This window comes from Sorangiineae bacterium MSr12523, from assembly GCA_037157775.1.
Classification (GTDB): domain Bacteria; phylum Myxococcota_A; class Polyangia; order Polyangiales; family Polyangiaceae; genus Pendulispora; species Pendulispora brunnea.
Genome location: CP089982.1, coordinates 2,132,452 through 3,055,197 on the forward strand (window position 1 = coordinate 2,132,452; position 922,746 = coordinate 3,055,197).

Consider the following 922,746-nt stretch of genomic DNA (forward strand, 5'->3'; position numbering starts at 1 on the left):
GTCGGCACGCAGCGCATGGTAGACGGCAACGCTTCCCGTCTTGGTGCGCGCGGCGCGTGCTGCAGCTCGAAGAAAGGCTCCAGAGAGGCGCGGGGCAGGGGGAAGTCGTCGGGGCATAACCCCACGACTTTAGCTCAGCCGACTCCCAAATTTGGAAGAATGGGAATTTGAACAGGGAGATCGGGAGGTAGGGAGGTTTTGGATTGGGTCGCAACAGGACTCATTGCGATGCTTTGAACCCCAAAAACTCCCCGTCTCCCCGCCTCCCTGTGAATTCTTCTGATTCTTAGAGCGCGAGCACGCCCGTTCGAATCAAGTACGCGAAGCGCTTTCGCTGTTCGTCATCGAGCAGGGCGTGGATGCGGCCGAGGGCCTTGGTGACCGCTTCGCGCAGCTTTTCTGCGCTGTTCGTGCGCAGATCGGCGCCTTCTTTCGCGCGCGCTTCGTCGAAGGAATTGCCGGCCACGGCATCGGCAAATGCGGCCATGGTGCGGCGATCGTCGACTTCGGCTTGGGCCCGCTCCGTTTTCAGATCGTTCAAGATGTTCGCCAGCTCGGTGACTTGGGGCTCGCTCAAATCGAGCTTGTGCGCAAGAAACCGCAACGGTCTTCGCACGCCGAAACCGCCGCCATCTTCGTGATGATGGCCCCACGGCCCGTGCCACCCACCTGCGTGCCAGCCGCCCCATGCCGGGGGGCCCGGGGGGCCGTCTTCGCGATCACGTCCGCGCCCGCGCCGTCCGTGCCAGCCAGCGTACTCGTGCACGGAGCCTTCGTCGCCGCATCGTTCACGACGACGCGCGTTTGCCCACCAATAAAACAAGCCCGGAGGCATTCCAGAATGCATTTTTCTCTTCTCCAACTCGCCGAGGCTGTCTCGCTCCCGGCGGGGTTACACGCGTGGGCGACATGCCTCACGCACTGGGAGATGTTGGTCTCGATCGCCGGCCTGTCAACGGGGTTCGTGCGGCATTGCGCACCGCGTCGGCGGATGCTTAGCTGGAGAAACCCGCATGAAAGCCCTCCGTTTCAAGCATCCGTGGATCGTCCAGGAGAGCATTCTGCGCGCGCTGGCCGTCGACACGGCGGCCCATGCGCTCGCGTACCTGCGCTTCTCCATGCCGGACGCATCGCCGGAGCGCTTCGGCGTCCGCGTGCTGCGCGACATCGTCTACGGTCCCACGCGAAGGCGCGAACACCGGCTCGACGTCTACGTGCCCACGCGGGCCATGAAGCCGCTGCCCGTCATCCTTTACGTGCACGGCGGCGGCTTCGCGACCTTGTCCAAAGAGACCCATTACGTGATGGCCATGGCCTTCGCGCGCCGGGGCTATCTGGTCTTCAATGTCAATTATCGATTGGGGCACAAGCATCCGTACCCCGAGCCGCTCGAAGATGTTTCCGAAGCGTTGCTCTGGGTTCATCGTTACGCCGCCGAATACGGGGGCGATCCCGATCGCATCGCGCTGGCCGGTGAGTCGGCAGGTGGCAATTTGGTGACCGCCCTGGGCATCGCCTCCGCAGCGCGCCTGCCCGAGACGTTCGCGCGCCGTATCTTCGATGCGAACATCCCGCTGCGGGCCGTGGTGGCGACTTACCCCATCCTCGACTTGACCGAGATCGAGGCCATGATGGCCCGTGAGCGCTTACCTCTTTACATCCAGCGCCTGCTGTTCGATGTCGGTGCTGCCTACCTCGGCCCAGGGGCCTTCGATGGCTCTTGCGAAGCGGTACCGCTCGCAAGCCCGCTCCTGCTGCTCGAACGGGGCTTGGTGACCCTGAGGCGAGAGCTGGCGCCATTTTTCCTCTCGGTGGGCACTCGCGACATTCTTCTATCCCACTCCAAGCGCATGAAGGCCGTGCTGGACCGGCTCGGTGTGAAAAATGAGCTCTTCATCGCGCCGGGCGAGGTCCACGGCTTCGATGCCATGGTGTGGCGCCCTGCAGCACGGCAGAAGTGGGCCAGCCTGCACAGTTTTCTCGCACCGCACATGGCGGCCTAGTAAAACAGAGGAATCGTGTCCACCGCCGTCACACAAGGGATTCGGGTCTCGGTCGAGTCCGTGTACGTTCCCGAGCAATCGTCCCCCCGCGCGCAGCGTTACGTCTTCGCGTACACCGTGAAGATTCACAACGAGGGCACGGAGGGGGCGCAGCTTCGCACGCGCCATTGGGTCATCACCGATGGCAACGGTCGCATCGAAGAGGTGCGTGGTCCGGGCGTCGTCGGCCAGCAGCCTTTTCTGCGGCCCGGCGATCACTTCGAGTACACGAGCGGCTGTGTTCTGACCACTCCGCGCGGGGAGATGCATGGCACGTATCAAATGCATCGCTCCGACGGCCGGGCCTTCGATGCGACCATCGCACCGTTTACGTTGGCCCTCCCATACTCGCTGAACTAGTCAGGACGCGGAAAGGTCCTTTGCCATCATGTCCCTGCTCGAAGAGCCGCATTACCAACAGCTGGCCGATTCCGCTTTCCGCCGCATCGAAGATGCTTTCCAAGACGTCGATCCGGAAGAAGCCGATTGCGAGCGCGCGGGCGACGTCGTCACCATCTTGTTCCGCAACGGCACGCGCTGCATCGTCAACACGCAACGCCCCACCCGCCAAATCTGGCTCGCCGCCAACGCACGCGCCTGGCACTTCTCGTATGAAGAAGCCACCTCCCGCTGGCTCGACGACAAGGGAACGGGCGCCGAACTGTTTGCGACGCTCGGGCACATCGTGAAAGAGACAGCGGGCGTCGATGTGACGTTCTGAGGCGGTCTAAAAGACGAGCGCGATCACGAATACGATCACGTGGTCGTGATCGTGATCGTGATCGCGCTCGCGCTCGATCTTCTAGTCGTTCGGAAGTCCCCGATCGCCGCCCTCGCTCGAAAAGACGAAACCTCCTCCCTCCCTCGGACGATCTCCATCGGGAGGCCTCGATGAATCGTTCGCTCCTTTTTCGCTTGTTGGTGACGATCGGGCTTCCCTTGCTCGTCATCCTCGCGGGCGAACGGATCCTGCTTCCCGAGATCCCCGAGGACATCGTCGAGCGCATCCCGGGTTCTCGCGCGGATTTCGGTATCTTTGCGCTGGGCATCGAGCCCATCATCGCGGCGTACATTCTGGTCGAGGTGGTGGCCTTTCTCGTGCCGCGCTGGCGGCATCTGAGGCATGGAAATCCTGCAGGTCGCACCAAATTGGAGACCGCAGCGCGGGTCCTGGCGCTCGTCATCGCGGTCGTACAGAGCTACCGCCTCGCCGCGATCCTTGGGGGTGGTCGGGCGCCCAGCGGCTCATTGGTGGCACTCCTCATGATGACGCTCGTCGGTGGCGTCTGCATTCAATTCGTCGTTGCCGGCATCATCACGCGTTGGGGATGCCTGAATGGCATCGTCGCCCTCATGTGTGTGGGCGCGCTGGACGCCCTCCTTGCAGCCATCGCGGACGCTAGCTCCCCGGCCTACGAGCCTCGCGCACTTGCGCTCGACGCGGCGGCTTTGGTCGTTGCGCTCGTGGCCACGTGGGTCATGTTGCGTGGAGCCGGTCAGGCAGCCGAGCCAAACGGTGCATCCCGAGCGGGTCCGGGTACGCCGTACCGGGATCGTGACGCGCAGCAACTCGTGGTGCATCCGTACATTCCGCTCCCTTCGAGCTCGTACCTGGCCCATACCTGGACCATCTCGCTGTTGATGCTGCCGGCGACATTGGCGAGTTTGGGCCTCCCAACGGAGCGCATCACCTCCGCCTTGCAGCGAGGGACCTTCGTCCACGCACTGGCCACGTTGTCCCTGAATGCCGTCCTCGGGGTGGCACTTTCCTGGATCCTGCACCGCCCATCGGAGATGAGCGATCTGGCTGCGCGCCTTGGCTCCGAGCGCCCTCAGGAGCTTCGTCGCGAGGCGCGGGTGGCGTGGCGTCGTGCACTTGCGCCTTCACTTCTCTACTTCGTCGTCGTCGTCTTCGCGGAGAACTCACGGCCCGCCGCCCTGGTTTCCCCCGGCATCCTCGTGCTGCCCGTGCTCCTGGACTTTGTCCATGCCGTGCGAAGCCACGGCCTAGGCCTCGTGCCCGTGTGGGAAGAGCGGCGCGCATCCGCCGTGCCCGTGATCCGCGCGGCATTGGGCGCGCACGGCATTGCCGTGGAGACTGCGGGCATGCATGTTCTCGCGTTCTGGCAAGCGTTCGTGCCGTACGCGCCGGCGCGGCTCCTCGTACGTCCAAACGATGCCGATCGTGCGCGGGCCATCCTCGGGCACCTGTTTTTGGGCGCCGAGCCTCCGAGCCGCCATCCGGACGCGGAGCAGGCCGCGTCACTGCATCCTTTCGAGGTGCCTTGCTCGAACGCCCGTCGCATGGCGATCCTCGCCGCGTGCGCGATTGTGGCCGGAGTCGTATTCGCGTGGGCGGGGCGTCCCAGCGCGCGCCCCGAGACCGAACCTCGTGCACGATTGGAGGTAATCCCCGTCGACGATGCGATCGACCCCCTCGGGAACGTCAACGACGAAGAGCATGGGCAAATCTCCATCTTCACGGAGAACGTGGGAGACGATCGCGTGCACTTTGCACGTGCTCCCGTGCACGAAAGTGAGGGCGTGGCGGCATCGGAAGAACGCCTCCATCAGTGGCTTGCCACCGTTTCCCTACCCCAAGGAGCTCACTGGGGCGTTTTCACCATCACGGAATCCGATCGCGATACCGGCCAGGAGACCATTGTCGGGATTCGCTCGTACATCTTGGTCGGCGAGCCCATTTTAACCGAGGACGACATCGTCGGCGCGGAGGCGGTCGCAGAGCGAAACGGTGGGTCCTACGTGAGCATGACCCTCTCCGACGATGCGGCTCGCCGCTTCGAGGACGCTACGGAAAAATGGCAGGGCCGTCGCTTGGCCATTCTGCTCGACGGCACCATCCACTCCGCGCCCGTCGTGTACGGCGCCATCCGGGGAGGCCACGTCCCCGTCACGATGGGCGCGGGCGAGGCCCCGAAGGTGGCCTTCGCCAAGGCCAAGGCCCTCGCCCGCCGCCTGCAGCCGCGTTAGCCGTTCGGCACGTTCACGCCGATCGCTGCCCTCAACTCGGCGTACGTGTCACTCAACGCGAACGAGATCAGATCCGACAACCACTCGCCCGAGGTGGGCTCGCCCAGGTAATGCGGCTCGTACACGTTCGCGCGGCGGGCGACGTCGACGGAGCCCGCGAGCAGCAGGCCTGCGCGCGCCGCGGACATCTCGGCGAGCTTCGACCAGCGGCCCACGTCGAGCAGCGAGCCCATGGCCAAAGCAGCCTTCACGATCTGCCGCAGCGCCTCGAATTCGTCGGGCAAGATCGCCTGGCGGAGGCAGATATCCAGATCGTCGCCCGTGTTCCAAATCCCGCTGTGCGACGTAGCGATGCGCACCGCCGACGAGATGAGCGACTTGAGCGCGGGCACCGTGGGAAACAGAGCGCGGCCGAGCAGCTCGGGCTGCAAGAGCGCGATGTACTTGCCGGCGAAGTAGGCGCGGCTTCCCGACGACAGCTCGCGCACGTGCTCGATCGACACGTGAACCGTGGGGTTCTCCGCGATGGCCACCGAGAAGGGACTCGACATCCCGTGGTTCACGCGCAGATCCGGCGGCGACAGCCCCAGGATCTCCGACGCGTCGAGGAAGGTGCGCAGAATCGGATACGTGGTGTCCGTCTGCTCCTCGGCGAGCCGCCCGCCCAAATCATCGTCACGCTCGCGGCGGCCTCGAGACCCCATCTTTGCGCGCACCACCACCGGCACCACGATGCGCAGAATCGACGTGATCGTCGGATCCAGATCCGGATGCAGAATGTGGCTATCCCACGCCTCCGGCAGCAGCCGCCCCGGCACGGCCTCGAGCGCCATCGGCGAGTAGCCCACGAGAAACCGCTCTTGCTCGTGCGTGAGCTTCACCGCCAGCGTGTCGCCCAGCACGTCGATGGCGCACCATGCGCTGTCGAAGTGCCGCTTGCGCAGAAAGAGCGTGTAGAGCTCCTTCATCGGCTCCACGGCCAGCGGATTGCGCTCCATCACGTTGCGCGTGAAGTCCACGGCTTCGTCGAGCTCCCCGACGATGACCAGCAGCTCGCACATCAGCTTGCGGTCCTCGTCGCTGTCGGGCTTCAGCGCCAGTGCGGCCTTGAAGCACTCCAGTGCGCGCGGCGCATCGCCGAGCTTCTCCCGGTAGACGACGCCCAATTGATGAATGAGCGCATACCGTACTTCGATATCGTCCACCGACGTGCGATCGAGCCGCTCGCGGTAACAATGCGTGAGCGCATCCCAATCTTGCAGCTCCGTGTACAGCGCAAAGAGCCGCTCGAACGCATCCAGCCGCGAAGGATCGAGGGCGAGCGATTCGCCCAGGAGGTCCGCTGCCCAACGCGCATCCCCAACCTTGTCGTGCACCACCTCGGACAACGAGAAGAGCTTTTGCGCCTTGCGCTTCGGGTCGTTGTCGTGACTGAGAGCGTGAAAGGTGTGATCGTGTACGTGAATATGCTGCGGATCTAGGGCTAGCACTGCAGTCCCCCCCTTTTCGAGCCGTCGAAAGAAGCCGTGTCCCGTGTGTGTGGAGAGCACGCGTTCGCGCGGGCTACGGAATCGGCTTACCGACTTCGACTAGCGAAGGTCGTGCCGATTCTTTCCACGATTTGCGGGAAATCAGCGCGTTTGTAGGTGGAAGCAAGCTCTCGAGCGCCGAATGTCCTACGTTGGACTACGACTCTCTACTGCAGCGAATATGTGGTGTTTCGCTTCTCACCGAGCTTTCGAATCTTGCCCTGGTCGCGAAGTTCCCGCAGCGGCAACGCCAACAGATCCGGAGAGATGGAGAGCTCGCCTGCAAGCGCCCGCACCCCTAGAGGCGACCCTGCGGTCGCGAGCACACGGATGATGCGCTCGGCAAGCTCACCCCTCTTCTCCTGAGTCTGGCGTGGCCGGCGACCGCGGCGACCTTGCGCAGTGTCGAGCAGACCTGTCCCAGTTCCGCTTTCCTTGAACATGGCGCCGGCCTTCTGAGCTTTGTCCGATCCGGCTCGCTCGGTCAGCAGCAGCTGAGCCGCCGGGGCACGCGGAGCCCGCTTCGGCTTGCCCGATGCGGCCGCGTGGCTTGCCAGCGACGCGGTATCGAGCCCGGCCACCTCCGCAAACGTCGCATTGCGGATGGTCGTCACGATGCGCGCAACGAATTCCATCGTAATTTCAGTAAGTTGCACCTCGAGCGAGGAGCCCCCCTCCGGGCGCGGCATTCGACGTGGGTCGAGACCTGGCTGCTTCGGCATGGCGGGCATCGTTTGTATCTCCGGCGCCCCTCGGGCACGCAAGCCGTTTCCATAGGGCTTCAAGCTGGTCTGAAAAGATCCCGCACCCTAACGTAAGGGTGTTGTCAAACCCTCACGTATGGGTAAGAGTGCCTGTGGAGCTATGAGCAACAACGTGCGCCTTCCTATGCTGCATCCGCCGCCCGATCCGCCCGATCGCGACGGCGAGGGTGCGTCGGACGGTGAGCTCAAGCAAGTAGGCGATCTCGCCCGCGAGGCCGGCAAGACGGTCCGCGCCATTCACCTCTATGAGGAGCTAGGTCTCCTCACCCCGGTGGCCCGCTCGAAGGGCCGCTACCGCCTCTATGGAGCCGACGCGCTCGTGCGCATTCGCTGGATCGGCCGGCTTCAGGAAATGGGATTTAGCCTTACCGACATTCAAACCATCGTGCGCGAGTGGGAAGAGCTGCATTCCGCCCCGCGGGCGATGATTCGGATGAAGGAAACCTACAAGCGCAAGCTGGCCGAAACGCGCGAGCACATTCATCGGCTCCGGGCCCTCGAGCACGAGCTCGAGGCGAGCCTCGTTTACCTCGACACGTGCGAGGTCTGCGATCCCGACCGCATGCTCTCCGCCTGTAAGGCCTGTGATCTTCATACCTGCGGCGAGCACGTTCCCGAGCTCATTGCAGGGTTCCGAGCAAGCTGAACCCCCCTCCCGACAAGGGGCTCCAGACAAGGAAAGAACAATGTCCGTCAACCTCCCGATCTTCATGGATTACCACTCGACGACCCCGGTCGACCCGCGCGTCATCGAGGAGATGATTCCGTACTTCACGCAGAAGTTCGGAAACGCCGCCAGCCGCAGCCACAAATTCGGTTGGGAGGCCGAAGAAGCTGTCGACTATGCCCGCGAGCGCATTGCCTCGCTCATCAACGCGCAGAGCTCGAAGGAAATCGTCTTCACCTCCGGCGCGACCGAGTCGGACAATCTGGCCATCAAGGGCGTTGCCGAGTTCTACAAGGACAAAGGCAATCACATCATCACGTCCGTCATCGAGCACAAGGCGATTCTGGACACGTGCAAGCGCCTCGAAAAAGAGGGCTACACGGTCACGTACCTGGGCGTTGGCAAAGACGGGCGGGTGGATCCGAACGAGGTGGCCAACGCCATCACGGAAAAGACGATCCTCGTGACCATCATGGCCGCCAACAACGAGATTGGCACCATCCAGCCGCTCGAGGAGATTGGCAAAATCACGCGCGCCCGCGGCGTGCTGCTGCATAGCGATGCCGTGCAGATCATCGGCAAGGCGGAGTTCGACGTGCAGAAGTTCAACGTCGACCTGGCCTCCATCACCGCGCACAAGTTCTACGGTCCGAAGGGCGTCGGCGCCCTCTACGTGCGCCGCTCCAAGCCGCGCGTGCGCTTGGTGGCCCAGATGGACGGCGGCGGCCATGAGCGCGGAAACCGCTCGGGTACCTTGAACGTTCCCTCCATCGTCGGCTTCGGCAAAGCGGCGGAAATCGCCAAAAACGAGTGGCGCGAGGAGGCCGCCCGGCTCTCGCGTCTGCGCGAGCGTCTGCGTGCCCGCATCATGGAGAACCTCGAGGAGGTCTACGTGAACGGCTCGCTCGAGCACCGCCTGCCCGGCAATTTGAACCTGTCCTTCAACTTCGTGGAGGGCGAGGGTTTGATGATGTCCATCAAGGACGTCGCGGTCAGCTCTGGCTCCGCATGCACGTCGGCGAGCCTCGAACCGAGCTACGTCCTGCGGGCTCTCGGTGTCGGCGACGAGTTGGCGCACTCGAGCATTCGATTCGGCATGGGACGCTTTACGACCGAGGAAGAAGTCGACTACGTAGCGGACCTTGTCGTCGACAAGGTCAACAAGCTTCGCGACCTATCCCCGCTCTACGAGATGCACAAAGAGGGCATCGACCTAAAATCGGTCAGCTGGGTAGCTCACTAGTCTGGTCTCGAGGGGCCCCCCCCTCGAGCTCGTTTGTGTGGTTTCGAGGAGGGCTTCAGCCCCCTCGAGCTCCCCGAGAGAGAAAAAAGAATTTTTGGGCCTGAGCCCGACGGAACAACCGGAGATCGAGACATGGCGTACAGTGAAAAAGTGGTCGAACACGCGGAAAACCCCCGCAATGTCGGCACCCTGGACAAGAGCGATCCGAACGTTGGAACGGGTCTCGTTGGCGCCCCTGCCTGCGGCGACGTGATGCGTCTGCAGATCAAGGTGAACGACGACGGCGTCATCGAAGACGCCAAGTTCAAGACGTTCGGCTGCGGCTCGGCCATCGCGTCGTCCTCCCTCGCCACCGAGTGGCTCAAGGGCAAGACGGTCGAGCAGGCCGAGGCCATCAAGAACTCGGACATCGTCAACGAGCTGAATCTTCCGCCGGTGAAGATTCACTGCTCGGTGCTCGCGGAAGACGCGATCAAGAGCGCCATCGAGGACTACCGGCAGAAGCAGGAAGCCCGTCGTGCAGCACGTTGAATCGGCTGCACCCGCTGCGCCTGTTCCGGCCACGGAGCAGAAGAAAGAGCCCTCCATCACGGTGAGCCCTGCCGCGGTGGAGGCCATTCGCGCGCAGATTCAAAAGCGCGGCGTGCCCAACACCTCCCTGCGCGTGGGCATCCGCGGCGGGGGGTGTTCCGGATTCAGCTACGTCATCGAGTTTCACGATGGCCCCCCCCGCGCGCGCGACCGCGTGTTCGACTACGGCGACGTCCGCGTCGTGGTCGATCCGAAGAGCCTGATTTACCTGAATGGCTCGGTCCTCGATTGGGAAAAGACGCTGATGAAGCAGGGCTTCAAATTCGTGAATCCGAACGAGAAAACCTCGTGCGGATGCGGACATAGCTTCACGGTTTAATTTCCCCAAAGCCCGGTTTCGATCATGGACCCGTTTGCCACCCTCGGCGTCGAGCGCCGCTACGACGTCGATCTACGCGCGCTCGAGAAGACGCATCGCGAGCTGTCGCGCGCCCTCCACCCCGACAAGCACGTCGGCGCCGCCGCCGGAAAGCGCGAGGCTTTGTCCCGCGCCGTGGAGGTCAACGCCGCTTGGCGCATCCTCCGCGATCCGGTGAAACGGGCCGAGGCGCTCTTTTCGATTCATGGCGTGCCCGTTGGCGAGACCAACGAACCGAAATCGAGCCCGGCCTTCCTCATAGAAGTGCTGGAGCAGCGCGAAGCGCTGGACGAGGCGAAGCAGGCGCGCGACCTCGCGCGGGTCCACGAGCTCGCCGAATCGATCGAGGCGCGCGCACAAGCCGTGCAAGACGCACTGGCCGAAGCCTTTTCGAGCGCCGGCGCAGACCGCGAGAAGCTCGGCCCGCACGTGGGCAAGTTGGGGGAGCTGCGCTACTTCCGGCGATTTCTCGAGGAAGTCAGCGCCATCGAAGATGATTTAACGACGGAGGAGACCTGACACATGCCGAGCGCACTCCTCGATATTTTCGACCCCAAGGCTGCCCCGCGTCCCATTGGAATCGATCTGGGCACCACGCATTCGCTGGTGGCGTCCGTGCGCGATGGGCACCCCGAGACGATTGCCGACTGCGATCAAGAGGTGCTCCTGCCCAGCGTGGTTTCCTATACGGACCACGGCGTCATCGTCGGGCGGGCCGCGCAGTCGCGCGCGGTGGACAACCCGCGCGACACGATCGTCAGCGTGAAGCGCTTCATGGGACGCGGTGCCGACGACCCGGAGACGCGCCGGATGGGGCCTTATCAATTCGGGGCCTCCCAGGGTAATGGCCAGCCCAACGTGGTTCGCTTTCTCGTGCGCGGCGGGCGTGAGGTCACGCCCGTCGAGGTGAGCGCCGAGATCTTGCGCACGTTGAAGCGCAACGCGGAGGACGAGCTTCGCACCGTGGGCGGAGCCGTCATCACGGTGCCTGCGTACTTCGACGATGCCCAGCGACAGGCCACGAAAGATGCGGGCCGTCTCGCCGGCCTCGAGGTGCTGCGCCTTCTGAACGAGCCCACCGCGGCCGCTTTGGCCTATGGACTCGACAAAAAGCAGAATGGCCATTTCGCCGTTTACGATTTGGGCGGTGGCACGTTCGACATTACGATTTTGCTGTTGGACGACGGCGTCTTCCAGGTCAAAGCCACGGGCGGCGATAGCGCGTTGGGCGGCGACGACATGGACCGGGCCATCGCCGAAATCGTACTTCGCGATCTCGGTTACGAGACGGGCCCGGCACACGCACCGACGGATCCGTCGTTTTTGCGCCTGCTGCTCGATACGTCGCGCGAGATCAAACACGCATTGACCACGGCCCTGGAGGCCGAGGTCAGATTGCCGAATGCGCAAGGCCACGAGCAGTCGGTGGTGGTGACGCGCAGCCGTTTCGAAGGCGCGATCAAGCTTCTGCTCGACCGAACCGGCGTGGCCTGTCGCCGCGCGCTCAAGGACGCGGGGCTCAAGCCCGAGGATCTCGACGGCGTCATCTTGGTGGGCGGCTCCACGCGCGTTCCGTACGTGCACACCTACGTGAAGAGCCTTTTCAAGCGCGAGCCCTTGGCGGACATCGATCCGGATCAAGTGGTGGCGCTGGGCGCAGCGGTGCAGGCCGATTTGCTGGCCGGCGAAGGTCCGCGCGACGAAGTGCTTTTGCTCGACGTGCTCCCGCTCTCGCTGGGCATCGAGGTGGGCGGCGGCGTGGTGGACAAGATTCTGCCGCGCAACATCACCATTCCCACGGGCGCGCGTGCGACGTACACCACGCAAGAGGACAATCAAACCGGCTTCGTGATTCACGTCGTGCAAGGAGAGCGCGAGCTCGCCGGGGATTGCCGCAGCTTGGCGCATTTCACGCTAAAAGGAATTCCGCCGATGCCGGCGGGCATGGCCAAACTGGAAGTGAACTTCCAGGTCGACGCCGACGGCCTGCTCGGCGTGCACGCGAAAGAGCTGGTCACCGGCATCGAGCAAAAGGTGGCGGTGAAGCCTTCGTACGGCCTCGACGACGAGACTGTCGAAAAGATGCTGCTCGATGCGCTCGACCACGGCGAGCAAGATTTGCTCACGCGCCGCATCGCCGAAAATCGGTTGGAGGCGCATCGCATCGTGAGCGCCACGGAAAAAGCGGTGACGAGCGATGCCGAGTTGCTCGAGCCGGGCGAGCGCGAAGCCATCGAGCTGGCCATGGCGGCCCTGGCCGAGGCGGCGCGCGGGAGCGATCCCGGCAAGATGCACCATTTGATCGAAGAGCTCGACCGCGTGAGCAAGCCCTTTGCGACGCGCCGAATGAACCGCGCGATTGCACGCGCCATCGAAGGGCGCAACGTCGACGACGTGGAAAAGCGCGTTTAGCGTCCACGCTTGGAAGACCAAGGTTAGAAGATCATGGCCATCGTCCGATTCAAAGGTTACGGCGAAATCGAAGTCCCCGTGGGTACGAGCATCCTCGAGGCCGCCCAAGAGCTGCACGCGCCGGAAGGCTATGCGTGCGGCGGCGTGTGTGCCTGCTCGACGTGCCACATCTACGTGACCAAGGGCAGCAATCTTCTATCCGATCAGGAAGAGGAAGAAGAGGACATGCTCGACAAGGCGTTCGACGTGCGTTCGAATTCGCGCCTTGGTTGCCAATCGAAAATCGAGCGCGACGGTGAAATCGAAGTCGAAATCACGCGCGAAAGCCTCGAAGCCTACGAGAACGAGCACCCGCAAGAGCGCGGCAAATACGTTACCTGGCGCTGAATTTTCAGCGTGACCACAACGTGTTGTCGCCGTCGCCCACGGCCGATCGGGCGACTTCCGCGTTGCCGAATTCCGTTTGCTTGGCCTGCGCCTCGGAGCCAAGCTCCGCCCGAATTTCGAGACAATTTTTCACTCGTGTGACGCCCGGAACGGCCGCCACGGTGCGTTCGATCGCCGAGGCCATCCAGATATCGTCCACCGATCCGAGTAGGGTGACGGCATCGCCATCGACCTCGAAGCGAATTTCGCTCGAGCGAAGCTCCGGCTGCCGCTGCAGAGCCTCGTTGATTTGTCTCAGGGTAGCCTCTTGCTGTTCATTGGCGAGCTCGCGCATGACGAGCCAATGCCAGCAAGTACCGCGCCCGCTGCCGCTACTTCGTTCGCGGTAGAACGATTTTCGGCTTCTTGGGGTGCCGCCGGTACAAAAGGATGGTGCGGCCGAGCACCTGCACCATCGTGGACTTCGTGCGCGCGGCGAGCTCCGTGGCCGTCTCATGGCGATCCACGGGCGCCTCGGAAAGGATCTTCACCTTGATGAGCTCGTGCGTGAGCAAGGCGGCGCCGGCGGCCTGGACGAGGGCATCGGTCAATCCTTCTTTCCCGAGCATCACCGTCGGCTTCAAATCGTGACCGAGGGCGCGCAAGTGCCGGAGGGAGGCGCCGTTCAAGGTCGTAGGGCCGAGGCTGGATTTGGCTGCGGGAGGCGAAGACGACATGATGGGCGTCTTCATACTCGACTTTCGTCGTTTGGGGAGAAAGTCTCTCCGGCATGCATCCCGAGACGCCGAAGCTCGAAGATTTCCCTTTCCGGACCGCCGATACCATTCGCTACGGCGATACGGATCGCCAGGGACACGTCAACAATGCCGCCTTTGCGACGTTTTGCGAAACCGGGCGCGTGTCGTTTCTCTATCCGGAGAACGCGCCGATCGCACCCGCCGGCACCTCCTTCGTCATCGCCCGGCTGACACTCGACTTCCGCGCGGAGATCACCTGGCCCGGGACCGTCGACATCGGCACGCGCGTGCTCAAGGTCGGTCGAAGCTCGCTCACGATGGCTCAAGGGCTCTTCCAGCGCGGCCGCTGCGTGGCCACGGCGGAATCGGTCATCGTCTTCGTCGATGACGCGACACGCAAATCCACGCCGCTCACACCAGCGATCCTCGCGCACGTGGACAAAGCTAGGATGCCCGAATGAAAACGCGCGCTGCCGTCGCCTACGAAGCAGGCAAACCTCTGGTCATCGAAGACGTCGAGTTGGATGGGCCCAAGGCCGGTGAAGTCTTGGTGGAGATGAAAGCCACCGGCGTCTGTCACACCGACGAGTTCACGCGCTCGGGCGCCGATCCCGAGGGCCTCTTTCCCGTCATCTTCGGCCACGAAGGCGCCGGCGTCGTCGTCGACGTGGGCCCCGGCGTCACGTCGGTCGCCAAAGGCGATCACGTTATTTTGCTGTACACACCGGAGTGCCGCGCCTGCAAATCGTGTTTGAGCCGTAAAACGAATTTGTGTACGGCCATCCGCACTACGCAGGGCAAGGGCGTCATGCCCGATGGCACGAGTCGCTTTTCCATCGGCAAGACCAAGATTCATCATTACATGGGCTGTTCGACATTCGCGCAGCACACCGTGCTACCGGAGATTGCCGTCGCCAAGGTGCGCTCCGACGCGCCATTCGACAAGATTTGCTACATCGGTTGCGGCGTCACCACGGGCATCGGCGCCGTGATTTACACCGCCAAGGTCGAACCCGGTGCCAACGTCGTCGTGTTCGGGCTCGGTGGCATTGGATTGAATGTGGTGCAGGGTGCACGCCTTGCGGGGGCGGACAAAATCATTGGTGTGGATTTGAATCCCGCCCGTGAATCGCTTGCACGCAAACTGGGGCTTACGCACTTCGTGAATCCAAAGAACGTGCAGGGCGATTTGGTCGCCCATCTCGTGGAGCTCACCGGCGGTGGTGCCGACTACAGCTTCGAATGCGTGGGCAATGTCACCCTGATGCGGCAAGCTCTGGAGTGCTGCCATCGCGGGTGGGGTGTGAGTGTCATCATCGGTGTTGCGGGCGCGGGCCAAGAAATTTCCACGCGACCGTTTCAACTGGTTACCGGTCGGGTGTGGAAGGGAACGGCCTTCGGAGGAGCGAGAGGTCGAACCGACGTTCCGAAATTGGTTGATTGGTATATGGACGGAAAAATCGACATTGATAGCTTGATTACGCACAAACTGCCCCTTGCTCGCATCAACGAGAGTTTCGATTTGATGCACGAAGGAAAGTCGATTCGTACCGTCGTCGAATTTGGGTGAGTGGCCCCCAATTCGTGGGGCACGAGCCCCTTCATGCCCGATCCCGATCCCGCTCCCCCTCCCGAGATTTCCCACTGCGTTTACGACAGAAGATCGGGAGCGGGATCGGGATCGGGAGGGGGGAGCGATTGCGGTCTATCTCTTGCGATACGGCGTTGCATGAAAGCGACGCTCCGTATCCTTTGTGTACTGATGTGCCCTGTGTTTTACGCCGCGTGTAGCAGCAGCGACGACTCGAATGATGCGAAGCAAGAAAATGCTCCCACGAACGGAGACGATCAAGACGTGGGAGGCGGCGGCGGTGGTGGTGGTGGCGGCGGTGGCGGGGGCGGCAGCAAGGACGCGGGTGGGGGAGGTAGCAAAGACGCCGGTGGCGGTGGTGGCACCAAAGACGCGGGCGGTGGCACCAAGGACGCAGGTGGCGGTGGCTCGAAAGATCTCGAGCAGATCTGTGTCGACAAGATCAACGAGTACCGTGCCACCAAGGGACTCGCACCGTATGCGCGATGGAGCGCGGGCGAGACGTGCGCCGCCGGCCAAGCGAAGAGCGATAGCGAAACCGGCACGGCGCACGGAGCCTTCGGCAAATGCCAAGAGATGGCCCAGGACGAGTGCCCCGGTTGGTCGGGCCCGCCCGAGGCCATGATTGGCAAATGCCTCAAAATGATGTGGGACGAGGGACCCGGCGGCGGCCACTACGAGAACATGGCCAGCACGAGGTACTCGAAGGCGGCCTGCGGCTTCTACACGATGACCAACGGCGACGTGTGGGCGGTGCAGAACTTCCGGTAAGTCACTTCGTGGCCACGGCTTCCTTCAGCTGCGCGAGGAGCTGCTCCGCGCGCGTGCCATCCTGCACCACCTCGTAGATATCGCGATTCGGATACGGCTCCGCCCGTCGTGTGAGGCTCTCTAGCACACGATAGGTGGAGTCGTTCTTTACGCGCGGGCTGTGGTACGCGCTCCTCGTCGCCGGTAGCAGGTAACGCGGCACACCGGAATCGAGATCGTCGCCCATCATCACGAGCTCCATCGTGGCCGGCGACGTCAGAAAATCCGCGAAGGCTTGCGCGTCCCGAGCGCAGGCGCCCTTGCACTTTTTGCCGCGCACCAGCGCGTCGGTGAACAAGAGCGGATACGAGCCTTCGCCCAGCGGGGCCGACGTCACGAAGATGGGCGCCGTGTCTTTGCGCTGCACCAATATGCGATGCAGCGATTCGGAGAAACCGATGTACGCGCCGGTTTTCTTCGCAGCGAAATCGTCCATGGCGACATTGGGATTGTCATACGTCGCGTCCAAACAGGGATTCGTATCGCCCACCGCGCACGTGCGCACCAATGACGCGAGGCCCTCGACGAGGCGCGCATTGGGAAATCCCGGCCGCGAGATGACGCCCGCGAGCGACGCGCCCGGGTGGCGGTCCTCGTAGGCATCCAGGAAGAGCGACGGCAGGGTCCACGTTCCGCGAATCGGCGCGCCCAACGCAGGCGCGGGCAGTGCCTCGAGACGCTGCGCGAGCTCCGTCACGGTTTTCGCCGTCACCACGGCGGCGTCGCGCGTGTAGACGAAGTGGCTGCACTGCAGGTGCGGAACCCCGTACGACCGCCCGCGGTACGTCACCGCCTCGCGGGCCGCCGGGTGCCAATCGCCGCGGTTCGGATCGTTCCACTCGGCGAGCTCACCCGCGATGTCGCCCATCAGCGCCGTATCGATTTCGACCACATCCTGAACATCACGCAGCCACGCCGCCAACTTGGCGCGGTCGTAGAACTCCGCCGCATTGGGATCCATCTCGGCGAGCACGAGGTCGACGTCCGGGTTCTGCTCCTCGAACCGCGCCTCGAGCATTGCGCGAAGCTTCGTGAAGCCTTCTTTGCCATCGATGTCGGCCGGGATGAACGGATAAAGCGCCACGCGAAGTGTGCGCTTGCCGGTCAGCGCCTGGTCCGTGCTTCCCGATGTCTGGGGAGCACCACCGCAGGCAACTGCAAGGAGCATCGTCGCGAAAAGTCCGATTCGTGCGCGCATCATGGCTCGCAGACATAGCTCCAATTCGTACGACGCTGGGAACTTTCGCGGCCGGCCGAAGTCTCACGGGGTACGACTGCATGGGCTTACTTGAAACTTATGCGGGCGCACTTCGCGAAGAGCCGAAGATGCGCTTCTACGCACTGTCGCGCGCTGCCAGCGATATTGGAGTCGTGGCTTTTGGCTGGGCGGAGGCGCTGGTCACGACCAACCTCTCCGTCACGCAGGCCGCCCGGGCCAGCTTCATGGTGCCCACGCTGCTGTTCCACCTGCTGGGGAGCATCCTTTCTGGACCGCTGGCCGATTGGGCCGAGAGATTTTCATTCGAACGGCTGGCACGTTGGCGATGGCGCATCGTTCTCGCACGGTGCGCGGGCAATATGGCATTGGCCCTGTACCTCGCCGTGGCCCTGGGACACGGCGAACCGAGCATCCCCATGTTCTTACCGTTCTTGCTCGGAGGGGCGATTCTAAAAGCCGGGTTGCGCGCGACCGAGAACGCCTTCTACGTCGACCTCCTCCGTCGCGAGTCGGTGCAGGTCGATCCAGACGGCCGGCCATTGCACGATGAGCGAGGCCGGCCGCTTCTCTACAAGACACACTTGCTGTCGTTGTCGTCGCTGGTGCTGTCCATCACGGAGCTGGGCGCCTTCGCCGCGCTCCTGGTGGGCGGTCTCGTCATGAAGGTCACTTCGGGGCGTCTCGCCCCGCTCGTGGCGTTCGACGTTGCGGCCCACGTGATTTGTTTCGTCGTACTCTTCTACTTTTGCCATCCGCAAAAGCGTGCACGAGACATTCGGCTCGCCGATCTCGTGCGAGAGGAACGCGTCGCCTCGACGGCGGAGGTCAACCCCGTGGCGCTTGCCGTGGTCCTCTTCCTGCGCTCGATCGCGGAGGGACTTCGATTCCTCGCGGCACCCCAGCGCCACGTATTGCGTTTGCTCTTGATGGGCTGTTTCATCGTGGAGATCGTCAGCGAAGCGTACGACGGCCCGATGATCGTCAAACACGTGATGGGCGGCTCTGACGATGCCGTTCGCTATGCGATGGTCGCGTGGAAATTCGGCTCGCTCGCCATGATGTTTCTCGTTCCGCTTTTTGCGCGATGGGTTGGCGGAATTGGACGACTCTTCGTGATCACGATGCTCCTCGACGGTCTCGTCATCGCGTTGGCGGGCAAGATCGCCGGGGCACACTTGGTGCTGGCTGTCGCACCGTTCGTCGTGGTGTGCTTCCTCGACCACGCCCTTACGGGGATAGCCACCAATATGGCGGGCCTGGCAACCAACAGCGCATCCAGCGCGGCCATGCGCGGCCGCATCATGGGGACCTTGACCTTTTTCGTCATCGTCGGCGACATCGGAGCGGAGATGCTCTCTGCCGTCGTGTCGGAGCGCATCGGCATTCCCAAGATGCTCGAGCGTATTGGGCTCCTCCAGGTCGCCGTGGTGCTGGTGATTCTCCTCATTGGAGGCAAACGCCTCTGGTCGTTCGGACTTCACCTCAATCACGAAAAAGCAAATACGTAATCTCCCTCGGACACGCCCGAGGCTTACACACGTTCTCTTTGGATAGGACCGCATGGGACTACTAAAAACTTACGCGGGCGCTCTTCGCGACGAACCGAAGATGCGCTTTTATGCACTGTCGCGCATTGCGAGCGATATTGGAATGTTGGCCTTTGGCTGGGCAGGCCACTTGGTGATGACCAACCTCGCCATCACGCAGCGTGCACGGGCCAGTTTCATGGTGCCCACGCTGTTATCCCTTTTGCTGGGCAGCATCGTCTCCGGTCCATTGGCCGATTGGGCGGAGAGGTTCTCGCTCGGGCGGCTCGCGCGTTGGCGGTGGCGCGTCGTTCTCGCCCAGCGTGTGGCCAGTCTCGCCCTTGCCGTCTACCTCGTGGCGGCGTTGGGGCACGGCGAACCTACGATTCCGATGCTCCTGCCCTTCATGCTCGGGTCGGCGTTCCTCAAAACGGCCTTTGGGGCGACCGAAAATGCTTTCCAAGTCGATCTGCTCCGCCACGAATCGACGCAGCTCGGCGACGATGGCCTGCCCTTGTCCGACGAGCGCGGCGAGCCGCTCCGGTACAAGACGCATTTGCTGTCGTTGTCGTCTCTGGTGGAGTCGATCACGCTTGCGGGGACCTTCGTGGCGCTGCTCGTCGGCGGTATCGTCATGAAGGCCGCTTCCGGACGACTCGTCACCCTGGTGGCTTTCGACGTCGTGGCCAACGTCATTTGCCTCCTCGCCCTGTTCTTCCTCTGCCATCCGCAGAAACGCGCCCGAAACGTCCGCCTTGCGGATCTCGTGTACGAGGAGCGCACGCCAGCCGTGGGGCGCGTCAACCCCATCGCGCTCGCCATCGTCCGATTCGTGCGCTCGATCGCCGAAGGACTCCGTTTTCTCGCAGCCCGCGAGCGCCGCACGCTGCTGATTCTCCTGACGGGCACGTTTCTCGTGGAGGTCGTGAACGAGGCCTACAACGGCCAGATGATCGTCAAACACCTGCTCCACGGCTCGGACGATGCGGTTCGTTATTCGATGATCGCGTGGAGCTTCGGGCGATTCGGCCTGATGTTCATCGTGCCCCTCTTTGCACGGTGGATCGGTGGAATTGGTCGCATTTTCGTGATCACCATGCTCCTCGATGGCGTCGTCATCGCGCTGGCCGGACGCCTGGCCGGCTGGCAGTCGGATGCGGCCATCGTTCCGTTCGTCGTGGCAAGCTTCGTCGACCACGCGCTCACGGGCGTGTGCGCCAACATGGCCGGCCTTGCCACCAACAGCGCGTCCAGCACTGCGATGCGAGGTCGCATCATGGGCACCATGTTCTTCGTTCACATCCTCGGGGACGTGGGCTCCGAAATGCTCGCCACCGTCGTCTCGGAGCGCATCGGCATTCCCACGATGGTCGAGCGCATCGGCCTTCTGCAGGTCATCGTGGTCCTCGTCCTCGTTGCCATCGGAGGCAAGCGCCTCTGGTCCTTCGGCCTCCATCCCGACCATGAAAAAGCGCACGCTTGACCAGGCGCGGGAGCTCGCCACGCGCGATGCATTCCTCCGCGAATTGACCCGCAAGCTCACGCTCTGGATCGGTGATGCCGAGCGCTGCGCGCGCCGCCGCAAGGCCCACCCCGAGGTGCGCCGCGCCATGGCCGGACTTCTCGGAACGATGCGCGAGTTGCACGTCATCGCCAACCCGAAGGCCCCGATCACTTTGCGCCGGCGGCGCCTCGACTTGGTGAGCTTCCTCCCTCGCTACCTCGCCGAATGGGATAGGCTGGACGTGCACGTCCAAGGCCGCGCTTCTTTGATTGGCCATTGGGACCGTGGCCATTTGGGGACGCTTCTCATGGAGCTGCTCAGCAATGCCTTCAAGTACGGCCGCGGGAAGGAAGTCACCATCACGATGGGCGCGCGCGGCAAGATGGCCATCCTCCTCGTGCGCAGCCACGGAACCCTGGCCCGCGATCTTCGAGGCCACTTCGCGCGCTTCCGCCGCGGTCGCGGCCTTCGCGCTCCGGGCTTCGGCATCGGTGTGTGGCTCGCCCGCAAGATCGCCAAGGCCCACGGCGGCGCCTTTCGCCTTCGCAGCGACGGATCGCACACGGTCGCGCGCGTGGCCCTTCCGCTGACCCACGCGACCGGCGACGTCGCGAGCGTTCGCTTTTCCTTGGTCACTCGCCCGTGAGCTTTTTGGCAGCGAGCCATCCGAGCACGCCCGCGCGTCCAACGCCAGCGCCTCTGGTCCTTCGGGCTGCACCCGGACCAATGAGTTCGCCAAGTCCATGCGCCGCGAACCGTCCTGGCGGCTTGCCTTCATCGGGCCGCTACGATTGTCCTATCGTGCGTAAGGGGCGCGCATCGAAATCTCCATTACACCTGATCCTGACCATCATCGAATCAGCGTTGCGCGCCCGGATAGCAAAATAGACTCGGATGCTACGGTCCCGTTAATCGCTTAGGAAAAGTCCGAAATGACGAAATGGCTTTTCATTTGGAGTGGGACTTCCCCGGCGCGGGGGAGCAGGTTACCGAAGATGTGGTAGTCTGCAATGTGATGGCGGGGGGCTACGGTGGTTGGGTGGCGGAGGAGTCTGGCCGCGTACTCGGGCGCTATACGTTGCATGGGACGATTGCCGTGGGCGGGATGGCGACGGTCCATTTTGGGCGGCTGCACGGGCCCATTGGTTTTTCGCGCACGGTTGCGATCAAGCGGCTGCATCCGCACTATGCGCGCGATCCCGAGTTCGTCGCGATGTTTCTCGACGAAGCGCGGTTGACCGCCCGCATTTGGCATCCCAACGTCGTGCCCACGCTCGACGTGGTCTCGACGGAGGGCGAACTCTTCGTCGTCATGGAGTTCGTCCACGGGGAATCCCTCTCGCGGCTGATCAAAGCGGAGGGCTCGAAGGCCCGCCGCATTCCACCGTCCGTCGTGGCGGCCATCTTGTCGGGAACGCTGCAAGGACTTCATGCGGCGCACGAAGCATGCGATGAGCAGGGGCAGCCGCTTTCGTTGGTCCATCGTGACGTCTCGCCACAGAACGTGCTCGTGGGCGTCGATGGCGTGGCGCGCGTTCTCGACTTCGGCATCGCCAAGGCGACAGGAAGGCTGCGCACCACCCAGCATGGGGAACTCAAGGGAAAGCTTGCGTACATGGCGCCCGAACAGCTCCTGGGCGAGGAGACCACGCGGCAGGTGGACATCTATGCCGCATCCGTCTGCTTGTGGGAAGCCCTCACGGGGCGCCGTCTCTTCTCGGGCAACAACGAGGGGGACGTGCTGAATCAAGTACTCCTCGGTGACATTCCGCCGCCGGGCGAGTACGTGCCAGGTCTCGGTAGGACGGTGGATGACGTCGTGTTGCGCGGCCTTTCGCGCGACCCATGCAATCGCTTTCGAACGGCCCTCGAAATGGCCATCGCACTCGACGAAGCGATGGACCGCGTGGCGAGTCCGCCGCAGGTGAGCGCATGGCTACGGGGCGTGGTGGGCGCGGAGATGGACGAGCGACGCCGAACCGTGGTGGAAATCGAGCGGCAGACCAGCCAACCCAGCACGGCAGAAGCGCTGCGCGAGATACTGCCGCCGCCCGAGTCCATGCCGCCCGAGGAGCCGATTCCTTCGTCGACGGGCGGGTCGGTGGCGAGCATGAGGCCGGCCGAGGTGAAAACCTTCGATGCAGCGTCCTGGTTGCGCACAGCCCTCTCGATGTCGCAAAAGAACCTCAAGACGAGGAAGGCGTTTTTGGCGCTGGCTGCATGGCTCGTCTTCGTCGTCACGCTGCTCGTCCTCGTGGTGACCACTTGGCAAAGGCCATCGGCGCGGGCAGCGACGTCGAAAGGAGAGCCATCCCAACCAATGTTCAACGACCAGCGCGAGGCAACGGTGTTCGCATCGGCGCCCGCGGAGTCGGTGCAGGCTCCAGCACCCCCCACCATTGCGAGTGCGCCCGCGCCCCAACTCGTCGTCGACGAAGTCGTCGCCGCGATACCAGGACCAAGCGAAATCCCGAAGGCATCCCCGGTCGTTCCGGCGGCCAAGAAGAGCTGCGAGCCGCCGTACTACATCGACAAGGCCGGAATAAAGCGATTCCGGCGCGAGTGCTTCTGAACGTTTTACATTGGTCACTCGCCAACGAGCTTTTGCGCCGCGAGCAACCCAAGCACGCCCGCGAGAAAGCACCCCACCAACGTCACGAGCAAATTCAGCGCGCCCGTGCCCCACGAGCGCTCTCGGAATAGATTCATCGTTTCCAAATTGAAACTCGAATACGTGGTAAGCCCGCCCATGAACCCCGTCGTCAGCGTCAGGCGCAACGTCGGCGAGATGAGCGTCGTCGTGAGCGCGAGCTGTGCCACCAGCGCAATCAGAAAGCAGCCTGCGGTATTCACGATGAGCGTGCCATATGGAAACGACGTGCCCAGTGCACGGCCTGCCCAAAGGCCGACGAAGTAACGCAGCAAGGTCCCGAGCGCGCCCGCCAGGGCGATGAGAAGAATGCGGATCACGATGCGGCACTGTATCAGTACGCGGCGCGCTTCGCCTTGTCGTCGCGCCGCCAGAGCGGGGCAGGCTTGGGGGCGACGGTGCGCCGGTCCAATCGCAGCCACCGCGGAACCACCACCTCGCGCAACACCTCACCGACCAAGTGAAGCTGCGCGATGTGCGCGTCCTTCGTGGTTCCCGCGAAGCCGCGAATGTGGAAGCCTTTGACGTCGGCCCGGTAGATGCGTTGAAAGTTGCGCGGCCCGGGGGTCCGCAGCCAGAACTTCTTCGCGCCGACCACATCGGTCAGCACCGCCGCGGTTTCCGTCGTGCTGGCATACCCCGGCGGCACGATGGACGAATGCGTGAACACGAAGGCCTTGTTGCCGGCCGCTGCATCCTGCGCAAACCGCATGAACGCGTCCAGGCTCCGCCCATCCACCCGGCGCCCGTTCGGGGCTGCGGGCAATGCCAAATAGTTCGCGTGCAGGCCATCGAGCAGCACGATGGTGTCGATGCGGTCGTAATATCCTTGGGTCAAAATGTTCCGAATGGCCCCGTATCCCGCGCTCCACGCGAAAAGGGATATCCGCCGCACATGCAATCGTGGATTGTTCGTGCTCTTGCGCAGTCGCATTTCGATGTCGCCGAGCATCGCTTGGAATCGATTCGGATCCGTAAATGCGTCGGAATACGCTTTCGATCCCACCCCGTAGGTGAGCGCCACGATCACCGCACCGCCCGCTTGCTCTCGGTATTCCTTGGCGGCGGCCCGACCCGCGTGAAAATGGAATATGACGTCGAAGACGTCGGAGCGGAACTTCTTCGGTGCCAGATACCATGCACCGAACTCCGCCGGTTCCCAAGCCGGCTCGTAAGGCCCTGCCGCGGGCATTTCGCCCCGCTCCTCGATGACGCTGTTACGGAGCGCGCTCACGCTGGCGCGGGTGTGGCCGCCACCAAGGCCCATGGCGAGCAGCTCGGCCGCGGAAATCATGTCCGGCGGGCCCTCCCCCGTGGAGGAAGCTGCTGCCGTTTCTTGCCCTGCCGCGAAGGAATCCGCCGAACTCGAGCAGTCGAACAGCAGCAGCGCAGACGTCGCGACCGCGAAGATCGCGTGGAGCGCGAAGCCAAGTGGGCGTCGCGCTCGGCGCATGCATTACACTCGCAATCCGGGCGCCGGGTACTTGGCGCACACAGCGCGCACCTCGGCAGCAACTTTGGAGATCACGGACTCGTCCTCCGGTGCGCTCACCACGCGATCGATCCACTCTGCGAGCTGCACCATGACGTCTTTACCCATCTTGCGCGACGTGACAGACGGCGTGCCAATTCGAATTCCCGAGGGGTCGAACGGCTTGCGCGGATCGAACGGAACCGAGTTGTAATTCAAAACGATGTTCGCACGATCCAATGCTTTGGATGCGACCTTGCCGGGAATCGTTTTGTTGGTGAGATCGACCAGCAAAAGATGATTGTCGGTTCCGCCGGTCACCAACGAGAATCCGCGTGCGGTCATCGCCTCGGCCAGTGCCTTCGCGTTGTCGACGATGGCGCGGGCGTATTCCTTGAACGAAGGCTGGAGCGCCTCTTGCGCTGCCACGGCGATCGCGGCCGTCGTATGGTTGTGCGGTCCGCCCTGCAATCCCGGAAACACCGCGCGGTCGATCTTGGAGGCGTGCTCCTTCTTGCAGAAGATCATCGCCCCGCGCGGACCGCGGAAGCTCTTGTGCGACGTGGACGTCACCACGTCTGCAATGCCGATCGGGGAGGGGTGCACGCCCGCGGCCACGAGCCCTGCGATGTGCGCGATGTCCGCGGCGAAGATGGCGCCCACTTCGTCCGCAATCTCACGGAAGGCCTTGAAGTCGAGGATGCGCGGGTAGGCCGTGGTGCCGGCCCAGAGCAGCTTCGGACGGTGCTCCTTGGCGAGCTTGCGCACCTCGTCCATGTCGATGAGGTGGTTGTCCTGGCGCACGCCGTAGGGCACGCTCTTGAAGTATTTGCCGGTGATGGAAACGTTGTGGCCGTGCGTGAGGTGGCCGCCGGCGGGCAAACCGAGCCCCATGATGGTGTCGCCCGCGTTGCAAAAAGCGAGGTACACGGCGAGGTTCGCCGGGCTTCCCGAATAGGGCTGCACGTTGACGTGGATGTCGTCGACGGAGCCAGCCGCCGTCTGGCCGAAGAGCTGCTTCAAGCGCGAGATGGCCAGTTCTTCGACTTCGTCGATGACTTGCTGGCCTTCGTAGTAACGCTTTTTGGCGTATCCCTCGGAGTACTTGTTCGTGAGACACGAGCCCGTCGCCTCCTGCACGGCACGCGACGCGTAATTCTCGCTCGCGATGAGGCGTAACGACTCGTCTTCGCGGCGATTCTCCGCTTCGATGAGACGAAAGATCTCGGGATCGACCTGGGCCAAGGCTTCGTCTTTGTGCTCTCGGTTCATGCGCTTCTTGTCGCATGTCTATGGTATGCGTGGAAGAGCCGTGGCTCTTACGATCCGCCCTCGCATCGTCCTACCTTTCGTCGCTTCGCTTCTCGTCGGCTTCGCCATCTCGGAAACGGCTTCTGCCCAAGACCGCGGTGCCTTTCCGCTCGACAAGCCGGCGTCGCGTCGAAGCGGCCTGGTCGTCGGTCTTTCGCTCGGCACATCCGTGACGGCCGGCAGCGGTTACCCCAACTCGGCGACCCGCATGCAAGACCCTCGTTACTACGCGGCGAGCGGCGTGGTCGTTGGAACGAGCTCGACGTTGATGATCATGGGGGCGCTCACCGACTACCTCAACTTCGGCTTCTGGGGCGGAGGCGGCGGAGGCGAGAACGACGACTGGAAGCTCACCAGCGCCGGTGGCGGCGTCCGGGTGGAAGGCTTTCCGCTCTTCTACCTCGTGCCCAAATTGCGCGATCTTGGCTTCTCGGGCCAATTCGGCGTGGGCTCGGCCAAGATGGAGGCCAAGCACGGCGCCTCCGAGGGCGGGGAGGGCGTGCAATCCTTCGTGGGCGGCGGCGTGTTCTACGAGTTCCGCCTGTTCAATCCCTTCGGCACGCACTTCACGTTGGCGCCCTCGGTCGAGTACCAGGCCGTCTTTTCGGATCCCTTCGAGAGCCACGGCGTCGTCGCCGGCGTCCGTCTCGCGCTCTATGGCGGTCCATGAACGCGGGCGGGAGTGATCCGTTCGGGCTCTTGGGCCAGGTGCTCGACGGGCAATTTCGGATCGACGACGTTGCGGGCGAGGGGGGCTCGAGCATCGTCTACCGCGGGGAGCACGTCGGCTTCGATTCCAAGGTGGCCATCAAGTGCTTGAAGCTGCAAGCGCAGCTCGAGTCCTCGCGGGTCGAGGCGTTCATGCGCCGCTTCCGCGACGAAGGCCGCGCGGCGTACAAGCTCGCGCAAGGGCACTTCCACATCGCGCGCTGCATCGCCATCGGCACGACGTTGGCGCCCAAAACGGGCTCGCTCGTGCCGTACACCGTGCTCGAGTGGCTCGAAGGAAAAACGCTGGCGCGGCAGTTCGAGGAGCGCCGCCTGGCGGGCGGGCAGGGCCGTCCGTTGGTCGATCTGATGCCCCTGCTCGATACCGCGGTGGATGCCGTTGCCTACGCGCACACGCAGGGCGTGGTGCATCGCGATCTGCACCCGGGCAGCATCTTTTTGGCCGAGACCCTGGAAGGGGTGAGGGCCAAGGTGCTCGACTTCGGCTTGGCCAAGGTGGCGAGTGAGCAGGCCCTGGGGTTTACCGAAGGAACTCCGACGAACGGCGCATCGTTCCGCGTCTTCTCGCCGGCCTACGCCACGCCCGAGCAGCTCGATGCGTCGATCGGGGCCGTGGGCCCTGCGACCGACGTGTACGCGCTCGCGATGGTGCTGCTCGAGGCGATGCGCGATCAGCCGCCGTTCCTCGGGTTGTCGCTGGCCCAGTTGCGCGACCGCATTTTGGATCCGCGCACGCGACCCACGCCGAGGAACTTTGGCGTCATGGTTTCGGACGACGTGCAGGACGTGTTCGCTCGGGCGCTGGCACGCGAGCCGGGCGAACGCTTTCTCGATGCGGCCGATTTCTGGTCGGCGCTCAAGTCCGCCGTTCATGCCGCTCACGCGGGCGGGTCGGATGCGGCCATGGCCGATGCCACGCAGCGGATGGACGCGCTGCCGGACAGCGATTCGTTGCTCTCGCTCGTGGGCTACCACGATGGGCCCACCTTGAACGATCTGCCTGCGGCGCCGAGGGCCGCGGGGGCTCCCCCGGTGATCGACGAGGAGACGACCATCGACGATGGGCTTCCCGTCGTGCTTCCGCTTCCCACGCTTGCCAGCTCCGCGCAGCCGCCCGCACCGGAGATCAGCGGCGTGCAGTCGTCTTCCCGTGCGGAGTCCGCGACGGCCGACGTCACGGGCCCGCGAGCCAAGACGCCGTCGGCGGATTTCACGGGGCCTCATCGCGCGATGTCGGCAGACGCCACGGCACCGCGAAAGGCTTTGCCAGCCCAGAACAGGACGGGCGCCGACGAGCCGACGCGAGGCCCGGTCGTGCTCGGGGTGCTGCTCGGCGGTGGCGCGGCACTGGTTGCACTGGCCGTGCTGGCCTCGGTCTACCTACAGCGGATCCAGCGCGCCGATGATGTTGCCATAGCAGCGAACCCGAGCCCTCCCAGCTCGGCGCCAACGGTGGCCGCCGCACCCGCAACGACCGGCGTCGCCCCGGTGAGTGAATCGGGTGGAGCGCCGGCGTCGCCCAACGCGAGTGCCAGCGCGCGCCCGAAAGGGCGCACACCTGCTCCCAAAGGTGCTGCGGGACCGACCCCAAAGCCCACTGCCGAAGAGCCCACGGAAATCCCGCCGCCCGCCGATCCCACCGCCTTCAACCGCACCGCAGCCGAGGCAGCGCTTCGCGTGCTCGATGGCATCCTCGCGAGCTGCAGGCGTCCCGATGGCAAGGGCGGAGAGGGCAGTGCGCGGGTGACCTTCGCGAACGATGGGACGGTTTCGGCCGTCAAGATCACCGGCCCCTTGGCGGATGGGCCCGAGGGCGAATGTGTCGCGCTGCGCTATCGCAACGCAAAGATTCCGGCCTTCGAAGGGCCGCCCTCCTTCGTGGAGCATGCCTTTCGACTGCCGAAATGAGGCCACCACCACCCTTCGGCAGATGAGGCCGCGGTAAAACATACCCGCGAAGACTTCGTGGTATGGTTCACCCTGCGATGCAAAGAGATCCGTTTCGCTTCAACGGCACTGTGATCGACGGCCAGTTTCGTATCGATCAGTGGATTGGCGAAGGTGGTTTCAGCAACGTCTACAAGGGTTTCCATCTCGGCCTCAACGAGCCCATCGCCGTCAAATGCCTGAAGCCGATCGCGGACTCGCCCGAGGTCGTTCAGGATTTCGTCAATCGTTTCCGTGACGAAAGCCGCATCGCGTACCGACTCTCCCAGGGAAACCTCGACATCGTGCGTTGCATCGCCAGCGGCACCACGCTCGCGCCCGTTGGGGTGCGCGTGCCGTACATGGTCCTCGAATGGCTCGAGGGCGAGTCACTCGCCATCCACTTCCGCGGCCGACGCGATGCGAAGATGAAGGGCCGCTCCTTGAAGGAGACGTTCGACCTGTTCACGCCGGCGGGGGAAGCGCTCGTCTTTGCGCACTCGCACGGCATCGTGCACCGCGACATCAAACCGGGAAATCTGTTCCTGACGAAGTCGCGCCAGGGCGGTGTCCGTCTCAAGGTGCTCGATTTCGGCATGGCCAAGGTGATGAGCGATGGCTCGTCGGAGTCGACCGGCTTTTCGCGCCTCGCCATGAGCATGCAGAACATTGCGATCTTCTCGCCGCCCTACGCCGCGCCGGAGCAGTTCGATCCGACGATGGGGCCCATCAGCGCCAAGGTCGACGTGTACTCGTTCGCGTTGGTCTTTCTCGAGGCGATGCTCGATCGACGTGTGCGCACCGGTGAGACGGATGCGGAATGCTTGATCCAAGCGTGCAAGCCGGCGCAGCCCATCACGCCACGCGGATTGGGGCTTACAGTGCCCGACGCCATCGAGCGCCTATTCACCCAAGCGTGTGCGACAAATCCGCGTGAACGACCTCAGAGTATGGAAGAATTCTGGGGCAAGTTGAGAAATGCAATGCAGGCTGACTCGAAAAAACAAAACGAAGCCAACGACGACCCGCAGGATTGGGGTGACGTCGCCGATAGCATTCCTCCCGACGCCGACGGTCCGGCGACCATCGTGGCGGATTCCGAAGGGTTGTTCGAGTACGAGCCGCCCTCGGCGCCTCCGCTGCCGCCCATTCCTGGGCCCGCGCCGCTTCCGCACCCGTCCCATCATGCGCATCCGCAGCCACACCATGCGCATGCCTCGCCGCATGCGCCGCCGCACATTGGTGACGACGAGTCGACGCGCACCATCGACGTGAACCAGCTTCCGTCGCCGCCCGGCCAGCCTCCGCAGCAGCCCATTCCGCCGGAGGTGAAGGACTTTCTCCAGCGCACGGGCCTCGCCGCGAGCGCGCGCATGCCCTCGCCCAGCGCTCCATCGCCGCAGGCCGCCGCGGCTTCGGGTCCCGCGCATCCGTCCAAGCCGTTCGCGCGGCCGTCCCAACCCGGGGCGCGTCCGTCGCAACCCGGCGGATTCCATCTTCCGCGGCCGTCCATTCCGCGGCCGGAAGGGTCGGCGGGGCGTCTGCCCGCGCCGCTGCCCGCCGCAGGGACGCCGGCGGAGGGCGTGGCTGCACGCAACGACAGCGCCAACGGGCGCGCGGGTGCGCCGCGGCCGCCCACGGGCACGACCGCCATGCCGATTCAGGCTCCGCGTCTGCCGTCGCTGTCGGGCGGCGATGAGACGGGGCCGTCCTCGAGCGACATGCCCACGACCGTGGGGCAGTTGAACGACATGCCGATTCAAGGCCCGCCGCCCGGCGGCGCGCGCTTCGATCTGGCGAGCGCCGAGACGCAATTCGCGCCCGATGCTCCGTCGCCGTTCGGTGCACCGCCGCAGCAGCCGCCGTTCTTCGCGTCGCAGCCGCAGCAGCCTCCCCCCGGTGGGCCCAAGGGAAAGACGCTTGCACTTTCGGCGACGCCGTTTGCGCAGCAGTTCTCCAACACGCCGCCGGTGGATCCCGACGCCGAAGCGCCCACGCAGGCGCAGTACGCACCGCAGCTGCAAGATGCGATGACGTACCAACCGCCGCCGCCGTTCGCGCAGCCGCAGCAGCCTGCCTATGCGCCGCCCGGTGGTGCCGCCCCCTCGCCGTTCGGTGCGAGCGGGGGCACATCGGCCATGCCGCAATTCAGCCCGCCGGATGCGGCACCGTCGCCCTTTGGCAATTATGGATCGCCGGCAGGGCAGGCCCCATTCGGTGCGCCCGGTGGGGGCGGTCAATACGGTCCGCCGCCAGGTGCGCATCCTGGCGGTCATGCGGGTACTCAGGCCATCCCGCAACAGGGCATGATGCAGCAGCCCGGGATGGCGGGAGCGCCCCCGTGGCAACCGCAGCAGGGGGCACCGCAAGGTTATGCCGCGCAGCAAGGCTTTGCGCCGCCGGCGCCCGTTCCCGGTGCGGCGCCGTATGCGGCGCAGCCCCAAAAGCCGAAGTTGATCCTCATCGGCTTGATCGCCGCCCTCGCGGTCATTCTGTTGATCGGCGCAGGGTATGCGGCCTACTCGCTTTTGAGCGGGTCCTCGTCCGCCGAGTCCAGCGCGGCGCCATCTGCAAGCGCGGCCCCGCAAGCGCCCGCGCCATCTGCGCCGGCGCCCGAGGTCGCGCAGCAGCCAACGCCGACGGGCGCCGCGGTCGCACCGCAGCCTCCGCCCGAGCAGCCCGCACCGCCGCCGCAGCAGCCCGTGGCCGCGGCGCAACCGGCGCAGCCATCACAGCCAGCGCAGCAGCCCGCCGCCGAGGCTCCGCATCGCAGCAGCGGTTCCAGCGAGCGCGGTTCGTCGTCCTCCTCGGGAAGTTCGGGAAGCAGCTCGGGCTCGACGTCGTCGGGCAAGTCGACGGGCTCCAGCTCGGGCAGCGGCCCGACGCCCATCGCCCGTCCCGGTTCTCCGAGCGCTGCGCCGTCCGAGCCGGGCAAGTTCAGCCCCGAGGCGGCGCGCGCCTCGCTCAAGACGATGGAAGGCGTGCTCGCCAGCTGCAAGAAACCCGACGGCCCCACCGGCCCGGGCCGCGCACGCGTCACGTTCATCGGCGATGGCTCGGTCATGAGCTCCGTCATCGTCGGGCCTCCGTACGAAGGCACGCCCGTGGGCGACTGCGTGGCAACACGCTTCAAATTCGCCAAGGTGCCCAAGTTCGAGGGCAACCCCGGCGTCGTCGACTACAACTTCACCATCAATAAATAGGCACTTCGTGACCGACCCCATCTCGCGCAAGTTGTTTCAACGGGCCCAGGAACTCATCCCCGGTGGCGTCAACAGCCCCGTTCGCGCCTTTCGCTCCGTCGGGGGCGAACCCGTGTTCATCTCGCGCGCGGAGGGCGCGTACCTGTTTGGCGCCGATGGGGCGAAGTACACGGACTACGTCGGCTCATGGGGGCCGATGATCCTGGGCCACGCGCACCCCGACGTCATCAAGGCGGTGACGTCGGCCGCCGCCAACGGCACGAGCTACGGAGCCCCGACGGAGCTCGAGGTGCGCTTCGCCGAAAAGGTCGTCGAGCTTTATCCGTCGATCGAGATGATGCGCGCGGTGTCGAGCGGCACCGAGGCCACCATGGCGGCCATCCGCGCGGCCCGCGGTGCCACGGGGCGCGACGTCGTCGTGAAGTTCGAAGGCTGTTACCACGGCCATGCGGACTTTCTCCTCGTCAAAGCCGGCTCCGGCGCGGCCACCTTGGGCGTCCCCGATTCCGCGGGCGTTCCGGCGTCTGCCGCCGGCAACACGACGACCATCGCGTACAACGACATTCCGGCGTTGCGCGAGCTCTTCTCGGCGCGCGGGCATCGCATCGCCGCGGTCATCGTGGAGCCCGTGGTGGGAAACATGGGCTGTGTGCCGCCGGTGCCCGGTTTCTTGGAGGAGATCATCTCGCTTTGCCAGAAACACGGCGCCATCTCGATTTTCGACGAGGTGATGACCGGTTGCCGCGTCGCACGCGGCGGCATGCAAGAGCGCTCGGGCCTCAAGCCGGACATGACGTGCCTCGGCAAAATCATCGGCGGCGGCATGCCGCTCGCGGCCTACGGTGGCAAGCGCGCCATCATGCAGAACGTGGCACCGCTCGGACCCGTTTACCAAGCGGGTACGTTGAGCGGCAATCCCGTGGCGGTCAGCGCGGGCCTGGCCACGTTGGAGCGCCTCGATGCAGCGCTCTATGAAAAGCTGGAGCGGCTTTCCGCGCGTCTCGAGCAGGGACTGCGCACGGCCCTCGAGCGCACCAAGACGCCGGGCTGCGTCCAACGCGTAGGCGCCATGCTCACGATGTTCTTCAACGAAGGACCCGTGCGCTCGTGGAGCGATGCCCAGAAGAGCGACACGGCGCGGTTCGGTCGCTGGCACCGCGGCATGATCGCGCGGGGTCAGTACTTCCCGCCGTCGCAGTACGAGGCTGCCTTCATGAGCGCCGCGCACACCGAGGCGGACATCGACACGACGGTAAGCGCGGCCGAGGAGGCACTGCGGGAGGCGAGTGCCTGAACTCCCCGACGTCACGTTGTACGTCGAGGCGATCGCGGCCCGTGTCGTAGGGCAGCCGCTTCAAAAGATCCGTCTGGCCAGCCCCTTCGTTCTGCGCACCGTCGCCCCGCCGCCGGCGCGCTTCGAGGGGCATCCCGTCGCCGACGTCCGCCGCGTGGGAAAGCGCATCGTGCTCGGCCTGCGCGACGGCGCCACGCGGCTCTTCGTCGTCATTCACTTGATGATCGCGGGCCGGTTTCGCTTCTTGCCACCTGGAGGCAAGATCCCCGGCAAGGTCGGGCTCGCGGCCTTCGATTTTCCGAGCGGCACCTTGGTGCTCACCGAGGTCTCCAAGAAGAAGCGTGCGTCCATTCACCTCGTCGAGGGCGAGGCCGCCCTGCGCGCGCTCGATCCGGGCGGTCTCGAGGTGCTCACCGCCGATCTCGCGGCCTTCCGCCAGGCCCTCACCCGCGAGAATCATACGCTCAAGCGCTCGCTGACCGATCCGCATCTGTTCAGCGGCATCGGCAACGCGTACTCCGACGAGATCCTTCACCGCGCAGGGATGTCGCCGGTGCGACTCACCTCGCACCTCACCGACGAGGAAATCGCGCGCCTGTTCGAGGCGACGACGGCGACGCTGATCGATTGGACGAACCGGCTGCGCGACGAGGCCGCGGGCAACTTCCCCGAAAAGGTCACCGCCTTTCGCCCCGAGATGGCCGTGCACGGTCGCTATGGCCAGCCGTGCCCCGTTTGCGGCGGCCGGGTGCAGCGCATCGTCTACGCGGAGAACGAGACCAACTACTGCCCGCGTTGCCAAACCGGGGGCAAGATGCTCATGGACCGCTCCCTGTCGCGCCTCCTCAAGGACGACTGGCCGAAGACCATCGACGAACTCGAGCAACGCCGCGCCGAGGTGGCGACGTCCGCTCCTACCGCCGCCGAGACGACCGGCGGCGGGCCCGATGCCAAACCGAAGCGGCGAGCGTCATCGCGACGGCGATGATGCCGCCGTAAGATAGCCCGCTGGAGAGCGGCGATGCCGCGCACCCGCGCCCCGCCGTGGGATCGAGCACCTCGTCCTCGCCCGCGCCGTTCTCGTCGGGGTTGCCGGGATTGCCCGCGTCTTGGTTTCCACCGTTCGGCGAGCCTGCATCGGGCACACCTGGGCCTGGGGTGCCGCCTCCAGAAACCGACGCATCCGTGCCAATGATGATGTCCGCGCACGAATAATACGTGCTCGCATCCGTATCGGCGCCGCAGCCCGCAGATACGCCCGCGGCGATTTGCCGTACGCGCAGCACGCAATGCTCGCATTCGACGGGACCGCCGTCGACCTTGGGCAAGTCCGTTATCGGGATAGTGGCCGAACGCGACTCCGGGACCGAGTTGGTGTCGTCCGCCAATGTTTTCAATACTTGGAAATTCTGATCATCGCCCGTCGTGGACAACTCGACGATGTAACATCCAATTTGGTCCGTCGTTTCATTCCATGTGACGGTCAAATCGGAGCCTTTCTCGAATTTGTATTTCGGCGATGCGGGATTCTGTCCTCCGCAGGGCCCTACTTTGCAATTCGTCTCATCGCACGCGGGCGTGCGCGGCACTGGCGCTGTTATCACGGCAGCTCCCCACGCACTCGCACTGCAGAACAGTGCACCTGCGGAGAATGCGCCCGATATCGAAATCCATTTGCGCATGCGCAGACTGGAGCATCACGTATGCCATGCAGGCGCAATGTCGTTGTTAGCGTGTGATGACTCACTTCTCACAACCACAGGACCGATGCAGGACCGATTGCATCTCCGCCTGGATCCTCATCGACCGGGGCAAAGGGTCCAATCGATGGCATGTACACGCAACTCGCGCGACGCGCCCACCCGAAGCGTGCGCGCGAAAGCTATTGGGCTTTGCGCGGCAGGATGCGCGAAACCTCGATGGCCAGATCCGAAAAGGCGAGGGGAGCGATGGTGTCACCTTCGCGGTAACGTGCGATCGTCTGGTAGACGCCCGCCGCGGGCTCGCGGTGCACTTCGATGATGCGATCCAGGAGGTTCACGACCCAATAATCGGGAACGTCGGCCTGCGCGTAGATGCCCGGCTTGAGCTCGCGGTCCTTTTTCAGACTGGAGTCGGCCACCTCGATGACCCAGAGCGCCGTTTGCGGGTGCTCGTTGTCGTAGTCCCCCAGCGGAACGACCGCCACATCCGGTTCAGGTTCCGAGTCATCGCTCAGCGACAGCGGCAACTGAATTCTTACCTCGGCTCGGCCCTCGAGCGGAGCCAACAGGCAATGGTTCAGACGCGAGACCGTCGACGCGTGCGGCCCATGCTGCGGACTCATGAGCACGAGCCTACCACGCAGCAATTCGAGGCGTTCTCCTTCGAACGCCCCGGCTGCTACCAGCCGATCGTACTCGACCCGAAGCAGGGGACGAATCTGGTCCGGCGCGACATCTTCGACGGAAACAGAGTTCATCCCCCAACTATACCCTAGGCCGGCTGCGTGCGCAGGCGCAGGGCCGCCTGCGAGACCGCGAGGCGCGCAATGGGCACGCGGAATGGCGAGCAGCTCACGTAATCGAGGCCCACGGTTTGGAAGAAATGGCACGACGCGGGATCGCCGCCGTGCTCACCGCAAATGCCCAATTTGATGTTCGGGCGCGTCTTGCGTCCGCGCTCGACCGCGAGCTTTACCAGCGCGCCGACGCCCTCGGTGTCGATCGACACGAAGGGATCCTTCGGCAGAAGGCCCGTCTCCACGTACGCGGGCAGGAACTTCCCTGCATCGTCACGCGAAAGGCCCATGGCCGATTGGGTCAAATCGTTCGTGCCGAAGGAGAAGAACTCCGCCACCTTCGCCAATTCGTCGGCCACGATGGCCGCGCGCGGAAGCTCCACCATCGTCCCGAAGGAGAACGGTACCGCCTTCTTCCCGGCGAACACCTCGGCCGCCACCTTGTCCACGATGACCCGCATCCGATCCAATTCCCCCGCCGTAATGGCCAGGGGAATCATGATCTCCGGGTACACCTCGGTCCCGTCGGCCGCGACCTGCGCCGCCGCCTCCAGGATCGCGCGCACCTGCATCGCGTAAATCTCGGGGTACGTGATGGCGAGACGGCAGCCGCGGTGCCCGAGCATCGGGTTGAACTCGTGCAGCTCCTTCGTGCGATCCTGCAGCCGCTCCACCGACACGCCCATGGTGCGCGACAGCTGCTGCAGCTGCTTCGGATCGTGCGGCAAGAACTCGTGCAGCGGCGGGTCGAGCAGGCGGATCGTCACCTTGAGCCCGCGCATCTCCTGGAAGATGCCCACGAAGTCCGCCCGCTGGAACGGAATCAGCTTCGCCAGTGCGCGTTCGCGCGATTGCACGTCGTCGGCAAGGATCATCTCACGCATGGCGCTGATGCGTTCCTCGTCGAAGAACATGTGCTCGGTGCGGCAAAGGCCGATGCCCTCGGCGCCGAACGAACGCGCCGTGCGGGCATCGAGCGGCGTGTCGGCATTGGCTCGCACCTTCATCGTGCGAACCTTGTCCGCCCAGGCCATGAGCTCCCCGAATTCGCCCGCGAGCGCGGCCGGAATCGTGGGCACCTCGCCCGCGTAAATCGTGCCCGTCGAGCCATCGATGGTCACGACGTCGCCCTTCTTCAAGGTCACCACCTCGGCCTGGCGGCCCGCGTCGTCGTAGACGCTGATGGTGAGCTTCTCTTCCGCGTAATTGATGCTCGCGGCCGAACACCCCGCGATGCACGCCTTGCCCATGCCGCGCGCGATGACCGCCGCGTGGCTCGTCATGCCGCCGCGCGACGTGATGATACCGCGCGCCGCCTTCATGCCGTGGATGTCCTCCGGCGACGTCTCGATGCGCACCAGAATGACCGGCTTGCCCTGGCTCGCGCGCTTCTCCGCCTCGTCGGCGCTGAAGACGATGTGGCCCACGGCCGCCCCGGGGCTCGCCGCGAGGCCGCGCGCGAGGAACTTCTTCGGCGCCTTGGGATCCAAGGTCGGGTGCAGCAGCTGATCGAGCGAGCTCGCATCCACGCGAAGGATCGCTTCCTCTTCCGTGATGAGCTTTTCCTTGCACTGCTCCACGGCAATGCGCACGGCCGCGCGGCTCGTGCGCTTTCCCGAGCGGCACTGCAGCATGTACAGCTTGCCCGATTGGATGGTGAACTCGAGGTCCTGCATGTCGCGGAAGTGCGCCTCGAGGGTGTCGCAAATCTTGGTCAGGGCGCGGTACGCATCGGGCATCTTCAGCTCGAGCGAATCCGGCGAGCCATCGATGGGGAACGGCGTGCGGATGCCCGCGACGACGTCCTCGCCCTGGGCCTTGGGCAGCCACTCTCCGAACAGCTTCTTCTCGCCGGTCGACGGGTTGCGCGTGAAGGCCACGCCGGTGGCGCTGGTGTCGCCCAAGTTGCCGAACACCATTGCTTGCACATTGCATGCAGTTCCCCAGCTATCGGGAATGTCGTGCATGCGGCGGTAGACGATCGCGCGGTGCGTGTTCCACGACTTGAACACCGCGCGGATGGCCCCGCGCAGCTGCTCCAGCGGATCGCTGGGGAAGTCGTTGCCCGAGGCCTTCTTCACCAGCGCCTTGAACTCGACGACGAGCGCCTTCAAATCCTCGGCGGACAGCTCCGAGTCGGGCACCTTCTTCTTGAGTTCTTCCGCGTTGATGCGCGTGACGTCGTGACCCTTGGCCTGCGCCGTTTTGATGCGCAGCTTGTCGAGCGCATGGTTGAACGGCTCACGGTCGATCTCCAGCGCGACGTCCGAATACATTGCGATGAAGCGGCGGTAGGCGTCGTACGCGAAGCGCGCATCGCCCGTCTTCTTTGCCAGGCCCTCGGCACACGCGTCGTTCAGACCGAGATTCAAAATCGTGTCCATCATGCCCGGCATCGACGCGCGGGCGCCCGAGCGCACGCTGACCAGGAGCGGATTCTCCGGATCGCCGAACTTCATCCCGGTGGAGGCTTCCACCTTCTTCAGCGCTTCGGCGATCTCGGCATCGACGCCCTCGGGCAATCCAGGCTGCCCCGGATTCGCGAAGTAGGCCGTGCACACCTCCGTCGAGATGGTGAGACCGGGCGGGACAGGAAGCCCCAAGCCCGTCATTTCAGCCAGGCCGGCACCTTTGCCGCCCAGAAGATCGCGCCGTTTGCTGTCTCCTTCGGCCTTCCCCTCCCCAAAGAAGAAAACCCTTTTGGTCATGATGCTCTCCTAGGCAAACCTATCGTTTGAACTGTAACGCAACGCATCCAATACCCCATCACCCTAGTTTCGAGAAGTCACCGATGCGCAGCATGCTCTTGGCCCCATACGAGAGAAGCTCGAGACGCTTGGGCGTGTTCGCGTCGTTGGGATCATTCACGAGCGTCGAGACGAAGATCTCGTCGATGCGTTTCGCGAGTTCCTCGGCTTGGTGCAGGGCCTTCGAAACGGATCCCTCGCTGTCCAAGCTCGCGGTGACCGATTCGATGGCGCGCACCACGTCGTGGATGGTCGCGTCCTTGTCCGACGAGAGGAAGACGTCCTTCGGATGCAGGACGGGCTTCGCGTCTTTGCTGATGCCATTGAGGCGTTTCGCCACGGTGCGTGCTTTCTCGAGCCATGGTGCTCCCGAGCTCACCACCGCTTGCAGCGCGCGTGCCTTCGCCATCGCGAAGAACGGGTAGCTCTCGATGGGCGCCTCGGTGCCCGACGTAAAGGCGTATCCCGCGAGCACGGCATCGGCCACCTGCGTGCTGGTGCGCGTGGCCATCAAGTTGCGCAGGCGCTCGCGCGCGAACTCGCTGACCTTCGTCACCGTTTCCTCGCGCCCTAGGTCCAGCTTTTTATCGGCGAACAATTCGTACGCGAGCCCTACGAGCTCGCCCACGTGCAGCCTGCCGTAGGCGGGGTTTTCCTCCGCGGACTCGATGAGGATGCGCAGCAGCGCGATCGTCGCCCGACGCAGGGCATACGGGTCGGCGGTGCCCGTGGGCGAGAGGCCGATGGCAAAACATCCGACCAATGTGTCCAGGCGATCCGCCAAGGCGACGGCGCGGGCCACGTCGCCGGGGGGAATGCCATCGTCGGCGCCGACGGGGCGATAATGATCGCGGATCGCATCCGCCACGGCGCCGTCTTCACCGGCGTTCTGGGCGTAGGCGCGACCCATGTGGCCTTGGAGCTCGGGGAACTCGCCGACCATCAGCGAGACGAGATCGTTCTTCGCGAGATGCGCCGCGCGCTGGATCTTCGCCACGTCCGACAATCCGAGCCGCTCGGCGATGCGCGTGGCGAGCTTCTCGATGCGGGCCACCTTGTCGCGCACCGTGCCCAGCTTGTTGACGAACACGATGCCCGCGAGCTTCTCCACGCGGGTCTCGACGTTGACCTTCTTGTCCTCCTCGAAGAAGAACCGCGCGTCCGACAACCGCGCGCGCATGACCGAGTCATTGCCCCGCGCGATCTTGTCCGGCCGATTCGCCGTGTTCACCACGGTGAGGTAATGCGGCAAAAGCTCGTCCGGACCTTTTTCCACGCAGAAGTACTTCTGATGCCCGCGCGCCGCCGCCCGAATGACCGAGGCCGGAAGCGAGAGAAACGCCGGCGCGAAGCTTCCCACCACCGTGTGGGGCTCCTCGACCAGCGATGCATTCTCTGCGACCAGCGACGGATCCGGATCGTAGGAGCCACCCAGCTCCTTCGCCGCGCGCGCCACGCCCTCCATCATGGTGCGCGCCCGCTCGTCGCGATCGACCAGCACGTGCGCGCCGCGCAAGGTCTCGACGTAGCTGTCGGCATTGGCGATGCTCAGCGTCCCCGGCGCCAAAAAGCGATGGCCGTAGGTCTTTCGGTCGCTCTTCACGCCCGCGAAGGTCGCATCGATGATCTTGTCGCCCAGCAGCAGCACCAGCCATTGCACCGGCCGCCCGAAGGTCGCATCGCCCGAGCCCCACCGCATCGATTTGCGGAACGGAATGGCCGCGCAAATCTCGGCAAACGCATCCCCCAAAAGAGCGGTGGCCTCGCGCCCTTGCTCTTTGCGCCGCGCCACCACGTAGCGTCCCGGCTTTTGCTTCGGGCCCGCGGCTTTCTCCACCACCGTGAGCTCGGAGGCGGGCACGCCCACCTTGGCGGCAAAGGCCTCGGCCGCGCGCGTGGGCTTTCCATCCTTGAACGCGGCGGTTTCCGGCGGGCCGATGACCTCTTCGTCGAGGCTCGTTTGCGCGGTCGCAAGCTCGTGCACCAACACCGCGAGCCGGCGCGGGGTACCCAGCGCATAGACATTGCCATGCGAAAGGCGAAGGCTCAGAAGCTTGTCCTTCACCAGGTTGGGAAGCGCGGCGAGCGCAGCATCGACGAAGGACGAGGGAAGTTCCTCGACGCCAATCTCCAGAAGCAGCGTAGGTCGTGTCATCGCAGGATGGGCAAGATATGCTATGGCCCCCACCATGGCGAGCACCAAGTCCCGGTCGAAAACGCCGCCCGAAGCCCCGGTTGATCGAGCTCTCGACGGCGCCGCCCAAGGGGACGACGTTCGGTTCGACCGCACCTTGCGACCGCAGCGGTTCGACGATTACGTCGGGCAGAGCAAGCACAAGGAGAACCTCCGCATCTTCGTCGAGGCGGCGCGCCAGCGCGGCGAACCGCTCGATCATCTCTTGCTTTGCGGCCCGCCCGGCTTGGGCAAGACCACCCTGGCGCAGATCCTTGCGCACGAAATGGGGGTCGAGCTCCACATGACCAACGGCCCGGTGGTGGAGCACAAGGGATCGCTCGCCGGGTTGCTCACCAAGCTGCAGCCGCGCGACATCTTGTTCATCGACGAGATCCACCGGCTCAATCCCGTCGTCGAAGAAAGCCTCTACCCGGCCATGGAGGACTTTCGCATCGATGTCATGACGGGGGAGGGGGCCTTCTCCTCCTCACTGCAGATCCCCGTCAGCCCCTTTACCTTGGTCGGCGCCACCACGCGCACCGGCCTATTGACCGCGCCGCTCTTTTCGCGATTCGGTCACGTGCTGCGCCTCGATTTCTACCCGCCCGAGGATCTGGCCCGCATCGTCATGCGCAGCGCCGGCCTGCTCGAGGTGAGCATCGACCCCCGCGCCGCCGACGAGATTGCACTGCGCTCGCGCGGCACGCCCCGCATTGCCAATCGCCTTTTGCGCCGGGTGCGCGACTTTGCGCAAGTCCTCGGCACCGGAAAAATCGACATTCCCATCGTCCGCGATGCGTGCTCCCGGCTGGAGGTCGACAGCGCCGGCTTCGACGAAATGGATCGCCGTTTGCTGCGGGTCATCATCGAAGACTACGAAGGCGGCCCCGTGGGGGTGGAGACATTGGCCGCCGCATTGGGCGAGCCCCGGGACACCATCGAGGACGTGTACGAGCCTTATTTGCTGCAGCAAGGATATTTGGGCAGGACGCCCCGAGGCCGTGTGGCCACGAAAAAGGCCTTCGCACACCTGGGGATAGCGCTCACTGGCGAGCCCGAGTCATTAAGTACCCAGAAAAAGCTGTTCTAATAACTGGCGGTCCCGAGCGAACCTGCGTAAAATCCATGGGACGGTGAGCAGTCGGCCGGTCCTCGTCGTTGATGACGATACAGTGAGTCGACACGTTCTGTGTCAAGCCCTCACGCAGGCCGAGCTGCGCCATGTGGCCGTGGGCTCTGGCACCGAAGCGCTGCAGAAGATCCGCGAGGTCGACCCGTGCATCGTGGTGCTCGACTTGGTCATGCCTCCGCCCGATGGCTATGAAATCCTTGGTCATTTGCGGGCACAGCCCGAAACACGCGACCTGCCGGTCGTCGTTCTGACGGCACTCGATGCCGACAATGAGATCGCCCGCGCCTTCGAGGCCGGTGCCGATGACTTCGTGCGCAAGCCCTTCAAGCCGGTCGAGCTCGTTGCCCGCATCCGCGGCCAGCTCCGCCTGCGCGCCGTCATGGAGGAGCTGGCTCGCAAGGAAAAAGACGCCCAGGTCGTTCTCGAGCTGACCCAGGCCCTCGCCTCCAACCTGGATTTTCGCGGCATCCTCTTCACCGTCGTCCAGCGCATCGCGGAAGTCGCGAAGGTCGACCGCGTTTCCATCGTCCTCGTGAGCGAGCAGGCGGATCTCGGTTATGTCGTCGCCGCCTCGGACAATGCCGAGCTGCGCGATCTGCCCATTGATCTCTCCAAGTACCCGGAGATTCGCCAGGTCCTCGACAATGGCGAGCCCCTCGTCATCACCGACGCCGAGACGCACCCGCTGCTCGAAATCGTGCGCCACGGTGCGCGGGCCCACGCCGGGGCGCGCGCATTCGCGTCCATTGCCATTCTGCCCATTCTTTACGAAGGCCGCCCCATGGGCGTGCTCTTCGTGCGCTCCAAGAGCACCTTCGCCTTCGGCGAGCACGAGCTGGCGCTCTGCAAAACCGTGTCGAACGCCATGGCCATCGCCCTGCGCAACGCGCGCGTGCTCCAGTCGCTGCGCGATCAGACGCAAAAGGTGAACGTGGCGCGCTTCGAGGCCGAGCGTCGTTTGCGTTCGCTGCAGCGCTACGCGGACTTCTTCGAAAGCTCTGCCGACGGCATCGTGGTCATCGACAGCGAAGGGCGCCTTCTCTTTTCCAATCCGAAGGCGCGCGAAATCACGGGCTACTCCGAGACGGATTTTCGCGGGCGTCGTCTTGGGGACATGTTCGACGAAACGGACATCGCCAAGGCGCGCGAGCTTCGCGACGGTTTTGCCCAGGGGCATTTCCCTCGCGGCGTCGACGTGCGCATCCGCAACAAGGAAGGCCAGCAGGCCACCTTGAGCATCAACTTCAACTCGGTGCTTCGCGAAGAGGGCGTGGTGCTCTGCAGTTTCCGCGACGTGACGCACGAGCGCACCGTCGAAGCCGACTTGGTGAAGACGCGCGACTTCCTCCGCCGCATCATCGACACCTCGGGCGATGCCATCATCAGCGCGGACATGCAAGGCCGCGTCCTCGTCTTCAACAACGCCGCCGAGCGCATATACGGGCGCCCCACGCGCGAAGTCATCGGCTCCGACGTGCGCGAGCTCTACCCGCCGGGTGTCGCGCGCAACATCATGCGAATGATCCGTGAGGGCGGCGGCCGCATCGAGGGGGTTCGCACCGAAGTGCTCGACCGCGAAAAGAATCGGGTCCCCGTGGCGCTATCTGCCGCGTTTCTCTACGAACAGGAGACGCTGGTCGGTTCGGTGGGTATCTTCACGGACTTGCGTGAGAAAGTTCGCATGGAGCAACGTCTCGCCCAGGCGCAAGAACAGTTGCTGGCGCAGGAGCGGCAGGCCATCGTGGCCGAGCTTGCCGGTGCCGCCGCGCACGAATTGAATCAGCCGCTCACCAGTGTGATGGCGTACGCAGAACTGATTAAACGTCGTCTCGATGCGGAGTCGCCCGTGTTTGCCGCGGTCGATGTCATTTTCAACGAGGCCGAGCGGATGGCCGAAATCGTCCGGAAAATCGGGAAGATCACCCGATACGAAACGAAGGCGTACGTTGGCCAAGCCAAGATTTTGGATCTGGACAAGGCGAGCGACGAGGGGGAAGACAACAACGTAGCCGCGGCACTCGGGAAGGCGGGCGATTGATGGCGCAGAAAAAACCGGGCGATCCCGTTTCGGCGCCGCCGCTTTCGGACGTACAGCAGCGCACGAGTGACGTGGTCTTCACGGATCGTGAGGAGGTTTCGACATCGAGCCGGATGCGCGGGGCAGGCCCAGCATCGGGTCTCAAGCGGCAGCTGGATGTCGATTTGGAAGATTCGCACGTGGCCGGTTTCATCGATCGTGAGGCGGCGTTCGACCTGCTGATTCAGCTTGCCTGCGATCTTCCCGTGGCCGATGGCGACGAGGCGGTGGTGCGGGCCATGGTGAACGGCCTGGCCGAGATCCTGCCGATGTGTGGCGTGGGGGTGTGCTTCGTCGAGAACCCCGTCATGGTGAAGGTGCTTGGCGCACCGATGGCCGCGCGCGACATGCGCCAGCGGGTCATTTTGCATCACGGGCCGGGCGAGCACGCGCACGATCGGGTCGACCCGACGCGGTTGTTCCCCGACTACCCGAGTGAGGTCATCGTCGAGGTTCCCGGCGACAGCGGCGGGGCCACATTGCATGCAGCGTTTCAAGAGGACAACGTCGCGGGCAAGGACGCATTGGTCTCGAGCATTCTTCGCCGCGCGGTGATGGTGCTCAAGCGGGGGCGCCAGCACGCGGAGGCCCACGCCATTGCCCACGCCGCGCGCCATTCCGTGATGACCTTGAATGCGCAAATGGTGCAGGCGGAGAAGCTTGCCTCACTCGGGCAGATTGCCGCGGGCATGGTGCACGAGCTCAATAATCCGCTGACATCGATTGTCGCGTATACCGATTATCTGACGAAGCGTTGGATGGCCAAACGCGATCACGCAGACCCGGATGAACTGGAGCGACTGCGGCGCATCGGCGAATCGGCGCACCGGCTTTTGCGTTTCACGCGCGATTTGGTGACGTATGCGCGCCCCGCCGGGGAAATCCCGATTCCCGTGGTTTTGCATGGCGTGATTGACCAAGCATTGGTCTTTTGCGAGCACCTTTTGGGCGAGACGAGCACGCGTGTGGAACGCCGTTTTGGCGATGGCGTGTTACCGGTGCGCGGATTGCCGGAGCAGCTCACCCAGGTTTTCGTCAATCTGATTACCAATGCATGCCATGCCATGCCGCGCGGCGGAATCCTCACCATCACCACCGAGCTGGTCGACGGCGATCGCTCCGTGCGCGTGGTGGTGACCGACACGGGCTGCGGCATTTTGCCGGAAGACCAAGCGCGCATCTTCACCCCATTCTTCACGACGAAAAAAGACGGCAAGGGAACGGGCCTGGGCCTGGCCATCGTGAAGAGCATCGTCGAGACCCACAACGGCAACATCGCCGTCGAAAGCGAACCCGATCGCGGCGCCACCTTCGCCCTCGTGTTGCCCGTAGCTACGCGCTGAGCGCAGTTTCCCCCGAGAAGATTGAACAGGGAGGGGGGGAGGCGGGGAGGTTAACGACGCGAATCCCACCGCGCACCGTGGCTTTTTTGTGGTTTTCAATGGGCCTACTGAGCCACTGAAAAGCAAAAGAAGCTTCGGTGCGCGGTGGGATTTGTGCCGTATCCCTCCCCGCCTCCCCCCCTCCCTGTGAATTCTCTCCTTCGCCGAGCGGGTTAGCGGTATCATTCCGCGCGTGAGCATTGCTGCGGGGACGGTCGTCGCGGGGAAATACCGCGTGGATCGTGTCATCGGGACGGGGGGGATGGGGTTCGTCGTCGCCGCGACCCACCTCCAGCTCGAGCAGAAGGTTGCGCTCAAGTTTTTGCGCAATGAGTCGATGGATAACCCCGAGGTGGTGGAGCGCTTCCTTCGCGAGGCGCGCGCCAGCGTGAGGCTTCGCGGCGAGCACGTCGCGCGTGTGCACGACGTGGGCGTTCATGACGACGGCCGCCCGTTCATGGTCATGGAATACCTCGAGGGCGACGATCTATCGCGCACCCTCAAGGTGCGCGGACCGCTGTCGGTCGAGGAAACCGTCGATTACATGCTGCAGGTGTGCGAGGCGCTGGCCGAGGCGCATGCGCTGGGCATCGTTCATCGCGATCTCAAACCGGCGAATCTTTTCCTGACGCGAACGCCGGCCGGCCTGCCCTTGATCAAAGTGCTCGACTTCGGCATTTCCAAGGCGAATCCGCTGGGCGATGCCGGGACGTCGGCGCCATCGATCACGTCCAGTGCATCGATGCTCGGGTCGCCGGGTTACATGGCGCCGGAGCAAATGCGCTCCTCGCGCGACGTGGATGCGCGCAGCGACATTTGGTCGATTGGGATCATTCTATTCCGTCTGGTGTCGGGGCATGTGCCCTTTCACGGCGATACCTTGGGCGATTTGCTGCACAAGGTGATGAGCGAGCCGACGCCGTCGCTGCGCACGCACTGCCCGAATCTGCCGCCGGGTTTCGAGCAGGTCGTCGAAAAGTGCCTCATGAAGCAGCGCATCGACCGATATGCGAACCTGGCGGAGTTGGCGACGGCGCTGGCACCGTTCGCGGGGGTCGATTCGGCGCGGCTTTCCGCGCATCGCGTGGCGATGGTGCTGAGTGGGGCGGGCGTGTCGCGTCCGTCGTTGCCCTCGGCAGGTACGCCGGCCGCGCCTGCGGTGTCGGCGAATCAGGCGACCACGAATGGCACGGGCACCACGCGCGCAGCGTGGACGGGCACCGGCTCGGACAAACGGCGGCTGACGAAATTGTCGGCGGGTATCGCGGTCACGGCGATGGTGGCGACATTGGCCGCCGTCGGTGCGGTGATTGGGGCTTTCGTGGTGCGAGGGCGGGGCATGTCCCCGGCAGCTGCGGCAGCCGATGTCAGTTCGACAATGGTGTCGGCGTCGGCGGCAAGCGCGTCGGCGCCTTCCATTGCACCTCTGCCCACCCCGGCCGAGCTCAAAGAAATCCCTGCCATCGTCCAATCCGCGCCTTCGGCGACTGTCCACCGCCCCGCGGGCCGTCCGACGAACCCCGCGGCCACAGTAAAAGCGAAGCCGAAAGCAAAGGCTTCGGCGTCGGCGATGGAGTCGGTGGTTGCGCCGGACATTCCTTCGACGCGAGAGTAGCGTTCGTGACACGGTCGTCGCTTCTTTTGCTCCTTGCCGCGGTGGGCGGCGCGATTGCTTGCAACGCGATTCTCGGCATCGAAGACGTACACCTCGATGATAGTACCGACTCGTCGGTGGATTCCGGCGTCGACGCGGCCATCGATCCGAAGTGCGAACCTTCTCCGCGCGACGATGCCTCCGTTTTGCGCGATGGGTGCGGCGTTTTCGCGGCGCCCTCGGGCAGCAACGACGCCGCCGGCACACGGGACGCCCCGGTGAAAAGCGTCGCCCGGGCCATCGAGCTCGCCCTCGCGAAACGCGTGCCGCACGTGTACCTCTGCGCCGCGCCCTACGGCGAGTCGTTGCACATCGATGGCGCCCAAGCGCACTTCAATATGGGCGTCTACGGTGGCCTCGCCTGCCCGGGCGCCGTCAACGCGTGGAGCCTCACCGACGCACGCGCCCGCGTGAGCCCTGCAACCGGAATGGCCCTTCGCATCGAAAATGCGCGCGCGAACGTGACCATCGAGGACATCGACTTCTCCGTGGGCGACGCCGTCGCGCCGGGAGAGTCCAGCGTCGCCGGCTACGTGAGCGACGCAGGCTCGGTCATCTTGCGCCGCGCATCCTTCACGGCGGGCAAGGGCATGACGGGAGCGGACGCCCTCCCGCCACAAAAGCCCATGCAGGGCGACGTCAATGGAATCTCTGGCGACAACGGGGGCGGCTCGAAGCTGTGCGAATGCTTGCCCTCGAGCCTGACCAGCCGCGGCGGCGCTGCCGGGAGCAACGAGCGCTCGGGCGGCGAAAATGGCTCGCCGGGCGGTGCGCTCGGTGGTCTTCCCGTCATCGACGATGCGGGACGCAACCGCTCGCCGTGCGGCGAGGACGGCGGCTTGGATGGCGCCCACGATGGAGGCTCCGGTACGTCCGGCAAAAACGGCGCTCCAGGAAAACACGGCACGGACGCAGGACTGGGCACCATCGGCGCCGATGGATGGCAACCCATGGCCGGCATCGACGGCACCGATGGCGAGATGGGCCAAGGTGGCGGCGGCGGGCGCGGTGGAAATTGCTCCACGCCCCAAGGTGGTGGCGGTGGTTGCGGAGGCTGCGGAGGGACCGGCGCCCAAGGAGGGAAGGGCGGTGGGGCGAGCATCGCACTCCTCGTGAAGTCCTCGGGCGTGCGGCTCGCGGATGTCGCCCTCACTGCGAACGACGCAGGCAACGGCGGCAAGAGCTACAAAGGCACCGAAGCCCTTCCCGGCGGCAGGCGCGGTGATCCGGCCGGTGATCAGCCCTGCGCATGCTGGGGAGGAAACGGCGGCAACGGCGGTGCAGGTGGCAGCGGCGGCGGCGGCGCGGGGGGCCTCTCGGTGGGCCTTCTCTACAGCGGCGACCCACCGCAGTACGAGCCGGGCACCCTGAAGGTGAGCATCGGCAAGCCCGGATCCGGAGGCCGCCCAGGCGACGGCGCCGCACCAGGGCGCAACGGGTTGGCCGAAAATATCCTCGACACGAAGGGCTTCTGACCATGCGAAGCGTCGTTCCCGCGGTCCTCGTCCTCGCCTTGGCGGCCGGCCCGGCCTACGCCGCCGATCCTCCCGCCTCGTCCTCGTCCGAGAACGCCGCCGCTGCGGAATCCCTCTTTCAGGATGCCCGCAAGCTCATCGCCGAAAAGCGCTACGCCGAAGCGTGCCCCAAGTTTGCCGCGAGCCAGCGGCTCTCTCCGGCCGTGGGCACCTTGCTCAACCTTGGCGATTGCTACGAGAAGCTCGGCAAAACCGCGAGTGCTTGGGCTACTTACGTGGACGCAGCCTCCGCCGCCCAGCGCCTCAACCGCGCCGACCGCGAACGAACCGCGCGTACCCTCGCGGCCGCGGTGGAGGCAAAGCTCTCGCGGATGACCCTCCGGGTCGACAAGGCCGTGCCGGGCCTTCTCATCAAACGCGACGGGGTGGCCGTGGACGATGCCGCCTTGGGCGTGGCTGTGCCGCTCGATCCGGGCAAGCACCAGCTCGAGGCGACCGCCCCGGGCAAGAAGCCGTGGACCTCGACCGTCGACGTTGCGGAAAAGGATCGCCTCGACATCCGCATACCGGCCTTGGAGGACGAGCGCGAACACCTTCCCAGCGCGCTCTTGGACGACTCCGCGCTCGAGAAGCCCGAGGAGCCCGCATCCTCGGACCCCGGCAAAACGCGGCGGATCATTGGCATCGGCCTCGTTGGGCTCGGTGTCGTCGGGGTGGGCGCCGGCACCTTCTTCGGATTGAAGGCCAACTCCTCATGGTCCGATTCGCAGGGCTACTGCACGGGCAATCTATGCAACGATGAGCGAGGCGTTTCTCTTGCCTCCGACGCCAAGACCGCCGGTAATATTTCGACCGTGGCGTTCATCACCGGAGCGGTCGCGCTGGCGGCGGGGGCGGTCCTCATTTTGACCGCGCCATCGAAACGAGCATCGCCTTCGTCATCATCCCAAGCGGCTCCACGCAGAAGCTTCTGATGCCTTTCAAACCATGTTTACATGGCTACGCGGCGTCTGTACCGTCTCGGGCACGGGCGTTTCGCGGTGGCTCTCGATTGTCTCGGGCTCGTACGCCCTGGAGGTCCATGTCCCGAAAGGGTTCGTTTTCGCTCCTCGTTGCGGCCGTCGTCTCGGCCATGTCCGGCATGGCACTCGCGAGCTCCGTGCGCGGAAAAATCAGTGGCCAGGAAAAACTCCTGCCCGACGTCTACGCCGAGGCGAGCAAGCCTGATTCGCACCGGTTCACATGGCGCGAGCCTTCGCCGGTCGTGCGCGCGGAGTTTCGCAGCCTCACGGCAAATCCCTCGCGCGACGTGTGCATCGCAGCCTTTGCCTCGGGCAACCAGCCGCCTCACCCGCCCATTCTCGTGAAGGTCACGGGTGGGCACACCAACCCCACCACGTTGGTCGTCGCACCCGGTACGCGCATCTCCTTCGAGAACCTCGATCCATTTCCACATCGCCTGTTCGTCGTTGGAAATGAAGCGTGGAAGGCCGAGGACATGGCCGCCGGCGGCCGGCGTGAGTGGACGGCTGCCCAGGCGGGGCGCGTCGAGTTTCGGGATCAACTCTTTCCCAGCGTCCGCATGTACATCGTGGTCGACCCGCAGGTCGTCGACGTGGCCTTCCCCGCGCGAGACGGCTCGTACGCGTTGAACCTTCCGGCCGGCGACTTCGTGCTGAAGGCCTTCTTCAACGGCCGGCAAGTCGGACGCGCGCTCAGCGTCTCGAGCAAGGAAAAGGGCAACCTCGATCTGAAAGAGCCTCTGAACGTGGGCGAGGGGGGTGGCTGACCATGATGCTCCTTTCGCGTTTTTGGTACGTCTTCCTCAGCCTCCTCATTGCCATTTCGCTGTACGTCTCGTACGTCGCCGTCGGTCAGTACAACCGCCGCAATCAAGTGGCGATGACCGAGGGGCTGGCCTCCGACAGCCAAGTGGTCCGTTGGGCCCTGCAAATCGATGCGCGGCGCCGGCTCGATGCGCTGCTTCCCGCGGCCGTCGACAAGGAAGTGCAAGAGGGGCTCGTGGCCGCGGCCACCAAAGATCCCAAGGATCGCGCCATCCCCAAGGCACGCGAGGACGCGCGCAAGGCGCTCGATACGTTCAATCAGAAGCTCCCGCCGGATTTGAAGTACGACGCGCTCTTCGCGGTGGATCGCGATGGGCGCGTGCTCGCGCACGTGGGCTTCGAGCAGGCCAATGCCTCACCGGACTTCGAGCTGGGTGGTTACCCCGCCGTTTACGACGCGCTGCATGGGTACCTTCGCGACGACACGTGGGTGCTCGGCGGCCGTCTCTATCGCGTTTCCGCGCGCTCGGTCGAATACGACGTGACGCAGCCGCCCGCCGGTGCGGTGGTCGCGCTCCGGTTGATCGATACGCGTTTCGCGCAAGACATTGCCACCCTCACGCGCGCCAACATTGCCTTCTACGCCGCGGGTGTTCGCGTGGCCTCCGCCGTCCCCGCCGGCGCGGAAAGCTTCGACGCGAAGCTTCTCGATCAGCTCACGGGTGAATTGACCCAGGTCGAGGCCGACAAGAATTACCGCGAGTCGGGTCGCACGAACATCCGCACGCTCGATCACGACGATCTCGGTGCCATCTTCGCGCGGTTCGAGGGTGACGCCTGGGAGCAGCGCGCGGGCTTCGTCGTCGCACGGACGCGCGTGTCCATCGGCGGCCCCACCGGCTTCCTCAGCGGCGCCGACGACAAAGACCGCGCGAGCGCGCCGCGGTTCGTGCTGTTTCTCGTGGCGGTCGTCTTCAGCCTCATTGGCGTCGGCTTCTCCTTCCTCGAGCACACGTTGCCGCTCAATGAGATGAAGCGTCAGGCCGAGCGCTTTCGAAAAGGCGAGATCGACCTGTTGCAGCTTTCGCGTTTCCGCGGTCTGTACCGACCGATTGCGACCGACTTGAACGCCGGCGTGGAGCGAATCGCCGAAAAGGGTGGCGCGCCCCGCAAGCTAGCCGACGTGGAAAAGATCCTCGGCCCGGTGCCCGCGCAGCCGGCCATGAGCGCCTTCGCATTTCCTGGGCCCGACGGAAACCAGATGCCGCCGTCGCAGTCCGGATCGGCCCCGCATCCGATCCCGCAAGGCCCTGGAGGCTTCGTTCCGCCGCCATCCGGTGGCCCCGGGCCTGCCCATCGCAATGCGGGGCCGTCGTCGCGGCCTGTGCTTTCCGCGAATTCCACAGGGGGATTTGCGCCCGTGGAACCGCCGTCGCGTCCTGCTTTTGCGGGGCGTCCCCCGCCGCCGCCGTCCGCAGGGATCCCGCCCGGGCCCGGTGCGTACGCGGCTTCGGCCCGCGCCATTCCGCAGTCGTCCCCGCAGCCGCAGCCCCAGTCGGGCAAAATCTCCGCGGCGCAATCGGGGCCTCACGTCGTCCCGTCATCGCGTCCGCCGCTTCCTTCGGGGCATCGTCCTCCGCCTCCTCCCCCGGCGCGGACGTCGCGACCCAATCTCGCGGTGCCGCCCGCGCCAGGTACCCCGCCGCCGCCCGTTCCCGCGCGACCGGTGGGGGTCCCGAGTTCGCACGACTCGGGCGCCGGCCGTCTACCGCCCCCGCCGCCCGGTCAGCGCCCCCCGCCTCCTTTGCAGCGTCCCCAGACCGGCCCCACCTCGGTGGCGCCCCTTTCGCCCGAGACCCGCGCCCTTCTTCAAGAGGCCAAAGAGGACGGCCGCGATCCGGACCGCGTTCTCGACGACGAGCCGGCGACGGTGGTGGGAAGCGCCCCGCGCGAGGTTCTCGCCAAGGCCGCGGGCGAAGAAGCCGAGTGGCGCATCGTTTACGAGGACTTCATTCGCACCAAGAAGCAGTGCGGCGAGCCCACAGAGGGGCTCACTTTTGCCAAGTTCCAACATACATTGAAGAAAAACCGCGACGCCCTCATTGCGCGCCACGGTTGCAAACGCGTGCGATTCTCGGTTTACGTGAAAGAAGGGCGCGCCTCCCTGAAGGCGACACCCGTGAAGGATTGACACTTAGCCATGAAAAAAAAGCTTTCCCTCGGTCTCGCGACCGCGTTGGCCTTCATGGGCCCGAGCATTGCACGCGCCTCCAATGTGCTCGAGTTTCCAGACAATGGATCGGAGCAAATGGCGCGTGGTGGTGCATGGGCTGCCCGGGCAAGTGATCCACTTGCCACGTATTTTAACCCAGCAGGCCTCGCCGGGCAGCGCACCGCCCTGACGTTGCAGGCCAATGTTTCTTTTCAGCACACCTGTTTCTCGCGGATTAAGGCCGCGAACGACAAGACGAACGATTATGTCGCGCCGGGCGGCAGCTACCCGCGCGTGTGCAATGACATTGGGGCGTCCCCCAATCCGCAGCTCGCGGGCGTGTATCGCATCAACGATCGCGTTGGCGTCGGGCTCGCGATTTTGGCGCCCAGCGCCGTGGGCGATGGCAAATGGCCGACCTGGGTCGGCACGCCCGACGAGGCGAAGAACGCCCAAGCCGCGCCGCAGCGCTATTTGCTCATCGAGGGCCACGCCTTCCAACTCAATCCGACGATCGGCGTGGGCGCGGAGATCATGGACAACTTGCGGCTCGGGGTGGCCTTCTCGTGGGGCATCTTCAAGGCCAAGTTGAACAATGCCGCTGTCGTCAACAACATCGACGGCGGTCGGCCGCGCGACAACGATCTGTCAGCGACGGCCATTGCGAGCGACTACTTCGTTCCCAGCGTGACGTTCGGCGGCATCTACACCGTCAGCGATCAGTTCGACATTGCCGGCACCTTCAAGTGGACCGACTCCATCAAGGCGAGCGGCAACCTGTACACGCAGGCGAACTACTTCACGCAGAAGGTCCACGACGGCGACAAGAGCGGCATCAAGGACACGGACACGTCGTACTCCGATTGCAACCAGGGCCCGGCCGTTGCAGGGAAATGCGAGGAGGGACAAGCGAAGATCAAGCTGTCCCAGCCGATGGAGGCCAAGCTCGCCTTCCGCTACCACATGCCGAGGGCCTCCGCGTTGCAGGCGCACCTGCGCGACCCTATCCACACCGACGTGTTCGACGCCGAAGTCGATTTTACCTGGGCCAACAATAGCGCCATCGATGCTCTCCAGATCCGCTTCCCCGGCGATGCCGCCGGCAATGGCATCATCCCGGTGAATGGTACGCCGGGCACTCTCCCGCCGGTTGCCGACGTCCCGCGCGACTACAAGGACGTGTTCGGTGTTCGCGCCGGTGGCGACTTCAACGTCGTTCCTGGTCGGTTCGCTTTGCGCGGTGGCATGTTTTTCGAAAGCAACGGACAGAACGTCAAGTATCAGAACATCGACTTCGTCGGCAGTGCACGCTTCGGCCTATCCACAGGCGCCACCCTGCGCCTTGACGTAGGGCGCGGCGAGAAGAAGGACTCCCTGGAATTCATGCTCGGCTTCATGCATGTGTTCTATCAGAAGCAGCAGAACGACGACCCCAACGGGGAAGGGATCCATGCGCCTGCGGGCACGCCCTGCAATCCGACGGAAAACCCCATACCCCCGGGGGGTATGTGCGGCAGCGGGAAGCAAAAGTATCAAACGAATTGGCCTATCAACCTGGGTTCCATCACGAGCGCACTCAACGTCATAAACGTGGGTGCCACATACAGATTTTAGAGGTCTCATGAGCGAGAGCAATCCCGGAGAGCGCGCGCGCAACGTCATCATCATCGGGTCGGGTCCGGCAGGTCACACGGCCGGCATCTATGCCGCGCGCGCGAATCTGCGCCCGCTGCTGTTCGAAGGGGTGGTGAAGGGCGGCATCCCGGGCGGCCAGCTCATGATCACGAACGACGTGGAGAACTACCCCGGCTTCCCTGCGAAGGTCACGGGGCCGGATCTCATGACCGCCTTCCGTGCGCAATCCGAGCACCAGGGGGTGGAAATTCTTTCGGAGGACGTGAACAAGGTCGACTTCTCCCAGCGCCCCTTCCGCGTCTGGGCCGGCGACGACGACACGCTGTACACCGCACAAACGGTGATCATCGCCACGGGCGCGCAAGCCAAGTGGCTCAATCTACCGACGGAAGACGCACTGAAGGGCAAGGGCGTCTCCGCATGCGCCGTGTGTGACGGCGCATTCTTCCGCAACCAGGACGTGATGGTCGTGGGCGGCGGCGACACCGCCATGGAAGAATCGATGTACCTGTCGGGTATCTGCAAGAGCGTAACCCTCGTGCACCGCCGCCGCGACTTCCGCGCGAGCAAGACCATGCAGGACCGCGTGCTGAAGAATCCGAAGATCCACGTGATCTACGATTCAGCGGTCGACGAGATTCTCGACGTGTCGAAGGGCGAAGTCACCGGCGCCCGCGTACGCAACCTGCGCACGAACGAAGTGACCGACGTCGCGATCACCGGTTTCTTCGTAGCCATCGGCCACACCCCGAACACGGAGCTCTTCAAGGGCCAGTTGGAACTGCACGACAACGGCTACATCAAGACGAAGCCGGGCACGACCCAGACAAACGTCCCGGGCGTGTTTGCCAGCGGTGACGTGCAAGACTTCGTGTATCGGCAAGCCGTTACCGCCGCGGGCACGGGATGCATGGCGGCGCTCGAGGCGGAGCGCTGGCTCGCCCAGAACGGGGCCCACTAGGGTTTAGGGGCTAGGGCGAGAAGGGGGCGCGCCGTGCGTGCCTCGCGCTGAATCTCGCCCTACGCCTATGCGTGGCCCTACGCCTACGCCTACGCGTGGCCCTGACCCTCGCCCTACGCCTAGCCCTGACCCTCGCCCTACGCGTAGCCCTGCACGTGAGCCTGAGCCTGAGCCTAGCCTGAACGCGAAATGCTGCGCCCGCGCGGACTCGTGTTTTGGTCGGTCATGCTTTGCGCGCACGCCCCGCGCCAGCTCCGTCGCTCGGCAACGCGTAGCCCGTGTCGCTGTCACGGGGCCTGCGCGTGGGGGGGGCATGACCGACCAAAACACGAATCCGCGCTCTGTACTTTCGCATCATTCGCTCGTGGCCTATCAGGTGGCTGTCGAGTTCCTGGTCGCAGTTAAGGCGGCCAACATTCGCGATGCCAAGCTTCGCGATGAGGCTATGCGCTCTGCCAAGAGTGTGTGTCTCAACACGGCGGAGGGGGCCGGCCGCGTTACGCGGGCGGACAAGGCACGGGCCTTTGCCATCGCGCGTGGTGAGGCCATCGAGGCTGTCGCCGCGGTCGAAATTGCCGGCGTCGTCGGGGACGTCGACGAGGAGGCCGTGCGGCGCTGCGTGGGGCTTGCGCAGCGGGTCGTGGGCTTGCTCACGCGGCTGGTTCGCTAGCTCGGCGAGGGCTCGCGCGGGTCGCTCCCGCGCGAGCTCTTTCGCTCGTTCGCAATTGGTCAGGCTCAGGCTCAGGCTCACGCTCAGGGCTACGGGCAGGGCTAGGGCTAGGGTCAGGGTCAGGGCTAGGGTCAGGGCTAGGTCAGGGCTAGGGTCAGGGGCTAGACGGAGGGCCTGACCCTCGCCCTAGCCCATTTACGGCGTGCACGCTGAATCGTCTGTGAGCTCTTCGGCGCCAACTGAGAACGGTACGCTGCGGGTGCTTCCGAAGGCGTCGGTCGACAGGGTGGCGCTCAGGTCGTCGCCGCCGCGTGCGATAGCACACGGTGTGCTCGTGGCGAGTTTCCAGCCGGGGGTCATCAACTCGGGGTAGCCGCTTTGCGGGTCGGTCCACGAGGCGAAGATGGCGCGCGGGGTGGCGGTGACCAATGCGTCGCCGCCGATGCGGGTGCTCGAGTTGCCCGCGGTGGTCGTGACGAATTGCTCCAAGGCCGAGATGCCCGAGAAGGTGGTGCGCGTGTCGCATGCGACATTGGTCGTCGTGACGCCGTAGGCGAGATTGTCGCCAAAGTTGGCAAACACGTTGTGCCGAAAGCTTGCGACCGAGCTGCCCGCGGGGCAGGCGAACAACAGTAGTCCTATGCCCTGGGCGGAGCGTGACCCAAGGAGAAGGTTGTTCTCGATGCTCACGTTGCTCGATTGCCGCGTGACGGCGAGGGCCTGACTCTGCCCCGCCGCCGGCACGGGCGAGCCAAACAAAGTGTTCCCGCGAATGGCCACGCCGGATGACTGGGACACTTCCACGCCGTAGACCGTGTTCGTCGTGCCCGCGCGGCCCCCGGCGTGGACCATGTTGTTCTCGATCACGGCGTCGCCCGAATCGGCGAGGAGCACGCCCCATGTCGTCGCGCTTGTCGGTGTTGCGTCGCCGCCGTAAATGCGGTTGCCGGCGAGGCGCACGCCGCGCGTCCCGCTCACCGATACACCGCGCACGGGGCACGCGCCCGTGCACGTCGACGTGCCCCCGTCGATCACATTGTCCGTGAGCTCGATGGCGGCGGCGTCGTTGACCAGCACACCGATGCTTCCCGTTCCCGAGGCGCCCAGCACGCGACCGGTGCCCGCGCGAATCGTATTGTCTTTCACGGCGATGGCGGTCTTCCCCGAGAAGAGCAGCCCCGTTGCGGCGATGCCCAACGTCGTCGTCCCCGTTCCGCCGTCGATGCGGTTGCCATGGATGCGCGCCTGCCCCGCGTCGCTCGCCACGGCGATGCCCACGCTGCCGAAGCTTCCTTGCGCCGTGCCCGAGCCGCCGCCGATGGTGCTGTCCGCAATTTCCGGGGCGGCGCCCGCTTGCACATAAATGCCGTAGCTGGCCATCAAATCGCCCGCCGCGACCGCACTGCCCCCGGTGATCTCGTTGCGCACGAGCACCGGTGCGGCGCCGGTCGAGACGAGCAGTGCGCCGCCGCCTTGCGCGCCGCCTCCGCCGCGGATGGTCAACCCTTCGACGGTGATCGAAGGCCCCACGGAGGTGCCACGGATGCTCAAGGTCGCGCCGGAGCCGCCGTCGTGCTCGAGAACCGTCGCTTGGCCCTCGGCCCTTGCCCAGGTTGCGCAGTCGTAGCCTCCTCGCAGCGACACCGGATGATCGAGCGACAACCCGCCCTCCACGTACGTCCCGGCGCACACGCGAATCTCGTGCGTCGTCACCCCCAGGCTGCGCGCCAGCTCGATGGTCTTCGCGATGCTCTGGCGGGGCGCTGCCTGCGAGCAACCGTAGTTCAAATCATTGCCTGCGTTGGAAACGTAAAAGATCCGTTCCGGGCACCCTGCCTCGCACTTGCTGGCCTTGCAGTAATGGTTGGCCCCGCATGCGTGCCCGCATTCGCCGCAGTTGCGCACGTCGCTCGTGAGGTCCGCCCCGCACGTGTTCGGCCGATCATCGGGTCCCTGTTGTCCAGGTGAGGAATTATCGCTCTGGCATCCGCTGGCCCACACGAGCGTGGCCATGCCAGCCATACCAAGAAGCGCGGCAAGGGCGGGGAGGCGCATCCGCATCGTTCCGATCTCCGATGACTCCGATGCGCCGATGGCCGAACGCGGGCCGTTTGTCGCACAAAGATGGACCCGCTTCGCCTGGGGCGATACCCTCGCTTCGCATCCGCATGAGTGGACCGAGTTCAGCGGAATCGGGAAATGAAGAATTGGCCGGCGCCGCCGTGGGGCCTACCTCCGAGCGCGAGGATCAGCTCGCGCGCGTGTCGTTTTTCGACGGCCTGACGCGGCATGCCCTCTCGCTCATCGCGCAGGTGACCGCGGAAGAGATCCATGCCCTCGGTACTCGAATTTTTCAGTACGGGGACCCTGGCGACAAGCTTTTCATCATCCTCGAGGGCAAGGTGCGCATCTCGCGCGAAGTTTCCGGCATGGGCGAGGAGGCCCTGGCGGTGCTCGGCCCCGGGGAAGTCTTTGGCGAAATGGCCCTTCTCGACGAGTCGCCCCGCTCGGCCGACGCCCGCGCGCACGAGCGATGCCGCCTGCTGGTCATCACCAAAGACGCCTTCGACGATCTGCTTTTCTTACACAAGGACCTCGCCTACGAAGTGCTCTGGAGCTGCGTGCGCATGCTCTCGGGCCGTCTTCGCGAGACGAACGAAAAGTTGACCTTCCTCTCCACGAGCGGAAGGTTCTAGAAGCAACCGTCTTATGAGGAGCATGAACAAGGCGACTTTTTTCCTGACCGCGTGCATTGCCGCGGGTTCTTTCGCTGCGGCCTGCGGCGCGCCGCCCTCCCCGCAGTCCCCCGATCAACAACAGCAGCAAGCCGGCGAAGCGCCCCCCGGTGCACCCTCGTCGAGCGCAGCGCCTGGATCCACCGTGGCCCCTCCGGGATCGGCGGTGCCGGGCGGCCCGGCCACCGTGCCCGCCGCGCCGATGAAGCCCATGGCGGCCAGCGCGATGGCGACCGATCTGCAGAACCTCGGCCTGGACTTGAAGAATCTGCCGGCCCTCGAAAAAATGGAGCCGAACAAGCTCCGCAAAGTGATGCGCACCTTCACCAAGGCGCTCGGGGCCAAATGTTCGGACTGCCACAACGAGTCCGACTACGCGGCCATGACGCCGATGAAGAAGATCACGCTGCACATGTGGAACGACTACGTGCGCGGCCTGTCGCTCGACAGCGGGGAGGCCCTTTATTGCGACTCCTGCCATCAGGGGCGCATGAAATTCCTCGATCGGCACGATAAAAAGGCCCTCGGCGCCTGGATGGACGAGAATTTCGTCGACAAAATGAAGCGCCGCGACGGCAAGGAGCACAAGTGCGCCACCTGCCACGGAGAGCCCTTCAACGAGGACATTCTGGCGCGCTGGACCAAATAGCAGCGCAATTCTTGACGGCGTGACGGGCGTTCAGTACCTTACGATCCCAAATGCAAGGTCTGACCCAGCGGCAGCAGATGGTCCTTGACTTCATCCGCCAGTCGATAGCCGACCGAGGCTATCCGCCAACGTTGCGCGAGATCGGTGCACGCATGGGCATCCGCTCGACGAACGGCGTGAACGATCACCTGCGCGCGCTCGAACGCAAGGGGTACCTTACCCGCGAAGACATGAAGTCGCGGGCCCTGCGTCCCACCCCTGCAGGCCCGGCCGGCTTCGAATCCCGCACCGACGTGGCCGGGGCGGGCAGCGGCGCCTTCCGCTTCGACACCGCGGCCTCCGAGCTGGATTTGCAGACCGAGCTTCCGGGCATCGGTGACTCGGCGGGGCTCGCAGGTCCGCAGCTCGCGGGCGCCATCGCGGGTAGTATCGCGGACGCGGCCCTCGCCAAGGCCAGCCCCGCCAACGACGACGATTTGGTCGAGGTGCAGGTGCTCGGTCGGGTGGCTGCGGGCCTGCCCATCTTCGCCGAAGAGCACGTGATCGATACGGTGCGCATCGACCGCGGCCTCTTGCGTGGCGGGCGCGAAGTCTTCGGTCTCCGCGTCCAGGGCGACTCGATGATCGAGGCGGGTATCCTCAGCGGCGACTACATCTTCGTGCGCAAGCAGCTCACGGCGAGTCGGGGCGACATCGTGGTCGCGCTCATCGGGGACGAAGCCACGGTGAAGTACTACTTTCCGGAAAAGGACTACGTCCGCTTTCAGCCGGCCAACAAGGAGATGGCCCCCATCCTCGTGCGTGCGGTCGACTTCCGCCCCACCATGCTCCTCGGTGTCGTCGTCGGCGTGTACCGTCGGTTGTAATCTCTAGGCCTAGGCCACGTCTCGTTGTATGCCCAAGACGTGCGGGTAAGAGTGGGAGGTCTGGCAGCGATCGCGCTCTTTTGGGCCGTCCTGGTCTTTTCTCTGCCCGTCACAGCGCAGGTACGCGGCGCCGCGCCGTCCTCGGGTAGTGCGCACTCCGCGGGCAAGGTCGAGCAGCAAGCGCGCTCCCTTCAGAAGAAGGCCATCGAGGACGACTACCTCTCGACCGAATTTGCCAAGGCCGAAGAGCGCCTCAACAAAGCGGTCACCCTGTGCGGGAGCGACAAGTGCTCCGCCCAGCTGCGCGCGCAGCTCCGTCGCGATCTCGGCGTCGTGGAAATTGGCGGCCAGATCGATCGCGAAAAAGGCATTTCCAACTTCGTCGAGGCGCTGCGCATCGACCCCAACGTCGTGCTCGATCCCGATCTGCGAACGAAGGAGCTGGATCAAGCGTTCGACGTGGCGCGGCGCAGGGCAGGGCTCGCGGGTGCGGGCGGTGGTGCGACGGCCACGCAAACGAGCCCCTCGAATGATTTTTCGCACACGCCGGTGGCAGAGCAGGCCGTGCTCACGCCCGTGCCCATCTATGTAGAATACACGGGAACCGAACCGCTGGCGCGGGTCATCGTCCGCTACAAGAGCGCGACCTCGAGCGAGTGGAAGGCGCTCGATTTGAAGCGTGCGGGTCGCTCGTGGAAAGGCCTCGTGTCGTGCGGCGACGTCGCGCAGGGAAGCTTTCAGTATTACCTGCAGGGATTCAATCCGCAGAACGAGGCCGTGGCGACGGGCGGCGATCGCACGACGCCGTACACGGTGCCGATCAAGCCTTCGCTCGAAGGGGCCGCACCGCATCTGCCCGGCGAAGCGCCGCCCGAAGCGTGCACGGATGCCGCGGATTGCTCGCCCGGTTTTCCTTGTGAGAAGAAGCCCGAGCCGCCGCCGCCCGCACCCGATGCGTCGCACAAGTACCCGCGCTTCTGGGTGGGGGCGGGGCTAGGGTTCGACTTTCTCGTGCTCCCTGCGGGGGACGACGTCTGCAAGTTGAACGGCGAGCCGCAGAGTGGCGAGCAGCCCACCGGAAACAAGTTCGAGCCCAAGAACGACGCGGGCTATTACTGCACGACGCCGGACGGAACGGATTACCCATCGCGCACGGACAAATTCGTGCAGAACCTGGCCTTGCAGGATGGAAAGGCCGGCAAAGTCGAAAGCGGCCTTGCCCCTTCGAACTTCCGCGTATGGCTCTCGTTCGATTACGCGCTCAGTGCGAACTTCCTCGTGGGCGCGCGCATCGGCCTGGTGTTTCGCACGTTTCCGGGGAATGAACCGAAGCAGGACGGCCACGTCCTTCTCGCCCCGTTTCACGGCGAAGCGCGGCTGACGTACCTGGTTGGCAAGGACGCCATCCTGCAGCCCGTCGCACCGTACGCCTTCCTCGCGACGGGCGTGTCGCAGTACGACGCCAAGGTCGAGGTGCCCGTGGTGGAGCGGGACATTCCGGGCACGCGCACCATCCACGCTTGGGAAATCGGCGGCCCATGGTTCGCATCGCTGGGCGCGGGCATCCGCGTCGCATTCGGCGACCGAAAGAACATCGCGCTCCTTCTCGGCGGCCGCGGCAATCTCACGTTACCAGTGGCCAAAAGCCCAGCAGTCCCGTCGTTCGGCCCGGAAGCGAATTTTCAAATAGGGTTTTAGCCCCGCTTGCCATTACGCGGTGCGGCGCCTAAACGAACTTGTGTCCCTACCTCACGTAATCATCGTTGGTGGCGGGTTCGGCGGTCTTACCGCGGCGCAGTCGTTCAAGCGATCCCCGGTTCGGGTGACGTTGATAGACCGGCGGAACCATTATCTTTTTCAGCCGTTGCTCTACCAGGTGGCGATGGCAGGGCTCTCGCCGGCGGATATCGCTTCGCCGATACGCTCCGTGCTGGCCAAGCAGAAGAACGTCACGGTGCTGCTCGATCAGGTGGCCGATGTCGACCTCGGGCGAAAAGCCATCACGACCGAAACTGGTGCACGGCTCGATTACGACTTTTTGATTCTCGCGGCCGGTGCCAAATCGGATTACTTCGGCCACGCCGAATGGGAGCAGTTTGCTCCTGGGCTGAAGACGCTCACCGACGCCACCGAAATCCGGCGCCGCGTCTTGCTTGCGTTCGAGCTCGCCGAGCGCGAGGCCGATGAGGCACGCCGTCGGTGGCTGCTGACCTTCGTCGTCATCGGTGGAGGCCCCACCGGGGTCGAGCTCGCGGGCGCGCTGCGCGAGCTTTCGCAATACGTGCTCGCACGCGATTTTCGGCGCATCGATCCGACGGAGGCGCGTGTGATCCTCATGGAAGGCGGCCCCCGCGTGCTCGCCTCGTTCCCCGAGGACCTCTCGCAGGCGGCCGTGCGCCAGCTCGGGGAGCTCGGCGTGGAAATCCGTACTGGAACGCGGGTCACGGACATCGATGCCCATGGCGTCGCCTTTCAGGCGAGCCAGGATAGCCCTGCAGAGCGCCTCGAAGCCGCCAACGTCGTCTGGGCGGCGGGCGTGCGCGCCACGCGGCTCACGGGCAAGCTCGGGCTGCCCATCGACCGCGCGGGAAGGGTCTCCGTGCGCGAGGACTGCAGCCTCCCCGGGCACCCGGAGGCGTTCGCCATCGGCGACATGGCCGCGTTCACCGGAGAAGACGGCAAGCTGCTCCCGGGCGTGAGCCCCGTGGCCATGCAGCAGGCGCGCTACACGGCGAAGCTCGTCACGCGCGCCGTGCGCGAGGGGAAGCCGCTCGCGGAGCTTTCTCACGAGAAATTCCGCTACTTCGACAAGGGCACCATGGCCACCATCGGGCGTTCGCGCGCGGTGGCGGAGTCGGGCCGCCTGAGGCTCTCCGGCTTCATCGCCTGGCTCGCGTGGCTCTTCGTGCACGTGTGGTACCTCATCGGACACCGCAATCGCGTGGCCGTTCTGCTCACCTGGGCGTGGTCGTACGTCACCTACGAGCGCGGGGCCCGACTCATCACCGGAAGGGTCGACGCCATTCATCCCGACACCGAGCAGCCGGCGCCCGCTCTACCTGCTCCGACACCGTCGAGGGCGCTGCCCACCGATGGAGCTCGCCAGGAAGAGCGCACCTCCGAGCCTTTGCGGAGTCCGCAGCCCTCCCATTAGGGCTATCTTCGCGGCCCGTGAAAACCGCCCTCGCGTCCGCGCTACTTCTCGCCCTCGTTGCGTGTACTCCCGCCCAAACGCCGCCGCCGGCGGTGGCTTCTGCCTCGCCACCGAAGGAGACGACCACCGCCGCCCCGGCAAAGGAGACGGCGGCTGCATCCGAGCCCAAAGATGCGCTCGCCGCGCTCAACGCCGAAGCCCGCGCTTCGTACCGTGCGGAAAAGGAACACATTTTGGCGCACCTCGGGCCGACCATCCTCTCCGAAGGCGGAAAGCTCGTCTACCTTCATGACGGCCGCCGCGAGGAAGCGGAGATCAACCCGCGCGGCTACCACGAATTGAAGACACTGGACCATATCCCATTGGCGCTCGAGGCGCTGGTCGGCGAAGTGGATGGCTCGCTCGACGAAGCACGCCTGCAAGGATTGAAGCGGCTGCGTACGTGCATCGAGCCGGCCGTTCGCGAATTCGAATCCCACGGCTACGCAGCCACCACGATCGAGCGCCAGCGCCGCATCGTCTCCGCGTCGACGGCTTTGATCGACGGTGCCATCGAGCGCCGCTCCGTGAGCCATGCTGCGTACGCGCAGTACGCCAAGGCGATGGGACCCCTTCTCCTGGCCAGCGTCGACGAAGCCGCGCGCTTGGAGCTCGACGCGATCCATCGCGCCGTCACCGGCTGGAAAAAGGCGACGTCCCCGGCCGAATGGAGTCGCCTGCGCGTCGTCGTCATCAGCGTGCACATGGCGCGCGACCGATTGATGGAGATGCAGTACTTCCAGCGCCTGTTGGGCGAGTCCTTCGAGGGCGGCCGCATCGTCTTTGCCGAGGGCCTCTGGGAAGAGCCCAAAGCGCTCGATCTCAATGCAATCCATGTTCTCGATGCCCGCGTGGGCGCGTCGTTTTTCGGCGATCCGATGCGAATGCACCGCGATCTCCTGAGTGACGCGGCTGCCGCGTACCTACCGACGCTTCTTCCTGCCGCTGGGGCGCGATGAGTATATATTGCGCGCGGCCATGACTTCGCTTTCGCCGCGCGCAGCCGCTGGCGCCAGTATATTACTTATCGTCGCTTATGCGATGGCGCTCGCCGTCTTCAAATGGGTGCCCCGGTACGATTGCATCACATTGACGGTGGTGCTGGTGCTGGTCTTTCGTTGGCTGGATCGGAGCCCCGCGCGCACGTGGTTGATGCATGCCATCACGCAGGTGCTCGTCGCGGCGTTCGTCGTGCACCTCTGGACCTTGGGCTACGAGGGTCGCAACGCTGTTTTCGGCGGAATCCTACCCTGGAGCGACTCGCACGATTTTTACGACGACGCCATTCGGCTCATTTACGGCGGACGGTTCGAGGTCTCGTCGAAGCGGCCCCTGTTCACCACGATTTTCTCCGGCCTTCTCAAGCTGTCCGGGAACGACCTGCGCTTCGCATTGTTCGTGTGCGCCGCCGTGGGCGCGTGGGCCATTGCGCTGGCCGCGCTCGAAGTGTGGAAAACGCACGGGCCCAAAGCCGCCTTCGTCGTCTACGTGATCCTTCTCTTTTTCGAGCGGCGCTGGGCGGGCTTCGTCCAGACCGAGCATTTCGGACTGCCCCTCGGCATCGTTGGCTTCGTTCTCTGCTGGCGCGCCAACGAAGCACGCGAACGCGATCCGGATCGCGCGGGCTGGCTGGTCCTTGCAGGCATCTTTTCCATTGCGCTCGGCCTCATGGCCCGCGCGGGCGCCTTCTTCGTGCTGCCCGCCATCGCGATTTGGGCCGCGCGAACCATCGTGCCCTCGCGCGGGAGAATTCGCTTTTTGGCTTTCGCCGCCGGCGCCATGTTCGCGGCCCTGGTCGTCCATAGCGTGGTTTTGCGCTTCGTCGGCAACGGCGCGACGTTTTCGGATTATCCCGCGATTGCCTACGGGCTCATTCACGGCGAGGACTACACGTTCCTCGTACAGCAGCACCCCGAGCTCGTCCAAATGACGCCGCCCGACCGCGTCTCGGCTTCGTGGAACATCTTGTTCGCCGAGGCGAGTTCGCACGTGGGGCTGGTGATTCTCGGCTTCTTGAAGTCCGGACTCGGTCTCTTTGCATCGCCCTTTGGGATGTTCAGCTACGTGTGGACCAATCCGGACGATGCTGCGCTGGAGGACGGAGCCGCGGTGCGTGCGGCCACGGCGCAGGATGGGCTTTTTGGGCCGCTTTTGCTTTGGCAGCGCACCTTCGGGACGTACAGCCTGTTCAACGCCGCCGCGATGGGCCTCATCGGCGGCGCCTTCGTGCTCACGTTCATCTGGGGTCTGTACGTCGTCTTCGTCAAAGAGCGCGCGAATTCGCGTCTATCGCTTTTGCGGCATGCCATCGCGGGGATCATTCTTTCGGCGCCATTCACGCCGCCGTGGATCACGTCGGGCCAGCAGGTGGCGACGTGCACGCTGTCGTTCATGGGCGCCTTGCCCGCGCTCGCACTTTTCGGCCGCGGCGCGCCAAAGTCCGCGGAAACCGCGCAAGGGGAGGAAGGGCAGGGGAGTCGCCGCATCGATCCGCTGGCCTTCGTCCCCGCCGGCGTGGTCTTGGCGCTGGCGCTCGTCGTCGGGTGGATACGCCTCGCGATCCCTTACAAGCCGGTGTGCACGAACCCCGAGGAGCACGTGCTTTTGCCGCTTTCCGCCGCGTCGGTGGAGGTGACCCATGCGCGCGACATGGTCTTTCGCGACAAAGCCATCGACGACCTTCGCTTCTCGATTCGGTACCTCGCCAAGCACAACGCCGAACTCACCGACTCCGTCGTTCCATTCCTGCACCCGGGCACCTCGTACGTGTCGGCATTCGATGCCTGCGACAGCCGCGTGAAAATTTTAATCGACGATGCACACCGCCTCGATGCCGCGTCGTCCTGGGCAAGTTTCGAGGTGACGCCTTTGGCGAGCCCCAACGTTCTTCATCTCACCGCCGCTCGGTACTAAGCTACCGCGGGGTTGGGAGATGAACGATGTTCGAGCATGCAGAGTCATTTCAAGGTGGTGAGACCTCGGGCAACCTTCGGCTGGGAAAGCTGGAGGTGCTCTACCAGGAGCTCTTCAAGCAGGTCATTGCCGATGGCCTCATCACCACCGACGAACGCGCCCAGCTCGACAAGATGGCCACGTCGTTCGGGCTGGATCGCGAGCGCCTGCAGCATCTCGAGAATACGCTGCAGGCCGCGTACGACGCCGAGCACCGCGGCAGCGCGCAGGTCGCCGTCGACATCGATCTCTCGGAGCTGACCGCGCCCGAGCCCCCCGCGTCGGGGTCGCACGACGTGCCCACGTTGCATGAGCGCTTTCGTGCGCACACGGCGGAAGGGGACACGGATCGAGCGTGGTGCGTGGCGCAGGCCCTCGCGTTCAGCGATGCCGCCACCCCCGAGGAGCGCGCCCTTTTCGATGCACACAACCATGCCACCCTGATTCGGCCGCAGCGGCCGCTCGATCGCGCGGCGTGGCACGAGCTGCTCTTTCATCCCGAGGAGGACGCCGCCATCGGTGACATCTTCGGGGTGGTCGCCCCCGCGGTGCTCATCGGCCGGCTCGCCGCACTTCGGCGCGATGGGCAGCTGCCCGCGTTGAATCCCGCGCAGAAGCACGAGCCCGCGCAGTCCACCGTGCAAGCGGTGCGCTGCTTCGCGTGGGCCGCTGCCATCTTTGGCATGGCCTCGCCCGAGCTTCACGTCGATCCGGACCATGCGAGCACCGGAGAGCTCGTTCCCGCGCTTCCACCGGTGGTGCGGCTCGGTGCCGCCGCGCTCTCGGGACGCAGCAGCGAAGAACTGGCCTTTCTCGCCGGGGCACACCTCGCGTACTTCCGCGAGGAGCATATCGTCTCGCTGCTGGTCCCCTCGATCGCGCACCTGGAAGAGATCTTCCTCGCTGCCCTGCGCATCGGAAAACCGGATCTCGCGATACCGGACCACGTCGTCCCCATCGCAGGAGCCATCGAGCCGCTGCTCGAACCCGCCGCGCTCGAGCAGCTCCGCGCGAGGGTCCGCCACTTCATCGAGCAGGGTGGCCGTGCCGATCTACGCCGCTGGGTCGCCGCCGTGCACAAGACCTCCGCCCGCGCCGGCCTTCTCCTGGCCACCGATCTCGAGGCCGCTCGCAACGTCCTGATCCTGGAAGCGCATCGCGATATCGACAAAACGACACGCGAGCTGATCGAGTTCACGACCAGCTCGCGCTATGCGACGTTACGTCGCCATCTCGGGATTACGCTCTAAACTAAGCGTTTACTGATGCTCGCCCTCGGGAAGGGGCCCGCCGACTTGCGGCGCGTGCTCCGATTCGTGCTTCGGCGCCGCGGGAGCCTCGGGCATGCCGCCGGGGGCTTGCTTTCCGTCGGAGGGCAACGTCTCCGTACCCTGCTCCAGGTCGACCTGGCCGCGGTGACCCGTATCGTTGATCGTGTACGCGAAGAACACGCCGATGAAGGCGAGCGAGCACACGAAGATGAGCCCGTTGAAGCGGTTGTCGTACTTCAAGTGCATGAAGAACAGCACCACCAGTGACGCCTTGATCGACGCAATGATGATGGCCACCGCAAGGTTCGCCGGTCCCAGGTGGACGTAGGAGACCGCCACCGTCAGCACCGTCATGGCGACCAGCGCCATGAAGATGCCAACATAGAACTGCGTGCTCGCGATGTGCGTGTGCACTGCTCCGTCGTCGTGATGACCGTGACCGTGGTCTGCGCTGTGAGAATCGCTCATGGCCCGTATGCCTTTTCAGTCAATCAGATAGAGGAGCGGGAACAGGTAAATCCAGATCAAGTCGACCAAGTGCCAGTAGAGAGCGACCAGATCGACGGGGGTGAAGAACTCCTTGGAGAACTCGCCCGCCGCGTTCCGCTTCACGATCCAGAACAGCACGCCGATGCCCACGATGACGTGGAGGGCGTGGATGCCGGTCATCACGAAGTAGAGCGAGAAGAAGATGTGCGCTTTGGGCGCCAGGTGCGGCGTGTGGCCGTGGCCCGCCGGGATCGCGCCGAATAGTCCGCCGTCCACCGGATGGCCGAAGTACTTGCCCGGCAGCAAGCCCGCGTGGAACTTGTGCTGGTACTCGAAGTACTTGACGATGAGGAAGATGAAGGCACACGCGATGGTGATGAGCAGCAGCGTCGTCGTCTGCTGCTTCTTGCCCAACTGAGACGAGCGCACCGCCATGGCGGCCGTCCAGCTGGAGAAGAGGAGCACGATCGTGTTCGCCGCACCCATCACCCGGTCGAGCTGGTGCGAGGCGCTGCTGAACGCCTCCGGGTACCAGCTGCGGAAGATGCCGTAGGCAACGAAAACGCCGCTGAAAAAGAGGAGCTCCTGCGCGAGGAACGCCCACATTCCGAGCTTCGCCGCATCGAACTGCTGCGCGGGCGTGTCGAAGTGGTGCGCGAGCCAGGCAGGTCCGTGATGCTCGTCGTGTCCGGCCTCGTGCGACTCGTCGTGAGACGCCGGCGCCGACTCGGCGTGGCTTGCAGCTTGGCTCATTGCTCGGACAGCTCCTCTTCGGTGGCCAGATGGTAGTCGTACGGGCCGCGCGTAATCGTCGGCACCTTGATGAAGTTCGCGAGGGGAGGCGGCGTGGGCGTCTGCCACTCGAGGGCGGCCGAGCCCCACGGGTTACGCGTGGACTTCGCACCGCTCTTCAGCGAGATGATGAACATCGCCAGCATGGTGAGGAAGCCGGCGCCCAGGATCCACGAACCGATGGTCGAGGTCTTGTGGAAGATCTCGAACTCGGGGAGGTAGTCGTAGTAGCGACGCGGCATCCCGCGCGAGCCCATGATGAACTGCGCGATGAAGGTGACGTTGAAGCCGATGAACACGAGGAACCAGGCCACCTTGGCCATGCCCTCGTTGTAGAGCTTGCCCGTCATCTTGGGCCACCAGTAGTGCAGGCCGCCGACGAAGCCCATCACCGTGCCGCCCACCATGACGTAGTGGAAGTGCGCGACGACGAAGTACGTGTCGTGGAGGTGCACGTCGATGGCGAGCATGCCGAGGAAGAGCCCGGTCAGACCACCGATGGTGAAGAGGAAGATGAACGACAGGGCGTACAGCATCGGCGACTCGAGCCGAATGGAGCCCTTGTAGAGCGTCGCCACCCAGTTGAAGACCTTCACGCCGGACGGGATGGCCACGAGGAAGGTGAGGCCCGAGAACACCATGGTGGCGTACTCGCTCATGCCGCTGACGAAGAGGTGGTGGCCCCACACGAGGAAGCCGAGGAGCGCGAGCGCCAGCGAGCTCATGGCGACGAACATGTAACCGACGATCGCGCGGCGGGTGAACGTCGCGATGATCTCGTTCACCACCGCCATGCCCGGCACGATCATGATGTAGACCGCGGGGTGCGAGTAGAACCAGAAGAAGTGCTGGAACAGAACTGGGTCGCCGCCGAGCTTCGGATCGAAGATGCCGAGGCCGAGGAAGCGCTCGAGGCAGAGGAGCAGCAGCGTGATCGCGAGAACCGGCGTCGCGAGAACCTGGATGATGCTCGTCGAGTAGAGGCCCCAGATGAACAGCGGCAGCTTCGTCCACGTCTGCCCGGGCGCGCGCAGCTTGTGCACCGTCACCAGGAAGTTCACGCCGGTGAGGATCGACGAGAAGCCCATGATGAAGGCGCCGAGCACCATCGGGATGACCGATGACGTCGTCCGCATGCTGTACGGCGTGTAGAACGTCCAGCCGGTGTCGACGGCGCCGGTCACCATGCTGTAGAGCGCGAAGCAGGCGCCGAAGACGTAGATGTAATACGACATCAGATTCAGGCGCGGGAACGCGACGTCCTTGGCCCCGAGCTGTATCGGGAGGACGAAGTTACCCAGTGCTGCCGGAATCGACGGGATGATGAAGAGGAACACCATCACCACGCCGTGTAACGTGAAGGCGCGGTTGTATTGGTCCGCGTCCATGATGGTGTGGCCGCGCGAGAACAGCTCGAAGCGCACGGCGAGGGCGAAGAACCCTCCGACCGCGAAGGCCAAGATGACCGAGATCAAGTACATGATCCCGATGCGCTTGTGATCGAGCGTCACGAGCCAGGACATGATGCCCCGCTCCGCCTTGAGATAATTCTCGTTCGGATCGGGGTGGTGCGGTTGGGCTCTAGGGACGGTGGTTGTAGCGGCTCCCATGACTGTCTGTCCTCGTAACGCTACTTCAGCGTCTTCATGTAGGCGATGATGGCATCAATCTGTGGATCCTTCAGCGTGAAGGGCGGCATCTGGGTGGTGGTGAACCCGGCCGTAATCTTCGCCTGCGGCTTCAGGATGGACTCTTTGATGTAATTTTCGTCGACGGTGACGGTCGACCCGTCGGCCATCTGCTCTTGCTTGCCCCAGAGACCCTTCCAGGTCGGACCGGGCATCTTCGCGCCGTCGACGGAGTGGCAGGTGTTGCACGCGTTCTTCTTGTAGAGCGTCGCGCCGTACTCTTCCGGCGAGGTGCCAGCCGGCGGCTTGTCACCCTCGTCGAGGAACTTCTGGAACGCCTCGGGGGTCATGACCTCGATCATCGAGAGCATGCCCGAGTGGCTCGTGCCGCAGTACTCCGCACAGAAGACCTGCATCGGTCCGAGCTTGTTCGGCGTAAAGGTGATGTTCGTGTACATGCCTGGCACGGCGTCGCGCTTCAAACGGGCGCCCGGCACGTAGAAGCTGTGGAGCACGTCGTCCGACGAGATGATGAACTTCACCGGCTTGCCCACGGGCAGCTTCAGTTCGTTCGTCGCCGTCGAGCCGTTCGGGTACTGGAACTCCCAGAGCCACTGCCGTCCGCGCACGCGAATCTCCATCGCGCCTTCCTGCGCGACCGCGTTGTGCACGTACACCTTGAAGCCAAGGTGGAAGAGGATGGCAATGAAGACGACCGGCGCGAAGGTCCAAACCAGCTCGAGGACCAAGTTGTGTCCGACGGGTTCCGCCTTCACCCCCGGACGACGGCGGAACTTCACGATGCAGTAAATCATCACCGCCACGATGATCGCGGTGAAGATCAGACTGAACCAGTAGACGAACATGTAGAGGTCATCGACCTCGGCGGCGCCGGTCGAGAGCTGCTCGGGTAGTTGGAAATTGTCGGGACTTACCACGCTTAGTTCTCCGTGACCGGTGTGCGGTGATGCAATGAATCCGCTTTTCGAGCATCGACCTCGGCCCTCTTGCGACGGCGTTCACGCGTCCACATGATGCCGAGGAAGGAGCCGAGGGCGAGCACCGTGGCAAAACCCGAGAGTTGCATCACGCGGGTCGCCATGAGGGTGTATTTCCCGTCCTGCGGGTCATAGTGATAGCAGTAGAGGATGACCTGCTCGATCGTGCTGATGGAGTGGCCATTGGCTGCCTCGAGGAGGCCAATGCGCAGGTCCCTCGGATCGTATTCGAGGCCGTAAAGGTAACGGGCCATCTGCCCATTGGGCTTCACGAGCATGACCACCGCGGGGTGCCCGTACTGGCCTTGCCGCTCGTCGTACTCGTATTGGAAACCGATGGCGCTGGCGACGCGATCGATCTGCGTCTTGTCGCCGACCAGGTAGTGCGCCCCGCTCTCCGCGCCCGGGCGCCCATACGCCGCCAGGATCGACGCCTTCTTCTGCGACGCCGTTTCCGGCGTATCGCGCGGGTCGATGCTGATGACCACGAGGTCGTACTCTTTGCCGACGGTCCAGGGAATTTCCTTCATCGCCGTCGCCGCCGCGTTCTGCACCATGCCGCAAAGCACGGGGCAGGAGTGGTAGGCGAGGATGAACAGCGCCGGCCGCTCTCCTTTGAAGTACTTGTTCAACTGCACCATCGACCCCGTCTCGTCGCGGAAGGTCGCGTCGAGGGGGATCTGTCCGTCGAGGTGCTCGTCGACGCCCACGTGCTTGAGCTCCTTCGGCGTGTTGTCACGCTCGGCGTGCGCGACGCCACCCACCGGCCCGAGAAGGGCCGAAAAGGCGAGCGAGGCAGCAAGGAGGAGGGGTCGTAGCTTCATGGGTACTTCGTAGGAGCCAAACTAGATTCGTGGTGTCTTCTTCGTAGCGGTTTTCTGTCGCAGGTCAGTGGCCGGCGTCGTGCGCCTCGGCCGTCTTCTGGGGGGCCGCGCCCGCGCCGGCGTCGCCCACCGTGGCGGCCGTGGTGGAGGGAGGCGTCGCCGCATCGCCCTTGGGGGCTTCTTTGGCCGCGCCTTCGCCGCCCTTGGCCGCTTCCTTCGCCTTCAGGCCTTGCGACCAGCCGGTGAGGGGCCCGTCGTCCTGCGACGGTTGCGGGGCGATGAGCGCCGAGGACTCGCGTCCCTTCGATGCGAGCTCGCCCATCGCCTTGTCGATCGGAATGGGGCTTCCCGTCAGCTTCTTGGTCTCTTCCTCGTGCAGCTTCGCGAGCTCGGCGGGGGCCGCAATCTTCGCCTTGGCCTCACCCTCGAACATGAAGGTGAAGTACGAGTCGAAGACGAACTTCAAGACAAAGAGCGTCCCCACAGTGCCCAGGGCCATGACCAGAATGAGTCGATTTCGCGGGGGGCTGTTGTCCGTAGCCATGAGAAAACCTCTGCGTAGAAAGTCTTATGCGTTCTCGAAGTGGATGGCGCGAGGCAGACGGGGATCTCCAACCGGAATCAGCCGATGCTGGCGCATGACGTAGAAGACCACGGCGAGGTAGATGCCGCCGATGCCGACGAGGCACGTCACGTCGAGCCAGTGGAAGGCGAAGTCATCTTGTCCGAAGTTCGGCATCACGAGCCAGTAGATGTCCACCACGTGCATCAAGAGGATCCAGGCCGCACCGAACGTGAGCACTTCCAGCTTTCGCTTGGTGTTGCGCGAGATCAGGAGGAAGAACGGGAAGACGAAGTGCGAGAACACGAGCAGGAGGCTCACCGCCGACCACGGACCGTGGTCCCAACGGTGGTGGAAGAAGGTCACCTCTTCCGGCAGTGCGGCATACCAAATCAGCATGAACTGTGAGAAGCCGATGTACGCCCAAAACACCAGAAAGCCAAAGGTGAGCTTGCCCAGGTCGTGGTAGTGCTCGGTATTGACTTCCTTGCGAAGCAAGCCCGAGCGGCGCAGGGCCATCGTGGCCAGCGTCACGGTCGTGAGACCGGCGAGGACGCAGCCCGCGAAGCAGTAGACGCCGAAGATCGTCGAGAACCACGAGGGCTCGAGCGACATGATCCAGTCGAAGCCCGCGAAGGTCAGCGTCAGTCCGAACACGACGGTCGCCACCGGGGCGAAACGCTGCGCGGCGACGGTGAGTTTCGGGTCCTTGGAGGTGTCCTGGTCGACGGAGTAGCGGAAAAGCTTCCAGCCCAAGAAGGCCCACACGAGGAGGTAAATCACCGCGCGAAGCGAGAAGAACCCCGTGTTGAGGTACGGCTTCTTCTTCGCGAGGACTTCTTCCTCGGCCAACTCGTGCGGGTCACCTTTGGTGAAGGTCGCGCCGCCGTGGGCCGCCGCCATCGCACCGTGACCGTGACCGCCCGCTGCGTGGGCCGGGCCACCGTGACCGCCATGGGCATTCGGCTCCGCCGCGTGCTCCGGCTGCGCCGCTTGCTCCTCGAGGGCCGCGCCGGTCGTGTGCGTCGTGGAAACTTCTGCCGCGTGCTCGCCGCCGTGGTGGTCCGAGAGCCACGGGAAGATCTGCTCCTTGAGGAGCCAGATCGGCGCGAACAGCACGATGAGAGAGACGATGCCCACACCGAAGAACTCCGCGGTGCGGCGCACCGTGACGCTCCAGCCCGCGCTCGTCAGGTGCTGCATGAGCACGAAGAAGATCGCGCCCAGGGCCACCGAGAGGATCACCTCGAAGCCGAAGAGATACGAAAACGCGAAGCGCTTGGCGTTGCCAGCGTAGCCCGCCGCCGAAGCGATGAGGCCGAGCGCGCCGACGGCCGCCGCGATCTTCCACGCGCCATCCCACGGCGAGCCCGCGGGAATGCGAATGTGGTCGTCCGCGTCGGGGCCCTTCTTCTTCGCGAGCGACGGACGGGTCGGTCGCTGCTGTTCTTCACCAGAACTCTTTTTCTTCTCGTCTTGGCTCACGGCTTCGTCTCCGAGGCGATGGGTGCCTGGCTAAGCTGGAGTGCGCGCACGTACGAGACGATGGCCCAGCGATCGTCGACGGGGATCTGCGGAGCGTACGCCGGCATGTTGCGCACGCCGTTGGAGATGGTGGCGAAAATCTGGCCGTCCGGCGCGTGGCGGAGGCGATCTTGGTGGAAGCTCGGCGGCTTGAGCATGCCGTGCTTGATGATCATGCCGTCGCCCGCGCCGGTCTTGTCGTGGCAGGGCGTGCAGTAGATGTTGAAGCGGTCCTGGCCGCGCTTCACCAGGCCCTCCATGCCGCCGTGGCGCGCAATCATCTCGTTCGGGATGACCGCGACGTACGAGGAGTCATCTTCCGTGCGGCCTTTGGCCACGCGGGAATCGACTTCCTCTTCCTTGGCGACGGTGCCTTCGATGGGCGCGCGCATCGTGCGCTTGTCCTCGAAGAACTCGCTCTCGTTCTGCATGTTGTAACGAGGCTGGAAGTACATGTTCCGGATGGGGACGATCGGCGTCTCGCGCGACGTCTCGCCACGGCATCCCGTCAGACCTGCCAGCGCGGTGAGGCACGTCACCGCTGCCAACGTCATTGAACCCAGCCCGCGCATCAAACTTCCTCCTCGACGAGCTCGACGTGCGACGGATGCGTCTTGTCCAGCAACTCGCGCGTCCGATCGAGCTTGAACTTGGGATCTTCCACTTCCACCGACAGGAAGAACTTGTCGTTCGAGAACGCCCGGAAGCGGTCCGACTCGAACACCGGGTGGTGGTGGCGCGGAAGGCGATTCAGGTGAAACATGCCGAACACCGCGCCGAAGGCCGACAGCAGGATGGTCAGCTCGAACATGATCGGAATCATCGACGGGACGCTCGCGATGGTCGGCGGCTTTCCGCCGATGACGATCGGGTAGTCCACGTTGTTCATCCAGTACATCATGGTGAACGCGAGGGTCGTTCCGGTGAGACCCATGGCGATGACGATCCAGCCGAGCTTCGAGTCCGGCAGGCCCATCGCCCGATCCATCCCGTGAACGGGGAACGGCGTGTGCGCGTCGAACTTCGTGTAGCCGGCGTCGCGAAGCTTCTCCGCGGCGTGCATGCACTCGCCCGGGGTGCGGTACTCGGCGAGGAGCAGGGCAGGGCGCATCTTCGGCTTGAGAGCCTTCGTCTTCGGATCGTCGTGCTTGCGCGCGGGGCCGCGGTGGGCGCCCGACTCGCGGTCCTGCGGGTCGATCTTCTTGTACGTGCCGAGCGGCTCTTCGTCGTCGGAGTCGGCGCGGGGAACGGGCTTCGCGCCTTCGGCGATGTCTTCCTTGCCGTGGGGCGTGTGGGCCATCGGCTTGGCGCCCGCGTGGTCCTGGGCCTTGTCGGCGAGGATCGCGGCGTCGCGCTCGGAGAACGGAGCCTCGGGGACGTTGCCGTTGCTCCCACCTTCCGCGCGCTCGTCGCGCGGGAGGCCTTCCTTCAGCGTCTTCTTGTTGCGGGTATCGTCGTCACTCATGACTCGTATGCCTCACTCCGCCGGCGCCAAGGCAGCATCGGCCGCCGAATCGTGTGCCCCTTCGTGCCCGTGGTCATCGCCCCCCTCACCTGCGTGGTGGGGATCGGCCTCGGGGAGAACGCCCTTGACCTCGGCGATGGCAATCATCGGAACCCAGCGGATGAACAGAAGGAACAGCGTCATGAACAGGCCGAGCGTTCCGCCGTAGGTGCAGATGTCGATGATCGTCGGCCGGAAGTAACCCCACGAACCGGGGATGAAGTCACGGTTCAGCGAGGTCGCGATGATGACGAAGCGCTCGAACCACATACCGATGTTGATGACGATCGAGATGACGAACATCAGCGGGATGTTGGTGCGGAGCTTCTTCGACCAGAACAGCTGCGGCGAGACGACGTTGCAGGTGATCATCGTCCAGTACGCCCAGGCGTACGGACCCGTCGTGCGGTTGATGAAGGTCCCGAGCTCGTACTGGTTGCCGCTGTACCAGGCGATGAAGAGCTCCATCGCGTACGCGTAGCCAACGAGGCTGCCCGTCACGAGCATGATCTTGTTCATCAGCTCGAGGTGCTGCATCGTCACGATGCTCCGCACGCCGTAGACGACGCGGCAGACGAGCATCAGCGTCATGACCATGGCGAATCCGCTGAAGACGGCGCCGGCGACGAAGTACGGCGGGAAGATCGTCGTGTGCCAGCCGGGGATGAGCGACGTCGCGAAGTCGAACGAAACGACGCTGTGCACCGAGAGAACCAGCGGGGTCGAGATGGCCGCGAGAATCAGGTACGCGCGCTCGTAGTTCTGCCAGTGGCGGTTCGAACCGCGCCAACCGAGGGACAGCGCACCGTAAATCGTGCGGCGAAGGTTCGTCGTCGCGCGGTCACGCAGGGTGGCCAGGTCGGGGATGAGGCCGACGTACCAGAAGAGCAGCGACACCGTGAAGTAGGTGCTGACCGCGAACACGTCCCAGATGAGCGGGCTCTTGAAGTTCGGCCAGATGCTCATCTGGTTCGGGATCGGGAACATGTAGTAGGCGACCCACGCGCGCCCGACGTGGATGCCGGGATACAGCAAGGCGCAGATGACCGCGAAGATCGTCATCGCTTCGGCGAAGCGGTTGATCGACGTGCGCCACTTCTGCCGGAAGAGGAAGAGGACGGCGCTGATCAGCGTGCCGGCGTGACCGATACCGATCCACCAGACGAAGTTCGTGATGTCCCAGCCCCAGTAGACCGGCGAGTTGTTACCCCACACGCCGACGCCCTGCCAGAACAGGAAGCCGACGGCGGAGAACAGGACGACCGTTGCCGTCAGCGCGATGCCGAAGGCTGCCCACCATGCTTTGGGCGCCTTGGTCTCGGTCACGCGGGCGACGCGCTCGGTGATGGAGGCGAACGTTTCGCCCTCTTTCACCAGCGGGATTTCGCCGATTTCCTTGATGGGGAGCTTGTACGAAGCCATATGCAGGTTCCGGTGAGTCGGGGTGTTCCGGTTGAAGCGAATGAGTCGATGAGACCAGTTCGAACCAGAGACGGCCTGGCTAGGCCATTTCTTTGTTCGGGTTGCGGATCTTGCCGAGGTAGGTGGTGCGCGGATGCGTACCGAGGTCGGCGAGGAGCGCGTAGCTGCGGTCACGCTTGCGGAGCTCGGCAACGCGCGACTTGGGATCGTTCAGGTCGCCGAAGACGATGCCGCCCGCCGGGCACGCTTGCGCGCACGCGGTGGTGAAGCTCTGGTCGCGCAGCGGCTTGCCCGTGCGCTTCTCGTTGATCTTGGCTTCCTGGATGCGCTGCACGCAGTACGTGCACTTCTCCATGACGCCGCGCATGCGAACGGTGACGTTCGGGTTGAACTGCATCTTCACCGTCTCCGGCATGTCGCCGTAGAGCGGGTCGCCCTGGAACTCCAGGTAGTTGAAGCGGCGCACCTTGTACGGGCAGTTGTTCGCGCAGTAGCGCGTGCCGATGCAGCGGTTGTACGCCATGTCGTTCAAGCCTTCGGGGCTGTGCTCCGTGGCGTTGACCGGGCAGACGTTCTCGCAGGGCGCTTCCTCGCACTGGACGCAGGCGAGCGGCTGCAGGGCGACCTGCGGATCCGCAACGTCGTTGCCGACGAAGTAGCGGTCGATGCGCAGCCAGTGCATCTCACGGCCGCGGCCGACCTGGGTCTTGCCGACGGTCGGAATGTTGTTCTCCGCCTGGCAAGCGATGATGCACGCGTTGCAGCCCGTGCACTGGTTCAAGTCGATCGACATGCCCCACTGGTGACCCTTCGAGTAGTCCTGGCGATTCCAGAGCGGGAGGGTCTTGGGGTTCGCGCTGCGGTACTGCGTGAACGACGGGTTCGCGCGGTACTCTTCGAGGGTCGCGTCGATGGCGACCGGGCGGCCTTCCATCGAGTCGTGATCCTGCGTCTGCGTGAGGTCGTACGTCGTGCCGGTCTTCTCGATGTTGACGCCGGAGACGAATCCGGGCGCCTCGGACGAGCGGAGCGGGTTGACGTCGAAGCCGTGGCCCTTGCCGTAGCGGCCGGGCTTGGCGCGACCCCAGCCGAGGCGGAGGCCAATCGAGTTGTCGGCCTGGCCGGGGAGGATCCACGCGGCAATCGTGATGGAGGCATCGCCGCGCGAGACCTTGATGAGGTCGCCGTTCTTGATGCCCTTCTCGTCGGCCGTCTTCTTGGAGAGCAGCGCCGCGTTGTCCCAGACGATCTTCGTCATGGTGTCGGGCAGCTCGAGCAACCACGGGTTGTTCGCGTGCTCGCCGGCGTGCAGCTTCGGGTCGGGGAGGAACACGGCCTCGAGGCCGCCGCCTGCCTTCTTTGCCGCCTTGGAGAGCTCCGCGACGATGTCGTCCGCGCGCACGTCCGAGGGGGTGAACGCGGTGGGGGCGCTTCCGCCGATGATGCCCTTCTGCAGCGCCGTCTTCCACTGACGCTCGAAGTCGAATGCCGCGAGGCTCGGGACTGCGGGGGGCGCTGCGGGAGGTGCAGCCGGGGGAGGGGGCGCAGCCTTCGCGCCGGCCGCTGCCACGCCCGCGACGGCGAGCGCCTTGGGATCGGGCTTGCCGGGCGCCGGCGCATTCGGGTGAATGAGCCCTGCAGCGGGAGCCTTCGCACCTGCCGCACCTGCAGCCGGAGCCGCGGGGGCAGCCGGCGTTGCGGGCACGGCCGGATCGGTTGCCGCGGGCGTCGATACCGCCAGCCCACTGGCCGGCGTCGGCGAGGCCGCGCGCATCGTGTCGCGCACCAGGTCGTAGCTCTTCTTGTTCGCGAGCTCCGGCACCATGAGCGCGAGGACTTCGATCTCGCTCTTGCCGCCGTGCAGCGGCAGAATCAGCGGCTGCTGAACGCTCCACGTGCCGTCGAGCGAGCGCTGATCGCCCCACGTCTCCAGCTCGTGCGTGCGCGGCAGGTGCCACGTGCACTTCTCGCTGGTCTCGTTGACGTGCGACGACAGGTGAACCGTGTTCTTCGCTTTTCCGAGCTTGTCGGCGAACTTCAAATCGCCAGGCGCGTCGTACACCGGGTTGCCGCCGATGAGGAGCAACGTGTCGACCTTGCCCGAATCGAGGTCACGCGCGAGCGTGCGCAGATCCGCCGATGCATCCTCGTGCGGATCGGCCACCGGCGCGTAGTGCACCGTCTGACCCACCGACCCGAGCGCGCGATTCAACGCGTGCGCGAGGGCGTGAACGGCGGCCGGCTGCCGCGAGCCGACGACCACGATCGCGCGACCGCGGTTTGCCGAAAGCTCTTTGGCAACGACCTTGAGCCACTTCTCCGGGATGCCCGAAGCATCGACATTGCCAAGCGCGCCGCCGACCTTGCCCAGGTCCACGCCGAGCGCCGCGACTTCTTTCGCGAGCAGGCGTGCGTAACGCTCGATGTCGCCCGAAGAGAGGCGCAGGCGATGATCCGAATTGGCGCCGGTGAGGCTGTGCGTCGACTCGACGACGTACAGACGGCTCATCGTGTCGCCCGGCGAACGAACGCGGCGACCTTCACCGAACAGACGCGTCGCGCGAACGCTGCCCGCCTCGGTCTCGAGGAAGTCGGACTCGAGCGAAACGATCACCTTGGCGCGCGCGTAGTCGTACAGCGTATTGAGCGGCTGGCCGAACGCGATGCGTGCACCTTCGCGCGCATTGCCATCGTCCACCGGCGAATACGTGTGGAACTTCGCCTGCGGGAAGCGCGCCTTGACGGCATCGCGCAGCCGAATGAACGTGGGCGAGTTCGAGGGCTCCGCCAGCACGCGCAGACGCGCACCCTGGTCACCCTCGTGCGCCTTCAGCGTGGACGCGAAGTACGCCTGGAACTGATCCCACTTGGCGGCGGCGTTCGCGTTGAGCGGCGTCGTCGAACGATCGGGATCGTACAGATCCCAGATCATGGCCTGCGCAATCGTATCGGTGCCGCCGCGGCTCGCGGGGTGGTCCGGATTGCCCTCGATCTTCGTGGGACGGCCCTCGTGGCTCTCCACGAGAACTCCGAGCGCCTCTCCGCGTCGGTTGAGGACCGAGGCGTAGTGATTCGGAATGCCCGGAATGACCTGCTCGGGCGCGCGCGTGTACGGAACGAGCTTCTCGACGGGGCGGCGAACGCAGCCCTCGAGGCCGAACAGCGCGGTGACGGCAGAGCCGAACTTGAGGAAGTTACGACGATCGACGGAAAAGACCGGGGCTTCGCTGCCCTCTTCCTTGGCCTTCTCCACCTGCTTGGCCAAGCCAAACGGGAACTCCGCTTCCTTCATCGTCTGAAGGTGATCGGCGGACTCTTTTTCTTCGATGCTCTTCCAGAAAACTTTGGCGCCAGAAGACGAGGAGGCGACGTCTTGGAAGTCGTACGGCTTGCGTTTCATCGGTGGCACCCTGAGCAGTGCTTGGGAGGATTCACGCTGGGCGGTTGCCAGCCAGCGGGGGCCATTTCGGGCCGCCAATCCATGTTGGTGATTTGATCTTTGGGCCGGAGATTCGGCGTGGGATCGCGGTGACACTCGAGGCACCAACCCATGCTGATCGGCTTGTCGAGACGGACGATTTCCATCTCGTCGATGCGACCGTGGCAGGTCGCGCATCCGACGCCAGCAGCAAGGTGTGCGCTGTGATCGAAGAACGTGTGCTCGGGGAGCTTGTGGACTTTCACCCACTCGATCGCCTTGCCGGTGTCCCAACTCGAACGCACGTTCGCGAGACGTGCGCTCTCGGTCTTCACGACCGAGTGGCATCCCATGCAGGTTTGCGTGGCTGGAATCATCGCGTGGGCCGCGCGTTCGATGTTCGCGTGGCAATAGCGACAATCCATGCCGAGTTGGCCGACGTGCAGCTTGTGGCTGTACGGAACCGGCTGGATCGGCGCGTAGCCGACCTGCAGATTCTTCGGCGAGAAGTAGTACCAGAAGACAAACACCACGCTGCCCAAGAGTCCGACCGTTGCGACGGCGGCGATCAGGGGGAGCTTGTTGAGCGACCGGGGGAAGATTTGCATTCGGGTGGCCTAGAAGCGGGCGAAGTCGGGCCGGGAAACCTCCGCCTCGAACCAGTGAGAGGAGGCCTGCCCGCTGCGGGCAAGTTGCGGCGTCCTTATAGGAGACGGACCCCTCGCCGCACAAGGCCAGACCGCATGGGGTGGGGAATATTCGACAGAGAAAGCGTGGGGAGCGGGAGAACGGCGAGAGGATCGTGCACGTGCGTGTGCACGAAGACGAGCACGAGCACGCACACGGGTACGAACACGTGCACGCGAAGGGGAACGAAGACTCGGAATTGGGGGCTCTAGACCCGAGCGTCGGCGGCGAGAGCGATGAAGAGCAGGACCAAGTACGCGATGCTGTAGAAGAACAGCGAACGTGCCCACTTGTTGCCGGAGGTCTCTCGCAGACCGTACGACGCCCAGCCCAAAAAGACGCAGCCAAGCACGAACGCGGTCACGAGGTATCCACGCCCCGCAATCCCGAGTGGGAAGATGAGTAGCGTGGATGCAACCAAAGCGCCGGTATGGGTGATGATGCTCTGCTTCGTGGCAGAAATGCCCAATACGTTGGGCATCACTTGAAGTCCGGCACGCGCATAATCCTCTTTCCGGAACAGCGCGATGGCGAGAAAGTGGGGAATCTGCCAGAAGAAAAGAATGGCAAACAGCGCGAGGCCGCCGGCATCGCAATGGGCCGTCGAGGCGGTCCACCCCATGAGTGGCGGAATGGCACCCGGCACGGCGCCGACGAAAAGCGCCACGTGGGATCGCTGTTTGAGTGGCGTGTACCCGAGCACGTAGCTGACGTTGGCCAGCACGCCCAAAAGCGCGGTCGTGGCGTTTACGCCAATCGCCAGAATGGGCACCGAAATGATGGAAATCGCCACGCCAAACCACAGTGCGGTCCTGGGTGACATGCGCCCGGCGGGCAGGGGGCGTTTGCGCGTGCGAACCATGTGCACGTCGACATCGCGCTCCAAATACATGTTGAGCGCGTTGGCGCCCGACACGATGAGCCCCATCCCAATGAGGAGCATCACCATCGTTACCGCCGAAACTTCGGGCGGCGCGAGGCACATCCCTCCAGCGGCCGTGATGATCACCATCGCGGTGATTCGCGGTTTCGTGAGCGCCACGAAGTCGGCAAAGCGAGGGGACGCGGCTTCGAGGGGCTTCGTCTCGGGGAGGGAAAACGAGGTGCTCATCGTGGGTACACCCAGCCCTCTCCCCTCGGCGGGAAGGGGGAACTCGGGACCCGCCGTATAAGAAAGTCGGATCTCGACGTCAAGCAATCCCGCCCGGCCTCGCCTCTTCCTTGTATGACGCAGTGCGTGATGATCCAGCGGTGGAATCTATTTTCCGGTCGGCTGGAACCTTGCGGGTCATCTTAACGCCGTGTTACGGGTTTTCGCGCAACTTTCCGGAATATTGCCCATGAGTGCGCAATCGCGCAAAACGCGCGCGGCCGTTTTCGCGACCAGCCCGAGCGGGCGCGCGAAGCTGACGCAATAGGCTGTTTGACGCGCCATCCTGCCCCTCGTGCACGGTATCGCGTGGCACGCACAATCTGCAGTCCGCTTCGCGAGCTCCCACGAATTGCCGTGGATCGGCCATGATCCAAGAGACCGCAAGTATGCGAACCGGCGCAGATTCTGCGGGGGATGAGCGCGCCACATTTTCGCGAGGCTTCTCGCGATCGCTACAAGGGTCGTGAAATGCCACAAGCATTCGGATTGTTGGGTACGGAGAAAGGCGACCTCGCCGCCGGCACGCACTCTGCACTAGCGTCGGGGTGGACCCTACCAGCAGTCAGATTCAGATGGAGTGAAGTCATGCCTAGTAACGAGACGAACCCTGCAACGAAGAAGCGCGGCTTTGGAAGCATGGATCCGGAGCGTCAGCGTCAGATCGCGCGACAGGGCGGTAAAGCTGCGCACGAACGTGGGAGCGCCCACGAGTTTACAAGTGATGAAGCTCGCGCAGCGGGTCGCAAGGGGGGGGTCGCGGTGAGTCAGAACCGCGCCCACATGGCCGAAATTGGCCGTCGTGGGGGCGAGGCACGCGGCGCCGGTCACCGTCGTCGTATGGAAGAAGCCCGCCGTGCCGCCACAGCCGAGAAGAAGGAAGGCGAGACTGTCGCCGCTCAGGCGACGGAAGAGTCGCCGCAGGCCGAGCCGGAGAGCACCGTAGAAGGCTCTCAAGACGACGCTCAGCGTCGCGCCTCCTAGTAGGCAGGCACGGTCGTGCCACGATCACCGAATCGCGGCGCGCGTCTGGCGCGTCCAGGCGTCGCGTCGCGAGCTTTTGTCGACTATAGACGGTGGTCATGGCGGAAGTTTTCGTAGTCGATGCTGTTCGTACCCCTTTGGGTCGCCTCGGCGGCGGGCTTGCGAAGGTTCGTCCGGATGATCTGCTAGCCGCCGTGTTCCGCTCCCTGGCGGAACGCCATCCCCGCGTGGGTGAACGCCTTGATGAGGTGTACGCGGGCAATGCAAACGGGGCCGGCGAAGACAACCGCAACGTGGCCAGGATGGCCGTGCTGCTTTCTGGTCTTCCCGTGTCCGTCCCTGCTGCAACTGTGAATCGGTTGTGCGGCTCCGGAATGGAGGCGGTGATTTCCGCGTACCGTGCCATCGCGCTCGGTGAGGCGGATGTGTGCATCGCCGGTGGCGTCGAGTCGATGACCCGGGCGCCGTTCGTCATTCCCGCGCCAGAAGACGCGTATCCACGCGAGCTGCCCACGTTCAGCACACGCCTCGGGTGGCGGATGACCAATCCCGCCATGCCGTCCGAATGGACCGTCGCCTTGGGCGAGGGGGCCGAGATCCTCGCGGACAAGTACAGCATCGCGCGAGCGGCGCAGGACGAGTTTGCGGTCGAGAGCCACCGACGTGCGCACGCCGCATGGGAGAGTGGCCGCTACGATGCGGAGGTGATCCGCGGTTCGTGGGAGCTCGTTCGCGACGAGTGCATCCGCGCGGACACGAGCTTCGAGAAGCTCGCCAAGCTGCGCCCTGTATTCCGCACATCGAAAGGAACCGTCACGGCGGGCAATGCATCGCCGATGAACGACGGCGCCGCGGCCCTCCTTTTAACATCGGCCCGTGCGGCGCGTGAGCTCGACCTGACCCCGCTGGCCCGCATTCGGTCCGTTGCGGTCAGCGCCATCGAGCCGCACCTCTTTGGACTCGGCCCGGTGGAAGCTTCGCAACGCGCACTCAAGCGAGGCGATTTGGCTGTGTCCGACTTGGACGTTGTCGAATTGAACGAGGCCTTCGCCGCCCAAGTCCTCGCATGCTTCGCCGCCTGGCCGGAACTGGATCGGAGCAAGGTGAATCCCAACGGGGGTGCCATTGCACTAGGACATCCATTGGGTTGCTCCGGTGCAAGGTTGGTCGGAACCCTTGCCCACGAGCTGCGATTGCGCGGAAAGAAGCACGGACTTGCCACGGCTTGCATCGGAGTCGGTCAGGGCATCGCGGTGACGTTGTCGAACGGATAACGTTACATTTGTCGCTCGGATAAAGGACTTGCCGCGGCACGGACGGGACCGTATTCCGTCTGGACCCCATGGCTGAGTCCAGCGAACGCGCGGTCGATTCTCTGAACGAAACGTCGTTGTCGCGAGGAGGGCTCGGCGCCGCTTGGGCGCTCGTGCGCGATGCCATTCGCGGCGCGCCCATCGATCATACGACGGCACCCATCGCCCGATCCGTCGTCATGCTCGCGATCCCCATGGTTCTCGAGATGATGATGGGCTCCGTCTTCGCGGTGGCCGACGTCTTCTGGGTCTCGCAGCTCGGTGCGAATGCGACGGCGATCGTCGGCCTCACCGAATCGATCATGATGATCATGCAGTCGGTGGTGATGGCCGTCGCCATTGGAGCGATGGCCCTCGTCGCACGGCGCATCGGCGAGAAGAAGCACGTCGAAGCTGCGCGCGCTGCGGTGCAGGCCATCTTGCTCGGCGCGGGCATCTCCGCGTGCGTCGCCGTCGCCGGCATCACCAATGCGCCCTCGCTGCTGCGCATGATGGGCGCGACGCCCGACGTCATCGCCAGCGGCTCACGATTCACGCAAGTGACGATGGGCGGCAACGTGACCGTCTTCCTCTTGTACGTCATCAACGCGATCTTCCGCGGCGCCGGCGACGCGGCGTTTTCGATGCGCTCTCTCTGGTTGGGCAACTTCCTCAACATCGTTCTCGGGCCGTGCTTCATCTACGGCGTTGGTCCGTTCCCCGCGTTGGGCGTCACCGGCGCAGCCGTCGCGACCACGATTGGGCGCGGCACGGCGGTGCTGTTCCAGCTCTACTTGCTCACCAGCGGTCGCAGCAAAATCAAGCTCACGCGCGAGACGCTGGGCCTCGACTTCGGCCTGATGGCCAGCGTGTTGCGCCTGTCCGGTTCGGGCACGATTCAGATCCTCATCTCGACCACGAGCTACGTGGGGCTGGTGCGCATCATCTCGGACTTTGGCAGCGCGCCGCTCGCCGGTTACACGATTGGATTGCGCATCATCATGTTCGCGCTGCTGCCGTCGATCGGTGTCAGCAATGCGGCGGCCACCTTGGTGGGGCAGAACCTCGGGGCCGGAAAGCCCGATCGCGCCGAGCAATCCGTGTGGCGTGCCGGCTTTTACAACGCGATGATCCTCACCGCGGTGGGCCTGCTCTTCGTCGTGTTCGCGCCTTGGCTCGTCGCCTTGTTCACGCCGGACGATGTCGTTCGCTCGTACGGTGTCTCATGCCTTCGCTCGGTGAGCGCAGGGTTCCTATTTTATGGATATGGAATGGTGCTCTCCCAATCCTTCAACGGTGCGGGCGACACCTGGACGCCCACCATCCTCAACTTCGTCTCGTTTTGGGTGCTCCAATTGCCCGTCGCGTGGTTGCTCTCGCAGCACACCTCACTCGGTGCACGCGGCGTGTTCGCCGCCCTCGCCATCTCTTATTCGACGCTCGCTGTCCTATCCGCCGCGGTCTTTCGACGCGGTCGGTGGAAGATGAAGAAGGTTTAGAGGCGTTCCGAATGGGCGGTTTTGGATGGGCGCCGGTGAAAATTTCGGCCGAAACCGGGCGTTCTATAAGCTCGAGCTGAGCTTTTGACCCGGTGCGACGCAAAATGCGTTTGGAACGCATCGTGATATTGTTTCGTTTCGCGGAGACTGTTAGGGTCCCCCGCATGCGAGCCAGCACTCTCAAGGTTATCGCCGCCATTGCGGCACTTACGATGGGGATCTCGGCCTGCGGCGGAGACGAAGCTCCCCCGCCCAAGACCCAAGAGGAGGCTGTGCCCGCAGCACCGCCGCCTCCGCCCCCCGCACCGGAACCCGTTGCGACCACCCCGCCGCCCGCGCCGGAACCCCCGCCGCCGCCGCCGCCGCCCCCGGCTATCAACGTCGTTGCGTTGAAGATCACGCCGAAGGCCGGCAAGGTTAAGGCGATCGAGGTCGCGAGCGACGGATCCATCACCGCCGACGGCAAGCCGGTTGGCAAGGTCTCGGCCGACAGCGTCTCCGACGCGTCGGGCACGACCCTCTTCTCCGTCACCTCGGACGGCGCCGTTTCTGGCGGCTCCGCCTCGGGTCTGAAGTTCGGCGCCGGCGACGAGCTCGCGGGCGACGACGGCAGCAAGGTCACCGTCAACGACGACGGCACCATCACCCATCAGAAGCCGAAGGCCAAGAAGGCCGACACGGTGGCGAAGGTCGATGGCGCGAGCGCGTCGGGCAAGCGCGAAGCCGCTCTTGTCACGTTGGCTTGGGTTCTCGGCAAGGCGCCGGCTGCCAAGGCCGCCCCCGCCGCCAAGAGCGCGACCGAGAAGCCGAAGAAGTAATTCTTCGTTCGTCAAGAACCGGCCCTCGAAGCCGGTTCTTTGGCAATAACGTAGTTCAAAGTGGGGCAACGACAGCGTCGTTGCCCCACGTTTCGTTTGTGTTGAGCACTCCGCCAAGTCGCGACAATCTTTCCGCCCATGAAGAGTGGTGCGGATTTCGAAGGTCGACGGATGGCACTCGGTTCGGGGATCACCCTCTCCGTCACGTCGAAAGGGGAGGGGCCGCCCGTCGTTTTGCTCCACGGCTTTCCGCAGAATTCGTACACGTGGCGCAAGCACTTGCCCAGCTTGGCCGATGCGGGCTTCCGCGCGATTGCTCCGGACATGCGCGGTTATGGGCTATCGGACAAGCCGAAGGCGGTGGCCGACTACAAGACGGAGCGCCTCGTTGCCGATGTGCGCGAGTTGGTGCACTCCCTCGGTTACGAGAAGGTCCACCTCGTTGGGCACGATTGGGGCGGGGTCGTCGCCTTTCACGTGGCCGCGGCGCATCCCGAGATGATTGACCGCTTGGTGATCTTGAACGGGCCGCATCCCGACGTGTTCATGAAGTCGCTCTTTCGGAGCCAGAAGCAGCGCACGCGCTCTTGGTACGTGTTCCTCTTTCAGCTGCCGTTCTTGCCCGAGCGCATGCTCGCGCGCAAAGGCATCCTCGAGCGCATGCTCCGTTTCTACGGACCCGGCGTCTTCTCGAAAGAGGACCTCGCCACGTACACGTCCGCCGTCCGCAAACCCGGCGCCGCCCGCAGCATGGTGAACTACTACCGCGCCGCCGCGCGGGGCTATCGAGAAATCCCGGTGATTACGCGCCCGACGTTGGTGCTCTGGGGCGAGAAGGATCGCGCGCTTCACCCTTGTCTCCTCGACGGGCTCGAGAAGCACGTGACGAACCTGACGATAAAGCGCTTTCCGGATGCGACCCATTGGTTGAATGAAGAAAAACCGGGGGAGGTGAACGGCGAGATGGTGCGGTTTCTGAGGGCGGTGGGGGGGGACGGCTAGAGGATCGAGCACGAGCGCGAGCGCGTGCACGTGCACGGGTCACGATCACGATCACGGGGCACGATCACGGATCGTGATCGTGATCGTCTCTCGTGATCGTGATCGTCTCTCGTGGTCGTGGTCGTGCACGTGCACGCGCACGCGCTCGTGCACGAAGCCGCCGCGGCGACCCCTGCCGTCAAAAATCCCCTGAAAGTCCACCAGGAAACCTCTCCGAAACAGGCGCGCCTTTACATCCAATGACAATATGACGGCGGATGCGATGAGTGCGGGCGACACGGCGTGGCTGCTTGTGAGCTCGGCGCTGGTTCTGCTGATGATCCCTGCGCTTGCGCTCTTTTATGGCGGGATGGTGAGGCGCAAGAATGTGCTCTCGACCCTCATGCACTCGCTTGCGGCGTTGCCGGTGCTCAGTGTGACGTGGGTGCTCTTTGGGTACTCGCTGGCGTTTGGGCCGACCCATGGAGGCCTCATTGGAGGGCTCGATTACATCGGGCTTCGCGCCACCGTCGGGACCTTGCACGACACCGTTCCGAACTACGCCTTCATCGCGTTTCAAATGATGTTCGCCGCGATCACGCCCGCTCTCATCTCCGGTGCCGTCGCGGAGCGCATGAAATTCTCCGCGTACATGGTCTTCATCGTCCTCTGGTCCGCCCTCGTTTACGTGCCCGTTGCCCATTGGGTGTGGGCGACGGGAGGGTGGCTCTTCGAGCTGCACGCGCTCGACTTTGCGGGCGGCACCGTCGTGCACCTCACTGCGGGAGCCTCGGCGCTGGTCTGCGCCCTCGTGCTCGGGCCGCGCTTGAAATATCCGCAGGAGCGCCCTCTCCCGCACAACCTCACCATGACCCTCACCGGGGCTGGCCTCCTTTGGTTCGGTTGGTTCGGATTCAACGCAGGGAGCGCCCTCAAGTCGACGCCTCTCGCCGCCCTGGCCTTCATCGTCACCCACCTCGGCGCGGCCGGTGGTGCCCTGGGCTGGCTCTTCATCGAGTGGTGGCACCGCGGAAAGCCGACTGCACTCGGCGTCGCCTCCGGTCTCGTGGCGGGGCTGGTGGCCATCACACCCGCGGCCGGCTTCGTGGCGCCATGGGCCGCCATCGTCATTGGCGTCCTCGCCGGCTTCGCGTGCTATGCCGGTGTGCTTGCAAAATACAAGTACGGCTACGACGACTCACTCGACGCGTTCGGAGTCCATGGAGTCGGTGGCTTCACCGGCGCCGTCCTCACCGGAGTCTTCGCCCAGACCGCCTACAACGCCGACGGAGCCGATGGCCTCCTTTTCGGCGGCGCCCGCACGTTCCTCATCCAGATCGTGGCCTGTGCCGCCTCCGGGCTCTACGCTGCGGCCGTCACCTGGGTGTTGCTCAAGCTGATAGACCGGGCCATGGGCATCCGTGCGTCGGCTGCCGATGAGCGAGAGGGACTTGACTCCACGCAACACGGTGAGGACGCTTACGCGGGGTGAGGCACCGCCGTGCGATTCATCGTTTCCCGTGAAAGCCCGCATAAATGCCTCGCTCTACCGTGAGGGAGATTGCGGCTGACACACTCTAAGTTTGCGATACATTTCGGGAATGGCAAACTGTGCGGAGGCAATCCTCCCTAATACAGAAACGCAACAGCGTGCCCAGCATCGAACGGGTAAGCCATGACACAAATCATCCCGAACGGAACGCCTACGTCTCTTCCGGTCCGGAGCGATCCGGTGCAGGGGCGTATTCTCATCATCGACGACGATCGCAGCATGTGCGAGATCCTCGATAGCGCGCTCAGACGGCGAGACTTCGAGGTCGCATGGCGCACGTCCCCGGACGAGGGGCTGCGTGCGCTGGCCGATCAGGACTTCGACGTCGTCGTGACCGATCTGAACATGCAAGGCATGAGCGGCGTCGACTTGTGCCGCCAGATTGCCGAAAACCGCGAAGATATCCCGGTCGTGGTCATGACCGCCTTCGGCAGCATGGAGACGGCCGTCGCGGCCATCCGAGCCGGCGCGTACGACTTCGTCACGAAGCCCTTCGAGATGGATGACATCGCGCTCACCTTGGAGCGCGCCCTTCGTCATCGCGCTCTTCGTGAAGAGGTCAAACGTCTCAAGCGCGCCGTCGACGACTCGAGCAAGTTCGACGACATCATCGGCCAGAGCTCGGCGATGGAGAAGGCTTACGACCTTCTCGATCGCGTCGCCGACAGCGACACCACCGTGCTCATCACCGGCGAAAGCGGTACCGGCAAGGAGCTCGTCGCGCGTGCCCTCCACAAGCGCAGCCCCCGCAATCGAGGTCCCTTCGTGGCCATCAACTGCGCGGCCATGCCCGAAACCCTGCTCGAAAGCGAGCTATTTGGCCACACGCGTGGCGCGTTCACGGACGCGCGTCAGGCGCGCCCGGGTCTTTTCGTCAAAGCCCAAGGTGGCACCTTGTTCCTCGACGAGATCGGCGAGATGCCGATGGGCATGCAGGCCAAGCTGCTCCGTGCGTTGCAAGAGCGCACGGTGAGGCCCGTTGGCGGCGACGTCGAGGTCCCGTTCGATGCCCGCATCGTCGCGGCGACCAACCGCGATCTCGAAACCGAGGTCGAGGAAAAGCGGTTCCGCGAGGACCTCTTCTACCGCATCAACGTCGTGCGCATCAACGTGCCGCCGCTGCGCTCGCGCGGGAGCGACGTGCTCTTGCTCGCGCAGCACTTCATCGAGCGGTACTCGGCACAGGGCCGCTCGAAGGTGAAGGGCATGTCCAGCGGCGCAGCGGACAAGCTTCTGAGCTATCCGTGGCCCGGCAACGTGCGCGAGCTGCAAAACTGCGTCGAGCGTGCGGTGGCCCTCGCCCGCTACGATCAGATCGGCGTGGATGATCTGCCGGAGAAGATTCGCGACTTCAAATCGTCGCGGGTCATCGTCGAGACTGAGGATCCATCGGAGCTTCTGCCGATGGACGAGGTCGAGCGGCGCTACATCCTGCGCGTGCTCGAGGCCGTGGGCGGCAACAAGACGATGGCCGCTCAGGTCCTGGGCTTCGATCGCCGAACGCTCTACCGCAAGCTCGAACGTTGTGGCGTGGCCGAGAACAAGAAGGAAGCTCGGGAGTAACGCGCGCTCGTCTCCCGCAGGGGCTTTGAAGCCCCTCGAGAGACGTTTTGGAACGGATGGGGCGAATCGCCACGCCAAGTTCGCTTAGGCGAATTGATTTGCCCCCTATTTTATCGGCATAAGGGCTGCAATGGCCGAGCGCCATGGTCGCTCCAGCAGCAAGGATCGCAGCGCGGCGTCGACAGGTCGCGAACAACGAGGGGGGCGACAAACGGATTGGTCCGCCAAAGCGCGCGATCATCGCCGATGACGATGCCGACCACCGTCGGCTGCTCGCCAGCGTGATCCGACGTGCTGGCTTCGAGGTGCTCGAAGCTCAAAACGGCGAAGAACTGCTCGATATGTACGATGGGCAGCATCCACCCGATGTCATCGTGACCGATCTCATGATGCCTCGGGTGTCGGGATTCGGTGTCATCGAAAAGCTGCGCGATCTCGAATCGAGCGTGCCCATCGTTCTCGTCAGCGCCGTTGGCGACGACAACATGGACATCCTCGCACGCGACCTGGGCGCGGCGGCGATGGTGCACAAGCCGTTCGACTTTGCCGTGCTTCGCGACCTCGTCGTTCGCATCGCGCACGGAGCGGGTGGCACATCCGCTGCAACCAATACGACTACCAGATGAAGCATCACGGATTGCGTACCGGTTGAAACGTTCGGGGGGATTCGCGTTGGGGGTTTGGTCAGGGCCGTTTTGGAAGTGGGGTCCCGTCATGAATCCAAGTGTCAGCAGCGATCAAACGAAGAAGAACGACGTCGCCACGGCAGCCGCACCCGCACCTGCGGTGCCGCGCCCTTCGGCACCGGAGGTCGAGGAGCGCACCGACGTGGTCGACACGCCGACGCTCGTCTTGGTTCTGAACGGCCTCGTCGAAGTCGCATTGGATGGTGGGCGCATGTTCTCGCTCGCCGCCGGCGATGCGCTCGATCCAGACTACAAAGCTTTGTTTGCGCAGCACGCGCAGGAGCGAACGCAGTTCGCACGCGAACTGCAAGCAACCGTCTTACGCTTGGGGGGGAATCCACAGAACCACGGCACGCTGGAAGGCGCATTGCTTCAAGCGTGGATGGACGTGAAGTCCGCCGTGGCCGTTCGAGAAGACTACGCGGTTCTTCGCGAAGTCGAACGCGCCGAGCAGAACGCGCGAAAGCGTTATGCCCGGGCACTCACCCTCGATCTCGGTGGTGATGTGAAAGCGCTCGTCGAACGGCAGTACTCGGCCGTCAGCCGATCGCACGATCGTGTGCGTGCGCTTCGTCAGAAGCACGCACTCCGATCCTGAAAAAAGAAAGGAGCCCACCTCATGAAGTATGCCAAATTGATGAAGGCCATGCCGTCCTTGCCGCGTGTGGATGCGGACTCGCTATTGGAGCGACTTGGACTCGAGCGACGCAGGAGCACGTTCGAGCGCGTCGCCACCATCGTCGGCATCTTCGGGGCGGGCATCCTGGTCGGCGCAGGCGCAGGGTTGCTCGCGAGCCCGGTGCCGCCTGCCGACGTGCGCAAAAAGCTCGGTGAGGGCATGCGCAGCGTGAAGAACGAGATCAACCAGGGCGTTCGTCACGCGAAGCAGGAGATCGTCGAAGGCGCCCGCCATGCGAAGCACCAAGTCGACGATTTCGTCTCCCGCGAGGTGAAGCACAATTCACCGAGGGTCGGCGAAAACGACGGCCGCAACGGCGCAATCAAAGCGACCTAGATGAACCCGCTCCCGCTCCCCCTCCCGCTCCCGATCTCATTGGAGAAGATCGGGATCGGGAGCGGGAGCGGGATGGGAAGAAACCTCACGCGTTCAGTGCGCGGGGGATGCGGACGGTAAAACGCGCGCCGCGTGTGGCGTTGGCGTCTTGCAGGTTCTCGGCGTGAACGGAGCCCCCATGGGCATCGATGACGCCGCGAACGATGGCGAGACCTAGGCCCGTGCCGCTCTTGGGCGCGTCCAGGCGAGAGAAGCGCTCGAAGATGTTGGCCAGCTGCCCATCCGGGATGCCGGGGCCGTCGTCTTCGACGCAAAGCTCGACGTCCGCGTCCACCTGCTGCAATCGAACGCGAATGACCTTTTTGGCGAAGCGAACGGCGTTGGAGAGCAGGTTCGTCACGACCTGCGTGAATCGGTCGGCGTCCACCACGGCCTCCGCCGGTTGCTCGGGCAGGTCGACCGCGATCTCGATGTTCGTGCCGGCGTCGATGCGGCGGATGTCGTCCGCCACGTTGCGCACGAGGGTGCGAACGTCGGTGAGCCGCTTTTTGAGCTCCACCCGCCCGGATTCCATGCGCCCCAAGAACACGAGGTTGGACGCGAGACGTGTGAGCCGCTCCACGCTGCGGCGGACGAGGCCGAGCAAGAACTTCTGCTCGTCGTTCAACTCGCCCACGTCTTGATGCGAAAGCTCGTTGATGGCGCCCACGATGACGCCGAGCGGTGCCCGAATGTCGTGAGCCACCATGGAGAGCAGATTCGTCTGCGCGCGTTGCAGCAGCGAAAGCTCCTGCAACTTGGTCGCGACCTCGCTCTCGAGGATGACGCTCGCATGGGCGTCCAGTGCCCGGATGCGCTCCGCGAGCTGAGCCGGTTGTTCGGTGCCTGTGCCTAGAAGAACGGTCGAACCTTGATTGGATTTGACTTGAGCCAGAAGCTCATCCACGGTTTCAGGTTCGACGATGTCCTCTCTACCTACTTGCCCGGCCGAAAGTCGATAACAGAGAACTGCCACCCAAATGGCTCATAACACGTAGCTGGTGGAAATGGCGAATCCTCTGGTGGCATTGGCGCCGCGCCGTCGCCTGCTCGCGCTCGTTGGCGTTCTCGTCATCGGCATTCTCCTGGTGCGTCCGGTGGGGGCTCATCTTCGTGCCACGGGGCTTCTTCTGCGGTTTGCCGCTGCAGATCCCGCGACGGCGCCATGGCTCGCGCGTGCCTCTGCCCATGCTGTCGACGAGGAGAGCTCCACGCTCGAGACGGCGACGGGGCCCACGCGTGCGCGATTGTACGTGCCGCACGGGGTGGGGGATCCTCCGGCGGTGGTCATCGTGCCTGGGGTGCATCGCCTCGGGGTCGACGAGCCGCGGCTTCAGCGCTTCGCGCGATCCATCGCATCGTCGGGCGTCGCCGTCTACACGCCCGAGGTCAAGGCGCTCACAGAGTACCGCATCGAGCCCGCGAGCATTGGCACCATCGGCGAGGCCGCGAAGGCCCTCGCCCAGCGCCGGCACAAAGCGAAGGTCGGCATCATGGGGATGAGCTTTGCCGGCGGGCTCGCGTTGCTCGCGGCGGCGGATCCACGCTACGCGCCGTCCATCGCCTTCGTGGTGGCCGTGGGCGCGCACGACGATCTATCGCGCGTGGCGCGCTTCTTTGCGACGAACGAGATCCCCGCGCCCGACGGGCACCCCGTGCACATGAAGGCGCACGACTACGGCACCGCGGTGCTGCTCTGCGATCACGCCGAGGAGTTCTTCTCCGCAGAGGACGCGCCGGGTGCCCGCAATGCGCTCCGGCATTGGCTCTGGGGCGAGGAGGGCGAGGCCCGCGCGCTCGCCGCGAAGCTCGACGAGGCGTCGCGGAAAAAATTGGAGCTGCTGTTCGAGCGAAAAGGCTCGGAGCTCGCGCCCGACATCTTGCGCGTCGTCGATGGGCAGCAAGCCGCGATGCGCGACGTCTCACCGCGCGGGCATCTCGCGGGTCTGCGTGTCCCGATTTTTCTCCTTCATGGGGCCGGTGATTCGGTCATTCCGCCGAGTGAGACGTCGTGGCTCGCGACCGAGGTCCCATCGGGCTACTTGAAGAACACCTTGATCAGCCCGGCGGTGCAGCACGTCGAGCTGCAGGGCGAACCAAGTGTGTCCGACCGGTGGGCTCTGGTGCACTTCATGGCGCAAATCCTGGAAGAAGCCGAGGACGAGCGGACTTCGTTCTGAGGTACGCTCGGTCCATGTTTCCCGTCCCCGCTGAATTGCAGTCGCATCTCGAAGCGATGCGCTCCATCGTCGATACGGAGTTGATCCCGTTGGAGCAGCGGCTCGCGAACGAGAAGCGATTTGCCGCCATCGAGCCCGCGCTGGCGAAGGTTCGTCAGAAGGTGAAAGAAAAGGGTCTCTGGGGTCCGCAGATCCCCAAGACGCTGGGAGGAATGGGCCTCGGACTGACGGAGCACGCGCGCGTGAGTGAAGAGCTCGGGCGCTCACCGCTCGGGCACTACGTCTTCAATTGCCAGCCACCCGACGCGGGCAACATCGAAATTCTCCACGCCTTCGGCACGGACGAGCAGAAAAAGACGTACCTCGAGCCGCTCGCGCGCGGTGACATTCGCAGCTGTTTCGCCATGACGGAGCCCGAGCACGCGGGCTCGAACCCCACGTGGCTCTCCACGACGGCGAGGAAGGACGGCAACGACTACGTCATCCACGGACACAAGCGGTTCACTTCGTCGGCGGACGGTGCGGCCTTCGCGATCGTCATGGCCGTGACCAATCCGGAGGCCGCGCCGCATGCCCGTGCGAGCCAGATCATCGTGCCCACGAGCACGCCGGGGTTTCGCTTGGTGCGCAACATCTCGGTGATGGGGGAGTCGGGCGATGGCTACATGAGCCACGGCGAAGTCGTCTTCGAAGGTTGCCGCGTGCCGCAGACGAACTTGCTCGGTCTCGAGGGCGCGGGCTTCGGCATCGCGCAGGAGCGGCTCGGCCCCGGACGCATCCACCACTGTATGCGCTGGATCGGCATCTGCGAGCGCTCGTTCGAGTTGATGTGCCAGCGTGCGGCCTCGCGCAACGTGGCGCCGGGCAAGCCGCTGGGAACGAAGCAGATCGTCCAGGCGTGGATCGCGGAGAGCCGCGCGGAGATCCAAGCGGCACGGCTCATGGTGCTTCATGCCGCATGGAAGATGGAACGCGAGGGCGCCTACGCCGCGCGCGAGGACGTCTCGCTGATCAAGTTCTTCGTCGCGGGCGTGCTCGAGCGGGTCATCGATCGGGCGATTCAAGTGCACGGTGCTCTCGGCATGACCGACGACACGGTGCTGGCATTCTTCTATCGGCACGAGCGGGCGGCGCGCATTTACGACGGGGCGGACGAAGTGCACAAGGTGGTCGTCGCCAAACGGATCCTCAAGGGCTACGGGTTGGAGGTGTCGTCATGAGCGCGGTTAAAGTCGATGGTGCAAAGCCGGTTCGTGCGGGCGAAGAGCTCGATGCGGTGAAGCTCGCGAGCTTTCTCGAGCGCGAGGCGAACATCGGAGGGCCCATCGAGATTCTGCAGTTCCCCGGCGGACACTCGAACCTCACGTACCTCGTGCGCACACCCGAGCGCGAGCTGGTGCTGCGGCGACCTCCGTTCGGCAACCGCGTGAAGAGCGCGCACGACATGGGCCGCGAGTTTCGCATTTTGTCGAAGCTGTCCGGCGTGTACGCGCCGGCGCCGCGACCGGTGGCTTACACGGAGGATCCCGAGGTGCTGGGCGCGCCCTTCTACGTGATGGAGCGCGTGAACGGGGTCATCTTGCGCCGTACCATGCCGAGCGAGCTCGGTGTCGATGCGCCGTTGATGCGAAGGCTGTGTGAATCGCTGGTGGATGCGCAGGTGGCGCTGCACGCCGTGGACTACGAGGCGGCGGGGCTCGGCGACTTGGGAAAGCCTGCAAAATACATCGAACGCCAGGTGACCGGCTGGACCAAGCGATACCGCGACGCGCAGACCGACGAGGTCCCCGAGATGGACCGCGTGGCCGATTGGCTTGCGGCGCGCACCGACGAGGCCGAGGCCGACGACTCGGGCAGCGTTCGCGCAGCGGTGATTCACAACGACTACAAGTTCGACAACGTGGTGCTCGACCCCGACGACATCGTCCGCGTGCGCGGTGTGCTCGACTGGGAGATGTCCACCTTGGGCGATCCCCTCATGGATCTCGGCACGACGCTCAGCTACTGGGTCGAGGCGGGCGATCCCGACGAGTTGAAGTTCCTCGCGTTCGGTCCGACCACGCTTCCCGGCGCGCTCACGCGGCGTGAGGTCGCCGAGCGCTACTTCGAAAAGAGCGGACGCAAATCGCGCGATCTGCGCTTCTTCCTCGTGTTCGCCTTGTTCAAGAACACGGGGGTGCTCCAGCAGATCTACTGGAGGTACAAGCAGGGTCTCACCAAGGACGAGCGTTTCGCGTCGTTCAACATGGCCGTGCGCATCCTCGCGCAGCGCGCGGAGCACACGATTCATCAAGGACTCTAAGAGAAGAGGATTGAACAGGGAGACGGGGAGGCGGGGAGTTTTTGTGGGTTTCGATGGCTCGCAATGGGCGATTGGAAACCAAAAAAACTCCCCGTCTCCCCGCCTCCCTGTGAATTCTTTTTTTTGCCGACTGCGATGCGCAGGATGGTCAGCGCATTCCAAGGCGCTTCAAGCGGCGGAACAGGTTGCCCCGGTCCAGATGAAGCATGCGCGCTGCAGCGGCAACGTTGCCTTGGCAGAGATCGAGCGTCGAGCGAAGCACGTGGCGTTCCGAGTCGTCGATGAGCGACTGGTAGGAGCCTTTGCGCAAACGCGCGCCACTCGGCGCGGGGAGGGCGGGAGCCACGGCGCTGGTGACCGTTTCCTGCCAGGAACGCTCCTTTTGAGAGCGACGAAGGGCGACCGCTCGTTCGACGGCCGGGCGAAGCTCGTCGATGCCGACGGGCTTCTCGAGGAAGTCACTCGCACCGAGACGGAGCGCTTCGACGGCGTGCGGAATCCTTCCTTGGCCGGAAACGAGAATCACGGCGAGCGGCAACGGTTGCGGAAGACGGGCGAGGAATTGAAGGCCCGTTTCATTCGGTAGAATGAGGTCGAGGACCATGACGTCCGGCAAGAGCCGACCGTTGGTCAGGATGTCCCATGCTTCATCGCCACTGCGCGCTTCGGTGACGACATACCCATCGAGCCGCAGCGCGCGGCAGATGCCACGGCGCACCGCAGGTTCGTCGTCGACCACCAGCACGCGTCCACGAATAGCGTCTTCGGCGAGAGGCGGAGGTTGTTCGGAGGCGGGTTCGTTGCAATCGGGCGAAACAATGTTTTCCATCTTGGCGATACTGGACACCTTAGCGAAGGAGTTGCGTGCGCGGTACTCAACTCGCCACTTTAGGCGAACGATTTGGAGCCTACTGCCCTACCAATTTGAAACGAACCCCAACGCGCGCGCCGCCTTGGGCGCGATTCTCTGCGAAGGCCCGACCGCCGTGTGCCTCCGCGATGCGCTTCACGAGCGCGAGGCCGAGGCCGGAAGATCGCGCGCTCGCAGCCTGATTTCTCGGGTTTTTGTAAAAGGGTTCGAACGCTTGCGATGCCTCCCCTGGTGCGAAACCAGGTCCATCGTCTTCGACATCGAAGGCGACGAAGTTTCCGTCTCGATGTACGTGAAACATCGCGACACCTCCGGCGTGACGCTCTGCATTCTCGAGCAGATTGTGGACCGCTCGCGCCACCAAAGTTGGGTCGCCCCGGAATTCGAGGTGCGGCACATCGACGACGAGCTTCTCGGGCGCGACGCTCGCGCGTTCGATGGCTTCTTTTGCCACTTCGGTGGCGTCCATCGTCACGGGTTTCGTCGCCGCGAAGTCAATGCGTGAGGCCGCAAGGAGATCGCTCACCAAGGCATCGATGGCCACGACCTCGCGATCGAGCTCGTCGAGCGCCGGGCATCCCTGCCCATCCGTCTCGGTGGATTGCTCGGCAGCGCTGCGACCCAGCTCGATGAGCAGGCGCATGCGTGCAAGCGGTGTACGGATTTCGTGCGATACGGTGGCGAGCAAGGCGCGCTGATCGGCGAGTTGCTTCTCGATGCGCACCGTCATGTCGTTGAGCACCTCGGCCAGCAGGCCCATCTCGCCGCGATCGTGCAGCGGCAGACGCGTGCGGCTCGAGAAGTGTCCTCGGCCGATGTCGTCGGCCACGAGCGCGACTTGGTAGATCGGCCGCGCCACGCGGCGGGCGATGAGACCGGATGCGGCCCACACCACGAGAAGCCCGACGCACAACGGAATGAGGACCGATTTGCCGAAGGCGTGGTGCTCCACGCAAAGGGTGACCTTGCCCAGCGCTTCCCCGTCGTCGCTGACGATGGGGACGTCGAAGGCCTTCTTGCACTGCGCGCCGATGGACTGCAGCACGTGGCCCGAAGAGTCGCGCACCACCAGGTTCATGTTCAGATCGTGCGCGGTGGCGCGCGCCAGGCGCGAGCGCTGGTCGGCATCGTTCCACACCTCGGCGTAGCGGCGCGCGAGGAAGGTGCGCGCGTGATCCACGTCGGCGGACCAACCCTGGCCGCTGGTGAAGAAGCGCGTGGAAACGCCGACGAACAGGCCGCTGGCCAGGATGGTGAGCCCGAACCAGAGAAAGATGCGCCGCTGAAGTAAGAACTGGAACTTGACGCGATGAAAGGGATGCCGCAGGCCGAAGTAGCGCGGATCGAACTTGTGCCAGTGCCGGTGCCAGCGCTGGATGGCCTCGCGGCTCGGCGGGCGCCTTCGCCGTCTCACACGAGATCCTTCGCGAGAACGTAACCGACGCCGCGCACCGTTTTGATGAGGCGCGGCGATTTGGGATCGTCCCCGAGTTTCTGCCGAAGATGCGAGATGTGCACGTCGACGGTGCGGTCGCCCACGGTGACGTCGCCGCGGCCCGCCTCGGCGAGCAAGGCTTCGCGGGCGACGACGCGTCCGGGCCTGCGCGCGAGGGCGAGCAAAATGTCGAACTCGACGCCGGTGAGGTCGACGGGTTTGCCGCCGAAGGAAACCTGCCGGCAGCCGACCTCGATGGCGATGTCGCCGACGCGGATGCGCTGGTCGATGGCATCCGGTGCGGCGCGCCGCAGGACGGCGCGCAGGCGGGCGAGGAGCTCTCGAGGGCTGAACGGCTTGGGGACGTAGTCGTCGGCGCCGATTTCGAGCCCCACGACGCGGTCGGTCTCGTCGCCCTTGGCGGTGAGCATGAGCACCGGGATGCGATTCTTTTCGCGGATGCGGCGCAGCACCTCGAGGCCGTCCATGCCCGGCATCATCACGTCCAACAAGACCGCGTCGAAGGTGCCGTTGCCGAGCGCCGCGAGCCCTTGGGGACCGTCCGAAACGGCGGTCACCGTGAAGCCGTTTTGCTCCAGGTAGCTCGCGAGCAGCTCGTACAGGCGGACGTCGTCATCGATGAGTAGGACGCGGGTCGGCATTGGCAGGTTCGTACAAGATTACGACAGAAGCGGCATCAATTCGCCTGCCGAGCGGCGTCGACGCAGACTTGGGCAATGTGCTGCTCGAAGGCAGCCCGGCGGGCGTGGTTGTGGCAGCGAAGGCTTGCGAAGCCGAGGCTGTATCCGCCGACGGTGCCCAGGGCGAGGACGGCAATGAGGATTCTTCGATTGACGGGGTGCATGAAGTGCATGGGGAGCGAGTCCTTTCCTGCTCAAAAGGGGCTTGGTCAGAAGGGGCCAAAGCCGGGGCCGCGTTCGAGCCAGTCGGCCAATTGGGCGCGCTGACGCTCGTCGAGTGCGCCGTGGATCTTGGCAAACGCGTCGATGCCGGCTTTGCGCATGGTGTCGATGCCGTGTTCGACCCGCGCCGTGGCGCCGCCGAGCGCGACCTCGTCGAAGCTTTCACCGCGCATGGCGGTGGCCACTTCGGAGCGGGCGCCGCGCATCTCCTCGCGGATGCCCCGGCCGGCCGCGCGCAGGTCGTCGAGGGCCTGCATGATGGCTTTTTCCTGCCCCGGCGTCGTTTGCAGGCGTTCGAAAAGGCCGCGCAAGACGAAGCGCGGGCCGAAACCGCCGCGGCGTTGCCAGCGGGGCTCGTCGTCGAACTGCCAGGAATCACGGCGCCACGGGTCGCGGTAGCCGCCGCCGCCCCCGCCGTAGCCGCCGCTGTAATCGTGATGCCCTCCGCAACCGCCGCCGAAGGCGTAATACGGGCCGGCGTAATAGCGCCCTCGACGGAGGACCTTTACGAGCCCAACGAGGCATAGTGTGCCAATGACGAAACCAATCATCGCGATCTCCCTTCTTTGCGCGCTTCATCTGCGCGTCGCTTCGCGTGAGGGAGATGGTCGGGTCGGTTCGTTAACGGGATCCGCGCGCCTCGGTTAAGAAGTGTGAACCCTTGAACCCCGGTCAGGACTCGGGGGGCGGGAAGGTGCTGCGGCGCGGCGCCCGTTGCTGCGTCTCGCGCGTCATTTCCAGCATGGTCGTGCGGAAGCCGAAGGACGTGAACAGCTCTTGGGCCTCGCCGTTGTACATGGCGGTGTGCAGCACGATGCGGGGGGCGCCCAGCTCCTCGAGGTGGCGGATCGTCTCCGCCAGGAGCTTGCGCGCGATGCCTTGCCGCCGCTCGTCCTCGGCCACGAACACGTCATGGATCCGGCCACAGCGATCGAGCAGGTCGTTCCAATTGCGCGGCTCGACGCGGGCATACGTGTAGCCGACGACGCTCATCCCCGCTTCGGTCTCCCGCAGCGCGCCGAGGATGACCGTGTCACCCGAGCGCATCTCCCCACGTAGAAAGTGCCGGTAGCCATCGGCGGCGTCCGGCACATTCATGAAACGCAAAGGGTCGAGGTCGTGGTGATACCGAACGAGCCTCGCGGCGAGTGCGGCTATGCCCGCAAGGTCTTCTTCGAGCGCCCGACGGATGATGACCATCGGGGGAAATGTAGCATGGGAGAAGGGTGTAGGGTTTAGGGGTTAGGGTTTAGGGGGGAGAGGAACGAGGCCTCTTCCTAAACCCTCAACCCTCAACCCTGGCCGCCCGCGACGCGATCGGCGCGCGGTCGCGGATTTTGGCGGGCGGGGTGTGCAGATCCCAGACGATGCCGAACACGGAGAGCACGCGCAGCACGTAGTACGTGACGTCGATCTCCCACCAGAAGAAGCCCTGGTTCACGGCCTTCGGGTAGTAGTGATGATTGTTGTGCCAGCCTTCGCCCAAGGTGATGAGCGCGAGGAGCAGGCTGTTGCGGCTGTCGTCCGTCGTGGTGTAGCGGCGGCGGCCGATCCAATGCGCCAGCGAATTGATCGTGAAGGTGCCGTGCCAGAGCAAGCTCGTGGAGACGAAGAAGCCCCAGACGAGGCCCCACCAACCCAAGGTGAGGTACAGGGTGACGGCGAACGCGGTGATGGGCACGAGGTGCCAGCGATTCAGCCAGACCAGCTCGGGGTAGGCTCGGAAATCGCGGATTTGGTCCCACTCCGTCTCGTCGTACTTGCGGGCGAGGATCCAGCCCACGTGCGACCAGAGAAAGCCATTGAGCTTGCGCGAGTGGATGTCGCCCGGCTTGTCCGAAAATTTGTGATGCAGCCGGTGGTGCGCCGCCCACCAGAGCACGCCCTTCTGCACGCTCAAGGTGCCGATGAAGGCCAGCACGAACTGGAACACACGGCTCGTCTTGTACGTGCGGTGCGCGAAGTAGCGATGGTTGCCGGCGGTGATGCCGAACATGCGCAGGTAGTAAAAGCCGACGGCGAGCAAGAACCCTTTCCAGGACCATCCGAGCGCCCACACGCCCGCGACGGCGGCCACGTGAACGGCGAAGAACGGAATGCTGGTGATCCAGGCAATGCGGCTAAGCGAAGGATCTTCGGCAGCTTCGGTGACAGGAGCCGGACTCTCGATGCCGGCAGCTTGTAACGTCATGCCGGCACCATACGTGCGGCTCTGTCACGAATCGGTCATCTGCTCATCATTCTTCGACGACGGAGCCGCTCGCCACCCGCCAGACAGGGGTGGCCGTCACGCGGAACGCAGAAGCTGTACGCTGAAAAGGCTCTTTTCGTCGGTCCAGACGCGATCGACCCGGAAACCGCCGCGCGTGGCGATGTGCGTCATATCGTCGGCACTGAATTTGTACGAGTGCTCGGTGAGGATGGATTCTCCCTCGGTGAACGGAATCGTCACGTCGCCGACGCGCACGATTTGAGAGCAGGTGCTCACCAGGTGCATTTCGATGCGGCCGTCGCGCTCGTTGTAAAAGGAGCGATGGCGGAATCGGTCCAGGTTGAAATCGGCCCCGAGCTCGCGGTTGATGTGCGTGAGCACGTTGAGGTTGAACGCGGCCGTGACGCCGGCGCGGTCGTTGTACGCGAGCTCCAAAACGGTGCGGTCCTTTTTGAGATCCGCGCCGAGGAGCAAGGCGCACGGGCCGCGCGCGAGCGACCGAAGGTGCGCGAGAAAGCGAATGGCCTCCTCCGGCGAGAGATTCCCGATGGTGGAGCCGGGGAAGTAGAACACCAGGTTTTGCGTCGGGCGCCGGGCGCGCGGGATGTCGAAGTCCTGCGTGTAGTCTGCACATACGGGTAGAACTTCGAGCCCGCGATCGGCGTAGGCGTCGAGCAGGAGCGCCGCGGACGAGATGAGATGCTCGCGCGCGATGTCGATGGGCACGTACGCCGCGGGGTCGTCGAGGTAATCGAGCACCAGGCGCGTCTTGTTGCCGCTTCCGCTCCCGAGTTCGATGAGCAGGGGACGCGCGCCGAGTTCACGCGCAATCTCACGATTGTACGTGCGCAGGATCGCGAGCTCGGTGCGGGTGGGGTAGTACTCGTCGAGCTCGCAGATCTCGTCGAAGAGGCGTGAGCCGCGTTCGTCGTAGAAGAACTTGCACGGAATGGCCTTTTTCTTCTGCGAAAGGCCGTGCAGAACCTCGGTACGGAACGAGCTTTCGCGGGTCGGAGCGTAGTCGTAGAGCGTGAACGGGCCGATGCTCGTCGTCTTCATGCGCAGTCCTCTCGTCAGGCTTGTTCAGGTCAGGTCTGCAGGTCTTTGGCAAGACGGATGCCCGTCATTTGCCAGCGTGCGCCGGGCGGAAAGAAATTGCGGTACGTGCGCCGCAAGTGGCTCGCCGGCGAGAAGCATGAGCCTCCGCGCAAGACCATTTGGTTGCACATGAACTTGCCGTTGTACTCCCCGAGCGCTCCAGCAAGCGGCCGAAAGCCTGGATAGGGTGCGTAGGCGCTGCCGGTCCACTCCCAGACGTCGCCGAACATCTGATGCGGACCTTTTTCACTCGATGCTCGATGGGCGAGGGGGCGCGGAACGAGAAGGCCGGACCCGACGAAGTGGCCCGACGCGATGGTACAGCGCTCGGAGGTGATCTCCCATTCGGCCTCCGTGGGCAGACGCGCGCCGGCCCACGCGGCGTACGCGTACGCCTCGTACATGCTGACGTGGGCCACGGGCGCGCCGCGATCGATGGCGAGCGTGCCGTGGAGCGAGAACGTGAGGTGCGTGCCGTCTTCTTGCTTCTCCCAGTACAGCGGCCCTTCCCAGCCTTCCTTCGTTCGCACAGCCCAGCCGTCGGAGAGCCAGAACTCCGGCCGCGAGTAGCCGCCGTCCTCGATGAAGTCGAGGTACTCGCCGCACGTGACCAGACGCGAGGCGATGGAGAATGCGGGAACGAAAAGACGATGCCGTGGCGTTTCGTTGTCGAAGGCGAAAAGATCGTTGCCGGTCCCAGGTCCCGTTCCTGCTTCATGCCCGATCGAGCGCAGGCCTTCGGGTTCGTCATGCCACGTGAGCGGCGGGCGATCGCGACGCGCGGTATCACGCGTGCTCGCCGGCGGCGGCGGCGTGTAACGCGGACGAAGCGGGTTCTGCGCGAGCACGTGCTGGATGTCCGTGAGAATGAGCTCTTGGTGCTGCTGCTCGTGATTCAGTCCCAGCTCGAGCACCGCGGCCACGTCGGCGTCGACACCGCGCGCGAGCATCGCGTCCATCTCTTCGTCGATGGCCTCGCGGTAGGCAACGATCTCTTGCAGCGTGGGCCGGCTGAGAAGCCCGCGCTGACCGCGTGGTGTCCGCTCGCCCAGCGCCTCGTAGTACGAATTGAAGAGCAGCCCGTAGCGCGCATCGTAGGTCGCGCGAGCAGGCTTCGCACGGCCGAGGACGAACGTCTCGAAGAACCACGTGGTGTGCGCGAGGTGCCACTTCGTCGGGCTCACGTCGGGCATCGATTGCACTGTGCAATCTTCCGGTCCAAGTGGGGCGGCGAGCGCGGACGTCGCCTGCCGCACGTCACGGTAACGTGATGCGAGGGACGACGAGGTGGACACTGCGTCGTGAAACCGCATTCGGCAGGCGTAGGGAAATATTTGTTCTTCGGCTAGGGTAATCCGCGCAGAGCTTCACGATCGTCGTCCGTCGAGGGAGCGGAAGCGATGCTTGCTTCGACCTCGCCTTCGAGCGATGCATCGTCTGCGGGAGGGCTGACCGTACCGTCGGTTACGTCCGTTTTCGAAGGCGCGGTGGCGGCGGACAGCGGGCCCAATCCCGGTGTGGTGTGCCGCTCGAGCGAGTCTTCTTCGCCGCGATCGGCTGGTGTCGATGGCCCTGGCGGATCGATCGACGTCACCGGATCCGGCGACGAGTCAGAAGCCTTCGCGTTTCTTTTCCCCGTTGGACTCATGATTCACCTCGTCCACCAGATCGTCGATCAGCCGCTTGATGCGACCTCGCGCCATTTCACTGGCAAGGATACCTCCCGTGGCGAGGAGCATCGTGCGAAGTAGCTTCGAGCCCACGATGGCCCCGACACCAAACCCGACGCCAGCGGCGATGCCGAGCGTGCGGTAGGGATTTTCCTTCACCTCGCGTTCGACGATCTCGGGAAGGTCTCGCGCAAACTCCGCGATTTTGTCCGGCGTGAGCTTGCTCGCGAACTTGAGCAGACTGCTTTCCTCCTCATCGGACTCGGTCTCAGCCTTGCCGTTGGCGTACGCGCTCTCTTGCAGGTCCATGCGCGTTCATGATGCGAGGATCGAGCCCAGAGAGATTCACATGAAGGCGGGAAGGCGGGAAGGTTTTAGGAATTTCGTTTCGCGCGATGCGCGGCAATTCTCAAACCCTTCCCGCCTTCCCGCCTTCATGTGAATTCTCTTATTGAGGCAAAGTGCCATGGTTGTGGCACTAGCGCTCGCTGCCGTTGCGTGGCGACTATGTCCACTCGGTGGATTGGACCACGGGGAGTTGCAGGGCGCGTTCGCGCTCGAGGTCGAGGTTGCCCACGTGGAGGCTCAGCGGGGTCTGCACCCACTTGTAGATCGACTGCGTGAACAAGCGGCCGAACTTGGTGGCCCAGGTCTCCAGCTGCGTGGGGTTCTCGTCGGGGAAGATGGATCGCAGGGCGATGACGACCTCGGGGATGCTCATCTTCTCGCCGGCGTAGAGCGCGAAGCAGGCATCGAGCACGGGGAAGGGCATGAGATCGCGCTCGTCCTCCATGTCGTCCGCGAGCTCGGCGCTGGCCGGCTTCATCAAGGTGAGGCGGATGGCCTCCGACTTCGTCGTCTCGAACAGGTAGTCGAGAAGGTAATTCACCACCGTCTTCGGCACGTTCGCGATGACCGAGAGGGCACCCTCCATGTCGCCGCCGATGGTGGTGTACCCCACGGCCTTCTCGCTCATGTTGCTCGTCTGCAGGAAGAGCCCCGCGGCGCTGTTCGACCAGCTCCACATGCGCTCGGCGCGAAGGCGCGCCTGGATGTTCTGCTTCGTGAGCTGCGTGACCGATTCACCCGGTTGCAGCATGCCCTTCGCGGCCGCGAGCTCGTGTTCGAACGCGTCGTCGATGTTGCTGATGACCAGCGGCACACCGAGCTCCTTCGCCGCGGCCTCCGCGGCGGCGCGCGTCTCGGCCGACGAGTAGCGCGTGGGCATGAAGAAGGCGCGCAAGATCTCGGCGATGCGCTTCTCCGCTTGCGGATCGTCCCGGAAGCGGCGCGCGAGGTAGCGGTGCGCGAGCATCAAGCAGAGCAAGCTATCGCGCCCGCCGGAGAGGGCCACGCCGATGGTCTTGAACGCGCGCGTCTTCTCGAAGTAATCGCCGATGCCCAGCGCCAGGGCGTCCAGCAGGTCCTCGCAGAAGTCCGTACGCGCGGAACGCGGCTCGGAGGGCTCGGGCAAGAAGAAGCTCTTGTGCGGCGGGCCGGGATAACGAAGCGCCTCGCGCCCGCGGGTGGGCACGTCCACCTTCACGTGGTGCACGTGACGTACGCGTGCGGCGTTCGCCTCCTCGAAGGTCTCCTGGTCCATGCGCCACGTGGTGTTCTCGGCGCGCAGACGTCGCGTTCGATTCAAATCGACGGTGACGCAGGTGAAGCCTTCGCGGTAGCGCGGCGCCACGTGCAGCATGCGTCCGTTCTGCGCGACGTAACCGCCGCCGTCGTAGATCAAGCCATCGTTGGCCCCGACCAGCGCGGCATAGACCACGGTGCATTGATTGTCCGACGAGCGCGTGCTGATGATCTCGCGGCGCGTGGCCTCGACGCCCAAACGGAAGGGCGACGCCGACACGTTCACCATGATCTCCGCGCCGGCGTAACAGCGGCGGCGCATGGGCCCGTCCGGGGACCAAATGTCCTCGCACACCTCGATGCCGACGGTGCCGAAGTCCATGTCGAAGACGAGGTCTCCGAAGGGCACACCGTTCAAGTCGTCACAAAGGCCTGGGGCGCCGCGTGCCAGGGTGCGGTTTTCGTAGAAAACCCCGTACGTTGGCAGCTTTTCCTTGGGCACGAGGCCGTGCACTTTTCCGCCGTGCACGAGGGCCGCCACGCTGTAAAGGTGGCTGCCGCGCGCGACGGTGAGGCCGAGCACGGATGTCGCGCCAAGGCTGCGCGTCTCGTAAGCAAAGCGATCCAGCTCGCGCCGCTGCGCATCCACGAATGCGCGCCATTGCACGAGATCTTCCTGCATGTAGCCGCCGATCAGTTGCTCCGGCAGCGCAATCAAGGTGGCGCCTTCGTCGGCGGCCGAGTGGGTGAACTCCAATGCGCGGTCGACGTTGCTCCTCACGGCACCGACCGTCGTGTTGACGTTCACGATAGCGATACGGACAAGTCTCATGAAAGATGCGCCCTTACCTTACCAGTTGCGTTACAAAACCGACCATCGTACCGCATTTATAGGGCCTTTGTCGCTGTCAAGACAGATTACAAACCGGGGCCCCGGTAACATCCATCAGGTGTCGGGGAGCGTCGGGACACGGAACGTCGGGTGTTTCAGGCCCTCTCGTTCTGATCTGGCTCGACTTTCGGACCCAGGAATCTTATCTATCGGCTCGATTTCGTTGGGCACGTTGGGTTCGATGGTCGAAGTTCAAGCCCGGGCGAAGTTGGAACAGAGAGACAGCAGATGGCAACTGGAACTGTGAAGTGGTTCAACGAGGCGAAGGGTTTCGGATTCATCAAGCAGGACAACGGCGGCGACGACGTTTTCTGCCACTACAGCGCCATCCAGGCATCCGGCTTCCGCACTCTGGCCGAGGGCCAGCCGGTGGAGTTCGAAGTGAAGCAGGGACCCAAGGGTCTCCTCGCCGAGAACGTCCGCGTTTTGGGAGCTTGATTCTCGTTCATCGATAACCCGCGAAAATAAGTGAAAGCGGAGCGCGCCGTTCATCGAGCGTGCCCCGCTTTCGCGTTTTGTGCGTCTGTACTGCGCAAAGCAAACCCGCTCCCGATCCCCCTCCCGCTCCCGATGTTCATTTCGGGAGCGGGAGCGGGATCGGGAGGGGGAAAGATCCGTCAGCGTGCTGTCAGGCGATTCCCAGCAGTTCGACCTCGAAGACGAGCGTCGAGTTGGGCGGAATCACCGGCGGAAAGCCGCGCGCGCCGTATGCGAGATCCGGTGGGATCGTCAGCTTGCGAACGCCGCCGACCTTCATGCCGGCGACACCGAGATCCCATCCTTTGATCACGTTGCCGCCGCCCAAATTGAACGAAAATCCGCGGCCGCGGTCGCGCGAGCTGTCGAACTTTTTCCCATCGGTGAGCGTGCCGACGTAGTGAACGGTGACGTTCTGTCCTTCCTTCGCCTCTGCACCTTCGCCGACTTTCAGATCTTCTACTTTCAGGTCTTCTTGGGCCATCGCGGGCTCTCCTTTCGTTCGTCGGCATGGGAGCCTCCGTTCACCGCCAACGTCAAGATGTGAAACGCGGTTCGGCTCGGTCTCGAGTAGCCCAGTTGCGTTCAGGGCGGCTCTGCCCATAATGCGTAGCTCTCAATGTCCGCTCCCACAGCCGCGGCCCCTTCCAATCCCAGTGCGCAGCGGCCGCCCAGCAGTCATCGTCCTCCATCGCGGAGCATCCACTCGTTGGCAGACTTGGGGTTGCTCGATAAAGAGCACCCCGAGCGTGGCGCATCGGTTCGCGCGCTCACGTTGGCTGCGCTCGGTGTCGTCTTCGGCGACATCGGCACGAGCCCGCTCTACACATTGCGCGAGTGCGTGCACACGGCCGAGCATGGCGGTCCGGCGACGCAAGCGGGGATCCTCGGGCTCCTCTCGTTGATGTTCTGGTCCCTCACGATGGTGGTGACGGTGAAGTACCTCACCTTCATCATGCGGGCGAACAACCATGGCGAGGGCGGCATCCTCGCGCTGCTTGCACTGGTGCCGGAAAAGTTGCGCGCCCCGCAGGGACAGAAGGTCGGCTGGGTGGCGGTGCTCGTCCTCATTGGCGCCGCGCTCCTCTATGGCGACGGCATCATCACGCCATCGATCAGCGTGCTCAGCGCCGTCGAAGGTCTGGAGACGGCTGCACCTGGGCTCAAGCGCGCCGTCGTGCCGATCACGTGCGCCATCCTGATCGGGCTCTTCTACATCCAGCGTCGCGGTACCGCGGACGTGGGGCGCTTCTTCGGGCCCATCATGGTGGTGTGGTTCGCCACGCTGTTTGGCCTCGGCGCGTACCACATCGTGGAGTACCCGGCGGTGCTGCAGGCGCTATCTCCGCATTACGCGGTGAGCTTCTTCCTGCACCACGGCTGGCACGGCTTCGTGACGTTGGGCGCCGTCGTGCTCTGCGTGACCGGTGGTGAAGCGCTCTATGCGGACATGGGGCACTTCGGAACCCGGCCCATTCGCCTGGCGTGGTGGCTCTTCGCCATGCCTGCCCTGGTGGTGAACTACTTCGGTCAGGGTGCACTCGTGCTCTCGCACCCCGAGGCGCTCGAGAATCCGTTCTTCTCCCAGCTGCCCACCGGCCCGCTCACGTACGCCCTCGTTGCGCTCTCCACCATGGCGTCGATCATCGCGTCGCAGGCGCTCATCTCGGGAGCCTACTCGCTCACGCACCAGGCCGTGCAGCTCGGCTACTTTCCGCGCGTGACGGTAAAGCACACGTCGCACGAGACGGAAGGGCAGATTTACATCCCCCAGATCAACTGGGGCCTCATGGTGGCGTGCCTCATCGTGGTGCTGCAGTTCCAGAAGTCGTCCGCGCTGGCGGCGGCCTACGGCATCGCGGTGACCGGCACGATGGGCATCACCTCCATCGTTTACTACGTGGTGGTTCGCCGCAATTGGGGTTGGTCGCGCTGGAAGGCGTTGCCGCTGGTGGTGCTCTTCCTCTGCTTCGACATTCCGTTCTTCGCCGCCAACCTGTTGAAGCTCTTCGAGGGTGGCTACGTGCCCATCATCTTCGGCGCGGCCGTCTTCTCGGTCATGCTCACCTGGAAGATTGGACGGAGCTTGCTCGCCGAGTACATCGTGAAGCGCTCGCCGCCGATGGACGAGTTCCTGGCCGGCTTGCACAATCGGCTGGTGGCGCGGATTCCGGGCACGGCGATCTTCATGGCCTCCAACTCGGGTCGCGTTCCGCCGATTCTCTTTCACCATGCGCAACGCATCCGCGTCTTGCACGACACCGTGATTCTCCTCACGGTGGTGACGGAGCACGTGCCCGTGTCCGACGAGGATCGGCGCCTCGAGGTGCAGGATCTCGGCGAGGGCTTCTACCGCGTCGTCGCGCGTTGCGGTTTCATGGAAGCGCCCAACGTGCCCGAGATTTTGCACGAGGCTGCGGCGCAATGCGGGGTCCCCGTCGACTTCAGTCACATGACGTATTACGTCGGCCGCGAGACCTTCCTGGCCAGCGGCAGCGGCAAGATGGGGCGCTGGCAAGAGATGCTCTTTGCGTTTCTCTCCCGCAACGCGCAGCCGGCAACGCGCTACTTCGGCATCCCGCACGACCACGTCGTGGAGCTGGGAACGCAGATCGATTTGTAATCGCGCTGCTCTCGAACCTCTCGAACCTTCAGCGCTCGGAAGAGGAGCGTGACTTGGAGCGCTTCTTCGGGGAGGGCGCCTTCGTCGCCGTCGCAGAGGGCGGGCCCTCCGCTGCGTGAGGCGCGGCGGCGGCGTTGAGGTTCGAGGCCGCTGCCGTGGAGCCGGTCACTCCCCAGGGAGAGACGACGGCACCATCGGCCAAGGGCGCAGCAGGTCCGGCAGACACGGCAGACACGGCCGTCGTGGGTGGCGTCGGTGTCGCTTCGACCGGCTTCTCTCTGGCAACCCCCGTGTCCGTCTGTGGCGCCGTGTTCGTCCGGTAATGCGCGATACCATAGAGGCCCGCCAAAGCGACCAGGGCCAGTGCGACCGCGCTTGCGATGGCCGTGCGCGGACCGATGGGGATCTCGCTGCGATCGTCCGTCGTCCCTGAGCGGGACGAGGCTTTCATCGCGTCGGTGGCCGTCATGACCGGCCCCACCCCAGCCATGGGCAAAAAGCCAACGGCCGCGCCATCGACGGCGGGCCGCTGCTGCGAATCCGTGACCGCCATGCGGTTTTTCGCCGTCGCGGCGACGCCCTTCACGCGCTCCACCATCAGACGCGCCGACTCGCTCGAGCCGAAGGGCCCCAGCGCTTCCGCCAACGCCGAGATGCTATCGAAGCGCTTCTTCGCGTCCTTCTCCAGACAGCGCAGAATGACCTGCTCGAGTGCGTGCGGCGCCGAGGGCACTTCCTCGGTGAGCTTGTGCGGCGTGCCCTGTTTGATGAGTTGCTGCAGCTCCACCAAGTCTTCCGAGTCGAACGGCGGCTTGCCGGCGATGAGCTCGTGCAAGATCGCGCCGAGCGACCAGATGTCGCAGCGATAGTCGACCTCGCCCGAGGCCATGAGCTGCTCGGGCGACATGTAATGCGGCGTTCCGAACGACGAGCGCCTTCGCGTGAGCTCGACGCCGCCCACCTTGGAGATCCCGAAATCGAGCAGCTTGATGATGGGCTTTCCGTCGGAGCGCTGCGCGAGGAAAAGGTTCGCCGGTTTGAGATCGCGATGCACCACGCCGAGGCCGTGCGCTTCGGCGAGTGCTTCACACGCCTGCAGCAGGTAATCGACGGCCGTCTCCTGAGGGAGCGGCCCTTGGTCCGCAAGAAGCGTCTCCAAGTCTTGCCCCTCGAGGAACTCCATGACGAGGCACGGAGCGCCATCGTCGAGTGCACCAACGTCGTGCACGCGTGCAACGTGCTCGCTCTTGATCTTCACCGCTGCACGCGCCTCGCGGCGAAAGCGTGCGACCACCTCTTCGTTCGAACGATACCTGGGCAGAAGGATCTTCAGAGCAACGCGATGGTCGAGTTCGATGTGGCGTGCGGCAACCACGACAGCCATGCCCCCTACGCCAAGGACCGCTTCGACGACGTACTTCCCCGCCAGAATCTCGCCCGGGTGTGGAAGCCCGAGCGCCCTTCCGGAGGGCGTTTGTTCGGCCATGGTCATTCAGTTTCGTCCTCGAGCCGCACCCTCATCCAAGAGATGATCGCCGCAGTTTACGCATTTTAAAGAGGTACATGCACACTAGGTCAACGCAAGGCGGGCCGTGCGGTGTTCCCGGCCGCGGTATGAAATGGCCGTCCCAGCAGCATCATCGCGCCGCGGGGACGACGCAGGTCGGGGGCCGGTCGGCGACGTTGCGGCCTGCTGTCTCCCATGTGCGGCCAATCGTCCGCCGTCCCTGTAGCAAATCACACCGGCTCCCTGCTTTTTCGCCGCACATTTTGCGGGTTCCGTTCAGCGCCGCACATCGCACGACAGTCCTGACCGCGGAGTCCATTGGATGCGCTCGACCATGACGGTTGCCGGCGTGTGACGCCGCCACGGCTGGTGGACCGTGGGCACGACCGTTGCTGAGTAAGGGGCGTGGGGGAGCCATGACACTGAACGAAATCCATCGAAGTTCGGTCGTGGAACTCGTCCCGGGGACGATGATCACGCCCAACGTGCGGCTCGTGCGCCAAATCGGCGAAGGTGGAATGGCGAGCGTGTGGCTTGCGCACCACGTGGGGCTCGACACGCAGGTTGCTGTAAAATTGATGTCCCCCGCGCTGGCGTGCCACCAGGCCGCAGTGGAGCGCTTCACGCGCGAGGCTCGATCGGCAGCGCGCATTCATCATCCGAACGTAGTGCAGATACTCGATTATGGCGTCCCTGCGGAGCCAAATGGGCTGCCGTACATCGTGATGGAGTACCTCGAGGGCACGGACCTCGAAACGCGCATTCATCTTCGCGGGCGACTGAGCCTCGAGGAGACCGCAAGCATCGTCGTCCAAGTGACGCGCGCACTCGACAAGGCGCACGAGCTTCGGATCGTGCACCGAGATATCAAGCCCGAGAATATTTTCCTCACGAGCGACGGCGAAGAGGTCTTCGTCAAGGTGCTCGACTTCGGTATCGCGAAGCTGCTCGGCCGCGGGGACGTGAGTGTGACGAACACCGGCGCGACGCTCGGGACGCCGACGTACATGAGCCCGGAGCAGATGCTCAGCGCGAAGAACGTCGATTACCGATGCGACCTATGGGCGCTCGCGGTGGTGACGTACGAGATGCTCACGGGCCGCAAGCCCTTCGCGGGCGAGACGTACGGCGCGGTCTGCCTCGCGGTGAACCGCGGGAAGTTCCGTTCGCCGAGCCGCTACCGGAAGGATATCCCGGGGGCGTTGGACGAGTGGTTCCAGCGGGCGCTCGCACGCGATCCGAAGAAGCGTTACCGCTCGGCGCGTGAGATGGGCGAGGCGTTTCTGACGGCCATCGGGGTGCAGGCCCGGGTGTCGCGCTTCGGGATGAACTCGTCATGGCGCGGGTCGTTGATGGCCTCCTATGTCACGCGCAACACCGGCGAGAGGAGCACCATGAAGCGCCCCTCGCGCGTCGTGCCGATGGTGGCGGCGATGGCGCTGTTCGCGGGCGCGCTGCTCGCGGTGACGTTTGCGCGGCCATGGTGGAAGGCCTCGCTGCAGACCGCGGCGGCGGCACCGGTGACGGCGACGATCAACGGGGCGTTGCGCGCCCACGGGTCATCCGCCGTGCGCGACGAGAAGAGCACCCCGACGACGACGGCGCCGCAAACGCCGACGAAGGAGGTGGCGAAGGACATCCCGCCGCCGCCGCCGCCGGCCCCGGTGAAGGAGACCACCCCGCCGCCGGCGGTGGCCAAGGAGACTCCGGCCGCACCGGCGAAGGTGGCGAGCCACGCGAAGGAGAACGTGATCGAGCTCGGGTCGGGTTCGTCGGCCGAAACCGCGAAGTCCGAGCCGCCGAAGCCGCGTCTTCCCAAGCCGAAGAAGCCCAAGACCGAAGGCGAAGGCGGCACCGACACCGCCGTCGAGCAATCCACCGACGTGACGCCGGACACCTCGTCGTCGCCGCCGCCCGCGATTCAGGTCGACAGCACCCTCGGAACGGGGTCGGGGGCGTAGCGGGCACGGGCACGGGCACGGGCACGGGCACGGGGGAATTAGACGGGGAGATCGAGCTTTCGCTGGCCGTCTTTTTGGGGCGGGGGCTCTTCGTCTTGGACGAGGCGGATGTCGGTTCTCGGGTTGCCGATGTAGCGGCCGCCGTCGAGGGTCTGCATGAAGGCGATGAGGCTCTCGCGGATTTCGCAGCGTAGATCGAAGGCGCGGCTGGCGTTGGCGGCGGAGACGAGGCAGCGAAGGATCATGCGGCGCTCGGTGGAGTCGGTGACCTGCATGACGCACAGGCGTTGGTCCCAGTTGGTGCTGGCCTCGCAGATGCGGCGCAGCTCCACACGGAGCTTGTCCACGGGGGTGGCGAAGTCGACGTGGAGAAAGACCGTGCCGAGGATCTCGGTCGTGTTGCGCGTCCAGTTTTCGAACGGCTGCTCCAAGAAGCGGGTCATGGGGATGACCAAACGGCGCTCGTCCCAGAGGCGCGCCACGACGTAGGTCAGGTTGATCTCCTCGATGAAGCCGGTCTCCTTCTCGACGACGACTTGGTCGCCGATGCGGATCGGCTGCGACAGCGAAAGCTGGATGCCCGCGATGATGCCCGAGAGCGACTTCTGTGCGGCCAAACCGAGCGCGATGCCGGCGACCCCTGCCGATGCCAGCAGCGACACGCCCACGTTGCGCACGAATTCGAACTGCATGAGCCCGACGGCAATCGCCACGATGACGATGACGACGGAGGCCACGCGGCGGAGCAGCTCGAGCTGCGTCTGCACCGCGCGATGCTTCATCTCGAGCTGCGAGCCGCTGGGCAGCCGCTCCTCAGCCCATTCCGCGCCGATGGAGATCGCACGGATGACGAACCACGCGACCGAGATGACCAGCCACGTGTACGCGATGTGGTGGATCGCCTCTTCCACCGATGCGGTGAGGTGCAGCTCGCTCAAGAGCTGCTTGACGATGACCACGAAGAGCACGCCACGAAGCGGGCGCCGCGCGGTCTCGACCAGCGCATTGTCCGCAGTCGTCTTCGTGCGGAGCGCAAAACGTTGCGCCAGCCAGATGAACAAGGCGCCGATACCGCGCGCGGCGACGTAGCCGAGGATACCGAGGAGCACCAGTCCGAGCCACTGCCAGAGGGCATTGCCCAGAAAGGTCGTGCGCGTCAGCCAAGGCGGGAAGCGGTCAGCCCACTCCGACGGGCCGTACGCCGCGTACAGCGACGGGATCATCGCGACGGTGCCGCGCGAGATCAGCCAGCGCCAGACGCCGTCGTTGAAACGGGCGCGCGCCAACGTGATGGGGACCGTCTCGTCGTCTGCAATGATGTTGCCTGCCGTCGCGTCCTTGGCCTCCGCTTCGTCGGGCAGCTTGTCGGGGTCGACGGCGAGCTTGCGGTCGAGCACGTACGCGAGCTTGCGCGCGAGCTCGGGGCCATCCGTCGATTGCTTGATGCGCGGAATCGCATGCAAATCGAGGTAGTTCGCCGCGAGATCGTAATCGCCGTGGTGGGCTGCATCGAGGAAGCCCTGCATGGTGCGTCGCGGCGTCGCACGGTCGAGCGCCGCGTTGGTCTTGGGCAATCCGTCGTTGGGTCCGGCGTAGGCCGCACGCGGGATCGCGCTGAAGGAAAGCAGAGAAAGGAGAAAGAGCGATACGAATGAAATGAGACGTAGCGCGGGCATCACCGGGCCCAATTAGCCCGCATTTGTGCCTCGTGCCACAGGGTTTAGGGTGGAGGGTGAAGGGTTTAGGGTCAGAGAGAAACCCAAGCTTCGGCTTTCCGGTGCTCTTCCTCCCTAAACCCTAAACCCTATCCCCTAAACCCTGCCCGACGGCACGAGCGTTGCTCTTGATCCGGTGAACATCTCGTTACGGGGGGCTCACATGATTTCGATGCGAGCGCGCCGGTGGCTGGCCATCGGCGTATTGGGATTGGCCGGTTCGGTGGGGGCATTCAGCGTGGGAGCCGGTGTGGCCGCGCGACTCGAGCGGCATATGTCCTCGGTGTCCATTGCCAAGATCCGGGTGCATGATCTCGCTCAGGCCGCGCGCACCAAAAAGTAGCGTCCGCTCTCCCTAACCCCTCAGCTGCAGCTTTCCGCACAGCTCGTAGATATCGCTCGGTCCGTGTGAGGCGCTACACTGTCCGTGAGGCCATGAACGCCAGGACGGACCCGAAGACCCGCGAAGCACGCGCATCGTCGGTGGACGTCCATGCGCTCCTACGCGAAATCCTCCTGGACAAGAAGGCGTCCATCATCGCGGCCGGTCAGCAGGTGTCGTTGGAGCTCAATGCGCGGCGCCCCCATGTTAAAGGGGAGAGGGATACCCTGCGCGAGTTCCTCGACCACGGCCTCGACACCCTGCTCACGGGCGCCGCACAAGGTACGCGCCTCGTTGTCGGCACGGTGACGATCGATCATCGCGTCAAGCTGCGCATGGTCTGCGGCGAGCGTTCGTTCGAAACGGAACTTTCGACCTTCATCAACACCGATCCTCCGGCGCCATCGCCGTTGGTGGTCGCGCCCAGCGCGCCGGTACTTGCAGGTACACGCACCGTGTTGGTGGTCGATGACGATATCGATACCGTCGCTCTCTTGCGGCGGGTGCTGGAACGTCGAGGTTACGAGGTCTTGGGGGCGACCAGTTTGGCCGAAGCGTTGATGGTAGCCGGCACACAATCGTTCGACGTCTTGATCAGCGACGTCGGACTGCCCGATGGCAGCGGTGTCGAGTTGATGGATCGTCTGGGTAGGCCTCATCACGCCATCGCCCTGACGGGCGTGAGCTCGGAGGAGGACATCGCTCGGATCCGTGCAGCCGGTTTTCGTCAGCACCTCACCAAACCCGTGAGTCTCACCACCCTTGAATCCGCCATCTCCGAGCTTCTGAAATCGGCGTAACCTGCCCGATGCTCGGAGGTTGGCGGTGTACCCGTTCAGCCCGTGCCCATGCCGAAGCGCCCCGCCGAAGCCCCACTTGAGGAGCCAACCGTGCCCACGAAGAACAACGGCCAAGCCGACCTTACTTTAGCTACGCGAAATGGCCGCAAGCGCACGAGCGCACCGCCCACGTCGACCGCTCCACGCAAGCGGACCAGCGCATCGAACGCGAAGGACCACGACGACCGCCCCACGCGAAAAGAGTGTGAGGCGCTCCTCGCGGCACTGCGTGCTCTGCGGGATGGCGACTTTTCGGTCCGCCTTCCCACACGCGAGCCCGGAATGATGAATGAGCTCGCGACGGCCTTCAACGAGCTCGCACACCGAAACGACTCCATGGCCCGCGAGGTGGCCCGTGTCGGCCGCGTGGTCGGGCGCGAGGGCCGCATGAACGAGCGCGCCTCCCTCCGCGGGGCCAAGGGCGCCTGGGCGATCAAGCTGGAGTCGATCAACTCGCTCATCTTGGACCTCGTGCGTCCCTCGACGGAGGTCGCGCGCGTCATCACCGCGGTGGCCGGGGGCGACCTGTCGCAGAAGATGGCCCTGGAGATCGACGGCAAGCCGGTTCGCGGTGAGTTTCTCCGCATCGGCGAGACGGTCAACACCATGGTCGACCAGCTCCGCTCCTTCGCCGCCGAGGTTACCCGCGTGGCCAAGGAGGTCGGCACCGAGGGAAAGCTCGGCGGGCAGGCGCACGTGCCGGGCGTGGGCGGCACGTGGAAGGACCTGACCGACAGCGTCAACTCGATGGCATCGAACCTGACGACGCAGGTGCGCGGCATCGCGGCCGTCGTCACCGCGGTCGCCGACGGCGACCTGACGAAGAAGTTCGTCGTCGAGGCGAAGGGCGAGGTCGCGGAGCTGGCCGACACCATCAACAACATGAGGGACACGTTGCGGCTCTTCGCCGACCAGGTCACCACCGTCGCGCGCGAAGTCGGCTCGGAAGGGAAACTGGGCGGGCAGGCGCGCGTGCCCGGCGTGGCCGGCACGTGGAAGGACCTCACCGACAACGTCAACTCGATGGCCTCCAACTTGACCGACCAGGTGCGCAACATCGCCTTGGTGACGACGGCGGTCGCGAATGGCGACCTGTCGCAAAAGATGAGCGTGGAGGTCGAGGGCGAGGTCCTCGAGCTGAAGAACACGTTCAACAGGATGGTCGATCAGCTTCGCGCCTTCGCCAGCGAGGTCACGCGCGTGGCGCGCGAGGTCGGTACCGATGGAAAGCTGGGCGGGCAGGCGCAGGTGCCCGGCGTCACGGGCGCATGGAAAGACCTCACCGAGAGCGTCAATTACATGGCCAACAACCTGACCGACCAGGTGCGTAACATCAAATACGTCACAACGGCGGTCGCCAATGGCGACTTGTCGCAGAAGATCTCCGTCGACGTCAAAGGTGAGATGCTCGAGCTGAAGAACACCATGAACACCATGGTGGACCAGCTCAATTCGTTCGCCGCCGAGGTTACCCGCGTGGCGCGCGAGGTCGGTACCGAGGGGCGATTGGGCGGGCAAGCGCACGTACCGGGAGTCGCCGGCACGTGGAAGGATTTGACCGACAACGTCAATTACATGGCCTCGAACTTGACGGGGCAGGTGCGAAGCATCGCCTTGGTGACCACGGCGGTCGCCAATGGCGACTTGTCCAAGAAGATCATCGTCGATGCGCGGGGAGAGTTCCTCGAATTGAAGAGCACGATCAATACGATGGTCGATCAGCTCAATTCGTTCGCGGGCGAGGTTACCCGCGTGGCGCGCGAAGTCGGCACCGAAGGAAAACTGGGCGGCCAGGCCAACGTGCCCGGCGTGGCCGGTACCTGGAAGGATTTGACCGACAACGTCAATTACATGGCCTCCAACGTCACCGGCCAAGTGCGAAATATCGCATTGGTTACTACGGCCGTCGCCAATGGCGATTTGTCGCAGAAGATAACCGTCGACGTCAAAGGCGAAATGCTCGAGATGAAGAACACCCTCAATACGATGGTGGACCAACTTCGAGCCTTCGCCGCCGAGGTTACCCGCGTGACGCGCGAGGTCGGTACCGAAGGGCGATTGGGCGGGCAGGCGCACGTGCCCGAGGTCGCCGGTACGTGGAAAGACCTTACCGATAGCGTCAATTACATGGCCAACAACCTGACCGAGCAGGTGCGAAATATCAAATTCGTCACCACCGCAGTGGCCAATGGCGATTTGTCGCAAAAGATCACCGTCGACGTCAAAAACGAATTGCTCGAGTTGAAAAACACGATCAACACGATGGTGGATCAACTTCGAGCCTTCGCCGCCGAGGTTACCCGCGTGGCGCGCGAAGTCGGTACCGATGGAAAGCTGGGCGGGCAGGCCTTCGTGCCGGGCGTGGCCGGTGTGTGGAAAGATTTGACGGAAAACGTCAATATGATGGCCGCCAATCTGACCACGCAGGTGCGCGGCATCGCGAAGGTCGTGACGGCGGTTGCGAATGGCGACTTGACGAAGAAGTTCGTCGTCGAAGCCAAAGGCGAAATTGCCGAATTGGCGGACACGATCAACAACATGACCGAGACGCTCGGGGTCTTCGCGGAGCAGGTCACCACGGTGGCGCGCGAAGTCGGTACCGAAGGAAAACTGGGCGGCCAGGCGCGTGCTCCCGGTGTGGCCGGCACGTGGAAGGACCTGACCGACAGCGTGAATATGATGGCCTCGAACCTGACCACGCAGGTGCGCGGCATCGTCAAGGTCGTGACCGCGGTCGCCAACGGAGACCTGTCGCAGAAGCTGCTCCTGGAGGCGCAGGGCGAGATTGCCGCCTTGGCCGTGACGATCAACAGCATGACCGACACGCTCCGCGTGTTCGCCGATCAGGTCACCACGGTGGCGCGCGAAGTCGGTACCGAAGGAAAGCTGGGCGGCCAGGCCAAGGTGCCCGGCGCCGCCGGCACGTGGCGAGACTTGACCGACAACGTGAACCAACTCGCCGGCAAGTTGACCGCGCAGGTGCGCGCCATCGCCGACGTCGCCGTGGCCGTGACCAACGGTGACCTCACGCGAAGCATCGCCGTGGAAGCGCAGGGCGAGCTGCTCTTGCTCAAAGACACGGTCAACCAGATGATCGGCAACCTGCGTGAAACCACGCAGAAGAACCAGGAGCAGGACTGGCTCAAGACGAACCTGGCGAAGTTCGGCGGCATGATGCAGGGGCAGAAGAACCTCGAGGCGGTGAGCCGGCTCATCATGAGCGAGCTCACGCCGCTGGTCTCCGCGCACCACGGTGCCTTCTTCATTGCGCAGCAGGAAGAGGGCGAGTCGGTGCTCAAGCTGATCGCGAGCTACGCGTACAAACAGCGCAAGAGCGTCTCGAACCGCTTTTCGCTGGGCGAAGGGCTCGTGGGGCAGGCCGCGCTGGAGAAGAAGAGCCTTCTGCTCACCAACGTGCCGCACGATTACATCGTCATATCGTCGGGGCTGGGCGAGGCCTCGCCGCTGAACATCATCGTGCTGCCCGTGCTCTTCGAGGGCGAGGTGCGCGCGGTGCTGGAGCTGGCGAGCTTCCGCGCCTTCAGCCAGATTCACCAGATCTTCCTCGACCAGCTCTCCGAGAGCATCGGCGTCGTGCTCAACATGATCGTGGCCAACATGCGCACGGAGGAGTTGCTCCTGCAGTCGCAAGGCTTGACGCAGGAGCTGCAGTCGCAGTCGAACGAGCTCCAGAGCCAGCAGGAGGAGCTGAAGAAGACCAACACCGAGCTCGAGGCGCAGGCCGCCAGTTTGAAGGCCAGCGAGGAGCTGCTCAAGGCGCAGCAAGAGGAGCTGCAGCAGATCAACGAAGAGCTCGAGGAGAAGGCGACGTTGCTCGCGGAGCAAAACAAGAAGGTCGAGCAGAAGAACCGCGAGGTGGAGACCGCGCGGCGCGCGCTGGAGGACAAGGCCGCGCAGCTCTCGCTGTCGTCGCGCTACAAGAGCGAGTTCCTCGCCAACATGAGCCACGAGCTGCGTACGCCGCTCAACAGCTTGCTCATTTTGGCCAAGATGCTCTCGGACAACAAGGATCGCAATCTCTCGGACAAGCAAGTCGAGTACGCGCGGACCATCCACGCCTCGGGCACCGACTTGCTGAATCTCATCAACGAGGTGCTCGACCTGTCCAAGGTGGAGGCCGGCAAGATCGAGATTTACTCCGCCGAGGTGCGGCTCGCGGCCATCGAGGATTACATCGAGCGGAGCTTCCGCCCGCTGGCGCAGCAAAAGGGGCTCGAGTTCACCGTGGTGGAGGAGCCGGAAATCCCCGAGTCGCTCAACACCGATGGGCAGCGCTTGCAGCAGATCCTGCGCAACCTGCTGGCCAATGCCTTCAAATTCACCGACCGCGGCGGCGTGACGGTGCGCATCGGCAGCGTGCAGAATCAGCAGCAGTTCACCAACCCGGTGCTGCTCGAAACGCCGCGCGTCCTGGCGCTGAGCGTGCAGGATACAGGTATCGGCATTCCGCGCGACAAGCACCAGCTCATCTTCGAAGCGTTCCAGCAGGCCGATGGCACCACCAGCCGCAAGTACGGAGGCACGGGCCTGGGGCTTTCGATCAGCCGTGAGCTGGCGCGCCTGCTCGGAGGCGAGATTCACGTCGACAGCGCCATCGGCGAGGGGAGCACGTTCACGCTGTTTTTGCCGCCGAGTTACCGCGAGCAGCCGCGTCTGACCAGCGGCGATTCACGGCGCGACGTGCGGCGGACGGACACCGGCGAGCCGCCCTCGCGCGTGCACGCGGTCGTGGGCACGCACACCAATGGAACCAACGGAGCGATCACCGACGATCTGGACCAGGACGATGACGGACGCGTCTTCGCGCGCGAGGGCTTCGACGCCGCGACCTTCGAGGACGAGGGCATCGAGAACGAGAACGAGCTCAATGACGACCGCGATGCCGTCCAGCCCGGCGACCGCGTGCTCCTCATCATCGAGGACGACGTCACCTTTGCCACGCTGCTCCTCGAGATGGCCCGCGAGCGCGGCTTCAAGTGCATCGCGACCTTGCGCGGCGACATCGGTTTGGCGCTGGTGCACCGGTTCAAGCCGGATGCCATCCTGCTCGATCTGGCGTTGCCCGTGGTCGATGGGCTCACCGTGCTGGATCGGTTGAAGCACAATCGGGAGACGCGGCACATCCCGGTGCACATCCTGTCGGGCACCGGAAAGCGACAGCGAGGCATGCGCCTGGGCGCTTTTGCGTATTTGGAAAAGCCGGTTACCAAGGAAGCCCTGGATCAGGCATTCGATTCGATTTCGCAATTCCTCGACAACGAAGTGCGGAATCTTCTCATCGTGGACAACGACGAGGCACTCCGCCACAGCATGGAGGAGCTCATCGGCCAGGGCGACGTCTCGACGGTGTCCGTTGGGACCGCCGAGCAGGCCCTCGAGTTGCTCCGCGGCCGTCACTTCGATTGCATGGTGCTCGGTTTGGGGTTGCCCGACATGTCGAGCTTCGACCTGCTCGAAAAGATCAAGAGCGACGACGACCTGCGGGAGCTGCGGGATCTGCCCATCATCATTTACACGGACAAAGAGCTGACGCCCGAGGAGGACACGCGGCTCAAGAAGTACGCGGAGACCATCATCCTCAAGGACGTGAAGTCGCCCGAGCGCCTGCTCGACGAGACGGCGCTGTTCCTCCACCGCGTCGAGGCAAATCTCCCCGAGGAGAAGCGCCGCGTGCTCGAGGAGCTGCACAGCTCCGACGCCGTGTTCGTCGGTAAGAAGGTGATGGTCGTCGACGACGACGTACGCAACATTTTTGCCATCACCAGCGTGCTCGAGGCGAATGGTATGAATGTGGTATTCGCCGAAAATGGCAAAGACGGAATCGTCTTGCTCGATCAGAATCAAGACGTCAGTCTGATTCTGATGGATGTCATGATGCCGGAAATGGACGGCTATGAGACCATGCGACAAATTCGCAAGAATGCGTCGTATCGCACATTGCCCATCATTGCCCTCACCGCCAAAGCGATGAAGGGCGACCGCGAGAAGTGCATCGCGGCGGGTGCTTCGGACTACATCACGAAGCCCGTCGATCCGGACCAGCTCATCTCACTGATGCGGGTGTGGATGTATCGATGAGCCGAGCAGCACCCGCCTCGTCGTCCGGCACGTACCGAGCCCTCAAGGAGAAAGACACCGAGGTCGAACGCGTCGAGGTCGAGCTGTTGCTCGAGGCGATCTTCCGCGTCTACGGCTTCGACTTCCGCTCGTATGCGTACGCGTCCATCAAGCGACGTTTGTGGCGGCGGGCTCAGGCCGAGGGGGTGGCGTCGTTCAGCGCGCTACAAGAGAGGGTGCTGCACGACCCCACGTGCATGGACCGGTTGATGCTCGACTTGAGCATCCAGGTCACGTCCATGTTTCGTGATCCGAGCTTCTTCCTGGCCCTGCGGCGCAAGGTGGTCCCGAGTTTGCGGACCTATCCGTTCATCCGCGTGTGGCACGCCGGTTGTTCCTCCGGCGAAGAGGTCTTCTCCCTGGCGATGCTGCTCAAGGAAGAAGGCCTGTACGCGCGCACACGCATCTATGCGACGGACCTCAACGAGACGGTCATCAAAGTCGCCAAGAACGGAATTTTTCCTCTGTCGAAGATGCAGGAGTACACGATCAACTACCAGCGGGCGGGTGGGCTGCGCTCGTTCTCCGAGTACTACACGGCCCGCTACGACGGCGCGCGTTTCGATCCGTCGCTCATGGAGAACGTGCTCTTCTCACAGCACAACCTCGTGACCGACGGCAGCTTCAGCGAGTTTCATCTCATCTTGTGCCGCAACGTCATGATCTACTTCGACCGAAATTTGCAGAACCGCGTGCTCGATCTCTTTCATTCGAGCCTGGCCAATTTCGGCTTCCTTGCGCTGGGGCGAAAGGAAAACCTGCGCCAGACGGAAAGCGAGCCGAAGTTCATACCCTTCGTGGCGGAGGAGAAAATCTTTCGGAGGGCGGACAAGAAGTAAAACGGCGGACGCAAAGGGCTGGCATTTGGGCTTTCAGCACGAACTCATCGTGGTGGGGACGTCGTGGGGCGGTTTGCGGGCCCTGGAAGTGCTTTTGTCGACCTTGCCTGCCGACTTCGACCGGCCCATCGCCGTCGTGCAGCACCGCCGGCCCGATTCCGATGACACACTGGCGCGTGTGCTCCAGCGCCACACCAAGATGCGGGTGCGCGAGGCCGAGGACAAAGAGCCGATCGTTCCTGGACGCGTGTACATTGCACCCGCCGACTACCACTTGCTCGTCGACGATCAGTCGGTGGCCCTGTCGACGGACCCGCCGGTGCGTTTCAGCCGGCCCTCCATCGACGTGCTCTTCGAGTCGGCCGCCGATGCATTTCGACATCGTCTGATCGGAATCGTGCTCACCGGACGAAACCATGACGGTGCCATCGGTCTCTCGCGCATCAAACAGCGTGGTGGCCTCACGATTGTCCAGGACCCCGCCTCAGCCGAAAGCCCCGAGATGCCCGCGGGAGCCATCGAGCGAGCCTGCGTCGATCGAGTCCTCGCCCTCGACCGCATCGGGCCCTTCTTGGGTCAGCTCAGGCAGAGATGAGCGTCCTCCGACATTGAATGCATGGATTGACGGTGATAAATCGAAACAGGTGTCCGGTGTAGGGACTCGATCGGGGGAATTTCAGCTAGCGCTGGCCGCGATCAAGCCCGCGGTCCTGCTTGTCGACGACCAGCCGAAGAACCTGCTTGCGCTCGAGGCCATTTTGGAACCGCTCGGTACCGAATTGGTCATGGCGCACTCGGGGCAGGAGGCGTTGAAGCATCTGCTCACGCGCGAGTTCGCCGTGATCTTGCTCGACGTGCAGATGCCCACGATGGACGGCTTCGAGACGGCGACGCTCATCAAGGAGCGCGAGAGGTCGCGGCATATCCCGATTATCTTTTTGACGGCGATAAGCAAAGACGAAGCCTTCGTCTTCAAGGGCTACACGGTCGGCGCCGTCGACTACATGTTCAAGCCCTTCGATCCGGACATTTTGCGATCGAAGGTGCAGGTCTTCCTCGATATTTACCGGAAGACCGAGCAGCTCAAACTGCAGGACAAGGTGCTGCGCGAGCGCGAGCTCGCCGAGCTTCGCCGCTCGAGCGAACGGCGCTACCGCGAGCTGGCCGAATCGATGCCGCAGATCGTGTGGACGGCCACGCCCGAGGGCGAGCTCGCCTATGGCAATCGCCGCTGGTTCGATTGCGCGCGCACGTCGCTGACCGATCCTCAGGGGCTGCGCTGGGAAGCGATATTGCACCCCGACGACGTCGAGGCGTTCTCGCGGGGCTGGCGCCTAGCGCTGGAGCAGGGCGAGGCGTGGGGCGGGGAATTCCGTCTCGGATCGTGGGTGGAGTCGGACTACCGCTGGCACTTGGTGCGGGCGGTGCCGTTGCGAAGCGATCGCGGGCCGCTCACGTCGTGGGTGGGCACATGCACCGACATCGACGATCGCAAGCGCGCGGAAGATTCGCTGCGTTTCCTCGCCGAGGCGAGCAAGGTGCTGGGTGCCACCATCGAGTGCCGCGAATCGTTCGAGCAGGTGGCGCAGTTGATCGTGAAGACGCAGGCCGATGCGTGCATCGTCGACTGCGTGGCGGCGGATGGCACCTTCACCCATCGCATCGTGGCGGCGGCGCCGCACGAATCGGCGGTGACCGTACGCGCCATGTCGGAGCGCTTTCCGCCGGAGCAGGATGCGCCGTACGGGCCCGGCAAGGTGGTGCGCACGCGCGAGCCCGAGCTTTTGCCCGAGGTGACCGACGCCATCAAGGTCATCATTTCGCAAGATGCGGTGCACCTGGCCGAGTTGCGATCGATTCCGGCGCTGTCGTGGATGTGTGTGCCGCTGGTGTCGCAAGGGCGCGCGTTCGGTGCGGTGACGTTGGTGGCGAGCCAGTCGCGCCGTCGCTTCGACGAGGCGGACTTGGTCACGGCAGAGGACCTGGCGCGGAGGATGGCGTCGGCCGCGCACGTGGCGGACCTCTACGACATTGCGCAGGCCGAGCGAAAGAAGCTCGAAGAAGCGCACAAAGCGAAGGACGAATTTTTGGCGACCTTGTCGCACGAATTGCGAACGCCGCTCAACGCGATGCTGGGCTGGACGCAGCTTCTTCGCGGCGGCGATCTCGAAGAGAACGAGTTCGACCGGGCCCTGGAGACCATCGAGCGAAACGCCAAGGCGCAGGCCCAGCTCATTGCCGACTTGCTGGACGTCTCGCGCATCGTGACGGGCAAGCTCCACTTGAACATGGGTCGCGTGCAGCTTCCCGCGCTCATCGAGGGCGCGCTCGATGCCGTGCGCATCCAGGCCGACGACAAGGGCATCGCGCTGGAGTCGAGCATCGATCCGTTCGTGCCGGAGATCCGGGGCGATCCGAATCGGCTGACGCAGGTGCTGTCGAACCTTCTGTCCAACGCGCTGAAGTTCACCGGGTCGTCGGGGAAGATCGAGGTGCGTCTCGAGTCGGACGGATCGACCGCGCGCATCGTGGTGAGCGACACCGGGCAGGGGATTGCGCCGGAGTTCATGCCCCACGTGTTCGAGCGCTTTCGGCAAGCGGATAGCACGAGCACGCGCTCGCAAGGCGGGTTGGGGCTGGGGCTGGCCATCGTGCGGCACATCGTGCAGCTTCACGGTGGCGTGGTGAAGGTGACCAGCGACGGGAAGGACCGCGGCTCGACGTTCGCGGTGGAGCTTCCGATTCTGCCGTTCGTGTCGGAGGCGCCGGAGCCCGAATCGGATACGCGGCCCGCGGGGTCGAATCCGCCGTCGCGCGATCTCGACGAGCTTCACGTGCTCTTGGTGGAGGACGAGCCCGACGGGCGCGGGATGGCGCGGCGGGTGCTCGAGGGCGCAGGTGCGCGTGTGACGGCGGTGCCCACGGCATCGGCGGCGTTGAGCGCGCTCGAGGAGTCGAAGCCCGACGTTCTCGTTTCGGACATCGGTTTGCCGGAAGAAGATGGGTACACCTTGATCAGCAAGGTGCGCGCCCTTCCCGTCGAACAGGGCGGAAGCATCGTGGCAGTGGCCTTGACGGCGTATGCGTCGGAAGAAGACCGCCGCCATGCGCTGGAGGTGGGCTTCGACGCGCACCTCACCAAACCGGTAGAACCCGCCCAACTGCGCTCCATCGTCCTAGGCCTCGTCCGCAGCCCACGCCGCTCCCGCGACTCGTACTCGCGGGTGTAACGGCTAGAAGAATTTGAACAGGGAGAGGGGGAGGCGGGGAGGGAAACAACGCGAATCCCACCGCGTGCCAAGGCTTTTTTAGGTTTTCAGTTGGCTTCGTGAGCCAACTGAAAACCCAAACCAGCCTCGGTGCGTGGTGGGATTTGTGCCGTATCCCTCCCCGCCTCCCCCCCTCCCTGTTCAATTTTCTTCTAGAGTATCCGCGTGAAATCGCCGCATCGGGTTCCGACGGAGCAGGCTTCGCTGGCGCTGTTTGGGTTTGCGCTGGTGGTGCTCGTGTCGCCGTTGCGGTACGTGTGGCTGCGGGTGGATGCGCCGTGGTGGACGGCGTTCGTCGTGGGGTTCGGGCTCGTGGGGCTCTATGGGGTGCTCGTGTGGCGCGGGGAGCGGTAGCGCGTGCACCTGTCGTTCGCGTTGGTGTGTGCGGCGTCGGCGGTGTACCTGGTGGTGCTGCTGGCGCTCGTCATCGCGGCGCGGCGGGTGGCGTCATTGCGGCGGCTGGCGAACTCGCCCTACTCGTATGCGATTTCGCTCGGCGTGTACGCCTCGACGTGGACGTACTACGGGAGCGTCGGGTTTTCCGCCGAGCGCGGCCTGGTCTTTCTCGCGGTCTACCTCGGACCGGTCGTCGCATGCCTCTTGGTCCCGTTGCTCTGGGAACCGGTGCGAAGGATTCAAACGGCGTATCAGCTTGGATCGCTGGCCGACTTCTTCGCATTTCGTTTTCGCAGCCAGAGCGTCGGGGTGGTGGCGACCTTGGTGCTCGTCGTGGCCAGCGTGCCCTACCTCGGGCAGCAGGTGCTCGCGGTCACCGACTCGCTGGCCGTCGCGACGGGCCGCGACCCATCGCGCTCGTATGCGCTCGCCTTCTGCGCCGCGATGACCCTGTTCACGGCGCTGTTCGGCGCGCACCAGGGACCCAAGGAGGAACGGCAGGAAGGCCTCATTCTGGCCATCGGCATCGAGTCGATGGTCAAACTGGTGTGCCTCCTCGTGGTCGGCGCCTTTGCCGTGTACCACGCGTTCGGCGATATGGCGGGCCTCGGCGCATACTTGAGGGAAAATCCGCACCTCGAGGAAGCGCTACGCGAGCCATTGCGCAGCGGCGGAAGCTTCACCACGCTGTTGCTCGCATCGACGGCGGCCGCTTTTTTGATGCCTAGGCAATATGAAATTGCGTTCGGGCGTGGCACCACGGCGCGGGATCTGCGCGTGGCCGGCTTCGTCTTTCCGCTGTTTCTCCTGGTGTTGACCCTTCCGACGGTGCCCATTCTGTTCGCAGGGCGCGTGCTCGATGTGGGGACGGACCCGGATTACTATGCGCTGGGTATTCCTCTTTCGCGCGGCGCGCCCTTCGTGTCGCTGCTGACGTTTCTCGGCGGCGTCTCGGCGGCCAGCGCGATGATCATGGTCACCGTGCTGGCGCTCTCGCGCATGGTCGTCACGCACCTGGTGCTTCCCCTGAAGCTGGGCATCCTTGGCGAGAATGCCTACGACCGCGTGCGCTGGCTCCAGCGCACCGTGATGGCGTTGCTCATCTTCTCGGGGTACCTCTTTTTTACCGCGCGCGGCCGCGATGGCTTGCTCGTGCTCGCGGGCATCTCGTCCTTCGTGGCGATGGCGCAGTTCGTTCCGGGGCTGCTCGGCGCGCTGTTCTGGCCCCGCGCCAACGGGCGCGCATTCTTGGTGGGCCTCGCACTCGGTTTTCTCATGTGGCTCGTCACGTCGGTGGGGCCGCTGCTTTTGCCGCTGGATCTTCGCGGGTCGTGGCCATCCCTGGGCGTGCTCTTCGGCGTGCTGGAGCATGACACGTGGTCGCTGCCGCTCTTTGCCGCAACGTTGGTCAACACGGGCGCGTTCGTGATGGGCTCTTTGCTCTACGGCCCGCGCCCGCGCGAGCTCGAAGGCGCCGCGCAGTGTGCCATGGACCCCGATGCGCCTCGTGCGGAGCGCGTGGTGGTGACCTCGGTGCATGCCTTCAGCGAGCGGCTCGCACCGGTGCTCGGTGAAAAGGTGGCGGAGCTCGAGGTGCGGCGCGCGCTGTCCGAGGTGGGCGCGGTCGATGCGACGCGGGTGCGCGGTCGGGTGGAGCGCAATTTGTCGAGCCTCGTGGGCCCGGTGCTGGCGCGCATGATCGTGAATACCCATTTGCGCACGGAGCCGCTTTTGGACGCCACGCTCGCGGGGGCGCTCAAAGCCGCGAAAAACGAGGCCGATCGGGTGCGGTTCTATTTGATGTCCGTGCTCGAGGAGCTCCCGCTCGGCGTGTGCGCGCTGGGGCCCGAGGGCGGCATCATTCTTTGGAACCGTGCGCTCGAGCAAATCGTGGGCACGCCGGCGATGTCGGTCATCGGCTCGCCGGTGGAGGTGCTCGATCCCGCATGGGCGGCGGTGTTCACCATTCCGCCGGAGGCGCTGAGCGCCGCGAGTCGAGAGCATCGCATCCACGCCGGCTCGCGCGTTCACGTGGTGCGCGTGCACCGTACGCCGCTGCCCAGTGCCGTCTTCCATGGCGACAGGAAGGAGGGCGACGGTGAAGGGGGCGGCGGCGCCGTGTTTCTCGTGGAGGACTACACCGAGCAAGTGGTGCTCACCGCGCAAGTGGCCCATCAGGATCGCCTCGCATCGATCGGGCGGCTCGCGGCGGGGGTGGCCCACGAGATTGGCAATCCCACGACGGCCATCGCGTGCCTTGCCGAGAACATCGCGCAGCTTCCGGCCGATCGACCCGACGAGCGCGCGGCCGCCATCCTCGAGCAAACGCGGCGCATCGACGCCATCGTGCGAAACTTGCTCGGCTTCACGCGCACGGGTGCGGGCGCCGATGGTGTGCCTTCGGCGGCGCCAAGGGTGGCCGTGGGCCTTCTGCCCGTGGCGCCGCTGGTGGACGAGGCCATCACCCTGACGCGCATGGGGCGTGGCCGGAGTGGATTGCGCTTCGAGAATTTGTGCGACGTCAGCCTGGAGGTCCTCGCGGATCGGCAGCAGCTCGTGCAGGTCATGGTCAACCTGCTCACCAACGCGAGCGACGCCTCGCCCGAGGGTGGCCTGGTGGTGGTCGATGCGCAGCCGCAGGGTGAAAGCGTCGTTCTCTGCGTCGCCGATACGGGCACGGGCATCCACCCTGACATCGTCGACCGCATCGCGGAGCCGTTTTTCACGACGAAGGATGGCGCAGCGGGTGCCGGGCTCGGGCTTTCCGTGGTGTTTGCCATCGTGCGCGAGCACGGGGGCGACGTAACCTTGGAAACCGAATACGGTGTAGGAACGCGCGTGCTGGTTCGCTGGCCCAGCGCGCACACCCGTGGGAGCGCGACGAGATAAGGTGAACGTGTGACGCGATTGCTCCTGGTCGAAGACGAAGTGGTCATTCGTTCCGAGTTGTGCCGGTTTCTGTCTCGGCACGGCTACGAGGTGGCCGAGGCGGGATCGGCCGAGGAGGCCCTGGAGCGCGCAGATCTGGCCGGGGTGCAGTTGATCGTTGCGGACATGCGCCTGCCGGGCGCACCGGGCACGTGCCTCATCGAACGCGCCGGCGGGGTGCCGGTCCTCATCATGACCAGCTACGCGACCGTGCGCGGCGCCGTCGACGCGATGAAGCGTGGCGCCGTGGACTACATTTCGAAGCCGTTCGAGTTCGACGAGTTGCTTGCGACCATCGAGCGACTGATCGCGGGCGCGCAGCCACCGGCGCCGGGAAAATCGCGCCCGCCGCGGGAAGACCCCTTCGGATTGATCGGCGATTCGTCGGCGATGGAGGCCGTGCGTCAGCGCATTCGCCGCATCGCATCGAGCGACGCGACGGTGCTCGTGCTCGGTGCCTCCGGGACCGGTAAAGAGCTGGTGGCGCGCGCGCTCCACGAGCACGGGCATCGCGCGGCGCGTCCGATGGTGACGTTGAACTGCGCGGCGATCCCGGAGTCGCTCATCGAGTCGGAGCTCTTCGGGCACGAGCGCGGCGCCTTCACCGGCGCGACCTCGGCGTACGCAGGCCTTTTCAAGGCCGCGGACGGGGGCACCCTTTTCCTGGACGAGATTGGCGAACTTCCGCTCAATGCGCAGGCGCGCCTGCTTCGCGTGCTGCAGACCGGGGACGTGCGCCCCGTGGGCTCGTCGCGCACGCAGCACGTCGACGTGCGCCTCGTGGCCGCCACCCACCGCGATTTGGCGGCGGAGGTGAAAGAGGGAAAGTTCCGCGGTGATTTGTATTTTCGATTGCGGGTCCTGGAGGTGCGCCTTCCGAGCTTGCGCGAGCGGGAGGACGACGTGCTCGCCCTGGCGCACGCCTTCATCGAGCGGGCCTGTACCAAGGCGGGGCGCCCGCCGCTGGATTTGTCGGAGGAGGCCATCTCGGTGCTGCGTTCGCACGCGTTCCCGGGAAACGTGCGTGAGCTGGAGAATGCCGTCGAACGTGCCGTGGTCCTCTCGGATGGCGGCGACATCGGCCCCGAGCACCTCGGCCTCGACACCGCAGAAGACGGAGGCGAGCGAGCCTCGGCCGCGCCGTCCGCGGAGGCGTCCTTGTCGCTGAATGACTACTTTCGCAAATTCGTATTGGAGAATCAGGACAAGCTGACCGAGGCCGAGTTGGCGCGCCGTCTTGGAATGAGCCGCAAAGCGCTCTGGGAGCGCCGCCAGCGCATGAATCTCCCGCGCAAAAAGTAGCGTGCTGTCACGAGCCGACGAACCAATCGGGCGTTTCCTTTGGTAACGCCCGATTGCTACGCACCGCTACATGACGCGGATATTGGCATATCGCGTCAACTCTAGAAATAAAGCTGTTTTCAATCGAATACGGAACAGGCACGGCCGTTGCGCTTCGGCCGCGCCATGCTCCAGCACGAAACGGTTCCCGTTGTTCAGCCCGAACCCGTTGCGCGACCGGTCGATGATGTGAAGGTGGACCTACGCCAAGTCATTGGCGCTTCGTCCCTCGGTACGTTGTTCGAGTGGTACGACTTCTACCTTTACGGCAGCCTCGCAGCCTTCTTCAGCGGGCTCTTTTTCCCAACCGGGAACCCCACGGCGGCCCTTCTGGCCAGCCTGGCGACGTTCGGTGCCGGCTTCGCCGTGCGCCCTTTCGGAGCCATCGTCTTCGGGCGGCTCGGCGACTTGGTCGGGCGAAAGTACACCTTTTTGGTGACCATCCTCATCATGGGCCTTTCGACGGCCCTGATTGGCTTCTTGCCGACGTACCAGAGCGTCGGGCTCCTTTCGCCGATTCTGCTGGTGTCCCTGCGGCTCGCGCAAGGCTTGGCCTTGGGCGGTGAATACGGTGGCGCGGCGACGTACGTCGCAGAGCATGCGCCCGAGGGACGCCGCGGTTATTACACGAGCTTCATTCAGACCACGGCGACCGTGGGCTTCTTCGTGTCGCTGGCGGTCATCCTCGCCACGCGCCTTTTGCTGGGCGATGCCACCTTCAAGTCGTGGGGCTGGCGCGTTCCGTTTTTGCTCTCCTTCGTGCTGCTGGGCATCTCCGTGTACATCCGGCTGCGCTTGCACGAGTCTCCGCTCTTTCTGAAGTTGAAGTCGAGCGGCAAGGTTTCCAAGAATCCGCTGAAGGAGAGCTTCGCCAACAAAGAGAATCTGCGGTACGTGCTCATCGCCCTCTTCGGGGCCACCGCGGGCCAGGGCGTCGTTTGGTACACCGGGCAGTTCTATGCGCTGTTCTTTTTGCAGAATACGCTGAAGATTCACTTTACGACGTCGTACATCCTCGTGGCCATCTCGCTGGTCGTCGGGACGCCGTTGTTCGTCGTGTTCGGCCGCCTCTCCGACAAGATCGGGCGCAAGCCGATCATGCTTGCCGGCTGCTTGTTGGGCGCGATTACGTACGTGCCCATCTACATGGGCATGAAGTACTTCGCCACCGATCCGGCGAATCCCAATTACGTTGGGTTGGCCATTCTGCTCATCATCCAAGTCGTTTACGTGACGATGGTCTACGGTCCCATCGCCGCGTTCTTGGTGGAGCTCTTTCCCACGCGCATTCGGTATACGTCGATGTCGCTTCCGTACCACGTGGGCAATGGTATTTTCGGCGGATTCGTGCCGCTGATTGCCACCTGGCTCACGACCGCCACGGGGAACATTTACGCGGGGCTCGCCTATCCGTGCGGTATTGCGCTGCTCACGGCCATCGTGGGCGGTATTTACATCAACAAGTCGGGCCGACTCGAGGGGGCTGTCGATGCATGAGCGCGCCATCCTGGTTTCCGTTGCTGCCCTGCTGACCCTTTCGGCGCCTGCCTTCGCGCAAGCGCCGGCACCGCCGTCGCCTCCTCCCGCGGAGCCCGCGCCGACACCCGCACCCGTACCGGGTGAGGCGTATCCGCCTCCGCCGGCGGTGGTCCCGCCGGCCGCTCCAAAGGAGGAGCCCCCGAAAGAGGAAAAGCAGCTCCTGCGCTTCTACGCGTGGATCAAGCCCACCATCGGTGTGGCCTCGGCGGCGGTCGAGTCGTTTTCGCAACCCAATGCGTCGGCGATCAGTGCGGCGGGGAACCCGGCGCTGGCATCGGTGCCCGACGATGCGCGGGCCACCTTTCAAGTGGCGCAATCCCGCTTTGGCGTCTGGATCAATGAAAAAGAGCCCGTACGCGGGCAGCTCGAATTCGACTTGGTCGATTTCACCAAGGCCTCGCCCACGGTGGCATCGGTTCCGCGCATTCGCATTGCAAAAGGCGAGTGGGCGCCGTCGAAGGAGGTGCTCCTGATTGCCGGTCAGGATTGGGACCTTCACGCGCCCATGGCGCCGCACGGCTACAACTTGGTGGGCGCCGCATACCTCGCCGGCAACACGGGGTTCATGCGCCAACAGGTGAAGCTTCTATACACGTTGCCCAACCTGGAGCTCGGCGCGGCCGTCGGCCTGCAGGGAAACAACAATACGAACCGCGACGCGGGCATCGAGCTTTCACGCATGCCCACCTTTGCGGTGCGCGCCGCGTACCTGGCCGGCGACGTGGGGCGCGTCGGTGTGAGCGGTATCGTCAGCCAATTTCGATTTGGCCCGGGCACGGACAATGACCATTACGTCACCGCGGGTGGCGGCGCACTCTATTTCGATTTGACGCCGGTCAAAGCTTTGAACGTGCGCGCGGAAGGTTACGTCGGTCGCAATTTGGCCAACCTCAGTCTCCTGGCGCTCGGCCAACGCGTCGGGGAGGACGACATCGACGAAATCGGCGGCTTCCTCTCGGCCAAGTTCAAAATCACCGACAGCCACGCCATCTACGCGCACGGCGGCACGGCGCAGACGTTGAAGCCCTCGAAGGTGTCTCCGTCGTACGCCTATCCCGCCGCAGGCGGGGCCGCCGCGTTGAGCGGCACCGGGCCGGGGCTCAAGTACAACATCACCACGCGGGTGGGCTACGAGATCCGGATATCCAAGTTCGCGGCGTTCTTCCTCGAGGGCTCGTACTACCGGTCCAAGTTTGCATTGGTTGCGGCCGATGACGGAAAGTTCGACTCTCTGCGGCAGGCGTTCGTGGGCGAGCTGGGAATGATGTTTACGTTGTAAACCGTGGAGTGGGGTGCGATCGCGCGGATCGCACCTGGCGGTACACTGCCGGTTGGTTCGTGGTGAAAGGCCTCCTACGTTTCGAATTGCGCGCGCACGCGCTGCATTCGCCCGGCACGGAGACCTTTCTCGCGGTATATGGCCTTGGTGAATCGGAGCCCGAAAGCCTGAATGGCAATCGGCCGGAATCGTTCACGAAGGCAGGTTTCACACTCGTGCAAGAATTACGACGATTGCTCACGGAACGGCACCTCGTTCGCGCCGGCAGCTCGCGCACGACGATCGTGCGTTGTACGCCCCACGACAGGTTTTTGCGGCGGCTCGCCGTTCCCGTCGCATTCTTCTATTCCAAGCCGCTCGATGCCCCGGCCCTGATCGAGGGGCTTGCGCGCGCGCTCGGGCAAGTGCCCATCTTCGCGGGCCGTCTTCGCACGACGGCCGGCGGTCTCGCCATCGTATGCGACGATGCGGGAGTGGCCTTTTCCACGGCCGACGTCAATCTCACATGTTCCGGCGCCATGGCGGCAGCGATGCAAACGGACGCGCCCTGGTTGTTCGAGCCGCTCGATGCCGAGGAAGCTTGCGCCGGGCGTCAACCGCTTTTGACCATTCGACTCTGTCGCTTCACCGATGGTGGGGCGGCGCTCGGCTGTTCATGGCATCACGCGGTTGGCGACATGCACACGTTCATGATCCTCATGCGCGCGTGGTCGGCCGCGGTGGCCGGTATGCCCATGCCCGAACCGCTCATCGTGGAAAATCGCACTTCGTACCTCCTCGAGCATCTTCCCGAGGAGGGCGCCGTTCGCCTTGCGTTTCGCATGTTGGAGGCACACGAGCTTTCGGCCCTCGAGCGTCGAGCCGCGGAGCCGGAAGGCGACGCGATGGTGCATATTCACTTTTCCAATACGGAGATTCAGCGCATGCGCGAGGCGTTCGGCGCGGCCACGGGGGAGCGGATCTCGGCCAATGACGCGATATGCGCACATCTGACGAGCGTGCTTCGTCATTGGGACGAGGAGCCATGCGAGCGGCGCGTGTCCATCACCGTCAACTTGCGTTCGCGGTTTGGGCTCGATCCAGCGCTCCTCGGAAATGTGCTCACCTGGATGCACCTGGCCTCGCCGGCCGGGGAGGAGCCGCCGCAATTGGCCGGGCGGATTCGGAATGCGCTCGCGCGCTTCGCAGAACGGCACATGGATTATCGAACTTCGTCACGCTTCCTCGGGGACCTTTCGGACGCTCGCCTCGCGCAATGCACGTTCCGGGCGCCCGGACATTTCGAGAGCACACTCCTCATCACCAACTGGAGCCACTTCGGTATGTACGATGTGGCGTTCGGCGAGCAGAAACCGGTTTTCTTCGCGGCCGCGGCAACTGGAAAGCCCCGGCCTTGGAATGTCGTTTTGGTGGAAGGTTTCGGCAATACCGGATTGCTCTGCGGCGGGAGCTTTCCTGCGGCGTGGGCTCGTCGTCTGACGTCGCGTCAAGGGCAAGCCCTGTTGCATGCCTTTCGCGATCCGCGGGAGCCGTCGACCGCGTGACGCTCAGCGCGTATCCCAGGATGCGAGGCCCAATGCGACGACGTCACAACATGCGCCAATGAGCCCCACGGCCTCCACCCGCTCACGCGCGACGGCGAAGGAACCGAACACCGCGCCCAGGGAGATGCCGACGTACATGGCCGACGAGTTCAGGGACAACACCACCGGAACGGCGTGCGGTACCCGCTGAATCAAGCGCACTTGTTGCGCCGGGGGGAAGGACCAGCTCACGATGCCCCACGCACCCACGAGGACCATCAGAAGTGCGGTCGACGCCGGAGCCGGAACCCACGCCGCCACCGCCGATATGGCGGTGAGCAGCACCACCAGTGCGCCCAAGAGCGATCGAACGACATGGCGCGGAGCGAAGCGATCGGCGGCGTAACCACCGAGCAGGTTTCCCGCCGCGCCGCCGGCGCCGAACAGCATCAGCACGCACGCGATCTGGTTATTGCTCAGTCCACTCACCCGTTGGAGTAGCGGCGAGAGATAGGTGTAAATACTGAATTGGCCCGCCAAGAATGCCATGGTGGTCATCAGGGCCATCACCACGTCCGGCCGCCGTGCCACGGCCACGCGCTCGGACAGGCTCGCCGTGGGCTGCGCGGGATGCGGCGTGCGCGGGATGCACAGGCCCGCACATGCGAGGGCGGCCAATATGGCCACCCCGACGAAGGTGGCGCGCCAGCCGAATCGGTCACCCAGCACCGTTCCGAGCGGCACGCCCACCACGGTGGCCACGGTCACACCCATGTACACGAGCGCGATCGCGCGGCCGCGTTTTGCCGGCGGGGCGGACGATGCCGCGTAGGCACCGGCGGTGGCCATGAAGAGACCTGCTCCCATGGCGAGGAGCACGCGCGCGGCCATCAACCAGGCGAACGTCGGCGCCGCGGCTGCGACCACGTTGGCGGCAGCAAAGGCGCCCATCGCGATGCGCAATACCACCTCGCGGCGGCGTGCAGCCGTGATCACGGCAAGCACGGGCGTGGTGACGGCGTACGCCAAGGAAAAGGCGGTCACGAGCTGGCCGGCGCGCGCCACCGAAACGCGCAAATCGGCGCCGACCACCGGAAGAATGCCGGCGATGACCAAGCCTTCGCTCCCAATCGCAAATGCGCCGAAGGTAAGCCAAAAGATCGAACGAAAGATGCCTGTTTCGGCCATGGCGGCGGTCAGACCGCCCACCGCGGTCGCTCGACGATTTCGAGCACCGCACAGGTCAGCGAGGAGCCAATTCCATTGGACATCATGAGCACGTGGTCCCCTGGTCCGAGCTGCCCGCTCGTCACGAGGTATTCCAGCGCCGTGAGCTGGTCGTTCACCCCCAGATGACCGAGGCTGCGTCCGAAGTCCACCACACCGCGCGCGGGGTCGATGCCAAGTGGACCGAGAAGTTGCTCGGCGTAGCGCTCGGTGGCCGCGAAGACGTGCGCGACACGCGTCACTTGGTCCGGGCGCACGTTGGCCTCCGCGAGCACGTGGTGCGCCAGTTCCGTGCGTGCCCGTTTGAGGCACGCCAGGGCCGCCGACACGCGACCCGGATGGCGACGTTCGTGCTCATTGAAGCGCGCGCCCAAACGAGTGGGCCGCTCGCGGCTGTAGCTGGGCGGAAAGAGCGGTTCATCGCTGCGAAAGAGCTCCTCCATCTCGGTGACCGAGCGGGAGGAAATACTGAGTACGCGCGCAAAGCCGCCTTGGTTGGACAGTACCGCCGCGCCCCCTGAATCGCCGAGGATGGAGCCGGCTTTCTTCCCGTGAATGTTTTCCGCATAGCGCCAGCGAAACTCCGGATCATGGCCAAACGCCGGATCGCAGCCGAAGTTGTCCGCCCCCGTGACGAGCGCCGCGCGGCGGCCGGGCGCCGAGAGATAGGCCGACGCCAAGTCGAACGCGTTGAGCAGCCCGTTGCATCCTTGGCGCAGTTCGATGGCGGGGATATCGCGCCCTACGACACGCCGCTCGACGTAATGTTGTGGACACCACATGTGGGGCCCCTGCGGAAGCACGCTCGCGTAAAACAGAATATCGATATCCGCCGCGGAGCAGCCGGAGCGTTGCATGGCGGATTGCGATGCGTGCAGCGCCATTTCGACCGGCGGCATATCGCCCGCTACGGCGGCGCTCGACCATCCATCGTGGGTTACCGCGTCGGCATCGCACCAGCCGCGTTCGGCCGCCTCCGACGTCGCCACCCGCGGCGGAATGTACGAGGCCAGCCCTGCGAGGAAGAGCGATATCGGTGTCATGTTCGGGCCTGGAACGAGTGATACGGAACGACGGGAATCACGGTGCCGCCTTTGACTTGATTGATGAGCGGGCCGTTGCTCGCGCAGACGAAACTGCCCGCGTAGCGCCCGCCGAATACGAAGGGATTCCAATTGAAGAACCATCGCTCGAGCGCGGCCGGTCGTTCCGGGGCCGTGCCTTCATCGCACGATGGGATTTCCAAGTAGGGAATGGGGCAGATTTTCTGGGCCACCCATACTTCATTTTTGGCCCGGGCGAGCGCCTGACTCCATTGCTCGTCGCTCGTCACCTTGGGTAAGAGCACGTGCTCGGCCGCGGCGCTTTCGGCCCGTTTCAGCACCCAGGACCCGCGCTGCCGCCACTCGCCGTTCTGCTCCGGATCGACGAATGTCGTCCTCGGCAGCAGGCCCGCGTTCGGTGACTCTTCGCAAAGGATCGCCAAAGCGGCTTTCGAGCTCGCGATGTACGAGCAAAGGGGATTGACCACGCAAACGATCCCGTCGCGATATGCCCGGAGAAAGGGCTCGATGTCCGCGCGTCGCGCGAAGAGCTCGCGGAAGGGGGCGCGCCGATACACGAGCTGGATGGGCAGGCCGTCCACTTCGAGGTGCGAACCGGAGCGACGCATCCGGCGCAAGTCGCACACCACCGTGGGGTAGCCGGCTGCACGAAAGCGGCACGCGATCGCCTGATTCTCGGCGTGGGCCACGCACTCGTCCCATCCTGCGATGGCAATGGTGGGAGGGTTCGCGGTGCCGCCGAATTGCCGGTAGCAATCGAGCAATGTCGCCAGAAGGCGCTCCGTGCGGTTCTCGGGAATCGCCCGATCACGAAACGCAGCGAGCTCCGGGGCGTCGAGCATGCACTCGGTGAGCATATCCGAGTACGTCACGAGCCCAGGGCAGTCGCAATTGAGCTCGATGAACACCGGATCCCCCGCACCGGTCAGAGCATCGGGGCGGGCCACCGGCACGATGCGGTCGTAACCATGCGGCGTTCGCACCAGCTCCTCGGCCAAAGGATCGAGCTTCAATCGCGCGTAGAGATCGCGGTCCGCCAACGCCGCGCGCGCCAGCCGCTCCACCGCGGCGACCACGGCTTCCGCACGCCCCGCCCAGTCTTTCAAGGTGTGAGCGGGCATGAAATACGGCAAAACGAAGGTGGGAAGGAGCTTATGACCCCAGAGGACACCGCGCTCCTGCAAAGTCTCCGTGAGCCGAGCCTGCATTCGGCGGACCTGACCTGCAGTGGGTTGCAGTCCACACGCCAGCGGTCCTTGGGCGGACGACGGGCCCACGTCCATGCGTTGCAGGTGAAAGAGGATACCCTCCAAGATGCTCGGACTCGGGCGATCGACGAGACGATACAAATAATCGTCCCAACGTGCGCCGTGACGGCCCTCGAAATGGCCCTTCAGGGCATCGCGCAGCCCGCAAAGCGTGGGATCGTCTCCCGCGAGAATGGCGCGCTCTGCCTCTTTCAACATGGTTTCGTCGTTGTAATTGTCGCCGGCCACGATTAGCCGATCACCCTGCACGCCGAGCTCGCGCAGAAGAACGGCGAGCGCGCCTTCCTTCGTCGCCATCGGAGGCTTGATTCGGAATATGAGCCGGGTGCGCGACTCGTCCACGCTGAAAAGAACGGTGTCCGCGCTTCCGCGTTCCCTCAAGCCCCCGAGCAGGGCCTCGCGGATCCGGTCCCTGGCGTCTTCGACGGTAACACCGGCCTCGAGTCGCGCAACAGGGACGTAGCGGCTGATCTGCCCTTCGGCGGGGCGCAGGCTCGGATCCCCGACTCGTTCCGGAAATGCCTGTGCGTAGTCGAGAAAGGGGATCCCGAGTTCCTCGCCCACCGACGCAAACACGTCGCGGGCTGCGACGGCGTCGAAGCCACGGTGGAGAGCTTCCCACGACGCCATCGGCTTGCCGGCATCGGGTCCCTTTCCGGCGCACACGTATCGGCCATCGCCGGTAACGAACAGATCCGCCGGGGCGATGCGGTCACGGATCCGTTCGACCATCGCGTAGGCACGCCCGGTGGTGACGATGATGCCCAGGATGCCCTGCTCGTTGAGCCGGCGCACGACCTCGTTCAGTCGAGTCTGCGCGGCGATGGCCACATCGTCGCCGGCGCGGTGGGCGGGATGGTCCGAGTGGACCAAATAGGTACCATCGAGATCGGTGGCCAGCCAAACCGGGTAACGCGGAATGTCCCGTAGCTCGGGGAACCCTTCGGGGATCGCAGGCGCGGGCGACATCATCGATTGACCTCCATCGAGCGAGGCGCGGGGATCTTCAGTGGCTCGTAGATCTCCGCAATTTTTCGCGATAAGGGCCAATCGCGGGTGATGGCCTGGGGCGGCACCTCCCGCAACGCATTCACGTAAAACCTCGCAATGTGGTCCTCGTTGAAGGCCGGATACATGTAGCCCACCGGACGCCGCGATACCGGATCGACGATTTCACGGCATTGGTGTTCCTCGGCCACGCGTCGCTGAATCACGCGGATGCTGGTGCCCTGCGCGCTCTCGTCGCGACCCATGGGAATGGTGACTACGGCGCCGTGCCAAGGGGTGTGGCGATTGCTTCCCGGCATCATGGCGATGCTGAACTTCTTACTCCCGCAATGCTTGCGATTGCTCGAGAGTCGTAAGGCTTCACCGTCGACATCCTGGAGAAACGCGTCCCACGCCATGGCGAGCTGCATGCCACGCTTGGCCATGTCTCCGACCACACGCTTTTTGGCGTTGCTTCCCAACGAGCTGTACGGAACAGGCCGCTTGCTGGGATCGTTGGGGTCGACCACCACGGTGCGAGGACGCCCCTCCATGTCTTCGAAGCGAAATCGCTTCATGCTCGTATAGCGATACTCCAAGTCCGGATCCGATTTGATGGCTCCGTCGATTCGATCCATCGCCACCCCGTAGGTGTCCATCAGCCAGCGGCGCATGGCGTCGAAGTCTTCGCCAAACTCGTCCTTCTTCAGATCTTCCAGGGTGACGACCTCGATGCGTTTCTCGGCGCGGATGTTCCGGATGATGCGCCGGACCCCCGCCACGTAGCGAGTGACGTTTTCGTCGGGCACACCGACGATGGCCGAATAAGGACGCCCATCGCTGAAGATGATCAGCTTTGCGCCGGGGCCATGAATGGCACCGATCTCTTTCAAAATGCTATCGAGATAAAGAAGGGAATACACTTCTGCGTCGTCCGGCTCGACCCCCGTGCACTTCCTTTCCGACAAGGACTTGTACGGGTATCCGGGGAGCACCATCCGGACCGCTTCGCCTCGCGCGACGAATTTCTCGATGATCTCGGTGAGATCCCGCATGCACACGCCGCATGGGTCTTCAGAGCACATGGCTCGGAATTTGTTGCGATGAGCGTGCACGATGGCCGCGATTTCGCTCGCAATGGAGAGCGACGGGACCGCGCGTGTGTTTGATTGTGGGCCGATGTCCAACGAACTTGAATGAGATTTCGGAGCAGTCATACGCAATGAATTGACGGGCCCAAAACGAGGACCGCTTTTGGACGCGCATACATAGTAGAAAACGAAGCAGAGGAAAGTGCTCGACAATATTTTGGCGCGCACAACTGGGAAATGTTCGATCGCGCGATCCATGTCCTCCCATGCGTGATGTTCTTCGCGAAAGTCCCCAGGGGAGTTCAACTCGGTAGTCATCTCCTGGGGCCGCTAAGTCCGGTCGCGTGGGACGGGGGCCCGACGCTCTTACGGGCCACGGACCAGCTGCTTTTCGCAGGGACCGAGGGTCCTGCGCGGACGGGTGTACGGAGTTCTGCAATAGGGTTTACTCTTCCATGACGTGACCACCACCCTCGACTTCTGGTTCGACTACTCCTGTCCCTACGCGTACCTCGGCTCGACCCAGGTCGAGGCGCTCGCGCAGCGGATGGGCGCGCGGCTCACCTTGCAGCCGATGCTTCTCGGCGGGGTTTTCAAGGCGAATGGCACTCCGCAGAACATGATGAATCAGCTTTCGCCGGCCAAGGCGCGGCACAACGCGTTCGACATGCAGCGGTGGGCGGCTCGCTTTTCCGTGCCGCTGCACATGCCGCCGGGCCATCCGATGCGCACGGTGGAGGCGCTGCGCGCGACCTTGGCCACGGGCGTGGATCCCGCGGTGATGCACGGCTTCTTCCGCGCCTATTGGATTCAAGGTTGGCCGATATCGCATCCGGATACGTTGCAGCACGTACTCACGGCGGCCGGGCACGATGCGGCTGCGGTGCTCGCGCGCATCCAGGAGCAGGACATCAAGGACGACCTTCGCGCCCGCACGGACCGCGCGATTGCGCTCGGCATATTCGGGGCGCCTTCGTACGTGGTCGACGGTGAGCGCATGTACTGGGGACAGGACCGCATGCACTTCGTCGAAGGGGCGAAGTGGATGCCCGGCGTAGGAACGGCCTCGCAATCTCGGTCTGGGGCCGCCGATGAAAGGACGAAAACGATGGCTCATACGCTCGATCTGTATTGGGATTTCTCATCGCCGTTCGCATACCTGGGTTCGACGCAAGCCGAGGCGCTCGCGGAGCGCACGGGGGCGGCTTTGCGATGGCAGCCCATGCTCCTCGGGGGATTGTTCCGATCGATTGGGCAGGCCGATGCGCCCCTCAGCACCTGGGGTGAGGCCAAACAGCGATATACATTCGCCGATATGTCGCGTTGGGCCGAATACTGGGGTGTACCATTCAAGTTTCCCACGCGCTTTCCCATGTCCACCGTGAAAGCGATGCGCGTCTATTTGGCATTGCCCGAGGAGCGCCGCCGCGCGTACCGCGAAAAGACGTTTCGCGCGTATTGGGCCGAGGACCGTGATATCGCGAGCGATGACGTTCTTCGCGAGCTCATTGGCGAGGGTGCGGACGACGTGCTCGCGCGGACGCAGGCGCCGGAGATCAAACAGGAGCTCATTGCCGCTACCCAACGAGCGGTCGATGCGGGCGTCTTCGGCGCGCCGACATGGGTCGTCGACGGGAAGGAGCTCTATTGGGGGCAGGACCGCATTGCGTTGGTCGAGCATGCTCTGCGGCGCTGACTGTGGCGACGTCGCGGCGGCCTCTGCCTCGTAACGTGTTTTCACGTTTGTAAAGCGCGACGACCGAAACGAGATGGCCCGTGGCGCGTAGTGGCGGCATGGACAACGTCTCGTCGTCGCGTCGCGGGTTCATTGGGGCAAGTTTGGGGTTCGGGCTCGCAGCAACGATGACCACGGCGTCATTCGTTGCCGCGGCATCGAACCCGTCGCCGCGCACCTACGTGCTGGCGCATGGCTCTTTTTTGGGCGGCTGGGTGTGGACGCATGTGACCGAGCGTTTGCGAAAGCAAGGCCACCGGGTTTTTACGCCCAGCTTCACCGGGATGGGCGACCGCGTTCATTTGCTGCAAGCGAACATCACAATCGAGACGTTCGTACAGGATCTCATTCAGACGATTGCGTCGGAGGAATTGACGCAGGTGGTGTTGGTCGGCCATAGCTTCGCCGGCGTTCCAGTTTCGATCGTCGCCGATCGGATCCCGGAGCGGATCGGGCACGTGGTCATGCTGGATTCGGTGGTGGTGGAGTCCGGGAAAACGGGATTCTCCGCGTATCCGCCCGATGCGGTGGCAAGTCGGATGGCGGCGGCGCAAAAGGAAACCCATGGACTGGCGGTTCCCGCACCTTCGAACTTGGCGCCCGGTGTGTGGGGGCTCAGCGAGGGTACGCACGATTATGAGTGGGTCAAGCGGCGGCTGACCGCGCATCCGTTGGGCAGCTACACCACGCCAGTGAATCTGCGCAATCCATTGGGCAATGGCCTGCCGCGCACATACATCCGTTGCACCAGTCCGACCAATCCGGTGATCGATCGCTCCGCGGCCCTGGTCAAATCGATGTCCGGGTGGAAGTGGGCGGAGATCGCCAGTGCCCACCACCCGATGCTCACGCATCCGGACCAGTTGACGACGCTTTTGACCGCGGTGTGATGTCCATCGGCCTGACGCTGGAAAATGTTGCGCGCGATCGCGGCGGATGTCGAGAATACTCCCTAAGGTAGAATTCGCGAATGGCCTCTTGCTCAATAGGCTGATTTCGCTAGAACGGCAACGACGGAGTCAATCTTGATTACGATGGGCATTCTTGGAGGCATGGGACCAAGTTCGACGGCCCCTTTTCTGGATATGGTTTATGCCGAGTGCCGGTCGCAATATGGCGCCAAACGTGACGCGGATTATCCGCATATCCTGTTGTATTCACTGCCCACGCCTTACGCCGACGATGTCGATCCCGGTGCGATGCGCGCCGCCATCGCAGGCGGCATCCGTCGCCTCGCGCTGGCGTGCGTGGACTTCGTGACCGTTCCCTGCAGCACGGCGCATCGTTATCTGGAGGAGATTCGCCCGCAGGTCGGCGTTCCCGTGATGGACATGGTGACGGCCACCGTCGTGAAGGCTTGCGAAGGTGCTACACGCGTCGGGGTGATGGCGACGTCCGAGACACTCGCGTGGGGTGGCTATCGTTCGGCGCTGCTGAAGAATGGTGTCGAGCCGGTGGTGCTCGACGTGGTCCAGCCCCTGGTGGAACATATGCTCGCGCGTCTGACGGAGGGAGCCCGCCCGGTGGACCTGGCAGATACCTGGAAAACCGTCGTCCGGCTCTATCGGGAGCGCGGCATCGACCGAATCATCGTGGGATGCACGGATCTCAGCGCGATGATCGGCCTCGGCGCCGAGGCAGAGTTCGTGGACGCCGCCGCCATTTTGGCGCGCCTATCCGTGGCGGAATACGTACGACGAAGGGAAATCACGCGCGCCTGACACGCGCGGGGTGCCATACTCGCGGGCATGTCCGAATCGAACGCCGCCCCCGGTCTTCGCCTCGCGCGCCCCGACGATGAGCCGTTTCTCTTGACGATGCTCTTCTACGCAGCCCACGCCGACACCGAGCCCGGCGCACACCCCGAGCACCTTTTGACGCAGCCTGCATTGAGCCGCTACGTGGTCGGCTTCGGCCGGCCAGGGGACCTCGGCGTGGTTGCCGAAGGAACAAATGGCCCAACGGGCGCAGCCTGGCTTCGCTTGCTCACGGGCGAGGAACGCGGCTACGGCTGGATCGACGATGCCATCCCCGAGCTGGCCATCGCCACGGCCCCAGCCCTCATCGGCCGCGGCCTCGGCACGCGCATGCTGCGTGAGCTCATCGAACACGCACGCGGGCATTACCCCGCAATGTCCCTCAGCGTGCGCCAGGACAACCCCGCCCGGCGATTGTACTTGCGACTAGGTTTTTCCCCCGTCAAAGAGGTAACGAATCGCGTGGGCGGCATTTCCGATACGATGATTCTGCGGTTCGATGGGAGGGGCACGGCTGCTGGCTGAGGGCGGTGAGCGGGGGGACGAGGAGCGTTGCGTCGTATTTCGCGCTTGTCGTGGGGATCGGGGCGTCCGTTTGGAGAGAAGAATTGGAATTGCGTGTGATCGAGCGACGCCGAGGAATCGAGTTGCGATGGGTGGCTTTTCCAGGAGGGTACTCCGGGGCGTCGAACACGAGCGGAATGCCATTGTCGACGCGGATGGCTTCGGGCAGCGCGAAATTATCAAAAAGCTGTTGCTGGAAAAGGGAGCGGGTAGACTCCAGGTGCCCGCGGGTAGTGCGACGGAAATGAGTAAATAGCGGATGTAGGCATCGGTGAGGGTCACCGGGAGCCGTGTTTCTGAAAATCGCCGTTGAAAGGTACTCCAGACTTTGTTGGGCGCGGTTGGGTGAGCCAGTGGGAGCGGAGCTCTCGTGGCACCCGGCTTTCCCGCTCGTACGATTCATCTTTCCATTGCGCTACGGCACGAGGGTTCAAGCTCGCAATGGCCCAGTAACCGGTTGATCCACATGTACCCTGTCTTCCGGCTTATCGAGTACCTGCGACAGAGATCCATGTGGCCATATACGAGACGATGATTTGCCTACTCTGCTTCACGGAAGACGTCTCCTCCCGGGCAAGGCTATACGCCCTCGCCCGAGCTTGGGGGGCACCACCGTTATCGGAACAAGTTTGCAAATGCGCTACCGCTCACGCGGACGGAACCGCTAATCCATCTCTAGTATGGCCCTCAGGAGTCAGAAATAGCTTGATTTGCACAGTATAGAGTATAGCCTTATTCAAGATGAGGGGCGCAATGAAGCAACTGCAACTCGAGTTGCCGCCCATCCGCTCGTGGGGTGGACGGCGACAAGGAGCGGGTAGGAAGCGCAATCCGAGGTCGGGTGTGCCGCATCGCGCGCGTCCGGTTCACAAGGCAAGGCACCCTGTTCACGCAACATTGCGCGCGAGAAACGATGTTTGCGGCCTGCGTACGCCCCACGTCTTCGCTTTGCTAATGCGAAGTATAAAAAGTGCATCCCACACGGGATTTCGGGTCGTGCAATTTTCGGTTCAGCACGATCATATCCATCTCATCATCGAGGCCCATGACAAGGGGAGCCTGTCTCGCGGTATGCGTGGACTCGCGATTCGTCTGGCGCGCGCCATCAATCGTGGTCTCGTGCGTCGTGGCCCCGTGTGGAAAGAGCGATATCAAGCTCACGCACTGATGTGGCCGCGAGAAGTTCGCAACGCACTTCTCTATGTCCTGATGAATCACAGAAAGCACCGAGCATCGGCAGCTTGGCTCGACCCGCGGTCATCCGCCGCATGGTTCGACGGATGGCGCAGGGACCTCCTTTTCGAGCACGCGCTGCCTGATCTCGCCGAACTTGCCGGACTCTCACCACCGGTCCAACCTCCGCAAACGTGGCTCGCTCGAGAAGGTTGGCGTCGCCATCGTTTACTGGGCGTCGACGAAGCCCCCGCCACCGCACGATAAGAGCCGCGAACGAGCACCCTTGGTCTGGCGTCAGACCGATCTTGTCGAGTTGCCTACTGAGACACGCATGCCGTCTCGCCCATCGGTGCCCGCGACGATGGGGACCTTCGCGTCATAGAGCGCTTTCACCATCTGAAGCAGCTTGCCGTATGCCTATTTGTAGAGTGCATCCTGTTCCTTGGTCACGGCGAGGCCGCCAGTGAGGAACTCGCGCCGGACCTGCACCGGCAAGCACGCCATCATGTGCTCGGGCCTCTCGGCCACACGTCTGGTTGACGGGCTTCGATGAAGGCGAGCCCCGGTGCCTTCTCCGCGACCAAGATGAAACGGAGCGGGGTACGCGTGTCGGTATCCTGTCGACGAAGAAGTTGAGAAACATCAGAGCGATTCGGTGTGGGCGAGCGTCTCGAGCTCACTACGGCTCGAGAGCCAGTCGGCCGTCGTATCCATCTTGTTTCGTGAAGCCACTGGTGGCCGTGCCCCCACCGATACCTATTGATTGAATCGAGTGGGGAAGGCGAAGCGAAACCGGGGCGTGTGCGCGTTCCCCTCCGCGTGAGCGGCCGTTGACTGCGCTCGACCGAGCTCGCAATAAGGAATTGAATCGCTGAAGTCGCGCCCGAAGGAGATCTCTCATGGATCCAGATGAAAATCATGGATCAAGTGGACAACTGGACCGATGAACCAGAAGGTGGAGATGAAGGTGACCTTCCCGTTTCTGGATCGTCGGTCGCTCATCTAAAAAAGAAGTGATCGCAGCCTCTCTGAGTTTCACCGATGGTACCGTGACAGTCGGCTTCGAATCGACCCAGAGTGGCAGCGACAATATGTGTGGGGCGTCTCAACTTATCGAATCACTTCTCGCCGACATCCCCGTGCCGGTCGTTTCTCTGGCGAAGACCGAGGACGCAACGTAAGTCGTCATCGAAGGCGCACAACAGTTATCCGCGGTTTTCCATTTTGTCGTAGATGAATTTGCATTCGAGGAACTCGAAATTCTTAAGGGTCACAACAAGATGCGATATGCCGAATTCCCGGCGGAGTTGTGCTTGATGATATGGAGACCAGGAAATGTTTATTTCACGGCGCACTTCACGATTTGGTCAAGCGTCTTGGTCCAAAAAATTATATCCTCATGAGCCTTTTACCATAGAGCCACCTCCAAAGCTAGAACGCATCCGGCAACCTGTTGAATGGGAAACTGTCACCGAGGCGTGGCTTGCCGCGGAATGTAGGTTGCCGGAGTAAAATCGCCATGCAGGCGAGCTTTCCGAAAGCGAAGAAATTACCCGCCTTTCGCTCGTAGCGAGTAACGTTGCGACGGAAGCGCATCATCCAGGTAAAGAGGCGCTCAACGTGCCACCGGCGGCGGTATCGACGCAGCGGGCGAAGGTCTTGTGTCTTCGTTTTCCTTCTCGAGTTGTGAGGCGCGATCATTTCAACGCCGCGTTCAGCCATCTGTGCGTCGAGCCCGTCGCTATCGTATGCGCGATCGCCGATCAGTTTCTTCGGTAGTGGCTTTACGAACCGGGCGTTGAGCGTTCTTCGACAAGTTTCGTTTCATGCCGCTGAGCACTCGCCGTCCAGACGGCGATAGGAAGACCATGGCGGTCTGCCACTGCCATGATCTTGGTCGCTTTGCCGCGTCGAGTGATCCCAGCGTCAGGGCCCCCCTTTTTGCGCCGGCATGGCTACCGTCGATGAAGGCCTCGCTCGAATCCGCCTTGCCTCGACTGCGCAGGTCCTCGGCTAGACAGTGAGTATCGCGTCGAAGACGCCCTCACGCTCCCATTTCTGAAAGCGGTCGTGACACGTCTGATACGGTGGGTAGCGACGCGGCAGGTCGGCCCATGGTGCACCCGTTCGCAAGATCCAAAGGATCTCATTTAATACGGTCCCTAGGATCTCTCCACGGCCGTCCGCCTCGTTCCGTCGTCCCCTGCCGCTCCGGCTCGGGAATGCTACTTCGCACGGCCTCCCACTGCTCGTCCGTCAGGTCCATCGACGAAGGTACAAACACGTTCTTCGCCGATGGAAAGACTGTTCAATAATATGGAGCGATATCGATCACTTGACCCCTCCCGAGGTTGCCGGATGCGTTCTAAACCTAACCCAAGGAAGTTCCTCGATACGTACCGGATGCCTAACGACAATAGTCTTTAGAAGTGCGAGGGTCAATTCGGAAAGGTCGTAAGATGTTCGTGGTTATATTTGGCGTAAATGGTTTTCGATTGAGAAAGTCGATAGCCCTGGGCAACGATGAATGGACGCCTCGGACCAACGCGGCAGCGTTTTCGGCAATTGTCGTTCTTTTCGCTCAGTAAACATCTGCAGAGCTCACGCGAGCTGCGGGCCGTATCCTCGAAGAATATCTCGATCTCATCGGGACGGATTCGTCGACAGGTGATCCGGCCCGGATCGATGATTTCTGCAAATCGTGGGATGCCCGAGTGGCGGAGAGGTCAAGCATCCTTAACGACGCTGCTCTGGATCATGAGAAGCACGACCGGCGCGGAGGCGGGACCATACCATCCAACGCACGTCTCACGCACCGCATGTGCAATGTACAGCGCGATGGCAACCGACCAGCGTGACTCACCGTCGTGGCCGATCACCGGCCTCTCTCTCAACAGCGACCCCTCTGCCCCTGGACTCTCCAAAAGCTTCGCGCTCGATTGGCGCTCGCCCCTAGTACCCCCGCGCGGTTTTGCACGAATCCCCCGGACACTACGGAACGACGCTCATGAGGCGTCGGGGAGGCCCGAGTCGGCCAGTTGCGTCGCGGCTTTGGGCGCGATGGGGGCGGTGGTCGAGCGGAAGGCGTACAGCAGGACCAGCATGGCCAGAAAAACCAGTGTCACGGGGACGGCGATGATGACGGCGAGGCGCTCGTAGAATGGCTTTTGCGCGGCACGGGGAACCTGGGAGGGCGGTACCACCGTGAAGGGGGTCGTGCTGCGCGGTGGCGGTGTCCAGACGCGGGTCTCGATTTCCATCGAGGCGCGGTCGTGCTCGAGGAGAGCCTCGGAGGCGCGAGGCACCGGTGTGACCTCCAAGGTGTCGTCCAACTCCAGGGCGAATGGTGCGAGCAATTGCAAAAGCTCGGAGGCGCTGCCGAGGCGCTTCGAGAGATCTCGCTCGAGACAGCGGGATACGATGGCTTGCAGCGCTTCGGGCACCTCCGGGCGGATTGTCCCGAGGGGCGGAATTTCGCGGTGCATGATTGCGTGCACCACCCCCGCGAGCGATTTGCAATCGAAGGGATGCGCGCCGCCCAGCATCTCGTGAAAGATGATCCCGAGGGACCAGATGTCTGCGCGGCCGTCGACCTTCCGGGAGTCGGCCAATTGCTCTGGCGACATATACGAAGGAGACCCGAGCATCGTTCGCGTCATCGTCAGCTCGCCCGCTGCACCGTCTCCCGTCTTGGTCTCCCAGCCACCCGCCTTCGAAATACCGAAGTCGAGCACCTTCACCACCCGTTTGCCATTGCTTCGGCGATGCAAATACAGATTGGCGGGCTTCAAATCGCGATGGACGATGCCGTGCCGGTGCGCCTCGGCCACGCCCTCCAGCGCCTGGCGCAAAATGTCGACTGCCTCGGCAATTCCGAGTTGCCCACGATATGCGAGCTCTTCGCGCAAATCGCGCCCCTCGAGCAACTCGAGAATCATGTACGGCACGCCCTCCGGCGTCCGCCCTGCGGCGAACACGCGGGCAACGTGCTCGCCCTCCACGCGCGCCGCCGCGCGTCCTTCGCGGATGAAGCGCGCCGCGGCCGATTGCGAGCGTGCAATCTCCGGCAGGAGCACCTTGATGGCCACACCTCGGTCCAGATCGATATCGACGGCGGCGTAGACCGCGCCCATACCGCCCATGCCCACGAGCCGCTCGATTCGATATTTCCCGAGGAAGAGGTCCCCTATCGTCAGAATGCCATCCACGTTCACCTTGTCCGTACGTACCCAAGACGCTTTCCAGTGACCCAAGTTGCGGAGGCGCCCGATTTTTCCTTTTACCGGGCGGAAAAAAACGTCACCGCTGTGACGCCCCCGGCCCGTCGATTGTCCCTCCGGGACAAACAATCTGGCTGTCGCGCGACTCACGATCGCGACGGCGCCCGCTCATAGTCGGAGCGCACCGCGAGATGCACGTGCGACGTGCGCGCGGAAGGAGACGCAATGGCCGATGCATACACGGGCTCGAAACGGAGTCTGGCGGCAACCCTGACGCTCAGCGGTCTCGTCATTCTCGTGCCGGCATGCGCATCGAGCCTCGACACCACGCGCGTCCACGGGCCGAGGGCGAGCGTTGGCGAGGAGATGTATGGCGTGATTTGCGACCGATTTGGCGCGCAAGCCTTACGCGAGGACCTTTCCGGTGGCTCGTTTCGAGCGCTCTGCCATCGACCCGCGGGCGGCCAGTTCGACGATAAAGTCGACGTCACGAAGCTCCCCGCCATGGCATCGGCGGTCAATGCGCGTGGAGAACCGGTGAGCCTGGACGAACAACGCCGTCATCGCGACAAGATGGTCGGCCGCGTCGAAGCGCTCGCCCGCCGTCGTGCTGAAGTAATTCGCGCCTTCGACGCCATCTTTCCCGAAACGCCGCTCCCGACGAAGGACATTGGCAATCGCGATCCCACGAAGTCGTGCAATCCACCGGAGAAAGCTGCGCAGGAGTCCTTTGCCGCGCAAGTCGGCGACATGCTCGGTCGCATTGGTGCGCTCTACAACGATGGCACCATTCCCCAATCCACCGGGTCGTTGGCCACGGTCATCGACAGCTTTCGCCAATCCGAGGAAGCGCAGGCCTCGTGGTCGCACATTTCCTCGCGTCTCGGATATCGTCCCATCGAAACCGGCCTTGGCGCCGTACGTCCGATTCTCGCGTATCCGGAGCTGCGCAATCTTTCCAATGCCACGCTTCGACTTCTGTCTGCCGATTCGAATCCATATCAGCTGGATCCCCAGCGTGACGACGAAGGCCGGCGGATTCCCGTTCCCGGCCCGGCGAATGCCTCGTTCGACAAATTGCTCGAGGCGGCGCACGCGGAGCTTCTTGCCACCAAGGCCGATCCTCGGGCGCCGGTCCTCACCTCGACACGAGACCCGCTGACGGGGCGCATCGTTCTCTCCCGCCCGCGTGACAACCTCGAAGTCCTGCAGGAGGCGTTGTTCGGAACCGATCCGGCCATTGCCGCGTCGACACCGAAATACATCGTGCGTCGCAATGGTCGTGGCTATGCATCGATTTCGCCTGCGGCGATGGACGGATTCGTCGACGCCGATCGCGATGGGATCCCGGATGTCGACGAGCGCGGCCGCTTCGTGACCGCCGATGGGAAATCGCCGCCCGCGCCCTTTGCGACGTACACGGGCGGTAGCAAGGATTCGGCCGCGCGCGATGCGGCGGGTCGTGCACTCATTGGCCATGAGCCGTTTTACGATTACTTGGATACGAATAGTACCTTCGCCGCCCGCCTGATGCAGGATCTGAAGCCGCTGGTGAATCCCGACGCGGCCGCGAACCACGAAACGCTGATGGATCTTCTCGGTGGCCTTCACGTCACCGTCGGTCCGCGCGAAGCAAAGAGCAAAAACTACCCCACCGGCCCCGTTCAATACGAAGGAATCGGTCGGGAATCCCCCATCTTGGACCTCGTATACGCGTTGGGGACCATCCTCGGGGATCGCCACACCGACACCACGCTTGGCTTGGCAAAAGAGCTGTTTACGACCAAGCAACCCGATATCGCGCGCGCGGTCGGCGAATTGCTTCGTGTGCTGGATACCGCGAAGAAGCACGACGAAGCGAAAATTCCGCGCGAGACCACCTTTTGGGACGACATTCTCGAGCTACTGGCCCAGGTTGCCCAAGAGCCGGGGTTTCTAGAGGATCTTCTTTACGCATTCGGAGATGATGCGGTCGCGTCGAACCTCGGTGCAATGTACTCCAAATTTGGAACCTTTCGCGACGAGCTCTCGTACGATAAACGCGATATCAACGGCACGACCTGGAACCTGACCACGAACAGCAAGGACGTTCCGCGATCCCCCGTCGATCGCAGCCAACCCGAAACCGGCAAGAACCGAAGCGATTTGATGCGCTTTCTGCGGATCATGAGCGACACGTCGGGCGTTACCGTGTGCAACAAGGAGGGCGCGCGGCTTTATGCCAAGGTGCGCATTGCTGGACAGGAAATCGATGTCACCCTGCCGCTCTCGGTGCCGCCGGGAAGTGCGTCGTACCGAGAGTGTGAGCTCATCAAGGTCGACAACCTTGGCGTCTTTTATCTCCAATCCGTGGTGAACGGGCAGGCCGTCGCGGATCGTCTTCCCGATCCGACGACGGGGCGCCCCGATGCGGTCAAGCCTGGTGTTCTTTACGTCCGCGACCGCATGCTGCGGGAAGGGCTGATTCAAATCCCCATTTACGGTCCTCTCGGTGCTGCGCGCGTGGATATGTTCGAGCTCTCCACGGGCATCAAAGGCTTCTGGACCGAACCGGAATCGAGGGTGCTTGCGCCGAAACCGAAATTCCTGAATCGTTTGGCGTTCTTCGATTTCGAAGGCGACGATGTGAATGCGCAAACGCGCAAACACATCGACGGCCTGATCGGGCCCGTCACCGGCACGAAGGCGTGCCAGGAGCGGGTCATCGACGATCCCTTGCCGAACGAGATTGACGCATCACCGGACAAGAAGATCCGTGGCCTGCGCACGTGCTCCGAAGGTCAATGGTTGCAGCAACGCGATGCCAATACGATTTTCCTATGGGAGCACTTTGGCCTCTACGACACGATGAGCGTGATCCTGAGGCCTTTCGTAAAGCATCGGAAGGAGCAGCTGTTCCTCGACCTCGCGAGCAAGATTTACAAATACTACCCCGACGCATCGGCCACGGCGGAGGAATGCCTCATGGCGGTCGGGCAGAATTGCACCCGGCAAGGCCTCAATTCGTACGAGGCATTGGTCGTCGAGATTCTTGCGACGGATCTCGTGCCGGCGCTCTCACGGCTGGCCAAGGGCGTGCGCTCGGTGAAGATCCAGCATTGCGAAGCTTACGACGCGAAGGGCGTTTGCACGAGCTCGCGGGAGGTCTCCGGCATCGACGCCGCGGCCGAGACGATTCGCGCGATGCTCGATCCCGAGTATGCCAAGAAGGTATTGCAACTCGAGGACCGACACGGCAATCCGGGCACCAAGAAGAACGACGGCTCACCGGTCGCGCAGGTGACGCCGGCGTATCTATTGACCAATGCCATGGACGCGTTCGATCGCGCCTACGATGCGCACGAGAAAGCGCATCCCGAGGATGCCGCGCGCCGTACGAACTTCCGCCGCGCGCGCTCGCAGCTCGCCGACCAATTCTTGTCCGTCAAAGATGGCGCTTTCGAGAATCCCATCCTCGCCAAGTTGACGCCCAAGCTCATCGACGTCCTTCGCTCGCAACTCGGCGCTCGGTGCCCCAAGTCCTTTGCACCGCCATTCGAGAAATGCGCCTGGGCACGAGAGGATCTGGCCAAGAAGGTCGAGGAAACCTTGGGCGGGCCGCTCTTTTCCGCCGGCCTGGAGATCATGGATGTCATTCGCAAAGATCCCGACGCGCGGAAGCAGATCGAGCTTTTGCTGCAGTATCTCCTCGATGGGCAGTCGGACAACGATGCATTTGCCAGCACACTCGCATCCGCGGCCGATCTCCTGCAGCTCCTCGGCGACGAGGAGCACCTCGTGCCGCTGTACCACGTGCTGGCGTCCGCCGTGGAAAAGTCGGCCAAGGATGCGCGGGGACGCATCGTTCAAAAGAGCTTTCTCGATGCGCAGACGGCGCTTCTCTCCCGCGTGAGTGGCAAGTACGTCGACCGCGAGGGGCGGGAGATCTGCAGCAAAGAGATGGACCCGAACCAGGTCGTCTCCGGCGCATTGCGAAATGCGGTAACGCCGATTCGGGATGCGAACTTCGAAGGACAATCCCCCATCGAGGTGCTCATCGACGTCGTGGCCGACGTAAACCGCGTCGACCCCACGCAGCCTTACGAGGGGCTTCTCCAGAAAACGGACTACACGAACGTCAGCGCGGAGGTCGTCGACTTCCTCGTCAACAAGGAGAGGGGACTCGAGCAGTTTTACGAAGCGGTTCGTCGCGGAACGTCCAAGGACTGATTCGGGCGCCGAGAGCGATGGACCCAGTTCCCACCGTGGACACGCGCGAAATTCTCTCCCTGATACGGATCATGGCGCCACGCGTCACGAGAACTCATTTGGGCATAGGGCACTGCCGGCCGGATGGTCACAGCGCTGGATGCATGACGTCCACACACGAAGAACACGGCACTGCGCGCCAGTCTGGCGTGCCCCGTTATGCGGTTATCTCGCGGTTTCGGCCAGTGAGGTGACGACTCGTTGCTGGCGAACGGCCGTTAATCGCATCTCGAAGTTGCCATCACCTGTTGCTTCGGTGAGAGCCGTATTCCCACGTACTGAATCGTTTTACGAGCTATGGCATGCACTCCATCGGGCACGGATATGCGCAGCGATCGCAGCGAGTTTTCGTGCACCAAGACGTGCGACTCCGCGTCTATTTCTTGAAACGGAGATTCCATGGCGAACGCGACCAGACCCTGCTTGGATAAACCGGGAACATGGTGCGGAAACGGAATACGCGAATCAGCCTGTTCGGTTGGCAAGGGCACGATCATGGGCGGTATTCGGAGCTTCCAACTCATTGTCGAGTCGCCGATGGTCGCACATGGGGGAGGCACTCGCTCTGTTCATGGAACGACGCTTTATCATCGGATGTCATGTGCGCGATGCGCTACGTCAAATTGACCGTGTAGCCGGTCGGAAGTTCGAGTCGATACTTCACAAAATCGCAATTTAGTTCTTTGACACCGGTTACCCTTCCTTCATGCTTCTATCATGCGGCGGCTGAGGTGCTTGACGGTGTCGAACGATACATGGGATGAATCGCAAGCGTTCAGGATGATCGCTCCGGCGCTCACGCGATGCATGGGCGAATGTTGGGATAGGTCGCCGGCAATTCGCACGGCGCAACGTTCATCCGCAAACCGCCGATATGAGTCATTGCCCGAGTGGGTGCGAAACGCCAGCAGGATTCTTCGATTCAACGCTCAATGGTCGAATCAATGAGGGAGAGAGGTGCGCGGTGAGCGAGCACACGAAAGACGTCAGTGTCACTGGCATCACGCTCACCCTCGTCGCATCGGGCGATGTTTCCTGTCCGGTGAGTCCGAAGAAGCCGCGCCCGCCGGGCCGAAGGCTCGGAGTCGTTCAGCGGGAGCGAGAACGTCCCACGTCCAGTTGCCCCACATCGCTCTCGCGAAGGCACGGAAAGCTGGCCCGGCCTATCATCGCCGACGCTCTCGAACGTGCAGTGAAGCGTCCTTTCGTGAAACGCGTGCCGGGGACACAGCGCCCCATTTCGCAATACATTCAGAGCCCCGTCATCGCGATGACTCTGCTCCGCTCTCGCGGGCGAGTCAGAAACAAGTCGGCCGCGACGGGAAGGAGAGCAGCAGCAGGACGGGCCCGAACGAGGTCGTCTCGCGAGCAGTTCGAATTGCCGCGGCGCCGATTCGTGTGCTGCGAGCTTCGAAGGCAATCGCCCACCGGAGCACGTCGGTGGCCCAGTTCGTGCTCGACGAGGATAGGGGACTGGAGCCGTTTCGCGACGTGATTCGCTGAGGGACGTCCAATGCGTCCACGCGTGCTCCGGAGCGACGCGGTATGGGAAAGGCGCGCACGCGCGTCGTCCTGCTCTGGGGCGACTCGGGCCTGGCGCCTGGCTCTGAGTTCGATGGATCGAATTGGTGATGAGGACGTACGCGAAGTCTTGCGCAGTTGCGGGGACGGGCAGCACCTCGATGTGAGACGCAGCGAACACCGTTGCCTCGATCGATTCTCCGCTAGCCGTGCACCGGCGAGCCAACGATCCGGGTGAACACGCCGAGGGCCATGTCGAAGTGACACTTGGCAACACTAGTTGCAATTGCGTCCGTATTTCACTGTCCACCGGATGGTCGGAGCGGTGGATGCGTGATCATCATTATGCTCGGATGCATTCAACACCGGTTCGCGCGTTGCCCGCGAAACCGTGACGCTTGCGCAATGGACCGCGCAGCCGCCTCTCTGCGCGGGCGCTTGGCCGTTCGTTAGCCCCTTCTCGTCCATAGCGCGTTTCCTCGAGGGCAATGAGCGCCAGTTTGGCGGTCCTGGTACATTCGAGGGTCTCCGACCGTCAACTCCGAGCGCCCCGCCAAGTGTGCGAGGGCTCGATGTGCTGATCTCCCGCGCCGCCTTGCGGATTTCCGAACAATCGCAATACGACTATCTGGTCGCCACGGACATCGATACACGCGCAGGGCATTCGCGAGGAGTGATCAATTGCATCCATGCGTTGCCACGCCTGTTGCCGTTCGAGCGAGACACCGCATCTCTTTAGGAGATGCTTTCGCCGGCTTCGAGGGCAGAGCGCGTGACGTGCACTCGCCGTCGTAACTATCGCACTTGCGCGACCCCGACGTGCTTCGCGGCGCCTTGAGAAGCGAGAAGCGTCGGCGACTCCAATTTTGCGATATCGAGCCCACGACATACGGCAGAGCGTGCATCCGCCATCGCGGATTTGCGTTCACTAAAGAAGATAGATTAAAATAGTTCTAGTCATTCAAGCGAAATGAAATTACACTGGTTGCTTTCCGCTGCTCTCGTTAACGAGGCGCGCCGGTGAGTCAGGGTCGTTCGTGGATATGAACGGCCAGTCCGCGGCAACTTGTAAGTCCGAACGGTTGGCCATGAATGAGAGAATTTGTAGGGTATGACACCGGTGTCAACAGCCATAGTCAACCTTCAGGACTGGCTGCGCGAAATCACTATTGAGACCAGCGTTCGCCGTCCAGCTCGAGTCGTGAGATGTAAAACGTTTTAAACGACAAGGTTGGAGTGGATGTCGCAATTTATAAAGATGTTTACCGTCATTATTGATTTGGCTGACGTTCTTGGGAGGCTTCCTCGCTCGATGAGAGCTGTGGGGCCGGCCAAGCGTGTAGGTGAATATTGCAATGCAGGGGCGGTCGGCAACGCTGCGGTTCGCGTTGCTGGTCACGAGCTATCCGACAGGAGGCAACCGAGAAGGAAGAGGAAGTTACATGATGGAACGGAGCGAGGTCATCAACCTAGCAGGGCAGGCGCTTACCCCTGCTATACCAAGTTGGACTCAGCGCTGCGTGCAGCGAACGAACGAAACTCTCGTACGGACGACCGAGCGCTGCTCCCGACACGATACGCTCATGGGGACGGCGCTTCCGGGCACCTCGATGCAACTGCTTGGCAGTTCGGCAGCCCCTGCGCGTCCGCGAGTAGCCAACTGCCGAACACGTACCAAGTTCCTGCGACCCGGTCGCGAGTCGACCATTCTTTACGCGAGTGGGTACAAGCTAGTGAAATACGCTTATCTGGTCGTCTCGGCCGAGAGACACGTTGTAGCGAGGTGGCAAATAGTGACCGATCGCATCTGGTAGTTGCCATAGGCTACTGTCGCTCGGGGGGGGGCGCCTTTTCATATCGAATCATTTGCAGTGTAACGGGCCGAGCCGCTTCGACGCGGATGTGTGTAACGAGCACCCAACGCTGTATTGATGAATTGAGTAAAATACGCCTGGCGCTCGAACCAAATGTGTTTATACTATTATTCAATGAACGGCAACGGAAGATCGTAACGGTCTGCCGCAATGAGACGCCAAGGCATCGATCGTACACGTGTCCGATCGATCGGGAAGAATAGGCGAATGACACCGGTGTCATTCGCGGTCGGCGATTTTGCCGCGTGTTCGTTGGCGCATCGAGAATCGGTATGCCTAGCAATGATGTTCGTGTGACTGAAATGAAGTGCTGGAATCAACGAATGTTCGTGAGTGTCGAGAATTACGGTCGGTGGCATCGTTCTTGATGAGGCTACGGCATGCAGTAGCCATGAGGAAGCCGGCACCGCCCGGTGTCGCGAGAAGGATATGCCGACGAGAGTCGAGCATGGCCTGACGCCGAACGCTTGAAAAGACTGCAGTCGAGGCTCGCCTGCTATCCTGGCGATGGTTGTACATCGTGAAGGAAATTCGTGATTGGTGCAACGCGCCACTGGTGCGTCGCTCGGGAGCCAGTGGAGCCCGTGCGTGGACGGGGGGCAGGTGACGGGGGGCAGTGCGAAATGCAAGTCGTGCGTTTCCTAAGTTAGATAAGATGTTTGGTGAGATTCGGTTTTTTTTCTCGTGGGCGGCGCCGACCTATTCATGGTCGGACGGTGCCCGATGGGACATGTGCGACAACTGAATGAATGGAGAAATAATGTACTTTCGGAACCGTAATTTGCGAAATGTCATCACCTGCTCATATGCATTGCCCATTGTCGTGGCGTTGAGCGTCTCAGCGTGTGCGGGGGCTTCGAGCGACACCGGATCGGAACCCGACGGGGAGCGCGTGCCTGGCGAGGGGCCGGCGGGTACGTCCCTCTTGTCGCAGGAGGGCCGCGGTGAGGATGCCTCCGGCGAGACGCCGTTTACCATCGTCGAAGGGCCCGCGCTCATGTCCGCCTCCTCGGGGAACGATGGCGAGGCGCACGCCAGCGGAGAGGTCCATGCGATGGGCAAGCCGATGCCGAACGTTATCCCTTGGAAGAACGGTTCGAAGGGCTGGGTAACGTCCGGGATGATCGGCAAGTGCTTGGATATCAATGGTCAGAACACCGCAAACGGTACCAAGGTGCAGATCTGGGAGTGCAATGGCACCATAGCGCAGCGAGTTACGTTGGGAAGCGACAAGACTCTGCGCGTGCTGGGCAAGTGCGTGGACGTGCCGGAGTCGAGGAAGGTCAGAGGTACCTTGTTGCACCTTTGGGATTGCAATGGCTCGCCGGGACAAAAGTGGGAGGTGCGGGGTGTCACCCTCGTCAATCCAAACTCGGGCCTCTGCATGGACGTCCCGAATGTGAGCTCACAAAACGGCACGCAGCTCGAAATCTGGGATTGCGCGCCCGGCGCGCGCAATCAAGTCTGGACGGTCCCCATCGGTGACGAGCCTGGCACCGACATTCGACTGGACACGAGCAATGCCTCGGACTTGGGATGGTTTGGTGCGATGAGCAAGAATATCGCGCTCGCTTGGTATGGCAAGTTCTCGTGGTACCTATCGAGTTCGGGGTATAAGGCGCCATCGAAGTGGGATATGATTTTCAAGGAATGTGATGGGGTAGCGTACGTTTCCGGGACCACCGCAACGGGCTGCGCCAAGTTTTTCCGCGAGCACGGCGACGACTTCGGTGCGATGGTGCACGAGTCGGTCCATATCATCCAGCAGTACAGGGGAAACACTCCGGGGTGGGTGACGGAAGGTATCGCAGACTTCATGCGATATTACATCTACCAGCCGTACTCCGTTGGCCGGCCTGCGAGAGACGCCCACTACACGCAGGGCTATGGGGAGGCCGCGTGGTTGTTCAACTACATCGTTCGGTCGTACGACAGCAGCTTCGTGCGAAGGCTCAACGAGGCGGCCCGCAATGGAACATACAGCGATGATATCTTCAAGACGGTGACGCCGCAGCGAGATAAGACGCTCGATGGGCTCTGGGCCGAGGCGCAGGCGCAGCCCTGAAGGCGGAGAAGGAACCCCCGCCGGGGGAGCCCATCGATGGCGCTCTCCTGCGCGGGGCGTTCTGCACGTCGACCGAGGAGATCCGACTGTAGCGCGGATCAGACCAACGCCAGCAATCGGGTTCGTACTCGCTAGCCATGAGCAATTGGGCGATTCGTACCCAGTTAGCCAATTGTCGAAGTTGATAAATAAGAAAGAGGCATGCCATGAGCGAGTATACGAAAGTCATGAATATGGCCGATCTCGGCCTCATCCCCGTCGCATCAGACGATGATCGCGCCGATGAGTTCGAAAAAGCTCCCGATACCGAGCGGTGTGGGCGGTCAGGCAGGGTATCGACGCACGTCAGAACGAATGCGAATGCGGAAGAAGCCGAGCCCCACCCAACGCTTCTCGAGACTTAACATACGCTAAGCCATGTCGTTCAGCGGGAGCGGCAAATATTCGCTCTCGCTGTGCGCTGCTGTCGGTGTCTCAACTCGGGGTCCGAGGTCGAGAATCGACCTTTCCCACGAAATGCCGCGGAGACTTCGCTCCGCGAAAGAATGACGCGTTGGATATCACCGATCCACATGACGCTGAGGACGAATGCATTGCCTCGGCATCGGACTGGACGCAACGTTGGGGGGTTACGAGATTGCACAGTTCGAATGGCAACGCCGACATGAAGGAGAACGGCATTCTCTGAGTTCCGAGCGTCGACTGTACGTAGGTGAGTCCCTGGTTCGGAAGAATCCACGTAGAGCGTAGAATCTGCGTTTGCGGCGTCTTGCAGGCTCCGTGGATTCACCCAATGACGTGAGGTTGTGCGACTACATGCTTCGAATGCCCGCGTTCGATCTTTCATCGCGGGTCGGAGGCGCGTGCGCGTACCTGCAGTGAGTATGGCGTGTGTAGGGCGCCTTTTTTGCGATCGCATGATTGCTTGATCGGATGCGAAGTCACCCGAACCCCCGGCCGGCATCGGCTGCGGACGTTCGATATTGTACTCATACTGGATGATGGGAGGTTTCCATGGTTCGTCAACGGATGGTGTCGTTGTCTGCGTGTTTCGTTCTTTCTGCGCTGGGAGTAGGTTGCGTAGCAACGGACTCCACAGACGAGACCGAAGCACCGGAACATATGGGCGTAAGCAACGATGGCATCGTAGGCGGCGCCGCTTATGACGGGGATCCGGCGGTGGTTGAAGTGTGGATGACCGGCAAGGATAAGAGAACCGGCCAGGACCTCGTGTATATCTGCACGGGCACGATCGTGAAAGTGAATAAGATTCTCACAGCGGCACATTGTGTAAATAGGATGTACTTGGACTGGGAAAACCCCTGGATCTCCATTCGGACGGGGCAGAACCCGACATCCGACGATCCACGCTTCACGATCAGTACCGTGTCGTGGGATGCGGAGTTCACGGGGGACTGGCCCAAAGGGCACGACTTCGCGGTCATCACGCTGAGCTCCAACACGAGCGGCGTGACCCCCATTCCCGTGAGCAGGCACCGTCTCGAGATTAAGCATCTTGGCTCGTATCTCCGCATCACGGGTTATGGGAGGACGTCGCCTGGAGATGTGGCCTCAGGGGGAACGAAGCGTTACGCCGACGTCGGGCTCGGAGGGCTCAGCGAGAAGACTTTTACGGCCGGCACCAACATGCCCTCGACGGACCCGCGGGCGCAGACCATTTGCTACGGTGACTCTGGAGGTCCCGCGCTCGCCGATTTGGGCAGCGGCACCGAGGTCATCGGCGTGACTTCGTATACGGTAAACAATTGCCAAGAGGGCTGGCACGTACGCACGGACACCGCGGACGCCACGTCGTTCTTGAAGTCAGCGGGCGTTCTCTGAGCCCGACTCCGGAGGTCCTGCACTCGCCGATTTCGGCAGCGGAACGGAGGTCATGGGCGTGTTCTCGTACGTGCGTTGGTACACCGACGCCCAACAGGGCTGGCACCAACGCCTGGACATTTCGCAAAGCACGTCGTTCTGAAGGCGCAGGGCGTTCTCCGAGTCGTTTGCACGGCGCGATGCAGAATTATTGAGCCTTCTTTTCGCGCGAAGTCAGGCGTCGCGACGGCCAAAGGAGAAATGCGTATAGGTCGCGGCGTGGTCTTGTCCGTGGCCGTGTGTGTCGATGCTCGTGACTTCGAAACGCTAATGAGATGATGGGCTTGCTGGTAAGTCCATATGGCAGTCATGTGATTGGTATTCGTTTTGTATCGGAGGTATTTCAAATGTCTAGTCGGCGATTGACGTCAGCGCTGTTCCTTGCGGTCCTTTTCACCAGCCCGGCATGGGCCGCCACGGACGTTCCGATTGGTGAGGAGCACACGGGGAAGATCACCTGGTACACTGATAAAGGCTACGGCGCATGCGGCACGAAGATCGACGCATCCTCGCAGAATTTGGCGGCGGTCTCCTCGAAGTGGTTCTCGAGCTCCAACCGAAACAACGATCCTGTTTGCAAAGGCGTATCGGTTCGGGTCTCGTACAACGGAAAATCCATCACCGTGCCCGTGGTAGACGAGTGCCCCTCTTGCGATCGCGAGCACGTCGATCTGAGCCTGCCGGCCTTTTCGGCGTTGGCCGATCCCGACGACGGAGTCGTGCAGGGCGTCACTTGGTCATTCGTGCGCTGAGCGCCATCGTCCCGGACGCCCATTTGGACGTTCCAAATGGGCGCCCGAATCGAGCGCGCGATTTCGATATGAGCAAGTCAAAGGAAAGGAAAAAACCGTGAGTAATAGTATGCAGATCGGCGCACCCAAAGAAGCTGCTGGTAAATTAGGTAAAGTCGACCCGAAGGAAGACACTCGGACGTGCACGACACCTGAAGCACATAGGAATAGACTCGTGTTCCTTCATGGCAGCTGGACGACGGTCCCGCGGAATTGTCGAAGTGTTTTTCCGGTGAGATGTCAGGCGTCTTGCCCGTTGATTCGCCGCTGCAAAGGGACATGCGTCAATACGGGCGGATTTTGCGTGTAACGCCTTTCTGTGATGGGGTGCCGTATAGGGATCAGGAAGTGCGAAATGAAGTTTTGTCCCGTGAAATGATAGTCGTGGGGGCAGCCCCCATTTCGTAGACTTGTAAAGGAGCCGTCATGCCGACTCCGTTTTCTCAATCCCTGCGTTCCCTCGACATTGACGCGGCCCACCGCTCCGCATTTGCCTTTGGTGGCACGGCCGTTCTTCTCGGAGCGTGGCTTTTTTGGTTCATGCACGTCAGAATCACACTTCACCAAACGAGCGATTCGGGCCGAATCGAGGTGGCAGAAGCTGCAAAGCCGTTGAATGCGGCCATCAACGGACGGATTTCGGCGACGAGGCTCGTTCTGGGAAAGAACGTCAACCAGGGTGACGTACTCGTGGAACTCGATTCGGAGACCGAACAACGCCAATTGGCAGAGGAGCTCACGCGCGTGGCGATCGTGGAGCCTCAGCTCGAAGCGCTTCGCGAACAGGTAAGCGCAGAACAGGACGCGCTATCGAGCCAGCGGCTGGCCATGCGCGCTGGAATCGACGAGAGGCGCGCGAAGCAGGAGGAGGCGGCCATCGATTCGCGGCTGGCGAGCGAAGAAGATCGTCGTGCCCAACGGCTTCAGGGCAACGGCTTGATCTCCACACGAGACCTTTTGCGCGCGCAATCCGAAGCGCAACGCAAGCTCGCGGCCATCGACGCCATCGGCCATGATGTGCAACGCCTGTGGGGCGAGGGGCAAAGTCGTGCGAATGAAGGGCTGGCTCACATAGCCCAACTCCGCCTTCACGTGGCCGAGCTCGAGGGAAAGCGAAGGACGTCGCTCGCAACCATCGACGTCTTGAGGACGGAGATCGCCAAGCGGCAGCTTCGCGCACCCGCGGACGGAACCATTGGCGAGGTCGCGCCCGAGCACCAGATCGGCTCGTTCGTGGCGGCGGGCGACCGACTCGGGAGCCTCATTCCGAAAGGTCACCTCATCGCAGTTGCCGATTTCGTTCCGGAGAATGCTCTCGGACGGATCCGACGCGGCCAGGAAGGCCGAATGCGCCTCGAGGGTTTCCCGTGGACGCAATTCGGAACGGTGCCGGTCACCGTGCGAAACGTGGCGAGTGTCGCCCATAACGGGCGTATTCGCGTCGAGCTCGATCTCGTGCCGAATGGGAACCCGCGCATTCCCCTCGAGCACGGGCTGCCGGGTGCCGTCGAAATCGATGTCGAGACCTCGACACCCGCGCGGATTGCACTGCGCTTTGCCGGCACTAGGCTCGGGGCGTCCGTGCAGAAGGGCGATGGACCATGAGCTCCTCGCGAAGCACCCGCCGGTGTTTCCTCGTGCCCGAGGTGGTCCAGACCTCCGCGATGGACTGCGGGCCGGCGGCGCTCACATCCCTCCTGGAAGGCTTCGGGATCTCTGCGAGTTATGGCCGCCTCCGCGAGGCGTGCCAGACCGACGTCGACGGCACGTCCATCGACACGTTGGAGGAGCTTGCAGGGAAGCTCGGACTGATCGCCACACAAACGATGGTGCCCCCGGAGCATCTCTTCCTGCACGAAGCACGGGTGTTGCCGGCGATTGTCGTCGTGAAGCAGCCCGACGGCACACCTCATTTCATCATCGTATGGCGACGCGTCGGCCCGCTGATGCAGGTCATGGATCCCAGTGTAGGTAGACGGTGGATGACGGAGTCTTCGCTCCGCGATCAGCTCTTCATGCATAGAATGCCGGTGTCGCCGGAGCAATTTCGTGCGCTCGCCACGTCCGACACGTTCGTGGAAGTCCTCGGCCGGCGCCTTGTCGATCTCGGGTGCGTAAGCGAGAGCGATGCGGTGCTCACGCGCGCGGCGGCAAGTGACGACTGGAGGCCGATCGCGCTCCTCGACGCCGCAACGCGGATGGTGGCCGACATCGTACACTCCGGCGGCGTGCGCAAGGGCCGCGAGGCGGGCAGTCTTCTGCGCTCGATTCTGGAAAGGTGCAAAGGGGAGCACCCCGGTGAGGGCTCGATCCCGCCCGCTTACTGGACGGGGCTCCCGGGCGGTATGTCGCGCGACGAGGAGGAGGGCGTTTGGCTGCACGGGGTGGTCGTGGTGGCGGTACGCGCCGGCGCTCACGACGGCCACGTGGCCGACGCCTCGCTTGCATCCGCCGAATTGGCGGCGGTGCTGAAGGAGCCTCCCGCGCGACCGATCCGGGAGCTCCTACGGATGCTTCGTGCCGACGGGGCCCTCGGGCCTGCGGCGTTGCTCGTGGCGCTCACGTTCGCGGCAGGGGTCGGGCTCGTCGAAACGATCCTCATGCGCGGCCTCGTCGAGGTGGCGGGCGATCTGGGAGTGCTCAAAGAGCGGATGGCAGGCATGGGCGCACTCGTCGCCTTCTTGCTCGCGTTGTTGCTGCTCGAACTTCCGATCGCGCAGTCCATTCGGCGCATCGGCCGGCACCTCGAGGTGCGGTTGCGCGTGGCTTTTTTGACGAAGCTCCCGCGCCTCGCGGACCGCTATCTGAGCAGCCGCCCGACGTCCGACATGGCCAATCGAAGCCACGCGCTCTCGGCGATCCGCTCCTTTCCCGATCTTGGTGCCCAGCTGGTTCGAAGCGCGCTGAGTCTGCTCGTCACCGTTGGTGCGATCGCGTGGCTTCATCCACCGAGCGCTCCACTTGCCATCCTCGCAGGTGTGGTCGCCCTGGCGGTGCCCCTGGCCTCGGAGCGCGTCTTGAGCGAGCGCGATTTGCGCGTGCGGGCGCACGTGGGAGGCCTCAGTCGATTTTATCTCGATGGGCTGATCGGGCTCGTCCCCGTTCGAACGCACGGCGCCGAGCGTGCGGTGAGGCGGGAGCACGAGAGTCTGCTGGTCCATTGGGCACGCGCAGCACGCAGCTTGGTCCGGGCGGCGATCGTGACCGACACGCTTGGTTCGTGTCTCGGCTTCGGGCTCGCGGCGCTCCTTCTGTTCCGCTACGTCCGCGGCGGTGGGCCGCTCTCCGAGATTCTCTTGTTCTCGTACTGGGTGCTCAATTTGCCGGTCTTGGGGCAGAGTCTCGCGGGGGCGGTGCGTGCCTATCCTGGCGTTCGGAATACCGCGCTCCGGCTCCTCGAACCTCTCGGCGCGATCGAAGAGGTCCGGGCAGAAGGCATGACGGAAGCGGCAGCACCTTCGACGCGAGGGGTCGCTCTGGAGTTCGAAGGCGTGAGCGTCGTGGCGGGCGGACATGCGATCCTCGAGGAGGTCGATCTTCGAATCGCTCCGGGAAGCGAAGTCGCGATCGTTGGCCCCTCGGGTGCCGGGAAGTCGACGTTCGTCGGGATTCTACTGGGGTGGCATCGGCCCGTGGCAGGGCGTGTGCTCGTCGATGGGTATCCGCTCGACGCTGCCCGCGAGGACGTGCTTCGCCGAGAATGCGCGTGGGTCGACCCGGCCGTGCAGCTCTGGAACCGATCGTTGGCTGACAACATGCTGTACGGCATGCCGGCAGGAGCCATGGGAGCACTGCCGGGGGCGCTCGACGCCGCGGACCTTCAACAGCTCCTCGAACGGATGCCCGATGGGATGCAGACCGTGCTTGGCGAAGGTGGTGCACTCGTATCGGGCGGCGAAGGCCAACGCGTGCGCCTCGGGCGAGCGCTCCTGAGACGCGACGCGCGCCTCGTCATCCTGGACGAACCGTTCCGCGGTCTCGACCGCAGGAAGCGGCGGGCGCTGCTCTCGCGTGCGCGCGCATGGTGGCGCGGCGCAACCATCCTCTGTGTGACGCACGACATGAGCGAAACGTTGGACTTTGGCCGAGTCCTCGTCGTGGAGGACGGGCGGATCGTCGAGGACGGTGTGCCTGCGGCGCTGGTCGAGGCGCCGAGCTCACGCTACCGCGCGATGCTCGATGCGGAGAAGGTGGTCCAGCGCGGCTTCTGGTCGGGCGGCAACTGGCGCAAGATGACCCTTCGAGCAGGAAAGCTGGCCGAGTACGGAGAGGATGCGCCGCGCCTGCTCCCGCAGGTGAAAGGAAAACGGGGGCGGCTCCGGGCGGTGACCGCGAGCGATCTGCCCCAGACGGCACTGCGGGCGGGCTCCCTGGTGTCTCCGACGACCCCGGTGAAGCCCGGAGGGCCGAAGACATGATCCCCCAGGGCCATTCTTCGGATCTCGAGCGCTCGACGTGGTCGCTCGAGCAGGCGGGGGAAGCGATGCTCGCGCTCGCAAAGCGAGCCGGATTTGCCACGCGTGCCGCCGCGATTCCTCCCTTGCCCGAAGCTGTACGCGTCGAACAGGAGACGCGAATCGGCCTTTGGATCGAATCCCTCGCGAACTGGTTCGGCCTCGAGTCCGAGTGGATCGACAGTGGGTATGCGAGCGTCGACGATCTCATTCGCGGGCTCGCTCCGGCGCTCGTCCGGATCACGCAAGGCGAGCGAACGTCATTCCTCGCACTCGCAGCCTATCGCTCGGGGCGCGTTTTCTTGTTGGGCCCCGATCTCGAAGTTCGTGCCGTGCCCGCGCGAGAGCTCCGTGCGGTGCTCTGCGCCGAGCGCGAGGCCCCGCACGCCGCCAACATCGAAGCCATGTTGGACTTGGCCGGACTCCCGAGCCGAAGGCGAGGGCGCGCACGCCACGCCATTTTTGGGCGGTTGCTCAGCCGAGTGAAGGTGGGCGATGGCTGGCTCCTACGCCTGCCACCTGGTGCGCCGTTCTTGGCGCAGTTGCGGGCGGCGGGGCTCGGCCGCAAGGCCGCCACACTCGCGTTGGCGCACACCGCGCAATACGTGCTCAACATCGCGTCGTGGGCCATGCTGGGACGAGGCGCTCTGCAAGGGCGCATCGACGCGGGGCTCCTCATCGCGTGGGCGCTCCTTTTCGTCACGCAGATCCCATTTCGAATCCTCGAGAGCCGGATGCAGGCCCTCTTCGCCATCGACGCCGGCGGGCTCCTCAAACGGAGACTTCTGCATGGCGCGCTGCGACTCGCGCCCGACGAGATCCGCGCGGAAGGAGCGGGTGGCCTTTTGGGCCGCGTGATCGAGTCGGAGGCCGTTGAATCGCTCGCACTCGGAACCGGAATCGGGGGCTTGGTCGCCATCATCGAGCTCGCGGTTTGTGCCTTCGTGCTGTCGAAGGGGGCAGCGGCTGCGACGGAGCTCGTGCTTCTGGCCTTATGGTCGATCGTCAGCGTCTTTACGGTGCGAACGTACCTCAAGAGAACGGATGCCTGGACGGTGACGCGTCTTGCGATGACCAACGATCTCGTCGAGCGGATCGTCGGACACCGCACGCGCCTGGCGCAGCTGGCGCCCGAAAAGTGGCATCAAGGCGAGAGCGAGGCCGTGGCCGAGTACATCGCGCGCTCGGAGCGAATGGACGCGTCGGCCGCGCGCATTGCTGCGCTGCTCCCACGGGGGTGGCTGGTGGTGGCCATGATGGGCCTCCTGCCGACGCTTCTTTTCGGGTCGGCGTCTTCATCGCTCTCTGCGGGATCCATGGCAATCACACTTGGCGGAATCCTTCTCGCCTCGGGCGCGCTTGGGCACTTGGCGGGGGGCCTCACGAGTTTGGGCGGTGCGCTCCTCGCCTGGAAGCAAGTCAAACCTCTCTTCCACGCCGCCGGCCGCACGGAGCCTAGCGCACCGCCCGATCTCGCGTTCTTCGCTTCCAGCGAGATGCCGGGAAGCGCTCTGCTCGAGGCACGTGACGTGACGTTTCGTTACCGGGATCGTGGAGAGCCCGTTCTGCGCGGGTGCACGCTTCGGATTGACGCGCGAGACCGGATCCTTCTCGAAGGGGGATCCGGCGGCGGGAAGTCCACGTTCGGCGCCGTGCTCGCAGGGCTCCGCTCCCCTGAGACAGGGCTTTTGCTTCTCAATGGACTCGATCGCAGCACGCTTGGTGCAGAGGCGTGGCGAAAGCGCGTCGTGGCCGCGCCGCAGTTTCACGAGAACCACGTGCTCTCGGGGATGCTTGCCTTCAACTTGCTCATGGGACGCGCGTGGCCTCCGAGCCAGGCGGATCTCGACGAGGCCGAAGCGGTTTGCCGAGAGCTCGACCTCGGTGGGTTGCTCGATCGGATGCCCGGTGGATTGATGCAGATGGTCGGGGAAACCGGCTGGCAGCTATCGCACGGCGAAAAAAGCCGCGTGTACATCGCACGGGCCCTCCTCCAAAACGCCGATCTCATCGTCCTCGATGAGAGCTTCGGGGCGCTCGATCCCGAAACGATGCGCAAAGCCATGCAATGTGTCGACCGGAGAGCGCGTGCGTTTCTGGTGATCGCGCACCCCTGAATACGAAGCACAGATATCGAACTTGGACGTATCCATCACGGGGTTTCACTCGACAAGCATCGCGACATCGAGTGCGTAAGGCAAAGGTACGATAGAACATGGAACGCTTGGCTGAACTTCAACATCAAGGTGCCTGCGTACTGCGCACTCCGCTCCTATCGTTCGATGTTCTACGGAACGGAATCACCCGGGAGACGATTCGACGCTATCTCGAAGAGCCCATCGTTCGGGAGGCGCTTTACGTGGCATCACCGACGCTCGATACGGCCATCGACGCTTGGCTCGCGAATCCCGACGATCCACGGGCCCGTGATGTCGAGCTCATCGTGGTTCGCTATTTGTCGCGGATGGCGGCTCGACCTACGCCGTTCGGGCTCTTTTCGGGATGTGGACTTGCGACCATTTCGGACCGTACTTCGCTTTCCGTTTGCCGAGCGGCCGAGTGTAGGCGGAGTTCACGGCTCGATATGCAATACCTGTCGCTGCTCTCGGATGCACTGGCGAGTGCGCCGCGGACGCGGGGAGCACTCCGCTTTCGGCTCAATTCGTCGATGGTGGTGAACGAGGAGGAAATTTGTTACGTCGAAACGAAGGTCGATCCGAAGACGCGGGCGCGGACGCATCAACTCGTGGCGGCGGAGCCTTCGGAAGCGGTGGGGGTCGCCATTCGAGCGGCGAAGAAAGGGGCGGTGTCGCGACAAGCTATTTGCGATGCGATATTGAATCTCTATGCGAGTGTGACGACGGACGATGCAGTCGCCTTCATCGATAAACTCGTGGATGCGCAGTTTTTGGTATCGAATGTTCAGCCTTCCGTCACGTGTGAGGATCCCATCGCGGCCTTTGCCGAGTCGCTAGGGCGCTCGGGGCCCGCAGACGTCGGCGCGGCGCACGAAGAGACGCGCAGGGTCGTCGAGGGCCTCTCGAAAGCGCGCGACGGGCTGCGGGCGATCGATGCGGACGGGATGGGCCTTTCGCGCGAGCGATATCGCGAGATCATGGCCATGCTGGAAGCTTTGCCCGTGCCGCCCGATCCGGCGCGGCTCTTTCAGGTCGATTTGTTCAAGCCGGGGAATGGGGTGCACATTGGAGAACGCGTGGTGCGTGAAGTGCGGCGGGCCATCACGTTGATTCATCGAATCACGCCTCGGCAGCGCTCGGGGGCGATGCATCGGTTTCGGCAGCAGTTCATGGATCGGTATGGCGAGCGCGAGGTGCCGCTTGCGGAGGTACTCGACGAGGAGAGAGGCGTGGGGTTTGGTACGCCCCATAGGAGGATGGCGCCTCCCTCGCCGCTATTGGCAAATATCGTGTTTTCCGAGACGCCAGACGCCGGGGAACAGGGGGCGGTGCCGCTCGAAGGAATCAGCGCGCACGACGAGTACAAACTGGCGCGGCTCCTCGCATTGCGGGAGGATGGGCTGCGCGAATGGAAGCTCGACGCGCAGGATCTCGAAAAGCTGACCGAGGAGGAGCCCGAGCCGCTGCCCGACGCGCTCGCAGCGATGGTAAGCATCGCGGCGACATCGAGTGAAGCCATCGACAAAGGGGATTTCGACCTGCATCTCCACTACGTCCATGGGCCCTCGGGCGCATCGTTGCTCGGGCGGTTTTGCCACGGGAATGAGGGAGTGCGAGCGCTCGTGGAGCGACACGTGCAGGCCGAAGAGCGGTTGCGGCCCGATGCAGTGTTCGCCGAAGTCGTCCATTTGCCGGAAGGACGAACGGGAAATGTGCTTTGTCGGCCGGTGTTGCGCGAGCACGAGATTCCCTATTTGGGCCATTCGGGGGTGGCCGAGGAGCGTCAGATACCCATCGACGATCTTCGGGTGAGCGTGCGCGGCGGACGGGTGCGGCTGCGATCCGTGAAGCTCGGGCGGGAAGTGCTGCCGCGGCTCACGAGCATGCAGAACCATGGGGCGGGATCGCTCGCGATCTATCGGTTTCTCGGGGCACTTCAATGCGAAGGTCTCGCAACTGGATTGCAGTGGTCGTGGGGACCGCTCGAGGATGCTGCGTTTTTGCCACGCGTGTCGTACGGGCGATTCGTGCTCTCGCTCGCGCGATGGACGTTGTATGCGCGTGAGGTCGAGCAGCTCGCAAACGATGCCGGGTTTCGGCAGAGACGTGGCCTGCCTCGCTGGGTATCCGTGATGGAAGGCGATCACCTGCTGCCGCTCGATCTCGCGAGCGAGAAGGCGGGGGCGCAGCTCGTCGCGCTCGCACGTGGCCGCAAGAAGCTTCGGCTGCAGGAGCTTTTTCCGGAGCCGGAACGCATGTGCGCGGCAGGGGTCGAGGGGCGATATACGCACGAGCTGGTGATCCCATTCGTGAGAGCGGACCGGTCCGAAGAACCAGCGAAGCGGGGTAGGGCGCTCGCTTCACCGTCGGCCGGCACGCCCGAGGCGCGGATCTTCCTGCCGGGGTCGCGGTGGTTGTACGCGAAGATCTATACGGGGCCCGCTACCGGGGACCGGCTGCTTCGCGCCGTGGTCGCGCCGCTCGTTCGCGAGCTACGCCATCTCGGGATCATCGAGCGATGGTTCTTCATTCGATATGCCGATCCAGATTTCCATTTGCGACTACGCTTCGAGGGAGATCCCGCACAGTTGATGGTCGAAGTGTTGCCTCGCCTGCAGAAGGCGCTCGCGTCGCGGCTGGCCTCGGGGGACGTGGTGAAGCTGGTGCTCGATACGTACGATCGCGAGGTCGAGCGGTACGGAGGGCCGCTGGCGATGCCGCTCGCGGAGCGGATTTTCGAGGCCGACAGCGATGCGGCGCTGGAGATCGTGGAGCGGACGGCAGGCGATGCGGGAGCCGATGCGCGCTGGCGTGCGGTGCTCCGCGGAATGCACGCGCTTCTCGGGGACGCCGGTATCGAGGGTGACGCACGGCGGGCATTGCTCGTGGGCGCTCGGGATGCTTTTGCCAAGGAGCATCGTGCCGATGCTGCGTTTCGTAAGGGGCTTGGCACTCAGTATCGGGCAGAGCGGGCCGCGATCGAGCGGATTGCGAGCAGTGGACCGGTGGTGGGCGAGAGCCCTGGCGTCCAAGGAAACGATGACGCGATGATGAGCGAGCTACTCGGGCTCGTCGAGGCTCGTTCGGCCGCGGTGGCGCCTGCGTTCGAGCAGCTGCGCGCGCTGCGGGACAGTGGGCGGCTCGAGACGTCCTGGGAGGGGTTGGTGGCGAGCTTGATCCACATGCACGTCAATCGGGTGATTCGGGCGGATGCGCGGCGGCACGAGTTCGTCCTGTACGAATACTTGCTTCGGGCGTTCGATTCGGGGGCGGCCAGGACGGCAGGCCGGAGGGAGCCATGATGGCCCCCATCGACGCAACGACCGCGCGCACCGCCCAAGAGTTCGTGAACCTCTTGGCCGAGCGCTTGTCCGATCCTGCATCGGTCGCCGAAGCGATAAGAGCGAAGCCGCGCGAAGGCGCCGGTCGGGCCGTTGTCCATTGGGATCCGCGTGCGCTCGCCGATGGCTGTCCCGGCATGGCGTTGTTCTTCGGCGCACTGCAGGGGTATCGCCCTGACGCACCGAACGTGGCACACGCCTATCTCGCCGCTGCCATATCGTCGGAGTGCCCATCCCCGACCGACAGCCTTTTCTACGGGGTGCCTTCAGTAGCATTCGCGGCACGGGCCGTTGAGCGTCGTCCGGGCGACTATGCGGAGCTCCTATCCGTGGCCGACGAACAGGTCGCCGCGTGCGCCGAGTCGCTCCTGTCGCTCGACGAACCACGCGTTCGCTCTGGCATCGCGGGCGTTCCTATGCCGATTTATGACGTGGTGAGCGGATTGTCCGGCCTCGGGCGCTATCTGCTCGCGTGCGGCGAAGGGCAGAGGAGCCTCACGGAGCGCATCATGCGGCATTTGGTCGCGCTCACGCGTCCCGTTGTTCTTCGAGGGCATTCCGTGCCGGGTTGGTGGACTCCGGATTCGCACCCCGAAGGGCTCTTCGACGTGGGACTCGCGCATGGAATTTCAGGCCCTCTCGCGCTGCTGTCCATTGCCTACGAAAAGGGTATTCGTGTGCAGGGGCATGAGCGAGCCATCCGCACCATCGTGGAATGGCTGCTCGCGCGCCGGGGGCACGACGAGCATGGCCCCTATTGGCCCGCGACCATCTCGACGGAGCATGAGATCTCGCCTTCAGCGGCGGGGCCGCCCGCGCGCGCAGGGTGGTGTTACGGCGCTCCGGGCGTGTCCCGAGCATTGTTTCTGGCATCGCGCGCTCTGAAGGAGCCGCAATGGTGCGACGCTGCGCTCGATACGCTCTGCTCCGTGCTTCGCCGGCCTCCAGCGCAGCAGTATATTCACGATGCAACCATGTGCCATGGTGCGGCCGGATTGACTCGCATCGTTCACCTCATGGCGCGCGATGCCGTGGGTCACGCGGGCAGTGACGAATTGGCCGCAGCGCTTCCTGGTTGCATCGCCAATATCGTTGCACGCGCGGCTCCGGAGCATCCTTTCGTATGGGATTCTCAAGGCGCGTGGGGCGAAGACGGCTCATACCGGTCCGATGAGCGCGCGCACCGCCCCGGATATCTCGACGGCGCTGCTGGGGTCGCGCTCACGTTGCACGCGTGCCTCGAGCCGGACGAGGACGAAGCACACGGGTCACTCCCGTGGGACGCCGCATTGCTGCTTCGATGATCCCCATGCTCCGCACGGGCGGACGGTACTCCGGATTGGGTGTCCCCAACATTAAATATCGAATTCTCGAAAATAGACCTGGCCATCAATGATGAATAATATACATTCTCATCATCGCTTTCATGGTTGGTCGATGTTGCGACACAGTCGCTGCGGCCATGACCAGTTGCGCGTTACGAGCACGTGTGTTGGGACACCGATCGTATCGAATCATGTGGCTATTGAAAATTCACATCGGCAAACGGGCGATTCGCGCTCGGTTGCCACCTTCAACAAATAGACATGAGTAAAATAAGGAGTATTGCCATGAGTGATCGCACGAACAACATCCAATCCGCCGCGGTTGTCTCCAATGCAGCGCGTCCGGAGGGGACCCCGAGCCTGCTGCAGTTCAAGACGAACGTGAAGGCCGGCGCCACCTCGCCCGGAAACGCTCAGCCCCTGAGCTCCACGATTTGGTACTGCCATAAGCCCACTGGGTGATCTGGTGTATACCGAATAGTGCACGCAGGTAACATCCAGCGGGAGTGGCTGGGGCCACTTCCGCTGGACGTTTTTGTAGCTTTGCGCGACCGCGTCGCGAACGTGAATTGACGTTTTACTGGGGGTCATGTTTCGCACGAGCCATACGGCCTGCGAACTTGGAAGGACCCCGAAATGCCCATGGTAAAGTGGATGGGGCGGCCGGATTGGTTCGCATCGTGCACCTCACGGCGCACGATGCCGCGGGCCACCCGGGCAGTGGCGAATTGGCCGCAGCGCTTCCAGGTTGCATCGCTGCATTGCTGCTTCGATGAGCCGGCGCGCCGCACGGATTCACCATTCTACCAATCCACGATTCCGCTCCAACGCGACTGGATGTGTGGGTTGAATATCGATTGTTTGGGAGGGGGTTTTGGTTGTTTGTCATCAGGTTTTTTTTTTTTGGTTCAAATCGAGGAAGTAAGGAGAAAGTATCGTGAATAAAATTGTCAACGCAGCCGACGAGACGCTTTCCACTGAGACCGCGGGCGAAATTGTCGCCGACAGCTCGAGCGGCGCGCGAGTGAACGGTGAGACAGGGCACGTCGAACGCCGTCCCTTGCCCCTTCAATTCAAAACGAAGGTAAGAGCCGGCGGCTTCGGAACCGGAGGATGCGCGGGCCGTATCGGCCCGGCGCCGAGGGCGTAGCTCGCTACCCATTTACTGCCCAGCGGGAGCGACAAGGGGTCGCTTCCGCTGGGCTTTTTTGCATGGGCTTCCGCTCCTTCATCCGAAGCGAAATGGACGAAACGTAAATGAGTGTCGAAAAGCGCGCAAAGTTCAATGATTGCGGTTTTTGGAAAATGGATTCTACCGCGAACGTCAGCTTCGAGGAGCTGCTCGCGCCCGTGGAGCTCTCGACATTCCTATCGCATCACTGGCTTCGCAGGCCTCTTCACGTGCCCGGATCCCTCGGGAAACTCGAACGACTCTTCGGTGGCATTCCCCATCTTGCGCAGCTCGTGGACATCGTCAGCGAGAGCACGGGAGGCGGCAGTATCAATCTCGCAGCGTTCTTCCAGAGCCGCGGGCAAGTGGCCCAGCGAGACGCGGCCGAGGACCTTCCACGGATGAATGCCCAGCCCCAGCAGGTGCGTGCGCTTCTCGCCGCAGGCGCCACGGTCGCAGCATACGGGATCGACTCCGTCATACCCGATCTTGCCCGCTGGGTGGCGCAATTGAGAACCCGACTTGGACATGCAGGCCGCACGTCGTGCTCTCTGTGGATGTCCTCTCCGAGTCGCGGGCTCTCCACGCACTTCGACATGTTCTCCTCCATCCATGTGCAGCTCGTAGGCACCAAATCCTGGCACGTGGGACAGGAGGCCCACGTCGTGGCACCTTCCACGGCGAGCGTTGTCTGCGCCAACGGAATGGCCGATGTGGACATGTCGGGGTACTCGCCGCGCTACGAGCACGTCGAGCGCGCGTCGTTTCGTCGAATCACGTTGCGTCCCGGGGACGTCCTCTTCGTTCCGAGCGGCACGTGGCACGCTACGGAGTGCGATACCAACGAGGTGTCCGTATCCTGCTCGTTCGAGTTCGTGCATGCCACGTTCCGCGATGTGATGGAGGTGTACCTGCGGGACCGTTTCAACGCCGAAGATCTCTGGCGTTACGTTCCCTTGTCACCCCCCGCAGACCCTTCTGCGGAAGCAGAGCTCACCGACTTCTTCGCGGCCCGTCTCGATGAGACGATCGCCTCTCTTTCGAAACTCCGTCAGGACAGCACGGAGTTGAAACAGGCTTGGAAACAGCTTATCGCCAACAATGGCTCCGTCCATTCTCGTGCGTCCGCCGAGGCACCCGGTCCGGCAAAGACCGTTCATCCAAGCGACATTCTTGCCGCTCCACCTGGCAAGCCCATCACATGCGCTTTTGGAAAGAGCGAAGATGGATCGCCCATCCTCTTCCTTTATCAGGACGGACACGTCGTCCGCGTGCGCGATGGAGCGTTCTTCGAATTTTGCACGAAGCTCGTGTCCGTGCAGTTGTTCCGCGCTTGCGAAGGTTGCTCTTGGAAGACGGGAAGTCCCTACGACTGGGACGAGGTACAGCCTTTGCTCGAAGCTTTCGTCGAGAGGGGAATGCTCCGCATCACGCGCACGTGCCAAAGATCGCCGAGAAGGACAGGGCTCGTGCGGAGGATATCAAGGTGGATGCCACCGAATAGGAGCTAGATAATGTCTAATGCGCCTGTTCTTTGGTGCGCGAATGCCGCACCCCGCTCGGCGTGCAGCCCGTCCAGCGCTTGAAGGCGCGGGTGAAGTTCGCAGGATTGTCGAAGCCCACGCGCGCCGAGATGGTCTGCACGTCGAGATCGGAGGCTTCGAGCAAATGGCGCGCGTCGCGTTGGCGGGCTTCGTCGAGGAGCGTCTGGTAGCTCGTTCGTTGTGCCCCGAGCTTGCGCCGGAGGGTGCGCGGCGACATGCCCAGCCTCGCGCAGAGCGTGCGCACGTCTTGGTAGCCACCGAGCGACAAATGCAATTCGGCTCGCACGCGCGCTACCAGATCGCCGTCCTCCTCTTCGCGGACGCTGGCGTATTCACGCTCGACCTGCGTGAGGGCCTGCCGGTGCGCGGCCTCGTCGGCCAGGAGCGGGCGGCGGTCCAAATACGTCTTGGGAAAGCGCACCAAGTTGGCCGGCTGCGAAAAGCGCACGGGCGGAAGCCTGTCGCGGTAGCGCGCGTAATACACGGGCTCGGGCCAATCGAACCAGAGCTCGCCCTCGGCGCGCGCCTCGCCGATGAGTGTACTGTGCAAGTGTGAAAGGCCGATGACGACGCACTCGATGAAGAAGCTGCGAAGCACCGGGAGCCGTTCGCGCTCGCGCAGCTCCACGGCGGCCCATTCGTCGTCTTGCAAAAAGTGAAGATGGAACTGCCGTAGGCGCGCGCGGAAGTATTTCACGCCGAGGTCCACCGCCTCGCGCATGTTGGCGCCGGTCATCGCCGCGTAGCCGAGAAATCCGTGCGCCGAGGGGCGCAGACGCAATCCGTATTCGTAGCCGAGGCCTTCGTCTCCGCTGAGTTGCAGGGCGTTCGTGGCCAGGCGCACCCATTCCAGGGTGGTCAGCCGAGCCTCGGCTTGGCTCAAGAGGGCGGGCTGAATTCCGGTATCGCGCAATGCGGCGTCCCGGGAGATGCCCCGTTCCTCGAGAATTTCGAGGAGGAGGAGCGGGTACGACACGGGGATGGTGGGGAGGTGCAAATCTTTAGGGCTGCTTGCTTGCATCTTAGACTTGGTATACACGATGTATACGAAAGGTGGTCGTCCAAAGATGAGCAAAATCGATCGAAATCTTTCCGGTAGGCGCGTGCTCATCACTGGCGCCGCACGCGGGATTGGCGCGGCGTTGGCAAAGAGACTGCATGCTCGCGGTGCGCGCGTGTCGCTCATCGGCCTGGAGCCCGAACGGCTTGCGGCGGTGGCGGAACAATGTGGCGGCGCGCCAAATCGCTACTGCAATGTGACCGATTCACGGCAGGTGGAGGAGGTGATCGAGGCCGCGGCACGCGAGCTTGGCGGACTCGACGTGGTCGTGGCCAACGCCGGCGTCGCCGCGCAGATGGCCATGCTCGGTGGCGACGTGGAAGTGATGCGCCGGACCATCGACGTCAACGTGATGGGCGCGTTCTACACGTTGCGCGCGGCGGGGCCGCACATTGCACACGCGAACGGTTACGCGCTTGCGGTGGCCTCGGCGGCGGCGGCGATTCATCTGCCGTTGATGGGCGCGTACTCGGCGTCGAAGGTCGCCGTGGAGGCATTGGCCAATACCTTGCGCATCGAGATGAAGCACACGGGCGCGAAGGTGGGGGTGGCCTACCTGTCCGAAATCGATACGGAGATGACGTCCATCGGTTTTGGCACGCAGGCGGCCAAGTGTTTGACGCACGAGGCGGGCCTGGGCGCGCTCTTTTCGGTCGCTCCGCTGGAGACGGCCATTACCGCGTTCGAGCGCGGAATTGCAGAGCGCCAGCGGCACATCTATGCACCGAGGCGGGTGGGGTTCATCGTGCAGTTTCGCATGCTGGCGCAGGCCTTCGTCGATCGATGGCCGCTCCCCAGGCTGGCCTATGCGCTCGACATTGCACGCGCGGAGAATGCGCGTTTGACGACGCCGCAACCCGGCGCAGGTTCCGCCGAATGAACCAGGAGATGCGCCACGACATGCGCGAGGACGTGCGCATCGCTCCGGGAGGTTTGCGCGAACTCGGATTGGTCAATTGGGCTCTCTGCCGCGCCATCGCCCGCGCGAGCGGCGTGCGCGAGGCGCGGCTCTTCACGACGCTCGGCCGCCATGGGCGGCTCTTTCGCGCGTGGCTCCTGTTCGCCTCGTTCCTCATGCCCAACGGCGCACTCCCCGCCGCCGAAACGGAGCTGGCCATTTTGCGCGTCGCGTTTTTGCGCGGCTGCCGCTACGAGATGGATCATCATGTTCGACTGGGGCGCCGCCGCGGCCTCTCCGCCGGCGACATCGATGCCGTGCTTCAGGACGGCGCCGCGGACTTCTTCGCAGGACGGCGCGGTGCCTTGATCCGCGCCGTCGATGGTCTCGTGGAAACGCGCCGCATCGAGCCGGCAATCTGGTCGGAGCTGCGCACCCACTACGACGAGCGGCAGCTCATCGAACTATGCCTCTTGGTGGGCCACTACGAGATGCTCGCCACCGCCATTGCGGCCCTGGGCATCGAGCGCGACTTTGGGGGCTAGCAAAAGGAAGATGACCGGCACCAAAAAGAGCGACAGCAGCGTGGACGATGTGAGCCCGCCGACGACGGCCAACGCGAGAGGCTGATTGGCCTCGGTGCCTTTTTCGAGGGCGAAGGCGGTGGGCAAAAGGCCAATGACCGTGGCGAGGCTGGTCATGGCAATGGGCACGAAACGCGAGCGTGCGGCGGCGATGATCGCTTCCAGCCTTTCCGTACCTTCGTGCATGCGGCGGTTGGCGTCGTCGACGAGGAGGATCCCATTGGAGACGGCAATGCCGACGACCATGAGAATGCCCATCAGCGCCGTGATGGAGAATCCTTGGCCCGCGCCCATGAGGGCCATGACGATGCCGAATAGCGATACGGGAATCGTAAACAACATGACGAAGGGCAGCCGCACCGACTTGAATTGCGAGGCCATCAGCATGAAGACCACCATGACCGCGAGGCCGATGGCCAGGCCGAGGCCCGAGAACGTGGTGCGCATCAATTGAACCTGGCCCACGAAGTCGAAGTGGATATTCCGGGTGCGCGGATCGCTGGCCAAACGCTTTTCCAGCTCCAATGTGGCGCTGCCGATGTCGCGCCCCTCCGTTTGCGCGAGCACGTGGGCGGCGCGCTGCAGTTGATTGCGCTCGACGGCAATGGGGCCCACGGAGCGGCGCACATGCCCATAGGCGCCGAGCGAAATGGCTTTTCCGTCGTCGGTGGCGCGGACGGGGATCTGCGCGAGTGCGCTGGGATCGCCGACGCGGTGCCCGTCGTAATAGGTGACGACGTAATAGGATTGACCATTGTTCGGATCGATCCACACGCTGGGGCTATTGATATTGCCCAAGGTGGCCTCCAGCGTGGTCTGCGCGGCATTGCGGGCGGTGACGCCCACGAGGCCCGCCTCTTCGCGCTCGGTCTCGACGCGCACCTCGGGGTAGTCGCTTTGAAGCGACACGCGCACGTCGCGCAGTCCGGGCACGGTGCGCGCCACCTCGGCGATGGCCTTGGCTTGCGCATCGAGCTCGGCGAGGTTGTCCCCGCGCACCTCGAGCACCAGCGGCGCGATGTAGCCATTGGCGAAAACGCTGGCCACGAGGCCGCCGGGCCATTGCAAGAATTCCACGCCGGGGAACTTGCGCACGAGGATTTCGCGCGCTCGGTCGGCGAGCTCGCGCTGCGAGAGCGTGCGCTTGTCGGCATCGACCAGGGATAATCGAATGAAGCCCATATTGGGGCCGCTGTTGGGGCTCGTCATGGCGCTGCGCGCATTGTTGGGCGAGCCCACGTTGGTGAGCACCAGGTCGACGTTGCCCTTGGGCAGCTCGTCGGCGAGGGCTTTGCCCATGGCCTGAACCTTCTCGGTGGCCTCGGCGAGGGAGACGCCGGGCGCGAGGCGCACGTAGACGCGCTCCATGGATTCGTCGATTTCGGGAAAGAAGGTGCTCGGCAATCGAGCGGAGACCCACACGGCCCAGACGGTGAGCACCGCGCACGCGGCCACGACGAACCAGCGAAACGGCAACACCGCGCGAAGCACGCGCGCGTAGCCCTCGGCCAGTGCGTCGATGGAGGCTTGCACGCGCCGTGCGAATTTCCCCGGCTCGGCATGCCCGAGCAGAAAGCGGCACGCCACGGGGGTGACGCACACGCTGACGAAGTACGACGCGCTCATGGCCACGGCCACCGTGAGCGCGAGCGGCGCGAAGAGCTTTTTCGCGAGGCCCGCGAGCAAGAGCACCGGCAGCAGCACCGCCATCGTCGTGAGGGTGGACGCGAGCACCGGCATCACGACGGCGCGCGTTCCCTCGAGGGCCGCCTCCGCAGTGGACATTCCGAGTCGTTGGTGCCGGTGAATGGACTCGAGCACCACGACGGCGTCGTCGACGAGCCGCCCCATGGCCAGGGTAAGCCCGCCCAAGGTGAATGCGTTCAGCGTTTGCCCCGTGGCATACAGGACGATGAGTGTGATTGCGAAGGAAAGGGGAATGGCCACCGAGACGATGAGCGTTCCGCGCACGCTTTGAAGAAAGAGCAGGATCACGAGTGCGATGAGCACCAGGGCCTGCACGATCTCCTGTTTGAGGCCATGGTACGTGGTGCGCACGAAGGTCGACTGATCGAAAATCGGTTTGACCTGCACGCCGGGCGGCAGGTTTTTCAAATGCTCGGTGGCGTTCTTCACCGCATCGACGATGTCGAGCGTGTTGCCCCCCGGAACGCGCAGCACATTGAGGTACACGGCGTTTTCGCCGTTCACGCTCACCGATTGCGTCTCCGGACTTCCGCCGTCCTCCACGCGCGCCACGTCGCGAATGAGCACCGGTTTGCCATCGCGGACTTTGACGATGGCATCGCCGATGGTCTTGATGCGCTCGGGAACGGCATTGGTGTACACGTTGGAGTCGAACGAGGGCGAGATGAAAACGCCCGATGGCAAGAGCGCATTCGACTGCGCGACGGCCGCACCGACGTCGCTCGAGGTGATGCCACGCGCCTGCGCGGCCACGGGGTCGACGACGACATTGATCTGCCGCTGCCGCCCGCCATTGAGCGCGGCGCTTGCGACGCCGGGGATCCCTTCGAGCACGGGCTCGATGTTGTTCAGCGCATAGTCGTAAAGCTGCGGGCCGGAAAGGCCGCCACCCCATACCGCGACCTGCACCACCGGCGCATTCGACGGATCGTACTGCAGCACGAAGGGCGGCAGCACCCCGAGCGACTTGGGCACGGCACTCATGGCAAATGCGGTTTGCTGCTGGACCAACGTTTGCGCGGCATTGAGGTCCGTTCCCCATTTGAGCCACACGAAGACGATGGACAAATTGTTCCGCGAGACGCTTTCGACGTGGTCCACTCCCGGCGTGGCGCTCACGTATTTTTCGATGCGCCATGTCAGCGTCTTCTCCACGTCCTTGGGGCCAAGGCCTGGGGCCAAGGTGCCGACGACCAACACGGGCGGCGTGAGCTCGGGAAAGGTGTCGACGGCCATGCGGGGCGTGACCACCGCGCTGAAGACGAGCAGCGCGACGGCGATCATCACGATGGCAATGGGATTGCGCAGGGAGAGCTTCGTCATTGGGCCACCCGGTCGCCGTCGTTGAGGAGGGCCCGGCCCTCGAGGATCACGTGTGCGCCCGGCGCGAGCTGCGGATCGAGAAACAGGGTGCCGGCGAGCTCGCCCAAAACGGGAACGCTGCGCGCGTGTGCGATGCCGTTTTCCTCGACGAAGATGCTCGCCTTCGTGCCGCGCACCGTGGCCGCGGAAAGCGGGATGGACGTGGCGGGCGAGGGGGCGCCGACCTCGATGCGGATTTCGCCGGTGGTGCCCACGGGGATGACGCTCTCGGGATCGGGCACGTCCAGCTCGAAGTGCACCGTGCGCGTTGCGGGATCGGCAGCGGGGGCGCGTCGTGCGATGGTGGCCTCGATGTCGCGGTTCGTGGCGATGACGTGGATGACGACTTTGGTGCCCGGTGCGACGACGCCGAAGTCGACCTCGGGGGCATTCGCGGTGACGCGCACGGTGCTTCGGTCGACGAGGGAGACGATGGCGCTGCCGGGCCGCACGAACCCGCCGGGATCCATCGTACGGGTCGCGACCTCGCCGTGGAACGGTGCGCGCAGCACGCAGTCGTTGACCTCGAGCGAAGTGCCCAGCACCTTGGCTTGCTGCGCGAGGAGTTGCGCTTGCTCGCTCGAGCTCTGTGCCTCTTTTTGTTCCGCCTCGTTGGGCGAGACGAAGCCGCCATCGAGCAGGCCGTGCACGCGCGAGGCCTCGTTGGCCAGGGCCTTCTGCCGCGCCTCGAGCGCACGCGCTTGCATGGTGACGGCCTGGCTCATCGCGCTCGCGTTGCGGCAGTCGAGCGTGGCCAACACGTCGCCGCGCTTCACGATGGCGCCCGGCCGCACGAGCACCGTGTCCACGTAGGCACTGACCAGCTGCGGTCCGATGTTCGCGGAGACCCACGGCTCCAGGGTCCCCACGTAGGTGCGCGACGGGCGGTACGTCGTGCCTTGCGCGTCGACCACGGTGACGGGCTTCGGCGCATCGGCCAAGGCGACGTGGTTCGTGCGCGATTCGGCGCGGTGCACCATCGCGGTTCCCAGGGTAAGCAGCGCGGCCACCGACGCGCCGATGAGCACCGGCACGCGCCGGCCTGCGAGATGGAAGATCATGAGTCCTCGGCAATGGCGCGGCCCAAAACGGCGCGGGCGCGCGCAAGTTCAAACTGCCCCAGCGCAAGTTGAATCTCGGCATCCGTGCGCAGCGCCTCCGCATCGGCGAGCTCCACGCTCGTGCCCAGTCCCGAGCGAAAACGCGCCTCGGCCTGCGCATAGTTCGCGTGCGACGCCTCGAGGGCGCGCTGCAGTCCGGGCAGCGCATCGCGTGCAATCTGCACGGAACCATAGGCCGTGCGAATGGCCGCGGCCTCGTCGTGCTGCGCACCCGCGAGCTCTTCGCGCCGCACCTGCTCGCGTGCGCGCGAGGCGCGTTCGCGTGCGTGGACGGTGCCATCGAACAGCGGCCAGCGCAGCACGATGCCCGCGTCCCAGTTGGGCACGTTGGGGAGCCATCCATCGTGCTCCGCCGCCTCGCCATTGCCCGAGGGCGCGGCTCCTCCCGCGCGCCCCGAGATGGTGCCCGTGAGGAAAAGCTCGGGGCGCAACTCGGCCCCGATCGCGCGGGTGTGCTCCTCTTCCGCGTGAATCTCCGCCCGCATCGCGAGCAGCCGCGGATCGCGCTCGGCCGCACGGCGGAGCGCTCCGTCGAGCAGCGGCAAGTCCGGCGGCGTGGCTGGTGCGGGGCCCGCATCCAGGGAGGCGTCGTCGGAGCCCACGGCGGCGGCGAACGTCGTTTGCGCGACCGCGAGACCTCCGCGCGCGCGCACGCGCCCGATGTCGAAGCGCGTGAGATCCGCCTCGGCGCGCGTGAGCTCGATGGGCGAACGCAGGCCTGCATCGACGCCCGCCTTCGCGAGATCGCGGTGCGCCCGCGCGCGGTCGTACGCGTCCTCGGAGGCTTTCACCACCGCCTTGCTCGCAAGCACCGCGAAGTACGCTTCCTCGACGTCGAACGTGACGTCGAGCTCCGAGGATCGCGCGCGCTGCCGTTCCACATCGATGCGCGCATCGGCGGCGGCCGATTGTGCGGCAATGCGCCCGAAGTCGAAGAGCTCTTGGTTCCCGCTCGCGCCAATGAACGAATTGGCGTACGGCTGCCATGTGCCCGACGATACGGCGCGCGTTCCACCGATGCGCGGAATGTCGATGCCTCCGGGTGACACGTACCCGCCCGTCGTATTGTTCGCCGTCGCGGCAAAGAGCTGCGCGGTCACGCCCAGGGTGGGAAGCCACTGCGAACGCGGAACCTCCGCCTCTTCTTTTTGCGCCGCCACCCGCGCCAGCGCCGCACGGATGCGAGGCTGGTGCGTGCGAGCAAAGGCAAGGGCCTCGGGAAGGCTCATGGTGCGCACTTCGGCGTGGGCCGAGCCCGCCGCGAAGAACCAAGTGGCCGAGGTGGCGAGCGCGAGGCTCAACGCGAAGGGAAAACGAAGTCGAAGAAGCATCGAATCGCCCCGGTCAGAGCAGGACGTGGGCCAGCCGGGATTTTCCGGCTAAACATCGTTCCGTGGCCTTTCCTCGACTGGAATTCCTCCGAGCCAGATTGGAAATTTTCCAACTCGTCGCGTCGATGATCGCGGCCATTTCGCTGGTCACGGCGCTTGCATATTGGGACGAACGGAAAGAGTCCGCGGCGATGTTGACCGACTTTGCTCAGGAACCGTTGGCGCTGGCCGATGCGCTTTCGGCGTCCCCCGACAACTTGACGGGGGCCATCCACGCGGTGGAGCGTCCGCACGCGGTGCGCGTGTTCATCGCGAAGCCCGGCATCGAGGGACTCGTCGCGAGCGATGGATCCGTGGTGCGCTCGAAGGCCCTCGAGGGCGCGCATGGTGCCGTCCGACTCACGCGCCCCGAGGCGGCGGATCTCGGGCTGCCCGCCCGCACGGCCCTCGCAGGCGTGCGCACCTTCGAGACGGCCGGACAGCGTTGGACCGTGGCCGTCGTCGCCACGGCGCGTGCCTTTCGCGATCGCGAAGTGCGCGGGCAGTGGCGGCTGGTGCTCGGCGTGCTCGTGGCGTCGGGGCTCGTGCTCGCCTTCGGCGGGCTGGCCATGCGCACGCAGCGCAAGGAACTCGAGCTGTCGCACCAGCTCGCCGTCACCACCTTGCGAAACGAACGCGACGAGCGCCTCGTGCGCGCCGACAAGCTGGCCACGATGGGTGCGCTGGCCACGGGCATTGCGCACGAAGTCTCCACGCCGCTCGGTGTCATCGTCGGACGCGCCGAGCAGCTTCTCCCGAAGCAGAGCGACGACCGCGCACGCCGCGCCGTGGAGAGCATTCTGCAGCAGACCGAGCGCATCGACGCGGTGATACGCGGTTTCCTTTCGCTCGCGCGCGGCGCCGAGCCCTCGCTCGCGCACCGCGAGGCGGCTGCGGTGGCACGGACGGCGGTGGAGCTGGTGGAGCATCGCTTCGAGAAAGCGGAGGTTCGCCTCACGATAGATATCCCGCCCGATCTGCCGAAGATCGCGTGCGACGCGCGGCTGTTCGAGCAGGTGCTGGTCAACCTGCTGCTCAATGCTTGCGACGCCTGCGAGCGCGATGGCACGGTGCATCTCGCGGTTCGACGCCGCGAGCATGACGTCGACTTCACCGTGACCGACGACGGTGTGGGCATTCCCGCCGACGCGGCCGAGCGCGCTACGGAGCCATTTTTCACGACCAAACCGGAGGGCAAGGGGACCGGACTAGGGCTCGCCATCGCCAACGAAATCGTGAAACATCATCGAGGCTCCCTCACTCTCCGCCCGCGCGCGGATGGCCGAGGAACCCAAGCATCCGTGTCCCTTCCCATCGCCGGTGACGACCATGCCTGAGCCGCCCTCCTCTCGAAAACCTGCGCGCATCCTGGTCGTCGACGATCAAATGTCGATGGCCGAAATGATCGCCGACGGCTTGGCCGATCGCGGCTATGACGCGACGCCCATGGCCTCGAGCCGTGATGCGGCCGCGCTTCTCGAGCGTGAGCCCCTCGATTTGTTGGTGACGGATTTGCGCATGCCGCGCATCGATGGGTTGGGGCTTCTGGCGGTCTCGCGCAAGGCGGATCCATCGCGCCCGGTCATCGTCATGACGGCGTACAGCGCGGTGGATACGGCCATCGAGTCGATTCGGCAGGGCGCGTACCACTACATGACGAAGCCCTTCAAGGTGGAGGAGCTCGTGCTCTTCGTGGAAAGGGCACTGGGCGAGTCGAAACTGCGGCGCGAGGCCGTGGCGTTGCGCCGTGCGCTTCGCTCTCGGTTCGGGCTGGAGAATCTCGTCGGTGAGAGCGCGGCGATGCGTGAGGTGGGCGATCTCGTCGAGCGCGTTGCCGATGCCTCGGTGCCGGTGTTGATCACCGGCGAGACCGGCACGGGTAAGGGCCTCGTCGCCCGCGCGATTCACGCGCAAGGCGCGCGGGCGGAGGCGCCGTTCGTGTCGGTGAATTGCGCATCGCTGCCGGAGAATCTGCTGGAGAGCGAACTCTTTGGCCACGTCAAAGGCGCTTTTACGGGCGCCACCGCGAACCGTGTGGGGCTGCTCGAGGAAGCCGATGGCGGAACGCTCTTCCTCGACGAGATTGGCGAAATGGCGCCGGCCCTCCAGGCCAAGCTTCTTCACGTGCTCGAAAGCGGCACGGTTCGCGCCGTCGGTTCGAACAAGGAGCGCGCGGTGGATGCGCGCATCCTCGCCGCCACGCACCGCGACCTTCGCGAGCGCGTGACCAAGGGCGAATTCCGCGAGGACCTTTTGTACCGCCTCGACGTGGTCTCGATCGCGCTGCCGCCCCTGCGCCACCGGCGTGACGACTTGCCGGCGCTCATCGAGCATTTTCTCGCATCGGCCAAGGCGAAGCATCCGCGCTCGCCCGTGGAATCGATTGCGCCCGAGGCACTGGAGCGCATGCTCGACCACCGCTGGCCCGGCAATGTGCGCGAGCTCGAGCACGTGATGGAGCGCGCAGTGCTGCTCGGGCGCAGCCGCGAAATCGGCGTGGCCGATCTGCCCGCCACCGTGGTCGAGGGCAGTGCGGCGCCGAACGGCACGGCTTTTTCGGGGGACGTGGTTCCCTTGCGCGAGGTGCAACGCCGCTACGTGGCCTGGGCCTTCGAGCGATTCGGCGGACGAAAAGTGCTGACGGCGGAGAAGTTGGGCATCGACTTCAAAACACTGAGCCGTTGGCTCGACAGCGGAGGCGAGTCCAACGAAGGACGATAAGGACACGCGCGAGCGAAGTCGTTTCGGGCTGGCCATTCTGCTGGTGGCGCTGTTCGCGGGCGGCTTTGCGATTGCCTTTCGTGCGGCGCTGACGTTCTTTCTGCATCACGCGGCGGGCGAGGGAAATATCGTGGCGGCGCTCGCGCGTGCGCCGATATGGCTGCGGGTGCTTTCCCCCGCATTGGGCGGCTTGCTGGCCGGCGTGGTGGGATTATGGGTCGCGCGCAAGCCTGCCGGCCATGGCGTGGACGACGTCATGGAGGCGGTGGTGCTGGGGCGCGTGCACCTTTCGATGCGTGTGACCCTGATGAAGTCGCTGGCCTCGTGGCTGGCCATTGCATCGGGCGGTTCGATTGGACGGGAAGGGCCGCTGATTCAATTTGGCGGTGCCGCGGGCAAGGTGGTGAGCGATCGCCTGGGTTTATCCAGGGAGCGCGCGCGCATTCTGATTGCCGCTGGAACCGCCGCGGGGTTTGCAGCCGCGTACAATACGCCATTTGCGGCGGTGCTCTTCGTATTGGAGGTCGTGGCCGGCGTGGTGGTGCTCGACACGATGGTTCCCACATTGGTGGCGACCGCCGTGGCCACGGCGCTGACGCGTGCCGTGGTGGGGGCCGGGCCCATCTACGGGCAGCGCGCTTTCGAGCTTCGTGCCGATACGGAGTTTCTGGCCTTCGCCGGGCTCGCGATTCTTGCGACATTGGTGGCGCAGGGGTTCATGCGATTGTTGTCGATTGGCAAAAAGGCATTTCATCGCGCCGCACTTCCGCTGCCGTGGCGCCCCGCTGCGGGCGGACTGCTCGCGGGCGCCATCGTCGCGCTCCTGCCCGAGGTGGCCGGCAATGGCTACGAGCCGCTCGATGCGCTCTTGAGTGCGCGTTTCACCGCGGGGTTCGTCGTCGTGCTCTTGCTGGGCAAGGCGCTGGCCACGACGGCGTCCGTTTCCTCGGGCAGTCCCGGCGGCGTGTTCACACCGGTGCTCCTTTTGGGCGGGGGTACGGGCTATTTGTATGCCGTGGCGCTGCACCATGCCGGGATTGGTGTCGGCCCCGCAGGCGGATATGCGCTGGTGGGAATGGCCGCCGCCGTGGCCGCGACGACGCATGCTCCGCTCATGGCCGCCGTGATGGCCTTCGAGCTCTCGGGCGATTACGCCGTCGTTCTCCCATTGATTCTCGTAACGGCCTTATCCACGGGTATGTCGCGCAAATTGCGAAAGGACTCGATCTACACGGCCGAATTGCGCGACCGCGGCATTTCATGGGAGCTCACCATGGAGGGGCGGAAGATTGACCATTAGTTCAATGACGACGGTCATCGTTGTTATGCTAATGCATTTCGTATGAGATTCCTCTCGTTCTGTCTGGCATTCGCGTTATCCCTCGCGACCGGTTGCAGCGGTGGAAATTCGAAGCCGCCGGCCACGGTCCTTTCGCAGACGGGTCGACAATCCGTGCTCATCGAGGGCGTTTCAATCGTCTATCACGTGCACGGGAGCGGCCCCGTCGTATTCGCGCACCCCGGCGGCCCGGGTGCCGAGTGGTCATATCTACGCATGCCCGAGGTCGAGAAGGTGGCGACCGTCGTGTACATCGAGCCCATGGGATCGGGTGCCTCGGGGAATCTTCCCGATCCGAATGGCTACACGTTCGCGCGCTACGCGGCCTTCGTCGATGGGGTGCGCGCGCATCTGGGGGTGGACCGCTTCGTCCTGCTGGGGCATTCGCACGGCGGATTCGTGGCGCAGACGTATGCGCTCGCGTACCCCGAGCACCTGCGCGGGCTGATTCTTTACGACACATCGCCAACGACGGGCGCCGAGTGGCAAAAAGACGTCGAATCGAACTTGAAATGGTTCGAGCACGAGCCCTGGTTCGCCGAGGCCAAAGCCGGATTGGCCCAAGAGACGAGCGTCAAGACGGACGACGAGATGACGGCCGTCTTTCGTCGGGAGATGCCTTTGTACTTCGCCGACTGGACCGGGCGACAAAAGGAGTACGAGCCACTGCGTGCGCAAGTGCGTTTTGCCGTCGCACCGACCAAAAGCGGTGTGGATCCCTCGGCCCCGGCCGATGTGGGCGTGACGAACCTGTTCGATGTGCGCCCGCGCCTCGGTGAAATCAAGGCCCCCACCTTGGTTATCGTGGGCACCAAGGATTTCATCTGCTCGCGGCGATGGGCCAATGCTCTTCACGAGGGCATTCACGGCTCGAATCTCGTCGTTCTGGAGAAGAGCGGCCATATGGGTCACATCGAAGAGCCCCGCGCGCACGCCCGCGCCATCGCCGAATTCCTTGCGTCCCTGCCACCGTAGCCGCCTAGACTTCGCCTATGAGCACCTTGCGCATGCCCATCCTCGAGACCGAGCGTCTCATGATTCGTCCTTTCGTCGAGGCCGATCTCGAGGCCTGCCACGAGCTGCTCGATCGCGAGGGCGGAGAGGGTCGCTCTCTGGATGCGCGCAAGCGGTGGCTCGAGTGGACGATGGCGAGCTACGAGGAGCTCGATGCGTTGCACCAGCCGCCCTATGGCGATCGCGCCATCGTGCGAAAAGGCGAACATCGTCCCATCGGGGCATGCGGCCTCGCCCCGTGCATCCTGCCGCTGGCCAGGCTCCTCGACCCGACGGCGTCCCCATCGGACGAGGGCTACACACCCGAGGTGGGGCTCTATTATGCGTTATTCTCGCGCCAACGTGGGCAAGGCTACGCCACGGAGGTCGCGCGGACACTTGCCGACTGGGCACTGCGCAACCTGCATCTCGCGCGCATCATTGCCACGACGACCCATGACAATGCACCGTCGAAACGCGTGATGGAGCGAATCGGTATGCGCATCACACGAAACCCTCGCCCCGAGCCACCCTGGCTGCAGGTCGTCGGTATCTTGCCCAACAGGTAAAAGCACGCATGCTTTTCCTGCTCATCGTGGGGTGCGGCGCGAGCTCATTGTGGATCGTCGGTGCATGCATTTCATGTCGCGCAAATACGTTTTGCGCGTGATTCAACGTTTTCGCGGCGCGGAATGTTTCCAATTCGTGCGGCACGTCCGCTGCAAAGCTCCTTGAGTATCTCTCTAGATGCGGCATGGCCGCGAGGAGCTTTGTTTTGAACCCCAATACGACGATTTTTGCTTTAGCGTCTTTGGCTACGATGGCATTTCTCTCGGGATGCGTTGCGGCCGACGGTGATACCCAAATGAACGAGAATCCCGCCGCGGATTCCTCGGAACTTGGCGCCAACGATGGCGACGCGCAAAGCGCGGAAGCTGCACAGGCTGCGCCCAGGAATGTTCGCTCGGTGCAGAAGAACGCCGACGGCTCGATCACCGAGTCCATTTACACCCCCGCCGAGGGCATCACGCCCGAAGAACTGGCGAAGAGGCTCACCGCCGAGGGCGTGCCCGACGTGACGCTCGACGAGCGCACCCCTCCGCCCGGGGTGGCGCCGTGCAGCTACGGAACCGCGCGAACCTGGGCGACCGACACCACCTGCTTCGCGCGCTGGTCGACCCGCGGACAACCGAGGCCGCAAGTCTTCTTCCGCGATCGGTCCACCGCGGCATGGCCGGTGGGGCGTGCGGTCGCGAAGTGGAACGAGGCATCGGGAATCAATTCGCGCTACTTCGCTTTTTCCCAAGGATGTCCCGCCGGCGGCCACTGCGTCATCATCTACAACGCCGCTTATGGTGCAACGGGATGGACGGGCATGACGACGCGAACCCTGAATGCCGCGCAGACCTATATCGCGGGTGCGTACATCCAGTTGAACGAGAGCTACGCCGGCACGACGGCCCAGCGATGGAACACGGCCTGCCACGAAATCGGGCACGTGCTCGGTCTCGACCACAATACATCGACGAACAGTTGCCTGTACGGGAGCCGCACGTCGGTCACCGCACCGAGTAGCCAGGACTTCACATTGCTGGAGCGATATTACTGACATCGACGAGGGCGGCGTCGCCTCGCCTCGCCGCCCCTTTACACGAACCACCACGCCCAGGCGATGAACAACAATTGAAAAGGAAGGCGCTGCCACAAGAGATACGTCGGTATCGGGCGCTTCGGATCCAACGAAATGCGGTTGACCGCCATGTTGACGTTGGCCGGAAACACGGCCACATAAAGCGCAATGAGTCCCCAGGCGGCCAGCCGTTGCGTGACGGGAAGCAGCAACCCGACGCCGCCGGCAATCTCGAAAAAGCCGGATCCATACACTGTATCTTACCATGTTCTCCTGGCTCGGAAACGACTCCGTTCTCGTTTCGTATCGCGCTGTGAAACGTTTCCTCATTCTCATGATGCTGCTCTCGTGCAATTCGATGGCAAGCTTCCATCGAACGAGGAGGAGGCGCGTGCATTCGCCAATGCGCGGTGTGGCTGGCAAATGTCGGTTTGGCGCTGACGAGCAGCGCCCTTGCCAGCCGGCTCGGGCGCCTGTACCCCTGCCACGAGACGCAGGCCCTCAGTGCGCCATGGCGGGACCGTGACCGGGCGGGTTCGCTTTGAGTAACAAGGTGAGCGGCACAATGCACGCGGCTGCAAAGGCCAGTATCAGAATGACATCGACGTAGGACAGCACCGTCGCATGGCGGATTAGCTCCGAGTAGATCTGCCCCTGAGCGCCCAGCGTCGCATCGGGAAGCGAAGCGCCTTCCGCCATCTTGTTTCGAACCAGGGAGTCCATCAACGCACGATATGGCTCGTCGAACGGCGTAGCGTGCCCTACCAGGTAGGTCTGATGGACTTGCGACTGCCGCGCAATGTACGTCGTGATGAACGATATGCCCACGCTGCCACCCACGTTGCGTGAGAGGTTCAGCATGCCGCTCACGTCGTTGTTCTTTTCCTTCGGCACGCCGACGTACGCGGCGGTGTTGATGGGAATGAAGAGGAAGGCCATTCCCGCCGATTGGTAAATACGCCACACCGTGGCAGTGCGGAAGTCGAGATCCAGGTTGATCTGGCTCATGCGCTCGAGCGCAAGCCACGTCACCACGAATCCGAACGCGACCAGCCAGCGGGCCGGCACGTGGGACACGAGAAAGCCAATCAACGGCATGAACAAGATGATGCTCATCGCCCCCGGCGAGAGCGTCATGCCCGCCTTCTGGGCCGAATAGCCCATCAACGTCTGCAAGAACTGTGGAAGCAAAACCGTAGTCCCGAAGAGAATGACGCCGAGAAAGAAAATCAGCAGATTCGATATGGCGAAGTTGCGATTCTTGAACAGGCGCAAGTCCACCACCGGGTGTTTTTGAACGAGCTCCCACACCACGAACGCCACGAGCGACACCGCGGATGCCATCGCGAAGAAGGTAATGAACGACGAGGAAAACCAGTCTTCCTGCTGGCCCTTGTCCAAGACGACCTCGAGCGAGCCAAGGCCGATCGCGACCAGGCCCAGACCCACGAAGTCGATGGGCCTTCTTCGCGAGCGTTCTTCGGCGAGCCACGGCGGATCGCGCACCACGCGATGGGTGAGCACGAGCGACAGAATTCCAACCGGCACATTGATGAAGAAGATCCAGCGCCAACCAATGTTGTCGGTGATGTAGCCGCCGAGCGTCGGGCCCACGGCGGGCGCGAGAACGACGGCCATGCCGTAGACGGCGAAGGCCATTCCGCGCCGCTTCGGTTCGAAGGTATCGGCGAGGATCGACTGCTCGCTGGGCGCAAGGCCACCGCCACCCAATCCTTGCAGGACGCGAAAAAAGATGAGCATGCCCAGGCTCGGTGCCATGCCGCATAGGAAGGAGCTCACGGTGAAGAGGGTCACGCAAATCATGTAAAAGCGCTTCCGTCCAATGCGTGAGGCCAGCCAGCCGCTGATGGGTAATACGATGGCGTTGGAGACCAAGTACGACGTGAGCACCCAAGTGCTCTCTTCGTTCGTCGCGGAGAGCCCGCCGGCAACGTGAGGCAGTGCCACATTTGCGATGCTCGTGTCGAGCACCTCCATGAATGTCGCGAGCGTTACGGTCAGCGCGATGCCCCACGGGTTGTGTCCGGGATGAAATCCGCCCGCCTCCTCCGGAGTCGCGCTCATTGCAGGTACACCTTGGGCACGACGCTCATCCCCGGACGGAGGCGCTCCAGTCCCGGTTGTCCCGGCACGAAGCGAAGCCGCACTGGCAGGCGCTGCACCACTTTCACGTAATTGCCTGTCGCATTTTCAGGCGGGAAAAGACTGAAGCGCGGGCCGCTGGCGCCCGGCATGCTGTCCACCACGGCATCGTAGGACACCCCAAAGGCATCCACCGACACCCGAGCGCGTTGACCGGGTTGCATGCGAGCGAGCTGGGTTTCTTTGAAGTTCGCCGTGACCCAAAGGTCATTGGAATGGACAATGGCCAATAGCCGCTGACCCGGCTGCACATGGTCGCCGACATTGACGGATTTCTTCCCCACGATGCCACTTACCGCCGCAAACACCCGCGTATAGCCGAGGTCGAGACGTGCTTGCTCCAACGCGGCCTCGGCCGCTTTGAGCTCGGCCGCCGCCACCTGGGCCGACGCGGTCCGTTGGTCGAGATCCTCCGCCGCAAGGCTCCCCGAGCCGACGAGCGTCTTCGATCGGCCGCGATCGACCTGCGCGATCCGATTCTGCGCACGCGCTCTGACCACGCGGGCCTCGGCTTCTTGCAAGGCGACCTTGGCATCGGCCGCGTCCAGCTCGACGAGCAGGTCGCCCTGATTCACGTGCTGGTTGTCCGTGGTGTGGACGGCCGTTACGACGCCAGTGACCCGCGCGGAGAGCGCAGTGATATCGCCATCGATTTGCGCATCGTCGGTGCTCTCGAACGTCCGAAGGTATCGCCAGAGCAGCACGCCACCCGCCACGAGTGTCGCGATGACGACGAGAATGACCGCCGTCGCACCCTTGTGCGTGGCCACCCACGCGCGAATGCGCGCCGGGAGCGGCCGCTTGTCCACCTCGCCATCGCGCGCGTCTTCATCCTCGCGATCGTCGTGCTCGTGCAACCTCGGTCTGGTTCGATCGATCTCGCTAGCGTCCAGATTCGCCATGGCGCTCTCGCGCAATGCACCGGCCATGCCCATCGAAAGAGCCCCGCGCTGTCAACGCAGCATGAGGCCCCGACGGCGTACTAGGCGACCTACTCGGTACTCAATCCAATCTAAATCGGTCAGCAACGACGAGGCTCAAAAGGATCACGACTGCGCTCCACAGGAATGCACCTCGCAGGTGGCCGCTTGCACGTTCGAATGCGAGTCGCGCGAGGTATCCCGCGGTACCGGGCACGATGGATGCGGCACCCGTTGATGGGGCCGTGCGGTAGTCGCCGCGACCTTCGCCGGTTAGCTGCACCAGCACGACTTCGTCGCGGCCCGATTCCGAAGGGGCGACATGGATCGGGGCCGAGCCGTCGGCAAAGCGGATGACGCCCGAGGGATCGAGCGTTCCCTGTTTGAACCGGTTTGCATCATGGTAGCGACAGCCTCGGATGAACTTGTGGCGTGCCAAGAGAGCCGAGGCCAGAATGCCGACAAGAGCAATTCCGATTCCAATCACGACAACCAAGCTCGCCGTAGATGTCCACGCGAAGCGCGAGTCTGCACGGCGACGGAATGCAGCGAGAAAATTCTCCATTGGAGGCGGCGCCGCTTTGGCATCGGCATTCTTGCGCGGTTCTACGAGGGCGTGCCCATCGCCCGAGACCACGAATACTCCGTTCTTCTCACGAATCTGGATTTCCTCGCGATGACGCTCGTACTGCGTGAGGAAGTCAAGGGATGTATCGTCGAGGACGATCCCTGCGCGCGGGCACACCTCGTCGTCGTCCAGACGGGTTGTCTCCCTGATGGGCTTGGAATTCCACGTCCGCACAGCGACTGAAATGCCGTAGCCACCGTCCTGGGGCGCGACGGGCCATGTCCGCCACCCGTCGGGCTCCGGAAGCGGCTCGAGCGTGGCGTGACATCGCACGACGGATCGAGAAGCCATGATGACAATGACGCCGATGAGCAGCATTGCCAATACGCATGTGCTCATGGCCCAGCGGCGAAGCTCGGTTTCTGCGTCGGTTCGTGGTTCCATCATCGCTCAAGAGGCTTCGGCCAGAGTCGCCCGAAGTTGCGTCCATTTGCGGTAGCCATCGGAGATTCGGACACTTCAAAATCGAGCGCCCCAACGACCTACCATTCGTGCCATCATCCCAACGGCACCTGGGAACCCTAACGTTCGAGCGCTTCTCTCTCTCGCAAAGACGCGGACCTTCGACTGGGATACGCTGCGAAGGAATGCGGTAGCAGCATTTCAAGCTCCCGCCTCTGCTCTGGGGTCAATAACGCCATGGTTAAACGATTTGTCGCGTCGAGGACGAAATTTCCAAAACGGCGCAGTGACGGCTCGTTTATCGTGCATGCGCGCTTTGCTTGTTCGGATGCGGATGTTCTTCCCTTGGTGTGCGATTTTGTGGCTGCTTGGATGAGGGCAAATCGTGTTTGGGTTCGTATTTGGCGTTCTCGAACTATAACGGAATAGCGATTGGAGTTCGAACGCGATTTTTCGGTCCACCCGCGTATTGAGATTGAGGATCAAGGACGCTTTGCGATCGTTTTTGAGGGAAAGGCCGACGCGAAGAATTGGAAGGATTGGGCGGTCTATATGATCAATGACGTGTTGAAGGTCTTTTCGGAGGTTAAATTTGAGCGCTTCGAGCAGCCCGATGACTTGAGCCGACCGAGCCGGCGCTCTTGAGGATCGACACGAGGTATTGCAACGTAGTACAGCGTTAACAACTTCGAGGATTTGAGTGATGGGACACCATGTGGTTTCACGTTCCATGACATGCCCGCAATGCGGTGCGCTCGGGCGCCGGAGCTATGTAGCTGTTTCGGGAAAGAGTCTCAGGACGAGTCGCTCGTTTCGATGTGAATCGTGTGGCTATGGCGAGGAGGTTGATGGTGGGATGCCCGCGAGCGCTCGGGCTGCTTTCTATGAAGCCGAAGGTGAGTGGGAGCTCTCCATAGACGAGCCGGGGCCAAATAGGATGGCTGTGTTAGGGACGATTCGTGCGATTGAAGGTGTTTCGCTCAAAGAGTTGCCGAAGCTTCTTCGAGGAGAGCGTATCCTGGTCCGAGGAATTCTAGCGGAGGTTGAACAAATAGCAGACCAACTGAGAATGGTTGGCGCCAGCGTTGCGGCGAGGCGCGTCGGCTGACTGAACAATGAGTTGAGCCCATGTTTCCTTCGTCATCAGTGGCAAGTCCCATATTTGCGGCGATCTGGTCGTTGGTCTATTTAGGCGCAATGCGGACTTACCAAGATTGCCTATTGCCTTTTGGTCCTGTATGGGGTCGACACGCCCAGGATTCGCTTCCTGCGATCAATCGGGTTCGCGATCTGCTTCATGAAAAATGCGGGTTTTCACCTGATATCGCCGAAATGCTTCTCGACGATTGGAAGCTTCGCGACAGGCGTATAGAGCCGAGACATCGGGGAGATCTGGATGTGCTTGTCGAATCTGCGCTAGGTAGGCTGGGAACTCCTTTGCCGACGACTGAGCAAGCGAGAGAGCAACGCGTTAATATCGCGGCGCACCGGCAGTTCGCGCTGCTCTTGGACGCTATGTTCGCTGCGGAGCGCGCAGCTGAGATGGAGGGCGTGAAACTTGATGGCGCTGTTGTGAGGGAAGTACTGTGGACGGTGCGCGGACTCGCCGGCACACCACCCCTCTATGAAGTCGAGAGCAAGGAAGCGCTTCTCAAAACGGTGATTTCTGAGTGGCGCGCGATCAGCGACTGGCGAACGAGTCGTCCTCCAGAGCTCGACGAATGGATTGCGAAGCGCATGAACCAAAGCTCCATGTGATTTGAAAACGAGTTGCAAGGTTTGCGCGTTCTGTTTTATGCGAATGGATTCGTCGGATAGGTTTTCGCGGCCGACAGAGGGGCGGCTCGCGAAAGCTGGATTCCCGAAGCTCAGTCCCTTTCAAAGGACTTCAGTTACCTCGCGGGCCAAGTCCCTCGAAATTGAGTTGCGAGCAGGCAAGACACGCACGGCGCCTTGCCGGCAACCAGGTACAACACCTCGGACTCCTGCCTGTTCGAGAGGAGCTTAGAGCCCTTGCTGGCCGGCCCATGAACTTCATGATTTATCGCGATGCATCAGCGGTGGCCGCCCGCGGCCCGAGCATACCTGTTAAATAGGAGGGAATATGACGACTTATGATGTGTACGGAGTTAAATTGTCAACGCTCGAAGCTGCACGGGAGGCCATTGAGTTGGCGCTTGGGATCAAGTTTGTGGCTCACGAGAGTATGTTTCTCGGGGGTGACTATTACCGCCTCGGAGACGTTGGGGAAGAATGTTTTATTCTTCAGCAAAACTATAATGAATTTGAAGGAGAATGGACGGACTCTGCATACAAGGAGTATGCATATCTCCTCTATGTAAATGAGACCGAGCGTGCTCACGAACTCGAGAAGCTCCTTATGAGCGTAGCTTGTCTCTTGCGCAGGGCGTGAACTCTGGTTAGAACGTTTCTTTCGAAAGCTGTATAGCGGCCTCGATGCGGTGCATGCAAGGCGGGTGTTCCGGATTGGGGAGCAACCGCGGTGTGGTCCTTACAGATTCTAGGATTTGCAATGAAGATGCCCGATAAGACGAGAGTCGATGAAAAATGGGAATCGCTGGTTATGGATGATAATGGACATGTCCGTAAAATTGTGCGGGTGGCGTCTCGGCATCATGTTCTTCGTCAGCTCTTTCCTTTTGCCGGTCACAATGACTTGAGATTCAGTGTCAAGGATGAATATCCATATGATTGGGATCTGCCCTACGTGCGGACTACTCCCTACGGGGGATATGAAGCTCGCGTATGCGATGGTATTCCGATCATTGCCGGCAACTTGGATGAGGTGGTCATGATGGTTGCGGATGCAATGGTCGTCGCTCTTGCCGGTGAGTCGAACGAAAGCTAAGTGGATATTGAAAGAATTCTGGTCGGCCCCCATGGCGAGCCGACGCCGCGCTTTCATCTCAGCGGGCTGGGGCGTGATTGCTAATTCGACAGTTAGTGGCAGATTTGGGGTGAAGGGTGGCACGCGCTTGAACAAGTCGAGCACATCGAGCGCACCTGGCAGGCCACTAGATTGAAATAAGCAACGTGGCCTCCGGGGTAGCGCGACGCGCACGCACAATCGCTGACGCGAAGGAGGCTGGGCAACGCGCCAGAGTGCACCCGGGCAGGGGAGGTGGAAGGGGCGCACCCCGCGCAATCCGGCGGCGCTGGGAATGCGAGCGGGGATCCGGCCTCACTCAGGCTAGTTGTCGGAGCGAGTCCTACCAATAGAATGCCGGGCATGGCGCGTCCGGGAGATGTTGCTTTGGACTTGAATCCGGCCATAAATCCGACATCCTAGCCAATCTCATGAAGCCTGGTTTAAACATCCCAGGCACTCCGTACTCCAATATCTTCTTCGAACGCGTTCCGACCTTTGGCCTTACTGCGTCCGGCGCCGAGAACGCATACTCTGCACTCGGGAAGGGTGGGACACTCGAGATCTTGACCGGGCCCGGATTGCCGGCGTCGACGACATCTGCTCACCTGAAGACACTATTTGAAGGTGCAGGTTTCTCGAACGTCAACGTCCCCGTAGTTACCATTAACGGCGTTCAACTAGTTCATCTTACGGGTAACAAATGAAGCGACTTTTCTTTCGGTGTAACGGCGGGCATTACTTTCAAGGTGTGGGCTGCCCCTTTGATGGATGGTCAACGGACGAGGTGGCGAAGGCGGTTAAGCACTTTCACGAGCTTGAGCGCGAAGGGAAGGAGATTGGGCTCGAATCGATGTAGTTGCTGAAATTGAGCGATGAGCTGTATCGGCACATGCTCATTATTGAATTTGGTGACGATGCAGCTGAATTTGAGGTTTTGGTGCCAGAACGGTACATCTATCAAGGTAAAGAGTTGCTCGGTAGCGAGGTAGGGACCTCTCTCTATTGATGCGGCATCGGTACCGCACAAGGGAACGCTATCAATCGAGGGGCCGCAGGTTCTGGTGCTTACATTACCACTCAAGAGCATACGGCCGCGTATTATGGCGGGCTTGCAGGGCACAAAGGACGTGGACTCGGGTCAGCCGTAGTCCGTATCGAAGTACCACTCGCACAGTTCCGCGAATTTGCAGCGCGGTGGGGACAAGCATAGAGACCCCGGTCCCGCGTGGCCCTAGCGCGCGGGCGCAACCGAGACTCTTATTCCATTGCAGCATATCGATGAGTTTAATGGAATGAGTGCATTTCTTATGCATCAATAAGAGGTCGAGAATGCCAATTTTGCTTGTTGAGCTCCCAGTAGACGTACCGGTTTTGGACGAGCCGAAATGTCCGGATCCAGATGATAAGTTTATTTTTGACCATCTCGTGCGTTATTGCGCAACGTTCGATCCACTTCCTGCGATTACCGTTCGTGTAGATGGTGATGTTGCGATAGTCTCACGCGGACACAAGTATCTGCGGGCGGCGCGTGCTCTTGGCCGATCTACCGTTCGCGCGGTCATCGCATCGGCGCCGACGAACTCCAACGTTCGAGCGTTTCTGGTTCGGGAAGACGTGCGGACTCTCGACTGGGATACACTGCGACGAAAAGAAGAAGAGGAAGCGAATCCCAAAGGGTGGCATGTATTGTTTTTTGAACGTCCACTGTCCGATCTGGAAAGGGAGGACCTTGAGGAACGAGTTGGGGCGCTATTTGGGGTCGGCGAAGTTCAAATTTTGTACGATGATGCTGGGCCGTGTGCAGAGTTTGAAGCTATAACGCCCATTTTGGATCCTGAGTGGGCTGCTAAATATTTGGCGGCATTGCTGTCGTTTAGTCGTGATCGGGTTCGGATTCTTTCGTACCAAGGGCAGCGCCTTCTTCCGGACTAAGACATCTCGGTTGATAGGGCGGGAGACTCGTGCAGTGAGCGCGTGACAATCCACTCGTCAAGTTCTTGAGGACGACTTGTTTCGAGCGCCACGCGCCGTCTCTGGAGCCAAAACTGCACCGCCTCGGCGCCACGCTGCCGTCCGTTGATGGACCCATCTCGCGAATGTGCGCTCGCCATGCGCGTGATCCTGTACCTTGGTTCTTGGCCGATCCAAAAGCCATCTTCCATCGTCATCCATGGCACGGTGTCGCGGGAACGATTGGCGCAAGAAGGATCGCTACTACGAATTAGGGTCGAACCGGCCTCATCGTGTCGCATCGTGGCTTGGCGGTGTCGCGCCCGGGGCTGTGGCCGCGTGAGCCGGAACGCAACGGACCATTTGCTGGCCACTCGTTTACCTTTGCGAACGATACCGTGTCTAAAAGTTCGAAAGGCGCGATCGGCACCGACATGGCGCGCGAAAACCCCGTGGTCGATCGAGCGTTGCATCCGTGCGAAACAGGATGGACCATGATCGCATGACCCTTGCGGAGGCCATCGTGCAACTCGTTCTCATTCTCTTCCCGATTCCAATTCTCGTGTGGCTCAACGAGAGGCACGATGAGGAGCAGGGCTGATGCACGCTGCACATTTGGCGGCGGGTCTGGTCATCAAAAGCCGGGTTCCGGAAGCGCCGACCGCCGCGCTGCTCATCGGGGTTTTCGTTCCCGATTTCGTGTGGACCGTCCTGGCACTGGCAGGGGTCGAGCCGACGAAGCCGGGGGTATTCTTCGATGATTGGTCTCATTCGCTCGCGATGTGCATGCTGTGGGCGAGCCTCTTTTCGCTGTGGTATCGGGCCCGGGGTCGACGTGTGGCGATGGCGCTCTGGATCGCGGTGATGTCGCACTTCGTATTGGATATGCCGTTTCATCCGAAAGACTTGGCACTGTACCCCCATTCATCCTTGCACCTGGGATGGGGCCTGTCGGGCGTCGGACCCCTGAAGTCTTGGTGGATTCAACTCGCTGTTGTCGTCGCGCTCTCGTTCGTTTACATTTGGGGCGCGCTCAAGACCGGAATGGCCTGGCGCAAGGTTGCTTGGAGCGCCGGCTACGTCTCGGCGTTTCACATTCTCATGATGCCCCTTTGAGCCGTGCGCTCAATATCCCAACAAGAAGCGACCGTTCAACGCAACTACGATCGCGCACGTGGCCGTCCTTCGCCACGGTGAGATGGCGAGCCGACGTGCGTCGCGCGCGTAAATCACAAGGAGGATTGTGCAGAGCGCCAATTGGACCCAGCGGTACCCCGAGGTGACGAAGGGCGGGGTTTTCAAGTTCACGGGGGCATGCGGATAAAGCCCTGCGCCTTGAACCAGGGTGTCGAGCACGAAATGCGAAAAGATCGCCAGCCACGCGGCACCCATGGCCGCGCGACCATGGCGTCGGAACGCCGAGGCAAACACGCTCGACCAGAGCACGGCCATGACCAACGAATGGGACCATTCGTCGCCACCCGTGGTATCGAGCCCGAGCACGCTGAAAAGGATCCAGAGGAAATCGAGAAGAAATGCCCCGACCAAAAGGCTCCAGAGAGGAGCGCGCGGCGCTCGTCCCTCGAGCGCGAGGCCCGCGGCAAAGTGCGCCGCGAACATCAGCGCGGCTCCGAACGCCGATTCAGCGCGTGCATGACCACGATGGGTATCGCGATGTAGAGTAATTCAATGAGCGCTCGTTCGAAGGTCATGGCCCGTAGCCTAAACGACGCCAGCTCGCGATGAGGGGTATTCTGTGTGGCGTCGACGATGGGTACCGCCGTGATGGGACAGAGCAAACGACTCTGATGAAGAATGGCGGGTTTGGTGCGTACATGGGCGCAATAGCCTATCCCAAGGGCGAGAAGGAGCGTCCTGCTGAGTTTTCGGGTACGGTGAGTTCCGCCTCGAGATGCCACGTCCGGCGTACCATCAAGAATGAAATTCAATGCCGTTCGAGTTCTTGAGGACGACTCGGTCGCCAGTTGCTGATTTCGCGCCGCTCAGAAATGGCGTTTTGAGAAAACAGTGAAAGCCCGGCGGCCGAACAGCCCCTCGTAGCGGCGTCTGGCCATGGCCGCCAATGTTGGGATCTAGAATGAGCTGAGCGTCGAGCTGGCTATTCGGTGAGCCCATACTTGAAAGGCAATCGCCTCGTGTACGTGGCCTCTGCGATTCACGGTAGTTCCTGAACCCATGAGACTGATGATCTCGCCGCCCATGGCGCATGCTCGCGGACGTACGAGCTCGCGTATTTCTTCTGACATCGGGTCGGTCCCTTCGTCTGCACCGAGTCGGACGACTCCGCTCATTTCATATTCGCCTGTCGGTGCAAATCGTCCACCGTCTTGCATGTCGGTCGGCGATATAGAGGCAAATTGTAATGCACAGTTCGCAGCCTTCGGAGGGCGGGGCGCCCCAACACGCATTTCTCCTACCGCTGCGCCACAACCCAAATTTGATGAAAAATTTAGAAGCATGAGCATGGCGATGATCGGGTGCCTCGTAAGTGTCATTGGGATGCCTCCGTATCGATGTGTGTCTGAGATGACTTGGTTTGACGCTATGTCATCACGATCGTTGAATGAAGGTCTCGTCGTAATCAAAATGGTGGCGTTGGATTGTCGCGACGTCGCGAATGAGGACTTGGCGAAAGCATGCAGGTGTCGGTCCTCGATCCATCGCTTCAGGTTGACGAGTTTTCTGGCGACTATCGGGAGTAGGGGCCCGTCGCCGAGGATATTTTTGGTCCGCACTGTACCGAAATGCCTGCTTTCTCGGCAGGAGATGAAGCCTTTGCGCGCTCTATTCTGCGTGAGTGGAATCGTCGGATGCTCGCGCTTGCCGGCCGAAGTCAACGTCATGACGACCGAGCCCATTTTAAATGCGGGGAAGGTAAAAATAGCGTGAACCGCCATCGCAACGAAGAGAGGCGACGTGGGTCAAAGCGAAGTTCCCGGGACGGGGGTCGCGCCACGTTCGGATTCGGTGCTTTGGAGATTGACGAGCACCGCTTCGATGGCTTGCGCGCGGTCCTGATGCTCATTTGGCACGAGGCGAAAGAGGATGATCGCGGCATTTGCGCCGGTTGTTACACACATCCTTTTAACCTGTGTGATGAGAATGTCTTTTGAGACCTCTTCGCCTGTCGAAAAGGCGAATTTGCCTAGCAACTGATGCTTGTAGCCTGGCTCTACTTCGAGCGTGGACTGCGAGATGCGGATGCCCGGTGGCAACGACTCCTGAAATAGTCGGATCGGTGCCGCGTCTGGATTCGCCGTGGCGGCCCTTCTTACGACCTCTTCGTCCACGGCTACCGGATGATACTCTCCGTAAGCGCGATATGAATTGATGGGGTCTATGTGCATGAAAGGGCGGCCGCACCCAAAGGCCAAGCTCAGGGCGGCGACCAGGCACACGACAAAGGTCCGGCGCCCAGATGCCGCGCGGACGAATCCAAACGAATCGATGCTTGCTGATGAGGACGGACGGCTCATGCCTCGACCATCGGCCGGGTCCGCACGTTCGTTGCCTGCCGTCGATCGTATATCGCTTCTTTGCGTATCGCTTCAGCCATGAAGAATCTGCTCGAGGTGAAGCTATTCGTCCCGATCCTCAGCGCGAGCAACGGTACCTGTGCCGTCGATTACCAACAGATGCGGCAGCGTAGGCGCGAACCGCTGCTAACCCTGCATCAACACCGATAAGAACCCCTCGCCATAATCGGCAATGCGCGAGGGCCCGAATCCGTGGATGCCCGATAGCTCGCCCAGTGTTCTAGGCTTGATGTACGCCAATTCAACCAGGCTGCGGTTCGGTGCCACCACATAGGCCGGCACTCCGCGCTCTTTGGCAATCTCGCTGCGATGTGCGCGCAGTCGCTCGAAAAGGGGGCGCGCGGCGTCGTCCACTTCCGCCACATCCGCCGCGGCCGCAACTCCGCGTGACGGCTCCTTCGCCTTCCGCGCTTTGCGACCCACCGGTGCCGTCTCCGGTGGAAGCGCGATCCTCGCCGGCAATCGCGCGTGCATCACATCGCGGCCCGTGCCTGTTAGAAACGGCACCGGGTGCTCCGTGGGCGTCAAGTCAATCCACCCGGCGGCGAGCATCGCTCGCAAGAGGGACACGATGAACTCGGGCTGGCGCTCCGCCAGGAGCCCGAAGGTCGAGAGCTCGGTGAACCCGAATCGCTCGGAGCGCGTTGTTCGGTCTCCGTGCAGCATCTCCGCAATCGCGACCAGCCCCGCGCGCCGCCCGGCCCGTGCCACCCCGGAGAGCGCCTTGCGCACGATGAGCGCCGTTTCCTCGTCCGCCGCGGCATCCGACACCGCGCCCCGCGCGTCAATCGTCGCGCACACATCGCAGTGGCCGCAGCCACCGAGGACCTCTTGCTCGTCGCCGAAATACCGCAGCACGAAGTCGTGACGGCAGGTGCGCGCGTCCAAGTACTGCAAGAGCTCGCGGAACAAGGCCCACGCGCGCGCGGCTTGCTCGGTCGACGCGTTCATCCCGTCGCGGTCCGTCTCGACCAGCCTGCGCCGCAGCGCAATGTCGGCACCGCTGCACAGGAGCAACCCATGTGCGGTGGCCTCGTCACGCCCCGCGCGGCCCACTTCCTGGTAGTACGCCTCGATCGACGACGGTGGTTGCACATGCACCACGAGGCGGATGTCGGGCCGGTCGATGCCCATGCCGAACGCATTGGTCGCCACCACCACGTCCAGGCTGCGCTCCGAAAACGCGGTGGACACGTTCGTGCGCGAGCCCGCGTCCAGTCCCGCGTGGTACGCGCCCACGCGGTACTTTTTCTCGCGCAGCGCTTCGGCGAATTGCTCCGTTGTCTTCCGCGTGGCCGCGTAGACGATGGCTCCTCCGCGCGGGGCCTTGGGTGACCCGAGCGCCTCGTCCAGCGCCGTGAACATCGCGGCCCGCGCCTCTTTCGGCCCATCGATGTAGCGCGCGGCCAGGTGCAAATTCGGCCGTGCGAAGCCGCGCAGCACTTCCACGCTCTCGCCGTCGCGAAAGCCCAGCGCGGCCCGAATCTCCTTCCGCACCTCGGGCGTGGCCGTCGCGGTGCACGCAAGGACCCGCGGCGGCGCGAGCCGCTCCAATACGCTGCCGATGCGCAGATAGTCCGGCCGAAAATCGTGCCCCCACTGCGCGATGCAGTGCGCCTCGTCCACCGCCACCAGCGAAATCTTGCTGCGCGCCAACAGCGACACGAATGCATCCGACGCCAGCCGCTCCGGTGCCGCGTACACCAGCTTGAACGCACCGCGCGCGAGCATCGTCTCCCGGTGCCGCCGCACCTCGAGCGGCAAAGTCGACGCCAGGTACGTTGCCTCGATGCCGCGGGCGGCCAGGGAACGAACCTGGTCCTCCATCAGCGCCACCAGGGGCGAGACCACGAGCGTCGTCCCCGGCAAAAGCGCGGCAGGCAGTTGATACGTCAGCGATTTTCCACCGCCCGTCGGCGCGATGACCAGCACCCGCCCCGGCCCACTCAGCAGTGCATCGATCGCGTCTTTCTGCCAAGGACGGAAGCTCTGCAGGCCAAATTGCTCGTTTAGCGTGCGGTCGATGTCCAAGGAAGAAGACTGCATGAGCGACAACCTTGCTCTTAGTCGTCCTCATCGGCGGCGCCAATGCGCACGTTGCTCAAAATCGTTCTTTCGCGTCCTCGCATGCGATCACGAGCCTCGTGGCGCCCGCCACACCGACCGGCAGCATCAAGAGCCCGATGAACGGAATCAGTGCGATCAGCGCGACGGGCACGCCAAACCCGAAGCATGCGCCCAGGTGTTCTCGATAGAACGCAAACCGTTGCCGAAATCCCATGCGCCGCAGCCCGAACGGATAATCCAGGAGATTCCACGACGCGAGCAGCGCCGAGGCCACGAGCTTCAGCGGCCACGTCACCACGACGGCCGGTGGAAAGAGCAGCTCCACCAGCGACAGCGTGACGAAGACCGGCACGCCGATCGCCAACGTGACCAGCGTGATCTTCAGCGACCGCCGCACGGATTCGAAAAACGGCGCATCGGCCAACGGCGCACGCCCCGAGGCTGCCTCTTGCGCCCGCACGATTCGATCCAATGCAGGCCCCGAAAGCGGCTGCGCGAGGCTGCTCGACAACAGCATCGCTGCGCCCACCACGAGCACGTACACGATGATCCGCGTCGCAACGTAACCGCCGCCCTCGTGCGCGCTGCCGAAGGCGTCGAAGATCGCATCCACGAGGTCCCCTGCTGCCCAAATTCCGAGCACGGCGAGCACCACGGTCAGTGCGCACGCGGCCAGCATGGGCACGGCGGCGTACGGCCACACCGAGGGCCGCGTGACGATGAACCCGAACCCCTGAAAAAAGGTTCGAAACCCATCGGCCCATCCCAATCGCTCCACGCGCTCCACGGTGCCCAACGTAGCCACCTTCACCGCGAAGGTAAGGTCGCCCGCAGCTTCCCCTTCTCGAAGACCCACATTTCGCCGGAATTTCCCTGCACCCAGACTTCATCCCGGGTCAGCGGCTGCGTCGCGATCACGGCGACGCGATCGCTCGGCGTCGTCACCTGCGAGAAGTCCACGCACAGGTCGTCGTCGGCCAAGGTGGCCTGCCGAAACGGTGCCTTGCGGATGATGTAACTCAGCTTGGTCGCGCAGCGCGCGTACAGATGGCGGCCGTCGCCGAGCAAAAAGTTGAACGTGCCCTCGCGACCAATGCGTCCGCCGAGCTCCGCCACCTTTTCCCAGAGCGCGTGCTGCGAGCGCGGATACCCCTCCGGAAAGGCCCGATCGAGCAAATGCAGCAGCGCGCAGAACGCGTACTCGCTGTCCGTGTCGCCGATGGGCCGGAATCGCCCGATGGGGTGCTTGCGCACGCCGCGCACAGTTCCATTGTGCGCGAACACCATGTGGCGGCCCCAGAGCTCGCGCACGAACGGGTGCGTGTTCTCGAGCGAGACCCGCCCGCGCGTCTTCTTGCGCACGTGGGCGATGGCCAGGAGCGTCTTGATTGGATTTTTGCGCACGAAGGTGGCCAGCGGCGAGTTGGCCGCGGCGGTGGGCTCCAAAAAGCTGCGCACCGCCTTGCCCTCGTAGAGCACCAGCCCCCACCCGTCGGCGTGGGGCCCTTTCAAACCGCCACGAAGCGCAAGACCCGAGAACGAAAAAACGATGTCGGTGGGGACGTTGCACTCCATCCCGAGAAGTTCGCACATACCGGACGAGGAGGACTTTACCGCAATCATCGTGCTAAATGCGCACCGTGGTCGCATCCCGGCAGAAAGACGCGGAGGTCGCTCGTTCGGCGCCGCCGTCGAGCCCCGCGGGGGCCGTTTCGCCGCGGGATCGGCGGGCCGTGGTTCCGCTGTCGGATGTCGAGCTGCCCCGGCTGTCCATGGCCCCGGTGGCGCCCGAAACGGCACGGGGAAGGCGCATTGCCCTCACCGTCGTGGTGGTGCTCACCTTCCTCACGGTCGCCTGGATCGCCTCGCCCCTCTGGGTCGGCATCGCCCTGGGCACGGTGATGGCCTTTACCGCCCAACCCGCTTACCGCCGCCTGGCCGTCGCCATCGGCGATCGCCGCGCCATCGCCGCCGCCCTCACCACGGTCATCACGGGCATCGTCAGCGCCATCGCGCTCAGCGCGGTCGTGTACATCCTCGTGCGGGAGCTCTTTTTCCTCGTCTCCATCTTCCAGCACAAACTGGGCAGCGACTCCTTGACGGAGCTGATCGGCGAACGCGCGACCCGGCTGTTCGACCGCCTCGGCATCGACCGCGGCGTCGCCATCACGCGCCTCCGGCACGAGCTCACCGCCGCCAGCGAATACGCCGCGCGCGCGGCCGGCACCCTGGTCCAGGCCACCACCAGCGCCATGCTCGGCTTGGTCGTGGCGGTGATGACCATGTATTACGTGCTCCTCGAGTGGCCCAACATCGCCATCCGCCTCGAGCGCGTGCTCCCGCTCGATCCGCGGCACACGCGGGCCTTGGTGCTCGAATTTCGCGACGTCGGGCGCAGCTCCTTCGTCGGCACCATCGCCACGGCGGCCGTGCAAGGGCTGCTCGGCGGCATCGGGTACGCGTGGGCGGGGCTCTCCAGCGCCGTCACCTTGGGCTTGCTCACGTCCATCGCGTCGTTCGTGCCGCTGGTGGGTACCTCGCTCGTGTGGATCGGCGTCGCGGTTTACCTTCTGGTCAACGGCAAGCTCCTGGGCGCCTTCCTGGTCTGCGGCTGGGGCTTTTTCGTCGTGATGGGCCTGTCGGACTACTTCATCCGCCCGCGCTTGGTCGGCGGGGCCGGTCACGGCCATCCCTTGCTCATGCTGGTGGCCCTTCTCGGCGGGATCGAAGTCTTTGGCCTTGCGGGGCTCATCGTCGGACCCATCTTGATGTCGCTCTTCCTTGCCGCCCTCCGCATTTACGAGCGCGAGGTCGACACGGAAGACCTTCCCGATCGCCGCGTCTCCACCAGCCAGCTCGAAGAACCATCGCCAACCCGACCAAGAAAGACGCTCCACGAGCACGAGGAATAACGAAGCATGTGCCCGCACTGCCGCCAGAACGCCCCCATCGTCTACCGAGGCGCCTTGGCGTATTGCACCGCATGCGGCAAGCCTCGCGTTCCGCTCACCGGCGAGGGGCTCAACCTCGCCGGGCAGCCCGCCAAAGTGGGCGGCTCCGTGGCCCGCGTCCTCGGTTGGATCGTGCTCGCCGTGGGGCTCATCACGGCGTTGCTCACCGGCGCGCTCTTTCAAGCGATCTTCCCGGCGGGTGTCTTCGGTTACATCCTCGGCATTCTCATCGCGGGCATATCGGTCGCGTTCGGGTGGCTGCTCCTCTCGGGCGGCAAAAGCCTCCACAAGAGCGGCACGGAAAAAGAGCGCTTCACGCGCGAGCAAGCCATCTTCGCCCTCGCGCGCAACCGCGGCGGCATGCTCTCCACGATGGACGTCTCCCAGGCGCTGAACCTGCCGCTGCCTGCGGCCGACACCCTCATGACGACCTTCGCCAAGGAAGATCCCGATCGGGTCCGCCTCGAGGTCGACGACGCCGGCAGCATCTACTACGTCTTCCCACAGATCGCGCTCCCCCCTCCCGCGGGCTCCGTCCGCGTCGAGGCGGGCGGTGTTCGCGTCGCCGAACCCCCCGCCGCCGTCCCAACCGAGGAACCGATCGAAATCGAAGAGCAAATGCGCGCGAAGCGCTGATTCAGCGGAGCGTTCACAGGAAGGAATGAAGACGACGGAGGAGATCGCGCAACTGGCGCGCTCGGTGCTTCGAGCTGCGTCTCGCACTGGATTGCGTGATCCGGCCTCATCATCGCATGATGCGGAAGGACCAACGGGCACGCGGCCTATTGCGCGAATTTGGAGCCCAGGGCGGTGGGGAGTGGGGAAAGCGATTGCCGTTGGAGCGCCCACGACGTAGCGTTCGACTGGAGCAAAATGTCTATGCCGCGATTGCGCCATGATCGAGTTCTCCTGGCACGTTGGATCTCCTGGCCCGCACGTTTGGCCGTGTGACCACCACGTCTGGTGCAGCAATGACTACCTCGGTATGGGGCAGAACCCGCGCGTCATCGAGGCGATGAAACGAGCCATCGACCAATTCGGTGCGGGCTCGGGCGGTTCGCGCAATGTATCCCTTTCATCTCGGCCGCGTCCCATATCGTCTCCGTCTTCGTCGGGAACGATAGTCTGGCCAAGCAGGCTTCGGCGCTCCTTCTCCAGCGCTATGGCATCTACGTTCAAGCCATCGACGCGCCGAGCGTACGCCCCGGCGGGGAGATCCTCCGCGTCGCGCCGTCGGCGGTGCACACCACGGCGGAAGTCCAGAACTTCGCCGAAGCGCTCGATGCGGTCTGGACGGAGCTCCGCATCCATCGCGTTCACGCTTCGCCCGAAGCGTCGAACGGCAGCAATCGTACCCAATCGGAAGCGCAAGCGTCCAACCCCGGCTGAGAGGCATCGATCATGTACATCTCGCTAGCGGCCGTGCTCGCCGAATCCGCCGCCCGACGACCGGACCACGTCGCGATCGTCCACGGCACTCAGAAGGTCACGTACGACGAGCTGTGGATTCGGGCACGGCAGTGTGCCGCGGCGTTGCGCGACCGCGGCATTGGCCCCGGTGACAAGGTCGCACTGCTGCTACCGAACACGCCGGAGTTCCCGATGGTCTACTTCGGTGTGCTCGCGCTCGGCGCGGTCGCCGTGCCCGTGCATTGGTTGCTCAAAGCCGACGAAGTGGAGCACGTGCTGCGGGATTCCGGGGCCAAAGCGCTGGTATGTGGGGCGTCTTTTTTGAAGGAGGGACTGAAAGCCGCCGCGGCGGCGCACCTTCCCGTCTTCACGATGATGGCCGACGATGACGCGGCTGGGCCCCGCCTCGACGTGCTCGCCGAACGAGCCACACCCATCGAACGATGCGTGCTGCGCCAGCCGAGCGATGTTGCCGTGATCCTCTACACGTCCGGCACCACGGGTCGCCCCAAAGGGGCGATGCTCACGCATTCCAATCTCACGATGAACGTCAACACCACCATGCTCGCTCCGTTCGAGTTTCGGCAGGATGACGTTCTTTTCGGCTGCTTGCCGCTGTCGCACACGTTCGGTCAAATCTGCGGGATGTGCACGTCGTTTCGGGCCGGCGCGACGATGGTGTTGATGCAAAGGTTCGACGCCGCCGAAGCGCTCGATCTCATGGTCGCCGAGCGGTGCACGGTGTTCATGGGTGTCCCTTCCATGTACATCGCACTTCTCGATGTGGCGTCGAAGGACGCGAGGCGGCCACCGCTCGATCGCGCGTTTTCGGGCGGCGCGTCACTCCCGGTGAAAGTGCTTCGCCAATTCGAAGAAACGTTCGGCTGCCCAATCTACGAAGGGTACGGCCTGACCGAAACGTCTCCTGTGGTCGCGTACAACCAGAAGCCCTGGCCCGTCAAGCCGGGCACGGTAGGACGGCCCATCTGGGGGGTGGAGGTGGAGATCGCGAAAGCGGATGTCGAAGACCGGATCGAATTCGTCCCCACCGGGGTCGCGGGCGAGATTGTCATTCGAGGTCACAACGTCATGGCCGGATATCTCAATCGGCCGGACGCAACTGCGGAAACCATCGTAGACGGTTGGTTTCGCTCCGGGGACATCGGTACGAAAGACAGCGACGGCTATCTTGCCATCGTCGACCGGAAGAAGGACATGGTCCTGCGGGGCGGGTACAACGTCTACCCTCGCGAGATCGAGGAGGTATTGATCCGTCACCCTGCGATCGCGCAGGTCGCGGTGATCGGCCTTCCGCACGACGTCAACGGCGAGGAGGTCTGCGCCGTGGTCATCCCATCGTCGGGAGCCGCTCCCGGAGCAGAGCTATCCGAGGAGATCATTCTCTGGAGCAAAGAGCGTTTGGCCGCGTACAAATATCCGCGAATCGTAAAATTCGTGGACGGTTTCCCGCTCGGCACCAGCGGCAAGGTCCTCAAGCGCGAATTGGTGGCGCGGTTCAGTCGCTGAAACGGGGTGCGCTCGTCACCCAAGCCACACTTGCCTTCATCGGGTCCTCCTCCTCGCAAGATCTCCAGCTTCGCAACCGGTTATCTGCCCGAAGAGGACCCGCGGCACGCAAGCTCGACACGATCGAGGCTCGTCACGAGCGCTCGTTTCTTGTCGGCGCGGCGATTCGCCTGACCGCAAACGCGAGACGCAGGCGCGCGCGTCGCGACCTCTCGCTGGAGGACGACGAAGGGCCCGAGCCCTCCTGCAGCGCACCGCTGCCGACGAGCCGTTCGATGCGGGGCGTGCGACGAAAGGCAACCGATGCCTAACATACAAGACTGGGCCGATATCGGACGGAAGGGTGTTGTGCACGTCCCGTCATTTTTGGATAGCGGAAGTAGGTATTTGGCAAATACGTTTGCTTTGACGATGAGGCTGGCGGCATGGAAATGCTGCCATTCGATTTCGATATAGATAGGGGCACATACACGCCTCATTTGCGCGCAGGGGATCTCCTAGTCGGCTGACTCGTGGTTCCTTGGTAGTTCGCTGTGATGAGCCGAAACCCCACGCCATACACCAAAATACTCGACGAATTCGAATCCGCTAAGAGCGGGACGCTTTGTGCCGGCGAGCTCTATCAGTCGGTGGGGTGAGCAACCGAGGAGGCCTGGCGATGCCAGCTGGGGCTGTCGCTCGGCCTTTCTCTGGAAGCCTTCCCGTGAAATCCCTCTCGGCCTCTTCTACTTGAACACGAGCTTCATGCGCTCGCGCACGAGGCCGAGCGTCTCGCCCGCCACCGCGTTCGCGCGCTTCGAGTGCTCGGCGAGGATCTCGCGCACGCGGGCATCCCCCGTGGCGCCTTCGAGCTGCGCCCGGCGCTCGCGAATCGGGGCGAGAAGTGCGTCGATTGCGGGCACCAGCTCGGCCTTGATGTGCCCGTCGCCGATGTTGTCGCCCCGCCGGTAGCGATCCTCGAGCTCCGCCACGCGCCCCGCATCGGGGATGAAGGCGCGCACGTACTGAAAGAGCGCATTGTTCGTGTCGCCCGGCGCATTCATGTCGGTGCGCCCCGTGAAAATCTGCGCCACCTTCTTTTTGATCTGCGCCGCCGTGTCGTGGAGAAAAATCGCGTTGTTCAGGCTCTTGGACATCTTGGCCGCGCCATCGACGCCCACCAAGCGGCCCACCCGGCCCACCTTGCCCTCGGGGATCGGCAGAAGGCCGCCGGCCTTCACGTGATCCTCATCCGCCGTCGTCGGGTCCACGCCGCAGTAGGTGTGATTGAACCGACGCGCCACCTCGCGGCACATCTCGATGTGCGCGAGCTGGTCTTCCCCGACGGGCACCAACGCCGGCCGGAACACGAGGATGTCGGCGCACTGCCCGACGGCATAGAGCGGGAACCCGAAGCTGTACTTGTCCCCGAGCGACTTGAGCTCGAGCTCGTCCTTCAAGGTCGGATTGCGCATCACGCGGTTGAACGGCAGCAGCATGGACAGATGCCACGTCAGCTCCGTAATCGCGGGCACCTCGCTCTGCAGCACGATGGTGGACCGTTCCGGATCGATGCCTGCCGCCAACCAGTCCTTCAGGATCTCGTACGTGTCGCGCTCGATTTCCTCCGGCTTGTCCGCCCGCGTGGTGAAGGCGTGGAGGTTCGCAATGAGAAAATAGCACTCGTACTCGTCCTGAAGGCGCACCCGGTTCTCGATGGATCCCACCCAGTGGCCGATGTGGAGTCTGCCCGTGGGGGTATCGCCGGTGAGAATGCGAGGACGCGTCGTGCTGGTGGGGGAAGGCGCTTGGGTCATTGGAGTCCCGTGCAGCCTATCGCGACTGGCCGCATTCGGCGACTACCGGATGACCTACGGCACCGGCCGTCCCGGCGCCGGCCCGCCGCCCCCCGCGCCATCGGACTCAGCGGAAATTGTAAATGATGGCCACCGACGTGATCGCGTCCGTGTCCTTGACGTTCGGCAGCGGATCGTGGTCGTAGCGCAACGTGAAGGTCGTCGCCGCGGAGAACTTGTCGGTGATGGTCGACTTCAACGCGTTGTTCCAGGTGATACGCCAGGCCTTGGTGGGATCGAACGGCTGCAGGTACTCGAGGCCGGTGGTGAAGTTGATGTACGCATTCAATTGATTGTCATAACCAAAGAAGAGACGTGAACTGTGACGGTCTGCCGTCTTGTGGGTCGCCGCTTCCATCGTTTCCGTACGATCCGCCGGCGGCGTCGTGTCGTACGTTCTCCTGGCCTGCTCTACATTGAAATCACGTCGAATATCGTGTTGGAAGTCGTAACCAAGCTCGAACCAGAGTCGGTGTTTCTTGTCGTCGAGGACGTAATACGCAACACCTGGATCGATATTGGCTCGCAGGTCGAGGCCTTGAAACTTGTCGCGCCTTCCGGCCGCCTGGACGAATAGGGCCCACTTGTCCGCGAAGAAGTAGTCGTAGCGAATGAGCCCTTGCAGGTTGGAAACGGTCGTCTCGATGGGCGCGTCTTTGTTCGCCGCCGCGCGACCGTAGTTGATGGCGGCCGCGGACGAAAATTGATGATTGTCCTGCCGGTAGCGGTACGTGCCCGACGCCGTCACGGCCAACGAACGCGCATTTCCGGTGCTGAAAAGGCCGCCCGCCTGCACGGTCGCGGCCGTGCCGTCCTTGGTATCGCGCGTCGGTCCGCTGGCGAAGGAGTCCTTCACGAGCGTCGTCGACCCCGTGGATGCCGACGCCTGCGTGGCCGTGCCCCCCGCGGTCCTGGGTGGAGGCGTCGTGGTTTGAGCCTGAGCCGCGGCCGCGGAAAGGAACAGAACTGCAGCGATGGATCCTCGGAATAGGGTCGTTGCGCTCATGGCGAGCGACCATACCCGAATTATCCAAAATGACGCAGCGAACTGCGTACTTCACACCCAGCCAAGTAACTTATATACGGCTACAGATGAGATATCAGGATTGTGGGGCGGCGGAGCCCCCCACGACCTGAATGCGGATCAGATATCGATCTTCTTCAACTTCATCTGCACGTCGCTCGACCAGTGATTGGCAAACGCGCGCACACACGTCGAAAGGTATCGATCGTAGTCATCGAAAACCTTGTCGCCCCAGCGCTCGCGAATCTCTTTTTCGTGCAGGCGCATGCGGCGCAGCCACTCGCCGGTGGTCTTGCCGTAGTCGACGCGGCGGGTCTTCAGCTCGAGGATTTCCCACGAGGGATTCACGGCCATGACCAGCTCTTCGAGCCGCGGGTTCAACCCGCCGGGGAAGATCACGTCGGCCGTGAACTTGAGATCCGAAATGTCCTGGCGCGTGCGCGGAACGCGGTTTCGCAAAATGGCCTGGAAGCCAAAGCACGCACCCGGCTTCACCCACTCGGCCACTTTGTTGAAGTACTTGCGATACAGCTCCACGGCGAGCCCCTTGTTCGCCTGCGCGGGCGAGCAAAGATGGTCGATCATCTCGATGGAGACGAGCGCGTCGTAAAGGTACGGCGGCACGAAATCTTTGTAGTCGGCGCACCAGGCCTTCACGCCCGGGATCTTCCGCGCGTTGATCTCGTCGTGCTGCGCCGTCGAAAGGGTGATGCCGTGGGCCTCTTTGGCGCCGCGCTTGGCGATGTATTCGAGGTTCGCTCCCCAGCCACACCCGATGTCGAGCACCGTCTTCTCGGGCGTCACCTCGGCGAACTCGTAGAGAATGCGCGACTTGTTCTGTTGCGCCTGCTCCAGCGTGTCCGTCTCCTTCTCGAAGACGGCGCTCGTGTAGTGCATGCGCTCGTCCAGCCAGAGGCGGAAAAACTCGTTCGAAATATCGTACCCGATCTCGATTTCTTCTTTGGTGCTCGTCACAGCACCGCGTCTTAGCATAAATCTCGGCCTGCGCTCCGCGTACGCGCTTTCGCACCCCTCAAAAGCGGCGGCATGCGATATGGTCCCGCGACATGGATGCCAGTGCGAACCATGCCACCCGCAGGACGTTCTACCCCGAGATCGAGCCGTACCAAAGCGGGCGGCTCAAAGTGTCGGACACCCACGAGATCTACTGGGAGGTCTCGGGCAATCCCCAGGGCAAACCCGCGGTGTTCGTGCACGGCGGGCCCGGCGGTGGCACCGAGCCAAAACAGCGCCGCTTCTTCGACCCCAAGAAGTACCGCATCGTCCTGTTCGACCAGCGCGGCTGCGGAAAGAGCACCCCGCACGCCTCCCTCGAGGACAACACCACGTGGCATCTCGTCGCGGACATGGAGGCGCTCCGCACGCACCTGGGCATCGACAAGTGGCAGGTGTTCGGCGGCTCCTGGGGCAGCACCCTCGCGCTCGCCTATGCCCAGACGCACCCCGAGCGGGTGACGGAGCTCGTCCTCCGCGGCATCTTCCTGCTCCGCAAGTGGGAGATCGATTGGTTCTACCAACACGGGACCAGCGCCATTTACCCGGATGCGTGGGAAGACTACCTGGCGCCGATTCCCGAGAACGAGCGCCACGACATGGTGCATGCGTATTACAAGCGTCTCACCAGCCCCGATCCGAAGGTGCAGGCGGAGGCCGCCAAGGCTTGGAGCGTTTGGGAAGGCCGCACCAGCTGCTTGATCCCGAACCAAGAGCTCATTGCCAAGTCGGCGGGTGACAAATTCGCCATCGCCTTCGCGCGCATCGAGTGCCACTACTTCGTGAACAACGGCTTCTTCGAACCGGGCAAGGGCCTGCTCGACGGCGTCGATCGCATTCGCAAAATCCCCGGCACCATCGTGCAGGGCCGTTACGACGTCGTGTGCCCCATGGAGAGCGCATGGGCGCTGCACCGCGCATGGCCCGAGGCGGAGCTCAAGATCGCCCAGGATGCGGGGCACTCCGCGTTCGAGCCGGGCATCCTGCACGAGCTCATCGAAGCGACGGATCGCTACGCCAAGTGAGAACCCTCTATCCCGAGATCGCGAACCCGAATCGCTCGGGGATGCTGCGCGTCTCCGACGTTCACGAGATCTACTGGGAGGAGTCCGGCAACCCCGAGGGCAAGCCGGTGATTTTCGTTCACGGCGGCCCCGGTGCGGGAACCAACCCGCGCCAGCGCCGCCTCTTCGACCCGACGAAGTACCGCATCGTCCTGTTCGATCAGCGCGGCTGCGGCCAGAGCACGCCGAACGGCTCGCTCGTGGACAACACGACGTGGCACCTCGTGGCGGACATGGAGGCGCTGCGCACGTACCTGGGCATTGAAAAATGGCAGGTCTTCGGTGGCTCGTGGGGCAGCACGCTCTCGCTGGCCTATGCGCAGACGCACCCCGAGCGGGTGACCGAGCTGGTGCTCCGCGGCATCTTTTTGGGACGCAAGGCGGAATGCAACTGGCTCAATCAGGGCCCGGGCACCAACGCCTTTTACCCCGATGCGTGGGAAGGCTATGCGGGCCACATCCCGGAAAACGAGCGGCATGATCTGGCGCGTGCCTACTACCGCCGATTGACCAGCGACGATCCGCGGGTTCAGGCGGATGCCGCACGCGCCTGGGCTCTGTGGGGGGCCCACGTGTGGACGCTTTTGCGGGACGAGGGCGCGATCGCGAAAGCCCACGACGATCCCACGGCACTGGCCACCGCCCGCATCGATTGCCACTACGTGGTGAACGGCTGCTTCCTCGAATCGGACGGCGCTCTGCTCGAAAATGTGAAACGCATTCGTCACATTCCGGCAACGATCGTCCAGGGACGCTACGACGTTGGCTGCCCCATGGAAAATGCATGGGCTTTGCATCGTGCATGGCCCGAGGCAGAGCTCAAAATCGTACCCGATGCGGGACACAGCGCGTTCGAGCCCGGCACCGCCCACGAGCTCGTCGAGGCGACGGATCGCTACGCAAAGTGATATTGTGTAACACCCCACGTGGAACCGGATAAGCCGAGCGAGCACGTTCTCCAAGACGGCACGAAGGTCACCGTGCGCGCGATTCGCGCTTCCGACGCCGACATGTTGCGCGCCGGGTTCGACCGCCTTTCGCCGGAGTCGCGCTACCGCCGCTTCTTCTCCAGCGTCAACGTGCTCACGGACGAAGCCGTTCGCTATTTGACCGACGTGGACGGATACAACCACGTGGCCATCGTCGCGGTGGTGGACTCGCTCGATTTGAAGGTGGAGGACGGCCTCGGCGTCGCGCGCTTCATCCGGCTCGAGGAAGATCCGGAAATCGCCGAAGCCGCCGTCACCGTCATGGACAATGCGCAACGCAAGGGACTCGGCCGCATCTTGCTCTCGGTGCTCGTCGAGAAAGCGCGCACGATCGGCGTGAAGCGATTTCGCGCCGAGGTGCTGCGTGAGAACGAGCCCATGATGAAGCTTCTCCTCGGCGCCGGGGCCACCATGCACCGCACCAGCGGACCGACCGTGATCTTCGACGTGCCCATCGAGGGCGCTACGCAGGACAGCGCCGAGGAAGCGAGCCTGGTCGAACGCGTCCTTCGCGCCGCCGCTTCCTCGCTCACCGTGTTCCTGCGCACCTTGCGCCCGCCCCACAGCGAGGCCGAGCTCGCCGAGGCTCCGCGAAGCGTTGACTCGGAGTCAATACCGGAGGAGGCTAAGGAGCAGAGGAGCGACGCCAAGAGCCAATGACCGACTTCGACTACGACTACGCGATCATCGGCTCGGGCTTCGGTGGCAGCGTCTCGGCGCTGCGCCTGTCGGAAAAAGGCTATCGCGTTGCCGTCATCGAAATGGGCAAGCGCTGGCGCCCGCAGGACTTTGCCAAGACCACCTGGGATCTGCGCCGCTATTTCTGGAAACCCTCGTGGGGCCTTCACGGCATCTTCCAGATGACCCTTCTGCGCGACGTCTTCTTCCTGCATGGGGCGGGCGTGGGCGGTGGCAGCCTGGTGTACGCGAACACGTTGATCCATCCGCCGGCGGCGGCCTTTCAGGATCCGCGTTGGGTCGGCATGGACTGGCAGAAGACGCTGCAGCCGTTCTACGCGCTCGCCAAGCGGATGCTCGGAGCCGTCGAGAGCCCGTTCATCGTGGAGACGGACCAAATCCTCAAAGACGTGGCCGACGAATTGGGACGCGGCCACACCTTTCATCGCCACACCGTCGGCGTCTATTTCGGGGAGGCCGGTGTGAAGGCGCCCGACCCATTCTTCGGCGGCGAAGGCCCCGAGCGCACCGGCTGCGTGCGCTGCGGCGGCTGCATGGTGGGCTGCCGGTACGAGGCGAAGAACACGCTGGACAAGAATTACTTGTACCTTGCAGAGAAACGGGGCACCGAGGTCATCCCCGAGACGAAGGTCAGCGACATCCGTCCGCTGGAGGGCGGTGGCTACGAGCTCACCATGGAGCGCTCGATCGGCGCACGCCGGCGCCGCACGATGCGCGTCAAAGGCGTGGTCGTCTCCGCGGGATCGTTCGGCACCGTGGAGCTGCTCATGCGCTGCAAGGAAAACGGCTCCTTGCCGAAGATCTCCGAGCAGCTCGGGAACTTCGTGCGCACGAACAGCGAGGCCCTGTTGGCGGTGCGTTCGCGCCGCAACGATGTCGACTATTCGCGCGGCATCGCCATCACGAGCGGCGCGTACGTCGACGACAACACGCACATCGAGATCGTGCGCTACCCCGCGGGTTCGGATTCGATGACCTTGCTCGCCACGATCCTCACGGGCGGCGAGGGGAGCATCCCGCGTTGGCTGCGCTGGATCGGCAACATCGTGCGGCATCCGATCAAGTTCGTGCAGGTGCACATTCCCTTCGGCTGGGCCAAGCGCACCGCAATTTTGCTGGTGATGCAGCCGGTGGACAATTACCTGCGCTACTCGATGCGGCGGCGCTGGTACTGGCCCTTCTCGCGCAAGCTGGACACCTCGCTCGTGGGCGACCGCCCCGTGCCCGTGTACATTCCCATCGCGAACCGCATCGCGCAGCTCATGGCCAAAAAGATGAACGGCATCGCCCAGAGCGGGCTGCTCGAGGTTCTCTTCAACAAGGCTTCGACGGCGCACATTTTAGGGGGATGCCCCATCGGCCTGACGCCGGACGACGGCGCCGTGGATCCCAAGAGCCACCTCTTTGGCTACGACGACTTCTACGTCGTCGACGGCTCCATCGTTCCGGCGAACCTCGGCGTGAACCCAAGCCTGACCATCACCGCCATGGCCGAACACGCGATGTCGCACATTCCGCCGAAGCCGGGTGCTGCGCAAAAGCCGGTGCAGCTCCCCGAGCTGCCCTAACGCGCTATAGTCAGTGCGTGCCAGGGCAGGGGGCTCAATTCAAGGATGTGCGGCCCATCGTCCTTTCGACGGCCGACAAGGCGCATCCATGGGCCGTGGCCGCATTCAACGCGAGTGCGCAACCGGTCCAGCTGACGCTTTCGACCGCGGGGCAACCCTCGGTCGTAGAGATCGTGGAACCGGCCACGGTCACGGTGCCTGCGGCGTCCGAGACGGTGTTCGTCATCTCGGTCTCCAACACGGCGACGGTGTCGAGCGATCAACTGGTGCTCTCCTCCAGCGATGGGTCGTTCGTGCGGAGGGATGTCTCCGTGGTATCGGAGAGCCCGACGCCGATGGCGGAGCAGTTGCACTTCGTCGGCTGGCACCTCATTCCTTTCACCTCGATGGTCCGCATCGAGCCGCTCAACGTGGGCACCGGCGATCCTGGCGGAGGGATCGTGGGCTTCGTGGGTTCACCGCAAGGCGGCATCGGCACGGTAGTTCGAAGCGGCGATGACTACAGCGTTCGCGGCATCACCGGCGCGGGTACGTACGAGGGGAGCATTCATGCGCGCCCCGACGTGGCGACCAAGGTGGAGGTCCACGTGCGCGATGCACCGGCGTGGCCTCTCATCGTGTTGGTGTGCGGGCTTCTCTTGGTCGGCAGCCTGGACCGCTTCAACAAGAGGGATCGGCCGCGGCAGCAGTTGCGCGTGCGATTGGCGGCGATTCTCGAACGCGGGCGACAGGAGCAGGCGGCGGCCCTGGAAGATCTGCGCCGCATTCCGGGGGAGATGCGCCCTGGGGGCATCACGCGCATGTGCGATGCGACAGGGGGAGCGGCCCGGCCGCTGCTGCTCGATCGCGAGGTAACGGCGGCGCTCAAGGCCTACGACGACGCACTCGATGACACGGAACGCGCGCGATGGCAGCCGGGCGGAAAGGGCCTCGAGGCCTTGGACGAGTTGGTGCGGAGCGTTACCTCGCTTCATCGTCAAGCGAGGCGCCTCGCGGAGGACCGCGTCGAGCTGCTCACCAAGGCGACTGGCGACGTGCGCCGCGCGCTGGAGAATTCCCCGACGCTCGCGCGTGTTGCCGCTGCCCTCGCGCCCGCCGACCTGCTCACCGAGGCCGAGCTGGTAAGTCTCTCGAGTACCCTCATCGACGCGGCCGATCGCCTCGCCCGCATGAAGCAGATCTACGATCAACTGCAGTGGATCGGCACGCACACTGGCGAGGGGGAGATCCGCGACAGCGCCGATCGCATTCTGCAGCAATTGACGGAAGATGCGGGCGATCTGGAGAGCCTCCTCGAAGATGCCGAGGCGTTGCGACGGCGCAGCGATGCCGACCCGCGCCGCGCGCCGGTCCTTCACGTGGTCCCCTCGATGCCCGTGAGCGCCTCACGCGCGAGCGAGGAGCCGGAGATCTCGCGCGCCGGCATGTCGACGCCTGCCGTGTCGCGTTCGTCCCCGGGGTCGTTGGCGCCGCCCGAAGCGCGACGCGGTGCGAACCTGGTCGTCCTTGCTGGATTGGGACTGGCCGTCGGCGCCGCCATCGCGGTTGCCGGCGTCCAATTCTCGAGCCTCGACGTCAAAGAAGCCGGCTCCGGCCGTCCGCCGTCGATTTCGACGTCCGCTCCCCCGGATCTTTCCTCGCCGCCAGCGCCGACGGCGAGCCCGCAACCGACGGCCACCCCGCGTCCGCGTCTGCCCGATGCCCCCGTGACCGCGAAGCCTTCGCCCGCACCGCGGGCCGCTGTCGCGGGGCCGTCATCGTTCGACGTCATGTTTCTCGGCGGGCTGGCTCCTGTCGCCGTTCTATCCCTGTTCCTCTACGTCGGATTCATCGCATGGCGAAATTGGCGTCGCACACGTGACAGCGATCCCGCGCTGCCGGGCCATGCATCGTTGACCCTGGAGCTCCTGCGCGATCAGCGCATGTTCGATCGCCTCAGCGCACTGCTCGTCGTTCTCGCCGGTATGTCCGTGCTCTACTTCCCCAATCCGAGCTTCGGCTCTCTTGGCGATTACGCCACCATGCTTCTCTGGGGCACCGGCGTCGGCGAAGCCGTCCAACTGGCGCGCCGCCTCGTCCCTTCACTGCCTTCCTAGCCGCACCCTTGCCAGCCATGCGCAGAGCGCGTGGTGGGGTCGGCCGTGGGTGTCCCGGACAGGTGGAAATCTGTCCGGGACAGGTCGGCGCCGCGCGGTTGGGCGCATTTTCCCGTGGATGCGAATTGGCACCGCATTGGCAATGCATCGGGGCAGGCCTTGCCTGCGCGGTGCTCCGGACCCCGCGCCCGCAAGGTCGCAGATCAAGATGATGGGTTGCGACAGGTACGAGTGGGACGCAACAGCCCTCCACGTGCCCGTTGATAGCGAGGAACCACTCCTACGGGAGCCTCGCCAGCGGGAACAACATGCGGAGCGGTGACGGGAGGCGCTGCGGGCGCGGACCGGTAGCCGAAGACCTCGTTGGGGAAGCAGCGCAAAAACTGCTCGCATCTACCGGAACTTTTCCTACCCTCATTTTTATCTGGCAGAGAGAAGGCCAGAAGAAGAACGTCTGAGATTGCGCGGATGCGCAATCGCGCACTCGTTTGTCCTCCGTCCCGTCCCGTCCCGTCCCGTCCCGTCCCGGCCGCGCCAGCGCGTCCCCCATTGGTCGCGTCTCGCTTCAACGAGAAACCCGGTACCCCCTAATCCGCGACGGCTTCGTTGCGGCGGTCGAACACGATGTCCTCGGCCGAGCGCAGCCCGATGGAAATGGCGCCCGTGAGGACCGCGTCTTCTCCAAGCTCGCTCGCGACGATGCGGGGTACCAGCGGCGTGAGCCCGCGCAGCGCCTTGTCCATCGGACCGGCGAGAAGATCGGCGCTCTTGCCGATGCCGCCGCTCAGCACCACCAGCTCCGGATCGAGCACGGCCGACACCGAGGCCACCAAGTAAGCCAATCGCGCGGCCTCCTCGGTGACGATGCGCCGTGCGCGCTCATTGCCGTTGCGCGCCATCACGAACACGTCGAGCGCCGACTGCGCGTCGCGCAGGTTCTCGCTCTTCGCCAACTTGAGCACGGAATCCCCCGCCGCGGCGGCCTCCATGAGCCCCCGTGCGGACGGCGTCTTCTTCGTGCCGCTGCCATTCTCGTCGCTGCTCCAGCCGAAGGGCAGGTACCCCACCTCGCCCGCGGCGCCGTGCGCGCCTCGGTACAAGCGCCCATCGAGCACGATGCCCATACCGATACCGGTTCCGATCACCACGCAGACGAACGAGCTTGCACCCTTCGCAGCACCACGCGCGTGCTCGCCCACCGCCGCGAGGTTCGCATCGTTTTCCACCACGAGCCCCACCCCCAACGCGGCCTCCAATTCATCGAGCAGCCCTTTCCGCCCCCAGTCGGGCAAATTCGGTGCGTAGTGCAGAATGCGTCCGCGCGGATCGGGCACGCCTGGGCTGCCCACGACCTTCGCCACCATGTCTTCGAGGTCGAGCCCCGCTTCGCGCACCGTCTTGTTCGCGAGCTGGTTCACCGTCTTCACCAGCGCGCGCGCCGTCGCGCAGCGATTTGGCTCGTCGATCCGAGCCACCACCGTGCCCGCGAGATCGGCCACCGCCACACGGATGCGCGCGCGCCCGATGTCGATGCCCATCACGTGCCCGGCGGAGGGGTTCGATTCGTACAAAATGGCCGATCGGCCCAAACCGGCCGACGTCCGCCCAATCGTGCGGACCAATCGACTCTGCTCGAGCTCGAGCAACGCCTGACCCACGGTAGGCTTGGAAAGCCCCGTGTCTTTGGCCAGTTGCGGCCTCGTTGCCGCACCACCCGATCGCAAACGCGTCAGAACGATGCGCTGATTTAGCTCGCGCATGCTCGCGGGGGTGCCAACCTGAGGGACTCGGACGTCGGTGACTTTGGTGATGCTGGCTACTTTGCTCACGGGACGAGGCGAGTGTACGACCTTCATGGTTCCCCTGACCAGTTGGATATGTTAAGAAAGTTTCTTAACTAATCGTCCTCACCAGCATTGGAGGTGGATCGTGATGAGCGAAACGCACTTGGAGGCCTCGCGTGACGCCTCCAGATCGAGCGCAGACGTCGGAGCTCCTCAGGGATTGGAACGGCGCATCGGGACGCTCGGGGCGACGGCGATGAATATGACACAGATGTGCGGGATCGGCCCGTTCATCACCATTCCCACCATGGTGGCCACCCTTGGGGGGCCCCAGGCCATTTTCGGATGGATCGTCGGAGCTTTGATCGTTCTCGCGGACGGTCTGGTCTGGGCGGAGCTTGGCGCGGCGATGCCAAGTGCGGGCGGCACCTACGTGTACCTGCGCGAAGCTTTTCAGTACCGAACCGGGCGCCTGATGCCGTTTCTCTTCGTTTGGACGGCGATCCTCTTCATCCCGCTCCTCATGAGCACCGGCGTCATTGGCTTGGTGCAGTACCTCGGCTACCTGGTCCCCGCGGTCGTTGACGCGGAAGGTCACGCCAACATGACGGGCCACATCGTGGGCATTGGCGTCGTGGGGGTCGTGATCGCCGCGCTGTACCGGAACATCGGCGAGGTGAACAAGCTAAACAACGCGTTCTTCTACGTGATGCTCATCTCCGTTTTCGGGGTGATCATTGCATCGTACTCGCACTTCCACTCCGAGTACGCGTTCGCCTATCCCGAGGGCGCCTTCAAAATGGGCGGTTCCTTCTTCACCGGCCTTGGCGCGGCGCTCATCATCGCCGTCTACGACTACCTCGGGTACAACAACTCCTGTTATCTCGCCGCCGAGGTGAAGAACCCCGGGCGGGCGCTGCCTCGGTCCATCGTGTACTCGATCCTGGGCATCATGGGCCTTTACCTCTTTCTGCAGGTCGGCGTGCTCGGTGTCCTCCCCTGGCAAGAGGTGGCGAAGTCCTCGTCCATCGCCTCGCTGGTCGTCGAGACCGCGTGGGGCAAGACGGCGGCCAACATTCTGACGGGCCTCATCATCATCACCGCGTTTGCCTCCGTGTTCGCGGGTCTGCTCGGTGGCTCCCGCGTTCCCTACGAGGCCGCGCGCGATCGCGTCTTCCTCCCGCTCTTCGGAAAGCTTCACCCGAAGTCGCACTTCCCGCACATCTCGCTGCTCATTCTCGGCGTCATCACTGCCATCGGGTCGCTTTTCGATCTCACGCAGGTCATCGCCGTTCTCACGGCGGTCTTCGTTCTGGTGCAATCCGTCGCGCAGATCGTCGCCCTGATCGTGCTCCGCAAGCGCCAGCCGAATCTCCACCGGCCCTACCGCCAATGGTTGTACCCGCTCCCGTGCATCATCGCGCTCGCCGGTTGGATCTACCTCTACGCCAGCGCAGGTACGCAGCCGATCATCTTTAGCCTGGTGTGGCTCGCCCTGGGCATCGGCGCCTTCATGATCTGGGCAAAGCTCGAGAAAATCTGGCCCTATGGCTCCAAGGAAATTCGCGAAGAATTCGTCGGAAAGCCTGCGCTAGACTGACAGGGTGGCGCTGAAGGACCGCGCACCGTACGCCGTCGTCGAAGATCGGGTAGGCCCCGCGGAGGTGATGTTTCACCGCGGGGCCTTGCGCGTTGGGCAATTTCGTTGCTCGCGTCGCAATCCGTGGTTCACCGATAGCGGGCCCACGAGCGGGTGGCTCATCACGTTTCCGCGGCTTCCCGTGCTCGTGGCCCATGCGGGGGAGGGGAGCATCGTGGCCGACCCCTCCATCGTGAAGTTCTTCAACCGCGGGCAAGAGTTTCGCCGCGAGGCGCTCTGCGACGCCGGCGATCGCTGCGAGTGGTTCTCGTTCGATGTGGCCACCGTCGCCGCGGCGGTGCGTCCGTACGATCCTGCCGCGGCCGATCGCCCCGGCCGTCCTTTCGCGCTGACGCACGCGCCCGTCGATAGCGCGTCATTCCTGCTCCAGCGCCGCATTTCCGAGCGGGTCATGCGCGGGGACAGGCCCGATATATTGGATATCGAGGAGGCGCTCTACACCCTGCTCGCCCAAACCGTGGCGCACGCGTATGCGAACCGCGGGCTCGGACGCGCCGCGCGAAGGGAGGCCCCCGCGCCATGGCGTCTGCAGAAGGCCGTCGTCGATCACATCGAGCGCACCTTGGCCACGCGTTACCGCGAGCCCCTCTCGCTGGACGACTTGGCCAAGTCCGTGGGCTACAGCCCGTTCCACCTGGCCCACGTCTTTCGTGCCCACACCGGCACGACCATCCACGCGAAGCGCATGAAGCTGCGCATGCACGTCGCCTTGGAGGAAGTGCGCGATCCGCAGCGCGATCTCACGGACATCGCACTGGACCTGGGCTTCTCGAGCCATAGCCACTTCACGGAGTCCTTCCGCCGCACGTTCGGCCAGGCTCCCCGAGCATTCCGCAGCGCGTAAGGTCGCGTCGGCCCCATCCTAGGAGAGCGCAAGATTTCGAAAGCGCCGTCGCCGCACCCCGTTGCACGTTGTTTCCATGCGTTTTTCCTTCGTGTTCCTCCTCCTCGCCGGATGCTCGGCGACGACCGCACTCCCCACGTCCACGGAAGTCAGCACCCCCACGGCCGCGTGCTCCACACCGGAGCGCCGCCAATTCGACTTCTGGCTCGGCGACTGGGACGTGCTCATGCGCAGCCACCCGGGTGACGACCTGTCCAAACCCTGGGTCACCTCCCACGGAACGAATCGCATTCGGAAGAAGTTCGACGGCTGCGTCATCGAGGAAACCTTCACCTCGCTCGATGGCCCCGATGGCCCTTGGTCCGGCACCAGCGTGTCGCAATGGATCCCGTCCGAGAGCCAATGGAAACAAACTTGGGTCGACAACCAGGGTGGCTACCTCCTGCACTACGGAGGCATCGAGAACGGCCAGATGATCCTCTACAGCCCCCCGCGAACCAAAGACGGTGTGACCACCCAAAAGCGCATGGTCTTCTTCGACATCGAGAAAGATGCCATGAACTGGCGCTGGGAAGGCACCCGCGATGGGGGCAAAACCTGGACGCCCGAGATCACGCTGCGCTACACGCGCCGCCGCGCGGGTTAGTCGCAGTGATTCGACGCCACCGCGGTCACGCGTGTCTGCGCGAGATCGCGCGTGTCGAAGACGAAGACACCACCCATCGCAGTTTGATGTGGCAGCGTCGGCGCGGCGACGGCGCGCTGCAGGCCCCGCACATCGGCGGCCAGCTCGGGCACCGTGATCTCCGGCTCGGGATCGTGGGCGCCGATGCATGGCCGCGGGGCGCTCTTCCACGCTCCCTCGATGCGGAAGCCATCGTGCACGAAGGTGGCGCCTCCCCATAGGCGCCCGCGAAAAGCGCCGTAGGTCAGCACGCCGCCGTCGATCTCGAGGGCGCCGTGGGGGTTGCCCAGCACGCGCCCCTGAAAGCGCACGTTGGTGGAGCCGTGAAGCGCGAACGCACTCTGCACCTCGAACTTCGCGTGCTCGCGCACACCGCGCACGGTGCCTTCGATCTGCAACGCATCCTTCGGTGCCGCGCCCAAGAGCGACTTGGGGATCCCCAGGCGGTCCACCGCCGAACGCGGTATTTTGGCTTCGAACGTCGTCATGCTCCCGGGCCCATCCACGCCCTGCTCCATGTACGTCGCCGTCGATGGCTCGCCCGCATCCGTTCCCAACGTCACGTTGGCCACGAGCGAGGCCGCCGTGTGCGTCAGCGCTCCCCGCCAGGGACCGAACGAACCGACCGGCGTCTGCACCCCGATCCGCTCGGCCTCGAAGGTGTAGTCCTGCCCCAAATGGCGCTCGTTCGCGCGCATCATTTCGCCGCGGATCCCTTCGAGCTCCAGCCGGGTGTTTTCTCCGAAGGCCTTCGTCCAGGCAAGCTGGCCACCTTGGACGGTCATGCGATCGAGCCCGCTGTCGCCCTCCGGCAAGGGATGCTTCTCGAGATAGAGCTCCAGTGCATCGAGCGTGGGCACGTAGGCTCCGTCGAGCGCGATCTCCGGCTGCTCCACGGTCAGCGCGTGGGTCCCGCCCTCCGCCGCGGCGAAGTCGAGCGCCTTGGCGCGAACCTCCAGGCCCGGCATACCCGGAAATGTGGCCGCACACCCGAGCAGCCGAACACCCTGGAACGACAGGTCCACGCTGTCCACGTGCAACGCGATCCCGCGCTGGGCCGCGGCACGCACGTACGAGCGCTTCACGAACACGGGAAGCAACAGCGTGAGCAGCCCCAATGTGAGCAGCGCGAAGACGGCCGCGATGACGAATTGCCTTCGCGTGTTCGGCACCCTCGCATCGAACTGCGGCTCGGTATCCGCGTACAGCGCAGGCATCACCTCCGGTATCGCGGGCGCGGTCTCTGGAGCGCTGGGGATGTCCTCGAGCGGCAATGGACTGAGAGGTTCCACCAGGATGGCCGAGTCCTCGAAGAGCATCGGGCTCGAGTCGTCCAGCCCCATCGCGGACGAGCGCGGCGCCGGCACGATGGATCTCCGCTCGCGCGTGCGCGTGATCTGAAGCTCTTGCAAGAGCGCGTGTGCCTGCTCGCGCACGCTCTCCGGCGCGCGTGCGCCTTGCTCGATCTCCGCGATGCGTGCGGCGCGTCGCAAGAGCGACTCGTGCGCGATCTCCTCGACCCACTCGCCCACCGTCGATGGCGTGGCGAGCGGCATCACCCTTTCCAGCGCAATGGCCATCTCGCGCGCACTCGCGAAGCGATCTTCTCGCGCGCGGGAGAGGCCCTTTCGCACCACCTCGTCCACCGCACTGGGCACCTCGGGCGAGAACCGGCTCGGTGGCTGAATGATGTCCGAGCGCGAGCGCGTCAGCAACGTCGGCTGCGACTCCGATTCGTAGAGGCGCCGCCCGGTGAGCAGCTCCCACAGAACGACGGACGCCGCGAAGATATCCGTGCGCCGGTCAAGCTCCGTCTCCCCCGCGAGCTGCTCGGGCGCCATGTACGCGATCTTGCCTTTGAGGTCGCCCTCGCGCGTGTGGGCCGCGCGATCGCTCGCCTTGGCAATGCCGAAATCGAGCACGCGCGCGGTGCCGTCCGTTCCGACGAGCACGTTCTGCGGCGACACGTCCCGGTGCACGATGCCCAGCGGCTCCCCGAGCTCGCTCCTCGCTTCATGGGCGGCGTGCAGGCCATGAAGCACGCCGACCACGATGGCGCCTGCGACCGGCAGCGGCACCTTTTCCCCCATCGGCCGCAGAATGCGCTGCAACTTGGCCAGCGTCTCCCCGCGCACGTACTCCATGACGAGGAAGACCTCACCGCCCTCCGCGAGCACGTCGAGCGGTTGCACCACGTTGGGATGGTGCACGCGCGCGGCCAGCCGCGCTTCGTCGAGGAACATGGTGACGAAGTCCGGATCGCCGGCGAACTCCTCGTGCAGTCGCTTGATCGCAACGACCTTGCTAAACCCCGCCGAGGCCACCATGCGGCCGATGTGGACTGACGCCATGCCGCCCGACGCAATCTCGCCGTGCAGCGTGTATCTCCCTAGATTCCACCCGAGCGCGTCGTCCTCGAGCACCACTGGTATGTACCACGGATGTGTCCGAAACTACTGCCGCGCACGCCAATAGCTATAATAAAATTATGCCAGGGGACGATATTTTCCTACGTCATCAACTCTCGAATCGGTTCGCCTTCGTCGGTCACACCGATGGGCCGACCGATCGGCGACGTCACCATCTTGTGCGGATCAATCCCGAGTTGCGTCGTTAGCGTGGCGAACAGGTTGGGCACCGTCACGGGGCGCTCCACCACCTTTGCACCTTCGTTGTCGGTCTTACCGTAAACCTGCCCGCCGCGGATGCCGCCTCCCGCAAGCACAGCGCTCCAAGCGGCCGGATGATGATCGCGGCCCTCTTTCGCATTGATGTGCGGCGTGCGCCCGAACTCACCCATGCACACGACCAAGGTCGAGTCGAGCAGCTTGCGCGCATGCAGCTCCGCGAGCAGCGAGGACAAGGCCGGATCGAGGGTGCCCATCAGCTTTCTCGTGCGCTCGAAGTTGTCCTGGTGCGTATCCCAGCCATCGAGCACCACCTCCACCAACTTGACGCCTGACTCGACCAGGCGGCGCGCCAAGAGGCACCCGCGCCCGAACTTGGTGTCGCCGTACGCCTTGCGAACGGCCTCCGGCTCCTGCTCGATGTCGAAGACCGCGAGCTTCGGCGAGTGCATCAAGCGCGTCGCCTGCTCGTAGACCGCTTGGCGCCCGCTGATCTGCGGATCGTCCAAATCGAAGCGCGCCTCCATGGCCCGAAGCGCGCCCTCGCGCCGTTGAAATCGCGCTTCGTCGACCGCCGCGGGAAGCTCCACGTTGGCCGGCTTTTTCGCCGGATCGTCGACGATGAATGGCCCATGCTGAAGCCCGAGAAAGCCCGGCCCCATGCTGGGCCCCGCGATGCTCACGAAATTCGGCAGCTCGGGCGAGGTCGCGCCGATCTCGCGGCTCACCCACGCACCAAAGGAAGGATGGCGCACCGTCGGATTGGGGATATACCCGGTGTGCATCAAATAGCGTGCACGATCGTGGTTTCCTTCCTTGCTGGTCATGCTGCGGATCACCGCGAGCTTGTCGCCATGGTCGGCCAAGCGGGGTAGGTGCTCCGCGAGCCAGAGGTCCCGGGCCCGGGTTTTGATCGCTTTGAAGCGCCCGCCCGGCTTCGGATCGAAGGTATCGACGTGACTCGGGCCGCCATTGAGCCACAGCACGATGCAGGCTTTGGCCTTTGCGCCGGCCTTCGGCTCCGCCCCTGCCTCGGCTCGAAGCGCCATGGTCATGAGCGCGGCCAACCCGCCCACCAATCCTTGCCGCCGTGAAAAGTGCATCGCGCTCATCCCGGTCCCATCTCGTCAGTGGTTGAAAAGAAATTCACTCGAGTTCAAAAGCACCCAGAGCAGATCCTCGTAGCCTTGGCGCACGGGTTGGCCCTTGAGGAACGTCACCCAGTGGGTGGTCTCCTCGTCCGTGGGTGGCCGCGAAACCGTGCGCATGTACAGTGCACGTATCTTTCCCTCGTCGCCACCCGGCTTGGACAGCACCTGGGCCAGCGCACTGCCGGGCGCGATCTGGATGCTTCGCTGCATCACCTTCCCATTCATCAACCAGAGGGCCTGCGTGATCGTCCCATCGAACTCGTCGTCGTGATCATCCTCCTCGTCGACGTCGAAGAGAAAACTGAATTGCCTTTCCGCCTTTTCGCGGGGAAGCCCTGTCGCGCGAATCAGCGAATCGAGCAACTCGTCCGGCCCGAGTTGCTCCATGTGGTAATAAGACCAAGCCGCGCCATCTCCGCGCTGCCCTCTCGGACGCGCGGTGAGTTGATAGGCTTCGGTATTGGCCATGAGCCGCAATAGATGTTTCAAATCATAACCACTGGCTACGAAGTCGCTTGCAAGCGTATCGAGCAAATCTTTCATCGCTGGTGGGTTCGACTCCCGAAGATCGTCCACCGGCTCGGAGAATCCGCGTCCGAGCATCACGCCCCACATCCGATTGACGATGGCCCGCGCGAACCAAGGATTGTCCTTGCGGGTGATCCACTCGGCCAGCGCCGTACGTGGCTTCGAGCCGCCGCTCAGAAGATCCGTTCCATCGAGCGCGCGCGGCGCGGCCGATTTGTATTCCGCAATATCCATACGTTTCGCCGCGCGGCGCGGCCGGTCCAGATCCTCGACGTCGTACGCGCGTAGGCCTTTCTTGTCTTTGTCGTCGGCGTAGAAGAGCCGCGCGCGGGTTGACAGGAACGACGCAGTGAAGCCCTGGAAGTCGGACATCGTCCACTTTTCCGTTTTGTGATCATGGCATTGTGCACACTGGATCCGAACCCCGAGAAACAGGCGTGACGTCGTCCCCGCCAGGTCCGGCGGGTTATCCATGTAACGCAAATACCAATTGGCCGCGCCGTTCACCGGCTGCTCGGCCATGCGCGGCGCGGAGGTGAGCCCGGTGGCCGACACGAGCTCGCGCACCCATACGTCGTAGCCGACGTTCTTCTCGAGCTGCTCGTGCAACCAGCGCCGAAACTCGGCATGGTCCACGTTCTTGCGCACGTTGCGGCCCATGAGAACGCGGTCCCAATAGTTGGTGAAATGCTCGGCATAGTCCGGGCTTGCAAGCAGCGCGTCGATGGCCTTCTGCCTCTTGTCCGCGCTCTTGTCCGCGAGAAACGCCTCCACGGCCTCCGCCGCAGGCACGCGTCCGGTCAGATCGAGGTTCACCCTGCGGAAGAACCCCGCATCGTCCACGCGCTCCGCCGGCTCGATGCCCTTCTCCTTCCACGCGGCCCGCATCCGCGCATCGATCTCCGCCGGCCGCATCAACACCGGCCGCGCCGCTTCGACGGGTTTGCTCGCCGCCACGGGCCCCCGTGGCACGGGCCCGCTTGCCGCACACCCTGCCGCCACCACCACGCCCGCTACGAGCCACCCTGTCCGCTTCATCACCGCTTCCTTGGACGCAGCACACCCCGCATCTCTTTCACCATTGCGTGTAAAGTTATCTTTCCCACACCTCGACCATGGAACGGTGCGTCGAAGTTGCATCGGCCGAGGCGTGCTAGGCTGACGCGGACACGAGCTCGATGGACGCACGGACCCACCGAATCTTTGCGACGTTCGTCAATCGCGCGCTCGAGAAGCAGTTTCGCGCGGATTATTTCGAGCGCGGGATCAAAGGTTTCACGCGGTTCAGCATGACCTTGAGTGCGGCGGCGTTCCTGGCGTACGGGCTGCATGATGCGCTGGTGATCCCGACCATGCGCAACTTCGCATGGACCTTGCGGTACGGCGTGTTCGGGCCGGTGGCGGCGCTCGCGGTGGCGCTGATGTACTCGAAATACTACGAGCAGTGGCACCAGCCGGCGATGCTCGTCTTTGGCATGGCGTGCAACGTCGTGGTCATCGCCATTGCGGCGGTGGCGCCCACGCACGGGTACTTCATCTACTGCTCCTTCGCGATTCTCTTCGTCACACTCGGGCCCCTGGTGGCGAAGATGAACGTCTTCACGCAGGCGCTCTACACGCTGCTCACGCTCTTCGTGTACGTGCTCTTCGATCTGGTGCTCGTGCATGCACCTGCCATGGTGCGCATCTCGATGGTGCTCACCATCGTGGTGCTGGGCGGCATCGGCACCTTGGTGGCACACCAGCTCGAGCTCCAAGCGCGCGAGGCCTTTCTGCAGCGCCGCACCATCTACGAGCAGATGGACCAACTGGATTTCGAAAAGGAGCGAAGCGACGCCCTCTTGCTCAACATTTTACCGGCGAAGATTGCCGAGCGACTCAAACGCGAACAGGGTCGCACCATCGCCGACGGCTTCCCCCAGGTGACCGTTCTCTTTTCGGACATCGTTGGCTTCACCAAAATGTCCGAGCGCCTCTCCCCCGCGGAGGTGGTGCGGCGCCTCAACGCGATCTTCAGCACCTTCGATGACTTGGCCGATCGCCTCGGCCTCGAGAAAATCAAGACCATCGGCGATGCGTACATGGTGGCCGGAGGCCTGCCCACTTCGAAGGACGACCACGCCCACGCCGCCTCCGAAATGGCCCTCGAGATGTGCCGCTACATGGAGGAATTCAGCCGCGAACTCGGCGAGCCGATCCAAGTCCGCATCGGCATGCACACCGGCCCCGTCGTGGCCGGCGTCATCGGCAAGAAAAAGTTCATTTACGACGTGTGGGGCGACACCGTCAACACGGCCAGCCGCATGGAATCCCACGGCGTCGAAGGCGCCATCCAAGTCACCGAGGCCACCTACGAGCGCATCAAAGACCACTACGAGCTCGAAGAACGCGGCCAAATCGACGTCAAGGGCAAAGGCCCCATGCGCACCTACTGGCTCCGCGGCCGCCGCGCCCCCATGACCACCCCCTGGCTCCGCTCCTCGCGCGGAAAACCCAATTAGGGGCGCTGACTCAGGAGAATTTGAACATGAAGGCGGGAAGGCGGGAAGGTTTTGTTGTTTTGGCAATAGTTATCCAAATCGGAAGAGCGTGATCCAAACAAAAAAACCTTCCCGCCTTCCCGCCTTCATGTGAATTCTCTCTAGCCGTGGACTGGGCTAGAAGTCGTACTTGTCGATGTTCTCTTTGGTGAACACGATGGGCGGGCCGAGGACGACTTCGCTGTTGGGTCCAATCGTGTATTCGCCGAGATCGCCCGCTTTGAATTTCTCGCCGGGCTTGCCCGTGATCTGGCCCGACGCAAGGGCCACGGCGGCGTACGTTGCGAGGTAGCCGAGGTTCGCGGGATCCCAGAGGGCGAACGAGGTCATGGTGCCGTTCTTGATGAACTTGCGCAGCTGGTTCGGCGTACCGACGCCCGTGACGGCGACCTTGCCCTTGTACTCGGAGGAGTCGAGGTAGCGCGCGGCTGCGGCCACGCCGATGGTCGTCGGCGAAATGATGCCCTTCAACTTGGGGTGCGCTTGCAGAAGGCCCTGCGTCTTCGTGAAGGAGATCTGGTCGTCGTCGTCGCCGTAGGCGATGTCCACGAGTTTGACGTTCGCGTATTCCGGCTTGGCGAGCTCCTTCTTCATCACGGCGATCCACGCGTTTTGGTTCGTCGCGTTGGCGGTGGCCGAAAGAATCGCAATCTCGCCGGAGCCCTTGATGGCCTCCGAGATGAGCTTCACCTGGCCCACGCCGATGTCCTCGGTGGCCGCTTGGTTGATGAACACGTCGCGCGCATCGGCGGCCGCGTCGGAGTCGAATGCGACCACCTTCATGCCGCGTGCGCGTGCAGCCTTCAGCGCTGGAGCGACGGCATTCGAGTCGTTGGCGGCGATGAGCAGCGCGTTCTGTCCCTGCTGCGCGGCCGTGTTGATGTACGTCACCTGCGACGACGCGCTAGCATCCGACGGCCCCGTCGCCTTGAGCTGCTCGCCGAGCGATCCTGCAGCCTTCTGCGCGCCCGTCTCGCACACCGAGAAGTACGGAATGTTCACCTTCTTCGGGAGGAACGTGATCTTCAGATCCTTCGCCAACGGCGCGCTCGGATTTGCCACCGCGGTACTTGCAGACGGTGCGGCGCTGTTGGTCGCGGCGCTGGCCGAAGCCGAGGGGGCGCCCCCTGAGTCGGATTTCGTCGTCTTGCCACAGCCCGTGAGCAGCGCGGCCGTGCAGGAAAGCGTGACGAAGGTACTGATGAAAGTCTTGCTCGTGTTCACGACGGCGCTCCTTCGATGGGACGTTTGAAACGATTCAATATGCCTTGGATGATAGCTGGCGCCAGAACGCTGGCCAGCAAAAGCAGGCCGGTTACGACGGTAAGCACCTCCGTCGAGGTGTCGGCAAGGATCAAAACATTACGCAGCGCGCCAAGGACCAACACGGCCAGGATGACCCCGCCGATGGTTCCGCGCCCGCCAAAAATGGAGACCCCGCCAAGCAGCACCGCGGCCACCACAGCCAATTCGAGCCCGGTACCGTTGTCGGCGCGCGCGCTCGAGAAACGGAACGTGTACACGATGCCGGCGAGGGCCGAGAGCACGCCGCTCAGGATGAAGAGCAGCTCCTTGTTGCGTTTGACACGGATGCCCGAAAACCGCGCCGCCTCCTCGTTGGCCCCCAGCGCAAACACCGCGCGCCCGAACGCCGTCGCGTGCAGCAAGAGGCCGAAGACGACCGCGAGCATCGCGAACAATGCGATGGGGTAGGGGATGGGCGTGCCCGGCAGCGGCGTCGTTCCGAATCGCGTGTAGGTTGCAGGGAAATCGGCCACGGCATGATCGCCCAGCACGATGAGGGCGAGCCCGCGGTAAAGGGCCAAGGTCCCGATGGTGACGGCCAGCGATGGCAGACCCATGCGGGTCACCAGCACGCCATTGAAGGCACCGCACACCGCACCGACGAGGAGCACCAGGGGCAGAATCGTCTCCAGCGCCCAGCCCGCGTTCCACAGCGCCCCGATCAGCGCGCTCGAGAGCCCGAGCACCGACGCCACCGAGAGATCGATTTCGGCCGCGACGATCACCAAGGTGAGCGGAAGCGCCATGATGGCGATCTCGCCGATGTCCAAGCCGAGGTAGAACAGGTTCTGGCCCGCGAGGAACCCGCCATCGGTGCGTGCCGCGCCCACGATGGCGATGAGCAGCAAGAGCACGAACAGCGCGGTCTCCCATCGGAGAAAGGCGCGGGCCTTCATGCCGACACCCCGCGCGAACGGCGCCGCAACGTCGCCGCCAAACGAAGCGCCACGATGCGATCGAGCGCAATCGCCGCCAAGAGCAGCGCGCCCGTGATGGCCTGCTGCCAGAAGGCGGGAATGCGCAGCACGATGAGCGCGCTGCTGATCGTCGTCAGGAGCAACGCTCCGAGGGCCGCACCGGTGACGGTGCCGCTGCCGCCGAAGATGGCCACGCCGCCAACGACGACGGCCGAGACCACCTGGAGCTCGAGCCCCGTTCCCGCCGTGGCGTCCACCGTTCCATAGCGAGCCGCCCAGAGTGTGCCTGCGAGGCCCGCCACTGCGCCCGATACGAGGAATGCGACGAGCACGCGACGGCGGACGGCGATGCCTGCGAGCACGGCTGCCTCGGGGTTCGAGCCGATGGCGTAAAGCTCTCGCCCCGAGCGGTACCCGTGCAGATGCACCGCTGCGATGGCGATGACCACGAGCGTGATGAGCACGAGATACGGCACCTCGAGCCAGCGCCCTCCGCCCATGGCCAGCAGCGCATCGGGCAGATCGCCCGCGTTGATCTGTTTGCCCTGCGCCCACGCGTAGTCCAAGCCGCGGAACACGTAGAGCGTCCCCAAGGTGACCACCAGGCTCGGAACCCGGCCCACCGCGACCAAGGCGCCGTTGAGCGCCCCGCATGCGGCGCCGATGATCACGCCGAACGCGAGCCCCACCGGAATGGGAAGCTCCGGATGCCGCACGAAGGCACCGGCCGTGAGAAAGGCGGAGAGCCCCAGCACGGAGCCCACCGAGAGATCCACGTTGCGCGTGAGCACGACCATCGTCTGCCCGACGGTGAGCAACGCCACCAGCGACGTGTTGAGCAGAAGATCGCGCACGCTCTGGCCGCTCACGAACAACGGATTGTTCAGCGCCGTCACCAGCACCACCAGGCCCAGTGCCAGCAGAATGCCCAGTTCGCGGATCCGCCGCGCCCACTCGAGAAGGCCTGTCACGCCGTTCCTCCCTCGGCTCGAACGCCCGTGGCCGCGATGGCAATGCGCTCCTCGGTGGCCTCGGCGCGCGAAAATTCCGCGGTGAGGCGGCCTTCGCGCATGACCAGCACGCGATCGGCCATGCCGAGCACCTCGGGAAGCTCGGACGAGATCATCAGGATGGCCACGCCCTCGGCGGCCAAGGATGACAGCAGCCGGTGCACCTCCGCTTTGGTTCCCACGTCGATGCCGCGCGTGGGTTCGTCCACCATGATGACGCGCGGCCTACGCGATAGCCACTTCGCCAGCACCACCTTCTGCTGGTTGCCGCCCGAGAGCACGCCCACCGGATCGGTGAGCTTGGCGAACTTCAGTTGCAGCTTGAGCGCCCAGTCCCGCGCCAGCGCACGCTCGTCCTTGGCTCGCAAAAAGCCCATGCGCGAGAGGCGCCCGAGCGACGCCAGTGCGGCGTTTCGTTCGATGGAGGCATCCATCACCAGCCCTTGTTGGCGCCGATCCTCGGGGACGAAGCCGATGCCCGCGTCCATTGCCGCGGTGGGTGAGCCTCGCTTCACCAATTGGCCGCGCACCCGCACCTCGCCGGCGTCCGCGCGGTCCACGCCGAAGATGGCGCGCGCCACCTCGCTGCGTCCCGCGCCAACGAGGCCCGCGAGCCCCACGATCTCACCGGCGCGCACCTCGAAGGAGACGTCCGTGAAGACACCCTCGCGCGTGAGCCGCCGCACCGAGAGCACGACCTCGCCCGCGTCCACCTGTTGCTTCGGAAACAATGCGCCCAGCTCGCGGCCGACCATGAGCCGGACGACGCCGTCGGGCGTCTGCTCCGACAAGGGGCCCGACCAAACGAAGCCACCGTCGCGCAGTACGGTTGCGCGCTGGCAAAGGGCGAACACTTCGTCGATGCGGTGCGAGACGAAGAGCACCGCTGCACCGTGCTCGCGCAGCGCGCCCACCACGCCGAAGAGCCGCTCCACCTCCGGCCCGGAGAGTGCCGCGGTGGGCTCGTCCATGACGATCACCCGCGCATCGGAGCACAGCGCCTTCGCGATCTCCACCAGCTGCTGATCGGCAATGGAGAGCCCGCGCGCGGGGCGCGTGGGATCCAGATCGACACCGAGTCGCGCAAAAAGCGCCGCGCTGGCGGCGCGCATGGCCTTCGTGTCGATGAGGCGCGCGCGCTTGAGCGGCTGCCGCCCCATGAAGACGTTCTCGGCGACGGAGAGATCCCCGAACAGGGTTGGCTCTTGGTAGATGACCGCGATGCCGGCCGCCTTCGCCTCGGCCGGTCCGGAGAATTTTCGCGGCGCACCGTCCACGAGCACGGTTCCCGTGTCGGGTCGATGCGCGCCGGCGAGCACCTTGATCAAGGTGGACTTCCCCGCGCCATTTTCGCCGAGCAGCGCGTGCGCCTCGCCGCCCATCAGTCGAAGGGATACCCCGCGCAATGCACGCACGGCCCCGAAAGACTTGGTCACCCCATCAAGGGCAACAATCGGGATCGCGTCGTGTGATTCCCCCGGCAGGTCGAGATTTTCCAATGCCCGGCGAGGGTAATCCAACACGCCGGGCTGCGTGCATGTCAAGTTCCGTCGCGTTTACCCCGTTGTTCGCAATCCGCTCGCCACCGCGTTGAGGGAGAGCAGCACACTGGGCAATATGGCGTTCTCGCCAGCCACGTCCCCCTCGCCCTTGCACATGCGCCACTCGCGCAACACGTTGATTTGAAACGCGTGCACCGCGCGCAATCCCTCGTCGCGCAGGCGCAACGTTCTCCACATCCGCGGCCGCCGCTCCGACAGGGGCTCACCGAAGATCTGCTCGATCATCGCCAGGGTGCGCCGATGCTCGGCGGCGACCAGCCCGAAAATTTTCTCCCTTACCGCGGCGTCGCCCACCAAATTGGCATACTGGGCCACGATATCGAGCGCCGTCGATGCGACCGCGCTTTCCACGTTCTTCATCACGTAGCGCAGGAACGGATCCCGCTGCGCCTCCTCCTTCACGTGCTGGAAGGCCTGCTCATCGCTCTGCGACAATGCTTCCAACGCCGTGCCCAGTCCGTACCAACCGGGCAGATAATGACGCGATTGATTCCAACTGAAGACCCACGGAATCGCACGCAAATCCTCCAGCGATCGCCGCCCCGTGCGGCGCGCAGGGCGCGAGCCGATGTGGGCGACCTCGAGGGCGTCGATGGGCGTTGCCTCCGCGAAATAGTCGATGAAGCCGTCTTCCGCGAGCAGCTTGCGGTACGCATCGCGGCTCGAGGCGGCGAGTCGGTCGATGATCACGCCGAGCTCTTCGTCGCGCGGCGGTGGGGCGAAGCGATGACGCATCGTGGTGGCCGCAACGCCGGCCAACATGAGTTCCAAGTTGTACGTGGCCGTGATGCGGTTCGCGAACTTCTGCGTGATGGTCTCGCCCTGCTCCGTCACACGCACGTGCCCCGAGAGCGATCCGTGTGGAAGCGCCTCGAGGAACCGGTGCATCGGTCCCGCGCCGCGGCTCACCGTCCCACCGCGTCCGTGGAAGAACCGAATCGATTGCCCGTGCGACTTGAGCGCCCCGGTGATCTTCTCCTGCGCGCGGCGCACCGCCCACTGGCTGGCGAGAATGCCTCCGTCCTTGCAGCTGTCGCTGTAGCCGAGCATCACCTCGACCTGGCCATCGCCCCGCGCGCGCATGGCCGCGAGGCTCGCCTTGGTCACCGGATGATCGATGAAGCCTTCGAGGATGCGCGGCGCCGCCTCCAAGTCTTCGAGCGTTTCGAATAGAGGCACCACCGGCATGTCGCACACGAGTCCCTGCGGCGTCATGCGCGCGAGCCCCACCTCGCGCGCGAGCAGGTACACCACGAGCAAGTCCGACACGTTGCGCGTCATGCTCACGATGAGCGAGCCCAGTCCATCGAGGCCGTGCGCATCGCGGTACTGCGCCAGCGCGCGCAATGCCGCCAGCGTCTTGTCGGCTTGTTCCCCGACCGAAGCGCCCACCGGTGCAAGCGGCCGCGCGCTGCGCAATTCTGCATCGAGCAACGCCCGCCGCCGAGCCTCGTCCCAATCGGGAAAGCCCGCGCCGTCGATGCCCGCGGCCGACAGAAGCTGCGCGAGGGCATGATCGTGGAACTTGCTATTTTGCCGCACGTCGAGCGCCGCCAGGTGGAAACCGAACGTCTTCACCGCCCGCACCACCGGCAACACCGAGGTCCGCGCCAGCCGCCCCGCGCCGATCTCCTCGAGCGACTGCGTCAGCACCCCCAGATCGGCAATGAGCTCGCGCGGGCTCGCGTAGTGCTCGAGCCATGCGATCATCTCGTGTACGAACTGCCGCCACGGCTCACCGGGGAATCTCGCGGCGACGCGACCTGCATCCTCACCGAGCCGCTCGCGCATCTTGCCCAACGCCTCACGCAGCGACTCCGGTGCCGGCTGAATGAGATCGCTCAGCGGAAGCTGCTTCGCGAGCCGCGTCAGCTTCTCGCGGTGCACGTCCAGCGCCGCCTTGCGAAATTCCGTCAGCGTCTCGCGCGTCACCTCGCCCGTAACGAGCGGGTGACCGTCGCGGTCGCCGCCGATCCAATTGCCGAAGCGAAGCTCGGGCATTCGCTCACCGAGCAGCTGCGGATCGAGTCCCGCTTCGACCCACGCGTGGCGCAGGCGCGCATCGAGCCACGGCAGCACCTCGGGGAACACATTGCGCAGGTAGTGCAGCGCATTCTGCCGTTCGTCGGCGATGCCCGGCTTCTTCTGGAGAAACTTCGACGTGCGCCAGATGCGTTCGAGCGTCGCCTTGATCTCGTCGCCGATGTCCTCCTGCTCGCTCGGCGTCCACATTTGGTTCTCGCGTCGCACCAGGAGCAAGTAGAGCTGCCGCTGCTGACCGAGCACGTCCGCGGGCTTCGCCTCCGTCGGGTGCGCGGTGAGCACCGGCTCGACGCGCACCTCTGCCAGGCCATCCGCAATGGCTTGCGGCGAGAGCCCCAGCTCTACCAGCTGCCGCAAATTCTGCCCCCAGAGGCCCGGCTCACGCAGAAGGCCCTGACCTTCTTCGCGTTGCCGGCGCGCTTGAGCTGATGCGTTTTCCTCGATCAAATTCAGCAGCTGAAACGCGAGCGTCAGTGCGGCTACATCACCCGCATCTCTCACACTCACCGGCTCGTCCCCCACGAAGGGCAGCCGCCGTGCCCGCTCTTTTTCGCCAGTTTCCTCGAGCATTTCGCGCAGACGCGCCATCAGAAAGTGGAGGTCTGCATCGATCTTATCGAGCGCGAACTCTAGAATGTTGGTCACCGTGGCCTCGTTGCGTAGGGGGATCCCGGCTAAGACGGGACGCACTGCGTTGCGCATGCTACTTCTTTCGAATCGGAGCAGTAGATCAAGTGCGACAAGTCGAAGACGTTCTGAATTTCCTCAGCGACATGGATTCAAACTGGTGGCCATTCCTGTTCTTGCGCCCTGAGCCGTACGAGCGCATGACCTCGAAGAGGGTCGCCCTCCTCGCCACGCTCTACGGCGTCTTCACCGGAGCCTTCATGAACGCGATGCTCGCGCTCTCGGGCCACGGCGAAGGCGTGAGCCTCTGGACCTTCCCGGTCTGGACCACGGTAGGCTTCTTCGTCATCTATCGCCTGACGTTTGCCTACGCATGGAACTGCCGCGCCGAACGGTTCGTTCCCATCCGCAGCACGCGTTACTAACCCGCATGACCGAGACGGTGGTCGGCGTCGGCATGTTCGCCGGCCTCCTCTTCGCCACGATCTCGGCCTTCTTCGGCTTCGCCTTCACCTGCGTGGGCGTGGTGATGCTCCTCCGCGCCCACCCCAGTCGAAAGAAATTGGGCGCCTACGCCCTCCTCGGCGGCCTCGCATCCCTCCTCGCCGGCCTCTCGGTCTGGGCCACATTCCTGCGCGGGCCGTAGAAGAGAGAGAATTTACATGAAGGCGGGAAGGACGTACGGCACGGACCGTGCGGCGCGCTTTTTTGGGTTTCCACTTCGCCCAATGGGCCGAGTGGAAAACAAAACCTTCCCGCCTTCCCGCCTTCATGTGAACTCTCTCCGGGAGCAGCGGCTAGAACGTTGTCCCGAAGATCGGCAATACCGTTGCTCTTGGGATGCCGGTCGGGGGGTCTTCCCGGAAGGTCGGAAGGCGCGGTTCGGGCTTCTTCGGGTCGAGGCCCGTGAGCCACGACACTTTGCGGGGCTCCAGGGATTGCGTCACCTTGGTGCTCGAGTTGCCGGTGATGAGCAGGATGCCGACGAGAACTCCCGCGGCGCCGCCGCCGAACATCGTCCAGCCGATCGGCTCTGCGTTGCCCGTGTCGGTGTGCGCGCCGTTGGCGGCGGCCACGACCAACAAAGTGAGCCCGCCGACGAGGAAGAAAAGTGAACCGATGCTCACCAAAACGATGCCGCCCGCGAAGCCACCCTTCGACCCCGTGTCCACGTCGAGGACCACGCGATCGCCGTTTTGGCCGCCCAGCATGAATGCGCGCGATGCGCGCACGCCGTCACCGACGATGCGGTAGCTCGGCCCGATGGGCAGCGCCCGATCGCAGGGCGACGAGCACACGGCAGCCCACGAGCCGCGCATCTGCTCGATGGTCACGTCACCGCCCTCGATGTGCACCATCACACTGCCCGACGGCTCCGCGGTCACCGACGGCGCGGTGGGCGAGGGGATGGGCCCCTGCGGAGCGCGCGAAAGATCTACCGGTTGCCCGTTGTGATCGACGCGTGCCACGAAAGACCAAAGAATGCGCGCCGTTTGCCCCGTCGAGAGCATCATGGTCACGTGGTCGCCCGCGACGATCTCGCTCAAGGTTCCCCGAATGACGTTTCCGTCTTTCAGATGAACGGCGTCAGGCCCCGGCTGAACGGACGGCGGGGTGGATTGTGCCAGTTGTGCGAACGCCGAGGACGGGGCGAAGGTCGCTAAGTAAGAAGAGAGAACGAACCCGGAAACGATCTTCCGTCGAAAGCTAGTTGGCATTCGCGCATCATCGGCCTTCCCAGGGGCTTAAGTCCACCAACAGCCGCGTCCGCCCCACCAAGATTTCATCCCCGTCGAGCAATTCGCCCTCGCCCTGGAGTCGCACGAAAACCCCCGTGCGCGAATCGAGATCCGTCAAAACGACGACCTCCGCCTGCTCCTCCAGAACACAATGCTGCTCGCTCAAGAGCGGATCGTTCGGGCAGACGATATCGCCAATGGCCGATCCAATCTGCACCATCCCGCCGCGCGCCACCGCGCAGGCGCCCACCGCGCCACCTTCGAAAACCTGCACCACCCGAAATGCCGACGGCCACTTGGGTGAGGAATAGAAATACGTCGGGTCGGGATCCGGCTCGTCGTCGGCGACGGGATTCTTTTCGACGCGGAACAGTTCGTCGCCCACGATGAACTCGTCCCCCGCGGTCAACTCCACCCGGGAGCGAATCCTCAAGAAGGCGCCGTTGCCGCCGTCGAAATCCTCCAGCCAGAGGCGCCCGTCCTGGAAGCGGAACACCGCCTCTTTCGGATGGCAAAACGCGTCCGAGATTTGAATCGCGCCGTCGCGGCCGATGATCGCTTCCTTCTCGCGGATGCTGTACTTGTCCGGCCCGCCGACCAAGCTGCGTTGGACGATGAGGTGGAACAGAGCCTCTTGGCTCTTGTTCGCTGCGATCGCCGCCAACGCTGCGGATGGATCCACCACCGTCGCCGGCGCCACCTCGCTGTCCGGCGGCGTGATCACCGGCTCCGATCCCGGTGCCTCCACGATCGCGGGCTGAGACGCCTGCGACGGCTCGGGCGCTGCTTCCGGTGCCGCCGCTCCCGCCGCCGCCGGCAGCGAGGGGCTGCTCGGTACGGGCTCGGCCTTGAGCATGGCGGAGCTGGACGTGGAGGCCATTTCGCCCGGCGCGCTGTCCTTGGTCTTGCGCTTGGTGAGGCGCTTGACGTCGACGTTCGGCGCCTCGGTGAGCACATCGATGCCGCCCATGGCCCGGCCTTCGATGACCTCGTCGAAGCGGCCTTCCCGCAGCATGAGCAGCATCTCCATGTGCTGCCCCTTCATGAGCGTGCGGACGAACAGCGCGATGTTGTCCTCGCGGCCCACGTGCTCGCCGTAGTTGCGCTTGTGCGTCTTGATGATGCGTCCGCCGTCGGCGAACAGATGCGTGATGATGTGCGGCCTGTCGAGCCCCGAGTCCTCCGTCTGCACGTGGAAGACGCGGCCCTTGTACTTCACGTTGTTGTTGAAGCCGACTTGCGCGCGCGCAAACGTCGCCGGCTGCATCTGCCGCTCGAACTGCGAGAGAGCATTGCCGTCGAAGCGCACGATGGCCTGCTCGAGCAGGCTGTGGTTGCCGACGATGCCCTCCATGCGTTCGAAGGCCTGCCGTGCCACGGGCGACGCCGGATCGAGCCGCAGTGCTTCCGCGAGCAGCTGCTGACCTTCGGCATCGTTCGGGCCCGTGGACGCATACGCGCAGAGAACCATGATCGCGTCATCGACGCGTGCGCGGTCGACGAGCCACTTGGCTACTTTCGATGCGCTTGTACGCCCGCTCACGACTGCGGTCATCTCACACAGAGTTTATAGCAAGCAATGCGTACTTTTACGATTCATTCGGGCTGGAACGCCTCATGGGCCATCTGCCTCAGTCTGCGACCGGGCCTGCGGCGCTCCTAGGCTTCACGAGGGATTTTTGACGATCTCGTCGATTTCGACCACTTCGAAGGCCGATCCGGGGATCGTTTTGAGCTGACCCAGATCGTCATCGTTCCACTTGGAGTTGGCCTCCCCCGAGAGGTACCAACTCGAGCCGTTGTCCGCGAGAAACATCCCGTACCGCTTCAACGCCGTCAGCACGGACTTCGCCGAACCCCGGAATTTCGAGGTGTCGAAGCTCGCTTTGAGCCGGAACCGTGCCCCCATGGGCGGGACGCTGGGATCCGAAGTACTCCCCGACGCATGGGTCGCCGGCCGGACGAACGCGTTCTGGGTGCGGTTGGCCGTAAAGCGCAGCGCATGCCGAATTTCCCCGCCGCCCCCGGCCTCCTCGTAGCGCACGAGCCCCGCAAGGATGGGCAACCCGGCGGCGTCGGCCGATGTCCACCCGGCTGGGCGCAGCTTGTTGGACCGCAGGTCGAAGACCGCCCCGGAATATGCGTGCCACATGTCCGATTGGGCTTGGGCCGCGTACAGCTCGTAGAGGACGCAGCGTTCGCGGTCGATGGCCAGCACGTGCCGATCGCCGGAGGCCGACTCTCCGCCCTCGACCGGCGCATTCAGAGGAATGGGGTAGGGGCCGGGATCGCTCTCGCGGGGTTCTTCGAACCTGACGGGAAGTTTAGGCTGCGTACCTGGCACGACGATGTACGGAATGCCGTAGCTCGGGTTGGAGCCGAAGTCGGGATGCAACTTCTTGTCGCGTCCCAGCGACGCGACGTAGCGGTCCGAGTTGGGATCGACCGCCGCGTTGGAGATGTCCTGGTTCCAAGGATTGTCCGTTGGAAAAACGGTGCAATGCGACCCGATGGCGCCACCGCCTCCTGCGCCGTTGCTGCCGCCTGCGCCGCCGCCGCCCCCTCCTGCTGGATCTTCGTTGCTCGGCGTGGAAGGAGTTGCACCGCCACCGCCGCATCCGATCACGACGGTTCCGACGAGCGCGGCGAGCAGCATCGCCGCCTCATGAAGCAGCCTTCCCCTCATGTTTCACAGAATAGTTGTCTATGATGGAGGGCGCCATGTTGACGTTTAGCCCAGATCCCGACAAGGCCGAGCAGGAGATGCACGCCATCATCTTTTACCTGACGACATTCGGGTACATCGATGGCGACTTCGATGCGAGCGAGAAGTCCTTCGTCAGGGCGTACATCCGCAAGCTGGTCGAGCATCGCGCCGACACAGCCATGGCCGACGCCGATCCAGCGTTTCGAGCCGAAATCGTCGATAAATTTACTGCGCATTTTCATGAGGTGTTCGAAGGGATCGATCTTCGTATTCAGGAACTTTTCGCCGAGCCGGTACAGAAGGATGAAGACCCCTCGGCGTTCGTCCACACGAAGCTCAAAGTTCGATGCTTCGAGATCTTCCAAAGCTTCGATCGCGCGGGCCAAGAACAGCTCATGGCGACGATCGACGAGCTTCTGCTGGCCGATGGGCACGCGCACCCTGCAGAGCTGAAGTTTCGCGGTGAGCTTGCCGCGCTTTTGTCGACCGAGGTGGAGTTGGAGCTGGTCGACGACGACGATGCGGTCGCGCACGTGCGCGTGGAGCCACCGCGCAAGCCGCCTGCGACGGGAGAGAATCACCCGTTCTTCGTGCCTGCGGAGTTTCACTACTCGGCGGACCGCAAGAAGATCCTCGAGCAGGCGTCGCGCGATCGCGTGCTCCTCGATCGGGTGCTGGCCATTTTGGACAAGCAGCGCGAAGACGGAAAAGGAAAGCTTACCGGCAAGAGCAACGTGTCCGATATCGCCGCGGGCGAGTCGTTCCTCGATGGGTACACGTACGTGGTGCGCCCCGTGCCGAAGCGCGGCTACGAGCTCACCGTGCTGGGCGATCTGCATGGCTGTTACAGCGTGCTCAAGGCCACGTTGATCCAGTCGCGGTTCTTCGAGAAGGTGACGGCGTTTCGGCAGAATCCGAACGCGGTGCCCGAGCCCAAGTTGGTATTCCTTGGCGACTACATCGATCGGGGGCTCTTTAGCCTGAACGGCGTTCTACGCACGGTGTTGCAGCTGTTTGCCACGGCACCGGAGCACGTCGTCGTGCTGCGCGGGAATCACGAATACTACGTGGAGTACAACGGCAACGTGTACGGCGGGGTGAAGCCGGCGGAGTCGATCAACACGCTCAAACCGCACCTGCCGCTCGACGTGTTTCGCCATTACGCGCGGCTGTTCGAGCAGCTTCCCAACACGTTGCTCTTCGACCGGTTCTTCTTCGTGCACGGCGGCATTCCGCGCGATCGCCTCATCAAAGAGCGATGGAAGGATCTCTCGACGCTCAACGATCCCGATCTGCGCTTCCAAATGATGTGGAGCGATCCGAGTCGGGTGGACGTGGTTCCGGCGGATCTGCAGGAGAAGTCAGCGCGCTTTCCGTTTGGAAAGCTGCAACTGCGCGCGTTCTTGCAGCGCATGGGATGCCACACGTTGGTGCGCGGCCACGAGAAGGTCAATAGTGGCTTCGAGCGCACGTACGACGACGAGCACGCGCAGCTCTTCACGCTCTTCTCCGCGGGAGGCCGCGACAACAACGACCTCCCCGTGGACAGCAGCTACCGCACCGTGACGCCGATGGCCCTCACGCTGCAGTTGCATCCCGACGGCACGAGCACCATCACCCCCTGGGCCCCCGACTACCGCGCCTACAACGATCCGCAGCGTAACGCCTTCTTCCAAGCCCCCCCCGAAATCGCCCACCGCCGCGACTAAGAGAAGATTGAACAGGGAGGGGGGGAGGCGGGGAGGTTTACGGCACAAATCCCACCGCGCACCGAGGCTTTTTTTGTTTTTCCATGGGCCTACTGAGCCCACTGAAAAATAAAGAAGCTTCGGTGCGCGGTGGGATTCGCGTCGTTGAACTCCCCGCCTCCCCCCCTCCCTGTGAATCTTCTTCGAGCGTAAAACGCGTTAAGTGCCGTCGCGCAACGGGCGGCCTTGGGAGTCGGTGACTTTGCCGGTGAGCATCATGATGCCGTCGACGATCGGCCAGATCACTCCGACGCCGCACGTGAGCCACGTGGCCACGATTTGCAGGATCGCGATCGTCGTGTGGCCCGTGTAGAAGCGACCCACGCCGAAGGCGCCGACGAGCAGCTGCAAAATGCCCGCGATGATCTTGCTCTTGTCCGAGAAGGGGAGTCCCGTGACCGGATCCACGCCGTAGGGTGCGCCCGGGCCTGCACCAGGAACGCCGCCCGGACCACCGGGATAAGGCGCCATGGGCCCGCCGGGAGGGGGAGGCCCGTAGCCGCCGCCGTACGGATTCTGTCCGGCACCACCAGAAGGCGCCTGGCCATAGCCACCGGGCTGGTTCGGGCCCTGTCCAGGGGGAGGAGGATATCCACCTTGCATCGTTCGAGTTCTCCAACTTCCGACCGCGAGCGGTCTTTGCGATGAATGTCCCCCTCCGGAGGAGCCGGGGTATGGGAGACAATCACTGAGTAAGAACGCTTGCCTACCTAAGCAAGCTTTTCCACTCGTTCATCGTACTCGGCCTGGGAGATCCGCTGGGCTTGCAGGTCGGCGTTCAGCGCTTCCAGCGCAAGCTTGGTGCGAATCGCCTTGGCCTCGACGCTCTCCTTGTTCTTGTCGTAGGCCTCTTTTCCATCCTTCTTCGCATCTTTGAATTCCTTGCGAAGTTGGGCGACGGGCACGGTTCCGCCGCTCGCAAAGTAGCGCTCGGCCACTTTGCCGATGGCCCACGTGGTCGCGAACGATGTCGTGGCGCCCACGACGCTTCCCCATCCGGGCACGAGCTTCGCGAGGTTGTTCACCGCGATGCGCATGCCCGTGCCGCCGACGACGCCACCGAGGAGCGAGCTCACGGCCTTCTTGTCCATCGTGTTGCCGAAGTACTGACCGATGTCGCGTACGAGCTTCGCCTGCAAGGCGACCACCGCGACGTCCGTCGCGATGGCCACACCCGGAACGGGGAACGCTCCGAGCACCGCGCTCATGATCGAGTACTTCAAAACGTCTTCCTCGATTTCGGCGCCGCGGCGTTTCGGATCGTCCACCTTCTTGATGTTGCTCGGAAGGATGGTGTCCTTCGTTTCGCTCACCAAGTCGGCGAGAAAGCCTCCTCGTTCCTGCGGCGGCGGCACGGCCGCCACCACCGCGTTGGGTGCCGGCGGCACGATGGACGCCGCGTAGCCGAAGGCCGCCTTCATGCGATCGAGGATCGCGTTCTCTTGCGACACGCGCTCGCCGTCGACGAGCGCGATGGCCACCGCAGCGTCGTACGTCTGGCGGCGCGCCTCGGGCGAGACGATGCGCTGGATCTGCGCTTCGACGTCGGTTTCTTCTTCGAGCAGCGTTTCCAACGTCACGCCGTCGGGAAGGGAGACGCCCTCCAACGCCTCCTCGAGCGCCGTGCGCTCTTCTGCGAGCAGTCTGCCGTCCGCTTTGGCCACCGCCACGAGAATGCGCAGCCCGGCGAGCCCTTCGGTAACGCTGATCATGGTGCTCTTAGGAGAACGGCGAAGTCAGCCGCCGTCAAGTGCGGCTGCCTGAGGTAACGAGTCATTGGACGTGCCAAGTTCGAAACTCCCTCGTGCAGGAACCGCGGCAGCGAGAACGAAACCGGCGGGACCGGCGGATGTGTGGTCCAGACAATTTGGAATCGCCTTAACCGTCCGGAGATTGCTGCTGCAGGGGGACGGGCCAAGGTGCCGACCTCGCTGGGCTTGTCCCGGAGGTTGGCGAGTCTGCCTCGGACACTCGACTTTTGCGCTACGTGTCATCCCCCTCGATGATTCGTCGCGAGCGTGGCACGTCGCCGGCACCGAGATCGCCACCGATGATGCCAATTTCCTCGTCGAGCCGGTCCTGTTCCGCATCCGCGATGGCGGTCCGCACCTCGATCGCGCGTCCTGCTGCGACCCCGACCGCGCCCCCGAGGACCGCGCCAATCATCGCACCCGATGGCCCTGCAAATGCGCCCACACTGATACCGGCAGCCGCGCCCGAAATGGCGCCTGCAGCGAGGGAAGCGTCGGACCGGAGAGGAATACCGGCCTCGCGTAGCTCTCGTTCTCTTTGTGTCCAGGCCATTGTGCACCGTGCTGGTCGGCACCCGTCGAAACACGCCAGGAGGGGCGGAGGGAGGGGCTACCAGCACGCGCACTGAGAGCAATGCGCGTGCCTCGGACTACATTGGATGAACGATGTCGCTACTTGCGCTCGGGCGGCGAGACGATGATCTCGACGCGCCGGTTGTTGGCACGCCCTTCGGCGGTGGAGTTGCTAGCGACGGGCCGATCGGGACCGACGCCCACCGCGCGGACAATCTCCGGGGGAAGACCGTGCGAGATGATGTACTGCCGCACGGAGTCCGCCCGCTTCTGCGAGAGGTCCATGTTGAAGCCGCGCTGGCCCTGCGAGTCGGTGTGGCCTTCGACGGTGATGCTGCGATCCGGGTTGGCCTTCAGCGCGGTGACGACATTGTCGAGTGCGCTCATGGCGGCGGGCAGCAAAGCCGACGCGCCCGAGGCAAAGAGAACCTGACCCGACAGCGTGATGACCATGCCGCGGTTGTCGTTCTTGACCTCGGCCATCTTGGCGAGGTTGTCGAGCGCTTCCTTGGTGCGGCGACGCTCGTCTTCGAGCTGCTGCTGCGAGCGCTCGAGCTGCTTGCGCGCGCTCTCGAGCTCGCGCTCGGTCTTGCGGCCCATCGCCACCTGCGTGGCCTGCAGTTCCTTCTGCGCCTGCTCGCGTTGGCGCTCGGCGACCATCATGCCGGCTTGCGCATCGGCGAGTTGCGCTTTGCGAAGTGCGATGTACGCGCGGTCTTTCGTCTCGGGGGAGCCCGGCTCGTCGTCGTAGGACTTCTCGGCCTGATCGAGCGAACCCTTGGCCACGTGCACCTGCGCCGGGTTGACCTGGTTGGCCTGCCCCGTCTGCGCCTTTTGATAGGCCGTGCGCGCCTCCAAGAGCTCCTTCGGCGGCGGGGTGGAGCCACACCCGACGAGGAGACTCAAGGCCAGAAATGCCAGCGTCTTCGGATACGCGCGAATCATCGTTTGTCTCCTGACTTGAGGGCCTTGAGCTCGTCCAAGGCTTGCTGAGCCTCTGCGCGGGCCGTTGCCTCGCGGGCCAGGGCGACGGCGAGCTCGGCATCGGACTCGGCGCGAAGGAGCACGAATTCGGCGCGTTTGTTGTCGCCGTCGTTGATGAGTGCCTTCGCTTGGTCGATCTGCTCTTGGGCCAACTTTAAGTGAAGCGCGGCTTGCGGGTTGTTCTGGGCGCCCACTTCTTGGGCCGCGCGCACGGACGCTTGGGAATCCGCAAGGCGTCCATTGGGCGCAGGGTACGAGCCGCATCCAGCCATGAGCCAGGCTGTGATGGTTGCCGCCGCCGTCAACGCGATCTGTTTCATCCGACTCCTCGATATAGAGACGTGTCTATTTTGGACTTTTTGCCGAGGCGCGGTCGACCATACCATGATCGCCGATGAATCCGTATGAGGAGCTTGCAACCCTACTTCGCCCTGCCGGTGGTGGTCTTTTCCTGGTTTCGACCGGGCGCGCCGAGCAAATCGAGCTGCAAAAAACCATTTACGGTGCAGCGAGTGAGGAGGAGGTAGGACAAAAATGGCGTGCCGCGCTTGCTGAAATCGCGGCGGCAAAGGTGGTCATTCTCGGTGCTCCCTCCGACGTTGGAGCCGGTTTTTTGCGGGGGGCCAACATGGGTCCCCAAGCGATTCGGCAAGAGCTTCTGAAGGCGGGCGGGCTGCCTGCTGGGGTGGTGGACGCAGGCGACGTCTTCGTGGTGCCGCAGCTACTCCACGACGACATGCTCGCGCCCGCGCAGCGGGAAGCCTCGGCGCGCGCGCTTTATCCGCAGATCGCGCCCGAAATTCGGGCGTCGTTGCCCGTATCGCCGCTCTCCATTTTGGAGCGCGCCGTCGACTTGCTGTTCGCCATCAATCCGAAGGTCGTTCCCATCGTATTGGGCGGCGATCATTCCTGTGCATGGCCCGTGTCGTCGGCACTGGCACGCGCCCGCGGCGCTGCGGCCAATCCAGCCTGGGGCATCGTCCAGATGGACGCGCACACGGATTTGCTCGAGGAAAGACTCGGTATTCGTTACTGTTTTGCAACGTGGAGCTACCACGCGAGCCGCCTGCTCACGCGCCCCGACCATATGGTGCAAGTCGGTATTCGCGCCACGCGCCACCCGCGCGCTCATTGGGAAAAGGACGTGGGCGTGCGGCAATTTTGGGCCGACGAATGCAATCGCGATCCCGCCGCCGCGGTCGATGCGATCGTGGAACACCTTTTGGCGCGCGGCATCCAGTCGATTTACTTCTCCAATGACATCGACGGCACCGACGAACAGTTCGCCGATGCAACCGGCACACCCGAGCCCCAAGGCCTGCACCCCGACTTCGTCCTGGCCCTCATCCGCCGCCTAGGCCAAGAGTTCCACCTTTGTGCGGGCGACATCATGGAAGTCGCCCCGCCCATCCCCCGCCACCCCGGCGGAACCGCCCGCACCGTCACCCTCGCCGCCCAATACATCACCGCCACCATCGCCGCAGCGCTAAAACCCTAGAGAAATTCACAGGGAGGCGGGGAGGCGGGGAGTTTTTTGGGTGTTCAATTAGCCCCTTGGGCCAACTGGAAACCCCAAAAAAGCCCTCTGCGCTGCTGCGCGCCGAAACCCCTCCCCGCCTCCCCGCCTCCCTGTAAAATCTTCTTAGCCGTTGCCTTGGGGCACTTGGTCGATGCGGTCGACGTTGCGGAGGGCGGGGAAGAGTTTCATGCAGGTCAGCACGACGGCGCAGGTGGCGACGCCGCCGAGGACGGCCGCGCGTACCGTACCGAACAACGCCGCGGTGAGACCTGATTCGAATTCACCGAGCTCGTTGGAGGCGCCGACGAAGACCTGGTTGACCGCGCTCACCCGTCCGCGCATCGCGGGTGGTGTGGCGATTTGCACCAAGGTACCGCGCACCACCACGCTCACCATGTCCGAGGCGCCGGCCACCACGAGCGCGGCGAGCGACAGCAGGTACGTCTGCGAAAGCGCGAAGACGATGGTGGCCACGCCGTAGAGCCCGACGCACGCGAACATGAGAAGGCCCACCTTCTGCCGCAGCGGGTGGAACGCGAGCCAGATGGCCATCATCGACGCGCCCAGCGCCGGGGCGCTGCGCAACAAACCGAGGCCCCACGGGCCAGTATGCAATATATCGCGCGCAAAGATCGGCAGGAGCGCGACGGCGCCGCCCAACAGAACGGCGAACAAATCGAGCGTGATCGACCCGAGAAGGAGCTTCTGCGAAAAGACGTAGCGCACGCCCGCCGAAAGCGTGGCGAGCGACGTGGCCCGCCCTTCCATGCGCCCCGTGCGAACCTTGAGCGCGAACACGCCCGCGAATGCCGCGGTGGCGAGAAGCGCGCTGATGGCGTAGACACCCGCCGGGCCGCCGAACAGACCATAGACGACGCCGCCCAACGCGGGACCGAGCACCGTTGCGATCTGCCACACCGTGGAGCTCCATGCGACGGAACGCGGGAACTCCTCCATGGGCACGAGGTGCGTGACGAGCGCGGAGGCCGCCGGCCCGGAGAAGGCGCGCACCGTACCGAAAAACGCGAGGATCGCGTAGATGAAGTACGCGTGTTCGACGTGCATCAGCGCCGACGTGAGGAGCAGCACCGCCGAGGTGGCGATGCCGAGGTTGGTGACCATCACGACGCGGCGTCGATCGAAGCGATCCGCCGCGGCACCGGTGAGGGGCGAGAGGCACACCATCGGCAGAAACTGTGCGAGCCCGACATAGCCGAGAGCCAGCGGGCGCCGCGTGAGGTCGTAGACCTGCCACGCGACGGCCACGCTCTGCATTTGAATGGCGATGGTCAGTAAGAATCGCGCACACTGGTAGAGACGAAAATCTCGATACCGGAAAAGATTAGGCGCCATGTTTCGCACGGGCGCCTGCGCAGCGCAGACATTCTGGGGGAACCATTTTTACTGGCGTCCATAGGGACGGCACCCCCCTGCGTCGAGGGGTCTATTTCGCCAGGTACGCTGCGAAGGGCCCGTAGTCACTGTCCTCGAGCGCCCCTTCGATCACGCAACGCACTTTTCCCGTCGGATCGATGAGCGCATGTTCGGGTAACTCGGGCGGATTCTTCATCTTCATCGCGCCGAGCCAGCCATCGCGCACGGTCTCCTTGATCCATAGCGCCGCGCGCACGCCATCTTGAGGCTGCGCCTCGAGGAACTTCGCGAGCTGCCGCTCGTCGTCGTCCACCGAGAGGAACACCAGGTCCACCTTGGTGCCGGCTTGCGCGAGCTTCTTCTCCCAGGCACGCAAGCGCGGGATCTCCTCTTTGCACGGCCCACACCACGCGGCGAAGAAGTTCAACCACGTCCAGCGCCCATTGCCCGTGGAAATCTCGGACGCGAGCGGCGTCGCACCCGGCGCCTGCGCGCGTGCGAGTGCCATCTTGGGCAGGGTGCGCGACACCGTTTCCGCTTCGCAGATCTTGCGCGGTGCCGCCGGTGCCGTGTGCGCCGGCTGCGGCGAAGGGGCAGGGGCCGCGGTGGGCATGCTGCCCGTCGCCACCACGACCTCACTCCTTCCGGACGTCCGCGAGCCCGATGCATCCGACTTGTCGCAGCCGGCCAACGCGACCGAGGCGGCCAACGCGAACGACACGAAGCCTAAAGACGACAATCGACCCATGATACGAAGGCACTCCGATTGAGGGCGTCGGCATTGCACTTCGCCGACGAACGTGACGCGGGCCAGTCGCAGTACTCTTTGGTGAGCTGCGCGAATTCGTTGCCGAGCCAGAGCATCCCGACCTGCTTCTCCAGGTCCGGATCCTTGAATTGCTCCTGCAGGAAGAAGTGCACGCTGTTCGCGCGCTTGTGCGACAAGGTCCGATTGAAGTCGGCCGAGCCCGTGCGCGATGCGCGCGCCACGATGAAGAAGTAGCGCGCGCCCTTGCGATCCATCCAGCGCTCCTCGAGGAGCTTCTTGGCGCCCGGATCGAGCGCGTCGGAGCCGTCGTCGAACATGATGACCGCGCCGCGATCTTTCAGCGGCGTGAAGAGCGCGTTGAAGTCTTCGTCGTTGATCGACGCGAACGTCTTCACGTCGGCTGGCTGGCATCCGCGCCGCGATTCTCCGCCCACGAGCCCGCAGGCGTTGAGCACGCGCTGGAGCACCGTCTTGAACCCCGGCGTGCAGTACTTTTCCTCGCTCTGATCGGCCACGGCGACTTTGCTCTCCGCGGCGGCAGCCGTCGCCTGCGGGTGCTTGAGCCGATCGGCCGCGCCACTCACCGTCGCACGCACGGTGAGCGTGGTGGCGAGCAGCACGATCACCCCGGCCACGCCGCCGACCAACGCCGGCAAAAACGGAGGCGATCCTCCGGCGGACGGTGCATCGACCGCGTCGATGGCCCTTCGGTTCGGATTTCCAGGCGATCCGGGTGGCTGGTGCGGATGGTAAGCGCTCATCGCAAGACCTCGGGTGAAAGCTGGGACAGCGTATACTTTAGCCCCAGGTCGGTGTCTTCGTCGCAGATGCGCTTGTCCCCCAGAAACATCTGGGGCGTCGACACCGGGATGTGGTTGTTCGATGCATAGTGCAAGTGCTGATTGAGCCGCGTGGCCGTCTTCTTGTCCTGCGCGCACTGCATCACGTCACTGCCGAAGCGCTCGCGGATCATCTTCTCGATGGCCGCGGGGTTGCCCTTGCCCAGCTCACGCAAGCTGTCCTGCTCGGAGTACGACCACTCGAGGATGGCGCGCGCCTGGTTGCCGCCGCAGAGGACGGCCTTGGAGAGGATGCACGCGCCCGGGTGCAGCGACCGATCGAGCATCCAGTTGCACTCGCTGTCGAGCGGGAACATCACCAACGTGACGTCCAGGTTCTCGAGCACGCCCTCGTCGATGAGCCGCTCGTGGAAGGCGCGGCACGTCGGGCACAAAGGATCCTCGAAGAAGGTCACGGCCTTCACCGGATGCGCGGTCGGCAGCTTGAGCAGCGCATTGTGTTGCTCCTGCGGCACCTCGAGCTTTCCGCAGCTCGAGAGGTAGGGGCGGTAATCCGGAAGCGCGGCCACGTAGACCAACGACGGAAGGATGGCTGCAAGTCCCAGCGCCGCGAGCCACCCGACCAGCAAGAGCGGATTGCCCGCCGCCGAATCGACCTGCGTCGGCCCATGCGGATCGGGCGGCAGGTGCACGTGCGCGATGCGCCGGTAGTGCACGAGGGCCATCACCGCCGCGGTGGCCAGCAAGGCCGAGGAGAAGTAGATGCCGACGCAAACCTTGCAGAATGCATGCAATCGGGTCAGCGAGATGAAGAACATGATCAGCGACGCCATGAGCGGCGTCACCCCCGTGATGCCGAAGAATAGATAGGCTCGCTTCGGCGCCCGCAGGCCCGACATCAGCAGGTAGACCGAGAACCCGAGGAAAAAGCTGAAGGCCCCGACCGCGAACAGCGAGATGGGCACCCCGCCCCAGTACGACGCGCGAAAGATCGCCGAGTAGGAGCTGAAGAGCGCGACTTTGCAGGGATTTTCGGCGGTGGTGTCGCCGGACGCGCCCGGGATGAAGCTGCAGTGGATCGTATGGATCTGCCGGTCGAGGTGTTGCGCATAGTCGTACGTGGAGTACGAGGCGAACAGCAGCCCCAAGAGGGATGCAGCCAGCGCCAGCCCAGCCAAAAATCGAGCGTTTCGCATTGCGATGGGCCCCACGTTGCACCGCCGCGGCCTCCATCGTCAATTCTTTGCCCGCTCCCGCTCCCGCTCCCCTCCCGAGCTTTTCGGGAGCGGGATCGCGAGCGGGAGGGGGGAGACGCCGGCACATTCCATTGAAAGGTGCCTCGAGCCGTGCCAAATGGGCGCCCATGAAGATCGCGATCGCGGGGGATCACGCAGGATTCGAGCTCAAGGAAGCGCTGGCCAAAGTCCTCACGGATGCCGGCCACGAGGTGAAAAACCTTGGAACGAACGACGGTTCCAAGCCGTCCGACTACCCGGATTTCGCGGTGGCCATGGGCGAAGCCCTGTCTCGCGGCGACGTGGAACGCGGCGTGCTGGTGTGCGGCAGCGGCGTCGGCATTTCCGTTGCCGTCAACAAATTTCCAGGAGTGCGTGCCGGGCTCTGTCACGACACGTACTCGGCGCACCAAGGCGTGGAGCACGACGACATGAACGTGCTGTGCATCGGCGCGCGCATCATCGGCACCGCGCTGGCGACCGAGCTCGTTCTCGCCTTCGTGGCGGCGAAGTACACGAACGAGGAGCGCCACGTGCGCCGCCTCGCAAAAGTGAAGGCCATCGAAGAGCGCTTCCTGCGTCGATGACGCATACTTGGCGTCGTGAGTGCCAACGCTGACGACGTCATTCCCTCATCGCCGTCTTCGCGCCGCGCGATGCCGCTTTGGCCGATGCTGCTCGTCGGCCTCGTGTGCCTGATCGGCACGGCCGCCTATTTCGCGTCGAACTACCTGTTCCACGCGACGACCAGTACGAGCTCGGTGGTTTCCGTGCGCCCATCGGCCACGCTCCTCGTGGCCGTGCGCGATCTCGCGCGTCTCGAGACCACCGAGCTTCACATGGAGAAGGTCATCGATCTGACCGACACCCAGAGCCGCTTCTTCGGTCTGGTGCAGGGCACGGACGCCATCCTCCTCGTCGCCTCGGGCAACGTCTCCATCGGCGTGGACCTATCGAAGCTGCGCGAAGACGACGTGAGCATGGACGCGAAGACCAAGGTCGCAACCCTCCGTCTGCCCGAGCCCGAAATCTTCTCCGTGCACCTCGACGAGAAGAAGACCTACGTCTACCGCCGCACCACGAGCCTCATCGCCGAGCCCAACCCGCAACTCGAAACACAGGCCCGCCAGCAAGCCATCGCATCGATCGAAAAAGCCGCCCGCGAAACCGACATCACCGACCGCGCCAAACGCCAAGCCGAACGCCAACTCCGCACCCTCGCCACGGGCCTCGGCGCTTCGTCGGTCAACGTCACGTGGCGCTAAGAGAAGATTCACGGGGAGGCGGGGAGGTTTTTGGGGTTTCCACGCACCCCAGTGAGTCAACTGGAAACCCCAAAAAGAGCGTTCCGCGCTGTCCGTGCCGTAAGTCCTCCCCGCCTCCCCGCCTCCCTGTTCAATCTTCAGGTAGGGCTCACCAGCCGCACTTCATGCCCTTGGTTTGCTCGCCCAGGTACTCCTTCAATGGAGCGAAGTATTCGAGCATCGCCGAGGCGTCGGCCTTCGTCTCGCCGCTCATGGCAGCTAGCGCCTCGGGCCAAGGTTTGCTCGAGCCCATCGAGAGCATGGCCGCGAGCTTCTTGCCGGCTTCCTTGTTCCCGTAGATCGAGCACGTGTCGAGGCGGCCCGTGTGGCCGGCGGCCTTGCACAAGGCCCGGTGGAATTGGAATTGGTAAATCCGCGCGAGGAAGTAACGGATGTACGGCGTGCTCGCGGGCACGTGGTACTTCGCGCCGGGGTCGAAGTCGGCCTCCGAGCGCGAGACCGGCGGCGCGATGCCCTGGTACTTCGTGCGGAGCGCCCACCAGGACTCGTTGTATTTGTCCTTCGGCGTCTTGCCGGCGAACACGTCCCAGCGCCACTTGTCGATGACCAGACCGAAGGGCAAGAACGCGATCTTCTCCAGCGCGTTCTTCATTTGCTGGTTCACCGTGGCCTTCGGATTGTCCGGCGCCGCGTTGAGGAGCCCCAGCCCTTTCAGGTACTGCGGCGTCACGCTGAGCGCGAGCGTATCGCCAATGCCCTCGTGGAATCCGTCGTTGGCGCCGCTCTGGAAGAGAACCGGTAATTTGTAATATTGGTGAAAGTAGTAATCGTGCCCGAGCTCGTGGTGAATCGTAATTAGGTCGTTCTCCGTCGGCTCGATGCACATCTTGATGCGCAGATCGTTGTTCCAGGTCACGTCCCACGCGCTCGCGTGGCAAACGACTTCGCGCCCCTCGGGCTTGGTGAACAGCGAGCGCTCCCAGAACGACTTGGGCAACGGATCGAGCCCGAGCGACGTGAAGAACGACTCGCCCAGCTTCACCATCTTCACCGCATCGTACTTCTTGTCGCGCAGGCTCTTGCTCACGTCGAGCGAGGCCTCACCCTTGTAGGGTTCCACCAAATCGTAAATATCGTTCCACTCCTGCGACCACATGTTTCCCAAAAGCTGCGCAGGAATCGGCCCCTGCTCGGGGACTTTGTCCTTGCCGTACTTCTCGCGCAGGCGCGAACGCACGAAACAGTGAAGCTGGTCGTACAGCGGCTTGACCTGCTGCCAGAGGCGCTCGAGATCGGCCTCGAAGGCGTCGGGCGGCATGTCGTAACCCGAGCGCCAGAGCGCACCCATGTCGGCGAATCCGATTTCGCGCGCACCCTTGTTTCCCAATTCGGTGTAGCGCGCGAACTTGTCCTTCATCACCGCCGAAATGGCGTGCCACCCGGCCCATGCTTCGGTGAGCTCGTCGAAGTTGCGGCTCTTGGACAGCACGCGCGACAGATCGCCGAGCGTGTACTCGACGTTTTTCGCATCTTTGCCTTTGGGGGCCTTCAGGTATTTCGCACCGGCTTTTGCCAATGCGCCGTTCGGCTGCGGCTTGTATTTTCCTTTGCCGTAGGTGCCGGTCATCCACGACTCGATTTCCGCGAGCTCGTCGCGCTCCTTCGCGTCGCTCGGTGCGGGCACCACTTGTGCGAGCTTGAGCAACCAAAGCTGCCGCGCGACCTCCGGGCTCAACCCGGGCACCTTGTCGAAGCGCGTCGCGGCCTTGATGGCCTTCGTCACGTACTCCGCCGTCTCGGCCTCGCGCGATGCCGCGACGGCCTCGGTGTCATCGGTGATGAAATTTTGATTCACCCAGCTGGCTTGATCGCGTGCGACCCAGCGCTTGCGCAGATCTTGATCCACCTGTGCGATGAAGCGCTGCGCCTCCTCCGGTGTGGCACTCGATGATGCAGTGGGCACTGGTGTCGAGGATGGAGCGACATCTTTCGTTGCAGCAGAAGAGGTGGGCTGTTGCGGTTCTGCGCTCGGACTTCCACCGCATGCGAGCGGAAGAATAGAAAGCGCTGTGATCGCGGTGAGGCGGCGGACGTTGACCTTACGGGGGTGGCTCACGATTGGCTCCGAGTGATAGAAAGGGGTCACTCGAGTTTCGCTTTTACCAACGAAAAACCTGCGATCCTAGGAAATCCATGGTCAGCTACGACGACGTCCTCACGTTTTGGTTCGGTTCGAACGACCTGACGAAGCAGCTCTCTCCGAGGCGCGCTTGGTTCGCCAAGGATGCGGAGTTCGACCGAACCATCGCGGAGCGCTTCGGCACGTTGCTCGAGGAAGCGGGGAGGGGAGAGCACGACGCATGGCGCAAGAGCCCCGCGAGCTGCCTGGCGCTCTTGCTGCTGCTCGATCAGTTCTCACGCAATGTTTACCGCGGCACCGCGCGCGCGTTCGCCAACGACCCCGCCGCGCTGCAGCACTGCCTGTACGCGCTCGATCACGGACACGATCGCCAAGTCGCACCCGTCGCGCGTTGGTTCTTCTACATGCCGCTCGAGCACTGTGAGTCCATCGAACGCCAACGCGACGCCGTGGCGCGCTTCAAGGCGCTCGAGGGCTCGCCCAGTGCCTCCGTGGTCATTGGCTTCGCGGAAAAGCACATGCACATCGTCGAGCGCTTCGGCCGCTTCCCGCACCGCAATGCCACCCTCGGGCGTGAAAGCACGCCCGAGGAGCTCGAGTTCCTGAAGCAGGACGGCGCGTCGTTCTAAGGCGTCGTCACTTTCCCAGCGTAAGCCGGAAGAACATGTTCGCGGCCTTGCCGTACGGCGGCAAAAGCAGCGAGCGCGCGTTCAGCCGGCTCTGATAGAAGACGGGCTTCTTCTTCGAGAAGGAGACGAAGCCCTCGTGCGCGTGGTAGTGCCCCATGCCGCTCGGCCCGACGCCGCCGAAGGGCAAATCGTCCTGCGCGACGTGCAGCATCGTCTCGTTGATGGAGACGCCACCCGAGGTGGTGCGCTCCAGCACGCGGTCGATCTGCGACTGGTCGTAGCCGAAGTAATAGAGGGCGAGGGGGCGCGGGTGCTCGTTGACGTACTCGATCGTCTCGTCGAGGTCCTCGTACGCCAAGATGGGGAGGATCGGTCCGAAGATCTCCTCCTGCATCACGACGGTGTCCTCGCCAGGCTGCACGACCAAGATGGGACCCATCTTGCGCGTCGCGCGATCGGACTCGGCGTCCGCGAGCTCGATGATGCGCGCGCCCTTCTCGCGTGCGTCGTCGAGGTAGCCGCGCAGCCGATCGAAGTGCCGCTCGTTGACGATGGTGGTGTAGTCCTCGTTGCGGCGAATGTCCGGGTAAAGCTTGGCCACGGCCTTCTTGCACCCGGCGATGAACGCCTCCACCTTCTTGGCGGGGACGAACACGTAGTCCGGTGCAATGCACGTCTGCCCGGCGTTGAAGGCCTTGCCGGCGATGATGCGGAGTGCTGCCTCCTCGATGGCGAAGTCGTCACCGATGATGGTCGGCGACTTGCCGCCGAGCTCCAGGGTCACCGGCGTCAGGTGCTCGGACGCATTGCGCATCACGATTTTGCCAACGCGTGTCGAACCGGTGAACACCAGGTGATCGAATGGCAGCTTGGAGAACTCCTCGCCCACCTCCGGCCCTCCGGTGATGACCGCGACCTGGTCCGGCTTGAACACCTCGCGCACGATTTGGTCGAGCACCTCGGACGAGTTGGGCGTGAGCTCGGACGGCTTGATCATCACGCGGTTGCCCGCAGCGAGTGCGCCGACCAGCGGCGAGATTCCGAGCTGAATCGGGTAATTCCACGGCGAGATGATCCCCACCACGCCGAGCGGCTGCATCTGGACTTCGGCGCTCGCGGGTAGAAAGGCCCAGGCGACCTCCCGCCCCTCGGGCTCCATCCAGTCGCGCAAGTGGTCGCGTGCATGCTTGATGGCGCCCACCACCACGAACACCTCGGAAACGAGCGACTCGTGGCGCGAGCGGTTTCCGAAGTCGGTGGAAATGGCGCGGACGATGTCTTCCTTGTGCGCGAGAAGCGCGGCCTCCAGCTTGTCGAGCGAGGCGATGCGCTCTTCGTACGTCGGTGCCGGCGATGCCTTGTGGGCTGCCCGCATCGTCTTGAGGATCGCGTGCATGTCGGGACGGTCGGCCGTCTTCGATTCCTGCGGAGTGGCGCCCGACGATGTAGCGGTGGCCGTCACGCCGCCGTTCGTTTTTGGTTCGGTCGTGCGATGGGTCTCGGCGGAAGTCGTCATGGTTCCCCGACGATACCTTAGGCTTTCGGCGACTGACACCTGAGGCGAGCCTCATTTCTGGGGTCATTACGGATGAGGTCGGCCGTCCGGGAGAATCCGTCATGATTCGGCCATCCATGGGCCTTCGAGCCCTCGTCTGGTTGCCCGGCTTCGCGGCGGGCCCCAGATTGAAAGAGACTCCCGTGTCGACTGCAACCCCACTTTCTTCTCGAGGAAGCAACGAGAGCCTCTTGGTCCTCTCGGACGTGCACTTGGGGAGCGACTTGCATGATCAAGCGCAGACCACCGGCTTCGGGCGCCGATCGAAGCAGGTCGATGACGATCTGGTCCGCCTTCTCGAGCACTACCGCCGCACGCCTCCGTTGGGCGAGCGCTGGCGTTTGGTCATCGCGGGCGACTTCATCGACTTCATCGGCATGTCGCTGCCACCGCCGGTGGACGAACTGACGACCGAGCCCAGCGAAGAAGAGCTGGCCCATGGCCTCGGCAATGCCGAGGATCACGCGCGCATCAAGATGCGGCGGGTAGGGGAGCGGCACGTCGAAGTCTTCACCGCGCTCGCGGCGTTCGTGGCCGATGGCCACAAGCTGACCATCGTGCACGGCAACCACGACGTCGAGTTTCACTGGGACGCCGTCAAAGAAGAGTTCAAAAAGATCCTCGCGGCATCGGCCCCGCCGGGCACGCACGAGACGACGTTCCTCGCGCGGGTCGAGTTCAACCCGTGGTTCTTCTACGTGCCGGACCTCGCGTACATCGAGCACGGGCACATGTACGATCCGTTCTGTGCCACGTCGCACGTCATGGCGCCGCTCTCGCCGCTCGATCCGCGGCGCATCGCCCGCGGCTTCTGCGACGTGCTGCTTCGCTTCGTGGTTCGCCCCACCAAGGGCCTTCCCGAGTACGGGCACGAGAACCTCGGCATCGTCGACTACGTGAAGTTCGGCGTGGGCCTCGGCCTCGGCGGCATGGTCAAGCTCGGGTTGCGCTTCTTCCGCGCCGTGTGCGAGCTCTTTCGTCTGCGGCGTGGCTACTTCACCGAGGCGGCGGAAACGCTGCGCAAAGAGCACGAGCGCCGCGTCGCGCTGTTCGGCGAAAAGATGCGCATCGGCACCGACCGGCTCCGCGCCTTGGCGGCGTTGCAGGTGAAGCCGGTCACTTCATCCATCCGCGGGATCATGGCCAGCGTGCTGCTCGATCGCATCGCGCTCGCCATGGCCGGCACGGTGGCGCTGCTCGGCGTGGGGTACTTCCTCGGCGTCAAGAGCGGCCACGCCGCGTACGGTGCCGGTTTGGTCCTGGGCACCTGGGTGTGCACGCACTTGTACCTCTCACGGCAGCGCAAGGTCGATCCCGCGGAGGAGCTGGTCGATCGCGCAGCCAAGCTCGCGCGCCTCTTTCCCGCGGCCTTCGTCGTGATGGGGCACACGCACATCCCCACGGAGGTGCCGGTGCAAGATGGCGTGACGTACATCAACCTGGGCTCGTGGGCCGAGGACGAAGAGGTGGCTGCCTCCGAGAAGCACGCGGCCTATCAAGCCGCGCGCACGCACCTCGTCATCCACCCGCGCGAATCGGGCACCGAGGCACAGTTTCTAGCGTGGGACTCCACCACCGCCGGCCCCCGTCGCTTCATGGGGCCGAAAACGAGCGCTTAGTCCGGGGCTTCTAACCCTGGATCGCGACGCGCTCTTGGACCCAGTCGTCGGGCGACTTGCCGCGGCTGATGGAGACGATTTGTCCGCCGCGCAGGAACACTTCATCCGGCAAAGCGCGCCCGTTGTACTGATTGGACATCACATAGCCGTAGGCGCCCGCGTCGAGCAGGGCCACGTGCTCCGGTGGGGCATCCGGCAGGGCGTGCACGCCGAAGTCGTCCGAGCTCTCGCACACGGGCCCGACCACGCGCCAAAGCGTCGCCGTGAAGTCCGCCGAGGCGCCGTTGGTATCCAACGGAACCACGCGGTGGCGAGCCTGGTAGAGGGCGGGGCGGATCAAGTCGTTCATGCCCGCGTCGATCATCAGCCAGCGGCGCGCGGTGCCACGCACCGTGCTCACCTTGGTCTGCACCACGCGTGAAATGAGCACGCCGTGCGCGGCCACCATCGAGCGACCCGGCTCCACCATGAGCATCAGGTCGTCGACCTCGGCGGCTTTGCGCTCCTCGAGCGCGGCCCGCACGTAGTCTCCCGGCTTCGGAACGGCGCCCGCACCGTAGTCGATGCCGAAGCCACCGCCCGTGTCGAGGAAACGCAAGGTGCGGATCCCGCCCGCGCGAACGGCGACACCCAATGAAAAGAGCGTGCGTGCGGCCGTGCGGTACGCGGGCACCGACGGAATTTGCGACCCGATGTGATGGCCCAGCCCGACGAGCTCGACCTCCGGCGACGCCTTGATGATGTCGATCGCGCGCGGAAGATCGTCCTGCGCGATGCCAAATTTGGCCGCGTCGTGCCCGGTCGCGATGTTCGCGTGCGTCTCGAGCGCCTCGAAATCGAGCGCCGGATTGATGCGCAGCGAAATGCGCGCGCGCTCTTTCCGTCCGAGCGCCCGAGCGCGCGCGGCGACGCGCACGATCTCCTCCACGCTCTCGATCTGGATGGACAAGATGCCGGCGCCGAGCGCCTTGTCGATCTCGTCGTCCCGCTTGGCCACGCCATTGTAGACGATGGACTGCGCAGGGACGCCGCAGGCGAGCGCCACGGACAACTCGGCGCCGCTGACGACGTCGGCGCCGCAACCCTGCGCCGCGAGCGTGCGCACGATGGGGCCTGCGGTGTTCGCCTTGACGGCGTAGGCGACGAGATGCGGTTCGTTTCCGAATGCCTCACGAAGCTCGCGCGCGCCGGCGGCGACCGCGTCGAGATCGTAGACGTAGCTCGGCGTGCGGATGCTGCCCGAACGCACGAGTTCCGAGAGCGCTAGGCCCCCCAGTAGAGCCCGGCCGTTTGGGTCACGGCGCGGAGAATTGCCAGATGCCTCTGCCACGAAGAGGGCTACATCGATATCACATTCACGCGCACCCTGGGCGTGTTCCTAGGACTCATCTGCACTCGACCTATCAGTCCGCGCGCAGTCATTTGGACCTCGCGGGTGCGCACGGCTTCACGCATCTACGTGCGTCGTGCAGGTCCCGTCAGGTTTTGCCTCATGTTTGCACGTTTGTGCATTTGTTTTGTGGCATGCTCACAAACACGATGACCATGCGTCGCGCGAAGCTCGTCTGCACACTTGGACCCGCTTGCGATTCTTTGGAAGGTCTCGGCGATTTGATTGACGCCGGGATGGATGTCGCTCGCTTCAACTTCTCCCACGGTTCGCACGAGGAGCACGGGGCGCGCATCGCCCGCCTCCGCGAGGTGAGCCAACAAAAGAAGAAGAGCGTTGCCATCCTGCAGGATCTCTGCGGCCCCAAAGTTCGAACCGGGAAGTTCCCCGCACCCTACGACCTACCCACCGGCTCGGAGGTCGTCCTCTATGAAGGGGATGAGTCCCAGAACGGAATGTTCATTCCGATTCAATACGAGGGGCTCGCCGGCGACGTCCGCCAGGACGATCGCATTCTCTTCGACGACGGCCGCCTCGGCCTCACGGTTCTGCGCATCGAGGGCGACAAGGTTCACGCCCGCGTCGACCAGGGCGGTGGCATGCGAAACCACGTCGGGGTGCACTTGCCCAGCCGCACCATGCGGGTGAGCCCGCTGACGGAAAAGGACAAGGAAGATCTCGCCTTCGGCCTCACCCAAGGTATCGACTACATCGCCCTGTCGTTCGTCCGCCGCGCGGAAGATCTGCGCCTCGTGCGCGACATCGCCACGGCGTGGGGGCAGCCCACGCCCATCATCGCGAAGATCGAGACGCCCGACGCGGTCGACAACTTGGAGAGCGTGGTCGCGGCCTCGGACGGCGTGATGGTGGCCCGTGGCGATCTCGGCGTCGAGTTCCCGCCGGAGCGCGTGCCGGTCATCCAGCGTCAGATCCTCAGCGTGGCCCGGCGCGTTCGCCGGCCCGTGATCGTGGCGACCGAGATGCTCCAATCGATGACCAAGTCGCCGCGCCCCACGCGCGCCGAGGCAAGCGACGTCGCGAACGCCGTCTACTCGGGCACGGACGCGGTCATGCTCTCGGGCGAAACCGCGAACGGGCAGTTCCCGACTTTGTCCGCATCGATGATGAGCCGCATCGCGCTCGAGGCGGAAAAGAGCCCCTTCTTCGACACGGGCGCCCCGACATTCGCATCGCGGGCAACCAGCGTGGCCGAGGCCATCGCACGCGGCGCATGCAACACCGCACGCGAAATCGGCGCCAAGTACCTGGTCGCCTTCACCGAGAGCGGCCTGAGCGCGATGAACGTAAGCCTCGCGCGCCCGCACGTGCCGATCATCGCCTTCTCGACGAACGCGCGCACCCGCCGCCGCATGGCCCTCTACTGGGGCGTCATCCCGCGCGAAATGCCCGCGATGCACGACATGGATCAACTCGTCGACTGGTGTACCGGCGACCTGATGGCCGGCGGCCTCGCCTCCCCAGGCGAACGCGTCGTCATCGTCTTCGGCGCCCCCATCGGCGTCAGCGGCAGCACCAACACGATCCGCGTCCATGTGATCGGCTAGAAGAAAGAAAACCGCCAGGGCCGCCAAAAAAGATCCGCCAGGATCGCCAGATGAACCATCAATCACCCTAAGATTGAGGGATTGAATCAAAACCCAAAATTAGGGTGTATTGACCCTTCCGCTGGCGATCCTGGCGGATCTTTTTTGGCGATCCTGGCGGTTAGAAAACCGTTTCACTGCAGGCACGTGGCGATCACGCTGCGAATTTGGCGAGCGCCGCGGAGCGAAAAGGCGTCGCTGCCGTCTAGCGTCCGCAGGATCGTCCAGACGTCGCTCATGGGGAGCGCGCAGATCGAGTGATCGGTTTGCGTGTAGCACACGGGGTGGGAGGCGAAGGCGGCGTCGGTCAATGCCGTGCAGCTCGTGGTCGTGCGGCTTGCCTCGAGGAACTCGCCTTGTAGACATCGCATCGTCGAATCGCGCCAGGCGATGCCTCGCTCCGAGAGAGCGCTTTGGTTCATGAAGCGGTGGCAGTACTTCTCGCCGTAGCCCAACGCGTAGCCATCCACCCCGCAGGGATGCTCGGCCTCCACCGACGTCGCGTAGAAGTCGCACGCGCTCGCTGCACTCGCTCCACTCGACAGAGCACTCTCGCGGGACGCGTCGTCCTGCGGGTGCGCACCGCACGCGATCAACAGCAGCCCGTAGAGCCCCCATCCCCAGCGCACGGCAGCATGGACTCTACTTCCGTTGGAAGCCGATGGCGCTGCTGATCGCCATCGCAAGCGAGCAATTGTTCACTTGCCGCTTCACCGCGTTTGCGATGTCCGGATCGCTGATCGGCTTTTCGCCCGCAGAGACCGCGGTTCCGCTGGCGCGGCGGCGGAAGCGTGCAATCGCGTTGCCGCTTCGCAGATTCAGAATCGACACCCGCGCGTCATGCGGCACCATCTGAAGCACGTCCGACGTGACCGTCCCGCCGTCGGCGAACGACGCCGCCTCCGCAGCATCTTCGTCGAGCACCAGCAGGAAGAACTGCGCGCGCTTGATGATCTCCACGGCCTGCGGAATCTCGTGCTCGATGCCCTGTTTGAACTGCTGCTCGAACACCCGCAGCCGCAGATCGTCGCCCGAGTCTTTCACCTCGCGGACCCAGTCGTCCGTCAGGATGCGCGTCGACGCGTACGCCTGCCGCAAGTTCCACGGCTGGTCGGGAAAGAGCCCGCCATCGAGCTCGCCGCGCGCGCCCGCGGCGTTCGGCTCGCGCAGAAAGCACGCGACGAACCCATCGCGCAGCGAATCCTGCGCCGCCTTGCGCAGCCGAGTCACATCGCTCGCCTCGGCGACCCGCAGCCGCAGGTACACGCCCGGCGTCGAGCGAAAGTCCCAATCGCCCGCGTTCGAGTCCTTCCAGTCACCCGCCCACGCCGTCGCGTTCTCGACGGTGAACTTCTCGATTTGGTCGCGAACCTTCTCCCACTCCACGCCGACGGTGACTTGCACCGCGCGCTGTTTGGAAAGGAGCACGTCCTTCGCGCTGTCGAGTTTGCGCATCGCAAAGAAGCGGTACCCGAGCAAAATCACGAGCACGCCCACCAACGCGAAGAGCCAAAAATTGGGTGAAGCCCGGCTGAATCGTCCACGCAAGCGCTGCTCGCGCATGTCGTGGACGGCCTTCAGGCCGGGCTTCTTCGGTTCAGGAGGGGGAGCAGGCACTCAGACGCAGCGGACGAAACGCCCTCTCAGTGATCCGTCTTCGGAATCATGTTCACCATGAAGCTCACGTTCGGATAGCCCGCGAACGCGGCCGTCTGGAACACGCTCTTCACGACCACCGCCGGCACTTCTTGGTCGATCTGAAGTACCACCACGCCCGGGAACTCCTTGCCGGGACGCGCTTGCTTCCACGTCTCGCGCTTGCCCTTGAGCATGTTGTAAAGCTCGTCGATGCGCTGCATGCGCGGCGGCGGACCCGACTCTTCGATCGCGCGCGTGTTGCCCGCCGGGGCGCCGTCCACGAGCACTTGGCTGCCCGCCACGGCCACCAGCGGCGCGTCGATCATGTCGAGCGTATTTTCCGCCTTCGGCAGGTTCACGCCCTTTTGAACCGGTGTCTCGCCCGACGCGCTGAACGTCATGAGCAAGAAGACGACGGTCACGACGAGGAAGTCGATCATACTCGTCAGCGAGAGGTTCGCGTTGATGCTGCGATGACCGAACCCCTGCACCTTCTTCTGAACGAAACGCAACGGCACCGCATGCATCAAGCGCCGGCCAGGATTATGAACGGGCATGTCGTTTCCTCAGTTAACGCTGAAGGTGACGTTGAAAGCTGAAACCGGCTCGGTCTTGCTGCCGAGGCTCATCGGGCGATGCGTCTGATAGACGGCATCGATCACGCCGATGATCTGCGAATACGGAATGTTGTTGTCGGTATGCAAGACCGCTTGGTCGAGCTTCCGATCCGTGGCATCACGATGCGATCCGACGTTCTTCCACTCGTCGGTGATCTTCGCGGCAAGCTCGGGGTAGCGGACCACTTTGGTCGTCCCGTCCTGCGTCACTTGGTCTTTGCGGGGCACTTCGATCGTGTTCACCACGGTCGCGCCCTGCTTCCAAATGAGCGTGAACTTCGACTTGTCTTGATCGCGCATCTCGATGTGGAGCTGCTTTTCAGGCTCCACTTTGGTGATTTCCTCGTCCGGCCTCGGCGGGCCCGGCACCTGGGCATCCGCATTCAAGCGGGCCATGTGCGACCACACTGCCGTGATGAGCAAGAACGAGATGGTCACCATGAGAAGGTCGATCATCGGGATCATGTTGATCTCGGAGTCGAGCGCTCTCCTACCACCGCCTCCGCCTTCGACGCTTACACCTGCCATCGTCCTGGCTCCGTCGCAATTACGGCTTACGGGACCCGCTGCCCGGGCCCCGTACCCGTTCGAGGTTGGCTGATCTCTATTGGAAGCTAATTCGGTACTTCATTAAGGATGAGACGCGTTGCCGATCCGCGACGGATCAGGCTGCGTGGGCGACGCCGCCGAGGTTCACCTTCTGGCGGTTGTTCACCACGAGGTTGAGCACCTGAACGCTCGCCTCGTTGATGTCGTCTTCCAGCGTCTGCGTCTTGCCGTTCAGCACGGCGTAACCGATCAGACCGATGATGGCGATGATGAGACCGAAGGCGGTGCAGTTCATCGCTTCCGAAATACCTTCGGCGAGAATGCGGGCCTTCTGGCTCGGGTCGACGCTCTCACCGGAGACCGCGCCGAAGCTCGTGATCAGACCCGACACGGTGCCGAGCAGACCCGAGAGCATCGCGAGGTTGGCGAGAAGGGCGAGGAAGCCCGTGCGCTTGGCGATCTTCGGAATCTCGCGGAGCGCCGCTTCATCCATCGCCGCCTGCACTTCTTCGTCCGAGCGATTCACTTTGACGAGGCCGGCCTGCACGATGCGGGCGAGCGGAGCATTCGCCGCCGAACACATCTTCACCGCTTTGGCGACGTCTCCAGCGAGAATGCACTTCTGCATCGTCGCCAGGAACACATCCTTGTTGATGGACGAGCCGTAGAGGTAGAGAGCGCGCTCGATGATGATCCCGATGGTGATGATCGACCAGAAGAGGATCAGGTACATGCCCCAACCCCCCTGCTTGAAGTGCGTCCAAAGAGCAGCCATTTGTGTTGTCCTCCTCGAAATGCTGGCCTCTCCAGCCGATGGGCCGAGGGCCTAAAACGTCACGTCATTCGTCGCGTTGGTTCGCCCGTTACATAAGCGCTGTCGAAGGCTTTCCATTTTCATCGACCCGCCGACAGACAGGATAAGTGGATGCTGTAAAGGCCAGCACCGCAGCGTATCGCTCGCAGAAATCACATTCCTGACTGGCGCCGAGAAAAAACGTTATCTGAACGCAACCGGAAGAAGCAAGCGTTCGGCATTGGTTTTTCCCGGCTCACATCCCCTCGTTTCGACTCACCGATGCCTTTCGGGCGGCGGCTTCATGAAGTGGGTAGAGAGACTACTCCCACTTTCTTTTTTACAGGATGCCGGTTTGGACTTCGTCCCGTCAACCGACTTTGGCCAGAAATGCACGAGCGACTTCAGATTGTCGCCCAGACAAAAGTTTCCAGCAAAAAACCTGGCAAAATGACTGTCCGCCTATTCTCTTCCGTCGTCGCCAAAGGCGGCGCTCTCGTGTTCTCTCGCTCCCTCTCGCGCCCTCTCCCGTTATCTCGCGAAAGGTACGGTGCCGACGTCCATGCGTTCGAACATCGTGATTCCAAATCTGACTCATCCCGTAAACGCGACCCGTGCGACCCGTGCGACCGGTGCATGGGCACGTGGCGATCGGGAGACGAGCAGGGCATGGAGCACGTTCGCGGGTGAGCGATCGCATCGACGGGCATGGTGGTGGCGTGAAAAGAAAGAGCTCGAGCGCAGAGACTCATGAACGCCAGCGGGCCTTGCTGCACCGTGCAAGTTCCCGCTTCGCCCTCTTTGCGAAGAGGTTGTGGCGGGAACCATCGGGAACTCGTGGGTGGGAGCGGCGTTGACTTCGCCGATCCCGAGGCGGTATCGTCCTCGCCCGACGTGGTCTTACTGAAGCGGTCACCTATTCGCATACGAGGTCGAAAGGAGCGTCGAGGATGTTTGTTGCCCTTCTAGAGGGAGGTCAGGCAGCGGCGACGGCCAGCAGCACCGGCGGCAATAGCCTGATGGAGGCATTCCGAGAGAGTCCCCTCTTCCTTTCGATCAATCTTGTGGTCAGCGCGGTCGTCATTGCGATGATCGTCGAGCGCGTGGCCTTCCAGTTCACCAAGTACCGGGTGAACTCGAAGGAATTCTTCGCGCAGATCAAAAAGCTGGTCACGGCAGGCAACATCGACCGAGCCATCAAGTTGTGTGATGCGGGCGACTACCCGACCTTACAGCTTGTTAAGGCTGGTCTCACCCACGCCAACAAGGGCCCGGATGAGATCGATGCGGCGATGAGCGAGAAGATTGGCGAGCTCAAGCCCGCGGTCGAAAAGAGGATTGGGTCGCTCTGGTCGCTCGCGAACATCGCGACGCTGATCGGACTTCTCGGAACGGTTTACGGTCTGATTCACACCTTCGGCGCCGTCTCGCGCGAGGGCATTTCCGCCGCCGATCGCCAGCGCATCTTGGCGAACGGTATCGCGGAAGCCATGTACAACACGGCGTTCGGTCTGGGCATCGCCGTCATGTGCATGATTGCCCACCTGATCTTGCACCAGCGCTCGAAGAACATTCAGCACGACTTGGACGCGACGCAGGAGCGCGTGTTCAACCTGCTGACCATTCAGACCCGGCCTGGCGGCTACTAAGGCGCCTCGCGCGCGGAGCCGCCCATGGAGAGACTGAGCGCCTATCAACGCAGCAAAATTCGGCGGTTGTCGCAGCCGAAGGAGCTCGCGCCCGATGAAGAGGGCGGAGAGCTCAACATCGTGCCGTTCTTGGACATCATCACGAACGTCATGATGTTCGTGCTCGCGACCATCACGGTCACGTTCACTGCGACGATCGATTCGTTCCCGCCGCGTGCGGGCGGCTCCTCGGCGCGCCCGCCGACGACGCCCACGTTGGGACTCACCATTTTGGTCGTTCCCGAGGGCTTCAGCGTCAAGGCACGCGGCGGCAACGTCGCGCCGGGTTGTGACGACGTCGCGCCCGGCCTGGCGGTGGGCAAGACGGGCAACGAGTACGATTTCGCGAAGCTGACGGCGTGCGTGCAGAAGCTGAAAGCGTCGTCTCCGGACTTCAAGGACGAGACGTCGGTGACCATCAGCGGGAATCCGAATATCCCTTATCAAACGATCATCAGCACCATCGATGCGGTGCGCAGCGTGCCCGATCCTTCGGGCAAAGACGTCGAACTGTTCCCCGACGTAAGCTTCGGGGTGGCAAGGTGAGGGCATCGTGAACCAGCCGCCGTATGCCGGATCTCCTGGTGGATTGGGACCCACGTCGCCCGGTGGCGGTGGGACGCCGCCGCCGCGTCAGCCCGCGGCTTCGATGGCCGTGTACAAGCGCGAACTTCGTCGCGAGATCCGTCGCCGCGCGCTCGAGCCCGAGATCAACTTTCTGAACATCACCGCCATGCTCGACATGATGACCATCATTTTGGTCTTCTTGCTCAAGAGCATGAGCGCGCAGACGGCCTCGATTCCGCAGTCGTCGGACCTCACGATCCCGAAGAGCATTTTGACCACCGAGGCGTCGCAGCAAGGCGTGGCGGTGCTCGTGTCGAAGTCGTGGATCGTGGTGGACGACAACCAGGTGGTGCCGGTCCCGGGCGATCCGACCCACGGCGTCGAGGGCCGCTACAAGCGCGGCGGGCCGAACGATCTGTACATCACCGAGCTGGCGAGCCGTCTTCAGAACTGGCGCGACCGCGACAAGCAGGTCCGCGCGAGCACCGGCAAGGATCCGAGCGGCAGCGAAGCGATCATCATCGCCGACAAGGACACGCCGTACCGGCTCTTGGTCGAGGTGCTCTTCACCCTCGGCCAGACCGAGTTCAACAAGTTCCACCTGATGGTTCTTCAGGGCTCGAAGAAGTAGACGAACCGCCAAGACGCCAAGGACGCCAAGCGAGAGGGGTTGGTTTGGAACCAACCCCCAAATCTTGGCGCTCTTGGCGTCTTGGCGGTTTAAATCCTGCTTCTACCCGATCACGCAGGCGCCGTCGTCGAGGACCACCGTGTGTTCGAGGCGGCCCAGGCCGTCGATTTCCAAGGCGATGCGATCGCCGGGGCGCAGCCACTGGTCCTTCGTGATCTTCGAGCCGTTCAGCTCGAGGAAACACCCCGTGCCGCAGGTGCCGGAGCCGATGACATCGCCCGGGAACAGCGTCACGCCGTAGCTGGCTCGTTCGAGGATTTGCGCGAAGGTCCAGTTCATGTCCTTCACGTTGCCCAGCGACACCTGCACGTCGTTCACGAAGGCGCGCATCCCCAGGTCGAACACGTTGCCCTTGTCCGTGCGCGTGGTCTGCGCCGTCAGCTCGTCCAAGGTGCAGAGGTACGGCCCGAGCGCCGTGGCAAAGTCTTTCCCCTTGGCCGGGCCGAGCGACAGCTTCATCTCCTCCATCTGCAGAACGCGGGCGGAGAAGTCGTTCATGATGGTGAGCCCGAAGATCAACTCGTCGGCGCGTGCGGCGGGCACGTTGCGTCCGCGCTTGCCGATGACGATGGCCGCCTCCAACTCGAAGTCGAGCCGCTCGAGGTGCTTCGGCAACACGCGAAGCTCGCCCGGGCCGATCACCGCCTGGTGGTTCGTGAAGTAGAACACCGGGAACAGATCGAACTCGGGAATCATCTCCACGCCGCGGTTACGGCGCGCCGTCTCCACGTGCTGGCGGAACGCGTACCCATCGCGCATCGACGGGGGCCTGGGCAGCGGCGAGAGCAGCGTGGCCTCCGACGCGCGTACCCGCAGCGGCGATCCCTCGTGCGCCTCGGGGAGCTTGCCCTCGCCTGCGCGCCGCTGAAGCTCGTCCGCCGCGGGCCGCGCCTGTTCGGCGTGCTCGATGAAGCCGAGCAACCCTTGCCCGTAGCGCTCGACCACGGCGGCGCGATCGGCCGCCCGTCCCTGGTCCTTTTCGAGCCAGCGAAAGCCGGTCTCCAAATCGATGATGCGATCGCCCTCGAGGATGCCGTGGCGCTCGGAGGGAGATGCCTGCGTGCGGAAGGTGACGAGTTTCATGAAAGATCCTCTATCAGGAGATCACGCCACTCCGGAGAGCCGCGCTTTGATCAGTCGATGGACATCGTCCTCCGCCTCGCGGATGTAGAAGTGCCCACCGGGAAACACGGTCGAGTTGAAGGCGCCCGTCGTCCGAGCGGCCCATTTGGGCAGGTCTTCCGTCGGTACGTGCGGGTCGTGGGTGCCGCCCATGGCCTCGATGGGGATGGGCAGCGGCCCCTCGGTCGCGATGCCCTTCGACGCGAGCGCGATGGCGAAATCCGCACGGAGCGTGGGCAGAAACAGCTCCATCAGCTCCGGGTTGGCGAGGACCTCCTCCGGCGTGCCGCTGTAGCCACGCAGCTTCGCGATGAAGGCCGGCTCGCTCAAGTGATGAATCGGATTGTCGCGCTCGCCGGTCCCGCGCGCCGAAAGGAAGAGGACGCTCGGCAGCCGCGCGCCCATGCGGTGCAGGTGGTGCGCGACCTCGAAGGCGATGACCCCACCCATGCTGTGCCCGAAAAACGAGAACGGCCGCCCGTCGAGCACCTTCATCATGGAATCCACCAACACCGGAACCAGCGCGTCCAGCCGCTGGTACGGCGGCTCGCGAAAGCGGCGCCCGCGCCCGGGTAGCTCCGCGGCGAGCACCTCGATGCTCGGGGCGAGCTTGGTTTCCCATGTGCGGTACGCAAGGGAGGCTCCGCCAGCGTAGGGAAAGCAGACCAATTGATGGCCTGCACCGGCAATTTTCTTGTGGGTCGGAAAGAACGGGTTCTGGATCGCGGGCGTCATCGTGGATCGATAACGGCTCTAGCACGACTCCCGAGACTTTGCGGTTGCTCAGTACTGGAAGCTCTTCAAGTTGGCGCCGGCTGGCGCGGATTTTCGGATTCGTTCCAGGATCTTCGGGAAATAGAGCTGCGGATAGCGTAGGCGCGAATAGGCATTGGGGCGCGTATGGTCGCCGTTCCAGCAGTGCTCCGCGCGATCGCCATAGTCGACCTCGCCCTCGTACGGCGGGTTCGTCGTTCCCTTGAGGAACTGTTCGATGCGATACACGGCATTGTTGAGATAGTAATTATCCATATCTCCAACGTAGATATGAATCTTGCCGCGAAGCTTCGGCCCCAAGGTCGCCCAATCGCGCGCGAGAATGTGATTCAAGTCGTAATGGTCACGCCAATACGCTGCCACTTTGTGATCGATCACGCCGGTGAGCTTGTCCCAGATGGGCTGCGGGTATCCATCCGCGCCCGCCGGTGAATAGACGGCCTGCCAGATATCCAGCTGATCCCCCGAGCGACCGTGCGTGCCCAACGTTAGCTCGTAACGGCTCACGTCGGCCTGGGTCGCCGAGAGGTGGCCGAGGTAATTGGTAAAAGCTCCACGCGGAACCTTCTTCCAGAATTGGTCGGTCACGAATGCATTCTGATCGTCGTACAGATTCACGGTCATGTAATCGTGAAAGTCGACGGGGTCGGGGCAAGCCGCCCAGATGCCATTGAACTTATCGGGATAAAACGTCTGCACCGCCAGCGATTCCCATCCACCGGTGGAACCGCCATAGGCAAACCGCGCCCAACCCTCGCCGATTGCGCGGTATTTCTTCTCCAGGTACGGGATCAACTCGTTCATGATCGCGTCGCCGTACGGTCCCAGGTTCTCCGAATTGACCGCGTACGAGTCGTCGTAATATGGATTCGCGTGCTGAATCTCCACCAGGATCATGCGTGGGAATTTCGGACCCGTCCAATCGCGATAGAGCTGGTGCGCGGACTCTTGCTCGATGCGGTTGTAGCCCGGCAGGTGAAAGCGCTCGCTGTAATCCGGTTTCAAATTGGGATCGGGCGGCGCCTCGCGGAAGTATCCGATGTCGCGCATGAAGTGCCCATGCGAAATCACCAGCGGATAGCGAGCATTGGGGTGCGACTCGAAGCCTTCGGGCAGGATGACGTGGGCGCCGAGATGCATGGGGCGGCCCCAGAACTTGGTCAAAAGCTCGCTCTGAATGCGCTCGTGTTTGACGTACTTGGTGTCCGCCGGCGCCTCGATGGGCGGGATGATCTTGTCGAGCGAGATGCGAAAGGTTTCCGGCTTCGACGGATCGACGGTGATCTTCTGCGGCGTGCTGTAAAGGTTCCCCGGCGCGTGCTCCCAATGCTGCCCTTCGCCCCGGTCCATGGGCAACTTGACGGTGTGCCCATCGCTGCGGTGAAAGGTCTCGTAGCGGTGCAGCACCGCCTGCACGGTGTACGTGCCCGGTGGCACATCCGCCAAGGTGGCCCGCGGATAGCCCACGGCCGTGCCGTCGACGATGGCGTCTTTGTCCGCCGCGAGCCCCTCCACGTCCACGCCGAAAATCTGCTGCGTCTTCAGACCGATGCTGATTTGAAATCGCGGCTCGTTCGATTCATCGTTGGACAGAATGACGAAGACGCGCCCGTCGATGGTGCCCGAGCCGGCGTCGCCCTTCGACGGAAAGCTCACCGCGAAGCGCAACGCCGCGCCCTGCGCCGCCGCCGGTGCCGCAGGCATGGGTTCGGACGCGGGCGGCGGCGTTTTCGTCGAACAGCCGAACACCAGCGAGCCACAAAGAACCACGGCCAACGCACCGCGCGACGAGGGGACGATTCCATTCATGGTATAGCCGGCACATGTAGTACCCCGGCTTAGCTTCGACCAGGGCCGATCAATTGAGATCGCAAGTGCCTTGGTTCCGGCCCGTCGCCTTGCACGAATGGGAAGCGTCTTCGGAGCAGACGCTGAACGGACAAATGTGCGCGCACTGCGGCGATTCCTTGAATTCGCGTACGGCGGCCACGAATTTTTTTACCTCGTCGCGTTCGGGGTCGGTCACCGAGATCGCGCAGCATTCGTCGGCGACGCGCACCCCGCATTCGTCGCGCCCATTGGGATCGCAGGCCCGCGCGAGCTCCCGCCATCGCTCGATCTCCTGGCGAAGCTGCGGGCACGTTTTGCCGGAGCCCGCGTCGGCCGCATCCGAGGAGCCGCCGTCACCGGTGGCGCCATCTTGCGCGGCATCCGCCGAGCCGTCTGGAAACAGTGGTCCCGAGGGATCGTCTCCACCGCACCCGTTCATCCACGCCACCCCGACGAGCCCCACGAGCCAGAGTGTTGCGGTTGCGGCGAATAGAGGGATTGTAACGTATCGTCGATGGTTCATGGCTTTGCCTCTTATAGCTCAGCCAGGATGCACATAGTGTGCTGCGCGTGCATTCGTCATCACGCGGCGCACGTGTCGTAGAAATGACGTCGTAGTGCGCGACCGTTGGTTCGAGTTCCAGCAAATAGCGTTCGTCTTCGGGATAATAGACCGCCTTTTCGGGATTGGGCCCTGCGAAGGCGCAGATCGCATCCATCGATGGCGCGAACGAGAGTGAGTGATACGAAAATGAATTCCGCTTTCCCATCGACGATTCGCCGAAAGATCCGAACACCTTGATTGCCTGGCGTCTCGAGGCAATGTGCGGTGCCTGTACGTTGGATATAATCCAGATATACATCGGCGTCTTCCGGTCGGGTGGTTCCTCGCCATACACGTGCGATCATGGCCTTACCTCCGTGAAAGCTGACGTTGCAGGACTTGTTATAACCTGTCTTCGCGCGTTTGACAGTTATTCAAAAGTGCTTGTGCTCTGACAACAATGTCAGGGTGCACGAGTGTCCACCATCCTCATCCGTCAATAATACGTAGACGTGCGGTCCCTTGGCGGCTATGTCATGGGTCCGGACGGCGCGCCGATGCTCGGTCGTCGCCCGTTGTTGAAGGTTAAGCAGATCGAATTTTTAGGAAGCAATTTGCCACTCATGTAGTTGAGAGCTCCGTGATTCGCTTCGCTTCCCCAATGATTCGGTCTTTTGCCAGAACAGGTTCATCGATGACTTCCCATCGCATCCTGCCGCAAATCGTTGCGGCGTCGCTCTTGTTGGGTGTGGCTGCTTGCGGCGGCTCCACGCAATTCCAGTCGGCCCAAGCGGTCGCGATCAATGGGACGCCCCCGCCGCCTCCTCCCGCGCCGCCGCCGCCGCCGGAAGCCCCCAAGCCGCCCCCGCGCGTCGAACTGCGCGACAACAAGATCGACTTCAAAGAGAAGATCCAGTTCCAAGTGAACAAGGCGATCATCAAGGAGGAGAGCTTCTCCCTCCTGCATGACATTGCCGAGGTCATCAAGCAGAACCCGCAGGTCAAGAAGATCTCGATCGAGGGTCACGCCAGCGCCGAAGGCAACCCCGCAGCGAACAAGAAGCTGTCGGATGCCCGCGCGAAGGCCGTCGCCGAGTTCCTGGTCAAGAAGGAAGGCGTCGATGCCGCCCGTCTCGGGTCGAAGGGCTGGGGCTCCGAGAAGCCCATCGCCAGCAACGACAACGAGGAAGGGCGTGAGAAGAACCGCCGCGTCGAGTTCCTCGTCACCGAGCAGGAAGTGACCGCGAAGAAGGTCGAGATCGATCCCGCCACCGGCAAGGAGCGGGTCATCGACGAGAAGAAGAGCTTGGTCGAGGCGCCCAACGCGGCCCCCGCACCGGCTGCAGACGCGGCGGCCGACAGCAAGAAGCTGAATGCCGGCGACGCCAAGAAGAAGCCGGGTGCCGAGGGCGCGGCGAAGAAGCCCGACGAGCACCACAAGAAGGGCGATGCCAAGAAGCCGGAGGAGAAGAAGTGATGAAATCGTTGCTAGTGATTCCCGCCGCCCTGGCCTTCGTCGTTGGTTGCTCCGGCGCCGTCCGCAGCCCCGACGTGTACCGTGACGACACCCGCGCTGCCCTCTCGGCGAAGGATCCCGACATCCGCGCCTGCTACGACGACGTCCTCAAGTCGAACCCCACGGCGGCCGGCAAGGTCACCGTGAAGTTCGAGGTCGAGACGGAAGGTGGCAAGATCCAGAACGCCGCGATCGACAAGGCCAACACCACGGCGCCCGATCCGGTCTCGGACTGCGTGACGAAGAACATCAACGGCGTCGCCATCACCCCGCCGGATGCGCGCAAGGGCGAGGGCACCTGGGTTTACGAGTTCGCCCCGCCGGCAGGTCCCGCCAAGGGCTGATCGCCTTTTCCGTATTTCCGTAGGCCAGCAAAAACGGCTCGAATGCTTCGGTGTTCGAGCCGTTTTGCCGTTTGTAGGTGGAGCGGCGAAGAACGCTCTCGCTCACCAACCTAAAGACCTTGGCGTCTTGGCGGTTCGAAATACCCCGCGAAGAAGCTACATGCGCTCGAGGATCCACACGGCCGAATCGGTGCTCGCGTGGATGTCGACGCGCGGCCAGACTTTGCGATTGTACTCGGCGACATGCACGACGCGGTAGCCGCGGCGTCCTTCCAGCAGCTCGTGGAAGAAGCTGACCACGACGTGGTCGCCCCGGGTCAGGACCTGCGTGGTCGGCGTCATTTTGCCGGGGTCCTGCGTGTCGGGAATGGGAATGAGGTACCGCCACGCCCACCCGTATGGCAGCACGATCCAGCGGGGTTTTCGCGCTTCGAGGTTCTCGAAGCGATCTTGGATCTCTTCGAAGCCGGGCATGGGGTTTCGCTTCTGCGGAGCATCGAGCCCGACGCGTGCAACATGCACATTCTCGGGGAAGCGTGTAAGATACACATTGAGCCCGTAGGTCTCGACGCGATCGCCGGGGGCGAAGTGCTCGCGCATGAACTGTTCGGCGTCGTAGCGCGGGTCGAAGAGGAGGCTCACGTCGACGGCCATGGCGCGGAAGATGGCGCTGGCAAAGGCGACGGACAGCGCTGCCTGGGCAACGACCCGCGCGAATCGGCCGCGCAGCTCGAAGAGGAAGGCGTGGACCGCCAGGCCCGCGTAGAGCGAGAAAATCAGCGAGTGCGGCAGGATGAACCGGTGCTCGACGCGCAGCGCGACGCAGTTGAACGCGGCGGTGAAGGAAAGGGCCGACAAGAACGGGAGCAGACCCGCCAGCCATTTCGCGCGGTCTTCGCCCGGCCGCCGTCGGAGCTGGAGCAGAAGGCCTCCCGTCGCAAGGACGAGAAAGGTGGTAGGCCATAGCCTCGAGTACATCTCGATGATGTCATGCAGGACGCGGGACCAACCCGTGACATCGTTGGCGTAATTCGCGAAGTCTTTGCTCGCGGGGCCGACGAGGAAGCCGAGACGGGCGCGAAATCCCGTCGGGTTCCAGATGATGCCGTCGACGAAGAGAAAGAGCACCGCGCCGATGCCCACGGCCGTCAGCAGCTCGCGCACGATGGTGCGCGCATCGCCGCGCGCAACCGGATCGATGGCCAACCATGCCACCATGGCGATGGGCGCGGCGACGAGGAACAGCGCGTAGGCCTGGTCTTTCGTGGCCACACCGAGCAAGGCCAGAATGACGAAGTGCCGCAGCCGCCGCGGCTCGTTCCACGCGATGGCACGCGTGAGGGCCAGCAGCGCGAACATGCCCCAAAAGAGGTAGGGCACGTCCAGGTTCGTCGTATGGCTGTAGTACGTGAAGATGGGATCGACCGCGCACACTGCAGCGGCGCACCAGCCCGCGCGCGGCCCGCGCACGGTCTCCGCGATTTTCGCGACCGCGTACGTCACACCGAGCGACATGACCAACGTCGTCGCCCGCGCGATGTACGCGATGCTGGTCATGTATGGGACTTTGAGGATCTCGCCGATGACATCATGCGGGGCGAGTGACGGCGCATGGATCAGCGCAATGGCGGTGACGGGGCACGTCAGCACGCCGAGCAAAAGCAGGTGCAGCGGCGGATACGTGAAATAGTGACCGGGCGTGAATGTTTCGACGAGCCCGGCAAGGAAATCGCGCGGGGCAATCCCGTCATTGTCCCAACCGTCCGACGCCGGCAGACCCCACCCGATCCCGACGACGCGGAGGATGGCCGAGATCACGAGGATCCAGGCGAGGGGCGAGCGAACCGAGGCGCGTAGGCGCGCGCGCAGCAGCGTCGCCAGGCCTGGGAGTCGGTCCCGTCGGAGAAAATTCACGCCCCTCCACTACCATGCCGTAGGTCGTTGGATGGTAGACTTCCGGCCCGCGTCAATCGAATGAGCGAAGCCACGTCCCAGGAAGCAGGAAACGGCGAGGAGGGCGCGAAAAAGGGCGAAAAACCCGCTATTTTGGCGGTAGCCTTCGATCGCACCGTAGGCCCCGTGTTGGATCTGCTCGACGAGCTGGGCGCGACGGCATTGCTCGCGAGCCGGACGTTTGCCTGGATGGTCCGCCCGCCGTACCGATGGGCGCAGCTTATGGGGTCGCTCGAATTCATCGGCGCGGGCTCGACGTTCATCGTGGGCTTGGTCGGCGTCTTCACGGGCATGGCCTTTACGCTTTCGAGCATCGTAGGCTTCCGGCAATTTTCCGCGGAAGGCATGGTGGGCGGGGTCGTTGCCCTGGCGCTCGCCCGCGAGCTCGCCCCCGTCCTCGCGGCCGTCGTGGTTACCGCGCGCGCGGGCAGCACCATGGCGAGTGAGCTCGGGAACATGCGCGTCACCGAGCAGATCGACGCCATCACGACCATGGGCGTGAGCCCCGTGCAGTTTCTCGTGGTGCCCCGCGTGGTGGCCACCACCTTGATGCTTCCGCTCTTGGCCATGTGCTTCGGCCTCGCGGGCATGCTCGGCGCCTACGTGGTGGCTGTACTCTGGCAGGGCATCGATCCGGGCATCTTCTTCGACCGGGTCGAGCAATTCGTGCAACCGAGCGACCTGCGGATGCTCGGCACCAAGAGCTGCCTTTTCGGCCTCATCGTGAGCATCATCTGCTGCAAAAAAGGCTTCTTCGCCTCGGGCGGCGCCCGCGGCGTCGGAGAAGCCACTGCGAAGGCCGTCGTCGCGAGCATCGTCGCCATCTTCGCCGCCGACTACGTGCTGACGTCCATCATGACGGAGCTGTGAGTTTTTAACCGCCAGGACGCCAGGGTCGCCAGGGATCAAACCAAAATACCCAAAACGCCCTAATTTTGTTTATTGCCGAAAACCCCTGGCGACCCCGGCGTCCTGGCGGTTCCTTCTTCCGCGGGTTCAACTCAGAGCGAGCATGCGATCGATCGGCGTGCGTGCGGCCGTCAGCAAATGCGCCGGTAGTTCCAGCCGCGGTTGGAGGTCGCGCAGGGCCAAGTAGACTTTTTCCAACGTGTTGCGCTTCATGAAGGGGCACTCGTTGCAGGCGCAATTGGCTACGGGGGGTGCGGGGATGAAGGACTTCTCGGGCGCGGCCTTTTGCATTTGATGCAGGATGCCCGCTTCGGTGGCGACGATGAATTCCTTTTGCGGGGCGGCGATGGCGTGCTTCAGGATGCCGGTGGTCGAGCCGATGTAGTCGGCCATCTTGAGAATCGTGGGCTCGCACTCGGGGTGGGCGAGCACGCGGGCCTCCGGGTGGCGCGTCTTCAGCGCGATGAGCTTTCGCTCGCTGAACGTCTCGTGGACGATGCAGCTGCCCTGCCAAAGAACCATGTTGCGCCCGAGCTTCTTCTCCAGGTACGCACCGAGGTTGCGATCCGGGGCGAAGAGGATCGTCTTGTCCGCGGGGATGTGGTCGACGATCTTCTCGGCGTTGGACGACGTGACGATGTAATCGGAGAGGGCTTTCACCTCGGCCGAGCAATTGATGTAGCTTACAACCACCGAGTCCGGGTACTGCGCCTTCCACGCGGCGAACTTGTCGGGCGGGCAGCCATCGGCCAGCGAACAACCGGCGTCGAGATCCGGCAATACGACAATCTTGTCCGGGTTCAGGATCTTCGCGGTCTCGGCCATGAAGTGCACGCCGGCAAAGCAGATGACATCGGCGTCGGTCTTGGCGGCGGCCTGGGAAAGCTGGAGCGAATCGCCGATGACGTCGGCGACGTCTTGAATATCGGAGTCCTGGTAATAGTGCGCGAGAAGGATGGCGTTGCGCTCCTTCTTCAGACGCGCAACTTCCTCTTCCAAATCGAGGGAAGGATCGATGGGCGCGGGGGACGTCATGCCGGGAATCTAGGCCCGCCCGCGGGCTCAGTAAAGGCGTGGCCTACTGAGCCCGCTCCGCAGCGCTGCTTCCGTGCTCTCAATCCAGGGGCGCGTGCCGGCGCCCCTCTTCCTCGTCGACCCGCGGGGTTTCGCGGCGCACGACCCAGAGGAGCATCGCGGGCAGCGCCGGCAGCGATAGAATCGCGGCGGCGATCAGACCGCCGATGACCACCGTGGCCAGGGGGCGCTGCACCTCGGCGCCGGGACCGGTTGCGATCGCCATGGGCACGAAGCCGATGGCGGCCACCAGTGCCGTGCTGGCGATGGGGCGCAGGGACATCATGGCCGCGTTTTTGACGCGTTCCTCGGGCGGTAGCTCGTTCGATTGCGCGAGCAAGTTGGTGGTCATGACCACGCCCGTCATGACGGACACACCCGAGAGTGCGATGAAGCCGACGCCCGCAGGAATGCTGAACGGAAGCCCTCGCCCCACCAGCGAAATCGCACCGCCCGCGATGGCGAACGGCAGATTGAGCACGGTGACGAGCATGTACTTCACCGACTTGAAGGCCATCACCAGCATCAAGGCAATGACGCCGAGTGCCACCGGGACCAGAAGCGACAGCCGCGTCTTGGCGCGGTTGAAGTTCTGGAACTGGCCGCCCCAGGTCAGCTCGATGCCCTGCGGGATCTTCAGCTGGTCCACCTTGGCCTGCGCCTCGTTCACGAACCCGACGAGGTCGCGCCCGCGGATGTTGGCCTCCACGACCAGACGGCGCTTCATCTGCTCGCGGCTGATCTGCACGACCGTCGATTCTTGCTCGATGTCCGCCACCAGCGACATCGGAACCAGCGAACCGCGCTCGGTGTAAACCGGAAGGCGCGCCAGATCGTACTCGTTTTGAATGTTGTTGCCGCCGATGCGCAGGTTCAAATCGAACACGCGCTCACCCTCGCGCACCTCCGCGATGTTCTCGCCGGCGCGGGTCATGGTCACCGCATCGAGCACCGAGCGCGGTGGCACACCGAGGCGTGCCGCGCGATCGCGCGCGAGCTTGACCTTGATCGACGGCAGACCCGTGGGGATCTCCATCTTCACGTCGGCCGCGCCCGGGACCTGCGAAATGGTGCGGCGAACTTGGTCCGCCGTCTTGCGCATTTCCTCCAGATCGTAGCCGAAGATCTTGATGGCCAAGTCGCTCTTCACGCCGGCGATCAAATCGTTGACGCGCATGTCGATGGGCATGCTGAACGCGTGGATCGTGGCGGGGACGTGTGCGTTCAGCCGCTTGGACATCTCTTCGACGAGGTCCTCGGGCTTCACGCCATGGCGCCATTCCTTCTGCGGCTTGAGAATGACGAAGAGGTCACTCGACTCGGGGCCGGCCGGATCGACGGCTCCCTCGGGACGCCCGATGCGGTTGACGATGGTCTTCACCTCGGGAATGTCCTTCAGACTGCGCTCGGTTTCCGCGCCCAAGTCGATCGCCTGCGTGAGCGAAACGCTGGGTGGCCGGCGTGCGTCGATGGCGAACGAGCCCTCGAAGATCTTCGGCAAGAACTCCGCGCCCAAGGTGCTGCCGAAGCCCAGCATGACGATGCCCACCGCGAAGGCGGCACCGGTGGTGATGAGCGGCCGATGCACCGCGAATTCCACCGCGGGTGCGTAGACCTTGGACAGCTTGCGCGCGAGCCACGGCTCCGAGGGCTCCGGTACGCTGCGGAACAGCGCCGGGGCGATGGCCGGGACGATGACCAACGCGTAGAAGAGCGCGCCCAAGAGCATGAACACCAGCGAGTAAACGACGGGGCGGAACATCTTGCCCTCGACGTCCTCCAAGGTGACCAGCGGGAGGAACACCAAGGTCACGATGATGACGCTGAAGATCACGGGCCGCGCGACCTCCTGCATCGAGTGGATCATCGCGTGCCGCCGTCGCAATCGGTCCTCGGGCGAGCCGAGGTGGGTCATCACGTGCTCGACCACGACGACGGCGCCTTCGACGACGATGCCGAAGTCGACCGCGCCGAGCGACATGACGTTGCCGCCCAGCCCCATCGCCGTGAGGCCGATGAAGGCCATCAGCATGGCGAAGGGAATGGCGCCGGCCACGAGCAAGCCCGCGCGGATGCTGCCCAGGGTGAGCAGCAAGCAGACCACGACGAGCGTGGCGCCCTCCGCGAGGTTCGACATGACCGTCTTGAGCACGCGGTCGATGAACTCCGCGCGATCGTAGTACGGGTCGATGTAGACGCCCTTGGGCAACCGCGGTTTGATCTCCTCCAGCGCTTCTTTCACGCGCTGAACGACCTCGCGGCTGTTTTCGCCTTTGAGCATCCACACGCTGGCGCCGACCACCTCGCCGCGACCGTCGCGGGTCATCGCGCCCTGCCGCAGGGCCGGGCCCGTGTCGACGTTGCCGACCATGCCCACGCGGATGGGCACGTTGTGCTCGTCGGAGCGGATGACGCTGCTCGCGATGTCCTCGAGGCCGCGGAAGCGTGCATCACCGCGCAAAACGATCTGCTCGCCCGCGTGCTCGATGTAACCGCCGCCCGCGAGGGCGTTGTCGCGTTCGAGCGCGCGGCGCACGTCCTCGATGGAGACGTTCTGCGCGGCCAAGCGCGCGGGATCGAGGGTGACCTGGTACTGCTTCACCGAGCCGCCGAAGCCGACCACGTCGATGACGCCGCGAACCTGGCGCAGCCGCGGAGCGATCTGCCACTCCACGATGGTGCGCAGCTCCTCTTCGGCGCGCGCGTCTTCGTGCTCCGTGCGGAGCTCGAACATGTAGATTTCACCGAGACCGGTGGCAATCGGCCCCAGTTCGGGGCGGCCTATGTCCTCTGGGATGACCGCTCGGATCGAACTGAGTCGCTCGTTGACCAAGGCGCGCGCGAAATACACGTCCACATCGTCGCGAAAGACCAAGGTCAGAATGCTGATGCCGAGCTTCGTGATGCTGCGCATCTCCTTGAGGCCCGGCACACCCGCCATGGTGCGCTCGAGGGGCTGCGTGATCTGGAGCTCCACCTCGGTGGCCGACAGCGCGGGGACGCGCGTCACGACCTGCACCTGGATGTTCGTCACATCGGGGACGGCGTCGATCGGCATATGTGTGAAGGCGACACCGCCCGACACGATTCCGATCACGGTGATGAGGCCGACGACCAAAGGATTGGCCGCCGCCCAAGCGATGAGGGCTTTCATTGCTTCGATGCCTCGCCGCGGAGCAGAAACGCCCCATCGACGGCGACGCGCTCTCCCGAATTGACCCCCTCGAGGATTTCCACCAAATCGACCGTGCGCCGGCCGACCTTGACGGGGCGAATCTCGAACGTGCCCGGCTCGCGCTCGACGAAGACGACGTCCTCTTCACCGAGCGGCTGCACCGCGCCGCCTGCGATCATCATATGCCCCGCCGCGTCGGCGGGGATCTGAATCTGCGCGCGCAAAAAGAGTCCCGGCTTGAGTTGCCCATCGGGATTGGGCACCGAAACGCGCGCGCGCACGGAGCGGGTTGCACCGCCGACCTGCGGATCGAGCAGGGTGATCTTGCCTTTGAAGACCTGTCCCGGGTGCGCGTCGATGGACAGCTCGACCTCGGCGCCGATCTTCAGATACGACACGTCGGATTCGTGCACGTCGAGCGTCGCCCAAAGCTCGCGCAGATCGGCCACGACGAAGGCCTTGTCGGCAGGCTGGATGAACGCGCCGAGGTTGACCTTTCGGGCCACCACCACGCCATCGATGGGTGAGGTCAAGGACAGCGTTCCTGCGCCGGCCACCACGTTCTCGTTCTGCGGCACGCCGACGCGAAGGGCGCGCAGTCGCGCCTCCGCCGCGGCCAGGTTGGCCTGCGCTTGATCGGCCTCGCTGCGCGCAACCTCCGCCTCGCGGGCGGTGGTCAATTGCCGCTGCAGAAGCTCGGCCTCGCGTTGCCGGTTCTTCGCCGCCGCCGTGGCGTTGGCTTGCGCCGAGAGAAACTCGGCCTGGGCCGATGCGATGGAGGGAATCACCACCGTGCCGAGCACTTTGCCCTTCTTCACGGCGTCGCCCGCGCGCACGTTGACCGTGGCGACGCGGCCTTCGAGCGGCACGCCGATTTCGGCGTAGTGATCGAAGTTGTAGTCCAGCGTACCGGGCACACGCAGCGTGCGGCTCGGTGCATTCGCGCCGAGCGCCTCCACGCGCACGCCGAGCCGCTTGAGCGACTCGATCTCCAACTTTACCGTGCGCGGTCCCTGGGGGGTGGTCGCGGCGGTGGTTTGCGTCTTCTCACTGGCCGCGGATTTGCCGCAGCCCGCAGCGCCGACGACCAAGCCAGCCGCGCAGGTCACGCTCGCAAAAAGTACGGTCCATTTGTTTCTGGATCTCATGGCAAATCCCCCATGAGCGCGACCATGTCGCCGTACGTGTGCCAAGCGGTGGAGAGAAAATCAAGCCGGCGCCCTTGGGCGGCGGCAAGGTCACGACGGGCAATGAAGGTACGCACGAGCTCGACCTTTCCAGCTAAAAATGCCGCCTGCGTGGCGTCCACGACGCGCTGCGCAGCGGGAATACCAACTTTATCGAGCGCTTCGATTCCGGAGCGCACTTTGGTGTAGGCCTCGAAAGCGTGGTCCGCCTCGATGCCGAGGGCTCGTTGCGTCGCCTCACGAACGCCTTCCGTTCGTCCCTGCTCCGCATAAGCCCGAGCGATTTCGCCTTGATTGCGCCGCGTGATGGGGAAGGTCCACCCGAGACCTCCTCCGTAGCGCACCTCACCGGTGTCGCCCCGGCCGCCTGAAAGAATGACGGAGATGGGCGGGTTTTTCTCGGCCTCCGCGCGTTCGCGTTGCGCCTGCCAGTATTGCGACTCCTTGCTCAAGCTGCGCAGGAGCGGCGATACGTTGAGGACGCGTCCGACGAACACGTCGGCCGTGTTCACGTGCAGCTCGGGCACCTCGGGGGCCGCCGTGGCCGGCGGATCGTCGAGGTGACCCATGCCCATCAGCAGCTCGAGCTCCTGACGCGCGCGCAGGAGCAAGATGCTCGCTTCCGCGCTCAGTTGCGTCCATCGAGCAAGCTCGGCATCGGCCAGGCTGCGATCGACCAGATTGACGTCGCCCGCGGCGAGCCGCGCAGCAAAGTATTGCGCTTCGGCCTGCGCCTCGCGCTCACCGCGTTCGGCGAGCACTTGGCGTGCGCGGGCCACCAGCGCATCGCCATACGCCGCGATGGCCGCACCCGCGACCCGAGCGCGAACCTCCTCGCGGTTCATCGAGCGCCAATCGACGAAGGTCTCCGCCTCGCGGATTCGCTTGCCGCGTTGACCGGCGACCTCGATGGGAAGCTGCAGCTGCCCGAGCACCTGCGCGTCGCGGGTCACGTCTCGTCCATGATCGAGAATGACTTGAAGCGACGGGTTGCCGAGCGACGACACGCGCGCACCGGTGATGCTCGACCTGGCTACGCCTACGTTTCCTTGTGCTTCCGTGACGGCGAGCGCGCGTTCGCGGGCGCGCCGATACACTTCGGCAAGGGGAGGCCAGGCGGCACTGGCTTTCTTTTCCATCAACGCGACGAGCGCAATGGACACCGCAGGTACGAGCAACATCGCGGCGACAGCGCGAATGAAGGCACACGAAGAACGAGACACCACGAACCTCCAGCACGGGGGGTTGAGTTCCAAAGCTCCGGGATTGAGACACGCGGTAGCGGGCGCTTTTTGCGCACGCTACCCGCTCATCGCGGAACTTTGTCGTGCAACCCGATGAAGGGCTGGGAAATTCGGACCAGAGGTTCGAGCGGCCTCAGGTGCCCCGTGTTCGACGGATCCAGCACGACGGTCGGATGGGGCGCGAGTCCGAGACCCGCATGAAACACGTCCGGCCCATCGCTTTCCATGCCACCGGCCACGTCGAGCAGCGCGGAATCCGAGAGCTCTTCATCCTCGGCCGGTGGCTGCGTCACCGACACGGCGGTTCCTTGAACCGTCGGCACGAACAGCACGCCCTTCGCCACGGCCGCACGCGGAAATACGACCCACACCATCGAGATGAGGGTGAAAACCAGCATGGCAAACCACAGCGCAGACTGCTTCATTATCCTTACAGGCCCGTAACCTTTGCGGTCCGGTGCCGCTTCTGTCAAGCACGCTCGGAGATCCCGCGCTCGCGCGGGGCGACTTTTCCACGAGTTGCCAGCGCGGCCGTTTACTTATCCTCGGGTTAGCGCGCCGGCACGGGCCGCTTGAGCAAACGCGACGAAATGTGCTCGCCCAAGGCCTCGGCCATGAGCTTCTCCACGAAGAGGGCAACCTTTTCGCGTTCGGCGTCCTCGCTGAAGAGGAAGCGGATGCCCATGCCGGACGGTTGCTCGTCCGTTGCACGGTCGTCACTCACCGTCCACATGACCTCTCCCTTCAGGCGGAGTTGCCCTTCGCGGGAGGGGAACGAAAGGACGAAAACGAACTTCGTCCCCACGTCGAGCGGCTTGGTCGTGCGGATGAACGTGCCGCCTTTGGAAATGTTCTTGGTGTAGTCGGCAAAGAAGGTATTGAGCCGCTTGTAGTCTACACGCAACGTGATCGTGGAGCGCTCCGCGGCACGCTTCTCCAGGGAGAAGGCCAACTCGGTGGAAAGGTCATCCACGCCATCTTCGCCTGCGGAGGCCGATCGCCCGTTAAGGACTGGCCCCGGCGGATTGCTTTCCATGCGAAGGTAAAGATATCACAATAAATCGATGCTTCGTCTTCCTAGTGCAGCCAAGTTGACGGACTTGAAGGAACGCCTGGTCGACGTCCCCGGGCGCGTGCGGGTCATGGCCAAAGTGGCCAATCAGACGGGCCTGATGTGGCAATTTCACGTGCCAGGCGCGCGTGCACTCATGGAAGTGCTCACGCGAAGGTCGCAAAATCCGTCGCAGATGTACCAAGTCCACGCCGCCAATACGCCGAACAAGGTGGCCTTGCGCTGGCGCGACGAGGCCCTGACGTTTGCGGAGCTGGAAGATCGCATCGCGCGGGTGGCGGCGGGATTTTCGTCCCGCGGGCTTTCGAGGGGATCCAGTCTCATCGTCATGATGAAGAACCGGCCGGAGTTCGTGGTGACGCAGAACGCGGCCACCCGGGTCGGTGCGGCCGCCGTGAGCGTATCCTGGCGCTCCACGGCCGCGGAGCTGGCCTATTTGGCCATGCATTCCGGCGCCAAATTCATCGTTTTCAATCCCGAGCTCTGGCCGGTGGTGGAGGAGGCGAGCCGCTCTCTTCCCCATTTGAAACGGTCTCAATTCGTGGTCGTCGGCGCCGGCCCCGGCGAGGTGCCCAAGGGCGTCACCTCGTACGAAGATCTATTCGATGAAACGCCGTTGGAAAATTATGCTCCGGCCAATGGTGCGGCGGATGATGCCGAGGCCGCGGTGGTCATCTACACGTCGGGAACGACGGGCAAACCCAAAGGGGCGGTGCGCAAGTTCCCGAAGGACGCCTTTCCGGCCGCCCTTCGCTTCATCGCGCAGACGCCCATGCGGGCCGACGACGTGCACCTCGTGGCGTGTCCGCTCTACCACTCGACGGCGCTTGCGTTCCTCCTTCTGAGCCAGATCCTCGGGGCCACCGCGGTGCTCATGGACGAGTTCAAGCCCGAGTTTTTCCTGAGGGATGTGGAGCGCTGGGGCGTGACCACCACCGCGGTGGTGCCGACGATGCTGCACCGCGTCCTCTCCCTGGAGCCCGAGCTGCTCGCGCGTTACCGCACGCGCTCGCTGCGCGCCATCATCTGCGGCGGCGCGCCGCTTCCGGGCCCGCTCGGTCTTCGCGTGATGGATCATTTCGGTGACATTCTCTTCAACTTTTACGGGGCCACCGAAACCGGCCTGGTGACCTTGGCGAATCCGCAGGATCTGCGGGCTGCGCCCGGCACCATCGGACAGCCCATCCCCGGCAACGACATTCGGCTGCTCGACGACGCCGGGGTCGAGGTTGCACGTGGGGAAGTGGGGGAGCTTTACGTCAAGAACAAGCTGCTCGTGGCCGGCTACCACAAAGACGACGACGCCACGGCCGCGAGCTTGCGCGACGGCTTCTTCAGCGTGGGCGATCTTGCGCGAAAAGACCGCGACGGCCGCTATTTCATCGAAGGGCGCAAGCGCGACATGATCATTTCCGGCGGCGTGAACATTTACCCGGCCGAGGTGGAATCCGCGCTGGAGGCACACCCCGATGTCGCCGAGGTGGCGGTCGTCGGGGTCGAAGATGCCGAGTGGGGCGAGAGGGTGCGTGCATTCGTCGTGGCCAGGCCCGGCAGCCAGCTCGATGACGCGTACTTGAAAACGTGGACGCGCGAGCGCCTCGCAGGGCCCAAAGTTCCGCGCGATTTCGTGTTTCTCGACGCGCTTCCGCGCAACGCCACCGGCAAGGTGATGAAGCGCGACCTCCGCGTTTGGCGCGCGTAACGTCAAAACAGGGTAAGCTCGTACCTGCCGTATGCAGGTGGGCGCCGTTCTAGGTGACAAGTACCAACTCCTGGCCACCATCGGCCGAGGAGGGATGGGCGAGGTGTTCCACGCGCTGCACATTGCCTCGGGCACGAACGTCGCCATCAAGGTGGTGAGCCGCGCCATGATCGGCGATTTGCTCATGGCCCGCCTGGAGCGCGAGGCGGCGGCGGTTGCACGGATCCGCAGCGACTACATCCCGCAGCTGCTCGACGTGGACGGCACCGAAGAGGGCGAGCTTTTCCTGGTGATGGAGCTGCTTCACGGCGAATCGCTGTCGGAGCGCATGAAGCGCGCGGGCGGGCCGCTCCCCTGGGACGAAGTGCACGCGATGGGCGACAACGTGCTGCGCGCGCTCATCGACGCGCACGCGGCGGGGGTCGTGCATCGCGATTTGAAGCCGGGAAATATTTTCATCGAGTATGCAAACGACGGTACCCAGCATGCCAAGGTGCTCGACTTCGGCGTCTGCAAGCTGGATCTCCAGGACGCGGAAAAGCTGACGGTAACCGGCGAGTCCGTGGGGACCATCGCGTACATGGCCCCGGAGCAGATTCGCGGCGCCTCCCGCGTCGACGAGCGCGCCGATCTGTATTCCTTTGGCATGGTCATTTTCGAGGCGCTCTCGGGCCGCATCGCCTACGACGCCGCGGGTCAAATGGCCATTTTGGCGAGCAAGCTGGAACGCCCCGCGCGCAGCCTGAAAACGGTGACGCAGGTGGCCATTCCGTTGGAGCTCGATGCGCTCATCGCGCGGTGCCTCGCGCGCAAGCCCGCGGATCGCTTCGGCAATGCCGTGGAGCTTTTGCATGCGTGGCATGCCATGGGCCCTCCATTGCAGCCGCCGGCGTCGTTGCCTTCGGTGTCCGTAGGCTCCACGGGCTCGCTGGCCTTGCCCACGGCGAGCAGCATCGAGCCGCATGCCGTGCCGCCCAAGGGCTCACGTTCGGCGTTGGTCATCGCGATTGGCACGGTGCTTTTGGGCACGGCGGCCGTGGCTGCGGTGGTGACCCGGCACGCGCGCGCCAATGCGGCGGCCGAGGGCCTCGCGGTGCCGTCGGCGGCGGTGGTGGAGGCCCCGGTGGAAGAAGCCGTGGATGCGGCGGCGGTCGTCGAGCCTTCGGCGCCGCAGGAGAAGGCCGAGGAGGCGGAGACCGCGCCCGCGGGCGAGCCTGCGAAGGCACGCTGGAAAGCTCCGGTGGGGACGAAACGAAAAGCGGCGCCTGCGGGCTCTTCCCCTAGCTGGATCGAAAGGCCCAAATACTGACCCCGTGATGCGAGTCCTTTGGCCGCTCGTTCTGATTCTCGCGAACCTGTTCGTCGCCGGCGCGGCCCCCGCAGCACCGCGCGCGCCACAGGCTCGGGAGGACCAGGCGGCGCGGGAGCGCTCGCGGGCGGCGTTTCGTCGCGGCGTGGCTGCGGCCAAAGCGGGAAACTACGCCGCGGCGCGCGATGCTTTCGAGGAGGCCTACCGGCTCTTTTCGCACCCGAGCATCCTGCTCAATTTGGGATTGGCGCGGGCCAAGACGGGCGAGTACGTCGAGGCGGAGCAGAATCTCTTGTCGTTTCTCGTCGACGACGGCGGTGCGGCGCCGGAGGAACAGAAGAGCGCGCGCGCAGCGCTCTCGGAGGTGCGGTTGCACCTGGGGACGTTGCGCATCCAGGTGGCACCGGATGGTGCGCGGGCGACGCTCGATAAAAAGCCGCTGCCCCTCGTCCCGGGCGGCGTCTCCGAGGTGCGGGTCGTCGCGGGTGAGCACGCACTGCATGCGGAGGCCGATGGCTACGAGCCATTCGACGAGACGATTCGCGTGTCGCCAGGGAAGAACACGCCGAAAAGCGTGACCCTCGACGCGCGCGTCACGGACGACGGGGGCGCGAAGCCCGAGGTTGCAAAAGCCGAGCGCTCCAACATGAAGAGCACGGAGACGCCCGCGTTGGCGCCGGCGCCGGCCGACTCGGGATCGTCCAACGTGCGCGCGATGGGGTGGGGTCTCGTGGCCGGGGGCGTGGCCGTTGCCGGCTTCGGGACCTACGCTGGCCTGCGTGCCCTGTCGCTGGCGAACGAATACGAGCGCACGGGGGCGAGCGACACCAAATCGACCGGCGTCACGTTTCGCACCCTGGCGGATGTATCCTTTCTGGTGGGTTTTGCGACCGCAGGCATCGGCGTTTACTTGCTTCTCAGCGCTCCTGCGTCCAAAGGAGAAGGTGGCGCGGTGAAGAGCGCGCACTTGGCCGTCTCGCCGGGCCATGCGGCCATCGTTGGATCCTTTTAGAATGACGGAACCTGCTCGCACCACAGTGGCGCCTTCAGGACCGACCCCGGACCGTACGGGGCCGGCGCCCAGGGCGAGCCTTTCCCTGCAGCCACCGAGCGCGCTGCGCAAGCGCGCCGACCATGTCAACGAGAAGTCCGGCCGCACCGGCCGCTCGCGGCGTCGCTATTTCGCCGAGCAGCGCCTGAAACTCGCCGGGCGCTTGCTCCCAACCGCCGCGGCCATCGGCGCGCTGACCGGCATCCTCACGGTGCTCGATCTGTACTTGGGCGATCCACCGGCCATGGCCACCATCGCCGGCGCCGCGGTGGCCATCTTCGTGGGCCTCTGCACCTTGGTGGTGCCGCGCATGGTCCATCGCAGGGTGGAAGCACTGTTGGGGGTCGCCATCGCCGTTTCCTGCGTGACCATGCTCGGCTGGGGCCTCATCGCCCGCGCCACCGGCGGCCCGGAGAGCCACTACGTCATGATCATCGCGCTGGCCGGCTTTGCCATGGCGGCCACCGTGCCGCTGCCGCCGGGCATCGCCCTGATCAATGCGTGCGCGTCGTACGCGGGCCTTTGGGTCGCCGGGGAGCCGCCGCTCTATGCGCACGTCACGCTCTTCATGAGCGGCGTCGCCGGCGTCGTGTTGGCGCAGTCGCGCCATCGCGTCAGCATTGCGACCTTTCGCCGCATCGAGCGCCTCAGCGCGGCGGTCTCGCGCATGCGGCGCGTGCAAGAGCAGCTCGTGGTCGTCGAGAAGCTGGAAGCCCTTCGCGTGCTCGTCGGCGGCATGGCGCACGAATTGAACAATGCGCTGGCCGTCAGCGTGGCCTCGAACCAGCAAGCCGCCAAAATGCTTTCCGCGCCGGTCGAGCCTTCGTTGTCGGCCATTCAAAAAAGCGACGGAGGGCTCAAACGCATTCGCCGCACCGTCGATCGCCTGCGCCGTTTTGCCATGGCCGCCGAGGGCATCCTCGAGCCGGCCGACGTCGGCGCCATGCTCGACTTCGCGCTGGAAAGCGCCATCGGGCGCGCCCGCTCGGGCGTCATCGTGATGCGCAACTACGATCCGACGGTGGGCGCCATCGAGTGCCACGTCGCGGCCTTGGCCGAGGCCCTCTTCCAGATCGCACGCAACGCCGTGGAGGCCATGCCGGGCGGCGGAACCATCCACGCCAGCGTGCGCAACGAAGGCGATCGCGTGGTGCTCTCGGTGAGCGACGAAGGGCACGGCATCCCCGAGGGCGAGCTCGCGCGCGTCTTCGATCCGTTCTACTCCCGCGGCCCGCGGCAAACGTCGAAGAGCGGCTTGGGGCTGAGCGCGGTCTATGGCCTGGTGAGCGCCTTGGGCGGCAAGGTGGAAATCCGGAGCGAGGTTGGCAAGGGCACCGAAGTGGCCCTCGTCATGCCGCGCCGGAAGAAGTCGTAGCGCGCACCAATAGGTGTAGATCGCATAGATTCACGCCGGAGGGGCCGGTGAGGATGGCGCTGCCCGTGCCTGCGTGAAGAGCGGCCGTGTCGAAGCGGGCGATGTGGTCGGCGTGCCGCGAAGTGCCCACGGCGGCGGCCCACGCCGCGTCCACCACCGCGCCGGCCGCGCTGCTCGTGCCGTCGGCGCCGTCGGAAGCGCCCGCGAGAAAGGCCACATCGCGCGGAAGGCGAGGGGCGACGACGGCGGCAAGGTGGCCCGAGCGCCCGCCGCGACCCGACGAGGCAGGATCGACTTCGAGCGATGGCTCCGCCACGCGCACCACGGCCTGCCCCGGCGCAAGCGACCGCGCGAGCCGCGCATATTCGTCCGCGAGCACCGAGACCGAGGCCATCGACGGCGGGAGCACCCTGGCCGACCATCCCGCGCGCTCGAGGGCACGGGCTCCGCGCTCCGCCAGCAGCTCCGGCTCGAGGACGATGAAGTGCCGCTCGCGCGCGGCCGCTTCGTCCGATGGTGCGAGTGAGGCAACCAGCTCCAACGATGCGAACTGCGGCGCGTACCGTTGCAGCACGGCGCGCGCATCGTCGACGCTGGTGGGATCCGGCGCAGTCGGGCCGGAGCCGATGTCGTGCGCCTTTCCCCCGATGACATCGCTCGCGAGCAGCGCGACGACGGGACCGCGGGCTGCGCGCGTCAGGCCCCCGCCCTTCAAGCGCGAAAGATGCCTCCGCACCGTATTGAACTCGACGATGGAGGCCCCCGCACGAAGCAGCGCGTGCGTGACCTCGAGCTTCGTCGCGAAGCCGATGCCCGGCGGCGGCGCGCAGGCCAGGGCCGACGCTCCGCCGGAGATCAGCACGAGCAGCAGGTCCTCCGGCGTCGTGCTCTCGGCCAAACGCAGAACGCGTGCTCCGGCCTCCACGCTGCGCGCATCGGGAAGCGGGTGCGAGGCGCGAAGGAGCTCCAGCTGTGGACCTTCGGGCAAGGACGACGGGGTCCCCTCCGGGCAAACGACGATGGCGCGTTCGATGTTCCACGGCGAGGCGAGGGCGCCCGCCATCATCGCGGGCGCCGCCTTCCCGATGGCCACGGCGAACACGCGTTTCGGCGGCGGATCGGGCAGCCGGGCGATGCCCTCGCGCACCGCGGCCTCGAAATCGAGTGAGCGCAGTACCTCGCGAAATGCCTGGACGAGCAGCTCCTTCATCGCTCGGGCCTCCGATCCTGCATGTCCACGACGTGGGCACCGAAGATGGCGTGCCACGCCAAGGTGACCGTGAAATACGCGGCGCGATCGGAGGGCCCGCGCAGTGGCGCACCCCCGAGCGCGTCATCGCTCCAGCGTACACCGCCATGGAGACCGATCCATGGCCCGTTCGCCTGCGCCAAAATCGGAAGCTCGAGCCCCAGCCCCGCTTGAAGCCCGCGCCGCGAGCCGAACGTGTCCCCCACCGGGTGCGCAAAGAACGCGCCCAGCTCGAGGCCGAACGAGTCGATTGCCAGATCCAGCCGCGGTGAATCGAGCTCGCGTCCTTGCAGCCATCGCGCAATGAACAGGGGCCGCAGTTCCACGCCGGTGGCCAGCACCCGCCGCGGCTCTGCGGCGCCGCCGAAGCCCTCCTCGTAGGTCGCGAACATCCCGATCGTGTCCAAGTAGCGGAGCCGGACATCCACCGCTCCACGCGGCGCGCGCGGACCGAAGGTGGCGCCAAGCCCGAACACGAAGGACAGATCCCCCTCGATGCGACCGTACGACGTATCCTCCCCGCGAAAGCCCGCTCGCTCCGCGCGCGCAGGTGTCGCGAGACAGAGAAAGGCCAGCACGCTGGCCGAGGCAAATGTCGATTTCATCCTGCAATTGCGCGCGTGATGTCCTCACGCAGCTCCGGGGCGAAGATGAGACGCACGCGCGAAAGCACCTGGCCCGCCAGTCGCGCCAGCAAGAAGGACACGTCGCTGAGATGCCGCGGCGGACCTTTGGCGAACACCACCAAGAGCGGATCGGGCTCGCCCCCGAACGGCGTATTCGTCGCCACGTCGAGCCCCACGTAACCATCGGGATCCAGCCCGCGTGCCTCGGCAATGGCCCGCGCTTCCGCGTAGGCTTGCTCACGCCCCGAGAGGCTCGCCTGCTCGCCGAACAATTCCAATGTCTTGAACAGCTGCCGGCTGCGAACGCGCCGCGACAGATCGGCCAGCACCGGATCCTTGGCGCCCTCCCACGCGTGCATCGCCACCGTGAGCACCGCATCGTCGAGCTCCAGGTAGTCGCCCAGCGCGATGTTCTCGCCATGCGCCGCGTGCTCGATCGCGCGCGGCGTGAGCGGCAGGCGATCGCCATCCATGATGCGCGACGAGGCGCGCGCCAGCACCGCGCGGATCATCCACTCCGCCGAGCGCGTCGCCTTGTGCAGGTAGACCTGTTGGAACATGAAGAGGCGCGCCAGCAAAAACGCCTCGATGGCCGGCAGCCCTTTCGCGCCGTCGATGGCCAGCGCCGGCGCCGTGTTTTCCTTCGCGGGCGCAAACCGCAAGCTGCGAAGAAGCCAGTCGAGATCGTAGACGCCGTAACGCACGCCCGTCGCATGCGCATCGCGAAGCAGGTAATCGCATCGATCGACGTCGAACGTACCGCTCACCGCCTTGGCCAGATAGGGCAGGGGATGCTCGCCGCGCACGAGTGCGGCCACCCGCTCGGGCATCGCCGGGTCGAGAGAGGCGAGGCACTGGTGCACGCCCGTTCCCGGATCGAGCACCACGCGCTCCGTCCACACCTCGTGGTGCGGCGTGCCCGGCACCGCGTCCTCGAACAGATGCGACAGCGGCCCGTGCCCCACGTCATGAAGAAACGCGGCGGCCAGCGCATCGCGCGCGCGGTCCGTCGTCACCTGCTGCCAAAACGGTATCTCTTCCTGGATGGCCCGCAGGCGCGCCAAGAGGAGCTTCATCACGTGCGCCGCGCCCACGGCGTGTGCAAAACGCGTGTGCTCCGCACCGGGGAAAGCCAAGGACGTCACCCCGAGTTGACGCACTCGCCGCAGCCGCTGAACCTCGGGCGTGTCCATCAAAAGCTCGACGACGCGCTCCTCGTCGGTTTCGAACGACACCAGACCGTGAACCGGATCGCGCAAGATCATGGAGTTTTATGGGTGGTTGAATGTAATCCGAGTAATGAAGTGTGGCCCTGTGTGCCAATTCTCCAGCTCATGCTAGTCTTTCGAATTCACTTTCGGGTTACCATCTGGTTTTAGCTGTATACCCGCGCAAATTGCGCGAGCTCCCTCCGATATCCTAGCCCCGCCGTTTTCGTTTGACGCCCTCTCCGAACCAATCCCCCCCGCCTGTTTCACCCAAGCCGACGCATCGGCTCGTGGAGATCCTACGCGCTTTTCCCGCGGCGGAGCTCGAGTCGCTGATTGCGAGGCTCAACATTCGCATCGATCCGGCCAAACGGCTCGATGTTCCTTCGCAGGTCGCGCGCGCGCTCGTTTCGCAGCCCGATCTCCGCGATCCAAGCCGACTGCCCAATGCGTGCGTCGAGCTTCTGCATCGCGTGGCGGAGGCACGAGGATCGCTCGTGGTGCCGACGGTGCCGCCGGCGCTCGAACCTCTCAGCGCCCGTGGGCTGATGTTCGCGCGCGCCGCGCTCGGGCATGCGTTGTCGTCGGAGAAGCGACCCGCCGTGGAGCTCATCTTGCCTCCTGCGTACCTCGTGCAATTGCGCACGTGGGAGGGGGAAGATCCGCACGGTCTGCGCGCGCTGCTCGCACAAGCCTCGCCCGAGACCGCGAGCGCCGTCGCAAGCCACTACCTCGGGCGCCCCGCCACACAGCCGTTCGCGCTTTCGCTCGAGCAGGCGTGGGAAGCGCTGACGGATCAGAACCGGCTCGAGCACGAGATCGAGCGGCTCGCCCCCACCGAGCGGCGTTTGCTCGACGGCGTCGATCGCGAGGGCGGTGAAGTCTCCACCGAGGAGCTGCTCGAGCTCGAGCGCGAGCCCCTTCGTCTGCGCAGCGCATCGGGCCCCACGCCCTCGCGTCGCGGCGTCGGTGTGTCGCTCGAACGTCGCGGCTTCCTCATCCCGGTTTATCCGAACCGCCACATCATCCCCACCGAGGTGGCCGCCATCGTCGGTGCGACCCGCCTCGCCGAGCGCGCGCAGCGCCGCGAGCAGGTGAAGTCGTTCGTCGTCTCGGGCGATCACGCTCCTCGGCGCGCGCGCTTTGCGGCCGATCCGTCGGTGCTGGCCATTGCGCTCGCCATCGTCGCCCGCGAGGGCGGGAACGAAGTGCGCGCGGGCATCGGCACGCCCAAGTCGCTCGTGCAGAGGCTGGCCACGCGCTTCGGGCGTGACCTCACGCAGGTGGGCCTGCTCGTCACGCTCTCGCGCGCCGCGGGCCTTTGGGACAACTCCGCGATGAGCGCGTCGGCCCCTCCCGGCTCGTTCACCTTGGGTGAGCTCACGCCCGCGCTCTTCCGCACCTGGCGGCGCGGCGGTGCGTGGGACGAAGCACGGCCCGAGCCGGAGCTCTTTCGCATCTCCACCGAGTCGCGCGACCCGAGCCCTGTCGGCGTCTTGCGCGAGATGGTGCTCGACGCGGTGGCCGAGCTGGCCGAGGGCGGCTGGGTGCCGTGGTCCTCGCTCGCGGGCTACCTCAAGAGCGACGACCGCATCCCGGGCATCACGCGCCTCTTGCGCCGTTGGGCCGAGCGCGTCGGCGTCGAGGCCGTCGATCCGATGGACGTCGCCGCGCGCATCGTGCACGAGAGCCTTCCGGCGCTGGGTGTGCTCGACCTGGGCGAGGAAGACTCCTACAGCGAGGGCGCGTCCGCGGATGATCGCTACGCGTCGGTCACGTTGCGGCTCACGCCGCGCGGTCGTTCGCTGCTTTTCGAGCGGCCGATGTCCACGGAGATCACGCCCTCGCAGTTCCAAGAGGGCAACGTGCTGCGCGTCGGCGTGCACGCCCGCATCTGCAACATCATGCAGATTGCACCCTTCGTCGAGGTGGGCCGCGCCACCGAGACCATCGATCTCATCGTCGCGCCGCAGACGCTGTCACGGGCCCTCTCGGCCGGCTTCGACCCCGAGTCGCTCCGCCAGCGTCTCGAAGCGCTCGCTCCCCTGCCGGACACGCTCTCGCGCACGCTGGCGCAGGCCAGCGTGGTCGTGGGACGGGGCAGCTTCGTCGCCGCCGGAGGCTTCCTCTGGGTCGACGATGCCAACGTGCGGGAGATGCTCCGAACCCGCCGCGCGACGACCGAGCTGTTCGTCGACCCGTCGCCGCCCGGCGGGCTCATCGTGCAGCCTGGTGTGGATCCCGAACGGCTCTCACGCCGCGCCCGCACCATTGGCGTGGAAATCATCTCCGAGGGCCAAGTCGTCCGCGCCCGCGCCGTTGCATCGAGCCGCCCGCTTTCCTCGCGCGGCTCGCCATCGACGCGATAATTCGGTCTCATTTGCGGTTGGCTTGCATGGGAGTGGACGTCGTGACGTCCAATCTGGGGACAACACACTTTGTGGGCGTTGGGGAGACCTCGTGCTAATGCAGGGGCGCCCAAGTTGCCTTAAAGATCCCGTGCTTCCATGCAGCGACTATCCCGATTCATTTCCACGTGGCGTCTTTCCGCATTGGCTGCCTCGGCAGCGATTTTCCTCGCCACGGGGTTGATGGTTGCGGCATCCAACGCCGCCGCCGAGCCGAGCGCAGCGCCCGCCGCCCCGGCGAAATCCGACGCGTCCGCTCCACGCCGCGTTTACTGGCAGGAGCAATTCTCCAAACGGCCGCTCGCGTGGCTCGATCCCTTCGATCACGACCGCGATACGCTGGCCCGCGTCTATTCGCTCCGCACGGAAGGTGATTTCAATTTCCTGCACGCCCGCTACGACGGCACCACGAAGGATCGACCGCCGGCGATGCACTATGGGCAACCGTTCCAACAGAATCCAGCGCCACTCGACAAGGTCGCGAGCCTCGAGTGGAAGTGGCGGGTGACCCGGCATCCCCAGGTAAAAGACGATGCCTGGGAGGACTGCGCGGCGGGTATCTACGTCATCATCAAGCAGCCCTCGATGATCGTGGGCGGTCGCGGATTCAAGTTCGGTTGGCTGGCCAAACCCGGCGCGACGGGCACGCACCAGCACGGGCTCCTGCAGGTGCCCTTGCGGAACGATCCCGCGGGCCCCGAATGGCGGCAGGAAAGCGTCGACCTTTGCGCCCTCTACCGCAAGGAATACGGCGCATGCGAAGGCCAAAAGGTCCTTTACGTTGGCGTGGTAACCGACGGTGACGGTACCAAAACGCTCGCCGAAGCCGACTATGCGAACTTCACGTTGGTTGCGAGATGAAGCGTCGCGAGATGAAGCGTCGCGAAATGAGTCGCCCGGTCGAGCTCGGACCGAACGCTAAGTAACCAGTTGGGGAACTTTGTCGAGCGGTACCTGTCGATTCCGTGGAACCACCGGCAGGCAGCGCGCGTAAGTAACCATACGGCGACTTCTGCCGTCGGTTAAGAACGGTTAAGGAGCGCTGAAAAGCGCGAAAAACCGGGAATTATCGCTTGACGGTGGGCCTCGGCAGCCCCAAATCTTCGGGCCTTCAAGTCGTGAATCCGCGTTCATCAAATGCCATGCGCACTTCAAGGCTGCGTAGTCGCCTACGCGAGGCAACGGCCATGGCGATACTGGACGCTACCGAAGAGGTGATGTCCGAGGCGGGGGTCGAGTCCTTCAGCCTGAACGCGGTTGCAGCACGCGCAGGAATTGCAGTCGGCACGATTTACAATCATTTCCGCGATCGCGACGAGCTCATTCGTCAATTGTTCACCACGCGTCGCGCGCAAATGTTTGCGGAGGTCGATTCCGTCCTCAAAGAAGCGCAAAAATTGCCGTTTCGGGAGAAGCTGACGGCGTTCGTTCAAGCCGTACTGCAGCACTTCGAAAACCGGCACGATTTTCTGTCAATCGTGCTTCAGACGGAACATTTGCGCTTGCAATGCCTCGATCGGATCGACCCGGCCGAGCGCTCTGCCCTGCTGAAAATCGAGCAACAGGCGGCCGACATCGTCAAGTTGGGGCTGAAAGAAAAGGCCCTTCGGCCGGAAGCGGCGGACCTGTATCCGGCGCTCCTCATGGGTGTGGTGCGGGCAATCCTCCTCGATCGGCTCGAGTTGCCGGCGGCACGTCCGGTTTCCGAGGAGGCAGAGCGCGTGGTCGACCTCTTCTTGCGCGGCGCCGGTGCGGTCCCGCGAGCGAGGAGCCGCACGTGATTCTTGCACCCGGCCCGCTTCTCTGGTTGAACGCGCAAGTTTTTGAAGGCTCGACTGAACACCGGCCTCGCACGCGGGCACTGCTTTCGCAATACGGCAGCGGTCACCCGCGTAGGCGAGGTAAGAACGCGATGAATTTGGCGATGAACCCAAGTAGATATCCCAGCGTTTTGGGCTTGGAACTTACAGAAATTGGTTCTTTTTCAAGGAAGGGCGGAAGCTCGGTAGCGCAGTTGCCGTTACGTGCCGTTTACAGTCACTGCGTCAACGCGTCGTCAGGGCGTGGCGCATTTAGTGCGTTGGTCGATTCCAGTTTTGCGGTTAGTGGCGCCCGCGCAGTGTGCGCAGTCCGTCCAGGTTTGGGCGCGCCGGTGGAAAGGGGATGGTAACCATGAGCGATCGTCGGCCGTCACTTCGCGGGGCGATCATTGGGTATGGCTTCATTTCGGAACGCGGACATGCTCCGGCCTACAAGGCGCTTGCTAGCAAAGGCGCCCCGCTGGAAATCGTGGCCGTGGTGGATACCTGCGCGGCACGCCGCGAAAGGGCGCGCGCCGAGATGCCGGGTGTTCGCATTTACGAAAGCGCGGACGCTCTCTTTGCCACCGAGGATGCAAAGCTCGATTTCGTGGACATCTCGGCCCCTCCGTCCGAGCACGCGCCCCTGGCGTTGAAGGCGCTCGACCGCGGGTTGCATGTCCTTTGCGAGAAGCCACTCGCCACCACGACGGATGCCGCACGCGCGATGTTGGCGCGGGCCCGCCGCGTGGGACGCGTTCTCTACCCCTGTCACAACTACCGCCACGCCCCGGTGATCAAGGCCGTGCGGCGCGCACTCGACGCCGACCGAATCGGCCGTGTGTCGATGGTTACGTTGCAGACCTTCCGCAGCACGCACGCGCGCGGTGTTCCGGAATTCCGTCCGGACTGGCGACGTGAGAAGCGCTGGTCGGGCGGTGGCATCGCCATGGATCACGGCAGCCACACGTTCTACCTCGCGTTCGATTGGTTGGGGGCATACCCCACCGCCATCACCGCGAAGATGTCTACGCTGGGACCCTACGATACCGAGGACAACCTCAGCTGCGCGATCAGCTTCCCGGGCGCGACCGCGAGCGCACATCTTTCGTGGACCGCAGGCGTACGCAAGGTCATCTACACCTTGCACGGCGAGCGCGGCGCGATTCGCGTCGAGGACGACGACGTGGAGGTGAACGTTCTCACCTCGCGCGAGGGTGAGCCGCACAAGTGGCAAACTTTGCGCGACAGCGTTCCGTCGAACTGGATGGATGCAAGCCACGTCATTTGGTTCGAGTCGCTCTTGGAGGACTTCGCGCACGCCATCGAGATTGGCGAGCACGTTGGCAAGTCGGCGGAGGACAGCCTTCGCTGCGTCGAGCTCATCACGCGCGCCTACCAGTCCGCCATGGAGGGGTCGCGCGAGCTTCCGCTCGGCGAGGCAGCCCGACTCAGCCGCACGCGCCGTCCGGCCGTGTCGGTGGCAAGGTGATCGCAAGGTAGAGACGTTGTTGGAAGAAGGTACGAACCGGTGATCGACGTAATCTGCTCGCTCGCACTCCTCTCTCTGCTCGTGGCGGTCGTCGTCGCGTACGGGGTGCGGCTCGTCCTGCGGGGAGAAGCGCACTTCGCGCGCGTCGATGCGGCGGGCTCGTCGCCGCTGTTGGGCCGCCGGCTCATGGAGATGGCCTATTGGTCTCTCCAGCCGGTGGCCCGCCTCTGCATCCGGCTCGGAATTGGCCCGAACACCATCACGCTGGCCTCGATGGGGCTTGCGCTGATTGCGGCGGGCGCGCTCGCGTTCGGTCACTTTGGCGTGGCCGCGGTCATCACGGCGGTCGCGGCCCTGGGCGACGCGCTCGATGGCCTGGTTGCGCGCAGCACCGGCGTCGCGTCGGACGCGGGCGAGGTGCTCGATGCCGCGGTGGATCGCTACTTCGAGGGCACCTTTCTCTCGGGCTTGGCGATCTATTACCGCGATGACGTGCCCACGTTGGTCATTGCGCTCGCCGCGCTTCTCGGTTCCTTCATGGTGAGCTACGCCACCGCGAAGGCGGAGGCCTGCCACGCGGAGGTTCCGCGCGGGTGGATGCGGCGCTCGGAGCGGGCGGTTTATCTCAACGTGGGCATCACGTTGGTTCCCCTCATGGGCAAGGTGCCGATGATTGCGGCCCTCGCGGTGGTGGCGCTCTTCTCGAACGTGAGCGCGATCCGCCGGCTCGCCGCGCTGGCCGCTACCTTGCGCGCACGCGACGCGGCATCGCCGCTTCCGCAGGAGCCCGTTCTCGAAGAAGAAGAATCCGTAGAGGCTGCGCCGCCTGCCTCGTCGGCAATCCGGTCCGAAGTGACGTCGGCGGCATCATGAATCGAATAACCATGACAACAGAATCCCGCGTTCGCCTGGGACCAAGTACGCTGCATCTCTTAGGGCGACACCAAATGGCCTCGGTCGTGGCAACGGCGCTCGACTTTGGGACCATGACCGTGCTCGTCGAGCTCGGCGTCCTTTCCCCGGCCATCGCGACACTCGTCGGCGCCCTGTTCGGCGCCATCGTGAACTTCCTCCTCGGACGTCGCATCTTCCGAGCCACCTCCCGCTCGGCGGCGCCGCAGGCCGCCCGCTATGCCGTCGTCTCGGCGGCGAGCGCGGCGTTCAACTCGTTGGGCGTTTACGTCCTTCATCACGCCCTCGGAGTGCAATACCTGCTCGCGCGGGTGTGCGTATCCATCGTTGTAAGCATTCTCTGGAATTTCCCCCTGCAACGTCACTTCGTGTTCGGGGCACCCAAAACATGAGCAGCACGCCGAAGAAGCAAAGAGTCCATCTGAAGACCATCGTGCCGGGTCCGCGCAGCACGGCGTTGCGCCAGCGCGAAGATGCGCACGTGGCCCCTGGCCTGCAGGGCTATGCCGTGATGGCGGGCATCGCGGTCGAGAGCGCCGAAGGCAGCGCGGTGACCGACGTCGACGGCAACACGTTCCTGGACTTCATTGGCGGCATCGGTGTCGGCGCCCTCGGCCACAGCCACCCTGGGGTGGTGAAGGCGATTCAGGACCAAGTGGCGCGCGCATCGGTGGGCTCCTTCACCTCCGAAGCCCGCGTGGAGCTCCTCGAGCGCGTGGCGAAGCACCCGCCGACCGAGGGCGTGCATCGTCTGCAACTGTATTCGAGCGGCGCAGAGGCCGTGGAAAGCGCGCTCCGCCTGGCCAAGAGCCACACCAAGAAAACCGAGTTCGTCTCCTTCTGGGGCGGATTTCACGGCAAGACCATGGGCGCTCTTTCGCTCATGGGGTCCAACTTCAAAGAAGGACTCGGCCCCATGGTGCCGGGTTCGCACATCCTGCCGTACGCCGATTGTTACCGCTGCCCGATCGGGTCGACGTACCCCACGTGCGGCCTCGGGTGCATCGATCAGGGGCGCAAGCAGCTGAAATACGCGTCCACGAACTCCATTGCGGCGTTCATCGTGGAGCCGATGCAGGGCACCGCCGGCAACGTCGTGCCCCCGGACGACTTCATCCCCGCGGTGCGTGAGCTCGCGCACGAGTTCGGCGCGCTCTTCATCGCCGACGAGATGATCACCGGCTTCGGGCGCACCGGCCGCTATTGGGGCGTCGAGCACTCGGGGGCCAAGCCCGACATCGTCACCCTCGGCAAAGCCTTCGGCGGCGGCTTCCCGCTCAGCGGCGTGCTCACCACGGATGCCATCGCGCAGGCGAAGCCGTGGTCCAATCCGTCGGGCTCGTCGTCGAGCTACGGCGGCAACCCCTTGGCGGCAGCGGCGGGTGTCGCGGCCCTCAAGGCCATCGAAGAAGACGGCCTGGTCGACAATGCGCGCGAGGTCGGCGCCGCGATGCTCGAAGAGCTTGCCGCCTTCGTCGAGGCGTACCCCTTCGTCGGCCACGTGCGCGGACGCGGCCTCTTCATGGGCATCGAGCTCGTCGCCGACAAGAAGACCAAGGAGCCGCTTTCGCGCGCCGTTACCCGTCGCATCTTCGACGAGTGCGTTCGCCGTGGGTTGCTCACCATGTCGTACGCACCGAGCTTCCGCATTCAACCCGCGCTCACCATCGACCACGAGACTGCGAAGAACGGCATCGCTGTTTTGCGTGAAGTGTTCGACGAGGCGAAGCGCACGAACCTCTGGGGTCTGACGTGACGGAGCTCGCCACCACCAGCTTCACGGGAAGGGCGCTCGCGCACGTGCGCACGCTCTGGCCGCGCTGGGCGTGGCTCCCGCCGATTCCATTCGTCCTCAACCTCGCCATGAACGTCTACCGCGGTGAGGCGCGGTGGGACCACGTTCTCATCACGGTGGTCGTCATTGGGCTCGCCTACGGCACGGCGTTCACCAAGAAGCTGTGCGTAGGCCTCTACCCAATGGGACTCGTCGCCCTACTTTTCGATTCCATGCGGCTCTTTCAGCACGCAGGGTTCGATGCGGCCGGCGTGCACCTGTGCGATTTGCGCGCGGTTGAGTTGCGTTGGTTCGGCCTCGATTCGGGCGGCACGCGCATCACGCTCCACGATTGGTTTCAGGTGCATGCAACCACGTGGCTCGACCTTTTGTGCTCCGTTCCTTACGGCACGTTCCTCTTCTATTGCATCCTGTTTGCCGCGTTCCTCTTCAAGCGCGACTTCGTGGCCATGCAGCGTTTCACCTGGGGCTGGTTGGCGCTGAACGTCATCGGTTTCACGACGTACCACATCTATCCAGCGGCCCCGCCCTGGTACTTCCACTCGCACGGCTGCGCGGTCGACCTCTTCGCCAAGGCGAGCGAAGGACCGAACCTTGCGCGCGTCGATGCGCTGTTGGGCATCACGTACTTCCACGGCATGTACGGTCGCGCGAGCGACGTGTTCGGTGCCGTGCCCTCGTTGCACTGCGCCTATCCGCTCTTGGTGGTGCTCGAGGGTTGGTCTCAGTTCCGCTGGCGCGGACGGGCCTTCACCGTCGCGTTCTTCCTGCTCATGTGCTTTTCGGCGATCTACCTCGATCACCATTGGGTGGTCGACGCCGTCGTCGGCATTACCTACGCCATTCTCACCTTCGTCGCGTTGCGCATGATCGGCAACGCGCTGCGGCGCCGTGCCTCCAGTAACGCCTCCGATATCGGAAGCCCGGCCCAAGACATTCTTCTGCCAAGCACCACGGCGGGAGAGGTACAGGAGATTCAGTCATGAGCCACGGATTGGGAAATCCGGCGCCTCCGTGGGCCCGTGCCGCAGTAGCTTGGACGGTCCGTCATGGCCGCATGCTCTGGGTGATCGCGCTCCTCCTCGCGGTTCCAGCCGTCTGGCGCACCGCCAACATGTACATGCACCTGCGCAGCGAGCTCGAAGAGCTCCTCCCGCGCAATGCCCAGAGCGTGGTGGCCATCGACGAGCTGCGCAAGCGCATGCCCGGTCTGCAGTACCTCGGCGTCATCGTGGACTCGGGATCGCCCGAGAATCTCCCCGCGGGGGAGAAGCTGCTCGACGATCTGGCCGCGCGCGTGCGGGCGTACCCGCCGGAGCTCGTGCGTGAGGTTCGCCTGGGGCAGGCCGAGGAGAAAGCCTTCCTCGAGAAGAATGCTGCACTCTACACGGACCTCGAGGACCTGAAGACCATTCGCGCGCGCATCGAGGCGCGGCGCGATTACGAAGTAAACAAGCAGACGGGCGCGTCGCTCGATGACGACGAGGCGCCGCCGCCGCTGGACTTCACCGATCTGGAGGCGAAGTACAAGGAGCGTCTCGGCGGCAGCAGCGACGCAAAGGACCGCTTCCCCAACGGGCGATGGTCCAATGCGCAGCAGCACGTTTCGCTGATGCTCATCGAGGTCGCGGAGTTCTCCTCGGGCCGAGGCCGCGGCACGGAGCTCCTCGATCGCGTGAAGGCGGATATCGTGTCGATGGGCGGCACGGATCACTACGCGCCGAACATGAAGGTCGGATACACGGGCGACGTGGCGATCTCCGTCGAGGAGACGTCGGCGCTGCTGACCGATCTGTCGTTCTCGTCGATCATCGTGCTGGTGCTCGTGGTGGCCGTGCTGGTGGTGTACTACCGTTGGTCGCGCAGCGTGCTCGTGCTCCTTCCGCCGCTGCTGCTTGCCACGGTGTATTCGTTCGCGATTGCCTCGTTCCCGCCGTTCAACGTGCGAGAGCTCAATTCGAATACGGCCTTCCTCGGCTCGATCATCGTCGGCAACGGGATCAACTTCGCGATCATCCTGCTCGCGCGCTACATCGAAGAGCGGCGGGCGGGGGTCAACGTGGACGAGGCGCTGGTCGTCGGCGTGTGGGGCTCGCGCGTCGGTACGCTGTCGGCGGCACTGGCCGCGGGTGTCTCCTATGCGTCGCTCGCGCTCACGGATTTCCGTGGTTTCGCGCAGTTCGGGTACATCGGCGGCATCGGCATGGTGATGTCGTGGCTCACGGCGTACCTGCTCATGCCGTCGCTGACCAAGGCGCTCGACAAGGATCCGAAGGCGCATCGTCGTGTGACGCACGGCGGCTTCATGGCGCCTTTCGCCAAGCTGGTGACGCGCCACTCGGGCATCGTGATTGCCGCGACCGCGGTGCTGTTGGTGCTCTCCGTGCATCAACTCAGCCGCTTCGGTGCGAATGAGCTGGAGTACGACTTCTCCAAGCTTCGCCGCGCGGACACGTGGGTCAGCGGCGAGGGTTACTGGGGGCGCAAGATGGACGCGCTTCTCGGCACGTACCTCACGCCCACGGTGATCCTGACGGACAGCCCGGAACAAGCGCATGCGGTGGAGGAGGCGGTGCGTCGAGCGTGGATGGCGAAGGACAGCCCGCTCCACGACATGATTTCGAACATCCGCACCATCGACGACGTGCTGCCGAAGGATCAAGCGGCGAAGTTCGTGGAGGCCGACGCCATCCGCGAGGATATGACGCCGAAGATGCGCTCCCTCGTACCCGAGGACAAGAAGGAGCAGATCGATCGGCTGCTGGCCAACGAAGAGAACAAGCCGATCACGTTCGCGGATCTGCCGCACACGTTCACCACGGGCCTTCGCGAGCGCGATGGGTCGTACGGTCGCGCGGTGCTGGTGTTCCCGCGTCCTTCGCGCGCGCTCTGGGAAGGCCCGCCGCTTGCCCAATTCGTGGAGTCGCTGCGGACGATTGCGCGTGACGCGGTGGGTCCAGAGGCCAAGCCCGCGCGGGTGGCGGGATCGCTTCCGCTGTCGGCCGACATCCTCGAGTCGATCCGTCGAGACGGTATCAAGGCCAGTGCGGCGGCCCTCGCGGGCGTCATTCTCGTGGTGCTGCTGCTTTTCCGAACGAACTTGATTTCGGTGTACATCATCGGCGGGTTGCTGCTCGGCGTCGTGTGGCTCGCCGGCGGGATGATGGCGTTCGGCGTGCGTATCAACTTCGCGAACTTCATCGCGTTTCCCATCACGTTCGGCATCGGTGTCGACTACGCGGTGAACGTGATGGCCCGCTACGCGCAGGATGGGCGTAGGGACGTCGGGCTTGCTGTGCGTGCGACCGGTGGTGCGGTCGCGCTATGCTCGCTCACGACGACCATCGGCTATTCGTCGCTGCTGATGGCCCAAAATCGCGCCTTGTTCTTGTTCGGGTTGGTCGCAGTGCTGGGCGAACTCGCGTGCGTGTCCGCGGCGATTCTGGCGCTCCCCGCGCTGGTCTCGTGGCTGGACAAGCGGCGGGGTGGCCGCCGTTCGACGGCCCCCGAATCGTCTCCCGGTTCCGAGCACGGGCGTCCCGCGACACACTGAACGCCGACTTCGGTTTGGCCGCTCCGGTTAAGGGTCGAGCGTGCAATGTACGATTGCGCGCATCGACCCTTGACGACGAAGTCGAGCGGGGTCAGAGAAGTCGTCGGATAGGGAGCCCACGCGTGCCTGCAAGGTGTATCGCGGCACGCGCATTGCTGAGTTGCGGTTGATAGGTCATTGCCCCAAGTCTTATTGGCGGAGGGGAGGACTCGACACCCGCAACGAGGAACGACGAGAAGGAGAGATCCTATGAAGCATTCGGACGGCGCAACCCGCCGCAATGTTGGCTCACATCACATGCGAGGCCGTACGGACGACGCAGATGCGTTCATTCCTGACCCTTATGGTCGGGGACAGAGCGGTCATACGCGCGCGGCTGAGCCCATTGCCGAATCGCTCGCAGAAGATTTTCTCGCGTCGGCCACCTCGGGTGAAGAAGTGACTCAAGAGCTTCGGGATGCTCTGAACGCGGATGAAGTCGGCGGCCCTTTCGTCGAGACGCAGGCCCAAGAAGAATTCGCGGTCACCGTCGACGAGATGAACCCGGTCGACGCCATTCCGGAGCCGTTTCCCACGGCCAACGGCCACGCCTAGCGCGTCGTCCCACCGGGATACAAAAGAGCCCCAAATGGGGCATATACGCCGATGAGCTTTGGCTCTATGCAACGGCGACGCGATGAAGATTCTCAATGATGTGTTGAATGTCCGGACGGATGGACGGGGATTTTACGATGTGACGCGCGAGGTCGCGCGCATCGTGGCGGGCGCGCAGGTCACCAACGGGCTTTGCACCGTGTTCGTGCAGCATACGAGCGCGTCGTTGGTGATTCAGGAAAATGCCGACCCCGCCGTGCTTCGTGACTTGGAAAAGTGGATGTCGCGGCTCGCCCCCGAGTCCGCCCACTACGAGCACGACGACGAGGGCCCCGACGACATGCCCGCCCACCTCCGCGGCGCCATCACGAAGACGAGCGAATCGATTCCCATCGCCCAGGGGAAGTTGGTCCTGGGGACATGGCAAGCGATTTACCTGTGGGAGCACAGGGCGAGGGCGCATGCGAGGAGGATCGTGGTGAATGTCGTGGGGGAGTAGCTGGCGCGACGGTTGAGGCTAGAAGACGTGCACGAGCGCGTGCGCGTGCACGTGCACGTAGACGAGCACGACCACGATCACGAGCACGACCACGTAGACGAACACGACCTCGTGCTCGTGTTCGTGACGCGTGGTCGTGCTCGTGCACGCGCACGCGCTCGTGCACGTCTTTTGGCGTCACCGAGCAGCGCACAAAAAAAAACGGCCTCCAACGCGCGGGGAGGGGAGGGCGCGCGAAGGAGGCCAGTTAGGACCCCGCGTAAGCCCCGTTTGGTGGGGCCGCAGCGTCCTGGAGCATCGGTTTTCAGGGGAAGGATTGAATTCCGAAGATCCAGGTGTCGCCGAAGCGACGTGCAACGGGGATAAAGCTCTTGGGGGACGTTTTTCTCAAGGTTGCGTCACCCTCTAAGCTTGAAGATAAGCCACAGACTCCAGCTGGCAAGTGGCGCTGGCGCTGTAAGAAACGAAATGCAGGAATCCCGCGATTTCGACGGGAAATACGAGAGCGCGGACGCCGCCGAGCTCTCCGTAACCACCGCCTAGACGAGGCCTGCGGCCGCTCGATCGAGGAATTCGTCGACCGCGCGAAACAGTTCACGATTGGCGTCTTGCGTATAGCTCGCAAGCTTTTCTTCGCATCGAGGCACGATATCGAGAAACGCCTTTACGGCTTCGGCATCGATCTGCGAAGCCTCGCGTCCGTAGCCGAGTCTCTCGAGGTAGCGCGCGTTGAGAATCTGCTCGAATTGCCGGCGTACGGGCACCGAGAGCATCGGCTTCTGCAGATAGACCGCCTCCCCCATGAGGGTGAAACCACCGCCCGCAATCACCGCGCGTGCAGTGGCGAGGTCTTCGATGAAACGCGTTTCGCTGAATGGCATATAGCGAAGATTGCCTTCGACTTGTTCCTCTTGAATCTGTCGCCGCATGCCATAGATACGGCACTCCACGTTGGCGCTCGCGAGGGCGCGTGCGAGCCCTTCGTTGCCTTCCGCGGTCTGGTAGACGAGCAGGTGCTCGCCCCGCCGCGCGATGACCTTCGCTTGCTCGATCTCGGGCCGCAGAATCGGAGGAAAAAGACGCGTTCTTTCCTTGCGAACGGGAGGATGGAAGAACGTCGTGATGAAGTACTCGCTGGAGAAGGGCAACTTGCCCTTCACGAACGCACGCGCGAGTTGAAAATCCGTTTCGTAGCCGCGGACGATTTCGTCGTCGTGCGTGCATCGACTGATGATTTGCATGTTGTCGATGCTCAGAACGGGAAGATTGTGTGTCTTGCCGTAAAGGTATGTCCACGATTCGAAATCGCTAATGACGACTTCGGGACGAAAGCTCGTCAATAGCTCGAAATAAGCTGCAATGTTCTCGGGAACGCCGCCGGTGCCCGCCAAGACGTTGGACCAGACCGTCTTGCCAAGACGAACCCGGTTCTCCTCGTAAATGAGGTGATAGCCATGGATTTTCCGCACCTCGTCAAAGCGTTTCGACAAAAAGTCGACCGCGCGTCCCGAGGCCATGATCTCGACCTCGTGGTTCTCCCGCACGAGATGCTCCAAGACGACACGCGACCGCATCGCGTGCCCCATGCCCTCGCCGACGACCCCGTAGAGAATTCGCATGGGCAAAGGCTACACCCTTTGTTGCCCCTGCCCATGCGCCAAGCCACCTGCCAGACCGTACGCGTTCGCTACGCGGTGGCGCGTGCCTTCGCGCGCTCGAGCCGCGCAAGGTACGTCTGCCGAACGAGGCGGACGTCGTCCAGGAAGGCCGGCAGCTCCTCCAGGGTAAGCGCTTGCGGCCCGTCGCAGAGGGCATGGGCCGGGTCGGGGTGGAAGTCCACCAGGACCATGTTGGCGCCGATGATGACGCCTTCCGCGGTGGCGTGGTGGATCTCGGTCATGCCGTCGGGCGTGATGGTGCGGCGCCCGGCCGAGTGCGACGGATCGACACAGACCGGCATCCGCGTGAGCCGCTTGATGACCGGCACGTGCGCGAAATCGATCATGTTGCGGTGGGGCGCACCCAGGTGCGATTTGACCCCGCGCAGACAGAACACGATGCTCGAGTTTCCTTCGCTCGCGACGTACTCGCAGGCGTTGAGCGCCTCTTCCAACGTGATGCCCATGCCGCGCTTGAACAGCACCGGGAACTCTTTTTGCTGGCCGACGACCTTCAGCAATTCGAAGTTCTGCGCATTGCGCGTGCCAATTTGAAGCATGACGCCGGTCGGATGGCCCACCTGGCGCAACGCTTCGCGGATTTCATCCAAATGTTGCTCGCGCGTGATTTCCATCGCAACGACTTCGATTCCGTATTTGCCGGCAAGTTCGAAGACGTAAGGCAGGCAGTCTTTGCCATGCCCCTGGAAATCGTACGGGCTCGTGCGCGGTTTGTACGCGCCCATGCGTGCGGTTTTCACACCGGCGGCGCCAATGGCTTTGAAGGTGGCCTCGACGTTTTCGCGATTGTCCACCGCGCAGAGACCCGGAAAGACATTCAGTGTGTCCTGACCGAAACGAATGCCGCGGTATTCGAACCCGACCGCATCCACCTGGCCATTGTGCCGGCCCAGAACGCGATACTTCTCCGAAACGCGCACCACGCGCACGACGAAGGGCTGCTCGGCAAAAGGTTCCGCCGGAACGACTTTGGTTTCACCAATCAGGTGCACCTCGGTCAATAAGTGGTTTTCGCCCCGGTAGGAATGAACCTTGGTGGCGATATTGGGATACCGGGATGCTTGGGTGACGAGGGCTTGGACTTCCGGTCCGTCGGGGGCGACGTCGGGCTTGAGAATGATGATCACGGCGATAGAGTTCCTGGGGCTGATGTTCCTGGGGCTGGGGCTGAACTAGCGGGGCTAAGCTGCTGAAGCGATTCGGATCGATAGCGGGCGGCCACCCGCGCGAGATAGGCGAGCGCCACCGTCGCCAACCCCGCATCGTCCAGCCAACCCAGGATGGGGGCCACGTCCGGCACGAAGTCGAGCGGCCACACGATGTAGGCCAGCGTCAGAACGACGAACAGCTTGCCGATCTTGGACGCGTTCGGGTCGCGGAAAAACCGATAGAGGGCCGCGAAGTATCCGATGGGGACGGTTCCCCTGCGAACTGGACTGGCCATTGTGCGGAACATAAACGCAACGCGGCACGCGCGCCACATGCCACACATCGAATCCATGGGTGCCCAAGGCGCCGTCTATGGGAGCCTTCCGTTTCCGCGCGGCGTGAATTCGGGTAGCTCGAGCGGATTGGCGCGCGCAATGCACTGCTGCGTCGGCAGGAGGCCCCTCCCATGGCAACCTCGAACGTCGTTCGCATTGCAAGCGTGACCGCCCTGGCCACCGCCGCGTTAACCGTCGCGTGCGCGTCGTCTTCGCCGCCACCGCAGACGGCCCAAACGCAGCTCACATCGGCCGAAGTCACCAATGTGCAATTCAAGCTACCGGCCGGTTATGGCGACCGGAACCCGCCCCCAGGCGTCGCCACGCCGTTGCAAAAGCAAATGGAGGAAGATCAGAAGTACCCCATGCCGCTGACGGAGACCGCATCCGAATGGCGTGAGCGGTATCCCTTCCCGGCGAAAATGCTCCGCGATTGGAAAAGCGATCACCCCGACAGCGCGGCGCGCCTGATTCGCTGGGAGGACGAGCAGCCCGATCATGTGCGCATGTTGGTTCGTTGGGCCATCGCGAATCCGTACGAGCCCATTGGCGGCTTCATGCTGAATCGCAGTGGGTGGGAAGACTTCCGCGCGATGCGCGATGCCGACCCCGCCGCCGTCGATGCGTTCCTCGCTTGGTGCCGGGCGGCGCCCAGGGCCGCCGAGGAGCTGATTGGGCACTCCGAGGGCATCGGTGCGGTGATTGCTCTAAAGCCGCTCCATCGATAGCGTACCGCGCATGCACGTGCGCGACGTCGTAGCCGTTCTCGAAGGGATCGCCCCGACTCGGTTTGCCGAGCCCTGGGACAACGTGGGACTTCTCCTCGGCGATCCCAGCGCCTCGGTGTCGCGCGTGCTTCTTGCCATCGATTGCACGGAAGCGGTCGCCGACGAAGCGCGTGCCCGCGGTGCAGAGCTGATCGTGGCGTACCACCCGCCGATTTTTCAGCCGCTCAAGCGCGTGACGGCGCCGGGGCTCGTGTTCTCGGCCATCCGCGATGGTCTCGCGATCTTCAGTCCGCATACGGCGCTGGACGTTGCACCGGGCGGAACGAACGACGTGCTCGGCGATGTGGTGGGCCTCGTGACGCGTGCTCCTTTGCGCACGCAGCCGCCGAAGGGTGGCGAACCGTTGCCGCCGGGATTCGGGATGGGCCGCATCGGCGACGTGGAGCCCACCACGCGCGCCGCGCTGATCGAGCGCATCAAATCGGGGCTCGGCGTCTCGCACGCGCTCGTCGCGGGCCCGACGGCAGGCGACGTGCGGCGCGTGGCCGTGTGCGCGGGCTCGTGCGGCGACTTGTACCGCGATGCCTTGGCCGCCGGTGCGGATGTCTTCCTCACCGGCGAGCTTCGGCACCACGATGCCCTCGCCGCGGCGGCGGCCGGGATGACCGTGGTGTGCGCGCTCCACTCGAACAGCGAGCGTGTCGCGCTCGAGGCACTGGCCCAACGACTCCGAGGTTCGGCAATCATCGTGGACCGGAGCGAACGCGATCGCGACCCCTTCGCGATTTTGTGAGGTCAGAGCAGACCAGGGCAGATGAGTTAGGCCTGTGATACGCGCGCAATGATGTGCGCGATGCCCTCGGCGAAGACCGGCTCCGGCGTGAGAAGGCTCAGCACGATGAAGGCTTCACCCGGGAACTCGAAGAACGCGCCGGGGTGCACGTAGACGTTCTCGTGCTCGAGGAGCTCGAGCACCCACGTTTCCTCGCTGCGGGTGCGCGGCAACCTCAAGGTCGCGTACCAACCGCCCTCGGCACGCAGCAACGTCGCCGGCGATGCCGCGCCCGCGAGCGAAGCTTTCAGCGCCGCCAAATTGCGACGTGTGCGATGCAAAATCGCATCGTGGGCGAGGGCGCGTGTGGCGAGGAGCGCCGGCAGCGCATGTTGCACCGGTGTTCCTACCGAGAGAAACGTATCGGCGATGAGCTCGAGGCGGGTGAGCGCCTCCTGGTGCAATGGGCCCGACACGACGGTCCAGGCGGCCTTCATCTGCGGCAGCGCGGCCAGCTTGGAGAGGCCACCCAGGGAAAAGACCAGCGCGTCCTTGTTCTCGAGCACCGAGCGCGCGCGCGTCGCATCGTCGTCGAGAACGTACGTGGCGAACACTTCGTCCGAGACGATGGGCAGGCCCAGTGCGGCCAGATCGGTCAATTCTTGCCGCTTCAAGAACGAGCCCGTGGGGTTGTTCGGGCTGACCACCAGCACGGCGCGCGTGCGCGGACCGATGGCGCGGCGCAATCCGTCGAAATCGATGTGCCACGCCCCATCGTAGGCCAACGGGTAGGGCGTGAGCTTCACCGATTCGAACGCGCCCAGGTGCTCGAACAGCGGGTAGCTCGGCTGCGGAACGAGCACGTCGTCGCCCGGATCGCAGAGCACCTTGAGAAGAAAGGCGTACGCCTCGCTCGTGCTGGCGGTCAGCACGACCTGGGCCGGGTCCACGTCCACCCCGGCCAAGGCCGCAACATCCCGCGCGACCACCTCCCGTGCGCGCGGCAGGCCAAAAGCGTGAGGCTCGTAGAGCATGGCGCGCGGATCGGAAAATGCGGCGAGGATGGCCGCGTCGTCGTAGGGGATCCCCGCGCTCGTGGGATTGGAAACCGTGAGGTCGAGAATGGTTCGCCCCTCCGCGCGGACCCGCTCGAGCGCGAGCGTAAGGGCATTGGGGCGCGGATCGAAGTCGCTGCGGTGGGAGAAGGTCAAAGCGCAGCGGTCATAGCAGAGGTTGGACACGGCGGCCGCTTGCTTGCATTCTTACGGGCACCATGCGCTGGGACGAAGATCACGAGAGTCGGGACGTCATCGATCGGCGCGGCGAGGACGACGGGGGAGGAGGAGGACGCGGTCCCGGCTTGCTCGGGTTGCTGCCGCTTCTCGGTCCGCTTCTACGCAGTCCCATCGGCTGGCTCATCTTGCTCGGCATCGGCGGCTACTACGTCGTGACGCAGCTCGGGCTTCTGGGCGGTGGCGGCAGCCGCGCCGTGCATAGCGATCGCGCGCCCGCGGCGGCGCAGGGCGATCCGCAGAAGGAGCTGGTGTCCTTCGTGTCGTTCGTTCTCGACGATGCGCAGGATACGTGGACGAAGGAGTTCGCGGAGCGCAAGGAGCGCTACCAACGCGCGAAGTTGGTGCTCTTCACCAATCGAACCGCGACGGGATGCGGCTACGGCGAGTCGGCCACGGGCCCGTTCTATTGCCCCGCCGATCAACGCGTGTACATCGACTTGGGCTTCTACAACGAGCTATCCGGCCGCCTCGGCGCACGCGGGCAGTTCGCACAGGCGTACGTGATTGCGCACGAGATCGGCCACCACGTGCAAAACCTGCTGGGCACGGAAGAGCGCATGGGCCGCGGCGCCTCGAAGACGGGCCCCACGAGCGCCTCGGTGCGCCTCGAGCTGCAAGCCGACTGCTACGCCGGCATGTGGGCCCACTCCACCGCGCAGCGAAAATTGCTCGAGGACGGCGACATCGAATCCGCCATCGGCGCCGCCACCGCCATCGGCGACGACCGCCTCCAAAAAATGTCCGGCGGCACCGTGAGCCCCGAGCGCTGGACCCACGGCTCCTCCCAACAACGCGTCCGCTGGTTCCGCAAAGGCTACGACACGGGCAAACTCGAATCCTGCGACACCTTCTCGGCCCGGGAACTCTAGGAAGAGGAACCGCCAGGGGCGCCAGAACAGAATCGCCAGGATCGCCAGATGAACCAACAATAAACTCTTCTTTTTGGGTTTATTGCTGTTCCCGCTGGCGATCCTGGCGACTCTTTTTTGGCGTCCCTGGCGATTTCCTTCTTCATCTTCTCAGCGCAGCACCCGCCGCGCCTGCTCCAGATCCAGCGCGTTTTCCCACCGCGCAACCACGAAGGTGGCCACGCAGTTTCCGAGGAGGTTCGTGACGACGCGCATGGTGTCCATGATGCGGTCGGCGCCGAGCATCAAGGCGACGGCGCCCACGGGGATGACGCCCACGGCAGAGGCGGTGGCGGACAACGCCAGGAACGCGGAGCCGGGGATGCCGGCCATGCCCTTGGACGTGAGCATCAATACGAAGAGCACCGTGAGCTGCTGGCCAAGGCTGAGCTGGACCCCCACCGCTTGGGCCATGAAGAGCGTGGCCAGTGACAGGTAGATCGAGGCGCCGTCCAGATTGAACGAATACCCCGTGGGCAGCACCAGTCCGACGGCCGCCGGGTGACAGCCGCACGCGCGCAGTTTGTCCATCATGCGCGGCATCACCGATTCGCTCGAAGCGGTACCGATGGCCAGCATGAACTCCGCGCGCGTGTACTTCAGGAAGCGCCATAGGCTCACGCCCGCGAAGGTTCGCAAAATGAGCGCGAGCACCCCGCAGAAGAGCGCCGCGGCCGCGTAACACGCCGCGATCAGCTTGGCGTACGTGGCCAGTGACGACAGTCCATACTGGCCAATCAGGTAGGCCATCGAGCCGAAGACCGCGATGGGCGCGAGGCGCATCACGTAGCCCACCACGCGAAAGATCACCTCGCCGGCTTGCTCCACGAATGCCAGCACCAGCGGAGCCTTGTCTTGCCCCACGTGCACCAACGCACATCCGAAGACCACCGCGAAGAGCAGCACCTGCAGCAGCTGGTTCTCGGCGAAGGCACCGACGGCGCTCTCGGGAATCACGTGCAGCAAGAAGCCGCCCATCCCCGGCAATGCGGCCCCGCCCGTCTTTTTTGCGACCGCAGCGGAATCGAGCGTCGCCGGGTCGATGTGCAAACCCGAACCAGGACGCGCGATGTTGGCCATCAGCAGCCCGAGAAGCAGCGCCGCCGACGTCACCACCTCGAAGTAGACGAGCGCCTTCAGCCCGATGCGTCCCACCGACTTGAGATCGCCCGCCTTGGCAATGCCGGTGACCACGACGCAGAAGACCAGCGGCGAGATGACCATCTTGATCGCGCGGATGAAGGCATCGCCGAGCGGCTTCAGGGCTGCGCCGAAATTTGGCCAAATAGCCCCAAAAAGAATCCCGAGCAGTGCAAGAGCGACGACCTGCGCAAATGGCGAGAAGAGCAACGATCTGTGATAGGGTCCGGTCTGTTGCACGTCGGCAGCGGCAAGCCGACCCTCGGTAGCGCGGGATACCGTCACGCTCCCCCCCGGGGGAGTTTCAGGGAGAGGGGAAGAGAGGTTGTCCATGGCGAACAAGGCCGTGCATTTGCCGGTGCTCAATCTCGGGGCGACGTTGCGGAAGGATAAATGGTGGGTCGGGCCGGCAACGACCTTCGTCATCCTTACGGGCTTCATTGTTTACGCCACGTTTCGCGCCTTCGAAAACGACTACTACCAAGTCGGCCCCTACCTCTCGCCGTTCTACTCGCCGCTCATTCCCACATCGGGCTGGGGAATACCGCTTTTGTCGCCGGCCATGCTCATTCTGCCGGGCCCCGCAGGCTTTCGACTCACCTGCTACTACTACCGCAAGGCCTACTACCGAGCCTTCGCCATGGACCCGCCCGCATGCGCGGTCGGCGAGCGCAATCGCCATCGGTACAACGGCGAAACGAAGCTCTTCATCTTTCAGAACCTTCACCGCTTTGCGCTCTACGTCGCGCTCTTGTTCCTCGTCATCCTTTGGCACGATGTTTACAAGGCCCTCTGGTTCCGCGTTCCCGGCAGCGACGAGACCACGTTTGGCATTGGCGTCGGGACCTTGGTGCTCGCGCTGAACACTACGCTTCTGTCGGGCTACACCTTCTCCTGTCACTCACTGCGTCATCTCGTGGGGGGCAGCGTCGATAGCTATTCCACTGCGGCGTTCGGCCAACTCCGTCACACGCTTTGGCGCGGTGTGTCGCGCCTCAACCAAAACCATATGCTCTTTGCCTGGACCAGCCTCTTTGCGGTGGCCGGCGCCGACGTGTACGTGCGCCTGGTGGCGATGGGCGTCATCCAGGACGTGAGGATCCTCTGATGGCAGGGAATTACGAGACGCACGAACACGATGTCATCATCATTGGCGCAGGGGGAGCGGGTCTGCGCGCGGCCATCGAAGCTTCGTCGATGGGTCTCAACGTCGGCCTGGTATGCAAGTCGCTGCTCGGCAAAGCGCACACCGTGATGGCCGAGGGCGGCGTCGCCGCGGCACTGGGCAACGTCGAGCCGAAGGACAACTGGAAGGTCCACTTCCGCGACACGATGAAGGGCGGGCGCTACCTCAATCAATGGAGGATGGCGCAGCTCCACGCCATGGAGGCGCCCGACCGCGTGAACGAGCTGGAAGAGTGGGGGGCGCTGTTCGATCGAACGGCGGACGGGCGCATCCTTCAGCGCAACTTCGGCGGCCACAAGTACCCGCGCCTCGCCCACGTGGGCGATCGCACCGGGCTCGAGATGATCCGCACCCTGCAGCAGCACGGCATCCACACGGGCATGAAGGTGTACATGGAGTGCACCGTCACGCGTCTCTTGAAGGCGGGCGACGCCGTTTCGGGTGCCTTCGGCTACTGGCGCGAGAGCGGCCGCTTCGTGGTCTTTCGCGCCAAGGCCATCGTGCTCGCCACCGGCGGCATCGGGCGCGCGTTCAAGATCAACTCCAATTCGTGGGAGTGCACCGGCGACGGGCAGGCGCTCGCGTACTTGGCCGGCGCCGAGCTCATGGACATGGAGTTCATGCAGTTTCATCCCACCGGCATGGTGTGGCCGCCGTCGGTGCGCGGCACCTTGATCACCGAGGGCGTGCGCGGCGAGGGCGGGACGCTGCGCAACAAAGACCAGAAGCGCATCATGTTCGACTACATCCATCCGCTGTACGCCAACGAAACGGCGCCGACGGAGGAGGAGGCCGATCGCTGGCTGGCGCTGAGCACCTCGGGGCAGATGGACAAGAACGTGCGCCGCACGCCCGACCTGCTTCCGCGCGACATCGTGGCCCGCGCCATCCACGCCGAGGTAAAGGCGGGCAGGGGAAGCCCCCATGGCGGTGTCTTTTTGGACATTGCCACGCGCCGCACGCCGGCGGACATCAAGCGAAAGCTCCCGGCGATGTACCACCAGTTCAAAGAACTGGGCGACGTGGACATCACCAAGGAGCCCATGGAGGTGGGGCCCACGGCGCACTACACCATGGGTGGCATCCGCGTCGATTCGGAGACGCAGCAGTCGCGCGTGAAGGGACTTTTCGCCGCTGGCGAGTGCGCGGCGGGCATGCATGGGGCGAATCGGCTCGGCGGCAATTCGCTGTCCGACCTTCTCGTCTTCGGGCGCATCGCCGGCCTGCACGCGGGGCGTTATGCCAAGGAGCACGCGAACCTTCCGTCACTCGACGCGGGCGAAATTCAAGATGCCGCGCAGGAGGCGCTCGCCCCGTTCAATCGGCACGAGGGGCCGAATCCGTTCCAGCTCCACGAAGAGCTGAAGGAGACGATGCAGACCTACGTCGGCATCATTCGCACGGAGGAGGACTTGAGCGAGGGGTTGCGTCAGCTGGAGAGCCTCAAAGAGCGCTCGCGCACCATCCGCATCGATGGCAACCGGCACTACAACTCGGGCTGGCACGAGACCATCGACATGCGCAACCTGCTCATCGTCTCCGAGGCAATGGCCCGCGCCGCACTGCTTCGCAAAGAGAGCCGCGGAGCCCACGCCCGCGACGACTTTCCCGAAACCGACAAGGAGCACTTCGCCAAGGTGAACATCGTGTCGCGCCTTCACGGAAGCACGATGGAGGTCGCAGAAATCGATCTTCCGCCCGTTCCCGCCGAGATCAAGAAAGTCCTCGAGGAAGAATAATGGCCGAGCCCAAAGCACGACTGCGCGTCTTTCGTGGCACCGAAGAAGCCGGAGACTTCCAGACCTACGACGTCGAGACCTACCCGGGCATGGTGGTGCTCGATGCCATCCACGACATCCAGGCGAAGCAGTCGCCCGATCTGGCCGTGCGCTGGAACTGCAAGGCTGGGCGATGCGGCTCGTGCAGCGCCGAGATCAACGGCAAGCCGCGACTTTTGTGCATGACGCGCATGAGCGCATTTCCCGAGGGCGAGCCCATCACGGTGACGCCGATGCGGGCTTTCCCCATCATCAAGGACTTGGTCACCGACGTCTCGTGGAACTTCGAGATGGCCAAGAAGATACCGCCCTTCAAGCCTCGCCCGCGTGATGCCGACGGCCACTGGCGCATGCAGCAGATGGACATCGATCGCATTCAAGAATTCCGCAAATGCATCGAGTGTTTCCTCTGCCAGGACGTGTGCCACGTGGTGCGCGACCACCAGAAGAAGGAAGTCTTCTCCGGCCCGCGCTTTCTCATTCATCTGGCGACGCTCGATATGCATCCGCTCGACACGCTCGATCGACGCGACATGATCAAGAAGGACTTTGGCGTCGGTTATTGCAACATCACGAAATGTTGCACCGAGGTTTGTCCCGAGCACATCACCATCACGGACAACGGCATCATTCCGCTGAAAGAGCGCGTGGCCGACGACCACTACGATCCCGTCCGTTGGCTGCTGCGCAAGTTCACGGGCAATCCTCGCCCCAACAAAGTTCCAGCGCAGCCAACGGAAGCGGGCAAAACCGCGGACGTATCTGGAACGCACCGCGTCGATGGCGGCCATGGAAATAAGGGCAAAGCGTAACGGAACGGGCCGCGAATTCGATTTACAATGAGCGCATGTACGAGCTCAAACGGCTACCGACGAACAGCATCGAGCAAGCTCTCTCCAAGGCCGATCACTACCGCGAGCTCAATCAGCCCGAGGAGGCGGAGAGCATCTGTCGCGATATCCTTGCCGTGCGCCCGGATCATGACGATGCCTTGAAGTTGCTCGGCCTGTCGTTGACGGACCAGTTTCACAGGACGTGGACGCACGCGTTCGACGAGACGCTGAACATTTTCGAGCGGCTCGCCACCGAATACGAGCGCGTGTACTATGCAGGCATCGCCTACGAGCGCTGCGCCAAGGCCCAACTGGAACACGGGCAAGCGCACAATGCGTTCATCTCCTTCGAGACCGCTTTGGAGCACTTTGGCCGCGCCGCCCAAATCGCACCGCCCGAGAGCAACGCCGACCCCATCCTCCGCTGGAACCGCTGCGTACGCATGCTGAACGACCACCCCGAACTACGCGACGCGTCAGGCCCCGCCCGCGGCGCCATGCACTCCGTCCTCGGGGATTAGCCGGTATCCCCTCTGTACTTAGGAGAAATTCACATGAAGGCGGGAAGGCGGGAAGGTTTTTAGGATTTCCGCTGGGCCTACTGGACCCTCTGAAACAACCAAAGAAGGGTTCCGCGACGGTTCGCGCCGTAAGTCCTTCCCGCCTTCCCGCCTTCATGTGAATTCTCTTCTTTCGTAATCGCGGTATCGTGCGGCGCATGATCCGTCGATCCGCTCTTGTCATGCTTCCGTGCTTCGTTGCTGCGTGTGCGGGAGATCCTCCGCCGCAGGCCGTGGCGCCTACTTCAACGTCGGCCAAGGCGCCGGTGGCGCAGCCTGCGCCGGTGCCTGTGGTCGAGCGGGCGCCCATTTCAACGGACTTTCCGCTTCAATATGCGAAGACGCAGCGCTTTTCGCTCGGGGAACCGAAGCGCATGACGCCGACGGAGGATGGCAAGCGCGTTCTCTTCTTGCGTGCGACCCCGCAGGATGCGCGCAATGCGCTGTGGGAGGTCGACGTTGCGACGGGGCAGACGCGCGAGTTGCTGCGTCCGGACACGTTGGTGGCGGGGCCCGAAGTTCTCTCGGCCGAGGAAAAGGCGCGGCGTGAGCGGCAACGCATTCGCGGAGGAGGGTTCACCTTTTTCGAGGCCAATGGCGATGCCTCGGTCATCGTCGTGTCGCTTTCGGGAAAGCTTTACGTCTGGAAGCGCGCCACCGGCAAAGCACGCGAACTCGCCACCGGGCCGGGGGTCATCGATCCGCACCTCTCGCCCGACGCGAAGAAGCTCGCCTACGTGCGCAACAACGACGTGTACGTCATCTCCGTCGAAGGCGACGCGGCGGCGAAGCCCGTGGCCATCACGCGCGGCGGAACGGAGACGAATCCGCACGGTGTGGCCGATTTCATGGCGCAGGAAGAATTTTCGCGACAGCGCGGTTTTTGGTGGTCCCCCGACGGCAACGAAATCGTCTACGAGGACGCCGATCTCTCCAAGGTCGAGAAATGGACGCTCGCGGATCCGGGCAAGCCCGAGCAGCCCCCGCAGATCGTCGCCTACCCGAAGACGGGAAAGGCGCACGCCATCGTTCACCTGGCCGTGGCGCAGGTGAAGGCGCCGCAGCAGCCTGCGCGCAAGATCAAATGGGATGCGGAGCGCTACCCGTACCTCGTCTCGGTGGTCTGGTCGAAGAACGCGCCGCTCACGCTGTACGTGGTCGACCGCGAGTACCGGCATGGGTCCGTCGTGGCCGTCGATGGAAAGAGCGGCAACGCCAAGGAGCTGCTCACCGAAGAAGACAAATGGTGGCTCGGCGAGGAGCCTTCCGTCCCGCGCTGGCTTCCCGATGGCAGCGGCTTTCTCTGGTCCAGCGAGCGCAGTGGCAGCTGGGAGCTCGAGCTGCGCGGACGCGACGGCGCGAAGGTCGTCACCGTTGCGCCGAAGTCCTTGGGGTACCGCAGCCTGGTCGGCATCGACGCGGCGAAGAAGGTCGCGTACGTGCGGGCCTCCTCCGAGCCCATTCGCGACGAGATTTGGGCCGCACCCTGGGGTGGAGGCTCGCCGCAGTCCGTTTCGAAGAATACCGACAGCCTCGTCTACGCGAACTTCGGCGAGAGCTCGCGCGTGTACGCCCAATACGAGGGGACGCAAAAGGGCGAGCACCACTTCTCGGTTCGCAGCGTGGATGGGGCGGTGAACATCCCCGTTCCGTCGGTGGCCGAGGAGCCTCCGTTCAAGACGAACATCGAGTACACGAAGATCGGCAAGGACGACTACCGCGTTGCGATTCTCCGGCCGCAAAAGTTCGACAAGGCTCGGCGCTACCCGATCATCGACTACATCTACGCGGGACCTGGCTCGTACCAGGTGCACTCCGATGCGCGTCGCTACATCGAACAGCAATGGCTTGCCGACGTCACCGACGCCATCGTGGTGGCCATCGACGTGCGCGGCACCGCACGCCGCGGCCATGACTGGGAGCGCACGCCGCACAATTACGGCGAGTTGGCGGTCGACGGCCACGCCGAGGCCATCCTCGAGCTCGCGAAGAAGTACCCGGAGATGGACGGAACGCGCGCGGGCCTGTACGGCTGGTCCGGCGGCGGATATGCGACCGCGTTTGCCGTGCTTCGCCGTCCCGATGTCTTCAAGGCCGGTGTCGCCGGCGCCCCCGTGGCCGATCTGCGCGACTACGACGCGCTGATGGAGCGCTTCATCGGGCTCGAGCCCAACAACGACGCGTACGACAAGCAGTCCCTGCTCACGTGGGCCGCGCGCCCGCCGAGTGCGGCGGCGCCGGCGCGACCCCTCTTGCTCATCCACGGTACGGCCGACGACAACGTCTACCTCGTGCACTCGCTCCGATTCGCCGAAGCGATGGCCCGCGCAGGCCGCCCCATGGAGTTCATGCCGCTCATCGGCCAGACCCACATGGTCTCGGATCCCGAAGCCGCAGCCGCCGTCGCCAAACGCACCGCGGAATTCTTCCGCGAGCACCTCTAGCCATCATCTAGCCATCAGCCCAGCGCAACGAGCGTTTCGCGGGCCGTGAGCGCGGACGACTGTGGATTCTGCCCCGTGACCAGCTTTCCATCGCGGACGGCAAACGAGGACCACATCGCTCCGCGCTCGTAGCGGCCTCCGAGCTCGCGCAGCCGCGTCTCGAGCATGAAGGGCACCACCGTCTCGAGCTTCACGGCCTTCTCCTCTTCGTCGGAGAAGCCGGTCACGCGGCGGCCTTGCACGAGGGGCTTGCCATCGGCCGTGCGCACGTTCGCCAAGCCACCCGGCCCATGGCATACGGCCGCGACGACCTTGCCCTGATCGAAGGCGCTCCCCAGCAGCTTCGCGCTCTGCTCGTCCACGGCGAGATCCCACATCACACCGTGCCCGCCCACCAGGAAGTACGCATCGTAGTTCGACGGCGCGTCCGCCAGGCGCAACGTCGACTCGAGCTTCTTCGCCGACTCCGCGTTCCCGAGGAACCAGCGCACGTCGTCCGATGCCTCCGCGGCGCTGCCCGGATCGGCGGGAGCCTTTCCGCCCTTGGGGGACGCGATATCGACTTGGGCGCCGGCCTCCGTGAAAATGCGGTAGGGCGCGGCCAGCTCTTCGAGCCAGAAACCGGTCTTCTTGTCGGTGTTCCCGAGGCGGTCGTGGCTCGTGACGATCATGAGAATTCGCTTGGACATGGGGGCCTCTCCTAGGTGTGTCCATATCTAAGCCTTTCGGATCCTTTAGTCTGCGGAAACGAATTCACGTTATCGTTGAGCTGTGGTCATCAATTACGAACTCTTGCGGACCCTCTACGAAGTCGGCCAGGCGCGCACCTTCGCCGAGGCCGCGCGCCGTCTTCGCGTCACGCCCTCGGCGGTCAGCCATCAGCTGCGCACCTTGCAGGCCCAGCTCGAGGTCACGCTCTTCGAGCGCGTCGGGCGTCGCGCGAAGCTCACACCGGCGGGCGAGACGCTCGTGCACGAGCTTCGCGCCTCGTTCGCGCGCATCGACGATGCATTGGAAGCGGCCACCTCGGACGGGCGAACCGTTCGCGGTCGCGTGCGCCTCGGCGGGCCTGGGCCGTTCTCGCGCATGTGGTTGCGCCCGCGGCTCGTGGGCCTGTTGCGCACCTACCCCGAGCTGGTCATCGACGTGTGCTTCAACGTCCCCTCCGTGCTCACGCGTGAGCTCATCGAAGGTGAGCTGGATCTCGCCCTGGTCGTGCGCTCCGAGGACACGTCCAGCTTGGAGATGCACCCCGTCTACGTCGAGGAGTTCATGGCCGTCGCCTCACCCAAGCGATGGCAGCATGGCTCGAAGAAAAAGCCGGAGACCGCGCGCGAGCTCAGCGAGCATCCTTTCGTCGTCTTCGACGACGATCTGGCGATGCATGCCGCGTATTGGGTCGCTGCATTTGGGCGTCGCGAACCCTTGCCGCCGAAGATCATTTGCCGCATCACCAGCCTGGACGAAATGCTCGCGCTCGTTGTCGAAGGGCTCGCTATTGCGGTGCTGCCGAACTATTTCGTTGCAGACGCATTGAAAGCGAAAACGGTCGTGCCCGTCGGACCGCCTCGGTTTTCGCGGGTGGCACGGCAAACTACCGCGAAAAACGCCATTTACCTGGCCTGGCGCAAAGGGGTGGTCGAAACGGCGCGACTTCGTGCCGTTCGGGATGCTCTCCTTTCTGGGGCGCGTTCGGCGTAAAATTGCCGGCCAATCTCATGCAAGCATTCCCCAAGTTTCTTCAGGCGCCCCGCTTCTTGGCCCTCGTCTCGTTGGCTTCGTTGGCTTTTGCCACTGGATGCGGAGGGGGTCTCCAGCTCACGCCCGTGAAGTCGACGCAGAACCGACCGAGCAACGTGGCCGTGTACTTCAAAGTGCAAGCGGGCGGAGAGCCCGTGGGCGGCCTCACCGCCGATCAGTTCCGCATCTACGAGGACGGCTCGCTCGTTTCCGAGGGCGAGAGCAAGCAGACCATCTTGAACCCCGAGGTTGCGGCGTCGCACTACACCTTGCTGCTCATGGATATGAGCGGCAGCGTCACCAGCGATCCCGAGGCAGTGAAGACGTTGGTCGACGCCGCCACGGCCTTCACGGATCGCGTCGAGAAGTCGCACAAGGTTGCGGTCTACACGTTCGATGGCAGCCCGGAAATCCATGCGGTGGCGCCGTTCGGGAGCCCCGGCGGAGCCAAGGGCGCCATTCGCGGCTTGCTCTCGTACAAGCCGCAGGACCCGAGCACCAACTTGAACGGAGCCGTCGTGAAGGGTCTCACCGAGCTCGATCGTGCCCTCGCCCACGCCGAGCACCCGATGAAGTTCGGCACCTTGGTGGTCTTCAGCGACGGTACGGATCGAGCCGGACGCGTCACCAAGGACGACATGCGAAAAGCGATCAAAGATCGCAAATACGAAGTGTTTGCCATCGGCCTGGGCAAGGAAATGCAGGAGTCCGAGCTGAAGGACATCGGTCGCAGCGGCACCTCGCGCACGGACAACAAACAAGAGGTCGTCAAATCGTTCGACGATATCGCCCAGCGCATCGAAGCTTCGACCAAATCGTATTACCTTTTGAGCTATTGCTCGCCTTCACGTGCGGGAAAGCACGAAGTGAAGATTCACGTGCAGGCAAAAAATGAAAAGGGAGAGCGTTCGGGATCGCTCGTAAGTGAATTCGACGCCTCTGGATTCACCCACGGATGCGATCCCAATACGCCCCCTTCTTTCGATGTGTCGAAGGGGGATGCCCTCGCGCCGAAAAAGGAAGATGCGGAGAAGTCGTCGTCGGCCGGCGGCGAAAAGGGTGAGGTAAAGGCGGGCGCTCGCGCCACGGTCAAACCGTCGCAGGGCGGTTCGGTGCGATTGCCACCTCCGCCAAGCTCGTCGACAACTTCTTCACAGTCAGGTTCGCAGTCAGGTTCACAGCCGGCGAAGCAACCCCAGGACTTCAATCCGTAGTACGTAATGACGGCGCACGAGGTTCAACGAGGATGACCACCGACGCGCCGGCCCCGGCGAAAGCCGTCCCCCGCATGGTGGGGCGCTACCACCTGCTCGAGGAGGTGGGGAAGGGCACCTTCGGGCCGCTGCACCTTGCGCGGTTCGAAGGGCCCAACGGCTTTCAGCGGTGGACGTCGGTGCTGGAGGTCGAGGCGCGGTTTTCGCGCGATCCCGAGTTCAAGGATGCCTTCTTCCAGTCGGCGCGCACGTCCGCGCGGATCCAGCACGCCAATGTGGTGGCCACGCTCGACGTGGGCGACACCGAGGGCATGCTCTGGCTGGCCTCGGAGTATCTGCTCGGCGAGACGGCGAAGGATCTCTTGATGGCCGCGCAGCAGGCGAAAATGCCCATTCCCTGGGACATCGCCTGCCGCATCATGGCCGATGCCGCGCTCGGTGTGGATGCGATCCACGAGCTCGCGCATGCGACGAACGGCACCCCGATGCGCCTGGTGCATGCGCGCCTTGCGCCTCATCGGTTGGTCGTGACGTACGACGGTGTGACGAAGGTCCTCGAGCCCTCGGCGCCGATGGTGACGCTTTCCGCGGGCGAGCCAGGGCAGGCGAAGACGATGGTCGGCCGCGCGGTTGCGTACACGGCGCCCGAGTTGCTGCGCGGCGAGGCCTTCGATCGCCGCGCCGATGTTTTCTCGTTGGGAGCCATCCTCTGGGAGCTCTGCGCGGGCCGTCGCCTCTTCGGCGGGCGCGATGAAAGCGAGACGCGTGCGAAGATCCTCGGCAACGTCATTCCAGCGCTTTCCGAATCGGTGCGCGGCTTTCCGGCCGACGTGGAGTCGCTCATCCGGCAAGCGCTTGCCCCCGATCCGGCGGCGCGTTTCGTCACGGCGAAGGCGCTTGCGCGCGCGCTGCATCAGGTGCTCGTGCGCGATGCGCTGGTGGTGACCGACGACGAGGTGGCGCGGTACCTGTCGCAGCTGTTTCCGGATCGGCTCGCGCGCAAGAAAGAGCGCCTCCTCACCGCCGCGGACGTGACGCATGTCTTTCACCGCGGCATGCTGCCGGTCTCGCCCGACGCGAGCAACGCGCATGCGGCGCTGACATCGGCGCGCCGGTTGCCGCCGCGTGCCCTGGCCCCGGTTCCCGCGCCGATGCCGGCGCCTGTTCTAGCCAGCGCGGCGCCGGTGCCCCCTACGGATCTCGCGTCGACGACGATGCGCGTGCGACGGATCGATCCGATGGGGCCCACGGTGCTCTTCGTGGTGCTCGGCATCGCGTTGGCCGTCGTGGCGGTGCTGATCATCGTCGCGGTGCGTCGTCCCTCGACCGCGGGGCCGGTGGCGGCGACCACGCCGCCCGCGTCCGCATCGGCCGCTCCGGCGCCAACACCCGCGCCCAGTTCGACGAGTGCGGCCGTCGCGACGGGCGCGAGCGCCACCGCAACGGGATCGGGTGGCGCGATACCGATTTTGTCGCCCGCCTCCGTGCAACAGGCGGCTTCGGCCGCGCGCACGGCGCCCCGTCCTGCGGCACCGCCCGCTGCACCGCCGGCCCCGAAAGGGCGCCTCACGGTCATCTGCGATCCTGCGTGCGACGACGTTCTCGATGGGCGCGTTTCGCTGGGACCGTCGCCCATTTACAAGCGATCCACCTCACAGGGGACGCACCACATCACGTTGCGCGTATCCGACCCGGCCGTGGAAAAAGTCGTCGACGTCGTGGTCAATGAAAACGACGTCACGGTTTTGAAGCAATCGATGTCTCCCTGACGCGTGACGCTCAGTTAGCCGTCCGCGGCGATCTCTTCCGCCAGCTTTTGCGTATCGGGCGACCAGAGCGGGATGATTTCCTGCTCGCGCTCGCAGAAGTACTCGACGAACCACGCGTCCTTTTGAGCCAAGTAGTAAAGCTTGCCGGTGCCGCGCATGGTTTGCCCGCACTCGGGGCATCGGTGTCGCAACGTCTTGGCGCGCGGGCTCGATGCGTGTCGATCGAAGCCGTCCAACGTCTTGCCCATGATGCAGGATGGAACAAACTACGTGTGAAAGCCATGCCCCGCCGCGTGAAGCGGCCTCTTGATGGCCTTCGTTTTGACTAATGCCTTTCCAGAATAATGGAGGCGTGGGGCGATAGGATGCGCGTTTGCCTGTGACACCCCCCCACGATCCACCGCGTGACTTGCCTGATTCGCCTGCCGAGCCGCGCGACAGCGAAGTTGCTCATCCCGATGCGTCGGCCGATCTGACGCCCATCGTGGGGGCGAATTTGCGGCGCCTTCGCGTCAAGCGCGGCCTTTCGTTGGAGCGGCTCGCGAAGCAGTCCGGTGTGAGCCGGGCGATGCTCGGGCAGATCGAGCTGGGTCAGAGCACGCCCACGATCAACGTCCTCTGGAAGATCTCCCTCGCGCTCGACGTGCCCTTTTCGTCCTTGCTCGGCGGCGCGGGTGTGACGCCTACGGTGTCGCTCTTGCCGCAAGCGCGCGCGCGCATGCTCATGTCGCGCGATGGCACCTTCAAGTCACGGGCGCTGTTTCCCTTCGATACGCGGCGCGCCGTCGAGTTCTACGAGCTTCGTCTCTCCGCGCACGGCATCGAGGATGCCAATCCGCATCCGCCTGGCACGACGGAAAACTTGGTGGTGCAAGCGGGCGTTCTTCGCCTGACCGTGGATCGCGAGAGCTACACCTTGAACACGGGCGATGCCGTCTACTTCGAAGCCGATCGGCCGCACATCTACGAGAATCCGGGTGACGTCGAGACGGTGATGTACCTGGTGATGACCTACGCGCGCGACGATCGCTAGCGTTAGAAACGCACGCCGGCGCGAGCGCGTGCCGTGGCGACTTGGCCCTCATCGAAGCCGAATCCAAACGGTTCGTCGAGGGCGACGAGCAAGCCCAGTCGGGCGAAGAGTTTCCCATCGTCGTAGGAGCCGAAGCCCTCGGCGGCGCTCTGTGCGTTGTCGCCGTCGGCGGATGGGTTGTGCATGACGTGCAGCGCCACGCCCCCGCCGAAGCCGCCGCCGGCGCGCCCCTCGGCCTCGAACCGCGCGGTGTAGATGAAGCGCGCCTTGTTTTCGGTGCCGCGGGAGATGGCATCCTCGATGGGGATGAAAAGCTGCGGAGCCACCTCGCCGCGCAGGATGAATGCGCGGGATGCCAAGTACTCCACGCCGCCGTACGCACCGATGGGCAGGTACTGCGGCAGCCAATAGTGCACGTCGAGGCCCGCGGTGGAGGAGTTGCCAAGGATCATGGCCGTGCGCCAACCGCTGTCGTGCACGCTGGCTAGCGGAATGGCCGCGCGCCCGCCGATGTACCAGGTGAGGGCGTGCGCCGTGGACGCGTAGTGCAGACCGACCGTCGGATTGCCGATGCCCGCGTAGCCCTTGCCGCCGGGGCCGTTGATGTTCACCGCCACGGGCGCATGGACCGTGAGGTAGATGCGCTCCGCGAATCCATATTGAAGAAAAGGGATGAGCCCGAAGGTCGACCCCGCGCCCTTGGCGCTCCACCAATTGAGATCGCCACCCGCCTTGGTGGACTGCGACTCCGGCGAAAGTGTGGGCGCTGCTTCGGCCCGCCCCGCGCCCAGCGCGAGCGATCCGACGAGTGCCATCGCGGCCAGGCGGAGTGCGTGCTCTCTTCGCATGGAATCGGTCCTTTTACCATGGAATCGGCGGATTCTGACGTAGATTGGTCGGCGTCAACCATGCCCCAATTTCCGAAGAGCCCTTTCCTCGTTCCGTTCGACGGCTCCTTCCGCGTGAAAAAAGCGCACAACGCCCCGCCGAAGGGCGCGCCGGACAAGCCGGACGCGGAGCTGCGCCTTGCCCAGTGTGTGGACGAAATCGCGCACCTGCAGAAGAAGCTCTACGCGGACAATCGCCACTCGGTGCTCTTGGTCTTTCAGGCGATCGACGCCGCCGGAAAGGACGGAACCATCCGCGCCGTGCTCACGGGCACCAACCCGGCGGCGTGCCAGGTGCAGTCCTTCAAGTCACCGTCGGAGGAGGAGCTCGATCACGACTTCTTGTGGCGCATCGCCCGCGCGCTCCCCGAGCGCGGCATGATTGGCGTGTTCAATCGGAGCCACTACGAGGAAGTGCTCACCGTGCGCGTGCACCCGGAGTTCCTCGAGCGCCAGCGCCTCCCGTCGATGCCGCCCCTGCCCAAATTGTGGAAAGAGCGCTACGAGTCGATTCGCGACTTCGAAAAGCATCTTGCGCGCAATGGCACGGTGATTCTCAAGTTTTGGCTCAACGTATCCAGGAAAGAACAAAAAAAGCGATTGCTCGCGCGCATCGACGATGCTTCCGCCAATTGGAAGTTCCAACCGTCGGACATCGATGAGCGCGAGCAATGGACGAAATACATGTCCGGCTACGAGGACATCCTCAACGAGACATCCCGCCCCTGGGCCCCATGGTACGCCATCCCGGCCGACGACAAACCCTTCATGCGATGGGCCGTCGCCGACATCGTCGCGCGCACCATGAAAAACATGGATATCGACTATCCCAAGCTAAGTACGGGCGAAGTGAAAAAGCTAAAACTCATGCGCTCCCGCCTCGAGAAATCCTGAGAAGAATTACAGGGAGACGGGGAGGCGGGGAGGGAATCAACACGGTGCAGCGCGGAACGCTTTTTTGGGGTTCTCCAGTTGGCCGAATTGGCCGAATGGAAACCAAAAAAACTCCCCGCCTCCCCGCCTCCCTGTTCAATCCTCTCCGAGCGCACCGCAGGCGCCGGGGGTCAGGCTTTGCTGGCGAGTTGTTTTTTGAGGCCGTCGATCGACTGGGCGAGCTTCTCGAGGGTTTTGGCGCTTTGCTCGAGGGCGGACTTGGCGAGGCCCAAGCCGTAGGTTGCCCACTCGGTGCCCAGATCGAAAATGATGTCGACGAGGGTGTTCGGCGACTTCTTCTCGGCGCCGGCGTTTTCGGTGGCGGGCGTCTCGGTGGCAACGGTGCTGGTTTCGTTCGTGCTCATGGCGTACCTCTCCTGTGTAAAGCCGGTTGAACGTCGGCCATTTGGAAATTCGAACTTCGTTTTTCGGTTCAGCGAGCGCCGGGAAGGCACTCGTCACAGACGAAGATGCGCGGCTTCTTCTTGCCGTTGGTCGGCTCGTCGGTGAGCCCCAAGTTCGCCCGCGACCCCGCCGCCAGATCCCGTTCGCACTTTGCGCACGTGGCATCTTGCGCGAGGGTGACGCTTTGAAATGCGAATACGTCCTTCAACGGATCGAATTTGACGCGCGCCTTGAGCCGCTCGCGCTCGTGCTCGAGTTGCTTGGCCGCGTTGCGCAGACGTGACTCCACATTTTCCGTCGCGGCGTCGGCGACGTTGAGCGCATCTTCCAAGATGGTGCGCACCAAGTTCGAAACGGGAACGCGAAGATTGTCCGCGAACCGTTTCAACTCCCGCTCGAGCACGGCTGGAACGCGCGTGTGCAGCACCCGCTCTTTTTTGGGCTCTGCATCGTCGCTGTCCTCGACCGCGCGTGAACCATCCACGCCGTCGACCTTGTCTCGCTGCGGGTCTCTCTGTGTCACGCCGTGATACATAACGCGGTGTGTATCACGCGTCAAGTCACGGGTGCTGATTCTGTAAAATAGGGCTTGCGAAACCCAAACACAGCCGCAACGCGCTCCCAAAGCCGCGCGAAGAACGGCGATCCCGAGGTGTGAGCACGGCCATGCGAGCCGGCGCGAGCTCGCCGCGTTCGCTCGGCGCGCGGTGGCAAGAGGCCGGGACCGCGAAGGCGCGGTCGTCGTTGATGATCGGCCTGGAGAAAGGCTTCGAGCGAGCCGGCGAACACGTCCGGGCATTCACGATGCGGAAAGTGGCCGCACCCGGCGAGCTGCACGACGTAAAGGCCCTCGAGGTAGTCGGTGACGCTCGTTGCGTGGCGCGCAGGAATGATGGGATCGCGATCGCCCCAGTAGACGATCATCGGCGGGAGATGCTCGATCTCGTGCGCGCGGTCGAGAAAATGCTTCGTCTGGCCGCGCCAATCGATGACGTCGCGCGTGGTGCGCGAGAGGACGCGTGCGGAGCCGGGCTGCGAGTTCAACCACGAAAGGCCGTCGATCTCCTCCCGATCGAAAACGGCCGCGTGGTGCAAAAAGATGCGGGTGCCGAGGCCCATGAAGGGCTGGCCGAAATGCTCGACCACGCCGCTCGAGGCGCAAAGGCGAAGCGGCAGACCCACGCCGGTGCCGAGCCCGCCGCTGGCGACCAAGGCCAGCCGGCCCACGCGCGCGCCGGCCTGCTCGAGGAGCAGCCGCTGCGCGACGCCGCCGCCGAAGGAGTGGCCGACGAGATCGAAGTCGTCGAGGCCGAGCGCATCGAGCCATTTTCCAATGGATTCGGCGTACCAATCCAGGCCGTAGCTAGCGTGCGGGCGGCCGGAAAATCCGTGTCCGGGCAGGTCCGGCATGATGACCCGGCGATGTCGTGCCAGGCGCGGCGCAACGCGCGACCAGGTGCCGTGCGAGTCGGAGATGCCGTGCAGCAGCACCAGCGGCCGCCCGCGCCCCATTTCTGCCCAATGGAGATCGAGTCCCCCCAGCTGCGTGAACGCGCGCCGGGGCCCTGCGAGACCGAGCATGATGGGCCGCAGCGTGATACAACGTGATACGTATGTCAAGTTGTATCACGTCGTATCACGCGGCCCAAATCACGCGACAGACGCTCAGAGCGCCTTGACCAAGGGCACGTCGTGGCCCTTGGGGCACTTCACCTTCATCCCCGCCTCGGCCTCGCTCACGGTGATTTTCACCGTCGCCTTGCACTTCGGGCAGCGGATCTCCATCACCGGATCGTCCTCGGGGGGTTTGCCTTCGATCATTTCGCCTTGGAGTATACCTGCACGGCGACCGGGCCGGAGCCCTTGTTGGCGCGGATGTCGAGCTTGTACGCCACCGGAACCGGAAGCATGGGGCACGTCGGGTTGGGCGAGGCGCCGATGACGGCTTCGTTGCTCGTCGTCTTATCCTGGCCGGCCGACACCGTGTAGAACGGCGGCGTGAGGAGGTTCAGGTTGAGATCCTTCACGCCCACGCCAATCGGCGACGCGCCGATGATCGTGTAGCACTTGCCCGCCTGCATCGAGACCGTCATCGACGTGCTTTGCCCTTCGGAGAGCTGCGCGGTGATGGGCGCCCCCTCCGGCTGCATGCCCGGGGCATAGCGTGCGGCGAGCGGCGTCATGAGCATGTTCACGAGCGCGGGATCCACGTTGCCTGGCGCCGGCATGCCGCTCGGTGCGGGGGCAGGCTGCTGCGCGCCCGGCTGTTGCTGCGGGTACTGGCCGGGCTGCTGCTGCGGGTATTGGCCCGGCTGCTGCTGCGGATACTGCTGCTGCGGGTATTGGCCGGGCTGCTGCTGCGGGTACTGACCGGGCTGTTGCTGCGGATACTGCCCCTGCTGGGGGTACTGGCCGGGCTGCTGCTGCGGGTACTGTCCCTGTTGCGGGTACGCACCGTAGGTCCCTTGCGGGGGGGGCTGCTCCGCCTCCTTGTTGCTGCTTCCGCAGCCGGCCAAGGGGACGATGCTCCCCGCGAGAACGACAGCACAGAGAACCGAACGGCGCGAGGAACGAGAGAAAGGCTTCGTCATGGTTGTCTCCGGACAGGTTGTGTCCTTTCATAGGCCCAAACCAACGATGAGTGAAATGACATCGTACGACGTGGTCATCGCAGGGGGCGGAATTGCAGGGGCATTTCTAGCGCGTCAGCTGAAGCTCGAGCGCCCTTCTTTGTCGATCCTGGTGCTCGAACAGGCGAAAGAGATCGACAACCTCAAGGTCGGTGAATCGACCGTGGAGGTGGCTGCTCATTACATGATCACCCGTTTGAATCTGGGTACGTACCTCTATCAGCATCAGCTCCCGAAAAATGGTCTCCGTTTCTTTTTCGACAACGCGGACAAGTCGCTCCCACTTACACGGATGAGCGAGATCGGTTCGGATCATATGCCGTACTGTCCGAGTTTTCAGCTCGAACGCGCCGCTTTGGAGCGCGATTTGGTCGATTTGAATCGCGCGATCGGGATTGACGTCCAACTCGGAGCCAAGGTGGTCGAGGTCGCGGTGGGCTCCCCTCATCGCGTGGTGTACCAAGACGGCGAGCAGGAGGGCCAACGTCACGAAGTACGTGCCCGCTGGCTTTGCGATGCGACCGGTCGAAGGCAGCTTCTCACGCGCGCACGCGGCCACAAGGTTCACAAAGAGGAGCGTCTTCCCACGGCGGCCGCGTGGGGACGTTACCGAAATGTTGCCGGGCTCGATGCGCCGAGCGATCCCGAGTGGCGCCAGCGCGTGCGATGGACGTCGCGCCATCTATCGACGAACCATTTGATGTACGACGGCTACTGGATCTGGTTCATCCCGCTCGCGGGAGATCTCATGAGCGTCGGCGTCGTTTACGACAAGAGCCGCATCGGCGATAGCGTGCGCACCCGGCCGGCCTTCGAGGCCTTCCTGCGCGAGCATCGCGCCGTTCGCGATCTGATGGAGGGCGCCGTCTTCGAGGATTTCCAGGCCTACGCCCACCTGCCGTACCGCTCCGACGTGTACTTCTCCGAGGACCGCTGGGCGCTCACCGGTGAGGCGGGCGCATTCACCGACCCCTTCTACAGCCCGGGCTCCGACTTCATCGCCACCGCGAACGAGTTCATTGCCTCGATGATCGCGTCGGATCTCGACGGGGATGCGGAGGCGTTTCGCACGAAGGTGGGAACGTACAACGACTATTATCGATTCAAATACGAATCGACGATACGACTGTACATCGATTTGTATCCCATCTTCGGGAGCTACGACGTATTTCGGCTCAAGTTTTGGCTCGACTTCAACAATTACTACAATCTCGTGCTCTGGCCCTTCATGGCCGGCAAGCTGCGAGACATCGCGTTTCTGCGCGACGAGCTTCGCTTTGCCGATCGCATTTTGATGGCCCAGAGCACCATGGCGCGGCAGTTCGTGGCCTTGGCCGATAAGCTGCGCGACTCGGGGGAATACTTTGCGCGCAACGAGGGGCTCTTCGCCAATGGGCTCGATGGTGTGCGCTCGCTCGAGAAACGCGTGGGGCCCAGCCTCGACGAGCTGTTTCGTCGTGACCAGGTGCAAAAGAACTACGGCAGCGTGTTCGCACGCGTCCTGGAGCGCTTCACCGGCAAAACGGATCTCGCCGCGCGCGAGGTGGTGCTCAAAGAGCTGCCCTTTCCCGCGGTGGTTCTCTGGAAGGACATCGACGAAAAGAGCGTGGCGGGGCTCTTCGACCGGCTCGGCCTTCGTTTGAAGAAGGAGCTCGCGCGCGAGTTCCCCCACGCGCCCATCGAACGGGTTCGCGTTCGCGACGACCTATCCCTCGAAATCACCGGCGACCTCGACGCCGAGGTTCGCAGCGCCGTCGAAGCACGGGCGTTCGTCTTGTGGCAAACGACCGTGCTCGTAGATTAGGGAATTTGTTTTTTACAATTCTCTCGTTTGACTAAAACGACGCGTCGATGCGCTGGATGTCGTCGGGGGTGAGGCGCATGCTGTCGGCGGCCACGAGGTCGAGGATGGCTTCGCGGCGGGTGCTGCCAGGGATGGGGAAGAGGCCCGGGTACTTGGCGAGGATCCACGCGATCACGAGGCGGTGCGGCGAGACGCCGTAGGAGGCGGCGGTTTTGCCCAAGGTTCCCAGCTCGGCGAGCGCTTTGGCCTTTCGCGAACCGCCGAAGGGACCGAATGGCAGAAACGCGATGTTCTGCTTCGCGCAGTGGGCGATGACGCCGTTTCGCTCCGAGTCGCGCGACATGGGGCCGAATCGGTTTTGCACGCTCACGATGGGCACGATGGCGCGCGCTTGTTCGATCTCCGCGACGTTCACGTTGGAGAGCCCCACGTGACGGATTTTTCCTTCCTCGCGAAGCCGAGCGAGGGCGCCGACGCTGTCGGTGAAGGGCACCTTCGAATCCGGTGCGTGGAGCTGGTACACGTCGATGACCTGGCGACCGAGCGCGCGCAGGCTCGCCTCGCACGCCTCGCGCAAGGCCGACGGTCGCCCATCGGTGGGCCACTCGCCGCGCGGGCGACGCAGGCCGCCCTTGGTGGCGACCAAAATGCGTTCGCGGTCGCCGCGCCAGCTCGCGAGCGCACGCGCGATGAGTCGTTCGTTGTGACCGATGTCCGAGTCGTCGATGCAGTAGGCGTTCGCGGTATCGATCAAGGTCACGCCGGCGTCGAACACCGCGTGAAGGGTGCGTTCTCCATCGGCCTCGCTCGGGCGGCCGGCGAGCGACAAGTGCATCGCGCCGAAACCGAGCCGCGTGACGACGGGGCCGTTCGATCCAAGTTGAGCTGTTTGCATGTCAGGCCCGATCAAGTGGGGGTAGACGTAGGAGCATTCACGGGCGGGGTCAGCACCTCCCTGGCCCGTGGCACATCTTTTTGCTGCACTTGCAGGGTAATACCGCCGAGGTCGGGTGTGAGGAACGGCATGAGACCTGCTGCCATCTCGTTTCCGAGGAAAGCAGAAATGCCTTCGTTCTCGAGCAATTCCTTCGCAAGCTCCGCCTCGGGGGCCGTTCGAAATGATGCTACGACGACCAGATCTTCGGCATCCATGGTCCGCTCCTTTCGTTCGGTCGAAACCGATGCGGTATGTAGACCAACCTGGGAGATGATGATGCCGTCGCGAATGAATCGCCATCGCCTTGCGTCCAACGGTGAGACGCGTCTGCTACGATGATCGCCTTGCAGCGCGGTTTTGCTTGAATTCGGAGGGTTTTCTCATGGGTGACAATCACCGGGTTTCGGGTCTCCTTCGCGCCGTGTCGATGACCTTGGCTGCAGTGGGCACTTACTTTGCCCTGCCAGCGGCTGCGCAAGCCGCCGATCTCTCGGCCTGCGGCAACATCGACGTGAGCGCCAACGCCAACTGTGTGGTGGAGGTCCAGGGCGGATGCGTCGCCCATTGCGAACCGGTTCGGTTCGAGGCTGCGTGCGCAGCCAAGCTGGATGTGAGCTGCCGAGGAGGATGCACCGGCTCGGCGACGGTGAGCTGCACCGGACAGTGCGAGGCCGACTGCAACGCGCAGTGTGATCCGGGGACCTTCGATTGCTCCGCGAACTGCCAAGGCACGTGCGACGCGAAGTGCGATGGTTATTGCTCGAGCAACGATTCGAAGTGCAAGGCGTCCTGCAAGGCCAGCTGCAAGGGCTCCTGTGATGCGAAATGCAGCGGAACGCCCCCGTCCTGTCAGGGCAAGTGCCAGGCAAGCTGCCAAGGAAGCTGCACGGCGCAGTCGAACTTCAAGTGCAACGTCGACTGCCAGGCCAGAGGCTATGCGTCGTGCCAGGCCAACCTGAGTGGCGGGTGCAAAGCGCAATGCCAGAAGCCCGAGGGAGCGCTGTACTGCGACGGTCAGTACGTCGACGTCGGGAACAACCTCGAGAACTGCGTCAACGCCCTCGAGGACGCGCTCCACATCAAGGTCAATGCGAGCGCGAGCGGACGCTGCTACGGCAATACCTGCGAGGGTGAGGCCAGCGCGAGCGCCTCCTGCGCGGCAGCACCGGGCGCGACGGCCCCGGGTGGTGCGCCGGTTTCGGGCTCCTTGTTCGCCATGGGCTTGGGCGCCGTGGCGATTGGCATCGTGCGTCGCCGTCAGCTTCGCAAATAGTTGCAGGCGCAGGGAGGCACCGTCGCGTGAGGTGGCGGTGCCCATGTGTCTCACCGGCAATCGCCGTTACCACCCCAGGCGTCGCATTCACCCGACGATTCGTCGCGCTCCACCGCGATTGTCGAGAATGCGTTCGAAGCTTGGCGAGATGGAACGAGTTCCGGTCATAATGAGAATGTGAGGGACTTCGTCTTGGCGGGCCTGGTGGCCTGCGCAGGCCTAGCCGTGTGCGGTGGTGAACGTGCGGGAAGTCCACCACCCTCGGCCCCCCTCGTCTTGCGAGAGAAGGAACCGAAACCGGCGCCCGCCCCCGCCGAAGCGGCGATTGCTCCCATTGCGGATGCGCGGCTCGGTGCCATCGATCACGCGGTCGATCTTGCGCTCATGGAGGGACGATTCCCCGGGTGCGTGGTCGTCGTGGGGCGCCGGGACAAAGTGCTCTTTCGCCACGCGTATGGCTTTCGTGCGTATGCGCCCGAGCCGGAGGAGATGACCCTCGATACGGTGTTCGACCTGGCGTCGCTCACCAAGCCGATGGCGACCGCGTCGAGCATCATGGTCCTCGTCGACCGGGGCCTCGTCGCCTTGGACGAACCCGCCGCGCGCTACGTGCCCGAGTTCGGGCGCGCGGGCAAAGGTGCCATCACGGTGCGGCAGCTACTGACGCATGTCTCGGGGTTGCCTGTCGAGACCCCGCTGCGCGACTTCGAACTGGGTCGCGCCGTCGCCATGGAGCGCATCTACGATTTGGTTCCGCGCGTGCCTCCGGGGCAGGCGTTCGTCTATTCCGATGTGGGCTTCCTCGTCCTCGAGGAAATCGTCAAGCGCGTGAGTGGCCAGGAGCTTTCCACGTTCGCGGCGAGCAACGTGTTCCGCCCGCTGGGCATGACGCAAACCGATTTTCAGCCCGCGCCCGCCCTTCGCCCGCGTGCCGTCGTTACCGAGCAGCGCAACGGCGAGTGGATGCGCGGCGAGGTGCACGATCCGCGCGCCTATCTCCTTGGCGGGGTGGCCGGACACGCGGGGCTCTTCTCGACCGCCGAAGACCTCACGCGTTACGCCCAGGCGATGCTCGGGGAAGGGGAGCTCGATGGGCGGCGCATCTGGTCGCCGCGCACCGCGCAGCAGTTCATGGCCCCGCACGACGTGCCCGGTGGCATTCGCGCCCTTGGGTGGGATGTCAAAAGCTCCTATTCGGGCAGCCGCGGCGAGGGCTGGTCGCCGCGATCCATCGGGCACGGTGGGTACACGGGCACCGTGCTCTGGATCGATCCGGAGCAAGACCTCTTCGTCATCGTCTTGTCGAATCGCGTTCATCCGGAGGGAAAGGGCAATATCAACTTGCTCGCCGGGCGAATCGGCACCCTCGCCGCCCGGGCCCTTTCCCCCGGAGAGGGGGAACCCGTGCCGAACGCGAGGGGAATCGTCTCGACGGGCATCGACGTTCTGCGCGCCGAGCAGTTCCGCCGCCTGCGCGGGGCGAAAATCGGACTCGTGACCAACGCCGCGGGCAAGGCACGCGATGGCCGCTCCACCGTGGAGGTCCTCGCCGCCGCGCCCGACGTGAAGCTCGTGGCACTGTTTACACCGGAGCACGGGCTGGGCAGCGATCGCGAAGGGAAAATCGGCGATGGGCGCGACCCGAAAAGCGGCCTGCCCGTCTACAGCTTGTACGGGCGTGGCGAGAACGGATTCGAGCCTTCAGCGGAGAGCCTGGCGACCATCGACACCTTCGTCGTCGACCTGCAGGACGCGGGCGTGCGCTTTTACACCTACGCATCGACGCTCCGGCACCTGATGCAGGCTGCCGCAAAGCACCATGTGCGCGTCGTCGTGCTCGACCGGCCCAACCCGATCGACGGCGTCGACGTTGCCGGCCCCGTGCTCGTGCCCGTGGCGAAAAGCTTCGTCAACGAGAGCGCGCTGCCCGTGCGCCACGGCATGACCATGGGAGAGCTCGCGCTGCTCTTCAACGCCGAGGACCACGCGGGTACGCCGCTCGAAGTCGTCCCCATGCGCGGTTGGCGCCGAGGTGACTACTTCGACAAAACGGGGCTCGCGTGGACACCGCCCTCGCCGAACCTGCGCAGCGTCACCGAAACGGTGCTCTACCCCGCCGTGGGCCTGCTCGAGGGAACGAACCTCTCCGTCGGCCGCGGCACCGAGATGCCGTTCGAGGTGATCGGCGCCCCCTGGATCGACGGCAACGCGCTCGCGAATGCCTTGCGCGCGGCCAACGTGCCTGGCGTGACCTTCGCGCCCGTGAGCTTCACGCCCCGCCAAGCCGTTTACACGGGACAGCGATGCGGCGGCGTGCGGCTCACCGTCCGGCAGCGCGCGTCGTTCGAGCCCGTGCATGCGGGGCTCGCCATCGCGGCGGCATTGCGTGCGCTGTATCCAAAAGAGTGGCACTTCGGCGACTTGGACAAGCTCGTGGCCGACCGAAGGGTGCTCGAGGCACTGGATGCGCGCCGACCGCTTGGCGAGGTGGAGGCCATCTGGGCTGGCGAGCTCGAGGCCTTCAAGGCCAAGCGTGCCAAGTACCTCCTCTACTGAGCTCCTGCCTGGTGAGAAACGGGTTTTCGCGGCGAAAATCTTGGCGCCGCCGGCCCGTTGACATCTGAAACCGCGAAGATTACAGATTGTCGCCAGAGGTCCCTGTCGTGTCGTCGGGAAGGTTCGCCATCGCCACCCATGCTCTTGCGATGCTGTCTCAACTGGAGGACGGTTACCCCAGCGAACATGTTGCGCAAAGCATCAACACGCACCCGGTATTCCTTCGCCGGGTGATGAAGAGCCTTTGCACGGCCGGCCTCGTCGAAGCACGCGAAGGCTTTGGCGGCGGCTACCGGCTCGCGCGCCCCGCCCGCGAAATCGCATTGAGCGACGTGTACCTCGCCACCGAGCCGTCCGGGCCCATTCCGCCGAGTCCGAGCGAACCGAATGACGCATGCCGCATTGGCGGCGGCATGCGCGTCGCGTTCGCCGAGGCGGCACGCGCCGCGAACGAAGCGCTCCTTGAAGGTCTCGCCAAGCAAACCATCGCCGACATCGCCGCACGCGCGAAATTGGAAGTAGAGAAGCAGGAAAAGCGGCGTCCAACTCAATCCAAAAAATCAGTCCAATCGAGGAGATACATCATGGCATCCAGCAAGAACGTTCTCGAAGTAGGGGACGCGGACTTCGACAAGGAAGTCCTCAAGGCAGATCTTCCGGTCCTCGTCGACTTCGGCGCCACGTGGTGCGGGCCCTGCAAAGCCATCGCCCCCATCGTCGACAAAATCGCCGACGAGAACGTTGGGAAGTACAAGGTCGTCAAGGTCGACATCGACGACGCACCGTCCGTTGCGCAGCGCTTCGGCATCCGCGGCGTTCCCACCCTCATCGTCTTCAAGGGTGGTGAGAAGAAGAACCAGCACGTGGGTCTCACGAACAAGGACGCGCTGCTCAAGCTTCTCGACGTCTGAGCTCGGCACGAAAGCCACGCGTGTGGCGGAATGGTAGGGTTTGGGGTTTAGGGTTTAGGGTTTAGGGTTTCGGAAGGACGGCGCCCTGATCCGTAACCGCTAACCCCTAAACTCGAAACGGCAGGGTTTAGGGTTTCGGAAGGACGGCCCCCTGATCCGTAGTCGCCTACACCCTAAACCCTAAACCCTAAACCCTAACCCTGGCATATGTGATGCGAGCCCGCCGCGTCATGAGAATGGCCAAACTCTTTCTCCTGGGGATGGGCGTTGGGTCCGGCGTGACCTATTTCTTCGATCCCCGGCAAGGTGCGCGTCGCCGTGCGATGGCGCGCGACAAAGCCGTTCATTTCGCCGGCGTCGTAAGAGCCCAGGTCGACGCGGGCGCACGCGATCTCTCGCATCGCATGCACGGCTTGGTGAGCGCGGTTTACGGTGCGGTTCACACCTTTGCTGCGCGCGAGACCGTTTCGGACGACGTACTGCAGGCGCGCGTGCGCTCGGCGCTCGGGCGCGTGTGCAGCCATCCGCACGCCATCCACGTGACCGTGGACCGCGGGGTCGTCGAATTGACGGGGCTGGTGCTCAGCGAGGAGCGCGCTTCGGTGATTCGCCACGTGGCGCGGGTACCGGGCGTGGGCATCGTCAAAGATCTGCTCGACGCGCACACGCGCGCGGAGGGCATCCCGGCGCTTCAAGGTGCGCCGCGGCCGACGAAGCCTGCGGTCATCCGACGGCTCTCGTCGCCGGCGGGCCGGCTGGTGCTGAGCTCCGCGGGAATTCTCGCGCTGGGGGCGGTGGCTCCGTCGCTGCTCTTGCCGATTGGCACCATCCTCGGGATCGGTGTGGCCGCGCACAAGGAAGAGCAAACCCGAGCGCGCCGCGCACGCACCCTCGAGCGCCGCGGCTCACGGCGGGCGCGAGGCCCGGGTTCGCCGCTGCGCGAGGAGATGCCGCCCATGGACGCGCGCGAGCGCTCGACCAACGGGCACGTCAGGCCGTCGTAACGCCCACGGGGCACGTCACGCCCGTGCCCCCCAGGCCGCAATAGCCGCCCGGGTTCTTCGCGAGGTACTGCTGGTGGTACTCCTCGGCGTAGTAGAACTCGGGCGCGGGGCCGATTTCCGTGGTGATGGCGCCGTAATGCACCCGCGTGAGGACCTTCTGGTACGCGTCGCGCGTGGCGATGGCGGCCGCTTTCTGCGCGTCATCGAAGGTGTAAATGGCGGAGCGGTACTGCGTGCCGATATCCCCGCCCTGGCGCATGCCCTGCGTGGGATCGTGGTTCTCCCAGAACACCTTGAGCAGCGACTCGTACGAGACGACCTTGGGATCGTAGACGACGAGGACGACCTCGGTGTGCCCCGTCAGGCCCGAGCAAACCTCTTTGTAGGTCGGGTTCGGCGTGATGCCGCCGGCGTAGCCCACCGCGGTGGTGAAGACGCCGCCCTCCGGTCCAATCTGCCAGAATTTCCGCTCGGCGCCCCAGAAGCAGCCGAGACCGAAAATCGCTAGCTTGGTGCCCTCCGGAAAAGGCGGGACGATGGTGTGGCCGTTGACGTAATGGCTCTTGGGCACCGGCATGCGTTCGGTGCGGCCGGGAAGGGCCTGGGCGGGGGTCGGCAATGAAAGTACATGGGCCATGGGACACGTTCCTCTCAGCTTTTCATCGGTCAGCTTTTGAGCTGGGCATGGGCAAGCTCGCCCAACGTAGCGATGGCTTCCTCGACGCGCACGGACCAAGGGATGCCGCAGCTGATACGAATACAATTCGTGTAACGCTGCCGGGCGGAAAAGATAGGGCCAGGGGCGATGGCCACGCCACGGCGAAGTCCCTCGGACTGCATGGCGAGCGCATCCACCTCCCGCGGCATTTCCACCCAAAGGACGAAGCCGCCGCCCGGATCGGAGACGCACGTGCCGCGCGGGAAGGCGAGCGCGATGGCTTCGCGAAAGCGTTGGACCTGCAGGCGCAGTTTGTTGCGTACCGCCCGCAGATGTCGATCGTACCCGCCGCCGGCGAGGTATTCGGCCACGGCGAGTTGGGGCAGGGTGGGGGTGGCCACGGTTTGGGAGAACTTCATGCGCTCGATGAGTGCGCGGTAACGACCTGGGACCACCCAACCAACGCGGTAGCCGGCGGCGAGCGTCTTCGACACGGAGCCGCAGAGCAAGACGCGCCCATCGCGGTCGAACGCCTTTGCGGGACGCGGGCGCGAGCCGTCGAAGGCCATGTCGCCGTACACGTCGTCTTCGATGAGCGGCACGTCGTGCCGGGCGAGCAGGCGCACCAGGCGCTCTTTGGCTTCGTCCGACATGCACGTGCCCAGCGGATTGTCGAAATTGGGAATGGCCAAACAGGCCCGCACGGGCGTCTTTTTCAATGCGTCGCGAAGCGCATCGAGATCCATTCCGCGGCCGGGCAAGGTGGGGATCTCGATGACGCGGAGTCCAAGCTCCTCGAGGAGCTGCAGCCCGCCGAAGTACATGGGCGAGTGCACCACCACGGTGTCACCCGGCTTGGTGAGGGCGCGGAAACAGAGGTGCATGGCCTCCGTAGCGCCCACGGTGGTGATGAAGGCATCCTCCTCCAGCGCGAGGCCCCAGGTGAGCGAGCGTCGCGCGAGCTGGTGGAGCAAGCTCGGAGGCCCCGGCGGCGGCTCGTAGCCGCCCCCGCGCACGGGCATCTCCCGCGCAATGGTGGCGAGGGTGCGGTTCAGCGCGCGAATGGGCAGAAGCTCCGGCGCCAGCACCGCCGAACCCAAAGGCAGCACGCTTTTCTCGCGCAGCGAATACATGAGCGCTGCGACGCCCGTGGAGACCGAAATGCGCGCCGGCGCAACTTTGATGCGTTTGCGGCGCAATGGCGCGGGAGTCTCGTGGCGGCGGCGCACGAAATGGCCCGATTTGGGCCGCGCCTCGACGAAGCCGTCCTTCTCCAGCGAGAGATAGGCGGCGAGCACGGTTCCAACGCTCACGCGCCGATCGCGGCTCGTGCGGCGAACGGAGGGAAGCCGGTCGCCGGGACGAAGCGCGCCCTCTTCGATCAAGGACGAAATGTCGGCGGCGATGCGGCGATAGAGAAGCTCGCTACCCTGGTCATCCACGGCTGGCCACCATAGCGCAGCGACGACACGACGCCAGCTTAACACCGGCACAGATCGTAGCGAAGTCCTGCAGAACAGATGGCATCTGTACTGGTCGAAAGAACGGGCATCTGTATCTGTGCAGAGCCCGTATGCGACCCCACAATGGCCGACCATGGCGACGACGAAGACGGAACTAGCGGAGGTTTTGCCACCTACATCGACCGCGTGGCGCGGAATTACGGCGCCGGTCGCGGTCTGTCTCGGTCTTCTTTATTTCATTTGGGGCTCGACGTACCTGGCGATTCGATACGTCGTGGAGGTACTTCCCGCGATGACCGCGAGCGGCGGGCGCTTTCTCGCGGCCGGCACGCTGTTGCTTTTGCTCTTGGTCATCGGCGGACGCAACGCGCTCCCCACGCGCCGTCATTGGCTCGCGTCCATTCCGGGCGGATTGCTTTTGTTCATGATGGGCAATGGCCTGGTAGCCCTGGCGGAAAAGCACGTCTCCTCGAGCGCCACGGTCGTCATCATCGCCACCATGCCGCTTTTCGCGGCCCTCATCGCGGCAGCCATGGGCGAGCGCACCTCGCGCCGTCAATGGATCGGATTGGGATTCGGCTTTTTGGGTATCCTGGTGATGGGGATCGGCGACATGGGCGGCTCGCCGGAGTGGCTCCTGTTGTTGCTCTTGGCCGCGGGCTGTTGGGCATTGGGCACGAACCTCACGCGCAAGTTGCCATTGGCCCCGGGCATGATGGCGGCGGCCACACAGATGATCGTGGGCGGTGTGGCGCAGCTCGCCGCAGGTTTTGCGCTGGGCGAGCGCTTGCCCGAGGCACCGCTTTCCGAGTTGCCGCACCATGCGGTGCTCGCGCTCGTGTACCTGGTGATCTTCGGATCGCTGGTCGCGTTCTCCGCGTATACGTATTTGATTCGTCACGCGCCAGCGTCGGTGGCCACGAGCTACGCCTATGTGAATCCGCTCGTGGGCGTGGCCTTCGGCATCGTCATTGGCCACGAGCGCGTGGGCGTCTCCACGCCCGTCGCCGCGCTGCTCGTCGTCTTGGGCGTGGTGTTCATCATGACCGGCAAAAAGGCGAGCGTTACATAAGCGTTACACGAGGTGTAACAACGGGTCCGCGTTGCATGTGCAAAAGTCGGTGCATGAAACGCGGTACCGCGCTGCTGGCAGGGGTGCTCGGGATGTGGGCTCGAACGGCGGCGGCGGCCGATCCGCCGCTGTGCACGACGCTCTCGAATCCCCTGGTGATCTTTTCGGGCGACACACAGGAGCCGCTTTTGAAAGCGATGGGGCGCAAGCTCCGCGACTCGGCGACGTCGCCCATGACCGTCATCTACCAGACCGGCGGCACGTGCACCGTCCAAGAGTACATGTACGGGCACAAGAACATCCCGCAGAAGACGGTGCTCTCGTACATGCCTTCGACGGCGGAGAACAAAGACTGGAAAACCAGCGATCCGCCGCTTCAGTGTACCGTGCCCGATGGCATTGGACTGCCCATCGATCTCGGCATCGGTGCGACGTATTTGTCGAGTTGCGATACGAGTCCGCCGCCGTCGGACATGCGGCTCGTCGAGGGGCCCATTCAGGGCTACGGCTTCGCGGTGCCCAAGGCGAGTTCGCAGCGCGCAATCACCGCCGAAGAAGGGTATTTCGCCTTTGGTGGCTTCGGTCCCCAGGGCCATGCGCTTCCATGGGTTGACGACCAATTCTTTTACATTCGCAAAACGACGAAAAGCACGTTACTCACCCTGGCAGCAGCATTGGGCATTCCCGCGCCGCGCATGAAGGGGACGCAATTCGAAAAATCGTCCGAAGTGCTCGCGGCCCTTACCGGGTCTGCGGCGGCGGCGAATCCGGACAAGGCCATCGGGCTCTTGGGGACCGAGATTTACGATGCAAACCGCGACAAGGTGACCTTGCTCGCGTTCCAGGCGGCCAAACAGCATTATGCGTATTATCCGGATTCGACGGCGACGAGCTTCGACAAGCGCAATCTGCGCGATGGTCATTATTTCCCATGGGCGCCGACGATTTACATCGAGCCGATTGGCGCGACGGGCGGGCCGCTTTTGCCCCGGGCCCGGTTGTTCCTCGATCTGGTGATGGGCCGGGCGACGTTGCCCGATGTCGACGGTCTGGCGGTGGTCATCGACAAGGGCCTCGTGCCCGAGTGCGCGATGAAGGTCATGCGCTCCAGCGACGGCGGCGACCTTTCGCTCTACGACGATCCCGAGCCATGCGGCTGTTACTACGAGAGCAAGGTGCCCAACGGTTCGACGAGCTGCACGGCGTGCACCGATACTTGTGCAAGCGGCACGTGCCGCCACGGCTACTGCGAGGCGAGGTAAGCCATGCGACGTATCATGTTTGCAATTGGTATCACGTTGTTCATGCAATCGGGATTGGGTTGCTCGAGCAACGACTCCCCTGCGAGTCCGCAGCGTGACGCGGGGCCAAACATTCCGCCGTGCGTGCAGAATCCGAAGACGCACGAGGAGATCCTCAACGCGTGCACCGCCGACGGCGTGGAAAAGATCGAGAAGAAGCCCGCGCTGCCGCTTTTGGGCCCGAACGGCGAACGCCCCGCGCTGCCTTGAGCGGGCGGTTTGCACTTTTGGTCGGGGTGGCGCTGGCGATGCCGTCGCTGGCGCAGGCCCAATCCATCCCGCAAATCGATTGGAGCGCGGTGCGCGTATCGGGATATGCGCAGGCCGATTGGGTGGTATTTCGCCAATCGTCCCAAGACGAAGTGAATCCATCGACGCGCGAGCCGCTCAACGAGGACCGATTCGTCATTCCCTCGGCGCGCATACGGGCCAATGTCGACCACGGGCTGGTGACCGGCATGGTCGAGATCGACGCCAACACGCTGCGCGGGGGCCAGGTTCGGCCCATCGATGCGGAGGTCTCGTTGCGCTGGCCGGCGCGGGCGCCGGTGGCAGGGGAAGCGTATTTCCAGGCAACCTTGGGGCTTTTTCGGACGCCGTTCGGCTTCGACACGCAGGAGGTCGCGCAGCGGCGCCCTTTCTTGGGTCGTAGCCTCTTCAGCGACGCGCTGTTCCCCGGTGCGTACGATTTGGGCCTGGCACTGCGCGGTGGGTATCGATTTTTCAATTACTCATTGGGCATCCTGAATGGAGATCCCATTGGTGAACGCGCATTTCCTGGGCGCGATCCCAATCAGAGCAAAGATTTGGTCTTTCGCATCGGCGTGGAATCGAACCGCGCATCGCCCTTTCGGGTCGAGGCGGGGTTTTCCGGCCTGACGGGGGCGGGCCTTCACGTCGGGACGCCGCCCACGAAGGACGTGTTCGTGTGGCGTGACGTCAATGAAGATGGCACGTGGATCCGACGGAGATTCAGGTCATCGGGGGCACGGCGGCCACGCCGTCGGAGCGCTTTTCGCGGTTCGCGCTGGGCGCGGATCTGCGTGTGAGTGCGGATGTTCCCTGGCTGGGGGAGCTTTCCGTGCGGGGCGAGATCGTGCGCGCGAAAAACTTGGACCGCGGACTTTGGGCGGCCGATCCCGTGGCGGCGGGGCGCGATCTTCGCGAGGTTGGCTATTACGTGGACCTGTTGCAAGAGGTGACGCCCTACGGAATCGTGGGGGTGCGCTATGACCGCTACGATCCGGATGCGGATGCCAGCGAGCAATCGGGCGTGCGCCTCGTGGCGCGCGATATCTCGGCGTCGACTTGGTCGGTGATGGCGGCGGTGCGCTACAAGCCCGTCGCCCTTGGCCGGAGCAAGGGCGGGGAGCTCCTGGCGGCGACGGACATCGGGCTGCCGCGTATGTTCTACGCGGCGCGGTGCATCGTGCAGTACGACCATCGAACCAATGCGCTTGGGCGCGACGCGTCCGGTGCGCCGGCGACCTTGGCCGACGACTCGTTGACCTTGCGCGGGGAGGTGTCGTTTTGAAGGTACGTGCACTCGCGTGGTTACTCGTCGTCATCGGCGGCGGCTGCGATGCGACGGAGGCGGACGCGGGGCTCGATGCCAAGCTTCGTATCGAGAATGCCCAATTTTTCCGCGGTCCGATGCCTGCTGGGGAGGAGAGCGGGCCCGCCGTGGTGGCGGTGGCGCTGCGCACGAACGAGATTCGTGCGGGCTCGCGGGACAAGTCGTGCGGCGGTGCACTCGCGCGGGAGGCGACGGCGGCGGCCATCGCGCTTTCGGGCGATGTCGGCTACTGGGTGGTTCGCGCGGGAACGCCCGCGGTGGAGACGCCGGGGCTTCCGTCGTTCGAAGCGACCTTGGCCTTCGCGCCGACGCTCGCCCGCGGTGCGTACCAGCTCGTGGTGCGTGCCGTCGATGGGGCAGGGCGGTTCGGTCTTCCGGTGGAGCGATCGCTGTCCACCGCCGTGGAGGCGGCGGACCAGGCGGAGCTTGCGGTATCGCTTCGATGGGACACCGAGGCCGATCTCGATTTGCACGTGGTGGATGCACGCGGCACGGAAATCTGGAAGCGGAACATCAACTCGGGCGATGGGGCGATTCTCGATTTCGACTCCAACGCCGCGTGCCTGATCGACGGCCGCCGGCGTGAGAACGTCGTCTGGACGGCGGCGCCGCCCGCGGGGCATTACATGGTGCGCGTCGATACATTTTCCCTTTGCCAGGCGAACACGGCCCGCTTTCGCGTGGACGTGACGCGTCGGGGCCTCTCGCTCGGCGCGGCGGAGGGCATGAGCACCGAGGCCGATACGCGCTTCCCCCACGATCGCGGTGCGGGGGTGCTCGCGTTGGAGTTCGACGTTCCTTGAAGGCCGTGCCATGTCGCATCGATGGCGCGCGCTACTCGTTCTGATCGCCCTCACGTGGACGAGGCCCGTCCGCGCGCAGGAGGCAAGCGAGGTGCGCGTGCGCGCGGCACCGCGTCCGCCGCGCGAGCCGGTTTCCACCTCGGTGAGCGCGGAACAGGCGCGGCATCTCGCGGGCACCCAAGGTGATGTCGGCAAGGTCGTCGACAGCTTGCCCGGTGTCGCGCGGCCGCCGCTCGGATCGGGGCAGCTCGTCGTATGGGGCTCCGCACCCGCGGACACGCGCGTCTATGTCGACGGCGTGGAGATCCCCGCGCTCTACCATGGGAGCGGGCTGCGCTCGGTCCTCAACTCGGACCTGGTCTCCCAGGTTACGCTGCTGCCCGGAGCCTTCGGCGCCGATTTCGGGCGCACCTTGGGGGGCACCGTTCGCGTAGAAACGCGCCCGCTTCGCGACGAGGGGGTGCACGGCTATGCGGGGGCGGACACCTTCGATGCGTCGGGACTCGTGTCGGCGGCCCTCGGGCCTCGTGCGCGCGCAGCGGTAACTGCACGATACAGCTATTTGGACGCGCTGCTCGCGGCCACGTCGGCGCGCGACATTGGCGACTATTTCCCGATTCCGCGCTACCGCGATTACCAGGCGCGTGCGGCGTTCGACCTCGGGGAAAAGGAGTCGCTCGATGTCACCTTGCTCGGGGCCCATGATGCGCTCGACCGCACCGTCGCATCCGCCGATCCAGCAAAGACGCGCACCGAGAGCACGGAGAGCGGCTTTCATCGCCTTTACGCGCGCTACAAGCGAACCACGGGCGAGGCCGAGGGCATCGAGGTGACGCCTTTCGCCGGCTACGACCAGAGCACCCTTTCCACGTCGTTCGGCGCGCAGCCGACCCGGCTCGACGTGGGCTCGTACCGCTATGGCCTGCGCGCATCCTATCGTGCGCGGCTCGGCCGGCGCCTCGTGGTTTCCGCGGGCTTCGACGCCTCGGGGACGGCCTCGCGGATCACGCGCCGTGGTTCACTCACCCTTCCACCGCGCGAGGGCGACGTGGCCGTCTTTGGTGCGCCGCCCAGCGACGACGTCACAGCGGACGAGTTCACTGCGCATGTCCTCGATGCGGCGCCGCACCTGTCGCTCGACGTGCGCCTCGGCGACGTGACCGTCACGCCCGGGGTGCGGCTGGAGACCTTTCTCCTCGAGGGAAGCCGGCTCACGCCGAACGTCACGGGTCAAGCGCCGGCCGTTGGCTTCTCGCGCCTCGAACCGTCGATCGATCCGCGGCTCTCGGTGCGCTACCAAATGACCCCGCGCGTGGCCTTTTTGGCGGCGGGTGGCGTGTACCATCAGGCGCCGGAGCCGGTGGACCTCGGCGCGGTGTTTGGTACGCCGACCCTCGGCCTCTCCCGCGCGCTCCACGCGAGCCTGGGCGAGCGCATCACCTTGGGCTCGGGTCTTTCTGCGGAGGTGACCGGCTTCTACAAATCGATGCACGATCTGGTGGTGCGCAGCCGGGAGGTGAACCCGAGGATCGCGCACGCGCTGGTGCAGGACGGCGAGGGGAGGAGCTACGGCCTGCAATTCCTCGTGCGCCGCGAGCTCGGGCACGGGCTTTCCGGGTGGCTCTCGTACACCGTGAGCCGCAGCGAGCGGCGGTATCCGGAGCAAGTGCGCTACCGGCTGTTCGATTTCGATCAGCCACACGTGCTGGTGCTGGCCCTGAGCCAGGAGCTCGGTCGCTGGGTGTTCGGCGCGCGATTTCGCTATGCGTCGGGTATGCCGCGCACGCCCGTCGTGGGAAGCTACTACGACGTGGTGAACGATCGCTCCGAGCCGATTTTCGGCGCCCAGAACTCCGTGCGCCTGCCGGCGTTCTACCAGCTCGATGCGCGGGTGGAGCGCATGTTTCCCTTGGGCCGCGGTGTGACGCTGGCGCTCTCGCTCGACGTGCAAAACGTCACCTACCACGAGAACGCCGAAGAGCTGGTGTACACGCCGGATTTTCGCACGCGGGGCACCCTTCGCGGGCTCCCGACGTTGGCCGTGGTCGGTGCCAGGGTGGAGTTTTGACCATGCGCGCCGCACCCCTGCTTCTCGTGCTCGTCGTGTTGGTCACTGCTTGCAAGCCCGATCTCGACGAGCGGGAGTCGAGCATCGAGTCGCCGCGCATCCTGGCCATCGTGTCCGAGCCACCCGAGGCAAGGCCGGGCGAGGCCGTGCAGTACACCGCCGTCGTGGCCACCCGCGAGGGGCCGGAGCTCGGCGCACCCATTCAGTGGGCGTATTGCGCGACACCCAAGTTGCTCACCGAGAATGGCTCGGTGAGCCCCGAATGCACCCGCGAGGGTGTGCGGCCGCTCGCGGCCTCGGGCCCGCGCATCACCGCGCCGACCTTGCCCGATGCGTGCGCGCTCTTCGGGCCAGATGTGCCGCCCGGTGGCTTTCGCCCGCGCGATGCCGACGGTACCGGTGGCTATTACCAGCCGCTGCGAGCCTCGTGGGCAGGCCTCACCGCCTTTGCGCGCCAGCGCGTCACCTGCAATCTGGCGAACGCTCCCGCCGACGTCACTCTAGAATTTCGGCGCCGTTACATGGTGAACAAGAACCCCAGGCTGGGAGAACTATCCGCACGCGTGGGCGGCGAGCCCCGCGCGCTCGACCACCTGCCCCTGGGGCGCGACGTCGAGTTCACCGTGGCCTGGCCGCCCGAGGACGCCGAGAGCTACGTGTCCGTGGATCCGGCCACCCAGTCGATCGTGCCACGCCGCGAGGCGATGCGTGTTTCCTGGTACGCGACGGCGGGAACCTTCGCGACGGATCGCACCGGGCGCACCGAGGCCGAACTTGATACGTTTACCAACAATGTTTGGTCGATCGAAACGGCAGCTCCACGCATTCACCTCTGGGTCGTTCTGCGAGATAGCCGTGGTGGATCGGCCTATGCTGTCACCACGCTTTCGGTGAACCCATGACGCATCAGGAGCCCAGCCCCGATACCGGCGAACGCATCCTTCTCGTGGACGACGAAGTCGATCTGCAGAAGCTCTTTCTCTTCAACTTCCGCGAGGCCGGCTTCGCCCCAGAAGCGGTGGGCACGGCCCGAGAAGCCTTCGAGGCGGCCGCGCGGCAGCGACCCGTGGTGGTGGTTCTCGATTTGATGCTGCCCGATATCTCGGGGACGGAGGTCTGCCGCCGCATGCGGGCCGATCCTGCGCTTTCCGACGTGGGCATCTTGATGCTCACCGCGCGCGGTGACGAGTACGATCGCATCCTCGGCTTCGAGGTTGGCGCCGACGATTACGTGGTCAAGCCCTTCAGCGTGCGCGAGCTGGTGCTGCGCGTGCGCGCCCTGGTGCGCCGCGTGAGCGAGCGCACGATGGCCCGGCGCGCACCGGACACGGGGGTGCGCCTTCGCTGGCGAGGACTCGAGGTCGACACGGTTCGCCAGCGCGTCTACATCGATGGGGCCGAGCTTTCGCTGCGCCCGCTCGAATACAAATTGATCGCGATTTTCCTGGAGAACGCGCAACGCACCTTCACCCGGCGCGATCTCCTCGAAGAGGTGTGGGGCATGAGCGGCAGCACGCCCTCACGCACCGTCGACACGCACGTGCGCCGCTTGCGCGAGCGCCTGGGCGCCTACGGCGACGCCGTGGAGACGGTGCACAGCGTCGGTTACCGTTTGCGGACTCCTTAGAAGAGGCCACCATGTCCATCAGCTTTCGTACGAAGCTGCTCGCGAGCCACGTGGGGCTCGTGGTGGCGATTGTCACTTTGCTGGTGCTCCTGTTGGATCGCTCCATCGGGGCCGATCTGGAGCGCCGCCTCGATCAGCGGCTCGAGCAGCAGGCCAGCGGCGCGGCGCAGTGGGGCGTGGGCGAACGCCGGCATCCGGGAAAGATTGCGGCGCGCCTGGCGGCGGTGGTGGGCGCCGAGGTGACGCTCTTCGATCGCGACGGCAAGGTGCTCGGCGATTCGCGGGGGGCGCAAAAGAGCGAGTCCGAGGTGGCGCCCGAGGTGCGGGCCGCGCTCGAGGGAAACATCGGGCACGCGACCCGCACGGCGGGCGACTCCATGCAGGAGATGCACTACGTCGCGGTGGGCGCGCCCGATGGCTGGGTGGTGCGGTTGGCCGCGCCGCTGTCGGACATCAACGAGACGCTCGCGACCACGCGGCATCAATTGCTGGTGGCGGCCATCGTGGCGGCCGTGGTGGCCTTGGGCCTGGGGATTCTCGCATCGCGGCTCGCCGCCGGGCCCCTTCGCGCGATGACCGCGGCGGCGCAGCGCATTGCCGGCGGCGACTTCGACGTGGAGGTGAAGTCCAGCGCCCCCGACGAATTCGGCGTTCTCGCCCGCTCGCTGTCGTCGCTCGCTGCGCAGCTCGAAGCGCGCATCGGCGAGCTCACCGCCGAGCGCACCCAGGTGGCGCAGCTGCTGACCGTGGGCCGCGAGTTCATGGCCGACGCGTCGCACGAACTGCGCACGCCGGTGATGACCATTCAGGGTTACTCGGAGACCCTCCTCGAGGGCGGCGCCGATAGCGCGACGGCGCGGCAATTTTTGGAGACGATCCACCGGCACGCCTGCCGTCTCGGCCGCCTCGTGGAGGACATGCTGCGCCTGTCGGCGCTGGAGGTGCGCCCTTCCGCGGACGCGATCATCGAGCACGTCGATGTCGGGGGCGTGGCCTCCGCGGTGGTGGACACGTTGCAAGCGCGCGCCGAGGCCCAACGCGTCACGCTCCGCGTGGAGGTGGACGCGGGCGTCGAGATCAGCGGCGATCCTTTGGCGCTCGAGCAGGTCCTGGAGAACCTCGTCGACAACGCCATCAAATACGGCCGCACAGGCGGAACGGTGACGATTCGCGCGAATCAAGAGAACGAGGACACCGTCGTCCACGTCGAAGACGATGGTCCCGGCATCGACGCGCACCACCTGCCGCGCCTTTTCGACCGCTTTTACCGCGTGGATCCCGAGCGCTCGCGCGAGAAGGGCGGCGCAGGGCTGGGCCTCGCCATCGCGAAGCAATTCGTCGAATCGATGCGCGGACGCATCCACATCGAAAGCGAGCTCGGAAAAGGGGCCCGGTTCGTCATGAGGTTTCCGCGCGTGCGCTGAGACTCGGAAGGGGGGGCTTGCCTTTGTCTTACCAAATGGTAAGCACGTCTCAATCGGATGGTAAGCCGGGTCGACGCCGAGGACGACGTGCGCTCGCGGGTGCTGGCAGCCGCCACACGGCTGTTTGCCAATCGCGGGTTCGATGGCACATCGGTGCAGCTCATCGCGGACGAGGTGGGTGTCACCAAGCCGGCTGTGCTCCATCATTTCTCCTCGAAGGAGGAGCTGCGGCGCGCCGTGGTTGGCAACATGCTCGACCATTGGCAGAAAACCCTGCCGAACCTTCTTCTCGCGGCCACCGCAGGTGACGATCGCTTCGAGCGCGTGATCGGTGAGCTGCTCCGCTTCTTCACGGCCGATCCGGATCGCGCACGCCTGGTGGCGCGGGAGATGCTCGATAGGCCAGCGGAGATCCGCACCTTGCTCAAGAGTGCGGTTCGCCCGTGGCTGGCCGCCGTGTCGGGCTACATCGAGCGCGGGAAAAATAGCGGCGAGACATCGACGTCGGTGGATGCCGAGGCGTACGTGATCCACATCCTTTTGCTGGTCATCGGTGCCAGCGCCTCGCAGGCGGTGGCGCTGGCCGCACTGGACGGGAAAGACGCGAAGCTGCGCTACGAGCGCGAACTCCTCCGCATCGCGCGAAGCAGTTTGGGGATCCAGAAGGGGCGTCGAGGTTAACGAGAATGAGTAATTTCTTCAAAGACAACGACGACCTCGCGTTCTACTTCGAAAAGGGCATCGATTGGGAGCCGCTCGTCGAGGTCTCCGAGTACGGCTACCGCACGAAGGACGGCTTCAAAAGCGCACGCGAGGCCGTGGCCTTCTACGGCGAGGTCGCGGAAATGGTGGGCGAGCTCGCCGCGGACGACATCGCGCCCCGGGCGGCGGCCATCGATCGCGAAGAGGTGCGTTTGCAGGATGGCGAGGCCGTCGCCGGTCCAGCGATGACCGCCATTTTCGAGCGGATCCGCGATTTGGATCTCCACCGATTGTGCCTTCCGCGCGAGCTCGGGGGCCTCAATGTGCCGGTGCTTTCGTACTTCATCAACATCGAGCTCATCGCACGTGCGGACGCTTCGGCGGTGGCGCACCACTCGTTCCACGGCGGCATGGCCATGGCCATGCTCGCGTACTCGCTGCACGAGGGGACGACCACGTTCGACGTCGAGAACGCGCGCATCCTGCAGACGCGCTTTGGCGCGGCCATCGACGAGATCGCGCGGGGCGATGCGTGGGGCTGCATGGACATCACCGAGCCCAACGCGGGCAGCGACATGGCCGCGTTGCGCGCGTTCGCCGAACAAGACGCCGAAGGCCGCTGGTTTCTCAGCGGGCAGAAGATCTTCATCACCTCCGGCCACGGCAAGTACCACTTCGTCATCGCGCGCACGGAACGCACCGAAAACAGCGACGATCCCATGGCGGGCCTGCGAGGGCTTTCGATGTTCCTGGTCAAGGCGTATGACGATTTGCCGGATGGCACGCGCCGGCGTTACGTCACCATCGATCGCATCGAGGAAAAGCTCGGGCAACACGGCTCGGTGACGGCATCGCTCCTCTTCGACCGCGCACCCGCAGAGCTTCTCGGGGCGCGCGGCGAAGGCTTCAAGTGCATGCTGCTGCTCATGAACAACGCCCGCTTGGGCGTCGGCTTCGAGAGCATCGGCTTGTGCGAGGCCGCCTACCGCCTCGCCAAAGCGTACGCCGAGGAGCGCCGCTCGATGGGCAAAGCCGTCGCCCAGCACGAGATGATCGCCGACTACCTCGACGAGATGCGCACGGACCTGCAAGGCTTGCGCGCGCTGGCGATGTACGGCGCCTTCCACGAGGAGATGGCGCAGAAGCTCATCTTCCTCGAGAAGATCGGCCGCGGCATCGCGTCGGACGAAGAGGTCGAGCGCATCGGGCGCACGCTTCCCGAGCACATCGCCAAGTCGCGCCGGGTGACGCCGCTCTTGAAGTACCTCGCCGCCGAGAAGGCCGTGGAGATGTCCCGCCGCGCGGTGCAGATCCACGGCGGGGCAGGGTACACGCGCGACTACGGCGCCGAAAAGCTGCTGCGCGACGCCATGGTCATGCCGATTTACGAGGGCACGAGCCAGATCCAGGCGCTCATGGCGATGAAGGACCAGCTCGTGGCCCTGGTGAAGAAGCCGCACGCGTTCGTGCGACGAAGGGCGCAGGCAACGTGGCGGCACGCCACCTCGCGCGATCCGCTGGAGCGGCGTGTGGCGGGCATCACCTTGCTCGCGCTGTCGGGGCTGCAGCATCTGGCCACGCGCACCGCGGTGGACAAGCTTCGCTCGCTCTCGGGCGTGCCGGTGGGCGGCTGGCGCCGTGCTCTTCAGGTGCTAGCTGGCTGGAACCCCAAGCGCGACTTCGCCCTGGCCATGCTGCACGCCGAGCGCATCACGCGCATTCTGACCGACGAAGCCATCTGCGACGTTCTGCTGGAGCAGGCGCAGAAGTTCCCCGAGCGCCGCGACGTTCTCGAGCGCTACCTGGAGCGCGCCGAGCTTCGCTGTCACGCGCTTCACCGCGAGATCACCACCACGGGCGAGCGCATTCTGGCCCTCACGAACCCAGCGCGCGAACCAACGCCGCTAGCTGCGGAGTAAATGCCATGTCGATCTCCAGCAAATACCTCCTCTCGCAGAGCTCCGCGCTGCGCGCCGTTGGGCGTGCGGCCGTGGGCTCGCTCGTGCGCACGGCGCAGCGTCCTCAGTCGCTTCCCGGGCCTTGGCTGGAGCAGGAGCTCCCGCCACGCAACGACGAGTTGGTGCGCGCGTACGTGCGCCACGTCGGGGGCGATCCCGCGCTCTATCGAGGCAGGCTCCCGCCGCATTTCGTTCCGCAGTGGGGCTTCGACCTGGTGGGCCAGGTGCTCGCGCAGGCGGGGTATCCGCTCACGCGTGTCATCAACGCGGGATTTCGCCTGGAGAGCTACGAACCGCTGGTCTCGGGGGAAACCCTGTTCGTGCGGGCGCGGCTCGAATCCGTCGAGGTCGATGAGCGGCGCGCCAAGCTCGCGGCACGCTTGGTCACCGGCACGCGTCATACGTCGGAGGCGCTGGTGGCGGAGTGGCGCACCTACGTGCCCTTGGCGTCCGCCGGGAAGAACGGGAAGGCCGAGAAGCCGAAGAACGGCCGGCTTGCCGCCGCTGTGCCGGTTTCCGCACGCGAGATTGCGTACTTCCGCCTGAAAAAGGACGCGGGGCTCGATTTTGCGAAGCTCACCGGCGACATCAACCCCATTCACTGGGTCCCCGCACTTGCACGCGCCGCCGGCTTCCGTTCATGCATTTTGCACGGATTTTCCACGTTCGCGCGCGCCTACGAGGCCGTCACGCGCAACGTCTTTTCCGGTGACGTGAACGCGATTCGCACCATGGAAGCGCGCTTCACGCGGCCGTTGGTGTTGCCGGCGGCGGTTGGGGTCTATGCCGTTCTCGGTGAAGGGGTCGGTCGCGTCTACGTGGGCGATGCTCCCGGGGCCGGAGCGTACCTCGAAGGGGAGTTCGAGCGGAGGAATGACCATGAATGATTGGCTCGTCGAAATCGGACAGAACAAGCAAGCGCGCACCATGATTCGGTCGCTCGGGCTGCCGGTGCCCGTGCCCGAGAAGCTCGTGCGCGACAAAGGTCCTTGGAGCGCGGCTCCACTGCGCGATCAAGCGGTCCTTGCCGGCGCCAGCGATGGGGCGGCCCTCGTCTCCGAAATCGCCGCCTCCCTGGCATCGGCCGGCGCCGATCCCTACGCCGCCGTGAGCGATGCGCAAAAGGCGGCGTTCCGTGCGGCGGGTGAAGCTTACGGGCGGCCGCCCCGCCATGCCACGGAGCTCGGCGAAGGAAAGCGCGTGCACGCGCTGGTCTTCGACGCCTCGGGCATCGATGGCGCCGGAGGCTTGAAAGCTCTGTACGACTTTTTCCACGCGCACATCGATCGCGTGGCACGGTGCGGGCGGCTCGTCGTCGTCGGCCGCGTGGATCCGCGCGCGGAGCCCGAGCTTGCGCTGGTGGCGACGGCCCTCGAAGGCTTCGTGCGCAGCGCCGCCAAAGAGCTGGGTCGCAAAGGCGCTACCGCAAACCTGATCCTCGTCGAACCCGACGCGGCCGCGCACCTCGAGCCCGTGCTTCGTTTCGTCCTCTCGGCCCGCTCCGCGTTCATCTCGGGGCAGCCCTTCGTCGTGCGCGCGCGCGCCGCGCATCGGCCCAACGGCAAGCCGCCGTTCGTGCGCCCGCTCGATGGCAAGGTGGTGCTCGTGACCGGTGCTGCGCGCGGCATTGGCGAGGCCACGGCGCGCGCGCTGGGGCAGGAGGGCGCGCACGTCGTCTGCCTGGATCGCCCCGCCGACGATGCAGCCACGAGCAAGCTCGCCCGCGACGTGGGGGGCACGCCGCTGCTCCTCGACGTGACGGATCCCGAGGCCCCCCGCCGCATCGCGGAGGCGTTGAAAGGGCTCGGCGGCGTGCATGCCGTGATCCACAACGCGGGCATCACCCGGGACAAAACCTTGCTGCGCATGAAAGCGGAGCTCTGGGACCAAGTCATCGACGTCAACCTGGCGTCGGTGGTGGCCATCACCCAAGCCATCGAGCCGCAGTTGAAGGCCGGTGGCCGCATCATCTGCCTCTCGTCGATCGCCGGCATCGCGGGCAACGTCGGGCAGACGAACTACGCGGCCTCCAAGGCCGGCATCATCGGCTACGTGCGCGCCCTCGCGGAGAAATACGCGGATCGCGGCATCACGGTGAACGCCGTAGCGCCCGGATTCATCGAGACGCGGCTCACCGCAGCGATCCCCTTCGTGGTGCGCGAGGGCGGCCGCCGCATGAGCGCGCTCGGCCAAGGCGGGCTTCCCATCGACGTGGCGCAAGCCTTGGTCTTTCTCGCCAGCCCGGGGGCTCAAGGCATGACGGGCCAGATCCTTCGCGTCTGCGGTGGCGGGTTGATTGGGGCCTGAGAAGCAAAGACAAGAAAGAGGAAATCATGGGCAACGTCAAAAACGGGCGCAGGGCGGTGGTCGTCGCGGGCGCGCGAACACCCTTCGTGAAGGCTTTCTCCGAGTACATCGAGCTCGATGCGATTGCCCTCGGGGTGCTCGCCACGCGGGCCTTGCTCAAGAAGGTCGATCTGCCGTACCGCGAGGTGGAAGGCATCGTCTGGGGCGGCGTAATCCTTCCCAGTGGCGCACCCAACGTGGGCCGCGAGATTGCCCTCGACCTGCGCCTCGACCCGGGCTGCGAGGCGTACACGGTCACGCGCGCGTGCGCGTCGGGGCTGCAGGCGGTGACTTCGGGGGCCGCGGCCATCGAGCGCGGTGAGGCGGATATCCTCATCTGTGGCGGCGCAGACTCCACGAGCAACGCCGAGGTGAAGCTTCCGCAAAAGCTCGTGCACGCCTTCGCGCCCCTCGCACTGGGCAAGCCGACCCCGGCCGATTACCTTTCCGCCGCGCCCAAGCTTCTCCCCCTGACGGAATTGATCCCGCGGCAGCCGAAGGTCGCGGAGCGCTCCACCGGCGAGGTGATGGGCGAATCCGCCGAGCGCATGGCCCGCCGCAACGAGATCTCGCGCGAGGCGCAGGACGCGTTCGCGCTGCGGTCGCATCAGCGGGCGGCGGCGGCCATTGCCTCGGGGCGCTTCGAGGACGAGGTGTTTCCCGTGCAGGGCGCCGGCGGAAAATGGGTCCACACGGACACGTTGGTGCGCGCCGATTCGACGATGGAGAAGCTCGCCAAGCTGCGCCCCGCGTTCGCGCGCGAGGGAACGCTCACCGCGGGCAACTCCAGCGCGCTCACCGATGGCGGGGCCGCCGTGCTGCTCATGAGCGAGGAGAAGGCGCGTGCACTCGGCTACAAGCCGCTCGCGGCGTTTGCCTCGTGGGCGTACACGGGGGTCGATCCCTCCGACCAGCTTCTCATGGGCCCTGCGCTGGCGATGCCGAAGGCGCTGGCGCGCGCTGGTCTTCGCCTCGCGGACATCGACCTGGTCGATATGCACGAGGCGTTTGCCGCCCAGGTTCTCAGCGTCCTCAAGATGCTCGCGAGCCCGGCGTTTGCGCGGTCGCGGCTCGGCCTGGACGAGGCCGTGGGCGAAGTCGATCCCGAGCGCCTCAACGTGCACGGTGGTTCCATTGCGCTGGGGCACCCCTTCGGTGCCACGGGCGCACGCATGGTCACCACCATGGCGAACGAACTGGCGCGGACCCAGAAGAAGACGGCGCTCCTGGGCATTTGCGCAGCCGGTGGACTCGGGGCTGCCGCCGTTCTCGAGCGCGTCGACTAGACGGCCCTAGTCCAGCCGGCTGACAGGCGTCACCACGACGGAGGTCGCAGAGCGGTTCGTCTTGCCGTGATAAACGGCCTCGATGTTGTTGCCGTCGGGATCGAGCACGAACGCCGCGTAGTAGCCCGGGTGGTAATCTCGCTCGCCCGGCGGGCCGTTGTCGCGTCCGCCGGCGGCGAGCGCAGCTTCATAAAAGCGGTTCACCGTTTCGCGATCCTGCGCCTGCAGTGCGAGGTGCACCCGGCCCGTCGGCTCGCCGTCGTCGTCGACGAACAACTCGTCGGCGAAGAATCCGTGCTCGCTCTGCCCGGACAGCTCGCGCCCCAGCGAACGAAGGACAGCGTCATAGAATCGACGGCTTTTTTCGAGGTTGCGGACGCGCAGGTGAACGTGATCGAGCAGCCTGCCTAGGTGATATTGCATGATGAGCTCCTACTCGCTACAGGGGTGGCGGAAGCCACCGCGTTGTTTTGGGTTGGGGCGCCGTGACAAGGGCAGGGCTACGCTCCTATCGTAGGCAAATTCGGTTCTACCCCAATTCTAGAGCGAGCGGCCGCATCCGGACAAAAAGACAAGGATGCGTCGTCACTCGGCATGCGCTTCGCTAACGGAACGGGATCCCCCGCTGCCAGGACTCCGCCTGACGGCGACAGGCTCAACCGAGGTTCATCTCCCGAAACTTGGTGGTGAAGGCCACCGGAGGAGGAGACCATGAAGTGCTCCGAGCTCATGACAAAGGACGTCGAATGCTGCGCTGCGAGCAGCTTGGTCGAAGCGGTGGCCGAGCAGATGCGCGCGAAAAACATCGGCTTCGTGCCGGTGTGCGACGAGAAGGGTGCCGTCATCGGAACCTTGACCGATCGCGATCTGACCATCCGCGTGCTGGCCGAACATCGCTCGCCCAGCGCCACGCGGGCGAAAGATGTGATGACGGCGGACGCGGTGGTGTGCAAAGCCGACGACGATCTCTCCGTCGTCGAGCAACTGATGAGCAAGCACAAAAAGTCCCGCATCATCTGTGTTGATGATTCGTCCCGCCCGATCGGGGTCATCAGTCTCGCGGATGTGGCCCAACGGGAAACTGCGGGGAAAGCCGCCGCCATTTTGAGGTCGGTGTCGCAGCGCGAAGCTCGAGCGTGAACGGCTAGAAGATCGAGCACGAGCGCGTGCGCGTGCACGATCACGAGTACGAACACGATCACGAGTACGAACACGGACACCAGGGCGTGTTCGTGCACGTGATCGTGCTCGTTGACGTGTTCGTGCACGTGCACGCGCACGCGCTCGTGCTCGAAGCGAACCTTGGAGGCGCCTCGAAGTCCCCTCTTGAAAAACGACCGTTCGTGCTTATTCTCTTGGTATCGTGAGCAAGGGCGAAGACACGCGCAGAGAAATCATCGGCCGCGCCTTCTCCATCGCCAGCGAGCTCGGTCTGGAGGGCCTCACCCTCGGTGTCCTCGCCGAGCGGGCGAAGCTCTCCAAGAGCGGACTCTTTGCCCACTTCAAGTCCAAAGAAGCGTTGCAGCTCGAAGTCCTCGAGCGCGCCATCGAGCTTTTCGTCGAAAACGTCGTCGTCCCCGCCCTGGCCAAACCCCGGGGCGAACCGCGGGTGAAGGCGATTTTCGAGCGCTACCTCGCGTGGATCCGAGGCTCCGAGGTGCGCGACAAACTGGGTGGCTGCTTCTTCATGTCGCTCGCCCACGAATACGACGACCGCCCGGGCCCCCTGCGCGATCGCCTCGTGCAGTCCCAGATCGAATGGCACGAGACCCTCGCCAAGGCCGCGCGCCTCGCCGTCAAGGAAGGTCACTTTCGGGCCGACTTCGACGAGGCGCAATTCACCTTCGAGGTGATCGGCATCAGCATGGCCTACGAGCAGAGTTTCAAATTGTTTGCCGATCCTTCGGCCGAAAAGAAAGCCCGCGCGGCCTTCGAGGCGCTTCTCGCGCGCTCTCGACGCAGTCGCAAATGAACCACGGATGCATTTGAATCCCAGTTAGGAGAACCCTCATGGCCGACGCCATCCTTGATAATAGCACGAACGGTCGTATTAATAGCACGAACGGTCGTGCCCAAAAACGCCACGTCCCGCCTTGGTTCCGCAGCGGCTTTCGCGTGATGGGCGCCATGGCGCCCGCGGCCGCCGCCAACTTCGGGCATCGCCTTCTCTTTACCCCCCGCCGCCTCCATCCTCGTGACGAAGAGCGCACCGTGCTCGCGAAGGGGCAGCGCTTTTCCTTCGAGGTCGAGCGCGAAAACATCGTCGCCCGCGTCTGGGGCGAAGGGCCCACCGTGCTCTTGGCCCATGGATGGGGAGGTCACTCCGGCCAGATGTCCTCGCTCGCGAACGCACTCGTCGCCGAGGGCTTTCGCGCCGTGGCCATCGACTTCCCGGGCCACGGCGAATCCGAGGGTCGCCTGTCCTCGCTGGTCCATTTCGCGCGCACCATGGAGCGCGCATCCGCGATCTTCAAACCATTCCACGGCATCATCGCCCACTCCCTCGGCGCGGGCGCCGTGACCTACGCCTTCGCGCGCGGCCTGCAGGCCTCCCGTGCCGTCTTCTTCGCACCGCCCTCGGATTATCACGCGTGGTGGGGCCTGTTCCGCAGGCAGGTCGGGGTCTCCGACGCCATCTGGAGCAAGATTCAACGCAAGGCCGAAGGCTGGCTCGACGTCCCCTTCGACGCCATCCAGCCCGCGCAACTTGCACCGCGCATGACCACCCCGCTCCTCATCCTGCACGACGTGCACGATCGCGAGGTGCCCTTCGAGCAAGGCGAAGATCTCGCCCGCCTCTGGCCCGGCGCCCGACTTCAGAGCGCCGAGCGGCTAGGTCACGTCCGCATCCTGCACGACCCGCGCGCGGTGGCTTCGGCCGTGGCCTTCCTCGGTCAGCCTGCGTTGGGGCACGGCACCGATGCGGCGGCGCGGCCGGTGACGGCGACGTAGACGCGCACGTAATTGCCGTGGGCGTAGGCGCCGGTGACCTCGATGCGGTCCACATCGCCCTTGAAGCACGCCCGCGGCCCGCCGAAGGTCAGATCCGACGACAACTTGGTCCGCACCGTGCGAAGCCGATCGCCGATGTCGAGGCGCAACGCCGCGCGAGCCTGGTCGCGGATCTTCGGGCCGTCGGCCATCGCTTTGATCGACAGAAGGAAATTCGACGTCTCGATGGTCGGCTCCAGATCGGGAATCTTCAGCTCGTTGTCCACGACGGACAGGTGCCCGGAGAGAAAGATGTCGCCGTTGATGTCCGTGTCGATGCCCGCCGCATGAACCGGCCCGGCGATGTGCATCTTCAGCACGAGCAGCCCCTGCGACTCGTAAATCTCGGGCTTCTCCAGATAAAGCTTCGGGTAATCCTCGGAGAAGAAGTACTTCCCGTCGGTGAAGGTCACCGACATGGCGCGCGTCAGCTCATCGTACCGCGCCGCGATGGGCACGGTCACGGTGAACGGACCCGGTTGAATCGTCGCGACGTTGGCGAGCGGCGGAAGACTCGCCGCAGGAGCGTCGGCCGCCTCGGCACACGGAAGCGTCACCGATGGCGCGACCACCAGCGCCAAATCCTTCTCCAGGCCATCCGCAATCACCGTGGGCCCGGCCTCGACGCCGAGCACCTTGAGCATGGCGCAGCCTTTGGCGTCGCCGATGGGGATCTCCAACGGCTTCGCCACGCGCGCGTACGCTTCGGCGAGCGTCGGTCGCAGATCGTATTCGAACTCGGTGAGCTTCTGGTGCACTTGGGCGCGAATGGCCTCGAACACACCGCCCACGGAATCCGCCACCCGAAGGCGCCGGTCCGTCGAGGTGACCTTCACGTCGATGGACTGAAGCTTCACCTTGTAGTCCGTATTGACCACCGGCTCCGCCGCCACCTTCAGATCGATGGGAAAATCCAGCGAGCCTACGCGCACATCGACCTTGGCATCGACGCGCGTGTCGAGCACCAGGCGGCCTTGCGAAAAGCTCACCGCCAGCGGATTGCGTGTCCACGAATAGCGGCGCGTGGTGCCGGCCAGCGGGAAGTCGCCATCGCCCTTTCCGGGCACCGTTTCATCGAGCGACGACTTGAGCGCGCCCGAGGTGACCGACACATGGGTCACGATGCGTGCCGGTGCGGGATCGGCGACCGGTGCCGCCGGGCTCTCCGGTGGCCGCGGCGGGTACACCGCCCCGAAGCGCGAACACGCGGCGAGCGCGACCGTCGTGAAGAGACCAAACCGTGAAAGCCGAGAAGCGAGGGAGCGGTGCTTTGCCATGACTCAAGCGGAATGTATACGCGGTCCCGTTCGTCGTGGAAACGGGTGGAAGGCGGCGTGGTTGGCGTAAAGTACGAGCATCGAGCCGCACCTAAACGCACCGGAGGTCCAACATGATCGGAGTCGGGCAACGTTTTCCGGATTTTCGTCTCGAGAACCAGGACAAAAAGGAGGTAGGCCTCGGCGACTACCAGGGAAAATGGCTTGTTTTGTACGTGTATCCCAAGGATGACACCCCCGGGTGCACCGTCCAGGGCAAGTCGTTCACCGCCACCAAAAGCGAGTTCGAAAAGAATGGCATTACCGTCGTCGGCGTGAGTGCGGACGATGCGGACTCGCACAAGAGCTTCTGCTCGAAGTACTCCTTCACCATCGATCTCTTGGCCGATCCCGAGGCCAAGCTGCTCACCGCCGCCGGCGTGGGGCAAAGCGATTACAAAGGGACGCTGTACTGGGACCGCACGACCTTCGTGATCGATCCCGCGGGCATCGTGCGCAAGGTCTACACCAAAGTGAACCCGCAGGGGCACGAGCGGGTGCTGCTCGACGACATCGTCAAACTGAAGACCACCTCAAATTGATGCAAGCTGCACGCGATCTCGAAGGCCGCACCTTTCTGGTGACCGGAGCCAGCGCCGGTATCGGGCGCGCCACGGTGTGTGCGCTCGCAGCGCGAGGTGGCAGCGTGGTGCTGGCTTGCCGTTCGGAAGAGAAGACACAGCCCGTTTTGGAAGAGATTCGGCGTCTGCACCAGGCATCGTCTGCGCGTGCGGACGTCGAGTTTCTCCCCATCGACCTGGGCGATCTCGCTTCCGTGAAGCGCGCGGCGGACACGTTTCTCGCGTCGTCGCGACCGCTCGACGTGCTCATCAACAATGCCGGTATCGCCGGGGCCACCGGGCTCTCGAAGGATGGCTACGAGATCGTCTTCGCCACGAACCACCTAGGCCCATTCCTCCTCACGAAGCTGCTCCTGCCGAAGCTTTTGGAGGCTCCGCAGGGCCGCGTGGTGAACGTGGCCAGCCGCGCGCACTTTCGCGCGAGGACCATCGATTGGGGGCAGATGTCGCAGCCCGTGAAGAAGATTCACGGCTATCCGCATTACGGCGCCACCAAGTTGATGAACATTCTTCACGCGAAGGAACTGGCCAATCGCCTGGCCGGTACGCGCGTGACGACGTATTCGCTTCACCCCGGTGTGGTGGCGTCCGAATTGTGGCGCGAGATCCCGTGGCCCGTCGCCAATGTGATGAAACTCTTCTTCACCTCGAACGAGGAAGGCGCGAAAACGACGCTCTATTGCGCGACCGCGCCGGAGCTTTCGAGTAGCTCGGGACTCTATTACGACGGTTGCAAAGAGGCGCGCGTCAGCCGTCTGGCCCGCGACGAGTGCCTCGCGCGGGAGGTCTTCGAGCGAAGCGAAGACGCCATCCGCACGCTACTACCTGCGGCGTCCGCGGCCTAGGCCGCCGTGGCAGCGCCGCGGGCGACTTCCGCGAGCAAGGCGCGGGCGACGGCAGCGCCACAGAACTTCATGATCTGGAGCGGTTTGCCATTGCGGGCCGCTTCTTTTTTCGCAGTTTGCACGGCGTTGTGGCTGTTGACCCCCGTCACGAGCACGACGAGATCGGCTCGTCGGACGAGTGCGGCCAGGCGGGTGCCGGCGTTGCCTTGCATGTGGCCGGCGTGAACGTCGACGTCCACGCCGAGTTCTTCACCCGATGCGCGAAGGGAACGTTCCACCCGTTCGACGCCGCCTACGAATACGACCCTAGGTTTCTTGATCATCGTCTTCCTCCACGGGAAGGGCGCGCTTCGGCGCGCGGTGTTGAGACGTACCGTTCGCCCGAATCGCACACGATCGTGACGATGAGCTTTCCGGCCATGCGCTTTTGCGCGGCGAGGGCGAGCGCCGCAGCGATGGAAGCTCCAGAAGATACGCCCGCGAGGATTCCCTCTTCGAGCGCCAAGCGATGGGCATGGGCGAACGCCTCGTCGTCCGACACGGTGATGACGTCGTCGATGAGGTCGCGCCGTAAGAGCGGCGGGACGAATCCCGCGCCGATACCTTGAATGGCGTGTTTGCCGGCCACGCCGCCGGAGAGCACGGGCGAGCCTTTGGGCTCGACGGCCACGAGCTCGACGCGTTTGCGGCTGCGAAGGCCCAGACCGACACCCGTGATGGTGCCGCCCGTACCCACGCCGGCCACGAACGCATCGACCTGGCCGAGGCTGTCTTCCCAGATTTCCTGGGCCGTCGTCCGGCGATGGATCTCGGGGTTCGCCGGCGAGACGAATTGATCGATGAGGACTGCACCCGGGGAAGCCTGCACGAGCGCCTTGGCGCGTTCGCGGGCGCCGTGCATGTCTCCTCCAGGGGTCACCACCACGTCGGTGCCCAAGTAGAGGAGCAGCGCGATGCGCTCGTTGGCCCAGTCGCTCGGGATGGTGAGGCGCAGCTTGTAGCCGCGCGCGGCCGCGATGTGGGCCATGGCGATGCCCGTGTTGCTGCTCGTGGGCGCCACGATGGTGCTGCCCGGCACGAGCAATCCGCGCTGCTCCGCATCGTCGAGGAGGGCTGCGGCGACCCGATCCTTTACGCTCCCGCTCGGGTTGCGTGATTCTAGTTTAATGGCGATCCGTCCAGGCAGACCGGCGCCAAGCCGCCTCAACTCGATGAGGGGCGTGCGCCCGATGGCCTCGCTCACCGCACCGCGAAAGCGAGGACCCCCGTTTTCCCCGTTCTCCGTGTCAATTCTTCGAGCTTCGACCAGCGCCATGACGTCCTCTGTTATGATGAACCTGCGTCTACTTTAGCGAATACGGCGCCCTTGACAAGGGGCGTCACCTTTCTCCTCTCTCAACCCGGCCGGGCCCTCGGCCATGCCCGGTCTTTCATCATCTTGAGCGCGCGAGATGTCGCGTACGTTTCCGTCAGGCTAATCTCCGAATTCATGAGTGCCTGGCTGATAAAAAGTGAGCCGTCGGTCTATCCGTTTTCGAAGCTCGTCTCGGACAAGAAAACGGTGTGGGACGGCGTCCGCAACTTCGAAGCGCGCAACAACCTGCGCAAGATGAAGAAGGGCGATATCTGCCTTTTTTACCACTCGAACGAGGGCAAGGCGGTGGTGGGCATCGCGCGCGTGGTCAAGGAGGCGTACTCCGATCCGAGCAGCGACGACGGTGAGGACTGGAGCGTGGTCGAGGTCGCCCCCGTCAAAGAGCTGAGTGAGCCGGTCACGCTCGAGCGCATCAAGGCGCATCCCGACCTTTCCGACATGGCGCTGGTGCGGCGCTCGCGTCTTTCCGTCACGCCGGTGACCGAGGCCGAGCTTCGCGTGATCTTACGCGAAGGTAAGACCAAGCTTTAGACCGGTGCGCTTCGAGAGCTACCTTCGCACCACGCGCTTCGCCTCGCTGGACGGGCTGCGCTGCCTGAGCATTCTCCCGGTCATCTGGCACCACGCGACGCCGCGACCGCTGGAGGGCATCTTGGGGCGCGGCCCCTTCGGCGTGGACCTCTTTTTCGCGATCAGCGGCTTTCTCATCACCACGTTGCTGCTTCGCGAGGGCGAAGGCATCTCGCTGAAGAACTTTTACGTGCGCCGCGCCCTGCGCATCTTCCCCCTCTATTACGCCGTGCTCGGGCTCTACGCGCTGCGCGGCTGGCTCCTTCTTCCGGATTCGCCGCTCCGGAATCACTTTTTACGCAACTTGCCGTTCTATTCGACCTACACGTCGAATTGGTTCGTTGATTTCGACGTGCCGCACGCGATTGTGTTCGGCTTTTCGTGGTCGCTGGCCGTTGAAGAGCAATTTTATCTGGTTTGGCCGTGGGTCGTGCGAAAGCGTGGCCCGCTGCACCTTCCCGCGGTGTTCATGCTGGGGTGCATTGTGCTGGATTACGCGCTGGAACACGGGCATCTTGCCGCATACATCGATTCCGCGGGCCTTGGGCATCGCATGCTGACCAGCATTGCGACACCCATTTGCCTCGGCGCGGTGGTGGCTTATGTACTTCATTTCCGGAAGAGCTTCTCGGCGGCGGATACGATGTTAGGTCGACGATGCAGTGCGCCGATCCTTCTTTTGGCGCTGGCTGGGCTGCTCGCGGCGGATGGGACACCGCTTTTCGTGATTCATATCGTGATGGCCCTTTTGGTCGCATCGGTGTGCATTCGAGGCGACCATGGCCTGGCGAAGCTCTTGGACATTCCGATGTTGCGGCTGGTCGGCGTGGTCAGTTATGGAATGTACCTCTTTCATGTCTCGGTGATTACCGGGGTCAAATGGCTGCTGCCTGACGCATGGCGTTTGGCGCCGGTCCTTTTCGTCCTGGCGACCTGCATCACGTTTGCAATCGCCTGGGCCTCGTACCGGTTTTTCGAAATGCCATTCCTTGGTTTGAAAAATCGATTCCGTTCCTGACTGCGGGCGCTATACCTCCCGCGAAGGAGGCAGCCCATGATCCGACTTTCGCTTGCCGCTGCGCTTGCGCTGACTGCGTGCGCCGCGAATTCACCGCCCGAGCCGACTCGATTGAATGCCGCCCACGTCGAGTCCATTGCATTGCAACCGGGCGCTCGTCTGGTGGACCTTTCGTATCCTTATGACACCACGACGGTCTATTGGCCGACCGATACGAGCGGTTTCGTGCTCGACAAGCTTCATTGGGGCCAAACCGAGGGCGGTTATTTCTATGCATCGGCAAAAATGTGCAGCGCCGAGCATGGTGGAACGCACCTCGACGCGCCGATTCACTTCGCCGAAGGCCGCGCCACGGCGGACAAGATTGCCCTGGAGCGATTGGTTGCCCCAGCAACGGTCATCGACATCTCCGCGTCAGCCGCGCAAAACCGCGACGCCCTGCTGAGCGTCCGCGACATCGAAGCCTTCGAACGCGCCCACGGCCGCATCGAGCCAAAGACCATCGTGCTGATCCGCACCGGCTGGTCCGACCGCTGGCCCGACCGCAAGCGCTACCTCGGCGACGACAAACCGGGCGACGCGTCCAATCTGCACTTCCCCGGCATCGGCGAAGACGCCGCCCGCGCTCTGGTCGCGCGCGGCGTCGCCGCCGTGGGCATCGACACCGCCAGCATCGACAACGGCCCGTCGAAGACATTCATGACCCACCGCATCTTGCTCGGCGCCGACATCCCCGCCTTCGAAAACGTGGCCTCGATGAAAGACCTCCCCCCGCGAGGTGCCATGGTCATCGCATTGCCGATGAAAATCGGGGGTGGCTCCGGCGGCCCCGTAAGAGTCGTGGCCGTCCTTCCACCGCATTAAGAATAAGAAAATTGAACAGGGAGGCGGGGAGACGGGGAGATTTTTAAGTTTCCAGCTAGCTCATTGTGCCAATTGGAAACCCAAAAAACTCCCCGCCTCCCCGCCTCCCTGTAAATTCTTCGGCCGTTACTCTGCCGGGCTTGCGAGGGGTTCCGCTCCGCCTGTGGGGGGGATGGACTCGGTTTTGGGTGCTCTGCGGCGTTCGCGTACGCTCTCGATCAGTACGTAGAGCACTGGGATGAGCAGCAGGTTCAGGATCGTCGAGACGATCATGCCTCCGAGGACCGCGGTGCCGAGGGAGTGGCGGGCGGCGCGGCCGGCGCCGCTGGCGAAGACCAGGGGAAGGCCGCCGAGGATGAAGGCGAGGGACGTCATGAGGATGGGGCGCAGACGGGTCTGCGCGGCCACCACCGCGGCGTCGATGATCGATTCTCCGCGCTCGCGCAGTTGCTGTGCGAATTCGACGATCAGAATCGCGTTCTTGCTCGATAGCCCGATGAGCATCACGAGTCCGACCTGGCAGAACACGTCATTCTGGAGCCCTCGTGCCCACTGGGCGCCGAGGGCGCCGAGGACGGCGACGGGGACGCCGAGCAAGACGATGAACGGAAGCGCAAAGCTCTCGTATTGCGCCGCCAGAACCAGGAACACGACGAGCAAACCCAGACCGAAGAGCAATGTCGTCTGCTTTCCGCCCTCGAGCTCCTCGAGCGATAGACCCGACCACTGGAAGGTCATCGTGTTGGGCAACTCCGCCGCGAGCTTTTCCATCTGCTCGATGGCCTGCCCGCTGCTGAAACCATCGCCCGCCGTTCCGTTGATCTCCGCCGAGCGGAACAGATTGTAATGGCTGATGACCTGCGGGGCGACGGTCTCACGAATGTTGATCAATGTTCCGAGCGGAATCATCTGCCCTGACTCGGAGCGCACGTAGAACTCGCTCAAGTGCTCGCGTTGTGCGCGGAAGCGAGCGTCCGCTTGCACGTACACGCGGTAGGAACGGTTCGAGAAGTCGAAGTCGTTCACGTATTGCGAGCCCATGAAGACTTGCAACGTGCTGAACACCTCGTCGAGGCGCACGTTCATCGCACGCGCCTTGCCGCGGTCGACCTCCACCACCAGCTGCGGATCGTTGGCGCTGTAAGTCGAGAACAGACCTTTGAGCTGCGGCTCCTTGCTGCCTGCACCGATGAGACCCCACGTCCCGCCGGCGAGCTGCTGCAAGGTGGACCCACCGCGATCGAGCACCTCGAATTGGAAACCACCGAGGTTGCCGATGCCTTGAATCGGCGGGGGTGGGAAGGCCACGACGAAGCCTTCGGGGATCCCGAACAGTTGTCCGCGCGTGCGGGCGATGACCGAGGCCACCGAGTGCTGCTCCCCGCGACGCTCGGCGAACGGCTTCATCATGACCCACATGACGCCTTTGTTCGCGCCGTTGCCGGCGAAGCCGTATCCGACGGCGGCGAAGGCTCCAGCCACCTCGGGCTGCTGAATGAGAACATCCGTCGCCTTGTTGAACACCTTGCTCGTGTACTCGAGCGACGAACCCTCGGGCGTCTGGGCGGCCACGATGAAGTAGCCCTGGTCCTCTTCCGGCACGAACCCGGTCGGAACCACGCGACTCATCCAGTACGTCACGCCGAGCGAGATCACGAAGGCCACCGTCACCGGCCCGCGCCAGCGCAGGGCCGTGCGCAGAAGACGGCCGTAACGCTCTTTGACGCGATCGAGCATGCGCTCGAAGCGCTCGAAGAACGCATTGACCTTGCCGTGCGGCCGGAGCAGCAGCGCGCACAACGCCGGCGTCAAGGTGATGGCGTTGAAGGCCGAGATGGCCACCGAGATGGCAATCGTCACCGAGAATTGCCGGTAAATGCGGCCGGTCGTCCCCGGAAAGAAGGCCATGGGCACGAACACCGCGATGAGCACGAGCGACGTGGCCACGACCGCGCCGAAGACTTCCTTCATGGCGGCGCCGGCGGCCTCGCGCGGGCCCATGTGCTTTTCGCGCATGAACCGCTCGATGTTCTCGATGACCACGATGGCGTCGTCGACCACGAGGCCCGTGGCCAAGGTGATGCCGAACAACGTCAGCGTATTGATGGTGAAGCCGAACGCCTTCACGAAGGCGAACGTGCCCACCAGCGACACCGGAATGGTGATGGCCGGGATGAACGTGCTTCGCCACGTGGCCAGGAAGAGGAAGATGGTCGCGATGACCAGCACGATGGCCACGGCGAGGGTCTCGACCACGTCCTTGATGGAGTCCTCGACGAATGGCGTCGAGTCGAAGGCCACCTTGTACTTCAAGCCGGGCGGGAAGCTCTTGGACAGCCGCTCGAGCTCGGCCTTCACGTTGTGGGCAACGTCCAGCGCGTTCGCACCGGGCAGCTGCAGAACGCCCATGCCGATGCTGGGCACGTTCCGATAGATGGCCGAGAGGCTGTAATCCTCGGCACCGAGCTCCGCATGGCCGACGTCGCGGAGTCGCACCAGTGTCCCGTCGGTGGTGGACTTCACCACCAGATCGTTGAACTCCTCGGCATCCTTCAACCGGCCGATGGCGCGCACGCTGACCTGGAATTGCTGACCGCTCACCGCCGGCTGCTGGCCAATCTGCCCTGCCGCAACCTGCACGTTCTGATCTTGCAGTGCCCGCACCACGTCGCCGGCCGTCAGCTGCCGCGTGGCGAGGCGCGCGGGATCCAGCCAGAGGCGCATCGAGTATTTGCGCTCACCGAACAGCGGAACGTCGCCCACGCCCTTGACGCGTTTGACCTCGTCTTTGACGTATTGGTCGACGTAATTGCTGACGAACACGTTGTCGTAAACGTCGTTCTCCGCGTAAAACGCGATACCCAGAACGAAGGCCGCGGAGTTCTTCTTCACCGAGACGCCGGTGACCTTCACCTCGTTGGGCAATCGGCCCGTGGCCTGCGACACGCGATTTTGCACGTCGACGGCGGCCAAGTCCGGGTCGCGGTCGACGTCGAAGGTGACGGTGATGGTGCTCACACCGTCGTTGGTGCTGGTCGATTGCATGTACTTCATGCCTTCGACACCGTTGATCTGCTGCTCCAGCGGGGTGGTCACCGCGCTTTCGAGCACCTCGGCGCTCGCGCCGGTGTACGTGGCGGTCACCACCACCTGCGGCGGGGCGAGCTCGGGGTACTGCGCGATGGGCAGGGAGGGAATGCAGATCGCGCCCGCGAGAACGATGAGCAGCGAGCAGACGCTCGCGAATACCGGACGGCGTATGAAAAATTCGACGAACACGGGGGGCTCTCCTTATTTCGCGTCCGCGGCTCGTTCAGCAGTCGGCGCTTCCGGCGTGACGGGGGCTCCATCGCGGAGCTTTTGAATGCCCGCCGTGACGAAGCGCTCGCCCGGCTTCACGCCGTCGAGCACGACCACGTCATTGCCAGTGGTCGAGCCCAGCTTGACCGGGCGCTGCGCCACCGCAGGCGGATTGGCATCATTGAGAACATAGACGAAGGTGAGCCCGCTCTGCCGCGAGAGCGACGTCGTGGGAATGCTCACCTGCGGTGTCGATTTCCACACGATGCGCGCGCGCAAAAGTTGCTGCGTGCGCAGCTGCGAGGCATCGTCGATGCGGGCTTTGACCAGCACGGTCTGCGACGCCGAATCGACCCGCGGAGCGATGAAGGAAATCGCACCCTTCGAAAGAAGCTTGGAATCGGCATCGACGAGACGAACGGGCAAATCGAGCTTCAATCGCGATTGCTGCTCCACGGGCACCGAGATGTATGCTTCCAGCGGCATCTTCGGGTCGTCGAGGGTGGTCAGCAAAGTTTGCGGCGTAACGAAGTCGCCAATCTTCACCGGAATGTCACCCACGGTGCCGTTGAACGGAGCCGCGATGTTGTAGTACTTGAGTTCCGCGCGTTGCACCTGCGCACTGGCTTGCGCCTGCGCGCGTCCACTTTCCAAGCTGGCGATGGCCGACTTTTGCGCGGCCACTTGTTGCGCGGCCGAATCGAAGTCGCCTTTGGCCTGATCGAGCGCCGTTTGCGATTGATCGAAGGCCTGTTGCGAAATCGTATTGGACGCGAGCAGCGATGCCGATCGCTTTTGCTCCGTTTCCGCCAAGCGAAGTGCGGCGCGCCGTGCATCGCGCGTCGACTCCAATGCGGCCAAGGTGGAGCGGGCGCGCGACAATTCGGCTTCCGCCGAGCCCGACGCTGCGGCCGCGCTGGTAAAGGCGGCTTGCTGCTTTTGCGGATCAATCTGCAAAAGCTGCGCGCCTGCGGTCACGGCGGCTCCAGATTGAACGAGAATTTTGGAAACGTGCCCCTCGACCTGGGGCCGCAACTCCACCGAGTTCCGCGATTTGACCTCCGCGACGAACTCCGACGTTTCATCGGTGTCGGCCAAGACGGCAGTCTGGACCTTGACCGGAACTCCTCCTCCTTGAGGCGCGGCTTCGCCCTTCGCGCAGCCGGCAATCGCCAACATTGCCCCAATCAATCCAACGCTCTTCCACTCGATCATTTGAAAAAGATCTCCAGCGGTCCAATTCACGCGCGCCTGCCCATTCGACCATCCTCGAAGGTCGAACCACCGCCCCGGCCTTCACCGCTTGGAGAAGGGACGAGCGCACTGGCGCGGACGATAGGGCCGGTTGAAAAATGGTCCAGCCCGGGATGGTTCCCAACGATTTCTTGGTTCCCTTTAGGAACTTCTTCGTTACTCTTAGGAACCGAAGGTGTTGTCTACGACGGCGAGCGGCAAGGAGGCATCCCGTCGGAACGAAGGAAGGTCAAAGTAACCAATGAGAAAAGCAGCAGCGAAATCGAATGTGGAAAGTGGATGCGCATGTCTTGCGCGAGACGTGCTCGACCGCATTGGCGATCGATGGAGCGTGATCTGCATCCTTCACTTGGGCGAGCACGAGGTGCTTCGCTTCACCGAGTTGAGGCGATTGATCAGCGGCATCTCGCAGCGGATGCTCACGGTAACCTTGCGGGATCTCGAGCGTGACGGCTTCGTCGCGCGCAAGGTCAAGCCGGTGATCCCGCCGCACGTTGAATATCGGCTTACGCCGCTGGGCCGCGCCCTCATGGAAAACGTGCGGTCGCTCTGCCAATGGGCGAACGACCACCAGGAGGCCGTACGGCGCGCGCGCGAGTCCTACGATGCGCGCGCGCTCCAAGACGTTTCGAGTTAGCTCAAAGATGAAATGACAATGTGTAGCCCGTGCACGCAGTTTTTGCGGTTACGGAGAAGGTGATCTCCTGGCCGGACGTGCTCGAGAAGGACATGCCGCCGGTGGTGGTGCATTGGCTACCCACGCAAAGCGAAACTTCTGCGGTCGGCGATACTTCGATGTGCGGATCGAGCTGGCAAAGCGCGCCGGTGCCGTCATCGCGAAATCGGAAATAGGCCGTTTGCCCTGCACCGAGCACGCCGCAAAATGTGCGGCCGCCGCTGTCGCATCGACCGATGTCGCCCCAGTGGTATGCGGTGCTGGGTGAGCGCGCATTCTTGCCGGGGCCAGGATCGGTGCAGCTCGCGTCGGGAGCCGGACACGTGTCGCACTTGCCGCTCGCACCGCAGGAGAAGCCCGTGGGCGCGCACACCATGCCTTTGTTGATGGGGGTGCCCTTGAGGGTGCCGTTCGAGCAGGTGTAGCTCATACAGGTGCTGGGCGGAGGAGGATCGGCGTCGTCGTTGGCCGTGGAGGGAAGGCCGTCCGCGGTGCACGTGGGCTTTTTGCAATCGCCGGCCTTGTCCTCGGCCACGTCGCCCGCGCTGGGTGTGAAGGCGGGATTGCCCTCGGCGGTGCACGTGGTCTGCTTGCAATCGTGCGGCGTGTCGGTGACCGCGGTGACGTCGACGATGGAGGTCTCGAGGCCGTTGCCGTCGCACACGAGGCGTCGGCACACGAGATCCGCTTGCGATCGGCGCGAGTTGACCCCCGCGGGGACATTGCCCTCGGTGCAGACGCCGGCCACGCACCGGTTCTCCCGGCATGGTTGGCTCGGGGCTGGACACTCGGCGTCGGTGCGGCAGCCGCCGTAGTCCGAGTCGTCCGAGGAAGAGGAGAACAGGCACGCGCTGCTGACCATCGCGATGCCGGCGGCCACGATCACACCAGGCAGATGTCGAAGATTCTTCATGGGGGTAAACGCCGTGTAGCAAGGAGCGATCTCAACGCTCAGCTCGGCAAAATTCTACCCATCCGCCCGGATTTTCGCACTTTTGCGTGCGTATACAACTTCTCGCGTGGCCCGCGGACTACGGCGGCCTCTATGGACTCTTGGTCACGATCAGCGGCTCCATGGCCGCGCGGAACCGGTCGCTCCAAGGACACGGTGTGTGCGTCGCCGGATCGAGCCGCACGAGCCGCGTCGTGCCCGTGGCATGCAAAATGGGCCCGTGCAGGGCTTTCACCTGCGCCTCTACGATGAACGACGTGGTGCCAAGGTGCGTCGGGGTAATCTCGACGACCAGCTCGCATTCCCCGCGCACCGGCTTCAGATACCGAATCTCATGGGCCGCGATGACATGAAACTTGTCCGGATTGACCGCCAAGTCGTCCTCCCAGCGAAAGCCGCGCGAATGGATGAACGCCCCGCGGGCCCGCTCCATGAAGAGCACGAACTTGACGTTGTGCAGCAGATTGAGCGCATCCAAATCGTCAAAATAGACACGCTGAACCGACCGATACGGCACCTGGAAATTTTGCACGATGTGCTCTGTATACCCGAAGAGCGAAGATCACAGGGAGGCGGGGAGGCGGGGAGGGAACCTACAAGCGGCGGCACAGAAGGCTTTTTTAGGGTTTCCAGTTCGCGCGCTGGCTCGAATTGGAACCCCAAAATCTCCCCGCCTCCCCGCCTCCCTGTGAATCTTCATCTTCACCGAGGGCGCGGGTTTTCTTGGAAGGTCACCTCGAGTTTGACCTCTTTGCCCTCGCGGAGGACCACTGCGGGGACCGTTTCGCCGGGTTTGCTGGCGTTGAGGACGAACATGAGATCTTCCACGCTGCCAATCTCGTGGGTGCCGAGGCGCACGATGATGTCGCCGCGCTTCATACCGCCTTTGTCGGCGGCGCCGCCGGGGCGTACGCCGGACAAGAGTACGCCTTTTTTGCCTGCGCCCGGGCCGCCGTAATCGGGAATCGTCCCCAGTGATGCGTTGAAGCTGCGCATGTCTCCGCGGGGGGAGGGGCCCTGTGCACCGCTCTGGAAGGTGGGCGGCTTTTCGTCGACGGCCACGCGGCGTGCGATGTCGGCCACGAGCCACCCCACGCGGGCCGCACCGGCGTAATTGATCTTGTCCGGCGTATCGCTCGGCTTGTGGTAATCGGAGTGCGTGCCGGTGAAGAAGTGCAGAACCGGTATGCCGGCCGTGTAGAACGACATGTGATCGCTCGGCCCGTAGCCGTCGCCGCCCATGGCGCAGTCGAGCGGCGCGCCGATTCCGCATTGCGCCGTCACCAGCTCCGACCATTCGCGCGCCGTCTCCGTGCCCAGCACTTGAATGCGGTTGTCGCGCATGCGGCCGACCATATCCATGTTGAGCATCGCCACGATGCTCTTCGGATCGAGCGCGCCCTTTTTCCCTTCCTTTGCTGCCCGCACGAAATACGACGATCCCAGAATGCCCGATTCTTCGCCCGAGAACGCGACGAACACCACGTCGCGCCGGAGCATCGATTTGTTCGCCGCCAAGGTGCGCGCCACGTGCAGCAACGTTGCTGCGCCCGAGGCATTGTCGTCCGCACCCACGTGCGGCACATTGCTGCCCGGTGCCAGCGAGTGCTGCCCTCCGAGCCCGAGGTGATCGTAGTGCGCGCCCACCACCACGGTTCCCGGCAGCTTTTCACCGCCCGCATCGATGCGCGCCACGACGTTGAACGCGTTGGATTTCACCTCGCTGAGCGCGATCTTGAGCTGCGCGCCCACCTTGGCCTTGGCCTTCAGTTTGGCCATCGTGGCCGCGAACGCGTCGCGCTTCACCACCAGCACGGGGATGCCTGCATCGCCGTGCCCCTCCACCTCGAGCGACGGCAGGCGCGCATCCGGAGGCGCCTTCCAATCGGCCTTCGCATTTTCGGGCGGCGCAGGGTCGTCCACCACGATGAGCGCTTTGGCGCCGCGCTCTTTGGCCGCCCACGCCTTCTGCCGAATGTCGCCGTAGCGCCGTTTGGCATCCGTCGCGGTGAACTTCTGCGACTCGGGCACGAACCTCCGCACCACGGCGATGGCCCCTTTGACCTTCGCCTTCGCGTAATCGTCGATCCCCAGCTCTTTGGCCACGATGCCATAATTGGCAAATACCAAATTGCCTTTCACGTCGGCCAGGGGAGGGGAATACCCCATCACCACGAAGTCTTCCTTCTTCGTCTCCGCCTTGCCCACGACGAACTTCGTGTCAGGGCCCGCCTTGAGTTCCGTCGTGACGGGGAAAGCCTGCCGGTACGTGCCATCGTCGCCCGCGGGGGCGAGGCCCGCCGTGCGGAATTGCTCCTCCAAGTACGCGCCCGACGCCTCGAGGCCCTTGGTGCCGACGCCGCGTCCTTCGCGCTCGGGATCGGCCAGCCATCGAATGTCGGTGGAGATGCGATCGGCCGCGCGCGGCTCGATGCTGCCGCCCGAGTCCACCCAGCGCGCCACGAATACGTTCGTATCGTGCTTGCCTGGCGGCGTGGCCCGGTTCGACGAAAAGGCCAGCGACTTGCCGTCGGGCGAAAACATGGGAAACCCATCGAAGCCGCCCGCATAGGTGATGCGCTCGAGGCTCGTGCCGTCGACGTTCACCGCCCAAATATCGAACTCGCGCCCTTTCGGATCTCCGAAGTTCGACGCAAAGAGGATGCGCTTTTGCGAAGGGTGCCAAAACGGAGCGAACGACGCCGCGTTCAGATAGGTAATCTGCACGGGATCGCTTCCGTCGGCATTGGCCACGTAAATCTCCAGCTTCGACGGCCGAACGAGGTTCTTCGCCAAAAGCGCTTTGTAGTCGTCGAGCTCCTTGCCCGGACGTGGGCGCGACGCGCGCCAGACGATCTTGGAGCAATCGTCGTTGAAGAACGCCCCGCCGTCGTAGCCGACCCCGGTGGTCAGGCGGCGCACGTTCTTACCGTCTTTGTCCATCCGGTAGAGATCGATGTCGCCATCGCGGACGGAGGTGAAGACGATGGAGCCGTCCTTTTTGCAGACGGTGCCCTCGGCGTCGTAGCCCTTGGTGTCCGTCAGCCGCTGGACGCCAGTGCCATCGGCCTTGGCCTTGAAAATGTCGTACGTGTCGTACAGCGCCCAGACATAGCCCTGGCTGTGATCCGGCTTGGGCGGGCAGGCCTCGCCGCCCAGGTGGGTCGACGCATAAATGACCTCCTGGTCGTCGGGCAGAAAGAAGGAGCACGTGGTCGCGCCCTTTCCGCTGGACACCGGAATGGGCGTCGGCGCGCTCACCGGAAGCCTATAAATGCGGTCACAACCGGTATCGCCCCCGTGCGCTTGCATGATGAGCTGGCGCCCGTCCCACGACCAATAGGCCTCCGCGTTTTCGCCCGAGGTGGTCAGCTGGCGCAGATCGGCCAGGTGAGCTTCCTCCGGCAAAGGGCGGATCGGTGGTGGTTCGGGCGCAGCTTGGGTGAGCTTCGGGGCCGGCGGCGGCTTGGAGGCGCACGCGACGGCGAGCAAGACGAGCGAGGCGAGGCTGGAGACGGCGGCGAAACGGCGGGCAAACATGGTTCACCCGCAGCTTCACGCAGCGCGAACCTTCCGTCTAGAGCCTACTTCGATGGGCCGTCGGCTGTAGCCTGCCGGCTGTCACGTTTACTCGACGTCGACGACGATCGTGTCCGTTTTGGTCCCCACCTCGACGGTCGAATACCGCACGACCACTTTGTAACGCCCGCGCGGAAGGTCCACGCCCGAATGGGTTGCCGGCGTGCAATTGAGGCTGTTCGAACTCGAGAATACATCCTGACCGGATGAGGACGTGCCCGTTTTCGCGTAGACCGTGTAGTCTCCGCGTACCATTTTGACGGAGCCGTCGCTTTGTTTCACGGACACGTCTTCGACGTCGAGACGCCCGACCTGGAACGTCAGGGGGCCAGCGCCCAAGGCGCCGACGGGTAGGGCAACCCGCGAAGCCACACCGCTGATGGCCAGCTCGTAGGTCCTGCTTGCATTCTTTGCCGACAGCCCCGCTTCGAGGGATTGGCCATCGGTGAGCACGAAGGGGTTGGTCCCCTTCCCGGGCGCATAGAGCGTGTACAACGGAACGACGTCCCCGCTGCCCGCCTGCGCGCACGTGGCGGTCGGATACTCGCGCACGGGCGCGACGATCTTGGCGACCCGGCGGCCCGCATAGTCCCACGCCTTGGCGACCTTCGTTTCGTCCCCGGCAAGCGTCACGTCCTGGCCATCCCAAAGTCCGTATTCCAGATAATACGAGTTCGGAAACAGTGCTTCGTATTTCGTCCCATCGAGATCGACGGGGAGCTGCCGCCCGCCGGGGGCCCAGAAATAGATGACCCGCGAATTGCTCCTCTTGATGGCGCTCAACCCCAAAGTAGGAGGCGCATGCACGAGATCGATGGCCAGCAGCCCTGTGTGAATGGTGGTGACTTGGTTGGAGAGAATTTGGAAATTCGCCTCCGTCCCTAGAATGCCGTCCGGTCTTTTGATGAAGGTGCGATGCAGCCCGACGGAAAGCGGGCCAATCTCTTGCCCGAGCCCTCCCTGGAGGGTGGTATTGCCTTCGAACGATATTTGGGTATCCGCCGGTGCGCCGGTGGGCGCCACGACCTTGAGTTTTCCCGGAAGATCGGACCCATCGGGTTTGACGACGGTGGCTTGCTCGCTCGGATCGGAATCATCCGTGCGTTCGTCGCCGGAAGAGATACCGCATGCGGCGGTGGCGATGGCCCCGAGCGCGAGAACGAAAAGAGAACCATGAATGGACGAAAAGCGCATGAGAGCTCCCTCGGATTTGACGAGCGGCAACGAGCCAACGGCGCAGCCCACGAGCCGCCATTGGCTCGTTGCCCGACTCGACTCCTTCCTACGGAGAGTCGGTTCCGAGACTTCCTGCTTTTTATTCCTCAGATAACGCCAGGGCGTCGTTGATTTCCAATTATCGAATCACGCCAAATATGGATTAGCGCGCCGCTGCGAGTTGCTCGATGGCGGATAGACGCGAGCGCACTTCGGGGCGCGGCAGGTAAATGAGGAGCGCTTGTTCCAACGCGGGAAGCGCCTTTGCCAGGTCCTGCCGGGTCATCGTCCTGCTGTTCACGCCGACGCGGTTCAGGGCGCGCGCAATGACCGCGGGGCCGAACACCGATGCGAGCCCGCTTGCTTCGACCACGGCATCGAAAAGCGAATTGCCCAGGATCGCCGCCAGCGTCATGCTCCGCGGGCTCCTTCAGGCCCCGCTTTGGGGGCCGTTCTCGAATGCGTGAACTGCTCCCGCGCAACCGTTTTGGCCAGCTCCGTCACGTAGTCCGCATAAAAAAGGGCGAACCACTCCGCTGCCGTATCCTGCTCTTCCTGCGGGATATGACGCGCCACGTCGTGCGAGATGATGAAGCCCAAATGGACAGCCCCTCCGACGATTCCGCGCATGGGCACGCCGGCCGCCACCAAGGCGGGAATGAGCGTATCAATGTAGAGTGCACGCACTTCCGTGCCGCGATTTTCCAGGCCTTCGACCAGCAGCTTCAAGAGGCCGTCGGTCATCTGGGCGGCGGCTTCTGGCGTGTGATCCCGCACCGTTTCGGGAGGGGCCTCGGCGATGAGCCGCTCGCAAGCTTCGATGTAGTACGGCCGGCGTTCGGCGAGCAGCCGAACGATGCGTGCTCTCGTGGAGTCCACGAAACGAGTCTACCTTGGAGCCCACGCTCGTGGCAGACTGAAGGAACCAACAGTTCTCATTTTTGGTTAACGTCACAGACCGAGGTTCGTCTTTGACTCGAAACCTTTGCCCTCGTCGAGCAGCGGCAGCGGAACAATCCCCGCAAGGCCGGCGCCTTTGCCCGGTATCGATACGAGGTTCCAGTCCGTAACGTTCGTGGTCGGTTGCCCGTTCGTCCGACGGGGAGGAAGATTCAAAAAATATGGCCTGGACGGTCACCCTCCGCTACGTGCCCGAGCACGACTTCGTACTTACGACGTACGACGATGTCATTTTGCGCGATCAGCGCGATGCGACACGATGGCGGCGCGAGGTGTCGGCGCAGTTTCGGCAGATTGGACGCGTTCCGGTCGACGTCATCATCGATCTTCGCGGTCTCGTGGTGAAACCCTCGGGCGCCCGCGCCTATGGGGAAAACCGCGCGATCATCATCAAGGAATTCTGCCGGCGCACCTACCGGTTCGGAGGTGATTTGAACACCCGAACCAGTGTGTACACGAGTGCCGTTCTCAATGGTGCGCAGGCGAACGTCTATCCGACGTACGACGATGCATTGCGCGCTCTTTTGCAGGACCGCGAGCGCGAAGCCAAAGGCGAACATCCCCCGTCACTCGTCCCCAAGCCGGGCCGCAGCTAGGCGCTTTCGCTCGTAAAAGCGCTGCGCTTTGTAGCGGTTGCCGCAAATATCCATGCGGCACCAACGGCGCGTTTTGTTCTTGCTCGTATCGAGAAAGAGCCAGCCGCAATCCTTCAACCCGCACCGGCGCACGCGCGCGAAATCCGGCGAGGGCAGAAGATCCGCCGCGGAAAGCGCAATGCGCCAAAGCGGTGAACGCAGATTTGCTTCATCGCAACGCCATACGAACCCCTCGTCCGTGGGCACGAGGCGGCGCGGTGCCGCGGCCTCCGCAATCAATGCATTCATATGGGCCAGGTCCGAAGGATCGGATGTTTTGCCTTCCAGTTCGGCCACGATCACCCGGTAGAGGGCGTCTCGAAACCGCACCCCATCGGCGTACGCCGTGTCGGCCTCTTTGGGATGGCTCACGGCGCGCGCACGAAGCCGTCGGGCTTGCTGCCGATCGAGGTGACCACCGGCGCCGGCCCACGAAAGAATATCCGAATAGCTCGAAAGCCGCTCCACGGCCGCCGTTTCCGACTCGCGCCAGCTCACCGTGTTGATGAAATCAAGGCAGGTGCAACCTCCGAGAAAATCGAATACGTAGCGGTCCACGCGTGCAATGTAACCAGGTCCAAACGCCGTTGACAGGTTATAGGGCCTTCCTTACAGACTAACCCGTGACGAGTGCTACAACGGTTATGTCTTCACGAGCCTCCACGGGTTGGCTGCTACGCCTGCTTGCCTTTGCGGCGATTTACATCGTTTGGGGTTCCACCTTTCTTGCCATTCGATACACGACCGCGACCATTCCACCGCTCATGGCCGCCGGGGCGCGCGTGCTGGTGGGCGGCGCACTTTTGTACGGCTATTTGAGGGCGCGCGGCGTTCCGGCGCCGTCGTGGCGAAGTTGGTCGATGGCCTTCATTTCCGGTGGGCTGCTGTTCGTCGGATGCCATGGGGTTCTCGGATGGGCATCGCAGCGCGTTCCTTCGGGTATTTCCGCGCTGCTCACGGCGAGCATCTCGCTCTGGATGGTGGTCCTCGGTGCATTGCGCGCTCGGAAAATGCCCAATCGATGGGTGGCCTTGGGGCTCGTCCTCGGCTTTGCGGGGCTGCTTCCCCTCATCCGGCCGGATGCCAGTCATCCTGGTCGTGCGCATGTGGACGTGCTTGCGTCGGTGGCACTCGTCCTGGGCGCGCTCTCGTGGGCGGCAGGCTCGCTTTACGCGCGTGGCCGTTTGGTGCCCGAGGCGCCGTTGCAAGCGGCCGCGATGCAGATGCTGACGGGCGGTGTCCTTTTGATTCTCGTCTCCGGGGCCGTCGGAGAGTGGAGCGCGCTCGATGTGTCGCGTGTCACCGAGCGGTCCATCGTCTCGCTCGCGTACCTCATCGTCTTTGGATCCATCGTGGCGTTCGGGGCGTACGTGTGGCTGCTGGAGCAGGTGTCCGCGGCCAGTGTCTCCACCTATGCCTTCGTCAATCCGGTGGTGGCGCTTCTTCTCGGGTGGCTCTTCGGCGGGGAAGGCCTTTCGGCGAGAACGCTGCTGGCGACGGCGCTCATCGTGGCCGCCGTCGCGATGATCACGATGGCGAGCTCGCGGCCGGCGGGTGCACGGACGCGGGACGCGTGAGGCCGATGGCCCATTTGGACACGTGCGTCGCAACGGCGTCGGGCCAGCGCGGCCATCGATTGTGATTCCCTGCTGCCTCGGGCAGTCCGGCTTCTGGCTGGTAGCGAATGCGCGAGACGCTGCATCGAGGCACCTTGGCCAGGAGCAACTCCGTCGAACGACTCGGCGCGAGTTTGTCGCGCGCCAACGAGACGGCAAGCACGGGGCACTCGACGCGTGCGAGCGCTTGCTCGGGCGGCACACTGCCCGTCCACGTCGTGGGAAAGGAGAACTCGCCCGTCGCCACCGCATGCGCCCACTCCGAAATGACGGTCCGCGCTTCGCGCCCAGCAAAGCCAAGGCGCTCACCCGGGTAATGCCCGACGGCCATCGACGTCGCCTTCATGAAGCGCGCGAACACGCGAATGCCCGGACTGCCCGCACCCGGCCACCCCGCATGGTACGGAAGGCCACTCGCCACCAGCGCCACACCGCGCACCTCGTGCGCGAGCTGCCCGCGCGCGAGGGTCAAAAACGCGAGATGCCCGCCCAGCGAATGCCCCAGTAAAAACAACGGCGCCCGCGGAAGCAGCGCCCGCACTGCATCGATCGCCGGCGGAATGTCCTGCTCGATCAAGGTGCCGTACCCGAAATCCGTCTCGCGTGAGGCGCGCACGCTGCTCGTGTCGATGCCGCGCAGCTCGAACAGCGCCGCATGCACACCGCGCTGCGCGAACGCGGCGCCCAATTTATCGTAGTAGCCGGCCGCCGTTCCCATCGCAGGAATCACCAGCAGCACCGGCGCATGCTCGTCGGCGGCGCGAAACACCTGCAGTTCCGACGTGGCGCCATCCTTCGAGGTCACGCGTTCTCGGATGGCAGCACTGGTCTGGATGGACGGGGAGCTCACCTCGCTAGATTGCCGCGCTCGGACCGCTTCTTCAAATGTTTCGAGTGCGAAATTTCTCTGTGCTGACCTTGGCCATTTTTGCCCGGTCTGCCGTTGCATAGAACGGAAATTTCATTATAACGGACGCATGTCCATCAAACGGGACGTGCCATGTGGGCGCGTCTTCATGGTCCTACCTGGCTCGTTGCACTTCTAACCTACGGCGGATGGCTTGCGCTGACCTACGCGCATCGCACGTTGCCGCTGCCCGCGCTGGTGCTGCTCGGCGGGTTCGTCGTGGCGTGGCACGGATCGCTCCAACACGAGACGATCCACGGTCATCCGGCAGGTGCCAAATGGCTTGGCCGCGCCCTGGGGACGCCGCCGCTCGCGTTGTGGCTCCCGTACGAGATTTACCGCGATAGCCATAGGCGCCATCACGCAACGGCGCACCTCACGCACCCGGAGCACGATCCCGAGTCGCTCTTTTGCACCCGCGACGCGTGGAGGCGCATGGCGCGATGGCAGCGCGCGCTCTTTCTCACGCAGACGACCGCGCTCGGGCGCCTCGCACTCGGTCCCTTCGTCACCATCGGTCGATTTCTCGCCGAGGAGGCGGTGCTCGTCGTGCGTGGTGCGCCCGGGCGACGTGCGATCTGGGCCTTGCATGCCGTCGCGGTGGCGTTGGTGCTCGGGTGGGCCGTCGGTGTGGCGGGCATGCCGCTCTGGAAATACCTTCTCGCCTTCGTCTACCCCGGCACCTCGCTGACGTTGCTGCGCTCGCTCGCCGAGCATCGCGCGGACACGGTGCGCGAGCGGCGGACCACCGTGGTCGAAGCGGGCTGGGTTTTCCGGCTTCTCTACTTGAACAACAATTTTCACGTGCTGCACCACCGTGCTCCGCACGTTCCCTGGTTCGAGCTGCCTGCCATGTGGCGGCGTGAGCGCGCGCGCATTCGAGGCTCGCACGTCGTTCACTCCGCGGGGTATCTTTCCCTCGTGCGCGCCCACGCGGTAAAGCCCATCATCGATCTCGAACGCCTTTGAGCCACGCCCTCGCCAACCTCGGCATGTACGACGGCGGTGATCTGACCGCCGCCAACGACGAACTCTGGACCGTCATCGCGGAGCATCTGGCCGCGCGCGGCATCGCCGACGTGCCCGCATGCCTCACGCGCGGGCCGCTCGAGGACATTTGGAACGAGCGGCTTCTCTTCGGCCAGACCTGCGGCTACCCCTTCATTTCGCGCCTCGCGGGCACGCTTCACGTCGTCGGCACACCCGTTTACGATTGGCCCGGTTGCGAGGGCGCAACCCACCGCAGCTTCATCGTCGTGGCCACGGCATCTTCGTTTCGCCGGCTCGAGGATCTCGCCGGCAGCCATGCCGTGATCAACGACCCGGAATCCAACTCGGGTCGCAACCTGTTCGGCGATGCGCTCGCCTCCGTTGGGGCGCGCGCGCCCTTCTTCGGCCAGGTCACGGTCAGCGGCAGCCACGCGCAAAGCCTCCGCGATGTGGCAGAACATTCCGCCGACGTTGCCGCCATCGACAATGTCTCTTATGCGCACATTTTGCGGGCTCACCCCTCTTTAAAGGAGGCGACCCGCATCCTGCACGAGACGCGTCCAAGCCCGGCGCTACCGTTCGTGACAGCCTCGCAACATCGCGCATCCGTCGTCTTCGAGGCCGTGCGCGAAGCCCTGCGCGATGTACGTACACGGGGCGCGTGCCGCGTTCTTCGACTCGTCGGTATCGAGCCACTCGAACGGGAAGCATATGAAATCACAAGGGAGTTCTCGGCGCGCGCCGACAAGGTCTTCGGCCCGCGAGCTTAACGATTTGTAATCGTTAGACTTGCAGTCGGTCGGGAGAGACCCCATGAACCTTGGCCCCTCTCAAGCTCGGTAGCTGGAAATTTCGTTGAAATTTCGGAGGGTGTGTCAACGAAGGGCTTCGAAGAGAGCGACGGATGCGAATTTTAGCGGCGGTACTCGTTTTGGGCGCGCTTTACGGATGTGGGAAAGCGGCAGGAGGAACGGAGGCGGCCGGCGGAGATGCTCCAAAGCTCCCCGTCGACGTGCAGACGCTGCATGACGAAGAGCTCGTCGATGGCACGGAGTACTTGGCGCAGCTCGTGTCGCGCCACCATGTCGCGGTTTATCCGCAGGTCACCGGTGTGGTGGTGCAGATCCTCGTCAAGCCCGGCGAATCGGTGAAACGCGGCACCGCGCTTCTTCAGATCGATCCGCGCCGCGAGGCGGCAAACCTGGCCAACCAAGTCGCGGCGAAGAGCCAGCGCGAGGCGAGCCTGGAATTGGCCAGGCGCAACGAGGAGCGGGCCACCCGTCTGTTCCGCGAAGGCCTGGTGAGCCAAGCGCAGTTCGATCAAGCGCGAAGCTCGCGCATGGTCGCCGAGCAGGACGTGAATGCGCAGGAGGCGAGCATCGCGGCGCAGAGCACGCAGCTGAATTATTTCCGCATCACCGCGCCGTTCGATGGGACGGTGGGCGACATCCCCGTCAAAATCGGCGACATGGTCTCGGCGCAGACCAAACTGACCAGCGTCGACGACAACACGAACCTCGAGGCCTACGTGAACCTGCCAGTGGAAAAGCTGGCGGAGCTCACCGACAAGAGCCGCATCGAGATCCTCGATCCGTTCGGCAAGGTGGTGGGGCAGGCGCCCATTCACTTCATCGCGCCGGAGGCCAATCCGGCCGTGCAGTCCGTTCTGGTGAAGGCGGTGATCCCGAACGAAACGGGCGTGCTGCGCGCTGCGCAGGTGGCCCGCGCGCGCGTCGTCTTCAAGACGCACCCAGGTGTCCGCGTGCTCGCATCGAGCATCACGCGGCAGGTCGGGCAGTATTTCGTCTTCGTCACCGAGGCCGATGGCAAGAACGGTGCGGTGGTGAAGCAGCGCCCCGTGGAGCTCGGCCCGCTGGACGACCGGCGCTATACGGTTCTCAAAGGGCTCAAGGCGGGCGACAAAGTCGTGACGAGCCAATTGCAAAAGCTCCGCGACGGCGCACCCGTCGAGCCGACGGAGGCCGCGTCGACGGCCCTGTCCAAGTAGCAAGAGGCGAACCAAAATGGTCGATTTTTTCATTCGGCGGGTCGTGTTCGCCATGGTCTGCGCGATGATCATCGTGCTTTCCGGCTCGGTGGTCATCCCCGGACTGCCCATTGCGCAATATCCAAATATCGCGCTGCCGCAGGTCAACGTGTCTGCGAACTACATCGGCGCGAGCGCGGCGGAGGTGGAGGCTTCGGTCACCATTCCGCTCGAGCAGCAGATCAACGGCGTGCCCGGTGCGCAGTACATCACGTCCACCTCGGGCAACGACGGGTCGAGCCAGATCAGCATCACGTTCTCGCCGACGCGCGATATCGATCTTGCGGCGGTCGACGTTCAGAACCGGGTCAACACCGCACTCGGTCTTCTGCCGGTCGACGTGCGCACACTCGGCGTGGTCATCTCGAAGTCCAGCGGTACCTTCGTCGAGGGCGTCGCGCTCTTCACCAAGGACGACCGGTACACCGAGCAGTTCATGAGCAACTACGCCGACGTCTACATGAAGACGGTGCTCAAGCGCATTCCCGGCGTATCCGACGTCGAGATCTTCGGCGAGCGCCGGTTCTCCATGCGCGTGTGGCTCGATCCGGCGAAGCTCGCGTCCCGCGGCATCAGTCCGAGCCAGGTCGTGACGGCCCTGCGCGAGCAGAACTTCCGCGTGGCAGCGGGCTCCATCGGTGCCCAGCCGGCGCCGGAGAATCTCAATTATCAATTCTCCGTGCGCGCCCTCGGACGCCTCGTGGAGGCCGACGACTTTGCGAGCGTCATCGTGAAGTCGCAGCCCGACGGCACTCTGGTGCGCGTGCGCGACGTCGGACGGGTCGAGCTCGGGTCGGAAGACTACAACTCGATGTCGAGCTGGAAGGGACACAAGACCGTCGGCTTGGGCATCACGCAGCTGCCCGGCGCCAATGCGCTCGAGGTCAAAAAGCTGGTCGAAAAAGAGATCGCGCGCCTGGCCGAGGCTTTCCCGCCGGGACTGGAGCGCGAGATCATCTTCGACTCGACGGCGCCGGTGAGCGCGTCGATCCATGAGGTGCTCATCACCTTGTTCGAAGCGATTCTGCTGGTCATCGCGACCATCTTCGTCTTCTTGCACGGGTGGCGCGCCACGTTGATCCCGGCGATCACCATTCCGGTTTCGCTGGTGGGTACGTTCATCTTCGTCAAGCTATTCGGTTTTTCGATCAACACGCTCACCATGTTCGGTCTCACCTTGGCCACGGGCCTGGTGGTCGACGACGCCATCGTCGTCATCGAGAACATCTCGCGCGTGACCGAGGAGCACGGGCTCAAAGGCATGGCGGCCGCCTCGCGCGGTATGAAGGAGGTGACCTCCGCGGTCATCGCCACCTCGCTGGTGCTCATTGCGGTGTTCATCCCGGTGTCGTTCTTCCCCGGCACCACGGGAAAGATCTATCAGCAATTCTCGCTGACCATCGCCTTCAGCATCGCGCTCTCGGCCTTCAATGCCATTACGTTGACGCCGGCGCTTTCTGCGCGCCTTCTCAAAGGCCATCATGGATCGAAGTGGGCAGGCTTCCGCGCCTTCGATCGCGTGCTCGACGCCGTGCGCCGCGTCTATGGGGCCATGCTCACGCGCGTGCTGCGCCATCGGTTCATTGCCTTGGCAGCGTTCGTGGGGCTTACGGCTTTCACCGGCTGGGTCTACCAGAAGGTGCCCAGCGGATTCGTTCCCGAGGAAGACCAGGGCTGGTTCATCATCGCCGTGGTTGCGCCGGAGGGCGGAAGCACCTCTACGACGCGCGCCGCGCTCGACAAGGTCGACGCGATCACCACGAAGGTGCCGGAAATCGTCGGCTGCTTCTCCATCGCGGGATGGTCGGTCATCGGCGGCGGCGCCCCGAACCGCGGTGTCGCGTTTTGCAACTTGCACGATTGGGATCACCGGCCGGGCAAGGAGCACCACTTGTCTGCGGTCATCGACCGATTGCGCGAACCCTTGATGGGTATTGGCGAGGCCATGGCCTTCCCCTTTGCGCCGCCGGCCATCGACGGCGTGGGTGGCTTCGGCGGATTCCAATTCGAGGTGGAAGATCAATCGGGCAATCCGAGCGTCGACGATCTGGCTGCATCGATGAACAAGCTGGTGGACGCGGCGAACAAGGATCCGCGTCTCGCCTCGGTGTTCTCGTCCTTCACCGCGAACGACCCGCAGCTTCTGGTGGAGGTCGATCGCGAAAAGGCCAAAGCGCTCGACGTTTCGCTCGACGAGCTTTTCTCGACGCTCCAGATCTACATGGGATCGCAGTACGTCAACGACTTCGTCTTCGGCACGCGCACGTACCGCGTGTACGTGCAGGCCGAGGCCGAAAAGCGCTCGAAACCGCGCGACATCGAATCGTATTACGTGCGCTCCGAGACCGGGCAGATGATCCCGCTCGGCAATCTCATTCACGTGAAGCAGACGACGAGCGCGCAGACGATCACCCACTACAACCTGTTTCGGTCTGTGGAGATCTCCGGTGCTCCCGCTCCGGGCAGGACCTCGGGCGAGGCGATGGCGGCGATGGGCGAGGTGGCCAAACGCGAGCTGCCGCCGGGTATGGCATTCGAATGGTCAGGCCTCTCGCGCGAGGAGCTTCAATCGGGCGGGCAGACGTTCATCATCTTCGGCCTTGGCCTGGTGTTCGTGTTCCTGGTGCTGTCGGCGCAATACGAGAGCTTCGTATTGCCGTTCATCATCATCCTGGGCGTTCCAGTCGGTCTGCTCGGGGCACTCTTGGGCCAATGGTACCGAGGCTATGCCAACGACGTGTTCTGCCAAGTTGGTTTGGTCATGATGATCGGCCTCGCCAGCAAGAACGCGATCCTTATCGTCGAATTTGCCAAAGAGTTGCGTGATAAAGGCATGCCCATCGTGCAGGCCGCGATTCAGGCATCCGAGACGCGCCTGCGGCCGATCTTGATGACCTCCATTGCGTTTCTACTTGGTCTCGTGCCGCTGTTGGTGGCGACCGGCGCAGGTGCGGCGAGCCGTCGTTCGCTCGGCACGGCCGTTTTCGGCGGAATGGCGCTATCGACCGTATTGAACATCTTCTTCATTCCAACGCTTTACGTGTTGGTCGAACAGCTGCGCGAGTGGGTTTCGCGTTCATCGAAGCGCATGCCCGATGAAGAGCAGCCCTCGGCCGACACGGACGGCGACGCGCAGTTCTCGTCGGCCGAGTGAGAGGGTTTAGGGTTTAGGGTTTAGGGTAGAGAGCCTTCCTTCTGAGCCCTCTCTCTTTCTTCCCTAACCCCTAACCCCTAAACCCTAAACCCTTCCCTCCCTACACGCGGTGACAGCGCACCGCGACGCACGTACTCAAATTGCGCCGTGTGCAAACGCTCGTGCTTGCACACGGCGCGATCATGGTAACGTTGGAATTCTGCGTTGATATTGGCTTTTTGCGACAAAGGCCAAACGGCGATCTGCCAACCAGCGAGGGAGGTGTTCATGGTGCGTCCAAGCCACGCTCGTTCCTTTTTGCATCGATCCGTCGTGAGTTTGCTGGCCCTTTTCGTTGGCTCCACGTCTTCGGGATCTGCGTCCGCCGCTTCTTCCAATAACGGTTTTACCACTTTCGAATCCGGTCAAGTTCGGCCATTGGCATTGTCGCCGAGTGGCCGTCTGCTTTTTGCAACGAATACTCCGGACAATCGTCTCGAGGTGTTCGAAATTCGTACGAATACACTCGTTCATCGCGCTTCGATCCCCACGGGGCTCGAGCCGGTCGCCGTCGCGGCCCGTTCCGAGAGCGAGGTTTGGGTCGTCAACCATTTGTCCGACAGCGTGAGCATCGTCTCCCTGGACGATCAGGGAAATGGTCACGTCGTGCGCACGCTCCACGTGGGCGACGAGCCGCGCGACATCGTGTTTGCGGGCCGCGGACGAGCAAAAGCCTTCGTCACCACCGCGCACCGCGGACAGAATGCACCGTACGATCCGCAGCTCTCCACGCAGGGCGTTGGCCGTGCCGACGTTTGGGTCTTCGATACCAACCGCCCTGGCGACACATTGGGCGGTACGCCGCAGGCGATTTTGAATCTTTTCACCGACACCCCGCGCGCACTTGCAGTGAGTGCGGACGGTACCACCGTTTACGCGGCGGGCTTTCACTCGGGAAATAAGACGCAAACCATCAACGAGGGGTTCATCCCCAATGGCGGCGAGGTCAATGGGGGACTTCCCGCGCCCAATACGAACTTCCAGGGCGTCGTGCAACCGGAGGTGGGGCTCATCGTGCGCCACAATGGCGCAAATTGGGTGGACGAACTCGGGCGAAGTTGGGATTCCGTGGTCCGGTTTTCTTTGCCCGACAAAGACGTCTTTGCCATCGACGCCACGGCCAATCCGCCGGTGTTGCGCCCCGGGGCCTTTGCGGGCGTGGGCACCATTCTGTTCAATATGGCAGTCAATCCGGTGAGCGGCAAAGTGTACGTGTCGAACACGGAAGCGTTCAACGAGGTTCGCTTCGAGGGCGCGGGCATCTTTTCCGGAAGCAGCGTGCGCGGGCACCTGCACGAGAGCCGCATCACCGTGCTCGGTATGGGCACGGTCACGCCGCGCCACTTGAACAAGCACATCGACTACGGCACCTGTTGCGCGCCCGTGCCCAATGCCGAAAGTGAAAAGAGCTTGGCGTTTCCGCAAAGCATGGCGGTGAGCGCGGACGGCAAGTTGCTCTATGTCGCGGCGCTCGGCTCGAGCAAGGTCGGTATCTTTCGCACCGCGGAGCTGGAGAGCGATACCTTCGTTCCCAACGAGGGCGACCAGATCCCGCTGACGGGCGGCGGCCCGACGGGGCTCGTGCTCGACGAGGCCAGGCGTCACCTTTACGTGCTCACCCGGTTCGACAACGGGATTTCCATTTTGGATCCCGCGTCGCGCCGCGAGATTACGCACGTGCCCATGTACAATCCGGAGCCAGCCAGCGTGGTGCGCGGGCGCAAGTTCCTCTACGAAGCGCGCTTTTCGTCGGCGCACGGTGATTCGGCGTGTGCGAGTTGCCACGTGTTCGGCGATTTCGATAGCCTCGCCTGGGATCTGGGCAACCCGGACAAGCCGGTGTCGAACAACCCCGGGCCGTTCGTCGGGCCGCCCACCACGGTCGATCCGAACTTTCACCCCATGAAGGGGCCGATGACCACGCAGAGCCTGCGCGGCATGGCCAACCATGGTCCAATGCACTGGCGCGGCGATCGCACGGGCGGCAACGATGCACCTTCTGCGCAGCCCGACAGCGGCAGCTTCGACGAGAACGCCGGCTTTCTGAAGTTCAATGCGGCCTTCGAAGACCTGGTGGGCCGCAGCGAGCCCATTCCCGATGCGGACATGCAAGCCTTCACCGACTTCATTCTGCAGGTGACCTATCCGCCGAACCCGATCCGCGCATTGGACGATTCGCTCACCGCGGATCAGCAGGCGGGGCGCGATTTCTTCTTCGGTCCACCTTCGCTCAAGGGCGAATTCAATTGCGTGGCGTGCCACAAGCTGGACCCACAGGGCAACCCAGGTTCGAGCGCGCCGGGGTTTTTCGGCACGGCGGGGGAGTCGTCCTTCGACTGCATCACCCAGGTGCTCAAGATTCCGCACCTGCGCAATCAGTATCAAAAGGTGGGCATGTTCGGCATGGCCGAGGCGCCGTTCATCAATCCTGGGAACAACGAGTTCCTAGGCGACCAGGTGCGCGGCTTCGGCTTTAGCCACGACGGCTCGTTCGACTCGGTCTTTCGTTTCGTGAGACTCACCGCATTCACGCGCGGGCCGGGCAATCCCGAGGGAATGCCCACGGGGCCCGATGGCGATCGCACACGGCGCCAATTGGAATCGTTTCAGCTGGCCTTCGATTCGAACCTGAAGCCGATTGTAGGTCAGCAAGTGACCCTCACGTCGCGCAACAAAGCATCGGCGTCTCCGCGCATCGATCTTTTGCTCGCACGCGCCGAGGCACACGATTGCGATCTCGTCGCACACACGCGCTTCGGCCGGTCCGAAGCGGGGTTTCTCTATTTGGGAAATGGGCAATTCTCAACGAACCACCGCGGCCTCCCACCCGTGGACGAGAAACTGCTTCGCCGCGCCGCAACCTCCGGCGGCCAACCGGTGACCTACACCTGCGTGCCGCCCGGCTCGGGCGTTCGCATCGGCCTCGACCGCGACAACGACGGCACCTGGGACGGCGACGAACAAGACGCCGCCACCAACCCCTCCGATCCGGCAAGCAAGCCTCGGTGAAAAGCTAGAAGAAGATTCACAGGGAGGCGGGGAGGCGGGGAGTTTTTGGGGTTCCGGTCGGCTCAGTGAGCCAACTGGAAATCAAAAAATCTCCCCGTCTCCCCGTCTCCCTGTTCAATCTTTCTTCGTGGAGACCGGGCCCTACTTGTTGGCGATGCTGGCGGCGGCTTCGGCGATCTTGGTGGCGAAGGTGCTCACCTGGGTGTAGACGCCGGGTGCCTCAGGGCGTGCGCAACCTTCGCCCCAGCTGACGATACCGACTTCGACCCACTTGCCGTTTTCGTCTTTGTTGAACATGGGGCCGCCCGAGTCACCTTGGCAGGTGTCGATGCCGCCGGTCGACCAGACACCGGCGCAGATTTCTGCGCTGGGGATCAAGTCCGAATAGGAGCCACCGGCCGATGCGCATTGCGAGTCGCTGATGAACGGAACCTCGGCCTTGAGAAGGTAACGCTGCTGGCTACCACCCTCGCGGGCTGCGCCCCAACCGGCAACTCCGAATTTGCCGCTGTCGTAGGCAGTCGTCGTCGCGATGGGCAAGGTTACCGCGTTGGGGACGGGCGATTGCAACTTGATGAGGGCCCAGTCGCCGCCCGTGCTCGAACCGTAGGTCGGCGATCGGTAGACGTACTTCGACTTGATCTTGGTCGCCGACGTATCCTGCAAATCGACCACGCCAACCGTCGCGGTGATGCTCGTGTTGTTGCCCGTACCGCTTACGCAGTGCGCCGCCGTTAGCACGATTTGGTTCGTGTAAAGCGCGCCACCACATCCCATCGACAGGCGCACCATCCAGGGAAACTCTCCTTTGGCCGCCCGCGTTCCACCGACCACCGCTTGCGAGGTCGTTCCGATCTCCGAATCCGTGCCGCCGCCTCTTGCATCAGACGCATCCGATGCATCGGATTCCGCGGCGCACCCCACACTCATCGTCGCGAGGAGTGAGACAACGATAGAAGCGCTGCGGACGAAAGTCGTTCGTTGATCCATTGTGGATATCCTTTCCCCCGCAAATCCATGTCCACGGGGTCTCGATTTCGCGCACCGTCGCGATCCCGTCCTCCAGGATCGAGCCGGCCTTCAGGTGTGGGCGGCGGGGATTATGGCGATGTTTGAATTAATTGCATGAAATATTTTTCATGCACTATGCACATATCAAACGGCTTCGATGACGCGGCTCATGTTGTCGAAATCGATGAAGTGAATTCTCATGTAGGTACACGTGCCGAATGCGTGGCTTATGCCATCTTCATGTCCAAAGTTTCGCGAGGGGATTTGCAAGTCCCGGAAAACTTTGTGGCGCGAACCTCTCTTCCTCTGCTGCGATTTGCGCCACCGCCTATTCCCCATTGGAGAGAACGCGTCATTCGACCGACCGACGCTTGGGGTCCACGATTCGATATTCGGGAACCCCGATGGATGCGTCGTATTCGATCGTGATGACGCGGTCGGATGACCTTCGAACCAGAGCTCGTGTCGTGACCGATCCCGGGGTGGCCCGGACAATGATAAATTTCGCGGTATGAGCGAGACCAAATCCGAAGCGGGTGCGACGACCGAGCGGAAGATCACCACGGAAAAGCGAGGGCATGTGCTTCTCATTGGGCTCGACCGGCCCAAGAAGATGAATGCGTTCGATGTCGATATGCTTCGCCAACTGGGCGATGCCTTCGGCGTTCTCGAACACGATCCCGAGTTGCGCGTTGGCGTGATTTTCGCGAATGGCGATCACTTCACGGCGGGCCTCGACCTGGCCAATGTGGCGCCGCACGTGACCGAGGGAAAGATCGTCTTGGGCGATGGCGCCATCGACCCCTGGGGAATCCATGGTAAACGGCGCACGAAGCCTACCGTCATCGCCGTGCATGGACGATGTCTCACCTTGGGTATCGAGCTATGCCTCGCCCAGGACATCGTCGTCGCGGCGGCCGATACGCGCTTTGCGCAAATTGAAATTAAGCGTGGAATCTACCCGTTTGGCGGGGCCACGTTCCGGCTCGTGCACACAGCGGGGTGGGGGAATGCCATGCGCTGGCTGCTCACCGGCGACGAATTCGGCGCCGACGAAGCCTTGCGCATCGGCCTCGTCCAAGAGGTCGTGCGCGAGGGCCGTCCGCTCGAGCGGGCCCTTGCCCTGGCTGAGACCATTGCCGCGCAGGCGCCGCTCGGGGTCAAAGCCACCCTCGAATCGGCCCGCCGCTCCATCAACGAGGAGCCTGCCATTCGGGAACTCATCCCCGAGATCATCCGCCTCATGGCCACGGAAGACGCGCGCGAAGGACTCATGTCCTTCATCGAACGCCGCACCGCGCGGTTCAGCGGCAAATAATCATCGCGATTTCGAGGGGCCTGCGTCCGGCATCGTCGATTCGATCAAGGTCGTATCGCCGTCGCCGGACAAGGTCGTATTCGTCGATTTGGCGTATGCCTCGATGGCCTCGAAGGCTCGCATGAAATTACCGCCCAGGACCTTTCGCACGTCCTCGTCGCTATGGCCTCGCCGCAGAAGCTCCAAGGTAATCTTGGGCAGGCTGTCGATGCCGTCCATGCCCTCGGGCATCGCACCCACGCCGTCGAAGTCGGAGCCCAGCCCCACGTGGTCGATGCCCGCAACGGCAATCACATGCTCGATGTGATCGATGAGCACCGAAAAGGGCACGCTTGGTAGCGGATCGCTCGCGCGAAGGCGCGCCTTCGCCTCCCGCGCGCCCATGGGATCCGTTTTGGCGCGCTCGCGAAGGTCGGCCAGCTCCTTCTTGTGCCGTTCGGCGAAGGCCTCCTCCGCCTCGCCGAACTTCGTATCGAGAAATCCCGAGTAAAAATTGATCATGGCCACCCCGCCATTCTTGGCGATGGCCCTCAACAGGTCGTCGCTCAAATTGCGCCGGTGTGGCGCGAGCGCTCGGGCCGACGAGTGCGACGCGATCACGGGGGCCTTGGCCAGCTTCAGTACCTGTTCGGCCGTCTCGTCGGAGACATGGGAAATGTCGACGAACATGCCGATGCGCTGCATCTCGCGCACCACCTTTTCGCCAAAGGAGCTCAGGCCATGGTGCCGCGCCGGCGCGGCCGCGTTGATGCCGGCGGAGTCGGCCCAGTCGTTCGTGTTCGTGTGCGTCAGCGTCATGTAACGCACCCCGAGCCGATGAAACTCGCGCAACGTGGCCAGCGAATTCTCGATGGCGTGCCCGCCCTCGATGCCCATGAGACAGGCCACTTTGCCTTCCTGCTTCGCCTTGCGAACGTCGTCCGCGCGTGTGGCCACGAGGAGCGACTCCGGGTGGCGCTCGGCCTGTTGGTACACCCGGTCGATCATGTCGAGTGCGCGGCGTGCGGGGCCACCACCGAGCGCCGTCGGCTTTTCCGCCAGCGTGTGCTCCACGTAAATCGAGAAGAACTCCCCGGTGATGCCGCCGGCCTTCATGCGAGGAAGATCCGTCTGCAGCGCCATGACCTTGTTCTTGGCCTCGGGATCGGCCAGGTCGACGTTGTGGGCGAGCATCAGCATGGTGATGTCGTTGTGGCCGTCGATGATGATCGCTTCCCTGTGAACGCGCGCAGCACGCTGTTCGAGTGTTTCGTCCGCCTTTGGCTGTGCACTCGACAACATGGATGCGGCCGCGTCCTCCGACGGAGCCGATGTCGCACGCGGTGAGTTGCATCCCGCTGCAGAAGCTGCAAGTGCGAAGAGGACAATCGGAACACGAGCAACGAGCACGCCTTGAAGATGATCGACGAGCATGGCAAGTAACCTTCGCATGAGCCGTCCCCTGCGGGGTTGGAAATGCACCGTCCTGGCCAGCGCCGCGGCCATCGGCATCGTATTGCCGGTTTTCATCGCGGCCTGCGGACTCGAATCGGGCGGTTCGGGCGCAGGCTATTCGGCGGATGCTCCGAGCCCGGATGGCGGCGGAGGAGATAGCGCCTCTCTTCCGCCCAAGTCCGAGATCTGCAATGGCCAGGACGAAAACTCGAATGGCATCGTCGACGAGGGCTGTCCGAATTGCACCGACGTGAGTGACGGGATCTGCAAAGGTGCACTCTCCTTCGAACAAGCTGCCCCGGGCGTCATGCTTGGCGTTCCCGATCCGGCCGACAGCTTCTTCAAAGTACCGTGCGATCCGGGTGCCGCCGTCGTCGGGGCCGTGGGCACCGAGTCCATCGGCTACACGGAGTCTCTGCTGGTTCGGTGCGCGCCCATCGGCATTCAGCGAGAAGCCGGCGACGCGGGATTCCAATACCGCGTGGTATGGACAGGCGAGCCGTCCGACACCGGGAGCCTCCACGGATCGGGCCAATTCGATGCCTACCGCGCTCATTGTGAAAAGCCCAAGGTCGTCGTCGGCATGAAGGCCGTCGGTGTCGATCACTCGGGCGGCGGGAGCGATGGCATGGGCCGAATCGATCTGCTCTGCGCGGAGCTTCGCGTTTCCGGTGGTCCCGGGGCGTGGGCCTTCTCCCACGGAGAGATCTCCACGGTGTCCTTCGGCCCGAGCTCGTCGACGACGCCCAAGGAGTCTGTCCCCGCGCCGCCATTCGTGTGGGGTGGCATGAGCGGCCAGCCCGTCACGAATGGCAATCAGCGGTTGCGTGCCCTCGGCGCGGTGAATCTGGCGCCCGTGCTCAACCTGGTTCCTTCAGCGCCGTGATCGTATCGCCCTTGATTTCGAGCGCCTGGACCGGCCCTCCGTAGTAGTGCGATAGCCCCACGTCGATGCGCCACGCTTTGCGGTTGCACGCTTCGGTGATGCCGCCGTTTTGGACCGTGTGGCCCATGATCATGCGCTTGGCGCCGATGCCCTGGAGCGCTTCCTCCAGCATGGTGCATCGCTCTTCGCCCGGGGTGGAGTACGCGCGGGTCCACACGGGCCCGTCGTCGGCGACCACCACCTGCGGCGGGCGCTCCTTCTTGGCCAGAAGCCACGCGCTGACGTCGTCGTTCATCTTGTCGAGCCCGTAGGCCACGTGCTTCGGCAGGATGCCGCCGTGCACGAACACGCTGTCGCCGACTTTCACGAACAGAGGCCGGTCCGCAAGCATGGCCGCATAGCGCCCGCCCGGCGCAAACGCCGCCGCACGCCCCCGCGCGCTCGGATCGAGCTGCGAGAGAAAGGCCGCGGTGTTGGGATCGGCCGCCGTAAGGTCGCCGAATGCGCGATACGCACCCGGGGTGACGTAGCGAAAATCGAACACCGCGTTCATGAGCTCGTGATTGCCCACCAGCGCGATGAACTCGCCCCCTGCTTTCTTCGCGTCGCCTTTCAGCTTCTCCACGAGATCGAGAATCTTGCGGTCGTCGTCCCCGCGGTCGATCTCGTCGCCGGTCTGGACGATGGTCAGCTTTCCACCGATCCACACGTCGTTCGCATCGATGGCGCCCGCGAGGCGCAGCACGCGACGCGTCTTGTCCAAGTCGCCATGGAGATCGCCAATGGCCACGATGCGCGCGGGAGCCTCCCGCGAGATGCGGCTCGAAAGCGGCTTCGGTGCGGCGTTCGCCGGGGCCGCGTGCGTCGATGCCGCCGCCGACGCGACCTGCTGCGCCGGCTCCGGCTCGTGCACCTTGCTGCGATCGCAGCCGGCCGTTAACGCCAGCGCCGCAAAAACGAGGGCCCCTAGGCCGGGTTGGCGCGTCCGTTCAATTTGTTGGCGGCGCGCTCCTGCGGCTTCGGCTTGCCCTTCACCAGATGAAGGCCCTTCTGGCCGAGCTCGTAATCGGCAGGTTCGAAGCGGCGGGTGCGGGCGCGGAACGCGAAGGTGAAACTTGGCCACAATGTCGTATTTTTGCCGTTCTCGTTCAGGTACCAGCTTGCGCATCCCGTGCTCCAGACGGATCCCTTGAGTCGATTCTGGAGGCTCTCATTGTATTTCTTCTGCAAATCTTCACGTACGTCGACGAAGGATAGAGAGCGCTCTCGCATCAGTTTGATGCACTCCATGACGTAGTGCACCTGGGACTCGATCATATAGACCATCGAGTTGTGACCCAGGCCGGTATTGGGGCCCGTGAGGATGAATAAATTCGGGAAGCCCGAAATGGTCGTCCCCAAGTAAGCTTCCGCTCCATCTTTCCATGCGGTGGCCAGATCGATGCCGTTGCGCCCGCGGATGTCGACCGGGCCGATGTACTCGTGGACCGCGAAGCCGGTGCCGTAGATGATGGCATCCACGGGGATTTCGCGGCCGTCATCGGTGACGATGGAGTGCTCCTTCACCTCGGCGATGCCGTTGGTGAGCACGTCGACGTTGGGCTGGTCGAGGGACTGGTAGTAATCGTTCGACATCAAGATGCGCTTGCAACCGGGGGTGAAGGCGGGGGTGACCTTCTTGCGCAACTCGGGGTTCTTGATGCTGCGGCGAATGTGCGCCTTGCCCATGCGGGCCGCGACCTTCAGCATCGGCGGATAGATCGTGAAGCCGAAGGCGCGCCACTCGTGCTGCCAGTAAATCTTTTGGCGATAGAGCCAGCGGATGGCCGGCACCTTTTCGAAAAGGAACTTCTCCGCGGGATGAAACGCCCGGTCGGGCCGGCGCAGCACCCATGGGGCGGTGCGTTGGAAGAGCGTGAGCTTCCCGACCTTGGGTTGGATCTCCGGAATGAACTGGATGGCGCTGGCGCCCGTGCCAATCACGGCGACGCGCTTGCCGGTCAAGTCGTAGTCATGATTCCACGTGGCCGAGTGGAACTGCTCGCCGCGGAAGCGCTCGCGCCCGCGCAGTTTGGGGTACGCCGGATTGCTGAGCCCACCGGCGCCGGCCACGAGAACATCTGCGGTGATTTCGTGGCCGCCCTCGATTCGGATGCGCCATCGGTCGTCCTCGAACGCGGCGCCCACCACCTTGGTGTGGAAACGAACGTGCGGACGGACTGCGTACTTATCGAAGCATCGCTCGAGGTAGGAGCGGATCTCCGGCTGCTGGGCGTAAACGCGCGACCACCGGGCGCTCGGCTCGAACGAGAGCGAGTACAAGTGCGAGGGCACATCGCAGGCGCAACCGGGGTATGTGTTGTCGCGCCAGGTTCCACCGATGGCGCCGGCGCGTTCGAGCAGCACGAAATCGTCGATCCCCGCTTCTTTGAGCTTGATGGCCATGCACAAGCCCGAAAAACCAGTGCCAATGATCGCAACGGTGACATGCTGACCCATGTCCATGAGTGTACGTCCTATTGACATGGAGTCAATAAAGCGTAGGAAAGCTCTATGAAAACGGGTATTTCTGCTGGTTCTGCCGGTTCCTCTGGCTCGGCGGCCAAGACGAGTGGCCGCGCCCGTCCGGCGAAGGGAAAGCGCGAGGCGAAGGCAGCGCGCCCCCGCGAGCGCATGAGCGTCGACGAGCGGCGCGAGCAGCTCGTCGCATTGGGCCTCGCGGCCTTTTCCGCGCAGCCCTACGACGAGGTTTCCCTCGACGAAATTGCACGCGCCGCCGGCGTCTCCCGCGCGCTCATTTTTCATTACTTCCCCACGAAGCGCGACTTCTACATCGCCACGATGCAGGCCGCGGCGTCGGAGTTTCTCGCGGCCACGGTGGAGGAGGCGGGCACGCCGCTCGAGCGGTTGCACCTCGGCCTCGAGGGTCACTTCCGCTACGTCGAGGAGCACGCCTCCGGGTACTCCGCGCTTTTGCGCGGCGGCATCGGCAGCGATCCGGAGATTCTGAAGATCGTCGAGCTGACGCGAACGCACATTCTCAAGGTGATTCTCGCAGAGCTCCCCGAGGGCGTGCGCTCCACCCCCGTGATGCGCTCCGCACTCCGCGGTTGGATCGGTTTCGTCGAGGCCATCGCCCTCGACTGGATCGACCACCGCGACGTCTCCAGCGCCGAGCTAAAGACCGTCGCGCTGAAAACGCTGGCCAACCTGCTGGGCGAGCACGCCGCCCGTTTTTCGTGAGCAGAGATTGAACAGGGAGGCGGGGAGGCGGGGAGTTTTTTTTGTTGGTTCCCGTGGTTTTCAATGAAACCAACCGTTGCCGAAACAACAAAAATCTCCCCGTCTCCCCGCCTCCCTGTGAATTCTCTTACTTTGCGGCGCCGGCGAAGCGCTTTTTCATCTTCGTGAAGATGCCGCCGGAGGCCCAGTGGAAGGTTTCGGGGGCGGTGCGTTTCATGCGCCAGAGCCAGCGGCCGTTGGCCATGGGGACGGCGTAGAGATGCTTCTTTTCCACGGCGTCGAGCGCGCGGAGTGCAACGTCGTTGGCGTTGAGTTTTTCGCGGTCGAGAAGGCGCTGGCCGAGGTCGCGTTCTTGCGGGTTGGTGAGGCGTGAGTTCTCGATGATGCCGGTCTTGAAGAACATCGGACAGAGAACGGTGACGCCGATGTCGAACGACCCCAGCTCGGCATAGAGCGTCTCGGAGAGGGCCACCACGCCCGCCTTGGTCACGTTGTACGGGCCCATTTGCGGGGCGCAGAGCAAACCCGCGGCCGAGGCAACATTGAGGATGTGGCCCGAGCGGCGCTCTTTCATCTTCGGCACGAAGTGATGGCAGCCGTAGACGACGCCCCACAAATTGATGCCGACGATCCACTCCCAATCGGCCAGCGGCACTTCGCCCGTCGCGCCTGCGGTGGCCACGCCCGCGTTGTTCACGAGCAAGTCCGTCCCGCCGAAGCGCGACTCGGCCTCGGCGGCGAGCTTCTCGACCTCGTCCGACTTCGCCACGTCGACAGCCACGGCGATGACTTCCGAGGCGCCCGCATCGCGGGCCAAAATCGCGGTTTCCTCCGCGGTATCTTTGCGTAGATCCGCGACGAGGAGGCGCGCGCCGCGTTTGGCCAATTCGATACAGAGCGCGCGACCAAGGCCGCTGCCGCCACCAGTGACGACCGATCGAGGTTGTTGGGGAAGGCTCATCGTGGAGCCGATGCTACGCACGCCTCTTCGTGCTGGTCATTAGAAAATTTCAGGGAGCCCCGGCCGCCCCAGGACCCGCTTGCGGGGCCGCTCCTCCTGACAGTACGCGAAGACGCTGTTTTACCCCGGGATTTTGCGCATCGAAGCGGAGCGCCTCTTCGAGCCGTGCGCGCGTTTGATCGAGTCGGTTTTGCTTCGCATACAGATCGGCGAGCACGACGAGGGCGTCGACAAAGTAGGGCTGAATGTCCACCGCGCGTTCCAGCTCCTTGATCGCATCGTCGAGCTGACCTCGTTTCGACAGCGCAAATCCCAGGATGGCATGCGGTCGCGGCAACGCATTCGAGGGGGCCACGCTGGTGAGCGCGCGCAGGTTCGACTCGGCGCGGCCATCGCCGAATTGCGCGAGCACCAGCGCACTCGCCTCGCGCACGAAGGGCGAGGGATCGCGCGAGAGGCGCGCCACGTCGTCGGCCGCGTTTTTCGTCTCGGCCATGCCCAGCGCCTGCACCGCGCGCGTGCGCAACATCGGATCGGCCGCACGCAGAAGCGGCACGACGGCATGTGCCTCCTTGGGAAATCGCTCGGCGAGGAGTTGCGCGGCGGCGCCCCGCACGAGGGCAGCTTCGGCATCGTCGGCGATCACCGCCTTGAGAGCAGCGAGGCTCTGGGCCTTGGTGTTCTCGTCGAAGGCATCGGCAACGCGAACGCGCCGCTGCGTGCGTGTGGCGGCTTGCGGCCACCACGAGGCGATGGCGCTGGCCATGGCCTCCGGCGTTTCTTTCTCGTGCTGATGGCAGGCATTGCACGCGTTGGGGATCCCGTGCTTCCTCGTATTTTCCGGCGCGGGCACGTCGATGGAATGGTCCGCGAAGGTGTCGAGCACGCCGGTGACGACCTTGGGCATATGGCACGCAACGCAACTCTGCGCCGCGGGCGCCGTATGGTGCGAATGTGCTTTGGCCGACGCGAAAATGTTCTCGTGGCAACCTTTGCACGCGCTCGCATCGGTCTTCGTCGGCGCGTCCTTTTTCGCCGCAGCGTTGGGGATCTTCATTTCATCGGCGTCGTGGCTTTCGTGCGGCGCCGTGTGGCACGTGAGGCAGGTGGCCTTTCCCTTCGAGTGGCAGCGCGATTGAAGGAGCGCCTGGTACTCGAAGCTCGACGTTTTGGGCCGCCCATCGGCGAAAAAGTCTCCCGAGTGCTGCTTTCCGTCGACGTATCCGAGCGGCTGAAAATGCTCCTCGTAGGGCTGCCCGGCGACGAAGTGGTGGTCGCCATCGAGCACGGGATAGAGCGGATTGCGCGGACCATGGCATTGCGCACAAATGCCCATGGCAATCTCGGGGGATACCTTGTGCGGGCGCACGATGTCGTCGGGATCGAGCGACTCGGCGTGTTTGCCTCCGGGCCCGTGGCAGCTCTCGCAGGTGACCCCGGGATCGGCCATCTCGGTGCGCCATTGATGCGAGGCGCGCTCGTAGCGGACATCCATGCCGGTGACGTGGCAATCGAGGCATTCGCGATTGGCCATGCGGCGGAAATTCGCCCAGAAGAAGGGATGATCCGGTGAGAGAGAACCCTGCTTGTTCTCGGTGTAGTCGACCCACTCGCCCTTGCCGGTCACGTGGTAATAGACCGGCAGCACCTGCCAGCGCCCATCGGGAAAAACCGTGACGGGATCTTGCATGCGCTTTCCGCCGAGCACCCAATCGACGGAAAAAGAGGTGACCTCTCCGTCCGCGCCCGTGGTTCGTACTTGGTAATTCTTCTCGCGGAGCATCCAGGCCTCGCTGGAGCTGCCCTTGAAGTGCAAATTGCCAAAGCGGCCGACCACGTACGAGGGCGTGGCGCGCGACAAGGCGCGCGCGTGCCAGTCGTGCGAAAAGGCAGTGTTCTCCTTGGTGTGGCACTCGGCGCACCGCTTTTGGCCGACGAAGGCAATCTTGGGTCGCGGCGGTTCGGGCGGCTGTAGGGAGGGGGCCGGAAGGGGGGGCTCGGCAGGCACCTCCGGCTCATGCTTGGGAGTATCCGTCGCCGTTGATGTCGTCTCCTTTTTGGAGCACGCGAACCAAAGGAGCGACGTGGTGAGCAGAAGCGCCAAAGGCCATCTGTGACACGGGGGGAGCGCCATGGCGCTCGCAAGAGTACGCGTGCGACGCCTATTTTACGGGGCACCGTGTGAACCTTACATGGTTGTAATAACTTACACGGATGTAATGTTTTGCACAGCCGCAACCAATTGGCGAATGTCCTCCGGCCCCGTGTCGTGGTGCGTAATACAGGCCCGCAGCCAATGGGCTCCATTGCCCAAGCGCACCTCGGACAGCCACGCATGACCTTCGGCCGCCACGCGCCGCGCGATCTCGGCGGGTGGCAAACGACCCTCATGTGCAAAACAGGCAATGGGCAAAGGCGAATCGTTGGTCAGGCGAAAGCCCGCGCCGGCAAGCGCCTCGCGCAGATGCACGCCCATGCGCATTTGATGATCGACGAGCTTCGCCATACCCGCGTTCCCGAGCTCCGCGAGCGTGAGGAAAATTTTGAGTCCAATGAACCGGCGCGACCATTGGATGGTTTGCTGGTAAAGGTCGATGGTCCCGGGTTCGGCGTCGGGCACATAGGCCGTGTGCACCGAAAAAATGGCCTCGCTCGGCGCGCGGGTGCGCGCGAAGAACATGCCCGCCCCCATGGGAACGGGGAAGGTCTTGTGCGCGTCCCAGGTGATGGAATCGGCGAGCGCCAAGTCGGCAACGTGCGCGCGGGCCGCCTCCGAGAGCAGCGCAATCCCGCCCCATGCCGCATCGGCGTGAAGCCACAGGCCCTCGTCTTTGCAGAGGGATGCGATATCGGCCACGGGATCGATGGCGCCCGTGGAGGTCGTCCCCACCGTGGCCACCACGAGAAAGGGCGATTTCCCTTCGGCGCGATCCCGTGCGATGGCCGCGCGCAGATCGTCGACGTCGAGCCTTTGACGGGCATCGCTGCGCACCCGGCGAAAAGCCTTTTCCCCGAGCCCCGTGCTGCGCGCAATCTTGACGAACGAGTCGTGCGCTTGGTCCGAGCCATAGAACACCGGCGCATTCCCGGATGCGGCCACGCCGCCCTTCGCATAACCGGGAAAGACGTGCGCGAGCCCGCAGAGCACCCCCGTGAGGTTCGCCTCCGAGCCACCCGTGGTGAAGGTCGCAAACGACGCGGATGGATCCAGGCCTATTTTGCGGGCCAGATGCGCCAGGGTATGCGCTTCGATTTCGCACGCGGCCGGTGCATGCCACCAGCCGCCCATCTGCGGATTGTACAGGGCGACCAGTGCATCGGCGACGATGCCTGCGCGCCGGACCCCCGGGTTGAATAGCCCGAAGTAGCGCGGATGATTCGGATGCACCGCACCCTTTTCGAGCAAATTGGCCACGCGATCGACGAGATCCGCCAGATCGTACGGACGCGAGAAGTCCAATGGGGCGAGCTCCTCGCGGATTTCCCGGCGCGACATGCGCGGTGTGACCGGTACGTTCCGTGCGCCCTGCTCCCATCCCACGATGCGCTGGTAAAGGTTCGAGAACACTGCATCCATTTGGAAAATATCCTCACTTTCCGATTTTTATGCGGACGAAAAAGCTTCTATTCTTATGATGTTCGGTGAGGAACATTTCCAACGAATAGGCTTCGGAAAGGATCGGTTTCGATGGTGCTCGACCGAATCGACTTCGAAATTTTGGACGCTTTGCAGAACGATGCTCGGTTATCGAACAAAGAACTCGCGGCAAAGGTCGATTTGGCGCCGTCCAGCTGCCTCACCCGGGTGCGCGCATTGAGCGAGGCGGGCATTCTCCGCGGCCACCATGCCGACGTCGACACCTCGGCGCTCGGCATCGGCCTGCAGGCGCTGTTGTCCATTCGCCTGGTGAAGCACAACAGCGAGATGTGCCGCGCCCTCTACCAGTACATGCTCGGCCTACCCGAGACCCTCGCCGTCTTCCACGTCACCGGCGTAAACGATCTCCAGGTCCACGTCGCCCTGCGCAACGTCGAGCACCTGCGCGAGCTCATCGTCGAAAGGGTCGCCACCCGCCCCCAAGTCGCCCACTGCGAAACCTCGGTCATCTACGCCTCCGACCGCAAGCACCGCATGCCCTGCTACCGCGACGAAGCCACCCCCACAAAAGCGGAAAGCCGAAGCACCCGCTCCGGCCCAAAGAAACGCAGAAGATAAACCGCCAGGACGCCAAAAAGAATCGCCAGGATCGCCAGAGGAACCTGCAAAATACCCAACTGAAGGGTATTTTGAGTGTTCCGCTGGCGATCCTGGCGCTCTTCTTGGCGCTCCTGGCGGTTAAAAAATCACACCGTTGCGAAGGCCTCGTCGGGGATGTCGAGGGCGCTGCGGTCCTCGTCGAGCATCAGTTTGGCCTTGAGCTCGACACCCGGGAGCACGGTGCGCGCGAAGTAGAGCGCCGCGTGCTTCTTGCCCTCGTAGAAGGCGTAGTCCGGGTGCTCCTTCGAGACCGATTTGACCTTCTCGTCGGCGATGATCGCGCCCTCGAGCAGCAGCTGCGACACCGTCAGCTCGCTGATCATCTCCAGGAAGCGGTTCGCGTTGAGCGGCACGAGCTCCATCTGGCCCGACTGGAACCAGGTGAGAAGCTTCATCGCGGAAGCCGCGAGGGCCTGCTGCGCGGCGTCCACGCGCTTTACCTCGTCGCCGAACACTTCGTGGTCCTTGTTCTTCGCCACGAACTTCGCGATGTCGCCGAGGTAGGCCTGCAGGTTCGCCCCGCCAGCCTGGCCGAGCTTGCGGCCCACCAAGTCCATCGCCTGAATGTGATTCGTTCCCTCGTAGATGCTGAAAATCTTCGAGTCGCGGCAGTATTGCTCCACGGGGAAGTCCCGCGTGTAGCCCACGCCGCCGTAGGTCTGGATCGCGGTCTCGCAGACGCGGAAGCCTTGATCCGAGCCGTACGCTTTGACCAGCGGCACCAAAAGGTCGACCTGACCCTGGTGGTACGCCGCCTTCTCGGGATCCTCGTTCTCCAGGACGTGCACCTGGTCGGTGTGGTGCGCGAGCTTGATCGCGAGGGCGCGGATGCCTTCCACGCGCGCCTTCATGTCGAGCAGCATGCGGCGCACGTCCGCGTGCTCGATGATGGCCACGCGCGGTGCCGTGGCGTCCTTCCAATGCGTGATGGACGCGCCCTGCTTGCGCTCCTTCGCGTACTCCAGCGCATTCAGGTACGCCGTCGAGGCGACGCCGATGGCCTGCACGCCCACGCCGATGCGGGCGCCGTTCATCATGCGGAACATCTGCGGCATGCCCTGGTTGATCTTCTCGTCGCCGCCCACCGGCCAGCCGATGCAGCCGTCGTTCTCACCGTAGTTGAGGACGCAGGTGGACGAGCCGTTGATGCCCATCTTGTGCTCGATGGCGCCGACGCTCACGTCGTTGGGCTTGCCCAGGCTGCCGTCCGCGTTGACCCGGATCTTCGGCACGATGAAGAGGGTGAGGCCCTTGGTGCCGGCGGGCGAGCCTTCCACGCGGGCCAGAACCAGGTGGATGATGTTGTCGGCGAGATCGTGATCGCCGCCGGAGATGAAGATCTTCGTCCCGCGGATCGAGTAGCTGCCGTCGGCGTTGCGCTTGGCGGTGGTGGTGCTCGCACCGACGTCGCTCCCGGCCTGCGGCTCGGTGAGGTTCATGGTGCCGCCCCAGGTGCCGTCGTACATGCGGCGGACGTATGTCTCGCGCTGCTCGGGGGTGCCGAAGATCTCGATGACCTCACCGGCGCCGTGGGCCAGGCCGCCGTACATGCTGAACGCCGTGTTGGAGCCGGTGATGAACTCCTCCACGAGGACCTGCACGCAGTGCGGAGAGCCTGCGCCGCCGAACTCCGGCGAGACGCCAATGAGCTTCCAGCCGCCGGCGTACAATTGCTTCCAAGCGTCCTTGAAGCCGGGCGGCGTGAAGACGCGCCCGCCCTCAAGACGACACCCGTTCACGTCGCCCGTGGCATTGAGCGGGCCGACCACCTCGCGCACGAAGCGGTAGCATTCGGCCAGCGACGTCCGAACCTCGTCTTCCCCCCAGGCTTCATAGGGGCCGCGCCCCAGGATCTCTCCGAGCCGAAACTGCTCGAACAGCAAGAAATTGAGCTCACGTAGATCGGCTTTGTATCGGTTGATGGCGGGAATGGGCTTCGACACGTCACGCTCCGGGATGGTGATGAATGAATCGCCATTCAGTCTAAATCCGGATGACGCGGTTGGCTAGGTCGAACTGCGCACCCGAGCCCGCTGGAGCGTTCGTTTCGTGGCGATTGGCGCGCTCTATCCGTTCCCGATCTCGCGGTGGACGCCCGATCTTCCGCGGTGGGGAGAAGAATCGGGAGGGGAAGGGGGAGCCGGAGCGGGTAAGGCAAGAAAGGTTGCGGTATCATGGTTGAGCGTGACCGATCCCGACCCGAAGACCCACACCGACTCCAAGCCGGCCGGAGGCGACCGTGTCCTCCGAGCCATCACCGACGACGGCGCCTTCCGCGTTATCACCGTGGAGAGCTCCCGCACTGTCCGCGCGGCCATCGAGGCGCAGCGGCCACAGGGCGACCTGGCGTTGCTTTTTGCGGATCTCATCACGGGATCCATCCTCGTGCGTGAGACCATGTCGCCCGATCAACGGGTGCAGATCATTCTGCAGGCCGAAGATCACACGAGCCGCATGGTGGCCGACTCGAACCCCGACGTGAGCCCATGGACCCGAGGTCTCGTGCAACTCGCGCCCAAGGCGAGCACGTTCGACCTGGGGGCCGAGGCCCGTCTTCAGGTGGCGCGCCGTCTCTACAACGGATCGCTCCATCAAGGCGTGGTGGCGGTTCCGGCATCCGGCGGCATTTCCGGAGCGCTCATGAGCTACATGCAGACGTCGGAACAAGTCGTCTCCATGATTGCCGTGGGGACGTATGGCCAAGGCGATGCGATGTGCGCCGGAGGTTACATCGTGCAGCTCTTGCCGGACGTCGGCGAGGGACCGCTCATGGTGATGACCGAGCGGCTCAAAGACTTCGCCTCGATGACGCCTTTGCTCGAAAAGCGGATGGCCGAGCCACGTGCGCTTCTCTCGGAGCTGCTCTACGGCATGCCTTACACCGAAGTAGGCGAATCCGGCCACGGCTTCGGGTGCAATTGTAGCGAAGAACGCATTCTCTTCGGCCTCTCCACGCTTCCTCGCACGGACGTGCAACACCTCAGCGAACAGGGCGAAGTGCTCGAGATTGCGTGCGACTATTGCCGTCGCCAATATAAAATTGCACCCGCCAAACTCCGCGGCCTCCTCGAGCAGAACTAAAGAGAAGATTCACAGGGAGGCGGGGAGACGGGGAGAATTTTGGGGTTTTCCAATGGACACATCGTGGCCATTGGAAACCAAAAAACCTCCCCGTCTCCCCGCCTCCCTGTGATCTTCTCTTCTTGAGCCGATTGCGGATTAGCGATTAGCAATGAGCAAAATGAGGAGTGTGCGCCCCGCACGCACCTTGCTCTTGCATCCTAATTGCTATGAAGCACGCGTTGGGGTTCTTATGTCTCGCTTGCGTCGTGCCGTGGGCGGTCTACGGGTGCGCGTCCGGCGGTTCCGTCGATGGCGAAGGCCCCGAGACCGGGACGGGCGGAGGTTTCGTCCCGGGTGGGGATGCCGGCCCGGACGTGAAGGTGCCCGTCGATACGACGCCGTACAAGATTACCTCTGCCACGGCGACCCTCTCGGGAATGACCAGCGATGGCTATGCCGTTTATCACACCGCCGATGGGCTCTACGCCGTGGCGGCCAAGCCGGCGTCGACACCGGTGCGCATCACCACCGACTCGGCCATTGCCGTGGTGCGCGGGCCCGTCGTGTTTGCCTATACGAATGTCAACTATACGAACAACACGGGCACCCTGACGATTTGGACCGCGGCCGGTGGAGTCAAAGCCGTTGGGCCCACCTTGCTCTCCGACGACATGGTCGCGGCGACCGACGACGGCGGGCAGATCCTCTTCACGGCCGACGTGACTTCGACCACCGCGAGCCTCAACGTCTCCTCGAGCCGCACACCCGACAAACGGCAAATCCTCGTTCCGGCGATGGGCCGAGGTTCGGCGACGACGTGTCGCCCTCGGTTCGGATTCGCAGGGCAGCGCGCGATTGCGGTGTGGTGCGGCGATGGAAGCCAATCCGCGACCTTGGCACGTTACGAGGCGCCCGCCACGGCGGCGGCCACGTGGACGACGTCGTCCATCGCCTCCGACGTGCAGCCCGCATGGGTGGCCGATGCGCGGGGCGACCGGGTCTTCTTCGTCACGAACAACTCGCGCGGCATGATCGCGGATGGCCAGGGAGTCGTCCTCGTCGACAATGGCGTGACGTGGGCCACGTTCGCCGATAATGGCAACTCGCTTCTCTATACGGTAAACGATCAACTGAGGCGCACCAGCCTACCGGCGGTCAACCCGACGCCCGTGGTGACCGTCGGTTTTGCGGCGCGCGCGCCCTTCAGCCCCAATTACGCGTATGCGCTCTACTCCACCGTGATCACGTACGACGGTGGGGAACATCGCGATCTCTACCTCGCGTCCACGTCGAAGTTGAACCCCGCGCCGGACAAACTCGTCGAAGGCGCCAACGGACAGCTCTCGCGTTCGGCCTTCACCGACGACAGTTCCAACGTTCTCTACCTGACGGACATCAAGCCGGACCGCGGCACGCTGAACGCGCGGCCCGTTGGCGGTGGGAGCGTGCGGAAATTCCCCAACGTGGACAGTGTTCTCGCGGCCACCGGAAGCACGATCGTCTTCTCCGACAACCGCAGCGATCCGCAAACGTACCCGGTCGTGAGCGACGTGAAGGTCGTCGATCTGGCGACCGGCCAAGCTCCATTCCTTCTTCGCGCGAAAGTCCTCGACGGCCGCACGGTGCAACTTACACCTCAGCGCGACAAGATCGTCTACGCGATTCCGCGCGCCGAGGGCGAGCAAGGCGCTGCCGACGAGGGACTTTGGGTTCAGGCGATCCCGTAGAGCCGCCCATCGGATGAATTGATTCGATTCATTTGATTCGATATTGCGCAAATTCCCAATACGCCAGTTTCTTCGTTTCCGTTAATGGGGATGTGCCACGCGATCGTCACGCCAGCACGGCCGATCCGGAGGCCTCGTTCCCACGCGAATGACGCACGAGCGCAGGAGCACGGCCGAGCGGAAAATCCGCTAGAACGGACGTGTGCAGTGGCCACGCGACTGACCACGACGAAGAGCCGTCGATGACAACGCTGTCGCGGCTGTGCGGCACGCGCGTGACGCATAAAGCTGAATACGTCTCATCGAATTTTCTTTTCGGCTTAGGTCGAGATGCGCCATGTTAATTTTATTTCATGGTCCAGCTTCTTTAATTGGTTTTCGTCCTCGCACTTCGTTGTAAGGTCGGCGTCCTCGAATCTGACTGCAGGGGCCAAGGGTCTCTCCGGGTTCGAGACGAGCAAGGTTTTCCTGCAGCGAACACGTTGGGCGCCCGCGTGACGGGCCATTTCTACGTGGGGAGGCGATGAGCGATGACCGAAATCGACGACACGATCGGAAAGGTCGAAAATCTGTACCGATCCCTCACGGGGCAAGAAGCCCCGGAACTCAAGGCGCCGTTCGCCCCGATCCCCGCAGAGAGGGACCCGGTGGAACACGTTCAGGAACAGATGGAACGCCTGAATCATCTGCTCGGAACAGCGAGCGGTCAGCCGAGCACGCAGCAGCAACAACAGCCGCAAGGGTGGACTCCGGTGCTGAGCCTGTGGGAGACGAACGAGGAGCTTCTCCTCTCGATCGATCTTCCGGGGGTCAATCGCCAGGGAGTCGAGGTGAACATCCAGGGGACGCCACAGGGCAACGTCCTCATCGTGACGGGGCGACGTCAGCCTCCGACGACGAACAACGGGGGCAAGTTGGTGCCCCTTCGGGTGGAGCACGCGATTGGAGTGCTCCGGCGGGTGATTCCGCTTCCTCTCACCGCGAAGACGGAACAGATCACGTCGACGTTGCAGGACGGCGTGCTGTTGGTCCGCATTCCGCGGCAGCCGCAGGCGACCGCGAGCAACGCGCGGCCGATTCCGATTACATGAGTGACGCGGGTCCCGCGGACGCGCGTGCGACCGAAGCAGAAGACAACGGGAATTTCACGGACGACGACACTCGGTTGTCGCCCGCACAAAGTGCCCCGGCCCATCGGGGGGGTCGGTCCGCAGTGGTTTCCAAACCCCTCAAGGAGACAGACGACATGGATACAACGGCCAAGGTTGATATTCGCAAACTGCAGCTCCTCAATGACCGTATTGCGCAGACCATCGAGGCGCTCAATCAAGTGCGTCTCTCGGTGCACGGCCTCGGCCTCTCACATACCACCGGCAACGTTGGGGGCCTCGGCCTCGGCAACGTCGGTGGGCTCGGCCTGGGCGGCTTCCAGGGCAATCCCTTCCAGGGACTCCAGGGACTCCAGGGTCTTCAGGGCGGCGTTCCCTGGGGCCAGAACATTGGCATCCAGCACACCTCCCCGTTCGGGTACCAGCAGGGCCTCCAGGGAATGATCCCCGGCATGGGCCTGCAGCACTCGAACCCCTTCATTGGTTTGCAGGGCCTTGGTTTGCAAGGTCTTGGTTTGCAGCAGGGCATCCCGGGAATGATCCCGGGCCTGGGCCTGCAGCAAGGCATCCCGGGAGTGATTCCGGGCCTCCAACACGCCTCGCCCTACGGCTACCAGCAAGGGATCCCGGGAATGATTCCGGGCCTGGGCCTGCAGCACACCTCGCCCTTCGGCTACCAGCAGCAAGTGGGTGGCTGGCCCGGGGTGCAGAACAATGTTTGGGGTGTCCCCAACGTGTTCGGCGGCGGCTTGGCTCACACCTCCCCAGACGTGTTGGAGCTCCAGAATCGTCAATTGGGTCTAGGCCAACTCGGCCTCGGCCAGGTGGGTCTTGGCCAAGTCGGCTACGGCTTGGATCCGTTCACCCATGCGCGCATCCTCCAGTCCTTCCCGTTCGCGCAGTCGGCCGTGCCCGGTTTGTACTGAGCACCTAGTTTCGAACTTACATCCAAAGAGGGCGTCGAGGTTTCGACGCCCTCTTTCTTTTTTTGTACGCGCCGAAACAGCGGATTTCCCTGGTCTTTATGGCCGCGGAGCTCGCTCCGGAAATTTTCTCCTTGACGTGCGTAACCTTTTCGAACGGGAGGCGTACCCCTATGCAAAGGTCCAAGGAGAGTCGAAAATGTTTTCCCCTCGAAGTGCGTCGCGGGTTGCGCCTGTCATGTTTGCCACGTTGGCTGCGTTTGGTTTGATGGCTTGCGCCGCGCAGGGCGTCGGACAACCGCAGACGGGTGCATCCGTCGCCAGCAACTACGATCCTTCGGCGAGCTTTGATCCTTCGAGCCTCTACCAGCCGTCGTCGAACGTCCGTGCGGTAGCCGCCACCAATGGTTCCCGCGAAGCCGCACCGCGCACCACCCACTGCACGGACGCCGAAGTCGGTTCCGTCGGGGTGAGCCCGAACGCGCGTCTCTGCCCCTGAAGGGCAGATTCCAAGAAAGCAGCAACTTCGTATTCGAACGAGGGCGCCGACGATCGGTGCCCTTTTTTAATTTTCAATTAACTGCCCTTTTCGAGGCTGGCAGAATTTTTCTTACATTCGTGTGGAACCTCTTTGAGCCGGCGGCGTAGTCCCTATCAAAGAAGAAGACAACGGAAGACGAGAGAGACGAGGAGAGTTGGACATGTTTTCCCTACGAAGTGCGTCGCTGGTTGCACCTGTCATGTCTGCCATGTCTGTCATGTTTGCCGCGTTTGGTTTGATGGCTTGTGCCACGCACGGTGTCGGTCAGCCGCAGACAGGGGCATCCGTCGCCAGCTACGATCCGTCGAGCGTGTATCAACCGTCGCCGAATGCACGCCCGCTGGCGGTCGCGCCGCCGGTCACCGTTACGGGTGGCGTTGGAAATGCCGGCTTTCCCGAGCGAGCAGCAGCGGGAGCTTCGGTCGCCAATTACGATCCTTCGAGCGTGTACCAACCGTCGCCGAATGCGCGGCCGCTGGCGGTTGCGCCGCCGGTCACCGTCACGGGAGCCGTGGGTGGCGACACCCAGGAAAATGGAACGCGCACCGCACATTGCACGGTCGCGGGAGAAGGCTCGGTGGGCGTGAGCCCGAACGCGCGCCTCTGCCCCTGAGTCCGTATTCGAATAGCTTCATCCAAAGGAGAGTTGAAAATGTTTTCCCTTCGAAGTGCGTCGCTGGTTGCGCCCGTCACGTTTGCCACGTTTGCCACGTTTGCCATGTTTGCCACGTTTGCCGCGATTGGTTCGATGGGTTGTGCCGCGCAGGGCGTCGGACAACCGCAGACGGCCTCCGTCGCCAGCAACGACGCTTCGAGTCTTTACCAGCCGTCGCCGAACTACCGGCCCTTGGCCGTCTCCGTCAGCCCAGCGAGCGCAACGCGCACCGCACAATGCACCGCGGTCGAAGGGGGCTCCGTGGGCGTGAGCCCCAACGCGCGTCTCTGCCCCTGATGGGCGCGATTCCAAACGAAATAACGATTCCGTATTTGCAAGGGCGTCGAGGACTTGGCGCCTTTTTTATTTATTTGTCCGGCGTGGTCAGCTCCTTGTCGTTGCTATCGACCACGAAGACGGCGAGCAGTTTCGCCGGTTCGGTGGTGCTCATGTTGCGGCCTTCGAGGTGATGCGCGCCCGGCGCCTCGTAGAAGCTCTCCCCGGCTTTGTAGACGCGCGCGGGCTCACCCTCGACCTGGCTGCGGATGCTGCCGGAGAGAACGTAGCCGAAGATGAAGGCCGACTTCGCGTGGCGATGGGGCGCGGAGGCTCCCCCCGGCGGAAAGGTGACCACCACCGCAATGAGCGACTTGCCGGGAATGTTCGGAATGGCGTGCGAGAAATTCGGTGTGACCACCGTATCGCCCGGAGCATGGGCCGCCGCGGGTGTTGCGAAAGCCAATGAAGCAGCAACGACGAGTGCATGGGATTTCATCTCGGGTGCATCTCCTTTGCCGCGCATGAATGGGCATGCCCGAGGTCCAGGGAAAGTACCAAATTGAATCGAATCCAATAGACCACCCTGCGCAATGAGCTCCGGTTGCGTGCGTGCACGGCCGCGTGGCCAGAGGAAAATGCGTTCACCTTCGAAAGGACCGAGTGGCGTCCCCGTAAAGGCTGATGACGACACTTCACTTCACGAAGGGAACGCCAAATGGGACAGTCGAATCATCTTCTTATGGTGGCGGGGGCATTTCTCGTGGTCGGTCTTGGAGCAGGTTGCGCCTCCGAGGCAACGGAGGAACAGCAGCAGGTGAATACGTCGAGCGACGCACTTCTCGGCGCGCCGCTCGATCCGCAGCACCCCTTTTCCGTGGGCATTTGCACGGGGCCACTGCAGGCAGATGGAAGCTGCCCGCCCACCGGGACGCCGGGTACATCGCGATGCACGGGCACGCTGATCGCGCCAAATCTGGTCATCACGGCTCGCCATTGTACGGAGCGCGTGGGCGATCCGACGACGTCGGACTTTTGCAGCAGTTCGTTCACCGGAACCCCCATCAACAGCGTGATGCAAATCACCACGGGCTCGTCCGTCGTTCGACCCGGCTCGACGTGGCACACGGTTCAATCCATTCGAAAGCCGGCCGGCACCAATGGCTGCACCGACGACATTGCGCTCCTCACGCTGGCCACCAACGTGACGGATGTTGCTCCGGCATCGGTCGACACTCGGACCAAAATTGGTAATTACAATCTAAGTCGCGGCGTCGCCATCGTCGGCCGGGGCGCCATCGTCGAGCGCTACGATCCGGTCACCTTGGAGCGCATCGCGTTCGACAATGGCGGCCACGAGCGGCGAAAGGCGGAAAATATTTCCTTCGTTTGCGCCCCCACGGCGCCCCGTACGTGCAGCGTCGTGGACTATTGGAGCTCGCCGCCGGTGATGGACGTGCCCCCGGGCTTGTTCGCCTATGGCCCGGCTTCCGCACCGGGAGACTCGGGAGCCGGCGTCATTCCACAAATGTTCTTCGAGAAGGGGTGGTACATCTTGGTGGGGGTCAACACCATAGGAACGATGGCGTCCGACGGTAATTCCAGCGGAAGCCAAGGCGTGGTCCTCGAACCCCACGGTGCACTCATTCGTGAAACGGCACGCACGGCGGCCGCTGCGGGCGGCTACCCCGTTCCGCATTGGGCGCTCTAGCGAAAACGCGAAGGCCGCTGCCGTTTACCGAGATGCGGTGTGGCAGCGGCCTTCTACGTCGTGGAGGTTCAGTGTCCCGCGGTGTTCGTGGCCCAGATTGGGACGTTGTCGCTTCGGTAAATGACGACGTTGCCATCATTCTGAACCTGCAAGTATGCGCCAGGATTGCCGGCCGTGTTCGTCGCCCAGAGGGCGCGGGGTAATCCCGAATAGATGACCAGATTCCCATCGCCCTGCATGTACGCCCCGTACGATGGCTGCCCGGCGGTGCCCGAAGCCCAGAGCGCCGTGTTTCCTTGGTAGAGCACCAGATTTCCGTCGCTCTGCATGATGAACAAGAAGCGCCCATCGCACGAGCGAATGCCTTGGTTGTTGCTCCCCAGACCGTGGTCGGCCGAGACGATGCCGCAGGCGGTAGGTGGTATGGGGCGAGCCATCCGCTTGCTCTCGTAGACCTGCGCGATTCCCTCGGCATCGCTCGTGGACAAGAACGACAATTGATTGTTCGTGCCATTGCACTGCGGATAGTGCATGACCGACGCGCGATCGTATGGTGTCAGCACGAACCATGAGTTGTCCTCGAAGCAGCGCGCAGGTGCCTCCGGGCGCGTGTGCTCGTGTCGAAAGCCCAGCGCGTGGCCAAGCTCGTGCATCATGATGCCGTAGAGCGGATAGCCGGAGGAAAACGCAGAGTCGTCGACGAGGACGTTGCGGTTGACGCGTGGATAGCTCGGGAAGAACGCTCGAGCAAGGTATTGTCCTGCTGACGTGGGGTTCACGTCGAAGATGACATTGGGATTGCTGCTGGTGCACGAGCCATCTTGATCCGATGCGTAAACGAAATGAACGTGTGCGTAGGATTCCCAATTCCCCGTGGCTTGGGCCATGGCATTGACGACCGCGGATTTGTTCGACCCAAAGCCGTTTCCGATGCAGTAGCGAAGGTTGCTTCTTTCTCCGTCCCACACGTCGGCACGGTTGGGGAGGCGATTGACAATCAGAGGTTGCTGGCTCTTGAATGCCTTGTCGTAAACCTCGCGGAGCTCCTCCGTCGTTCGGGCCGTCGTGTCGCCGTCGTAAATGTAGAGTCCCGATTCCCCAGGTTCCTTGTAGGTACTGGCGACGAACTCTTCGAACGACATGGGCTCCGTCCCTTCGAGCTGTTTCGAGGTGCCGCTATCCGCGCTGCACGCGGCCAGCGTTCCTCCCAATGCTCCCAGTAGCGCAAATTGAACGAATGCAGCCGTAGATGCTTTTGCCAAACGCAGCGAACGAAACATGGTCATGACTCCGTCATTCTCGCCAATTCGTTGGCGAACATGGTCAAGGCGGATTCGTTGGTGAATCCGGAATAGGTCACCGTGGACGTACGCCTATGTGCATCTTTCGATTCGGGGTTGCCATGGTCATTTTGCTGCGCTGGGGTTCGATGCGTCCGACTCCCGAAACATGCGGGCGGCCAGTTCCCCTCGGGAAGACACACCGAGTTTGCGAAACGCGCTGGCGACTTGATTGGCCACGGTGCGAACCGAGCTACGACGGGCCTGCGCGATCTCGGCGTTCGTCTTTCCGCAGAGCACTCCGAGGAGCACCGCGCGTTCGGAGGCCGAGAGTCCTTTCGGCGGTAGATGTTTCGCAGTGTCCGCCCGAGGCGGGGGCCGTCGATCGTCCGCGGCCGAAGGCGGCCGAGGCGCGGTGTCTCGGTACAGGCGCGCCAAGTCCACGCGCGAATCGACCCGCAGCTTTCTCGCGGCGCGCGCGAGGTACGCCGAAACCGCGGACACCGAGAGGCCCAGCTCATCGGCGATCACCTTGTTCGAATGGCCCAAAGCGGCCATGGCAACGGTTTGCCGCTCACGATGCGTCAAGTCGTCCCATAGCTCGATGGAGACTTCGGGATCCGTTTGCTGCAATTTGGCTCGCGCTAGGTCGACATCCAACGCGCGGTCTACTGCATTGGCGGGCGATCGCGCCCGCAAATTGCGCTCGTTCATTTCTCTTTCCCCGTGCGGAAACGGAAGCATGCTCACGGAGCAAGCTTCGGAAGCTCGCAAAGATACTGCCTCACCCCATCGGGCCCGAATCGAGCTCGGTTGCGAGCTATCGATTGCCTCGATGGGAATGCGTTGGAACGTTGGCCTCCAACCAAAGTCCAATCACATTGGCGTGTCGAATATCAACGTAATGCGCGAAACTGCGATGTCGACGTCTCGTGCGGCAATCGCGAACATGCGTTTTGACACCGTCAAGAGCGTATTTCACGCGCCATGGTGTCTGCCGCCGGGCTTGGCTCATCCTTCGCGCCACGTGTGTGCGAAAGCGAACGGCAACGTGCGCGAGGAGCTTGCGCGAGCCTTGTTCGATGGCCACCCTCGTTGGCCGAGGACGGTGGCGGAACATGGCAAGGGCGCGGGTCGTTCTACAATTCGTTCATTGCGACGAGACGACGGAATTGGGGCACGACGAATTGTACGTCATGGTTGGGTGCAGACACTGTGACGGTTCGACATCCAGCAGGGTCGTCCCAGGCCCCGACCACGGTGATGCGGGTGAAGATCGCTCCTGCTGGGACATCAACGATTCAGGTGCCCTTCGGGAGCGATGGCTCCGCGCGACGCTTTACGACGCCGACGTCGCCGTCGACTCGAAGGCCGAGGTGGGAATCGTCTTTGGCGAGCAAGATGGCGGTGGCGTCCGAGAAGCCATTGGCGCCGCAGCCTCGCTGGCCGATGCCATTGGAAGCGCCGTCGCGCCCGTGAAGGTCGTCGCTGTCGTGCTCGATGCGTTGAGCAAGGTGGTTCCCCAGAATACGGACGATGTGCTGGGAGGCGTATGCCTGACCCTTCACAATGCCGGTGGCTCGCTGATCTGGACATTGCGCTCCGACGAACAGGAGCGGGCATGGCGCGACGACGACGCTTGGGAAAAGAACAAAAACATCACCGCTGGTCTGGGACAAGGCTTCTGCCTCCAACTCACCGGCGATGGCGCGCGCTACCAAGCCTACATCAGCGTGGATTTTAGATAGCCTCGAAGCATTGTGTCCGGGGTCAACGCACTCCGTAGATCCGGTACTCCACTGCGCTCCGGTGGTCGGCTGAAAAACGATCCCGTCGAACGGCGCATGTAGATGCCCGGCCATTTCATTGCCCGCAAAGGAAGCTCCTGGTGAACGGCGCATGGTGACGCCTTGGTCGTTCACGGTGATGATATCGGCACGACCATCTCCCGTCGCATCGGGGAGGAAGGTGCCACGAGCGTCATAAGTATGGATTGGATATCGATTCGTTCGGCCGTAACAACTCTGAAGGCCAAATATTATCCCATCTTACTGAGTTTACCGGCATTTGATTCGTGACCGACAGCCACCCGCCCGAACTCATGAACGGCGATGGGCCGAATGCAGCGCTCTAAACGGGCTGGTATCGTTCTCGCAGGGAGAAGCGACATGGGTGGACGCGCGGATCCGGTAGCGGTACTCGAAGCGATTTATTCGCTCGAGCACGACGATGACACCTGGCTTGATGAGGTGCATGCGGCATTTGGGCCGATTCTGGACGATGGATTCGGGACTGCGTTGGTGGCCTTCGAGGCCGATGGCGAACGAGCGCGGGTTTCGTCGCTTCGTTTTCGTGGGCCGATTGCCGAATACGGCGCTAAATTGTTCGAGCTGCACGAGCAAAGGTGTTTCGAATACGAGAACGGCCAGGCACCGCGGCCGCCGTGCCATGAATCCTGGTTCTTTCTGAATTTACCGCCCTGTTCGATGTCGCATGACACGTTCCGCGCCCCGCGATGCTCGAGCGCACGGTCGAAGCCCACGCATGCCGAAGATCCTTTTCTACAAGACTGGCGGGCCACGAAAGGGACATCGGGACCGCGTTTGGACGATATCCTGCAAGTGCGTTCCGACGGTCAGCCGGGGCGAGGAATCGTCTTTGGCGCAGGACGCAAGTCAGGAGGAGTGCCGAAGGATATTGCGGGGCTGGCGTCTCGATTGGCGTCACATCTTGGGGCAATGCAGCGGTTGCGTGGGCGGCGGCACGCCGGTGGCGATGCCATCCTCACGTCCGGCGGAAAGCTCATGGACGCCGCCGGGGACGCGACGGCGCGTGCATCGCGCGAAGCGCTGCAGCAGGCGGCGTGCCTGCTTGACCGAGCACGAGGAAAGTTGCGGCGTACCGATCCGGAAACCGCCCTTGCGCTTTGGGGAGCGATGGTGTCGGGGCGATGGACGCTCGTGGAGCAATTCGATCACGATGGCAAGCGATTCATGGTTGCGTATCGCAACGATGTTGCGTCTCCGTCTGCAACGTTTTGCAACCTTGGTCAACGCGAGCGTCAAGTCGCAACGCTTGCTGCCATGGGGCATTCGAACAAGCTAATTGCTTATGAGCTAGGGCTCTCGGTGTCCGCTGTTTCTGCCTACTTGACGCGGGCTGCCAAGAAGTTGGGCGTCGATTCGCGGGTTGCTTTGGTGCGCCTGCATCGAGATAGCCTGTTCCCGCTAACTTAGGCCACGACGCGTCTTCCACGTGGGGCCGATGAGTTCTTCATGGCTGGTGATATTCCGAAGCTTGCGGCGCCCAAGGCGCTCGAGGCATTCATGGGGACGGTGGGGGACGTGGACGTGCTCGTCTTTCGTTTTCCCATCGAGAACGATCGGTTGCCGCAAGGTCTCTCGGCCTCCGAGCGCGCGGTGATTCTTGGGGCGCTCGCCGGCAAGAGCAACGCCGAGATCGCACGCACCCGCAAGAGCGCTGCTCGCACCGTCGCGAATCAAATGGCCAGCGCGTTTCGAAAACTCGGCGTGTCCTCCCGGGGGGAATTGGCCGCGCGGATGCTTCACGGCTCATCGCGAGAAATGGGGGGCCGGCCATGAGACTTCGGGCGAAAGCGTATGAGCGAGGCCCACCACGAGCCTTGTTTCACTTCCACGACGAAGCCGGCGTCTTTAGGTCATCGTGCGACAACCTTGGACATGGACGATACGTCAAGCTCGACGCACGTAGGCGTCGGCCATCGATTCGAACCCGCCGCCCTCTTCGCGTAGCGCATTCGTGAGCTCGTTGCTGAGGGCCTCGAGCTCCGCCACCCGTTTGCCGGCCCGGGCAAGTGCGAACTTGCGCCACCAACGCCGGCGTGGATACGACTGGCCCAAAACGCTCATGGCCTTTCGCACGGCCTCCGCGGCGCGCGGCATGCCGATGGCGGCGAAGCCGGCTGCGGCTTCGGGAGCCAGCACGCCCGTCGAGTTGGAGAAAAATTGGAAGAAGCCGCCGTTGTTCACCTCGGATTGGCACCAATGGGCTGCGATCACGTGCCCTAGCTCCGGGGGTACTTTGGCGAAGTCGGTGAGAAATGGTTTCGGCCCATCGTAGATATTGACGTCATAGCGACCAATGGCCGCACGATATGCATCACCTGGATCGAGCCGAATCTCCCCCCGCTCGAAGAGCGATTGATCCTCCGCCGACAGCGCGGCCACGGCTTGGTCGTAGACCGCGCCCAGCAGAGGATCGTCGGGCGTGGTTGGATTCCAATCGCGCGGAGGCGGAGTGCGCATGAATGTTTCCCATATCTCCCTTTCGATTCTTCGATAGGGATCACGCAACGCCATCGTGAAGTGGTGGTGGAACGTGAAGGGTTCCCCGTGGCCAATCTTCTTCTCGATTTCCCCGGTGAAGATGTTCTTGCGATCGCGCATTTGATTGCGCATGTCGCGGTGTAGGTCGCGCAGGACCAAATCCCGGATCAGCTCCGGCATCTCGCGGCGCGCGAGCGCCTCCTGGACGGCAAGCCCCTCGAGCACGACGGCGGGCGGGCCACCGAGCCGGTCCGCCAACTCGTGCGTCGGCACCCCTGGATGCGCGCGCATGTAGTCCCATACCGAGGCATGACCCTGCTCGCGTACGAGCTCGCGTGCGTCGGCGGCAAAGTCGAGCTGTGGCATGTCGCTCAATCTAGCCAGATTCGCTCGCCGAACGTCAGCGTAATCGCATCTTCCAATCGCGATGCAAACCGCACCAATTCGTTCATGATGGCGCGGGGCACTTGTTGCGTTTGGGCCAAGTCTTTTTGATTCTCGGCCGGAAGTACGATTGCATACAAATTGCGATGGTATGCGCCTTTGACTTTGTATTCCGCTTCGCCCACGCCGCGCACCATGAGGACGTTGTGCGCGTCGGCGATGATGACGCCGGTGAAGGCCATGTCTTGCGGCACGGGGCGCTGCAAGAACACGGATAGGAATGCCAATGCCGTGGGAAGGCCGGCCGACAAGCCGCCCGATGGCTCGTCTTCCTTGGTGACTTTGTAGGTGTAATCGTAATCGAGAATATCGGTCGTCTTGTGCGGGAATCGCGATCGTGCGTATTCGCGCACCGCCAAGAACGTATTGCGCACGGCTTGCTGCATGTCCTTCGTCACATTGCCGAAGATGTCCTCGGCATGAAGGAAGCCGCCCTTGCCCGGGGCCACCGGCTTGCGGTCGACCCAAATCTGATGAATCAGTCCCTTGGCCTTGCCCACGAAATGGTACACGGCGGCGGCGAGCACGCGGCCAACGGGGCTGGCGTCGCGCTGCTCGGCCATTTGCAATGCGCGGCCCCGTTCGCGGTGGCGATCGGCTTCTTCCGCGGCGCCCTGAAGCTCGAGCAACAGGCTCAAAACCAGCCAAATGCGTGTACTGCGCGGTCGCACGTGGAGCACCGCCTCGAGACCCTCGCGCACGCGCTCGCCCAAGGGCGTTTGCGTCAACGCCGCGGAGATGCGCCCGTCGTAGGTGTGGTCCCAATGGGAAAGCAGGAACGAGATGACGTGATGGTCGTCCGGATCCTCTTTCAACGCGCTCAAAAATTCGTCCACCGCGACGTCGAAGCTGCCCCCGACGGCGTGCATATCGGCCATGTACTTCCGATCGAGCAGCTCCGTCGCGCTTTCGAAGTACGCGCGGGCGGCCTCCTCGTTGCCACTGAGGTAGTCGAACAGCGCACGCTCGCGCCCGGGGGCGAGCTCGGTCCCCGACTCCGTCGAAGGGCGGATGGACTTCAATCGCTCCAGCGGCACATAGCGATGGGCCGCGGCACGCGCAATTTCGCTCCGCGAAAGGCGGTGCATGCGCCGCTCGAACGCGATGAGAAAGGCGAGTTCGTGCTCTTCGGCCAGCGCGGTGTTGCCGATCTTTCGATGCAACGTCGCCAGGTGCGCCTGTGCGGAGAGCTTCTCGAAGCTTCGCGTGATGTATTGGTAAATGTGGACCGCTTTTTCCCACGCCGCCGGATCCGACGAGCGCTCGTACACGCGCGCGAGCGACAGCACCCGATCGGTGTCCGTCTCGAAGCCGCGCTCTTGCCCGAGACCCTCGAGCACGCTGCGCGCCGCATCGAGCTCCCCGGAGAGCTCGGCGATCCACGCTTTGGCCATGATGCACAGCTTGTACAGCTCGGGATCCTTGTTGCGGTGCCGAGCCGCGAGGCGATCGCAGGTGGCCTTCGCCTCGAGCGGCCGGCGCGCGAGCAGATGACGGAAGGCCTCCTCCAGCTCGAGCGGCGCCGTGGGGCTCTGCCCCATGGGAAACTGACCCAGCGCGAGGTAGTTGCCCGCGTGGCGCTCGGGATCGCGCGCGAGCTCGAGCAGCACCGCGAGGCGCATCAGCGTCAGCTCGTTGTGTTGCGAGCGCGCGTGAAGCTGCGCCCAACAAGCCACGGCCTCCGAGAGCTCGCCCTTGATGTGCTTGATCTTCGCGAAGAGATTGAGCGCAGTGAGGTCATCCGGCGCCTCTTCGAGTCGCGCCGCCACTTCATCTTCGGCTTCGCCGAGTTCGCCTAACGCAACGAGAAGCTTGGCATGTCGAAGACGCTTGTTCCCCGCGTCCGGGCTTAGCCGCATGTCTCAATCATCGTAGGCGCTTTTCGTGTGAGTACAAAGCTCTCTCATGGCCCAGCGGACCACATCTTCTTCGGTGCTGGCTCGTCGTTGTGCGTTGCAGATGGTACGGAAGTGAGGCGATACGGAGGCATTTCCAGCGCGGCGCAGCCGGCCCGTGCAGGATTCCGTTGCGCCGCCGATTGGAAGTTCGAAGCCCAGCGCCACCACCGCGCCGATGCGAGCGAGCGGACGCGCCGCAGCGCTTTCCACGACACGCCAGATCGCCTCCACCGGTAGCGCGGCGCCACGGTAATCGGAGGCAGCGCGGCCGCCGAGCGCACGGCATCGAGTGAACCACGTCGCGATGTCCTCGCCGGCGGTGGGTTCGAAGAGGGCAGCGTCTTGGGGCGGCGCGGCTTCTTTCCATGCGCGCCAGGCGCGGTCGAAGTGCTCCAGCACGTCGGTCTTCAACCCTTCCAAAAGGTGGGGCGGGAGCTGCACCCGCCGCCGGCCTCCGTGGCGCAGCACCCAGCCATCCGGCGTCATGCGCGCGGAGCGAACGTCGCGAAAGGGGATGACCGCCCAGCGGTGCCCCAGCGTCGACATCGTCTCGTTCACGCGGTGGGACTCGCTCGGCGGGAGAAGATCGGCGCGAAAGAGCAGCCCGTCCTCGAGGACCATCATCGGCTCCGTCTCGAGCCGCCCGCGACGGCGCCATGCAGGCCGTTCGTGCGCCTGCAGCAGGGCGAGGAGGAACACGATGAACAGCACGCCGAGGACGGTCATGGGCACCTACTCGAGCTACTCCAGCTGAATGAGCAACGAACGACGTTCCTCGAGGAAGGATGCCACGGCAACGAGCAGCGCGTCACACTCCGCGTTGCCGATGGGCAGGGACAGGGTCACCATGCCGCGCCGGGCTAGGTAGATGCCGCGGGCCAGCATGTCGAAGAAGAACAGCTCTTTCAGCGCGGGATTTCCAGCGGCCACGTCGGCGCCGCACCGCACCGGATTCGAGGTGAAATGCACGGTGAGGAGCGAGCCCAGGCCGGTGAAGAGCATCGGGACGCGCGCCTCGGTGCAAAGCCGGTTCAGCCGTGTGCGCAAAGCATCGCCGCGTATGTTGAGCTCGCGCACGATCTCGGGCGTGAGGACCTCGAGCGCGGCGAGGCCGGCGTTCATGGTGAGCACGTTGTTGTTGAACGTGCCCGCGTGCGGAAGCGCGTCCGGGCGGCGTGGATCGTAGAGGTCCATGAGGTCGCGCCGCCCGCCGAAGGCGCCGAAGGACATGCCGCCGCCGACGTATTTGCCCAAGGTCGTCAGGTCGGGGCGAATCCCGAGCTCGCTCTGCAGGCCGCCGGGCGCGAGGCGCGAGGTCATCACCTCGTCGAAAATGAGCAGCGCCCCGCAGCTCTGAGTTCGCGCGCGGAGCATCTCGAGAAACGCATGCTCCGCGGGGACGCACCCGCCGGCGCCGAGCATCGGCTCGACCAAGACGGCCGCGAGCTCGTCGCCGTGGGCATCGAACAGCGCCTCGGTGCCTGCGACGTCGTTGTAGGTGCCGACGACCCACGCGTGGGGCACGTTGATGGGCAGAACGCCGCGCGCGAACGAGAGCACGCTGCCGTGGTAGGCGCCGTCGAAGACGAGCACCTTGCTGCGGCCCGTGGCCACCTTGGCCGTGGCCAGCGCGAGCACGTTCGCCTCGGTGCCCGAGTTGGTGAAGCGCACCGCCTCGAGCGAAGGAAAGCGCGCGCACACGGCCGCGGCGAAGCGCGCTTCGACCATGTTGTGCCCGGACAAGAGAATGCCGTTGTCCAGCGCGTCTTTCACGGCCCGCGCGATGGCTGGATGCGAATGCCCGAACAGCCCCGCGGTGAACTCGCCGAGGAAATCGATGTACTCGTGCGCATCGGCATCCCAGATGCGACAGCCTTCACCGCGCGCGATGCCCAGAGGAAACGGCTCGAAGAAGAGCACCGTGCGCGTGTTGCCGCCCGGCATGACCTTGCACGCCGCCTCGTAGCGCGCGCGGCTCAGCGGGTTGGCATCGATGTAGGCTTGGCGCGCGGCAGCGACGTCGGCAAGGGCGGACATTCCGCCATTATGGCGCTTTGTCCTGCCGCGGGAGCCGCGGAAATGCGGCCACGAAGGCGCGATGAATGGCGACCGCATTCTGGTCGCGATCCGCGGGCAGCGGCGATGTGCCGAGAAGCTGCCCCGGGCGATACCCCGTCTCGAGCGAGTCGATCACGATGGTGCGCGGTTCCTCGGCGTGGAAAAAGATGCGCCAGTCTTTGTACGAGAGGCGAAAGCCGTTGCCGTGCTTCTTGATGCGCCGGTACGGGTGCGGCTGCGGACCCAGCGCCAACACCGAGTCGATGTGCGGCACCAAGTCGAGCCCATGGGTCTCTTTGAGCCACGTGACGTGAAGTCGCGCTTCCTCGCACCACACGACGGCGTAGGGGCCCACGGGATCGCGCACCTGGTCGAGCCAACCCGTGCGCGAGTCCGGGAACGCGTCGGCGTAGGGGACGTACGGCTTGATGTCGAGCACCGGCGTCTCGTCGACCATGTCGACGTCGAGGATGTGCAGCACGAGTCCTTCGGTGCGGACCAGGCGCACGCACGACAGGCCGATGGGGTTCGGCCGGTGCGGCGAGCGCGTGGCAAAGAGCCCGCGACGGCGCTCGCTTCGCGGCGGAAGCACCTTGGGGCGCCACCCCTCGGCCATGTGGAACCAGAAGAGCACCCAGAGTCGATCCATGCCCTCCAGATCGGTGAGCGCGTGCTCGTACTCGGGCAGAAGCTCGATGGTGCCAGGCACGTCCCGCGCGATCACGGCTTGCCGTGGCGCGTGCATCTTCTCCTTGAACGGCGTGCGCAAGACGCCGATGGGCGTCATTTGGATGGACGCGGTCATCCCATCTTGGTGCCGCAGCCCGAGCAGAATCGGCCGCCGGGCGGGGCTTCCGTGCCGCATTGATGGCAGAAGGCTTTCTTCGGCGCCGCCGTCGGCGCGCCGCAACCCGAGCAGAACTTCGCATTGGGCACGAGCCGCGCATTGCAGCGTCCGCACGCGGCAGCCTGCGGGTCAGTGAAGTTCTGCCCGCCGGTCTGATCGACCTCGCGCATCTTGTCGCGCAGTTGCTCGACGGCGACCTCGGCCTGCATGGCCGCGGCCTCCTCTTGCAAATCGGGCGCGCAGTCCTCGCACATGACGCGCTTTTCGTTCCAGCAGATCTCCGGGCAGACCCACTGGCCGCAGCGCGTGCACTGCCGGAAGCGCGGGGCGCATTCCGTGATGGCCTCTTTGAAGGCCTCGTCCCATGCTCCGCCGCGGAAGGCGTCCTTCGCGTGGTCGGCACCCCATGCGGCGTCTTTCACGATGCCGCCGAAGATCGAGCCGGCGGCGTGCAGAAGGGAAGCCGCCACGCCCAGGTTGTTCCCTTTGAAGGTGGAACGAAAGCCGTTCCCGCACTTGTCGCAGAAGAACTCGAACTGGAAGCCTTGGTCGTTCGAATGATCGCGGTAATTCTTGGTGAACGCTTGCGACGCCATGGGTTACTCCGATCGCAGCACGATACCAGAGATATTAAAACTCGGCCCGCACGAGGACGAACTTGTTGCAGACGTGCTTGTCGGTCACTTCCCGGTACGTGCGCGCCTGGACCTCGGACTTGAGGCCGCCGGTGCGGGAGTGCTCCGTGACGAAGTAGAAGACGCGAATGCCCTTGTCGCGTTGCTGCTTGATCCAGTTGGTGAAGTTGGAGCCCGAGGACACGAACGCGGGCACCTTGTTGCCCGTGTAGAAGTTCTCGCCCTTCCAATTCATCTGGTACGCAACGAGGGGTTCTTTGTCGTTCGCGCGGTTGTCGTAGTAGGCCTGGATGACCTCGTGCTGGCCCCAGTGCGGTGCCGTCTCGACCATGTACACGTCGAGCCCCCACACGGCGCAGAGCACGGCGAAGATGGTGAACGCCACCACCGCGTGCTGCCGGATTTTGCGCACCGCGAGCAAGAGCGAGAGCACCAGGGCGATGAGGCCGAGCGCGGTGAGGACCGCCGAAAAGTCGATGTCGTCGGGCCAGGGGCGTCGGTAGTTGTACGTGAAGAGCTGGAGCAGCCGGATCGCTCCGGGCTGATCGCTGCCCTCCTTGATGGCCAGATCGCGCCCGACGAGACCCAACACGAGGGCCGCGGCCACGGCCGCCGCACCCAGCATGAGCGCCTCGTGTTCGGTGCGCTCCTGCGGCGCCTTCTCCGAATCGGGCGGTGCGACCGCGTGCTCTTCCACCGGCGCGCTCGCATCGGGCGAGCCGGCCAACGGCGCCTCCGCCGCAGGGGCAGGGAAGATCCCTTTGGCAAACCACGCGGCCGCGAGCACGAGGCCGGCGATGGCCAAGGAGACGTGCACGCTTTGCGATTTGCCCCACACGGAGCCGTGGAAAGCCTGGGTGACCGCCACGATGCCGAGCAAGAGCACCCCCGCGAGTGCCGCGAAGTACACCGCACGGTTCGTGCGCGGTGCGATCTTCGCGTCGCCGATCATGTCGCTCAGCGCGATGCCGACGAGCATGGCCACCGGCGGTACGGCGGGGAAAATGTAGTGGTGGAACTTCGTCCCCATGAAGGAGAACAGCGCGAAGGAGAAGATGAACCACATCGCAAGGAAGACCGAGACGTCTCCCTTGCCGCGATCCGCCGAGTCGCTGCGGCGCACCCACCAGAGAAGGCCAAGCGGCGCGAGCCCCGTCCACGGGAAGAGCGCGTAGCCGAGCTGCCAGATGTAGAAGCGGAAGCTCGTGTCGTCGCCCTCGTTCGTGTCGTGCACGTGGTGCAGGGCGCGGTTGAACATGTCGTGGAAGATGAGACGATCCGTGAACGGCGACCCATGCCGCACGTACATGGCGACCCACCACGGGAGCACCACCGCCAGAATGATGAGCAAGCCGCTCAAGATCTCGAGCTTGAGCAACTCCGCCCAGTGCTTCTTCGTGCACACGTAGGCGAAGGCGCAGATCATCGGCAGGCCGAAGCCCGCGGGCCCCTTGGCCATGGTGGCCACGGCGGCGCAGTACCACGCCGCGAGGTAGTACATGCGCTTGGTGCGGCGCTCACCCCAGTTGATGTAGAGGAGCGTGCCCGTGATCACGCCCCAGAGCACCGCTTGCAGCGAGGGCTCGAAGGCGCCGAAGAATCGTATCAACGACGGCACCAGCCCGACCGGATTCGGCCCGACCGACTTGGGGATGCTCGCCGGATTCACGGTGTTGCAAGCTTCGTTGCCCGGCAGTCCGCAAACGCCGCCGCCGGAGCCGCTGCGGAAATGATCGAGGTGCGGATCGAATCCGATGGGGAACCAGCCGTGGAACGCGAGTTCGAGGTTGCGCGAGATCAGGTAGATGATCTGCGGCACCGCGCTGACGAGGATGACGCCGAAGACGAGATGCCAGCCGGTGAGGCGGAAGGTGCGCCATCCGACCTTCACCTCGTACGCGCGCAGGACGACGTCGTCGCTCGTGTGCAGGCCGAGCAAGAGCAGGCCCATGGCGGCGGTCATCGCGGCCACGAAGGGCATGTCGGTCATCGTCTGGTGCGCCAGGAAGTACCAGTCCGGCGTGGTGGCCAGCACGATGCCCCCGAGCAGGCCGGCGCGGCGGCCGAAGACCTTCGCGACACCCTTGTAGATCAGGTACATCGCGACCGCGGTCATGAGGAAATTGGGCGTGCGCACGACCCACTCGGGGTGCGCGACCGCATGGCCGCCTGCGCCGATGAGCATCTGGTCGGGCATGTAGCCCGTGCCGAGGGTGGCCATCGCGAGCGACTGGATCCAGAAGTTGAGCACCGGCTTGGAGAAGAACCAGCCGTCTTGGGCCCACCAGAGCGATATCCAATCGTCGCGCGCGAGGATTTCGCGCGCGACTTCGCCGTAGTGCGTTTCCCATGGATCCCAGAGCGAGTAGCTGCCGAGGCACGGCAGGTAGAGACCCGCCGCGGCGACCATGACCCAGAAGCCGTGCCGGCGAAGAACAGGGCGCTCTTCCCCGCGTTCGTCGAGCTTCCACGGGCCGAGCGCTTTGCCGAGTTCGAAGACGGCCACGACGAGCGCGATGAAGGCCGCTGTGACGAGAATGCCCCAGAGCCACTGTTTCGAGAGGCCGCTCTGGGCGCCCATGAGCGAGAGCCCGAACAAGAGCGACATCGCGCCGAACTGCACCAGCGGTCGCGTGAGCGCGCCGAGTGAAGTCCAATGCACGACCCGCTCGTCGGCGTCGTCGAAGGTGCCCAGCAGGTCCATCACGCCCCACGAGGCGACGGCCACGGCGAGGAATCCCAGGGGGACGCCCAGGCGGAATTGGCCATTGTGGGCCATGAAGACGAAGGCGACGAGGCTGCCCAATAGCGCGGTGATGCCGCCGCGGGTCCAGCGGAGTGGGTTGCCCTTGGCGAGGAGCGGCTCTTCGTCTTCCTCGTCGCCGTCCGGCTTGGCCTCGGCCTCTTCCGGCTTTTCTTCGGGCGTCTCCGGCTGCTCCGGCTCGCCTGTCTGGTCTTCCCGGGGAGGCGCCGGGATTTCCACGGCGGTCGCGGCATCGTCCGCCGGCGGCGGCTCGCCCGCGGCGGGTTTCTCGTCGTCGGCGATTTCTTGCTTGCTACTCATGAGGTTAAGCCCCCTCGTTGGGGGACACGACGATTACCATGGGGCCCATCCCTCAGTCACCCTGGCGTTGCACGCTGCGGGACAACCGCAAAATGGCCTGAAAGACGTCGTCCACGGCAGCCGGGTCGAGCCCTTGTTCCTCGGCCCAACGGCGCCGTTGGTTCAGCAGTTCGGCCTCGCGGCTGGCGTCGAGCACCCCGTGACCGAGCGCGCGTTTGGCGCGCCCCGCGCGTGCTGCCAGATCCGCGCGGCGCCGGAGCAGCACCAGGAGATCGCGGTCGAGCGAATCGATGTGCGCGCGTGCCTCGTGCAATTCCGGCGAGCGCGTGCCCAGATCCGGGATGGCCAGGGACTCCGGCGCCGTCGCCACCTCCGCGCTCGTCAGTTTCCGATCGGCATGCACCAGCGCCTCGATGAGGGCCTGGCGCACGTCGGCCGCGAACGGATTGTCCTGGTGCAAGGCGCGGTAAAGGTGCCCGGCGTCGGCGCGCACCGACTGCATCGTCCGCGCGAGCCCTTGGAACGACGGAGGCACGAACGGCGGCGGATCGTCCGCGAGCGCCTTGTCCGCATCGATGACGCCCTTGGCGATGAAGAACGCGAGCGCGTGCGTGCGCGCCATCGCGCGGTCGTGATCTTCGGCGCTCTGTTCGATGATGACGCAGCCGAGGCTCTCGTAAAAGTAGCGCGCGCGGCGTGCCGCCTCGGGATGCACCTCGTTCGGGCAGATGACCACGCGCAGCGGGCGCTCGGCCAAGGTGAGGCTCAAAGGCCCGAACAACGGGTGCGTCCCCACCCACGGAATTCGCGCCCCGAGGCCGCCTTCGAGGGCCGCCACCGGTCGAACTTTGACGCTGCCCACGTCGAGTACGAGTTGGTCGGGCGTCACGTGGGGCGCGATCTCCGCGACCGCCGCAGTCATCGCCGGCACGGGCACCGCCACGACGACCAAGTCGGCCCCCGCGACGAGCTCGGCGACGGAGTTCGCGCGCACGGCCTCGGGCACCTCCGTGTACGGGTCGTACGCGCGAAGGTGGAATCCCGCCTCCGTCACCAAATCGCCGAAGGCGCGTCCGAAGCGACCGTATCCGAGCAACGCGACGAGGGTCATGGCCTAGGCCTCGAGCTCGTCGGCCAGCGCGCGCGACGCCACGATGCGCTCGCGCGCCTCGGCCATGGCCTTGCGCTGGGCGTGCGCTTCCTCGACCACCTCTTTCGGCGCGCGATCGACGAAGCCGCTCGACTGCAGCCGCTTGTCGAGCCCCGCGAGGTCCTTGTCGAGGCGCTTGATCTCGCGATCGATGCGCGCCAGCTCCTTGTCCTTGGGCACGAGACCGCGCAGGCCGACCAGCACCTCCACGGTCCCGAGCTCACTCGGCACCACGGTGACCACCGTTCCTGCTTCGCGCGCATCCGCCGGCGCGAGGATCTTCGGGTCGTCCGCCGTCTTCACCAAGGTGCGAATCGCGGGCACGTGCCGCAGAATCGTCTCGGCCTGGGCCTGCGTCGCACGCAGCCAGACGGGCACCTTTTCGCCCGGCTTGATCTCGTGCTCGCTGCGCACGGTACGGGCCGCGCCGATGATGGCCTGCACCAGCGCCATCTCGCGCTCGACGGCTTCGTCGATGCGACCATCCGCCTCGGTGGGGTAGGGCGCCAGCGCCACCGAGACCGGGCGCGATGCCGGCTTGGGCACGCGCTGCCAGAGCTCCTCGGTCACGAACGGCATGAGCGGGTGCAAAAGCCGCAGCGAGCTCTCGAGCACGTGCGCGATCACGAGACGAGTCTCTTCTTGCTCGGCGGCATCGGCATTTCCACCTTGGAAGACGATCTTCGTCAATTCGACGTACCAATCGCAGAAATCATTCCAGAAGAACCGATAAAGCTCGTTGGCTGCTTCATCGATTCGAAATCCCTCGATCCCACGATTGGCCACGTTCGATGCCTGCGCCAGGCGCGACAGAATGTAGCGATTGTAAAAGCCTTTGGGTTGCGGCGTCCCTTCGGGCACGCGGTCGAGCCCCTTCAAATTCTCCAAGGAGAAGCGGGTCGCATTCCAAATCTTGTTGACGAAGAAGCGATATCCCTCGAGCCGCTTGAGCGCCAAATTGATTCGCTTGTTCGTCGGCGGGAAGGTGGCCAATGTAAAGCGCAACGCATCCGCGCCGAATGGCGGAAAGCCTTTGCCCATTTGCGCCGACGACGGATACGCCTTTTTGAACTTGGTGAGCGCCTCCTGCTCCGGCGCACCGGGCAGCGTCTTCTTCACCACCTCGACGAAGTCCGCACCGTGGATCAAATCCAGCGGGTCGATGACGTTGCCCTTCACCTTGCTCATCTTTTCGCCGGTCTCATCGACGATGAGTCCCGATAGAAGCACCCGCTTGAAGGGCACCTCTTTCATGAAGTGGAGCCCGAACATCATCATGCGGGCGACCCAGAAGAACAAAATGTCGTAACCGGTCTCGAGATCGCTCGCCGGATAGAACTTCTTCAGCGCGGGCGTCTGCTCCGGCCAGCCGAGCGTGGAGAACGGCCACAGCGCCGAGGAGAACCACGTGTCGAGCACGTCGGGATCCTGCGTCCACCCGGCCTCGGGCGTGCACTCTGCCGGCCGCTCGCGCGCGACGCGGATCTGTCCATTCGGGCCGTGCCAGGCGGGGATCTGATGGCCCCACCAGAGCTGACGCGACACGCACCAGTCCTGGATGTTCTCCAGGAAGTGGTCGTACGTCTTGATCCACTCTTCGGGGATGATCTCCGTCTTCGGCGGCTGCGTCTCGGTGCCGTGCACGGCTTCCAGCGCGGCCTTGGCCATGGCCTCCATCTTGAGGAACCACTGCGTGGAGATCATCGGCTCGACCACGCCGCCCGAGCGCTGACACTTGGGCAGGCTGAGCACGTGCGGCTTCGACCCGCGTGCGAGGCCCTTTTCATCGAGAGCCTTTTTGACGGCGTTGCGGGCCTTTTTGCGGTCCATCCCGGCAAAGGGACCGGCCTTGTCGTTCAAGGTGCCGTCGAGGTTGAAGATGTTGATCTCCTCGAGGCGATGCCGCTTGCCGGTGGCAAAGTCGTTGAAGTCGTGCGCGGGCGTGACCTTCACGGCGCCGGTGCCGAACTTGGGATCGACCAGAATGTCGTCGGTGATGACGGGCACGGTGCGCAGCAAGAAGGGGTGCTCGAGGCGCTTGCCGTGCAGGTGCGTGTAGCGCGGATCGGCCGGGTGCACGGCCACGGCGGTGTCGCCGAGCATCGTCTCGGGGCGGGTGGTGGCGACGACGATCTCCTCGTTTTCGCCCTCGACGCGGTAGGCGAATTGGAACAGCTCTCCCTGCGCGCCTTCCTCCGTCTCGACCTCGAGATCGCTCAGCGCCGTCTGGCACTCGGGGCACCAGTTGATGAGGCGCGTGGCGCGGTACATGAGGCCCTCTTCGTGCAGGCGCACGAAGGCCTCGCGCACGGCGCGGCCCATGTCCGCATCCATGGTGAACTTGGACCGGTCCCAATCGGGCGAGGCCCCGAGCTCGCGCTGCTGAACGGCAATGCGTCCGCCGCTCTCGGCCTTCCATTGCCAGATGCGCTGTTCGAAGGCTTCGCGCCCCAAATCGTGCCGGCTTTTGCCCTCGCGCTGGAGCTGCCGCTCGACCACGGTCTGCGTGGCAATGCCCGCGTGGTCCATGCCCGGCTGCCAGAGCGTGTTGTACCCGCGCATGCGATTCCAGCGAATCAGCGCATCCTCCAGGGTGCACCGCTGGGCGTGCCCCATATGAAGCGAGCCCGTCACATTGGGCGGCGGCATCGGTACGACGTATGCCGGGCGGGTGTCCGCCGGGTCATCGGTCGCCTTGAAAACCCCGTTCTTCTCCCAAAATGAGTACCAACGCCCCTCGACCTCCGCCGGATCGTAGCCTTTGTTCAAATCGGGGGACTTTTGCTCCTCGCTCATGCGCAGACGCATTACCACGAAGCGCGGGAGCCGGACATCCCGAGGAATCTCGGGCCATTCGCCCTTGCGGAAGGGGAGGGATCCGCCGCCTTTGCCCTTCCCGCGGGGTGTCCGGTTGGGCGGGCGATCTCGTCCTTGCGAAGAAGGGCCGGGGAGTCGACGTGAACGTGCACGGCGCCCGTCCGCGCGACGTTCCTAACAGGCGTGAGAGGAATTGTACTCGCGCCTATGAGGCACCCATCTCGATGATCGATCGCGAGGCCTTCGGAGAAATCGTTGCTCGCGTCGCCGCGCAGTTGCCCGAGAGCGGACTCACCGCACGCCGTGTGGCTGCCCCTGTCGTGGCGATTTTTCGCGAGCCCAACTTGCGTGAGGGAGCGCGGCATGCCGACGCGTCCGGAGGATCTCACCGGCCACGTCGAAGTGTTTCCAAATGCGATCACGCGCTCGCAGCGTGCGCGCGTTTGGGAACCGTCTGGTTACCGAGCTTGCGAGGCGTCTTTCGGCTTAGCTACACGCACGCTTGACTCGGAAAAATTTGCACGTTTCCGCGCGCCCGAAATGTGGGTTTTGCATCGGAACGATCGAGAGGCTCGAAAATGAGGGTGAGGGCTTTCGAGATCCAAACGTGCTCCCGCTGCAACGAATCCTTCAACGCGAGGACGTCGTTCGAACATCGCTGCGCATGCGATCGCCGGTGCACCGAATGCGGCCGTCGCGCATCGCGATTCGTGATCGACGTGGAGTCGCGCGAGGACGTTCCGATGTGCAGCAACTGCCTCGACCGCGGCAAAGACAGCGGCACCTTCCGAATTGCGAATTAGAATTAGCCCGTAAAAAGCTTCGACGCTTTGAGAAGCGTTTCGTACACGCCGTACGCGAGTGGAATGCCCACCAGCAGCCACGAGATCACCAGACGAGATTTGGGCGTCGAATGGCTCGAATGGCTCGAATGGGGGGTGTGAGCCGATGCCGTGGTCATGGTGCCACCTTCTTGAATTTGATCGGGGCCGAGCTCGGAGGAGCCTCGGCGTTGCTGCCGTCTTGGTAGCGCCCGTGAACGGGGCGGACGAAGAGATTGGCGACGAAGCCCACGCCCAGAATACCAACCATGACGAAAAGTGCAGGCTGATAATCCTGCGCAGTGAGCGCGCCGGGCTTACCTCGGCCCTCGATGATGGCGTTCACGATGAGCGGCCCCGCCACGCCGGCGCAGGACCATGCCGTGAGCAGACGGCCATGGATGGCGCCGACTTGAAACGTGCCGAAGAGATCTTTCAGGTACGCCGGAATGGTGGCAAAACCGCCGCCGTAGAACGAGAGGATGACGCCGGCGAGCGTGGCGAACAAAGCCGTCGAGTGCGCACCGACGGAGGCGAGCAGCGCGTACAGGACCATGCCCAGCCCGAGGTAGAGAATGTAAATGCGCTTGCGGCCGACGAGGTCCGAGGTGGAGGACCAGATGAAGCGCCCCGCCATGTTGCACATCGACAAGAGCCCGACGAAGCCGCCCGCGACCGCGGCCGATACGGTCGACGTCGGCGGGCCGCCTGAAGAAGCGGGCGCGCGGAAGAAGTCCTGAATCATCGGCGCCGCCTGCTCGAGAATGCCGATGCCTGCGGTGACGTTGCAGAAGAGCACCACCCAGAGCATCCAGAATTGCGGCGTGCGGATGGCATTCGCGGCGGAGATGTTCACCCCGGTCTGCAGCGGGACGTACTTCGCGGCGGAGTTGTTCTTGCGGTTCCCGATTTGGGTGCCCGGCGGAAGGCGCACGTTGAGAACGCCGAACATCATCACGCCGAAGTACGCGACGCCGAGCACGAGGAACGTCTTCATCACGGCCGCGCCGGAAGCCACGGCGGTGGGGCCAACCGTTGCCGGATCGAATGCCTGCATGAGCCGTACGGAGAGCGGCGAGGCAATGAGGGCGCCGCCGCCGAAGCCCATGATGGCCATGCCGGTGGCGAGGCCCGGCCGATCCGGGAACCACTTGATCAGCGTGGAGACGGGCGAGATGTACCCCACGCCGAGACCGATGCCTCCAATGACACCGTAGCCGAGGTACAAGAGCCACAGCTGCTTGGTGGCGATGCCGATGGAGCCGATGAGAAAGCCGCTAGCCCAGCAGCATGCGGACGTGAACATCGCCTTGCGCGGACCATTGCGCTCGACCCAGGTGCCCAAAAAGGCAGCCGACAAGCCGAGCATCACGATGGCAATGCTGAAGACCCATGCGATGGCGGTGAGGCTCGTGCCGAAGTGGACCTGCAGCGGGCGCTTGAAAACGCTGAAGGCGTAAACCTGCCCGATGCTCAAGTGAATGGCGAGGGCGGCCGGCGGAATGAGCCAGCGGCTGTATCCAGGTTCGGCAACGATCCGCTCCGCGTCGAGCACACCAGGCAACTGAGACATGGAACACCTCGTCAGCAGGGCATAGTGATGCAGGACTCGCCGGAGTTCAACAACATGGCGCTCGCCATTCATTCATGCGCCGCGTCCGCGACCTTGGATCAAGCCGCGCTGCTCCCGGATGAGAGCCTCGGCCATGAACTCGGTAAAGGCGCGGATGCGTGCCGTGCCGCGCAAGTCCTCGTGCGTCAGGATCCAGAGCTCGCTGGTGAGGTTGGCCAGGGGGCCGCGCACCCGCTCGAGCCCCGGTTCCGGATCGCCCAAGTAACAGGGGAGGGCGACGACGCCCAAGCCAGCCACCGCCGCGGTGCGCATCGCCACGAACGAATCGCAGCGCAGAACGTCGACGGCGTGCGGGAGTTCGCGGGCCATCCACTCGGCCACGGCGGTTTGCCCGAGGCTGTCATCGGGCGCGATCCAGAGGTGCCGCGCGAGATCCCGGGTACGGTGGTCGGCGAGGTACGACGGCGCCGCGTACAGCGCGAAGGCGATCTCCGCGATGCGTCGCCCGACCAGGTTTGCGTTTTCCGGAGGTCTGCCGCTCGGGCGGATGGCCACATCGGCGTCGCGTTTGCTCAAGCTCAGCACGGCATTCGACGTGGTGAGCTCCAGGTGCACGTCTGGGTGCTTGCGGCGAAAGGCGGCGAGATGCGGCGGCACGATGGAGACGGCGAGGGTGTCCGTGGTCGTGACGCGAACGCTGCCGGTGAGCCGAAGATCGCGCCCGGAGATGCGGCGCTCCACCGAGGTGGCCATCTCGTCCATCTGTTGGGCCGTGCGCATGAGCTCTTCGCCCGCCGCCGTGAGCACATAGCCTTTGGCGAGCCGCTCGAACAAGCGAACCCCGAGCCGCCGCTCGAACGCGTGCACCCGACGTAGCGCGGTGGTGTGGTTCACGCCCAGCGCCCGCGCGCCTGCCGCCAGGGAGCCCTTTTCGGCGACGCGGAGCACGAAGCGAAAATCGTCCCAGTCTGGTTTGGCGTGTGTACGTGCGGGTTTTTGCGCCGGCTTGCCCCTGTGCATCTACGCACAGTGATAGTGCATTTTCGCCGTCTCGTACGGCAGGGATGCACACATCACATTCCACGGCATGAACGACTGGAACCAGGAACGCCTCTCCGCGCTCGGCCCGACGGCCCTCCGCCTCGGACTCGCCGCAGTCTTTTTCGCGCATAGCTATGCGAAGCTCTTCGTCTTTACCCTGCCCGGCACGGCGCAATTCTTCGAGGCGCACGGCTTCCCAGGTTGGACGGCCTACCCCGTCACGGCTGCAGAGCTCTTGGGCGGCGTCGCCCTGCTCCTCGGCGTGCGCACCCGCATCGTCGCCGCCGCTCTCATCGCGGTGCTGCTCGGCGCACTGCGCGTGCACGCTCCCAATGGCTGGATGTTCAGCAACGCCGGCGGCGGATGGGAGTACGTGGCCTTCCTCATCGCCGCCCTTGGCGCGCAGGTACTTCTCGGTGGTGGCGCTTACGCGCTCCGATCCGCTAATCCCGCGTCAGACGCGCGATCTCTTCCTTGATCAAGGTCTCGGCGAGCTGGGGAACGACTTCCCACACCACGCGCTCCACGACGTCGCGCGAAAGCGCAAGGACCGCGTCGGCCTGCTGGGGGCTCAGTCCGAGCTCGCCCAACTTGCCCGCGAGGTGCCCATTCACGGCCGTGGCAACGGCCACGCTGCCGCTCGATGCGGCGACCGCCGGAGCCGCCGGCGAAGGAGCCGACGCGGCCTGAAACGGCTTCGCGGGGGAGGCGACCGGCGCATTCTGGGGCGCATCCTGCCCGAAGACCAACGTGGGCGAACGCGGCGACGGCCTGCCGCCACCGCCGGGAGACGCCGCGGCGGCGGCCGGCGCCTGCACGGGCGCGCGGGGCGGAGCGGCGGCAGCTGCGGGAACCGCGGGGGCCGAACCCGCGCCCACCGGCGTCGGAGCGGCAACGGGCACGCCGGCGGCTTCTTTCGCGGCGATGGCTTTCTTCACCTTGTCGATGAACTGCTGCGTATCGAAGGGCTTATCGATGAAGTCGTCCGCACCCGCATCCTTGCCGCGGGCGGCGTCGTACGGGTTGTAGCGGCTTGCGAGCAGCACGATGGCCGCCGCTGGAACGCGCGCACGCACGTCTTTGGCGAGGGCGTAGCCATCTTCGTTGGAAAGCACGGTGTCGATGACGACGACTTGCGGTTCTTCGTTCAACGCGGCGAAGGCGGCGTTCCGACCGTCGGCGGTGATCACGCGGTAATCTTCCCCGCTGAACGTGATCTCGAGAACCTTACGCATCGTGACGCTGTCATCGACAGCGAGCAGTGTCTTGGGCACGTGCTGCCTCCTCAAAAAGCCTGAAGATGCCTGAAGAATGAGTCTTCGAACGCGTACGATACAGCACCTGGACCTCGCCCATCCCAAAAAAAAGCGTTACAGACTTGCCGCCTGATGCGCGTACCCGACGACCTTTCCGGGAAACCACTCGACGCCGTCGTGCGGACCCTCTTCTCCCTGACCTGGGGGAAGGCGCGGTCGTGCATCGAGACCGGCAAAGTTCAGCTCGATGGTCAAACGGTGACCAACACCACGCGCCGCGTGCGGGCCGGGGTCGATGTCACTTTGCGCATGAGCGCTCCCCGGCCACAGCATACGAGGAGAGCCGATCTCGAAGCCGATCGCATCATCCATATCGATGCCCACGTCGTGGTGGTCAACAAGCCCGCGGGCATCAGCACCATCCCGTACGGTGACGAGGAAGACCCGGACACGCTCGACGCCAGGGTGCGCAATTATCTCTCGCGCCAACAAACGGAACGCGGTGGTGGCCGTCCGGCGCTGGGCATCGTGCATCGACTCGACAAGGAGACGTCGGGGCTCATCGTGTTCACGCGCACGTGGCTCGCGAAGAAGAGCCTCACCGACCAGTTTCGCGCGCACACCATCGGGCGCCGCTACCTCGCCATCGTGCACGGCGACCTACGGACCGCCCGCACCATCCGCTCCCACCTGGTCGCCGATCGCGGGGACGGGCTTCGCGGTTCGACGCAGCGCCCCGGGCAGCTCGAAAAGGGCGGGAGTTCTCCTCAGCTCGCCATCACGCACGTCGAACCCGTGGAAAAATTGCGCGGTGCGACCCTCGTGGCCTGCCGGCTCGAAACGGGGCGTACGCACCAGATTCGCATCCACTTGAGCGAGGCCGGACACCCCCTTTTGGGCGAGCGGGTCTACATCCGCGGTTTCCAAGGGGAAACCATTCCGGCCCCACGCCTCATGCTCCACGCGGCCGAATTGGGCTTCGTGCACCCCGCGTTGCAGCGGCCCATGTCCTTTACGCAGCCGCTCCCTCAGGACATCGAGGAAACACTCGCGCGCCTCGCCGTCGTTCCAAAATGAAATGACCGGGTAGGGTGCTAAGCTAGAGGCTCAGCGATGTCCGAGCTCAGCGCGCGTGCGAAGCAGATCCTCTATGCGGCGATCACCGAGTTCGTCGCGACGGGGGAACCCGTTGGGTCGCGAACACTCTCCAAAAAGTGCGGCATCGAGCTGTCACCGGCGAGCATTCGCAACGTCCTGTCCGACCTGGAGGAGGCTGGGTATCTGCAACAGCCGCACACCAGCGCCGGCCGCGTTCCGACGGATCGGGCCTTCCGTCTCTTCATCGACGCGTTGATGGAAGTGCGGGCCCTGTCGCAGGAGGAGCATGCCCGCATCAGGGCCCGCTTCGAGGAGATGACGCCGGGCCACAACATGATGCGCGAGACGGGGCGTTTTCTCTCCGAGCTGACCGGCGCCGTCGCCGTCGTCGTCAGCCCGCGCCTCGAAGCGCTCACGTTGAAGCAGCTGCGCTTTCTGCGAACCAACCCGGGCGAGCTGCTCGCCGTTCTGGTCATGTCGAACGGCTCCGTGCAGAACCGCTTCATCTCCGCGCAGGTCAGTGATGCGGAGCTCACGCGCATTCACAACTTGCTCGACGACGTGACCGACGGACGCACCCTCGGCGATCTGCGCGACTTCTTCGCGCGAAAGCTCGCCACGGAGCGCATCCAGCAGGACCAACTGCGCCGCCGCGCCTTCTCGCTCGCCGAGGCTGCGGTCAGCGAGACGCCGCCCACCGAAGCGGACGTGGTCATCGAGGGGCAGTCGAAGCTCTTCGACCGGCCCGAGTTCTCCGACGCGGCGGGCATGAAGCAGCTCGTCAGCGCCTTCGACGATCGGGAGCGCTTGCTGCGACTGCTCGACGCCACCATGGCGGCGAAGGGCCCCACGGTGATGGTCGGCCAGGAGGCAGGCGAGCTCGGCGGTGGTCAATTGGCCATCGTCCGGGCCCCCTTCCTGGACCACGGACGCACCGTCGGAACCATTGGAATCATCGGCCCAACCCGCATGGACTACCCCAAAGTGGTCCCCCTGGTGGAGGCGACCGCAAGCGCCATGACCGAGTACATGGATCGCTCCAGCGGCGGCGGAAGCGGCAGCGGCTCCATGAAATAAAACGGGCTCAGTTCCCCGTGCCAACTCAGTATACTGTTGGTAGCCAATGCGAACGGCACCCCCGGATCTTCCCGGCAGCCAGACCACAGATTCGCCCGTCGATCGGGCGCTTGCGCTGATGCTCGCCGACGAAGGGGAGGCCGCGTTGCGGTGGGCGGCCGCCGTGGTCGAGCACGATGTGACGCCGAGCGCGCTCATTCTCACGTGCCGTCTGCTGGCCGACGCCGGCCGCACGGAGGCCGCGACCGAAGGACTCGAGCTCGCCGTGAAGCAGGCCATCGATGCGGGCAACCTGCCGCTGGCCGTCGCGGCGGTGGCCGATCTTCGCCAATTGGGGCGGGCCGTCGATCGGTACTTCGACGAGATCGCCGCGTCGTTTTGCGTGGGTTCGTCGCGGCTGTCGGACATTTCGTCGCCGCCACCTCCGTTGCCGAACTTCGAGACCTTCCAGCCGATGAGTTCTTTTCTCGCCGGCCCGGCGCTCTTGTCCAAGGCGACCAGCATCGTGCACGGCGCACGTGAGCGCTACCAAAAGGGCCGCGAGCTACCGCCCATCGCGCCGCTCCCGTTCTTCAGCGCGCTGGAGATGGAAGGCCTGCGCGCGCTCATCGCCGCCTTCGAGATGATCACGGTGCCTGCGGGGCAGGCCGTCATCGTGGAGGGCGAGGAGGGCGCGGAAGCGTACATCGTCGCGCGCGGAGAGCTCGAAGTGCGGCGCAAGCCCCCGCCGGACGACGGCGGCGACGTGACGCTTGCACGCTTGGTCAATGGTTCGCTCTTCGGCGAGATGGCGCTGCTGTCACGAACGCCGCGCGCGGCCAGCGTGGTGGCGTGCCGCCCATCGATTCTGCTCGTCGCCCGCCGCGATGCCCTCGAAAAAGTCGCCCAGGCACGGCCCGACGTGGGCATCGAGCTCGCCGCACACTGCCGCCGGCGCATGGTGGCAAACCTGGTGCGCACCTCGCGCGTGCTCATCGACGTGCACCCGGATGCGCGGCCCGCGCTGGTGGAGCGCTTCGAGACGTGCGTCTTCGAAAAGGGCGAGAAACTCATCAGGGTAGGGGAAGAGGCGTCGGGCTTGCACCTCATTGCCTCGGGCGAGGTGGCCGTCGTCGGCTACGAACCGGGGGAGGAGCCGCTGGTCATCTCGACCTTGGGGGCGGGTGAGGTGGTCGGTGAGGTCGCGCTCGTTTTGCGTCGAAAGGCGGTCGCGGACGTCGTCGCGGTGCATCCAACCGTAACGCTGCACCTGCCGCGAGAAGACTTCATCTCCTTGATCAAGGACCACCCGGCCATTTTGGGGAGCCTTTATCTTTCGGCGATTCAGCGCGACGACGAGACGACGGCGGTGATTGCCAACGCGACGACCCGGGTGACAGACGATTACATTCTTGTATAACGCTGTCTAACCGGACCCCGGATGGCGCATCAACCTTCTTCACACCCGCACGCCTCGGATCACGACCACCACCACCACGGGCATCATCATCACGGTCCGCATGATCATCACGATCATCACGGCCATGATGATCATGGCGCCCCTGCGGCTTCGCCTTCTCCTTCGCCTTCGGGTGCTGGCGCGGCGAAGTTCACCGCGGCGGAAGCTCGCCAGGCGAAGAGGCTCGGGTTGGTGCTGGGCATCATCGGCGTCTTCTTCGTCTTCGAGCTTGCGGGGGCGATCGCCGCGCGAAGCCAGGTGCTCAAGGCCGATGCGCTCCATCTGCTGATGGACGTGTTGGCCATCTCGATGAGCATCGTGGCGATGAAGCTTGCGGTGCGCCGTCCGACCCCTCGCTTTACCTTCGGGCTGCGCCGCGCCGAGCCGGTGGCTGCGATTTTCAATGCGCTGCTCGTTCTCGTGGTCACCGTCGAAATCGTGCACGACGCCATCGAGCAGCTGCGCGGGGAAGGGGAGCCGCCGGCGGCGACGATCATGTTGCTCGTCTCGATGGGCGCGCTCGTGGTCAATGGCGTGAGCGCGTGGCTGCTTCACGACGTCATTGGTCATCACGGTCACGGGCACCATCATCACCACCACGATCACGATCACCACGGCCATGATCACGGCAAGGGACACGGCCTCAATTTGCGTGGTGCGAGGTTGCACCTGCTCGGCGATGCCCTCGGCTCGCTCGCGGCGTTGGTGGCGGCGGTGATCATTCGCCTGGGGGGCCCTCCGGCGGTGGATTCGGTGGCCAGCTTCCTCGTCGCGCTCATTCTCGTGTTGGGCGCCCTCGGTTTGCTTCGCGATGCGACCTTGGTGCTGCTCGAGGCCGCGCCGGTGCATCTACCGGTGGATGCCGTTCGCACGATCGTGCGCAATTTCCCCGGCGTGCACGAGGTTCACGACATGCACGTGTGGACCTTGGGCGCCGGCCACGATGCCCTCATCGTGCACGTGCGCTCCGACGGCGACGACCCCGAGTTCTCGACCCTGGCCAGCCGTTTGAGCAAGAAGCTCCGCGATGAGTTCTCCTGCGAGTACGTCACGGTCCAAGTCGAGAAGACGGACGCGTCGTGCGACGCGCCCTCCCTCTCGGATTCCGACTCGAGCTCGGACGACTGACCGAGCGCCTCTACTTGCAGGTGCCGTCGATGCAGGTCTGCGGCGAGGGGCACGACTGCGAGCACTGCAGGTGGCAGATCTTGTCGTTGCCGCAGTACGCGAGCCGCGCGTCGATCAGGCGGCACGTGTCGGTGGTCTCGCAGCGGTATCGGCAGAAGCCATCGACGCAGGACTGGTTCGTGCGGCACTTCGACAAGTCCGTGGCTGTGCAGTTGGGCTTGGGGCCCGTATCCGGAACGCACGCCCCGCCCGGATCGCAAACCTGGCCGTCGGGGCACTTGGGGTTGGCCGGATCGCAGGCGGGGACGCACCGGCCGCCGCGGCACTTCGGTGTTGCCCCGGCCTCGCTGCAGTCCTTGTCCTCATCGCACTGCGGCTTGCCCGGCTCGGGCTGGCAGACGCCTTTGACGCACTTGTAGCCGTTGCCGCAGGTGTTGCCCGCGTCTTCGTTGCATGTCGGCAGGCACTGGCCGTTCACGCACGACTTGCCGTTCGGGCAATCGCTGGGGAACTCGCACTGGGGCGTCCCGCTGTCCTTGCCCGAGTCGACGGTGGTGCTCGAGTCGTTCTTGCCGGCGTCGTAGGAGCCGCCGCCCCCCGACGGTCCGCAGCCGAAGCCGTCGCAATCCGAATCGGAGTCGCTACAGCCGCCCGCCCATAGGACCGTGCCGAGCACCATCACGAACGAGGCTACCCCCGACAGTCGACCCAGCTTTTGCCAACCACGACGATCCATTTTCGACGGCGCCTCCGGCAAGGACCAAAAGTTTGCTTCCTAGTATCCACACCCCGTGCCATCTCGCAAAGCTCGCCACATGATGAGATTTCTCGGGGAATTCGCGTATCGCACCCTCCCCACCGTGACCTGTGTACGACGTTCTTGCCGGTGCGGGTGTAGCCGGCCGTTTACGCCCTACCCTGGTACCGGAACTTCACGCGTTTCGCCTTGGCTCGAGCGCTTCCCGCGTTTGCTGCCTTGACCTCTTGCTTATCCTTAGGTACGCGGGTTTCCCATGAAATTGTTTCCCCAAGTCTTCGCGGCATGGCTCGCGGCCAGTCTGTTCCTCCTGGGCTTCGACGCACGCGCGGAGATGAAGGTCGCCGTCGTCGACGTTCAACGCGCGGTCATGCAGACCGAAGATGGCCTGCGCGCCCAGGCGTCCTTGAAAAAGATCTTCGACAGCAAGCAGCAAGAGCTGAACAAGAAGCAGAACGAGCTGCAGAAGCAGCGTGAAGACCTCGAGAAGCAGCAGAAGGTCCTCTCGAAGGAAGCCTTCCAGAAGCGCGTCGAGGACTGGCAGAAGGCGATGGTCGAGCTTCAGTCCGTGTTCGTCGAGTACAACAAGGACCTGGAGAAGCGGCAGAAGGAGTTCACCGACCCCATCGTCGAGAAGATCATGGCCATCGTGAAGCGCATTGCGTCGACCGAGGGTTTCGACATCGTGGTCGACAAGCAAGCCGTCGCCTACATGCGTGCAGATCTCGACCTGACCGACCGCGCCATTCAGGCGTACAACAGCGGTGGCGGCGGCGCAGCGGCCAAGGCTCCGGCAGCGCCCGCACCGAAGAAGTAAGCTCCTGCCACCTGTAGTTTCTCAGTGGGGTCTCGCGTTCGACCCCGTCCGCTTGTGCGAGCTCGCCGTCCGTTGGGGCGGCGAGGTGCGTTTGGATACCTCGGTGACGTCGATCGCGTCGCTCGAAAGCGCCGGTGCAGGCGATCTCGCACCGGTGCTTCGCGTGGATCGTCTGGGAGAGGTGGAGGCGGCGCTCCAGCGCGGGGCCGCGCTTCTCGTGGATGCATCGCTGGCTTCGCGCCTGCGTTTGCCCGATTTGCCGGCGTGGGTCCATTCGCACGCCACGTGGGCGATGGCCCAGGTGCTCGGTTCGTGCAGCGCCCCGCGACCGGAGCCGCAGATCGGTGAGGGCTCGGTGATCGGGCCCAATGCGGTGATTCATCCCGGCGTGCGCATTGGAAGGAACGTGAGCATCGGCGCCAACGCCGTGATTGGCCACCCCGGTTTTGGCTGGGCGGAAGGGCCGGACGGCAGCGTGTGCGCCGTGCCGCAGCTCGGAGGCGTGATCCTCGAGGACGGCGTCGGGGTCGGGCCCCTTTGCACCATCGACGCCGGCACCTTGTCGCCGACGGTGGTTCGCCGCGGGACGAAGCTCGATGCGCAGGTCCACGTGGGCCACAATTGCGTCATTGGCGAGGGCTGCCTCGTGGCGGCGCAAACCGGCTTTGCGGGATCGGTCACATTGGGCCGGGGGGTTAAGGTCGGCGGCCAAGCGGGCTTTGCCGATCATGTTCGCGTGGGGGATGGCGCCCGCATTGCGGCGAAGAGCGGTGTCATCGGCGATGTGCCGGCCGGCGCGACCGTGGCGGGCTATCCTGCCGTACCACGCATGCGATGGCTCCGCGGTTTGGCCAAGCTGTATCGGGAAGGGCGATGAGCACCAAAGTGCATCCCACGGCCATCGTGCACCCCGAGTCGACGCTCGAGGACGACGTGGAGCTCGGGCCCTACGCCGTCGTGGGCGCGCGGGTGCACCTCGGGCGCGGCACGCGTCTGTCGTCGCACGCGATCGTCGAGGGGCCGACGCGCCTCGGTGAGGGCAATGTGCTCTTTCCCTTCGCGGTGGTTGGCAGCGTGGCGCAGGACAAGCGCCACGCCGGGGCCCCGGGCACGCTCGAGGTGGGCGACTTCAACGTGTTCCGCGAGCACGTGACGATTCACCGCGGCACATCGGGCCGGGCGACGCGAATCGGCCATCACAATTTGTTCATGGCCGGCGCCCACGCCGCGCACGACACCGTGTTGGGCTCGCACATCGTGCTGGCCAACGGCGTTCAGCTCGCGGGTCACTCCTGGGTCGACGACTACGCCACCTTCGGCGGCTTGAGCGGCCTCGCCCAATTCGTCCACGTCGGCGAGAGCGCTTTCGTCGCCGCCGGCGCCATGTGCGAGCGCAACGTCCCGCCCTTCGTCGTCGTTCAAGGCGACCGCGCCCGCATCCGCGCCTTGAACAAAGTCGGTCTCCAACGCCGCGGCCTCCCCGACTCGGACATCACCGCCCTGTCCAAAGCATACGCCGCCATCTTCGGCACCTCCCGCCCCCGCGCCCAAGCGATCGCCGACCTACCCGACGACCTCCGCTCGAACCCGTGGGTAGCCCGCTTACTCGCTGCGCTCTCCTGAGAGAATTCACAGGGAGGGGGGGAGGCGGGGAGGGAAACAACGCGAATCCCACCGCGTGCCAAGGCTTTTTTAGGTTTTCAGTTGGCTTCGTGAGCCAAGTGAAAACCCAAACCAGCCTCGGTGCGCGGTGGGATTTGTGCCGTATCCCTCCCCGCCTCCCCCCCTCCCTGTTCAATCTTCTTCGGACGTCAGCGTGCACGACCGACGTCGACCCGGTGGCAGACGTTGGCGACGGGGCAGGTGGAGCAGTGGGGTGACAGCGGCGTGCAGTGGACGCGGCCGAATGTCACCAGGATGTCGTTGATGGGGATCCACCAGCGGCGTGGGAGCTGATCGCGGAGCACCATTTCCGTTTCGTCGGGGGACTTCGTGCGCACGAAGCCGAGTCGGTTCGAGATGCGGTGCACGTGGATGTCCACGCAGATGCCCGGCTTGCGATGCCCCAAGGTCAGCACCAGGTTCGCTGTCTTGCGGCCCACGCCCCGGAGCTCGAGGAGCCCTTCCAACGTATCTGGCACGCGGCCGTCGTGCTCGTCCAGTAGGGTGCGCGCGATCTCCTGCAGCGTCTGCGCCTTGTTTCGGTAGAACCCGGCGGGGAAAATCAGCTCGGCGATGCGCTCCACCGGCGTGTTCGCCATCGTCTTCGCGTCGGGCGCGACGGCGAGCAGCTTCGGGCTCACCACGTCGGTCACCTCGTCGCGCGTGCGCAGTGAAATGATGGTCGACACCAGCACCGCAAACGGATCGCCGTCCAGCGACACCCGCGTCACCGCGAGGTGATCGCGCCCTTCGACGAAGCGCGCCACCTTCGTCAGCACCGCCGACATTTGCCGCGCCGTGAGCATCTTACTGCGTGCGTCGATCGAGTACCTCGAAGTGCGCCGAGCGCTCGTCGAAGTGCGACAGCACGGCCCGCGCTGCCGCCGGCACGTGGGCCACGTCGTAGTCCTCGCCCATGAACGCCTTCACCGAGGAGAGCGCGTCGAACCACATCATCGTGACGAACTCCACGTCGTTCTCGCGTTCGCGGCGCATCAGATCAATCGATAGAAACCCGGGGATACGCCGCGCCTCGATGCCGGGAATGACCTCCCCGCGCACCACGCGCTCGTACGCATCCGCATTTTCTTTCGTGGTGTACCCCCGCCAGAGACGACAAATCATCGTGGCCAGGTTACCGCAACTGCCACGCCTAGGGCAGCTTGCCGTCCCCGATGATCTCGTCGAAGGCGCGGTCGAATTCGTCGTCCTCGGCCCCCACGGCGAGCGGGCGCGAGGGCGTGCGCGTCGATTCGTGGCGCGACAGGCGGCGGATGCGCTCCTGCACGTCGCGGTAGTTCGGATTCCAGCGCGACACCCGGTGGTACGAGTTCAGCGCGTCCTTCGGCAGGTTCTTCTCCTCGTAAGCTTTGCCCAGCTCGAAGGAGAGCATCGTCTCTTGCTCCGGCGTTCGCGTCTTGGCGGCGAGGCCGCGCAAGAATGCATCGATCGCATCGGGCAGTGCCCCGCGGTCCATGTGAATCTGCCCGATCATCGACTCGCACACGCAGGTGCGGCTCGGATCGTTCGCGGCCAGCTCGAACTCGCGGATCGCGTCGTCGAACTTCCCGATCTCGCGGTATGCGATGCCCAGGTCGTAGTGCATGTCGGCGTCGTCGACGTCGATCTGCTTGTTCACGCCTTCTTTGAACTTCGCGAACACCTCTTCGACGTCGACCTGCCCGCCGAGGGCGACCAAGTCGATGGGCCCCGTGACTTCTTCCAGGTTCTCCAGCGCATCGAGCGATGCGGAAATGTCGAAGCTGCGCTCGTCGACGCTGTTGGGCACCGCCCGCGTGCCCGACGTTTGCGCCGCGCCGCCGTGCTCCTGCATCTCCAGCTCTTGGATCCGCTCGAGCAACAGCGGGTGATTCGGATTGCGCGACAGCTGCTCGCGAAGCACCGCCCGCGCATCGCCGTAAAGCCCGCGCGATGCGAAAAAGTCCGCCTCCTCCAGCGCGTCCTCGAGCTCCACCACCGGGCGCGAGCTCGCCGATTGGCGGCTGGTCACCTCCGTGGGATCCATCATCGGATCCATCGCCGCCGGATCGAGCAACGTGTCCGCATGCCGCGCCACGTCCATCGCCGACGGGTCGAGCGGGAACTCGGGAAGCGGCAGCTCGGACGACCCGAAGGGATCGTCGATGGCCAACTCGCGACGAGGAGCCACGCGAGGCGGCGGCCCTGGCAACGTTCCGCGCGGCACCGTTTGGTCGCTGAAGGACGGCGGCTCCAGGTGCGCCGTGCCCAACTCGTCCAACTCGTACGTGGGAAGGGGCGCGTCCGGATCGTACAGATCGTCCAGATCGTCGTTCACTTCCGCGGACGCAGGTCGCGATTCCGATGCGGGAACGGGCGCGTCGTACCCGAGCTCGCGCAGCATGTGCAAGGCGCGCTCGTTGCCCGGATCGATCGCGAGGATGTCGCTCAATGCGCGCGCGGCACCCTCGCCATCGAGCCGATCGAGCAGCAGCGACACCGTGGCGAACGACTCGTCCACCGCATCGTCGATGCGCCCCGCTTCGATGAGCACGTCCCGCAGCGCATGCCGCAGGTCCATCGCGTACGGATCGAGCTCGAGCCCGATGCGCAGCGACTCGATGGCCGACGTGTACATCCGCCGCCGTCGCAGCGACGCCGCTTCCTCGAGCAGCTCGGCGATGGCCTCCTCGCTGCTCGTCGGCACCAGAAGGTCGTCCGCCTCCTCGATGCTCATCTCGGGGTAGTCGTCCGAGATGGACGCATGCCGCTCCGTCAGATCCGGCGCCGATGCCCGCGAGCCCACCTGCGACAGGCGACTCGGCACGTCGAACACCGGCATTTCGTCATCCGTCAGGCCAGGCAGCGACAGTGTTTGCCCCGCGCGTGACGTGGCCGGTGCGGAGAGCGCCTCGATGGACTCGATGGCCGAATCGTCGTCGGCCAGCAGCTCTTCGTCGAGCTCCACTGCCTCGATGATCGGGGCCGAGCCGCGCGGTGCCTGCGGCATCGTAACACGGGGCGGCGGTGGCGCGAGCTGCGACTCTTCGTCGTCGTCATCGTCGGGTGGCAGGCTCACAGCGAGTTGCTGCACCTGGTCGTCGTCGCCGGCCACCTCGAGCAAGTCGTTCACGAGCCGACGGAAAAGCTCGGTCTTGCCCTGCTCGCGCGCGATGCGCGCCATTTCCTTCCGAACCTCGATGCCCTTGGCCGCCTGCCCGATGACCACGAACGCGCGCGCCAGCAGCGCCAACGTGTCGATGTCTTTCGGGTTCGCCTGAAAGCAGATCTGCAGCTTCGCCAGCGCCTGCAGCCCGTCCGCCTGCGCACCGCGTTGCAGGTAAAGCTCGGCGGCGATGCGTGCCTGCGCCGGGTCCTGCTTGTGATGCAGCAGCCGCTCGAGCACCTTCAACGCGTCGTCGGGACGACCGCGCCGGATCAGCAGCGAAGCCGCCGTGGAGAAGACGCTCGCGGCGCCTTCCGGATCGCGCGCCCGCGACAGGGCTTCCGCCAGGCGCAGGTGCGGGATGGGGTTGTTCGGGTCGAGGTCGATGGTCTTCTTGAAGACCTCGATGGCTTCGGTGTCGCGTTGCTGCTTCTGCAGTCGCGTGGCCACCTCGTCCAGGGTGGCCATGGCATCGCTCGTCAGCCCGAGGTTCTGATAGAGCTGCGCGAGCTGCGGAGCGATGTGCGCGTAACGCTCCTCGAGATGCGGCACGTGCTTGTGCAGGATCTCGCCGATCTGCTTGTAGACCCAGACGGCTTTGACGAAAAATTCGAGGCTGACGTAGTGCTTGCCGACCCGTTCATAGGTCGCGATCGCATCCGCGTAGGCGCCCATTTTTACCTGGAGGTCGCCCATCTTCAGGAGGGTCCGAGCGTCGGTCGGATCCACCTGGATGATCTTCTGGTACTCGGCGATCGCCCGATCGTACTTCTTCTTCTCGGCGTACTTCTGAGCGGTCTGGAGCACCGATTCGCGGTCAATCGGCACGGATGAACGCACTCCTCACTTGTTCCGAATCAGCCAATGAGTTCATTCCTGAAAATGACGAAGAGGCAAGTCAGCACAACGCACGCAAGGAGGGCACCGAAAAGAATAGCGCTTGTTCCCCGTACTTGCATACTTCCCGCAGCAAGTCGCTTGGCCCTGGCACCGATCACATGGTGCAGAGCAATGACACCGAGGGCGGCCATAAGCTTTGCGTGGAACCAATGCATGTGAATGTACGTGCTTGGATCCATCGCTAGCCGCGCCACGCCGAAGAGAAAGCTGGCCCCGAACGCCGGGGTCGCGAAGCGAAGGTAGATCGTCCGCGCCAGGTGCGACGCCGCGGAGCGGGTGTCGGTTCCCAACGCGAGCTCCAACGCACCACTGGGTTGCGGGGTGGAGGATGCGCGGCCGGACGCTGTGAGTACCAGCCAAGCCACCACCGAGATGGAGCCTATCCAGAGGAGGTTGGCGAAAAGATGCAGTGCCACGAGGGCGAGCGCGAGCGTGATCATCGAGTGCCTGGGGCGTGACTGTACTCGACGTGTCGCGATGGAGGTTTATATGTTCCAATCCTGTCATGCCGACCCAATCTTCCCTGTACAAGGCGCCGTTCGCTCCGGGCGGACCGAACGAAATCGACGTCCAGCTCGCTGAGCGCCTCCTTTCCATCGCGCTCGCGGTTGGTGGCGATTACGCCGATTTGTTCTTCGAGTACCGCGCCGGTGGCGGTCTTCTCTTCGATGAGGGCATCCTGAAGAGCGCCTCGCGTGGTGTGACGATGGGGCTCGGTGTCCGTGTACAAAAAGGTGACTCGACTGGATACGCCTACGTGGAGCAGTTCGATTGGGACGCGATGAAGCGCGCGGCGGAAACGGCCGCCCAGATCGCAACCGGTGGCGGGGCCAAGGCTCCCGTCGCGCTGCGATCGCTCTCGCTTCCTGCGCGCTACGAGCTGGACCAGGTCACCCTCGACGTGCCCGGCATGGACAAGCGCAAGCTGCTCGAGCGCGCGGCCGCGGCGGCGCACGCGTTCGATAAGCACATCATCAAGGTGGAGGCGAGCCTCGCGGAAGAGATCCGCGAGCTGCTCATCGTCACCAGCGATGGAAAGATGGCGCGCGACACGCAGCCCCTCGTGCGCTTCGGCGTGCGCGTGGTGGCCGAGCGCGATCAGAAGCGCCAGGAAGCTTCGTCGGGTGGCGGTGGCCGCACGACCATGGGCTACTTCGAGGGCAAGAGCCCCGAGTGGCACGCCCGCGAGGCGGCCGAGCAAGCCATCCGCATGCTCGACGCAGTGGAGGCCCCGGCGGGCACGATGGAGGTGGTGCTCGCGCCGGGCGACAGCGGCATCCTGCTTCACGAAGCCGTGGGCCACGGCCTCGAGGCCGACTTCAACCGCAAGGGTACGAGCAACTACGCGGGTCAGATCGGGCAGCTGGTCGCGAGCGACCTTTGCACGGTCATCGACGATGCGACCCTGCTTCAGTCGCGCGGCTCGATCAACGTGGACGACGAAGGCAACGAGCCTCGCTCCTCGGTGCTCATCGAGAAGGGCAAGCTCGTTGGGTACATGCACGACCGGCTGAGCGCGAACCATTTCAAACTGACCCCAAGTGGGAATGGCCGACGCGAGAGCTTTGCGTGCGCGCCGATGCCGCGCATGACCAACACGTTGCTTCTCGCCGGCGAGCACCATCCGGACGAGATCATCAAGACGGTGAAGCGCGGCGTCTTCGCGAAGAAGTTCGGCGGCGGCCAGGTCGACATCTCCAACGGCGACTTCGTCTTCTCGCTCACCGAGAGCTACCTCGTCGAAGACGGCAAGATCACCGCGCCGCTCAAGGGCGTGAACTTGATCGGCAACGGGCCCGATGTTTTGCGCAAGGTGAGCATGTTGGGCAATGACGTCGGCGTCTCCGACGGCATCTGGACGTGCGGCAAGGACGGCCAGAGCGTTCCCGTGGGCGTGGGCTGCCCGACCATCAAGATCTCCGCCATCACCGTGGGCGGGACGAAAGTCTAGGTTCGGTTCCCTTTACCGAGCGCCCAGCGGCCATCGACCCAGACCCAACCGCGCCGGGTCTGGGTCCATTTTCCGGAGATCCAGACCGCCCGATCGTAAGGCCGCGGCTCCCATTGGCCGGGGATCCAAACGTACTCGACGCCGTTCCAGTCGTAGCGACCGGTGACCCAGACGTAGACAGGCGAGGGCGCACTGCCTTCGATTTCCACAGGATCCGGCGGCGGCGGGATGGCGACGTAGATGATGTGCGCCCGCGGCGCGACCGTATTGGCGCAGGCACTGCCGAGCAGGCCAAGCGCAAGCAGCAGTAGAATCCGGAGAAGACGCAACGATCGATTGGGTGGCATCCGAGCGACTCTCACTTCTACGGCCCGCTACGACATAGGTTACGCGCAAGTACGACCTTCGCCACCGATCGCACACGAAGAAGCAAATGAAGCGCCGAGTCTCTCTCGACGAGCGCGCCGCAGCGCGCTATCGAAGAATGAGAGATGTCAGGATCCAGATATGTGCTTGTGGTGGGGCACGGCAAGGAGCACGAATCGGAGGACGGTGCTGCATCCCACTTGCGGCAGCTGGGCGCCCGGGTTCGCACGCTCGACTTCTGGGATGACTTTTCGACGGCCTGCGAGGGCGAGGCTTCGTTCCGCGCCATCGTGATCGAGGCGGGCGACCGCCCCGACTTTGCCGTGAGCGCCCTGCGCACGGCACGCCGCGAAAGTCGACTCGAGGAGACGCCCGCGATTCTGGCCATCCCAGAGCGGCAGGTTGCACGCGTCGAGCCATCGAGTGGGTTCGACGATTTCATCGTGCTGCCATATCGCCCGGCCGAACTGTACGCGCGCATCCGCCAGCTCGAATGGCAGCGCAGCGAGTTCGCGAACGAGGAGCGCATCAAGATTGGCGGCATCGTGCTCGACCGCGCCGCGCACGAGGTGTCGCTCGACGGGCGGCGCGTGGTCCTGACGGCGAAGGAGTTCGCGCTGCTGGCGTTTTTCTCGGCCAATCGCGGTCGCGTGTTCAGCCGCGAGACGCTTCTCAGCCGCGTGTGGGGCGTGCGTTACGAGGGCGGGGCCCGCACGGTGGACATCCACGTGCGCCGGCTTCGGGCCAAGCTGGGCGACGCGCTTCCGCTCGAGACGTTGCGCGGTACGGGCTACAAATTGCGCGCCCCGGCCGAGATGCCGTCGGAGGAAGGCGGCGAGGGGCCACTCGTCTCGGATGGCCCAGTCGTGTCGGACACGCCGAACGGTGGCATACCTGCCGCGGCGCCCGTGGGGCAAACGAGAACACCCTGATGCGTGTCGCGGGTCAGGAGGGGGTCGGCCGTCGCAAGCGACGGACCTCCGGTGGAGGCGTCAGCCGCCACGCGCGCATTGCGCTGAGCATCGGTTGTCCTTCGGGCATTGGCCCCGAGGTGAGCCTGCTCGCCGCACTCGAGGCGCCTGCGTCATCGCGCATCGTGCTCGTGGGCGATCACGGGGTGATTGCGTCGGCCGCGAAGGCGCGGGGCATCGATGCGCGCATCGTGCGGCTGGAGTCCGCGTCGGAAGGGTACGCATTTCGGTCGGTGCCGCGCTTTCAAAAGAAGGAGCGCGAGGTGCTGGTGTGGCAGCCGACGGCGAGTTTGCGCACGTCGGAAGCGCGACCGGGCAAGCCCACGAAGACCGGCGGGGCGGCGCAGCTGGCGTGGGTCGACGAGGCATGCGATCTCGCAGCGCGCGGTGAGGCCGATGCGATGGTCACCGGACCGGTGAGCAAGGAGGTCATCGCCAGCTCGGGCGGGCGCACGGCGCGGGCCTTTTTGGGCCACACCGAGCACCTTGCGCGGCGGCTGCGCGCGCCCGAGGTGGTGATGGCGTTCGCGTCGAAAGAGCTGACCACCGCGTTGGTGACGACGCACCTGCGCCTCGGCGCCGTTCCGCGGGCCATCACGCCCGAGAGCGTGGCGACGGCGGCGTACTGGCTGGGGGTGCTCATCACGGATCTCGCCGCGGTCGACGAAGAGGGGCGGCGGGTTGCGCGGGTGAGCAAGCGGCCGCTCTACCTGGCCGTCGCATCGCTCAACCCGCACGCCGGCGAGGGTGGCCTCCTCGGCAACGAGGAAACGGTGTCCATTGCGCCCGGCATGGCCCTGGCGCGTCGCCGCTTGAAGCGCGAGGCCCGCCAGGTGCTGCTCGAGGGCCCAGTCCCCGCCGAAAGCGCCTACCGCCTCGGCGCCGCCGGTCGTTTCGCCGCCGTCCTCGCGATGTACCACGACCAAGCGACCATCCCGATGAAGCTCCTCGGCTTCGGCGAAGCCGTGAACATCTCCCTCGGCCTCCCGATCATCCGCACCAGTGTCGATCACGGCACGGCCTACGACATCGCCGGCAAGCGCAAAGCCGACCCCCGCGGCATGCGCGAAGCCATCGCCCTCGCCACACGCCTTTCCCTGGCCCGATTGAGCCAACGCAAGCGCTCCAAGTGACGTTGACGTCTTACGTTGACGTTGACGTCAACGAGGTGCGGCTTAGGTGGCGCTGTCGAGCAGCAACGTGACGGGGCCGTCGTTCACGCTGAAGACATGCATGTGTGCGCGGAAGCGCCCCGTGGCGACGGTGAGGCCGCGGGTGCGGGCGTCGCGGACGAAGGCGTCGTACATCGATTCGGCTTCTTCGGGCGGCAGGGCGCTGTCGAAGCTGGGGCGGCGGCCGCGGCGGAGATCGCCGTACAAGGTGAATTGGCTCACCACGAGGAGCGCACCGCCGACGTCCAGGAGGCTCTTGTCGAATTTGCCCTCGGCGTTCTCGAAGATGCGGGCGTTGACGATTTTCTCCAGCAGGAACGCGCTGTCCTTTGGGCCGTCGCCGCGGCCGATGCCGAGGTAAACGAGAAGGCCGTGCTCGATGGCGCCCGTGACTTCACCGTCGACCTCGACCCTTGCGGATGACACCCGTTGGATGACGGCTCGCATCTCAGCTCGCGTTTCCCAGGGCGGCGACGATCGCGAAGTATGTCTGGCGATCGTACGGCTCGTTCAAAATGTGGAAGTCCTTCTTCGTGAGCCCCACGCACCCGTAGCAGTACGTGCACTCCGTGCAGCCGACGGACTTCACCAGGTAGGCACTGCCGCTGCAGCGCTCGCAATCCTCGCAGTGGGTGCACTTCAGGCAGGCCGTGCAGCGCGTGCAGTGCGCGCAGTCGGTGCAGTCGGCCGAGCGGCTGCAGTACTGGCAGCGGACCAGGCCCTGGCTGTCGGTGCAGAACATGGACTCCGAGCAGCGCGCGCAGCGCTCGCAGCCGATGCAGGCCACGTTGTCTTTGCGGGCGGCGTAGTCGGCCCGCAGGGCCTTCAGCGATGCCTCGAATTCGTTGCGGGTCAGCATGGGGAGGGGACGGACTTTGCCATTTTTTTGGCCCAGTCACGCTGGTAAGTGCATGTGTGTCTAGCGCGCCCTCCCTGGCGTGCGCTGGAGACCTGATCATGAAGGCTTTGTCCGCGCTCGGTGCTCTGTCCACTTGTGCCGTTGTCACCCTCGTATCGCTCGGCGCCCATGCGGCACCGCCCACGACGAAAAACGCCGGCAAATCCGACGCAAAGCCGGCCGCCAAAGCGCCTGCCCCGGCGCAAGCCACCGCCCCCGCCACCTCTCCGGCGGCGCACAAGCCGCACGGCAAGACCGCCTTGAGCGCCAACCGCGCCGTCCCCGGGCGGGCCGTCGAAAGGGGCGAGGAAGGCGTCGCCAGGGAGCGCGCCGCGGCCAAGAGCAACCCGCTCACGATCCGCGCGCCGAAGGTGAAGCCCCCGTGCTTCCACGACTCCGTCACCGTCATGCACTTCGCCGAGGAGGACACCTTCCCGCTGACCAAGTGCGACGGCAGCGTCGCCCACCTCGCCGTCGAGCGCCTCTCCGTCTTGGCCCGCCCCGGCAGCGCCCCCAAGCCCCAGGTGGATCCCACCGAGCTCGCCAACGTCAAAGGCGACAAGATCGCCACCGGCATCCGCCGCATCGATCCCAAGCTCGTCGAGCGCATTCAAACCATCGTCGACCACTTCTCGAAGGGCAAACACGCCCGCCTGCAGGTCATCTCCGGCTACCGCCCCGCCAGCGCCGGCAGCTACCACGCCACCGGTCGCGCCCTCGACATGCGCCTCGACGGCGTTTCCAACGAGGCTTTGGTCGCCTTCTGCAAGACGCTGCCCGATACGGGGTGCGGCTATTACCCGAACAGCTCGTTCATCCACATCGACGTGCGCCAGCCGGGCACCGGCCACGTGGGCTGGATCGACGCCAGCGGCCCTGGAGAATCACCGCGCTACGTCGCCGCGTGGCCGCCGCCCAAGTCGTCGTCTCCGTCCTCGCCGAACGCCCTCCCCGACGAGGCGACCGCCACCCTTACCCTGAAGGAAGCGCTCGCCAAGCTGGACAGCATGCTCCCGCCCCTCCCGGCCGACGAACACGCCGACCACGACGGCAAGGGCGGCGAAGAAGCTCCCTCCAAGGAAGACGAACCCGCGAAAACCGCCGAAAAGAAAACCGACGGCATCCGCTTCCAGCACTGAAACGGCTAGAGGATTTTACAGGGAGACGGGGAGGCGGGGAGGGATACGGCACAGAGGGCGCGGAACGCTTTTTTAGGGTTTCAGTTGGCCAACTGGGCTGATTGAAACCCAAAAAACTCCCCGCCTCCCCGCCTCCCTGTTCCTTCTTCCTAGAGCGACCGGGTTACACGCCGATGGCGCAGAAGCCCTCGTAGTCGATGTATTCCTTGATCGTCGGGTTGGGGCCGCACACGGGGCAATTCGGGTCCTTGCGGAGCTTGAGCTCGCGGAATTGCATCTTCAAGCTGTCGTAGGTGATGAGCCGGCCGGCGAGCAGATCGCCCTTGCCGAGGAGAAGCTTGATGGCTTCCGTCGCCTGCAACGTGCCGACGATGCCGCAAAGGATACCGAGCACACCGGCCTCCTGGCAGCTGGGCGCGAGGTGCGGGGGCGGCGGCTCCGGGTAGAGGCAACGGTAGCAAGGGCCGGCCTGGCGGCCGAATTTCTCCGCGGCCTTGGGCGGCAAGAACGTCGTCGCCTGGCCGTCGAAGCGGAAGATGGAGCCGTGCACGATGGGCTTGCCCATCCACACGCTGGCATCGTTCACCAGGTAGCGCGTGGGGAAGTTGTCCGTCCCGTCGACCACCAACTCGTAGTCGGCGAAGAGGCGCTCCACGTTTTCGCTGGTGAGGCGCTCCTGGTGCCCGACCACCTTCACGTCCGGGTTGATCTCGGAGATGGCCTTGGCCGCGCTTTCGACCTTGGGCACGCCCACACGGCTCGTGGAGTGCAAAATCTGCCGCTGCAGGTTCGACGCATCCACCGTGTCGGCGTCCACGATGCCCAGGGTGCCGACGCCCGCGGCGGCCAGGTAAAGCGCGGCGGGTGATCCGAGACCGCCGGCGCCCAGGAGCAGCACCTTGCTCTTGAGGAGGCGCGCCTGCCCGACCTCGCCCACCTCCGGCAGGAGGATATGACGCGAGTAGCGATCGCGCTGGGCGTCGGTGAGCTGAGGCGGCGTCTCCACCGGGTAGCCCACGTCCTTCCACCGCACGAAGCCCGGCATCGCCGTCTCCACGTTGGTGTAACCCAGTTGCTGCAAGGTCGCCGCGGCCAGCGCCGAACGCGTCCCGCCGGCGCAATAGGCCACGATTTTTGCGCCCTTGTCGGGCAACTTCGACTCGACCTGCATCTCGAGGAAGCCTCGCGGAATCGAAATAGCACCGGGGATGTAACCGGCGCGATGCTCTTCCTTCTCACGCACATCGAGGAGCGTGATCTTTTCTCCAGCCTCTAGCCGCTTCTTGAGCTCGTCGAGCGATACCTCTTTGGTGGTCTTTTTTACGTCGGCGAGCAGATCTGTGTACGTGGTAGGCATCGTAGTTTCACGATCTTTGGGCATATCCTCCTTGCGTCAAGTGAAACACCAACGACACTATGTGAACGTGTCTTGGTCTGGGGCTTTTGGTAGGAGCGGAGCGGGTGACGGGTGAGCGGAGGGCGTGACCGAGGACGTCCGTGGAAGGTAGCGGGGGTACTTTTACTCGCGGCCGCATGCGCCGAGACCCAGGGTGGCCCATGGGCACGGCACGACGAGGGCCTCCTTCGTCGCACATTGAGCGCCGCCGCCCAAGTGGCCAAGCTCAAAGGGGTCCGCTTCAACCAGGTGCAGCAAAAAGCGACGCACAACAGCTACGTGCGCGACGAGACCATCTTCGACGAGTTGGTTTACCACCGCGTGCGCGCCCTGGAGTTCGACCTTCACATCGACCGCAGTGGCCACGCCACCACCGGGCGCGATTGGTTCGTCTACCACATGTTCGCGGCGCCGTACGAGGACACGCAGTGCGTGCGCCTCAGCGACTGCCTGCGCGCCGTGAAGACGTTCCACGACGCCTTCCCGCAGCACGAGGTGGTCACGCTCTGGCTCGACCTGAAGGACGACTTCGCCCCCAATGGCCACGAGGCGTCGGATCTCGATGAGGCCATCGGTCGCGTGTTCGGCGAAGACGCGGTGTTCCGTCCGCGCGACTTGATGCGGGCATGCCCGGGCGCCAAGAACCTGCGCGAGGCCGTCTCCGACGAGCACCCACTAGGAAAGTGCGCGTGGCCCGAGACCAAGGATCTCCGCGGCAAGGTCATTTTCGCGCTTACCGGCGGAGCGGCGTGCGCGCGCGGCACGAAGCTGGATACGTACCTCGGCGAGGGTGAAGCGGACCGCATGGCCTTCATCGCGCCCGATCTCGATGCCACGTGCACGTTCCCGGAGTACGCGCGCCGGCCGAACGTCGTGTTCTTCAACGCCGACGCCGAGAATGCCTGGCGCACCGAGGAAGTCCACCGCGCGGGCTTGGTCAGCCGGGTCTACGGCGGCGGCACCATGGGCGGCGGGCTCGATGATCCGTTCCAGTGGAACGCGGCGCGGGCGCACCGGACGAACTTTCTCGCCACCGATCGCGTGAACGCGGAGGTGGACCCTTGGGCATCGACGACGCAGACGAAAACGGGCTGGCCGTTTCTCTGCCTTTTGATGGGCTGCGAGCCCAATCAAGTCGAGGAAGGCGAGCTGGTGGGCGTCTCCGTCGAGTCCGGGGACATCGATGGGACGAGCGATAGCTTCTATTTCGTCGAATCGGAGCCCGCGTCGAGCGCGTCGAACGCGACGGAAGCCACCACCTGGAGCAGCGCCATCGCGGTGCCCAGCTCCAATGTCGAGCGATGGGCCAAGGGCTGCATCATGGCGCGCGCCACGCGCGATGCCGACAGCCCGTACTTCGCCGTGTGCCGTCCCGCCGACAACGGGCGCATCCGCGTGCAATACCGGGTGACCAAGGGCGGCCCCACCACCGAGCTCGAGGCGCCGCGCCCGGCGGGCCTGAGCGCCGAGAGCACCTTCTTCGCCCGCCTCGAACTGTCGAGCACGGGAGGGGAGACCACCGCCTCCTCGTCGGCGAGCACCGACGGCACGAACTGGGTTCCCATCGCCACCCGTTCCTTCGCCACGTCGCTCGCGCACCAGGGCCTCGCGGCCAGCTCACACGGCAGCAGCGCCGTGCGCTTCCTCTTCGGCAACTTGAAGCGTGGCGCCGAGTCGATGGGCACGAAATCGTTCGCCGCGGGCGAGCGCATTGGCGGCGCCCTCCGCGGCGACGTATTTCGCGGCGCGATCCCTTAGATTAGAACCAGCCGGTCACGCCGAGGGTGACCGTGTCCTGCGCGTCGGCGTTGGGCACGTAGTTGCCGTCGGTGTCTTTGATGGATCCGTGCTTGAAGAAAATGTCGTTCTGCGCGGAGTCGTGACGGTACTCGGTGCGGAAGGACAGGTGATCCATCGGACGTAGGTCGATGGTGCCGGTGAAGGAGTAGACGTCGCTGCCGTAGAAAATGCTCGACGACTGGCCGCCATCCTTCGTGCCCACGTTTTCGAGGAAGGCGTCTCCGCGTGCCGCGACGTAGAGGAAGGGAAGGGGCTGCACCCTCGCGTAAAGGGCGCCCGAGTGCCATGAGTGCGTCCCAAAGGCGCCGTTCTCGAAGCCGGCGTCGCCGTGCACGGCCACCGCCACGAGCTTGTGCGCGTAGAACTCCGCCCACCCGTCGAACAAATGACGAAACGGTCGACCCTCCGCGCTGTCTTGCGCGCGCTCGGGGCCGCCCATGTAGAGCACCTGCGCGGTGAGCCGGTCGGGGATCTTGTACGTGATCTGCGCGATGCCCGACTTGCCGTCGTTGCCGTCGGTGGCTTGGTTCCAGCCATTGACGAGCCATGCGGCGACGGTCAGGTTCTCGGCCACCTCGTACGAAGCGCGCACGCCCGCGTGGTAAAAGGGCAGCGCGTAGAAGAGGTTCGAGCGCGACCAGTTGTAGTTGTCTTTGACCGCCGCGCCCTCGAATCCGATGGGCGTGATGAAGAGGCCTGCCTGGAGCAGCAGACCCTTACCGACGGGGGCCTTCCAGCCGACGGTGGCTTGCTGGATGATCTTCCACGTCGAGGCCGAGAGCGAAGCCGCACCCGATGCGCCCGCGCGGGCTTCCACCGAGTCGGCGTACCAGCCCTCGGCCGTGGGGCCGGCTTGGAAAGCGATGTGCCCCTGGAAGGCGCCGTATTCGGCCTGCACGTCGAGCACGGCCGTCTGCAGCTTGAACGTGTTGTGCCGGTTATCGATCCAGCGGAAGTTCGTGACCCCGTTCTCGGGTCGATTGAAGTTGTACGCGTAATACGCCTCGGCATAACCGCCGACGGTCACCTTCAAGGCATCCGTGGCGGGGGCCGCCGCGGGCTTTTCGGGTTCGGCGGGCTTGGGCGCTTCTTCCGTCGTCGCGGCGGGCGGAGGCGTCGTCGCCTCCGCGGGCTGTTGGGGTTCGGATGCCGGAGTCGGTGCAGGCGGAGCATCGGGCGGAGATTGCGCCGATGCGGTGCGCGCCACCAACGTCGACGTGGCGATCAAAGCGCAAAGGAGTCCCGGTCGCGCACGCAGGTGCGCGCTTTTCAAGCAGATCATGGCGGTCCTCGAATACGGGAAACGATCTAAAAGACCTATAAAGATGGGCGGTGCGTCAGGTGGTCGTGGCGTCGGCGCTCACGATGGCTGCCGCAACCGGCGGGGCCGAGGGGACCGGCTCCGGGGGAGCTTCCGCCGCGGTGGCGGAGCCCGAGAGCACGTAGCCTTCCTCGCCGTGGAGCGTGGCGTCGAGGCCTTCGCGCTCGTCGTTCTCGCTCACGCGCAGACCGATGACCGCGTCGATCAGCTTGAGAATGCCGAAGGTGAGCACGAACGCGTACACCAAGCTGGCGCCGCAGGCGATGAGCTGCGTGACCATCTGGTGGCCGTTGCCGAAGAACGCGCCGTCGTTGCCGGCTTCATTGAGGCTCTTCTGCGCGAAGAGGCCCGTGAGGAGTGCGCCCGCGAGGCCACCCACGCCGTGGATGCCGAACGCGTCGAGCGAGTCGTCGTAACCAAAGCGGTCCTTCTGCAGCACGGCAAAGTAGCAAACGCTGCCCGCGAGCAGGCCGATGAGGATGGCCGCCCACGGGGCGACGTACCCGGCGGCCGGCGTGATGGCGACCAGCCCGGCCACGAGACCGGAGGCGATACCGAGCGCCGTCGGCTTGCCGCGATGGGCCGTTTCGACGACGAGCCAGCCCACTGCACCGCCCGCCGCACCGAGCTGCGTCGTCATGAAGGCGAGGGCCGCGAGCGCACCCGAGGAGAGCGCGCTGCCGGCGTTGAACCCGAACCAACCGAACCAGAGCAGACCGGCGCCGGTGAGGGTCATGGTCAGGTTGTGCGGCATCGGCTTGCGCTGCGGGTAGCCGTGGCGCTTGCCGATGACCAGGGCGCATGCGAGCGCCGAGATGCCCGCCGTCAGGTGAACGACCGTGCCGCCTGCGAAGTCGAGCGCGCCCATCTTGAAGAGCCAACCGCCCTCGGCCCACACCCAGTGCGCGACCGGATCGTACACGAAGGTGGACCATAGAAGGATGAAGACGATGTACGCACTGAACTTCATGCGCTCGGCAAACGCGCCCGAGATCAGCGCCGGCGTGATGATGGCGAACATCATCTGGAACGCGACGAAGGCCAAGGTCGGCACCGTGCCGTGCACATCGGAGGCGAGGCCTTGCAGCCCAATGAAATCGAGCCCGCCAATCAGACCGAACTTCGATGGCCCGAAGGCCAGGGTGTAGCCGAACAGACACCACTTCAAACCCAACACCGGGATCGCCGCCATCGAGTGCATGAGGGTCGAGAGCACATTCTTGCGGCGCACCATCCCCGCATAGAAGAGTGCGAGAGCAGGCGTCATGAGTAGGACGAGCGCGGAGCTCACCAAGAGCCAGGCCGTATCACCGGTGTTGATCTGTGACATGGGGTTAACGTGACGTTCGCCATGTTTCCCATGTGTTTCGTCGACGTTTAGAAACAATGCATCGCGCAAAAACTTTTCAGTCTGCCTTGAGGTTCGCCATGGCGTGTGCAAGGGCCTTCGCGGAGCCGAGGCGTTCGTCGACTGGGGCCATGCATGCCGCGACGAGCGGCCGCCATTGCGCGAAAAGTTCGGGAGTGTTCAGCGCTTGCAGCGCATCCTCGATGAGCCTTCCGAAGCCGTATACATCGTCGCTCGGGGCGGATGAGGCCCCGGCTAGCCGTTCGGGAGAAACGTAACCGAGGCTTCCTGCCACGGGAGGCTCTCCGTTTCGTCGCGCGATCCCAAAGTCGGTGAGGAGGGGCGCGCCGTGCTCGTCGAAGAGCACGTTCGCGGGTTTGACGTCGAGGTGGAGCCATCCGGCGTCGTGCACGCGTGCCAGCGTCTGCGCGAGCGGCAGCGCCCACGATTCGATGGGGAGCAAGACGTCGCGATCCACGGCGCGGATGCGGTCGCGAAGTGCGCCGCGCTTGGCCCATGCGAGGGCGATCCAACCGCGCTCGGGATCGACGTCGAAGACGCGCACGATGCCCGGTCCCGCGAGCGCCGAGGCCACGCGCGCCTCGTGCAGGAGCTGATCGCGATGCCGATGGGGGTCGTGGTAAATCTTCAGCGCGATGCTGCGACCGAGATCGCGGTCCTCCGCCTCGTAGACGACGCCGGAACCGCCGCGTGCGACCTCGCGATGGAGCACGTACGGTGTATCGGGTTCGCTGGCGAGCCACGTCGTGGCCTTCGGGTCGTCCTGGCGCGCGCGCTCGGGGCCGAAGGCTGCGATGCCGAGCGACTCGCGAAAGCGCTGGTGGCGTTCGCGCGCGCCGGGGTGCTCGATGTCGCGCAGAAGCACGCGTTCGACGAGTGCGAGGGCTGCGCTCATGTCGCTGCGCTCGGCCTCGAGATCCGCGCGCAGCATGAGTGCGGCCGCCGACGTGGCATCGCGCAGGAACGCGATGGCGGCCGTGGTCTCGCCGCGATCGATCATCGCGGAGGCGGCGGCCACCAGGAGCGGCTCGGGCAGCGGCAACGCGGCCTGGCGAAAGGTGAGCTCTTCGAGCGCGCGCGATTCGTGCGGCGATCGGCGGATCCTCTGGAAGAGGGACATCGCTTCCTCGAGCGAGGGCCCGTTGGGCCGGCCGACGTCGAGCAAGCGCGTGACGTCGGGGTGCGGGTAGGGGCGGCGGTTCACGTCTCCCCCGCGATCTCGAGCACGCAAGGCCCGCCGCGCGTGCGCGCGATGCGATCGCCCGCGAGCAAGCTGGCGCGCGAGGCGAGGGCGGCGTCGCCCAAAAAGGCATTGGCCCCGCTACTGACCAACTCGAGCCATCCGCCCGGGCCCATGTCGAGCTGCCAATCGGCGACGGGAAGGGGCGCGGCGCCGAAGGGCGCGATGTAGCGCCGGCCCGCGACCTCGATGACGATGGCGCCGGCGATCTGCGTGCTCGGTGTCAGGCGCACGGGCACCTCGTTGCCCAGGTGCAGCTCGAGGCCGGCGCCCATGGATAGCTTCCCCGCGGCGCGCATTCCGCGAAGGTACGTGCCGTTGCGGCTTCCCAGGTCCATGGCGAACGTCTCACCATGCTTGCCACCCTCGCGCACGATGCGCAGGTGGCGGCGGCTCACGGCGTGCGAGGCCACGGCGATGTGCCCCGTCTCGGGCCCGGTGGCGCTCATGGTGGGCTCGGTGCGTCCGAGTACGATCTCCTGGCCGAACGCAAAGAGGAGATCGCGCCCTTCGAGGACCACGCGCAGCACCGAGCCGCGCGTGCGGCGAGCGCGAAGGGCATCGCACCGCTCGCGCAGAAGGCGGTCGTCGGGATCCGTCTCCAGCCAGGCTTGGCCGGTGGCCAGCGCTTCACGGCGGCGGCCGCCCGCGATCAGCATTTCCACCTCGGCGGCGGTTTGCTGGCGCGCGCGTTCGCGGCGCTGGCGATCTTGTTCGCTGGTGAGCAAGCTCTCGAGCTTGTCGATTTCGCCGGCTTGGGTGAGCGCCCGGGCTTCGCCCTCTTCGTCGTGGGCGAGGCGGTAGCCGTCGGCGGCCTTGAGGGGCTCGCCCAGCTCCTCGAGCTCGCGTGCGGCCGCGAGCAGCTCCTGCCGCAGCGCGGTCGAGAGTGCGCCGTCTTTGGCCATGGCCAAGGTGAGGAGCGCATGCTTGCGCCGCGCCTCCTCGCGCACGGAATGCCCTTCGGGGGCGATGCTCTTGGCCTGGAGATAATGCTGCCGACGCGCCGTCGGCTCGAGCTCGGCATCGCCGCGAAGCAGCATGACGCGCGCCGTCTCTTCCGGCTGGCCCGCGAGATCCCAGAGCTCCGCCGCACGGGCCAAATCCCCGCGCAATTCCGCGCGGCGCGCCACCTGCGCATAGCCACCCTTGCCAAAGATCCGATCGAAGACGCCCACGGTCAGACGACTATACCGTCCACGCGCACAAACCCCCCACAGCGAACACCCTTACCGATGAATCGGCGCTCAATCTGCGCCGTCTCGGCCTCCCTCGGCATCAGCGTAGGTTGCAAGCAGCACCAGGGGGCGGAAAAAGCATGATTGGGTTCGAGACGATTGGAAACGCAACCGTCACGTGCATCGACGACAAGCCAATTTTGACGACGGATCCGTGGATTTGCGGCGACCCCTACTTTGGGAGCTGGGGTATGCGCAACGAGATACCGCGTGCGCAATTGGAGCACATCTACCAGGCGGAATACATGTGGCTCTCCCACGGCCACCCCGATCACGTGCATGCGGCCGCGCTGGATCGATTGGCCAACAAGAAGATCCTGCTGCCGAACCACGAAGGCGGCCGCATGCTCACCGATCTCACCGAGCGCGGCTTCGACGTCACGGTGATGCGGGATCGGACGTGGATGCAGCTGTCCAAGAACATCCGCGCGATGTGCATTTCCGATTACCACCAGGATGCCATCTTGCTCATCGACGTGGGCGGTCGGCTGGTGGTGAATCTCAACGACGCTGTCGAGCGAGGTTGGGGGCGATTCGTCAAGAAGGTGATATCGGAATACAAGATATCCTTCTTGCTCAAGCTTTTCGGTTACGGCGACGTCGACATGATCAACGTCGTCGACGAAAATGGCGTGAAGCTGATACCGCCCGCGCCGACGTCGAGCGGGGAATCCAAAGCCTATTGGGACGCCTATTTGCGTGAGAAGGTGGGCTTCTGGACCAATTACTTCCAAACCACGTACATGATCCCGTTCAGCAGCTTTCATCGCTACCAGCGGGACGACAGCATTTGGTGCCAGGAATACGTGACGCCGCTTTCCGCGCTCGAGGCGGTGGAGACGCGCGGGGGCTGCGAAAAGCTGCCGGCGTTCATTCAGTACGATTGCGAAAAGGACTCGTACGTCCGCCTCGAGCCTAAGCGCATCGAGGGGGAGATCCAAACGGCGGCGAGCTTCGGTGACCATTGGTCCGAGCCGCTGGAGCGCGACGAGATCTCCAGGTTGACGCGGTACTTCCAATCGATCGAGTTTCTCGCCGACAAGATCGATCATCTGCGCTTCATCGTCGGCGGCAAGGAGCATGTCGTCGAGTTGCACTCGTCGTCGCGGGTCGGCCCGCTTCGTGCAGGGCGCAGTTTGACCTTCGAGGTGCCGCGCGCGTCGCTGATGACGGCCGTCCAATATGAAATTTTCGACGACCTGCTCATTGGCAATTTCATGAAGACGACGCTCCACGGCGACTGGGGCACGGCGCAGGCGCCGAACGTGCTCTATCCGTACTTCACGCCGTGGATCGTGCGCTACGCCGACAATGCGCAGGTCAAGACGCACGACGAGCTCCGCGAGTATTTCAGCGCCTATCGGCGGCGCGCGCCATTCGACTATCTGCTGCACCGTCTGGAGCATGAGGGTGTGCAGAAGCTGCGAAGCCTGATTCGGCCGGATTCGCCGCTCTTTCACACGGCGACGCGCGCGTACTCATTTTTGAAGACCAAAGCGAGCTAATCACCGCCGTGCCCGCGTCGGTGGGCCCTTCCGGGTTGTGCATCTCGGGCACGGGCACGGGCACGGGCACGGGCACGGGGCACGTTTACGGGGCACAAATGTGGAGGCTCTGTGTAAAGTGCGGGGTCTATGGCAAGACCCCTCCGCCTTCTCATGGTTTCATCCGAAGTCGAGTCGTTTGCCCGGACGGGGGGCCTGGGCGACGTCGTGCTCGGTGTATCGCGCGCGCTCGGGCAGCGGGGGGTGGACGTGGCCATCGTCACGCCGCTCTATGGCACGACGAAGATCCCTTCGGACGATCTGCATCGCTGGATTGGCACGGTGCCTGCGCGGGTGGGCTGGGGCCCGGACGATGTGCGCGAGTGCGGCGTCGTCGAGGTGCGGCTGGGGCCTGGGGTACGTGTTTTCCTGGTGGATGACCCCGGGCTCTTCCAGCGCGATGGCATCTACGGCGATGCCCAGGGCACCTTCGGTGACAACGAGCTCCGCTTCGCCACGATGTCGCGCGCTGCGTTATCCATTGCCGAGAGGCTCTGGGGCGGGGTGGGGCCGGATCGCGGGCCGGATGTCATCCATGCGCACGATTGGCATGCCACCTTCGCGATTTTGTATGCGCGCCTCACGATGGGGCAGGCGTGGAGCGACGTGCCTTCGGTGTTCACGATTCACAACCTGGCGTACCAGGGGGTGCTCGGTTTCGATTCGCTGGATAGGCTCGCGCTTCCGCGTGAAGGGTACCACCCGGGCATTCTCGAGCACCGCGGGCTGGTGAACCTGCTCAAGGGGGCGATTGCGCTCTCGGATCGGACGACGACGGTCAGTCCGACGTACGCGCACGAGATCCTCGTCCCCGAGGGCGGCTTCCAGCTGCACGACTTCCTTCGGACGCAGTCGTACAAGACGGCGGGCATCCTCAACGGCATCGACGTGCAGACGTTCGACCCGCGCACCGATTCGACCATTGCCGCGCAGTACGGCGTGGAGGATTTCGCGCCGGCGCGCTTCCGCAACAAGGAGGCGCTCTTTCACGAGCTCGGGCTGCACGAGCCGCGGGCGCCGCTCTTCTCGTTGGTGTCGCGGCTCACGCATCAAAAGGGCATCGATCTCATTTTGCCGATTCTGGGCAACTTGGTCCAAGGCGGGGCGCGGGTGGCGCTGGTCGGCAAGGGCGATCCCGATTTGGAGCGCGCGCTCTACCAACTCGGCGGGCGCTTCCCCGGGCGCATCGCCACGCGCGTGGCCTTCGACGAGGGCCTGGCGCGCCGCATTTACGCGGGCTCGGATTTTCTCATGGTGCCTTCGCGCTACGAGCCGTGTGGCCTCACGCAGATGTACGCCATGCGCTACGGCTGCGTGCCCATCGTGACCGACGTGGGCGGGCTGCACGACACGGTGGCGCCGTACAATCCCGTGCGCGACGAGGGCACCGGTTTCGTCGCGCGCAACCGCGATCCGCTGTCGCTTTTGATCGCCGCGGACGACGCCTTTACCGCCTACCACGACCATCGCAGCTTCCACCGTCTCATCGAGCGAGGCATGCGCAAGGACTTCTCCTGGACGCGCTCCGCCAACGAATACCTGGAGCGCATCTACCGCCCCATCACCCAACTGCGCACGGGCCTATAAGACCCGTGCGAGGCCGCCGCGAAGGCGAACGTCGCGCGAGGATGCTCCGACGCGGATCGAATAGAAGCCGCCGGGGATGGTCCACGCCTTCGTGGTGACGTCCCAGATCGAGAACGCACGCCGGTCGAGCGATACGGTGACGCGGGTGCTGGCGCCCGGTTCCAGGGTCACACTGCGGAAGGCGGCGAGGCGTTGCGGCGGCTCGCCGGCCCGTGACGGGAAGCCGACGTAGACCTGCGGCACCGCGGTGCCGGTGCGCGCGCCCGTGTTTCGCACGTCGAAGGAGATGCGCACGCTGCCGTCGGGCGCGGGCCTCTCGATGCCCAGGTGCGAATAGGCGAACGACGTGTACGAGAGCCCGTGCCCGAACGGGAACAGCGGCTCAATCGCGTGCGCGTCGAACCAGCGGTAACCGACTTCGAGCTTCTCCGCGTACGTGTAGCGCAGATCGACACCGGGGTACTGCTCGGGCGAGCGAATCGGCCCGTCCGCGGCTTCGACCGGGAACGTCACCGGCAGGCGCCCCGCAGGCTCGGCATCGCCGAAGAGAACGTCCGCGAGCGCAGCGCCGTCCTGCTCGCCCGCGTACCATGTCTCGAGCACCGACGGCACCGCCGAGGCCCAAGGCATGTTCACCGGGGCGCCCGAGCTGAGGACCACCACCGTGCGCGGGTTGGCCGCGGCCACGGCGGCCACCAGCGCATTTTGATTGCCGTACAGGCTGAGGGTCCCGCGATCGCGCCCTTCCGTGGCTTCATCGCGCACCAAGACGATGGCGACATCGGCAGCCTTTGCGGCGTCGACCGCGCTTTGAATCCCGGCATCCAGCTGGCCCGGCGGCATCCAGCTCAGGGTCAAATTCGCGCCCTGGCCGGCTTGGTAGTACTCGACCTTCACCTCGTACGACTGCCCCGCCTCCAGGTGCACCGTGCGGTAAACGGAGCGCGTTGCATGCGCGCCCCAGTTGTCGACGACGAGCCGCCCGTCGAGGTAAAGGCGGCTGCCGTCGTCGCTGGTCGTCGCAAGCGGATAGTCGCCGGTGACGGGCGCGTGCAAGGTCCCCGTCCAGCGCGCCGACCAATTCGTCGCCGGCACACCGCTGGCGGGCGGCTGGCTGCCCCAATCGTGCGCGATGACGCTATCGGTGCCCACCGCTGCCGGCGTACCCGTCAACGTCGGATTGGCGAAGTACTCCACCGTGAGCCCTTCGAGCGCGCCGGCCGGAATCGGCGTGACCGCCGCCGCGTTCGCACCGGAGACGTAGTGCACGGCCACGTTGCTTCCCGCGCGCTTCGTGATGCCATCGAGCGGGCTGACCACGTAATCCGCATAAGGTGTCACTTTCGAGCTTCCGCCACCGCCCGTATACGCTTGGTTTGCGTACGGCCCGATGACGGCAATGTTCGACAGCGAGGCCGCATCGAGTGGAAGCAGCCCGCCGTCGTTCTTGAGCAAGACGGATCCGCGCACGGCCGCACGCCGTGCAAGAGCGGCCCCCACCTTCGGGTCCACCGCCGGCTCCGCGTTCGTCCCCGAGAGCAGCCCCGTGCGGAACATCAACCGAAGCACGCGCCGCGCTTGGTCGTCGAGCACCGACTGCGGCAGCTCCCCCGCGCGCACCGCATCGGGGAGCTTGCTGAAGTACGTGGTGCCGCCGAACTCCTGATCCAACCCGGCCTTGGCCGATGCCACCGTACTGTGCACCGCCGGGTAGTCGGATCCCACCACACCATCGAAGCCCCACTCCGTCTTGAGAAGACCGCGGAGCAACGACTCGTTCTCGCAGGAGAACACGCCGTTGAGTTGGTTGTAGGCGCACATCAATGACCACGCCCCGCCGCGTTTGACGGCGGCCTCGAAGGCTGGAAAGTAAATCTCGCGCAGGGTGCGCTCGTCGACGTTCGACGTGCTGGTCTTGCGATCCTTCTCCTGGTTGTTCGCTGCCAAGTGCTTCACTTGCGCGGCCACGCCCTGCGATTGCACGCCTTGGATGTGCGCCACCGCAAGCTCGCCCGCGAGGTGCGGATCCTCGCCGAAGGTCTCGAAGTTTCGCCCCGCCTCGGCCACCCGCACGATGTTGATCATCGGCGAGTACAAAACCTGGTACCCGCGCGCCTTGGTCTCCAGGCCCATCTGCGCACCGACCTCGCGTGCGAGCGCGGTGTCGAAGCTCGCCGCGATGGATACGGGCGCTGGGAACGCCGTTGCGGGCAGGCCATCGCGCACGCCCGCCGGTCCGTCGGTGAGCCGTTGCGGCGGTATGCCGAGCCTCGGCACCCCGGCCACGTTGCCCACGGCGTGCTCTCCGGCCGGCCTGGGGATGCCCTGCAGCAAGGTGGCCTTTTCCTCCAAGGTCATCTGCGCGAGCAGCGCCTCGATGTCACCCTCGCTGCGGACCACCACAGGTGACGCGGCGGTGTCGACCTCACGACCTTCGTCGCTTCGACATCCGACGACCGAACCCGCTGCTACGACGACCGCGATTCCGAAAACACGATGGCGCATGACGGCACCTTATCGGCACCGCCATGTGTTCGCGCAAGGCCCCGCAGCGCCAAGTGCTCGCTCAGGGCGCCAATCGATTCAGCATGCGCGGGAACGGGATGGTCTCACGCACGTGCGGCAGACCGCAGATCCACGACACGGTGCGCTCGATGCCCAGGCCGAAGCCGGCGTGGGGGAAGCTGCCGTAGCGGCGCAGGTCCAAGTACCACTCGAAGGCCTCGGGCGGCAGCTTGTGGTGCGCGATGGCCGACTCCAGGCGCTCCAAGCTGTCTTCGCGCTGGCCGCCGCCGATGATCTCGCCGTAGCCCTCGGGCGCGAGGATGTCCATGTTGAGAACGAGCGACTCGTCCTCCGGTGCGCGCTTGAAATAGAAGGCTTTGATGTCTGCCGGGTAGCGGTGCACGATCAGCGGGCGATCGAACTTGTTCGAGATGATCGTCTCCTCGTCGCCGCCGAAGTCGTCGCCGACCTTGGCCTCGGGGTGACCGTTCTCTTGCAAGATCTTGATCGCTTCGCCGTAGGTGATGCGCGGGAAGGGCGTCTTCACCTTTTCCAGGAACGTGGTGTCGCGCTCGCAGATCTTGAGCTCTTCGCGCCGCGTCTCCAGAACGCGCTCGACGATATAGGTGATGAAGTCCTCGCCCAGCCTCATGTCGCCTTCCAAATCGAGGAAGGCCACCTCGGGCTCGACCATCCAGAACTCCGCCAGGTGGCGGCGCGTCTTCGACTTCTCCGCGCGGAAGGTGGGGCCGAAGCAGTACGCCTTTCCGAAGGCCGCGGCCGCAGCCTCCATGTAGAGCTGCCCGGACTGCGTCAGGTACGCAGGCTCGCCGTGGTAGTCGGTTTCGAAGAGCGTGCTCGTGCCCTCGCAGGCATTGGGCGTGAAGATGGGCGCGTCCACCAAGGTAAAGCCGCGGCCATCGAAGAAGTCGCGCACGGCTTTGATGATCGTGTGCCGGATGCGCAAGATGGCGTGCTGGCGCTTGCTGCGGAGCCAGAGGTGCCGATGATCCATGAGGAAGTCGGTGCCGTGCTCCTTCGGCGAGATGGGGTACTGCCGCGCCACGTGGGCGACCACGCGCACGTCCTTGCCGTCGATCTCGTAGGTGCCCTTGATCTTGCCGTGCTCTTTGACCAGGCCCACCACCTCGAGGCTCGACTCCTGCGCGAGGCCTTCGGCGAGCGCGAACAGCTCGGGGGTGACGTTGCCCTTGAAGACGACCGCCTGCACGATGCCCGAGCCATCGCGCATCTCGAGGAAGTGCACGTTTTTACTCGAGCGCTTGTTGTAGAGCCATCCGCGGACGGTGACGTCCTGCCCGACGTGGGAGGAAAGATCGGCAATGGCAACGATGGGCGTGGCGCTGGGCGACATGGTGCGCGCATTATAAGGAGCGAGCATGCCGCCCGCGCAAGGGCCGAAGCTATGTCGGCTATGACTCGGCGCGTTCGAGCCGGGCGCGGCGCCGGGCCTCGCCTTCGGCTTGCGACTTTTTTACTTCTTCTGTATCGAGCAGCAGCGGTACCACCGGCGTGGGGGTCCCCGCATCGTCGATGGCCACGAACACGAGGCGTGCACGTACGCAGGGCCAGCGGCGCAGGGTGCGCGAATCCTCGCCCTCGACCGAGACCTCGATTTCCATCGAGGTGCGGAACGTCGCCGTCAGCCGCGCGCGCAGACGCACCACCTCGCCGACCTTCACCGGCTGGTGGAACTTCATGTCGTCGATGAAGGCCGTGACCGCCATGCATCCCGAGTGGCGTTGCGCGCAGATGGCTGCGCACAAGTCAATCCAGGCCATGATTTGCCCGCCGAACACGTTGCCCAGGGCATTGGCGTGCTGCGGAAGGACGTATTCGGTCATATCGGTGACGGAATCACTCTGCGACTTGGACGAGATCACGCTAGGTTCGCCTTTCTGATTTGAACCGCACGATGCCTTCGAAGCCGCTCTCTGGCAAACGCTTGGTGCTCCTCGGCGCCGGCGTGATTGCCGTTCTTGCACTGGGAATCTTTCTCGCGTTCGCCTTCATCGGGCGGAAGCAGCTCGTACGCGCCTCGTTTCTTTCGGAAGGACGAAGGCGCCTGGGCGATTTCGGCGAAGGGCTGGCCCATTGCGCGGTCACCGCGGGACTTCCGCCGAGCTCGCCGCTGGTGCCTGCCGAGTTCGACCAGCTCAAAGGACCTGGCTACCAGTCGACGCCGCAGGATTGGGCCGCGGAGGCATTTCGCTGCGCGCATTTCGCACCGACGGATGCCACGAGCCATTTCCAAATCGGTTGGAAGCGTCACGATGCCGAGTCGGGCGAGGTGCAGGCCTTCGGCGACGTCGATCAGGATGGCCGCGTCGACACGCGCATGACGGCACCCGTGAAGTGCACGTTCAAAGAGCCCTCGGTCATCGAGAAGTGCGGCATCGGCCCCGTGCAAGAAGAGGCCATCGGCGCGGTGGAGCGATAGCTACAGCCGATACTCGAGGGTCTGCGGCTCCTCGGGACTCGTCGTAGGAGGCCCTGCGTCGGCTGCGATCTTGACGCTGGCCTTCTCCGCTTTCGGCCGGTGCGCCGGCTCCTTTTTCGCCACCGGCTCCGCCGATGCGATGGCCGCCGGCGGCGGCTCGACGATGGGCTCCACCACGACGGGTTCCGCTGTCACCGGTGTCGACGCCGTGGCCATCACCGGGGCGCGGTGCTCCGAAACCGAGGGGCGCACCAGGCCCATGATGGCCACCGCCGTGAGCACCGAAATGGCGCCCCCCACCGCCGCGAGAAGCACGTGCGGCGAGAGGCCCGGGCGCTTGCGCTCCCCGCTGTCCGTCAGACCGAAGGTGCCCACCGTCGAGCGCAAGTGCGGCTCCACCTCGGGCAACGTCGCCACCATGCGATGATCGCGGTACGAGCGCCGGCTCCTGCGCAGGAAATCCGACGTCTCTTCCGGCGCAGCGGCCGAAGGCGCCGGAGCGCGTAAGCTGCGGCGTTCGATCACGCGCGAGGTGCGCTTCACCGAGATTGCCCCTTGCTCGGGCGCGAACGGTGCCAACGCCTGCGCAAGCTCGGCCACATCGGCAAAGCGCAAGGTGGCCTCCTTCTCCAGGCAGCGCAGCACCACCTCCTCGAGCCCCTTCGGAAGATCCGGCCGGTGCGCCGCGAGCGATTGCGGCGGATCGGCCACGATGGCCGCGCACACCTCCGTCAATGTCTCCCCTTCGAACGGGGCCACGCCCGCGAGCAGCTCGTACAGAATGATGCCCAGCGACCAGATGTCCGCGCGAAGGTCGGCCGCCTTTGCCCCGCGCATCAACTCCGGGGCCATGTACAGCGGTGAGCCCATGAGCGACATCGTCCGCGTCACCCGCGGATCGTCGTCCCTTCCCATGCCGCGGGGCAGAAGCTTCGATACGCCGAAGTCGAGAATCTTGATGCGCAGCGACCCATCGGCACGCTCCGCGACGAAGAGGTTCGCCGGCTTGAGATCGCGATGCACGATGCCGTTCGTGTGCGCCTCGGCCAACGCCTCGCAGGCTTGCAGCACGTAGGTCACCGCATCCGCCGCGGGCAGCGGGCCCTCTTCGCGAAGGGTTTGCTCCAGATCGCGCCCCTCGAGGTACTCCATCACCAGGTAGGGTGCGCCGTTGTCGAGTGTAGAAACGTCGAACACCCGCACCACGTGCTCGCTCTGAATGCGCGCCGCCGCCCGCGCCTCGCGCGCGAAACGGGCCACGGCTTCTTCGCTCTTCAGGGCTTCACCGGCCAGCACCTTGATGGCCACCCGCTGTTCGAGCTGCAGGTGCATCGCTTCGAGGACGAGTCCCATCCCGCCTTCGCCGATGACCCGATCCATTCGATACTTTCCGTCGATTGTCTCGCCGAGAAGTTGGCTCATGGCACGCACACTTGCGGAGTCACTTCACCGTCGCCCGCGTCCATGGGCGCGGCGCAATGTCCATTGCAACAAGCTTTGGCCCCCGGCGCCAGATCGCAAGGCTGGCCTTCCTTGAGGCAGCACTTATCATTTTTGCACTCTTCGGTCGCCGGGCATTGATTGACCGTGGAGCAATCATAGATGCGACCGTTGCATGCGTCGATGACGAGTCCATCGCACTTGCCGGCGCAGAGCTGCTCGCGCGTCCCGGGTGTGCAGCAATTACCGGCGGTATCGCCGGACTTTGCCAATCTGCAAAACTGATTCGCACCACACGTCCCGCAGGACTGCTTGGCGCATCCATTGTCCGCATATCCGCAATTCTTGCCATTGCACGCTAGAGGATTGGGAACGCAGTTGCCGCAAAAGCCAGAGAGTGTGTTGCATACAGTTCCCGTGGGGCAGGTACACGTCTGCTCCACGCCGCAGTAGTCGATGCTCTTGCCGCAGCGACCGGTGCACCAGTTGGGGGCCGTGCATTCACAAAGGTGCTTCGGTTCATTGCACACGCCGTTGCCTGCGCACGTCTTCCCGCAGTCGACCTCATTTCCGCAGCTGTCCATGAGTTTCCCGCAACGGCCGTTGCAGAGATTCGGATCGGGCTTGCCCGCATCGCAGCCCGCGTCGGAGCTGCCCATGACGTCTTCCACCGGCGTCGCATCCTCGGACGAGCCAGCATCTTCGTACGGCTCGCCCTTTTCGACCCCCAGGATGGTCGAACAAGCTGCCAGGACGACCAGCGCCATGCAGCCACACGTTGCATACGTGCCCCACGTGAGGCGCGCTGTCACGAGACGCCTCCGGCGCAGATGGAAACATCAGGAAAGATCGGTAAGTTCGCCCCGGACTCGGCTGAGCACTTGCGAGAAGGTCCCCTCGTCGACATAAGCTTTCTCCGCCTCGACAAGGCGCAGAAGCAATTTCTCGTCCGCGCGCCCGGTCACGATGCGGAGCGTGTGTGCGTGCTTGCTAACGCGCGCGCTTGAGGATGCGGGTGAGCGCATCGCCTGCGGCGCGCGCGAGCTCGTCGATGCGCTTCGTGCCGAGGGCGGTGTCCCCGAGCTCGTCCGCCAGGACCAACATCGTCGATTGCCCCTTGAGACGTACGGCGGTGATGGCCACGTCGCGCGTGGACTTGCCCATGACCTGCAGCAGCGGAGCGTGCGCCTCGTTGTTGTAGATGGGCCCGAGGTAGCGCCCCGATGCGGCTGCGTTGGAGAGGGCACTCGGCAAGGTGTTCGAAATGCGAATCTTGCGCAGGTCGGCCTCTTCGCCAAACTCCGGTGTGCAGCGCCACCCGATGAACGCGTCGCGCTTTACGACGAAGAGCGCGACCTTGCGCGCGACCACGCGCACGCCCGTGAGCAGCGCGTGCAGCACCTCATCGCGATCGAGCGCATTGCGCATGGCGGCGAGCACACGCGACGGCTCGGGGAAGGGGAGGGCCGGCGGCGGCGGAACCCATGAGTCTGCGCGCGCGGAAAGCAGCGGTGCCGACGATACACGCGCGTCGACGGGCTCATTGGACAACAGGGCATGCGCCAGCACGGGCGACGACGGGCGCGATCTCCGCGGCGGCGGAGGCGCCGGCGCTGGCGGAAGATCCTGCAGCGTGGGTCGGGGCTTTCGTCCCGTCTGCAACACCGGCGGCAGATCCGACTCTTGCGCCTCGTGCATGCCACCAAAGGAGCGATGCACCCCGCTCTGCGACGGCGACGAACGCGGCACGGGCGTGCCCCACGCCGGCGTCTCCTTCACCGTGCGCTGCACCCGATGCGTTTTGTAAATGCTGCGCGGTGTTTCACCCAGGCCCGCTTGCGGGCCGCTCCTGCCCAAACTCGTCAGATTGCGCGCCGCCAGAGCATGCGGCGCCGTGCTGCGATCGAGCGCGCGCTCCAACGCGGCGAGTGGCGCGCGCACGATGCGGATGGGCGCCTTGAGGAAAAAACCGATCTCCTGGGGAGCATGGGGATCGCGCGCATCGGCGACGGCCACGTCCACCGTGCCGGTGAACGCATCGATGCGGATGGGCAGCGCCAACAGACGGCTACAGAGACCCGGCGGCAGGGCGTCGACGAGCTCCTGCACCGGCACCACGTTCTGCACGGAGGGGGCCTCGGCGCGCGCCAACTCCTCTTCCAGCTTTTCGGGCGTGATGAAGTTGAACGCCACGAGCACCCGCGGCAGCGGCGCGCCTTCCGTGGCCACGATGAACAGGGCGCGCGCAAGCGCGGCGGGCGTTACCGCCTCCGACAGCAGCAGGGCGCGACCGAGCTCGTAGGGCACGTCCCCTGAATACTACCGCGGTTTTCCAAATTGAAAGACGACCTCGCTCTTTCGCACCAGCCCGAGCTTGCCCCGAGCAATGCGTTCCACTGCTGCCGGATCATCCCGGAGCTCGCGCACCTCTGCACGAAGTTTGCTCACATCGCGGGTAAGCTCCGCATTTTCCGCCCGGACCTGCGCCAGCTCCTTGGAAAGGGACCGCATGCGGGGCAGACCCTCCGGCTCGAAGATGAGCAAGGGTGCGCCGATCAGCGCGAGCCCGAGAATGGCGAGCGGGAGGGCGCGCTGGATGAAGTCGGACCACGAGAAGTCATCGGGCACGGCCCCAGTGTCGCATACCGGGGCTTGACCGGACCAGTTTCAGGTATTCTCCCGGTACAATGTCCTCTCGCTACGAAGCGGTCATCGGCCTCGAGGTGCACGCGCAGCTGCTCACGCGTACCAAGGCTTTCTGCGCATGCTCCACGGCCTTCGGGGCCGAGCCCAATACCAACGTTTGCCCGACCTGCCTCGGATTGCCCGGCGCGCTTCCCGTCCTCAACGGGGAGGCGGTGCGGTTGGCGGTGCGGGCGGCGCTGGCCCTGGGTTGCGAGATCCGCGGCACGAGCCGGTTCGCGCGGAAGAACTTTTTCTATCCGGATATGCCGAAGGGCTACCAGATTAGCCAATACGACGAGCCGTTCAGCGGACAGGGCGTGCTCGAAGTCGAGATCGACGGCCGCACCATCTCGCCGCGCATCGAACGTGTTCATATGGAGGAGGATGCCGGCAAGAACCTGCACGACCGTGGCGATCAGTCCATCGTGGATCTCAATCGGTCGGGCGTGCCCCTCGTGGAAATCGTGGGCACGCCGGATCTGCGCAGTGCCGCGGAAGCGGCCGCCTACCTGCGCTCCCTGCGCGACGTGCTCGTCTTTTTGGGCGTCAACGACGGGAACCTGGAGGAAGGCTCCTTCCGCTGCGACGCCAACGTCTCCATCCGCATCCGGGGCGAGGAGAAGTACGGTACGCGCGTCGAGTTGAAGAACATCAACTCGTTTCGTTTCGTGGAAAAGGCCATTTCCTACGAAATCATGCGTCAGGAGGCCGTGCTCGATTCGGGTGGGAGACTCACCCAGGAAACGCGCGGTTGGGACGAAAAGACCGGCACCACCTTCTCGCTCCGCAGCAAGGAAACCGCGCAGGACTATCGGTATTTCCCCGAACCCGACCTGCCGCCGCTGGTTCTCGACGAGGCCTTCGTCCACCAGGTCCGGGCCGAAATGCCCGAACTTCCGCGCGACAAGCGCGCCCGGTTCGTTTCGGAGCTGGGGCTCCAACCGGGCGCGGCTGTGGTTCTGACCCAACATCCGCGCATTGCGGCCTTCTTCGAAGAGGCGGCGACCCTATACGGGGATGGCGTGAAGGTTGGTAACTTCATCCAGAACGAAGTGCTCCGGGACGTGACGACCCACGGTCTCACGGCGGACATCCCCGTTTCTGCGCGGCAGGTCGTGCAGCTCCTCAAGCTCGTCGACCGTGGCAAGATCAGCGGGAAGCAGGCCAAAGAGGTCTACGCGAAGATTCTTCGCACTGAAAAAATGCCCGAGGATGTCGTAGCCGAGCTCGGCATCACTCAGGTCACCGACAAGGACGCCATTTTGGCCATCTGCCAAAGGGTCGTGGAGCAAAATCCAAAGCAAGCCGCCGCCTTGCGTGGCGGAAAGACCGCGCTTATGGGATTTTTCGTGGGGCAAGTGATGAAAGAGACGAAGGGCAGCGCCAATCCGCAGATGGTCAACGACTTGCTCCAGAAGGTGCTGGGGGTGCTGTCGTGAATGAGTCGGCCAATTGGAAGATGTCCACGCTCGGCGGTTTGAACCTGACCGAGTCGGTGAAGATGAAGGCTGCGAACACGACGTCGCCCGGCGTTCCCACGCCGCCGTCGCTTCGCACGCCGCGCACCGGATTCGGCATTTGCCGCCGGGGCATGCTCGGACGCATTCTGGTGGTCGACGACAATACGGATCTCGTCACGACCTTGCGTGAGGTGCTCGAGCCGCATGGCTTCGTGGTCATCAACGCTACCAAGGGGCAGGACGCCCTGCGCATCGCCGAAACGGACGGCTTCGACGTGGCCATCGTCGACGTGAAGCTGCCCGACACGAGTGGCGTCGACATCATCCAGCCTTTGCGCCGTGCCTCGCCGGCGAGCGAGGTCGTGCTGGTCACGGGCTTCGCCAGCGTCGATGCCGCCATTGCGGCACTGCGCTCGGGCGCGTTCGCCTTCATTTTGAAGTCGTTCCGCCCCGAGGAGCTGCTCTCGACGATTCAGCAAGCCATCACGAAGGTGCGCTTGATGCGCGACCGCGAGGAGCTCGAGCGCCGCTACCGCGCGCTGGTCGAGCTCACCGACGTGTTGGTCATTGGCCTCGACGAAACGGGGCACGTGGCGCTCTTCAACCGCCGGGCCGCCGCGCTCGCGGAGATTGCCTCGGAGGAGGCGTACGGACGCGACTTCGTGGACACCTGGATCCCGGAGGAGGACCGCGCCCGCCTGCGCGAGTCGCTGAGCCAAGCCCACCGCGGCGAGCGCCTTCGCGAAGTGGAGACGAGCTTCGTCGAGCCGAATCGCCGCGTGCGTTGGCAGCTGCTCCCCGCGCGCGACAGCGAGGAGAAGCGGCACCATTTCGTCTACCTCATCGGCATCGACGTGACGGAGCGCCGCGCATTGGAGAAGCGCGCGGCGGACGCCGAAGCGCTGAGTGCGATGGGTACCCTCGCGTTGAATCTCGCGCACGAGATCCGCAATCCGCTCAATGCGGCGGTGTTGCAGCTGCATCTCATGGGGCGCGACATCGACAAGCTGGAGGCGGACTACGAGCGCCGTGCGGCGATGCACCGCCGCGTCGAAATCGTGGGCAGCGAGATAAACCGGCTGAATCGCCTTCTGACGGAGTTCCTCGAGCTGGCGCGGCCGCGCGGCATCGGGCGCGAGCCGGTGCACATCGGCAGCCTGGTGGACGACGTGCTGGAGCTGGAGCGCGAGAGCGCGGAGCGCCGCGGCATCCGCATCGAGCGTCAAATCGTGGCCGACGGCTGCGGCGTCGCCATTGGCGATCGCGAGAAGTTGAAGCAGGTGATCATCAACCTGGTCGTCAATTCGATCGAGGCGATGAAGGGCGGCGGCACGCTGACCGCGCGGGTCAAATGCGGCGACTCGAACGTGGTCCTGGAGATCGTCGACACCGGCCCGGGCATTGACCCCGAATTGGTGGACAACGTCTTCGACCCGTTCTTCACGACGAAGGAAGGCGGCACGGGTTTGGGCCTTTCCATCGTGCGAAAGATCATCGACCAACACGGTGGCGACGTCTCCATCACCAGCGAAAAGGGCCAGGGCACCCAGGTCCGCGTGCGCGTCCCGTCGGGGCGTTAAACGAGCGACGGCATGGATCGCAAGGCCATGGAGCGCCGGCATCCTGCCGGCGGTTAGCCGGCTTCCAGCCGGCGCCGGCACCGGCGTTCTCACAAAAAAAAGCCGGCCAGAGGCCGGCGGACCGCCGGCAAGATGCCGGCGCTCCATACGTTGCGGTGCGCGACGTTGCGGTGCGCGGAACTAGCGGCCCGGGGGCTTGAGCGGCAGGGCGGCGGTCGAAATCGGCGGCGGGGGCACTTTGCCCTTGTTCACGTCGAGGGACGACTCGGTGGCCGTCTCCAGTGCGACCAGTGCATTCAGCACGCGATCCACACCGTGTTCGAGGGCGGCTTCTTTGATGAAGACACCGACGACGCGCACGAGGCGCAGCGACGTGATCTTCCCCAGATCGATTTCGCGCTCGAGGAAGGCTTCGAACGTGCCGTAGCCTTTTGCCTCGTACAGTTTACGACCTTGAATATCCTTCAGGATAATTCCAATATCGTAAAACGACTTATTGAAGTTTTTCCGCAATCCCTTGATGTTCTGGAGGGCATTGTGAAGATCGGCGATCTTCTGCTTGATGTCCTCGGCCCCTGTCGGGGTGCGGATGGTGGCGCGTGCGCTGCCGGGAAGGGGCGGTTCGGCCGCCCGGGCACGTGCTTCGGCAGCGTGCTTGGCGGCGTGACGTGCGGCCCACGGTGCGGCACCGCGCAAACCGAGCTTGCGCTTTCCGCCCGCAGCCTTGTCCTCTTTGCCGGCGGCAGCAGCCTTACCGGCCGGTGATTTCCCTGCCGCTTTGCCAGCGGGCTTCTCTCCACCCTTGGCCGCGGCTTTTTTGCTCCCACCCTTTTTCGTCGTCGCCATCGTCAAAGCCAATGCTCTAGGGGGCACCTTACGCCCGCCCGGCCAATTACCAGAAGGTATCCGTTCACGTCCATCTATATGAGCACATCTGCCCCTCCCGGAAAAATTACCGGAGATCAGTGGGCACTTGAGCACCGATGGCGAGATGCGGCAAATAGAGCCGTGGCCACACTCACCCGAATTTCCGAAGACCAGCTCCGCGTTTTTCTCGACGAATACAGCGAGCTCGGAAATCTCGTCGGGTTCGCCGGCATCCCCGAGGGCAGCGTCAACTCGAATTACCGGGTCGAAACCTCTGCGGGAGCCTATTTTCTCCGGGTTTACGAAGAGCAAGCCTTCGAGGGCGCCCGCAACGAGGGCATCACCTTGCTGCACTTGTCGGCGCACGGCGTCCCCTGCGAGGCCCCGCTCCTGCGCAACGACGGGGAGCGCACCGGCCACATCGCGGGCAAACCGGCCGCGCTGTTCGCCTGGTGTGCGGGCGGCATGCGCTGCCAGGCCAGTGTCTCCACGGCCGACACCGCCCAGGTTGGCGCCGCGCTCGCACGGATTCATGTCGCAGGAAGTGCGATGGCCGGACGCACGGGCCGCTTTGGACCTGCGGAGCTTCGCCTGCGGCTCGATCGCATTGCGGCGGCGGCCGACCATCCTACCTTGGCCGCCGAGGCCGAACCCCTGCGCCAAGCCCTCGACGCCAACGAGGCCCGCCGCCGCAGCGATTTGCCCAAGGGCCTGGTCCATGGCGACCTCTTTCGGGACAACGTCCTCTGGGACGAAAAGGGCACCATCGTCACCTTGCTCGATTTCGAGAGCGCGTGCTCGGGCGCCTTCGTCTTCGATTTGGCGGTGACCGTGCTCTCCTGGTGCGTGGGCGATGCGCTTTCGCCGGAGCTCGCCCGCGCCATGGTCTCGGGCTACGAGTCCGTGCGTCCGCTCACCGCGGAGGAGCGCGAAGGCCTGCACGCCGAGGCGTGTTTTGCCTCTCTCCGCTTTGCCATCACCCGCATCACGGACTTCGCCATGCGCGGGGACGAGGCCGGCCCGCGGACCATCAAAGATTACCGCCGGTTCATCCTGCGCTACCAGTCGCTCACGGCCATGGGCCCCGACGGCCTCTCGCGCATGCTGTTCAAGAATTAGCCCGTACACGTACACGTTCCCGTTCCCCTTCCCGATCTCCTACTCGGGCTTTCTTCGTGTACGGGAACGGGAACGGGAACGTGTACGGGGAAGAAATTCGCTACGTCGAACAGCATTGGCCCTACAGCTGTGTCGTGACCATCGCGCAGGGCGCCCTTCTCTTCGTCGTCGCCAGTGTGGCGGGCGCCCTCAACAGCGTGGCGGGCGGGGGGAGCTTTCTCACGTTTCCCGCGCTCATCTTCGCCGGCGTGCCGCCGGTCATTGCCAATGCAACCAATTCCGTGGCGGTGTGGCCCGGGGGCGTGGCCGGTGCATTTGCATACCGCACGGAATTGCACGAGATGCGGCGCGAGCTCGTGGCGCTCAGCGCCAGCAGCTTTCTCGGCGGCCTCTTGGGCGCGCTGCTCCTTCTGCGCACCACCGATGCGGCCTTCATGGGCCTCGTTCCGTGGCTGCTCCTCGCCGCGACGTCCCTTTTCTCCTTCGGCGGCATCGTCACGCAGCGCATTCGCAGCCTCTCGACGGGGCCCGCCAGCCCGCGCGCACAAATGGTTTCCCTCGTTGCCGTGCAATTCGTCATTGGCATTTATGGAGGCTATTTCGGCGGCGGCATGGGCATCATGATGCTCGCCTCGCTGGCCGTGATGGGCATGACGCGCATCCATGCGATGAACGCGCTCAAAACGGTGCTCACCACGGTCATCAATGGCATTGCCATCGTGGCCTTCATCGCCGCAGGCAAGATCGCATGGGGTTATGCGCTGCTCATGGCCATTGGGGCCACGGGTGGTGGATACATGGGTGCCTTTGCCGCGCGGATGAGCGATCCGAAGTGGATGCGCCGCTTCATCTTGCTCGTCGCCTGGGCCATGACGGCGTGGTTCTTCGTAAAGCAATACGGCGCGCGCTGACTTACAGGTCCTTAAGCTTTCGAGCGCTTACGAAGATGTAAGCGGTGTTTCCAGAGCACGGTGGTTATGAGGACGGGAGAAGCGCGCCGGGTCCCCCGGCCATCTATCGTTCACATGCATCCACTTCGAGTCGTTGCGTTTCTGTTCGCCTTCCTTCTCATCGGTTGCCACGGCCGTGGGGAGGCGAAGTCCAAAGTGACACACGAGCGCCGTCCGGATGGCTCGCTCGTCCTATCGGGGGAAAGCGCGGCGTACGTCCGAGTGGAGCCTGCTTCCCCGGCGTGCCTCGAGCACTCGCGCTCGCTGGTGGCCCACGTGTCGTACGATGAGCGGCACGTCGCCAAGATGGGGCCGCCGGTGGGCGGAAGGGTGGCGAAGATCAATGTCGTGACCGGCGACACCGTGAAGGCTGGCACCGTGCTGCTGACCATTCACGCGCCCGACATCGCCAGTGCGCAGGCGGCGGTGACCAACGCGCACTCTGCGCGGCTGCTCGCGGAAAAGGTGGCGGCGCGTGCGGCGCTGGTGTTCAAGGAGGGGGCCGGCAGTGAAGCCGAGAAGCAACAGGCCGATGCCGCGCTGGTGCAAGCGCAGACCGAAGAGCAGCGCGCCACCGCGGCGCTGGCCGCACTGGGCGGTGCACACGGCACGAGCGACTACGCGTTGCGCTCGCCCATCGATGGCACTGTGGTGGAGCGCAACGTGAGCGTGGGCACGGCGGTGAGCGCGGATCAGGATAGCCCGCTGGTGACGGTGGCCGATCTCGCGACGGTTTGGGTGCTCGCCGACGTCTACGAGCGCGATCTGCCGACGGTGCACATCGGCGACGCCGCCACCGTGCAGGTGCTCGCGTACCCGGATCGAAAGCTCGAAGGCCAGATCACGCACGTGGGCGAGGTCGTCGATCCGCAGACGCGCTCGGCCCGGGCCCGTGTGGAGCTTCCCAATCCGGATCGCTCGCTCCGCCCGGGCATGTTCGCCCGCGTGGAGGTGCGCGGCTCCACCAGCGCCGCCGCCGAGGTGCCCACCAGCGCCTTGTTGGCCCGGCGGGACCAATTTTTCGTCTTTTTGAAGAACAGCGACGGTTCCTACGGCCAGCGTGAAGTGCACATCGGCGAGCAGCACGGTGAGCACACGACCATCGTGTCCGGCATCGGATCCGGCGACAAAGTCGTCACGGAGGGGGCCATCTTGCTCGACACCGAGAGCAACGAAGCGCTCTAGTCGACATGATCGAGCGTATCGTCGAATTCGCGCTGAGGCAGCGCGCGGTCATCGTGGTGGCGGCGGCCATCATCGCCATCCTGGGGCTCTTCGCCTTTCAGCGGTTGCCCATCGAGGCCTACCCCGACGTGGCCGATACGTGGGTCCAGGTCATCACGCAGTGGCCCGGCCACGCGGCCGAGGAGGTGGAACGGCAGATCACCATTCCGGCAGAGCGCGTCCTCAATGGGGTGCCCAAGCAAGTCGCGGTGCGGTCCACGTCGATTGCGGGGCTCAGCGTCATCACCCTCATTTTCGCGGATGGCACCGATAGCTACTTCGCGCGCCAGCAGGTGAACGAGCGTCTCGGCCAGGCCTCACTGCCCGATGGCGTGGCGCCCACGCTCGGGCCGCTCGCCAGCCCCGTCGGGGAAATCTTGCGCTACCGGCTGGTGAACTGCCAGACCACGCACACCCCCGAGTGCACCGACGAGGACGCGCGGATCGATCCCAAGTCGCTCAACGATCTGAAGGACCTCGAAGAGTGGGTGCTCGAGCGTGAGCTGGCGGCCGTCCCCGGCGTGGCCGACGTGGTGAGCTTCGGCGGCACGGTGAAGCAATTCCAGGTGCTGGTCGACCCAACCCAGCTCGCTGCCCGCAACCTCACCATGGACGACGTGGAGAAGGCGCTGACTGCGGCCAACGGCAACGCCGGCGGCGGTGTGGTGCATTTTGGCCGCGCTGCGCTCAACGTGCGCGGCATCGGGCTGCTCACGCCGGACCAGATTGGCGATGTCTCGATTGCCGTGCGCGATGGCACACCCGTGCGCGTTCGCCATGTCGCCACCATCAAAGTGGGCCACCAGCCCCGGCTCGGACGTGTCTCGGTGGACGCCGACAGCGACGTCGTTTCGGCCACGGTGCTCATGCGCAAGGGCGCGCAGACCGACACCGTGCTCGCCGCCCTTCACGAGCGCATCGATGACATCAACCGCCGCATCCTTCCGCGCGGCGTAAAACTGAGCCCGCACAACGACCGCACCGAGCTGATGGATCTCACGACCCACACGGTGATGAAGAACCTGGTCGAGGGCATCGGCCTGGTGACGGTGGTGCTCTTTCTCTTCTTGGGCAACACGCGCGCGGCGCTCATCGTGGCGGTGACCATTCCGCTGTCGCTGCTCATCGCGTTCATTCTGATGGACTCGGCGAAGATCCCCGCGAACCTGCTCTCCATCGGCGCGGTCGATTTCGGGATGATCGTGGACGGATCCATCGTCATGGTGGAAAACGTCTTTCGTCAGCTCGCCGAGAAACAAGAGCGCGGCGAGTCCTACGATTTGCCGCTTCTCGTGCGCGCGGCCAGCCGCGAGGTGGCGCGCCCGGTGGTCTTCGCCATCGCCATCATCGTGACGGCGTACCTGCCGATCTTCACCTTGGAACGGGTCGAGGGAAAGCTCTTCAGCCCGATGGCGTGGACCGTCGCCTTCGCCTTGGGCGGTGCGCTCCTTTTGGCCATCACCTTGGTGCCGGTGTTGACGTCGCTGCTCTTCACCAAGCGCCTGAAAGAGTTTCACAACCCGCTGCTGGAGCTCGTGCGCCGCTCGTATTTGCCGGCGCTGGGACGTGCGCTCGCGCGCCCCCGGCTCGTGTTGGTCGTCGCCGTCGTGCTGGTCCTCGGCGACGTGATCATGGCGCGTTCCATCGGAAGCGAATTCCTTCCGCACCTCGACGAAGGCTCCATCTGGATGCGCGCGTCGATGCCGTCGAATATTTCGCTCGAGGAGGCCGAGGCCCTCGTCGATGGCGTGCACACGCCCTCGCGCGACATGGCGGGCATGCGCGAGATCCTCGGGCGCTACCCGGAGGTGCGCACCTTGAGCGCGCAGATCGGCCGCCCGGACGATGGCACCGATCCCACCGGCTTTTACAATGCGGAGTTTCTGCTTGTCCTCAACGACAAGAAGACGTGGCGTCCCGAGTTCCATGCCGACAAAGACGCGCTCATCGCGGCGATGAATGCCGATTTGTCGATCATCCCGGGCGTCACCTTCGGCTTCTCGCAGCCCATTTCCGACAACATCGAGGAGGCGATCACCGGCGTCAAAGGGCAGCTCGCCATCAAAATCGTGGGCGACGATCTCAATGCGCTCGATGACATTGCCGACCAGATGGCCCGCGCGATCAAGACGGTGCCCGGTGTGGTGGACCTCGGCGTCTTGCGCGAGCTCGGGCAATCCAATGTGCATGTCTCCATCGTGCGCGAGCGGGCAGAGCGCTACGGCATGACCGTGGCCGACGTGGAGGACGCCGTCGAGAAGGGCATCGGCGGCCACGCCGTGGGCGAAATCATCGAGGGAGAGCGCCGCCACGATCTGGTCGTGCGCTACCGCGCCGACATGCGCGACAGCGTCGATGCGATTCGGCAGCTTCTCATCCCCGTTTCCGGCGGCAACCTCGTGCCGCTGTCGCAGGTGGCCGACGTGACCATTCTCGGCGGCGCCTCGCGCATCTACCGCGAGTCCAACCGGCGCTACATCGCCATCAAGTTCGGCGTGCGCGAGCGCGATCTCGGCGGCACCGTTGCCGAGGCTCAGAAGCGCGTCGCCAAGGCGGTGCACCTTCCGCCGGGCTACACGGCGACGTGGGGCGGCGAGTTCGAAAGTGCCCGCCGCGCGGGGCGGCGCCTTGCCATCGTGATTCCGCTCACCGTGGCGGCCGTGTTCATTCTGCTCTTCGCGATGTTCCGGCGTCCGCGGGAGGCGCTCATCATCCTGGTGAACGTGCTGCTCACGTCACCGTGCGGCGGCATGGCCGCGCTCTTGGCCACCGGGACCAATTTTTCCGTGTCTTCCGGCGTGGGCTTTCTCGCGCTGTTCGGCGTCTCGGTCCAGACCGGCGTCATCCTCGTCTCGTACATCAAAGAGCAGCGCGCCGAGGGCATGCCGCTGGACGAGGCCATCGAGCGCGCCGCCGATCTGCGGCTGCGGCCCATCATGATGACCGCGTTGGTGGCCACCTTGGGCCTCATTCCCGCCGCCATCAGCACGGGCATCGGTTCCGACTCGCAGAAGCCGCTCGCCATCGTGGTGGTGGGCGGCCTCTTCTCGTCGCTGACCTTGTCGCTCTTCGTGCTGCCGATGCTCTACAAAGTATTCGGCCCGCGCGAGCCACTGCGTTCGCGCTACTGATGGAGCGCCGGCATCCTGCCGGCGGTTAGCCGGCTTCCAGCCGGCGACGCGATCGACGGGCCACCTAGAAGGTGGCGGACCGCCGGCAAGATGCCGGCGCTCCATGCGATCACTACTGACGCCAGGGCACGGTGTTTAGGCCGCCGCGCGTCTTTTGATTGAGGAACTCGAGCGGCGTCGGCCAGAAGGGGTAGGGGTAGTCCACGCGGCTTGCCTCGTCCAACTTGGACAGGTGCGCCGGCCCGAGCTCGATGGATAGCGACCCAATGAGGTCGTCGAGCTGCGCTTGGCGATGGGTTCCCACGATGGGCGAGACCACCGTCGGCTGCGCGCGCAGCCACGTGAGCGCGACGCGCGCGTAGCTCTCGCCGAGCTCGCGCGCCACGGTACCGAGAACGTCGATCACGTCGAAGGCTTTCTCGGTGAGCCGCTTTTGCGTGAGCTCGCCGTCAGCGCGGTTCGTGTCGCTGGGGCGGCGGTTCTCGCGCGTGTATTTCCCGCTGAGCACACCTTGCGCGAGCGGGCCCCAGGGCACTTGCCCGATGCCGAACTCCGCGAACGTCGGCGCGTGCTCGATCTCGATGCCGCGCGTGAGCAAGTTGTACTCGTACTGCGCGCCGATCGCCGGCGTCAGTCCGTGCTGCCGCGCGAGCAGCTGCCACTCGACGATCTTGCGCGCCGGGTAGTTCGAGAGCCCGACGTAGCGAATCTTCCCCGCCCGCACCGCATCGTCGACGGCGCGCAATGTCTCGTGCAGCGGCGTGACGCCGTCGTGCATGTGCACCCAGAACAGATCGACGTAGTCGGTGCCCAGCCGCTCGAGGCTCCCATCGAGCGCGCGCGTCAGATGCTTGCGCGAGTTGCCGCCCGCGTTGGGATCCTTCACGCGGAAATTCAGCGACGCCTTGGTCGCGAGCACCACTTTGTCGCGGCGCCCCGCGAGCGCTTTTCCGACGAAGCGCTCGCTCGTGCCGTTGGTGTAGACGTCCGCCGTGTCGATGAAGTTTCCGCCCGCGTCGATGTAGCGGTCGATGATCTTCAACGAGTCCGCCTCGTTGGCGCCCCATCCCCATTCTTCGCCGAAGCTCATGGCCCCGAGGCACAACGGGCTGACGAACAGGCCGCTCTCACCGAGCTGCCGGTACGTATCCAGGCTGGTTTTCATGCCAGGGAGCTTAGCCCCCTTTACGCGGCGCCGTTCAATTCAAGTCGCTGTCGGCGACGCGCACCCGTTCCGCGTCGGGCTCCTTGGCTGGCGCCGGCGTCCATAGCTCCGTGCGCATGGTGGTGATGCGCGTTTCGGCGGCGCCGAGGCGTGCGTTCTGCTCCTCGACCTCCTTCTTGGCCGCCGCTTCGTCCTTCAAGCCGCTCTTGCGCGCGTCCTCGGTGTTCTTGAGAACCTCGAGCACCTCGCGGTGAAGCTCCTCGCCCGCCGTTACGACCCAGGTGTCCAGCTTCTGCGCGAAGTCGTCCACCATCTCGTCGATCTTCGGGCCCACCTTCGCGGCGGCTGCGCGCAGCACCTCGGGCGCTTGCTCCAGCGCCTTCTTGCGGTACTCGCCCTCGAAGCGCCCTCGAAGCGCCAGCGCCAGGATCGGCGCGGCCAGGGCGAGCAACCCACCGAGAAGCACATTGGCGAACATCACGCCGATGCCCACGGTGAACAGGGCCGCGATGCCCATGTCGTAGCGGAACGTGTCGACCTGCACGTCGAGCTTCTTCACCTCGCCCGTGCCCATCGTTTCCGCGATGCGCTTGGCGCTCTCGTGCGCGTCTTCCTTCACGAGCGCCACGGTCTTCTCGGCCAGTGCCTCCAGCGCCGTGGCGATCTCCTTCGTCTCGGCCTCGGCCCAGCGCTGGAACGTGTCCGAGAGGAATGACGGCAGGTACTGCTTCAGATCTTCGCCCTTGGCGCTGTCCACCACGTTGGGAAGCTGGCGGATCACGTCGTCGACGAACCGCTCGAGGTCCTTGCGTGCGGACGCCTTGATGCCCGCGACCTCCTCCTTGATCTGCACCCGTCGCTGCTCGATGGTCCCGGCTTGGCCCTGGAGATCCCTGGTGAGCGTCTCGATGCGCCGTGCGAGGTCCTCGCTCTTCATGGCGATGGCCCGCGCCCGTGCGTCGATGCCCTTTTGCAGGAGCTTCACCACGTTGAGCCCTTCGCCCAGGGCGTTGTCGAGCAGGATGCGCCCGCGCTCCTCCGCGAGGAACCGCGTCAGGTGCGTCACCAGTTCGGGCATGCCGCTCGTCTCGGGGCCGGTCTCACCCTTCTCCGCGCGCACGAGCGACTCCTCGGCGCTGACCGGAAAGACCACCGGGTCCTTGATCAACTTCGCGAGCTGCTCCTTGGCATACCCGAGCGCTTCGCCTTGTTCGTCCTTGTTCAACAGATCCCACTTCGTGATGACGAAGACGATCTTGTCCCGCGAGGCCTTGAGCAGCTTGTCCTGCAGGAACACGCGCTCGCTTTCCTTGAGGATCTGCCCCGCATCGAGCAGGAACAGCACCGCGTCCGCGCGCGGGATGTAGCTGTAGGTGATGTCCGCGCGCTGAAGCGACAGATCGTTCACGCCTGGCGTATCCACCAGCAAAATGCGCTCTTTGAGAAGCGGCGCCGGGTAGCCCACCTCGAGGAAGTCGACCTCGTCGGGGTGCGAATCGCCCCCCACCGAGAAACGCCGCACCTGCTCGAAGGGAAACGACTCCCGCCGGCCGTCGCTGAAGACCACGGTGGCCTCCGGCTGGTCCGCATAGCGCAAGTGGTGAATCGCCGCCGTGGTCGGCGTGACGCCCACGGGAAGGGCCGCATGCCCCAGGAGTGCATTCACGAAGGTCGATTTGCCGTGGTTGAACTCGCCCACGACGACCAGGTGAAAGCGATCTTCCGCGAGCTTGCGCACCAGATCGCGCCCGATGCGCTCGTTCAGGCTTTTTGCGCCCACCGCGCGCGCCACACTGCTCAGTTCTTCCAGCGCACCAGTGACTTCGTTTTGCCTTTTTTGGAACAGCTCGAGCGCGTCTTCCATCGAGTCTCCTTGCGTGGTCATCAGGCGTCTCCCTTGAGGAGGGCGAGCACGCGATCGTCGACTTCGCTCATGGCGATGCCGCCCGTGCCCAGGCCCGCGGCCTTCCGATACAGCTCACTCTCGGCGAAAACGCGCATCGCCAGCACGCGCTTGGGCAGCCAAGGGTGCGTGGCGAACACCTCCATGTAGCGGCCGACGGTGTCGTTCTTTCCCTCTTCGTACTGCTCCAGGAAGGCGTCGAGGTTGAACTCCTCGTAGAGCTTCTTCGAGCCCAGCGCCAACTTCGTCAATGCGCGGGCGGCCACGGCGTCGCTCTTGCCGCAGAGCATGCCCGCGCGATCGCTCGTGATTTCCGCGCGGCGCGACCAGGCCCGCAGGGCAATGAGCGCGGGCTCGAGCGCCCAGCCCACCACGCGGAGCAGCGCGCCCGCCGCATGCGTCAGGTAATGCAGCGCCGTGAGGTAGACCACGTGCTGGTTGTGAATGTGCCCGCACTCGTGACCGATGACCGTGAGCAGCTCGTCGTCGGTGTAGTGATCGATGAGCGCCGAGTGCACCATGATGAAGGCATCGTCGTTCGTGCCGTACGTCGCCGCGTTCAGCACGGGGCTGTTGACGATGTAGACGGTTGGCGCCTGGATGTGCAGCGTCTCGGCGCACGATTCGACGATGCGGCCGATGCGCGGGAACTGCCGCTCGGAAACCTTGACCGCGTTTCCGAGCAGCTGTCCCTTGCCGACCTGCTTGAAGACGCGAACGGTGCTTTGCACCGCGAGTTCGACCGCCTTCATCCGCTCGAAGGCGGCGCGCGTTTGACGATCGGAGATGTAGGCGTATTCGTGCCCGCTCGTCTCAGGCCCGCCGCCCGCGCGTTCTGCTCTCTTTTTTTCGACGTAGGCCTTGAAATCGAGCTCGGGTAGTTGGGCCATATCCGGAGGTTAACCTTTCGCGGGGCGAACACAATCGCGCGTGTCGCGGTTATTTCAGTTGCTTGATCGCGTCGAGTACGGCTTCGGCGTGACCATCGACCTTTACGTTGGGGAAGGCTCGAACGATCTTGCCCTTCCCATCGATGATGAAGGTGCTGCGGATGGTGCCCATCACCTTCTTCCCGTACATGTTCTTCTCGCCGTAGGCGCCAAAGGCGTTGTGCAAGGTCAGATCCGGATCGCTCAGCAACGGGAAGCTGAGCCCGTATTTTTCGCGGAAGTTGCCGTGGCTCTTGATCGAGTCTTTGGAGACGCCCACCACCTGCGCCCCCGCCTTCGCGAATTTCTTGGCAGCGTCGTTGAAGGCTTGTGCCTCGCGGGTGCAGCCGGGGGTGTTATCCTTCGGGTAGAAGTAGAGGACGAGGATCTGCCCTCGGAAGTCCTTCAGCTCGAAAGATTTGCCGAGATCGCTCTCGAGCTTGAAATTGGGAGCTTTGTCGCCTTCGCTAAGCATGCGGGTTTCCTACCTTTCACTCGTCGGCCTCGCGGTCCGCCAGGATCGTCAGCTAGGATAAACTCTCCGTGCAGCTCAATTTCGCCGCCCGTGAGGTCACCATCAAGCTCGTCTACTACGGTCCCGCTCTCAGCGGGAAGACGACGAACCTCCGCGCGCTGCATGGCCTGACCGCCACGGAGAGCCGCGGGCGGCTGATGACGCTGGAAACGCGCGACGATCGCACGCTGTTTTTCGACATGCTCCCGCTCGTTTTCGAGACGCCGTTGGGTCTTAGTTTGCGGGTCAAAGTCTTTACGGTTCCGGGGCAGGTGATCCACGGCTCGACGCGCCGCCTGGTGCTGCAGGGCGCCGATGGCGTGGCCTTCATCGCCGACTCCCAACTGACCGAAACGGAGAACAACGCGGCTTCATTCCTCGATCTTCGTGCCAACATGAAGGACCTGGGCGTGCGGCTTCGCGAAACACCGCTGATCATCCAGTTCAACAAGCGCGACCTCGGAAGCATTCGCTCCGATACGGAAATCGCGGATCTGGCCCGCCGCGGACGCGAGCCCGTCTTCAAGGCGTCGGCCGTGCGTGGCGATGGGGTGCTGGAATCGTTTTTCGGCCTCCTCAGTCTGACGTGGTCCAAGCTCGATTCGGAGCACCAGCTGGCGCGCACCTTGGGAATCGAGGCCAGCGCCTTCCTGCCCATGGCCGCCCAGCAGCTTGGCTACACTGGAAATGTGCAGACGCTGCTGTCGACCTGCGTGGGTGGTTCGCTGGATTTTCCGCGATCGGAGCCCCGCCCATGAGCGCGCCGTCGCCGCGAGATACCAAAGTGGAGCTGCCGGAGTCGGAGGACGGACCGCCGACGTCGCGCGATCCGCTGCTGCCGCTGGCCTCGACGCCGGACTTGGCGTCATCGGCAGAACGCGATGCGGCGTCGCTCACGAATGTGGCCTCGCTGCTGCCGGGCATGCCGCGGACGTTGGGCAAGGGGCTCATCCTCGATACCGTGCCGCACGTACCACCACAGCCGCAGTCAGCGAGCCCGCGCGCGGACGATGGCGACGGTGTGCACCTCGAGGAGCTGGTCGCACGCGAGAGCCTAGCGGAGCTGTGCACCAGTTTTTTCGGGTTGTTCGGCATCCCGGTGCGCGTTTTTTCGAGCGAGGGGGTGCTGCTCGCCGACGCCTCGCGCGAGCACGAGATTTGTGCCTACCTCGGTTCGCTGCCGCGGGCGGGCGCGCTTTGCGCGGGCACCGTGAGCGCGGCCAAGTCCCTGGATCCGGAGTCCGCGCGCCGGGCGACGGGGGTGACGCACGCGTGCTTCAGCGGCAATGCGTACCGCATCGTGGGCATCGACTACGAGGGGCGTCGCATCGGGCGCTTGATCCTCGGGCCGTATCTGCCGTCGGGTGTGACCGAGGTGCCGCCGTCGCTGCTCCACGCCGACCCGGACGTGTCGCCCACCCGGGCGCGCGCGCTCTTGAACAAGGTGCCGCGCGCCAAGGAGGAGACGGTCACGCGGATGGCGCACCATCTCAAGTGCGCGCTCGATCTGGTGCTCTGGAGCGGCCACAAGGCGATGCTCACGAGCCAGATGCACCTGGCCAGCGTGCGCGAGAGCTACCGCGAGCTCGAGGAGAAGACGCGGCGGTTGCAGGATGCGTACGACCGGCTGCGCGAGCTCGATCGACTCAAGTCGAGCTTCCTCGCGACGGTGAGCCACGAGCTGCGCACCCCGCTGACGAGCATCATCGGCTACAGCGAAATGCTGACGGAGGGCATCGCCGGCGAGCTGGGGCAGGAGCAAAAGGAGTTCGTGGTCACCATCCACGACAAAGGCGAGCAGCTCCTCGCGCTCATCACGAGCCTGCTCGATTTGTCCAAGCTGGAGAGTGGCTCGCTGAACATTCACATCGTGCCCACGTCGGTGCAGGCGCTCTTCGAGGCGGTGGTGTCCACGCTTTCGCCGTCGGCGCGTCGCAAGTCGATCGAGCTGTCCATCGAGGTGGAGCCCGACGTACGGGAGCTCAAGGCCGATGCCGAGCGGCTGCGGCAAGTGTTCGTGAACCTGGTCGACAACGCCATCAAGTTCACGCCGGAGGGCGGCAAGGTGCGGCTTCTGGCGCGCAACCTCGGCGTGGACTCGCGCGATCCCGACGTGACCGGCTTTGCCTTGCTGGCACCCGCGCAGATGCGGGTCGAGCTGCGCGTGGTCGACACGGGCATCGGCGTGCCGGCGGCGGAGCGCACGCGGGTGTTCGACGCATTTTACCAGGTCGATTCGTCGTCGACGCGCGAGTACGGCGGCACGGGGCTGGGTCTGTCGATCGTGAAGCGGCTGGTCGATGCCCACGGGGGGACCATTCACATCGAGGACAACGTTCCCCAAGGTACGGTGTTCGTGGTGCGTCTTCCGTCGGTGGCGAGCTTCGGCGACAGCACGGACGACGTCGGCGGCAAACTTTAGCAACTCGGAGGTAGCGTGCGCTCGGGCGAATTTGCGACCATTTTGCGGCTGAAAGAGCGATTTCGTTCGGACAACGCTGCGGGGATTCTGCTCGGCATCGGCGACGATGCGGCGGTGCTCGAGCACGTGGCGGCGAAGGCCTCGCACAAGCTGGTGTGGACCATCGACGAACAGGTGGAAAAGACGCACTTCCGTCGCGATCTCGCGGGCTGGATCGACATTGGCTGGCGCTCGTTCATGGCCGCCGCCAGCGATCTGGCCGCGATGGGGGCCGAACCTTGGTGCGCGTTGAGCGCACTGTCGCTGCCGGCGGACTTCGAGGACGAGGACCTCGATGCCCTCGCACGCGGGCAGCAGGCGGCGGCGTTGCGCCTGGGAACGAGCATCGTGGGCGGGAATTTGACCCGCGGCGAGGTGGTCACGGTCACGACGACTTTGCTGGGCACCGCAGAGAAGCCGATGCTGCGCAATGCCGCGCAGGCGGGCGATGGCATTTGGGTGGCGGGGCGCGTGGGGCTGGCGGCGGCCGGGCTTTTCGCGCTCGAGCGGCGCCTGCACGACGATCGGCTCGACGGCGTGAAGGAGGCGTGGCTGCGACCTTGGGCACGCATCGGCGAAGGCCGGCACGCCGCGGGCCGCGCAAAAGCGCTGGTGGACGTGTCGGACGGGCTCGCGCAGGACGTGGGACACATCGCCGAAGCCAGCGGGGTGCGCGCGGTGTTCGACGAGGGCGCGCTGCGCGAGCATGCCAAGCGCACCGGGCTCGATTCCATCGGGGAACTCGTGCTGGTGGATCCTTTGGAGCTGATGTTGGCTGGGGGCGAGGACTATGCCTTGGCGGCCGCCAGTGAGGTGCCGCTCGAGGGCTTCTGGCGTGCGGGGACGTTCGTGGAAGGGCAGGGGGTCGCCTTGAAGCGAACCACCGGTCGAGAACGCGAGCTGTTCGAGCTGGGGTTCGATCACTTCCGTTCGCGCATGTAATCTTGGCGCATGCGCGTCTCTTGGTTGGCGGTCTCGCTCTCGCTTGGCTCATTTGGCTCGATCTGCATGGCGGCTTGCTCGAAGGAGCCGCCCGCACCGGCGCCCGCGGTGTCGTCGTCGCCGGCGGCTTCGGTTTCGGCGACGGCATCGGCTTCGCCGCTCCCCAGCGAGGGCGCCAAAGATAACTTCGCGACCTCCAAGGGCGACCTGCGCGTGGTGCCCATTCACCATGGGTCGCTGGCGTTCGAGTTCCGCGGAAAGGTCATCTACGTCGACCCCGCGGATGCGGATTTCAGCGGCCGCCCGAAGGCGGACTACATCTTCGTCACGGACATCCACCCGGACCACCAGGATCCGAAGGTGATCGAGCTGCTGAAGAAGGAGGGGACGGTGCTCGTGGGGCCGCCCGCGGTGGGCGAGAAGACGCCGCTCACGGTGACGTTGAAGAACGGCGAGACGAAGGACTTCGAGCTATTTTCCGTGGCGACGGTGCCCATGTACAACTTGAAGCGCGGTCCTGCGCCGGGGAAGCTCTTTCACGACAAGGGGCGGGGCGATGGGTACATCTTCACCTTCGGCGAGAAGCGCGTTTACGTGTCGGGCGATACCGAGTGCACGCCGGAGATGCGCGCGTTGAAAGACATCGACGTGGCGTTCGTCTGTATGAATCTTCCTTATACGATGACGCCCGCGGAGGCGGCGGAGTGCGTGAACGCGTTCAAGCCCAAAGTGGTCTATCCGTACCACTACCGAGAATCGAAGCTGTCCGAGTTCGAAGCCCCGGTTCGCGCTGGCGGCTCCAGCGAGATTCGTCTTCGCACCTGGTACTGAAGACGGGGCATGGCGGATCCGCTCATCATTCTCCTTTTGGTGGCCTCGCCCGAGGTGGGCGACAACGTCACCTCCTCGATGAGCGCGTCGGCGCGTGAGGCGCTGGGGCCTCAGGCCCACGTGCTCGTGGAGAATCGGAAGGATCTGCCCTCGGACGACGAAGCGCTGGTGCTGGCCACCAAGGCGCATGCGAAGGCCGTCGTCGAACTGCGCTCTTCCGCGGGCACGAGCGGAACACGGATGCTGCTGCATGCGCACGTGCCCGGCCAAGGAGGCTGGATCGATCGGACCCTGACCTTCTCCAACGTCGACGACCCCTCCGAGCGAGGACGCACGGCGGGGCTGGCGGTGGCCTCGATGATGCCGCTCGAGTGGCGCATGCCAGCGCCCCGGGTCACGCCGCCGCCGCCACCCGAGAAAGAAAAGCCGCCGCCCGCGAAGGAGCCGTGGCGGGAGAGGGCGGCCATCGATCTCGCCGGCCTGGTGGCGCTGGGTGGGGCTCGGCCCGCGTGGGGCGGGCAAGGCGCGGTGCGCGTGGACCTCACGCGCATCGTCGGGCTTCGAGCGCTCGGAGGTGTGCGATTCGGCTCGGTTCCCGATGCCGGCGCCGATGCGACCACGGTGTCCTTGGGCGGCGGTGCGGCGTTTCGCATTGCGGCCTCTCCCAGGGATGCGGCGCGCTGGGAGCTCGCGCTCGCGGGCGATGTGTTGGCGCTGCAGCAATCGCTTCGACGCGAGGGGGCGACGGAGTCGCGCTGGCTCTTGGGCGTGCAGGCTACCGCCGAGGGGGCGTGGTTCTTCGTGCATCATGTAGGCCTGGTGGCGTCCGTCAGCGAAGAGCTCGCATTCGGTGCGACGCGCGTATTCGTCGGACCCGACCGCGTGGCGACGCTCACGCCGTTTCAAACCTTGGTGAAAGTGGGTATTCGCGTGCGGTTTTGACGGAGTCTGGCGCGTCCACGCCTGATTCTCCAGGGGTTGCGGTACATCGTGTTGGAGATGGCGCGCGGCGTTCCTCGATTGCGGCTGGTCCGCGAGGGTGACCCGGAACCGGCCTCCGAGAAGGGAGCCGGGAAGGCCCCTACGTTGCTTGCGCTCGACGACAGCGAGCTCATTGCCGCAGTGCGTGCGGGTGAGCGGTCGGCCGCCGCCGCCTTTCACGATCGTGTGCGCGGTCGCATCGATGCAACGCTCTATCGCCTGCTCGGCGGGCGAGACGTCGATCACGACGATCTCGCGCAGCTTAGTTTGATCGAGCTGGTGCAAACGCTGGATCGATTCCGCGGCGACTGTTCGCTCAATTCGTGGGTCTCCACGGTGACGGCGCACATCGTCTACAAGCACATTCGCCGGCGCCGGACGGAGCGCCGCATCTTCGCGAGCAGCGACGATACCGACAAGGAAGCGTACGCGGGGCCGAGCTCGAAGCGCGTGGTGGTGGCACGCGATCTCGTGGCGCGTGTGCGGCGTCATTTGGATGCCCTCGATCCCGACAAGGCGTGGACGTTTCTTCTGCACGACGCGTGCGGCTACGATCTGCGTGAGATTGCGAAAATCACGGGTGTGAGTGTAGCGGCCGCGCAATCGCGGCTCGTGCGTGCGCGGCGTGATCTGCACGCGCACATTGCAGCGGACCCCGAGCTCGCCGACGAGCTCCAACGCCGGCGTAGCGGCGAGGCTTCGGCGAGCGATACGAAGAGGGAGGAACCATGAATCCGCGTCCACTCTATGCGCGCCTCGCGGCGGAAGTACTCGCGGAGGAAGGTCGGGACGACGTTCCCCTGGTATCGCCGGGCGATCGCGCCCGCGCGATTGACGTGGTGTCGGAAGCGATTGCGCAGCGGGACAAGCGCCGCCGTCGCACGCGCGGCGTCTTCGTGGCGCTGTCGCTCGCCGCCTCGGCGGTGCTGGTGTTCGGGGCGGTGCGTGTGCTGTCGCATCACGCTGCGGTGCCGTCCGGCGAGGGTGTGCTCACGGCGAAGGCGCCCGCGGTTGCGCCCAGCGTGGATCCCATCGCCACGCCCCTGGTGGGCGACGTGCGCGTGCGCTCGGGCGATGTGGTGCGGGCGATCGCCCAGGGAACACCGCTCTCCGCGGGCGACCACGTGCTGGCCGATGGCGCGGCGCGCGCGAGTGTGACCCTGGTGACGGGAACGCGCCTGGCGCTGGAGGGGACGTCGGATCTCGCGATGACGCAGTCGGATCCCGCGATGACCGTGTTCACCTTGGTGCAGGGCGCGGTGCGCGCCGATGTGGCGAAATTGAAGGCGGGGGAGCGCTTTCTCGTTCGTACGGCGGATGCGGAGGTCGAGGTGCGCGGGACGTCGTTCCGCGTGGCGGTGATGGCGGCCGATACGTCGTGCCCCGTGCCGGTGGCGACGCGGGTGGAGGTGACCGAGGGCATCGTGGCCGTTCGCCATGGCGCGACGGAAGTGGCGCTTCATCCTGGTCAATCGTGGCCCCCGCCCTGTACCTCGCCGCGCGCGTCGGTACCGGCGGCTCACCCGGTTCATGCTCCGAAAAAGGTCGCCCCGGCGCATCCGCGCGTTACGCGCGAGAGTCCGGCGCCGGCCGAGCACGAGCCGCAGGCCAGCTCGCCCAGTTTGCCAAGCTCGCCCAGCTCGCCCAGCTCGGATCTGGGGGCGCAGAACGACATGTTCGCCAAGGCGATGCAGGAGAAGCAGAGTGGCCGCCCGAGCGCAGCGGTGGCGACGTTGGAGCGATTCGCCGCGACGTATCCGGCGAGCCCGCTCGCGGAAAATGCGGTGGCGGAGCGAATGAAGATTCTCGCAACGTCCGATCGCGCACGCGCACGATCCGCCGCACGCGATTACCTATCGCGGTATCCTCGGGGCTTCGCCCGTATCGATGCGGAGAAGATCCTTGCGACGAGTCCCTAAAGTCTCTTTTGCTGCTCTTGCCGGGGGCGTCTGGTTCGCATGGATGGCGGCCTGCACGGGCGACCTGCGATTCGCCGGGGATGCGGGGCTCAGTGACGGCGGGCGAAATGGCGATGGCTTCGATGCTTCCCTGGATGGGCGCGGCGGAGGAGGAGCGGACGGCGGGGAGGGTGGAATGCCGGGGGAGGGCGGCACGCCGCGTTGTGTGAAAGATGTAGACTGCAAGCTTCCAGGTCTGCATTGCGACATGGCATCGCACACGTGTGTGGAGTGCGCGAACGACAGCCATTGCACCGGGTTCGATGGCGGCTGGCCGCATTGCGATACGGAACGTCACCGGTGCGTGGTCTGCAACGTGCCGAACGATTGCCCCTTTGGCATGACGTGCGAGCCGATTACCCGAAAATGTGTATTCACGTGCGATGCGGGCATATGCCCGGGCACTCGTACTTGCAATGCGCGCAACGTCTGCATCGAGTGCACGTCGACGGCCCAGTGCTCCTCGTCTGGCCGTGTTTGCGAAACGGCAACCGGCTCGTGCGAGCAATGCACTGCCGATAGCGATTGCCCCGCGGGGCGTCCGCGATGCGACCGGACGCGCGGTTCGTGTGCACAATGCATTTCGCAAAACGATTGTGCGGATGGTTCGGTGTGCGACTTTCGAGCGAATACCTGCTTCGCGATTCCGCAAGACGAACCTTGATTGAAATATTTCGCTCGCGCGTGCCTGCTTACGCGAGGTCCGGGGTACCGATAGGCAAATAAACAAGAGCGAAGTCGGTCGCTCGAAAGTTCGTTATCGCATTTCGCTCCTTGTTGCGATGACGGGCTTTCGGGCGCCGGCTCCGCTCGCCCTTCTCCGAGGAGGCAAACCATGCAACAACACCGCTCACCGGGACTGGTTCTCTTGGCTCTTCTCGTTTCCGCACCGATCGTGATGGTCGGCTGCGGCGGCGATGATTCCGGGAAATCGGGTACCCAGGCTTCATCGCTCACCGGGCATGTGACCGCCGCAGACGAACCCGCACCGCCTGCGCCGCCCGAGCCTCCGACGCCGCCCACGCCGCCGGATCCGCCCACGATTCCGACGCCCCCCGACCCGCCCACGATCCCGACGCCGCCTGCGCCTGTGGCGCCCGGCCAGGCCGCCGACGCTCCAACGCCGCCCACTCCACCGGCGCCGCCCACGCCGCCGGATCCGCCCACGATTCCGACGCCCCCCGACCCGCCCACGATCCCGACGCCGCCGTCGCCCTGACGGGAATCGACCCACGCGGAAGCAAACGAGACGACAGACGAGACGGGGGGGGAATCGTTCCTTGGTTTCTTGATTAGGAGGCATAAATGAAACTTCGTCCCTCACATTGCATCATCTTGTTTGCTTCCGTGTTGACTCCGGTCCTCGCCAATGTCGGTTGCGGCAGCGACGACGGTGATGGGTTCACGACGACGCCCGATAGCGGGGCGAAGAATGATTCAGGAGGTACCGATTCGGGAGCGTCTCCGTCCGATTCGGGTGGCAATTCGGAGGATGGGGGTACCTCCGGCGGCGATTCGGGCACGGGGGATGGTGGGACCATCGATGCGGGACCGGCCATCTACGTGGTGAGCGCAACGGTCGACGGATTGGCGTCCGACAGTGGCGTGCCTGCGCAAGGGCTCGTACTTCAGAACAACGGCGGGAACAACCTTGCCGTCAATGCCGACGGCACGTCCCAGTTCACCCAGCGATTGCCCAACAACACGACGTATGCGGTAACGGTCTATCAACGCCCGGCGGGCCGCAGCTGCACGGTGGAGAAGGGCACCGGCACGGTCAAAGGTGCCAACCCCGAGGCGGCGCTGGTTCACTGCGTTCCCGCGCCGACGTACGTGCTTCACGTCAACGTCAGCGGATTGGGGAACGCGGCGCAGCCCCTCATTTTGCGGAACAACGGCGGCGATGATCTTCGCGTCTTCACCGATACGCAGAATGCGAATCAGAACAACTTTGCCCACCAACTCGGGACCGGTGACAAATACGCCGTGACGATCGCGCAGCAGCCGGGTGGTCGCAAATGCACCGTGGGCTCCGATGGCAGCGGCACCGTCGGCACGGCCACCGTCAACGTGACGGTCACCTGCGTGCCCGCGTACACGGTCGGCGGTGCGGTCCAGGGCCTCACCGGTACGAACTCGGTGGTTCTTCAGAACAACGGCGGTGACGACACGAAGGTCACCGCCAACGGCAACACCCCCGTCCAATTCACGTTCCCGACGAGCCTCGAGGACGGCGCGGCCTACAAAGTCACGGTGCACACCCAGCCCACCGGACAAACGTGCACCGCAAGCACGGCCGCCGGATCGCAACCGGCCGAAGGGAAGATCGACGGCGCCAACGTCAATCGCATCGTGTTCAACTGCACGACACCCTGAGCGGTCCGATACGGATACCGAGTCCGATTCGGATACCGACTCCGATACCGATTCCGATTCGGATACCGATTCCGATTTCCGACTCCGATTCGGAGTCGGTCTTCGGAGTCGGTCTTCGGAGTCGGCCTTCGGAGTCGGTCTTCGGAGTCGGCCTTCGGAGTCGGTCTTCGGAGTCGGCCTTCGGAGTCGGCCTTCGGAGTCGGTCTTCGGAGTCGGCCTTCGGAGTCGGTCTTCGGAGTCGGCCTTCGGAGTCGGTCTTCGGAGTCGGCCTTCGGAGTCGGTCTTCGGAGTCGGCCTTCGGAGTCGGTCTTCGGAGTCGGCCTTCGGAGTCGGAGTCGGTCTTCGGAGTCGGTCTTCTCTACAGCCCCGAGCAGAGCGGGGGCAGGGTGGCCTTGCCCTTGAGGATCTGACGGAGCGGCTCGAGCTCGGGGGCCTGGGCGCCCTTCGACGGGCCCACTTGCATGGCCAGCGCGTCACACTGGGCGGCGATGGCTTGAAGCTGCGCGGACTCGGGCGAATTGCCCATGGCCTTGGCCTGCGCGCGCATGGCATTGCAGCACTGTTTGACGCGCGACTGGCTCGTCGTCATGCCGGAGCCCGGCTTCTTCGCCGTGGCCGCGTCGGTGCCTGCATCCTCGCCGGCGTCGGGCACGTCGAGCGGTACCAGCTCGGCGGGGGCCGAGGACGCGGCGGGCGGCGGGGGCGGCGGTGCAGCATCGACCTCCGCAACCGCCTCTTTTTTCTTGGGGCAACCGAGGACGAGCATCGGCATGCCGATCATGAACGACAGCGCAAAGAGGGAACGGAGCGGGGAGCGAGTCATTCTGAGAGCCTCCTGTTGGCCGAGGACCCTACAAGGTTCGCCGCATTCCGTCGACGTTTCGTCATTCCAAGTCGGGCGCCGCACCCACCGTCGACCGCACGGTCTCGGTTTCCATGCTCTCCGCTTGCGCTGCCATATGCAGCCGGATACCCGAGGAAATGAGGTCTTGCGTGGTCGGCGCATCGTCCGGCACCTGCTTGCCGTAGTCGATGGTCACGGGCTCACTCTGGAAGGCCAGCGCCCACTCGTCCCACTCCATGATGATCGGCTTGACGGGAACACCCTCCTTGGCCCGTCGCTGCTTTGGTGGCGGCTCGAACTCTTTCAGCTCCTTCAACTCTCTCGAAGACGAGGGACGGCGCTCCCTCACGGCCTCGCTTGCGACGCCGTACCTGGCGGCAGCCGCGTCGTTCGCGAGCCCATACTTGCCAGCGAAACTTTCGTCCGCTGCGCTCACCGTCCCTGCTTCGAAAAAGAGCTTCAAGCCGTAAGTCCTACGGGGCCTAGCTGCACCCCATGCTGTTTCCGCAATTCAGGCATTTGTAGCATGCACCATTTCGGACCGTGATGTGGCCACATACATCGCAAACTGGCGCGTCACCCATCATCGCGTCCAAGTGCGCCGAAAGGACACCACCGGCCACGTTGCCGACTCCGACTCCCAGGTTCTCGGTGCTAGCGCCTGCGCTCGGTTCCCCGCGGCCTTCGAGGGTTTCGCTCATTGCCGCGCTGCGTGCAGTCGCCTCTTTCGTGTAGCCGAAGTCGAGCGCCGGACGTTGTTCATCCGCCGGTTGTCGTTCGGACACGGGACGCGCATTGGACAGGTCCGGCCCGGTGAGCGTGGGGTTCGACTCCTCCGGTTTCACGTGCGCCAGATCGTAGCGATGCAGGTACTCGACACCGAGAACGCGGAACAGATAGTCCACGATGCTCGTCGCAATCTTCACGTTCGGGTGCCCCTCGACCACGCCTTGCGGCTCGAAGCGCGTGAACGTGAATTGATCCACGTACGTCTGCAGCGGCACGCCGTACTGCAAGCCCACCGAGACGCTCATGGCGAAGCAGTTCATCAACGAGCGGAAGGCTGCCCCCTCCTTGTGCATGTCGATGAAAATCTCGCCAAGGCGCCCGTCTTCGTATTCGCCGGTGCGGAGGAAGATCTTGTGCCCGCCCACGCGCGCTTCTTGCGTGAAGCCGCGGCGCTTCTTCGGCAGGCGGATGCGCATGCCGTATTCGCGCGTGCCCTTCGGCGTCAGCGCCAAGGACAGCTGCGGAGTGTTCTCCACCGTCGTATTCGGCACCGGATCCAGCCGCTCGAGAGCCTTGGCCGCGATCTTGGGTGCCTCCGCTTTCGCGTCTTGCGCGTCGCTCTTCGATTCGCCCGAGCTGGAGAGCGGCTGCGATGCCTTGCACCCATCGCGGTAAAGCGCCACGGCCTTGAGTCCGAGCCGCCAGCCCTCCTCGTACAACTTCGCCACGTCCTCGACGGTGGCGTCGTTGGGAAGGTTGACCGTCTTCGAGATGGCGCCGCTCAGGAACGGCTGCGTGGCCGCCATCATTTTGACGTGGCTCATCGGCGCGAGGTAGCGCTGGCCAATCTTGCCGCAGCGGTTCGCGCAGTCGAACACCGGGTAGTGCTCGGCCTTCAGGTGCGGCGCACCCTCGATGGTCATGCGCCCGATGATGACGTCGCCCGCCTCGGCAATCTGCGACTTGGTGAAGCCGAGCTTCTCCAGCAAGGATCCTTTGCCCGTGGCCCCGGCCACGAGGCGCGTGTGCGCCGCCTCACCGAGCACCCACGGCGCAAACGCGGAGTCGAGATCGAACACGCCGGGCAGCGCGGCCTCGACCTTCGCGAGGTCCTCGTCCGTGAAGCCCTTTTCCTTGAGCGTGCGGCGGTTGATGGCCGGCGCGGCGAGCAGCGTGTTCGTGCCGCTCACGTACGCCACGATTTCCTGCACCTCCGCCTGCGAGTACCCGAGGCGCGAGAGCGCGGCGGGCACCGACTGGTTCACGATCTTGAAGTACCCGCCACCGGCGAGCTTCTTGAACTTCACCAGCGCGAAATCCGGCTCGATACCCGTCGTGTCGCAGTCCATCAGCAGACCAATGGTGCCCGTCGGTGCGAGCACGGTGGACTGTGCGTTGCGGTAGCCGTGGAGCTCGCCGAAGTGCACGGCGTCGTCCCAATCCTCGCAGGCTGCACGGTAGAGTGCGCCCACGCCCGCGTCCTTCGACTCGCCGGGCAACCAGCAATCGTCGCGCGAGATGGCGTAGGCCGCATCGCGGTGCATGTTCATCACGCGCAGCATCGGCTCGCGGTTCTTAGCGTAGCCCACGAAGGGGCCCTTGCTCTTGGCCATCTCCGCGCTCGCCTTGTAGGCGTGGCCGCACATGATGGCGGTGAGCGCGCCGGCAATTGCGCGGCCCTGGTCGCTGTCGTAGGGCACGCCGAGGAGCATCAGCAGCGAGCCGAGGTTCGCGTAGCCGAGGCCGAGCGGCCGATAATCATGGCTGTTCTGCGCGATGCGCTTCGTCGGGTAGCTCGACAAGTCGACCAGCACCTCTTGCGCGATGAAGAAGATGCGGCACGCATGCCGGTAGCCCTCGATGTCGAAGCTGCCGTCGTCGCGGAGGAACTTGATCAAGTTGACCGACGCCAGGTTGCACGCCGAGTCGTCGAGGAACATGTACTCGCTGCACGGGTTGCTCGCGTTGATGCGCGACGTGTTGGAGCACGTGTGCCAACGGTTCACCGTGGAGTCGTACTGCAGGCCCGGGTCCGCGCATCCCCACGCGGCCTCGGCGATCTTGCGCCACAGGTCCTTCGCCTCGAAGGTCTCGCACACTTCGCCGGTGAGGCGCATGCGCGTGTGCCACTTTCCGCCGGCGAGCACCGCCTTCATGAACTCGTCCGTCACGCGGACGGAGTTGTTCGAGTTCTGCCCGCTGATGGTGTGGTACGCCTCGCCGTTGAAGTCGTTCGAGTAGCCGGCGCGGATGAGGGCGTGTGCCTTCTTTTCCTCGCGCATCTTCCACTCGACGAAGTCGACGATCTCGGGATGGTCCACGTCCAAGCAGACCATCTTGGCCGCGCGGCGCGTGGTGCCGCCGCTCTTGGTGGCGCCGGCCGCGCGATCGAACACCTCGAGGAAGCTCATGAGGCCACTGGAGGTGCCGCCGCCGGAGAGCTTCTCCTGCTTGCCGCGGATGGCGCTGAAGTTCGTCCCGGTGCCCGAGCCATACTTGAAGAGGCGGGCCTCCGACTTCACGAGCTCGTAGATGCCCATCAAGTCGTCCTGCACGGACTGGATGAAGCACGCGGAGCACTGCGGGCGGCCGTAGGCGTTCTCCGTCTCGACCACGGTGGTGGTCGACGTGCCGTCGGCGGCGAGATCGCTGTCACCGGCCGCGGGATCCCAGGCCCAGTTGCCGCCGGAACCTTCGATGCCGTACTGATGATAGAGCCCGCAGTTGAACCACACCGGCGAGTTGAACGCGCCGTACTGATGCACCAGCAAATACGAGAGCTCGGCCTCGAAGGTGTCAGCCGCTTCCTTCGTGGCGAAGTAGCCGCCAAACGAATCGGCCGCCTGACGAATGGTGTTCGCCACGCGATAGACGACCTGCCGCACGCTGCGCTCGCCCGCCTCCGGCGCACCATCGGCGCGCGCGAGCGATGCGGGCATCTTCTGGATGCCGGCTTTGCGGAAGTACTTCGAAATCACGATGTCGGTGGCGAGTTGGCTCCAGCCCACCGGCACCTCGGCGCCCTCCATCTTGAAGACGACGGAGCCGTCCGGATTCGAGATCGTGCTCGAGCGACGCTCGTAGAGCACTTGATCCAGCGGATCGAGCCCCGGCTGCGTGAAGAAACGGCGCACGGGCACCTCTTCGTGGCGGCGAGATTCGGTTTTCGGCTGGGGCGTCTGGACGGGCGGCGACGATTTGGTGGAGCTCGAGGGATTCTTTTTCGTCTGCTTCGCCGTCATCGCGTGGGTTCGCCCATTCGAAACTTTGCCGAAGTCCGATTCTGCCATGACCGCCTCCTGGTGCGCTTAATGGGGGGTCCGTTCAGGTATCCGTGGAAAGCGACCCCTGAACGGAGTCAAACGTAAAACCTGAACACGCCCCTGAACAGCCCCCCAGTTACCGATTCGTGTCCCCGCCCGCTAAAGAGCCGTCTGACGCAGTGCGCAAACCAGCACCGGTCGCGGAAGTCCTTCTAACCACAAACCATTGTGGTCGTCTACACCGTTCGACACCATCCATTGAGACCGCCATCTCAGGCGATGTCGACAGGGCATGTAAGTATCCGAGATCCCTAAAAGATGTCCAGGGGTGAACACAGGTTCTATACAAGCGGTCCGCAACTTGCTCGCCTCTTGTTCAGGTGTTCTCCACATTTTTTCCACCCCGTCGGGCCCAAACGGGGTTCGACAAAGGCACCGGACAGGAGCTGGATGCCGCCATCCAGCTCCTGCCGCGCGCACTACCGCCTAGCGCCAAGGCGGTGAAGCATGGCGGCGACACGATCGAGCGATTGCTCGCCGGCATCGATTTCGCGTTGCTGCACATAGCCCCACGCGACGGCCACGCGCAGTGCGGCGCGTGATTCGCTGTTCGAGCCAGCCGCCGTGGAGAAGCGCGCGATGCGATGACCGCCTTGGCTGCGGTTGCCTTCGGCGATGTTGAGGGCGACGGAACTGAGGGCGCGTCGAAGCTGCTCGCTCAAATCGCGATCGCAGCGCTGGATACGCGCAACCGTCGGACGGAGCGTTTCGATGCACTGGAGCGCGAGCTCGAGGGCCTGAAAAGAAGAGGGGCGGTGATTCGGGTTTGCTTGCATGCCCCCACCCAGCGAAAGAAGCGTGACAGCGCCTAGCACCCAAAATGGTCAACCGACTGGCGCTGGCGCGCTTCTTTCGCGCACGGCATGCAAGCAAACCCGAATCACCGCACCGGTTCAGGGGAGGATGCCGACTCCGACGCCGATTCCGAAGGCCGACTCCGATTCCGAAGGCCGACGCCGACTCGGAATCGGAGCTCGGAGTCGGAACTCGGAGTCGGAGTCGGAGTCGGAGTCGGAGTCGGAGTCGGAGTCGGAGTCGGAGTCGGAGTCGGAGTCGGAACTCGGAGTCGGAGTCGGAGTCGGAGTCGGAGTCGGAGTCGGAGTCGGAGCTCGGAGTCGGAGCTCGGAGTCGGAGTCGGAGTCGGAGTCGGAGCTCGGAACTCGGCTCTCCCCTACGCCGGATCCAAATCAATATCGCAATTCAGCGTCCCCCCGAGCTCCTCGAGGTTCCTGCGCAGCGTCTTCACCGACACCTCGTTGGGCACCAAGATGATCGACCTCATGGTGAAGACCGGTGTCCCCATGAACGGTGCCGACTCGAGGCGCGTCTCGAGCTCCTCGATGTTGACGCCCTGCTCGTGCAAATACCGCGTGAGCTTGTGCACGATGCCCGGCTGGTCCATCGAATAACTGCGCAGCTTGAAGGGAACGCCGCCGCGCGGCGCGGTCTTCTCGGCGCTCGAGAACTCGATGCTCAGGCCCATGGTGCGTGCGGCGCCCGTCAGCGCTTTGCGCGTGGCCTCGAGCGTCTCCTTCGTGCCCAGAACGAGGGCCACCAACGCGAACCGGCCGCGCAGGTTGATCATGCGCGAGTCGGCCAGGTTGGCGCCGGTGGCGTGGATGTGCCCCGAAAACTCCGATGTGATTCCCGGTCGATCCGGCCCTACGGCGGTGATGACGAGTTCCTCGGACATGACGTTCGTTCTCCGATCGTGAGAACGTTACTGTAGATCGTTCCGCAGGTCGGTGACACGCTGGACGGCGGCGTTGAAGCTCGTGGCATCGAGCTCCCCGTTTTGGAGCGCCGTGGCCAGGGCGCTTGCGGCGGATTGTCCTTGGGCCACGTCGCGCGCCGAACAGAGCAGCAAGTCGATGCCTGCTTTCGCCGCGAGCAAGCCGCGTTGTCCGGCCGTGCCGTACGCATCGAGGGCCCCCGCCTCCAGCGCATCGCTCACGATGACGCCCGTGAAGCCGAGGCGGGTGCGCAGCTCCTGCTGCAGCACGGTCGACGACAAGCCGGCCGGACGATTGCGATCCAGCGCCGGGTAAACCGCCCACGAGGGCATCACCAGCTTCACGCCGGCCGAGATCGCGGCCGGGTAGGGCGACTCGTCCACGTTGCGCAACGTGGAGAGCGACGCGTTGAGGGTCACCGGCCCTGCGTCGGTGTTCTGGTTCGTGCTGGCCGAGCCAAGCCCCGGAAAATGCTTCGCCGTGGAGGCCACGCCCACCTGCTGCTCGGCGGTGATGAAGCGCTTGCCCAAGTTGCTCACCACCGCGGGATCTTTGCTGTACGAGCGCTCGTACCGATCGAGGAAGTCGCCCTCTCGCCTGTAGACGTCGATCACGGGCGCAAGGTTCACGTTCATGCCGACGCTGCGCAGATTGTTGCCTGCGTCCGTCCCCGTTTGTGTGGCCAAGGTCGGCGCGTTCGAGGATGCGCCCACGTCCTTGGCCGACATCACGGGCTCGCCCGGCAGCCGGCGAACGATGCCGCCTTCCTGGTCCGTCATCAGCAGCAACGGCGCAGCGATGGGGCTCTGCTTCTGCGCGGCCACAAGTTGCTCGATGACACCTTTGATTTGCGACGGGCTCGAAATGTTCTCGCCGAAGAAAATGACGCCCGCCGCCTCGCCCGCGCGGATGCGATCGAGCAAGCTCGCCGGTGGCGTGAGACCCGGGTACGAGTAGATGATGCGCTGACCGGCCAGCTGCGCCGGCGTCAGCGCTTCGAGTTCCGCGCTTCCCCATTCGGACAAGGAGCCATCCGAGGAGGAACTGCAGCCAGCCATGGCAACCAGCGCGACCGAGAGCGCGATCCAGCGGCTCGTCATCATGAGCCGAACTCTAGAACAGGCGCGCAGCCGTGTCGTCCGTGAAGAGCCACGCGGGACGCGGAATCGACAGCTTGCCACCGTCGATGCGCAACCGATTCATCGTCACCAGTCGCTCTGCGGCGCGCCGGCGTTCGCGCGGCCATGGCTCTACGTGCAGCTCCGTGGCGCTTTGCTCCAGATCGAGCCCCTCTTCGGTGCGAAGGCTCAGCATGATCCGCTCGCGCAAAAGTGCCTCGCCGGTCACCGTCTCCGAGAACATCGAGAGCCCATCGCCCTCGCCCACGCGATCTCGCAGCATCGTGCGCGTCGCCTCGACGTACTTCTTCGGATCGATTGCATTGCGGTACCGAACCCGCTCCACGCTGTCTCCACGCCGCACGCATCCGAACGCCGCGCAGCCGAGCCCAATGTACTCTTCGCCGCGCCAGTAGCCGAGGTTGTGCCGCGACTCCTCGCCGGGGTGTGCGTAGTTGGATATCTCGTAATGGCGGAAACCGCGCGCGCTCAGCGCTTCGTCGATGGCCAAAAACGCGTCGGCCGTACGTCCGTCGTCCGCGAGAGGCAATCTTCCACGTCGCGCCAGCTCCCCGAACTGCGTCCCCGGCTCGATGGTCAATTGGTAGCAGGAGAGGTGCGTCAGGCCGAGCTCGGCGAGGTGAATCGCCTGATCACGCGCATCTTCGGGCGCCTGCTCGGGAAGTCCGAAAATGATGTCCGTCGACAGGCGCGGAACGCCGGCCGCCATGGCGCCCTCGATGGCGGCGAGCGCCCCCGCCGGATCGTGGAGTCTTCCGAGGTATCGAAGTTGCTCCTGTCGGAGGGATTGCGTCCCAATGGAAAGACGATCCACCCCCACGTCGCGAAGCGCGCCGGCACGGGCGCGATCCAGCGAGGTGGGATTGCACTCGACCGTGATCTCCAGATCGGGCGCACACGAAAAATGTGCACGAATGGCGGCGAGCACGCGACCGAGCTCGTGCGGCTCCCAAAGGCTTGGCGTTCCACCGCCAAAGAAAATACTGCGCACGACGCGATCGCCGATGGCCTCTGCGCGCGCGTCCAGCTCGCGGAGAATCGCGTCCGCGTACCCGGCATGATCAATGGAAGCGCGATCTTTCGCGTAACTCACGAAGTCGCAGTACGGGCATTTGGCCAGGCACCACGGGAAATGCACGTACACGCCGGTCTGGTTATGTTTCATCTACGAGGACCGTCTAACGTCAAAAACGATGGCTAGCACGGAGCTAACACCTGAAAAGCCGCCAAATTTGCGCTGGAGCCGCCCCGGCAACGTTCTGGGCGGAGTCTCCAATTGCCGGGAAAAAGGACGAATGTTACGTTTCCGTTTCAGCCTCCAAGCCCAGACTCGCCGAACTTCGCTCGGCACCTGGCATAGGGGCTAACCAATGCTCCAAGTCGATGATCTAATCCAGCGCGTCCGTGGGTATCAGCCGCTGGCCGATGCCGAGCTGATCAAACGAGCTTACGACTTTAGCTATCGGGCTCACTCGGGCCAGGTGCGTAAGTCGGGCGATCCGTACTTCGTCCATCCGGCCGGCGTGGCGGGCATCATCACCGAACTGCGGCTGGATACGGCGAGCGTCTGTGCCGGTCTCTTGCACGACGTGGTGGAAGATACCCTCGCTTCCACGAAAGATCTGGAGCGGGAGTTCGGGCACGAGATCGCCAACCTCGTCGACGGGGTCACCAAGCTCTCCAAGATCAACTTCACCTCGAAGGAAGATCGCCAGGCGGAGAACTTCCGCAAAATGGTGGTCGCCATGGCCCGCGACATCCGCGTGCTCTTGGTGAAACTCTGCGATCGCGTCGACAACATGCGCACGCTGGAGTTCATGAAGCCGGATGCGCAAGAGCGCATCGCGCGCGAAACGTTGGACATCTACGCGCCGCTGGCCAACCGGCTCGGCATGCAGAGCTTCAAGAGCGAGCTGGAAGATCTCTCCTTCAAGTACCTCGAGCCCGAGGTGTACGCCGAGCTCGCGAGCACCATCAGCCGCACCAAGCGCGAACGCGACAAGTACATCGCCGACGTCAGCAAGACACTGCTCGCCCGCCTGGCGGAGCAGGGCTTCGCCTGCGACGTCAGCGGCCGGGCGAAGCACCTCTACTCCGTCTGGCGCAAGATGAAGGCGCAGGACTGCACGATCGATCAGATCCACGATCTGATCGCGTTTCGCGTGCTGGTGGAGTCGGTGAGCGACTGTTACGCCGCGCTCGGCGTCGTTCACTCCAAGTGGACGCCGGTGCCCGGGCGCTTCAAGGATTACATCGCGCTTCCCAAGCCGAACATGTACCAGTCGCTGCACACGACGGTCATCGGCCCCTCGCGCGAGCGGCTGGAAATCCAGATCCGCACCCACGAAATGCACCGCGTGGCCGAGCGCGGCATCGCCGCGCACTGGCGGTACAAGGAACGCAACGGCGGCGGCGTTCCGGATCAGGACGCACAGCGTTTCGGCTGGCTGCGCCAGCTCATGGAGTGGCAGAAGGAGCTGAAAGATCCGGCCGAATTCCTGGAGGGCGTCAAGGTCGACCTGTTCGAGGGTGAAGTCTACGTCTTCACACCGAAGGGCGATGTGCGCGTCTTCCCGCGCGGGGCCACGCCCATCGATTTCGCGTTCGCCATCCACTCGCAACTCGGCGAGCACATCACCGGCGCGCGCATCAACGGCAAGCTCGAGCCGCTACGCTACAAGCTGCGCAACGGCGACATCGTCGACATCATCACCAACCCGAACCAGCATCCGTCGAAGGATTGGCTCGAGTTCACCGGCACCACCCGGGCGCGGGCCAAGATTCGCAATTTCCTCCGCACCGAGGAGCGCGAGAAATCGCTGCGTCTCGGGCGCGAGCTGCTCGAGCGGGATCTGCGAAAATCCGGTTTGAGCTTGAACCGGCTGCTCAAGAACGACCACGAGCTGGGCAAGTTGTTCGAGTCCCTCAAGGTGCAGAACCAAGAGGAGCTCTTCATCGGCATCGGCTACGGCAAATTGAAGCCGACGGACGTGCTCGCGGTCGTGGCCCCGCCCGAAGAAGACGGGCGCGAGAGCATTCCGCCGGCAGATCTCCGCGAGGGGCGCATCGAGGGCCTGGTTCGCAAGGTCATCAAGCGCGACGAAGAGGGCATCCGCCTCAATGGCATCAACGACGTCCTCGTCCGCTACGCGCGATGCTGCAACCCGCTGCCAGGGGACGATATCCTGGGGTTCATCACACGCGGGCGCGGCATCACCATCCACCGTCGCGGCTGTCCGAAGGCGTTCGACACGGATCCTGCACGTCGGGTGGAAATCGCGTGGGACGCGAAAGCGAAAATCAATCGCAATGTACAACTGCGCGTGACCACCGCGAATCGACCCGGCATTTTGGCCACGGTGGGCCACACATTCAGCGCACAGGGCATCAACATCAGTGAAGCCAACTGCCGCGCAGGCGACGACGGGCGCGCTGTCAACGTATTTACGTTCATATGCAGCGACATGAACCAGCTCAAGAATGTCATGAAGGCCCTGCAGAAGGTGGAAGGGGTCGTTGCCGTCGAGCGTGCGTAGCGGTTCCAGAGGGCGGTCGCCTGGCGGCGCCGCCCAAGTCTCGAAAGCCGTTCGGCGGAGGTGAAACTGTGGACCCGAGGTGCAAAGGTCGCGGTAAACTGCAGTCGTGCAGCACGCGAAAAGGCACGTGACGGGTCCCCTCGACGCAGACGCGAACAGCACTCGACCCATCCTCGTCGTGGATGACGACGAAGACCTGCTCGAGGTGTTGGTCGACCTTCTGGCCGCCGCGGGATACACCGTGGGTTGGGCCCGAAATGGCCAAGACGCGCTGTCAGAAATCGAAAAAGGCGGCCTTCCCAGCGTCATCTTTCTCGACATGCACATGCCCGTCATGACCGGCGCGGAATTCCTCGAGCACCGCATGCGCGATCGCGAGTTGCGCAAGGTGCCGGTGGTGGTCATGTCGGCCCACGCGGTGACATTTTCCCGCTCGGCCTTCGGCGTCGTCGACGTCATCGTGAAGCCCTTCAGCTTCGATGACCTGCTGCGCGCCGCCAAAAGGCACACCGGCTCTGCTATCACGCACTAGTAGAGAGACCCATGAAGCACGTGCGTATCATCGGTGGTGGCCTCGCGGGCTGTGAGGCGGCGTTTCAACTCGCGGAGCGGGGCGTCCAGGTGACGTTGCTCGAGCAAAAGCCCGAGCGGCGGACGCCGGCGCAAACGACGGATTGGCTCTGCGAGCTGGTGTGCTCCAACTCGATGCGCTCGAATGCATGGGTCAATGCGGTTGGGTTGCTGAAGGAAGAACTGCGGCGGTGCGGCTCGCTGGTCCTCACGTGCGCGGAAGAGGCGCGGGTGCCGGCGGGTGGTGCGCTGGCCGTCGATCGCGAGCGGTTTGCGGAGGCGGTGAGCCGGCGAGTCCGCGGGCATGCGCGCATCCACGTCGAGCATCGCGTGGTGATGCGCGTGCCGGAGGCCACGAAGGACGAACCGGTGATCGTGGCGACGGGACCGCTCACCGGCGACGAGTTGGCCGCGGACTTGGCCGCGAAAATCGGAGTTTCGCAGCTCGCGTACTATGATGCGATCGCGCCCATCGTGAGCCAGGACTCGATCGACGAATCCAAGGTGTTCTACCAGTCGCGATGGGGCAAAGGCGGCGACGACGATGGGCCCGACAAGGGCGAGGTGTTGCGGGATCGCGCAGCGCTCGGGGACGAGGCGTACATCAATTGTCCGATGGACGAGGCCACGTACAAAGCCTTCGTGGCGGCCGTCGTGGGCGCGGAGAAGGTGGCACCGCGATCGTTCGAGGACATTCGCTACTTCGAGGGCTGTCTTCCCATCGAGGTGATGGCCGGCCGCGGCGAGCTGACGTTGGCCTATGGGCCGATGAAGCCGGTGGGCCTCACCGATCCACGCACGGGCGCGCAGCCGTTCGCCGTGGTGCAACTCCGCAAAGAGGACGCCGCAGGAACCGCGTACAACTTGGTGGGCTTCCAGACGCGCATGACGTACGGCGAGCAGGCGCGCATCTTCCGCATGATCCCCGGGCTGGAGGAGTGCGAGATCCTTCGCTACGGGAGCGTGCACCGCAACACCTTCGTGAACGCGCCCGAGTTGCTGGACGAGCACATGCAGCTGCGGGCGTTGCCCAATGTGTACCTCGCGGGGCAGATCACCGGTGTCGAGGGCTACGTCGAGAGTGCGGCCGGCGGGTACGTGTGCGCGGTGCTGCTGGCGCAGTCGCTGGCGGGGGATCCCTTCGTGCCGCCGCCCGAGACGACGGCGCTGGGGGGCATCCGCACCCACCTTTCGCGCAAGCAGCCGGACTACCAGCCATCGAACATCACCTGGGCGTGCCTTCCGCCCCACACGAATCGGCGCCTCAAGAAGCGTGAGCGCTACGCGGCATTGGCCGAACGCGCCCTGGTCGATTTGGGCCAATGGCTCGATTCGGCGCCGCAGGCGCGTGTGCCGTGACGCGAAAGTTGCACTGCCCTAAATCAGCGACGCGGTCTTCGAACTGAAAGAGGAAAACCGCCAAGGACGCCAAGATGGATGGGGTTCATCCACCTTGATTTCTTGGCGTTCTCGGCGTCTCGGTGGTTTCTCTTTCGAGAATTGCGTTCACTGACTTCTGGAAGCCGTATCCCTCGACAAGGATTGTAGGATTTCGCACAATCGGTAGGGAGTGGTTCAAGGCTTCACAGTCGCGCGGAAGTACCATGCGATTTCGCTTCTCGGGCAGGGAGGCATGGGGGCCGTTTATGACGCCGTCCACGAAACGACGGGTCGCCGTGTTGCGCTGAAGCTTCTGCGCGCCGAGCAATTGCGCAATGGGCGTGCGGTGGAGCGCTTCCTGCGGGAGGCGCGCATCGTGGGCGGGCTTTCCTCACCGCACATCGGCGGCGTGCTCGATGCGGGCACGGACGAGGAAAGCGGTATTCCCTACTTGGCGCTGGAGTACCTGGAAGGCTTCGACCTGAAGTCGCTCCTCGTGCGCCGTCAGCGTTTGCCGTGGGCGCTGGCCTTGGCGATTGCGGTGCAGGTATGCCGCGGTCTCGCGGCGGCGCAGGCCGCAGGCATCATCCACCGCGACGTGAAGCCGGCGAACGTGCGGCTCACCGCGGGCTCGGATGGCGAATTGGTGACGAAGGTCATGGACTTCGGCGTGGCCAAGGACATTGCCGAGGAGATTTCGCTCACCACGACGGGCGACATGGTGGGGTCGTTCTCGCACATGGCGCCGGAGCAGTTCTCGCTCAAGCCGATCGACTTTCGCGCCGATGTTTGGGGCGTGGGCATCCTGCTGTTCGAGGCCATCACGGGCGTGTTGCCCGTGGCCAGTGGCACCAGTCCAATGAGCCTGGCGAGCCTGAGCCTGGGTATGCTCGCGGCGAGCAACCCAAGGGTGCACATTCCGGATCTGCGCAGCTGCGGCGTGACGGTGCCTGCCCGGGTGGAGGAGATCGTCGCGAAAGCGCTGTCGGTGGATCCGGCGGGTCGATTCGCCTCGGCGCATGCCATGGGCGAGGCCATGACGGAGCTGCTGCGGCCCGAGCTGCGCGTGATGTTCGGCGATCTGGAGGACGGGAGCCGCCTCACGCCCGCGATGCCCGCGCCGCGAGTTCGAACGACGCGCCCAGCGTGGCGGACGTGGGCGGGGCGGGGGGCGCTGGTGGCGATTCTGCTCGCGGCCAGTGCCAACTTGGTGTGGAGCTCCTCGCCGGAGCCGCGCGCGGTGAAGCGTGAGCCTCCCGCGGCGATCGTGCCCGAGAAGGTCGCGCCGCCGCCCGAGCCCGTGGATCCTCTGGTGCCGGCCGTGAGCTTGCCGGCATCGGCTCCGCCCGCGGCCTCGTCGGCGCCCGTGCGTGCGCGCGCACGGGCGCGTGCCGCTGCGCCGGCGGCGAGCGCCCCGCCCCACGTCTCCAGCCGCGACAGGATGTGAGCGATGCGAAAGCTTGGCCATGCCGCGGTGGCAGCCGCGTTCCTCGTCTCGGTGCCGCTCGTGGCGCGCGCGCAGCCGACGGATCATGCGCGCGCGGAGCAGCACTTTCGTGCGGGTCGAAGCCTCGTTCTCGCGGGGCGATGCAGTGAGGCGATGACCGAGCTTCAGCGCAGCATCGAGTTCGAGCCCAGCGTGGGGGCGTATCTGAATCTCGGCGATTGCTCGTTCAAGATGCGCAAGCTCGAGGATGCTTGGTACGCGTACAAGGAAGCCGAATCCCTCGCGCAAGCGCGCAACGATGCGCGGCTTGGCGAGATCGTGGGCGATCTCGCGGGCATCGAACGCACCGTGGTTCGTCTGGTGGTGCGTGCCCCGGCCGATGCGACGAACCTCGCGGTGAGCGTCGATGGTCGCACCATTGCGCGCGAGCGGCTCGGGCAGATCATCGTCGATCCCGGTGGCGATCACACCGTGGTGGCTCGGGCCGATGGCAAGGAGCCGTGGCAGAAGACGGTGCGGGCCGCGGCGGGGGCTCGGGTGCAGCTGGAGCTCGATCTGCGCAATCGCGCCGTTGCCGTGCCACCTGTTGCGGGGGCCGGAGAACCGAGGCGGGCTCCCGCGGAAGGGGAGCGATCGAGCGGCATGCGCACGGCGGCCTATGTCGTGGGCGGCGTCGGGGCCGCGGCGCTCGTGGCAGGCGGCGTGTTCGGTGTGCTCGCGCTTTCGTCGCGCAACGAGTTGAACGACGCCGTTCGCGAGAAGTGCGGCGACCGCCCGTGCGATCCGGGTCTTCGCGGCGAGCTCGATCCCATCGAGTCGCGCGCGAATACGCAGGCAACGTTGTCGACGGTCTTCATCGGTGCCGGGGCCGCGGCCGTGGTCACCGGCGTGGTTCTCTGGGTGGTCGCCCCGAAGCGCGCCAAGGAAACCGCGTGGAGCATCGGAACGGGGCCCGATGCTCGTTCACCGTTGGGCGTCAGCGTGCGGGGGGCGTTTTAGGCACGTAGATCGCCGAGTGCAGGCCGCACTCGGTCTTTCCGCGTCCGGCCCATCGCCCGGAGCGCTCGTCCTCGCCCTCGGCCACGGCGCGCGTGCACGGCCAGCACCCGATCGAGAGAAAGCGGCGTGCGCGAAGCGGGTGTTCCTCGATATGGTGGCGCGCCATGTACTCGGCCGCCTCCTGCGCCGACATGGTGGCGATGGGATGCACTTTGACGTGCCCCTCGTCGGTCGCGAGCAGAATCGGAACGTTGGCACGCGTAGAGCTTTGATCGCGCCGCAGCCCGGAGACCCAGCCACGCGCCTCGCGCAAGACGGGGGCGAGCGGGTCTATCTTATTGATCTTGCAGCAAAAATCGGGATCTTTGCCCTGAATGTCCGCGCCGTGCTCGACGATGAAATCATCGCGCGGAATAGAGGGCTGCAGCGTGCGGATCGTCAGGTGGAGCGACTCGGCAAGGCGATCGCGGTAGGCGAGGGTCTCGTCGAAGAGGAAGCCCGTGTCGATGAAGACCACGGGCAGGTGCGGCGCCACCTCGCTCCACAAGTGCAGCAGCACGCCGCTGCCGGCACCGAAGGACGACGTGAAGAGCAGCCGCTCCCCCCATCGCTCGACGGCATACGCGAGCCGCTCCGCGTAGCTCGCCTTCTCGAGCCGCGCGTTCGCGTCGGCGAGCTCGGATTGCGTCACGTCAGGCTGCGCACTCGCCATCTTTCGTCTCTATCACGAAGCCCGCGGTCTCGCCGATGTCCACCGCCTCGTTGCTGTCCGCGCTCGGCGGTCCTGCCAGGCTCGCCAGCGCGAAGGTGACCCGCTTGGGATCGACGCGCTGGAAGAATTGCCGCGGACGCTCGCCTTCTTTGCGGTCCGTCTCGAAAAGCTTCATCAACAGCACCACGGCATCCGGCACGCGCCGCGCGATGATCTTGATGACCTGCTTGCCGAACCGCGCGCCGTTCTCGTCGACCCCGCCGCCCAGGTGCAGCTGATAGACCGGGACGGTCGTGCCGCCAAAGCTCTTGGCGCCGCCGTGGAAGCCGAGGTCGGCCACGTGGTGTTGCCCGCAGCTGTTCGGGCAACCGCTGATCTTGATCGTCGTATCGCGCATCGCCGAAAGCTCGCGCACGTCGTCCTTCTCGAGGCGCTCGCCGATGGCAGCTCCGAGCGCGCGCGACGAGGTCACGGCCAAGCTGCACGACTCCGCGCCCGGGCACGACACGACGTCGCGCGCCGAGTGCACGCCGCTTCGCGTGAGCCCCAGCTCCGAGAGCTCCACGTACAGCGCCGGAAGGCTCTTTTGATGGACCCAGGAGAGCAGCACGTTCTGGTCGATGGTGAGGCGCAACGAACCGTCGCCGTACCGATCCAGGATGCGTGCAAGCCCGCGCAGGCTCTTCGAGGTGAGCTCGCCGAGATGAAGGCGCACGTACACGGCCGCAAACCCGTCTTGCTTCTGATCCACGACGGCATTGGCCCGCCACGCGAGGAAGCCTGCGGGGCGCTCCGCCGGCGGCTCCACGGCCGGTGCGGGAACGCGACCCGGCTCCGGCGGCAACTTCAGCTCCGCGGTCGCTTCCGCATCGACCTCCGCGCGGATCTGCGCGTACGTCTCGCGGAATTTTTCCTCGCCCAGCTTGCGCAGCACGTACTTGAGGCGCGCGCGGTGCTTGTTCTCGCGGTTTCCGAGCTTGTTGAACAGCCGCAGGACCGCCTCGCCGATGCGCGCGATTTCCGTCGGGCGCACGAACTCGTGCAACGTGATGGCCGCCTGCGGGCTCGTCGAAAGCCCGCCCGCCGCCACGACCTTGAATCCGGGCTCGCCGTCCTTGACGGTGGCGATGAAGCCCAGGTCGTTGATCTGCGTCATCGCGCAGTCGGTCGCGCAGCCGCTGAAGGCCGACTTGAACTTGCGCGGCAAGCCGCCGGACAGCGGATGGCGCAGGAAATAGCGGGTGAGCGCCTCCGCGTACGGAGAGACGTCGAACGGCGCGCTCTTGCAAACCTCGGCCACCTCGCACCCGGTGACGGTGCGCGCGGTGTTGCCACAGGCCTCGCGCGTGGTGAGTCCTGCTTCGTCGAGCCGTCGCATCGCGGTCTCGACGTCCTTCATCTGCACGAAGTGAAACTGGACGTTCTGCCGCGTGGTCACGTGACCCATCCCATGCCCATAGCGGTCGGCCACGTCGGCGAGGGCCTCGAGTTGCGTCACGCCGAGGAGCCCGAAGGGGATTTTCACGCGCACCATCTGCACGCCGTCCTGTCGCTGTCCGTAGACGCCGCGTTGCAGACGGAAGACGCGGAAGGCATCGGCCCCCATCTCGCCGCGCTCGAAGCGCTCGAGCTGGACGACGAAGTCGTCGATGTCTTTCGGGTGGGAGTAACGAGGGAGAAACGGTGCTTGTTGGCTCATGATGGATTCGCCGCGTCGCCGGGCGCCTCGGCGCGAGCCAATTCGGATTCCTCGAGGTAACCGAGCTCGCGCAATGTGATGAGAATCTGGGAAAGGGCCTTTTCGACCGAGATGGCGCTCGTATCGAGCGTGAGCTCGGCGGAAAGGGGTTCTTCGTAGGGGTCGTTGACCCCGGTAAACTGGGGGATCTCGCCCGCGAGAGCCTTTTGGTAGAGGCCCTTCACGTCGCGCTTGATGCACTCGGCGACGGGGGGTGCAACGTGCACCTCCACGAACGAGCCGATGGTCTCCCGCGCGCGGTCCCGCGATGCGCGGTAGGGGGAGATGGCGGCCACGAGGACGGTCACCCCGTTGCGTGCGAGAAGGTGCGCAACGAAGGCGATGCGGTCTACGTTAATGTCGCGATCTTCACGGGAATAGCCGAGCCCTTTGGAGAGGTGGGTGCGGACGATGTCGCCATCGAGCAGCTCGACCTTCTTGCCCGCGGCCCGGAGCCGGGGGAGCAAGGCCTCGGCCAAGGTGGACTTCCCCGCGCCGGAGAGCCCCGTAAACCACACAACTGCCCCATTTTTCGAGCTTTGTGAGCCGGACATGCGCCCTGTTCAGGCCCGTTGGGGGGCCCGCCTCCGAATACATTGTCCGTCGCGGCTTCCCCGCGATGCCGTATCCTCTTCCATGGTAGGGTGCGTCTCCAGCGGCAGTGTGGGTTCTGCTATACCGTACTTTGAGTCCACAATAATGGAGGACAGGTTGGCTGTTCGCAAGGGCAATCCGGGAGCGCGTGCACGTGCCGCCGAGGCATTGGGCGATGACATTGGTGCGGCGGAGCTGGGACGGCGGGTCGCAGAGAACCTCCGCCAGCGGCGCAAAGCACGCGGAATGTCTCTGGATGATCTGGCTCAATCTTCGGGGGTGAGCCGCGCGGCCCTCTCCCAGATCGAGACCCAGAAGTCGAACCCCACGCTAGGCATCCTCTGGAAGATCGCCGTGGGCCTCGGGGTGCCCTTCGCCGACTTGATTGGGGAGGCCAAGGGCGGCGTGTCGATTCTGCGGCGCGGAGACGCTCAAATCCTGCGTTCTCTCGATGGCAAGCTGGAGAGTCGCCCGCTCGCGCCCGCTGGGGCATCGCCGGTGGTGGAGCTGTACGAGCTCCGGATGGCCGCCCGTTCGACCCACGTGTCGGAGGCGCACGCGCCGGGCACCCACGAGTTGGTGGTGGTGCTCACCGGTTCGCTGCGGCTTCGCGTGGAAGGGGAGGTCTACGATCTTGTCGCGGGTGATTCCATTTCGTTTCCGGCAGATGTCGGGCACGCGTACGAGAACCCCGGTGGCTCCGAAGCGCGGTACCACAACGTCATCGTTTATGAACGATAGGCGTGTCGCGACTTGCTGCACCGCAGCAGGTTCGTTATCTTGAAGCGGTGTTTCGCGATACTGGATACCGGCGCATGCAACGGGGCAAAGTTTGGCTGGTGGGCGCGGGCCCGGGTGATCCCGAGTTGCTCACCGTGCGTGCGCATCGTCTGATCGCGAACGCGGAAACGCTGGCGTACGACGAGCTGGTTTCGCCCGAGATTCTGGCGCTTGCGCCGGCGGGGGCGGAGCGCATTCCGGTGGGGCGTCGCGGCGGTGGCTGTCGCCATCACGAGGCGAAGATTCACCCGCGCGTGCTGGAGCTCGCGCTGGAGGGCCGTGAGGTCATCCGCGTGAAGGGCGGCGATCCGTACATTTTCGGCCGCGGCGGCGAAGAAGCCGAGGAGCTTTTCGCCGCGCGCATTCCCTTCGAGGTGGTCCCGGGTATCTCGGCGGCGTTGGGCGCCGCGGCCCGTTTGCATGTGCCGCTCACGCACCGCGGGGTCTCTTCCTCGGTGACGTTCGCCACGGCGCACGCTGCGACACCGGACGGTGAAGCGAGCTTGCCGAGCTATTTGCCCAGCGACGGCACCTTGGTCTTCTACATGGGCCTGGGCAAACTCAGCGATCGCCTCGCCGAGTTGATGCAAGCCGGTCGCCCCGCCTCGACCCCCGCCGTCGCCATCGCATCGGCCACGCTTCCCAACGAGCGCGCCGTCTTCGGCACCATCGGCACCCTCGCCGAGTTGGTCCAAGCCGCCAACCTGGAAGCCCCCGCCTTGGTCATCATCGGCGAAGTCATCTCCCGCGCCGTCTCCAGCCCCGAGTCCAAAGACGCCCTTCTGGGCGAAATCGCGGAATATGCTATGATTTCCGGATGAACCGGCGCAGCCTGAGAAGTCGATTGCAGATGAGGCCGATGAGGGCCGCAGGGACAGAATGAACGCCGAAGAGGCGGAACGCGCTCGTGAGCGCTTGTTCCTGGCATTCGAGCTCTACGCCGCCGGCGAGGCGATGATGAGCCAGAACTTGCGCCGTCGCCATCCCGCTGCCAGCGACGCCGAGATCGAAGAGCGTTTGCATCGCTGGCTCGAGTCGAGCGACTCGGAGCGATAAAGCGGCGTTTGCGCTCGGACGCCCTAAGCACTCTCGCGGACAGGTGTCCGGGGGTGACGGACAGTTGTCCGGCTGTGGGATGGCGGGTCCCGCGATTGGGACGTAATTATCGCGGGAACGCGGGAAAATGGCGCGAAAAGCGCGGGCACGGCCATTGCTGGAGGCCCGCGTATCATGAATCCGCGTAAGGGCGACCTCTATGTGATCGGCGCGATCATCGTGGCGGTGAGCCTCGTGTTCGCCATGCCCGCGGTGAGGCGCTGGGCGCGTGCCGATCTTGCGTATGCCGTGCAGACCTCGGGGCACCAGGGACGGTTGTCGTTCGAGCTGGGAAAAAGGAAACTCGTCGTCATGCTGCACATGACCCGCATCAAGAAGATCTATCGAACGGACCTGGTGGAGACGCACGCGCTGTCCGACCTTACGCTCCACGTGAAGGCCGGCGAGTTCGTCGCGGTGATGGGACCTTCGGGATCGGGCAAAACGACGTTTCTCAACATTGCGGGCCTGCTCGACAACTTCAATGAAGGCCAATACAGCCTCGATGGCCAAGACGTGAGTCGCCTGTCCGACGGCGAAATGTCGCGCATTCGAAATGAGAAGATTGGCTTCATCTTCCAAAGCTTCAACCTGATTCCCGATCTGGACGTCTTCGACAACGTCGACGTGCCCTTGCGCTATCGGCGCCTCCCGGCCTCCGAGCGAAAAGATCGCATCACGCGCGCCCTGGAGCAGGTGGGCCTTTCCTCGCGCACGCACCACTTGCCGTCGCAGCTCTCCGGCGGGCAGCAACAGCGCGTGGCCATCGCGCGCGTGCTCGCGGGCGATCCGAAGCTCATTTTGGCCGACGAGCCCACGGGCAATCTGGACTCGCTCATGACGCGCGAAATTCTCGACTTGCTCGAGCGCGCCAATGAACGAGGGACCACCATCGTCATGGTCACACATGGCGCCGAGTGCGCGGTGCGAGCGCACCGATTGGTTCACATCCTCGATGGGCGCGCCGTGGAGGTCGAGCGCGCGCCCTCGTTGGTGAAAGGTCAGGACTTGCGGCTCGCCGCCGCGGTGGGGTGAGCGCCCGTGCTCGGGTATCACCTCAAAATGGTGGTTCGCAGCCTGCGCCGCAGCCCGGGTTACGCGCTGCTCGTCATGGCGGGCGTCGCGCTCGGCGTTGCCGTGGCCACCATGTTCTCCACCGTGCGGCACACGTACGCCAAGGACCCGGTGCCGTCGAAATCGAGCGTGCTCTATTACGTGCGGCTCAATTCCTGGGATCCCGTCGTCCCGCACGAAGACGGGATCCCGCCGATGATCACGTACATGGACGCGATGGCCATCGTGAAGTCGAACATTCCCGTTCGACAGTCGCCCATGCTTCCGTCGGAGCTCATCGTCTCCCGCGACGACGATCGCAGCCATCCGAAGCGCGAGTCGGCGCGTTTGTGCTTTGGCGATTTCTTCGCCATGTTCAACGTGCCCTTCAAATATGGCGCGGCCTGGGACCGCAAGGCCGACGATGGGCTCGAACCCGTGGTCGTCTTGAACCAGGAAATCAACGAGCGCCTTTTTGGAGGTAGCAACAGCGTTGGAAAGCACTTGTTCATCGAGGGGCGTACCTTCCGTGTCGTCGGCGTCTTGGATCGATGGTCACCCACCATCCGCGCCTACGATCTGACGGTGGTCGACAAGGCCACGGCGCCACCCGAGTCCATCTACATGCCGTTCCACTTCCTGCGTCCGATGCAGCTGCGAAGCTCGGGGGCGTACCACGGGTGGAAAGTCGAACCGGCACCCGGTTACGAAGGCGTCCTCGCCTCGGAAACCTGTTGGTTCCAAATGTGGGTCGAGCTTGCGACCAAAAAGGACGTCGACTCGTACAAGCGATTCCTCGACGACTACGCCATGGGGCAGCGTAAGGTCGGCCGCTTTCTCGCGCGCATGGACAATCGCGTGACGCCGCTCCTCCATTGGATGATGGAACGGCAGGGGATACCGCCCGAAACGGACGCGATGACGCTCGTCGCGGTCCTTTTCTTCGTCGTGTGCTCGATGAACTTGATGGGCGTGCTCATGGCAAAGTTTCTCGCCCGGGCACCGCAGCTCGGTGTGCAGCGCGCGTTGGGGGCCAGCAAACGCGACATCTTCTTTCAGCTCGTCCTGGAGTGCGAAATCATCGCCCTTGCAGGAGGCATCGTCGGCGTCGTGCTGGCGGCCCTCGCGCTCATTGGGGTCAACCATTATGCGGAGGACATTTTCTATCGAAACGATCTCTTTCAGATCGACTGGTCGATGTTGTGGTTTGCCATCATCAGCTCCCTCGTCGCCGGATTGATCGCGGGGGTGTATCCCGCCTACCGCATCTGCCGCGTACCACCGTCCGCCTACCTTCGGCTGCAGTGACATGGATATCGATGTCGGCCCCATTTTTCGTGCGATGCTCCGGCACAAGGTCAAATTTGGCCTCATCGTGGTGGAGATTGCCTTGACCGTGGCCATCATGGCCAACAGCGCGTCGATGATCCTGCAGGCGCGCCGTGACCTGCGGATCCCCTCGGGCTTCGACGACGAGAATCTCGTCTCGGTCGTCGGGCGGCCGCTCGATCGAACGCTAACCGACCAAACGCGGATCAACGAGATGCTGCGCGAAGATCGCGAGAAGATTCGCACGATGCCCGGCGTCCGCGCGCTCGTCAACACGTACATGACTCCTTGGAGCTCGTACGGTCTCAATACCAGCTTGGTGCAGGCAGAAGGGGGCTCGGGGGAGTTCATTCGCGTGCAGATGTATCCGACCGACGAAGGACTGCTCGACACGCTGCAGGTGTCCCTCATCGAAGGACGCATGTTCACCCCGGAGGAAATCGACGAGTCGACCCGGCGCATGTACGCCGTGGAGATGAGTGAGCGCAAACCCGACGGCAGTCTCGCCATCACCTTCGACACCGACGTCATCGTCTCGGAGGCCTTTGCCCGGCGCGCGTTCGGCGAGCCGCCTTGGGTTGGGAGGACCTTCGTCGAAAGCGACCGGTCACGCTCACGTGTCGTGGGCGTAATCGATCGCTTTTACAAGCCGTACATCAACAAACACTCGCCCGTTTCCCAGTATGCTTCCTTCCATCCCTATCGCCTGGCGAGCCCGTACGCGAATGCTCGATTTCTGATTCGAACGGAGCCGGGGCGCGCGGCCGAGGTGGCGGATGCGCTTCCCGCGCGATTGTGGCGCCCCGATCAGGCCCGTGAAATCAAGGCCAAGACGATCTCGTATATCCATTATATGTATTTTGGTCCGCAGCGGCTGGTGGCCGGATCCATGGCCGTCGTGAACGTGCTCCTCGTGCTCGTGACCGCCCTCGGGGTGGCCGGGCTCACCTCGTTCTCGGTGACGGAGCGCACGCGCCAGATTGGTACGCGGCGCGCCCTGGGGGCCACGGCGGGGACCATCGTGCGGTACTTCTTGGTCGAGACATCGCTCGTCACGAGCACGGGCCTCGTCCTTGGCGCCATGTTCGCGGTGGTCCTGAACATGGCGGTGCTTTCGCTGATCGAAGGTCAAGCGAAACTCGATTTCGCGTTCCTGGCACTCAGCATGGTCCTGCTTTGGGTCGTAGGGCTCGTTTCCGCGATTTCGCCGGCCATGCGCGGCGCGCGGATTTCTCCGGCTGTGGCAACGCGGAATATTTAGCGAAGGGAGATCGTGAGAACATGCGCGTGATGAAGGTCCTGATCGTCGAAGACCAGCTTGCGGTGGCCAAGGCGCTCCAGGTTCTTCTCGAGGTGAACGATCTCGAGGCGGTGATTGCGAAGAATCCCGAAGAGGCCATCGAATGCGTCGAACGCGACGACGTCGGGGTGGTCATCCAGGATATGAACTTCAGTGAGGGCGCCACCACCGGAGCGGAAGGACTCGCGCTCTTTCGCCGGCTGCGAACGCTCGATCCGGAGTTGCCCGTGCTGGCCATGACGGCGTGGTCGTCGCTCGAGTCGGCGGTGGAAATGGTGAAGGCCGGGGCCGCGGACTACCTGGCCAAGCCGTGGGACGACGACAAGCTGGTCGCATCGGTGAAAAACCTGCTGCGCCTGCGCGAACTCGCTTTGGAGAATGCGCGCCTGCAGCACGAAAAGGCGTTTGCGCGCGAGGAGCTCGCCCGCAAGTACGAGCTTTGCGGCGTCGTGTACCGAAGTGCGGCGATGCACCGGGTGGTGTCGCTCGCAGGTCAGGTGGCGTCGGCCGACGTGCCGGTGCTCATCACGGGGCCCAATGGGGCTGGAAAAGAGATGATCGCGGAAATATTGCACGCGAACTCCCGCCGGCGCGCGGCGCCGTTCATCAAAGTGAACGCGGGGGCGCTGCCCGATGACCTTCTCGAGGCGGAGCTTTTCGGCGCGGAGCAAGGCGCGTTCACCGGATCGACCAAGCGGCGCGTGGGCCGCTTCGAGGCGGCGCATGGCGGGACGCTGTTTCTAGACGAGATTGGCAATCTCTCTTTGGCAGGGCAAATGAAGCTTCTGCGCGCCGTGCAGCGCGGGGAGTTCGAGCGTCTCGGTTCGAGCGAGACGCGCAAGGTGGACGTGCGCATCGTGGCCGCGACCAACGCCGACCTGCGCGCGGCCATTGCCAAGGGCACCTTTCGGGAGGACTTGCTCTTCCGCCTCAACGTGATCGAAATCGAGGTGCCGGCGTTGCGCGAGCGTCGAGAGGACGTGTTGCCCCTGGCCATCGAGTTTCTCGCGCGCGGGCAATCGCAGGGAAAACCGAAGCCGCTTTCCCTCGAGGCCCGGGCCGCGCTCACCGAGTATGCGTGGCCCGGCAATGTGCGCGAGCTGATGAACCGCATCCAGCGTGCGAGCATCGTGGCCACCGGGCCCGAGATCAGTGCGGAGGATTTGGGGCTCGCGTGCGCCGAACCCGCCGCGGCCGCCGAACCGGCGGAGCCTTCGTCCGAAGGATCGAGCGAGCGGCGCGAGCTGGAGCTTTTGCTTCGCGAATGCGATGGCATGATCTCGCGGGTGGCGGCGCGGCTCGGGATCAGCCGTCAGGCGCTCTACCGCCGCATGCAGCGGCTCGGTATCGTCTTGGAGCGACGCTTCAAGGGATGAAATGAGTCTTTCGTCGAGGTTTACCACCATTGCGCTGACGGGGGTCGCGGTGACGGCAATGGTGGCAGCGTACGTGGCCCGCCGGTGGCCGCAGTCGAATCTCGTGCTCTGGGCGCCGTTTGCCGCCGGTGGCCTTTTCACGTTGGTGGCCATGGGCACCGCGGCGGGCTCGGTGCGGCGCACGCTCACGGCGCTCGCGGACGGGGTTCGAGGCTTTCAGGCGTCCGACTTCAGCCTGCGATTGGCCGTCGATCGCGACGACGAAATTGGCGAGCTTCTGCGCCTCTACAACAAGCTGGCCGATGCCATGCGCGAGGAGCGGCGCGAAGTCTTTCAGCGCGAGCTGCTGCTCGACACGTTGCTGCAGGGCGCGCCGGTGGCGACCATCCTGACCTCGGAGGCCGGTCGCGTGGTCTTCTCCAACCGCGCGGCGCGCGAGTACCTCGGTGGGGGCAAGCGGCTCGAGGAAAAGCGCTGGGACGATATTCTCGCGGCGTGCCCCAAGGCGCTGCGCGAAGGGCTGCTCGCCTCCGAGGACGTGCTTTTCAAGTCCCCCGACGAACAGGGCGACGAGACATTCCGCGCCACGCGGCGCTCGTTCCAGATCAACGCGCAGACGCACACGCTCTTCACCGTGGAGCGACTCACCCCGGAGCTTCGCCGCCGGGAGGTGGAGGTGTGGAAGAACGCGATCCGCGTGATCAACCACGAGTTGAACAACTCGCTGGCGCCGATTCAATCCTTGGTCCACTCCGGACGGCGTGTGCTGGAGCGTCCGCAGCATGCGGGGCGCCTGGTGGAGATCTTCCAGGCCGTCGAGGAGCGCGTGAAGCACTTGGCAGCGTTCCTGGATGCCTACGCGAAGGTCGCCAAGGTGCCGCGGCCGCAGCGCCAAGAGGTGGAGTGGGAGGAGTTCCTGGCGGAGGTGCAGCGCATCAGCCCCTTCCGGCTGGAGGGAAAGCCTCCGCACCGCACCGGATTTTTCGATCCGGGGCTCTTGCAGCAGGTGCTCATCAATCTGCTCAAGAATGCGCGCGAATCGGGCAGCGGTGCGGAAGAGGTGGCCGTGAGCCTCGATGGAACCCTCGACGGCGGCATCGTGCTGCGCGTGCTCGATCGCGGGCGCGGCATGGAGCCCGATGCCCTTTCGCAGGCGCACCTGCCGTTCTACACGTCCAAGCCCACGGGCACCGGGGTGGGGCTTGCACTCTGCAACGAAATCGTCGAGGCCCACGGCGGCCGGCTTCGGCTGGAAAATCGCAACGGCGGAGGGCTCGTGGCCACGTGCCGCTTGCCGGGCCGCGGGGTTATTTCGTCGCGCGAGCCTTGAAGGAGCGCACCAGCTCGGCGAAGCGTGAGCCCATGGGCGCACCTTCGGCGCGCCAGCGTGTCCGCAGTTCGCGGGCGGCGCGTACCCAGTGATCCTCGGGGAGGACCTGCTCGACGAGCTCGCGCACCAGGCGGGTGAGGGCAGGGGCTTGCCCCGACGACGAGATGGCCACCACGAACGGATCGCGCCGCACCACCGAGCTGGAAATCGCGGAGCCGTGCTTGGGATCGTCGACCGCGAGCACGAAGATGCGTCGGCGCTCGGCCTCCTGAAAGACGCGCTTGGCGACGCCGCGGGCGCCGGTGGCGGAGACGGCGAGCCACGCGCCCTCGAGATCGGCCTCGGTGAAGGCGCGCGCGTGGTGCGTGAGGGCGCCCTCCTTGGCGAGCGCGCGCAGCCGCTTGGTCGCCCGCGGGGCCACGAGGCGAACCCGGGCACCCGCCGAGACGAGGTCCTCGACTTTTTTCTCGGCCACCGAGCCGGCGCCGACGACGAGGACCTCGCGGTCCTGCACGTGAAGAAACAATGGATACAAGTTTCGCTCAGCCATGGCCGTCCTGCACGGTTACGGAGATGTTCGCGTCCGACAATCGCTGACGGGTGGTGGCAATGGCAAGCTCGCTCATATCGGACCCGACCGCACGCCGTCCCAGCGTCGCGGCCGCATGCAACGTGGTGCCCGACCCACAGAACGGATCGAGCACCAGCGACCCCTCCACGCTGGACGCGCGCACGATGCGCTCGAGCAACTTGAGCGGCTTTTGCGTGGGGTAGCCCGTGCTCTCCTTGCGCAGCGGCGTGTTGGCGACCATGGCCGGGCAGTCGCTCCATACGCTGCCCAGCGCGCGCCCTTGGTCCGCGTAATAGCGGTACGTCTTACCGCCCAAGGTGCGCTCGCGGAACGAGCGACCGTGTTCGTCGGTGTTCTTGAAGTGCATCGCGAGGCTGGTGGAGGCGAACGGCGCACGCAAGGCCGGATCGTGTGCATTCCACACGTATTCCTTGCCCCGCGTGTAGAGCAGGATCGTCTGATGGCTCATGCCCGGGCCGCGCCTCTTTTTGCTGCCGTTTCCCGGGATCCAGATGACCTCGCCCAAGAACGACGGGCGCCCGAAAACGCGATCGCACGCCACCTTGGCCTCGTGCACCGCGCGCTGATCGAGGTGAAGCCAGAGGGTGCCTTGGAGCGAGAGTACGCTGCGAACGCGATCGAGGCGCACTTCGAGCCACGCGAGGTACGCCTCCAAGGAAGGCCAGCGATCGTGGTAGGCAACCTCGCCCGATTCGCGGTTCAAGGTCGTTCCCGGCGCCTCGGCGCGCGCACGAAAGGTGACGCCGACGGCAAACGGAGGATCGAGGTACGCGAGGTCGACGCTTTCCTTGGCGACGTGTTGGCCGATGTCGAGGGCGTCGCCTCGTATGAGTCGGACCTGGCCCGGCTCGGCGTTGGCACAGGGCTCCATCATGGCGCGGCGGCTGCCGAGCGGGCGGGGACTCCGGCGGCTTGGAGCGGGCGACTCAACTCGGCGGCGAGCTCCGCGTCGCTCGCTTCGGCCGGCGGCGGCGGTGCATCCAGCGGCCCCTCGAGCCATGCGCGTACGGGGCCGAACGGCTCGCACCCGTGAGCGACTTCCTCGCTCGTGCACGTCGTGCGCACGTGGGTGTGGTCGTCGTGCAGACCGCCGGGGGAACGCGGCTGCCACATCACCTCGAAGGCGCGCGCAATGAGCTCGGGCGATTCGCCCGAGGCGCGCGCCCACTGAATGACCCGCGCTTTGACGTAACGGTGCACGAAGATCCACTGGATGTGCGCCTCCGGATCTTCGATCAACGCCTTCACCAGCAGCCACTCGCGCTCTTCGTCGAGGCGGTAAAAGCGTTTCTTCTTCTTGTCGAAAGCGAGGCCATCGGGGCCATATTGAATGAAGTTGGGGCTCGCCACCGGAACGCCGTCCAACGTCGTGGCGTAGAGCAGAAGGTCCGCATCGCGCCCATTGCGGTGGGAGAAATGCGGCATGAGCGTACCCCCTTTGGCCTTCGAGAGATCTCCGAAGACCAGGACGGCGCCGGGGCGCTGCTCCTCCACCTGCGCGGCCGCGCGCATCAGCGCCTTCGCGAAACGCGGTGTGGCGTAGTGGCGGTCGTTGTCGCGCAAAAACCGGTAGCCGGGGCCCTCCTCCGGGATCTCCATCGAGCCGGTGAGCACTCCGCGGTGGGTCATGCCGATGCTGCCCTCGAGCGCGGGGTAAAGAGGAGACGGCGCCCGCCCGCAGCCAACCAGCACCCACGCGAGCACACCGACACCGAGACTCCTCACCCAGAACAATGTAGCAGCTCTTTTCCCGCTCCCGCTCCCCCTCCCGCTCCCGATCTTCCTCAGCACCCTTCGGGAGCGGGAGCGGGATCGGGAGGGGGGAGAGAAAAATGTCACGCCGACTCGAGGAAGCCGGCGATGCGTGCCTCGACGGTGCGGACCGCGTCGGCCGTGGCGTACGATTCGGCGAGCTTCAACTTACCGTCGAGTCGGGTGAGGTAACCCTGGTCGACGAAGGACGAGAAGGCGTTTTCCATGAGCGGCGCGCTGATGGCCTCGCGTCGTTCGATTTCGCCGGCGAGGTAGAGCCGCTCGCCCACGGCGATGGCACGCTTGGTGAGGTCCTTCGGCGCGAGCGGACCTTTGAGCAGCGCCGCAAGTCCCCGGGCAGCCACCCGGTAGCCTTCGACGAAGTTTCGCAACATGCTCTTGTAGAGCATCACGCGCCTTCGTCCTTCGTCGCTGCCGAAGCGCACGAACATGCCCTCGCTGGCCAGCTCGCCGTCGGTGATCATCTCGGCCAAGGTCTCGTCGAAAATCTGGTCGAACGAGGCGTCGGCTCGGAACTGGAACTCGTACTTGAACAAGCGCGAGAGCGAGAGCACGCGCTGCTTGAGCCCTTCGCGGCTCGGCGGGCCACCCAGCAGGGCCGTGGCCACCATCGCGCGCGAGACGAAGAAGTGCACCAAGATGTTCTTCGCCAGATCGAGCGAGAGCCGCGCTTCGTCGGGCACCACGAAAATCGTGTCGGTCCCATGCCGCGCGAGCCCGAGTTGTTCGTCGGGGTGTACCTCGCGACCGGGCAGGCGCACGGTCACGTGCCCCGCGCGCACGAACAGTGCGCACGCCTCGCGGATGGCCTCCTCCGAGATGGCCACCTGCCCATTGCCGTTGCCGCGCCGGCTCGGAACGATGTGCGGTGGCGTGAGGTTCGCCGAAAAGCGCGCGCCGAAGCAGTGGAGGATGCGCGCCAGGCGGCGGCAGCTCTCGATCAACTCGGCCTGGGGCATGCCGCGCTTGTCGTGCGTGAGGAGCGCCGCGGCGACCAAGGCGCCGGCGGTCACCGCGGTCACGCGGTTGATCTCGTTCATCACGCGGTAGGCGACGCGCGTGACCACGGCCCTCCGTCGTGCGGGGCTGAGCGTTCCCGTCGAGGAGGGCGCCGCATCGCCGTTCTTGGCGCGATGGTGCTCTTCGTCTTCGCGCAGCACCGTTTCCAAGGACAGCGGCTCGCCGAATTGCACGCTGATGCGCCCGTAGCGCTGCAGGAGCACGCTGAAGGCCCCGAGGAAGCCGCGCATGTCCTCTTTTTGCTTTTCGCCGCCGGAGAGCTCGTGCACGTACGACTTTTCCTCGGGCACACGCTCGTAGCCAATCGAGATGGGGCAGAAGAAGATCTGCCGCGGTCGCACACCCAGCGCCGCATCCACGGCCAGCGAGAGCAATCCCACTTTCGGCGGGAGCAGCTTGCCCGTGCGCGAGCGGCCGCCCTCCATGAAAAACTCGAGCGAAAAGCCGTCGATGATCAACCGGCGGATGTACGCGTCGACCACCGCGCTGTAGAGCCGATCCCCCTTGAAATTGCGCCGGATGAAGAACGCACCCGCGCGCCGCAGGATGGGACCCACGGGGAAGAAGTTGAGATTCTCTCCCGCCGCGATGATCGGTAATTGCAAATGATGCGTATACAGAACGTACGCCAATACGATGTAGTCGATATGCGATTTGTGGCTCGGTAGCAAAACCACCGTGCCCTCGCGCATGGCCTTGCGCAGCCGCTCGATGCCCGGCTGATCGACCTCCAGGGCGCCGAACATGCGCGGCAAAAGCTGCTCGACGGTGACGTCGAGTGCCGCGATGGTGCCCATGTCCAGATCGGCCTCCATCTCGCGCAGCATGGACATCGCGCGCAGGGTGAGCACCTGCCGCTCCGCCTCGCCCGGGCCGGCCATGTCGTAGATGACCTTTTTCAGCTTGGGGCTGCGCACCACCTCTTCGCGCATGCGATCCGGTGGCTTCTTCGTCGGGCCGATGACCGAGCGGCGCTCGCGCTCGAGCCTTCGCAGCAGGGTGTACGTCATGCGCCGGACCAAGACGTCGTCCGAAACGGGGCCATGGCCATTCTGCGCGGCCGCCTCGTTGGCGAGGAACGCCTTCACGTCCACGGGCTCGCCCGCGCGCAGGGTGACGTTCTTGTAGTTCGAGAGGAACTGCGCCAACGTTCGCACTTTGCCGGGCCACTCACGCGGGCCCAGCACGGCGTCGACCATGTTGTGCTGCGCGGCGTCGGGCTGCTTGGACCAGACGAAGACCTGCGGCACCAGCAAAATGGGCCGCTCCGTTTCCCGCTGCATCTCGAACAAGGTGCGCATGTATGCGTCACCTTCGATTTGACCGCGCCCGCTGCTTCGCGTGGAGGCGCGTGCCACCAGCGAGGGCGGTCGCTTGAGAAAGAGCGCGGCCGACGAGCCGTCGCGGATCACGCGGCGCAGATCGCGCGCGTCTTCCTCGTCTTTGCGGCGGCCGAGGGCGCTCAGCCAGCCGCGGCCCATGGGCTCGAGCACCCAGAGGCCGAGATCGTTGGCGAAGCGAACCTGGGGCAGGTGAAGGCGCTTGATGAGATGGTCGAGCGCGAGGAAGTCCAAAAAGGACAGATTGCGCAGCACGTAGACCACCGTGCCGCGCCGATCGGCCTCGCGGACCGCAGCGGCCCATGCCTCGTCGACCTCGATGTGGTCGAAGAACCGATGATAGAGCCAGCCAAGTAGGGCATTCGGCTCGTACGCAACGAGGGGACGCTCGCTCAAGACAGTGCGCCTTTCTTCGCTTCGATCTTTAGCCGCCGAAGGACTTCTTCATGACTTCGACGATGCGCTTGGACGCGTCCGGCGTAAGGCCGACCTTGGCGCCGAAGGGCCACGCGAAGCCGAATGTGCGTACCTGATTGCACGAGAGCGACACCAGGATATCCGCAGGCGGCTGATTGATTTGACCAATCGAGACGCCAAATTCGGCGTACATGCAATTTTCCCGCGGCGTATCGAAGTTCTTTTCGGTGCCGAAGATGCTGAGCACCTCTTCGTGCAGGCTCTTCGTTCCAATGTTCATCGATCCGAGAATGCGGAAGTCGTGGAAGCGAGGAACGTTCTGCTGCGGGGGCGGGGCGGCGGCGCCTCCCGGCAAGAGACCGGGCGGCAGGAGGCCCGGCGGCAATAGCGCGGCACCCGCGCTCACCCACGATTGAATTTGCGGCGGCAGTTGGAATCCGGTGGGCGCGTTCGGCGTGGCGGCCGCGGGGGGCTCGAAGTTCTGGAGGCGGAATGCGGTTATCGGCGCCTGCTCCATCTTGTCGAAAGGTTGGGCGAGGCTCGGGCCACACCCCTCGGCGCAGGCAAGCATGAGGAACATGGCAGATGCTTTCGTCCAGCGCGACCGAACAAGCGAAACGATCATTGTAGCCTCCTCGTATAAATAAGGGCTGCGCGTCACGATAGACGAGGTAGGCTGCCGTCCGCCATGGCCTTTACCTTCAAGAAGATCGACCACGTGGGCGTTTGTGTCGCAGACATCGACCAAGCGGCCGAGAACTACCTCTCGGCGTTGGGGCTCGTGGCGGTCGACCGGGAGCTGGTCGCGTCCCAGAAGACGGACGTGTGCTTTTTACGCTTCCCAGATGGAGGGGGCGACGCCAGCGTGGAGCTCATCAGTCCGCAAGGTAACGATGGCCTGGAGAAATTTCTGACCAAACGAGGGGCCGGACTCCATCACGTCGCGTTCGAGGTCGAGGACATCGTGCAGGCACTGGCGGAGCTCAAAGAGAAAGGGGTCGCTCTCATCGATGAGACCCCCCGCATCGGCGCCCGAGGTCACAAGGTCGCGTTCATCCATCCAAAGGCCATGGGCGGCGTCCTCGTGGAACTCGTTCAACACTGACGCGACGGTCGCGAACTTGTCCGAATCTAGAACTTTTCGGTACAGTCGAACCACGGCGGCAATACAATCCCGGCGAGGCCCGCGCGATGCTCGATTCGGCCGATGAGGATCGCATCGATGTTTCGTTCGACCCTTCGGCCTGCACGTTCGTTTGATTCGAAAAGCTGACTTTGATCAGCGAAGTTCGTAAATCGCTCTATGGCTCGCCGTCGAGCTTGTGTAAGTTGCGGCGAAACTTGCGGAGAGTGAAAACCAATGAGACCTGATGGCGCGAACATGGATGGAACCGCGCGGTACCGCCGATGGATGGGCGTTGGTGCGCGCGTTGGCGTTTTAGCGGGCGCAATCTGCCTGATTCAAAGTGCAGCGTACGCGCAGCAGCCTCCCGGCGGCGCGCCTGCACAAGCGAAGCCCGCCGCCACGAAGCCCGCTCCAGGTGGCGCCGCCGGAGCGACGGCTCCAGGTGGGGCCGCCGCCGCCAAACCCAATTTGGCCGAGGCAAAGAAGCAGTATCAAACCGGCGAGGCCAAGTTCAAAGAAGGCGATTACGCCACGGCGCTCGCAGCGTTCCAGGCGTCCGATGCGATCAAGGCGTCGCCGCAGAATGCGCGCTACATCGCCCTGTCGCAGGACAAACTCGGCCAGTACCCGGAGGCGGTCGCCGCCTACGAGCGGTTCCTCGCCGAGGTGCCTGCGAACATGAAGAAGGACGGGGAGGCGGCGACCGCGCGCGTGGCCGAGATCAAAGCGCTCCCCGGAAAGGTTCACGTGGAGTCGCTGCCGGCGAGTGCCCAGCTCACGGTCGATGGCAAGCCGGCCGCTTCGCCGACCCCGGCCGATCTCGACCTTCCGCCTGGCAAGCACGCCCTCCATGTCGCGGCCGATGGCTACCTCGCCAAGGATCAGGACATCGAGGTTGCGTATGGCTCGAAGCAGGATGTGAAGGTGGAGCTCGAGGCGGTTCCCCCTCCTCCGCCGCCGCCTCCAGCCCCGGTGGCCGAGGCCCCGCCGCCCCCGCCGCCGGAAACTCCGGCGCCCGCGCCGCGCAGCAAGGTCCCCGCGTTCGTCACGGGCGGTGTCGCGCTTGCCGCGGCCGGCGTCGGTACGGTCTTCGGCATCATGGCGCTGAGCGACAAGAGCGACTTCGACAAGAACCCGACGGCCTCCAAGGCCGACGACGGCGAGAATCACGCGCTCATCGCGGACATGGCCATCGGCGTCGCGATCACGCTGGGCATCACCAGCGCGGTTCTCTTCTTCAGCGCCGAGGAGCCGGCGGCGAAGCCCGCCGCAAAAGCTGCTCCGCGTAAGTTGGTGGCCGCCCCGAAGGCGCCGCCCGTCACCATTCGGCCGACGCCGATTGTCACCCCCCACGGCGGCGGCGCTGGCGCGCTGATTCGCTTCTGATCTGCCCGCGCTCGAGGACGACCACGATGAACAAGATGATGCTGAAACGCTTTGCCTTGCTCGTGCCCTTCGTTGCCGCGATGATCGTTGCGGGCTGCGAAATCGCGGTGGACTTCGATCGAACGAAGATCCCCGTGGAAGATAGCGGCGCGCAGGACACCGGGCTACCGGACAACTTCGTGCCCGCCGACACCGGGACCGACACGGGGACGGATTCCGGCACCGACTCGGGAACGGACTCCGGCACCGATGCCGGCGACGCCGGGACCGACGCCGACGCGAGCTGATTCGCCCGCGTCCGATCGAAAAACGAAGCGCACGCGTTCGAACCGCGTGCGCTTCGTTATGTGCGCTGCTTCACGTCGCGGCTTTGGCCGAGAGCTCTTGCAGCGTGGTGGCGATGCGCTCCACGTCGGCGGGCAACGTGATGGGCAGGTTGGCCCGCCGCGGGCTCACGTCGGCCAGCGTCTTCTCGTGGTAGCCGAGTTTGAACTCGGTGAACTTGAGGCCATTCGCCGTGGAGACCACCACGACGCGGTCGTTCGAACCAATGAGGCCGCGCTCGCGTAGCTTGAAGGTGCACGCGAGGGCCACGCCCGTGTGCGGATCCGTGTAGAGCCCCGTGCGATCGGCGCGGGCGCAGGCGTCGGCCAATTCGTCCTCGCTGGCTTGCTCGACGACACCGTTCATCGCCTTCAAGGCCGCCATGGCGCGCGGTGCGCTCACCGGGTTGCCGATTTGAATCGCGCTCGCGTGGCTCTTCTTGGCCGCGATGGGTTCGACCTTTTCCTGGCCGGCCACGAAGGCGCGGTACATCGGATTGGCATTCTCGGCCTGCGCCACGCAGAGGCGCGGCAGTTTGTTGGTCAGCCCGAGGTCGACCATCATGCGGAAGCCCGCGTAGAGCGCGGCGGCGTTCCCGAGATTGCCGCTGGGGAGCACGACCCAATCGGGCACCTCCCACTCGAGCTGCTGCGTGAGCTCGACGCCCACGGTCTTCTGCCCCTCGATGCGGAGCGGATTCATCGAGTTGGCCAGGTAGATCAGCCCGCGCTTGGCGAGCTCGCGGATGACGGCCATGCAGCCGTCGAAGTCCGTCTCCAGTGCCAGCACCGTGGCGCCGTGCGCGAGCGGTTGCACGAGCTGCGCCGGTGAGACGAGGCCGCGCGGCAAGAGCACGACCACCGGGAGACCCGCGATGGCTCCGTACGCCGCCAGCGACGCCGAGGTATCACCGGTGCTTGCGCATGCAATGACCCGCGTGTTGTGCGCACCCGTGGCCAGCGCCCAACGGAGCACGCTCACGAGGACCGTCATGCCGAGGTCCTTGAACGAGCCCGTGTGCGCGTTTCCGCACTGCTTCACGTACAGCTCGGGAACGCCGATTTCCGCGCCGAGCCGGCGCGCGTGAAAGAGGTTCGTCGCGCCCTCGTAGGTGGAGACGATGAGATCGTCCGGCACCTGCGGCGCGATCCATTCGCGCTTGCCCCAGACGCCCGAGCCATACGGGAACTCGTGCCCGCGGTAGCGCAGATCGAACAGCTCTTTCCACTGACGCGGGCTGCGATCGCGCAGGGCCTCGATATCATGGTGCACCTCGAGAAGGCCATCGCACGTGGGGCAGCGGTAGATCGCTTCGGTGAGGGCGTGGGTACCAGGGCAACCAGAGAAGCAGCGAAATTGGGCTCGGTAGGTCATGGAGAGATGGGTGTAACGGGGGTGGAAACGGCGGAGGCGATGGCCGGCCGGATGCAGCGCAGATAGTAGCGGCTATTTCCGCTGTCGTACGGCCTGCATGCCATGTTCTTCGGACAATCGGCATCGGTGCCGCAAATGTCCGAGCAGTATTTCTTGCCGGTGCTGTCGAGGAAGCAGTGCCCGCCGACGCAGTCGCCATCGACGACGCAGCCGTCGCCGGTCTGGATGCCGCCTTTCTTGTCGACCGCCACGCAAGCCGCGCTCACCTGGCTCTGCTGTCGCGGTGTGACGTTGTCGCAGATCGCATTGGCGCCGCAATCGTTCGAGTTGCGGCACGGTTTCCGGCAGGCCGGGTTCGTGTCGCAGACGCCTTCGCCGCACGGCGGGCAGCTCCCGAGCCCGAGCAAGCCACAACCGGCGCTGGCCTCGCATCGGCCCCCCTCGACGGCGGCGTTGTCCACGGGAACGCCGCAGGCGAGGGCCCAGTTCGTCTGGCTCGTCGTGGCCCCGCGCACGGCCATCGCGCGGCATTTGGTGCCGCTGGCGCATTGGTCGGACCTGCAGCACGTGTCCTGGCAGCGACCGTCGGAGCAGATCCCCGAGCGGCACTGCGCATTCTGCTGGCAGATGTCGCCGCCGCTGGTCGTCCCCAAGCTGGGGCGCGCGATGGCGCCGCCGCGCACGCAGTAGTTGCCGCCGGTGCCGGCGGCCAAGCACACGAAGTCCGTCGGGCAGTCGCTGCTCCAGCAACATGGCTTCGAGCAGATGCCATCGGCCTGGACCACGGCGCTGCCGAGCTGGTTGGCGTCCGCGCAGAACGTACCCGTCGTGCATTCGGCCGTAGCCCGGCACTTGTCGCCGAGCTTCGCCGACTCTTTCACGACGCAGATGCGCGTGCCCAGATCGCATACCTGGGGCGGAGAGCAGCTGCCTGGGGTGCAGCCGCCGGGCTGGCAAGCCTTCTTCTCCGGGGCGCAGGTCTCGCCGCGCGGGCACGGATCGTCGACGATGCCGTCGCAGTTGTTGTCCTTCCCGTTGCATTGCAGCGGGGCATTCGGATGCCGATCCGGATCGGTGTCGTCGCAGTCCGCCTCGATCAGCGCGGTGCCGGTGTCGTTGGGGTGCCCGCAGAGGAAGTAGCCGTCGCCATCCTTGTCCGTCGTCTCACACTCGCTGACGGTGCAGTTGCCGTTGATGCACGGGATGCACTTCGAATTGAAACAGCGCTGCCCTTGCGGGCATATGCCGCCATCGAAGTTGCCATCGCAGCTCCAGCCGCCGGGCGGGTCGGCCGTGATGATGGCCTCGCAGCCACCAGAGGCGAGGAGAAGCACCATACCGAGCAAGACGACCAGGGCCGAAACCAAGAAGCGACGAAAGGCCATTCAGAACGTCACGCGCCAAAAGGCGCTGCCTCCTTGGACGGTGACCTCGCTGCCCTTTGGATGCTTCGTACGTGCGAAGTAAAGGACGAGCGTGGCCACCGCGCCGACCGCGCCCACGGCGAATCCGATGTCGGCGATTTGCGCGCTCTTGTGCGCGTCATCTGCCTTTCGTGTCAGGTCGTCGTAGGTGCCATCGCGGCCCGTCGTGAAGCTGTCGCTGGGGCGATCGTTCATCGCCTTGATGCCAAAGTAGGTGCCCACGCCGATGCCGGCGAGCGCAACCACGGCGGTCGAGACGGTCAGCGCATCGATGCGGCCGTACTCGATCTTCACCTTCTTCTCTTTGACGATGTACTCCGTCTTGGGCGGCGGCGGCTTCGGTCGTGTTCGTTCGAGCTCGGCCTTCGCGCCCTCGAGGCGGCGTTGGGTGGTCTCGGCACGCGAGCGTTCGGTCGCGTCCAGGTCCATCTTCATATAGGTCTGCATGTGCTCGAGCGCGGCATCGATGCGCCCCAGCTTCTCGTTGACCAAGATCAGGTTGTAGACGAGGTCCTTCGCCGTCGGGTCCAGCTTGTGGGCGGCCTCGAGCTCACCGATGGCCTCGGTATAGCTGCCCTGCTGATACAGTTCTCGCGCACGCTTGAAGTGCTGCTGCGCTTTGGCGGCCGTTTCCGGCTCGGGCCCGCCGGTGCCGTTGCTTCCGGAGGCTGTGGCGGTCGACCCGGCTGGCGGTGTGCTCGTCGTCCCGTTCGCGCCCGAGCTGCCGCTAGCACTTCCCGTCGGCGCCGGTTTTCCTGCCGTCGACGACGGGGAGGAAGGCCGTTTGCGTTGCGCGAACGCCGGGGCAGGGGTGCTGGCGATGGCCAGGGCGAGAAGGACGGAAGTTTTCCGTACCCACTCCATCTTAAGCTTGGTCAGCATAGCGTACCCGCTCGTTTCTGGGAGCTGAGGAAATCGTGCCTCGGTCTTCGGACCTGTGTAAGACGCGTCGGTTGCACGCGTTGTTCGATTACTATGATGGCGTCGCGGTCGTTTTTCTTTCTCGCGGTAGTCGGATCTTTGTTGGCCTGCACCACCACGCGCCAAGCCCGCGCGGACGAAGCGACGGTGTCGGTCGGGCCACCAGGACACGGCTACACACACGGACGCTTTGCGCGACCCCCGGACCCACCGATTGCGACGTATGCGTACTCGGTCGATGCTCACGGTGAAAGCGAGCCCCCCGCGTCGGTGGAACGCGATGTCTACCGTTCACCGTTTCGCCTTCAACTCGGACCCGCGGCAATGACGACCGGTCGCGGTCTCGGCATGGGGCTCGGCGTGGGGGCGGACTTCGGACGAGGTACGGTGGGCGCTCGTCTTGCCGCCGCGTGGCTGCGCGGCGAACGGCAGAGCGATGACACAGGGATCGGTCAGTACACAGGAGAGCTCACGCTCGACTTGAACAAGCGGGGGCAGGTCCATCCGGTGTTCGGCGTGGGCTTCGGTGTGGCACGCGTCAACAAGCCGGAAGGAAGCGGCAACGTCGGCATCGGCATCGCGCGCTTCGGGCTCGAGTACTCGCTCGGCCTCGAGGACACCGACGTGCGCCTCGGCGGCGGCATCACCGGCGTGCTTCCCGGCCCGGCCGATCGCGAGGTGTCCGACGTGAAGCCGTACGCGCTCGTGGGCGCGAACGTGGCGATCGGCTTTTGAGCCTACGGAAGCGTCCACTCGACGGGCGGGCGGCCCATTTGCGTGAGCAAGTCGTTGATCTTCGAATACGGGCGGCTGCCGAAGAAGCCCGTGTGCGCGGAGAGCGGCGAAGGGTGAACACCTTCGAGCACGCGATGGCGTGAAGCATCGACCAGCGACTTTTTCTTCTTTGCGTGCGCACCCCAGAGAACGAACACCGAGGGCGCGCATCGTTCGCTGGCCGTGCGGATGATGGCATCGGTGAGCTTTTCCCAGCCTTTGCCTTTGTGCGAGTTGGCTTCGCCCTCGCGCACGGTGAGCACCGTATTGAGGAGGAGCACGCCTTGTTTCGCCCAGGGCACGAGCGAGCCGCTGGTTGGCGCCGGGCACCCGATGTCGGCGGCGAGCTCCTTGAACATGTTGACCAAGGATGGCGGCGGCCGGATGCCTTGGCGGACGCTGAACGCGAGGCCTTCGGCTTGCCCGGGGCCATGATACGGATCCTGCCCGACGAGAATGACCTTCACGTCGTCGAGCGGCGTGTGTTCGAGCGCCGCGAACACGTCGACCTCGGGCGGATACACGGGCCCGCGCGCGCGTTCCCCCTCGACGAAGGTGCACAGTTCGGTGAACCAGGATGCACTTCGCTCACGGGAGAGGGCTTCGAGCCACGCTTTCGGAATTGACGCCGCCATCGTGCGATGAAATATCGCACGCATGGCGCGCGATTTGTCTCGGCCTCTGCTCGAAATCATTTCCATCGATGCCGTCGATGCGCGCCAGGCGGTTCTCGGCGGTGCCGATCGCCTCGAGCTCGTCAGCGGGATGGAGGTCGCCGGGCTAAACCCCTCGGTGGAAACCTTCCGCGCTGTGCGAGACGCCGTCTCCGTGCCCGTCCGCGTGATGATCCGACTTCAAGGCGGCTTTTCCTCCGGCGGCCCCGCCGGTGTCGATGCGCTGGTGGCCTCGGCGGAGGCTCTTCGTCGGGCCGGGGCAGACCAATTCGTCCTCGGTTGGCTGGACGACCACGGCCACGTCGACCTCGACGCCGTCCGTGCGGTGGTTTCCCACCTCGATGGCTGCCCCTGGACATTCCACAAAGCCATCGACCACGCCACCAACCGCGACGCCGTCTACGACGCCATCGGCAACCTCCCAGGCCTCGACACCGTGCTCACCTCGGGCGGCCCCGAAGTTTCACTGGACGTACTCATCTCCGAATCGAGGCGCGAGCGCGCCTGCGATGGCCCCGAGATCCTCGCCGGCGGCGGCCTCCGCGTAGAGCACCTGGCGCCCCTTCTCGCGGGCGGCGTCACCGCATTTCACTTCGGAAGCGCGGCACGGCCGGGCGGCTCCTGGTCCGCCCCCGTTTCCGCGGACCTCGTGCGCGGGCTGCGCGATCGACTCTAAAGAAGAGAAAACCGCCAGGGCGCCAAAAGAGAGGCGCCAGGATCGCCAGGGGAACCAACACTCAACCCTGATTTTGGGTTTATTGCAGGTTCCGGTGGCAACCCTGGCGTCCTGGCGGTTTCCTTCTTCTGTTGGTGAGGTGCGTTCGATGCCTCACACGTTGGCCGCGCCTAAACTGCCGGGGCGGCGGTAGTACCACCAGGTGGCGGCGATGCAGGTGCAGTAGAAGAGGCCGAAGAACGCGAGGGCCGTGCCGGGGCCGTGGGTGGCTCGGATGGAGGCGCCGAAGGCTTGCGGGATGAAGTAGCCGCCCAGCGCGCCGATGGCGGAGGTGAAGCCGAGCACGGCGGCGCTGTCGCGGCGGGCGCGGAGCATCGCGAGATCGGGGTGCTCGGGGTCGGCCTGCAATGCTTCGGCGCGGAAGATGACCGGGATCATGCGGAAGGTGGAGCCGTTGCCGAAGCCCGTGGTGATGAACAAGACGAGGAAGGTCATGAGGAACCCGGGGAGATTGCCCGTCGCGACAAAGTAGACGACGCCCACGGTGGCGAGGCCCATCGCGATGAAGTTCCAGAAGGTGACCCGGGCGCCGCCGACCTTGTCGGCGATCAGACCGCCGAGCGGGCGGGCGACGGAGCCGACCAAGGGGCCGACGAAGGCCAGGTTCGTCGAGACGTCCGGGAATTGCGTTTTGAGGAGCAGCGGGAACGCCGCCGAATATCCGACGAACGACCCGAAGGTGCCGATGTAAAGCCACGCCATGACCCACGTGTGCTTCCGCTTTGCGATGGCGACCTGATCGCGGAAGGGCGATTTGGCGACCCGCAGGTTGTTCATGAAGGCGACAGCCCCGAACGTCGCCAAGGCGATCAGCGGCATCCACATGAAGCCCGCGTTGGCCAGGTGAATGCCGCCGCCGATGCCAATGGCGATGGGCGTGAGCAATTGAACGCTGCTCACGCCGACGTTGCCGCCCGCGGCGTTCAAGCCGAGCGCGAACCCCTTCTTCTTGTCCGGATAGAAGAAGGAGATGTTGGCCATGCTCGAGGCGAAGTTCCCTCCGCCGAGGCCCGCGGTCGAGGCGGCGAGCGCCATCATCCAAAATGGCGTGGCGGGCTGCTTGACGAGCGTCACCAGCAACGTCGTGGGAACGAAGAGCAGCAGCGCGCTGACGATGGTCCAGTTGCGCCCACCAAACTTGGGGACGGCGAACGTATAAGGAAAGCGCATCATCGCGCCCACGAGCCCTGGAAGCGCCACCAAGAGAAACAGCTGATCAGTCGTGTACGCGAATCCCACTTTGGGGAGGCGTGTGGCCACCACGCTCCACATCAGCCAAACGGAGAATCCAATGTTCTCCGCCAGGATGGACCAAATCAGATTTCGTCGTGCAATGCGCTCCCCGGTCCGTTGCCAGAATGTTTCGTCCTCGGGATTCCATTCTTCGATCCAGCGAGAACCGCGCGCAGGCACCACGAGCTCTTGGGTCGCTTCGAAGCTCGTCGTCATGACTATTCTCCCAACTTGGAGAAACATGCAGGTGCAATGTTTCGACAATGTTTTGCGCGTGTTTCTCGGCTACGCGGTGCGTCTATTTTAAATAACACGTCGCGTTGCAAATGAAACGGCCGCGAAACAAACAATGTCGTATCTCAATTAATGAATGATCGGGGTGAAGACGCACTGTCCCTATTGCGCGCTGCAATGCGGAATGCGCATTTCGGGTACTCCCGAGGCGCCGCGCATCGAGGGCGATCCCGATTTTCCGACCAACCGAGGCACGTTGTGCATCAAGGGTTGGTCGTCGGGCGTGACCCTCGCGCACTCCGAGAGGCTCACCACACCGCTGGTGCGCAACGTGCGCGGCTTCCTCGAGCCGGCAAGTTGGGACGAAGCCATCGCGCGCACCGTCGAGGGCTTTCGCGAAGCGCGTGAGCGTGGCGGCGCCGATGCCGTCGGCGTGTTCGGTAGCGGCTCGCTCACCAACGAGAAGGCGTACTACCTGGGCAAGTTCGCGCGCGTGGCGCTCGGCACGCGCATGATCGATTACAACGGCCGCTTTTGCATGTCGTCGGCGGCGGCAGCCTCGAACAAGGCGCTGGGCGTAGACCGCGGGCTGCCGTTTCCTCTCGCCGACATCGCTCAGGCGGACGCGATTCTCCTCGTGGGCAGCAACCTGGCGGAGACCATGCCGCCGCTCACGCAGTACTTCGAGGCGCAGCGGGCGCGCGGTGGAAAGCTCATCGTCGTCGACCCGCGCCGCTCGTCCACCGCGCTCACCGCGGATCTGCATCTGCGCCTCGCGCCCGGAAGCGATGCGGCGGTGGCCAATGGCCTCTTGCACCTGCTCGTGCGCGCCGGTGCCGTCGATGCGAAATACATCCGCGAACGGACGGAGGGCTACGAGGCCGTGCGCGCGGTGGTCGCCAGCTATTGGCCCGAGCGCGTGGAGTCCCTCGCGGGGGTGCCCCAGGCCGATCTCGTGCGGGCCGCGCAGATTATGGCCCAGGCCGAGACCGTGATGGTGCTGACCGGGCGCGGGCCCGAGCAGCAGTCGCATGGCGTGGAGAACGCGCTTTCGTACATCAATTTGGCCCTGGCCATGGGCATGGTCGGCAAGCGCAATGCCGGCTACGGCTGTCTCACCGGCCAAGGCAATGGACAAGGTGGGAGGGAGCACGGCCAGAAGGCCGACCAGCTGCCCGGCTACCGCCGCATCGACGACCCGGCTGCCCGCGCGCACGTGGCCGCCGTGTGGGGCGTCGATCCGGAGTCGATCCCCGGCGCGGGCAAATCCGCGTACGAGATGCTCGACGCGATTGGCGAGCCCGAGGGCATTCACGCGCTGTTCGTGATGGGCTCGAACCCCGTGGTCTCCGCGCCCAATGCGCGGCGGGTCGAAGCGCGCTTGCGCGAGCTGAAGTTTCTCGCCGTCTCCGACTTTTTCCGCTCCGAGACAGCGGACATCGCCGACGTGGTCTTCCCCGCGGCGCAGTGGGCGGAGGAATCCGGTACCACGACGAACGTCGAGGGCCGCGTCATCCTGCGGCGTCGCGTTTTCGATCCGCCGCCGGGCGTGCGCACCGACTTGGACATTCTGTGCACGCTGGCCGCAGGTCTGGGCAAGGGCGAGCTTTTCCCCTCGAGCGACCCCGAACGAGTCTTCGCCGAGTTGTGCCGCGCGAGCGCGGGCGGGCCGGCGGACTACTCGTCCCTCAGCTATCCCGAGCTCGATGCCCGCGACGGCGTGCACTGGGGCGGTGAGCGGCTCTTCCAAGAGCGATTTCCGACGCCCAGCGGGCGCGCGCGCTTTCACGTCGTTCATGACGTGCACCCCGCCGAAGAGCCCAACGAGTCGTACCCGCTCTACCTCACCACCGGGCGCGTGCTGGCGCAGTACCAATCGGGCACGCAAACGCGGCGCGTGCCCGCGCTGGCGAAGGTTAGTCCCGAGCCGCAGGCGGAAATGCACCCGCTGCAGGCCCGCCGCCATGGTCTCTCCGATGGCGATGCCGTCACCTTGGCCACACGGCGCGGGCGTGCGCGCTTCATCGTCAAGGTGACGCCCCACATCCGCGAAGACACGGTCTTCGTTCCGTTTCACTGGGGCGGAGCTGCCTCGGCCAACAACCTTACCCAGGATGCGCTCGATCCGACGAGCCGCATGCCTGAGTTCAAAGTCTGCGCAGTGCGAATCATGGAGACGAAGACATGAAAAGGAAACTCGTTGTCATTGGGAATGGCATGGCCGGCGCCCGCTTGGTCGAGGAGATCCTTCTTCGCGGGGGCGGCGAGCGGTTCGAAATTGTCATGTTCGGCGATGAGCCGTACGGCAATTACAATCGTATTTTGCTCTCCAACGTGCTCGCGGGCGCGCACGACCCGAAGGACATCTTCATCAATCCTCTGCGCTGGTACGAAGACAACCACGTGAAGCTTCACGCCGGTGTGCGCGTGGCCTCCGTGGATCGCGCGGCGCGCCTCGTGCACGGCGACAATGGCGTGGTCGAATCGTACGACGACCTGGTGTTCGCGATGGGCAGCTCGGCCTTCGTGCCCCGTATGGACGGTATCGAGAAGAACGGCGTCTTCGTGTTTCGCACCCTCGACGACTGCGACTCGATCATCAAGTACACCGAGGGTCGCAAGACGGCGGCGGTCATCGGCGGCGGCCTGCTCGGACTCGAGGCGGCGCGCGGCTTGATGGAGCGCGGGATGAAAGTCCACGTGGTTCACTTGATGAACCACCTCATGGAGGTGCAGCTCGATCGGATGGCCGGTTCCATCTTGCGAAGCACCTTGGTGCGCATGGGCCTTCAGGTTCACTTGGAGAAGGCGACCTGTGAGATCACGGGCAACGGAAGCGTCACGGGATTGCGCTTCAAAGATGGCGGCACCCTCGATTGCGACATGGTGGTCATCTCCGCCGGCATTCGCCCGAACACGCAATTGGCCAAGGAGGCCGGCCTCACCGTGGCGCGCGGCATCGTGGTGGGCGACGATCTCGCAACGCCCGACGACCCGAACGTGTTCGCCATCGGCGAATGCTCCGAGCACGACGGAAAGACCTACGGCTTGGTCGCGCCGCTCTGGGATCAGGCGCGCGTGCTCGCCGAGCGCCTCTCCGCGCGCAGGCCTCAGGCCACGTACCACGGCTCCAAAATCGCGACGAAGCTGAAGGTGATGGGCGTCGACCTCGCCGTCATGGGCGATCGCGAAAGCTCGGGCCCCGACGACGAAGAGGTCACCTACGCCGAGGCCAAGCGCGGCGTGTACAAGAAGGTCATCGTTCGCGACGGGCGCATCGTCGGCGCCATTCTGCTGGGCGATCCGGCGGCTGCCCCGGGCCTGGTGCAGGCCTTCGATCGCGGTGTCGAGGTGCCCGACAATCGCGCCGAGCTGCTCTTCCAGCTGGACGCGGGCGCGGCCAACACGACGCGCATCGAGGATCTGCCCGACGATACACAGATTTGCAATTGCAACGGCGTCTCGAAGGGCGACATCCTCGACGCCGTCAAAAAGGGCTGCCGCTCGCTCAAGGTGCTCTGCGACACCACGCGCGCGGGCATGGGCTGCGGCACCTGCAAGAAGCAGGTGGAAACCCTGCTCGAGTTCGGGGCGGGCGATTCCAAGGTGGAGGACCCCTCGGTGCACTACTACGTGCCCGGCGTGCCCCTGCCCAAGCCGGACCTGGTGGAGGAGATCCGCGCGCGCGGATTGAAGAGCGTCTCCGCGGTCTTTCGCGAGCTCGCCGATGGCAAGGAAGATCCGGGGAGCAAGCCCGGGCTGGCGTCGCTTCTGAAGACGCTCTGGGGCAAGGACTACGTCGACGAACGCGACGCGCGCTTCATCAACGACCGCGTGCACGCGAACATCCAGCGCGATGCCACCTTCAGCGTCATTCCGCGCATTTACGGAGGCGTCACGACCGCCGACCAGCTTCGTGCCATCGCCGATGCTGCCGACAAGTACGACGCCAAAATGGTGAAGATCACCGGCGGCCAGCGCATCGACCTCCTGGGCATCAAAAAGGAAGACCTCCCCAACGTGTGGCGCGACCTCGGCATGCCGTCGGGGCACGCGTACTCGAAGGCGTTTCGTACCTGCAAGACGTGCGTGGGCAGCGAGTTTTGCCGCTATGGCGTGGGGCATAGCACGGAGCTCGGCATCAAAATCGAGGAGCGCTTCCAAGGCATCGAGTCACCGCACAAGATGAAGCTCGCGACCGCCGGCTGCCCGCGCAATTGCTCGGAGGCCACCACCAAGGACATCGGCGCGGTGGCCATCGAGGGAGGGCTCTGGGAGATCTACGTCGGGGGCGCGGCCGGCTCGCGGGTGCGCAAGGGCGACATCCTCTGCACCGTGGGCTCGCAGGAAGAGGTGCTGCTCTACACGGGGCGCTTCATGCAGTACTACCGCGAGAACGGGAAGTACCTCGAGCGCACGTACGACTTCATCGAGCGCGTGGGCATCGACAAGGTGCGCGCGGTGGTGGTGGACGACGCGGAGGGCATCGCTGAGCGGCTCGATGCGGCGATGCAGGCCTCGGTCGACGCGTACGTGGACCCGTGGAAGGAGACCCCGCACGAGACCCAATTCTCCGAGTCCCTCGAGCCGCAAGGCCAGCTCGTGCAGCTTCGAACGGCGCGTGCCGTGGGAGAGAGGTAGTCATGACGACGTGGAATCTCGGGCCAGTGGATCGCATCGCCCTCGGGGAAGGGCGGGCGTACCGAGCGGGCGAGCACGAGGTGGCCGTCTTCCGAACGCGGACGGGCGGCCTGTTCGCCACGCAGGCGCGCTGCCCGCACAAGCAGGGGCCGCTTGCCGACGGCATCGTGGGGGCGCACCAGGTCATCTGCCCGCTGCACGCCTACACGTTCGACCTGCACACCGGGTGTCCGAAAAATGGCACGTGCGAAGCGCTGAGGACCTACGAGGTAGAGGTCAACAGCGCCGGCGATGTGCTACTTCATCTCTGACATGGGGGATACGACAGCCCTGAAAGGACTTCGCGTAGCGCTTCTCGAGGCGCGACGCAGCAGCGAACTGGCCGATCTCGTTCGGCGTAACGGTGGCGTGCCGCACTCCGTGCCCGCCATGCGCGAAACCCCGCGCGAGCCGCTCGACGAGGTGGCGGCGGCGCTCGATCGCTTTGGCTCGGTGTCGCGGCCGGTGGCGATTTTTGCGACGGGCGTCGGGGTCGAGGCGCTCTTCGAAATGGCGGAAAAACTCGGTCGAAAGGCCGATTTGGAAACCATTCTCCGGCGCGCCATCAACGTGTGCCGCGGGCCCAAGCCGGTGGCCGCGTTGAAGCAATTCGGCATGCCGGTGTCGGTGCGCGCGGCCTCGCCGCACACGACGCGCGAGCTGCTCGACGCCATCGAGTCGCTCGATGCCACGGAGCCGCTGCCCCTGGAGGCGGCGCTGGTGGTGCACCACGGCGAGCGCAGCGACGTGCTGGTCGACACCGTCAAAACGAAGAGCCCCGTGGTGGTGGAGCTTTTGCTGTACGCATGGGAGCTGCCCGAGGACACGGCGCCGCTCGCCGCGTTGGTGGGCGAGATCATCGCCGGCCAGGTCGGCGCGGTGGCATTCACCACGCAGGTGCAGGCGCGCCACCTCTTTGCGATGGCCGACGAAATCGGTCAGCGTGAGGCCTTGGTGAAGGCCCTCAACGAATCCTCGGTGGTCGTGGCCGTGGGGCCGACCTGCGCGGAAACGCTGCGTTCGCTCGGTACACCGCCGCGGGTCGTTCCCGAGAGTCCCAAGATGGGGCCCATGCTTCAGAGCCTGGCGCGATACCTCGACGGCCGGTAACGCCCGGGTTAACCTGTGCGGGTGACTGCTCGGACCGCCGGCATCGAGGATGCCACCCTCGCCTCTGAAATTGCTTCCCGTTGCTCCGCCGCGCGTCGTGCTGCGCGAAGCCTGGGCCCCCGTGAGCGCGCCATCAAAGACGCGGCGCTGAGGGCCATCGCGGCAGGCCTGCGCGCGCGCAAGCCGGAAATCCTCGAGCAGAACGCCTTGGATCTCGAGAACGCCCGCCAGCGTGGAACGCGCGGGGCTTTGCTCGATCGGCTCGCACTCGACGACAAGCGGCTCGAGGCCATGGCCGTCTCCGTCGAGGAGGTGGCCGAGCTTCCCGATCCGGTCGGAGGCATCATCGAACAGCGCACCTTGCCGAATGGCATCGAGCTTTCGCGCGTTCGCGTTCCGCTCGGCGTGGTGGCGATGATCTACGAGGCGCGCCCCAACGTTACCGTGGAGGCGAGCACGCTCTGCCTCAAGTCGGGCAATGCCATCGTGCTGCGCGGCGGCTCGGAGGCGCTCCACTCGAACCGCGCGCTCGCCGCCGTGATTGCCGACGCGCTGGAAACGACGGGGCTCCCGCGCGATGCCGTGCAAGTGATTCCCTTCACCGATCGCGACGCCGTGCGCGTGCTCGTTCAGCAGAGCGAGACCGTGGACTTGGTGATTCCGCGCGGTGGCGAGGCGCTCATCCGCTTCGTGACGGAGCATGCGCGCGTGCCGGTGGTGCAGCACTACAAAGGCGTGTGCCACCTCTACTTGGACGCGGGCTGCGATCTCGAGATGGCCGAGAAGCTCGTGGTGAACGGGAAGCTCTCCCGCCCCGGCGTGTGCAATGCGCTCGAGTGCCTCCTGGTCGACGAGGCGGACGCCGCGCGCATCCTTCCCAAGGTTGCGGCGGCGCTTCTGGCCGGTGGCTGCGAGCTCCGCGGTGACGAACGCACGCGGGCGCTGGTCCCGCAGGCACGCGCGGCGACCGATGAAGACTGGGGCACCGAGTTCCTCGATCGCGTGCTCGCGGTGCGGGTCGTTTCCGGCCTGGAAGGGGCTTTCGAGCACATCGCGCGCTTTGGCTCGGGCCACACCGAGGCCATTTGCACCAAAAATGACGCAAACGCGCAGCGCTTCCGGCGTGAAGTCGACGCCGCATGCGTCGCCGTGAACGCCTCCACGCGATTCCACGACGGTGGGGAACTCGGCCTGGGTGCCGAGATTGGAATTGCCACCAGCCGGCTGCACTGGCGCGGACCGATGGGTCTGGAAGCGCTCACCACGATGAAGTGGCTCTTGAACGGAAGCGGCCAAACAAGGTAATCCGGAGGGACTTTGGCCTCCACGAAAGACAAATCGACCCGAAGCGGTCCGCCCAAGCGCGCGAGCACCGGCGAGCCACGCATCCGCTCCTCCCACGGAGCTCCGCCTACAAGCCGCGCGCGGACCGTCAAATCCGGCGTGAAGGCCAACGACGACGAGACGCCGCACCTGGCGCCTCGTCGAGCCCTGGGCGCGAAGGTCCCCGCGGGGGCGAAGGCCGCCGCAGGCCCCAAGACGAAGAAGGCCTTGCGCCCTCCGAAGAGCAGCCACGCGAGCGGAGCCGGGGCGGCCGAATCGTCCAGCGTCGCGAGCGATGAGGCGCGCCAGACCGCCATTGCCATCGCCGCCGCTGCCCTCGACAAGAAGGCCGTGGGCCTGGAGATCCTCGATGTCGCCGGCAAGGTCGACTACGCGGACTTCCTCGTCCTGATGACGGGTCGCAGCGATCGCCAAGTCATTGCGCTCTCGCAGGGCATCGAGGAAGCCTTGCGCAAGAAGAACCGCCGCCCGCTGTCGGTCGAAGGCCTGCCCCACGCCAACTGGGTGCTCATGGACTTCGGCGACATCGTCGTCCACATCTTCCAAGACGAGACGCGCGGTCTCTACGATCTCGAGGGCCTCTGGCTCGACGCCCGCCGCCTCTCCGTGCCTATCCCGGAAGACCTCCGCTAGTCACCGCGCGCGGCCCTCGAGCAGAAGAGGGGAAACCGCCAAGACGCCACGAGCGCCAAGAAAGATTCCATGTGTCGAGCGTCCAGTAACGCTCTTCACAAATCCTTCAGGTCTTGGCGTCTTGGCGGTTACTTCTTCAGATTTCCTTCTTCGCGCCATCGTCATCATCCAAGTTGCGCTTCGGCGCGACGAAGAAGGAGATGCCGACGGAGCAGAAGTAAAGAACGATGAGCGCGAGGCTCACGGCGAGCTGGCTCGAGATCTCGGGCCCCGGCGTGACGATGGCGCCCACGATGAACGAGAGCAGGATCGCCCAGCGGCTGAATTTCACCAGTTGCTTCGGCGTCACCAGTCCGGCGATGGACAAGAAGGTGATGAACAGCGGCAGCTCGAAAACGAAGCCGAAGGCCAGCAGCATCGTCGTCGCGAAGTCGAGATAGAGCTCGAGTGTCGGCCGCTGCGTCAGCACCGTGCCCGCCTCGCTGATCTGGCCGAGGAGCGAGAAGAAGTAGCTGAACGTGAAGGGGAACGCGACGTAGTACGCGAAGAAGACGCCCGACAGAAAGAGGAACGTCGAGAAGACGACGAAGGGGACGATGAAGCGCTTTTCGCGCGAGTACAGCCCCGGGCTGATGAACGACCACAGCTGATAGAAGATGACCGGCGCCGCGAGGATGGCCCCGCCCACGAGCGACATGCGCATGTACCCGACGAAGACATCGGCCGGGCCCAAGGTCATGAGCTCGGGCGGTCCCGGGAACTTGCGCGCAATCCACTGCTGCTCGTAAGGGCGCATCAACCACGCGAGGATGCGCTCGCGGAAAGCCCAACACCCGACGGTGCACAGCAAGAGCGCCCCGGCCGCGCGAAACACGCGCACGCGCAGCTCGCCGAGGTGCTCCCAGATGGTCATCTTGATGTCGGCCTCGGGGAGGGCTTCTTGCGACGACTCGTCGGTCTCGGTTTCGGCGCTCATGGGGACGGTGGCTCGGATTGTTCCGCGGGCTCGGAAGGTTCGGGATGTGACAGCGCGGGCGGGGGAACGACGATGCCGTCCGGATCACCCGTCATGTAGAGGGCGTCGCTGGCGAGTGCGCTCGGTTCGAATCCTTGCGTATACATGAAAGCCGTATCGGGCAGAGCACCGTAGTCGTCGGCGCCCTCGCGCGGATATTCGCGATCCCGCGCGGCCGCAAAGCCGGAGAAATCTCCGTTGCTGCCGTAGGGATCCCCGCCGTACGCCACGGGCGCGGCCGCGGCGGCCGCCGTTTCCGTTCCTGGAATGCCGGCGGGCGCAGGGGAGGGCGCCGCCGCCGGATCCGGATCGAAGGGCTTCGCCGTGGGCATGCGCGCGGCCTCGGTGATCTGGTCGAGCTCTCCGCGTGCGAGCTTGCGGATCTCCGTCAGATTTTCCTGGATGCCCTCGGCTCGGAGCACCTCGTCGATGCCGCTTTGGTAGCGAAGCTCCGAAGCCATGCGGCGCATTTTCCCGGCGAAGCGTCCCAGCTTCCCCAGCATTTTGGGCAATTCTTTGGGGCCAATGACGACGATCGCCACCACGATCAACACCACCAGCTCGCCGAAACTCATTCCGAACATGGTCGAAGTCGGGCGAAACGTAGCACATGCTACGTGAAGAGAAGGCGTTCCCGAGCTATACAGGCCTCCCTGTAAGGAACGGATGCTCGCTCTCCAAGGTCTCACCCCTGTCGCGCTCGCCGAATCGGCGGCGATTTCACTCGCGGAGGCCCGCAAAATCGTCAGTGCCGTCCACCGCGACCGCGATCTCGGCGTTCCGCTGGCCGAAGTTCGCCGTGTGAGCCTCGAGGCGGTGCGCGCGCGCGGCCATGTCCCCGCGCTCGCCTTGGTCCGCGAGGAGTCGAGCCAGCTCGACCCGTTTCGCAAATTGCTCCTTCGCCGGGCCGACGACGACGCCAAGGACGAGTTGTTCGAGACCGTGCGCATCCCGCTCGAGCGGCCCGGTCGCTACTCGGTGTGCGTCAGCTCGCAAGTCGGCTGCGCCCTCGCGTGCACCTTCTGCGCAACGGGGAGGCTCGGCCTGCGGCGCAACCTCGAGACGTGGGAAATCGTGGAGCAGGTGCGCTGGGTGCGCCGCGGCCTCGGTCCCGGGGAGCGCGTGCACGGTGTCGTCTTTCAAGGCATGGGCGAGCCCATGGCCAATCTCGACCGGGTCATCGAGGCCATCCGCGTGCTCTGCGACCCCAGCGCACAAGCCATCGATGCGCGCGCCATCACCGTGTGCACCTCTGGACTACCCACGGGCATTCGCCGTCTCGCGCGCGAGCTTCCCAAGGTACGACTCGGGCTCTCCTTGGGCAGCGCCATCCCCGAGGTGCGCCGCAGCTTGATGCCCATCGACGACAGCTTCTCGCTGGATTCGGTCATCGACGCCGGCATCGAGCACGCTAGGACGACGGGGCTGTCGCCGATGTGGGCCATGACCTTGCTCCACGGGGTGAACGACGGCGAAGCGCACGCCCACGCCCTGGCCGATCGCGTGCTCGACTTCACCCAGCGCTCGGGCGTGCGCCCGCGCCTGTCGATTCTCGCGTACAATCGCATCGACGAAAACGACGATCCCTTCACGCGCACGCCGCTCGAACGCGAGGACCAATATCGCGAGATCATGCGACAGCGCGGGGTGTTCACGCACAAGCGATACAGCGGTGGATCGGACGTCGCCGCGGCATGCGGGCAGCTCGCAGCTCGTCCGTAGCACGAGCTGCTGTCTCGAAATGCGACAGCGCAGCGCGTAAACGACGCACCCGAAGCGATTGAAACGCATGCTTGCGCTTTAGCCTTTGCAAGGACGCGCTAAGCTTTTCGGCTCATGGATCGTTCGCCGCCCTCGTTTCGACAGGAACGCTCCGCGACACGTCCGAAGGCACCTCTCGTTCTGTACGTCGATTGCGACGAAGCGCGATGCAAGGTGGTGAAAAGCGTGCTCGATGGCGCTGGCTTTACGACCCTCGGCGCGACGGACTTGGAAGACGCCGTCGATCACGTGCGCGAGTCGTCTCCGTCGTTGGTGCTTCTCGACATGAACATCGTCGAGCACGAGGAGGACGAGTCTTTCGTCGAGTTCTGCGCAAAGCTCGAAGACACCGTCGTCCCCGTTCTCGCCGTCGTCGATGACGCCGATCGCATGTCGGCCGGCGCCCGCGTCTTGGGTCTATCGGCCGCCATCGGCCGCTCCTCCCCCGAGCGCCTCGTCGTGGAAGTGATGCGCGCGCTGGCGGCACGCTCCAAAGGCAAACTCGGCGCGTACGGCTGAAGAGCTGAAGAGCTGAAGAAGCCTAAGAAGGAAACCGCCAAGACGCCAAGACCGCCAACGCGGAAATGGCGATTTACCCATAAATCCAATTAGGGTGTTTTGGGTTTTCCCCTGGCGATCCTGGCGACTCTTCCTGGCGTCCTGGCGATTTCCTTCTTCAGCGGTTCCCCCGTGAGCCATCGCGCCTCGCTTGGTGCGTTTCGCCTCACACTTCTTGCGGCGGCTCTTCCTCGGGGACAGGGGGCTCGGGTGCTGCGGGCGGAATGGGCGAATGAATCGGCTGGTCGGGAACCGGGCGATGTATCGGTTGTTCCCCGGGATTTTGGGACGGGACCTCGACGGGGGGCGGCGGAATCGGCGGGAAAGGTTGCGTCGTGTTCATCTCCGACGCATCAAGCAACGGGTGCGCCGGTCGCGGTGCGGAACGTGCTTCTTTTTACCTCTCGCCCGACGGCCCCAACCGAAACACAGGAGGCGAGTCATGGCTCACGCGAAGGCGCATGATCACCCCATATTCCAATATGGGGGAGACGTTCCCGAGGCGCTCGATGTCATACGAAAAGAGCGCTCCCATGCATTGGTTCTCGCAATGGTCGCAATCCTCGTGGCCCTCGTGGCCACGATAGGCATCATGTATTTGCTATTGGCCCCCACCCACCTCATGGTGAGATGACCATGAGCAAGGTGTTGTTTGCCATTTTCCTGGTCATTACGCTGATTGCATTCGGCGGCATGCTCACGTTCGCCATGGGCATGGCGTTGGTGGCATTGCTACCGGCGCTCATCCTGTTGGGGCCACCACTCTTCCTCCTATGGCGGGTTCAAAAGGCTGAAGAAGCCGCCGAAGTGGAAGCGATGCGCGCCGCCGACGCCCAGCGAAGTCCGCTCAAATAACCTTTCCCTCTCGTGAGGGTAGGGCCCGCCGGGGCATCAAGGACGAATTCGACTGAGGAATGCATCGAGTTCCCGATTGAATTCGTCCGGCGCCTCGATGTTCGGCAAATGGCCGGCTCGCGGAACCACTGCGAGCGTCGCATTCTTCAACTGGGACGCCATCTTCTGCGCCTTCTCGGGCGGAATGAGCTCGTCCTTTTCCCCCACGAGCACGAGCGCTGGGCCCTCGTAATGCGAGAGCACGTCGGCGCTATCGCTTCGTTTCGCCATCCCGCGTTGCGCAGCGGCGGCGCCCTCCGGTGAGTTGCCCAGAATCAACTCGGTGACGTGTGCCCGTATGTCCGCCGGCGCACTCGGCGCGAGGAGCTTTGGCAGCATGGCGTCCGCCACGCCCTGCATGCCCGACTCGAGCGCCTTCTTCGCCGCGTCCTCACGCTTGGCGCGCCCTGCGTCGTCGTCGGCCCCGGACTGCGTGTCCGAAAGAACCAGGCCCTTCACACGGTGCGGTGCGCGGCGGACGACCTCCATGGCGATGTACCCGCCCATGGATACGCCACCCACGACGGCCTGATCGATCTTCAGCGCGTCGAGCACGGCCAGCGCATCGTCGGCCATCTCCGACATGGGCGTCGCATCCGCGGAGCGCGCGATGCGACTTTTCCCGAAGCCGCGATGGTCGACCACGATGAAGCGGTACTTCGCGCCGAGCGCCGCGATCTGCGGCCGAAACATGGCGCCTTGTACGGGGTACGCGTGCAACAGCAGCACGGGCAATCCGTGGCCTTCGTCGGTGTAATGGATGCGCACGCCCTCGCTGCGTTCGATGTATGAGTCGCCCATGCCCATGGATACCGCGTCCTGGGGTGGACTGCCCGCGTTCGAACCGCCGCAAGCGATGGCGCCGAAGCCGAGCAGGCTTGAAAGGAACAAGAAAGCCGTTCGTCGTTGCATGACCGCGGCTTACGCGCGGTTGGGACGCGGGTTTCGCGTCCGGGCACGAATTCGATCTCGGCGGATCTCTGTACTAGCCAGCAGAGCAATCCGCTACGTTACGCGGTAGCGCATGTTCGTCGGGATCGTTCTGGGACTCGTTTTCGTCACGCCGCTGGTCATCCTTTACGCGCTGCTCGTTCGCTGGTGCGATCGCTTCGAGCCCGAACCTTGGTGGCTGCTCATCGCCGCCTTCGTCTGGGGCGCGCTCTTCGCCACCCTCGGCGGCGGCTTTTCCAGCCACATCGGCGAAATGATCGCGAGCAACCTCACCGGCGCCGCGGAAGACGATCCCGGCATCCAGGCTTTTGGCGCCACGGTGCTCGCCCCCGTGTTCGAGGAAGGCTTCAAGGGCATCGGCGTCGCGCTGGTCGCCGGCATCAGCGCCATGGGGTTGCGCGAGTTCGATGGCCCGCTGGATGGCGCCATTTATGGCGGGATCATCGGCCTGGGCTTCACGTTGACGGAGGACATCCTCTACGTGGCGAACCAGTTCTCCGAGGCCGGGGTGGCGGGCTTCGTCGTCCTGTTCATCCTGCGCACGGTGCTTCTCGGGCTGTCGCACTGCACCTTCACCGCCTGCACGGGCCTGGGATTCGGCATCGCCGCCGAATCGCGCAACTGGTTCGTCAAAATCGCAGCGCCCATCGGCGGCTACATCATGGCGGTGGCCATGCACGCCTTCCACAATGGCCTGCCCACGTTCTTCGGTGAGGAGGGGGCGGTCATCATGATCCTCATCACCTGGGTCATCGTCCTCTTCTTTTTCGTCCTTCTCGCCGTGCTCGTGGTGCGCGATCGCACCATCGTCATCCGCGAGCTCGCCGGCGAGGTGGGCGGTCTGATCCACCCGCGCGAGCTGGCCTTGGTGAGCACCTACGTCACCATCGGCTGGCAAAATTGGGTCACCCTCATGTCCCGGGGGTGGTCGGCCTTCCGCCAGCGGCGCAACAAGCAATTGGCCCTGGTGGAGCTGGCCTTCATCAAGAACCGCCGGCGCCGCGGCGAACGGGGCAAGGGGCTCGACTTGAAGGAGGCCCGCCTGCGCCAGGAGGTGTACATGGCCAACCAACGCGGCGTCTGGATTGGCAACTAATTCGTCCGGCTCCGTTTGCACGAAGCCCCCCAGGATGGCCATCTGTCCATCGTGGGTTTTCCCTGCGCGCGCCGCGAACCGTACCATCACGCGATCGTCGTAGGGGGGAGTCTGTCGGGCATGCTGGCGGCGCGTGTGCTTTCGGAGCACTTCGCCGAGGTCACCGTGATCGAGCGCGACGCGCTCCACGACGGGCCCGAGCCGCGCAAGGCGGTCCCGCACGGTCGGCACGCGCATGGGCTGCTGAGCCGTGGCTGGCAGGTCTTCGCAAGCCTTTTTCCTGGTTTGGAAGAGGAGCTGCGCGAGGCCGGCGCCACGTGGATGGATATGGGGGCGGAGTTTCGCCAGTACCATTTGGGGCGATTCAAAACACCGTTCCCGAGTGGCGTTTGCGCACCGTTCATGAGCCGGCCTTTGCTCGAGTGGCGCGTTGCCCGAAGGACGATGGCGCTCCCCAATGTAAAGGTGCTCGCCCCGTGCGAGGTCGCGGAGTTGGTGGCCACCGGAGACGGTGGCGCGATCGCCGGCGTGAAGGTGCGCCGCGATGGGGCAGGGGATGAGCTTTTGCATGCGGAGCTCGTCGTCGATGCGAGCGGTCGTGGTTCGCGCCTGCCGCGCTGGCTGAAATCGCTTGGCTACCCCGCACCCGAACAATGCGAGGTGCGCATGCACGTGGGCTACGCCACCCGCGTCTATTCGAGAATGGGGGAGCGCGGAAAGCGCGCCCCGGAGTGGAAAGGCTTGTTCGTGCTACCGCGCTGTCCGGCCAAACGCGGCGGCATGGTGATTCCCATCGAGGGCGATCGATGGATGGTTACGCTCATCGGTTGGCTTTACGACCATCCCGCGGGCGACGAGAAAGGTTTTCTCGACTTCGCACGAAGCCTGCCGGTTCCCGACCTATTCCGCACCATCGAATCGCTGGCACCCCTCGGCGATATTGCACAATACAAGGTTCCCTCGAACCAGCGCCGCCATTACGAACGACTCGCGCACTTCCCCGAAGGGCTTGCGGTGATGGGCGATGCCATTTGCAGCCTCAATCCGATTTACGGCCAGGGCATCACGATAAGTGCGCTGCACGCCCTCGTTCTCGACGCCTGCCTGGAAAAGCAACGACGCGGCGGCTGCCTGCGCGGTTTCTCCCACGCTTTGCGCGACGAGATGGCCAAAATCGTGGACATCGCCTGGCAAGGCGCCACGCGCGAAGACATGCGCTACCCCGAGGTGGAGGGCACCCGCCCCGCCGACATGGACTTCATGCACGCGTACATGGACCGCGTCCACGCCACCGCCATCCGCGATCCCGACGTCGCCCGCCGCATCCTCCAAGTCGTCCACATGCTCGAGCCCCCCTCGACCTTGCTCTCCCCGGACATCCTGACGCGAGTCGTGGCCGCCGAACCTCGCTAGTACCCTGGCTACCGGCTAAGGGACGGGCAGAAACAACGAATATGCGGGCAGGGGCGCAACCTTCGTTCGCTGCGTGTCGATGGGCCTTGGAGATGAACCGCCAAGACGCCAAGAACGCCAAGCAGCCGAGAAATGAACCTAACGGGGAAGTCGATGTGCTCTGCCATCGCGTGATTGGAGCGGCCCTAGAAGTGCATCGCCTGCTCGGCCCAGGCTTTCTCGAATCGGTGTACGAGGAGGCGCTTTGCATAGAGTTGTCGCTCGGCGGTGTGCCCTTCGCGCGGCAGGTGCCAGTTGGAGTTGCCTACAAGGGAAGAACCGTTGGAGAAGCACGCCTCGACCTGCTCGTGGGGGAGTGTCTTATCGTCGAGCTCAAAGCCGCGGAAGCCATTGCGCCCATTCACGTCGCCCAGGTGATTTCCTACTTGAAGGCGACCCGGCTTGCGGTCGGTCTCCTGATCTCGTTCAACGTGCCAGTGCTTCGACGTGGCATCAAGCGCGTGATTCACACCCCATAAATCTTGGCGTTCTTGGCGCCTTGGCGGTTGGACTTCTGACCTCGCAGAGAAATCGATAGCGCTATGTCTACTCTATCCGCCCCACGCGGCTTCGAAGGCGATGCCGCGTTGGGTGGTGCCGGCGTCGGCGTCGGCGGGGGGAAATGTCAGTGACTTGATTGGGGCGATGAAGCAGAGGATCGCGTTGGCGGCGACGTCGGCGCCGGGGGCGACTTTGACTTGGACGTCCGATAGATTTCCATCGGGCGCGATGCGGGCGACGACGCGTGCGGCGCCCTTGACCCATTTGCCTTGGGCGGCGGCGTCGGCGCCGCAGCGCTGCATCGCGTCGGCGACGGAATCGGTGGCGCGCTGCGCAATCTCGCGCGACAAGCCACGACCTTCGGCCAGCCCGACCGTGGTGAGCGCCCGGCGCGCGACATATTCGTAACCATTGCTCGATGGCGCGGCGGCCGGCGCATTGGCCGGATCGACGCCGCGCACATCACGCGATTCGGCCACCACGTCGCGGCCCCCTCCGCTGGCGCAGCCGCTCCCCAAAAGACACGCGCCGCTAACGAAGAAGAGGAGCAGCGAACGAGACGGCCGAGACGCGGACCGACCCATCACCCGGTGCCAAGTGCGTGACGGGCGATGATGATTCGCTGGATTTGGCTCGTGCCCTCGTAAATTTGAAGCACCTTTGCGTCGCGCATTAATTTCTCGACGGGGTACTCCTTCACGTAACCATTTCCGCCGAAGATCTGCACCGCATCGAGCGCACTTTGCATCGCTGCGTCGGCTCCAAATGCCTTCGCATAACTCGACACGATCGGATTGCGAATACCCTTGTCGAGGTTCCACGCCGCTTTGCGCACGAGCAAACTCGTGGCCTCGATGCGAATCGCCATTTCGGCAATCATCGCTTGGACCAATTGGTGTTGGCCAATTGGCACACCGAAGGTTTTTCGCTCTTTCGCATAGGCCACGCTCTCGTCGAGGCAGCGGCGCATGAGCCCCACGGCAATGGCGCCAATGTCGGGGCGCGTCTGGTTGAAGGTCTCCATGGCCAGCTTGAAACCCTTGCCGGGCGGCGCCAAAACCTGGGACGCGGGAACGTGCACGTCGTCCAGCATCACCTGGCAGGTGTCGCTGGCGCGCTGTCCCATTTTGTCCTCGTGTTTGCCAACTTTGAGCCCGACGGCATCGCGGTGGACGATGAAGGCGCCAATCCCCTTGTGGCGCAACTCGGGATTCTCCGTTGCGAAAATCGTATAAAAGCTGGCGAGCGACGCGTTGGTAATCCAACACTTGGTCCCATTGAGAACATAGCCGCCGCCCGAGTCTTTGACGGCGCGCGTCTGAATGCCTGCCACATCGCTTCCTGCGGCGGGCTCCGTCGTCGCATAGCTGCAGAAAACAGGCTCCGACGAGAGCCAGCCGAGGTACTTCTTCTTCTGCTCCTCGGTACCGCCCAGGCGAATTGGGGTTAGCCCCAAGGTATTCGCCGTCATGCTGGTTTGAATTCCCGTGCACGCGTAGGCGAGTTCCTCGGTGATGAAGGAGGAGTCCACATCGGAGAGTCCTTGCCCTCCGTACTCGCTTGGCAGCGTCGGGTTAACGAGGCCGATTTTCCAGGCTTCTTCGAAGATATGACGCGGGAAGCGGGCCTCGCGATCGCATTCGGGCACGATGGGAATGATCCGTTCGCGTGCAAAGCGACGCGCCGTATCGATAAGTGCTCGCTGCTCCTCGCTCAACTCGAAATCAATCATGATCTGGTGCTCCTCCGGCGGGTCACTGGACCGCGCGCGAGTCAGGAATAGCGTTCACTCCCTCGCGCGTTTTTGCCTTCGTTCCATGTCTGCGCGCGCGACGCGCGTCCCGAAGATGTATCCGAGTGTCACTCCAATGAGGAGCACACCGGGGATGAAAATCAGATGTTCGGGGGTCATTGAACCTTTGTCACACTTCTGGAACGCATGTGGGCGTGTTAGAAGGTTTGCGCCTCTCGGGGCAGTCGCGTGTCGAAAGCGTTCCGATTTGCACGCGCACTTGAATACCACTTCCGATGCTCACTTAAGAAATCGCTAAATTCGGGCACTACCAGACTTGGATCGTTTCTCGCACTTCGGTTAGGTGCGATGTCCGAAGGCCACTTCGATACAGTCGATCTGCTCCCACCTACTCTCACTGCCACCGCCCTCGCCGAGGAGCTCGCGGAGTATGAGGCGGCGCTCGCCGCCGTGCACTTCGAGGGATCCTTCGACGAGGTGCAGAGCTACGAGCCCTTCGATTCCCAACCGGTCGTCTCTGAGCCCGTTAGCTCGCGCACAGGGATGCCGTTCCCGGCTGTGGTTGCACCGGCGGGATCGGGTGCGTTCGATATTGGCTTTGCCTCCCACGTGGATGTGGTGAAGGCGGTGGGCCTCTTCGAGGAAGAGGAAGAAGTCCCCCCGACGATGCGCTCGCCGTCGAGCACCCACCTCGTCGTGAGCGAACGCCCCGTTCGCGTGACCATGGACGAGACCCCCAGCTCGGACCGGGTTTCCGTCGAGCTCCCGATTATCAAAGTGGCCTGAAGAAACCGCTCCCGATCTTCTTCGCAAAGGATCGGGAGGGGGAAGACACCGTTAGGATTTCGTTCCCTGTTTGGCCGCGGCCTTGTCGAGCACGCGGTCCAGCTCGTCGATGCGGGCGTTGAGCGCAGCCTGTTTGCGCCACAACAAGAGAATCCATCCCATGAGGATGACCCAGAGGACGACGTAAGCCTCCACCATGAGGGTGGAGCCGCTGCGGGTTTCGGCCCCGCCGTCGACGGCCTGGAACTGGGTGCCGGGGGTTGCGGATTCTTGGGGATTTGCCCCGGATGTTTGCGCGGTCATGCGTCGGTCCTGGCGTGTCGGGGAGGCACTTCTTCGGAGTCGGAATCGTGACGGTCGTCGAGGCCGAGGTCGATGGCGTCTTCCTCGGCGCGGGCAAGACGGCTTTTGGCCACCTCGAGACGAACGCGCGCCCAGAGCAGGGCAATCGCAAAAACGGTAAAGGCGAGAAAGGCGAGCAACAAGGTGGTGCGCATGTCGGGATCCAACCCGCCGCCCTTGCCGGTGATGACGGCGGGGTGCTGCCCGCTCCATTTCTGAACGCTGAAATGAATGATGGGCAGATTGGCGGCGCCCAAGATGCCGAGTGCGGCGGCGAACCGGCGCTCGCCTTCGCCATCACCGGTGAAGGCGCGAAGGACCAAATACGCCACGTAAATAAGGACGGAGAGCAGGGACGTCGTCAACCGAGGGTCCCACGTCCAGTAATAGCCCCACGCCTTGGCCGCCCAGAGCGGGCCGGTGGTGAGGACGATGGCCCCGAACACCACGGCCATTTCGGCGCCTGCGCGGGCCAGTGCATCGCGCCCGTCGGTCGGGCGGATCAGGTACGCCGCCGATCCGAAGAAACACGCCGCGGCGCCGATGTACATCGAGTACGCGCTGGGGACGTGGAAGTAGAAGATCTTCTGGACGATGCCCATCGTCTTCTCGACGGGGGCAAACATGAAGACGGCGTGGATGGATCCGATGAAGAGCAGCGTCGCCGTCCCCAAGAGGGCCATGAAGACGATGTTCGCCGTCACCTCTTTTTCACGCGCGGATTTCTTCATCGGTCTCAAGCGAAACTAGTCGCTTCCATAGAATGGCACTAGCCCCTCGACACAGCGGAAAGCAACCGTGGGCGACACCCGGTTGGCGGCTCGTACAGACGAACCGCCAAGACGCCGAGAGCGCCAAGGGGGGAGGGGGCTGAACAAGGCGATTTCCTGGGGCTCTAGCACATTAATCTTGGCGTCCTTGGCGACTTGGCGGTTCGATTCGTCATTCGAACCGCTGGATTCCGCGTGCAATCGAATTTAGCCTTGGCTCGCCGACTCGGCTGCCAAATCCGCGATGACATCGTCGAACCAGCGGCCGACGGCGCGTCGAAAGGGCCACATCCAGCCATAGTCGGGCCCGGCGAAGCGGTCGACGATGTGCTTGCGGAGCAGCTTGGCGTGGGGGAGGCCGAAGACCTCGTAGGTGGCCCGGATGGTCTCCGTATAGGCCTCCCACTCGATGCGCGCCCGGCCGTAAGCCAGCCCGAGGGGGAAGAATGGAATCAGGTAGACGAAGGCCATGGTGATATCGCCCATACGCCTTCGCTGGCGAAGGTGGACCCGTTCATGGCGCAGCAGGATGTAGCGATCGGCGTCACTCATCGTGTCGAAGCTGTCGGGCACCCAGAGCTTTCCGAACAGCACCGTATGGTACTGCGTGAGGTACGTGCGCATCCGGCCCAAGGTCAGCAACATGAGCGCGCGGTGGATGCTGCGCTGCATGGCACTGTCGCGCTTCTTCAGGATTTCGAAAGTGGGAAACTCTTCCTTCATCTCGTGGATGAATGTCTCCGCGCGTCCGGTCATGCGTCCTCCTCGCCGTCGTATTCCAGCGTGCGCCGGCGCATGAAGCCGAGCCCCGTGAAGCGGAATCCCGCGCGCGTGAAGGCGCTGGCCAGGGTGCTGGTGTTGGCGGAGATGCCGTCGATGGTCGTGATGAAGAGCACCTTGCGCTGACCGGAGTCGACCAGGCGGCCCAGCGCTTCGGCCAAGGCGCGTTCGGCGCTGCCGCGTGCGGGCTCGTGCGCGGGGAGGAAGGTCAGCAGCGAGTCGGCGCCGCGGCCGAGGTAGCCGAGCAACTTGCCGTCGCAGATGACGACCCACGCGCCGGCGGTCCGCTTGGGGCCGCCGCGTTGAGACTCGGCGTTCTGCCCCGCAGGATTGGGCCAGGGGAGGATGGCACCGTAGGGATTCGCCGGGTCGGTGGCGGCGAGGATGAAGGAGCGCGGTTCATCCTCGGGGGAGCGGAAGCCGCGCAGACGCTCGTCGGCCCCGGCCAGCGCGAACTGCGCAGCGCCCTGTCCGGCGACGAAGTAGCCGCGGCGGATCTTGCCGGATTCTTCCATGGCCTTGAAGACGTCGTAGACGGCGGAGAAGCCGCCGGCGATGTGCTCGGCCTGCACGGCCTCGCGGGTGACCACGCCGTAGCGTTCGAGCAGGGCGCGTGCGAGCGCGGTGCGCTTTGCCGTGGGGGAAGGCGGTGGGCTCGTGGCACGTGCGGCGCGCAAGGACCAGCGGCCTTCCGTGCCCGGCGGGCCTCGGCGCTGCAGATCCATGGAGCCTGGGCGGCGCCCGGGTCTCGTGCCGCGCGACTCGGAATTGCGTGCATTCTGCAGGCTTCGCAAGGGCTCCAAGGTGTCGTTGGTGACCTCGCCGGCCCAGACCATGTCCCAGAGGGCGTCTTTGATCTCGCCAGGGAAGCCGCCGACTTCACGCGCCATGTCCTTGTAGAAGACGGCGCCGCGGCGGGTGAGAAGGTCGCGGATGCGCGCGTGGACTTTGCCCTCGCACGGCTTCGACGGCAACGCGAGCAGCGATTCGTTCTCCGCGAGGTAGAGCGCGATGCGGCCGTCGCTCTGGCTCTGGCCGGAGGCCTCGATGCCCGCCCAGGTGACCTCGCCCGAGGCGCAGAGTGCATCGAGATCCCACGGGCGGAAGCCTTCCACGCGCGCGGGAAGGATTTCGCTCTCGAGCACCGACGCCGGAAGCGGGCAGCCTTCGAGCTGCGCAATGGCGGAGAGCAGTGCCTCCGGTCCGCGGCGCCGGCGCCCCACGCCCTGCCATGCGGGAAGGAAGCGCCCGAGCGCATCGGTGTCGACCGGCTCCACCTCGCGCCGGAGCCGCGCGAGTGCTTTGCGCCGCAAGGTGCGCAGGACCTCGGCGTCGCAAAACTCGTTCGTGTCTTCGCGCCCCACAGTGAAGGCGCCCTGCACGATGCGCCCTTCGGCGATGAGCCGCTCCAAGGTCACGATGGCGACGGCGGGCCCCCAGCCGAGTCGCTCGGCCACGGCCTCCGCGGTGAAGGGGCCGTGCGTGCGCGCGTAGCGGGCCACGAGATCGCCCACGGGATCACCCACCGACTCGAGCAGCTCGAATGCGATGCCCCGCGGCAATTGCGCGCCCACGGCATCGCGCAGGCGCGGCGCATCTTCGATGGCCGCGTAGCGCTTCTGGCCTGCGATTTCCACGGAGATCACGCGGCGCGTGTTCACCAGCTCATCGAGCCAATCGGCGGCGGGTGCATCCGGATCGAGTCGGGCGTTCACCTCGTCGAGCGTGAGATCGCCCACGGCGAGGAAGAGATCGTGCAGCCCATCGAGATGGCGCACCGGGTAGGTGAGGTGCTGCAAGAAGCGCTCGTGCTCGCGCACCAGCTCCGGATCGAGCAGCTTGCGCAGCTCGTCGTCGCCGAGCAGCTCGCGAAGCTGCGCATGGTCGATGGTGAGCGCTTGCGCGCGGCGCTCGGCCACGGGCGCATCATTCTCGTACATGAAGTTGCCCACGAACATGAACAGCAGCGACGCCGCAAAGGGCGACGGCCGGTTCGTGTCGATGGTTGCAACATGCATCTTCCGTGTTTCGATGCGGCGGAGCACGTCGATGAGGCCCGGTAGGTCGAACACGTCGCGCAGGCACTCTCGGTACGTCTCGAGCAAAATGGGAAAGCTCGGAAAGCGCGAGGCGACGCTGAGCAGATCGCGCGCGCGGCGGCGTTGCGCCCAGAGCGGGGTGCGCTTGCCGACTTGGCGGCGCGGAAGGAGCAACGCGCGCGCGGCGTTCTCGCGGAAGCGCGCGGCGAAGAGTGCGCTCTGCGCGAGGGCGCCGGTGACCAGCTCCTCCACGCTTTCCGACGGCGGGAGAAAGAGCTCCGTCTTGGGCGGCTCGTCGGTTCCGGTTACGCGAAAGACGATGCCGTCGTCGTTGAAGATGACGTCCGCCTCGCCGCCATGTTCCGCGCGCAGCCGCGCGATGACGCACGTGGCCCAGGGGGCGTGCACGCGCGAGCCGAAGGGGCTCAAGATGGAAATGCGAAAATCGCCCACCTCGTCGACGAACCGCTCGATGACCAAGGCGCGATCGCTGGGCACGTCGCCGGCGAAGTCGATCTGGTCGCGCACGTACTGCACGCAGCTTTGCGCGGCGGGTTCGTCGAGACCGTGCTTCTTCACGAGGCGCGCGGCTGCAGCCTCGGGCTCCAAGCGGGCGACGGTGCGCGTCAGCTCGCCGATGGCATCGCCGAAGGCGCGGGAGCGGCCGGCACGATCGCCGCGCCAGAAGGGCATCTTGCCGGGGTGCCCTGCGGCGTGGGAGACGAGCACCTTCTCGGTGGTGATCTCCTCGACGCGCCATGACGATGCGCCGAGGAGGAAGATCTCGCCCGGCCGGAGCTCGTAGACCATCTCTTCATCGAGCTCGCCCACGCGGCGCCCGGAGCCTTCGCCGTCGGCCAAGAAGACGCCGTACAGCCCGCGGTCCGGGATGGTGCCGGCGTTGGCGATGGCCAGTGCGTGTGCGCCCGTGCGCGCGGTGAGCTTGCCGCTTTTGCGATCCCACGTGAGGCGCGGGCGCAAGCCGGCAAACTCGTCGGAGGGATAGCGCCCCGAGAGCATGTCCAGCACGCCGTCGTAGGCCGATCGCGGAAGCTCTGCGAACGGCGCGGCCTTGCGCACCAAGGTGTACAGCGTCTCGGCCGTCATCGTGTCGAGCGAGACGATGGCGACGATCTGCTGCGCGAGCACGTCGAGCGGTGAACGCGGGTAGAACGTCTCCTCGACGTCGCCCGCACGCATCGCGGCACTGGCCGCGGCGCACGCGAGAAGATCGGCGCGGTGCTTGGGAATGAGCACGCCCGTGGACACGCCCTCCACATGGTGGCTCGCGCGCCCGACGCGCTGAATGCCGGAGGCAATCGATGGCGGTGCTTCGATCTGCACGACCAAGTCGACCGCGCCCATGTCGATGCCCAGTTCGAGCGACGACGTGGCCACGATGGCAGGCAGCTCGCCGTACTTGAGGCGCTCCTCGATGGCGGTGCGCTTTTCCAATGCGAGCGAACCATGGTGCGCCAGCGCAATCTCCGTCCCCGCGCGGTCATTGAGCGCGGTCGCGAGGCGCTCGGCCAGGCGCCGGCTGTTGACGAACACCATGGTGGAGCGATGCTGGCCGATGAGCGCGAGCAGCCGCTCGTGCACCTCGGGCCAGACCGACGGCGTTGCGTCACTCGGCTGGTGCGTCATTTGCGGCGCCTCGACCCGCAGCTCGATGCGCTTCGGTTCGCTCGCGTCGACGATGGTGACGGGGCGCGGCTTGTCGCCCGGCCCGAATCCTCCCAGAAAACGCGACACCTCTTCGAGCGGGCGCTGCGTTGCCGAGAGGCCGATGCGTTGGATGGGCGCGCGCTTTTCCTTCGCAGGCGCCGATTGTGCGCGCAACGCCTCGAGCCGCTCGAGCGACAGCGCGAGGTGCGCACCGCGCTTCGTCGGCGCCAGCTGATGGATCTCGTCCAGGATCACGGTCTGGACGTCCGCCAGGATGGTGCGCGCCGCGGACGTGAGCATCAAATAGAGCGACTCCGGCGTCGTGATGAGGATGTCCGGCGGGTGCCGTTTCATCCGCGCGCGCTCGGCCGGCGTGGTGTCGCCCGTGCGCACGACCACGGTGGGCTCGTGCACCACCGTTTCGCGCTGGCGGGCCTCTTCGAGCACGCCGGCGAGCGGGCGTTCGAGGTTCTTCTGCACGTCGACCGCGAGGGCCTTCAGCGGAGAGATGTAGAGTACACGGACCCCACGCTGCGGCGTTCGCGTGGGGGGGCGGGAGATGTTCCGTTTGCCCGAAGAGGGCGGCGACGGCGGGGTCGTCCACATCAGCGCATCGATGGCCCAGAGAAACGCGGCCAGCGTTTTGCCCGACCCGGTGGGGGCGAGCAGCAAGGTGGATTCGCCCCGCGCGATGGGGCCCCAGCTCAGAGCTTGCGCCCGAGTCGGCTTACCGAGCGCCCGCTCGAACCACGCGCGCACGGGCTCGTGAAACGGCTCCAAGGCTGTTTCGCGGTCGTCGCGGGTGTGGACCCGGGTCGTGAGGCGCTTCGGCACGGCCGAAACATACTTGGGCCTTTGTGTCCGATGCGCCAGAGAGAACGGACGCGCTCCGCGCTTCTGGTGACGGCATGGCTCTTCTCTCGAGTGCTCTTGGATGGCGGAAGCCAGCCACCTATATTCGTGGGATGCGACCCGTGAACGTCTACGGTGATTCGGCGAAGTTTCGACAGAACATCGAGATCGGCCCGCATCTTCTCCATGCCGACGAGCCGACGGAGCTCGGCGGGGAGGACGCCGGGCCCGAGCCGCACGAGTTTCTCCTGGCTGCGCTCGGCGCTTGCACGTCGATGACGGTAAAGATGTACGCCGAGCGAAAAAATTATCCCCTGACGTCCGTGCGCGTCGAGCTTCGCGGCGACAAGACGGCCGACGCCTTCATCATCCACCGGGAACTGTTCCTCGAGGGCGACTTGTCCGAAACGGAACGCGCCCGCCTGCTCGAAATTGCCGAGAAGTGCCCCGTGCACAAAACGCTGTCGAACACGATCCGCATCGAGACGAAGCTGGGATAGTCGGATCCTTACGCGAGCACGTCGTTTTCCGCGACGCCGCGACCGAGGTACCAGTCGCTCGCACGGACGGCTTTTCGCCCTTCGAGCTGCACGGTCACCAGTTCCACGGCGCCTTCGCCGGTGGCCACGACGACCTGCGTCTTGTCCGCCAGGATGACCGTACCCGGGGCAGCGCCCGGCCGTGAAAAGTCCGATACGCGCGTGGCGTGGACCTTCACCTTTTTGTCGCCGAGCAGGGCGATGGCGCCCGGCCACGGATTGACGCCGCGCACATGATCGTGCACGCGGCGGGCGGGGAGGGTGAAGTCGATTTTGCCTTCCTCTTTCTTCAGCGGAGGGGCCAATGTTGCCTGGGCATCATCTTGCTTCTCCGGCAGGAAGTCCCCGCGGATGTAGCCGGCAAAGCTCGAACGGATCGCGTCGGCGCCAATCTTGGCGAGGCGCTCGCCGAGCTCGCCCGCGGTCTCGTTTTCACCGACGGGGGTCGGGAACTTGGCAATCATGTTGCCGGTGTCCATGCCCTCGTCGAGCTGCATGAGGGTGATGCCCGTCTCGGTCTCCCCGGCCATGACCGCACGCGCGATGGGCGCGGCGCCGCGGTACTTCGGCAAGATCGACGCGTGCACGTTGAGGCATCCGAGGCGAGGGCCCGCGAGCACGTCCGAGGGCAAGATGCGGCCATAGGCGACGACCACCGCGACATCGACGGCCTGCGCGCGCACCCACGCACCGAACGCGCCCGTTCGCAATTTGGTGGGCTGCACCACCGGAATGCCGAGTTCCATGGCGCGTGCTTTCACGGGCGGCGGCGTGAGCGTCAACCCGCGCCCGACGGGGCGATCTGGCTGGCAAACCACACCGACGACGGTGGCCACCTCGGTGAGGGCGTCGAGGCAGGGGACCGAAAAGCTAGGGGTTCCGAAAAAGATGGTGCGTATCGTCGTCACTATTTACCAACCTCGATATCGACTTTGGGGCCGCTGAGCTCGTGGTCCGTGCCCTCCATCACGTGCACGAGCGGTGTGGCAATGCGAAGTTGGTATTTGCCCGCGGGCAGGGGCCCGGCCGGTTTGCGCGGATAGCCCACTTCGACGGGCGTGCCTTTGTACTTCTCGGGCGCCCATTTCGTGCGAACGGCGTCCCATCCGAGCTTCACGCGGGCCATGCCAAAGGGGCTGATGATGACCCGCGCCGTCGACTGCGGCGAGGGCAACCGCTCCGTCGCGTCCTTCGGCGGGGGCGGCGGATCGCCCTTCGGAACGTCGACCCGCTTGGTGCCTTTTCCGTCGTAGGCCTCCACGGTGAAGCGCGGCACCGGATCGATCATGAAGTCGAGCGCCAGGGGCAATTGCCCTTTGTTGGTGTACGTGACGACCACGTCGACGTGCGAACCCGGCGTGATCTTTTTTGAGCCGAGGTTCACCTTCACCTCGAGCACCTTGGCCACGTCTTTGTACGGGGCGTCCTTCTCCGTTTCGATCTCGCAAACCTTTTGAATCAGCGCCGTGTCGAGATCGATGTCGCGTCCCGTGCACACCGCGCGGTTCGTGGTGACCTCCGGCTCTCCCTGCGGCGGTGCCGGCGCGCCCGCATCCCCGACTTGCGCGATGGCCGACGACGGCTCCGAAGTCGCCCCGGCCGAAGATGCAGGAGGAGCCTCGTTCGAGCCTCCGCAGCCGATCATGGCGACGACGCCGGACGAGAGCAGGAGAACAGTGGCGGCTCGGTTCATGGCGCTCATCCTAAGGTAACTTTCGAGGCGGCGTTAACGAATGCAGTTCTGAAACTCCTCCATGGCCCGGGCTTTCATGGCGCAACTGTATTGCCCTTTGGTCAGATCGCGGAGGCACGCTTCCTTCATGCCTTTGTAGTTGGGATCCGACGCCACGGTGGATTTGATCATGTTGCGGGCATCGTCGAGTTCCTTGCCGCTCATCCCCTTGAGCGGTGCGCCCTCGCCGGTGACCACCACGTCGATGTACCTGTCCATCAGCTGGTCGCATTCGGCCTTGTTGAGCGGACCGCCACCTTTGGCGCTGCCCTTCGGTGCACTGGCCGAAGCCACGCTGCCCTTCGAGCCGGCTTTGGAGGCGCCCTTGGAGCTGCCTTTGGACGGTGTCGAGGCGGCGGGTGCGGTGGGGAAGGCCGGCTCGGCGTCCTCATCGCTGCGCGTGGAGGATGCGGCGGCGGGGGCCGGGGCCCCGGCGGTGACGTCCTCGCCTTGCTCCGGATCGGGGCGGCGGGCCTCACGTTTCGTCGACTCGGTGCCCATGGGCACCTCTTCGGATCGGGGCGGCGGGGTGGACTTGCCGCAAGCGGCGAGAAAACCGGCCACGAGGGCGATGGGCAAAAGACGCGACATCATCGCCGGACAGTTTAGCTTTTTTTCGGCCCAGCCGACAGCCCACCGAGGGCTTCAGTCGAGGCAGGCTTCCCAGTCGTTGGGGGTCTTCGCTTGCATGGCGCAGTCGTACTCGTGGCGGCGCACCTCCGCCTCGCACTTGCCTTGCACCTGGGCGAAGCTTTTCTCGCCCTTGCGGATCGCGCGTTTCATTTCGCGGGCGGCCTCGCGCTGGGCGGGGGTGAGGCGGGCGAGCTCGGGATCGGCCTCGATGGTCATGTCGATGTACCGGTCCAGCATTTCCGTGCATTGCGCGCGGGTTGCGGAGCGGTCGCGCAGAAGCAGGACGAGACCAACGAGCAGCACCAGGGCGGAGGCCCCTGCGGCCATGACGACCAGGCGGCTGCGGGGGCGGTTGCGCGAGCGGAGCATCATCATCGAGCAGGAAAAAATGGCGCGAGCGCGAAGGCAAACTGCATGGCCACGAGCTTCTTTCCGCGCACCGTCACGTGCGAGTCCGCGATCGCTTCGTCCGGCCCGAGTTTGCCGGCGAGGAGCTTCTCGAACACCTCCACGCGGGTCTCGATGACGGCGTCGGAGTCGGTGTCTTTGAAGGCGTGCTTCTTGGCACCGGCGGCGGATAGGACGAGGTTGCCCGCGCCCCCTTCGAAGTCGATCAGGCCGAGTTCGATCTTGCCGGTGGCCTGGGCGAGGCGTTTGAGCACCCGCGGATCGGTGATGAGCTTGACACCTTGGGCAGGCTCGAAGCTCGGGGCAAAGCGGCGCGGGCCGCTCCAATCCTCCAGGAAAAAGGTGAGGGCCGCGTGCTCGCCGGCGATCCACAAATGCGCCGCGGACTGCGCAGGCGAGTCCGCACCCCGTGCGATGGATATTTCGCGCCCGCGAATGGTGTACGCATAGCGCGTGGTGCCCGTGCCGGGGCCTTCCATGCGAATGGAGACGATGTACTCGCCTGCGCTCGCGTCCGCCGGAACGAGCTGGCGGTGGGCCTCGGGCAGGATGTCCTCGAAGAACGACTCGACGGTCGTGCCGGCGGGGAGGTTTTGAGGTAGCATCGCGCTCCTTCCATAGCGCCCTCACATGCCCTCCGACCAGCCATTGCTCGACCCCCAACCGTTTAATCCGTTTTCTGGTTCGAAAGAACCTCTCCGCGTTCTGCTCTGCGAAAACGTTCACTCGAGTTCGCACGAGGCTTTCTCCGCGGCCGGCCTCCAAATCGAGAGCATTTCCTACGCTCCGAGCGAGGAAGAGCTGCGTGAGCGCCTGCGGGACGTGCACGTCCTCGGCATCCGCAGCAAGACGCACGTGCGTTCTTCCAGCTTGGCGTATGCGGACAAGCTCCTTTCGATCGGATGCTTCTGCATCGGCACCAACCAGGTCGACCTGGCGGATGCCAACCGCCGCGGCCTGCCTGTCTTCAATGCCCCGTTCAGCAATACGCGCAGCGTGGCCGAGATGATCCTGGCGGAGGTGGTGATGCTAGCCCGCCAACTCGGCGACCGTTCCCGTGAGGTGCACGAGGGCCGGTGGCGCAAGGTTTCCAGCGGCTGCTACGAGGTGCGGGGCAAGACCCTCGGCATCGTCGGCTACGGCCATATCGGCACCCAAGTGAGCATTTTGGCCGAAGCCTTCGGCATGCGCGTCATCTATTACGATATCGCGACGAAGCTGCCGATCGGCAATGCGCGTTCCGTGGCGAGCCTCGGCGAGCTGCTCGCGAATTCCGATTACGTGACCTTGCACGTCCCCGCCACGCGCGACACGACGAAGATGATCGGCGCCACGGAGCTCGCGGGGATGAAGCGCGGTGGGTATTTGCTCAACGCCAGCCGCGGGCAAGTGGTGGACATCGGCGCGCTCGCCGCATCGATTCGCGAGAAGCACCTCGGCGGCGCCGCGGTGGACGTGTACCCCGAGGAGCCCGAGTCCAACGGCGACCAATTCGCCAGCGAGCTGCGGGGCCTTCCCAACGTGATCCTCACGCCGCACGTCGGCGGGTCTACGGAGGAAGCGCAGGAGTCCATCGGGCGCGAGGTCTCCATCGCGCTGACCAAGTTCGTCACCGCGGGCACGACCACGGGCTCGGTAAATTTTCCGCCCGTCGAGCTGCCGCAAGTCGGCGGCACGCACCGCGTGCTCAACGTGCACCGCAACGTGCCCGGCGTTCTCCGCGACATCAACCGCATCGTGTCGGACCGCAACGCGAACATCCACAGCCAGGTCCTCGCCACCGACGCCAACATCGGTTACCTGATCATGGACTTGGACCAAGACGTCTCCGCCGACGTATGCCGCGACGTAGCCGCCCTGTCGACCAACATCCGCACGCGCATCAGCAATTAGATTGAACAGGGAGGGGGGGAGGCGGGGAGGGATACGGCACAAATCCCACCGCGCACCGAGGCTGGTTTTGGGTTTTCACTTGGCTCACGAAGCCAACTGAAAACCCAAAAAGAGCCTTGGCATGTGGTGGGATTCGCGTTGTTTCCCTCCCCGCCTCCCCCTCTCCCTGTTCAAATCAAAAAGGGCACAGTGTTGCGTACCGGCTAATCGATGATCTTGCCCGGGTTCAAAATGCCCTTGGGGTCGAAGACTGCCTTGATTCCGCGCAAGAGGGCCATTTCTTCTGCGGAGCGGGTGAAGTGGAGGTAGTCCTTTTTCAAGAGGCCAATCCCGTGTTCGGCGGAAATGCTGCCGGCGTGGGCGCGCACGACGGCGAATAGATCGAGATCGCGCGCTTTGGCGTCGCGTAGGAATTCCTCTTTGGAGACGGCGTCGGGTTTCATCACGTTGATATGCAAGTTGCCATCGCCGATGTGGCCGAAGAGGCATATCTCCAAACCGGGATAGCGCGCAGTGAAGACGCGCTCGAACTCCGCGCAGAACGACTCCAACGAGGCAATGGGGAGGGAGACGTCGTTCTTGTGCGGCAGCCCGGTGGCGGAAAGGCTCTCGCTGATGCCCTCGCGCAGCTGCCAAAGGGCGGCTGCCTCCGAAGAGTGCTGCGCCAAGGTCCCATCGCGAACGAGGCCGCGCTCGAAAAGGGAGGACAGCCAGGGTTCGAGGGCATCGGTGCTGGGGGCGCCTTCCAGCTCGAGCAGCACGTAGAACGGGCTCGGGGTGCTGAACGGCGGGCGCACGGCGCGGTGGCGCGTGAGGCGCTCGAGGCACGGCTGCGTGAAAAACTCGTACGCCGAGATGAGGTACGGCGTCTGTTTCACCTCGCGAAAGAGATGGAGCACGGCGGCCAGATCGTCGACGGCAAAGAGGAACACGTCGAGCTTTCCTGGGCGGCGCGACAGCTTCAACGTCGCCTCGGTGATGACGCCCAAAGTGCCCTCGCTGCCGATGAAAAGCTGCCGCAAGTCGGCGCCCGTGTTGTTCTTCTCCAGGGCGCCGCCCAATTCGAGCACCTTGCCGTTGGCCAGCACGACCTGGAGGCCGAGCACCCATTGGCGGGTGAGGCCATAGCGGATCACTTTGACGCCGCCGGCGTTGGTGGCGATGTTGCCGCCCACTTGGCTCGAGCCTTTCGACGCGAAGTCGACCGGCCACGTCAGACCGTGCGGCTCGCAATGGGCATGCACGGCCTCGGTGATCGCGCCCGCCTGCACGCGCACGGTGTTGCCCACGGTGTCGACCGGATCCATGCGGCGCATGCGCGAAAGTGAGAGCACGAGTTCCTTTTTCGCAGCGACGGCGCCACCTGCCAGACCGGTGCGTCCGCCGGAGGGCACCACGGGGAGGCCGTGTTCATTGCAGAACGCAAGGATCGCGGAGACGTCCTCCGTGGTGCGCGGGAGCGCCAGCGCAGAGGGATCCGGCGCATGAACCTTGGTGAAATCGCGGCCGTACTCCAAGAGCTCCGCGCGTTCGCGGGTGACGATGCCGGGAAAGCGTTGCTCGAGCTCGCTCCAAAGATCGGACATGGCGCGCATGATAGCGCTCTCCCGCGTAAGCCCGTAGCATCGCGTTCATGGAACGCGCCATCAACTTCAATGCTGGTCCCGCCGCCCTACCACTAGCCGCGCTGGAACGCGCCCGCGAGGAGTTGCTCGACTTCGCGGGCACGGGCATGAGCGTGATGGAGCACAGTCACCGCGGCAAAGACTACGAACGCGTCCACGATGAGGCTATCGCGCTATTGCGCGAGACGGCCAGCATCGGTGACGACACCGAAGTGCTCTTCATTCAGGGCGGTGCCTCGCAGCAGTTTGCGCAGATACCGCTGAATTTTCTGCCCGATGGTGGCTCGGCCGACTACGTCGTGCATGGCGCGTGGGGCGAGAAGGCGGTGTCCGAGGCGCAAGCGGCCACGAAGTGGTCCGGCGGCAAGGTGCGCGTGGCGGCGACGACGGCGCAAGGTAAGCAGTACACGCGCGTGCCGACGCCCTCGGAGATCCAGTTGGATCCCAAGGCGGCCTACCTGCACCTGACGAGCAACGAGACCATCCACGGCGTGCAGTTCCACGAGTTCCCCGACGCGGGGAAGGTGCCGCTCGTATGCGACATGTCGAGCGATTTCCTTTGGCGAAAGACGGACCTTTCGCGCTTCTCGTTCATCTACGCGGGCGCGCAGAAGAACGTGGGACCCTCGGGCATCGTCATCGTGCTCGCCAAGAAGGACTTCATTGCGCAGGGCCGCAAGGATCTGCCCAAGATTTTCCAGTACCGCACGGTGGCGGAGAACAATTCGCTCTACAACACGCCGCCGACGTTCGCGATTTACCTGATTCGCAATGTCCTCGCCTGGATCAAGGAGACCGGTGGGCTCTCGCGCATCGAGGAGCAGAATCGGAAGAAGGCCGCGCTGATTTACGGCGTCCTGGACGAGCACGCGGGCTTCTACGCGTCGCCGGTGGAGAGGGCTAGCCGCTCGACGATGAACATCGTCTTCCGCCTCCCGTCCGACGACCACGAGGCGCGCTTCCTTGCGGAGGCCAAGAAGCTCCGCATGGTCGGTCTAAAAGGCCACCGCTCCGTGGGCGGCATCCGCGCGTCCCTCTACAACGCCGTCAGCCTCGAATGGACCACGGCGCTGGCGGACTTCATGCGCGACTTCGCCAAGCGCGGCTAAAGCTAAGAAGAGAAATTCACAGGGAGGCGGGGAGGCGGGGAGGAATAAAGAATTTTGGGGGATTCCAGTTGGCCCAGTGAGCTGATTGGAAACCTCAAAAACTCCCCGCCTCCCCGTCTCCCTGTGAATCTTCTGATTCTCTACTTCTTCTTCGGGGTCGTGGCGGCTTTGAGGGCGCGCTCGATGGCGTCGGAGAGGTCGGCGGGGACGGCGTCGCCGCGGCCCCATTGATCGGCCTTGACCAACGTCGTCTGGGCTGCGCGCGCGATCTTGGCGCGACGGCCGCGTCCGAGGGCGCGGAACGCAGTCTGCGAATCGGTGATGACGGCGTGGACGGACGGCTGAAGGAATCCTCGCATTGAACTGATCTCCTGAAAGGGCTGTGGGGTATACAGCCCCCTTGACCCTCAGCGCAAGGTGAAGGAGCAGTCCGCCGACGGCTTCAAGTTGAGACGGTTTTCCGCCGGGTTGGCGGCGTCGAACACCAAGCTGCCCGAGAGCACCACGCTGCCCGTTACCCCGGTTTTTCGCTGGAGAAGCGCCCCAATCAGGCCGGGCTGCGCCGCTTGGGAGGCGAAGTCGCCGCACGGGATGGGCTCGCTGTCGAAGGCGAAATCCAAGCGCGGCGCGAGGCCGGCGCGCACGTTTCCGCGCAGGCTCCCGGCGAAGGGGCCCAGCTGGAAGACGCCATCGTGGATGGCCAGCGACTCTCCTTGTCCTTTCCACTTTCCACCGAGCTTCACATCGACCGGGGCAGGGAAGGGCCCGACGTGTGCCCCCCAAGTCTGAAAGAGCATCGCCCCCGCGGACTCGCCGCTCGTCGACATCGTGCTCGCGTCGACCTCGATCTCGGGATCCTCGTCCGCGGCCAGCCCGAACGCGGAGTACGGTAGCCCCAGCGAGCGCAGGTGCGCGCGCGGCGCGTTGATGTCCAGGTTCGTCGCGTTTGCCGTCTGCCCGATGGAGACCTGGGGCACATCCGGCTTGGACGGATCCATCGCGATGCGTGTCGTGGTCATCTCGCGCGTGCGGTCCACGACGACCTTCCACGGTCCAAACGGGCTCGCACCCAGGGTTCCGGTGACCTTGTCCGCGCGCAGGTGCGTCTCGTCGCCGATTTCGGCCGTGGCGCCCGCGACCTCGAGCGATGTGCTCTCCCCGGCGAAGCGCGCGAGGTGCACCAGCGCGTCCTTGAAGACGATGCGCTGCAGATCGTTCTCGATGGCCGCTCCCGTCGCGTACTGCGCGCGCTGCACCTCCAGCTGCGGCAGCGCGGCGAGAAGATCCGGAATGCTCACATCGAGCCCCTGCAAGGTGAGCTCGCGCGGCGAGAGGCCCGACAACTCGACATTCGCCTCCTCGGCCCGCGCCACCGCGCCGGGCACTTTGTCGAGGTGCGCCTCCAGCTTGAAAAAGCGCACGCCCGAGCCGGTGAGCCGCGCCTTGTCGATGGTGAGCGTCACACCGCGGGCCTTCGCATCGGAGATGGCCCGCCGCCGCGCGATCTCCGGCACCGCGAAGAACACCGCGAGCAGCACGAGCACAAGCCCGGCCCCGACGAAGACGATGGCGCGGCGCATGCTCACGTCGTCCAAGTCGTCCCGATGCGGCGGCGCAAAGCCATGGCCTCACCGGAGAGAAAGAATCGCGCCACGTCGCCCGCAAACGGATGCTCGAGCACCGCGCCCAGGGCGGGCACCCCGAGGCGTTCCGTTGCATGGGCCAAGGTGGGATCGATCGAGCCGAGCTCCTCGATGGTCGCGAGCAGATCGCCCGTGACGAGCGCCGCCGCGCGCATTTCCGCGCGGGCGAGCGCGCTGATGAAGCCCTCGATGGGCAGCGGCCGGCCCTGCGGCGCCGCCAAGTGCGGCACCAACTCCTCGAGCAGCTTCTTTTGCTTTCGTGAAATCGCGCGGGTCACGTTGGGCTCGTACTGTGCCACGAGCTTCTGCGAAAGGACGTCGAGATCGTCGGCCCCGTATCCGTGCACCACCTGGCGTGCGCAGGCGATGAGCAGCCCCTCGATGTGCGGCGGCGGAAGCTCCTCCAGCCAGGGCACGCCGAGCGATGCACGCGTGAGCGCGCGTGCGATCGAGGCGAGCTGCGCCGGTTCGGGCATCTCCGAGAGCCGCCGCGGCACCACGATCCAAAGTGTGTCCTGCGCGAGGATGCGCGTGCGCGTCACTGTGCGCGAGATGACCAGCTCCAGGTCCTCCAGACCGAGCATGCGCAGCACCCGATCGAACAGCGCCCGCGTCGGGTGCCCGCTGCGCGAGCCAATGCGGTCGCGGCTGGTGATGCCCAGCTCCGTCAGATCGGAGCGCAGGATCTTCGACTCGATGCCGGCCACCGCGGCCGCGACCTCGAGCAGCACGTGCCGGCCCTCGGGCGGAAGCACGTTGGTCACGAGCGTCGGCCGATCGAGCTGGGCATCGAGGCCCTCGACTTGGACGAGCCGCCGCGAACGCAGCCAGCCATGCCGGCCTTCGTCGACGTCGCCCGCGATCGCGCGCAGTTCGCTCACCACCAGCGCCTCCTCCATGCGCCGCTCGTTTTGCAACACGCGCTCGAGCAGTGCGAGCAGTGCCTGCGGCTCGTTCACGCCGAGCAGCGGTGTCGACGACGGGAGCATCATGCCCAGAAGCTGCCGTGCGGCATCTTCGTTCGCGTTGGCGCGCGCATAGGCCCGCCCGAGCTCGAAGCGCGTCTCGAACATGGACGGCGAGGACGGATTGAGCTGCACCGCGTTCTGCAGATGGCCGATGCCCTCGCGCAGACGCCCCAGCGACTCGATCTCGAGGTGCCCCAACGTGGCGTACCACCGCGCGTCCACGTTGCCGAGCTGCTGACCGCGCGCGATGACCGCAAGCAGCGCCCGCGCGAATGCCGCGTGATCGTGCCCCGTGGAGGTGCGGAAATGCGCCGACAGCCGCGCGAAGGCCATCATGCTCGCCGGCGTGCGCGCCACGGCCTCGACCAGCGCGCGTTCCACCGCGGCCGGATCGCCGAGCCGCATGCGAAGGTCGGCCAACTTGAGCAGCAGCTCGCAACACTGCTCCGGATCCTCTTCGACGCGCGAGAGGCGCTCGACGAGATCCGCGACCTCGGCGCGCGTTTCGTCGTCCATGACGCTTGCCGGATCGACGGCCACGCCGGTTTCCAGATCGGGCGGCGGCGTATGCTGCGCGGTGATGTGGCGGAGCACCCCGCGCAGCGCCCGCGCATTCAGCGCATCGATCTCCAGGGCCTTGCGCAGCGCCCGCTCGGAATCGTGCGGGCGCTGGAGCACGTGCTCGTAGATGCTCGATAGCGAAAACAGCGCGGTCAGCCGCGGCGCGGCCTCCGTGCCGCGCGTCACCACGGCCTCGAGCGCATCCACGGCCTCGGGCCACGTGCGCTGGGCCACGCACAGCTCGGCCAAAGTGAGCAGCGACGGAATGTGATTCGGCGCCGCCTCGCGCACCCGCCGCATGGCGTTGATGGCCAGCGGCAGATCCGCCAGCTTGTCGCGTGCGACCCGTGCGATCTCGGCGCCCAGGAGCACGATGGTCTCCACGGCGCGGGCTCGCTTGAGCGCGGTGCGGAAGACCTCGACGACTTGCTCGGATTGATTCATCTCGCGCCGTACGTTGGCCAACCGGCTCGCGGCCGTCACGCTGTCCGGGCTCGCGGCCAGCGCTTTTTCCAAGAGCTCGGCGGCACGCACGTAACGGTGCTCGGGCGAACCGAGCGCGCCCTCGGCCAATGGTCCGAGCAAGAGATCCGCGGCATCCACCAGGTACCGCGCCCGCGCTGCCGGCACGCTCGCCAGATCGGCCAGCGAGATGGCCGCCATCACCGCGGCCTCCACATTGGCCAGACGCGGCGCAATGCGCGCGATGCCCGTGGCCGCTGCCACGCTGAGCGCATCGGCGTGGAGGATCGACAGGTACCGATCGAGCGACTCTTTGAGCAGCGCCTGCTGCGCCGCATCGTTCACGCCCTCGACGACCACGGTGGCCCCGCCCGAATCGCTCGCCGCATTCTCCAGGAGCATCGCGAGCTTCAACTGCAGCGAGCGTCGCGTTCCCTCGTCCGACGCGAGCGCATGCAGCGCGCGCAGGGCGGTCAGGGCCAGCTTGCGCGCACGCCGATCGCCCTTGCGTGCACTCGGAAGCTCGCGCCGCTCGCTGGCGTACAGCGCACCCGGCTCGGTGGGATCGAGGTGCAGAATGCGCTGGTACGTGTGCAGCGGATCGCCCCCCGCCTTTTGCCACTCTTCCAAACTGGCCAGCTGCCAGAGCGCCCCCAGGCGCGCGCGAATGTCGGAGAACACCTCGCCCTGTTGCGAGAGCACGTGCGCGAGGCGCGCCCAATCGTTGGTGCGCCGCGAGACGCCCTCCATGGTGCGCAGCGCCGGAATGTGGTGCTTGTCGTATTCGAGCACCGCCTCCAAGAGCCGCGTGGCCGTGGGGATGTCGCGGCCCGTTCGCAGATAGAGCTGGGCCAGCGAGAACGAAAGGCGCACCGCCGACGCGGTGGTCATCTTCGTCTCCAGCCGTTTGAGCTGCAGGTTCAGCACGTTGTTCGTGCCGAACGAAAGCGGTTTGCCCTTCGCCGTCATCGACACGGCATGCCGCATGAGAACGCGCTCCAGGCGCTCGGCAATGAGCTCGTCCTCCGGCGTTTCCGACAGCGCACGTGCGTAGGTGGCCGCGGCGCGCTCGTCGTTCCCCAGGCGGTGCTCGTCGATTTCGGCGGCGCGCGCCAGATAGCGTGCGCGATCTTCGAGGCCCGAGCAGTCGTTGGCCAAGGTCTCCATGGCGTCGCGCAACATCACGTGGTCGCCGGCAGCCTCCAGCATGCGCACGATCTCGTCCGGCGGAACGGGATGGTTCGGATCGATGGCCCGCGCCGCGGTGAGCGACACCATCGCATCTTTGGGCGAGCGCAGACGCAGCTCTTGGATCTGCGCCAGCTCCAGCCAATAATTCAGCTGGTCTTTCGGCGATTTCGCAATTTGAATGCGCGCTTTGAGCGAAGAGGCCGCACGCTCCCAGCGCCCGGCCTCGGCGTGGAACCGTGTCTCCAGCGCGCGAGCCGCTTCGTTCGCCGGATCCATGGTGAGCACTTCGTCGAGCAGCGACAGCGCCCGCTCGCGATCTACCCGCGCGAGCACGTCGATGGCGCGCACGCGCAGTGCCATCGCTTCCCCGCGCTCGCTCGAAAGGCGCGCTTCGTCGAGCAGTGCACGCGAAAGCACGCGGTCGTCGCCAATTTTCGTCGCCGTGCGTGCGAGTCCGAGAACGGCACCGCGCCGATCTGGTTCGAGGCGCAAAATCTGCTCGTACGTGCGCGCGGCCCGGCGCACGTCACCGAGCAGCTCTTCGCAGAGAAGCGCAATCTTCTCCAGGCTCGCCACTTTGCGGCCCGGATCGGTGGTCAGCTCCGCGGCCTGCGCGTACAGGTCGATGACCGCGCGGGCCTCGCGATCCGTCTTTTCCGACGTTGCAGGCGAAAGAAGCCGCGCGAGCGCCTCGAGCACCTCGGGATCGCCCGGGGCCACCACCCACGCCGCGCGCAGATGCTCCACCGCGGCGCCGGGCTTCGCCAGTTCGTGCTCGGCGATCTGCGCGGCCTTCATCAGCGCGCGGGCGCGTTGGGCATTGTCCTCCGCCTTGGCGGCCTCGTTGACCCAAAGCTCGACGCGGCGCTCGTGCAGGTTCGAGGCGGACAGAAGCCGGTCGAGCGTCTCGTGCAAGGTGAGATCGCGCGGTTCGATGGCCAGGGCCGCCTGCGTGTGCTCGATGGCCGATCCAATCTCGCCGAGCTGTTCGTCGATGCGCGCCAGCATGCGCAGCTCGTGGGTGAGCACCAGCGGGTCGGCCAAAAAGCGCAACCGCGCGCGCCGTGCATGCGCCACCTCGGCCCACTCGTTGAAGTGCTCGTGCAGCCGCACCAGCTCGTCGAGCACGCGCCGGTCGACGCTGTTGGTCGTCGGCGCACGCGCGGCGGCACGCCCGAGAAAGGCGATGGCCCGCTCCGCCTCGCCCAGCCGGTGGTATGCGATGCACGCTGCATCGAGCTCCAGGCGCGCGGCGCGGTTGGGATCCGTCTCGAGCTCGGCCTCCTCCTGCAAGAGCAGGCAGAGCGCCGCCGGATCATCGTGCGAGGCCACGTGGCGCACGGCCTCGTCGCGCACGGGCCCCACGCTCGAGTCGAGGGCCACCGCACGCTCCAGAGCCGCGCGCGCCTCCTCCGACTTGTGCAGCTTGAACTCGAGGATCTGCGCCCGCTCCGCGTGCAGCCACGCCGCGAGCTTCGGCTCCGCGACATAGGCGTCGGCCATGTTGGCCAGATGCCTCGCCAGCGCGTCGTACGCCTCGGCGTAGCCGCTCGGATCCTCCGCAGCGCGGCTGTTGGCGGCGTAGGTGCGCGTGGCCAGATCCGCCTCGAGGCCTTTGAGCGCCGCCGGGTGGTGCGGTGCCCGCGTGCGCGCCTGCTCCCAAATGGAGCGAACGAAGTCGGGGCTCTCGCCGCGCGCGTCCAAAAGTCGCGCCTTTTCGACGAGCAGCTCGATGGTCGAGCCTTCCTCCGTCGATGCCGCCAGCTCGTGCTCGAGGTGCTCGAGCATCGCCGGCAGCGCCCCGCGCCCGTGACACTTCCGCCGCAGGATCGCGTGGGCCGCGGCAAGCCGCGGATTCACCCGCAGCGCGGCCTGCGCGTTGGCGATGACCTGTGCGTCGTCGCCGAGCAGCATTTCGCAAGCTACCGCGAGCTCGATGTACGCACGCGCCAGCCCGACCTTGTCGGCCTCGGTCTGAAGGATCTCGATGCGCGCGCGCAGTAGCTCGATGAGCCCTTCGGGGTGCGCAGCATCCTGCGCGGCGCGCCGGGCCACCGTCCGTTGCGTCAGATCCGGATTGGACCCGTGCGTTCCATTCTCGAGGGTCGGGGGGCGCGCCGGCGCGAGCTCGAAGGGAGCCGGCAGCACGATGGCCATTTTGCGCGGCGCCGCCTCGGGCTCGTGGCGCACCATGGGGAGTGCTGCTGCGCGCAGCACATGCACTTCACGATCGATGTCCCACGCCTCGTTCGCCGTCGTTGCGAGGAGATGGTCTATGGAAGAGACGCCACTTACAGAGTCCACGGATCGTTGCAACCTTCACGCTGGCACGAAAGGCCTCATCGTTGCACGATTTCGTCTCGGATAAGATGGCCTTGTGCCGATCCACCCCACCCGTTTCCATGGCCGCCTCTTGCAGGTCCTGCGCATCGCGGCGGGATGCCTGGCCACGACCCTTCTTGCGCTTGGCTGCACTTTTTTGGCCACGTTCGACGATCCGCCCCCGCGCGTGGTGCATTGCGCCGGCTACACCGCCGATCCTGCTGCGGAGCCCTGTTCGTTTCAACGCGGACGCGGCACTGGAACGTATTGCGCATGCGACCCATTGGTGCGCAATTACCAGGCGTCCGCGAACGACCTCGTCACCTGTTCGAACGACGGGACCATCGTCCAATCGACATCGTGCACGCAAGGCTGCGCTTTTTACCCGGCACCGCTGCCAGGCATCTGCGATCCCTGTCCGGGACGCGCCGATGGAACGTGGTGCGGGCGCGAGCTGGGCATCGACTCGGGAACGGTCATTTTGACCTGCCGCAAGGGAAAGCAGGAGGCTGAAACCGCCTTCCATTGCCCCACGGCGTGCAGCGGTACCGGCCCCGCGGCGGAGTGTCGATGAAGGACGTGCCGCAAAGGCTGCTGCTCGTCGAGGACGATGCGCGCTTGGCCGAGTTAGTACGTGCACACTTAAGCGAGCACGGCTTCGAGGTGGAGGTCGTGGATCGCGGGGACGTCGCCATCGAGCGCATCCGGACGTCGCCGCCCGATGCGGTCCTTCTCGACATTGGTCTGCCCGGAAAAGACGGATTGTCGGTCTGCCGTGCCGTTCGCCGCGACTATGCGGGCGTCATCGTCATGATGACCGCGCGTGGCGACGAGATCGACGAGGTGCTGGGCCTCGAGCTCGGCGCCGACGACTACGTCACCAAGCCGGTGAAGCCGCGCGTGCTGGTGGCGCGACTGCGCGCGAACTTGCGGCGCGTGGCCGAGAAGAAGGCCGAGGAGCGGGCGTGCCTGGTCGTCGGTGAGCTGTCCATCGATCCGGGCCGGCGTGCGGTGACCTACCGCGGAGAGGACGTGCCGGTTTCCACGTCGGAGTTCGATCTGCTGGAGATCCTCGCGCGTCGCGCAGGGCATGTGGTTCCGCGCGAGGAGCTTTTGGGCCAGGCGCGTGGCATCCGTTATGACGGTTTGAACCGCTCGATCGACCTGCGCATCTCGCGTTTGCGTCGCAAACTGGGCGACGATCCGGAGCGGCCGGCGCTCATCGTGTCGGTGCGCGGGGTGGGGTACATGCTGGCGGCGCGCCCGTGAAGCGGCTTTTTTTACGCACGTTCCTCGGGTTGTGCGTTATCTACCTGCTCGCGCTGACCGTGGGCGCGAGGCTTCTGTACCATCAGCCGGTCACCTCGCACGCCGACTTGTTCCGTCCCGCCTACGGTCCGAGCGTGTCGCTCGCGCGCGAGCGCCTTGCGGCGGTGCCACCGGAGCAGCGCCGCGCGGAGCTCGAGAGGGTTCGCGCGCACTTCAAGTATCCGTTGGACATTTTCAGCTGGGACTCGGACGGCATCGACTCTTCGGCGCGCGAGGAGCTGGCGGGTGGGGCGAGCCTGACATCGTGGTTCGGGTACGAGCCCGGAAAAGGTGGCAGCTTTCTGGCGAGTGCCATCGAACCGCACGGGGACATCCTTCGATTTGGGCCCTTGCCCGGGTCCTCGATGCCGACGTACCCGCGTTGGGCGAGCGTCGTCGGTGGCGTGGGCATCACCTTGGCGCTTGGTACGTGGCTTTTGCTCTGGCCGATTGCAAAGCAATTTCGTGCCCTCGAAGAGGCCGCGCGTCGCTTGCAAAGTGGCGATCTGCGGGCGCGTGCGAACGAAGCGGCGGCTTCGACGCGGCCGATTGCCCAGGCCTTCAATGCGATGGCGGAGGACCTCCACCGGCACATCGATGCGCAGCGCGATCTTCTGCGCACGGTCTCTCACGAGCTGCGAACACCGCTCGCGCGCATTCGCTTCGCCATCGATCGCCTCGCCACGACGGAATCGGCCGAGGCGCGTGCGGCGCAGCTCGACGAGATCGACGGCGATCTTTCGGAGCTCGATGATTTGGTGGACGAGCTGCTCACGTGGTCACGCCTCGAGACCGCTGCCCCGCCGCACGAGGCGCTTGCAGTGGAGTCGCTGCTTCTCGATCTCGAGGGCGCGTTTCCCGACATCGAGCTGGTCGATGTGGCCGATGGCCTGCAGGTGCGCGGCGACCGGCGTCTTCTCACGCGCGCCCTCGGCAACCTGGCCGCCAACGCGCTTCGCTACGCCCGAAGCCGCGTCGTCGTGCGCGCGCTGCGTGCGGGCGACACCGCGCGCATCGTCATCGAGGACGATGGCCCCGGGATCCCCGAGCCCGAGCGCGAACGCGTGTTCGAGCCCTTCGTGCGATTGCACTCCGAGGGCCGCGGCGTGGGCCTCGGTCTCGCAATCGTCCGCCGCATCGCCGACCAACACGGCGGCTCCGTCCGAATCGAATCCGCCGACCCCGTCGGCTGCCGCGCAATCCTCGAACTGCCCCTGGCGCGTTGAACGCGCTAGCACGTGTCTCGAAGAGGAAAGAGAACCGCCAGGATCGCCAAAACAGAATCGCCAGGATCGCCAGGGGAACCAACAATAAACCCTCAATTGGTTTATTGCCGTTTCCCTCGGCACCCCTGGCGGCCCTGGCGTCCTGGCGGTTTTCTTCTTCTCAGAAGGGACGCCCGTGGCCGCGGGTTTCGGCGACGTTCACCAAGTCGCCGCAGGCTTCGACGGGGAGCGGTTGGTGCTCCTCGGGATCGGTGGCCACGTCGAAGCAGTTCCAGGCGTGGTCGGCTTGGTTGCCAATCAGCTTGCGCGAACCGCGAATGGCGCCCCAATTTTTGAACGCGCAGGCCCACAGCTCGGTGCAATTCGTGAGGAACGCGGCCCGATCTTCCGGGCTGCCGCCGCGCAGAAGGCTCTCACCCGGCATGCGCGCGCGGAAGGAGGCGAGGCGGGGCTCGTCGAGAAGGCCCATGAGATCGAGGACGGTGGGAAAGACGTCGAGCGTCGTGACGGGACGGTTCTCGAGTGCGCGCAGGTTTCGCTCTTCCTCTTCGGTCAGGGTGCCGCGCGGGGCGTCGATCCAGAAGGGGATGCGAATCTCCTCCTCGTAAAGCGTGCCCGTGTGGCCCACGGCGCCTTTCTCGCGCAGCTGCTCGCCGTGGTCCGATAGGTACACGATGATGGTACGCGAGCCCTCCGGGCGGGCGCGGATCGATTCCACGAGGTGTCCCACCGCGCGATCCTGCAGATGCACCGCATCGTGGTACCGATTGCGAATCTCGCGCTCGTAGCCGGGGCCGGTCGCCTCGTCCTCGGGCAAAAAGGGCGCGAAGGCGTGATCGACCTTGTATGGGAAGTGCGTATTCGAAAGGTGCACCACACCCGTGAACGGCTCGCGCAATTGGCCGATGTCGCCGAGCACGTAATCGACGAGCTTTCCGTCGTCGGCGCCCACCTCGAGGCTTGGCTCGCGTTCCAGCTGCGTGGCGCTCACCGTACGCGTCATCGGGATGCCGCCGAGCCACGCACCCGAGTTGCCGAAGAGCATGTTCTGCGACGTCCAATACGCCGAGTCGAGCTGCGCGGCGTGCAAGTACTCCCAGAGCAGCGGGGCCGAGTGCGTCATCTGCCGCGACTCGTCGGGCGCCAGGCCGCTCCACAACACCGACAGCGAGATTGCCGTCGTGGAGTCCACGCTGCGCATTTGATGCAGCATGATGCGGTTCGGCGCCGCGGCATTCGAGTACGGCGTGAAGAGGCATTCCTTGTCGCCCGGGCGCGTGCACACGCTCATCGCGCGCACCGATTCGGTGAGCACGAAGACGACGTTGCGTGCGATGCGCGGCCGCGCGTGCACATCGGGTACGGGCTCCGGCGATCGCGGACCCGGGTGCACGCGCTCCACCGTCTCATTGTGATCCCAGCGGGCCCGCGAAAGCTGCCCGATCGCGGCGAGGTACATCACGTCGGGCGGCTGGCCCTGCTCCGCGCCGTGCGTGGGCGAGACATAGAGGGCGCACAGGAGCGCGACGATGGCGAAGTCTTTCGCGATGTGCGTGCTCCGGCGGCGCGGCGGCGCGAGGCTGCGCACGATGAACGGCAACAGCAGTGCAACCAGCACCGGCGGAAGCACGGTCTGCGCGAAGGTGGTGCGGTCGCTCCAGAGCTGTTGCCCGATGCTCGGCATCATCGAGGTGCCGACGAGCACCGCCTGATGATCCATGTACGCCATGTAGCGCGCGTAGGTGTACGACTGGGCACCCAGCGCGAAGCCTGCCAGGACGACCAACATGGTCCACGCCAACCAACGCGTCGCCCCGCGCTTGCGGGCAGCGATCACCACCAACGACACCCAAAGGGCGCCGCTGACGAGGACACTCAGGGCGTAGAAGACGAGGCCGCGCGTGTCGAAGTGCCCGAGGTGCCCGGGACGGCGGACCGCGTCCGCGAGGGCAATGGCCAGGGGAGCCAGCAGAAGAAGCGTCCGCCCGATGCGGCGCCGCACCCGAACGAGGGTTCGCAGCCGTCGATCGCAAGAGAACAGGCGTAGCGCGCTATCGCTCGAGGCGACTTCCGCTTCGGCGTTGGATCCTCTCGACGGCATGGCAGGCAAGGCTACGGCTAAGGCTTTGTTACGGCACCGCGACGGTGAAGTGGCGGCCGCGCAACGGGTCGCCCAATACACCACGCGACCGCCGGCCCTGCAAGCAGATGGCACGCTTTGGCAACGGCTCGTGTCGCCCGGTGTCAGGGGCTCCCGAGAACCAGCGTTCACGCCTCGCCCGATTGATTGGCGAATTTCTCGCGATTTTTCGTCGGGCCTGCCTGGTACGGCCCTTGAAGAGATGGACGTACTCGGGCGCCCTGGCGCACCACGACTTCTTATCCTTGTTCCTCTTCCTTATTCCTTCCTTTCCCCTTCGTTTGCTTCCTTTTTCCCCTTCTTCCTTGGTCTTCTTCCCTTAACCTAAGAGAGCCCGCGCCCCATCCCGGCCCTGGACGAATCGGCCTGGGATGGGCGCTTCCACAAAGCGTCGGGCCGTACTTGCTTCTATTCGCATCGTCGCATATATGAAGCGGCGATGCTCGATAGCACCGCTGCCCCAACTCGATGGGAGCTCTACCGTGTTCTTTCCGAACCGGTGCGTCTCCGGCTCCTGGCCCTTGCGGCGGAGGAGGAGCTGGCCATCGGGGAGCTCGCAGAGCTGCTCGGCGAGAGCCAGCCCAACGTGTCGCGTCATGTCGCGCCATTGAAGCAAGCCGGGCTCGTGGTGGTTCGCAAACAAGGGACGCGCGCGCTGGTGCGTCTGCGCGAAGGGGCAGGCTCCGATGCCGTCGTCGCCGATGCGCTGGCGAGCGGCCGCGAGCTGTGCGAGTCCGATTCGCCCGATTCGCTCGCTGCGCGCATCGAAGGCGTGCTGCGCGCCCGCGATGCGATGGCCCGTGAGTACTTCGCGCGGCCGCATGCTTCGTCGGACAAATCAGGACTGCGCCCGCCCGTCGAACTGGGCGCGTACCTCGCGGCGTTTTCGCTGTTGGTGCCCCGCCGCAAGCTCGCGGTGGATGCCGGAACCGGCGACGGCGGGCTGCTCGAGGTGCTCGCGCCGGTCTACGAGCGGGTCATCGCGCTCGATCGCTCGGGTGCGCAGCTCGCCGAGGCGCAGCAGCGCGTGAACGCGCGCGGCTTCACCAACGTGACGTTGCTCGAGGGCGATCTCTCGGGCGCCGAGGTGAAGAAGGCCGTGGGCGCCGGCGCCGATGCCGTCTTTGCTGCCCGATTGTTGCATCATGCACCGAAGCCCGCGGCGTTCGTGGCTTCGCTTGCGCGTTTGCTGTCGCCGGGCGGCTCGCTCGTGGTGCTGGACTACGCGCACCACGAAGACGAGTCCATGCGCGATGCCGCGGACATCTGGCTCGGGTTCGAGCCTTCCGAGTTGAAGAAATTCGCCCAAGCGGCGGGGCTGGAGTGGCCCCAAGTAACGCCGCTTCCGTCTGCATTGATACCGTCAGGGCCGGACCATCACCTCCCTTGGCAAGTGCTCGTCGCTACGAAGGGCGCATCGGCCAAAGGAAACGGATCCGGAACGTAGCGTTCACGAACGCGTAAACCGAACACGCAATAGTGGGAGAGACCGATGGCTGACAATTACAAAGTCCGAGATATCAAACTTGCCGAGTGGGGACGCAAGGAGATCACGATTGCCGAATCCGAGATGCCCGGCCTCATGGCTCTCCGCGCGGAATACGGCAAGAGCCAGCCGCTCAAGGGTGCGCGCATCGCCGGCTGCCTCCACATGACGCTGCAGACCGCGGTCCTCATCGAGACGCTGACCGCCCTCGGCGCGGAAGTGACCTGGACGAGCTGCAACATCTACTCGACGCAGGACCACGCGGCCGCGGCCATTGCGGCCACGGGCGTGCCCGTCTTCGCTTGGAAGGGCGAGACCGAGGCCGAGTACGAGGAGTGCATCGAGGCCCAGCTCAAGGCCTTCAAGGGCGGCAAGGGCCCGAACATGATCCTCGACGATGGCGGCGATCTCACGATCATCGTTCACCAGAAGCACCCGGAGCTCTTCACCGGTCCGGATCCGATCCGCGGCCTGTCCGAGGAGACCACCACGGGCGTGCACCGTCTCTACGAGATGCACAAGAAGGGTGAGCTCAAGGTTCCGGCCATCAACGTCAACGACTCGGTCACCAAGTCGAAGTTCGACAACCTGTACGGCTGCCGCGAGTCGCTCGGCGATGGTCTCAAGCGCGCGACGGGCGTCATGTTCGCGGGCAAGGTTGCCGTCGTGTGTGGCTACGGCGACGTCGGCAAGGGCTGCGCGCAGTCGCTGCGCGGCCTCGGCGCCCGCGTCATCGTGACGGAGATCGATCCCATCAACGCCCTGCAGGCGGCGATGGAAGGCTACCAGGTCGCGACGCTCGAAGAGGTGGCGGCGGTGGGCGACATCTTCGTGACGGCCACGGGCTGCATGAACGTCATCCGCGGCGAGCACATGAAGGCCATGAAGGACCAGGCCATCCTCTGCAACATCGGCCACTTCGACACCGAGATCGACGTGGCGTGGCTCGAGAAGAACCCGGAAGTCAAAGAAGAGAACATCAAGCCGCAGGTCGACCAGTTCATCTTCGGCGATGGCAAGCGCATCACGTTGCTCGCCCGTGGCCGCCTCGTGAACCTCGGCTGCGCGAACGGCCACCCGTCGTTCGTCATGTCGAGCTCCTTCTCGAACCAGACGCTCGCGCAGATCGCTCTCTGGACGGAGTCCAAGAAGTACCCGGTCGGCGTCCACGTTCTGCCGAAGGTCCTCGACGAGAAGGTTGCCGCGCTGCACCTGCCGAAGCTGGGCGTGAAGCTGACGAAGCTCACCGCCGAGCAGGCCGCCTACCTCGGCGTGCCGGTGGAAGGGCCGTTCAAGCCCGATCACTACCGCTACTAAGAATCCAGAGAGAGAAAACAGAAAGGCGGGAAGGCGGGAAGGATTTTAGGATTCTTCCCGACCTTCCCGCCTTCTTGTGATTTGGGGTCTTCTTTATTCGGGCCGCGTGTCCTTCTTGGCGGCGCTGGCCAGATCTTTGGCCCATACGACGAGTTGATCCGGGTTGGGCCCCTCCAACATGATGCGGAGTTTGGGCTCGGTGCCGCTCCAGCGGATCAAGATGCGGCCTTCGTCGCCCAATCCCTTTTTCACCTTTTCCGATAGGGCGCTGAGCGACTGCATTTCCTCCAGCGGCTTTCGCGCGGGCAGGTTCACGTTCTCGAGCACCTGCGGTACGCGCTCCATCGCCGAGTGCGCGAGGGTCGATAGCGGCTTGCCCGTGCGCATCATCAGTGCGAGCACTTGCAACGCGGCGATGGTTCCGTCGCCGGTGGAGGCATGGTCGAGGAAGATGAGGTGCCCCGATTGCTCGCCGCCCAGGTTGTAGCCGCCGGAGCGCATGGCCTCGACGACGTAGCGATCGCCCACGGCGGTGCGGATCATTTTGCCGCCCATCGCCTCGATGGCCCGCTCGAGACCGAGGTTGCTCATCACCGTGGCGACCAGCGTGTTCTTTTTGAGCTCGCCCGCTTGCAGCATGCGGCTCGCGCACATGGCCATGACGGCGTCGCCGTCGACGATTTGACCTTTCTCGTCGACCACGATGAGCCGGTCCGCATCGCCGTCGAGCGCGATACCGATGTGCGCGCGGCGGCGCACCACTTCGGCGCGCACGTTGTCGGGGTGCAGAGCGCCCGAGTCGCGGTTGATGTTCGTGCCATTCGGCTTCACGCCGAGACACCACAGGCTCGCCCCGAGCTCCGCGAAGACGCTGGGCGCCGTTTTGTAAGCCGCGCCGTGTGCGGCATCGACCACCACGCGCACGCCGTCGAGCGTGAGATCGCGCGGGAACGTGTTCTTTGCGAAGGTGACGTAGCGCCCGCGTGCGTCCTCGAGTTTTTCCGCGCGGCCGATGCCAGGACCCGTCGGGCGCGGGCTGAGAAGCGCGTCGTTGCCCATGAGGCGCTCGATTTCCGCCTCCTCTTCGTCGGGCAGCTTGAAGCCGTCGGCGCCGAAGATCTTGATGCCGTTGTCTTGATAGGGATTGTGGCTCGCGCTGATCACGATGCCCGCGTCCGCGCGCATGGCCGTCGTCAGGTGCGCCACGGCGGGCGTGGGAACGGGGCCGCAAAGGATCACGCGTCCGCCCATCGAGCAGATGCCCGCGGCGAGCGCCTGCTCGAGCATGTAACCGGAAAGACGCGTATCTTTTCCAATGAGCACGCGCGGCACGTGCTTTTTGCCGCGGCCGACGAGAAACGTGACGGCGCGCCCGAGCTGCATGGAGAGCTCCGGCGTCATGGGCAATTCGTTCGCGGTGCCGCGCACACCGTCGGTTCCAAACAGGTTTCGCATCACCACCGGGCGCGCCGGCACCACGGGCTCCTCGGACGACGCTCCGTTTTCCTGACTTCGGTTACTGCGCGACTTCTCGATCGATTTCATGCACGCGTGACACTACACGAAATGTTGGCCAGCCGGCCACGCTGGCGATAGAGCCCATCGTGATGCGATCCGGCACGGTTTTGTCCTTTGCGCTTGCACTCACGGGAATGGCCTGTGCCCCAGCCCAGGCGACTGCCCCGGCGCGCGCATCGGGGGAAACCGATCGTTGCGCTGTGTCCGAGTGGCGCTTTCTCTTTGCCAATGATGGTCATGGCAACGACCTTTCCGGCAGCCGCGAGAGCCTGCTTGCCGCCGTGCGGCGAGGTAGCCCGCTGCGTGTCGGCTGGAGCGAGGCGAACGCGAAAGAGGGCTGGTCCGTCGAAGAGTTCTCCAACGTCGGCTTCACGAACATCATGGGCAAGCGCGACGTGGTAGCGCAACTCGACGACGCGCTGATTCAAAGCAACTACGTGAATGCCTCACGGGCCGGACTGAAGAATCCGGTCGTCGAATGGCACGCCATCATGTCGACCGATGGCCGCTTCGAGGCGGTGATGGTCGAGCGCGAAAGCGGGCGCGCCACCCGCAAGCTGGTCCAGCGCACGCGCATGAACTGGTACGCCTTCGGGCCGTCACCCTCCTGCGACACACGTCCCGTGATTCTCCGCACCGAGGATCACCAGAACGAGCAGGTGGAAGACCAAAAATTCGAAGCGCGGTAACTTCAGTCGCGGAAGTTGATGAACTGCAGCTCGAGGGGCAAGTCGGCCTCTTTGACCAATTGAATGGCGGCCTGGAGATCGTCGCGGTTTTTTCCGCTCACGCGCACTTGGGCTTCTTGGATCGAGGCCTGCACCTTGATTTTGCTGTCCTTGATGCGGCGGACGAGGTCTTTGGCGTGGTCGCCGTCGATGCCTTCTTTCACCTTCACGAGCATCTTCGAACCGCCCTTGCCGGTGGGTTCCGGCTTCTGCGGGTCGAGGTGCTTCAGGCTCACCTTGCGTTTTATGAGCTTGTCCTGAAGGACGGAATACGCCGCCTTGACCCGCTCGTCGCTCGACGAACGAAGGCTGATCCCATCATCGTTGCGCTCGATGGACGTTCCGGTGTCCTTGAAGTCGAAACGCTGGGCGATTTCCTTCTGGGACTGGTTGAGGGCGTTGTCGACCTCGTTCCATTGGACCTTCGAGACGATGTCGAAGCTCGGCATGACGAAAACCTCCCAAGGGGATTTTTTGGCAGGTTCGCACCCCGATCGGAGGGGGCGAACCTGAAGGGGTCCGCTCGTAAGTGGTCCCCCAAGTTACCACAGAAGGCGACTAACGAACCTTGGCCGTTGCGCGATCGAGCGCTTGCTGAAGCAGCTGGTCGAACTCGCCCGGTCGCTCGAGCATCGGCCAGTGACCGACACGTTTCATGAGGATGACCTCGAACTGCGGCGCAAGCTTGCGGTTGCCCTCCACGTTCGTCGGATGTGCGTCCGAGTTGATGGCGACGATGGGGGCTTTTACGTTGCGCATCGCGCTCGCGCCATCGTGGTCGAAGGCGCCGCGCAATGGTTCCTCCGCTCATGGAGTGCCCGATCCAGACGATGTGCTCGAGCCCTAGCTTGTCGGCCACCGCGCGGGCGTCCTGGGCACATGCTTGCAGAGTCCACGCTTTTCGATCGCGGCCCGATGCGCCATGGCCGGCTTGATCCATGGCCACGACGCGGTACTGCGATCCGAAGTGCGTGAGTTGCTCGTCCCACCAGTGCGCGTTGCCGAGCCATCATGGTTCAGAGTGCTAGGGCCGGATCCCCGGTGATGCCAAGTAGCTTCCCGCGGGCCTCGCCCACGAGAAAAATGGAACCGGTGACCAGCACCAGGCCGCGGGAGACGTTGCGGCGGGCCAGCGCCAGCGCTTCCTCGAAGGAGCCCGCGGTCTCGCCCGGGCAACGCGCGGCGAGGTCCGCAGGATCGGCCGGGCCTCGCGGTGAGTTGGAGGGCGGGCGCACGTAAACGCGCGTGCCGGCGAGAGGCGCGATGCGGTCGAGCATCACCGGCCATGCCTTGTCGGCGAGGGCGCCGAAGATGAGCGCGATGTTCGACGGATCGAGCTTCCATGCAGCCAATTGCTGCGCGAGGGCCTCGATGCCATCGGGGTTGTGCGCGGCATCGAGAAGCACGGGGCCGTCGGCGGTCTCGATGCGCTCGAGGCGGCCGGCCCAGGTGACGTTGGCGATGCCCCGCGCGATGGTCGCGCGAGGAATGCCGAGGCGCTCGCCGATGGCCCAGGCGATGCGCGCGTTGTCTTCTTGGTGCGCGCCCGCGAGGCCGATGCGCTCGATCGCGATGCCGGCGGTGAGCTCGCGGGCGCGGGAAACGGTGGCGCCCACGCCATGGGCGACCTCGGCGATCGCGGCCTCGACGTCGGTCTCCATCGGCCCGAGGATCACGTCGAGCCCCGGTTTGGCGATGCCGGCCTTCTCGCGCGCAATGAGCGCCAAGGTGTCGCCCAGCTTGTCCTGGTGGTCGAAGGCGATGCGCGTGATCGCGGCCGCGCGGGGCGGGGGAATTACGTTGGTGGCATCGAGGCGGCCGCCGATGCCCACCTCGAGCACGGCCAAGTCGACCTTGGCCTCGCGAAAGGCCAAAAACGCGGTGAGCGTGGCCACCTCGAAGAAGGTGAGGCCGGGCTCGCGCGCGAGTACGTCGCCCAGGATGGTGGCGAGCGTCGCGTCCTCCAAGGGTTCACCGTCGACGCGAATGCGCTCCGCGAAGCGATGCAGATGCGGCGAGGTGTAGAGCCCCGTTTTGAGGCCTGCCTCGCGGGCGATGCGTTCCACCATGGCCGAGGTGGAGCCTTTGCCATTGGTGCCAGCGATGTGGACCGCCCCGAAGCTGCGCTCGGGAAAATCGAATCGCGTGCAGGATGCACGTATAGCATCCAGCCCCAGGTCCATGCCGCGCGGGGCGCGGCCATAGAGCCCTTCGAGGGCGGCCTTGAGACGGTCGCCCAAGGGCTACTCCGCGGTGTTATTCAACTCGGACGGGCGCGGCGGGCGAACGAAGGGTGCGAAGTGCCCGAGCAAGAGCGAGATCTCTTCCTTCATCTGAAGGCGGCTCGTGATGCGGTCGATCATGCCGTGGGCGAGCAGGAATTCGCTGCGCTGGAAGCCCTCGGGGAGCTTTTGGCGGATGGTGGTCTCGATGACGCGCGGACCGGCGAAGCCGATGAGGGCTTTGGGCTCCGCGATGTTCACGTCGCCAAGGAGCGCGAAGCTGGCCGCGACACCACCGGTGGTCGGATGCAAAAGGACGCTGATGTACGGAAGGCGCGCCGCGCGATGCCGCTCGAGCGCGGCAACGGTCTTCGCCATCTGCATCAAGCTGAGGATGCCTTCCTGCATGCGCGCACCGCCGGAGGCCTGCAGCAGCACGACGGGAAGGCGACTGCTCGTCGCTCGCTCGAAGAGGCGGGTGATCTTCTCCCCGACGACGGAGCCCATGGAGCCACCCATGAAACCGAACAGAAACGCTCCCCAGGCGACGGGGCGGTCGCCCATGGCGCCTCGCCCGATCTCGATGGCTTCCGTGGCGCGGGAGGCCTTCTGGGTGGAGGCAACCCGCTCGTGGTACGGCTTGCCGTCGGAGAATTGAAGGGGATCGGAGGGTTTGAGATGGGCATCCCATTCCTCCAGCTCGCCACGGTCCAGCAGCAGCTCCCGCCAACGCGGCGCGGCGAGCTTATGGTGCTGCCCGCAGTCAGGGCACACTTCGAAGTTGGCGTGGAGGGTTTCCGTGGGGATGGTGACCCCGCACCCGTCGCACTTCCGGAAAACGCCTTTTCCGAAGCTTTTCTTCTCGCTCGCATCCAGCTCGGATGCTTTTCGGCTCGGCCAGTCCATCACGTGGGTGCCCTGTCGTAGCACAAATTGTTGCCCATTCGCGCGAGGAGCGGAATCCTTTCGGACGATGCAGAGTGCAATGCCGTTACGGACGGGTCTCGCGGGAATTTTCCTAACGATTGCGTCGGCGTGCGGCGGCCACGGCGGCGCCACGGGGGCGGCGCAACCTGCGGCAACGCCGGAAAAAACAGGTGCGGAAAATGGTGCGCACCTGGAGCTCTCCGCGATTCACCGCGCGGAGGAGGCCCGACGTCCCAGTGACGACGGGGAGAAAAAGGACCCGCGTGCGGAGTTTCGCACTTGGCTTCAAGCGCGTCTTCCAACCGGAGGGACCATCGAGGAGGCGGACAAGGCCGAAAAGCTGCGCGTCGTGCACAAGGTCGGTCCGAAGGACACGCATCTGAGCATCGCCAAGGCGTACCTCGACATCACCGACGTCTACCTCGCAGACGACCTCGAAAAGGAGTTGAAGAAGAAGAGCCCGCGGCTTTCGGGCACCATCGAAATCCCCCACGTGCTCTCCGAGCCGTACAAGGATCCGGAGCACGATCGCCTTGGTTGGCCCGAGGACAAGGCGCTGCGCGGCATCTTTCTGGTCGGTGCCATGGCGGCGAAGCCGTGGATCGAGACCTTGGATCGCGTGGCCTCCCACGGGATGAACGCGGTGGTGCTCGATGGCAAGGACTACGAGGGCCCGGTCACGTATCCGTCGAAGGTGGCGGTGGCCGTCGAGACGAACGCGACGAGGAAGGCGCCCATCGTCGATTTGGCGCGAACGATCCGATTCGCGCATGCGCGCGGGATCCGCGTCATCATGCGCATCGCGTGCTTCCACGATCCGTGGGCCTCCGTGAAGGCACCGCGTCTGTCCATCCGGGGCAAGTGGGGAGGGCCATATCCGGTGGATTGGCTGGATCCTGCGAACGAGGAGGCGCAAGACTACATCGTCGAGCTGGCCAAAGAGCAGATGGCCGCGGGCGCGGACGAGATTCAACTCGATTACGTGCGCTTTCCGGTGCAGCGAGGATTGGGCAATGCCGTGCTTCCTCCGCCCGATGGCTCGCGTGAAAAGGTCATCGTCGAATTCGTGCGCAAGGTGCACCGCGTGACCAAGGCGCAAAACGTGCCTCTGTCGCTGGACATCTTTGGCGTGACCGCCACCGGGACGATGGAGGACGTGCACAACCTGGGGCAGGACATCACGTTGTTGGGGCCGGAGGTGGAAGCGCTGTCGCCGATGACGTACCCCGCGCATTATGACAAGGGCTTCATGGGGTGGGACGCGCCGGGAACGCATCCCGAGATCGTGGGAATTGGGACGCGAGAGACGTTGGTCAAATTGGGCAAGGCCCAGGACCAAGGGCAAGGGATGGCGGTGGTGCGGCCGTGGCTTCAGGCCTTTGGGTGGCGCGCCCCGAATTACGGGCCGAAATATCTGCTTACCGAAGCGAGCGAGGCGGAGAAGTCCGGGAGCACGGGGTGGCTAATGTGGAATCCTGGATGCAATTACGCTGAAGCGTGGCGAGGGATGCCAGTGCGGGGAAGCGGTGACAAGAGGGATAACCGCAGCGCGCGGAAGGATTGAGGGGGGGCGCTTCGAGCACGAGCGCGTGCGCGTGTTCGTCTACGTGCACGCGCACGCGCTCGTGCACGATCCTCTAGCCGTTCACGCAACGACACTCTGATTCCGTCCCAACTCCTTCGCGCGGTACATTGCCATATCCGCCCTCTGCTGAAACGACTGCAATGTCTCTTCGCCATCCCATGTTGCGACTCCGATGCTCACGGTTTGGGTGAGCACGTCGTCGTGGGAAATGTCGACGGGTTGTTCGCTCAAGTTGATGCGAATGCGTTCGGCGGTGGCTTGGGCGTTCGCGCGGGTGGTAGAGGGCATGATCAAGGTGAACTCTTCGCCTCCTCTCCGGATGAATACGTCGATGCGACGAACCACCGAGCGCACGCGGTCGGCGAAGATGCGCAGCACGGCGTCGCCCGTCGCGTGGCCGAAGTGATCGTTCACGCGTTTGAAGTGATCCAGGTCCATCAGCAGCATGCTCAATGGCCCGCCGGTGCGGCGTGAGCGCTCCATCTCTTCGTGCAAACGGGGCGCGAGGTAGCGCTGGTTGTATGCCAACGTCAAATCGTCGGTCATGGCCAGGCGCCCGAGGCGCGCGCGTTCGATGGGAGGGGTCGAGCAATTGGCCAGGAGCCGCGCGAGGAGCTGATGATCCAAGGTGAATCGTCCGGCCTCGGGCGAGGACACCGACAGGACGCCAATCACGCTTCCCGCGGACCAAAGGGGTTCGGCCAACAAGGACCGAATGTGAAAACCCTGTTGCCGATTCGGCGTGCGGTCCGGCAAAAAGCGCGGATCCTCGTGCACGTCGTCGACGATGATGCCCTCGGCATGCTCCACGACCCAGCCGATGAGACCTTCACCCCGACGGAAGGTCATCGGCTTCTGCTGTCGGCCCTCGCCCGACCTCGCACCCACGAGTAGCTCGTGGTGCGAGGCGTCGAGCAGCCGAATGGACGCATGGTCGCCGGGCAGGAGCCGGAGCGCCGCATCGGTCACCGTTTGGAGCGAGTCCTCCAAGCGTCGACCGTTCGTGAGCTGCTCGGTCAATTCGAGCAGCACCACGAGCGCGTCACGATCGCTCCGTGCAACAGGTCGCACGGAATCACATGTTACAACGACATTTGCGCGAGGTCGCTCGGGACCTTGAGGGTGGGCTCGGTTTTATCCTGCACCTCGCGTGCGCTCACCCCAGGTGCGACCTCCCGCAAAACGAGCCCGTCGGGTGTCACGTCGATGGTGGCCAAGTCGGTGATGATGCGATGAACGACCCGTCGACCGGTCAGCGGCAGGTTGCACTCGCGAAGGATCTTCGGTGCGCCGCCCTTGGCCGCGTGATCCATGATGACGACCACGCGCTTCGCGCTCGCCACGAGATCCATGGCGCCGCCCATTCCTTTGACCATCTTGCCGGGGATCATCCAGTTGGCGAGATCGCCCAGCTCGGAGACCTGCATGGCACCGAGGATGGCCAAATCGATGTGACCGCCGCGGATTTGCCCGAAGCTCTCCGCGCTGGAAAAGATCGCCGAGCCGGGGAGCATGGTCACCGTTTCTTTGCCGGCATTGATGAGATCGGGATCGACTTCACCTGCGGTGGGGTAGGGGCCGATGCCGAGCAAACCATTCTCACTTTGGAGCACGACCTCGATGCCTTGCGGGATGTAGTTCGCCACCAGGGTGGGCATGCCGATGCCGAGGTTTACGTAGAAGCCGTCCTTGAGTTCCTGGGCGGCGCGCTGGGCGATTTGTTCGCGGGTAAGCATGGGTTAAGCCCTCACCGTGCGGCGCTCGATGCGCTTCTCGTAATTCGTCCCCTGGAAGATGCGGTGCACGTAGATGCCCGGCGTGTGAATCTGCGAAGGTTCGAGCGTGCCCACCGGCACGATTTCCTCGACCTCGGCGATGGTGAAGTTCCCCGCGGCTGCGATCATCGGGTTGAAGTTCATCGCCGTGTGGCGATAAACGAGATTGCCGAAGCGGTCACCCTTCCACGCTTTCACGATCGAGACATCGCCGCGGATGGCATGCTCGAGGACGTACGGGCGGCCGTTGAATTCGCGCACCTCTTTGGGCGGCGAGGCCTTGGCCACCGAGCCGTCGGCCGCGTACTTCAGTGGAAGGCCGCCGTCGCTCACCGCGGTGCCGGCGCCGGTGGGCGTGTAAAATGCAGGTATTCCGGCGCCGCCGGCGCGAAGGCGCTCGGCGAGGGTGCCCTGCGGCACGAGCTCCACCTCGAGCTCGCCGGAAAGGTACTGACGCTCGAACTCCTTGTTTTCGCCGACATAGCTCGAGACCATTTTCACGATCTGCTTGTTGGCCAAGAGAATCCCGAGGCCGAAGTCGTCGACGCCGCAGTTGTTCGAGACGAACGTGAGGTCTTTGGGCCCGAGCTCTCGCAGGGCGCGGATACAGTTTTCGGGGATGCCGCAAAGCCCGAACCCACCCGCGAGTATCGTCGCGCCACTCTTGATGTCGGCGCACGCCTCTCGGGCGCTCTTGACTACCTTGTCCACGGAAGCCTCCTTGCCTCGCACCGTAGCCCGACCCTCGTCGGCCCGTCGAGAGGTATGGAGATTGGACCTCGTTGTCGTTGACGTTGACGGCGACGTAGACGTCGAAACGTTGACCTGATCGTTGACGCTCTGCGCCGATCGCGTGGCGCTGGCGCCTGGTCGAGGCTGGTCAACGACAACGACGACGTCTTGTCGTCAACGTCGCCGTCGCCGTCAACGTCAGACGTCAACGTCAACGTTGGAGGTCGGATGGGGCGCCAGTTATTTGGCCCGGGGCGGGGCGGCATGCTTCGGTGCAATGCATGGTGCACGTGCGGCCTGGCCTAGTCGTGGCGGTCTGCGCCGTGGTGCTCACCTTCTCGGTGGCGGCATGGCCGGCGGCGGCGCATACGCAACTTGCGCATCTCTCCGTGCCTCGCACGGTGCACGGGGGGCATGCGGCGCTGAGTGCGGCGGCGATGCGCATTGGGCGCAGTGTGGGGTCGCCCACCACGGGGCATCTCATCGGCGGGATGCAAGTGGAGGAGAGCCCGTACCTGCGGATCGTGCCATCTTGTGCGAACAGCGATGTGCGATGGGGGCTCGGGCCGCTGGTGACGATGATCGACCGGGCGGCGCGGCAGGTGAGGCGCAAGTACCCCGATGCCGTGCTCACGGTGGGGCATCTTTCACGGCCAGGGGGTGGCGAGATCGATCGGCATGCCTCGCACGAGAGCGGACGCGATGCGGACATCTTGTTTTACGTGAAGAACCACCTGGGCAAGCCGGTGCTCGCGGAGCAGTTCGTGCCGTTTCGCGCCGACGGGACGGCGCCCACGTGGCCGGGCGCCTCCTTCGATGATGCCCGCAATTGGCTCCTGGTCACTGCGTTGGTCACCGACAAGGATGCTCGTGTGAGTCACATTTTCGTGGCGGCGCCGCTTCGTGCGCGTCTTCTCGCGTATGCGGCGCGCATCGGGGCACCCCCGGCGGTGCGCCATCGCGCGGCGGAGCTTTTGATGCAGCCCCGCGGCTCGTTGCCGCACGACGACCACTTTCACGTGCGCATCGGCTGCCCGCCGGGTATGCACGAGTGCATCGAACTTCCGCAGGGAAAATGGGCCAAAAAGGGCCCTCCCACGCATGAGCGCAACCGCGGCAAGGCGAACCCTCCTCCATCACCCAGGAAACCGTTCGAACCGCTGACGGGAAAGTCGGCCGCCTCCGGCGAACCTCCGGCGGCCGTCTTGGCAGTGCCCCGGGAATCTGCCGATTCGTCCGATGCCATCGACGATGCCGATGGCGACCTGTAGCCATACAAGGCTCACGGCCCCACAAGAATGATAGAATGACGGACCATCCATGGCCGAATCGCTAGGTTTTGCTCCAAATTTCGCCCCGGGCGAGCATCGAGCGACGCTGGTCGGTCGCGCGGCGGAGATGCACGAGCTGCACGATGCGATTCGCAACGTGCGCGACAAAGGCCGTGCGCGCACGGTCACCATTCTGGGCGCCGCGGGCATCGGCAAAACGCGGCTCGTGCGCGATTTCCTCATCAAAATGCGCGTCCAGCAGGACAAGGCCCCGCGCGTGTTTCGCAGCGCCGCCCGCGAGGACGACGAGCCGTACGGCATCTTCTCGCGCATCTTGCGCGCGCGCTTCGGGCTGGGCGAAGGCATGGAGCCCGAGGCTGCGATGGCGCAGCTCCGCACCCAGGTCAGCAGCGTCCTCGATGACGCGAACGTTGGCGACATCTGTTACTTCCTGGGAAAGCTCGTCGGGCTCGATTTCCCTGCATCTCCGCTGGTTCACGCGGTGGAGAGCTCGAATCCCGAGGTGGTGCTGCTCCGGCGTGCGATCATCAAGCATTTCCTCGAGGCCGATGCCGGCGTTCACGTGCCCCCATCGGCGGGGGGACCCACGAGTGCGCCCTTCGTGCTCGTGTTCGACGATTTGCACCACGCCCCCGACGAGTCGCTCGATCTCCTGAGCTACCTCATCGACAACCTCCAGGCGCCCATCCTCGTCTTGTGCATGGCGCGACCGGAGATCCTCGCCCGGCGCGATACGTGGTTTTCGCACGGGGCGGGGCGGCATCACTGGATGGAGCTTTCGCCGCTGTCCGACGCCGATGCGCAGCTGGCCATGAACGATCTGCTCGCGCCCGTCGGGGATGAGGCGGCGCGCGAAGACCTCAATGTGGCCGCGTGCACCTTGGCGGGGGGCAACCCTGCGTTGCTCGAGCAGATGGTGCGCATCTTCCTCGAAATGGGCGTGCTCGAGGCAGAGGACGAGCTGGCCGAGGAAGATCGCTGGCGCGTCCACGTCGACAAGCTTTCCAGCGTGCGCCTTCCGCTCACCGTCGAAGACGCCGTGCAGGCGCGCATCGCCGCGCTGGCCCCGGCCGAGCGCGATTTGCTCGAGCGCGCCGCGGCCATGGGCGCGGTGTTCTGGCTCGGCGGGCTGGTGGCCATTCACCGCCTGGACCAGCCGACGCCGGACGTTTGGGCCGCCGGCGATTCGCCGGACATCCTGCGCATTCGTCAGATGCTGCGCGAGTTGAACGAGCGCGATTACATTCTCAAGTTGCCCGACAGCACGTTCACGCACGACGAGGAATACGTCTTCAAGCACAACTTGGAGCGCGAGGCCCTGGTCAAGTTGACGCCTCCGCTCACCGCGCGGCGCTACCATTCGCAAATTGCGGATTGGCTCTCCTTCAAAGGGCAGGTGCACGCCCACGAGGAGACGGTGGGCATGCTGGCGCGCCACCGCGAATCGGCCGGGGCGCCGTCGCAAGCGGCGGCCGCATTCCTCGAAGCCGGGGACGTGGCGCGTTCGCGTTATTCCAATACGAAGGCCGTCGAGTATTACGCTCTGGGATTGTCCCTTTTGAGCGGCGCGGGCATCGAGGCGAATCCCGATCAGCGCATTTTCGGATTGCACCATTATGGTGACGTGCTCCAGGCCCTCGGCCGCAACGAGGATGCACTCAACGCCTTCCGCGAAATGCTCACCCGGGCCTATCGCCTCGATTTGCGCGCACGCGGCGGTGCGGCTCACGGCCGCATCGGCCGACTTTACCGCGACACGGGCCAGCTCGAAGAGGCCAAGAAGCATCTCGACTCGGCACTTGCGCTCTTCGCCGAATCGGAGGACGAGCGCGGCATTGCCAGCACGGTCGACGACATCGGCAAGCTGCATTGGTTGCGCGGCGACTACCACCGTGCCCTGGAGTACACCGAGCGCGCATTGGCCATGCGCCGGCAAATTGGCGACCGGCGCTCGATTGCCCTGTCGCTCAACAATTTGGGCAAGGTCTACCAAGACTCCGGACAATTTACGCGCTCGATCGAGTGCTTCGAACAGGCCTTGCAGATCCGCCGCGAGATTGGCGACTTGGTCGGCGTGGCCATCAGCCTGAACGATCTGGGCTCGGTGGCGCAGGATCAGCAGGATGACCACCGCGCGCGCGCCCTCTTCCAAGAGGCCTACGACGTGGCCAAAGGCACCGCGGATCGCAACCGCATTGCCCTGGTGCTCACCAATTTGGGAAAGATTCTCAATCGCGTCGGCGAAGCGGAAAAGGCCATCTTCTATTTGAAACAAGCCGAGGAGCTGGCCGACGAATTGGGTGACAAGATCGGCCTCGCCGATGCCGTGCGCGGTCTCGGCCGCGCGTATCTCGTACGCCGCGAATACACCAAGGCGCGCGATTGCATGATGCGTGCAGTGGATCTCTTCAGCGAGATCCAGAACAAGGTGGAAATGGGCATTGCCCTGCGCGCCCTGGCCGAGGTCAGCGCCGAGGGGAGTGCCGGCGGCGATTGGCAAAAAGAGGCACAATCGTATCTTCTGCAATCGATTGGTCTCTTCGAAGAAATCGGCAATGACGTGGAGTTGGCCCGCAGCTGCCGCGCTTACGCCGACATGCTGCGCACCGCCTCGAAGTTCAACGCCGATCCGAACATCACCGCCGAAGCCGAATCGTACGCCCGCCGCGCCGAGGACATCTTCGAAAAACTGAACATCCGCGCCTTCGGAATCGACTCCGACGCCTTCTTCGCCAGCCGCCAACTCGGGTCCTAAGTAGAAAGAGAATTACAGGAAGCCGCGGCAACGAGGATTGAATGAAGCGGCGGATCAATATCGTCAAACTCGCCGAGCACCTGGGGCTGGCCGTCTCCACGGTCTCCAAGGCGCTCAATGATCGCAGCGACGTGAGCGATGCGACGAAGCGGCGGGTATCGGAAGCGGCACAAAAGTTCGGCTTTTCGCCCGATCCGGCGGCGAGGCGGCTGCGCAGTCGGACGTCGGAGACCATCGGGTTCGTTCTGTCGCCTCCGCAAAGCCATTTCGCGCATCCGTTTTTCCTCGACCTGCTCATGGGAGTCGATGAGGGACTCGAGACGACTCCATTTCAGCTCGTGATCGTCACGGGGCGGACCGTCGAGGCAGAGCTCGAGAGTTTCCGCCGACTCGTCGAAAGGCAGCGCGTCGATGCCGTCATGTTCGGCCGAACGCGTCGCGACGATGCTCGAATCCGCTACCTTCAAGAGCGGAACGTACCGTTCGTCGCATTGGGTAGGAGTGAAACCGGCAAACCCTTTTCCTTCGTCGATATCGATCGGACTGTCGCCGGAAGGAATGGGACAGCCCGTCTCGTGGGATTGGGCCACCGCCGGATAGGTCTGCTCAGTACCCCGAACTACCTGATGATGAGCCATCATCTGCAGGAGGGCTACCGTGCTGCACTGAATGCAGCCAAGCTGCCCTTCGATGCCGATCTCGTGGTCGAAACGAAGTTTAGCGAGGAAGGCGGCTTGAGCGGTGCCCGGCAGCTTCTTGCGATGAAGGACTCTCCAACGGCGTTCATGTGCGGTCACGATCTGATCGCCAGCGGCGCCATGCAGGCCATCGCCGAAACGGCCAAGCTGCCAGGCAGGGATGTGGCCATCATCGGCTGCGACAACCATCCACTTGGCCCCTATTTGCATCCACCGCTCACCACGTTTTCCGCGCCAACCCTCGAAGCGGGACGTCGGATGGTCGAGATGGTCCTTGCTCTTTTGGACGGCCACAAGCCCGAAGAGTTGCAGGAAGTCTGGTCCCCGGAGCTGATCTTGCGCTCGTCGCACGGCGCGCCGCGGACCACCAAACGATAGAGCGGGTTCGCGTGAACGAGGCCTCCCCGTGCCTCGAGCAAACCCGTCCATGCGCGGCGGCCTTGCCGGTTGAGTCGCTGGCCTTGCCCTTGACAAAGCCTCGGCCCGAAAACATAGATCCTTACGAAAACGTTTTCGTAAAACGTTGAAGGTTTTTCGGACGGATGATTCGATGGCGAGATTGGAACGAAAAGGTGGCTGCTTGTGTGGAGCAGTCCGTTACGTGTTGAAGGGAGAACCGCAAGCAACGGCCCTATGCCATTGCACGCACTGCCAACGGCAAAGCGGAAGCGCATTCTCCGTGAACCTATTCGTGAAAGAGGACGACTACGAGCAAACGGGCGAGACGAAATTCTATGTAGATATCGGGGATAGCGGGCAGCCTTCGCATCGCCATTTCTGCGCGAATTGTGGTTCGCCCATCATGACGCAGGTCCTGACGATCCCTGGAGCGGTCTTGGTGAAGGCCGGGACTCTCGACGATATGGAAGGGTTACGGCCCCAAACCGAGATCTATACGGATCATGCAGCAAAATGGCTCGCGCCGGTAGCAGGCGCTGCGCGTTTCGCCCGAAGTCCCGTTTAGGTACACGGTGTTTCGAAATTCGAGAAGAAGGAGTTGGCTGTGAGTTTTCGTACCATCAATCCGGCGACGGGTAAACTCGTCGAGGAATTTTCGTTGCAATCGGATGAACAGGTTTTCGCCGCGCTCACGAAGGCGGATCGACGCTACCACGAGGATTGGAAGCATCGCTCGGTCGCCGAGCGGGCCAGGATCGTCGGCCGAGCCGCCCAGATCTTGCGCGAGAAGCGGGACGAGTACGCAAAGTACCCCATCGTGGAGATGGGAAAGGTCACTCGCTACAGTTACCTGGAAGTCGATTTGGTCGCCGATATCTTGGATTACTATGCCAAGCACGGGGAAAAGCTCTTAGGACCTCAATCGCCGCCCGGGGAGCCTGGCGCCACGGTGGTTGCCGAGCCGATTGGGGTCCTTCTGGCCATCGAGCCGTGGAACTTTCCCTATTATCAGCTGGCCCGTGTGGCCGCGCCCCAGCTCGTCGCGGGCAACGTGGTGATGATGAAGCACGCCGAAAATGTGCCGCAGTGCGCGCTTGCCTTCGCGCGGCTGTTCGAGGAGGCCGGCGCCCCAGAGGGGGTTTACACGAATATCTTTTGCAGCATCGAGCAGGTCGCCAAGTTGATCGACGATTTCCGTGTGCGTGGCGTTGCCCTGACCGGCAGCGAGAGAGCGGGGGCCTCCGTCGGCGAGCGCGCCGGACGCAATCTCAAGAAGGCGATCCTCGAATTGGGCGGCAGCGATCCTGCCGTCATTCTGGAGGGCGCGCCACTCGAGCTCGCGGTCGAGCAATGCGTGATGGGGCGCACGTTCAACTCGGGCCAAGGCTGCGTCAATATCAAGCGTGTCATCGTGGTAGGCAAAGAACGGGGCCAGAAGATGCTGGCCGCGTTGAAGGAGCGATTCCAGGCGCTCAAAATCGGCGACCCCACGGACGAGACGACGGATCTCGGCCCCCTCGCCAGCGAGCGCGCCCTGAAAGGATTGCTCGAGCAGATCGACGGCGCGAAGGCTGCGGGGGCGCGGATCGTCTACGGCGGCAAGCGCGTCGACCGCCCCGGGTTCTATCTCGAGCCGACGATCATCACCGACATCGCCGAGGACAATCCGCTCTATCAGCAGGAGGCCTTCGGGCCCGTACTGTCCTTCTATGTCGTGAACAGCGAGGAGGAGGCGATCGAGTTGGCCAATGCGACGAAGTATGGCCTGGGTGCCTTCGTCTTCGACGCGGATGTCGAACATGCCAAGAAGGTCGCATCCCGTATCGAGTCCGGCATGGTGTACATCAATTCTTGTTTCGTCGACTCGCCGGGATTGCCTTTCGGCGGAATCAAGAATTCTGGCTTCGGGCGCGAGCTTTCGGAATTGGGCATCGGCGAATTTCTCAATCGTAAGCTCGTGCGAGTTGCCAATGTAGGTTGATTTCGATAGGCCATCGCTTGCCCGCGTCGATGGACGAAGCCGATGACGAAAGCCCACGGCGAGGCGATGCTGTTCTCCGCGAAGTGTTTCGTCGCGGCGATGCTCGCCTATTATGTCTCATTGCGAATTTCCCTGACGGGTTCCTATTGGGCCATTGGAACGGTTTATATCGTCTCCCAGGTATCTGCGGGTGCATCGCTCGGCCGTGGTTTCTATCGCGTTCTAGGCACGCTCGGCGGGGCCGTTGCGACCGTGGCCATCGTTTTCACGTTCGCCAACGAGCCCCTGCTGCTGAGCGTTGCCTTGGCGACGTGGATTGGTTTCTGCCTCTATGTGTCGCTTCTCGACAGCACGCCCCGAGCCTACGCGTTTGCACTCGCGGGCGCCACCGCGAGCCTCATCGGCTTCCCGAGCGTCATCGCGCCAGCTTCGATCTTCGCCGTCGCGTCGCTGCGGGTACAAGAGATCTCGATCGGGGTGGTGTGCGCGGGATTGATCCACGGTTTCGTTTTTCCGCGGCGGGCGACGGACCGCTATCACGCTCGCCTCTCGCACATCCTTGCGAATTTTTCTCCACTTCTACGAAAACGTTTTCGTAAACATGACGGTTCGATCGAACGCGCGCAAGTGCCCGGCCCACAAAATCCGCCAACTCGAGTCCTAAGAAGAGAGAATTCACAGGAAGGCGGGAAGACGGGAAGGTTTAAGAGGGTTTTTATCTGGAACTCTTTGAGAGTGGAAACTCTAAAATCTCCCCGTCTCCCCGCCTCCCTGTTCAATCAATCATTCCTCTAGAGTCTCCAGCGCGGCAACATGTCGCAGCGACGATGTGTCGCACGGGGTTGCCCGTGAGCTCGTTTAGAAACGTGGATACGGAGGACGTATCCATGGATATGAGTCGGCGGCATTTCGGGGCAGGGGTATCGGCGTTGTTGGCGGGGTGTGCCCTCGAGCCCGGGGAGGCCTCGCGGACAGCGCCGTCGGAGTTGCGTGAGCAGGATGCGAATGAATTACAAATAGGGATGCTGCTCTATCCCGAGTTCACCTCGCAGGACTTCGTCGGGCCGCAGCTCGTCTTCGGCTCCCTGGGGAACGTGAAGGTGCACGTGTTGTGGAAGGAGGTCGCGGTGGTCACCAGCGACAGCCAACTTGGCATTCAGGCTACGACCGCGCTCCGCGATTGTCCGAAGAAGCTCGACGTGCTCTTCGTGCCCGGCGGCACCGGCACCTGGCGCATGATGAACGATCCCGAGATCCTCGCGTTTCTCCGACACCGCGGCGAGCGAGCGCGCTTCGTCACCAGCGTGTGTACGGGCTCCTTGCTGCTCGGGGCCGCGGGACTCCTTTGCGGCTACCGCGCTGCGACCCACTGGGCCTACCGCGACGTGTTGCCACTCGTTGGTGCGATCCCCGTGGCCGAAAGGGTGGTGCGCGATCGCAATCGCATCACCGGCGGCGGTGTCACGGCCGGGCTCGATTTCGGCCTCACCGTGTCTGCCGAGCTACGCGGTTCGGACTATGCCAAACAGCAAGAGCTTATTTTTGAATACGCACCGGAGCCGCCCTTCGGAACGGGACGCCCCGAGACAGCCGGGCCGCAATTAACCGCGCAGGTCAGAGAACTCCTCGAGCCTGCGGTCGAGCGAACGCGACAAGCGGCTCGCGCAGCGCAGCGTTGCGCGGCTCCAGGGGGATGACGGCCGGAGCAGAATGAATCATGCTGGGATGAGCTGTCCATGTCGTCCAAGAAGCCACGTTCATCCCAGGGAAAGGTCGCGTTCGTCGTCGGAGTGGGTTGCATCGGTCTCGCAGCGTGCGGCCTCGAAGAGGGCGGTTTCGCCGCACGTAGCCATGGCGACGGCGGGCAGAATCCCGGCGGGCCTTTGCGCAAAATCGGCGGCAACGTCGCCGGTCTCCTGGGCCGTGGGCTCACGCTCCAGATCAACGGCGGTGAAGACTTGGTCATCGCGGAGGACGGTCCCTTCGTTTTTTCGACGGGTGTTGCGACGGGCGCCCCCTATTCGGTGAAGGTGAAGGGCCAGCCGACGGAGACGTACCAACGCTGCACGGTGAAGGGCGGCGACGGAACCGCGGGCGACAAGAACGTGCTCGACGTCGAGGTGACCTGCGCCTTGCTTCCGAGCTGCAAAGAGCTGCACACGGATTTTCCCGCGCTGCCCAATGGCGTCTACCTCATGAGCCCCAATGGAGACAGCGACACCACGGCGTACTGCGATATGGTCTACGACGGCGGCGGCTGGACGCTCATCCTCGCCACGACGAACAACAGCGGCCCCGACGAGCTCACCGCGGCCTCTTCCAAAGAGGAGATTGCGCCGGGCAAAAAGAAGTACATGACCACCGATCGCATGAAGGCGCTCGCCGCGCTTTCGAGCCAGGTGCACGTGCGCGAGAGCGGCAAGCCGGACCAATCGATCACGAGCACGCGCGACTCGGAGCCCATCACGAACCTGCGCAAGGGCCAGCTGGTCAATTTCGGCATGGAGACCCTCGGCGCCGCTGCACAAGTGGCGCGCTGGACCGGCGTGTACGCCGTCGAAAAGACACTGGGCTTCTCGTGCGCCATCACCGACCAGACGTACCCGGCCATCTACTGGGCCTGCGGCAACAACGAGGGGATGCACTTGGTGCGGAGCCTGTCGGTGTGGAAGCACGAGGGCGAAACGCCCAACAAGAACATCCCCATGGACGTCTTCCTGCGCTGAGCCTACGGACGGGCGCTCTTCCAGGTCTCTTCCAGGTGAACAGTGAAGGGTCGCCCGTGTGTTTCCGCACGGGCTTGTCCCCAGGTGTATCCGTTATTATAGAGGGTGCTCTAGTATAGCGGAACGAAGGAGCCAGCCATGACCACCATCCGTATTGGAAGCATTGCGCCCGATTTCACGCAGCAGTCGACCGAAGGAACCATCTCGTTCCACGAGTGGATCGGAAAAAGCTGGGCGGTGCTCTTCTCGCACCCGAAGGATTTCACCCCGGTGTGCACCACGGAGCTCGGCACGGCCGCGAAATTGAAGCCCGAGTTCGACAAGCGAAACGTGAAGGTCCTCGCCGTGAGCGTGGATGACGTCGACTCGCACAAGCGCTGGACGGCGGACATCGAGGAGACGCAAAAGACGAAGTTGAACTACCCCATCCTCGGCGACGCCGATCGCAAGGTGGCCACGCTTTACGACATGATTCACCCCGAGGCGAACGACACCTTGACGGTACGCTCCGTGTTCATCATCGACCCGAACAAGAAGGTGCGTGCGACCCTGACGTACCCGGCGAGCACCGGCCGCCACTTCGACGAGATCCTGCGCGTCATCGATTCACTGCAGCTCACCGACAGCCACTCCGTGGCCACGCCGGCGAACTGGACGCAGGGCAACGACGTCGTGATCCTGCCCTCCATTCAGGATCCGGCGGTCATCAAGGAGAAGTTCCCCAAGGGCCACACGGTGCTCAAGCCGTACCTGCGCATCACGCCGCAACCGAACAAGTAACGCGGGCATTTCGTTTCACGAAGTGACACGAGGCACAAGAGAAGAGGGTGCACGGGCGTGCACCCTCTTTTCGTCTTTAACGCAGGCTCGCCTCGATGAAGCGAATCTGGCCCTCGTCGGAGACGATGAACCGCTCGGAGACCTGCACCGTCGCCAGGCGGATAGGAATTACCGGTAGGGCGGCGTCGAGCAAGTACGTGCCCACGACCTCGTTTCCGGCGACGGACCAATGCACATCGTAAATGCGTTGTACGAGCCAATATTGAACACCGTGCTCGAGCTGAAAGCGGATATCCGCGCCAGAGCAGCCGGTGAGAAGGCCATTTTCGATGCGCCATGCGTCATCGGCGAGAGGCACATCGCGCGCATCGTGGGAAACGAGCGCGCGCACGTAGGCCTCGGCCGCACGAATTCGGCAAGCATCACCGCACGTTGGCGCGGCTGCGGATGCCGTGCTCGCGAAGAGCCAAGATGCGCCAAGAACACCCAGCCATCGGACCATTTCGAATTCCCCCTTTCGGAATGCGTTAACACGAATGGCCAAGGAATGCGATTCACACCACGTCCGTCTAAACCGCCATGGCTGCTTCGGATGGGATGCGCAAAGTCCTTCTTGGACTGGTTGTGTTCTTATTGCTAATTGGCATATTCGTCTTCATGCGACGCCGTTCGGATGTCCCTCCCAAGGAAACTGGGTTGGATCCCACCGCCTCGAGCGATGTCCCGACATCGTCTGAAATCGGTGCGGCGGAGCCGGCGCGCGGTGCGATATCCGGGCGAGTCTCCGATGCGCAAGGCGCGCCGGTGGTGGGCGCTTCGGTGTGCGTCTACGTCTCCTCGGGCGATATTCGCGACCCCCGGTGCACGGTCACGGGGACCAACGGCAGCTACCGCGTGGGCGAACTCTCCGCAGCGAAGTACGAGGTGAATGCCTCGGCGCCGCAGCGCGCCCCCGTGCGATGGCGCGAGGAGGATGGATTGCGCTTGAAGGCCGGTGAGAGCCGCGAGAACGTTAATCTGGTCCTGGCGTTTGCGGGGATCGAGGTGCGTGGCCGCGTCGTGGACATCACCGGCGGACCGGTTGTGGGCGCCTTGGTCGGCCTCTATTCCTCGAGTCTCGAGACCGACGGCGGAAGGACCTTTACGCGCAGCGGGGAACAGGGCGAGTGGCTGGCGTGGCTCCCTCCGGGGCGCCTCATGGTGGAGGCTTCGGCCGAGGGATATGCGCAGGGCTCGAGCGGAGGTGTTGCGCCGGGCCAATTCATCGAGGTGGGCCTGACGCCGGAGTCCGTGCTCGAGGGACGCGTGGTCGATGCTTCGACGGGCAATCCGGTGGCGGGGGCGCGCGTCGCGGCCCAACCTTCGGGCGATCTGGCCGGCTTCGTGATGAGCGGCTCGAGTGCGCACACGGCCATCTCCGATGTCGAAGGGCGCTTTCGGATCTCGCAGCTCGCGCCCGGGCGCTACAAGGCGGAAGGTCGCACGCCGCACGCGTGGGGCGTTGCCGCGGAGAGCGTTCTTCTCGGCTTGGGCGAAACGGCCAGCGAGTTGCGCATCGAGGTGCACCCCACGGCGACGGTGAGCGGCCGGCTCGTGTTCGACGACGGACGAGGGTGCCATCCCGCGTCGGTCCAAGCCAGGGAGACCACGACCAAAGATTCGCACTCCGGGCAGACCCAAGAGGATGGGAGCGTACGCATCGAGGGCCTGCTTCCGGGCACGTACGAGATCGGCGCGTTCTGCAATGGCGCTTGGCAAAATACGGCGTTCGAGCCGCTGGTCGTTGGCAAAGACGACATCACCGGCGTGACATGGAAAGTGATCGCGGGCTCGACCCTGCGGGGCGCGTTGGTCGATGCGACGGGCCGGCCCGCGACCGCGGAGTACGTGTCTGCGACCGCCCAGACGGGCAATCCGCGGGTGCGCGGCGTGTCAGAGACTGGGAAGGTCGAACGAGACGGCACCTTCCAGATCGAAGGCCTCGCGCCGGGCACCTATGCGATCGACATCGTTCGAAGGAGTGTCGTGACGAAGACGCAAACCGTGGTCAAAGTCGATCGCGACGTGGATGGCGTGCGCGTGGTGGTGCCGCAGGTCGCCGCCTCCGCCACCGGAACGATCGAGGGCACCCTCGTCGATGCCGATGGCACCCCCGTCTCGGGCGTCGACATCGAAGCGCAGGGCAATGGCAGCCATGGCTATGGCGCGAGCGTCGATGATGGGTCCTTCGTCGTGAAAAATCTCCGCCCCGGCGACTACCGCGTGTGGATCAACGGGGAAAACGGGATGCGTGCCCCCCGAACGAAAGACGACGACGTGCAAGGTGCCACCACCACGGTGCGTGCGGATGCCGTGTCGCGCGTGAAACTCGTCGTGGAAAGCCGGCGTGGCGAGATCCATGGACGGGTCGTGGACGAGGGCGGCCATCCGGTGACCGACGCCTTCATCGACGCGCAGCGCGAGTCGGACAGCGCCACCCACGCCGCGGGTCACTCCCGGCGCAACGTGCGCTGGTCGTGGTCCGGCGAATCCGTGCTCACGGATGTCCACGGCGCGTTCGCGGTGAAGAAGCTCTCCCCGGGCACGTACGTGCTCCGCGCGTACCGCAAGGGCGGGGGCGAAGCCATCGTCGAAAAGGTGCGGCTTGGGGATGACGTAACGCTCACCATCCGCGCGACGGGAACCATCTCCGGAGCATTCGTCGCGAGCGACGGCAGCCCCGTCGAGCGATTCACCATCGCCATTCGCGATGCCAAAGCGGGTTTTTCGCGCCGGGAGAACTACTTCCGCACCGCCGGCGCCTTCGCCCTGCGCGATCTGCCCGCGGGCGATTACCACGTCGCCGCGGAAGCCCCGACGGGGCGCGCCGAGGCCGACATCCACCTCGACGAAGGGCAAACGAAACGCGACGTGCGCTTGCAGATGACCGCCAACACGACGGCGCGCGGGCGGGTGGTGGCGATGGACACTGGAGAACCCATCTCCGGAATGGTCGTCTCCATTCAACCCGCGAAGGGCGCGCGCGATGGCGTCAGCTACTCCTCCACGGGCGAACGAAAATTCATCACCGATGCCGAGGGACGCTACGAGGTGGTCAACGCTCCCGTCGGACACGTCATCGTCGGCGCCTTTCCCGATTTCGGCTCGGGATCCGAGTACTCCCGCGACGTCCGCGTGCCGGCCACGCTCCAAGCCGGCACCACGAACGAGTTGCCCCCGCTGCGCGTTCCGCGCAACCGCGTCGCATTTGGGCAAGGGCAGGGCGATTTGGGCTACGACACGCAGGAAATGGCGCCCGAGGCCGACCTCCAGCAGACGCGCTGGGTGGTGAGCGTGGTGCGATCCGGCGGGCCCGCCGCCAAAGCGGGCCTTCAGGTGGGCGACGAGATCACGTCCGTGGACGGGCAGGACGTCGTCGGCCCCAACGGCTACATCTATCGCACGCTCGTCCGCGTGCCCGAGAAGACGAGTGTCACCCTCGGGCTGCGGCGCGGCGTCGCGATCAATATTGAATCACGCTCTCGACTTTGACGGGCATGAGCCGTTCGCGCCCGCCCAGGAACGTGAGCTCCACGGCGAAGGCATACGCCACCACGTACCCGCCTTGCTTGCGCACCAGATCGGCCGCGGCCTTCGCGGTGCCGCCCGTCGCGAGCAAGTCGTCCACCACGACCACGCGCGCCTCTTCGGCGAGCGAGCCTTTGTGCATCTCCAACGTGGCCACGCTGTACTCGGTTTCGTACTGCACCTCGTCGCATGCGGCGGGAAGCTTGCCCGGCTTGCGCGCGGGGACGAAGCTCGCATTCAGGCGCGCGGCGAGGGCGCCGCCGAAAATGAACCCGCGCGCCTCGACACCCACGATGGCGTCGATGTGCTCGCCGATGAACCGCTCTGCGATGGCATCGAGCACGATGTGAAACGCACGCGGGCTCGCGAGCAGCGGCGTGATGTCCTTGAAGAGGATGCCCGGCTTGGGGAAGTCCGCGATGTTGCGGATTTTCGACATCGCGAAGGCGAGCGCATCCCGCGGCACTGCCAGGTCCGCCGCTTCGTTCGATCCGGGGTGCTCCGAGGGCGTTTTCTTCTTGGCACTCATCGTTCGCGCTCCTTCGCTTGTCGGAACGGGGATGATAGCCGATCGAGAAGCTCTCCGGCGGTCGTGTTCGTGAGGTCCAGCATGAGTGCGGTCAGGGTCGCATACCCTCGATCGAACGCATCCGTGTCGGTCCCTGGCGCGTGCTCGTGCCGCACGCCAGGCCCGCCCAGCCAAAAATACTCGCGACCGCGCGGATCCTTACGGAAGTCGACCAGCTCTTCGTATTTGCGCATGCCCAGGCGCGAGGGTGCCACTTCGCCATTCCACTCGCGCGGCACGTTCACCGAGAGCAAGGGACCGACCCCCACGCCGGAACGCGACCCCCCCGGACCCGCTTGCGGGGCCGCTGAATAGAGTCCCAGCGCGAGCTGTGCGGAGAGCCGACAGGCCGCCTCAAAATCCGCGCCGGTGTGCGCGCTCGTGGCCAGCGCCGGAATGCCCTGCAGCGCACCCTCGCGCGCGGCGGCGACGGTGCCCGAATAAAAGACGTCCTGCCCGAGATTGAGGCCATGATTGAGCCCCGAGACCACCACGTCGGGCGGACGCGGCAGCACGCGCGTGCTCGCGTGCAGTGCCACGTAGATGCAGTCCGCAGGTGTGCCATCCACCGCAAAAACGCCTGCTTCGACTTCGCGAAGGCGCAGCGGGCGGTGCAACGTCAAGGCATGGCTCGAGGCACTCTGCTCGGTCTCCGGTGCGATGAGCACCACATCGCCAACTTCGGAAAGTGCATCGCGCATGGTGCGGATGCCGCGGCTCGTATGGCCATCGTCGTTCGAAAGTACGAATAGTGGACGCGTCACTTCTCCTCACTTCTCCTCTCGCGACCGCGAGCGATGCCGGTGCCCGCGATCTTTCTCTTTGGATTTCGCAGCATCCCCCGCGTCCGCACCGGCCGATGCATCCCCCGCATCGGCGTCCGTGGCTTGGCTCGCCGGCAGCTTGGCCAAGGTATCGCGCGCCCGCGTTTTGTACGGGGCATCGACGACGCTGGAGGCCATCACCTCTTCGAGCACCTTCCGCCGCGCCGCCACGTCGGGGTCGCTTGGCGCGCCTTCGATGGCGGCCTTGGCCCATTGGTTTTCGATGGTTTTGAACTCGGCGGTCTGCCGAAACGGTGCGTTGGGCGGAAGGGCGATTTGAATGCGATCGTGCGCGGTGAGGCAGTCTCCGCTCGCGCAAAGCTTTTTCGCCTCCTCGATGGAGACCTGCTCGGCCGACATTGGCGCTCCGGATGCTACGAGGGCGCTTCCGCTCACCGCCGCGTTGTCCGCCGGCTTTTCGGCCCGGATGCCCAGCTTACTGCACGGGTCGAGGTGCGACCCGAACGCGAAAGTAAAGAGCAAGGCGGCCGCGCCGCGGAGAAGAATCATCGGGGAATCTTCCTTGAGATGCGAACAAAGGTCTACTCCGCATCGAAGAGCTGAGCGAGGATGCCACGCCATGCGTTTCATCCGTCCTACATCGATGCTCCTTCTCGGCATGTACGGTACAGGTGCCCTCGTTTTGGGCGCCTGCGGAGGAGAGCCTGCGCCCGCGCATCCCGAAGCCATCGCACCGAAGACGGATGCATCCACCGAAAGGAACACTCGCTTGCCGAAACCCGGATCCGTGACCGAGACCTTGCACGGCGTGACCGTCGAAGATCCTTTCCGCGCGCTCGAGAATGGCGACTCGCCCGAGGTGAAGGCGTGGACCGATCAACAGAACGCGAAGACGCGCCAATACCTCGACGCGTTCCCCTCGCGGGATGCGCTCAAGCGCGAGATTGCCGAACTGATTCACGTCGGCAGCGTGGACGCTCCGTACGTGGCCGCGGCTATCCCCGGAGAACGTCGCTATTTCCACATGAAGCGCGAGGGCGAGCAAAACCAGCCGACGCTGTACGTGCGCGACAAGGTCGGCGGTCCCGATCGGGTGCTGATCGACGCCTCCGCGCTCTCCGCCGACGGCACCAATGCCATCGACTGGTGGTACCCCACGCGTGACGGCAAGTTCGTCGCCTGGGGCATGAGCGAGAACGGCAGCGAGGAGAGCACGCTCATCATCCGCGACGTGAAGACCGGCAAAGATCTGCCGGATCGCATCCCGTACACGCGCTACTCCTCGGTGGCCTGGGTGCCGGGAAACAAGGCGTTCTACTACACTCGCCATCCCGAGCCGGGGTCGGTGCCGCCGGGTGACGAGAAATACTATTCCAAGGTGTTCAAGCACGTCGTGGGCACGGATCCCAAGACCGACGTGCTCATTTTCGGTGCAGGCCGCGACAAGACGGATACGCCGTCCCTGAGCATCTCGCCCAACGGCCGCTGGTTGGTGGTGACGGTGCACCAGGGGTGGGCCAAGAGCGAGGTGTACCTGCAGGATCTCGAGGCCAAGGGCAAGAACGCCGGCAAGTGGGTCGAGGTCGCGGTGAAAACCGAGGCACTCTTCGACGCCATCGTGCGCGACGACCGGATGTACATCCACACGAACGATGGTGCGCCGCGCTACCGGCTCTTCGCCGTCGACTACAAAACGCCGGATCGCACGCACTGGAAGGAGCTCATCGTCGAAGCGCCCGATGTACTCGACGGGGTGGCCGTCATCGGCAAACACATCGTGGCCACGTACCTGCACAATGCATCGACGCGGCTCGAACGCTTCGACATCAGTGGGAAATCCAAAGGGGCCATTCCGCTTCCGGGCATCGGCACCGCGCAGGTGAGCGGCCCGTACGATGGCGACGAAGCGTTCTTCAATTTCTACTCGTACGCCACCCCGACGCAGGTCTCGCGCGTCGATCTGAAGACGAACAAGATCGAACTCTGGGACCGCGTGGGCGAGAAGTTCGCCAGCGAGAAGATCAACGTGACGTTGATGCACGCGACCTCCAAGGACGGCACCAAGGTGCCCATGTTCGTGGTCGCGGGCGAGAACGTCCCGAAGAACGGCGAGACGCCGACGGTGCTCTGGGGCTACGGCGGCTTCAACATCAACATGACGCCGGCGTTCAGTGCACGCGCACTGCTCACCGTGCGGCATGGCGGCGTCTGGGTCTTCACGGTGCTACGCGGCGGCGGGGAGTTCGGCGAGGACTGGCACAAGGCGGGGATGCTCGCGAACAAGCAGAACGTGTTCGACGACTTCATCGCGTGCGCCGAGGAGTTGGTGGCGCAAAAGATCACCAATCCGGCGCACCTGGGCATTGCCGGGGGCTCCAACGGCGGCCTGCTCACCGCGACGGTGGCCACGCAGCGACCGGAGCTTTACCGCGCGGGCCTGTCGCTGGTGCCGCTCACCGACATGGTGCGCTACACGCACTACCGCATCGCCCAGGCGTGGATCCCGGAGTACGGCGATCCGGCCAACGCCGACCAGTTCAAGGTGCTGTACGGGTACTCGCCGTACCACCACGTCAAAGACGGGACGCGGTACCCGGCGATGCTGTTCACCACCGCCGAGAGCGACGCGCGGGTCGACCCGATGCACGCCCGCAAGATGGCGGCGCGGATGCAGGAGGCTCAGGCGGCTTCGGATCGGCCGATTTTGGTGCGGGTCGAGAGCAAGGCCGGCCACGGAGCCGGCAAGCCCACGACGAAAGTCGTCGAAGAATTGACCGACGAGATGGGTTTCCTGTTTCATGAGCTGGGAGTGAAGTAAACCCAGGGAAAAACCGCTGAATCGACAAAAAGAGAACGGTATACTGGACACCTGTTCAGGGTCCCGAGTAGGGTACCTCGCATGGACATTCCCTTTGCGATCCCCGTACTGCGCGTTCTCTTCGACTTCGCCCGTGATCGCTCCCCGGCGGACGTGGGCCAGCTGCTGCTCTGCGTGGCCGAACACCTACGCGTCCGCGGTCGGGCCGGCGAGGGCTGGCCCGCCGCCTTTCGACCCACGCTCCGTGCCCTCGAGCGCGCGGAGCTGGTGGAAATCTCCCCCGATGGCCGGATCCGCCTCACGGCATCCGGCTTCGCCATGGCCGTCGCGTGCTTCAGCGCCTCGCTGAAGCCTGTTCGTGAGCGGCCTTCTCAGCCTTCACGTTCGGCTCCATCTCGTCATGTACGCCCCCGCCTCGTCGCGTAGCCATTCCCCCCCTCTCCTAGAGCAACTCGACGGGCGCTCGCTTGCCTTCCTTGCCTTATCCCTATTCCTTCTTGCCGGCCTGCTCGTTCACGGTGTCCTTCGAGCGGCCGGCGCGTGGTTCCGCCGCCTTCGTGCCCGCACGCGCGCTTCCCGCGCGATGGCGGGCGAGGCGGACGCCGCCGAGTGGCTGTCCGAGCTCGGTTACGAAATACTGGGCACACAAATCGCCGCAAAATACGTGGTCTGGATTGACCGCGAGCCATTCACCGTCGGCCTTCGCGCCGACTATCTGGTCCAAAAAAAGGGCGCGCGCTTCGTGGCCGAGGTGAAAACCGGCAAGCTCGCCCCGCGGATCGACACGGCGGCCACCCGCCGCCAGCTCCTCGAATACCGCGTCGCCTTCGATGTCGACGGCGTTCTGCTCGTCGATGCCGAAGCGCGTCGCGTCCAGGCTGTCACGTTTTCCATGCTCGAGTAGAAAGGTCCGATGGGGTAGCCTCGCGTGCGAATGCAGGCCAGGGAGCAGACCGCGCAGGCGGCGCAGCAACCACGGGACGTCTACGAGGCGGGGAAAGCGGCACGCACGCGTGAGATCGCGGCGCTGGAGACGCGTTCGCGATCCATGGGCTTGTTCACGACCATTGCGGCCGTGGCCGCGGTCGTGTTCATCGGCTGCATCGTCTGGGTGCCTCTGCCCAGCACCTTCTGGGGCGTCGAGTTCTTGCTGGTGCTGAGCTTCGTCGCGCTCTGGGTGGGGCACGGCCGGCTTCAAACGAAGAAAGACCTGGTCGAGGCGGCCCTGCGCTTTCACGAGCGCGGTTTGGCGCGCCTCGAAGGCAAATGGAACGAGCACGGCGCGAGTGGCGAGGAGTTTTCCACGCCGAATCACCCGTACGCGGGAGACCTGGACATTTTTGGTCCCAATTCGCTGTATCGGTTTTTGAATCTCACCGAGACGCGTTTCGGCTCCGCGCACCTCGCCGCGTGGTTGAAGGGCGCGGCCAACGACTTTCCCAATGGGGTGCGTGAGCGCCAGGAAGCCGCACGCGATCTCGCGGGCCGCCACGCCTTCCGCGAAGGGCTTTCGGCCACCGGCGCGATCCTCGGCGAGGAGAAGCCCGATCCGGAGCCGTTTCTGACTTGGGCGGCGGGCGCGACGCCGCTCGAGGCGAGTCCCGTGTTGGTGCTGGCGGCAAAGGTGTTGCCGATTCTGACGGTGGCGTCGCTGGTGTTTGCGAAATATCTCCCGTCGGGCATTTGGATCGGGCTGTTGATCCTTCAATTGATCCTCGTGTCGCCGAAGCGCGGGGTGGTCGCGCGCATCGTCGGGTCGGTCAATTCCATGGAGGGTGGCTTTTCGCGCTTTGCGGAAATGCTTGCCGCGGTGGAGGGGCAATCCTTCGAGGCGTCGTCGCTCGTGCAGTGCAAAGCGCGTTTGGCATCGACGGGCACCAGCGCCACACACGAGATGGGTCGGCTCGGGCGCATTCTGTCGTTCGTGGGCGCGCGCGAAAACGCGATTTTCCGTTTGGTGATCGGGCCGCTGTTGTTGTGGGACTTCAACTGCGCAGTGGCTCTGGAGCGATGGCGTTTGCGCGCGGGCACGAATGCGCGCACCTGGTTGTCGACCTTGGGCGAGGTCGAAGCGTTGTGCAGTTTCGCGGCGCTCGCACATGATCACCCGGAGTTCGCCTGGCCAACGCTGTCGAACGTGCCGCACCTGGATGCCAAGGCCCTGGGGCACCCGCTCATCGTGTCCACGAAGCGCGTCGACAACGACGTGCTCTTGGAGCACCCCGGCAGCGTGCTGCTGGTCACGGGCTCGAACATGTCGGGCAAATCGACTTTGCTGCGCGCCATCGGAATCAACGCCGTATTGGCCTTGGCCGGCGCCCCGGTCTGCGCGCAATCGCTGGTGATTGGCGATTTGCGCGTCGCCACGAGCATGCGCGTGCGCGACTCGTTGGCCGAAGGCGTATCTCATTTCTACGCCGAGCTGCAGCGCCTCAAAATGGTGGTCGACATGTCCCGCGGCGACCGCACCGTGCTCTTTTTGCTGGACGAGATTCTCCACGGGACGAATACCCGCGAGCGTCTCATTGGCGCCCGATCCATCGTGCGCAAATTGGTTTTGTACAAAGCCATGGGCGCCGTCTCGACCCACGATTTGGGCATCGCCGATCTGGAAAACGAATTACCCCACGCGGTGAAGAACGTGCACTTCCAGGAACAAGTCACCGGCGACAAAATGACCTTCGATTACAAACTCCGCGAAGGCGTCGTCCAAAGTTCGAATGCCCTCATCTTGATGAAACTCGTCGGCCTCGACATCGCCGACGCGCCGCAGCCTGCACAGTCGATCGAATCGGCTCGCTGAGACGTCGTTCCGCCGCGGTAATGGGCGGATCGTCTCATGCTGAGCTAAGCTGGTTCGTATGAAGTTGCGAACCATCTTGCTTCTCTTGCCAGGGACTCTTTTCAGTGGTTTCGCAGGCTGTAGCTCGTCGGACTCGCCGGGTGGCGGTGCCGTCGATGGTGGTGGCGACGCTCCGGGACCGGCGCCGGTGAATTGCACGGGGAGCGCGCGTTACGATGCGTGGGTCTCCGACCCGAGGTTGTGTGTGTCCATCTTTGCCACGGGGCTGGGCGAGGCGCGGCAGATGGCCTTTGCGCCCAATGGCGACTTGTTCGTCAACAATGGTCGCATCGTTGCTCTGTGGGATGCGGACGGGAATGGGACGAGCGAGACGAACGAGCAGAGCACCTTTGCCTCGGCACCGGGTTTGAATCATGGCCTTGCGTTCTCGCGGGATGGGCGCTTCGTGTACGCTTCGAGCGACACGACGGTGTACCGATGGGCGTACAGCCCCGGCCTGAGGCAGGCGAACGGTGCGGCCGAGGTCGTGGTCCGGGGAATTCCCGGCGGCGGATCGCATAACTCTCGCACCTTGGTGTTCGACTCCCGCGGGAGGCTTTACGTCAACGTGGGCTCTGCAGAGAACGTCGATATTGCCAATACGGCGACGCGCGCCCAAGTGCGAAGGTTCACCATCCCCGATACCATTCCATCGGGTGGTATCGATTACGCATCGGGCGAGGTGGCCGCGCATGGAATGCGCAACGAGGTTGGCCTGTATGTCGACGCACAAGATCGACTCTGGGGAGCGGAAAACGGGCGCGACAACCTGACCGATCCCGATTTCGGTGGCGACATTCACACGGACAATCCCGGCGAAGAGATCAATGTCGTCGACGGCAACGGTTCGTCGTTCTTTGGATATCCGTTTTGCTACAGTGAATATGCCCTTTCGACCGGCAAGGGGCCGGGAACGGAGTGGGCCGATCCTTCGCTGCCCGACGCGGCGCGAAAGACCGATGCATGGTGTGCCGATCGAACCAACGTGCACCCGCCCGCATTCGTGATGCCGGCCCACTGGGCTCCGCTCGGGATTGTGCAGTATACAGGCAACTCGTTGCCCTTCGCGGGGGACTTCATCATCGGCGTCCATGGCTCATGGAATCGATCCCCGGCGGTAGGACGATTGTTGGCGCGGGCCCACGTGGAGAATGGCTCCATCATCTCCGTCGATCCCATCGTCGGCCAAAAAGACAGCGCCGGCCGGCTAACCCAAGGAGCATGGGACGCACGCCCGGTGGATGTGCGGCAAGGGCCTGATGCGGCCATCTACTTCTCGGATGACGGCGGCGGCCGCGTCTTCAAAGTGGGTTATGCGCGGCCGTAGGGTGTGAAGTACGACTCCGCTCTTTCGCGCAGGGAGAGCGTACGAGCTTTAGCGGTTCACTTCGTACCGTAAACGGCATTTCGTACGGCGTCGGGGAATGCGCCGATCATGCCGGCGAAGGCGGTGTTCGTCAGGACGACGACGCTGAGCTTTTCCGTCGGGTCGACGAAGAAGCTGTGGCCCCAGGCGCCGCCCCACTGCAAGGTGCCCGGGTGCGAGGGCATGGTCGGGTCGGGCGTCTTCAGGACGGCGAGGCCGAAGGAGAAGCCCCATTTGCCGCCGGGTTGCATGGCCTCCAGATTGCCAACTTGGTTCGTGGTGAATGCGGTGGCGCTCGCGGGGCTTAGCACTTTGCCGGCGCCGGTGCGCACGGCCTCGAGGAATTTGATGTACCCGTCCGCGGTGCCGACCATGCCGGCGCCGCCCGAGGCGTAGGAGCGCGCGTCGAAGACACGGGACGGTGAAAACGACACGGCCCCGTCGAAGAGCGGGACCAATTGCGGATCGCTCATGCGCGTTGCGCGCGGCTTGCCATCGGCGTACGGCACGGCCAGGCGCGCAGGATCGGCGGGCGGCGAGAACGACGCGTCCATGCCCAGCGGCCCGGTGACGAAGCGGGCCACCAGATCGGGGAGGGGGGCGCCGCCGGCCTTCGCGATCACAGCGCCGAGTACGTCGGTGCTCAGCGAGTAATTCCATTTCGTGCCGGGCTCGAAGAGCAGCGGGGTGCGGCCGAGCCGCGTCAGATTTTCTTCCAGCGAAAGACCCGGTTGATCCAGCCCGTCGGAAACGCGCTCGCGGTGGTACGGGCCCTCGCCGTTCGGCTCGAAAAAGCCGTAGTTCAAGCCGGACGTGTGCGTCAGAAGCTGCCGCACCGTGATGACCGGCACGCGGCCGTCGGCGAGGTGCGGGCGGAAGTTCGGCAGGTACTTCGTCACCGGATCATCGAGATGGAGCGCGCCGCGATCGACCAGGGCGAGCGCCGTCGCCGACACGATGGGCTTGGTCATCGAGGCCAGGCGGAATGGCGTGTCTTCGCGCATCCGCACATGGCCCTCGCGATCGGCGAAGCCTGCGGCCCGTCGATAGACGATGGCCCCGTCCTTCGCGACGATGGCCACGGTCCCCACGATGCGTCCTTCGGCAACGGCCGCGTCCAGCACGGCATCGACCCGGCGCGCGAGGGCATCGCTCTCGGCACTCGGCACGGCGACCTTCGAGGACGACGTGGAGGTCGTCTGCACGCGAGGCTTCGGTTCCGCACATCCGAAAAGTGCCGTGGAAAGAGAAAGCGCGATGAGGCCGGCGGCGAAGGTCAATTTCATAGTGATCACTACGGTAAGGAAGCCCTGGCAACCGGTCAAGGTGAATATATAGTGAACACTATGAAATCCCGCGGACGACCCCTTTCGTTCGATCGACGGGCCGCTCTCGAGGCGGCGCTGGACCTGTTCTGGCGGCGGGGCTACGACGCCACCTCGGTCGCGGAGCTCACGGCGGCCATGAAGGTCACGCCCCCGAGCCTCTACGCCGCCTTCGGCAGCAAGAAAGACCTCTTCCTCGAGGCGGTTTCCCTCTACGAGCAGGAGCACGGCCTGATGACGCTGCGCGCGCTGCAAGACGAGGGGTGCACTGCGAAGGAAGCCTTCGAGCGATGTCTCTTCCTCTTGGCGGAGTCGTCGACCGATCCGGCGCACCCGACGGGCTGTTTCATCGTGCTCGCCGCCACGAACTGCAGTGCCGACTCGCAGGACATCGAAAAGGCGCTGCGCGACAGACGGTGTACGAGCGAAAAGATGCTCCGCGATCGCATCGTGCGCGGCATCGAGCAGGGCGAGCTGCCCGCCACCACCGATGCCGCGGAGTTGGCGAAGTTCTACGGCGCCGTCATCCAGGGCATCGCCGTGCAAGCGCGCGATGGCGCGACCCGCGAACAGCTCGAAGGCATCGCACGGCGCGCGCTCGACGCGTGGCCTTCGCCCCCCGAATCAGCCTCCAAGAAGAAAGCGAACGGCGTGAAGCGCGAGCATGCCCGAAGCCAGCGTGAATAGCACGCTGCGTGTGAGCAGTGCACAGACCAGGGCCACCAACGCCGCGAGCAAACGCGGATCGAGCGGATTCGTGAGCATTGTGCCATCGCGCACCACGATGGCCGGCGCCACGAGTGCGGCGAAGGCCGCGGGCGGCACGAAGCGCAACAGGCGTCGCGCCCGCGGATTGCCGAGCACGCCGGCTTCGAGGTTCGAGCCGAACTCGATGCACGAAAGCCGATAGGCGAACGTAGCCGCGCCCACGGCGAACAAAGTCAACCAGGTCCCATTCATGCGCGCGTGCCCTCCGGATTCGCCGACGGCTTCGCGCCGCCCATGAAGACTTCCCACGTGGCCCCCGCGGCGATGCCGATCAGCATCGCGCAGAAGAGCCCCAACTTCAGCGGCATGGCCACCAGCACCACCGATGCGATGGCGCCGAACAGCGCGGCCACGCGGCTCGGGCCGTCGCCCAGCGAGGGCACCAAGAGGGCGAGGAAGGTGAGGGGAATCGCGAAATCCAGCCCCCACGCGGGTGAAAGCTGGGCGCCGAACGTCACGCCGAGCAAGGTCGACGCGTTCCAAAAGAGCCAAAGCGTGAGCCCCGCCCCGAGAAAGTGCCAATGACGCGCATCGGGTTGCGGCGGCGCCTGCGCCGTCTCGACGTATCGGCCGATGGCCACGGCGTAGGCTTCATCGGTGAGCAGGTACGCGAGCGCCATGCGCCACCTTCGCGGAAGCCGGCCCACGTGCGGCCCGAGCGAGGCGCTGTAGAGCACGTGGCGCACGTTCAAGATGATCGCCGTCAGCAGGATCACCAAGGGCGAGCCGCCCGCCGCGAGCATCTGCGCGATGACCAGCTGCGCCGAGCCGGCGAACACGATGACCGACGAAAGCTGCGCGGCGAGGGGTGACATGCCCGACTGCACGGCGAGCACGCCGTAGATCATGCCAAAGGGGACCACGCCCAGTTGCATGGGCAGCTCGCGGCGCACGCCGAGCAGAAACTCGTTCCATCGAGGACTCGCCATCGCGCTCCATCGTGGGGACGCGCGGGCTGCGGGTCTTGAACGTTCCTGCTGCCCGGCCTAACGCGCGGCGAATCGGGCGGGGGTCACCCCCATCGTTCGCTTGAAATGTCGCGTCATGTGGGCCTGGTCGGCGAACCCAACCTGCATGGCCACCTCGGCTGGCGCCGAGCGCGTGCGAAGAAGGCGGCACGCTTCGGTGACGCGGCGCTGTACCACGTAGCGATGCGGGCTCATGCCGGTGGCATCGGCGAACTGCCGCGCGAAGTGAAAATCGGACAGCCCGGCTGCCCGCGCGAGCTCGCCCAACGTGAGCGGCTCCGCGTAGCTCGTCTCCGCCAGCTCGATCGCGCGGCGCACGCCCGCCGAGGCCCGCGCCGGGTGACGCGGCAGCTGGAGCACGCCCTCCGCGTAGCGCTCCACCAAGGTGGTGAGCAGCCCCGCGAAGCGCGACTCGCGTTCGAGCTGCGGTTCGCCGCGTTGCGAGGCCACGTGCATCGCACGCATCGCGGAGGCGACCTCGGGATCGTTGATGACGGTCTTTCCGAAGTGCGGCAGTCCCGTTCTCCCCGCGGCCTCCGCGGCGCGTTCGAACAGGTGCGTCGGAATGTAGAACATGCGGTACTGCCAGCCATCGGGCGCGCCCGGCTCGCCGGTGTGCGCTTCGCCCGGTTCGACGATGACCATCTCCCCGGCCTCCGCCACGCGATTGTGTCCGCGGTAGCGGTACGCCTCCACGCCGTGTTCGATCATGCCGATGGCGTATTCATCGTGGCAGTGCGGCGAAAATCGATGCGAGACGAAGCGCGCGAGGAGAAACTCGGTGCCCGCGAGATCTGCATCGCGCCAGAAACGCGCTTGCTCGGCGCCGCAGGTTTCGTCGTGGCCGCTCATCGCGTTATCCCCTCATCCGCCGATGGCCCGGATGGATACCGACGCGGCGCTTTCTTCGGTGCACCCGCGGAAGGTCTCGCCGTCGGGCTTCATCTTCCACGCCTCGTGCACCAGCGTATCGATGCGGATTTCATCGCCGGCGCGCGCGGCGTCTTCCGCGGAAAGGCCGTCGTTCGTGGCGAGGCACGGGCGCAGCGTTCCGTCGCTGGAGACGCGGAGGCGATCGCAGCCCTTGCAATAGGTGTCGCTGGTGCCGCTGATGAAACCGACCTTGAGCCGGGCGTCGTGGCGGGCGCGCACGTACCGCGCGGGGCCTCGATCCTGCTCGCGCACGGGCGTCTCGTCGACGAGCCACTCGGCGAGGCGTGCGCGCATCTCGGCGGCGGGGACGACGCGGTCGCGCATGGTGGCGCCCTCGCCGATGAGCATCACCTCGAGGAAGCGCGGCACGATGCCGCGATCCCACGCGTAGCGGAGAAGCTCGGGCAGCTCTTCGTCGTTCTCACCGCGAAGCACGACGGCGTTGAGCTTCACCTCGTCGAAGCCGGCCGCGCATGCTGCGTCGATGCCTGCGAGCACCGTGTCGAGATCTCCTCCGCGCGTCAGCCGCGCAAAGCGCTCGGCATCCAACGTGTCGAGCGACACGGTGATGCGCCGAAGGCCGGCGTCCCGAAGCGGGCGCGCAAGCTTGGCCAGGCGCGTGGCATTCGTGGTGAGCGCGAGATCTTCCAGCGGGAGGGCGGCCAGGCGCTCGATGACTTGCACCACGTCGCGATGAAGCAGCGGCTCGCCGCCGGTGAGGCGCACCCGCCGCACCCCGGCGCGAACGAGCCCAGCGGCCATGGTAGCCCACGCATCGAGATCGAGCCGGCGCTCGAGGTACCCATCGTGCCGGTTCGGGCGGCAGTAGAGGCACGCGAGATCGCACCGATCCGTTAGGGAAAGCCGTACGGCTCGAGGCTGGGCGCGCTCGTCTCGAGTGGCGCTTGCTGGTGCAAGGGGGAGATGAAACAACGTGCTCATACGCGTATCGTGCGCACTTAGTTGTGGGAAGGGTCTTCGGTCATGGCAAGCGACACACGCAAGTTAAGCATCGCAACGGTGACGGTGAGCGATACGCGGACGAAGGACACGGACGAGTCTGGCACAATCCTGGCGGAACGTCTTCTTGCGGCGGGTTTTTCCGTGGTGGAGCACCACATCGTTCCTGACGATCCCGACCAGGTGAGCGCGCTCGTCCGCCGCTTGGCAGCTTCCGACATCGAGGCCGTCGTCCTCACAGGCGGGACAGGCATCGCCCCGCGGGACAACACGTACGAGGTGCTCGACGGGATGTTCGACAAGCGCCTCGACGGCTTCGGCGAAGCTTTTCGCCGCCTCTCGTGGGACACCATCGGGCCCCGCGCCATTCTGTCCCGCGCCACGGCCGGCATCATCGGCAAGGTCGTCGTTTTTTCGCTGCCCGGCAGCCCCAACGCCGTGCGTCTCGCCGTCGATTCCATCATCGCGAAGACGCTGGAGCACGCGGTCGCGTTGGTCTCGGGCAAAAAGGTGAAGCATCATCACCATCATCGGGAAGGTCAGTAAGGATGCAGGTACGCGTTCTCTATTTTGCAGCGGTGCGCGAGCTCGTGGGCCGCGATGAAGAGGCCCTGGAGCTTCCCAGCGACGTCACCACGATAGGTGCATTTTACACGCACATTGCCTCCGTTCATCCCGAGCTCGCCGGCCGCATGGGCCACGTTCGCATCGCGAGGAACGAAGCCTTCGCCACGCAGGAGGAGACAATCACGCCGGGGGATGTGCTCGCGCTGATTCCGCCCGTCTCGGGAGGTTAGTGTTCGTGATCGTGGCCGCAGCGGGCGTCGACCCAGCCGACCCACCACGCGCCCTCGGGGCCGTACTCGCGTTTCCAGATGGGAACGCGCTCTTTGATGCGGTCGATGAGCAGACGGCAGGCCTTGAAGGCTTCGCCGCGGTGGGGGGCGCTGGCGGCGCAGACGACGGCGATGTCGCCGACCGCCAAGGCGCCCACGCGATGCAGTGCCGCGAGGCGCACGCCGGGGATCTCGCGTTCGATTTCCTCGGCGATGCGCACGAGTTCGGCGCGCGCCATGGGCACGTAGGCCTGGTACTCCAGCTTGACGACAGCGCGGCCTTCGTTCTGCTCGCGCACCACCCCGAGGAACGTCGTGACGCCGCCGGCGCCCGCGTGCGAAACGTCGCGCACGGCCTCGTCCGATGAAATGGGCTCTTCTCGAATGTCGAGCAGCATGGGACTCCTATGGTTTCCGCTTTCGCGCCTGTCGCGTGTAATCGCCGCTCTTGCCGCCGGTCTTCTCGAGCAAGGCCACCTCGTACGAGATGGCGCGGTCCACCGCCTTGAGCATGTCGTAAAGCGTGAGCGCCGCCACACTGGCGCCGACCATCGCTTCCATTTCGACGCCGGTGCGGTCGCGCGCCTCCGTCCTGCACTCGATGTCGACCCCGTCCGCGCGGAATGTCGCCTCGATGGTCACGCGCGTGAGCGCGATCCCGTGGCATAGCGGAATCAGCTCCGGCGTGCGCTTCGCCGCCATGATTCCTGCGATGCGTGCGGCGGCGAGCACGTCGCCTTTGGGCGCCTTGCCCTCGCGAAGCAGGCGCACCGTCGCGCGCTGCATGGTTACGCGCGCGCGGGCACACGCCTGGCGCACGGTGATGTCTTTCGCGCCGACGTCGACCATGTGGGCTTCGCCCTGTTCATTCAGGTGCGTGAGACGCGTTGCCTTCATGCCCCGAGTTCCTCGAGCAGATACACTTCGACGTCCTCTCCCTCGGCGAGCTCGGTGCGCTCCGCCGGTATGACCATCAATGCGTTGGCGCGTGCCAGCATCGCCACCGCGCCGCTTGCCTGGTTCTCCAGGCTCGTGACGATCCACGATGCCCCTTCGCGCACCAGCGACGCCCGCGCGAACTCGAGCCGACCCGGTTCGCGCGTCATCGCGCGGCCGCTTCGGGCCCGCCACGCGCGCGGAAGCGGATCGCCGTCGCCTTGCATCGCGCGAAGCAGCGGCACACCGAAGAAGGCAAACGTCACCATCGCCGACACCGGATTTCCCGGCAGCCCCAGGACCACCGTATTCCCGCGCTTGCCCAGCGCCAGCGGCTTGCCCGGCTTCATGGCCACCTTGTAAAAATCGAGCTGCACCCCGATCGCCTCCAGTGCCGGCCGCACGCGATCATGATCGCCCACGCTCACGCCGCCCACGGAGATGACCACGTCGGCATCGGCGAGTGCCGCCTCGAAGGCTTGCATCGTTGCGTCCAGATTGTCCGGCACCAGCGGTGCCACCGCGACGGTCGCACCCGCGCGCCGCGCCATGGCTGCGAGGCCCAGGGTGTTCGACTCCGCAATCGAACCGACCGGGCCCGGCGTTCCCGGCGAACGAAGCTCGTCGCCCGTCGCCAAGAGCACCACCCGCGGCCGCCGCATCACCGTGAGCCATGCGCGATCGACGGTCGCGGCCAGGGCCACGTGAGCCGGCCGCAAACGCGTGCCCTTGGCCACCGCCACCGAGCCTGCCCGCAGATCGTCGCCGCGCTTGCGCACGAAGTGCCCCGCGCTCACCTTGCGCGTGAACCGCGCGCGATCGCCATCGCGTTCCACGTGCTCCTGCATGACCACCGCATCGGCCTGCGCCGGGATCGGCGCGCCCGTGAAGATGCGCGCCACCGTGTTCGGCGCCAGGGCATCGAGCGGCTCGCCCGCGCGGCTTTCCCCGCGCACGGGAAATTCCCACGGCCCATCGCCCGCGAAGTCCGCCGCGCGCACGGCATAGCCGTCCATCACGCTGCCATCGAAGGCGGGAACGTCGACCGGGCAGAGCACGTCTTCCGCCAGCACGCGCCCGGCGGCCTCCTCGAGCCCTACGCGTTCGGCACCCATGCGGGGTGCCATCGCCAAAACCCGTTGCTGCGCTTCACCAAAGTTCAGCATTGCGGGCGTAACGCTATAACTCGTCGTCGGCGAAGGCCATCACGTTGCGGATCTCCGTCGTGCCCGACGCGACGGCAATCAGCCGATCCAGCCCCACGGCGTTGCCGCCCGACGGGGGCATGCCGCGTTCGAGCGCCTCGAGGAATCGCTCGTCGATGGGGTACACCGGCAGGCCGCGCGCCCGTCGCTCGCGTTGATCCTGCTCGAAGCGCCCGCGCTGCTCGACGGGATCCGTGAGCTCGCCAAAACCGTTGCAGAGCTCGACGCCGGCCACGTACGCCTCGAACCGCTCGGCCACGCGTGGGTCGCTGGCTTTTTTGCGTGCGAGCGACGCTTGCGACGCCGGGTACTCGGTGAGGAACACGGCGTGGTCGAGCTCCGCGATGCGCGGTTCGACTTGGTCGACCAAGGTGAAGAAGAATCGGTCCTCGTCGGAGCGCGCCATTTCCAGCGTCTCCTCCGGTGTGACCTTGGCGTACGCCTCGAAGGCTTCGCACACCGTCATGCGCGCGAACGGTGCGCGCGTGGAGATGCGTCGATCGCCGAGCACCACTTCACCGCCGGTCACCGCCTCGACGAGGTCCTCGGTGTCCTTCATCACGTCGTCGACCCCGGCGTTGGCCCGATAAAATTCGAGCATGCTGAACTCGGGGTTGTGCCGCGAGCCGAATTCCCCTTCGCGAAACGCGCGCGTGATTTGGTAGATGCGCTCGTAGCCTTCGGCCAAAAGGCGCTTCATCTGGTACTCGGGCGAGGTGCTCAGGTAGCGCGTGCCGACTTGGAAGGCTTGCAGGTGCAGATCCAGGCCGGGGGAGGGAATGAGCAGCGGCGTCTCCACCTCGAGAAAATCGCGCGCGTCGAAGAAGGCCCGCACCTGCCGCAGGAGCTCCGCGCGTCGCCGCAGCTGTTTCACGGCAAGAGTCCGCGCAGAAGCACGTCGGCCAGTTGCTTCGCGGAGCGCACCAGCGCGCCCTGCTCCGCGCGGCCCAAGGCCCAGAGCAGCGCGATGCTGTCGAGCGCACCGTACGTGGCGCGTGCGACCAGGTGCGGGGAGACGTCCTTGCGGAAGTGGCCCGCGTTCTGGCCCTCCACCACGACCTGCGCGATGGCATCCAGGTATGCGCCGAACTTGGGCGCTGCGTACTCTTTGATGAGCTTCGACGATTGCCGGATGATGACCGTGATGACCTCGGCCAGATCGCGCTCACCCTCGAGCAGCCCGAGTTGCAGCTCGATCACGCGCCGCAGCTTCGCCGGGGCGTCGGGGAGGTTCGCCAGCTCCGCGTTCATGTGCACGAGCAACTTGTCGACCCGGTCCTCGAAGAGCGAGACGAGCAGCTCGTCCTTCGAGCGGAAGTACAGGTAAATCGTGCCATCGGCGACACCCGCGGCCTTGGCCACCTCGCTCACGCGCGTTCCGTGAAAGCCGCTCTTCGCGAAGACTTTGACGGCGGCTGCGAGAATGCGCTCGCGCTTGTCGCCGCCGCGCGTCCTTGCGGGCTTCGGATTCGCCGGGGGCCCCGAAGGTGCACTCTCGGCGCGCCTCGAATTCGGCTTGGTCGGCGTGGCAGGGGGGGAGGCGGCGGTCCGTCGCATTCGACTGAGTGACGATTCAGTCACTTGGCGGACGTAGCAAAACGTGTGCTAGAGGTCAATCACCCGCGTGCAACCAGAAAGACCCGCGCGGCGTACGCGGCCACCTCATGGGCCATCCAAGGGCCTAAAATCGCGAGAACTGCGATGACAGCAAGCAGCCTCGGCAGGTGGGCCAACGTCGGGTCCTGAATCTGCGAGGCGGCTTGAAAGGCTGCGACCAGCAGGCCCACGACCGCAGCTGCCGCCACGACGGGGAAGGAAAGCGCGACCGTGAGCATCAGCGCTTCTTGTGCATGTTGGATCAGCGATCCGATGGGCACGCGTCCCCTCCCGTCATGTCTCGATGGTCAACCCGCGCCGTCGGCGTCCGCCCCTGCGTCACTCGGTGCATCGACCGGGGCGTCCTGCCCGCTGTCCTGCGTTTGCGCGTCGGTGCCCGTGTCCGTGTCGCCATCCTGCGTGCCGGTATCGGTTGGCGTGGTGGCGTCGTTGAGGGTGATCTCGCCGCGGCAGGCTGCCGACGAAGACGACGTGCGCGGGTTCGGGCAGCAGCGGTATTGGCCCGCGCTGACGGACACGCATTCGAGGTTCGACTCGCAATCGGCGTTGCCGTTGTCGATGCTGCAGCGTTCTCCCTCGGCCTGGTTGGAACAACCGGGAGCAAAGGCCGCTCCGATGACACCGAAAACGCACAAGGCTACGACAAGAAAGCGGGTTCTCACGGGGCCAGATGTACTCGAACTTTTTCCGGTTGGGTAGCTCTCACTCGCTTCAAAGCACGGTAAAGCACGGTAAGGAACGAAACGCAGACGAGAGGCAAACCATGAAATTGAACGAGCTGAAGGTCATCATCACGGGTGGAGCGCAGGGAATGGGCCGTCACTTCGCGGTGCGTCTCGCGCAGGCGGGGGCTCACGTGGCGATCGCGGACGTGCTCGAAGTCGACCGCGATGCGATCGTCGCCGAAGCAGCCAAACTCGAAGGCGGGGCAACCCAGCCCGATACGCTGGCCGCGCGCATCCACAGCCGCAAAGTCAACGTCGCCGACGAGAAGGAAGTAGGCGAGTTGGTCGAGTGGGCGCATGCGTCCATGGGCGGCCTCAATGCCTTGATCAACAATGCGGGCATCTTGCGCGATGGGCTCCTCGTGAAGAAGGACAGGGAGACGGGCGCGATCAAAACGCTCACCCTCGAGCAGTGGAACGCGGTCATCGGCGTCAACCTCACCGGCGCGACCTTGGTGGTGCGCGACACCGTGAAGAAGATGGCCGAAACGGGGACGAAGCCCGGCGTCATCGTGAACATGTCGAGCATTGCGCGTTACGGCAACCGCGGGCAGTCGAACTACTCGGCGGCCAAGGCAGCGTTGGCGGCGAATACGCGCACGTGGTCGTCGGAGTTCGCCCCGTTCGGCATTCGCGTCGGCGCCATCGCGCCCGGCATGATCGAGACGCCGATGACGCAGGGGATGAATCAGAAGGCGCGCGATGCGTTGGTCGCCGCGATTCCGGTGGCGCGCATCGGCGTACCCGAGGACATCTGGGTCGCCGTGAAGTTCGTTCTCGAGTGTGACTACTTCAACGGCCGCACGATCGACGTAGACGGCGGACTCAACATGTAAATCCTAAGGAAACCGCCAGGATGGAACGGCGGTTTTCTTTTTGGATAAAACGGAATGACGTGTCATTCTTTACAACCATGCAGACCACGTCGACCCGGGTTCTCATCATTGGTGGCGGTTTTTCCGGCCTGGGGATGGCGATTCGCCTTCTCCAGCAGAAGGTGAACGACTTCATCGTTCTCGAGAAGGCAGCTCAGCTCGGCGGCACGTGGCGTGAGAACACGTACCCGGGTTGCGCCTGCGACGTGCCCTCGCACCTGTATTCGTATTCGTTTGCGCCCAAGACGGACTGGAGCCGCGTCTTTGCCCCGCAGCCCGAGATCCAGCAGTACACGTTGGACGTGGCCGCGCGGTACGGCGTGCTGCCGTACGTGCACCTCGGCACGGAGGCGCTTCGCGGCGTTTGGGACGAGGACCGGCAACGCTGGCGGGTCGAAACGAACAACGGCATCTACGATGCGCAGTTCATCGTGCTCGGTCAGGGCCCGCTCCACGAGCCGCGCATTCCCGATCTGCGCGGACTCGATTCGTTCGGCGGCGTCGCCTTCCACTCCGCACAGTGGCGTCATGACCGCGATCTCACCGGCCGCCGCGTCGCGGTCATCGGCACCGGGTCGTCGGCGATTCAGTTCGTCCCGGAGATTCAGCCCAAGGCCGGGCACCTCGTGCTCTTCCAGCGCACCGCGCCGTGGGTGCTCCCCAAGCCCGATCATCGCATCCCCAAGACCGAGACGTGGCTCCTGGATCACGTGCCCCTCGTGCGCCGTGGTTTGCGCGGGTCGATCTACGCCTTCACGGAGATGCTGCAGTTTGCCCAGCGGCACCCCGCGGCGATGCAGCAGGTCCAGCGCATCGGCCTCGCGCACCTGCGCCGCCAAGTGCGCGATCCGGAGCTGCGGCGGGCCCTCACGCCGGAGTTCACGCTCGGGTGCAAGCGCCTTTTGCTCTCCAATACGTACTACCCCGCGCTCCAAGCGCCGAACGTCGAGGTCGTGCCCCACGCGGTGACGGAGATCACCAAGCGCGGCATCGTGGGCAGCGATGGCATCGAGCGGGAGGTGGACACGATCATCTTCGGCACGGGCTTTCACGTCACCGATTCGTCGGTGCCGAAGCGCATCGTCGGCCGCGGCGGGCGCACGCTCGACGAGGTCTGGCGCGGCAGCCCCAGCGCTTACCTGGGAACGACCTGCCACGGCTTCCCCAACGCGTTCTGCATGATTGGCCCCAACACGGGCAACGGCCATGGTTCGGCGTTCACCATCATCGAGGCCCAGGCGCGCTACATCGCCGACGCCATCGAAACGGCCCGCCGCGAACGCATGGCATCCATCGACGTGCGCCCCGGCGCGCAGCATGCGTGGAACCAGCGCGTTCAGGCTGCGCTCTCCACCACGGTGTTCAATGCCGGTGGCTGCTCGAGTTACTACATCGACCACAACGGCAAGAACAGCAGCATCTATCCCTGGTCCACGCTCGACATGCGGCGTCGCATGCGCCGCTTCGACGCAGAGCACTACGAGATGCGCACGCAGAGTGCACCCGTGCGGCGCGCACCCGTGCCCATCGATCTCGAGGGCGCGGTGGTCGCGATCACCGGCGGCGCGCGCGGGATCGGTCTGCAGACGGCGCGGCGTTTTGCCGAGAAAGGCGCCTTCGTGTGCATCGGCGATCTCGATGGCAATGCCGCGCGTGAGGCGGCGTGCACCTTGGGGCCGTACGCGCGCGGGTTCACGCTGGATGTCTCGCAGCGGGCATCGTTCGAGCGATTCGTCGCAACGGTCGAGGCCGAAATGGGGCCCATCGAGGTGCTGGTGAACAATGCCGGCGTGATGCCGACCGGGCCCTTTCTCGAGGAGTCCGACGACACGAACCGTGCGGCCATGGGCGTGAACCTCTGGGGCACCTCGCTCGGGATGAAGCTCGTGCTCCCGCGGATGATCGCGCGCGGGCGAGGGCACGTCGTCAATGTGGCATCTTTGGCAGGCAAATTCGAGGTGCCCTGGATGGCCACGTACGTCGCGAGCAAACACGCGGCGGTGGGCCTCACCGGTGCGGTTCGGCACGAGATCGAGGGAACCGGTGTTACCCTCACCGCCGTCATGCCCGCTGCCATCAAAACGCGCCTCAGTGCCGGTATCCCACTCGATGGGCTCTTTGCCCGCGAGCCCGACGAGGTCGCGCGCGCCATCGTCGACAGTGTTCGCACGCGCCAAGCCGACGTGGTCGTGCCGCGCGCCTTTCGTCCCTTCGTGCCGCTCTATGCGATGGCACCTCGCGGGCTCATTCGCTGGATCATCGACGCTGTCGATTCCGAGCGGATGCTCGGCGGCGACACGCGGCGTGCGCGCACGGAATACGAAACGGCGGCGCGCGCCCAAGGTTCGGTCGTAGCGGCAGCCGAAGTGGTGGCGGCAGAATGAGCAAGCGCGGACTCGTGCTCGGTGCCGGCGGTGTGGTCGGCTACGCCTGGACGGTGTGCGCCCTGCGCCGTCTCGAGATGGAGACCGGTTGGGATCCGCGCAAAGCCGATCTCGTCATGGGCACTTCCGCAGGCTCCATCCTGGCGACGGCGCTGGCCGCGGGCGTGAGCACGTCGGACCTGCTCGAGTCGCTTCGCAAGAGCGTCCGCCGCGGTAGCGCGCCCGATTCGCGGGATCATCTGCCCCCGCGCCCCTACTGGCGCCCCTTGTCCTTGTCCATGGTCCGCGCCGGTTTGCGGCGCGAGATCCCGTTCCATGCCGCGATGGTGGGCCTCTTGCCCGAGGGGCGGGGCGACAGCGCGATCTTGGCGCGGGCCGTCGACAAGCTCGTCCCCGAGGGGCGGTGGGTCGATCACCCGAACTGCCTCGTCGTGGCCGTGGACTGCGAATCCGGCAAGCGCGTCGCCTTCGGCCGCGACGAGCACACCAGCTCGCGCGAGGCCGTTCGCGCGTCGTGCGCCGTGCCGGGATGGTACGCGCCCATCGAGATTGGCGGCCGGCGCTACATGGATGGCGGTGCCGTGTCGCCGACGTCGCTCGATCTCGTGGAGCACGAGGCGCTCGACGAGGTGTACGTCATCTCGCCGCTGACATCGACGCGCTACATTCGTGCGTCGTCGGTCGGCGAGTTCTTCGAGCGCGGCCTGCGCCACGTCATGTCGGGGGCGCTCGAGCGCGAGGTGCTCCGCTGCGAGCGCGCCGGAAAACGGGTGCTGCGCATCGAACCTACGGCGCCGGAGCTGACGCTCATGGGGGCGAACTTCATGGATCCCCGGCGCCGCGCATCGATGCTAGATGCGTGGTTTCCAGCATGAGACGAAGGCTCCAGACCGAGAAACTCGATCAGCGCCGCGAGGAGATCCTCGATGCATCCGAGCGCATTTTTGCGCGCAAGGGCTACCACGCCGCGGGGATCGCCGACATCGCCGACGAGCTCGGACTGGGACATGGGACGTTCTATCGCTACTTCAAGAACAAGCACGACATCGCGCTGCAGGTCTTCGACCGGGTGATGATGCGCTTCACGGCCATCGGCCTCGAGGAAGACCCCACCGCCAGCAACTCGATCGAGGAGTACCGCGCGCAGACGATTCGCATCCTGCACCGGTGGCTCGCGCTCGCGGAGGAGCGGCCGCACCTGCTGCGCTTCTTTCACGAGCAGACCGTGGCCGTCGACATGGATCGCCTCGCGCACGTCATCGAGGCGTACACCCTGCAGACGGCGCGCTTTCTTCAAAACGGCATCGACAAGGCCTTCTTGCGCGCCGATCTCGATGTGCGCAACACCGCGGAGGTGCTGGTGGCGCTCATCTTCGAAGGAACGCGCCGCGCACTCGGCATGCCCGACGCCGAGGCGCGACGCCGCTGGGTCGCCGCGGGTGTGAACCTAATGTTCGACGGCATTCGCCCGCGCTGACGCCGGCGTGGGCGCCTGTGCCGTTTTCGGCTCCGGCGGCAAGACCTTGATCTTGGCCTCGTCATGGGTGAACGCCATGAGTGTTCCAACGATCGCGCCGAGGGTGGCCACCCCGAGCCCCACGGCTGCCATGGTGTAGTTCGGATCCGTCTCGTTGCAACGGTAATAGCCGACGCCATCGCGGCCACAGCTTATGTCTGATTGATTGTAGCCCACGATCGCGGCGGTCATGCCGCCGGCGACGCTCGCAATGCCAATGACGAGGCCCCCGATGCGCAGGTCCAAGTTGGACGTGTATTCGATCTCGACCTTCCCTGGGCCTTGCACGATGATCGGTACATCGATGGGTCTGCGCCCTTCGTAGGAGACCGCGAGCGTGTTCTCGCCCTTGGGCACGTCGGCTTCGCAAGGTGCGGCGCAGACGTTCGCGTACGTCCTTCCTTCGCCCGAGAACAGCACCGGCCCGCCAGCGTGATTGCCCCAGCCGAAGGACCAGCCCACCCCCTCGAAGTCCGTTTTGCTGACGAGGTTTTTGACCATCACGTTCGGCTCGTTGGCCGTGAAACTCAGCCTGGATCGAGGCTTGTCGGCCGCTGGCTGTGCGGGAGCCGGCGCCGGCGCTGCAGCGGGAGCGGGAGGCGGTGCGGCAGCAGGAGGCGGTGCCGCGGCGGCCTTGTCGGGGCCCGCGTAGTCGACCTCCGCCATCGTGAAGCGCCGGGTCTCTCCCGAGCCGAGGCGGATCTCGACGTGGTCGCCCACGATGAGATCCACGATGGTGCCGCGCATCAGGCTGCCGTTCTTCAAGCGAACGACGTCGGGCATGTCCTGCCCGAAGGCCGACGTGGCGATGCACAAGGAAGCGAGAACGAAGGGAACGAACCCCCGGTGAACGAACATGGCGCGGGAGAATCCGGCAAGGACTCCACACGCGCCATGGAAAACGATGGGAACAGCGGAATGTCCGCGAAATGTGCTCGTCGTGAGGCGGAAGTCGCGACGTCGCGACTGCGGATCAGCCTTTGAGGACTTTGGACAGTTCGCCGGTGGTGTGCATTTCGGTCACGATGTCGCAACCGCCGACGAACTTCCCGGCGACGTAGAGCTGCGGGATGGTCGGCCAGTTGGAGAAGTCCTTGATGCCCTGGCGGATCTCCGGATCGGCCAGCACGTTCACCGTTTCGAAGGGGACTCCTTCTTTCTTGAGAACCTGAACCACCGCGTTGGAGAAGCCGCACTGCGGAAAGTTCTTGGTGCCCTTCATGAAGAGGATGACATGGTTCGTTTGGACCAGGTCCTGGATGCGGGATGCGACGTCGCTCATAGGCGCCTAAGATAGGTCGGCAGCGGACGAGTTCAATGTGCTCGATCCGCTTCTGGATTTCGGTCCAAATCCGGTCCACATTTCCCTTGCACACATTGTGCTTCTCGAGCATGTGAAAGGCAGAGTCCCCCAAGAGAGATGGCAGCATCGCCAGCAAGTGCGCTTGCAGAACCCGCGGCAAGATCCGCGACCGCAGAGCTCGAAACCGCGAGTCCCGACGTCGAGGTGCGCGTAGGCATCCACGACGCTACCCGCCTCGAGTGGAGCGTCTCTCTCCCGCTGCCTGAACGTGACGAAGTCCACTACGTCATCGACGTCGAGCTGGACATCCCGTCGAACGCCTTTGCGCGCCACGCACCGTGGGACCAGCTGCAGTCGTTCACGCGGCTCGATGGTCCGGCCGAGACCATCCGCGTGCCCGATGTGGTCACCATCGATTCGCTGCGCCGCGGCGCCGTGGCCCTCGCCAATCGCCTCGCGCGTGCGAGTGACGGCTTCGCGCGTCATTGCCGGTTCGCCATTTCGCTCTCGGGGGCCGAGCCCATCGAGGAGCTCGAGGCCACGCTTTCGATTTGGGTCGATGCTGCGCTGGCCATGGTGGTCGATGCGCGGAAAAAGCTGACGATCCCCGCTGCGGGGGAAGCGCAGGAGCTCGTGCGCGAGCGCACCCTCGTCGACGAATACGCGAGCGTGCGTCTGCTCGAGTTGCTCGCGGGCATCGTGCGCGCGCTGGAGACCTTGCTCGAGTCGGATTCGCCGCGCCTCGAGGCGTTTCCGGCGGTGGTCAGCGCCGTGGGGACCAAGGTGGCCGATGCCCTAGGGCAGGAGCTGTCGTACCGCGCCAGCAAAGGCTACGTGAACGCCGACCCCATGTCGCTGGCCACCTTGGAGCAGTACCTCGATCGCGCGAGCCAGCTGAAAAAGCACTTCCAGGAAGTGCTCTTTCTCGAGGCCGAGATCTACCAGGTGGCGGACCGCATCCATCATTGGGTGGCGGCGTTCGTGGCGGTGGTGGCCTCCACGTGGGCCTTCGCCTGGCAGATTGCCTTGGTGAACCATCGGCCCACGACGGAGAGCCAAGTGGGCTCGGGCATCGTGATGGTCGCCGTGTTCGCCGGGCTGGTCTACGCGGTGAAGGACCGCATCAAGGAGTTTGGCCGCGCCTGGATCGCCGGCAACGTGCACCGCTTCTACGCGCAGCGGGTTGCTCGCTACCGTGCGCCGGCGCGCCGGCTGCCCAAGCGCGACGTCATCGTCAGCGCGCGCGAGTCGTTCGATCAGGTGACCAGCCGCCGGCCCGATCCGCTCAACCCCGAGAGCGGCGCCTCGTTGGTGGGCACGCTGCTGCGCTACATGCACAAGGGCACGGTTTCGCCCCAGCCCGGGCTCGGTGCGTCGGGCGTGCGGCGCATCAAGCACGTGTTTCGTTACGATTTTTCGCCGCTGTTCGCGCGCCTGGACGATGCCGTGAAGCAGGTGCCGGTGCTCGACCGGGCGCCTCGTCGCGTGCGCTTCATCGATGCTCCGCGCTGCTACAAGCTGCCCGTGACGGTGCGTGTGCAATGTGGGGACGTGGTTTCGACCGAGCAGGTCACCTTGGTGCTGCACAAACGCGGTCTGGATCGCCTCGAGCGGGTGTATGGTCACGCGCCGCCCGGGCAGGTCGACCACAAAGAGACAGGCATCGAGCCGGACCATTGACGTGGACGTCGGAACAATTTTTCCCCATTTTCGCGACGACTGGGTCGTGCATCGTGATGATGCGCTCCTGGTGATCGACAAGCCCGCAGGCATTCCCAGCCAAGCGGCCGATCCCGCGCACCCCGACGACGTGGTGACGCGGCTCAAAGCCTTTGGCGAGCCGTACCTCGGCGTGCACCAGCGGCTCGACCAAGATACGTCGGGCGTGATGGTCTTTACGCGCGCGCGCGAGCACAACGCCGCGCTTGCCGGGCAATTCGAAGGGCGCCACGTCGAAAAGCGGTACATCGCGTGCGTGACGGGTTGGCCGAAGGGCAAGGACCGCGTCACCCTGCGCGAGAAGCTCGTTTCGGAGAAGGACAAGAAGCCGAAGCTCGCCGTGACGCACGTGCAGGTGAAAAAGCGCAACGGCCCGCGCGCCCTGCTCGAGCTGGTGCTGGAGACGGGGCGCATGCACCAGGCGAGGGTGCAGCTCGCGCACGCGGGCGCGCCCATCGCGGGCGACGTGCTTTACGGCGGGGAGTATGCGCCGCGGCTTTTGTTGCATGCGCAAGCGATTTCCTTCGTGCACCCGGTGTCGAAGAAGCGGGTGACCTATGCGACGCAGGCGCCGCACGACTTCGACGCGTGGCTCGCCGGGGGGGCCTCCCGCGAGGAAATGCCCCGCGATGGACGCGTGGTGGCGAGCGCGCTGGATCGGGCCATTTTGCGGCGGTACATCCTGGGGCACAGCGAGGGCGATACGGCGTTCCGCTTGGTGCACGGGGAAGGCGATGGCCTTCCGGGCCTCGTGGTGGATGCCTACGGCAATCACCTGGTGGCGGAGTTTCACATGTCAGATGAGCACGACGGTCCGTCGTTTCGCGATCGCCTGCTCGACCGGCTGGCGGCGTTGGGCTTCGACGGCGTGTACGTGAAGCGCCGTCCGCGGCAGGCGAACACCTTGGTCGACACACGTCGCGACGATCTCGCCCCGCGCGAGCCTGTGCGAGGCTCGGCGGCGCCGGAGGAGTTCGCCGTTCTGGAGAACGGTATCTCCTACCTCGTGCGGCTGGGCGACGGTCTGTCGACGGGCATTTTTCTCGACCAACGCGAGAACCGCGCGCGCGTACGCGGTCTTTCGGGTGGGCTGCGCGTGGCGAATCTGTTCTCGTACACGTGTGCCTTCAGCGTGGCGGCTGCGTTGGGCGGCGCGCTCTCGACGGCGAGCGTGGACGCGTCGATGGTGGCGCTCGAGCGCGGGCGCGCCAACATGCTGCACCTGGGGCTACTCCCGAGCGATGCACACACTTTCCACGCGGAGGATTCGTTCGCATGGCTCGCGCGCATGGCGCGCCGGGGGCAGAAGTACGATTTGATCATTTTGGATCCGCCGAGCTACTCGAAGACGCGCAACCGCCGTTTCGTCGCGGCGGACGACTACCCGGAGCTCGTCGCCAATGCGCTTGCCGTGCTGGATCGCGGCGGGCGCATTTTGGCGTGCACGAACCACCGCGGCATTTCGCCGGGCCGTTTCCGCAAGCTCGTGGCAAAGGGCGCGGAGACCGCGCGGCGCCAGGTGCGCCAGATGAAAGATCTGGCCCTGCCGCGCGAGTTTCCCGTCGCCGCGGGCGGCGAGCCGCACATGAAAAGCGTGCTTCTCAGCCTCGATTAGCCTGGGGGCGGGCGCCGACGCCAATAAATCAAATAAGGGTTCATCGTTGGTTCCCCTGGCGATCCTGGCGTCTCTCTTTTTGGCGTCCTGGCGATTTCTTCTTCACGGAGCTGGCCGTATTCCGGGACACGGTTGCTAAGGGGGCTACGGGGCATTCGCGATTCGCGAATCCATGCACCCCCCCCTTCAGGGGTAGTCCCTGACTGGTTTTTCGATGCGGCCGTCGATATGGCGTGCGAATCGGCCTGCGTCGCGCTCGTGCACGGGATCGTCTTTGGGCCAGGGCCATCCACCGAATTGGGTGCGCTGGTAGTCGCGGATGGCCCGCTCGATTTCCGCGCGCGTGTTCATGACGAAGGGGCCATACTGCACCACCGGCTCGGCGATGGGGCGGCCTTGCAGAAGGAGCATTTCGCACTCCGTCTTGCCGGCGACCAGCGAAACGTCGGCGCTCGCGTCGAGGCGAATGGCCGCGTGCTGATCGATGGCGTCGTCTGCGACACGCAAGGCATCGCCGCGGAAGAAATAGAGCTGCCGCACCGCCGCAGGATGGGTCGCGTGCGGCAAAGTCCACGCCGCGTGCGCGTCCATGCGGATGCACCAGATGGCCACGTCCGTATCGGGGCGAGCGGCCCAGGAGCGCGCAGGCGGGGGCGGAGGGCGCTTGCCATCGAGGGAGCCCGCAACCAACGTGACGTCCGTCGTTCGACCTGCACCGTCGACGAAGTTCGCGTGCGGCACGTCGTTGTTCCACAGCATGGAGAAATGCGGGGGTGCGAGCTTGTCCTCGCCCGGGAGGTTCAACCAAATTTGGAACAGCTCCAGGGTGTTCGGCGCGTCCCGATGGATCAGCGGGAACATCTCCGAGTGCACCACGCCCTCGCCTGCGGTGAGCCATTGCACGTCGCCCGGACCGAAGCGCGCGGTGGCGCCAAGCGAATCGGAATGATCGACGTAGCCATGCCGCACGATGGTGACCGTCTCGAACCCACGGTGCGGATGCTGCGGAAAACCCGGCACCACGTTCCCGTGGTACATGCGCCAGCCGTCCTTGATCTCGAAGTCCTGACCAAGGTTGCGCCCGGCGAGCGACGCCGCCGGCCCCAGGTGCTCGTTGCCCGCGGGGTATGCGTCGCGGTGGTGGACACAAAAGAGAAACGGATCCGGCGTCTCCCAAGGGAAACCAAGGGGACGGACGGCAAGGATGGGTCGGGCCATGGTGACGAGTCTAGTGCGAGGGCGGCGCGAGGCGAGGGGCACCGAGCGAGACACGATGGATCGGTTCGTAACGAGGCGGAGGCGGCGTGAGGTGGCTCCGGTAGAGCGTGAGCTCGGTCCAGGTGGCCTCCAGCGCGATGGGCGCAACGCTGAAATCGCGAAAGGTGAGGGCATCGATGGGTTGCCGGCAGCGCGCGAGTGTGACGTGCGGGCGAAAGAGGCGCCCTTCGCGGGGAAAGCCGAGCGGCTCGAGCGCCGTCTCGACGAGGGAGGCGAGATGGGCGCACGTGCCATCATCGGCGAGCTCGAAGGCAAGAACGCGGGCACGCCGCAGTTGCGGAAAGCCCGTGAAGGTGGCCTGGTGAATGCGGGGGCCGGCCTGCGCTTCCAGAAATTGCAACGCCTGCGCGACGGCGGAGGCCTGCTCCTCGGAAATATCGCCCAGGAATTTCACGGTGAGGTGCATCCGCTCGGGATCCACGCACCGCACGGAACGTGACTGCCGCAGGGTTGCGAGTGGCTCGGCAAAACGGGCCCGCGTGGCCGGGTCCAGGTCGAGCGCAACGAAGGCGCGCATCCTTCGCATTATGCTGTGTAAGGTTTCGCCGCGCCCTCCGTTTCCGCAGCATCGGAGGGTTCTTCCATGTCCACGCGTTGGCTGCGGGTCGTCGTTTGTCTCGTTCTCGTATCACTCGGCGCTTGTGGTGGGGAGCGGCACTCGAGTCCACCGGCGAGGGCCGTGGAATCCGAGGCCGAGTACGGAGTCAGTCCTTCGGCCGCGCCGGATTCGCCGGCGTATGCGCCCAAATCGTACACGTCGAAGAGCATCGGGCCCGATCCCGCCGCCCGCGGTGCGGTCGAGCAACGCGCGCCCGCACCCGAGCCGATGGCGCGTCCCCCGAGCGTGCGACCCGGCCTCGGCACGGAGTGGGGTGAAACGCGCGTTTCCCGCGTGCGGGACGTGCACTTCTCCCGCGCCGATGGCAATCGCCCCTTCGCGATGGCCACCTTGAATTACAACGATCGCCGCGGTGTCGATGCTCTGGCGGCTCACGTCGCTCATCGCGTCTCCGGTCGCGAGTACGTGACCGGCGGCGGTGCCATCACCGTCTCCATCGCGGACGAGGATGGAGATCCCCTCGAAGCCGTCAAGCTCGGCGACCGCACCCTCGTCGTCGGCCAGCCCGGGGATCGCTACAGCATCGTCCTCACGAACCACACCGATCATCGCTTCGAGGCGGTGGCCACCGTCGATGGCCTCGATGTCATCAACGGCCGCCCCGGTACCCTCGACAACCGCGGTTACGTGCTCATGCCCTTCGCGACCCTCACCATCGATGGCTTTCGCCAGAGCAGCAACGCCGTCGCCGCCTTCCGCTTCGCCAGTGTGGCCGATTCCTACGCGGCGAAGACCGGCAGTGCGCGCAACGTCGGCGTCATCGGTGTCGCGTTTTTCGCCGAAGCCGGCGACGCCTTCGAGCCGTACTACGACTCGCGCGAACTCTACTTGCGCGACACCGCCATCCCGTTCCCCGCGGCCGATCCTCGCTACGCGCGCCCGCCCTCTCGCTGAGATTACTCCGCGGCTTCCGCGGCCGCCGCATCCTTGACTGGCGCGCTGGACCCGTGGTGGCTCTCGGAGAGGCGCTTCATCAACGGCAGAAGAACGATGGCCAACAAGGTGCCACCCACGGCGAGGAAGCCCAGCTTGTTGAACAGGTCCGTGTAGAGCGGCAAGCTCTGAACGGGATCCTTCATGTCCTCGGGCACGCTGGCGAAGTTGGCAATCACGCTGCCCATGTATTGCGAAAGGCCCGTCGCCACGTAATACGCGCCCATCATGAACCCGCCCATGCGGGCCGGCACGTAGCGCGCGATCATGGCCAGGCCGAGCGCGCTCACGAAGAGCTCACCCAGCGAATAGAAGCCGTAACCCCACACCATGAACCACGACGACACGATGCCGTTCACCGCGAAGTTGCCGCTGATTCCATAGATGAAAAAGCCAATGGCCACGACCACGAAGCCGAGCGCGAACTTGCCGGCGATGGGCAGGTCCTTTCCGCGCTTGCCCAGCGCGGTGTACGCCCAAGCCAGAATGGGGCTGGCCACCATGATCCAAATCGGATTGAGCGCCTGAAACTGCTCCGGGATCCACGTGAAGAGGTGAACGCCGAAGATCGAGAAGTTCGGATCGACGTTGCGCACACCGAACAGCGTGAGCGACGTGGACATCTGCTGGTAAAAGATGAAGAAGAGCAATGTCTGCGCGGTGAGCACCAACGCCGCGAGCAAGCCCGCACGCTCGCTGCGATCCACCTTGGCGATGAGGTAACCGAAAATCGCGAGAACGATGATGCCGGCCAGCCAGATGCACGCCTTGGCCACGGCTTGGTTCTGCAGCACCATCGCCACGACGAACGTGGTCGCGAAGCCAACGCCGAGCACGATGGCGAGTTTGCCTTTGTGAATCGGCTGGTCATCCGGCGGCGAGCCGATGCGCGACAAGGTTCGGCGCATGAAAAAGTAATTCACCAAGCCCACCAAGAGGCCACCGCAGCACACCGCGAACGCCGAGAGCCATCCCCAGTGCACCTTGATCCACGGCGTCAGCAGGATCGACGCGGTCGAGCCGATGTTGACGGCCATGTAATAGATGGTGAACGCCGCATCGATCTTCGAATCGTCACCCTCGTAGATCTTGCGTACGAGGTTTCCGGAGTTGGCTTTGAAGAAGCCATTGCCCACGACGATGACGCCCAGCGCCCAGTAGAGGAAGTACATGTCCTCCGACGGGACGGAGAGCAGCAGGTATCCGATGGCCAGGATGATCGCACCCATGGTCATGGTGCGCCGCGACCCTAGAATCTTGTCGCCGACCCATCCGCCGATGGCCGGTGCCGCGTAAACCAACGCCGTGAAGGCTCCCCAGGTCAGGTTGGCCTTGCTGTCCGAGAAGCCGAGCTTCTCGATCATGTACACGACCATCACGGCCTGCATGCCGTAATAGCCAAAGCGCTCCCAGAGCTCGATGAGGAAGATGGTACTGAACGACTTGGTCTGGGACACGGGCGGATTCGCGGTTGCCATTAAGCCGCGAAGAGTACCTTAGATGGGGTCGCCCGTGCAGCCGCCTCTCCGGCATTTAGGCATTTGTTAGGATTGGCCTCTTGCGTCAAACGACGCTTCGATCCCGACAATCGAGACTTGGGGACCGGCGAATCGGGTGCGCGCAAACGCGAAATACAGCGCGAGGATGACCACCACGACCGAAGCGAGCATCACGGCAGCATTCCAATTGGGCGGAAGGCAGCAAATGACGAGCACGGCCAGCGACCAGACCACGGCGCATGCGGCCATGGGGATGCCCAGACCTCCGAGGTTCCAGGGACCACGGTGGCGCCACTTTCCGGTGGCCCGCGCATGGATGCCGAGTGCGATGGGCATCGCGTACGAGAGATAAAGCCCCGTCGTGGCGAGCGATGCGACGGCGAGAAACACTTTGTCGCTGAAGGGCAACGTGAGGAGCACCAGGAGGAAAGGTCCGAGCGTTGAGGCCAGGATCGCGAACAGCGGTGTCTTGTGGGACGGGCTGACCCGCCGCAACGTGGCCGAGCCGGGCAACCCGCCGTCGCGGCAAAAAGCGAACAGCATGCGCGAGGCGCTGGTGACGCTCGAGAGCCCGCAGAACCACATCGCCACGACAGCGAGGCCCATGGTGAGATCGCCCGTGGTCTCGCCGAAGGCGTGACGCAGCACGTAAAGCGGTGGCTCTTTGTCGTTCGCGGTGGCCGGCAGATCGACGATGGCCAGGGTCAAGCCAGCGATGAGCGCATAGCCCGCGACCGCGCTGACCGCGACGGAGGAAACGATGCCCCACGGCGCACGCCGCGCCGGATCGTGCGTCTCTTCGCTGACGTGCGCGGAGGCATCGTAGCCGGTGAAGGTCCACATCCCGAGCACGAGCGCATTGAGAAAGCCGAGCGTGTAATTGCCATCTTCGCGCAGCGTGAATCCCGTCTGCCCCAGGAACGACACGGGCTGGGCGCGACCCCAGAGCAGCAGCGCACCGACGATGATGATCACACCGACGATGTGCACCGTCGCCGAGAAGCTATTGAGCCAGGCCACGAGCTTCACGGAAAACGCGTTGATGAGCCCATGCGAGAGCAGCACGACGAAGAGCAGCGGCACGGACATGCTGCTCGGCAGGCGCAAGGTGCCCGCGATGGCCTGCGCGCATCCGAGATCGATCGCGGCCACGATGGCGCATTGACCGGCGAGGTTCATCATGGCGGTGAACCATCCCCAGCCCGGACCGCCGAGCAGCGCAGACCAGTGATAGAGCGCACCGGCCGTTGGGAAGGCGCTGGCGAGCTCTCCCATCGCCATGGCGACGATCAGCGTTCCCACACTAACGATCGGCCAACCGTAGCCCAGCGCAGCAGGACCGCCGCCTCCCAGCGCGACGGCGTACGTCGTCATGATGCCTGTGAGAATGCTGATGATGGAGAAGCTGATCGCAAAACTCGAAAAGCCTCCCATCGCACGCAGGAGCTCTTGCGCATAACCGAGGCGCGAGAGCATGTGAGCGTCTGCGTCATCGCGCGGGTGATCCGCGCCCGGCGGGATGGGCACCGCGTGGGGCCGGGATGCAGTGTCCTGCAAGGCGCTCGTGGAGCCCTGCGTCAAAGCGGCGTCGGGGCGATTGGACGGGGTGGCCATGATGATCCGGTTAGCTTACGCCCTTGACACGATAAGCTCTGTCGGTTTCTCGTTTGCGCCCCCGTAATGAGTCAAATCGCCAATTCCGACCCCGTAACCTTGCCCGCTGAAACCTCGCCGCAAACTTCGGCGCCCACCGCGGAGAGCACGGCTACGCTGAAGCATCCGCTTGGTCTCTACGTGCTGTTCGGCACCGAGATGTGGGAACGCTTTTGCTATTACGGCATGCGCGCGCTCCTCGTGCTTTTCCTGGTCGAGCACCATGGTTGGCAACCGTCGGAGGCGAACGGTGTGTTCAAGTGGTACACGAGTCTCGTCTACCTCACGCCGTTGATGGGCGGATTTTTGGCCGATCGCTACCTCGGGCTGCGCCCCTCGATTGCGTTGGGCGGCACGCTGATGGGCATCGGGGCGTTCCTCCTTACGCAAGAGCCGCTCTCGATCTTCTACATCGGACTCGGTCTGCTCATTCTGGGCAATGGCTTTTTCAAGCCGAACATCACCACCTTGGTCGGGCGCATGTACGTGCCGGGGGACGCGCGGCGCGATCGTGCGTTCACCATCTTCTACATGGGCATCAACCTCGGAGGCCTATTGGGGCCGATCATCTGCGGCCAATGGCTGCGTGCCCACTACGGCTTCAACTACGGGTTCGGTGCCACGGGCGTGGCCATGGTGTTCAGCCTTTTGATCTTCGTCGGCTTCCGCAAGCAGGTGGAGCGCGACGTGCTCGCGGCAGGGAACACGCTTGGCAAGGGCGCGACCGTGTCGCGGGAGTCGGTGAAGGCACGGCAAGATCAACGCGACGAAGCACAGCCCGCAGCGAAGGGGCTTACTCCCGCGATCGGGCGCGCCTTCATGATGTCGATGGGGGTTCTCTTCGGGATGCTCATTCCCGTGTACTTCATTTTCGGCTTCGTGAACGGCACCGTGCCCTTGTCGGGGCTCTTCATGCCGGTGGCGGTGGCGGTGATCTCGGTGTTGATGACCGTGAACCTGCTGCGCATCAAGGGTGCCGCGCGCGACAAGAGCCTCGTCATCTTCATCTTGTTCGTCTTCCAGCTCTTGTTTTGGATGGCCTTCGAGCAGGCCGGCAATTCGCTGACCTTGTGGGCCGCGTTCCACACGCAGCGCAAGATGGCGTTCTTCAATTTCGAGCCGGAGCTGTATCAGTCGGTGAACGGTGTCTTCATCGTCATCTTCGCGCCCGTGCTCGCGTGGATCTGGCTGCGGCTGAATCGCGTAGGCCGCGAGCCTTCGACGCCGATGAAGATGGCCATCTCCATGGTGTTCATCGGCCTCTCGTCGCTCGCGATGATTGGCGCGACGGCATCGGAGAATGCCACCGTGTCCCGCATCCCCGTCCGCGAGGTGCCGGCCGGGATCGATCTCGCGAAGTTCGACGCAGGGCGCTTGTCGTTCGACGCCGAGAAGCACGAGATCGTGGTGAAAGGCGTCCTTCCGTCGTTCGTGGTGAACGACTTGCTCAAGCAGAGCTCCGATCCGAAGTACGTGGAGTCCGTCGAAGCCTTCGTTCGGGCGTCGTCCAGCGCATCGACGGAGCATCCCGTGAGCGGGAAAATCGAAGGCACCCCGGCCGACTATGCGCCGCTCGGAGCATTCGCGGCCGGCGACGCCACCTGGGATTCTGGGACGCTCACCGTCAAGAAGGCGATCGACCCGCCCGCGAGGGTCGCGCTCCTGAGCGAAGGCGCGCCCTCCGAATGGCGAAGGGCGCTTCGTTCCCTGGCAGGCGAAAGCGATGCCGCGCGCGTGGCCGGTTACTGGCTTCTTTTGAGCTATCTTTTGGCGACCTTCGGCGAGTTGTGCATCTCCCCGGTGGGTTACTCCATGGTGACGAAGCTGGCGCCGACTCGGTTCGCTTCGTTGTTCATGGCGGTGTGGCTCCTGTCGAACTCCGTCGCTCAATACATCGGCGGAAGCATCGGCGAGTCGTGGGGCAAGGTCACCCCGACGGACTACTTCGGGATCTTCGTCGCCAGCTCCGCAGTCGGCGCCATGCTGCTCTTCCTCCTGGTGCGCCCCGTCCGCAAACTGATGCACGAAGTGCGATGAGGTCACGCCAGGATCGCCAACTGAACCAACAACAAACCCCAAAAAATGAGAGTTTATTGTTGGTTCACCTGGCGATCCTGGCGCCTCTCTTTTGGCGTCCTGGCGGTTTCCTCTTCTATTCGTGACGCTGTTCGAGGATCGCGCGCGTTGCTTTAGGGCGTCATGGGCCGCGGGTTCGTCGTCGGCGTCAGTCGCTCGCGCATGGGCACGGCGTCGTCGACGGATGCCTTGAGGTCTTCCCATGCCTTTTGCGTGCGCGCCTTGGCATCGTCCCAAGTTTGCGACGTCGCATGCTCGAGGCCGTCCATGCTCGATTGGTAGGCATCGCGCTTGGCGCGAATGTCTTGGAGCTTCTGATCCAATTGAGCCTTGGCCGCGCCCGTGCGCTTGCGGCCATCGTTTTCGAGCTGGTCGATGCGCTTGTTGATGTCGGTGGCGTCGCTTTGAACCTTCTGCAGCGTCTCGGCGCGTAGCTTCACGAAGTTCGCATTCGCCTCGGCGACTTTCTTCTCGGCCTCGAGCTGCGCGGAGGTGATCTTCGTCGTCGATTCGCGCCGCGTTTGGTCGATTTTCTGCTCCGCTTCGCGCTTGGCCTCGGATGCCTTGTCCTGCTCCGATTGAGCGGACTTGTTGTCACATGCCGCGCTCATCGCGCCGGAAACGGCAAGCAGCGAAGCCATAGCGATAAGAAGGGTTCGTTTCATGTTTGCCTCCTCGATTCAGGAGGCTGCAACCGACGTACCTTCTCTGGTTTAGCTCTGGTTTAGCCTTTGACCAACGTGAGGCGTGGACCGACGGCGAAGGAGACGAGGTGCCCGCTTTCCTCGGCGACGTAGACGTTGCACTGCTCGTCCACGCGCAGAAGATCCGGGATGGCGTCGCAGGGCCCGATGGTCGCGATCTCGGTGCCGTCGTGCGGTCGAAAGACATGCACGTCGGTGTGCGGGACGAAGAGCGCCCCCGAGCGAAGCACCGGTTCGAGGCGGCGCGGTACGTCGGAGTCGACCATGCGACCGAGCACGTGGCGGTAGCGAAGCGCACCGGACTCGGCCTCCACCGCGACGAGTTCGCCGGTGGGGCAATTTCCGATGAAGAGCCCGTCGACGGCGAGCCAAGACGTCCCCACGGGGGCTACGGATCCCTCGCTTTTCCAGAGCTCGCGCCCGGTCTCGCGGCAAAACGCGGCAAGACGCAACCCGTGGCGCATGCGCACGGCGCAAGCGACAACCCGGCCCGCGATCAGCGGAGCTCCTTCCACGGTGGCAGCGGACGGAGCAATGGGGCACTGAAAGCGCACGTGGCCCGAGTACGGATCGATGGCCAAGAGCTCCGCCGCCGAATTGGCCCCGCCGGCGACGGCCATGAGCACGTCGTGATCGAGGGTGGGGCTCGCGCGGAAGCGAAGACGGTTGCGCACGCGCCAGACGACGCTGCCCGACTGCACGTCGACGGCCGTGAGGGCGCTGTCGCCGCTCGCGATGTAGAGGAGCCGGCCCGCACGCCGCATGCGAAGCGCACCACCGCGTCCCCACGTGAATCGCCAGCGCGGCTCGCCGTTGGTCAGATCGATGGCCGACAGATGCCGCTCGCCCTCGGTGACGATGAGCAGCCGCGGAAGGCCGGGGAGGCTCACCACCGCGCCCGCGGGCGGTGCACCGAGGCGCGGATCGATCTGCGTGCGCATGGTGACCTCGCCATTGCCGAAGTCGTGCACGCGAATGTCTCCGTCGCCGGAGATGCGCGCGAGCCCGCCCGGGGTGACCACGCTGGTTGCGCGCGTGGTGGGGACGCGCCACAGCACGCTGCCGGTGGTGCGATCGAGGCAAAACGTCTCCGCGGCCGCCGAGGCGATGACCCGGTCGCCGCAGAGGAACGTCGCGCGCAGGTCGATGCCCGGCACGAGGGCGCGCCATCGTTCGCTGTAACGCAGTCGTGCCGGCGGGGCCTGCGAGGTGCCCTGCACTTCGGGCGATCGCGAAGGACGCGAGGCGGCGACGAAAGCCCGGTACGGCTCGGGGGTGGGGTTCGTCTTGGCGTCGTCGCGGCAGACGTCGCGCAGGCAATCGGCGGTCTCGCGGAGCTGGCGGCGGAAGGCGCTGAGCCGCAAGTTCGTGCATTGTGCACGGTCCCGGCGCAACACGGCGCGGGACAGGGCGCGCCCGAAGGCGAGGGATGCCTCGACCAAGTCGGAGACGGAGAGGGCGGGGAAGGTGAAGCTCTGCTCCGGCGCACGCGTGGCCGAGCCCAAGGTCAGCGCGGCATCGCCATCGGTGGAGAGGCGAATGGCAATGAGCACGCCGCCCGCCTCCGCGCGCACGTACTGCGGTTGCCCGTGCTCCCACGCCTGCAGCGCATCGGTCGACATGGCGAGAAGGCGCTCGGCGAAGAGGAAGGGGTGCCCTTCGCCGAGATCGACGGCGCGCCCGCGCACCTCGGCGCGAATGCGTCCGCGAAAGAGGAGCGCGTGCAGATCGGCGCGTTCGACGGGGGCGGCGTCTTCCTCGGCGTCGCTGAATTTCCGCAGAATGAACTCGGTGCCAAGGGCCACGGGGAAGTCGCGCTCGACCTCCACGCTGACCGGCGTGAGCGCCGAAAGGGGCTCGTCCTCGAGGGTCAGGTCCTCGGGATCGACGGCATCGAGGGCCGCTTCCGCCGCACGCAGCTCGACAGCGACGGCTGCGGGGGCGGAGCCGCGCTCCACGGCCTTCTTCACGGCCTCGCGGACGCGTGCGTGGATCTCGGCGAAGCTCGCGCGTTCGTCGTAGGCGACCACGAACGGGTCGGCGCCCGTTCGGTAGACGCTGAGCGCGGCCACCTTGCCCATGCGCTCCACGCAAAGCTCCCACGGATCATCGTAGAAGCGCACCAAGATTTTCCCGCGACGCTGCCGGGCGAGTCGGGCGAGTGACAATCCGAGATCGCGCAGCACGGCCGGCGCTTGCCGGTCTGCCACGCGGGCGGTCACGTTCACTCCGCCGATGAAGATGTCGAGCACCTCGCGTGCACCCCGACGTCTTTTGGGATGCGGCGAAGGGTTGGTCGATTCGGGATCGAAAGCGGGCGCAATTTCGTCGCTGGCGACGAGGATCTCAAACGAGCGCATCATGTTTGGCGTTAGGCAGGTTCCGCAGAGAGAATCCTGCTGGAGAGGCATCGTAAAAACTCCATCTCGCGGAGCGTAGTTTTCGGCACACTATGGAAGAGATTGGACAAGACTTGCGGGCACTGGTAGCGGCCGCCCGCCGGCGCGATGCATGAAGAAACTTGACGTGGCTTGGGCCTTCGCGGGCGTCGTCGTTGCTCTCGTTCCGTGCCTTTTCATGTGGGGTTTCACCGTCGATGACGCACTGATTTCGGTACGTTACGCGCGTCATCTCGCATCGGGTGCGGGCTACCGTTTCAATGCGGGAGGACCCGTCACCGACGGGGTCACGCCTCTGCCGTGGCCATGGATGCTCGCCGTGGTGGGGCGGCGCCCGGCGCTCGACGTTTTAATATGTGCAAAGTACATGGGGTTGACCGCCTGGAGCGCATCGGGCGCGGCGCTCGGGGTCGCCGTGGGGCGTGCGCAGGCGGCGACGTGGTTCAAGGCGGCGGCCTTGGGGAGCGTGGCGCTGTCGTTGCCGGTGGCTGCGCACGCGGTGAGCGGGATGGAAACGGCGATGGCGATGGCCTGCGCGACGGGCGCGGTGCTCTGCGCGGACGGGCATCGGCGGGCGAGTGCGGTGCTCGCGGGGCTGGCGGCCGCGTTCCGACCGGAGATGGCTCCATGGGCGTTGGTGATGGGGGTTGGGGCGGGTTGGACGAATGCGCCGCTCGCCTTCGCGCCGTTTCTCGGATGCGCACTGGTGCGGCTCGCGGTGTTCGGGCGCGCGGCGCCTCTGGCGGTGCTGGCCAAGCCGAGCGATCTCGCGCACGGCGCGGTGTACGCGCTGGTGGCGCTCATCGTGACGGCGACGCCGGCGTTGGCGATGGCTCCATGGGGGATCTTTCGCGGCGCGCGCGGGGTGAAGGTCACGGCGCTGGCAGCGCTTGCGCACGTTGCCGCCATCGTGGCGGTGGGCGGCGATTGGATGCCGTATGCGCGCCTCATGGCCCCCGTCGTCCCGTCGCTCGCGTGGGTGGGGGTTCGCGTGTTTCCGCATGTGCATCGCGGTGCCGCGGCGGCCCGCGCAGGGCTCGCGCTGCTGGTGGGCGCGGCGAATTTCGCGAACGCGGGCCCGGCGGGTCGCGGGGTCGGTGACGATCGCCGCGCCCTCATCGAGCTTGCGCGCCCCCGGCTCGAGGGCCTCGGGTCGGTCGCGGCGGTGGACATCGGTTGGGTCTCCGCCGCGACGGAGGCGACGGTGATCGATCTGGCCGGGGTCACGGATCCCGACGTCGCGGTGCTTCCCGGCGGTCACACGTCGAAGAGGGTCGATGCCGCGCTTCTCTTGTCGAAGAACCCGGGGGCGCTTCTCTTTCACGTGCGAGGCTCCGTGCCGGCGGATTGGCGGGACGCGCGCTACGCATACGCGGTGGAGGCGCGCCTTGCGCACTCGGAGCTCATCGCGTCGCACTACGCTCCGCGTGCGTTCCTCGCCTTGGGCCGCACCGGCACGGGCTACCTGCTTCTCGTGCGGAAGTGAGCGGGATCGCTATCCTGACAATATGCTGTCAGCGGGCCTGAGTAGACTGTCCCCACGAAAGGCAGAAAGGTCACCATGTCGCTCGATTTCTACTACGCACCCTTCAGCAGCGCCTCCCGCGTCCACTGGGCCCTCGAGGAGCTCGGCATTCCGTACAACAAGATCAAGAAGGACCTCAAGGCCGGTGAGACGAAGGCCCCCGAGTACCTGGCGATGAATCCCAACGGCAAGGTGCCGCTCTTGGTCGTCGACGGCAAACCGCTGTTCGAATCGCTCGCCATCCTCATTTATTTGGGCGAGAACTTCGGCGCCGAAAAGAAGCTCTGGCCCGCCGCCAACGATCCGGCGCGCTTCGACGCCCTCTCGTGGACCACGTGGGGTACGACGGAGCTCGGCATGGCCATCGCGATGCTCTACAACTGCCTGGAGATCCCCCCGGCCAGGGAACTTGCGACGGCACGCGCCAATGCATGCTGCGAGGTACTCGAACGCCGTCTCGAGGGTCGCTCGTTCGTTCTGGGCAACGACTTCAGCCTCGTCGACGTGGCCGTTTCCGCCGTCCTCGCGTGGTCACGGTTCTTCAATTACGATCTGAAGCCCTTCCCGCGTGTCGCGGCCTGGGTCGACCGCTGTTCGAGCCGCCCCGCGCTCAAGGCGACGCAGGGCTAGAAAGCCGCCTATCGAACCAGCGAAGCATCCGTTCGAGGATGTCGATCTGGTTCTTCACTTTTCGCGGAGCATGCGGCTCGCCCGGATAGATGACCAATTCGGTCTCGACGCCGAGCCGCTTCAGCGCGCGGTAGAGCGCTTTCGACTGCCCAACGGGGTTGTTGCGGTCGGCATCGCCATGGACGATGAGGGTGGGCGTTTTCGCATTCCGGATGAAGGTAAAGGGCGAGTTCCGAAGGAAGGTATCGGGACGCTCCCACGGCGTTCCGAAATGCCATTCGTCGGTGGTGGGATCGGTTTGTGTCCCGAACTCCGCGAATTGATCGAACACGCCCGCGCCCGACACGGCGGCTTTGAATCGCTGCGTATGGCCGATCGCCCATTGGGTCATTTCGGCGCCGTAGGACCAGCCGGCGATTCCCAGGCGCTCCGGATCCACCTCACCGCGCGCGAGAACGGTGTCGAGTGCGGCAAGGAGGTCTTTGAAATCGCCACCGCCCCAGTCGCCGCGGTTGGCCTTCATGAACTCCTCGCCGTATCCGGTCGATCCGCGCGGGTTGACGAAGAGAACCTGGTACCCACGCGCCGCGAGCAGTTGGGCCCACGCGCCAAACCAGTAATACGCGGCACTGAAGTTCGAATTCGGCCCGCCGTGAACGAGAAGAACGAGGGGCGATTTTCCTGCGTGCTTGGGCACCGAGGACGGTGGCTTCATGAGCGCGGCCTCGACGGAGCGTCCGTCGAAGCTCGGAAAGCGAAACACCTCCGCGGAGGACAACGGGATATCGTCCCATCCTTCTTGAAGGTGCCCGAGCTGGCGAACCGGGCCTGCTGCCGGCTTGATGTACAGCTCCGCCTGCCGATCGAAGTCGACCCCGGCGAAGGCCACCGTGCCATCGGCTGCGACGTCGAACGCGGCGGCCGAGAGCGGGAGCTCGATGGGGGTGGGTGTGCCGCGAAGATCGATTCGGTACAACACGTTCCGAAATCCGTTCGCGACGTTGGCGACGATGGTCTCCTCGTTCTGCCATCGCATATCGCGCAGAGACCGATCGATCGACGCCGAGATATTGCGTAGGGTCTCTTGACCCGCCGTGCTCCGCACGAAGAGATCGTGCGCAATGGGGCCGCCGCTGCGGGTTCCTGCCGTGCCGAAGCGCGTTCGGCGCGGAGAAAAGACGATGTCCTGGAACGGCGGCGCCGGCCGGGTGACCATCCGCACCGATCCATCGGCGAGGGCGATATCGTAAATCGCCGTATTCCAGGTCTCGCTCCGGGGCTGGTCGGTGGCGATGGCGAACACGTGCCCCGGCCCCGCCCAGTCGAATTGATCGATCCGAAACGAGCCATGGGTGATCTGCCGCGTCGTGCGCGATCCCACATCGATGGTCCAGAGACGCGGAAGATCCTGCGGCCGATCCGCCACCTGCGGTCCGTCGGGTTTGCGGCTCGGATCGGGCTCCTGCGCCAGGAACGCCATCGATTTGCCGTCGGGCGACCAACGAAAGTCGCCAACGCCGCCGTCGTGCGACGTGAGTTCGCGCGCCTCCCCGCCATCGATCGGCACGACGTACACCTGCATCTCGCCATTTCGATTCGACAAGAACGCGAGCGACTTGCCATCGGGCGCCCATCGCGGTGCACGGTCCGACTTCGGCGACGCCGTAAAGGGGTGAATCTCGCCACGCGCAATGTTCGCCATCCAAAGATGGGTTTCCACGGCTGCCCCCGTCGCCTCGGACACGACGAACACCAGGCGGGCGCCATCCGGCGAGAAGTGCAAATCCGAAATACGCCGAAATCGCACCGCACGCTCGGGCGTCAACGCACCATTCGGCGGGGGTGTGCCTCGGGCCATCCGAGGTCCCGCCGACTCCAGAATGCGAGGCGTCGCCGCAGGCTCGCGCGTCGCGTGTCCCGCACAACCCACGACCAAGCTGGCACCAAGCGCGGCCAATCCAACGAGCTTTTGCATGCGCGGGTGCAATATAGGACTTCGCCCGCGCACAAATAGGCGAAGCCCGCCAAATCGTACGAACTTGGCGGGCTTCCTTCGTGAGCGATTCGCTGGGGATTTACCGGCGTCGGTCGCCGCCACCACGGGGACCGCCGCGGGGCGGGCCGCCGCGATCACCGCCGCCACCACCACGGCGCGGGGGCGGGCCACCGCCGCTTTCGCGGGCGGCCAGCATGCGCTCCTTGGCGCGCTCGCCCTCTTCGCCCTCGGGGAGCGGGAGGAGCTCGCGACGCGAGAGGCGGATTTTGCCGTCGCGGTCGATGGAGAGAACCTTCACCTCGACGATGTCGCCCTCTTTCATCACGTCGGTGACGCGCTCCACGCGGGTGTGCGCCATCTCGGAGATGTGGAGCAGGCCGTCGGTGCCCGGGAGCAACTCGACGAACGCGCCGAAGTCGGTCACGCGCTGCACGGCGCCCTTGTAGACCACGCCCACTTCCGGCTCGGCGGTGAGGCCCTTGATGATGTCGAGCGCCTTCTTCACCGCGTCGGAATCGCTCGAAGCGACGTTCACGGTGCCGTCGTCTTCCACGTCGATGGCGACGCCGGTCTGGTCGATGATGCCCTTGATGGTCTTGCCGCCCGGGCCGATGATCAGACGGATCTGATCCGGCTTCACCTTCACCGTGGTGATGCGCGGCGCGTACTTCGACAGCTCCGTACGCGGCGTGGTGAGCGATTCGAGCATCTTGCCCAGGATGAACAAGCGACCCGCACGCGCCTGATCGAGCGCGCGCTGCATGATCTCGCGCGAGAGGCCCGCAATCTTGATGTCCATCTGGATGGCGGTGATACCGCGCTCGGTGCCGCAGACCTTGAAGTCCATGTCGCCGAGGTGGTCCTCGTCACCGAGGATGTCGCTCAGGATGGCCGTGCGCTGGTTGGGGCCCGGTGTCGCATCGGCGATGAGGCCCATCGCGATGCCGGCGACCGGTGACTTGATGGGAACACCCGCGTCCATCAGCGAGAGGGTGCCGCCGCACACCGCGGCCATCGACGACGAGCCGTTCGACTCGAGGGTCTCCGAGACGACGCGGATCGTGTAGGGGAACTTCTCCTGGTCCGGAATCATGCGCGACAGCGCACGCTCCGCGAGGGCGCCGTGGCCGACTTCGCGGCGGCCGGGGCCGCGGAGCGGCTTGGTCTCGCCGGTGGAGAAGGGCGGGAAGTTGTAGTGCAGCATGAAGCGCTTCCAGCGTTCGCCGGTGAGCGCGTCGATCTTCTGCTCGTCGGCGCTGGTGCCGAGCGTGCTCGTGACCACCGCCTGCGTTTCACCGCGCTGGAAGAGTGCCGAGCCGTGAACGCGCGGGAGCAGGCCCACCTCGGTGGTGATGGGACGGATGACGTCCATCGCACGGCCGTCGATGCGCTTGTTCTGTCCGAGGACGTACTCACGTACGACGTGGTACTTGCGCTCCTCGAACTCCTCTTTGATGAGCTTCTCGTTCGCCGTGAACGTCTCGGCTCCGAGTTCCGCCTGCAGCGTCTCGGTCAGCTTCGTCTTGACGCTCTTGTACGAGTCGTAGCGGCTCTTCTTCTCTTTGATGAGCGCCGACTCGAGGATGCCCGCGTCGGAAAGGGCCTTCACGCGCGAGGCGATCTTCTCGTCGAGCTTCACCGCCTCGAAGGGGCGCTTCTCTTTGCCAACCGCGGCGCGCAGGCGCTCGATCAGCTCGAGGATCGGTTGCGCGGCCTGGTGCGCGAACCAGAGGGCATCGAGGACGTCGCCTTCGTTGGCCTCGGCGGCGCCGCCCTCCACCATGACGATGGCGTCCTTGGAACACGCAACCACCATGTCGATGTCCGACTGGGCCTGCTGCTCGAAGGTGGGGAAGGCGATGAACTCACCGTGAACGCGTGCGACGCGAACGCCGGCGAGGGGGCCGTTCCAGGGGATGTCGGAGATGTGCAGTGCGGCGCTGGCGCCGGTGACCGCGAGCACGTCCGTCGGGTTGATCTTGTCCGAGCTGAGGACGGTCGCGATGATCTGCGTGTCCTTCTTGAAGCCCTCGGGGAAGAGGGGACGGCAAGGACGGTCGATGAGGCGGCTGGTCAGAATCTCGTCGTCGCGCTGCCGGCCTTCGCGCTTGAAGAAGCCGCCCGGGATTTTGCCGGCGGCGAACGTCTTCTCGACGTACTCGCAGGTCAGCGGAAAGAAGTCCAAGCCGGGGCGCTCGTCGCCCGACACGGCGGTGACGAGGACGACGCTTTCGCCGTAGCTGAGGAGAACGGCGCCGTGAGCCTGCTTGGCCAGACGACCCGTCTCGATGGTGAGTGGACGGCCGTTGACGATGACCGATTCACGAACAAAGGACATGGTGAGTTTGCGCTCCTTCGCGCGGGCCGCTTCGTGCGGCCGAGACGCCGAGCTTCCTCACCAAGGAGACGCCTTCGTTCCTCGGTCGCTGAACTCGAACGCCGGTTCCGGGGTTCGGGTGCAGAGAGCGAAGAGCAAGGCGAGAAGAGGTAAAGGCTTGCTCGGATGTGCGTTGAATTGAGTGGGAGACGAATATACGCCGCCTCCCACCAATCCGGGACCCCATCTTTTAAGGAGGGGGCCCCAAGGTCCGCTCGCAGGCCGGTTTTTGGGCCGGGCCCGCTGGCGGGCCGACCTATAACTACTTACGAAGGTTGAGAGCGCTGACCGTCTTACGGTAGCGATCCAAGCTCGACTTCTTCAGGTAGTTCAGCAAGCGGCGACGCTTGGAGACCAACCGGAGCAGACCGCGGCGCGAGTGGTGATCCTTCACGTGGGTCTTGAAGTGCTCGGTCAAATAACCGATGCGCTCGGTAAGAAGCGCAATTTGCACCTCAGGCGAGCCGGTGTCGGTCTCGTGGGTGCGGAATTTGTCGATGAGCTCGGACTTCTTCTCGGTATGAAGCGGCATGAACGTGGAACCTTCTTCAGAGCGTCCGCGCTGAATTGCGCGGCCGGCACATGGTCCAGCCGTTAAAAGGGCCAGCCAAGGCGGCGGGCAGTATAGGCGGAAGTATGCGCCCGTCAACGCCTCGCTCCGCGGAAGAGCCGTAGGGGCGAGTCTAGCGCGAGTACGCCGTTCCGAGCCGTGTTACGATGCAGCGACATGTCCAATCCGGGGCCCCGCGTCGTGACCAAGCCCGCTCTTGCTGTCGCGCCCGCGCCCGAGGCTTCTCCATCTCCTCCACCTTCGCTAGCATCGGCGAGTCCCGCTTTGGCAAACGCTCCAATTCCCACGTCCGGCGTGTCCGCGACGGTCCCAGCACCTGCTCAAGAACGGCTCGCAAGCTCGCCTGGGGCACAAGAAAGGCCCGCGAGCTCGCCTGGGGCACGCGAACGGCTCGCAAGCTTGCCCGGGTCTCAAGATCGTGTCTCGAGCTTGCCGGCAGAGGCTTTCGCCCAGGCCGAGGCGATGGGGCAGCTCGTGGCTGCGGGCGGCCCCAAGCGCTGCCCCAACTGCGGGACGCACTACCCGGTCGACTTTCTCGTCTGTCCAAAGGATGCCAGCTCGCTGGTGAGCGACTCGGGCGAGGAGGGCGATGCGCTGCTGGGCATGGTTCTCGGCGACGCATACCTGATTCAACGCCTCATCGGCGAAGGCGGTATGGCGCGCGTCTACGAGGCGCGTCACGTCCGACTGCGTGAGCGGCGCCTCGCGGTGAAGATCCTGCACCCCGAGTTCGCGCGCGACATGGAGGTCGTGCAGCGCTTCCAGCGCGAGGCGGAGAGCTCCAGCGCGATCAACCATCCCAACGTGATCGAGGTCTACGACGTCTCGCGCGGGCCGGACAACCGGCCGTACCTCGTCGGTGAGTTCCTCGAGGGCGAGGAGCTGGGCGAGCACCTGAAGAAGGTGGGCCGGCTCGACGTGGCCACGGCCGTGGCCATCACGCGCCAGATCTGCCGAGCCCTGAATGCCGCCCACGTGCGCGGGATCGTTCACCGCGACATGAAGCCGGAGAACGTCTTCGTCATCGCGCGCGATGGGCAGCCGCACATCAAGGTGCTCGACTTCGGCATCAGCAAGGTTGGCCATCGCAACACGCACCTCACGCGCACCGGCATGATCATGGGCACGCCCTCGTTTATGGCGCCCGAGCAGGCCCGCGGCGAAAAGGTGGATTCGCGGGCGGACATCTATGCCGTGGGCGCGCTCCTGTACACGCTGCTCACGGGCCGCCGGCCGTTCGACAACGACGATCCCACGGCGACGCTTTCGCAGGTCCTCACCGAGGAGCCGATTCGTCCGCGGCAGATCGATCCGGCCATTCCGCCGGCGCTCGAGCTCGTGGTGCAACGCGCGATGCAGAAGGATCCGCGCGAGCGCTATCAGTCGATGGTCGATCTGGACGTGGCCCTCGCGCCGTTCGATGCGGGCGCGTTCTCCTCGCCGGAGATGCAGACCATTCTGCGCAAGGGCGACGGCGCCGTCATCGGCCACGGCAATCCGCACGATCCCTCCGCGCGCACGATGCGCGCCGCGTTGGGCTCACTTCCTGGGCCCACCAGCGGGACGGGTTCGCTGCCGGCCATCTCGAAAGAGGCACTCGATGCGATGGAGGCCACGTCCTCTGCAGCGCAGTACGCGCGGCCGACCATCGTGACGATGACCATCACGCTGGTGGTGTGGTTCATCGGCGGTGTCTCCGGTGCTCTCGGCGGTACCATTCGCTACTTCCGGCCTGGCGACATCACGGGCACCGAGGCGGTGATGCTCATCGTGGGCACCGCGCTTCTGGCCATCACGCCCACGGCCTTGTTCGCACTCCACGTGCGCCGCTCGGTGTGGCCGAACAGCGTGCGCGCAGTCGAACTCGCGTCGGACCTACGCCGCACCGCCGCCGCCGCCCTCGTCTTCTACGGCATGGGCGGCCTCCTCATCCGTGTACTCTACACCGTCTTCCTGCGCACCAGCTCCGAGCTCTCCCACGGCATCTGGGACACGGGCCTCTTCCTACTGAGCTTCCTCGGCGCCTTGATCGCCGGCGGCATCGGCCCCATCGCCCGCTTCTTCCGCCGCAAAGCGAACGGCTGACACATTTCCTCGCGAACCTAGCGCTCGCTGCGGCCGATAATCCCAGAGAGATGGAACAGGGAGGCGGGGAGGCGGGGAGATTTGGGGGTTGGTCCGACGCGGTGATCGGTGCGTGCATCGAGGTTCACCGTTACCTCGGACCTGGGTTGCTCGAATCCGCTTACGAGGAGTGCGTTGCGTACGAGTTGCGTGAGAGGGGCCTGCGTTTCGAGCGCCAGAGGCCGTTGCCTCTCGAATACAAAGGGGTGAAACTGGAGTGCGGCTATCGACTCGACCTGGTCGTGGAAGAGTCACTGATCGTCGAGCTCAAATGCGTCGAGCGACTGCTCCCCATCCATGAGGCACAGCTGCTGACTTATCTGCGGCTGTCTGGCTTGAGAACGGGACTGCTCGTTAACTTTCGCGAAGCGGTCCTCAAAGACGGACTTCGACGCCTTACCAACCAAACAAAATCTCCCCGCCTCCCCGCCTCCCTGTGAATCTCTCCAGCCCTGATCGTGTCAGCGCCCGCTAGGTGACTGCTGGGCGGAGGATTTCGGCGTGTTCGATGCGGTCGAGGCGGAAGTGGCGGCGTTCGCCGGCGGCGAGGTCGGTGGCGTCGATGCGCGTTTCGTGGCGGTCCATGATGACGGATTCGATGCGGACGTCGCGCGTCGTTTGGATGTAGTTGCTGTCCACGTAGGTGATTTGCACCGGTTGCTGCTCGAACCAAGCGCGCTCGATGGCGGCGCGTACGGCTTTTTTGCTCGGCAGGGCAGGAACGCCTTGGAAGGATAGCTCCTTGAGGCGCGTCAGAAGCTCGCGCTGCGCGGAGGTCGAGAGGGCGGCGCGTACCTTGTCGAGGCCCGAGTCGAGCGTATCGGTGAACGGAAGCAGGCGCATGTCGATGGCAAAGCGCCCCAGCGCCACGATGAGCGCTGCCTCGCGTGCCGTGAAGTTCACCGGCGGAAGGCTGTAGCTGCGGTCCAGCGCATACCCGCCACCGCGACCGCGTTCGGCCGATAGCGGCATGGATGCGTCGCGCAACGTGTCCAGGTCGCGGTAGATGGTGCGGACCGTCACATTGAAGCGCTCCGCGAGAACTTCGGCCGTGACGCCGGTGCGGCGGCCGCGTAGGTATTCGGCGAGGGCGAACAGGCGCTCGGTGCGGCGCATAACTGACATAATAGTGACAGACGCGCCGACCGGGGAGGTGCAAAACTTTTTGCTGCCCCGTCCGTCCAATCCAAAATGCAGAAGGTGTCGTGGATCGGCCTCGTATCGGCCGTGCTGGCTACGTTGGCGACACTCGCGACGGGCGAGGGCGTCGCCAAGGGCGATGGATCGGCCAAAGGTGATGGATCGGCCAAGCCGGCCGGGTTTGCAAACGAAGATCCGGCGGACGACATGATCGTGGGCCCGCCCGCCCCGCGCGATGACTGCGAGGCGGCGCTGAAGGCCGAGGGCGTGCGCTTCTCGACGGCGCGGCTCGGCCTTCAAAAGCACAAGACCATGACGTGCGGCTCCGAGCAGGTGGTCGTCTATCACCGCAGTGCGGCGGGTATCGCCTACGATCCGCCGGCGATGGTCACGTGCAACATGGCGCTGGCCCTCTCGCGTTTCGATACGGTGGCGCAGGAGGAAGCGAAACGCGCCTTTGGCAAGCGCATCGTGCGCGTTCATCAACTGGGCACCTACGCCTGCCGCGAAATGAAGGCGTATCCGGGATGGGTGAGCGAGCACTCCTATGCCAACGCCATCGACTTGGAGACCTTTACCCTGGACGACGGCAAGGCCGTCTCCGTCTTGCGCCACTTCGATAAGGCCGATGCGCCCGCCAAAGCCGAGGGCCGTTTCCTTCGCCAGATCTCTCGCCGCGCGTACGACGAGAACCTCTTTTCCAACGTACTTACCCCGTTCTTCGACGCCCTTCATCGCAACCACTTCCACATCGATTTGGGTCGCTATCGGACGGACGGAACGCGCGGATAGGCCTGCCATGGCATAGGGTTTCGTCGTAATAAGGGGAGCATGTCGAGTATCCTCGCGGCCCTTCATCTGCTGGCGTTGGGCATTGGCTTGGGTGGCGTGTACGTTCGCGGGCGCCAACTTCGCTATCCGCTGGACGACGCGCGGCTACGCAATCTGTTTGCGGCGGACAATGCCTGGGGGGTAGCGGCGGTTCTCTGGCTCGTCACGGGGTTGTGGCGCTTTCTTGGCGGCGTGGAGAAGCCCACCGGTTGGTACCTGCACAACCCGCTTTTCCACGCCAAGCTGACGCTCTTCATCCTGATCCTGGCCTTCGAGGCCTACCCGATGACCATGCTCATCAAATGGCGCATCCGCGTGAAGAAGAACATGAGCATCGACCCCTCCCCCCTAAGCCGCATGCGCCTCTTCAACCGGCTCGAGATTGCCTCCGTCGTCATCATCGTCTTCATCGCCACCTTCATGGCCCGCGGCCACGGCATCTAAGAGAGAGAGAAATTCACATGAAGGCGGGAAGGCGGGAAGGATTTTTGATTCTGAAAATCTCTAAACCTTCCCGCCTTCCCGCCTTCATGTGATCTCTCTCTGCTCCCTCAGAAAGTCGTTCCGATGTTGCCGATGGAGATGCTGGGGCCGAAGATGATGGCAGGGGTGTTGCTGCCGCTGTCATTGCCGGTGAGACGCTGCTCCACCCAGCCGTGCAAGTTGATGGACGCCTGCGTCGGTGATTGAGCGTTGGCGATGGGAATGGCGAGGCCGATGCCCAGCACGGCGCCGACTTGGGTCAGGTTTTGGCCGGCCGAGTTGGTGGCACCCGTGAGGCCAAAGGCCATGATGCCGCCCTCGAGACCCAACAGCCCTTCTTTGCCGTCGCTGTCGAGCCAGGTCAAACGCGAAATGATTCCGAAGTTGAGGGTCAATGCGCCACTATGATCCGAGTCGGAAACTCGATATAGGCCGGTCGGAATCGCCGTTGTGGCATAAAGTCGGAAGCTTCCTTTCCCGAGGACGACGCTCCATTGGATGGACGGCTCGCCGAGGATTTCCTGAGCACCGAGGTAGTGCGTCTCGTCCGCCACATGCGAAATGCGCACGATGATGCGATCGTATGGCGTGGTCACGCCTTTGATCCAGGCGATTCGAGGGCTGTTGCCTGCGCGGAGAATCACGGTTTGCGACACGTGCGCCTCGGCGCGGACGCTGCCGTCGAGCTTTCGCACATCGATCTCGACTTGCAGCTTCTGCGTTCCATATTCAGGCAAGAGCCGCTCGCGGTGGAACACGATGCGGCAGCTGTCGCTCGACTCGAAACCGAGGTGCTCGATGATGCCCGGTCGTACGAAATACGGGCGGCCGTTCTCGTAACAAATGAACTCCACCAAAGGCCGGTCGGTGTGCGCCGAAAGGCTGATGGGGGCGGGGATGGTGGCCTCTTTGACGTTGCGCTGCAGCGGATCGACCAACACGGCCAAGTCGACCTGGTCCAGAGGCGAGGGCAACGCCGGAACGCGGTAGCCGAAACGCAGGGCCACGTACCCGGCGGCGTTGATCTCGCCTTGCACCATCGACGTGTCGCCCTCGTTCGTCGCGGTGTAGACGTCCTGCACGGGAAGCAGCGCCAGCACCACGCCGTTGATGCGTGGATGATGCACGCGTGCGGGGCGGTTGTTCGGAATGAAGTCGATGGTCGGATACCCCGGTAACTCCAGGATGGTTCGAACCAGCGGCGCCGGCTGCGTATCGACCCTGGCAATGCCCACCACCGAGCCCTCGCCATCGCCGCGTGAGGCCACGATGGAGAGCTGCGGACCATCCAGGTTGCCCACGGCCAAGACGGCGTAGCTCACGTCCTGAATCGTCTCGAGCTGCACGACGTCGGTGCGGTGTGTGCCGATGGAGAAGCGCAGCTGGCCGATATCCTTCGCGCACTGTCCTTCGAGGCGCACGACCACGCGCGCGCTGTCCACACCACGAAGCGCATTGCCGGAGGCCACGCTCATGGGGCAGCGCAAAATGGAGAGCTTTACGGTGGGCTGCGGATCCTGTGTGCCCTTTTTCGTGTAGGCGACGTGGGGCGCGAGGCGAAACTTAATGTCCAGCGCGGTGACCGAGGCAGGGGGAGCCTGCACCGTGAGCCGGCCCGCTTCGACGGTGCAGCGCAAGTTCCCGCACTCCACGGTGCTGATGATCTCCGGGTGCAAAAGCGGCACGAGCCCGGTGCCCGAGGAGACGTCGACGGCCGCGTCCGGAGGAACCAACTGCGAGACTTGGACGCGCGACGGCGCGATGACGAAGGTCGCAGGATCGGCGCGCCGGCCATCGATGCCGAAGGTAATCGCGTCCGGGCTTACATCCGCGCCTGCGGGCAGCCAGCGGAGTGCACGCGCCGCCGGATCCGCCGACACGTTCTTGGGAACGCGCCACGTGCACACTTCGGTGCCGGCGTCGTTCTGCGGCTCGCGGCACGCGTCGAAGGCGACGCCTTGCTCACCGGGGAAGGTGACCACGGTGTTGCGCAGCTCGTGGCCGCGCCCTTCGAGCCGCCCTTCGTCAATCGACAAACTGAAGCTGGCCCGGTCGATGCGAGGCCATCGGGCGGTGGTGACCAGCTTCACCGTGTCGGTCGATCTGGCGCACGCCTCGGAGGTGGGGGCCACCTTGAGCTCCACGGCTTGGCCGATGGCGGACGCAGCGAGAGGCGGCCTCACGGCCCGTCCCAGCGCCTCGATGCCCCAGCCTCCCGGCATGATCCCGCAGGCCACACGGTTCCCGCCCAGCGGGATGGCACGACCCCCGAAGGGCGCCTGCAACGTTTCGGCCTGTGCCACGCGAGCGATTCCGAGGCTCAGGACGACGAAGAGAAAAACGAGCCAGACGAGCCGCATCAGTCCACGTGGCTTCCTCGCTCCCCGCTCGGCTCAAACCGCATACATGGAGAATTACCCGGACGCCGCACGCGAACGCAAACAGTCTTGCACTTTAGGTGCAACCCTCCGCTCCAGCTCGCCGAGCCCGCTCGGTCAGCGAAGAGAGAGAATTCACAGGGAGGCGGGGAGGCGGGGAGGAATTCGGCACGAACCGTCCCGGAACGCTGAATTTTTTTGGGTTCACTTGGCTCTCTGGGCTGATTGAAAACAACAAAACCTCCCCGCCTCCCCGCCTCCCTGTTCAATTCTCCGGTGTGAATATACGAGAATGCCGTAATTCGTAGTGGGCGTTCCGTTCTTCGTGGATATGCCCTTACGACAAATAGTCACTAGGGGCGGAGGGGTGGCCGATTATGAGTAGCGAGGGGGCTCGGGAGGCTTGCGTGTATCTGCCGGGACGCTATGGTGCGACTGGATTCCGTATTGGAACGACGCCGGTCGTTCGGGGGCCTTTCCAGAATTCGAACTACTCGTACCCCTCGGTAAGGAGGAGGCATGCGCACTTTCATTGGTTTGACCGCCTTCGGGGCCGCGTTGCTCGGGCTCGCGACCTATTCTCGACCGGCCTCCGCCTACGGCGAAGAAAAGAATGGATTCCCCAATTGGGCCGAGCGCGTCATTCACGAATGGACGAACCGCGCCCATGTCGACCCCCAAGCCGAATTGGCCGCGTGCGGGAGCAATTGCCCGGAGAAATCCTGCTACAGCGCCATTGCGCCGGTCGCGTGGGGCGAAGCCATCAACCACGCCGCGCGCTTTCACGCGGACAATATGATTGCACAGGATTTCTTCGACCATTCGTCGAAGTGTTCCATTGTCAGCAATATCAAAGATATCTATCCGGGAAGCTGCCAAGGCCAGCAATCGTGCGCATGCCAAGGCGGTTCGGCGACCTGCAGCGGTTCCTGTCCCGGCCCGAGTGAGCGGATGTCGCTCTTCGGTGCCAGCGGCGGTGCCGAGAACATTGCGTGGGATTCGAATGGGAATCCGGACAGCATCTTCCGGATGTGGATTTACGAACAGTCGAGCACCAGCGCATGCCAATTCACCGGCGAAAATGGGCACCGCTGGAACATTCTGAAGAATACGGGTTCGCTCGGCGTCGGGGTGGTGGTGGGCTCCGGCAAATTCATGGCGGTGCAGGATTTCTCGGGCCAGGGTGCACCGCCCAAGGTCCCATCGGGCTCGCATTTTCCGCGTCAGGCCGCCTCGGTCGACGTGTGGGCCAATTGGTATTCCAATGCCGCGCCGAAGGGGGCCGTGGTCAACGTCGACGGTGCGTGCACCACGATGACCAAGAAGCGCGGGTCGGACACCAATGGCGCCTACAGTGCGACACTGACCAACGTGGCCTCGGGATGCCACCGGTATTTCTTCCGATTCACCGATAGCGCCAATGCGGTCGTCGACTACCCGACGACCGGTACCCTGGGCATTGGCCCGGCCTCGTGCGCCGACTGGCAAGACGGTGCGCACAACGCATGCAGCGGGGGCGGAGGAGGCGGCGGCGGAGGCGGCGGAAACCCGGACGCCGGTGGTGGCGGCGGCGGCGGCGGGGGAGGCGGCGGTGGAAATCCAGACGCGGGTGGCGGCGGCGGGAGTGAACCCGACGCAGGATCCGTGGGCGGCGGCGGCGGTGGCACCGGCGGGGGAGGCGGCGGTGGTACCGGCGGCGGTGGCGGCGGAAAGCGCGATGCCGGCACCGGCTCGGGCGTCAGCGGAGAAGGCGCGGGCGCGGAGGACGACGGCACCGAGATCGCGGGAGGCTCCTGCGCCGCCGCACCGGGATCCACACCTGGAATCGGTGTTGCGGGTTGGGTCGGCCTAGCGGCCGGCGTCGCCGCCTTCGCTTCCCGTCGCCGGCGTCGCTAACCACGCGACCTGCTGCTCCGGCGTGTGCGCCCGCCCGAGGATCTCCCGATAGAGATCCGGGCGGCGCGCTTTGCGATACCGGTGGCCTCCGGCCATCTCCAATTTGTCGCGCGTGCACACCGCGACGGTGACGTCATCGCCCAAGGTTCGACACTCGGCAATGACGTCGCCGAAGGGATCGACCACCATGGAACAGCCATTCTTCAACTGGTCGTCATCCATGCCGATGGCATTGGAGAACACGGCGTAAATGCCATTGTCGTAGGCGCGGGCAGGTAGCCATTTCATGAGCCATCCGCGCCCCTTCATGCCGTCGAATTCCAGCCGCAGCGAGGTGGGATCGCTCTCGCGGTTCTTCCAGAGCGCCGGATCGACGAAGCCTGCACCCGGCCGCGTGGAGGGCGTGCACATGGTGACGTGCGGCATGAAGATCACTTCGGCCCCGAGCAAGGCCGTGGCGCGCACGTTCTCGATGACGTTGTTGTCGTAGCAAATCAAAATACCGCATTTCCAACCATGGATATCGAATACGACGTATTCGTTCCCCGGTAAGAGATGCGGATTGATGAACGGGTGCAGCTTTCGAAATTTGGCCACCACCCCGTTCTCATCGACGCAGACGTACGCTTTGAAGAGGTTCTCCTCGCGGTCTTTCTCGAACAGGCCGGCCAAGACCACGATCTGCCGCTTTCGGGCGATGGCCACCAGGCGCTCGATGCTTCGCCCTTGGGGCACCGGCTCGGCCAGCTCGAGCATCTGCTCGCGCGAGAGGTGGCGCGCGAAGGTGTAACCCGTGACGGAGCACTCGTGGAACGCGACCACCTCGGCGCCCTGCTGCTTGGCCTTTGCCGCCAGAGCATCGATCACGCCCAGGTTGAAGTCTTTGTCGCCGCTCCTATTCTCGAACTGCGCGGTCGCGATTCTCAAGCTATTCATGGAGACCTCTCATGGAACGATGGAACACCGGAATCGTCGTGTTCGACGACGTCGAAGTGCTGGACTTCACGGGGCCGTTCGAAGTCTTTTCTAGGACCAGGCTCGTCGGCGGGGTAGCGTCGCGTCGCTCGGAGGAACATGCACCTTTCCGAGTGTTCACCATCGGCGTGCGCGAAGGCACGGTTTCGGCCATCGGTGGTCTCAAGGTCACGCCAGATTATTCGCTCGCCAATGCGCCGCCCATCGACCTTCTCCTGGTTCCCGGAGGCCTTGGCACGCGTCCGCTGGTGAACGACGCGAAGACGATCGACTTCATCCGCGAGCGCGCCTCCTCCGCGAAGATCGTTGCCTCGGTGTGCACGGGCGCCCTTTTGCTGGCAAAGGCCGGCCTCTTGCGCGGCAAGCGCGCGACCACGCATTGGGCCGCACTCGACGAGCTCGCCAAATTGGACCCCGAGGTTCACGTCGAGCGCAACGCGCGCTGGGTCGACGAGGGCGCGATCATCACCTCGGCCGGCGTCGCCTCGGGCATCGACATGTCCTTCTACCTCGTGGAAAAGCAGCACGGCCGCGAGGTTGCCGACGAGACCGCGCACTACATCGAATACCGGCGCGCCGCGTCCGCTTGATGCTTGCCAGCGCTTGTCGCGGCGGCCGCATGGTCCCACGATTCACGATCGCATGACTTCCGTTCGTCGCTTGACCCCCGCCGATGCTTCGCAGCGAACCTGGCTCCTGGTGCATCCCAAAGGCCTCGTCGTCCGTCGCGAAAGCGATGACGCCGTGTTTTTTCCCACGGATGACGACATCGCGCAGCTCGGCGTGGACACCCAGGCCGCGCACCATCTCGGATCGCTGCGTGATGAGCATGGCCGCGATACGGAGTCCTTCGCCGTGTCGCTCGACGAGGAGACGCAGCTGCGGCCGCCCTTGGTCGTGGCCAACCTTCGCGAGCTCTACATTCCGCTCGGCGACGAGCGTTTCTGGTTGGCCGGCCGGGCCACCCAAGTCGTCGATTGGGCCAAGACCCACCGATTCTGTGGCCGGTGCGCGACGCCCACCGTGGCGATGGAGAACGAGCGCTGCCTGCGTTGTCCCGCGTGCGGTCTCCTGTCGTACCCGCGGATCTCGCCGGCCATCATCGTGCTCGTGCGCCGTGGCGATCGCGTGCTGCTCGCACGCAACGCTCGTTCCACGTTTGGCTTCTACAGCGTGCTCGCCGGGTTCTCCGAGGTGGGCGAGTCACTCGAGGAGACCATCGTGCGCGAGGTCCGTGAGGAAGTCGGCGTCGACGTGGCCAATGCCCGCTACTTCGGGAGCCAGCCTTGGCCGTTCCCGCACTCGCTCATGATCGGCTTCTTTGCCGATTGGGTGTCGGGCGAGATCCAAGTCGATGGCGCCGAAATTGCGCACGCCGACTGGTTCCGCGCCGACGCACTTCCCCCGATCCCGCCGCGCCTAAGCATCGCGCGAAGCTTGATCGATGCATGGCTGGCGGAAGTGCGCGGCCGGTGACGACGATCAGCGAAGCCGACCGAGACGCGGACGGCGGGTTTCGACGAGATAGATGACGAGCGCGCCCGCGGCGCATGCCGTGGAGGCGATGAGCAATGCCATGGACGCGGGCGCGGCGCCCATAGCGCTCCCTACAACTCCGCACGCGACGCTGGCTGCGAGCAAACAAAGCGTCCAGCGCGGGGTTGCCACGCGGTGCCCGGGAACCGGGACGCTCTCGTAGCGGGCGCGCGAACGCTCATCAGAATGGGGTGCACTGCCTTGCATCATGGCTCCTGGGCCCCCCCAAACATGAATAACGTGAGGACTTACTTCACGTTCTCGACCGATCCACTGCGTACTACCCAAAGAAGTAAGCGAATCTTCCCGAGGCGCCCGTTTGTAGGGGAGAAGGCCGAGAAGGAAAAGAGAAAGATTTTCCCGGTGCCCGGGGAGCAACGGATATGCCTCTTCATTTGTGCCTCGCAATCGCGTTCATCTCAACAAGAACGACGCGACGAGAACGTGACATTTCGCCACACGACAGATCCCGGCGTTGAGTTTTGCCCCACCGCCCCGGCGTACCAGCCGCCTCAGGCGAGACATTGACGTCACTGCTTGCCGCCGCTACGTCTGCGCCCACCATGCGCGCGCATTTCTCGATCGCACTGCCACTTTCTCTAGGAATTCTCGGAGGCTGCAGCTCAGCCGCGCCGGCTCCCGGCACACTTTCTTCCGCGGCCGCTACCTCGCCGGCGCCGTCGCAAGCCGAGATCTCCACGGAGGAAAAGACACTGGCCTCGCGCATCACGGCCGACAGCATTGCGGCCCCGACGCGGTTTCTGGCCGACGACAAACTGGAAGGGCGCGCTCCGGGATCGCGCGGTGGTCAGTTGGCCGTGGAATATTTGGCCTCCGAGTTTCGGCGTTTGGGCCTGCAGCCCGGTGGTGATGGCGGAACGTATTTCCAACGTGTCCCGCTGGTGGCCATCACACCGGAGGTGAAAAGTCCGGTGACGTTCTCGAGTCTGGCGAAAAAGGAAAATACCCTTTCGCTGGCCTCTCCGAACGACCTGGTGGTCATGTCGGGTGTGCAGGAAACCCAAGTTCGAATGAATGCCGAATTGGTGTTTGCCGGCTATGGCATCGTCGCCCCCGAATACCAATGGGACGATTACAAAGACGTGGACGTTCGCGGGAAGGTGGTGGTCGTGATGAACAACGATCCATCGTCGGATCCCGCGCTTTTCGAGGGGAAGCGACGTCTGTGGTACGGGCGGTGGGATTACAAATACTTGCAAGCTGCAAAGAAAGGCGCCGCCGGGGTCATCATCGTTCACACGACGGAATCGGCGGGGTACCCGTGGCAGGTGGTGGTCACGTCGAACGCGCTGGAGAAGTTCGAGCTTCCCGCCGCAAAAGGGGAGCCGCGGTTGCTCGCGAAAATGTGGGCAACCGAAGATGCCAGCCGGCGCATCGCCGCGTTGGGCGGCGAGAACCTGGATGCCTTGCGGCAGGCGGCCGAGCGTCGCGATTTTCGGCCGCGCGCGCTGAATGTCAAACTGGATTTGGCCTTCAGCAACAAGCGCCGCGACATCGAAAGCGCCAACGTTCTCGGTGTTCTGCCGGGCCGCGATCCGGAGCTTTCGCACGACGCGGTCATCTACACCGCGCACCACGATCATCTTGGCATCGGCGCGCCTCGAAATGGTGATTCGATTTACAATGGTGCCGTGGACAACGCCTCCGGCAGCGGCACCCTCGTGGCCATTGCAGGGGCCTTCGCCCGCGCGGAATCCAAGCCGCGCCGTTCCATCGTCTTTGCCGCGGTCACCGCGGAAGAGCAGGGGCTGCTCGGTTCCCAATGGTATTGCGAGCACCCGACGTTTCCGCCCGGCCGCATCGCGGCCGATCTCAATATGGATTCGATGAACATCTTCGGCCCGACGCGCGATTTGGGTTTCGTGGGCCTCGGAAAGTCGTCACTCGACGACGTCGTCTCTGCGCTGGCAAAGGCCCAGGGCCGCTCGCTGCACGGCGATTCCTTCCCCGATCGCGGTTCCTTCTATCGGTCCGACCAATTCAGCTTTGCAAAGATCGGTGTTCCTTCGATTTACATCAAAGGAGGTCCGGAATACGTCGGGCGCCCGCCCGGCTGGGGCAAGGAGCAGCAACAGTCGTTCGAACGCACGCACTACCATCAACCTTCCGACGAGTTCGATCCCAATTGGGATCTGCGTGGCGCCGTCGAGGATGCCCAACTGCTCCTCGTTGCGGGCTGGCGGATCGCCAATGCGCCCGAGCTTCCCAGCTGGAAAAAAGGCGACGAATTCGCGAACGTTCCCCGCCCGCGCCAATGACCATTCTGCTCACGGGCTTCGAATCGAACGACGGCGGCTGGAACGCGTCGGAGCGGCTGGTTCACTCGCTTTGCACGGAACCTCCGCGCGAAATTCCGTGGTTCGCCGAGTCGGTTCGGTGCGAGATCATGCCGGGTGACACCCATGCTCTGGAGGCGGCCCTCCGGGAGGCGCTGGTGCGGCATCGCCCGCGGTGCTGCTTGTTCTTGGGGCAGGCGCCCGGCAGAAATCGTGTCGCCTTGGAGCGGATTGCCACCAACTGGAGAGAATTTCGGACGCCGGATCGCGCGGGGAACAAGCCGGGCGGGGAGCCGATCGTGGCCGATGGCCCGGCGGCTCGTACGAGCACGTTACCGGATCTTCCGGGACTGATTTCCGCGCTTCAAGGCGAAGGCATTCCCGCGGCGATATCGCATCACGCGGGAACCCATTTGTGCAATCAGCTCCTGTACCTGGGCCTACACGTGGCAGCTTCGTGCGAGCCGGTGCCCGTGGTGGGATTCGTCCATATCCCGATTTTACCGGAGCAAGTGATCCACGGGCATCCGGACAGTCCGTGCTTCTCGATGGATATGTTGCGTCGTGCCATTCGAACCGTTCTGACGAGCTATTTCGATATGCTTGCCCGGTAGTGCGCGCGGATACGGTCGGGGGAGAGGACTCGTTCGTAAATGGCGAGTTCGTCGAGGGTGCCTTGGAAAGAGTCGCCGTCACCTGCGGCGTTGTTGCCCAAGGCAAGTACGGCGCCCGATCCTACGACGCTGTTGCTGAATGCCAGATTGGAAACCTCTTCGCCATTCAAATAAAGGCGACCCATCGCTCCATCGAATGTCGCGACGACGTGCACGAACTCGTTGCTGGGCTGCGCGTCGTGGAACAGCAGGGTCGGTTGGCCTCGCGTGGTGCGCGAATAGGTCCACTGGACCTGGCCCGAAGAATTGCTGGACGCGTACAGTTCGTAGCCGTTGTTTCCGTTCGTCTGATCGCCGCGCTTGGAGAAGATGTACGCGGAGCCCGTGCCATCCCATTTGACCCATGCCTCGAGCGTGGACGGACTGTCGCTGCTAAAGTCGAATACGTCGCCAATGAGGATGCGACTGCCGATTTCCCCGTCCAGCCGCACGGCCGTGTTGCTGGCGATCGCACCCTCGGCGCGGAGGCTGAAGCCCCGTTCGTAGACTCCCGGGTATGCCCCCATCTCGTCGTTTGCCGTCGTGCCCGAGCTTTCCCCAAATCGCCAATAGGCGCTCGGCTGGTCCGCGCGCACCGCGCTGGAGTACGGGTCCGATCCGGCGGCGGAATCCTTGTTCGAGCGGGCATCGGCAGAGGAGCTGCCATCCCCTGCTTCGGGCCGAATCCCCGGAGTGGCGTCGCCGGTGGCAAAGTCCAGGTCCGCCAGAAAGCTGCAGCCAGTGGGCAACACGAAGAGCCATACCCCAGCAACGACTGCGATGGTGCGACCGCGCTTTCGCCTGCGAGCAAGGGGGGTTGCCACGCGCATGCGACTCAAGCCTACGTCACCCACGCTGTTTGTCGAGTGGCGCGAAGACGCCATCCGTTACGAGCGAATCGCCCTGGATTAGAATATCTAATGGTCGCCGCTCGATATTTGCCGAGAATGAAAAATAACTCCCCGAGCGAACGATGAGGGTGTACTGGCCGTGAGTATGACCATCGAGGCGAAAGCAAGAAGCTTCATCCAGGAGCTGAGCGGTGGAGTGTGGACGCATCCACGGAGTCCATTCGATGAGACGCTGTCGGCGGCGCTCCCGCCGGCGAAATTGCGTGATACGTGGAAGTCATTGGAATCGAGTGCAGGTGCATTTCGCAGCATCGCGGGCGGCGAGGTTCAATCGCGCGATCCGATTCGAGTCGTTTCATTGACCTGCAAATTCGAGCGCGCCGCGCTCGTGGCCAAGGTTTCCTATGATGCGCACGATCGCATCGCGGGACTGTACTTCGTTCCGCCGTTGGAGGCCTGGACCCCTCCGCCTTACGTTCGCCCAGGTGCGTTCGAAGAGCGTGAGGTCGTTGTGGGCACCTCGCCATCGCTGCCCGGTACCCTATCGATTCCGAAGGGAACCGGACGCCACCCTGCCATCGTTCTCGTGCACGGCTCCGGACCGATGGATGCCGACGAAACGGTGGGCGGGGTGAAGACGTTCAAGGATCTCGCCTGGGGCCTGGCGAGCCATGGTGTCGCCGTTCTGCGCTACACGAAGCGAAGTCGCCATTCACCAATGGGCATCGTGACTCAAAAGGAAGAAGTGTTGGACGGCGCCCGCGATGCGCTCGAGGTTCTTCGTCATGTGCCGGAAATGGACTCGAACCGCCTGTTCATCCTTGGCCATAGCCAAGGTGGGTACTTGGCACCGCGGATCGCCCAGCAGAACCCCGGCCTCTCGGGGATCATCATTCTGGCGGGTTCGACGCGCCCACTCGAAGACTCGATCCTGGAACAATTGACCTACCTCGCCTCGACGGATCCGAACAATGTCCAACTCGCAAGCGCGTTGGATAGGGCCAAACGCTTCAAGCAAACGGTGGAGGACCCGAACCTCGACATGGATCAGAACGTCGAATTGCCGACCGGCGGCCATGTCCAAGGTGCGTACTTTCTGGATGTGCGTGGGTACGATCCACCCGCCGTCGCAAGAAGCCTATCGTGCAGAATTCTCGTCTTGCAGGGCGAACGGGATTATCAGGTTACGAAGAACGATTTCGAAGGTTGGAAAGCCGCTTTGGCCGGTAAACCGACGGTATCCTTCAAGAGCTATCCCTCCTTGAATCACCTGTTCGTTCGCGGCGAAGGCGCGTCCACACCCGCCGAGTATCAGCGCGCGGGGCACGTGGACGAAGAGGTCGTGAAGGACGTCTCCAATTGGGTTCTTCACTTCGAGTCGGCGGCCTTGTAGTGCACGCGGATGCGATCCGCGGAGACGACGTGGTCGTAAATCGCGAGTTCGTCGAGCTGGCCGTTGAAGCCTCCGCTTCCCGATGCGCTGTTTCCGAGATAGAGCTCGGATTGCCCGCCCACGAGGCTATCGCGGAAGCTCGAGCTCGCGACCTCGGCGCCGTTGAGGTATAGGCGCCCGACGTTTCCGTCGTAGGTGGCGACGACGTGCACCCAAGCCGTGCTGGCGGCGGTTCGGAATGTCACCGTGTCGCCCTGGTCACCATTTTGGCGTAGGTAGGTCCATTGAGCCTGGTTTCCATCGGCGCTCGTGACGAACAACGCATAACCCGTTCCACCGCGGTCGCTCGCGCGTTTGGAAAGCACGTGGCCCGTGCTGCCTCCGGCCCAACGGGCCCACGCTTCGAGTGTGCATGATGCATTGTTGCTGAAATCGAAAATGTCACCGAGGCGGATATGGCTGTTACGTTGGCCATCGAGCCGCACGGAGGTGTCGTTGGAAACGACGCCGGCGCCACCTAGAGAAAAGCCGCCCTCGTAGGTACCCGGGGTGGAGCCCGCCGAGTCCCTGGCCGAGTTCCCGGAGCTATCTCCGAATCGCCAATACGCGCTCGGGTGGTCGGCCATGACTTCGTTCGCATACGTGGGAGGCGGGGGAGGGGGCGGCTTCGCATCGTTGCGGTCCGTCGCGGCATCGCTCACCGTGCCTGAATCGCGGACGTCGGATTCGGATGCATCGAACGAGGAGTTTCCGCCGTCGGGCAAAGGGTTGTCCGTGAACGGAGGACCCCCACCATCGCCACCACGCGGGGATTCACCGCCCGATGGGAGCTCGAGATCTGCCAAAAAACTGCACCCCGTGATCAGCGCTACCAGGCAAGGCACGGCCACCACGACGATGTTGTTTCGAGTTTTTCGCCTTCGCGCTCCCCGTAGGGCGGCCGGCACGCGCATACGCTACGAGCCTATCGTCGGATTCGAAATGAGCAACTGCGAAATCGCTTATCCCGACGGGGTGTAACGCGCGCGCGGGCGAATGAGAACCCCGCTTTCACGCTGCTCGAGAGCGTGGGCCACCAGACCGGCCGCACGGGCCAACGCAAAGAGAGTGCTTGCCGTGCCTTTGTTGGCTCCCAAGGCCTGTGCCGCCGCGACGAGCGCCACATCCACGGTGGGATGCTGTCCCAGGGGCTCGGCCGCTTCCACGAGGGCATGCACGATCCGAAGTTTGCGCTTGTTCGGTGCAAGCTCCATGGCCAAGTCGAGCAATACCCGGCCACGCGGATCTCCTTGCGGGTACAAGTGATGGACGAAACCCGGAATGGCCTCGCCGCGGTTGGCATAGGCCGTGGCGATGCGCTTGGCGCGGTGGGGCTGTCGCGTATCGTCAATCAGCGCTTCGACGGCGTCGCTGGCCGTGCCGTGAAGCGGTCCGGAAAAGGCGCTCGCCGCGGCCAAGAGCACGGCGTAGAGATCGGCGCCCGAGGACGCGACGACCCGCGCGGCGAAGGAGGAAACCGTGAGCTCGTGATCGGCGCACAAGACGAGGGCGGCGTCGATGAGCCGCACGCGTGCAGGCTGCGGGGAGCGATTCAAGAGAAGGCAGATGCGCTCGGCCATGCGGGGCGCACGCGCCGCGGCATCCGGCCATCGCTCGGGGGCTACGATCCAGGGGAGTGCGGCGATGAGGCTGCGCGCGAGTCGCCGCGTGGCCTCCGGCGATGGCGGGCTCGCCGCGCGCCGCATTCGCCCGAAGCTCGAATGCGCCTGCCAGGCTGCGAGGAGAAGTGGGAGTCGCGCAAGAGGGCGACGCGTCCCTGCGGCGAGGGGAGCCAATTCGGCCTCGGGGATCGCCGCCGTGGGCCAGCGCGGTTGCGTCGGCGGTAGCGTTCCGCTCCTACTCCAGAGCAACTCGGCGACCTGCTCGAAGCTCGCACCGCGAATGGCAAGGTCCGTGGCGAGCATGCCGCGGTAGCGTGGGCCCTCCACGGACATTTCGGTGATGCTCGAGTCGAGCACCGGCTCGCCCCAGCGCAGCGCGGCAGCTGCGACGGGACCGTGGCCCGAGCGCGCATCGTGGCGCGCCTTCAATCGAAGAATGTCGTCGCGCAGGTACATGCGCCCGCGCCCCTTTCCAGGGGACGGATAACTGCGAAGCAGTCCGCGGCTCGCGTACGCGTAGAGCGTCTCCCGGCGTATCCCGAGCATGGCGCACGCCTCCGGCGACGCGACGAAGTGAGTCGTATGGATTGTCGAATCAACGTTGATCAACATGACGCACCGGCCCAAATAAACTCGTCGAGAGGAGCAACCATGGCAAGCGAAACGGCAAATGACACGATATCCACGGCATTGAGCGACGTGGACGGGGCCGCAGGAAAGCTAATCATTGCGGGGCGCGACGTGGAGCGGTGGGCCGAGACGGCCTCCTTCGAGGATGCATGCGCTCTGCTGTGGGGGACCGCGGACGGGCGCCCGCGTTCCAGTGCCCACATTCGCAAACGACTCGGCGCCGCCCGCCTGGAGGCGTGGAACCGTCTCGGCGGGTTGGGGGATGCGCTCTCCGCACCCGACGGTATGGATGCGCTGCGCGCGGCCGTGGGGCATCTTCGCCTCGGCGACGCGGCGGAGGAGGCCGACCTGCGCGTGACCGCCGTCGTCGCCGTGTATGCCGCGGCATGGGCGCGCATTCGCGCTGGAAAGGCCCCGGTGGCGCCCGATCCGAGTCTCGATCAGGCCGAAGATTACCTGCGCATGATCACCGGGGACGCACCCGCTGCCGCTGCCGCGCGCGCGATGTCGACGTACCTGGTGACCGTGTCCGATCACGGTATGAATGCTTCCACCTTCACGGCGCGCGTGGTGGCGTCGACCAACTCGGACATCGTTTCGTCCGTGGTCGCCGCCATTGGCGCCCTCAAAGGGCCGCTGCACGGCGGCGCGCCGGGACCGGTTCTCGACATGCTCGATGCCATTGGCGAGCCTTCGCGCGCCGAAGCGTTCATCGCATCCGAGCTCGAGGCAGGCCGGCGCATCATGGGCATGGGCCACCGCATCTACCGGGTTCGCGATCCGCGCGCGCAGGTCCTCGAGAAAGCGACCCTCGCGCTCATCGACGCGGGGTTGCGCACCGAGCGACTCGCCCTCGCGCGGGCCGTCGAGCGCGTGGCCAAGAGCGCCCTCGCGGCGAGGTATCCAGATCGCAAGCTCGAGGCCAATGTCGAGTTTTACACGGCGGTGCTGCTCGATGCCATCGGCCTGCCGCGCGAGGCCTTTACGCCGACCTTCGCGGTGGGGCGGGTCGTCGGTTGGTGTGCACACATCGCCGAGCAACGCGACAAGGGGCGATTGATTCGCCCCCCGTCGCGTTACGTCGGCACTCTGGCTAATTGACCTTGCCCACGCGGCTCACGTGTCCGCTCTGCGTCTTCGAGCGAACGACCACGGAGCCCGAGACCGCGGTGGGGCCCCGATACGTGCTGAATGTCTTGCCGCCGTTGGTCGAGTACTCGATGATCAAACCCGGGTAGCGCACATTGGCGAGCAACTGCCCATTTTCGATCCGCGCGCCAGGTAACGGAATGCGGTAATTCACCCCCACGGACCGCGACAGCTCGCGGCGCGTATCCACGGGGCGGTAGAAGTCCAAACGGGGAAGCTCCGCTTGGCCGAGCGTATTCACGAATTGCTTCCACGCAGCCGGCAGATCCGCCGCCGACGGCGTATTGCGATTCCACGCGCGCTCGGCCACGCCCAGGATCTTCGGGAAGGCGAAGTACTCGAGCAGCTCGGGGCTCTTTTGGTTCTCACCCCAGAGGAGCCCGTGCATGCCGAGAATGTTGGCCTTCCCAGCCTCGGTCAAATGCGTCTTCGAGGCCCATGTGCTCGGATCGATTGAATTGCCCATGCGATCGTGTGTGGCAATGGCAAATACGTCGAAGGGCAGATAGTTGAACGTCTTGCTCTCGTCGACGAAGTTGGCCCAATAGTAGCCCGGCTCGTCCGGGTCCTTGTTGTAGGCCAGGTCCATGTACAAATTCGTCGCGTGGGAGAGGATGACCGTGCGCCCCTCGTTGGCGTATTTGTACGCGTCGTCTTCGCGGCCCCAACCCCACACGTTGCTCCACGGCATGGGAACGAAGCCCTCGAGCTGCAGGCCTCCGTGGATGATGTCGTCCCATCCGGTCATGCGCGCGCCGGTCTTCCCGATGATCGGCTGCCACTTCTTGAAGAAGTAGTCCTTGAGTGCCTCGTCGCCCAAATCCTTCGTCTCGGGATTGGACTTGCAGAGCGGTGAGCCTTGCCACCACACGTTGGACGAGAGGCCAGGCAACTCGTCGCCGCCGCCGTGGATCATGGTCAGCTTGGCGCCCGGGACGGCGTCGAACCGGGCCTTCACCTCCTGCACGACCTTGGTGAGGAAGGCATAGCTCGAGGGCAAGCACGGATTGACGAAGTTGTCCGTATATCCTTGCACGCTCGTGTGCTTCGACGTGTCATCCGGATCGACGAGCCGGTACTGCTTGGCCTTTGCCGGATCGCTGGCCGCATATTTCTTGTACCGGTGCTCCATCGCCTTGACGGCTGCGCGCGCGTGGCCGGGCACGTCGATTTCCGGAATGACGTCGATGTGGCGCTCGGTGGCATAGGCCAGGATCTCTTCGAAATCCTTGGTCGTGTAATAGCCGCTGCCCTTGCCCACGAAGTTGAGCGCGGCCTGCTCGTAGCCTTGATACGTGGGTTGACTGCCACCGTTGGCCTCCGCCTCGGTGCGCGCCTTTCCGCGGATGCCGTCGCCGGGGGCGAGATCGCTCCCCGCGCCCATGCCGATGTGAAGCTGCTTGCCCTCGTCCACGTCGAAGCCGCGCCGCGAACCGTACGAGGTCAACTCGGGAATACCCGGTATTTCGAGGCGCCAGCCCTCGTCGTCGGTCAAATGGAAATGAAACTTGTTGATCTTGTGGAAGGCGAGCAAATCGAGAAGCTTTTTGACGGTCGCCTTGGATTGGAAGTGCCGTCCCACGTCGAGTGCCATGCCGCGGTAGGCGAAGAGGGGGCCGTCGGCCACCGTGACCGCAGGGATCTGCACGGACAGCTTGCGCGGACCCGGCGTCGCTGCGGCACGGTAGGCTTCAATGGGAATGAGCTGCCGCAGGGTCTGAATGCCGTAGAAGACGCCTGCCGCATCCACACCGCGGATCTCGATGCCCTTCTGCGCGTCGACCTCCAGGGTGTAGCTCTCCGTCCCGGTGTGCGCGTGGGGATCGAGGATGAGCCGGATCTCCGAACCGCACTGACCGCGCTCGCTCGCATCGATCGAGCCCGCGAGGACGTCGCCCAGGGCGGCTTTGAGGTAGGCCGCCTCTTTGGCCAGCCCGCGCTGGTATTCGATGGCGATGCGCGGTCCGCCAAGTCGGTATTCGCCGGTGCCCTGAATGAACGACTGCGGTGTCGGCAGGAGCGTATGGGCCGCGCTGAGTTGCACCTTGTTCAGCGGCCCGTTCTCGTCGTAGCGCAGTTGCGGAGTTTGCGCAGGAAGCACATCGCCCGGGAAGCGCTTCGTTTGCTTCGGATCCGACGCATCCATTACGACGGACGACTGGAGCGCCCATGCGTCCTTGTCCGGCGGGAACACGATATGGAATGCGGCCGGCGCATCCGTTTTCAGGATGGCCCAGTTTTCCGCGAGCAGCTTGATGACGCGTTTTCCGCCCGGCTCGATGGGGGCGAAATTGGCCAGTGGCTCCAATACCCAATAATCGCCGCTCTTGGCCTCGTCCCCTTTGCTGAATTTGACGCCTTGGGCGGCCAATCGTTGCTTGTAGTTGGCGTTGCCCTCGCCCTCGTCGAGGATGCGGCGCACGAAGTTGAAATGGATCTGCCAGCCGTCGGACTCGAGCCGGATGGCGCTTTCGTTGACGATGGTGAGCTCCGCCAGGAAGAAAGCGCCATCGTTGGCCGCGGTGTTGTCCACCGGGTGAAAAACGATGGAAATATTGGGCCCGCGCGCTGCGGTACGGATGCCGTCGGGGGTTGCGTGCGAGGCCTCTTCCGCCACCGGCGCAGCATGAACGCCGTCTCGTGACGAAGCCGTCCCGTCATCCCCCTGGCACCCTGCCAACCACGCAGAGGCAACGATGGTCGAAATTCCAAGCAGGGACCTTCTCATTGGCCAACCTCACTTTAGAGTTTAGGGGCCAAGTTATCAGCCGTGAGAGGTGCCTTCAAATTGGAAATGGGAAAAGCAAGCAAATAAAGCGATCGACTGGATCATGATCGCCTCGATCGTGGTCTCGGCCAGGGTCAGGAGTCGTATTTGACTTACCCGATTAGCGAGACGTAAGTCGAAGGCAGAGATTTAACCGCCAAGACGCCAAGATGGATGGGGTGGGTGAGGAGCGCCTCCTTCACGAATTCTCAATCCCTTGGCGTTCTTGGCGTCTTGGCGGTTCGAATCCCATCGTGGGATGCACTCTTAGAAGCGTCCGCCGAGCATCACGCTGCCGGGGCCCACGCCGACGTTCATCTGCAGGCTCGGGCGCTTGGGCAGTGCGCGCGCCGCTTTCTTTTCTTCTGGCTTCTCCTCTGCCTCTTCCGGCTTGGGATCGCGCGTCAAGGTCAAGATGAGCGTCGTACCCAGGGTTGCGATGGCAGCACCGATGAACACGTCGGTGACGACCGAAAGCGTCTTCACCTTGGACTGCTGATTCTCCGTGCTGCTGTCCGGCGTATTGCCGGCAAATCGGCTGTCTTTCAGGTCGCTCGAGGCCTTCAAGGCCAGAATTCCCGTTGTCGCGCCCACCGCAGCGAGGCCGCCGGCGGCGATGACCCCCACCGTGGACCACGTGGTCCATTTCGACGGCGTCTCCGGCGCGGTGACCGTCGTCACGTTGCTCACCATGTCCAGCTGGACCCGCGTCGACTCCGTTCCCGCGACCTCCACGATGCGGGTCAGCGGTGCACGGCCCTCTTTCGTCGCCGTGATCTTGCGCCGGCCTGCGCCCACGGGCACCGAGGCATCGAGCGGCGTCTTGCCAATGTACGTATCGTCAATCGTAATGTCGACGCCCGGCACGTTGGTGACGATTTCGATACGGCCAATACGCGTTTGCAACTTGGCAATGTCGCGCTCGACTTCCGCGCGACGATCGCTTGCCACGTTGGGGCCGCCCTCTTTCAAATATTTTTCGAAATTACGGAGTGCGCACGCATATTCGGTCAATTGGAAACAGACTTGACCCAAATTGTAGAGAATCTTGTACGTGGGTTGCAGTTCGTACGCGCGCCGAAATTCGATGAGCGCATTTTGGAAATCTTGCTCGTCGTACAGTTCCAAACCGCGCTTGAAACGCATTTGCGCTTCGTCGGCATTGGCGGGATTGGCAGGTGGTACGGGGCCCGACACCCCGGGAACCTGTGCGAACGCCGCACCGGAAACGAGAAGGGCACTCGCGAGGCTCACTGCGGCTGCGGATCGAATCATTCTCGTCATGGACAGCGTCTCCAATCGGTCTTCTTCTTCGGATCGAGGCTTACATTACCAACGCGTGAGCGCGCGGAAACGTATTTTCATTTCGCCCAGGGATTGTCCGTATCGATTGGGCGAGCCTGCTTCTTGTTCGTCTTGGTCTCCGCGGGAGGCGGTGCGCTCACCGTCGCGGAGGGAGGCTGCGGCGGCGGTGTAGGTGCTGCACTGACGGCAGGCTCCCTTTGCGTGCGACTTGGACGCACGTAGGCGCGGGGCTGATACGTCGGCGCTTCCTTTTCCAACTTCAAAACAACGTCGCTATCGGTGTGCATGACCACCGTCGTCGACTTGGAGACGTAGCCTTTGGCCTCTGCGCGAACCGTGTGCGTCGAAGTGTCACGCGGTCCGCGTTGAATCGACGGATTGCTCGCCAGCGGCGTGTCGTCCAAAAAGAGCCGCGCATCGCTCGGCTCCGCGCGCAACACCGTCACGATCTCCGTCGCAGGTGCCCCCGCACCCGCCGCAGGACTCGAGGCTGCCGGCGCCTGCGTGTTGGCTGCCGCCGATGCGGCCGGCGGGGGCGGAGCGTCCGTTCCGCCCTTGTACGATTTGCCCACGACCACCACCGCACCCACCACTGCGATGGCACCAAGCCCGAGGATCATGGTGGACATGGTCGAACGGCGTGACGGCTGCGCGGCGGATATCGCCGTATCGAGCGAGAGCCGCTTCGTCGCGGGGAGCGAGCCCTCGGTGATCGCCTCGAGCGAACGAGGGCCCGAAGGTGTGGTCGACCCCGAGGGAATGCGCGACGACCCCGTGAGGGAGGCGAGCGACGAGCGGGGAAGATCCATTTGCGCCAGCGGCGCATATTCGCCCGTGGGCAAGGAGCTCACTTTGGCGAGCTGATTCTCGATGATGCGCTGACGCTCGGCGCGAATTTGCGCAAACAACTCGGTCATGTGCGCCGCGAGATCGCGCGATGTGTACTTGTCGGGCAGCTTCGCCAAAAATGCTTCGATTTCGGCCTGCAGCTCCAGACACGTGGAGTGGCGTTTATTGGGATCGTGCGACATCGCTTTGCGCACGATGGTGTCGAGCTCTTCGGGCACGTCGGAGTGAATGCTCTTGGGCGCAGGGACTTCGTCCCCCACGACGGCGCTGATGACCTCCACGTCCGTCCGGCCCTTCCACATGCTTTCGCCCACGGCGGCATCCCACAAGATGGCTCCGAGCGCGAAAATGTCGGCGCGCCGGTCGATCTTGCCGCCCATCAACTGCTCGGGCGGCATGTACCGAATGCGACCCTTGAACGTACCAATTTGCGTCTCGTGGACCGAGGTGACGGCTTTTGCGATGCCGAAGTCCAACACCTTCACGCTGCCGTCGAATGTGACGAACAGGTTGGGCGGCGACACGTCACGATGGACCAATTCGAGCGGTGTGCCGTCGAAGTCCTTTGCCTCGTGCACGTAATGAAGTCCGGTGAGCGCCTCGCAGATGAGGCGCAGGTGCATACCGAGCGGCAGGCCCTTTCCGATCTTGCGCGCGCGTGCCAGCACTTTGTGCAGCGGCTGGCCATCCAAGTATTCCATCACCGTGATGTCACGACCTTCTTCGTGAATGACCTCGTAGGTCTGCACCACGTTGGGGTGATTGAGGCGCGCCGCGAGCCGGGCTTCCTCGTGGAACATGGCCAGCAGGTTGGGATCGGACGCCACCGAATCACGCGGCACCTTCAGAACGACCAGCTTGTTGAACCCATGAGGTCCACGCATGACCGCGAGGAAAACGTGGGCCATCCCACCCGTGCCGAGTTCCGCGACGAGGCGATACTTCCCGACCATTGCCGGAAGAGCCTGAAAAGTTTCGTTCTGCTCCGCTCCCATCCCCGTCCTATGTTCGTCGGATTTGGTTCCAAAAGCCATGGCGAAAGCGCTTCGGCGAGGAAGAGGCGTAGGTTTTTACGACAACGCGTCAAGGACGTCGGACGCTGTCCTACCCACATTACGGCGCCGTGTCGTGTGGGACCAGAAAAGTGCGTTCATTTGACAACGAGGCACGCGACAATTTACATGCAGATTGCAAGCAACCCGCATGCATTGAGGCCGACAAACATCATGGAAGGAGGCAATTAGTCGATTCGTCGAGTCGATTGACGGCTCCGGGGCTTCGGGGCACCATCCGCATCAAAACGTCGGACGGCTTGCAATTACGAAAGAACGCGAAGAACCAGAAGAGGCGATATGAAATCGAACAAGTGGGGTATCATCGGATGTTCCGCCATATTGGCCGCCGGCGTGATCTCGAGCGGTTGCAAGGGCAACTCTGAGTCGCAGAAAGCGACCGCAGCAGCATCGGGTGCCGCAGCAAGTGGGGGCTCGAAATCCGCAGATTCCCCGTTCGTGGTGGGCATGGTCCTCATCGGGCCGTGGAACGATCATGGGTGGAATCAGGCCCATTATGACGGCCTCAAGACTGCGCTCGCCAAGATTCCAAATACGAAGTTCGAGTACGTCGACAAGGTAAATCCGGCCGACCGTCCGAACGTCAAGGGGTCCCAAGTCGCCGATGATATGATTTCACATGGCGCGAAGTTCATAATCTTCAATTCCGACGACTACAAAGATGACGCCCTCGACACGGCCAAGAAACATCCGGACGTTGGGGTGGTGCACGTCTCCGGCGACTATGCGTGGAAGGACGGGCAGAATTTCAAGAATCAAAAGAACCTCGGCAACATCATGGGCGATATCGAGCCGGCCGAGGCCATCGGCGGTTGCGCAGCCGCCCTCTCCACCGAAACGGGGAAGATCGGCTACCTAGGCCCGCTCGTGAACGACGAGACACGGCGCATCGCATCCTCCGCGTACCTTGGCGCCAAATATTGCTGGGAGAAGTATCGAAAGAAGCCGGCCAAGGATCTCAACTTCAAGATTACGTGGATCGGTTTCTGGTTCAACATCCCCGGCCAGACGCTCGACCCCACCAAGGTGGCCGACGATTACTACAACGGTGGGTTCGATGTCGTGATTAGCGGTCTCGATACACCGGAAGCCGCCGTGCAAGCCAAGAAGGCCAACGAGGCGGGCAAGAAGGTGCGCTACGTGCACTACGACCACAAGACGGGCTGCGACGTGGCGCCGGACGCGTGCCTGGGCGTCGTCTATTACAACTGGGTGCCCTCGTACTTCGATGCCATTTCCAAGGCGAAGGACGGGAAGTACGTGGGCGAGTTCGTGCTGGCCGAGCCCGACTACGCGAACATGAACGGAGAGAAGTCGTCCATCGGCTTCGAATTCGGCAAGGCACTGGGCGACAAGAAGGCCTCGCTCGACGAGCTGATTCGTGGCCTGGGCGACAAGAGCGTCAACCTCTTCGTCGGCCCGATCAAGTACCAAGATGGATCGGACTTCTTGAAGCCCGGCGAAGTAGCGACGCTTCAGAAAATTTGGTACATGCCTCAGCTACTGCAGGGGATCACCGGCAACAGCAAGTAAAGGGTCTTTCTTCGTTCGAATGCGCGTCGAGCTCCGTCAGATCTCCAAGAGCTTCGGCGCCGTTCGTGCGAACGACGACGTCTCGCTGACCCTGCAGGCGGGCTCGATCCACGGCCTGCTGGGCGAAAACGGCGCGGGCAAGAGCACCTTGGCCGGCATCTTGAGCGGCCTCGTTCGCCGGGATGCCGGCGCCGTGCTGCTCGACGGCAAGCCCATGGAAGGCGGAGATCCCGCCCGGGCGCTCGCCGCCGGCGTGGGCATGCTCCACCAGGAGCCGCACGATTTTCCCGAGCTCACGGTGCTCGAAAGCTTCGCCGCCGCCCGCCCCGGGCCCTTTTGGTTCCTGGGGAAACGGCGGCGCGAGGTGCGCGATCGCTTCTTCGAGCTGCGGCAGCGTTTCGGCTTCACCATCCACCCCGAGGAGCGTGTGGGGCGTCTCTCCATGGGCGAGCGGCAGCAGCTCGAGCTTCTCGGGTTGCTTTCGCTCGGGGTGCGCACGCTCATTCTGGACGAGCCTACGACCGGCATTTCCGACGAACAGCGCGATGCGTTGTTCGGGGCGCTCAAGCAGCTGGCCAAGGATGGGTGCTCCATCCTGCTCGTGTCGCACAAGCTTCCGGACGTCCTCGCGCTCTGCGATCGGGTGAGCATTCTGCGGCAGGGCAAATTGGTGGGCGAGGCGGAACTGCCCATCACCGCCGATCGCCTCGTGGAGATGATGTTCGGCTCCTCGGCGGCGGCGCGTCCCGAGAAGCCCGCGGGCGTGGCACGCGAGAAGGTGGCCGTGCGGCTCGAGCGCGCCCTCGTGGCGCGCGGCCGATTGCAGCTGGCGATGAACGACTTCACCGCGCACGAAGGCGAAATCGTGGGGCTGGCCGGGCTCGAGGGGAGCGGGCAGGCGCTGCTTCTGCAACTGTGCGCGGGGCTGTTGCCGGTGAAAGGGGACGCGCGCCTCGTGGTGGGCGATGCCTCCCTCGCGGGACTGCCGTACCGGGATTTCCTACGGGCCGGCGTGAGCTACGTGCCCGCGGATCGGGCACGGGAAGGGCTCATCGGCGGCTTCACCATCGAGGAGCACGTGGCGTTGCGCGCGCCCGCGCAGGGGCTTTTTCTTCGCGCCAAAGAGACGCTCGAGGCCGCCGAGCGAGCCATCGAGACGTTCCGCATCCGCGGGCGGCCCGGCACCCGCGCCGAGCAGCTCTCGGGCGGTAACCAGCAGAGGACGCAGTTGGCGCTGCTCCCCGCGCAATTGAAATTGCTCTTGATGGAGCATCCCACCCGCGGGCTGGACATCGAGTCCACGCAGTGGGTATGGCAGCAGTTGATCGCGCGCTGCAAGACGGGGACGGCCATCGTCTTCGCCTCGTCGGACCTGGACGAGCTGCTGACGTACAGCGATCGCGTCATCGTTTTCAGCGGCGGGCACGCCTCGCGACCGGTGCGCGCTGCGGAATTGAGCATGGATCGACTGGGGCGCATGATCGGTGGCCACTTGGAAGAGGCATCGTGAAGTCGTGGCTCGTTCGCGTGGGTGCCATAGGGCTGTCGCTCGCGTTCGTCGCGTTGATCTGCGTCGTCATGGGCGCCTCGCCCCTCGATGTGGCGCTGTCGTTTTGGGACGGGGCCTTCGGCACGCTCGACCAAACGGCACGCGTGCTCAGCACGCTTTCGCCGCTCCTTCTCTGTGCGTCGGGGCTTCTCTTCACCTTTCGGGCGGGGCTCTACAACTTGGGTGTCGAGGGGCAGCTCGTGGCGGGCGCCATCGCGGCCACCGGCGTCGCACATTTTTTCCCATCGGGCTCGCCCGGGTGGCTCGTCATCGGGCTGGCGCTCCTCGGCGGAATGGTGGCCGGGGCGCTTTGGGGTGTGCTCACCGGTGCGCTCCACGTGTTCGGGCGGGTCAATGAGATCTTCGCGGGGCTGGGCATGAACTTCATGGCCCAGGGCGCGGCGATTTACCTGATTTTCGGCCCATGGAAGCGTCCCGGTGTGGCCTCCATGGCCGGCACCGAGCCCATGGATCGCTCGCTCTGGATGGAGACCCTGGGGAGCACCGACGCAAGCCCCACGGCATTGATCCTGGCGCTGCTGGCCGCGCTCTTCACGGCGGTGGTCATCCAGCGCACGTACTTCGGTTTGCGCACGCGCGCCGTGGGGCAGAACTTGCGCGCCGCGGGGGTGCTGGGTGTGCCGGCCGTGCGGCAGTTGCTCATCGTGTTTGCCGCGTGCGGGCTCTTTGCCGGGCTCGCGGGCGCCCTGCAGGTCATGGCCGTCTTTCACCGTCTGATTCCCAATGTTTCGAGCAACTTGGGATATCTGGCGCTCCTGGTGGTCATGCTCGCCAGCTTCGACATGCGGTTCGTCGTGCCGATTGCCATCTTCTTCAGCGTGCTCAATGTAGGGAGCCTTCGTTTGCCGCTCACCCTGGGCCTCGAATCGTCTCTTTCCGGCGTGCTTCAGGGGGCGTTGGCGCTCGTGGTGCTTCTTTTGCCGAAGCGCATGCCCGAGCCGGGGCGGGGAGCGTAGCGGCCATGGATTTCGTTCCCATTCTGGCCACCGCCATCGCCACATCGACGCCGCTGGTCTTCGCGTCCGTCGGGGAGACGTTTTCCGAGCGCGCCGGCGTGATCAATCTGTCGGCCGAGGGGACGATCATGCTCTCCGCCATGACGGGATTCGCCGCGGCGCGCGCGACGGAGAGCCTTCTCGTGGGCTTCGCGGCCGCGGCTTTGACGGGGATGGCGCTGGCCATCATCGTGGCCTTCGGGAGCATCACCCTGAAAAAGTCGCAAATTGCGATTGGCTTCGTGCTGGCGCTGCTCGGGGCGGATCTGTCGTCCGTGTTGGGCAATCCGTTCGTGCGCGTGCCGGGGCCCACGGTGCCGGAGCTTTCGATTCCAGTGCTGCGCGACATTCCGGTGTTCGGGCCGCTGCTTTTCCGAGGCGACGCGCTGGTCTACGCGAGCTACCTGCTGGTCATCGGCTCCACGATTTACTTCTACGGCACACGCGCCGGGTTGCTTCTGCGGGCCACGGGCGAAAAGCCCACCTCGGCGTATGTTCGCGGCGCCAACGTATCGCGCATTCGCTATGCCTACACGCTTTTCGGCGGCGCGCTGATGGGCATTGCCGGCGCCGCCTTCTCGCTGGACTTCAAAGCCGGCTGGAGCCACCGCCACACCGCCGGGTACGGCTGGATTGCGCTGGCCATCGTGATTTTCGGCGGCTGGCACCCCGCCAAGGTTGCCGCTGGCGCCTACCTTTTCGGCATTCTGCAATCCGTGGCCACACTCGCGCAAAGCGCGATCCCGCAGGTGCCAACGCAGGTCTTCGGCGTGGCACCCTTTGCATTGATGATCGGCGTGCTCGTGGTGACGTCTCGACGGCGCGCTGCGGGGAACTCGGAGTAAACCCGAGGAAGAAGGAAACCGCCAGGGCGCCAGGGTCGCCAGTGGGGCCAACGGAAACGGCGCTGGGCCATGTTTTTTTTTGTTTTTCAAACAAACAAAAAAAGTCGTTCACCCCTGGCGATCCTGGCGTCCTGGCGGTTTCCTTCTTCTGTGCCGTTACAAAACGCTACCGGCTACAAGCGCCAGACGACGAGGGCTTGGGGGTTGAACTCGTTCAAGTCTTTGAAGCCGTACTTGTTGACCCAGTATTGGACTTCGGTACCGATGAAGATGCGGTCTTGTTTGCCGAAGAAATTGCCAACGTCGATGCGGAGTTGCGGCTGGGTGAGAACTTGGTATTCGCACGCCCCATGTCCGCCGATGATGTCGACGAAGCCCTGAAAATCCATACGGACCGGGCCGAGCTCGAAGGGCGCGTCCCACGCTGGCGTGATTTGGAATGTCGCGGGCTGGCATTGGTTGCTTCGACCGGCGAAGCGTCCTTGATCGATGTACGCCAGGACGTCGACATGGAAGAAGGTGAAACCGGGGATTTTCCAATCGGTCGTTATGCCCGGAAGGAGAATGAACGGGGCCGCGCCATTGCTTTTGGCCCCGGCATTGACGCCCATGGTGACGTTGATGTCGTCGAAAATCGCGGCAGAAAGTGACGTTCCCAGGATTTTGCTGGCGCTGAGCGATGTGTATGCCTCGCCGTAAACTTCGTTGGCATCGTTGTCGGCGGAATCCGACTTGATCAAGTCGAAAAAGAAGAAATTGCGACCCAGCGCCCACTCACTGTAGTGCTGAAACGTCAGGATGTTCTTCTGAACATGGTCGCCCGTGGGATCCGACGACGGCTCTTTGTATCGCCAGCCATGCAGATATTGAACTTCGGTTGCATGGAAATACTTGGGATTTTCGGCTGGCGGAGGCCCGGGCGGCGTATGGTGTTGCGGCTGGGCAGCCGGCGGCGACATGGCCTCCGGCGCTTCGACCTGCACTCTGTCTTGTCTGCCTTGTCTGTCTTGTCTGTTTTGGTCGGCTTGAGAGCTCGAAGCCGGGGACGCACTCGGTTCGCTGGATTCTGGAGCCGCATTTGGTTCCTGCGCACGTTCCTGCGCTCGTGCCTGCGCAGAAGCTGTAACGATGAGTGCTATCGTGTAGGCGACGGTCGAGAAGCGCGACAAGGAGGCTATTTTCATGAACGTTTCCTCGCGGCCCGATGGAAGGGCGGGTGCCCTTTCATTACCCGATATCGCGCCGCCGAGATATGAGAATGTGCCAAATCGCTATTCGTCCTTCGCACAACTTTGCATCGATCCGGTCGACCCTGACGTGACTCCGCACGGACTTGGTGCGCCCCTACCGCCAAGTCGGGAAGGGCCCCGTCACACTGCTGTAAAAGGCGCGCCGCAGCAATGTGCGATTGGGATTTGAACAGGGAGGCGGGGAGGCGGGGAGGTTTTTTTGGTTTTGATATCGATTTACCAAATTGGCAATCGTGATCAATAAACAAAAAAACTCCCCGCCTCCCCGCCTCCCTGTAAATCTTCTGATCATTTCATCGGGCAGACCGTTGAGGTGGGGTCGCGGTGTAACGCGGTATTGGTCGTGAGGAATCGCGAAGGGATAAGTTGGAGTCGCAAATGGCGATCCAACGAAGATGGGATTGCGGTTACATTCGTGTAAGGCAAACTCTGGCCTCTAACAACGTTGTAAGGATATGGGTGGTACAGTGGGAACTGTATTCACACTCGGGCCCGCATGAACGTACTCATTTTAGGCGGCCTCGTGATTCGATGTCGAAACTTCACTGCCGCGATCGTATGTAGCCGAGTCCCTGTCGAGCGCGCATGGGGGTGCCGGATGCACCTTCATGGGCGCACATTTTAGCCCTCTGTCCAACGCCAATCCAACAGGCCACTTCGGCTTCTCCGGTATTGCCCACTACCGAAGAGAGCTCGAGGCACGGTCGAATATTGCATGGAGCCACGAACATGTCTCTTTATTCGAAAAAGACCGCCGTCTCGTTCATTTCGGTCACTGCACTTGCGGCGCTCGTACCATTGGCGTGCATTCCGCTCGCATGCTCCAGCGGATCACGCGACGACGCGCCTTCCAGGAATGTGGGCGATCCCGATCAAGAAGCTTTGAGCCAAATTCAAGAACAGCCAAGCAAGAGTGTTTGCGATCGAACGAACCTCAAGCCTGGATTTGCCGCATGCCACGCCAAGGTGCGCACGGAGCCGAGCGGCAACGTCAAAGCGTTCGCCACGCCCAGCGGCTTTGGGCCGTCCGATCTGCAGGCGGCGTACAAGGTGCCTTCGGGTGGCGGCGAGGGGAAGATCATCGCCATCGTCGACGCGCAAGACGATCCGAAGGCCGAGGCGGATCTCGGCGTATACCGTTCGCAATTCGGCCTTTCCTCGTGCACCACGGCCAACGGCTGCTTCAAAAAGGTGAATCAGGACGGGAAAGCATCGCCGCTTCCCGCGGCCGACGATGGGTGGTCCGGCGAAATCGCACTCGATTTGGATATGGCCAGTGCCATCTGCCCCGAGTGCAAGATCCTCCTGGTCGAGGCCAATTCGGCGTCGTTGGACGATCTCGGCAAGGCCGTGAACACCGCCGTTTCTCTCGGCGCAACCGTCGTGTCCAACAGCTACGGCGGCAGCGAAGACTCCACCGAATCGCAGGCGGATACGGACTACTACGTTCATCCCGGCGTGGGCATTTTCGCCAGCACGGGCGACAACGGCTATGGGACGTCGTACCCGGCCGCGTCGGCGGGCGTGATCAGCGTGGGCGGCACGAGCCTGACCAAGTCGTCCAGCACGCGCGGATGGGCCGAGTCGGTGTGGAACGGCGCTGGCTCCGGATGCAGCAAATACATTTCCAAGCCGTCGTGGCAAACCGATACCGGTTGCTCGAAGAAGGTCATGGGCGACGTTTCGGCGGTCGCCGATCCGAACACCGGTGTGGCCGTTTACGTCACGCAGGGCGCCTCGGGCTGGGCGGTCTACGGAGGCACCAGCGCCAGCTCGCCCATCGTTGCGTCGATTTACGCGAAGACCGGCCACGGCGGCGACAATGGCTCGTATGTCTGGACGCACACCGGGAATTTCTACGATGTGACCAGCGGCAGCAATGGCAGCTGCTCGCCGAGCTACCTTTGCAAAGGCACCGCGGGCTACGACGGCCCGACGGGGTGGGGGAGCCCGAATGCCACGGCGCTCGCCGGCGGTGGCGGCGGCACCGACGCGGGCACGGGCACCGATTCGGGCTCGGGCGGCACCTGCGCGCACAACGTTTGCTCCACGGGCGCGAAATTGACCAAGTCGTGCAGCGCGTGCGCCACCGCGGTGTGCAACAATGATTCGTATTGCTGCAACACCGCGTGGGATAACTATTGCGTGAGCGAGGTCGCGGATTACTGCGACCAGACCTGCAATTGATAAAGCTCCGTGCGTGAATAAGCCTGATCGGGGCGGCCATCCGCGTCGTGCGTTTTCGGAAAATCGTGATGCACGAAGGCGTACTCTTGGCCGCCTCCGTCGGGCGCACGCGCGAATGCGGCAATCGCGTTGCGCCGCTCCGGCGTGCCGAACGTGGCATATCCCTGGAGCGTGAACGCGGGTGCGGCCGAAAGGGTGGCCATGAAGGCGCGGCTACCTTGAAGGATGCTCCCGGTCTCGGCTTGGCGAGTGCCCACCTCGCCACCCGCGATCCATCGCCCATCGGGCGCCACATCGAGCGCCGAAATGCGGACTTGCTCGGTGCCCAGGTCGAAGGTGCTCTCGGCCTCGCGCACCAACCGCGCGCCTTGCGCCAGTGTCCAAGAGCGCACGAAAAGCGAATTGTCGTTCAGCGTGTGCTCCACGGATCCCGTGATGGCGATGCGCGTGCCGTCGACGCGCACGGCACCCAATGCCGCGCGGGCATCGAAGCCCGTCGTCTGCGCCTCGACGAAATTTCCCGACGCATCGAAGGAGAGCACCGCCACTTGTTCCGCCCCCTTGCGCGACGCGGGCACGCCGAACCGCGCCTCCACGTCCGCCGAACTCGTGACGACGGCAAACCCATCGCGCAGACCCACGATGCGACTGCGGAGGTCCACGCTCGTCCGTGCGGCAATGGGAATCTTGGTGACCGGCGCATTTTTGCCGAGTCCATAGAGCATCAGTGCCAAATCGGAATTCACGCCGAGGCACCAAAGCCGCCCATCGGTCCCGCGATGAATGGCTTCCGCGAGCGGCAGGTTCAGCATCGGCTCGGGCATCATTTCGTCGTCCTGCAACGCCCCGTCGGCGAGTGCCATGCGGCGGATGCGGACCTTCGAAAAGAATTCATCGATGACCTCCGCGGCCTCGCTCACGAAAACCGATCCATCCTCCACCTCGCTCAGCCGGCCCGATACCGTATCGGCACGGTACGCATGATCGTACGCGGCTTTTCCGTCGACCCCGACGAGCCGTACATGCTGCCGCGCCTCTTCCCCCGCAGAGGCGCGCACGGTGAACGACCCGAGAAGGCCGCGCTCCGTCGCGCGTATTTCTCCCGCATAGACGGCAAAGCCCTCCAACGTCGTTTGCGGCATCAGCGTCCACGACGTCGGCCCGCCCCCACCATTCGAATTACCCTCGCAATGTGCTGCCCATAGCAAAATAAGAAAAGCGTGCTTCCGCATGACCTCGTTCTACATTTCGGGCGGCGTGTCGTCGAAAGGTAGAATCCATCGCTTTGCGCCAAAGCCCTCTTTCTCTTTCGCCAAGTCGACACGTGTGTCCACCAGAGGTCGCGCGGGGCGCCCATTCATGGCGACCAGCGCCTCCACGTGGACCTCGACCCTGGGGTGCCCTCGGCGTGCGAAATCGTCGGCTACGACATGTGAGAACTCGAGGATCATATCGGGCTGTGTGGACATCATTTTGCTCTGATAGCGCGTGAGGTAATCGGTGGGATACACCGTCCATTTGCGCCCGCTCGAAGGGTCCACCACCGTCGCGTCGACAGCGCCATTCTTTTCCATGAGCATCACGTTCCAGGCAAAGCGGTAGCCCTGCTCGGTCCAGAGAACGTTGCCCGGGTAAAGCCAATGCCGCAGCGGCACCAGTACATTCCACGCGATGTAAATACCGGCAAGCGCGCGTCCCCACGACGGTAACCCGGGCAAGGTCACAGGCTCGCCGGTGGAAGGCCGCAAAATACGCAAGCGTTCCATGGCGCGTCGTGGCCAGCTCGCGTCGAAGAAGATCAACGCGGAGCCCATCATAATCCAGGGGAACATTCCCAATTGAAACAGGCGCGCCGTAATCACGTGGAACGAAACCGCCGCGGCGTACGCGAAGGGACGGCTCTTTTTCCACAATAGGAAAGGAACCACCGTCAGATCGAACGCGGCCCCCGCCCAACTGAAGGCCAGGGCGAACCATTTGTATCCGAACCACGGCCCAATGATCGGAAATTCCTGGTTGGCCCCCAGCCAGATGGTCAAAGGCTCTGCGTACACCAGCCAATCGCTTTTCAGCTTGGCGATACCGCCGAACACGTAAACCACACCGACTTGAAAACGCACCAGCCCGAGCATCCACGCGGGCACGCGATCCCACGCATCCTGGGGACGCCGCCACACGCGAACCGAAGCAGCTCGATCCATCGGCAAAAAGATCATGAGCAGCCCGAGGCAGCTCACCAAATAATAATGATTCAAATAATTCGTTTTGTCGATGAAGTGCGCATACGTAAAAAATAGAAAAAAGACGATGGCGCTGGCCCGGTAGGCCACGCCGAGCGCGATCCCCAACGCTGCCAGGACCATGACGGCGTAGTGCGCATACATGAGAAACCCGGGCCACGGGCGCACCCATTCGAAGCCGTAGTAATGAAAGAAGTGCTTCGGAACGAAGTAGTACTCCTTTATCCATCCGTGCCAGAGGAAGCGACATGTCGAGAAGGCCATGGAAAGGCCGAACACGATGCGAAACGCCGCCAGCGATGCGATATCGGCGGCCCGGTCGACTACCCCGAGCCGGAGGCTCACGGCCCTGACCACTTCAACGTCACGAACACCTGGCGGAAGCCATTGGTGAAGATGCCGTTGGGAAGACGCCCCGAGAGGTACACGTCATCGAGCACGTTTTTGATGGTGAGCAGCGCCGACAGCCCGGTGGGCGCATGCCGGTAGCGTGCGCCCAAATCCAACGTGCGATACGAGGGTATCTCGCCCGCGCGTCCCGAGATTTCAGCCTCCACCGTGTTCGTCTCGTCGGCAAACTGAGAGCCCACGTAGCTGAACGTAGCTTGCCCGCCGAAGCCGCTTTTGTGCTCCACGTCCAGCGTCGCCGCCAGCAGGTGCTCGGGCGCATAGGGAACGAAGTTCCCGTCGTAGAGACCGCCGACGAACCTGGAACGCGACCACGTGTATTGTGCAGCAATGTCCACGTCCACGGGCAGCTTCAACCCGCGGCCGATCTGCGCAATCGCGGTGAGCTCGGTGCCGAGGTGCCGCGTCTTGCCACCGTTTTTGAACTCGGCTGCGCTCCCGCTCAGCGTATTGTTCGAAATGAGCTGATTGTCGAAGCTGGTCAGAAACCCCGACGCCTCGAGGCGCGCCCAGCGCAGTGGCCGGACGCGCGTGCCCAGCTCCCAATTGATGCTTCGCTCGGCGGATAGGCCCACGTCCTGCCCCGTCGGGGTGATGGCTTGGCTGATGCGCGGCGGCGAATACCCACTATGCAGGCCACCGAAAATGTTGAATGCCGGCTTGCCGTAGATGATTCCAATACCGGGCATGAAGCCCGTGGCGGTGGCGCTGCCCTCGAGGTCGACGTCGCTGGTGACACCGTTCTCGAAGGTGCGCTTCGAATAGCGCTTGCTGATCGAATGTTCGAGGCGGAACCCCGGGGTGACCAACAAATCGTCCCGGAACGCGATGCGATCTTCGCCGAATGCGGCAAAGCCGAAGATGCTCGTCGTATCGTCCGTGAGCAGATCGCCCGTGTCGGACGTGGGCGATGCGCCCGCAAAGGCGCGGCGCCGCGCATTGTCGAACATCATGCGCCCGCCGAAGACGAGCTTGTGTGCGATGGGGCCGGTGTGAAACTGGTGCTCCACGCGCGGCTCGACGCCAACTACGTTGTAATTGCGCTCGCGGATCTGCGACGTTTTTCGGAAATACAGGCCCGCCCCGTCGATGCCTTGTGGGCCGAGGATCCGCACGTACTCGGTGTCGGGCATCTTCGTGCGGTCGAAATCCTGCTGCCGCAGGCCCATGTTCATCGTGTATGCGAAGAGCAGCGTCTTCAGCTTGGTGTGTTCGCCGAGGCGCTGTTCGTGGTGCAGCGAGGCCTCGTAGCGCCGAATGCCAAATGTGTCGTCCGGTGCGACGGTGTCCTGCCGCGGGTCGGCCCGGTACATCGGTTCCGTGAGGCCCACGTAGGTCGTGTGCGAAAGCTCGTCGTAGGCAACCAGCTTCAATGTGGCCTCGCCATCCCGGCCGGTGGCGAAGGCCACCTTGCCCATGACGTCGGTCACCTCGAATGGCATGTTGCGGAAGCCGTCACCTTGCTTGCGAAATGCCTGCACGACATAGCGCACGTTGCCGTCCGCCGCGGAATTCCCGTAGCGCGCGAGCGCTTTGGCGAAATTGCGCTCACCGTACGTTCCCTCGACATTCCACTCTTCGCGCGTCGGCGGCTGCCACGTGTGAAACTGCACCACGCCGCCCACCGTTTGCGGGCCGTAGAGCAGAACGTCGTGCCCTTTGATGACATCGATATTCTGAATTCGCTCCACCGGCGTCGAGTAATAGAGCTCGGGCTCGCCGTAGGGACTCACCACCACGGGCACGCCGTCTTCCTCGACCAATACGAGGCGCCCGCGCGTCGGGCTCAAACCGCGTACACCCAAGTTGAGGCGCAGCCCCATGGGGTCTTCCTGACGGATCACCAGGCCGGGCACACGGCGCAACATCTCGCCCGCGCTCTGCGGCTGCGCGCGCCGCATATCCGTTTCCGACACGCGCGATCCCGAGCCGGAGGCGCGCTCCAAATTGTCCGCGGCATCGCCGCGCACGCGGACCTCCTCGGTGGGTGGGGTTGCTTGCGCATGCAAGGACCCGGACCACACGAAGTGCACCGCGGCGATCCCAACGCCGGCGATGCGTTTCTCAATCGCCATCGTTGTCGTTGAACTGGAGCGTCGTCCCCAGCGCGCCGGCCACCTCGGTGCCCATCAGGTTCTTCATCCCACGGACGGCCTCGTACGACGCATCGACTGCGGCGGCCTGCGCGGTGAGCGACGTGCGGAAGGGCGCCGGAACGGCCTGCACCTTGGCCTGCGCATCGGTCAGCGCAGCATGCATCCGATCATCGAGGGCCGCGTTCTTGGCCTTCACCAGATCGGTGATGCCCTTTCCGTTGGTCCCATCGTACACGGCCTGCACACCCTCGAGGGTGGCCAACATGTCGGCCAGCGAGTTGTCGCTGCGCGGCGTCTCCTCCAGATCGGGCTGGACGGCGCCCCCATTCTTCTTGCCGAACGGCTTCGCAATTTTGTTGCCGGCGACGGCGTCACCCGCGAACACGGCTTTGTTCACCAATTGATCGACGGCGGCCTTCGCCGACGGATAGGACGCACTACCGGAACCCGCGGTGGTGACCTGCGCCGCAAAGTTCTCCCCGGCTGGGTCCCACGATTTGTAAAGCTCCTCCGTCTTCGCCTTCAAGTTGGCCGCCGCCGTGGCCACGTACAGACGTCGCCTCTCGGCCCCGGCGTCGCTGGTCAACTTGGTAAGGATGCCTGGATCCCCGGCGCCCGCGTTGTCGAAGAGCAGGTATTCGAGCGCCATGAATCCTTTCACGTTGGCCCCGAGCTTCTCGAACCACTCGGGCGTGATCGCGTCGGTGCCGCTGAGCAGCGTTTCGATGGTCGCGGGTCTCGCCGGCCAAAAATCGACGGCGGCCGTAATCTCCTTCGCCTCCACGGGACCGAAGCGGAACGCGTCGGACTTTCGCCACGACTTGCGCGCCGCCCGCCACGCCGCCTGCGTTTTCGCCAACGTATCCGCGCTGGGCGCCGTGCGCAGGGCTTCGGCGGCATCGCGCAGGTTGCCCGCTTCCGTGTCGAGTGTGCGGTACGTCGGAAGGATGACGTCGTTGGTCAAGTCCGCGAGGACCGGCTTCGTCTCCGCGGGCGGCGTGTTCGAGTTGTTGCCGCTGCCGCTGCTGCCGCACGCGGAAAGCATCAAGGCGAGGGCGAAGTAAGCGCTTCTATGCATGGCTGATGCCCTTTTACAGCGATTCGAGGAATTTGATGAGAGCTTCTCGTCGATCTTTCGGCATGGTTCGGAACGCCTCCCGCGAGGCCGTCGCCTCGCCCCCATGCCAGAGAATCGCCTCCGCGAAACCGCGGGCCCGGCCATCGTGCAGAAAAAAGGAGTGCTTGCTCACCACCTGCGTCAGGCCGATGCCCCAAAGCGGAGGCGTTCGCCACTCCGCGCCAGTGGCCTCGAAATCGGGCCGACCATCGGCCAGGTCTGGCCCCATGTCGTGGAGCAGCAAGTCCGTGAACGGCCGAATGGTCTGGTTCGAGAGCGCCGGGAAGCCGTCGAGCACACCGGTTTGAATCTTGGTCACGTGGCACGATGTGCACTTCGCCTGCGCAAAGGCCTGCTCGCCCTGGCGCACGAGCGGATCGGTCCAATTGCGGCGGGCGGGCACAGCAACGGTCATTCCGTAGCGCGTGACCGCGTCGAGCTTTTGTGCCGAAAGCTCCGGTTCATGCACGCCTGCGTCCGACGTGGTACCGCCTGAGGGGGCGGCTTTGCAATCCGTCTGCACGGCGGGGCAATTCTCGTTGGGATTGAGCTCGGACGTGATGCCGATGTCGCCTTGAAAGGCGCCGGCGCTCTGCTGCTCGATGGTCGGCTGGTTTGCCTTCCACCCGAAGCGTCCCATCGTCGCCTTCTGCGCGCGGATGTTCCAGACGTGGTTGGGCCTACCCGAGATGCCATCGCCGTCGCGATCGTTCTCGTCCGCCAGCGCGGTGAGCGTCTCCTCCGAGATGGCCTGCAAGAGCCCGAGGCCGATCATCGCCGGGGCAACGCGCGGGGACATCATCATTTTGGGTGCGAAGGGCCCGAACGCTCCATCGAGTTTGTACGTCGGCCGGCGTAGGCTGTACGCCTCCCCATCGGCGTATGTGCCCGCAATCTCGGCGTACGAAACACTGGAAGTGCCCTCCGACGGCACGTTGAGAATGGCCTGGTGATTGAACTGCCCCCCGTAATTCGGCTCGTCGAGAGGACCCCCGTGCGCGTCCTGTCCCGGGATGCTCAATCGGATCAACAGGCCGAGGAATTTCTCGTCATTCGACGTGGGCGGCCGGCCCGGGCCATCCTTGAAGTGGCACGCCGAGCACGAGGTCGCGTTGAAGGTGGGGCCTAGGCCGTCGTTTCCCGATGCCGATGCGGGCGCGGTCACCCAGTTGCGATTGAAAAAGTGATCCCCGAGCGCGAAGGCACCGCGCGCCTCGTCGTCCAGATTTTTCGCGGCGAACGTGAACGCGTTGGCTGTCTGGTCAAAAATCGTCGTTCCGCCGCCCAGCAGCTCGACCTCGGGCTCGATGCCGGCGTCGGTTCCCGCATCGACGAGAGGCGGCAGGTCGCCACTGGAGGACGAGCTGCACGCCCATGCGAAGGAAACGGCCGAGAGCACGCCAAGTCCAATCCAAGAGCGGCGGCGATCCGGAAAGCGCATCATCTCGGCCATTCACCTACCCCAACTACTTCACGCGAACACGCAGAATCCGTAGCATCAACCTACTCGAGGTTGATCTGAAGCCCCAGCGCTGTAGCGGCGCTTACGAGGGATTCGGCCGCCTTGTCGACGGAATCGATGGCTGCCTTGATCTTCGTGTGGCCCTCATCGCTCAAGATTGCCTGGTCGAACGGCGCCGGGATGGCGGCGATTGCGCTCAACGAGGCGGCGATGTTTTGCTTCACCTCGGCATCGAGCGCTGGATTCTTGGCCTTGACGAGATCATCGATGCCAGCGCCGTCCACGTTGCCGTACCGGCCGAGGTACACATTTTCGATGCCTTTGGCATTTGCAGTCAAATCTTGGAGCGTCGTGTCGCTGAAGCAGGAATGCTCCTCCTCCTGATCCTTCGTCTGGTACGCGTTGTTCATGCGCTCGTTGGCGAGCTCTTTCTTGGCCAGGCTTCCGATGCCATTGAGGATGTTCCGGATGGCGGTGTTCTGATCCCCGGCAATGAACTTGGACGCGTACGTGTCCGCGGTGTCGGTATGCCATTGCACTTCGACGCTCTCCAGGTCGTCGACGAGCAGATCGACTGCAGCCTTGAGGTAATCGCGACGGCGCTGCTGGTTGTGATTCGTCCCGCCCGTCGTCAGGTAATCGGTGTAGGGGCGGTTGCCGGGGCCCGTCGTGCTCCGGTCCTGACCCCAAAGGAGAAATTCGATCGCGTGCCAGCCCGTGGAGATGTTCGCTTCTCCCCCTTGCTCGTTCTTCGCCGCGATCGATTCCTTGGTGATCGCCTCGCTGGTGCTCGTGTTGATGATCCCCCCTTCGAGGATGATCTCCTTGTTCGGGTCGTTGGGATCCTTTCCGATGACATAGTCGATGTATGCCTCGTCGAGCGGCCAGCCGTTGATCTCGCCCTCGGGCCCCGTGTTGTCCGCGTCGATCGGGCCGCCGTAGAAGCGGAAAGCCTCCGTCTGTCCATACGAGGGCCGCGCCTCCGTCCAGGCCTTGCGTGCCGCGGCGAGCGTCTCCTCCGAGGGGCCGGCAAGGAACGCGTCCACGGCGGCCTGCAGCTTCTTCGCCTGCGCGACGGACTCCTCGTAGTTCTCGTGGACGATCTTGGCGTAGTTCTTCACCACGTCCGCCGCGGTGACCGCGGATCCGCCATCGCCGTTGCCGCTATCACCGGCGTCGTTGCTCGGCGGCGGGGAGCCGGGGCTGTTGTCGTCGCTGCACGCCGAGATCGCGGTGCCGACGGTGAGGGCTACGGCAAGTCCAATCGAGGTAAGACGGATCTTCATTCGCGCGTAGTATCGCAAATGAAAATCACTCTCAAGAGCCCGCCACATTAAATGCGCGTCAGCGGTGGCTGAGCTGATTGCGCGGCGCGTCATTCGTCCAATGATGATACCCGACCAAAAAATCGTCCTCGGGCGAGTGCTTGGGGCGCTGTTCGTTGATCACGAGAGCGATCCATCGTCTATCGTACGCTCCCAAATTGGTGAACCTCGCGCGTGAAAACGTCCGTCTCGAGGACAAGGCCGCGCGATCGCCAAGGAGGGTTCCGTGAAAGCTATCGCATGTCACACTCGTCGCATCAGCCTTGGTCTCATCGGCTCTTTGGTGATTGCTACCGGCCTTTTCGCTTGCAATAAGGACCAGGGTAGCCAGTCTGGTTCGTCCTCGGGCGCGTCGACCGCGTCCTCGGCCTCCGCAGCAGCCAAGCCTGCGGAAGGGGGCGCGCTCAAAATTGGCCTTTTGCTCCCCGAGACGAAGACCGCGCGCTATGAGGCCGCGGACAAGCCGTTTTTCGTGGAGCGCCTCAAGCAGATTTGCCCGAAGTGCGAAGTCCTCTATCAAAATGCCGACCAGAAGGCAGACAAGCAGCAGGCGCAGGCCGAGTCCATGCTGACGAACGGCGTGAAGGTCCTGGTCATCGACCCCGTTGACGCGAAGGCGGCTGGCGCCATCGTGGCCAAGGCCAAGTCGGCGAACGTGCCGGTGCTCGCGTACGAGCGCCTCGCGGGAGGCCCGGCCGATTACCACGTTTCCTTCGACAACGAGCGCGTGGGCCGTTTGCAGGGCGAGTCCCTCCTCGCGGCGCTCAAGAAGGGTGGCGATCCGAAGCGCGGCAAAATCGTGGTGATCAATGGCTCGCCGACGGACCCGAATGCGGCCTCCTTCAAGAAGGGCATGCACTCGGTGCTCGATGGGCAGGTCAACATCGGGCAGGAGTACGACACGCCCGACTGGAGCCCCGACCAGGCGCAGAAAGAGATGGATCAGGCCATCACGGCGATTGGCAAGAAGAACATCATCGGCGTTTACTGCGCGAACGACGGCACCGCGTCAGGCGCGATTGCCGCCATGAAGGGCGCGGGCTTTGCCGACCTTCCGCCCGTTACAGGTCAGGACGCGGAGCTTGCGGCCATTCAACGCATCGTGGCGGGACAGCAGTACATGACCGTGTACAAAGCCATTAAAAAGGAGGCCATCGTGGCCGCCGAAATGGCCTACGCCATGGCCGAGGGCAAGCCGTACACCGAGCAGAAAACCGTCCCCATCAACAACGGGACGAAGGACATCCCATCGGTTCTGCTCGACGCGGAAGTCGTGACGAAAGAGAACGTCAAAGACACCGTCATCAAGGATAATTTCTACACGGCACCGCAAATCTGCACCGGTACCTTTGCGGCGGCGTGCAAGACTGCCGGCGTCCTCTGAAATAATTACGAAACAGATTCGTTTGCATCCTCCCGCTCCCACTCCTGCTCCCCGTCCCGAAGTTTCCCCTGAGTGTACTCGGTTGAAATTTCGGGAGTGGGTGGGGAGGGGGAGTGGGGAATAACCGCGGGTGATGACACGATGACGACCGTTCTCGAGCTACGTGGGATATCCAAACGTTTCGGCGCCGTGCAGGCGCTCACCGACGTCGACTTGAAGGTGGACGCAGGTGAGGTCGTGGCGCTGGTCGGAGACAACGGCGCTGGCAAATCGACCTTGATCAAGGTCATTAGCGGCGTCATCACCCCCGACGGCGGCACCATTACCTGGGAAGGCAAGCCGACGAACATTACGCGTCCACACGACGCTCAAACGCTTGGCATCGCGACGGTGTTCCAAGATCTCGCGCTTTGCGACAACCTCGACGTCGTCGGCAACTTGTTCCTCGGGCGCGAGCTCGGGGCGGGCGGTGTGCTCGACGAAATCGAAATGGAAAAGCGCGCGCGCGAGCTTCTGCGCACCCTCTCGGTGAAGATTCCGAGCGTGCGCATCGCCATTGCCTCGCTCTCCGGCGGACAGCGGCAATCGGTGGCCATTGCGCGTTCGCTCTTGGGGCAGCCCAAGATCGTCCTGCTCGACGAGCCCACCGCGGCGTTGGGCGTGGAGCAGACCGCGCAGGTTCTCGACCTCATCGAACGGCTGCGCGAGCAGGGGCTCGGCGTCATCCTCATCAGCCACAACTTGGCCGACGTTCGCGCGGTGGCCGATCGCGTCGTGGTTCTGCGCCTTGGCAAAAATGGCGGCAACTTCCGCGTGGCGGACGTCACGCACGAGCAGATCGTTGCCGCAATTACCGGTGCACAAGACAACGTTGTCGCGCGGCGGCAAGCCCGTACGTCCCGCAAAGCCGAAGGCGAGGAAGCAAAGGCATGAGTACCGAAGTGAAGGATCCGACCCCCGCTGCCGTCGACCCGCGCCTGCTCGTTCGTGAGAGCGGCGTCAAAGGTTACATCGAAGACTTTCAGCGCCGCCTCAAGGGAGGCGACCTCGGGGCGCTGCCCGTCGCCATCGGCCTCGTCATCATTTGGGTGACGTTCTATTCGCTGAACGAGAACTTCCTCGCGCCGCAAAACCTGTCGAACCTGGCCCTGCAGATTGCGGCCACGGGCACCATCTCGGTGGGCATCGTGCTCGTCCTACTCCTGGGCGAGATCGATCTGGCCGTGGGCTCGGTGAGCGGCCTCACGGGCGCGGTGTTGGCCGTGCTCAACGTCAACCAAGGCATGTCCGCGCCGCTGGCCATCCTGGCGGCGCTCGTCGCGGGTGCCGTCGTGGGCTGGATCCACGGCTTCTTCTTCGCGCGGGTCGGCGTTCCGTCGTTCGTCGTGACGCTGGCAGGCCTCATTGGCTGGCAGGGACTTCAACTTTACGTGCTCGGCAAGGAGGGCACGATCAACCTGCCGTACGAAGGCGGCGTCGCGACGTTGACGCACACCTTCTTCCCGCACGCCATGGGCTATGCGATCGGTGCGGCGGTCGTGGTCGTGTACCTGCTGCTCGACATGTCCTCGGCGCGCCGCCGCGCCAAGGCGGGGCTGCCCACGCGCCCCCTCTCCGAGTCGGTCATTCGCGCACTGCTCGTGGCCGTGGCCGTCTTCGTTTCGATTTACGTGTTGAACCAGGCCGAGGGCCTTCCGCTGGCATTGCTGATCTTCGTCGGCTTCGTGGCGGGCTTCGATTGGATCCTCCGCCGCACCCGCTATGGCCGCATGATCTTCGCCGTCGGCGGCAACGCCGAGGCAGCCAGTCGCGCCGGCATCGATGTGCGTTGGGTGCGCATTTCGGTGTACGTGCTCTCGGCCACCATGGGCGCCGCCGGTGGCGTGATGGCCGCATCGCGCCTCTTCGCCGTGAATCAAAGCTCGGGCGGTAACAACGAGCTCCTCAACGCCATTGCCGCCGCGGTCATCGGCGGAACGAGCCTCTTCGGCGGGCGCGGAAGCACGTATTCCGCGCTGCTGGGCATGCTCGTCATCGGCTCGATTTCCAACGGCATGTATCTTTTGCAGCTCGACTCCTCCGTTCAATTCATGATCACCGGCGCCGTCTTGCTCGCGGCTGTGGTCATCGACTCGGTATCGCGCCGCGGCCGCGCTGCCGCCGGACGCGCCTAAGAAGAAGAGAAGAATTCACATGAAGGCGGGAAGACGGGAAGGGTTTGAGATTGCCGAAATCGGTAAAGAACGGATGACCTCTCAAACCTGCCCGTCTTCCTGTTCAATTATTTGTGTGAATTTTGAAGATTGCCGTAATAGAGTGAATTCGTGGTTCCCATCGGGGATCATGACGCGCTAATTGAAAGTGGCGGGAAAATGGGAATGACGCAATAGGTCATTCATTTTATTCCCGCGTGCGGCGATTGTTGTCTTCGCCATCGTGCGACTTGCAGTACCGTACGACACGATGTCGGAGGCTATACGATGCACAAGGCGGGCTGCGGCGTGATGCGTATTCTCACGCTGGTGGGTTTGGTCTGTCTGGCCGCGTGTCACACAGGAGGGGGGGCAGCTGCAGGCACGAATGAGCCGGCAAAGCCGCCTGGAAAGATCCGGGTGGTGTTCAAACACCAACCGATGTGGGGCGAGCCAGAACCGTTTCGGCAACTGCTCGCGGGCTTCTCGCAAGAGAATCCCGATATCGATCTGGTCACGGAGGTCCTTCCGAATGCGTCGGACGCCGTACACCAGTATTTCCTTACGTCCCTAGAAGGAAAGAGCCGCGAATACGACGTATTCATCGCGGACGTCGTCTGGGTGCCCGAATTCGCCCGCGCAGGCTGGATTTCGGACATTTCCGACGCATTTCCACCTGATAACGTCAAACGCGACTTCCTCCCCGGTCCGGCCGAGGCGGTGACCGTCGAAGGAAAGACCTACGCGCTCCCGTGGTACGTGGACGCGGGGCTTCTCTATTATCGGACGGACCTGGTGCCGCGGGCACCGAAGACCTTCGACGAATTGATTCAATTCGCCAAGGCCGCCAAGCAGAAAGATCCTTCGCTCTACGGTTACGTGTGGCAAGGCCGCCAATACGAAGGCCTGGTGTGCGACACCTACGAAGCCATTTGGGGTTTCGGCGGCGAGTCGATGCAGGGCAAGCGCGTGACGGTGGACACCAAAGAAGCGCGCGCCGCGCTCACCTACGAGCGAAGCCTCTTCACCCAGGGCATCTCGCCGCCATCGGTCACCTCGGCCGGTGAAGAAGAAGCGCGCCGCACGTTCCAAGATGGCAAAGCGGTGTTCATGCGCAATTGGCCTTATGCGTGGGGCGAGGCGCAAAAACCGGATTCGCCCATCAAAGGCAAAGTGGCATTCACCACCTTGCCCACCGTCAATGGCGAGCCGGGACACGGCGCACTCGGTGGATGGCAGCTCGCGCTCAATGCGTTCACGCCCAGCTGGAGGCGTGAGGCGGCCGTCAAGTTCATGAAATACATGACCTCGAAGAAGGCGGAGGTCTCGCTGGCCATTCACTACGGCCGAAATCCCTCGCGCAAAGACGCCTACAAAGACGAGGGCCTGCGCAAAGAAGCGCCCTTCATCGTGGATCTCCTGCCCGTGCTGGAGAACGCGAAACCGCGTCCGGTCACGCCGTATTACGGCATGCTGTCCGACGTATTGCAGAGCGAGTTTTCCGCGGTCGTTTCGGGCATTCGCACCCCCGAGTCGGCTTTGGATCGCGCGCAGAAGTTCCTCGACCACGTTACGCAGGGTGGGTCATGACAGCGAAGCACGCCGAGAACTTGGACCGCGGGAGCCTAACCCCGAAGTTGACCCCCGAGCATTCGGGCCTTCGCAAGAGCGGTGACGCCCCGATCGACAACGCGAAGAAGAAGAACGCCGGCCAATCCGATCGCCGTCAGGCGCAATTGATGGTGCTGCCGGCGGTCGTCATTCTGGTGGTCGTCGCGTTCTATCCAATCTTGGCCACGATGTGGCTGAGCATGCACCGGATGATCCTTGTCTTCCACGAGGAGACATTCGTCGGATTGGGCAATTACGGATTCCTCCTCAGCGATCCGCGCTTCTGGTCGGCGCTCAGCAACACCGCGTACTTCGCAGCGGTGGCCGTGGCCATTGAGCTGGTGCTCGGTCTCGGGTTCGCGCTGATCCTCAATGCGGCGTTCCCCGGACGCAGCCTTTTGCGCGCGGCCATCCTGGTGCCGTGGGCCATTCCCACCGTCGTTTCGGCGAAGCTTTGGGCGTGGCTCTTCAATCCGGAATACGGATTGGTCACGCACCTGCTGCCCGGCCATGACGTGAACTGGCTCGGTATGCCTGGATATGCGATGCACGCGGCCATTCTGGTCGACGTGTGGAAGACGACGCCGTTCGTCGCGCTTCTTTTGCTCGCCGGACTGCAGACGATTCCGCAGGACATCTACAAGGCGGCGCAGGTCGATGGTGCGGGCACGATTCGCCAGTTCTTCTCCATCACCTTGCCGCTCTTGCGCAACACCATCGTCGTCACCTTGATCTTCCGTACCTTGGATGCCTCGCGCGTGTTCGACGCGGTGTACGTCCTCACCGAGGGCGGGCCGGCGAACACCACGGAAACGTTGTCCATCTATGCGTACAAGACGCTGATGCGCGTGGGTGACTTCGGTTACGGCTCGACGCTGTCCGTCGTGACGTTCCTCTGCGTGATGGGGATCAGCGTTGCGTATCTCAAGGTTCTGGGCGTGGAGAGAGGGAAGGGCGCACGATGAAGAAGGCAGCACTTTGGTTTGGCCTCGTTGCGGCCATCACGTTCTGCGCCGGTCCTTTCGTCTGGCAGATGATCACGTCGATTCGCCCCGAGAGCGAGTTGACGAGCCTGGGCATGCCCAGCACGATGACGTTCGAGAGCTACACGGGCGCCTTCCACGGAAGGCCGTTCGGGCAGGTCATCATCAACAGCGTTCTCGTGGCGGTCATCACCACGGTCTTTTGCCTCGCGGTGGGGGCCTCGGCGGCGTTCGCGCTGGCGAAGCTCGACTTTCGCGGGCGCAAGGTGCTGCTGTTCGCATCGCTGGCGGTCTCCATGTTTCCGCCGATTGCGACGGTCAGCCCGCTGTACCTCATCATCCGCAACGTCGGCTTGCTCGACAATCTGACGTCGCTCATCATCCCGTACACCACGTTCGCGTTGCCGCTCACGTTGTGGATCCTCACCGGCTTCTTCGAGGACATCCCCGACGAGCTTTACCGCGCGGCCCGCGTCGATGGGTGCACGCCATTCCAAGCTTTCGTCAAAGTGCTTTTGCCTCTGGCGGCGCCTGGATTGGCCACGACGGCCATTCTCGTCTTCATCTTTTCGTGGAACGAATTCCTCTACGCACTTACCTTCATCTCAACGCCGGAAAAGCGAACCATTCCGGTGGCGATTAGCCTCTTCGCGGGCGAACACAAAGAGCCTTGGGGTGAGATCGCGGCGGCATCCGTCATCGCGACGCTGCCGCTCATCGTCGTCACCATGTTCTTTCAACGCAAGATCGTCGCTGGTCTCACCGCTGGCGCGGTAAAGGGGTAACCGTGGCATCCGTAACACTGGAAAATCTGAAAAAGACCTATCCGGGTGGCGTCGAAGTCGTCAAAGGCATCGACGTGGACATCGCCGACGGCGAATTCGTCACGTTGGTCGGGCCCTCGGGCTGCGGCAAATCGACGACCATGAACCTGATCGCCGGCCTCGAAGAGGCCACGTCGGGGACGATTCGCATCGACGGACAAGTGGTCAACGACTGGTCTCCGAAGGACCGGGACGTGGCCATGGTCTTCCAGAGCTACGCGCTCTATCCCCACATGGACGTGCGCCGCAACATGGCCTTTCCTCTCGAGGTGGCCAAGCTCGATCCGAAGACGATCGAATCGCGCGTGAAGGAGACCGCCGAGCGGCTCGGCATCGACGGTTTGCTGAATCGCAAACCGAAGGAGCTATCCGGCGGTCAGCGCCAACGTGTCGCATTGGGTCGTGCGCTCGTGCGCAAACCGAAGCTCTGCTTGTTCGACGAGCCGCTCAGCAACCTCGACGCAGCGCTCCGCAATCAAATGCGCGCCGAGCTGAAGAAGCTGCACGAGGACTTGAAGGCAACGTTCATCTACGTGACACACGATCAGGCCGAGGCCATGACGCTTTCCGATCGCGTGGTGGTGCTGCACAAAGGCGTGGTACAGCAGCTCGCGCCGCCGAAGGAAATCTACGCGCGGCCCGCGAACGTGTTCGTGGCGAACTTCCTCGGTTCACCGAAGATCAACATGGTGAAGGCGAAGACGCTGCGTTGCGAGGAGGCCGTGCGACGGCTTTCCGGCGGGCGCGACGTGCTGGTGGGCATTCGTCCCGAGGACATCTCCGTGGGCACCGGCACGCCGCCGCCCGATGCACCGACGGGGAAGGTGTACGTCGTGGAACCGATGGGTGCCGAGACGTGGGTGATGGTCGAAATCGGCGGCGAACGTGTCACGGCGCGCGGTGGCGCAGCGTACGCGGGTCACTCGGGTGACACGGCGTGGCTGCAGTTCGATCCGAGCCGCCTCACGCTCTTCGACGCGAAAACCGAAAAACGCATCGAGCACAGTTCGTAGTTCGTCGCGTTATCGCCTTTCTGCTTTGCAGAGAGGGTTGTCTACGCGACTACATGGACCCATGTTTGGCGGGAGAATTCACGTCGTGAATTTTCCCGCTTCGTTTTGTTGATGATAGGCATCGATGCGGCAACGAGATCGTCGCCGGCTGCATCGGTTAGACGGTCTGCGAAGGGGGTCACGTCGCCAAGAGGACTCCGGCCATGCTACTCGACAGGCAAAACGGGACGTTGTTCGACGCCGTGGTCGCCACGAGCGGACTTGCGCCGCTGATTGCGCCCGAGGTGATTCGCCGCGCCTGCGTGCGCGCCGGGGTCCATGCGGCGCTTCCCACGCCTGCCGATCTCTCGCGTGCGCTTCCCGCGATTCGTCAGGCTCTTGCGATCTACATGAACCCGGAAGAGGTTCATCGGCACATGCGTGCCATCGAAAAGCTCGCGCTGCACAAGCATTAGACGAGAGCCGGATCATTTTCGCTCGAGGAAGCGGTTGCGGACGGCAACGTGGTTACCCACATTGTTTCTAGCGCCCGGAGCGTATCCCTCCTTCGACGCGCTCGTCAGGCCAGAAAGAACCGAGGTGGTCCATGCTCGGCATTGCGATTTCTGCGGCGGTCGTCTCGCTCGTGGCCTTGGCCATTGGCCTCGCCGGTAGCGGCCTCACAGTCCAACTCGCCATCATCGTGGCCTTGGCAACGGCCTCCGTGGCGGTCGCCTCGACCATTGCAACATGGCTCATGGCTCACGAAGCCCCGCGTCGACTTGGTAGGCACTATCGCTAATGGCCACCATGCAACCCCAGTTCGAAGTTCGGGCGCCGATGGGAACGCTCGATCGCCGCCCCGCGCGCGCGAGCACGTGGCCGGCGTTGCACATCGATCGATGGCGCGAGACGTACCGCACGCTGCACCTTTATGCGCAGATCGTCGGGAAGATCAAACTCGCGCTGACGCCGAAGACGAACCAATGGTGGAACGTGCCCTTCGAGGTGAGCACGCGCGGGCTTCGCACGGGACCCATGCCGCAGCCTGGTTCGAACGGCGAGCGCACCTTCGAGATGGCGTTCGACTTCATTCGGCACGAAGTCGACATTTCGGATTGTGACGGGCGCCTGCGCACCTTGGCATTGGTACCGGCGTTGCCGGTCGCCGACTTCTACCGCGAGCTCAATCGCATTCTGGTGGGGCTCGGCATCGAGGTCGCGATCCGTCAAACGCCGTGCGACATTCCGATGACCACGCCGTTTTCGCGCGACGCAGAGCATCGCACGTACCTGCCCGACGACGCGGCGGCGCTCTTTCAGGTGCTGCGCCGCGTAGCCTCGGTGTTGGAGATCTTCCGCGCGCGATTCCGGGGAAAATGCAGCCCGGTGCAGTTCTTCTGGGGCCAATTCGATTTGGCGGTCACGCGCTTCAACGGCTGGCGCATTCCGTCGCCTTCGGGCTCGCGCGTCCTGCGCGACCGGTACGACGAGGAGAGCATTGCGTTCGGTTTCTGGCCGGGCGACGCGTGGGGCTCGAGCGATGAACGGACGCTCGACGCGGTGTTCTATTCGCATACCGTGCCGGAGCCTGCGGGGCTCACGAAATACCCCGTCGACGTGGGGGGCGCGTATTTCGACGAGAACCGCCGGGAGTTCCTTTTGCCCTACGAGCGTGTACGAAGCGCGCCCGATCCGGCGCACATGATCCTTCAATTTGCGGAAGGCACATATGACGCGGGGGCGTCGCTCGCGGGCTGGAACCGCGAGGAGCTCGCGTATCCCTAGTCCACGAGTCGGTGCAGTTTGGCGTATTGCAGCAGCATGATCGTCTTGGCATCGACGATCTCGCCGCGGTCGATCCTCTGCAAGGCCTCGTCCAGCCCGAGTTCGAGGACCTCGATGTCTTCGGCCTCCGAGATATCACCACCGCCGGACGCCACGCGGCTTTGGGCGTCGTACTCGGCTACGAAGAAGTAGAGCTTTTCGGTGACCGAGCCGGGGCTCATGTACACCTCGAAGACCTTGCGAACGTGCTCCACGCGGTAGCCGGTTTCTTCCTCGGCCTCGCGTTTGATGCACGTCTCGGGATCGTCTCGATCGAGCAGGCCCGCGCACGCTTCGATGAGCAGGCCATCGGCCAAGCCGTTCACGAATGCAGGAAAACGGAACTGCCGAATGAGCACGACCGTCTTCTTGTGTCGGTTGTAGAGGAGAACGACGGCGCCGTCGCCGCGGTCGTAGGTTTCGCGGCTCTGGCGTTGCCAGGTGCCGTCGGCACGCAGGTAATCGAACGTCGTCTTCTTGAGGACGTACCAGTCGTCGGAGAGAACTTCGACCTTCTCGATGCGCACGCGCGGGTGTTCGGTCATGGGCGGTTTTCGTAACCTACCAATTAATTAACAAAACGCACATCTGTATGGTAGAAATGTTCCGTGGCCGCTGAAAATCGCTTGGATCTCACGTTGCGTTTGGTGCGAAACGCGGGGCGCATTTCGCTCACGGAGCTCACGGAGCGGCTGGGCGTGTCGGCGATGACGGTGCGGCGGGATCTCGACGAGTTGCAGCGGCAAGGGCTCATTCGTCGGGTGCACGGGGGGGCTGTCTCGCTGGCCATGCCGGAAGAACAATCGGGCTTCGCTGCGCGCGAGCGTTGGCAGGTCGCCATCAAGCGTCGCATCGGCGCGGCGGCGGTCGAGCGCATTCAGCCCGGCCAGACCGTGCTGCTCGATGCGGGCACCACCACGGCGGCCATGGCCGGTTTGCTCGCGACCAAGGCGCCGCTCACGGTCGCCGTCCTCAGCTTGCAGGCGGCCGAGCGCCTCGCGGATCAACCGGGCATCCGTTTGCTGGTGTTGGGCGGTGAATCGCGGCCCGGCGAACGCAGCCTGGTGGGCCCGCTCACGTTGCGCATGCTCGAGGAGCTTTGGTTCGACTGCTTCCTCATGTCCATCGGCGCCGTGCACCGCGAGCTCGGCTGGTCCGAGTTCTCCATGGAGGATGCCACCGTGAAGCAGCACGGCCTTCGCCGCGCCGCCCGCACCATCGTGATCGCGGACGGGAGCAAACTCGGCGTGCGCGCCTTTGCGCGGGTCGCACCGCTCGATGCCGTCGATACGTTCGTCACCGACGGGCCCGTGGGCGAGGGTGACTCCGAAGAAACGCTCGCCGCGATCCGCAAGGCGGGGGTCGAGGTCGTTCTCGCTTAGAAAAGGAGTGCGCTCATGTCGAATGAACCGCTGTTGATCCTGGTCGCCGGCCCATACCGTTCCGGCACGAACGACGATCTTCGCAAGCTGGCCGACAACCTCGAGGCCATGAACCGCGCCGCGTTGGAGGTCTACCGCGCAGGCCACATGCCCGTCACCGGCGAGGCGCTTGCCCTACCATTGTGCGAGCTCGCCGGCTCCACGTGCGTGGGCGACGCCGCGTTCAACGAGGTGTTTCATCCCTTCGCGCGGCGCCTGCTGGCACATTGCGACGCGGTGCTTCGCATCGGCGGTCCCTCGGCCGGTGCCGATGACATGGTGGCGCAGGCCCGGCGTGAGGGAAAGCTCGTCTTCACGTCCATCGAGCAGCTGCCGCGTCACGGAGAACCGTTGTAATGTGTGGCAACGGTGCCCATCGAGGGCACCGGGCTCACATTTCCGAGCAACTCGGGCTGCGTGCCGGCGCGGACGTTGATGCGAATGCGCCCCACGGCACCGCCGGCGCCCGATCCGAGGTCATAGAGCCCTGGGAAGCCCGCATCGAGCATGAGTTCTCCCGTGCCGCAGGTACTCGATCCCGGTGGAGAGGTCCTCGTGCCGCCTGCGCCTGGAACGCCGCTCCATCCGCCGATACCCGCTCCACCGTTGGAGGTCACCGACCCGGAGGAGGCAACCGAAACGCTCGCCGCCTCGATGAGCAGCGTGCCGCCGCTTCCCCCACCGGCGCCGGCCGTACGGCCAGACCCTCCCTGGTAGGGGGCGAATCCGTCCGCGCTGACGTTGCCGGTGATCGTGAGCGTTCCGCACGAGACGAGTTGCAGCGCGCGCCCTCCCAATCCCCCCGGCGTCGAGAACGTGCGCTCGACGTCGACGGTGGTGGCGCCCTCCGCGCCCGGGAGCAAGGGAATCCCAGTCTCGGATCCGTAAGCTTCGGCGGTGTACGCGCCCTGCGGCGTTTGATGCGGTCCTCCCGGTGTCCCGTGCCCGCCGCCGCCACCGCCACATGCCCAAGCCACTTGTTTTCCGGAACCGGGATGGGCGGGGTCGAAGTGGTAGTAGCCGTCGGAGGGGACCGAGCCCAATCGCATGGACTGGGTCGCAACGATGGCCACGTTCCCACTGGCGCGGATGTCCCCGGACACATTGCCAAACTTGTAGAGGAAAATATCCGGTCCGTTGACTTGGTGGATCCTGGCGTCCGGCTCCGACGGAAGCTCCCCGCCCGTGAAGTCTTTCGTGCCCGGTGTGTCGCAGATGTCCGGTGGAAGATTGGACGGCGTCAGCACCAGGCACCGTCCCGCGCGGCACCCGAGGGGGCAGTCCATTCCGGCGTCGCACGGTTCTTCGGAGCCCGCCTCGGCCGCGTCGGTCGTTCCGCCGGCATCGACGGGGGCCTCCCCATCGAGGGAAGCATCGTCGTGCGGAGCCGCGTCGGACGCGTGGGAGGGACCCGATTGCTGCCCGTTGTTCTCCTCACCCGATGAACTGCATGCTGCAACGACGGCCCATGCGATGGCCGCGGCCCCAATGGCGAATGCATGGCGCATATCTCCCTATTGGGGCCAGAATCGGCCTTCCGTCACGGCTTCGCGTCAGTGTGTCGCAATCGTACCAATCGACGGCGCCGGGCTCGCACGACCGAGCAGTTCCGGCTGCGTGCCCGCCGCCACGTTGATTCGAATGCGTCCCACGGCACCGCCCGCGCCCGCTCCGCAGGCCAGGATTCTACCTCCGGGATAACTGCCAGGAAGCTCTTCTCCCGTGCCGCAGGTATCCGCTCCAGGCGGCGAGGTTGCCGTGCCGCCTGCACCTCCTGGGACGGTTACTCCCCCTGGACGGTCGCCGTCGCGGGCCAAGCCCGGGCCGCCCGCACCACCATTGGAGCTCAGAGAGCTGGAAGGGGCTGCCCGGACGCTTGCCGCCTCGATGAGGAGCGTCCCGCCGCTTCCCCCGCCCCCGCCGGCAGCGAGCCGACTCCCACGCTCGGGCGCGAACCCGTCGACACTGAGATGGCCCGTGATCGTGAGTGTTCCGCAGGATACGAGTTGAAGGGCGGAGCCTCCACTCCCTCCCAGCGCGGGGAGCACGTTGTCGATATCACGGGCTGTACCGCCCGATCGGCCGAGGAGCAAAGGAATTGCGGTCTCCGAACCGTGAGCCGGGTCGATGAATGTCCCGTTGTACGTTACTTGTGGACCCCCTGGCGTCCCATATCCGGCGCCCCCGGCGCCACAATTCCACGCGGCTTGTTCGCCGGCTTCGCCCAGGCCCATGTTGGTGGGTGCCGAGGGGGCCGAGCCCAATTGCATGGAGTCCGTCGCCACGATGGCCGTGATTCGCGGAAAGAAGCCGCTCAGGTCCCCCGAGACATGGGCGAACTTGTAGAGGTAGATGTCCGGTCCGCCAATCTGGTGGATGATGGCATCGGGGTCCCAGCGTAGATCACCGCCCGTAAAATCCTTGGTGCCCGGCGTGTCACAGATGTCCGGCGGAAGGTTCGACGGCGTGAGGACCAAGCAACGCCCCGCGCGACAACCGAGAGGGCATTCCCTTCCGGCGTCGCAAGGCTCTTCGGTGCCGGCATCGGATGCGTCGCTCGCGTTGGACGCATCGACCGTTGCCGGCGCATCCATTGTCGCGCCGCTGTCCAGCGCCGCGTCGGACGTGTGCGCGCGGTCCGCCTGCTGCCCTTTGTTCTCGTCGTTCGACGAAGTGCATGCGCTGACGATGGCCCATGCGACCACGCCGGCCCCAACCGCGAGTCTCACGTTCATACCTCGAATTGGCGCGATGGCGCCCGTTCCGTCACATCGATCGTCAATGCGTCGAGACCACGCCAATCGACGGTGCCGGACTCACATTCCCGAGCAACTCGGGCTGCGTTCCCGCGGGCACGTTGATGCGGATGCGCCCCACGGCGCCGCCCGCACCGCCGCCCGGTCCGCAGGTTGCGGCACCCGGCGGCGAGCCGGCCGATCCGCCCGACGCCCCCGTTCCGCCGGTGCGGCTCCAACCGCCCTCACCGCCGTTCGCGCGCAGGACGCTGCCCGTGCGGGCCGTCACCTGGGCAGCCTCGATCAAAATCGTTCCGCCGGCGCCGCCGCCTCCACCGCCAGCTCCGGCGGCCATCCCGAATCCGCCTTGTTCGCCGTCGGCCACGATGGAGCCTGAAATCTCCATCGTCCCGCACGATACGAATTGAACGGCGGAGGCGCCCTTTCCGCCGTCCACGATGTACTGACAGCCATCGCCGCAGGCATAGCCGCCGTATCCTCCCGTGTGCAGCGGGATCGCGGTCTCCGCGCCGAAGGCTGCGCCTCCGCCCGGGCCACCTCCGGCCGTGCCGTAGCCACCGCCGCTGCCGCCGCAGAACATCTCGCCGCGTTGTCCCCAGCCGAGGCCTTCACGCTGGCCGAATGCGAACGGCACCGTGTACGAGCCCAATTGCATCGAGTGGGTCGCCACCACCGCGATGAGCTCGTACTCGTAGTTCCCCCGCTCGATGTCCCCCGCGACATGGGCGAACTTGTAGACGCAAATGTCGGGCGCCCCATTCTGATGCACCACGGCATCGCATGCCTCGGGGAGGCGGCCGCCCGTGAAGTCCCTCGTTCCTGGTGTATCGCACGTGTCCGCGGGCAGATTGGACGGCGTCAGCGTTGCTGCAACGCTGGTGAGCGCGTCGGACCGAGACCCGGTCCGCTCGCTCTCCGAGGGTGCACCGCATGCCGACACCAAGCCCAACGCGAGGAGGGCACCCCCAAGGAAGAATGATTTGACCATGCCCATGATTTGGGATGGCCACCTCACGTCCGTCACAACATTTCCGAGTGATGGTCCATTGGCGCCTTCGTTACGGCGAGCTAGGTGGCCTGTCCCGGACAGGGCATCATTTGTCCCGGACAGGGGGGCCGCTGCGCAGTGGGCTCATTTTCCGATGAATGCGGTTGGCACTACGTTGGCAAGGCATCGGGGCAGACCTTCGTGCGCGGCGCTCCGGACTCCGCGCTCTCCAGGTCGCCGATCAAGATGATGGGTTGCGACAGGTACGAGTGGGACGCAACAGCCCTCCACGTGCCCGTTGATAGCGAGGAACCACTCCTACGGGAGCCTCGCCAGCGGGAACAACATGCGGAGCGGTGACGGGAGGCGCTGCGGGCGCGGACCGGTAGCCGAATACCTCGTTGGGGAAGCAGCGAAAAATCTGCTCGCATCTACCGGAACTTTTCCTACCCTCATTTTCATCTGGCAGAGAGAAGGCCAGCGGAAGAACGTCTGAGATTGCGCGGATGCGCGATCACGCCGCCGTTTGTGCCCGCGACGCCGGTGGAGGGGGAGGGCCACCTGAAGCGCTAGTATCCCTCCCCCGGCGAGACGGCGACACCCTCTACGAACGCATGCCAGGCGCTTCGCGCCCCGTTTGCGCGACGTATTCCGTATATCCACCACCGTACTTGTGCACACCTTCGGGCGTCAGCTCGAGCACGCGATTCGAGATGGCGCGCAGCACGTGGCGGTCGTGCGAGACGAAGAGCATCGTGCCGGCGTAGTCCGACAGTGCATCGATGAGCATCTCCTTCGTATCGATGTCGAGATGGTTCGTCGGCTCGTCGAGCACCAGGAAGTTCGGCGGATCGTAGAGCATTTGCGCGAGCACGAGCCGCGCTTTCTCGCCACCGGAGAGGATGCGGCAAGGCTTCTCCACGTCATCGCCCGAAAATCCGAAAACACCGGCCAGCGTGCGCAGCGACCCGATGGACGCATGCGGAAACTTGCTTACGAGCGAATCCCAAACCGTGTCCGTCGGCTGCAGAAGCTCCATCGTGTGCTGGGCGAAGTATCCGAGTTTGACACTCGGCGGAATCGTGACTTTCCCCCCATCGGGCGTCGACGCACCGGCCACCAACTTGAGCAAGGTCGATTTGCCCGCGCCGTTTGCACCCATCACGCACCAGCGCTCGCCGCGCCGAATCAGGAGATCGAAACCATTGTAGATGGTTTTGCTGCCGTACGACTTTTTGACGCCATTCAGATTCGCCACGTCGTCGCCCGAGCGGGGTGCCTCGTTGAAACGGAAGGAGAGCTTCTTGCGCTTTCGCGGCGGCTCGATGCGCTCGATCTTTTCCAACTTCTTCACGCGCGACTGCACCTGCGCCGCATGGCTCGCGCGTGCCTTGAAGCGCGCGATGAAGGCCTCCTCTTTCGCCAGCATGGCCTTCTGCCGCTCGAACTGGCTCTCCGCCTGCGCATCGAGCACGGCGCGCTGCTTCACGTAAAACTCGTAGTCGCCGGTGAACGTGGTGAGCTCACCGCCATCGATTTCGGCAATCTTCGTCACGATGCGGTTCATGAATTCGCGATCGTGCGACGTGAGGATCAAGCCGCCCTCGTAGTCTTTGAGGAATTGCTCGAGCCACAAAATGGATTCGATATCCAAGTGGTTCGTCGGCTCGTCGAGGAGCATCGCGTCGGGCCGCATGAGGAGAATGCGGGCCAATGCCACGCGCATCTTCCACCCACCGGAGAGGGCGCCCACGTCGCCGTCCATCACCTCTTGGCTGAAGCCGAGGCCTGCGAGGATCTCGCGCGCACGCGCATCGAGGGCGTAGCCACCGAGTTCCTCGAAGCGGGCCTGCACCTCGCCGAATTCCTCGATGAGGCGTTCCATGTCGTCGGCATGTTCGGGATCGCCGAGCTTGTGTTCGAGATCGCGCAGCTTCGACGCGACCTCCGAAATGGGGCCGGCGCCGTCGAGGGTGGCCCCCACCACGGAGGTCCCCTTCATCTCGCCGACGTCCTGGCTGAAGTGACCAATGGTGACGCCGCGTTCCACGGCCACTTGGCCGGAATCCGGCTCCTCGTGCTTGAGGATCATCCGGAAGATGGTCGACTTGCCGCAGCCGTTCGGGCCAATCAGCCCGATTTTGTCGCCCCGGAAAAGGGCGAGGGAGGCGTCGACGAAGAGGATCTGGCCGGCGTACTGCTTTGAAATGGCATCGAGGCGAATCACGGGCGCTTCTCTAGCGTAGAGCCGCGCCCGCGTCGCCTCGAATGCGGGTCTTTTTTGAGGATTTTGTCCCAAAGGCCCCGCTTTGGGGGCCTACCTGCGTAGCCTTACAGGTCCCGAGCGGCCAGATCCGTGTCGGGATCGGGCTCGGCTTGAGAGGACCACTCGTCGCGGGCGCACGCGTAGGTCGCGCGGGCGACTTGCTCGAATTCCGCCTGGGAGAGAGCCTCCAGCGAATGGCGCCGAAGCTCTGCCGTAACGTAGGCCCGCGCCCGCGCGCGTGCCTCTGTGAGGGTGCCCGGCCAGCCGCCAACCACGCGGCGACCGTCAGCGCGTAGCGATTCGCGCCAGGTTCGCACCCACTGCTTGCCCACGGCCGCTGCGCTTTCCTCGATGACTCGACGCCGCGGGTCCGTGGGCTCGCCGTTTTCCGGCTGCTGCGACGGTAGAGCGCTCACCAGCGGTTGCGCCGGTCCGAGCCGCCGCCGCCATTGCGGCCACCGCGATCGCCGCGGTCGCCACGCCCACCGCCGCCACCACCACCGCCGTAGCCACCACCACCGCCGCCGCCGCCGCCACCGCCACGTGCGGGACGCTCCTCCGCTTCGTTCACGCGAAGCGAACGGCCGTCGACGTTCATGCCGTTGCAGGTTTTGATGGCCTTGTCGGCTTCTGCGGCCGAACCCATGGTAACGAAGCCAAACCCGCGTGACTGCCCGGTCACTCGATCCGTAACGATGTGGACGTCGGTCACTTCTCCCACGCGTGCGAAGACCTCACGCACGGACTCGGTGGTGGAGTGGAATGACAGATTTCCAACGTAGAGACGATTCCCCATGATCCTTCTTCTCGCTTACGGCTCGCAAACACTGCGCAAATGCTGACGCGCATTCAAGTGACCTACCATCCAATTGAGCCGCAGAGTCGGAAGGAGAGGGCGCGGCGGGTCTCGCCACCTCCCGATCGTCTGACCTCACGTGCTTCGCCGGCCTGAACCGTTGACAAATGCGAAAGTAGCGTGGTGCCCGGCGTTCGTGAGTTAGAGGAGAGGTTACCTGAAAGCCCACACGATGCAAGCTTGCAAGGTCTAAAGATGGGCCTGCCTGCCGTGTGGTCGGGGGTCGGTCGGTTTTGCGGACGTTGCGAAAGCTACAGCTCTGCTTCACTGGCCAATTTCACCCACGTGTAACTTGCACGTTTCTCGAACGCGCCCGTATTGGTGCGAACTCGTTGCGATCACGCCGTCGGCGAGACACTTGGCATTGAGAAATATGGCTGCAACGAGCGCCCAGGCGGCGCTCGCAGTTGGAGGCAGCCATGTCGGTGAAGACGACCCGCATTGCTCATTTGTCGGATTTGCACTTGCTCGAACCGCACCCGGATGGAAGCCGGAGCTACGGATTCGACGTGCGCTTTGTCAGCCTTGGTCGAAAATTGGATGCACGGGAGCGCATGCGCAAAGTGACGCGTGCGCTCCAGGCGGCGCGGCGCGCAGGCGTCGATCACGTCGTCGTCTCGGGCGATTTGACCGAGACGGGGACGGCTCGGCAGTTCGAAGCGGTGGCCGAAGTCTTTCACGGTTCGGGGATCGCGCCCTCCGACGTGACGATGGTGCCGGGCAACCACGACGCGTACACCTCGCCCGATGCCTGGCAAAAGGCGCTCGAAGGTCCGCTTCGCGAGTATGCGCCCACGTCGGCGCATGGCCCGGGGGCGGTGGTGGAGCGGCCGAACTTCTGCATCATGCCGCTCGACGTGGCCTGTCATCAGCCGGTCACGCGCTCGTCGGGAGAGCTCTCGGACGACAACGCCGAGGCGCTCGAGCGGCGGCTGCGGGATCCGGCCTTTTCGCGCAAGGCCATCGTGGTGGTGCAGCACCACCCGCCGCATCCGCACAAGGTGCCGGCGTGGCAATGGATCGACGGCTTGCGCGGCTGGGCGCGGATGATGAAGCTCCTCGAGGAGCACGGCGACGTGCAGCTCTTGCACGGGCACTTGCACTACACGGTAAATCGGGTCGTCGTCGGCGGACGAGACCGCATTTTCGGGGCACCGGCCGTCGTCTCGGAAAAAGAGGACACCATCCGCGTGCGGCTCTACGAAGTGCGCGACGGATTGCTCGAAAGCGCAGGGCTCATCGCGGCCTGAAGCGCCATTTACGGGATACTCGTGGCCAGGTCCGAAAATGGCCAGATTTGTTCCCCCGGCGGCGCTACGTAAGGGGGCGTGGATGCCGAAGGCTATTACCGTGCGCTGAGCGCGCGCGATGCGCGATTCGATGGGGCGTTTTTCGTCGGGGTCACGACGACCGGCATTTACTGCCGCCCGATTTGCCCGGTGCGCACGCCGGGGCGTGATCGATGCGTCTTCTTCCGGCGGGCGACCGAGGCCGAGCGCGACGGGTTTCGTGCCTGTTTTCGCTGCCGGCCGGAGCTGGCGCCGGGCGGGGCGAACGTGGATGCACTTCCCGCTCTGGTGCAGGCGGCGCTCGCCCGCATCGATCGCGGCTACTTGAACGAGCACTCCGTGGACGAATTGGCGGCCGAGCTGGGCGTCACGCCGCGGCATCTCCGTCGTGCGACGGAGGCGGAGCTCGGGGTCTCGCCCGTGGAGCTCGCGCAGTCTCGGCGGCTGGCGCTGGCGAAACAGCTTTTGCAAGATACGGATCTTTCGCTGACCGATATTGCGTTCGCGAGCGGCTTCTCCAGCGTGCGCCGCTACAATGCGCTGTTTTCGGCGCGGTTTGGAAAGCCGCCTTCGGCGGTGCGCCGCGGTCACGGCGGGCGCCGTGCGGCCACCGCGGATGCCCTCGAGGAGCCGATTGCGCTGCGCCTCGATTACCGGCCGCCGTTCGAATGGGAAACGCTGCTTCGATTCATTGGCGACCGCGCGATTCCCGGCGTCGAATCGGTAAAGGACGGCGTATACCGACGCACGGTGCGCATCGATGGAAAATGTGGCGCGGTCTCCGTGCACCACGATCCGGCGAAGCCTGTCCTCTGGGCGCGCGTGTCACTTTCCCTGGCGAGCGTGCTCATGCCTCTTCGCGCGAGGTTGCGCGCGCTGTTCGATCTGGATGCGCACCCCCTGATCATCGCCGAGCACTTGGGCAAAGATCCGGTGTTGGGGCCCTTCGTCATGGCGCGTCCGGGCCTGCGGGTGCCGGGCGCGTTCGACCGATTCGAAACCGCCGTCCGCGCCATTGCGGGGCAACTGGTCTCCGTGCGCGCGGCGACGACCTTGAGCGGCCGCATTGCGCGCGCCTTCGGTGAGACATTGGAAAACGGCGATTGCCTCTTTCCCTCGGCCGAGGTGCTTGCGCGCGCATCGGTCGATCAAGTGGCTTCGCAGGGGTTTCCCAGGGCGCGTGCGTCCGCGATCATCGGGCTGGCGCGCGTGGTGGCCGATGGGACCCTGGTGCTCGAGGACGATGGGGTGGCGCCCGAGGCGAAGATCCAAGCCTTCGAGGCGCTGCCGGGATTCGGCGATTGGACCGCGCAATACATGGCCATGCGTGTTCTGGGGTGGCCCGACGCGTTCCCGGCTTCGGATTTGGGCGTGCGCAAAGCGCTGGGCATGGCGCCGCCGAAGGCCGTGCGCGACATGGCCGAGCCTTGGCGCCCGTGGCGGGCCTATGCGGTCATGCATCTATGGACGTCGCTCGCCTCGGGTGGCGGATGAACAAGGAGACGAACATGACGACGCGCTACCACCGAGACATGATGGCGCCCTTCGGGCCTCTTCGCATCGTCGCGGCGCACGAAGCGATTACGGCGATCTATTTCGAGCACGATCGCGATACGAGCGATTCCGAGCCGGCCAAGCGCCACGAGCTGCTCGACGCGGCCGAGGAGCAGTTGAACGAATACCTGGAGGGCAAACGCCAAGTCTTCGACATGCCATTGCGCCCCAGCGGAACCGAGTTCCAGCGCGCCGTATACCGCGAATTGCTCACCATCGCCTTTGGCGAGACACGTTCCTATTCCGATATCGCCCGTGCCGTCGGACGCCCCGACGCCGTCCGCGCCGTAGGCGCCGCCAACGGCCGCAACCCCATTGCCATCGTGATTCCCTGCCACCGCGTCATCGGCAAAAACGGCAGCCTCACCGGCTACGGCGGCGGCATCGAAACGAAGCGCTGGCTCCTCGATTTGGAAAAGCCCTTACTCTTTCGCAGCTAAGCGAGAGAGAGTTCACATGAAGGCGGGAAGGCGGGAAGGTTTTTGATTGAAAAATCCTCTTAAACCTTCCCGCCTTCCCGCCTTCATGTGAATTTCTCCTCTAGCGAAGCTCGCGCAACAGTTCGTCGCGGAAGTAGCCTGGCGGAATCGTGCCTTGGCGCATGTATGCCAAATGGAAGCGTTGCAGCTTCGCGTGATCGCCGCCAACCTCCTGGCGCATGGCCTCGATGGCCTCTTTGCCGAGGCGGTACGTGATGGCTTGCGTCGGGGAGCGCGCGTAGCGGGCAGCCCCTTGCTCGCCACGCTCGCAGGCGGAACGCTGCTCCGGGCTGGCCTTGCGATCGCGGCAGGAGCCGGTCAAGAAGGTGGGGCCATTGGCGAGAAGCTCGACGACGTCGTCGTAGGATAGACGACCAATGTGCATGCCCGTGTCGACGCGCACCCGCAAATCGCGGAAGTGAATACCGCGCAGCACGTAAAGGTGCTCCTCGGGGGTGAGCAGCCCGTGCGGTGAATCACCGAGCGGCTCGGCCATGAGCCCCTCCGCGTAGACGCCCCAACCTTCCACGGCCATCGAGTCGGCCCACATCGAGGACGAGTCTTCCACTCCCCCGGGCGTGAGCCAGCGCAGCGGGCTGATATCGTCCTTGAAGCGCGTCATCGTCTTGTAGTGCCAGTCGTGGCCGGGAAAGGCTTCGTGTGCACACAGATCGGCCATCTCGTGAAAATTGGCCTTTTGATGCTTTTGGTCCGTCGGCGTCATGTAGAAATGGCCCACCCCGCTCGCCTTGAAGGGCGGTGCGGGATAGTACGCGGCCATGATGCTCACCCGGAGCGGCTCCGGAGTCTCCATGATGTCGAGCCGGTAATCGGTGGGTATGTCGAAGAGTCCCGCACGGCGTGCACCGTCGATGAGGCGGAAGCACGTGGTGCGGTAGGCCTTGAACATCTCGTCGTTCGTCGTGGGGGCGTCGCGCCCGAGCGCGGCGAACACCGCCCGAACGGCGGCATCGTCGTCGGCCGGCAGGGCGAGCTTGCGCCGCGTGCCGATTTCGCGTGCGAGCTTGACCATCTTCGCGCGCGTGGCCTGCACGATGGGCCACGACTCGTCGAACAGGCGCGCCGCCGTCGTGTTCAATCGCAGATTGTGCGTAATGGCCCAATCGTATTCGGCCTCGCCCATCGCATAGCGATCGCCGGCGAAGGCTTTCTTGATGCCTTTTTCGCCTTTCGCCGGATCGTCGAAAAAGGTCGTCGCCACGTAACGATGAAAATCGCGGTAGCCGGCGGCGGCCATGCGGGACGCCTCGCGCACTTCGGCGAGGAGCGGCTCGTCGGAAATGTTCACCGCCGCAATGCCGGGAAACTTCGTTTCGAAATACGGAACACCTGCCTCCGTCGCGGTGAGTCCATTTCGGACCAGCATGCGCACGTCGGGCGTGCGACCCGACGCAATGCCCATGGCGAGGTTTTCCTGCGCCGTTTTGAAGTATGGCCCCACACTGCGAAGCCGCGCGGCGAGCCTTCGCCACTCCTCGGGCGTTCCGATGCGCGTGCCCGACACCGTCATGCCTTGCAGCGTGAAGTCCACCGCGCGCGATGGCTCGTCGACATAGGTGTCGAGCGCCCGCTCTTGGTAATGCCGCACTTGGTGCTGATGCAAAAGGAAGCGAATCTGGGCGAGGGCCACCTCACGGTCGATGCGCAGGGCGGGGGTCTTCAGGTCACCCGCCGCCTGGAATTCCTTTTCCATCGTGGCGAGCCATCGATCCTCGGCCTCCAGCGCGGCCTTCGAATGATCGCGCAGACGTCCATCGGCCTCGGCGAGCGAAGGATCCAAGCCGATGCCGCCGAGGTAGGTATTGGCCGTGGGATTTCGCCTGAGAAACTCCAGCACGTAGCGCCGTTCGAGCGCTCGGAATCCTTCGTCCGCCGTCGTTGCGGTGGCTGTGGCGGCCGGTGCAGGGGTCGGCGCGCCGAGCACTTGCGGACTTTCGCTATGGGTAGATGCGGATCCTCCGCAGGCTGACACGATTGTAAGAGCACAGAATGCAAGGGCGCGGTTCACTCACGTTCGATAGGGGCGCAAGTCATCCGCTTCAATGGCACATGTTTGTCCGGCGAAATAACGCTGAGTTCGTTCCAATCCGACGAAGGGGGTTCCCATGCGGACCGGCCGTGGGACGTGAAGGTCGGCCATGAGTACGATTAACAGCATGTCCGCGACCAAGAGCGATCTGGCCATCGCCACCAAATCGGTCCGTGCCCCCCGCGCCTCGCGGGAGAGCGCGGTGCCGGTGGCGTCTGCGCCCGACGAGCCGATGGCCCGGTTCACGCCGCTGCGGCGAAGGCTCTTTGGCGCCGCCGTGGTGACCGGCGCGGTCCTGCTCCAAGCGGGGACGCAATTTTACGTCATCCCGGACAAATTCCGCGCGGCCGTCCACTCCGTGTACCTCGCCATCGAGGTGCCCATCCTCATGGTGGCCCTGTCGGCGACGCATGCATGGGCGCTCCGACGCAACATGTCGTCGGCCCGTGCCATCGTGGCCGGCTCCCTCGTGGCCGGCACCATCGGCTTCGTCGGTGGGGCGCTCCTCTGGTTCGTCCAGCAGCGCTTCGGCGTGCGCAATGTTCCGCTGGAGAAGGCGACGCTGTTCGGTCTTTCGTTCGGCCAACTCTATTTCGGTATCTGGGCGCTTGCCTTCGTGTACCCCTTCGCGCAGGAAGACGCGCGGGTGCGGGCGCTGGAGGCCGACAAGCTTCGCAGCATGGCCGAGCTCTCGCGGCTGCGCGCGCACCTCGAACCGCATTTTCTGCTGAATACGTTGAACGCCATCGCCGGCCTGGTCACCGAGGATCCGCGCGAGGCGCGCCGGCTCATCGCATGCCTCGGCGATCTATTGCGCGACGCGCTGCGCGACGAACACGAGTTCCAGTCGCTGAAAGAAGAGGTGGCCTGGCTCAAACGCTATGCGGCCATCCTGGAGGCTCGCCACCGTGGCGAGTTGATCTTCCAGTGGCACATCGCCAAAGAGCTGTCCGACGTGCAGCTTCCGCGGCTGCTTCTGCAGCCGCTGGTCGAAAACGCGGTCAAACATGGTGCGCTGCGACGCAAAGGCGGCGGCGGTGAGGTGACGGTTCGGGCCTTCGTCGAGGGCGAGCAGGCCATGTTCGTGGTCGAGGACAACGGGCCCGGCGTCCCCGAAAAGACGCGGAATGGCACCTTCGGGCTGACATCGGTGCGGCAGCGCCTTTCGCTGCGTTACCCCGGGTCGGAGCTTCGATTGGCATCTTCGGCGACAGGCACCGTGTCCACCGTGGCGATTCCGCGGGCAGCACTGGTCAAATCGGGGGCATCATGAAATTGGAAGACGGGGGAAGGCTTCGCGCACTGGTGGTCGAGGACGAGTGGCCGGCGCGAAACTACCTGGTCGAGCTTCTGCACGGCACCGGGCTCGCCGAGGTGATCGGCGCCGTTGGCGACATCGAATCGGCACGCGAGGCCATGCGCATCGAATCGCCCGGTTTCGGGCTCGATGTGGTCTTCGTCGACGTGCAATTTGCGGGAGACGGCGACGAGGCAGGGCTCGATCTGGTGCGCTCGATGACCCCCGGGCCGCGCTCGCCCGCGGTGGTGCTGGCCACGGCCTTCGAGCGGCACGCGCTGGAGGCCTTCGATCTGGGCGTCATCGATTACCTTCTCAAGCCTTTCACCGAGGAGCGTGTCCTGCAGTGCCTTCTGCGGGTGCGCGAGCGGCGTGCGTCGCTGTTTCCGCCGGGCAGCTCGCCCCCGCCCTCGGGTCCTTCGCGCATCGTCGCCCGACGTAAAAATAGGCTCGTTTTTCTCGACGCCCCGGAGATATGGGCCTTCGAAGCGGCCGACCGTCTGACCTTCGTCCATACCGTCCACGGGACGTTCGACATCGATTTGTCGCTTTCGGCCATCGAAGCCTCGTTCGGTCACGCCTTCGCGCGCGTTCATCGCAATTGGCTGGTGAACGCCGCCGCCGTCAAAGAACTCGAGCGGGACGGCAACGAGACCCATTTGTTCGTCGGGTTGGGCCTGCGCGACGAGGGGAATGGAGTGCGGGTGCCCGTTGCTAGGGATAGGGCCCAGGCGATTCGCGAAATGCTACTAGCGAATACCGCAGGCCTGCGACGTATGTGACTTTACTGCTGGAGGTTACGTTTCGAGTCGAGATTTTCGTGTAAGCGGAACTGCGGCAGCGGGACAACCCGGCGAGCCCGGCGCCCTTGCCCGCTGCACCATGCGATGGTCGCCAAATCAGTATGGCGACTCTCGTCCGCCGAAACGGGCATGACGGCAGCCCCGCCGCGATTGTCACGCTGCCGCGGTTCGAGATTCGGCGAGAGTTTTGATTCGAAACGCAACGTCCTGCATAAACGTAAATGTGTGTAAAGTTCGATGAAAAAGATTCGAAAAGTCGTCACCATCGTGATTGCCATCGCGTTGTTGAGCGGTCTTGCCTTTGGATCGTGGCGTTACCACGAGGCGCACAAAGAGCCTCCCGTGGTGTACAAAACGGCAAAGGCAGAAAAGCGCAACATCGTGGGTCGGGTCACCGCGAGCGGCACCTTGGCCGCCACGGTGACGGTGCAAGTCGGTACTCAGGTATCGGGGCGCATCAAAGAGCTTTACGCGGATTTCAATTCACCGGTAAAAAAGGGGCAGCTCGTCGCCAAGATCGACCCGCTTTTGTTCGAGGCGGCGGTGGAGCAGGCCAATGCCAATTATCTTTCAGCCCAGGCCGATCTGAACAGGGCCAAGGCCACCGCCATGGACGCGGATCGGCAATATGTGCGCGCAAAGGCGTTGCACGAATCCGAGCTTGCCTCGCAGAAAGATTTGGAGACCGCGGAGACGACCGCGCAAGTGGCCCGGGCCGCCGTCGGCGTGTCGGAGGCGGGCCTTGCGCAAGCGCGCGCGCAGCTCAATCAAGCCAAGGTGAATCTGTCGTATACGAGCATCATTTCGCCCATCGACGGTACGGTCATTTCGCGAAGCGTGGACGTGGGGCAGACGGTGGCCGCCTCCTTGCAGGCCCCTGTCATTTTCACGATTGCCGAAGACTTGCGCAAAATGAAGGTCGATACCAACGTGGCGGAGAGCGACGTGGGCGGCCTCGAGCCGAACATGGATGTGTTCTTCACCGTGGATGCGTATCCGGGCCAGCGCTTCAAAGGCAAAATCGGACAGATTCGCAATGCCGCCCAGACCGTGCAAAACGTGGTGACCTACGACGCAGTCATCGAGGTCGACAACACCGATTTGAAGCTCCGTCCGGGCATGACCGCCAATACGACCATCGTGTATGCGCAACGAAATGACGCGCTGGCCGTGCCCAATGCGGCACTCCGCTTTCGGCCGCCGAGCGTCGACGGCGACGGCGCGGCCGACGCAGGCTCGGCGAGTGCAGATGCGCCGGTGTCGGCGGCGGCGGCGAATCCCAACGGACCGCCCGTACCGCGGCGCACCAGGCAGGCGCGCGGCACGAAGCAGGAGGGGGCGCACGGCGAGCGAAAGACGCTTTGGGTCTTGCGCAATGGCAATGCGGTGCCCGTGCGCGTCCAAATCGGCTTGAGCGATGGCACGTACACGGAGATCGTCGGCGGCGAATTGCAGGAGGGCGATCAGCCCATCATCGACGCGACGCTGACCGGCAAAAATGCCATGCCGAGCACGCCCTCGACGTCGTCGCTTCCCCGCGGTGGAGGGCGGTTGTTCTAGCCCATGTTGATCGAACTCGACAATGTCACCAAGGTGTACCAAACCGGCGGCGACGTGGAAGTGCGCGCGCTGGACGGCGTTTCACTCGACATCGAGGCAGGCGAGTTCGTGGCCGTCATGGGCTCGTCGGGCTCGGGAAAGTCCACCTTGATGAACATCTTGGGCTGCCTGGACCGCCCAACGTCGGGCGGGTACAAGCTCGCCTCGCGCGAGGTCTCGCGCATGACCAAGGTGGAATTGGCCGAGGTGCGCAGTCAGGTGCTGGGCTTCGTATTCCAGAATTTCAATTTGCTCTCGCGCACGAGCGCGCTCGAAAATGTGGAATTGCCGCTTCTCTATCAAAAGATTCGCTCGGCGGATCGGCATCGCCGTGCCAAGCACGCACTGGAGCGCGTGGGCTTGGGGTCGCGGCTGGACCATCACCCGAACCAGCTTTCGGGAGGGCAGCAGCAGCGCGTGGCGATTGCCCGCGCCTTGGTGGGCGAGCCCAAAGTCATTTTGGCCGACGAGCCGACGGGCAACCTCGATTCGAAGACCAGCGTGGAGGTGATGGCGCTCTTTCAGGAGCTGGGGCGTTCGGGCATCACGATCGCGCTGGTCACCCACGAGCCGGACATTGCGGAATACGCCTCGCGCGTGGTGGTGGTGCGCGATGGGCATCTCCTGTCGGACACGAGGCAGACCCCCAAGGAGGCGCGCTCGTGACGTGGTTTCAAACGCTGCGCGCGGCGTTGCGGGCGATTTGGCGCAATCGCATGCGGAGCTTTCTCACGACGTTGGGCATCATCATCGGCGTGGGCGCGGTCATTGCCATGATGGCCATCGGTGCGGGCGCCAAGTCGCAAATCGAGCAGGCGTTCGCGGCGATGGGGACGAATCTGCTCATCGTCATGCCGGGATCGACGGTGACAGGCGGCTCGCGCGGCGGATTTGGATCCATGCCGACGTTGACCTGGGACGATCTGGAGGCGATTCGCAGCGAAGTTCCCAGCGTGAAGCGCGCGGCGGCGGCGCTCCGTTCGACGCAATCGCTGGTCAGCGAAGAGCAGAATTGGACCACGAGCGTGACGGGAACGAGCCCCGAGTATTTCGATATCCGCAATTGGCCGGTATCGAGCGGTGTGAACATCACCAGCACCGACGTGGAGGGCGGCACGAAGGTCATCGTGCTCGGACAAACCGTGGCAGAGAAGCTGTACGGCGCGAATGCCGATCCGGTGGGCCAGACGGTGCGCGTAGGCACCACGCCGTTCACCATCGTGGGGGTCGCTGCCCGAAAAGGGCAATCCGCGAGCGGGCAGGATTATGACGATGCGGCGTTCATTCCGTATACGACGTTTGCGCGCAAAATTCAGGGAGGCTTGGGCAAGTACCTCCAAGGCACGATTTTCGTGGAGGCCATTTCGGGCGAGGCCACGTCGCGTGCCCAAACCGAAGTGACCGCGCTTTTGCGCGATCGGCATCATCTCGGCGACGGGGCGGACGATGATTTTTCGATTCGGAACCTGGCCGAGATTGCAGGCGCGCAGCAGCAAGGGACCGACACGATGACGACGCTCCTGGCCAGCGTGGCGGCCGTTTCGCTGTTGGTCGGCGGAATTGGAATCATGAACATCATGCTGGTCAGCGTGACGGAGCGCACGCGCGAAATCGGTGTGCGCATGGCGTTGGGGGCCAAGCCCGCGGACATCTTGCTGCAGTTCCTGGTGGAGGCGCTGTCCTTGGCGATGGCGGGCGGGATCTTGGGCGTCGGGTTCGGCGTCGGCGTTGCACGATGGCTCGCGGGGCGATTTGGGTGGCCCATGCTGGTGCAGCCGCAGGTGATCTTCCTTTCGGCGGCCTTCAGCGGTGCCGTGGGGATCATTTTCGGGCTTTACCCGGCGCGCCGAGCGTCGCAGCTCGATCCCATCGATGCGTTGCGGTACGAGTGACGACTACCGTCGCCAAACCGGCGGAGGGCGCATGCCGAGTGGCGCGCCGGCGGCGGCCGTGTCGGGATTGACCACGCCAAGATCGTAGAGCGCGCGGATGTAGACGTACCCGCGGCGTGCGTCTTTCATGGTGCCGAGCGCCAGCGCGGCGGCGATGCGAGCGGGCAGGGGTGCCAGCTCGGGCGGCGGGTCGACGGCGGCGGTTTTGCCTCGTGCATCGTTCATCTTGTCGGCCGAGGCGGCCGCATACGCATTGAGCCACGTGGCCAGAGGCCCCAGGGTTTGGCCTTGCTTGGCGAGGAGCGGGGCGACTTCGGCGGCCTTGCCGCGTGCGACCAGAACGAGAACGCGCTCCATCAGCGCGCGTGGTGTCGCGCCGTTCGCCAGTGCGGCGCGGCTCGATTCGTCGGCGTCGTCGAGGCGACCATCGTAGCGCGCGAGGCGCGAGAGCCGAATGGCGCGCGCGAGCGAGGAAGCCGCATCGGCTTGCCATGCTGCGGCGATCTTTTTCGCGGCCTCGAGGTCGCCGCGATCGAGCGCGGTATCCATGGTCACGATGTCGTTCCAGGGCTCGCCGTCGGCATTGGGGACGGGCGTCTTTTTCGGTGTAGGAGGGGGTTGTTTGCCCACGATGGCGAGGCGCGCCTTCATCATCGGCGACCGCGCGGCGGTGAGCTTGTTGGGCTCCGGAAGCGCCAACAGAGCGCGTTCGAGCCCATCGACGTCGAGCCGCTCGTAGGCCACCGTGGCGCGCACGATGGCGACGTCTTCCGAGGTCGGCTCCAAGCCTTCCGTCGCCTTCAGCGCTTCATCGAAGCGTCCGCCCAGAAGCGCAACGCGCGCGGCGAGCACGCGCGCCGGCGGATAGACCGCGGAGAACGACACCGCCACCAGCGCGGCCTTGCGCGCGAGCTGCTCGTCACCGAGCGAGATGCCCAGCTCCCCGAGCCACACGGCATTGCCCGGTGCATCGACGACGGCGAGGCCCTTTTCGATTTCCGCCTTGGCATCTGCGGGCGCGTGCTTGTCGAGTGCGATGAGCGCTTTGACGGCATGCGGTACGACCCGAAGCGGCAACGGGAGCTCCAGGGCGCGTTCGATGACCTCGTTCACCTCCGGCGGCGGCTTGTCTTTGCGCGCCGGATCGTGCGCCCAGGTCAGCGCGACGAGGGCCGCACCCTCCGCGCGGTCCGGGTACTTCGCACGGAAGCTCTTGGCCTGCTCCGAGGCCTTCGCGGATTCACCGGAAAGGGCGAGCAGGCGCACGTGCAGGACCTTGGCGAGAAGCCATTCCGGATCGAGGTGGGTCGCGGCAACGTAGCGGTCGACGGCGCGCGCATCGCCCGCGCGCTCGAGGGTCGCCCCGGCGAAAAGCTGGTAATGTGCATCTTTTTCTGCCGGGCCATCGAAGCGAGGCAGGAGGTTGGCGGCGCCGCTGGTGTCGCCTTGGAAGAGGAACGAGGCGACTTGTGCGAAAGCGTAGTCGCGTTCGGGTATTTGCAACTCACGTGCACGTGCAATCGCATCTTCGAAGGCGATCTCGCGTCCGCCGTTGAGCATGCCCACGAGAGCGCGTTCGCGCAGCCAATCGATGGCGGCACGCGGCGAGCGTGACTCCAAGTCGAACACCTGCCCGAATGCTTTTTCCGTATCGGGCATGACGGAGGCCTTGCTGGTGCGAAGATCGTCTTCGATCTTCGTCAGCATGCGCTCGGCAGTCTGATGCGCGGCCGCACGCTTTTCGTTCACGTGGCGGAAGGTTCCGTAGACGCCGCCGCCGAAGGCCAGCATCATCGTCACGAGAAAGAGCGCGCTCTTCCAACGCCAACGACGCGCGGGCTTGTCCCACTTCGGGCGGCCGGTCGCTGCACCCGGTTCGTAGACGCCCACCAATTCGAGCGCGTTGAGCAGCTCCTTCGGCGTCGGGACGCGTGCGACGGCTTGCTCGGCCGGCGCTCCGTTGATGGGGGGCTCGACATGGACGGGGATATCGATGGGGCGCGTCGGTGGTGAGAACACGGGCAGGTGCGAGCTGCTGTCGGGCTCGAGGAGGCCAATGTTGGGGATGGCGTCGATGTTCGGGATGTCGGCGATGCGCGGGATGCCGATGTTCGGGAGGTTCGTAAGGTTCACGCTGCCGATGGCGCGTGGCGGTGCGAGGGGCGGCTGCGCGGGCGCGTGCGCCGGTGCCGGGGTCGGTGCGGGACCGAGGCCGATGGGCGTGTGGCGATCGCGTGTGCCGGGGGCGGGTCGCGGCTCGAAGCCGTGCGACGGTGGTGCGACGGCGGTCGCATCCATGCCATCGTTGAAGCCGGAGATCAGCGGCAGCTCGGGCGGGCGCGTGGGCGCGGCGGGCGACATCTGTGAGGGGATCGGCGAGGCCGGCGAGGGAGGAGCTATGCCGCGCACGGTCGAGGGGCCGCTGTTGGCGATGATTTGCGCGACGTCGCCGCGCGGCTGCGTCGGTGCATCGCGGACGGCGGCGTCCAACTCGCCGAGGGCTTCGAAGGGATGCGCACCCTCGCGTGCGGCGGGCGCTGTGCGTTCGACTTCCGCGGCGACGGCGCGTGTGCCGGCGGCGGTGTGCATCGGCTTGAAGACGCGCGAGCGCTCGAGCCAGAGGCGCGTTTCGGAGTCGGAGACACCGAAGGCGACCGCGCGCTCGAAGACTTTTTCCGCGCGCTCGGCATCGCCGCGGCGGAGAAGGACCTCACCTAAAACGCGGTAAATGCGCCCTTCGCGCGGCGCTTGGCGGCCTGCGCGCACGAGCAGGCTTTGCGCTTCCGCGAGCCGCAGGCCTCGCATGTACATGCGCGCGGCAGCCACCAGGCAGGGCACGCTCGTCGCGTGTTTGTCACGCGTGAAGGCGCCCACCTCCATCATGAGCTCCGTGTGCTCGCCCGCGCGCAAGGCGTCGCACAGCGCGATCGTCGCTTGCTCATCCGGGTTGCGCCTCCATAGAAGCGCGAGCTGCTCCACACGGCTCGGCATAACTCCGGAAAAGTATCACAAAAGGGAGCCATTCCGGCGCCACTGGAATGCAGTATGTGCTTTCCGTCGGGTCGCGGGGGGGTGACGCCCTCGATTTTGGCGCAGGGCGGCACTGGCGGGGGGCGCCTTCGTGAGCCGCGCCTGCGGAGAGGGGCGCGCGGCTCCCGCTTTTAGGCGAGTCTCGGTTTGCGGATCGGCAGACCGAGTCCCCAGGATAGGAACCGAGCGCGCTCGACGGAGCGTGAGAGCTGCTTCTGAACCTCCGTCGGGAGCTTCTTCTTGCCTGTAGGGATCAAGGCTTCACGTAGGGCTTCGAGTGTCCGTAGACTCTGCAGGGCCACGCCTTCGTCTACTCGAACGTGCGCTTCTCGAACGAAGGCTTGGGCGGCCGTGGGGCCGCACTCCCGAAACGGCAATGGCACCACCTGCAGGTCTTCGACGATGTTGACCGATTGCTCGACGGGAGGAAGCTCGGGCAGCACGCCGAGGAGCCATGCCAATGGCACCGCGCCTTCACCGAACCAATAGTACCTTAGGCTACCGATCTTTCCCGCGCCGGCCTCCGGGGCCAGAATCCAAGCAGCTGCTGGCATTTGCCGAAACGTTTCCGTGTACTCGGACGCTTTCATCGTATCGGCGATTCGCGCGAACAACTCACGTTGCGCCGTATACGCTTCGGGAGTTCTTGCAAAATTGAAGACCCACTCCTCCGCCTTCACGCGTAATGAAATGAGTACCTGGAGCATGCGCGCAATCTCGGTGGCGGTGCGCATCGTGGGTCGTTGCTCTTCGTTATTCATGTTTCCTTTGGAATGGTAAATAACGGCCTCGTCGCGCCGAGGATGTCGCGCGAAATGCTGTGTTGAAGCGATGTGTATCGAATGTTCTCAGTGAAGCCGAAGATCACGCTCGTCGAAGCCGGATGCGCGAAGTGTCCGAACTCGAGGCGATGCCTATCCTACGCGGCGCTTTGTGGCGATTCCCCTCGGCATCCGTCATTTGCTCGAATCGGTAGTTCGAATTGGGGCGGAAGCTGTCCTGATGGGCGGTTATTCGCCGGACCATGATTCCCAGCCACGAGACATTCGAAGGTACATGGCCTTATTCTCCCCACTACACGGAGGTTGCCGGCTTCAGGCAGCACTACGTCGACGAGGGGCCGCGCGACGCGGAGCACACCTTGGTCCTGCTGCATGGCGAGCCCACGTGGGGCTATCTGTGGAGGCACCTGATCGGCCCCTTGGCCCGGAGCCATCGGGTCGTCGTGCCGGATCACATGGGGTTCGGCAAGAGCGCGACGCCGTCCGGGCGGATGTACCTTGCCGGTGAGCACATCGACAATTTGGAGAAGCTGCTCGTCGAAGTGCTGGACGCGCGGCGGATCACGTTGGTGTTGCACGATTGGGGCGGGCCTATCGGAACGGGGTTTGCGCTTCGTCATCCGGATCGTGTGGCCGGCATCTTCGCGACGAACACGGTGCTGCCGCTGGGGATGCCCGGCTATGACGATTTGATTCGGGCCAATTTCGTGGAGAGCGCGTGGTTTCGATGGGCGGCGGCGGCGCAGGCGAACGGCACCTTGGAGCAGGTGCTGGGGAATGCAGGGAGCACGGTGGCGCATCTGATGTTGGCGCTGCAAACGATCCGGCGGCCCGAGATCATGACGCCCACGTGGGTGCGGGCTTATGCGAGTCACTTCGTCGGGCGCGCCGATTGCGAGGGGGTGATCCGATTTCCGCAGCAGCTCGTGACGCCATCATCGGCGGTGCCGCCGCCTTTGGATCCCGAGGCGGTGGCTGCCGTGCGACGAAAGCCGGCCATGCTTGCCGAGGGTATGGGCGATACCGCGCTGCTCCCGCAATACGTCATACCGGCGTTTCGTGCCGCCTACCCCGACGCGCCGGTGGTCGAGCTTCCCGACGCGGGGCATTTCCCGCAAGAGGACGCGCCCGGGGCGCTGCTCGCGTTGCTTCAGCTTTTTCTCGCGAGGGCACGTACCGTTTCGTGTTCGTGTTCGACAACGATGCCTCGAAGCCATGGCGTTCTTCGGTAGGTACCTCGAAGTGACGCCTTACTCGCGCCTCGTCTGGACGAAGGAGGAAGGGGAGGGCGGTGGGCACGTCACCATGGTCACCTTCGAGGAAAAGACGGCAAGACGCTGCTGGTCATGCGCGATCTCTATCCCTCGAAGGAAGCTCTCGACGGTGCCATCGCTCCCGGGAGCACGGCGGGCGGGGTGGACGAGCTTCCGCGAATGACTACGATATCTATCACCGTGCCGCTCGCATCGTGTTAGCTTCGGCGCCTGTCGCGGTCGCTATTCCCCTTCCCGGGGGTCCTATCCATGGACGCCTCGAGTCATCGCACCATGATGGCTGGCAGCCGTATCCCCGGGTGGCGTGCCTTAACGGACGGTGAGGTTCCAGTAAAACCCGCGATGCGCGGGCATGGCGTCATTTTGCCGTGTATGCAAGTTCTTGCAACTTGATCTCGATATGAACTTGTTATACCTGTCCACGAACCTCGGTGTCTCATACGCGTCATCTCCATGCTGCCAAGCACCTGGCCCTCGCGGCCGTGGCCGCCCTTGCCGTGGTCGCGCAGCCGGCGTCCGCGCAGCCAAGGGGCGTGGTTCCTCCCCGGCCCGTGTCGCGTGTGGATGCGACCTACCCGCGCGAGGCCAACAAGCAGCACGGTGAGGTCGTGCTCGGCGTCACGGTCGACGCCGAAGGGCATGTGCAGGCCGTGGAGGTCATGGACTCCGCCGGCAAGCTGCTCGACGACGCGGCCGTCCGCGCGGCCTGGCAGTGGACCTTCGAGCCGGCTCAGCGCAATGGGACGCCCATCGCCGCGAAAGTGCGCATCCCGTTCCACTTCGCCCCGCCCGAGGATCCGCCGCACGATTCGGTGCCTTCGCCGCCGCCGCCCCGTCTCGCCCCGTCGAACACCGCCGAGGAGGCGCCGAGCCCCGGGGCGCGTGCCATCGGCACCGAGGCCGCCGCGCCTTCCGCACCGGCGACCGCGCCGGCGCCGGCTGCTGGGACCGCGGCGTCGGAGCAAGATCCGCACACGGTGACCATCATCGGTCACACGCGCCCGCCGACCCGCGGTGCGTCGGACTTCAACATCCGCGTGGGCCAGCTTGCCAACGTGCCCCGTAAAAACGCTGCGGAAATGCTCAAGCTCGCCCCGGGCATTCTCCTCACGAACGATGGCGGCGAAGGCCACGCCGAGCAGGTGTTCCTTCGCGGCTTCGACGCCCGCGAGGGTCAGGACGTCGAATTTACGGTGGGCGGTGTTCCCATCAACGATGTGGGGCATCCGCACGGCAATGGGTATGCGGACACGCACTTCATTTTGCCCGAGGTGGTCGAATCGCTGCGCGTCCTCGAAGGCCCGTTCGATCCGCGGCAAGGCAATTTCGCGGTGGCCGGCAGCGCCGATTACGAGCTCGGGCTGCGCGAGCGCGGATTCACTGCAAAGTACACGCAAGGTTCGTTCAATACGCAGCGTATGCTCCTCTTGTGGGGCCCGCAGGGCGAGACGACGCACACCTTCGGCGCCGGAGAGCTCTTCAAGACGGACGGCTTCGGCCAAAACCGCGATGCCCGCCGGGGCAGCATCATGGGCCAATACGAAGGCCACATCGGAGAGCGCGGGCTTTATCGCATTACCGGCCAGGCATTCGCCATCGATTACCACTCCGCGGGTGTGCTCCGGCAGGACGACGTCGATGCCGGACGCAAACAATTTTTCGATACGTACGACTTCAATCAAGGCGGCAATAGCTCGCGCTATTCGATTGCCGCCGATTTGGAGACGCGCACCGGAAATGCCTTTTTCCGGCAGCAGGCCTTCGTCATCGCGCGAACGCAGCGCATTCGCGAGAACTTCACCGGCTTTCTGCTGGACACGCAGACGCCCTTGCAAAATCCGCACAGCCAGCGGGGCGATCTCATCGACATGAACATGACGTCGACGACCTTGGGCCTCAAAGGCTTCGGGCGTTCGCGGCAAAAGGTGCTCGGTGAGAATCAGGAAGCGGAGTTCGGCTATTTCGCCCGTGCCGATCGGGTGTCGGGCACGCAGCACCGCATCGAGAATGCGACGCAGGTGCCCTATCACGTCGATAGCGATCTCGATTCGACGATGACCGATCTCGGTCTGTACGGCGATTTGAACTTGCGCGCGAACAAATGGATTACCCTGCGCGGCGGCGCGCGCGCCGATTTGTTCACGTACAACGTGCTCAATAATTGCGCCGTGGACAGCATTGCGCACCCCACGCGGGACAATCCGCCGGGCGATGCGAGCTGTCTCTCGCAACAGGATTTCGGGCGGTACCGCGAGCCGGTCCAGCGCACGACCACGGCAAGCACCGCGGTGATGCCGCGCGGCTCGCTCTTGTTGGGGCCTTTTACCGGATTCACCTTTTCCGGCAGCATCGGCAAGGGCGTTCGGTCGATCGACCCGAATTACATTACGCAGGACGCACGCACCCCCTTCGCCGACATTCTCTCGTACGAGGGCGGGGTGCAGTTTGCGCGCGAGATCAACAAAGTCGAAATTGTCGCACGGTCCATCTTCTTTCAGACCAAGGTCGATCGCGATTTGATCTTCAGCGAGACCGCCGGCCGCAATGTGCTCGGCGGAGGGACGACGCGCACGGGCTGGGTGGGCGCGCTGCGGGCCACGGGAAGCTTTTTCGACGAGTCGTTCAACGTGACATTCGTCAAATCGACCTTCGACGATACGCATTTGCTGGTGCCGTACGTGCCCGACGTGGTCGTTCGCAGCGATACGGCGCTGTTCGCGCCCATGCCGTTCCGCATCGCGAACAAGGAAGTGCGCGGCACGTTGGGAATCGGCATCACCAACGTGGGGCGGCGGCCTTTGCCTTACGGGCAGCGCAGCGATGCCATTTTTACGGTGGATGCGTCGGCGTCGCTCAAATGGACGGCGTACGAAGTGGCTTTGACGTCGACGAATCTTTTCGATTCGAAATACCGCCTCGGCGAATACAACTTTGCCTCGGATTTCCATAGCCAGGCATCGCCCACGTTGGTGCCCATGCGGCACTTCTCCGCGGGCGCGCCGCGCTCGATCTTCGTGACCTTCGGCGTCACCTTCGGAGGTGAGGGATGAAGGGCCTTTTCGCCGTTCTGGCCTTCGCGATGCCCGTGGTGGCATGTGTGGGCACCACCGGCAGCGATTTGATCACGTTCCGCGCGTCCGCGGCAGGGCCGGCCGATGTCACCGCGCCGCTGGTGATCAATGCCCGCAATGGATATCAAGTGACCCTGACGCGTGCGCGGATGCACATCGGGGCGCTTTATCTGAATCAATCGGTCCCCATTTCGGGGTCGCAGGAAACGAGCTGCGTGCTGCCCGGCATTTACCTGGCGCAGGTCACGGGTGGGCTCGACGTCGATTTGCTTTCACCGGCGCCGCAGTCCTTTCCGGTGCTGGGCGAGGCGTTCACCGGGCCTGCCGCCACCGGCGAGGTTTGGCTATTCGGCAACACGGATATCAACGCAGCCGAGGACACGACACCGATTTTGAACATCGAGGGCACGGCGCAGAGGGGCGGCGTGAGCTATCCTTTCCGCGGCACCTTCACCATCGGTAAAAATCGAAACAGTGGGTCGACCGATCCATCGCGCCCCGGCGCCAATCCGATTTGCAAACAGCGCATCGTGTCGCCCGTTTCGGCGAACCTCTTGGTGGAGGAAGGCGGCTCGCTGGTGGTGCGCATCGATCCGCGCCGCTGGTTCGATGCGACGGACTTCTCGTTGCTGCAGCAAGTTCAGACTTCACCGCCGCTTTATTCCTTCGACGATCAATCCGCGAATCAGGCGAGTCAGAATCTGTATTCGGCTTTCCGCTCTCGAGTGGGGGTGTATTCGTTCTCTTGGATCAAGGAGTCTTCCCCATGAAAATGATCAAGCGATCCGTGCTCCCTCTGGCACTTCTTACGTCCGTCGGGCTAGGCGTCGGAGCCTGCTCTTCCGACGACGACAACACGTCGGGCAACCCCGGCGGGAAGATCGAGTTCAGCATCTCCGGCGAGGCGTTGGCCTATACCGGGTACAACTTCCCGGGAGGCGACCCCGTGTTTGTAGATGGCTGGGCACTCCAGTTTGAACGAGTTCTGACGACCGTCGACCACATAACGCTCTCGCGCACGCCGTTCAAAAACCCGAACGATCAGTTCCAGACGGACGAAGTGCGTGCTCAGCTGGACGGACCGTGGGCCGTGGACTTGCACAGGCAGGGCACTCTTGAAGGTAAAAGTGGCAATGGTGAGACCGCGGTGCTCATCGGTGAACTCGCTAATGAGAACCGGAATGGTGGAGCGAGCTTCAATACCACAGAACCTTACGCATTTGGCTTCGACGTTGTTCCCGCAACTGCGAATGCAAAAAAGCTGAATCTTGACGATGCGGCATCTCAAACCGATTACCAAGAAATGATCCAGAACGGATACACGACGCTGTTCGTAGGCACGGCGACGTTCAGAGGGACGGACTGCAAATCGAGTAGGGCGAACTACGATTTCGAACAGCTTCCTAAGGTGGTCAATTTCCGATTCGGATTCAAAACGCCCGCAAGGTACATCAATTGCCAGAACCCCGAACAAACTGGTGGTGCACTAGGAACTGAGGAACATCAGCGTGGCGTTCAGGTTCTACAGAATAAGACCGTCACTGCCCAGCTGACGCTTCACACGGACCACATCTTTTGGGACTCGACGTTGCACGACTCGCCCCTCCACTTCGACCACATCGCCGCACGTTACGTCGGCCAAGCCTCCCCCGGTGATGTCCCCACCGCCAGCCTGGCGGACTTCGAGAACCGAGCGATCAATCCAGTGGTGGACGGTAAGGGGAATCCAGTTCCCTGGCGTTCGTGCGTCGGGGACAATGAGTATAAGCTTCCTAGTGGTAACGTAACATTCGAAGACAATATCGGTCTCCAGAGCCTCGCAGACTTCCTGAGCTATAACGAGCGGAATATGGGCCATCTAAATGCAGACGGCCTCTGCGCGGTTAAGGCCAATTAACGTTGCTTGGAAAGCCGGAACATACCGAACTTCGGTTCGTTCCGGCGCCAGCCCTAGCAAAGATTCGGAACGCGGAAAGGTTAACTCGTTAAGTGATCCCAAAACTCTGCCAAATTGACTCCCAACTCCTGAACCTCGAAGTTGGGGTCGTGATAAAGTATAGCTACTGGCCCTTCGTCTGACCGGCAGTCGACGAGAAAGTCGTTGCCGCCGGAATCATATGCAAACGGCAAGTAGTAATTTGGCGCAGCTTTCTTTGACAAGATTAGAAGGTCGTAGGCCCACCAAATGCTACCTCGGCCGTCGCGCAGCGTTAAACACGCCGATACATCTGTACATACATTTGGGCTGCGAAAGGTCGACGGCTCCGGTCGGCCCCCATTGGCATTGGTCAAGAGATGTCGGACCCCGCGTGGGACACGAAACCCTAACCGTCGCTCAAGCTCGTCCACATCTGCTTGTGTCGCAGGCGGGTCGCATTCTACGAACTTTACCGTGCCCATCGCCTTCTCCCTAGACTATCGACGACGATACTTGTTCCCAGTTGCTTTCTCGTACTGGTTGACGCCGCCTGTGTGCGGCTTGTTGGCATTGTGCGTATCCTTATGTACGAGCTGCATGGTTCCCCTGTTTGTAGTCTCGTCATAATCGTGGAGGTGATGCCAGACGTAATCCTTCGGTTGCTTGTCGAATCCCCCCTTCTTGTTAGCCGCCGCAAAGTCTTCGGCGTAAGAACCAGTATACTCAATCTCGACGATGTTGGTTTGTCCAGGTTGGACTGGATAGAGCTCTCTCGACTTGGAAAAATCTACCCCGACCCCGTCCCAGATTACCTCATCGACAGCCCAGGCATCCTCGGTCGCATGAGGGATGAAACTGCCCAGGCTATCTGGTACGGGTAACCTACGCGCAGCCGGTCCCGCAGCCTCGGGTATACCTTCGAGTGCAAAAGGTGATGCGGCTACGACCGTGGGCGGAAGCGCTTTCGCGAATTCATAATTCTCATGAAGTTGATAACTCTTTAGGTCATCGTAGTTTTTGCCGGGGTCGGCCGGTTTAGGCAATTCTACAGTCTGGGCTGTTACTGGGTCAACTCCGTGCTCTTGCATTGCAATTGCGAGGATAAAAAAGTTGACGACGTCTTCAGCGATTTGGACAAGACTTGCCTTCATGCCAGCCTGTGCAGCCTCATATCGCTCTTGGGTCGTAGCAAAGGGAATCGGAGCCGAATTCCCCACTGCCGAATAAACGGACGTTGCCTTGGGATGCGCCGCCGTGATCCGATCAACCATGTCGAACTTAACGTATGACCCCTCCAGATCTCTCCAGTAAGCGTTCCCATCCGCAAGGCAAGATACCCTCGTGCAGTCGGCTCCAGGGGCGCCGCCATCAAGACCGAGCGGATCGACATGACGATACACTCGTCCTTCGAGATAGCTGTACGGATTGAGGGCTGCTCCGAGAGCGTGAATGGTAAGGGGGTCCGGACTAATCCATCGCGCTAGCGGTGCGCTGTAGTACCTTTCGCCAAAGTAGGTTAGACCAACCTGGACGTCATCCTCCTTTCCCGTGAAACGATACTCCTCGCGAAACCGCCTCCACCTAGCGGGGCGATAGTCGGTCTCGGGAGCGCCGTATGCCACGTAAGTGCTCTGCTCAACAAGTTCTCCAGTTTCCTTGTCAATCACCGTGGAGGTCGAGCCAAGTTCGTCACCAATTTCGAGAAAGACGTGCAGACTGGCGCGCGTTATCGTTGGTAAGTTCGGATCATAGACGATACGTGCCAGCCGCGCTCCCCCGAGGGCCAAGTAGATCTTTTCTGTTTCGTCGGTTCTTTCATATTCATCGTTCCAAACATCCCAATGGGCATGATCAAGTCGTAAAGAATCAAATATTTCGATAGAGTATTCGGTTTCAATTAGTGGCCCGGTGTACTCTCTGATTTGTTTTACCACTCGAGCGTTATTTGCGTCATAGAGGAAAGTGAGATCGGCGTCCGGCTGCTCGTTTGGAACAGCTGGATATGGGGGGGCGCTCGGTGAGTACGGGCCGCTGTAGTCCCATCGTCGGGCCCGCGCAAGACGTCCAACTTCGTCCCAGTCATAGGCGAAACGTTGGGTGCAGCCCGCCGAACTCCCGCATCGGGCCGCATCTCGCTGCAGGACCAACGCTCCGAGGTTGCCTCCGGCGTCATAGGCTGCCTCTAAGTAATCGGTGCCGCTGCCGTCTACACGTGGCCCAGCCTGTGATATTTGATTGGGATGGGCCGCATCCATCTGTACCTTCCCTAGGGAGCGGTCATACAGAAGGTTCGCATCGTCGGTCGTTCTTATGTGATTGCTGAGGTAATCATATTCAAACGTCTGCTTTTTTACTCGCTTCGCTGTCGTTGTGTACGGGACAGCGTTGTCCACTCGTCCACCTTCCCCTGACGTGCCAGCGAGCGGTGGCGAAAATACGTCATCGTGAGAATTGTAATCGACCTGTACGAGGCGGAACAACGAATCGTACACCATTGCACGATCGACCGGCTTTGCCCCTGCGGGCCATTCATTTGAGTCGCGAAGATCATTGATGTTTGTTTGATTGCCGACGCTGTCGTAGCCGAACACATGGTGCTCGAGCATAAGTTGACCAGTTTCAGAACGAGTAGGAGCACTGTATCCACGGGGGGGGTCTTCCAAATATCAGGAGCGTTCCGGCTGATCGTTACATCATCCACCCGGCGGTGAACGTCATGATGGAATGCGGCAATAGTGGACGCCTTATCCCCATAAGTGACCTGCAATGGTTGATTGTCGAAGTCGTATTTGGACTTCGTGATGAGCGGACCATAGCTTGACGTGACCGATGTCGGTAATCCGCGTAACGAGTACGTTGCAGAGACGTTCGACGTGCCATCGCTGCCGAAAAGGCCTTCGACGTCGGCTCCCGTAGACGCTCGAAGGATGGCGTTGTCAGAACTGTATTCAAAATCCTTTTGGAACCAATGCTGACTATACCGTCCCGTAAGTTCCGCACCAGAGATCCCGGGTTTCGCAACTGCTCGAGACATGTTGGTAATTCGGGAACGCCCATCGTAACGTATCCTCGTGTGGGCCCCACGATCGTACGTCGCGGTAAGGTGCCCCAAAACGAATGTGGCTTGAGTTTCGGAGTCGGGCTTGTCATAGACATATAACGATTCGGTACCATCGCCGCTCAGTAAATCGGGAGGCGTGTAGTCCGCTTGACTGTCAAGGCACGGAGAGAAGTCCTCAGCGAGGACTCGTCCTCCCGAGTCGTAAGCGATGTTCTTTCCACAACCACGGGCGTCGCTTGAGCCGACAAGCTCTCCCGCATCGTTGTATGCGTACCGCCATTCAGTCGTATTCGGTTCAATATTCTGCACGAGCCTGCCGAGGGTATCGTAGCTCATACTGCGTTGATACTTGCTGCCCGTGGACGATATTCGTGAGACCTTGGTTGTCTCGCCAGTAGCCAGGTACTCGGCGCCTGTCGTTATAGTCTCGGCAAGTCCGGACGCCCTTCTAACATATTCAACAATGGATACCGTCCGGCCATGACCATCGCGGTACACGGTAAGCGGCGCAGCAAGATCCGGGGTCGTCGGATTGAGATCTTGAGCATCCCAAATTATCGTAGATAGTGGATGATAGTCATATTGAGCTGCCGGCGCGCCATCGATTCCGTACCGAACATGCACACGGCCGAGCATGTCGTATTCGAGGCGGTCTGATGGTTTGTCGCTGTGAAAATTAATGTCAAAGGTTGACGCTTCGCCATTGTAGAACTCGACCTGATAAGAACGAACAGGTGCGCCTGCTGGGCTACGGTCAGAGAGGCCGCTCAAGATCCATTTTGCAGAATCGCCCGCCGCCGGGTCGGCCCCCTCAAGCGTCGCTAGGGCATTGCCGAAGCTATCGCTATACTGCCAAATTTCTTGATAAATTTCTGAATTGCCGCGCTGATTCCTACTGCGAACGCGATGCCCGATAGAGTCATCAAAGTGGTCAATGATGTTCGATGGGATTGTGGACCACATTCCGGCTGCATTTGGGTCTGGCTGGAACATCTCGTGCGGGCGGCCAAAAGTATCGTATGTAAATCGGGAGGCGGCCCCGTCCGGATGCCAGGTGACTAGCGGCTTCGCCAATCCGCGGTCGTATTTTTCGATAGTTGTCAGGGCTTGGTTTCCGCAAGAATTGTCCGTTGCGATGCCCACATAAGTTGTAGTGACCACGGGCAGCGCTTGAAATGCATCATCGAACTGAACGTCTTTGCATCGATGTCCCGGGGCTTGTACGTGACGGACGTTCCCGAACGTATCTATGTCGCGGTGCTCCAGCAAGATGCGATGAGGGCCGATTGTCGAGGCGTCGGCGGGGGCGGGCGCAATGTGCTTGGCGGCGTTCTCGTGCCGACGAAGAAGAGGCAGCGTTCCGTCAAGATCCCCCCAAAGGTCGGTCCGGTCGCCGGCGGCGTTAAACGCAAAGGAGAATGTCCGCGTCTGTTTCGGATCGCCATTAGCGTACGCCAACGACTGCGTTTCTGGGCGAAAGAGGCGGGGATAGTTCGATCCGCCAATATCTTTCCAGGTGGTCTTTGTCGTGATCGGCCGATCTCCACCCTCTACGCGACCCCACGCTATGCGCTCTATCTCATTGCCGTTGTCATCCAAGTAGCGAGTCGTTCGAAGGTGCGCAGAGCCGGTTGTGGAACGTACATTTACCGTAGTGCTAGGGTCGGGCCACCACCGCGGCGGATTAGTTTGAACCAGCATTCGTACGTCAACCATATTTACGGTTTGTGGTTCGCCGCCCGTCTGATCATATAACCACGTGTCTGATTCTTCTTGAGAGAGTCGATAGCTTTTTTCGAAATACATGCCATCGTTTAGTTGGCGTAATAGGTATTTGCGATGGCTGGTCGATATGTATGTCGGACTTGACTCGCCTTTTGGACCAGTGCTGAAAGTTTCAGAGAGCACTGGTAACCCTTGAATAGCATCAGCGTAAGGGCCGACCGCTGTAGAGCGCTCGCAAGGGTTAGTGCCGCAAAAATCGATAGCGTAAGACGTGTCGGTGATGCGGGTTGGGAGGACTCCGTCGCCGTGGCGGGTCTCGCGTACGTGCCGAAAACCTCTGGGCTTTCGTGCCCAGGCGTCATATGCCGGGTCGGCGTAGTCGTAGCTGACTCGCGTTTGGATTCGACGCGCGCCGGAAAGTCCGTTTGAGACCAAGATTGAGCTCACGAGCTGCGCGGGCTGCGGTGTCTGAGATTGCCACGGCTTGCCGAGTTGTTGTGCCGAGATCGCTTGTTCAGCGATAGTCATGTATCCAAAGGTGACCTCGCCGCCGCGTTCATCGGTTATCCCTACGAGCAAACCGGGCTTATTCCTCCCGTAGAGATCCACATATGCTACACTATTTTTCTTGTTCCCGTCTTCCGGGATGATGACGACAATATCGTCGACACCGGAGCCGTTCATATCGGCGAAGGTTATTTGCGCCTTGTTTGGATCCCAGCCTGGGAGGCCTGCGACGGAGAAAAGGTCATGAACCTCCCATGCTTCTCCGTCTATGTTGACATGAACCTGGATTCGGTCACTGTATGGCCTGAGCACGTCGGCAAGACCATCGCCAGTGACATCATGGACGAACATTGGTTCGCGTTGAGGCAATAGGAACGGTGGGCCGGGCGGCATCACTTTTGATGGCGCCTCGCAATTGCAGACTAGACCAGTGCTTGCATTGCCCTGGCATGCGTTGACTCCAAACCAACCATCACCCCGTCCTGGCCAATACTCTACGTGGGAGTTGCTTGTGTCATTTCCTGGCGTGAAGATGACGAGGTCTCCGAGCTGATCACCGTCCATATCTGCAATTCGAACCGGCGGGCTCCAGTCGGGAAATCCTAGCTGCGCACGACGGATGGAATCTTGCACCGCGCGGGAGATCGAATCATTGTCGCACGTCGTATTCGCGCGATAAACGTTGTGTTCTTGAAAATCTTCACCGAACGGCCTCACATTTCGTCCGGGGGTCACGGCGGTCAGTTCAGTCGCATGGCCGGTGGGATAGTACAGACCACTGCTTTCGAAGCGTCCCGTTTCGACGAGTCTATCGACATAGCCGTCCATGTCGATGTCCTGGCGGATGAAGAAAGAGTGGATCTCCGGATCTGAGGGGCCAGTCGGATAGTCGAAGGCTCCTATTTGCCCCAAGAAGCTCCAGAGCCATTGATTCGTGTTCCGGTCGAAGTGTGGTTCCAACGCGAGGAGCGTGTTGTGAGGCCACTTGGTGGGAGAGGATGTATCTGGTTTTTCCCAGGTCGTGGCGACAAGTTTGGTGACGCTTCCGACGCTGCGAAAATCACCGAAGTATACCTCCTCGCTAAGTCGGCTGCCGTCAACTGAGGCCCATCCCTTTTCGTCGAGCTTTATCGTGCGCCGTGATAGCGTGTTTTCTGGCCCTTCGATCGAGTTCAGGTAGATCGTTTGGTCATTATTCGGTTTCTCTTTCTTTAAAATGTCAGGCAAGCCGTCCGAGTTTAAATCTAGAATATTTACAGCTTTGGAGTCGCCATTCGGGAACTCTATTGTTCCCATTCGGACGAGCGGTGAGTCGAATCGAGGAGATGGGGTTGAGTACACCATCCGTCTCGCCGGAAGCCGAGGGCAATTAGTGGCATCGGGCAAAGCTCCCGACGCATCCTCGGCGATAGGCGAGGAACAACGTCCTTCCTGTTGGATTGTTTCCAGGTAAGAGTGATGTGCGGTGTTTCTGTAAGAGAGGTGATATCGATGTAGTAATTCCCGATTCCCAGTGCTTTCAGTACTTGTAACGTCAACGCGCGACAGGCGTTTGTTGGGAGTGTTTCGCCACGCGACGTGTTGTGGGCCCGCAGAACGGGGAAATTCGTAGGATGCATACGAGAATCGGACGTGATGCGCAAATGCGTTCTGCCAAGGCTGCTCAAAGCGCGGCGCTGGGGTGTGATACACATCGCTCAGCGCACCGTCACCGTCCCATGCAAAGTAGATGAGATTTTGTGCGTTGCCTGTAGCGTCGAGATGATTGTCAAAACGGCGTGATAATTTCCAACGGAATGGAGCGGACGTTTTTGGCGACTGCAGTAGTTCTAGGTCTATCGTATTGCCTAGTTGTATGCGATTATCACGTGGAATGCCGAACTCGCTTGTTTGGCCGGAACGGTCCAACATCACCCAGGTGTTGTGATCGGGCGACCAGAAGAACCTGAGGTCTCCACCCCGGTCAGTGACCAATCGATATAGGTGCCAACCACCACCCTTCGCGAAGTCCGGAATGGGCGCATTGGGCTCACCGACGCAGCTGCCACCTTCACCAATAAAGCACATGGCAACGAGCGGCGCTCCGCCATAGACAAACTGATCCTCGGCATTGATATCGCTAGAGTCCGCGTTGATAGGTGTCCCAATCGGCGGATCATTGTACCGGGGATGAGCCGTTCCGCCCGGACTTCGTCGTTCGATGGCTGGAAGTCCAAGAGACCACCCGAGCCCCGCGTCACTATCCCCCAGCGCGGTGCTATATGTCAGCGCGAGGGCGAGCGAGAGGTTGCCTCGGGGCGAGGGAACGTGAAAGGGGTAGGTCGCGTGGCCAGCGCCAGTGGATGGATTGACGGAGGCGAGGCTTCCCGGTGACTCGTCGATGGTGGTCGCTCCAGCGGGCGGTTCCGCATCGGCGAGCTCAGTGCTGGTGGCACCTTGCTTCTCGGACGTGACTTGGGAGCGAGGGGGTGTAACAGGCAACGCCTTTTCTGCCGCTGCTTCTGAAGCCAACGCGAGCCCGGGACTCAGCAGGTTGGCGATGAATGCCGCGCACGTAATGAGCGCTACGAGAGACTCTCCACGAAGTTTTTGTAAAGACATAGTCGGTATCCCTCGTCAAATGCGACCAATTGAGGTGTCGTGCGCTAAACTATCGACAGCTTTGTCGGAGTTGCTCCAGCCCGGCCGCGCACGAATGCCGTATCTCGTCTCTCCGGGCGTCGCTGGCATGTCGCGTTTGGTCCTGCAATGACGTGCGCAACGTTTGCACGCGTTCTTCCCGAGTTTTCGCTCCGGAGCTTTCGATCTCACGGAAACAGCGACCGTACTCAGAAACATAGAGATCGCACTCGCGGATCGGCTCGTCCGGGCCTCGGTAGCAAGCGCTAAGCCAAATAACATTAACGATGTTCATGTAGGCTAATAGGCAAAGTAGTCGCAATGCGTGTGGCGACGCTCGCGTTGCGTCTCGAATTCGATGAGTGGGCCAATGGCGGAGACCGATGCGACGATAGAGATTATAGACACTTGTCGACATACATCCAGTGCGCATGTGTCGCTCTCCTTTGTGACATCGACGGAATTGAGTTCGATAGTGGGGAGATAATGTCCGAGCAATTCGTTAGGTGCCGTACTCGCGGCGTGGTGTGGCCGAATACTGGTTTCCGAGGTTCTTATCGGGCTGCCTCTGCCAGTAGTTGCGAGCTAAATGCGGCCGCAAACGTCTGGGTGGACTCTTACAGATGCGTACAAAGATTGAAGTGTGCGCGTGGTGGAACGTGATGCGCCAGCGCCAAACGACCCCGGCTCCGTGGCCGAGCAGCGAGCCACGGGGTTGATATGATGAGAAAATAGACTCTCATGCCGCACCAGGAGCCTCCATCACGCGGAGCGGCTTATCTACGGCGTGAGATATGTGTGTAGTTGCCGCGGGGCAGATGGTAGAAGCAACGCTTATTCGCGCCGCGCGATCGGGCGGATGGCTGCCGAGGGGACCCAGGCATGGAGACGCCCCCATTGGATCTCGGTGGTGCCGGTGCTCACGCCGAGGGTGCGCACGCGGGCCCCTTCCGGCAGCGGATTCGCGTTGGGGAGCGCGATGCCCCGTTCGTCGAGGGGGCGCGCATTCGGGTTGACCACCACGCCCTCGCGCAGGTTGACGCGGTTGTCGCGGGCGGCCCAGGCCATCACCGCGAGGGCGACGCACAGCGGCGCAGACACGGCGAAGGCGATGGAGCCGCTGATCTTCATGCGCCGCCGCTTGGCCTCGGCGCGCACGAAGAGACCGATGCCCGCCACCAGCGAGGTGAGCGCGGCCGCGATGGCCCACGTGTCCTCGGAGGCGATGCGCACCAGGGTCTCGCCCACGGAAGGATTGGGCTCCACCTCGGTGCCCGTGCCGCTTCGCGCGCGGCGGCGTGCCACCTCGGTGCGGATGGCGCCCAGCGCCGCCACGGCATCGCGTTCGAGCTGCTTGTTCTGCGCGAGCGAGCGCGCTTCTTCGAAGCCGTGCGCGGCCCGCCCGAGATCGCCGGGTTGCTCGGCGCCCATGCGCACGCGCTCGGCGTAAGCCAGGCCGCGGTCGAAGCTGACGTTTTCATCCACGACGCCGCGATCGGCGAGCGACTCGAACAGCGCGATGGCATCGCCCGCATGCCCGGCCGCCAGCGCCGCGGTCGCACGTCCCAGGACGGCGTCCGGCGATTCGGCTTCGGCCTGCGGCGCTTCCCCTGCGAACGCGCTTCCCGCGAGCGCGAACGCCAGGACGAATGCGGCTATCCTCTTTTCAATTTGGAAATGCATTCCTGGGCGGCCTTCCAGCGTTCGCGGGAGACGGCAATATCACTTCCGGTTGGCGCAAATCGAGCGGCTTCGCACGCCGCGAGCAGCTCTTCGATCGATTGCGCCAGCGACTCGGGCACGCCGTGCTCGATCAACGCCGTCGCGATCTGACGCGTGGCCATTGCGCGTACGTTCACGTTGGCCTTCACGATGATGCCCTGCTCGATGGCCCGCGCAATGGCGGCATCGGCAGCCCGCGGATCCGTGCCGGCACACGCCGCATCGGCCTCTTGCAGACGTTGCTTCAGCAGCGTATCCGGCGAGCCATTTCGCGTGCGGATTCGCTCCTTGAGGCGGCGCCCGGCGGCGCGTCCTCCCGCGAAAAGCACGAACGAAAGCGACGGCGCGGCGAGGGCGAACCAAAAGCCGCGGGCGTCCGTGAGGTGCCCGTGCGGCACCACCTGTGGGCTTCGATCGAGGCGGAGCGGCGGCAGGTTCGGCAGTGGATCCGCTGCGCTGGCAACATTGCTGTCGGCGGCCCCTCCCGCTTTCACCACCACGGATCCCAGCGACGCGCGCGCTACGTCGTAAGCGCGTGTGTCGGGGTTGTAAAAAGGAATGGCTACGTCGCCGAGCTCGATGGTGCCTTCGCGCGTGAGGCGGACGACGAAGTTGAACGTGCGCTTGCCGCCGTAGCGATCGTTCTGCTGCGGGCCCATTTGCTCTTTGACGTCGGGCGCGAGCCATTCGACGCCTTGGCGCGCCGGTGGAACGATGCTCGCGGGCAAGTTGCCCGTGCCGGACAGCTCGAGGGTGACACTGGCCACGCCGCCGTGGGCGATCTCGCGCGGTTCGACGGTGCCCGATAGCTCGAATTGGCCAACGTCCCCGATGGAGTAGCCGGGCGGGCGCCCGTTCACCGGGGGCTCGACGACGTGCACGGTGAGGTTTTCGCTCTCGCGCTTGTCGGTGACGCCGCCCGTGGACTTGGCCACGCCGAGGCTCATGGGACCAATTTTGAGATCGCCCGCCTTGAGCGGAAAAAGCGCCATCTTGCGAATCAGGCGCACCGCCCAAATGTGATCCCCGATGCGCGCGTTGCCGACGATCTTCGGGTTGGGGCTCTCCTCCATCAGCGGCTTGCGCAGGAAATCGCTGGTGGTCACATCGTGCACGTCGTTGAACTCGAGCTCGCGGTTCAAGCCGAGGTCGATGTACTGGTAAATCGACAAGGTGACCTGCTCGCCAATGACGGCGTTGGTTTTGTCGATGCCCGCGTGCAAAAAGGTGCCGCGCGCGCGGGGCGCCGGCAGCGCGTACTTCGGGTCGGTGGGGATGTCGAAGGTGCTGCGCGGCTGGCGCGCGTTGTCCTCGGGATCGCCGAACGGATTGCCGAATAGGCCGCGAAAGCCGCTGAATGGATCGGGCAAATTGCCAAAGGGATCCATGCCGCGTCGTTGTTGGCGCGGCGGCGCCTGCCCCGGTGGCACCACGCGCACCGTGACCGGGTTCGCACGGTAGGTGGTGTCGCCCACGGTGACACTCGGCGTGAGCTTCACGACGCCGACTTTGACGGCGCTCAGTCGGAACGTGACGTTCACGCCCTGCTTTTGCACCACCACGCCGTTGCGGATGTTCATCTCGTGAAAGGTGCCGACGCTCGGACGCCCCAGCTGCGCAACGTGCGGGTCCTCGCTGAGCTTCACGCCGGCAACCTCACCCTGGACCATGGCCTTGAGGTGCACTTCGAAGTCGTCGCCGACGGCCACGGCCTCATCGTCGACCGAGGCCTGCAGCTCCGCCGGCGGCGCCGCGAAGGCGGCCACGGGCCACGCCACCGTGCCGAGGACCGGGAGCCCGAACAGCAGAAGCAGCAGGAGCACGCAAAATAAGGGCGAGCGCTGTCTCATTTGTCCTCCATGCCGCCCCGCATGCGCGCACGATGCGGGATCTTCTTGGCGGCTTCCTGTTGGACAGTGGGAGCTTTTTCGAGTTGGTCGAGGATCCGGTCGTCCTGATCCGCGTTGGTTGGCGGGGGAGGTGCACCCGCATCCGGCGATTGCGGTGGCGGATTGGGCGATGCATCGGGGCTGCCGCTGTCGCCGCCTCCACCGTCGTTCCCTTGGTTCGGGTTGCCGCTGTCGCCGCCGCCGTCTTTTCCACCGTCGCCGCCGCCATCGGGCGGGCCGGAGTCGGGGGGGTTGCCCGAGTCGGGCGGGTTTTTCCCGCCGTCGTCGTTGGAGTCTCCGCTGTCGCCGCCGCCATCGGGCGGGCCGGAGTCTTTCTTGTCCTCGATGCGGCGCAGCGCAATGGCTCGGTTCCATGCGGCGTCGCGGCCGACGGGATCGCCGGCGTCGACTTGCCCCGGTGCGAGCGTGAGCGCTTGGTTGTAGGCGGTCACGGCCCCTTCGTAACGCCCGCCGAGGAAGAGCAGATTCCCCTCGAGGTAGCGGGCGCGCGCGCGCAGGTCGATGGGCGTCGTTTCATCCTCCGCGATGGCCCGCACGATGCGGAGCGCGCAATCGATCTGCGCATCGCGCTGCGGCGAAGGCTTTCCTCCGTCGGCCTCCTCGTCGCCGAAGCGCCCGCCGAAGGCCTCGCCGATGCGAAACAGCGAGAGCCCCAGGTCGAACGTGCCGTTGGGGCGCTGCTTCAAAAAGGTCGGGGTGCCAATGTTGCCTTGCTCGCACTCGCCCGTGGACAGGTACTCCTGCAAGGTCGAGGCGGCCGCCGACGCATCGCCCGCATCGAGCGAGGAAATCGCCTCGCGCACGGCCGGTGCCTCGCGTTCGAACGGCTTTCGCGGATCCCACGAACAGGCTACGACGAACGACGCCCCGGCCAGCGCGAGAAAAATGGCCCTATGCGCGCGCACGGTTCGCCCCCTTCCTGCTACCCGTGGCCAGGGCCGGTGCGCCTTTGAGCACGGCGACCTTCTGCCGTGGCGCCTCCGGGATAAGCGCCTCCAAAATCAGCAGGAGCAACGCCAACGCCAGCGGCCACGCGTACTGCTCCTCGCCCACGATTTGAATCTTCTCGGAGAGCTCCTCCTTCATCATGCGCGACAGGCCCGCGGCAATCGTGTCGATGCCGGTTTCACCCTTGTCCGAGCGCACGATGTTGCCGTTCGTCTCCTTGGCGATGCCGGCGAGTTGGGCCTCGCCCTCGGCGCTCAATTCGGTCGTCAGCGGCTTGCCCGCCGCGTCGCGACGGATGCCGGTGACCTTGCCGTCCACCACCTCGGGGATCACCTCCGGTGCGCGTCCGCCGATCTGCACCACGTCGATGCGCGTGCCCTCCTTGGCGGCCTCGCGGGCGACGTTCAGCGGATCGCCTTCCAGATCCTCGCCGTCGGTGATGAGGACGATGACCCGCACGTGATCCTTCGACTTGGGATCGCTCGCCAAGGTATCGCGGGCCTTTTCCAGGGCCTTCGCGATGGCCGTGCCGCCGACGGGCATGTCGTTCGGCTCGAGCTGCCGGAAAAATTGCGCGATGGCCGCGCCGTCGCTGGTCAGCGGAAAGTTCATCGGCTCGCCCGCGAAGGCGACTGCGCCGAAGCGCGCGCCTTTGAGCTTGCGAATCAACTCGCTCACCTCGGCCTTGGCGCGTGCGATGCGGCTCGGCAAAATGTCGCGCGCGTACATGCTCTTCGAGTAGTCGAGCACCACCACCACATCGAGGTTCGTCGCCGGCAGCACGCGCTGCCCCGCCGACTGCGGCCGCGAGAGCGCGCCAAACGCGAGGGCCAGCGCCAAGACGAGCATCACGCCCTTGGCCGCGCGCCGGCCGGCGGCATCGAACGTGGCCAGCTTGGCCACGAGGCTCGGATCGCCGAAGCGCTTCTCCGCCCGCACCCGCGCAAGGGACGCGAGCAGCAGCGACGCCGCGAACGCCACCACGAACAGCGCGCAGCCGATGGCGATGAGAATCCCGGGAAAATGCAGAAGGTCGTACGCGAATCTCACGGAAACCTCCGCACCAGCAGCAGACGCACCAACGCTTCCAGCGCGATGAGTCCGACCGCGGGGAACAGAAGGAACGGGAACAGATCCTCCATGGTCGCGGAGAGCGCTTCGAAGCGCGTCTTCTCCAGGCGATCCAGGATGGTGTGCATGCTCTTCTCGAGCGCGACCTTGTCGTTGGCCACGAAGGCCTCGCCGCCGGTGTCACCCGCGATCTTCTTGAGCAGCTCGGGATTCACCGGGAAGTGCGCGCGCACGTAACGCGGCTGCCCGAAGAGATCCGTTCCCTCGAGCACGTCGACCTCGTCGCCGTTGCCGATCTGCACGGTGAAGACTTTGACGCCCTGGGTCTGCGCCAGGTGTGCGGCGTATTCCGGTGAGATGCTGCCCGCGTTGGAGTCACCGTCGGTGAGGAGGATGACGGCCTTCGAGCGCGCATTGCTCTGGCGAAGTCGTGCCACGCCGGTGCCCAGCGCATCACCGATGGCCGTGCCGTCGCCGCTGATGACGCTCAGCTCCATCTTTTGCACGAGCGACGTGAGCAGCGGATAATCCAGCGTCGGCGGCGAGAGGACGTAGGCCATGGGGCCGAAGACCACCACGCCGATGCGGTCCGTCTTTCGCTTCGCGATGAAGTCCATGATGACTTCCTTCGCGACGTCGAGGCGGGTGGGCCGGCGGTTGTTCTGCGCTTGCGGACCACGGGGTGCGGGCGAGGGTTGATCCATCACCGCGCGCATCGACCCGGAGAGGTCCAGCACGATGACGATGTCGATTCCGAGCTCCTCGGCGCTCTCGCCGCGCAACACGTTCTGCGGCCGCGCCAGCGCGAGGATGCCCAGCACCAGCGCCGCTCCGCGCAGGGCACCGGGGACGTCGCGCAGCCGCGTGCGCAGACCGCGCGGGCCCAGCGCCAGGGGCGCGATGGTCGGCATGGCGAGCCGCGGTACGCGATGATCCGCACCGAGGGTCATGCGCCACACCACCAGCGGCACCACGAGCAGCGCCAAGAGCCACCACGGCGAGGACCACTGCGCGATGTGCCACGCCTCACCGCGTGCGATGGCGGGGTACACCAGGCCGAGCACGATGGCGAGCGCCATGCCGAGCACGATCAGCACACCGCGAAGAATGCGTCTCGCGTTCACACCGCACCGCCTTTCGGCTCTTCCACCGCGCGAAGGGGCGCGAGGTGCGGGGTGGTGGAACGCACGATGCGCTCACCGGCTTCGAGTGCGCGGGAGCACTCCTCGGGGGAGGGGACGACGTTGGCGAACTTGACGAGATCGCACTCGCGCAAGAACGCGACGACTTCGGTGTAGGAGAGCCCCTGCAGCTGCGCATTGTTCAGCGCGGCCAGCGTTTCGTCGGTGGTCGACTCGAGCCCGTCGAAACCGTAACGCGCACCAAGGTACGAGCGAATGACGTCGTTCACGCGGTCGAAGTATTCGCCGAAGCGTCCCACCTCGAGCAACCCGGCATGCCGAACCTCGTCGAGCTTCTCGATGGCCACCTCCCACGCGGGCCTCGGCGGCGGCGGAGGGGGAACCGGCTTGGGCCGCCGGCGGTACCACCAAATGGCGTACGCGAGGAGCGCACCGGCCGCGATGCCAATCGCCGCGTACATGAGACCGCGCTTGAGCGCCGTCCATTCTTCGCGCTGTGGGCGCGGCGGCGGATTAGGAAGCGGCTTGGCATCCGGCGTCGAGGCGATGGGATCCTCGACGACGATGGAGTGCGACGCCGTGCAAACGGTGGCAATCTCGCCACTCGCGCGGGAAACCGCGATGGGCAGGGGCGGCAACGTCAGCGTGTGGCGCCCCGGCTCCGCCGGCAGCACGAGCAGCGGCAGGTCCAAAATCGTCTTCGCGCGATCCGGCGTCGCAGGATCCGGCGCCCCCACGGAGAGCTGCGCCGCCGCGCCGCCATCCTGGTTCGGCAGATGGAAGCCCGCATTTTTCAGCGTCTTCGCAGCCTCGCTCTGACTCTGGAACTCGAGCCCGCGCGCCAGCACCGTCTCCCCCTTGCCGTGCTCCACCACCACCGTCAACGTCGCCGCATACCCACTCAGCCCCCGCGCTGGAAACGTCTCCTTCAGCACCGGCCGCTGCGCCCCACTCGGCACCGTCTCGACACACCCCCCAACCTGCACCGGCGCCCCCGCATCCGTTATCCCCGCATCGTCTTCGGCCCGCGCTGTAGAAGCGCAAAGGACCAGAAGAACAGCCAGAAGGATTGAACAGGGAGGCGGGGAGGCGGGGAGATTTTTTTGTTGGGTTCGAACTGAGCCCATTGGGAGACCGGAATCCAAAAAACTCCCCGCCTCCCCGCCTCCCTGTGAATCTCTCCAAATGCCACGCGCGCTCATCGCGTTCGCATCCTCCGTGCGCGGCGTGCGAAGAGGTCGCGCAATGGTTTGACGAACGAGCCCCCCGTGCGGATCTCCACGGTGTCCACGCCCAGCTTCAGGAAGGCCTGGCTTCGCGCCAGCGCCAGCTTTTTCATCGCATCCGCGTACGACGCCCGCACGTACGGATCGGATGTATCCACCAGCACGGACTCCCCGCTTTCCAAGTCTTCGAAGGTGGCCAGCCCCACGTCGGGCAGCTCCATGTCGCGCGGGTCCACCAGCACCACCGGAATCACGTCGTGCTTGCGCGCCGCCACGGCCAGTGCCCGCTCGTAGCCTTGCGCAAAGAAGTCGCTCACCACGAAGGCGATGCTGCGCCGCCGCGCCACACCAACCAGCGCCTCGAGGGCCGTTTTCAAATCGGTTTGTGCACCGAGGGGCGGCGGGGCATCCGGTGCGCGGGCGGCCACGACACCGGCGGAGCGGGGCTCGAAGCCGAGGATCTCGCGGACCACGCGCATGACGTGCTTTTCGCCCTTTTTGGGCGGCACGATGCGCTCGACTTGGCTCGTCGAGAGGATCATGCCCACGCGGTCGTTGTTGCGGATCGCGCTGAAGGCCAAAAGGGCGGCCACCTCGGAGGCGACGCGCGTCTTCGGCGCGCGCTGCGTGCCGAAGCGTTCGCTCGGTGAAAGGTCGACCACGAGCATCACGGTCATCTCGCGCTCTTCGACGAAGACCTTCACGAAGGTCTCGCTCATGCGCGCCGACACGTTCCAGTCGATCGAGCGCACGTCGTCGCCCATTTGGTACGGGCGGACCTCGCGGAAGGCGAGGCCCTGGCCTTTGAAGCTCGACGTGTACGTACCGGAAAGGTTCTCGTTGGCGAGCCGCGCTGTGTGAATCTCGATGGTGCGCAGCGCGGCGAGGAGCTCTCGGGGAATCATGGCGTCAACTCGACCCCGCGATCAGGGAACTTCCACCACCTCGAAGACGCGGCGAACGATCTGCTCGGCAGTGACCTCTTCCGCGTCGGCCTCGTAGGTGAGCACCAGGCGATGGCGCAGCACGTCCGGCCCCACCGCCTTGACGTCCTCCGGCGTGACGTAGCCGCGGTGCCGCAAAAACGCGTGCGCCCTCGCCGCCAAGTTCAGCGCGATGGACGCGCGGGGTGAGGCGCCGAACTCGATGAGCGGCGCGAGATCTTTCAGGCCGTGTCGCGCGGGCTCGCGCGTCGCGAAGACCACCTCGACGATGTAGTCTTTCACTTTGTCGTCGACGTACACCTGGCCGATGATCTGCTTCGCATTGAGCAGATCCGCCGGGTGCACGATGGGCTCGGCCTTGACCGGCTCGAGCGCGGTCATGCGATCCATGATCTTGCGCTCGTCCTCCCGCGACGGGTAGCCCACCTTGATCATGAGCATGAAGCGGTCGACCTGCGCCTCGGGCAGCGGGTACGTTCCCTCCTGCTCGATGGGGTTCTGCGTGGCCATGACGATGAAGGGCTGCGGCAGCGGGTACGTCTTGTCGCCGATGGTCACCTGGCGCTCTTGCATCGCCTCGAGCAGCGCGCTCTGCACCTTGGCCGGGGCGCGGTTGATCTCGTCGGCGAGCACCAGGTTGGCGAACACCGGCCCGAGCTTCGAGGTGAAGTCGCCCTTTTGCTGGTTGTAGATGACGGTACCGATGACGTCCGCCGGCAGCAGGTCCGGCGTGAATTGGATGCGCGCGAACTTCGCGGCGATGACGTCGCATAGCGTGCGGACCGTGAGCGTCTTGGCGAGACCGGGCACGCCCTCGAGCAGAACGTGGCCGCCCGTGAGCAATCCGATGAGGATGCGCTCGATCATGTAGGACTGGCCTACGATGACCTTTCCTACCTCGGTGGTGACTCGGTCGACGAATGCGCTTTCTTTGGCAACGAGCTCGTTTAGAGCGCGGACATCGTGCATGGCGCGTACGTCACTAGCACAACTCCGCGGCTAACCCGATCCACGAGAAAGCAGGACCACGCCCTTGATGGCGTACCAGAGCCCGAGCGGAACGGCGCCCCACCAGACGACCACGGTATTCCCGATGACGATGCCGCCGTGCTCCGTGTAGAGCGCCACGCCAACACACGCGGCCAGCAACGCAAGGCCAAAGAGAAACATTCCCAGACCAGGACGCATGGCCCGAGTTTATCAAAAAATTCCGCCAAAAATCCGGCAAGCTACTTCTTGCCGCCGTCGGTGGGGAGCTGCGGGGCGTTGTCTTTTTTGCGGAAGACGATCCAGTTGGGGCTGGAAATGCCGAGCAGGCGCCGATGTACGCGGCGGCCTTTCACGTCGATGATGGAGACGGTGTTGTCTTCGGTGTTGGAGACGTAGCCCCACTTGCCGTCGTCCGAGAAGGCAATGCCGTAGGCGCCGCGGCCCGTGGCGATTTCCCAGACCTTCACGTCGGTGTCGGTTTGATACAGAACGACGCGGCCGCCCTTGGGGTCCGTGATCCAGAGGAAACCGTCCGGTCCGGGTACCACCGTGCCGACCTGAAAACCGAGCTCAAACGTGCGGCGGATGCCGAGGTTCGTCGTCTGGACGGAGGTCAGTGTGCCCTTCTCGGCATCATCGATGTAGGCGAGATCGTTCTCGCCCTGCCAGACGCCCGCGCCGGAGCCGTTCTTCAGGGTGGCCCGCACGACCTTGCTCGCCGCATCGATGACCGTGACCGAGTTGGATCCGGAGTTCACCACGAAGGCGTAGCGCCCGTTCTTGGAAATGGTGATGCGCCCCGGCTGGTTCTCCACCTCCACCTTGAGGCGATCGGCCAAGGTGGTCGGCGTGATCAAAAGCGCATTCCCCGGGGAGGTCATCGAGGTGGCCCAGATGTCGTCCTCGTCCGGCGAGAAGATCGCATTGAAGAGCGGCGCATCGGTGAAGCGGCCTTTGATGGTCACCCCAGTGGTGGCCTTCAAGAGAAGGAGTGCACCCTTCTTCGGGCTCGGGGTATCTGCCAGGACGCGAGAGCTTGCCCGGGCCAGCGTGAATGGCGTGCCGGCTTCTTGCTCTCCGGCGTCTTCTCCCGCGTCGATGGGCTCTTCTCCGGCGTCGAAGCCTGCATCGAACCCGGCGTCCACCTTGGCATCGGGGCGCGCATCGGGCGCCCCTCCATCCGGCGGCGGGGCCGTGCCGACGCCGTCGGCCGTGAGCAGGAGCTGCTGCCGATCCTTGCTGAGCGTGAGGTAGTGCGGGAACGACGCGTTGCGAAGGTGGATCCGCGAAGGATTGATGTACTCCTTCTCGGTGTCGATGATGGTGATGCTGTCGCCCGCGCCGTTCAGTACGTAGAGCGCGTCGTAGTTGATGCCCTGGGGCAGGCCCAGGGTGGTCGGCAGCTCATCTTGCTTTTCGTCGCATCCTGCTCCGAGCAGGCTGGCTGCAACGACCACCGAGGCAAGACCGGAAAAGAGAAAAAGCGGACGCCGTCCCATCGCTCTCTTACATACGCTGCCGGGCTTGCTCAATCCACCGCCAAGACGACTTTGCCGAACGCCTTTCGTTCTTCGAGCACACGGTGGGCCTCGACCGCGCTCCACAAAGGCAGGACGCGGTCGACCACGGGGCGCAATTTACCCTGAGAAAAGAAAGGCATGATGCGTTGAAGCACCCCCTTCGAGCCCATGGTCGACCCCAGAACGCGCACCTGGCGGAAGAAAATGTGCCGCAGGTCGATGGTGGGCGAATGCCCCATGGTCGCACCACACGTGACGACGCATCCACCCCACCGGGTGGCGAGGATGCTTTTGACGAAGACATCGCCGCCGACGTGCTCGATGACCGCATCGACGCCGCGCTTCTCGGTGATCTTTCTCACTTCCGGCACGAAGTCGGTGGTCGAGTAGTTGATGCCGATGTCCATGCCCAGCGCACGCGCCCGTTCGAGCTTTTCGTCGCTGCCCGCGGTACCGATCACGCGCGCGCCGTATAGCTTCGCAATTTGAATCGCGGCGGTCGAGACACCGCTTCCCGCGGCCTGGACCAGCACCGTATCGCCCGGGGCGACCTGGGCGCATTCGACGACCATCTGCCATGCCGTGAGAAAGGCCAGCGGAATGGCCGCGGCGTCGGTGAAAGGCAGATCCCCAGGGTAGGGCAGGATGTTGGCGTCGGGCACGACGACGTGTTGCGCATATCCGCCCTGGGTCGTCTCGCCGAGGATGTTGTACTTCTGGCAAAGGTTGTCCCTGCCCGCGAGGCACTTCGCGCACACGCCGCACGAGACCCCGGGCGAGATCACCACCTTCTGACCCACCGTGCATCCCGTTGCGCCCGGGCCGAGCGCCTCGACCTCGCCCGCGATGTCCGAACCGAACCTGTGCGGAAAGTCGTATTTCACATGGGGCAACCCGCGCCGCACCCACACGTCGATGTGGTTCAGCGCCACCGCCTTCACGCGCACGAGCACCTGCCGGGGCCCCGGCTCCGCGATCTCGATGGTTTCGCGTTTCAGGACCTCGGGCCCGCCGGTTTCCCGAATGACCATGGCTTCGGTTTTCATGCCGCCACTCTAAATCACGAGCTCCGTCGAGCGGCCGGCTTGCAGCACGGCAGAAAAGACGAGAGATGCGTGCGACTTCGACATCATTTGTCGAATCGTCGGGGAATCGTCACGTCGCTGTCACAGGTGGAGGGCTAAAGCACGGCTTCCTTAACTCCCTGTAAGGATTTGGCCGTTTGCCGTGAAATTCCCTGGAAAATACCCTCAGCTCCTCCGCGCGACCGCCGTTGGCGCGTTCGCATGGTTCACCCTTCAGCCCGCAACGCTGCACGCCCAAGTGGCACCGCCTCCGGAGAAGCCCGCCCCGGAGAAGAAAGAGCACTGGTACGACAAGCTCAAAATTCGGGGGTACACGCAAGTTCGGTACAACCGCCTTTTCGAATCCAACGATCGGCTGGTGAACATTCAAGGCGATCGCTCCATCGGTGAAGGGGGCGGATTCTTTCTTCGACGTGCCCGCGTGGTCCTTTACGGAGATGTGCACGAGCAGGTCTCCGTCTACCTGCAGCCGGATTTTGCTTCGGCCATCAACGACCAGCTCAATGTAACGATTCTCCGCGACTGGTATGCCGATGTCTTTCTCGACAAGCAGAAAGAGCTTCGCGTTCGGGTCGGGCAATCCAAGGTGCCATTTGGCTTCGAGAACATGCAATCGAGCCAGAATCGGGTTCCGTTCGATCGATCCGATCCCATCAACAGCGCACCCAAGGACGAGCGGGATATCGGCATCTTCGTTTATTATGCGCCGAAGGCGATTCGTGAGCGCTTCAAGTACCTCGTCGACAGCGGCCTCAAAGGCTCTGGCGACTATGGCGTGGTTGCCCTCGGTGTCTACAACGGGCAGACGGCGAACAAGAGAGAATTGAACGATGAGCCCCACGTCATCGCGCGGGCCGCGTATCCGTTCCAAATCGGAAAACAGATCATCGAGCTCAATCTCGGCGGGTACACCGGCAAATACTATGTCGGAAAGGACAAGGACGTCGGCGGTCCGAACGAAATTCGGGATGTTCGCGCCTACGGTGCCTTCATCCTGTACCCGCAGCCCATCGGCTTGCAGGTCGAATACAACATTGGCCGCGGTCCGGAGTACGACAGTGCCAACAAGCGCGTGAAACAGGATTGGCTCAGCGGCGGGTACGCGCTGGCCACTCTGAAGTTGGGAAACGTCATTCCCTACGTGCGGGTTTCCATGTACGACGGCGGACGGAAGTTCGAGACGAACTCGCCACTATACAAAGTTCGCGAGGTGGAAGCTGGCATCGAGTGGCAGGTCGTCAAGGCACTCGAGCTCACCGTGGCGTACAACGAGGCCGAGCGAACCTTTCCGGAAAAGCCGTATCCTCAAGAGAGCGGGCGGTTTCTTCGCCTGCAATGCCAATTCAATTACTAAAACAGATTGAACCGCGCGGTGCTCGTCACCCGGTGCATCGTTCCCACCTCCGCGGGGCATAGAATGCCCGGCACGCAGGGGCCGCTCACCTCGTCGTTGCCGAAGGTGTGGCGCTGACCGAAGGTGTACTCCAACCCGAACTCGACTTGGCGGTTCAACGTCCAGAACGTATTCACGTACAACTCGACGAGCTGCTTGTTGACCTCGGGATCGACGATATCCATCGTCTCCGTGCTGAAGGTGGGGGCGTACGGGCGCTCCGGCGAGCTCGCGCCATTGTTGCCGAAGAAGGTTTGGCTCCAAACCACGTTGGAACGAAACTGGGTATTCCACACGTGCGTGTAATTTGCATGATACCCAATGGCATCCCAGAGCACGAAGCGATCGCCCGTATCCGTCACGCCCTGTGCGGAGCCGGCCGCAAACATGTAGCGCCCGAGGCCGCGTCCGCCGGTAACGCTCACGCGAAAGGTGTCCCCGAAGACGTTCAACGCCGTGGAGAGGCTCGCGCCCCAACCCTGTTTCGAATACGAGGCACCGCCGGTGGGGCTATCCATGTTGTCATAATGGGTCGTCACGCCGCCGGCGGAGATCGAGCCCCACTTGCCCCCCGTCTCCAGGTGCGCCACCAGATCGGGGATCCGTTGCACCTTGCGCGTGTACGGCGTTTTCGTACCCGGGCCGTCGGTAATGCCGTTTTGATCCGTGCCCGGAGCATTCTCCGCGGCCAGCGCCAAAGTGAAATTTGCGGGTAGCGGTATCGTGTAGCGCACCATCGGCATGCGAAGGCCGGGCCCCGATCCGGGACCATTGAAGTCGACGGTCTGCGCGGCGGCGTTGAGATCCATGAAAGTGGACCACGTTTGCCCGACGAGCAGCATGCCGTACTTTCCGCTCAACGTGCCGTACGCGTGCCGCAAACGCGCGAGCACCGAGTTGGAGAATTCCTGGCTCGACAGGAGATTGCCGCTCCAGAAATCGGCCTCGACGCGCGCGCCGATGTCGACCCAACGTGTCGTGGTCAGCGACGAGAGCCCGATCCGGCTCGTGCGTGCCGTCAAATAAAGCTGGCCCGACTTTTTTCGAGCTTCGTAGCTCGCGTTCAGCGGGATACGTGCCGCGATGATGGCGTAATCGTCAGCCTCGACATACGGATTGCGCGATTTGAAGTCATACGCCACGTCGAGTTGGGCATATCCGCTGAGCGTGAGTGTGGTCGTCGTCCCCGGAATGCGAAATGTCCCCGGCTCGTCTTCAGCGAACGCGACTGCGCTGAAACAAGAGAAAAAGGCCGATGCCATGATGGCCATCGCCCATGGAGCCGGAGTCCATCGGGGCATCACGAGAGGGACTCCTCCATAGTGAGTCACGCTCGCGCTGGTCAACCCACTGGCGTTGTCCCTAGACGTGTATGCAGAGGAAGGAGGAAGTCATGGCGGGCAATAGCGGACCCGGGTATGCGAAGCATCCCGAGCATCGTGTGGAAGCGCAGCGTGAGGCGAAGCGTGTGCGTGTCACCTTCCAAGGCGAGATCATCGCTGACACCGAAAACGCGATCCGTCTCGAGGAGGGAACGTACCCTGCCGTCTATTACGTGCCCCGTGAGGACGTAAAGATGGACCGCCTCGTGCGCACGGAGCACCACACGGAGTGCCCCTTCAAGGGCAAGGCGTCGTACTTCAGTTTGGGCGACGCCAAAAAAGGCGAGCTCGTGGAGAACGCCGTCTGGACCTACGAGCACCCCTACGACGAGGTGGCCGTCATCAAGGACCACGTCGCGTTCTACCCAAACAAGGTCGACGCGATTTCAATCGGCTGATCGAGTGGGAACCGCCCAGGCGCCAAGGATCGCGTCTTGGCGGTTCCCCTCTTCGTTCGAGGATCGTGCTCGGCAATCTACGCGACCAAGAGAAGCGACTTCGCGATTTCGCCGGGGCGCAGGCACCAGGCGGGCTGGCGGTCGCGGATCACGGAGACTTGCGCGTGCAAGAGGGGCGGGAACGTCGGGCGGCCGATGAGGAAGGCACCCAAGCTCGAGAGCACCGGCTCGTCCGCCACGATCGCGATGGTGTTACCGCGCTGGAGCAGGGAGGGAACGATGATCTCGGGCGGCACGCGTGAGGACAGCGACGCAAGCACCTCGATGACGCCGACGTAATCGACCCGATCGGCGAAAAGCTCCGCCGTCTGCAAGGCCGTGGGCTGCGGACTCGACACGATGACGTCGAAGCTCGGCTCGTCGTCGAGCCGCACCTTGTTGCCCAGCGCGCGCACGATGCGGCGGCCCTCGGGCGAAAGATAACGGTGCGCCTCGGCGACGGATTCGTCGTGGGGAAGGGATGCGCGAAGAAGAAAGACGTCCACGCGCGCACTATATACCTGACGCAGCTTATGCCAGAAGCTCCGGGCCCACCGCGCTGGCGTCGTCGGATTTCACCGCGTGGGACAAGGCAATCGTGAGCACCAGCATGGCGCGGTAAACCAGGTGAACGTCGTCGACGTCGACATTGCGCTCGGCCGGCTCGGCGTCGCCCTCGAGTGCGGCCTCGAGGTGCTCGTGGACGAAGTCGACGATGGCCGGCTGCTGCTGCTCGATGATGTCCTCCAGCTCGAACGGCTCGGTATCCTGCCCGGCGCGGATTTCTTCTTCCAGATTGAGGGCCGCCTCGCTCGCGCGCAGCGCATCTTCGCTGACCTCCGCGAGGCGCTTGCCGAACGTGCGCTCGAACGCGAGCCAGATGGTCACGCTGAGAAAGCACCCCAGCGCGATGGCCGTTTGATCCAGCGGGCGATCCAAAACGTCCGTCACCCGGCGGGCGAGGGCGGGCTGCGTCTGCTCGAATCGGGTGAAGAGCGCCTCGAGATCGATGGGATCGGGCGCGCTCACTCGGTGCGGTGTACCGGCATCATGCGCGAGCTCGCGCTCGATGCGCTCGAGTACGGCGCCGTGAATGACAGCGTATTCCGGAACCGGTCGGATGGCCGCACCGCGAACCCACACATTCACACGTTACGTCAGTGTTTTCTCTTCTGCCAGCGCTTGGATGGCCCCGATAGGGGGCCCGATCCCGAAAGGGGAGACCCAGCCGAAGCGTGGGGTCGCCTTCGGCCCATGCTCCGCATTTGAAGGCCGCACCAAACGATGCCGGCCAGCCCCAGGACGTCCATGAGAAGAACGCCTCGCCCGAGCACGCTGCTCGTGATGGGTTCGGTGCCGAAATCCCCGTGAAAATGAGCAAATGTCGCGCTGGTGGAGAGGCGTCGCTGCCAGACCATGGCGAGGCTCAGCACGACCGCGACGGGCACCGCCCCGATGATGGCCACGGGCCCGAGTCGCTCGATGCGCGCCCATCGCGCGGCGGCCAAAAAGCCCAGCAAAACCGTTCCCCCGGAGGCGAGAACCAGGGCCAAATCGATGGCCGAGGCCATGGCCCGCGGGCGGATCCAATAGAGGTAGGCCCAGTCCGCGTGGAAGGCCACGAAGTACCCGACGATGGGCGCATACACGAAAATGGCGAACAACGCGACGACCCCAAAGCCGCGCGAAGCGACCGCCGAGGCTTCGTGGCGCGCGAGTTCCCCGCGGGCCAGCCACGCAAAAAAGGCTCCCAGGGCGATGGCAATCAACGGTGCAAACAGGATGGGCACGGCAAAGCCGCATGATGGAGGTTCCCCCGAGGAAAATCCACGTGCTAAGGGATCGGTCCGTTCAAAAGGACTGGATTCGCCTTCGATGGACCCTGCCAAGCTTCGTGAGCTTCTCGAACAGGTGCAAAGCGGAGCGCGGTCCGTCGACGACGCGGCCTCGGCGCTCAAGGATTTGCCCTTTGCCGATCTCGGATACGCCGTGGTCGATCATCACCGCGCCCTGCGCCTCGGCGTGCCCGAGGTCATCTTGGGTCAGTCGAAAACGGCCGCGCAGATCGTCGGCATCGCCTCGGAGCTGGCGCGTACCGGGCAGAACGTGCTGGTCAGCCGGCTCGATCCGGCGAAGGCCCAGGAGGTCTGCACCGCGATGCCGGCGCTTCGCTACCACGAGATGGCCCGTGTGGCGACGCTCGAGCAGGCGCCCATCCCACGCCTTGGAACACGCCCCGTAGCGGTGGTGAGCGCCGGCACGAGCGACCTTCCCGTGTCCGAAGAATGCGCCGAGACCTTGCGCATGCTCGGCGCGGAGGTGGAGCGCATCTACGACGTGGGGGTGGCCGGGATTCACCGGTTGCTTCATCGCCGGCAGGCACTCGACGCGACCAGCGTCATCATCGTGATCGCCGGCATGGAAGGGGCGCTCGCCAGCGTCATGGGCGGGCTCGTCGAGGGCCCCGTGATTGCCGTGCCCACCTCGGTGGGGTATGGCGCAGCTTTTGGGGGGCTCGCCGCGCTTCTCGGGATGTTGACGAGCTGCGCTTCGGGCGTGACGGTGGTGAACATCGACAACGGGTTCGGAGCGGCCTTCGCCGCCGCTCGGATCTTACGCGCAGGAGCGCGAGGCTAATGCCGCACGACGGTCATGAGCAGCATGAGCATCACGAACATCACGAGCATCACGAGCATGCGCATCATCATGCCCATCATCACGACCACGATCATCCGCCGCACTCACGAAGGGCGCCGCCGCGCCCCGAATTGCCGCGCGGGGCAGGAAAAGGGAAGATCCTCTTTCTCGATGCACCGAGCGGCCTTGCCGGCGACATGATCATCGCGGCCCTCATCGACCTGGGCGTGCCCGAGGTCGTGGTGGCCAATGCCGTGGCGAAGCTTTCGGTGTCGGGTTTTCACATCCACTTCGGAACGCGCGTGCGCAGCGGCATCGTGGGCACCTCGTTCGAGGTGCACGGCGAAACGCCGCAGCCCGAGCGAACGTACGCGACGATCCGCGGCATCTTGGACGAGTCGGGGCTCGAGCCTGCCGTGCTCCAGATGGCGCATGCGACGTTTCAGCGGCTCGCCCTCGCCGAAGCGAAGGTGCACAAGAGCCTCCTCGACGACGTGCACTTTCACGAGGTGGGCGCGGTCGATGCCATCGTCGATGTCGTCGGGAGCGCCGCGGCACTCGAGTACCTCGGGGCGGACGTCATCGTCTCGCCGCTGCCGATGGGACGCGGCTTCGTGCCGGCGCGCCATGGCATTCTTCCCTTGCCGGCGCCCGCGACGGTGGAGTGCCTGCGCGGGCTCGTCACCGTGGATGGCGGCATCGAGTTCGAGTTCGTGACCCCCACGGGGGCTGCCATCGTGGGTGCGCATGCGCGCGGCTCGTCGCGTTGGCCGTCCATCGTTCCCGAGGCGGTGGGTTGGGGCGCGGGCACGGCGCAGTTGGCCGATCGACCGAACCTGCTGCGCGCCGTGCTCGGCACCTCGGCGGATCCGACGGGGGCCACGCACACCGTGCTCGAGACCAACGTGGACGATGCCACGGGCGAGCTCGTGGCCAGCGCCATCGAGTCGTTGCTCGAGGCGGGTGCGCTCGATGCATGGGCCACGGCCATCACCATGAAGAAGGGCCGGCCGGCGCTCACGCTGAGCGCGCTCGTGCCGACACCGCGCGCGGAGGCGATGAGCGCGCTGCTTCTGCGCGAGACCACGAGCCTCGGCGTGCGCCGTTACGATGTCTCGCGGGTCGAACGACCGCGCCGCCGCGTCGAGGTCGAGACGCCCTTTGGGTTGATTCCCGTCAAGGTTGCCGAAGGCCCCTACGGACCGCCTCAAGTGAAGCCCGAGTTCGACGCCTGCGCTGCCGCGGCGAAGGCACATCACGTCCCCGTGCGCGAGGTGATCCGCGCGGCGCTCGTCGCCGCCGGCGGGCATTCGCACGCGTGAGCGCGTGAGCACGCATGACGGGGGGCAAAAGCCCCTCTGCGGAAGGATTTTTTCCGTTATGCTGCCGGTGTGCGCGGACCCGACACGCGCGGAAAGCCACGGTTTGAAAGATGCCCTGCCCGAAGTGCGGCCAACCGACACAACCCAGCGACAAGTTCTGCAACTCGTGCGGCTTTTCCCTTGCGAGCGCCGGTGCCGGCGCCGGTGTTCCTCCTCCTCCCCCGGCGAGCCCGTTCGGTGCACCGCCCCCTCCCGCATCTCCCTTCGGCGGGCCTCCGCCTCCTCCCGCGTCCCCCTTCGGCGGGCCTCCGCCGCCGCCGCCGCCGTTCGAGGCCGGCGGTGGTAGCGGCAGTCCCTATGGACCGCCGCCGGGCGCCGTTCCCGGGGCGCCGCCCGGCTCGCGGTGCGCGCAGGGCCATGACATCGCCCCGGGCCAGAGCTACTGCCGCGAAGGACACCCCATCGCGCTCGACGCGATGAACTTCGGCAGCGACATGTACGGCGCCCCCGCCGCGCCGCCCCCCGCTCCTCCTTATGGACAGCCGCCGCCCTTTGGTGCGCCGCCGGCCTACGGGGCACCGCCGCAGTCGCCCTTCGTCGGATCGCCCTTCGGTGGCGCGCATCCAGGCCAAGGCCCTGGTGCGGGACCTCCGGGCATGCCGCCCGGCATTCAGCCGCCGCAAGCCTATAGCGGAGGGCTGCCCCCGGCGCCGCCGCCCTTCGGTGACATTCCTCCGTCGCCGCCACTGGCGGCACCTGCGCCCTTCGGCGGAGGCCCTCCGCAGCCGTTTGGTGCTCCCCCCGGTGGATTCGGGCCGCCCATGGGGTACGGGCAACCGCCGCAGCCGCCGCAGTACGGATTGCAGGCGCCGGCTGCCCGCGCGCCGCTCACGGGCGGCGGGCCGACCAACATGCTGCGCGGCTTTCTCATCTCGTTTCAATCGAATCCGCAGGGTGAGTTCTGGCCGCTCTTCGGTGGGCGCCTCCAAGTCGGGCGCGCCAACACCGGCGAACTGGATATCCCCCTGGCCGATGCCACGATCTCGTCGCGACATGCGTCGCTGGTGATCGATGGCCCGAGTGGCACCATTTTCGTCGAGGACACGGGGTCGACCAACGGCACCTACGTCAACGACGAAAACATTGGTCCCAACGGCCGTCGCGAGCTGCGCGATGGAGATCGACTCCGCTTCGGCGGCTACACGACCCTCGTTAAAGTGATAGGTCCGCTCCAATGACCGCTCGATCCCGCGTTCTTGCCATCGTCACCACGGTGGCCCTCGTCTTGGTCTCGTTGGTCTCGACCCGCGCCTTCGCCGCACCCGAGGCGCACATCCTTCGCATCGACCCGCGGGTCGGCGTGCAGAACGGCGCGCCGCTCCTCACCACCGTGGTCGAGGTCATTCAGGCCAACACGCCGGATCTCACCCCGTGCGCACCGCTCAAGGGCAACCCCGCCCTCGACTGCGTGAGCGAGGCCATGGAGAAGCCGGGCGCGAACTGGACCGCGTTCCAATTCCCCAAGGACAATGCGCAGCTCCTGGTGAAGGTCGCCGGCTCGGACACGCCGGCGGCGATCGATGGCAACATCCAGAAATGGGGCGACTCCAAGGAGAAGGGCGTCGGCACGGCGTGGCTGATCGCGCTCGATGCCTCGTCGGGCATGGGCTCGCGCTACTCCGAGGCGCGGGTCATCGCGCGCCAGTTCGTCGAGGCCATGGGCCCCAACGACTTGATGAACCTGCAGATCTTCAGCGATCGCCAGGTCATCAAGGACTCCAAGTGGAAGACCTTCAAGCAGCGCAACGACCTCGTGGCCGTGTTGAACGACCAGGCGTCGACGGCACCGTCATCCGGCGCAGCCAAGCCGCTGTTCAACCTTCTCAAGGGCATCACGACCGACGCGTTCGGCAGCCTCGGTAACGTCCAGGGGCCGGAAATTCCGCTGCACCAAGCCATGGTGGTGCTGTCGAACGGTTCGGGCAAAGAGGACGCCTCGAGCGCAGCGCCCAGTGCGACGCTGTTCAAGCAGTTCGTCACCAAGGGCCGCTTTCCCGAGGACAACACCTCGGCACCGAAGACGCCCCTGCCCGTGGTTTCGATTTGGCTTCCGACCGCGGGCGGCATCGTCAACGATGCGCTCCGCAACAATGATCAGCAATTCATGCGCGAGCTGGCGAACCCCGAGATCGGCGGGTTCTTCGACATCGTGCGCGAAGGGCAGGGGGAGGCGAAGGGCAAGGCCATCATCGGCCTGGTCAAGCAGCGCTTCAATTCGATGTACATCGTGCGCTGGCGCGTCTCCTGTTTGAACCCGACCCTCGAGCAGACGTTCAGCCTGCAGTTCATGGGCGGCAAGACGCAGATCAAAGGCGACGCGTCGTTCAAGGACGTACCCGTTGGTGCGGATCCTTCGCAGTGGCCGCTCGACGTCGACGTGAAGCGCACGAAGGACGAGGCGAACGCCAATCCGATTTACCCGGGCGGCACGTTGAAGGTGTACGGCACCTTCTGCTGGGGCGGTGAATCGAAGCGCGCGGAGGCGTACTTCCTACCCGCGGGCACGAAGCCGGATCCGAGCTTCAGCAGCACGGATCTCGCGGCCCTCCAGCGCGCGCAGAAGAACTTGATCAACCAGGGTCTCCGCGGTCCGGCCAAGGACGCGAACGATTCCTTCGTCGAGTTCGAGGTGCCGGACGAGGAGAAATTCCTCGAGGGCACGGGCGACAACATGATCGCGCGCGTGCTCGTTTACGACAACGTCGCCCACCGCGCGAGCGGCCACGACGAGCAGTCGGTGCTGACGCTCAAGGCCGGGAAGAAGCCGCTCAACCTGCTGCTCATTCTGGGCATTGCCGGCGGCGTCATCGTCATTCTGCTGTTGGTCATCGTGTTGATCCGCGGTGGTGGCAGCAAAGGTGGCAAGAAGGCGCGCGGCGGTGCGCCGCCTGCGCCGGTGGTGGCCGGCGGATACGGTCCGCAGGGCGGTGGTTATGGTGCGCCGCCGCCTCAAGGTGGTTACGGCGGACCCCCGCAAGGTGGTTACGGCGGACCGCCGCAGGGCGGGGGAGGCTATGGTGGTCCGCCTCCACAAGGTGGCGGTTATCCACCGCCGGGAGGTGGCGGTTATCCACCGCCAGGAGGGCCTCCTCCGGGAGGCGGCGGGTATGCCGCTCCGCCGGTGCAGGCGCAAACGCCCGCGTATGCACCTCCGCCGGTTGCGGCGGCCGCGCCCGCGATGCCGGCGGCGCCCGGAGGCGTGGTGCAGGTTCGTTGTCCGTCGTGCCAGTCGATGACGATGGCCACGCCGGGCCAGCCCTCGGTGTGCTTTTCATGCGGCCAGCCACTGCCGGCCGATCTCGCGGGAGGAGGTGGGGGCGGCAACGCCCCGGCGTTTCCATTGACGGGAGCGATCTCCGCAAAACCGCTTGCACCGCCGCCGTCACCCTATGGTTCGTACGGCAGTGGCAGTGTGGCCACGGCAGCCGTTCTCTCGGGGACGGCTGGGCAATACACGATTCGCGCGGGCACCGAGATCCGCGTCGGACGCGATCCGGCGCAGTGCCCCGTGACCTTGACCGAACCTCGGGTCAGCGGCGTTCACTCGACCCTGAAGCTCGAAGGCTCGCAGCTCTGGGTGCGGGATGAAACGTCGAACAATGGCACCTATGTCGCCGGCTCGCGCATCGAGCCCGGCACGTGGGTGCCCGTTCCCGCGGGAGCGCAGCTCCGTTTCGGTCCGGTGGAGTTCACCGTCCGCCTCGACGCATAGGAGAACATTCGCGTGACGATCCCGGCCATCGAGTTCGCGGAGCGGACGCACCCGGGGCGCGATCCGAGCAAGCAAGTCAACGAGGATTCGTGCGGTCACCGCGAGACGGCGCTCGGTCATCTCGCGGTGGTGTGCGACGGCATGGGCGGGCACGAGGGCGGGCGCGAAGCCTCGCAGCTTGCCCTCAATACGATCTTCGAGGTGTTCGAGCGCGCCGGGGGCGGTGAGCCCCGCGAAGGCGCCACATTGATCGGTCCGGGCGGCGCCACCGCATTCGGTTCGAATGGCGTCCACGCGAACCTGGGTCGTGAGCCGGCCCGCGTTCTGCGCGAGGCCATCGAGGAGGCCAACCGCCGCGTGCACGCCATGGCCTCGAGTGATGCCGCGCGGCCCGGGGCGACCGTGGTGGCCATTCTGCATCATCACGGTGGCACCGAGGTGGCGCATGCCGGCGATAGCCGCTGCTACCTGATTCACGCGGGCAACATCGTGCAGCTCACCAAGGACCACTCGATGGTCCAGCAGATGGTCGATGCCCAGCTTCTCACGCCCGAGCAAGCCGCGGTGCACCCCGATGCCAACCGCATTTCGCGCGCCCTGGGCATGAAGCCCGAGATCGACGTCGAGTTGCGCCCGCAGCCCGTGCAGCACGTGGTGGGCGACGTCTTCGTGCTCTGCTCCGATGGCTTGAGCGACATGGTCGAGCCCTCGGACATTCTGCGGCTCGGCGCACAGCCGGCGGCGCAAGCCGCGGGGCAGTTGGTCGATCTGGCGAATGCGCGGGGCGGCCACGACAACATTTCCGTGCAGGTGCTGCGCGCCCGCGAAAGCGCACTCGCGCAGCCGCAGTTTCTCGCACCCACCGTGGTGGACACGAAGCCACCGCCGCCGGTCGGTCCGTCCGGTACCGTGGTCATCCCCGCGGCACCCGCCGCTCCTTCGGTCGCGCGTCCCATATTGCCCACCAAGACGGACGAGGACGAGCACCACGCCGAGGCGCACCCCACGCGCCGTTCCCCCATCGTCATCGTCGGTGTGCTCCTCGGCCTCGCCGGCGTGGGCATCATCATCGCGATTTACGTACTGCTCGGTCTGGGCGGCGGCGCGCGAAAGCGCCACCCGGTCGTCGAAGACGACGCCGCTGCCGCCGCCCCTCCGCCTCCCCCCGCCATGGAGCGCCAAGCCGCCCCCGCGCCCACCCCGACCGGGGACGCCGAAGCCGCACCGCTGCCTTCGCTGATCCACCCGACGACGCACCCGCGTCTCAAACGGGATCGTTAGGGTTTAGGGTTTAGGGTTTAGGGTTTAGGGAAGAAGGAGAGAGAGCCGTTTCTCTTCCCTCAACCCTAAACCCTAACCCCTAAACCCTAGAAAACGCATAAAGTGGCGCCCGATGATTCCCGGGCTCGGCAAAGAAACCGTCACCATCGGCAGTGCACCGGATAACGACATCGTTCTCGCAGGACCCGGTGTCGTACCGCACCATGCTCGCGTCGTTCGGCAGAATGGGCAGCTCTTTTTCGTCGACCTGGGGCAAGGTCCAAGCTTTGCGAATGGCGCACCGCTGGCGCCGCAGCAGCCGGTGCCCTACGACTTTCGCGTCCAATTCGCGGTGGGCCAGGTGCCCGTGCCCTTGGCCCACCCGGCCATCGCGCTCATGCTTCTTTCCCCGGGCGGCGCGCAAGTCCAGCGCGGGCACGTCCTCGTCGGGCGCGATCCCGCACGCGCATCGCTCGTCGTCGCGCATGCTTCGGTAAGCGCGCTCCACGCCACCGTCATGCTCGACCGCATGATGGTCGTCGACCAAGGCTCCACCAGCGGCACCTACCTCCAAGGCCGTCAGATCCCACCGAATCAGCCCGTGCCGCTCGATCCCAACGGCATCGTCGCCTTCGGATCCGTCCCCGTGCCCGTGGGCCTGCTCGCGCAGTACGCACAATCGTCGCAGTCAGGTGCGCCCGCGCCTGCGCCTGGCCCCGCACCGGCCGCCGGCAACCCGCACGGCGGCGAGCAAGGCGGCAGCCCGCGCAAGCACCGCACCGTCATCGGTGAGCTTTCGCTCGCCGAGCTCGCGTCCAACGTCATCAGCATCGGCCGAACGCCGGAGAACAAAATCGTCGTTCAGCACGCGCAGGTCTCATCCCGCCACGCGCAAATCGTCAAACAAGGCGAGCAGCTCTTTTTGGAAGACCTGCGCTCGGCCAACGGCACCTTCGTCCGTGGCCAGCGCCTCGCGCCCGGCCAGCGCGTTCCCGTGCAGAACGGCGAAAAAGTCTTCATCGGCCCCATGCCGCTGCTCATTCATATCGCAGGGCAGCAGGTCAACGTCGTCGTCGAGGACCAGCAAGCCTCGTGGGCCGGCAAACCGCTTTACGAAATCGAAGCATGGGACCTCTTCCTGGAGGTGCCCGATCGCGACAACAAGGCCGCGATGAAAACCCTGCTCGATCACGTCTCCTTCAAGGCATTGCCTGGCGACATGATCGCGCTCATGGGTCCTTCCGGCGCAGGCAAAACGACCCTGCTCCTGACCCTCAATGGATACATGCCGCCCACCAGCGGCCAAGTGCGCATCAACGGCGAAGACCTTTATACGATTTACGATGCCCTCCGCGGATCCATTGGATACGTCCCGCAGGACGATATCGTGCACCCCGAGCTCACCGTCTTCGAGGCGGTGAAATACTCCGCGCGATTTCGACTGCCCAATGACTATTCGGAGGAAGAAATCGATCGCCGCGTCGAGGAAACGCTGCGTGACCTGGGCCTCGAAGGTGTCAAAAATCTTCAAATTGGAAAACCGGAAAAGAAGGTCCTTTCCGGCGGACAGCGCAAGAGAGTCAACATCGCCCTCGAGTTGGTGACCGACCCGGTCATCCTCTTCTTGGATGAACCGACCAGCGGCCTCGCCGCCGACGACACCACCGCGCTCATCAATCTATTGTCCGATTTGACGCGCAAGACCGGCAAAACGATCATCATGACGATCCACCAGCCGGCCAAAGACGAATTCGAGAAATTCAATCTTTGCTTCATCATGGGCTACGGTGGAATTCCGACGTACTTCGGCCCCACCGGAGATTCGGCCTATCGCTTCTTCGGCTCGATCATCGAGCGCCATCCGGAGATGGGCACCCGAAGCACGCCGCGCAAAATCGACAATCCGCGCGACATGTTCGACATGCTCAACGTGCGTGAGCGCGCCGTGCACGAGGAAATGAAACGGCGCGATCCCAACACGCCGCGCAATACCGCACGCCTCGACGCCGCGCGCGCGTGGCGGCACGAGTTCTTCCAGAATACGAATCCCGTTTACCAGCGCATGTTCTCCGGTCCGCGCGCGGTCGGCAGCGAGGCTGCCGCACGCGGAACGCCGCATCGTTCGGGCGTGGCGCTCTTCCACCAGCTGATGCTGCTGATGTCGCGCTATTGGAAGGTGAAAATACGCGACCATGCCGGTGCCGCCATCATGTTCCTGCAAGCGCCCATCATCGGCATCATGCTCGCGGGCGTCTTCGCCGGGCAGAAGGCCGCGATTCCATTTTGGTGCCTCGGCGCCATCCAGGATTTGGCCAACCGCAGGGCCGACGCCGCGTCCAACACCGTCGACTTCTTGAAGAACATGAAGCCGACGGACGACCACACGGCAGCGATGTTCTTCCTCGTGGTGAGCTGCGTGTGGTTCGGTACCAGCAACTCCGCCCGCGAGATCGTCACCGAGCGCGCCATTTATCTGCGCGAGCGCATGGTGAATCTGGGCTTGTTCAACTACGTGATGAGCAAGTACATCATCCTGAGCTTCGTCTGCTTTTTGCAGTGTTTCATGTTGCTGGCCATCGTCTTTCCGGTGCTCGGATTCGAGGGCGGGCCGGCGGCCTTCCTCATGGAGCTCATGGTGCTGTTCGCCGTCTCCATGAACGCGACGGCGCTCGGGCTCTTGGTGTCGACCTTGGTCACGTCGGCGGAAGCGGCGATGGCGCTCACGCCCATTGCGCTCATCCCTCAGGTCGTCTTGGGCGGTCTCATGGTGCCGATGACCACGAACCCGATGCTCAAGCCGCTCATGTACATCATGCCGGCACGGTGGGGCTTCCAGGGCAGCATTGCCGAGGAGCGCGCGGCGCTGGCGAATGCGCCAGCATGGGTCGTCGACCTGGCCAAGCCTTCGTTGAACAGCCCCGCCGACTTCGTTCACAACGGCCAATTCCACTGCGCAATTGCGCAAATCGAGAGTGACACCATCGCAGGCGCATGGGGCTTCGTGGAGTGGGCCCAGCCCTGGGTCCCGTTCGTCGTGCTCTACGGTATGACCGTGTTGATGCTCGGCCTTCTCTTCATCCTGCTCAAGCGCAGGGATCCGGTCTAACCGCTCATCTCCTCTTCCCGCTCCCGCTCCCGATTCCCCTTCCGAGGCCGAGAAAATCAGGAAAGTTCGGGAGCGGGATCGGGAGCGGGAGGGGGGTGAGAGAGACGCGTGCTAGATAAGAGACGTGGACGACCTCACACCCGGTTACGACTTCGGCCAAGACCGATTCGATCTCGAGAACGCCGAAGACCGCGAAATCGTGCGGTTCGTCCTCTCCCAGGCCCTCTACGGCGAGGCCACGGGCGTCTTCTGCGGCAAGTCGCTCTATGCCGCGGGCACGCTCGAGGCTGCCAAGTTCTACGTGCGCCAAGCCAAGCAGGAGCTCGCGCATCTTCAGCTCTTCGCCGAGATTTTTCGCCTGCTCGGCCTCACGCCCAGCCCGGCCCACTGGGTCATCCGGCTCTTGGCGGCGCACAACAATTACTACCCGCTGAAAGTCTTCATGGAGCACGCCATCGGCGAAGGCATGGTGCTCGACATCTTCAAAGATTTACTCCTGCAAACCTTGCCCGACGAATACGCGCACATCCCGCTCATCAAGAAGAAGCTGCGCGTCGTCTGCAAAGAGGAAATCGAGCACGTCTCCTGGGGTGAAAAGGAAACGCGGCGCCTTCTCACCGAACGCCCTTGGTTGAAGACGCCGTACTACGGTCTGTTCGAGCTGCAGATGGGCGTGTTGCCCTTCATGGTTCGCGCCTTCGAAAAGCGCGCCTCGAACCACCGCGTCCTGCGCCACCTCGGGCCGTTTCTCGAGTACGTGCGCGAGCGCGTGCGCAAGCAGGGCCAGGAGCTCGGCTTCGTCCCCGCCGAGCGCCCTGGGTTCCTGTTTCGCATGTGGGCCATGCTCTTCGGCATCGCCCTCTTTTTGCGCAGCCAATTCGCCCGCAGCACCTCGAAGCTCGACAAGAATTACCTCACCGAGCTCGGGTTCGACGGCAGCCACGCCGTCACCGCGACGACTACGGATTCTTGACGGACTTCGCCGTCCCGTCTTTCACGTCTTTCCCGTCTTTTGCGGAGGCGTCCGGTGCGCCCGCGTCCTCGCCCGGCATGGCAGGTACCTCGCCAATGTTTGGCAGAAGCACGATTTCGATCCGCCGGTTCTCCTGACGTGAGGCTTCGTTCACATTCGGCGTCGCGGGTTCGTACTCACCATAGCCGGCGGCAACGAGCCGGGCGGGGCTCATACCGGCTTTGATGAGCTGCTGCGTGACCGTGAGGGCGCGCGTCGTGGACAATTCCAGGTTGTTCTTGAACGGCGACGGCGGCCCGATGGGCACGTTGTCCGTGTGTCCGGCAACCATGAATCGCCTATCTGGGAACTGGCGCAGCACGTGCGCCACGTCACTGATCGCTTCGGTGCCGTCCTTGGAAAGATCGGCGCTGCCGGAAGGAAAGAGGATGCCCGCAGGCAGCTTCACGATCATCCGCCCGTGCCGCACGGTGACCGCGAGCTTGCCGCTGTCGATCATCTTGCGAAACTTCTCCGTGATGGATTTGAACGCGGCGAGGCGTTTTTCCGCCTCGGCGTGCTCGGCGCGCAGCTCCTCCAGCTCCGTGCGCGAAGCCTCCAGGCTGGTCTGCGTCTCCGCCGCCACGCGCTCCGAGCCCTCGCGCGAAGCCTTCTCCTGCTCGTGCGCTTTGTTGCACTCGTCGAGCTTCTGTTCGAGGTTCGTCCAGTGTGCGCGCTCGTTCGAGAGATCCTGCTCGTAACGGTTCTTGCGCACCCAACCGTATAGGCCGCCGCCGATGAGGGCCAATGCAAGCGCCCCAATGGTGAATGTCGTCAGAAAGGACTTGAGCATGCGAGCTCAGTCTCGCATAGGAGCTCTCAACTAAACGCAAATGTTCGCGTTTCTGCCCGCGCACCAGGTATGCTGCGCGGCCCGTGGACGGACCACCCAATGAGCAGGAAGTGACGAACGAACCTCCTCGAGGCAACGAATTGGCAACACCTGGAGCGTTAATCGAAGAAAATTACGTTGTGCCTTCTTTTGCTCGGTCATTTCCGCGCAATGAATCGCTCGACGACTTGGTTCGAGCGTTCGCTTCGGGCAATTATCGCAAGATCCATGTCCAAGCACCCGAGCTTGCCTCCCGAGCGACGGACCCTGCGGTGCGAGATGCCGCGAGGGTACTGCTCGAGCGTCTTCAACCCGATCCATTGGCGAAAATCATTCTGCTCGCGGCGGTTATGTTGCTTGCAGTGATGGCAACATGGTGGATAACGGAGGCGCGATCGCACGGCGGCGCTGGTCACCATGTTCGCGGCGGCGTTAGCGAGTCGACAAAGGCTTTGGTAGAGTCGTGAGAACGAGATGAACAAGAGGGATGAGGACGAGCATCAAATCGACACCGTCCCTCCTCCTCCGGGCGAGGATGATGCGTACAGTGCCGAGACGCGCATCGGCAAAATCCCTTCGGATTTGCTGCAGGCGATGAAGCGTGCGCACGCCAGTGAGGCGGGGCGTCCTTCACTGCCTCCTGATCTCGCGGCGGCGTTGGGGGGCGACAAAGGGACTGCTTCACGTCCGAGCGTACCGGCTTCACGCACGGTGCCACGGCCGCTATCCGTGCCTCGTGTGACGCCGACGATCCCACCGCCGCCCGAGACCACACCGGCGCTCGCGGAGGGGATCCCGAGCTTCGGTCTGCCGAACTTCGGACCCGCAGCCGGAGCGCCCCCTCCGCCTCCGAAGCGCACCGATGGTCCTTCCGAGTTCACGCTCGAAGGCCTCGCGTCGGACGATCATGACTACGTGGGCTCGCTGCTCGGAGTCGGACCGAGCCCCGCGGCTCCACCTCCTGCTGCAGGTGCACCTCCTCCCGCCGTGCAGGTTAATCAGATCGTTCCTGCGGTGCCGATGGTGGCTCCACCCGTGCTTCCACCGGTCGTTGCTCCGGTTTCGGCACCTTCGCCGCCTCCCGCGGACGATGTGTTGGCCACACCGCCGCAATCGGGGCCTGGGACACCGCTTGTGGTACCCGCCGATGCGGCGGCTCCGGAGTTGTCCGAGCTATCCGATCTATCGAGGCATGCCGAGCTTCCGAACCCGGGGCCGATGCGTCCCCTCACGGATAGCCAGGTCGAAGAAGGGCGCATGTCGTTTACTCCCTTCACGGAGCAATCGCGCAGGTTGAACATCATCCTCATGGTGTCGATCGGCTTCCTGCTGCTCCTCACCGTGATCGTCTTGATCGCTGCGAAGTAGCGCGTCGTCCAAGTTTCGAGACGGCCTGCCTCACGGGAATCCGTGAAGGCGGGCCGTTCGCATTTGCACGCACGCGAATATCGATTCACGGCGAATCCCGAGATGCCACTTGGTAGGCATTCGATATCCGATCAAGTGCGCTCCGTGGGATTCCCCCACGCGGTGCTTCATTACACGAAGTACAGACAACGCGCCGCGCAAGAAATGTCGCGTTGCGTCATCGGTTGAGCCAAAACGTCGCTATTGACGCCGAATCAGCGCTGCAATGCGAATCGCTGGCGGGTACATTCGAACGACGCCCAGCCACGCCGGCCGCGCTCTCACCCTCTTGAGGCTTTGAGGAGTTGTCCATGCGTACGACCTTCGGAAAACGGCGCTTCGTAACCGCGGTCATTCCGCTTTTCCTTCTCGCGGCCACGGGCGCTGCCTGCTCGGACTTCAACACGAACCGCGTCGTACCGGATCGGAAGACGACCGTGGGCGAGGATCTCTACGGAATCCTTTGCGATCGCGTCGCCGCGCAGGTGCTGCGGGAAGATCTCAACGGCTCCTCGTTTTCCGCAATCTGCCACAAGTCGCCCGGCCCGAACGGCACCTACGCGGACGACGTGGATCAGACGCGGCTTCCGCCGCTGGACGAAAGCCTCAAGGACGTGAACGGGCAGCCCGTTCCGCTGCAGAAGCAGAAGGAGTGGCGCGACTACGCCATGGCCCGTATCCACGCCATGGTACGCCGGCGCGCTTCGTTGATCGCGGCCTTCGACGCGACGTTTCCCAACGATCGCATCGCCGTGGTCGACGAGAAAAACGAGGACGCGACCAAGACGTGCAACATCATCCCCGACGACAAGGCCGGCGACCGCGGAAAATTGACGCAGCAGCTCAGCGACATGCTGGGCAAGCTCCAGGCACTCTACAACGACGGCACCATCCCGCGCACGACGCAAGCGGTGGCCCGGGTGATGGACGATATCCGCGCGACCGATCCCAACGCCAACGCCACGCGCGACGGTCTTGCCCAATTCGAATCGCGCCGGGGCTACAAGCCGGACATCATCGAGCAAGGCGCCATGCGCCCCGTGGTGGCGTATCCCCAATTGCGCAATCTGTCGAACGCCGCGCTGCGGCTTCTGTCGTGGGACTCCGATCCATATGCCCTCAATGCTCCGCGGTACGGTGACGGCAAGCGCATCCCGGTTCCTGGCCCCGCGCACGCGCAATTCGCCAAGATGCTCGAGGTGACCCACGAAGAGCTGCGCACGTTTGCGCCCGAGCCGTGGTCGCCGGCTCCGACCTCGATGACCGATGCCGCGGGTCGCCCGATTCTTTCGCGGCCGCGGACCACGTTGGAGGTCGTGAATTACCTGCTGACGATGCAGGATCCGATCTACGCGCAGAACGATGGCGGCGCGCCGCCCGACGCTCCGCTGTACCTGGTCACGCGCGATTCGCGCGGTTATTCGTCCGTCACGCCGGACGGCTTCGGGATGTTCACGCCGGACGCGAAGGATCCCAAGCTGCCGGCCATCGACTTTCTGGGACGCCTCCAGACCAAGGATGGCAAGCCCGCACCCTCACCGTTCCCTGCGGTGGATGGCACGGACGCTCCCGCGCGCGATCAATACGGCCGCGCGCTGGCGGCTGCGGGTGGCGCCCAGATCTACGGCACGATGGATACGTCGCAGACCTTCGCCAACGCGCTGATGAAGAATCTGCCGCCGCTGATCGATCCCGATGTCTCGAAGAAGCACGAGACCTTGATGGACGCCATCGCCGGCCTCGAAGTCCTCATGGGCGCGCGCGACAACGGCTACAAGACGGTGCGCGAGTACGCGCCCGATCCGAAACAGATCGACGATTGGAAAGTGACCCACCCCGGCGAGCCGATACCGCCCGGACTGGGCTCCTCCAAGGTGGCCGTGAATTACGATGCGTACCACCGCGAAAGCGCGGCGTTGCTCGATTTGATGTGGGCATTGGGCACCATCGCGGGCGATCCCACGGGCGACGACGTTTTGTCGCTTGCGCAGAAGCTCGTGACAGAAAAGCTGCCGACCGTGGCGCGGCTGACCGGCACGGGGTTGGCGGTGAAAGCGATCGCGGACAAGCATCCGGAGGCGGATATCCCCGAGAAGTCGACGTTGTGGGACGAGATTCACGATGTGCTGGTGAAGATTGCTCAGGATACGCAGGTCGATCCACAAACAGGGAATCGTCTTCTCGAGGACATGCTGAACGTTCTCGCGGACCCGTCGCTGGGGCTCCCCAAAATCGAAGACCTTGGAACGCTGTTTTCGAATCAAATGAAGTACAGCGATCTCATTTCTTACGATCGCGACAACCTCAGCGCGATGACGAACAACGGTCTTCCGTGGGTGCTGCCGTACAACCTGACGACGAAACGGGTCGAGGAACCTCGGACGCCCGTGGATCGGTCGAAGCCGGATAGTGGGTTGAATCGGAGCCTATTCCAGAGGTTCGCCCAGCTGGTGACGGATGCGCACAACGTGACGGTGTGCAACTCGGACGGAGCCGTCGTCCACGCCAAGGGGACGCTCATCGGAGATACCGATATACCGATCAACATATTGGGCATCTTCACCGGCAAGCCGCTCAAGGAATGCAGCTTTACGAAGATCGACGACGCGGCCACGTTCTTCTTGGATTCGATCGTTCACAAAGCCGATCTCTACGTGCGTTACGACGACGCCCGCTTGGGCATCAACGTGCTCGGGCTGCGGCTCTCGCCGGCGACGGTCAGCGTGTTCGAGAAGTCCAGCGCCATCCGCGGATTCTGGCAGAGTTCCGATCCGTTCAGCGACAACAGCATCGAAGGTACGGACTCCGGCAGCAGGACGTTCCTCCCGACGCCGCGGTTCCTGACGCGGTTGCAGTTCTTCGATTTCGCGACGCCCGATACGAAGAATGCGACCACGGCTCGCTTCATCAAGGATCTTTTTGGCCGGTTCGACGCCAACAAGAACCGAATGAACCCGCACACGGGGACGCAGCTCTGCAAAGAGCGGGTGATCCCCGATCCGTGCATCGGCGATGCAGGTCGGGCGAATGCCTGCCAGCCGGGGCCGAATCCTTCTCCCGATGGCATGATTCACCACTTGAGGGACTGCGAGGAAGGTCAGTGGCTCGATCAGCGTGACGACAATACGCTGTTCATTACCGAGAATTTCCGCTTCTTCGAGCTGATAAAGCCTCTCCTTCTGCCGTTTACCAAGCGCAATCGGGAGGACATCTTCATCGACCTGATGACCGCGCTCAACAAGCATTGGCAAAGCAGCAAGGGGACGGCGGCCGAATGCGTCAATGGATTCTGCACCAAGGATGGCGCCTCCAGCTACGAGGCGCTGCTCAGCGAGCAATTCGTGAGCGACTTGTTGCCGGCGGTTCGCGACATTCTGTCGACGCTGAAGAAGAACGTGACCGTTCCACGCTGCACCTCGATCAATCCGACGACCCACAAGTGCGCGGCGACGGAGAACGCCGACGGCTTCAAAGTTCTCGTCGACGGGACGCGCATCCTTTTGGATCCTGCGCTGGCCAAGGCTCGCAACATCACCAACCGCGATGGCAGCAAGGAAGGCCTGCGCAACGACGGCACCAAGAACCCGCAGGTCACCCCGATGTACCTGGTGCTGCAGGCGTTGAACAAGTTCGATCAGTCGTTCGCGGATTGGTCGGCGACGCACCCCAACGACAACCGGCTCGAACTCTGGCGGCGTGCGCGGTCGCAGCTCGTCGATCAGTTCCTCACGGTGAACGGCACCGGCGCCAACTCGGTATTTGCGAATCGGGTCACGCCGCCGCTCTTGCCGAAGTTGATTCAGCTTTTCCGCGAGCAGCTCTTGGCGCATTGCCCGGATACGTTCGCCACGAACAGCTCGACGGCATGCGCCTGGGCCAAGAACGAAATGACGCAAAAGCTGGGTGACGTCACCAGCGGCCCGCTCTTCGGCAGCATTCTCGACGTGACGGAAGCCGTCCGCCAAGACGCGAACGCCCGCTCCGAGCTGGCCAAGTTCCTTCTGTACATGACCAATCCCAACTCGGTGAACGAGGCCCGCAAAACGATGCTCACCACCTTGGTGGACTTCCCGCAGCTCCTCGCCGACGACAGCCTCGCGCCGCTCATCCGCACTTTGTCGGAAGGCGCCGCATCGTCCCTCGTCGATGCGCAGGGCAACATCGTTCAAACCGGCGTCGTCGATGCCGTCACCGCGCTTCTCGCGCGCCTCAGCGGCCGCGCCTTCACCGCCGAGGGCGTCGAGCACTGCGGTCGCGAACTCGACCCGAACCAAGTGCTGACCCTCGCCTTGCAAAACCTGGTGAAGCCGATGCCCGCCAAAGACGGCAAGGTCCCGCAAACGCCGCTGGAAGTCATCATCGATGCCATCGCCGAAGTGAATCGCGTCGCACCCGACGACTTCGCCTCCAAGCTGCAGGGCCCCGACTACGGCACCATGATGAAAGAAATGAGCGAGTTCATGCTGGACAAGCAGCGCGGGCTCGAACAGTTCTACGAGATCATCCGCCAAGGCACAGTGGGCCTGCCGAACTGATGCGACGGAGGGGGACCCCTCTGGGCACGTGGAAAATCGTGCCTAGAATTGGGTCCCCGGTACCCTATGCCCAAGCTCGAGATCGATTTCGGCGACATCCGTGAGTACACCGAGCAAGAGCGCGCGTTGCTCGAGACGAGTGACGAGCGTTTCGATCGGCTGGCGTTTGCCCAGAGGGCGCTGGATCTGGTGAACCCCTTGCGAACGCGCATTGCCATCTGTGTCGAGAAGGCACCTCGCTCGAGTGCGGCATCGCGCGGGGCGGGGCGGCTGCCTCGGGTGACCGTGCAGAGCGGGCGCGCGTGGGGACGTGGGCCGGGCGCGCGCTGGGCGATTCTCTCCATTCCGGCGCATGCTTCGCGGCGTGCGATCGCCACCGCGGTCTCGGAGTTGGCCGGCGAACCCGGGCCCTATGCGCTCGATGTCTTGCAGGAGCTCGCGGCGTCCTCGGTCGCGTGAACGTCACGCACTGTCGTGAGCGTCGCGAGTGTCGCGACTCGCGAGCCACCCCGCGTGCGCTACAGCCATAAACAATGGAAAGCCAATGGCTTTTCGTCGACGCCGTGCCGTTGCTTTCCTGGAGTTCAGAATTTCGTTGAAGCGACGCCGACCTTGTGCGAAGAGCGAGGCCACAAGGTCGTATCCAAGAATCCTTTTGCGATGGACTAGCTTCGTCTAGCTTCCTTATCTCGCTTCGCCTATTTCGTTTGGCTCGTTCATGCGAGATATGCGCGCACGCGGGCCGCTTCTTCCGTCGGCGTGTCGCCGAAGAATCGTTTGAACTCGCGGCTGAATTGCGAAGCGCTCTCGTAGCCCACGCTTCGTGCGGCGACACTCGCGTTGACGCCTTGTTGGGCCATGAGCAACCGCGCCTTGTGAAGGCGGATCGTCTTCACGTATTGCAGCGGTGTCGTCGACGTCACCGCGCGGAAATTCTGATGAAACAAGGTCACGCTCATGCTGGCCTCGCGCGCCATGTCCTCGATCTGGAACGATTCCGCGTAGTTCTCGTGAATCCGGCGCAGCACCTTGCCGATCTGGGCAAAGTGCCCTTGGCGCGTCGCCACCGCGCGTAGCGCGCCACTCTGCTCGCCGCAGAGCACGCGGTACGTGATCTCGCGCACGATCTGCGGGCCAAGGATACGGCTATCCGCCTGCGATCGCAGCGCCTCCAAAAGGCGAACCCCCGCGCCGGTGAGTTCCTCGGTCAGAGGCGTCGCATAGATGCCGGAGATCGTCTCGACGCTCGGCGAAGGGGCGTCCATCTCGAGCAGCAACTCGCCCAGCATGCCCGGGGTCACCGAAATGCTGAGGCCAAGCAGCGGCTCACCAGGGGTGGCGAACGTCTCGCATTCGAAGGGCAGGGGGACCGAGAGCACCAAATAGTTGTTCGCGTCATACGTATAAACGCGTTCGCCCACGTATCCGATTTTGCGACCTTGCGCGAGGATCACGATGCTCGGTTCGTACACGACCGGCGTTTTGACGTACTTCGACATCCGCATCAGGTTTACCCCCGGCAGGGCCGACGGCTGCGGCCCCTCCTGGTACGTCAACCCTTCCAGCAGCGAAACCATTCGGCTTTTCGCCACGCCCGATTCCGGTATCCGTTCCACGATCCATTAAATGTGGCCATCCGTAGGATCAGGCAAGCGTTCCGAAGGATCGTGCCTTGAGGACGCTAGCGCCGATCATCATATCTCCCAGCGCAACGTCGAGCTTTCAACGATTCGACGATTGAGATGATCGAGGAGATGAACGTGAGCAAAAGCCTTGGATATGCAGCACAGAGCGCAACCTCTCCGCTGGGCCCCTTCTCGTTCGAGCGCCGCGAGGTTGGCGCAAGGGACGTCCAGATTGCAATTCTCTATTGCGGTGTTTGCCACTCGGACCTGCACACCGCGCGCAACGAGTGGAAAGGCACGGTTTATCCCGTCATTCCGGGCCACGAAATCGTGGGGCGCGTCACCTCCGTGGGGCGTGACGTGAAGGGATTTGCCGTCGGCGATCTCGCCGGCGTGGGTTGCTTGGTCGGCTCCTGCGGAACCTGCGCAGCCTGCAAAGAGGGCCTCGAGCAGTACTGCGAGGCGGGGTTCGTCCTGACGTACAACAGCCCGGACAAAGATATGCCGGGCGCCATGACCTATGGCGGCTACTCGGACCGCATCGTGGTCGACCAGAGCTTCGTCGTGCGCGTACCGAAGGCGCTCGATCCTGCGGCAACCGCGCCGTTGCTTTGTGCAGGAATCACCTTGTACTCACCGCTTCGGCACTGGAACGCCGGCCCGGGAAAGAAGGTGGGCATCGTCGGGTTGGGCGGCCTCGGTCACATGGGGGTGAAGTTTGCGCACGCGTTCGGTGCGCACACCGTCTTGTTCACCACGTCGCCGAGCAAGATCGAGGACGGCAAACGCCTTGGCGCCGACGAAGTCGTCGTCTCGAAGAACGCCGACGAAATGGCCAAGCAGGCCGGCAGCTTCGATCTCATCGTGAACACCGTCTCCGTGTCGCACGATCTCGACCCATTCGTGAACGCCTTGAAGCGCGACGGCACCTTGGTCTTGGTGGGCGCGCCCGAGCATCCGCATCCGTCGCCCAACGTGACGAACATGATTTTCAAGCGGCGCAGCATCGCCGGTTCGCTCATCGGCGGCCTTCGCGAGACGCAAGAGATGCTCGACTTCTGCGGCGAGCACGGCATCGTTTCCGACGTCGAGGTGATTCCGATTCAGGGCATCAACGAAGCCTACGAGCGCATGCTCCGCAGCGACGTGAAATACCGCTTCGTCATCGACAACGCCTCGCTCGCGCGCTGACCGCCATCGCGGCTACTGAAGCCAGTGGGGCGGGGATGCCGCGGCCTCGCGGCGCAGGGCGCTGGGCGGCACGCCGACGAATCGCTTGAACGCGCGGCTGAACGCGGCCTCCGAGTCATAGCCGAGACGCATCGCTGCCTCGGCAACGGTCACGCGCTCACCGCGCAGCCATCCGCTGGCCAAATGCATGCGCCATTGGGTCAGGTAGCGAGCCGGCGGCACGCCCAGAAGCGCAGTGAACCGCTCGGAAAAGACGGAGCGAGACGCTTTGGCGACGTCGGCCAATGACTCCACCGTCCATGGCTCACCGGGCCTCTGATGAATGGCGGCGAGCGCGCGTCCGATCTGCGGATCGCGAATCGCCGCCAGCCATCCCCGTGTATCTTCGGTGCGCGATTCCGCCCAGGCGCGCACGACCCGGGCAATGACCACGTCCGCGAGCCGGGTCATGATCGTCGCAGCGCCTACGCGGCGTGCGAGCACCTCCGCGGCCATCGCCTCGAGAATGGGCGACAAGGTTGCGTCCTGCGCGCCGCCGCCGCGGACGAGAAGCATCGGGGGCATCAGTTCCAAGAGCGGATGCGCCGCCGGCTGCTCGAAGTCGATGCTGCAGCACGCAAGGATGGTCTGCGCCGCGCCATGGCCAGCCTGCATCTGGAACGTCCGCTCGCCCACGGCTTGAATGGGCATCTTCTCGAGCGGCGTGAGCCGCCCGCGCGCCTTCGATGCGAGCGCGTGTCCCTTGCCATGCGGGAGCAACACGACGTCGCCAGCGTGCAACTCCGTCCACCCGCGTTTCGGTCCACGCAGCCAACAATGGCCTGCCGCCACGAAGTGAAATCGGGCCTGTCCCTGCGCCGCAAAGTCGATGCCCCAAGCGCCGGAAAGCCCGCAGCGCGCATAGGTGCCATTGGCAATGCGCAGATCCTGCAGCACCTCGCTCAACGTGTCGCGCGCGAGCCCCTCGCGGTCGGACGAACGGTCATGCATTGCCGACAAACTAGCATGGTTCCTCCGCCTCGCCGGCTCCATGTTCGGCAGCGGAGGAGCGAACATGGCGGGGCCCGCAGGGCGGATTCTTCGCCGAAATGCGAAAGTTCGGCGGACCAATCGTGTTGAATTGGTAACGCGTTGCTTCGCGCGGATATGTAGTTACGTGTTTCGATCGAGCTGCGCAGTCGTTGGGACCTAGGCGCTGGCTTGTCTTGCACCACTCCTTACGCTCGCATTTCGGCTTCGCGGCGCGGAGCTCGGATTTCGGGCTTCGTAAGCTCGCCGCTTCGGATTTCGCCGTGGATCACCGTGGGGCGTAGACCTGGTGCGAGCAAACTCGGAGTCACTTCGCTCGATGGGAACATTTGAACGAAGGACGGTGCGCGCTTGACGCGATCCACGATGGTTCGCTCGAGAATCATCGATGTGTATTGGTCCGCGGCCGACTCGGGCGTGTTCGAATTGAGAATGACGTCGAGGTCTTGATTGCGGCACACATTGGCGAGGCCCGCAATTTTGCTCTCCAGCGGCGACCAGTTGTCCGCGGAGGTGCCGTTTTCGCTGATGCCCCAGACGCCATTGTCGGTATGAATGAAGAGCGTCTGATTCCCCGACGTGTGGCCCGGCGTGCGGAGCAACATGACGCCGTCGCCCAGCGAAATATCGCCATCGAGAAAGGCAACGTTGTCCTCGCGCACGTTTTCCTTCCCATCGCGCACGAAGAAAGACGCCTGGAGCGGGTGAAGCTCGTCCCAATCGTCCCATTCGACGCGCGGGGCCAAGAGCACGGCGTTGGGATAGAGAGGCTGCCTCTTGTTGTCGCGGGTTCCGAGCAGACCTCGCAAGTCTTGGGTATGGAAGTGGTCGAACGCGACGTAGTCGATGTCCCCGGCCTTGATGCCGATGGATGCGAGGACGTACGGGACCGAATCCCACTGCTTCGATAAGAGCGGCTCGACGAGGTGGAATCGATCGGCAAGCCGCGCGAAATACGGTGCGCGTCGGGCGCCAATGATGTCGGTCGGATTGAACAGGAGGTTCTTCAACGAACCGCGCTGCATGAACTGCACGAGAACACAGCGGTGCGTCAGCGTTACGAAGGGCGCCGGCGAAAAGGCCGCCGAGTTGAAGGCGTACTTCGTGGGGTAGGGAAGCGTCGTTTGATTGATGGTGCGCACGCAGACGACGCGAGGGCCCGACGCAAAGCGTTCACGGACGCGCTCGGCTGCTGTGCGCACGGCGCGGAGACGGCGGCCCTGCAGTGGCTCCGCCCGCGGTGCGTCGAAGTCGTGGATGGGCATCACGTCTTTGAGGAGAGAGGAGGTGATCATGGGCGGCTCCGTGTACTAGTATGCGCTCAATGGTCGAGGCAGCGTTCACGCGTGGAGCGATCCTCGGCCGCAAGTATACGCTCGGGGACATCATTGGAGAGGGGCCCACTGGAGCCATTTTTGCGGCTGAGGAACGGTTTCGAGCGCAACGGGTCGCCATCAAGGTGGCCAAGTTGCCCGCATCGATTCGCACGCGTCAGTTCATGCGCGATACCGAGGCGGCGCAGGCGGTTCGCTCGGAGAACGTCATCTTCGTGTATGACGTCGGTGTCGAAGGCGACACTCCGTACGTGGTTACGGAGTGGCTCGAAGGGAAAAATCTCGCAGAGCTCGCGGCCGAGTATGGCCCCTTCCCCGTGGGCGAAGCCGTGGGGTACGTGTTGCAAGCGTGCAACGGTCTGCAGGAGCTGCACGCGGCCCGTGTGGCCCACCGAAACATCAAACCGTCGAATCTTTTTTTGACGAAGGCGGCCGATGGTGGGCCGCTCGTCAAGATCCTCGACGTGGGGCTTTCGAGCACCGAGTTCGCGCTCGAAGGGGAAGCGGAGGGTGCGCTCCTCGACGCGCTGAAGTTCGCATCGCCGGAGAGACTGGTGGCGCGCCCGCGCAGCGGATTCGATGCGCGCACCGATGTGTGGTCGCTCGCGGTCACGCTGTACGTGCTCGTGACGGGGAAGTTCCCATTCGATGGCGCATCGACTGCGGAAGTCCGGGAGGCGATTGCGCGCGGTGTGTTTCCGAAGTTGAGTGAGCGGCTTCCGGATGCCCCGCGCTCGCTCGACGAGGTGATCGCGCTCGCCCTGACGACGGAGGCCGATGGGCGGACCGCGTCGATGGCCGACTTCGCGCGCGCGCTCGAGCCCTTTGCCATGCCGCCGAGCGTCTCCGTGGAAGCGGCATCGCCTTCGCCGATGGTCGAGGACCTTGCCTCTCTTGCCTCTCCAGCCGCGCCACCGCCTCCCCCGGAGGACATCGCGTCGGTGCAAGAAGAGAGTGCGCCTGCCGTGGAAGAGCCGCCGCCGCCTCGTGAGAGTGTGCGTACCGCGGCTGCGACCGATGCCGTCGAATTGGAATCGCGCCCCTCGGCGTCCGTGCCGCCGGATCGAACGGCACCCGGCGCGATCACGGCGGTGCCACCCGCTTCTTCGGCGGGCACCACGGCACCCTCGACGTCGCGCCGCTCGATGGTCATCGCCGCTGCGGCCGTCGTTTTGCTCGTCGGATTCGCCGCGCGCCTCGGGCGCTCCCCAGCCGCGCCGGAACCCGCAGCACCGCCGGCCGAAACGCGGCTTTTGCCCGACGAAGCGGTAACACCGCAAGCCCAAGATACGACCCCGGCATCCGCGGAAGAGACGCCTGCGCCCTCGGCAACGGCGCACGATGGTCAGGATGGTCACGATGCCGGAGCTTCCGCATCGCCGCCGCGACGTTCTCGCCGTCGCTAAACGGGATTGTTGCTAATTGGAATTGTGCTACCCGCCCTTGCGCGGTCTCGCAATATTGTACGCATCGAGCCGATTCACCAATGTGCGCCGCGATATGCCCAATAGCTGCGCGGCGCGCGTCTGGTTTCCCGAGCATTGGGCCAGCACTTCGAGAATGCGCACTTTCTCGGCGACGTGGTCGACTTCACCTGGGTCGAGGCGTTGCGGACGCCAGCTGCGCGGGCCACCTTCCAGCGGGCGCATTTCCAGGGGCCGTGTCTCCAGAGGCAACGTGTCGGCGATGGTCGGGGCGAGGTGCTCGACGCGGATGATGCCCGTGCTCGCAAGGGATGCCGCGCGTTCGGCGACGCTTTTCAACTCGCGCACGTTGCCGGGCCAGGTGTACTGGCGAAGCCAATCCTGGGCGGCGGGCGCAATCTCGGGCGTGGATTTTCGCGCGGCGTAGGAAGCGCTGGCAACGAAGCGCTCGAACAGCGGCAGAATCTCGCTCGGCCGCACGTGCAAGGGCGGCACCTCGATGGTCACGCCGTTCAATCGTGAATAGAGCTCGGCGCGGAAACGCGATTTCTTCACGAGCTCGGCCAAATCGCGATGGGTCGAGGCGAGGAAACGCACGTCGATGGATCGCGCCGCTGTGCCGCCGATGCGGGTGACCTCGCGCGATTCGATGACCTCGAGAAGCTTGTCTTGTGCACTCGGGTCCATCTCGTCGACATCGCGCAAAAGCACGGTGCCCTGGTTGGCCGCCTCGAGCAGGCCGATTTTCGATTTGACGGCGCCGGCGAAGGCGCCCTCTTCGTATCCAAAGAGTTCTCGCTTCAGAAGATCACCGGCGAGGACCGCACAATCGAGTCGGAGCAGGGGACCGCCGGTGCGGCCAGAGAGGCGGTGGATCGTCTCGGCGACCAGCTCTTTCCCAACGCCCATCTCTCCGCGAATGAGGACGCTCACGGGGCCGGGGGCGATCGTCTCCACGAGCTGCATCACCTTCGACATGGAGGGATCGGCCACGAGCATCTTCGGGCTCGAGGGCTCGGCGGGCGGCGGCAGCTCGGAGGGGATCGGCCCGGCGTCTTGGAACGTCAGCAACGTGGCTCCGATTTCCACCACGTCGCCGTACGTGACGGGGGTGCGCGTGCCGCGTTCCAGCGGCTCGCCTTGCACGCGCGTGCCGTTGGAGCTGCCCAGATCCTCGATGACGAAACCGTCACGGACGGCGTGCAGCCTGGCGTGAACCCGCGAGACCGAGCGGTGCTGAATGATCAGATCGCACGTCGACGCGCGGCCAATCGTGACGAAGGAGCCATAAAGCGGCGCGGCGATTTGCGTTTCGCCGCCCTCCCAGAGCACCACCACGCGCGGACTCTTTGGAATGACTCCGCGCGAGAAGGCATCGCCCCAGGTGCCATCGTCGCCAATCGTTTCGCGTTTGCTTGTTTCTCGAGCCACTTCGAAGTCCTCATCATACGGCGTTTCCGGTGAAAGCACAGCCTGCGCAAATTACGCACCATCTCGCCAAGGGCGTATGCGACGAGTGCCACACGTGCCATGCATCATGAAACGCGCGCGTGAAATTGGCGCCAAATTGCAGCGGCATATGCACTCCTCAACAATCATGCCCGTAAACAATTCGGCCGTATTTCCCGCCCTGTTGCGGACTTCGCCACCTTTTTGCCACGCATGTCTCGCACAGCCGTGCGTGTCGCGATGGCGGAAGGTTGTACACACAGCGACCACGTACCCGGCCATCGGTGGATCGACGGACCTGCACCCCGGTCCCTCCGGACTAATCCCGATTCACTTTTCGATAGCCAATTAAAGCCAACTCGATTTCGCGGTTTTCGAGACACGCACCGTGGAGCGTGGGAAGGGCGGAGTCTCACCACCACTTCCACCCGAGGAGCGCGGGGGCGGCTCCGGGGTAACCCCCAGATGCGAACCCGTGAGCGACGTGCAAAGGTCCCAGGCGCGCTCCTGATCCTCGATGTCGAGCGTGCGCATCGTGTTGCGGGCAGGCTTGCCGGAGTCCTCGTAATACGTACCCGTGAGACCCGTGCGCGCGTCGGCCATGGCCAGGAAGACCGATGCATTCGACGCCGTGTGCCACCGATTGTTCGAATCGGCCGCGTTGACCACCACCTGCGATGACTCGAGTTTGCGGGCCAAGGCGAACGTCCAGAGGATGCGCAGCATCTTCGAGCGCGCGAAAACCTCGAGTCCATCGTAGTAACGCTTGGCATGAACGTCGTCGAACGGATCGCGCATGATGGTCGCGAATGCATCCGACGTGACGTTGATGATGCGCGCGTCGTGGCCTTTGCGGAGCAGGGGCATCAACCCCGATGTGAGCGTGTGAGGGCCCAGCAGGTTCGTCGCCAACGTGGCCTCGTGGCCATCTTCCGTTTCCCACCGCCGCTCGTACGACACCTCGACGTGGTTGATGAGCACATCGAGCCGCGGGAAACGCAGCGAGACCGCCTCCGCGAGATCGCGGTGCTGATCGAGGGTGGCCGTGTCGGCACGGATGAAATGCACCCGGTCGTGACCGGCGGAGCGCCTCAGCTCTTGCGCGGCGCGATCCCCGCGTCGCACATCACGTCCCGTGATGATCACCTGCGCGCCCAGTGTGGCAAGCTCCCGTGCGGTGAGCAATGCGATGCTCGACGTTGCGCCGGTAATGAGGACGGTCTTGTCGATCATGAGCGCTCCATGCTGCTAAGCACGAATCGTTAGCAGGTCCAGAGCACACGGTATTCCCCCACTGTTGGCCACGAATGTGGGGTTCGTTAAGAAGTGTGTCTCTGCTACTTCGTTGGATCGGTCGAAAACCACGTAGATCCGTACGTGTGCCGACTCGTCTGGTTTCGCGGCGCCACGGGGCCCGGCGATCGGAGGTGGTGGCGGCGCCATGGCAGCAGGGGGTTTACCTCGAAGCCCCGCTCCCGTCGAGCGGGACATGGGGATCATGCCCACAATGGGCGCGAACGTATTGCACGGTCTGCAACACTTCCGGGGCCCGCGGGGTGGTCCTTCGGGCGGTTCGAACGGCCGCCCACGCCTCGTCGCATGCGCCGAGGTGGACGGCCTGCTGGGCAAACGCCAATCGTTGCCGCACATCCATGGTGGCAAAGGGTCGAGTAAAATCGAAATACACCACGGCAATGGCCGCCGCGACGACGACGGCGACGGCCACGCTCGTCGAGATTCTTCGGAGAATGGTGGGTTCGGCACCTCGCCGCCAGACCGTTGCGATGAGCGCGCCGGCGACGGCGCCGCCTCCGTGTGCGGCGTTGTCGATGAATGCAATGTCGTTCCGGGAGCCCAGCACGAACGTGATGATGAGCCAGATGCCCATCATCATCATGAGAGGGCTTCTCCAGCCCTGCGTTCGAAAGCCGACGATGAAAGCGCCCCCGATGAGCCCGCAAACTGCCCCCGATGCGCCGGCGCCAACCGCCTGCGACTGGGCGTACCAGCCATAGTAGAGGGCGCTGACCATGCTGCCCACGATGCCAGACCCGACATAGAGCACACTGGTGCGGCCGGTTCCGACCTCGTGCTCCAGAAACGGCCCAACCTGCCGGATCGCATACAGATTGAAGAGCAGGTGCAGGAGGCCGTAGTGCACGAAACACGAGGCCACCAGCGTGTCGATGCGCCCTTCGTAGAGGGTGGAGGTGGCGTTGTTGGCGCCAAACGTCAACGCAACGCCGGGCGAAATGCCGAAGACGATGCTCGCCAGCTGCGACCAGTCCATCTCGTGGACGACCAGCGAAAGCCAAACTTCACCGATGAAGACGAGGACGCAGGCAACGGTTACGAACAGCGTGAACGGCGCGCCGTCATAGGCGCCGGTCTTGTCGCGCGGCGGCGCTGCGTACTCCTCGGTCTCCTCGTGAGCGTTCGACACCGTGCGATTCTAATGCCCATCCTACGAATCAGCCGACACGAAATGGATCGAACCGCGCTACTCTTCGAACTTCTTTACATGCGGTAAGACGACGCCAGGTTGTGCCGTGGAGACTCGGGAACACCTCGAATTTTATCGCGTAGACCAGTCGGGGCCGACGAAGCGCATCTTGTTGCCGGCGCTGGCGCTCCTCACGGTGGGGCCGCCAATGGTCCTTTTCTCGGCCGCGGTTCGCAAATTCCCGCATAGCACGGCCATAGGGGTGCTGGGCGCTGCGCTCATGATCGCAGGGCTCGTCATCGGCTTCCTCGGCATCGGCATGCTCATGTTCGACGACCGCTACCTCGCGGTGGTCGAGGGCGGCCTTCTCGTCCACCTCGGAAAAGAGGAGACGTTCTTCGCATGGGACAGCCTCGAGGCCATCCGCCACGAGGGGGCGCTGCTCGTGGTCGTGCCGCGTTCGCTGCCCGAGGGCACCTCAACGGATGCGGGCTCGCTCCGCTTCCCGCTTTCGAAGAGCAAGGTCGCGGAAATCGCCGCCCGCCTCGAGGAGTGGCGGCGTCGCGACGCCTGGAATTTGGCCCCGCCGCCGCCGCCCTGATACGGACGAACCACTGCATGGATCCGCTCGTCCGAGGATCGCTCCTCGTCCGGCGCATCATTCGGCGCGGGCATGGTCTCGCGTTCGGGTGCGCGCTCGGCGCATACGTGATCGCGGGCGGGGCGACCGCGCCGTTGGGCATGGCGACCACCCTGGCCGTGATGCTCTTCGTCGTGCTGCTGGTGCCGCGACTTCGCGCGCGCTGGTCGCACGATCGGACGCGTTCGCCGCGCTCTCCCGAGAGCGTGCCCGAGGTACCGCTCCTGCTCGACCTCGAGCTGGGCGTGCTTCTGACCATCGGCTTGAACGCCGCGCTCCTTCGCTTCGAAGGGACGCTCGACGGCGTGTTCTCTCCGGTGATGTACGTGCTGGTCGCGCTGGTGGCCGCACTTGCGCGCCCCGCGGCCGCGATCCTCGTGCTGGCCTCGGTCATCGGCTTCGAGGCGCTGGTTCGGCATTACCTCTTGCTCGAGCCGAACTTCGACAAGCTGACACCGCACGCGGTCTTCGCGGTCACCTTCGCCATCTTGAACCTCGCGTTCTTGCGCGTCGAAGTGGCCCGCACCCGTGCCGCCGCACGCGCCCGGGTCGAGGCGGAGCTTCGCCGCCTCAAGGACGACGCGCGCAGCTACCGCTTGCTCGGGGCAGGGGAGGCAAACCCCGACGCCGAGGACCGGCTTGCGCGGTCCAGCGTCGAGGAGATTCACCAATCGGTGCATTATGCACTCGATTTGCTGCGCCACACCCTGGGCCTGCACACCGCGGTGTTGCTCTGGCTGAATGACGCGGAGACGCACTTCAAGATCAGCGAGTTGTCCACCGAGTCGGACGACATCCACGATGCGCCCATCGCCGTGGGCGACGGCGTGCTTGGCGCGGTGGCGGCGAAACGTGAGCGCGTCACGTTGGGCGGTCTCAAGCCGTCGTACAAGGTGCCGTACTACGCGGGCGCCTGTCCCGTGAGCGTGCTTTCGGCCATTCCGGTGCTCGAGGGGCTCGATGCGTTGCGCGGCGTGTTGATCATCGACCGCCGGGAAAATCGTGCATTCACGGCGCACGAGGAAGATCTCGCGGCGCAGGCGGCGCGGTATTGCTTGCGGGCCATTCAGAACGAGCGCGTCTTCGTGCAGCTCGAACGCGCCAAGGTGGAGCAAGGAAAGCTGTATCGCGCGGCGCAGGCGCTAGGCGCGGCAACCAGCGAACAAGACGTGCTCGAGGCGGGGGTGCGTGCGGCGCGTGAGATTGCCAGCTTCGACTTGGCGGCGGTGACCATCTACGACGAGGCCACGCGCATCCACGAGGTGTGCGCGGCGAAAAGCGCGAATGGTCAAATCGACGATTTGGTCGGCATGCGCTTTTCGCACAACACGGGGCTCGTCTCCATGGTCGTGCAGAACCGCTTTCCGCTGCCGTACAAAGGTCAGTACGACCCGACGCACCAGACCGTGCTCACACGGCGCCATCCCTGGCCCAAGTTGCCTTCGCTTCTCGTGCTGCCGCTGCTGCAGCACGAAAAACCGCTGGGCACGCTCATCCTCGGGGCACGGCGGCGCAATGCCTTCGGCGAATCGGTTCGGCCGACGCTCGAGGTGCTGGCCAGCCACCTGGCGGTGAGCCTCTCCAACGCGCGCATGGTGCACAAGCTGGAGATGATGGCCACGACCGACGGCCTTACGGGGCTGCTCAACAAGCGCGCCATGCTGGAGGCGGCGACTCAAAAGGTGGCCGCGGCCGCGCGCTTCGGGCGCAAGCTCTCCGTGATGGTGACCGACATCGACTTCTTCAAGAAGGTGAACGACACCTACGGCCACGACATCGGCGACGTGGTCATCAAGGGTCTCGCGGACATTCTGCAACGCCAGAGGCGGGCGACCGACTTGGTGGCGCGCTTCGGCGGCGAGGAGTTCGTGGTGCTCTGCGAAGAGACCAACGAAGAGGGGGCGATGCTCCTCGCGGAGCGCATCCGGCAAGAGCTCGGGAAAACCGTCTTTCATACGCCGAACGGCAAGCTCCAGGTGACGTGCTCGATCGGCATCGCCACGTTCAACCCGCGTCCGGCGTCCGCCGCGGCGGCGAAGGCCAACGGCTGGGATGCACTGTTCAAGGCCGCCGACGAAGCGCTGTATGTCTCGAAGCGCACGGGCCGGAATCGCTGCACGGCCGCCCCGTCCCCCGGAGGGGGGGCAACTGCGCGAACCGAGGCGCCGGCGGGGGGGAGTCGTCTCGGGAAAACGGCTCGGGCACGGTAGTTCCACCGGTTCTTCCCGTTTCTCGTGCTCGACACATCGCGGCGCCGTGCGCATGATGGGGGCATGCCGGACGAGCCGAAAAAACCTGATCCGATGGAAGATCTTCGCGCCGGGCTGGGGCTGCTCTTTCGTGCCGCGAAGACGGCCGTCGATGAGTTCCCCACCGAGAAAATCGAAGAGGCGGTGAAGCAGGGCGCCCGCGACGTGGGTAAGGTTTTCGAGACCGTGGGGGAGGCCATCGACGAGAAGGTGCTCGGTCGTAAGAAAGCACCTCCGGCGGCTCCTCCTCCCACGGAGACCACGGAGAACGTACCTCCCCAAACTCCGCCTCCTCCGAACGAAGAGCCGAAGTCGTAGGCTCGCTCAAGCGCTGGTCGGCGGGATGGTGCTGCGGTTGCTCACGTAGCGAACCCCGCCGTGATCGGACGAGAGAAACTCGGTCTCGGTGCGCACGATGCGCACGAGTCGTTGATCTTTGTCACGCGGCCCCACGGGCGTGACCAGAACGCCGCCGACGGGAAGCGCGGCGAGCCAGGCGTGCGGAACCGGATCGACGGCAAAGGTGGCGACCACCTTGTGGACGGTTCCCCAAACGGGGACCGAATCGGTCGCATCCAAATGAAAGACTTGGACGTTGGTGCGTTCCGCGAGCAGCCGGCTGGCCCGCCCCGCGAGCGTGCCATCGATCTCGAAGGTGCGCACCGATCCGCGTTCGCCCACGACGGTGGATGCGAGTGCAGCGCCATAGCCCGAGCCAGTGCCTAGCTCGATGAGAGAATCGCCCTCGCGCAACGAGAGCACGCGAAAGGAGAGCAAGTACGCGTGCGGTGCGCTGATGGTGGCGAAGCCCTCGTCGTCGAGCGGCAGGGGAACGTCTTCGTACGCTCGCGGCAAATCTTGAAGGCGCACGAAACGGTCGCGCGGCACCTCGAGCAACGCTTTGAGCTGCGCATCGTCGAACGGCCCGAGCTCCCCCTCGATCTTCGCCACGAGGCGAGCGCGCTCACGATGCGCGGCCTCGCTCAAACGTGCATCGGCCGCGAGTCGCTTGGCGATCTCTTCTTCGCCGGCGCCTTCTTCACCGCGCGCGATGGCGGTGGCGATGCGGGTGGCGGCGGCGCGGGCGACCGATGCGAAATCCGATTGAAAGAACATTAGGGGCTAGAGCACCAGGCGGGATTCGCGGGTTTCATCCGAATGCACGATAACAGAGAGACCGCCCTTCGAGCGAACGCGCTCCCGGTATACAGGTGTGGGTAGATACGTTGCGGCATATGTCGGACGATCTCGCCTGTATATGCGCCCGCGCAAACTTCGGTCGTTTAATAACTTCGACCGCAAGCGCCCTCTGATGCCGTCATCCAAGATGAAAGAGGCATTCGAAGCATGACTCCGCGTGGCGTTGCACTCGCCATCTTCGCGGGATCGTTGGCGATTATCGGCAGCGGTTGCGTGAGGGGGCCCGATATCCGACTTCAACGGACAATCGAACACGCTAGCGCAGGTGTATTGGCCGTAGCTACCTCGCACGACGGTAACCCAACCAGTGTTACCTTGTGCAGCGGCGCCTTGGTCGCGCCCAACCTTGTGCTGACGGCCCGGCACTGCGTGGCCAAGGCCATCACCACGATGCCATCGTGCGATGCCGACGGACGCTCGCACAATGGCGCCCACATTGGCGAGGACGCCGATCCGTCCGCCATCGTGGTGTACGTCGGCGATCGCGTGCAGGTCGATCGCGACGTGCCCCGCGCGCGGGCCGTGCGCACGCTTCATCCGACGGGCCACGTGCTTTGCGATGCGGACGTGGCGTACGTCATCTTGGACCGGCCCATCACGGGCGTGACGATTCTTCCGCTGCGTCTCCACGACTCGGTGCAGTCGGGTGATGAAGTGGTTCCCGTTGGATTCGGCGGCGGCGCGACGAACGTCATCGGCCAGCGCCGCCCGCGCGAGCGCAGCACGGTGCTCGCCGTTGGTCCTGCTGCGAACCAAGACACCGGCGCGGTGTTGGGACCGCGTGAATTCGAGGTCGATGCGGCCACGTGCCGCGGCGACTCGGGCGGTCCCGCCATCGACGTGCGCACCGGCGAAATCGTGGGCGTCGTCTCGCGCGGTGGAAGCTGCTCCGGCCACGGAAACCACGTGTACACGCGCGTGGATGCGTACGCGCGGCTGGCCCGCGTAGCCTTCGGCGCCGCCGAGCGCGAAGCCGTCGACGTCGCGCAGCGCTGATCAAAACATGACTAGCGCCGCTTCGGCGCCTCGATGCCCAGCTCTTTCATGACCAACTGAAGATCGTCCCACGCTTCGCGCTTGGCCTGCTGCTGTTGCGCGCTCGGGCGAAGCAGGTACGAGGGATGGTACGTGGGCATCACGAGCGTGCTGCCGCGATAGAGCTTCCATTGGCCGCGGATCTTCGTAATGCCCATGGTGGTCTGCAGAAGCGCTGCGACGGCGGTGTTTCCCATGGCGACGATGACGCGCGGGCGCACGAGGGCGAGCTGCTCGTGCAGGTACGGGATGCAGGTGTTCGACTCGTCGGGCGTCGGGCGCCGGTTTCCCGGTGGCCGGCACTTGATGATGTTGCACACGTAGACGTCGCGCTCGGGCGACAGTCCCATGGCCCCGATCATCTTGTCCAAGAGCTGACCGGCGCGACCGACGAAGGGGAGGCCTTGCGCATCTTCATCCGCGCCGGGGGCCTCGCCAATGAAGCAAAGTTTGGATTCGGGATTACCCCGCGAGAAAACGGTATTCGTCCGCGTGGTGGCCAATTCGCATTTGGCACAATTGCGAACTTCCTCGCGGATTTGCTCGAGACGGACGAGCCTTTCGGTGCCCGTGCTGGGCATCGCCGACGCAGGGGGCGGCGCTACGGCAGGCGGCGAAGGCTTTGGCTCGTCGTGCCAAACGGGCGCGGCGGCAGTGACGGGAGCCGGCGGCGGCTCGGGTGGAGTCGGAGAAGGGGGAACCGCCAAGGCGCCAAGAACGCCAAGGGTTGGGGGTTCATGAGGCGGGGCGTTCCTCGGCGCTTCAGCATCCACCTTGGCGTCTTGGCGGTTTCCTTCTGGCTTCGCCGCGACGGAGGGCGGGGGACGTTTTCCGCGTGGAATGCCGAGGGAGCCGGAGTCCTGTTGCCACTCGAGGTACGCGCGCAACGATGCGGCGATCTGGGCAAGCTCGGTTCGGGGATCGTCCTGCGACATCGCCGATACGTTAGCGTAAAAGACGATTGATTGTGGCGGACTCGCGAGTCGTTTGCACGTGAGTAGCGGCAGCGCGACAATCCCGGCGAGGCCGGCGCCTTGGTCCGTGTCCAGCGGCGGGATCGCCAAGCTCTATGACGATCCGGGTTTTCTGGACCACACATCGCTCCGGTCTCGCCGGTTTCGTTCCGCTGCCGCGGTTCTCGCACCAGGTCATTCGGAACCTGCCAAGTTCAATCGACCGTTACCTTTCGGCCATTTTGGTGGCTCAGCGCTCGGATCAACGCTCGAAATGGATGCGGAACGGCTTCGTCTTGCCGGCAACCGGATTTCCATTGACATCGAGCTGCGTCGCGAACGGCTTCTGCATGGCGCACTGGCGCGCCTCGCGCGCGAAGCCATGGCCCGGATCTTTGACGACCGTGACCTGTTGCGCACGGCCGTTCGTGCCCACGAGCACCTCGACGGTGACGTACGCCTCGTCGATCGACTCGGAGTCGGCCTCGGACGGCCAGGGGCAGTTCCAGTTTTGGTCGCCGAGCAAACCTGCGGCGCGGGAGCGGTCCATCGGGGGCGGGGGAGGGGCGGTGCCGGTCCCGCCGGGGGTGCCGCCGGCGCGTGCGGCCGGGTTGTAGACGGCCTTGCCGGTGCCGTTCGCCTGCGTGGTCCCGCCGCCGTACGAATCACTCTTGCCCGTGATGATCGTGTTCGTCATGTCGACGACGTCGTTGGGATCGGCCGTGAGCGCCGCCGACGCTTTCGCAGCTTCCGGTGGCGGTGGCGGCGGTGGCGGCGCGTCCTTCGGGGCCTTCGGCGGTGGCGGGGCGGCCTTTGCAGGCTCCGGTTCCGGCTCCGGCTCGGGGGGCGGCGGCTCCGGCGTCTTCACTTCGTCAATTTCGTAAATGTCGACGAGCTTCTGGGCCACCCGTTCCTGCACCGAGCGCGCGAACCGGTACATGTCGAGCGATATCATCGCCGTGCGAACCGCCGCGGCGCCGTGGGCCGCGCTCGCGATGAGCAGCGCGACGGCGATGCCTTTCGATGCATTGCTGCCCAGCTCGAACACGCGCCCGAGCGGATCGCGATCGACGATGAGGGCGGCGCGCGCAATGCCCGGTGCGCCAGGATGGATACCGTTGGTTTGCGCGTGCGAGGCGTCGATCATCTGGTTGCTAGGGAAGCGGAAACGTCACTTGTTGGGTTGTTTGACCGGGACCAAGGGCGGCGCAGGCGTCACGCCGAAGGCGATCTTCGCGACGTGGGCCTGCTTGAGCAAGTCCAGCACGTGGATCACGCGACCGTGCGGCACGGCGCTGTCAGCCTTGATGACCGCGCGAAGTTGCGCGTCCTTGTTGTGCGCTTCCGTCGCGAGGGCGAGGATGGCATCGTCGTTCTGGACGGCGCGCTGGTCCACCTGCGTCTGACCATCGGCACCGAGGGCCACCGAGAAAACGGTCTGCACGTCCGTGCCTTGCGATGCGCTGGGCAGATCGAGCGGGATCGATTCCGACTTCACGATGATCTTCGCGGTCACCATGAAGATGATCAGAAGCACCAGCGTGATGTCGACCAGTGGGGTGACGTTGATCGCTGTGATCGCGTCATCCGTATCGTCGGCTGTACCACCCGCCATGGCTAGTTGGCCCCCTCATCGTCTTCGCGCGGGTTCGTCGACACGCGACGCGAAGGCGCGCCGGCGGGGACAGCCGCTGCGGTGGCGCCCGCATGTGCGACACCCTTGTCCGTCGACTTGAGGTACGCGAGGAGCACGTGCCCGAGCGCGTCCGTGTTCGACAAGGTCGTCTTCACGATGCGCTGGAACATGTTGAAGGCCGCAACGGCCGGGATGGCCACGACCAGACCGACGGCGGTGGCGACCAACGCCTCGGCGATGTTCGTCATGACCGCTTGCGGTGCGATCTGCGCGCTGGCCGCTGCTGCAGCACTCGCCGCCGCGGCGCCTGCTGCCTGAGCAACGGGTTTGGCGTTCGCTTTTCCGAGCTCCTCGAAGGCGCCGACGATACCGATGACGGTGCCGAGCAGCCCGATGAACGGGGCGTTGTTGCCCAACGTGCCCAGGTACGCCAAGCGCTTCTCCAGCTTCGTCTTCTGCAGCGCGCTCGCTCCCGCCATGGCTTGCTCGGCCGCTTCCGCGCCATACGATGCCTCGACCACGCCCGCGAGCACCACGGCCGCTTCCGCACTCGGGGAGCCCTCGAGGCGCTTGCGCGCGCCATCCAGATCGCCCGCACGAAGCATCTTTCCAAGCTCGCGCATCAGCGCGCCGACGTCGTCACGAAGGGAGAAGTACAACCAGGCGCGCTCGAGCATGATGGCCAACGAGACCACGCTCAAAATCAGCATCAACCACAGGACCCAGCCGGCCCCAGCCCCCACCATCGCATTTTTGACGCGCTCAATGATCTCGTTGTTGCCCATGGGCTTCGATAGCTCCGTCCTCGCAGGTGAAAGGCTCCCCAGTCCCAGGGAGATCCGTGACTTTACCGACCTCTGCATCGAGCGGAATGGCGGCGGATATCACGGTGGTGGCATAGGCGCCTTTCGGTAGCACAAAGTAAACCCGGATGCTGTCCTCTTCTTCCCGGCCGTTGTCCGAGTGTCCTCTTTCTAGCCGAAGATCCGACACCCACAGGCGCAGTGGCCTGCGCGTACCTTCGCCCAGCGGTACCAACTTCGTCAGATCGATGTCGTCACCCAGGTACTCGCGCACGACCTGTTGCTCGAGCTCGCGCGGCTCGCCCTCGGGCTCGCGCATCTTTGCACCCGGGAGCGGGCCGGTGGCGGATATTTCTCCCCTCTCGGCACGCGCGCGATCCTCCTGAACATCGGTGCAGAGAAAGAGGCCACCGGAATCGTGCCGTTTGGCCAGATCGCCTGCGAGGCACGTGTTCCAGGTTCCGTTGCGCACGCGGCGCTCGAGCACTTCGTTGTAGACGGCCGATTGCAGCGCAGAGAAGAGGAGGCGCTTCAAGCGCGGATCGCGTGGAGCGGGGGCTTTGCCGGTGAGCCACGCGCGCGTGCGCTCGGCGTTGTCGCCCTCGCGGCCGAATCGTTGGGCGCCGAACGCGTTCGGGACACCCTCGCGCCCGATCCGCTCGAAGGCCGCGATGGCCGCGTCGACGTCGCCCACCTCGCGGATGCGGATGGAAAATTTGTTTGCCCGCAAGTGACCGGTCCGCAGCTTGTTGGTGTGCCGCTGGGTCCCGAGCACGTTGATGCGCTCGTGCACCAGCGCCATCGCCCGCGTGTCGCGTTCGGGGGCGTATGGAACCGAGATCGTCTGCGTGGTGATGGCCATGCGATCCTTCATCCCGGCGACCCCAACGTCGCGGGCGCGGACTCCGACCGCACGGGCTATCACGTCCACGGCGGCATCGGTGGTCATCTCCCGCTTCGTAAAGCGGATGTAAAGATGCTCGCCCGTGCCGCAGGGCTCATAGAGCGGGATTTCTTCGACGATGAAGTCTTCTGGGAGAACTTTGATACGTGCCATGGGGTGCGTCGGTGAGTGAGTGCCGCCAGGTTTTCACTTCGTTCAATAAAAATGCAGGGAGCAGCGGCCATCTATAAGACGCAGCTCGAGCGCGCCTGGCGCGCAGTCATGCAATGGCCGCTGTGGCCTCGATCCTGCCTTTGACTGCTGTAGTCCTGCCATGTCGTTGAACACTTTTCTCACCACGATCATGATCAGCGTCGTCGCGACCTCCGCAACCGGTTGCGCAAGTTGGAAGCTGTCCGAGCCTGATACCGTGGCCGTTCACCCCTTCTTGCCGCATCCAGCGCACGTCGCAAAAGTCTGCGTGATCCGAACATCCGTTCTCGAACATGGAGTGACCTTCGTTTCACGCGACAACGGCGTGCTCGTCGGCGCCACGCGCGGGCCCACGTATTTCTGTTACTATGCCGAGCCCGGCGATCACGATCTCTCCATCGAGGCGGATGCCTGGGCAAGCGCCAGGCTTCGCGCCGAGGCAGGCGGCTCGTACTACCTCAAGGAGGAGGTCGCTGTCGAAGGTGGGAAGGTCCGAGGTCTCGGCGTCTGGGTGGACGAAGCCATCGCGCGCTCGCTGGTGGACGACTCGGAGTACGCCGTTCTCGTAGGGGCGCCTGAACGCGAGCACCTTCCAGGGACGCTTCCCTTTGCGCCTGCCCGGCGCCGTTCGTGATTGTAAGCGCAACCGCAGCAAACCTCTTTTCTGGCGGCCAGAAGTAGAGGAGATTGCCCGGCACACCACGCTTAGTCACCACGCTTGAAAATCTAGAAAAGAAAAGAGGGGGACGTATGAGAACACGTGTTTCTCGTCTTGGTCTGCTTGCGGCCGCCGGAGCTTTCCTCGTCGGGCTTCCGATGTGCGGTGGCAGTGATGCGCCGTCGCCGTCCTCGCAGCCGAAGGCCGAGGAAAGACCCGATGATAGCGCTGCACGTGAAGCCCTCGCATCGACACCGCTCGGATATGTCGTGTCGCGCGATGCGCGCGGTGCGGCCCGATGGATCGTGGGCTCGAACGAAGCGGCCGCCGCGGTGCTCGATGCTTCCGTGTCCGAGGAAACGGCGGCGCGCGTGCACCTCTCGCGGCACGCATCGCTTTTGGGCATCACGGAGGCCGCCGTTTACGAGATTTCGCGCGTGGGCATGCAGAAGCTCGCGGGCGGCGCCACCATCGTGCAGTTCGCCCAGCGCGTGGGCGACATGGATGTCTTCCAGGCACGCGCCAGCGTCGTGCTCGATGCTTCGAAGAACCTCGTCTCGATCGGCGCCAATTTGCATCCGCAGGCCGCGCAGACGCACGCCTTGAAGGCGCTCGCCTTTCCCAAAACGGCGGAATCGGCATTGGCCGATGCCTATGCGGGGCAGTTCGGCGTCTCCATTTCAGCGAGCGCTGTGAAAGACTCCGGCGCGCGCGGTGCGTTCCGGCGCTATGCGGTGACGACGACGGAGGATGCACCCACCGTGCTCGAGGCCGCCGCGAAGCGCGTGCTCTTCCCCGAGGGCGCGGAGTTGGTTCCCGCGTATTACATCGAGCTTGCGGCCCGCGCGAACGGCTCGCCCGAAAACGAGGCCTACGCCTACGTGATGGGCGCGCGCGATGGGCGCGTGCTCTATCGGGCATCGCTCACGGCGAGCGACTCGTTCAAATACCGCGTATGGGCGGAGCCCACGGGCAATCACATTCCCACGGATGGACCTTACGTCGATTCTTCGCCGCACCCCACGGGTTTTCCGAACAACCAATTGCCGGATTATGCGGCGCCCATTCTGGTTTCGGCCGATGGCTTCAACGTGCATGCCGACCCATGGTTGGGGCCGAGCGACACCACGACGTTCGGCAACAACGTGCGCGCGTACAGCGATCGGAACGATCAGCACAATGGCATCGGCGACGGGTTCGACCCAGGCGATCTCGCGCCCGACGTAACGGCGCCGAAGACGTTCGATCGAGTCTACGATCCGACGAAGCAGCCCAACGCGAATCCGGACCAGATCAAGGCGGCGGCGACGCAGCTTTTCTACGTGAACAACTGGCTGCACGACTATTGGTACGACTCGGGTTTCGACGAGGCGTCGGGTGTCGCGCAGCTTTCCAATTATGGCCGCGGCGGCGTGGAAGGCGATCCGTTGCGCGCCGAGGCGCAGGACGGGGCGGACTTCGGGCAGGCGAACAACGCGAACATGTCGACGCCGTCCGACGGCATTTCACCGCGGATGCAGATGTTCGTGTGGTCCGGCGTGGCGAATCGCTCGATCGAGACCACGCCCGCGCGCACCTATTCCGATCCGCTCGGGGCCGCGGTGTTCGGGCCGCAGCAGTTCGATCTGACGGCGCCGGCGGTGTTGGCCAACGATGGAACCGGCACGACCTCGGATGCGTGCGAACCGCTCACGGGTTTGACCGGCAAGATTGCCGTGATCGACCGAGGGATCTGCCCCTTCGTGCAGAAAGCCATCAACGCGCAGAATGCCGGCGCCGTGGGCATCCTCATGGTGAACAACGTGGCGGGACACGTGCCGGTGAGCCCGGGGGTGAACGATCCGACCATCACGATTCCGCTCATCGGCCTGAGCCTGGAAGATGGCGCGACGTTGAAGTCCGCGCTTTCCGCAGGGGAGCTGACGGCGCACATCAAGCGCGGCGCCGAGGTGCTGCACGATGGGACCATCGACAATACGATCATCGCGCACGAGTGGGGGCACTACCTGCACCACCGCCTGGTGCAATGCGGGTCGTCTTCGTGCGGTGGCATGAGCGAAGGGTGGGCCGACTTCAATGCCCTGCTCATGGTGGTGCGCGCGAGCGATTTGGACAATGAGCTCTTCGGCGCCGCGTTTCCCTTGTCCCAATATGCGGCAGCGGGGATCACGAACAGCGGGGCGTATTTCGGTATTCGCCGTGCGCCGTATTCGGCAAATCGGGCCAAGAATCCGTTCACCTTCGGGCACGTTCGACAGAGCTCGACGCTTCCCACGGGGGCGCCGCTCTCGCCGGCGGCCGCCAACATGGCGGAGGTGCACAACGTCGGTGAGATCTGGGCGGAGACGCTGTTCGAGGGGTACATCAACGTGCTCCATTCCGGGCAGGTCCTCGGCCGCACCTTCGAGGAGAGCAAGCGCCGGATGGCCGACTACATCGTGGCCGGAATGAAGGCCGCGCCGCCCGAGCCGACGTTCACCGAGCAGCGCGATGCGATTTTGGCCAGCGTCTTCGCCATGGGCGAAAAAGAGGACTTCTTGGCGCTGGCGCGCGGCTTCGCCAAGCGCGGGCTCGGTTCGAATGCGGTCGCACCGCCCACGACGTCGGTGTCGTTGGACGAGGCGGTGGAGAACTTCGACATTCGCGGCAAGCTGAGTTTCATCGACGCGAAGATCGACGACTCCGGGGCATCGTGCGACCACGACGGCGTGCTCGATGCGGGGGAGAGCGGCAAGCTCAAGATCCGCGTGCGCAACCTGGGCTGGGTCACGTTGCGTGGCTCGACGGTGAGCGCGACCACGACGGATCCGTTCGTCACCTTCGAGAACAACGGGGCGGTGACCATCGAATCGATTGACGCGTTCGGCGTGGCCACGGCGAGCATTGGGATTTCGGCCAATGCGATTCCGCTTTCGCGCGGCGAGCTGCCCATCGCGATCAAGATTCACAACGACAGCGCGATTCCCAAAGACGCCGATGTGCAGGCGAATCTGCTCTACAATTACGACGACGCGCGCAATTCCTCGCCCGTGGACAACGTGGAGAGTGAGACGCCGGTTTGGACCTTCCAGCACGCGAATCCGCCGTTGCGTGCCTGGTCGCGCCAGGGCGATGCCTCCAACCACGTTTGGCACGGCAACGACATCGGCGCGCTCGGCGACGAGCGGCTCGTCTCACCGGATCTCGTGGTCGGGCCGGGCAATTTCCGAATCACGTTCAGGCATCGTTTCCAGTTCGAGACGACCCCCGCCTCGGGCGGCGTGCCGGCGGTCTACTGGGACGGCGGCGTCCTCGAGCTGTCGACCGATGGCGGCACGACCTGGAACGATGTTGCAACCTACACGGATCCCAATTACCCGCAGACGCTCACCACGGGGAACAACCCGCTCAGCGGGCGCAAAGCCTGGGCGGGGGATTCTCCGGGATATCCGAATTACACGACGGTGTCCTTGAATTTGGGCACGCAGCTCCAAGGCAAGACGGTGAAGGTCCGTTTCCGCCTGGGCAGCGACGAAGCCGCCGGCGCGGCGGGCTGGGACATCGACAACATCATTTTCGCCGGAATTACCAACTTGCCGTTCCCGTCGATCATCGACGACCGCACGACCTGCCCGGCGCCCATCGCGCGGGCTTCGCGTTAAAAGCTCAGAGATTTGAACAGGGAGGCGGGGAGGCGGGGAGATTTTTTGGTTTCCAATTAGCTCATTGTGGCAAGTGGAAACCCAAAAAACTCCCTGCCTCCCCGCCTCCCTGTGAAATTCTTCAGCCGTTACAGATACGCGGCCGCGCTGTAGGGGGCGGGGCCTGGGATCCAATGCGGCTGCTCCTCGATTCGCTTCAACCAACGTCGTAGGGCGGGAAGTGAATCGAAGGAGAAGCCGCCGCCTTCCTCGGCCACGTGCGTGTAGGCGTAGAGCGCGATGTCGGCAATCGAGTACGCGTCGCCGACGAGGAAGCTGCGATGCTCGAGGTGCCGATCGAGGGAGCGCAGCGCATCTTGGCCCTGGGCCGTCTTCTTCTCGAGAAGGCTCCCCTGGGTTTTGTCTCGGCCGGTCAATTTCCAAAAGCGAACCGTGCCCACAGTCGGTTCGATTTCGTATTGTTCGAAAAAGAGCCACTGAAGGACCTGCGCCCGCAACAGTGGCGCTTCCGGCCACAACGCCGTTCCGGAGGCTAGGTAACAGAGAATGGCGTTCGACTCGGCCAAGTACTCGCCCGGCGCGATTTCGAGCACTGGAATGCGGCCCGCCGGGTTCTTCGCGAGAAACTCCGGCGTGCGACTTTCACCGCGGAAGATCTCGACTTCGACCGTTTCATAGGGGCGCTGGAGCTGGGCCAGCAGCAACTTGATTTTGTAACTGTTGCCCGACCCAGCGTAGTCGTAAAGCTTCACCATGCCCGTGATGTAGTGCCGCCCCGTCGCGACGGCTGGCCATTTTCGGACCTGTCGACAAAAGGGCCAGGGGTGGCGGCTGCGTCATGACATCCGACGTTGTAGCTCAATCGGCTTCCTATGGTACCTTGCCCTGGGAAACGATGGTTCACGGTACCAAAGATCCCAACAACGTCGATCGGGAGGGGCCGACGGATATCGTTCGTGCGCCTGCTTCGGTCGAGGGTTTTCGCCTTCTGGTGCTCCTTCCGTCGGGCGACGGCGGCAACACCATGCAACCTGGGGAGGTGCCGCTGCCCGAGGTCGGGGAGCTCGTATTGGGGCGCGGCGAGGACTGCGCGGTGCCCATCGGCGATGCATCGGTGTCGAGGCAACATGCGGTGCTCCTCGTCTCGAATGGGAATTTTCGCATTCGCGATTTGGAGAGTCGAAACGGAATTTTCGTGCGCGGACGGCGCCTCGAAGCCTCGGAGACCGTCGAGATCGGCCCTGGGGAGGCCGTCGATCTCGGGCGCGTGACCGTGCTCATTCAGCGGCGTTCCTCGGAGTCGCCGCGGCGCAACGTGCCCACCATCGCGCCGCCACCGGCATCGTCTTCCGGCGAAGATGCCGCGTTCGTCGTGTGCGATCCGGCGATGCTTCGCCTGCATGATCTGGTGAGACGCGTCGCCGTGCGGGACATCAACGTGCTCCTTCTCGGGGAGACCGGCGTCGGCAAAGAGGTGGTCGCCGAGGCGGTGCATCGCTATTCGCGGCGCGCGGACGGGCCTCTCGTGCGCGTCAATTGCGCGCAGTACAACCCGCAATTGCTCGAGAGCGAGCTCTTTGGCCACGAACAGGGGGCCTTCACCGGAGCAACGCGCGCCAAGGCTGGCGTCTTCGAGGCGGCGCAGGGCGGCACCCTGTTTCTCGACGAGATCGGCGAGCTGCCGATAAGTGCCCAGGTCAAGCTGCTTCGCGTCATCGAAGAACGCCGCATTCGCCGGGTCGGAGGCACCGAGTCCCGCGAGCTCGATATCCGCCTCGTGACCGCGACCCATCGCGACTTGAAGGCGGAAAGCCAAAATGGACAATTCCGGCGCGACCTGTATTTCCGATTGAGCGGGGTCACCATTCCCATCCCGCCGCTGCGCGAGCGGCCGTCGGAAATCGTTCCCCTGGCGAAGATGTTCGCCGCCCGCTTTGCCGCGCCCGAGCCTGCGCCGGAACTCACCGACTCCGCCCAGCAGGCGCTGCTTGGCTATCCGTGGCCCGGCAACGTGCGCGAACTGCGAAACGCCGTCGAGCAGGCCGTGGCCCTTTCCGATGGAGCGATCCTCCCCGAGCACCTGCGGCTCGAACAGGCGCCGCCGTCGTCGTCTCCCTCGTCGTCTTCTTCCTCCTGGGGCGGCGTTTCACCGCCGTCGTCGTCTCCCTCGTCGACGCCGCTGCGCGGGCAGATGCAATCGCTCGAACGCCAGCGCATCGTCGACGCGCTCGAGCGCTCCAATGGAAACCAATCGCGCGCTGCGGAGCTCCTCGGCATGCCCCGTCGCACATTGGTCGACAAGTTGCGCCGGTACAACATTCCGCGGCCTCGCAGCGGCGGCGATTGAGCGAGCGTTGCTCAATCGTTGAGCGGGCGTTGCTCGATACCGCATCGAATCGGCCCGAATTTACGCGGTTTCGCGAAGGGCGTCCGTTTTGCACTGCGGCCCATCATGTTCCAACTACGACTCCACCTCGCCGCGTTGGCGGTCTTGCTGGGCGCATGCGCGTCCGGCGACCGTGACGACGGCATCCCGCAGAACGACGATCGTCTGAGCGCCGAAGAACGCAAACCCCTCGTTCTTGGCATGTACAACAACACGGCCATCGCGCCCGGCACCGAGTCGGCGAGTGCGGCCAACTTTCGCGCGGTCGCCGACGAGTACTTCGTTGGCGGCAAGACCAAAGTGCATCGCGTCTTCAACACGTATTCGAACTTCCCCGATGCGTACGGCAAGAGCGCCGGTGGCCAGGACCCCGCGAGCGGCAACGTCTCCTTCTTGAGCGTGAAGCCTCCGAACGACGACATCAAAGGCGTCATCGACGGCGCCTACGACGCGAAGATCTCCTCGCTCGCCCGGAGCATGCCCGATGGCTCGTACTTGACCATGTACCACGAGCCCGAAAATGACATGGACGGCCCGACGTTCGTGAAGCTGTTTCGCCACTTCTATGCCGTGGCCAAGGAAGCGAATCCGAACGTGCTCGTTGGCTACATCGCCATGGACTTCCAATGGCGCGAAGGCTCCGCGAGCACCAAGAACCCCGATGACTGGTGGATCGGTGCCGACGCGACCGACTACCTGGCCATCGATGCGTACATCCGCGATTGGAAGCCCATCGTCGACCTTTCCCAGCAGGCGGACTTTCAGCGTTGGTACAAGTGGGCACTCCCCAAGGGAAAGCCCATTTTGATAACCGAATACAGCATCGTCCTGTCGAAGAAGATTTCCGATTCGCGCCGCGCCGACTTGATTCGAAAGAGCCTCGATTACGTTTGGAGCCAACCGGAGATTCGCATGGTTCTTTGGTGGAACCAGGTTGGCAACGACGAAGGCGTCTTTCAGCTAAGCCCCACCACCTCCGCGCGCAACGGCTCGCCGTTGGCGCTCGAAGCGTGGAATGAAAAGGTCAAACAGTACGGCTCGTCGAACGCGAGCATCTCCGAGTGGTAACGAGCCTTGACGTTCACATCGTCGACGGATCGTTCCCCGTGCGTTCGCGCAGCACGCAGGTGAATCGCGCGGTGCAGATGCGTCGGTTCCTCGAGTCGGTGACGAGCACTTCGTAGGTCGCCACGTTGTTTCCGGCGTGCACGGCGGTGCAGACGCCGGTGATGTAACCCTCGAAGACCGTGCGGTGGTTGATGCACGAGAGCTCGAGTCCCAAGGCCATGCGGTCGGGCCCCGCCCGCATGGCCGCCGCGATGCCGCCCAGTGTGGAGGCGAGCGCTGCACTCGCGCCCGTATGAAGGAGGCCGTACTCTTGTCGATTCGCTTTGACCGGCATCGTGCCGACGAGGCGATCCGGATCCCAGCTCGTGATCTTGATGCCGAGTCGTTCGGTGAGCTGCTCGTCCGCATACTCGGGGCGCGCCCCGGGCACCGTGCGGGGCGGCAAGCGTCCTCGCTCACGCTCGGCAGCAGGCCCTTTGCTATCGGTGGACTTTTGCCATTCCTGCGCGGTGGACATCGTCCGCCTTTCATCAAGTTGGATGCCAACTCGAGAGACCACCCTCGGCAGCACCTTCCGACCACCCGAATGATGTCCAAATGGGAACGTGGCGCGTCAGATCCCGAGAAATTGCGTGTTTGAAAAGCATCGTTCCGGGTCAACGATGTGCCATCGGTGTACCAAAGACGCCAGGCGCGTTGGTACAGGCGTACCAGACCGGTACAGCCCTAGGTACACTCCAGGTCACGCGCCGCACACTCGAGAGGACACTCGAGTTGACAACGACGAGGATCGCGTGCCGCGCACTTTTGCCTGAAGCGCGATAAAAGCTGGAATTGCGGCGCGGTCCTGTCATGGTCCAACGTGCACGGATCCTGGCCATGACGAGGAACGACGAACACGAGCAACGCCCACGGAGTATGGACTTGCTGGAGGAGTCATCCCGTTTGGTGGATGACGACCTGCGGCAGGCCCGGGCGCAGCTCCGTCCCGATCGGCGTGCCCGCGAGGGGAATACCTTCGAACGCGACGACTTCGTCGCGTTTCGCTACCGCATCGTCCGCCTCGTGGCCAAGGGGGGCATGGGCGAGGTGTACGAGGCGCACGATCTCGAGTTGGGCGAGCGGATTGCTCTCAAGGTCGTTCGCCAGGAGCGCCACGAGAAGACGCGCGTCTTCGAACAGCTCAAACGCGAGATCTTCCTCGCCCGCAAGGTGACGCATCCCAACGTGTGCCGCATCTTCGACGTGGGCTTCCACCTCGTGGCCCGCCCCGGCGGCGAAAAGCGCATTCCCTTTTTCACGATGGAGCTGCTCCAGGGCGAGACCTTGGCGGCACGCTTGAAACGCAGCGGGCCTCTGGAGCCGGCCGCTGCGGTCGAGTGCGTTCGGCAAATGATTGGCGCGCTCGGCGCCGCGCACGCGGTGGGTATCGTGCATCGCGACTTCAAGAGCGGCAACGTCTTCCTCGAGGACGCAGGCACGGGCGAGATGGGCGAAGGCCGCCCGCTGCGTGTCGTGGTCACCGACTTTGGCCTGGCCAAGCTCACCTCGCCGTCGAACACGCCCGAGTTCGTGCGCACCGGGACGGGCCGCCTGCGCGGGACACCCGCGTACATGGCCCCCGAGCAGATCGAATGCCGTCCCGTGTCGGAGGCGACGGACATCTACGCGCTCGGCGTGGTCATGTACGAGATGCTCACGGGCGTACGCCCCTTCTCGGGCGACGTCTCGTTGGGGGCGGCCGTGGCGCGCCTCGATCAGCCGCCGGTGCCGCCACGCACCTTGCGCAAGGAGATCGATCCCGGCCTCGAGGCCATCATTCTGCGCTGCCTTTCGCGCGCGCCGGCGGATCGCTTTGCCAGCGTTCACGATCTCGGGATGGCCCTGGCGGCGCTCTCGCGTCCGCGCCGGCGTTGGACGCGCTGGATCGGGCCCGCGCTCGTGGTGTGCGCGATGGTTGCCCTCGCGGCGGGCGGGATCGCGCGGCGTGATTCCCTTCGTCCCGCGCCCGTGGCCGCGAAGGGCGCGTCGAGTCCCGCGCGCGTGCCGTCGGAAGGTGACGGTCGCGTTCGGCACTCCCTCCCGCGCTTGCCCGAGGCGGCGCAGCACTACAATGCGGGCCTCACGGCTGCGCGCAACCTCGATCCGATTGCCGCGCGCGATCACTTCGAGCATGCGATTGCGCTCGAGCCAGGCCACGCGCTCTCCCATGCCGAGTTGGCCGAGGCGTACCGCAAACTCGGATACGGCGCGCGCGCCGCCGCCGAGGCAAAAACCGCGTACGAGCTGGCCGGGCCGCTCTCGCGGGAGGAGGCGCTCCTGATCGAGGGCCGTTACGACGATGCCATCGGCGAATGGCAGAAGGCCGCCGACGTCTATCGAACCTTGTTCGAGTTTTTCCCGAGCAGCGTCGAATACGGTTTGGCACTGGCACGCTCGCAGGAACGCGCGGGCAAGCTCGACGAGGCCCTCGCCACGATTGCCAAGTTGCGCGCGGTGCCGCACGCCAGCGCGCCGGACGTGGACATCGACGAGGCCGAGGCGGCCATGGCCATTTCCCTCTCGGATTTTCGGCGCGCCGAGGTGGCGCGGCTGCGCGCGGCCACCATGGCCGAGGCGCGCGGTGCATGGCGGAGCGCGGGCCAGAATCAGTACATCCTGGCCGGCATTCTGGCGGCCCAGGGAAAAATGGAGGCGGCGAAAGACCACCAGCGCGACGCCATTGCGCTGTTCGAGCGCGCCGGCGACCAAACGAGCCGCGCGGCCGCGCTCCTTGTCTCCGCGCGCGCGTACGAAGAAGAAGGCGACTTCGATCTCGCGCTGGACATGTACCGCGCGCTCGAGGAAGAACACCGGCAAGCCGGCGACATCCGCGAGGTCGCGCTGTCCGCGTACGATGCATTCCGCGTCTTGTGGAAGCAGGGCCGGCTCCACGAGGCGCTCGATGCGGTGGAGGAGTCCGTGGCCATCGGGCGCGGCATCGGCGATCCCGACTTGGGCAATCGCTTGATCGACGTCGCCGATGCGCTCCTCAATACGGGAGACCTCGCGGGGGCGGCCGCGTACGTGCAAGATGCCATGGATCTCGCGGAGCGGTTTCACAATCCGGGACTTTCCGCCCTTGCCATGGAGGTGCGCGGCGACATCCTGCGCCAACAGGGCGACGTCCCGGGTGCGATGCGCATGCAGAAAAAGGCATTCGACATCGCCCAGCGTGCGGGCCGCCGCAGCGCCATTCTCTGGCTGGAGCTCGACATGACCGAGCTGCTGCTCGACCATGGCACCCTGGAGTCGGCGGAGCGCGCGGCCTCGGCACTTCTCGCGCGGACGCCTCCGTACAAGAGCCTGCAGCTGGCCAGTGCGCAGTTGCTCCGCGCCCGCGCGTTCCTTGGCTTGGGGCACATCGATCGCGCGAAGGCCGCGCTCGATCGCTCCAAGGACGTTGCACCCGGCGGTCGCCGCGGCGACCTCGTGCTCACCCAGCGCCTCCTCGACGCGCGGCTTTTGGCCATTTCCTCACCGAGTCAGATCCAATCGGCCCTGGCCAGCGTCGAGGAAGTGATCGCACGCGCCCACGCCCGCGGCTTCTTCTCGATGGAGCTGCAGGCCCGTTTCACCGCCGGCGAACTCGAACGCCAGGCGGGCTTCGCCGAGCGAGCGCGCACCCGCATGCGCGAACTGGAGCACGACGCCCGCGCCCGCGGTTACCTGTACTGGGCCAACCTCGCGACTACCGGGGTGGGCCGCCGGGGCGGTTGAAGTCCCACGGTGTTGCGAGTACGTCGCAGTCACCGGTGAAGACCTGCATGGCGCCGTCGGCGGGGCCTTGCGTGGCCGTGCTGATCGTTCCCACGAAGGCGACCGGCGATTCCATGTAGCCGAGCGTCTGGCACATCTCGTCGCTCCACCCCCAGCCCAGCGTCTGATCGGTGTTGTTCTCGTATTCGCAGCCCACGGTCAACCCGGCCGCACCCGTGACGTCGAAGGGCGGATCGAAGGCCCGCCCATAAGCCTCGTACCCCGCACTCTGATCGACATCGAGAATGGTCTCCCCATCCCGGGTGCCGCCCAGCGTCTTCACGTAGAAGCGTTTTCCGTACCCGTGAGTATGGGGAAGAATGTAATGAATCTTCGGATTGAACGGCGTGCCATTGGCCTGGAAGTCTTTTTCCAGCGAACAATGATTGACCAATCGGGTCTTGGCCCGGGCGAGCACGTTGATGGCGCGGTCGTCGACTTGGAAGGGGACGAGCTGCACCTTCACGTCGTTGGGATTCATGTCGTAAATCTTGAGGGTCAAGCTGCCGCTGACTTCCTTCGCCGTGGCATTCAGCAAATGGATGTCGCTGATGACGCGCGAATACGGCGGAATGCGCACGGCGGCATCTTCGCGGAATTTTTGCACCTGGTGAGGGGCCTGCGTGGATTGCGCGAGCAGCACGCCGCCGAGAAGGGCGCCCTTGATTTCGTCGTAACTCCGCTCCGCGCAATCCCACGTGCCGTCCGGCCCGGCGAAATGGTCGTCGGGCACGAAGGTCCAAATCGAGTGATGCGACTCTTCGTTCTGCTCCAGTTCCACCGCGTTGACGTAAAGGGGCTCGGCGTTGTTCAACGTCCAACTCTGGCACTTGCCGCGGTATTCGGTATACGGCGGAATGGTCCATGTTTGGAATTGGTGCTGCAGCTTCGGCGTGCCCAACGTCTCGCAGGCCCCGGCTTGCGAAGCGTACGAGCCAGCGGGACACGTCTCGCACTTCGTATCCGAGTTTCCCGGGACGCAGATCATTTGCCGCGAGTAGCAGGCACTCTGTTTTGCGGCGTCGCACGTCGCGGTGGGCTGGCTCGGGCTGTCGCTGCTGCTGCAGGCCGCGGCGACCCCCACGAGGGTGATCGCGAGCGCCATGGCAAAAGCCTTGTTCAACATGGTATGTCCCTCATGCGAAGAAAATCGATTGGAAGCTGGGTGGCGCCGTCGGTGGCCAAGTCGGCCAGCGCCTCGCCGAGAACGGGAACGAACTTGTAGCCGTGACCCGAAAGCCCCGCGGCGAACACCACCTGCGGGAACGCCGGATGCGCATCGACGATGAAATGCTCGTCGGGCGTCATGGTGCACATGCAGGCCGACTGCGCGAGCGGCATGCGCGATACTCCGTGAAGGTGCTCTTCGATGAAGTCGCCAATGGCCTCGAGCTCGTCGTGTGCGAGCGCGTGATCGAGCTGCGCGGGATCGGGGACGGTGGTGCGCTTCGCCCTTCCCGCGACCTTGATTCTGCCGGGCTCGGGGCCGGGTACGCCGAAGAAGTAGCCGCGCTCGATGTCGAAGATGAAGCAAGGGGCATCGGCCTCCCACATGGGGCTCGACGCGAACCAGGCCTGGGGAATGCGCTCGACCACCAAGGGCAAACCCAGGGCGGCGAGCAATTCGGAACTCCACGCCCCGCCGGCGATGACCAGTGCATCGCCGATGTAGCGTCCCTTCGTCGTCGTCACGCAGACGCCGTCGTCCTCGGTGACGTGCCACGCCAGGGCAGGTTCCTCGAAGTGCAACTCGGCCCCGGCCTCACGGGCCAGATCGCAGTGGGCGCGCACGCTTTGCTCGACGAGAACGTAACCCGCGTCGGGCTCGTAGTTCATGCCTGCGGCGTCCGACACCAGGACCAGCCCGGTGCGACGAAACAGGGGATGGCCGACGTGCCGTTCGAGCGCCTGCCACCCTTCGAGGCTGCGGTCCAGCAAAGGCCCGTAGCCCGGATGATCGTACGAGCGGCGGAAGATGCGCGTCTCGCCGTGCGAGCTGCCGCGATCGTGCGCGACGCCAAAGCGCTCCAACCCGAGAACGCGCCGGCCTTCTCGCAGCGCCAAATGATAAGCGGCCGCTGCGCCGACACCTCCCAGGCCGAGCACGATGACGTCGAACGCTTTCATGATGTCTCGTAGCCGCTCGCCAAGGTCGCCTCGTACATGATCCATTCGGAGCGCGACGCCCCCAAATTGTCGTAAATCTTTCGCGCCGTCACGTTGTCGGGCTTGGTGAGCCAGCTCGCATTCGGGTAACCGCGCTCGCTCGCATATCGCAGCGCATGAAAGCCGAGGCCGGGGCCCACGGATCTCCCCCGTTCGCCGGGCACCGCGTACAGATCATTGAAGGTGCACGCCGTTCGGGCGGAGAGCGACGAGGGAATGAAATACAGTGTGGCGAATCCGAGGATCTCGCCGTCTTCGTCGAAGGCGGCGAAGAGGATACCCGCCGTATGGTCGTCCAAGTATCGTGAGAAGTACGCGCGATTTCGCTCGGTATCGGGGGTGCAGCCGTAGAATCGTTGGTAATCCGCAATGAGCGGCAGCACCTTTTCGAAATTGTCGTGGTTGACCGTCTCGATTTTGATGTCCTTGAGGCCCATGGTTTCTCATTCGTGTGGAGTGTGAAAGTAGCTAGCGAGGCGCTACGCCGATGACGCCGCCGCCGGCGGCAAACTGGATGGAGCTTCCCTTGGTATCCCCCATGGCCAGCGGGTATCCGAAGCGCACGATGGAGGTCTGCACCGACTTGAGCGCCGCATCGCCGCCGAACATGGCCGAAATGGCCTCTTTCTTGATGACGATGGGGTCGTAGCCCAAAAACGTGCACACGATGGCGCCGGACGTCGCCGAAGGCTCGTCGAATTTGTCCGGTGCGTTCTGATTGGCAATGATGTTCACCGCGGTGACGAGTCCGCAGCTGTCGCACGACTTCACGTGGAGTGTCGTATCCTTGCTGGGATCGTACTTGATGGTGGCCAAATCCTCTTCGACCTGCGCGCCATCGACGGCTTTGAGCTCCGCCGCCGTGTCGATGGCGCCGATATCACTGCCGCCGCCGACCTTCACGTGGATGACTTGCTTGTCCTTGGTGAGCTGCGCATCGCCCCGGTAAGGCGTATTCACCGTGAGGCCGGGCTTGCCATCCTCGAGCGGGCCATATCCGCATTGATAGAGCGACAGCCCCGAGGTGTTCATGGGAGTGCAATTGATCTCTTTGGGGGCCGGCGTGCCGTCGAGGAAGTTGGCTTGCGAATAGTCCGTGATGGTCACGGTGCCGGCATTGGAGTCGCTGCCCAGGTTTTGCCCCACACCGAAATGATCGGCGTAGCATCCAAAGAGCCCCTGGCGCCCGTCGTATTGATGCTTGAGCGATCCCAGGGCGCTGAATCCCACCACGGGCTTCAACACGCGCACGGGCGTCGGCGTACCGCCGATGCTCACCTTGGTGCTCAAGTTCACCAGGATCGCATTGCCGCCGAACTTGGTCCCGGCGTCGCTTCCCGCGTCGGTGCCCGATCCGCTGTCCTGCCCGGGATTCCCCGAATCGGCCGGACCGGGATCGCTCTTGTTGTCATCACTGCAGCCCGCCGCGCTCCACGCCATGGCCGCGGAGAGGCACGCACCCAAAATGGATACTCGCATGATGGATCCTCGTCGTTAAGGCATCGGACGATTGTACGGCTCAAGTTCGGAATTTCCTTGTGCTGGAACCGCGGCAGCGAGAACGAACCGGCGGGACCGGCGCGATGTGTGTGTTTCAGATATCTTGAATCGCCAACCGGCCTGGCGATCCTTGCGCAGCAAACGAATTAAGGCGCCGGCCTCGCCGGGATTGTTCCGCTGCCGCTGCTTGACTGCAAAAGACTCGTGGGCCTGTCACGCTCGATTCGACGTTTACGTTATTTCGGAGAAATACGAAGCCCCGCCCAGCGCGCGCGTTTTCTGTCCCGGCGGCACCCATGAGAGGTGAACCTCCCAGCGGTGCTCGGAGAGCGGTTCGGTGTAGCCGAGGTGGCCCCAGAGTTGCGCGGCGAAATCTGGAAGCATGGGGGCGGCGGCCTCCGCGAGAACTTTGGCGGCGAGCAACTCCAGGGCGGCCGCGGTTCGCCGTTCTTCCTTTCGCGTTGCCACGCGTCGCCACACCGTTTCGGCTTGCCCGAAGCGATGCGCCTCGCGTGCGAGTTCGCACAGCACGCGCGCGGCGCGCTGCGGTGAGAACGAAGTCGCCTCGTAGGCCGACGCGGCTGTGTCGCGAAGCTCGCCGAGTCGGTTGTAGAATGCACGGTGCTCGCCGGTCCAATCGCCGGTGGCCGGCACGACGCCGTCGAAATCCGCGGTGATGCGGCGGCCCAGGCTCTCGAGCCAAGGTTGCCACACCCCGAGCAATTCACGGGTGCACGTCGCCTTGAAGTCCTCGCGGGTGAAGTTCGTCGATTCCACCTCCGGCCGCGTGTACGAAAGATAAAAGCGCACCATGTCCGCGGGCACCTGGGCCGCGAGCTCGCGCGCCCAAATGGCGTGACGCCGGCTCGTGGAGAACTTGCGCCCGTCCAGATGATAAAACTCGTTCATCAGGTACGCCGACGGAAGCCGCAGGCTCGGATCGAAGGCCATGTAAATCGCCGGCAGGAGGACGGCGTAGAAAAAGCCATTGTCGAATCCGAAGCACTGAACGATGTTCCCGTCGTCGGATTTCCAGTAATCCTCCACGCTGGACAGATGGCGGGCATGGGCCAAATAGCGTGCCGCCATTTCGCACCACACGAAGATGCATTGGTCCTCGTAGCCGACCAACGGCACCTGGATGCCCCAATCCGTCACGTGGGTGACCGCAATATCGGGAAGTCCCGCCGCCATGGCCTGCTCGCAAAGCGATCGCAAGCTCGGATTCATGGCCACCTTGCGGTGGAATTCCCGCAGCGGCTTCTCCCACCGGCTCAATGGGAAAAAGAGTCGCGTGGTCGGCCTGCGCACCGGCGCACTACCGCATTGCGTGCAACGCGGTTCGAGCAAATCGGCGCAGTCGTTGGGACGGCCGCATTCCTCGCAGATGTTGCCCCCCGAAGGGGCATGGCAATGCGGGCAGCGTCCCCCGATGTACGCTTCGTACAAATAGAGATCGCACTTTTCGCACCAGGGCGAGTCGACTTCCTTTTCGACCAAGTGACCGTGCACCTTGAGCGTGCGGAATAGCTCCCGCGCGAGTTTCCCGTGGTGCGGCGAGGCATTCGGTCGGACGAATTGGTCCAATCGAATACCCATCTCCGTTAACGTCGTCAAAATATCGTATGACAGCAAATCGGCCGACGCTTGCGGCCCCATACCGAGACGCGCCGCGTTGGTCTTCACGTAGCTCTGATTGTCATCGCTCCCCGAGATGTACCGCGCATCGACGCCGCGCAGCCTCAGGTAACGCGTGTGGATATCCGCCGCCAAATACGGCCCGGAGATGTGCCCCACGTGCAAGTCGCCATTGGGCGTGGGCGGTGCCGCGGTGACCATGGTCCGGCGCGGTCGATGGTTCGGCGCGGGCCTTTCGTGGGCCCACAATTGGAGATCTTCCCACCATACCGTGAGAAAGAGCAGCTCCTCCGCGTCGCCCGTGTTGACCAAGGTATGCGATTGAAACGGCGGCTGGTACAGCACGTCCCCCGCCTGCACGTCGTACACCTCGTCGCCGATGCGCATGACGCCCCGCCCCTTGGCGATGAAGAACGTCTCGGCGTCCTGATGGGCGTGATGCTTCGTTTCTTCCCCGGGGGCCACCACGGCCCAGGCGGCCCCGAACGGCGGCTCGACGACCCCCTGCCATGGATACAGCGATTGAACGCGAATCCCGTACGCCGACTGCAACTTGGACGAATCCAGCCTTTGTATGCTCATCGTTCCCTGAATCAATGGCGGGTGTGCCCGTAGGCATAATTGGCCGAGTTGAGGTGCTCGGCGTGCGATTGCGAGTCCAGGATGGACTGAACGATGTCCCCCGCGCGCACCGACAAAAGCGAGAGTACGGTCTCCGTGACGCCGTGCGTGGCCTCGGCGAAGCCCTGTAGAAAGATACCTGCTTCGAACGCGGGCTCCGTCGTCACTCGGTAATTTCGCTCTACTTTGTAGTTGCCGTTCTCCTCGCGCTCGATCCATGGGGAAAGCTCGCGCAGAAGAGGGTGCTCCAAGCGCCACTCGTAGCCGGTGCACATGATCACACCGTCGGCCTTCATGGTGACCAGCTCGTTCGTGGTCAGATCGCGGAAGCGCGTCATGACCACGTCGTCCGTCTCCAAAAGCTGCTCCAGTTCGAGAAAGCCTCGAATGCGCGCGCGGTTTCGCCCGGCCACCTTCTCTTGATAAAGCGTATTGTAAACGCGACGGATCAGGTCCGCGCTCACCACCCCGTAATTCACGTCTTTGCAGTGTCCCAGCACCCGCCGGCGGACGGATTCGGGCAGGTCGTAGATGTAGCTGACCATTTCCGGGTGGAATATTTCATTGGAAAAGTGGCTGTCGTCGATCGGCTTGTAAGACAGTCCACGAATCGTCGCCGTCACTTCGGCGTTCGGATAACGCGTCATCAAATAGTGGAATAGTTCCGCTCCACTCTGGCCGCCTCCGACCACCACGAATCGATAGGGAGCATTCGCGTCAGGGTAGTCGGCTTTGAGGCGTTGCAAGGTTTGCGACGAATGGAAGGCACGCCCTCCCGGGCGAAGCTGAATTCCGTCCGGGACCGATGGAACGCCACCCGTGGCCAACACCACGTTCCGCGCGAGGCGGTACGCGGCCTCGCCCGTTTTTCCATCGTGATACGTCACACGAACCGCCTTGATTTTCCCTTCGACCCGCACGGGATCGATGGCCATCACCTCGCAACCGTGGCTTACCCGCTCGTGGAGTTGCTGGGCTACCCAAACCAGGTAATCGTTGAATTCGACCCGGGTGGGGTAAAGGTCTCGAAGATTCAAAAACTCGAGAAGCCGGCCTTTGTTTTTCAAGTAATTTAGAAATGTGAACGGGCTGCAAGGATTTCGTAACGTGGCCAAATCCTTCAGTACCGATACTTGCAATACCGACCCTTCGAGCAGCATTCCGGGGTGCCATGCGGCCGACGGTTTGGCGTCCAGGAAAAGACGCCGCAAGTTGGAGCCATCACGTTTTGCCGCCTCGTCTTCGAGTGCGACGGCCAAAGCGAGATTCGCTGGCCCGAGCCCGATTCCTACGACGTCATAGACGTCGCCTTTTTCGAGAATAAGCGACATGGAGCAACCCTTCTCTTGTTGTCCTGCTCGTGCTTCGCGTTGGTTCGATCGTCGGAAGCACGATCCCGCGGCATGAACCCGCTCGCGTGCTCCCTTCTCGCTCGGGTGCACGTCGGCCCCCCGAGCACTTCGTTACGTCGGCTTGGATTGGAGCGGGTCGAATGCTGGTAACCCTGACCGCTGGCAGTCGGGTGGCGGATCGGTCCGCCGCTCCAATCCAACTTGGTAAGGAGCGCATTTAGCGGCCGCAAGAGGACACAATCGCGTCCACCAACACATCATCAAACCGCGTTTTTTCGCAGGTTCGAGGATGTTTATCATACATCCAACAAGATTGCCTAGGCAACTTTGCACACAATGTCCACACAAATGCGTTGGCGCAATCGGATGCTCGGAGCGTTGGGGATGTCAGCCGAGGCGCGCTATACCTAGAAAGATGAGGAGGCCCGGCGCGACGCTCGGCCGTAGGGTCCGATCGTTTCGAGGGAACGTATGAGCAGGAGCGGGAAGGGCGACGCGTGCCAGTCGGAAGAGCTGGATGGTGCTGCGTCGGAACCGCGCAATGCGTTGGATCCCACCCTGACGGCGGTCGGCTCGTTGCATTCGAGCGGGCGCGTGTCCGTTCGGAGCAAGAACGGGCCCGAAAGCGTGCCCTCGGGCGCGCATCGCATCTTCGCCGAGGACGAGTTGATCGCCTTTCGCTATCGGATCGTTCGCGCCATCGCCCGCGGTGGCATGGGCGAGGTGTACGAGGCGGAGGATCTCGAGCTGCGCCAGCGCATCGCGCTCAAAGTGCTGCGCCGCGAGCGGGCCCTGCGCGATGGCGGGTTCGAGCAGGTCAAACGCGAGATGTACCTCGCGCGCAAGGTGACGCATCCCAACGTTTGCCGCATCTTCGACGTCGGCTTCCACATGCAGCCGGGAAAGCCGAAATCCGAGCGCATTCCCTTCATCACGATGGAGCTGATCGAGGGCGAGACCCTCGCGGAGCGGCTGCTTCGTACGGGGCCGTTGCCGCTCGAAGAAGCGCTTCCCTACATCCGGCAGATGATCGATGCGCTCGGTGCGGCGCACGCGGTCGGCATCGTGCATCGCGATTTCAAGAGTGCGAACGTCTTTCTCGGGCCGCGCGTCGTCGTGGCGGACTTCGGGCTGGCCACGCGCTCGCGCGATGCGGCGCAGGTGAGGCGCTCGGCGGATAGCCCCGAGGGGACACCAGGGTACATGGCCCCCGAGCAGCTCGAGGGCGGCCGCATCACCCCCGCGACGGACATTTATGCGCTCGGCGTGGTCATGTGCGAGATGCTCACGGGCGTGCGGCCGCGGGGCCCTGTCGCGGTGCGCGAGTTGGGGCCGGCGTGGGAAGCCGTCCTTTCGCATTGCCTGGCGACCGATCCCGAGCATCGCTTTTCCAGCGTTCACGCCGTGGCTCGGGCGCTGCCGGGCGAGGCGGCGCGTCCGCGCGCAGGGCAGAAGTCGCCCATGCACTACGTGCGCACGTGGACGATCATCTCGGCCCTGATGGCCTGCGCCTTTCTGGGAGGCCGCCTCGCCCGTACGCAGCTGCCGCCGCCCGAGAATCCATCCTCCCCGCCGCTGGCGGTGCCCGTGCCGACCTCGCGCCCGCTCCAGGCGGACGCCGCACGATGGTACGCCGAGGGCTTGCTCGAACTGCGCCACCTCGAGCCGCTCGTCGCGCGCGATTGTTTCGAGCGCGTCGTGCGACTCGAACCGAACTACGCACTCGGCCACATGCAATTGGCCGAAACGTATCGCCAATTGGGCAATGGTCCGCGCGCGCTCGAGGAGGGAAAAGCTGCATTCGAGCTGGCGAACGACGCGCCGCTTTCGCGCGAGGAGAAGTTCCTCGTCGAGGGGCGCTACCGCGAGGCCGCGGGGCAATGGAATGCGGCCGTGAACGTGTACCGCACGCTGTTCGAATTCTTTCCGCGGCAGCTCGAATACGGAATCGCGCTCGCGCGCAATTTGCAAGGTGCGGGAAATGCGCAGGAGGCTTTTGCCACCTTGACCAAGTTGCGCGCATCCACGGACGCATCCGCCAATCTGGATATCGACGAGGCGGAATCCGAAATGGCCAAGCGCGGGATGGACCTGCCGCGCGCCCAGGCCGCCGCCCTGCGCGCGGCAGATACGGCCCAGAGGCGCGAGGCATGGTCGCGCGCGGCGGCCAATTACGATGCTGCCCGCTCCGCGTTGACGCTCCTCGGAAAGACGAGCGAGGCCGAGGACTGCCGCCAAAAGGCCGTCGCCCTTTACGAGCGTGCGGGCGATGCATCGAGCCGAGCCTCCGCATCGTACCTGGCTGGTCAGGAGCGCGAGGAGGCGGGCGATCTCGATGCCGCCGCGGAAATCTACCGCGCGGCGCTGGATGCCTATCGCGCGCTCGGCGACCTTCGCGCGCTGGGCCATGTCGCGTACTCCATCGCGCGTATTTCGTTGCGAGCGGGAAAGCTCCGCGATGCTCTCGCCTTTGCGCAGGAGTCCACCGGGCTCGCGCGCGAAATCGGCGATCATGCGCTTCAGCGCTCTCGCCTCGTCTTCGTGATGGCGGCATATCTCCACCTCGGCGATCTCGAAGCGGTTTCCGCCGCGGCCCGAGAGGCGCGGGCGTTGGCCATGGAGGAGCACGACGAAGAGACGCTGGCGATTGGGATGTGCCTGCAGGCGGAAGTCCTGCGCCATCGCGGTGAGCTGACCAACTCCGCATCGTGGCTGACACCGGCCCTCGCGATGGCGCGACGCAGTGCGGTTTGGACATTGAACCTTCTCGAGGTGGCGCACGTGCGATGGCTCCTCGACGAGGGGCACCCGCACGAGGCCTTGCGTGTCGCCACCGAGTTGCGCGCGCGGTTACCCCGCCTGCAAGTTGCCGAGCTTGCGTGGGCCGAACTTCTCCAGGCGCGCTCTCTGTTGGCCATCGGCGACATCGCCTCCGCGCGTGCGGCCTTCGATCGATCGAACGACGTGCGCACGTCTGCGCTCTCGGTCGAGATTCGATGGGAGCAGCACATCGTCGAGGCATTGCTTCTCGTTGCGGAGCGGCCGGAAAGGGCGGAGCAAGCGCTCGCCACGCTGAACTCGCTCATCGGCGTCGCGCACGCATTCGAGTACTACACGATGGAGCTCGACGCGCGTCTCGCAGCCGGTGAGATCGAGATGAAGTCGGGACGAACCGCCGACGGGCGCGCGCGCCTGCACGGCCTCGCGGCGGAGGCCAAGGCGCGCGGATACCTTCTTTGGGCCCGAAAAGCGGAGGCTACTGCCGGAACTTCTCTGGCTCGATCCCGTAGCGGTCCATCAAGCGATGCACCTGCGCACGCGACGTGGCCAGTGCCTCCGCCACGCGGCTGATGTTGCCGCGGTGCTCGCGCAAGAGGGCGACGAGCTCCTCGTGCTTTTCGTCCTTGGGCGGCCGATCGACCACGGGGGCCGACTCTGCCTCGTCGAGCTCCGTGGAGATCACGAGCTCCGAGCGAATGGCCTGCGGCAGGTGCTCGGGATCGATGCGATCGTGTGCGAGCGCCGCCGCCGTGGTGAGGCATCGCTCGAGCTCGCGGATGTTGTGCGGCCACTTGTAGGCAAAGAAGGCGCGTACCACGTCCGGCGAGAGGCGCAGGTGACGCGGCTCGGTGCCGTCCAAGAGCGCGCGCCGGAGAATGGCCGGAATGACCAGCCCGAGATCTTCGCGGCGTGAACGCAGCGGTGGCACGCGCAGCTTGAAGCCCGCGAGGCGAGCGTACAAGTCCTCGCGAAAGACGCCTTGGTTCGCCAATGCCGCGAGATCGCCGTGGGTCGCCGAGACCAGGCGAAAATCCACGGACACCGGGCGCGTGGTGCCCACCGGCACGACCTCGCGCTCCTGAAGGACGCGCAAGAACGCAGCCTGCGAGGGGAAGGGGAGCTCGGCGATCTCGTCGAGGAGCAAGGTGCCGCCGTGCGCACTGCGAACGTGGCCCGAGCGATCCTCGCTTGCGCCCGAGAAGGCGCCGCGTTTGTGCCCGAACAGCTCCGCCTCGAGCAGCGTCTTCGGCAACGCGCCGCAGTTGACCGCGATGAGCGGTCCCGCGCGCCCGGACAAATAGTGGTAGCCGCGCGCGATGAGCTCTTTGCCGGTGCCGGTCTCGCCCTCGAGCAATACCGGTACCGGCGTGCGGGCAACCTTGGCGAGCTTGGCCAGCTCCCGCTCGAACGTGGGGACCAGTGTTTGCAAGCCCTCCGGCAGCATCGCGGGCACGGGCACGCTGGGCACAGCATCGTCCGGCTGCGGGCGATTCTCGTCGTCGCCGGTGAAAGCTTCCTCCCGATACAGGAAGAAGGTGTGCCCGATTTCGAAGAGATCTCCATCGCTGAGCCACGCGCGCTGCGTGACCGAGCCGTTGACGATGACGCCGTTCTTCGAGTTCGAATCCTCGAGCACCCAGCGGTCCCCCGCGCGGACGAGGCGGGCATGCTCGCGCGAAATGCGCCCATCCGGAACACGTACGGCAAGAACGCGTCGCCCTTCGACGGCTTCCCGCGAGGTCGACAGCGCTGCGCCTCGACCGATGAGCACTTCATCCAGCTCTTCGAGCCGGTACCGCGAGGCGCTCTCCAACGGCCGGTCACATTGCAGCGCCAGAACGAGGTAAGCGGCGACGGGTTTCAGCCAATAGGCATTCAGCTCCCCCGGGCGCTTGGACAGAGTCTCGTCAAACGATGACATGTGTTTTCATTGTAACTCTACTGCTGGAAGTTACGCCCCGAATCGAAACTCTCGTGGGATGTCGATAGAAGCGAAGATCGTGATTCGCAAGGTCAGCTCCCTCGGTAGACTTAAGGAGAACAACAGCGGATTCCGACGCCCTCGTTGCCGGCGTCACGGGCACGTTCACCGTTCTTGTCGCATGCGAGCGAGGCGGCCTCGGGTGATCTAAACCAGCCGCCACGTGTCAAGCACTTTGAATCGGTTGCGCTACTTGCACAAGAATTTTCCCACTCTAACACATTTCCGGTCATATCGTAGAGAGAGGAAAATGGCGTGTCCGGCGAATGGCAACGCGGAAATGCCGTGACGTGGGCTACCTCGCCCGTTGGTGTGCCATCGCCGTTGCACGCGCGGCTGTCGAACGTGGAACCGAACGTGTACGTGTACTTCCGATTCGAGGAGCATGCGAGATACCACTCGTTCTGGGGGGAGGCAAAATCGCGATAGCCCGAGGCGCCACCGTCGAGCGACCCGCAGAGTCGCTTGCCCGCCCACTTGCAGAAGGCGTAGGCGTCGCACCAGTCGACACCGCGCACGGGATCGTTTCCATCACCGTGGCGAGGATCCGGGTAGCCGGCCGTGTACACGTTGAAATCCGTGTTCCAGCCGCACGTGTCGCGGGGCTGCACGGCGATAGCTGGGTCGGCCAACACGGCGTTGAGAAAAGGGGCGTACTGCGCGTTGGTGACCTCGGTGGTGTCGATGCAGTAGCCGCCGACGCGGGCCATGATGGGGCCACGCCCCGCGGGACATCCACCCGGCCCATCGGACACGCTGGTGTCTTGCACGCCGGCATCGAGCGGGCCTCCGTCGCATGCGAGGCAGTCGACGATGGTGACATCGTCCAGCCCAATGAGCGTGCCGCACGCACCGGCCCCGATCAGCAGGCAGCCCGCGAGTGTCCTAAAAAGTGCCGACGATGCCCGCATGATCTTTTGCGACGAACGGCTGCGCGCTCGTTTTCTTGTCGCCTTTCTCGATGAAGAACAGCACCCCCGTGGCCAGTGCCAGGACGCCGCCCGTGATGAACGCCGCCGTCGAGATGCTGGCAAACGTCCGCGAGCTATCCAGCGCATCCTGCGCAGCGGGCAAGCATCGATCCCCCTGGCAGTGCTGCGATGCGTCCGACTTGCGCGCGAGCGCAAGGCCGCCCGTTACGCCGCCCACCACCACCGCCGCCCCGGTCCCGACGACCCCTGCCCAGAACCACGCACTGGGTCCGGTCGATCGCGACTCCTTCACGTCCGGCACCGGCGTAGCTGGAGCTGGGGAGGGCGGCGCCGCCGGCGCTCCCTCGATCTCGACCGGGACATCCCGCACCTCGCCTTCACCGACGCTCACCCGCACCTCGGCCCGGCGCCCATCCCGCTGCACGATGATCACGTGCTCGCCGGGATCCACCTTGGTCGACACCCCGATGACCGCCTCCGAGAGCTCCGTGCCATCGACGGAAATTCGGTAGCCGCTGCCTTTCGGCACGATGCGCAACGACGCCAACCGCTGCGCGAGGGACTCCGTCAGCTTGCGTGCCTCCTCTTTCGCCGTGCGGTACACGGCCGGATCCTCGGGTGCATCTTTCATGCGTGCCACGCGCCAGAGGACATCGCGCGCCTCGACCACCTTGCCCAGGGCCGCAAGCTCCCGCCCCACCTCGATCCCGGTGGTCGGCACGTTCATGATCGCGTGGGCGCGTCGGAAATCCTCGAGCGCCGCCGCGTGTTGGCCTTTGGCCTGCAGCGCATAGCCTTCGTGCATCAACTGCCGCGCGGTCTCGCGCTCCATCGCCGATTGTGCCTGTGCGTCGGGGGTGCACACCAGCACCCCGCCTGCGATTGCACATGCGGCCATCCACCTAAAAGCCAAGGTCCCTCTCCTTCGGAGAGGAGGAGGATACCGCCTTTGCCGGAGGAGCAGGGGCCCGCGCGGGGGGCTTTTTCGTTCCAACGTTCGCGTTGGACTTTTTGCTCGGGGCCGATGCGGCCGCCGTCGCAACCGGGTGGTCTGCCTGTACGACGCTCGTCGTGGTCGCCGTTGCAACGGGGGGCTCTGTGTTCAACGTCGAGGTTCCGTCGGCGTGGACGTCACTCGAACGGGAGGCCGTGCGCTCCCGCGAGAACATCATGACGCCAGCCATCGCGCTCACGATCAGGAGAAGAACCAGCGCCAGTACGCCGCGCATCCCCCGCGTTGGCTGCGTCACCACCTCGGCACCCAGTGCGGGGCCGGTGATCGCGGGGGCCGGTATCGGTGGGCTCAAGGCATCGTCGATGAAGGCGCGCCGCTCTTCGGCGAGCCCGGGAAGCTCCCGTGCGAGGAACGTTGCGACGTCCCGCTCCGTGACCCCACCCCCGTGCTCCTCGAGCAGTGACTCGATGGCGCGCTGCATTTCCAGCGCCGTGGCGAAGCGGTCCTCGGGATGATGCGCCAGCGAGCGGCACAAAATTTCGTCCACGTCCGGATCGCCATCGAACGACGGCGGCGCACCCTCGGAGACGATTTTCTGCATCACCTCCTCGGAGTCCTTGCCCGTGAACGGCAGCGTCCCGGCGACCAGCTCGTACAGGCATACGCCCGCCGCCCACACGTCGGATCGCCGATCCAGCGGCGTGCGCCGGTGGATCTGCTCCGGCGCCAAGTAGTTGATCTTGCCCCGCACGATCCCCAGCGTCGTCTCGGGGCTGCTGCGATCGCGCGCGGTGGCGATGCCGAAGTCGATCAACTTCACCGCGCCGTTCGACGTCACGATCACGTTGTTCGGCGACACGTCGCGGTGGACGATGTGCAGGCCTTCGCCGCGTTCGTCGGTCAGCTCGTGCGCCGCGTGCAGGCCCTTGCACATGTCGGCCACGATGCGCAGCGCGATGGGAAGCGGCAGCGGCTTGCCCGAGGCTCGGTGGTATGCCCGCCGCACGCGACCGAGCGAATCCCCATCGATCCACTCCATCACTAGGAACAGCGAGCCATGTTCCTCGCCCAGATCGAGCGTCGTGGCCACGTTGGTGTGGAAGATCCGCTGGGCGATCTTCGCTTCGTCCAGGAACCATCGTTCGAACAGGGCATCGTCGGCCAATTGCGCCTTGATCATCTTCAGCGCGACCAGCTTCTCGAAGCCGCGGAGGCCGTGCGAGCGCGCGAGCCAAACCGAGGCCATTCCACCTTCGCCTACTTGGGCGAGAAGCTCGTAACGCCCGAGCCTCTGCCCCCGCCGAAGGAGCGGCGGCACGGCTATCCGCCTTGCTCGTGGGCCATGACGTCGCGCGCACCGCGGAAGTGCTGCTGCGGCGAGTACGCGAGAAAGTTCGACACGCGCGAGGTGTACACGCAGGCATACTCCTCCACCTGCGCACCGAAGCTGGATTCCTCGGTTCCTTCCTTGAGGAGCGAGCCCCAGAAGGGATGGAACCGCGAATCGATGCGCCGCTCGAGCACGGATAGCTCCGACTCCACCGTGCGGAGCAGGCCCCGCACCCGCTCGACCGAGCGCTTCACCCGGCCTCGCTCCGCCTCGAGCTCCGTGAGCCGCGTGCCGTTGCCCGTCTTTGCGTCGATCAGCCTCGACAGCTCTTTGTAGCGCGCTTGGTAGAAGCGCAAATCATCCTCGAGGTGCTCGCGCGTATCCTCCAGGTGCAAGGTTTGCTCGAAGTCGTCCGCGCAGGCTTGGTGCGCATGCACCTCGGTCTCGAGCTCCTGGATGATCATCGCCGTGCGCCACACGCTCTCCTTTTTGGAGCGCAGGATGTCGCCGTAGATGTGATCGCCCACGTACAGCACCTGATCGCCGCTCACCCCGAGCGCCCGCTCGAAGTCGTGCAGGTTGCCGCCTTCGTAGACCTTGCCGCGCTCCAGCGGGAACGTGGCCGGACGCACCTTCTCTTCGCGCTCCGTGATGATGCGCTCGAGCAGCGGACGCCGCTCTTGGAAGAACGCCGGCTTCGTCGCCGCGACCACCACGATGTCGAAGTAGTTGCGCCACGACGGGTACTCGACCATCGCGCCACCGAGCAGGTACGTCATCATCTTCTCGGTGTACGGCCAGCGCGAGTTGGTCAGCAGAAAGAGCTTCTTTCCCGCACTTCGCAGCTTGTGCAAGGTCAGCGCGAGATCCGGATCGCGGTTCACGTAGCGCGGCAGATCGCTGACCACGGCATCGAGAATGGTGCCATCGCGGTGCGCTTCGTCGATGCACTCGCGGATGTCGGTGAAGAGCTTCGCGTAATCCACCGCCTGCCCGCGCTTTTCCAGCGCATCGACCAGCGCCGCGTAGAGCGAAGCCTCGCTCAGGGCATACAGCGTGTCGATCCAGTGGTAGCGCGGCGTGGCCGGGCGGAGCTTTTTCGCGTGGTAGAGCGCGCGCAGCTCGTCTTTCGTGAGCTGGCGGAAGCCGTGGTAGCCCTTCGAGACGTGCTTGTAGCGGTCCATCTTGAGGATGTGACCGAACCGCTTGTCGATGAGCAGACCGCGCACGGCAAAGTCGACCTCTTGCGGGATGTCGACGATGAAGTGCGGGTAGCCGCGCCGCACGAGCTTGTCGACGGTGGCATCGATGGAGAGCCGGTCCATCTGCGGCTGGTCGTAGATCGCCAGGGTGTAGTCCATGTCGAACCCGACCCAAGTGATGCCGCTCATCCGCATGTCGCGGTTTGCAAAGACGCGGCGCGAGCGGACGATGCCCGGGGTCGAGGGTCGCGAGAGAAAGTCTTCGAGCGGGAGAACCAGCTGCTCCGTCGCCGGGGTCGTCGGAATGGCTGTCAAAGGCCGCGCTTCGGTCACGCTTTCACTCGAGGAGTCAACAGGTTCGCTTTCGGGGGATTACGAAATCGTCCCCCAGGCAGAGGGGTTCTTCTTCAAAAAGTGCCACGTTTTCAGGTTGGCGACGAGGTAAGCCGCGTGTTCGCGACGGTTTCGGCGCGGAAGCGCGAGCATCCGCTTGGCAATGGCCGGCAACCCATAGAAATGCTTGTACGTTCGGTCGAAGCCGCTACGCAAGGTCCGGGCGTCCATCCCGGTCGGCTGAACGAGAAGGGAGCCGTAGTCGTAACGGCCCCAATCCTCGTTCAAAATGCGGCCAGCCTGGCGCATCTCCTCATGATACGCCGTCCCGGGGTAAGGCGCCGGTGTGAAGAATTTCACCAGTGAGACTTTGTGGTCCACCAGGAATTTCAAGGTCTCGTCGAACACCCCGTCGGTCTGCCCATCCATGCCGAACATCATCAAAGCGATGACCTGGATGCCCTTGGCCCGCAGCGCTGCCAGGTCCTCCGCGTAACGCGGGGCCCGATTGAAGCGCTTCTTCAGCGAGTCGAGCACCGGCTCCTCGTTCGACTCGAGGCCGATGGAGAGCGCCACGCACCCCGAGCGCGCCGCCAGATCGAGCAGCTCCGGATCGCGGGCAATCTCGATGGTGCACTGGCTCGTCCACTTGATTTTCTCGGGAATGAGCCGGGCGAACAGCTCCTTGGCGGCGTCGACGTCGGCGATGGGGTTGTCGTCGAGAAAGAGCAGGTTGCGCCCGCCGAACGCCTTGATCTGCCGCACGTTCTCGATGACCGCATCGATGTTCCGGGTGCGGTAGCTCCGCTTGTAGAAGGCCTGCACCGCGCAGTAGTTGCAGGGGTGCGGGCAGCCGCGGCTGAAGACCAGCGGCCAGTGAAAATAGAGCCGGTAAAAGGGGCTCGTCTTCCACTTGTCCCAGCGAATGAGCTGCAGATCGCGGTAGTCGATGTTCTGATAGATGTCGGGATGCGACGTCTCCGCGATGGTGCGGTCGTCGTTTTTCGGGCGCGAAAGCGTTTTCCCCATGCGAACGAACTCGCCCGCCCGGTACACGCCAGCACTGCGGCCCGCCGCGAGATCCTCCAGCGCACGGGCGAACACGGTTTCGGCCTCGCCCACGACGATGGCGTCGGCGTGTGCAAGCGAGCGCTCGTGCGGGGCTAGGGATACCCAGGGCCCGCCGAGAACGACCTTTTTCCCGCGGGCGCGGAATGCATCGGCCAGGTCGTACGCCCGGGAGATCTGCGGTCCCATGGCGCCGATGGCGACCACATCGGCCGGGTGATCCAGGTCGACGTCGGCCATGAGCTCGTCGACGATGTCGACCTTCCAATCACGAGGGGCCAACGCCTTGAGCGTCGGCATGGTGAGACCGCTCGTCCAATAGCGCGTGGTTTTGACGAGTCTTCCATCGGCCAGATGATGCGAAGGTGAAACCAAGTAAAGGCGTGGCATGGACGGCGTGTGCTCGTAGCGAAAAGTGGGCCTGTGAATCGGTGGCCCCGGCGAGGGTGCGCCGGTGGAATTTGCACTGGACCGGAAAGGTAGACAGACTCTAAACGAGGCCTACTAGGTGAGACCAGGCGGATAAATGAGAATCATCGTTTTGCGGACCGGCGACGCCATCCCTTCCGTTGCGGAAAGAACCGGACAGCAGTTCTTCGACTTCATCAAGGGCACGGCGGGCGATTCCTGGCCGTACGACTGGGAGTGCATCGACGTTCGCACCTCCCAGGTGAGTCAGGTGAGTCAGGTGAGCGATGTCCAGCTGCCTGATCCCCGGCAGGTGAAGGGTGCCTTCATCATCACCGGATCCGCGTCCAGTGTGACGGAGCGGGCACCCTGGATGTTGCAAACCGAAGACTACATTCGTCGCATCGCCGACGCCGAGGTGCCACTTCTGGGCATTTGCTTCGGGCATCAGCTCATTGGGCAGGCGTTGGGCGGCGAGGTGGCGAAGAATCCGAACGGGCGCGAAATCGGGACGGTGCGCCTCGAGGTAAGCAAGGACGATCCGCTTCTCGCGGGACAGCCCCGCAGCTTCGACGTGCAGACGACGCACTCCGACTCCGTCGTGCGCTTGCCGCCCGGTGCCGTCGTTCACGCATCGACGGCGCTGGAGCCGAACACAGTGTTCTCCGTCGGGCCGCACATCCGCGGTGTGCAGCATCACCCGGAGATGAGCGACGCGATCATCCGCGGCTACGTCGAGGCCCGCTACGACATTATCAAAGGCGAGGGGCTCGATCCGGAGGCCATTCTCGGCGCGATCCATCCTGCGCCGGAGAACGGGCAAACCCTGCGGAATTTCGTGCGAAACTTCGTGCTTCGCGCGAGCTGACTGGCAGAAGTCGCGCAAATTCCGAGGTTGCGCTCGCGCGGAGGCAACCGCGAGTGCGCTCGACTGCCAATTGGATGGGGTGCTATGGAGCAACGGGTCCATGCATCGCGTTACGGTTACACGAGGGGTCGTCGCGGCAGCGTCGTTGGTTCTTTCGGTCCTGGCCGCGTGTTCGCTCACGGTATCGCCCGGTGATTACGCGCAAGGTGGCACCTCGGATGCCGCCGCCCCGCGACCGCCGGTGCCTGCGGGTGGGGCGAGGGTGCTCTTGCTCGCGGGGCAGCGGAAAGCCGTCGGCACCGCCGATCTGGACTGGTCCATCGAGGAAACGATGGCGGGGATCATCGAGTCCGATGGAACCGTGGGCCAATTCCTGTACGACCGCGCGCCGCCCATCGAGACGTCGGACTATTCGCAGGCCACGATCGACAACGGAAGACTGCTCATCACGGCCTTCGTTCGAGGGCGTTTTCGCGGGCAGCCGACGCCGCCGCGGCTCGCCTTCGCCCCGATCGACACGGGCTCGGGCGCCATCACCCGCGATTGGTCGATGGTGGAGATGGATGCTTCGGCGGTGCCATCCCAATCCAGCGTGTCGCTCGTGCGGCCGACCATGCTCGTGGCCTCGGGCGGTGTCGAGCCGGCGACGCTCGAGGATGGCGGGCCGACGACCGTGTTGAGCGCGAAGGTGCTCGCGGCAAGCGTCGATTTGGACGGCCGGAAAGCGGCATGGGCGCCTCTGGAGGGCGCGCTGTCCGGCGCACGATCCGGTGCGCGGTCCTTCGTTCACAAGGATTTTCTCTACGTCATCGGCGGGCGCGTCGAAGGCGGAGCCCTCAGCGATGTCGTCGATGTCACGCGGCTCGGAGCCGATGGCAAACCGGGGGCGTTCACTGCGGCGACGAAACTCCCCGTTGCCATGGGGATTCCCGAGGTGATTTCGGCGGCGGGAAAGCTGTTCGTGGTGGGCGGCCTCACGTCCGGGGATCGCGTGACCGCGAAAGTCTTCGCCGCGCCGATCAACGAAGCCGATGGAACGCTTGGTCCGTGGGTCGAGGGGCCTGCCATGCCTGCCGCGCTCGCGCTGGGCGCCGTCGCGTTTCACGGCAACAGGCTCTATTACTTCGGCGGCATCGCTCAAACGCTGAACGATGCCGGCGCTGTCGCCGATCAGAACCCGACGGATGGTATCTACGCGCTGGACGTGGCGGCCGACGGAACGCTGGGGACATGGCGCCCGGTAGGAAAACTTCCCGCCCCGCGCGGCGGTCTCGCGGCAGTGGTGCTCCCATGAGGCAATGGTCTTTCGCGCTTTCGTTCGCGTGCATCGCAGCATTCAGCGTGCATTGCTCGCTGACCTCGTCGCCGGGCGACTACTCGAGCGAGTACCTCACCCCGCAGATCGCTGCGGCGCCGTCGCACGTACTCGTCGTCGCAGGTCAGCGCGATGCCCTCTCGGGCGAGTTGGGCGACATACCGACGGGTGACGCGTGGACGGCACGGCTTCGTGCGGATGGCAGCATCGTGGGATGGACGGCGGTGCCCTCGGCCCCCGTGCTTCAGAATTCGCGGGCGACGTTGCTCCTGAACGGGAACCTCTACGTTCCCGGCGTTCGATCCAGGAAAGCCGCGGACGACGTGCAATTCCACGTCGGAATTGGGCTGATCCCGCTTGCAAACGAGTCGCTCGGTTCTTCATGGAACGTGACGTTCGCCGACCTGTCGCAGAACGGCGACTCGGGCCTGCTCTTCTTGCCCCAGGGCGTCTTGTCGGTTGGAGGCTTCGACAGTCAGACGACCCTTAGTTACCTCGACGACGTCTGGTTCTCGGCTTTCGACGAGGCGCAGAAGACGTTCTCTCCGCGTGCCGACGTGGGGCTGAAGACCGTCAAAAAGCGCGGTCATCCGACGGTGGTCGCGTACAAGAACTTCGTCTACGTGATGGGCGGTGATTCTCCCCAGGATACGAAGTCGGCCTCGGTGGAGTTCTCGGTGCTCACGGACAAACTTTCCCCGTTCACCGAGACCACGGCCATGCAGAATCCGGCGACGGGGCAGCCGCACAGGATCGAGAACTTCACCGTGTGCACGGGCGAGGGGACGATCTACGTGATCGGCGGGCGGCCCGTCGGATCACCGACCGACGTGGTGCTGATGTCCCGCATCGATGAGGCCAACGGCCAGCTTGGTCCGTGGCAGGCCATGAACAAATTGCCCGCGGCCCGCGCGGGGGCCGGCTGCTTCATCGCACATGAGAAGCTTTACGTTCTTGGCGGGCTCGGCACGTCGGAACGCGCGACCTCCGTATTCTGGGCGCCGATTCGGCCCGACGGGACGCTCGGGCCCTGGGATGCCCAGTCGAGCGCGCCCCTGCCGGCCGCACGGTCGCAGATTGCAGCGACGGCATACTAGCGCCCCGTCCGTGTGAGCCGACAAATGGCGCCGGCGCGACTTACGTAGAGGGTTAAAGCAGCCTTGCACGCGTATCTCCAAATACGCTGGGCTCGGTTCATCTGCTGAGATACCTTCGTCGTCGACCGATTTCTGCTAATTTCCTCACTGTTCCAGGATGACGCAAAATCCCTTCCCGCAACGAGGACCCCAGCGGCTGGGCCGCTACACCGTCTTCGCAGAGATCGCGAGCGGCGGGATGGCCTCGGTGCATCTGGGGCGTCTCATGGGATCGGCCGGTTTCTCGCGCACGGTCGCGATCAAGCGGCTCCATCCGCACTTGGCCCGCAACCCGGATTTCGTGGCGATGTTCCTCGACGAGGCGCGGCTCGTGTCGCGCATTCGTCACCCGAACGTCGTGCACACGCTCGATGTCGTTTCGGACGAGAACGAGCTGCTCATCGTCATGGAGTACATCCAGGGCGAGAGCTTGGCCCGCATCATCCGCGCGGCGAGCACGCAGGGGATGAAGCTTCCGCCCACGGTGGCCTCGGCCATCTTGGTCGGCGCGCTGGATGGGTTGCACGCCGCACACGAGGCGACGAGCGAGCGGGGCACGCCGCTCAACATCGTGCACCGCGATATTTCGCCGCAGAACATCATCGTGGGAAGCGACGGAGTACCGCGCGTGCTCGACTTCGGCGTGGCCAAGGCCGCGGGCCGCGTCCACGAGACGAAGGACGGCTCGGTGAAGGGCAAGTTCGCGTACATGTCCCCGGAGCAGCTCGGACGCTCCGACGTGGACCGCCGCACCGACGTGTTTGCCGCGGCCATCGTGCTCTGGGAAACGCTGACCGGCGAGCGGCTTTTCGACGGCGACAACCTGGCCGAAATCGTCAATGCGGTGGTGAACAAGGAAGTACCGCCGCCGAGTTCGCGGGTGCCCGAGCTGACGCCGGAGCTCGATGCCGTGGTGATGCGCGGTCTCGCGCGCGAGGCCGATCGCCGCTACGCATCGGCGCACGAGTTTGCGGTGGCATTGGAGCAGGTGTGCCGGCCCGCTTCGGCCCGCGAGGTCGGCGAGTGGATCGAGTTTCTCGTGGGCAATACGCTGCGCGCGAATCGGTCGCTGGTCGAGCGCATCGAGAGCGAGACGTCGCAGCCGTCGGAGGTGCCGGTTTTTTCCAATGCGGCCACGGAGATGGCCAGTGCGGTGACCGCGACGCCGCGTCCGCGCGAGCAGGATCCGTCGTTCCACTCCGGGAGCCACTCGCGCTCCATTGCGGCTTCGGCGAGCAGCCTGTCGGCGTCGTCGTCCTCGTTCCAGTCGAACGTGCACGGCCCTGGGCCGCGTGTGCCGGCGTTTTTGCAGCCCTTTCAGGAGTCCATCGTTCCGTGGTGGAAGGCGCTGGGCGCGCTGGCGCTGGTGACGTTGGTGGGGCTCGCGGGGATTTACACGATGGTGCAGCTCTGGAAGCCGGCGAAAGGCAACGAGCCGATCGCGCCCGTGCCTTCGGCAGCGGCACCGCCTCCCGCGGTGGCCACGGAAACGGCGGCAGCGCCGGCGCCCGTACCGACTGCGCCAGCGGCGTCGGCATCCGCACCGAGTGAGGCCGCATCGGCGACGGCGGTTCCGACGGATACCGCCACTGCGCCAACGAGCACCTCGCGAAAGCACCGACCGCATACGGGTGGGGCGTCTTCCGCATCGGTCGATTGCGAGAACCCGTTCATCATCGACTCGTCGGGCATCAAACGTCCCAAGCCGCAGTGCTTTGGCTCCAAGTAGCGGTAGCCGATTGGCCACTTCGCGACTAGCATTCAGTCGCTAGTGATGCGCTCTTTCTCTTCATCCTACGGGACCAAACTAATCACGGCGTTGACGACATGGACGGTGTTGGCCGCAGCACCCGTTGCGCATGCGGCGGACACCAACGTGTGCGTGAGCAGCTACGAACAGAGTCAGAGTTTGCGCAAAGGCGGCAAGCTCCGTGATGCGAGGCAGCGCGCACTCGAGTGCGCACGCGACACGTGCCCCGCGGTTCTTTCGCGCGACTGCCAGCGATGGATCACGGAGCTCGACGGAAGCATCCCCACGGTGATCTTCGACGTGCGCGGCCTCGCGGGCGAAGAGCTCACGCAGGTAACGGTATTCCTCGATGGCAAGAAGCTGGTCGAGCGCCTCGACGGCAAGGCCATCGACGTCGATCCGGGCACGCACACCTTCAAATTCGTTCCGGGCGGCGCTTTGAAAGACGCCACGCGCGAATCCACCATCGTGATCCGCGAAGGCGAGAAGTACCGAAAGGTCTCCGCGAGCTTCGAGGACAAATCGATCAGCGCCCAAGCCGCAAACAAATCGCGCCCCGTTCCCGTCGCCACATGGGTCTTCGGCGGCATCGGCGTCGCCGGCCTCGCCGCGGGCACCTTCTTCGCCCTGAGCGGCAACTCGAAAAAGAGCGATTTGGATCAGTGCAAGCCGCAGTGCAATCCGAGCGACGTCGATTCCATGTCGCGCAATTACGCCATTGCGGACATCGCATTCGGCGTCGGCGTCATCTCCGGCGTCGCCGCTTTGTACCTGTACCTCACGCGCCCCACGGTAGAAGAGGCCCCACCTCCCGCCGTCGCAAAGGCCTTGCGCTCCTTCTCCGTGGCCCCGTCCCAAGGCGGCGCCCAAGCCACCTGGGGAATGCAGTTTTAGCAATTCGTATATGGCGCGCCGGCGCCACGATGGAGCGCCGGCATCCTGCCGGCGGTTAGCCGGCTTCCAGCCGGCGCCGACCCCGTCGCACCTGCGTAGAAAGAAACATCGCCGTTTCCGGTGACGAAACTCCCCACGGCCCTCCAAACCGTTGGAGTCCGCAGCTTCGCGTCGTTAAGCCGTTTTGGAAACATTTCCAACTTCCCGACCTCCTCACCATTGGTCATTGCGAGTTCACGAAGCGATTCGGCGGCGCGCGTACCGCGGTTCCCCTTCGCATCGGTGCTGATTCCGCAATTCACTGACAGGTCGCGGTGCATCCTTGGGCGCCAGAACCCGATAGCCTGAAGGTATAACCCTGCGCACGATTGCAGCGTCCCTCCGGGATATACGAAGCGGCCCTGCCCATTAGGTGTTCATTCAGATCATCGTGGGATGCTGGCCGCGAGCATTCCGGGAAACGATAATTCCATCGTCTCCCTTCACCGAATTTGAATTCACTATGCGCGCGAGCGGCCCGCGATCATGAAACCGTACGTGACCGCTCCGCGACCGGCACTCTGCCAAAGCGCTTATCCAAGCCGATAATTCCATTCGAACGCGCATTCACGAAAGGCGCTGTCAACGGCCTTCGCCCTGCCCGAGCACCCCTTTCAAGGCGCATTCGATGGCATGGAAGAACCCTTCGGAACCAGCCTTCCCCTTTCTGCCATGGCTGCCCGAACCTGTACCGCGAATCGCCCCGCCATCACTTCACGAAACGCGCAAGTGAAGACACCCATCAGGTGACCGGATGACCTTCCATTGGCGACGCATAATGCATTACGCCCATAATCAAAGAACCGAAGCTGCAATTCGACATTGGTAACGGTCAATCGGTGTCGAGCGACTGGCCGTATTGGAGTGCCAAATCGTTTCAAATCTTGGAGCCGGCAACCGCGCGTCGCCTTGCCAGCGCGTAACCACGCACCAACGCAGTACGTCGATTCGAAATTAGATTTACAAACAAGCGCCGTACGAATATGGGTATGCGCGCCGATTTCGTCATAGCAGTTCGCCCGCGAATTTATTTTTCGACAACTGCAGCAAATTCCAAATCGAGCACACCGGTTCCTCTCCCGACCGCGGCCCACACGCCGATCGGAATCCATTTCTCTAACTCTCGCGACACCGGAGGAAATTACCATGTTGAATCAAATTTTGGCGTTGGGCATTCCACTCCTGGCAGCACTACCGTTGGCGAGTGACGTGAGCAATTCGACTCAGCCTCCGCCCGATCGCATCACCATCGACGTCGTGACGGTGAATGGGTCGGGATGTCCTATGGGCACCGCGGCGGTCGCCGTTTCGCCGGATAATACGGCGTTCACCGTGACCTACAGCCAATTCCTCGCACAAGCCGGCGGTGGTGTTCCATCGACGGACATGCGAAAGAACTGCCAATTGAACCTGGACGTCCACGTCCCTCAGGGTTTCACCTACGCCATTGCTCAAGCGGACTACCGCGGCTACGGACACTTGGAGACCGGCGCCAGCGCCATTCAGCGTGCCAATTACTATTTCCAGGGAATGTCCCAGACTGCATACCGAAACCACAATTTCAGTGCTCCGCTGGACGACAACTGGCAAACCACGGACACCACCGAGGTCTCGGCCCTGGTCTACAAGCCCTGCGGCGAGCAGCGCAATTTCAATATCAACACCGAATTGCGCGTAAACGTGCCCAGTGGCGCCACCCGTACCAGCTTCATGGCCATGGACTCCACCGACGGCGCCATCAGCACCAAGTACCACTTCGCCTGGAAGGTTTGCCCTCCGTGATGCGGTAGACAAAGTCGCCCGTCTCAGATCCGCTCGAGCTTACTGCCATCCGCCTATCGCCCAATCGCCGCGACAGGCTTGTCGCATCGGTTTGTCCTCGCAGCCAATGTGCCCTGCGATAGCGTGTTGGTGGACTCGAGCGGATCTGGAACGAGGCGCGGCGTCGATGCCGAACCCGCGATCTCTCCAATGTCATCGGAAATCGTGTCGGGATTCTGCGTGTTACTGGGGGCACTTCAGTCTAGAGAATCGATGCCACCAGCCACCAGCACTCAATGAATTGCCTGCGTCCCTATCCGGTGTCTCAATTGAAGAAACGGTTTCCGGTCGACGGACACTTCCCGGGATGATCGATATGCCAATTCCGCGGGGAAGTCATGTGCCCTGAAGGGCTGTCACCAGCGCTGCAGTCCGGTGACGCTGAGCCCGGGGCCGCGCTATCGGCGAGGTGCCAGCTATTTCCATATACGGTAATAGGCTTCGTCTCAGCCAATGATGCTGGGCGCCCATCGAGGATGCCGTCGCACGTGCTGCAGATTCTGAATGTGTTATTGCCCGGGTCTGGTCCACGAGTTCCAAGATCGATCTCAGCGATTGGGTCGATGACATGAACCAAGATATTATTGTCGGCCAGGAAGGTGGACTCGCGTACTCTCATGCTTCCCATACCAGACAGATTGATCGCCTCCCCAGTGGCCGAGAAGGTACTTCTCGTAATGCTTAGTGGTACATTTGAGTTGGTGTATCGAACGAACAGTCCGGCAAATTCGTTGTGGTGGATGGTAACATCTGTAAGGCTGGTCGGCCCGCTCGCAATGATGGCGGCAGCGCCGGGTCGGTCATCAAGCGGAGAACAACAGTGATGGTCGATTTCGCTCCCTGTCACCGCCAGAGCTCCGCCCGCGGCGTAGATGCCTCCTCCACTATGGTGGATGCGACTATGAGCAATCGTTAGCTTTGCGTTGTCTGAATAGATCGCGTCACCCAACACTTCTGAAATATCGACGGAATCGAGGAAAACGTCTGTCTTCGCATGGACTGCTGCTCCACCCAGAGCGTGGATATTCACTGATTTTATCGTGACCAGACCAACGTTCGACGTGACGATGGCACCACAAAATCCGCGGATGCCGAGGTTCTGAATCTTGGCGCTTCCCTCGAGGCTGAGAGCCCTCAGGATAATGCTAGTACACGGCGTTGCACCGGGGCCCACCAGCACAGTCCCCAGAGCACTCTCTCCCTGGATCGTTACATCCGCCGGTATACTCGTTGCGCCCTGAGAGAACGTTTCCCCATGCGCTGTATCGTAAATACCGTTCTTGATAGATATCGTATCTCCCGCTCGAGCGAACGTGGTTGCTCTGGCAAGAGAGCGGAACGGATGTTCGGCCGTTCCGGACGATTCGATGTCAGGATCAACAGCGTTGCTCCCGATCGGAGAAGCTGTGATCGCGAATATCGAAATGGCGTCCGGAAACGTCGAGGCTCCCGACGGAGTCGTCACTTTGACCGATTGCGAGCCGATGGGGGCGCCGTGTGGCACGAGGAACGTGAAAACGAGCTCTGTTGATGTCTTCGACGAGATGTCACCGTTCAGTGCATCTGAGTCGGTGCCGACCGTGACGGTCATGACACCGTCCAAGCGCTCTCCCGTGAGGTGCACTTCGATTGCACGATTGGTCGGCGCGCCGCCGAAACCTTGCCGTATCGATCTCGACGGATTGCCTGCGATGGTCACCGCAGTGATCCGAGGTCGCGTGTCGGTGGACCCTTCGTGACCACCAGCGTCTTCCGACCCGCACTCGGTACCTTCGCAGGTCTGGAAGTAGGACGGCGGACAACCGGCGACGAGAACACCGATGACGGCAGCGGTTCCGAGTCCAAGCAAAGAAGAGCCGGTGATGGTGCGCATGATTCTTAGTTGCGCCGTCCACGATAGCATAGGCGTCCCAGACTCGAGCTGGGCTAGAAGCTCGTTCGAAGCTGGACGCCGGACATTCCTGGAGAAATTAAGGGGAGGATTGTCGCGTTGCGACTCGCCGGCGCTGCCTTCGGCGAAAAATACCAAATGAGTCCACCCGCCACCAGCGCGGCGCCCGCCGTGCCGTATGCGATCCATGCAACGAGCGCGTCGAACTCGCCTGCATCCGCGAGAGCCTTGGAACGTGCGCACTCAGGGCTGTTCGGAGTCGCGCACGCTCGAGGATTTTCATCCATCTTGTCTCGGTTGTACTTCGCACCCAACGAGAACCCAATGCCCGTTCCGAGTGCGACCACCGCCGTTCCGCCCAGGATCCACGTGGCCACCGGTGGAGTGGAAATACCGGACGGTCTCTCGCGAACCGGCGGCGGCACTGGTTTTTGCTCCCGCGGAGGGGTTGGCATGATGGGAGTTGGTGCCTCGATCAGCGTTTCCTGCGGCGGTGCTTCGAACGAGACCTCCGTTGGTTCACCGGCGGCGGCATCCACCTCTCTGTGCTCGGTCTCACCTTCGAGCACGGCTTCGACGGCGTGCTTCCCCGGGGCAACATCGAGTCCTTCGGTGCGTTGCTCGCTCGTCACGGCCAGGCCGTCCACGGTCACTGCCACACCAGCAGGGGCAACAATACGTAAATGACCGGTCTGTGCCGCCAATTCGGCCAGCAGGCCCGTTGCCTTGTCCTTCTTTTTCGGGTCTGCGCGCGGATCCGCAAGGTAGGCTCGTAAATGCCTCAGGGCTTCCAGTGGATGACCGGAATCCGCCTCGGCTACCAGCAGATTCCATCGCGCCTTCGGTGACGGAGCGAGGGCGTACGCCTGCAAGAACTCAAGCCTCGCCGTCTCGGCGTCGGCTCGCTTTACGGCATCGAAAGCCCGCTTGGTGTGCTCGGCCGATTCTCGCTGGGCGCGGGTGAGCGTCGTTGGGGGCTCGGCCCGGACAGTGGGCGCACCGAATAGTGCCGCCGTCGCGAAGACGAACGCAAAACGGCGTCGGTGCAAGCTCGTACTTCCGGACCCCGACGCCATCTTTCGTAGGCCGCATCATGCGGCGTCTGTTTTGCGGACGTCAACCAAGTCGCACAAAAGTCAACAGTCTACGGTCCCGACGAGGACCGTAGACTGAAGAGTGCATCCCGTAGACTTACTTCTTGGGTGCGACGGTCGGCGGGGGCGGTGCGCCGTTGCTTACCACCAGGGCGTAGTCCGCGTCCGTTTCCGGCGTTTCTGCGTGAGTGTCGGCGTTGACCTCATCGGCGATGACCTCGATGATCCACTCGCCGGCGGCGGGGTTGGCAACGATGACGTTTTCCACGGTGTCGAGCACATTGTGCTCGCCGCCGGGCGTGGAGGTATTCCCCACCTTCAGGCCATTGTTGCCCCAGTAGATGGTGCCGTCGGGGGCTGTCACCTTGAGGTCCAGATTGTTGATCCGATGCGGGGTGCCCGCGGTCGTCGGCACCGTGGCTTCCTTGTCGGCGTAGGCCAAGGTCGCGCGGAAGTCCGTCGCGCCAGCTTCCACCGTGCGGCGGTACTCCTTGGTCTGCAGATTCTGCAGAACGTCGCTCTCGTTCACGACGAGGATGTTCGAGCGGCGCCCGTACAGACTCTTCATGTCAGGGAAGCCCCAACCTTGGTGCGTACGCGTCAGGTCGTGCGTCTCACCCTCGAACGGGTAGGGTGTGGCCGAGTTCACCAAGAGCGCCTTGGTCGTCTGGGCGTGCGGGCGGTTCTTGAAGCGGTACGACGCCGTGTCTTCCCCCTCGGCGCGAGGAATGAGTTCGTTGCCGAAGGCCCCGTTGGTCCAAAGTTCGATGGTGAGCCCAACGTAGCCCGCGACCATGGGCGTCGCGCCCGACGTGCCACCGAAGGTCCCGTAGCCGCCGTTGACCGTGGCGGTCGTCGTCTGGTCGTAATAGGCGCAGAGCTCGGGCTTGATGCGCCCGTCCTGCGCCGGACCGGTGCTGCCACCGGCGTTCCATTTGTCGTCGGCCGGATCGACCGTACCTTGGTGGTAGACTGCGCCGATCGAAATGATGTTCTTCGCCCACGCCTGCGGTCGCGAATCTTGATTGCCCGCATTGCTTTGGCTCTGCGTAATCGGGATATCGTGCTGCAAAATGAGCGCATCCATCTCCGCCGAGCGGGCATCGTAGATGCGTGTGCGATTGTAACCCCATGACGCCGTTTGGAACATGACCTTATGCTGGTCGATGAGCTCACCGACGAGTTTCGCTCGGTCGCCAATGGCTGTATTGAAGAGTATGTTGTAGTTCGTGTAATAGCCCTGGCCATTCGGCAGAATGCCGTGCGCCTTCGCATTGCCAAGACCATCGCTGAACACGATGCCAAAGGTCTGGTGCCCGTGTGAATCGGACTTCTTGGCATCGTCGTTGTTTGGGTACCAGATCGGCGTCGTGCGGATACTCTGCTCCCCGACTTGCACCGCCTTGAAATCTGGATGCGTGGGATTGATGCCCTCCATGATGTGGCCCCGAATGCCGATCCCGGTGTAGTCCGGGAACGCGGGATCTGCGTCGGGCAGTGCATCGAGATAATTCGCGCCACCCTGAATACGCGCATTCTCGAAGTCCTCTTCGATCGCCGTACCCTGCTCGACCCAAAGCACCTGGTCGAGCTGCGTCAGCGCGCCCACCTGCGAGCGCGGAACTTCCGCCTCAATCAAGATGCCCTCGCCATTCACGAGGATCTTCCCACCCAGAGCGCGGATATGATCCGCCAAAACGGCGCGATCGGCTTTGGGGTCGACCATGACGACGTTGACGCGGACGGAACCACCGAAGCTGCGGGTAACGGCCAGGCCGTCATCGGTTCGGTCGGCGGCGGTCATCGGCGTCACGGCGCGCACGAAGGGCAGCGCGGAAATGCGCGCAATCGCTTCTGAATCGGCTCGAACCAATTGCGCATTGCCGTGCATGTATTGATGCACTTGGCCGCCCGCCGCCTTGATGGCGCTTCGGTACTCCTCGATAGGCTGCGACACGTATTGCACGATGTGCAATTTGGACGACGCGGCGTTTCCGAGGCTCGGTGATTGGACCTCCTGGGTGGGGTCGAATCGGCGATGGCGCAAAATGACATCGTACGAAGTGCTCTTGGCCGGGTGCCATCCGCGTGCGTCTTGAATGGCGTAGTAGGGTGTCGTCTCACCCGAAACGGTCTCGTTCCACGAAAGAACCTGGGTTTGCGCTTTGGTGCCCTGCATTTTAACGAGGGCTGCGCCATCCACTTTGGCTCGAGTGGTCCGCACCACGGCCGACCCGACGCTCAACGTCGATTGGCCTTCGCGCTGCTCTACTTTGAAATCATTCGAATTTGCGCCGGATCCGCCCGGCCCACTCGATCCACCGGGCTCCGATTGGCAGGCGGCTGCGAGGATGAGCAATCCAAATAATCCGAGATACCGCTTATGATGCGCCATCGACATCCTCCATTCTTGAGAGCCCACGTGGGCCAAAGAAAGAAACGGCCGGGGGCCTGCAGAGCGCGAGCCCCCACCAGGATGGAAAAAAACGGCCTTTGAAAGGGCAGCGAGGTTGCCCGTTCTTAGTGCCGGTGTCGATGGTTTTTTATTCGTGCTTCCCTTCCCACTTTACGATTTTCAAATCGAGCACGAAAATCGAATAGAGGACGGGAACGATGAGCAAAGTGACGAAGGTTGCAACCGTGAGTCCACCAATCTGCGCATAACAAAGGGGTTCCCACAGGGGGCCACCCTCTACGGCCAATGGAAACAGCGCAAATACCGTAGCAGCCACGGTGATCAGAACCGGTCGCACGCGCAGAATGCCCGCGTCAATCAACGCGTCGCGCAGCGAGTCGCCCTCGGCGTGGCGCTCCTCGATGAAGTCGAAAAGCACGATCACGTGGCTGACAATCACGCCAATGAGGCTGATGATGCCCAAGAACGCCATGAATCCAAAGGGCGCATCCATGAGCGTCAACGAAACCAGTGCACCGGCCACTCCGTAGGGGATGGCGGCAAAGAGCACCATGGGCTTTGTCGCGCTCTTGAATTGAATGACGAGCGCCAGAAAAATGCAGGCAATCGAAATTCCCAGGACCACGACCAGGTTCTTGAAGCCTTTGACCTGCTCCTCTTCTTCTCCGGCTATTTCCAACGTGAAACCTGGCGGAAGCTCGGCGGACAACTTGGCCAGGGGCGCGTGCACGTGCTTCATGATCTCCGAGGGCAACGTCCCGCGCTCGGGCATCGCCGACACCGTGACGGTGCGGAACTGGTTTCGCCGCTTGATTTTCTCGGTGACCATCCCGTACGTCACATTGGAAACCTGACGGAGTGGGATGCGCTGATTGGAAATGCTGCCCTGTACATACAAATTTTCGACATCGGAGAGCGCAGCGCGCTCGGCAGCACGAAGGCGCAATACGATGGGGATCAGGTGATCGCGCTCGCGTAGGGTTCCCACCGCCAATCCATCGAGTGCGCCGGCCGAGGAGCGGGCCACGTCCAGATTGGTCACCCCCGCGAGATTGGCCCGGTCGGCATCCACTTCCAACTTGACCTGGAAGCTTTCTTCACCCCAATCGTCGCGCACTCGCTCCGTTTTCGCGGCCTCGCGAAAGATTGATTTCGCCTTTTCTGCAAACGTGCGCAATGTGCCCATATCCTCGCCGGATATGCGCACCGCCACGGGGATGCCGACCGGTTTGCCGTTTTCCAATTCGCGGACGTCGATGCGCGCGCCGGGCACCTCGCGCGACAGTGCCTGCTGCAATGGGCCGATGATTTCGGCGGTCTGGTGCTTGTCGTAGACCTCCAGCACGACCTGCGCGTAATTGACTTGTTGTTGTTCCGGCACCACGGAGAACCAGAATCGCGGGCCACCGCCGCCCACGAACGTGGTCATTGTCTTCAGGACCTTTTCGGGCTTTCCGCTTTCGCCCACGTGCGTCTTCTCGAAGGCATCCAATGTGGTGCGCACCACCTCATCGACCTTCCGGACCGCCTCGTTGGTCTCGGCGATGGGCGCGTCCTCGGGCAGCCACACATCGATGTACGATAAATAGGAAAGGTCGTGCGGGAAGAAGGCATTTTTGAGGTGCTTGGCATAGCCAAAGGCCAGCACCAGCAGGACGACCGACCCGCCGAGGACCCACCACCGGCGATCGATCGCCCGACCGACGACGCGCTCGTAGAAGCGGCCGAAGCCCCGCTGTCGTCGTTCGTGCATCGTCGGCTCGAGCTTCGCCGGAGGCTTCAGCAGATAATAGGCGAGCACCGGTGTGAACGTGTACGAGACAATGAGCGATGCAATCAGTGATGTGGTGAGCACCACCGGCAGGGTGAAAATGAAATTGCCGACGTCGCCAGGCAGCGACAGGAATGGCAAATAGGCCACGATGTTCGTGATGGTCGCGAAGATGATGGCCATCGCCAATTTCGTCGGCCCGAGCCAAGTGGCAATGGTGCGCGGGTGGCCGATTCCCAAGTTTTGCTTGATGGAGTCGCAAGCCACCACGGGATTGTCCACCAAGAGGCCCAGCGCAATGATGAGCGAGGCAATGCTGATCTGCTGCACGTCGATGCCGAGCAGCTTCATGATGCCGAAGGTCAAGGTCAGCGTGATGGGAATGCACAAGGCGAGCATCAGCGCCGAGCGCCACTCCCAAAAGCCAATCAAGGCCACGACGACGACCAGCGCCACGGCCTCGAAAAGGCTGCGCATGAACAGATCGACATTTTCCACGACCTGCCGCGGTTGATCGCTGGTGCGCGCAATGACGAGATCCTCGGGTAGCGAGCGCCCGACCTCGGCCAGGGCCGCGTCGACCTGATTGCCGAAGTCTTGAATCTGCGCGCCGGAGCGCATGAATACGCCGAGCGTGACCGCGCGGGTGCGTTCCCATTGGCCATCCGCGCCACTCGGATTGCGGGTGCGCCGCGTGAGGCGGTTCAAATACGACGGCGGACTTTCGTATCCGCGGGTCACGTCGACGACGTCGCGCAGGTACACCGGTTGTCCGCCGGTGGAGGTGGCGACCAGCAGCGTCTTCAAATCGTCGGTGCCGCGAAGCTCTCCCGAGGCATCGATGCCGACGGACTTACCGCCGATATCGAGCACACCCGCGGGCGTGGTGATGTTGCGCGCGGAAAGAGCCTGGCTCAATTGGTCGGCGCTGAGGCCATAGCTGGCGAGCTTCTCCTGCGAGAAATCGAGAAAGACGCGCTCGGGAAGAACGCCGCTGCGCGTGACGCGCGAGACGATGGGAACACCGAGAAGCCGCTTTTGAATCGCATCGGTGAAATCGTCGAGCTCGCGGTACGAGTATTTCGCCTCCGCCACTTCGCGAAGGCGCGTCTCGGTCTCCGCGGGGTCGAAAATGATGGCCGCGCGCCACACGTCGGGGTGAATTTCCGAGGTGCGCATGCGATCGCGCAGAAAGGAAAGGGCGATATCGCGGATCTGGCCTTCTTTGGCGTCGGTCTGGGCATCGAGGCCCATGAATCCGGGACCCTCGAAGAAGCGAACGTCGTGCGCGATGGCCACGTCATTGTGAAGTCGCGCATATTCGCCCATGGCCTGCACGGTGCGGCGCAGGTCTTTCGGGTCGAGGGTGACGGGAAAGGCGTACACGAGGCTTCCGCGCTTGGCTTGGAATTCCGGCGGCACACCGGCCCGTGTCTCGCGAATGAGCCGCTCGATCGGCCGCGCCCGGAGCTGAACTTCGATATCGTTGGTTCGCGGGCTGGCGACCGTGAGCATCATGTTGGTCGTGTCGCCGAAGTCGCGCAGATAATTGATGGGCGACGCTCCCTGCGGAAGGCGACCATTGAGCGCGGCCAGGCGTAGGGCCAAATCGTCGAGCTCCTTGCTGACGTCCTTCAAGCCCTCGACGAGCGTGATGGTGATGACCGCAACGCCTTGGCGAACGGTGGATTCGATCTTTTCGATCTTTTGATTCTCCGCGATGGTCGTTTCCATCTTGCGGACGATGAGATCCTCGATCTTTTCGGCCGTTGCGCCGGGCCATGCGACGATGGCGGCCGAGACGCGCACTTGCACCTCGGGGTCTTTGCGCTTGGGCATCGCCATGTAACTGAAGATGCCCCAGAAGATGGTGCCGATGAGCAGGACCCAGGCGACCGCGCGCGTCTCGACGAAGTAGCGCGCGATGTTTCGGGTCGAGGCAATGCGTTGTTCGTCCGATTTTGCTTCGGTGCCGTGGGACATGATGGTGCCTTTGGCTCAGGGAAGAACGCGAATTGGCGATTTGTCGACGAGGAGCGTCGCGCCCATGGAGACGACGCGTTCACCGCGCTGGAGTCCCCGGATGACTTGCACGCCATTGCCCAGCACGTCGCCCAACTCGACGTCGCGCAGGTTTGCAATTTCGCGATCGCCCTCTTTGGTGGCCACGAACACCGAGAATCCGCGCGGATCGTTCGGCGAGCGAACGATGGCGGTGAGCGGCAAGGCCAGCGCGGTCTCCTGAATGGCCCCCTCGGGCACTTTGAGCGAGGCGACCATGCCGACCTTCAACGCATCTTTGGGATTGGGGACGGTAATCTCCACTTCGAACACACGGCTCTTGGGATCGGCCGAGGGCGCGATGCGGGTGATGGTGCCGTCGAAGTCGGCCTGCAAAGCGTCGACGTGGATGCCCAGGGTGGCGCCCATTTTCAACTTTTCGATCAAGGTGTCGGGTGCACCGAATACGAATTTGACTTTTTTGGTATCGGCCAGAATGAACCCGACGGTGCCCGGGGATGCGAAGGTGCCCGCCTCCACGCCGCGCTTGAGGATGACCCCATCGATGGGCGCGCGAAGGGTGGTGTCGCCGAGCAGGATCGTCGCATCGCCGACTTGAGCCTGAGCGCCCTGCACGGCTGCCTTGGAGGTGGCCAACTTCGCGGTCATCGAATCCAATTCGGCGGGTGCGATGGCGTTGGTGGCGACCAGCTTTTGCACGCGATCGTAATCGATTTGCGCTTGCTTCTGATTGGCATTCGCCTGCGCGAGCTGCGCATTGGCCTGGGCGACCTTTTGCTGGTAATCGCTTTCGCGAATCGAGGCGAGGACGGTACCGGCTTTGACGAAATCGCCCTCTTGGACTTTTCGCATTTTGCCGTCACTGTCCTTCACTTGAAGAAGTTCGCGAATGTAGCCCCCGACCTTGAATGCCAAATCGACACGCGTGGCCGGTTCGATGCTGCCCGAATAACGAGCACCGCGCGCATCGGCCGGTGTCTCGACCGCGCGCACTTTGACCGGAATAGGCACATTTGCGCTGTTATTCGACCCCTCGCCCCGGTGGCAGGCCACGGCAATCAATGCGGCAATGGGAAAGACCCATCGAACTGCAGCATGCATAGCGTGCATCTCGGCATCCCCTCCGTCGTTACTTTGGATGGTACGGGAGATTTCGAATCTAGCGGATGATGATAATGATCATTATACGCAGCTCTGCTGCGGAGTCGCGAAAAATGTTGCCTCGGTGCCCTTCAGCCAAAATGGGACAACGGTGCAGTTGTCACTTTTTCGACACGCGGAAGGCGATAGGCGTCTTCTCTTTTTCGAAATTACCGACGTTTGTGGGTTTTCGATTTGGGTGGTTCTACCCGTAGGTAGCCGCGCCGGAGGAAGGTGAAGATCTCTTCGACGATGGTTTCCTCGGGGTGATCCCAGCCGCGCAGGATGACCTGATAGAGGAGCTCTTTGACGACGCCCATGGTCATGATGGCATACATGGCAGCATCGCCGATTTCGACGATGCCCAGCTCTTGGCCATCGCGCAGGCTTTGCTCGAGGAGCTTGCCCACTTCGTCGTAGAAGGAATGCAGGCGCCGGTCGAAGGCTGGGTCGACGCCGAGGGCATCGGCGAGAAGGATCTTCGTGGTGGCGCGATCCTCGAGCAGGATGCTGACGATGCGGCGGATGTTCTCCGAGACTTGGTCGGCCACGCTGCGCTGCTGATCGTACGGGTCGACACGGACGATGTTCATCGCGAGCTTGGCGATGAAGCGGTCGACGATCTCCTCGAAGATGGCGCGCTTGTCGGCGAAGTAGAGGTAGAAGGTCCCACGCGCCACCCCAGCGGCGGTGACGATGTCCTCCACCTTGGCCGCGTGGTAGCCGCGTTTCGCGAACACGTCGCGTGCGTGAGTCAGTAGCTTTTGGCGCCGCTCGGACTTTTCCAACGGATCGGAGATACTAAGGCAACTCTGGACTGAAAGGATCGCCACCCTTCGGTGAGCACTCGAGCACGAGCGCGGCTACGATTCCGCTTGTGCCAAAGGCGATTGCGGCGCTTGGGTTCGCGAACCACTTAACGATGTGCCCCTTCGCCGCGATGCATGCGAAGGATCGCTCCACCGCGAACCTGCGCGCGAGTGGATCGCCTCTCGCGATTCCCCGCGCTCTTGCCCCCGCCCTTTGCCATTGGACGAGAAGCCAGCCAGGTAGGGCGGTTCACTGTACAAACAGGCCGCGATCGCCGCGAGTCCGCTCGCGTTGGCCGCGCTAGCTCGCCAGCGACTCCAACACGATGATGTCGTCCACGCCGATTTCCTCGGCCTCCTCGTCCTCTTCGACGACGATGGTGTGCGTCGGCATGGCCTCGCCCGCGAGCTCTCGGCCACCGGGCGTGAAGACGCCGCTCTGCGGATGCACGCACTCCTTGTCGAAGGAGACCTTGCGGCAATACTCGCAGACCGACAGCCTGCAGCGGTAATCTTGCGGCCGCATCAAATAGTCGGCCGCGAAGAGCGAGAGCACACGGTCGGACAGGCGCAGCGACTTGTGGTTCATCGCCACGTACATGACGCGTCCGTTTCCGAGCTTGAGCGATGCGACATGGCCGGCGCTCACGCAGTCTTCGACGAAGCTCGGATCGCCCGTGAGGATGTGGTCCAGCGCCTCCGTGACCTCGTTGCGGACCCGATCCACCAGCTCCGTCACCGTCTCCTTGGCGACGGTGCCTTGATGCTTCGGAACACCACCGCCGTGGCCTCGCAGGGTCGCGAATTGGTAGGATTCGACCAACCACTCCGCCAGGTCCCGTTTGTTCCAGCGACGGGTTTCCAGGAAGGCGACGCCGGCATCGCGGCAAGCAGCAGCCACCTCCGCCGGGTCGAGCGATATCCGTTCGATTTGGGAGATAAGCCGCTGCATGGTCACCTTGTAAGCAAGCCACGTGCTACGTGACATCGCGGCGACGGGTCACCGCAACCTGGGCTCGAAAAAGCCCGGAGAAGGCGCCACCATAGCAAGATTGCGCGGGGATGTCGGCATTGCCGTGCAACTTTCACATCCACCGGCCGATTCGTCGGCCGCGCAAACCGCGAAGAAGTGCTGGAGTCGTCCCCCAACGCCGTAGCTTCGGCACCGCACCTATGCAGACTCGACGCCGCACACGGCTTCGGTTGCCAGGTCATCCGTCGCGCTCGCTGACACGCGTGTCAGTCCGAGGGGGAATGCATTTGACTTGCGCTTTGCTACTCCCCGGAACGAGGATACGGGCTGGGAACTGACACGCGTGTCCAGGCTTCACCGGATCGCGCAAGCGGGAGAAAGCAATGGCGGGAGCAGGCCGACAGCTTGTCATTGGGATGGACGTAGGCTCCACGACGGTCAAAGCCGTCGTCGTCGACGCCCAAACCAAGGAAATATTGTGGAGCGATTACCAGCGCCACCACACGAAGCAGCCCGAGTATGTGCTCTCGATGCTCGAGACCATCCTCGGGGCTTTTCCGGAGGGCAGCAGCACAACGCCCTGGAAAATGTTCCTCACTGGCTCCGGCGCCGGCCCGCTCTGCGGGCCCACCGGCGGCAAATTCGTGCAGGAGGTGAACGCCGTCTCCCTCTCCGTGGAGCACCTCCACCCGGACTGCGGCTCGGTCATCGAGCTCGGCGGGCAAGATGCGAAGATCATCATGTTCAAGTCGTCCAACAAGGACGGTGACGGGGAGAAAACCGCCACCGCCTCGATGAACGACAAGTGCGCCTCCGGCACGGGCGCCACCATCGACAAGTGCTTCCTCAAGGTGAACGCCCCGTCCGAGCTGGTGACGACCTTGCGCTTCGACGACTCGAAGCTGCACCACGTCGCTGCCAAGTGCGGCGTTTTCGCCGAAACGGACATCGTCAACCTGATCAAAAACGGCATCCCGGCGACCGAGGTGCTCTGCTCCTTGGCCGACGCCATCGTGCTGCAGAACCTCAGCGTGCTGACCCGCGGAGGCACCCTGAAGCACAAGGTCTGCCTCCTCGGCGGGCCCAATACGTATTTGCCCTTCCTGCAGGATTGCTGGCGCCTGCGCATCCCGCAAACGTGGGAGGAGCGCGGCTACGACTACCCGAAGGACATTCCGATCGAAGAGCTCATCTTCGTTCCGCAGAATTCGCAGTACTACGCCGCCTTGGGCGCGGTGCTCTACGGTCTGCACGAGGATGCCACCGTCGGCGTGTTGGACGCCACCCTCCAAGGCCTACGCGACTACATGACCACGGGCCGCAAGGCGCGCTTGGGCGAGTCGGCCGGCCCTCCGCTCTCGAAGAACGAAGAAGAGCTGCAGCAATTCCGTGACCTCTATTCGATTGCCAAGTTCCAGCCGATGAAGCTGGAGCCCGGCTCCCAGGTGAAGGCGGTCATCGGGTTGGACGGCGGCAGCACCTCCAGCAAGGCGGTGTTGGTCGATTACGATTCGGGCGAGATCATCTGCAAAGGCTACCAGCTCTCCAAGGGCAACCCGATCGTCGACACCAAGGACCTTTTGAAGCAGCTCCGCGATTACGTGGAGGTCGACCAGGGCGCGACCCTCGAGGTCATGGGCTTCGGGGCCACCGGCTACGCGGCCGACGTGCTGCAGGAATGCGTCAATTCCGACGTGAACGTGGTGGAAACCGTCGCTCACATGATGAGCGCCGTGCACTTCTTCGGCGACGTCGACGTCATTTGTGACATCGGCGGACAAGATATCAAAGTCTTGTTCATGAAGAATGGCGACATTGCCAACTTCCGATTGTCGAATAGCTGCTCGGCCGGAAATGGCATGTTGCTCCAGGCCACCAGCGATTCGTTCGGCGTGCCCGTTACGCAGTACGCGGACGTGGCCTTCAAGGCCGAGCTCGCGCCGAAGTTCTCCTACGGCTGCGCGGTGTTCTTGGATACGGACCGGGTCAATTTCCAAAAGGAGGGATTCTCCAAAGAGGAAATGCTCGCCGGCCTGGCCCAAGTGCTGCCGAAGAACGTGTGGCAATACGTGGTGCAGATCCCGCGGCTCGCGGCGCTGGGGCGGCGGTTCGTGCTCCAGGGCGGCACGCAATACAACTTGGCCGCGGTGAAGGCCCAGGTCGACTACATCAAGGAGCGCGTGCCCGATGCGGAGGTGTTCGTGCACCCGCACACGGGCGAGGCCGGCGCCATCGGCGCGGCGATGGAAACGCTCCGCGTGGTGAAGCGCAAGGGCAAGACCAGCTTCATCGGTGTTCAGGCAACGTTGGACCTGGAATTCACGACGAAGAACGACGAAGAGACGGTGTGCCACTTCTGCGAGAACGAGTGCAAGCGCACCTTCATCGACACGCGCCGCCCCGATGGAACGACGAGCCGCTACATCGCCGGCTTCTCGTGCGAGAAGGGCACCGTCGAGTCGAAGGAGGCGATGCTCGCGTTGGTCGCCGACCGCAAGAAGATCGCGCAGCAGTTTCCCAACATGGTCGACTACGAGTCGAAGCGCGCCTTCATGCACTTCTACAAGGGCGTGCCCATGCCCGAGGACAAGTCGCCCGTCCGCACCACCGAGGTGAAGAAGGGCATCTTCGGCACGCGTCGCGTGGAGGTGATTCGCCCCTTCCATCGCGCCAGCGAGGAAGTCTGGCAAGCGCGGCGCAGCGTACGCATCGGTGTTCCGCGGGTGCTCAACGTCTACTCGACGGCGCCGTGGATTCGCGCGTACTTCGAGGCCATCGGCATTCAGCGGCAGAATGTCGTCTTCAGCGACGCCACCACCGAGGAAATGTGGGTCGAGGGCGGGAAATACGGCTCGATCGACCCGTGCTACCCGTCCAAGGTGGCGCAGGCGCACATTCACCATTTGCTGTTCCACCAGCATATGCCGGAGAAGAAGAAGCCGCTGAAATACATCTTCTTCCCCATCCTCACGCACGTGAACTCGTTCGTGGCCGACACGATGGACAATGCGTGCTGCCCGATCGTGGCGGGTGCGCCGGACGTCATGAAGGCGGCGTTCACGAAGGAGATCGACTTCTTCAAGCAGCGCGGCATCGAGTACTTGGACCCTGCGTTGTCGTTCGCGGAGCCGACGTTGATGGCGCGCCGCATGTTCGAGACCTGGGGCCCGCGGCTCGGTGTGACGGAAGACGAGAACGAGCACGCGTGCCGTGAGGCCTGGAAGGCGCTCACGGAGTTCGATCGCGACGTCGAGGAGAAGGGCCGCGCCATTCTCGAGACGGTGGAGCACGAGGACCGGGTCGCCATTCTGATGATCGGGCGCCCGTACCACTCGGATCCGGGGCTCAATCACGGGATTCCCGAGGAGTTCCAGGTACTCGGGTATCCGGTGCTGTCGATCCGTTCGATTCCCAAGAGCCGTGAGTACTTGGACAAGTACTACAAGGAGGAGCTGGAGAAGGGGACCATCAAGACCCCGCTCGAGCTCAATCACGTGTGGCCGGAGAACTATTCGGCCAACAGCGCGCAAAAAGTGTGGGCGGCGAACTTCGCGGCGCACCATCCCAACGTGGTCGTGCTGGACCTCTCGTCCTTCAAGTGCGGTCACGACGCGCCGACGTACGGCCTCATCGACTCGATCATCGAGACGAGCAAAACGCCTTATGCCGCGCTCCACGACATCGACGCGAACAAGCCGGGCGGGTCGATCAAGATCCGCGTGAAGACCTACGCGCACGCATTGAAGCTCCACGAGGAACGCTTGCAAGATGCATCCAAGCGCCGCGCGGAGTTGATGCATGCGCTGGACAAGAAGAAGCTGATGCTGCTCGAGCTGCGCAACGAGCAAATCGCAGCACGCCACCGCCACAACGGCGATCCGGCGCTGCTTGCGGAAATCGAGGCACTGCGCGCGAAGGTGCGCGCATACGAGGCTCCGCCGGCACCGCCAGCGGACGAACGTCCCTCGGGCGTGGTGCAGCTCGGAAGGAAAACCGCAGGCGGGGTGGTTCCGATCCCGACGAAGCCTGCGATTCAAGCTCACGTGGAAGAACAACCGTTTCTGATGGCGCAAGAAGGGGAGTAACGAACATGACCACGAATTACGAAGTACGGCCGAAGGCCAAGCTCCCGGTGATTGACGTCGAAGCGGAATTGCGCCGTTTCGAAGAAGAAGAGCGCAAGCGCCTGGGGCTCGACCAACAGACGGACCAGTGGCTCGAGGAAATGGCCGGGCTCACCTTCACCAAGTCCGAGCGCTCGAAAATCACCATGCTGATCGGCGGCTTGACCCTCGCCCACGACTTCCTCATCGAGGGCGGTCTGAAGGGCGTCGGGTACAACGTGCAGATGCTCGACGCGCCGAACAACGCCGCGCTGCAATTCGGCAAAGAATTCGGCAACCGCGGGCAGTGCAATCCCACGTATTTCACCGTGGGGAATCTGATTCAGTATTTGACGATCCTGCGCGACAAGTTTGGAATGACGTCCGAGGAAATCGTCAAGAAGTACGTGTTCTTGACGGCCGGGGCCTGCGGGCCGTGCCGCTTCGGCATGTACGTGACGGAGTACCGCAAGGCGCTGCGCGATGCGGGCTTCGACGGCTTCCGGGTCATGCTGTTCCAGCAGACCGGCGGCTTGAAGCAGGCGACGGGCGAAGCGAGCGGCCTGGAGATGAACCCCACGTTCTTCTGGGCCATCATCAAGGGCATCGTGGTGGGCGACGTGCTCAACGCCATCGGCTACCGCCTGCGCCCCTACGAGCTGACCGCGGGCGATACGGATCGCGCGATCGAGCAGGCGAAGAAGATCTGCTACGAAGCCATGGAGAAGCGGACGAACATTCTGGCCGCGCTCTGGAGCTGCAAGCCGCTGTTCGAGGCGGTGAAGGTCGACAAGACATTGCCCAAGCCCAAGGTGAGCATCATCGGCGAGTTCTGGGCGATGACCACCGAGGGTGACGGCAATTACCAACTCCAGCGCTTTTTGGAGAGCGAGGGCGCCGAGGCCGATATCCAATTGGTGACGGCGTGGATCCTCTATACGATTTGGGAAGCGCGCCGCGACACCATCGAGCGCAAGGATCTCAAGGCGCAGGATACGGCGAAATTCGGATTGGGCGGCCTAGGCACCTTCGGCGCGATGAAGAAGATCCTCGCGGTGACGGCGGCCGACAAGCTGGTGCGCGTGCTGTTCCACACGTTCGCCTATACGGGCGGGCTCTATGGCTATCACCTGCCGGACATGGACGTCATCGCGCAGATTAGCCACGAGTATTACAACAATGACCTTCGCGGCGGCGAAGGGCACATGGAAGTTGGAAAGCTCATCATGAACGTCACGCACGCGAAGGCGCACATGACGCTCAGCGTGAAGCCGTTCGGCTGCATGCCCAGCGCCGGTGTTTCCGACGGCGTGCAATCGGCCATCACCGAGAAGTACCCCGGGACGATTTTCTGCCCCGTGGAGACGAGCGGCGACGGTCGGGTCAATTTCTATTCGCGCGTGCAAATGTACCTCTTCAAGGCGAAGCAAGCCGCCTTGGCGGAGTACGAGCGCGTGCTCGAGGAAAAGGGCCTTACGCGCGAGCAGATTCAGGCCTTCCTGGATGCCACGCCGCGTTTTGCGAGCCCGCTCCACAAGGCGCCGCACCGCCACGCCGGCAGCGCGGCGGATCTCGCAGCCGAGGTGGCGTCGCACATCACGCAAACGCGCTGGGAGCGCCTGCGTGACCGCCTCAGCGTGACGGCCCGTAAGAGCCAGGAGCTCGCGCAGAAGTCGCCGCACATGGTCATCAAAATGGTCAAGGCTGCCGCAGAAAATGCGCCGGCCGTGACAGAGCGCGTGAAGCAGGACATCCTTGCCTTCACCGAAGAGAAGAAGGCGGCACGACGCGCCCGCGCTCAGAAGAAAGACTCCAATCCCGTGGTAGCCGACGCGGCAGAATAACGCACCTCCGGAAATTCGTAACGGCGGCGGGCCCTCGCAAGAAGGTCCGCCGTTCGTCTTTTGTCGCGTCGTCGTGCCGGCGGCGACTCAGCGCGATCGCAAAAGCCGCCTTGGCTCCAACCCACCGCGCTCAGGACCCAGATGCCAGACGGTGTGCCGAAATCGTTGGCGTCGAGCTCGAACTCGAGACGATTGTCGGGGTAGCAAATGGATTCTCCCCATATTGCGCGACGTGCAATTGCGTTATGTGGGATTGTCGTAGCATTCGCTCTTTTGATTCGCAATGGGTGCCGGCCCGAGACGGGGTTGGTTCTGTGTTCTACTTTCTTTGAAATCGACTTTCCAATTGGAATGTCGGCACTTCCGATCAACTCGGAAGAGAAGGTGATGCTTCATGCCGACGCCCGTGGCGAGCGTCCATCCGTGAGGTCGTGCCTCCCATTCCCGCGGCCTCCAAAGGAGCGCCGTTCGCCTTTTGTCGACCCGCCGTGATACCTTCCTCGTTTTGGTATGAAAGCTTGGCTGGTGACATCCGACGAACCCTGGCGTGTGGCCATTCGCGACGTTGAGCCGCCCGCGCCGCTTGCGAACCAAGCGCTGGTGTCCGTGGTTGCCTTCGCCGTCGATCACGCCGATGCGGAGCTCTTGTTCGACCTGCGTGAATCGTGCATTCCAGGGGGCGACGTCGCCGGCGTGGTTCTCCAACCCGCGGCCGATGGCTCCGGACCCCCTCGCGGTGCACGCGTGGTGGGTCGCGTGGACGAGGGCGCTTGGGCGGAGCGGGTGGTCGTTCCCTCCTCTGCGCTCGCGGTCGTTCCGCCCGAGGTGACCTTGGTGCAAGCCGTGGCATCGCCCGACCCCCAGGTCATCGCCCCATGGCACGATCTCCACGGTGCGCTGGAGGCGCTGCAAGATCAGGGCATTTCCCAGAAAGCCGTACTTTGTATTTCATCGGGGGACGTTCTCCAGGACTGAAGTGTCGATCTCGCAGAGGGCAGGCCGCGCATCCCTGACGGGCCACGTCGCATCGATCGTGGCGCACCACCTTGAGCGAGGTGAAGATGACACGTTTCGAAGGCAGGAGCTTCACGGGCGCGCTGCGCATCGCGGCGTTGGCCATTACCTTGTTTGCAAGTGCAGCATGCCACGATGCCGAGCCGAGAGCCGGCTCGGGCGATGCCAACCCGGACGAGCTGCGCGAGCTCGATGCCGATGCGGCGAAGCGGCTCGATGCGGGCATCCATCGTGTCATGCACGAGATGGGTATTCCGGGCGCCATCATCGGGCTCTGGATGCCGGCAGAAGGCGCCTACGTGCGCGCTTTCGGTGTTGCCGACGAGGCCACCGGCGCGCCCATGACGCCTTATCTCTACATGCGAATCGGGAGCGTGACCAAGACCTTCAGCGTCACGGCGCTGCTGCAGTTGGTCGATCAGGGAAAGATTGGGCTCGATGATGCGATTTCCAAATACGTCGCCGGCGTGCCCGAGGGCGACCGAATCACATTGCGGCACCTTGCCGGCATGCGAAGCGGTATTCGCGACTTTGGTGTCGATGCCGATTTTGGAAAGAACTTCGTCAACGACCCCCGGCACATTTTCACCGCCGAGGAGCTGCTCGGATACGGCTTGCGCCATCCCTTGTCCTTCGAGCCGGGCAACGGTTTCGAATATAGCAATACGAATACCGTGTTGCTTGGCCTGGTGATCGAGAAGGTCAGCGGGCAGCATCTGGACGAATACCTTCGAGAGCATGTGTTCGAACCGCTTCGCCTCGGGCAGACGAGTTATCCGACCACGTCGTTTTTTCCTTCGCCGCACCCTCGTGCGTATACGAGCCTGACTCCGGATGGCCGTGTGGTGGATGGCTCGGATTGGAGCCTATGGTCTGCGGGCGCCGCCGGCGGCGTCATATCCCGATTGGACGATATGCTCATCTGGTCGAAGGCTCTGGCGACGGGCCGTTTGCTGACGCCAGCGATGCACGCGGAGCGTTTGCAGGGAGTCACCCTTCCGAAGAACCCTGGTGTGCGCTACGGCCTCGGGCTCTTCGACGCAGGCGGCTGGATCGGCCACAACGGATCCATCGCCGGGTTCGAGAGCTTGATGGTTTATCTCGCCTCGCGGGACACTCCGCTGATCATCCTGCTCAACACGGATGTTCGACGGAATGGCGCGTCTCCGGCCCTGCAATTGGCAAAGGCCATCACGAGCATCGCAACACCCGAGAACCCGATTCCGCTGTGAACGTAGTCGAGCGCCTCTTCGGTGCCGCGCCCGCATAACGTTTTTTTCGGGAACCTTTTCGATTGCCGCCGGTCTGCCCCTGCGATGGCGCACGTTCACGCAGAGCGAGGTACGGGCTCGGAGCCGAATCCTCCGGGGCAGATGACGGCGGCCATGCGCGCCGTTTCGGCGCCCAAAGGCCCGAAGGTGCTGCGAATCGGTGTGGTTCGCCAGGGGCGCATTCTCGAGGAGCGGATCCTATCCATTGGCGCCATCAGGCCTTTCGAGCGGGTTGGGGCTCATTACTATTTGAAGCTCGAGGACGTTGCGGATGCGCGGATTGCGTTCGGTGCGGACATTCGCGACATGGCTGCGTTGCGCGAGCTCGCGGGAGACAAGCACCGGCTTCGCCTGCCGGACGATGCCCGAGGCCGCGTCGTCCTCGACGGTGTGACACTTCTCTTTCAATTCGTCTTGCGGCCGCCCCCGCAGCCTCGTCCACAGCTTCCGTTGTCGGTCCAAGGCGGCATTCTTCGCCAGATCGATTGGGATCTGACCATCCTCGCTGCGTTTAGCTTTCTCATCCATTTCGGCTTGGTGGGGGCACTCTGCTCGGATTGGATGGATCCCGTGATCGATGAAAGCGTGGTGGTGCGCCTCGTCGATCCGGCGCCCAACCTTCCGCAGCCGATGACCGAGGTACCCGTCGAACCCACGCCGATCGTGCCCAACGAGTCGCCCGCTCCAGCGACGGGCGCGAAGCCCACAAAGAGCGGTCGCGGCGCGCCCGTCCACCACGACGATGGTGTCTCCATCGCGGAGCAGGCGCGGGCCATGCAAATTGGGATTCTCGGTGCCTTCGACACCGGCCCTGCCGTGAAGGACGCGTTGAACGGACGCGAGCTCCCGCCCGTCGATCTGTCGCAAGCGGCGAAGTCGGAGGCGGGTGTCACCGGGAACGAACTTCACGTCGCAGGCAATTCCGTCGTTCACCCCGGCGCTTCGCGCACCGATCTCGCGTCCATTGGCAACCGCCATGGCGGCGAGCGCGATGGAGCAGGCCACGCGGCGGAGCCCCGAGGCCCGTCGCCGGACATACGAATCGATCCGCCCAGCTGGTCTGCCCCCGTCGCCGACGCCGAGCGCGTCGTATCGTCCCTGCGGCCGCGTTTTCGCGTGTGTTACCAACGCGGGTTGAACACGGATCCGGAAATGGCCGGCGCGGTCACCATCGTCGCAAAGGTGGCGCCCAACGGAGAGGTGCTCGAGGCGGATCCCTCGGGAGCCACCGGCCTTTCCCCCGACGTCATCGCATGCATCCAGCGCGTCGTGCGCAATGCGCAATTCGCCGCGCCCGGCGGCACGGGCAGTGCGGTTCGAATCCCGGTGAAGTTCGTGCGTCAGACGCGCTAGAAGCACTCCTTCTGGCAGCGCGACTCGGCGTGCGCCGCGCAGGTGGCGTCCCAGGCGAGATCGTCGCAGCATGTGGAGTCGACGGCACATATCGATTCAACGCAGACATCGCACGCCGTCTTTTCGGATTGGGACGCGGGCACGTCGCCGAGAAGACCCAAGTCGTCGAGCGCCGCAACCTCGGTGCTCTCGGCGGCAGCCGCGCACGTGGCGCCTTTGGCGAATCCTGCCGCGGGCGACTTGTTCATGCGCGCGCTCGTATTGGGCCCCCAGAGCCCATCCTCGTCGATCTTGTCACCCGGGTTGTTTCGATTCCAAAGCCGCTGAAAGGCCTGCACATCGAGGCCCTGGTAGTCCTTTGCCCCGGAGCCCACGTAATCGAAGTGCACCGGATCGCTGCTGCCAAGCCAGCGGAAGCCGCGAGCCTTCAGGATGCTCTTCCACGCATCGTATTGGCTCGTATCGAAGGCCAACCCCGTTTCGTGATTGCTATTTCCCGGCTTCGCCGCCAAACCGATTCCGCAGCGCCCTGCCTGGTACCATGAATAGAGCAAATACTGTTGGGCCACCGTGCGAAGCATCGAATTGATGCCCATGGCCTTGTTCGGATTGGCATTCAGTGCCGCCACCAGCTGGTCGCGCCCGGGCTTTTGCATATTTGCAAATACATTGGACCCGAAGGTGACTTTGCCCGCCTTGGGAACGGCCGTATAGGCTCCCGGCTTCAAACAGTTCCCCTCGGCGATGATCTGCAGACTCAATCCACGCACGCTGCTCGTATCGCAGCTATTTTGCACCGCCTGACCGACGGTGCCCCCGGCCAGCGAATCCTGCTGCACGCCGTCGTCCGTCTCGTCCCGTGATTCGGAATCTGCGGACGAACAGCCCACCAGAAGCGCAGTCGCAACGAAGACGGAAAAGCGAAGGCTTGCCATGCCGGTCAGCGTGCAGAGGGCGTGCCTTTCTCCCGAGCTCGGTTTGCGCCGAAACTCGTGCACTGTACCTTCTCGGTGATTCGCCCCTGGTGGTGAAGTGATCCACTTGGATCGCTGCTTCGCCTTTTTGGTAGAAGTACCACCATGTTGCATCGCATCCCCAAGGAAGTCGAAGGGCTCGCCCGGCGCCTCCGCGAGCGCGGCAAGCGCGCGTGGGTCGTGGGCGGGTGCGTGCGCGATCTCTTGCTCGGTCGCAACGTCTCCGATTGGGACCTCTGCACCGACGCGCTCCCGGAAGAGCTCATGAAGATCTTTCCGAGGGCCATTCCCACCGGCATCGCCCATGGGACGGTCACCGTGATGGTCTCGGGCACCGGCTACGAGGTCACCACCCTGCGCGGGGAGACCACCTATTCCGACGGCCGCCACCCCGACGAGGTGCATTTCACCAGCGACATCGTAGCCGACTTGGCCCGGCGCGATTTCACCATGAACGCCATCGCGCTCGACCCGGAGACGGGCACGCTGATCGATCCGTTCGATGGCCAGAAGGATCTCGATGCGCGCATTCTCCGCGCCGTGGGCGATCCGCGCGAGCGCTTCGCCGAGGACGGTCTGCGCGTGCTGCGCGCGGCGCGCTTCGTGGCCACGTTGGAGGTCGAGCTCGATCCCGCCACCCGCGGAGCGATTGCGCCCACGCTCGACACGTACCGCAAGGTCAGCATGGAGCGCGTGCGCGACGAGTGGCTCAAGACGATGAAGGCGAAGAAGCCGTCGCGCGCCTTCGATGTCATGCGCGAGACCGGCATTCTGGGCATCACCTGTCCCGAGCTGCTCGAGGGCTACGGCATGGAGCAAAATCGCTGGCACGAGTACGACGTGTGGCGCCACGGCATGGAGTGCATGGACGCGTGCCAAGGCGATGCCGTTCTCCGCGTCGCCGCGCTCTTGCACGACGTGGGAAAGCCGCGCTCGCGCGCCTTCAGCGACAAGACGCAGGACTACACCTTCTACGATCACGAGCGCATCGGCGCCGAAATCGCCGATCCCATCCTCACGCGCATGAAATTCTCCAACGACGAGCGCGCCCGCATCGTCGATTTGGTGCGCCATCACCTCTTTCACTACACGGACGAATGGAACGATTCGACGGTGCGCCGGTGGATCCGCCGCGTCGGTCGCGAGCGCGTGGAGGATCTCTATCGCCTGAACGAGGCCGATTTGCGCGGGAAGGGGAGGGACGTGGAGGACGAGCTGCGCGGCCTCGAAGCCCTCAAGGTCCACGTGCAGAAGGTGATCGACGCGGGCGACGCCCTCAGCGTGCGCGAGCTGAAGATCAATGGGCACGATCTCATGCGCGACCTCGGTCTCAAGCCCGGGCCCCTTCTCGGGCGCATTCTGACGCAGCTCCTCGAGGAGGTGCTCGCCGATCCGGCGCTGAACGAACGCCATGCACTTCTCGCCCGCGCGAAAGATCTCGCGAAGGGCTAGGATGCCCCGCGCGACCATGACTCGACGCTCGGTAGGCCTACTCGGGGTCCTTTTCGCGTTCAGCGCAAGTCCATCACCTGCGCTCGCGCAATCCGCCGCGCCCGCGCCGGAGACCTTCGCCATTGGCGATTGGACCTTCTCGCCCAGCCTGCAGCTTCGCACCCGGGGCGAGTACCGGCGCGATCCCGTGGACATGGGCGGGCGAAACGCCGACGGCACGGTGCGCCGCGTGGAGGATGCAACCTTGGTCTTCGAGCGGGCCCGCCTTGGGCTCGCAGCCGACCGCGGCCCGCTTCACGCGCAGATCACGCTGCAGGACTCGCGCGCCTGGGGCTCGAGCCCCACCGGAGAGGCCCGCTTTTTCGCACCGTTCGAGGCCTACGCCGAGGCGCGCACGTCCAGCGCGCGGCCGGCGTACCTGCGCATCGGGCGACAGGCCATCGCGTGGGGCGATGGTCGCCTGCTCGGCACCGCCGATTGGCATCCCGTCGCGCGCTCGCTCGATGCCGTGCGCGGGCACGTGGCCTCGGGCGCGTTCGACGTCGAGGCCTTTGCCGCCATGCTCGAGCAGCCGCAGCCGGCAAGCCCCACCTTCGGCCAGACCGACTTTCTCGGCACGTCCACGGGCACGCAGCTCTATGGCTTGCAGATCGCCTGGGCGCTGGATCCGCTGTTGCGCGTGGAGCTCTCGGGGCTCGGGCGCGTATCGCGCACCGTGCCCACGGGCTCGCGCTTCGACATGGCGCGCCTGTATGGCGAGACGTACACCGGCGATTTGCGCATCTTCGGCGAGGGGCGCGGATTCAAATATGCCATCGAGGGCGCGTACCAATTCGGCACCGCGCGCTCCCTTGGCCTGGATCGCGCGGCGTACGCGGCCGCGGCGTACGTCGGCCGCACCTTCGACAACGTGGTGCTGACCCCCACCTTGCGCCTCGGTGGCTCGTTTGCCTCGGGCGACGATGGGCAGGGCAAGTACAAGCAGTTCGACCCGCTCTTGCCCGACGTGTACACGAACCACGGCGCCATGGACATCTTCGCCTGGTCCAATGCCGCCGAGCTGCATGCGCGTCTCACATTGGTGCCGTGGACCGACGGCGTGTTCGGCCTCGAATACCGTTACGCGCGCTTGGTGGAGGCTTCGGGCGAGTGGATCACCACGCCGCTCAACACGATTGGCCGCGCCCCAGCGAACGATGCCAATAACGTGAGCGAGCTCGGGCATGAAGGTGACGTCTTCCTCACGTGGCTTCCGTGGTCTTCGCTCGAGCTACGGGCGGGCTACTCGGCTTTCATCCTGGGCGATGGGGCGCGCACCATCCGAGCGGCTGCGTATGCGCCGGCGGCAGTCGCGCACTTCGGCTATGCGCAGGCGACGTTGACCATACCGTGACTTACTTGCTCACCCAGCGCCGGTTCGGCCCCACGTCGGCGTGGACGAACCAGTCCTTCTGCGTGGGGTAGATGCCCACGCCCCCGTCCCAGCCCGTATCGCGGATCTGCCGCTCCACGAAGGCCGGCGCGAGCGGGCGCTCGGTGCCGGCGGGCACGATGCGGAAATCGCAGGCGTGCCCCAGCGAGTGCTGGCTGTGGGACGCCACGTGGTGCCCCTTTTTCCGCAGCATTTCGTTCAGCTTGGGGCTGCGAAAGCCGCTTACCAGCTCGATGCGGGCGCCCGGGTAGCGCGCAATCAGGGTGCGCAATAGCTCGAGCAGGCGCGCATCGAGCAGAATGCTCGACCCGGTCACCCGATCCGCGAGAAGCTTGGAAAAGCGGTCCTGCGATGGCGCGGTGGCATCCAACGCCACGCGCTCGTTCGTGTGAACTTGGACCAGTGTCCCGAAGAGGGGAAGGTCGGGCGGGGAGCGGCCGTCTTCGAGGACCGGCGTCGCCTTTTTGCTGGCGAGGCGCATGGAACGGGGCACCGAGGCGTCGGCCGCCAATGGTGCCGCAACCGTACTCGACACGACCCCCACGAGGAGGGTGACGCAAACACCCGAAGCGCCTCTCACACTCGTCGAGTTTACGATGTTACAAAAGAAGAGCCATGACCATCGCGCGCGACGAAGGCCCGATCACGCACCGACGAGAAGACGGACCCGATTTGTATTTCGTTTCGGCCATGCCGAAGCGTGCCCGTGCGGCCGTGGGCATTTTGCACGGCTATGCCGACCACGCGGCGCGCTACACGCACGTGATGGACGCTTGGGCCGAGCGCGGCGTTGGCAGCGTGGCCATCGACATGCGCGGCCACGGTCGCGCCAAGGGCACGCGCGGGCATTGCGGGCGCTTTACGGAATTTCTCTCCGACGCGGGTGAGCTCGCGCGGGTGCTCAGCGATCGCGCTGCCGGTGTTCCGTTGTTCCTCATGGGGCACAGCTTCGGTGGCTTGGTTGCGGCACACAGCGTTCTTCAGTCGGCGCGCTCGTGGCGCGGCCTTTTGCTGAGCAGCCCTTACTTCGACCTCGCGCTTCAAGTGCCCCGCGCGAAGCTCGCGCTCGGGCGCATTGCCTCGCGCATCGTGCCCAAGCTGGGGCTTCCTTCGGGCCTCACGGGCAAGGATCTCACGCACGATACTGCGCGCGCCCGTGCCTACGACGACGACCCGCTGGTGTTCCCATTGGCCCGCGCTCGCTGGTTCCGTGAGACCCAAAAGGCGCAGGCCCGCGTGTTCTCCCAGGCGCCCGAGTTCACCTTGCCGCTCTACGTTCTGTTCGGGGCCGCGGATCCCGTTGCCAAGTTGGACGGGGGCAAACGGTGGTTCGACGCCGTCCGCTCCTCGGACAAGACGTGGGACGCGCGCGATGGCCTTCTGCACGAGTGCCTCAACGAGCTCTCGTGGCGCGAGATCGCCGACACCATGTCCGATTGGATCCTTGCTCGGACGAAATAAGAGCGGCTCAGCGTACGCAGACGCCAATCGTCTTCGACTTCGTACTCACCGGCGCACACGTGCCGCCGTCGCCGCATTCGCCGCTGGCGCCGCAGATCGTCTGACCACCGCCGCACGCCGGATCGGCGCTGCAATACGTCCGCTTGATGCCCGACACGAACCCCGTGCTGCACGCTGTGTTGACGGTGGCGGTTCCTTGCAGGCAGCACGTCGGCTTGCCCGGGTCGACGCAGTCCGCCTTTTCATCGCACTCGAAGTCGGCGCCGCCAGCGTCCACCAAGGCATCGCAGGGACTGCCCGCGGCGTTGCAGGTCGATGGCACGTTGGGCGTGACCACGGGGTACACGCAGCAATGCTCGCTGACGGCGCAGTTTCGCTTGGCGCCGCCCGCCATGAAGGGACAGAACGCCCCTGCATCGGGCGACGGTTGCAACGTCAACGGCGTTCCACAGTCGACGGGCGCGTCCGCTCCGGCATCGGCGCTTCCACTGTCGTCGTCGGTTCCGGCATCCACCCCGGTGTCGACGAAGTTCGCCGTCGCATCGTGCTTCGTCGGAAAGCCCGTGCCGCCCTCCGAACATGCCGCGAGCTCGATCGCGCCCGCAGCCACCAACACGGATCCGCCCAACGCGCCGAGCGCACGCTCCCATCGCATCATCATCGATGCGATGTATAGCCTAAAAACTCACTCCTTCGCGGCCAACTCTGCAGTGGAAGGCGTCGAGCGGAATTGAATGGGCGTGAACACCGGCGGCAGACCAAGGCGGGCCCGCCGTGCACTCTCCCAAGCGGGAACCTTCGCCGCTACGAAGTTCGCGAAGCTCGCGAGGGTGATGCCAGCGAAAATATCGATCAGGTAGTGCCACCGCAGAAACATGGTCGCGCCAATGATCTGCACGGCGAAAAATCCAACGATGGGCCACGTGTACTTGAACGGCAGCAGCTTCCGATGCCGGTACGAGAAGATGGCCAAGAACGTGGGCGCCGCCGTGTGGAGGCTCGGGAAAATGTCCTTCTGCGCGCCACCGGCTTCCACCGCCTCGCGCACCAAGCCCCAGAACAGGCCGCCCGAGAGTTGATGCTTGAATTGCGCCGCCATGTGCGCGTACGGCCCGTAGCCCGGCACCACCATGTAGAGGGTGTGCGCGCTGCAGAACACGACGCAGATGCCCAACCCGAATTGGGTGAGCAGCTTGTCGTTCTTCACGGCGAGCAAGAACGGAATGACGTGGACGATGAGAATCGCGAAGTAGCTGAAATAGAAGAACGCGAACCACTCGGTGGTGGTCGGCGTCACGAACTGGTCCCACGCAAGCGAGGGCTCGACGCCGAAGACGCGAAGGTCGAACGCGAGGATGTCGGCGTCGACAGAATGTTGCGTGACCGCCGGCAGGATGTCGCGGAGCTGGAAGTACGTTAGGAACACCGCACCGAACATGGTGGTGCGGTACACGATGGTGTTGCCCAAGCTTCCCTGCGGGAGAAGTCCACCACGCGAAAGCGATAGCCCAAGGCCCACCAACGCGACGTCGATGAGGACGTGCTCGATGCATCGCACGCGTCCCGGCCCACTGCCGAACACCAGCGAGAGCAGCAGCACGGTGAAGTAACCGAGCACGAGCCAATCTTGGACGGCCAGGTTCCGCACCAACCGCGAGCCGAAGGCCGCGAGGAAATTGCGGCTTTCCGCGAGCTCGGCGGCGTCTGCGCGGGAGAGCGATTTGTCGAGATACTGCTGGGTCATTGGCGATTCGGTCGGCTCAGCCCCCGGCCGGACAGCCGAGGTGTGTCTTCGAGGTGACGAGACGGATGCAGGTTTCTGACCAAGATTCGAGGACTTGGCGTGCCCATCCGTGCGAGAAGCTTGTCCGACGCTATGGCGCATGTGCGCGAGCCGTCAACGTGGGAATCTCCAAAAGAGCCGCGAAAATAGATACGCGGTGCGTACGCGCCGTGACGGAAGCGCTACGCTATTCGTCGTCGCCGACGGCCCGAATGCGGACGGTACCTGCGCCTGCACGCATCTTCGCCTGGCAGGCGAGACGTTGGGCAGGGGGCGCGACGGCGAAAACATCCAGCACGTCGAGCTCCTCGTCTTCCGCATCGAGCAGAAGTTCGGCTCCTTCGAGCACGTGGATGCGGCAGGTGCCGCAGTTGGCGCTCCGACACGAGAACGGGACGGGCGCATCGTTTTCATCACAGAGATCCGCAATGGCGCCGCCATCGGGCGCGTCGATATGAACGGGGTCGCTGTTGTCGAGGGCTTCGAAAATCACGGTAGGCATGGCAGAGCGCGCGAAGCTTACGATCTTTGCAACATGAGCGCATGCTCCCCACGCGGAATTTCTGAAAAAGCTCTCGCCGTGGGGCCGTGAAAATGCGGTCTTCGCTGCGTGGCGCGCGCGAGGGGAACGAGCTTGGTGCTCTCGGCCGCGCGCGCGACGAGCTGGTCGGCGCGCAACGCCCGCGAGCCGACGGCGGAATCGCCAATGAGCATGACCAGCGGCGCACCCGCTTTCATCACGCGCGCAGCGGCGCGAAGGAACGCGGTGAGCTCGGCGATCCATGCTTCCTCGGCCGCATCGGGGTGCATCTTCGCGTAACGCCGTTTGGCGCCGAGCTCTCCGCGTTCGAGTCGGCGATCGTCGAGTCCGAGCCAACGCAATCGGACGGTATGGTGCGCCAGGTAGTCGTACGTGTTCGCGTACGGCGGTGACGTGACGATGGCATCGATGCTCGCCGTTTCGACGGTGGCGAGCTTGGTGGCATCGTCCAACTCGACGCGTGCGGGGAGTGGCGACGCGGGCAGTTGCTTGGCGTACTCGCCGAGGCGCGCCACGAGCTCCTCGGTTTTGCGGAAGAAGAGCTTCGCGGTGTACCCCGCGGCAATGCGGCGAGGGGCCGCGTCCTCCGAGGTGTCGCTCTTTTTCTGACTGACCTTGATGAAGAGCGACGAGAGCACGAGGTAGAGCGCATCCTTCGCGACCGCATCGGCGGGATCGGTGAGCTCTTCGATGCCCGCGCGCAAGCTGTCGAGTTCGAGCAGCACGTGCGGCGGGAAGAGGGCCACGTCGCGATCGGCGAGTCTTCGCGTCGCCCCGGCGCGTGCGATGCGGCGTTCGTCGGCCTTCTGTCGAATGGTTTGCGATGCGGCGAGGATGCGTTCGGCTTCTTCGGGGCCGAGCGGGGTGATTTTGCGCCGCGCGAGTTTGATCGCGAGCGGGTTCAAGTCGGTGCCCGCCGATGCGCGCCCTGCGAGGCGGGCTTCGACGATCACGGTCCCCGAGCCGCAGAACGGGTCGAGCACGCGCTGCCCCGGGGCGGCGAGCTGTTCGACGAGGCGCCGTGCGGTGAGGGGATGCATCCGCGCAGGGTACGCATGGAAGCCATGCACGTGCGCACGCGCAGGATCGCTGTCGTCTCCCTCGTTGCTGGGCACGTCGAGCGCCGCCGCGAGGAGTGCCGCGGCTTTTCGGTCGCCGCCGGTTTCGATTTTACCGCCGACGTGGGTCAGCGCCCGCCGAATGCGCGGCGTCGACATTCTCTTCCTCGCTTTCCATGATGGCCTGGGCCTCGATGGCCGCGGCCTCGGTCGTGTAAACCAGCTCCGTATCTTTGACGACGATGCGCACGCGGTTGTCGACGGAGAGAAAAGACATCATGCGCTCGACGTCCTCCACCGTGGTGCGCATCTCGCGCGCAATCTGCTCCGCGGTCGCTTCGCTGCCGCGCACCTTGAGCAACGCTTCCGCGACGCTCTCCCACGCATCGAATGTGCTCTTTTTGGCTTCCTCACGCTTCGCATGCGCGCGCCGCCCATAGACGATCGCTGCTGCAATCGCGGCCACCGCCGCCGCCAATAGAACCGCGCCCACCGCGACACTCGCCGCCCCGAGCGCGACGCCCAACGCCGCAAGCAACGCCCCCGTGAGCGACAGCCCAATGCTCGCGATGCGGTACGTGAAGGCCATCTTCTTCGCGCGCCCCGCTTTGACGAGCTCCTCCCGCTCCCTCTCCGAGTGCGCCGCTTCCTCCTCCACGGGCACTCGCGGTCCCCCACAGACGCCACAAACCCACCGCAGCTCGGAGTCCTCCTCCATCCGCGCCCGCGCCCCACAGTGCGGACACGGCCGATGCTTCATCAACTCCGCCGCCGCCACCGCACCAGGGTCCATCAGCCCGCGCACCCTACAGCACGACGCCCTCCGGGGCTACTGGCAGAGCTAGATCCCCCTCCCACCTCGAACTCTGCCCTCCAACCTCCAACCTCCAACCTCAAACTCAGCCTCGCACTCGCACTCGCACTCGCACTTCGGCCGATAAGATCGGTATGACCCAGCGACGGCCTGAGCGCCCCCAATTGCCTCATCACAAACTGCGCGCCTACCAACTGGCGTTGGATCTTCTCTCAGCAGTCAAGAACGCCGAGATCCGAGATGGAAAGCTGCGCGATCAGGCGATGCGCGCAGCCAAGAGCGCCGCATTGAACATCGCCGAGGCTGCAGGCCGCGTTTCCCCAGCGGATCGCGCGCGCGTTTTTGCGATCGCTCGCGGCGAAGCCATGGAGGCAGCGGCCGCCGTGGAAATCGCGGTTATGTCCGCAGACTGCGAACCAAGCGCATTCGACGCCTGCTTGCCCATCGCCGACGAGCTCCTCGCCGTGCTCACAGGGCTGTGTCGCTAGTGCGAGTGCGAGTGCGAGTGCGAGTGCGAGTGCGAGTGCGAGGCTGAGTTTGAGTATGAGATCGAGGCAGAGACTGAGGTCAAGTCATAGGCAGCGATTCGACTAGGGCTTGACCACCGTGGTCCCCGCCGGGGGCGTGAACTTGAATTGGCCCTCGGTGACCGGTTCGTTGATGCGCGGATTTTCGAAGTCGAAGCGGTTGCGATTGCCCTGGCCGTCGAGGACCATGACGCGGCGGACTTGGGAGGAGGCGGCGTCGACGTAGAAGAAGACCTTCGTGTAGGCGGGCTGCGGGACCTTGGGGGTGCCGACGAGGACGTAGCCGCCGGGGAAGGCCATCTTGTCGCCGCCGGCGACCTCGAAGGTGAAGTGATCGGTGAGCTTGCCTTGGCCCGTGAGGAAGGAGAGGGCCACGGCGTATTGCTGCTGGTTCTTGTCCACCGGCATCTCGAACATCTGCTTGTTCGCGGCTTCGTAGATGCGGAGTGTGGCGCCGTCGGAGACGACCTTGTTGTCTTTGGGCTCGTCGTAGACCCACTCCATCTTGCCCGGCTTCGCGAAGGTCACCTTGCCGCGCGAGTTCTTGCGCTGGTTGTAGGCCTTTACGAAATATTCCTGGTTGAAGCCCGCTTTGAACGAGGTCGTCTTCTCGTAGAAGCTTTGCACCTTGCCGACGGCTTGATCCACGGACGGGGTGGCTGCCGCGGCGGCCGGCGCACCGGACTGCGCGTGGCTCTCCGATGTAACGGCGCTCAGCGAGGCCAGCGCGAGAACGGAGACGAACGCGGCGGGGGCGAAAGAACGAAGGTGACGCATCCTAAAACGAGCTCCCATTGAGCAATTGGACGGCCGTGTGGCATCGCGGATTCATTTCACGGCTTTCAGATGGGCATTGACCAGGGCGTTTTGCAAGTGCGTAACGGCGAGCGCAAGCGCGTCGGCCGCGTCGCTTGCGGGCGGGGCCGGAAGTGCGAGAAAGGCACGCACCATCTGAGCCACTTGCGCCTTGTCCGCCGCCCCGCGGCCGGTCAGCGTTCGCTTCACGCGGGCGGGTGCGTACTCGGCCAGCTCGAGCCCTGCGCGCGCGCAGACCAGCATCGCCACACCGCGCGCGTGCCCCAGCTTCGCCGCGGCCTGGGCATCCTTGTGGAAGAACAGCGACTCGATGCTTGCACACTGCACACGATGCGCGCCCACCACCGCGTTCAACTCGCGCTCGATCACGACGAGGCGATCGGGCAGCGGCATCGAGTCGCCCGGGGCAATCACACCGTGCGCAACGTGCACGAGCCGTGAGCCATTCCGGGTGACGACACCCCATCCGAGACGCCGCGTCCCCGGATCGATGCCGAGGACGCTGAGCGAAGTCATTTTCACGCTTGGGCGATGCGGGCCAGCTCTTCGTCGGAGACGTCGAAGTCCGCGTAGACGTTCTGCACGTCGTCGTGGTCGTCGAGGGTCTCGGCCAGATTGAGCGCAACCTCGGCATCGCGGCCCGAGATGGGCTTCTTCGTCTTGGGCAAGTACGACAACTGCGAGCCCTTGACGGCGATCTTCGACTTCTCGAGGGCCTCGACCACACCGTGGAGAGCCTCGGGGGGCGAGGTCACGTGCCACTCTTCGCCCTGATCGGAGTAGTCCTCGGCGCCCGCGCCGACGGCGATCTCCATCAATTGATCCTCGTTGGCGTCGGGCTTGCCGATCTGGATCACGCCCTTGCGCTCGAAGGCCCACCCGGCCGTGCCGCCGCCGCCGAGAACACCGTTGTGCTTCTCGAAGATCTTGCGGATCTCGGCCACGGTGCGATTGCGGTTGTCGGTCATGCCTTCGACCAGGAACAGCGTTCCGCCAGGGCCGGTGCCCTCGTAAAGAACCTCTTCGTAGGCCGCGCCCTCGATCTCGCCCGTGCCGCGTTTCACGGCGCGTTGGATCGTGTCGTTCGGCATCGACTGCCCTTTGGCGTCGGAAATGGCTTTTCGGAGGCGGGGGTTGCCGCCAGGATCGCCACCGCCCATGCGGGCAGCGACGGTGAGCTCCTTAATGAGCTTGGTGAAAAGCTTGCCGCGCTTGGCGTCGAGTGCGCCCTTCTTGTGCTTGATGGTGGCCCACTTGGAATGGCCGCTCATGATGTCCTCTTTCTGATCGCCTCCCTCATCCGGGCGGGTGGGGGCCTGGAGGCGGGTAGGGAATTCACACCCTACAGGACCAAGGCGCTACGGCGCAATCCGGGTGCTGGCCAGAAACGCGTCGTCCGTGCGGTGCGCATTGGCAACGAAGGCCCCGTACTGGCCTTTGGAAATGGTCGAGGTCGCGAGGGAAAGGACGAAATCGTCTTCCAGAACGGATCCTTCCACCGAAAGCCGACGCTGCGCGTCGAGAGGGCCCGTTTTCAGCTCGAACGGTGCCGGTTTCGAGAGCACCTTCGCGGTTTTGGGCAATTCGATGCGCCAATGCGCGTGGTACTGCATCGCCCGATTGATGGCCAGCGCATCTTCTCGCGCGCCCACGCTGGCATAAGCCGAACCGAGGGTCGTCACGAAGGCACGCGGGAAGACCACGTGAATCGGCGCCACGCCGGGAAGCACCCACGAGCGCTTCGCACCCTCCACCTGCGCATAACCACCGACGCGAATGTCCGCGCGCAAGGACACCTGCCAGCTTCCCTCCGTCGACGACAACGCGACATCGTCCACGCTTGCAAACGGCACCCAGGCGAGGACGACGTTGCGCAGCGCGCGCTGTCGCTCGACGCCGACGACACGCACCAGCGCCTCGGCGATGTCTTGCGCCGCGCGCCCGCGCAAGGTCGCGCGGAAGCTTCCCTTCGCGTCCCCCTTGTCGTCGAGGACGAGGCGCACGTCCACCTCGTCGCGTTCACTCTCCGCCGATGCCGCGCCCGCGCCCGCCGACGTCGCGGAGATGGCGACCATTTTTCCGTCTTGGTCGAGCATCATGCGGCCGCGCAGCTCGGGCGAGATGCGCCCCGCGGGAAGGGGAGGGCCGGGGACGTCGGCATCGATCCACACGTCCTCGAAGCCGCCCTTTCCATTGGGCACGCGGGCGACGGCCAGCGGGTGCGAGAAGCGCCCGAACTCGGGCGGGAAATTCGGGTCGGCGCTGTAAGGTTCGTCCTCGGCGATGGCGATGCGTGCAGGGACGCCCAGCTCGCGCAGCGCGCGCACGATGAGCCACGTGCGGCTTCCCTCGTGCTCCGTGAGGATCGTGCGCGCGGTGTTCTGCTGCGGACCTTGCGTCCCGCCCACGGCAAAATCACTGAGCACACCCTGCGAGGCTTCGCGCACCGTCGTGCCCGCAGCCTCCACCACCGCGGCCACCAGATCGCGTGACGGAGTTTTGCCTTTTGCGGCTTCGCGCGCCCAGGCGGTGACCTCGGGATCGTGCTCGTCGAACGAGGCGAGCGTCTCGCGCAGGGCGCGCGCGACCTCGCCCCACGATGTCGTGGAGAGGCTCACGGCGACGTTGCGGTCCATCTTCGGCGTGCCGTCTTCCTGGCGGCGGCCCGCGCGATCCTTGAGCGACCAGCGCAGCGTCTTGCGGCCGCCTTCTTCGCTTTGCGCGGCCTTGCCCAGGAGCGGATGGCTCCACATCGCGACCTTCAGCGCCTTGGGCAGGCGGATCTCGATGGAGGCGTTCGCGATGGCCGTGCGCTCGGGCAGAAGGTCCGGCGTGTCGATGCCGATGTCGCCGGTCTCACTGGGAAGGGCCCAGCCCTCGTAGATCGCCTCCACCGTGTCGCCTTGTTCGAGCTGCGCGAGATCGGCATGGGACTGCGCGGCGTTGGGCGTGGCGTCCGGCTCGAGGATGCGCCCGTCCTTCTTGAAAATGCGCCGCCGGAGCACGCGGCCCGACGTTTTGCCCTGAATGGCCGCGGGGGCGGCCTGTGCGTTGGACTCCACGTCGGTGGTGCCGCTCACGCGCCGCACGTCGAGCATGCGGTAGTGCACCAGGCCGCGCGGATCGATGTCGTAACGCTCGTCGTGGGCCAACACGACTGTGGCCGCGTGGGCCATGATGGGCTGCGCGCGATCCGCCGCCACGGCCCGCTCGGCGACGCCGGCGAACGGCGCGAAGGGATCCTCTCCCGCCGCGAGCAAAAGCGGTGCGACACCGAAGGGGGCATCGCGTGCGTCGGGCGCGAGGGCCAGGAGATCGCGCACCAGGTTCTTGTCCAGCGCGACGCTCGGAATGGGCCACGAGCCGGTGCGCCACGAGTTCTCCAGTGCGCGCGTGCTGGTCAGCCCGTGCAATGTGCGTTCGCCGGGCAGCATCGCCTGGTACGCGGCTTGGGCCGCGCCACGGTCTCCGGCGATGAGTGCATCGCGCAAGGAAAGCGCGAGGTAGATGTCCGGCGCGCCGAAGAGCCGGCGCAGGCGCTCCAGCTCCACGGCGGCACCTTTCACATCGCCGGTGGCGCGCAGGGCGTCGTAGCACGTGAGGTCCGAGCGATCATTCGGCGGGGCCTCGCTGCACGCGAAGCGCACGCGCTCCAAGGGGCCTCGTTCGATGGCCACGCGCTTGGCTTCATGGAGAAGCGCAGTGCCCTCGAGGGACTTCGCCCGCTCCAGCGCCGTCCGCGCCCGATCGAACAAGGCATCGCGCGCGCTCTCGGCCGCATCGAACGCGTCCAGCACCGCGGCACCCGCCGCTCCGACCTTGCCGCGATGGGCATCCAGATCGCGCAACGTCTCGATGCGCGCCTCGCCCTGACCGCGCCGCACGCCCGCCAGCACCGCATGCGAGAGCACCGCCTCCCACGCGCCAGGCCAGGCCTCGAGCAGTCGCTCGTACGCCGCCCGTGCGCGCTCCGATCGATACACCGCCGGCAGATCCAGGGCGGTATCCACCGCGCGCGCATACACGAGCAAGGTCTCGGGGGTCGCCGCAGCGCCCCGCGCGCTCTCCGAGAGAACCCGCTCGGCGGTGCGCCCATCGTTCGCGCCCATCGCGCCGAGCGCGAGCGCCACTTTTTCCTCCGCCGTTCGCGCCGCCGGGTAAGGGATCATCTCTCCCTCGACGGCCCGCGCCGTTGCCCGCTCTCCGGGCGACGGAGCATGCGCGACGAGCGGCTGGCCCGAGGCGTCCCACGCGTCGATTTCGACGGTCTCGTTGTCCTCGGTCGTTCCAATGCGGGCCACCACCCGCACGGTGCCTCGCTCGACCTTCACGTACGCCATGCGGACCACGGCGTTGTCGCCCAGTTCGTAGGGCCGCTCGATCACGAGCTTGCCACCCACCCGCAACGTGGCCGCGCTCGATGCACGCAGCGCCACGCCGATGGTTCCGGCTGCGGGCACCTTCAGGTCCACCACCACATCGCGCACCCCGCGATCCGTGCTCGGTGCCGACAGATCGATGTTGCACCCGTGCCCGCGGACTGCAATCGGCACCGGCGGCGTCGCGAACGGCCCTACGGGTTCGTACCGTGCGGCGAGCGGCGCGTCGAAGGCCTCCAGCGGATCCTTCTCCCTCACGCCGGTGATCGAGGCCCACGCCAGGGGGCCCACCACGGTGGCCTCCCGCGCGCAGCCGCTTCGCGATCGCCACCGCTCGGCGGTTTCCCAATCGCCATCGTGCACCGCCATGTCTTCGAGGGCGCGCGCCACCAGGCCTTTGCCGAACGGTCCAGCGATCTTCTCGTAGATGCGCGGCAGCCGCTCGGCCACGGGATCCTTGGCCTCGTGCGTACGGTAGACGAGCCCCGCTTCCTCGGTGAGCTCCTGCAGAGCGGAAATGCGCCGCACCACCAACGCATCCAGCGACGCTTGCACGAGGATCGGGTGCCACGGGTCCGTCGCCGTGGGCAGGCCCTCCAGGGCATCGAGGTGCATCCGCTTCGCGCGGTTGGGATCGCCCAGCGCTTCCTCGCGCGTGGCGTTCACCACCTTCGAAATCGCGCTGCGATCGCTCGCCGGCGTCTGCGCCTGCGGCGTTTTGCCCGCGCAGGCCGCTGCCAGCAGCGGCACCGCCAACCATGCGAGCGCCCTCATTTTGCCACCGCCTTTGTATGGAGCTGGGAGGGCTCGGTGAGGCGCACGCTCTTGTGCATCAACGCATCCGTCTGCAAAAGGAACGATCGCCACGCTTCGTATTGCTCCACCGGTATTTGGCTCTTGTCGAACACCACGGTGCGTCGAATGAGCACCGCCCGCGGATCGCGCGGATCCTTGCCAATCTCGAGCGACGCGCTACCGAAGTCGCCGCCGCTCACCTTGCCGCCGGGCGGCAGCTCGCCCCACGTGAACCCCGGCGGTGCCACGATTTTGATCGTGCGCCGCTGCCGGCTCGGTGCCAGATGCGACGGCAGCCACACCGGCAAGGTGCGCTTCACCAGCGGCGCCAGGTTCGACGAAAGGGTCATGCTCGGCGAGAGCGGCACCACGAGCTCGTTCGGTTCGTGCCGCGCGAGTCCGTCGGAGTGCGCGCGATACCGCACCCAGGCCTCGCCATTCGGTCGCTCGCCGTCGAAGTCAACCTTGTTGTCCACTTGCACGGTGGGAAACCAACCCGCGACCAAGCTGTTTTCCACGTACTGCGAGCGCGCATCCGCCTGCGTCAGGTACGTGCGCAACCAGAACGCGCCGTCGCCAACGTGCTTCTCTTCACCGAGCAAATCGCCCGATCCATCGGGGTGCAAGGTGATGGTCCAATTCACGTCGGCGCCGTGATCGTCCGGCGAGCTCGAAGGCAGCTCCACGATTTCCGCTGGCCCGCTATCCATGCGCAACGCCACCGCGCGTGCATCCATCGCCGGGATGGGCCCGAGACGCGATTGCGGGCTCGTGGCATCGAGGTACCGCCCGCCGTTCGGGCCGGGCAAAAACGCGATGCCGTGATCGAACATGGGCACCGCCGCGTTCTTCGCGCGCACCACCGAGGGCTGCCCGGTCTGCCGGGTTTGCACCATGACCTCCTGCGCGTCGATGCCCACGGAGCGCAGCAACGTGATGAGCAAGATCGCCTTGTCGTCGCAGTCGCCCTCGCGTCGTGCGAGCAGCTGCTGCGGGCGGTTCGGCAGCCACCACTCGCCGCTCACGTAATTCACGTAGCGGATGTCGTCGGCCACGAAGTCGAAGAGCGCTTTGAGCTTCGCCTCGCGCGTGGTCTTGCCCTTGGTGAGCTCCGCGGCGATGCGGCGCACCTCGTCGTCTGGCTCCGTGAAGCCGCGCACGGCCTCGCGGTACCAACTGCGGAAGGCGTCCCAATCTTTGAACGAAGAGCCCACCACCAAGGGCACCGTCTCGCTCAGCGCCGGCGCGAGCGGCTCCTCCGGCACGATGATCGGGTTTTGCCAAATGAGCCGCGTAATGTGCCGCCCATTTTCGTCGCGCTCTTCGCGGCGGCCGGCCCACGAGCGATCGCGAAGGCCGTTCAGCCATTTCGGCTGCACCACGTCGAGGTAAATCGGATGTTCCTTCGAGGTGTCGACGACCACCTCGTTGTACGCCAACGGGTGCGTCGACGGCGCGCCCGAGTAATCGAGGAAGTAGAACGGCGCATCGCCGCGCCCGCCGATGGGGCGGCTCGTCCAGGTGCGGATCACCACCTCCACGACGTCTCCGGGTGCGAGCTCGGGCCAGCGGATGCGCGGGCGCGTGCCCTCGTTGTGCTCCTCCACCGGGAATGCCGTGCCGCCATCCTTGCGGTGGACGCGTGCCCGCAGAATCTCGGTGAGATCGCCCTCGGCGGGGATCTCTTCGAACAGCTCGTCCTGCGTCCGCGGCGCGATGACGATCTCGCGCCCGTACTGAATCAACTGCGATACGCGCTTGTCCGCATGGGTGACCACCGCGCGCAGCCAGTACAGCTGCCGATCCTCCACATCGGGGACGGTGCCCGCCTTGGGAGCACCTTGCCGGCGCGAGAGCACGGTCTGCGACGGCACGATGTACCTCTCGTCGCTCGCAGCCTCGCGCTCTTCTTTCGTGCCCGTGCGCCGCAGGGCCAGCTCGGCGCGGTACTTCGCATCGCCCGGGGAAAGATCGCGTGCCCGCTGCAGCGCACCCACGACGTTGGCCTTTGGATCGACCGCCGCTGTCTCCGCCGCCAGCCCCGCCCACGCCTCGGATCGATTTGGTGCCCAGGCAACCAATTTGGCGAACAGCGCCCGCGACGCCTCGTGTTCTCCCAGCGCCGATACCGCGCGTGCGATGCGCACGCCGTCGTCGGGATCTTCCAGCCCTCGCGCGAAGATCGCCTGCGCCGCCGCCGCCCCTGCCTTGCTACCGCGCAGGCTTTCGGCCTTCAAATAGCCTTGGCCCACGTACCCGCGTTTCGCCAGCAGCGCCGACAGGCTCGCCGCCCGTCCCGCATCGGGGCCCGACGTGAGCGACAAAAGCTTCACCAAGAGCGCTGTGGGCACCTTGTCCGGCTCGCGATCGACGGCCTTCTTCGCCTCGACCATCGCGGTGAGGCGCATCGCCTCGGAGCCCAGGGCATCGTACGTCTCGGCGCGCAGGAGCACCGCCTCGGGATCCGGCGCCTCCACGAGCTTGGCCCCGCGCAGGGCGGCCATCGCCCAATCGGCCATTTTGGCCCGCAGATGCTCGGCCACCTGCCGGCGCTGCACGAAGGCGCGCGTCGGTTCGTCGTTGCTTTGCTCGGCCCGTTCGAGGGCACGCTGGAGCCATCCGCTGCGGTTCGAGCCCGACGGCGCCATCCACCCAGCCAGCGCGAGCCGGTCCGCATCCACCTTGGGCGCGCGCGTGATCGCATCGAGGAGCCCCGGCGCGCGGGGGCTCTTCAAATCATCGGCCCCGCCGAACGTGCGCGCCACCGCCGCGTCCACCATCGCATCCAGATCGCGGTCCTTGGTCGCCAAGGTCCGCGCCAGCGGCGTCGTCACGGGGCCCTTCGTCGTTGCCGCGTCGCGTGTCACCCGCAAGCGCACGCGCCCATCGTCCTCCAGCGCCCCGCTGCAGACCTTCGCGGCCACCAAGTGCGAGCCCGCGCTCGCCTGCACGCGCGCCGCCAGCCGATCGAGCACCGCCGACGCGTGCACGTCTTCGCTGCGCGCCACCTCGGTTCCGTCGAACATGAGCCGCACTTGCCCGCTCGAGGCCACGCGCACCGTCAGCACCTCGGCCTTGTCGCTCTGCACGCGCGACGTCACCCAGGTGCAGCTCTCCTTGCGCGGATGAATGAACAGATCCAGAGGCACACCCGACGCCGTCGCGTACGACGGGGGTACCATGCGCCAGGCTACCTCGAAGGCGCCCCACGAATATTTGGTCCGTGTATCTGCAAACGATCCGCCTGGCCCTTCCGGCCCATCGTGCGCATCGAGCCCGCCGCCCGTATCTCGAAAGGGCCCGAGCACCGAAACGTCGGTCAAAATGCCCGCTGCCCGATCCGCGCGGATGCCTGCGTCGGTTCCCTCGTCGGGCGCCAACGAACGCGCGAGCAGCGCGGCTTCTGCGCGCACGTCATCGCCCACGGCCCACGTCGTGTTGCGCGAGAGCCCTTCGAGCAGCGTGCGAACGTGCCCGTTCGATGCGCGGCCCGAAAGCTTCACCAAGATGGCCATGGCGGCGATCGCTTCCCGCTCCGCGGCAGGTCCCTTGGCCGCGAGCGCGCGCGCTACAGCTTGGCTCGCCATCGGATCGGGGGTGGCGGCGATCCAGCGTGGGCCTGCGTCTTTGGCGTCAGCGGCGCGGGCGGGCGGGGGCGCCGGAAATAGCGAAAGGGTACTTAGGAAAAACGCCGCAGGAGCAAGCAAATAGCGGCACTTATACGGAGTAAAGCGCATCGACCCTCGGTTTCACCATGCACCTTAGTATAGGAGTGACCCTACGAGAGCCTTGAGCGGAGATTATCCGCATGCTACGCGCTCGGCCCATCCCGACGTCATTCATCCAGCCCACGACATAACGTCACTAGAAGGAGAGTCCATGTCGTCCGATACCGCTTCTCCCCGTTTTGCGCCTCCTTCCCAGGGTGAGCCGATCACCATGGGGGCAGATCACAAGCTCATCGTGCCGAACAACCCGATTCTGCCGTTCATCGAAGGCGACGGAACGGGGCGCGATATCTGGCGCGCGTCGGTGCGCGTGCTCGATGCCGCCGTGGAAAAGGCGTACGGTGGGAAGCGCAAGATCGCTTGGTACGAGGTTTACGCGGGCGAGAAGGCTTTCACGAAGTTCAACACCTGGCTCCCGCAGGAGACGGTGGAGTCCTTCCGTAAGTACCTCGTGGGCATCAAGGGCCCGCTCACCACGCCGATCGGTGGTGGCATCCGCTCGCTCAATGTCGAGCTGCGCCAGCTTCTCGATCTCTACGTGTGTCTCCGTCCGGTGCGCTGGTTCAAGGGCGTGCCCAGCCCGGTGAAGGCACCGGAGAACGTGGACATGGTCATCTTCCGCGAGAACACGGAAGACATCTACGCCGGCATCGAGTTCGAAGCCGAGAGCGAGCAGGCCAAGAAGGTCCTCGCCTTCTTCGAGAAGGAATTCCCGGCGGCCTACAAGAAGGTTCGCTTCCCCGGCACGGCCGGCGTCGGCCTCAAGCCGGTCAGCCGCGAAGGCTCGGAGCGCCTCGCGCGCGCGGCCATCGAGTACGCCATCAAGAACAAGCGCAAGAGCGTCACGTTCGTGCACAAGGGCAACATCATGAAGTTCACCGAGGGTGCCTTCATGAAGTGGGGCTACGCCCTCGCCGATCGCGAATTCGGCGACAAGGTCTACACCTGGGCCACCTGGGAGAAGACCAAGGAAGCCAAGGGCGAAGACGCCGCGAACGCGGAGCAGAAGGCCGCCCTCGCGAGCGGCAAGATCCTCGTCAAGGACGCCATCGCGGACATCACGTTGCAGCAGGTCCTCACGCGCCCCAAGGAGTTCGACGTCATTGCCACGTTGAATTTGAACGGCGACTACCTCTCCGACGCGCTCGCGGCGCAGGTCGGCGGCATCGGCATCGCGCCCGGCGGCAACATCAACTACGTCAGCGGCCACGCCATCTTCGAGGCCACGCACGGCACGGCGCCCAAGTACGCCGATCTGGACAAGGTCAACCCCGGCAGCGTCATCCTCTCCGGTGAGATGATGCTCCGCCACCTCGGCTGGACCGAGGCGGCCGACCTCGTCCTCAAGGGCATGGATGGCGCCATCGGCAGCCGTCGCGTGACGTATGATTTCGCCCGCCTCACGGAAGGCGCCACCGAGATCGCGTGCAGCGCTTTCGGCGACAACATCATCGAGCACATGTGAGCGCTCGCGAGATTTCTAAGTAAGGAGAAACGGCAATGCCTACTCGCAAGAAAATCGGTCTGATTGGCGCGGGCAACATCGGTGGTGAGCTCGCGCGCCTCGTGGCGAACAAGGAGCTCGGGGACGTCGTTCTGTTCGACATCCCGGCCAAGGAAAACTTCGCCAAGGGCAAGGCGCTCGACCTCGAGCAAAACGGCGCAGTCCTCGGCTACGACTCGCACATCAAGGGCAGCTCGAACTGGGACGACCTGAAAGGTGCGGACGTTCTCATCATCACGGCAGGCGTTCCGCGCAAGCCGGGCCAGAGCCGCGATGACCTCGTGGCGATCAACCTGCCCATCATCCGCGACGTCGCCAGCAACGCGAAGCGCGTGTGTCCCGATGCCTTCGTCATCGTCATCTCCAACCCGCTCGACGCGATGGTCTACGAGTACAAGCGCGTCGTCGGCGCCCCGAAGGAGAAGGTCGTGGGCATGGCCGGCGTGCTCGACTCCGCGCGCCTGCAGCTCTTCTTGGCCCGCGAGGCTGGCGTCAGCGTGAAGGACGTGCGCACCACGGTGCTCGGCGGCCACGGCGACGACATGGTTCCGGTCCTCGGCTGCTGCACGATCAACGGACTTCCCGTGCGCCAGCTGATTGCCAAAGAGAAGCTCGACGCCATCGTCGATCGCACCCGCAAGGGCGGCGGCGAGATCGTCGGCCTCATGGGCACCAGCGCCTACTACGCGCCGGCCACGTCGGCGGTGGCGATGGCCGAGTCGTACCTCCTCGACCAAAAGCGCCTTCTGCCGAGCGCCGTCTACCTCGACGGCGAGTACGGCTACAAGGACATCTTCATGGGCGTCCCCGTCATCATCGGCGGCAAGGGCGTGGAGAAGATCGTCCAAGTCGAACTCACCGCGGACGAGAAGGCCATGCTCGAGAAGAGCGCCAAGAGCGTCCAAAGCGTGATCGACGTCGTGAAGAAGGCCAGCTAGTTAGATTTTGAGCCCGTACACGTGCCCGTGCCCGTGCCCGTGCCCGATCTTCAAGGAGATCGGCAGGGGATCGGGGACGGGCACGGGCACGGGCACGTGTACGGGTAGGATTATTCGCCACCGGAGCCCTCTATGAAAATTCACGAGTACCAAGGGAAGCAGATCTTCCAAAAGTACGGGGTGCCGATCCCCAAAGGTTATCCCGCGTTCACGTTGGAGGAGGCCGAGGCGGCCGCCACGCGATTGGTCGCGGAAACGGGGAAGAACGTCGTGGTGGTGAAAGCCCAGATCCACGCCGGCGGGCGAGGGAAGGGCGGCGGCGTGAAGGTCGCCAAGAATGGCGCCGCGGAGGCGCGGCAGCTCGCCGAGAAGATCCTCGGCATGCAGTTGGTCACGCATCAAACCGGTCCCGAAGGGCAGAAGGTTCGCCGCCTGTACATCGAGCAGGGGCTCGACATCGAGCGCGAGCTGTACGTCGGTGCGGTGGTCGATCGCGATCGCCGGCGCATTGCCTTCATGGCCTCGACCGAAGGCGGCGTCGAAATCGAGAAGGTCGCCGAGGAAACGCCGGAAAAGATTCTCAAGGTGCACGTCGACCCCGTCGTGGGTCTCTTGCCCTTCCAGGCGCGCCAGCTGGCGTTCGGCCTAGGCCTCTTGAAGCACAAGAAAGAGACGGTGAGCCAGTTCGTGAAGCTCGTCTCTTCGCTGTACGAGCTCTTCGTGAAGGAAGACTGCTCGCTGCTCGAGATCAACCCGCTCGTGGTCACCAAGAGCGGCGACATCGTCGCGCTCGACGCGAAGATCAACTTCGACGACAGCGGCGACTACCGCCACCCGAACTGGGACGAGCTGCGCGACGCGGCCGAGGAAGACCCGGTGGAGCTCGAGGCGAAGCAGGCAGGCCTCAACTACGTTTCGCTCGATGGCAACGTCGGCTGTCTGGTCAACGGCGCCGGCCTGGCCATGGCCACGATGGACATCATCAAGCACTACGGCGCGAAGAGCGGCGTTGCGCCGGCGAACTTCCTCGACGTGGGCGGTGGCGCCACGCAGGAGCAGGTCACCAAGGCGTTCAAGATGATCCTCTCCAGCAGCAAGGTGAAGGCCATCTTCGTCAACATCTTCGGCGGCATCATGAAATGCGACGTCATCGCAGCCGGCGTCGTTGCCGCGGCCAAGGATCTCGGCCTGAAGGTGCCGCTGGTCGTTCGCCTCGAGGGCACTAACGTGGAGCTCGGGCGCAAAATCCTCAACGAAAGCGGCCTGGCCATCTCGGCGGCCAACGACATGGCCGACGGCGCGCAGAAGATCGTGCGCGCGATTGCCGGTTGATCCCCCACGCGGAAAACTAGGAGAACTTCACGATGAGCATTCTGGTTGGCAAACAAACGCGCGTGCTCGTGCAAGGGATCACCGGTGGTGCGGGATCGTTTCACGCGAAGCAGATGATCGAATACGGCACCAACGTCGTCGCCGGGTGTACGCCGACGCGCGGTGGTGAGAAGTTCGAGGCGAAGGATCACGCGGGCAAAACCGTGCAGGTTCCCGTCTTCGACACCGTTGCCGAAGCCGTGGCGAAGACCGGCGCGGACACGAGCTGCATCTTCGTGCCGCCGCCCGGCGCCGCCGACGCGATCGTCGAGGCCTTCGATGCGGGCTGCAAGCTCGTGGTGTGCATCACCGAGGGCATCCCGGCCATCGACATGATCAAGGTGCGCCGCTTCCTCGAAGCGCTGCAGGCCGAGCGAACGGCGACCGGAGGGGAGATCCCGCGCCTCATCGGACCGAACTGCCCCGGCATCATCACGCCGGAGGCCTGCAAGATCGGCATCATGCCGGGCCACATTCACAAAGCCGGCAACATTGGCGTCGTCTCCCGCTCCGGCACGCTCACGTACGAGGCCGTCGGTCAGCTGACCGCGCTCGGCATCGGGCAATCGACGTGCATCGGCATCGGCGGCGATCCGGTTGCGGGCATGGACTTCGTGGACGTGCTCACACTCTTCCAGGCCGATCCGGATACGCACGGCGTCATCCTCATCGGTGAAATCGGCGGCGGCGCCGAGGAGCGCGCGGCCGAGTTCATCAAGACGAAAATGACCAAACCCGTCGCGGCGTTCATCGCCGGCACGACTGCCCCGCCGGGCAAGCGCATGGGCCATGCAGGCGCCATCATTGCCGGTGGCAAAGGTACGGCTGCCGAGAAGATCCGCGCCCTCGAAGCAGCAGGCGCCAAAGTCGCACCGACGCCGAGCGACATGGCCGTCACGCTGCAATCCATGATGAAGTGAGAATTCTCGTTACAGGGAGCGCCGGCCATCTGGGCGAGGCGCTCGTGCGCACGCTGCGAAAGCACCCGGACCACCAGGTCATTGGGCTCGACATCGCAGCGTCGCCCTTCACGGATGTCACGGGCTCGATCCTGGATCGGGCCCTGGTGAAGCGCACCCTGGAGGGCGTGGACGCCGTGCTGCACGCGGCGACACTGCACAAGCCGCACGTGGCGACGCACACGCGCCAGGCCTTCGTGGACACGAATGTCACGGGGACGTTGAACCTGCTCGAGGAATCGGTGGCCGCCCGTGTGGGTGCCTTCATCTTCACGAGCACCACGAGCACCTTTGGCCGCGCGCTGACGCCGGCGCCGGGGGAGCCCGCCACGTGGATCACGGAGGACGTGGTCCCCATTCCGAAGAACATTTACGGCGTGACGAAGCTCGCAGCGGAAAACCTGTGCGAGCTCTTTCAGCGAAACCTCGGCCTGCCTTGCCTCGTGCTGCGGACCTCGCGCTTCTTCCCCGAGGAAGATGACCACAAGGGCACGCGCGAAGCGTACGAAGACGGCAACGCGAAGGCCAACGAGTTCCTCTACCGCCGCGTCGACATCGAGGACATCGTCAGCGCGCACCTTCTCGCGATCGACAAGGCGCGCGCGCTCGGCTTTCGCAAGTACATCATCAGCGCCACCACGCCCTTCACGCAGGGCGATCTCGTCGATCTCCAGCGCGATGCCGCCGCCGTCGTGGCGCGCCATGTTCCGGAGTTCGCCGAGGAGTACGCGAAGCGCGGTTGGAAGATGTTCCCGGGCATCGAGCGCGTGTACGTCAATGAGCGCGCGCGCACGGAGCTGGGCTGGCGCCCGCGTTACGACTTCGCCTACGTCGTCGATTGCCTGCGCCACGGCCGCGAGCCCCGCAGCGAATTGGCCCGAGAGGTGGGCGCGAAGGGCTACCACGCCGAGACCTTCGAGCACGGCCCGTACCCGGTCGATTAAGAAGCTTCGCTCAAGCGCCAATCACGCGATTGCGGCCTGCCTGCTTGGCGGCGTAGAGCCTCTGATCGGCGGCGCCGAGGAGGCTCGTTTTCAGCGAGGGGACGCTCGTTGGCGTGGCCTTCTCGATGCGCGGACCGCAATCGCGCAGCGAGGCCACGCCGGCGCTCACGGTGACGTGGAGCAAGTGCTCCTCGAAGGGAATCATCGTCGCGGCAATCGAATTGCGCAAACGGTCCGCCACGAGCGTCGCATTCGCCACCGCCGTGCCGCGCGCCACCACGACGAACTCCTCGCCTCCGTAACGTGCGAGCAGATCCTCCTGGCGCAACCCGTGCGACATGACCTGCGCCGCCGTGCGCAGCACCGCATCACCCGCCAAATGCCCGTACGTATCGTTCACCTTTTTGAAGTGATCGACGTCGAGCAAAATCACCGACAGCTCCGTCGCATGGCGGATCGCGAAAGCGACCTCCACGTCGAGCCGCTCCTCGAGGTGCTTGCGGTTGTACACCTTCGTGAGCCCATCGTAGAGGGCGGCCTCGTACATGCGCTTGAGGGCGGCTTCCTCGTCATCGTCGACGACATTGAAGCGCAGCATGCAATGCGGCCCCAGCCGAATGCGATCGCCATCCTTGAGCGGCACGGCGCCGTCGATGCGGACGTCGTTCACGTAGCTGCCGTTCGTGGAGCGATTGTCGGCGAAGACGTATTCGCCGCCCACCATCAGAATGCGCGCGTGGCTGCCCGAAACGCTGGCGTCGTCGAAGCGCAACGTACAATCGTCCCCGCGCCCCATCGTCACGATTTCCGCTGGGGCGAGGACGTGAACGCGCGCAGTTTGCGTGCCCGTGGCGGTGGTCAACACCGCCTTGGAACGAGTGCGCTTGATCGACTCGGGCGCCTGCACGATGAGCGTTTGGGAACGCTGCGATGTCCCACCATCCCGGTCACGAGGACCCGACATGGCCTAAGGATCCGTTCAGTTGGCCCTTCTGTAAAGGTGGATTCCTCGATTCCGCGGTCCGTTTTGCTATTGAGCCGCGCGCCCGAGATCGCCTAGCACGCGCATGGCCGCGTTGTGTCCAGCCGCGCCAATCACCGATCCTGCGGGGTGACAGCCAGCGCTGCAGGAATAGAGCCCGGCGATGGGCGTCACGTAGGGGAGCCGATCGGCGAAGCCGAACGAATTGTCGACGTGATGGATGTGCCCATGGGTGATGCCGAAGTGCTGCTCGATTTTCTGCGGGTGCAGCGGGAACGTATCCACCACGAGATCCGACGTTCCGGGTGCGAAGCGGTCGCAGATCGACAGCAGGTGCGCCACATAGCGCGATTCCTCGGCCTCCCACGTCGTGCCGCGAAGCTCGCGTGGCACCCATTGCACGAATAGAGCGGAATTGTGGTTCCCCTCCGCGTCCTGCAGCGACGGGTCGACCGTGGTGTGGATGTACCACTCGATGGTCGGAAACTCGGCGAGCTTGCCCTGCTGCACGTCGGCAAAGCCCGTCCGGAGCGACTCGATCACCCGATCTTCGCTGGGCAGCAAATGGATCGTGGCGCCGTACTGCCCGCGATCTTCCGGCAGACAGGTGAACTTGGGCAGCCCGCGCAGGGCGAGGTTCACCTTCATGGTCGTGCCCGTCTTCTTCCCGTACTCGTCGAGCCGCGTGTTGTAGTCGCCCGGCAGCGCTTCACGCCCCACGAGCTGGCGCATCCGGAACGGGTCCGCGTTGCACACGACGACCCCCGCGCGGACCTCGGTCCCATCGTGCAGCACCACGCCCTTGGCGACGCCGCCCTCGAGGATCAGCTTGCTCACCCCGGCGTTCACGTCGATGCGCGCACCGTGCTTGCGCGCGGCCTCGGCCAAGCGCCCCGTCACCGTGCCCATGCCCCCGCGCACGATCATCCACGTGCCCTCGGAGCCGGGCAGGCGGCACATGTTGTGGACGAGGAAATTCATCCCCGTGCCTGGCGTATCCCACGAGCCGGTGAGCCCGGAAAAGCCGTCGGTCACGGCGTACATGGCCTTCACCAAGTCGCTCTTGAACTGGAAGCGCGCCAGGTACTCGTTCACCGGCTTGCGGCATAGATCGACGAACACCGAGCGGAGCTTCGGCCGGATGTACTTCTCCGCCGTCTCCTCGATGGTGAGCGGCTCCTGCAGAAACGTCGGCGCGACGTCCTCGCGGATCTGCGCGATCTCTTCCTGCATCGCCACGTTGGCACGCCAATCCGCCTCCGAGAAAAACGAGACGAACTGCTCTTTGGTCTGCGCCTGGTTCGACCCGAAAAGCAAATAGCGTTTGCCTTCGGTGGGCAGGAAGTAATGCGGGTCGCGCCGCACGACGGGCATCTCCACGCCGAGCTTCTGAATCAACTCGGGCGGCATGAGCCCGAGCAGGTAGGCGCCCGTCGACATGCCCAGGTTCGGCGCCTTCTTGAAGGGATGCTCCGTGCGCGCTGCCCCGCCGACCACCCCTTTGTCTTCCAGCACCCGCACCTTCAGCCCCGCGCGCGCCAAAAGAAGCGCGGACACGAGCCCGTTGTGTCCGGCACCCACCACGATTGCGTCCCAAGAGTCTGCCATGAGTCAAGTCTAGCTCTCTCCTCCCCACACGTACACGTGCCCGTGCCCGTGCCCGTGCCCGTGCCCGATCTCCTGCCGGGCACGGGCACGGGCACGGGCACGGGCACGGGGGAAGAAGACGCACTGGGCCGGTTGCACTTTCCCGATCCATCTCGTAAAAGGCGCCCCATGCCCGTCGAGAGGACACTTTCCATCATCAAGCCCGACGCCGTCGAAAAGAACCGCACCGGCGCAATTCTCGCCCACCTCGAAGAGGCGGGTTTCAAGATCCTGGCCCTGCGCCGCACGCACCTCACGCGCGCCGAAGCCGAAGGCTTCTACGCCGTGCACAAGGCGCGTCCGTTCTTCGGCGAATTGGTCGAGTTCATGACGCGTTCGCCGGTGGTCATCGCCGTGCTCGAGCGTGAAGACGCCGTGAACGCCTACCGCAAAGTGATGGGCGCAACGGATCCCGCGAAGGCCGATGCCGGCACCCTCCGCAAGCTGTTCGGCAGCAGCGTCGGCGAGAACGCCGTTCACGGCTCCGACAGCCTCGAGAACGCGAAGATCGAAATCTCGTACTACTTCCCCGGCTCGCTCGTTTCCCCTACGGCGTAACGAACATGGCCACCACCCACGAGACGTCGCGGCCTCTCATCGAGGCTGCCTTCGCCGATCGCAAACGACTCGAAGATCCCGCCACCGTCAAAGCGGTGTTGGACACCATCGCCGCGCTCGATCGCGGTGAACTTCGCGTCGCCTCGCCGCCCACCTCGGGTGCAGAAGGCGAAGAAGACGGCTCGTGGGTGACGCATAGCTGGGTGAAGCAGGCCATCCTGCTTTTCTTCGCCGTGCAAAAGATGGAGACCCACGACGTCGGTCCCTTCGAATTTTACGACAAGATTCCGCTGAAAAAGAATTACCAGGCCGCGGGCGTGCGCGTGGTGCCGCCCGGTGTGGTTCGCTATGGCGCGTTCCTCGAATCGGGCTGCATCGTCATGCCCGGTTACGTGAACATCGGCGCGCGCGTGGGCGAGCGCACCATGGTCGATACGTGGGCCACCGTGGGCTCGTGCGCGCAGATTGGCAAAGACGTCCATCTGTCCGGCGGCGTGGGCATCGGCGGCGTGTTGGAGCCCCCGGGCGCCAGCCCGGTCATCGTGGAAGATGGCGCCTTCATTGGATCGCGTGTCGTCGTCGTCGAAGGTGTCCGCGTTGGACGCGAGGCCGTCATTGGCTCCGGTGTGGTGCTCACGGCATCCACGACCATCATCGACGTAACGGGCTCGACCCCCATCGAGCGAAAAGGCCACGTCCCTGCACGCAGCGTGGTCATTCCGGGAAGCCGCACCAAGCGTTTCCCTGCTGGGGACTTCGCGATACCTTGTGCGCTCATCATCGGGAAGCGAAACCCGAGTACGGATCGGAAGGTAAGTCTGAACGATGCGCTCCGTGATTTTAACGTCCCCGTTTGACGTCTTCTCCGGCGCACTCGACGAAACGCTCCTCTGGCTTTGTGCAATCCCTTCGCCCATCGGCGAGGAGGACGCCATTTGCGACGCCGTGCAAGCGCGGCTCCAGAAGGAGGAGCTCGCCGGGCCCATTCGCCGTTACGGCAATTCCATCGTCGTCCCGCTGACGCGCGGTCGCCGATCCATGGGCGGCGAGCGCCCGCCGCACATCGCGCTGGTGGGCCACCTCGATACGGTGCGCACCGAAAATGGCCCCGCACGCATCGACGGCGATCGCATTTACGGCGCCGGCGCGGCGGACATGAAGAGCGGTCTCGCGGTGATGATCGCCTTGGCCGAAACCACGCGACCCCTGCTTCCGTGCGACGTCACCCTGGTCTTCTACGCGAAGGAAGAGGGACCTTTCGCGGACAATGAACTCGGCCCCGTGCTCGAGCAAGATCCCGAACTCGGCACCGTCGATCTCGCGGTGTGCCTGGAGCCGTCGGACAATCGCCTGCAACTCGGTTGCAATGGCTCGTTGCACGCCACCGTGACCTTCGAAGGCCGGACGGCGCACAGCTCGCGCCCCTGGCAGGGCGACAACGCCATCGTGAAGGCGGCGGCGCTGCTCACGGAGCTGGGAAAGCTTCAGCCCGACGACCACGTCCTCGACGGCCACACCTACCGCGGTGTCGTTACCGTCACGCAGGCCAAGGATGGGGGCCGCGGACGCAACGTCGTGCCCGACGTCTTCTCGCTCAACCTGAATTACCGATTTCCGCCCGACGTCTCCATCGAGGACGCCGAGGCCCGCCTGCGCGCCCTGGTGATTGGCCCCGCGCACGAGCACGGCTGGGACGGCCCCGAGCCGCGCATCGAAATCACCGACCGGAGCCCTGCCGCCCCGCCCAATGGCAACCATCCGTTGATTGCCAAGTTGATCGAAGCTGGTGTGAAATCGGTGGAGCCGAAGCAAGCCTGGACCGATGTGGCACGGTTCGCGGCGCGCGGAATTCCGGCGGTCAACTTCGGTCCCGGTGAAAATGCGCAGGCTCATCAGAAGAACGAATCGACATCCCTCGCGCTGATGCACGACGGATTTCAAATCATGAAGCGCTGGTTGTTATCGCTCTAAGCGGCTTTCGCGCGATTGGCCCATTGGGAAACCCGCGTTAACGCTCGGCCTTTTCGGTATTGGGCTGCGGCGACCGGCAGGCGAGGGGGGCACGGGTTTCGCAGGATCCACCACCCTGGTCTGTTTTTTACCGGATTTTCTGCAGAAAAACGCGTGCTAAACCCCAACGCATGAAGACTTCATTGTTCCGTTTCGTGCTGGTGGCCGTGCTCTCCTCCGCGCTCGGCGCGTGCGGTGGTGGAGGGACGGGTGGAGAAGGTGGCGAAGCCAAAACGGGCGGCGCGGAAGGTGCGCACTCGTTGGTTGGAGCTCCCGGTCCGGATTTCGCCGTCGAATCGGTGAACGGACAAGGGAAAATCTCGTTCAAAGGCCTCGAAGGCAAGGTGGTTCTCGTCGATTTCTGGGCAACGTGGTGCGAGCCCTGCAAAAAATCCTTCCCGAAGCTGCAGGGGCTTCACACGAAGTACAAGTCGAACGGCTTCGAGATCGTCGCGGTCTCGGAAGACGACGAGAAGAGCAAAGACATCCAGGACTTCGGTACGACCTACGGTGCCAAGTTCGCGATAGGGTGGGATGACGGGAAGAACATCGCGAAGAAGTGGGAGCCCAAGAGCATGCCCTCTTCGTTCGTGGTCGACCGAAAAGGCGTCGTGCGCTTCGTCCATCTCGGCTATCATGATGGTGAAGAGGACGAGCTCGAGAAGGAAATCAAGAGCCTTCTCTGAGTTTCGCTCCGTCCTCGTTCGGCAGCGCCCGCAGCGTGAGAAGAGGACGGTCGTTCGAGGATGATTCGCAGGCGCTCCCGTATTTTTCGCCGTTGCCTCGTGGGACTCACGTCCTTGCTGCTGCTGACCGCGAATGTACACGTGTCGCCTGCCCAGGACCTGGCGGCTGCGCGCCGTGAGATCACGAAGGCGGACGACTTTCGTGTGCGACTCGGCGCGGCTCTCGTCATTGGTCGTACCAAGCCACCGGACGGACGTCAGCTCCTCGAGAAGGCGCTGTCCGATCCACATCCCGCGGTAAGGGCCGCTGCAGCGGCTGCGCTGGGATCGTACGGCGACGCGGCGGCCATTCCGGCGCTCGAGCAACATCTCGAGACGGAGGGGGCCGCCAGCGTGCGCACGCAGCTCGAAGGGTCGCTGGCCACCTTGCGCGGCGGCGGTGGCGGCGGCAAAGCTGCGAAGGGCAGCGCCAAGTACGTGTTGCAACTCGGCTCCATGCGCAATGCCTCCGGCGTGGGAGGTTCGCGTGGCGATCAACTCGGGCAGGTGCTTCGCTCGGCCGCCCGCGAACGCGCCGCCAGTGTGCCGGGCGCGTTCCTGGCGCCGGATCCGCAGACGGCCGCCCGCCGCGCGAGCGAGCAGCACGTGCCGGTGCTCGTCATCGACGGCACGCTCGTGCGCATGACGCAGCAGACGCAGGCCAACGGCACCGTGGGATTCTCCGCGCAGGTCGACTTCAGCGTGCGCAAAGTGCCCGAGCATTCGCTCCGCGCATCGCTCACCGGCAACGCCATGAGCATCGGCACCGCCCGCTCGCTGGTCAACGAACAGCGCGTCTTCGCGCTTCAAGATCAAGCCGTCGACGGCGCCGTGGAAAGTGCCATGCGCAACGCCGATCGCGGGTTTTCGCAAGCCCTGCAGTAGCTCGCTTTTCCTTCCCAAAGAATTCAATCTTTGGTCAAAGGGGAGCGGGAGCCCATTTTGAAACACGTCCTGTTCGTCTCGAAGCCCATCGTGCCGCCGTGGCACGATGGCTCGAAAAACCTGGTTCGCGACATCGCAATGCACCTTACGCGTGCGCGGCCCACGGTGATGACGACGGAACGGGCGGCGCCGCTGGGCGGGCGCGTCGTGTCGGATCCCATTTATCGGGAGCCGGGTGGCTTCTCGCCCGGCGTGCTCACCAATGCGCGCGTCGTGCGGCGTCTCTTGTCCGATCGCGGGCATGACGTGTGGCACTTCGTCTTCGCGCCCAACGTGGCCTCCTCGACCGCGGCGCGCGTGTCGATTGCAACTCGGCGCACGCTCGGCTGGAACGGGCACGTCGTGCAGACCATTGCCAGTGCCCCGCGTCGCTTCGAGCTCGCGCCCTCGTTGCTCTTCGGCGACGCCGTCGTCGCCCTCACCGAGTGGACGCGCGCGCGCCTTCTCGCCGAGGGCGTCGAGGGCTCGAAACTGCGCGTCATCCCGCCGTGCAGCGCCGCACCTCGGGCCGTGGCGCCGGCCGAAATCACGCAGCTTCGTGAGGAGCTCGACCTGGGCTCTGGGCCCATTCTCCTCTACCCAGGCGATTACGAGGTTTCGCACGGCGCCGAAACCGTGGCCCGTTCCGTGGCCGCCATCGTGCGGGCGGTGCCCGAGGCGCGCGTCGTCTTCGCGTGCCGCCCGAAAACGCCGCGCGCGCAGGAGGCCCGGGCCAGCGTCGAACGCATCTTGGCCGACGCCCACCTCCTCCACCGCACGCGCCACGTCGGCCAGATGGCCGATATCATCCCGCTCCTCGCCGCCGCCTCGGCCGTGCTTTTCCCGGTGGATGATCTCTACGGCAAAGTCGACCTGCCCATCGTCCTGCTCGAGGCCCTGTCCCTGGGCATTCCGATGATCCTCGCCCGCGGCGGCCCGCTCGAGGCACTTTCCGCCGCCGATTTCGTCGACCCCGGCGATGCCGATGCCCTTGCCCGAACGGCGGTCGCCATCCTTCGCGACGGCTCGGATCGTCCCCAGCGCGCCCGCGCCCTTTATGCGGAGCGCTTCGCCCCGCCCGTCGTGGCCGCGCTCTACGACGAGCTCTACGAACAGCTCCGGCGCTGATTCCCCCTCCCGCTCCCGATCCCGCTCCCGATTCTTCTGAGTCTCGGGAGCGGGAGCAGGAGCGGGAGCGGGTCGAAACGTGCTAAATGCCCCGGTACAATGAGCACCGTGGGCGGCGAAAAAATCCTGCATCCCGCGTCGGAAGTCCGGCGCACGTTTCTCGAGTTCTTTGGCAAGAGGGGGCACGAAGTCTGTGCCAGCGGCCCGCTGGTGCCCGCCAACGATCCCACGCTGATGTTCGCCAACGCCGGCATGGTCCAGTTCAAGGACGTGTTCACCGGCAAGGACGTTCGCCCGTACAAGCGCGCCACCTCCAGCCAGAAGTGCATCCGCATCTCCGGCAAGCACAACGATCTCGAGAACGTGGGCGTCACCGCACGCCACCACACCTTCTTCGAGATGCTCGGCAACTTCAGCTTTGGCGACTACTTCAAGGAAGAGGCCATCGCGTACGCTTGGGATCTGCTCACCAACGTCTACGGCCTCCCGAAGGACCGCCTCGTGGTCAGCGTCTTCGGCGGCGAAGGCGGCATCGCGGCGGACGACGAGGCTCGGGCCATCTGGCGCAAGGTCACCGGCTTTGGCGACGAGCGCATCTTCGGCCTCGGCATGAAGGACAACTTCTGGCAGATGGGCGACACCGGTCCCTGCGGCCCGTGCTCCGAGATTCACTATTACCTCGGCGCTCCAGGTGAGAGCCCCGATCTCGCCCGCTTCAACGAAGAGCCCAACGAAGCCGGCCACGGCTGGATGGAGATCTGGAACCTGGTCTTCATGCAGTTCGAGCGGAGCCTCGGCCCCGACGGCCAAGCCCTCCTCGAGAAGCTGCCCGCGCCGTGCGTCGACACCGGTATGGGCCTCGAGCGCATCGCCAGCGTCCTTCAGGGCAAGTTCTCCAATTACGACAGCGACTTGATGCGCGCGCTCGTCGACAAGGCCGCATCCATCTCGGGCAAGGCCTATCGCGCCTCGCAAGCGGACGACGACGTCTCGATGCGCGTCATCGCCGACCACGCGCGCACCACGGCTTTTCTCATGGCCGAGGGCGTCCTGCCCGATCGCAACGGCCGCGAGTACGTTCTTCGCCGCGTCATGCGCCGCGCGATCCGACATGGTCACCGCCTCGGCATCGAGCGCCCGTTCCTGCACGAGGTTGCGCTCGAGGTGGTGAAACTCATGGGCGAGCAGTACCCCGAGCTCGTTCGCCGCAAGGACCTCATCGCGACGCAAGCCGAGCAAGAAGAGATTCGCTTTCGGCAGACGCTCGAGCGCGGCCTTCGCATCCTCGACGAGGAAATCGCCACCGTTCGCACCGCCGGGGCGAACACCTTGCCCGGCCCCACGGCGTTCAAGCTTTACGACACGTACGGCTTCCCGGTCGACCTCACCGAGGTCATCGCGGCCGAGCGCGGAATCAACGTCGACAAGGAGGGCTACGACAAGGCCTTGGAGGAGCAGCGCCTTCGCAGCCAGGAATCGAAACTCAACGACGAAGCCGTCGTCGAATCCGTGTGGCGCGAAGCCATCGGCGCCGTGGGCGGTGCCGTGCGCTTCACCGGCTACGATCACGAAGAAGGCGAGGGGAAGGTCGTCGCCATCGTCCAGGGCAGCACTCTGGTCCCGTCGGCGAAATCCGGCGACGCGGTGGCGATCATCACGGACGTCACGCCGTTCTACGGTGAGGCGGGCGGCCAAGTCGGCGATCGCGGTGGCATCCGTGGCAAGGGCGGTGCGTTCACGGTAGAGGACACGCAGAAGCCCATCGAGGGCCTCATCGCCCACCGCGGCAAGGTTACCGCGGGCGAAATCAAGGTCGGCGATGTCGTCGAGCTCGAGGTCGATCACGAGCGTCGCACGGCCACGCGCCGCAATCACTCGGCCACGCACTTGCTCCACTGGGCGCTTCGCCAGGTACTCGGCGAGCAGGCTGCGCAAAAGGGCTCGCTCGTGGGGCCCGATCGCCTTCGCTTCGACTTCTCGCACGGCCGCGCGGTGACCCCCGAAGAGATCACCCGCATCGAAGACCTGGTCAACGCGAAGATCCTCACCGACGCCCCCATCGAGACCGAGGTCCTCTCCATGGACCAAGCGCGGGCCAAAGGCGCGATCGCCATCTTCGAAGAGAAGTACGGCGACGTCGTGCGTGTCCTCACGATGACCCGCGACTCCGTCGAGCTATGCGGAGGCACGCACGCCCACGCGCTGGGCGAGATTGGCCTGTTCAAGATCCTCAGCGAGGGCGGCGTCGCCGCCGGCGTTCGCCGCCTCGAGGCTGCGACCGGTCTCAACGCGCTCGCGCAGTTCCGCCAAATGGAGAAGACCCTCCGCACCGTCGCGCAGTTCGCCCGCAGCGGCCTCGCGGACGTCGCCGACAAAGTCGAAAAGCTCGCCACGCACGAGCGCCAGCTCGAAAAAGAGATCCAAGATCTGAAGCGCAAGATCGCCACCGGCGGTACGTCCGGCGGTGGCCTCGACGAGCTCACGCGCAGCGCGCGCGAGATCCCCGGCGGCAAGGTCCTCGCCGTCAAAGTCGACACGGACGATCCCGCGACCCTGCGCGAAATGGCCGAGAAGCTCCGCGACAAACTCGGCCAAGCCGTCGTGCTCGTCGGCGCCGTCAAAGGCCCGAAAGCCTCGCTCGTCCTCACCGTCTCGAAGTCGCTGATCGATCGCTACAAGGCCGGCGACCTCATTCGCCCCGTGGCCAAGATCATCGGAGGCTCCGGCGGCGGCCGTCCCGATATGGCCCAAGCAGGTGGGACAGTGACCGACAAACTCGATGAGGCATTGAGCAGCCTCTACACTGCCATCGCATAAGGATACAGGAGTGGTAGAAGGGAGGATCGTGGCGAGCACGCAAGCCAACGACGACCTCCCGATGCTCCTCTTGAAGATTGCACGCGGACACGAGCAGGGGTGGATCGAGTCCCTCCGCAAAGCGGTTCCCAAGTCCCGCAGGCGGTTCGATCTGCCGATGCCGCCGTGGGTCGACGAAGATTACCGGCAGCTGGCGCGCGGCTACCTGGCGGTGTTCGAAGAGACCGTGATGAAAACGGGCACCGTGCGCCGTGAGGCGTACATCGACAGCATCGTCGAGGGCATGCTCAAGAGCGGCGTGCCCATCGATTACTTGGTGCACGTTTCCGTGGCGACACAGGCCGGACTGCTCGTCGACTGGGTCGCCGAGGTTCCTCCCGAGCAGCGTCCGGCGGCCATCGATTGGCTGATGGGCTACTTCGCCGATTACATCGCCGACATGATGGGCGCCGGCGCGCGCTACCTCCTGCGCGGGTGAATCATGGCCAACGGCAAGACGACCCTCTACGAACGGGTGCTTTCCGCGAGCGGCCTCTCGCGCATCTTCGTCGATGGCGTCCTTCGCCGCGCGTGTGCACGGGCCAACGTCAACGTCGACACCATGACGCCCGAGGGCTTGCGCAAGGCCTTGCCGTACATCGAGGACAGCCTCCGCATCTACCTCCCGCCAAATGAGGTCGAGCGGCGGGTTGGCGCGATCCGCAAGCTTGCCGAATGAAGCGGAATGAAGCTCCCGCTCAGGCCGTGCGGGCGCGGCGCCGTTCGATGTGTTGGCGCAAGGCCGGCGGCAGGTATAGCGGCACGATGTCGAAGCGCGCGAGCGCCTCGGCGAGCACGCCAATTTTGTCGAGAATTGGCGCGCCTCCATCGAGCATCACGATCGGACGGCCGTGCACCCAACACAGGCCGCCCTTGCCTTCGATCACGCGCGGATCGAACGGTTCGTGGCGCACGCGGATGTTGAGGCGTCGGGCCAGCTTCTCGAGTTCCCGGAGCACCTCGGGCGGTTCCACGGAATCAGCTTAGCTCTGGGACAATCGTTGTCCAAATAAGGTGCCAACTTTGCGACCGGTCGTTCTATTTTCAAGTGCGGTCGAAAGATTCGGGGCACTATGCAAACCCCATGCGGACGCAACGGGGGGTCGCCAACACCGCCGCGATCTGCGCGGCTTTCGCAAGCGGAAAAAGAGGCGTGCACGAGGTGAACAAGGCGCTTTCCAAGGTTGCGTCGGACGACGGGATCGACGACCCTCTAGGCCACCGTGTCCGACGCGTCGCGGAGTAGCAGCAATCTTGCCCCCTTGGTGATGGGGACGGTCATCAACGACCGCTATGAAATTCGCCAGAGCCTCGGAAAAGGGGGAATGGGCGAGGTCTTTCTTGCGTACGACCGTGCCACCCAGCAGCCCGTCGCCCTGAAAATCGTGCGCGAGGAATCGCGCATGCCCGGCGATGACGAGGCGTTGCGTCAGGAGCTCCTCCACGCCCGCTCGGTCAGTCATCCCAACGTCTGCCGCGTGCACGATCTTTCGCCGTCGGCGTACGGGCCAATCCTGGTGATGGAGCACATCACCGGACAGACCCTGCACACGCATATTCGCCGAAAGAAAGCCCAGGGCGGTTACACATCCGATGAGTTTCGCCGCCTTGCCCACGACATTGCGTCGGGGGTGGCCGCCATCCATGCCCAAGGCCTCGTCCACGGCGATCTGAAGCCGGGGAACGTCATGGTCACGTCGGATCCCGACGGAGGCCTCGGTAAGGCGATGGTCCTCGACTTCGGCTTCGCCAAAGAGCGCGCACGCGTGATCGGGCGAAGGCCCGGCGCCCCGCCCGACGGCGGCACGCCGAATTACATGGCGCCCGAGCGTATTCGGTCTGGCGGCGCCTCGCCGGAGGACGACGTCTACGCGCTCGGCCTCACGCTCTGGGAAATGTGGACGTGCCGCGTCCCCGAGCCCGGCTACAAGCCGCGCTCCAAGCCGATGCGCGCGCAGATCATGTTCGACGTGCCCGCGGGCCTGTCGATCGACGAGATCAAGCAGGTCTTCCGTTGCCTCTCGGACGACCCGCAGCAGCGCCTCCCCGCGCGCCATATGCGCTTTTTCAACCCGGTTACGCTCACGACGAACCCCATCCAGGTTCCGCGCGAGCGTCTCGATCCGGGCCCGCCGCCCGGCCGGAGCGCAACCGCGCAATTTTCTCCGGGGCAGCAGGCGCTGCTCTCCACGTACGCCACCAACGCTTCCGAGTGCGTCGGCGATCTATACAGCCTCGAGAAGCCGACCATCACCATCGGGCGTCGTTCGGACAACGATCTCGTCGTGCCCGAGGCCACGGTGAGCGGTCAGCACGCGCAGCTCCGCTGGCAAAACGGAACCTGGGTCGTCGAAGATTTGGGCTCCACCAACGGCACCTACGTCGATCACACCTACGAGCGCCGCAAGCAGGTCAACCTGATGCACGGCGGGGAAGTGCAGCTCGGCGAGCTGCGTTTCAAGCTCGTGAGCTTTGCCCCTGGCAGCGTCGGTCACAAACGCGCCCGCGTGTACCTCGCCAAGCGCGACGGGCTCACGCAGCTTCTCTCGCGCGACCAGCTCCTCAAGATGCTCGACGAGGAGGCGCAGTTCGCGGAATGGGTCGATGCGCCGCTCACCGTCGCACGCTACGAGCTGCGGGGGCCGAATCGCCTCGTCTCCGACCGGCCGACCATCCTCGAGATGCTCGCCTTCCGCCGTGCCGCCACCCGCGTGGTGGAGCTCACGGACATGCTTCTTCTGTCGCTCATCGCCGTGACGGCAGGACGCACGGGCCCACTGCGGTTCGTCGTGGCCATGACCGGCCCCGGGCCGCAGGAAGCGCGCAACCTCGTCGAGCAGGTCGTGCAGCAAGTCCAGGTCATGCTTCCGGACGGGCTCGATCTGGTGGCGTCCATCGCGCGTTACGAGCCGGGGGTCAACGTTCGCACGCTCGTCGATCCGCAGTCGTAAATGCCGTTCAAGCCGTCGAAGTTAGGGATCCCAAAGAGCGATCCCCCCAAACCCGACATCGAGGCTCTTGCCGCGAGCGTCGATCGCGTGGGCAAGATCCAGCTGCTCATCGTGGGTCTGCTCACGCTCGCGCTCGTTGCCATTCCGCTGTACCTGTGGCGCCGTCCTCGCTCCGAGGACAACGCACCGCCCATCCCGCGCCCGGTGGTTGCCGACGCGGTGGGCGAAACAGCGGACGCAGCCGCGCCGACCGCCCTCGATGCCGGCGCTTCCGGGATCTCCCTTTCGGAAATCGCCGTTCTGAGTTGCCACGACCGCGGCACCCGCAAGACAGCACCGGGCGATTGCGACCGGCTCTCCTCAATCGAGACCGCCCTCGCGGCCGCGATCGTCAAAAAGGCCGACTGCGTTCCGACCTCGAGCGCCGGCGGCACCATTCAGTACGTCGCCGACGTGGGCTTTGCGAGAACCCGTAATAAAATCGCCATCTTGGCCCCCCGCGACGGCCGCACCTTGAAGAGCGCGAAGCTCGCGTCCGCATGCGCGCTCGCCGTCAAAAAAGAGCTCGCGTCGACCCCGCTCGACATCCCCCACGCGCACGAGCGCTACAAGATCGTCGTTACAGCCAACTACGCCGGTCGTTAACGCAACGTTCGAGACGCGGGTCCAGTTCAGAATTGCGGTCGAAGGCAAGCAGCGGCAGCGGAACAGTCCCGGCGAGGCCGGCGCCCTCGTCCGGTTCTCGCGCTGGGATCGCCAGGCGTTCAGGCGATCCTTTCTTTCTGGACCACACATCGCGCCGGTCTCGCCGGTTTCGTCCCGCTGCCGCCGTCCACGCACAGCGCGGAATCGAGAACGGTACGTTGAATCGAACGTTGCCCTTGCTGACGAAATCACACGCGTTCTGGCTTGCCGTCCGGGCGCATTGCGTCCAAGTTAGCGGCGCCCCGTGGTCAACGACATTGCAGATATCCAGCCTTCCGCTCGTTTTGCCGATCTCGACGACGACCATTTTCACGATGAGTGCGGCGTCTTCGGCATCTACGGTCACCCCGAATCCGCGAACCTCACGTATCTAGGGCTCCATGCCCTGCAACACCGCGGACAAGAGTCTGCGGGCATCGTCACCAGCGATGGTGAGCAGCTTTTCGTGCACCGCGCGATGGGCCTCGTGCAGGACGTCTTCAGTCAGTCCCAGCTCGAGAAGCTCCCGGGCCGCTACGCCATCGGGCACGTGCGCTACTCCACCGCGGGCGGCTCCGCGCTCAAGAATGCGCAGCCCTTCGCCGTCGACTTCGCCCTCGGCTCCTTGGCGGTCTGCCACAACGGCAACCTGACCAACGCCGACGAACTTCGCGCCGAGCTCGAGGCCAGCGGCTCCATCTTCCAATCATCGAGCGACAGCGAAGTGTTGGTCCACCTGGTGGCGCGCTCCTCGCAGCCCACCGTCGAAGACCGCATCTCCGACGCACTCGCCCGGGTCAAAGGCGCCTACTCGCTCCTGTTCATGACCGAGGACATGCTCGTCGCCGTGCGCGATCCGCGCGGCGTGCGTCCCCTCTGTTTGGGCATCCTCCCGGGCTCGAAGCAGTCGGGCCTTCGCGACGCGCACATCGTTGCGAGCGAGCCCACGTCGTTCGATCTCATCGGCGCCGAGTTCGTGCGCGATCTCGAGCCGGGCGAGATGCTGGTCATCGACCAAAACGGCATGCGCTCCTTGCGGCTGACCGAAAAGGCCGCGCCGCACATGTGCATCTTCGAATACGTGTACTTTGCACGTCCTGACTCGCGCATCCAAGGCCGCTCGGTCTACGAAGTGCGCAAGTCGCTGGGCGAGGCGCTCGCACGCGAGTGCGCCGTCGATGCCGACGTGGTCATCCCGGTCCCCGACTCGGGTGTTCCTTCGGCCATCGGCTACTCGTCGGCGCTAGGCATCCCCTTCGAAATGGGGCTCATTCGGTCGCACTACATCGGTCGCACCTTCATCGAGCCGCAGCAGTCGATTCGCCACTTCGGTGTGCGCCTCAAGTTGAATCCCGTCGCGACCATCCTGCGCGGCAAGCGCGTGGTCGTCCTCGACGACTCCATCGTGCGCGGCACCACCTCGCGCAAAATCGTAAAGATGATCCGCGACGCCGGCGCGCGCGAAGTGCACATGCGCATCTCGAGCCCCCCGACGCAGTGGCCTTGTTATTACGGCATCGACACGCCGACCCGTCGGGAGCTCATTGCCTCCAGCCACACCGTCGACGAAATCGCGCGCTACATCACCGCGGATTCACTGGCTTATTTGTCGCTCGACGGCATGATTCGCGCCGTCCGCGGCCCGGAAGTTCGCCAGGAGACGTCCGGGGGCTACTGCCATGCATGTTTCTCGGGCGAATACCCGATTGCGTTCACGCCGCCTGCAAACGGCAAACGCCAAATGCGACTGGTTGGCGTCTAAGGCCACATTCCTATGGGGAGCGCGTGGGGTGTTGCGTTAGGCCGAGGATGGTTCACTATCTGCAGTAGCTCCATCTGAGGCGCATATCGTGAATTCTATTTTCAAGGTCGCTGGGTTCGTTGGTGCGGTTGGATTCTTCTTGGTCGCGGGGCACGAGACGAGCCGCGCCGAGGGACAACCCTCGATGGCCAACTGGACGGCGCTCGGGCGCGTGTTGGTGAACAAAGAGGGCTGTCCCACCTGCCCGGCGACGTTTGCGACGTCTCGGCGCCACCGGGCATTCGGTCTCACGTCCGATTCGTTTTACCCGGTGATGTTGAGCGGCCGCTTCGACGTCACCTGCTCGAACGGCACGCAGTACAACGTGCTCTTGAACTCGTCGCAGCGAAGCGGGATGTTCCAGATGGTCCCGAACTCGTGCCTCGATGCCGAGACCAAGGATGTGAAGCTGACGATCACCTCCGTGGGGCTCACCCCGAAGGACGGCGAGCGCAGCGTCGAGATCGGCGTCCACGGGACCTCCTGGTAGTGGCACCACGGGCATGGGAAGGGACGCGAAATTCGTGCGTCCCCCCTCGTCCTGGGCCGCTACTTCTTCACGGCATCCCGGGCGATGACGCCCACGTCGTCGCCGCCGTGACCCTGTGCGATCAGCTCGTCGAAGCGCTTGGCCAGCGCCGGTAACACCGTCAGCGGCGCATCGCCCTGGGCCGCGGCCTCCAACATGAGGCGGATGTCCTTGCGCGCCATGGCGAGCTCGAAGCTCGGCGTGAAGTTGCCTTGCGCCATCTTTGCGCCGCGAATATCGATGGTCGATGCGGCCTTGTGGTGCTGAAACAGCGTCAACGCCTGCTCGCCCGAAATGCCGAGCGAGCGCGCGAGGGTCAGGATGTCCGCCACGCCGCCGGTGATGGTGAAAATCATCGTGTTGCCGAACAGCTTGAACGACGCCGCGAGGTCCGGGCGCTCGCCGATCCACCAGAGATTCCCGGTCATCGGACGCAGCGCCGGCTCCAGCGCCTCGAAGTTCGCCCGCGGCCCCGATGCGAGCATGATTCCGCTGGATTCGCGGCAGGCCTGCGGCGACATGAACACGGGCGCATGCAGAAAGGGAACGCCCCGCGCCCCGAGCCGCTCGTAGCGCACGGCGGTGCCGGCCGGCGAGGCCGTGGTGTGGTCGATGATGGGGGTTTTCGCATCGAGCGTCGTGTCGATGGCCGCAAGAATCGCGTCCACCGCCGCATCGTCGCTCACCGCGATGTGCACGCGCGACGCGCCACGCACCGCCTCGATCGGCGTTGCCGTTGCCTCGGCACCAACGCTCTCGAGTGCCCGCGCCTTTTCCGACGTCCGATTCCACACGCGCACGCGCTCTCCGCGTTTGCGCATCCCTTGCACCATCCCCGCACCAATGAGGCCCGTTCCCAAAAAAGCTATGTGCATGGTGAGAGGGTAGAGGGGTTAGGGGTTAGGGGTTAGGGGGAAGAAGAATGAGAGGGAGAGGAAAAATCTTCGCTCTCCCACCCTAACCCCTAACCCCCAACCCCTAACCCCTCAAGATCAGCACGTGTCATTTGGCTTGGTGCGCGCCGGCCCACAGATTGCTCTCTATGAAGACGATGGCACTGTTTCCCTTACCCTGGAAAGCTCGCACCGAGCCCAAGATCGAGCCCCAGGTCGAGCCACCGCGGCCGCCGCCCTGTGAGATCGCGCAGGTCGATCTGGACATGCTGGCCGTCGCGCGCACGGGGCGGGTGGCCCATACGCTGCCCGGCCTCGGTTGGCGCTACGGGTGACCGACGTAGTCGGCGAGCTCGAGCAGCGTGCGAAACTCGTAATCGGCGCCGCCCGGACGGCGGTGCGGCCTTTTGATGAACACCGCGGTGAGCCCGAGGCTCCGCACCACGTCCAAATCGTAATCGGCATACGCGGAGACATGCCACCAGCTCTTGTCGAACCGCAGACCGCGTTTGCGCGCCACGTGATGCCAGAACTCGTGGGCCGGCTTGTAGACGCGGGTGTCTTCCGCGCAGTACCAGTCCGAGAGGGCGAAGCCGAGCTGCGCTTCCACCTGCGGACGGTGCGCGCGATCGCTGTTGGTCATCGCGACGCACGGCGCCACGCGCATCAATCGCGCAAGGCCCTCGCTGGCATCCGAATAAAGTGCGCCCTTTCCGACGTCGTCCCCGATGGCCTTCGCCGCCGCCGGATCGAGTCCGACGACCTCGATGAGACTCTCCGCCACGATTTCCGTGTACGGACGGAACGCCCGCGACTCGAGTGCGCCTTGCGTGTCGACGATGCGGTTGAACAAGTCGTCGGTGAGGTCGACGCCGTCCGGTTTTGCCCGCGCGAGTGCGTCGCGCATGCCGGTGCGCCAATCGAGGACGGTGCCGAAGATGTCGAACGTGAAGAGCGTGGGGTGCATGGCCAATTTGGATAACTTGCGGGCGGAGGCGAACATTCCGGGCGCGACCGCTGCGGGAAATCTATAGGCCCAATTCGTCGTAGACGCGAACACTGTGAAAGAGTCCGCTGTCGCCGCGCTCGAAGACGAGCAGCCCTTCCTTGGGGGACGTCTCGCCATCGCGCAGCTTCTCCGTGCTGTACTCCACGGCGCAGAGCCGCCCGTCCTCGGCGGTGGCGATGACGACGGGCACCCAGTCGTTGGCGCCGCGCTCGCTCTGCAGGGTGCGCACGTAGAAGTCGTGAAGCTCGTTCTTCTCGCGATGGTGGATGCGCCCGGCGCCATCGCGCAGGTGCCCGCCGCTCTCGAAGCCGGCCACCAGCGCATCCGCATCGCCCAGGCGCAGCGCGGCCAGGTGCTCGGCCACGTCGGTGGGAAGCACGTATCCCTCTTCCGGTGCCCGCGCGGTGCGGTGCGCCTGCGCGCGCCCGAGCGGCGCGGTCGCGTGGTACGCGCGAAGATCGGCCTGTCGCTCTTTGCGACGGTGCATCACGCAGGCAACGGGGAGGTGGATGCGCTCCTCGAGCGTCAGCGTTCCTTCCGTGACATCGCGCGAGGCGCCCACGATGGAGTGCGCCGGCTCGTACGACGCCTTCGCATCGGCAAACCTCCGCGCGAGCTCCTCCAACGTCGCCGCAATCGCCGACAACCCCGCCGCGGCGCCGACGTGGGGATCGTACACGGTCGCGCGCTCCCCCAAGCGGTGCGCGAGCGCGCGATGCGAGAGCGCGAGCAAGGCCGGGTAATACACAGCCGCGAGCCGCCCGCGAAGACGGAGCTCTGGAATCGTGGATCGGTCGTTTTCGTCCTCGTGCATGCAATCCCGACATGAAGCAATCGCCGTTCTCTAAGACCGGGGGTGGATATCCTGACATAAGGTTGACAGGCTAGGGGTAGGATATACCTGACAGAAGGCTGACAGCGCGCGGGTCCATCTTGTCGTTCATGAAGACGACGACGACCGAAACGGAGCTGACGAAGGAGCGCGAGGACAGCCGCACGATCTGGGGTCGCGTGGAGCTCTTCCAAGACGATCTGGATGGCCTGCCCAGCTCTTACAAGAAGACGCGGGAGGGCTCGGTCTACGAGATGCCGGGCCTCGGCTGGCGTTACGGATGACCGGCGGTGACAGGCTTTGAGCTTCGCGGTGGGTTAAGCTACGGAGCTGAAATGATCGATCTGTCCCGGCTTCCCGAACGCGTGTCCATCTACGAGGTCTCCCCGCGGGATGGCCTTCAAAACGAGAAAGTCACCGTGTCGACGCCGGACAAAATCCGGCTCATCGATGCCCTGGCCCAAGCGGGTCTGCAGCGCATCGAAATCACGAGCTTCGTCTCGCCCAAGTGGATCCCCCAGCTCGCCGATGCCGACGAACTCGCAGGGCACATCAAGCCGCCACCCGGCGTGACCTTCTCCGCCCTGTGCCCGAATCCAAAGGGCCTTTCGCGCGCCAAGGCCGCCGGTCTCGAAGAGATTGCCGTGTTTCTCAGCGCCAGTGAGACGCACAACAAGAAGAACATCAATAAGACGATTGATGAGACGTTGCTCGAGTTCGAGGAAACGGTTCCGCCGGCGCGGGCTGCGGGCATGCGCGTGCGCGGCTACGTCTCGACGGTGTGGGGCTGCCCCTACGAGGGCGAGGTCGAAATCGAGCGATCCCACGCCATTGCGATGCGGCTGATCGAGCTGGGCTGCTACCAGGTTTCACTGGGCGATACGATTGGTTGCGGTACGCCCCGCCAGACGGCGCGCATCCTGGACCGCATGCTCAAGGACATTCCAGCGCCGAAAATCGCGATGCACATGCACGATACCCGCGGCACCGCGCTGGCGAACATCCTGGTGGGCCTGGGTATCGGGATTCGCGACTTCGATGCCTCCGTGGGTGGCCTTGGCGGGTGTCCCTATGCGCCGGGGGCTGCGGGCAACATGGCCACGGAAGACCTGGTTTACATGCTCCACGGAATGGGCATCGAGACCGGTATCGACCTCGAGAAGCTCGTTTGGGCCGGAAAAGCGGCGGAGAGCATCGTTGGGCGACCACTTCCGGGGAAAGTGCATCAATCAGGAGTGCGAAGCCTACGCGCCTAATGTGCGTAGTGAGGAGGGGGCACGCCGTTTCCGTAGTTCATCACCTGCGCAAACATTTCCGATCGGCGACGCCCGTCGTGCAGATTGGTAATGTGGTTTTTCACTTCTGAACGATTCCGACGCTTCTGCCTCGCAAAAACGTCGAGGAAATCGCTGGCGGTGCCCTGGCATGGACATCGCTAAGACAGGGTGCGGCATCGCGTAGGTTGGCTCTCCCCCCCCGGGCCCCCTATGTGGTGCCGTTTTCATTTTGTGCGCTGCGTTCTGCTAGTGTCGCGGCCGCACCCCATGAAACGGTTTCTTCGTTCCGCGGCAATCAGCGTGTTTTCCCCGCTGATCGTAGCCAGCGCTTGCACCCGCACCCCTCCCGAGCCGACGTCGACCTCGGCAGCGTCATCGAGCCCGGCAGCGGCCGCGCAGTCCGTTTCATCCAGCCCGAGCGAGCAGCCGGCGCGCTGCATTTTGGCCACACCTGTGACACCGCCGCCCGCGGCCGCGCCTGCGCCCGCAGGGCGTTGCCCGAAGGATCCGAACCCGCATCTGCTTTCGATGGTCGACCTATCGATTGAAACGGGGCGAGGCCCGGTGCCGCTCAAAGCGGAGCTTGCGCATACGGAGGCGGAGACCGAGCGCGGGCTGATGTTCCGCACGCAAATGCCGGAAGAGCAGGGCATGCTCTTCGATCTGGGCCCGCGCCGGGAGCACTCGTTCTGGATGCGCAATACCTGCATCCCGCTGGACATGCTCTTCATCGACACCGACGGGCTGATCGTCGGCATTCTGGAGAACGTTCCAACGTTGAACGACACCGAGCGCACGGTGGGCTGCGCATCGTCTTGGGTGCTCGAGATGAACGCCGGTTGGTGCCGCCGCCATGGGGTGCGGGCGGGGCAGACCATGAAGCTTCCCCACTGAGCCTTCCTTGTTCTAAGACGATGAACTCGATGACCTCCCTTACTCGCTCCGCCTCAGCTGTTTCGGTTGCCTCGTTGGTTGGCGTTCTTGCCCTTGCGCTGGGCGGCTGTAGCCGTACGCAGCCCGAGATCGAGACGAAGAAAGATCCGGCCGCGGCGGCCCCTGCGACGGCGGCGAGTGGCGCCGAGCTCAACTCGGGGCTCGGTTCGAAGCCTTCGGCGGCGGCCAAGGCGGGCGATCCGCTGGAGGGCAAGTTCACCCTCGCGGACGCGACGAAGGACATTTCAGGGACGGGCGCCCTCATCGCCACGATGGACACGAGCGAGGGCGAGCTCAAATGCAAGCTGCTCGAGGACAAGGCCCCGACGACGGTGGCCAACTTCGTCGGCCTCGCGACGGGCGCGCGCACTTGGCAGGATCCGAAGGGAGCCTGGGTCAACCGCCCCGCCTATGATGGGACGACGTTCCACCGCATCATCAAGGGCTTCATGATCCAGGGCGGCGACGCCAAGGGCAACGGCAGCGGCGAGCCGGGCTATGTCATTCCCGACGAGAAGTGGGCGGGCGGCAAACACGATCGCGCGGGCCTTCTCTGCATGGCCAACCGCGGCCCCAACACGAACGGTGCGCAGTTCTTCATCACCGACGCCGCGGCCCCTCACCTCGACGTGAGCTACACGATCTTCGGCGAGTGCTCGCCGGTGGACACGATCCACAAGATCGCCGGCGTCAAGGTCCGCGGCGAGTCACCGGAGACCCCGGTGACGATCAAGAGCGTGAAGATTGCGCGCGAGAAGCCCGGCAAGGGCGGCAGCGCGAAAGACGCTTCGAAGTAGTCGCGGCGGAAGGCGTCCCCGGGGTCGCTTCGCGCACGCGCACGCGTGGTCGTGCGCGTGCGCGTGCGCATGCGCGAAGACGCTAGCCGACGCACGACACGCTAATGCCCAAACCTCCCCGTCAACGTCCCCTGCCCAAGCAAATGCCCATTCATCGCCTTCACGACATCGGCAGTTTGGGAACCCTCCTTGACCCCGAGCGGGGTATCCAGCGCATAAAGCGTGAACCGGTAATGGTGCTCGGTGCTCTTGGGAGGGCAGGGACCGTTGTAGCGGACCGCGTCGAAGTCGTTGCGGCCGAGACGGCCACCTTCCTTGACGGGATCGCCGCCTTCGCGTAGGGCGCGCAACTCGGGCGGAAGATTGAAGGCGATGTAATGCGTGAACGTTCCCGATGGCGCATCGGGATCGTCGACGATGAGGGTGAGCGAGCGCGTGCCGGGCGGCGGGGCGCTCCAGATCAAGCCAGGGAAGACGTCTTTCCCATCACACCCTGCGTCGACGGGGATGGGACCGCCTTCCGTGAAGGCCTGACTCGTGACGGCGATGGTGGCGACCGTGACGCCCGGGGCCGGGTTCGGAGCGAGGCCTCCTACCGATTTGCAGGCCATCGTGCTGCACGCGGCCGCGAGCAGGATGGCGAGGTTCGATGAGAAGTAACGCATGTCGCTCAGTGTGTACCCGTCCTTTCGAGCATCGACATCTTGAAAAAAAATAAGAGCGATGCTTGCGGCTCGGCCGAGTACGATCGCGGCCGCATGCAGAGGCTTTCAGCGTTCCTGGTGAGCGTCGCGCTCGCCGGCTTCATGGTGACCTCGACCTCGCGCGCCGATGCGTTCTGCCGAACGATGACCGGGCGCGACCCCAG

General features: G+C 64.4%; 769 protein-coding genes and 3 pseudogenes (2 of these 772 cut by a window edge). 412 read left to right on the forward strand and 360 right to left on the reverse strand.

The features are described 5' to 3' along the window. Positions 1–117: the start of an amidase gene (locus tag LZC95_08585; GenBank protein WXA96892.1), read on the reverse strand. It extends 1,566 nt beyond the left edge of the window; only the first 117 of its 1,683 coding nucleotides appear in the window; its start codon is at positions 115–117; its stop codon lies beyond the left edge, outside the window. 169 nt (positions 118–286) lie between these two features. Further along, the gene (locus tag LZC95_08590; protein WXA96893.1) at positions 287–766 is read right to left on the reverse strand and encodes a Spy/CpxP family protein refolding chaperone; all 480 of its coding nucleotides are present in this window, start codon (positions 764–766) and stop codon (positions 287–289) included. A gap of 247 nt (positions 767–1,013) precedes the next feature. Here LZC95_08590 and LZC95_08595 point away from each other — a divergent pair, with 247 nt between their 5' ends. From LZC95_08595 to LZC95_08610, 4 genes are all read left to right on the forward strand, one after another. Continuing rightward, positions 1,014–2,003, forward strand: a complete 990-nt coding sequence (locus LZC95_08595; protein ID WXA96894.1) for an alpha/beta hydrolase — start codon at positions 1,014–1,016, stop codon at positions 2,001–2,003. Between the two features lie 15 nt (positions 2,004–2,018). Next, positions 2,019–2,402 (forward strand): Co2+/Mg2+ efflux protein ApaG, encoded by a 384-nt coding sequence (apaG, locus tag LZC95_08600; protein ID WXA96895.1) that lies wholly within the window; start codon positions 2,019–2,021, stop codon positions 2,400–2,402. A 28-nt stretch (positions 2,403–2,430) separates the two neighbouring features. After that, positions 2,431–2,763: an iron donor protein CyaY gene (gene cyaY / locus LZC95_08605; GenBank protein WXA96896.1), complete on the forward strand. Its 333-nt coding sequence runs from the start codon at positions 2,431–2,433 to the stop codon at positions 2,761–2,763. Between the two features lie 170 nt (positions 2,764–2,933). Beyond that, positions 2,934–5,033 (forward strand): hypothetical protein, encoded by a 2,100-nt coding sequence (locus LZC95_08610; protein ID WXA96897.1) that lies wholly within the window; start codon positions 2,934–2,936, stop codon positions 5,031–5,033. Here LZC95_08610 and LZC95_08615 read toward each other — a convergent pair. Further along, a complete protein-coding gene (locus LZC95_08615; GenBank protein WXA96898.1) occupies positions 5,030–6,523 on the reverse strand; it encodes a hypothetical protein in 1,494 nt (497 codons plus the stop codon). The two genes, LZC95_08610 and LZC95_08615, sit on opposite strands and share 4 nt — an antisense overlap. Before the next feature lie 206 nt (positions 6,524–6,729). After that, a complete protein-coding gene (locus LZC95_08620; GenBank protein WXA96899.1) occupies positions 6,730–7,197 on the reverse strand; it encodes a hypothetical protein in 468 nt (155 codons plus the stop codon). 241 nt (positions 7,198–7,438) lie between these two features. On the opposite strand from LZC95_08620, the gene LZC95_08625 reads away from it, so the two are divergent. From LZC95_08625 to LZC95_08655, 7 genes are all read left to right on the forward strand, one after another. Beyond that, positions 7,439–7,972: a MerR family transcriptional regulator gene (locus LZC95_08625; protein ID WXA96900.1), complete on the forward strand. Its 534-nt coding sequence runs from the start codon at positions 7,439–7,441 to the stop codon at positions 7,970–7,972. Between the two features lie 40 nt (positions 7,973–8,012). After that, the gene (locus LZC95_08630) at positions 8,013–9,236 is read left to right on the forward strand and encodes an IscS subfamily cysteine desulfurase (protein ID WXA96901.1); all 1,224 of its coding nucleotides are present in this window, start codon (positions 8,013–8,015) and stop codon (positions 9,234–9,236) included. Between the two features lie 132 nt (positions 9,237–9,368). Further along, positions 9,369–9,767, forward strand: a complete 399-nt coding sequence (gene iscU, locus LZC95_08635; GenBank protein ID WXA96902.1) for a Fe-S cluster assembly scaffold IscU — start codon at positions 9,369–9,371, stop codon at positions 9,765–9,767. Continuing rightward, entirely contained in the window at positions 9,754–10,146 is a 393-nt protein-coding gene (locus LZC95_08640; GenBank protein WXA96903.1) for an iron-sulfur cluster assembly accessory protein, read from the forward strand. The genes iscU and LZC95_08640 overlap by 14 nt, the downstream gene beginning before the upstream one ends. Positions 10,147–10,170: 24 nt before the next feature. After that, positions 10,171–10,704 (forward strand): Fe-S protein assembly co-chaperone HscB, encoded by a 534-nt coding sequence (hscB, locus tag LZC95_08645; protein ID WXA96904.1) that lies wholly within the window; start codon positions 10,171–10,173, stop codon positions 10,702–10,704. A 3-nt stretch (positions 10,705–10,707) separates the two neighbouring features. Next, a complete protein-coding gene (hscA, locus tag LZC95_08650; protein ID WXA96905.1) occupies positions 10,708–12,597 on the forward strand; it encodes a Fe-S protein assembly chaperone HscA in 1,890 nt (629 codons plus the stop codon). A gap of 33 nt (positions 12,598–12,630) precedes the next feature. Then, on the forward strand, positions 12,631–12,984 hold the full coding sequence (locus LZC95_08655; protein ID WXA96906.1) for a 2Fe-2S iron-sulfur cluster-binding protein: 354 nt from the start codon (positions 12,631–12,633) through the stop codon (positions 12,982–12,984). Positions 12,985–12,988: 4 nt separating this feature from the next. Here the strand turns inward: LZC95_08655 and LZC95_08660 are convergent, their stop codons facing one another. Both LZC95_08660 and LZC95_08665 read right to left on the reverse strand, forming a co-directional pair. Next, positions 12,989–13,318 carry a BON domain-containing protein gene (locus LZC95_08660; protein WXA96907.1) on the reverse strand — a complete coding sequence of 110 codons (330 nt, stop codon included), beginning with the start codon at positions 13,316–13,318 and terminating at the stop codon, positions 12,989–12,991. Between the two features lie 37 nt (positions 13,319–13,355). After that, complete coding sequence (locus LZC95_08665) at positions 13,356–13,700, reverse strand: YhbY family RNA-binding protein (protein WXA96908.1); 345 nt, start codon at positions 13,698–13,700, stop codon at positions 13,356–13,358. Between the two features lie 53 nt (positions 13,701–13,753). Here LZC95_08665 and LZC95_08670 point away from each other — a divergent pair, with 53 nt between their 5' ends. The 3 genes from LZC95_08670 to LZC95_08680 all read left to right on the forward strand — a co-directional run bounded on the left by LZC95_08670 (position 13,754) and on the right by LZC95_08680 (position 16,083). Continuing rightward, a complete protein-coding gene (locus tag LZC95_08670) occupies positions 13,754–14,182 on the forward strand; it encodes an acyl-CoA thioesterase (GenBank protein WXA96909.1) in 429 nt (142 codons plus the stop codon). Continuing rightward, positions 14,179–15,291: an S-(hydroxymethyl)glutathione dehydrogenase/class III alcohol dehydrogenase gene (locus tag LZC95_08675; GenBank protein ID WXA96910.1), complete on the forward strand. Its 1,113-nt coding sequence runs from the start codon at positions 14,179–14,181 to the stop codon at positions 15,289–15,291. The genes LZC95_08670 and LZC95_08675 overlap by 4 nt, the downstream gene beginning before the upstream one ends. A gap of 285 nt (positions 15,292–15,576) precedes the next feature. Then, positions 15,577–16,083, forward strand: coding sequence for a CAP domain-containing protein (locus tag LZC95_08680; GenBank protein ID WXA96911.1), 507 nt, complete (start codon positions 15,577–15,579; stop codon positions 16,081–16,083). 1 nt (position 16,084) lies between these two features. Here the strand turns inward: LZC95_08680 and LZC95_08685 are convergent, their stop codons facing one another. Beyond that, positions 16,085–17,323, reverse strand: coding sequence for an extracellular solute-binding protein (locus tag LZC95_08685; protein ID WXA96912.1), 1,239 nt, complete (start codon positions 17,321–17,323; stop codon positions 16,085–16,087). 125 nt (positions 17,324–17,448) lie between these two features. Between LZC95_08685 and LZC95_08690 the strand changes: the two genes are divergently transcribed. From LZC95_08690 to LZC95_08705, 4 genes are all read left to right on the forward strand, one after another. Beyond that, positions 17,449–18,849: a hypothetical protein gene (locus tag LZC95_08690; protein WXA96913.1), complete on the forward strand. Its 1,401-nt coding sequence runs from the start codon at positions 17,449–17,451 to the stop codon at positions 18,847–18,849. 52 nt (positions 18,850–18,901) lie between these two features. Continuing rightward, positions 18,902–20,350, forward strand: coding sequence for a hypothetical protein (locus LZC95_08695; GenBank protein WXA96914.1), 1,449 nt, complete (start codon positions 18,902–18,904; stop codon positions 20,348–20,350). Continuing rightward, positions 20,331–21,017, forward strand: a complete 687-nt coding sequence (locus LZC95_08700) for an ATP-binding protein (protein ID WXA96915.1) — start codon at positions 20,331–20,333, stop codon at positions 21,015–21,017. The genes LZC95_08695 and LZC95_08700 overlap by 20 nt, the downstream gene beginning before the upstream one ends. A 294-nt stretch (positions 21,018–21,311) precedes the next feature. Then, the gene (locus LZC95_08705; GenBank protein WXA96916.1) at positions 21,312–22,943 is read left to right on the forward strand and encodes a protein kinase; all 1,632 of its coding nucleotides are present in this window, start codon (positions 21,312–21,314) and stop codon (positions 22,941–22,943) included. Positions 22,944–22,957: 14 nt separating this feature from the next. Here the strand turns inward: LZC95_08705 and crcB are convergent, their stop codons facing one another. The 3 genes from crcB to LZC95_08720 are packed head-to-tail and all read right to left on the reverse strand — an operon-like array spanning position 22,958 to position 25,764. Further along, complete coding sequence (crcB, locus tag LZC95_08710) at positions 22,958–23,341, reverse strand: fluoride efflux transporter CrcB (protein WXA96917.1); 384 nt, start codon at positions 23,339–23,341, stop codon at positions 22,958–22,960. Between the two features lie 14 nt (positions 23,342–23,355). Continuing rightward, a complete protein-coding gene (locus LZC95_08715; GenBank protein WXA96918.1) occupies positions 23,356–24,474 on the reverse strand; it encodes a hypothetical protein in 1,119 nt (372 codons plus the stop codon). Positions 24,475–24,477: 3 nt separating this feature from the next. Further along, on the reverse strand, positions 24,478–25,764 hold the full coding sequence (locus LZC95_08720; GenBank protein WXA96919.1) for a serine hydroxymethyltransferase: 1,287 nt from the start codon (positions 25,762–25,764) through the stop codon (positions 24,478–24,480). Between the two features lie 40 nt (positions 25,765–25,804). Between LZC95_08720 and LZC95_08725 the strand changes: the two genes are divergently transcribed. The 5 genes from LZC95_08725 to LZC95_08745 all read left to right on the forward strand — a co-directional run bounded on the left by LZC95_08725 (position 25,805) and on the right by LZC95_08745 (position 33,943). Next, positions 25,805–26,473 (forward strand): hypothetical protein, encoded by a 669-nt coding sequence (locus LZC95_08725; GenBank protein WXA96920.1) that lies wholly within the window; start codon positions 25,805–25,807, stop codon positions 26,471–26,473. Further along, positions 26,470–28,440 carry a protein kinase gene (locus LZC95_08730; protein WXA96921.1) on the forward strand — a complete coding sequence of 657 codons (1,971 nt, stop codon included), beginning with the start codon at positions 26,470–26,472 and terminating at the stop codon, positions 28,438–28,440. The genes LZC95_08725 and LZC95_08730 overlap by 4 nt, the downstream gene beginning before the upstream one ends. A 77-nt stretch (positions 28,441–28,517) precedes the next feature. Then, entirely contained in the window at positions 28,518–31,661 is a 3,144-nt protein-coding gene (locus tag LZC95_08735; protein WXA96922.1) for a protein kinase, read from the forward strand. Positions 31,662–31,668: 7 nt separating this feature from the next. After that, positions 31,669–32,955, forward strand: a complete 1,287-nt coding sequence (gene hemL / locus LZC95_08740; protein WXA96923.1) for a glutamate-1-semialdehyde 2,1-aminomutase — start codon at positions 31,669–31,671, stop codon at positions 32,953–32,955. Continuing rightward, positions 32,948–33,943, forward strand: a complete 996-nt coding sequence (locus tag LZC95_08745) for a formamidopyrimidine-DNA glycosylase (GenBank protein WXA96924.1) — start codon at positions 32,948–32,950, stop codon at positions 33,941–33,943. Before hemL ends, LZC95_08745 begins: the two co-directional genes overlap by 8 nt. Here LZC95_08745 and LZC95_08750 read toward each other — a convergent pair. From LZC95_08750 to glyS, 4 genes are all read right to left on the reverse strand, one after another. Next, entirely contained in the window at positions 33,870–34,637 is a 768-nt protein-coding gene (locus tag LZC95_08750) for a hypothetical protein (GenBank protein WXA96925.1), read from the reverse strand. The genes LZC95_08745 and LZC95_08750 overlap by 74 nt on opposite strands. A 200-nt stretch (positions 34,638–34,837) precedes the next feature. Beyond that, positions 34,838–35,416 (reverse strand): Uma2 family endonuclease, encoded by a 579-nt coding sequence (locus LZC95_08755; protein WXA96926.1) that lies wholly within the window; start codon positions 35,414–35,416, stop codon positions 34,838–34,840. Between the two features lie 14 nt (positions 35,417–35,430). Continuing rightward, positions 35,431–38,163 carry a pyruvate, phosphate dikinase gene (gene ppdK, locus LZC95_08760; protein ID WXA96927.1) on the reverse strand — a complete coding sequence of 911 codons (2,733 nt, stop codon included), beginning with the start codon at positions 38,161–38,163 and terminating at the stop codon, positions 35,431–35,433. 58 nt (positions 38,164–38,221) lie between these two features. Continuing rightward, positions 38,222–40,357, reverse strand: coding sequence for a glycine--tRNA ligase subunit beta (gene glyS / locus LZC95_08765; protein ID WXA96928.1), 2,136 nt, complete (start codon positions 40,355–40,357; stop codon positions 38,222–38,224). A 34-nt stretch (positions 40,358–40,391) separates the two neighbouring features. On the opposite strand from glyS, the gene ruvB reads away from it, so the two are divergent. The 11 genes from ruvB to LZC95_08820 all read left to right on the forward strand — a co-directional run bounded on the left by ruvB (position 40,392) and on the right by LZC95_08820 (position 55,363). Further along, entirely contained in the window at positions 40,392–41,468 is a 1,077-nt protein-coding gene (gene ruvB, locus LZC95_08770) for a Holliday junction branch migration DNA helicase RuvB (GenBank protein ID WXA96929.1), read from the forward strand. An 82-nt stretch (positions 41,469–41,550) separates the two neighbouring features. Beyond that, entirely contained in the window at positions 41,551–43,548 is a 1,998-nt protein-coding gene (locus tag LZC95_08775) for a PAS domain S-box protein (GenBank protein WXA96930.1), read from the forward strand. Then, entirely contained in the window at positions 43,548–44,930 is a 1,383-nt protein-coding gene (locus LZC95_08780) for an ATP-binding protein (GenBank protein ID WXA96931.1), read from the forward strand. Before LZC95_08775 ends, LZC95_08780 begins: the two co-directional genes overlap by 1 nt. A 232-nt stretch (positions 44,931–45,162) precedes the next feature. After that, positions 45,163–46,584 (forward strand): serine/threonine protein kinase, encoded by a 1,422-nt coding sequence (locus LZC95_08785; protein WXA96932.1) that lies wholly within the window; start codon positions 45,163–45,165, stop codon positions 46,582–46,584. Positions 46,585–46,589: 5 nt separating this feature from the next. Beyond that, positions 46,590–48,098: a hypothetical protein gene (locus tag LZC95_08790; GenBank protein WXA96933.1), complete on the forward strand. Its 1,509-nt coding sequence runs from the start codon at positions 46,590–46,592 to the stop codon at positions 48,096–48,098. Positions 48,099–48,100: 2 nt separating this feature from the next. Beyond that, the gene (locus tag LZC95_08795) at positions 48,101–49,072 is read left to right on the forward strand and encodes a hypothetical protein (protein ID WXA96934.1); all 972 of its coding nucleotides are present in this window, start codon (positions 48,101–48,103) and stop codon (positions 49,070–49,072) included. Positions 49,073–49,179: 107 nt separating this feature from the next. Then, a complete protein-coding gene (locus tag LZC95_08800) occupies positions 49,180–49,887 on the forward strand; it encodes a hypothetical protein (GenBank protein WXA96935.1) in 708 nt (235 codons plus the stop codon). Positions 49,888–49,889: 2 nt separating this feature from the next. Continuing rightward, on the forward strand, positions 49,890–52,076 hold the full coding sequence (locus LZC95_08805) for a hypothetical protein (GenBank protein WXA96936.1): 2,187 nt from the start codon (positions 49,890–49,892) through the stop codon (positions 52,074–52,076). 9 nt (positions 52,077–52,085) lie between these two features. Then, positions 52,086–53,711: an outer membrane protein transport protein gene (locus tag LZC95_08810; protein WXA96937.1), complete on the forward strand. Its 1,626-nt coding sequence runs from the start codon at positions 52,086–52,088 to the stop codon at positions 53,709–53,711. Between the two features lie 7 nt (positions 53,712–53,718). Next, on the forward strand, positions 53,719–54,693 hold the full coding sequence (gene trxB / locus LZC95_08815) for a thioredoxin-disulfide reductase (protein WXA96938.1): 975 nt from the start codon (positions 53,719–53,721) through the stop codon (positions 54,691–54,693). Between the two features lie 313 nt (positions 54,694–55,006). After that, the gene (locus LZC95_08820; GenBank protein WXA96939.1) at positions 55,007–55,363 is read left to right on the forward strand and encodes a four helix bundle protein; all 357 of its coding nucleotides are present in this window, start codon (positions 55,007–55,009) and stop codon (positions 55,361–55,363) included. A gap of 195 nt (positions 55,364–55,558) precedes the next feature. Here the strand turns inward: LZC95_08820 and LZC95_08825 are convergent, their stop codons facing one another. Then, positions 55,559–57,424, reverse strand: a complete 1,866-nt coding sequence (locus LZC95_08825; GenBank protein WXA96940.1) for a right-handed parallel beta-helix repeat-containing protein — start codon at positions 57,422–57,424, stop codon at positions 55,559–55,561. A 107-nt stretch (positions 57,425–57,531) separates the two neighbouring features. Between LZC95_08825 and LZC95_08830 the strand changes: the two genes are divergently transcribed. From LZC95_08830 to LZC95_08865, 8 genes are read left to right on the forward strand one after another with little or no spacing between them, the layout of a single operon-like run. After that, entirely contained in the window at positions 57,532–58,059 is a 528-nt protein-coding gene (locus LZC95_08830; GenBank protein ID WXA96941.1) for a cyclic nucleotide-binding domain-containing protein, read from the forward strand. Between the two features lie 22 nt (positions 58,060–58,081). Continuing rightward, entirely contained in the window at positions 58,082–58,747 is a 666-nt protein-coding gene (locus LZC95_08835) for a hypothetical protein (GenBank protein WXA96942.1), read from the forward strand. Positions 58,748–58,797: 50 nt separating this feature from the next. After that, positions 58,798–59,613 (forward strand): transcriptional repressor LexA, encoded by an 816-nt coding sequence (lexA, locus tag LZC95_08840; protein ID WXA96943.1) that lies wholly within the window; start codon positions 58,798–58,800, stop codon positions 59,611–59,613. 51 nt (positions 59,614–59,664) lie between these two features. After that, complete coding sequence (locus LZC95_08845; protein ID WXA96944.1) at positions 59,665–61,311, forward strand: hypothetical protein; 1,647 nt, start codon at positions 59,665–59,667, stop codon at positions 61,309–61,311. A gap of 40 nt (positions 61,312–61,351) precedes the next feature. Continuing rightward, positions 61,352–62,767, forward strand: coding sequence for an NAD(P)/FAD-dependent oxidoreductase (locus LZC95_08850; protein WXA96945.1), 1,416 nt, complete (start codon positions 61,352–61,354; stop codon positions 62,765–62,767). Between the two features lie 17 nt (positions 62,768–62,784). Continuing rightward, a complete protein-coding gene (locus LZC95_08855) occupies positions 62,785–63,765 on the forward strand; it encodes a hypothetical protein (GenBank protein ID WXA96946.1) in 981 nt (326 codons plus the stop codon). Between the two features lie 19 nt (positions 63,766–63,784). Then, entirely contained in the window at positions 63,785–65,719 is a 1,935-nt protein-coding gene (locus LZC95_08860) for a hypothetical protein (protein WXA96947.1), read from the forward strand. A 26-nt stretch (positions 65,720–65,745) separates the two neighbouring features. Beyond that, on the forward strand, positions 65,746–67,008 hold the full coding sequence (locus LZC95_08865; protein WXA96948.1) for a hypothetical protein: 1,263 nt from the start codon (positions 65,746–65,748) through the stop codon (positions 67,006–67,008). A gap of 9 nt (positions 67,009–67,017) precedes the next feature. Here the strand turns inward: LZC95_08865 and LZC95_08870 are convergent, their stop codons facing one another. The 13 genes and pseudogenes from LZC95_08870 to cyoE all read right to left on the reverse strand — a co-directional run bounded on the left by LZC95_08870 (position 67,018) and on the right by cyoE (position 81,988). Then, complete coding sequence (locus LZC95_08870) at positions 67,018–67,497, reverse strand: cytochrome C oxidase subunit IV family protein (GenBank protein WXA96949.1); 480 nt, start codon at positions 67,495–67,497, stop codon at positions 67,018–67,020. Between the two features lie 15 nt (positions 67,498–67,512). Continuing rightward, a complete protein-coding gene (locus tag LZC95_08875; GenBank protein ID WXA96950.1) occupies positions 67,513–68,271 on the reverse strand; it encodes a cytochrome c oxidase subunit 3 family protein in 759 nt (252 codons plus the stop codon). Further along, entirely contained in the window at positions 68,268–69,920 is a 1,653-nt protein-coding gene (locus LZC95_08880) for a cbb3-type cytochrome c oxidase subunit I (GenBank protein ID WXA96951.1), read from the reverse strand. Before LZC95_08880 ends, LZC95_08875 begins: the two co-directional genes overlap by 4 nt. A 20-nt stretch (positions 69,921–69,940) precedes the next feature. Next, positions 69,941–70,876, reverse strand: coding sequence for a cytochrome c oxidase subunit II (coxB, locus tag LZC95_08885; protein WXA96952.1), 936 nt, complete (start codon positions 70,874–70,876; stop codon positions 69,941–69,943). Positions 70,877–70,878: 2 nt separating this feature from the next. Further along, a complete protein-coding gene (locus LZC95_08890) occupies positions 70,879–71,760 on the reverse strand; it encodes an SCO family protein (GenBank protein WXA96953.1) in 882 nt (293 codons plus the stop codon). A 64-nt stretch (positions 71,761–71,824) separates the two neighbouring features. Further along, positions 71,825–72,304, reverse strand: a complete 480-nt coding sequence (locus tag LZC95_08895) for a hypothetical protein (protein ID WXA96954.1) — start codon at positions 72,302–72,304, stop codon at positions 71,825–71,827. A gap of 24 nt (positions 72,305–72,328) precedes the next feature. Then, positions 72,329–73,807 carry a hypothetical protein gene (locus LZC95_08900; GenBank protein ID WXA96955.1) on the reverse strand — a complete coding sequence of 493 codons (1,479 nt, stop codon included), beginning with the start codon at positions 73,805–73,807 and terminating at the stop codon, positions 72,329–72,331. Further along, the gene (locus tag LZC95_08905; protein ID WXA96956.1) at positions 73,804–74,400 is read right to left on the reverse strand and encodes a cytochrome c; all 597 of its coding nucleotides are present in this window, start codon (positions 74,398–74,400) and stop codon (positions 73,804–73,806) included. The genes LZC95_08900 and LZC95_08905 overlap by 4 nt, the downstream gene beginning before the upstream one ends. Positions 74,401–74,417: 17 nt before the next feature. Continuing rightward, a complete protein-coding gene (locus LZC95_08910) occupies positions 74,418–75,311 on the reverse strand; it encodes a DUF3341 domain-containing protein (protein ID WXA96957.1) in 894 nt (297 codons plus the stop codon). A gap of 12 nt (positions 75,312–75,323) precedes the next feature. Further along, positions 75,324–76,772 (reverse strand): annotated as a pseudogene (gene nrfD / locus LZC95_08915) (polysulfide reductase NrfD). Between the two features lie 79 nt (positions 76,773–76,851). Beyond that, positions 76,852–80,172 (reverse strand): TAT-variant-translocated molybdopterin oxidoreductase, encoded by a 3,321-nt coding sequence (locus tag LZC95_08920; GenBank protein WXA96958.1) that lies wholly within the window; start codon positions 80,170–80,172, stop codon positions 76,852–76,854. Then, complete coding sequence (locus tag LZC95_08925; protein ID WXA96959.1) at positions 80,169–80,798, reverse strand: cytochrome c family protein; 630 nt, start codon at positions 80,796–80,798, stop codon at positions 80,169–80,171. The genes LZC95_08920 and LZC95_08925 overlap by 4 nt, the downstream gene beginning before the upstream one ends. A 287-nt stretch (positions 80,799–81,085) precedes the next feature. Beyond that, a complete protein-coding gene (cyoE, locus tag LZC95_08930) occupies positions 81,086–81,988 on the reverse strand; it encodes a heme o synthase (GenBank protein WXA96960.1) in 903 nt (300 codons plus the stop codon). Between the two features lie 678 nt (positions 81,989–82,666). Between cyoE and LZC95_08935 the strand changes: the two genes are divergently transcribed. From LZC95_08935 to LZC95_08980, 10 genes are all read left to right on the forward strand, one after another. Beyond that, a complete protein-coding gene (locus tag LZC95_08935; protein ID WXB00310.1) occupies positions 82,667–83,011 on the forward strand; it encodes a stress-induced protein in 345 nt (114 codons plus the stop codon). 98 nt (positions 83,012–83,109) lie between these two features. Next, positions 83,110–84,285, forward strand: coding sequence for a thiolase family protein (locus tag LZC95_08940; GenBank protein WXA96961.1), 1,176 nt, complete (start codon positions 83,110–83,112; stop codon positions 84,283–84,285). Between the two features lie 68 nt (positions 84,286–84,353). Further along, positions 84,354–85,802: an MATE family efflux transporter gene (locus tag LZC95_08945; protein WXA96962.1), complete on the forward strand. Its 1,449-nt coding sequence runs from the start codon at positions 84,354–84,356 to the stop codon at positions 85,800–85,802. 164 nt (positions 85,803–85,966) lie between these two features. Continuing rightward, a complete protein-coding gene (locus LZC95_08950) occupies positions 85,967–86,620 on the forward strand; it encodes a hypothetical protein (GenBank protein WXA96963.1) in 654 nt (217 codons plus the stop codon). Positions 86,621–86,758: 138 nt separating this feature from the next. After that, on the forward strand, positions 86,759–87,622 hold the full coding sequence (locus tag LZC95_08955; protein ID WXA96964.1) for an alpha/beta hydrolase: 864 nt from the start codon (positions 86,759–86,761) through the stop codon (positions 87,620–87,622). A 247-nt stretch (positions 87,623–87,869) separates the two neighbouring features. Further along, positions 87,870–89,093, forward strand: coding sequence for an ammonium transporter (locus LZC95_08960; GenBank protein ID WXA96965.1), 1,224 nt, complete (start codon positions 87,870–87,872; stop codon positions 89,091–89,093). A 240-nt stretch (positions 89,094–89,333) separates the two neighbouring features. Then, positions 89,334–90,716, forward strand: a complete 1,383-nt coding sequence (locus tag LZC95_08965; GenBank protein WXB00311.1) for a sigma-54 dependent transcriptional regulator — start codon at positions 89,334–89,336, stop codon at positions 90,714–90,716. A 143-nt stretch (positions 90,717–90,859) separates the two neighbouring features. Beyond that, positions 90,860–91,342, forward strand: a complete 483-nt coding sequence (locus tag LZC95_08970) for a response regulator (protein WXA96966.1) — start codon at positions 90,860–90,862, stop codon at positions 91,340–91,342. An 88-nt stretch (positions 91,343–91,430) separates the two neighbouring features. Continuing rightward, positions 91,431–92,000, forward strand: coding sequence for a PA2169 family four-helix-bundle protein (locus LZC95_08975; GenBank protein WXA96967.1), 570 nt, complete (start codon positions 91,431–91,433; stop codon positions 91,998–92,000). A gap of 21 nt (positions 92,001–92,021) precedes the next feature. Next, positions 92,022–92,417 (forward strand): YtxH domain-containing protein, encoded by a 396-nt coding sequence (locus LZC95_08980; protein WXA96968.1) that lies wholly within the window; start codon positions 92,022–92,024, stop codon positions 92,415–92,417. A gap of 85 nt (positions 92,418–92,502) precedes the next feature. On the opposite strand, the gene LZC95_08985 is transcribed toward LZC95_08980, so the two are convergent. Next, complete coding sequence (locus tag LZC95_08985) at positions 92,503–93,363, reverse strand: ATP-binding protein (protein ID WXA96969.1); 861 nt, start codon at positions 93,361–93,363, stop codon at positions 92,503–92,505. A 100-nt stretch (positions 93,364–93,463) separates the two neighbouring features. Between LZC95_08985 and LZC95_08990 the strand changes: the two genes are divergently transcribed. Genes LZC95_08990 through LZC95_09000 form a run of 3 tightly spaced genes read left to right on the forward strand, consistent with a single transcriptional unit; the run spans position 93,464 to position 96,938 of the window. Then, entirely contained in the window at positions 93,464–94,636 is a 1,173-nt protein-coding gene (locus LZC95_08990; protein WXA96970.1) for a hypothetical protein, read from the forward strand. Between the two features lie 14 nt (positions 94,637–94,650). After that, positions 94,651–95,856, forward strand: coding sequence for an acyl-CoA dehydrogenase family protein (locus LZC95_08995; GenBank protein ID WXA96971.1), 1,206 nt, complete (start codon positions 94,651–94,653; stop codon positions 95,854–95,856). Further along, complete coding sequence (locus tag LZC95_09000) at positions 95,853–96,938, forward strand: phosphotransferase family protein (protein ID WXA96972.1); 1,086 nt, start codon at positions 95,853–95,855, stop codon at positions 96,936–96,938. Before LZC95_08995 ends, LZC95_09000 begins: the two co-directional genes overlap by 4 nt. A 148-nt stretch (positions 96,939–97,086) precedes the next feature. Here the strand turns inward: LZC95_09000 and LZC95_09005 are convergent, their stop codons facing one another. From LZC95_09005 to nadE, 12 genes are all read right to left on the reverse strand, one after another. Beyond that, on the reverse strand, positions 97,087–97,683 hold the full coding sequence (locus LZC95_09005; GenBank protein WXA96973.1) for a response regulator: 597 nt from the start codon (positions 97,681–97,683) through the stop codon (positions 97,087–97,089). A 163-nt stretch (positions 97,684–97,846) separates the two neighbouring features. Further along, complete coding sequence (locus tag LZC95_09010) at positions 97,847–99,223, reverse strand: HAMP domain-containing histidine kinase (GenBank protein WXA96974.1); 1,377 nt, start codon at positions 99,221–99,223, stop codon at positions 97,847–97,849. Continuing rightward, the gene (locus LZC95_09015; protein ID WXA96975.1) at positions 99,220–99,906 is read right to left on the reverse strand and encodes a response regulator transcription factor; all 687 of its coding nucleotides are present in this window, start codon (positions 99,904–99,906) and stop codon (positions 99,220–99,222) included. The genes LZC95_09010 and LZC95_09015 overlap by 4 nt, the downstream gene beginning before the upstream one ends. Positions 99,907–99,941: 35 nt before the next feature. Further along, positions 99,942–100,118 carry a hypothetical protein gene (locus LZC95_09020; GenBank protein WXA96976.1) on the reverse strand — a complete coding sequence of 59 codons (177 nt, stop codon included), beginning with the start codon at positions 100,116–100,118 and terminating at the stop codon, positions 99,942–99,944. A gap of 36 nt (positions 100,119–100,154) precedes the next feature. Continuing rightward, positions 100,155–100,718, reverse strand: coding sequence for a periplasmic heavy metal sensor (locus LZC95_09025; GenBank protein WXA96977.1), 564 nt, complete (start codon positions 100,716–100,718; stop codon positions 100,155–100,157). 121 nt (positions 100,719–100,839) lie between these two features. Continuing rightward, a complete protein-coding gene (locus LZC95_09030; GenBank protein ID WXA96978.1) occupies positions 100,840–101,367 on the reverse strand; it encodes a GNAT family N-acetyltransferase in 528 nt (175 codons plus the stop codon). 85 nt (positions 101,368–101,452) lie between these two features. Then, complete coding sequence (locus LZC95_09035) at positions 101,453–102,337, reverse strand: acyl-CoA desaturase (GenBank protein ID WXB00312.1); 885 nt, start codon at positions 102,335–102,337, stop codon at positions 101,453–101,455. A gap of 117 nt (positions 102,338–102,454) precedes the next feature. After that, positions 102,455–103,438, reverse strand: a complete 984-nt coding sequence (egtD, locus tag LZC95_09040; protein ID WXA96979.1) for an L-histidine N(alpha)-methyltransferase — start codon at positions 103,436–103,438, stop codon at positions 102,455–102,457. A gap of 29 nt (positions 103,439–103,467) precedes the next feature. Then, positions 103,468–104,790 (reverse strand): ergothioneine biosynthesis protein EgtB, encoded by a 1,323-nt coding sequence (egtB, locus tag LZC95_09045; protein ID WXA96980.1) that lies wholly within the window; start codon positions 104,788–104,790, stop codon positions 103,468–103,470. 32 nt (positions 104,791–104,822) lie between these two features. After that, entirely contained in the window at positions 104,823–105,071 is a 249-nt protein-coding gene (locus tag LZC95_09050) for a hypothetical protein (protein ID WXA96981.1), read from the reverse strand. A gap of 16 nt (positions 105,072–105,087) precedes the next feature. Further along, positions 105,088–105,456, reverse strand: a complete 369-nt coding sequence (locus tag LZC95_09055; protein WXA96982.1) for a DUF883 C-terminal domain-containing protein — start codon at positions 105,454–105,456, stop codon at positions 105,088–105,090. Between the two features lie 196 nt (positions 105,457–105,652). Then, positions 105,653–107,563 carry an NAD(+) synthase gene (nadE, locus tag LZC95_09060; GenBank protein WXA96983.1) on the reverse strand — a complete coding sequence of 637 codons (1,911 nt, stop codon included), beginning with the start codon at positions 107,561–107,563 and terminating at the stop codon, positions 105,653–105,655. Positions 107,564–107,851: 288 nt separating this feature from the next. Between nadE and LZC95_09065 the strand changes: the two genes are divergently transcribed. Beyond that, a complete protein-coding gene (locus tag LZC95_09065; protein WXA96984.1) occupies positions 107,852–108,061 on the forward strand; it encodes a cold-shock protein in 210 nt (69 codons plus the stop codon). Positions 108,062–108,251: 190 nt separating this feature from the next. Here LZC95_09065 and LZC95_09070 read toward each other — a convergent pair whose 3' ends face one another. Then, positions 108,252–108,584, reverse strand: coding sequence for an FKBP-type peptidyl-prolyl cis-trans isomerase (locus LZC95_09070; protein ID WXA96985.1), 333 nt, complete (start codon positions 108,582–108,584; stop codon positions 108,252–108,254). 135 nt (positions 108,585–108,719) lie between these two features. Here LZC95_09070 and LZC95_09075 point away from each other — a divergent pair, with 135 nt between their 5' ends. Further along, on the forward strand, positions 108,720–110,723 hold the full coding sequence (locus tag LZC95_09075) for a KUP/HAK/KT family potassium transporter (protein WXA96986.1): 2,004 nt from the start codon (positions 108,720–108,722) through the stop codon (positions 110,721–110,723). A gap of 28 nt (positions 110,724–110,751) precedes the next feature. On the opposite strand, the gene LZC95_09080 is transcribed toward LZC95_09075, so the two are convergent. After that, the gene (locus LZC95_09080) at positions 110,752–112,209 is read right to left on the reverse strand and encodes a serine/threonine protein kinase (GenBank protein WXA96987.1); all 1,458 of its coding nucleotides are present in this window, start codon (positions 112,207–112,209) and stop codon (positions 110,752–110,754) included. Positions 112,210–112,646: 437 nt separating this feature from the next. Here LZC95_09080 and LZC95_09085 point away from each other — a divergent pair, with 437 nt between their 5' ends. Continuing rightward, a complete protein-coding gene (locus LZC95_09085; protein ID WXA96988.1) occupies positions 112,647–114,191 on the forward strand; it encodes a serine/threonine protein kinase in 1,545 nt (514 codons plus the stop codon). A gap of 38 nt (positions 114,192–114,229) precedes the next feature. Here LZC95_09085 and LZC95_09090 read toward each other — a convergent pair whose 3' ends face one another. Further along, positions 114,230–115,867, reverse strand: a complete 1,638-nt coding sequence (locus LZC95_09090) for a mechanosensitive ion channel family protein (GenBank protein ID WXA96989.1) — start codon at positions 115,865–115,867, stop codon at positions 114,230–114,232. 202 nt (positions 115,868–116,069) lie between these two features. Here LZC95_09090 and LZC95_09095 point away from each other — a divergent pair, with 202 nt between their 5' ends. The 12 genes from LZC95_09095 to LZC95_09150 all read left to right on the forward strand — a co-directional run bounded on the left by LZC95_09095 (position 116,070) and on the right by LZC95_09150 (position 136,400). Next, complete coding sequence (locus LZC95_09095) at positions 116,070–116,249, forward strand: hypothetical protein (protein ID WXA96990.1); 180 nt, start codon at positions 116,070–116,072, stop codon at positions 116,247–116,249. 92 nt (positions 116,250–116,341) lie between these two features. Further along, complete coding sequence (locus LZC95_09100; GenBank protein ID WXA96991.1) at positions 116,342–117,088, forward strand: response regulator; 747 nt, start codon at positions 116,342–116,344, stop codon at positions 117,086–117,088. Positions 117,089–117,178: 90 nt separating this feature from the next. Then, positions 117,179–123,226, forward strand: coding sequence for a HAMP domain-containing protein (locus LZC95_09105; GenBank protein WXA96992.1), 6,048 nt, complete (start codon positions 117,179–117,181; stop codon positions 123,224–123,226). Then, entirely contained in the window at positions 123,223–124,104 is an 882-nt protein-coding gene (locus LZC95_09110; protein ID WXA96993.1) for a protein-glutamate O-methyltransferase CheR, read from the forward strand. The genes LZC95_09105 and LZC95_09110 overlap by 4 nt, the downstream gene beginning before the upstream one ends. A 25-nt stretch (positions 124,105–124,129) precedes the next feature. Continuing rightward, complete coding sequence (locus tag LZC95_09115; GenBank protein WXA96994.1) at positions 124,130–124,699, forward strand: chemotaxis protein CheB; 570 nt, start codon at positions 124,130–124,132, stop codon at positions 124,697–124,699. Positions 124,700–124,712: 13 nt separating this feature from the next. Further along, positions 124,713–127,334 (forward strand): response regulator, encoded by a 2,622-nt coding sequence (locus tag LZC95_09120; protein ID WXA96995.1) that lies wholly within the window; start codon positions 124,713–124,715, stop codon positions 127,332–127,334. A gap of 204 nt (positions 127,335–127,538) precedes the next feature. Further along, entirely contained in the window at positions 127,539–127,727 is a 189-nt protein-coding gene (locus tag LZC95_09125) for a hypothetical protein (protein WXA96996.1), read from the forward strand. Positions 127,728–127,730: 3 nt separating this feature from the next. Next, positions 127,731–130,658, forward strand: coding sequence for an ATP-binding protein (locus LZC95_09130; protein WXA96997.1), 2,928 nt, complete (start codon positions 127,731–127,733; stop codon positions 130,656–130,658). Positions 130,659–130,667: 9 nt separating this feature from the next. Next, a complete protein-coding gene (locus LZC95_09135; GenBank protein ID WXA96998.1) occupies positions 130,668–131,999 on the forward strand; it encodes a sigma-54 dependent transcriptional regulator in 1,332 nt (443 codons plus the stop codon). A gap of 165 nt (positions 132,000–132,164) precedes the next feature. Continuing rightward, positions 132,165–133,535, forward strand: a complete 1,371-nt coding sequence (locus LZC95_09140) for an MHS family MFS transporter (protein WXA96999.1) — start codon at positions 132,165–132,167, stop codon at positions 133,533–133,535. Then, positions 133,528–134,856: a hypothetical protein gene (locus LZC95_09145; GenBank protein ID WXA97000.1), complete on the forward strand. Its 1,329-nt coding sequence runs from the start codon at positions 133,528–133,530 to the stop codon at positions 134,854–134,856. Before LZC95_09140 ends, LZC95_09145 begins: the two co-directional genes overlap by 8 nt. Before the next feature lie 62 nt (positions 134,857–134,918). Beyond that, positions 134,919–136,400, forward strand: coding sequence for a hypothetical protein (locus LZC95_09150; GenBank protein ID WXA97001.1), 1,482 nt, complete (start codon positions 134,919–134,921; stop codon positions 136,398–136,400). A 3-nt stretch (positions 136,401–136,403) separates the two neighbouring features. On the opposite strand, the gene LZC95_09155 is transcribed toward LZC95_09150, so the two are convergent. From LZC95_09155 to LZC95_09170, 4 genes are read right to left on the reverse strand one after another with little or no spacing between them, the layout of a single operon-like run. Continuing rightward, complete coding sequence (locus LZC95_09155; GenBank protein ID WXA97002.1) at positions 136,404–137,567, reverse strand: MFS transporter; 1,164 nt, start codon at positions 137,565–137,567, stop codon at positions 136,404–136,406. A gap of 8 nt (positions 137,568–137,575) precedes the next feature. Further along, positions 137,576–138,649, reverse strand: coding sequence for a ketoacyl-ACP synthase III family protein (locus LZC95_09160; protein WXA97003.1), 1,074 nt, complete (start codon positions 138,647–138,649; stop codon positions 137,576–137,578). Continuing rightward, positions 138,646–140,910: an HAD hydrolase family protein gene (locus LZC95_09165; protein ID WXA97004.1), complete on the reverse strand. Its 2,265-nt coding sequence runs from the start codon at positions 140,908–140,910 to the stop codon at positions 138,646–138,648. Before LZC95_09165 ends, LZC95_09160 begins: the two co-directional genes overlap by 4 nt. Further along, the gene (locus LZC95_09170; GenBank protein WXA97005.1) at positions 140,907–141,980 is read right to left on the reverse strand and encodes an isocyanide synthase family protein; all 1,074 of its coding nucleotides are present in this window, start codon (positions 141,978–141,980) and stop codon (positions 140,907–140,909) included. The genes LZC95_09165 and LZC95_09170 overlap by 4 nt, the downstream gene beginning before the upstream one ends. A 496-nt stretch (positions 141,981–142,476) precedes the next feature. On the opposite strand from LZC95_09170, the gene LZC95_09175 reads away from it, so the two are divergent. The 4 genes from LZC95_09175 (at position 142,477) to LZC95_09190 (ending at position 146,033) form a co-directional block, all read left to right on the forward strand. Further along, positions 142,477–143,712, forward strand: a complete 1,236-nt coding sequence (locus tag LZC95_09175) for a 2-hydroxychromene-2-carboxylate isomerase (protein WXA97006.1) — start codon at positions 142,477–142,479, stop codon at positions 143,710–143,712. 80 nt (positions 143,713–143,792) lie between these two features. Continuing rightward, complete coding sequence (locus LZC95_09180) at positions 143,793–144,641, forward strand: alpha/beta hydrolase (GenBank protein WXA97007.1); 849 nt, start codon at positions 143,793–143,795, stop codon at positions 144,639–144,641. A gap of 162 nt (positions 144,642–144,803) precedes the next feature. Continuing rightward, complete coding sequence (locus tag LZC95_09185) at positions 144,804–145,472, forward strand: aspartate/glutamate racemase family protein (protein ID WXA97008.1); 669 nt, start codon at positions 144,804–144,806, stop codon at positions 145,470–145,472. A gap of 27 nt (positions 145,473–145,499) precedes the next feature. Further along, positions 145,500–146,033 carry a GNAT family N-acetyltransferase gene (locus LZC95_09190; GenBank protein WXA97009.1) on the forward strand — a complete coding sequence of 178 codons (534 nt, stop codon included), beginning with the start codon at positions 145,500–145,502 and terminating at the stop codon, positions 146,031–146,033. A gap of 2,646 nt (positions 146,034–148,679) precedes the next feature. On the opposite strand, the pseudogene LZC95_09195 reads toward LZC95_09190, so the two are convergent. Both LZC95_09195 and LZC95_09200 read right to left on the reverse strand, forming a co-directional pair. Then, positions 148,680–149,514: pseudogene (locus tag LZC95_09195) on the reverse strand (IS5 family transposase). A gap of 739 nt (positions 149,515–150,253) precedes the next feature. After that, positions 150,254–151,456, reverse strand: a complete 1,203-nt coding sequence (locus LZC95_09200) for a serine/threonine protein kinase (GenBank protein ID WXA97010.1) — start codon at positions 151,454–151,456, stop codon at positions 150,254–150,256. 237 nt (positions 151,457–151,693) lie between these two features. Between LZC95_09200 and LZC95_09205 the strand changes: the two genes are divergently transcribed. From LZC95_09205 to LZC95_09260, 12 genes are all read left to right on the forward strand, one after another. Then, positions 151,694–155,677 carry a hypothetical protein gene (locus LZC95_09205; protein ID WXA97011.1) on the forward strand — a complete coding sequence of 1,328 codons (3,984 nt, stop codon included), beginning with the start codon at positions 151,694–151,696 and terminating at the stop codon, positions 155,675–155,677. Between the two features lie 4,263 nt (positions 155,678–159,940). Further along, positions 159,941–161,176: an RICIN domain-containing protein gene (locus LZC95_09210; protein WXA97012.1), complete on the forward strand. Its 1,236-nt coding sequence runs from the start codon at positions 159,941–159,943 to the stop codon at positions 161,174–161,176. A gap of 1,194 nt (positions 161,177–162,370) precedes the next feature. Then, positions 162,371–163,018 (forward strand): S1 family peptidase, encoded by a 648-nt coding sequence (locus tag LZC95_09215; protein ID WXB00313.1) that lies wholly within the window; start codon positions 162,371–162,373, stop codon positions 163,016–163,018. Positions 163,019–163,404: 386 nt separating this feature from the next. Next, the gene (locus tag LZC95_09220; GenBank protein WXA97013.1) at positions 163,405–163,809 is read left to right on the forward strand and encodes an RlpA-like double-psi beta-barrel domain-containing protein; all 405 of its coding nucleotides are present in this window, start codon (positions 163,405–163,407) and stop codon (positions 163,807–163,809) included. Between the two features lie 465 nt (positions 163,810–164,274). Next, positions 164,275–165,453, forward strand: coding sequence for an HlyD family efflux transporter periplasmic adaptor subunit (locus LZC95_09225; GenBank protein WXA97014.1), 1,179 nt, complete (start codon positions 164,275–164,277; stop codon positions 165,451–165,453). Further along, on the forward strand, positions 165,450–168,266 hold the full coding sequence (locus LZC95_09230; GenBank protein WXA97015.1) for an ATP-binding cassette domain-containing protein: 2,817 nt from the start codon (positions 165,450–165,452) through the stop codon (positions 168,264–168,266). Before LZC95_09225 ends, LZC95_09230 begins: the two co-directional genes overlap by 4 nt. Beyond that, positions 168,263–170,419, forward strand: coding sequence for an ATP-binding cassette domain-containing protein (locus LZC95_09235; GenBank protein WXA97016.1), 2,157 nt, complete (start codon positions 168,263–168,265; stop codon positions 170,417–170,419). Before LZC95_09230 ends, LZC95_09235 begins: the two co-directional genes overlap by 4 nt. A gap of 107 nt (positions 170,420–170,526) precedes the next feature. Continuing rightward, positions 170,527–173,742, forward strand: coding sequence for a lantibiotic dehydratase (locus LZC95_09240; GenBank protein ID WXA97017.1), 3,216 nt, complete (start codon positions 170,527–170,529; stop codon positions 173,740–173,742). After that, positions 173,739–175,085 carry a lanthionine synthetase C family protein gene (locus LZC95_09245; protein ID WXA97018.1) on the forward strand — a complete coding sequence of 449 codons (1,347 nt, stop codon included), beginning with the start codon at positions 173,739–173,741 and terminating at the stop codon, positions 175,083–175,085. Before LZC95_09240 ends, LZC95_09245 begins: the two co-directional genes overlap by 4 nt. 306 nt (positions 175,086–175,391) lie before the next feature. Continuing rightward, positions 175,392–175,568, forward strand: a complete 177-nt coding sequence (locus LZC95_09250; protein ID WXA97019.1) for a hypothetical protein — start codon at positions 175,392–175,394, stop codon at positions 175,566–175,568. Between the two features lie 158 nt (positions 175,569–175,726). Then, complete coding sequence (locus LZC95_09255) at positions 175,727–175,882, forward strand: hypothetical protein (protein WXA97020.1); 156 nt, start codon at positions 175,727–175,729, stop codon at positions 175,880–175,882. A gap of 529 nt (positions 175,883–176,411) precedes the next feature. Then, complete coding sequence (locus LZC95_09260) at positions 176,412–177,788, forward strand: cupin domain-containing protein (protein ID WXA97021.1); 1,377 nt, start codon at positions 176,412–176,414, stop codon at positions 177,786–177,788. Positions 177,789–177,795: 7 nt separating this feature from the next. Here the strand turns inward: LZC95_09260 and LZC95_09265 are convergent, their stop codons facing one another. After that, the gene (locus LZC95_09265) at positions 177,796–178,842 is read right to left on the reverse strand and encodes an AraC family transcriptional regulator (protein WXA97022.1); all 1,047 of its coding nucleotides are present in this window, start codon (positions 178,840–178,842) and stop codon (positions 177,796–177,798) included. A gap of 46 nt (positions 178,843–178,888) precedes the next feature. Here LZC95_09265 and LZC95_09270 point away from each other — a divergent pair, with 46 nt between their 5' ends. Both LZC95_09270 and LZC95_09275 read left to right on the forward strand, forming a co-directional pair. Next, a complete protein-coding gene (locus LZC95_09270) occupies positions 178,889–179,761 on the forward strand; it encodes an SDR family NAD(P)-dependent oxidoreductase (protein WXA97023.1) in 873 nt (290 codons plus the stop codon). Further along, a complete protein-coding gene (locus tag LZC95_09275) occupies positions 179,758–180,324 on the forward strand; it encodes a carboxymuconolactone decarboxylase family protein (GenBank protein WXA97024.1) in 567 nt (188 codons plus the stop codon). Before LZC95_09270 ends, LZC95_09275 begins: the two co-directional genes overlap by 4 nt. Here LZC95_09275 and LZC95_09280 read toward each other — a convergent pair. The 3 genes from LZC95_09280 to LZC95_09290 are packed head-to-tail and all read right to left on the reverse strand — an operon-like array spanning position 180,244 to position 185,884. After that, positions 180,244–183,393, reverse strand: coding sequence for an efflux RND transporter permease subunit (locus LZC95_09280; GenBank protein ID WXA97025.1), 3,150 nt, complete (start codon positions 183,391–183,393; stop codon positions 180,244–180,246). The two genes, LZC95_09275 and LZC95_09280, sit on opposite strands and share 81 nt — an antisense overlap. Then, positions 183,390–184,493: an efflux RND transporter periplasmic adaptor subunit gene (locus LZC95_09285; GenBank protein WXA97026.1), complete on the reverse strand. Its 1,104-nt coding sequence runs from the start codon at positions 184,491–184,493 to the stop codon at positions 183,390–183,392. Before LZC95_09285 ends, LZC95_09280 begins: the two co-directional genes overlap by 4 nt. After that, positions 184,490–185,884: a TolC family protein gene (locus LZC95_09290; GenBank protein ID WXA97027.1), complete on the reverse strand. Its 1,395-nt coding sequence runs from the start codon at positions 185,882–185,884 to the stop codon at positions 184,490–184,492. The genes LZC95_09285 and LZC95_09290 overlap by 4 nt, the downstream gene beginning before the upstream one ends. Positions 185,885–186,009: 125 nt before the next feature. On the opposite strand from LZC95_09290, the gene LZC95_09295 reads away from it, so the two are divergent. The 6 genes from LZC95_09295 (at position 186,010) to LZC95_09320 (ending at position 192,585) form a co-directional block, all read left to right on the forward strand. Beyond that, a complete protein-coding gene (locus LZC95_09295; protein ID WXA97028.1) occupies positions 186,010–187,260 on the forward strand; it encodes an ATP-binding protein in 1,251 nt (416 codons plus the stop codon). Beyond that, entirely contained in the window at positions 187,253–188,644 is a 1,392-nt protein-coding gene (locus tag LZC95_09300; protein ID WXA97029.1) for a sigma-54 dependent transcriptional regulator, read from the forward strand. Before LZC95_09295 ends, LZC95_09300 begins: the two co-directional genes overlap by 8 nt. Before the next feature lie 43 nt (positions 188,645–188,687). Then, the gene (locus tag LZC95_09305; GenBank protein WXA97030.1) at positions 188,688–189,944 is read left to right on the forward strand and encodes a chloride channel protein; all 1,257 of its coding nucleotides are present in this window, start codon (positions 188,688–188,690) and stop codon (positions 189,942–189,944) included. Positions 189,945–189,986: 42 nt separating this feature from the next. Then, positions 189,987–190,958: an alpha/beta hydrolase gene (locus tag LZC95_09310; GenBank protein WXA97031.1), complete on the forward strand. Its 972-nt coding sequence runs from the start codon at positions 189,987–189,989 to the stop codon at positions 190,956–190,958. Positions 190,959–190,975: 17 nt separating this feature from the next. Then, positions 190,976–191,545, forward strand: coding sequence for a GNAT family N-acetyltransferase (locus LZC95_09315; protein ID WXA97032.1), 570 nt, complete (start codon positions 190,976–190,978; stop codon positions 191,543–191,545). 296 nt (positions 191,546–191,841) lie between these two features. After that, positions 191,842–192,585, forward strand: coding sequence for a hypothetical protein (locus LZC95_09320; GenBank protein ID WXA97033.1), 744 nt, complete (start codon positions 191,842–191,844; stop codon positions 192,583–192,585). Positions 192,586–192,623: 38 nt separating this feature from the next. Here the strand turns inward: LZC95_09320 and LZC95_09325 are convergent, their stop codons facing one another. The 4 genes from LZC95_09325 to LZC95_09340 all read right to left on the reverse strand — a co-directional run bounded on the left by LZC95_09325 (position 192,624) and on the right by LZC95_09340 (position 196,704). Then, complete coding sequence (locus LZC95_09325) at positions 192,624–192,860, reverse strand: hypothetical protein (GenBank protein ID WXA97034.1); 237 nt, start codon at positions 192,858–192,860, stop codon at positions 192,624–192,626. Between the two features lie 247 nt (positions 192,861–193,107). Then, a complete protein-coding gene (locus LZC95_09330) occupies positions 193,108–194,691 on the reverse strand; it encodes a DHA2 family efflux MFS transporter permease subunit (protein WXA97035.1) in 1,584 nt (527 codons plus the stop codon). After that, the gene (locus tag LZC95_09335) at positions 194,688–195,698 is read right to left on the reverse strand and encodes an HlyD family secretion protein (protein ID WXA97036.1); all 1,011 of its coding nucleotides are present in this window, start codon (positions 195,696–195,698) and stop codon (positions 194,688–194,690) included. Before LZC95_09335 ends, LZC95_09330 begins: the two co-directional genes overlap by 4 nt. A 73-nt stretch (positions 195,699–195,771) precedes the next feature. After that, positions 195,772–196,704, reverse strand: a complete 933-nt coding sequence (locus LZC95_09340; GenBank protein ID WXA97037.1) for a hypothetical protein — start codon at positions 196,702–196,704, stop codon at positions 195,772–195,774. Between the two features lie 447 nt (positions 196,705–197,151). On the opposite strand from LZC95_09340, the gene LZC95_09345 reads away from it, so the two are divergent. The 6 genes from LZC95_09345 (at position 197,152) to LZC95_09370 (ending at position 202,675) form a co-directional block, all read left to right on the forward strand. Continuing rightward, a complete protein-coding gene (locus LZC95_09345; protein WXA97038.1) occupies positions 197,152–197,364 on the forward strand; it encodes a hypothetical protein in 213 nt (70 codons plus the stop codon). Positions 197,365–197,847: 483 nt separating this feature from the next. Next, a complete protein-coding gene (locus tag LZC95_09350; protein ID WXA97039.1) occupies positions 197,848–198,477 on the forward strand; it encodes a hypothetical protein in 630 nt (209 codons plus the stop codon). 346 nt (positions 198,478–198,823) lie between these two features. Beyond that, complete coding sequence (locus tag LZC95_09355) at positions 198,824–199,132, forward strand: hypothetical protein (protein ID WXA97040.1); 309 nt, start codon at positions 198,824–198,826, stop codon at positions 199,130–199,132. A 120-nt stretch (positions 199,133–199,252) separates the two neighbouring features. Next, the gene (locus LZC95_09360) at positions 199,253–199,588 is read left to right on the forward strand and encodes a DUF6193 family natural product biosynthesis protein (protein ID WXA97041.1); all 336 of its coding nucleotides are present in this window, start codon (positions 199,253–199,255) and stop codon (positions 199,586–199,588) included. Positions 199,589–200,938: 1,350 nt separating this feature from the next. Continuing rightward, the gene (locus LZC95_09365) at positions 200,939–201,541 is read left to right on the forward strand and encodes a hypothetical protein (protein ID WXA97042.1); all 603 of its coding nucleotides are present in this window, start codon (positions 200,939–200,941) and stop codon (positions 201,539–201,541) included. Positions 201,542–202,159: 618 nt separating this feature from the next. Further along, on the forward strand, positions 202,160–202,675 hold the full coding sequence (locus LZC95_09370; GenBank protein WXA97043.1) for a hypothetical protein: 516 nt from the start codon (positions 202,160–202,162) through the stop codon (positions 202,673–202,675). Between the two features lie 9 nt (positions 202,676–202,684). Here the strand turns inward: LZC95_09370 and LZC95_09375 are convergent, their stop codons facing one another. From LZC95_09375 to LZC95_09395, 5 genes are all read right to left on the reverse strand, one after another. After that, complete coding sequence (locus tag LZC95_09375) at positions 202,685–203,179, reverse strand: hypothetical protein (GenBank protein ID WXA97044.1); 495 nt, start codon at positions 203,177–203,179, stop codon at positions 202,685–202,687. 1,322 nt (positions 203,180–204,501) lie between these two features. Continuing rightward, positions 204,502–204,870, reverse strand: coding sequence for a hypothetical protein (locus tag LZC95_09380; protein ID WXA97045.1), 369 nt, complete (start codon positions 204,868–204,870; stop codon positions 204,502–204,504). A gap of 372 nt (positions 204,871–205,242) precedes the next feature. Continuing rightward, the gene (locus LZC95_09385; GenBank protein WXA97046.1) at positions 205,243–207,162 is read right to left on the reverse strand and encodes an ATP-dependent DNA helicase; all 1,920 of its coding nucleotides are present in this window, start codon (positions 207,160–207,162) and stop codon (positions 205,243–205,245) included. A gap of 55 nt (positions 207,163–207,217) precedes the next feature. Then, a complete protein-coding gene (locus LZC95_09390) occupies positions 207,218–207,994 on the reverse strand; it encodes an EI24 domain-containing protein (protein ID WXA97047.1) in 777 nt (258 codons plus the stop codon). Continuing rightward, positions 207,991–208,776, reverse strand: a complete 786-nt coding sequence (locus LZC95_09395) for a class II glutamine amidotransferase (protein ID WXA97048.1) — start codon at positions 208,774–208,776, stop codon at positions 207,991–207,993. The genes LZC95_09390 and LZC95_09395 overlap by 4 nt, the downstream gene beginning before the upstream one ends. Before the next feature lie 47 nt (positions 208,777–208,823). On the opposite strand from LZC95_09395, the gene LZC95_09400 reads away from it, so the two are divergent. Together LZC95_09400 and LZC95_09405 are read left to right on the forward strand one after the other, a co-directional pair. Next, positions 208,824–210,095, forward strand: a complete 1,272-nt coding sequence (locus LZC95_09400) for an AI-2E family transporter (GenBank protein ID WXA97049.1) — start codon at positions 208,824–208,826, stop codon at positions 210,093–210,095. A 6-nt stretch (positions 210,096–210,101) separates the two neighbouring features. Further along, positions 210,102–210,770, forward strand: a complete 669-nt coding sequence (locus tag LZC95_09405) for a hypothetical protein (protein WXA97050.1) — start codon at positions 210,102–210,104, stop codon at positions 210,768–210,770. A gap of 339 nt (positions 210,771–211,109) precedes the next feature. On the opposite strand, the gene LZC95_09410 is transcribed toward LZC95_09405, so the two are convergent. Beyond that, entirely contained in the window at positions 211,110–211,454 is a 345-nt protein-coding gene (locus tag LZC95_09410; GenBank protein ID WXA97051.1) for a hypothetical protein, read from the reverse strand. An 81-nt stretch (positions 211,455–211,535) separates the two neighbouring features. On the opposite strand from LZC95_09410, the gene LZC95_09415 reads away from it, so the two are divergent. Continuing rightward, entirely contained in the window at positions 211,536–213,071 is a 1,536-nt protein-coding gene (locus tag LZC95_09415) for a long-chain fatty acid--CoA ligase (protein ID WXA97052.1), read from the forward strand. Positions 213,072–213,796: 725 nt separating this feature from the next. On the opposite strand, the gene trpS is transcribed toward LZC95_09415, so the two are convergent. From trpS to LZC95_09430, 3 genes are all read right to left on the reverse strand, one after another. Then, on the reverse strand, positions 213,797–214,867 hold the full coding sequence (gene trpS, locus LZC95_09420) for a tryptophan--tRNA ligase (GenBank protein ID WXA97053.1): 1,071 nt from the start codon (positions 214,865–214,867) through the stop codon (positions 213,797–213,799). Positions 214,868–214,973: 106 nt separating this feature from the next. Next, positions 214,974–215,912, reverse strand: coding sequence for a DUF481 domain-containing protein (locus LZC95_09425; protein ID WXA97054.1), 939 nt, complete (start codon positions 215,910–215,912; stop codon positions 214,974–214,976). Positions 215,913–216,050: 138 nt separating this feature from the next. Then, positions 216,051–216,905 carry a class I SAM-dependent methyltransferase gene (locus tag LZC95_09430; GenBank protein WXA97055.1) on the reverse strand — a complete coding sequence of 285 codons (855 nt, stop codon included), beginning with the start codon at positions 216,903–216,905 and terminating at the stop codon, positions 216,051–216,053. 92 nt (positions 216,906–216,997) lie between these two features. On the opposite strand from LZC95_09430, the gene pip (LZC95_09435) reads away from it, so the two are divergent. Genes pip (LZC95_09435) through LZC95_09455 form a run of 5 tightly spaced genes read left to right on the forward strand, consistent with a single transcriptional unit; the run spans position 216,998 to position 223,360 of the window. Continuing rightward, positions 216,998–217,969, forward strand: coding sequence for a prolyl aminopeptidase (gene pip / locus LZC95_09435; protein ID WXA97056.1), 972 nt, complete (start codon positions 216,998–217,000; stop codon positions 217,967–217,969). A gap of 41 nt (positions 217,970–218,010) precedes the next feature. Next, entirely contained in the window at positions 218,011–218,916 is a 906-nt protein-coding gene (gene pip, locus LZC95_09440; protein ID WXB00314.1) for a prolyl aminopeptidase, read from the forward strand. 18 nt (positions 218,917–218,934) lie between these two features. Further along, positions 218,935–219,657 (forward strand): GNAT family N-acetyltransferase, encoded by a 723-nt coding sequence (locus tag LZC95_09445; GenBank protein ID WXA97057.1) that lies wholly within the window; start codon positions 218,935–218,937, stop codon positions 219,655–219,657. Beyond that, positions 219,654–221,264, forward strand: a complete 1,611-nt coding sequence (locus LZC95_09450; protein ID WXA97058.1) for a GMC family oxidoreductase — start codon at positions 219,654–219,656, stop codon at positions 221,262–221,264. The genes LZC95_09445 and LZC95_09450 overlap by 4 nt, the downstream gene beginning before the upstream one ends. Positions 221,265–221,281: 17 nt before the next feature. Further along, positions 221,282–223,360 carry a hypothetical protein gene (locus LZC95_09455; GenBank protein ID WXA97059.1) on the forward strand — a complete coding sequence of 693 codons (2,079 nt, stop codon included), beginning with the start codon at positions 221,282–221,284 and terminating at the stop codon, positions 223,358–223,360. A gap of 587 nt (positions 223,361–223,947) precedes the next feature. On the opposite strand, the gene LZC95_09460 is transcribed toward LZC95_09455, so the two are convergent. Further along, positions 223,948–225,189 (reverse strand): ROK family protein, encoded by a 1,242-nt coding sequence (locus LZC95_09460; protein WXA97060.1) that lies wholly within the window; start codon positions 225,187–225,189, stop codon positions 223,948–223,950. A gap of 103 nt (positions 225,190–225,292) precedes the next feature. Between LZC95_09460 and LZC95_09465 the strand changes: the two genes are divergently transcribed. The 3 genes from LZC95_09465 (at position 225,293) to LZC95_09475 (ending at position 228,294) form a co-directional block, all read left to right on the forward strand. Further along, a complete protein-coding gene (locus tag LZC95_09465) occupies positions 225,293–226,744 on the forward strand; it encodes an APC family permease (GenBank protein ID WXA97061.1) in 1,452 nt (483 codons plus the stop codon). A gap of 4 nt (positions 226,745–226,748) precedes the next feature. Continuing rightward, positions 226,749–227,648, forward strand: coding sequence for a helix-turn-helix transcriptional regulator (locus LZC95_09470; protein WXA97062.1), 900 nt, complete (start codon positions 226,749–226,751; stop codon positions 227,646–227,648). Between the two features lie 76 nt (positions 227,649–227,724). After that, entirely contained in the window at positions 227,725–228,294 is a 570-nt protein-coding gene (locus tag LZC95_09475; protein ID WXA97063.1) for a DUF1579 domain-containing protein, read from the forward strand. Here LZC95_09475 and LZC95_09480 read toward each other — a convergent pair. The 3 genes from LZC95_09480 to LZC95_09490 all read right to left on the reverse strand — a co-directional run bounded on the left by LZC95_09480 (position 228,291) and on the right by LZC95_09490 (position 233,677). Beyond that, positions 228,291–230,756, reverse strand: coding sequence for a serine/threonine protein kinase (locus LZC95_09480; protein WXA97064.1), 2,466 nt, complete (start codon positions 230,754–230,756; stop codon positions 228,291–228,293). The genes LZC95_09475 and LZC95_09480 overlap by 4 nt on opposite strands. Before the next feature lie 86 nt (positions 230,757–230,842). Beyond that, positions 230,843–232,072: a DUF1501 domain-containing protein gene (locus LZC95_09485; protein WXA97065.1), complete on the reverse strand. Its 1,230-nt coding sequence runs from the start codon at positions 232,070–232,072 to the stop codon at positions 230,843–230,845. Positions 232,073–232,087: 15 nt separating this feature from the next. Next, positions 232,088–233,677, reverse strand: coding sequence for a DUF1549 and DUF1553 domain-containing protein (locus LZC95_09490; protein ID WXA97066.1), 1,590 nt, complete (start codon positions 233,675–233,677; stop codon positions 232,088–232,090). A 140-nt stretch (positions 233,678–233,817) separates the two neighbouring features. Here LZC95_09490 and LZC95_09495 point away from each other — a divergent pair, with 140 nt between their 5' ends. Then, complete coding sequence (locus LZC95_09495) at positions 233,818–235,140, forward strand: adenylate/guanylate cyclase domain-containing protein (protein WXA97067.1); 1,323 nt, start codon at positions 233,818–233,820, stop codon at positions 235,138–235,140. Between the two features lie 156 nt (positions 235,141–235,296). On the opposite strand, the gene rhaS is transcribed toward LZC95_09495, so the two are convergent. The 5 genes from rhaS to LZC95_09520 all read right to left on the reverse strand — a co-directional run bounded on the left by rhaS (position 235,297) and on the right by LZC95_09520 (position 242,661). Continuing rightward, positions 235,297–236,403: a rhamnose ABC transporter substrate-binding protein gene (gene rhaS / locus LZC95_09500; GenBank protein ID WXA97068.1), complete on the reverse strand. Its 1,107-nt coding sequence runs from the start codon at positions 236,401–236,403 to the stop codon at positions 235,297–235,299. Continuing rightward, positions 236,400–237,380 carry an ABC transporter permease gene (locus tag LZC95_09505; protein ID WXA97069.1) on the reverse strand — a complete coding sequence of 327 codons (981 nt, stop codon included), beginning with the start codon at positions 237,378–237,380 and terminating at the stop codon, positions 236,400–236,402. The genes rhaS and LZC95_09505 overlap by 4 nt, the downstream gene beginning before the upstream one ends. Then, the gene (locus LZC95_09510) at positions 237,377–238,372 is read right to left on the reverse strand and encodes an ABC transporter permease (protein WXA97070.1); all 996 of its coding nucleotides are present in this window, start codon (positions 238,370–238,372) and stop codon (positions 237,377–237,379) included. Before LZC95_09510 ends, LZC95_09505 begins: the two co-directional genes overlap by 4 nt. After that, the gene (locus tag LZC95_09515) at positions 238,369–239,847 is read right to left on the reverse strand and encodes a sugar ABC transporter ATP-binding protein (GenBank protein WXA97071.1); all 1,479 of its coding nucleotides are present in this window, start codon (positions 239,845–239,847) and stop codon (positions 238,369–238,371) included. The genes LZC95_09510 and LZC95_09515 overlap by 4 nt, the downstream gene beginning before the upstream one ends. Before the next feature lie 120 nt (positions 239,848–239,967). Further along, positions 239,968–242,661, reverse strand: a complete 2,694-nt coding sequence (locus LZC95_09520) for a phosphoenolpyruvate carboxylase (protein ID WXA97072.1) — start codon at positions 242,659–242,661, stop codon at positions 239,968–239,970. Between the two features lie 182 nt (positions 242,662–242,843). Between LZC95_09520 and LZC95_09525 the strand changes: the two genes are divergently transcribed. Further along, on the forward strand, positions 242,844–243,068 hold the full coding sequence (locus LZC95_09525) for a hypothetical protein (protein ID WXA97073.1): 225 nt from the start codon (positions 242,844–242,846) through the stop codon (positions 243,066–243,068). Between the two features lie 5 nt (positions 243,069–243,073). Continuing rightward, positions 243,074–243,289: a hypothetical protein gene (locus LZC95_09530; GenBank protein WXA97074.1), complete on the forward strand. Its 216-nt coding sequence runs from the start codon at positions 243,074–243,076 to the stop codon at positions 243,287–243,289. Between the two features lie 151 nt (positions 243,290–243,440). Here LZC95_09530 and LZC95_09535 read toward each other — a convergent pair whose 3' ends face one another. From LZC95_09535 to LZC95_09545, 3 genes are all read right to left on the reverse strand, one after another. Continuing rightward, on the reverse strand, positions 243,441–244,190 hold the full coding sequence (locus LZC95_09535; protein WXA97075.1) for a hypothetical protein: 750 nt from the start codon (positions 244,188–244,190) through the stop codon (positions 243,441–243,443). Positions 244,191–244,368: 178 nt separating this feature from the next. Continuing rightward, positions 244,369–245,925 (reverse strand): FHA domain-containing protein, encoded by a 1,557-nt coding sequence (locus LZC95_09540; protein ID WXA97076.1) that lies wholly within the window; start codon positions 245,923–245,925, stop codon positions 244,369–244,371. A gap of 123 nt (positions 245,926–246,048) precedes the next feature. Then, the gene (locus LZC95_09545) at positions 246,049–247,068 is read right to left on the reverse strand and encodes a hypothetical protein (GenBank protein WXA97077.1); all 1,020 of its coding nucleotides are present in this window, start codon (positions 247,066–247,068) and stop codon (positions 246,049–246,051) included. A gap of 35 nt (positions 247,069–247,103) precedes the next feature. Between LZC95_09545 and LZC95_09550 the strand changes: the two genes are divergently transcribed. Further along, complete coding sequence (locus tag LZC95_09550) at positions 247,104–248,798, forward strand: serine/threonine protein phosphatase (GenBank protein ID WXA97078.1); 1,695 nt, start codon at positions 247,104–247,106, stop codon at positions 248,796–248,798. Positions 248,799–248,996: 198 nt separating this feature from the next. Here LZC95_09550 and LZC95_09555 read toward each other — a convergent pair whose 3' ends face one another. The 5 genes from LZC95_09555 to LZC95_09575 all read right to left on the reverse strand — a co-directional run bounded on the left by LZC95_09555 (position 248,997) and on the right by LZC95_09575 (position 252,465). Beyond that, the gene (locus LZC95_09555; protein ID WXA97079.1) at positions 248,997–249,440 is read right to left on the reverse strand and encodes a TM2 domain-containing protein; all 444 of its coding nucleotides are present in this window, start codon (positions 249,438–249,440) and stop codon (positions 248,997–248,999) included. Between the two features lie 107 nt (positions 249,441–249,547). Further along, entirely contained in the window at positions 249,548–250,549 is a 1,002-nt protein-coding gene (locus LZC95_09560; GenBank protein WXA97080.1) for a TerB family tellurite resistance protein, read from the reverse strand. Between the two features lie 271 nt (positions 250,550–250,820). Next, positions 250,821–251,141 carry a hypothetical protein gene (locus tag LZC95_09565; GenBank protein WXA97081.1) on the reverse strand — a complete coding sequence of 107 codons (321 nt, stop codon included), beginning with the start codon at positions 251,139–251,141 and terminating at the stop codon, positions 250,821–250,823. Between the two features lie 119 nt (positions 251,142–251,260). Continuing rightward, a complete protein-coding gene (locus tag LZC95_09570; protein ID WXA97082.1) occupies positions 251,261–252,106 on the reverse strand; it encodes an OmpA family protein in 846 nt (281 codons plus the stop codon). Then, positions 252,103–252,465: a DUF4398 domain-containing protein gene (locus tag LZC95_09575; GenBank protein WXA97083.1), complete on the reverse strand. Its 363-nt coding sequence runs from the start codon at positions 252,463–252,465 to the stop codon at positions 252,103–252,105. The genes LZC95_09570 and LZC95_09575 overlap by 4 nt, the downstream gene beginning before the upstream one ends. 74 nt (positions 252,466–252,539) lie before the next feature. Here LZC95_09575 and LZC95_09580 point away from each other — a divergent pair, with 74 nt between their 5' ends. Beyond that, positions 252,540–253,643, forward strand: a complete 1,104-nt coding sequence (locus LZC95_09580) for an arginase family protein (protein WXA97084.1) — start codon at positions 252,540–252,542, stop codon at positions 253,641–253,643. A gap of 144 nt (positions 253,644–253,787) precedes the next feature. Here the strand turns inward: LZC95_09580 and LZC95_09585 are convergent, their stop codons facing one another. The 4 genes from LZC95_09585 to LZC95_09600 form a co-directional block, all read right to left on the reverse strand. Beyond that, positions 253,788–255,017, reverse strand: a complete 1,230-nt coding sequence (locus LZC95_09585) for an MFS transporter (GenBank protein WXA97085.1) — start codon at positions 255,015–255,017, stop codon at positions 253,788–253,790. A gap of 91 nt (positions 255,018–255,108) precedes the next feature. Next, positions 255,109–255,759 (reverse strand): TlpA family protein disulfide reductase, encoded by a 651-nt coding sequence (locus LZC95_09590; GenBank protein ID WXA97086.1) that lies wholly within the window; start codon positions 255,757–255,759, stop codon positions 255,109–255,111. 5 nt (positions 255,760–255,764) lie between these two features. Next, entirely contained in the window at positions 255,765–256,568 is an 804-nt protein-coding gene (locus LZC95_09595; GenBank protein WXA97087.1) for a hypothetical protein, read from the reverse strand. Beyond that, positions 256,565–257,803 (reverse strand): hypothetical protein, encoded by a 1,239-nt coding sequence (locus LZC95_09600; GenBank protein ID WXA97088.1) that lies wholly within the window; start codon positions 257,801–257,803, stop codon positions 256,565–256,567. Before LZC95_09600 ends, LZC95_09595 begins: the two co-directional genes overlap by 4 nt. A gap of 167 nt (positions 257,804–257,970) precedes the next feature. On the opposite strand from LZC95_09600, the gene rpiB reads away from it, so the two are divergent. Further along, positions 257,971–258,429, forward strand: a complete 459-nt coding sequence (gene rpiB, locus LZC95_09605) for a ribose 5-phosphate isomerase B (GenBank protein ID WXA97089.1) — start codon at positions 257,971–257,973, stop codon at positions 258,427–258,429. A gap of 15 nt (positions 258,430–258,444) precedes the next feature. Then, complete coding sequence (locus LZC95_09610) at positions 258,445–259,107, forward strand: DUF4230 domain-containing protein (protein ID WXA97090.1); 663 nt, start codon at positions 258,445–258,447, stop codon at positions 259,105–259,107. Positions 259,108–259,255: 148 nt separating this feature from the next. Here the strand turns inward: LZC95_09610 and LZC95_09615 are convergent, their stop codons facing one another. Continuing rightward, complete coding sequence (locus LZC95_09615; GenBank protein WXA97091.1) at positions 259,256–261,070, reverse strand: M2 family metallopeptidase; 1,815 nt, start codon at positions 261,068–261,070, stop codon at positions 259,256–259,258. A gap of 230 nt (positions 261,071–261,300) precedes the next feature. Here LZC95_09615 and LZC95_09620 point away from each other — a divergent pair, with 230 nt between their 5' ends. Continuing rightward, positions 261,301–261,876 (forward strand): DUF924 domain-containing protein, encoded by a 576-nt coding sequence (locus tag LZC95_09620; protein ID WXA97092.1) that lies wholly within the window; start codon positions 261,301–261,303, stop codon positions 261,874–261,876. 7 nt (positions 261,877–261,883) lie between these two features. Here the strand turns inward: LZC95_09620 and LZC95_09625 are convergent, their stop codons facing one another. Continuing rightward, a complete protein-coding gene (locus LZC95_09625; GenBank protein ID WXA97093.1) occupies positions 261,884–263,392 on the reverse strand; it encodes a coniferyl aldehyde dehydrogenase in 1,509 nt (502 codons plus the stop codon). 182 nt (positions 263,393–263,574) lie between these two features. On the opposite strand from LZC95_09625, the gene LZC95_09630 reads away from it, so the two are divergent. After that, positions 263,575–265,050: a hypothetical protein gene (locus tag LZC95_09630; protein WXA97094.1), complete on the forward strand. Its 1,476-nt coding sequence runs from the start codon at positions 263,575–263,577 to the stop codon at positions 265,048–265,050. A 10-nt stretch (positions 265,051–265,060) separates the two neighbouring features. On the opposite strand, the gene lysA is transcribed toward LZC95_09630, so the two are convergent. Next, positions 265,061–266,299, reverse strand: coding sequence for a diaminopimelate decarboxylase (gene lysA, locus LZC95_09635; GenBank protein WXA97095.1), 1,239 nt, complete (start codon positions 266,297–266,299; stop codon positions 265,061–265,063). A gap of 290 nt (positions 266,300–266,589) precedes the next feature. On the opposite strand from lysA, the gene pyk reads away from it, so the two are divergent. Beyond that, positions 266,590–268,005, forward strand: coding sequence for a pyruvate kinase (gene pyk / locus LZC95_09640; protein ID WXA97096.1), 1,416 nt, complete (start codon positions 266,590–266,592; stop codon positions 268,003–268,005). A 173-nt stretch (positions 268,006–268,178) separates the two neighbouring features. On the opposite strand, the gene LZC95_09645 is transcribed toward pyk, so the two are convergent. The 5 genes from LZC95_09645 to LZC95_09665 all read right to left on the reverse strand — a co-directional run bounded on the left by LZC95_09645 (position 268,179) and on the right by LZC95_09665 (position 271,623). Then, positions 268,179–268,673 carry a hypothetical protein gene (locus LZC95_09645; GenBank protein ID WXA97097.1) on the reverse strand — a complete coding sequence of 165 codons (495 nt, stop codon included), beginning with the start codon at positions 268,671–268,673 and terminating at the stop codon, positions 268,179–268,181. A 13-nt stretch (positions 268,674–268,686) separates the two neighbouring features. After that, the gene (locus LZC95_09650) at positions 268,687–269,607 is read right to left on the reverse strand and encodes a hypothetical protein (protein ID WXA97098.1); all 921 of its coding nucleotides are present in this window, start codon (positions 269,605–269,607) and stop codon (positions 268,687–268,689) included. A gap of 80 nt (positions 269,608–269,687) precedes the next feature. Beyond that, positions 269,688–270,239, reverse strand: coding sequence for a biopolymer transporter ExbD (locus tag LZC95_09655; GenBank protein WXA97099.1), 552 nt, complete (start codon positions 270,237–270,239; stop codon positions 269,688–269,690). A gap of 9 nt (positions 270,240–270,248) precedes the next feature. Beyond that, the gene (locus tag LZC95_09660; GenBank protein ID WXA97100.1) at positions 270,249–270,827 is read right to left on the reverse strand and encodes a biopolymer transporter ExbD; all 579 of its coding nucleotides are present in this window, start codon (positions 270,825–270,827) and stop codon (positions 270,249–270,251) included. 136 nt (positions 270,828–270,963) lie between these two features. Continuing rightward, positions 270,964–271,623 carry a MotA/TolQ/ExbB proton channel family protein gene (locus LZC95_09665; GenBank protein WXA97101.1) on the reverse strand — a complete coding sequence of 220 codons (660 nt, stop codon included), beginning with the start codon at positions 271,621–271,623 and terminating at the stop codon, positions 270,964–270,966. Positions 271,624–272,591: 968 nt separating this feature from the next. Between LZC95_09665 and LZC95_09670 the strand changes: the two genes are divergently transcribed. From LZC95_09670 to LZC95_09680, 3 genes are read left to right on the forward strand one after another with little or no spacing between them, the layout of a single operon-like run. Beyond that, a complete protein-coding gene (locus LZC95_09670) occupies positions 272,592–273,290 on the forward strand; it encodes a MotA/TolQ/ExbB proton channel family protein (GenBank protein ID WXA97102.1) in 699 nt (232 codons plus the stop codon). Positions 273,291–273,314: 24 nt separating this feature from the next. Then, the gene (locus tag LZC95_09675; protein ID WXA97103.1) at positions 273,315–273,875 is read left to right on the forward strand and encodes a biopolymer transporter ExbD; all 561 of its coding nucleotides are present in this window, start codon (positions 273,315–273,317) and stop codon (positions 273,873–273,875) included. A gap of 7 nt (positions 273,876–273,882) precedes the next feature. After that, positions 273,883–274,527 carry a biopolymer transporter ExbD gene (locus LZC95_09680; protein ID WXA97104.1) on the forward strand — a complete coding sequence of 215 codons (645 nt, stop codon included), beginning with the start codon at positions 273,883–273,885 and terminating at the stop codon, positions 274,525–274,527. 102 nt (positions 274,528–274,629) lie between these two features. Here the strand turns inward: LZC95_09680 and LZC95_09685 are convergent, their stop codons facing one another. Genes LZC95_09685 through LZC95_09700 form a run of 4 tightly spaced genes read right to left on the reverse strand, consistent with a single transcriptional unit; the run spans position 274,630 to position 278,836 of the window. Further along, the gene (locus LZC95_09685; GenBank protein ID WXA97105.1) at positions 274,630–275,670 is read right to left on the reverse strand and encodes a fumarylacetoacetate hydrolase family protein; all 1,041 of its coding nucleotides are present in this window, start codon (positions 275,668–275,670) and stop codon (positions 274,630–274,632) included. 21 nt (positions 275,671–275,691) lie between these two features. After that, positions 275,692–276,444, reverse strand: a complete 753-nt coding sequence (locus tag LZC95_09690) for an alpha/beta fold hydrolase (protein ID WXA97106.1) — start codon at positions 276,442–276,444, stop codon at positions 275,692–275,694. Positions 276,445–276,492: 48 nt separating this feature from the next. Continuing rightward, positions 276,493–278,292 (reverse strand): hypothetical protein, encoded by a 1,800-nt coding sequence (locus LZC95_09695; GenBank protein ID WXA97107.1) that lies wholly within the window; start codon positions 278,290–278,292, stop codon positions 276,493–276,495. A 49-nt stretch (positions 278,293–278,341) separates the two neighbouring features. Beyond that, positions 278,342–278,836, reverse strand: coding sequence for a hypothetical protein (locus LZC95_09700; protein ID WXA97108.1), 495 nt, complete (start codon positions 278,834–278,836; stop codon positions 278,342–278,344). A 715-nt stretch (positions 278,837–279,551) separates the two neighbouring features. Between LZC95_09700 and LZC95_09705 the strand changes: the two genes are divergently transcribed. Next, positions 279,552–280,334 (forward strand): OmpA family protein, encoded by a 783-nt coding sequence (locus LZC95_09705; GenBank protein ID WXA97109.1) that lies wholly within the window; start codon positions 279,552–279,554, stop codon positions 280,332–280,334. Further along, a complete protein-coding gene (locus LZC95_09710) occupies positions 280,334–280,717 on the forward strand; it encodes an AgmX/PglI C-terminal domain-containing protein (protein WXA97110.1) in 384 nt (127 codons plus the stop codon). Before LZC95_09705 ends, LZC95_09710 begins: the two co-directional genes overlap by 1 nt. 156 nt (positions 280,718–280,873) lie before the next feature. On the opposite strand, the gene LZC95_09715 is transcribed toward LZC95_09710, so the two are convergent. Beyond that, positions 280,874–282,631, reverse strand: a complete 1,758-nt coding sequence (locus LZC95_09715) for a glycosyltransferase family 39 protein (protein WXA97111.1) — start codon at positions 282,629–282,631, stop codon at positions 280,874–280,876. 60 nt (positions 282,632–282,691) lie between these two features. Between LZC95_09715 and LZC95_09720 the strand changes: the two genes are divergently transcribed. Then, positions 282,692–283,540 carry an ABC transporter permease gene (locus LZC95_09720; GenBank protein ID WXA97112.1) on the forward strand — a complete coding sequence of 283 codons (849 nt, stop codon included), beginning with the start codon at positions 282,692–282,694 and terminating at the stop codon, positions 283,538–283,540. Positions 283,541–283,666: 126 nt separating this feature from the next. Here the strand turns inward: LZC95_09720 and nadA are convergent, their stop codons facing one another. The 6 genes from nadA to LZC95_09750 form a co-directional block, all read right to left on the reverse strand. Beyond that, entirely contained in the window at positions 283,667–284,614 is a 948-nt protein-coding gene (nadA, locus tag LZC95_09725) for a quinolinate synthase NadA (GenBank protein ID WXA97113.1), read from the reverse strand. A 79-nt stretch (positions 284,615–284,693) separates the two neighbouring features. After that, positions 284,694–287,807: a CusA/CzcA family heavy metal efflux RND transporter gene (locus LZC95_09730; GenBank protein ID WXA97114.1), complete on the reverse strand. Its 3,114-nt coding sequence runs from the start codon at positions 287,805–287,807 to the stop codon at positions 284,694–284,696. Continuing rightward, positions 287,804–288,976 (reverse strand): efflux RND transporter periplasmic adaptor subunit, encoded by a 1,173-nt coding sequence (locus LZC95_09735; GenBank protein ID WXA97115.1) that lies wholly within the window; start codon positions 288,974–288,976, stop codon positions 287,804–287,806. The genes LZC95_09730 and LZC95_09735 overlap by 4 nt, the downstream gene beginning before the upstream one ends. Further along, on the reverse strand, positions 288,973–290,238 hold the full coding sequence (locus LZC95_09740) for a TolC family protein (GenBank protein ID WXA97116.1): 1,266 nt from the start codon (positions 290,236–290,238) through the stop codon (positions 288,973–288,975). Before LZC95_09740 ends, LZC95_09735 begins: the two co-directional genes overlap by 4 nt. An 86-nt stretch (positions 290,239–290,324) precedes the next feature. Beyond that, positions 290,325–290,657, reverse strand: a complete 333-nt coding sequence (locus LZC95_09745) for a hypothetical protein (protein WXA97117.1) — start codon at positions 290,655–290,657, stop codon at positions 290,325–290,327. A 152-nt stretch (positions 290,658–290,809) separates the two neighbouring features. Beyond that, positions 290,810–291,232, reverse strand: coding sequence for a TIGR02266 family protein (locus tag LZC95_09750; protein WXA97118.1), 423 nt, complete (start codon positions 291,230–291,232; stop codon positions 290,810–290,812). Between the two features lie 91 nt (positions 291,233–291,323). On the opposite strand from LZC95_09750, the gene LZC95_09755 reads away from it, so the two are divergent. The 4 genes from LZC95_09755 to LZC95_09770 are packed head-to-tail and all read left to right on the forward strand — an operon-like array spanning position 291,324 to position 296,768. After that, positions 291,324–293,033, forward strand: a complete 1,710-nt coding sequence (locus LZC95_09755; protein WXA97119.1) for an AMP-binding protein — start codon at positions 291,324–291,326, stop codon at positions 293,031–293,033. 31 nt (positions 293,034–293,064) lie between these two features. Beyond that, entirely contained in the window at positions 293,065–294,342 is a 1,278-nt protein-coding gene (locus LZC95_09760; GenBank protein WXA97120.1) for a protein kinase, read from the forward strand. Between the two features lie 7 nt (positions 294,343–294,349). Next, positions 294,350–295,354: a PEGA domain-containing protein gene (locus tag LZC95_09765; GenBank protein WXB00315.1), complete on the forward strand. Its 1,005-nt coding sequence runs from the start codon at positions 294,350–294,352 to the stop codon at positions 295,352–295,354. A 1-nt stretch (position 295,355) separates the two neighbouring features. After that, a complete protein-coding gene (locus LZC95_09770) occupies positions 295,356–296,768 on the forward strand; it encodes a HAMP domain-containing histidine kinase (GenBank protein ID WXA97121.1) in 1,413 nt (470 codons plus the stop codon). Here the strand turns inward: LZC95_09770 and LZC95_09775 are convergent. Genes LZC95_09775 through LZC95_09785 form a run of 3 tightly spaced genes read right to left on the reverse strand, consistent with a single transcriptional unit; the run spans position 296,743 to position 299,908 of the window. After that, complete coding sequence (locus LZC95_09775) at positions 296,743–297,978, reverse strand: glycerate kinase (protein WXA97122.1); 1,236 nt, start codon at positions 297,976–297,978, stop codon at positions 296,743–296,745. The genes LZC95_09770 and LZC95_09775 overlap by 26 nt on opposite strands. Beyond that, positions 297,975–298,622, reverse strand: a complete 648-nt coding sequence (locus LZC95_09780) for a hypothetical protein (GenBank protein WXA97123.1) — start codon at positions 298,620–298,622, stop codon at positions 297,975–297,977. The genes LZC95_09775 and LZC95_09780 overlap by 4 nt, the downstream gene beginning before the upstream one ends. Beyond that, positions 298,619–299,908: an HD domain-containing protein gene (locus LZC95_09785; protein ID WXA97124.1), complete on the reverse strand. Its 1,290-nt coding sequence runs from the start codon at positions 299,906–299,908 to the stop codon at positions 298,619–298,621. Before LZC95_09785 ends, LZC95_09780 begins: the two co-directional genes overlap by 4 nt. Before the next feature lie 233 nt (positions 299,909–300,141). On the opposite strand from LZC95_09785, the gene LZC95_09790 reads away from it, so the two are divergent. The 11 genes from LZC95_09790 to LZC95_09840 all read left to right on the forward strand — a co-directional run bounded on the left by LZC95_09790 (position 300,142) and on the right by LZC95_09840 (position 312,903). Further along, the gene (locus tag LZC95_09790) at positions 300,142–302,220 is read left to right on the forward strand and encodes a hypothetical protein (protein ID WXA97125.1); all 2,079 of its coding nucleotides are present in this window, start codon (positions 300,142–300,144) and stop codon (positions 302,218–302,220) included. 138 nt (positions 302,221–302,358) lie between these two features. Next, positions 302,359–303,120 carry a DUF3047 domain-containing protein gene (locus LZC95_09795; protein ID WXA97126.1) on the forward strand — a complete coding sequence of 254 codons (762 nt, stop codon included), beginning with the start codon at positions 302,359–302,361 and terminating at the stop codon, positions 303,118–303,120. A gap of 326 nt (positions 303,121–303,446) precedes the next feature. Next, a complete protein-coding gene (locus tag LZC95_09800; GenBank protein WXA97127.1) occupies positions 303,447–304,040 on the forward strand; it encodes a TetR/AcrR family transcriptional regulator in 594 nt (197 codons plus the stop codon). Positions 304,041–304,431: 391 nt separating this feature from the next. Continuing rightward, entirely contained in the window at positions 304,432–305,550 is a 1,119-nt protein-coding gene (locus tag LZC95_09805) for a Gfo/Idh/MocA family oxidoreductase (GenBank protein WXA97128.1), read from the forward strand. A gap of 39 nt (positions 305,551–305,589) precedes the next feature. Beyond that, entirely contained in the window at positions 305,590–306,423 is an 834-nt protein-coding gene (locus LZC95_09810; protein ID WXA97129.1) for a CDP-alcohol phosphatidyltransferase family protein, read from the forward strand. A 74-nt stretch (positions 306,424–306,497) separates the two neighbouring features. Then, positions 306,498–306,854 (forward strand): GtrA family protein, encoded by a 357-nt coding sequence (locus tag LZC95_09815; protein WXA97130.1) that lies wholly within the window; start codon positions 306,498–306,500, stop codon positions 306,852–306,854. Continuing rightward, positions 306,851–308,218, forward strand: a complete 1,368-nt coding sequence (locus tag LZC95_09820) for an aspartate aminotransferase family protein (protein ID WXA97131.1) — start codon at positions 306,851–306,853, stop codon at positions 308,216–308,218. The genes LZC95_09815 and LZC95_09820 overlap by 4 nt, the downstream gene beginning before the upstream one ends. Beyond that, positions 308,215–309,243, forward strand: coding sequence for a phosphatase PAP2 family protein (locus LZC95_09825; protein WXA97132.1), 1,029 nt, complete (start codon positions 308,215–308,217; stop codon positions 309,241–309,243). Before LZC95_09820 ends, LZC95_09825 begins: the two co-directional genes overlap by 4 nt. Continuing rightward, positions 309,240–311,810 (forward strand): MMPL family transporter, encoded by a 2,571-nt coding sequence (locus LZC95_09830; GenBank protein ID WXA97133.1) that lies wholly within the window; start codon positions 309,240–309,242, stop codon positions 311,808–311,810. Before LZC95_09825 ends, LZC95_09830 begins: the two co-directional genes overlap by 4 nt. Positions 311,811–312,059: 249 nt before the next feature. Continuing rightward, entirely contained in the window at positions 312,060–312,404 is a 345-nt protein-coding gene (locus tag LZC95_09835; protein WXA97134.1) for a hypothetical protein, read from the forward strand. A gap of 82 nt (positions 312,405–312,486) precedes the next feature. Beyond that, positions 312,487–312,903: a secondary thiamine-phosphate synthase enzyme YjbQ gene (locus LZC95_09840; GenBank protein WXA97135.1), complete on the forward strand. Its 417-nt coding sequence runs from the start codon at positions 312,487–312,489 to the stop codon at positions 312,901–312,903. 539 nt (positions 312,904–313,442) lie between these two features. On the opposite strand, the gene LZC95_09845 is transcribed toward LZC95_09840, so the two are convergent. The 3 genes from LZC95_09845 to LZC95_09855 form a co-directional block, all read right to left on the reverse strand. Further along, positions 313,443–314,522, reverse strand: coding sequence for a teichoic acid biosynthesis protein (locus LZC95_09845; protein ID WXA97136.1), 1,080 nt, complete (start codon positions 314,520–314,522; stop codon positions 313,443–313,445). 68 nt (positions 314,523–314,590) lie between these two features. Continuing rightward, a complete protein-coding gene (locus LZC95_09850) occupies positions 314,591–315,709 on the reverse strand; it encodes a 3-deoxy-7-phosphoheptulonate synthase (GenBank protein ID WXA97137.1) in 1,119 nt (372 codons plus the stop codon). Further along, positions 315,706–316,026, reverse strand: a complete 321-nt coding sequence (locus LZC95_09855) for a DUF1232 domain-containing protein (protein ID WXA97138.1) — start codon at positions 316,024–316,026, stop codon at positions 315,706–315,708. Before LZC95_09855 ends, LZC95_09850 begins: the two co-directional genes overlap by 4 nt. A 171-nt stretch (positions 316,027–316,197) precedes the next feature. Here LZC95_09855 and LZC95_09860 point away from each other — a divergent pair, with 171 nt between their 5' ends. Both LZC95_09860 and LZC95_09865 read left to right on the forward strand, forming a co-directional pair. Then, positions 316,198–316,794 (forward strand): hypothetical protein, encoded by a 597-nt coding sequence (locus LZC95_09860; GenBank protein WXA97139.1) that lies wholly within the window; start codon positions 316,198–316,200, stop codon positions 316,792–316,794. 10 nt (positions 316,795–316,804) lie between these two features. Then, positions 316,805–317,587 (forward strand): Nif3-like dinuclear metal center hexameric protein, encoded by a 783-nt coding sequence (locus LZC95_09865; protein WXA97140.1) that lies wholly within the window; start codon positions 316,805–316,807, stop codon positions 317,585–317,587. A 26-nt stretch (positions 317,588–317,613) separates the two neighbouring features. On the opposite strand, the gene LZC95_09870 is transcribed toward LZC95_09865, so the two are convergent. Next, positions 317,614–318,807, reverse strand: a complete 1,194-nt coding sequence (locus LZC95_09870) for a pyridoxal phosphate-dependent aminotransferase (protein ID WXA97141.1) — start codon at positions 318,805–318,807, stop codon at positions 317,614–317,616. Positions 318,808–318,839: 32 nt separating this feature from the next. Between LZC95_09870 and LZC95_09875 the strand changes: the two genes are divergently transcribed. Further along, on the forward strand, positions 318,840–319,730 hold the full coding sequence (locus tag LZC95_09875; protein WXA97142.1) for a zinc metallopeptidase: 891 nt from the start codon (positions 318,840–318,842) through the stop codon (positions 319,728–319,730). 150 nt (positions 319,731–319,880) lie between these two features. Here the strand turns inward: LZC95_09875 and LZC95_09880 are convergent, their stop codons facing one another. Next, positions 319,881–321,119: a cation:dicarboxylase symporter family transporter gene (locus LZC95_09880; GenBank protein WXA97143.1), complete on the reverse strand. Its 1,239-nt coding sequence runs from the start codon at positions 321,117–321,119 to the stop codon at positions 319,881–319,883. A 121-nt stretch (positions 321,120–321,240) separates the two neighbouring features. Here LZC95_09880 and LZC95_09885 point away from each other — a divergent pair, with 121 nt between their 5' ends. From LZC95_09885 to LZC95_09905, 5 genes are all read left to right on the forward strand, one after another. Then, positions 321,241–322,017 carry a hypothetical protein gene (locus LZC95_09885; protein WXA97144.1) on the forward strand — a complete coding sequence of 259 codons (777 nt, stop codon included), beginning with the start codon at positions 321,241–321,243 and terminating at the stop codon, positions 322,015–322,017. Next, positions 322,017–323,834, forward strand: coding sequence for a fumarate reductase/succinate dehydrogenase flavoprotein subunit (locus tag LZC95_09890; GenBank protein WXA97145.1), 1,818 nt, complete (start codon positions 322,017–322,019; stop codon positions 323,832–323,834). Before LZC95_09885 ends, LZC95_09890 begins: the two co-directional genes overlap by 1 nt. Further along, on the forward strand, positions 323,834–324,685 hold the full coding sequence (locus LZC95_09895) for a succinate dehydrogenase/fumarate reductase iron-sulfur subunit (GenBank protein WXA97146.1): 852 nt from the start codon (positions 323,834–323,836) through the stop codon (positions 324,683–324,685). Before LZC95_09890 ends, LZC95_09895 begins: the two co-directional genes overlap by 1 nt. A gap of 35 nt (positions 324,686–324,720) precedes the next feature. Then, positions 324,721–325,227, forward strand: a complete 507-nt coding sequence (locus LZC95_09900; protein WXA97147.1) for a hypothetical protein — start codon at positions 324,721–324,723, stop codon at positions 325,225–325,227. 197 nt (positions 325,228–325,424) lie between these two features. After that, entirely contained in the window at positions 325,425–327,710 is a 2,286-nt protein-coding gene (locus tag LZC95_09905) for a S9 family peptidase (protein WXA97148.1), read from the forward strand. A 14-nt stretch (positions 327,711–327,724) separates the two neighbouring features. Here LZC95_09905 and LZC95_09910 read toward each other — a convergent pair whose 3' ends face one another. Continuing rightward, positions 327,725–328,399, reverse strand: a complete 675-nt coding sequence (locus tag LZC95_09910) for a type 1 glutamine amidotransferase domain-containing protein (protein WXA97149.1) — start codon at positions 328,397–328,399, stop codon at positions 327,725–327,727. A gap of 82 nt (positions 328,400–328,481) precedes the next feature. Between LZC95_09910 and LZC95_09915 the strand changes: the two genes are divergently transcribed. The 3 genes from LZC95_09915 to LZC95_09925 all read left to right on the forward strand — a co-directional run bounded on the left by LZC95_09915 (position 328,482) and on the right by LZC95_09925 (position 332,433). Then, complete coding sequence (locus LZC95_09915) at positions 328,482–329,411, forward strand: LysR family transcriptional regulator (protein WXA97150.1); 930 nt, start codon at positions 328,482–328,484, stop codon at positions 329,409–329,411. A 125-nt stretch (positions 329,412–329,536) separates the two neighbouring features. Next, a complete protein-coding gene (locus LZC95_09920) occupies positions 329,537–330,664 on the forward strand; it encodes a VWA domain-containing protein (GenBank protein WXA97151.1) in 1,128 nt (375 codons plus the stop codon). 32 nt (positions 330,665–330,696) lie between these two features. Next, positions 330,697–332,433, forward strand: a complete 1,737-nt coding sequence (locus LZC95_09925; protein ID WXA97152.1) for a serine/threonine protein kinase — start codon at positions 330,697–330,699, stop codon at positions 332,431–332,433. Positions 332,434–332,447: 14 nt separating this feature from the next. Here LZC95_09925 and LZC95_09930 read toward each other — a convergent pair whose 3' ends face one another. Next, entirely contained in the window at positions 332,448–332,681 is a 234-nt protein-coding gene (locus LZC95_09930; GenBank protein ID WXA97153.1) for a hypothetical protein, read from the reverse strand. A 161-nt stretch (positions 332,682–332,842) separates the two neighbouring features. Here LZC95_09930 and LZC95_09935 point away from each other — a divergent pair, with 161 nt between their 5' ends. Continuing rightward, positions 332,843–333,466: an XRE family transcriptional regulator gene (locus tag LZC95_09935; protein WXA97154.1), complete on the forward strand. Its 624-nt coding sequence runs from the start codon at positions 332,843–332,845 to the stop codon at positions 333,464–333,466. Positions 333,467–333,468: 2 nt separating this feature from the next. Here the strand turns inward: LZC95_09935 and LZC95_09940 are convergent, their stop codons facing one another. Then, entirely contained in the window at positions 333,469–334,314 is an 846-nt protein-coding gene (locus LZC95_09940) for a hypothetical protein (protein WXA97155.1), read from the reverse strand. 60 nt (positions 334,315–334,374) lie between these two features. Between LZC95_09940 and LZC95_09945 the strand changes: the two genes are divergently transcribed. Beyond that, positions 334,375–335,247 carry a polyphosphate kinase 2 family protein gene (locus LZC95_09945; GenBank protein ID WXA97156.1) on the forward strand — a complete coding sequence of 291 codons (873 nt, stop codon included), beginning with the start codon at positions 334,375–334,377 and terminating at the stop codon, positions 335,245–335,247. Positions 335,248–335,417: 170 nt separating this feature from the next. Here LZC95_09945 and LZC95_09950 read toward each other — a convergent pair whose 3' ends face one another. From LZC95_09950 to LZC95_09970, 5 genes are all read right to left on the reverse strand, one after another. After that, a complete protein-coding gene (locus LZC95_09950; GenBank protein WXA97157.1) occupies positions 335,418–335,651 on the reverse strand; it encodes a hypothetical protein in 234 nt (77 codons plus the stop codon). 68 nt (positions 335,652–335,719) lie between these two features. Beyond that, complete coding sequence (locus LZC95_09955; protein ID WXA97158.1) at positions 335,720–336,214, reverse strand: hypothetical protein; 495 nt, start codon at positions 336,212–336,214, stop codon at positions 335,720–335,722. A gap of 32 nt (positions 336,215–336,246) precedes the next feature. Beyond that, complete coding sequence (locus LZC95_09960) at positions 336,247–337,272, reverse strand: alpha/beta fold hydrolase (GenBank protein WXA97159.1); 1,026 nt, start codon at positions 337,270–337,272, stop codon at positions 336,247–336,249. 84 nt (positions 337,273–337,356) lie between these two features. Further along, a complete protein-coding gene (locus LZC95_09965; GenBank protein ID WXA97160.1) occupies positions 337,357–337,512 on the reverse strand; it encodes a zinc-ribbon domain-containing protein in 156 nt (51 codons plus the stop codon). Further along, complete coding sequence (locus tag LZC95_09970; GenBank protein WXA97161.1) at positions 337,509–338,282, reverse strand: hypothetical protein; 774 nt, start codon at positions 338,280–338,282, stop codon at positions 337,509–337,511. The genes LZC95_09965 and LZC95_09970 overlap by 4 nt, the downstream gene beginning before the upstream one ends. A gap of 55 nt (positions 338,283–338,337) precedes the next feature. Here LZC95_09970 and LZC95_09975 point away from each other — a divergent pair, with 55 nt between their 5' ends. Beyond that, positions 338,338–340,125, forward strand: a complete 1,788-nt coding sequence (locus LZC95_09975) for an NAD(P)/FAD-dependent oxidoreductase (protein ID WXA97162.1) — start codon at positions 338,338–338,340, stop codon at positions 340,123–340,125. A gap of 31 nt (positions 340,126–340,156) precedes the next feature. Here the strand turns inward: LZC95_09975 and LZC95_09980 are convergent, their stop codons facing one another. Both LZC95_09980 and LZC95_09985 read right to left on the reverse strand, forming a co-directional pair. Continuing rightward, positions 340,157–341,020 carry an aldo/keto reductase gene (locus LZC95_09980; GenBank protein ID WXA97163.1) on the reverse strand — a complete coding sequence of 288 codons (864 nt, stop codon included), beginning with the start codon at positions 341,018–341,020 and terminating at the stop codon, positions 340,157–340,159. A gap of 11 nt (positions 341,021–341,031) precedes the next feature. Then, on the reverse strand, positions 341,032–341,277 hold the full coding sequence (locus LZC95_09985) for a DUF2007 domain-containing protein (GenBank protein WXA97164.1): 246 nt from the start codon (positions 341,275–341,277) through the stop codon (positions 341,032–341,034). Between the two features lie 167 nt (positions 341,278–341,444). Between LZC95_09985 and LZC95_09990 the strand changes: the two genes are divergently transcribed. From LZC95_09990 to LZC95_10010, 5 genes and pseudogenes are all read left to right on the forward strand, one after another. Then, complete coding sequence (locus tag LZC95_09990) at positions 341,445–342,335, forward strand: hypothetical protein (GenBank protein ID WXA97165.1); 891 nt, start codon at positions 341,445–341,447, stop codon at positions 342,333–342,335. Positions 342,336–342,512: 177 nt separating this feature from the next. Beyond that, complete coding sequence (locus tag LZC95_09995) at positions 342,513–344,891, forward strand: DUF1343 domain-containing protein (protein ID WXA97166.1); 2,379 nt, start codon at positions 342,513–342,515, stop codon at positions 344,889–344,891. 149 nt (positions 344,892–345,040) lie between these two features. After that, positions 345,041–345,334: pseudogene (locus LZC95_10000) on the forward strand (Rrf2 family transcriptional regulator). A gap of 141 nt (positions 345,335–345,475) precedes the next feature. Continuing rightward, the gene (gene trxA / locus LZC95_10005; protein ID WXB00316.1) at positions 345,476–345,802 is read left to right on the forward strand and encodes a thioredoxin; all 327 of its coding nucleotides are present in this window, start codon (positions 345,476–345,478) and stop codon (positions 345,800–345,802) included. A 230-nt stretch (positions 345,803–346,032) separates the two neighbouring features. Next, positions 346,033–346,806, forward strand: coding sequence for a BON domain-containing protein (locus LZC95_10010; GenBank protein ID WXA97167.1), 774 nt, complete (start codon positions 346,033–346,035; stop codon positions 346,804–346,806). Here the strand turns inward: LZC95_10010 and msrA are convergent. Then, a complete protein-coding gene (msrA, locus tag LZC95_10015; GenBank protein WXA97168.1) occupies positions 346,793–347,443 on the reverse strand; it encodes a peptide-methionine (S)-S-oxide reductase MsrA in 651 nt (216 codons plus the stop codon). The two genes, LZC95_10010 and msrA, sit on opposite strands and share 14 nt — an antisense overlap. A 29-nt stretch (positions 347,444–347,472) precedes the next feature. Further along, positions 347,473–348,906, reverse strand: coding sequence for a PLP-dependent aminotransferase family protein (locus LZC95_10020; protein WXA97169.1), 1,434 nt, complete (start codon positions 348,904–348,906; stop codon positions 347,473–347,475). 154 nt (positions 348,907–349,060) lie between these two features. Here LZC95_10020 and LZC95_10025 point away from each other — a divergent pair, with 154 nt between their 5' ends. The 15 genes from LZC95_10025 to LZC95_10095 are packed head-to-tail and all read left to right on the forward strand — an operon-like array spanning position 349,061 to position 365,090. Then, entirely contained in the window at positions 349,061–349,999 is a 939-nt protein-coding gene (locus tag LZC95_10025) for an EamA family transporter (protein ID WXA97170.1), read from the forward strand. A 53-nt stretch (positions 350,000–350,052) separates the two neighbouring features. Beyond that, positions 350,053–351,261, forward strand: coding sequence for a hypothetical protein (locus LZC95_10030; GenBank protein WXA97171.1), 1,209 nt, complete (start codon positions 350,053–350,055; stop codon positions 351,259–351,261). Positions 351,262–351,264: 3 nt separating this feature from the next. After that, positions 351,265–351,510: a hypothetical protein gene (locus tag LZC95_10035; GenBank protein ID WXA97172.1), complete on the forward strand. Its 246-nt coding sequence runs from the start codon at positions 351,265–351,267 to the stop codon at positions 351,508–351,510. Beyond that, positions 351,507–352,349, forward strand: coding sequence for a hypothetical protein (locus LZC95_10040; protein ID WXA97173.1), 843 nt, complete (start codon positions 351,507–351,509; stop codon positions 352,347–352,349). Before LZC95_10035 ends, LZC95_10040 begins: the two co-directional genes overlap by 4 nt. Further along, complete coding sequence (locus tag LZC95_10045; GenBank protein WXA97174.1) at positions 352,256–352,834, forward strand: hypothetical protein; 579 nt, start codon at positions 352,256–352,258, stop codon at positions 352,832–352,834. The genes LZC95_10040 and LZC95_10045 overlap by 94 nt, the downstream gene beginning before the upstream one ends. Continuing rightward, on the forward strand, positions 352,831–353,679 hold the full coding sequence (locus LZC95_10050; protein WXA97175.1) for a hypothetical protein: 849 nt from the start codon (positions 352,831–352,833) through the stop codon (positions 353,677–353,679). The genes LZC95_10045 and LZC95_10050 overlap by 4 nt, the downstream gene beginning before the upstream one ends. Before the next feature lie 10 nt (positions 353,680–353,689). Further along, entirely contained in the window at positions 353,690–355,747 is a 2,058-nt protein-coding gene (locus LZC95_10055; protein WXA97176.1) for a TonB-dependent receptor, read from the forward strand. A 2-nt stretch (positions 355,748–355,749) separates the two neighbouring features. Further along, positions 355,750–356,649: a hypothetical protein gene (locus LZC95_10060; protein ID WXA97177.1), complete on the forward strand. Its 900-nt coding sequence runs from the start codon at positions 355,750–355,752 to the stop codon at positions 356,647–356,649. Next, positions 356,646–357,374, forward strand: a complete 729-nt coding sequence (locus LZC95_10065) for a response regulator transcription factor (GenBank protein WXA97178.1) — start codon at positions 356,646–356,648, stop codon at positions 357,372–357,374. The genes LZC95_10060 and LZC95_10065 overlap by 4 nt, the downstream gene beginning before the upstream one ends. An 11-nt stretch (positions 357,375–357,385) precedes the next feature. Further along, entirely contained in the window at positions 357,386–358,798 is a 1,413-nt protein-coding gene (locus LZC95_10070) for an ATP-binding protein (GenBank protein WXA97179.1), read from the forward strand. A 57-nt stretch (positions 358,799–358,855) separates the two neighbouring features. After that, the gene (locus tag LZC95_10075) at positions 358,856–359,479 is read left to right on the forward strand and encodes a TetR/AcrR family transcriptional regulator (protein ID WXA97180.1); all 624 of its coding nucleotides are present in this window, start codon (positions 358,856–358,858) and stop codon (positions 359,477–359,479) included. A gap of 5 nt (positions 359,480–359,484) precedes the next feature. Continuing rightward, positions 359,485–361,419 carry an acyl-CoA dehydrogenase family protein gene (locus LZC95_10080; GenBank protein WXA97181.1) on the forward strand — a complete coding sequence of 645 codons (1,935 nt, stop codon included), beginning with the start codon at positions 359,485–359,487 and terminating at the stop codon, positions 361,417–361,419. 5 nt (positions 361,420–361,424) lie between these two features. After that, entirely contained in the window at positions 361,425–362,345 is a 921-nt protein-coding gene (locus LZC95_10085) for a hypothetical protein (protein ID WXA97182.1), read from the forward strand. Next, the gene (locus LZC95_10090) at positions 362,338–363,765 is read left to right on the forward strand and encodes a 3-oxoacyl-ACP reductase (protein WXA97183.1); all 1,428 of its coding nucleotides are present in this window, start codon (positions 362,338–362,340) and stop codon (positions 363,763–363,765) included. Before LZC95_10085 ends, LZC95_10090 begins: the two co-directional genes overlap by 8 nt. A 26-nt stretch (positions 363,766–363,791) precedes the next feature. Further along, a complete protein-coding gene (locus LZC95_10095; GenBank protein WXA97184.1) occupies positions 363,792–365,090 on the forward strand; it encodes an acetyl-CoA C-acyltransferase in 1,299 nt (432 codons plus the stop codon). Positions 365,091–365,096: 6 nt separating this feature from the next. On the opposite strand, the gene LZC95_10100 is transcribed toward LZC95_10095, so the two are convergent. After that, on the reverse strand, positions 365,097–365,513 hold the full coding sequence (locus LZC95_10100) for a VOC family protein (GenBank protein ID WXA97185.1): 417 nt from the start codon (positions 365,511–365,513) through the stop codon (positions 365,097–365,099). Positions 365,514–365,855: 342 nt separating this feature from the next. Here LZC95_10100 and LZC95_10105 point away from each other — a divergent pair, with 342 nt between their 5' ends. The 4 genes from LZC95_10105 (at position 365,856) to LZC95_10120 (ending at position 368,042) form a co-directional block, all read left to right on the forward strand. Next, the gene (locus tag LZC95_10105; protein WXA97186.1) at positions 365,856–366,230 is read left to right on the forward strand and encodes a CBS domain-containing protein; all 375 of its coding nucleotides are present in this window, start codon (positions 365,856–365,858) and stop codon (positions 366,228–366,230) included. A 26-nt stretch (positions 366,231–366,256) separates the two neighbouring features. Further along, positions 366,257–366,457 carry a hypothetical protein gene (locus LZC95_10110; protein WXA97187.1) on the forward strand — a complete coding sequence of 67 codons (201 nt, stop codon included), beginning with the start codon at positions 366,257–366,259 and terminating at the stop codon, positions 366,455–366,457. Beyond that, positions 366,454–367,062, forward strand: coding sequence for a TetR/AcrR family transcriptional regulator (locus LZC95_10115; protein WXA97188.1), 609 nt, complete (start codon positions 366,454–366,456; stop codon positions 367,060–367,062). The genes LZC95_10110 and LZC95_10115 overlap by 4 nt, the downstream gene beginning before the upstream one ends. A 155-nt stretch (positions 367,063–367,217) precedes the next feature. Then, positions 367,218–368,042, forward strand: coding sequence for a lysophospholipase (locus LZC95_10120; GenBank protein WXA97189.1), 825 nt, complete (start codon positions 367,218–367,220; stop codon positions 368,040–368,042). Here LZC95_10120 and LZC95_10125 read toward each other — a convergent pair. Further along, complete coding sequence (locus LZC95_10125; protein WXA97190.1) at positions 367,985–369,358, reverse strand: DUF4403 family protein; 1,374 nt, start codon at positions 369,356–369,358, stop codon at positions 367,985–367,987. The two genes, LZC95_10120 and LZC95_10125, sit on opposite strands and share 58 nt — an antisense overlap. A 113-nt stretch (positions 369,359–369,471) precedes the next feature. Between LZC95_10125 and LZC95_10130 the strand changes: the two genes are divergently transcribed. Continuing rightward, a complete protein-coding gene (locus tag LZC95_10130) occupies positions 369,472–369,939 on the forward strand; it encodes a peroxiredoxin (protein WXA97191.1) in 468 nt (155 codons plus the stop codon). Then, a complete protein-coding gene (locus tag LZC95_10135) occupies positions 369,939–370,823 on the forward strand; it encodes an SDR family NAD(P)-dependent oxidoreductase (protein ID WXA97192.1) in 885 nt (294 codons plus the stop codon). The genes LZC95_10130 and LZC95_10135 overlap by 1 nt, the downstream gene beginning before the upstream one ends. Here LZC95_10135 and LZC95_10140 read toward each other — a convergent pair. Continuing rightward, positions 370,820–371,146, reverse strand: coding sequence for a DUF2325 domain-containing protein (locus LZC95_10140; GenBank protein WXA97193.1), 327 nt, complete (start codon positions 371,144–371,146; stop codon positions 370,820–370,822). The genes LZC95_10135 and LZC95_10140 overlap by 4 nt on opposite strands. Then, complete coding sequence (gene cysK / locus LZC95_10145; GenBank protein WXA97194.1) at positions 371,143–372,138, reverse strand: cysteine synthase A; 996 nt, start codon at positions 372,136–372,138, stop codon at positions 371,143–371,145. The genes LZC95_10140 and cysK overlap by 4 nt, the downstream gene beginning before the upstream one ends. A gap of 174 nt (positions 372,139–372,312) precedes the next feature. Here cysK and LZC95_10150 point away from each other — a divergent pair, with 174 nt between their 5' ends. The 3 genes from LZC95_10150 to LZC95_10160 are packed head-to-tail and all read left to right on the forward strand — an operon-like array spanning position 372,313 to position 374,650. Beyond that, the gene (locus LZC95_10150; GenBank protein ID WXA97195.1) at positions 372,313–372,729 is read left to right on the forward strand and encodes an EVE domain-containing protein; all 417 of its coding nucleotides are present in this window, start codon (positions 372,313–372,315) and stop codon (positions 372,727–372,729) included. A gap of 4 nt (positions 372,730–372,733) precedes the next feature. Next, complete coding sequence (locus LZC95_10155) at positions 372,734–373,786, forward strand: acyltransferase (GenBank protein WXA97196.1); 1,053 nt, start codon at positions 372,734–372,736, stop codon at positions 373,784–373,786. A gap of 36 nt (positions 373,787–373,822) precedes the next feature. Beyond that, positions 373,823–374,650: a cyclase family protein gene (locus tag LZC95_10160; GenBank protein ID WXA97197.1), complete on the forward strand. Its 828-nt coding sequence runs from the start codon at positions 373,823–373,825 to the stop codon at positions 374,648–374,650. Between the two features lie 126 nt (positions 374,651–374,776). Here the strand turns inward: LZC95_10160 and LZC95_10165 are convergent, their stop codons facing one another. Continuing rightward, the gene (locus LZC95_10165; GenBank protein ID WXA97198.1) at positions 374,777–377,929 is read right to left on the reverse strand and encodes a multidrug efflux RND transporter permease subunit; all 3,153 of its coding nucleotides are present in this window, start codon (positions 377,927–377,929) and stop codon (positions 374,777–374,779) included. Between the two features lie 12 nt (positions 377,930–377,941). Further along, the gene (locus LZC95_10170) at positions 377,942–379,165 is read right to left on the reverse strand and encodes an efflux RND transporter periplasmic adaptor subunit (protein ID WXA97199.1); all 1,224 of its coding nucleotides are present in this window, start codon (positions 379,163–379,165) and stop codon (positions 377,942–377,944) included. Positions 379,166–379,505: 340 nt separating this feature from the next. On the opposite strand from LZC95_10170, the gene LZC95_10175 reads away from it, so the two are divergent. After that, positions 379,506–379,841 carry a helix-turn-helix transcriptional regulator gene (locus LZC95_10175; protein WXA97200.1) on the forward strand — a complete coding sequence of 112 codons (336 nt, stop codon included), beginning with the start codon at positions 379,506–379,508 and terminating at the stop codon, positions 379,839–379,841. Position 379,842: 1 nt separating this feature from the next. On the opposite strand, the gene LZC95_10180 is transcribed toward LZC95_10175, so the two are convergent. The 6 genes from LZC95_10180 to LZC95_10205 all read right to left on the reverse strand — a co-directional run bounded on the left by LZC95_10180 (position 379,843) and on the right by LZC95_10205 (position 386,505). Next, positions 379,843–380,793: a hypothetical protein gene (locus tag LZC95_10180; protein ID WXA97201.1), complete on the reverse strand. Its 951-nt coding sequence runs from the start codon at positions 380,791–380,793 to the stop codon at positions 379,843–379,845. Positions 380,794–380,923: 130 nt separating this feature from the next. Next, a complete protein-coding gene (locus tag LZC95_10185; GenBank protein WXA97202.1) occupies positions 380,924–381,364 on the reverse strand; it encodes an acyl-CoA thioesterase in 441 nt (146 codons plus the stop codon). A gap of 170 nt (positions 381,365–381,534) precedes the next feature. Further along, positions 381,535–384,372 (reverse strand): M20/M25/M40 family metallo-hydrolase, encoded by a 2,838-nt coding sequence (locus LZC95_10190; GenBank protein WXA97203.1) that lies wholly within the window; start codon positions 384,370–384,372, stop codon positions 381,535–381,537. A gap of 87 nt (positions 384,373–384,459) precedes the next feature. Beyond that, complete coding sequence (locus LZC95_10195) at positions 384,460–385,605, reverse strand: hypothetical protein (GenBank protein WXA97204.1); 1,146 nt, start codon at positions 385,603–385,605, stop codon at positions 384,460–384,462. Positions 385,606–385,789: 184 nt separating this feature from the next. Further along, on the reverse strand, positions 385,790–386,041 hold the full coding sequence (locus LZC95_10200; GenBank protein WXA97205.1) for a hypothetical protein: 252 nt from the start codon (positions 386,039–386,041) through the stop codon (positions 385,790–385,792). Next, positions 386,038–386,505: a hypothetical protein gene (locus tag LZC95_10205; protein WXA97206.1), complete on the reverse strand. Its 468-nt coding sequence runs from the start codon at positions 386,503–386,505 to the stop codon at positions 386,038–386,040. Before LZC95_10205 ends, LZC95_10200 begins: the two co-directional genes overlap by 4 nt. A 242-nt stretch (positions 386,506–386,747) precedes the next feature. Between LZC95_10205 and LZC95_10210 the strand changes: the two genes are divergently transcribed. Continuing rightward, positions 386,748–387,182, forward strand: coding sequence for a hypothetical protein (locus tag LZC95_10210; GenBank protein ID WXA97207.1), 435 nt, complete (start codon positions 386,748–386,750; stop codon positions 387,180–387,182). Here LZC95_10210 and LZC95_10215 read toward each other — a convergent pair. Beyond that, positions 387,153–387,779 (reverse strand): ABATE domain-containing protein, encoded by a 627-nt coding sequence (locus LZC95_10215; GenBank protein WXA97208.1) that lies wholly within the window; start codon positions 387,777–387,779, stop codon positions 387,153–387,155. The genes LZC95_10210 and LZC95_10215 overlap by 30 nt on opposite strands. An 86-nt stretch (positions 387,780–387,865) precedes the next feature. Between LZC95_10215 and LZC95_10220 the strand changes: the two genes are divergently transcribed. Continuing rightward, positions 387,866–388,798 (forward strand): EamA family transporter, encoded by a 933-nt coding sequence (locus LZC95_10220; GenBank protein WXA97209.1) that lies wholly within the window; start codon positions 387,866–387,868, stop codon positions 388,796–388,798. Here LZC95_10220 and LZC95_10225 read toward each other — a convergent pair. Beyond that, entirely contained in the window at positions 388,749–389,642 is an 894-nt protein-coding gene (locus LZC95_10225) for an alpha/beta fold hydrolase (protein ID WXA97210.1), read from the reverse strand. The genes LZC95_10220 and LZC95_10225 overlap by 50 nt on opposite strands. A 195-nt stretch (positions 389,643–389,837) precedes the next feature. On the opposite strand from LZC95_10225, the gene LZC95_10230 reads away from it, so the two are divergent. The 5 genes from LZC95_10230 to LZC95_10250 all read left to right on the forward strand — a co-directional run bounded on the left by LZC95_10230 (position 389,838) and on the right by LZC95_10250 (position 398,983). Next, positions 389,838–390,713 carry a fatty acid desaturase gene (locus LZC95_10230; GenBank protein WXA97211.1) on the forward strand — a complete coding sequence of 292 codons (876 nt, stop codon included), beginning with the start codon at positions 389,838–389,840 and terminating at the stop codon, positions 390,711–390,713. Then, on the forward strand, positions 390,710–391,504 hold the full coding sequence (locus LZC95_10235; GenBank protein WXA97212.1) for a PhnD/SsuA/transferrin family substrate-binding protein: 795 nt from the start codon (positions 390,710–390,712) through the stop codon (positions 391,502–391,504). Before LZC95_10230 ends, LZC95_10235 begins: the two co-directional genes overlap by 4 nt. A 134-nt stretch (positions 391,505–391,638) precedes the next feature. Then, positions 391,639–392,742 carry an efflux RND transporter periplasmic adaptor subunit gene (locus LZC95_10240; GenBank protein WXA97213.1) on the forward strand — a complete coding sequence of 368 codons (1,104 nt, stop codon included), beginning with the start codon at positions 391,639–391,641 and terminating at the stop codon, positions 392,740–392,742. A gap of 16 nt (positions 392,743–392,758) precedes the next feature. After that, entirely contained in the window at positions 392,759–395,935 is a 3,177-nt protein-coding gene (locus LZC95_10245) for a multidrug efflux RND transporter permease subunit (protein WXA97214.1), read from the forward strand. Positions 395,936–396,202: 267 nt separating this feature from the next. Beyond that, positions 396,203–398,983: a hypothetical protein gene (locus LZC95_10250; GenBank protein WXA97215.1), complete on the forward strand. Its 2,781-nt coding sequence runs from the start codon at positions 396,203–396,205 to the stop codon at positions 398,981–398,983. A 141-nt stretch (positions 398,984–399,124) separates the two neighbouring features. On the opposite strand, the gene LZC95_10255 is transcribed toward LZC95_10250, so the two are convergent. Further along, the gene (locus LZC95_10255; protein WXA97216.1) at positions 399,125–399,913 is read right to left on the reverse strand and encodes a serine protease; all 789 of its coding nucleotides are present in this window, start codon (positions 399,911–399,913) and stop codon (positions 399,125–399,127) included. Positions 399,914–400,505: 592 nt separating this feature from the next. On the opposite strand from LZC95_10255, the gene LZC95_10260 reads away from it, so the two are divergent. Continuing rightward, positions 400,506–401,312 carry a crotonase/enoyl-CoA hydratase family protein gene (locus LZC95_10260; GenBank protein ID WXA97217.1) on the forward strand — a complete coding sequence of 269 codons (807 nt, stop codon included), beginning with the start codon at positions 400,506–400,508 and terminating at the stop codon, positions 401,310–401,312. Here the strand turns inward: LZC95_10260 and LZC95_10265 are convergent, their stop codons facing one another. Beyond that, positions 401,313–402,743, reverse strand: a complete 1,431-nt coding sequence (locus LZC95_10265) for a dipeptidase (protein ID WXA97218.1) — start codon at positions 402,741–402,743, stop codon at positions 401,313–401,315. Between LZC95_10265 and LZC95_10270 the strand changes: the two genes are divergently transcribed. Further along, positions 402,742–403,632 carry a hypothetical protein gene (locus LZC95_10270; GenBank protein WXA97219.1) on the forward strand — a complete coding sequence of 297 codons (891 nt, stop codon included), beginning with the start codon at positions 402,742–402,744 and terminating at the stop codon, positions 403,630–403,632. The two genes, LZC95_10265 and LZC95_10270, sit on opposite strands and share 2 nt — an antisense overlap. Here the strand turns inward: LZC95_10270 and LZC95_10275 are convergent. Next, positions 403,607–404,545, reverse strand: a complete 939-nt coding sequence (locus tag LZC95_10275) for a metallophosphoesterase (protein WXA97220.1) — start codon at positions 404,543–404,545, stop codon at positions 403,607–403,609. The two genes, LZC95_10270 and LZC95_10275, sit on opposite strands and share 26 nt — an antisense overlap. A 53-nt stretch (positions 404,546–404,598) precedes the next feature. Further along, on the reverse strand, positions 404,599–406,137 hold the full coding sequence (locus tag LZC95_10280) for an NAD(P)/FAD-dependent oxidoreductase (protein WXA97221.1): 1,539 nt from the start codon (positions 406,135–406,137) through the stop codon (positions 404,599–404,601). A gap of 48 nt (positions 406,138–406,185) precedes the next feature. On the opposite strand from LZC95_10280, the gene LZC95_10285 reads away from it, so the two are divergent. Next, on the forward strand, positions 406,186–406,875 hold the full coding sequence (locus tag LZC95_10285) for a TetR/AcrR family transcriptional regulator (protein ID WXA97222.1): 690 nt from the start codon (positions 406,186–406,188) through the stop codon (positions 406,873–406,875). A gap of 127 nt (positions 406,876–407,002) precedes the next feature. On the opposite strand, the gene LZC95_10290 is transcribed toward LZC95_10285, so the two are convergent. The 3 genes from LZC95_10290 to LZC95_10300 form a co-directional block, all read right to left on the reverse strand. Continuing rightward, positions 407,003–407,836, reverse strand: coding sequence for an SDR family NAD(P)-dependent oxidoreductase (locus LZC95_10290; protein ID WXA97223.1), 834 nt, complete (start codon positions 407,834–407,836; stop codon positions 407,003–407,005). 49 nt (positions 407,837–407,885) lie between these two features. Beyond that, positions 407,886–409,844, reverse strand: coding sequence for a HEAT repeat domain-containing protein (locus LZC95_10295; GenBank protein WXA97224.1), 1,959 nt, complete (start codon positions 409,842–409,844; stop codon positions 407,886–407,888). A gap of 198 nt (positions 409,845–410,042) precedes the next feature. Further along, complete coding sequence (locus tag LZC95_10300; protein ID WXA97225.1) at positions 410,043–411,413, reverse strand: pyridoxal-dependent decarboxylase; 1,371 nt, start codon at positions 411,411–411,413, stop codon at positions 410,043–410,045. Between the two features lie 111 nt (positions 411,414–411,524). Between LZC95_10300 and LZC95_10305 the strand changes: the two genes are divergently transcribed. After that, complete coding sequence (locus tag LZC95_10305) at positions 411,525–412,052, forward strand: Lrp/AsnC family transcriptional regulator (GenBank protein WXA97226.1); 528 nt, start codon at positions 411,525–411,527, stop codon at positions 412,050–412,052. A 128-nt stretch (positions 412,053–412,180) separates the two neighbouring features. Here LZC95_10305 and LZC95_10310 read toward each other — a convergent pair whose 3' ends face one another. Next, a complete protein-coding gene (locus LZC95_10310) occupies positions 412,181–414,037 on the reverse strand; it encodes an acyl-CoA dehydrogenase (GenBank protein ID WXA97227.1) in 1,857 nt (618 codons plus the stop codon). 241 nt (positions 414,038–414,278) lie between these two features. On the opposite strand from LZC95_10310, the gene LZC95_10315 reads away from it, so the two are divergent. From LZC95_10315 to LZC95_10345, 7 genes are all read left to right on the forward strand, one after another. Further along, positions 414,279–415,175 (forward strand): Hsp33 family molecular chaperone HslO, encoded by an 897-nt coding sequence (locus LZC95_10315; GenBank protein ID WXA97228.1) that lies wholly within the window; start codon positions 414,279–414,281, stop codon positions 415,173–415,175. Positions 415,176–415,423: 248 nt separating this feature from the next. Beyond that, a complete protein-coding gene (locus LZC95_10320; GenBank protein ID WXA97229.1) occupies positions 415,424–416,884 on the forward strand; it encodes a hypothetical protein in 1,461 nt (486 codons plus the stop codon). A 530-nt stretch (positions 416,885–417,414) separates the two neighbouring features. After that, entirely contained in the window at positions 417,415–417,975 is a 561-nt protein-coding gene (locus LZC95_10325) for an Hsp20/alpha crystallin family protein (GenBank protein ID WXA97230.1), read from the forward strand. A 155-nt stretch (positions 417,976–418,130) separates the two neighbouring features. Next, a complete protein-coding gene (locus LZC95_10330; GenBank protein WXA97231.1) occupies positions 418,131–418,919 on the forward strand; it encodes a hypothetical protein in 789 nt (262 codons plus the stop codon). A 196-nt stretch (positions 418,920–419,115) separates the two neighbouring features. After that, positions 419,116–419,415, forward strand: a complete 300-nt coding sequence (locus tag LZC95_10335; protein WXA97232.1) for a hypothetical protein — start codon at positions 419,116–419,118, stop codon at positions 419,413–419,415. 241 nt (positions 419,416–419,656) lie between these two features. After that, positions 419,657–420,070, forward strand: a complete 414-nt coding sequence (locus tag LZC95_10340; protein WXA97233.1) for a hypothetical protein — start codon at positions 419,657–419,659, stop codon at positions 420,068–420,070. Positions 420,071–420,109: 39 nt separating this feature from the next. Continuing rightward, positions 420,110–420,409, forward strand: coding sequence for a hypothetical protein (locus tag LZC95_10345; GenBank protein WXA97234.1), 300 nt, complete (start codon positions 420,110–420,112; stop codon positions 420,407–420,409). A 70-nt stretch (positions 420,410–420,479) separates the two neighbouring features. Here the strand turns inward: LZC95_10345 and LZC95_10350 are convergent, their stop codons facing one another. Further along, complete coding sequence (locus LZC95_10350; GenBank protein WXA97235.1) at positions 420,480–420,887, reverse strand: cupin domain-containing protein; 408 nt, start codon at positions 420,885–420,887, stop codon at positions 420,480–420,482. Between the two features lie 219 nt (positions 420,888–421,106). Between LZC95_10350 and LZC95_10355 the strand changes: the two genes are divergently transcribed. Continuing rightward, the gene (locus tag LZC95_10355) at positions 421,107–422,099 is read left to right on the forward strand and encodes a trypsin-like serine protease (GenBank protein WXA97236.1); all 993 of its coding nucleotides are present in this window, start codon (positions 421,107–421,109) and stop codon (positions 422,097–422,099) included. 68 nt (positions 422,100–422,167) lie between these two features. Here LZC95_10355 and LZC95_10360 read toward each other — a convergent pair whose 3' ends face one another. Together LZC95_10360 and LZC95_10365 are read right to left on the reverse strand one after the other, a co-directional pair. Continuing rightward, the gene (locus LZC95_10360; protein WXA97237.1) at positions 422,168–423,385 is read right to left on the reverse strand and encodes a M12 family metallopeptidase; all 1,218 of its coding nucleotides are present in this window, start codon (positions 423,383–423,385) and stop codon (positions 422,168–422,170) included. Between the two features lie 120 nt (positions 423,386–423,505). Continuing rightward, on the reverse strand, positions 423,506–424,093 hold the full coding sequence (locus LZC95_10365) for a LuxR C-terminal-related transcriptional regulator (protein ID WXA97238.1): 588 nt from the start codon (positions 424,091–424,093) through the stop codon (positions 423,506–423,508). A gap of 368 nt (positions 424,094–424,461) precedes the next feature. Between LZC95_10365 and LZC95_10370 the strand changes: the two genes are divergently transcribed. The 3 genes from LZC95_10370 to LZC95_10380 all read left to right on the forward strand — a co-directional run bounded on the left by LZC95_10370 (position 424,462) and on the right by LZC95_10380 (position 426,981). Further along, positions 424,462–425,127: a hypothetical protein gene (locus tag LZC95_10370; protein WXA97239.1), complete on the forward strand. Its 666-nt coding sequence runs from the start codon at positions 424,462–424,464 to the stop codon at positions 425,125–425,127. 1,056 nt (positions 425,128–426,183) lie between these two features. Beyond that, positions 426,184–426,615, forward strand: coding sequence for a LuxR C-terminal-related transcriptional regulator (locus tag LZC95_10375; GenBank protein ID WXA97240.1), 432 nt, complete (start codon positions 426,184–426,186; stop codon positions 426,613–426,615). A 39-nt stretch (positions 426,616–426,654) separates the two neighbouring features. After that, entirely contained in the window at positions 426,655–426,981 is a 327-nt protein-coding gene (locus LZC95_10380) for a helix-turn-helix transcriptional regulator (GenBank protein ID WXA97241.1), read from the forward strand. Positions 426,982–427,092: 111 nt separating this feature from the next. Here LZC95_10380 and LZC95_10385 read toward each other — a convergent pair whose 3' ends face one another. From LZC95_10385 to LZC95_10440, 12 genes are all read right to left on the reverse strand, one after another. Beyond that, positions 427,093–428,052, reverse strand: coding sequence for a DMP19 family protein (locus tag LZC95_10385; protein ID WXA97242.1), 960 nt, complete (start codon positions 428,050–428,052; stop codon positions 427,093–427,095). A gap of 5 nt (positions 428,053–428,057) precedes the next feature. Beyond that, complete coding sequence (locus tag LZC95_10390; protein ID WXA97243.1) at positions 428,058–429,989, reverse strand: hypothetical protein; 1,932 nt, start codon at positions 429,987–429,989, stop codon at positions 428,058–428,060. A gap of 3 nt (positions 429,990–429,992) precedes the next feature. Next, positions 429,993–430,754: a hypothetical protein gene (locus LZC95_10395; protein ID WXA97244.1), complete on the reverse strand. Its 762-nt coding sequence runs from the start codon at positions 430,752–430,754 to the stop codon at positions 429,993–429,995. Between the two features lie 15 nt (positions 430,755–430,769). Further along, positions 430,770–432,065, reverse strand: coding sequence for an aspartate aminotransferase family protein (locus LZC95_10400; protein ID WXA97245.1), 1,296 nt, complete (start codon positions 432,063–432,065; stop codon positions 430,770–430,772). A 7-nt stretch (positions 432,066–432,072) separates the two neighbouring features. After that, the gene (tsaA, locus tag LZC95_10405) at positions 432,073–432,891 is read right to left on the reverse strand and encodes a tRNA (N6-threonylcarbamoyladenosine(37)-N6)-methyltransferase TrmO (protein WXA97246.1); all 819 of its coding nucleotides are present in this window, start codon (positions 432,889–432,891) and stop codon (positions 432,073–432,075) included. Continuing rightward, positions 432,888–433,529 (reverse strand): zinc ribbon domain-containing protein, encoded by a 642-nt coding sequence (locus LZC95_10410; GenBank protein WXA97247.1) that lies wholly within the window; start codon positions 433,527–433,529, stop codon positions 432,888–432,890. Before LZC95_10410 ends, tsaA begins: the two co-directional genes overlap by 4 nt. Positions 433,530–433,563: 34 nt before the next feature. Next, positions 433,564–436,632: a glycosyltransferase family 39 protein gene (locus LZC95_10415; protein WXA97248.1), complete on the reverse strand. Its 3,069-nt coding sequence runs from the start codon at positions 436,630–436,632 to the stop codon at positions 433,564–433,566. Positions 436,633–436,684: 52 nt separating this feature from the next. Further along, entirely contained in the window at positions 436,685–437,743 is a 1,059-nt protein-coding gene (locus LZC95_10420; protein WXA97249.1) for a prephenate dehydrogenase/arogenate dehydrogenase family protein, read from the reverse strand. 3 nt (positions 437,744–437,746) lie between these two features. Beyond that, positions 437,747–440,578, reverse strand: a complete 2,832-nt coding sequence (locus LZC95_10425) for a valine--tRNA ligase (protein WXA97250.1) — start codon at positions 440,576–440,578, stop codon at positions 437,747–437,749. Positions 440,579–441,404: 826 nt separating this feature from the next. Beyond that, the gene (locus tag LZC95_10430; protein ID WXA97251.1) at positions 441,405–441,560 is read right to left on the reverse strand and encodes a hypothetical protein; all 156 of its coding nucleotides are present in this window, start codon (positions 441,558–441,560) and stop codon (positions 441,405–441,407) included. Next, complete coding sequence (locus tag LZC95_10435) at positions 441,557–442,993, reverse strand: OFA family MFS transporter (GenBank protein ID WXA97252.1); 1,437 nt, start codon at positions 442,991–442,993, stop codon at positions 441,557–441,559. The genes LZC95_10430 and LZC95_10435 overlap by 4 nt, the downstream gene beginning before the upstream one ends. Positions 442,994–443,065: 72 nt before the next feature. After that, positions 443,066–443,941, reverse strand: a complete 876-nt coding sequence (locus tag LZC95_10440) for a LysR family transcriptional regulator (GenBank protein ID WXA97253.1) — start codon at positions 443,939–443,941, stop codon at positions 443,066–443,068. 139 nt (positions 443,942–444,080) lie between these two features. Here LZC95_10440 and LZC95_10445 point away from each other — a divergent pair, with 139 nt between their 5' ends. Beyond that, on the forward strand, positions 444,081–444,512 hold the full coding sequence (locus LZC95_10445; GenBank protein WXA97254.1) for a DoxX family protein: 432 nt from the start codon (positions 444,081–444,083) through the stop codon (positions 444,510–444,512). Here LZC95_10445 and LZC95_10450 read toward each other — a convergent pair. After that, entirely contained in the window at positions 444,478–445,308 is an 831-nt protein-coding gene (locus LZC95_10450; protein WXA97255.1) for a response regulator, read from the reverse strand. The two genes, LZC95_10445 and LZC95_10450, sit on opposite strands and share 35 nt — an antisense overlap. Before the next feature lie 114 nt (positions 445,309–445,422). Here LZC95_10450 and LZC95_10455 point away from each other — a divergent pair, with 114 nt between their 5' ends. The 4 genes from LZC95_10455 (at position 445,423) to LZC95_10470 (ending at position 450,031) form a co-directional block, all read left to right on the forward strand. Next, positions 445,423–446,367 carry an RluA family pseudouridine synthase gene (locus LZC95_10455; protein ID WXA97256.1) on the forward strand — a complete coding sequence of 315 codons (945 nt, stop codon included), beginning with the start codon at positions 445,423–445,425 and terminating at the stop codon, positions 446,365–446,367. A gap of 36 nt (positions 446,368–446,403) precedes the next feature. Then, positions 446,404–447,465 carry a heat-inducible transcriptional repressor HrcA gene (hrcA, locus tag LZC95_10460; GenBank protein WXA97257.1) on the forward strand — a complete coding sequence of 354 codons (1,062 nt, stop codon included), beginning with the start codon at positions 446,404–446,406 and terminating at the stop codon, positions 447,463–447,465. A gap of 46 nt (positions 447,466–447,511) precedes the next feature. Beyond that, positions 447,512–448,864: a cyclic nucleotide-binding domain-containing protein gene (locus LZC95_10465; protein ID WXA97258.1), complete on the forward strand. Its 1,353-nt coding sequence runs from the start codon at positions 447,512–447,514 to the stop codon at positions 448,862–448,864. Positions 448,865–449,095: 231 nt separating this feature from the next. Further along, entirely contained in the window at positions 449,096–450,031 is a 936-nt protein-coding gene (locus LZC95_10470) for a cation diffusion facilitator family transporter (protein WXA97259.1), read from the forward strand. A 10-nt stretch (positions 450,032–450,041) separates the two neighbouring features. Here LZC95_10470 and LZC95_10475 read toward each other — a convergent pair whose 3' ends face one another. Further along, complete coding sequence (locus tag LZC95_10475; GenBank protein WXA97260.1) at positions 450,042–450,767, reverse strand: hypothetical protein; 726 nt, start codon at positions 450,765–450,767, stop codon at positions 450,042–450,044. 277 nt (positions 450,768–451,044) lie between these two features. Here LZC95_10475 and LZC95_10480 point away from each other — a divergent pair, with 277 nt between their 5' ends. From LZC95_10480 to lpxA, 3 genes are all read left to right on the forward strand, one after another. Continuing rightward, positions 451,045–451,605, forward strand: coding sequence for an OmpH family outer membrane protein (locus LZC95_10480; protein WXA97261.1), 561 nt, complete (start codon positions 451,045–451,047; stop codon positions 451,603–451,605). 103 nt (positions 451,606–451,708) lie between these two features. After that, complete coding sequence (locus tag LZC95_10485) at positions 451,709–452,482, forward strand: hypothetical protein (protein ID WXA97262.1); 774 nt, start codon at positions 451,709–451,711, stop codon at positions 452,480–452,482. Then, positions 452,479–453,228, forward strand: coding sequence for an acyl-ACP--UDP-N-acetylglucosamine O-acyltransferase (gene lpxA, locus LZC95_10490; GenBank protein ID WXA97263.1), 750 nt, complete (start codon positions 452,479–452,481; stop codon positions 453,226–453,228). Before LZC95_10485 ends, lpxA begins: the two co-directional genes overlap by 4 nt. 188 nt (positions 453,229–453,416) lie before the next feature. Here lpxA and LZC95_10495 read toward each other — a convergent pair whose 3' ends face one another. Genes LZC95_10495 through LZC95_10510 form a run of 4 tightly spaced genes read right to left on the reverse strand, consistent with a single transcriptional unit; the run spans position 453,417 to position 457,752 of the window. Continuing rightward, positions 453,417–454,073 (reverse strand): endonuclease III, encoded by a 657-nt coding sequence (locus LZC95_10495; GenBank protein ID WXA97264.1) that lies wholly within the window; start codon positions 454,071–454,073, stop codon positions 453,417–453,419. A 1-nt stretch (position 454,074) separates the two neighbouring features. Then, a complete protein-coding gene (locus LZC95_10500; GenBank protein ID WXA97265.1) occupies positions 454,075–454,392 on the reverse strand; it encodes a hypothetical protein in 318 nt (105 codons plus the stop codon). Positions 454,393–454,420: 28 nt separating this feature from the next. Continuing rightward, positions 454,421–457,240, reverse strand: a complete 2,820-nt coding sequence (locus LZC95_10505; protein ID WXA97266.1) for a tetratricopeptide repeat protein — start codon at positions 457,238–457,240, stop codon at positions 454,421–454,423. A gap of 29 nt (positions 457,241–457,269) precedes the next feature. Continuing rightward, positions 457,270–457,752 (reverse strand): CopD family protein, encoded by a 483-nt coding sequence (locus tag LZC95_10510; protein WXA97267.1) that lies wholly within the window; start codon positions 457,750–457,752, stop codon positions 457,270–457,272. Between the two features lie 65 nt (positions 457,753–457,817). On the opposite strand from LZC95_10510, the gene LZC95_10515 reads away from it, so the two are divergent. Continuing rightward, a complete protein-coding gene (locus LZC95_10515; GenBank protein ID WXA97268.1) occupies positions 457,818–459,263 on the forward strand; it encodes a metallopeptidase TldD-related protein in 1,446 nt (481 codons plus the stop codon). Here LZC95_10515 and LZC95_10520 read toward each other — a convergent pair. Further along, positions 459,260–459,610, reverse strand: a complete 351-nt coding sequence (locus LZC95_10520) for a hypothetical protein (GenBank protein ID WXA97269.1) — start codon at positions 459,608–459,610, stop codon at positions 459,260–459,262. The two genes, LZC95_10515 and LZC95_10520, sit on opposite strands and share 4 nt — an antisense overlap. A 144-nt stretch (positions 459,611–459,754) precedes the next feature. On the opposite strand from LZC95_10520, the gene LZC95_10525 reads away from it, so the two are divergent. Both LZC95_10525 and LZC95_10530 read left to right on the forward strand, forming a co-directional pair. Next, entirely contained in the window at positions 459,755–460,561 is an 807-nt protein-coding gene (locus tag LZC95_10525; protein ID WXA97270.1) for a winged helix-turn-helix domain-containing protein, read from the forward strand. Then, a complete protein-coding gene (locus LZC95_10530) occupies positions 460,561–461,733 on the forward strand; it encodes a 4-hydroxythreonine-4-phosphate dehydrogenase PdxA (GenBank protein ID WXA97271.1) in 1,173 nt (390 codons plus the stop codon). Before LZC95_10525 ends, LZC95_10530 begins: the two co-directional genes overlap by 1 nt. A 42-nt stretch (positions 461,734–461,775) precedes the next feature. Here LZC95_10530 and dtd read toward each other — a convergent pair whose 3' ends face one another. Together dtd and LZC95_10540 are read right to left on the reverse strand one after the other, a co-directional pair. Next, positions 461,776–462,219, reverse strand: coding sequence for a D-aminoacyl-tRNA deacylase (dtd, locus tag LZC95_10535; GenBank protein ID WXA97272.1), 444 nt, complete (start codon positions 462,217–462,219; stop codon positions 461,776–461,778). Between the two features lies 1 nt (position 462,220). Then, positions 462,221–462,631, reverse strand: coding sequence for a hypothetical protein (locus tag LZC95_10540; GenBank protein ID WXA97273.1), 411 nt, complete (start codon positions 462,629–462,631; stop codon positions 462,221–462,223). Between the two features lie 98 nt (positions 462,632–462,729). Here LZC95_10540 and LZC95_10545 point away from each other — a divergent pair, with 98 nt between their 5' ends. Continuing rightward, positions 462,730–463,809 (forward strand): DUF882 domain-containing protein, encoded by a 1,080-nt coding sequence (locus tag LZC95_10545; GenBank protein WXA97274.1) that lies wholly within the window; start codon positions 462,730–462,732, stop codon positions 463,807–463,809. A 163-nt stretch (positions 463,810–463,972) separates the two neighbouring features. On the opposite strand, the gene moeB is transcribed toward LZC95_10545, so the two are convergent. After that, positions 463,973–465,166: a molybdopterin-synthase adenylyltransferase MoeB gene (moeB, locus tag LZC95_10550; protein WXA97275.1), complete on the reverse strand. Its 1,194-nt coding sequence runs from the start codon at positions 465,164–465,166 to the stop codon at positions 463,973–463,975. Between the two features lie 237 nt (positions 465,167–465,403). Between moeB and LZC95_10555 the strand changes: the two genes are divergently transcribed. After that, positions 465,404–466,963 carry a Ca2+-dependent phosphoinositide-specific phospholipase C gene (locus LZC95_10555; protein WXA97276.1) on the forward strand — a complete coding sequence of 520 codons (1,560 nt, stop codon included), beginning with the start codon at positions 465,404–465,406 and terminating at the stop codon, positions 466,961–466,963. Position 466,964: 1 nt separating this feature from the next. Here the strand turns inward: LZC95_10555 and LZC95_10560 are convergent, their stop codons facing one another. From LZC95_10560 to LZC95_10575, 4 genes are all read right to left on the reverse strand, one after another. Continuing rightward, positions 466,965–468,287 (reverse strand): porin, encoded by a 1,323-nt coding sequence (locus LZC95_10560; GenBank protein WXA97277.1) that lies wholly within the window; start codon positions 468,285–468,287, stop codon positions 466,965–466,967. 55 nt (positions 468,288–468,342) lie between these two features. After that, on the reverse strand, positions 468,343–469,656 hold the full coding sequence (locus tag LZC95_10565) for an ammonium transporter (protein ID WXA97278.1): 1,314 nt from the start codon (positions 469,654–469,656) through the stop codon (positions 468,343–468,345). 76 nt (positions 469,657–469,732) lie between these two features. Then, the gene (locus tag LZC95_10570; GenBank protein WXA97279.1) at positions 469,733–470,899 is read right to left on the reverse strand and encodes a protein kinase; all 1,167 of its coding nucleotides are present in this window, start codon (positions 470,897–470,899) and stop codon (positions 469,733–469,735) included. Then, positions 470,896–472,110 (reverse strand): FHA domain-containing protein, encoded by a 1,215-nt coding sequence (locus tag LZC95_10575; GenBank protein ID WXA97280.1) that lies wholly within the window; start codon positions 472,108–472,110, stop codon positions 470,896–470,898. The genes LZC95_10570 and LZC95_10575 overlap by 4 nt, the downstream gene beginning before the upstream one ends. A 251-nt stretch (positions 472,111–472,361) precedes the next feature. Between LZC95_10575 and LZC95_10580 the strand changes: the two genes are divergently transcribed. Together LZC95_10580 and LZC95_10585 are read left to right on the forward strand one after the other, a co-directional pair. Further along, a complete protein-coding gene (locus tag LZC95_10580; GenBank protein ID WXA97281.1) occupies positions 472,362–473,675 on the forward strand; it encodes an MBL fold metallo-hydrolase in 1,314 nt (437 codons plus the stop codon). Between the two features lie 129 nt (positions 473,676–473,804). Further along, positions 473,805–475,301, forward strand: a complete 1,497-nt coding sequence (locus tag LZC95_10585) for a glycogen synthase (GenBank protein WXA97282.1) — start codon at positions 473,805–473,807, stop codon at positions 475,299–475,301. On the opposite strand, the gene LZC95_10590 is transcribed toward LZC95_10585, so the two are convergent. The 3 genes from LZC95_10590 to LZC95_10600 all read right to left on the reverse strand — a co-directional run bounded on the left by LZC95_10590 (position 475,296) and on the right by LZC95_10600 (position 479,710). After that, positions 475,296–477,806, reverse strand: a complete 2,511-nt coding sequence (locus LZC95_10590) for a glycoside hydrolase family 3 C-terminal domain-containing protein (GenBank protein ID WXA97283.1) — start codon at positions 477,804–477,806, stop codon at positions 475,296–475,298. The two genes, LZC95_10585 and LZC95_10590, sit on opposite strands and share 6 nt — an antisense overlap. Before the next feature lie 61 nt (positions 477,807–477,867). Next, positions 477,868–479,181 (reverse strand): asparagine--tRNA ligase, encoded by a 1,314-nt coding sequence (asnS, locus tag LZC95_10595; GenBank protein ID WXB00317.1) that lies wholly within the window; start codon positions 479,179–479,181, stop codon positions 477,868–477,870. 58 nt (positions 479,182–479,239) lie between these two features. Continuing rightward, entirely contained in the window at positions 479,240–479,710 is a 471-nt protein-coding gene (locus tag LZC95_10600; protein WXA97284.1) for an acyl-CoA thioesterase, read from the reverse strand. Between the two features lie 32 nt (positions 479,711–479,742). Here LZC95_10600 and LZC95_10605 point away from each other — a divergent pair, with 32 nt between their 5' ends. Further along, entirely contained in the window at positions 479,743–480,267 is a 525-nt protein-coding gene (locus LZC95_10605) for a hypothetical protein (protein WXA97285.1), read from the forward strand. Here the strand turns inward: LZC95_10605 and LZC95_10610 are convergent, their stop codons facing one another. The 4 genes from LZC95_10610 to LZC95_10625 all read right to left on the reverse strand — a co-directional run bounded on the left by LZC95_10610 (position 480,268) and on the right by LZC95_10625 (position 484,335). Continuing rightward, complete coding sequence (locus LZC95_10610; GenBank protein ID WXA97286.1) at positions 480,268–481,689, reverse strand: protein kinase; 1,422 nt, start codon at positions 481,687–481,689, stop codon at positions 480,268–480,270. After that, positions 481,686–482,519, reverse strand: coding sequence for a hypothetical protein (locus tag LZC95_10615; GenBank protein WXA97287.1), 834 nt, complete (start codon positions 482,517–482,519; stop codon positions 481,686–481,688). The genes LZC95_10610 and LZC95_10615 overlap by 4 nt, the downstream gene beginning before the upstream one ends. Before the next feature lie 178 nt (positions 482,520–482,697). Beyond that, positions 482,698–484,014, reverse strand: a complete 1,317-nt coding sequence (locus LZC95_10620; GenBank protein ID WXA97288.1) for a hypothetical protein — start codon at positions 484,012–484,014, stop codon at positions 482,698–482,700. Between the two features lie 12 nt (positions 484,015–484,026). After that, positions 484,027–484,335: a septum formation initiator family protein gene (locus tag LZC95_10625; protein WXA97289.1), complete on the reverse strand. Its 309-nt coding sequence runs from the start codon at positions 484,333–484,335 to the stop codon at positions 484,027–484,029. Between the two features lie 59 nt (positions 484,336–484,394). Here LZC95_10625 and gatB point away from each other — a divergent pair, with 59 nt between their 5' ends. Together gatB and LZC95_10635 are read left to right on the forward strand one after the other, a co-directional pair. Further along, positions 484,395–485,831: an Asp-tRNA(Asn)/Glu-tRNA(Gln) amidotransferase subunit GatB gene (gene gatB, locus LZC95_10630; GenBank protein ID WXA97290.1), complete on the forward strand. Its 1,437-nt coding sequence runs from the start codon at positions 484,395–484,397 to the stop codon at positions 485,829–485,831. Next, positions 485,828–487,432, forward strand: coding sequence for an ATP-binding protein (locus LZC95_10635; GenBank protein WXA97291.1), 1,605 nt, complete (start codon positions 485,828–485,830; stop codon positions 487,430–487,432). The genes gatB and LZC95_10635 overlap by 4 nt, the downstream gene beginning before the upstream one ends. A gap of 180 nt (positions 487,433–487,612) precedes the next feature. Here LZC95_10635 and LZC95_10640 read toward each other — a convergent pair whose 3' ends face one another. Beyond that, on the reverse strand, positions 487,613–488,278 hold the full coding sequence (locus LZC95_10640) for a hypothetical protein (GenBank protein WXA97292.1): 666 nt from the start codon (positions 488,276–488,278) through the stop codon (positions 487,613–487,615). A gap of 162 nt (positions 488,279–488,440) precedes the next feature. Here LZC95_10640 and LZC95_10645 point away from each other — a divergent pair, with 162 nt between their 5' ends. The 4 genes from LZC95_10645 to LZC95_10660 all read left to right on the forward strand — a co-directional run bounded on the left by LZC95_10645 (position 488,441) and on the right by LZC95_10660 (position 494,723). Continuing rightward, complete coding sequence (locus LZC95_10645; GenBank protein ID WXA97293.1) at positions 488,441–489,418, forward strand: homoserine kinase; 978 nt, start codon at positions 488,441–488,443, stop codon at positions 489,416–489,418. An 80-nt stretch (positions 489,419–489,498) separates the two neighbouring features. Then, positions 489,499–490,329: a sulfite exporter TauE/SafE family protein gene (locus LZC95_10650; protein WXA97294.1), complete on the forward strand. Its 831-nt coding sequence runs from the start codon at positions 489,499–489,501 to the stop codon at positions 490,327–490,329. Between the two features lie 114 nt (positions 490,330–490,443). Continuing rightward, on the forward strand, positions 490,444–491,553 hold the full coding sequence (locus tag LZC95_10655) for an efflux RND transporter periplasmic adaptor subunit (GenBank protein WXA97295.1): 1,110 nt from the start codon (positions 490,444–490,446) through the stop codon (positions 491,551–491,553). A 5-nt stretch (positions 491,554–491,558) separates the two neighbouring features. After that, the gene (locus LZC95_10660; protein ID WXA97296.1) at positions 491,559–494,723 is read left to right on the forward strand and encodes a CusA/CzcA family heavy metal efflux RND transporter; all 3,165 of its coding nucleotides are present in this window, start codon (positions 491,559–491,561) and stop codon (positions 494,721–494,723) included. Positions 494,724–494,835: 112 nt separating this feature from the next. Here the strand turns inward: LZC95_10660 and LZC95_10665 are convergent, their stop codons facing one another. Genes LZC95_10665 through LZC95_10680 form a run of 4 tightly spaced genes read right to left on the reverse strand, consistent with a single transcriptional unit; the run spans position 494,836 to position 499,195 of the window. Then, the gene (locus LZC95_10665) at positions 494,836–495,888 is read right to left on the reverse strand and encodes an aldo/keto reductase (protein ID WXA97297.1); all 1,053 of its coding nucleotides are present in this window, start codon (positions 495,886–495,888) and stop codon (positions 494,836–494,838) included. A 34-nt stretch (positions 495,889–495,922) separates the two neighbouring features. After that, positions 495,923–497,773: a dynamin family protein gene (locus tag LZC95_10670; GenBank protein ID WXA97298.1), complete on the reverse strand. Its 1,851-nt coding sequence runs from the start codon at positions 497,771–497,773 to the stop codon at positions 495,923–495,925. Then, the gene (locus LZC95_10675; GenBank protein WXA97299.1) at positions 497,773–498,681 is read right to left on the reverse strand and encodes a M48 family metallopeptidase; all 909 of its coding nucleotides are present in this window, start codon (positions 498,679–498,681) and stop codon (positions 497,773–497,775) included. The genes LZC95_10670 and LZC95_10675 overlap by 1 nt, the downstream gene beginning before the upstream one ends. Positions 498,682–498,730: 49 nt before the next feature. Next, positions 498,731–499,195 carry a peroxiredoxin gene (locus tag LZC95_10680; GenBank protein ID WXA97300.1) on the reverse strand — a complete coding sequence of 155 codons (465 nt, stop codon included), beginning with the start codon at positions 499,193–499,195 and terminating at the stop codon, positions 498,731–498,733. Positions 499,196–499,263: 68 nt separating this feature from the next. Here LZC95_10680 and LZC95_10685 point away from each other — a divergent pair, with 68 nt between their 5' ends. From LZC95_10685 to LZC95_10725, 9 genes are all read left to right on the forward strand, one after another. Next, positions 499,264–499,992: a GTPase domain-containing protein gene (locus LZC95_10685; protein WXA97301.1), complete on the forward strand. Its 729-nt coding sequence runs from the start codon at positions 499,264–499,266 to the stop codon at positions 499,990–499,992. Continuing rightward, a complete protein-coding gene (locus tag LZC95_10690; GenBank protein WXA97302.1) occupies positions 499,989–501,656 on the forward strand; it encodes an ATP-binding protein in 1,668 nt (555 codons plus the stop codon). Before LZC95_10685 ends, LZC95_10690 begins: the two co-directional genes overlap by 4 nt. Before the next feature lie 15 nt (positions 501,657–501,671). Continuing rightward, positions 501,672–502,637 (forward strand): thiamine-phosphate kinase, encoded by a 966-nt coding sequence (thiL, locus tag LZC95_10695; GenBank protein WXA97303.1) that lies wholly within the window; start codon positions 501,672–501,674, stop codon positions 502,635–502,637. A 9-nt stretch (positions 502,638–502,646) separates the two neighbouring features. Further along, the gene (locus LZC95_10700; GenBank protein ID WXA97304.1) at positions 502,647–503,468 is read left to right on the forward strand and encodes an MBL fold metallo-hydrolase; all 822 of its coding nucleotides are present in this window, start codon (positions 502,647–502,649) and stop codon (positions 503,466–503,468) included. 9 nt (positions 503,469–503,477) lie between these two features. Continuing rightward, on the forward strand, positions 503,478–504,410 hold the full coding sequence (locus LZC95_10705; protein ID WXA97305.1) for a hypothetical protein: 933 nt from the start codon (positions 503,478–503,480) through the stop codon (positions 504,408–504,410). 57 nt (positions 504,411–504,467) lie between these two features. Continuing rightward, the gene (locus tag LZC95_10710; GenBank protein WXB00318.1) at positions 504,468–505,181 is read left to right on the forward strand and encodes an RNA polymerase sigma factor; all 714 of its coding nucleotides are present in this window, start codon (positions 504,468–504,470) and stop codon (positions 505,179–505,181) included. Then, a complete protein-coding gene (locus LZC95_10715) occupies positions 505,178–506,368 on the forward strand; it encodes a FecR family protein (GenBank protein WXA97306.1) in 1,191 nt (396 codons plus the stop codon). The genes LZC95_10710 and LZC95_10715 overlap by 4 nt, the downstream gene beginning before the upstream one ends. Before the next feature lie 874 nt (positions 506,369–507,242). Further along, entirely contained in the window at positions 507,243–507,626 is a 384-nt protein-coding gene (locus tag LZC95_10720; protein WXA97307.1) for a hypothetical protein, read from the forward strand. Positions 507,627–507,712: 86 nt separating this feature from the next. Continuing rightward, the gene (locus LZC95_10725) at positions 507,713–508,783 is read left to right on the forward strand and encodes a hypothetical protein (GenBank protein WXA97308.1); all 1,071 of its coding nucleotides are present in this window, start codon (positions 507,713–507,715) and stop codon (positions 508,781–508,783) included. Positions 508,784–509,141: 358 nt separating this feature from the next. Here the strand turns inward: LZC95_10725 and LZC95_10730 are convergent, their stop codons facing one another. The 7 genes from LZC95_10730 to hemW all read right to left on the reverse strand — a co-directional run bounded on the left by LZC95_10730 (position 509,142) and on the right by hemW (position 517,716). Further along, positions 509,142–509,606: a hypothetical protein gene (locus LZC95_10730; protein WXA97309.1), complete on the reverse strand. Its 465-nt coding sequence runs from the start codon at positions 509,604–509,606 to the stop codon at positions 509,142–509,144. Positions 509,607–509,667: 61 nt separating this feature from the next. Next, on the reverse strand, positions 509,668–510,090 hold the full coding sequence (locus LZC95_10735; GenBank protein ID WXA97310.1) for a hypothetical protein: 423 nt from the start codon (positions 510,088–510,090) through the stop codon (positions 509,668–509,670). A gap of 19 nt (positions 510,091–510,109) precedes the next feature. Further along, on the reverse strand, positions 510,110–513,646 hold the full coding sequence (locus LZC95_10740; GenBank protein ID WXA97311.1) for a vitamin B12-dependent ribonucleotide reductase: 3,537 nt from the start codon (positions 513,644–513,646) through the stop codon (positions 510,110–510,112). A 452-nt stretch (positions 513,647–514,098) separates the two neighbouring features. Beyond that, entirely contained in the window at positions 514,099–514,455 is a 357-nt protein-coding gene (locus LZC95_10745) for a four helix bundle protein (protein ID WXA97312.1), read from the reverse strand. Positions 514,456–514,850: 395 nt separating this feature from the next. Next, complete coding sequence (locus tag LZC95_10750) at positions 514,851–515,372, reverse strand: hypothetical protein (GenBank protein WXA97313.1); 522 nt, start codon at positions 515,370–515,372, stop codon at positions 514,851–514,853. A gap of 27 nt (positions 515,373–515,399) precedes the next feature. Further along, entirely contained in the window at positions 515,400–516,515 is a 1,116-nt protein-coding gene (locus LZC95_10755; protein WXA97314.1) for a hypothetical protein, read from the reverse strand. 10 nt (positions 516,516–516,525) lie between these two features. Next, positions 516,526–517,716: a radical SAM family heme chaperone HemW gene (gene hemW / locus LZC95_10760; protein WXA97315.1), complete on the reverse strand. Its 1,191-nt coding sequence runs from the start codon at positions 517,714–517,716 to the stop codon at positions 516,526–516,528. A gap of 205 nt (positions 517,717–517,921) precedes the next feature. Between hemW and LZC95_10765 the strand changes: the two genes are divergently transcribed. The 5 genes from LZC95_10765 (at position 517,922) to LZC95_10785 (ending at position 524,483) form a co-directional block, all read left to right on the forward strand. Next, entirely contained in the window at positions 517,922–520,087 is a 2,166-nt protein-coding gene (locus tag LZC95_10765) for a bifunctional (p)ppGpp synthetase/guanosine-3',5'-bis(diphosphate) 3'-pyrophosphohydrolase (protein WXA97316.1), read from the forward strand. Between the two features lie 106 nt (positions 520,088–520,193). Further along, positions 520,194–520,619: a response regulator gene (locus tag LZC95_10770; GenBank protein ID WXA97317.1), complete on the forward strand. Its 426-nt coding sequence runs from the start codon at positions 520,194–520,196 to the stop codon at positions 520,617–520,619. A gap of 11 nt (positions 520,620–520,630) precedes the next feature. Continuing rightward, positions 520,631–522,016 (forward strand): methylenetetrahydrofolate--tRNA-(uracil(54)-C(5))-methyltransferase (FADH(2)-oxidizing) TrmFO, encoded by a 1,386-nt coding sequence (trmFO, locus tag LZC95_10775; GenBank protein ID WXA97318.1) that lies wholly within the window; start codon positions 520,631–520,633, stop codon positions 522,014–522,016. A 274-nt stretch (positions 522,017–522,290) separates the two neighbouring features. Further along, positions 522,291–523,484: a serine/threonine protein kinase gene (locus LZC95_10780; protein ID WXA97319.1), complete on the forward strand. Its 1,194-nt coding sequence runs from the start codon at positions 522,291–522,293 to the stop codon at positions 523,482–523,484. Positions 523,485–523,487: 3 nt separating this feature from the next. Continuing rightward, complete coding sequence (locus LZC95_10785; GenBank protein ID WXA97320.1) at positions 523,488–524,483, forward strand: hypothetical protein; 996 nt, start codon at positions 523,488–523,490, stop codon at positions 524,481–524,483. On the opposite strand, the gene LZC95_10790 is transcribed toward LZC95_10785, so the two are convergent. From LZC95_10790 to cysC, 3 genes are read right to left on the reverse strand one after another with little or no spacing between them, the layout of a single operon-like run. After that, the gene (locus tag LZC95_10790) at positions 524,461–525,195 is read right to left on the reverse strand and encodes a phosphoadenylyl-sulfate reductase (protein WXA97321.1); all 735 of its coding nucleotides are present in this window, start codon (positions 525,193–525,195) and stop codon (positions 524,461–524,463) included. The two genes, LZC95_10785 and LZC95_10790, sit on opposite strands and share 23 nt — an antisense overlap. Then, positions 525,176–526,894 (reverse strand): nitrite/sulfite reductase, encoded by a 1,719-nt coding sequence (locus LZC95_10795; GenBank protein ID WXA97322.1) that lies wholly within the window; start codon positions 526,892–526,894, stop codon positions 525,176–525,178. Before LZC95_10795 ends, LZC95_10790 begins: the two co-directional genes overlap by 20 nt. Beyond that, the gene (cysC, locus tag LZC95_10800; GenBank protein WXA97323.1) at positions 526,891–527,487 is read right to left on the reverse strand and encodes an adenylyl-sulfate kinase; all 597 of its coding nucleotides are present in this window, start codon (positions 527,485–527,487) and stop codon (positions 526,891–526,893) included. Before cysC ends, LZC95_10795 begins: the two co-directional genes overlap by 4 nt. Positions 527,488–527,644: 157 nt before the next feature. Here cysC and LZC95_10805 point away from each other — a divergent pair, with 157 nt between their 5' ends. From LZC95_10805 to LZC95_10840, 8 genes are all read left to right on the forward strand, one after another. Then, on the forward strand, positions 527,645–528,268 hold the full coding sequence (locus LZC95_10805) for an XRE family transcriptional regulator (GenBank protein WXA97324.1): 624 nt from the start codon (positions 527,645–527,647) through the stop codon (positions 528,266–528,268). A 74-nt stretch (positions 528,269–528,342) separates the two neighbouring features. After that, positions 528,343–529,128 (forward strand): uroporphyrinogen-III C-methyltransferase, encoded by a 786-nt coding sequence (cobA, locus tag LZC95_10810; protein WXA97325.1) that lies wholly within the window; start codon positions 528,343–528,345, stop codon positions 529,126–529,128. 58 nt (positions 529,129–529,186) lie between these two features. Then, positions 529,187–529,363 carry a hypothetical protein gene (locus tag LZC95_10815; GenBank protein ID WXA97326.1) on the forward strand — a complete coding sequence of 59 codons (177 nt, stop codon included), beginning with the start codon at positions 529,187–529,189 and terminating at the stop codon, positions 529,361–529,363. A 174-nt stretch (positions 529,364–529,537) separates the two neighbouring features. Beyond that, positions 529,538–530,437, forward strand: coding sequence for an ABC transporter ATP-binding protein (locus LZC95_10820; protein ID WXA97327.1), 900 nt, complete (start codon positions 529,538–529,540; stop codon positions 530,435–530,437). A gap of 6 nt (positions 530,438–530,443) precedes the next feature. After that, positions 530,444–531,763 carry an ABC transporter permease gene (locus LZC95_10825; GenBank protein WXA97328.1) on the forward strand — a complete coding sequence of 440 codons (1,320 nt, stop codon included), beginning with the start codon at positions 530,444–530,446 and terminating at the stop codon, positions 531,761–531,763. A gap of 1 nt (position 531,764) precedes the next feature. Next, entirely contained in the window at positions 531,765–533,045 is a 1,281-nt protein-coding gene (locus LZC95_10830) for an ABC transporter permease (GenBank protein ID WXA97329.1), read from the forward strand. 20 nt (positions 533,046–533,065) lie between these two features. Next, positions 533,066–534,460, forward strand: a complete 1,395-nt coding sequence (locus LZC95_10835; protein ID WXA97330.1) for a sigma-54 dependent transcriptional regulator — start codon at positions 533,066–533,068, stop codon at positions 534,458–534,460. Position 534,461: 1 nt separating this feature from the next. After that, on the forward strand, positions 534,462–535,790 hold the full coding sequence (locus LZC95_10840; protein WXA97331.1) for an ATP-binding protein: 1,329 nt from the start codon (positions 534,462–534,464) through the stop codon (positions 535,788–535,790). On the opposite strand, the gene LZC95_10845 is transcribed toward LZC95_10840, so the two are convergent. The 5 genes from LZC95_10845 to LZC95_10865 form a co-directional block, all read right to left on the reverse strand. Next, positions 535,768–536,340, reverse strand: a complete 573-nt coding sequence (locus LZC95_10845; GenBank protein ID WXA97332.1) for a bifunctional precorrin-2 dehydrogenase/sirohydrochlorin ferrochelatase — start codon at positions 536,338–536,340, stop codon at positions 535,768–535,770. The two genes, LZC95_10840 and LZC95_10845, sit on opposite strands and share 23 nt — an antisense overlap. Then, the gene (locus LZC95_10850) at positions 536,333–537,256 is read right to left on the reverse strand and encodes a site-specific DNA-methyltransferase (protein ID WXA97333.1); all 924 of its coding nucleotides are present in this window, start codon (positions 537,254–537,256) and stop codon (positions 536,333–536,335) included. The genes LZC95_10845 and LZC95_10850 overlap by 8 nt, the downstream gene beginning before the upstream one ends. Then, positions 537,253–538,107: a penicillin-insensitive murein endopeptidase gene (locus LZC95_10855; protein ID WXA97334.1), complete on the reverse strand. Its 855-nt coding sequence runs from the start codon at positions 538,105–538,107 to the stop codon at positions 537,253–537,255. Before LZC95_10855 ends, LZC95_10850 begins: the two co-directional genes overlap by 4 nt. Positions 538,108–538,217: 110 nt before the next feature. Further along, a complete protein-coding gene (locus tag LZC95_10860) occupies positions 538,218–540,911 on the reverse strand; it encodes a 1-acyl-sn-glycerol-3-phosphate acyltransferase (protein WXA97335.1) in 2,694 nt (897 codons plus the stop codon). A 28-nt stretch (positions 540,912–540,939) separates the two neighbouring features. Continuing rightward, positions 540,940–541,512 carry a hypothetical protein gene (locus tag LZC95_10865; protein ID WXA97336.1) on the reverse strand — a complete coding sequence of 191 codons (573 nt, stop codon included), beginning with the start codon at positions 541,510–541,512 and terminating at the stop codon, positions 540,940–540,942. Between the two features lie 108 nt (positions 541,513–541,620). On the opposite strand from LZC95_10865, the gene mce reads away from it, so the two are divergent. The 3 genes from mce to LZC95_10880 all read left to right on the forward strand — a co-directional run bounded on the left by mce (position 541,621) and on the right by LZC95_10880 (position 543,731). Further along, on the forward strand, positions 541,621–542,037 hold the full coding sequence (gene mce, locus LZC95_10870; protein WXA97337.1) for a methylmalonyl-CoA epimerase: 417 nt from the start codon (positions 541,621–541,623) through the stop codon (positions 542,035–542,037). Positions 542,038–542,292: 255 nt separating this feature from the next. Beyond that, positions 542,293–543,444: a PEGA domain-containing protein gene (locus LZC95_10875; protein WXA97338.1), complete on the forward strand. Its 1,152-nt coding sequence runs from the start codon at positions 542,293–542,295 to the stop codon at positions 543,442–543,444. Positions 543,445–543,470: 26 nt separating this feature from the next. Next, the gene (locus LZC95_10880; GenBank protein WXA97339.1) at positions 543,471–543,731 is read left to right on the forward strand and encodes a hypothetical protein; all 261 of its coding nucleotides are present in this window, start codon (positions 543,471–543,473) and stop codon (positions 543,729–543,731) included. 70 nt (positions 543,732–543,801) lie between these two features. On the opposite strand, the gene thrC is transcribed toward LZC95_10880, so the two are convergent. The 3 genes from thrC to LZC95_10895 are packed head-to-tail and all read right to left on the reverse strand — an operon-like array spanning position 543,802 to position 547,448. Continuing rightward, positions 543,802–545,142: a threonine synthase gene (gene thrC, locus LZC95_10885; protein WXA97340.1), complete on the reverse strand. Its 1,341-nt coding sequence runs from the start codon at positions 545,140–545,142 to the stop codon at positions 543,802–543,804. After that, positions 545,139–546,527 carry a putative metal-binding motif-containing protein gene (locus LZC95_10890; protein ID WXA97341.1) on the reverse strand — a complete coding sequence of 463 codons (1,389 nt, stop codon included), beginning with the start codon at positions 546,525–546,527 and terminating at the stop codon, positions 545,139–545,141. Before LZC95_10890 ends, thrC begins: the two co-directional genes overlap by 4 nt. Then, a complete protein-coding gene (locus LZC95_10895; GenBank protein WXA97342.1) occupies positions 546,528–547,448 on the reverse strand; it encodes a tetratricopeptide repeat protein in 921 nt (306 codons plus the stop codon). Between the two features lie 363 nt (positions 547,449–547,811). On the opposite strand from LZC95_10895, the gene LZC95_10900 reads away from it, so the two are divergent. After that, on the forward strand, positions 547,812–548,222 hold the full coding sequence (locus LZC95_10900) for a hypothetical protein (GenBank protein WXA97343.1): 411 nt from the start codon (positions 547,812–547,814) through the stop codon (positions 548,220–548,222). A gap of 2 nt (positions 548,223–548,224) precedes the next feature. On the opposite strand, the gene ung is transcribed toward LZC95_10900, so the two are convergent. Beyond that, positions 548,225–548,896, reverse strand: coding sequence for a uracil-DNA glycosylase (gene ung, locus LZC95_10905; protein WXA97344.1), 672 nt, complete (start codon positions 548,894–548,896; stop codon positions 548,225–548,227). Between the two features lie 22 nt (positions 548,897–548,918). Here ung and LZC95_10910 point away from each other — a divergent pair, with 22 nt between their 5' ends. Beyond that, entirely contained in the window at positions 548,919–549,611 is a 693-nt protein-coding gene (locus LZC95_10910; GenBank protein WXA97345.1) for a copper homeostasis protein CutC, read from the forward strand. A gap of 153 nt (positions 549,612–549,764) precedes the next feature. On the opposite strand, the gene LZC95_10915 is transcribed toward LZC95_10910, so the two are convergent. Then, the gene (locus tag LZC95_10915) at positions 549,765–551,120 is read right to left on the reverse strand and encodes an MFS transporter (protein WXA97346.1); all 1,356 of its coding nucleotides are present in this window, start codon (positions 551,118–551,120) and stop codon (positions 549,765–549,767) included. Positions 551,121–551,283: 163 nt separating this feature from the next. Between LZC95_10915 and LZC95_10920 the strand changes: the two genes are divergently transcribed. The 6 genes from LZC95_10920 to rsfS are packed head-to-tail and all read left to right on the forward strand — an operon-like array spanning position 551,284 to position 558,905. After that, positions 551,284–553,326 carry a molybdopterin oxidoreductase family protein gene (locus LZC95_10920; protein ID WXA97347.1) on the forward strand — a complete coding sequence of 681 codons (2,043 nt, stop codon included), beginning with the start codon at positions 551,284–551,286 and terminating at the stop codon, positions 553,324–553,326. After that, positions 553,323–555,779 carry a nitrite reductase large subunit NirB gene (nirB, locus tag LZC95_10925; GenBank protein WXA97348.1) on the forward strand — a complete coding sequence of 819 codons (2,457 nt, stop codon included), beginning with the start codon at positions 553,323–553,325 and terminating at the stop codon, positions 555,777–555,779. Before LZC95_10920 ends, nirB begins: the two co-directional genes overlap by 4 nt. Before the next feature lie 2 nt (positions 555,780–555,781). Continuing rightward, positions 555,782–556,090 carry a nitrite reductase (NAD(P)H) small subunit gene (locus tag LZC95_10930; GenBank protein WXA97349.1) on the forward strand — a complete coding sequence of 103 codons (309 nt, stop codon included), beginning with the start codon at positions 555,782–555,784 and terminating at the stop codon, positions 556,088–556,090. Between the two features lies 1 nt (position 556,091). Continuing rightward, on the forward strand, positions 556,092–556,928 hold the full coding sequence (locus tag LZC95_10935; protein WXA97350.1) for a uroporphyrinogen-III synthase: 837 nt from the start codon (positions 556,092–556,094) through the stop codon (positions 556,926–556,928). A gap of 21 nt (positions 556,929–556,949) precedes the next feature. After that, positions 556,950–558,233, forward strand: a complete 1,284-nt coding sequence (locus LZC95_10940; GenBank protein WXA97351.1) for a glutamate-5-semialdehyde dehydrogenase — start codon at positions 556,950–556,952, stop codon at positions 558,231–558,233. 12 nt (positions 558,234–558,245) lie between these two features. Then, the gene (gene rsfS / locus LZC95_10945) at positions 558,246–558,905 is read left to right on the forward strand and encodes a ribosome silencing factor (protein ID WXA97352.1); all 660 of its coding nucleotides are present in this window, start codon (positions 558,246–558,248) and stop codon (positions 558,903–558,905) included. 136 nt (positions 558,906–559,041) lie between these two features. Here the strand turns inward: rsfS and tatC are convergent, their stop codons facing one another. Both tatC and tatB read right to left on the reverse strand, forming a co-directional pair. Beyond that, a complete protein-coding gene (gene tatC / locus LZC95_10950) occupies positions 559,042–559,881 on the reverse strand; it encodes a twin-arginine translocase subunit TatC (protein WXA97353.1) in 840 nt (279 codons plus the stop codon). Next, positions 559,878–560,504, reverse strand: coding sequence for a Sec-independent protein translocase protein TatB (gene tatB, locus LZC95_10955; protein ID WXA97354.1), 627 nt, complete (start codon positions 560,502–560,504; stop codon positions 559,878–559,880). The genes tatC and tatB overlap by 4 nt, the downstream gene beginning before the upstream one ends. 82 nt (positions 560,505–560,586) lie before the next feature. Here tatB and LZC95_10960 point away from each other — a divergent pair, with 82 nt between their 5' ends. The 4 genes from LZC95_10960 to LZC95_10975 all read left to right on the forward strand — a co-directional run bounded on the left by LZC95_10960 (position 560,587) and on the right by LZC95_10975 (position 563,094). Further along, positions 560,587–561,642 carry a radical SAM protein gene (locus LZC95_10960; GenBank protein ID WXA97355.1) on the forward strand — a complete coding sequence of 352 codons (1,056 nt, stop codon included), beginning with the start codon at positions 560,587–560,589 and terminating at the stop codon, positions 561,640–561,642. A 114-nt stretch (positions 561,643–561,756) separates the two neighbouring features. Next, positions 561,757–562,200 carry a hypothetical protein gene (locus LZC95_10965; protein ID WXA97356.1) on the forward strand — a complete coding sequence of 148 codons (444 nt, stop codon included), beginning with the start codon at positions 561,757–561,759 and terminating at the stop codon, positions 562,198–562,200. 481 nt (positions 562,201–562,681) lie between these two features. After that, positions 562,682–562,873, forward strand: coding sequence for a hypothetical protein (locus LZC95_10970; GenBank protein WXA97357.1), 192 nt, complete (start codon positions 562,682–562,684; stop codon positions 562,871–562,873). 2 nt (positions 562,874–562,875) lie between these two features. Continuing rightward, positions 562,876–563,094, forward strand: a complete 219-nt coding sequence (locus tag LZC95_10975) for a hypothetical protein (protein WXA97358.1) — start codon at positions 562,876–562,878, stop codon at positions 563,092–563,094. A 36-nt stretch (positions 563,095–563,130) separates the two neighbouring features. On the opposite strand, the gene LZC95_10980 is transcribed toward LZC95_10975, so the two are convergent. After that, positions 563,131–564,045 carry an alpha/beta hydrolase gene (locus LZC95_10980; GenBank protein ID WXA97359.1) on the reverse strand — a complete coding sequence of 305 codons (915 nt, stop codon included), beginning with the start codon at positions 564,043–564,045 and terminating at the stop codon, positions 563,131–563,133. Between the two features lie 112 nt (positions 564,046–564,157). Between LZC95_10980 and LZC95_10985 the strand changes: the two genes are divergently transcribed. The 3 genes from LZC95_10985 to LZC95_10995 all read left to right on the forward strand — a co-directional run bounded on the left by LZC95_10985 (position 564,158) and on the right by LZC95_10995 (position 567,111). After that, the gene (locus LZC95_10985) at positions 564,158–565,180 is read left to right on the forward strand and encodes a PrsW family intramembrane metalloprotease (GenBank protein ID WXA97360.1); all 1,023 of its coding nucleotides are present in this window, start codon (positions 564,158–564,160) and stop codon (positions 565,178–565,180) included. A 51-nt stretch (positions 565,181–565,231) separates the two neighbouring features. Then, positions 565,232–566,593, forward strand: coding sequence for an FAD-dependent monooxygenase (locus LZC95_10990; GenBank protein WXA97361.1), 1,362 nt, complete (start codon positions 565,232–565,234; stop codon positions 566,591–566,593). Positions 566,594–566,685: 92 nt separating this feature from the next. After that, entirely contained in the window at positions 566,686–567,111 is a 426-nt protein-coding gene (locus LZC95_10995) for a GxxExxY protein (protein ID WXB00319.1), read from the forward strand. A 72-nt stretch (positions 567,112–567,183) separates the two neighbouring features. On the opposite strand, the gene LZC95_11000 is transcribed toward LZC95_10995, so the two are convergent. Then, positions 567,184–567,615, reverse strand: coding sequence for a hypothetical protein (locus tag LZC95_11000; GenBank protein ID WXA97362.1), 432 nt, complete (start codon positions 567,613–567,615; stop codon positions 567,184–567,186). Between the two features lie 101 nt (positions 567,616–567,716). After that, positions 567,717–568,865 (reverse strand): acyl-CoA dehydrogenase family protein, encoded by a 1,149-nt coding sequence (locus LZC95_11005; protein ID WXA97363.1) that lies wholly within the window; start codon positions 568,863–568,865, stop codon positions 567,717–567,719. Positions 568,866–569,234: 369 nt separating this feature from the next. Here LZC95_11005 and LZC95_11010 point away from each other — a divergent pair, with 369 nt between their 5' ends. After that, positions 569,235–569,672, forward strand: a complete 438-nt coding sequence (locus tag LZC95_11010; protein WXA97364.1) for a hypothetical protein — start codon at positions 569,235–569,237, stop codon at positions 569,670–569,672. A 51-nt stretch (positions 569,673–569,723) separates the two neighbouring features. Here LZC95_11010 and LZC95_11015 read toward each other — a convergent pair whose 3' ends face one another. From LZC95_11015 to LZC95_11030, 4 genes are all read right to left on the reverse strand, one after another. Beyond that, entirely contained in the window at positions 569,724–569,975 is a 252-nt protein-coding gene (locus tag LZC95_11015; protein WXA97365.1) for a CcmD family protein, read from the reverse strand. Continuing rightward, complete coding sequence (locus LZC95_11020; GenBank protein ID WXA97366.1) at positions 569,972–570,745, reverse strand: cytochrome c biogenesis protein; 774 nt, start codon at positions 570,743–570,745, stop codon at positions 569,972–569,974. The genes LZC95_11015 and LZC95_11020 overlap by 4 nt, the downstream gene beginning before the upstream one ends. Positions 570,746–570,991: 246 nt before the next feature. Further along, complete coding sequence (locus tag LZC95_11025) at positions 570,992–571,540, reverse strand: hypothetical protein (GenBank protein ID WXA97367.1); 549 nt, start codon at positions 571,538–571,540, stop codon at positions 570,992–570,994. After that, a complete protein-coding gene (locus LZC95_11030; GenBank protein WXA97368.1) occupies positions 571,537–576,105 on the reverse strand; it encodes a DEAD/DEAH box helicase in 4,569 nt (1,522 codons plus the stop codon). Before LZC95_11030 ends, LZC95_11025 begins: the two co-directional genes overlap by 4 nt. 131 nt (positions 576,106–576,236) lie before the next feature. On the opposite strand from LZC95_11030, the gene LZC95_11035 reads away from it, so the two are divergent. Further along, on the forward strand, positions 576,237–576,623 hold the full coding sequence (locus tag LZC95_11035) for an OsmC family protein (GenBank protein ID WXA97369.1): 387 nt from the start codon (positions 576,237–576,239) through the stop codon (positions 576,621–576,623). A gap of 8 nt (positions 576,624–576,631) precedes the next feature. On the opposite strand, the gene fmt is transcribed toward LZC95_11035, so the two are convergent. Genes fmt through LZC95_11060 form a run of 5 tightly spaced genes read right to left on the reverse strand, consistent with a single transcriptional unit; the run spans position 576,632 to position 580,040 of the window. Beyond that, complete coding sequence (fmt, locus tag LZC95_11040) at positions 576,632–577,570, reverse strand: methionyl-tRNA formyltransferase (protein ID WXA97370.1); 939 nt, start codon at positions 577,568–577,570, stop codon at positions 576,632–576,634. After that, positions 577,570–578,355, reverse strand: coding sequence for a hypothetical protein (locus tag LZC95_11045; protein ID WXA97371.1), 786 nt, complete (start codon positions 578,353–578,355; stop codon positions 577,570–577,572). Before LZC95_11045 ends, fmt begins: the two co-directional genes overlap by 1 nt. 33 nt (positions 578,356–578,388) lie before the next feature. Then, positions 578,389–578,988, reverse strand: a complete 600-nt coding sequence (locus tag LZC95_11050) for a hypothetical protein (protein ID WXA97372.1) — start codon at positions 578,986–578,988, stop codon at positions 578,389–578,391. Between the two features lie 51 nt (positions 578,989–579,039). Continuing rightward, on the reverse strand, positions 579,040–579,402 hold the full coding sequence (locus tag LZC95_11055; GenBank protein ID WXA97373.1) for a hypothetical protein: 363 nt from the start codon (positions 579,400–579,402) through the stop codon (positions 579,040–579,042). Then, positions 579,399–580,040: an SCP2 sterol-binding domain-containing protein gene (locus LZC95_11060; protein WXA97374.1), complete on the reverse strand. Its 642-nt coding sequence runs from the start codon at positions 580,038–580,040 to the stop codon at positions 579,399–579,401. The genes LZC95_11055 and LZC95_11060 overlap by 4 nt, the downstream gene beginning before the upstream one ends. A gap of 25 nt (positions 580,041–580,065) precedes the next feature. Between LZC95_11060 and serA the strand changes: the two genes are divergently transcribed. Further along, positions 580,066–581,328: a phosphoglycerate dehydrogenase gene (gene serA, locus LZC95_11065; GenBank protein ID WXA97375.1), complete on the forward strand. Its 1,263-nt coding sequence runs from the start codon at positions 580,066–580,068 to the stop codon at positions 581,326–581,328. 203 nt (positions 581,329–581,531) lie between these two features. Here serA and LZC95_11070 read toward each other — a convergent pair whose 3' ends face one another. Continuing rightward, positions 581,532–582,914 carry an FAD-binding oxidoreductase gene (locus LZC95_11070; GenBank protein ID WXA97376.1) on the reverse strand — a complete coding sequence of 461 codons (1,383 nt, stop codon included), beginning with the start codon at positions 582,912–582,914 and terminating at the stop codon, positions 581,532–581,534. A 47-nt stretch (positions 582,915–582,961) separates the two neighbouring features. Here LZC95_11070 and serC point away from each other — a divergent pair, with 47 nt between their 5' ends. After that, positions 582,962–584,062, forward strand: coding sequence for a 3-phosphoserine/phosphohydroxythreonine transaminase (gene serC / locus LZC95_11075; protein WXA97377.1), 1,101 nt, complete (start codon positions 582,962–582,964; stop codon positions 584,060–584,062). Positions 584,063–584,202: 140 nt separating this feature from the next. On the opposite strand, the gene LZC95_11080 is transcribed toward serC, so the two are convergent. From LZC95_11080 to LZC95_11090, 3 genes are read right to left on the reverse strand one after another with little or no spacing between them, the layout of a single operon-like run. Then, a complete protein-coding gene (locus LZC95_11080) occupies positions 584,203–584,421 on the reverse strand; it encodes a hypothetical protein (GenBank protein ID WXA97378.1) in 219 nt (72 codons plus the stop codon). A 48-nt stretch (positions 584,422–584,469) separates the two neighbouring features. Then, complete coding sequence (locus tag LZC95_11085; GenBank protein ID WXA97379.1) at positions 584,470–585,648, reverse strand: hypothetical protein; 1,179 nt, start codon at positions 585,646–585,648, stop codon at positions 584,470–584,472. Beyond that, complete coding sequence (locus tag LZC95_11090) at positions 585,645–591,191, reverse strand: hypothetical protein (protein ID WXA97380.1); 5,547 nt, start codon at positions 591,189–591,191, stop codon at positions 585,645–585,647. The genes LZC95_11085 and LZC95_11090 overlap by 4 nt, the downstream gene beginning before the upstream one ends. A gap of 73 nt (positions 591,192–591,264) precedes the next feature. Between LZC95_11090 and LZC95_11095 the strand changes: the two genes are divergently transcribed. From LZC95_11095 to LZC95_11105, 3 genes are read left to right on the forward strand one after another with little or no spacing between them, the layout of a single operon-like run. Next, positions 591,265–591,783 (forward strand): hypothetical protein, encoded by a 519-nt coding sequence (locus tag LZC95_11095; GenBank protein WXA97381.1) that lies wholly within the window; start codon positions 591,265–591,267, stop codon positions 591,781–591,783. Further along, entirely contained in the window at positions 591,774–592,478 is a 705-nt protein-coding gene (locus tag LZC95_11100) for a response regulator transcription factor (protein WXB00320.1), read from the forward strand. The genes LZC95_11095 and LZC95_11100 overlap by 10 nt, the downstream gene beginning before the upstream one ends. Then, entirely contained in the window at positions 592,475–593,743 is a 1,269-nt protein-coding gene (locus LZC95_11105) for an ATP-binding protein (protein WXA97382.1), read from the forward strand. Before LZC95_11100 ends, LZC95_11105 begins: the two co-directional genes overlap by 4 nt. Before the next feature lie 160 nt (positions 593,744–593,903). On the opposite strand, the gene LZC95_11110 is transcribed toward LZC95_11105, so the two are convergent. Continuing rightward, positions 593,904–595,844 carry a sulfatase-like hydrolase/transferase gene (locus LZC95_11110; protein ID WXA97383.1) on the reverse strand — a complete coding sequence of 647 codons (1,941 nt, stop codon included), beginning with the start codon at positions 595,842–595,844 and terminating at the stop codon, positions 593,904–593,906. Between the two features lie 478 nt (positions 595,845–596,322). Between LZC95_11110 and LZC95_11115 the strand changes: the two genes are divergently transcribed. Together LZC95_11115 and ahcY are read left to right on the forward strand one after the other, a co-directional pair. After that, positions 596,323–597,330 (forward strand): metalloregulator ArsR/SmtB family transcription factor, encoded by a 1,008-nt coding sequence (locus LZC95_11115; protein ID WXA97384.1) that lies wholly within the window; start codon positions 596,323–596,325, stop codon positions 597,328–597,330. 45 nt (positions 597,331–597,375) lie between these two features. Further along, complete coding sequence (gene ahcY / locus LZC95_11120) at positions 597,376–598,686, forward strand: adenosylhomocysteinase (protein ID WXA97385.1); 1,311 nt, start codon at positions 597,376–597,378, stop codon at positions 598,684–598,686. Between the two features lie 93 nt (positions 598,687–598,779). Here ahcY and glmM read toward each other — a convergent pair whose 3' ends face one another. Further along, positions 598,780–600,141 carry a phosphoglucosamine mutase gene (glmM, locus tag LZC95_11125; protein ID WXB00321.1) on the reverse strand — a complete coding sequence of 454 codons (1,362 nt, stop codon included), beginning with the start codon at positions 600,139–600,141 and terminating at the stop codon, positions 598,780–598,782. A gap of 149 nt (positions 600,142–600,290) precedes the next feature. Between glmM and LZC95_11130 the strand changes: the two genes are divergently transcribed. After that, on the forward strand, positions 600,291–600,893 hold the full coding sequence (locus LZC95_11130; GenBank protein WXA97386.1) for a hypothetical protein: 603 nt from the start codon (positions 600,291–600,293) through the stop codon (positions 600,891–600,893). Between the two features lie 2 nt (positions 600,894–600,895). Here the strand turns inward: LZC95_11130 and LZC95_11135 are convergent, their stop codons facing one another. From LZC95_11135 to accD, 4 genes are all read right to left on the reverse strand, one after another. Continuing rightward, positions 600,896–601,381 carry a YajQ family cyclic di-GMP-binding protein gene (locus tag LZC95_11135; GenBank protein WXA97387.1) on the reverse strand — a complete coding sequence of 162 codons (486 nt, stop codon included), beginning with the start codon at positions 601,379–601,381 and terminating at the stop codon, positions 600,896–600,898. 109 nt (positions 601,382–601,490) lie between these two features. After that, the gene (locus tag LZC95_11140) at positions 601,491–601,691 is read right to left on the reverse strand and encodes a hypothetical protein (GenBank protein ID WXA97388.1); all 201 of its coding nucleotides are present in this window, start codon (positions 601,689–601,691) and stop codon (positions 601,491–601,493) included. Between the two features lie 257 nt (positions 601,692–601,948). Then, positions 601,949–603,172, reverse strand: a complete 1,224-nt coding sequence (locus LZC95_11145; protein ID WXA97389.1) for a bifunctional folylpolyglutamate synthase/dihydrofolate synthase — start codon at positions 603,170–603,172, stop codon at positions 601,949–601,951. Positions 603,173–603,175: 3 nt separating this feature from the next. After that, positions 603,176–604,060: an acetyl-CoA carboxylase, carboxyltransferase subunit beta gene (accD, locus tag LZC95_11150; GenBank protein ID WXA97390.1), complete on the reverse strand. Its 885-nt coding sequence runs from the start codon at positions 604,058–604,060 to the stop codon at positions 603,176–603,178. Positions 604,061–604,139: 79 nt separating this feature from the next. Between accD and LZC95_11155 the strand changes: the two genes are divergently transcribed. Then, entirely contained in the window at positions 604,140–605,645 is a 1,506-nt protein-coding gene (locus LZC95_11155; GenBank protein WXA97391.1) for a putative glycoside hydrolase, read from the forward strand. Between the two features lie 81 nt (positions 605,646–605,726). Here the strand turns inward: LZC95_11155 and LZC95_11160 are convergent, their stop codons facing one another. Genes LZC95_11160 through LZC95_11170 form a run of 3 tightly spaced genes read right to left on the reverse strand, consistent with a single transcriptional unit; the run spans position 605,727 to position 608,152 of the window. Beyond that, positions 605,727–606,737: a sensor domain-containing diguanylate cyclase gene (locus LZC95_11160; GenBank protein ID WXA97392.1), complete on the reverse strand. Its 1,011-nt coding sequence runs from the start codon at positions 606,735–606,737 to the stop codon at positions 605,727–605,729. Positions 606,738–606,748: 11 nt separating this feature from the next. Next, positions 606,749–607,402 carry a CoA transferase subunit B gene (locus LZC95_11165; GenBank protein WXA97393.1) on the reverse strand — a complete coding sequence of 218 codons (654 nt, stop codon included), beginning with the start codon at positions 607,400–607,402 and terminating at the stop codon, positions 606,749–606,751. Between the two features lie 3 nt (positions 607,403–607,405). Further along, entirely contained in the window at positions 607,406–608,152 is a 747-nt protein-coding gene (locus LZC95_11170) for a CoA transferase subunit A (GenBank protein WXA97394.1), read from the reverse strand. Between the two features lie 311 nt (positions 608,153–608,463). On the opposite strand from LZC95_11170, the gene LZC95_11175 reads away from it, so the two are divergent. The 8 genes from LZC95_11175 to LZC95_11210 all read left to right on the forward strand — a co-directional run bounded on the left by LZC95_11175 (position 608,464) and on the right by LZC95_11210 (position 618,804). After that, complete coding sequence (locus tag LZC95_11175; GenBank protein ID WXA97395.1) at positions 608,464–609,444, forward strand: penicillin-insensitive murein endopeptidase; 981 nt, start codon at positions 608,464–608,466, stop codon at positions 609,442–609,444. A gap of 49 nt (positions 609,445–609,493) precedes the next feature. Next, entirely contained in the window at positions 609,494–612,220 is a 2,727-nt protein-coding gene (locus LZC95_11180) for a tetratricopeptide repeat protein (GenBank protein ID WXA97396.1), read from the forward strand. 41 nt (positions 612,221–612,261) lie between these two features. Next, the gene (locus tag LZC95_11185) at positions 612,262–613,296 is read left to right on the forward strand and encodes a LacI family DNA-binding transcriptional regulator (GenBank protein ID WXA97397.1); all 1,035 of its coding nucleotides are present in this window, start codon (positions 612,262–612,264) and stop codon (positions 613,294–613,296) included. Positions 613,297–613,921: 625 nt separating this feature from the next. Continuing rightward, positions 613,922–615,298, forward strand: a complete 1,377-nt coding sequence (locus LZC95_11190) for an NAD-dependent succinate-semialdehyde dehydrogenase (GenBank protein ID WXA97398.1) — start codon at positions 613,922–613,924, stop codon at positions 615,296–615,298. A 42-nt stretch (positions 615,299–615,340) separates the two neighbouring features. Further along, positions 615,341–616,093: an FUSC family protein gene (locus tag LZC95_11195; GenBank protein WXA97399.1), complete on the forward strand. Its 753-nt coding sequence runs from the start codon at positions 615,341–615,343 to the stop codon at positions 616,091–616,093. A 53-nt stretch (positions 616,094–616,146) separates the two neighbouring features. Beyond that, positions 616,147–616,995, forward strand: a complete 849-nt coding sequence (locus LZC95_11200) for a DJ-1/PfpI family protein (protein WXA97400.1) — start codon at positions 616,147–616,149, stop codon at positions 616,993–616,995. 39 nt (positions 616,996–617,034) lie between these two features. Next, complete coding sequence (locus LZC95_11205; GenBank protein WXA97401.1) at positions 617,035–618,024, forward strand: hypothetical protein; 990 nt, start codon at positions 617,035–617,037, stop codon at positions 618,022–618,024. Positions 618,025–618,162: 138 nt separating this feature from the next. Beyond that, positions 618,163–618,804 (forward strand): peroxiredoxin, encoded by a 642-nt coding sequence (locus tag LZC95_11210; protein WXA97402.1) that lies wholly within the window; start codon positions 618,163–618,165, stop codon positions 618,802–618,804. Positions 618,805–618,880: 76 nt separating this feature from the next. Here the strand turns inward: LZC95_11210 and LZC95_11215 are convergent, their stop codons facing one another. Continuing rightward, a complete protein-coding gene (locus LZC95_11215; protein ID WXA97403.1) occupies positions 618,881–619,306 on the reverse strand; it encodes a hypothetical protein in 426 nt (141 codons plus the stop codon). Positions 619,307–619,500: 194 nt separating this feature from the next. Here LZC95_11215 and LZC95_11220 point away from each other — a divergent pair, with 194 nt between their 5' ends. After that, complete coding sequence (locus LZC95_11220) at positions 619,501–622,335, forward strand: carboxypeptidase regulatory-like domain-containing protein (GenBank protein WXA97404.1); 2,835 nt, start codon at positions 619,501–619,503, stop codon at positions 622,333–622,335. Here the strand turns inward: LZC95_11220 and LZC95_11225 are convergent. The 3 genes from LZC95_11225 to LZC95_11235 all read right to left on the reverse strand — a co-directional run bounded on the left by LZC95_11225 (position 622,307) and on the right by LZC95_11235 (position 624,273). Continuing rightward, on the reverse strand, positions 622,307–622,810 hold the full coding sequence (locus LZC95_11225; GenBank protein WXB00322.1) for an adenine phosphoribosyltransferase: 504 nt from the start codon (positions 622,808–622,810) through the stop codon (positions 622,307–622,309). The two genes, LZC95_11220 and LZC95_11225, sit on opposite strands and share 29 nt — an antisense overlap. An 86-nt stretch (positions 622,811–622,896) precedes the next feature. Continuing rightward, entirely contained in the window at positions 622,897–623,703 is an 807-nt protein-coding gene (gene surE / locus LZC95_11230) for a 5'/3'-nucleotidase SurE (protein WXA97405.1), read from the reverse strand. 6 nt (positions 623,704–623,709) lie between these two features. Continuing rightward, a complete protein-coding gene (locus LZC95_11235) occupies positions 623,710–624,273 on the reverse strand; it encodes a hypothetical protein (protein WXA97406.1) in 564 nt (187 codons plus the stop codon). A 70-nt stretch (positions 624,274–624,343) separates the two neighbouring features. On the opposite strand from LZC95_11235, the gene LZC95_11240 reads away from it, so the two are divergent. The 5 genes from LZC95_11240 to LZC95_11260 all read left to right on the forward strand — a co-directional run bounded on the left by LZC95_11240 (position 624,344) and on the right by LZC95_11260 (position 630,711). Then, positions 624,344–626,542, forward strand: a complete 2,199-nt coding sequence (locus tag LZC95_11240; GenBank protein ID WXA97407.1) for a prolyl oligopeptidase family serine peptidase — start codon at positions 624,344–624,346, stop codon at positions 626,540–626,542. An 81-nt stretch (positions 626,543–626,623) separates the two neighbouring features. After that, positions 626,624–626,968 (forward strand): hypothetical protein, encoded by a 345-nt coding sequence (locus LZC95_11245; GenBank protein WXA97408.1) that lies wholly within the window; start codon positions 626,624–626,626, stop codon positions 626,966–626,968. Beyond that, the gene (locus LZC95_11250; GenBank protein WXA97409.1) at positions 626,943–627,446 is read left to right on the forward strand and encodes a hypothetical protein; all 504 of its coding nucleotides are present in this window, start codon (positions 626,943–626,945) and stop codon (positions 627,444–627,446) included. Before LZC95_11245 ends, LZC95_11250 begins: the two co-directional genes overlap by 26 nt. Before the next feature lie 30 nt (positions 627,447–627,476). Further along, complete coding sequence (locus tag LZC95_11255; protein ID WXA97410.1) at positions 627,477–629,345, forward strand: MutS family DNA mismatch repair protein; 1,869 nt, start codon at positions 627,477–627,479, stop codon at positions 629,343–629,345. A 58-nt stretch (positions 629,346–629,403) separates the two neighbouring features. Further along, entirely contained in the window at positions 629,404–630,711 is a 1,308-nt protein-coding gene (locus tag LZC95_11260) for a PQQ-dependent sugar dehydrogenase (GenBank protein ID WXA97411.1), read from the forward strand. 56 nt (positions 630,712–630,767) lie between these two features. On the opposite strand, the gene LZC95_11265 is transcribed toward LZC95_11260, so the two are convergent. Next, positions 630,768–632,036 carry a beta-lactamase family protein gene (locus tag LZC95_11265; protein ID WXA97412.1) on the reverse strand — a complete coding sequence of 423 codons (1,269 nt, stop codon included), beginning with the start codon at positions 632,034–632,036 and terminating at the stop codon, positions 630,768–630,770. A 60-nt stretch (positions 632,037–632,096) separates the two neighbouring features. On the opposite strand from LZC95_11265, the gene LZC95_11270 reads away from it, so the two are divergent. Then, on the forward strand, positions 632,097–632,762 hold the full coding sequence (locus tag LZC95_11270; protein WXA97413.1) for a TetR/AcrR family transcriptional regulator: 666 nt from the start codon (positions 632,097–632,099) through the stop codon (positions 632,760–632,762). On the opposite strand, the gene LZC95_11275 is transcribed toward LZC95_11270, so the two are convergent. Genes LZC95_11275 through moaA form a run of 4 tightly spaced genes read right to left on the reverse strand, consistent with a single transcriptional unit; the run spans position 632,700 to position 635,686 of the window. Further along, positions 632,700–633,035, reverse strand: coding sequence for an AzlD domain-containing protein (locus LZC95_11275; GenBank protein WXA97414.1), 336 nt, complete (start codon positions 633,033–633,035; stop codon positions 632,700–632,702). The two genes, LZC95_11270 and LZC95_11275, sit on opposite strands and share 63 nt — an antisense overlap. Beyond that, complete coding sequence (locus LZC95_11280) at positions 633,032–633,772, reverse strand: AzlC family ABC transporter permease (protein WXA97415.1); 741 nt, start codon at positions 633,770–633,772, stop codon at positions 633,032–633,034. The genes LZC95_11275 and LZC95_11280 overlap by 4 nt, the downstream gene beginning before the upstream one ends. A gap of 57 nt (positions 633,773–633,829) precedes the next feature. Then, a complete protein-coding gene (locus LZC95_11285) occupies positions 633,830–634,663 on the reverse strand; it encodes an AraC family transcriptional regulator (protein WXA97416.1) in 834 nt (277 codons plus the stop codon). Positions 634,664–634,675: 12 nt separating this feature from the next. Continuing rightward, a complete protein-coding gene (gene moaA / locus LZC95_11290; protein ID WXA97417.1) occupies positions 634,676–635,686 on the reverse strand; it encodes a GTP 3',8-cyclase MoaA in 1,011 nt (336 codons plus the stop codon). Between the two features lie 42 nt (positions 635,687–635,728). On the opposite strand from moaA, the gene LZC95_11295 reads away from it, so the two are divergent. Together LZC95_11295 and moaD are read left to right on the forward strand one after the other, a co-directional pair. Further along, the gene (locus LZC95_11295; GenBank protein WXA97418.1) at positions 635,729–636,250 is read left to right on the forward strand and encodes a molybdenum cofactor biosynthesis protein MoaB; all 522 of its coding nucleotides are present in this window, start codon (positions 635,729–635,731) and stop codon (positions 636,248–636,250) included. A 2-nt stretch (positions 636,251–636,252) separates the two neighbouring features. Continuing rightward, entirely contained in the window at positions 636,253–636,501 is a 249-nt protein-coding gene (moaD, locus tag LZC95_11300; protein WXA97419.1) for a molybdopterin converting factor subunit 1, read from the forward strand. Here the strand turns inward: moaD and LZC95_11305 are convergent. From LZC95_11305 to LZC95_11335, 7 genes are all read right to left on the reverse strand, one after another. Next, complete coding sequence (locus LZC95_11305; GenBank protein ID WXA97420.1) at positions 636,498–636,938, reverse strand: molybdenum cofactor biosynthesis protein MoaE; 441 nt, start codon at positions 636,936–636,938, stop codon at positions 636,498–636,500. The genes moaD and LZC95_11305 overlap by 4 nt on opposite strands. A 7-nt stretch (positions 636,939–636,945) precedes the next feature. Then, positions 636,946–637,437: a cyclic pyranopterin monophosphate synthase MoaC gene (gene moaC, locus LZC95_11310; protein ID WXA97421.1), complete on the reverse strand. Its 492-nt coding sequence runs from the start codon at positions 637,435–637,437 to the stop codon at positions 636,946–636,948. Further along, a complete protein-coding gene (locus LZC95_11315; protein WXA97422.1) occupies positions 637,434–638,591 on the reverse strand; it encodes a molybdopterin molybdotransferase MoeA in 1,158 nt (385 codons plus the stop codon). The genes moaC and LZC95_11315 overlap by 4 nt, the downstream gene beginning before the upstream one ends. Positions 638,592–638,655: 64 nt before the next feature. Continuing rightward, the gene (gene genX, locus LZC95_11320; protein WXA97423.1) at positions 638,656–639,555 is read right to left on the reverse strand and encodes an EF-P lysine aminoacylase GenX; all 900 of its coding nucleotides are present in this window, start codon (positions 639,553–639,555) and stop codon (positions 638,656–638,658) included. Further along, entirely contained in the window at positions 639,552–640,238 is a 687-nt protein-coding gene (locus tag LZC95_11325; protein WXA97424.1) for a TetR/AcrR family transcriptional regulator, read from the reverse strand. The genes genX and LZC95_11325 overlap by 4 nt, the downstream gene beginning before the upstream one ends. A gap of 59 nt (positions 640,239–640,297) precedes the next feature. Then, entirely contained in the window at positions 640,298–640,558 is a 261-nt protein-coding gene (locus LZC95_11330) for a flagellar biosynthetic protein FliQ (GenBank protein WXA97425.1), read from the reverse strand. A 27-nt stretch (positions 640,559–640,585) separates the two neighbouring features. Next, entirely contained in the window at positions 640,586–640,960 is a 375-nt protein-coding gene (locus LZC95_11335; protein ID WXA97426.1) for a hypothetical protein, read from the reverse strand. A 101-nt stretch (positions 640,961–641,061) separates the two neighbouring features. On the opposite strand from LZC95_11335, the gene LZC95_11340 reads away from it, so the two are divergent. The 4 genes from LZC95_11340 (at position 641,062) to LZC95_11355 (ending at position 645,759) form a co-directional block, all read left to right on the forward strand. Next, entirely contained in the window at positions 641,062–641,859 is a 798-nt protein-coding gene (locus LZC95_11340) for an SDR family oxidoreductase (protein ID WXA97427.1), read from the forward strand. Between the two features lie 77 nt (positions 641,860–641,936). Further along, positions 641,937–644,282, forward strand: a complete 2,346-nt coding sequence (locus LZC95_11345; GenBank protein ID WXA97428.1) for an SDR family NAD(P)-dependent oxidoreductase — start codon at positions 641,937–641,939, stop codon at positions 644,280–644,282. Continuing rightward, a complete protein-coding gene (locus LZC95_11350; GenBank protein ID WXA97429.1) occupies positions 644,279–645,157 on the forward strand; it encodes a patatin-like phospholipase family protein in 879 nt (292 codons plus the stop codon). The genes LZC95_11345 and LZC95_11350 overlap by 4 nt, the downstream gene beginning before the upstream one ends. Further along, entirely contained in the window at positions 645,154–645,759 is a 606-nt protein-coding gene (locus tag LZC95_11355; GenBank protein ID WXA97430.1) for a TetR/AcrR family transcriptional regulator, read from the forward strand. The genes LZC95_11350 and LZC95_11355 overlap by 4 nt, the downstream gene beginning before the upstream one ends. Here the strand turns inward: LZC95_11355 and LZC95_11360 are convergent. Together LZC95_11360 and grxD are read right to left on the reverse strand one after the other, a co-directional pair. Then, the gene (locus LZC95_11360) at positions 645,730–646,656 is read right to left on the reverse strand and encodes a hypothetical protein (GenBank protein WXA97431.1); all 927 of its coding nucleotides are present in this window, start codon (positions 646,654–646,656) and stop codon (positions 645,730–645,732) included. The two genes, LZC95_11355 and LZC95_11360, sit on opposite strands and share 30 nt — an antisense overlap. A 115-nt stretch (positions 646,657–646,771) precedes the next feature. Further along, a complete protein-coding gene (gene grxD / locus LZC95_11365) occupies positions 646,772–647,080 on the reverse strand; it encodes a Grx4 family monothiol glutaredoxin (GenBank protein ID WXA97432.1) in 309 nt (102 codons plus the stop codon). Between the two features lie 138 nt (positions 647,081–647,218). On the opposite strand from grxD, the gene LZC95_11370 reads away from it, so the two are divergent. Together LZC95_11370 and LZC95_11375 are read left to right on the forward strand one after the other, a co-directional pair. Beyond that, a complete protein-coding gene (locus LZC95_11370; GenBank protein ID WXA97433.1) occupies positions 647,219–648,781 on the forward strand; it encodes a hypothetical protein in 1,563 nt (520 codons plus the stop codon). A 1-nt stretch (position 648,782) separates the two neighbouring features. Next, positions 648,783–650,435, forward strand: coding sequence for a class I SAM-dependent methyltransferase (locus LZC95_11375; protein WXA97434.1), 1,653 nt, complete (start codon positions 648,783–648,785; stop codon positions 650,433–650,435). Between the two features lie 186 nt (positions 650,436–650,621). On the opposite strand, the gene LZC95_11380 is transcribed toward LZC95_11375, so the two are convergent. After that, the gene (locus tag LZC95_11380; GenBank protein ID WXA97435.1) at positions 650,622–651,653 is read right to left on the reverse strand and encodes a pirin family protein; all 1,032 of its coding nucleotides are present in this window, start codon (positions 651,651–651,653) and stop codon (positions 650,622–650,624) included. A gap of 10 nt (positions 651,654–651,663) precedes the next feature. After that, the gene (thpR, locus tag LZC95_11385; protein ID WXA97436.1) at positions 651,664–652,230 is read right to left on the reverse strand and encodes an RNA 2',3'-cyclic phosphodiesterase; all 567 of its coding nucleotides are present in this window, start codon (positions 652,228–652,230) and stop codon (positions 651,664–651,666) included. Between the two features lie 66 nt (positions 652,231–652,296). Between thpR and LZC95_11390 the strand changes: the two genes are divergently transcribed. Further along, complete coding sequence (locus tag LZC95_11390; GenBank protein WXA97437.1) at positions 652,297–653,226, forward strand: hypothetical protein; 930 nt, start codon at positions 652,297–652,299, stop codon at positions 653,224–653,226. 2 nt (positions 653,227–653,228) lie between these two features. Here LZC95_11390 and LZC95_11395 read toward each other — a convergent pair whose 3' ends face one another. Further along, positions 653,229–654,743, reverse strand: a complete 1,515-nt coding sequence (locus LZC95_11395; GenBank protein WXA97438.1) for an oligopeptide:H+ symporter — start codon at positions 654,741–654,743, stop codon at positions 653,229–653,231. A 66-nt stretch (positions 654,744–654,809) separates the two neighbouring features. Beyond that, positions 654,810–656,378 carry an amino acid permease gene (locus LZC95_11400; GenBank protein ID WXA97439.1) on the reverse strand — a complete coding sequence of 523 codons (1,569 nt, stop codon included), beginning with the start codon at positions 656,376–656,378 and terminating at the stop codon, positions 654,810–654,812. 66 nt (positions 656,379–656,444) lie between these two features. Between LZC95_11400 and LZC95_11405 the strand changes: the two genes are divergently transcribed. Beyond that, positions 656,445–658,454 carry a peptide MFS transporter gene (locus tag LZC95_11405; GenBank protein WXA97440.1) on the forward strand — a complete coding sequence of 670 codons (2,010 nt, stop codon included), beginning with the start codon at positions 656,445–656,447 and terminating at the stop codon, positions 658,452–658,454. Between the two features lie 152 nt (positions 658,455–658,606). On the opposite strand, the gene LZC95_11410 is transcribed toward LZC95_11405, so the two are convergent. Together LZC95_11410 and LZC95_11415 are read right to left on the reverse strand one after the other, a co-directional pair. After that, positions 658,607–659,158: a hypothetical protein gene (locus tag LZC95_11410; protein ID WXA97441.1), complete on the reverse strand. Its 552-nt coding sequence runs from the start codon at positions 659,156–659,158 to the stop codon at positions 658,607–658,609. Between the two features lie 59 nt (positions 659,159–659,217). Then, positions 659,218–661,560 (reverse strand): PQQ-like beta-propeller repeat protein, encoded by a 2,343-nt coding sequence (locus LZC95_11415; protein ID WXA97442.1) that lies wholly within the window; start codon positions 661,558–661,560, stop codon positions 659,218–659,220. A 148-nt stretch (positions 661,561–661,708) separates the two neighbouring features. Between LZC95_11415 and LZC95_11420 the strand changes: the two genes are divergently transcribed. Together LZC95_11420 and LZC95_11425 are read left to right on the forward strand one after the other, a co-directional pair. After that, the gene (locus LZC95_11420; protein WXA97443.1) at positions 661,709–663,082 is read left to right on the forward strand and encodes a hypothetical protein; all 1,374 of its coding nucleotides are present in this window, start codon (positions 661,709–661,711) and stop codon (positions 663,080–663,082) included. A 75-nt stretch (positions 663,083–663,157) separates the two neighbouring features. Continuing rightward, positions 663,158–663,751: a glutathione S-transferase family protein gene (locus LZC95_11425; GenBank protein ID WXA97444.1), complete on the forward strand. Its 594-nt coding sequence runs from the start codon at positions 663,158–663,160 to the stop codon at positions 663,749–663,751. Here LZC95_11425 and LZC95_11430 read toward each other — a convergent pair. The 3 genes from LZC95_11430 to rpsO form a co-directional block, all read right to left on the reverse strand. Then, positions 663,732–665,726 carry a S9 family peptidase gene (locus LZC95_11430; protein ID WXA97445.1) on the reverse strand — a complete coding sequence of 665 codons (1,995 nt, stop codon included), beginning with the start codon at positions 665,724–665,726 and terminating at the stop codon, positions 663,732–663,734. The two genes, LZC95_11425 and LZC95_11430, sit on opposite strands and share 20 nt — an antisense overlap. A 100-nt stretch (positions 665,727–665,826) precedes the next feature. Next, positions 665,827–668,085, reverse strand: a complete 2,259-nt coding sequence (gene pnp / locus LZC95_11435) for a polyribonucleotide nucleotidyltransferase (GenBank protein WXA97446.1) — start codon at positions 668,083–668,085, stop codon at positions 665,827–665,829. Between the two features lie 301 nt (positions 668,086–668,386). Continuing rightward, positions 668,387–668,656 carry a 30S ribosomal protein S15 gene (gene rpsO / locus LZC95_11440; protein WXA97447.1) on the reverse strand — a complete coding sequence of 90 codons (270 nt, stop codon included), beginning with the start codon at positions 668,654–668,656 and terminating at the stop codon, positions 668,387–668,389. Positions 668,657–669,124: 468 nt separating this feature from the next. Between rpsO and LZC95_11445 the strand changes: the two genes are divergently transcribed. Beyond that, on the forward strand, positions 669,125–670,780 hold the full coding sequence (locus LZC95_11445) for a serine/threonine protein kinase (protein WXA97448.1): 1,656 nt from the start codon (positions 669,125–669,127) through the stop codon (positions 670,778–670,780). Positions 670,781–670,830: 50 nt separating this feature from the next. Continuing rightward, positions 670,831–671,259 (forward strand): GxxExxY protein, encoded by a 429-nt coding sequence (locus tag LZC95_11450; GenBank protein ID WXA97449.1) that lies wholly within the window; start codon positions 670,831–670,833, stop codon positions 671,257–671,259. Positions 671,260–671,290: 31 nt separating this feature from the next. On the opposite strand, the gene LZC95_11455 is transcribed toward LZC95_11450, so the two are convergent. Continuing rightward, a complete protein-coding gene (locus LZC95_11455) occupies positions 671,291–671,935 on the reverse strand; it encodes an HTH domain-containing protein (GenBank protein WXA97450.1) in 645 nt (214 codons plus the stop codon). Positions 671,936–672,010: 75 nt separating this feature from the next. On the opposite strand from LZC95_11455, the gene LZC95_11460 reads away from it, so the two are divergent. Further along, entirely contained in the window at positions 672,011–672,751 is a 741-nt protein-coding gene (locus LZC95_11460) for an extensin family protein (protein ID WXA97451.1), read from the forward strand. 39 nt (positions 672,752–672,790) lie between these two features. Beyond that, positions 672,791–673,234: a DUF2214 family protein gene (locus LZC95_11465; protein WXA97452.1), complete on the forward strand. Its 444-nt coding sequence runs from the start codon at positions 672,791–672,793 to the stop codon at positions 673,232–673,234. A gap of 107 nt (positions 673,235–673,341) precedes the next feature. Here LZC95_11465 and LZC95_11470 read toward each other — a convergent pair whose 3' ends face one another. Further along, positions 673,342–675,633, reverse strand: coding sequence for a hypothetical protein (locus LZC95_11470; GenBank protein WXA97453.1), 2,292 nt, complete (start codon positions 675,631–675,633; stop codon positions 673,342–673,344). A gap of 537 nt (positions 675,634–676,170) precedes the next feature. On the opposite strand from LZC95_11470, the gene LZC95_11475 reads away from it, so the two are divergent. Beyond that, positions 676,171–677,547 (forward strand): hypothetical protein, encoded by a 1,377-nt coding sequence (locus tag LZC95_11475; protein ID WXA97454.1) that lies wholly within the window; start codon positions 676,171–676,173, stop codon positions 677,545–677,547. On the opposite strand, the gene LZC95_11480 is transcribed toward LZC95_11475, so the two are convergent. Beyond that, positions 677,500–678,483, reverse strand: a complete 984-nt coding sequence (locus tag LZC95_11480; protein WXA97455.1) for a nitrilase family protein — start codon at positions 678,481–678,483, stop codon at positions 677,500–677,502. The genes LZC95_11475 and LZC95_11480 overlap by 48 nt on opposite strands. A gap of 11 nt (positions 678,484–678,494) precedes the next feature. Here LZC95_11480 and LZC95_11485 point away from each other — a divergent pair, with 11 nt between their 5' ends. The 4 genes from LZC95_11485 (at position 678,495) to LZC95_11500 (ending at position 682,969) form a co-directional block, all read left to right on the forward strand. Continuing rightward, a complete protein-coding gene (locus LZC95_11485; GenBank protein ID WXA97456.1) occupies positions 678,495–679,112 on the forward strand; it encodes a DJ-1/PfpI family protein in 618 nt (205 codons plus the stop codon). 52 nt (positions 679,113–679,164) lie between these two features. Continuing rightward, positions 679,165–679,998, forward strand: coding sequence for an NAD(+) diphosphatase (gene nudC, locus LZC95_11490; protein ID WXA97457.1), 834 nt, complete (start codon positions 679,165–679,167; stop codon positions 679,996–679,998). 623 nt (positions 679,999–680,621) lie between these two features. Then, positions 680,622–682,337, forward strand: coding sequence for a M28 family peptidase (locus tag LZC95_11495; protein ID WXA97458.1), 1,716 nt, complete (start codon positions 680,622–680,624; stop codon positions 682,335–682,337). Then, positions 682,334–682,969: a hypothetical protein gene (locus LZC95_11500; protein WXA97459.1), complete on the forward strand. Its 636-nt coding sequence runs from the start codon at positions 682,334–682,336 to the stop codon at positions 682,967–682,969. The genes LZC95_11495 and LZC95_11500 overlap by 4 nt, the downstream gene beginning before the upstream one ends. Here the strand turns inward: LZC95_11500 and LZC95_11505 are convergent. Next, positions 682,945–683,838 (reverse strand): LamG domain-containing protein, encoded by an 894-nt coding sequence (locus LZC95_11505; GenBank protein WXA97460.1) that lies wholly within the window; start codon positions 683,836–683,838, stop codon positions 682,945–682,947. The genes LZC95_11500 and LZC95_11505 overlap by 25 nt on opposite strands. A 166-nt stretch (positions 683,839–684,004) precedes the next feature. Here LZC95_11505 and LZC95_11510 point away from each other — a divergent pair, with 166 nt between their 5' ends. Then, entirely contained in the window at positions 684,005–685,252 is a 1,248-nt protein-coding gene (locus LZC95_11510) for an alpha/beta fold hydrolase (protein WXB00323.1), read from the forward strand. On the opposite strand, the gene LZC95_11515 is transcribed toward LZC95_11510, so the two are convergent. Together LZC95_11515 and LZC95_11520 are read right to left on the reverse strand one after the other, a co-directional pair. Beyond that, positions 685,228–686,136: a LamG domain-containing protein gene (locus LZC95_11515; GenBank protein WXA97461.1), complete on the reverse strand. Its 909-nt coding sequence runs from the start codon at positions 686,134–686,136 to the stop codon at positions 685,228–685,230. The two genes, LZC95_11510 and LZC95_11515, sit on opposite strands and share 25 nt — an antisense overlap. Before the next feature lie 117 nt (positions 686,137–686,253). After that, positions 686,254–687,459 carry a citrate synthase family protein gene (locus LZC95_11520; protein WXA97462.1) on the reverse strand — a complete coding sequence of 402 codons (1,206 nt, stop codon included), beginning with the start codon at positions 687,457–687,459 and terminating at the stop codon, positions 686,254–686,256. A gap of 105 nt (positions 687,460–687,564) precedes the next feature. On the opposite strand from LZC95_11520, the gene LZC95_11525 reads away from it, so the two are divergent. Beyond that, positions 687,565–688,644 (forward strand): citrate synthase, encoded by a 1,080-nt coding sequence (locus LZC95_11525; protein ID WXA97463.1) that lies wholly within the window; start codon positions 687,565–687,567, stop codon positions 688,642–688,644. On the opposite strand, the gene LZC95_11530 is transcribed toward LZC95_11525, so the two are convergent. The 3 genes from LZC95_11530 to LZC95_11540 form a co-directional block, all read right to left on the reverse strand. Beyond that, a complete protein-coding gene (locus LZC95_11530; GenBank protein ID WXA97464.1) occupies positions 688,637–691,420 on the reverse strand; it encodes a carbohydate-binding domain-containing protein in 2,784 nt (927 codons plus the stop codon). The genes LZC95_11525 and LZC95_11530 overlap by 8 nt on opposite strands. 306 nt (positions 691,421–691,726) lie before the next feature. Further along, complete coding sequence (locus LZC95_11535) at positions 691,727–692,743, reverse strand: PEGA domain-containing protein (protein WXA97465.1); 1,017 nt, start codon at positions 692,741–692,743, stop codon at positions 691,727–691,729. A 77-nt stretch (positions 692,744–692,820) separates the two neighbouring features. Further along, positions 692,821–694,566, reverse strand: a complete 1,746-nt coding sequence (locus LZC95_11540; GenBank protein WXA97466.1) for a serine/threonine protein kinase — start codon at positions 694,564–694,566, stop codon at positions 692,821–692,823. 399 nt (positions 694,567–694,965) lie between these two features. Here LZC95_11540 and LZC95_11545 point away from each other — a divergent pair, with 399 nt between their 5' ends. Genes LZC95_11545 through LZC95_11560 form a run of 4 tightly spaced genes read left to right on the forward strand, consistent with a single transcriptional unit; the run spans position 694,966 to position 699,629 of the window. Then, entirely contained in the window at positions 694,966–696,219 is a 1,254-nt protein-coding gene (locus LZC95_11545) for a BMP family ABC transporter substrate-binding protein (GenBank protein ID WXA97467.1), read from the forward strand. A gap of 19 nt (positions 696,220–696,238) precedes the next feature. Next, the gene (locus tag LZC95_11550; protein ID WXA97468.1) at positions 696,239–697,729 is read left to right on the forward strand and encodes an ATP-binding cassette domain-containing protein; all 1,491 of its coding nucleotides are present in this window, start codon (positions 696,239–696,241) and stop codon (positions 697,727–697,729) included. Next, positions 697,726–698,745 carry an ABC transporter permease gene (locus tag LZC95_11555; protein ID WXA97469.1) on the forward strand — a complete coding sequence of 340 codons (1,020 nt, stop codon included), beginning with the start codon at positions 697,726–697,728 and terminating at the stop codon, positions 698,743–698,745. The genes LZC95_11550 and LZC95_11555 overlap by 4 nt, the downstream gene beginning before the upstream one ends. 5 nt (positions 698,746–698,750) lie before the next feature. Further along, positions 698,751–699,629, forward strand: coding sequence for an ABC transporter permease (locus LZC95_11560; GenBank protein WXA97470.1), 879 nt, complete (start codon positions 698,751–698,753; stop codon positions 699,627–699,629). A gap of 173 nt (positions 699,630–699,802) precedes the next feature. Here LZC95_11560 and LZC95_11565 read toward each other — a convergent pair whose 3' ends face one another. Further along, positions 699,803–700,813 carry a hypothetical protein gene (locus LZC95_11565; GenBank protein ID WXA97471.1) on the reverse strand — a complete coding sequence of 337 codons (1,011 nt, stop codon included), beginning with the start codon at positions 700,811–700,813 and terminating at the stop codon, positions 699,803–699,805. A gap of 795 nt (positions 700,814–701,608) precedes the next feature. On the opposite strand from LZC95_11565, the gene LZC95_11570 reads away from it, so the two are divergent. Then, positions 701,609–703,066 carry a S53 family peptidase gene (locus LZC95_11570; GenBank protein WXA97472.1) on the forward strand — a complete coding sequence of 486 codons (1,458 nt, stop codon included), beginning with the start codon at positions 701,609–701,611 and terminating at the stop codon, positions 703,064–703,066. Here the strand turns inward: LZC95_11570 and LZC95_11575 are convergent. The 6 genes from LZC95_11575 to LZC95_11600 are packed head-to-tail and all read right to left on the reverse strand — an operon-like array spanning position 703,042 to position 711,675. Further along, positions 703,042–704,298 (reverse strand): hypothetical protein, encoded by a 1,257-nt coding sequence (locus tag LZC95_11575; GenBank protein ID WXA97473.1) that lies wholly within the window; start codon positions 704,296–704,298, stop codon positions 703,042–703,044. The genes LZC95_11570 and LZC95_11575 overlap by 25 nt on opposite strands. 9 nt (positions 704,299–704,307) lie before the next feature. Beyond that, positions 704,308–705,651 carry an HTTM domain-containing protein gene (locus LZC95_11580; GenBank protein ID WXA97474.1) on the reverse strand — a complete coding sequence of 448 codons (1,344 nt, stop codon included), beginning with the start codon at positions 705,649–705,651 and terminating at the stop codon, positions 704,308–704,310. After that, positions 705,648–707,789, reverse strand: coding sequence for a TonB-dependent receptor (locus LZC95_11585; GenBank protein WXA97475.1), 2,142 nt, complete (start codon positions 707,787–707,789; stop codon positions 705,648–705,650). Before LZC95_11585 ends, LZC95_11580 begins: the two co-directional genes overlap by 4 nt. Then, positions 707,779–708,888, reverse strand: a complete 1,110-nt coding sequence (locus LZC95_11590) for an imelysin family protein (GenBank protein WXA97476.1) — start codon at positions 708,886–708,888, stop codon at positions 707,779–707,781. Before LZC95_11590 ends, LZC95_11585 begins: the two co-directional genes overlap by 11 nt. Positions 708,889–708,901: 13 nt before the next feature. Then, on the reverse strand, positions 708,902–710,380 hold the full coding sequence (locus tag LZC95_11595) for a thiol oxidoreductase (GenBank protein ID WXA97477.1): 1,479 nt from the start codon (positions 710,378–710,380) through the stop codon (positions 708,902–708,904). 50 nt (positions 710,381–710,430) lie between these two features. Next, entirely contained in the window at positions 710,431–711,675 is a 1,245-nt protein-coding gene (locus LZC95_11600) for an iron-regulated protein (protein WXA97478.1), read from the reverse strand. 265 nt (positions 711,676–711,940) lie between these two features. Between LZC95_11600 and LZC95_11605 the strand changes: the two genes are divergently transcribed. The 10 genes from LZC95_11605 (at position 711,941) to LZC95_11650 (ending at position 721,488) form a co-directional block, all read left to right on the forward strand. Then, positions 711,941–713,098, forward strand: a complete 1,158-nt coding sequence (locus LZC95_11605; protein ID WXA97479.1) for a sugar ABC transporter substrate-binding protein — start codon at positions 711,941–711,943, stop codon at positions 713,096–713,098. A gap of 141 nt (positions 713,099–713,239) precedes the next feature. Next, positions 713,240–714,031: an ATP-binding cassette domain-containing protein gene (locus LZC95_11610; GenBank protein ID WXA97480.1), complete on the forward strand. Its 792-nt coding sequence runs from the start codon at positions 713,240–713,242 to the stop codon at positions 714,029–714,031. Next, the gene (locus LZC95_11615) at positions 714,028–715,272 is read left to right on the forward strand and encodes a sugar ABC transporter permease (GenBank protein ID WXA97481.1); all 1,245 of its coding nucleotides are present in this window, start codon (positions 714,028–714,030) and stop codon (positions 715,270–715,272) included. The genes LZC95_11610 and LZC95_11615 overlap by 4 nt, the downstream gene beginning before the upstream one ends. A gap of 441 nt (positions 715,273–715,713) precedes the next feature. Further along, on the forward strand, positions 715,714–716,880 hold the full coding sequence (locus tag LZC95_11620) for an ABC transporter substrate-binding protein (GenBank protein ID WXA97482.1): 1,167 nt from the start codon (positions 715,714–715,716) through the stop codon (positions 716,878–716,880). Positions 716,881–717,029: 149 nt separating this feature from the next. Beyond that, positions 717,030–717,866, forward strand: coding sequence for a sugar ABC transporter permease (locus LZC95_11625; GenBank protein ID WXB00324.1), 837 nt, complete (start codon positions 717,030–717,032; stop codon positions 717,864–717,866). Further along, entirely contained in the window at positions 717,863–718,669 is an 807-nt protein-coding gene (locus LZC95_11630) for a carbohydrate ABC transporter permease (protein WXA97483.1), read from the forward strand. Before LZC95_11625 ends, LZC95_11630 begins: the two co-directional genes overlap by 4 nt. 2 nt (positions 718,670–718,671) lie before the next feature. Next, a complete protein-coding gene (locus tag LZC95_11635) occupies positions 718,672–719,721 on the forward strand; it encodes an ABC transporter ATP-binding protein (protein WXA97484.1) in 1,050 nt (349 codons plus the stop codon). A gap of 203 nt (positions 719,722–719,924) precedes the next feature. Further along, the gene (locus LZC95_11640) at positions 719,925–720,176 is read left to right on the forward strand and encodes a hypothetical protein (GenBank protein ID WXA97485.1); all 252 of its coding nucleotides are present in this window, start codon (positions 719,925–719,927) and stop codon (positions 720,174–720,176) included. Between the two features lie 131 nt (positions 720,177–720,307). Then, complete coding sequence (locus LZC95_11645) at positions 720,308–720,502, forward strand: hypothetical protein (GenBank protein ID WXA97486.1); 195 nt, start codon at positions 720,308–720,310, stop codon at positions 720,500–720,502. An 8-nt stretch (positions 720,503–720,510) separates the two neighbouring features. Then, complete coding sequence (locus tag LZC95_11650; protein WXA97487.1) at positions 720,511–721,488, forward strand: DUF5996 family protein; 978 nt, start codon at positions 720,511–720,513, stop codon at positions 721,486–721,488. Here the strand turns inward: LZC95_11650 and nudK are convergent. Continuing rightward, the gene (gene nudK, locus LZC95_11655; protein ID WXA97488.1) at positions 721,485–722,072 is read right to left on the reverse strand and encodes a GDP-mannose pyrophosphatase NudK; all 588 of its coding nucleotides are present in this window, start codon (positions 722,070–722,072) and stop codon (positions 721,485–721,487) included. The genes LZC95_11650 and nudK overlap by 4 nt on opposite strands. Before the next feature lie 63 nt (positions 722,073–722,135). Here nudK and LZC95_11660 point away from each other — a divergent pair, with 63 nt between their 5' ends. Then, the gene (locus LZC95_11660; protein WXA97489.1) at positions 722,136–722,909 is read left to right on the forward strand and encodes a DeoR/GlpR family DNA-binding transcription regulator; all 774 of its coding nucleotides are present in this window, start codon (positions 722,136–722,138) and stop codon (positions 722,907–722,909) included. 15 nt (positions 722,910–722,924) lie between these two features. Then, positions 722,925–723,305, forward strand: coding sequence for a DUF4406 domain-containing protein (locus tag LZC95_11665; GenBank protein WXA97490.1), 381 nt, complete (start codon positions 722,925–722,927; stop codon positions 723,303–723,305). Here LZC95_11665 and LZC95_11670 read toward each other — a convergent pair. The 6 genes from LZC95_11670 to LZC95_11695 form a co-directional block, all read right to left on the reverse strand. Continuing rightward, entirely contained in the window at positions 723,287–724,456 is a 1,170-nt protein-coding gene (locus LZC95_11670; GenBank protein WXA97491.1) for a hypothetical protein, read from the reverse strand. The two genes, LZC95_11665 and LZC95_11670, sit on opposite strands and share 19 nt — an antisense overlap. Positions 724,457–724,501: 45 nt before the next feature. After that, positions 724,502–725,677 carry a hypothetical protein gene (locus LZC95_11675; protein WXA97492.1) on the reverse strand — a complete coding sequence of 392 codons (1,176 nt, stop codon included), beginning with the start codon at positions 725,675–725,677 and terminating at the stop codon, positions 724,502–724,504. A 49-nt stretch (positions 725,678–725,726) separates the two neighbouring features. After that, positions 725,727–726,692 carry a hypothetical protein gene (locus LZC95_11680; GenBank protein ID WXB00370.1) on the reverse strand — a complete coding sequence of 322 codons (966 nt, stop codon included), beginning with the start codon at positions 726,690–726,692 and terminating at the stop codon, positions 725,727–725,729. A gap of 604 nt (positions 726,693–727,296) precedes the next feature. Next, positions 727,297–728,919 (reverse strand): ATP-binding cassette domain-containing protein, encoded by a 1,623-nt coding sequence (locus LZC95_11685; GenBank protein ID WXA97493.1) that lies wholly within the window; start codon positions 728,917–728,919, stop codon positions 727,297–727,299. Positions 728,920–729,023: 104 nt separating this feature from the next. After that, a complete protein-coding gene (locus LZC95_11690) occupies positions 729,024–729,374 on the reverse strand; it encodes a hypothetical protein (GenBank protein WXA97494.1) in 351 nt (116 codons plus the stop codon). Further along, positions 729,371–729,754 carry an RNA-binding protein gene (locus tag LZC95_11695; GenBank protein ID WXA97495.1) on the reverse strand — a complete coding sequence of 128 codons (384 nt, stop codon included), beginning with the start codon at positions 729,752–729,754 and terminating at the stop codon, positions 729,371–729,373. The genes LZC95_11690 and LZC95_11695 overlap by 4 nt, the downstream gene beginning before the upstream one ends. Positions 729,755–730,233: 479 nt before the next feature. Between LZC95_11695 and LZC95_11700 the strand changes: the two genes are divergently transcribed. The 3 genes from LZC95_11700 (at position 730,234) to LZC95_11710 (ending at position 733,097) form a co-directional block, all read left to right on the forward strand. Further along, on the forward strand, positions 730,234–731,064 hold the full coding sequence (locus LZC95_11700; GenBank protein WXA97496.1) for a metallophosphoesterase: 831 nt from the start codon (positions 730,234–730,236) through the stop codon (positions 731,062–731,064). Between the two features lie 78 nt (positions 731,065–731,142). Then, the gene (locus tag LZC95_11705; GenBank protein ID WXA97497.1) at positions 731,143–732,597 is read left to right on the forward strand and encodes a helix-turn-helix domain-containing protein; all 1,455 of its coding nucleotides are present in this window, start codon (positions 731,143–731,145) and stop codon (positions 732,595–732,597) included. 38 nt (positions 732,598–732,635) lie between these two features. Further along, on the forward strand, positions 732,636–733,097 hold the full coding sequence (locus LZC95_11710; GenBank protein ID WXB00325.1) for a methylated-DNA--[protein]-cysteine S-methyltransferase: 462 nt from the start codon (positions 732,636–732,638) through the stop codon (positions 733,095–733,097). A gap of 100 nt (positions 733,098–733,197) precedes the next feature. Here LZC95_11710 and LZC95_11715 read toward each other — a convergent pair whose 3' ends face one another. Beyond that, a complete protein-coding gene (locus tag LZC95_11715) occupies positions 733,198–735,081 on the reverse strand; it encodes a DUF885 domain-containing protein (GenBank protein ID WXA97498.1) in 1,884 nt (627 codons plus the stop codon). Positions 735,082–735,295: 214 nt separating this feature from the next. Here LZC95_11715 and LZC95_11720 point away from each other — a divergent pair, with 214 nt between their 5' ends. The 5 genes from LZC95_11720 (at position 735,296) to LZC95_11740 (ending at position 740,777) form a co-directional block, all read left to right on the forward strand. Further along, positions 735,296–736,459 carry a histidine kinase gene (locus LZC95_11720; GenBank protein ID WXA97499.1) on the forward strand — a complete coding sequence of 388 codons (1,164 nt, stop codon included), beginning with the start codon at positions 735,296–735,298 and terminating at the stop codon, positions 736,457–736,459. Then, positions 736,456–737,265, forward strand: coding sequence for a LytTR family DNA-binding domain-containing protein (locus tag LZC95_11725; GenBank protein WXA97500.1), 810 nt, complete (start codon positions 736,456–736,458; stop codon positions 737,263–737,265). The genes LZC95_11720 and LZC95_11725 overlap by 4 nt, the downstream gene beginning before the upstream one ends. Positions 737,266–737,523: 258 nt before the next feature. After that, positions 737,524–738,846, forward strand: coding sequence for an efflux RND transporter periplasmic adaptor subunit (locus LZC95_11730; GenBank protein WXA97501.1), 1,323 nt, complete (start codon positions 737,524–737,526; stop codon positions 738,844–738,846). Between the two features lie 6 nt (positions 738,847–738,852). Next, positions 738,853–739,551 carry an ABC transporter ATP-binding protein gene (locus LZC95_11735; protein WXB00326.1) on the forward strand — a complete coding sequence of 233 codons (699 nt, stop codon included), beginning with the start codon at positions 738,853–738,855 and terminating at the stop codon, positions 739,549–739,551. Next, positions 739,548–740,777, forward strand: coding sequence for an ABC transporter permease (locus tag LZC95_11740; protein WXA97502.1), 1,230 nt, complete (start codon positions 739,548–739,550; stop codon positions 740,775–740,777). The genes LZC95_11735 and LZC95_11740 overlap by 4 nt, the downstream gene beginning before the upstream one ends. Positions 740,778–740,780: 3 nt before the next feature. Here LZC95_11740 and LZC95_11745 read toward each other — a convergent pair whose 3' ends face one another. Continuing rightward, complete coding sequence (locus LZC95_11745; GenBank protein WXA97503.1) at positions 740,781–743,768, reverse strand: hypothetical protein; 2,988 nt, start codon at positions 743,766–743,768, stop codon at positions 740,781–740,783. A 170-nt stretch (positions 743,769–743,938) separates the two neighbouring features. Next, positions 743,939–744,568, reverse strand: coding sequence for a hypothetical protein (locus LZC95_11750; protein WXA97504.1), 630 nt, complete (start codon positions 744,566–744,568; stop codon positions 743,939–743,941). Positions 744,569–744,831: 263 nt separating this feature from the next. Between LZC95_11750 and LZC95_11755 the strand changes: the two genes are divergently transcribed. From LZC95_11755 to LZC95_11770, 4 genes are all read left to right on the forward strand, one after another. Further along, the gene (locus tag LZC95_11755) at positions 744,832–745,821 is read left to right on the forward strand and encodes an alpha/beta fold hydrolase (GenBank protein WXA97505.1); all 990 of its coding nucleotides are present in this window, start codon (positions 744,832–744,834) and stop codon (positions 745,819–745,821) included. Positions 745,822–746,294: 473 nt separating this feature from the next. Further along, on the forward strand, positions 746,295–748,913 hold the full coding sequence (locus LZC95_11760) for a TonB family protein (GenBank protein WXA97506.1): 2,619 nt from the start codon (positions 746,295–746,297) through the stop codon (positions 748,911–748,913). Next, positions 748,910–749,704, forward strand: a complete 795-nt coding sequence (locus tag LZC95_11765; GenBank protein WXA97507.1) for a hypothetical protein — start codon at positions 748,910–748,912, stop codon at positions 749,702–749,704. Before LZC95_11760 ends, LZC95_11765 begins: the two co-directional genes overlap by 4 nt. After that, positions 749,701–750,831, forward strand: coding sequence for a hypothetical protein (locus LZC95_11770; protein ID WXA97508.1), 1,131 nt, complete (start codon positions 749,701–749,703; stop codon positions 750,829–750,831). Before LZC95_11765 ends, LZC95_11770 begins: the two co-directional genes overlap by 4 nt. Positions 750,832–751,349: 518 nt before the next feature. Here the strand turns inward: LZC95_11770 and LZC95_11775 are convergent. From LZC95_11775 to LZC95_11835, 13 genes are all read right to left on the reverse strand, one after another. After that, positions 751,350–753,245, reverse strand: a complete 1,896-nt coding sequence (locus tag LZC95_11775) for an HNH endonuclease (GenBank protein WXA97509.1) — start codon at positions 753,243–753,245, stop codon at positions 751,350–751,352. After that, positions 753,203–758,746, reverse strand: coding sequence for a hypothetical protein (locus LZC95_11780; protein WXA97510.1), 5,544 nt, complete (start codon positions 758,744–758,746; stop codon positions 753,203–753,205). Before LZC95_11780 ends, LZC95_11775 begins: the two co-directional genes overlap by 43 nt. An 852-nt stretch (positions 758,747–759,598) precedes the next feature. Then, positions 759,599–760,447, reverse strand: coding sequence for a hypothetical protein (locus tag LZC95_11785; protein WXA97511.1), 849 nt, complete (start codon positions 760,445–760,447; stop codon positions 759,599–759,601). Then, entirely contained in the window at positions 760,420–762,336 is a 1,917-nt protein-coding gene (locus LZC95_11790) for a hypothetical protein (GenBank protein ID WXA97512.1), read from the reverse strand. Before LZC95_11790 ends, LZC95_11785 begins: the two co-directional genes overlap by 28 nt. Next, positions 762,333–763,301, reverse strand: coding sequence for a tetratricopeptide repeat protein (locus LZC95_11795; GenBank protein ID WXA97513.1), 969 nt, complete (start codon positions 763,299–763,301; stop codon positions 762,333–762,335). The genes LZC95_11790 and LZC95_11795 overlap by 4 nt, the downstream gene beginning before the upstream one ends. Next, on the reverse strand, positions 763,288–764,394 hold the full coding sequence (locus LZC95_11800) for a VWA domain-containing protein (GenBank protein WXA97514.1): 1,107 nt from the start codon (positions 764,392–764,394) through the stop codon (positions 763,288–763,290). Before LZC95_11800 ends, LZC95_11795 begins: the two co-directional genes overlap by 14 nt. Then, positions 764,391–765,539 carry a VWA domain-containing protein gene (locus tag LZC95_11805; protein WXA97515.1) on the reverse strand — a complete coding sequence of 383 codons (1,149 nt, stop codon included), beginning with the start codon at positions 765,537–765,539 and terminating at the stop codon, positions 764,391–764,393. The genes LZC95_11800 and LZC95_11805 overlap by 4 nt, the downstream gene beginning before the upstream one ends. Continuing rightward, positions 765,536–766,543, reverse strand: coding sequence for a hypothetical protein (locus LZC95_11810; GenBank protein WXA97516.1), 1,008 nt, complete (start codon positions 766,541–766,543; stop codon positions 765,536–765,538). Before LZC95_11810 ends, LZC95_11805 begins: the two co-directional genes overlap by 4 nt. A 212-nt stretch (positions 766,544–766,755) precedes the next feature. Next, entirely contained in the window at positions 766,756–767,688 is a 933-nt protein-coding gene (locus LZC95_11815; protein WXA97517.1) for a DUF58 domain-containing protein, read from the reverse strand. A gap of 21 nt (positions 767,689–767,709) precedes the next feature. Next, positions 767,710–768,696 (reverse strand): MoxR family ATPase, encoded by a 987-nt coding sequence (locus LZC95_11820; GenBank protein WXA97518.1) that lies wholly within the window; start codon positions 768,694–768,696, stop codon positions 767,710–767,712. 30 nt (positions 768,697–768,726) lie between these two features. Beyond that, on the reverse strand, positions 768,727–768,915 hold the full coding sequence (locus LZC95_11825; GenBank protein ID WXA97519.1) for a hypothetical protein: 189 nt from the start codon (positions 768,913–768,915) through the stop codon (positions 768,727–768,729). A gap of 41 nt (positions 768,916–768,956) precedes the next feature. Continuing rightward, positions 768,957–770,216, reverse strand: a complete 1,260-nt coding sequence (locus LZC95_11830; GenBank protein WXA97520.1) for a YncE family protein — start codon at positions 770,214–770,216, stop codon at positions 768,957–768,959. A gap of 29 nt (positions 770,217–770,245) precedes the next feature. Beyond that, complete coding sequence (locus LZC95_11835; protein WXA97521.1) at positions 770,246–771,283, reverse strand: zinc-binding dehydrogenase; 1,038 nt, start codon at positions 771,281–771,283, stop codon at positions 770,246–770,248. Between the two features lie 181 nt (positions 771,284–771,464). Here LZC95_11835 and LZC95_11840 point away from each other — a divergent pair, with 181 nt between their 5' ends. Then, on the forward strand, positions 771,465–772,676 hold the full coding sequence (locus LZC95_11840; GenBank protein WXA97522.1) for an OprO/OprP family phosphate-selective porin: 1,212 nt from the start codon (positions 771,465–771,467) through the stop codon (positions 772,674–772,676). Here the strand turns inward: LZC95_11840 and LZC95_11845 are convergent. Further along, positions 772,673–774,016 (reverse strand): DcaP family trimeric outer membrane transporter, encoded by a 1,344-nt coding sequence (locus tag LZC95_11845; protein WXB00327.1) that lies wholly within the window; start codon positions 774,014–774,016, stop codon positions 772,673–772,675. The genes LZC95_11840 and LZC95_11845 overlap by 4 nt on opposite strands. Positions 774,017–774,108: 92 nt before the next feature. Between LZC95_11845 and LZC95_11850 the strand changes: the two genes are divergently transcribed. Then, positions 774,109–774,495: a DUF427 domain-containing protein gene (locus LZC95_11850; GenBank protein WXA97523.1), complete on the forward strand. Its 387-nt coding sequence runs from the start codon at positions 774,109–774,111 to the stop codon at positions 774,493–774,495. Between the two features lie 77 nt (positions 774,496–774,572). On the opposite strand, the gene LZC95_11855 is transcribed toward LZC95_11850, so the two are convergent. From LZC95_11855 to LZC95_11865, 3 genes are read right to left on the reverse strand one after another with little or no spacing between them, the layout of a single operon-like run. Further along, a complete protein-coding gene (locus tag LZC95_11855) occupies positions 774,573–775,040 on the reverse strand; it encodes a histidine phosphatase family protein (GenBank protein ID WXA97524.1) in 468 nt (155 codons plus the stop codon). A gap of 25 nt (positions 775,041–775,065) precedes the next feature. Further along, positions 775,066–775,683, reverse strand: a complete 618-nt coding sequence (locus LZC95_11860) for a hypothetical protein (protein WXA97525.1) — start codon at positions 775,681–775,683, stop codon at positions 775,066–775,068. 8 nt (positions 775,684–775,691) lie between these two features. After that, positions 775,692–776,324 (reverse strand): hypothetical protein, encoded by a 633-nt coding sequence (locus LZC95_11865; GenBank protein WXA97526.1) that lies wholly within the window; start codon positions 776,322–776,324, stop codon positions 775,692–775,694. An 85-nt stretch (positions 776,325–776,409) separates the two neighbouring features. Here LZC95_11865 and larB point away from each other — a divergent pair, with 85 nt between their 5' ends. The 7 genes from larB (at position 776,410) to LZC95_11900 (ending at position 787,604) form a co-directional block, all read left to right on the forward strand. Then, positions 776,410–777,171 carry a nickel pincer cofactor biosynthesis protein LarB gene (larB, locus tag LZC95_11870; GenBank protein ID WXA97527.1) on the forward strand — a complete coding sequence of 254 codons (762 nt, stop codon included), beginning with the start codon at positions 776,410–776,412 and terminating at the stop codon, positions 777,169–777,171. A gap of 131 nt (positions 777,172–777,302) precedes the next feature. Then, positions 777,303–778,493 carry a nickel pincer cofactor biosynthesis protein LarC gene (gene larC / locus LZC95_11875; protein ID WXA97528.1) on the forward strand — a complete coding sequence of 397 codons (1,191 nt, stop codon included), beginning with the start codon at positions 777,303–777,305 and terminating at the stop codon, positions 778,491–778,493. 110 nt (positions 778,494–778,603) lie between these two features. After that, positions 778,604–779,731: an FHA domain-containing protein gene (locus tag LZC95_11880; protein WXA97529.1), complete on the forward strand. Its 1,128-nt coding sequence runs from the start codon at positions 778,604–778,606 to the stop codon at positions 779,729–779,731. Continuing rightward, a complete protein-coding gene (locus LZC95_11885) occupies positions 779,728–782,265 on the forward strand; it encodes an FHA domain-containing protein (protein WXA97530.1) in 2,538 nt (845 codons plus the stop codon). The genes LZC95_11880 and LZC95_11885 overlap by 4 nt, the downstream gene beginning before the upstream one ends. A gap of 12 nt (positions 782,266–782,277) precedes the next feature. Next, complete coding sequence (locus tag LZC95_11890) at positions 782,278–783,546, forward strand: protein phosphatase 2C domain-containing protein (GenBank protein WXA97531.1); 1,269 nt, start codon at positions 782,278–782,280, stop codon at positions 783,544–783,546. Between the two features lie 112 nt (positions 783,547–783,658). Further along, the gene (locus tag LZC95_11895) at positions 783,659–786,631 is read left to right on the forward strand and encodes an FHA domain-containing protein (GenBank protein ID WXA97532.1); all 2,973 of its coding nucleotides are present in this window, start codon (positions 783,659–783,661) and stop codon (positions 786,629–786,631) included. A 124-nt stretch (positions 786,632–786,755) separates the two neighbouring features. Continuing rightward, positions 786,756–787,604 carry a ferritin-like domain-containing protein gene (locus LZC95_11900; protein WXA97533.1) on the forward strand — a complete coding sequence of 283 codons (849 nt, stop codon included), beginning with the start codon at positions 786,756–786,758 and terminating at the stop codon, positions 787,602–787,604. Here the strand turns inward: LZC95_11900 and LZC95_11905 are convergent. Continuing rightward, positions 787,591–788,436 (reverse strand): OmpA family protein, encoded by an 846-nt coding sequence (locus tag LZC95_11905; GenBank protein WXA97534.1) that lies wholly within the window; start codon positions 788,434–788,436, stop codon positions 787,591–787,593. The two genes, LZC95_11900 and LZC95_11905, sit on opposite strands and share 14 nt — an antisense overlap. A gap of 110 nt (positions 788,437–788,546) precedes the next feature. Here LZC95_11905 and LZC95_11910 point away from each other — a divergent pair, with 110 nt between their 5' ends. The 4 genes from LZC95_11910 to LZC95_11925 all read left to right on the forward strand — a co-directional run bounded on the left by LZC95_11910 (position 788,547) and on the right by LZC95_11925 (position 794,876). Then, positions 788,547–788,942: a hypothetical protein gene (locus LZC95_11910; GenBank protein WXA97535.1), complete on the forward strand. Its 396-nt coding sequence runs from the start codon at positions 788,547–788,549 to the stop codon at positions 788,940–788,942. Between the two features lie 7 nt (positions 788,943–788,949). Then, positions 788,950–789,843 carry a hypothetical protein gene (locus LZC95_11915; protein ID WXA97536.1) on the forward strand — a complete coding sequence of 298 codons (894 nt, stop codon included), beginning with the start codon at positions 788,950–788,952 and terminating at the stop codon, positions 789,841–789,843. A 350-nt stretch (positions 789,844–790,193) separates the two neighbouring features. Then, positions 790,194–794,417: a hypothetical protein gene (locus tag LZC95_11920; protein ID WXA97537.1), complete on the forward strand. Its 4,224-nt coding sequence runs from the start codon at positions 790,194–790,196 to the stop codon at positions 794,415–794,417. A gap of 66 nt (positions 794,418–794,483) precedes the next feature. Continuing rightward, entirely contained in the window at positions 794,484–794,876 is a 393-nt protein-coding gene (locus LZC95_11925) for a hypothetical protein (protein WXA97538.1), read from the forward strand. 257 nt (positions 794,877–795,133) lie between these two features. Here LZC95_11925 and LZC95_11930 read toward each other — a convergent pair whose 3' ends face one another. Next, positions 795,134–796,009, reverse strand: coding sequence for an AraC family transcriptional regulator (locus LZC95_11930; protein ID WXA97539.1), 876 nt, complete (start codon positions 796,007–796,009; stop codon positions 795,134–795,136). A 168-nt stretch (positions 796,010–796,177) separates the two neighbouring features. Here LZC95_11930 and LZC95_11935 point away from each other — a divergent pair, with 168 nt between their 5' ends. Continuing rightward, a complete protein-coding gene (locus tag LZC95_11935; GenBank protein ID WXA97540.1) occupies positions 796,178–797,233 on the forward strand; it encodes an NAD(P)-dependent alcohol dehydrogenase in 1,056 nt (351 codons plus the stop codon). 12 nt (positions 797,234–797,245) lie between these two features. Here LZC95_11935 and LZC95_11940 read toward each other — a convergent pair whose 3' ends face one another. Together LZC95_11940 and LZC95_11945 are read right to left on the reverse strand one after the other, a co-directional pair. Further along, positions 797,246–798,223, reverse strand: coding sequence for an AraC family transcriptional regulator (locus LZC95_11940; GenBank protein WXA97541.1), 978 nt, complete (start codon positions 798,221–798,223; stop codon positions 797,246–797,248). A 227-nt stretch (positions 798,224–798,450) separates the two neighbouring features. Further along, positions 798,451–799,557, reverse strand: a complete 1,107-nt coding sequence (locus LZC95_11945; protein WXA97542.1) for a hypothetical protein — start codon at positions 799,555–799,557, stop codon at positions 798,451–798,453. Between the two features lie 29 nt (positions 799,558–799,586). Between LZC95_11945 and LZC95_11950 the strand changes: the two genes are divergently transcribed. Further along, a complete protein-coding gene (locus LZC95_11950) occupies positions 799,587–801,002 on the forward strand; it encodes a serine/threonine protein kinase (protein ID WXA97543.1) in 1,416 nt (471 codons plus the stop codon). A 27-nt stretch (positions 801,003–801,029) separates the two neighbouring features. Here the strand turns inward: LZC95_11950 and LZC95_11955 are convergent, their stop codons facing one another. The 3 genes from LZC95_11955 to LZC95_11965 form a co-directional block, all read right to left on the reverse strand. Continuing rightward, positions 801,030–802,451 (reverse strand): sigma 54-interacting transcriptional regulator, encoded by a 1,422-nt coding sequence (locus LZC95_11955; protein ID WXA97544.1) that lies wholly within the window; start codon positions 802,449–802,451, stop codon positions 801,030–801,032. Positions 802,452–802,817: 366 nt separating this feature from the next. Then, positions 802,818–803,702 (reverse strand): SDR family NAD(P)-dependent oxidoreductase, encoded by an 885-nt coding sequence (locus LZC95_11960; protein WXA97545.1) that lies wholly within the window; start codon positions 803,700–803,702, stop codon positions 802,818–802,820. A 223-nt stretch (positions 803,703–803,925) separates the two neighbouring features. Beyond that, positions 803,926–804,912, reverse strand: a complete 987-nt coding sequence (locus tag LZC95_11965) for a rhomboid family intramembrane serine protease (protein WXA97546.1) — start codon at positions 804,910–804,912, stop codon at positions 803,926–803,928. A 106-nt stretch (positions 804,913–805,018) separates the two neighbouring features. Between LZC95_11965 and LZC95_11970 the strand changes: the two genes are divergently transcribed. The 3 genes from LZC95_11970 (at position 805,019) to LZC95_11980 (ending at position 808,119) form a co-directional block, all read left to right on the forward strand. Beyond that, complete coding sequence (locus LZC95_11970) at positions 805,019–805,513, forward strand: hypothetical protein (protein ID WXA97547.1); 495 nt, start codon at positions 805,019–805,021, stop codon at positions 805,511–805,513. A gap of 17 nt (positions 805,514–805,530) precedes the next feature. Further along, positions 805,531–807,762 (forward strand): sensor domain-containing diguanylate cyclase, encoded by a 2,232-nt coding sequence (locus LZC95_11975; GenBank protein WXA97548.1) that lies wholly within the window; start codon positions 805,531–805,533, stop codon positions 807,760–807,762. A 93-nt stretch (positions 807,763–807,855) separates the two neighbouring features. Continuing rightward, on the forward strand, positions 807,856–808,119 hold the full coding sequence (locus LZC95_11980) for a hypothetical protein (protein ID WXA97549.1): 264 nt from the start codon (positions 807,856–807,858) through the stop codon (positions 808,117–808,119). Positions 808,120–808,125: 6 nt separating this feature from the next. Here the strand turns inward: LZC95_11980 and LZC95_11985 are convergent, their stop codons facing one another. Beyond that, positions 808,126–808,917: a hypothetical protein gene (locus LZC95_11985; protein WXA97550.1), complete on the reverse strand. Its 792-nt coding sequence runs from the start codon at positions 808,915–808,917 to the stop codon at positions 808,126–808,128. 354 nt (positions 808,918–809,271) lie between these two features. On the opposite strand from LZC95_11985, the gene LZC95_11990 reads away from it, so the two are divergent. Beyond that, the gene (locus LZC95_11990) at positions 809,272–809,997 is read left to right on the forward strand and encodes a S1 family peptidase (GenBank protein ID WXA97551.1); all 726 of its coding nucleotides are present in this window, start codon (positions 809,272–809,274) and stop codon (positions 809,995–809,997) included. An 11-nt stretch (positions 809,998–810,008) separates the two neighbouring features. Here the strand turns inward: LZC95_11990 and LZC95_11995 are convergent, their stop codons facing one another. The 5 genes from LZC95_11995 to LZC95_12015 all read right to left on the reverse strand — a co-directional run bounded on the left by LZC95_11995 (position 810,009) and on the right by LZC95_12015 (position 814,485). Then, on the reverse strand, positions 810,009–810,971 hold the full coding sequence (locus LZC95_11995) for a uracil-DNA glycosylase (GenBank protein ID WXA97552.1): 963 nt from the start codon (positions 810,969–810,971) through the stop codon (positions 810,009–810,011). Between the two features lie 280 nt (positions 810,972–811,251). Beyond that, the gene (locus LZC95_12000) at positions 811,252–812,136 is read right to left on the reverse strand and encodes an energy transducer TonB (protein WXA97553.1); all 885 of its coding nucleotides are present in this window, start codon (positions 812,134–812,136) and stop codon (positions 811,252–811,254) included. A 24-nt stretch (positions 812,137–812,160) separates the two neighbouring features. Then, on the reverse strand, positions 812,161–812,604 hold the full coding sequence (locus LZC95_12005; GenBank protein WXA97554.1) for a biopolymer transporter ExbD: 444 nt from the start codon (positions 812,602–812,604) through the stop codon (positions 812,161–812,163). Between the two features lie 2 nt (positions 812,605–812,606). Beyond that, positions 812,607–813,410 carry a MotA/TolQ/ExbB proton channel family protein gene (locus LZC95_12010; protein ID WXA97555.1) on the reverse strand — a complete coding sequence of 268 codons (804 nt, stop codon included), beginning with the start codon at positions 813,408–813,410 and terminating at the stop codon, positions 812,607–812,609. Next, positions 813,388–814,485, reverse strand: coding sequence for a tRNA pseudouridine(13) synthase TruD (locus LZC95_12015; protein WXA97556.1), 1,098 nt, complete (start codon positions 814,483–814,485; stop codon positions 813,388–813,390). Before LZC95_12015 ends, LZC95_12010 begins: the two co-directional genes overlap by 23 nt. 160 nt (positions 814,486–814,645) lie before the next feature. On the opposite strand from LZC95_12015, the gene LZC95_12020 reads away from it, so the two are divergent. Together LZC95_12020 and LZC95_12025 are read left to right on the forward strand one after the other, a co-directional pair. Next, complete coding sequence (locus LZC95_12020) at positions 814,646–815,158, forward strand: DUF2846 domain-containing protein (GenBank protein WXA97557.1); 513 nt, start codon at positions 814,646–814,648, stop codon at positions 815,156–815,158. 116 nt (positions 815,159–815,274) lie between these two features. Further along, the gene (locus tag LZC95_12025) at positions 815,275–818,823 is read left to right on the forward strand and encodes a M36 family metallopeptidase (protein WXA97558.1); all 3,549 of its coding nucleotides are present in this window, start codon (positions 815,275–815,277) and stop codon (positions 818,821–818,823) included. Positions 818,824–818,951: 128 nt separating this feature from the next. On the opposite strand, the gene LZC95_12030 is transcribed toward LZC95_12025, so the two are convergent. Further along, entirely contained in the window at positions 818,952–819,578 is a 627-nt protein-coding gene (locus tag LZC95_12030; protein ID WXA97559.1) for a glutathione S-transferase family protein, read from the reverse strand. An 83-nt stretch (positions 819,579–819,661) separates the two neighbouring features. Here LZC95_12030 and LZC95_12035 point away from each other — a divergent pair, with 83 nt between their 5' ends. Further along, the gene (locus LZC95_12035; protein ID WXA97560.1) at positions 819,662–821,170 is read left to right on the forward strand and encodes a sigma 54-interacting transcriptional regulator; all 1,509 of its coding nucleotides are present in this window, start codon (positions 819,662–819,664) and stop codon (positions 821,168–821,170) included. Positions 821,171–821,275: 105 nt separating this feature from the next. After that, positions 821,276–822,277, forward strand: coding sequence for a hypothetical protein (locus LZC95_12040; protein WXA97561.1), 1,002 nt, complete (start codon positions 821,276–821,278; stop codon positions 822,275–822,277). A 13-nt stretch (positions 822,278–822,290) separates the two neighbouring features. On the opposite strand, the gene LZC95_12045 is transcribed toward LZC95_12040, so the two are convergent. Further along, complete coding sequence (locus LZC95_12045) at positions 822,291–822,794, reverse strand: hotdog fold thioesterase (protein WXA97562.1); 504 nt, start codon at positions 822,792–822,794, stop codon at positions 822,291–822,293. Between the two features lie 362 nt (positions 822,795–823,156). Here LZC95_12045 and LZC95_12050 point away from each other — a divergent pair, with 362 nt between their 5' ends. Further along, complete coding sequence (locus tag LZC95_12050; GenBank protein ID WXA97563.1) at positions 823,157–826,036, forward strand: protein kinase; 2,880 nt, start codon at positions 823,157–823,159, stop codon at positions 826,034–826,036. Here LZC95_12050 and LZC95_12055 read toward each other — a convergent pair. The 6 genes from LZC95_12055 to LZC95_12080 form a co-directional block, all read right to left on the reverse strand. Continuing rightward, positions 826,008–827,201: a hypothetical protein gene (locus LZC95_12055; protein WXA97564.1), complete on the reverse strand. Its 1,194-nt coding sequence runs from the start codon at positions 827,199–827,201 to the stop codon at positions 826,008–826,010. The genes LZC95_12050 and LZC95_12055 overlap by 29 nt on opposite strands. Next, positions 827,195–828,202, reverse strand: a complete 1,008-nt coding sequence (locus LZC95_12060) for an FAD-dependent oxidoreductase (GenBank protein ID WXA97565.1) — start codon at positions 828,200–828,202, stop codon at positions 827,195–827,197. Before LZC95_12060 ends, LZC95_12055 begins: the two co-directional genes overlap by 7 nt. Then, positions 828,199–828,678 (reverse strand): GNAT family N-acetyltransferase, encoded by a 480-nt coding sequence (locus LZC95_12065; protein ID WXA97566.1) that lies wholly within the window; start codon positions 828,676–828,678, stop codon positions 828,199–828,201. Before LZC95_12065 ends, LZC95_12060 begins: the two co-directional genes overlap by 4 nt. A 31-nt stretch (positions 828,679–828,709) precedes the next feature. Beyond that, entirely contained in the window at positions 828,710–829,720 is a 1,011-nt protein-coding gene (locus tag LZC95_12070; GenBank protein ID WXA97567.1) for a hypothetical protein, read from the reverse strand. 252 nt (positions 829,721–829,972) lie between these two features. Continuing rightward, positions 829,973–831,961, reverse strand: coding sequence for a class I tRNA ligase family protein (locus tag LZC95_12075; GenBank protein WXA97568.1), 1,989 nt, complete (start codon positions 831,959–831,961; stop codon positions 829,973–829,975). A gap of 11 nt (positions 831,962–831,972) precedes the next feature. Further along, entirely contained in the window at positions 831,973–833,331 is a 1,359-nt protein-coding gene (locus LZC95_12080; protein ID WXA97569.1) for a lysine N(6)-hydroxylase/L-ornithine N(5)-oxygenase family protein, read from the reverse strand. Positions 833,332–833,823: 492 nt separating this feature from the next. Here LZC95_12080 and LZC95_12085 point away from each other — a divergent pair, with 492 nt between their 5' ends. Further along, entirely contained in the window at positions 833,824–836,703 is a 2,880-nt protein-coding gene (locus LZC95_12085) for a protein kinase (protein WXA97570.1), read from the forward strand. On the opposite strand, the gene LZC95_12090 is transcribed toward LZC95_12085, so the two are convergent. The 6 genes from LZC95_12090 to LZC95_12115 all read right to left on the reverse strand — a co-directional run bounded on the left by LZC95_12090 (position 836,609) and on the right by LZC95_12115 (position 844,324). Further along, complete coding sequence (locus tag LZC95_12090; GenBank protein ID WXA97571.1) at positions 836,609–838,054, reverse strand: sigma 54-interacting transcriptional regulator; 1,446 nt, start codon at positions 838,052–838,054, stop codon at positions 836,609–836,611. The two genes, LZC95_12085 and LZC95_12090, sit on opposite strands and share 95 nt — an antisense overlap. 110 nt (positions 838,055–838,164) lie before the next feature. Next, positions 838,165–839,025: a formylglycine-generating enzyme family protein gene (locus LZC95_12095; GenBank protein WXA97572.1), complete on the reverse strand. Its 861-nt coding sequence runs from the start codon at positions 839,023–839,025 to the stop codon at positions 838,165–838,167. Further along, a complete protein-coding gene (locus LZC95_12100; protein WXA97573.1) occupies positions 839,000–839,959 on the reverse strand; it encodes a hypothetical protein in 960 nt (319 codons plus the stop codon). The genes LZC95_12095 and LZC95_12100 overlap by 26 nt, the downstream gene beginning before the upstream one ends. Then, positions 839,949–841,319: a serine/threonine protein kinase gene (locus LZC95_12105; GenBank protein ID WXA97574.1), complete on the reverse strand. Its 1,371-nt coding sequence runs from the start codon at positions 841,317–841,319 to the stop codon at positions 839,949–839,951. Before LZC95_12105 ends, LZC95_12100 begins: the two co-directional genes overlap by 11 nt. Positions 841,320–841,321: 2 nt before the next feature. Next, entirely contained in the window at positions 841,322–842,866 is a 1,545-nt protein-coding gene (locus LZC95_12110) for an HAD-IG family 5'-nucleotidase (GenBank protein ID WXA97575.1), read from the reverse strand. Between the two features lie 39 nt (positions 842,867–842,905). Then, the gene (locus tag LZC95_12115; protein ID WXA97576.1) at positions 842,906–844,324 is read right to left on the reverse strand and encodes a B12-binding domain-containing radical SAM protein; all 1,419 of its coding nucleotides are present in this window, start codon (positions 844,322–844,324) and stop codon (positions 842,906–842,908) included. A gap of 136 nt (positions 844,325–844,460) precedes the next feature. Between LZC95_12115 and LZC95_12120 the strand changes: the two genes are divergently transcribed. The 6 genes from LZC95_12120 (at position 844,461) to LZC95_12145 (ending at position 852,126) form a co-directional block, all read left to right on the forward strand. Then, entirely contained in the window at positions 844,461–845,210 is a 750-nt protein-coding gene (locus LZC95_12120; protein WXA97577.1) for a glutamine amidotransferase, read from the forward strand. Positions 845,211–845,310: 100 nt separating this feature from the next. Next, on the forward strand, positions 845,311–846,504 hold the full coding sequence (locus LZC95_12125) for a hypothetical protein (protein WXA97578.1): 1,194 nt from the start codon (positions 845,311–845,313) through the stop codon (positions 846,502–846,504). After that, on the forward strand, positions 846,501–847,622 hold the full coding sequence (locus LZC95_12130; protein ID WXA97579.1) for a hypothetical protein: 1,122 nt from the start codon (positions 846,501–846,503) through the stop codon (positions 847,620–847,622). The genes LZC95_12125 and LZC95_12130 overlap by 4 nt, the downstream gene beginning before the upstream one ends. 157 nt (positions 847,623–847,779) lie before the next feature. Beyond that, a complete protein-coding gene (locus LZC95_12135) occupies positions 847,780–849,390 on the forward strand; it encodes a serine/threonine protein kinase (protein WXA97580.1) in 1,611 nt (536 codons plus the stop codon). 90 nt (positions 849,391–849,480) lie between these two features. Beyond that, positions 849,481–850,305 carry a hypothetical protein gene (locus LZC95_12140; protein ID WXA97581.1) on the forward strand — a complete coding sequence of 275 codons (825 nt, stop codon included), beginning with the start codon at positions 849,481–849,483 and terminating at the stop codon, positions 850,303–850,305. Positions 850,306–851,490: 1,185 nt separating this feature from the next. Further along, positions 851,491–852,126 carry a DUF4360 domain-containing protein gene (locus LZC95_12145; GenBank protein WXA97582.1) on the forward strand — a complete coding sequence of 212 codons (636 nt, stop codon included), beginning with the start codon at positions 851,491–851,493 and terminating at the stop codon, positions 852,124–852,126. Between the two features lie 304 nt (positions 852,127–852,430). On the opposite strand, the gene LZC95_12150 is transcribed toward LZC95_12145, so the two are convergent. From LZC95_12150 to LZC95_12180, 7 genes are all read right to left on the reverse strand, one after another. Then, positions 852,431–854,038 (reverse strand): DUF1565 domain-containing protein, encoded by a 1,608-nt coding sequence (locus LZC95_12150; protein WXA97583.1) that lies wholly within the window; start codon positions 854,036–854,038, stop codon positions 852,431–852,433. 53 nt (positions 854,039–854,091) lie between these two features. Next, the gene (locus LZC95_12155) at positions 854,092–855,105 is read right to left on the reverse strand and encodes a hypothetical protein (GenBank protein ID WXA97584.1); all 1,014 of its coding nucleotides are present in this window, start codon (positions 855,103–855,105) and stop codon (positions 854,092–854,094) included. A gap of 142 nt (positions 855,106–855,247) precedes the next feature. Further along, entirely contained in the window at positions 855,248–857,545 is a 2,298-nt protein-coding gene (locus tag LZC95_12160; GenBank protein WXA97585.1) for a S8 family serine peptidase, read from the reverse strand. 148 nt (positions 857,546–857,693) lie between these two features. Beyond that, the gene (locus tag LZC95_12165) at positions 857,694–861,320 is read right to left on the reverse strand and encodes an efflux RND transporter permease subunit (GenBank protein WXA97586.1); all 3,627 of its coding nucleotides are present in this window, start codon (positions 861,318–861,320) and stop codon (positions 857,694–857,696) included. Between the two features lie 15 nt (positions 861,321–861,335). Continuing rightward, on the reverse strand, positions 861,336–862,469 hold the full coding sequence (locus LZC95_12170) for an efflux RND transporter periplasmic adaptor subunit (protein WXA97587.1): 1,134 nt from the start codon (positions 862,467–862,469) through the stop codon (positions 861,336–861,338). Positions 862,470–862,669: 200 nt separating this feature from the next. Continuing rightward, positions 862,670–863,239 carry a TetR/AcrR family transcriptional regulator gene (locus tag LZC95_12175; GenBank protein WXA97588.1) on the reverse strand — a complete coding sequence of 190 codons (570 nt, stop codon included), beginning with the start codon at positions 863,237–863,239 and terminating at the stop codon, positions 862,670–862,672. Positions 863,240–863,609: 370 nt separating this feature from the next. Then, entirely contained in the window at positions 863,610–864,260 is a 651-nt protein-coding gene (locus LZC95_12180) for a hypothetical protein (GenBank protein ID WXA97589.1), read from the reverse strand. A 404-nt stretch (positions 864,261–864,664) separates the two neighbouring features. Here LZC95_12180 and LZC95_12185 point away from each other — a divergent pair, with 404 nt between their 5' ends. The 5 genes from LZC95_12185 to LZC95_12205 all read left to right on the forward strand — a co-directional run bounded on the left by LZC95_12185 (position 864,665) and on the right by LZC95_12205 (position 873,866). After that, positions 864,665–868,366 (forward strand): acyl-CoA dehydratase activase-related protein, encoded by a 3,702-nt coding sequence (locus tag LZC95_12185; GenBank protein ID WXA97590.1) that lies wholly within the window; start codon positions 864,665–864,667, stop codon positions 868,364–868,366. A gap of 5 nt (positions 868,367–868,371) precedes the next feature. Then, positions 868,372–870,228 carry a 2-hydroxyglutaryl-CoA dehydratase gene (locus LZC95_12190; protein WXA97591.1) on the forward strand — a complete coding sequence of 619 codons (1,857 nt, stop codon included), beginning with the start codon at positions 868,372–868,374 and terminating at the stop codon, positions 870,226–870,228. Between the two features lie 525 nt (positions 870,229–870,753). Further along, positions 870,754–871,203 carry a hypothetical protein gene (locus tag LZC95_12195; GenBank protein WXA97592.1) on the forward strand — a complete coding sequence of 150 codons (450 nt, stop codon included), beginning with the start codon at positions 870,754–870,756 and terminating at the stop codon, positions 871,201–871,203. Between the two features lie 86 nt (positions 871,204–871,289). After that, the gene (locus tag LZC95_12200) at positions 871,290–872,474 is read left to right on the forward strand and encodes a beta-lactamase family protein (GenBank protein WXA97593.1); all 1,185 of its coding nucleotides are present in this window, start codon (positions 871,290–871,292) and stop codon (positions 872,472–872,474) included. 84 nt (positions 872,475–872,558) lie between these two features. Beyond that, positions 872,559–873,866, forward strand: a complete 1,308-nt coding sequence (locus tag LZC95_12205; protein WXA97594.1) for an AgmX/PglI C-terminal domain-containing protein — start codon at positions 872,559–872,561, stop codon at positions 873,864–873,866. Here LZC95_12205 and LZC95_12210 read toward each other — a convergent pair. Further along, the gene (locus LZC95_12210) at positions 873,863–874,801 is read right to left on the reverse strand and encodes a M15 family metallopeptidase (protein WXA97595.1); all 939 of its coding nucleotides are present in this window, start codon (positions 874,799–874,801) and stop codon (positions 873,863–873,865) included. The two genes, LZC95_12205 and LZC95_12210, sit on opposite strands and share 4 nt — an antisense overlap. A 144-nt stretch (positions 874,802–874,945) precedes the next feature. On the opposite strand from LZC95_12210, the gene LZC95_12215 reads away from it, so the two are divergent. Both LZC95_12215 and LZC95_12220 read left to right on the forward strand, forming a co-directional pair. Further along, positions 874,946–876,292, forward strand: coding sequence for an HD domain-containing protein (locus LZC95_12215; GenBank protein WXA97596.1), 1,347 nt, complete (start codon positions 874,946–874,948; stop codon positions 876,290–876,292). Positions 876,293–876,308: 16 nt separating this feature from the next. Next, the gene (locus LZC95_12220; protein ID WXA97597.1) at positions 876,309–877,685 is read left to right on the forward strand and encodes an alginate export family protein; all 1,377 of its coding nucleotides are present in this window, start codon (positions 876,309–876,311) and stop codon (positions 877,683–877,685) included. Position 877,686: 1 nt separating this feature from the next. On the opposite strand, the gene LZC95_12225 is transcribed toward LZC95_12220, so the two are convergent. Then, the gene (locus tag LZC95_12225) at positions 877,687–878,259 is read right to left on the reverse strand and encodes a DUF882 domain-containing protein (protein ID WXA97598.1); all 573 of its coding nucleotides are present in this window, start codon (positions 878,257–878,259) and stop codon (positions 877,687–877,689) included. An 80-nt stretch (positions 878,260–878,339) separates the two neighbouring features. Here LZC95_12225 and LZC95_12230 point away from each other — a divergent pair, with 80 nt between their 5' ends. Next, positions 878,340–879,185: a lysophospholipase gene (locus LZC95_12230; GenBank protein WXA97599.1), complete on the forward strand. Its 846-nt coding sequence runs from the start codon at positions 878,340–878,342 to the stop codon at positions 879,183–879,185. Positions 879,186–879,192: 7 nt separating this feature from the next. Here LZC95_12230 and LZC95_12235 read toward each other — a convergent pair whose 3' ends face one another. The 5 genes from LZC95_12235 to LZC95_12255 form a co-directional block, all read right to left on the reverse strand. Continuing rightward, complete coding sequence (locus LZC95_12235; GenBank protein ID WXA97600.1) at positions 879,193–879,846, reverse strand: hypothetical protein; 654 nt, start codon at positions 879,844–879,846, stop codon at positions 879,193–879,195. A gap of 24 nt (positions 879,847–879,870) precedes the next feature. After that, positions 879,871–880,929, reverse strand: coding sequence for a phosphatase PAP2 family protein (locus LZC95_12240; protein ID WXA97601.1), 1,059 nt, complete (start codon positions 880,927–880,929; stop codon positions 879,871–879,873). Between the two features lie 226 nt (positions 880,930–881,155). Then, positions 881,156–881,470, reverse strand: a complete 315-nt coding sequence (locus LZC95_12245) for a (2Fe-2S)-binding protein (protein ID WXA97602.1) — start codon at positions 881,468–881,470, stop codon at positions 881,156–881,158. Positions 881,471–881,487: 17 nt separating this feature from the next. Continuing rightward, positions 881,488–882,726: a site-specific DNA-methyltransferase gene (locus tag LZC95_12250; protein ID WXA97603.1), complete on the reverse strand. Its 1,239-nt coding sequence runs from the start codon at positions 882,724–882,726 to the stop codon at positions 881,488–881,490. Beyond that, positions 882,680–883,360 carry a hypothetical protein gene (locus tag LZC95_12255; protein ID WXA97604.1) on the reverse strand — a complete coding sequence of 227 codons (681 nt, stop codon included), beginning with the start codon at positions 883,358–883,360 and terminating at the stop codon, positions 882,680–882,682. The genes LZC95_12250 and LZC95_12255 overlap by 47 nt, the downstream gene beginning before the upstream one ends. Positions 883,361–883,545: 185 nt before the next feature. Here LZC95_12255 and LZC95_12260 point away from each other — a divergent pair, with 185 nt between their 5' ends. After that, on the forward strand, positions 883,546–883,869 hold the full coding sequence (locus tag LZC95_12260) for a four helix bundle protein (protein ID WXA97605.1): 324 nt from the start codon (positions 883,546–883,548) through the stop codon (positions 883,867–883,869). 102 nt (positions 883,870–883,971) lie between these two features. On the opposite strand, the gene LZC95_12265 is transcribed toward LZC95_12260, so the two are convergent. The 5 genes from LZC95_12265 to LZC95_12285 form a co-directional block, all read right to left on the reverse strand. Then, entirely contained in the window at positions 883,972–884,685 is a 714-nt protein-coding gene (locus tag LZC95_12265; GenBank protein WXA97606.1) for an outer membrane lipoprotein carrier protein LolA, read from the reverse strand. A gap of 51 nt (positions 884,686–884,736) precedes the next feature. Continuing rightward, positions 884,737–885,240 carry a crossover junction endodeoxyribonuclease RuvC gene (gene ruvC, locus LZC95_12270; GenBank protein WXA97607.1) on the reverse strand — a complete coding sequence of 168 codons (504 nt, stop codon included), beginning with the start codon at positions 885,238–885,240 and terminating at the stop codon, positions 884,737–884,739. 2 nt (positions 885,241–885,242) lie between these two features. Next, on the reverse strand, positions 885,243–885,995 hold the full coding sequence (locus LZC95_12275; GenBank protein WXA97608.1) for a YebC/PmpR family DNA-binding transcriptional regulator: 753 nt from the start codon (positions 885,993–885,995) through the stop codon (positions 885,243–885,245). An 87-nt stretch (positions 885,996–886,082) separates the two neighbouring features. Beyond that, positions 886,083–889,877 (reverse strand): hypothetical protein, encoded by a 3,795-nt coding sequence (locus tag LZC95_12280; protein ID WXA97609.1) that lies wholly within the window; start codon positions 889,875–889,877, stop codon positions 886,083–886,085. After that, positions 889,874–893,635, reverse strand: a complete 3,762-nt coding sequence (locus tag LZC95_12285) for a hypothetical protein (GenBank protein WXA97610.1) — start codon at positions 893,633–893,635, stop codon at positions 889,874–889,876. Before LZC95_12285 ends, LZC95_12280 begins: the two co-directional genes overlap by 4 nt. A gap of 142 nt (positions 893,636–893,777) precedes the next feature. Here LZC95_12285 and icd point away from each other — a divergent pair, with 142 nt between their 5' ends. The 5 genes from icd (at position 893,778) to LZC95_12310 (ending at position 899,342) form a co-directional block, all read left to right on the forward strand. After that, on the forward strand, positions 893,778–895,091 hold the full coding sequence (icd, locus tag LZC95_12290; GenBank protein WXA97611.1) for an NADP-dependent isocitrate dehydrogenase: 1,314 nt from the start codon (positions 893,778–893,780) through the stop codon (positions 895,089–895,091). A gap of 35 nt (positions 895,092–895,126) precedes the next feature. Further along, positions 895,127–896,068: a malate dehydrogenase gene (gene mdh / locus LZC95_12295; protein WXA97612.1), complete on the forward strand. Its 942-nt coding sequence runs from the start codon at positions 895,127–895,129 to the stop codon at positions 896,066–896,068. A gap of 132 nt (positions 896,069–896,200) precedes the next feature. After that, positions 896,201–897,400, forward strand: coding sequence for an ADP-forming succinate--CoA ligase subunit beta (sucC, locus tag LZC95_12300; GenBank protein ID WXA97613.1), 1,200 nt, complete (start codon positions 896,201–896,203; stop codon positions 897,398–897,400). 32 nt (positions 897,401–897,432) lie between these two features. Then, positions 897,433–898,359 carry a succinate--CoA ligase subunit alpha gene (gene sucD, locus LZC95_12305; protein WXA97614.1) on the forward strand — a complete coding sequence of 309 codons (927 nt, stop codon included), beginning with the start codon at positions 897,433–897,435 and terminating at the stop codon, positions 898,357–898,359. Beyond that, positions 898,356–899,342: an NAD(P)-dependent oxidoreductase gene (locus LZC95_12310; protein ID WXA97615.1), complete on the forward strand. Its 987-nt coding sequence runs from the start codon at positions 898,356–898,358 to the stop codon at positions 899,340–899,342. Before sucD ends, LZC95_12310 begins: the two co-directional genes overlap by 4 nt. 10 nt (positions 899,343–899,352) lie before the next feature. On the opposite strand, the gene LZC95_12315 is transcribed toward LZC95_12310, so the two are convergent. Further along, positions 899,353–900,306 (reverse strand): GGDEF domain-containing protein, encoded by a 954-nt coding sequence (locus LZC95_12315; protein ID WXA97616.1) that lies wholly within the window; start codon positions 900,304–900,306, stop codon positions 899,353–899,355. A 66-nt stretch (positions 900,307–900,372) separates the two neighbouring features. Next, a complete protein-coding gene (locus LZC95_12320) occupies positions 900,373–901,932 on the reverse strand; it encodes an NAD(P)/FAD-dependent oxidoreductase (GenBank protein WXA97617.1) in 1,560 nt (519 codons plus the stop codon). Positions 901,933–902,100: 168 nt separating this feature from the next. On the opposite strand from LZC95_12320, the gene ndk reads away from it, so the two are divergent. The 9 genes from ndk to LZC95_12365 all read left to right on the forward strand — a co-directional run bounded on the left by ndk (position 902,101) and on the right by LZC95_12365 (position 910,851). Continuing rightward, positions 902,101–902,529 (forward strand): nucleoside-diphosphate kinase, encoded by a 429-nt coding sequence (ndk, locus tag LZC95_12325; protein ID WXB00328.1) that lies wholly within the window; start codon positions 902,101–902,103, stop codon positions 902,527–902,529. A 5-nt stretch (positions 902,530–902,534) separates the two neighbouring features. Continuing rightward, positions 902,535–903,386, forward strand: coding sequence for a 2,3,4,5-tetrahydropyridine-2,6-dicarboxylate N-succinyltransferase (locus LZC95_12330; GenBank protein WXA97618.1), 852 nt, complete (start codon positions 902,535–902,537; stop codon positions 903,384–903,386). Beyond that, complete coding sequence (gene dapE, locus LZC95_12335; GenBank protein ID WXA97619.1) at positions 903,355–904,500, forward strand: succinyl-diaminopimelate desuccinylase; 1,146 nt, start codon at positions 903,355–903,357, stop codon at positions 904,498–904,500. Before LZC95_12330 ends, dapE begins: the two co-directional genes overlap by 32 nt. A gap of 170 nt (positions 904,501–904,670) precedes the next feature. Continuing rightward, positions 904,671–905,225 (forward strand): TlpA family protein disulfide reductase, encoded by a 555-nt coding sequence (locus tag LZC95_12340; GenBank protein ID WXA97620.1) that lies wholly within the window; start codon positions 904,671–904,673, stop codon positions 905,223–905,225. Between the two features lie 99 nt (positions 905,226–905,324). Beyond that, positions 905,325–906,149: a HEAT repeat domain-containing protein gene (locus tag LZC95_12345; protein WXA97621.1), complete on the forward strand. Its 825-nt coding sequence runs from the start codon at positions 905,325–905,327 to the stop codon at positions 906,147–906,149. A gap of 57 nt (positions 906,150–906,206) precedes the next feature. After that, positions 906,207–907,316: a glycosyltransferase family 4 protein gene (locus tag LZC95_12350; protein ID WXA97622.1), complete on the forward strand. Its 1,110-nt coding sequence runs from the start codon at positions 906,207–906,209 to the stop codon at positions 907,314–907,316. A gap of 99 nt (positions 907,317–907,415) precedes the next feature. Continuing rightward, entirely contained in the window at positions 907,416–910,133 is a 2,718-nt protein-coding gene (alaS, locus tag LZC95_12355) for an alanine--tRNA ligase (GenBank protein WXA97623.1), read from the forward strand. 28 nt (positions 910,134–910,161) lie between these two features. Continuing rightward, positions 910,162–910,611: a hypothetical protein gene (locus tag LZC95_12360; GenBank protein ID WXA97624.1), complete on the forward strand. Its 450-nt coding sequence runs from the start codon at positions 910,162–910,164 to the stop codon at positions 910,609–910,611. 3 nt (positions 910,612–910,614) lie between these two features. Continuing rightward, positions 910,615–910,851 (forward strand): hypothetical protein, encoded by a 237-nt coding sequence (locus LZC95_12365; protein WXA97625.1) that lies wholly within the window; start codon positions 910,615–910,617, stop codon positions 910,849–910,851. 19 nt (positions 910,852–910,870) lie between these two features. On the opposite strand, the gene LZC95_12370 is transcribed toward LZC95_12365, so the two are convergent. Next, positions 910,871–911,146: a hypothetical protein gene (locus tag LZC95_12370; GenBank protein WXA97626.1), complete on the reverse strand. Its 276-nt coding sequence runs from the start codon at positions 911,144–911,146 to the stop codon at positions 910,871–910,873. A 249-nt stretch (positions 911,147–911,395) separates the two neighbouring features. On the opposite strand from LZC95_12370, the gene LZC95_12375 reads away from it, so the two are divergent. From LZC95_12375 to LZC95_12390, 4 genes are all read left to right on the forward strand, one after another. Beyond that, entirely contained in the window at positions 911,396–913,123 is a 1,728-nt protein-coding gene (locus tag LZC95_12375; GenBank protein ID WXA97627.1) for a protein kinase, read from the forward strand. Continuing rightward, positions 913,124–913,768, forward strand: coding sequence for a hypothetical protein (locus LZC95_12380; GenBank protein WXA97628.1), 645 nt, complete (start codon positions 913,124–913,126; stop codon positions 913,766–913,768). A 325-nt stretch (positions 913,769–914,093) separates the two neighbouring features. Continuing rightward, positions 914,094–915,569: an amidophosphoribosyltransferase gene (purF, locus tag LZC95_12385; protein WXB00329.1), complete on the forward strand. Its 1,476-nt coding sequence runs from the start codon at positions 914,094–914,096 to the stop codon at positions 915,567–915,569. Positions 915,570–915,657: 88 nt separating this feature from the next. Next, complete coding sequence (locus LZC95_12390) at positions 915,658–916,098, forward strand: hypothetical protein (protein WXA97629.1); 441 nt, start codon at positions 915,658–915,660, stop codon at positions 916,096–916,098. A 59-nt stretch (positions 916,099–916,157) separates the two neighbouring features. Here LZC95_12390 and LZC95_12395 read toward each other — a convergent pair whose 3' ends face one another. Beyond that, the gene (locus tag LZC95_12395) at positions 916,158–917,012 is read right to left on the reverse strand and encodes an NAD(P)-dependent oxidoreductase (GenBank protein WXA97630.1); all 855 of its coding nucleotides are present in this window, start codon (positions 917,010–917,012) and stop codon (positions 916,158–916,160) included. A 167-nt stretch (positions 917,013–917,179) separates the two neighbouring features. Here LZC95_12395 and LZC95_12400 point away from each other — a divergent pair, with 167 nt between their 5' ends. Continuing rightward, on the forward strand, positions 917,180–917,365 hold the full coding sequence (locus tag LZC95_12400) for a hypothetical protein (protein ID WXA97631.1): 186 nt from the start codon (positions 917,180–917,182) through the stop codon (positions 917,363–917,365). Here the strand turns inward: LZC95_12400 and LZC95_12405 are convergent. Then, on the reverse strand, positions 917,356–917,997 hold the full coding sequence (locus LZC95_12405; protein WXA97632.1) for a hypothetical protein: 642 nt from the start codon (positions 917,995–917,997) through the stop codon (positions 917,356–917,358). The two genes, LZC95_12400 and LZC95_12405, sit on opposite strands and share 10 nt — an antisense overlap. A 61-nt stretch (positions 917,998–918,058) precedes the next feature. Then, the gene (locus tag LZC95_12410; protein ID WXA97633.1) at positions 918,059–918,853 is read right to left on the reverse strand and encodes a hypothetical protein; all 795 of its coding nucleotides are present in this window, start codon (positions 918,851–918,853) and stop codon (positions 918,059–918,061) included. Between the two features lie 128 nt (positions 918,854–918,981). Between LZC95_12410 and LZC95_12415 the strand changes: the two genes are divergently transcribed. From LZC95_12415 to LZC95_12430, 4 genes are all read left to right on the forward strand, one after another. Beyond that, on the forward strand, positions 918,982–919,155 hold the full coding sequence (locus tag LZC95_12415; GenBank protein WXA97634.1) for a hypothetical protein: 174 nt from the start codon (positions 918,982–918,984) through the stop codon (positions 919,153–919,155). A gap of 51 nt (positions 919,156–919,206) precedes the next feature. Then, positions 919,207–920,127: a hydroxymethylglutaryl-CoA lyase gene (locus tag LZC95_12420; protein WXA97635.1), complete on the forward strand. Its 921-nt coding sequence runs from the start codon at positions 919,207–919,209 to the stop codon at positions 920,125–920,127. A gap of 288 nt (positions 920,128–920,415) precedes the next feature. Then, on the forward strand, positions 920,416–921,042 hold the full coding sequence (locus LZC95_12425) for a DUF192 domain-containing protein (protein ID WXA97636.1): 627 nt from the start codon (positions 920,416–920,418) through the stop codon (positions 921,040–921,042). Positions 921,043–921,071: 29 nt separating this feature from the next. Then, complete coding sequence (locus LZC95_12430) at positions 921,072–921,878, forward strand: peptidylprolyl isomerase (protein WXA97637.1); 807 nt, start codon at positions 921,072–921,074, stop codon at positions 921,876–921,878. Between the two features lie 101 nt (positions 921,879–921,979). Here the strand turns inward: LZC95_12430 and LZC95_12435 are convergent, their stop codons facing one another. Further along, positions 921,980–922,543 carry a YbhB/YbcL family Raf kinase inhibitor-like protein gene (locus tag LZC95_12435; GenBank protein WXA97638.1) on the reverse strand — a complete coding sequence of 188 codons (564 nt, stop codon included), beginning with the start codon at positions 922,541–922,543 and terminating at the stop codon, positions 921,980–921,982. Positions 922,544–922,582: 39 nt separating this feature from the next. On the opposite strand from LZC95_12435, the gene LZC95_12440 reads away from it, so the two are divergent. After that, positions 922,583–922,746, forward strand: the 5' end (the start) of a protein-coding gene (locus LZC95_12440) for a matrixin family metalloprotease (protein ID WXA97639.1). It continues 901 nt past the right edge of the window; 164 of the gene's 1,065 nt are visible here — the first part of the coding sequence; its start codon is at positions 922,583–922,585; its stop codon lies beyond the right edge, outside the window.

Coding starts and splice junctions, on each gene's coding strand:
- LZC95_08595 (WXA96894.1), top strand. CDS start 1,014: ATGAAAGCCCTCCGTTTCAAGCATCCGTGGATCGTCCAGGAGAGCATT.
- cyaY (WXA96896.1), top strand. CDS start 2,431: ATGTCCCTGCTCGAAGAGCCGCATTACCAACAGCTGGCCGATTCCGCT.
- LZC95_08610 (WXA96897.1), top strand. CDS start 2,934: ATGAATCGTTCGCTCCTTTTTCGCTTGTTGGTGACGATCGGGCTTCCC.
- LZC95_08620 (WXA96899.1), bottom strand. CDS start 7,197: ATGGAATTCGTTGCGCGCATCGTGACGACCATCCGCAATGCGACGTTT.
- LZC95_08630 (WXA96901.1), top strand. CDS start 8,013: ATGTCCGTCAACCTCCCGATCTTCATGGATTACCACTCGACGACCCCG.
- iscU (WXA96902.1), top strand. CDS start 9,369: ATGGCGTACAGTGAAAAAGTGGTCGAACACGCGGAAAACCCCCGCAAT.
- hscB (WXA96904.1), top strand. CDS start 10,171: ATGGACCCGTTTGCCACCCTCGGCGTCGAGCGCCGCTACGACGTCGAT.
- hscA (WXA96905.1), top strand. CDS start 10,708: ATGCCGAGCGCACTCCTCGATATTTTCGACCCCAAGGCTGCCCCGCGT.
- LZC95_08655 (WXA96906.1), top strand. CDS start 12,631: ATGGCCATCGTCCGATTCAAAGGTTACGGCGAAATCGAAGTCCCCGTG.
- LZC95_08660 (WXA96907.1), bottom strand. CDS start 13,318: ATGCGCGAGCTCGCCAATGAACAGCAAGAGGCTACCCTGAGACAAATC.
- LZC95_08665 (WXA96908.1), bottom strand. CDS start 13,700: ATGTCGTCTTCGCCTCCCGCAGCCAAATCCAGCCTCGGCCCTACGACC.
- LZC95_08670 (WXA96909.1), top strand. CDS start 13,754: ATGCATCCCGAGACGCCGAAGCTCGAAGATTTCCCTTTCCGGACCGCC.
- LZC95_08675 (WXA96910.1), top strand. CDS start 14,179: ATGAAAACGCGCGCTGCCGTCGCCTACGAAGCAGGCAAACCTCTGGTC.
- LZC95_08685 (WXA96912.1), bottom strand. CDS start 17,323: ATGATGCGCGCACGAATCGGACTTTTCGCGACGATGCTCCTTGCAGTT.
- LZC95_08690 (WXA96913.1), top strand. CDS start 17,449: ATGCGCTTCTACGCACTGTCGCGCGCTGCCAGCGATATTGGAGTCGTG.
- LZC95_08695 (WXA96914.1), top strand. CDS start 18,902: ATGGGACTACTAAAAACTTACGCGGGCGCTCTTCGCGACGAACCGAAG.
- LZC95_08700 (WXA96915.1), top strand. CDS start 20,331: ATGAAAAAGCGCACGCTTGACCAGGCGCGGGAGCTCGCCACGCGCGAT.
- LZC95_08705 (WXA96916.1), top strand. CDS start 21,312: ATGGCTTTTCATTTGGAGTGGGACTTCCCCGGCGCGGGGGAGCAGGTT.
- LZC95_08715 (WXA96918.1), bottom strand. CDS start 24,474: ATGCGCCGAGCGCGACGCCCACTTGGCTTCGCGCTCCACGCGATCTTC.
- LZC95_08720 (WXA96919.1), bottom strand. CDS start 25,764: ATGAACCGAGAGCACAAAGACGAAGCCTTGGCCCAGGTCGATCCCGAG.
- LZC95_08730 (WXA96921.1), top strand. CDS start 26,470: ATGAACGCGGGCGGGAGTGATCCGTTCGGGCTCTTGGGCCAGGTGCTC.
- LZC95_08735 (WXA96922.1), top strand. CDS start 28,518: ATGCAAAGAGATCCGTTTCGCTTCAACGGCACTGTGATCGACGGCCAG.
- LZC95_08750 (WXA96925.1), bottom strand. CDS start 34,637: ATGCGCAAATGGATTTCGATATCGGGCGCATTCTCCGCAGGTGCACTG.
- LZC95_08755 (WXA96926.1), bottom strand. CDS start 35,416: ATGAACTCTGTTTCCGTCGAAGATGTCGCGCCGGACCAGATTCGTCCC.
- ppdK (WXA96927.1), bottom strand. CDS start 38,163: ATGACCAAAAGGGTTTTCTTCTTTGGGGAGGGGAAGGCCGAAGGAGAC.
- glyS (WXA96928.1), bottom strand. CDS start 40,357: ATGACACGACCTACGCTGCTTCTGGAGATTGGCGTCGAGGAACTTCCC.
- ruvB (WXA96929.1), top strand. CDS start 40,392: ATGGCGAGCACCAAGTCCCGGTCGAAAACGCCGCCCGAAGCCCCGGTT.
- LZC95_08780 (WXA96931.1), top strand. CDS start 43,548: ATGGCGCAGAAAAAACCGGGCGATCCCGTTTCGGCGCCGCCGCTTTCG.
- LZC95_08795 (WXA96934.1), top strand. CDS start 48,101: ATGCGAAGCGTCGTTCCCGCGGTCCTCGTCCTCGCCTTGGCGGCCGGC.
- LZC95_08800 (WXA96935.1), top strand. CDS start 49,180: ATGTCCCGAAAGGGTTCGTTTTCGCTCCTCGTTGCGGCCGTCGTCTCG.
- LZC95_08805 (WXA96936.1), top strand. CDS start 49,890: ATGATGCTCCTTTCGCGTTTTTGGTACGTCTTCCTCAGCCTCCTCATT.
- LZC95_08810 (WXA96937.1), top strand. CDS start 52,086: ATGAAAAAAAAGCTTTCCCTCGGTCTCGCGACCGCGTTGGCCTTCATG.
- trxB (WXA96938.1), top strand. CDS start 53,719: ATGAGCGAGAGCAATCCCGGAGAGCGCGCGCGCAACGTCATCATCATC.
- LZC95_08820 (WXA96939.1), top strand. CDS start 55,007: ATGACCGACCAAAACACGAATCCGCGCTCTGTACTTTCGCATCATTCG.
- LZC95_08825 (WXA96940.1), bottom strand. CDS start 57,424: ATGCGGATGCGCCTCCCCGCCCTTGCCGCGCTTCTTGGTATGGCTGGC.
- LZC95_08830 (WXA96941.1), top strand. CDS start 57,532: ATGAGTGGACCGAGTTCAGCGGAATCGGGAAATGAAGAATTGGCCGGC.
- LZC95_08835 (WXA96942.1), top strand. CDS start 58,082: ATGAACAAGGCGACTTTTTTCCTGACCGCGTGCATTGCCGCGGGTTCT.
- lexA (WXA96943.1), top strand. CDS start 58,798: ATGCAAGGTCTGACCCAGCGGCAGCAGATGGTCCTTGACTTCATCCGC.
- LZC95_08860 (WXA96947.1), top strand. CDS start 63,785: ATGACTTCGCTTTCGCCGCGCGCAGCCGCTGGCGCCAGTATATTACTT.
- LZC95_08865 (WXA96948.1), top strand. CDS start 65,746: ATGTTCGAGCATGCAGAGTCATTTCAAGGTGGTGAGACCTCGGGCAAC.
- LZC95_08870 (WXA96949.1), bottom strand. CDS start 67,497: ATGAGCGATTCTCACAGCGCAGACCACGGTCACGGTCATCACGACGAC.
- LZC95_08875 (WXA96950.1), bottom strand. CDS start 68,271: ATGAGCCAAGCTGCAAGCCACGCCGAGTCGGCGCCGGCGTCTCACGAC.
- LZC95_08880 (WXA96951.1), bottom strand. CDS start 69,920: ATGGGAGCCGCTACAACCACCGTCCCTAGAGCCCAACCGCACCACCCC.
- LZC95_08890 (WXA96953.1), bottom strand. CDS start 71,760: ATGAAGCTACGACCCCTCCTCCTTGCTGCCTCGCTCGCCTTTTCGGCC.
- LZC95_08895 (WXA96954.1), bottom strand. CDS start 72,304: ATGGCTACGGACAACAGCCCCCCGCGAAATCGACTCATTCTGGTCATG.
- LZC95_08905 (WXA96956.1), bottom strand. CDS start 74,400: ATGACGTTGGCAGCGGTGACGTGCCTCACCGCGCTGGCAGGTCTGACG.
- LZC95_08910 (WXA96957.1), bottom strand. CDS start 75,311: ATGAGTGACGACGATACCCGCAACAAGAAGACGCTGAAGGAAGGCCTC.
- LZC95_08920 (WXA96958.1), bottom strand. CDS start 80,172: ATGAAACGCAAGCCGTACGACTTCCAAGACGTCGCCTCCTCGTCTTCT.
- LZC95_08925 (WXA96959.1), bottom strand. CDS start 80,798: ATGCAAATCTTCCCCCGGTCGCTCAACAAGCTCCCCCTGATCGCCGCC.
- cyoE (WXA96960.1), bottom strand. CDS start 81,988: ATGAGCACCTCGTTTTCCCTCCCCGAGACGAAGCCCCTCGAAGCCGCG.
- LZC95_08935 (WXB00310.1), top strand. CDS start 82,667: ATGGATCCGGAGCGTCAGCGTCAGATCGCGCGACAGGGCGGTAAAGCT.
- LZC95_08940 (WXA96961.1), top strand. CDS start 83,110: ATGGCGGAAGTTTTCGTAGTCGATGCTGTTCGTACCCCTTTGGGTCGC.
- LZC95_08945 (WXA96962.1), top strand. CDS start 84,354: ATGGCTGAGTCCAGCGAACGCGCGGTCGATTCTCTGAACGAAACGTCG.
- LZC95_08950 (WXA96963.1), top strand. CDS start 85,967: ATGCGAGCCAGCACTCTCAAGGTTATCGCCGCCATTGCGGCACTTACG.
- LZC95_08955 (WXA96964.1), top strand. CDS start 86,759: ATGAAGAGTGGTGCGGATTTCGAAGGTCGACGGATGGCACTCGGTTCG.
- LZC95_08960 (WXA96965.1), top strand. CDS start 87,870: ATGACGGCGGATGCGATGAGTGCGGGCGACACGGCGTGGCTGCTTGTG.
- LZC95_08970 (WXA96966.1), top strand. CDS start 90,860: ATGGTCGCTCCAGCAGCAAGGATCGCAGCGCGGCGTCGACAGGTCGCG.
- LZC95_08975 (WXA96967.1), top strand. CDS start 91,431: ATGAATCCAAGTGTCAGCAGCGATCAAACGAAGAAGAACGACGTCGCC.
- LZC95_08980 (WXA96968.1), top strand. CDS start 92,022: ATGAAGTATGCCAAATTGATGAAGGCCATGCCGTCCTTGCCGCGTGTG.
- LZC95_08990 (WXA96970.1), top strand. CDS start 93,464: ATGGCGAATCCTCTGGTGGCATTGGCGCCGCGCCGTCGCCTGCTCGCG.
- LZC95_08995 (WXA96971.1), top strand. CDS start 94,651: ATGTTTCCCGTCCCCGCTGAATTGCAGTCGCATCTCGAAGCGATGCGC.
- LZC95_09000 (WXA96972.1), top strand. CDS start 95,853: ATGAGCGCGGTTAAAGTCGATGGTGCAAAGCCGGTTCGTGCGGGCGAA.
- LZC95_09015 (WXA96975.1), bottom strand. CDS start 99,906: ATGCCGACCCGCGTCCTACTCATCGATGACGACGTCCGCCTGTACGAG.
- LZC95_09020 (WXA96976.1), bottom strand. CDS start 100,118: ATGCACTTCATGCACCCCGTCAATCGAAGAATCCTCATTGCCGTCCTC.
- LZC95_09025 (WXA96977.1), bottom strand. CDS start 100,718: ATGATTGGTTTCGTCATTGGCACACTATGCCTCGTTGGGCTCGTAAAG.
- LZC95_09030 (WXA96978.1), bottom strand. CDS start 101,367: ATGGTCATCATCCGTCGGGCGCTCGAAGAAGACCTTGCGGGCATAGCC.
- egtD (WXA96979.1), bottom strand. CDS start 103,438: ATGAAGACGACGAGCATCGGCCCGTTCACGCTCTACGACTACGCTCCG.
- egtB (WXA96980.1), bottom strand. CDS start 104,790: ATGCGGTTTCACGACGCAGTGTCCACCTCGTCGTCCCTCGCATCACGT.
- LZC95_09055 (WXA96982.1), bottom strand. CDS start 105,456: ATGGACCTGCAAGAGAGCGCGTACGCCAACGGCAAGGCTGAGACCGAG.
- nadE (WXA96983.1), bottom strand. CDS start 107,563: ATGAGACTTGTCCGTATCGCTATCGTGAACGTCAACACGACGGTCGGT.
- LZC95_09065 (WXA96984.1), top strand. CDS start 107,852: ATGGCAACTGGAACTGTGAAGTGGTTCAACGAGGCGAAGGGTTTCGGA.
- LZC95_09070 (WXA96985.1), bottom strand. CDS start 108,584: ATGGCCCAAGAAGACCTGAAAGTAGAAGATCTGAAAGTCGGCGAAGGT.
- LZC95_09075 (WXA96986.1), top strand. CDS start 108,720: ATGTCCGCTCCCACAGCCGCGGCCCCTTCCAATCCCAGTGCGCAGCGG.
- LZC95_09080 (WXA96987.1), bottom strand. CDS start 112,209: ATGGCCGAACAAACGCCCTCCGGAAGGGCGCTCGGGCTTCCACACCCG.
- LZC95_09085 (WXA96988.1), top strand. CDS start 112,647: ATGACACTGAACGAAATCCATCGAAGTTCGGTCGTGGAACTCGTCCCG.
- LZC95_09090 (WXA96989.1), bottom strand. CDS start 115,867: ATGCCCGCGCTACGTCTCATTTCATTCGTATCGCTCTTTCTCCTTTCT.
- LZC95_09095 (WXA96990.1), top strand. CDS start 116,070: ATGATTTCGATGCGAGCGCGCCGGTGGCTGGCCATCGGCGTATTGGGA.
- LZC95_09100 (WXA96991.1), top strand. CDS start 116,342: ATGAACGCCAGGACGGACCCGAAGACCCGCGAAGCACGCGCATCGTCG.
- LZC95_09110 (WXA96993.1), top strand. CDS start 123,223: ATGAGCCGAGCAGCACCCGCCTCGTCGTCCGGCACGTACCGAGCCCTC.
- LZC95_09140 (WXA96999.1), top strand. CDS start 132,165: ATGCTCCAGCACGAAACGGTTCCCGTTGTTCAGCCCGAACCCGTTGCG.
- LZC95_09145 (WXA97000.1), top strand. CDS start 133,528: ATGCATGAGCGCGCCATCCTGGTTTCCGTTGCTGCCCTGCTGACCCTT.
- LZC95_09155 (WXA97002.1), bottom strand. CDS start 137,567: ATGGCCGAAACAGGCATCTTTCGTTCGATCTTTTGGCTTACCTTCGGC.
- LZC95_09160 (WXA97003.1), bottom strand. CDS start 138,649: ATGACACCGATATCGCTCTTCCTCGCAGGGCTGGCCTCGTACATTCCG.
- LZC95_09165 (WXA97004.1), bottom strand. CDS start 140,910: ATGATGTCGCCCGCGCCTGCGATCCCCGAAGGGTTCCCCGAGCTACGG.
- LZC95_09170 (WXA97005.1), bottom strand. CDS start 141,980: ATGCGGGATCTCACCGAGATCATCGAGAAATTCGTCGCGCGAGGCGAA.
- LZC95_09185 (WXA97008.1), top strand. CDS start 144,804: ATGGGACCAAGTTCGACGGCCCCTTTTCTGGATATGGTTTATGCCGAG.
- LZC95_09190 (WXA97009.1), top strand. CDS start 145,500: ATGTCCGAATCGAACGCCGCCCCCGGTCTTCGCCTCGCGCGCCCCGAC.
- LZC95_09205 (WXA97011.1), top strand. CDS start 151,694: ATGGCCGATGCATACACGGGCTCGAAACGGAGTCTGGCGGCAACCCTG.
- LZC95_09215 (WXB00313.1), top strand. CDS start 162,371: ATGACCGGCAAGGATAAGAGAACCGGCCAGGACCTCGTGTATATCTGC.
- LZC95_09220 (WXA97013.1), top strand. CDS start 163,405: ATGTCTAGTCGGCGATTGACGTCAGCGCTGTTCCTTGCGGTCCTTTTC.
- LZC95_09225 (WXA97014.1), top strand. CDS start 164,275: ATGCCGACTCCGTTTTCTCAATCCCTGCGTTCCCTCGACATTGACGCG.
- LZC95_09230 (WXA97015.1), top strand. CDS start 165,450: ATGAGCTCCTCGCGAAGCACCCGCCGGTGTTTCCTCGTGCCCGAGGTG.
- LZC95_09235 (WXA97016.1), top strand. CDS start 168,263: ATGATCCCCCAGGGCCATTCTTCGGATCTCGAGCGCTCGACGTGGTCG.
- LZC95_09245 (WXA97018.1), top strand. CDS start 173,739: ATGATGGCCCCCATCGACGCAACGACCGCGCGCACCGCCCAAGAGTTC.
- LZC95_09250 (WXA97019.1), top strand. CDS start 175,392: ATGAGTGATCGCACGAACAACATCCAATCCGCCGCGGTTGTCTCCAAT.
- LZC95_09260 (WXA97021.1), top strand. CDS start 176,412: ATGGATTCTACCGCGAACGTCAGCTTCGAGGAGCTGCTCGCGCCCGTG.
- LZC95_09265 (WXA97022.1), bottom strand. CDS start 178,842: ATGCAAGCAAGCAGCCCTAAAGATTTGCACCTCCCCACCATCCCCGTG.
- LZC95_09270 (WXA97023.1), top strand. CDS start 178,889: ATGAGCAAAATCGATCGAAATCTTTCCGGTAGGCGCGTGCTCATCACT.
- LZC95_09275 (WXA97024.1), top strand. CDS start 179,758: ATGAACCAGGAGATGCGCCACGACATGCGCGAGGACGTGCGCATCGCT.
- LZC95_09280 (WXA97025.1), bottom strand. CDS start 183,393: ATGACGAAGCTCTCCCTGCGCAATCCCATTGCCATCGTGATGATCGCC.
- LZC95_09285 (WXA97026.1), bottom strand. CDS start 184,493: ATGATCTTCCATCTCGCAGGCCGGCGCGTGCCGGTGCTCATCGGCGCG.
- LZC95_09290 (WXA97027.1), bottom strand. CDS start 185,884: ATGCTTCTTCGACTTCGTTTTCCCTTCGCGTTGAGCCTCGCGCTCGCC.
- LZC95_09295 (WXA97028.1), top strand. CDS start 186,010: ATGATCGCGGCCATTTCGCTGGTCACGGCGCTTGCATATTGGGACGAA.
- LZC95_09300 (WXA97029.1), top strand. CDS start 187,253: ATGCCTGAGCCGCCCTCCTCTCGAAAACCTGCGCGCATCCTGGTCGTC.
- LZC95_09310 (WXA97031.1), top strand. CDS start 189,987: ATGAGATTCCTCTCGTTCTGTCTGGCATTCGCGTTATCCCTCGCGACC.
- LZC95_09315 (WXA97032.1), top strand. CDS start 190,976: ATGAGCACCTTGCGCATGCCCATCCTCGAGACCGAGCGTCTCATGATT.
- LZC95_09320 (WXA97033.1), top strand. CDS start 191,842: ATGAACGAGAATCCCGCCGCGGATTCCTCGGAACTTGGCGCCAACGAT.
- LZC95_09330 (WXA97035.1), bottom strand. CDS start 194,691: ATGAGCGCGACTCCGGAGGAGGCGGGCGGATTTCATCCCGGACACAAC.
- LZC95_09335 (WXA97036.1), bottom strand. CDS start 195,698: ATGGCCGGTGCATTGCGCGAGAGCGCCATGGCGAATCTGGACGCTAGC.
- LZC95_09340 (WXA97037.1), bottom strand. CDS start 196,704: ATGATGGAACCACGAACCGACGCAGAAACCGAGCTTCGCCGCTGGGCC.
- LZC95_09350 (WXA97039.1), top strand. CDS start 197,848: ATGTTTCCTTCGTCATCAGTGGCAAGTCCCATATTTGCGGCGATCTGG.
- LZC95_09355 (WXA97040.1), top strand. CDS start 198,824: ATGACGACTTATGATGTGTACGGAGTTAAATTGTCAACGCTCGAAGCT.
- LZC95_09360 (WXA97041.1), top strand. CDS start 199,253: ATGAAGATGCCCGATAAGACGAGAGTCGATGAAAAATGGGAATCGCTG.
- LZC95_09365 (WXA97042.1), top strand. CDS start 200,939: ATGCCAATTTTGCTTGTTGAGCTCCCAGTAGACGTACCGGTTTTGGAC.
- LZC95_09370 (WXA97043.1), top strand. CDS start 202,160: ATGCACGCTGCACATTTGGCGGCGGGTCTGGTCATCAAAAGCCGGGTT.
- LZC95_09375 (WXA97044.1), bottom strand. CDS start 203,179: ATGTTCGCGGCGCACTTTGCCGCGGGCCTCGCGCTCGAGGGACGAGCG.
- LZC95_09385 (WXA97046.1), bottom strand. CDS start 207,162: ATGCAGTCTTCTTCCTTGGACATCGACCGCACGCTAAACGAGCAATTT.
- LZC95_09395 (WXA97048.1), bottom strand. CDS start 208,776: ATGTGCGAACTTCTCGGGATGGAGTGCAACGTCCCCACCGACATCGTT.
- LZC95_09405 (WXA97050.1), top strand. CDS start 210,102: ATGTGCCCGCACTGCCGCCAGAACGCCCCCATCGTCTACCGAGGCGCC.
- LZC95_09415 (WXA97052.1), top strand. CDS start 211,536: ATGTACATCTCGCTAGCGGCCGTGCTCGCCGAATCCGCCGCCCGACGA.
- trpS (WXA97053.1), bottom strand. CDS start 214,867: ATGACCCAAGCGCCTTCCCCCACCAGCACGACGCGTCCTCGCATTCTC.
- LZC95_09425 (WXA97054.1), bottom strand. CDS start 215,912: ATGAGCGCAACGACCCTATTCCGAGGATCCATCGCTGCAGTTCTGTTC.
- pip (WXA97056.1), top strand. CDS start 216,998: ATGGATGCCAGTGCGAACCATGCCACCCGCAGGACGTTCTACCCCGAG.
- pip (WXB00314.1), top strand. CDS start 218,011: ATGCTGCGCGTCTCCGACGTTCACGAGATCTACTGGGAGGAGTCCGGC.
- LZC95_09450 (WXA97058.1), top strand. CDS start 219,654: ATGACCGACTTCGACTACGACTACGCGATCATCGGCTCGGGCTTCGGT.
- LZC95_09465 (WXA97061.1), top strand. CDS start 225,293: ATGAGCGAAACGCACTTGGAGGCCTCGCGTGACGCCTCCAGATCGAGC.
- LZC95_09475 (WXA97063.1), top strand. CDS start 227,725: ATGCGTTTTTCCTTCGTGTTCCTCCTCCTCGCCGGATGCTCGGCGACG.
- LZC95_09485 (WXA97065.1), bottom strand. CDS start 232,072: ATGAGCGCGATGCACTTTTCACGGCGGCAAGGATTGGTGGGCGGGTTG.
- LZC95_09490 (WXA97066.1), bottom strand. CDS start 233,677: ATGAAGCGGACAGGGTGGCTCGTAGCGGGCGTGGTGGTGGCGGCAGGG.
- LZC95_09495 (WXA97067.1), top strand. CDS start 233,818: ATGGACGCACGGACCCACCGAATCTTTGCGACGTTCGTCAATCGCGCG.
- LZC95_09505 (WXA97069.1), bottom strand. CDS start 237,380: ATGAAGGCCCGCGCCTTTCTCCGATGGGAGACCGCGCTGTTCGTGCTC.
- LZC95_09525 (WXA97073.1), top strand. CDS start 242,844: ATGACCTCGAAGAGGGTCGCCCTCCTCGCCACGCTCTACGGCGTCTTC.
- LZC95_09530 (WXA97074.1), top strand. CDS start 243,074: ATGACCGAGACGGTGGTCGGCGTCGGCATGTTCGCCGGCCTCCTCTTC.
- LZC95_09545 (WXA97077.1), bottom strand. CDS start 247,068: ATGAGGGGAAGGCTGCTTCATGAGGCGGCGATGCTGCTCGCCGCGCTC.
- LZC95_09550 (WXA97078.1), top strand. CDS start 247,104: ATGTTGACGTTTAGCCCAGATCCCGACAAGGCCGAGCAGGAGATGCAC.
- LZC95_09555 (WXA97079.1), bottom strand. CDS start 249,440: ATGCAAGGTGGATATCCTCCTCCCCCTGGACAGGGCCCGAACCAGCCC.
- LZC95_09560 (WXA97080.1), bottom strand. CDS start 250,549: ATGATCAGCGTTACCGAAGGGCTCGCCGGGCTGCGCATTCTCGTGGCG.
- LZC95_09565 (WXA97081.1), bottom strand. CDS start 251,141: ATGGCCTGGACACAAAGAGAACGAGAGCTACGCGAGGCCGGTATTCCT.
- LZC95_09570 (WXA97082.1), bottom strand. CDS start 252,106: ATGATTCGCGCGTATCCGAAGACGCTGGCATTTCTGGCCTTGAGTCTC.
- LZC95_09575 (WXA97083.1), bottom strand. CDS start 252,465: ATGAAACAGATCGCGTTGACGGCGGCGGCAACCATCACAGCCTGGCTC.
- LZC95_09580 (WXA97084.1), top strand. CDS start 252,540: ATGAATCCGTATGAGGAGCTTGCAACCCTACTTCGCCCTGCCGGTGGT.
- LZC95_09585 (WXA97085.1), bottom strand. CDS start 255,017: ATGGCGCCTAATCTTTTCCGGTATCGAGATTTTCGTCTCTACCAGTGT.
- LZC95_09595 (WXA97087.1), bottom strand. CDS start 256,568: ATGAGCGCTTACCATCCGCACCAGCCACCCGGATCGCCTGGAAATCCG.
- LZC95_09600 (WXA97088.1), bottom strand. CDS start 257,803: ATGCGAAACGCTCGATTTTTGGCTGGGCTGGCGCTGGCTGCATCCCTC.
- rpiB (WXA97089.1), top strand. CDS start 257,971: ATGAAGATCGCGATCGCGGGGGATCACGCAGGATTCGAGCTCAAGGAA.
- LZC95_09620 (WXA97092.1), top strand. CDS start 261,301: ATGGTCAGCTACGACGACGTCCTCACGTTTTGGTTCGGTTCGAACGAC.
- LZC95_09625 (WXA97093.1), bottom strand. CDS start 263,392: ATGACGACTTCCGCCGAGACCCATCGCACGACCGAACCAAAAACGAAC.
- pyk (WXA97096.1), top strand. CDS start 266,590: ATGACCATGCGTCGCGCGAAGCTCGTCTGCACACTTGGACCCGCTTGC.
- LZC95_09650 (WXA97098.1), bottom strand. CDS start 269,607: ATGCGCGAGCAGCGCTTGCGTGGACGATTCAGCCGGGCTTCACCCAAT.
- LZC95_09655 (WXA97099.1), bottom strand. CDS start 270,239: ATGCCCGTTCATAATCCTGGCCGGCGCTTGATGCATGCGGTGCCGTTG.
- LZC95_09660 (WXA97100.1), bottom strand. CDS start 270,827: ATGGCAGGTGTAAGCGTCGAAGGCGGAGGCGGTGGTAGGAGAGCGCTC.
- LZC95_09665 (WXA97101.1), bottom strand. CDS start 271,623: ATGGCTGCTCTTTGGACGCACTTCAAGCAGGGGGGTTGGGGCATGTAC.
- LZC95_09670 (WXA97102.1), top strand. CDS start 272,592: ATGTTTGTTGCCCTTCTAGAGGGAGGTCAGGCAGCGGCGACGGCCAGC.
- LZC95_09675 (WXA97103.1), top strand. CDS start 273,315: ATGGAGAGACTGAGCGCCTATCAACGCAGCAAAATTCGGCGGTTGTCG.
- LZC95_09685 (WXA97105.1), bottom strand. CDS start 275,670: ATGAAACTCGTCACCTTCCGCACGCAGGCATCTCCCTCCGAGCGCCAC.
- LZC95_09690 (WXA97106.1), bottom strand. CDS start 276,444: ATGACGCCCGCGATCCAGAACCCGTTCTTTCCGACCCACAAGAAAATT.
- LZC95_09695 (WXA97107.1), bottom strand. CDS start 278,292: ATGAATGGAATCGTCCCCTCGTCGCGCGGTGCGTTGGCCGTGGTTCTT.
- LZC95_09700 (WXA97108.1), bottom strand. CDS start 278,836: ATGAACCATCGACGATACGTTACAATCCCTCTATTCGCCGCAACCGCA.
- LZC95_09705 (WXA97109.1), top strand. CDS start 279,552: ATGACTTCCCATCGCATCCTGCCGCAAATCGTTGCGGCGTCGCTCTTG.
- LZC95_09710 (WXA97110.1), top strand. CDS start 280,334: ATGAAATCGTTGCTAGTGATTCCCGCCGCCCTGGCCTTCGTCGTTGGT.
- LZC95_09720 (WXA97112.1), top strand. CDS start 282,692: ATGAGCGAAGCCACGTCCCAGGAAGCAGGAAACGGCGAGGAGGGCGCG.
- nadA (WXA97113.1), bottom strand. CDS start 284,614: ATGACGTCCCCCGCGCCCATCGATCCTTCCCTCGATTTGGAAGAGGAA.
- LZC95_09730 (WXA97114.1), bottom strand. CDS start 287,807: ATGAAAGCCCTCATCGCTTGGGCGGCGGCCAATCCTTTGGTCGTCGGC.
- LZC95_09735 (WXA97115.1), bottom strand. CDS start 288,976: ATGAGATCCAGAAACAAATGGACCGTACTTTTTGCGAGCGTGACCTGC.
- LZC95_09745 (WXA97117.1), bottom strand. CDS start 290,657: ATGCTGGTTTTCACCCTCATCTCGATGGTGTGGGTCGTATTTCCGCGT.
- LZC95_09755 (WXA97119.1), top strand. CDS start 291,324: ATGCTTCGTCTTCCTAGTGCAGCCAAGTTGACGGACTTGAAGGAACGC.
- LZC95_09760 (WXA97120.1), top strand. CDS start 293,065: ATGCAGGTGGGCGCCGTTCTAGGTGACAAGTACCAACTCCTGGCCACC.
- LZC95_09765 (WXB00315.1), top strand. CDS start 294,350: ATGCGAGTCCTTTGGCCGCTCGTTCTGATTCTCGCGAACCTGTTCGTC.
- LZC95_09770 (WXA97121.1), top strand. CDS start 295,356: ATGACGGAACCTGCTCGCACCACAGTGGCGCCTTCAGGACCGACCCCG.
- LZC95_09775 (WXA97122.1), bottom strand. CDS start 297,978: ATGAAGGAGCTGCTCGTCCAGGCATTTCGCGAGGTACTGCGCTCACTC.
- LZC95_09780 (WXA97123.1), bottom strand. CDS start 298,622: ATGAAATCGACATTTGCCTCGGCCAGCGTGCTGGCCTTTCTCTGTCTC.
- LZC95_09785 (WXA97124.1), bottom strand. CDS start 299,908: ATGATCTTGCGCGATCCGGTTCACGGTCTGGTGTCGTTCGAAACCGAC.
- LZC95_09795 (WXA97126.1), top strand. CDS start 302,359: ATGCAGCGACTATCCCGATTCATTTCCACGTGGCGTCTTTCCGCATTG.
- LZC95_09800 (WXA97127.1), top strand. CDS start 303,447: ATGGCGATACTGGACGCTACCGAAGAGGTGATGTCCGAGGCGGGGGTC.
- LZC95_09805 (WXA97128.1), top strand. CDS start 304,432: ATGAGCGATCGTCGGCCGTCACTTCGCGGGGCGATCATTGGGTATGGC.
- LZC95_09815 (WXA97130.1), top strand. CDS start 306,498: ATGGCCTCGGTCGTGGCAACGGCGCTCGACTTTGGGACCATGACCGTG.
- LZC95_09820 (WXA97131.1), top strand. CDS start 306,851: ATGAGCAGCACGCCGAAGAAGCAAAGAGTCCATCTGAAGACCATCGTG.
- LZC95_09830 (WXA97133.1), top strand. CDS start 309,240: ATGAGCCACGGATTGGGAAATCCGGCGCCTCCGTGGGCCCGTGCCGCA.
- LZC95_09835 (WXA97134.1), top strand. CDS start 312,060: ATGAAGCATTCGGACGGCGCAACCCGCCGCAATGTTGGCTCACATCAC.
- LZC95_09840 (WXA97135.1), top strand. CDS start 312,487: ATGAAGATTCTCAATGATGTGTTGAATGTCCGGACGGATGGACGGGGA.
- LZC95_09845 (WXA97136.1), bottom strand. CDS start 314,522: ATGCGAATTCTCTACGGGGTCGTCGGCGAGGGCATGGGGCACGCGATG.
- LZC95_09855 (WXA97138.1), bottom strand. CDS start 316,026: ATGGCCAGTCCAGTTCGCAGGGGAACCGTCCCCATCGGATACTTCGCG.
- LZC95_09860 (WXA97139.1), top strand. CDS start 316,198: ATGGCAACCTCGAACGTCGTTCGCATTGCAAGCGTGACCGCCCTGGCC.
- LZC95_09865 (WXA97140.1), top strand. CDS start 316,805: ATGCACGTGCGCGACGTCGTAGCCGTTCTCGAAGGGATCGCCCCGACT.
- LZC95_09875 (WXA97142.1), top strand. CDS start 318,840: ATGCGCTGGGACGAAGATCACGAGAGTCGGGACGTCATCGATCGGCGC.
- LZC95_09885 (WXA97144.1), top strand. CDS start 321,241: ATGGCGAACAAGGCCGTGCATTTGCCGGTGCTCAATCTCGGGGCGACG.
- LZC95_09890 (WXA97145.1), top strand. CDS start 322,017: ATGGCAGGGAATTACGAGACGCACGAACACGATGTCATCATCATTGGC.
- LZC95_09895 (WXA97146.1), top strand. CDS start 323,834: ATGGCCGAGCCCAAAGCACGACTGCGCGTCTTTCGTGGCACCGAAGAA.
- LZC95_09900 (WXA97147.1), top strand. CDS start 324,721: ATGTACGAGCTCAAACGGCTACCGACGAACAGCATCGAGCAAGCTCTC.
- LZC95_09905 (WXA97148.1), top strand. CDS start 325,425: ATGATCCGTCGATCCGCTCTTGTCATGCTTCCGTGCTTCGTTGCTGCG.
- LZC95_09910 (WXA97149.1), bottom strand. CDS start 328,399: ATGTCCAAGCGAATTCTCATGATCGTCACGAGCCACGACCGCCTCGGG.
- LZC95_09925 (WXA97152.1), top strand. CDS start 330,697: ATGACCACCGACGCGCCGGCCCCGGCGAAAGCCGTCCCCCGCATGGTG.
- LZC95_09930 (WXA97153.1), bottom strand. CDS start 332,681: ATGGGCAAGACGTTGGACGGCTTCGATCGACACGCATCGAGCCCGCGC.
- LZC95_09940 (WXA97155.1), bottom strand. CDS start 334,314: ATGCGAAGAGAGCACGCACTCCGCCTGGCCGCGATGGCACTCGTCGGA.
- LZC95_09945 (WXA97156.1), top strand. CDS start 334,375: ATGCCCCAATTTCCGAAGAGCCCTTTCCTCGTTCCGTTCGACGGCTCC.
- LZC95_09950 (WXA97157.1), bottom strand. CDS start 335,651: ATGAGCACGAACGAAACCAGCACCGTTGCCACCGAGACGCCCGCCACC.
- LZC95_09960 (WXA97159.1), bottom strand. CDS start 337,272: ATGCTCGGTCTCGCAGGGCCCCGGCGCGCGTTCACGCAGCTGGGGGGA.
- LZC95_09965 (WXA97160.1), bottom strand. CDS start 337,512: ATGATCGAAGGCAAACCCCCCGAGGACGATCCGGTGATGGAGATCCGC.
- LZC95_09970 (WXA97161.1), bottom strand. CDS start 338,282: ATGACGAAGCCTTTCTCTCGTTCCTCGCGCCGTTCGGTTCTCTGTGCT.
- LZC95_09975 (WXA97162.1), top strand. CDS start 338,338: ATGACATCGTACGACGTGGTCATCGCAGGGGGCGGAATTGCAGGGGCA.
- LZC95_09980 (WXA97163.1), bottom strand. CDS start 341,020: ATGCAAACAGCTCAACTTGGATCGAACGGCCCCGTCGTCACGCGGCTC.
- LZC95_09985 (WXA97164.1), bottom strand. CDS start 341,277: ATGGATGCCGAAGATCTGGTCGTCGTAGCATCATTTCGAACGGCCCCC.
- LZC95_09990 (WXA97165.1), top strand. CDS start 341,445: ATGGGTGACAATCACCGGGTTTCGGGTCTCCTTCGCGCCGTGTCGATG.
- trxA (WXB00316.1), top strand. CDS start 345,476: ATGGCATCCAGCAAGAACGTTCTCGAAGTAGGGGACGCGGACTTCGAC.
- LZC95_10010 (WXA97167.1), top strand. CDS start 346,033: ATGAGAATGGCCAAACTCTTTCTCCTGGGGATGGGCGTTGGGTCCGGC.
- msrA (WXA97168.1), bottom strand. CDS start 347,443: ATGGCCCATGTACTTTCATTGCCGACCCCCGCCCAGGCCCTTCCCGGC.
- LZC95_10025 (WXA97170.1), top strand. CDS start 349,061: ATGGCGACGACGAAGACGGAACTAGCGGAGGTTTTGCCACCTACATCG.
- LZC95_10030 (WXA97171.1), top strand. CDS start 350,053: ATGAAACGCGGTACCGCGCTGCTGGCAGGGGTGCTCGGGATGTGGGCT.
- LZC95_10035 (WXA97172.1), top strand. CDS start 351,265: ATGCGACGTATCATGTTTGCAATTGGTATCACGTTGTTCATGCAATCG.
- LZC95_10055 (WXA97176.1), top strand. CDS start 353,690: ATGTCGCATCGATGGCGCGCGCTACTCGTTCTGATCGCCCTCACGTGG.
- LZC95_10060 (WXA97177.1), top strand. CDS start 355,750: ATGCGCGCCGCACCCCTGCTTCTCGTGCTCGTCGTGTTGGTCACTGCT.
- LZC95_10065 (WXA97178.1), top strand. CDS start 356,646: ATGACGCATCAGGAGCCCAGCCCCGATACCGGCGAACGCATCCTTCTC.
- LZC95_10070 (WXA97179.1), top strand. CDS start 357,386: ATGTCCATCAGCTTTCGTACGAAGCTGCTCGCGAGCCACGTGGGGCTC.
- LZC95_10075 (WXA97180.1), top strand. CDS start 358,856: ATGGTAAGCCGGGTCGACGCCGAGGACGACGTGCGCTCGCGGGTGCTG.
- LZC95_10080 (WXA97181.1), top strand. CDS start 359,485: ATGAGTAATTTCTTCAAAGACAACGACGACCTCGCGTTCTACTTCGAA.
- LZC95_10085 (WXA97182.1), top strand. CDS start 361,425: ATGTCGATCTCCAGCAAATACCTCCTCTCGCAGAGCTCCGCGCTGCGC.
- LZC95_10090 (WXA97183.1), top strand. CDS start 362,338: ATGAATGATTGGCTCGTCGAAATCGGACAGAACAAGCAAGCGCGCACC.
- LZC95_10095 (WXA97184.1), top strand. CDS start 363,792: ATGGGCAACGTCAAAAACGGGCGCAGGGCGGTGGTCGTCGCGGGCGCG.
- LZC95_10100 (WXA97185.1), bottom strand. CDS start 365,513: ATGCAATATCACCTAGGCAGGCTGCTCGATCACGTTCACCTGCGCGTC.
- LZC95_10120 (WXA97189.1), top strand. CDS start 367,218: ATGGCGCCCGCGGCCGCCGCCAACTTCGGGCATCGCCTTCTCTTTACC.
- LZC95_10125 (WXA97190.1), bottom strand. CDS start 369,358: ATGGCAAAGCACCGCTCCCTCGCTTCTCGGCTTTCACGGTTTGGTCTC.
- LZC95_10130 (WXA97191.1), top strand. CDS start 369,472: ATGATCGGAGTCGGGCAACGTTTTCCGGATTTTCGTCTCGAGAACCAG.
- LZC95_10135 (WXA97192.1), top strand. CDS start 369,939: ATGCAAGCTGCACGCGATCTCGAAGGCCGCACCTTTCTGGTGACCGGA.
- LZC95_10140 (WXA97193.1), bottom strand. CDS start 371,146: ATGATCAAGAAACCTAGGGTCGTATTCGTAGGCGGCGTCGAACGGGTG.
- cysK (WXA97194.1), bottom strand. CDS start 372,138: ATGGCGCTGGTCGAAGCTCGAAGAATTGACACGGAGAACGGGGAAAAC.
- LZC95_10150 (WXA97195.1), top strand. CDS start 372,313: ATGAGTGCCTGGCTGATAAAAAGTGAGCCGTCGGTCTATCCGTTTTCG.
- LZC95_10160 (WXA97197.1), top strand. CDS start 373,823: ATGATCCGACTTTCGCTTGCCGCTGCGCTTGCGCTGACTGCGTGCGCC.
- LZC95_10170 (WXA97199.1), bottom strand. CDS start 379,165: ATGATCGAGTGGAAGAGCGTTGGATTGATTGGGGCAATGTTGGCGATT.
- LZC95_10180 (WXA97201.1), bottom strand. CDS start 380,793: ATGAAGAATCTTCGACATCTGCCTGGTGTGATCGTGGCCGCCGGCATC.
- LZC95_10190 (WXA97203.1), bottom strand. CDS start 384,372: ATGTTTGCCCGCCGTTTCGCCGCCGTCTCCAGCCTCGCCTCGCTCGTC.
- LZC95_10195 (WXA97204.1), bottom strand. CDS start 385,605: ATGCGCTTTTCGTCCATTCATGGTTCTCTTTTCGTTCTCGCGCTCGGG.
- LZC95_10200 (WXA97205.1), bottom strand. CDS start 386,041: ATGACGCTGGCGGCGATCCTGGGCAATTCGCTTTTCGATGCCGTGGTC.
- LZC95_10210 (WXA97207.1), top strand. CDS start 386,748: ATGGCCTGGACGGTCACCCTCCGCTACGTGCCCGAGCACGACTTCGTA.
- LZC95_10220 (WXA97209.1), top strand. CDS start 387,866: ATGTCTTCACGAGCCTCCACGGGTTGGCTGCTACGCCTGCTTGCCTTT.
- LZC95_10230 (WXA97211.1), top strand. CDS start 389,838: ATGTGGGCGCGTCTTCATGGTCCTACCTGGCTCGTTGCACTTCTAACC.
- LZC95_10240 (WXA97213.1), top strand. CDS start 391,639: ATGCGAATTTTAGCGGCGGTACTCGTTTTGGGCGCGCTTTACGGATGT.
- LZC95_10245 (WXA97214.1), top strand. CDS start 392,759: ATGGTCGATTTTTTCATTCGGCGGGTCGTGTTCGCCATGGTCTGCGCG.
- LZC95_10250 (WXA97215.1), top strand. CDS start 396,203: ATGGTGCGTCCAAGCCACGCTCGTTCCTTTTTGCATCGATCCGTCGTG.
- LZC95_10255 (WXA97216.1), bottom strand. CDS start 399,913: ATGAGTGTGGGGTGCGCCGCGGAATCCGATGCATCGGATGCGTCTGAT.
- LZC95_10260 (WXA97217.1), top strand. CDS start 400,506: ATGAGCGAGACCAAATCCGAAGCGGGTGCGACGACCGAGCGGAAGATC.
- LZC95_10270 (WXA97219.1), top strand. CDS start 402,742: ATGAGCCGTCCCCTGCGGGGTTGGAAATGCACCGTCCTGGCCAGCGCC.
- LZC95_10265 (WXA97218.1), bottom strand. CDS start 402,743: ATGCGAAGGTTACTTGCCATGCTCGTCGATCATCTTCAAGGCGTGCTC.
- LZC95_10280 (WXA97221.1), bottom strand. CDS start 406,137: ATGGACATGGGTCAGCATGTCACCGTTGCGATCATTGGCACTGGTTTT.
- LZC95_10285 (WXA97222.1), top strand. CDS start 406,186: ATGAAAACGGGTATTTCTGCTGGTTCTGCCGGTTCCTCTGGCTCGGCG.
- LZC95_10290 (WXA97223.1), bottom strand. CDS start 407,836: ATGAGCCTTCCCCAACAACCTCGATCGGTCGTCACTGGTGGCGGCAGC.
- LZC95_10300 (WXA97225.1), bottom strand. CDS start 411,413: ATGGATGCAGTGTTCTCGAACCTTTACCAGCGCATCGTGGGATGGGAG.
- LZC95_10305 (WXA97226.1), top strand. CDS start 411,525: ATGGTGCTCGACCGAATCGACTTCGAAATTTTGGACGCTTTGCAGAAC.
- LZC95_10325 (WXA97230.1), top strand. CDS start 417,415: ATGACCGAAATCGACGACACGATCGGAAAGGTCGAAAATCTGTACCGA.
- LZC95_10330 (WXA97231.1), top strand. CDS start 418,131: ATGGATACAACGGCCAAGGTTGATATTCGCAAACTGCAGCTCCTCAAT.
- LZC95_10335 (WXA97232.1), top strand. CDS start 419,116: ATGTTTTCCCCTCGAAGTGCGTCGCGGGTTGCGCCTGTCATGTTTGCC.
- LZC95_10340 (WXA97233.1), top strand. CDS start 419,657: ATGTCTGCCATGTCTGTCATGTTTGCCGCGTTTGGTTTGATGGCTTGT.
- LZC95_10345 (WXA97234.1), top strand. CDS start 420,110: ATGTTTTCCCTTCGAAGTGCGTCGCTGGTTGCGCCCGTCACGTTTGCC.
- LZC95_10350 (WXA97235.1), bottom strand. CDS start 420,887: ATGAAATCCCATGCACTCGTCGTTGCTGCTTCATTGGCTTTCGCAACA.
- LZC95_10355 (WXA97236.1), top strand. CDS start 421,107: ATGGGACAGTCGAATCATCTTCTTATGGTGGCGGGGGCATTTCTCGTG.
- LZC95_10360 (WXA97237.1), bottom strand. CDS start 423,385: ATGACCATGTTTCGTTCGCTGCGTTTGGCAAAAGCATCTACGGCTGCA.
- LZC95_10365 (WXA97238.1), bottom strand. CDS start 424,093: ATGAACGAGCGCAATTTGCGGGCGCGATCGCCCGCCAATGCAGTAGAC.
- LZC95_10370 (WXA97239.1), top strand. CDS start 424,462: ATGGCCACCCTCGTTGGCCGAGGACGGTGGCGGAACATGGCAAGGGCG.
- LZC95_10375 (WXA97240.1), top strand. CDS start 426,184: ATGGACGCCGCCGGGGACGCGACGGCGCGTGCATCGCGCGAAGCGCTG.
- LZC95_10380 (WXA97241.1), top strand. CDS start 426,655: ATGGCTGGTGATATTCCGAAGCTTGCGGCGCCCAAGGCGCTCGAGGCA.
- LZC95_10385 (WXA97242.1), bottom strand. CDS start 428,052: ATGCCACAGCTCGACTTTGCCGCCGACGCACGCGAGCTCGTACGCGAG.
- LZC95_10390 (WXA97243.1), bottom strand. CDS start 429,989: ATGCGGCTAAGCCCGGACGCGGGGAACAAGCGTCTTCGACATGCCAAG.
- LZC95_10395 (WXA97244.1), bottom strand. CDS start 430,754: ATGACCGTCCTCGGCGTGCTGTTCATCGTGTTCCTCCTCGCCCTGCTG.
- LZC95_10400 (WXA97245.1), bottom strand. CDS start 432,065: ATGTCCGCCCTTGCCGACGTCGCTGCCGCGCGCCAAGCCTACATCGAT.
- tsaA (WXA97246.1), bottom strand. CDS start 432,891: ATGACCGCGTCCATCCAAATGACGCCCATCGGCGTCTTGCGCACGCCG.
- LZC95_10410 (WXA97247.1), bottom strand. CDS start 433,529: ATGGCGTCGCAAGCGTTCACCAAGAATTACCGCGATCATTCGAACGAC.
- LZC95_10415 (WXA97248.1), bottom strand. CDS start 436,632: ATGAGTAGCAAGCAAGAAATCGCCGACGACGAGAAACCCGCCGCGGGC.
- LZC95_10420 (WXA97249.1), bottom strand. CDS start 437,743: ATGACCCTCGTCGCGTTGCTCGGATACGGTCGCTTCGGACGCGCCTTC.
- LZC95_10425 (WXA97250.1), bottom strand. CDS start 440,578: ATGAGCGAGGAGCAAAAGTCCCCCGATTTGAACAAAGGCTACGATCCG.
- LZC95_10430 (WXA97251.1), bottom strand. CDS start 441,560: ATGACCACGGCATCGGCTCACACCCCCCATTCGAGCCATTCGAGCCAT.
- LZC95_10435 (WXA97252.1), bottom strand. CDS start 442,993: ATGTCTCAGTTGCCTGGTGTGCTCGACGCGGAGCGGATCGTTGCCGAA.
- LZC95_10445 (WXA97254.1), top strand. CDS start 444,081: ATGAACGACTGGAACCAGGAACGCCTCTCCGCGCTCGGCCCGACGGCC.
- LZC95_10455 (WXA97256.1), top strand. CDS start 445,423: ATGCGCGTACCCGACGACCTTTCCGGGAAACCACTCGACGCCGTCGTG.
- hrcA (WXA97257.1), top strand. CDS start 446,404: ATGTCCGAGCTCAGCGCGCGTGCGAAGCAGATCCTCTATGCGGCGATC.
- LZC95_10465 (WXA97258.1), top strand. CDS start 447,512: ATGCGAACGGCACCCCCGGATCTTCCCGGCAGCCAGACCACAGATTCG.
- LZC95_10475 (WXA97260.1), bottom strand. CDS start 450,767: ATGGATCGTCGTGGTTGGCAAAAGCTGGGTCGACTGTCGGGGGTAGCC.
- LZC95_10480 (WXA97261.1), top strand. CDS start 451,045: ATGAAATTGTTTCCCCAAGTCTTCGCGGCATGGCTCGCGGCCAGTCTG.
- lpxA (WXA97263.1), top strand. CDS start 452,479: ATGAGCACCAAAGTGCATCCCACGGCCATCGTGCACCCCGAGTCGACG.
- LZC95_10495 (WXA97264.1), bottom strand. CDS start 454,073: ATGCTCACGGCGCGGCAAATGTCGGCGGTGCTGACGAAGGTGGCGCGC.
- LZC95_10500 (WXA97265.1), bottom strand. CDS start 454,392: ATGATTTGTCGTCTCTGGCGGGGGTACACCACGAAAGAAAATGCGGAT.
- LZC95_10510 (WXA97267.1), bottom strand. CDS start 457,752: ATGATCACGCTCGCGCTCGCCCTCGTGGCACTGCATCTTTTCGCCAAC.
- LZC95_10515 (WXA97268.1), top strand. CDS start 457,818: ATGCCGACCCAATCTTCCCTGTACAAGGCGCCGTTCGCTCCGGGCGGA.
- LZC95_10520 (WXA97269.1), bottom strand. CDS start 459,610: ATGCCACCCAATCGATCGTTGCGTCTTCTCCGGATTCTACTGCTGCTT.
- LZC95_10525 (WXA97270.1), top strand. CDS start 459,755: ATGTCAGGATCCAGATATGTGCTTGTGGTGGGGCACGGCAAGGAGCAC.
- LZC95_10530 (WXA97271.1), top strand. CDS start 460,561: ATGCGTGTCGCGGGTCAGGAGGGGGTCGGCCGTCGCAAGCGACGGACC.
- dtd (WXA97272.1), bottom strand. CDS start 462,219: ATGCGAGCCGTCATCCAACGGGTGTCATCCGCAAGGGTCGAGGTCGAC.
- LZC95_10540 (WXA97273.1), bottom strand. CDS start 462,631: ATGCTGACCCGCAACGAATTCGAGGCATCGCTGAAGGCCCTGCGGGCC.
- LZC95_10545 (WXA97274.1), top strand. CDS start 462,730: ATGAAGGCTTTGTCCGCGCTCGGTGCTCTGTCCACTTGTGCCGTTGTC.
- moeB (WXA97275.1), bottom strand. CDS start 465,166: ATGCCTACCACGTACACAGATCTGCTCGCCGACGTAAAAAAGACCACC.
- LZC95_10560 (WXA97277.1), bottom strand. CDS start 468,287: ATGATCTGCTTGAAAAGCGCGCACCTGCGTGCGCGACCGGGACTCCTT.
- LZC95_10565 (WXA97278.1), bottom strand. CDS start 469,656: ATGTCACAGATCAACACCGGTGATACGGCCTGGCTCTTGGTGAGCTCC.
- LZC95_10580 (WXA97281.1), top strand. CDS start 472,362: ATGCGCAACGAGATACCGCGTGCGCAATTGGAGCACATCTACCAGGCG.
- LZC95_10585 (WXA97282.1), top strand. CDS start 473,805: ATGGCAAGACCCCTCCGCCTTCTCATGGTTTCATCCGAAGTCGAGTCG.
- LZC95_10590 (WXA97283.1), bottom strand. CDS start 477,806: ATGCGCCATCGTGTTTTCGGAATCGCGGTCGTCGTAGCAGCGGGTTCG.
- asnS (WXB00317.1), bottom strand. CDS start 479,181: ATGTCGCCCAGCGCCACGCCCATCGTTGCCATTGCCGATCTTTCCTCC.
- LZC95_10605 (WXA97285.1), top strand. CDS start 479,743: ATGCCTTCGAAGCCGCTCTCTGGCAAACGCTTGGTGCTCCTCGGCGCC.
- LZC95_10610 (WXA97286.1), bottom strand. CDS start 481,689: ATGAGCCAACTTCTCGGCGAGACAATCGACGGAAAGTATCGAATGGAT.
- gatB (WXA97290.1), top strand. CDS start 484,395: ATGTCCTCTCGCTACGAAGCGGTCATCGGCCTCGAGGTGCACGCGCAG.
- LZC95_10640 (WXA97292.1), bottom strand. CDS start 488,278: ATGGCGACGACGAAAAAGGGTGGGAGCAAAAAAGCCGCGGCCAAGGGT.
- LZC95_10655 (WXA97295.1), top strand. CDS start 490,444: ATGCATCCACTTCGAGTCGTTGCGTTTCTGTTCGCCTTCCTTCTCATC.
- LZC95_10660 (WXA97296.1), top strand. CDS start 491,559: ATGATCGAGCGTATCGTCGAATTCGCGCTGAGGCAGCGCGCGGTCATC.
- LZC95_10665 (WXA97297.1), bottom strand. CDS start 495,888: ATGAAAACCAGCCTGGATACGTACCGGCAGCTCGGTGAGAGCGGCCTG.
- LZC95_10670 (WXA97298.1), bottom strand. CDS start 497,773: ATGACCACGCAAGGAGACTCGATGGAAGACGCGCTCGAGCTGTTCCAA.
- LZC95_10675 (WXA97299.1), bottom strand. CDS start 498,681: ATGGCCCAACTACCCGAGCTCGATTTCAAGGCCTACGTCGAAAAAAAG.
- LZC95_10680 (WXA97300.1), bottom strand. CDS start 499,195: ATGCTTAGCGAAGGCGACAAAGCTCCCAATTTCAAGCTCGAGAGCGAT.
- LZC95_10690 (WXA97302.1), top strand. CDS start 499,989: ATGAGCGCGCCGTCGCCGCGAGATACCAAAGTGGAGCTGCCGGAGTCG.
- LZC95_10700 (WXA97304.1), top strand. CDS start 502,647: ATGCGCGTCTCTTGGTTGGCGGTCTCGCTCTCGCTTGGCTCATTTGGC.
- LZC95_10705 (WXA97305.1), top strand. CDS start 503,478: ATGGCGGATCCGCTCATCATTCTCCTTTTGGTGGCCTCGCCCGAGGTG.
- LZC95_10710 (WXB00318.1), top strand. CDS start 504,468: ATGGCGCGCGGCGTTCCTCGATTGCGGCTGGTCCGCGAGGGTGACCCG.
- LZC95_10715 (WXA97306.1), top strand. CDS start 505,178: ATGAATCCGCGTCCACTCTATGCGCGCCTCGCGGCGGAAGTACTCGCG.
- LZC95_10720 (WXA97307.1), top strand. CDS start 507,243: ATGCAACAACACCGCTCACCGGGACTGGTTCTCTTGGCTCTTCTCGTT.
- LZC95_10725 (WXA97308.1), top strand. CDS start 507,713: ATGAAACTTCGTCCCTCACATTGCATCATCTTGTTTGCTTCCGTGTTG.
- LZC95_10730 (WXA97309.1), bottom strand. CDS start 509,606: ATGACTCGCTCCCCGCTCCGTTCCCTCTTTGCGCTGTCGTTCATGATC.
- LZC95_10740 (WXA97311.1), bottom strand. CDS start 513,646: ATGGCAGAATCGGACTTCGGCAAAGTTTCGAATGGGCGAACCCACGCG.
- LZC95_10745 (WXA97312.1), bottom strand. CDS start 514,455: ATGCAAGCAAACCCGAATCACCGCCCCTCTTCTTTTCAGGCCCTCGAG.
- LZC95_10750 (WXA97313.1), bottom strand. CDS start 515,372: ATGTCCGAGGAACTCGTCATCACCGCCGTAGGGCCGGATCGACCGGGA.
- LZC95_10755 (WXA97314.1), bottom strand. CDS start 516,515: ATGATGACGAGCCGCTGGATCGCGCTCTCGGTCGCGCTGGTTGCCATG.
- hemW (WXA97315.1), bottom strand. CDS start 517,716: ATGAAACATAACCAGACCGGCGTGTACGTGCATTTCCCGTGGTGCCTG.
- LZC95_10765 (WXA97316.1), top strand. CDS start 517,922: ATGCTCCAAGTCGATGATCTAATCCAGCGCGTCCGTGGGTATCAGCCG.
- trmFO (WXA97318.1), top strand. CDS start 520,631: ATGAAGCACGTGCGTATCATCGGTGGTGGCCTCGCGGGCTGTGAGGCG.
- LZC95_10780 (WXA97319.1), top strand. CDS start 522,291: ATGGGGGCCGTTTATGACGCCGTCCACGAAACGACGGGTCGCCGTGTT.
- LZC95_10785 (WXA97320.1), top strand. CDS start 523,488: ATGCGAAAGCTTGGCCATGCCGCGGTGGCAGCCGCGTTCCTCGTCTCG.
- LZC95_10790 (WXA97321.1), bottom strand. CDS start 525,195: ATGGCGAGTGCGCAGCCTGACGTGACGCAATCCGAGCTCGCCGACGCG.
- LZC95_10795 (WXA97322.1), bottom strand. CDS start 526,894: ATGAGCCAACAAGCACCGTTTCTCCCTCGTTACTCCCACCCGAAAGAC.
- cysC (WXA97323.1), bottom strand. CDS start 527,487: ATGTCCGGCTCACAAAGCTCGAAAAATGGGGCAGTTGTGTGGTTTACG.
- cobA (WXA97325.1), top strand. CDS start 528,343: ATGCAACGGGGCAAAGTTTGGCTGGTGGGCGCGGGCCCGGGTGATCCC.
- LZC95_10815 (WXA97326.1), top strand. CDS start 529,187: ATGAACGCCGAAGAGGCGGAACGCGCTCGTGAGCGCTTGTTCCTGGCA.
- LZC95_10820 (WXA97327.1), top strand. CDS start 529,538: ATGAATCCGCGTAAGGGCGACCTCTATGTGATCGGCGCGATCATCGTG.
- LZC95_10830 (WXA97329.1), top strand. CDS start 531,765: ATGGATATCGATGTCGGCCCCATTTTTCGTGCGATGCTCCGGCACAAG.
- LZC95_10835 (WXA97330.1), top strand. CDS start 533,066: ATGCGCGTGATGAAGGTCCTGATCGTCGAAGACCAGCTTGCGGTGGCC.
- LZC95_10840 (WXA97331.1), top strand. CDS start 534,462: ATGAGTCTTTCGTCGAGGTTTACCACCATTGCGCTGACGGGGGTCGCG.
- LZC95_10845 (WXA97332.1), bottom strand. CDS start 536,340: ATGGCTGAGCGAAACTTGTATCCATTGTTTCTTCACGTGCAGGACCGC.
- LZC95_10850 (WXA97333.1), bottom strand. CDS start 537,256: ATGATGGAGCCCTGTGCCAACGCCGAGCCGGGCCAGGTCCGACTCATA.
- LZC95_10865 (WXA97336.1), bottom strand. CDS start 541,512: ATGTTCCTCATGCTTGCCTGCGCCGAGGGGTGTGGCCCGAGCCTCGCC.
- mce (WXA97337.1), top strand. CDS start 541,621: ATGGCCTTTACCTTCAAGAAGATCGACCACGTGGGCGTTTGTGTCGCA.
- LZC95_10875 (WXA97338.1), top strand. CDS start 542,293: ATGAGACCTGATGGCGCGAACATGGATGGAACCGCGCGGTACCGCCGA.
- LZC95_10880 (WXA97339.1), top strand. CDS start 543,471: ATGAACAAGATGATGCTGAAACGCTTTGCCTTGCTCGTGCCCTTCGTT.
- thrC (WXA97340.1), bottom strand. CDS start 545,142: ATGACCTACCGAGCCCAATTTCGCTGCTTCTCTGGTTGCCCTGGTACC.
- LZC95_10890 (WXA97341.1), bottom strand. CDS start 546,527: ATGGCCTTTCGTCGCTTCTTGGTTTCGGCCCTGGTCGTCTTGCTCGGT.
- LZC95_10895 (WXA97342.1), bottom strand. CDS start 547,448: ATGCTGACCAAGCTTAAGATGGAGTGGGTACGGAAAACTTCCGTCCTT.
- LZC95_10900 (WXA97343.1), top strand. CDS start 547,812: ATGACGACCGGTCGCGGTCTCGGCATGGGGCTCGGCGTGGGGGCGGAC.
- ung (WXA97344.1), bottom strand. CDS start 548,896: ATGGCGGCGTCAATTCCGAAAGCGTGGCTCGAAGCCCTCTCCCGTGAG.
- LZC95_10910 (WXA97345.1), top strand. CDS start 548,919: ATGGCGCGCGATTTGTCTCGGCCTCTGCTCGAAATCATTTCCATCGAT.
- LZC95_10915 (WXA97346.1), bottom strand. CDS start 551,120: ATGACGACGAGCTTCGAAGCGACCCAAGAGCTCGTGGTGCCTGCGCGC.
- nirB (WXA97348.1), top strand. CDS start 553,323: ATGAAAAGGAAACTCGTTGTCATTGGGAATGGCATGGCCGGCGCCCGC.
- LZC95_10930 (WXA97349.1), top strand. CDS start 555,782: ATGACGACGTGGAATCTCGGGCCAGTGGATCGCATCGCCCTCGGGGAA.
- LZC95_10935 (WXA97350.1), top strand. CDS start 556,092: ATGGGGGATACGACAGCCCTGAAAGGACTTCGCGTAGCGCTTCTCGAG.
- tatC (WXA97353.1), bottom strand. CDS start 559,881: ATGAGCGCCGAAACCGAGACCGACGAGTCGTCGCAAGAAGCCCTCCCC.
- tatB (WXA97354.1), bottom strand. CDS start 560,504: ATGTTCGGAATGAGTTTCGGCGAGCTGGTGGTGTTGATCGTGGTGGCG.
- LZC95_10960 (WXA97355.1), top strand. CDS start 560,587: ATGCTCGCTCTCCAAGGTCTCACCCCTGTCGCGCTCGCCGAATCGGCG.
- LZC95_10965 (WXA97356.1), top strand. CDS start 561,757: ATGGATCGTTCGCCGCCCTCGTTTCGACAGGAACGCTCCGCGACACGT.
- LZC95_10970 (WXA97357.1), top strand. CDS start 562,682: ATGGCTCACGCGAAGGCGCATGATCACCCCATATTCCAATATGGGGGA.
- LZC95_10975 (WXA97358.1), top strand. CDS start 562,876: ATGAGCAAGGTGTTGTTTGCCATTTTCCTGGTCATTACGCTGATTGCA.
- LZC95_10980 (WXA97359.1), bottom strand. CDS start 564,045: ATGCAACGACGAACGGCTTTCTTGTTCCTTTCAAGCCTGCTCGGCTTC.
- LZC95_10985 (WXA97360.1), top strand. CDS start 564,158: ATGTTCGTCGGGATCGTTCTGGGACTCGTTTTCGTCACGCCGCTGGTC.
- LZC95_10995 (WXB00319.1), top strand. CDS start 566,686: ATGAACCGCCAAGACGCCAAGAACGCCAAGCAGCCGAGAAATGAACCT.
- LZC95_11005 (WXA97363.1), bottom strand. CDS start 568,865: ATGATTGATTTCGAGTTGAGCGAGGAGCAGCGAGCACTTATCGATACG.
- LZC95_11010 (WXA97364.1), top strand. CDS start 569,235: ATGTCCGAAGGCCACTTCGATACAGTCGATCTGCTCCCACCTACTCTC.
- LZC95_11015 (WXA97365.1), bottom strand. CDS start 569,975: ATGACCGCGCAAACATCCGGGGCAAATCCCCAAGAATCCGCAACCCCC.
- LZC95_11020 (WXA97366.1), bottom strand. CDS start 570,745: ATGAAGAAATCCGCGCGTGAAAAAGAGGTGACGGCGAACATCGTCTTC.
- LZC95_11025 (WXA97367.1), bottom strand. CDS start 571,540: ATGACCGGACGCGCGGAGACATTCATCCACGAGATGAAGGAAGAGTTT.
- LZC95_11035 (WXA97369.1), top strand. CDS start 576,237: ATGCGACCCGTGAACGTCTACGGTGATTCGGCGAAGTTTCGACAGAAC.
- LZC95_11045 (WXA97371.1), bottom strand. CDS start 578,355: ATGAACCGAGCCGCCACTGTTCTCCTGCTCTCGTCCGGCGTCGTCGCC.
- LZC95_11050 (WXA97372.1), bottom strand. CDS start 578,988: ATGATGTCGCGTCTTTTGCCCATCGCCCTCGTGGCCGGTTTTCTCGCC.
- LZC95_11055 (WXA97373.1), bottom strand. CDS start 579,402: ATGATGATGCTCCGCTCGCGCAACCGCCCCCGCAGCCGCCTGGTCGTC.
- LZC95_11060 (WXA97374.1), bottom strand. CDS start 580,040: ATGCTACCTCAAAACCTCCCCGCCGGCACGACCGTCGAGTCGTTCTTC.
- serA (WXA97375.1), top strand. CDS start 580,066: ATGCCCTCCGACCAGCCATTGCTCGACCCCCAACCGTTTAATCCGTTT.
- LZC95_11070 (WXA97376.1), bottom strand. CDS start 582,914: ATGTCCGATCTTTGGAGCGAGCTCGAGCAACGCTTTCCCGGCATCGTC.
- serC (WXA97377.1), top strand. CDS start 582,962: ATGGAACGCGCCATCAACTTCAATGCTGGTCCCGCCGCCCTACCACTA.
- LZC95_11080 (WXA97378.1), bottom strand. CDS start 584,421: ATGCGAGGATTCCTTCAGCCGTCCGTCCACGCCGTCATCACCGATTCG.
- LZC95_11110 (WXA97383.1), bottom strand. CDS start 595,844: ATGCCGTCGAGAGGATCCAACGCCGAAGCGGAAGTCGCCTCGAGCGAT.
- LZC95_11115 (WXA97384.1), top strand. CDS start 596,323: ATGCTCGATAGCACCGCTGCCCCAACTCGATGGGAGCTCTACCGTGTT.
- ahcY (WXA97385.1), top strand. CDS start 597,376: ATGGCTGACAATTACAAAGTCCGAGATATCAAACTTGCCGAGTGGGGA.
- glmM (WXB00321.1), bottom strand. CDS start 600,141: ATGCGAAACCTGTTTGGAACCGACGGTGTGCGCGGCACCGCGAACGAA.
- LZC95_11135 (WXA97387.1), bottom strand. CDS start 601,381: ATGCCGAGCTTCGACATCGTCTCGAAGGTCCAATGGAACGAGGTCGAC.
- LZC95_11140 (WXA97388.1), bottom strand. CDS start 601,691: ATGCGCAACGTAAAAGCCCCCATCGTCGCCATCAACTCGGACGCACAT.
- accD (WXA97390.1), bottom strand. CDS start 604,060: ATGGACTGGCCGAGCCGAAAAGCATCCGAGCTGGATGCGAGCGAGAAG.
- LZC95_11155 (WXA97391.1), top strand. CDS start 604,140: ATGCCGTTACGGACGGGTCTCGCGGGAATTTTCCTAACGATTGCGTCG.
- LZC95_11165 (WXA97393.1), bottom strand. CDS start 607,402: ATGCTTACCCGCGAACAAATCGCCCAGCGCGCCGCCCAGGAACTCAAG.
- LZC95_11180 (WXA97396.1), top strand. CDS start 609,494: ATGGCCGAATCGCTAGGTTTTGCTCCAAATTTCGCCCCGGGCGAGCAT.
- LZC95_11185 (WXA97397.1), top strand. CDS start 612,262: ATGAAGCGGCGGATCAATATCGTCAAACTCGCCGAGCACCTGGGGCTG.
- LZC95_11195 (WXA97399.1), top strand. CDS start 615,341: ATGACGAAAGCCCACGGCGAGGCGATGCTGTTCTCCGCGAAGTGTTTC.
- LZC95_11205 (WXA97401.1), top strand. CDS start 617,035: ATGTCGTCCAAGAAGCCACGTTCATCCCAGGGAAAGGTCGCGTTCGTC.
- LZC95_11210 (WXA97402.1), top strand. CDS start 618,163: ATGACCACCATCCGTATTGGAAGCATTGCGCCCGATTTCACGCAGCAG.
- LZC95_11215 (WXA97403.1), bottom strand. CDS start 619,306: ATGGTCCGATGGCTGGGTGTTCTTGGCGCATCTTGGCTCTTCGCGAGC.
- LZC95_11225 (WXB00322.1), bottom strand. CDS start 622,810: ATGTCGAAAATCCGCAACATCGCGGACTTCCCCAAGCCGGGCATCCTC.
- LZC95_11235 (WXA97406.1), bottom strand. CDS start 624,273: ATGATTCTTCTCCGCGGCGCGGCCGCCTTGCTCTTTACTTTCGCGTTC.
- LZC95_11240 (WXA97407.1), top strand. CDS start 624,344: ATGCGTTTCATCCGTCCTACATCGATGCTCCTTCTCGGCATGTACGGT.
- LZC95_11245 (WXA97408.1), top strand. CDS start 626,624: ATGGACATTCCCTTTGCGATCCCCGTACTGCGCGTTCTCTTCGACTTC.
- LZC95_11250 (WXA97409.1), top strand. CDS start 626,943: ATGTACGCCCCCGCCTCGTCGCGTAGCCATTCCCCCCCTCTCCTAGAG.
- LZC95_11255 (WXA97410.1), top strand. CDS start 627,477: ATGCAGGCCAGGGAGCAGACCGCGCAGGCGGCGCAGCAACCACGGGAC.
- LZC95_11260 (WXA97411.1), top strand. CDS start 629,404: ATGAAGTTGCGAACCATCTTGCTTCTCTTGCCAGGGACTCTTTTCAGT.
- LZC95_11265 (WXA97412.1), bottom strand. CDS start 632,036: ATGAAATTGACCTTCGCCGCCGGCCTCATCGCGCTTTCTCTTTCCACG.
- LZC95_11270 (WXA97413.1), top strand. CDS start 632,097: ATGAAATCCCGCGGACGACCCCTTTCGTTCGATCGACGGGCCGCTCTC.
- LZC95_11275 (WXA97414.1), bottom strand. CDS start 633,035: ATGAATGGGACCTGGTTGACTTTGTTCGCCGTGGGCGCGGCTACGTTC.
- LZC95_11280 (WXA97415.1), bottom strand. CDS start 633,772: ATGGCGAGTCCTCGATGGAACGAGTTTCTGCTCGGCGTGCGCCGCGAG.
- LZC95_11285 (WXA97416.1), bottom strand. CDS start 634,663: ATGAGCGGCCACGACGAAACCTGCGGCGCCGAGCAAGCGCGTTTCTGG.
- moaA (WXA97417.1), bottom strand. CDS start 635,686: ATGAGCACGTTGTTTCATCTCCCCCTTGCACCAGCAAGCGCCACTCGA.
- LZC95_11295 (WXA97418.1), top strand. CDS start 635,729: ATGGCAAGCGACACACGCAAGTTAAGCATCGCAACGGTGACGGTGAGC.
- moaD (WXA97419.1), top strand. CDS start 636,253: ATGCAGGTACGCGTTCTCTATTTTGCAGCGGTGCGCGAGCTCGTGGGC.
- LZC95_11305 (WXA97420.1), bottom strand. CDS start 636,938: ATGCTGCTCGACATTCGAGAAGAGCCCATTTCATCGGACGAGGCCGTG.
- moaC (WXA97421.1), bottom strand. CDS start 637,437: ATGAAGGCAACGCGTCTCACGCACCTGAATGAACAGGGCGAAGCCCAC.
- LZC95_11315 (WXA97422.1), bottom strand. CDS start 638,591: ATGGGTGCCGAACGCGTAGGGCTCGAGGAGGCCGCCGGGCGCGTGCTG.
- LZC95_11325 (WXA97424.1), bottom strand. CDS start 640,238: ATGCGACGGACCGCCGCCTCCCCCCCTGCCACGCCGACCAAGCCGAAT.
- LZC95_11340 (WXA97427.1), top strand. CDS start 641,062: ATGAAATTGAACGAGCTGAAGGTCATCATCACGGGTGGAGCGCAGGGA.
- LZC95_11345 (WXA97428.1), top strand. CDS start 641,937: ATGCAGACCACGTCGACCCGGGTTCTCATCATTGGTGGCGGTTTTTCC.
- LZC95_11350 (WXA97429.1), top strand. CDS start 644,279: ATGAGCAAGCGCGGACTCGTGCTCGGTGCCGGCGGTGTGGTCGGCTAC.
- LZC95_11355 (WXA97430.1), top strand. CDS start 645,154: ATGAGACGAAGGCTCCAGACCGAGAAACTCGATCAGCGCCGCGAGGAG.
- LZC95_11360 (WXA97431.1), bottom strand. CDS start 646,656: ATGTTCGTTCACCGGGGGTTCGTTCCCTTCGTTCTCGCTTCCTTGTGC.
- grxD (WXA97432.1), bottom strand. CDS start 647,080: ATGAGCGACGTCGCATCCCGCATCCAGGACCTGGTCCAAACGAACCAT.
- LZC95_11370 (WXA97433.1), top strand. CDS start 647,219: ATGGCAGCATCGCCAGCAAGTGCGCTTGCAGAACCCGCGGCAAGATCC.
- LZC95_11380 (WXA97435.1), bottom strand. CDS start 651,653: ATGGCCCGACCCATCCTTGCCGTCCGTCCCCTTGGTTTCCCTTGGGAG.
- thpR (WXA97436.1), bottom strand. CDS start 652,230: ATGCGCGCCTTCGTTGCGCTCGACCTGGACCCGGCCACGCGGGCCCGT.
- LZC95_11390 (WXA97437.1), top strand. CDS start 652,297: ATGTCCACGCGTTGGCTGCGGGTCGTCGTTTGTCTCGTTCTCGTATCA.
- LZC95_11395 (WXA97438.1), bottom strand. CDS start 654,743: ATGGCAACCGCGAATCCGCCCGTGTCCCAGACCAAGTCGTTCAGTACC.
- LZC95_11400 (WXA97439.1), bottom strand. CDS start 656,378: ATGGCCACCCCGTCCAATCGCCCCGACGCCGCTTTGACGCAGGGCTCC.
- LZC95_11405 (WXA97440.1), top strand. CDS start 656,445: ATGAGTCAAATCGCCAATTCCGACCCCGTAACCTTGCCCGCTGAAACC.
- LZC95_11410 (WXA97441.1), bottom strand. CDS start 659,158: ATGAAACGAACCCTTCTTATCGCTATGGCTTCGCTGCTTGCCGTTTCC.
- LZC95_11415 (WXA97442.1), bottom strand. CDS start 661,560: ATGATGCGCTCGTTTGAGATCCTCGTCGCCAGCGACGAAATTGCGCCC.
- LZC95_11420 (WXA97443.1), top strand. CDS start 661,709: ATGAAGAAACTTGACGTGGCTTGGGCCTTCGCGGGCGTCGTCGTTGCT.
- LZC95_11425 (WXA97444.1), top strand. CDS start 663,158: ATGTCGCTCGATTTCTACTACGCACCCTTCAGCAGCGCCTCCCGCGTC.
- LZC95_11430 (WXA97445.1), bottom strand. CDS start 665,726: ATGCAAAAGCTCGTTGGATTGGCCGCGCTTGGTGCCAGCTTGGTCGTG.
- pnp (WXA97446.1), bottom strand. CDS start 668,085: ATGTCCTTTGTTCGTGAATCGGTCATCGTCAACGGCCGTCCACTCACC.
- rpsO (WXA97447.1), bottom strand. CDS start 668,656: ATGCCGCTTCATACCGAGAAGAAGTCCGAGCTCATCGACAAATTCCGC.
- LZC95_11450 (WXA97449.1), top strand. CDS start 670,831: ATGGAACAGGGAGGCGGGGAGGCGGGGAGATTTGGGGGTTGGTCCGAC.
- LZC95_11455 (WXA97450.1), bottom strand. CDS start 671,935: ATGCGCCGCACCGAGCGCCTGTTCGCCCTCGCCGAATACCTACGCGGC.
- LZC95_11460 (WXA97451.1), top strand. CDS start 672,011: ATGCAGAAGGTGTCGTGGATCGGCCTCGTATCGGCCGTGCTGGCTACG.
- LZC95_11465 (WXA97452.1), top strand. CDS start 672,791: ATGTCGAGTATCCTCGCGGCCCTTCATCTGCTGGCGTTGGGCATTGGC.
- LZC95_11470 (WXA97453.1), bottom strand. CDS start 675,633: ATGCGGCTCGTCTGGCTCGTTTTTCTCTTCGTCGTCCTGAGCCTCGGA.
- LZC95_11475 (WXA97454.1), top strand. CDS start 676,171: ATGCGCACTTTCATTGGTTTGACCGCCTTCGGGGCCGCGTTGCTCGGG.
- LZC95_11480 (WXA97455.1), bottom strand. CDS start 678,483: ATGAATAGCTTGAGAATCGCGACCGCGCAGTTCGAGAATAGGAGCGGC.
- LZC95_11485 (WXA97456.1), top strand. CDS start 678,495: ATGGAACGATGGAACACCGGAATCGTCGTGTTCGACGACGTCGAAGTG.
- nudC (WXA97457.1), top strand. CDS start 679,165: ATGACTTCCGTTCGTCGCTTGACCCCCGCCGATGCTTCGCAGCGAACC.
- LZC95_11495 (WXA97458.1), top strand. CDS start 680,622: ATGCGCGCGCATTTCTCGATCGCACTGCCACTTTCTCTAGGAATTCTC.
- LZC95_11500 (WXA97459.1), top strand. CDS start 682,334: ATGACCATTCTGCTCACGGGCTTCGAATCGAACGACGGCGGCTGGAAC.
- LZC95_11505 (WXA97460.1), bottom strand. CDS start 683,838: ATGCGCGTGGCAACCCCCCTTGCTCGCAGGCGAAAGCGCGGTCGCACC.
- LZC95_11510 (WXB00323.1), top strand. CDS start 684,005: ATGACCATCGAGGCGAAAGCAAGAAGCTTCATCCAGGAGCTGAGCGGT.
- LZC95_11520 (WXA97462.1), bottom strand. CDS start 687,459: ATGCTCGGGATACGCCGGGAGACGCTCTACGCGTACGCGAGCCGCGGA.
- LZC95_11525 (WXA97463.1), top strand. CDS start 687,565: ATGGCAAGCGAAACGGCAAATGACACGATATCCACGGCATTGAGCGAC.
- LZC95_11530 (WXA97464.1), bottom strand. CDS start 691,420: ATGAGAAGGTCCCTGCTTGGAATTTCGACCATCGTTGCCTCTGCGTGG.
- LZC95_11535 (WXA97465.1), bottom strand. CDS start 692,743: ATGACGAGAATGATTCGATCCGCAGCCGCAGTGAGCCTCGCGAGTGCC.
- LZC95_11540 (WXA97466.1), bottom strand. CDS start 694,566: ATGGTCGGGAAGTATCGCCTCGTCGCGGAACTCGGCACGGGTGGGATG.
- LZC95_11545 (WXA97467.1), top strand. CDS start 694,966: ATGAAATCGAACAAGTGGGGTATCATCGGATGTTCCGCCATATTGGCC.
- LZC95_11550 (WXA97468.1), top strand. CDS start 696,239: ATGCGCGTCGAGCTCCGTCAGATCTCCAAGAGCTTCGGCGCCGTTCGT.
- LZC95_11560 (WXA97470.1), top strand. CDS start 698,751: ATGGATTTCGTTCCCATTCTGGCCACCGCCATCGCCACATCGACGCCG.
- LZC95_11565 (WXA97471.1), bottom strand. CDS start 700,813: ATGAAAATAGCCTCCTTGTCGCGCTTCTCGACCGTCGCCTACACGATA.
- LZC95_11570 (WXA97472.1), top strand. CDS start 701,609: ATGTCTCTTTATTCGAAAAAGACCGCCGTCTCGTTCATTTCGGTCACT.
- LZC95_11575 (WXA97473.1), bottom strand. CDS start 704,298: ATGCGGAAGCACGCTTTTCTTATTTTGCTATGGGCAGCACATTGCGAG.
- LZC95_11585 (WXA97475.1), bottom strand. CDS start 707,789: ATGGCGATTGAGAAACGCATCGCCGGCGTTGGGATCGCCGCGGTGCAC.
- LZC95_11590 (WXA97476.1), bottom strand. CDS start 708,888: ATGCATAGAAGCGCTTACTTCGCCCTCGCCTTGATGCTTTCCGCGTGC.
- LZC95_11595 (WXA97477.1), bottom strand. CDS start 710,380: ATGGCCGAGATGATGCGCTTTCCGGATCGCCGCCGCTCTTGGATTGGA.
- LZC95_11600 (WXA97478.1), bottom strand. CDS start 711,675: ATGAAGATCCGTCTTACCTCGATTGGACTTGCCGTAGCCCTCACCGTC.
- LZC95_11610 (WXA97480.1), top strand. CDS start 713,240: ATGACGACCGTTCTCGAGCTACGTGGGATATCCAAACGTTTCGGCGCC.
- LZC95_11615 (WXA97481.1), top strand. CDS start 714,028: ATGAGTACCGAAGTGAAGGATCCGACCCCCGCTGCCGTCGACCCGCGC.
- LZC95_11625 (WXB00324.1), top strand. CDS start 717,030: ATGGTGCTGCCGGCGGTCGTCATTCTGGTGGTCGTCGCGTTCTATCCA.
- LZC95_11630 (WXA97483.1), top strand. CDS start 717,863: ATGAAGAAGGCAGCACTTTGGTTTGGCCTCGTTGCGGCCATCACGTTC.
- LZC95_11640 (WXA97485.1), top strand. CDS start 719,925: ATGCTACTCGACAGGCAAAACGGGACGTTGTTCGACGCCGTGGTCGCC.
- LZC95_11645 (WXA97486.1), top strand. CDS start 720,308: ATGCTCGGCATTGCGATTTCTGCGGCGGTCGTCTCGCTCGTGGCCTTG.
- LZC95_11650 (WXA97487.1), top strand. CDS start 720,511: ATGCAACCCCAGTTCGAAGTTCGGGCGCCGATGGGAACGCTCGATCGC.
- nudK (WXA97488.1), bottom strand. CDS start 722,072: ATGACCGAACACCCGCGCGTGCGCATCGAGAAGGTCGAAGTTCTCTCC.
- LZC95_11665 (WXA97490.1), top strand. CDS start 722,925: ATGTCGAATGAACCGCTGTTGATCCTGGTCGCCGGCCCATACCGTTCC.
- LZC95_11670 (WXA97491.1), bottom strand. CDS start 724,456: ATGCGCCATGCATTCGCCATTGGGGCCGCGGCCATCGCATGGGCCGTC.
- LZC95_11680 (WXB00370.1), bottom strand. CDS start 726,692: ATGGTCAAATCATTCTTCCTTGGGGGTGCCCTCCTCGCGTTGGGCTTG.
- LZC95_11695 (WXA97495.1), bottom strand. CDS start 729,754: ATGGGGAATCGTCTCTACGTTGGAAATCTGTCATTCCACTCCACCACC.
- LZC95_11700 (WXA97496.1), top strand. CDS start 730,234: ATGTCGGTGAAGACGACCCGCATTGCTCATTTGTCGGATTTGCACTTG.
- LZC95_11710 (WXB00325.1), top strand. CDS start 732,636: ATGATGGCGCCCTTCGGGCCTCTTCGCATCGTCGCGGCGCACGAAGCG.
- LZC95_11720 (WXA97499.1), top strand. CDS start 735,296: ATGAGTACGATTAACAGCATGTCCGCGACCAAGAGCGATCTGGCCATC.
- LZC95_11725 (WXA97500.1), top strand. CDS start 736,456: ATGAAATTGGAAGACGGGGGAAGGCTTCGCGCACTGGTGGTCGAGGAC.
- LZC95_11730 (WXA97501.1), top strand. CDS start 737,524: ATGAAAAAGATTCGAAAAGTCGTCACCATCGTGATTGCCATCGCGTTG.
- LZC95_11745 (WXA97503.1), bottom strand. CDS start 743,768: ATGCCGAGCCGTGTGGAGCAGCTCGCGCTTCTATGGAGGCGCAACCCG.
- LZC95_11750 (WXA97504.1), bottom strand. CDS start 744,568: ATGAATAACGAAGAGCAACGACCCACGATGCGCACCGCCACCGAGATT.
- LZC95_11755 (WXA97505.1), top strand. CDS start 744,832: ATGATTCCCAGCCACGAGACATTCGAAGGTACATGGCCTTATTCTCCC.
- LZC95_11765 (WXA97507.1), top strand. CDS start 748,910: ATGAAGGGCCTTTTCGCCGTTCTGGCCTTCGCGATGCCCGTGGTGGCA.
- LZC95_11770 (WXA97508.1), top strand. CDS start 749,701: ATGAAAATGATCAAGCGATCCGTGCTCCCTCTGGCACTTCTTACGTCC.
- LZC95_11780 (WXA97510.1), bottom strand. CDS start 758,746: ATGTCTTTACAAAAACTTCGTGGAGAGTCTCTCGTAGCGCTCATTACG.
- LZC95_11785 (WXA97511.1), bottom strand. CDS start 760,447: ATGCATTTCCAAATTGAAAAGAGGATAGCCGCATTCGTCCTGGCGTTC.
- LZC95_11790 (WXA97512.1), bottom strand. CDS start 762,336: ATGAGACAGCGCTCGCCCTTATTTTGCGTGCTCCTGCTGCTTCTGCTG.
- LZC95_11815 (WXA97517.1), bottom strand. CDS start 767,688: ATGATTCCCCGAGAGCTCCTCGCCGCGCTGCGCACCATCGAGATTCAC.
- LZC95_11820 (WXA97518.1), bottom strand. CDS start 768,696: ATGCACGATGTCCGCGCTCTAAACGAGCTCGTTGCCAAAGAAAGCGCA.
- LZC95_11825 (WXA97519.1), bottom strand. CDS start 768,915: ATGCGTCCTGGTCTGGGAATGTTTCTCTTTGGCCTTGCGTTGCTGGCC.
- LZC95_11830 (WXA97520.1), bottom strand. CDS start 770,216: ATGGGACGGCGTCCGCTTTTTCTCTTTTCCGGTCTTGCCTCGGTGGTC.
- LZC95_11835 (WXA97521.1), bottom strand. CDS start 771,283: ATGAAAACCGAAGCCATGGTCATTCGGGAAACCGGCGGGCCCGAGGTC.
- LZC95_11845 (WXB00327.1), bottom strand. CDS start 774,016: ATGCCCCGATGGACTCCGGCTCCATGGGCGATGGCCATCATGGCATCG.
- LZC95_11850 (WXA97523.1), top strand. CDS start 774,109: ATGGCGGGCAATAGCGGACCCGGGTATGCGAAGCATCCCGAGCATCGT.
- larB (WXA97527.1), top strand. CDS start 776,410: ATGGACCCTGCCAAGCTTCGTGAGCTTCTCGAACAGGTGCAAAGCGGA.
- LZC95_11880 (WXA97529.1), top strand. CDS start 778,604: ATGCCCTGCCCGAAGTGCGGCCAACCGACACAACCCAGCGACAAGTTC.
- LZC95_11885 (WXA97530.1), top strand. CDS start 779,728: ATGACCGCTCGATCCCGCGTTCTTGCCATCGTCACCACGGTGGCCCTC.
- LZC95_11895 (WXA97532.1), top strand. CDS start 783,659: ATGATTCCCGGGCTCGGCAAAGAAACCGTCACCATCGGCAGTGCACCG.
- LZC95_11905 (WXA97534.1), bottom strand. CDS start 788,436: ATGCTCAAGTCCTTTCTGACGACATTCACCATTGGGGCGCTTGCATTG.
- LZC95_11915 (WXA97536.1), top strand. CDS start 788,950: ATGAACAAGAGGGATGAGGACGAGCATCAAATCGACACCGTCCCTCCT.
- LZC95_11920 (WXA97537.1), top strand. CDS start 790,194: ATGCGTACGACCTTCGGAAAACGGCGCTTCGTAACCGCGGTCATTCCG.
- LZC95_11925 (WXA97538.1), top strand. CDS start 794,484: ATGCCCAAGCTCGAGATCGATTTCGGCGACATCCGTGAGTACACCGAG.
- LZC95_11940 (WXA97541.1), bottom strand. CDS start 798,223: ATGCATGACCGTTCGTCCGACCGCGAGGGGCTCGCGCGCGACACGTTG.
- LZC95_11945 (WXA97542.1), bottom strand. CDS start 799,557: ATGATCACCTCCTCTCTCCTCAAAGACGTGATGCCCATCCACGACTTC.
- LZC95_11950 (WXA97543.1), top strand. CDS start 799,587: ATGGTCGAGGCAGCGTTCACGCGTGGAGCGATCCTCGGCCGCAAGTAT.
- LZC95_11960 (WXA97545.1), bottom strand. CDS start 803,702: ATGATCGACAAGACCGTCCTCATTACCGGCGCAACGTCGAGCATCGCA.
- LZC95_11975 (WXA97548.1), top strand. CDS start 805,531: ATGGATCCGCTCGTCCGAGGATCGCTCCTCGTCCGGCGCATCATTCGG.
- LZC95_11980 (WXA97549.1), top strand. CDS start 807,856: ATGGAAGATCTTCGCGCCGGGCTGGGGCTGCTCTTTCGTGCCGCGAAG.
- LZC95_11985 (WXA97550.1), bottom strand. CDS start 808,917: ATGTTCTTTCAATCGGATTTCGCATCGGTCGCCCGCGCCGCCGCCACC.
- LZC95_11995 (WXA97552.1), bottom strand. CDS start 810,971: ATGTCGCAGGACGATCCCCGAACCGAGCTTGCCCAGATCGCCGCATCG.
- LZC95_12000 (WXA97553.1), bottom strand. CDS start 812,136: ATGATCGACGCCTCGCACGCGCAAACCAACGGTATCCATCCTGGCGCA.
- LZC95_12005 (WXA97554.1), bottom strand. CDS start 812,604: ATGGCGGGTGGTACAGCCGACGATACGGATGACGCGATCACAGCGATC.
- LZC95_12010 (WXA97555.1), bottom strand. CDS start 813,410: ATGGGCAACAACGAGATCATTGAGCGCGTCAAAAATGCGATGGTGGGG.
- LZC95_12015 (WXA97556.1), bottom strand. CDS start 814,485: ATGGCACGTATCAAAGTTCTCCCAGAAGACTTCATCGTCGAAGAAATC.
- LZC95_12020 (WXA97557.1), top strand. CDS start 814,646: ATGTCGTTGAACACTTTTCTCACCACGATCATGATCAGCGTCGTCGCG.
- LZC95_12025 (WXA97558.1), top strand. CDS start 815,275: ATGAGAACACGTGTTTCTCGTCTTGGTCTGCTTGCGGCCGCCGGAGCT.
- LZC95_12030 (WXA97559.1), bottom strand. CDS start 819,578: ATGGTGAAGCTTTACGACTACGCTGGGTCGGGCAACAGTTACAAAATC.
- LZC95_12035 (WXA97560.1), top strand. CDS start 819,662: ATGACATCCGACGTTGTAGCTCAATCGGCTTCCTATGGTACCTTGCCC.
- LZC95_12040 (WXA97561.1), top strand. CDS start 821,276: ATGTTCCAACTACGACTCCACCTCGCCGCGTTGGCGGTCTTGCTGGGC.
- LZC95_12045 (WXA97562.1), bottom strand. CDS start 822,794: ATGTCCACCGCGCAGGAATGGCAAAAGTCCACCGATAGCAAAGGGCCT.
- LZC95_12050 (WXA97563.1), top strand. CDS start 823,157: ATGACGAGGAACGACGAACACGAGCAACGCCCACGGAGTATGGACTTG.
- LZC95_12055 (WXA97564.1), bottom strand. CDS start 827,201: ATGTTGAACAAGGCTTTTGCCATGGCGCTCGCGATCACCCTCGTGGGG.
- LZC95_12060 (WXA97565.1), bottom strand. CDS start 828,202: ATGAAAGCGTTCGACGTCATCGTGCTCGGCCTGGGAGGTGTCGGCGCA.
- LZC95_12065 (WXA97566.1), bottom strand. CDS start 828,678: ATGGGCCTCAAGGACATCAAAATCGAGACGGTCAACCACGACAATTTC.
- LZC95_12070 (WXA97567.1), bottom strand. CDS start 829,720: ATGCGAGTATCCATTTTGGGTGCGTGCCTCTCCGCGGCCATGGCGTGG.
- LZC95_12075 (WXA97568.1), bottom strand. CDS start 831,961: ATGAGCATACAAAGGCTGGATTCGTCCAAGTTGCAGTCGGCGTACGGG.
- LZC95_12080 (WXA97569.1), bottom strand. CDS start 833,331: ATGTCGCTTATTCTCGAAAAAGGCGACGTCTATGACGTCGTAGGAATC.
- LZC95_12085 (WXA97570.1), top strand. CDS start 833,824: ATGAGCAGGAGCGGGAAGGGCGACGCGTGCCAGTCGGAAGAGCTGGAT.
- LZC95_12090 (WXA97571.1), bottom strand. CDS start 838,054: ATGTCATCGTTTGACGAGACTCTGTCCAAGCGCCCGGGGGAGCTGAAT.
- LZC95_12095 (WXA97572.1), bottom strand. CDS start 839,025: ATGCGGGCATCGTCGGCACTTTTTAGGACACTCGCGGGCTGCCTGCTG.
- LZC95_12115 (WXA97576.1), bottom strand. CDS start 844,324: ATGCCACGCCTTTACTTGGTTTCACCTTCGCATCATCTGGCCGATGGA.
- LZC95_12120 (WXA97577.1), top strand. CDS start 844,461: ATGAGAATCATCGTTTTGCGGACCGGCGACGCCATCCCTTCCGTTGCG.
- LZC95_12125 (WXA97578.1), top strand. CDS start 845,311: ATGCATCGCGTTACGGTTACACGAGGGGTCGTCGCGGCAGCGTCGTTG.
- LZC95_12130 (WXA97579.1), top strand. CDS start 846,501: ATGAGGCAATGGTCTTTCGCGCTTTCGTTCGCGTGCATCGCAGCATTC.
- LZC95_12135 (WXA97580.1), top strand. CDS start 847,780: ATGACGCAAAATCCCTTCCCGCAACGAGGACCCCAGCGGCTGGGCCGC.
- LZC95_12145 (WXA97582.1), top strand. CDS start 851,491: ATGTTGAATCAAATTTTGGCGTTGGGCATTCCACTCCTGGCAGCACTA.
- LZC95_12150 (WXA97583.1), bottom strand. CDS start 854,038: ATGCGCACCATCACCGGCTCTTCTTTGCTTGGACTCGGAACCGCTGCC.
- LZC95_12160 (WXA97585.1), bottom strand. CDS start 857,545: ATGGCGCATCATAAGCGGTATCTCGGATTATTTGGATTGCTCATCCTC.
- LZC95_12165 (WXA97586.1), bottom strand. CDS start 861,320: ATGTCCCACGGCACCGAAGCAAAATCGGACGAACAACGCATTGCCTCG.
- LZC95_12170 (WXA97587.1), bottom strand. CDS start 862,469: ATGCACGCTATGCATGCTGCAGTTCGATGGGTCTTTCCCATTGCCGCA.
- LZC95_12180 (WXA97589.1), bottom strand. CDS start 864,260: ATGCAGCGGCTTATCTCCCAAATCGAACGGATATCGCTCGACCCGGCG.
- LZC95_12185 (WXA97590.1), top strand. CDS start 864,665: ATGGCGGGAGCAGGCCGACAGCTTGTCATTGGGATGGACGTAGGCTCC.
- LZC95_12190 (WXA97591.1), top strand. CDS start 868,372: ATGACCACGAATTACGAAGTACGGCCGAAGGCCAAGCTCCCGGTGATT.
- LZC95_12200 (WXA97593.1), top strand. CDS start 871,290: ATGACACGTTTCGAAGGCAGGAGCTTCACGGGCGCGCTGCGCATCGCG.
- LZC95_12205 (WXA97594.1), top strand. CDS start 872,559: ATGGCGCACGTTCACGCAGAGCGAGGTACGGGCTCGGAGCCGAATCCT.
- LZC95_12210 (WXA97595.1), bottom strand. CDS start 874,801: ATGGCAAGCCTTCGCTTTTCCGTCTTCGTTGCGACTGCGCTTCTGGTG.
- LZC95_12215 (WXA97596.1), top strand. CDS start 874,946: ATGTTGCATCGCATCCCCAAGGAAGTCGAAGGGCTCGCCCGGCGCCTC.
- LZC95_12220 (WXA97597.1), top strand. CDS start 876,309: ATGACTCGACGCTCGGTAGGCCTACTCGGGGTCCTTTTCGCGTTCAGC.
- LZC95_12230 (WXA97599.1), top strand. CDS start 878,340: ATGACCATCGCGCGCGACGAAGGCCCGATCACGCACCGACGAGAAGAC.
- LZC95_12235 (WXA97600.1), bottom strand. CDS start 879,846: ATGATGATGCGATGGGAGCGTGCGCTCGGCGCGTTGGGCGGATCCGTG.
- LZC95_12240 (WXA97601.1), bottom strand. CDS start 880,929: ATGACCCAGCAGTATCTCGACAAATCGCTCTCCCGCGCAGACGCCGCC.
- LZC95_12245 (WXA97602.1), bottom strand. CDS start 881,470: ATGCCTACCGTGATTTTCGAAGCCCTCGACAACAGCGACCCCGTTCAT.
- LZC95_12250 (WXA97603.1), bottom strand. CDS start 882,726: ATGTCGACGCCGCGCATTCGGCGGGCGCTGACCCACGTCGGCGGTAAA.
- LZC95_12255 (WXA97604.1), bottom strand. CDS start 883,360: ATGGACCCTGGTGCGGTGGCGGCGGCGGAGTTGATGAAGCATCGGCCG.
- LZC95_12265 (WXA97606.1), bottom strand. CDS start 884,685: ATGCGTCACCTTCGTTCTTTCGCCCCCGCCGCGTTCGTCTCCGTTCTC.
- ruvC (WXA97607.1), bottom strand. CDS start 885,240: ATGACTTCGCTCAGCGTCCTCGGCATCGATCCGGGGACGCGGCGTCTC.
- LZC95_12275 (WXA97608.1), bottom strand. CDS start 885,995: ATGAGCGGCCATTCCAAGTGGGCCACCATCAAGCACAAGAAGGGCGCA.
- LZC95_12280 (WXA97609.1), bottom strand. CDS start 889,877: ATGAGGGCGCTCGCATGGTTGGCGGTGCCGCTGCTGGCAGCGGCCTGC.
- LZC95_12285 (WXA97610.1), bottom strand. CDS start 893,635: ATGCGCTTTACTCCGTATAAGTGCCGCTATTTGCTTGCTCCTGCGGCG.
- icd (WXA97611.1), top strand. CDS start 893,778: ATGTCGTCCGATACCGCTTCTCCCCGTTTTGCGCCTCCTTCCCAGGGT.
- mdh (WXA97612.1), top strand. CDS start 895,127: ATGCCTACTCGCAAGAAAATCGGTCTGATTGGCGCGGGCAACATCGGT.
- sucC (WXA97613.1), top strand. CDS start 896,201: ATGAAAATTCACGAGTACCAAGGGAAGCAGATCTTCCAAAAGTACGGG.
- sucD (WXA97614.1), top strand. CDS start 897,433: ATGAGCATTCTGGTTGGCAAACAAACGCGCGTGCTCGTGCAAGGGATC.
- LZC95_12315 (WXA97616.1), bottom strand. CDS start 900,306: ATGTCGGGTCCTCGTGACCGGGATGGTGGGACATCGCAGCGTTCCCAA.
- LZC95_12320 (WXA97617.1), bottom strand. CDS start 901,932: ATGGCAGACTCTTGGGACGCAATCGTGGTGGGTGCCGGACACAACGGG.
- ndk (WXB00328.1), top strand. CDS start 902,101: ATGCCCGTCGAGAGGACACTTTCCATCATCAAGCCCGACGCCGTCGAA.
- LZC95_12330 (WXA97618.1), top strand. CDS start 902,535: ATGGCCACCACCCACGAGACGTCGCGGCCTCTCATCGAGGCTGCCTTC.
- dapE (WXA97619.1), top strand. CDS start 903,355: ATGCGCTCCGTGATTTTAACGTCCCCGTTTGACGTCTTCTCCGGCGCA.
- LZC95_12340 (WXA97620.1), top strand. CDS start 904,671: ATGAAGACTTCATTGTTCCGTTTCGTGCTGGTGGCCGTGCTCTCCTCC.
- alaS (WXA97623.1), top strand. CDS start 907,416: ATGAGCACCGTGGGCGGCGAAAAAATCCTGCATCCCGCGTCGGAAGTC.
- LZC95_12365 (WXA97625.1), top strand. CDS start 910,615: ATGGCCAACGGCAAGACGACCCTCTACGAACGGGTGCTTTCCGCGAGC.
- LZC95_12380 (WXA97628.1), top strand. CDS start 913,124: ATGCCGTTCAAGCCGTCGAAGTTAGGGATCCCAAAGAGCGATCCCCCC.
- LZC95_12395 (WXA97630.1), bottom strand. CDS start 917,012: ATGCACATAGCTTTTTTGGGAACGGGCCTCATTGGTGCGGGGATGGTG.
- LZC95_12400 (WXA97631.1), top strand. CDS start 917,180: ATGAAGACGATGGCACTGTTTCCCTTACCCTGGAAAGCTCGCACCGAG.
- LZC95_12405 (WXA97632.1), bottom strand. CDS start 917,997: ATGCACCCCACGCTCTTCACGTTCGACATCTTCGGCACCGTCCTCGAT.
- LZC95_12410 (WXA97633.1), bottom strand. CDS start 918,853: ATGCACGAGGACGAAAACGACCGATCCACGATTCCAGAGCTCCGTCTT.
- LZC95_12415 (WXA97634.1), top strand. CDS start 918,982: ATGAAGACGACGACGACCGAAACGGAGCTGACGAAGGAGCGCGAGGAC.
- LZC95_12420 (WXA97635.1), top strand. CDS start 919,207: ATGATCGATCTGTCCCGGCTTCCCGAACGCGTGTCCATCTACGAGGTC.
- LZC95_12425 (WXA97636.1), top strand. CDS start 920,416: ATGAAACGGTTTCTTCGTTCCGCGGCAATCAGCGTGTTTTCCCCGCTG.
- LZC95_12430 (WXA97637.1), top strand. CDS start 921,072: ATGACCTCCCTTACTCGCTCCGCCTCAGCTGTTTCGGTTGCCTCGTTG.
- LZC95_12435 (WXA97638.1), bottom strand. CDS start 922,543: ATGCGTTACTTCTCATCGAACCTCGCCATCCTGCTCGCGGCCGCGTGC.